The sequence below is a fragment of the Pontibacter lucknowensis genome, assembly GCF_900156415.1.
In the GTDB taxonomy this organism is placed as follows: Bacteria; Bacteroidota; Bacteroidia; order Cytophagales; family Hymenobacteraceae; genus Pontibacter; species Pontibacter lucknowensis.
The window spans coordinates 172,872-1,059,850 of the sequence record NZ_FTNM01000002.1; the positions used below are offsets into that span (position 1 = coordinate 172,872).

Annotated in this window: 767 protein-coding genes, 9 tRNA genes and 1 pseudogene (1 of these 777 only partly in view); 448 read left to right on the forward strand and 329 right to left on the reverse strand. The window is 50.3% G+C overall.

Features of this window, described 5'->3' with window-relative positions:
* From pcaF to BW972_RS20025, 7 genes are all read left to right on the forward strand, one after another.
* Positions 1 to 935 carry the 3' portion of a 3-oxoadipyl-CoA thiolase gene (pcaF, locus tag BW972_RS06915; protein ID WP_076421611.1) on the forward strand. The gene continues 274 nt to the left of window position 1, outside the view, so 935 of the gene's 1,209 nt are visible here — the last part of the coding sequence; its start codon lies off the left edge, out of view; its stop codon occupies positions 933 to 935.
* 28 nt (positions 936 to 963) lie between these two features.
* Positions 964 to 1,497, forward strand: coding sequence for a TetR/AcrR family transcriptional regulator (locus BW972_RS06920; RefSeq protein WP_040574966.1), 534 nt, complete (start codon positions 964 to 966; stop codon positions 1,495 to 1,497).
* 285 nt (positions 1,498 to 1,782) lie between these two features.
* Positions 1,783 to 3,033 carry a M20 metallopeptidase family protein gene (locus BW972_RS06925; RefSeq protein ID WP_234986317.1) on the forward strand — a complete coding sequence of 417 codons (1,251 nt, stop codon included), beginning with the start codon at positions 1,783 to 1,785 and terminating at the stop codon, positions 3,031 to 3,033.
* 227 nt (positions 3,034 to 3,260) lie between these two features.
* On the forward strand, positions 3,261 to 4,052 hold the full coding sequence (locus tag BW972_RS06930; protein WP_076422100.1) for a glucose 1-dehydrogenase: 792 nt from the start codon (positions 3,261 to 3,263) through the stop codon (positions 4,050 to 4,052).
* Between the two features lie 60 nt (positions 4,053 to 4,112).
* Positions 4,113 to 4,631: a DUF488 domain-containing protein gene (locus BW972_RS06935; RefSeq protein WP_076421612.1), complete on the forward strand. Its 519-nt coding sequence runs from the start codon at positions 4,113 to 4,115 to the stop codon at positions 4,629 to 4,631.
* A gap of 71 nt (positions 4,632 to 4,702) precedes the next feature.
* Positions 4,703 to 4,909, forward strand: coding sequence for a hypothetical protein (locus tag BW972_RS06940; protein WP_076421613.1), 207 nt, complete (start codon positions 4,703 to 4,705; stop codon positions 4,907 to 4,909).
* A gap of 95 nt (positions 4,910 to 5,004) precedes the next feature.
* Entirely contained in the window at positions 5,005 to 5,970 is a 966-nt protein-coding gene (locus tag BW972_RS20025; RefSeq protein ID WP_234986318.1) for a DUF5996 family protein, read from the forward strand.
* Between the two features lie 171 nt (positions 5,971 to 6,141).
* On the opposite strand, the gene BW972_RS06950 is transcribed toward BW972_RS20025, so the two are convergent.
* A tRNA-Glu gene (locus BW972_RS06950) sits at positions 6,142 to 6,213 on the reverse strand.
* Between the two features lie 183 nt (positions 6,214 to 6,396).
* Here BW972_RS06950 and gap point away from each other — a divergent pair.
* From gap to BW972_RS06970, 4 genes are all read left to right on the forward strand, one after another.
* Positions 6,397 to 7,389 (forward strand): type I glyceraldehyde-3-phosphate dehydrogenase, encoded by a 993-nt coding sequence (gene gap / locus BW972_RS06955; RefSeq protein WP_076421614.1) that lies wholly within the window; start codon positions 6,397 to 6,399, stop codon positions 7,387 to 7,389.
* Positions 7,390 to 7,574: 185 nt separating this feature from the next.
* Complete coding sequence (locus BW972_RS06960) at positions 7,575 to 8,420, forward strand: universal stress protein (RefSeq protein WP_076421615.1); 846 nt, start codon at positions 7,575 to 7,577, stop codon at positions 8,418 to 8,420.
* 122 nt (positions 8,421 to 8,542) lie between these two features.
* Positions 8,543 to 9,424: a diacylglycerol/lipid kinase family protein gene (locus BW972_RS06965; RefSeq protein ID WP_076421616.1), complete on the forward strand. Its 882-nt coding sequence runs from the start codon at positions 8,543 to 8,545 to the stop codon at positions 9,422 to 9,424.
* 20 nt (positions 9,425 to 9,444) lie between these two features.
* Entirely contained in the window at positions 9,445 to 9,792 is a 348-nt protein-coding gene (locus tag BW972_RS06970) for a translation initiation factor (RefSeq protein WP_007656517.1), read from the forward strand.
* Positions 9,793 to 9,936: 144 nt separating this feature from the next.
* Here BW972_RS06970 and BW972_RS06975 read toward each other — a convergent pair whose 3' ends face one another.
* From BW972_RS06975 to BW972_RS06995, 5 genes are all read right to left on the reverse strand, one after another.
* Positions 9,937 to 10,362: a hypothetical protein gene (locus tag BW972_RS06975; RefSeq protein ID WP_007656516.1), complete on the reverse strand. Its 426-nt coding sequence runs from the start codon at positions 10,360 to 10,362 to the stop codon at positions 9,937 to 9,939.
* Between the two features lie 175 nt (positions 10,363 to 10,537).
* A complete protein-coding gene (gene kdsB, locus BW972_RS06980) occupies positions 10,538 to 11,275 on the reverse strand; it encodes a 3-deoxy-manno-octulosonate cytidylyltransferase (protein WP_076421617.1) in 738 nt (245 codons plus the stop codon).
* 104 nt (positions 11,276 to 11,379) lie between these two features.
* Positions 11,380 to 11,724: a hypothetical protein gene (locus tag BW972_RS06985; protein ID WP_076421618.1), complete on the reverse strand. Its 345-nt coding sequence runs from the start codon at positions 11,722 to 11,724 to the stop codon at positions 11,380 to 11,382.
* A gap of 44 nt (positions 11,725 to 11,768) precedes the next feature.
* Positions 11,769 to 12,107 carry a hypothetical protein gene (locus tag BW972_RS06990; protein ID WP_007656512.1) on the reverse strand — a complete coding sequence of 113 codons (339 nt, stop codon included), beginning with the start codon at positions 12,105 to 12,107 and terminating at the stop codon, positions 11,769 to 11,771.
* A 95-nt stretch (positions 12,108 to 12,202) separates the two neighbouring features.
* Positions 12,203 to 13,555, reverse strand: a complete 1,353-nt coding sequence (locus BW972_RS06995; RefSeq protein WP_076421619.1) for an NfeD family protein — start codon at positions 13,553 to 13,555, stop codon at positions 12,203 to 12,205.
* A gap of 84 nt (positions 13,556 to 13,639) precedes the next feature.
* On the opposite strand from BW972_RS06995, the gene BW972_RS07000 reads away from it, so the two are divergent.
* The 4 genes from BW972_RS07000 (at position 13,640) to BW972_RS07015 (ending at position 17,425) form a co-directional block, all read left to right on the forward strand.
* Positions 13,640 to 14,410, forward strand: coding sequence for a DUF4905 domain-containing protein (locus BW972_RS07000; RefSeq protein ID WP_076421620.1), 771 nt, complete (start codon positions 13,640 to 13,642; stop codon positions 14,408 to 14,410).
* A gap of 23 nt (positions 14,411 to 14,433) precedes the next feature.
* Positions 14,434 to 15,417, forward strand: a complete 984-nt coding sequence (locus BW972_RS07005; RefSeq protein ID WP_234986319.1) for a septal ring lytic transglycosylase RlpA family protein — start codon at positions 14,434 to 14,436, stop codon at positions 15,415 to 15,417.
* A 110-nt stretch (positions 15,418 to 15,527) separates the two neighbouring features.
* Entirely contained in the window at positions 15,528 to 16,304 is a 777-nt protein-coding gene (locus BW972_RS07010; RefSeq protein ID WP_007656504.1) for a TIGR02757 family protein, read from the forward strand.
* A gap of 71 nt (positions 16,305 to 16,375) precedes the next feature.
* Positions 16,376 to 17,425 carry a serine hydrolase domain-containing protein gene (locus BW972_RS07015; protein WP_076421621.1) on the forward strand — a complete coding sequence of 350 codons (1,050 nt, stop codon included), beginning with the start codon at positions 16,376 to 16,378 and terminating at the stop codon, positions 17,423 to 17,425.
* Positions 17,426 to 17,442: 17 nt separating this feature from the next.
* Here BW972_RS07015 and BW972_RS07020 read toward each other — a convergent pair whose 3' ends face one another.
* A complete protein-coding gene (locus BW972_RS07020; RefSeq protein ID WP_083674102.1) occupies positions 17,443 to 18,411 on the reverse strand; it encodes an alpha/beta fold hydrolase in 969 nt (322 codons plus the stop codon).
* A gap of 71 nt (positions 18,412 to 18,482) precedes the next feature.
* Positions 18,483 to 18,941 carry a NanQ anomerase/TabA/YiaL family protein gene (locus BW972_RS07025; protein ID WP_076421622.1) on the reverse strand — a complete coding sequence of 153 codons (459 nt, stop codon included), beginning with the start codon at positions 18,939 to 18,941 and terminating at the stop codon, positions 18,483 to 18,485.
* 329 nt (positions 18,942 to 19,270) lie between these two features.
* Here BW972_RS07025 and BW972_RS07030 point away from each other — a divergent pair, with 329 nt between their 5' ends.
* Positions 19,271 to 21,667, forward strand: coding sequence for an endonuclease MutS2 (locus tag BW972_RS07030; RefSeq protein ID WP_076421623.1), 2,397 nt, complete (start codon positions 19,271 to 19,273; stop codon positions 21,665 to 21,667).
* Between the two features lie 33 nt (positions 21,668 to 21,700).
* Here BW972_RS07030 and BW972_RS07035 read toward each other — a convergent pair whose 3' ends face one another.
* From BW972_RS07035 to murB, 3 genes are all read right to left on the reverse strand, one after another.
* Positions 21,701 to 22,135: a hypothetical protein gene (locus BW972_RS07035; protein ID WP_007656490.1), complete on the reverse strand. Its 435-nt coding sequence runs from the start codon at positions 22,133 to 22,135 to the stop codon at positions 21,701 to 21,703.
* A gap of 105 nt (positions 22,136 to 22,240) precedes the next feature.
* The gene (locus tag BW972_RS07040) at positions 22,241 to 22,678 is read right to left on the reverse strand and encodes a hypothetical protein (RefSeq protein WP_007656488.1); all 438 of its coding nucleotides are present in this window, start codon (positions 22,676 to 22,678) and stop codon (positions 22,241 to 22,243) included.
* 103 nt (positions 22,679 to 22,781) lie between these two features.
* Positions 22,782 to 23,798: a UDP-N-acetylmuramate dehydrogenase gene (gene murB / locus BW972_RS07045; RefSeq protein WP_007656486.1), complete on the reverse strand. Its 1,017-nt coding sequence runs from the start codon at positions 23,796 to 23,798 to the stop codon at positions 22,782 to 22,784.
* A gap of 320 nt (positions 23,799 to 24,118) precedes the next feature.
* Between murB and BW972_RS07050 the strand changes: the two genes are divergently transcribed.
* Positions 24,119 to 25,312, forward strand: a complete 1,194-nt coding sequence (locus BW972_RS07050) for a THUMP domain-containing class I SAM-dependent RNA methyltransferase (protein ID WP_076421624.1) — start codon at positions 24,119 to 24,121, stop codon at positions 25,310 to 25,312.
* A gap of 192 nt (positions 25,313 to 25,504) precedes the next feature.
* On the opposite strand, the gene murA is transcribed toward BW972_RS07050, so the two are convergent.
* From murA to BW972_RS07065, 3 genes are all read right to left on the reverse strand, one after another.
* The gene (murA, locus tag BW972_RS07055; RefSeq protein ID WP_007655814.1) at positions 25,505 to 26,809 is read right to left on the reverse strand and encodes a UDP-N-acetylglucosamine 1-carboxyvinyltransferase; all 1,305 of its coding nucleotides are present in this window, start codon (positions 26,807 to 26,809) and stop codon (positions 25,505 to 25,507) included.
* 6 nt (positions 26,810 to 26,815) lie between these two features.
* The gene (locus BW972_RS07060) at positions 26,816 to 27,484 is read right to left on the reverse strand and encodes a DUF4290 domain-containing protein (protein WP_007655815.1); all 669 of its coding nucleotides are present in this window, start codon (positions 27,482 to 27,484) and stop codon (positions 26,816 to 26,818) included.
* Between the two features lie 195 nt (positions 27,485 to 27,679).
* Complete coding sequence (locus BW972_RS07065) at positions 27,680 to 29,938, reverse strand: ATP-dependent helicase (RefSeq protein WP_076421625.1); 2,259 nt, start codon at positions 29,936 to 29,938, stop codon at positions 27,680 to 27,682.
* 268 nt (positions 29,939 to 30,206) lie between these two features.
* Here BW972_RS07065 and BW972_RS07070 point away from each other — a divergent pair, with 268 nt between their 5' ends.
* Together BW972_RS07070 and BW972_RS07075 are read left to right on the forward strand one after the other, a co-directional pair.
* Entirely contained in the window at positions 30,207 to 31,799 is a 1,593-nt protein-coding gene (locus BW972_RS07070) for an ankyrin repeat domain-containing protein (RefSeq protein ID WP_007655820.1), read from the forward strand.
* Between the two features lie 81 nt (positions 31,800 to 31,880).
* Positions 31,881 to 32,462, forward strand: coding sequence for a DUF3109 family protein (locus BW972_RS07075; protein WP_076421626.1), 582 nt, complete (start codon positions 31,881 to 31,883; stop codon positions 32,460 to 32,462).
* A gap of 74 nt (positions 32,463 to 32,536) precedes the next feature.
* Here the strand turns inward: BW972_RS07075 and BW972_RS07080 are convergent, their stop codons facing one another.
* The 4 genes from BW972_RS07080 to efp form a co-directional block, all read right to left on the reverse strand.
* On the reverse strand, positions 32,537 to 33,493 hold the full coding sequence (locus BW972_RS07080; protein ID WP_076421627.1) for a DUF6340 family protein: 957 nt from the start codon (positions 33,491 to 33,493) through the stop codon (positions 32,537 to 32,539).
* 137 nt (positions 33,494 to 33,630) lie between these two features.
* Positions 33,631 to 34,974 (reverse strand): acetyl-CoA carboxylase biotin carboxylase subunit, encoded by a 1,344-nt coding sequence (gene accC, locus BW972_RS07085; RefSeq protein ID WP_007655826.1) that lies wholly within the window; start codon positions 34,972 to 34,974, stop codon positions 33,631 to 33,633.
* Positions 34,975 to 35,084: 110 nt separating this feature from the next.
* Positions 35,085 to 35,576: an acetyl-CoA carboxylase biotin carboxyl carrier protein gene (gene accB / locus BW972_RS07090; RefSeq protein WP_076421628.1), complete on the reverse strand. Its 492-nt coding sequence runs from the start codon at positions 35,574 to 35,576 to the stop codon at positions 35,085 to 35,087.
* A gap of 5 nt (positions 35,577 to 35,581) precedes the next feature.
* Positions 35,582 to 36,145 carry an elongation factor P gene (gene efp, locus BW972_RS07095; protein ID WP_007660147.1) on the reverse strand — a complete coding sequence of 188 codons (564 nt, stop codon included), beginning with the start codon at positions 36,143 to 36,145 and terminating at the stop codon, positions 35,582 to 35,584.
* 313 nt (positions 36,146 to 36,458) lie between these two features.
* On the opposite strand from efp, the gene BW972_RS07100 reads away from it, so the two are divergent.
* Positions 36,459 to 37,721, forward strand: a complete 1,263-nt coding sequence (locus tag BW972_RS07100) for a PAS domain-containing protein (RefSeq protein ID WP_076421629.1) — start codon at positions 36,459 to 36,461, stop codon at positions 37,719 to 37,721.
* Between the two features lie 27 nt (positions 37,722 to 37,748).
* A complete protein-coding gene (locus tag BW972_RS07105) occupies positions 37,749 to 38,114 on the forward strand; it encodes a hypothetical protein (protein WP_040574800.1) in 366 nt (121 codons plus the stop codon).
* A 67-nt stretch (positions 38,115 to 38,181) separates the two neighbouring features.
* On the opposite strand, the gene BW972_RS07110 is transcribed toward BW972_RS07105, so the two are convergent.
* From BW972_RS07110 to BW972_RS07135, 6 genes are all read right to left on the reverse strand, one after another.
* Positions 38,182 to 39,180, reverse strand: a complete 999-nt coding sequence (locus tag BW972_RS07110; protein ID WP_076421630.1) for a beta-ketoacyl-ACP synthase III — start codon at positions 39,178 to 39,180, stop codon at positions 38,182 to 38,184.
* A 133-nt stretch (positions 39,181 to 39,313) separates the two neighbouring features.
* Entirely contained in the window at positions 39,314 to 40,258 is a 945-nt protein-coding gene (gene plsX / locus BW972_RS07115; RefSeq protein ID WP_007658911.1) for a phosphate acyltransferase PlsX, read from the reverse strand.
* A gap of 50 nt (positions 40,259 to 40,308) precedes the next feature.
* Positions 40,309 to 40,506, reverse strand: a complete 198-nt coding sequence (rpmF, locus tag BW972_RS07120) for a 50S ribosomal protein L32 (RefSeq protein ID WP_007658910.1) — start codon at positions 40,504 to 40,506, stop codon at positions 40,309 to 40,311.
* A gap of 54 nt (positions 40,507 to 40,560) precedes the next feature.
* Positions 40,561 to 41,109, reverse strand: a complete 549-nt coding sequence (locus BW972_RS07125; RefSeq protein ID WP_076421631.1) for a YceD family protein — start codon at positions 41,107 to 41,109, stop codon at positions 40,561 to 40,563.
* Positions 41,110 to 41,175: 66 nt separating this feature from the next.
* The gene (gene pdxA / locus BW972_RS07130) at positions 41,176 to 42,198 is read right to left on the reverse strand and encodes a 4-hydroxythreonine-4-phosphate dehydrogenase PdxA (protein WP_076421632.1); all 1,023 of its coding nucleotides are present in this window, start codon (positions 42,196 to 42,198) and stop codon (positions 41,176 to 41,178) included.
* Between the two features lie 6 nt (positions 42,199 to 42,204).
* On the reverse strand, positions 42,205 to 43,638 hold the full coding sequence (locus tag BW972_RS07135; RefSeq protein WP_076421633.1) for a leucyl aminopeptidase family protein: 1,434 nt from the start codon (positions 43,636 to 43,638) through the stop codon (positions 42,205 to 42,207).
* A 158-nt stretch (positions 43,639 to 43,796) separates the two neighbouring features.
* Between BW972_RS07135 and rsmA the strand changes: the two genes are divergently transcribed.
* The 5 genes from rsmA (at position 43,797) to BW972_RS07160 (ending at position 48,089) form a co-directional block, all read left to right on the forward strand.
* Positions 43,797 to 44,576 carry a 16S rRNA (adenine(1518)-N(6)/adenine(1519)-N(6))-dimethyltransferase RsmA gene (rsmA, locus tag BW972_RS07140; protein ID WP_076421634.1) on the forward strand — a complete coding sequence of 260 codons (780 nt, stop codon included), beginning with the start codon at positions 43,797 to 43,799 and terminating at the stop codon, positions 44,574 to 44,576.
* A gap of 4 nt (positions 44,577 to 44,580) precedes the next feature.
* Complete coding sequence (gene mgtE / locus BW972_RS07145) at positions 44,581 to 45,933, forward strand: magnesium transporter (RefSeq protein ID WP_007658903.1); 1,353 nt, start codon at positions 44,581 to 44,583, stop codon at positions 45,931 to 45,933.
* A gap of 4 nt (positions 45,934 to 45,937) precedes the next feature.
* The gene (locus tag BW972_RS07150) at positions 45,938 to 46,891 is read left to right on the forward strand and encodes an NAD(P)-dependent oxidoreductase (protein ID WP_076422104.1); all 954 of its coding nucleotides are present in this window, start codon (positions 45,938 to 45,940) and stop codon (positions 46,889 to 46,891) included.
* 318 nt (positions 46,892 to 47,209) lie between these two features.
* Positions 47,210 to 47,683, forward strand: a complete 474-nt coding sequence (gene greA / locus BW972_RS07155; RefSeq protein ID WP_007658900.1) for a transcription elongation factor GreA — start codon at positions 47,210 to 47,212, stop codon at positions 47,681 to 47,683.
* Between the two features lie 4 nt (positions 47,684 to 47,687).
* Positions 47,688 to 48,089, forward strand: a complete 402-nt coding sequence (locus tag BW972_RS07160; protein WP_007658899.1) for an HIT family protein — start codon at positions 47,688 to 47,690, stop codon at positions 48,087 to 48,089.
* A 67-nt stretch (positions 48,090 to 48,156) separates the two neighbouring features.
* On the opposite strand, the gene BW972_RS07165 is transcribed toward BW972_RS07160, so the two are convergent.
* The 4 genes from BW972_RS07165 to ruvC form a co-directional block, all read right to left on the reverse strand.
* Positions 48,157 to 49,224, reverse strand: a complete 1,068-nt coding sequence (locus BW972_RS07165) for an MlaD family protein (RefSeq protein ID WP_076421635.1) — start codon at positions 49,222 to 49,224, stop codon at positions 48,157 to 48,159.
* On the reverse strand, positions 49,225 to 50,004 hold the full coding sequence (locus BW972_RS07170; RefSeq protein WP_007658896.1) for an ABC transporter ATP-binding protein: 780 nt from the start codon (positions 50,002 to 50,004) through the stop codon (positions 49,225 to 49,227).
* A complete protein-coding gene (locus BW972_RS07175; RefSeq protein ID WP_076421636.1) occupies positions 50,004 to 50,822 on the reverse strand; it encodes an MlaE family ABC transporter permease in 819 nt (272 codons plus the stop codon). Before BW972_RS07175 ends, BW972_RS07170 begins: the two co-directional genes overlap by 1 nt.
* A gap of 434 nt (positions 50,823 to 51,256) precedes the next feature.
* The gene (gene ruvC, locus BW972_RS07180; RefSeq protein ID WP_040574461.1) at positions 51,257 to 51,823 is read right to left on the reverse strand and encodes a crossover junction endodeoxyribonuclease RuvC; all 567 of its coding nucleotides are present in this window, start codon (positions 51,821 to 51,823) and stop codon (positions 51,257 to 51,259) included.
* 25 nt (positions 51,824 to 51,848) lie between these two features.
* Between ruvC and BW972_RS07185 the strand changes: the two genes are divergently transcribed.
* From BW972_RS07185 to BW972_RS19865, 9 genes are all read left to right on the forward strand, one after another.
* Positions 51,849 to 52,838, forward strand: coding sequence for a lysylphosphatidylglycerol synthase domain-containing protein (locus tag BW972_RS07185; RefSeq protein WP_076421637.1), 990 nt, complete (start codon positions 51,849 to 51,851; stop codon positions 52,836 to 52,838).
* Positions 52,838 to 53,974, forward strand: coding sequence for a glycosyltransferase family 2 protein (locus BW972_RS07190; protein WP_076421638.1), 1,137 nt, complete (start codon positions 52,838 to 52,840; stop codon positions 53,972 to 53,974). The genes BW972_RS07185 and BW972_RS07190 overlap by 1 nt, the downstream gene beginning before the upstream one ends.
* Positions 53,967 to 54,224, forward strand: a complete 258-nt coding sequence (locus tag BW972_RS07195; RefSeq protein WP_076421639.1) for a hypothetical protein — start codon at positions 53,967 to 53,969, stop codon at positions 54,222 to 54,224. The genes BW972_RS07190 and BW972_RS07195 overlap by 8 nt, the downstream gene beginning before the upstream one ends.
* A gap of 220 nt (positions 54,225 to 54,444) precedes the next feature.
* The gene (locus BW972_RS07200) at positions 54,445 to 55,668 is read left to right on the forward strand and encodes a GAF domain-containing SpoIIE family protein phosphatase (protein WP_007658889.1); all 1,224 of its coding nucleotides are present in this window, start codon (positions 54,445 to 54,447) and stop codon (positions 55,666 to 55,668) included.
* Between the two features lie 161 nt (positions 55,669 to 55,829).
* A complete protein-coding gene (locus BW972_RS07205; protein ID WP_007658887.1) occupies positions 55,830 to 56,465 on the forward strand; it encodes a polysaccharide deacetylase family protein in 636 nt (211 codons plus the stop codon).
* Positions 56,462 to 57,553 (forward strand): glycosyltransferase, encoded by a 1,092-nt coding sequence (locus BW972_RS07210; RefSeq protein ID WP_007658885.1) that lies wholly within the window; start codon positions 56,462 to 56,464, stop codon positions 57,551 to 57,553. Before BW972_RS07205 ends, BW972_RS07210 begins: the two co-directional genes overlap by 4 nt.
* A 77-nt stretch (positions 57,554 to 57,630) precedes the next feature.
* Complete coding sequence (locus BW972_RS07215; protein WP_076422105.1) at positions 57,631 to 58,398, forward strand: TatD family hydrolase; 768 nt, start codon at positions 57,631 to 57,633, stop codon at positions 58,396 to 58,398.
* Between the two features lie 3 nt (positions 58,399 to 58,401).
* The gene (locus BW972_RS07220; protein WP_007658881.1) at positions 58,402 to 59,466 is read left to right on the forward strand and encodes an asparaginase; all 1,065 of its coding nucleotides are present in this window, start codon (positions 58,402 to 58,404) and stop codon (positions 59,464 to 59,466) included.
* Positions 59,467 to 59,548: 82 nt separating this feature from the next.
* Positions 59,549 to 59,636, forward strand: a tRNA-Ser gene (locus tag BW972_RS19865).
* Positions 59,637 to 59,698: 62 nt separating this feature from the next.
* Here the strand turns inward: BW972_RS19865 and BW972_RS07225 are convergent.
* Positions 59,699 to 59,986, reverse strand: a complete 288-nt coding sequence (locus tag BW972_RS07225) for a hypothetical protein (RefSeq protein WP_076421640.1) — start codon at positions 59,984 to 59,986, stop codon at positions 59,699 to 59,701.
* A 424-nt stretch (positions 59,987 to 60,410) separates the two neighbouring features.
* Here BW972_RS07225 and BW972_RS07230 point away from each other — a divergent pair, with 424 nt between their 5' ends.
* The 3 genes from BW972_RS07230 (at position 60,411) to BW972_RS07240 (ending at position 64,811) form a co-directional block, all read left to right on the forward strand.
* Complete coding sequence (locus BW972_RS07230; protein WP_076421641.1) at positions 60,411 to 62,852, forward strand: outer membrane beta-barrel family protein; 2,442 nt, start codon at positions 60,411 to 60,413, stop codon at positions 62,850 to 62,852.
* 464 nt (positions 62,853 to 63,316) lie between these two features.
* On the forward strand, positions 63,317 to 64,078 hold the full coding sequence (locus BW972_RS07235) for a sensor histidine kinase (protein ID WP_076421642.1): 762 nt from the start codon (positions 63,317 to 63,319) through the stop codon (positions 64,076 to 64,078).
* Positions 64,071 to 64,811, forward strand: coding sequence for a LytR/AlgR family response regulator transcription factor (locus BW972_RS07240; protein WP_007658867.1), 741 nt, complete (start codon positions 64,071 to 64,073; stop codon positions 64,809 to 64,811). Before BW972_RS07235 ends, BW972_RS07240 begins: the two co-directional genes overlap by 8 nt.
* A 186-nt stretch (positions 64,812 to 64,997) precedes the next feature.
* On the opposite strand, the gene rlmH is transcribed toward BW972_RS07240, so the two are convergent.
* Both rlmH and BW972_RS07250 read right to left on the reverse strand, forming a co-directional pair.
* Complete coding sequence (gene rlmH / locus BW972_RS07245; protein WP_007658865.1) at positions 64,998 to 65,471, reverse strand: 23S rRNA (pseudouridine(1915)-N(3))-methyltransferase RlmH; 474 nt, start codon at positions 65,469 to 65,471, stop codon at positions 64,998 to 65,000.
* 93 nt (positions 65,472 to 65,564) lie between these two features.
* Positions 65,565 to 66,611, reverse strand: coding sequence for an AI-2E family transporter (locus BW972_RS07250; RefSeq protein ID WP_076421643.1), 1,047 nt, complete (start codon positions 66,609 to 66,611; stop codon positions 65,565 to 65,567).
* Positions 66,612 to 66,870: 259 nt separating this feature from the next.
* Between BW972_RS07250 and BW972_RS07255 the strand changes: the two genes are divergently transcribed.
* Positions 66,871 to 67,107, forward strand: a complete 237-nt coding sequence (locus tag BW972_RS07255) for a hypothetical protein (RefSeq protein ID WP_007658863.1) — start codon at positions 66,871 to 66,873, stop codon at positions 67,105 to 67,107.
* 156 nt (positions 67,108 to 67,263) lie between these two features.
* Here BW972_RS07255 and BW972_RS07260 read toward each other — a convergent pair whose 3' ends face one another.
* The 5 genes from BW972_RS07260 to BW972_RS19870 all read right to left on the reverse strand — a co-directional run bounded on the left by BW972_RS07260 (position 67,264) and on the right by BW972_RS19870 (position 72,167).
* The gene (locus BW972_RS07260) at positions 67,264 to 67,515 is read right to left on the reverse strand and encodes a hypothetical protein (RefSeq protein WP_007658862.1); all 252 of its coding nucleotides are present in this window, start codon (positions 67,513 to 67,515) and stop codon (positions 67,264 to 67,266) included.
* Between the two features lie 203 nt (positions 67,516 to 67,718).
* Positions 67,719 to 68,804 carry an ABC transporter permease gene (locus BW972_RS07265; protein WP_076421644.1) on the reverse strand — a complete coding sequence of 362 codons (1,086 nt, stop codon included), beginning with the start codon at positions 68,802 to 68,804 and terminating at the stop codon, positions 67,719 to 67,721.
* Entirely contained in the window at positions 68,801 to 70,183 is a 1,383-nt protein-coding gene (locus BW972_RS07270; RefSeq protein ID WP_076421645.1) for an ABC transporter permease, read from the reverse strand. The genes BW972_RS07265 and BW972_RS07270 overlap by 4 nt, the downstream gene beginning before the upstream one ends.
* A gap of 7 nt (positions 70,184 to 70,190) precedes the next feature.
* Positions 70,191 to 71,765, reverse strand: coding sequence for an ABC transporter substrate-binding protein (locus BW972_RS07275; protein ID WP_234986320.1), 1,575 nt, complete (start codon positions 71,763 to 71,765; stop codon positions 70,191 to 70,193).
* Between the two features lie 228 nt (positions 71,766 to 71,993).
* Entirely contained in the window at positions 71,994 to 72,167 is a 174-nt protein-coding gene (locus tag BW972_RS19870) for a hypothetical protein (protein WP_155801052.1), read from the reverse strand.
* A gap of 310 nt (positions 72,168 to 72,477) precedes the next feature.
* Here BW972_RS19870 and BW972_RS07280 point away from each other — a divergent pair, with 310 nt between their 5' ends.
* Together BW972_RS07280 and BW972_RS07285 are read left to right on the forward strand one after the other, a co-directional pair.
* A complete protein-coding gene (locus BW972_RS07280; RefSeq protein WP_007655913.1) occupies positions 72,478 to 73,986 on the forward strand; it encodes a hypothetical protein in 1,509 nt (502 codons plus the stop codon).
* Between the two features lie 25 nt (positions 73,987 to 74,011).
* A complete protein-coding gene (locus tag BW972_RS07285) occupies positions 74,012 to 75,346 on the forward strand; it encodes an MFS transporter (protein ID WP_076421646.1) in 1,335 nt (444 codons plus the stop codon).
* A gap of 233 nt (positions 75,347 to 75,579) precedes the next feature.
* Here BW972_RS07285 and BW972_RS07290 read toward each other — a convergent pair whose 3' ends face one another.
* Together BW972_RS07290 and BW972_RS07295 are read right to left on the reverse strand one after the other, a co-directional pair.
* Complete coding sequence (locus BW972_RS07290; protein ID WP_076421647.1) at positions 75,580 to 77,241, reverse strand: amidohydrolase; 1,662 nt, start codon at positions 77,239 to 77,241, stop codon at positions 75,580 to 75,582.
* Positions 77,242 to 77,249: 8 nt separating this feature from the next.
* On the reverse strand, positions 77,250 to 78,023 hold the full coding sequence (locus BW972_RS07295; RefSeq protein WP_007655911.1) for an AMP nucleosidase: 774 nt from the start codon (positions 78,021 to 78,023) through the stop codon (positions 77,250 to 77,252).
* Between the two features lie 90 nt (positions 78,024 to 78,113).
* Between BW972_RS07295 and BW972_RS07300 the strand changes: the two genes are divergently transcribed.
* The gene (locus BW972_RS07300; RefSeq protein ID WP_040574080.1) at positions 78,114 to 78,569 is read left to right on the forward strand and encodes a type I restriction enzyme HsdR N-terminal domain-containing protein; all 456 of its coding nucleotides are present in this window, start codon (positions 78,114 to 78,116) and stop codon (positions 78,567 to 78,569) included.
* A 42-nt stretch (positions 78,570 to 78,611) separates the two neighbouring features.
* Here BW972_RS07300 and BW972_RS07305 read toward each other — a convergent pair whose 3' ends face one another.
* The 3 genes from BW972_RS07305 to BW972_RS07315 all read right to left on the reverse strand — a co-directional run bounded on the left by BW972_RS07305 (position 78,612) and on the right by BW972_RS07315 (position 82,878).
* Positions 78,612 to 80,489 carry an LTA synthase family protein gene (locus tag BW972_RS07305; RefSeq protein WP_076421648.1) on the reverse strand — a complete coding sequence of 626 codons (1,878 nt, stop codon included), beginning with the start codon at positions 80,487 to 80,489 and terminating at the stop codon, positions 78,612 to 78,614.
* A 170-nt stretch (positions 80,490 to 80,659) separates the two neighbouring features.
* Positions 80,660 to 81,772, reverse strand: a complete 1,113-nt coding sequence (ald, locus tag BW972_RS07310) for an alanine dehydrogenase (RefSeq protein ID WP_007655908.1) — start codon at positions 81,770 to 81,772, stop codon at positions 80,660 to 80,662.
* A gap of 323 nt (positions 81,773 to 82,095) precedes the next feature.
* A complete protein-coding gene (locus BW972_RS07315) occupies positions 82,096 to 82,878 on the reverse strand; it encodes a DUF1573 domain-containing protein (RefSeq protein WP_007655907.1) in 783 nt (260 codons plus the stop codon).
* Between the two features lie 190 nt (positions 82,879 to 83,068).
* Here BW972_RS07315 and BW972_RS07320 point away from each other — a divergent pair, with 190 nt between their 5' ends.
* Positions 83,069 to 85,477, forward strand: a complete 2,409-nt coding sequence (locus tag BW972_RS07320; RefSeq protein ID WP_076421649.1) for an alpha-ketoacid dehydrogenase subunit alpha/beta — start codon at positions 83,069 to 83,071, stop codon at positions 85,475 to 85,477.
* A 77-nt stretch (positions 85,478 to 85,554) separates the two neighbouring features.
* Here the strand turns inward: BW972_RS07320 and BW972_RS07325 are convergent, their stop codons facing one another.
* Positions 85,555 to 86,172 (reverse strand): hypothetical protein, encoded by a 618-nt coding sequence (locus tag BW972_RS07325; protein ID WP_007655906.1) that lies wholly within the window; start codon positions 86,170 to 86,172, stop codon positions 85,555 to 85,557.
* Between the two features lie 74 nt (positions 86,173 to 86,246).
* Between BW972_RS07325 and BW972_RS07330 the strand changes: the two genes are divergently transcribed.
* Positions 86,247 to 87,242: a long-chain-fatty-acid--protein ligase gene (locus tag BW972_RS07330; protein WP_007655905.1), complete on the forward strand. Its 996-nt coding sequence runs from the start codon at positions 86,247 to 86,249 to the stop codon at positions 87,240 to 87,242.
* A 49-nt stretch (positions 87,243 to 87,291) separates the two neighbouring features.
* The gene (locus BW972_RS07335) at positions 87,292 to 88,218 is read left to right on the forward strand and encodes a zinc-dependent peptidase (protein WP_076421650.1); all 927 of its coding nucleotides are present in this window, start codon (positions 87,292 to 87,294) and stop codon (positions 88,216 to 88,218) included.
* A 146-nt stretch (positions 88,219 to 88,364) separates the two neighbouring features.
* Here the strand turns inward: BW972_RS07335 and BW972_RS07340 are convergent, their stop codons facing one another.
* The 4 genes from BW972_RS07340 to BW972_RS07355 all read right to left on the reverse strand — a co-directional run bounded on the left by BW972_RS07340 (position 88,365) and on the right by BW972_RS07355 (position 92,993).
* Positions 88,365 to 89,531 carry a sigma-54-dependent transcriptional regulator gene (locus BW972_RS07340; RefSeq protein ID WP_076421651.1) on the reverse strand — a complete coding sequence of 389 codons (1,167 nt, stop codon included), beginning with the start codon at positions 89,529 to 89,531 and terminating at the stop codon, positions 88,365 to 88,367.
* A gap of 125 nt (positions 89,532 to 89,656) precedes the next feature.
* Entirely contained in the window at positions 89,657 to 90,553 is an 897-nt protein-coding gene (locus BW972_RS07345) for a transglutaminase domain-containing protein (protein ID WP_007655902.1), read from the reverse strand.
* Positions 90,554 to 90,993: 440 nt separating this feature from the next.
* Positions 90,994 to 92,109 (reverse strand): hypothetical protein, encoded by a 1,116-nt coding sequence (locus BW972_RS07350; RefSeq protein ID WP_076421652.1) that lies wholly within the window; start codon positions 92,107 to 92,109, stop codon positions 90,994 to 90,996.
* A 92-nt stretch (positions 92,110 to 92,201) separates the two neighbouring features.
* Entirely contained in the window at positions 92,202 to 92,993 is a 792-nt protein-coding gene (locus BW972_RS07355; RefSeq protein WP_007661015.1) for an FRG domain-containing protein, read from the reverse strand.
* A 242-nt stretch (positions 92,994 to 93,235) separates the two neighbouring features.
* Between BW972_RS07355 and BW972_RS07360 the strand changes: the two genes are divergently transcribed.
* Positions 93,236 to 94,102 carry a manganese catalase gene (locus tag BW972_RS07360; protein ID WP_076421653.1) on the forward strand — a complete coding sequence of 289 codons (867 nt, stop codon included), beginning with the start codon at positions 93,236 to 93,238 and terminating at the stop codon, positions 94,100 to 94,102.
* A 64-nt stretch (positions 94,103 to 94,166) separates the two neighbouring features.
* Here the strand turns inward: BW972_RS07360 and BW972_RS07365 are convergent, their stop codons facing one another.
* The 3 genes from BW972_RS07365 to BW972_RS07375 all read right to left on the reverse strand — a co-directional run bounded on the left by BW972_RS07365 (position 94,167) and on the right by BW972_RS07375 (position 97,132).
* A complete protein-coding gene (locus BW972_RS07365) occupies positions 94,167 to 95,228 on the reverse strand; it encodes a PA0069 family radical SAM protein (RefSeq protein WP_007661018.1) in 1,062 nt (353 codons plus the stop codon).
* Between the two features lie 166 nt (positions 95,229 to 95,394).
* Positions 95,395 to 96,669, reverse strand: a complete 1,275-nt coding sequence (locus tag BW972_RS07370; RefSeq protein ID WP_007661019.1) for a Y-family DNA polymerase — start codon at positions 96,667 to 96,669, stop codon at positions 95,395 to 95,397.
* Positions 96,662 to 97,132 (reverse strand): LexA family protein, encoded by a 471-nt coding sequence (locus BW972_RS07375; RefSeq protein WP_007661021.1) that lies wholly within the window; start codon positions 97,130 to 97,132, stop codon positions 96,662 to 96,664. Before BW972_RS07375 ends, BW972_RS07370 begins: the two co-directional genes overlap by 8 nt.
* Before the next feature lie 500 nt (positions 97,133 to 97,632).
* On the opposite strand from BW972_RS07375, the gene BW972_RS07380 reads away from it, so the two are divergent.
* Both BW972_RS07380 and BW972_RS07385 read left to right on the forward strand, forming a co-directional pair.
* Positions 97,633 to 98,175 carry a DUF4142 domain-containing protein gene (locus BW972_RS07380; protein ID WP_071530917.1) on the forward strand — a complete coding sequence of 181 codons (543 nt, stop codon included), beginning with the start codon at positions 97,633 to 97,635 and terminating at the stop codon, positions 98,173 to 98,175.
* A 282-nt stretch (positions 98,176 to 98,457) separates the two neighbouring features.
* Positions 98,458 to 99,705, forward strand: a complete 1,248-nt coding sequence (locus BW972_RS07385) for a pyridoxal phosphate-dependent aminotransferase (protein WP_007653681.1) — start codon at positions 98,458 to 98,460, stop codon at positions 99,703 to 99,705.
* An 82-nt stretch (positions 99,706 to 99,787) separates the two neighbouring features.
* On the opposite strand, the gene BW972_RS07390 is transcribed toward BW972_RS07385, so the two are convergent.
* A complete protein-coding gene (locus tag BW972_RS07390) occupies positions 99,788 to 101,038 on the reverse strand; it encodes a pyridoxal phosphate-dependent decarboxylase family protein (RefSeq protein ID WP_007653680.1) in 1,251 nt (416 codons plus the stop codon).
* Positions 101,039 to 101,336: 298 nt separating this feature from the next.
* On the opposite strand from BW972_RS07390, the gene BW972_RS07395 reads away from it, so the two are divergent.
* From BW972_RS07395 to BW972_RS07410, 4 genes are all read left to right on the forward strand, one after another.
* On the forward strand, positions 101,337 to 102,902 hold the full coding sequence (locus tag BW972_RS07395) for a SulP family inorganic anion transporter (RefSeq protein WP_076421654.1): 1,566 nt from the start codon (positions 101,337 to 101,339) through the stop codon (positions 102,900 to 102,902).
* Positions 102,903 to 102,937: 35 nt separating this feature from the next.
* On the forward strand, positions 102,938 to 103,609 hold the full coding sequence (locus BW972_RS07400; protein WP_076421655.1) for a carbonic anhydrase family protein: 672 nt from the start codon (positions 102,938 to 102,940) through the stop codon (positions 103,607 to 103,609).
* Positions 103,584 to 104,264 (forward strand): TetR/AcrR family transcriptional regulator, encoded by a 681-nt coding sequence (locus BW972_RS07405; protein ID WP_040573640.1) that lies wholly within the window; start codon positions 103,584 to 103,586, stop codon positions 104,262 to 104,264. The genes BW972_RS07400 and BW972_RS07405 overlap by 26 nt, the downstream gene beginning before the upstream one ends.
* Before the next feature lie 144 nt (positions 104,265 to 104,408).
* Positions 104,409 to 105,425 (forward strand): NADP-dependent oxidoreductase, encoded by a 1,017-nt coding sequence (locus BW972_RS07410; RefSeq protein WP_007653668.1) that lies wholly within the window; start codon positions 104,409 to 104,411, stop codon positions 105,423 to 105,425.
* 94 nt (positions 105,426 to 105,519) lie between these two features.
* Here the strand turns inward: BW972_RS07410 and BW972_RS07415 are convergent, their stop codons facing one another.
* Positions 105,520 to 105,882 carry an STAS domain-containing protein gene (locus BW972_RS07415; RefSeq protein WP_007653666.1) on the reverse strand — a complete coding sequence of 121 codons (363 nt, stop codon included), beginning with the start codon at positions 105,880 to 105,882 and terminating at the stop codon, positions 105,520 to 105,522.
* A 421-nt stretch (positions 105,883 to 106,303) separates the two neighbouring features.
* Here BW972_RS07415 and BW972_RS07420 point away from each other — a divergent pair, with 421 nt between their 5' ends.
* Positions 106,304 to 112,120: a carboxypeptidase-like regulatory domain-containing protein gene (locus tag BW972_RS07420; RefSeq protein WP_076421656.1), complete on the forward strand. Its 5,817-nt coding sequence runs from the start codon at positions 106,304 to 106,306 to the stop codon at positions 112,118 to 112,120.
* A gap of 366 nt (positions 112,121 to 112,486) precedes the next feature.
* The gene (locus tag BW972_RS07425) at positions 112,487 to 112,732 is read left to right on the forward strand and encodes a hypothetical protein (RefSeq protein WP_007652719.1); all 246 of its coding nucleotides are present in this window, start codon (positions 112,487 to 112,489) and stop codon (positions 112,730 to 112,732) included.
* Positions 112,733 to 112,988: 256 nt separating this feature from the next.
* On the opposite strand, the gene BW972_RS07430 is transcribed toward BW972_RS07425, so the two are convergent.
* The 4 genes from BW972_RS07430 to BW972_RS07445 form a co-directional block, all read right to left on the reverse strand.
* On the reverse strand, positions 112,989 to 114,344 hold the full coding sequence (locus tag BW972_RS07430) for a 4Fe-4S binding protein (protein WP_076421657.1): 1,356 nt from the start codon (positions 114,342 to 114,344) through the stop codon (positions 112,989 to 112,991).
* 15 nt (positions 114,345 to 114,359) lie between these two features.
* The gene (locus BW972_RS07435) at positions 114,360 to 115,739 is read right to left on the reverse strand and encodes an NAD(P)/FAD-dependent oxidoreductase (protein ID WP_076421658.1); all 1,380 of its coding nucleotides are present in this window, start codon (positions 115,737 to 115,739) and stop codon (positions 114,360 to 114,362) included.
* A 175-nt stretch (positions 115,740 to 115,914) separates the two neighbouring features.
* A complete protein-coding gene (locus BW972_RS07440) occupies positions 115,915 to 116,148 on the reverse strand; it encodes a hypothetical protein (RefSeq protein ID WP_076421659.1) in 234 nt (77 codons plus the stop codon).
* Positions 116,149 to 116,211: 63 nt separating this feature from the next.
* Positions 116,212 to 116,871, reverse strand: a complete 660-nt coding sequence (locus BW972_RS07445) for a hypothetical protein (protein ID WP_076421660.1) — start codon at positions 116,869 to 116,871, stop codon at positions 116,212 to 116,214.
* A 129-nt stretch (positions 116,872 to 117,000) separates the two neighbouring features.
* Here BW972_RS07445 and BW972_RS07450 point away from each other — a divergent pair, with 129 nt between their 5' ends.
* The 3 genes from BW972_RS07450 to BW972_RS07460 all read left to right on the forward strand — a co-directional run bounded on the left by BW972_RS07450 (position 117,001) and on the right by BW972_RS07460 (position 119,018).
* On the forward strand, positions 117,001 to 117,672 hold the full coding sequence (locus BW972_RS07450; protein WP_007652710.1) for a hypothetical protein: 672 nt from the start codon (positions 117,001 to 117,003) through the stop codon (positions 117,670 to 117,672).
* Between the two features lie 66 nt (positions 117,673 to 117,738).
* Entirely contained in the window at positions 117,739 to 118,269 is a 531-nt protein-coding gene (locus BW972_RS07455) for a hypothetical protein (RefSeq protein ID WP_007652709.1), read from the forward strand.
* 203 nt (positions 118,270 to 118,472) lie between these two features.
* The gene (locus BW972_RS07460; RefSeq protein WP_076421661.1) at positions 118,473 to 119,018 is read left to right on the forward strand and encodes an SRPBCC family protein; all 546 of its coding nucleotides are present in this window, start codon (positions 118,473 to 118,475) and stop codon (positions 119,016 to 119,018) included.
* 47 nt (positions 119,019 to 119,065) lie between these two features.
* Here the strand turns inward: BW972_RS07460 and BW972_RS07465 are convergent, their stop codons facing one another.
* From BW972_RS07465 to dapA, 4 genes are all read right to left on the reverse strand, one after another.
* Positions 119,066 to 119,536 (reverse strand): DUF421 domain-containing protein, encoded by a 471-nt coding sequence (locus BW972_RS07465; RefSeq protein ID WP_007652706.1) that lies wholly within the window; start codon positions 119,534 to 119,536, stop codon positions 119,066 to 119,068.
* Positions 119,537 to 119,545: 9 nt separating this feature from the next.
* Complete coding sequence (locus tag BW972_RS07470) at positions 119,546 to 120,049, reverse strand: hypothetical protein (RefSeq protein WP_076421662.1); 504 nt, start codon at positions 120,047 to 120,049, stop codon at positions 119,546 to 119,548.
* Between the two features lie 48 nt (positions 120,050 to 120,097).
* Positions 120,098 to 120,991, reverse strand: coding sequence for a hypothetical protein (locus tag BW972_RS07475; protein WP_007652703.1), 894 nt, complete (start codon positions 120,989 to 120,991; stop codon positions 120,098 to 120,100).
* A gap of 123 nt (positions 120,992 to 121,114) precedes the next feature.
* Positions 121,115 to 121,984, reverse strand: a complete 870-nt coding sequence (gene dapA / locus BW972_RS07480) for a 4-hydroxy-tetrahydrodipicolinate synthase (protein ID WP_007652702.1) — start codon at positions 121,982 to 121,984, stop codon at positions 121,115 to 121,117.
* 178 nt (positions 121,985 to 122,162) lie between these two features.
* Here dapA and BW972_RS07485 point away from each other — a divergent pair, with 178 nt between their 5' ends.
* Together BW972_RS07485 and BW972_RS07490 are read left to right on the forward strand one after the other, a co-directional pair.
* Complete coding sequence (locus BW972_RS07485) at positions 122,163 to 122,447, forward strand: type II toxin-antitoxin system RelE/ParE family toxin (RefSeq protein ID WP_007652701.1); 285 nt, start codon at positions 122,163 to 122,165, stop codon at positions 122,445 to 122,447.
* Positions 122,448 to 122,496: 49 nt separating this feature from the next.
* Positions 122,497 to 122,781 carry a HigA family addiction module antitoxin gene (locus tag BW972_RS07490; RefSeq protein WP_317042629.1) on the forward strand — a complete coding sequence of 95 codons (285 nt, stop codon included), beginning with the start codon at positions 122,497 to 122,499 and terminating at the stop codon, positions 122,779 to 122,781.
* A 46-nt stretch (positions 122,782 to 122,827) separates the two neighbouring features.
* On the opposite strand, the gene BW972_RS07495 is transcribed toward BW972_RS07490, so the two are convergent.
* The 6 genes from BW972_RS07495 to BW972_RS07520 form a co-directional block, all read right to left on the reverse strand.
* A complete protein-coding gene (locus BW972_RS07495) occupies positions 122,828 to 123,562 on the reverse strand; it encodes a LytR/AlgR family response regulator transcription factor (protein ID WP_076421663.1) in 735 nt (244 codons plus the stop codon).
* Between the two features lie 4 nt (positions 123,563 to 123,566).
* Complete coding sequence (locus BW972_RS07500; protein ID WP_081490419.1) at positions 123,567 to 124,580, reverse strand: sensor histidine kinase; 1,014 nt, start codon at positions 124,578 to 124,580, stop codon at positions 123,567 to 123,569.
* 415 nt (positions 124,581 to 124,995) lie between these two features.
* Positions 124,996 to 127,008, reverse strand: a complete 2,013-nt coding sequence (ligA, locus tag BW972_RS07505; RefSeq protein WP_076422107.1) for an NAD-dependent DNA ligase LigA — start codon at positions 127,006 to 127,008, stop codon at positions 124,996 to 124,998.
* Positions 127,009 to 127,185: 177 nt separating this feature from the next.
* Complete coding sequence (locus BW972_RS07510) at positions 127,186 to 127,686, reverse strand: DUF4920 domain-containing protein (RefSeq protein ID WP_076421664.1); 501 nt, start codon at positions 127,684 to 127,686, stop codon at positions 127,186 to 127,188.
* Positions 127,687 to 127,808: 122 nt separating this feature from the next.
* Positions 127,809 to 130,160, reverse strand: a complete 2,352-nt coding sequence (locus tag BW972_RS07515; RefSeq protein ID WP_076421665.1) for a patatin-like phospholipase family protein — start codon at positions 130,158 to 130,160, stop codon at positions 127,809 to 127,811.
* A 12-nt stretch (positions 130,161 to 130,172) separates the two neighbouring features.
* Entirely contained in the window at positions 130,173 to 130,739 is a 567-nt protein-coding gene (locus tag BW972_RS07520; RefSeq protein ID WP_007652690.1) for a hypothetical protein, read from the reverse strand.
* Positions 130,740 to 131,036: 297 nt separating this feature from the next.
* On the opposite strand from BW972_RS07520, the gene BW972_RS07525 reads away from it, so the two are divergent.
* Positions 131,037 to 131,663, forward strand: coding sequence for a cytochrome c oxidase subunit 3 (locus tag BW972_RS07525; RefSeq protein ID WP_007652689.1), 627 nt, complete (start codon positions 131,037 to 131,039; stop codon positions 131,661 to 131,663).
* A gap of 5 nt (positions 131,664 to 131,668) precedes the next feature.
* Here the strand turns inward: BW972_RS07525 and BW972_RS07530 are convergent, their stop codons facing one another.
* Positions 131,669 to 133,858: a T9SS type B sorting domain-containing protein gene (locus tag BW972_RS07530; protein ID WP_076421666.1), complete on the reverse strand. Its 2,190-nt coding sequence runs from the start codon at positions 133,856 to 133,858 to the stop codon at positions 131,669 to 131,671.
* 301 nt (positions 133,859 to 134,159) lie between these two features.
* On the opposite strand from BW972_RS07530, the gene BW972_RS07535 reads away from it, so the two are divergent.
* Positions 134,160 to 134,627 (forward strand): hypothetical protein, encoded by a 468-nt coding sequence (locus BW972_RS07535; RefSeq protein ID WP_007652687.1) that lies wholly within the window; start codon positions 134,160 to 134,162, stop codon positions 134,625 to 134,627.
* A gap of 125 nt (positions 134,628 to 134,752) precedes the next feature.
* On the opposite strand, the gene BW972_RS07540 is transcribed toward BW972_RS07535, so the two are convergent.
* From BW972_RS07540 to BW972_RS07550, 3 genes are all read right to left on the reverse strand, one after another.
* The gene (locus tag BW972_RS07540) at positions 134,753 to 135,184 is read right to left on the reverse strand and encodes a DUF2147 domain-containing protein (RefSeq protein ID WP_076421667.1); all 432 of its coding nucleotides are present in this window, start codon (positions 135,182 to 135,184) and stop codon (positions 134,753 to 134,755) included.
* Between the two features lie 681 nt (positions 135,185 to 135,865).
* Positions 135,866 to 136,240: a hypothetical protein gene (locus BW972_RS07545; protein WP_143731951.1), complete on the reverse strand. Its 375-nt coding sequence runs from the start codon at positions 136,238 to 136,240 to the stop codon at positions 135,866 to 135,868.
* 101 nt (positions 136,241 to 136,341) lie between these two features.
* On the reverse strand, positions 136,342 to 136,965 hold the full coding sequence (locus tag BW972_RS07550) for a C40 family peptidase (RefSeq protein WP_076421668.1): 624 nt from the start codon (positions 136,963 to 136,965) through the stop codon (positions 136,342 to 136,344).
* Between the two features lie 264 nt (positions 136,966 to 137,229).
* Between BW972_RS07550 and BW972_RS07555 the strand changes: the two genes are divergently transcribed.
* The 3 genes from BW972_RS07555 to BW972_RS07565 all read left to right on the forward strand — a co-directional run bounded on the left by BW972_RS07555 (position 137,230) and on the right by BW972_RS07565 (position 140,280).
* Positions 137,230 to 137,643, forward strand: a complete 414-nt coding sequence (locus BW972_RS07555; RefSeq protein ID WP_007652683.1) for a hypothetical protein — start codon at positions 137,230 to 137,232, stop codon at positions 137,641 to 137,643.
* A 102-nt stretch (positions 137,644 to 137,745) separates the two neighbouring features.
* Entirely contained in the window at positions 137,746 to 139,548 is a 1,803-nt protein-coding gene (locus BW972_RS07560) for a M61 family metallopeptidase (RefSeq protein WP_076421669.1), read from the forward strand.
* Positions 139,549 to 139,836: 288 nt separating this feature from the next.
* Positions 139,837 to 140,280, forward strand: a complete 444-nt coding sequence (locus BW972_RS07565) for a hypothetical protein (RefSeq protein ID WP_076421670.1) — start codon at positions 139,837 to 139,839, stop codon at positions 140,278 to 140,280.
* 25 nt (positions 140,281 to 140,305) lie between these two features.
* Here BW972_RS07565 and BW972_RS07570 read toward each other — a convergent pair whose 3' ends face one another.
* Positions 140,306 to 141,730 (reverse strand): Glu/Leu/Phe/Val family dehydrogenase, encoded by a 1,425-nt coding sequence (locus tag BW972_RS07570; protein ID WP_076421671.1) that lies wholly within the window; start codon positions 141,728 to 141,730, stop codon positions 140,306 to 140,308.
* 319 nt (positions 141,731 to 142,049) lie between these two features.
* On the opposite strand from BW972_RS07570, the gene BW972_RS07575 reads away from it, so the two are divergent.
* Positions 142,050 to 142,541, forward strand: coding sequence for a hypothetical protein (locus BW972_RS07575; protein ID WP_076421672.1), 492 nt, complete (start codon positions 142,050 to 142,052; stop codon positions 142,539 to 142,541).
* Between the two features lie 84 nt (positions 142,542 to 142,625).
* Here the strand turns inward: BW972_RS07575 and BW972_RS07580 are convergent, their stop codons facing one another.
* On the reverse strand, positions 142,626 to 143,225 hold the full coding sequence (locus tag BW972_RS07580; protein ID WP_007660563.1) for a BamJ family beta-barrel-assembly machinery protein: 600 nt from the start codon (positions 143,223 to 143,225) through the stop codon (positions 142,626 to 142,628).
* Between the two features lie 806 nt (positions 143,226 to 144,031).
* On the opposite strand from BW972_RS07580, the gene BW972_RS07585 reads away from it, so the two are divergent.
* Positions 144,032 to 145,522 carry an FMN-binding glutamate synthase family protein gene (locus BW972_RS07585; protein ID WP_143731953.1) on the forward strand — a complete coding sequence of 497 codons (1,491 nt, stop codon included), beginning with the start codon at positions 144,032 to 144,034 and terminating at the stop codon, positions 145,520 to 145,522.
* Position 145,523: 1 nt separating this feature from the next.
* Positions 145,524 to 145,934, forward strand: a complete 411-nt coding sequence (gene rnk / locus BW972_RS07590) for a nucleoside diphosphate kinase regulator (RefSeq protein ID WP_007660557.1) — start codon at positions 145,524 to 145,526, stop codon at positions 145,932 to 145,934.
* Positions 145,935 to 146,032: 98 nt separating this feature from the next.
* Here the strand turns inward: rnk and BW972_RS19875 are convergent, their stop codons facing one another.
* The 3 genes from BW972_RS19875 to BW972_RS07600 all read right to left on the reverse strand — a co-directional run bounded on the left by BW972_RS19875 (position 146,033) and on the right by BW972_RS07600 (position 150,705).
* A complete protein-coding gene (locus BW972_RS19875; RefSeq protein ID WP_155801027.1) occupies positions 146,033 to 146,200 on the reverse strand; it encodes a hypothetical protein in 168 nt (55 codons plus the stop codon).
* Positions 146,201 to 146,351: 151 nt separating this feature from the next.
* Entirely contained in the window at positions 146,352 to 149,738 is a 3,387-nt protein-coding gene (locus BW972_RS07595) for a methylmalonyl-CoA mutase family protein (RefSeq protein ID WP_076421674.1), read from the reverse strand.
* A 265-nt stretch (positions 149,739 to 150,003) separates the two neighbouring features.
* Positions 150,004 to 150,705: a LuxR C-terminal-related transcriptional regulator gene (locus tag BW972_RS07600; RefSeq protein ID WP_007660551.1), complete on the reverse strand. Its 702-nt coding sequence runs from the start codon at positions 150,703 to 150,705 to the stop codon at positions 150,004 to 150,006.
* 182 nt (positions 150,706 to 150,887) lie between these two features.
* Between BW972_RS07600 and lepA the strand changes: the two genes are divergently transcribed.
* From lepA to BW972_RS07620, 4 genes are all read left to right on the forward strand, one after another.
* Positions 150,888 to 152,672: a translation elongation factor 4 gene (gene lepA / locus BW972_RS07605; protein WP_076421675.1), complete on the forward strand. Its 1,785-nt coding sequence runs from the start codon at positions 150,888 to 150,890 to the stop codon at positions 152,670 to 152,672.
* A 133-nt stretch (positions 152,673 to 152,805) separates the two neighbouring features.
* On the forward strand, positions 152,806 to 153,687 hold the full coding sequence (locus BW972_RS07610; protein WP_007658144.1) for a bifunctional 5,10-methylenetetrahydrofolate dehydrogenase/5,10-methenyltetrahydrofolate cyclohydrolase: 882 nt from the start codon (positions 152,806 to 152,808) through the stop codon (positions 153,685 to 153,687).
* A 334-nt stretch (positions 153,688 to 154,021) separates the two neighbouring features.
* Positions 154,022 to 154,675 carry a 7-carboxy-7-deazaguanine synthase QueE gene (locus BW972_RS07615; protein ID WP_007658145.1) on the forward strand — a complete coding sequence of 218 codons (654 nt, stop codon included), beginning with the start codon at positions 154,022 to 154,024 and terminating at the stop codon, positions 154,673 to 154,675.
* 6 nt (positions 154,676 to 154,681) lie between these two features.
* Positions 154,682 to 156,607 carry an OmpA family protein gene (locus tag BW972_RS07620; protein WP_076421676.1) on the forward strand — a complete coding sequence of 642 codons (1,926 nt, stop codon included), beginning with the start codon at positions 154,682 to 154,684 and terminating at the stop codon, positions 156,605 to 156,607.
* A gap of 136 nt (positions 156,608 to 156,743) precedes the next feature.
* Here BW972_RS07620 and BW972_RS07625 read toward each other — a convergent pair whose 3' ends face one another.
* The 3 genes from BW972_RS07625 to BW972_RS07635 form a co-directional block, all read right to left on the reverse strand.
* Positions 156,744 to 158,030 carry a citrate synthase gene (locus BW972_RS07625; protein ID WP_007658151.1) on the reverse strand — a complete coding sequence of 429 codons (1,287 nt, stop codon included), beginning with the start codon at positions 158,028 to 158,030 and terminating at the stop codon, positions 156,744 to 156,746.
* Between the two features lie 205 nt (positions 158,031 to 158,235).
* The gene (locus tag BW972_RS07630) at positions 158,236 to 158,556 is read right to left on the reverse strand and encodes a hypothetical protein (protein ID WP_076421677.1); all 321 of its coding nucleotides are present in this window, start codon (positions 158,554 to 158,556) and stop codon (positions 158,236 to 158,238) included.
* Positions 158,557 to 158,613: 57 nt separating this feature from the next.
* Complete coding sequence (locus BW972_RS07635) at positions 158,614 to 159,075, reverse strand: hypothetical protein (protein ID WP_076421678.1); 462 nt, start codon at positions 159,073 to 159,075, stop codon at positions 158,614 to 158,616.
* A 521-nt stretch (positions 159,076 to 159,596) separates the two neighbouring features.
* On the opposite strand from BW972_RS07635, the gene BW972_RS07640 reads away from it, so the two are divergent.
* The 3 genes from BW972_RS07640 (at position 159,597) to BW972_RS07650 (ending at position 164,494) form a co-directional block, all read left to right on the forward strand.
* Positions 159,597 to 161,525 carry a PrkA family serine protein kinase gene (locus tag BW972_RS07640; protein WP_076421679.1) on the forward strand — a complete coding sequence of 643 codons (1,929 nt, stop codon included), beginning with the start codon at positions 159,597 to 159,599 and terminating at the stop codon, positions 161,523 to 161,525.
* Between the two features lie 9 nt (positions 161,526 to 161,534).
* Positions 161,535 to 162,800, forward strand: coding sequence for a YeaH/YhbH family protein (locus BW972_RS07645; RefSeq protein WP_076421680.1), 1,266 nt, complete (start codon positions 161,535 to 161,537; stop codon positions 162,798 to 162,800).
* A gap of 179 nt (positions 162,801 to 162,979) precedes the next feature.
* Positions 162,980 to 164,494: a SpoVR family protein gene (locus BW972_RS07650; RefSeq protein ID WP_076421681.1), complete on the forward strand. Its 1,515-nt coding sequence runs from the start codon at positions 162,980 to 162,982 to the stop codon at positions 164,492 to 164,494.
* A 27-nt stretch (positions 164,495 to 164,521) separates the two neighbouring features.
* Here BW972_RS07650 and BW972_RS07655 read toward each other — a convergent pair whose 3' ends face one another.
* Together BW972_RS07655 and BW972_RS07660 are read right to left on the reverse strand one after the other, a co-directional pair.
* Positions 164,522 to 165,763: a cysteine desulfurase-like protein gene (locus BW972_RS07655; protein ID WP_076421682.1), complete on the reverse strand. Its 1,242-nt coding sequence runs from the start codon at positions 165,761 to 165,763 to the stop codon at positions 164,522 to 164,524.
* Between the two features lie 35 nt (positions 165,764 to 165,798).
* Complete coding sequence (locus BW972_RS07660) at positions 165,799 to 166,266, reverse strand: MaoC family dehydratase (protein ID WP_007658171.1); 468 nt, start codon at positions 166,264 to 166,266, stop codon at positions 165,799 to 165,801.
* Positions 166,267 to 166,893: 627 nt separating this feature from the next.
* Here BW972_RS07660 and BW972_RS07665 point away from each other — a divergent pair.
* Positions 166,894 to 167,790, forward strand: coding sequence for an aldo/keto reductase (locus BW972_RS07665; protein WP_076421683.1), 897 nt, complete (start codon positions 166,894 to 166,896; stop codon positions 167,788 to 167,790).
* 4 nt (positions 167,791 to 167,794) lie between these two features.
* On the opposite strand, the gene BW972_RS07670 is transcribed toward BW972_RS07665, so the two are convergent.
* From BW972_RS07670 to BW972_RS07685, 4 genes are all read right to left on the reverse strand, one after another.
* Positions 167,795 to 168,514, reverse strand: coding sequence for a hypothetical protein (locus tag BW972_RS07670; protein ID WP_076421684.1), 720 nt, complete (start codon positions 168,512 to 168,514; stop codon positions 167,795 to 167,797).
* A 4-nt stretch (positions 168,515 to 168,518) separates the two neighbouring features.
* Complete coding sequence (locus BW972_RS07675) at positions 168,519 to 170,351, reverse strand: hypothetical protein (RefSeq protein WP_076421685.1); 1,833 nt, start codon at positions 170,349 to 170,351, stop codon at positions 168,519 to 168,521.
* Positions 170,352 to 170,732: 381 nt separating this feature from the next.
* Positions 170,733 to 171,062 carry a hypothetical protein gene (locus tag BW972_RS07680; protein WP_143731955.1) on the reverse strand — a complete coding sequence of 110 codons (330 nt, stop codon included), beginning with the start codon at positions 171,060 to 171,062 and terminating at the stop codon, positions 170,733 to 170,735.
* Positions 171,063 to 171,161: 99 nt separating this feature from the next.
* Positions 171,162 to 173,390, reverse strand: a complete 2,229-nt coding sequence (locus BW972_RS07685; protein ID WP_076421686.1) for an FUSC family protein — start codon at positions 173,388 to 173,390, stop codon at positions 171,162 to 171,164.
* Positions 173,391 to 173,576: 186 nt separating this feature from the next.
* On the opposite strand from BW972_RS07685, the gene BW972_RS07695 reads away from it, so the two are divergent.
* Positions 173,577 to 174,074 carry a cupin domain-containing protein gene (locus BW972_RS07695; protein ID WP_007658721.1) on the forward strand — a complete coding sequence of 166 codons (498 nt, stop codon included), beginning with the start codon at positions 173,577 to 173,579 and terminating at the stop codon, positions 174,072 to 174,074.
* A 6-nt stretch (positions 174,075 to 174,080) separates the two neighbouring features.
* On the opposite strand, the gene BW972_RS07700 is transcribed toward BW972_RS07695, so the two are convergent.
* The 3 genes from BW972_RS07700 to BW972_RS07710 are packed head-to-tail and all read right to left on the reverse strand — an operon-like array spanning position 174,081 to position 178,672.
* Positions 174,081 to 174,479, reverse strand: a complete 399-nt coding sequence (locus BW972_RS07700; protein ID WP_076421688.1) for an NUDIX hydrolase — start codon at positions 174,477 to 174,479, stop codon at positions 174,081 to 174,083.
* Between the two features lie 36 nt (positions 174,480 to 174,515).
* A complete protein-coding gene (locus BW972_RS07705; protein WP_076421689.1) occupies positions 174,516 to 177,680 on the reverse strand; it encodes a DEAD/DEAH box helicase in 3,165 nt (1,054 codons plus the stop codon).
* A gap of 41 nt (positions 177,681 to 177,721) precedes the next feature.
* Complete coding sequence (locus BW972_RS07710; RefSeq protein ID WP_076421690.1) at positions 177,722 to 178,672, reverse strand: HNH endonuclease; 951 nt, start codon at positions 178,670 to 178,672, stop codon at positions 177,722 to 177,724.
* Positions 178,673 to 179,325: 653 nt separating this feature from the next.
* On the opposite strand from BW972_RS07710, the gene BW972_RS07720 reads away from it, so the two are divergent.
* Together BW972_RS07720 and BW972_RS07725 are read left to right on the forward strand one after the other, a co-directional pair.
* On the forward strand, positions 179,326 to 183,246 hold the full coding sequence (locus tag BW972_RS07720; RefSeq protein ID WP_143731957.1) for a hypothetical protein: 3,921 nt from the start codon (positions 179,326 to 179,328) through the stop codon (positions 183,244 to 183,246).
* Between the two features lie 199 nt (positions 183,247 to 183,445).
* Positions 183,446 to 184,261 carry a hypothetical protein gene (locus tag BW972_RS07725; protein ID WP_234986321.1) on the forward strand — a complete coding sequence of 272 codons (816 nt, stop codon included), beginning with the start codon at positions 183,446 to 183,448 and terminating at the stop codon, positions 184,259 to 184,261.
* Positions 184,262 to 184,325: 64 nt separating this feature from the next.
* On the opposite strand, the gene BW972_RS20170 is transcribed toward BW972_RS07725, so the two are convergent.
* Positions 184,326 to 185,213, reverse strand: coding sequence for an SRPBCC family protein (locus BW972_RS20170; RefSeq protein ID WP_076421693.1), 888 nt, complete (start codon positions 185,211 to 185,213; stop codon positions 184,326 to 184,328).
* Positions 185,214 to 185,428: 215 nt separating this feature from the next.
* Here BW972_RS20170 and BW972_RS07735 point away from each other — a divergent pair, with 215 nt between their 5' ends.
* The 4 genes from BW972_RS07735 to BW972_RS07750 all read left to right on the forward strand — a co-directional run bounded on the left by BW972_RS07735 (position 185,429) and on the right by BW972_RS07750 (position 191,794).
* The gene (locus tag BW972_RS07735) at positions 185,429 to 186,616 is read left to right on the forward strand and encodes a serine hydrolase domain-containing protein (RefSeq protein ID WP_076421694.1); all 1,188 of its coding nucleotides are present in this window, start codon (positions 185,429 to 185,431) and stop codon (positions 186,614 to 186,616) included.
* A gap of 125 nt (positions 186,617 to 186,741) precedes the next feature.
* On the forward strand, positions 186,742 to 189,852 hold the full coding sequence (locus BW972_RS07740; RefSeq protein ID WP_200805469.1) for a transglycosylase domain-containing protein: 3,111 nt from the start codon (positions 186,742 to 186,744) through the stop codon (positions 189,850 to 189,852).
* Positions 189,853 to 189,862: 10 nt separating this feature from the next.
* The gene (locus tag BW972_RS07745; RefSeq protein WP_083674107.1) at positions 189,863 to 191,269 is read left to right on the forward strand and encodes a ferredoxin reductase family protein; all 1,407 of its coding nucleotides are present in this window, start codon (positions 189,863 to 189,865) and stop codon (positions 191,267 to 191,269) included.
* A gap of 156 nt (positions 191,270 to 191,425) precedes the next feature.
* Complete coding sequence (locus BW972_RS07750) at positions 191,426 to 191,794, forward strand: SpoIIAA family protein (RefSeq protein WP_007658485.1); 369 nt, start codon at positions 191,426 to 191,428, stop codon at positions 191,792 to 191,794.
* A gap of 38 nt (positions 191,795 to 191,832) precedes the next feature.
* On the opposite strand, the gene BW972_RS07755 is transcribed toward BW972_RS07750, so the two are convergent.
* Positions 191,833 to 192,387, reverse strand: coding sequence for a 3'-5' exonuclease (locus BW972_RS07755; RefSeq protein ID WP_007658487.1), 555 nt, complete (start codon positions 192,385 to 192,387; stop codon positions 191,833 to 191,835).
* Between the two features lie 154 nt (positions 192,388 to 192,541).
* Here BW972_RS07755 and BW972_RS07760 point away from each other — a divergent pair, with 154 nt between their 5' ends.
* Positions 192,542 to 194,857, forward strand: a complete 2,316-nt coding sequence (locus tag BW972_RS07760; protein ID WP_076421696.1) for a GH92 family glycosyl hydrolase — start codon at positions 192,542 to 192,544, stop codon at positions 194,855 to 194,857.
* A gap of 142 nt (positions 194,858 to 194,999) precedes the next feature.
* Here BW972_RS07760 and BW972_RS07765 read toward each other — a convergent pair whose 3' ends face one another.
* Positions 195,000 to 196,424 (reverse strand): sugar MFS transporter, encoded by a 1,425-nt coding sequence (locus tag BW972_RS07765; RefSeq protein ID WP_076421697.1) that lies wholly within the window; start codon positions 196,422 to 196,424, stop codon positions 195,000 to 195,002.
* Positions 196,425 to 196,451: 27 nt separating this feature from the next.
* Positions 196,452 to 198,770 (reverse strand): GH92 family glycosyl hydrolase, encoded by a 2,319-nt coding sequence (locus BW972_RS07770; RefSeq protein WP_076421698.1) that lies wholly within the window; start codon positions 198,768 to 198,770, stop codon positions 196,452 to 196,454.
* A gap of 392 nt (positions 198,771 to 199,162) precedes the next feature.
* Here BW972_RS07770 and arr point away from each other — a divergent pair, with 392 nt between their 5' ends.
* The gene (arr, locus tag BW972_RS07775; protein ID WP_007658497.1) at positions 199,163 to 199,594 is read left to right on the forward strand and encodes an NAD(+)--rifampin ADP-ribosyltransferase; all 432 of its coding nucleotides are present in this window, start codon (positions 199,163 to 199,165) and stop codon (positions 199,592 to 199,594) included.
* Between the two features lie 11 nt (positions 199,595 to 199,605).
* Here arr and pbpC read toward each other — a convergent pair whose 3' ends face one another.
* From pbpC to BW972_RS07830, 12 genes are all read right to left on the reverse strand, one after another.
* Complete coding sequence (gene pbpC / locus BW972_RS07780; protein ID WP_076421699.1) at positions 199,606 to 201,954, reverse strand: penicillin-binding protein 1C; 2,349 nt, start codon at positions 201,952 to 201,954, stop codon at positions 199,606 to 199,608.
* A gap of 18 nt (positions 201,955 to 201,972) precedes the next feature.
* Positions 201,973 to 202,134: a hypothetical protein gene (locus BW972_RS19880; protein WP_159439849.1), complete on the reverse strand. Its 162-nt coding sequence runs from the start codon at positions 202,132 to 202,134 to the stop codon at positions 201,973 to 201,975.
* Positions 202,135 to 202,319: 185 nt separating this feature from the next.
* Positions 202,320 to 207,755 carry an alpha-2-macroglobulin family protein gene (locus BW972_RS07785; RefSeq protein ID WP_076421700.1) on the reverse strand — a complete coding sequence of 1,812 codons (5,436 nt, stop codon included), beginning with the start codon at positions 207,753 to 207,755 and terminating at the stop codon, positions 202,320 to 202,322.
* A gap of 322 nt (positions 207,756 to 208,077) precedes the next feature.
* Positions 208,078 to 209,457, reverse strand: a complete 1,380-nt coding sequence (gene mnmE / locus BW972_RS07790) for a tRNA uridine-5-carboxymethylaminomethyl(34) synthesis GTPase MnmE (RefSeq protein WP_076421701.1) — start codon at positions 209,455 to 209,457, stop codon at positions 208,078 to 208,080.
* A 70-nt stretch (positions 209,458 to 209,527) separates the two neighbouring features.
* Entirely contained in the window at positions 209,528 to 210,067 is a 540-nt protein-coding gene (locus tag BW972_RS07795; protein ID WP_007661091.1) for a thioredoxin family protein, read from the reverse strand.
* Between the two features lie 73 nt (positions 210,068 to 210,140).
* Positions 210,141 to 211,019: a metal ABC transporter permease gene (locus tag BW972_RS07800; RefSeq protein ID WP_076421702.1), complete on the reverse strand. Its 879-nt coding sequence runs from the start codon at positions 211,017 to 211,019 to the stop codon at positions 210,141 to 210,143.
* A gap of 198 nt (positions 211,020 to 211,217) precedes the next feature.
* Positions 211,218 to 212,501 carry a metal ABC transporter permease gene (locus tag BW972_RS07805; protein WP_076421703.1) on the reverse strand — a complete coding sequence of 428 codons (1,284 nt, stop codon included), beginning with the start codon at positions 212,499 to 212,501 and terminating at the stop codon, positions 211,218 to 211,220.
* 112 nt (positions 212,502 to 212,613) lie between these two features.
* The gene (locus BW972_RS07810; RefSeq protein ID WP_007661231.1) at positions 212,614 to 213,405 is read right to left on the reverse strand and encodes a metal ABC transporter ATP-binding protein; all 792 of its coding nucleotides are present in this window, start codon (positions 213,403 to 213,405) and stop codon (positions 212,614 to 212,616) included.
* 12 nt (positions 213,406 to 213,417) lie between these two features.
* On the reverse strand, positions 213,418 to 214,311 hold the full coding sequence (locus tag BW972_RS07815) for a metal ABC transporter solute-binding protein, Zn/Mn family (RefSeq protein ID WP_234986322.1): 894 nt from the start codon (positions 214,309 to 214,311) through the stop codon (positions 213,418 to 213,420).
* A 40-nt stretch (positions 214,312 to 214,351) separates the two neighbouring features.
* Positions 214,352 to 215,008, reverse strand: coding sequence for a metal-dependent transcriptional regulator (locus tag BW972_RS07820; RefSeq protein ID WP_007658845.1), 657 nt, complete (start codon positions 215,006 to 215,008; stop codon positions 214,352 to 214,354).
* 188 nt (positions 215,009 to 215,196) lie between these two features.
* Positions 215,197 to 216,195, reverse strand: a complete 999-nt coding sequence (locus BW972_RS07825; protein WP_007658843.1) for a 3-oxoacyl-ACP synthase III family protein — start codon at positions 216,193 to 216,195, stop codon at positions 215,197 to 215,199.
* Positions 216,196 to 216,271: 76 nt separating this feature from the next.
* On the reverse strand, positions 216,272 to 217,402 hold the full coding sequence (locus BW972_RS07830; protein WP_076421705.1) for a glycosyltransferase: 1,131 nt from the start codon (positions 217,400 to 217,402) through the stop codon (positions 216,272 to 216,274).
* Between the two features lie 51 nt (positions 217,403 to 217,453).
* Here BW972_RS07830 and BW972_RS07835 point away from each other — a divergent pair, with 51 nt between their 5' ends.
* Positions 217,454 to 218,266, forward strand: a complete 813-nt coding sequence (locus BW972_RS07835) for a 2,3,4,5-tetrahydropyridine-2,6-dicarboxylate N-succinyltransferase (protein ID WP_076421706.1) — start codon at positions 217,454 to 217,456, stop codon at positions 218,264 to 218,266.
* Between the two features lie 93 nt (positions 218,267 to 218,359).
* Here the strand turns inward: BW972_RS07835 and BW972_RS07840 are convergent, their stop codons facing one another.
* Together BW972_RS07840 and BW972_RS07845 are read right to left on the reverse strand one after the other, a co-directional pair.
* The gene (locus BW972_RS07840) at positions 218,360 to 218,749 is read right to left on the reverse strand and encodes a VOC family protein (protein WP_076421707.1); all 390 of its coding nucleotides are present in this window, start codon (positions 218,747 to 218,749) and stop codon (positions 218,360 to 218,362) included.
* A gap of 2 nt (positions 218,750 to 218,751) precedes the next feature.
* On the reverse strand, positions 218,752 to 219,657 hold the full coding sequence (locus BW972_RS07845; protein ID WP_007660458.1) for a 3-hydroxybutyryl-CoA dehydrogenase: 906 nt from the start codon (positions 219,655 to 219,657) through the stop codon (positions 218,752 to 218,754).
* Between the two features lie 435 nt (positions 219,658 to 220,092).
* On the opposite strand from BW972_RS07845, the gene BW972_RS19720 reads away from it, so the two are divergent.
* Together BW972_RS19720 and BW972_RS19725 are read left to right on the forward strand one after the other, a co-directional pair.
* Positions 220,093 to 220,245, forward strand: coding sequence for a lmo0937 family membrane protein (locus BW972_RS19720; protein WP_007660459.1), 153 nt, complete (start codon positions 220,093 to 220,095; stop codon positions 220,243 to 220,245).
* A 67-nt stretch (positions 220,246 to 220,312) separates the two neighbouring features.
* Positions 220,313 to 220,462 carry a lmo0937 family membrane protein gene (locus BW972_RS19725; RefSeq protein ID WP_007660460.1) on the forward strand — a complete coding sequence of 50 codons (150 nt, stop codon included), beginning with the start codon at positions 220,313 to 220,315 and terminating at the stop codon, positions 220,460 to 220,462.
* A gap of 71 nt (positions 220,463 to 220,533) precedes the next feature.
* Here the strand turns inward: BW972_RS19725 and BW972_RS07850 are convergent, their stop codons facing one another.
* Positions 220,534 to 221,151, reverse strand: a complete 618-nt coding sequence (locus BW972_RS07850; protein WP_234986323.1) for a hypothetical protein — start codon at positions 221,149 to 221,151, stop codon at positions 220,534 to 220,536.
* Positions 221,152 to 221,258: 107 nt separating this feature from the next.
* Complete coding sequence (locus tag BW972_RS07855) at positions 221,259 to 222,884, reverse strand: ABC-F family ATP-binding cassette domain-containing protein (protein ID WP_007660462.1); 1,626 nt, start codon at positions 222,882 to 222,884, stop codon at positions 221,259 to 221,261.
* A gap of 332 nt (positions 222,885 to 223,216) precedes the next feature.
* Between BW972_RS07855 and BW972_RS07860 the strand changes: the two genes are divergently transcribed.
* Positions 223,217 to 223,687 (forward strand): DUF4199 domain-containing protein, encoded by a 471-nt coding sequence (locus tag BW972_RS07860; protein ID WP_007660463.1) that lies wholly within the window; start codon positions 223,217 to 223,219, stop codon positions 223,685 to 223,687.
* A gap of 49 nt (positions 223,688 to 223,736) precedes the next feature.
* On the forward strand, positions 223,737 to 224,195 hold the full coding sequence (locus tag BW972_RS07865) for a DUF4199 domain-containing protein (RefSeq protein WP_076421708.1): 459 nt from the start codon (positions 223,737 to 223,739) through the stop codon (positions 224,193 to 224,195).
* Between the two features lie 93 nt (positions 224,196 to 224,288).
* Here the strand turns inward: BW972_RS07865 and BW972_RS07870 are convergent, their stop codons facing one another.
* Positions 224,289 to 224,519, reverse strand: coding sequence for an SH3 domain-containing protein (locus BW972_RS07870; protein WP_007660813.1), 231 nt, complete (start codon positions 224,517 to 224,519; stop codon positions 224,289 to 224,291).
* Positions 224,520 to 224,833: 314 nt separating this feature from the next.
* Between BW972_RS07870 and BW972_RS07875 the strand changes: the two genes are divergently transcribed.
* Positions 224,834 to 225,235: a hypothetical protein gene (locus BW972_RS07875; protein WP_076421709.1), complete on the forward strand. Its 402-nt coding sequence runs from the start codon at positions 224,834 to 224,836 to the stop codon at positions 225,233 to 225,235.
* A gap of 50 nt (positions 225,236 to 225,285) precedes the next feature.
* On the opposite strand, the gene BW972_RS07880 is transcribed toward BW972_RS07875, so the two are convergent.
* Complete coding sequence (locus BW972_RS07880) at positions 225,286 to 225,675, reverse strand: hypothetical protein (RefSeq protein ID WP_007660811.1); 390 nt, start codon at positions 225,673 to 225,675, stop codon at positions 225,286 to 225,288.
* Between the two features lie 269 nt (positions 225,676 to 225,944).
* On the opposite strand from BW972_RS07880, the gene BW972_RS07885 reads away from it, so the two are divergent.
* Positions 225,945 to 226,760, forward strand: coding sequence for a murein L,D-transpeptidase catalytic domain family protein (locus BW972_RS07885; RefSeq protein WP_007660810.1), 816 nt, complete (start codon positions 225,945 to 225,947; stop codon positions 226,758 to 226,760).
* 80 nt (positions 226,761 to 226,840) lie between these two features.
* Here the strand turns inward: BW972_RS07885 and BW972_RS07890 are convergent, their stop codons facing one another.
* The gene (locus BW972_RS07890) at positions 226,841 to 227,032 is read right to left on the reverse strand and encodes a hypothetical protein (RefSeq protein ID WP_200805479.1); all 192 of its coding nucleotides are present in this window, start codon (positions 227,030 to 227,032) and stop codon (positions 226,841 to 226,843) included.
* A gap of 274 nt (positions 227,033 to 227,306) precedes the next feature.
* On the opposite strand from BW972_RS07890, the gene BW972_RS07895 reads away from it, so the two are divergent.
* Positions 227,307 to 228,104: a M48 family metallopeptidase gene (locus tag BW972_RS07895; RefSeq protein WP_234986324.1), complete on the forward strand. Its 798-nt coding sequence runs from the start codon at positions 227,307 to 227,309 to the stop codon at positions 228,102 to 228,104.
* 42 nt (positions 228,105 to 228,146) lie between these two features.
* Positions 228,147 to 229,055, forward strand: a complete 909-nt coding sequence (locus tag BW972_RS07900; protein WP_007660162.1) for a diacylglycerol/lipid kinase family protein — start codon at positions 228,147 to 228,149, stop codon at positions 229,053 to 229,055.
* A 7-nt stretch (positions 229,056 to 229,062) separates the two neighbouring features.
* On the opposite strand, the gene BW972_RS07905 is transcribed toward BW972_RS07900, so the two are convergent.
* Both BW972_RS07905 and BW972_RS07910 read right to left on the reverse strand, forming a co-directional pair.
* A complete protein-coding gene (locus tag BW972_RS07905) occupies positions 229,063 to 230,292 on the reverse strand; it encodes a metallophosphoesterase (protein ID WP_007660161.1) in 1,230 nt (409 codons plus the stop codon).
* Positions 230,292 to 230,927, reverse strand: coding sequence for an LON peptidase substrate-binding domain-containing protein (locus BW972_RS07910; protein ID WP_007660160.1), 636 nt, complete (start codon positions 230,925 to 230,927; stop codon positions 230,292 to 230,294). The genes BW972_RS07905 and BW972_RS07910 overlap by 1 nt, the downstream gene beginning before the upstream one ends.
* Before the next feature lie 158 nt (positions 230,928 to 231,085).
* Here BW972_RS07910 and mtgA point away from each other — a divergent pair, with 158 nt between their 5' ends.
* Complete coding sequence (gene mtgA, locus BW972_RS07915; protein WP_040574168.1) at positions 231,086 to 231,823, forward strand: monofunctional biosynthetic peptidoglycan transglycosylase; 738 nt, start codon at positions 231,086 to 231,088, stop codon at positions 231,821 to 231,823.
* Entirely contained in the window at positions 231,810 to 232,304 is a 495-nt protein-coding gene (locus tag BW972_RS07920) for a YybH family protein (RefSeq protein WP_007656376.1), read from the forward strand. The genes mtgA and BW972_RS07920 overlap by 14 nt, the downstream gene beginning before the upstream one ends.
* A 180-nt stretch (positions 232,305 to 232,484) precedes the next feature.
* Here the strand turns inward: BW972_RS07920 and BW972_RS07925 are convergent, their stop codons facing one another.
* The 4 genes from BW972_RS07925 to BW972_RS07940 form a co-directional block, all read right to left on the reverse strand.
* Positions 232,485 to 233,624, reverse strand: a complete 1,140-nt coding sequence (locus BW972_RS07925) for an App1 family protein (protein ID WP_007656377.1) — start codon at positions 233,622 to 233,624, stop codon at positions 232,485 to 232,487.
* A 57-nt stretch (positions 233,625 to 233,681) separates the two neighbouring features.
* Positions 233,682 to 234,518, reverse strand: a complete 837-nt coding sequence (locus BW972_RS07930; RefSeq protein ID WP_007656378.1) for a M48 family metalloprotease — start codon at positions 234,516 to 234,518, stop codon at positions 233,682 to 233,684.
* A gap of 217 nt (positions 234,519 to 234,735) precedes the next feature.
* Positions 234,736 to 237,585 carry a M16 family metallopeptidase gene (locus BW972_RS07935; protein ID WP_076421711.1) on the reverse strand — a complete coding sequence of 950 codons (2,850 nt, stop codon included), beginning with the start codon at positions 237,583 to 237,585 and terminating at the stop codon, positions 234,736 to 234,738.
* Positions 237,586 to 237,674: 89 nt separating this feature from the next.
* Positions 237,675 to 238,085, reverse strand: coding sequence for a hypothetical protein (locus BW972_RS07940; protein WP_007656380.1), 411 nt, complete (start codon positions 238,083 to 238,085; stop codon positions 237,675 to 237,677).
* 140 nt (positions 238,086 to 238,225) lie between these two features.
* Between BW972_RS07940 and BW972_RS07945 the strand changes: the two genes are divergently transcribed.
* Positions 238,226 to 239,293 carry a DNA topoisomerase IB gene (locus BW972_RS07945; protein ID WP_083674138.1) on the forward strand — a complete coding sequence of 356 codons (1,068 nt, stop codon included), beginning with the start codon at positions 238,226 to 238,228 and terminating at the stop codon, positions 239,291 to 239,293.
* Positions 239,294 to 239,534: 241 nt separating this feature from the next.
* On the opposite strand, the gene BW972_RS07950 is transcribed toward BW972_RS07945, so the two are convergent.
* Complete coding sequence (locus BW972_RS07950) at positions 239,535 to 241,136, reverse strand: hypothetical protein (RefSeq protein WP_076421713.1); 1,602 nt, start codon at positions 241,134 to 241,136, stop codon at positions 239,535 to 239,537.
* A gap of 47 nt (positions 241,137 to 241,183) precedes the next feature.
* Positions 241,184 to 242,833, reverse strand: a complete 1,650-nt coding sequence (gene pgi / locus BW972_RS07955; protein ID WP_076421714.1) for a glucose-6-phosphate isomerase — start codon at positions 242,831 to 242,833, stop codon at positions 241,184 to 241,186.
* Positions 242,834 to 243,059: 226 nt separating this feature from the next.
* Here pgi and BW972_RS07960 point away from each other — a divergent pair, with 226 nt between their 5' ends.
* The 5 genes from BW972_RS07960 to BW972_RS07980 all read left to right on the forward strand — a co-directional run bounded on the left by BW972_RS07960 (position 243,060) and on the right by BW972_RS07980 (position 248,349).
* The gene (locus tag BW972_RS07960; protein ID WP_007656394.1) at positions 243,060 to 243,245 is read left to right on the forward strand and encodes a hypothetical protein; all 186 of its coding nucleotides are present in this window, start codon (positions 243,060 to 243,062) and stop codon (positions 243,243 to 243,245) included.
* Positions 243,246 to 243,354: 109 nt separating this feature from the next.
* Positions 243,355 to 244,101, forward strand: coding sequence for an HAD family hydrolase (locus BW972_RS07965; RefSeq protein WP_007656396.1), 747 nt, complete (start codon positions 243,355 to 243,357; stop codon positions 244,099 to 244,101).
* Between the two features lie 31 nt (positions 244,102 to 244,132).
* Entirely contained in the window at positions 244,133 to 244,954 is an 822-nt protein-coding gene (gene otsB / locus BW972_RS07970) for a trehalose-phosphatase (RefSeq protein WP_076421715.1), read from the forward strand.
* A complete protein-coding gene (locus tag BW972_RS07975; protein WP_076421716.1) occupies positions 244,947 to 247,349 on the forward strand; it encodes a glycoside hydrolase family 65 protein in 2,403 nt (800 codons plus the stop codon). Before otsB ends, BW972_RS07975 begins: the two co-directional genes overlap by 8 nt.
* Positions 247,350 to 247,410: 61 nt before the next feature.
* Complete coding sequence (locus BW972_RS07980; protein ID WP_076421717.1) at positions 247,411 to 248,349, forward strand: 1-phosphofructokinase family hexose kinase; 939 nt, start codon at positions 247,411 to 247,413, stop codon at positions 248,347 to 248,349.
* 56 nt (positions 248,350 to 248,405) lie between these two features.
* Here BW972_RS07980 and fbaA read toward each other — a convergent pair whose 3' ends face one another.
* The 3 genes from fbaA to BW972_RS07995 form a co-directional block, all read right to left on the reverse strand.
* Complete coding sequence (gene fbaA, locus BW972_RS07985; RefSeq protein ID WP_007656399.1) at positions 248,406 to 249,476, reverse strand: class II fructose-bisphosphate aldolase; 1,071 nt, start codon at positions 249,474 to 249,476, stop codon at positions 248,406 to 248,408.
* A 106-nt stretch (positions 249,477 to 249,582) separates the two neighbouring features.
* Positions 249,583 to 250,992, reverse strand: a complete 1,410-nt coding sequence (locus BW972_RS07990) for an exonuclease domain-containing protein (protein ID WP_076421718.1) — start codon at positions 250,990 to 250,992, stop codon at positions 249,583 to 249,585.
* A 137-nt stretch (positions 250,993 to 251,129) separates the two neighbouring features.
* Positions 251,130 to 252,278, reverse strand: a complete 1,149-nt coding sequence (locus BW972_RS07995; protein WP_076421719.1) for an AI-2E family transporter — start codon at positions 252,276 to 252,278, stop codon at positions 251,130 to 251,132.
* Positions 252,279 to 252,624: 346 nt separating this feature from the next.
* On the opposite strand from BW972_RS07995, the gene BW972_RS08000 reads away from it, so the two are divergent.
* The 9 genes from BW972_RS08000 to BW972_RS08040 all read left to right on the forward strand — a co-directional run bounded on the left by BW972_RS08000 (position 252,625) and on the right by BW972_RS08040 (position 264,078).
* Entirely contained in the window at positions 252,625 to 254,487 is a 1,863-nt protein-coding gene (locus BW972_RS08000) for a DNA topoisomerase IV subunit B (RefSeq protein WP_076421720.1), read from the forward strand.
* On the forward strand, positions 254,480 to 257,227 hold the full coding sequence (locus BW972_RS08005; protein WP_076421721.1) for a DNA gyrase/topoisomerase IV subunit A: 2,748 nt from the start codon (positions 254,480 to 254,482) through the stop codon (positions 257,225 to 257,227). The genes BW972_RS08000 and BW972_RS08005 overlap by 8 nt, the downstream gene beginning before the upstream one ends.
* A 61-nt stretch (positions 257,228 to 257,288) precedes the next feature.
* Positions 257,289 to 258,080 (forward strand): tetratricopeptide repeat protein, encoded by a 792-nt coding sequence (locus BW972_RS08010; RefSeq protein ID WP_076421722.1) that lies wholly within the window; start codon positions 257,289 to 257,291, stop codon positions 258,078 to 258,080.
* Positions 258,081 to 258,228: 148 nt separating this feature from the next.
* The gene (locus BW972_RS08015) at positions 258,229 to 259,308 is read left to right on the forward strand and encodes a tetratricopeptide repeat protein (protein WP_083674109.1); all 1,080 of its coding nucleotides are present in this window, start codon (positions 258,229 to 258,231) and stop codon (positions 259,306 to 259,308) included.
* A gap of 20 nt (positions 259,309 to 259,328) precedes the next feature.
* Positions 259,329 to 261,269 (forward strand): threonine--tRNA ligase, encoded by a 1,941-nt coding sequence (thrS, locus tag BW972_RS08020; RefSeq protein WP_076421724.1) that lies wholly within the window; start codon positions 259,329 to 259,331, stop codon positions 261,267 to 261,269.
* A gap of 119 nt (positions 261,270 to 261,388) precedes the next feature.
* Complete coding sequence (infC, locus tag BW972_RS08025) at positions 261,389 to 261,913, forward strand: translation initiation factor IF-3 (protein WP_007656418.1); 525 nt, start codon at positions 261,389 to 261,391, stop codon at positions 261,911 to 261,913.
* Positions 261,914 to 261,936: 23 nt separating this feature from the next.
* On the forward strand, positions 261,937 to 262,131 hold the full coding sequence (gene rpmI, locus BW972_RS08030; RefSeq protein ID WP_007656420.1) for a 50S ribosomal protein L35: 195 nt from the start codon (positions 261,937 to 261,939) through the stop codon (positions 262,129 to 262,131).
* A gap of 97 nt (positions 262,132 to 262,228) precedes the next feature.
* A complete protein-coding gene (gene rplT, locus BW972_RS08035; protein ID WP_007656428.1) occupies positions 262,229 to 262,573 on the forward strand; it encodes a 50S ribosomal protein L20 in 345 nt (114 codons plus the stop codon).
* A 230-nt stretch (positions 262,574 to 262,803) separates the two neighbouring features.
* Positions 262,804 to 264,078 carry an alginate export family protein gene (locus BW972_RS08040; RefSeq protein ID WP_076421725.1) on the forward strand — a complete coding sequence of 425 codons (1,275 nt, stop codon included), beginning with the start codon at positions 262,804 to 262,806 and terminating at the stop codon, positions 264,076 to 264,078.
* Positions 264,079 to 264,137: 59 nt separating this feature from the next.
* Here the strand turns inward: BW972_RS08040 and BW972_RS08045 are convergent, their stop codons facing one another.
* Both BW972_RS08045 and BW972_RS08050 read right to left on the reverse strand, forming a co-directional pair.
* The gene (locus BW972_RS08045) at positions 264,138 to 264,623 is read right to left on the reverse strand and encodes a DUF4168 domain-containing protein (RefSeq protein ID WP_076421726.1); all 486 of its coding nucleotides are present in this window, start codon (positions 264,621 to 264,623) and stop codon (positions 264,138 to 264,140) included.
* Between the two features lie 230 nt (positions 264,624 to 264,853).
* Positions 264,854 to 264,927: transfer RNA gene (locus tag BW972_RS08050), tRNA-Met, on the reverse strand.
* Between the two features lie 135 nt (positions 264,928 to 265,062).
* Here BW972_RS08050 and BW972_RS08055 point away from each other — a divergent pair.
* The 8 genes from BW972_RS08055 (at position 265,063) to bshB1 (ending at position 273,755) form a co-directional block, all read left to right on the forward strand.
* The gene (locus tag BW972_RS08055) at positions 265,063 to 265,464 is read left to right on the forward strand and encodes an START-like domain-containing protein (RefSeq protein ID WP_007656432.1); all 402 of its coding nucleotides are present in this window, start codon (positions 265,063 to 265,065) and stop codon (positions 265,462 to 265,464) included.
* A gap of 100 nt (positions 265,465 to 265,564) precedes the next feature.
* Entirely contained in the window at positions 265,565 to 266,992 is a 1,428-nt protein-coding gene (locus BW972_RS08060; RefSeq protein WP_040574172.1) for an LptF/LptG family permease, read from the forward strand.
* A 117-nt stretch (positions 266,993 to 267,109) separates the two neighbouring features.
* On the forward strand, positions 267,110 to 267,385 hold the full coding sequence (gene rpsO / locus BW972_RS08065) for a 30S ribosomal protein S15 (RefSeq protein ID WP_007656434.1): 276 nt from the start codon (positions 267,110 to 267,112) through the stop codon (positions 267,383 to 267,385).
* Positions 267,386 to 267,532: 147 nt separating this feature from the next.
* Positions 267,533 to 269,671, forward strand: a complete 2,139-nt coding sequence (locus BW972_RS08070; RefSeq protein WP_076421727.1) for a polyribonucleotide nucleotidyltransferase — start codon at positions 267,533 to 267,535, stop codon at positions 269,669 to 269,671.
* A 192-nt stretch (positions 269,672 to 269,863) separates the two neighbouring features.
* Positions 269,864 to 270,727, forward strand: coding sequence for a sigma-70 family RNA polymerase sigma factor (locus tag BW972_RS08075; RefSeq protein ID WP_007656436.1), 864 nt, complete (start codon positions 269,864 to 269,866; stop codon positions 270,725 to 270,727).
* 165 nt (positions 270,728 to 270,892) lie between these two features.
* The gene (trxB, locus tag BW972_RS08080; protein ID WP_076421728.1) at positions 270,893 to 271,837 is read left to right on the forward strand and encodes a thioredoxin-disulfide reductase; all 945 of its coding nucleotides are present in this window, start codon (positions 270,893 to 270,895) and stop codon (positions 271,835 to 271,837) included.
* Positions 271,838 to 271,972: 135 nt separating this feature from the next.
* The gene (locus BW972_RS08085) at positions 271,973 to 273,022 is read left to right on the forward strand and encodes a M23 family metallopeptidase (RefSeq protein WP_076421729.1); all 1,050 of its coding nucleotides are present in this window, start codon (positions 271,973 to 271,975) and stop codon (positions 273,020 to 273,022) included.
* A gap of 13 nt (positions 273,023 to 273,035) precedes the next feature.
* Positions 273,036 to 273,755, forward strand: coding sequence for a bacillithiol biosynthesis deacetylase BshB1 (bshB1, locus tag BW972_RS08090; RefSeq protein ID WP_007656442.1), 720 nt, complete (start codon positions 273,036 to 273,038; stop codon positions 273,753 to 273,755).
* A gap of 77 nt (positions 273,756 to 273,832) precedes the next feature.
* Here bshB1 and accC (BW972_RS08095) read toward each other — a convergent pair whose 3' ends face one another.
* Complete coding sequence (gene accC / locus BW972_RS08095; protein WP_076421730.1) at positions 273,833 to 275,335, reverse strand: acetyl-CoA carboxylase biotin carboxylase subunit; 1,503 nt, start codon at positions 275,333 to 275,335, stop codon at positions 273,833 to 273,835.
* A gap of 208 nt (positions 275,336 to 275,543) precedes the next feature.
* Between accC (BW972_RS08095) and BW972_RS08100 the strand changes: the two genes are divergently transcribed.
* Positions 275,544 to 276,782, forward strand: coding sequence for an aminotransferase class I/II-fold pyridoxal phosphate-dependent enzyme (locus tag BW972_RS08100; protein WP_007656444.1), 1,239 nt, complete (start codon positions 275,544 to 275,546; stop codon positions 276,780 to 276,782).
* Positions 276,783 to 276,888: 106 nt separating this feature from the next.
* Complete coding sequence (locus BW972_RS08105) at positions 276,889 to 277,080, forward strand: histone H1 (protein WP_007656445.1); 192 nt, start codon at positions 276,889 to 276,891, stop codon at positions 277,078 to 277,080.
* A gap of 78 nt (positions 277,081 to 277,158) precedes the next feature.
* Here BW972_RS08105 and tyrS read toward each other — a convergent pair whose 3' ends face one another.
* From tyrS to BW972_RS08125, 4 genes are all read right to left on the reverse strand, one after another.
* Positions 277,159 to 278,463: a tyrosine--tRNA ligase gene (gene tyrS / locus BW972_RS08110; RefSeq protein WP_076421731.1), complete on the reverse strand. Its 1,305-nt coding sequence runs from the start codon at positions 278,461 to 278,463 to the stop codon at positions 277,159 to 277,161.
* Between the two features lie 71 nt (positions 278,464 to 278,534).
* The gene (locus BW972_RS08115; protein WP_076421732.1) at positions 278,535 to 281,111 is read right to left on the reverse strand and encodes a cellulase family glycosylhydrolase; all 2,577 of its coding nucleotides are present in this window, start codon (positions 281,109 to 281,111) and stop codon (positions 278,535 to 278,537) included.
* Positions 281,112 to 281,138: 27 nt separating this feature from the next.
* Entirely contained in the window at positions 281,139 to 283,043 is a 1,905-nt protein-coding gene (locus tag BW972_RS08120) for a DUF294 nucleotidyltransferase-like domain-containing protein (protein WP_076421733.1), read from the reverse strand.
* Positions 283,040 to 283,759 carry a 3'-5' exonuclease gene (locus BW972_RS08125; protein ID WP_083674110.1) on the reverse strand — a complete coding sequence of 240 codons (720 nt, stop codon included), beginning with the start codon at positions 283,757 to 283,759 and terminating at the stop codon, positions 283,040 to 283,042. Before BW972_RS08125 ends, BW972_RS08120 begins: the two co-directional genes overlap by 4 nt.
* Before the next feature lie 149 nt (positions 283,760 to 283,908).
* On the opposite strand from BW972_RS08125, the gene holA reads away from it, so the two are divergent.
* The 9 genes from holA (at position 283,909) to trmB (ending at position 295,084) form a co-directional block, all read left to right on the forward strand.
* Positions 283,909 to 284,958 (forward strand): DNA polymerase III subunit delta, encoded by a 1,050-nt coding sequence (holA, locus tag BW972_RS08130; protein WP_076421734.1) that lies wholly within the window; start codon positions 283,909 to 283,911, stop codon positions 284,956 to 284,958.
* A gap of 230 nt (positions 284,959 to 285,188) precedes the next feature.
* Positions 285,189 to 288,239 (forward strand): tetratricopeptide repeat protein, encoded by a 3,051-nt coding sequence (locus tag BW972_RS08135; protein WP_076421735.1) that lies wholly within the window; start codon positions 285,189 to 285,191, stop codon positions 288,237 to 288,239.
* A gap of 24 nt (positions 288,240 to 288,263) precedes the next feature.
* Positions 288,264 to 289,955, forward strand: a complete 1,692-nt coding sequence (locus tag BW972_RS08140) for a TonB-dependent receptor (protein WP_076422112.1) — start codon at positions 288,264 to 288,266, stop codon at positions 289,953 to 289,955.
* Positions 289,956 to 289,961: 6 nt separating this feature from the next.
* On the forward strand, positions 289,962 to 291,083 hold the full coding sequence (locus BW972_RS08145) for an HU domain-containing protein (RefSeq protein WP_076422113.1): 1,122 nt from the start codon (positions 289,962 to 289,964) through the stop codon (positions 291,081 to 291,083).
* 52 nt (positions 291,084 to 291,135) lie between these two features.
* Positions 291,136 to 291,789 carry a MotA/TolQ/ExbB proton channel family protein gene (locus tag BW972_RS08150; RefSeq protein ID WP_007656466.1) on the forward strand — a complete coding sequence of 218 codons (654 nt, stop codon included), beginning with the start codon at positions 291,136 to 291,138 and terminating at the stop codon, positions 291,787 to 291,789.
* Positions 291,790 to 291,791: 2 nt separating this feature from the next.
* Positions 291,792 to 292,187 (forward strand): ExbD/TolR family protein, encoded by a 396-nt coding sequence (locus BW972_RS08155; RefSeq protein ID WP_007656468.1) that lies wholly within the window; start codon positions 291,792 to 291,794, stop codon positions 292,185 to 292,187.
* Positions 292,188 to 292,200: 13 nt separating this feature from the next.
* Positions 292,201 to 293,121 (forward strand): hypothetical protein, encoded by a 921-nt coding sequence (locus BW972_RS08160; protein ID WP_076421736.1) that lies wholly within the window; start codon positions 292,201 to 292,203, stop codon positions 293,119 to 293,121.
* A gap of 59 nt (positions 293,122 to 293,180) precedes the next feature.
* On the forward strand, positions 293,181 to 294,428 hold the full coding sequence (locus tag BW972_RS08165) for a bifunctional folylpolyglutamate synthase/dihydrofolate synthase (protein WP_234986325.1): 1,248 nt from the start codon (positions 293,181 to 293,183) through the stop codon (positions 294,426 to 294,428).
* 2 nt (positions 294,429 to 294,430) lie between these two features.
* Positions 294,431 to 295,084 (forward strand): tRNA (guanosine(46)-N7)-methyltransferase TrmB, encoded by a 654-nt coding sequence (gene trmB / locus BW972_RS08170; protein ID WP_076421738.1) that lies wholly within the window; start codon positions 294,431 to 294,433, stop codon positions 295,082 to 295,084.
* Positions 295,085 to 295,333: 249 nt separating this feature from the next.
* Here trmB and trpF read toward each other — a convergent pair whose 3' ends face one another.
* Positions 295,334 to 295,957, reverse strand: a complete 624-nt coding sequence (gene trpF, locus BW972_RS08175) for a phosphoribosylanthranilate isomerase (protein WP_007656473.1) — start codon at positions 295,955 to 295,957, stop codon at positions 295,334 to 295,336.
* Positions 295,958 to 296,183: 226 nt separating this feature from the next.
* Between trpF and mnmA the strand changes: the two genes are divergently transcribed.
* From mnmA to BW972_RS08200, 5 genes are read left to right on the forward strand one after another with little or no spacing between them, the layout of a single operon-like run.
* Positions 296,184 to 297,311 carry a tRNA 2-thiouridine(34) synthase MnmA gene (gene mnmA / locus BW972_RS08180; protein WP_007656475.1) on the forward strand — a complete coding sequence of 376 codons (1,128 nt, stop codon included), beginning with the start codon at positions 296,184 to 296,186 and terminating at the stop codon, positions 297,309 to 297,311.
* On the forward strand, positions 297,311 to 298,036 hold the full coding sequence (locus BW972_RS08185) for a hypothetical protein (RefSeq protein ID WP_076421739.1): 726 nt from the start codon (positions 297,311 to 297,313) through the stop codon (positions 298,034 to 298,036). The genes mnmA and BW972_RS08185 overlap by 1 nt, the downstream gene beginning before the upstream one ends.
* A gap of 5 nt (positions 298,037 to 298,041) precedes the next feature.
* Positions 298,042 to 299,676 carry a S8 family serine peptidase gene (locus BW972_RS08190; RefSeq protein WP_076421740.1) on the forward strand — a complete coding sequence of 545 codons (1,635 nt, stop codon included), beginning with the start codon at positions 298,042 to 298,044 and terminating at the stop codon, positions 299,674 to 299,676.
* Between the two features lie 51 nt (positions 299,677 to 299,727).
* The gene (gene rpe, locus BW972_RS08195) at positions 299,728 to 300,381 is read left to right on the forward strand and encodes a ribulose-phosphate 3-epimerase (protein WP_076421741.1); all 654 of its coding nucleotides are present in this window, start codon (positions 299,728 to 299,730) and stop codon (positions 300,379 to 300,381) included.
* Positions 300,382 to 300,402: 21 nt separating this feature from the next.
* Entirely contained in the window at positions 300,403 to 302,832 is a 2,430-nt protein-coding gene (locus tag BW972_RS08200) for a TonB-dependent receptor (RefSeq protein ID WP_083674112.1), read from the forward strand.
* A 64-nt stretch (positions 302,833 to 302,896) separates the two neighbouring features.
* Here BW972_RS08200 and BW972_RS08205 read toward each other — a convergent pair whose 3' ends face one another.
* The gene (locus BW972_RS08205; RefSeq protein WP_076421743.1) at positions 302,897 to 303,763 is read right to left on the reverse strand and encodes a DUF2911 domain-containing protein; all 867 of its coding nucleotides are present in this window, start codon (positions 303,761 to 303,763) and stop codon (positions 302,897 to 302,899) included.
* 525 nt (positions 303,764 to 304,288) lie between these two features.
* Here BW972_RS08205 and BW972_RS08210 point away from each other — a divergent pair.
* The 5 genes from BW972_RS08210 to hisB all read left to right on the forward strand — a co-directional run bounded on the left by BW972_RS08210 (position 304,289) and on the right by hisB (position 311,947).
* Positions 304,289 to 307,234 carry an MBG domain-containing protein gene (locus BW972_RS08210; RefSeq protein WP_159439850.1) on the forward strand — a complete coding sequence of 982 codons (2,946 nt, stop codon included), beginning with the start codon at positions 304,289 to 304,291 and terminating at the stop codon, positions 307,232 to 307,234.
* Positions 307,235 to 307,599: 365 nt separating this feature from the next.
* Positions 307,600 to 308,451: an ATP phosphoribosyltransferase gene (gene hisG, locus BW972_RS08215; protein ID WP_076421745.1), complete on the forward strand. Its 852-nt coding sequence runs from the start codon at positions 307,600 to 307,602 to the stop codon at positions 308,449 to 308,451.
* A complete protein-coding gene (gene hisD, locus BW972_RS08220; RefSeq protein ID WP_076422114.1) occupies positions 308,451 to 309,740 on the forward strand; it encodes a histidinol dehydrogenase in 1,290 nt (429 codons plus the stop codon). The genes hisG and hisD overlap by 1 nt, the downstream gene beginning before the upstream one ends.
* Positions 309,733 to 310,779: a histidinol-phosphate transaminase gene (gene hisC / locus BW972_RS08225; RefSeq protein ID WP_076421746.1), complete on the forward strand. Its 1,047-nt coding sequence runs from the start codon at positions 309,733 to 309,735 to the stop codon at positions 310,777 to 310,779. Before hisD ends, hisC begins: the two co-directional genes overlap by 8 nt.
* 73 nt (positions 310,780 to 310,852) lie before the next feature.
* A complete protein-coding gene (hisB, locus tag BW972_RS08230) occupies positions 310,853 to 311,947 on the forward strand; it encodes a bifunctional histidinol-phosphatase/imidazoleglycerol-phosphate dehydratase HisB (protein ID WP_076421747.1) in 1,095 nt (364 codons plus the stop codon).
* Positions 311,948 to 312,033: 86 nt separating this feature from the next.
* Here hisB and BW972_RS08235 read toward each other — a convergent pair whose 3' ends face one another.
* A complete protein-coding gene (locus BW972_RS08235; protein WP_007657612.1) occupies positions 312,034 to 312,441 on the reverse strand; it encodes a hypothetical protein in 408 nt (135 codons plus the stop codon).
* A 574-nt stretch (positions 312,442 to 313,015) separates the two neighbouring features.
* Between BW972_RS08235 and BW972_RS08240 the strand changes: the two genes are divergently transcribed.
* The 9 genes from BW972_RS08240 (at position 313,016) to BW972_RS08280 (ending at position 321,663) form a co-directional block, all read left to right on the forward strand.
* Complete coding sequence (locus tag BW972_RS08240) at positions 313,016 to 314,425, forward strand: anthranilate synthase component I family protein (protein WP_076421748.1); 1,410 nt, start codon at positions 313,016 to 313,018, stop codon at positions 314,423 to 314,425.
* Between the two features lies 1 nt (position 314,426).
* Complete coding sequence (locus tag BW972_RS08245) at positions 314,427 to 314,990, forward strand: anthranilate synthase component II (RefSeq protein ID WP_076421749.1); 564 nt, start codon at positions 314,427 to 314,429, stop codon at positions 314,988 to 314,990.
* A gap of 82 nt (positions 314,991 to 315,072) precedes the next feature.
* A complete protein-coding gene (gene trpD, locus BW972_RS08250) occupies positions 315,073 to 316,083 on the forward strand; it encodes an anthranilate phosphoribosyltransferase (RefSeq protein WP_076421750.1) in 1,011 nt (336 codons plus the stop codon).
* Between the two features lie 44 nt (positions 316,084 to 316,127).
* Positions 316,128 to 316,952, forward strand: coding sequence for an indole-3-glycerol phosphate synthase TrpC (trpC, locus tag BW972_RS08255; protein ID WP_007661310.1), 825 nt, complete (start codon positions 316,128 to 316,130; stop codon positions 316,950 to 316,952).
* 24 nt (positions 316,953 to 316,976) lie between these two features.
* Positions 316,977 to 317,633, forward strand: a complete 657-nt coding sequence (locus BW972_RS08260; RefSeq protein WP_234986326.1) for a phosphoribosylanthranilate isomerase — start codon at positions 316,977 to 316,979, stop codon at positions 317,631 to 317,633.
* A 162-nt stretch (positions 317,634 to 317,795) separates the two neighbouring features.
* Positions 317,796 to 318,986: a tryptophan synthase subunit beta gene (gene trpB / locus BW972_RS08265; RefSeq protein WP_076422116.1), complete on the forward strand. Its 1,191-nt coding sequence runs from the start codon at positions 317,796 to 317,798 to the stop codon at positions 318,984 to 318,986.
* A complete protein-coding gene (gene trpA / locus BW972_RS08270; protein WP_076421751.1) occupies positions 318,976 to 319,764 on the forward strand; it encodes a tryptophan synthase subunit alpha in 789 nt (262 codons plus the stop codon). The genes trpB and trpA overlap by 11 nt, the downstream gene beginning before the upstream one ends.
* The gene (locus BW972_RS08275) at positions 319,761 to 320,771 is read left to right on the forward strand and encodes a bifunctional 3-deoxy-7-phosphoheptulonate synthase/chorismate mutase (protein WP_076421752.1); all 1,011 of its coding nucleotides are present in this window, start codon (positions 319,761 to 319,763) and stop codon (positions 320,769 to 320,771) included. Before trpA ends, BW972_RS08275 begins: the two co-directional genes overlap by 4 nt.
* Positions 320,772 to 321,087: 316 nt before the next feature.
* A complete protein-coding gene (locus BW972_RS08280; protein ID WP_143731959.1) occupies positions 321,088 to 321,663 on the forward strand; it encodes a hypothetical protein in 576 nt (191 codons plus the stop codon).
* 254 nt (positions 321,664 to 321,917) lie between these two features.
* On the opposite strand, the gene BW972_RS08285 is transcribed toward BW972_RS08280, so the two are convergent.
* Entirely contained in the window at positions 321,918 to 323,966 is a 2,049-nt protein-coding gene (locus BW972_RS08285) for a S9 family peptidase (RefSeq protein WP_076421753.1), read from the reverse strand.
* A gap of 323 nt (positions 323,967 to 324,289) precedes the next feature.
* Between BW972_RS08285 and hisH the strand changes: the two genes are divergently transcribed.
* The 4 genes from hisH to hisIE all read left to right on the forward strand — a co-directional run bounded on the left by hisH (position 324,290) and on the right by hisIE (position 327,032).
* On the forward strand, positions 324,290 to 324,871 hold the full coding sequence (gene hisH, locus BW972_RS08290; protein WP_076421754.1) for an imidazole glycerol phosphate synthase subunit HisH: 582 nt from the start codon (positions 324,290 to 324,292) through the stop codon (positions 324,869 to 324,871).
* Positions 324,868 to 325,590 (forward strand): 1-(5-phosphoribosyl)-5-[(5-phosphoribosylamino)methylideneamino]imidazole-4-carboxamide isomerase, encoded by a 723-nt coding sequence (hisA, locus tag BW972_RS08295; RefSeq protein WP_007661120.1) that lies wholly within the window; start codon positions 324,868 to 324,870, stop codon positions 325,588 to 325,590. Before hisH ends, hisA begins: the two co-directional genes overlap by 4 nt.
* Positions 325,584 to 326,342, forward strand: a complete 759-nt coding sequence (hisF, locus tag BW972_RS08300; RefSeq protein WP_076421755.1) for an imidazole glycerol phosphate synthase subunit HisF — start codon at positions 325,584 to 325,586, stop codon at positions 326,340 to 326,342. Before hisA ends, hisF begins: the two co-directional genes overlap by 7 nt.
* 81 nt (positions 326,343 to 326,423) lie before the next feature.
* Positions 326,424 to 327,032 carry a bifunctional phosphoribosyl-AMP cyclohydrolase/phosphoribosyl-ATP diphosphatase HisIE gene (hisIE, locus tag BW972_RS08305; protein WP_076422117.1) on the forward strand — a complete coding sequence of 203 codons (609 nt, stop codon included), beginning with the start codon at positions 326,424 to 326,426 and terminating at the stop codon, positions 327,030 to 327,032.
* A 51-nt stretch (positions 327,033 to 327,083) separates the two neighbouring features.
* Here the strand turns inward: hisIE and BW972_RS08310 are convergent, their stop codons facing one another.
* The 3 genes from BW972_RS08310 to BW972_RS08320 form a co-directional block, all read right to left on the reverse strand.
* Positions 327,084 to 327,680 (reverse strand): hypothetical protein, encoded by a 597-nt coding sequence (locus BW972_RS08310; protein ID WP_076421756.1) that lies wholly within the window; start codon positions 327,678 to 327,680, stop codon positions 327,084 to 327,086.
* Positions 327,681 to 327,745: 65 nt separating this feature from the next.
* Entirely contained in the window at positions 327,746 to 328,609 is an 864-nt protein-coding gene (locus tag BW972_RS08315; protein ID WP_076421757.1) for an alpha/beta fold hydrolase, read from the reverse strand.
* A gap of 23 nt (positions 328,610 to 328,632) precedes the next feature.
* Positions 328,633 to 329,187 carry a TetR/AcrR family transcriptional regulator gene (locus tag BW972_RS08320; protein ID WP_007661131.1) on the reverse strand — a complete coding sequence of 185 codons (555 nt, stop codon included), beginning with the start codon at positions 329,185 to 329,187 and terminating at the stop codon, positions 328,633 to 328,635.
* Positions 329,188 to 329,418: 231 nt separating this feature from the next.
* Between BW972_RS08320 and BW972_RS08325 the strand changes: the two genes are divergently transcribed.
* Together BW972_RS08325 and BW972_RS08330 are read left to right on the forward strand one after the other, a co-directional pair.
* Entirely contained in the window at positions 329,419 to 330,288 is an 870-nt protein-coding gene (locus BW972_RS08325; protein WP_143731961.1) for a hypothetical protein, read from the forward strand.
* Between the two features lie 41 nt (positions 330,289 to 330,329).
* On the forward strand, positions 330,330 to 331,121 hold the full coding sequence (locus BW972_RS08330; protein ID WP_143731963.1) for a hypothetical protein: 792 nt from the start codon (positions 330,330 to 330,332) through the stop codon (positions 331,119 to 331,121).
* A 153-nt stretch (positions 331,122 to 331,274) separates the two neighbouring features.
* Here the strand turns inward: BW972_RS08330 and BW972_RS08335 are convergent, their stop codons facing one another.
* Positions 331,275 to 333,053 carry a chloride channel protein gene (locus BW972_RS08335; RefSeq protein WP_076421760.1) on the reverse strand — a complete coding sequence of 593 codons (1,779 nt, stop codon included), beginning with the start codon at positions 333,051 to 333,053 and terminating at the stop codon, positions 331,275 to 331,277.
* Between the two features lie 194 nt (positions 333,054 to 333,247).
* On the opposite strand from BW972_RS08335, the gene BW972_RS08340 reads away from it, so the two are divergent.
* Entirely contained in the window at positions 333,248 to 334,054 is an 807-nt protein-coding gene (locus BW972_RS08340; RefSeq protein ID WP_076421761.1) for a metallophosphoesterase, read from the forward strand.
* A 5-nt stretch (positions 334,055 to 334,059) separates the two neighbouring features.
* Here BW972_RS08340 and mnhG read toward each other — a convergent pair whose 3' ends face one another.
* The 7 genes from mnhG to BW972_RS08375 are packed head-to-tail and all read right to left on the reverse strand — an operon-like array spanning position 334,060 to position 339,969.
* Positions 334,060 to 334,461 carry a monovalent cation/H(+) antiporter subunit G gene (mnhG, locus tag BW972_RS08345; RefSeq protein WP_076421762.1) on the reverse strand — a complete coding sequence of 134 codons (402 nt, stop codon included), beginning with the start codon at positions 334,459 to 334,461 and terminating at the stop codon, positions 334,060 to 334,062.
* A gap of 3 nt (positions 334,462 to 334,464) precedes the next feature.
* Positions 334,465 to 334,734 (reverse strand): MrpF/PhaF family protein, encoded by a 270-nt coding sequence (locus BW972_RS08350; RefSeq protein ID WP_076421763.1) that lies wholly within the window; start codon positions 334,732 to 334,734, stop codon positions 334,465 to 334,467.
* A complete protein-coding gene (locus tag BW972_RS08355; RefSeq protein WP_007661050.1) occupies positions 334,731 to 335,228 on the reverse strand; it encodes a Na+/H+ antiporter subunit E in 498 nt (165 codons plus the stop codon). Before BW972_RS08355 ends, BW972_RS08350 begins: the two co-directional genes overlap by 4 nt.
* A 1-nt stretch (position 335,229) precedes the next feature.
* Positions 335,230 to 336,738, reverse strand: a complete 1,509-nt coding sequence (locus BW972_RS08360; protein ID WP_007661049.1) for a proton-conducting transporter transmembrane domain-containing protein — start codon at positions 336,736 to 336,738, stop codon at positions 335,230 to 335,232.
* 9 nt (positions 336,739 to 336,747) lie between these two features.
* On the reverse strand, positions 336,748 to 337,110 hold the full coding sequence (locus BW972_RS08365) for a Na+/H+ antiporter subunit C (protein ID WP_007661047.1): 363 nt from the start codon (positions 337,108 to 337,110) through the stop codon (positions 336,748 to 336,750).
* A 4-nt stretch (positions 337,111 to 337,114) separates the two neighbouring features.
* Positions 337,115 to 337,657 (reverse strand): MnhB domain-containing protein, encoded by a 543-nt coding sequence (locus BW972_RS08370; protein ID WP_007661045.1) that lies wholly within the window; start codon positions 337,655 to 337,657, stop codon positions 337,115 to 337,117.
* Positions 337,654 to 339,969 carry a putative monovalent cation/H+ antiporter subunit A gene (locus BW972_RS08375; RefSeq protein ID WP_076421764.1) on the reverse strand — a complete coding sequence of 772 codons (2,316 nt, stop codon included), beginning with the start codon at positions 339,967 to 339,969 and terminating at the stop codon, positions 337,654 to 337,656. The genes BW972_RS08370 and BW972_RS08375 overlap by 4 nt, the downstream gene beginning before the upstream one ends.
* Before the next feature lie 160 nt (positions 339,970 to 340,129).
* On the opposite strand from BW972_RS08375, the gene BW972_RS08380 reads away from it, so the two are divergent.
* Positions 340,130 to 341,053, forward strand: coding sequence for a universal stress protein (locus BW972_RS08380; protein WP_007659982.1), 924 nt, complete (start codon positions 340,130 to 340,132; stop codon positions 341,051 to 341,053).
* 53 nt (positions 341,054 to 341,106) lie between these two features.
* On the opposite strand, the gene BW972_RS08385 is transcribed toward BW972_RS08380, so the two are convergent.
* The 4 genes from BW972_RS08385 to BW972_RS08400 form a co-directional block, all read right to left on the reverse strand.
* Complete coding sequence (locus BW972_RS08385) at positions 341,107 to 342,435, reverse strand: Na+/H+ antiporter NhaA (RefSeq protein ID WP_076422118.1); 1,329 nt, start codon at positions 342,433 to 342,435, stop codon at positions 341,107 to 341,109.
* A gap of 102 nt (positions 342,436 to 342,537) precedes the next feature.
* The gene (locus tag BW972_RS08390; RefSeq protein ID WP_076421765.1) at positions 342,538 to 343,611 is read right to left on the reverse strand and encodes an alanine racemase; all 1,074 of its coding nucleotides are present in this window, start codon (positions 343,609 to 343,611) and stop codon (positions 342,538 to 342,540) included.
* A 4-nt stretch (positions 343,612 to 343,615) separates the two neighbouring features.
* Positions 343,616 to 344,068, reverse strand: coding sequence for a GNAT family N-acetyltransferase (locus tag BW972_RS08395; RefSeq protein ID WP_007659977.1), 453 nt, complete (start codon positions 344,066 to 344,068; stop codon positions 343,616 to 343,618).
* Positions 344,008 to 345,615: a sodium:solute symporter family protein gene (locus tag BW972_RS08400; RefSeq protein WP_076421766.1), complete on the reverse strand. Its 1,608-nt coding sequence runs from the start codon at positions 345,613 to 345,615 to the stop codon at positions 344,008 to 344,010. Before BW972_RS08400 ends, BW972_RS08395 begins: the two co-directional genes overlap by 61 nt.
* A 456-nt stretch (positions 345,616 to 346,071) precedes the next feature.
* Between BW972_RS08400 and BW972_RS08405 the strand changes: the two genes are divergently transcribed.
* The 10 genes from BW972_RS08405 to BW972_RS08460 all read left to right on the forward strand — a co-directional run bounded on the left by BW972_RS08405 (position 346,072) and on the right by BW972_RS08460 (position 356,953).
* Positions 346,072 to 346,500, forward strand: a complete 429-nt coding sequence (locus BW972_RS08405) for an SMI1/KNR4 family protein (RefSeq protein WP_076421767.1) — start codon at positions 346,072 to 346,074, stop codon at positions 346,498 to 346,500.
* Between the two features lie 90 nt (positions 346,501 to 346,590).
* Entirely contained in the window at positions 346,591 to 347,238 is a 648-nt protein-coding gene (locus BW972_RS08410; protein ID WP_076421768.1) for a hypothetical protein, read from the forward strand.
* Between the two features lie 95 nt (positions 347,239 to 347,333).
* Entirely contained in the window at positions 347,334 to 347,816 is a 483-nt protein-coding gene (locus BW972_RS08415) for a hypothetical protein (RefSeq protein ID WP_076421769.1), read from the forward strand.
* A gap of 16 nt (positions 347,817 to 347,832) precedes the next feature.
* Positions 347,833 to 348,402, forward strand: a complete 570-nt coding sequence (locus BW972_RS08420; protein WP_007659975.1) for a DUF4256 domain-containing protein — start codon at positions 347,833 to 347,835, stop codon at positions 348,400 to 348,402.
* A gap of 110 nt (positions 348,403 to 348,512) precedes the next feature.
* Positions 348,513 to 349,346, forward strand: coding sequence for a hypothetical protein (locus BW972_RS08425; protein WP_143731965.1), 834 nt, complete (start codon positions 348,513 to 348,515; stop codon positions 349,344 to 349,346).
* 2 nt (positions 349,347 to 349,348) lie between these two features.
* A complete protein-coding gene (locus BW972_RS08430) occupies positions 349,349 to 350,068 on the forward strand; it encodes an outer membrane beta-barrel protein (protein ID WP_076421770.1) in 720 nt (239 codons plus the stop codon).
* Positions 350,069 to 351,346, forward strand: coding sequence for a WD40 repeat domain-containing protein (locus tag BW972_RS08435; RefSeq protein ID WP_076421771.1), 1,278 nt, complete (start codon positions 350,069 to 350,071; stop codon positions 351,344 to 351,346).
* 549 nt (positions 351,347 to 351,895) lie between these two features.
* Positions 351,896 to 352,633 (forward strand): acetolactate decarboxylase, encoded by a 738-nt coding sequence (locus BW972_RS08450; RefSeq protein WP_040574753.1) that lies wholly within the window; start codon positions 351,896 to 351,898, stop codon positions 352,631 to 352,633.
* 196 nt (positions 352,634 to 352,829) lie between these two features.
* Positions 352,830 to 355,466: a DUF5686 and carboxypeptidase regulatory-like domain-containing protein gene (locus tag BW972_RS08455; protein ID WP_076421774.1), complete on the forward strand. Its 2,637-nt coding sequence runs from the start codon at positions 352,830 to 352,832 to the stop codon at positions 355,464 to 355,466.
* 239 nt (positions 355,467 to 355,705) lie between these two features.
* Complete coding sequence (locus BW972_RS08460; RefSeq protein ID WP_076421775.1) at positions 355,706 to 356,953, forward strand: aspartyl protease family protein; 1,248 nt, start codon at positions 355,706 to 355,708, stop codon at positions 356,951 to 356,953.
* A 1-nt stretch (position 356,954) separates the two neighbouring features.
* Here BW972_RS08460 and BW972_RS08465 read toward each other — a convergent pair whose 3' ends face one another.
* Positions 356,955 to 357,233 carry a hypothetical protein gene (locus BW972_RS08465; RefSeq protein WP_076421776.1) on the reverse strand — a complete coding sequence of 93 codons (279 nt, stop codon included), beginning with the start codon at positions 357,231 to 357,233 and terminating at the stop codon, positions 356,955 to 356,957.
* A gap of 551 nt (positions 357,234 to 357,784) precedes the next feature.
* Between BW972_RS08465 and BW972_RS19885 the strand changes: the two genes are divergently transcribed.
* The 8 genes from BW972_RS19885 to argH all read left to right on the forward strand — a co-directional run bounded on the left by BW972_RS19885 (position 357,785) and on the right by argH (position 366,616).
* Complete coding sequence (locus BW972_RS19885; protein ID WP_076421777.1) at positions 357,785 to 358,453, forward strand: N-acetyltransferase; 669 nt, start codon at positions 357,785 to 357,787, stop codon at positions 358,451 to 358,453.
* 7 nt (positions 358,454 to 358,460) lie between these two features.
* Entirely contained in the window at positions 358,461 to 359,657 is a 1,197-nt protein-coding gene (gene argG, locus BW972_RS08475; protein WP_076421778.1) for an argininosuccinate synthase, read from the forward strand.
* Entirely contained in the window at positions 359,657 to 360,658 is a 1,002-nt protein-coding gene (argC, locus tag BW972_RS08480) for an N-acetyl-gamma-glutamyl-phosphate reductase (protein WP_076421779.1), read from the forward strand. The genes argG and argC overlap by 1 nt, the downstream gene beginning before the upstream one ends.
* 249 nt (positions 360,659 to 360,907) lie before the next feature.
* Complete coding sequence (locus BW972_RS08485; RefSeq protein ID WP_007656623.1) at positions 360,908 to 362,056, forward strand: aspartate aminotransferase family protein; 1,149 nt, start codon at positions 360,908 to 360,910, stop codon at positions 362,054 to 362,056.
* Positions 362,056 to 363,006 carry a Rossmann-fold NAD(P)-binding domain-containing protein gene (locus BW972_RS08490; protein WP_076421780.1) on the forward strand — a complete coding sequence of 317 codons (951 nt, stop codon included), beginning with the start codon at positions 362,056 to 362,058 and terminating at the stop codon, positions 363,004 to 363,006. Before BW972_RS08485 ends, BW972_RS08490 begins: the two co-directional genes overlap by 1 nt.
* Positions 363,007 to 363,296: 290 nt before the next feature.
* Positions 363,297 to 364,094: an acetylglutamate kinase gene (argB, locus tag BW972_RS08495; RefSeq protein ID WP_076421781.1), complete on the forward strand. Its 798-nt coding sequence runs from the start codon at positions 363,297 to 363,299 to the stop codon at positions 364,092 to 364,094.
* Positions 364,087 to 365,151: a M20 family metallo-hydrolase gene (locus BW972_RS08500; RefSeq protein ID WP_076421782.1), complete on the forward strand. Its 1,065-nt coding sequence runs from the start codon at positions 364,087 to 364,089 to the stop codon at positions 365,149 to 365,151. Before argB ends, BW972_RS08500 begins: the two co-directional genes overlap by 8 nt.
* 133 nt (positions 365,152 to 365,284) lie before the next feature.
* Positions 365,285 to 366,616: an argininosuccinate lyase gene (argH, locus tag BW972_RS08505; RefSeq protein ID WP_076421783.1), complete on the forward strand. Its 1,332-nt coding sequence runs from the start codon at positions 365,285 to 365,287 to the stop codon at positions 366,614 to 366,616.
* Between the two features lie 89 nt (positions 366,617 to 366,705).
* Here argH and BW972_RS08510 read toward each other — a convergent pair whose 3' ends face one another.
* The gene (locus tag BW972_RS08510; RefSeq protein WP_007656610.1) at positions 366,706 to 367,392 is read right to left on the reverse strand and encodes an MCP four helix bundle domain-containing protein; all 687 of its coding nucleotides are present in this window, start codon (positions 367,390 to 367,392) and stop codon (positions 366,706 to 366,708) included.
* 198 nt (positions 367,393 to 367,590) lie between these two features.
* Here BW972_RS08510 and BW972_RS08515 point away from each other — a divergent pair, with 198 nt between their 5' ends.
* The 7 genes from BW972_RS08515 to BW972_RS08545 all read left to right on the forward strand — a co-directional run bounded on the left by BW972_RS08515 (position 367,591) and on the right by BW972_RS08545 (position 373,963).
* Entirely contained in the window at positions 367,591 to 368,313 is a 723-nt protein-coding gene (locus BW972_RS08515) for a peptidase-C39 like family protein (protein WP_076421784.1), read from the forward strand.
* A gap of 3 nt (positions 368,314 to 368,316) precedes the next feature.
* A complete protein-coding gene (locus BW972_RS08520) occupies positions 368,317 to 369,795 on the forward strand; it encodes a RimK family protein (protein ID WP_076421785.1) in 1,479 nt (492 codons plus the stop codon).
* On the forward strand, positions 369,785 to 371,041 hold the full coding sequence (locus BW972_RS08525; protein WP_083674115.1) for a carboxylate-amine ligase: 1,257 nt from the start codon (positions 369,785 to 369,787) through the stop codon (positions 371,039 to 371,041). Before BW972_RS08520 ends, BW972_RS08525 begins: the two co-directional genes overlap by 11 nt.
* Positions 371,035 to 371,760, forward strand: coding sequence for an N-formylglutamate amidohydrolase (locus tag BW972_RS08530; RefSeq protein WP_007656605.1), 726 nt, complete (start codon positions 371,035 to 371,037; stop codon positions 371,758 to 371,760). Before BW972_RS08525 ends, BW972_RS08530 begins: the two co-directional genes overlap by 7 nt.
* Positions 371,761 to 371,902: 142 nt before the next feature.
* The gene (locus tag BW972_RS20040) at positions 371,903 to 372,511 is read left to right on the forward strand and encodes a YqaE/Pmp3 family membrane protein (RefSeq protein ID WP_234986327.1); all 609 of its coding nucleotides are present in this window, start codon (positions 371,903 to 371,905) and stop codon (positions 372,509 to 372,511) included.
* Between the two features lie 127 nt (positions 372,512 to 372,638).
* Positions 372,639 to 373,574 carry a DnaJ C-terminal domain-containing protein gene (locus BW972_RS08540; protein ID WP_076422119.1) on the forward strand — a complete coding sequence of 312 codons (936 nt, stop codon included), beginning with the start codon at positions 372,639 to 372,641 and terminating at the stop codon, positions 373,572 to 373,574.
* 32 nt (positions 373,575 to 373,606) lie between these two features.
* The gene (locus BW972_RS08545) at positions 373,607 to 373,963 is read left to right on the forward strand and encodes a hypothetical protein (RefSeq protein ID WP_230391969.1); all 357 of its coding nucleotides are present in this window, start codon (positions 373,607 to 373,609) and stop codon (positions 373,961 to 373,963) included.
* Here the strand turns inward: BW972_RS08545 and BW972_RS08550 are convergent.
* On the reverse strand, positions 373,960 to 374,697 hold the full coding sequence (locus BW972_RS08550) for a pseudouridine synthase (protein WP_007656595.1): 738 nt from the start codon (positions 374,695 to 374,697) through the stop codon (positions 373,960 to 373,962). The genes BW972_RS08545 and BW972_RS08550 overlap by 4 nt on opposite strands.
* A gap of 94 nt (positions 374,698 to 374,791) precedes the next feature.
* Here BW972_RS08550 and BW972_RS08555 point away from each other — a divergent pair, with 94 nt between their 5' ends.
* On the forward strand, positions 374,792 to 374,992 hold the full coding sequence (locus BW972_RS08555) for a hypothetical protein (RefSeq protein ID WP_007656593.1): 201 nt from the start codon (positions 374,792 to 374,794) through the stop codon (positions 374,990 to 374,992).
* 2 nt (positions 374,993 to 374,994) lie between these two features.
* Here the strand turns inward: BW972_RS08555 and BW972_RS08560 are convergent, their stop codons facing one another.
* Positions 374,995 to 375,258, reverse strand: a complete 264-nt coding sequence (locus BW972_RS08560) for a hypothetical protein (RefSeq protein WP_007656591.1) — start codon at positions 375,256 to 375,258, stop codon at positions 374,995 to 374,997.
* 31 nt (positions 375,259 to 375,289) lie between these two features.
* Positions 375,290 to 375,709, reverse strand: coding sequence for a hypothetical protein (locus BW972_RS08565; protein WP_076421787.1), 420 nt, complete (start codon positions 375,707 to 375,709; stop codon positions 375,290 to 375,292).
* 178 nt (positions 375,710 to 375,887) lie between these two features.
* Between BW972_RS08565 and BW972_RS08570 the strand changes: the two genes are divergently transcribed.
* The 5 genes from BW972_RS08570 to BW972_RS08590 all read left to right on the forward strand — a co-directional run bounded on the left by BW972_RS08570 (position 375,888) and on the right by BW972_RS08590 (position 379,058).
* Positions 375,888 to 376,298, forward strand: a complete 411-nt coding sequence (locus BW972_RS08570; RefSeq protein ID WP_007656588.1) for a hypothetical protein — start codon at positions 375,888 to 375,890, stop codon at positions 376,296 to 376,298.
* A 47-nt stretch (positions 376,299 to 376,345) separates the two neighbouring features.
* Positions 376,346 to 376,627, forward strand: coding sequence for a GIY-YIG nuclease family protein (locus BW972_RS08575; protein WP_007656586.1), 282 nt, complete (start codon positions 376,346 to 376,348; stop codon positions 376,625 to 376,627).
* A 117-nt stretch (positions 376,628 to 376,744) separates the two neighbouring features.
* Positions 376,745 to 377,782 (forward strand): cation diffusion facilitator family transporter, encoded by a 1,038-nt coding sequence (locus BW972_RS08580; protein ID WP_076421788.1) that lies wholly within the window; start codon positions 376,745 to 376,747, stop codon positions 377,780 to 377,782.
* A 64-nt stretch (positions 377,783 to 377,846) separates the two neighbouring features.
* Positions 377,847 to 378,527, forward strand: a complete 681-nt coding sequence (gene msrA / locus BW972_RS08585) for a peptide-methionine (S)-S-oxide reductase MsrA (RefSeq protein WP_007656582.1) — start codon at positions 377,847 to 377,849, stop codon at positions 378,525 to 378,527.
* Between the two features lie 96 nt (positions 378,528 to 378,623).
* Entirely contained in the window at positions 378,624 to 379,058 is a 435-nt protein-coding gene (locus BW972_RS08590; protein WP_007656580.1) for a phage holin family protein, read from the forward strand.
* A 107-nt stretch (positions 379,059 to 379,165) separates the two neighbouring features.
* On the opposite strand, the gene BW972_RS08595 is transcribed toward BW972_RS08590, so the two are convergent.
* Together BW972_RS08595 and BW972_RS08600 are read right to left on the reverse strand one after the other, a co-directional pair.
* The gene (locus BW972_RS08595; protein ID WP_007656578.1) at positions 379,166 to 379,528 is read right to left on the reverse strand and encodes a DUF779 domain-containing protein; all 363 of its coding nucleotides are present in this window, start codon (positions 379,526 to 379,528) and stop codon (positions 379,166 to 379,168) included.
* A gap of 62 nt (positions 379,529 to 379,590) precedes the next feature.
* On the reverse strand, positions 379,591 to 381,123 hold the full coding sequence (locus BW972_RS08600; RefSeq protein WP_200805470.1) for an aldehyde dehydrogenase family protein: 1,533 nt from the start codon (positions 381,121 to 381,123) through the stop codon (positions 379,591 to 379,593).
* Positions 381,124 to 381,406: 283 nt separating this feature from the next.
* Between BW972_RS08600 and BW972_RS08605 the strand changes: the two genes are divergently transcribed.
* Positions 381,407 to 382,171 carry a helix-turn-helix transcriptional regulator gene (locus tag BW972_RS08605; protein ID WP_317042631.1) on the forward strand — a complete coding sequence of 255 codons (765 nt, stop codon included), beginning with the start codon at positions 381,407 to 381,409 and terminating at the stop codon, positions 382,169 to 382,171.
* Between the two features lie 178 nt (positions 382,172 to 382,349).
* On the opposite strand, the gene BW972_RS08610 is transcribed toward BW972_RS08605, so the two are convergent.
* The 10 genes from BW972_RS08610 to BW972_RS08650 form a co-directional block, all read right to left on the reverse strand.
* Positions 382,350 to 383,483, reverse strand: a complete 1,134-nt coding sequence (locus BW972_RS08610) for a tetratricopeptide repeat protein (RefSeq protein ID WP_076421790.1) — start codon at positions 383,481 to 383,483, stop codon at positions 382,350 to 382,352.
* A 70-nt stretch (positions 383,484 to 383,553) separates the two neighbouring features.
* The gene (gene gyrA / locus BW972_RS08615) at positions 383,554 to 386,106 is read right to left on the reverse strand and encodes a DNA gyrase subunit A (RefSeq protein ID WP_076421791.1); all 2,553 of its coding nucleotides are present in this window, start codon (positions 386,104 to 386,106) and stop codon (positions 383,554 to 383,556) included.
* A 67-nt stretch (positions 386,107 to 386,173) separates the two neighbouring features.
* Positions 386,174 to 386,416 (reverse strand): hypothetical protein, encoded by a 243-nt coding sequence (locus BW972_RS19735; RefSeq protein ID WP_143731967.1) that lies wholly within the window; start codon positions 386,414 to 386,416, stop codon positions 386,174 to 386,176.
* 147 nt (positions 386,417 to 386,563) lie between these two features.
* Positions 386,564 to 387,334 carry an SDR family oxidoreductase gene (locus BW972_RS08620; protein WP_076421792.1) on the reverse strand — a complete coding sequence of 257 codons (771 nt, stop codon included), beginning with the start codon at positions 387,332 to 387,334 and terminating at the stop codon, positions 386,564 to 386,566.
* 10 nt (positions 387,335 to 387,344) lie between these two features.
* Positions 387,345 to 388,364 (reverse strand): metal-dependent hydrolase, encoded by a 1,020-nt coding sequence (locus BW972_RS08625; protein ID WP_076421793.1) that lies wholly within the window; start codon positions 388,362 to 388,364, stop codon positions 387,345 to 387,347.
* A gap of 6 nt (positions 388,365 to 388,370) precedes the next feature.
* Positions 388,371 to 389,537: a hypothetical protein gene (locus BW972_RS08630; protein WP_076421794.1), complete on the reverse strand. Its 1,167-nt coding sequence runs from the start codon at positions 389,535 to 389,537 to the stop codon at positions 388,371 to 388,373.
* Positions 389,538 to 389,704: 167 nt separating this feature from the next.
* Positions 389,705 to 389,777, reverse strand: a tRNA-Thr gene (locus BW972_RS08635).
* A 22-nt stretch (positions 389,778 to 389,799) separates the two neighbouring features.
* Positions 389,800 to 389,872: transfer RNA gene (locus BW972_RS08640), tRNA-Thr, on the reverse strand.
* A 130-nt stretch (positions 389,873 to 390,002) separates the two neighbouring features.
* Positions 390,003 to 392,174: a DUF349 domain-containing protein gene (locus BW972_RS08645; protein WP_076421795.1), complete on the reverse strand. Its 2,172-nt coding sequence runs from the start codon at positions 392,172 to 392,174 to the stop codon at positions 390,003 to 390,005.
* A 26-nt stretch (positions 392,175 to 392,200) separates the two neighbouring features.
* Positions 392,201 to 392,770: a YqgE/AlgH family protein gene (locus tag BW972_RS08650; RefSeq protein WP_076421796.1), complete on the reverse strand. Its 570-nt coding sequence runs from the start codon at positions 392,768 to 392,770 to the stop codon at positions 392,201 to 392,203.
* 275 nt (positions 392,771 to 393,045) lie between these two features.
* Between BW972_RS08650 and pdxH the strand changes: the two genes are divergently transcribed.
* The 4 genes from pdxH to BW972_RS08670 all read left to right on the forward strand — a co-directional run bounded on the left by pdxH (position 393,046) and on the right by BW972_RS08670 (position 396,954).
* On the forward strand, positions 393,046 to 393,696 hold the full coding sequence (gene pdxH / locus BW972_RS08655; RefSeq protein ID WP_076421797.1) for a pyridoxamine 5'-phosphate oxidase: 651 nt from the start codon (positions 393,046 to 393,048) through the stop codon (positions 393,694 to 393,696).
* 29 nt (positions 393,697 to 393,725) lie between these two features.
* On the forward strand, positions 393,726 to 395,024 hold the full coding sequence (locus BW972_RS08660) for a DUF1015 domain-containing protein (protein WP_076421798.1): 1,299 nt from the start codon (positions 393,726 to 393,728) through the stop codon (positions 395,022 to 395,024).
* Positions 394,990 to 395,571: a Maf-like protein gene (locus BW972_RS08665; protein WP_076421799.1), complete on the forward strand. Its 582-nt coding sequence runs from the start codon at positions 394,990 to 394,992 to the stop codon at positions 395,569 to 395,571. The genes BW972_RS08660 and BW972_RS08665 overlap by 35 nt, the downstream gene beginning before the upstream one ends.
* Positions 395,572 to 395,766: 195 nt before the next feature.
* Positions 395,767 to 396,954: a class I SAM-dependent rRNA methyltransferase gene (locus BW972_RS08670; protein WP_076421800.1), complete on the forward strand. Its 1,188-nt coding sequence runs from the start codon at positions 395,767 to 395,769 to the stop codon at positions 396,952 to 396,954.
* Positions 396,955 to 397,113: 159 nt separating this feature from the next.
* Here BW972_RS08670 and BW972_RS08675 read toward each other — a convergent pair whose 3' ends face one another.
* The 7 genes from BW972_RS08675 to sdaAB all read right to left on the reverse strand — a co-directional run bounded on the left by BW972_RS08675 (position 397,114) and on the right by sdaAB (position 404,663).
* Positions 397,114 to 398,505: a methyltransferase RsmF C-terminal domain-like protein gene (locus BW972_RS08675; RefSeq protein ID WP_076421801.1), complete on the reverse strand. Its 1,392-nt coding sequence runs from the start codon at positions 398,503 to 398,505 to the stop codon at positions 397,114 to 397,116.
* 52 nt (positions 398,506 to 398,557) lie between these two features.
* Entirely contained in the window at positions 398,558 to 398,959 is a 402-nt protein-coding gene (locus BW972_RS08680) for a (deoxy)nucleoside triphosphate pyrophosphohydrolase (RefSeq protein ID WP_083674116.1), read from the reverse strand.
* A 37-nt stretch (positions 398,960 to 398,996) separates the two neighbouring features.
* Complete coding sequence (locus tag BW972_RS08685) at positions 398,997 to 399,989, reverse strand: acyltransferase family protein (RefSeq protein WP_007652481.1); 993 nt, start codon at positions 399,987 to 399,989, stop codon at positions 398,997 to 398,999.
* Positions 399,990 to 400,076: 87 nt separating this feature from the next.
* On the reverse strand, positions 400,077 to 401,066 hold the full coding sequence (locus BW972_RS08690; RefSeq protein WP_076421802.1) for an NAD(P)H-dependent glycerol-3-phosphate dehydrogenase: 990 nt from the start codon (positions 401,064 to 401,066) through the stop codon (positions 400,077 to 400,079).
* A gap of 16 nt (positions 401,067 to 401,082) precedes the next feature.
* Entirely contained in the window at positions 401,083 to 402,483 is a 1,401-nt protein-coding gene (locus BW972_RS08695; RefSeq protein WP_076421803.1) for an efflux RND transporter periplasmic adaptor subunit, read from the reverse strand.
* A 9-nt stretch (positions 402,484 to 402,492) separates the two neighbouring features.
* Entirely contained in the window at positions 402,493 to 403,971 is a 1,479-nt protein-coding gene (locus BW972_RS08700) for a TolC family protein (RefSeq protein ID WP_076421804.1), read from the reverse strand.
* Between the two features lie 14 nt (positions 403,972 to 403,985).
* Positions 403,986 to 404,663, reverse strand: a complete 678-nt coding sequence (sdaAB, locus tag BW972_RS08705) for an L-serine ammonia-lyase, iron-sulfur-dependent subunit beta (RefSeq protein WP_040573410.1) — start codon at positions 404,661 to 404,663, stop codon at positions 403,986 to 403,988.
* 343 nt (positions 404,664 to 405,006) lie between these two features.
* Between sdaAB and BW972_RS08710 the strand changes: the two genes are divergently transcribed.
* The 3 genes from BW972_RS08710 (at position 405,007) to BW972_RS08720 (ending at position 408,228) form a co-directional block, all read left to right on the forward strand.
* Complete coding sequence (locus BW972_RS08710; RefSeq protein WP_076421805.1) at positions 405,007 to 405,975, forward strand: tryptophan 2,3-dioxygenase family protein; 969 nt, start codon at positions 405,007 to 405,009, stop codon at positions 405,973 to 405,975.
* A gap of 222 nt (positions 405,976 to 406,197) precedes the next feature.
* Positions 406,198 to 407,775 (forward strand): NAD(P)/FAD-dependent oxidoreductase, encoded by a 1,578-nt coding sequence (locus tag BW972_RS08715; protein WP_007652487.1) that lies wholly within the window; start codon positions 406,198 to 406,200, stop codon positions 407,773 to 407,775.
* Positions 407,776 to 407,865: 90 nt separating this feature from the next.
* On the forward strand, positions 407,866 to 408,228 hold the full coding sequence (locus BW972_RS08720; protein WP_076421806.1) for a CoA-binding protein: 363 nt from the start codon (positions 407,866 to 407,868) through the stop codon (positions 408,226 to 408,228).
* Positions 408,229 to 408,433: 205 nt separating this feature from the next.
* Here BW972_RS08720 and BW972_RS08725 read toward each other — a convergent pair whose 3' ends face one another.
* Positions 408,434 to 410,944, reverse strand: coding sequence for an ABC transporter permease (locus tag BW972_RS08725; protein WP_076422121.1), 2,511 nt, complete (start codon positions 410,942 to 410,944; stop codon positions 408,434 to 408,436).
* A 112-nt stretch (positions 410,945 to 411,056) separates the two neighbouring features.
* A complete protein-coding gene (locus tag BW972_RS08730) occupies positions 411,057 to 411,776 on the reverse strand; it encodes an ABC transporter ATP-binding protein (protein WP_007652491.1) in 720 nt (239 codons plus the stop codon).
* A 144-nt stretch (positions 411,777 to 411,920) separates the two neighbouring features.
* On the opposite strand from BW972_RS08730, the gene BW972_RS08735 reads away from it, so the two are divergent.
* Entirely contained in the window at positions 411,921 to 412,640 is a 720-nt protein-coding gene (locus BW972_RS08735) for an arylesterase (protein WP_007652492.1), read from the forward strand.
* 184 nt (positions 412,641 to 412,824) lie between these two features.
* Here BW972_RS08735 and BW972_RS08740 read toward each other — a convergent pair whose 3' ends face one another.
* The 3 genes from BW972_RS08740 to BW972_RS08750 all read right to left on the reverse strand — a co-directional run bounded on the left by BW972_RS08740 (position 412,825) and on the right by BW972_RS08750 (position 418,753).
* Positions 412,825 to 413,997: an efflux RND transporter periplasmic adaptor subunit gene (locus BW972_RS08740; RefSeq protein ID WP_076421807.1), complete on the reverse strand. Its 1,173-nt coding sequence runs from the start codon at positions 413,995 to 413,997 to the stop codon at positions 412,825 to 412,827.
* A gap of 1 nt (position 413,998) precedes the next feature.
* Positions 413,999 to 418,396 carry a CusA/CzcA family heavy metal efflux RND transporter gene (locus BW972_RS08745; RefSeq protein WP_076422122.1) on the reverse strand — a complete coding sequence of 1,466 codons (4,398 nt, stop codon included), beginning with the start codon at positions 418,394 to 418,396 and terminating at the stop codon, positions 413,999 to 414,001.
* A gap of 105 nt (positions 418,397 to 418,501) precedes the next feature.
* Positions 418,502 to 418,753 carry a hypothetical protein gene (locus BW972_RS08750; RefSeq protein ID WP_143731969.1) on the reverse strand — a complete coding sequence of 84 codons (252 nt, stop codon included), beginning with the start codon at positions 418,751 to 418,753 and terminating at the stop codon, positions 418,502 to 418,504.
* Positions 418,754 to 419,095: 342 nt separating this feature from the next.
* Here BW972_RS08750 and BW972_RS08755 point away from each other — a divergent pair, with 342 nt between their 5' ends.
* Genes BW972_RS08755 through BW972_RS08765 form a run of 3 tightly spaced genes read left to right on the forward strand, consistent with a single transcriptional unit; the run spans position 419,096 to position 421,691 of the window.
* Complete coding sequence (locus BW972_RS08755; RefSeq protein ID WP_234986328.1) at positions 419,096 to 419,650, forward strand: RNA polymerase sigma factor; 555 nt, start codon at positions 419,096 to 419,098, stop codon at positions 419,648 to 419,650.
* Between the two features lie 19 nt (positions 419,651 to 419,669).
* Positions 419,670 to 420,551 carry a ribonuclease E domain-containing protein gene (locus BW972_RS08760; protein WP_076421810.1) on the forward strand — a complete coding sequence of 294 codons (882 nt, stop codon included), beginning with the start codon at positions 419,670 to 419,672 and terminating at the stop codon, positions 420,549 to 420,551.
* Positions 420,552 to 420,563: 12 nt separating this feature from the next.
* Positions 420,564 to 421,691: an outer membrane beta-barrel protein gene (locus BW972_RS08765; protein WP_076421811.1), complete on the forward strand. Its 1,128-nt coding sequence runs from the start codon at positions 420,564 to 420,566 to the stop codon at positions 421,689 to 421,691.
* A gap of 65 nt (positions 421,692 to 421,756) precedes the next feature.
* Here the strand turns inward: BW972_RS08765 and BW972_RS08770 are convergent, their stop codons facing one another.
* Positions 421,757 to 422,509 (reverse strand): TrmH family RNA methyltransferase, encoded by a 753-nt coding sequence (locus BW972_RS08770; RefSeq protein WP_076421812.1) that lies wholly within the window; start codon positions 422,507 to 422,509, stop codon positions 421,757 to 421,759.
* Between the two features lie 15 nt (positions 422,510 to 422,524).
* Here BW972_RS08770 and tamL point away from each other — a divergent pair, with 15 nt between their 5' ends.
* Positions 422,525 to 424,969: a translocation and assembly module lipoprotein TamL gene (tamL, locus tag BW972_RS08775; protein WP_143731971.1), complete on the forward strand. Its 2,445-nt coding sequence runs from the start codon at positions 422,525 to 422,527 to the stop codon at positions 424,967 to 424,969.
* A gap of 100 nt (positions 424,970 to 425,069) precedes the next feature.
* Here tamL and BW972_RS08780 read toward each other — a convergent pair whose 3' ends face one another.
* Positions 425,070 to 427,148: an alpha-ketoacid dehydrogenase subunit alpha/beta gene (locus BW972_RS08780; protein ID WP_076421813.1), complete on the reverse strand. Its 2,079-nt coding sequence runs from the start codon at positions 427,146 to 427,148 to the stop codon at positions 425,070 to 425,072.
* A 207-nt stretch (positions 427,149 to 427,355) separates the two neighbouring features.
* On the opposite strand from BW972_RS08780, the gene hemF reads away from it, so the two are divergent.
* The 4 genes from hemF (at position 427,356) to BW972_RS08800 (ending at position 432,198) form a co-directional block, all read left to right on the forward strand.
* Positions 427,356 to 428,255, forward strand: coding sequence for an oxygen-dependent coproporphyrinogen oxidase (hemF, locus tag BW972_RS08785; protein WP_076421814.1), 900 nt, complete (start codon positions 427,356 to 427,358; stop codon positions 428,253 to 428,255).
* A 2-nt stretch (positions 428,256 to 428,257) separates the two neighbouring features.
* Positions 428,258 to 428,845, forward strand: a complete 588-nt coding sequence (locus BW972_RS08790) for a phosphatase PAP2 family protein (protein WP_076421815.1) — start codon at positions 428,258 to 428,260, stop codon at positions 428,843 to 428,845.
* Positions 428,846 to 428,939: 94 nt separating this feature from the next.
* On the forward strand, positions 428,940 to 431,261 hold the full coding sequence (locus tag BW972_RS08795) for a TonB-dependent receptor (RefSeq protein WP_234986329.1): 2,322 nt from the start codon (positions 428,940 to 428,942) through the stop codon (positions 431,259 to 431,261).
* 4 nt (positions 431,262 to 431,265) lie between these two features.
* Positions 431,266 to 432,198, forward strand: coding sequence for a DUF4249 family protein (locus BW972_RS08800; RefSeq protein ID WP_076421817.1), 933 nt, complete (start codon positions 431,266 to 431,268; stop codon positions 432,196 to 432,198).
* A gap of 16 nt (positions 432,199 to 432,214) precedes the next feature.
* Here BW972_RS08800 and BW972_RS08805 read toward each other — a convergent pair whose 3' ends face one another.
* On the reverse strand, positions 432,215 to 432,802 hold the full coding sequence (locus BW972_RS08805) for a riboflavin synthase (RefSeq protein WP_007652518.1): 588 nt from the start codon (positions 432,800 to 432,802) through the stop codon (positions 432,215 to 432,217).
* Positions 432,803 to 433,042: 240 nt separating this feature from the next.
* Here BW972_RS08805 and BW972_RS08810 point away from each other — a divergent pair, with 240 nt between their 5' ends.
* The 3 genes from BW972_RS08810 to BW972_RS08820 all read left to right on the forward strand — a co-directional run bounded on the left by BW972_RS08810 (position 433,043) and on the right by BW972_RS08820 (position 435,069).
* Positions 433,043 to 433,705, forward strand: coding sequence for a protein-L-isoaspartate(D-aspartate) O-methyltransferase (locus tag BW972_RS08810; RefSeq protein WP_007652520.1), 663 nt, complete (start codon positions 433,043 to 433,045; stop codon positions 433,703 to 433,705).
* A 188-nt stretch (positions 433,706 to 433,893) separates the two neighbouring features.
* Positions 433,894 to 434,424 carry an acyl-CoA thioesterase gene (locus BW972_RS08815; protein ID WP_007652522.1) on the forward strand — a complete coding sequence of 177 codons (531 nt, stop codon included), beginning with the start codon at positions 433,894 to 433,896 and terminating at the stop codon, positions 434,422 to 434,424.
* Between the two features lie 15 nt (positions 434,425 to 434,439).
* Entirely contained in the window at positions 434,440 to 435,069 is a 630-nt protein-coding gene (locus BW972_RS08820; RefSeq protein ID WP_076421818.1) for a hypothetical protein, read from the forward strand.
* Positions 435,070 to 435,151: 82 nt separating this feature from the next.
* Here BW972_RS08820 and BW972_RS08825 read toward each other — a convergent pair whose 3' ends face one another.
* From BW972_RS08825 to alaS, 4 genes are all read right to left on the reverse strand, one after another.
* Positions 435,152 to 436,261, reverse strand: coding sequence for a TlpA disulfide reductase family protein (locus tag BW972_RS08825; RefSeq protein ID WP_076421819.1), 1,110 nt, complete (start codon positions 436,259 to 436,261; stop codon positions 435,152 to 435,154).
* Between the two features lie 79 nt (positions 436,262 to 436,340).
* Positions 436,341 to 437,798 (reverse strand): Asp-tRNA(Asn)/Glu-tRNA(Gln) amidotransferase subunit GatB, encoded by a 1,458-nt coding sequence (gatB, locus tag BW972_RS08830; protein ID WP_200805471.1) that lies wholly within the window; start codon positions 437,796 to 437,798, stop codon positions 436,341 to 436,343.
* Positions 437,799 to 437,847: 49 nt separating this feature from the next.
* Complete coding sequence (locus BW972_RS08835) at positions 437,848 to 438,177, reverse strand: hypothetical protein (RefSeq protein WP_076421821.1); 330 nt, start codon at positions 438,175 to 438,177, stop codon at positions 437,848 to 437,850.
* A gap of 4 nt (positions 438,178 to 438,181) precedes the next feature.
* Complete coding sequence (gene alaS, locus BW972_RS08840) at positions 438,182 to 440,815, reverse strand: alanine--tRNA ligase (RefSeq protein WP_076421822.1); 2,634 nt, start codon at positions 440,813 to 440,815, stop codon at positions 438,182 to 438,184.
* A 203-nt stretch (positions 440,816 to 441,018) separates the two neighbouring features.
* Here alaS and BW972_RS08845 point away from each other — a divergent pair, with 203 nt between their 5' ends.
* The 5 genes from BW972_RS08845 (at position 441,019) to BW972_RS08865 (ending at position 445,417) form a co-directional block, all read left to right on the forward strand.
* Positions 441,019 to 441,366 (forward strand): MerR family transcriptional regulator, encoded by a 348-nt coding sequence (locus BW972_RS08845; RefSeq protein ID WP_007652526.1) that lies wholly within the window; start codon positions 441,019 to 441,021, stop codon positions 441,364 to 441,366.
* Between the two features lie 18 nt (positions 441,367 to 441,384).
* On the forward strand, positions 441,385 to 442,506 hold the full coding sequence (gene dprA / locus BW972_RS08850) for a DNA-processing protein DprA (RefSeq protein WP_076421823.1): 1,122 nt from the start codon (positions 441,385 to 441,387) through the stop codon (positions 442,504 to 442,506).
* Positions 442,507 to 442,703: 197 nt separating this feature from the next.
* Positions 442,704 to 443,492 (forward strand): aminotransferase class IV, encoded by a 789-nt coding sequence (locus tag BW972_RS08855; RefSeq protein WP_143731973.1) that lies wholly within the window; start codon positions 442,704 to 442,706, stop codon positions 443,490 to 443,492.
* A gap of 55 nt (positions 443,493 to 443,547) precedes the next feature.
* Positions 443,548 to 444,615 (forward strand): oxidoreductase, encoded by a 1,068-nt coding sequence (locus tag BW972_RS08860; RefSeq protein WP_076421825.1) that lies wholly within the window; start codon positions 443,548 to 443,550, stop codon positions 444,613 to 444,615.
* Positions 444,616 to 444,700: 85 nt separating this feature from the next.
* The gene (locus BW972_RS08865) at positions 444,701 to 445,417 is read left to right on the forward strand and encodes a 3-ketoacyl-ACP reductase (RefSeq protein ID WP_076421826.1); all 717 of its coding nucleotides are present in this window, start codon (positions 444,701 to 444,703) and stop codon (positions 445,415 to 445,417) included.
* Between the two features lie 60 nt (positions 445,418 to 445,477).
* On the opposite strand, the gene BW972_RS08870 is transcribed toward BW972_RS08865, so the two are convergent.
* Positions 445,478 to 446,272: a thymidylate synthase gene (locus tag BW972_RS08870; protein ID WP_007652536.1), complete on the reverse strand. Its 795-nt coding sequence runs from the start codon at positions 446,270 to 446,272 to the stop codon at positions 445,478 to 445,480.
* Positions 446,273 to 446,489: 217 nt separating this feature from the next.
* Between BW972_RS08870 and BW972_RS08875 the strand changes: the two genes are divergently transcribed.
* Positions 446,490 to 448,484 carry a monovalent cation:proton antiporter family protein gene (locus BW972_RS08875; protein ID WP_076421827.1) on the forward strand — a complete coding sequence of 665 codons (1,995 nt, stop codon included), beginning with the start codon at positions 446,490 to 446,492 and terminating at the stop codon, positions 448,482 to 448,484.
* Positions 448,485 to 448,690: 206 nt separating this feature from the next.
* On the opposite strand, the gene BW972_RS08880 is transcribed toward BW972_RS08875, so the two are convergent.
* Complete coding sequence (locus tag BW972_RS08880; RefSeq protein WP_076421828.1) at positions 448,691 to 449,290, reverse strand: DUF4136 domain-containing protein; 600 nt, start codon at positions 449,288 to 449,290, stop codon at positions 448,691 to 448,693.
* Positions 449,291 to 449,527: 237 nt separating this feature from the next.
* Between BW972_RS08880 and BW972_RS08885 the strand changes: the two genes are divergently transcribed.
* The 3 genes from BW972_RS08885 (at position 449,528) to BW972_RS08895 (ending at position 453,539) form a co-directional block, all read left to right on the forward strand.
* Positions 449,528 to 450,817 carry an acetyl-CoA hydrolase/transferase family protein gene (locus tag BW972_RS08885; protein ID WP_076421829.1) on the forward strand — a complete coding sequence of 430 codons (1,290 nt, stop codon included), beginning with the start codon at positions 449,528 to 449,530 and terminating at the stop codon, positions 450,815 to 450,817.
* Positions 450,818 to 450,877: 60 nt separating this feature from the next.
* Positions 450,878 to 451,723, forward strand: coding sequence for a DUF1206 domain-containing protein (locus tag BW972_RS08890; protein ID WP_076422123.1), 846 nt, complete (start codon positions 450,878 to 450,880; stop codon positions 451,721 to 451,723).
* A 457-nt stretch (positions 451,724 to 452,180) separates the two neighbouring features.
* Entirely contained in the window at positions 452,181 to 453,539 is a 1,359-nt protein-coding gene (locus tag BW972_RS08895; RefSeq protein ID WP_076421830.1) for a sigma-54-dependent transcriptional regulator, read from the forward strand.
* Positions 453,540 to 453,601: 62 nt separating this feature from the next.
* Here BW972_RS08895 and BW972_RS08900 read toward each other — a convergent pair whose 3' ends face one another.
* Positions 453,602 to 454,699: a sensor histidine kinase gene (locus tag BW972_RS08900; protein ID WP_076421831.1), complete on the reverse strand. Its 1,098-nt coding sequence runs from the start codon at positions 454,697 to 454,699 to the stop codon at positions 453,602 to 453,604.
* A 500-nt stretch (positions 454,700 to 455,199) separates the two neighbouring features.
* Here BW972_RS08900 and BW972_RS08905 point away from each other — a divergent pair, with 500 nt between their 5' ends.
* From BW972_RS08905 to alr, 3 genes are all read left to right on the forward strand, one after another.
* Positions 455,200 to 459,159: a PAS domain-containing hybrid sensor histidine kinase/response regulator gene (locus BW972_RS08905; protein ID WP_076421832.1), complete on the forward strand. Its 3,960-nt coding sequence runs from the start codon at positions 455,200 to 455,202 to the stop codon at positions 459,157 to 459,159.
* Between the two features lie 125 nt (positions 459,160 to 459,284).
* Positions 459,285 to 460,457 carry an amidohydrolase gene (locus BW972_RS08910; RefSeq protein ID WP_076421833.1) on the forward strand — a complete coding sequence of 391 codons (1,173 nt, stop codon included), beginning with the start codon at positions 459,285 to 459,287 and terminating at the stop codon, positions 460,455 to 460,457.
* Positions 460,458 to 460,464: 7 nt separating this feature from the next.
* The gene (gene alr / locus BW972_RS08915; protein ID WP_076421834.1) at positions 460,465 to 461,616 is read left to right on the forward strand and encodes an alanine racemase; all 1,152 of its coding nucleotides are present in this window, start codon (positions 460,465 to 460,467) and stop codon (positions 461,614 to 461,616) included.
* Here the strand turns inward: alr and BW972_RS08920 are convergent.
* The 16 genes from BW972_RS08920 to BW972_RS08995 all read right to left on the reverse strand — a co-directional run bounded on the left by BW972_RS08920 (position 461,613) and on the right by BW972_RS08995 (position 479,625).
* On the reverse strand, positions 461,613 to 462,458 hold the full coding sequence (locus BW972_RS08920) for an ion transporter (protein WP_076421835.1): 846 nt from the start codon (positions 462,456 to 462,458) through the stop codon (positions 461,613 to 461,615). The two genes, alr and BW972_RS08920, sit on opposite strands and share 4 nt — an antisense overlap.
* A 9-nt stretch (positions 462,459 to 462,467) precedes the next feature.
* Positions 462,468 to 463,856, reverse strand: coding sequence for a TIGR00341 family protein (locus tag BW972_RS08925; protein ID WP_076421836.1), 1,389 nt, complete (start codon positions 463,854 to 463,856; stop codon positions 462,468 to 462,470).
* Between the two features lie 42 nt (positions 463,857 to 463,898).
* The gene (locus BW972_RS08930) at positions 463,899 to 465,245 is read right to left on the reverse strand and encodes a DUF2254 domain-containing protein (protein WP_076421837.1); all 1,347 of its coding nucleotides are present in this window, start codon (positions 465,243 to 465,245) and stop codon (positions 463,899 to 463,901) included.
* Between the two features lie 114 nt (positions 465,246 to 465,359).
* Positions 465,360 to 465,734 carry a Crp/Fnr family transcriptional regulator gene (locus BW972_RS08935; protein ID WP_083674119.1) on the reverse strand — a complete coding sequence of 125 codons (375 nt, stop codon included), beginning with the start codon at positions 465,732 to 465,734 and terminating at the stop codon, positions 465,360 to 465,362.
* Between the two features lie 13 nt (positions 465,735 to 465,747).
* Complete coding sequence (locus BW972_RS08940; RefSeq protein WP_234986330.1) at positions 465,748 to 466,656, reverse strand: universal stress protein; 909 nt, start codon at positions 466,654 to 466,656, stop codon at positions 465,748 to 465,750.
* Positions 466,657 to 466,756: 100 nt separating this feature from the next.
* Positions 466,757 to 467,473, reverse strand: coding sequence for a sulfite exporter TauE/SafE family protein (locus BW972_RS08945; RefSeq protein ID WP_076421840.1), 717 nt, complete (start codon positions 467,471 to 467,473; stop codon positions 466,757 to 466,759).
* 4 nt (positions 467,474 to 467,477) lie between these two features.
* Positions 467,478 to 467,939 carry a FixH family protein gene (locus BW972_RS08950; RefSeq protein ID WP_076421841.1) on the reverse strand — a complete coding sequence of 154 codons (462 nt, stop codon included), beginning with the start codon at positions 467,937 to 467,939 and terminating at the stop codon, positions 467,478 to 467,480.
* Between the two features lie 41 nt (positions 467,940 to 467,980).
* Positions 467,981 to 469,387 carry a cytochrome c oxidase accessory protein CcoG gene (ccoG, locus tag BW972_RS08955; RefSeq protein WP_076421842.1) on the reverse strand — a complete coding sequence of 469 codons (1,407 nt, stop codon included), beginning with the start codon at positions 469,385 to 469,387 and terminating at the stop codon, positions 467,981 to 467,983.
* A 220-nt stretch (positions 469,388 to 469,607) separates the two neighbouring features.
* Complete coding sequence (locus BW972_RS08960) at positions 469,608 to 470,792, reverse strand: c-type cytochrome (protein WP_234986332.1); 1,185 nt, start codon at positions 470,790 to 470,792, stop codon at positions 469,608 to 469,610.
* An 8-nt stretch (positions 470,793 to 470,800) separates the two neighbouring features.
* Positions 470,801 to 470,995: a hypothetical protein gene (locus BW972_RS08965; protein ID WP_007660124.1), complete on the reverse strand. Its 195-nt coding sequence runs from the start codon at positions 470,993 to 470,995 to the stop codon at positions 470,801 to 470,803.
* Positions 470,996 to 471,085: 90 nt separating this feature from the next.
* A complete protein-coding gene (gene ccoN / locus BW972_RS08970; protein WP_076421843.1) occupies positions 471,086 to 473,272 on the reverse strand; it encodes a cytochrome-c oxidase, cbb3-type subunit I in 2,187 nt (728 codons plus the stop codon).
* Positions 473,273 to 473,416: 144 nt separating this feature from the next.
* Positions 473,417 to 473,602: a cbb3-type cytochrome oxidase assembly protein CcoS gene (ccoS, locus tag BW972_RS08975; protein ID WP_007660120.1), complete on the reverse strand. Its 186-nt coding sequence runs from the start codon at positions 473,600 to 473,602 to the stop codon at positions 473,417 to 473,419.
* Between the two features lie 107 nt (positions 473,603 to 473,709).
* Positions 473,710 to 476,118 carry a heavy metal translocating P-type ATPase gene (locus tag BW972_RS08980; RefSeq protein WP_076421844.1) on the reverse strand — a complete coding sequence of 803 codons (2,409 nt, stop codon included), beginning with the start codon at positions 476,116 to 476,118 and terminating at the stop codon, positions 473,710 to 473,712.
* 315 nt (positions 476,119 to 476,433) lie between these two features.
* Positions 476,434 to 477,138 (reverse strand): Crp/Fnr family transcriptional regulator, encoded by a 705-nt coding sequence (locus BW972_RS08985; protein ID WP_076421845.1) that lies wholly within the window; start codon positions 477,136 to 477,138, stop codon positions 476,434 to 476,436.
* A 173-nt stretch (positions 477,139 to 477,311) separates the two neighbouring features.
* Positions 477,312 to 477,842 (reverse strand): plastocyanin/azurin family copper-binding protein, encoded by a 531-nt coding sequence (locus BW972_RS08990; protein WP_076421846.1) that lies wholly within the window; start codon positions 477,840 to 477,842, stop codon positions 477,312 to 477,314.
* A 37-nt stretch (positions 477,843 to 477,879) separates the two neighbouring features.
* Complete coding sequence (locus tag BW972_RS08995) at positions 477,880 to 479,625, reverse strand: L,D-transpeptidase family protein (RefSeq protein WP_076421847.1); 1,746 nt, start codon at positions 479,623 to 479,625, stop codon at positions 477,880 to 477,882.
* A 332-nt stretch (positions 479,626 to 479,957) separates the two neighbouring features.
* On the opposite strand from BW972_RS08995, the gene BW972_RS09000 reads away from it, so the two are divergent.
* Positions 479,958 to 481,856: a M1 family metallopeptidase gene (locus BW972_RS09000; RefSeq protein WP_234986333.1), complete on the forward strand. Its 1,899-nt coding sequence runs from the start codon at positions 479,958 to 479,960 to the stop codon at positions 481,854 to 481,856.
* A 148-nt stretch (positions 481,857 to 482,004) separates the two neighbouring features.
* Here the strand turns inward: BW972_RS09000 and BW972_RS09005 are convergent, their stop codons facing one another.
* Positions 482,005 to 482,508 (reverse strand): YciE/YciF ferroxidase family protein, encoded by a 504-nt coding sequence (locus BW972_RS09005; RefSeq protein WP_007660101.1) that lies wholly within the window; start codon positions 482,506 to 482,508, stop codon positions 482,005 to 482,007.
* Positions 482,509 to 482,858: 350 nt separating this feature from the next.
* On the opposite strand from BW972_RS09005, the gene BW972_RS09010 reads away from it, so the two are divergent.
* Complete coding sequence (locus BW972_RS09010) at positions 482,859 to 483,758, forward strand: cyanophycinase (RefSeq protein ID WP_007660099.1); 900 nt, start codon at positions 482,859 to 482,861, stop codon at positions 483,756 to 483,758.
* On the opposite strand, the gene BW972_RS09015 is transcribed toward BW972_RS09010, so the two are convergent.
* Positions 483,755 to 484,684 carry an isoaspartyl peptidase/L-asparaginase family protein gene (locus BW972_RS09015; protein ID WP_076421849.1) on the reverse strand — a complete coding sequence of 310 codons (930 nt, stop codon included), beginning with the start codon at positions 484,682 to 484,684 and terminating at the stop codon, positions 483,755 to 483,757. The genes BW972_RS09010 and BW972_RS09015 overlap by 4 nt on opposite strands.
* Positions 484,685 to 484,852: 168 nt before the next feature.
* On the opposite strand from BW972_RS09015, the gene BW972_RS09020 reads away from it, so the two are divergent.
* Both BW972_RS09020 and BW972_RS09025 read left to right on the forward strand, forming a co-directional pair.
* The gene (locus BW972_RS09020; RefSeq protein ID WP_007660095.1) at positions 484,853 to 485,230 is read left to right on the forward strand and encodes a DUF3127 domain-containing protein; all 378 of its coding nucleotides are present in this window, start codon (positions 484,853 to 484,855) and stop codon (positions 485,228 to 485,230) included.
* 152 nt (positions 485,231 to 485,382) lie between these two features.
* Complete coding sequence (locus BW972_RS09025) at positions 485,383 to 486,003, forward strand: AlbA family DNA-binding domain-containing protein (protein ID WP_076421850.1); 621 nt, start codon at positions 485,383 to 485,385, stop codon at positions 486,001 to 486,003.
* A 2-nt stretch (positions 486,004 to 486,005) separates the two neighbouring features.
* Here BW972_RS09025 and BW972_RS09030 read toward each other — a convergent pair whose 3' ends face one another.
* Entirely contained in the window at positions 486,006 to 486,479 is a 474-nt protein-coding gene (locus BW972_RS09030; RefSeq protein WP_234986334.1) for a toxin-antitoxin system YwqK family antitoxin, read from the reverse strand.
* A 268-nt stretch (positions 486,480 to 486,747) separates the two neighbouring features.
* On the opposite strand from BW972_RS09030, the gene BW972_RS09035 reads away from it, so the two are divergent.
* Positions 486,748 to 488,163: a PhoH family protein gene (locus tag BW972_RS09035; RefSeq protein WP_234986335.1), complete on the forward strand. Its 1,416-nt coding sequence runs from the start codon at positions 486,748 to 486,750 to the stop codon at positions 488,161 to 488,163.
* A 36-nt stretch (positions 488,164 to 488,199) separates the two neighbouring features.
* Here BW972_RS09035 and BW972_RS09040 read toward each other — a convergent pair whose 3' ends face one another.
* Positions 488,200 to 488,781, reverse strand: coding sequence for an SRPBCC family protein (locus BW972_RS09040; protein WP_076421852.1), 582 nt, complete (start codon positions 488,779 to 488,781; stop codon positions 488,200 to 488,202).
* Positions 488,782 to 488,979: 198 nt separating this feature from the next.
* On the opposite strand from BW972_RS09040, the gene BW972_RS20195 reads away from it, so the two are divergent.
* From BW972_RS20195 to BW972_RS09055, 3 genes are all read left to right on the forward strand, one after another.
* Positions 488,980 to 489,429: a YkvA family protein gene (locus BW972_RS20195; protein WP_143731975.1), complete on the forward strand. Its 450-nt coding sequence runs from the start codon at positions 488,980 to 488,982 to the stop codon at positions 489,427 to 489,429.
* 301 nt (positions 489,430 to 489,730) lie between these two features.
* Positions 489,731 to 492,058 (forward strand): S46 family peptidase, encoded by a 2,328-nt coding sequence (locus BW972_RS09050; RefSeq protein WP_076421853.1) that lies wholly within the window; start codon positions 489,731 to 489,733, stop codon positions 492,056 to 492,058.
* Between the two features lie 416 nt (positions 492,059 to 492,474).
* Complete coding sequence (locus BW972_RS09055) at positions 492,475 to 494,802, forward strand: ABC transporter permease (protein ID WP_076421854.1); 2,328 nt, start codon at positions 492,475 to 492,477, stop codon at positions 494,800 to 494,802.
* Between the two features lie 45 nt (positions 494,803 to 494,847).
* On the opposite strand, the gene BW972_RS09060 is transcribed toward BW972_RS09055, so the two are convergent.
* Together BW972_RS09060 and BW972_RS09065 are read right to left on the reverse strand one after the other, a co-directional pair.
* A complete protein-coding gene (locus BW972_RS09060) occupies positions 494,848 to 495,702 on the reverse strand; it encodes an SDR family NAD(P)-dependent oxidoreductase (protein ID WP_076421855.1) in 855 nt (284 codons plus the stop codon).
* Entirely contained in the window at positions 495,699 to 496,685 is a 987-nt protein-coding gene (locus BW972_RS09065; RefSeq protein ID WP_076421856.1) for an NAD-dependent epimerase/dehydratase family protein, read from the reverse strand. Before BW972_RS09065 ends, BW972_RS09060 begins: the two co-directional genes overlap by 4 nt.
* Before the next feature lie 140 nt (positions 496,686 to 496,825).
* Between BW972_RS09065 and gndA the strand changes: the two genes are divergently transcribed.
* The 4 genes from gndA (at position 496,826) to BW972_RS09085 (ending at position 501,839) form a co-directional block, all read left to right on the forward strand.
* On the forward strand, positions 496,826 to 498,718 hold the full coding sequence (gene gndA / locus BW972_RS09070; RefSeq protein ID WP_076421857.1) for an NADP-dependent phosphogluconate dehydrogenase: 1,893 nt from the start codon (positions 496,826 to 496,828) through the stop codon (positions 498,716 to 498,718).
* A 149-nt stretch (positions 498,719 to 498,867) separates the two neighbouring features.
* Positions 498,868 to 500,346, forward strand: coding sequence for a copper-containing nitrite reductase (gene nirK / locus BW972_RS09075; RefSeq protein ID WP_234986336.1), 1,479 nt, complete (start codon positions 498,868 to 498,870; stop codon positions 500,344 to 500,346).
* A 19-nt stretch (positions 500,347 to 500,365) separates the two neighbouring features.
* Entirely contained in the window at positions 500,366 to 501,169 is an 804-nt protein-coding gene (locus BW972_RS09080; RefSeq protein WP_076421859.1) for a formylglycine-generating enzyme family protein, read from the forward strand.
* A 1-nt stretch (position 501,170) separates the two neighbouring features.
* Entirely contained in the window at positions 501,171 to 501,839 is a 669-nt protein-coding gene (locus tag BW972_RS09085; protein WP_159439851.1) for an SCO family protein, read from the forward strand.
* A gap of 244 nt (positions 501,840 to 502,083) precedes the next feature.
* Here the strand turns inward: BW972_RS09085 and BW972_RS09090 are convergent, their stop codons facing one another.
* The gene (locus tag BW972_RS09090; protein ID WP_076421861.1) at positions 502,084 to 502,956 is read right to left on the reverse strand and encodes an SDR family oxidoreductase; all 873 of its coding nucleotides are present in this window, start codon (positions 502,954 to 502,956) and stop codon (positions 502,084 to 502,086) included.
* Between the two features lie 121 nt (positions 502,957 to 503,077).
* Between BW972_RS09090 and BW972_RS09095 the strand changes: the two genes are divergently transcribed.
* Entirely contained in the window at positions 503,078 to 503,482 is a 405-nt protein-coding gene (locus BW972_RS09095) for a nuclease A inhibitor family protein (protein ID WP_076421862.1), read from the forward strand.
* 88 nt (positions 503,483 to 503,570) lie between these two features.
* Here BW972_RS09095 and BW972_RS09100 read toward each other — a convergent pair whose 3' ends face one another.
* Entirely contained in the window at positions 503,571 to 505,025 is a 1,455-nt protein-coding gene (locus BW972_RS09100; protein WP_076421863.1) for a phytoene desaturase family protein, read from the reverse strand.
* Between the two features lie 81 nt (positions 505,026 to 505,106).
* Between BW972_RS09100 and BW972_RS09105 the strand changes: the two genes are divergently transcribed.
* The 3 genes from BW972_RS09105 (at position 505,107) to BW972_RS09115 (ending at position 507,772) form a co-directional block, all read left to right on the forward strand.
* Positions 505,107 to 505,934, forward strand: coding sequence for an SDR family oxidoreductase (locus tag BW972_RS09105; RefSeq protein ID WP_007660000.1), 828 nt, complete (start codon positions 505,107 to 505,109; stop codon positions 505,932 to 505,934).
* Between the two features lie 84 nt (positions 505,935 to 506,018).
* Positions 506,019 to 507,248: a BaiN/RdsA family NAD(P)/FAD-dependent oxidoreductase gene (locus BW972_RS09110; RefSeq protein ID WP_076421864.1), complete on the forward strand. Its 1,230-nt coding sequence runs from the start codon at positions 506,019 to 506,021 to the stop codon at positions 507,246 to 507,248.
* A gap of 80 nt (positions 507,249 to 507,328) precedes the next feature.
* The gene (locus BW972_RS09115) at positions 507,329 to 507,772 is read left to right on the forward strand and encodes a ferritin-like domain-containing protein (RefSeq protein ID WP_007660006.1); all 444 of its coding nucleotides are present in this window, start codon (positions 507,329 to 507,331) and stop codon (positions 507,770 to 507,772) included.
* Positions 507,773 to 508,118: 346 nt separating this feature from the next.
* Here the strand turns inward: BW972_RS09115 and BW972_RS09120 are convergent, their stop codons facing one another.
* Complete coding sequence (locus BW972_RS09120; protein WP_076421865.1) at positions 508,119 to 509,972, reverse strand: DEAD/DEAH box helicase; 1,854 nt, start codon at positions 509,970 to 509,972, stop codon at positions 508,119 to 508,121.
* A 661-nt stretch (positions 509,973 to 510,633) separates the two neighbouring features.
* Here BW972_RS09120 and BW972_RS09125 point away from each other — a divergent pair.
* From BW972_RS09125 to BW972_RS09165, 9 genes are all read left to right on the forward strand, one after another.
* On the forward strand, positions 510,634 to 511,176 hold the full coding sequence (locus BW972_RS09125; protein WP_007661205.1) for a hypothetical protein: 543 nt from the start codon (positions 510,634 to 510,636) through the stop codon (positions 511,174 to 511,176).
* A gap of 176 nt (positions 511,177 to 511,352) precedes the next feature.
* Entirely contained in the window at positions 511,353 to 514,751 is a 3,399-nt protein-coding gene (locus BW972_RS09130; RefSeq protein ID WP_076421866.1) for a UvrD-helicase domain-containing protein, read from the forward strand.
* A 92-nt stretch (positions 514,752 to 514,843) separates the two neighbouring features.
* Positions 514,844 to 515,398, forward strand: coding sequence for a DUF4287 domain-containing protein (locus BW972_RS09135; RefSeq protein WP_076421867.1), 555 nt, complete (start codon positions 514,844 to 514,846; stop codon positions 515,396 to 515,398).
* A 49-nt stretch (positions 515,399 to 515,447) separates the two neighbouring features.
* On the forward strand, positions 515,448 to 515,870 hold the full coding sequence (locus tag BW972_RS09140) for a VOC family protein (RefSeq protein WP_076421868.1): 423 nt from the start codon (positions 515,448 to 515,450) through the stop codon (positions 515,868 to 515,870).
* A 113-nt stretch (positions 515,871 to 515,983) separates the two neighbouring features.
* Positions 515,984 to 518,884 carry a PD-(D/E)XK nuclease family protein gene (locus BW972_RS09145; RefSeq protein WP_076421869.1) on the forward strand — a complete coding sequence of 967 codons (2,901 nt, stop codon included), beginning with the start codon at positions 515,984 to 515,986 and terminating at the stop codon, positions 518,882 to 518,884.
* Positions 518,885 to 518,944: 60 nt separating this feature from the next.
* A complete protein-coding gene (locus tag BW972_RS09150) occupies positions 518,945 to 519,685 on the forward strand; it encodes a TonB family protein (RefSeq protein WP_007659467.1) in 741 nt (246 codons plus the stop codon).
* 99 nt (positions 519,686 to 519,784) lie between these two features.
* A complete protein-coding gene (locus BW972_RS09155) occupies positions 519,785 to 520,825 on the forward strand; it encodes an FUSC family protein (RefSeq protein ID WP_159439852.1) in 1,041 nt (346 codons plus the stop codon).
* Between the two features lie 232 nt (positions 520,826 to 521,057).
* Positions 521,058 to 521,675, forward strand: coding sequence for a hypothetical protein (locus BW972_RS09160; protein ID WP_007659459.1), 618 nt, complete (start codon positions 521,058 to 521,060; stop codon positions 521,673 to 521,675).
* Positions 521,676 to 521,823: 148 nt separating this feature from the next.
* Positions 521,824 to 522,921: an N-acetylmuramoyl-L-alanine amidase family protein gene (locus BW972_RS09165; RefSeq protein WP_007659458.1), complete on the forward strand. Its 1,098-nt coding sequence runs from the start codon at positions 521,824 to 521,826 to the stop codon at positions 522,919 to 522,921.
* Positions 522,922 to 522,978: 57 nt separating this feature from the next.
* Here the strand turns inward: BW972_RS09165 and BW972_RS09170 are convergent, their stop codons facing one another.
* Positions 522,979 to 523,377 (reverse strand): hypothetical protein, encoded by a 399-nt coding sequence (locus tag BW972_RS09170; protein WP_007659456.1) that lies wholly within the window; start codon positions 523,375 to 523,377, stop codon positions 522,979 to 522,981.
* A 228-nt stretch (positions 523,378 to 523,605) separates the two neighbouring features.
* Between BW972_RS09170 and BW972_RS09175 the strand changes: the two genes are divergently transcribed.
* Both BW972_RS09175 and BW972_RS09180 read left to right on the forward strand, forming a co-directional pair.
* Complete coding sequence (locus tag BW972_RS09175; RefSeq protein ID WP_076421871.1) at positions 523,606 to 524,853, forward strand: CYP152 family fatty-acid peroxygenase CypC; 1,248 nt, start codon at positions 523,606 to 523,608, stop codon at positions 524,851 to 524,853.
* Positions 524,854 to 525,152: 299 nt separating this feature from the next.
* Positions 525,153 to 525,749 (forward strand): hypothetical protein, encoded by a 597-nt coding sequence (locus BW972_RS09180; protein ID WP_040574621.1) that lies wholly within the window; start codon positions 525,153 to 525,155, stop codon positions 525,747 to 525,749.
* Between the two features lie 77 nt (positions 525,750 to 525,826).
* Here BW972_RS09180 and BW972_RS09185 read toward each other — a convergent pair whose 3' ends face one another.
* Positions 525,827 to 527,086, reverse strand: coding sequence for an alkaline phosphatase family protein (locus BW972_RS09185; RefSeq protein WP_076421872.1), 1,260 nt, complete (start codon positions 527,084 to 527,086; stop codon positions 525,827 to 525,829).
* 173 nt (positions 527,087 to 527,259) lie between these two features.
* Here BW972_RS09185 and BW972_RS09190 point away from each other — a divergent pair, with 173 nt between their 5' ends.
* Positions 527,260 to 528,639 (forward strand): MBL fold metallo-hydrolase RNA specificity domain-containing protein, encoded by a 1,380-nt coding sequence (locus BW972_RS09190; protein WP_076421873.1) that lies wholly within the window; start codon positions 527,260 to 527,262, stop codon positions 528,637 to 528,639.
* A 7-nt stretch (positions 528,640 to 528,646) separates the two neighbouring features.
* Here BW972_RS09190 and BW972_RS09195 read toward each other — a convergent pair whose 3' ends face one another.
* Positions 528,647 to 529,108, reverse strand: a complete 462-nt coding sequence (locus BW972_RS09195; RefSeq protein ID WP_076421874.1) for an RES family NAD+ phosphorylase — start codon at positions 529,106 to 529,108, stop codon at positions 528,647 to 528,649.
* The gene (parS, locus tag BW972_RS09200; RefSeq protein WP_007659447.1) at positions 529,105 to 529,533 is read right to left on the reverse strand and encodes a type II RES/Xre toxin-antitoxin system antitoxin; all 429 of its coding nucleotides are present in this window, start codon (positions 529,531 to 529,533) and stop codon (positions 529,105 to 529,107) included. Before parS ends, BW972_RS09195 begins: the two co-directional genes overlap by 4 nt.
* A 231-nt stretch (positions 529,534 to 529,764) precedes the next feature.
* Between parS and BW972_RS09205 the strand changes: the two genes are divergently transcribed.
* From BW972_RS09205 to BW972_RS09215, 3 genes are all read left to right on the forward strand, one after another.
* Positions 529,765 to 530,478: a tetratricopeptide repeat protein gene (locus BW972_RS09205; RefSeq protein WP_076421875.1), complete on the forward strand. Its 714-nt coding sequence runs from the start codon at positions 529,765 to 529,767 to the stop codon at positions 530,476 to 530,478.
* Positions 530,479 to 530,563: 85 nt separating this feature from the next.
* A complete protein-coding gene (locus BW972_RS09210) occupies positions 530,564 to 531,274 on the forward strand; it encodes a tetratricopeptide repeat protein (RefSeq protein ID WP_076421876.1) in 711 nt (236 codons plus the stop codon).
* A gap of 38 nt (positions 531,275 to 531,312) precedes the next feature.
* Positions 531,313 to 532,191 (forward strand): OmpA/MotB family protein, encoded by an 879-nt coding sequence (locus BW972_RS09215; RefSeq protein ID WP_007659444.1) that lies wholly within the window; start codon positions 531,313 to 531,315, stop codon positions 532,189 to 532,191.
* Positions 532,192 to 532,288: 97 nt separating this feature from the next.
* Here the strand turns inward: BW972_RS09215 and BW972_RS09220 are convergent, their stop codons facing one another.
* Positions 532,289 to 532,861: a cupin domain-containing protein gene (locus tag BW972_RS09220; RefSeq protein WP_076421877.1), complete on the reverse strand. Its 573-nt coding sequence runs from the start codon at positions 532,859 to 532,861 to the stop codon at positions 532,289 to 532,291.
* 143 nt (positions 532,862 to 533,004) lie between these two features.
* Here BW972_RS09220 and BW972_RS09225 point away from each other — a divergent pair, with 143 nt between their 5' ends.
* On the forward strand, positions 533,005 to 533,985 hold the full coding sequence (locus tag BW972_RS09225; RefSeq protein WP_076421878.1) for a helix-turn-helix transcriptional regulator: 981 nt from the start codon (positions 533,005 to 533,007) through the stop codon (positions 533,983 to 533,985).
* On the opposite strand, the gene BW972_RS09230 is transcribed toward BW972_RS09225, so the two are convergent.
* Both BW972_RS09230 and BW972_RS09235 read right to left on the reverse strand, forming a co-directional pair.
* Positions 533,986 to 534,519: a DUF2062 domain-containing protein gene (locus tag BW972_RS09230; protein WP_076421879.1), complete on the reverse strand. Its 534-nt coding sequence runs from the start codon at positions 534,517 to 534,519 to the stop codon at positions 533,986 to 533,988.
* 193 nt (positions 534,520 to 534,712) lie between these two features.
* Entirely contained in the window at positions 534,713 to 535,816 is a 1,104-nt protein-coding gene (locus BW972_RS09235) for an AI-2E family transporter (RefSeq protein WP_076421880.1), read from the reverse strand.
* A gap of 25 nt (positions 535,817 to 535,841) precedes the next feature.
* On the opposite strand from BW972_RS09235, the gene BW972_RS09240 reads away from it, so the two are divergent.
* Positions 535,842 to 537,269 carry a DEAD/DEAH box helicase gene (locus BW972_RS09240; RefSeq protein ID WP_007659428.1) on the forward strand — a complete coding sequence of 476 codons (1,428 nt, stop codon included), beginning with the start codon at positions 535,842 to 535,844 and terminating at the stop codon, positions 537,267 to 537,269.
* Between the two features lie 304 nt (positions 537,270 to 537,573).
* On the opposite strand, the gene BW972_RS09245 is transcribed toward BW972_RS09240, so the two are convergent.
* Positions 537,574 to 537,861 carry a hypothetical protein gene (locus tag BW972_RS09245; RefSeq protein ID WP_076421881.1) on the reverse strand — a complete coding sequence of 96 codons (288 nt, stop codon included), beginning with the start codon at positions 537,859 to 537,861 and terminating at the stop codon, positions 537,574 to 537,576.
* A gap of 110 nt (positions 537,862 to 537,971) precedes the next feature.
* Between BW972_RS09245 and BW972_RS09250 the strand changes: the two genes are divergently transcribed.
* The 4 genes from BW972_RS09250 to BW972_RS09265 all read left to right on the forward strand — a co-directional run bounded on the left by BW972_RS09250 (position 537,972) and on the right by BW972_RS09265 (position 543,613).
* Complete coding sequence (locus BW972_RS09250; protein ID WP_076421882.1) at positions 537,972 to 540,227, forward strand: efflux RND transporter permease subunit; 2,256 nt, start codon at positions 537,972 to 537,974, stop codon at positions 540,225 to 540,227.
* 60 nt (positions 540,228 to 540,287) lie between these two features.
* Positions 540,288 to 540,872: a hypothetical protein gene (locus BW972_RS09255; RefSeq protein ID WP_076421883.1), complete on the forward strand. Its 585-nt coding sequence runs from the start codon at positions 540,288 to 540,290 to the stop codon at positions 540,870 to 540,872.
* A 162-nt stretch (positions 540,873 to 541,034) separates the two neighbouring features.
* Positions 541,035 to 542,975, forward strand: a complete 1,941-nt coding sequence (locus BW972_RS09260; RefSeq protein WP_076421884.1) for an AAA domain-containing protein — start codon at positions 541,035 to 541,037, stop codon at positions 542,973 to 542,975.
* 122 nt (positions 542,976 to 543,097) lie between these two features.
* Entirely contained in the window at positions 543,098 to 543,613 is a 516-nt protein-coding gene (locus BW972_RS09265; RefSeq protein ID WP_076421885.1) for an FKBP-type peptidyl-prolyl cis-trans isomerase, read from the forward strand.
* Positions 543,614 to 543,688: 75 nt separating this feature from the next.
* Here BW972_RS09265 and BW972_RS09270 read toward each other — a convergent pair whose 3' ends face one another.
* Positions 543,689 to 544,276: an acyl carrier protein phosphodiesterase gene (locus BW972_RS09270; protein WP_076421886.1), complete on the reverse strand. Its 588-nt coding sequence runs from the start codon at positions 544,274 to 544,276 to the stop codon at positions 543,689 to 543,691.
* A 131-nt stretch (positions 544,277 to 544,407) separates the two neighbouring features.
* On the opposite strand from BW972_RS09270, the gene BW972_RS09275 reads away from it, so the two are divergent.
* Together BW972_RS09275 and BW972_RS09280 are read left to right on the forward strand one after the other, a co-directional pair.
* On the forward strand, positions 544,408 to 544,902 hold the full coding sequence (locus BW972_RS09275; RefSeq protein WP_007658579.1) for a pyridoxamine 5'-phosphate oxidase family protein: 495 nt from the start codon (positions 544,408 to 544,410) through the stop codon (positions 544,900 to 544,902).
* A gap of 113 nt (positions 544,903 to 545,015) precedes the next feature.
* Positions 545,016 to 545,756: a spheroidene monooxygenase gene (locus BW972_RS09280; protein ID WP_076421887.1), complete on the forward strand. Its 741-nt coding sequence runs from the start codon at positions 545,016 to 545,018 to the stop codon at positions 545,754 to 545,756.
* Between the two features lie 2 nt (positions 545,757 to 545,758).
* On the opposite strand, the gene BW972_RS09285 is transcribed toward BW972_RS09280, so the two are convergent.
* Both BW972_RS09285 and BW972_RS09290 read right to left on the reverse strand, forming a co-directional pair.
* Positions 545,759 to 546,454: a DUF1003 domain-containing protein gene (locus BW972_RS09285; RefSeq protein ID WP_076421888.1), complete on the reverse strand. Its 696-nt coding sequence runs from the start codon at positions 546,452 to 546,454 to the stop codon at positions 545,759 to 545,761.
* Between the two features lie 109 nt (positions 546,455 to 546,563).
* Entirely contained in the window at positions 546,564 to 547,217 is a 654-nt protein-coding gene (locus BW972_RS09290) for a DsbA family protein (protein WP_200805472.1), read from the reverse strand.
* Between the two features lie 359 nt (positions 547,218 to 547,576).
* On the opposite strand from BW972_RS09290, the gene leuS reads away from it, so the two are divergent.
* The 3 genes from leuS (at position 547,577) to BW972_RS09305 (ending at position 552,974) form a co-directional block, all read left to right on the forward strand.
* On the forward strand, positions 547,577 to 550,348 hold the full coding sequence (gene leuS / locus BW972_RS09295; protein WP_076421889.1) for a leucine--tRNA ligase: 2,772 nt from the start codon (positions 547,577 to 547,579) through the stop codon (positions 550,346 to 550,348).
* A gap of 123 nt (positions 550,349 to 550,471) precedes the next feature.
* The gene (locus BW972_RS09300; protein ID WP_076421890.1) at positions 550,472 to 551,320 is read left to right on the forward strand and encodes a universal stress protein; all 849 of its coding nucleotides are present in this window, start codon (positions 550,472 to 550,474) and stop codon (positions 551,318 to 551,320) included.
* 4 nt (positions 551,321 to 551,324) lie between these two features.
* Positions 551,325 to 552,974, forward strand: a complete 1,650-nt coding sequence (locus tag BW972_RS09305; protein ID WP_083674123.1) for a cation:proton antiporter — start codon at positions 551,325 to 551,327, stop codon at positions 552,972 to 552,974.
* Positions 552,975 to 553,017: 43 nt separating this feature from the next.
* Here BW972_RS09305 and BW972_RS09310 read toward each other — a convergent pair whose 3' ends face one another.
* The 4 genes from BW972_RS09310 to ispG form a co-directional block, all read right to left on the reverse strand.
* Complete coding sequence (locus tag BW972_RS09310) at positions 553,018 to 553,524, reverse strand: MarR family winged helix-turn-helix transcriptional regulator (RefSeq protein WP_076421892.1); 507 nt, start codon at positions 553,522 to 553,524, stop codon at positions 553,018 to 553,020.
* A gap of 268 nt (positions 553,525 to 553,792) precedes the next feature.
* The gene (locus BW972_RS09315) at positions 553,793 to 554,137 is read right to left on the reverse strand and encodes an MmcQ/YjbR family DNA-binding protein (RefSeq protein WP_007658565.1); all 345 of its coding nucleotides are present in this window, start codon (positions 554,135 to 554,137) and stop codon (positions 553,793 to 553,795) included.
* A 10-nt stretch (positions 554,138 to 554,147) separates the two neighbouring features.
* Entirely contained in the window at positions 554,148 to 554,312 is a 165-nt protein-coding gene (locus BW972_RS19955) for a DUF6728 family protein (protein ID WP_007658564.1), read from the reverse strand.
* Positions 554,313 to 554,424: 112 nt separating this feature from the next.
* Positions 554,425 to 556,398, reverse strand: coding sequence for a (E)-4-hydroxy-3-methylbut-2-enyl-diphosphate synthase (gene ispG, locus BW972_RS09320; protein ID WP_076421893.1), 1,974 nt, complete (start codon positions 556,396 to 556,398; stop codon positions 554,425 to 554,427).
* A gap of 267 nt (positions 556,399 to 556,665) precedes the next feature.
* Here ispG and BW972_RS09325 point away from each other — a divergent pair, with 267 nt between their 5' ends.
* Complete coding sequence (locus BW972_RS09325; protein WP_076421894.1) at positions 556,666 to 557,037, forward strand: hypothetical protein; 372 nt, start codon at positions 556,666 to 556,668, stop codon at positions 557,035 to 557,037.
* Between the two features lie 51 nt (positions 557,038 to 557,088).
* On the opposite strand, the gene BW972_RS09330 is transcribed toward BW972_RS09325, so the two are convergent.
* Positions 557,089 to 559,281 carry a glutamine synthetase III family protein gene (locus tag BW972_RS09330; RefSeq protein ID WP_076421895.1) on the reverse strand — a complete coding sequence of 731 codons (2,193 nt, stop codon included), beginning with the start codon at positions 559,279 to 559,281 and terminating at the stop codon, positions 557,089 to 557,091.
* Positions 559,282 to 559,548: 267 nt separating this feature from the next.
* Here BW972_RS09330 and BW972_RS09335 point away from each other — a divergent pair, with 267 nt between their 5' ends.
* The 3 genes from BW972_RS09335 to BW972_RS09345 all read left to right on the forward strand — a co-directional run bounded on the left by BW972_RS09335 (position 559,549) and on the right by BW972_RS09345 (position 563,556).
* Positions 559,549 to 561,387 carry an LTA synthase family protein gene (locus tag BW972_RS09335; RefSeq protein WP_076421896.1) on the forward strand — a complete coding sequence of 613 codons (1,839 nt, stop codon included), beginning with the start codon at positions 559,549 to 559,551 and terminating at the stop codon, positions 561,385 to 561,387.
* Between the two features lie 137 nt (positions 561,388 to 561,524).
* Entirely contained in the window at positions 561,525 to 562,844 is a 1,320-nt protein-coding gene (mtaB, locus tag BW972_RS09340; protein WP_076421897.1) for a tRNA (N(6)-L-threonylcarbamoyladenosine(37)-C(2))-methylthiotransferase MtaB, read from the forward strand.
* Between the two features lie 73 nt (positions 562,845 to 562,917).
* Positions 562,918 to 563,556 carry an OmpH/Skp family outer membrane protein gene (locus BW972_RS09345; protein ID WP_234986337.1) on the forward strand — a complete coding sequence of 213 codons (639 nt, stop codon included), beginning with the start codon at positions 562,918 to 562,920 and terminating at the stop codon, positions 563,554 to 563,556.
* 65 nt (positions 563,557 to 563,621) lie between these two features.
* On the opposite strand, the gene BW972_RS09350 is transcribed toward BW972_RS09345, so the two are convergent.
* Together BW972_RS09350 and BW972_RS09355 are read right to left on the reverse strand one after the other, a co-directional pair.
* Complete coding sequence (locus BW972_RS09350; RefSeq protein ID WP_076421899.1) at positions 563,622 to 564,008, reverse strand: DUF6678 family protein; 387 nt, start codon at positions 564,006 to 564,008, stop codon at positions 563,622 to 563,624.
* Between the two features lie 3 nt (positions 564,009 to 564,011).
* Positions 564,012 to 565,259: an ABC transporter permease gene (locus tag BW972_RS09355; RefSeq protein WP_007653601.1), complete on the reverse strand. Its 1,248-nt coding sequence runs from the start codon at positions 565,257 to 565,259 to the stop codon at positions 564,012 to 564,014.
* Positions 565,260 to 565,388: 129 nt separating this feature from the next.
* Here BW972_RS09355 and BW972_RS09360 point away from each other — a divergent pair, with 129 nt between their 5' ends.
* The gene (locus tag BW972_RS09360) at positions 565,389 to 566,657 is read left to right on the forward strand and encodes an asparagine synthetase B (protein WP_076421900.1); all 1,269 of its coding nucleotides are present in this window, start codon (positions 565,389 to 565,391) and stop codon (positions 566,655 to 566,657) included.
* A gap of 96 nt (positions 566,658 to 566,753) precedes the next feature.
* Here the strand turns inward: BW972_RS09360 and BW972_RS09365 are convergent, their stop codons facing one another.
* From BW972_RS09365 to lpxK, 4 genes are all read right to left on the reverse strand, one after another.
* Entirely contained in the window at positions 566,754 to 569,006 is a 2,253-nt protein-coding gene (locus BW972_RS09365) for a T9SS type A sorting domain-containing protein (protein ID WP_076421901.1), read from the reverse strand.
* Positions 569,007 to 569,153: 147 nt separating this feature from the next.
* Positions 569,154 to 569,759 carry a MiaE family protein gene (gene miaE / locus BW972_RS09370; RefSeq protein ID WP_200805473.1) on the reverse strand — a complete coding sequence of 202 codons (606 nt, stop codon included), beginning with the start codon at positions 569,757 to 569,759 and terminating at the stop codon, positions 569,154 to 569,156.
* A gap of 14 nt (positions 569,760 to 569,773) precedes the next feature.
* Complete coding sequence (locus BW972_RS09375) at positions 569,774 to 571,648, reverse strand: putative porin (protein ID WP_083674124.1); 1,875 nt, start codon at positions 571,646 to 571,648, stop codon at positions 569,774 to 569,776.
* Positions 571,649 to 571,714: 66 nt separating this feature from the next.
* Entirely contained in the window at positions 571,715 to 572,791 is a 1,077-nt protein-coding gene (gene lpxK / locus BW972_RS09380; RefSeq protein ID WP_076421903.1) for a tetraacyldisaccharide 4'-kinase, read from the reverse strand.
* A gap of 123 nt (positions 572,792 to 572,914) precedes the next feature.
* On the opposite strand from lpxK, the gene BW972_RS09385 reads away from it, so the two are divergent.
* The 12 genes from BW972_RS09385 to groL all read left to right on the forward strand — a co-directional run bounded on the left by BW972_RS09385 (position 572,915) and on the right by groL (position 585,448).
* Positions 572,915 to 573,373, forward strand: a complete 459-nt coding sequence (locus BW972_RS09385; RefSeq protein ID WP_076421904.1) for a hypothetical protein — start codon at positions 572,915 to 572,917, stop codon at positions 573,371 to 573,373.
* 55 nt (positions 573,374 to 573,428) lie between these two features.
* On the forward strand, positions 573,429 to 574,538 hold the full coding sequence (locus tag BW972_RS09390) for a Nif3-like dinuclear metal center hexameric protein (RefSeq protein ID WP_076421905.1): 1,110 nt from the start codon (positions 573,429 to 573,431) through the stop codon (positions 574,536 to 574,538).
* 4 nt (positions 574,539 to 574,542) lie between these two features.
* Positions 574,543 to 575,274 carry a zinc ribbon domain-containing protein gene (locus BW972_RS09395; protein WP_076421906.1) on the forward strand — a complete coding sequence of 244 codons (732 nt, stop codon included), beginning with the start codon at positions 574,543 to 574,545 and terminating at the stop codon, positions 575,272 to 575,274.
* 71 nt (positions 575,275 to 575,345) lie between these two features.
* Entirely contained in the window at positions 575,346 to 576,800 is a 1,455-nt protein-coding gene (locus BW972_RS09400) for a tetratricopeptide repeat protein (protein WP_234986338.1), read from the forward strand.
* A 4-nt stretch (positions 576,801 to 576,804) separates the two neighbouring features.
* Complete coding sequence (locus BW972_RS09405; protein WP_076421907.1) at positions 576,805 to 578,100, forward strand: anthranilate synthase component I family protein; 1,296 nt, start codon at positions 576,805 to 576,807, stop codon at positions 578,098 to 578,100.
* 91 nt (positions 578,101 to 578,191) lie between these two features.
* Positions 578,192 to 579,631, forward strand: a complete 1,440-nt coding sequence (miaB, locus tag BW972_RS09410) for a tRNA (N6-isopentenyl adenosine(37)-C2)-methylthiotransferase MiaB (protein WP_076421908.1) — start codon at positions 578,192 to 578,194, stop codon at positions 579,629 to 579,631.
* Positions 579,632 to 579,676: 45 nt separating this feature from the next.
* Positions 579,677 to 580,954 carry a sigma-54 interaction domain-containing protein gene (locus tag BW972_RS09415; RefSeq protein ID WP_076421909.1) on the forward strand — a complete coding sequence of 426 codons (1,278 nt, stop codon included), beginning with the start codon at positions 579,677 to 579,679 and terminating at the stop codon, positions 580,952 to 580,954.
* Entirely contained in the window at positions 580,938 to 581,462 is a 525-nt protein-coding gene (locus BW972_RS09420; RefSeq protein WP_076421910.1) for an LptE family protein, read from the forward strand. Before BW972_RS09415 ends, BW972_RS09420 begins: the two co-directional genes overlap by 17 nt.
* Positions 581,463 to 581,488: 26 nt before the next feature.
* Entirely contained in the window at positions 581,489 to 582,853 is a 1,365-nt protein-coding gene (locus tag BW972_RS09425; protein ID WP_076421911.1) for a hypothetical protein, read from the forward strand.
* Position 582,854: 1 nt separating this feature from the next.
* Positions 582,855 to 583,235: a preprotein translocase subunit SecG gene (secG, locus tag BW972_RS09430; protein WP_076421912.1), complete on the forward strand. Its 381-nt coding sequence runs from the start codon at positions 582,855 to 582,857 to the stop codon at positions 583,233 to 583,235.
* Positions 583,236 to 583,483: 248 nt separating this feature from the next.
* The gene (groES, locus tag BW972_RS09435; protein WP_007659288.1) at positions 583,484 to 583,774 is read left to right on the forward strand and encodes a co-chaperone GroES; all 291 of its coding nucleotides are present in this window, start codon (positions 583,484 to 583,486) and stop codon (positions 583,772 to 583,774) included.
* Positions 583,775 to 583,810: 36 nt separating this feature from the next.
* On the forward strand, positions 583,811 to 585,448 hold the full coding sequence (gene groL / locus BW972_RS09440; RefSeq protein ID WP_076421913.1) for a chaperonin GroEL: 1,638 nt from the start codon (positions 583,811 to 583,813) through the stop codon (positions 585,446 to 585,448).
* Between the two features lie 87 nt (positions 585,449 to 585,535).
* Here groL and BW972_RS09445 read toward each other — a convergent pair whose 3' ends face one another.
* Complete coding sequence (locus BW972_RS09445) at positions 585,536 to 586,132, reverse strand: hypothetical protein (protein ID WP_234986339.1); 597 nt, start codon at positions 586,130 to 586,132, stop codon at positions 585,536 to 585,538.
* Positions 586,133 to 586,303: 171 nt separating this feature from the next.
* Positions 586,304 to 587,890: a peptide MFS transporter gene (locus BW972_RS09450; protein ID WP_076421915.1), complete on the reverse strand. Its 1,587-nt coding sequence runs from the start codon at positions 587,888 to 587,890 to the stop codon at positions 586,304 to 586,306.
* A 213-nt stretch (positions 587,891 to 588,103) separates the two neighbouring features.
* Here BW972_RS09450 and pckA point away from each other — a divergent pair, with 213 nt between their 5' ends.
* The 3 genes from pckA (at position 588,104) to BW972_RS09465 (ending at position 591,257) form a co-directional block, all read left to right on the forward strand.
* Positions 588,104 to 589,720, forward strand: coding sequence for a phosphoenolpyruvate carboxykinase (ATP) (pckA, locus tag BW972_RS09455; RefSeq protein ID WP_076421916.1), 1,617 nt, complete (start codon positions 588,104 to 588,106; stop codon positions 589,718 to 589,720).
* A gap of 136 nt (positions 589,721 to 589,856) precedes the next feature.
* A complete protein-coding gene (locus BW972_RS09460; protein WP_007659294.1) occupies positions 589,857 to 590,573 on the forward strand; it encodes a 16S rRNA (uracil(1498)-N(3))-methyltransferase in 717 nt (238 codons plus the stop codon).
* An 18-nt stretch (positions 590,574 to 590,591) separates the two neighbouring features.
* On the forward strand, positions 590,592 to 591,257 hold the full coding sequence (locus BW972_RS09465; RefSeq protein ID WP_076421917.1) for a DUF4159 domain-containing protein: 666 nt from the start codon (positions 590,592 to 590,594) through the stop codon (positions 591,255 to 591,257).
* A 91-nt stretch (positions 591,258 to 591,348) separates the two neighbouring features.
* Here the strand turns inward: BW972_RS09465 and BW972_RS09470 are convergent, their stop codons facing one another.
* Positions 591,349 to 591,897, reverse strand: a complete 549-nt coding sequence (locus tag BW972_RS09470; protein WP_076421918.1) for a hypothetical protein — start codon at positions 591,895 to 591,897, stop codon at positions 591,349 to 591,351.
* A 141-nt stretch (positions 591,898 to 592,038) separates the two neighbouring features.
* Here BW972_RS09470 and smc point away from each other — a divergent pair, with 141 nt between their 5' ends.
* Positions 592,039 to 595,581 carry a chromosome segregation protein SMC gene (gene smc / locus BW972_RS09475; protein WP_076421919.1) on the forward strand — a complete coding sequence of 1,181 codons (3,543 nt, stop codon included), beginning with the start codon at positions 592,039 to 592,041 and terminating at the stop codon, positions 595,579 to 595,581.
* An 80-nt stretch (positions 595,582 to 595,661) separates the two neighbouring features.
* Here the strand turns inward: smc and BW972_RS09480 are convergent, their stop codons facing one another.
* The 6 genes from BW972_RS09480 to BW972_RS09505 form a co-directional block, all read right to left on the reverse strand.
* Entirely contained in the window at positions 595,662 to 596,006 is a 345-nt protein-coding gene (locus tag BW972_RS09480) for an MmcQ/YjbR family DNA-binding protein (protein WP_007659299.1), read from the reverse strand.
* A 30-nt stretch (positions 596,007 to 596,036) separates the two neighbouring features.
* On the reverse strand, positions 596,037 to 596,588 hold the full coding sequence (locus BW972_RS09485) for a 1-acyl-sn-glycerol-3-phosphate acyltransferase (RefSeq protein ID WP_007659301.1): 552 nt from the start codon (positions 596,586 to 596,588) through the stop codon (positions 596,037 to 596,039).
* Between the two features lie 93 nt (positions 596,589 to 596,681).
* Positions 596,682 to 597,332 carry a hypothetical protein gene (locus tag BW972_RS09490; RefSeq protein WP_076421920.1) on the reverse strand — a complete coding sequence of 217 codons (651 nt, stop codon included), beginning with the start codon at positions 597,330 to 597,332 and terminating at the stop codon, positions 596,682 to 596,684.
* 118 nt (positions 597,333 to 597,450) lie between these two features.
* On the reverse strand, positions 597,451 to 598,221 hold the full coding sequence (locus BW972_RS09495) for a patatin-like phospholipase family protein (protein ID WP_076421921.1): 771 nt from the start codon (positions 598,219 to 598,221) through the stop codon (positions 597,451 to 597,453).
* Complete coding sequence (locus tag BW972_RS09500) at positions 598,221 to 599,063, reverse strand: MBL fold metallo-hydrolase (RefSeq protein WP_040575071.1); 843 nt, start codon at positions 599,061 to 599,063, stop codon at positions 598,221 to 598,223. Before BW972_RS09500 ends, BW972_RS09495 begins: the two co-directional genes overlap by 1 nt.
* Before the next feature lie 200 nt (positions 599,064 to 599,263).
* Complete coding sequence (locus BW972_RS09505) at positions 599,264 to 600,214, reverse strand: acetyl-CoA carboxylase carboxyltransferase subunit alpha (protein ID WP_007661175.1); 951 nt, start codon at positions 600,212 to 600,214, stop codon at positions 599,264 to 599,266.
* 223 nt (positions 600,215 to 600,437) lie between these two features.
* Here BW972_RS09505 and BW972_RS09510 point away from each other — a divergent pair.
* The 3 genes from BW972_RS09510 (at position 600,438) to BW972_RS09520 (ending at position 600,781) form a co-directional block, all read left to right on the forward strand.
* Positions 600,438 to 600,511 (forward strand) — tRNA-Asp (locus BW972_RS09510).
* 63 nt (positions 600,512 to 600,574) lie between these two features.
* A tRNA-Asp gene (locus tag BW972_RS09515) sits at positions 600,575 to 600,648 on the forward strand.
* Between the two features lie 59 nt (positions 600,649 to 600,707).
* A tRNA-Asp gene (locus BW972_RS09520) sits at positions 600,708 to 600,781 on the forward strand.
* 306 nt (positions 600,782 to 601,087) lie between these two features.
* On the opposite strand, the gene gmd is transcribed toward BW972_RS09520, so the two are convergent.
* From gmd to BW972_RS09540, 3 genes are all read right to left on the reverse strand, one after another.
* Positions 601,088 to 602,200 (reverse strand): GDP-mannose 4,6-dehydratase, encoded by a 1,113-nt coding sequence (gene gmd / locus BW972_RS09525; protein ID WP_076421922.1) that lies wholly within the window; start codon positions 602,198 to 602,200, stop codon positions 601,088 to 601,090.
* A 53-nt stretch (positions 602,201 to 602,253) separates the two neighbouring features.
* Positions 602,254 to 603,207: a GDP-L-fucose synthase gene (gene fcl, locus BW972_RS09530; RefSeq protein WP_262502660.1), complete on the reverse strand. Its 954-nt coding sequence runs from the start codon at positions 603,205 to 603,207 to the stop codon at positions 602,254 to 602,256.
* A 254-nt stretch (positions 603,208 to 603,461) separates the two neighbouring features.
* Positions 603,462 to 604,289: a DUF481 domain-containing protein gene (locus tag BW972_RS09540; RefSeq protein ID WP_007653751.1), complete on the reverse strand. Its 828-nt coding sequence runs from the start codon at positions 604,287 to 604,289 to the stop codon at positions 603,462 to 603,464.
* 160 nt (positions 604,290 to 604,449) lie between these two features.
* Between BW972_RS09540 and BW972_RS09545 the strand changes: the two genes are divergently transcribed.
* The 3 genes from BW972_RS09545 to rmuC are packed head-to-tail and all read left to right on the forward strand — an operon-like array spanning position 604,450 to position 607,039.
* Positions 604,450 to 604,923, forward strand: coding sequence for a hypothetical protein (locus BW972_RS09545; RefSeq protein ID WP_076421924.1), 474 nt, complete (start codon positions 604,450 to 604,452; stop codon positions 604,921 to 604,923).
* Between the two features lie 57 nt (positions 604,924 to 604,980).
* Entirely contained in the window at positions 604,981 to 605,652 is a 672-nt protein-coding gene (locus BW972_RS09550) for an HD domain-containing protein (protein WP_076421925.1), read from the forward strand.
* A 55-nt stretch (positions 605,653 to 605,707) separates the two neighbouring features.
* Positions 605,708 to 607,039, forward strand: coding sequence for a DNA recombination protein RmuC (gene rmuC / locus BW972_RS09555; protein WP_076421926.1), 1,332 nt, complete (start codon positions 605,708 to 605,710; stop codon positions 607,037 to 607,039).
* A gap of 65 nt (positions 607,040 to 607,104) precedes the next feature.
* On the opposite strand, the gene BW972_RS09560 is transcribed toward rmuC, so the two are convergent.
* Positions 607,105 to 607,824 (reverse strand): pirin family protein, encoded by a 720-nt coding sequence (locus BW972_RS09560; protein WP_007653747.1) that lies wholly within the window; start codon positions 607,822 to 607,824, stop codon positions 607,105 to 607,107.
* A 145-nt stretch (positions 607,825 to 607,969) separates the two neighbouring features.
* Positions 607,970 to 608,743, reverse strand: coding sequence for an XRE family transcriptional regulator (locus tag BW972_RS09565; RefSeq protein ID WP_007653740.1), 774 nt, complete (start codon positions 608,741 to 608,743; stop codon positions 607,970 to 607,972).
* A gap of 525 nt (positions 608,744 to 609,268) precedes the next feature.
* Between BW972_RS09565 and BW972_RS09570 the strand changes: the two genes are divergently transcribed.
* Positions 609,269 to 610,750 (forward strand): S8 family serine peptidase, encoded by a 1,482-nt coding sequence (locus BW972_RS09570; RefSeq protein WP_076421927.1) that lies wholly within the window; start codon positions 609,269 to 609,271, stop codon positions 610,748 to 610,750.
* Positions 610,751 to 610,829: 79 nt separating this feature from the next.
* Here the strand turns inward: BW972_RS09570 and recQ are convergent, their stop codons facing one another.
* Positions 610,830 to 612,965, reverse strand: a complete 2,136-nt coding sequence (recQ, locus tag BW972_RS09575) for a DNA helicase RecQ (RefSeq protein ID WP_076421928.1) — start codon at positions 612,963 to 612,965, stop codon at positions 610,830 to 610,832.
* A gap of 170 nt (positions 612,966 to 613,135) precedes the next feature.
* Here recQ and BW972_RS09580 point away from each other — a divergent pair, with 170 nt between their 5' ends.
* Complete coding sequence (locus BW972_RS09580) at positions 613,136 to 613,468, forward strand: four-helix bundle copper-binding protein (protein WP_007658239.1); 333 nt, start codon at positions 613,136 to 613,138, stop codon at positions 613,466 to 613,468.
* Positions 613,469 to 613,541: 73 nt separating this feature from the next.
* Here BW972_RS09580 and BW972_RS09585 read toward each other — a convergent pair whose 3' ends face one another.
* The 11 genes from BW972_RS09585 to BW972_RS09635 form a co-directional block, all read right to left on the reverse strand.
* Positions 613,542 to 613,874: a phage holin family protein gene (locus BW972_RS09585; protein ID WP_007658238.1), complete on the reverse strand. Its 333-nt coding sequence runs from the start codon at positions 613,872 to 613,874 to the stop codon at positions 613,542 to 613,544.
* Positions 613,875 to 613,944: 70 nt separating this feature from the next.
* Complete coding sequence (locus BW972_RS09590; RefSeq protein ID WP_076421929.1) at positions 613,945 to 615,036, reverse strand: agmatinase family protein; 1,092 nt, start codon at positions 615,034 to 615,036, stop codon at positions 613,945 to 613,947.
* Positions 615,008 to 616,336: a polyamine aminopropyltransferase gene (gene speE, locus BW972_RS09595; protein ID WP_076421930.1), complete on the reverse strand. Its 1,329-nt coding sequence runs from the start codon at positions 616,334 to 616,336 to the stop codon at positions 615,008 to 615,010. The genes BW972_RS09590 and speE overlap by 29 nt, the downstream gene beginning before the upstream one ends.
* Before the next feature lie 222 nt (positions 616,337 to 616,558).
* Positions 616,559 to 617,206, reverse strand: coding sequence for a chemotaxis protein CheC (locus tag BW972_RS09600; protein ID WP_234986340.1), 648 nt, complete (start codon positions 617,204 to 617,206; stop codon positions 616,559 to 616,561).
* Between the two features lie 12 nt (positions 617,207 to 617,218).
* Positions 617,219 to 618,853, reverse strand: a complete 1,635-nt coding sequence (locus tag BW972_RS09605; protein ID WP_076421932.1) for a chemotaxis protein CheA — start codon at positions 618,851 to 618,853, stop codon at positions 617,219 to 617,221.
* Positions 618,850 to 619,974, reverse strand: coding sequence for a chemotaxis protein CheB (locus BW972_RS09610; protein WP_076421933.1), 1,125 nt, complete (start codon positions 619,972 to 619,974; stop codon positions 618,850 to 618,852). Before BW972_RS09610 ends, BW972_RS09605 begins: the two co-directional genes overlap by 4 nt.
* 54 nt (positions 619,975 to 620,028) lie before the next feature.
* A complete protein-coding gene (locus tag BW972_RS09615) occupies positions 620,029 to 620,391 on the reverse strand; it encodes a response regulator (RefSeq protein WP_007658217.1) in 363 nt (120 codons plus the stop codon).
* 35 nt (positions 620,392 to 620,426) lie between these two features.
* Positions 620,427 to 621,026, reverse strand: coding sequence for a chemotaxis protein CheW (locus BW972_RS09620; RefSeq protein WP_076421934.1), 600 nt, complete (start codon positions 621,024 to 621,026; stop codon positions 620,427 to 620,429).
* A 14-nt stretch (positions 621,027 to 621,040) separates the two neighbouring features.
* Positions 621,041 to 625,609 carry a HAMP domain-containing protein gene (locus BW972_RS09625; RefSeq protein WP_076421935.1) on the reverse strand — a complete coding sequence of 1,523 codons (4,569 nt, stop codon included), beginning with the start codon at positions 625,607 to 625,609 and terminating at the stop codon, positions 621,041 to 621,043.
* Positions 625,610 to 625,742: 133 nt separating this feature from the next.
* Positions 625,743 to 626,489, reverse strand: a complete 747-nt coding sequence (locus tag BW972_RS09630; protein WP_076421936.1) for a ParA family protein — start codon at positions 626,487 to 626,489, stop codon at positions 625,743 to 625,745.
* Positions 626,490 to 626,574: 85 nt separating this feature from the next.
* The gene (locus BW972_RS09635) at positions 626,575 to 627,063 is read right to left on the reverse strand and encodes a SixA phosphatase family protein (protein ID WP_076421937.1); all 489 of its coding nucleotides are present in this window, start codon (positions 627,061 to 627,063) and stop codon (positions 626,575 to 626,577) included.
* Between the two features lie 166 nt (positions 627,064 to 627,229).
* Here BW972_RS09635 and topA point away from each other — a divergent pair, with 166 nt between their 5' ends.
* The 3 genes from topA to BW972_RS09650 all read left to right on the forward strand — a co-directional run bounded on the left by topA (position 627,230) and on the right by BW972_RS09650 (position 633,584).
* Positions 627,230 to 629,662: a type I DNA topoisomerase gene (gene topA / locus BW972_RS09640; RefSeq protein WP_076421938.1), complete on the forward strand. Its 2,433-nt coding sequence runs from the start codon at positions 627,230 to 627,232 to the stop codon at positions 629,660 to 629,662.
* A gap of 146 nt (positions 629,663 to 629,808) precedes the next feature.
* On the forward strand, positions 629,809 to 630,507 hold the full coding sequence (locus BW972_RS09645) for an SIR2 family NAD-dependent protein deacylase (protein ID WP_076421939.1): 699 nt from the start codon (positions 629,809 to 629,811) through the stop codon (positions 630,505 to 630,507).
* A gap of 290 nt (positions 630,508 to 630,797) precedes the next feature.
* Positions 630,798 to 633,584 carry a TonB-dependent receptor gene (locus BW972_RS09650; protein WP_234986341.1) on the forward strand — a complete coding sequence of 929 codons (2,787 nt, stop codon included), beginning with the start codon at positions 630,798 to 630,800 and terminating at the stop codon, positions 633,582 to 633,584.
* Positions 633,585 to 633,667: 83 nt separating this feature from the next.
* On the opposite strand, the gene menC is transcribed toward BW972_RS09650, so the two are convergent.
* Positions 633,668 to 634,741, reverse strand: a complete 1,074-nt coding sequence (gene menC, locus BW972_RS09655; protein ID WP_076421940.1) for an o-succinylbenzoate synthase — start codon at positions 634,739 to 634,741, stop codon at positions 633,668 to 633,670.
* Positions 634,742 to 634,887: 146 nt separating this feature from the next.
* Here menC and egtB point away from each other — a divergent pair, with 146 nt between their 5' ends.
* The 4 genes from egtB to BW972_RS09675 all read left to right on the forward strand — a co-directional run bounded on the left by egtB (position 634,888) and on the right by BW972_RS09675 (position 639,384).
* Positions 634,888 to 636,153: an ergothioneine biosynthesis protein EgtB gene (gene egtB / locus BW972_RS09660; protein ID WP_076421941.1), complete on the forward strand. Its 1,266-nt coding sequence runs from the start codon at positions 634,888 to 634,890 to the stop codon at positions 636,151 to 636,153.
* Positions 636,154 to 636,157: 4 nt separating this feature from the next.
* Complete coding sequence (gene egtD / locus BW972_RS09665) at positions 636,158 to 637,165, forward strand: L-histidine N(alpha)-methyltransferase (RefSeq protein WP_076421942.1); 1,008 nt, start codon at positions 636,158 to 636,160, stop codon at positions 637,163 to 637,165.
* Between the two features lie 218 nt (positions 637,166 to 637,383).
* The gene (locus tag BW972_RS09670) at positions 637,384 to 638,724 is read left to right on the forward strand and encodes an MATE family efflux transporter (protein ID WP_007657581.1); all 1,341 of its coding nucleotides are present in this window, start codon (positions 637,384 to 637,386) and stop codon (positions 638,722 to 638,724) included.
* Positions 638,725 to 638,796: 72 nt separating this feature from the next.
* Positions 638,797 to 639,384 carry a DUF922 domain-containing protein gene (locus BW972_RS09675; RefSeq protein WP_007657579.1) on the forward strand — a complete coding sequence of 196 codons (588 nt, stop codon included), beginning with the start codon at positions 638,797 to 638,799 and terminating at the stop codon, positions 639,382 to 639,384.
* Positions 639,385 to 639,453: 69 nt separating this feature from the next.
* On the opposite strand, the gene BW972_RS09680 is transcribed toward BW972_RS09675, so the two are convergent.
* On the reverse strand, positions 639,454 to 640,995 hold the full coding sequence (locus BW972_RS09680; protein WP_076421943.1) for an FAD-dependent oxidoreductase: 1,542 nt from the start codon (positions 640,993 to 640,995) through the stop codon (positions 639,454 to 639,456).
* 182 nt (positions 640,996 to 641,177) lie between these two features.
* Between BW972_RS09680 and BW972_RS09685 the strand changes: the two genes are divergently transcribed.
* Positions 641,178 to 641,534 (forward strand): tRNA-binding protein, encoded by a 357-nt coding sequence (locus BW972_RS09685; RefSeq protein WP_007657575.1) that lies wholly within the window; start codon positions 641,178 to 641,180, stop codon positions 641,532 to 641,534.
* Between the two features lies 1 nt (position 641,535).
* Here the strand turns inward: BW972_RS09685 and BW972_RS09690 are convergent, their stop codons facing one another.
* Positions 641,536 to 641,940 carry a DUF4296 domain-containing protein gene (locus tag BW972_RS09690; RefSeq protein WP_234986342.1) on the reverse strand — a complete coding sequence of 135 codons (405 nt, stop codon included), beginning with the start codon at positions 641,938 to 641,940 and terminating at the stop codon, positions 641,536 to 641,538.
* A 60-nt stretch (positions 641,941 to 642,000) separates the two neighbouring features.
* On the opposite strand from BW972_RS09690, the gene BW972_RS09695 reads away from it, so the two are divergent.
* The 7 genes from BW972_RS09695 (at position 642,001) to BW972_RS09725 (ending at position 647,621) form a co-directional block, all read left to right on the forward strand.
* On the forward strand, positions 642,001 to 642,882 hold the full coding sequence (locus tag BW972_RS09695; protein ID WP_076421944.1) for a DUF58 domain-containing protein: 882 nt from the start codon (positions 642,001 to 642,003) through the stop codon (positions 642,880 to 642,882).
* Positions 642,875 to 643,780, forward strand: a complete 906-nt coding sequence (locus tag BW972_RS09700; RefSeq protein ID WP_076421945.1) for a hypothetical protein — start codon at positions 642,875 to 642,877, stop codon at positions 643,778 to 643,780. The genes BW972_RS09695 and BW972_RS09700 overlap by 8 nt, the downstream gene beginning before the upstream one ends.
* Positions 643,767 to 644,819, forward strand: coding sequence for a vWA domain-containing protein (locus tag BW972_RS09705; RefSeq protein ID WP_076421946.1), 1,053 nt, complete (start codon positions 643,767 to 643,769; stop codon positions 644,817 to 644,819). Before BW972_RS09700 ends, BW972_RS09705 begins: the two co-directional genes overlap by 14 nt.
* A 157-nt stretch (positions 644,820 to 644,976) precedes the next feature.
* On the forward strand, positions 644,977 to 645,663 hold the full coding sequence (locus BW972_RS09710; protein ID WP_076421947.1) for a YggS family pyridoxal phosphate-dependent enzyme: 687 nt from the start codon (positions 644,977 to 644,979) through the stop codon (positions 645,661 to 645,663).
* A 42-nt stretch (positions 645,664 to 645,705) separates the two neighbouring features.
* The gene (locus BW972_RS09715; protein ID WP_007657560.1) at positions 645,706 to 646,161 is read left to right on the forward strand and encodes a DUF2750 domain-containing protein; all 456 of its coding nucleotides are present in this window, start codon (positions 645,706 to 645,708) and stop codon (positions 646,159 to 646,161) included.
* A 109-nt stretch (positions 646,162 to 646,270) separates the two neighbouring features.
* Positions 646,271 to 647,188 (forward strand): glycerophosphodiester phosphodiesterase, encoded by a 918-nt coding sequence (locus BW972_RS09720; protein ID WP_007657558.1) that lies wholly within the window; start codon positions 646,271 to 646,273, stop codon positions 647,186 to 647,188.
* A 109-nt stretch (positions 647,189 to 647,297) separates the two neighbouring features.
* Positions 647,298 to 647,621, forward strand: a complete 324-nt coding sequence (locus BW972_RS09725; protein WP_007657557.1) for a DUF423 domain-containing protein — start codon at positions 647,298 to 647,300, stop codon at positions 647,619 to 647,621.
* A gap of 77 nt (positions 647,622 to 647,698) precedes the next feature.
* Here BW972_RS09725 and BW972_RS09730 read toward each other — a convergent pair whose 3' ends face one another.
* The 3 genes from BW972_RS09730 to BW972_RS09740 all read right to left on the reverse strand — a co-directional run bounded on the left by BW972_RS09730 (position 647,699) and on the right by BW972_RS09740 (position 650,084).
* On the reverse strand, positions 647,699 to 648,145 hold the full coding sequence (locus tag BW972_RS09730; protein WP_007657556.1) for a DUF1573 domain-containing protein: 447 nt from the start codon (positions 648,143 to 648,145) through the stop codon (positions 647,699 to 647,701).
* Between the two features lie 79 nt (positions 648,146 to 648,224).
* Positions 648,225 to 649,631: an ATP-dependent DNA helicase gene (locus tag BW972_RS09735; RefSeq protein ID WP_083674143.1), complete on the reverse strand. Its 1,407-nt coding sequence runs from the start codon at positions 649,629 to 649,631 to the stop codon at positions 648,225 to 648,227.
* 3 nt (positions 649,632 to 649,634) lie between these two features.
* Positions 649,635 to 650,084 carry a PaaI family thioesterase gene (locus tag BW972_RS09740; protein ID WP_076421949.1) on the reverse strand — a complete coding sequence of 150 codons (450 nt, stop codon included), beginning with the start codon at positions 650,082 to 650,084 and terminating at the stop codon, positions 649,635 to 649,637.
* Positions 650,085 to 650,121: 37 nt separating this feature from the next.
* On the opposite strand from BW972_RS09740, the gene BW972_RS09745 reads away from it, so the two are divergent.
* The 3 genes from BW972_RS09745 (at position 650,122) to coaD (ending at position 652,230) form a co-directional block, all read left to right on the forward strand.
* On the forward strand, positions 650,122 to 650,610 hold the full coding sequence (locus BW972_RS09745; protein WP_007657554.1) for an NUDIX domain-containing protein: 489 nt from the start codon (positions 650,122 to 650,124) through the stop codon (positions 650,608 to 650,610).
* A gap of 65 nt (positions 650,611 to 650,675) precedes the next feature.
* Positions 650,676 to 651,563 (forward strand): DUF3822 family protein, encoded by an 888-nt coding sequence (locus BW972_RS09750; protein WP_007657553.1) that lies wholly within the window; start codon positions 650,676 to 650,678, stop codon positions 651,561 to 651,563.
* Positions 651,564 to 651,750: 187 nt separating this feature from the next.
* Positions 651,751 to 652,230 (forward strand): pantetheine-phosphate adenylyltransferase, encoded by a 480-nt coding sequence (coaD, locus tag BW972_RS09755; protein ID WP_076421950.1) that lies wholly within the window; start codon positions 651,751 to 651,753, stop codon positions 652,228 to 652,230.
* On the opposite strand, the gene BW972_RS09760 is transcribed toward coaD, so the two are convergent.
* Complete coding sequence (locus tag BW972_RS09760) at positions 652,184 to 652,864, reverse strand: NUDIX hydrolase (RefSeq protein WP_007657550.1); 681 nt, start codon at positions 652,862 to 652,864, stop codon at positions 652,184 to 652,186. The two genes, coaD and BW972_RS09760, sit on opposite strands and share 47 nt — an antisense overlap.
* 109 nt (positions 652,865 to 652,973) lie before the next feature.
* Here BW972_RS09760 and pyrE point away from each other — a divergent pair, with 109 nt between their 5' ends.
* From pyrE to BW972_RS09785, 4 genes are all read left to right on the forward strand, one after another.
* Positions 652,974 to 653,612 (forward strand): orotate phosphoribosyltransferase, encoded by a 639-nt coding sequence (pyrE, locus tag BW972_RS09765; protein ID WP_007657548.1) that lies wholly within the window; start codon positions 652,974 to 652,976, stop codon positions 653,610 to 653,612.
* A 16-nt stretch (positions 653,613 to 653,628) separates the two neighbouring features.
* Complete coding sequence (locus tag BW972_RS09770; protein WP_007657546.1) at positions 653,629 to 654,126, forward strand: metallophosphoesterase family protein; 498 nt, start codon at positions 653,629 to 653,631, stop codon at positions 654,124 to 654,126.
* Between the two features lie 369 nt (positions 654,127 to 654,495).
* Positions 654,496 to 655,536 carry a threonine aldolase family protein gene (locus tag BW972_RS09780; protein WP_076421951.1) on the forward strand — a complete coding sequence of 347 codons (1,041 nt, stop codon included), beginning with the start codon at positions 654,496 to 654,498 and terminating at the stop codon, positions 655,534 to 655,536.
* 48 nt (positions 655,537 to 655,584) lie between these two features.
* On the forward strand, positions 655,585 to 656,217 hold the full coding sequence (locus tag BW972_RS09785) for a DNA-3-methyladenine glycosylase family protein (RefSeq protein ID WP_076421952.1): 633 nt from the start codon (positions 655,585 to 655,587) through the stop codon (positions 656,215 to 656,217).
* A gap of 1 nt (position 656,218) precedes the next feature.
* Here BW972_RS09785 and BW972_RS09790 read toward each other — a convergent pair whose 3' ends face one another.
* Complete coding sequence (locus tag BW972_RS09790) at positions 656,219 to 657,130, reverse strand: DUF58 domain-containing protein (protein ID WP_076421953.1); 912 nt, start codon at positions 657,128 to 657,130, stop codon at positions 656,219 to 656,221.
* Between the two features lie 12 nt (positions 657,131 to 657,142).
* Positions 657,143 to 657,553 (reverse strand): septal ring lytic transglycosylase RlpA family protein, encoded by a 411-nt coding sequence (locus tag BW972_RS09795; RefSeq protein WP_076421954.1) that lies wholly within the window; start codon positions 657,551 to 657,553, stop codon positions 657,143 to 657,145.
* 148 nt (positions 657,554 to 657,701) lie between these two features.
* On the opposite strand from BW972_RS09795, the gene BW972_RS09800 reads away from it, so the two are divergent.
* Both BW972_RS09800 and ychF read left to right on the forward strand, forming a co-directional pair.
* Positions 657,702 to 658,058: a DUF3276 family protein gene (locus BW972_RS09800; RefSeq protein WP_007657542.1), complete on the forward strand. Its 357-nt coding sequence runs from the start codon at positions 657,702 to 657,704 to the stop codon at positions 658,056 to 658,058.
* Positions 658,059 to 658,190: 132 nt separating this feature from the next.
* Entirely contained in the window at positions 658,191 to 659,288 is a 1,098-nt protein-coding gene (gene ychF, locus BW972_RS09805; RefSeq protein WP_007657540.1) for a redox-regulated ATPase YchF, read from the forward strand.
* A gap of 150 nt (positions 659,289 to 659,438) precedes the next feature.
* On the opposite strand, the gene BW972_RS09810 is transcribed toward ychF, so the two are convergent.
* Positions 659,439 to 660,761, reverse strand: a complete 1,323-nt coding sequence (locus BW972_RS09810; protein WP_076421955.1) for a type IX secretion system plug protein — start codon at positions 660,759 to 660,761, stop codon at positions 659,439 to 659,441.
* Positions 660,762 to 660,945: 184 nt separating this feature from the next.
* On the opposite strand from BW972_RS09810, the gene BW972_RS09815 reads away from it, so the two are divergent.
* Positions 660,946 to 661,809 (forward strand): SDR family oxidoreductase, encoded by an 864-nt coding sequence (locus BW972_RS09815; protein WP_076421956.1) that lies wholly within the window; start codon positions 660,946 to 660,948, stop codon positions 661,807 to 661,809.
* 5 nt (positions 661,810 to 661,814) lie between these two features.
* Here the strand turns inward: BW972_RS09815 and BW972_RS09820 are convergent, their stop codons facing one another.
* Together BW972_RS09820 and BW972_RS09825 are read right to left on the reverse strand one after the other, a co-directional pair.
* The gene (locus BW972_RS09820; RefSeq protein WP_076421957.1) at positions 661,815 to 663,176 is read right to left on the reverse strand and encodes a sensor histidine kinase; all 1,362 of its coding nucleotides are present in this window, start codon (positions 663,174 to 663,176) and stop codon (positions 661,815 to 661,817) included.
* Positions 663,166 to 664,554 (reverse strand): sigma-54-dependent transcriptional regulator, encoded by a 1,389-nt coding sequence (locus BW972_RS09825; RefSeq protein ID WP_076421958.1) that lies wholly within the window; start codon positions 664,552 to 664,554, stop codon positions 663,166 to 663,168. The genes BW972_RS09820 and BW972_RS09825 overlap by 11 nt, the downstream gene beginning before the upstream one ends.
* Before the next feature lie 243 nt (positions 664,555 to 664,797).
* Here BW972_RS09825 and BW972_RS09830 point away from each other — a divergent pair, with 243 nt between their 5' ends.
* A complete protein-coding gene (locus tag BW972_RS09830; RefSeq protein ID WP_076421959.1) occupies positions 664,798 to 667,221 on the forward strand; it encodes an ABC transporter permease in 2,424 nt (807 codons plus the stop codon).
* 142 nt (positions 667,222 to 667,363) lie between these two features.
* Positions 667,364 to 667,435 (forward strand) — tRNA-Glu (locus BW972_RS09835).
* A gap of 126 nt (positions 667,436 to 667,561) precedes the next feature.
* Here the strand turns inward: BW972_RS09835 and BW972_RS09840 are convergent.
* The 8 genes from BW972_RS09840 to BW972_RS09875 form a co-directional block, all read right to left on the reverse strand.
* On the reverse strand, positions 667,562 to 668,404 hold the full coding sequence (locus BW972_RS09840) for an SDR family oxidoreductase (RefSeq protein WP_007661321.1): 843 nt from the start codon (positions 668,402 to 668,404) through the stop codon (positions 667,562 to 667,564).
* Between the two features lie 45 nt (positions 668,405 to 668,449).
* A complete protein-coding gene (locus BW972_RS09845) occupies positions 668,450 to 669,121 on the reverse strand; it encodes an alpha/beta hydrolase (protein WP_083674126.1) in 672 nt (223 codons plus the stop codon).
* A 29-nt stretch (positions 669,122 to 669,150) separates the two neighbouring features.
* Complete coding sequence (ygiD, locus tag BW972_RS09850; protein WP_076421960.1) at positions 669,151 to 669,984, reverse strand: 4,5-DOPA-extradiol-dioxygenase; 834 nt, start codon at positions 669,982 to 669,984, stop codon at positions 669,151 to 669,153.
* 78 nt (positions 669,985 to 670,062) lie between these two features.
* Positions 670,063 to 670,725 carry an NADPH-dependent F420 reductase gene (locus tag BW972_RS09855; protein ID WP_076421961.1) on the reverse strand — a complete coding sequence of 221 codons (663 nt, stop codon included), beginning with the start codon at positions 670,723 to 670,725 and terminating at the stop codon, positions 670,063 to 670,065.
* A gap of 107 nt (positions 670,726 to 670,832) precedes the next feature.
* Positions 670,833 to 671,414 (reverse strand): Crp/Fnr family transcriptional regulator, encoded by a 582-nt coding sequence (locus BW972_RS09860; protein WP_007661314.1) that lies wholly within the window; start codon positions 671,412 to 671,414, stop codon positions 670,833 to 670,835.
* Positions 671,415 to 671,705: 291 nt separating this feature from the next.
* Complete coding sequence (locus BW972_RS09865) at positions 671,706 to 673,415, reverse strand: arylsulfatase (RefSeq protein ID WP_007656875.1); 1,710 nt, start codon at positions 673,413 to 673,415, stop codon at positions 671,706 to 671,708.
* 88 nt (positions 673,416 to 673,503) lie between these two features.
* The gene (locus BW972_RS09870) at positions 673,504 to 677,133 is read right to left on the reverse strand and encodes an ABC transporter permease/M1 family aminopeptidase (RefSeq protein WP_076421962.1); all 3,630 of its coding nucleotides are present in this window, start codon (positions 677,131 to 677,133) and stop codon (positions 673,504 to 673,506) included.
* Positions 677,130 to 678,050, reverse strand: coding sequence for an ABC transporter ATP-binding protein (locus BW972_RS09875; protein ID WP_083674127.1), 921 nt, complete (start codon positions 678,048 to 678,050; stop codon positions 677,130 to 677,132). The genes BW972_RS09870 and BW972_RS09875 overlap by 4 nt, the downstream gene beginning before the upstream one ends.
* Positions 678,051 to 678,309: 259 nt before the next feature.
* On the opposite strand from BW972_RS09875, the gene BW972_RS09880 reads away from it, so the two are divergent.
* The 7 genes from BW972_RS09880 to BW972_RS09910 all read left to right on the forward strand — a co-directional run bounded on the left by BW972_RS09880 (position 678,310) and on the right by BW972_RS09910 (position 684,384).
* Complete coding sequence (locus BW972_RS09880; RefSeq protein ID WP_007656872.1) at positions 678,310 to 679,347, forward strand: sensor histidine kinase; 1,038 nt, start codon at positions 678,310 to 678,312, stop codon at positions 679,345 to 679,347.
* A complete protein-coding gene (locus tag BW972_RS09885) occupies positions 679,316 to 680,044 on the forward strand; it encodes a LytR/AlgR family response regulator transcription factor (RefSeq protein WP_076421963.1) in 729 nt (242 codons plus the stop codon). The genes BW972_RS09880 and BW972_RS09885 overlap by 32 nt, the downstream gene beginning before the upstream one ends.
* A gap of 675 nt (positions 680,045 to 680,719) precedes the next feature.
* Positions 680,720 to 681,139, forward strand: coding sequence for an RrF2 family transcriptional regulator (locus tag BW972_RS09890; RefSeq protein ID WP_076422130.1), 420 nt, complete (start codon positions 680,720 to 680,722; stop codon positions 681,137 to 681,139).
* A gap of 105 nt (positions 681,140 to 681,244) precedes the next feature.
* Positions 681,245 to 681,538, forward strand: coding sequence for a DUF2061 domain-containing protein (locus BW972_RS09895; RefSeq protein ID WP_076421964.1), 294 nt, complete (start codon positions 681,245 to 681,247; stop codon positions 681,536 to 681,538).
* The gene (locus tag BW972_RS09900) at positions 681,504 to 682,226 is read left to right on the forward strand and encodes a phosphoadenylyl-sulfate reductase (protein WP_076421965.1); all 723 of its coding nucleotides are present in this window, start codon (positions 681,504 to 681,506) and stop codon (positions 682,224 to 682,226) included. The genes BW972_RS09895 and BW972_RS09900 overlap by 35 nt, the downstream gene beginning before the upstream one ends.
* 1 nt (position 682,227) lies before the next feature.
* Entirely contained in the window at positions 682,228 to 683,133 is a 906-nt protein-coding gene (cysD, locus tag BW972_RS09905) for a sulfate adenylyltransferase subunit CysD (RefSeq protein ID WP_007656866.1), read from the forward strand.
* A 3-nt stretch (positions 683,134 to 683,136) separates the two neighbouring features.
* On the forward strand, positions 683,137 to 684,384 hold the full coding sequence (locus tag BW972_RS09910; RefSeq protein WP_076421966.1) for a sulfate adenylyltransferase subunit 1: 1,248 nt from the start codon (positions 683,137 to 683,139) through the stop codon (positions 684,382 to 684,384).
* A gap of 75 nt (positions 684,385 to 684,459) precedes the next feature.
* Here the strand turns inward: BW972_RS09910 and BW972_RS20175 are convergent, their stop codons facing one another.
* Together BW972_RS20175 and BW972_RS09920 are read right to left on the reverse strand one after the other, a co-directional pair.
* Positions 684,460 to 686,436, reverse strand: coding sequence for a prephenate dehydrogenase (locus tag BW972_RS20175; protein ID WP_076421967.1), 1,977 nt, complete (start codon positions 686,434 to 686,436; stop codon positions 684,460 to 684,462).
* A complete protein-coding gene (locus BW972_RS09920) occupies positions 686,433 to 687,608 on the reverse strand; it encodes a pyridoxal phosphate-dependent aminotransferase (RefSeq protein ID WP_076421968.1) in 1,176 nt (391 codons plus the stop codon). Before BW972_RS09920 ends, BW972_RS20175 begins: the two co-directional genes overlap by 4 nt.
* Before the next feature lie 509 nt (positions 687,609 to 688,117).
* Between BW972_RS09920 and BW972_RS09925 the strand changes: the two genes are divergently transcribed.
* The 3 genes from BW972_RS09925 (at position 688,118) to BW972_RS09935 (ending at position 693,716) form a co-directional block, all read left to right on the forward strand.
* A complete protein-coding gene (locus BW972_RS09925; protein ID WP_076421969.1) occupies positions 688,118 to 690,004 on the forward strand; it encodes a gamma-glutamyltransferase family protein in 1,887 nt (628 codons plus the stop codon).
* A 260-nt stretch (positions 690,005 to 690,264) separates the two neighbouring features.
* The gene (locus BW972_RS09930; protein ID WP_076421970.1) at positions 690,265 to 691,782 is read left to right on the forward strand and encodes a DUF5723 family protein; all 1,518 of its coding nucleotides are present in this window, start codon (positions 690,265 to 690,267) and stop codon (positions 691,780 to 691,782) included.
* 605 nt (positions 691,783 to 692,387) lie between these two features.
* Entirely contained in the window at positions 692,388 to 693,716 is a 1,329-nt protein-coding gene (locus BW972_RS09935) for a serine hydrolase domain-containing protein (RefSeq protein ID WP_083674128.1), read from the forward strand.
* Here the strand turns inward: BW972_RS09935 and BW972_RS09940 are convergent.
* Entirely contained in the window at positions 693,706 to 694,548 is an 843-nt protein-coding gene (locus BW972_RS09940; RefSeq protein WP_159439853.1) for an endonuclease/exonuclease/phosphatase family protein, read from the reverse strand. The genes BW972_RS09935 and BW972_RS09940 overlap by 11 nt on opposite strands.
* Before the next feature lie 190 nt (positions 694,549 to 694,738).
* Here BW972_RS09940 and BW972_RS09945 point away from each other — a divergent pair, with 190 nt between their 5' ends.
* Genes BW972_RS09945 through BW972_RS09955 form a run of 3 tightly spaced genes read left to right on the forward strand, consistent with a single transcriptional unit; the run spans position 694,739 to position 697,739 of the window.
* On the forward strand, positions 694,739 to 695,389 hold the full coding sequence (locus BW972_RS09945) for an SIMPL domain-containing protein (protein WP_007660701.1): 651 nt from the start codon (positions 694,739 to 694,741) through the stop codon (positions 695,387 to 695,389).
* A gap of 59 nt (positions 695,390 to 695,448) precedes the next feature.
* Complete coding sequence (locus BW972_RS09950; RefSeq protein WP_076421973.1) at positions 695,449 to 695,919, forward strand: hypothetical protein; 471 nt, start codon at positions 695,449 to 695,451, stop codon at positions 695,917 to 695,919.
* Positions 695,916 to 697,739 (forward strand): M64 family metallopeptidase, encoded by a 1,824-nt coding sequence (locus BW972_RS09955; RefSeq protein WP_076421974.1) that lies wholly within the window; start codon positions 695,916 to 695,918, stop codon positions 697,737 to 697,739. Before BW972_RS09950 ends, BW972_RS09955 begins: the two co-directional genes overlap by 4 nt.
* A gap of 21 nt (positions 697,740 to 697,760) precedes the next feature.
* Here the strand turns inward: BW972_RS09955 and BW972_RS09960 are convergent, their stop codons facing one another.
* Together BW972_RS09960 and BW972_RS09965 are read right to left on the reverse strand one after the other, a co-directional pair.
* On the reverse strand, positions 697,761 to 698,429 hold the full coding sequence (locus tag BW972_RS09960) for an NAD(P)H-binding protein (RefSeq protein WP_076421975.1): 669 nt from the start codon (positions 698,427 to 698,429) through the stop codon (positions 697,761 to 697,763).
* 32 nt (positions 698,430 to 698,461) lie between these two features.
* On the reverse strand, positions 698,462 to 699,301 hold the full coding sequence (locus BW972_RS09965) for an SDR family NAD(P)-dependent oxidoreductase (RefSeq protein WP_076421976.1): 840 nt from the start codon (positions 699,299 to 699,301) through the stop codon (positions 698,462 to 698,464).
* Between the two features lie 133 nt (positions 699,302 to 699,434).
* Here BW972_RS09965 and BW972_RS09970 point away from each other — a divergent pair, with 133 nt between their 5' ends.
* A complete protein-coding gene (locus BW972_RS09970) occupies positions 699,435 to 700,238 on the forward strand; it encodes a hypothetical protein (protein WP_076421977.1) in 804 nt (267 codons plus the stop codon).
* 343 nt (positions 700,239 to 700,581) lie between these two features.
* Here BW972_RS09970 and BW972_RS09975 read toward each other — a convergent pair whose 3' ends face one another.
* The 3 genes from BW972_RS09975 to BW972_RS09985 all read right to left on the reverse strand — a co-directional run bounded on the left by BW972_RS09975 (position 700,582) and on the right by BW972_RS09985 (position 704,197).
* A complete protein-coding gene (locus BW972_RS09975; protein ID WP_076422131.1) occupies positions 700,582 to 701,097 on the reverse strand; it encodes a RidA family protein in 516 nt (171 codons plus the stop codon).
* Positions 701,098 to 701,356: 259 nt separating this feature from the next.
* Positions 701,357 to 703,840: a T9SS type A sorting domain-containing protein gene (locus BW972_RS09980; protein WP_076421978.1), complete on the reverse strand. Its 2,484-nt coding sequence runs from the start codon at positions 703,838 to 703,840 to the stop codon at positions 701,357 to 701,359.
* Positions 703,841 to 703,999: 159 nt separating this feature from the next.
* Positions 704,000 to 704,197, reverse strand: coding sequence for a hypothetical protein (locus tag BW972_RS09985; RefSeq protein ID WP_076421979.1), 198 nt, complete (start codon positions 704,195 to 704,197; stop codon positions 704,000 to 704,002).
* 310 nt (positions 704,198 to 704,507) lie between these two features.
* Between BW972_RS09985 and BW972_RS19890 the strand changes: the two genes are divergently transcribed.
* From BW972_RS19890 to BW972_RS10030, 10 genes are all read left to right on the forward strand, one after another.
* Positions 704,508 to 704,684 (forward strand): hypothetical protein, encoded by a 177-nt coding sequence (locus tag BW972_RS19890; protein WP_159439854.1) that lies wholly within the window; start codon positions 704,508 to 704,510, stop codon positions 704,682 to 704,684.
* A 64-nt stretch (positions 704,685 to 704,748) separates the two neighbouring features.
* Positions 704,749 to 705,606 (forward strand): agmatine deiminase family protein, encoded by an 858-nt coding sequence (locus BW972_RS09990; RefSeq protein ID WP_076421980.1) that lies wholly within the window; start codon positions 704,749 to 704,751, stop codon positions 705,604 to 705,606.
* A gap of 92 nt (positions 705,607 to 705,698) precedes the next feature.
* A complete protein-coding gene (gene hsdR / locus BW972_RS09995; protein ID WP_076421981.1) occupies positions 705,699 to 708,059 on the forward strand; it encodes an EcoAI/FtnUII family type I restriction enzme subunit R in 2,361 nt (786 codons plus the stop codon).
* Positions 708,060 to 708,061: 2 nt separating this feature from the next.
* Positions 708,062 to 709,270 (forward strand): PDDEXK-like family protein, encoded by a 1,209-nt coding sequence (locus tag BW972_RS10000; protein WP_076421982.1) that lies wholly within the window; start codon positions 708,062 to 708,064, stop codon positions 709,268 to 709,270.
* Positions 709,271 to 709,300: 30 nt separating this feature from the next.
* Positions 709,301 to 710,740, forward strand: coding sequence for a type I restriction-modification system subunit M (locus tag BW972_RS10005; protein WP_076421983.1), 1,440 nt, complete (start codon positions 709,301 to 709,303; stop codon positions 710,738 to 710,740).
* 7 nt (positions 710,741 to 710,747) lie between these two features.
* Complete coding sequence (locus tag BW972_RS10010) at positions 710,748 to 712,499, forward strand: restriction endonuclease subunit S (RefSeq protein WP_076421984.1); 1,752 nt, start codon at positions 710,748 to 710,750, stop codon at positions 712,497 to 712,499.
* Between the two features lie 21 nt (positions 712,500 to 712,520).
* Positions 712,521 to 714,497, forward strand: a complete 1,977-nt coding sequence (locus tag BW972_RS10015) for an AbiJ-related protein (protein ID WP_076421985.1) — start codon at positions 712,521 to 712,523, stop codon at positions 714,495 to 714,497.
* On the forward strand, positions 714,484 to 715,338 hold the full coding sequence (locus tag BW972_RS10020) for a hypothetical protein (RefSeq protein WP_076421986.1): 855 nt from the start codon (positions 714,484 to 714,486) through the stop codon (positions 715,336 to 715,338). The genes BW972_RS10015 and BW972_RS10020 overlap by 14 nt, the downstream gene beginning before the upstream one ends.
* A 209-nt stretch (positions 715,339 to 715,547) precedes the next feature.
* Positions 715,548 to 718,082, forward strand: coding sequence for an McrB family protein (locus BW972_RS10025; protein ID WP_076421987.1), 2,535 nt, complete (start codon positions 715,548 to 715,550; stop codon positions 718,080 to 718,082).
* 4 nt (positions 718,083 to 718,086) lie between these two features.
* Positions 718,087 to 719,349: an McrC family protein gene (locus BW972_RS10030; RefSeq protein ID WP_076421988.1), complete on the forward strand. Its 1,263-nt coding sequence runs from the start codon at positions 718,087 to 718,089 to the stop codon at positions 719,347 to 719,349.
* A gap of 277 nt (positions 719,350 to 719,626) precedes the next feature.
* Here the strand turns inward: BW972_RS10030 and BW972_RS10035 are convergent.
* A protein-coding gene (locus tag BW972_RS10035; RefSeq protein ID WP_394333662.1) for an IS3 family transposase occupies positions 719,627 to 720,774 on the reverse strand; the annotation gives its coding sequence in 2 pieces (ribosomal slippage) (positions 719,627 to 720,489 and positions 720,489 to 720,774; 1,149 coding nt in all).
* Between the two features lie 127 nt (positions 720,775 to 720,901).
* Here BW972_RS10035 and BW972_RS10045 point away from each other — a divergent pair.
* The 6 genes from BW972_RS10045 to BW972_RS10065 all read left to right on the forward strand — a co-directional run bounded on the left by BW972_RS10045 (position 720,902) and on the right by BW972_RS10065 (position 724,100).
* Positions 720,902 to 721,144, forward strand: coding sequence for a hypothetical protein (locus tag BW972_RS10045; protein ID WP_076421990.1), 243 nt, complete (start codon positions 720,902 to 720,904; stop codon positions 721,142 to 721,144).
* A 304-nt stretch (positions 721,145 to 721,448) separates the two neighbouring features.
* The gene (locus tag BW972_RS10050; RefSeq protein WP_076421991.1) at positions 721,449 to 721,697 is read left to right on the forward strand and encodes a hypothetical protein; all 249 of its coding nucleotides are present in this window, start codon (positions 721,449 to 721,451) and stop codon (positions 721,695 to 721,697) included.
* A complete protein-coding gene (locus BW972_RS20130; RefSeq protein WP_262502657.1) occupies positions 721,694 to 721,828 on the forward strand; it encodes a hypothetical protein in 135 nt (44 codons plus the stop codon). The genes BW972_RS10050 and BW972_RS20130 overlap by 4 nt, the downstream gene beginning before the upstream one ends.
* A gap of 19 nt (positions 721,829 to 721,847) precedes the next feature.
* Positions 721,848 to 722,504, forward strand: coding sequence for a hypothetical protein (locus BW972_RS10055; RefSeq protein WP_076421992.1), 657 nt, complete (start codon positions 721,848 to 721,850; stop codon positions 722,502 to 722,504).
* Positions 722,505 to 722,770: 266 nt separating this feature from the next.
* On the forward strand, positions 722,771 to 723,481 hold the full coding sequence (gene gntA, locus BW972_RS10060; protein WP_076421993.1) for a guanitoxin biosynthesis heme-dependent pre-guanitoxin N-hydroxylase GntA: 711 nt from the start codon (positions 722,771 to 722,773) through the stop codon (positions 723,479 to 723,481).
* A 28-nt stretch (positions 723,482 to 723,509) separates the two neighbouring features.
* The gene (locus tag BW972_RS10065; RefSeq protein WP_076421994.1) at positions 723,510 to 724,100 is read left to right on the forward strand and encodes a DUF1989 domain-containing protein; all 591 of its coding nucleotides are present in this window, start codon (positions 723,510 to 723,512) and stop codon (positions 724,098 to 724,100) included.
* Positions 724,101 to 724,183: 83 nt separating this feature from the next.
* On the opposite strand, the gene ypfJ is transcribed toward BW972_RS10065, so the two are convergent.
* From ypfJ to BW972_RS10085, 4 genes are all read right to left on the reverse strand, one after another.
* Positions 724,184 to 725,083: a KPN_02809 family neutral zinc metallopeptidase gene (gene ypfJ / locus BW972_RS10070; protein WP_076421995.1), complete on the reverse strand. Its 900-nt coding sequence runs from the start codon at positions 725,081 to 725,083 to the stop codon at positions 724,184 to 724,186.
* Positions 725,084 to 725,279: 196 nt separating this feature from the next.
* On the reverse strand, positions 725,280 to 727,835 hold the full coding sequence (locus BW972_RS10075; protein WP_076421996.1) for a family 20 glycosylhydrolase: 2,556 nt from the start codon (positions 727,833 to 727,835) through the stop codon (positions 725,280 to 725,282).
* Positions 727,836 to 728,063: 228 nt separating this feature from the next.
* Entirely contained in the window at positions 728,064 to 728,360 is a 297-nt protein-coding gene (locus BW972_RS10080) for a GIY-YIG nuclease family protein (protein WP_076421997.1), read from the reverse strand.
* 160 nt (positions 728,361 to 728,520) lie between these two features.
* Positions 728,521 to 729,492: an aldo/keto reductase gene (locus BW972_RS10085; protein WP_076421998.1), complete on the reverse strand. Its 972-nt coding sequence runs from the start codon at positions 729,490 to 729,492 to the stop codon at positions 728,521 to 728,523.
* Between the two features lie 152 nt (positions 729,493 to 729,644).
* On the opposite strand from BW972_RS10085, the gene BW972_RS10090 reads away from it, so the two are divergent.
* Positions 729,645 to 730,790 carry a serine hydrolase domain-containing protein gene (locus tag BW972_RS10090; protein WP_076421999.1) on the forward strand — a complete coding sequence of 382 codons (1,146 nt, stop codon included), beginning with the start codon at positions 729,645 to 729,647 and terminating at the stop codon, positions 730,788 to 730,790.
* A gap of 83 nt (positions 730,791 to 730,873) precedes the next feature.
* Here BW972_RS10090 and BW972_RS10095 read toward each other — a convergent pair whose 3' ends face one another.
* Complete coding sequence (locus BW972_RS10095; RefSeq protein WP_076422000.1) at positions 730,874 to 733,426, reverse strand: PAS domain-containing sensor histidine kinase; 2,553 nt, start codon at positions 733,424 to 733,426, stop codon at positions 730,874 to 730,876.
* 383 nt (positions 733,427 to 733,809) lie between these two features.
* Here BW972_RS10095 and BW972_RS10100 point away from each other — a divergent pair, with 383 nt between their 5' ends.
* The 3 genes from BW972_RS10100 (at position 733,810) to BW972_RS10110 (ending at position 737,653) form a co-directional block, all read left to right on the forward strand.
* Complete coding sequence (locus BW972_RS10100; protein WP_076422001.1) at positions 733,810 to 735,204, forward strand: MATE family efflux transporter; 1,395 nt, start codon at positions 733,810 to 733,812, stop codon at positions 735,202 to 735,204.
* Between the two features lie 146 nt (positions 735,205 to 735,350).
* Positions 735,351 to 737,021 (forward strand): mechanosensitive ion channel family protein, encoded by a 1,671-nt coding sequence (locus BW972_RS10105; protein WP_143731978.1) that lies wholly within the window; start codon positions 735,351 to 735,353, stop codon positions 737,019 to 737,021.
* A gap of 182 nt (positions 737,022 to 737,203) precedes the next feature.
* A complete protein-coding gene (locus BW972_RS10110; protein ID WP_076422002.1) occupies positions 737,204 to 737,653 on the forward strand; it encodes a hypothetical protein in 450 nt (149 codons plus the stop codon).
* A gap of 49 nt (positions 737,654 to 737,702) precedes the next feature.
* On the opposite strand, the gene BW972_RS10115 is transcribed toward BW972_RS10110, so the two are convergent.
* On the reverse strand, positions 737,703 to 738,389 hold the full coding sequence (locus tag BW972_RS10115) for a hypothetical protein (protein WP_076422003.1): 687 nt from the start codon (positions 738,387 to 738,389) through the stop codon (positions 737,703 to 737,705).
* A gap of 367 nt (positions 738,390 to 738,756) precedes the next feature.
* Here BW972_RS10115 and BW972_RS10120 point away from each other — a divergent pair, with 367 nt between their 5' ends.
* On the forward strand, positions 738,757 to 739,020 hold the full coding sequence (locus tag BW972_RS10120) for a hypothetical protein (RefSeq protein ID WP_007658626.1): 264 nt from the start codon (positions 738,757 to 738,759) through the stop codon (positions 739,018 to 739,020).
* Positions 739,021 to 739,083: 63 nt separating this feature from the next.
* Here BW972_RS10120 and BW972_RS10125 read toward each other — a convergent pair whose 3' ends face one another.
* Positions 739,084 to 740,106, reverse strand: a complete 1,023-nt coding sequence (locus BW972_RS10125; protein WP_076422004.1) for an alcohol dehydrogenase catalytic domain-containing protein — start codon at positions 740,104 to 740,106, stop codon at positions 739,084 to 739,086.
* 168 nt (positions 740,107 to 740,274) lie between these two features.
* Between BW972_RS10125 and BW972_RS10130 the strand changes: the two genes are divergently transcribed.
* From BW972_RS10130 to BW972_RS10170, 9 genes are all read left to right on the forward strand, one after another.
* The gene (locus BW972_RS10130) at positions 740,275 to 740,778 is read left to right on the forward strand and encodes an ExbD/TolR family protein (protein ID WP_076422134.1); all 504 of its coding nucleotides are present in this window, start codon (positions 740,275 to 740,277) and stop codon (positions 740,776 to 740,778) included.
* Positions 740,779 to 740,894: 116 nt separating this feature from the next.
* Positions 740,895 to 741,467: an RNA polymerase sigma factor gene (locus tag BW972_RS10135; protein WP_007658619.1), complete on the forward strand. Its 573-nt coding sequence runs from the start codon at positions 740,895 to 740,897 to the stop codon at positions 741,465 to 741,467.
* Positions 741,454 to 742,191, forward strand: coding sequence for a carboxypeptidase-like regulatory domain-containing protein (locus BW972_RS10140; RefSeq protein WP_076422005.1), 738 nt, complete (start codon positions 741,454 to 741,456; stop codon positions 742,189 to 742,191). The genes BW972_RS10135 and BW972_RS10140 overlap by 14 nt, the downstream gene beginning before the upstream one ends.
* A gap of 235 nt (positions 742,192 to 742,426) precedes the next feature.
* Positions 742,427 to 743,989: a GAF domain-containing protein gene (locus BW972_RS10145; RefSeq protein WP_071530892.1), complete on the forward strand. Its 1,563-nt coding sequence runs from the start codon at positions 742,427 to 742,429 to the stop codon at positions 743,987 to 743,989.
* 34 nt (positions 743,990 to 744,023) lie between these two features.
* Positions 744,024 to 748,139: a chemotaxis protein CheB gene (locus tag BW972_RS10150; protein WP_076422006.1), complete on the forward strand. Its 4,116-nt coding sequence runs from the start codon at positions 744,024 to 744,026 to the stop codon at positions 748,137 to 748,139.
* 46 nt (positions 748,140 to 748,185) lie between these two features.
* Positions 748,186 to 748,470, forward strand: a complete 285-nt coding sequence (locus tag BW972_RS10155; RefSeq protein WP_234986344.1) for an antibiotic biosynthesis monooxygenase family protein — start codon at positions 748,186 to 748,188, stop codon at positions 748,468 to 748,470.
* Positions 748,471 to 748,516: 46 nt separating this feature from the next.
* Entirely contained in the window at positions 748,517 to 749,020 is a 504-nt protein-coding gene (locus tag BW972_RS10160) for an ankyrin repeat domain-containing protein (protein ID WP_076422007.1), read from the forward strand.
* 35 nt (positions 749,021 to 749,055) lie between these two features.
* Positions 749,056 to 751,599 carry an ATP-dependent helicase HrpB gene (hrpB, locus tag BW972_RS10165; protein ID WP_076422008.1) on the forward strand — a complete coding sequence of 848 codons (2,544 nt, stop codon included), beginning with the start codon at positions 749,056 to 749,058 and terminating at the stop codon, positions 751,597 to 751,599.
* Between the two features lie 200 nt (positions 751,600 to 751,799).
* Entirely contained in the window at positions 751,800 to 752,024 is a 225-nt protein-coding gene (locus BW972_RS10170) for a hypothetical protein (protein WP_234986345.1), read from the forward strand.
* Positions 752,025 to 752,466: 442 nt separating this feature from the next.
* On the opposite strand, the gene BW972_RS10175 is transcribed toward BW972_RS10170, so the two are convergent.
* The 3 genes from BW972_RS10175 to BW972_RS10185 form a co-directional block, all read right to left on the reverse strand.
* Positions 752,467 to 753,867, reverse strand: a complete 1,401-nt coding sequence (locus BW972_RS10175) for a M16 family metallopeptidase (protein ID WP_076422009.1) — start codon at positions 753,865 to 753,867, stop codon at positions 752,467 to 752,469.
* Positions 753,868 to 753,872: 5 nt separating this feature from the next.
* Positions 753,873 to 755,324: a M16 family metallopeptidase gene (locus BW972_RS10180; protein WP_143731980.1), complete on the reverse strand. Its 1,452-nt coding sequence runs from the start codon at positions 755,322 to 755,324 to the stop codon at positions 753,873 to 753,875.
* A 185-nt stretch (positions 755,325 to 755,509) separates the two neighbouring features.
* Positions 755,510 to 756,082 (reverse strand): fasciclin domain-containing protein, encoded by a 573-nt coding sequence (locus BW972_RS10185; RefSeq protein ID WP_007660027.1) that lies wholly within the window; start codon positions 756,080 to 756,082, stop codon positions 755,510 to 755,512.
* Positions 756,083 to 756,184: 102 nt separating this feature from the next.
* Here BW972_RS10185 and BW972_RS10190 point away from each other — a divergent pair, with 102 nt between their 5' ends.
* From BW972_RS10190 to BW972_RS10215, 5 genes are all read left to right on the forward strand, one after another.
* Positions 756,185 to 757,798, forward strand: a complete 1,614-nt coding sequence (locus tag BW972_RS10190) for a class I SAM-dependent methyltransferase (protein ID WP_076422010.1) — start codon at positions 756,185 to 756,187, stop codon at positions 757,796 to 757,798.
* Between the two features lie 10 nt (positions 757,799 to 757,808).
* A complete protein-coding gene (locus BW972_RS10195) occupies positions 757,809 to 758,258 on the forward strand; it encodes a GNAT family N-acetyltransferase (protein ID WP_076422011.1) in 450 nt (149 codons plus the stop codon).
* Between the two features lie 376 nt (positions 758,259 to 758,634).
* The gene (locus tag BW972_RS10205; protein ID WP_143732028.1) at positions 758,635 to 760,566 is read left to right on the forward strand and encodes a M13 family metallopeptidase; all 1,932 of its coding nucleotides are present in this window, start codon (positions 758,635 to 758,637) and stop codon (positions 760,564 to 760,566) included.
* Between the two features lie 185 nt (positions 760,567 to 760,751).
* Positions 760,752 to 761,225, forward strand: coding sequence for a (2Fe-2S)-binding protein (locus tag BW972_RS10210; protein WP_076422014.1), 474 nt, complete (start codon positions 760,752 to 760,754; stop codon positions 761,223 to 761,225).
* 8 nt (positions 761,226 to 761,233) lie between these two features.
* Positions 761,234 to 763,468 (forward strand): xanthine dehydrogenase family protein molybdopterin-binding subunit, encoded by a 2,235-nt coding sequence (locus BW972_RS10215; RefSeq protein ID WP_076422015.1) that lies wholly within the window; start codon positions 761,234 to 761,236, stop codon positions 763,466 to 763,468.
* A 17-nt stretch (positions 763,469 to 763,485) separates the two neighbouring features.
* Here BW972_RS10215 and BW972_RS10220 read toward each other — a convergent pair whose 3' ends face one another.
* Complete coding sequence (locus tag BW972_RS10220; protein WP_076422016.1) at positions 763,486 to 765,009, reverse strand: malate:quinone oxidoreductase; 1,524 nt, start codon at positions 765,007 to 765,009, stop codon at positions 763,486 to 763,488.
* Between the two features lie 302 nt (positions 765,010 to 765,311).
* Between BW972_RS10220 and BW972_RS10225 the strand changes: the two genes are divergently transcribed.
* The gene (locus tag BW972_RS10225; RefSeq protein ID WP_076422017.1) at positions 765,312 to 766,322 is read left to right on the forward strand and encodes a hypothetical protein; all 1,011 of its coding nucleotides are present in this window, start codon (positions 765,312 to 765,314) and stop codon (positions 766,320 to 766,322) included.
* On the opposite strand, the gene BW972_RS10230 is transcribed toward BW972_RS10225, so the two are convergent.
* Positions 766,319 to 767,851, reverse strand: a complete 1,533-nt coding sequence (locus BW972_RS10230; protein ID WP_076422018.1) for a sensor histidine kinase — start codon at positions 767,849 to 767,851, stop codon at positions 766,319 to 766,321. The two genes, BW972_RS10225 and BW972_RS10230, sit on opposite strands and share 4 nt — an antisense overlap.
* A gap of 14 nt (positions 767,852 to 767,865) precedes the next feature.
* Positions 767,866 to 769,020: an acyl-CoA dehydrogenase family protein gene (locus BW972_RS10235; protein ID WP_234986346.1), complete on the reverse strand. Its 1,155-nt coding sequence runs from the start codon at positions 769,018 to 769,020 to the stop codon at positions 767,866 to 767,868.
* Between the two features lie 409 nt (positions 769,021 to 769,429).
* On the opposite strand from BW972_RS10235, the gene BW972_RS10240 reads away from it, so the two are divergent.
* The 4 genes from BW972_RS10240 (at position 769,430) to BW972_RS10255 (ending at position 775,483) form a co-directional block, all read left to right on the forward strand.
* On the forward strand, positions 769,430 to 771,937 hold the full coding sequence (locus BW972_RS10240; protein WP_076422136.1) for a penicillin-binding protein 1A: 2,508 nt from the start codon (positions 769,430 to 769,432) through the stop codon (positions 771,935 to 771,937).
* A 249-nt stretch (positions 771,938 to 772,186) separates the two neighbouring features.
* Positions 772,187 to 772,861 carry a response regulator transcription factor gene (locus tag BW972_RS10245; RefSeq protein WP_076422020.1) on the forward strand — a complete coding sequence of 225 codons (675 nt, stop codon included), beginning with the start codon at positions 772,187 to 772,189 and terminating at the stop codon, positions 772,859 to 772,861.
* Complete coding sequence (locus tag BW972_RS10250; protein WP_076422021.1) at positions 772,861 to 774,135, forward strand: sensor histidine kinase; 1,275 nt, start codon at positions 772,861 to 772,863, stop codon at positions 774,133 to 774,135. The genes BW972_RS10245 and BW972_RS10250 overlap by 1 nt, the downstream gene beginning before the upstream one ends.
* A gap of 76 nt (positions 774,136 to 774,211) precedes the next feature.
* Positions 774,212 to 775,483: an SdiA-regulated domain-containing protein gene (locus tag BW972_RS10255; protein WP_234986347.1), complete on the forward strand. Its 1,272-nt coding sequence runs from the start codon at positions 774,212 to 774,214 to the stop codon at positions 775,481 to 775,483.
* A 57-nt stretch (positions 775,484 to 775,540) separates the two neighbouring features.
* Here the strand turns inward: BW972_RS10255 and BW972_RS10260 are convergent, their stop codons facing one another.
* The 3 genes from BW972_RS10260 to BW972_RS10270 all read right to left on the reverse strand — a co-directional run bounded on the left by BW972_RS10260 (position 775,541) and on the right by BW972_RS10270 (position 778,412).
* Positions 775,541 to 776,362, reverse strand: coding sequence for a phosphatase PAP2 family protein (locus tag BW972_RS10260; protein WP_076422023.1), 822 nt, complete (start codon positions 776,360 to 776,362; stop codon positions 775,541 to 775,543).
* A 69-nt stretch (positions 776,363 to 776,431) separates the two neighbouring features.
* Positions 776,432 to 777,292 carry an aminotransferase class IV gene (locus tag BW972_RS10265; protein ID WP_076422024.1) on the reverse strand — a complete coding sequence of 287 codons (861 nt, stop codon included), beginning with the start codon at positions 777,290 to 777,292 and terminating at the stop codon, positions 776,432 to 776,434.
* Positions 777,276 to 778,412: a DmpA family aminopeptidase gene (locus tag BW972_RS10270; protein WP_076422137.1), complete on the reverse strand. Its 1,137-nt coding sequence runs from the start codon at positions 778,410 to 778,412 to the stop codon at positions 777,276 to 777,278. Before BW972_RS10270 ends, BW972_RS10265 begins: the two co-directional genes overlap by 17 nt.
* A 159-nt stretch (positions 778,413 to 778,571) precedes the next feature.
* Here BW972_RS10270 and BW972_RS10275 point away from each other — a divergent pair, with 159 nt between their 5' ends.
* Together BW972_RS10275 and BW972_RS10280 are read left to right on the forward strand one after the other, a co-directional pair.
* A complete protein-coding gene (locus tag BW972_RS10275; protein ID WP_007659838.1) occupies positions 778,572 to 779,339 on the forward strand; it encodes a S1/P1 nuclease in 768 nt (255 codons plus the stop codon).
* A gap of 224 nt (positions 779,340 to 779,563) precedes the next feature.
* Positions 779,564 to 779,755: a cold-shock protein gene (locus BW972_RS10280; protein WP_007659836.1), complete on the forward strand. Its 192-nt coding sequence runs from the start codon at positions 779,564 to 779,566 to the stop codon at positions 779,753 to 779,755.
* Between the two features lie 84 nt (positions 779,756 to 779,839).
* Here the strand turns inward: BW972_RS10280 and BW972_RS10285 are convergent, their stop codons facing one another.
* Positions 779,840 to 780,724: an AraC family transcriptional regulator gene (locus BW972_RS10285; RefSeq protein WP_076422025.1), complete on the reverse strand. Its 885-nt coding sequence runs from the start codon at positions 780,722 to 780,724 to the stop codon at positions 779,840 to 779,842.
* Between the two features lie 124 nt (positions 780,725 to 780,848).
* Between BW972_RS10285 and BW972_RS10290 the strand changes: the two genes are divergently transcribed.
* The 5 genes from BW972_RS10290 (at position 780,849) to BW972_RS10310 (ending at position 787,199) form a co-directional block, all read left to right on the forward strand.
* A complete protein-coding gene (locus BW972_RS10290; RefSeq protein WP_076422026.1) occupies positions 780,849 to 781,769 on the forward strand; it encodes a dihydrodipicolinate synthase family protein in 921 nt (306 codons plus the stop codon).
* Positions 781,759 to 783,213, forward strand: coding sequence for an aldehyde dehydrogenase (NADP(+)) (locus tag BW972_RS10295; RefSeq protein WP_076422027.1), 1,455 nt, complete (start codon positions 781,759 to 781,761; stop codon positions 783,211 to 783,213). The genes BW972_RS10290 and BW972_RS10295 overlap by 11 nt, the downstream gene beginning before the upstream one ends.
* A 3-nt stretch (positions 783,214 to 783,216) precedes the next feature.
* A complete protein-coding gene (locus BW972_RS10300) occupies positions 783,217 to 784,218 on the forward strand; it encodes a 4-hydroxyproline epimerase (protein WP_076422028.1) in 1,002 nt (333 codons plus the stop codon).
* A 1-nt stretch (position 784,219) separates the two neighbouring features.
* Positions 784,220 to 785,485, forward strand: a complete 1,266-nt coding sequence (locus BW972_RS10305; RefSeq protein WP_076422029.1) for an NAD(P)/FAD-dependent oxidoreductase — start codon at positions 784,220 to 784,222, stop codon at positions 785,483 to 785,485.
* Positions 785,486 to 785,606: 121 nt separating this feature from the next.
* Positions 785,607 to 787,199: a M1 family metallopeptidase gene (locus tag BW972_RS10310; protein ID WP_076422138.1), complete on the forward strand. Its 1,593-nt coding sequence runs from the start codon at positions 785,607 to 785,609 to the stop codon at positions 787,197 to 787,199.
* 267 nt (positions 787,200 to 787,466) lie between these two features.
* On the opposite strand, the gene BW972_RS10315 is transcribed toward BW972_RS10310, so the two are convergent.
* On the reverse strand, positions 787,467 to 788,591 hold the full coding sequence (locus BW972_RS10315) for a hypothetical protein (RefSeq protein WP_076422030.1): 1,125 nt from the start codon (positions 788,589 to 788,591) through the stop codon (positions 787,467 to 787,469).
* Positions 788,592 to 788,778: 187 nt separating this feature from the next.
* On the opposite strand from BW972_RS10315, the gene BW972_RS10320 reads away from it, so the two are divergent.
* From BW972_RS10320 to BW972_RS10330, 3 genes are all read left to right on the forward strand, one after another.
* On the forward strand, positions 788,779 to 789,303 hold the full coding sequence (locus BW972_RS10320) for a DUF2911 domain-containing protein (RefSeq protein WP_040574642.1): 525 nt from the start codon (positions 788,779 to 788,781) through the stop codon (positions 789,301 to 789,303).
* A 69-nt stretch (positions 789,304 to 789,372) separates the two neighbouring features.
* Complete coding sequence (locus tag BW972_RS10325; RefSeq protein ID WP_083674131.1) at positions 789,373 to 790,227, forward strand: membrane or secreted protein; 855 nt, start codon at positions 789,373 to 789,375, stop codon at positions 790,225 to 790,227.
* 76 nt (positions 790,228 to 790,303) lie between these two features.
* Entirely contained in the window at positions 790,304 to 791,164 is an 861-nt protein-coding gene (locus BW972_RS10330; RefSeq protein WP_076422031.1) for a restriction endonuclease, read from the forward strand.
* A 54-nt stretch (positions 791,165 to 791,218) separates the two neighbouring features.
* Here the strand turns inward: BW972_RS10330 and ppsA are convergent, their stop codons facing one another.
* On the reverse strand, positions 791,219 to 793,621 hold the full coding sequence (gene ppsA / locus BW972_RS10335) for a phosphoenolpyruvate synthase (RefSeq protein ID WP_076422032.1): 2,403 nt from the start codon (positions 793,619 to 793,621) through the stop codon (positions 791,219 to 791,221).
* A gap of 313 nt (positions 793,622 to 793,934) precedes the next feature.
* Between ppsA and BW972_RS10340 the strand changes: the two genes are divergently transcribed.
* From BW972_RS10340 to BW972_RS10425, 18 genes are all read left to right on the forward strand, one after another.
* Positions 793,935 to 794,372, forward strand: coding sequence for a CBS domain-containing protein (locus BW972_RS10340; RefSeq protein ID WP_007659536.1), 438 nt, complete (start codon positions 793,935 to 793,937; stop codon positions 794,370 to 794,372).
* Between the two features lie 31 nt (positions 794,373 to 794,403).
* A complete protein-coding gene (locus BW972_RS10345; protein ID WP_007659537.1) occupies positions 794,404 to 794,838 on the forward strand; it encodes an NADH-quinone oxidoreductase subunit A in 435 nt (144 codons plus the stop codon).
* A 90-nt stretch (positions 794,839 to 794,928) separates the two neighbouring features.
* On the forward strand, positions 794,929 to 795,567 hold the full coding sequence (locus tag BW972_RS10350) for an NADH-quinone oxidoreductase subunit B (RefSeq protein ID WP_076422033.1): 639 nt from the start codon (positions 794,929 to 794,931) through the stop codon (positions 795,565 to 795,567).
* A gap of 535 nt (positions 795,568 to 796,102) precedes the next feature.
* The gene (gene nuoC, locus BW972_RS10355) at positions 796,103 to 797,851 is read left to right on the forward strand and encodes an NADH-quinone oxidoreductase subunit C/D (protein ID WP_076422034.1); all 1,749 of its coding nucleotides are present in this window, start codon (positions 796,103 to 796,105) and stop codon (positions 797,849 to 797,851) included.
* Between the two features lie 11 nt (positions 797,852 to 797,862).
* A complete protein-coding gene (gene nuoE, locus BW972_RS10360; protein WP_007661026.1) occupies positions 797,863 to 798,327 on the forward strand; it encodes an NADH-quinone oxidoreductase subunit NuoE in 465 nt (154 codons plus the stop codon).
* Between the two features lie 19 nt (positions 798,328 to 798,346).
* Positions 798,347 to 799,648, forward strand: a complete 1,302-nt coding sequence (nuoF, locus tag BW972_RS10365) for an NADH-quinone oxidoreductase subunit NuoF (protein ID WP_076422035.1) — start codon at positions 798,347 to 798,349, stop codon at positions 799,646 to 799,648.
* On the forward strand, positions 799,630 to 802,365 hold the full coding sequence (gene nuoG / locus BW972_RS10370) for an NADH-quinone oxidoreductase subunit NuoG (RefSeq protein ID WP_076422036.1): 2,736 nt from the start codon (positions 799,630 to 799,632) through the stop codon (positions 802,363 to 802,365). Before nuoF ends, nuoG begins: the two co-directional genes overlap by 19 nt.
* The gene (gene nuoH, locus BW972_RS10375; protein ID WP_007661029.1) at positions 802,335 to 803,312 is read left to right on the forward strand and encodes an NADH-quinone oxidoreductase subunit NuoH; all 978 of its coding nucleotides are present in this window, start codon (positions 802,335 to 802,337) and stop codon (positions 803,310 to 803,312) included. The genes nuoG and nuoH overlap by 31 nt, the downstream gene beginning before the upstream one ends.
* Positions 803,313 to 803,711: 399 nt before the next feature.
* A complete protein-coding gene (nuoI, locus tag BW972_RS10380; RefSeq protein ID WP_076422037.1) occupies positions 803,712 to 804,227 on the forward strand; it encodes an NADH-quinone oxidoreductase subunit NuoI in 516 nt (171 codons plus the stop codon).
* Between the two features lie 3 nt (positions 804,228 to 804,230).
* Positions 804,231 to 804,788, forward strand: coding sequence for an NADH-quinone oxidoreductase subunit J (gene nuoJ, locus BW972_RS10385; RefSeq protein WP_076422038.1), 558 nt, complete (start codon positions 804,231 to 804,233; stop codon positions 804,786 to 804,788).
* Positions 804,785 to 805,093 carry an NADH-quinone oxidoreductase subunit NuoK gene (gene nuoK, locus BW972_RS10390; protein WP_076422039.1) on the forward strand — a complete coding sequence of 103 codons (309 nt, stop codon included), beginning with the start codon at positions 804,785 to 804,787 and terminating at the stop codon, positions 805,091 to 805,093. Before nuoJ ends, nuoK begins: the two co-directional genes overlap by 4 nt.
* Positions 805,094 to 805,097: 4 nt before the next feature.
* On the forward strand, positions 805,098 to 806,984 hold the full coding sequence (nuoL, locus tag BW972_RS10395; protein ID WP_076422040.1) for an NADH-quinone oxidoreductase subunit L: 1,887 nt from the start codon (positions 805,098 to 805,100) through the stop codon (positions 806,982 to 806,984).
* Positions 806,981 to 808,615, forward strand: coding sequence for an NADH-quinone oxidoreductase subunit M (nuoM, locus tag BW972_RS10400; protein ID WP_234986348.1), 1,635 nt, complete (start codon positions 806,981 to 806,983; stop codon positions 808,613 to 808,615). The genes nuoL and nuoM overlap by 4 nt, the downstream gene beginning before the upstream one ends.
* A 6-nt stretch (positions 808,616 to 808,621) precedes the next feature.
* Positions 808,622 to 810,076 carry an NADH-quinone oxidoreductase subunit N gene (locus BW972_RS10405; RefSeq protein WP_076422041.1) on the forward strand — a complete coding sequence of 485 codons (1,455 nt, stop codon included), beginning with the start codon at positions 808,622 to 808,624 and terminating at the stop codon, positions 810,074 to 810,076.
* A 473-nt stretch (positions 810,077 to 810,549) separates the two neighbouring features.
* The gene (locus tag BW972_RS10410) at positions 810,550 to 811,500 is read left to right on the forward strand and encodes a GNAT family N-acetyltransferase (RefSeq protein WP_007659253.1); all 951 of its coding nucleotides are present in this window, start codon (positions 810,550 to 810,552) and stop codon (positions 811,498 to 811,500) included.
* Positions 811,501 to 811,543: 43 nt separating this feature from the next.
* Entirely contained in the window at positions 811,544 to 812,686 is a 1,143-nt protein-coding gene (locus BW972_RS10415) for an alpha/beta hydrolase-fold protein (RefSeq protein ID WP_234986349.1), read from the forward strand.
* A 278-nt stretch (positions 812,687 to 812,964) separates the two neighbouring features.
* A complete protein-coding gene (locus BW972_RS10420; protein WP_076422043.1) occupies positions 812,965 to 813,885 on the forward strand; it encodes a lytic transglycosylase domain-containing protein in 921 nt (306 codons plus the stop codon).
* Positions 813,886 to 814,043: 158 nt separating this feature from the next.
* A complete protein-coding gene (locus tag BW972_RS10425) occupies positions 814,044 to 814,562 on the forward strand; it encodes a GreA/GreB family elongation factor (protein WP_076422044.1) in 519 nt (172 codons plus the stop codon).
* A gap of 76 nt (positions 814,563 to 814,638) precedes the next feature.
* On the opposite strand, the gene BW972_RS10430 is transcribed toward BW972_RS10425, so the two are convergent.
* The 4 genes from BW972_RS10430 to BW972_RS10445 form a co-directional block, all read right to left on the reverse strand.
* The gene (locus BW972_RS10430) at positions 814,639 to 816,408 is read right to left on the reverse strand and encodes an efflux RND transporter periplasmic adaptor subunit (RefSeq protein WP_076422045.1); all 1,770 of its coding nucleotides are present in this window, start codon (positions 816,406 to 816,408) and stop codon (positions 814,639 to 814,641) included.
* 131 nt (positions 816,409 to 816,539) lie between these two features.
* The gene (locus tag BW972_RS10435) at positions 816,540 to 817,982 is read right to left on the reverse strand and encodes a TolC family protein (RefSeq protein WP_076422046.1); all 1,443 of its coding nucleotides are present in this window, start codon (positions 817,980 to 817,982) and stop codon (positions 816,540 to 816,542) included.
* Positions 817,979 to 821,740, reverse strand: a complete 3,762-nt coding sequence (locus BW972_RS10440; RefSeq protein ID WP_076422047.1) for an efflux RND transporter permease subunit — start codon at positions 821,738 to 821,740, stop codon at positions 817,979 to 817,981. Before BW972_RS10440 ends, BW972_RS10435 begins: the two co-directional genes overlap by 4 nt.
* Positions 821,741 to 821,841: 101 nt before the next feature.
* Entirely contained in the window at positions 821,842 to 822,261 is a 420-nt protein-coding gene (locus BW972_RS10445) for an HYC_CC_PP family protein (protein WP_143731982.1), read from the reverse strand.
* 227 nt (positions 822,262 to 822,488) lie between these two features.
* Between BW972_RS10445 and BW972_RS10450 the strand changes: the two genes are divergently transcribed.
* The 3 genes from BW972_RS10450 to BW972_RS10460 all read left to right on the forward strand — a co-directional run bounded on the left by BW972_RS10450 (position 822,489) and on the right by BW972_RS10460 (position 825,374).
* Entirely contained in the window at positions 822,489 to 822,947 is a 459-nt protein-coding gene (locus BW972_RS10450) for a DUF2892 domain-containing protein (RefSeq protein ID WP_076422048.1), read from the forward strand.
* Positions 822,948 to 823,025: 78 nt separating this feature from the next.
* Complete coding sequence (locus BW972_RS10455) at positions 823,026 to 824,114, forward strand: COX15/CtaA family protein (protein ID WP_076422049.1); 1,089 nt, start codon at positions 823,026 to 823,028, stop codon at positions 824,112 to 824,114.
* A 3-nt stretch (positions 824,115 to 824,117) separates the two neighbouring features.
* The gene (locus tag BW972_RS10460) at positions 824,118 to 825,374 is read left to right on the forward strand and encodes a GAF domain-containing sensor histidine kinase (RefSeq protein WP_076422050.1); all 1,257 of its coding nucleotides are present in this window, start codon (positions 824,118 to 824,120) and stop codon (positions 825,372 to 825,374) included.
* A gap of 11 nt (positions 825,375 to 825,385) precedes the next feature.
* On the opposite strand, the gene BW972_RS10465 is transcribed toward BW972_RS10460, so the two are convergent.
* Both BW972_RS10465 and BW972_RS10470 read right to left on the reverse strand, forming a co-directional pair.
* The gene (locus BW972_RS10465; RefSeq protein ID WP_076422051.1) at positions 825,386 to 826,375 is read right to left on the reverse strand and encodes a PorP/SprF family type IX secretion system membrane protein; all 990 of its coding nucleotides are present in this window, start codon (positions 826,373 to 826,375) and stop codon (positions 825,386 to 825,388) included.
* 6 nt (positions 826,376 to 826,381) lie between these two features.
* Positions 826,382 to 830,386 carry an Ig-like domain-containing protein gene (locus BW972_RS10470; RefSeq protein WP_076422052.1) on the reverse strand — a complete coding sequence of 1,335 codons (4,005 nt, stop codon included), beginning with the start codon at positions 830,384 to 830,386 and terminating at the stop codon, positions 826,382 to 826,384.
* Positions 830,387 to 830,627: 241 nt separating this feature from the next.
* Here BW972_RS10470 and BW972_RS10475 point away from each other — a divergent pair, with 241 nt between their 5' ends.
* Positions 830,628 to 831,524 (forward strand): patatin-like phospholipase family protein, encoded by an 897-nt coding sequence (locus tag BW972_RS10475; RefSeq protein WP_076422053.1) that lies wholly within the window; start codon positions 830,628 to 830,630, stop codon positions 831,522 to 831,524.
* A gap of 85 nt (positions 831,525 to 831,609) precedes the next feature.
* Here the strand turns inward: BW972_RS10475 and BW972_RS10480 are convergent, their stop codons facing one another.
* Positions 831,610 to 832,671: an NAD-dependent epimerase/dehydratase family protein gene (locus BW972_RS10480; RefSeq protein WP_076422141.1), complete on the reverse strand. Its 1,062-nt coding sequence runs from the start codon at positions 832,669 to 832,671 to the stop codon at positions 831,610 to 831,612.
* Between the two features lie 208 nt (positions 832,672 to 832,879).
* Between BW972_RS10480 and BW972_RS10485 the strand changes: the two genes are divergently transcribed.
* From BW972_RS10485 to BW972_RS10490, 3 genes and pseudogenes are all read left to right on the forward strand, one after another.
* Positions 832,880 to 833,377 carry a patatin-like phospholipase family protein gene (locus tag BW972_RS10485; RefSeq protein ID WP_317042630.1) on the forward strand — a complete coding sequence of 166 codons (498 nt, stop codon included), beginning with the start codon at positions 832,880 to 832,882 and terminating at the stop codon, positions 833,375 to 833,377.
* A gap of 98 nt (positions 833,378 to 833,475) precedes the next feature.
* Positions 833,476 to 833,655: pseudogene (locus BW972_RS20200) on the forward strand (cation-transporting P-type ATPase); the annotation flags it as partial.
* A 21-nt stretch (positions 833,656 to 833,676) separates the two neighbouring features.
* On the forward strand, positions 833,677 to 836,124 hold the full coding sequence (locus BW972_RS10490; protein WP_394333664.1) for a cation-translocating P-type ATPase: 2,448 nt from the start codon (positions 833,677 to 833,679) through the stop codon (positions 836,122 to 836,124).
* A 37-nt stretch (positions 836,125 to 836,161) separates the two neighbouring features.
* Here the strand turns inward: BW972_RS10490 and BW972_RS10495 are convergent, their stop codons facing one another.
* From BW972_RS10495 to BW972_RS10520, 7 genes are all read right to left on the reverse strand, one after another.
* On the reverse strand, positions 836,162 to 837,373 hold the full coding sequence (locus BW972_RS10495) for a DUF3570 domain-containing protein (protein WP_040573453.1): 1,212 nt from the start codon (positions 837,371 to 837,373) through the stop codon (positions 836,162 to 836,164).
* Positions 837,364 to 837,591 (reverse strand): DUF4266 domain-containing protein, encoded by a 228-nt coding sequence (locus BW972_RS10500; RefSeq protein WP_007652820.1) that lies wholly within the window; start codon positions 837,589 to 837,591, stop codon positions 837,364 to 837,366. The genes BW972_RS10495 and BW972_RS10500 overlap by 10 nt, the downstream gene beginning before the upstream one ends.
* Before the next feature lie 4 nt (positions 837,592 to 837,595).
* Positions 837,596 to 838,657, reverse strand: a complete 1,062-nt coding sequence (locus BW972_RS10505; protein ID WP_076422055.1) for an FAD:protein FMN transferase — start codon at positions 838,655 to 838,657, stop codon at positions 837,596 to 837,598.
* 32 nt (positions 838,658 to 838,689) lie between these two features.
* Complete coding sequence (locus tag BW972_RS10510; RefSeq protein ID WP_076422056.1) at positions 838,690 to 839,160, reverse strand: thioredoxin family protein; 471 nt, start codon at positions 839,158 to 839,160, stop codon at positions 838,690 to 838,692.
* 563 nt (positions 839,161 to 839,723) lie between these two features.
* Complete coding sequence (locus BW972_RS19740; RefSeq protein WP_143731986.1) at positions 839,724 to 839,933, reverse strand: hypothetical protein; 210 nt, start codon at positions 839,931 to 839,933, stop codon at positions 839,724 to 839,726.
* Between the two features lie 89 nt (positions 839,934 to 840,022).
* On the reverse strand, positions 840,023 to 840,535 hold the full coding sequence (locus BW972_RS10515; RefSeq protein ID WP_007652828.1) for a DUF2243 domain-containing protein: 513 nt from the start codon (positions 840,533 to 840,535) through the stop codon (positions 840,023 to 840,025).
* Positions 840,536 to 840,541: 6 nt separating this feature from the next.
* Positions 840,542 to 840,751 carry a hypothetical protein gene (locus BW972_RS10520; protein WP_076422057.1) on the reverse strand — a complete coding sequence of 70 codons (210 nt, stop codon included), beginning with the start codon at positions 840,749 to 840,751 and terminating at the stop codon, positions 840,542 to 840,544.
* Positions 840,752 to 841,236: 485 nt separating this feature from the next.
* On the opposite strand from BW972_RS10520, the gene BW972_RS10525 reads away from it, so the two are divergent.
* From BW972_RS10525 to BW972_RS10650, 26 genes are all read left to right on the forward strand, one after another.
* A complete protein-coding gene (locus BW972_RS10525; protein WP_007652840.1) occupies positions 841,237 to 842,079 on the forward strand; it encodes a universal stress protein in 843 nt (280 codons plus the stop codon).
* Between the two features lie 62 nt (positions 842,080 to 842,141).
* Positions 842,142 to 843,545 carry an OprD family porin gene (locus tag BW972_RS10530; protein WP_076422058.1) on the forward strand — a complete coding sequence of 468 codons (1,404 nt, stop codon included), beginning with the start codon at positions 842,142 to 842,144 and terminating at the stop codon, positions 843,543 to 843,545.
* A gap of 152 nt (positions 843,546 to 843,697) precedes the next feature.
* Positions 843,698 to 845,035 carry an MBL fold metallo-hydrolase gene (locus BW972_RS10535; protein ID WP_076422059.1) on the forward strand — a complete coding sequence of 446 codons (1,338 nt, stop codon included), beginning with the start codon at positions 843,698 to 843,700 and terminating at the stop codon, positions 845,033 to 845,035.
* 118 nt (positions 845,036 to 845,153) lie between these two features.
* Positions 845,154 to 845,801, forward strand: coding sequence for a Crp/Fnr family transcriptional regulator (locus tag BW972_RS10540; RefSeq protein ID WP_007652850.1), 648 nt, complete (start codon positions 845,154 to 845,156; stop codon positions 845,799 to 845,801).
* A gap of 325 nt (positions 845,802 to 846,126) precedes the next feature.
* On the forward strand, positions 846,127 to 846,990 hold the full coding sequence (locus tag BW972_RS10545; RefSeq protein WP_076422060.1) for a sulfite exporter TauE/SafE family protein: 864 nt from the start codon (positions 846,127 to 846,129) through the stop codon (positions 846,988 to 846,990).
* 122 nt (positions 846,991 to 847,112) lie between these two features.
* Positions 847,113 to 848,525 (forward strand): MBL fold metallo-hydrolase, encoded by a 1,413-nt coding sequence (locus BW972_RS10550; RefSeq protein WP_007652860.1) that lies wholly within the window; start codon positions 847,113 to 847,115, stop codon positions 848,523 to 848,525.
* Between the two features lie 158 nt (positions 848,526 to 848,683).
* The gene (locus BW972_RS10555; protein WP_007652862.1) at positions 848,684 to 849,013 is read left to right on the forward strand and encodes a rhodanese-like domain-containing protein; all 330 of its coding nucleotides are present in this window, start codon (positions 848,684 to 848,686) and stop codon (positions 849,011 to 849,013) included.
* 90 nt (positions 849,014 to 849,103) lie between these two features.
* On the forward strand, positions 849,104 to 849,661 hold the full coding sequence (locus BW972_RS10560; RefSeq protein ID WP_076422061.1) for a YeeE/YedE family protein: 558 nt from the start codon (positions 849,104 to 849,106) through the stop codon (positions 849,659 to 849,661).
* A gap of 18 nt (positions 849,662 to 849,679) precedes the next feature.
* Positions 849,680 to 850,093: a DUF6691 family protein gene (locus tag BW972_RS10565; RefSeq protein ID WP_007652873.1), complete on the forward strand. Its 414-nt coding sequence runs from the start codon at positions 849,680 to 849,682 to the stop codon at positions 850,091 to 850,093.
* Between the two features lie 90 nt (positions 850,094 to 850,183).
* Positions 850,184 to 851,446, forward strand: coding sequence for an MFS transporter (locus BW972_RS10570; RefSeq protein ID WP_076422062.1), 1,263 nt, complete (start codon positions 850,184 to 850,186; stop codon positions 851,444 to 851,446).
* A gap of 55 nt (positions 851,447 to 851,501) precedes the next feature.
* Positions 851,502 to 851,864: a hypothetical protein gene (locus BW972_RS10575; RefSeq protein WP_007652883.1), complete on the forward strand. Its 363-nt coding sequence runs from the start codon at positions 851,502 to 851,504 to the stop codon at positions 851,862 to 851,864.
* Positions 851,865 to 852,014: 150 nt separating this feature from the next.
* Complete coding sequence (locus BW972_RS10580) at positions 852,015 to 852,911, forward strand: DoxX family membrane protein (RefSeq protein WP_076422063.1); 897 nt, start codon at positions 852,015 to 852,017, stop codon at positions 852,909 to 852,911.
* Positions 852,912 to 852,994: 83 nt separating this feature from the next.
* On the forward strand, positions 852,995 to 853,624 hold the full coding sequence (locus BW972_RS10585; protein ID WP_076422064.1) for a TlpA family protein disulfide reductase: 630 nt from the start codon (positions 852,995 to 852,997) through the stop codon (positions 853,622 to 853,624).
* 101 nt (positions 853,625 to 853,725) lie between these two features.
* On the forward strand, positions 853,726 to 854,652 hold the full coding sequence (locus BW972_RS10590; RefSeq protein WP_076422065.1) for a sterol desaturase family protein: 927 nt from the start codon (positions 853,726 to 853,728) through the stop codon (positions 854,650 to 854,652).
* A 146-nt stretch (positions 854,653 to 854,798) separates the two neighbouring features.
* Positions 854,799 to 855,527, forward strand: coding sequence for a VIT1/CCC1 transporter family protein (locus tag BW972_RS10595; protein WP_076422066.1), 729 nt, complete (start codon positions 854,799 to 854,801; stop codon positions 855,525 to 855,527).
* 104 nt (positions 855,528 to 855,631) lie between these two features.
* Positions 855,632 to 857,281 carry a bifunctional metallophosphatase/5'-nucleotidase gene (locus BW972_RS10600; RefSeq protein WP_076422067.1) on the forward strand — a complete coding sequence of 550 codons (1,650 nt, stop codon included), beginning with the start codon at positions 855,632 to 855,634 and terminating at the stop codon, positions 857,279 to 857,281.
* 191 nt (positions 857,282 to 857,472) lie between these two features.
* Entirely contained in the window at positions 857,473 to 858,522 is a 1,050-nt protein-coding gene (locus BW972_RS10605) for a c-type cytochrome (RefSeq protein WP_076422068.1), read from the forward strand.
* A 160-nt stretch (positions 858,523 to 858,682) separates the two neighbouring features.
* Positions 858,683 to 859,063: a hypothetical protein gene (locus BW972_RS10610; RefSeq protein ID WP_143731988.1), complete on the forward strand. Its 381-nt coding sequence runs from the start codon at positions 858,683 to 858,685 to the stop codon at positions 859,061 to 859,063.
* Between the two features lie 260 nt (positions 859,064 to 859,323).
* Positions 859,324 to 859,536, forward strand: coding sequence for a Sec-independent protein translocase subunit TatA/TatB (locus tag BW972_RS10615; protein WP_076422069.1), 213 nt, complete (start codon positions 859,324 to 859,326; stop codon positions 859,534 to 859,536).
* Positions 859,537 to 859,569: 33 nt separating this feature from the next.
* Positions 859,570 to 860,229, forward strand: coding sequence for a DedA family protein (locus BW972_RS10620; protein WP_076422070.1), 660 nt, complete (start codon positions 859,570 to 859,572; stop codon positions 860,227 to 860,229).
* 28 nt (positions 860,230 to 860,257) lie between these two features.
* Positions 860,258 to 861,682 carry a dicarboxylate/amino acid:cation symporter gene (locus BW972_RS10625; RefSeq protein WP_076422071.1) on the forward strand — a complete coding sequence of 475 codons (1,425 nt, stop codon included), beginning with the start codon at positions 860,258 to 860,260 and terminating at the stop codon, positions 861,680 to 861,682.
* 54 nt (positions 861,683 to 861,736) lie between these two features.
* Positions 861,737 to 862,873, forward strand: a complete 1,137-nt coding sequence (locus tag BW972_RS10630) for a hypothetical protein (RefSeq protein ID WP_076422072.1) — start codon at positions 861,737 to 861,739, stop codon at positions 862,871 to 862,873.
* Between the two features lie 33 nt (positions 862,874 to 862,906).
* On the forward strand, positions 862,907 to 863,374 hold the full coding sequence (locus BW972_RS10635) for a COG2426 family protein (protein WP_076422073.1): 468 nt from the start codon (positions 862,907 to 862,909) through the stop codon (positions 863,372 to 863,374).
* 58 nt (positions 863,375 to 863,432) lie between these two features.
* Positions 863,433 to 864,392 (forward strand): calcium/sodium antiporter, encoded by a 960-nt coding sequence (locus BW972_RS10640; RefSeq protein WP_076422074.1) that lies wholly within the window; start codon positions 863,433 to 863,435, stop codon positions 864,390 to 864,392.
* 153 nt (positions 864,393 to 864,545) lie between these two features.
* Complete coding sequence (locus BW972_RS10645) at positions 864,546 to 864,800, forward strand: hypothetical protein (protein ID WP_007652905.1); 255 nt, start codon at positions 864,546 to 864,548, stop codon at positions 864,798 to 864,800.
* Positions 864,801 to 865,159: 359 nt separating this feature from the next.
* Positions 865,160 to 865,507, forward strand: coding sequence for a hypothetical protein (locus tag BW972_RS10650; RefSeq protein ID WP_143731990.1), 348 nt, complete (start codon positions 865,160 to 865,162; stop codon positions 865,505 to 865,507).
* Between the two features lie 328 nt (positions 865,508 to 865,835).
* Here the strand turns inward: BW972_RS10650 and BW972_RS10655 are convergent, their stop codons facing one another.
* Both BW972_RS10655 and BW972_RS10660 read right to left on the reverse strand, forming a co-directional pair.
* On the reverse strand, positions 865,836 to 866,657 hold the full coding sequence (locus BW972_RS10655; RefSeq protein WP_076422075.1) for a hypothetical protein: 822 nt from the start codon (positions 866,655 to 866,657) through the stop codon (positions 865,836 to 865,838).
* A 264-nt stretch (positions 866,658 to 866,921) separates the two neighbouring features.
* Positions 866,922 to 867,344 (reverse strand): hypothetical protein, encoded by a 423-nt coding sequence (locus BW972_RS10660; protein ID WP_143731992.1) that lies wholly within the window; start codon positions 867,342 to 867,344, stop codon positions 866,922 to 866,924.
* 131 nt (positions 867,345 to 867,475) lie between these two features.
* Here BW972_RS10660 and BW972_RS10665 point away from each other — a divergent pair, with 131 nt between their 5' ends.
* Positions 867,476 to 868,081, forward strand: a complete 606-nt coding sequence (locus tag BW972_RS10665; RefSeq protein ID WP_200805474.1) for a hypothetical protein — start codon at positions 867,476 to 867,478, stop codon at positions 868,079 to 868,081.
* A 56-nt stretch (positions 868,082 to 868,137) separates the two neighbouring features.
* On the opposite strand, the gene BW972_RS10670 is transcribed toward BW972_RS10665, so the two are convergent.
* Positions 868,138 to 868,404 (reverse strand): hypothetical protein, encoded by a 267-nt coding sequence (locus BW972_RS10670; RefSeq protein ID WP_076422077.1) that lies wholly within the window; start codon positions 868,402 to 868,404, stop codon positions 868,138 to 868,140.
* A gap of 221 nt (positions 868,405 to 868,625) precedes the next feature.
* Here BW972_RS10670 and BW972_RS10675 point away from each other — a divergent pair, with 221 nt between their 5' ends.
* A complete protein-coding gene (locus tag BW972_RS10675) occupies positions 868,626 to 869,228 on the forward strand; it encodes a Riean_0653 family protein (RefSeq protein ID WP_143731994.1) in 603 nt (200 codons plus the stop codon).
* Positions 869,229 to 869,353: 125 nt separating this feature from the next.
* Here BW972_RS10675 and BW972_RS10680 read toward each other — a convergent pair whose 3' ends face one another.
* Positions 869,354 to 869,848, reverse strand: a complete 495-nt coding sequence (locus tag BW972_RS10680; protein ID WP_076422079.1) for a hypothetical protein — start codon at positions 869,846 to 869,848, stop codon at positions 869,354 to 869,356.
* A gap of 125 nt (positions 869,849 to 869,973) precedes the next feature.
* Entirely contained in the window at positions 869,974 to 870,348 is a 375-nt protein-coding gene (locus BW972_RS10685) for a hypothetical protein (protein WP_143731996.1), read from the reverse strand.
* Between the two features lie 187 nt (positions 870,349 to 870,535).
* On the opposite strand from BW972_RS10685, the gene BW972_RS10690 reads away from it, so the two are divergent.
* The 4 genes from BW972_RS10690 (at position 870,536) to BW972_RS10705 (ending at position 873,422) form a co-directional block, all read left to right on the forward strand.
* Positions 870,536 to 870,952: a hypothetical protein gene (locus BW972_RS10690; RefSeq protein ID WP_143731998.1), complete on the forward strand. Its 417-nt coding sequence runs from the start codon at positions 870,536 to 870,538 to the stop codon at positions 870,950 to 870,952.
* Between the two features lie 136 nt (positions 870,953 to 871,088).
* Positions 871,089 to 871,289: a hypothetical protein gene (locus BW972_RS10695; protein WP_007659586.1), complete on the forward strand. Its 201-nt coding sequence runs from the start codon at positions 871,089 to 871,091 to the stop codon at positions 871,287 to 871,289.
* A 5-nt stretch (positions 871,290 to 871,294) separates the two neighbouring features.
* On the forward strand, positions 871,295 to 872,017 hold the full coding sequence (locus tag BW972_RS10700) for a PRC-barrel domain-containing protein (protein WP_076422081.1): 723 nt from the start codon (positions 871,295 to 871,297) through the stop codon (positions 872,015 to 872,017).
* 145 nt (positions 872,018 to 872,162) lie between these two features.
* Complete coding sequence (locus BW972_RS10705) at positions 872,163 to 873,422, forward strand: PQQ-dependent sugar dehydrogenase (protein ID WP_076422082.1); 1,260 nt, start codon at positions 872,163 to 872,165, stop codon at positions 873,420 to 873,422.
* 74 nt (positions 873,423 to 873,496) lie between these two features.
* Here BW972_RS10705 and BW972_RS10710 read toward each other — a convergent pair whose 3' ends face one another.
* Complete coding sequence (locus tag BW972_RS10710) at positions 873,497 to 874,135, reverse strand: DUF2911 domain-containing protein (protein ID WP_076422083.1); 639 nt, start codon at positions 874,133 to 874,135, stop codon at positions 873,497 to 873,499.
* A 166-nt stretch (positions 874,136 to 874,301) separates the two neighbouring features.
* Here BW972_RS10710 and BW972_RS10715 point away from each other — a divergent pair, with 166 nt between their 5' ends.
* The 6 genes from BW972_RS10715 (at position 874,302) to BW972_RS10740 (ending at position 879,644) form a co-directional block, all read left to right on the forward strand.
* Positions 874,302 to 874,604: a hypothetical protein gene (locus BW972_RS10715; protein ID WP_040574659.1), complete on the forward strand. Its 303-nt coding sequence runs from the start codon at positions 874,302 to 874,304 to the stop codon at positions 874,602 to 874,604.
* A gap of 13 nt (positions 874,605 to 874,617) precedes the next feature.
* Positions 874,618 to 876,720, forward strand: coding sequence for a copper-translocating P-type ATPase (locus tag BW972_RS10720; protein ID WP_076422084.1), 2,103 nt, complete (start codon positions 874,618 to 874,620; stop codon positions 876,718 to 876,720).
* Positions 876,721 to 876,801: 81 nt separating this feature from the next.
* On the forward strand, positions 876,802 to 877,251 hold the full coding sequence (locus BW972_RS10725) for a hypothetical protein (protein WP_076422142.1): 450 nt from the start codon (positions 876,802 to 876,804) through the stop codon (positions 877,249 to 877,251).
* A 57-nt stretch (positions 877,252 to 877,308) separates the two neighbouring features.
* The gene (locus BW972_RS10730; RefSeq protein ID WP_076422085.1) at positions 877,309 to 878,331 is read left to right on the forward strand and encodes a potassium channel family protein; all 1,023 of its coding nucleotides are present in this window, start codon (positions 877,309 to 877,311) and stop codon (positions 878,329 to 878,331) included.
* Positions 878,332 to 878,412: 81 nt separating this feature from the next.
* Positions 878,413 to 878,745: an ArsR/SmtB family transcription factor gene (locus BW972_RS10735; protein WP_007659573.1), complete on the forward strand. Its 333-nt coding sequence runs from the start codon at positions 878,413 to 878,415 to the stop codon at positions 878,743 to 878,745.
* 53 nt (positions 878,746 to 878,798) lie between these two features.
* Positions 878,799 to 879,644 (forward strand): arsenite methyltransferase, encoded by an 846-nt coding sequence (locus BW972_RS10740; RefSeq protein WP_076422086.1) that lies wholly within the window; start codon positions 878,799 to 878,801, stop codon positions 879,642 to 879,644.
* An 84-nt stretch (positions 879,645 to 879,728) separates the two neighbouring features.
* On the opposite strand, the gene BW972_RS10745 is transcribed toward BW972_RS10740, so the two are convergent.
* On the reverse strand, positions 879,729 to 880,331 hold the full coding sequence (locus BW972_RS10745) for a hypothetical protein (RefSeq protein ID WP_076422087.1): 603 nt from the start codon (positions 880,329 to 880,331) through the stop codon (positions 879,729 to 879,731).
* 11 nt (positions 880,332 to 880,342) lie between these two features.
* A complete protein-coding gene (locus BW972_RS10750) occupies positions 880,343 to 881,062 on the reverse strand; it encodes a hypothetical protein (protein ID WP_007659565.1) in 720 nt (239 codons plus the stop codon).
* Between the two features lie 287 nt (positions 881,063 to 881,349).
* Between BW972_RS10750 and BW972_RS10755 the strand changes: the two genes are divergently transcribed.
* The 3 genes from BW972_RS10755 (at position 881,350) to BW972_RS10765 (ending at position 884,042) form a co-directional block, all read left to right on the forward strand.
* A complete protein-coding gene (locus BW972_RS10755) occupies positions 881,350 to 882,867 on the forward strand; it encodes a hypothetical protein (RefSeq protein ID WP_076422088.1) in 1,518 nt (505 codons plus the stop codon).
* Between the two features lie 81 nt (positions 882,868 to 882,948).
* Positions 882,949 to 883,458 carry a VOC family protein gene (locus BW972_RS10760; protein ID WP_076422089.1) on the forward strand — a complete coding sequence of 170 codons (510 nt, stop codon included), beginning with the start codon at positions 882,949 to 882,951 and terminating at the stop codon, positions 883,456 to 883,458.
* Positions 883,459 to 883,469: 11 nt separating this feature from the next.
* Complete coding sequence (locus tag BW972_RS10765) at positions 883,470 to 884,042, forward strand: NADPH-dependent FMN reductase (RefSeq protein ID WP_076422090.1); 573 nt, start codon at positions 883,470 to 883,472, stop codon at positions 884,040 to 884,042.
* A gap of 155 nt (positions 884,043 to 884,197) precedes the next feature.
* Here BW972_RS10765 and BW972_RS10770 read toward each other — a convergent pair whose 3' ends face one another.
* Positions 884,198 to 884,635 carry an acyl-CoA thioesterase gene (locus BW972_RS10770; RefSeq protein ID WP_076422143.1) on the reverse strand — a complete coding sequence of 146 codons (438 nt, stop codon included), beginning with the start codon at positions 884,633 to 884,635 and terminating at the stop codon, positions 884,198 to 884,200.
* 191 nt (positions 884,636 to 884,826) lie between these two features.
* Here BW972_RS10770 and BW972_RS10775 point away from each other — a divergent pair.
* Positions 884,827 to 886,979, forward strand: a 2,153-nt coding sequence (locus tag BW972_RS10775; RefSeq protein ID WP_143732000.1) for an NHL repeat-containing protein, incomplete at its 3' end; no start/stop codon positions are given.

Genomic DNA, 886,979 nt, shown 5'->3' on the forward strand with positions numbered 1-886,979 from the left:
CCTCGGGTATGTCAGCGATCATGCATGCGGCGCGGGCTATTAAGGCTGGAGACGGCGATGTGTTCATTGCCGGTGGCGTAGAGCACATGACGCGGGGGCCGCTGGTCATTTCCAAGCCCAGCAAAGCCTTTGGCACCGATTCGCAGATGTATGACTCGAGTTTCGGCTGGCGCTTCGTGAACCCCAAGATGAAGGAAATGTACGGCGTCGATCCCATGGGCATCACGGCTGAGAACCTGGCGGAGATGTACCAGATCTCCCGTGAAGATCAGGATAAATTCTCGTACCATTCGCAAATGAAAGCCACCAAAGCACAGCAGAACGGCCAGTTGGCCGAAGAGATCATGCCGGTTAGCATTCCGCAGCGGAAGGGGGAACCTACTGTGGTGTCGAAAGACGAATTTGTGCGACCCAATACCACCCTGGAAACTTTGGCCAAACTGAAGCCGGCTTTCAAGGCCGGTGGTACAGTGACGGCTGGGAACGCCTCTGGCCTGAATGATGGCGCGGCGGCTACCTATGTGGTGTCAGGAGAAGCTGTGGAGAAGTATAACCTTAAGCCGCTGGCACGCATCGTGAGTTCGGCTGTGGTCGGTGTGGAGCCCCGCATCATGGGTATTGGCCCGGTGCCTGCCACACAAAAAGCCCTGCAAAAGGCGGGCCTGACCCTGGACGACATGGACGTGATCGAATTGAACGAAGCCTTTGCCGCGCAAAGCCTGGCCTGCACCCGAGCGCTTGGATTGGCCGACGACGATGCCCGCGTAAACCCGAATGGAGGAGCCATTGCCCTGGGGCACCCGCTGGGCATGTCCGGTACACGGATCGTGTACAGTGCCGCACTTTCGCTGAAAAGACAACAGAGACGCTATGCGCTGGCCACCATGTGCGTGGGCGTAGGGCAGGGCTATGCCGTAATCCTGGAAAGGGTATAAGAGCTTTTGCGTTGATTTATTAGTGAACATGAATAAGAGGGAAGCGATCCTGGACGCAGCCTTAAAGCTGTTTACGGAAAGTGGCGTCCGCGCCACTTCCACAAAATCAATCGCTACGGAGGCAAATACTTCGGAGGCGCTGATCTTCAAGCACTATGGCACAAAGGACCATCTGCTGGAAACCATCATCAAAAAAGCCTACCAGTCAGCAGCCCTTGAAACAAACCTATACCTTAAGGGGCTCTCGGCGGGCGAGTATGTCAGCAGCATGATTGAACTGCCAATCCTGCTCACAAATTCGAATCCCGACTTCTGGCGGATGCAGTACAAGATCATGGCCCTGAACCCGATCTCTTCCCGCTACCACGAAAATTTCATGCGGCCCTGCCAGTTGCGCCTGATCGAGTGTTTTAAAGATCTGGGGTATAGCGCACCTGAACTGGAAGCAGAGTTACTCTTGATTCACATCGACGGCGTCTGGAAGTACTTTGCAGCACATCAACCGGATGTTGCCAAAAGAAAGGCATTGGTTTCAGCCATGAGGCAGAAGTATAAGCTGTAGCGCACGGCCAGTGATCAGGCCTCTACAAATTGACAACGAAGCAAATCAACATAGCTATACCTGAAGTGCAGCGCCCTATACCTGTCCCTGCCTGTAAGCGAAAGGCCTGTCACCAGGCGGCAAGATAACGTATCAACCAAGCAGTCAGCAGGACGTACTATAGGTACAAGATCTTTAACTCATTTCCGTTCGCATCCTCACCCACGCGGCGGCACGCGACCCAATGCCTGATGCGCTGATTCCTGAAGGTATAAGGTTTTCTTTTTATCTAAAACGAGTATGTCTATGCAGGAAATTATATTCTTACTGATGGCATTTCTGTGTGCTGGCGTGGTGCAGGCCCAAACCAGGCAAGGCAGCAATGCACGGAAAAACCAGCCAGAGGCAGCCTGGGTAAAGCACATCCCCACAGAAGATCTGATTACATGGCGCCGCCACATTCACCAACACCCGGAGGTGTCCTTCGAGGAGGAACAAACCAGCAAATATGTGGAGGAAGTCTTGAGCAAGCTGCCTAACGTGGAGGTTATCAAGCCGGCCAAAACAAGTTTAATTGGGGTACTAAAAGGAGCCAAACCTGGCAGAACCGTCGCTTTTCGGGCAGACATGGACGCCTTACCCATTCAGGAGGAAACGGGCCTTCCGTATGCCTCGAAAGAGAAGAACGTAAGCCACGCCTGCGGGCACGATGCGCACACCGCCATGCTGCTGGCAACTGCGGCCACCTTGTCTAAAATGCAGCAGGAGCTAAAGGGAACGGTCTACTTTATCTTCCAGCACGCCGAGGAGCAGCCGCCCGGCGGGGCCATCGACATCGTGGAATCTGGTGAACTGAAGGGAGTAGAGGCCTTTTTCGGGATGCACGTTTTGCCCAACTTCCCTGCCGGCCACGTCGGTATACTGCCCGATGGCGCTGCCTCCACCGCGCAGGACATCTTTAACCTGAACATCATCGGAAAAGGATCGCATGGCTCCATGCCCCATTTAGGAATTGACCCGATTGTGGTAGGCGCGGCCATCGTCAGCGCCTTGCAAACGGTTGTGTCCCGAAACGTTGAGCCAGGGGAGATGACGGTGGTGACCATCGGCAAATTTCAGTCCGGAGATGCCTTTAATGTGATTGCAGACAGGGCCGAACTGGCTGCCAGTATCCGCACTACATCCGATAAGACCAGAAAACAGGTAGAGCAAAGGGTGAAGGAAATAATTGAAAGCATCACCAAAGCCTATGGAGCTACCTACGAGCTGGATTATATCAATACCTACCCAGCCATACAGAATGATAAAGCGCTCAACGCTCAGGTAAGGAAAAGCGCTGCTGCCATTCTGGGAAAGGAGCAGGTATTTGATGCCCCTATGATGACAGCCAGCGAGGACTTTGCCTACTACCGAAAAATTGCCCCTGTCAGCTTTATGACGCTCGGCATCGGCGACGGTCCGGCAAACCATAACCCCGGGTTCAGGGTGGATGAAAGCGCCCTGCAAAATGGGGTAAAAGCACAGGTGCAGCTCATCCTGGACTATTTAAATAAATAAGGGCTGTCTTTGGAAGGAAGTTCAGGTATAGGTCATCTTCCGGTACTGTCTTTAACGTGTGGCGACAGGGTTTAGGAGCAGTTCCGGCATGAATTGGGCAAGCCGAAAAAGTGCCAAATACTAAAGAACCAATTATTTAGGTTCCGTTTGTTTTTATGCGATAATATGGGCAGGAATGTATAGCATCGAGTCTGCCTAGAATGTGGATTGGGTTAAAAAGAATGGGTATGAAAAAACTGGAAAATAAGGTCGTCGTCATCACCGGAGCTGCTATGGGCCTGGGTCTTGCTGCGGCACATGAAGCCGCAAAACAGGGTGCACAGCTGTCGCTGGTCGATTACAATGAGAAAGCCCTGGGTGAGGCAAAGCAAGCCGTCTTGCAGGAGTACCCGGATACAAAAGTAATCACTGTGACGGCAGATGTTTCGGAAGAGGAGGAAGTGAGAAAATACGTTGATGAAACGGTGGAGGCCTTCAACCGCATCGACGGCTTTTACAACAACGCCGGCATTGAAGGGAAGCAAGCGCTGATGACGGAGTACGATGTAGCAGTATTCAGAAAAGTGATTGACATTAACCTGATGGGCGTGTTTTACGGCATGCGCTACATCATTCCCATCATGCAAAAGCAACAGTACGGTCGGATTGTAAACGTGGCATCGGTGGGCGGTATCAGGGGTGTTCTGAACCAAACCCCTTATGTGGCCAGCAAGCACGCCGTTTCAGGTATGACCAAAAATGCTGCGTTGGAATTTGGGCGCTACGGCGTCATCACCAATGCCATTGCGCCTGGCGCCATCTTAACACCCATGGTAGCCGAAGCTTTCCGGCAGGTAAACCCCGACGACCCCAAAGCCGCTGAAACCGAGTACGCAAAAGCCAATCCCACCAAACGCCTGGGACTGCCTGAGGAAGTGGCGAAAGTTGTTATTTTTCTGCTGAGCGAAGACGCGTCTTACGTAAACGGACAGACCATTGCTATTGACGGTGGCGAGTCGAATACTTACGGCTTCGTTTAACAGCCGATTTTCTAACCTTTTTTTCTAATCCCTGGAAAGAGCATCGCACAATTTTTATCTATGTCAGTAACAAACAGGACTATCTGGACCTTCGGCCACTCCACCAGAAGCCCGGATGAATTTGTGGCGGCGCTGAAATCGTTTCAGATAGAGGTGCTGGTAGACGTGCGCAGATACCCCGGTTCGAGAAAATACCCTCATTTCAATGTATCCGCACTGGAGACCTTCCTGCCTGAGGCCGGAATCAGGTATATGCCCGCGCAGGATTTGGGTGGTCGCAGAAAACCTAGACCCGATTCACCTAACACAGTCTGGAAAAGCGAATCGTTTCGCGGCTATGCCGATTATAGTGAGACGGAGGAATTCGAAGAAGCCATCGCGGCAATGACGGAAGTGGCTGCCCGAAAAAAGACGGCTTACATGTGTTCGGAAGCTGTGTGGTGGCGTTGTCACCGCGCCATCATCTCAGACTATCTCAAAGAAAGAGGCTGGACAGTGCTGCACATCATGGATGAAGGGATTGTCAAAGAACATCCTTATACCTCCGCCTACCTCGAAACACACCCCGACAAGGAATAGCAGCCAAAGGCCGGCTGTCAGGTTTTTGAGAAATTGGCATCTGGCCTATAAGAACATCTAACCCCAGACAAATGCCCAACATTATTGCCACTGCCGAAGCCGAAAATACAGGTGAAGCCTACACAACTGATGTAACCCGGGAAGGGTGGGAGATTGGGCGGATCAGAGCAAGGGTAAACCTGGTAAAAAACATTGATAAAGCCTCGGGCAGTAATACGTTTTACTGCAATCTGTCTTTCAGTGAAAAGCTGAAGCAGAGCAATGCGAAAATTGCATAAAATAGCCAAAGCTTGCCCGCTACACCGACTCCTGAACAAGCCAAGCGACATCATCACGCTTCTGAAATAAAAAAGCCATTAGAATATAATTGACTATGAAAACTACCTGGCCAGAACTCTCCTATGCGGAGGCTCACAAAACATACGAAACGATACACCTCTGGACACAGATCGTGGGGAAGATCAGGCTGGTCAAAACACCCTGGATCAATCATTCCTGGCACGTCACACTCTATGTAACTCCGAGCGGACTTACCACCTCAGATATTGTGGCCGGGGATAAACATTTTCAGCTAGACTTTGATTTTATAAACCATCAACTGCAGCTAAAAACCAGTACAGGAGATACCAGCAGCATTGACCTGAAAAAGCTATCGGTGGCAGGGTGCTATAAGCAGGTACTGGATGCCCTGCGGGAAGCAGGTATACAGGCAGACATTTACCCTGTACCGAATGAACTGGAAGACCCCATTCCCTTTCATAAAGATGAAACGCATGCCACCTACAAGCCGGAACACGCAGTGGCTTTGCACCAGGCATTCCTTCGGGTGCACGATATTTTTACCCGGTTCAGGGCAGAATTCAGCGGCAAGAGCAGCCCCGTGCATTTCTTCTGGGGCAGTTTTGATCTGGCGGTGTCACGCTTTTCCGGTCGTGACGCACCCCGGCACCCCGGGGGCGTACCTAATCTACCCGATTGGATAGCGCAGGAAGCTTATTCCAAAGAGGTTTGTAGCTGTGGCTTTTGGCCCGGAAGCGAGGCATATCCAACTGCTGCATTCTACAGCTACATTTATCCGGAACCGGAAGGGTATAAAGATGCCCGCATAAAACCCGCTCAGGCCTATTACCATCCGGAGTTAAGGGAGTTTATTCTGCCTTATGATGCAGTTCAGGAGGCTGATGATCCGGATTCTGTGCTGCTGGACTTCCTGCGCAGCACCTACGAGGCGGCAGCTGACCTGGCACGGTGGGATCGAAAAGCACTGGAACAGGAGAACTTCGACAACCAAAGGAAAGCAAATCGCAGTGCCTACAAGCAGGTGGATAAAGATGCATAGAGAAACATCTGGAAAACGGTGCCCGCAAGGCCACCTGGATTGGTGAAAGTGATGGACAATACCTAGGACCTTTCCCCAAGGGCTTAGCAAAGTATAAAACCTTTTCTGCTACGCTGGAAATGAAAAAGCCGCTTAATTTGAGAATTAAGCGGCTTTTTAAGCTTTACTATGTAGTCCGTAGGGGAATCGAACCCCTGTTGCCAGAATGAAAATCTGGAGTCCTAACCCCTAGACGAACGGACCATTCTGTCGTATTGTGGTGCAAAGATAAGGCAAAGCACTTACAAGGCAAATATTTTTTTGAGTTTTCAACCATATTTTACGTAAATCGTTAGGAGTCAGGCAGGAAAAAATATATTGGTTTTCCTTATCCGTAATCGTAACTTCGCACCATCAAATTTTAAAAACAAATCAATCCCAAATACCATGTCTAAAATTAAAGTTGCAATTAACGGTTTTGGCCGTATCGGCAGACTTACTTTTAAGGCCCTTCTGGAGAAGGACAATGTAGAGGTAGTAGCGATCAACGACCTGACCAACACCAAAACATTGGCTCACCTGCTGAAGTATGATTCAGTACACGGCCGTTTTAATGGTACAGTAGAAGCCACTGACAACGGTATTATCGTAAACGGCAGAGAGATTCAAATCACTGCGGAGCGTGAGCCTAAAAACCTGCCGTGGGGCAAGCTAGGCGTTGATGTTGTGCTGGAGTCTACTGGTCGTTTCGTTGACGAGCAGGGCGCTGGTGGTCACCTGGAAGCTGGTGCCCGCAAAGTAGTTATCTCTGCTCCTGCCAAAGGCAACATCCCAACTGTGGTACTGGGTGTGAACGAAGACATTCTGACTGGCGACGAGCGCATCGTTTCCAACGCTTCTTGTACTACTAACTGCCTTGCGCCAATGGCGAAAGTACTTGACGATACGTTCGGTATTGAGAAAGGCTATATCACCACTGTACACGCTTACACTGCTGACCAGAACCTGCAGGATGCCCCACACAGCGACCTGCGCCGTGCCCGTGCTGCTGCTTACTCTATCGTGCCTACTTCTACAGGTGCTGCCAAGGCCGTTGGTCTTGTATTGCCGCACCTGAAAGGTAAACTGGATGGCGTGGCGATGCGCGTGCCTATTCCGGACGGCTCTTTGACTGACTTAACTGTAGTGCTGAAGAAGCCAGCTACGAAAGAGGAAATCAACGCTGCTATGAAGAAGGCTGCTGAAGGTGAAATGAAAGGTATCCTGGAGTACACAGAGGATCCGATTGTTTCTATCGACATCGTAGGCAACACACACTCTTGCATCTTCGACGCAGAGATGACATCAGCTAACGAAACACTGGTGAAAGTGGTAGGCTGGTACGACAACGAGGCAGGCTACTCTAACAGAGCTGCTGACCTGATCACAAAGCTTGGCTAATCACCTGGTTTATACCTCATTCCTGCAAAAGCCCGCCATCCTGGTGGGCTTTTGTGTTTTAGTGGCGTTTATAAAAGAAAAACACTATATTTCATCAGGAATGACATTTGTCATAGTACAGGCGTATACAGGCCTGTATTTTTACATCTGAAATAGAACATAGCATTATAAAACCGCACAAAATTATGAGAAGAATACTTGTACCAACCGACTTTTCCGACCAGGCCCGCAACGCCTTCGAAGTAGCTGTTGCCATTGCCCGCCAGACAGGTGCTGCCATCAAACTGCTGCATGTGGTCGAAATGCCTTATTCCTACTCTTTCAGTGCAACCGGTGACCTGGTAGGCGGAAACGGTATGGAGCAGGTATACATGATGAAGCTGCTTGAGAACACCAAGTACCGCATGGCCGAACTGGAGCGCTCTGTGGAGCACGATGGGGTGGAAGTGGTGCAGGAAGTAGACGCTGATAACGTGATCCGTAAGATCCGCCGCGTGATCAACGATGACAAGGTGGACCTGGTGGTGATGGGCTCGAAAGGCGCCAGCGGCATGGATGAATTCCTGATCGGATCCAATACCGAGAAAGTGGTGCGTACTGCCGAGTGCCCGGTTCTGACTGTGAAAGGACCGATCCCGAACCTGCAGATCCGAAACATTGTGCTGCCTTCTGATTTCAAGCGTGAGATCGGAACGGCTGTAGAGAAGTTCAAGTATTTCCAGCAGATGTTTGGCGCAAAACTGCACCTGGTTTACATTAACACACCGGGAGCTTTTGAGTCGAGCAGCAACCTGCGTGCACGCATGCAGAAGGCCGCCGAGCGCTACGGACTGCAGAACTTCACGATCAATGTCTACAACGACACGATCGAGGAGGACGGCATTCTGCACTTTGCGGAGGAGATAGGTGCTGATTTGGTAATGATGGCAACTCACGGCCGTACCGGTCTGTCGCACCTGCTGAGCGGCAGCATCGCTGAAGACTTGGTGAACCATTCCGACATACCTGTGCTTACTTTCCATCTGAAGTAAGAAACCCATAGCTGCATTACAGAAAGCCCGGCATCTGCCGGGCTTTTTTATTCTCCGAAGGAATGGGTTAATTTGCGTAGAATTAACCCAGATAGCAGCGTCTTTGGCCTGTACGTCCGTATATGAGCAAACGTCCCCATTTCCGTTTCATCATCAACCCCAAGTCCGGCCCCAGCAGCAAGGTAGATGTAGCCGCCCGTATTAAGCTTTACCTGGACCACGAAAAGTTTGACCACGACATTGTGTACACGGACTATGCCGGACATGCACCGGAACTGGCCAGGCAGGCGGCAGAGCAGGGCTGTGAGGTGGTGGTAGCTGTTGGGGGCGACGGTACAGTGAACGAGGTGGCGCAGGGAATCCTGCATACTGAAACGGCCTTAGGCATTATCCCCAGGGGCTCCGGCAACGGACTGGCCCGTCACCTGCAGGTACCCTTGACTGTTGATGCCGCTATCCGCTACCTGAACCATGGGCATCGTTCAAAGATAGACAGTGGAACCATAAACGGGCGGCCATTTTTCACAACCGCAGGTATAGGCTTTGATGCGTACATTAGTTCGGTGTTTGCAGGGAGTAAGAAGCGCGGCCTTCGGACTTATGTGGAACTGATCCTGAAAGAAATGCGCAACTACCGCCATCTTCCTGTGAAGGCCGTTATTAATGGCAAGACCATCGAAACGGAGTTGTTTGTAATGGCCTTTGCAAATGCAGCACAGTATGGCAACAATGCCTATATTGCCCCCATGGCTGATATACGGGATGGCATGCTGGACGTGTGCCTAGTGCGTAAACTGGATATGTTTAAGGCCCTGCAATTGAGCTATGCCATGCTGGCCAACAAGCCGGCGAGTGCAGACAGTGCCGAGTACTTTAAGACAGAGGGCGTCACGGTGCAGACTGACCACGAAATGATGCACCATGCCGATGGGGAGTATCTGGGAAAAGCCAAAGAGTTTGAGGTACGCATGGTGCCGCAGTCACTGCACGTGGTGGCACGCTAAGGTATAGAAAGAACAAGATTATGAGCGACAAGAATAAAAAAGGCAGACAAGGTGTAGTATACTCTACCAGTTCTGATTTCAGTTACCAATACGAGCAGGAGCACGAAGCCGAGACGCTTCCGCCACAACAGCAGAACCTGAAAGTGATGCTGGATAAGAAAGCCCGTGGAGGCAAGCAGGTAACGCTTGTAGCAGGCTTTGTGGGAACGGAAGACGATTTGAAAGAGCTGGGCAAACTGTTAAAAAGTAAATGTGGCGTGGGCGGTTCTGCCAAAGACGGAGAGATCCTGATCCAGGGCGATTTCCGTGACAAAGTGCTGCAGGTACTACAAGCCGCAGGCTATAAGGCAAAGAAGGCGGGAGGGTGATTGGAGTTGGGGAATTTAGGAGTTAAGAAGTTGAGGAGGTAGTATACTTGTAGGGACAGGTCGTTACCTGTCCGAATCGTGCAACAAACAATCAGCAATTAACAATTCTGCCCACTTTAAATCCGACTTTAAGCCTTCTAACTCCTAAACTTTCAAACTCTTCAACTTGCTCACCGGCCCCTGCAGGTGGTAAAAGTTGGCTGACTTCTGCACGAACAGACGACCGGCCAGGGCGGGAGCTTTTGGTGGCCGGGGTTTGTATACCTGCACGGCTCCCTTTTCTTTACCAGGTATACGTTCGTAGCCAATCTCCTCAAGTTTCTGATCGAGCGCTTTGGGAGAGATGTTCTTCACCGGTATTCTGATTTCCGTGCGCCTGTACCACACCAGCAAGGCAATTGTGAACAGCAGCGAGAAGATGGCTGAGTTCACCAGGATCTCATTTATCGCCCCGGTAGCGTCTTCCCCGAACCTGCCGGATATTCCAAACCAGGCCCCAGTCAGCAAAGCATACATCCCGAAAAAGTATAGACTCAGCTTCACAAATCGCTGCAAGGTGTAGTTTTTCATGAGTGAGATTGTGTAGTAACTAGGGTTGGATGATTACTGATTTTGTTGCTATGTTGTTTAAATAAGGGTATGTAATTCAGTGGTTTGTGTATATTTATATTAATTTATAGATTAAGTAATAATTTGCCTGAATGTAGCATCTTTGGCACCCCATCAGTTAATCATTTTCCTGCAACTATTTACCGTTCCTTACTACCTTCTCCAGATCCTCTGGGGTATCGATGCCGATGGTTTCAAACTCCGTGATTGCGGTGGTAATGCGGAATCCGTTTTCGAGCCAGCGCAGCTGCTCCAGTGACTCGGCCAATTCAAGGCTGGAAGGAGGCAGCTGCGTGATCTGCTCCAGTATGTCGGTGCGGTAGCCATAAATGCCGATGTGCTTGTAGTAGGTATGCTGTTTGTGCCAGATATCATTTGGTACGTTTCGGCAATAGGGAATAGGCTGCCGGCTGAAGTACAGAGCTTCCCCATGGCCGTTTATGACTACCTTTGGCGCATTGACATTAAAGAGCTCCTCCGGGGTGTTGATCTTCTTGACGAGGGTAGCCAGCTGCGTTTGCGGATTATTGAAACAGGTGGCCAGCAATTCGATCTGCTCAGGCTTAATGAAAGGTTCGTCGCCCTGGATATTGATTACATACTCAAACGGCTGGTCGTGTAACTGATAGGCTTCGAAGCAGCGATCGGTGCCGCTCTGGTGGTGGGCAGCTGTCAGTACGGCCTTGCCTCCGAAGCTGTGCACGTGATCTAAAATGCGCTGATCGTCAGTGGCTATGATCACATCAGTTAAACCAGATGATGAAGCCTGTTCATATACCCGCTGTATCATGCTTTTGCCATTAATGTCGACAAGTGGCTTTCCGGGAAAACGGGTGGAGGCGTAGCGGGCAGGTATAATGCCGAGTATTTCCATAGGGCAGACGGTTATCTTTGGCCAGCCGTGCAGTGGCAGGCCCCGGCAAGTTACGCAACAGACAGGAGTAATGCAGCAGACCGCTGCAAAAAGCAATTTGCCTGTTAAGGTCTTTTTTTGACAGAGATGACACGGATGGCATCCATGGCCCTGCTTTGGGTGGAGAGGCCGCAACGAATATCCAACTGGCGGCCCAACTTCTCAAACTCGATCAGGACGGGCGTTTCACCCTCCACTTTGAATGCCTCATCAATATCCCTTTCGTTCTCGGGCTTGTACCTGTTGCCGTTGATGAGCACTTCAAAACCACAACCGTCCACCATATACTCACCCGACCAGATCAGCATGGCCTCTTTGGTATCTGCTTCGGTATTTGGGGTATGCTGGCAGGAAATAAGTAAAAGGGAAGATAGGCTGATGAATAGGGTAAGCTGTAGAAACAGTTTCATATAGGAACAGGATATGTGAGCTTATACAGGTGCTAGAGCCTGATTTATATTTTCTTAATTGAAAGGATACGGATAAACTCCTTTTTAGTGGCTGTAGGAAGCATGCCGCACTGAAAGTCCCGCTGGCCCAGCTGCACAAATTTCACCTCTACAGGTATAGGATCATATGATTTGAAGGAATCGTCGATATCGACTTCATTTGCCGGCTTGAAGCGTTTCTCACCTATTTGTACATGGAATCTACAGCCATCCACGGCATAATCGCCTGACCAGGTGATGGCGGCAACTTCTTCCAGCACTTCCAGGTCCTCGTCCTTGTCGCAGGAGAAGGCAGATATTGTAAATGCTGCCAATAGGAGGGCGTAGCGCAAGATGCTTTTCATGTAATTATGGTTTGGTTTACTGGCATGACCCCGAAATACCCTCCAGCGTTGCAAAGGCGGTAAAAAAATGCTCAAACGCCTTAATTCCCCGATCCCTAAACTTTCTTCACCCGGAGCGCGAAGGTACTCTGGTCGATCACCTGCACGGAGTCACCTTTTTCGATGAAGCCGTCGCGGGCCTGGGCGTCATACACGTTATCGTCTATCATCACACGTCCGCTCGGGGCCATGCGGGTATAGGCAACACCTGTTTTGCCAATCAGGTGCTCAACTGAGTTGCTGGAGCGGTAGCCCTCCTTGCTGGCGAAGGTATTGGCAAGGGTGACTCGCTGCAGGGCGCGGCTGCCCAGTACGCGGTTCCAGGTCAGTATGACGATGATCACCGCACTGATCATACCCAGCAGCACTGATACCAGGCTTTCCATCAGGCGCTCAGACGACACGAAGGTAAAGTCAAAGGCCTGGTTGTTGACCATGATCAGGAGCAGCGACAGGAACACCAGTGTGATGCCACTTATGCCTGTCACACCAAAACCGGGCACTACAAAGACTTCCAGCGCAATGAGCACCAGCCCCACGATGAACAGTAAGATCTCCCAATGCTCAGCCAGTCCGTTGAGGTAGAAAGGTGTCAGGTAGAGCACACCGGCCACAATAGCGGCCATAAGCGGGAAGCCCACACCCGGCGTCTGTAGCTCAAACCACAGTCCGCCAATGATGATCAGGATCAGAATACCGCTGATGACCGGGTTGAGGAAAAAGGAAATGACCTTATTGGTGGTGCTGAGTTCGTAACGGACAATCTCGGCATCCTGCAGATTAAGCTTTTGCAGCACCTCGTCGATGTTGTTGGCCTGTCCTTCACAGAACCCGTGATGTATGGCTTCGGATGTGGTGAGTGTAAGCACCTGGTCGGCAGACAAGGTGCTGTCTACGGCGGCGTCAACCATGGCTTCGGCCAGTCTGGGATTGCGTCCGTTTGCCTCGGCAGTGGAGCGCATGATGGAGCGCATGTAGCTCTGGTACTTGCCTGGTGCGGCCTGCCCGTCGGCACCTACCACCGTAGCCGCCCCGATATTGGCACCAGGTGCCATGTAAATGCTGTCGCAGGCAATGGAGATAAGTGCCCCGGCTGAGGCAGCGTTTTTATCGATGAAAACATAGATCGGTTTGGGATACTCGAGCAGCCGTAGTCGGATGGCGTCAGCATCGTTTACGGCACCGCCATAGGTGTTTAGCTTCAGCAGCACATGGTCGGCCTCCACACGTGTAGCCTCGTCGAGCGCCAGCTGGGTATAGCGGTTGGTGCGCGGATCAATCTCGGATGTGATCTCCATGATGAACACCTTCTGTCGCTGCTGCTCCTGTGCCAGGGCGGCCGTGAAAGAAAAGAGAAGGGCCAGCAGGAGGAGAGACGGCCATTGCCATATTTTTGCGTTAGATTTCATACATTTGAGCTTAATCGGAAATAAGGTACTAAAAAAATCCCGCTTATTCTTTCCCTACTTTTTAAATACGATTTTGAGGCGCCTGTGTGGCGTATTCGTCTGGATGCACCCAATGGCTGGCTGGCACTGGAGGTGCGCGACGCTGACCTGCTGCAGGCCCGCTTCTATACCCTGCACCTGCCCGATGCGCAGCTGCTCGAGTTAGAGCTTCACGACCTTAACACCTGGTGGCTGGGGCTGGAGGACGTGCACGGCCAGGTCGTATACCTGCACGGCTATGGCGACCGGAAACTGGGGCAGCACAAAGGTATACGGGCATTTGCGGCGGATACAGGTAAAGCACTTTGGCAGCAGCCGGAGCTGGCTTTTTACGGAGTAGAGGAGAGGGGCGTGCTGGCCTACAACATTACAGAAGCACCTGGGGAACTGCTTTTGCTGGAAAGCGGTTACGGTAAAACCGTGCAAAACGATATAGGCCAAAAAGAGGCGGCTGATCGGGTGCAGCGCTACCACGAACACCGCTTTGGTGCTGTGCAGTACCCGCACCTGTACCGGGAAGGCGAAGCTTACTTTGAGCAGGTGCGTGATTTTCTGGTGCAGGAGCTTGATTGTGAGCCTGTAAGCGCCCTGGAGTACGCCGAAACGGACACCTGCCTGGTCGTAAGTTACTACTGCAAGTCAGGCGAAAATAAGTTAGATAATTTTCTGGCTGTTTTTGATTTAAATGGTTTTTTGCACTTAAATGAGTTACTTGCAGGTGCAATTGATGGCGTAGGTTCAGATACTTTTTTTATCTTTATGCGCAATTTGTACTTCGTGCAAAACAAAACAACCTGGAAGGCATATTCTCTTTAAATTTTATAGTTCGACTTTTAGCTATGATCCGAATTTTACTTATCGCCCTTGTAGCAATGCCGTTGCTTCCTTTTTCGGCTTCAGCCTTCGACATGGTTGCCCTGCGCGACTCTGTAGGTGTGGAGCGTAAGAACGGAAAGGTATACGTGCAGCACCGTGTGGAGCCAAAAGAAACGCTTTACGCCCTTTCCAGAAAGTATGGCGTGTCTGTTGCCCAGATCGTTGATTCAAATCCATCTGTGGAGACGACCATCAACATTGGCCAGGTCGTGCTGATACCTCGCAAGTACGCCGCAGCGCCAGCCGCGATCCAGCAAACTGCCACTGCGGGCACAGCCAGCAACCGCACCTTTACGGTAAACAGCCGTGGCGAGAAGCTGCACCAGGTAGAGCCGCAGCAGACGCTGTACTCCATCTCCCGCATGCACGCCGTGAAAGTAGATGACATCAAGCGTTGGAATAACCTGCCTGATAATACGATCAGCGTTGGCGCTTTTCTGATCGTTGGCAAAGGTCAGCCGGTTCCTTCCAAGAACCCGATCTACGTGAGCGAGTCAGATGACGAGATTGCAAAAGATAGTGTGACGGAAACAGCCGTGGCTTCTACAGAGCCTGTAGCTGCCACTACGAACCCGGCCAACACGCATGTCGTGCTGACACCGCAGCCAGCTACGCCGGCACCGGCTACCAGCGTTTCGGATGACGACGAGGAGATGGTAGACTCTGTGTCTGGTGCCAAAAAGATCATCGAGACAGGTATGGCCGAAATGATCGATCCGAAGGCAGATACAAATAAATACCTGGCGCTGCACAAAACTGCTCCGGTAGGTACCATCATGCAGGTGAAAAATGCCATGAACGACCAGGTGGTTTACGTGCGTGTGATCGGTAAACTGCCAAACACAGGCGAGAACAACAACGTGGTAGTGCGTCTGTCGAAGAAGGCCTGCCAGAAGTTAGGCGCTATTGACCAGAAGTTCAGAGTAGAATTGTCTTACATGCCATAAGCAGGTATAGCGATAAAAGGAAAGCCCGGGCAGCCATGTCCGGGCTTTTTTATGGGCTGCCTGCTGCATATTCCTTAACTTGTAGGGCACCATATCTCGTACCATTGCACATGAAACAGGACATCGCCCAGATCAAATCCCTGCTCGACGACCGGGTAGCCCGCTACAACCAGCCTAGCTTCATACCGAACGACCCGGTGTCAATCCCGCACCGTTTTACCAAAAAGCAGGACATCGAGATCAGCGGCTTTTTTGCATCCATCCTGGCCTGGGGACAGCGCAAAACTATTATAAACAACTGCCTGAAGCTAATGGACCTGATGGATAATGCCCCGCATGACTTCATCCTGCAGCACCAGGAGCAGGACCTGCCGCGTTTTCTGGGCTTCAAGCACCGCACCTTCAACGACACCGACCTGCTCTACCTGATCCACTGGTTCAGGTGGTACTACGAGCAGCACGAGAGCCTGGAAACGGCTTTTACAGGAGAGCACAACGAGATCAGGACGCAGAAGGAGCGACTGGAGCATTTTCATGAACTGGTATTCAGTCTGGAGGATGCCCCGCACCGCACCCGCAAGCACATCTCGACCCCGGCCCGCAAGTCGGCCTGCAAGCGGCTGAATATGTATCTGCGCTGGATGGTACGACCCGACGACGGTGGCGTGGACTTCGGCATCTGGCACACCATGCAGCCAGCCGATCTGGTCTGCCCCTGCGATGTGCATGTGGAGCGGGTAGCCCGCCGGCTGGGCCTGATCACCCGCAAGGGTATGGACTGGCAGACGGCAGAGGAGCTGACTGACCATCTCCGGGCCTTTGACCCGCAGGACCCCGTGAAATACGACTACGCCCTGTTCGGGCTGGGAGTGGAGGAGAAGTTTTAAGGTATACACATTTTAGGTTACTTCATTCGCCTGGTGCTTTTCTTATGTTAAACAGGAGCGAGCCTATTTTAATGCGACAAATAACTGATGCCTTGGATGCGCACTTAGATGCTACCTATAGATCGGATGCACCTGGTGCCGCACTGATGGTGGCAGTAGGAGGAGAGGTGCTATATGAGCAAGGTATAGGTATAGCCGATCTGGTTACAGGCGAAGCTATCACCCCTGACACCACCTTCCGGCTGGCCTCTGTGAGCAAGCAGTTCACAGCGATGGCGATACAGCTGCTGGGGCAGGAGGAGCGTCTGGCTTATGAGGACGATTTGCAGCAGTATTTCCCAGAGTTTCCGGCAGGTATAGGAACGCTGGTAACATTACGCCATTTGCTCTGCCATACCTCCGGACTGCTGGATTATGAGGAGTTTGTGGAGGAGCAACCTGACTGGCAGATCAGCGACGAGGAAGTATTAGCCATAGCTGCCGCACAAACTAAGACCTACTTTCCACCCGGCACCTTATACAGGTATAGCAATACCGGTTACGTGCTGCTGGCGCTGGTGGTGGAGCGGGTGTCAGGTATAGCCTACGCGGATTTTCTGCAGCAGCGCATCTTTGAACCTTTAGGTATGGAAACCACGATGCTCTATCAAAAGGGCAGGGCTATACCTAAGCGGGCGATGGGTTATGCCCGAAACGAGAAAGGAGAAATCCTACAGGCTGACCAAGGCACCTGCACCGCTACCAAAGGCGACGGCTGTATCTATACCTCTGTGCGCGATTACCTGCGCTGGCACCAGGCGCTCAGCAAACAGCCCGGTATGGCACCTGCGCTGGGGCAGGTATACGCTCCTATTGGAGAGTATGAAAATGGCTTCTACGGGATGGGCTGGTTCTTTAGCAGACGCAGCTCAGGCGGCCTGGAAATGTATCACACCGGCAACACCAGCGGATTCAGCAATCTGGTTATCCGTATACCTGAAAATGACGCGCTAATCGCCTGTTTCTCCAATATGGCCGATAACTCCTATCTACTGACAGGTTTACTGGATGTGCTGGAGCAGTTTCCGCTGCTTCGCCTAGAGTCCAAACTGGTCAGAGATCTGCTTGCTTTAACGCGCTAGCCTATAGCTTGCAACTCTTACTTCCCTTGGGTAAATATTCTAACATCTGTAGCAAATCGGTCTTCCTCCTCCATGTCCGGGAAATGCGCGCTGTTTTCATACAGCTTAATGGTGCTGTTGGCTAACACCTGCTTCAGGGCAAGCCCTGTGTGTAGACCGCCGTTTTTGTCATGCACGCCACTAATGATCAGGGTAGGGGTTTTCACACCGGTTGCCTTCTCCACCAGGTCGGCTTTATTATTTTTGATGTACACCTTCGCCATAAGGCCTGTGTTTTTCAGGTTGCTTTCCTGCCACAATTGCCTGTTTCTCTCTGCCAGCTCAGGTTGCAGAAACAGGAATCGATCAACTACCTCCGAAGAACTCAGGTTCCACACCTTTCCATACTTAGCCTCAATTGACGTTGTGTCTTTCAGTATCTGCTCTATCCCAGCCTTGAGTGTACTGTCTCCAATGGCATAAAAGCCTTGAATCTGCACCAGCATATTTGCTTTCGACAATTCGGCAGGCGATGATAAGATCAATTTCTCAACCCGTTCAGGATGTGAGATGGCATACCGTAAGGCTAATTCGGCCCCAAACGAGTATCCGAGCAAGGTCATTTTCTGGACTCCCAAAGTTACTCTCAACTGTTCCAGGTCACTGATGAGCGTCGGAAGCAAGTAGTCATTTGGGTCCTGGGGAGCTTCACTTCTCCCGCTTCCTCGCTGCTCATAATAAACAATGGTAGCGAAGGATTCGATCTTCGGCCCTATCGTCCTTTCAAAATTATAATGGTTACCACCCGGGCCACCATGCACGACAACAATAGGAGTAGTGCTGTTTTGGCTCCCTTTCACTTTCACCCAATGCCTGATGCCGTTTAAGGTGTAGTAACGCTCTCCACCATTCGTCTGCACGCTGCTCTCAGGGGCCTGACTATTAGCAACGGGTCGGCCACAGGAAAAGAGTACTGCTACCAGCAGCAGGCTGTAAAAATACTTCATATGTATGACATCTTATTTTACTTGAACAAGTAGAGCTGTTTTCCAGGTGCGATTCTGCAGAGCAGGCAATATTATGCCTCAGGCTTCACGGCAATCTTCAACACCACCTTACGTACGTTTTCCTCAGTCACCATCGCCGCATGGGCATCGTCCGGGTAAAAGATGGTGAACGAACCAGCCGGCACATCGAACCAGAAAGCCGGCTTGTCCGGGAAAAAGGCCGCGTCACGCTCGTCGGTATAGGGGTCGTTGGGAGCGCTGCACAGCGCCAGGTCTCTCCAACCCATGTGATCCGTTCCTGAAATTATGTACTGTATGTCGAGGTACTTGCGGTGCACTTCCAGTTTGGCGTCTTGCTCAGGTATACCGCTGCCTTCGGAGATAATCGCGAAGAGGTCTTTGCCTATGATCGCCTTTTGCCCGACCGGGAGCTTCATCAGATCGGTTTCCTGTAAAAATTGGAAAGCCTGCGCAAAAAGCGGGTGCATGCAGGTATAGCGGTTGGCGTTGGTGAGTTTGTCGAGAACCATGGGAGTTTAGAAGTTAGAAAGTTTGATAGTTTAGGAGTTTGAAATTTTGATTTTGGTGATGGTATACTGTGACGATGTAGTGCAGCGCAGCATTAACGTTTCTTGTAGGGACAGGTCGCGACCTGTCCGAATCGTGGACATAAAAGCGCTTAACAGAATCTTTCGAGAGAGCAGGGCTAGGTCAATCGTGCACAAACAACAATCAACAATTTAACAATCAACAATTCAACCTTTCAAACGCAGCATAATTTATAAAACCACAGCGAACGAAAGCAGCGGCTTTACTTGTTATAATATGCTAAATTTGCCCTAAATCTAAGAGATAACAATTGATCTATCCAGATAACTTTGAAATAAAAATTGGCTTTGCGCAGGTACGCGAGATGCTCTCGGAACTTTGCCTGAGCCCACTTGGCCGGCAGTTTGTCAGCCGCATGACGTTCCTGAACCGGCATGACCTGGTGCAGCGCCTGTTAGAACAAACAAATGAATTCAAACAACTGCTCGAGTCCGACGCCGAGATTCCGCTGCAGCATTACTTCGACGTAACCGCCTACCTCGACCGGGCCGCTATACCTGGGACTTTCCTGGAAGTGCAGGCATTCTTCGAGATCAAGATGTCGCTGCGCACGATCCGCGACTCGCTGCGCTACATTTCCAGTGCCGAAGAGGGCAAATACGAAGCCCTGAAAGCGCTGGGTGCCAACGTGATCGTAGAACGTTCTTTGATAGCCGCACTCGATAAGGTGGTAGACGATGCCGGTGCCGTGCGTGACGATGCCTCGCCTGAGCTGCAGCGCTACAAGCGCGACCTGATCTCACAGCAGGGACAGCTACGTAAGACGATCAGCTCGATCATCCGCCATGCCAAAAACGAAGGCTGGACACCTGGCGATGCGGAGCCTACTATACGAGGCGGCCGTCTGGTTATACCTGTGATTGCCGAGCACAAGCGCCGCATCAAAGGTCTGATCCATGACGAGTCGAATACGGGGCAAACGGTATACATTGAGCCGGAGTCTATCTTCGAACTCAACAATGATATCAAGGATCTGGAGAATTCCTATCATCGCGAACTGATCCGCATCCTGGTAGGGCTCACGAATACGCTGCGCAACTTTATACCCGAACTGCGCAAAGCCTATCAATACTTGGGTCTGCTGGACTTTATCCGGGCCAAGGCCGCCTTTGCACGCCGTATAGAGGCTGCGATGCCAAAGCTGCACAAGTATCCGCACATCGCCTGGAAAGAGGCCATACACCCGCTGCTATACCTCTCGCATAAGCAACTGGGTAAGCCGACTGTGCCGATGAACCTGGAACTGACCCGTGAACAGCGTATTCTGCTGATTTCCGGTCCGAACGCCGGTGGTAAGTCAGTGAGCCTAAAGACGGTGGGCCTGGTGCAGTACATGCTGCAAACAGGTATGCTGATTCCGGTGGCTGATAACTCAGAGGCAGGTATATTCCACGACATTTTTATCGACATCGGTGACGAGCAGTCCATCGAAAACGACCTGAGTACGTATAGCTCGCACCTCACTAACATGAAGAAGTTTGTGACGGTGGCCGATAACAAGAGTCTGGTACTGATTGACGAGTTTGGTACCGGTACAGAGCCGGTGCTGGGTGGTGCTATTGCCGAGGCGGTACTGCAGAACCTGAACGACAGCAAGGTGTTTGGCGTGATTACAACGCACTATACCAACCTGAAGAACTTTGCTGAGCGCACACCGGGCATCGTGAACGGGGCCATGCGCTACGACCACAAAAACCTGCAGCCGCTTTACCAGCTCGAGATCGGTAAACCAGGTTCCTCTTTTGCCATTGAGATTGCCCGCAAGATTGGTCTGCCGAAGCACATTGTGGACAAAGCCAGCAGTCTGGTAGGTAAGGACAAGATACGCTACGACCGCTTGTTGGAGGAACTCGAAACAGAGAAGCAGGAACTGGAGAAAAAGCTGAAAGAGGCCACAGCCCTGGAGCTAAAGCTGAAGCGCAACGTGAAGGAATACCAGGAGCTGAAGAACTTCCTGGAAGAGAGCAAGCAGGATGTGATGCGCGAAGCCAAAGGCAAGGCCAAACTATTGCTGAAGGACGCCAATCAGAAGATCGAAGCGACTATACAGCAGATAAAGCAGAGCCAGGCCGAGAAAGAGCAGACCAAGATGGCCCGCCGCGAACTGGAGGAGTTTGCCACCGAAAAGGTGCGTAAGGAAGAACCCCGACCAGCCCACAAACGGGTTACCAGCAATGGCGGACCGCTCAAAGCCGGTGACACTGTTTCGCTCATCGGGCAAGACTCGGTGGGCCAGATCGTAGGTATAAAGGGCAAAACAGCTGAGGTGCTGTTCGGTGGCCTGAAAACGATTGTGAAGGTAGATAACCTGGAGCGTGCCGAAGCGCAGACCAAGAAGCAGAAGAAAGCGGAGACAGTAGAAGGCTATACCCGGGGGATGAACATCACGCAGCGTATGGCTGACTTTGGCTCTACCATCGACATCCGGGGCGAGTATGCCGAAGATGCTTTAAATAAAGTGATGAACTTCACCGACGAAGCCATCATGCTGGGTATACCGGAGATAAAGATCATCCACGGCCGTGGCAACGGTGTGCTGCGTCAGGTGGTACGCGACTACCTGTACTCGGTGCCGGAAGTGGTTAGCCTGGCCAGCGAGGCAGAGGAAAGGGGAGGTGATGGTGCTACCCTGGCTGTACTGAAATAGAAAAAGGCTCCTGCAAAGGAGCCTTTTTCTATTTTATCGGGTGTACCTGACTTCCAGAGCCACAGGTTCATCATCTTCAAACTCCAGCGTCTGCTCCAGACGAAGCTCGGTATTTGTGAGTATCAATACCTTGGCAGTGTATTCATCTTCTGTGCCTTTGTCGAAAATAATGGATTTGTCATTATCCGCAAATTCCCAGGTGCCGTTAAGTGAACTCCTCTCGTAGGAATCTACATACTTGCCAGCTTTGTCAAATTTGACCGTGTTCTTTTTGATGTCGTAGCCAAGTTCTTCTAAAAAGAGGTCAGATATATCATTGCCGAAAGCCCAAAGCGAATTGCCTGTCCAGGTATTAGCCGTCAGTAAGTCTGTGTTCGAAGGTTCTTTGTCTTCATCTTTATCGCACGAGGTCATGCTGGTTACCAATAGCAGGGCAAACAGGAAGGTGAGTAATTTTTTAATTTTCATGAAGTGGTCTTTTAATGAAAGAATGGAATTACCTGGAGCCTGTCCTGAGCCTGTGAAGGTGACATGAATGCGCACGAGGGTACGGTCAGTCCTAACTTAAGGAAGTTAGTCTTTTTTCACAAATTGGACTTTGGCATCGAAAGTTGTGTTGTTGCGATTTACAGTGGCGATCAGGTCCATGTTGGTAGCGGTTAGGCTCTCTATCTGCAGGTCGCCAAGCAGGTCGAAGTAGATGATCGTTTCATTTTCCTTGAACTCCCATGTACCGACGGTGGTCTGTGTAGAGCCTGCCTGGTCGTATACGGCGGTATAAGTTCCATCGCGCCGCAGCGTCAGGCGTGTGCTCTTAATGTCAAGCAGCATGTCCTTGATCTCGGGAAGGTCTGACACATCAAAGCCGTTTACCAACACGCGGTCACCTTGCCACTCATGAGCCACAATAAGGTCCGTTTTGGTCGGTGCCGGATCATCATCGTCACAGGAAGTCAGCGTAAGGGGAAGCGCCAGCAGTAGTAGAAGGTAGCGAATTATATATAATTTCATAGGGTATTGAACGGTTAAGATATACCCTATATATCGCAGCCTGCTTAAATAAGTTAGGGAAGTTTAGTTAAAAAATTCAGGCATCTTCCCAGGTTTGCCAGGGCTACATAATATTTACTTCCGGCTGCAGCGAAATGCCAAACTTCTCTTCCACAGACGCTATAATATCATGGGCCAGCTGAAACAGATTTTCGCCTTTAGCACCACCGTAATTTACCAGTACCAGTGCCTGGTTTTTGTGCACACCGTAGTTATCGATCACTTTGCCTTTCCAGCCGCACTGCTCAATAAGCCAGCCAGCGGGCACCTTTACGCTCGTCTCAGACACAGGGTAGGCCGGCATATCAGGATATCTTTCCTTGAGCACGTCAAAGAGAAGCACCGGTATTTCAGGGTTTTTGAAGAAGCTGCCCGCATTGCCGATCTGAGCCGGATCAGGCAGCTTGCTTCGGCGGATGTGGCAAACGGCGGCGCTTATGTCGTGTATGGTAGGCTGCTGCACCTGCATTTCCTGTAGGGTAGTCTGGATAGCGCCATAAGAGGTGTTCAGTTCAGGATGTTTGCGAAGTCGCAGGGTAACGGTCGTTACCACATACTGTCCCTTCAGGCTGTGTTTGAAAACGCTTTCTCGGTACCCAAACTGGCAGGCCTCCTTGTCAAAGGTATGGACTTCGCCGGTCTCGAGCTGCACAGCTTCCAGATTTACAAAAACGTCCTTGAGCTCTACGCCATAGGCACCAATATTCTGCAAAGGAGCGGCTCCTACGGTACCCGGTATAAGCGACATGTTTTCGATGCCGCCCAGGTCATGCTCGAGGCAAAAGAGCACCAGATCGTGCCATTTCTCACCACCGCCAGCCCGCACATAGGTATAGTCGCCCTCTTCGTGCAGCACTTCCATGCCTTTGATGCCGTTGAGCAACACAATTCCCTCAAAGTCTTTGGTGAATAGCAGATTGCTGCCCCCGCCTAATATAAGCTTCGGCTCTTCCCGTACCTCAGGCCGCTGAAGAAGCTCCTGCAACTCCTGCACGCTGTCGAAGCGGGCAAAGTGCCTGGCCTTCACATCAATGCCAAACGTATTGTAAGGTTTAAGGGAAAAGTCTCTCTCGAATTTCATAAGCGGGTATTTGAAGCAAAAATAAGGGTTCTAAGTTAGAAAATTAAAAGTTAGAAAGTGAAACCATCTGGAGTACTGAGCCTGAAAGACGTAAAAGTGTAGAATTGAATAATTAAGCAAAGCTCAATTCATCCGGACGAAGGGCCTTTGTACGGGTGCAATATGCATAAAGGGGTAGCTTAAAGGCTGTATCTTCTTAAAAAGAAAGGGAGGAAGGGCTCTTTTGGGGCTTTTAGCTGAAGAATATAACTTTCTGATTTTTTACCTTCCTAACTTCCCAACTTAAAACCCTATTTTTGCAGCATAAACAGGTATAGCAGATGGCGAAGCAAAAGCAGAGCGATAATTTTAACATGATTGCCACAACGCTCAGTGGTCTCGAAGAGGTATTGGCAAAAGAACTGGAAGCGCTGGAGGTAGAATATATCAAAGTTGGCAACCGGGCTGTTTCTTTCTCGGGAAACCTGCGCCAACTCTACGAGGCTAACCTCTGGTGCCGCACGGCCATCCGCATCCTGAGGCCGATCCGCAATTTTAAGGCTCGCAACGAGCGCGATCTGTATGAGCAGGTACAAAAAACCAATTGGGCCGAGATCATGGACCTTGATCAGACCTTTGCCATTGATGCCGTGGTGAGCCATTCGACGTTTGAGCACTCGCTGTTTGTGGCCCAGCTTACCAAGGATGCCATCGTAGACCAATTCCGCAAAGCCACCGGCGAGCGCCCATCCGTGGACCGCATCCGGCCGGACGTGCGCCTGAACCTGCACATGCACGAGAACATGGTCACCTTATCATTTGACTCTTCCGGCGACTCGCTGCACCGTCGTGGTTACCGTCTGCAAACCAATGTGGCGCCACTCAACGAGGTGTTGGCCGCTGGCATTATCTCCCTGTCAGGCTGGGACAAGAAATCGATTTTTATTGATCCCATGGCTGGCTCAGGTACTTTTCTGATTGAGGCTGCCATGATGGCGCAAAATATTGCACCGGGCATCTTCCGACGCGATCCTTTTGGTTTTGAAGGTTGGAAAGATCACAATGAAGAGCTCTTTGAGATGGTATGGAAAACGGCCGAGGCCAAAGAAAAGCGTGAGCCGCAGGCCCAGATCATTGGGTACGACATCGATCCGGACTATGTACTGGCAGCCCGCAAAAACATTGAGAATGCCGGACTGAGCCATGTGATCAAAATTGAACTGGCAGACTTTTTCAAGACTGAAGCTCCTGCAGAAGAGGGGGTGTTGATCATGAACCCGCCTTACAACGAACGGATCGTGTCTGATGACATCCATCAACTGTACAAACAGATCGGGGATACGCTCAAGAACAACTACCAGGGCTTCGACGCCTTTGTATTTACCGGAAACCTGGATGCTGCTAAAAGCATAGGGCTGCGTGCCTCCCGTCGTACGCCACTTTACAATGGAGCAATCGATTGTCGCTTGCTTAAGTATGAGCTGTATCGCGGTAGCAGGAGAGGAGAGGGCAAAGGGGAAGTGCAGGAAGACTAATCGTTAAGGTATAGACTAGCTGAACAGAGATGACATACTCAAGAGAATATGTAAGTCTACTCTTTGTGATTGAACAGGTAGCATAACATGATTGCATCTATAGGTATAAAAGAAGAAGAGCGCCCTAACTAGGTGCTCTTCTTCTTTTATAGGGGCATTAGTTGCCTGAGGCAACCTGTAATGTATCTAAAACTACATCCTTCTGATCTGTGCACCCAGCGCATTCAGACGGCCATCAATATTCTGGTAGCCGCGGTCGATCTGCTCCACGTTGTCGATGATGCTGGTGCCTTCGGCAGAGAGAGCGGCGATAAGCAGGGCAACACCGGCGCGAATGTCAGGAGACGTCATACGGATGCCACGAAGCGGGATCTGCTTGTTCTGGCCGATCACAGTAGCGCGGTGCGGGTCACAGAGAATAATCTGAGCACCCATGTCGATGAGCTTATCCACGAAGAACAGGCGGCTCTCGAACATTTTCTGGTGCACCAACACCGTACCTTTTGCCTGCGTAGCCACTACAAGAGCCACGCTCAGCAGGTCAGGCGTCAGACCTGGCCAGGTATGGTCGGCGATGTTCAGGATGCTGCCATCGATGTAGGTGTCTACTTCGTAGCGGTCCTGCTCAGGTATAAAGATGTCGTCGCCACGGAATTCCATTTTGATGCCCAGGCGCTGGAAAGTATCCGGTATAAGACCTAGCTCCGGTATCTGGCAGTCTTTGATGGTGATCTCTGAACCTGTCATGGCAGCAAGGCCAATGAAAGAACCGATCTCGATCATGTCAGGCAGCATGCGGTGCTCAGTGCCACCTAGCTGCTCAACCCCCTCAATTACGAGCAGGTTAGATCCAATGCCGCTGATCTTCGCACCCATGCGGTTGAGCATACGGCATAGCTGCTGCACATAAGGTTCACAGGCAGCATTATAGATCGTGGTGGTACCTTCGGCCAGTACAGCCGCCATCAGGATATTGGCTGTACCTGTTACAGAAGCTTCGTCGAGGAGCATATAGGCACCCTTCAGAACTTCGGAAGTTACGGTATAGAAATCATCCTCAGCGCTGTACTGGAAAGAAGCGCCCAGTTTTTCGAATCCTGTAAAGTGCGTGTCCAGTCTTCGGCGGCCGATCTTGTCCCCACCCGGCTTCGGCATTTTCGCTTTGCCAAATCGGGCCAGCATAGGTCCCACGATCATCACGGAGCCTCTGATGGCACGACCAAGCTCTACAAATCGCTCGGAGTCCAGGAAGTTGATGTCGATATCATCCGCCTGAAATGTATAGGTATCCTGTGCCAGTCGCTCAGTTTTTACACCCAGCGAACGCAGCAGGTCAATTAGTTTATTGACGTCGCGAATATCGGGGATATTAGAGATCGTTACTTTCTCGGGGGTAAGGAGTACGGCGCACAGGATCTGCAATGCCTCGTTTTTGGCACCTTGCGGAATGATTTCTCCGCGCAGTTTTGCACCACCTTTTACTTCAAATGAAGCCATTTAATACTATTTGTTTCGTTGATTGGAAGTTGTTCTGGTGTTTTTACGGCCACGGTTATCGCCTCCGCGGTTTTGCTGCTGCTGTGGGCGGTTGCTGCCACTGTCCTGCGACTTGCTGCTCACGGATTCGAACAGGTTATTGCTCTCGATCATGGCCAGGTCCAGGTTCAGTTTGCCTTTGGAGATCTGCTGAATGTCATTCAGGATCACGTCGTCGGTAATGCTGTCTTTGTTGTAAGAGCGGTAGAGTGTTTTCATCAGTTTACCGATTGAGATGGTCGCTGCTTCGCGCTCCTTATCATCTTCAAGCTCAGTAGCCCGCTGTATCAGTAGCTCTACGTTCTGGCCATAGTGCTTATACCTGGGCGTGCTCAGTGGGTACTCCATTGGCTGCGGCTTGTCGTTGAGGTACTCCATCGCACTGAGCGGGTATGGAGCATCCACGTCGAGCTTTGAGCCGGACATCACATAGAGGTGGTTCCATAGTTTTTGCTGAAAGTCCTGTGTGTCGCGCAACTGCGGATTTAGTTTGGCCATCAGGTTGACGAGCAGGTGCGACAGACGGGTGCGCTCTGAGCGGTCTTCTACCGACAGGATGTGGTTGACCAGGTCCTGAACGTTTCTGCCGTACTCGCGCAGCAACAGGTCTTGCTTAAAGGTGGTACTTGCTTCCATTATCTCAATTTATGAATCTCAAATGTAGGTATATTTTTGATTGAGTGAATGAGTGAGTTAGTGTATGCGTGAGTTATAATTTATTGACTGAATTAGTGATTTATAAAAAATTAATGACTGGAAAACTAATTCACTTATAAACAGTCACTCAACCACTGAATCAAAAATAAAAAAATCACTCAACCGCTAATTCACTCAATTATGAATTCGCAGCTTGGCAAAGCTCAGCAGCAGGGTTTTTTCGCCTACTTCGTCGAAGTTGATGATAGCCTTGGTGCTGTTGCCTTGCGTGTCTATTTTGGATACTACGCCAAAGCCGAATTTAGGGTGCTCTACTTTCATACCAGCCGCCAGATTCGACGTATCGCTTGGCTTGAAATCAGCAGGGGCGGTATAGGCTGTGGCGGCCTGCTTGCGGGCCGGTGGCTGCACCAGGCTGCTGATACTACTCTTGCGCTGCAGCACACGGTCAAACACGTTTCCACCGCCGCCGCTGGCCGTATTTTGCTCACCATACTTAAAGTTAAGGTACTTCGGATCGATCTCGTCGAGGAAGCGGCTCTTTTCGCAGGCGCGCAGGTTGCCCCATTGGTAACGGCTGGTCGCGTAGGTCAGGTATAGCTTCTTCTCAGCACGGGTGATGGCTACGTAGAACAGGCGTCTTTCCTCTTCCAGGTCAGCACGTGAGTTTAGCATCATCTGGCTCGGGAAGAGGTTCTCTTCCATACCTACGATAAATACATTCTTAAACTCCAGACCTTTGGCTGAGTGGATCGTCATCAGCGTAACGAACTCCCCGTCCATGTCTGCCTTGGTATCAGCATCCGTAATCAGGGCAATATCCTGCAGGAAAGCTGACAGACTCTTGTCTTCTTTCTCCGGATCGTCCACATACTCTTTTATACCGTTGAGCAACTCCTGTATGTTTTCGTAGCGGGCGAGGCCCTCTACCGTTTTGTCCTGGTAGAGGTCGTCGACTATACCTGAGTGCTTGGCCACATGCTTGGCTACCTCGAAGGCATCGGTGTTATCGGCAATGCGGGCAAAGTCTTTGATCATGATCGAGAAGTTCTCAATCGCCGTACCTACACGATTGCCCAGGAATTGTCCGGCATTCTGAATTACCTCCCATACGCTGTGGTTAGTCTCATCAGCCGTTACAAAAAGTTTCTGCTCGGTTGTCTCACCTATACCTCGTTTCGGATAGTTGATGACGCGGCGCAGGGCCTGTTCGTCGTTCGGGTTTACCACCAGACGCAGGTAAGCGATAAGGTCCTTGATCTCCTTGCGCTGGTAGAACGAGAGGCCGCCCACGATCTTATACCGGATGTTCATGCGGCGCAGGGCCTCTTCCATGGCTCTGGACTGGGCATTGGTGCGGTACAGGATGGCGAAGTCGTCGTAGGAGAGATGGTTGCTCATTTTCTCCTCGAAGATAGTGGTCGCCACCAGTTTGCCTTCTTCGTTGTCGGAGTTGGCTTTGATCACCTCGATCAGGGGACCCTGTTCATTGTCCGTGTAAACGTCTTTCTTCAGCTGGGCTGAGTTGTTCTTGATCACCGAGTTCGCCGCGTTCACAATGTTCTTGGTAGAGCGGTAGTTCTGCTCCAACTTGAACACCTCCAGCTCAGGGTAGTCACGCTCGAAGTTGAGGATGTTCTGGATATCGGCACCCCGGAAGGCGTAAATGGACTGTGCATCGTCACCCACCACCACAATGTTACGGTTCTGGGCAGCCAGTTTGCGTGTGATCAGGTACTGCGAGTAGTTCGTATCCTGATACTCGTCCACCATCACGAACTTAAAGATGTTCTGATACTTGTTGAGCGCATCCGGATGGTCGCGGAACAGTACGTTGGTCTGAAACAGCAAATCGTCGAAGTCCATAGCACCAGCCTTGAAGCAGCGGTTGGCATACTGCTCGTAGATCTTGCCGATCTTCGGACGCATGGCGGCCTCGTCGTCGGCCTGTATTACAGGATCATTCAGGTACTGCTTTACCGAGATCAGCTTGTTCTTTGCTGAGGAGATGCGTCCCAGCACCACATTGGGCTTGTACAGTTTGTCATCCAGGTTCATCTCCTTCACAATGTTGCGAATGAGCGTTTTGGAGTCATCGGTATCGTAAATGGTGAAGCTTTTTGGATAGCCAATTTTATCGGCTTCCGCTCTTAATATGCGGGAGAACACCGAGTGAAAAGTACCCATCCAAATGTTCTTGGCCTCGTTGCCGATCACTTTCTCGATACGGTGGCGCATCTCCTTAGCCGCCTTGTTGGTAAAGGTCAGGGCCAGTATGTTGAACGGATCCACTCCCTGGCTGATCAGGTAGGCGATCCGGTAAGTTAGTACTCTTGTTTTGCCTGAGCCGGCACCCGCAATGATCATGGCTGGCCCTTCGGTGTGGAGTACCGCCTTGCGCTGCGACTCGTTCAGTAAACTAATATAATCCATTTGCTTTCTTCCGCGTGCTACTTTAATAATCCATGCAATTTACACATTCCTATCCGTTTTAGGAACGGCGATTGCACATTTAGAGAACCAGACAGCCCCTCCTTTTGGTTTCTTATAAAGTAATGCGTTTTTGGCCTCTCATTTGCGTGTCTTCGGGCAGGGCTTTTAGAGAAACGCCGCATTATCTGTATCTTTGTAAAATTGAGAAGGTTGGGGCGGGTTTTATACCTGTGCTATACCTGAAAAATATATGATCCCAAAACCACGCATGAAAAAGCTTCTTTTGCTCCTTGCACTGCTCCCGGCCGGCCATCTGGCTGTGGCGCAATCCGATACCACTCAGGTTGTCAAGGTGATTCCAGACTCCCTGAGACAGGCAAAGGTGCCACGTTCCGCCAAACAGGTATGGCGCACACCGGAAATGCAGGAGGCCATGGACCTTTACATCGGTCTGCAATTCAATGAAGCATACGCCAAGTTTAGACAGGCTGCTGCTCGGGATGAGGCAGCTGCTTATTACTTTATGGGCCGCATGCACCAGTACGGCGAGCTTCGGGAAGATGGAGCGCCGATCGATTCGATCATTTCATCCGACTCGGTTGCCTATGTGCGCAACCCGGAGAAGTTTTATAAAGCTGACCCGGACACGGCCCGCATTCTGTTCGAAAAAGCGCTGGAAGGCAGCAGCCTGTATGGCAACCTGGGCCTGGCAGAACTGATGACCTTGCGCAATGACGAGGACAAGCAGCGCTTTACCCGCCTGATGCGCAGCGCCGCCCTCGACATTCGGGATATGGCCATAGCGGGTGATGCCTTCAGTAACCGCATACTGGGCAGTATGTACTATACCGGCTACGGCGAAATGGAGGACAAAGGCTATGCCTTTACCTATATCAAACGAGCCGCTGAGCTAAACGATGTGGCAGCCTATACCTCGTTGGCCAACCTATATCTGAGAGGGGAGGGCGTGAAAGAGGACGTGGCACAAGCGAAGTACTGGCTCGAAAAAGGTGCCGCTGTCGGTGAAAAAGAAGCACTCTATACCTTGGGCCTGCTTTACGAAGAAGGGAACCTGGGCAAGGTTGAGCCAGAAAAAGCACGCAAACTTTACCACGAAGCCATCTCACAGGGGAGTTCCAATGCGTTTGAGCAGCTCAAGTACCTCAACCAGTCTTCTGATCAAAAGCTGGTACTGGCAGCCATTGAACGTAACCCGGACATCGTGAAGCGCTCACTGGAGAATGGTGCCTATGTCAACACGGTGTCTGTGCCAAATGGCTATGATTTTGACTTCAGGCTGCGCACGCCGCTCATGCATGGCATTTTTATTCCGCTGCTGCTCGAAGACTACGGCGTGATCTACCAGCCTGATGTACGACTGCAGGTGGCTAGCCAGTTGCTGCAGGCCGGGGCTGACGTTAATGCAACCGACCAGGATGGCAAGACTGCCCTGCATTATGCCATGTCTGGAGCCCGCATCAATACCGAAGGCTTCGAGATTGAGCAGGCGCAGTTGCTGGATACACTGTTCAAGTACAAAGCTGATCCGAATATAGTGGACAACAAAGGCAATACAGCCCTGTATTATGCGGTGCGTTTTGCCAACGGCACCCATATGATGGAGATGAGCCGCCTGCTGCAAGGTGGTGCCAATCCGAACATTCAAAACCTGGAAGGCCTGACGCCGCTTATGCTGGCGTGTCAACTGGATGGTGGTAACGAGGTGATTGTGATGCTGATCAATGCTGGTGCAGATCCCAGCCTGCGTGACTACAACGGCAAGACCGCCATGGACTATGCAAAACGCGAGAGTGTTCAGAATATACTCGTAGCGGCAGGAGCGAGAGCACCAAAGCGTTAGTCTAAACTTATTTAACTTTAATTTTGTCTCATCTTTGCCGGTGACACCGGTATAAGAAGCTTATTTTACTGCCTACAACACATGATCGTTCTCCAGAATACCGTCATCAGCGACGACATCCGCGATAATTTCTTTGTCTGTAATCTCGAAAAGTGCAAAGGGGCCTGCTGCATAGAAGGCGACCTCGGTGCTCCGCTCGATGCAGAAGAACTGACTTTACTGGAAGAGAACTACGAGCACATCAAGCCTTACATGACCGGAGCCGGTAAGCTGGCAGTGGAGGAGCAGGGGCTGTACATCGAGGATTTTGAAGGAGACTTTTCTACCCCGACCATCGAAAACAGAGAGTGTGCTTATGCGCTCTATGATAACGAAGGTATACTCAAGTGTGCGATTGAGCAAGCCTATTACGATGGAAAGATCAGCTGGAAAAAGCCAATTTCCTGTCACCTGTACCCGATCCGCATCACGAAGTATGACGATTTTGAAGCACTGAACTATGACCGCTGGAGCATCTGTGCCGCTGCCTGCAATTTTGGAGCAGACCTGGGTGTTAAGGTATACCAGTTCCTGAAAGAGCCACTGATCCGCAAATACGGTGAGGTCTGGTATGGCGAACTAACGGAGATGATCGAGAATGAAACCCAAGCTGCTACTTCATAAGGTATAGACAGATAGTATAAAACAGCAAAGCCCGGCCTGAATGGTCGGGCTTTGCTGTTTTATCTGAGGTGCAATTATTTGATCAGACCAGCAGTGGCCCAAAGTTGCATCAGGTTATTTGACAGCTTATCGCCTTTGCCCTGTGCCTGTCGGGCCCAGTGCGTTGCCTGTTCGTAATCACCCGCAGCTTCGTAGGCAACAGCCAGGTTATGGGCAGCCCTTATACCTGTTTTGGTGGACAGATCCTGCGCCAAAGGCTGCAATGTGGTAATGGCCTGCTGGAACTGGCCCATCAGCAGCATCAGGTTGAGACCCTGAAACGGGCTGCCGGTGTAAATCTGCCTTGCCAGGAGTATCGGCTGCGGGTAGAAGCGGTCCCAGTAACTATAGCCGGTTTCCACAGCCAGTTGGTTTACGGCCGGACCAGCTTTGCCCATAGCGGGACCTATGGCGAGCAGCCCGCTTACTACTGTCCTGGAATCGTAGAAATCGGATTGCTCGATAGTTGCCTGATCTAACAGTATACCTGTGCTGTCGTAAAGCGACCAGGTGCTAGCTACGACCAGGTCATAGTTGGCCGTCCTGGTTTTGTAGCCATCCTCGTCTTCATAGCTATTTACTTCTTTCCCAAATCGTGTGTCAAACTTGTCAAGTGTCAGGATCAGGTGCGGGCGGTACTGTGTGTACAATTCCTGCACTTCAGCCTCGCTAAGTTTTGGGGAGGAGGGAGGCAGTGTCACAGCCTGATCAGGATTGATCAGCACAAAAGTGGAGTCACTGTAGACGGCGCCCATGACACCTCCGGCTGCCTGGTAAGCTCCTTCGCGCAGCACCTCTATCACATTGCCGTTTTTGCTTGAAGTTTGTGTAGCGGCGTCGTAGCGGTTAACTACCAGTACCTTCCATTGGTCAGGACTCACCCGCACCACAGGAGGGCGCACTGTCTCCATCATCACCACCGACACGCAGCTGCTTAGCTGCAGAGCCAGTACACTCCATAACAGGATAGCCAATAGCTTGCTTGATTTCATTGCGGTTTCTTTTCAGATGCGGGACTAAATTAATCTAAATATGCTAATCACTCTATATTTTAAAACCACATATATCGGGCCAAACAAAAAAACCGGCCCATTGCTGAACCGGTTTTTTTTTCAATAATTCAATAAGCTTAGAGCGCTCCGAAATCGAAATTATCTAGGTACGCCGTTGTGAAGTTTCCTTCCTTAAAGCCCGGATCATCCATCAGTTTCAGGTGGAACGGCACTGTTGTCTTGATGCCTTCGATCACGAACTCGCTCAGAGCGCGCTTCATCTTCACAAGCGCTTCTTCACGCGTCTGCGCACTCACGATCAGCTTCGCGATCATGGAGTCGTAGTTCGACGGGATGGTATAGCCAGAGTAAACGTGAGAGTCTACGCGTACGCCGTGACCGCCAGGTACGTGCAGGTTGGTGATCTTGCCCGGAGAAGGACGGAAGTTGTTCTTCGGATCCTCGGCGTTGATGCGGCACTCGATCGCGTGCATCTTTGGATAGTAGTTCTTGCCTGTGATCTTCTCGCCGGCCGCTACTTTGATCTGCTCTTTGATCAGATCGTAATCGATTACCTCCTCAGTGATCGGGTGCTCTACCTGGATACGGGTGTTCATCTCCATGAAGTAGAACTCACGGTGCTTGTCTACCAGGAATTCGATTGTCCCCACGCCTTCATAGTTGATGGCCTTGGCACCTTTGATGGCAGCCTTGCCCATGCGGTCACGCAGGTCGTCGGTGATGAACGGGGAAGGGGTCTCTTCTACCAGTTTCTGGTGACGACGCTGGATCGAGCAGTCACGCTCCGAAAGGTGCGCAACCTGTCCGTGCTGGTCACCGATCAGTTGGATCTCGATGTGACGCGGCTCTTCGATGAATTTCTCCAGGTAGATACCGTCGTTACCGAAGGCAGCCTTGGACTCAGTACGGGCATCGTTCCAGGCCTTGTCAAATTCTTCTTCGCTTTTGATGATACGCATACCACGGCCACCACCACCGGCAGTTGCCTTGATGATAACCGGGTACTTGATTTTCTTGGCCAGTTTCTTGCCTTCTTCCGCAGACTTAAGCAAGCCATCAGAGCCAGGTATAGTTGGTACGCCGGCCTTCTTCATGGTGTCTTTGGCAGAAGCCTTGTCACCCATGGCGTTGATCATTTCAGGCGATGCACCGATGAACTTGATGTTGTGCTCAGCGCAAATACGTGAGAATTCAGCGTTCTCAGACAGGAAGCCATAGCCCGGGTGTATCGCGTCTGCGTTGGTGATCTCGGCAGCCGAGATCAGGTTTGGCATGTTCAGGTAGGACTGGGCACTTGGCGGTGGACCGATGCAAACGGCCTCGTCGGCGAAGCGCACATGCAGACTTTCCTTATCGGCCGTGGAGTAAACGGCTACCGTTTTAATGCCCATCTCCTTACAGGTGCGGATGATGCGCAGGGCAATCTCGCCCCTGTTAGCGATTAGTATCTTTTTAAACATATTGTCGGATTTGAAGATTTGGAAACGTGAGACTGTCGTGAAAATGATATAAAAATGGAGAGGGACATGCCTTCTCCATTTTCAAATCTTCACATTTTCAAATCAATGAATTAGCTAGGATCTACCAGGAACAGTGGCTGATCGTACTCTACTGGGTTGGCGTTGTCTACCAACACTTTCACGATCTTGCCTGATACTTCTGACTCGATTTCGTTGAAGAGCTTCATCGCCTCGATGATACAGATCACCTGGCCCTTTTTCACTTCGTCACCTACGTTGACAAACGATGGCTTGTCTGGACTGGAAGAGCGGTAGAAGGTACCGATCATAGGTGCTTTAATGGCAATGTACTTACTGTCGTCGCTGGCCGGAGCAGCAGCCGGAGCGGCTGGAGCCTGTGGTGCTGCGGGAGCAGGGGCAGCAGCTGGTGCAGGAGCAGCAGCATGTTGTACCGGAGCAGAGGCAGCTTCCTTTACATACGTTACCTGCTGGTCTGGATCGCGCTTCACCGAGATCTTGAATTCTTCTGTTTCAATGTTTACTTTATTCAAGCCAGATTTGGCGATAAAGTCAATAAGGTCCTGGATTTCTTTAGCTTTCATGTTTTCTATTTTACTCTTTCTGCGTAAGAATAAGTTCGTGTGTCTACTTTGATTTTTTCGTCCTGACCAATGAACAACGGTACCTGGATCGTGGCACCTGTTTCAACGATGGCTGGTTTTGATGCGTTTGTGGCGGTATCACCTTTAAGGCCAGGCTCTGTGTACGTAATCGTCAGCTCTACAAAAGGAGGGATCTCACAGGTAAGTGGCGTTTCGGTTTCAGCATGGAACAGGATCGTTACTTCCTGACCTTCTTTCATCAAATCAGCAAAAGGAACCATTTTTTCGTCAAGTGCTACCTGCTCAAATGTATTCATGTCCATGAAGTTATACCCCAGGTCATCCTTGAAGATAAATTGGTGAGGGCGCTGCTCCACCCGGGCAGTTGTGATCTTGTGGCCGGCAGAGAAAGTGTTGTCGACTACTTTGCCGGTTTTGATATTGCGAAGCTTCGTTCTAACGAAAGCCGGGCCTTTGCCTGGTTTAACATGCTGAAATTCAATAACCACATAGAGGTCGTTATTGTATTCCATGCACAGACCATTTCTGATGTCAGCTGTGGTTGCCATAGTATGCTGTTGTTACGCTTGATATTGAATGAAACGATAAAAGTATAGCGCAAATCGCTGTCTTGCAAACAAAGTTAGCTATTATACTCAAATATTGATTAAAAAGCTTAGGGCAAATCCTCGGGCAGACTAGTGGAAAGCTTCTTCACAACAAAGGCGGTTATATAGAGAGGGAAGTCAGTTTTTTTCTATAATTTAGCCATTATTTTAAAAAAACAGGCCATACCAGCATGTGCGCTTCTCGCCTTTTTGCGTATGGTTGTATGCCCACAGCACCTGCTTGGTGCTTTTTTTTAATGTAAATCTTTTTTGCATGGATTATAAGCTCATCTTTGAACATAGCCCGGAAGCCATGGTGCTGCTTGACCCCGATCTTAAAATTTTGGGAGCCAACAAGCGCTATCTGGAAGTGACGATGCGCCAAGTGGATGAAATTGTAGGCAAACATTTTCTTTTGGAAGCTTTTCCGGAGCCCAATGTGCCCTATGAACAGAATCCGGTATTGCACTCGATACAGGAAGCAATAGCTAAAGGCCAGCGGGTATACCTGGATGTGATACGCTATGCGATCTCCCGCCCTGACGGCAGCGGTTATGATGAACGCTATTGGGAGGCATCACATACGCCGATCCTGAATGAAAAAGGAGAGGTAGAGTATATACTACAGGAAACAAAAGATGTAACCGAAAGGGAGGAAACCAAACACGCGCTGCGTGATATTGAGCAAAAGTTCAGCTTTATGGCTGATGCAATGCCTCACCTGGTGGATGCCGATGATGCCAGTGGACGCTCTACCTATTTCAACAAGCAATGGGAAAATTACACTGGTATACCTGTTGAGCGACTTTTAGCTGGTGATTGGAAGGAGGCTATACATCCGGATGATCTGGTGGCAGCGACCAAAGCATGGGAAAAATCACTTGAGACAGGGGAACCATCACAATTGGAGATTCGCATCCGGGATAAGGACGGGGATTACCGTTGGCACCTCAACCGTTACCTGCCCATGCGCAACGAGGATGGCACTATCAAAATGTGGCTGGGCAGCTGCAGCGACATCCATGATGTGAAAAACCTGGTGCAGGAGCTCCTGTCTAGCAACGAACAGATGTCTGAACTGGCCGACCAGGTGCAAATGGCATACCGTAAAGCGGAGAACGAGCGGGAGACCCTGGAGCGTTTGATTATGCAGGCGCCGACTTTCTTTGGTATCCTGAAAGGTCCTGAGCATCGTTATGAGCTGGTTAACCCCAAGTACCAGGACTTGTTCCCACATGTTGAGCTGATCGGAAAGACGGTGGCTGAAGCATTGCCTGAAATTGCTGACCAGGGCTATATCGATGTTCTGGATAATGTCTACAGGACAGGGGAGACCTTCGAGGCCAAGGAGATTATTGTAAAGCTAGCCAATGCAGAAGGGAAACTGGAGGACAATTACCTGACCTTTATTTTCCAGCCGCTCTATGACGAACATAACCAGATTACTGGTATACTGATCGCCGGTTTTAATGTGACTGACAAATATCAGTTAAAAAAGAAACTGCAGGAACTAGGTGTTGCAGTAGATGATGTATAGCAGCAGAAAAATTTAGGGGAGAGGCACGTGAATTCAGCACAGATAGATTTTCAGCAAATTAGGATTAAGCATATTCTGTTTAAGTCCAAGGTGCGTTCTGTGCTATATGGAGGGGCGCTCGATAGCGTGTTCTTTTCTGATGCTGGCCCAATCAGCAACTGGTTTGTGCAGGTCGGGAAAGTAAAGTACGGCAATGAGCCGGAGCTTTACAGTCTGCAAAAAACGCATAACGACTTGCTATCCAGCGCAAACCAGTTGTTCGGCTTGTACCGCAATGGTAGTATAGACCAGGCACATGCTGGTATGAAAGACATCGAAAAGCTCTCTGACCGTTTTCAGGAGCTTTTGTCACAGGTAGAAAAACGCTTAGCCCTTCGCGCCGACATCGTGTAAGTGCTATGACCTCTATAAACAGAAAAAGCGGCTAATGTGCCGCTTTTTCTGTTTATAGAGGTATAAATTATTTCGGATCATAAGCCCACTTCACATAAATCGCGCCCCAGGTGAATCCACCACCAAAAGCCGCTAGAATCAGGTTATCTCCTTTTTTAAGTTGCTTCTCGTACTCCCACAGGCAAAGAGGAATAGTGCCACTAGTCGTATTGCCATAGCGCTCAATGTTAAGCATAACCTTGTTGCTTCCAACGCCCATTCGATTCGCAGTGGCGTCAATAATGCGCTTGTTCGCCTGGTGCGGTACCAGCCAGGCAACATCCTCTGCTGTGAGGTTGTTGCGCTCCATCACTTCAGCTGAAACATCCGCCATGCCTTTCACGGCAAACTTAAATACCTGCTGACCTTCCTGATACGCATAGTGCTCACGCGCCAGGATGGTGTCCATGGTGGCCGGTTTGCGACTACCTCCTGCTTTCATATGCAGGTATTGTGCGCCTGTTCCGTCCGACTTCAACACCGAGTCGATAATGCCATAGCCTTCCGTGTTTGGCTCCAGCATCACGGCTCCGCCGCCATCACCGAAGATGATGCAGGTAGTACGGTCGGTATAGTCGATGATAGAGGACATTTTGTCGGCACCTACCACGATCACTTTTTTGTACTGACCCGATTCGATGAATTTCGAAGCAGTCGCCAGTGCGTAAAGGAAGCCCGAGCAAGCAGCCTGCAGGTCGTACCCGAAGGCATTCACAGCGCCTACCTCAGCCGTAATCAGGTTGGCCGTGGCCGGGAACACCATGTCAGGGGTGGTGGTGGCGCAGATGAGTAGGTCTACTTCTTCTGCTTTGGTATTGGTTTTCTTGAGTAAGTCCAGTACTGCCGGTACTGCAATATGGGAAGTGCCTTTGCCTTCACCCTTGAGAATGCGCCTTTCCTTTATACCGGTGCGTGAAAGAATCCATTCATCATTTGTGTCCACCATTGTCTCCAGTTCCTTGTTCGTGAGCACGTAATCGGGAACATAGCCAGCCACACCTGTAATCGCGGCAGTAATTTTACTCATGTTGTGAAAGGTATAAGTGTTGGAAGTTTAAGACGGCAATATAATAAAAAAAACTTGGCACAAACCGTCGTTACCGCAAAAAGAGTAGTGAGACAGTTTGTGCCAAGAAATATGTTTGGCCGAAGCCAGCGCCTTACTGAGCGCCTGTATGCTTTTTAAATCGCTCTGACAGGTTGGAGGCTACCATCTTCTGGGCCTGCAACACCATGTTGCAGATAGCCTTCGGGCTGGAAACTCCGTGACCGATTACAGCATTACCATTGATACCCAGGATCGGGCTGCCACCTACGGCCTCGTAGTTAAACTTGTCGAAGAACGGATCATGCATGTTCTTCTCGTTGAGGATGTCGTAGATGGACTCCGCCATCTTGAGGATAATGTTGCCTGTATACCCGTCACATACAATTACATCGGCTTTATCGTTGAACATATCGCGTCCTTCGATGTTGCCAATGAAGTTGACATTAGGGTTGACTTTGAGGCGCTGGTGGGCAGCCTGTGTGTTCACAGTGCCTTTACCTTCCTCTTCGCCAAGATTCATCAGGCCAACCTTAGGCTTTTCGATGTCCAGTACATACTTGGCATAGATAGAGCCGATTTCACCAAACTGCTCCAAAACCTCTGGCTTACAGTCAGCATTGGCGCCTACGTCAAGCATGATGCCAAAGCCGCCGCTCAGTTTCGGTACCAGGCCTCCAATAGCGGGGCGCAGAATACCTTCAGTGGCTTTTACGCTGAACATGGCTCCAACCAGCATGGCGCCGGTATTGCCGGCGCTGCAGAAAGCATGTGCTTTCCCGGCCTTCAGCAATCCATAACCAACAGCAATGCTGGAGTCAGGCTTTTGGGTCAGGGCTTTCGTGGGATGTTCTCCCATTTCAATGACCTGGGTGGCATTCATCACTTTGATGCCAGTGCCTGTGTATCCATATTCTTTCAGCAGCGGATTGATTTCTTCTTCCTTGCCGATTAGCAGGATTTCATAATCAGTGTCAAGCTGCTCTGCGGCTAACAAAGCACCCTTTACAGTTGCTTCGGGTGCAAAGTCGCCGCCCATAGCGTCCAGGGCGATCCTCATGTACTGGATGGGGTTAAATTATACAGAACTAAACAGAGTACAGTCTAAGCTTACTGAGCGTTAGTTGTATAATTTTTGATCGCCAATTTGCCTTTGTGGTACAGGTCACCTTCTACCACATAAGCATGGTGGAACAGGTGAGGAGTATCTGTAGTAGGGCAGATAGCAATCGCTTTCTCAGAGAGCTTCTGATGAGTTCTTCTCTTATCTCTTCTGGTCTTCGAAATCTTGCGTTTAGGATGTGCCATTTTTAGTTAAAAATTTACTTGCTGTTATTTAATACTTTATTATTCTACTGTTTGTTAGTTCAGGTTTTTCAAAGCGTCCCAACGCGGATCAATGTCGTCATCGTCATCCCCATCGTTTTCGTCGCTTTCGCTGTCGCCTCCCTTGCGTGAAGAGTAGATCAGGATATCCCTTTCATCTTCTTCATCAAGCTCTTCCACAAAACGTGGATGAAGCTTTTTCATGGGCAGCGACAGTCCTATGTAATCATACAGGTGCTGTGCCACATTGAGTGTCTGTGTCTCGGGCGTGATCTGCCACAAGTCCTCGTCCAACTCGGCATTCTCAGGACCAAACTTGATCAGCAGTGTCTCTTCTATGTCCACTGGCTGGTCAAACTCCTCTAAACTGCGATCGCAGGTGAGGCGTACGTGCCCTTTAATGTCAAAATGCAGTGTCAGCAGCGACTCGGTCTTATCGAGCTCTACCTTTGCCAGTAGCTTTCCCCCCAGTATGATCTCCTGCTCAAACAAAGAGAAGAATGAATCGTCCATCTCAAACTCATAAGAATGCTTCTTATTCGCGAGTTTGGCAATGCCGATTTCGTAGTCTCTAAGCTTTTTCACTACCGTGTTTTTATTGCAAGACGCAAAATTAGAACATTATTTTGACAAATAAAATAGCAGCCCTATTTATAAAACAGCCTTTTGCTCTGTCTGGCGCTTTTTTATGATGTCGCAGGCAAGGAACAATGCTTCTCTGAAAGAGGTTTCATCGGCTGTGTGTTTGCCGGCTATGTCGTAAGCCGTGCCGTGGTCCGGTGAGGTACGCACAATTGGCAGTCCGGCCGTGTAGTTTACCCCTGTTTCCATGGCCAGTGTCTTAAAAGGAATAAGCCCCTGGTCGTGGTACATGCTCAGCACCGCGTCGAACTGCTTGTACATGCGCATGCCAAAGAAGCCATCGGCAGGGTAGGGGCCGAACACCAAATGTCCTTTTTCTTTCAGTTGCATCACGGCCGGGCGGATGATCTCTGTTTCCTCCGTTCCGAGCAGGCCCTTCTCACCGGCATGCGGGTTGAGGCCCAGCACCGCGATGCGTGGTTTCAGGATGCCGAAGTCACGACGCAGTGATTCCTGCAGGATGGTGATCTTACGGATGATCAGGTCGAAGTTGAGCTTTGTAGCTACGTCCTTTACAGGTATATGACCCGTTACCGTGGCAACACGCAAGTCGTCGGCTACGAGCAGCATCAGGCTGTCGGCGGCGTCGAAGTAGGAGGTCAGGAACTCGGTATGGCCTGGGAATTTAAACTCCTCGGACTGTATGTTGTCTTTGTCGATCGGGGCAGTTACCAAACCGTCCAGCAGGCCGGCTTTCAAATCCTGACAGGCAGCCATCAGCGAATCAAGCGATGCCTTGCCAGACTCCGGCTTTGGTGTGCCCGGCTCTACTGCGATGTCTTCTTCCCAGCAGTTGATCAGGTTTATCTTTTTAGGTATAAGCTCCTGCGCAGAACCCACTTGCTGGTAATGGAAATGCTCGGCGCTTAGGGCCTTGCGCACCTTGTTGACCACGCCGGCAGAGCCGTAGATCACGGGTGTGCAGAAGTTGAGGATGCGCTGGTCTGAAAGGGTTTTGACGATGATCTCCGGGCCAATGCCGTTTGTGTCGCCTATGCTGATGCCTATTTTTGCTTTGTGTCTGTTGTCCATTTTTTCTTAGTTAGCCTGAGAGCTAAGGTAGTTGTAAACGAGGCGTACGCCTGAGCCAGTGGCTAGTTTACCTCGGTAAGAGTCCTCACCTAATAGATAAGCCGTGCCGGCAATGTCGAAATGCACCCAAGGGTAATCCGTGAAATACTCCAGGAATACGCCCGCCGAAATAGCACCCGCCTCGGCACCGCCCAGGTTTTTGATGTCAGCTATGTCCGACTCGATGTGCTTTTTGTACTCATCCCACAGCGGAAACTCCACAATGCGCTCATGCTCGGCTTCGCCTGCTTTTTTCAGGGCAGTCATTACCTCGTCGCCGGCATTGCTCATCGCCACCAGGCCTTCCTTGCCGATGGCGCGGGCTGCGGCTCCTGTCAGGGTCGCCATATCGATCACCAGCTCCGGCTTATACCTTTGCGCAAAGCTCAGGGCGTCGGCCAGGATCAGGCGGCCCTCAGCGTCGGTGTTGAGCACTTCCACAGTCATACCGTTGTGCATGGTGAGTACATCGCCTGGCGCATAGGCCTTGCCACCGGGACGGTTGTCGGTGGCAGGTATAAGCGCAATCACATGTAGTTGTATGTTGTTCTTGGCCAAAGCATACATCACTCCCGCCACGGCAGCAGCGCCAGCCATGTCGGACTTCATGTAGTCCATGGACTGGGGCGTAGGCTTCAGGCTAAGGCCGCCGGTGTCGTATACCACACCTTTGCCTACCAGCACGTAAGGCTTGCTGTTGGCAGCGCCTTCCGGTTTCCACTCCAGTATGTTAAAGGTAGGCGGCTCTTCGCTGCCCTGGTTCACGGCCAGCAGACCACCCATTTTCAGGGACTGTATCTGCAGCTCGTCAAAGACCTGCGTGGTAAAACCGGCTTTTTCACCGAGCTCTACCAATTGCTCGCTGAACTGCGAAGCGCTCTGGTGGCTGTTCGGCTCGTTTACCAGGTCGCGGGTCACGGTCACAGCGTCGAGTACGTTCTGCAGTTCCATCACATCAAACTCCGACAGGTTCTCGTCTGTCAGTACAACAGTCTGCAGCGAACTTGGCTTGTTGTTTTTGGTCTTGTATTTCTGGAACTGGTAGTTGCTCAGGTACAGGCCCTCGGCCAGGTAGGGGCTGGCATCTAATTTGGTGAGGTCCTGTATGGCAAGCTCTTCTACCTTGTCGGCTTTGAGCTGCTTGAGCAGGGCATAGCCCGCCTGGCGCAGGTTCTCTCTGGTGGCGTTCTTCGTTTTTCCCTCCGTGTATACCACCACGTATACCCGTTGCGTATAGCGGTTCAGGGAAACGATCTTCGCTTCCGCTTCGAGTTGGCGTTTCAGGTAGGCGGTTTCGTCTGAGCTTAGCTCTGAGAGTGAGTCCGTCTGATCAGCCCGCACAATCAGGGCTACGTCTGTATTTTTACCTACCGATGTATTGTATTTGAGTTGTGTTGGCATTTGTCATTCGTATCTTTGAGCACGCAATATAGTAAGTATATAGTGTAATGCGAAAAAGCCCGGTACAGGTATAGCCAATGCCGGCGTCGCATATAAATTAGGTATAACGGGTTTCCGGCAAAATTGTCTCAACAAGCCGGCACCATAACGCATAGCATGTGAGCAAAGTAAGTCCGAAGAAGCACTTAGGCCAGCACTTTCTGGTCGACCAGAACATCGCCCGCAAGATTGTGGAGCAACTCACTTTGCCCGGCGGCGTGGAGGATGTGCTGGAGATCGGCCCGGGTATGGGCGTGCTCACCCAGTATATGCTCGAGCACAAGGAGTACCGCACCACGGTGCTGGACATCGACCGCGAGTCTATTGCCTATCTGCAGCAGCACTTTCCAGCTTTGGGCGATCGCATCATCTCGGCAGACTTCCTGAAAACCGACCTGAGCAAGCTGTTTTCGGGTAAGTTCGCTATCATCGGCAACTTCCCTTACAACATCTCGAGCCAGATCTTCTTTAAGGTGCTGGAGCACCGCGACGTGGTGCCGGAGGTCGTGTGCATGATCCAGAAGGAAGTGGCCGAGCGACTGGCCTCACCTCCGGGAAATAAAGCGTACGGTATATTAAGTGTGCTCCTGCAAGCCTTTTATACCATCGAGTATAAATTTACGGTACACGAAAACGTGTTCCACCCGCCACCCAAAGTAAAGTCGGGCGTTATTAGTGTGGTGCGCAATGACCGGCAGAGCCTGCCGTGTGACGAAAAGCTTTTTTTCTCGGTGGTGAAAAACAGTTTTGGAACAAGGCGCAAAACGCTGCGTAACTGCCTCAAGACATTTAATCTCCCACCGGAGGTGACCACGCAGCCAGTTTTTGACAAAAGAGCGGAGCAGCTGTCAGTAGAGGATTTTATAGCATTGACCCAGCTCGTAGAGCAGAACATATAATACCATGCAGGTAGAGATCACACGTGAATACATAGAACAGGTTGAAGAGGCAATAACACGCGATGACAAGGGATTCATACTCGAATCCATGTCCGACATGTATCCGGCTGACATCACCACGGTGCTGTACGAACTGGACACCAACGAGTCGAAGTACGTGCTGGACCTTTTGCCTCCCGATATTGGTTCTCAGATTCTCAGTGATCTCGACTATGACATCCGCACGGATTTCTTAGCTTACTTCACTAGTCAGGAAGTAGCCCGCTATGTCAACCTGATGGACTCGGATGACGCCGTGGACATTCTGAACGAGATGAATGTGCAGCGGCGGGAGGAAGTGATTGCCCTGCTTGAAAACGAGGAGAAAGCGGATGACATTCTGGACCTCTTGCACTACGAAGAAGACTGTGCCGGTGGTTTGATGGCAAAAGAGCTTATCAAAGTGAATATCAACTGGCGTGTGCGGCAGTGTATTGAGGAAATTCGTCGGCAGGCCGAAGATGTGGAACGCATCTATACGGTATATGTGGTTGATAACCGCGACATCCTGCTGGGTCGCCTGAGTATTAAAGCGCTGTTGCTCTCCAAGGACGATAAGCTGGTACGAGACATTTACAACGAAGACGTAATTTCGATCGAATCATTCCGCGACGAGAACGAAGTGGTAAGTGTGATGCAGAAGTACGACCTGGAAGCTATACCTGTCGTGAACATACAGGGCAAATTGCTTGGTCGCATCACCATCGACGACGTGATCGACGTAATGCAGGAACAGGCCGAACTCAGCCGTCAGCTCATGACGGGTATCTCGGAAAATGTAGAGGAAGATGATAGCGTGTTCCGCATATCGCGCTCCCGCATACCCTGGCTTGTGATCGGCATGGTGGGTGGTTTGCTGGCCGCGCACTTCATGGGTTTCTTCGAGGCAGATATTGCCATGCTACCGGCTCTGGCGCTGTTTGTGCCGCTTATTACTGCGACGGGTGGTAACGTAGGTATACAGTCCTCTTCCATCATCATTCAAACGCTCTCTTCCAATGCCGTGATCTTCGAGAACTTCGCCCAGCGTCTCCTGAAGCTCATCCTGGTTGCTCTGCTGAATGCGCTGATTATTTCAGCCCTTGTGTTTGGCTTTTCCTACCTATTCCGACAGGACCTGAAATTGTCGATGGTAGTATCGGTCGCGCTGTTCTCCGTGGTGATGCTGGCCTCCCTAATGGGGACGCTGACCCCGATGCTGCTTGATAAGATGGGCGTGAATCCTGCTGTTGCTGCCGGTCCTTTTATTACAACTGCAAATGACCTGCTGGGCCTGGCGATCTACTTTGGTGTAGCGCATATGCTGTATGATTTATAATACCATGGCAAAACCTGGCATCCTGATCATCGACGAAGTGCATGACAGTTTGTTTCCTATGCTGGAAGGTATAGGTATAGCCTATGATTATCGGCCGGATATCAAGCCTATCGAGGTATGTGAGGCCCTGGTAGGTTTTGAGGGGCTGATTGTGCGGAGCAAAATGCGGATTACAGCGGAAACGATTAAGCTAGCTGATCAGCTCAGGTTTGTGGCACGGGCAGGTGCCGGGCTGGATAACATCGATGCCGAAGCGCTGCAGGAGCGAGGTATAGCGCTGATCGGGGCTAATGAAGGCAACCGGCAGGCGGTGGGGGAGCATGCCTTGGGTATGCTGCTCAGTCTGATGCGCAACATCACCCGTGGTGACCGGCAGGTACGCGACAAGGTATGGCTGCGCGAAGAAAACAGGGGGGAGGAAATCAGCGGCAAAACAGTCGGTATTATTGGCTTCGGAAATATGGGCCAAAGCTTTGCCCGTGTACTGAGTGGCTTCGGCTGCCGTATCCTGGCCTATGACCGCTTTGCCCCTGAAAAGATCTCTGCGCCGGCTGAGCCTGTGTCGCTCGAAGTTTTACAGGCAGAAGCAGATATCGTGAGTCTGCATATACCCTATATTCCAGAAAACCGGGCCTTTGCGGATGATGCTTTTTTCCAGGGCTTCAGCAAGCCGATCTGGTTTATGAATACCTCCCGCGGTGAGGTAGTGGACCAGACCGCACTCGTAAGGCATCTGCAAACGGGTAAGCTCAAAGGAGCAGCGCTGGACGTGCTTGAGAATGAAAAGCTTCAGAGCCTGACCGAAGAGCAAAGCCAAAACTTCGATTACCTGAGATCAGCTGATCATGTGGTGCTCACGCCCCATATCGCTGGCTGGACCCACGAGTCTTATGTGAAAATAAACGAGGTGCTGGTACAGAAAATACGGGCCTTGCAGGAGGCTGGAAAGCTTTCTTGAGAATACCTGCCCTGAGGCTGTCCTATGCTGTCAGGTTTACGTATAGAAGAGATGTCGGCACTTAAAAGATTGCCTTCAGGGGCTTGCAAATAAGTATTGCAGAAAAATTTTGTATTAAAATAAATTTGTATATTTGCTCAACACAGTGCCACCGGGGGATGCCCGTGTGCATGTAGCTTGCCCAGAATCCCCGGCTTGTTTTGATGCAGCCAGGCTGAAGAAGAAAAAATTAATCATCAACATATTAGGCAAAAAGAACGGTTATGTTTGACATAGCCGTTCTTTTTGTTTTTGTGTTTTAAAACGTGAAGACATATTATGAGCAACATTTCTTATTACACCGCTGAAGGTTTACAAAAGCTGAAGGAAGAGCTGCATGACCTTAAGACAAAAGGCCGCTCAGAGGTGGCCCGCCAGCTAGCAGAGGCACGCGACAAAGGCGACTTGAGTGAGAACGCCGAGTATGACGCCGCCAAGGATGCACAGGGTCACCTGGAGCTGAAAATTGCCAAACTGGAGGAAGTGGTAGGCAATGCCCGCCTCATCGACGAGTCGAACCTGGACACAAGTAAGGCACTGATTCTCTCCAAAGTGAAGATCAAGAACCTGAAGAACAACATGGTGATGGACTATACCTTGGTGGCGGAAGAAGAAGCGGACCTGGCTTCGGGCAAAATTTCGGTGAAATCTCCGATCGGTAAAGGATTGTTGGGCAAGTCTGTCGGCGAAAAAGCAGAGATAACCGTACCTGCTGGTAAGATCGAGTTCGAAATACTGGAAATTAGCCGCTAAGACTATGGAGCCATCTATCTTCACTAAAATTGTAAAAGGCGAGATCCCTGCTTACAAAATAGCCGAGGATGATCGCTACCTGGCCTTTCTGGATGTATTCCCAACGACTAAAGGCCATACCCTCGTAATCCCTAAGCAACAGATCGACTATTTGTTCGACCTGGATGACGAGCTTTACCTGGGCCTGATGGCATTTGCCAAAAAAGTGGCGGCTGCAGTAGAGAAGGCTGTGCCGTGCAAGCGCATTGGTGTGGCGGTGGTAGGGCTGGAAGTACCCCATGCGCACGTGCACCTGATTCCGCTGAACAAGATGGCAGACATGAACTTTGCCAACAAACAGAAGTTCAGCAAAGAAGAGTTTGAAGAAGTAGCCGAAAAGATCCGGAAGGAGTATGAAGCTGCTTAAGGTATAGCAGTGTATACCTGTAAACAAAAGGGGCGGATCTGAAAGATTCGCCCCTTTTGTTTTTTGCTTAATTTTCTATCAGGATGGAAGGCTTGAATTCCTGCCTGGTGGTGTCTTTGGGTTGTACCTGTTGCGGTGCAGGCTGTTGTTTTTGTTGCTCCTGCTGTTTGGCCTGCTCGCGTGCCTGTCTTCTGAAGAAGCCTCTGAAGAGGATATTGCTTTGCAGCGCCTCCATGTTCTGGTCCAGCTTTTCGGTGCCGGTTTCCAGGTTCTGCATCGTGCTTTGCAGCTGACGGGCAAATTGCTGATCATTCAGAAGTACACCCACGGCGCTGTTGTTATTGTTCAGGCGGCTGCTGGCCGTGCGCAGGTTCTCGGTAATTTCAGAAGTCGAGGCAGTGGCTTCTTCTAACTGTGTCATCGAGTTTTTCAACTGTTGGAATACTTCCTTGTCAGTCGCAAGCTGGTTAGCCAGTCCGCCCGGTGAATTGAGCTTGTTGGTGAAAGCAGAAAGGGAGCGGGAAGCATTCACGGTGCTCTGTGAGGTGCGCTGCAGGTTACCTACTACATCACGGAAGTTCTGCGCCATGGTGGTGTCAGTAAGTAGTGCCCCTACAGTCCCTTCGCCGTTTACCAGGCGGGAAGTGAGCTGCTTAAAGTCACCGGTGATCGCGACCAGGTTCTCGTTGTTCTGCTGCAGCTTCTCCATCAGGTCATCCGTGTTGAGCGGACTTACAGCAGTAATTCTGTCTCCGTCCTGAATTGGAGCGGCTGACTGGGTGCCTCCATCAATCACGATGTTCTTGTTGCCGATAAAGCTTTCAGAGCTGATGCGTGCGGAGGCGTTTTTGCGGATGTATTGCTGCACCTTCTCCTCAATGTTCATGACCACCTCTACCTGCGAGTCGCCATACAGGTTGATGGATTTGATCGTGCCGATCTTCACACCCGAAAACCAGACATTGTTACCGGTTCGCAAACCGGCCACATCGTCGAATATGGCGGTAACCGTGATTGTGCTGATCAGGCGCTTTTGCTGACCGGCCAGGGTAAAGATACCCGCCACCAGGATCACGATCGCCAGAAACGTGAAAATGCCAACTATAACCGTGCGTTTATTATCTGCAGAACTCATCTAGTCTATAAAGTTGTAGTTATAAAATGATTGTACGCGCTCGTCATTACTGTCGAACACCTCCTCAAACGTACCTTCGCGCTGAAACTGTCCGTCGAGCAGCATCACTACTCTGTCTCCTACGGCGCGGGCGCAGGTAAGGTCGTGTGTGATGATGATAGACGAGGTGTTGAACCTGCTCTGTACTTCGTTGATCAGGTTATTGATCTCGATGCAGGTAATAGGGTCCAGACCGGCAGTGGGCTCGTCGTAGAGCATGATCTCCGGTTTCAGGATCAGGGTACGGGCAATGCCGATGCGCTTGCGCTGACCACCCGAAAGCTCAGAGGGCATCTGGTTGATTGCCTGTGCAAGTCCTACGGCCTCCAGCACATAGTGAATCAGCTCCTCACGCTCGGCCTCCGACATATGTTTGGCATGCCGCACCAGCGGAAACTCCAGGTTCTCCCGCACGGTCATACTGTCGTACAGGGCGCTGTTCTGAAACGAAAAACCGATCTTAAGCCGGAGCGCATCCAGTTCACGCGGCTTCAGCGTGCCGACTTCCTTGCCCAGCACATTCACTGATCCTTCGTCACCATACAGCAGGCCCGAAATAATCTTGATCAGCACTGACTTACCCGTACCGGAGCGACCCAGCACGACCAGGTTTTCCCCTTTGAACAGGTCCAGGTCCACGCCTTTGAGTACCTCAAAATCGTCAAACGCTTTTTTGAGGCCCCGGATAGAAATCACTTTCTCGTTTCTATCGATATTAGGGTTTATTTCTTTTGCCTCCATTAAAAAGCTCTGATTGCGTTAATGACCTGCATGATAAGCAGCTCTTCGATAAAAATAAGGAACATGGCCGTTACCACTGAAGAGTTAGCCGCCTTGCCCACACCCTCGGTGCCCTTAGAGGAATTGTAGCCCTTGTAGCAACCTACCATACCGATGGTGAAACCAAAGATCACAGACTTTATCGAAGAGGCAACGATATCCAGAAAGGTGATGGCATCGAACACCTGGTAAAAGAAAGTGGTGAGCGTCGTCAACTCGTTCTGGTGCACGTTGAGGTAGCCGCCCAAAAGAGACACAAGGGTGGTGTACATGGTCAATGCCGGAATCATTAAAGTTGATGCCAGCACCCGGCTCACCACCAGGAACTTAAATGGATTGGTGGCTGACACCTCCATCGCATCGATCTGCTCGGTCACCCGCATAGAGCCCAACTCGGCACCGATGGCGGAGCCAACCCGTCCGGCTGCTATAAGGGCCGTCACCAGCGGACCGATGGCCCTGATGATCGCCACAGAAATAAGGGCAGGCAGGAGCGAGGTGGCACCAAAGTCAGCGAGGGAGGGGCGCGACTGGTTAGTGAATACGATACCGATGATAAAGCCAGTGAGTGAGATGAGCGGCAGGGAGCGCACGCCTATTTCGTAACACTGCTTGATAATTTCTTTGAACTCGTATGGCGGGAACCACATTTCCTTGAAAAACCGCGCATTAAAACGGTATATATTGGCCAGCTCGACAAATATTCTGTCGAGTCTGCGTGTCGTTACATACCTGCGCCGGGCTGGAGCACTTCCCGGTTTATTTTTGTCTAAATCCATTTAAGCTTTTTAGGATTCATCTGTTCGCTGGCCCAAGTATAGGCAGCGGCAAATTAACTCAAAATTAAGAAGAAGCCTGATGCTATGCTTAACTGTGTTCGCAAAAACATGTTTAAACTTTGTTTAGGCGTGATATTTTGCATAAAGTGCAGGCTGAATTTTCGCCCTCGCACAAAGCTGATTCATCAGGCTTATAAGCCTTACGAAAGATAGAGGCGATTTTTTACAAATCTGCGAAATATTTTCAAAAGCTTATACTTAGGGGAGTTTAAGGGTGGGGGAGATGGAGAGTTTGAGAGCGGTGAAGTGAGAATGTATGAGACACACATTACCTGTCATTTCGAATACAATGAGAAATTTGGCATAATGCAGTTCGAAGTCCAGATTTCTCCCAAAGGTCGAAATGACAGGATAGGTCAAACAATACAGTAAGATTAAAGCTTTCTTTCAGGATTGTCGGTCAGGAAGGCTTTCCAGGAGTTGGCGCCTTTCTTGGCGTTGTTGCCTTTCTGGTAATGGTGACAGAGGGCCACGGACAGGGCGTCGGTGGCGTCGAACATTTTGGGGTCAGGCTGGATCTTGAGGATCTGCACCAGCATGCTGGCCACCTGCTCTTTGGAAGCGTTGCCGTTTCCGGTCACAGACTGCTTTACTTTTTTTGGGGCGTACTCCACATAGGGGATGTCGCGGGAGAGGGCGGCGGCGATGGCAACTCCCTGTGCGCGACCGAGTTTGAGCATACTCTGCACGTTCACACCAAAGAAAGGCGACTCGATGGCCAGCTCGTCGGGCAGGTATTCGTCGATGAGCTGTATCATGCGGTCAAAAATTTTCTTTAACTTGATGGCGTGGTTGCTGTAGCTTTTGAGGTGAATAACGCCATACTGCACTACTTTTACCTTGGAGCCTGTCACTTCAATCAGGCCGTAGCCCATCACTTGTGTACCAGGGTCAATGCCAAGTATTAATTTATTGGGTGGGAGTGCAGAAGAGTAAACCATAGGAGGCGCAATTTAAGACAATATCTTGAACATTACCCGCAACAGAAGGTTCCTTTTAGTCGCCGGCAAAATTGTCGTGGTGGTGCTCACGCTATACTTCCTGTACCTGGCCATCTTTACGGCGCCCGACACCCTGCTTTCCTGGCAGGGTATACTGCAGTCGGCCCGCCAAAGCGACTATACCTTTCTGCTGATTTTAAGTGCCCTGCTTATACCTGCCAACTGGGGGCTGGAGGCCTGGAAGTGGCAGCTGCTGGGGCAGAAGCTGGAGCGCATTTCATACCTGCGGGCTTTCCGTGCCGTGATGGTGGGGCTCACGCTAGGTTTCATCACACCCAACCGGCTTGGCGACTATGCCGGCCGTGTGCTGGAGCTCAAAAGCAAGGAGCGGCTGGAAGGTATAGGCGCTGTGTTTATTGGCCGTTTTTGTCAACTGGTGGCGACGGTACTGGTGGGCTCGCTGGGCCTGATCTACTTTGCCTTGCTGCTCTACTGGAGAGATTATCCGGCTATTTGCCTGAGTGTATTTTTCCTGTTGCTCGTGCTCAATGCGGCCTTGCTACTACTGCTCTTCAATGCCCGTGCCATGGTGGCGCTGGTCGCTGCGGTTGGACCGCTGCGAAAACTGGCAAAGTACCTGGCTATCATGGGGCGCTATACCTTCATGGAGATGAACCGGGTACTGTTGCTGTCGCTCGTGCGCTACTTCGTGTTTCTGCTGCAGTTTGTACTGCTGCTCATTTTGTTTGAGGTGCGGCTTAGTCCGGTGGAGTACCTCAGTGGCGTATCGACTGCTTTCTTTCTGAAGTCAGTAGTGCCCTCGGTGTCATTGCTCTCGGATCTCGGCGTGCGGGAACTGTCGGCCATGTACGTGTTCGGCCTGCTGGGGCAGGAGCGGCTGCAGGTGCTGAGTGCCAGCCTGAGCCTGTGGCTGCTGAACATCGTAGTGCCGAGTGCTGTGGGTCTGTTTTTTGTGCTGCGGCTGAAGCTGGGCAGGAGAGGAGGTGCCGCCTGATGTTTGTGTTGCTGCTGCTTTCGCTGCTAGCCTATGCTTGGATCATTCTGCGCTGTCTATCTGCCTGGAAGCGTCTCCCTATACCTACTGTACCTGCCGGTTTTATACCTGCGACCCAACTCTCCGTTATTATACCTGTGCGCAATGAGGCACGGCAGATACTGAATTTACTCCGCGATTTAGAATCACAAAATTACCCGGCGGAGCTCTTTGAGGTACTAGTGGTGGACGATCACTCCGATGACGGAACTGCTCAGCTGATACAGGAATTTATACCTGCTACTAAGTTGAATTTGCGTCTGATCCGGCTTGCTGGGCACACGGAATCGACGGGCAAAAAAGCCGCTATCAAACAAGGTATAGCGCAAACCAGTAATGAGCTCCTGGTCTTTACCGATGGTGACTGCCGTGTGCAGCCGGACTGGCTTCTATGCTTCGCCTATACCTACGAAACGCAGCAGTCATTTTTCATTTCAGGACCTGTGAGCTTCCGCAATACCCATACCTTGCTGGAACGCATGCAACTGGTCGAGTTCGCATCGTTGATCGGGGTAGGGGGAGCCTCTATCGGGCTGCGACAACCCAATATGTGCAATGGGGCCAACCTGGCTTATACCCGGGAAGTGTTCGAAGAGGTAGGGGGCTTTGCGGGAAACGAAGGAATAGCCAGCGGTGATGATGAATTTTTGCTACACAAGGTAAGCCAGCTATACCCGGAGCGAATTGCTTTTTTGAAGCATCCCGGAGCCACGGTGTATACCGAGGCACGCAAGACGGTGCGTAGTTTTATAGCGCAGCGGGTGCGCTGGGCCAGCAAGTGGCGGAGCTATCAGAGCCTGAATGTGAAACTGGTGGCACTTACTGTGTTTACCGTCAATTTACTGCTGTTTCTGGCCATACCGGGCTTACTGCTCGGCTGGCTTTCGTTTTGGACTTTTCTGGCGGCCTATGCTGCTAAGTTCCTGATAGATTTCCTGTTTTTAAACCAAATACTGACTTTCATGGGGCGACAGAATTATCTGATTTTTATGCTTCCCCTGCAGCTTGTTTACATTCCTTACGTACTATATACCGCCATCAGTGGCCTCACAGGTCGCTATACATGGAAAGGCCGAATCATCCGAAATCATGACTGAAAACGAATTTGCTATCATGGACGAACTTTATTTTGTGACGTCCTACGCTGACCTCAAAAGCACCAGCACACTAACTGACGAAGAACTCTGCACTGCCCTGCGCGACCTGATTTCCAAAGGCTATATCAGAATCCTATACCCGGACCCGGACACGGAGCATGCATACGATGAGTCCACCTTTGGAAAGCACTGCCAGAAATACTTTTACCTGGCCACCAAAGCAGGATTGGTAGTGCATAACTCTATCTGATGGTGATGATTTCACCGCAAGGCCGAACAAATACCTGGACTACGTAGTTGCAAGTGTGCGCATGCGACGAATACGTATTATTTCAAAGGAATTGTAGGGTGTGGTAAATAATGCGATTGATTTTTTGTAAATTTACCCGGTATATGCCTGCGTGACAGGTGTAACTGGCGGCAGAGCCCCCGAGTGCGGGTTTCTCGCCAACCCTAAACTATGAAACCGAATGCCTGATATAGTAGCTCCGAACATACAGCAAGAGTTAAACCTCAAAAAGCTGGAATTATCGGCCTTGTTGGAAATCACGCAGGCGATTAACGACAACCTGCCCGAAGAGGCGCTCTACAAAATCTACCGCTTCACGCTGCTCGCCCAGTTGCAGATCAACCGATTGGCCCTGTTTGTGCACGACGAGAAGTGGGACTGCAAAGTAAGTTTTGGCACTGACCTGGAAGCCGCCAAGCAACACCTCCCCGAAACTATTCTCGAACTCAAGGAAATCACCCGCATGTCCAAGCTGAGCGTGGACAAGAAGTGGCGTAATTTCGAAATTGTGATCCCGATTCTGCACAATGGCAAAGTGCTCGCCTTTGTGATGATCGGCAAGATTCAGCCTTACTATACCAATATTGAGGCGCTGAACTTCGTGCAGACGGTGAGTAATATCATGCTCGTGGCCATCGAAAATCACCGCATGGCCCGTCAACGACTGGCACAGGAATCGATCCGGAAAGAGATCGAGATTGCCCGTGAAGTGCAGTCCATGCTCTTTCCAAAAAAGCTGCCCAACGACAAAGACGTGGCCATCCACGCCAGTTACATTCCGCACTCTTCCATTGGGGGCGACTACTACGACTTTATTGAGATAGACAAGGACCAGTTTCTGTTCTGCGTGGCCGATGTGTCTGGTAAGGGTGTACCAGCTTCGCTGCTGATGTCGAACTTTCAGGCAGGTCTGCGCACAATCATACGCCAGACATCGGATCTGAACACGGTCGTTTCTGAGCTTAACCACCTGATTTACCGCAATGCGATCGCTGAGAAGTTCATCACAACATTTGTCGCCATCTTCAACCGCAGTACCCGCGAACTGAGCTACGTGAACGCCGGCCACAACGCCCCGGTTCTGCTCTACGAAAACAACACCCACGACCTGCTCAATGATGGCTGCACCATGCTGGGCGTGTTTGATGTACTGCCATTTATGAACGTGGGCAAGATACATGTGCCGCACAATGCCGTGCTGCTTTGCTATACCGACGGTCTGACGGAGGTGTTTGACGAAGATGAATCGGAATTCGGTATTGAAGGTACGATCGACTTCCTACAGAAAAACCGCTTCCTAAGCTCTAAAATGCTGCACCTGCAATTGCTCAACGCCATCAACCTTTTCAACGAAGAAGCTTCTTTCAACGACGATATTACCTTGCTATCGTGTAGGTTTAAATAGATTAATTGTTGATTGTTATTTGTTAAATTGTTGATCTTCAATTAAGTTGATAATACCCTGTCCATGCACTACAAACCCGCTAAATGCTTCACTGCACGTGTCAGTATCGCACCTACAGGTACAATGTATAACATTCAGTAATCAACAACTTAACAATCAAATTGCTCCGCCTTTACAAGACACCCGCTTTGCTTCGCCGGCTTTTGCCTGGCTATACCTGGCTGCGGGAAGAGCGGGGGAAAGTGCTATACCTGACTTTCGATGACGGACCTATACCGGAGGTGACTCCCTGGGTGCTGGAGCAATTAGCGCAATACAGAGCCCAGGCTACTTTCTTTGCCGTAGGTGATAATATAGTGAAGCACCAAGATATAGCAGAGCAAATTTTAGCGGCGGGGCATCGGCTCGCGAATCATACGCACAACCACCTGCGTGGCTGGGAAACTTCGCTGGAGCGTTACCTGGAAAATGTGCAGCAGTGTCAGCAGGAACTGGAACGGCTAAACCCCATTGCAGCGCAGCCAAAGCTCTTCAGACCTCCTTACGGGCGCATTACATTGAAACAGGCAGCAGCCCTGCGACCAGCTTATGAACTAGTGATGTGGGACGTGCTCACCAACGATTACGACCGTTCGCTCAGTCCCGAAAAATGTCTGCGTGAAGCTATTCGCTGTACCCAAAGCGGCAGCATCATCGTATTCCACGACAGCCTGAAGGCCCAGCGAAACATGCAATACGCCCTGCCCCGTTTTTTAGACCATTTTACCGCACAGGGCTATACCTTCCAGACCCTATGATGGTATCCGTTGCCTATTTTATACTTTACTTCATTGTCTTTACAGCGCTTCTAATGTTGCTGCTCTTCAACCGCAGGCGCTATACCTCAGCGGTTTTAGACTTTCCGCAGGTCAGCATCCTGATCGCTGCCCGAAACGAGGAGCATAACATTCTGGCTTGTCTGCAGGCCATTGCCGCGCTCGATTACCCAGCTGATAAGATCGAAGTACTGATAGGTGATGATGGCTCCACGGATCAGACGCGGGCCCTGGTAGAAACCTATATAAAGAACAAGCCCGGCTATACCTGCCTACCGATTACAGACACAGTTGGACAGACGAGGGGCAAGGCCAATGTGCTGGCGCAGCTGGCCAGCAAAGCAAGCTCCGACATCTTCCTCTTCACCGACGCCGACATCGAAGTGCCTCCTACCTGGGTAAAGGCTATGTTGGCTGGGCTGGATGAAAAGGTGGGCGTTGTGACAGGGCTAACCACTGTAACAGGCAGTCGTCTGTTCGACAAGATGCAGCGGATGGACTGGCTGTTCTCGATCGGGCTGATGCAGGTGTTCAGTGACCTCAACATGCCGGTTACCACCATGGGCAACAACATGCTGCTCACCCGCAAGGCCTATGAATCGGTGGGAGGTTTTGAAAACATTCCGTTTTCGATCACAGAAGATATCGCCATATTTAACCAGATCCTAAAGCGTGGCTTCGGCTTCCGGAATCTGTACAACAACGACGCACTGGCCCTGTCTGCACCTGCCCCCAGTTACGGTTCACTGCTGGAGCAGCGCAAGCGCTGGATGCGCGGCTCGGTGTACATGCCCCTATATATGTTTGCGCTTTTTGTGCTGCACTCGGCCTACTATCCTGTGCTAATCCCTTTCTTTTTCAAAGCATCACCAGGGATAGCGCTCAGCATTGCGATCGTCAAACTCCTGCTTCAAAGTCTGTTCATGCACATCTGCCTCAAGCGCCTGCACCGAAGTGCCTCCTGGTGGCATTACATTGTCTTTGAGCTATACCTGCTGGTGACTACTTTTATTCTGATCCTATACTTCTTTTTGCCTACCAAAGTCAGGTGGAAAGGGAGGAAGTATTAGGAGTTTATACTTCTCCTTGCAGCCTTAGCCATTAGTTCGGACCTTTGTGCCGAGATTTTTGATCCAAAATGACACAGATGACTTTAGTTGATTCGCACGCACATATCTATTCAGAGCAATTTAAGCAGGACCGTGAGGAGGCGCTTGCCAGGGCGCTGGCCGAGGGGGTAGAGAAGATCTACATGCCCAACATTGACCATACCTCTATTGATATCATGCTGGAGACGGAGGAGAAGCACCCAAACCAGTGCATCGCTATGATGGGCCTGCACCCGACTTCAGTGGACAAGGACTTTGAGAAGGAGCTATACCTGGTGGAGGAGTGGCTTGATAAACGCAAGTTCGCAGCCGTGGGTGAATGCGGCATCGACCTGTACTGGGACAAGACTTTTCTGACGCAGCAGCAGGAGGCCCTTAGAGTGCAGGTAGAGCTGGCCAAAAAGCACCAACTGCCCATCGTGCTCCATACCCGCGACTCTTTTGATGAAACCTACGAGATCATCGCCGCTGCGCAGGATGGCACTTTAAAGGGTATATTCCACTGTTTTTCGGGCACTGTGGAGCAGGCTGAGAAGGTAAAGGAGCTCGGCTTTCTAATGGGTATAGGCGGAGTGGCCACGTTTAAGAACGGTGGCCTCGACAAGGTGCTGCCGCATGTGAGCCTGGATGACCTTGTGCTCGAAACGGACTGCCCATACCTGGCCCCCGTACCGCATCGTGGCAAGCGCAACGAGCCCGTATACCTGCCATTGGTGGCCCGCCGCGTGGCCGAACTGATGCAGAAGCCCGTAGAGGAAGTGGCCCAAACCACAACCCGCAACGCCTTCAACCTCTTCAAACTCTAAGCGATGGACGTAGTTAAAACCAATATTGACACCGCCGCACCTGCACATGCGGAGGCCTCCATTCTGATCATTTACACGGGCGGAACGGTAGGTATGGTGTATGACGAAAAGCACCACCTGGTGCCATTTAACTTTAGTCAGATACTGCAGAAGGTACCCGAGCTTAGCAACTTCAAGTACATGCTGACGGTGCTAAGCATAGAGCCGGCCATTGATTCGTCTAACGTGGCGCCAAGTGACTGGCTGATGCTGGCTAACCTGATCCGCGATAACTACGCTGACTACGATGGCTTTGTGGTGTTGCACGGCACAGATACCATGGCTTACAGCGCCTCCGCGCTTAGCTATCTGCTCGAGAACCTGGAAAAGCCCGTGATCTTTACGGGGGCGCAAGTACCAATTGGGCGAACTCGCACCGATGCCCGCGCCAACCTGATCTCAGCCCTGCAAATAGCAGCTACGAAGGTTAACGGCAAGAGCATCGTGCCGGAGGTTTGCATCTATTTCCACAACCTGCTTATCAGAGGTAACCGGGCCAAGAAGGTAGAGAGCCGACACTTTAATGCCTTTAAGTCGGAGAACTACCCGCTGCTTGCCAAAGCGGGCATTAGCATCGATTTTTATGAAAGCGCTATTCTGCCGCATCCCGAAAAACCGCTGCATGTGCACCAGCAGCTCGACGACAATGTAGCGATCCTGAAGCTCTTCCCGGGCATAACGCCTCAGGTGATGCGCAGTGTGCTCGAAGCGCCGGGACTGCGTGGTATCGTGTTGGAGACGTTCGGGGCAGGCAATGCGCCTACTGCAGGCTGGCTGCTCGAGCTGCTGGAAGATGCTATCTCTAGGGGTATCTATATTTTGAATGTGTCGCAGTGCGACGAGGGTAGGGTAGACCAGGGCCGTTACGAAACCAGTAAATTCCTGCTCAACATGGGGGTGATCGGCGGCGATGACATCACGACAGAAGCGGCTATCACAAAATTGATGTTCGTGCTGGCTCTCGACCTGCCGGCAACACAAACCCGTGAAATGCTTGCCAGTAACCTTCGTGGTGAGATCAGTATTTAACCTGGTGCAATATATTTATAAGGTATAGCCGAGCAAAAATTTGCGATAGTGTAAGTTATTGGCGTATATTTGCACCCATAATAGAGAGCTGTCCGAGTGGTCGAAGGAGCACGCCTGGAAAGTGTGTATACCCCAAAAGGGTATCAAGGGTTCGAATCCCTTGCTCTCTGCTGCATAATCCGAAATAGCCTGTAAGTGAATAACTTACAGGCTATTTTGTTTGGTGTTTACTTCAGTAATTCCACGACTTGTAACTACCTTCCTGGACCTTGTTTTGCTCCATGTAGGGTTGCCGGTTCACAATCAGCACCTTCTCGTCCCCGAGCAGAAAGTGACCGTAGTTGTAGCAGAAGTAATACGTGCTACCCTGGCGGGCGCGATAGAGATGGGTGAAGTGGCGGAAGTCGAAGCCGGCCAGTTGGAGCAATTTGCGGCGCAGCGTGGTCTTTCCCTCGGGGCTGAAATGCTGCAGCACAAAGCGGTTGTGCCGCAGCTTGATGTTGATGCTGAGATTTACCAATTATTTACGGGAGCTGTGTAGAATTCCCCTCTTGAGAGAGGCTAGGTGTGTGTGTCTTTCTGATTAAGTACCCACTGCTCCAGCATCTAACAAGCAGCAGGAATTGGAATCCATAAAACGATTTGAAAAAACGCAGCCTAACCCAGCATTGCCGTAACCCCTCGCTAAGCTGCGGGCTTCGGCTGCACAACCCCTTCCGATCATAATGGACCAGCACTTCAAATCTTTATACAACTAGCAAATAACCAAAAATAGCAATAAACTGCAGTTTCGGAATTTAGAGCAGTATATTTTATGCTGGCCAGATTGCTTGAAATATATCAGAGTTATCTATACAACGTCGAAGCCTCAGCCACTTTCGTCGAATAAAATCGGTGAAAATGTGGGTGTATAGTTACTTGGTCTGTGAATAAAATAAAAGCTCATGGAACAGACCTCTTCCCCCAAACAACTCATTACCCTACTCACCTGCATCTGCCTGTCACTTGTATCTGCTATACCTGTATTGGCACAGGGCAAGGTGAGCGGCATAGTGAAAGAAGACGCATCGAATGCAGCATCCTTTGCTACAGTAACACTTTTGGCAGCAACAGACAGCAGCTTGGTAAAAGGCAAAGTGACTGACGAGAACGGACAATTTGTATTCGAAAACTTACCTTACGGACAATATCTGGTAGTAGTAAGGTATGTGGGGTTTCAGCCCACGTTTTCTGAAACGATTCGCATACAGGCTGACCAGGCTGTGCAAGATATTGGCATTTTGCAACTGCTACGAAACACCAACCAGCTAGGCGAAGTGCTGGTACAGGCGCAACGGCAGGTCGTGGAGCGCAGCCCCGACCGCTATACTTTGAACGTAGAGGCCAGCACTTTTCAAACCGATAATTTGCTGGATATTTTTCGGGCGATGCCCTTTGTGCAGGTGCAGGGCGAGAGTGTGACGGTGAACGGGAAAGGCGGTATCCTGATTCTGTTGGACAAGGTGCAGATGCCTGGCGCCACCATGCAATCCATCATGGCCACTATGACAGGCGATGAAATTGAGAAGATTGAGTTTATCACCAACCCCTCTTCCCGCTATCCCGCCAACATCAGCACCGTCATCAGCATTACCACCAAAAAAGCACGAACGCTTGGTCTGACAGGATCCGCTCGCAGCACCGTATCCCAAGGTATACGGGGTAGGGGGTTGTTAGGTACGTCCCTTACCTATCGCCAGCAAAAATGGGTGAGTAACCTCAATCTCAACTACGACAGGTCGTTAACGCACTCTACGCACGATGGCTACAGAGCGGCTCTCACAGGAAACAGCCCTGTACTGCACGAGCACTACTTTTTTCGATATAACAATTCCACACCATCTGTTAGAGGTATGGCAGAGTACCAACTGTCGAATAGGCATGCATTAGGTGTACAGGCAAGCTATGTGCATAAGGTAGTCGACAAAAGTTCTACGGTCAGCAAGCAGGTTGATTTTGCGAAGCAGCTCAAAGGTATACCTGACTCTACACTGTTAGCAGACGGGCGGGAATACTCCACCAGGCAGGTACAGACCTACAGCATGTACTACACAGGCAAACTCGATAGCCTGGGCAAATCTGTTGATTTGATTTTTACTTATACTCCAATCCAGCATAACATGACGACCGAGATTCTCTCACAAAACATGTATAATCCGGATGGGCGTCTTTTAGAAAGTTTGAGAAGCGTACGGAATGACAATCCGAGCAACGCTAACATTATGGTCGGGCAGATGGATTGGGAGCTCCCTTTCCGGAACAACTTGAACATATCGGTAGGCTCCAAAATGACACTTTCGAGCAACCGCACGCAGCCAACGCAAGAATATCTGCAGGACGGGCGATTTGTCCGGGATGAAGCCTTTAGTTTTGAGAATGTATTCTCGGAGAATATTCTGGCAGGCTATACCAGCCTGGACAAGCAGCTAGGCAAAACCACCCTGCGGGCAGGTATACGGGCAGAACATGCTACCATGTTAGTGGAGGACGAAGTAACGAAGCGCAGACCGGTTGCTCGCACCTTTACCGATTTGTTCCCGAGCCTGATGTTGAGCCGTCCCATGACCGACAACCTGAACATGACCTTTAACTATCGCAAATCGGTACAGCGGCCAGGTTTCAGCGTGCTTACGCCTTACCGCATTTATATGGATGAATTTACTATAGAAGAGGGCAATCCAGCCTTGCTGCCCAAGTACACACATGCTATTTCGGTAAATGGCATTTATAAAAACAACCTGTTTGTGGAGCTCGAGTACAGGCACGAGCAGAACGTGTTTACGAATCTACCGGTGAACATTGACGGCGTGGCTTACTGGAAGAATAGAAACTTTGACATGACATCAGTAGGGGTGAACGCCAACTACAGTTACCAGATGACCAACTGGTGGTCTGGCAGTGTCTTCGGTATGGGCGCTTATATGGCATCTGCTATGGATCAGGAGAATTTCCGGGACGTGACTATACCCAGCACCATTTACCATAGCGTGGGCTGGCAAAACAGTTTTTCCTTGCCACGCGACTTGAAACTGGAGACAGGATTTAACTACACGGGTCCGTTTAACTATGGTTTGGCTGAAGTGGTACGCAGCCACTATACCCGCGTAGCGCTGAAAGGGAGCATGCTAAACAAACAACTGCAATACACAGTGGCGGTTCTCGACCTATTCAGGGGTAACGTGGAGGGGGGAGTGGTGAGGAGCTCGAACGTGCTAACCCAAGTGGTGAGCTATAGAGACGCCAGAAGGGTGCAACTGGGGGTGATATACAAGTTCGGCAAGCAAACCGTGAAGTCGGCAGTCAGCAAAAAGCTGGGGAACGAAGACGTAGTGAATAGAGCCAATTAAACTGGCTATACTGTATTCGGAGCGAGACAATTTTACCAAAAAGATAGTTTTTTTATTATATTGTTCGACCTAAACTGCGCCGCACCTCAGGAATAACAATATTTCATTTCCTCTCTAGTATGAGAACACTTACCTTTAATAAGCAAGCGTCCCTTTACCCTAACCAGTCAACGCGCCTGCTTTGGCACCTCGTTTTCTGGGGCTTTATGTCCTGCCTTAGTGTAGTGAACACTGCGTATATGTTCAATACAAGCCTGCTGAATCTATCCACGCTTAGTTATGCCTTTCTTACAATAGTGGTTATTTATTTTAACCATACTATGTTGTCTTACTATGGCTTGGGGTTCATTCAAAACAAGCATTGGGTTAAACTTTTGGCGCTGTTATTACTCCTATATCTTGTTTGCACCATTTTAATACAGTCCCTCAGCCCGTTATCGGCCTTGTTCCCTGATAATCAACGCATGCGTATCTATAGCGAGCGAATCTATATTAATAGCATTGCCGATATTTTCTCATTGAACACGTTTATCTGGATTTTCTCCATACCTATGTTTGGGACGCTGTTTGCGTTTGCAGCCAAAACCTTAAAAAACAGCTACGAAGCCAACAAACGAAATGCAATGTTGCAAAAAGAGAAAACTGAAATGGAGCTGAACTTCCTGCGGGCGCAGATCCACCCGCACTTCCTGTTTAACACGCTCAACAATATTTACGGCATGGTGATGGAAAACGAGCGGGCAGGGCAGGTGGTGCTGAAGCTGTCGGACTTGCTGCGCTTTTCGCTCTACGAGAGCAGTGGTAAGCGTATACCCATCGGGCGGGAAGTGGAATTTCTGGCAGACTATATCAACCTGGAGCAGATACGCCACCACAACACCCGTGTGGCTATCAGCTATGATTTTGATCACATCAAAAACAAGGAGACTCCTATCGTGCCGCTCTTGCTCATCAGCTTCGTAGAGAATGCCTTTAAGCACGGCGTTAACGCCACCATCGGCAAGGCCTGGGTGCGCATTAGTTTGAAGCAGGAGGGCGATACGATTTTGTTTCATGTAGAAAACAGCAAGCCCGACACCAAAAAAGAGCGCCCTGCCACCACAGGTATAGGTATAGAGAACGCAAAACGTCGCCTCGCTTTGCTTTATCCCGACAAACACCATTTGAACATCACCGAAACAGCTGATTCCTATAAAGTCAGCCTAACGCTCCACACAAATGATTAAGCCGCTACGCTGTGTTATCATAGACGATGAGCCCATCGCCCAGGAGATTATTGCCAAGTATGTGGCTCGTGTGCCTTTCTTGGAATTAGCAGCCGTGTGCGATAATGCCATTGAGGCCCTTGTCACTATTCGCGAAGAGCAGCCTGACCTGATATTTCTGGACATCAACATGCCCGAAATGACAGGGCTGGAAATGCTGAAACTCACGCAGGCACACCAGCTGCAGGCAATCCTGACCACCGCCTATCCTGATTATGCTCTGGATGGGTATGAACTGGCAGTGGCTGACTACCTGCTCAAACCTATTTCCTTTGAACGGTTTTTGAAAGCCGTAAACAAGGTAGATGAGCAGGTACGGTTACAGCGTGCTGTCAACCAGCCTGCTGATAAAGTAACCTCCAAAAACGACACCAATCAGCACAACATCTGGGTAAGACAGGATAAAAAGCTTATACAGATTAATACAGACGATTTGATTCTGGTAAAAGGTATGAAGGACTACATTCAACTATACCTGTCCGACCAGAAAATCCTGACGCACATGACGATGGCAAAGATAGAGGAGAAGCTGCCCGCTGCGCAGTTTCTTCGGGTAAGCCGTTCCTACATCGTGCGCAAGTCGGCCATTAGGGCGATAAACGGTAATATGATTGAAACAGAATTGCAAGAGGAAATTTTGATTGGAAGCACATACCGGGAACATATTAAGCGAGAGATTGCCGAGTGGTTGTGATAATGATGATCAGTCTGTAAAGATCGCCGCTAAGGTTTAGAAAGTCCGTTCTGATTGAATAGGTGTTATTCTCATTAATATAACAGCTAATAATGAAAGTCAGATCTTGCTTGATAAAGATACATATTAGCTATTCATACTTTCAGGGCAGTGGCGCCACCTTATAGCCTGAAATGTAGGTCTTCTTCAATCATGATGATACTTCTCCCCCCTCAGAATCGTAAAACCCCGGTATAGTTGCTCTACAAAAAACAAGCGGACCATTTGGTGGGAGAAAGTCATTTTTGAAAGAGAGATCTTGTCGTTTGCCCGTTCGTAAATAGCAGGAGAGAAGCCGTAGGCGCCCCCGATGATGAAAACCAGGTTAGTAGTGACGGAGTTAAGCTTCTTTTGCAGGAAATGTGCGTACTCGGTAGAGGTAAAGGTTTTGCCTTTTTCGTCGAGCAGCACCACGTGGTCGCCGTCCTGTAGCTTTTGGAGAAGCAGTTTGCCTTCGGCCTCTTTCAGGTTATCCGCGGTGAACTTTCCTCCCTGTTTTATGTCAGGTATAATGATGAACTCGAGCGGATGGTAATGCTTCAGCCGCTTCATATACTTCTGTATGCCCTCTTCCAGAAATGCCTCGTCTGTTTTACCGATCGCGATGAGCTTGATTTTCATGTAGTACTTTTTCTGCCAATTTCGCTTAAAATGCCGTGTTTCGCAAATTTGCACGGAACCAGGGAGGTATAGGTCAGTACCTGGTAAGCAGCTTTACTGATTTTTGGGAAGGTCACGCTCGAGGTAGTCTTTTATGTAAAGCTCCCGCACAAACACCTGCAGCACAGCCACCAACGGGGCAGCCAGTATCACGCCAAGCGGACCGACCAGTATACCGAAAAGTACCAGCGAGAGAAGGGTGATCACAGGTGAAATGTGCACGGTTTTTTCAAATATGAGGGGCGCTAGCAGATAGCTTTCAATAGACTGAATGATGAAGTAAAGGATGGCTACATACAGCGCCGCCATGGGGCCGTCCAGAAAGGCGATCAGGATGGCTGGAACAGAAGCAAGAATGGGACCGACAGTAGGAATGAAATCCAGGAAGAAGGCGATCACGGCCAGCGCCAGCGCCATGGGTATGCCGAGCAACATCAACCCGACCGCCGTGAGTATGCCCACGAACACCATCGTGACAAGCTTCCCGAATAGCCACCACTTGAGTGTTTCATAGCTTTTGTCCAGTACTTCCCACAGCCGTGTGCGGTGCCGTACTGGTACCAGACTAACAATGCCCTTCTGGTACTGTGCCGGGCTCGATGCGAAGAAGATGCCGATCACAATCACGATAAACAGATCAGTAATAATGCTGATGGTGGAGGTAAAAAAAGTCTGAGCCTTGTTCACGATCTCCTGTGTTTCAGGCATCATACTCTCCTGACTGCTCTCGAGCTCGTCGAGCGCCTTTGCGCCCCAGCTTGTTCGGCCCAACTGGTCCTTTAGTCGTTCGATGGAAGAGGGTAAGGTCTCACGTAAATCTTCTATCTGCGCTTGCACGGTAGGGGCTATGAGCCAACCCGCAAGAAAAATCAGCCCGAAAAACAACAGCGAGGAAAGCGCCAAAGCCAGCCCTTTGCCCACACCTGTTTTATCATGCAGCCAGTTAGTCATGGCACGTAGCAGCACGGCAAACAGGATGCTGGCGAACACCAGGAAGAAAAAATGCACAGCATATAAAACCAAAGCCAGGGCGCCACTTAACAACAATACCACCGAGGTGGTAATGACAACTTTGCGGGTAAATGAGATTTCTTGCTTCATGCACGTGTAACTATGTGGTAGCGATCGTTTCAGGTTTTATTACTTGAAAGTTTATACTCGTTGCGTACCGTAAAGGATATTGCATGCACCTTTTGCCATTAATGATAGCTACTTGATAGGAGTGATGGAATTTTAGCAGGCGTGATTGTTTAGCTTAATTCTAAATTACTGTATAACAAGGGTTGTATGCAACCTGTTGTGGGTGATAACAGGTAAATATGGATTAGAAGAATAATGTAGGACTTAAAACTTTTTAGATATGGAAGCAACATGCAATAACTGCAATCACTGGGAGCAGGACCCAAACAAAGTACAACTTCAAAGCAATGAATTTGGCTTGTGCGATGAGTTAACCGGGCAGCATGCCCTGGAGCCGGCCTATGTATTGCCGCTGGTACATGAAGGACCGGAAGACAAGAAGCCCAGGAAATTTGAGATGATTACAGGCGCACAGTTCGGCTGCAATCATTTCAGTGAGCGCAAAGGATGGGTATAAGCCCTATAAGATAGGCTACAAAACAAATGCCCTGCAGGGGACTGCAGGGCAAATGCCTAATCTAAACACAAACAACCAACACTAATATTATCTATTCAATCTATTTCTATTCTATCTATTCTATCTATTCTATTCTCAAGGTGTAGCGGCCTTGTATTAGTAGCGCAGGTAAGGCATGTTGTTCACCCCGGAGAGCGAGTCCAGTATACCTACGAAATAATCGCCTATAAACAGACCAGTTCCTTTCTTAACCGCGTCTGAGCCTAATGACGAATTTATCACCTCCCCATCAATAGTGGAGTATTCCTGCGAATCCTCAATCTGGGAATTACTTTTTGTAGTTTTTAAGTTGTTGTGGCAGCCAATGCTCTGCTTTGACATACCGACTGTGCTTTCATAGATCTTCATGTGATTGGGTAGTTTGGTTTTGTATGATACAATAATACAGTAACGCACTCTCCTAACACAGGAAACATATTTTCGCAAGGTAACTTGTGTTATTTTTAATATAATTATAAATAAGTTGATGTGGTGTGCTTTTATGCCTTCTTTTTTGGGTAATACCAAGCCGTATGTGAGAGGGTGTATGGCGAAAAGTAACAATAGAGTATTTACTTTTTATGCTGTAAGAAACGCAGCAAGTAATAGCTGAAAGTCTGTAGAGCGAGAACTGTGAGCGATAGCATGGCACCAGGTATAGCAACGAGCCACCAGGCAGACGTGTTTGTGCGAATACCAGCTATCATCCTGCCCCAACTTACCAGGTCTGTGCTTACACCGATGTTCAGAAATGACAGCGTAGACTCCAGCATGAGCAAACCGGCTAAGCCAAATGAAAATGCGACCAGCACCGGCCCCAAGAGGAGTGGAAGTGCTTGGCGCACCAGAAGACGTTTTTGTGTGAATCCAAGACTCGTGGCGGCCTCAAAAAAGGGCAGTTCTCTGATACGGAGCATCTCTGCTCTTGTCAACCGGGCCGTTCCTGTCCAGAAAGTAAGTACGAGCAAAACTGATAGAGCTGGCAGGGTAGGTGGTACAATAGCCGCTAGTACCAGTATCAAAATTAATCGGGGGATGCTCGTCTGCACCTCAATTATCCGTAGCAAGAGCTCATCAGTTGGAAAATGAATCGTCCTGCTGAGAAAAGGGATTCGACTGAAAAGCGGTGCAAGAACAATGACAAACACAAAAGTCAAACCGATGGCAACAGTGCCTGTGAGTAAGAAATCAGAGTAGGTGGCTCCCTGGCTATACAACATAATAGGGAGGTAGATACCATAATAGGTAAAAGGCAACAGGGCGAAGAGCAGAGCTGTCAGCAAGGACCGGCTCAGCCGCAGACGGCGATTTCCAAAAAGGCCCGCTATTGCTCCAAGTGTTAAGCCGATCAGGCTGGCCATCACCATAACAGGCAGACTGATGGCAAATGCCGTACGGACACCATACAACACATTAGCTAATACATCACGGCCGAGGCTATCCGTTCCGAGCCAGTGCCTGGGTTTGTACGTTTCGTTTCCCCAAGCCAGTGGCGCCTGGTAGATCTGCTCCAGGTCCAGTTCGTTTGGCCCGTAAGCAAGTGGCAACCAGGGAAGAGCCAGTGCGACAACAGCCAGCAAAATCAGGTATAGCAAGGATAGCCTGAAAGCCGGTGCCAGCTGCCATACCTCACGCGCTATGTGCCATAGCTTTTTCATGATGCATGAGCACGTATACGCGGGTCAGCCAGGGCATAAAGCAGGTCAGACATAAGGTGCGATATCAACCTGAACACAGCTGCGATGACAACGATGCCTACTATAACCGGATAGTCACGAGCCAGTACAGTTTCAACGAGCAACCGGCCAACACCAGGTATAGCAAAAATGGTTTCGACAATAACGGCGCCCGCCACCAGGGCAGGCAGGTAATCAGACAAAAGCGTGATGACAGGCAGTAGGGCATTGCGCAGCATGTGCCTGCGAATGACGCGATGCTCAGAAAGGCCTTTTGCACGTGCCGTGCGGATATAGTCCTGCCCCGCGACTCCTGCCATCGCCTGGTAAAACTGATTGGTGAGGTAAGGTAGGTTGGCCAGCACCAGGCAAAGCATCGGGAGTGCCATGAACTGCAGCCATTGGCCCATTTGCTGTAGCCAATTCTGGTCGGAAACACTGTAGTAGCCCATACCATATACCGGAAAAAGCTGTAAAAATGCAGGACTCGCCAGCAGCACCAGCAGGAGCATGGCCAGGACGAAGAGGGGCACGCTATCCAGCAGGAAAAGGGAGGGAAGCAGTGTGCTGCGCCAGATGCGCCCGGAGCGGCGTATCATCAGGATGGCCATTTCAAGGGCCAGCAATGCCGCCACGACGATACTGGCCAATAACAGCCACCAGGTGTTACCGACCGCTTCGCCCAGCACTGTGGTCACGGGCCTGCCGTCCCGCAGTGAAGTTCCCAGGCTTCCTTTTAACAAACCGGCTATCCAGCGGTGGTACTGATTTTGTGAACCATGCCATTGTAGGGATGGGAGTAAATAGGTGTAGCTGGAGGAATCAGTCAGTAAGTTGTCACCCTTAACTATCAGCTCAGAAGTAATAGCTGACCTGGCAGGTAATTGCTGTGCTATACCTGACAGGGCTTGCCGGAGTTCGGCGTGCTCCTGGTGACTATAGATTGAGAAGAGATGCTGTTGTACCTGCAGGCGCTCTGTTTCAGAGAGGACTTTTTCAAACTCTTTCAGGCTTCTGAAAAAGTGGGTGGCAGCCATAGGGTTGCCATACTGCCAGGAAAGCTTTTTCAAGAAGGTGCGATCACGCTCCGGGAAAATACGGTGCAGTGTATCAGGTAAGGCGGCGGAGGTGATACTAAAATAAAACAGCGGCAGGTCCTGCCCGGTGGCCTCTAAAAACTGGCGGTAGTTATGCTCGCGCGATGCAGCATCGCTTCGGCTGTAATAGCCCGCTTCCTGCTGCCCCAGGCTGGAGCTTCCAAAAGCGCCTGGCATCAGTTTGCTCAGCAAAAAAATTACAGATGCTATAAACCAGAGCGTAGGTATAGCCAGAAGAAGCCGCCTGAATACAAAAGTGGCCATAGCATCATCAAGGCTTAAGCATAAATGAACTCAGGTCATAATAAGGGCGTACACCCGACACCCTGGTATTGGTGAACCTGCTGTGTATAGCTATTTTTTCTTTTCGGAAATAAAGCGGCACAAAAGCAGCTTCTTCCTGTATGATCTCCTGTAACCTGTGCAGTTGCCGGGCTTTGTCAGTCTCGCTTTCAGTTTCATTGATCTGGTTCAGCAGCTGATCGCTCTCAGGCGTGCCAAAGCCGGTGGTGTTGAACCCGCCCGGGCCGGCAAAGCTTGTGTGGAAAAGGGGCTTGAAATTGAATACGAAAGGATTGCCTGAAATCCCTCTGAAATGCATGTCATAGTCCAGTTGCTCTATCTTCTGGTTGTAAACATTTCCCTCCAGTGGCTGCAAACTGACAGGTATACCTGCTTTGGCTGCGTGTTGCTGAAAGACAAGTGCCATTTGCTCGTACATGGTGTTGCCGGCTCTGTAGAGCAGCTCAATACGCAAATCTTCCCGCTGGCCATTCAGATTTCTGTACCAGCCATTTTGCTCCTGAATCCAGCCAGCAGCTTTTAGTAGCGTAACTGCCTGCTCAGGGCTGTACGGGCGTGGCTGTAGCTGTGGATGGTAAAAGTCTTTGCGGTCAGGAGGTATAGGACCTACTGTCGGCGTAGCGTAGGACTGCTGGCTAACCCGAATCATGCCGTTCACATCCATCAGGTGTGCAATGGCCTGCCGGGTTCGTTTGTCGCGGAACCTGGCCTTGCGCGTGTTAATCGCAGCATAGATCAGGTCATAGCCTTGCGGGGTATGCAGCTCATAGTTTTTCAGGAAGTTGCCATCCTGCTGTAGCTGTTCAAATTCATTGACAGGGATATTGTCCAGCACATCGAGTTGCGCATTTTTGAGCGCCAGCAGGGCCGTGGTATTGTCAGGTATAATCTGAAAATTAATCTGCTCAGGATTGGCGTTGAGGTAACTGGCGGCATGGCCTGTGTTCTTTCCCCACCAATTGTCTTTGCGTTTCAGCACAACGTGCTGCCCTGTAGCCCACTCAGCAAGTCTATAGCCGGCACTTCCCTGTAATATGTCTTTACTATCTGGTGAGCCCAGCTTGTTGCATCGCGCCGCCACAGCCCGTGTATGAGCTGTGTTATACTGGGTGCTGTCAGCCTGTGACAATGCAGTGAAAGGTATAGCTGAAAGACTGCCCTGGGGATCAAGTAGATAAGCTGGCAAAATGAAGAAGTCACCGGTCAGGAGTTGCATTTCAGGTGTAAAACCCTGGCAGACCAGTGTGAATTTTTTGGGATCGGAAGCGTCTAATTGGATGTCTTGTATAAACTCAACCTGTGAGCGAATACTCTCATTCCGTATAAAAGGAGCTTTCAGCACCTTCAGGGTGAAGGCCACATCCTGCGCTGTAACGGGGCTTCCGTCAGACCATTCGGCCTCGGGACGCAGCTGGTAATGGAAAAAAGTAAGCGAGTCTTTGCGCTCCACTTCCGGAAAAGCGGAGGCAAGACCCGGCTTCAGTGTGTTGTCTTCAAGATCTACAGTCAGCAGGCTTTGGTAAAGCAGATTGATTATCTGCAAGGCCTCCTGTGAGTTGTAGTTAATAGGGGTTATGTTTCCTGGATCTATAGCCAGGCGCAGACGCACTTCATCAGGCTGCCGTGCTGGCTGACCGCAAAAATTTAGTAGTAATAATAAGCTTAGTAGGAATGCTTGAGTTTTCCTCATTTTATCTTGACTCCCTTTAGCTAAAACCGGGTAGAGGCAAGATAGGGAAAATACAGCAATTCCCAAGTGCTGCAGTATTTACTATTTCTCAATATTAGTCCAAGTTCCTGAGCCGCCCATTGCCTTCATGGCGTCGTCAGTTTTATTTGTATTAGTTGTTGTAGTTGTGTTTGTAGTAGTTGTTGTTTCCTTAGTAGTTTCAGTAGGAGTGCCCAACAACAGGTTCAGAATGATAGTGATGATGATAGTTGCCATGATTTTAAGGGTTAAATCGGTTTATAGTGTAACAAAGAACAACACTGATGAAGACATAATAAAAGAAAGTTTTTAGACAAAGGTAACTATCAATATAATTATTTTTATTGTAACGTATTTAATAAAATATGTGATTTAGTTAGTCTGGAGACAAATATTTTGAAATTTACTGTTCAATAAAGTTTTAAAAGTAACATGCGTGTCTTATTTTTAAGCAGAATTAGATCAAAAATATTGAAAACTGACGCCACCTACAGGCTTAAAGAGCAAATAGGTTTCTAATATATATAAGTTTTACAAGACCTTATGCATGAAAGAAATTAAAAAACTGATTGATATTGTTCTTTCCTGCAGTCAGGCAGAGACTGCGTTGCTTGATGTACCTAAGCAAAGTGTTAAAGAGAAAAAATTTATCCAAGGGATTGAACTTGGATATTATATATCAGACGAGGACGCTGCAAAAGACCTTTACAATGCGAGCCCAAATGATGTAAGGTATAAGATGCTGAAGCATAGGGTTAAAAAGAAGCTCTTTAATGAATTGAATTATGTAAATGCTGAAAAGGTCACTGCGAACTTTGTAAGACAGAAGGAAATCCAATGTAACAGTCTTATATATCAAGCTAACATAGTGCGTGCTCGCTATGAGTTTGATTTGGTAATCAGTTTAGCTAATAAGGCACTGGCATTAGCCCAGGAGTTTGATTTTATTGATTTGAAAGTATCTGCTCTGGAATTACTTACCTTAAGTTATGCTGAACAGGGGTTGATCAAGAAGTTTACAGCAGCTCAGGAAGATCTAAAACTTACAATGCAGCGTTTTGTAAATGAGCGGGAAGCAGTTTCAATGTTTCAGAATATAAACATGCAGCTCCGCAAATCAACCAAGACCAGGAAGGAGTTTTTGCCTCAACTGCCACTCTTAATAATTCAATTGGAAAAGCTTTGGCAAGAATCAGGTACGTTCAGCGCTTATTATGCTTTTTACAGAACCTCTATCTGGTATCACGAACTGGAGGGTAATTTCAAGGATATTATTACAATTACAGTCGACGCACTGAGATTGGTTGAGCAGAATAAGATTAACGCGCATCGCTTTGATCTGACTTATAACAACTTTATCATGGTGTATGCTCACCTGAGAGCAAAGCAGTTGAGTGATGGGCTGATGTATGCGCAGGAAAACCTCGGGCTTTATCAGCCGTCTACCCGAAATTGGTTTGCCTATATGGAAAACTATTTCCTGTTAGCCGTGCACGCTCGAAGGTATGATCTGGCGGATATACTGCTGCAGCAAGTAATCGAAAACAGTGCTTTGCAAACCATTCCTACCATTGCCAAAGAACGCTGGATGCTGTACCGGTCGTACTTCAGGCTGATTTATCCGCAGGCAGCTGTTCCGGAAGGAGAGGCTAATAATCCATACCTGCTTTCGCTGCCTGAGTACAGCAAAGATAAGCTGGGCTTCAATGTGGCCATTCTTACGTTGCAGTTCATATACCTGCTGGAAAGAGGCGAGACTGAGGCGCTGCTTTACCGCATCGAGAGTATTAAGAAATATGTTTCCACGCACCTGAAAGATGCCTTTAGCTTACGCAGCAAGCTTTTCTTAAAGCTGCTGGTACTCACCGTGACAGAAGACTACGATGCAGTGGCTTGCCGTACAAAAGGAGAGGCGCTTTACAAGAGACTGATGGAAACACCGGCTCCTGGGGATGCCTATGCAGAAATTGAGATTGTGCCCTACGAACATTTGTGGGATCTGATTCTGCAGATTCTGGCAAAAGCTGAAGTGAATTTGAAGGTACGCTCACGCTGAATAAATATTTTGTTATATTTCAGCTATGCAAAAAAACAACCCTACCATCACCAGGGCCTGGTGCGTTTATGATTGGGCTAACTCGGTCTATTCGCTCGTTATCATTTCCACGATCTTCCCGATCTACTATAGCGCGGTATCCGAGCACCCCGAAACGGCCTCTACCATCGTAAGCTTCTTTGGGTTGGAGCTTCAGAGTTCGGTGCTGTTTTCCTATGCAGTGTCGGGCTCTTTCCTGCTGATCGTGCTCATGAATCCCTTCCTGACAGCTATTGCGGATTACAGTGGACGTAAGAAGCTGTTTATGCAGCTGTTCTGTTACATGGGGTCCATTTCATGCGCCGGGCTCTTCTTTTTTACAAGAGAGACTTTTTCAATATCGGTTGTGCTGTTCATGCTGGCGTCCATAGGCTTTACCGGAAGTATCGTATTCTACAACTCATATCTGCCTGAGATCGCCACCGAAGATCAGTATGACCGCTTGAGCGCCCGTGGTTTTGCCATGGGGTATATAGGCAGCGTACTCCTGCTGCTCTTTAATCTCGCCATGATCCTGCAACCAGGTTGGTTTGGGATTGCCGCTGAAAACACAAGTTTACCGCCGCGCATAGCATTTCTGACGACAGGCATCTGGTGGTTCGGCTTTGCCCAGTATACTTTCTACCACCTGCCTGCCAACGTGTACAGACGCAATCCACAAGGCAGCTGGATCCTGAATGGTGTGAAGGAATTGCAGAAAGTTCTAAATCAGGTGAAGGAGCTGCACCTGCTCAAACGTTACCTCCTGGCTTATTTTTTCTTCAATATGGGTGTGCAAACAGTGATGTATGTGGCCACGTTGTTTGGCATAGAAGAATTGCAACTGCCAAGCGATAACCTTATCATCACCATTCTGATCATTCAACTGGTGGCCATTGCGGGTGCCTACGGTTTTGCGGCACTCTCAGCCAGGTATGGCAACATCAGAGCCCTGATCATCGCTGTCATTATCTGGATTGGAATATGCATAGCGGCCTATTTTATTACCACCGCATATGAATTTTATGCCCTGGCAGCCGTAGTTGGCTCCGTGATGGGAGGTATTCAGTCACTCTCCCGATCGACCTATTCCAAACTGATTCCGGCCACCACACAGGATCATGCTTCCTATTTCAGTTTCTATGATGTGACCGAGAAAGTTTCGATCATGCTCGGCACCCTGGCTTACGGAGCTGTTGCGCAGGTAACCGGTTCGATGCGCTACAGCATCCTGGCCCTGATCATTTTCTTTGTGCTAGGCCTGATCTTCCTTTCGCTCATCAAAGGTAAAAAGTCCCTGGAGCCCCAGGGGGAGGCAGAGGCAGTAGCTGGCCAGGTATAGAGGAGTATAAAACGAAAACGGCAGCTCAATCAGGCTGCCGTTTTCGTTTATTTTATTGTCTGAATCAGGATTTACAGGATTTTAAAATTTACAGGATTAACCTTGTAAACAATCATAATTAAGAATCCTGTCAATCCTTTAATCCTGAAAATCCTGATTCAGATAAGCTAGTTGTACATGATTCGGACAGGTAGCGACCTGTTCCTACAGAGCCCGTTTATCAATCAACAATTCTACTTCTTGTATACCTGCACCCCATTCACGTAGGTGCGGAGTACTTGCAGGCCGCGCATCTGGTCGTTGGCAACTTTCATCAGGTCGCGGTCTACGAGGATGAAGTCAGCGAACTTGCCAGGCTCAATGCTGCCTTTTTCTTTTTCTTCGAAAGCAGCTTTCGCGGCCCAGATCGTCATACCACGCAAAGCTTCCTCACGGCTCAGGGCGTTTTCCATCTGGAAGCCGCCTTCCGGCCAGTTCTCGCCATCCTGACGGGCCACTGCTGCATGGAAACCATATACCGGATTGATGTCTTCTACCGGGAAGTCGCTGCCGAGCGGCATATAGCCATTCTGGTCTAGCAGTTGTTTGAAAGGGTAGGCATGTGCGATGCGCTCCTTGCCCAAACGATCACCGGCCCAGTACATGTCCGATGTGGCATGCGTAGGCTGCACCGATGGTAGCACGCTATACTTGCCAAACTTGTCCATGTCCGCCGGGTTGATGATCTGGGAGTGCTCTATGCGCCAACGTTTGTCGTTTTTACCACCTAACACTTCGCCGTAGATATCGAGCAGCAGGCGGTTGGCAGAGTCGCCAATAGCGTGGGTGTTCATCTGGAAACCATGCTGATTCAGTTGCTTGGCAATGTCGCGGAACTCCTGTTCAGAGGCCAGCAAAAAGCCGTAGTGACCATGCTTATCGCTGTAGGGCTTGAGGAGGTTGGCACCACGGGAACCCAGTGCACCATCAGAGTATACCTTGAAAGAGCGCACGTTCAGACGATCCGTCTCGTAAGGTCCGTTCGCAAAGTAATGATCCTGGTTTACCTTGCCCGGGTTCATCATGGCGTACACACGCATCTGCAGCTCTCCGCTCTTGTGCATGGCGTCCATCAGGTCCACAGTGGATTTATCCAGTCCGGCATCGGCTACGGAGGTAAGGCCCACTGCAAAGCAATTCTTTTCAGCATTCTGCAGCGCCTGACGCTGCTCCTGCTCGTCGGCTTCAGGTATAACAGCCGTCACCTTGTCAATCGCATTGTCGATCAGGATACCGGTCATCTTGCCGCCTTCTACTTCCACCAGGCCACCCACCATTTTAGTTTGTGGGGTGATGCCTGCCAAATCCAGGGCTTTCTGATTTACCAGCGCAGCATGGCCGTCAATGCGGGTAAGGATGATCGGTGTGTCAGGGAAGAGCTGGTCCAGCGTGTCCTTTGTCGGGAATTCCTTCACCGCCCAGTCGTTCTGGTCCCAACCGCGGCCAGTAATCCAGTCTGCCTCCGGGTAGGCCTTTTGCTGGGCCACTACTTTCTGCACCACTTCTTTAAAAGAGGTAGTCCCTACCAGGTCAGCCGACTGCAGTGCCAAACCATAGCGGAAAAAGTGCGCGTGTCCGTCGATCAGGCCGGGATAGATGGTTTTACCTTCGGCGTCTAGCTCTTCGGTGGCGCTATACTTGGACCGCATGTCGGCTGTCGTGCCCACTGCCACGATCTTACCATCTTTCACGGCAAAGGCCTCAGCCTGGTCAAAGTTCTCGTTCACGGTGTACACATTGCCATTGTACACGATCAGGTCAACCGACTCACTGCCGGTGTTTGTGGTGTTGCAGCTACTCAGAAGGATGAGGCCCAGCAGGGCAGTGGCTGCAAAGGAACGTAGTGTTTTTTTCATGTATCTGCTTATTCGAAACGCATGTGTTTCACCGACTCGCCCGAATTGATCAGCTCGATCAGGGAGTCTATACCTATACTGAGGTGTTTTTCTACATAATTAGTGGTTACCAGTTTGTCGCTTTCAGAGGTTTTCACACCTTCCGGAATCATCGGGTTGTCCGACACGAGCAGCAGGGCACCATGCGGGATTTCGTTGATGAAGCCCACAGTGAAAATGGTAGCGGTTTCCATGTCGATGCCCATGGCGCGGATCTGGCGCAGGTACTCTTTAAAGTCCTCGTCGTGCTCCCACACGCGGCGGTTGGTTGTATACACGGTACCGGTCCAGTAGTCCATTTCGTGCTTCTTGATCATAGATGACACGGCTCGCTGCAGGCGGAAAGACGGCAGAGCAGGGATTTCTGGTGGCAGGTAGTCATCGGACGTACCCTCGCCGCGGATAGCCGCAATTGGGAGGATCAGGTCACCGATAGCTGTCTTTCTTTTCAAACCGCCGCACTTGCCCAGAAAAAGGGCTGCCTTCGGCTTGATGGCTGAGAGCAGATCCATCACGGTGGCCGCCATGGCGCTGCCCATACCGAAGTTGATGATGGTGATGTTATTGGCCGTGGCCGTTTGCATCGGTTTGTCAAGGCCTTTTATCTCCACGCCGAAGCGGTCGGCGAACATACGCACATAATTGATAAAGTTCGTGAGCAGGATATACTCGCCAAATTCATCTAAAGGCACACCGGTATACCTTGGTAACCAGTCGCCTACAATTTCTTCTTTGCTCTTCATGTTTTAAATATAAGTAATTAGATATAAAAAAGCCGCCTTGGCAAGGGAGAGTTTGCTGGGGCGGAGGCTGTAAATTTGGTAAATTGCGGTATGGAAATGCTGAACTTACCGACATTTGATTACAAAATTAAGCATTCTGGCGCTAATGTCATGATATTTGATGCGCTTCGCCGCAAATATGTGCTGCTTACGCCAGAAGAGTGGGTTCGTCAGCACTTCGTGCATTTCCTGATCGGGACCTACCGCTATCCTAAAAGCCTTATCAGTATTGAACGGGGCACCACCTACAACAAGTTGCAGAAACGCACCGATATGTGTGTGTACGATCAGGAAGGCAAACCTTATCTGCTCGTCGAGTGCAAGGCTGCGCATGTACCCATTACGCAGGATGTCGTGAAACAGGTATCAGTCTATAATCAGGTGCTGCAAGCCCGCTATGTAGTCATCACCAATGGTATGGAACACTACTGCTGGGAAGTGAATTTCGAGACGCGGCAGTTTACACCGTTGCAAGGTATACCACCGGCTTCCGGAGTGGAGGTATAGCGCTTAGGGTTTACAAAAATCGCTTTTTTGGGTGTTTCCAGCTTACTTTTTCTGCAGCCAGAAATACAGGTCGTTGGCCACCATTTTGTTTTTGAAGTACTGCACATAAGCTTTCAGTTGCTGTTCATGTGCAGTATTTGCCTGTTCGGCAGGTGCCAGTTCCGGGAAAGTATGGAAGCGTAATTCGTCCGATGCCGTTAACTCAGCCACACCATCCTGCTGCACCAGGTAGTACGATATCCCATTGTAAATGAGCGCATGACCCGTTGCGGTACTGTCGAGCACGGACTGGCCGAAGAGAAGCAGTTTATCGCCTGGCAGTTGCAGGTAATCCACTATCGTTGGCAGAATATCGGCATGCTGCGTCACCTTCTGCACATCAGCCTTCAGTTTTTTTGCCGGATGAAACAGTAGGAGTGGTACCCGATGATAACCCAGTTCCTGCTGGTACTCCGGTCGTATGCTTTTCTGGGTATGGTCGGCTACCAGTATAAACAGGGTGTTCTCGTACCAGGGCTGCTGGGAAGCCGTCTTGAAAAACTCCCGCAAGGCATAATCAGCATAACCCACAGACTCGTGTATTTCCAGTTCGCCTTTTGGGAACCTGCCTTTGTACTGGGCAGGCACGGTATAAGGCTGGTGTGAACTGAGAGTGAAGACAGTGCTGAAGAAGGGCTGAGGGAATGTGCTCATCTCCTGCACCGTGTACTGCAGGTAAGGCTCATCAAAGATACCCCAGTTGCCGTCAAAATGCTTTGCCCGGAGCTCTGAAGGATATTCATCCAACCCATAATAGTGCTGTATACCTGCCATTTGGGTATACTGATTGAAACCCATGGTACCGTTAATCGCGCCGTGGAAGAAGGCAGTTGTATAGCCAGCGTTTCGCAGCAGATGCCCGGCGCTGTATACCGTGTTGGACTGGTAAGGGGAGGTGATGTAAGGGTCAGGCAGGAGCGAGGGCAGCCCCGACAGGATGGAAGGCAGCGCCTCAATGGACTTGCGGCCATTGGCAAAGCTGTTACGGAACAGAAGTCCCTCACTGGCCAGCGAATCCAGAAAAGGGGTATAGCCCACGCCGTTGTTCAGAGCTCCTACATACTCGGAGGCAAAGCTTTCGAGAATGACCAGCACCACATTTTCCTGAAGCGGTTCCCCGGCAGGTATAGCATACCTGCCGGGCTTAACTGGCAAACTGGCCAGCATTTCTTCGTCCGACGCGAAAAAGTGTTTTTCCTCTAAAGTGGTTTTGCCTATGCTCTTGATAAAAGTAAAAGGGGTGTTAAGCGAAAGGTGCCCCAATGAAGCATGCTCGTGCACAAAAGCGTGTGCCGGGCGCAATGGCTTTAGCTGTATACCGCCCCGTATACCCAACACTACAAAACCAGCTACCAACAGCAGACGCAGGTAGCGCAGCCATAGCACGGGTATTTGGCCAGGTATAGAAGCGGACTTTGGGTATAACTTGATGATTGCGAAGACCAGGCCTGCAAAGACAAGGCCCATGTACCAGTAATAGCTGGCCAACTGCCCTAATTGCCCCAGTACATCGCCTGTAATGGTGAACACCTCATTGCCTGATCGCCTGCCTATGAACTTAAAGAACTCTACATCGACGAGTGCCAGGGCGATAAATGGTGCGTTGGTGAGCACAAACAGCCACTGAAGTACGCGTTGGTAGGCCGGGTGCTGCAGGTTACCGTGGGGTAGCAGCGACAGCAGTATGAACAGGGAGTTTATGATCACCAGTGCCGCTACGTCAAAGCGGAATCCGTGCACAAAGGCCAATGCGACCTGCCCGGCAGAGGCTTCGGCAAAGTGATCAAAGTTGAAGACGAAGAAAACGGCACGCAGCAAGGTATAGAGCAGAAAAACAAGCCCCAGGCGCCGCAGCAGCACTTGAAATGAATTGTCAAACATCTGTTAAATAAGAGAATCTTAGCATCATGGCTGTCTCTGTGGAGAGACATGCCGGCATTGGAACACAAAGATACCGAAAATGGTGCGCTTTACGATAGTCTGCACAAAACAGGAGCGCCTTCCCGAACAGTTCAGGAAGGCGCTCCATTTATAGAAAGGCTATACCTTAATTAAAGAACAGAGTTAACGTCTGTGTACTCCAGGTTGAAGGCTTCTGCCACACCTTTGTACACTACTTTGCCCTGTACTACGTTCAAGCCAAGCTTCAGTTCATTGCTGTCTGCGCAAGCTTGCTTCCAGCCTTTGTTCGCCAGTTGAATGGCGTAAGGCAGGGTAGCGTTGGTAAGTGCCAGTGTTGAAGTGTAAGGAACGGCACCTGGCATGTTGGCTACGCAGTAGTGCACTACATCGTCGATGATGTAAGTTGGGTTCTCGTGCGTAGTCGGCTTGCAGGTTTCGATGCAACCGCCCTGGTCAACAGCTACGTCTACCACTACAGTACCCGGACGCATTTCCTTCAGCATGTCGCGTGTGATCAGGTGAGGAGCCTTAGCGCCTGGGATCAACACAGCGCCAATGATCAGGTCGTGCGTAGGGAGAAGTTCGCGGATGTTGTATTCATTAGACATGAAGGTGTTCACGTTGGCTGGCATGATATCGTCCAGGTAACGCAGACGGGCCAGGTTCGTGTCGAGGATGGTTACGTCAGCACCCATACCTGCAGCCATTTTGGCTGCGTTGGTACCAACCACACCACCGCCCAGGATCATCACCTTGGCAGGACGCACACCTGGTACGCCACCCAGCAGGATACCACGGCCTTTCAGTGGTTTCTCCAGGTACTTGGCACCTTCCTGTATTGACATGCGGCCGGCAACTTCTGACATAGGCACCAGCAATGGAAGGCTTCTGTCAGCGCGCTCTACCGTTTCGTAAGAAAGGCAAACCGCTTTTTGCTTGATCATAGCGTGCGTGAGCGGCTCATATGAAGCAAAGTGGAAATAGGTGAACAGCAACTGGTCTTCTTTGATCAGACTGTACTCCGACTCAATCGGCTCTTTCACCTTGATGATCATCTCAGCGATACCGTATACCTCTTCAATGCTAGGCAGAATAGAAGCGCCAGCCTGGGTATACATATCATCCGGGAAGCCGCTGCCTTCGCCGGCAGTAGCCTGTACGTACACAGTGTGGCCATTGCGCACCAGTTCCACCACGCCGGCAGGAGTTACGCCTACGCGGTTTTCGTTATTCTTGATTTCCTTTGGAACACCAATAATCATGTCGTTCTTTCTTATAGTATTAGATATTGGAAAAGCTGCGCAAATATACCATATCTATCTTGAAATAAAAGGATAAACAAGAAACCTGCTTTAAGATTGTATAAACATTTGCACACGGTTGATTTAAAGGGATTTGGAATAGGATAGGGGGGCTATGGTCCTGCGCGACAGACGGACTTGACCAAACGATCGGGTAGTGAATGATGGGGATGCTTCCAAATTGTATCCTGCTTATTCCCCAATGCCAGAACCAAAAGGTATAAAATGAAAAAAGGCAGTGATAAAATCACTGCCATTAGTACAAAATAAAACTATGAAAAAAACTATCTGAAAGGTACCGGCTGATTGCCCTCCCTTAACATATTCTTTTGAGCCAGACTCTCTACTACATTTGCCTTCAGCGTGAGCTTCAGGTCTGGCATTACAATATCATTTGAAACGATGGTTACTACCTCATTTTGCTCCTTTAACATCGTAGGAATGTAGGTTAGTTCCAAAGTTGCCTGCTGTCCCGGTTTTAATGCTGGTTCCGAAACTTTATAGGTTACACAGTTGCAGTTTGACTTCACACCCTGCACTACAAGGTCCTGCCGACCTGTGTTTTTGATTGTGAACTTTGCCACCGCTTTTTGTCCTTTTTCAAGTTTTCCGAAGCTGTGTGAAGTAGTTCCAACAGCCAAACGCGGTGAGTTTGCTTTTTGTTCCGGCGTGTAACTAGTTTTTAAATCTTTTGGTCCAACCTCTCCTTTAATGAAGATAACAGCCTGAGGTGTAGCAGCGTTTGAGATCACAGAAATAGACTTGTGAAAGGGTCCGGGACGGCCGTTGCTGTTGTACATTGCCTTAATTACGCCTGTTTTGCCTGGCATGATCGGGTCTTTGGTCCACTCCGGTGTGGTGCAGCCGCAAGATGGCTGTACCTGCGCTATAACCACAGGCTTGTCGCCTACGTTCTTCACTACAAACTCGTAAGAAGCAATCACACCTTCGGCAAATGTGCCAAAGTCGTGCGTCTCTTTCTCAAACTTGAGCTCGCCCTGCGCCTGGGCTGAAAAACCAGCCAACAGAAGGCTAAGGAATGTAAGGAAGTAAAATTTTCTGTTCATAATGCGAAGTAAAGAAATTTTGCGAAAGTAAAAAGAGGTTCTGCAAACAAACAAAGATATAAAATCTTTTGACAAAAAACAGCAACAATTCCTATGCCTGATTAGGCGGCAGAAGGGCCCTAATTTGATTTTAGGCTAATCTTCTGTACTTTTGAAGAGAAAATCCATAATAAGCTTTTACAGACAAGACATGCAAACTGCTGAAGCATCTATAACTCAAAGACTAAGCACTCAGGAAATACTCAACGACTATCGCATTGCGTGGGAGAGCCGCCATGCGAGCCTTGCCGGCCGCAAGGAGGTTTTTATGGGTAAAGCCAAGTTCGGTATTTTCGGCGATGGCAAAGAAGTTGCCCAGCTGGCCATGGCCAAGTTCTTCCAGAATGGCGATTTTCGCTCTGGCTATTACCGTGACCAGACTTTTATGTTCGCCATCGGCGAGCTGACGCTCCAGCAGTACTTTGCTCAATTATATGCGCATACCGATGTAGAGGCAGAGCCTTCTACGGCCGGTCGCGCCATGAACGGGCACTTTGGTACCCGCCTCCTCGATGAGGAGGGCAACTGGAAAAACCTGATGGAGCAGAAAAACTCCAGTTCTGACATATCACCTACTGCATCGCAAATGCCTCGCCTGGTAGGTCTGGCTTATGCCTCTAAGCTGTACCGTCAGAATCCTGATTTGCAGGGGATGCAGCAGTTTTCAGTGAATGGCAACGAGGTGGCTTTCGGTACGATCGGTAACGCTTCCACCTCAGAAGGCATGTTCTTCGAGGCCATCAACGCAGCCGGCGTATTACAGGTGCCAATGCTGGTGTCGGTATGGGATGATGGCTACGGTATTTCGGTGCCGGCCGAGTACCAGACTACCAAAGGCAGTATTTCTGAAATTCTGGCCGGTTTCCAGCGCAACAGCCGCGAGGAGCAGGGCTACGAGATATTTAAAGTGAAAGGCTGGGACTATGCCGCCCTCTGCGAAGCTTATGAAGCAGCCGTAAAGGTGTGCCGCGAAGAGCATGTGCCTGTATTGGTGCATGTGGAAGAGGTAACACAACCGCAGGGACACTCTACTTCGGGCTCCCATGAGCGTTACAAATCGAAAGACCGTCTGGCCTGGGAAGCAGAGTATGACTGCCTCGTGAAGATGCGCGAGTGGATGCTGTCTAATGAGATAGCAACTACTGACCAGCTTGATCAGATTGAAAATGAAGCCAAAGAAGCCGTGCGCCAGGCTCGTACTGCCGCCTGGACCGCTTTTGCAGACAGCATCAAGGCCGATCACGAAGAGGCTCTGAAGCTGATGGATAACCTGGCAGCGGCCAGTGAGCACATCACCGAGATCGCCACCATTACAGAAGAGCTTCGCAAGACATCGACTCCTATTCGCAGCGATGCTGTGAGAGCGGTACGGAAGGTGTTACGCTACGTGCGCGACGAAAACAACCAGGCCAAGCGTGAACTGGTAGGTTGGCTGGAGCAGACCATGGGCGAAAATGCGGACCGTTTCAACTCTTATTTATATAGCCAGTCTGAAGAGGCTGCTCTCTTAGTAGAGGAAATCAAACCTGAGTTTGCCGAGGATGCTCCTGTGGTAGATGGCCGTGAGGTGCTGCAGGCCTGCTTTGATGCCATGCTGGCCCGTGATCCACGAGTGTTCGCCATTGGCGAGGACGTTGGCCGCATCGGTGACGTGAACCAGGCTTTTGCCGGTCTGCAGGAGAAGCACGGAGAGTTGCGTGTCACCGATACAGGTATACGCGAGTGTACGATCATCGGTCAAGGTATAGGCGCTGCCCTGCGTGGCCTGCGCCCGATCACAGAGATCCAATACCTCGACTACTTATTATATGCTATTCAGATCCTGTCTGACGACGTGGCCTGTTTGCAGTACCGTACCAAAGGTGGCCAGAAGGCACCGTTGATCGTGCGTACCCGTGGTCACCGTCTGGAGGGTATCTGGCATTCCGGTTCTCCGATCGGCATGATCCTGCACAGCATCAGAGGCATGCATGTGTTAGTGCCGCGTGATATGACGCAGGCGGCAGGTTTCTACAACACACTGCTTAAGTCTGACGAGCCGGCGCTGGTAATTGAATGTCTCAACGGCTATCGCCTGAAAGAGCGTGTACCTAGCAACGTAGGTGAGTTTACTGTGCCGCTAGGCAAGCCGGAAGTATTGAAGGAAGGCACTGATATCACCATCGTGACTTACGGCTCTATGTGCCGCATCGTGATGGATGCAGCCCGTCAGCTTGAGGAGTTTGGTATATCAGCTGAGGTAATAGACGTGCAGTCTTTGTTGCCGTTTGACCTGGAGCACATGATCACGGACTCCATTCGCAAGACAAACCGCGTACTGTTTGCCGATGAGGACGTGCCAGGTGGGGCAACGGCCTTTATGATGCAGCAGGTAGTGGACGAGCAGGGCGCCTGGCGTTACCTGGATTCCAAGCCGCAGTGCTTGTCGGCGCATGCACACCGTCCGCCGTACTCATCTGATGGCGACTACTTCTCTAAGCCGAATCCGGAGGATGTGTTTGAGGCGGTATACGAGATCATGCACGAAGCTGATCCGAAGGCTTATCCTACGATCTACTAATTAGGTAATGCTATAAAGAGAGAGGCCCTGTATCATTTGGTACAGGGCCTCTCTCTTTATATACTTTAATGAAGCGATCAACCACCTACTGCTGGCTGAAATAAGGTTATTTCGTCTGTTGTCACGACATTGCTGCGATTAGGCACAGGAGTCGTGCGGTCGTAGATGTAAATGTCAAATTTGATGACAGCACCGGGGCGTAGCAAGGGAAATTCGGACGCGTTTATTTCGTTGATGCTGTATTTGATCTCGCCTTCCAGCGGTTCCGGGCGATCATCAGCTGACAGACGCTGGAAGCGACCTGAGAACTGAAAGCCTGGCACTGGGAAAGGATAAGGCTCAAAGCGGGAATTGCCTGGATTGTTCGGATCCTGTACCTTGATGTACATCACGGTATGAAAATTCTGCTCGTACTGGGAGCCTTCATTAAAAGGAGGCTGAAAGTCTTCGGAATCCCGGTTACTGGAAAGGCCCAGGTTGCCGTCTCCGTCTTTAAAGCCTATGACCAGCACAAGTGAATCGCGTAAAGAGGTGATATCCGGCCTTTGAGGGAATGGCGTATCCACAAAATGGTACTGCTCCACACGCCTGAATTCTATTTCAGGTACTACATCATAAACAGGCTCTTTACGGCAGGAGCTAAGGGCCAGCAGCAACAGCAGACTAGGCGCACCATACTTTAGCAAGTATCTCATGTGGGATCTCAGAAAATGAAGCTAAATTTACTAAATCAAACGAACAGATACAGGAATTGTTATAAATAATTTGGATGGACTTCAAAGCCCGACATTTGCAGTTATTACTAGCAGAGCAGTCTTTCGATTTTACAGAAACTGCCCTGGCCCTTTTCAGGTACCAGTCTGAGCATAATCAGGTATACCATGACTATTTGCAGCATTTAGGCCGCGATCCGAAGCAGGTCACTCGGCTTGAGGATATTCCTTTTCTACCCATTGAGTTCTTCAAGACGCATGAGGTCATAACCGGTACTTTCGAACCTGAGGTGACCTTCTATAGCAGCGGCACCACCCAAATGATGCGAAGTCGGCACCAGGTAGCAAGCCTGGAATGGTACCTGCGCACCACAAAGCGTATTTTCGAGTCATTCTACGGTCCCTTGACCGATTATGTGGTGCTGGCGCTGTTGCCCTCATACCTGGAGCAGGGCGGTTCATCACTCGTGGCCATGGTCGATTTTTTTGTGAAGCAATCGGGGCAGGAGGAGGAGGGCTTCTACCTGCGTAACCATGACGAGCTGTTACAGAATGTAAAGAGAGCACAGCAGAAAGGAAAAAAAGTACTGCTGATCGGTGTTTCCTACGCACTGCTTGACTGGGCTGATGAACTGAAAGGGCAGGAGGATTTCAGCCATGTGACTATCATGGAGACCGGTGGTATGAAAGGACGTCGCCGGGAGATGATACGGGAGGAACTGCATGCCCACCTGAAGCAGGGCTTTGGTGTAAAAGCTATTCACTCAGAGTATGGTATGACGGAGCTGCTGTCGCAGGCTTATTCTATGGGCGATGGCCTTTTTCATCCGGGCTATACCTTGCGGGTACTCCTACGCGATCTCAACGATCCTTTCGACATCCGCCCGGATATGCGCTCAGGCGGTATTAACATCATCGACCTGGCTAACATAGACTCCTGTGCCTTTATTGAGACCAAAGACATCGGGCGCCTGAAGCCGGACGGAACCTTTGAAGTACTGGGTCGATTTGATAACTCTGACATCCGGGGCTGTAATCTATTGATTGCATAACAACTGATCGCCTAACATCCAAAACGCCAATTTCCCGTTTAAGCTGCCCATGGGTTATGTATTTTTTATTGCACTGGTAGCAGGTATGCTGCTGCTGTTTTACAGGTGGGCCACCCGCAAGGAGCGTCACCGCAAGCAGATTCTGAAAAAAGGCTTTCCGATGGAGTGGCGCAAGATCCTGCAAGACCGTGTAGGCTTTTACCATACTTTAAAAACCGAAGAAGAGAAACAGCGCTTTGAACGGAAACTTCTCCTTTTTGTGTCCGAAAAGCGCATCACAGGTATAGACACAGAGGTAGATGACACAACGAAGGTGCTGGTCGGTTCCAGTGCTATCATCCCGATTTTTGGTTTTAAGGACTGGGAATACCATAACCTGGGAGAGGTGCTGGTGTTTCCCGGCAGTATCCACCGATATAAGAACCAGGATAACGAAGCCGTTTCGGAGGTGTTGGGGCGCGTGAATCCGTTCCAGAATGATCATTACGTTACATTGTCCAAACCGGCGCTGGAGCAAGGCTTCAATGACATGGCCGACCGTAAGAACGTAGGTATACACGAGTTTGCGCACATGCTCGACCAAGCCGACGGCGAGATAGACGGTGTGCCTAAAGCTTATCTGCCGGACGAGCTGCTGCAGCCTTGGGAGGAGCTGATGTACCGCAAGATCAGTCAGATCGAAAAGGGGAAGTCGGACATTAACAATTATGGGGCGACCAGCGAGGCAGAATTCTTCGCGGTGGTCACGGAGTATTTTTTTGAGAAACCCGACCAGTTGGCCGAAAAGCATCCACGTCTGTACGAAATGCTGACCAAAGTCTTTCAGCAAAATCCTAAGAGGCGGTTTCGTATCAACTTCCGGGAATTGCTTAACCCTTATGGCAAACGCCTGGGTCGAAACGAGCCCTGCCCATGCGGCAGCGGGAAGAAATACAAGCAATGCTGTATGCTAAAGAAGGGCAAAGCTGCAGCGTAATGGATTGCTTATAAGTGAAAAGACTGGTTTCTGAGTAGGTCATACACTGCGGTAATAGCTAACCTCAGACAGCACGACAGGTATAAAATCAAAGCGCCCCTTCCAATCCGGACGGGGCGCTTTGCGTAGGCGAGTATAAGGCATATTTAAGAGCCGGCAGGACGGGCATAAGCCTTGGCGTCTTCCAGCGTCACTTCCTGACCGCTCATGATCACCAGGCGCTCTACCACGTTGCGTAGTTCACGCACATTGCCACGCCAGTCCAGCGTCTTTAAGTATTCAAGCGCATCGTTTGTGATGGCCTTTGGCTTGTTGCCGTAGTCGTTGGCGATGTCCTGCAGGAACTTCTGCACCAGATCAGGTATATCCTCGCGGCGCTCGTTCAGCGGCGGCACATGGATCAGGATCACCCCCAAACGGTGGTACAAGTCTTCGCGGAAAGTCTTGGCTTCGATTTCCTCGAGTAGGTTCTTATTCGTAGCAGCCAGCACGCGCACATCTACCTGAATGTCTTTGTCGCCACCCACACGGGTAATCTTATGTTCCTGCAGGGCACGCAGCACTTTGGCTTGTGCCGAGAGGCTCATGTCACCCACCTCGTCCAGGAAGAGCGTACCACCATTGGCCTGCTCAAACTTACCGATGCGCTGCTTCACGGCGGAGGTGAAAGAGCCTTTTTCGTGGCCGAACAATTCACTCTCGATCAGTTCGCTCGGTATAGCGGCGCAGTTTACTTCGATCAGCGGACCATTGGCGCGGTTGCTATGCTCATGTATGGCACGCGCCACCAACTCCTTGCCTGATCCGTTCGGACCTGTGATTAGTACGCGGGCATCAGTAGGGGCTACCTTTTCGATTGCTTGCTTCACGCGGCCCAGCGCTTCTGAAGTACCCACCATTTCGTAGGTCTTCGAGATTTTCTTTTTGAGGATCTTGGTTTCGGTCACCAGGTTCGACTTGTCCAGTGCATTGCGCACGGACACCAGCAGACGGTTCAGATCCGGCGGCTTTTGCAGGAAGTCATAGGCTCCTTTTTTGGTGGCCTCCACGGCCGTGTCGATGGTGCCGTGCGCTGATATCATGATAAAAGGAGTGTCCGGAGCCATTTCCATGGCTTTTTCCAGCACTTCTATACCATCCATACCTGGCATTTTGATGTCGCAGAGCACGACATCGTACTTTGACTTGCCAATTTGGTGCAGGCCTTTCTGGCCGTCCTCGGCTTCGTCTACGGTATAGTTCTCAAACTCCAGGATCTCTTTCAGGGTGCTGCGAATGGCCCGTTCGTCATCTATAATCAGGATTTTGGGCATATTTTTTTCGTTCGTTTTATGCTGTAAACGGTAAGTATAGAAAATAAACAGCCGCTAATCAAGCGGCTGCAGCATTTGTACGATAAATCCAAAAATTTAGCTACCAGTCAGGTATAAGTACGGTATTAAGAATTCGTGAAGTTGATCACGCTATAGAGTTCCGGCTCCAGGAAAGGACCGCCCGGATAACCTGCTGTGTAGTCGAAGTTGATCCAAAGCTCTCCGTTGGTTTCGTGGAAGTGAATTTTACCGCCAGTTACTTCGTCCGGGAAGAGGGAGCGCACCGCGTAGCTTACCTTGTCCAGGTCTTCCACGGTTCCCATTTTCACTTCGGTATACATATGGTTTGGCGAGATCACAATGCGGGCCTCACCGCCAATGGCCATGATAGAAGAAGCCATCAGGATGGCATAATCGTCGCAGTCGCCGGCCAGCAGCTTGATGCTTTCAGTAGGAGGAGAATAGTAGTCGAGGCCGAGCGGATCGTTTACGTAGCGCCAGCTGTTGCGCACGTGCTTGAAGAGCGAAAAGTAGCGCACCATCTTGCCATACTTGCGGTAGTACTCGTCATGAAAAAAGCGGGTGGAGTTCTCCACGGCAAAGGAGCGCACCACTGGGTGGGTCGGCTGCATGGCACTTTTCACGCGGCGCTCCTGAAAATAGGTACCCCGCACCGGTTTGAAATAAGACACTTTGCTGGAATTGCTGGTCATGTTCACCAGCATGGCATTGTAGTCGGCGTAGAGGTTCTCTACGGTGTAATCGTCGAAGGTGCTGTTGAAGAACATGGCACCCATAATACCTACAAAAGCCAATAAAATAAGTTTGTGACTGATAAGGGTGATGACAACCGAAACAATGGCCGCTAAAACAACACACAGGAGGAAGTTCAGCTCATAGTCGATAAAACTGATGGGCGGCAGGTAAAAACTGATAAGGACCGCCATCGGGAACACGATGATGATCTGGATGAACCGAACTAAAAATGTCGTCAGATTAGAGAGCTTGAACAAATGCGTCATGATTCCCTGCTTTTGTGGTTTCTGGCGCCTATAGCCCTTCTGGCTTTATAAGTGCATTGGCTTAAATTGTCTTATACCTGTAACGCAAAATCCGGGCCTTTTTACTCACTACTCATCCCGAAAATTTTAAATTATTCACCTGCGTGGCGGTATGCTGATAATTTCGGCAATATTTTTCATAATCTGAAAGTCTTTTTAGCCAGAAAGATTAAAATTTAGTCAGACGCCCATGATTTTGATTTTCCCTGTTGCAGTTTCCCTCTGGCCCCACCCCATGCTTTCATGGAAGCGGGCAGGATGGAGGGGACCCTCATAACGCAAATCGGAAAGGAAGGCAACTCTTCACAGATCAGGGTTAGCCAAAAATGGTTGAAACAGCTCTATACCCGGAGGGAAGACAAAATAAAAGAGCGCAGCTGCCGGCTGCGCTCTCTCTATGGCTATTGGTATTGGATATACAGTGGTTTCGGGTCTAGTTTCAGAATCTCCTCCGGTGTCATCAGGCGGGAGTTGTTGCGGGTGTCATTCTTGTAGAATACCTTAAACCCTGTGAACTGCACCGGCTCCTTGGCGATGAAGCGACGATAGGTATCTCTTTTTAGCGCTGGTGGTCCCCAGCCGTCCATGTGCATGACCACTTGCACCTCTGGTCTTAGTTTGATATCCTGCGAGTTCTGGATCATGCGCTGCGTGAAGCGGTGCACGATGAGCAACTTAGGCGGCAGGTTATATTCTTTTGTGATGTCAGCAAGCAGGCCGGTGGCATAATTGATGTCCTCGGCGTCAAAACTTCCGATTTTCTTACCCGGTACTTCGCCATCCTTCATGGCAAACTCAGCATCTATACCTAAGTGCACGTTCGGCAGCTTCAGGAACTGGGTCAGGCGGGGGAGTTCTTCGGGGAGGGTGCTGCGGCCAACCTGCACATCCAGAAACACAATAGCATCGCGCTGCCTGGCCATCTCCAGCACATCCTCGATCATTTTGTCGGTCATGCGCAGGCGGTACTTATCGCCACGGCCGGGGTGCCCTTGTGCTGTTACCACAATGGCATGCAGGGCAGGCTGTACAGGCGTAAGTGAGTCGGCTTTAGTCCAGTTGGCTACTTCCTCGTCCAGGCGGCGGAGCATTTCGTCCACCGGGTACTCTCCCAGTATACCCATGCGCTTTGACAATGGGTTGCCATAGTAGGCCAGAATGCGCTTGTGCGGCAGGATGGCACCTGGCAGCGGCTCAGGTCCTGGGTATACGGTAGGGGCTGCAGGAGCAGATGCTGGCGCAGGCGCGACAGTTGGTGTCTGTGCCGCTACGGTGTCGCTAGAAGCGGTGGCAGAACTGTCAGCTGGCTGAGCCGGCAGTTCGTACTTTTCAGTTGTAGCCGGCAGCGTAGCCGAATGAACTTCTTTGTCCTGGGTGCAGGAGGCGGAGCCTAGTAGGAGGGCGGTCGCCAGTACGGCAGTAGCAGGTTTTAGGTGTTTTTTTAAGTGACAGGGTGGTAAGTTGTTCAGTATGAAGTTTTTGATCACTTCACGGGTAGTGGGTAAAAAGGAATTCATGGCTGGGTATGGGTATTCGATGTAAATAGTCTATTAAAGTATAGATATTTTGCGAGGAAACAGCGACCAGACTCCCTTTTTTAGTAAAAAACTTACTCATGCGTATAGTGGCGCTTCAACCATTGGCTCAGCCCCTGCAAGCCTGGAAAAAGCACCCGCTCGGTGATATTGGCCTGGTCCAGTTTGTCGCGTATTTCCCATTTCAGTCCAGCTGGAATGATCACTCTAAAGTACAGTTCCGGGTGCTGCTCCAGCCATTGGCTCATATTGGCTTGCGCCGTTGACATCAGCGAGAACAGAGCGTATTGGTGCACGATGCGGGCGTCTAGTGAAGGTGGCTCCAGGAACACCACATATTCTTTATTCTGCAGCAAAGCCAGTTCCTTGAGGGAGGAGCAAACGGGTTGCAGTATCTCGGGCGTAAATACGTTGGAGCCTTCTTCCTTGATAGCCGTTTGCAGTTTGAGCGGCAGAAAGTCATTGGCTTTCACATAGTCCACGCACCAGATGGCACCGTCTTCATGGTAGCTGGAGAGGTTTTGGGTGGCAAAATGCAGGGCCACATAGGGCGAATAGGTCCAGTCGAGCAGGCGGGTAGGGAGCCCGTGGTGCTGTGCCACCGCCAGCCAGTTCCAAACGGAATCGCCGGGAGCAGAATTGCTGTGGGCGTACTTTCGGAAGTTTCGCAGAATGTGTGGCTCCAGTTCGTAGTAGCGGCTGCCGAGGCGGGTCAGGCTAGTGCTCAGGTCGTACTCTTTGCTCCAACTGCCACGGTATACATAGGAGGAGCGGAATCGCTTGATGTTCTCGTTCCAACTGTGGTCGAACAAGGCCGATTGTACCTCTGCCCAACTGTTTACAATGATGTCTTTTCCGGGTTCCATGTAATCGTTTTGCTGTCTTATAATAGCAGGCGGCGGGGTTGCTTCCTATACCTTGTTAGCTGAAAAATGTTGTAGTATGGAGGTAGCAACGCTAATGAATTTTCAATAGCATGCTTCTATACCTATACTTTCATTTAACTATGTTTTTGTATTTTATAGTTACGTATTTGTACTTGATTAATAACATCTGATACTGCATGCCGTAAGTTCTGAAATGTTTTACTCATAAGTCCTATACATCTATGTTTTATCATGACAACAAACTACAGTACAAAGTAAGAGTGGAAAAGCCAAACCCGGCCTTTGCCAATATGCTACAGCAGGCCATTGGTGGCGTTGAGGGGGAGATCAGGGTTTGTCTGCAATACCTGTTCCAGGCATGGGGTGCGAGGGGGCCTGCCAAGTACCGCGACATGCTACTGGAAACCGGTACAGAGGAGATGGCCCATATTGAAATGCTGGCTACGGCTGTGGCGCTGAATTTGGAGGGCGCCCCGCTCTCTCTGAAAGAGGATATGGCTAAAGATAAGGTGATTGGTGCTGTGATGGGCGGGATGAATCCGCGACACGTGCTTTCTTCAGGTCTTGCTGCAATGGCAGTTGATAGCAATGGGGTTCCCTTTAACGGTTCCTGGGTAGTAGGGAGCGGTAACCTGGCCGCTGATATGTATGCCAATGTAATGGCTGAGTCCACAGGCCGCGTGCTGGCTACTCGTCTATGGGAAGCAACCGACGACCCAGGTATGAAGGACATGCTTGCCTTCCTGATCGCCCGCGATACCATGCACCAGAACCAGTGGCTGGCCGTGTTGGAAGAACTGGGTGGCTTGGAAGGTGTTCACCCAATCCCGAACAGTTTCCCGCAGGCCGAGGAAAACCAGCAATTCAACTACGCTTTTGTGAGCACGGCCATTAACGGGGCGCCACGTGCGGAGGGCCGTTGGTCTCAGGGTACTTCCATGGATGGAAAAGGTGAGTTTAAGATGACACCGGCAGAGCCACAGGGCGGTGAGCCTCAGCTTGGGCCACCAGATCCAAGAGGCCATGCCCAGGTTGAGCAAATGGACGGCAAAGGAGGAATCATCAATAAGATAAAAGGTGCGCTGTAAGCCATCAAGGTCCCCATAGAAGTTGAAGCGGGTGCAGGTTTTATACCTGTACCCGCTTCAACTTTTAAAAGAGGTTCATCTGTATACCTGCTCTGGTACAGAAGTGCTTATAGTTGTAAGGCTTCATGCTTCGGCCAGCCATGAAGCGGTTGCGACTCATATGGAAAAGCTTGTTAATGGCCTCGGCGAACTTGCCTTCGCCCCGCATGCGGGTGCCAAAGCGACTGTCGCTGAGCTGTCCACCATGGCAGTCGGCTATCTGGTTCAGCACCTTGTCGGCGCGGTCGGGGAAGGCCTCCCGGATCCAATCCTCAAAGATGGGACCGATGCTGCCGTTGAGCCGCACGATGGTATAGGCTGCACTGCTGGCACCTGCCTCGGCTGCATTTTTAATGATAGCCGGGATCTCGGAGTCATTGAGCCCAGGTATAATAGGCGCTACCATCACGTTGACAGGTATACCGGTGTCTGCCAGTTGCTTCACCACCTGCAGGCGTCTGGCGCCGGTGGCAGTGCGGGGCTCCAGTTTCTGGCGCAGTTTCTCGTCCAGTGTCGTGATGCTGATGTTCACATGCACCAGATCCAGCTTGTTGAGCTCCTGCAGCAAGTCGAGGTCGCGCAGAATAAGGGCATTTTTGGTGATGATGCTGACCGGATGGCGGTACTGCAGCAACACCTCCAGCATACGGCGGGTCAACTGCTTCTTCGCCTCGATGGGCTGGTAGCAGTCGGTATTGCCGGCCAGCATAATGGGCATCACCTGCCATTTCTGATTTTCCAGTTGACGGGCCAGTACTTCCGGGGCATTCTCTTTCACAATAATCTTGCGCTCGAAATCCAGTCCGGCGCCATAGCCCCAATACTGGTGTGAGTTGCGGGCATAGCAGTACACACAGCCATGCTCGCAACCCTGGTAAGGGTTCATGGAGTAGGAGAGCCCCAGGTCCGGACTTTCCACCTTATTCACAATTTTCTTGGGGTGCTCCGCAAAGAACTCCGTTTTAGAGTTAGAAAGCATCGCCTCGTCCAGTCCCTCGATGTGCTCGGCCACATATTCCTGCTTCAGGTAGGGGTTAGCAGGATTGTACTGTGCGCCGCGTCCTTTCAAAAATTCTTCTGCTTTCATAGTAGCGGTGATTCTCTTGTTAATGATTTTGTGATTTCAATTTTGTCATCCTGCTAGGGTCCTGGTAGCAGATGAAGTAGGCCTCTTCAAGCAAGTTCTGAGTAAGCCAACCTTTTTTCGAGGAGGAACAGGGTTGGTTCAGCTTGGAAGCGCATTTACCCAAATCTTAGCTTGTCCCAACACACAGCAGGCCTTTCAATTGGGTGGTATAGCACGGAGATTTCTTCTCGCATTTCAGCTGCCAGGGGCGGGTAGTCCCCTGTGCGGCGCAGGTGACCGTGTCACGGCCTAAGGCGCCGTTCAGTTTATCGAGGGTCTGCATCAGGCGCTGGTGCTTGTCGCGGTCCACAATGTCGAGCAGAGAGGTCTGTACCTGGTTCTGGGGCCGCAGCTCCGATACGATCACGCCACTCTTCTTATAGCGGTAGCCTTCGCGGTAGAGCGCCTGCAGAGCCAGGTTGGCATAGTGCAGCAGTTCGAGGGTGCTGTTTGTGGCCGTAGGTAGCGCAATGGTCTTGCTGTTAAAGTACTGGGCATCAGTCTCCCGGAAGCGGTTTGTCTCCAGAAATACTGTAATAGCCCCTGTGCAGCTTTGCTGACGCCGCAGCTTGGCAGCACAGCGCGAAGCATAGTTGGCGGTGGCTTCTTTCAGTTGCGAAAGCTCGGTCACAGGCGCCCCAAAAGAGCGGGAGGTGCAGATGTGCTGCTTGTTAGGCGCTACCATCTCCAGATCCTGACAGGGCTCGCCGCGTAGCTCCCGCACGGTGCGCAGGCCTACTACGGTCAGATGCTTCTTTGCAAAGGCATCGGAGGTGTTGCGCAGGTCCAGCGCCGTATGGATGCCAAAAGCTGCCAGCTTGCGGGCGTAGCGCCGGCCCACACCCCATACATCGCCTACCTCAGTACGCCGCAAGGCTTCCTGTATATGCCGTTCATCGGTCAGCACCAGCACGCCATCCGCCTTTTTCGACTTTTTGGAAAGCCGGTTCGCCAGCTTGGCCAGTGTCTTGGTCGGGGCCACACCCACTGACACCGGTATACCTGTCCAGGTCTTTACGGTATGGCGCATCTCCCCGGCATACTGGTTCAGGTCGCGGCCATAGAAGTTACCCAGGTCCAGGAAAGCCTCGTCAATGGAGTATACCTCCAGGTGGGGGGTGAACTGCCCGAGCGTCTGCATCACCCGTGCGGACATGTCGCCATACAGGGTATAGTTGCTACTGAAAACGTGTACGTTATGCTGTTCTATCGTATCCTTTGCTTTAAATGCTGGTTCTCCCATCTGTATACCCAGCGCCTTGGCTTCGTTGGACCGTGCGATGATGCAACCGTCGTTGTTGGATAGCACCACAATGGGCTTGCCCTCCAGTTTCGGATTGAATACCCGCTCGCAGGAGGCGTAGAAATTGTTGCAGTCCACGAGAGCGAAAAGACTAGTCATGGCCACCGTTTACTTTGTGAAGCGACCACACCACAACGCCCCAAGGTTTAAAATCCATTTCTTCGGTGATCTCTACAGGCGGGTACAGCTCGTTGGCCGGTTGCAGGTACAGCCGAAGTCCTTTCTGCAAGAGCCGCTTCACGGTGAACTCACCATCCACTACGCCAATGATGATATGCCCATGACTGGGCTTCAGGGAGCGGTCCACCACCAGTATGTCGCCGTCGTGCAGGCGGGCATCACGCATGGACTCGCCCCGCACCCGCACCAGGTAGGTAGCGGTAGGGTTGCGGATGAGCACCTGCTGCAGGTTAATCTTGTCCTCCAGGTAATCTTCGGCCGGGGAGGGGAAGCCTGCCGCTACGTAGCTCTGGCTGATGGGTAACTCAAGTAATTCTGTGGCCCGGAGTGGGAGTAACTCGAGGCTCTCCGGCAGGGTGTTTAGGGTATGTGTTTTTTCCATAGTACTTTCTCTTTTGGTCTCTTTCGCGACACATGCCTCAAATATAGACTTTGCTAATATATTTGGCAATATATACTAAAAAATTTAGTTTTTTGTTCTGCTTCAAGAGGGACCTTACAAACTGCCTGAAAGCAAAAGCAGAAAGAAAGCAAAGGAATGAAATCCGGCTATATACCCCTGACGGACTAGTTAAGCTTGTATTTAATGAAGGTAGTGGTAGGCTATACCTGGTGTTATGACTAAGATAAAAGTTTAAAATGCGGAGGGGTTTGAGAACTGAAAAACCAGCTTAGCTATACCTATCGTGCAGATTTATATTTATGCGATTCAATATTGTAATTCGTATACAACAGTATGGTAATGTGTGTATTATGTATTTATACGGATTCAATTCAGTACAAATACAATAGCTGGAGAAGCAATAGCTGCGTTAAAAATATGTGGGAATGAATTATACTTTTCCAGCGTGTTTATGAATCTGTTAACTTAAGTATTTAACTATGAAACAAATGAAAGATCTGAGATGGAGGTTGTTGCTGCTATTTGTTCCACTTGCGTTTTTAGTGAGTTGTGATGATGACGATGATAATGGAATTGATGTGCCGCGTCTGACAGCGCAGGAGTTTGTACAGCGTGCTGCTGTCAGTGATATGTTTGAGATTCAGACCGGTAACATGGCGCTTCAGAAATCAACGATGGAGGAAGTGCGGACATTTGCCGAACAGATAGTAGCCGACCATACCGCCTCCAGTCAGGAGCTAATGACATTGGCGCAGCAAAAGAACCTGCAGGTGCCTACTACACTACCGCAGGACAAGCAGGCAATCGTGACCCGTCTTGATGGTAAGACAGGTGTTGATTTCGATAAAGACTTTTCCGATGTGCAGGAGGATGCGCACGAAGAGGCGGTAGAACTGTATGAGCAGGCAGTGCAGGATCTGGAAGACGCAGAGTTGCGAGCCTTTGCCCAGAAAATATTGCCAGCACTGCGTATGCACCTGGAGCAAGCCCGTGAGTTGGATGACATGACGGATGCTTTATAAATGGCAAACTAAAATTTACAAAGAGGCCCCTGCTGTTTAAGCAGGGGCCTCTTTGATTTATATCTTGTGTTGTATTGATATGTAAATCAGGTATAATGTAGTTTCTGGTTAAAGTATAACTGAAGGTTGAGTTTATTGCTTTTCAACAAAAGGTATACCTTATTGTGCTGACGGGAGTGGTAGCAGAGCGCCCTGCTGTGGGGAATAGGTCATTGTTTTTAGGTATATGTACTAGCGGAAATTGAGCGGCAAAGCTTTAAATTTGGAGAAACTTATACCTACATGATACAACGCAGCACACGGCTTGATGCTGTTCATTATGAACTGTGTGGGCCTATTTATGAGAAGGCGAAGGAGCTGGAGTTGGAGGGGCATCGTATCACGAAGCTGAACATCGGCAATCCGGCTCCCTTTGGCTTTGACACACCCGAGGAGGTAACCCGAAGCATCCTGGATAATCTGCGCCATGCGCAGGGCTACTCCGACCATAAGGGCATCCTGCCAGCCCGCGAAGCGATCAGGAACTACTATGCAGCCAAAGGTATAGCCGGCATCCACACCGACGATATTTCCATTGGCAACGGGGTGAGCGAACTGATCCTGCATGCGGTGCAGGGGCTGCTTAACGAGGGAGACGAGGTGTTGGTTCCTTCACCGGACTACCCGCTCTGGACGGCGGCTGTGCGCTTTTCGGGTGGCAAGGCCGTGCATTATCTGTGTGACGAAGCCTCGGACTGGAGCCCTGATCTGAACGACATCAGAAGCAAGATCAACAGCCGCACCAAAGGCATCGTGATCATTAATCCCAACAACCCGACCGGCGCAGTATACGCCCCGGAGCTGTTGCAGGAGTTGGTGGAATTGGCAGCAGCGCATAACCTGGTACTGTTTTCAGACGAGATATACGACAGGATCCTGTATGATGAGGTAGAGTACCGCTCTACCGCCACTTTTTCGGATGAGGTGCTGACCGTGACTTTCAGCGGACTTTCCAAAAACTACCTGGCAGCTGGTTTTCGGGCTGGCTGGATGCTGGTGAGCGGCAACAAAGCCAGGGCCAGAAGCTACATCGACGGGTTGAACACCATGGCCAGTCTGCGGGTGTGCAGCAACGTGCCGGCGCAGTTTGCCATACAGGCGGCTCTGGAAGGCTATCAGCACATGCAGGACCTTGTATTGCCAACCGGCAGGCTGCGTCAGCAGCGGGATGTCTGTTACGAAAAGCTGACCGCTATACCTGGCATCACCTGCGTAAAGCCAAAAGGAGCCTTTTACCTGTTTCCGAAGATAGACGTGAAGAAGTACGGCATTGCCAATGACCAGGCTTTCGTGCTGGACTTTTTGCAGGAGCAGCATGTGTTGCTGGTACAGGGAAGCGGTTTCAACTGGCAGCAGCCCGACCACTTCCGCATCGTATACCTGCCGGAGCTGCAGGAGCTGAGCCAAACCATGGACAAACTGGCTCTGTTCCTGCAAAACTATAGAGGCACAGGCGCAGCTACCCAGCGGCAGCTTATAGAGGCGCTATAGGTATAGCAAAGCGTTATAAAGCAACAAAGGCTCCCGTTAAAGGAGCCTTTGTTGCTTTATAAGATAATTGTCAGGTATAGGGCTACTCCGCCAGGCAAGCTTCATGCTGGTAAGCCTTCAGGTCTTCCAGCAGCGGGATCAGCCGGTCGATGGTCACGTGGTCCATCACCACTACTTTATACCAGTTGGCATCCTGGTGGTTGTCTGGCACAAGCCCGTACTTGCCGGCAATGCCTTTGTTGAGGTGTTCACTGCGGATCGTGATGATGTTGGAGTAGGGGTTGCGGTAATAGGCTATACCTGCCTTGTCGAGCTCTGCGGCCAGCCAGGCGGCACGATTGAGCAGGGTGGTGGTTTTCTCCTCCCAGCCGTAGCGTCCGTAGGTCATCAGGATCATCCAGACGGCGATGGCGTTGGCGCCGGAGCGACTGCCGATCAGCGTAAAATCCTCGCCCTCCACGTAGCTGGCCTCCTTGGTGTTGGCATGTTGCATCAAGCCTTTCCGGATCAGGAAGATGCCCGTGCCGTAGGGAGCCTGCACCATCTTGTGCGCATCCAGCGTGACAGAGGTAATGTGTTTATTCTGAAAGTTGAGCGTGTTGTCCGGGTTGGTGAAAGGGTAGATGAAGCCACCAAAAGCCGCATCCACATGAATCATAAACTGGCAGCCGTTAGCTTCAAGTGCTGCTGCATATATGTCGGCGTTATCAACTGATCCAAACATAGTTGTCATCATGTTGGCCACCACAATGAAGTGGCTTTTTCCCTTAGCCTTCTGGGCGGTGATCACCTCCTGCAGGTGCTTCTCATCAATAGCGCGGGTGTTGTCATCGACCCGTACCGTGGCGATGTCGAGGTCAAACACATTGGCGGCTTTGCTCATGGAGTAGTGGCTGTCGCGGGAGCACAGGATGCAGATGCTGTTGTTGCGCACACCGTCTATGTTGCGGAAGTAGTTGCGGTAGATCCAGATGGCCTGCAGGTTGGCTTCGGTGCCACCAGCCGCCACATAGCCGTCGCAACTGCCCGGCTCGGCTTTCAGAATTTGCTCAGCGCAGAGACCAATCAACTCACGCTCGATCTGGTGCGTACCTCTGAAAAAAGACTCGGAAGCTCCCAGGGTATGGCAACCGATATGATTCGGGTTATGGATCAGCGCTGTCAGGAAGGGGGCATCTTTCAGAAAAGGGGCATCCTGGTAAAACACCTTATTATCGAGGTGCGAACCCGGTATACCCAGTATGTTCTCGTCATAAAAATTTACGTTCTCTTCTAAGGCGTTGAATACGATGGTTCGGATTGTCTCCTTATTCAGTTTAGTCCACTGTTGCATACTTGTAAGCGAAATTGATTTTAAAACGGAAGGCAAAACCCATAGGGCCTTCTTAAGACTTTGCAAAAGGCAAATTTACGACATTAAAAAGACACACCCTAGGCGAACATCTGCCCGTCCTGGCTGTTCAAGCTGCGAGTTATACCCGTCTTGCATCAAAAAAAATGATGAAGATCACTGCTAATCTGATAAAAGTCACTCAAAAAAAGTTGGGAACTGAACTAAACAGTGCTTTACTTTGTGGCGTTAAAGTAATACTATTGTAACAAGTTTTAAACCTATCCATTGAAGAAGCGCTATGGTTACCTTTAAAGAGTTAAAGAATGATCTGCCGGCAGGTATTGTGGTCTTTTTGGTCGCAGTACCGCTTTGCCTTGGAATTGCCATGGCGTCCGGCGCTCCACTGTTTTCCGGTATCATTGCCGGCTTTGTAGGAGGTATAGTTGTAACACTTATCAGTGGTTCGCAGCTGGGGGTAAGTGGTCCGGCGGCAGGCCTGGCCGTGATTGTATTGCATGCCATTGAGGGCCTGGGCAGTTTTGAGGTGTTTCTGTCTGCTGTCGTGCTGGCAGGTGTCATGCAGCTGGTGCTCGGATTCCTGAAAGCGGGGAGCATTGGGTATTATTTTCCTTCCTCGGTTATAAAGGGAATGCTTTCGGGTATCGGTGTGATCATTATCCTCAAGCAGATTCCGCATGCCTTTGGGTATGATGAAAGCTATGAGGGTAGTCTGCACTTCCTGGAGCCATCCGGCGAAACTACTTTCTCATTAATTTTTAACTCTTTACGTTACATATCTCCTGCAGCGGTTATCATCAGTGCGCTTTCCCTGGCTATCCTGATTTTCTGGGATACGGTACTGTCTAAGAAAGGCAAAATTTTCCAGATCATACAGGGGCCGCTCGTGGTGGTAGTGCTGGGTATCGTCCTGAACCTGGTATTCCTGAATGCCTTCCCGGAAATGGCTTTGCGCGCTAATCACCTGGTGGAACTGCCGGTGGCAACGAGTGTGGGCGGTTTCTTTCAGCAGTTTACCGCGCCTGACTTCAGCCGTATCCTCACTTACGAGGTATTAATGTTGGCGGGCACGCTTGCAGTCGTAGCCAGCCTTGAAACCCTGCTTTGCCTGGAGGCGACCGATAAACTGGACCCACAGAAGCGTATCAGCCCGGCTAACCGCGAGTTGAAGGCACAGGGCGTCGGTAACATCGTTTCGGGTCTGATCGGTGGTCTGCCTGTTACGCAGGTGATCGTGCGCAGCTCGGCCAACATTCAGTCAGGTGGCCGTACCAAGCTTTCGGCCCTTATCCACGGTGTACTGATCCTGGCCAGCGTAATTGCTATACCTGGTCTGCTCAACCTGATACCGCTTGCCTCACTGGCCGCTATTCTGTTTGTGGTAGGGTATAAGCTGGCTAAGCCGGCCCTGTTCAAAGCCATGTACCGTGGTGGCCTGAACCAGTTTCTGCCATTTGTAGTAACCGTGCTGGCCATTGTGTTCACTGACCTGCTCACAGGTATAGGCATTGGTATGGTAGTCGGCATCTTCTTTATCCTCAAAAACAGCTATCACGTGTCACACACCGTGGTGAAGGAGAAATCACAGGCAGGCAGAGAGAAGTACCGCATTGTGCTGGCAGAGGAAGTGACTTTCCTGAACAAAGGCAATATCCTGGAGGAACTTCGCAGAGTACCGGAAGGTGCTGAACTGGAAATAGACATGTCACGCTCGGCCGTGGTAGACCCGGATGTGATCGAGCTGATCGAGAACTACAAAGAGACCGCCCGCAGCAATAATATCAAGCTTCATGTCAAACAAACGGCTGAAGACGAAAAGCTGGAGTACGAGGGTATGAAGTTTTAACAAATCATCATTTTACTAAACTAAAGACTACACCAATGAGAACCCAAAACAGAGAGACACAGTCAGAACTGACACCACAGCACGCAAAAGAGATATTGGTTGAAGGCAACAAGCGCTTCGTGAACAACCTGAAAGCGAACCGCAACCTGCTGCAGCAGGTGAACGAAACGTCAGAGGGGCAATATCCATTTGCCATTATCCTGAGCTGCATCGACTCCCGCACTTCAGCCGAGCTGATCTTCGACCAGGGCCTTGGCGACATATTCAGTGCCCGCATCGCCGGTAACATCGTGAACGAGGACATTCTGGGTAGTATGGAGTTTGCCTGCAAAGTGGCTGGCTCTAAATTGGTAGTGGTGCTGGGCCACAGCAAGTGCGGCGCTATCAAGGGGGCTTGCGACCACGTAGAGATGGGCAACCTGAGCACACTGCTGCACAAGATAGAGCCTGCTGTGAATGCCGTGGAGTATGATGGCGAAAGAAATTCCAAAAATTCGGATTTTGTAGAAAAAGTAGCTGAGACCAACGTTGTGTGGACGGTAGGCGAAATCAAGAAAAACAGCCCAATCCTTCGTGAAATGATAGAAAAAGGCGAGATTGGCATCGTAGGCGGCATGTACGACGTAGAAACCGGCGTAGTGACCTTCTATGACGATGTAGAAAATATGACTGAAACCCTGCATGAGGAACTTGCTGGCAAATATTAAGATCAAAGTAGAGGAGAAGGTATACCTCAAAGACCCCGAAGCATCAGAGAAAGGTCGTGATATTATCAAACACGGTATCTTTCTGATCGATGAGCTGGGCTTGGAGGCCTTCACCTTTAAGAAATTGGCTGAGCGCATCAGCAGCACAGAGGCGACGATCTACAGGTACTTTGAGAGCAAGCACATGCTGCTCTCATACCTGATCTCGTGGTACTGGAACTGGCTGGAATACAGATTGGTGTTTGCTATTAACAACATCAAACCACCTGAAGACCGCCTGCGCATTGCAATCAGCATTTTGTCGGGGCGCATCGAAAACGACATGGAGTTTGAGCATATTGATGAGGTTACCCTGCAGCGCATAGTGGTAGCCGAGTCAGCCAAAGCCTATCTCACCAAGGAGGTGGATGCCAACAACAAGGAAGGCTTCTTTTTGAGCTACAAACGCCTGTGCAAGCGCATAGCCGACATTGTGCACGAGATCAACCCGGAGTACAAGTATCCGGCCTCTCTGGTTTCTACGGTAGCGGAAAGTGCGCATTACCAGAAGTTCTTTGCGCTGCACCTGCCTTCGCTCACGAACATACAAGAAGACGGTGGTACTGAACTGGAGAATTTTCTGACGCACATGGTGTTCAGAACCCTCGAGCGATAACTAGCTGTTTACGATCCTTGCAAAGGATGACACTGGCCCAGGTGCCGGTGTCATCCTTTTTTGTTTTATAGGTGGTAGTTTAAAGCAAAACATAACCTCTGCCATGTGTTTTACTTACAACACAGGTATAACAAACTGTAAGGTATGAAAACAAAGAGCATTCTATTGAAAAGTCGTCCGAAGGGTATGCCGACGGAGGAGAACTTTGAGTTCAAAGAGGAAGAGCTTCCGGAACTGCAGGAAGGGCAGCTGTTGCTGAAGACGCTGTACGCATCGGTGGATCCCTACATGCGCGGTCGCATGAGCGACGCCAAATCCTATGTCGCACCCTATAACCTGAACGAGCCCATTGCCGGAGGTGTGGTGGCAGAAGTTGTTGAAAGCCGGAACGACCGGTATAAAGCAGGGGTAATAGTATTGGGTAATCTGCCCTGGCAAACCTATAGCATCTCCAACGGCAAAGGCCTTAACCAACTGGACCCGGATCTGGCGCCGCTGAGTTACCACTTAGGTATACTGGGTATGCCCGGTCTGACAGCCTATTGTGGTCTGCTCTACATCGGGGAACCAAAAGAAGGGGAGACGGTGGTCGTGTCAGGGGCGGCGGGAGCGGTTGGCACTGTGGTCGGGCAGATTGCCAGGCTCAAGGGCTGCCGCGTGGTCGGTATAGCCGGCTCCGATGACAAAACAGCATACCTCAAAAAAGACCTCGGCTTTGACGAGGCCATCAATTACAAAACCACAGACAATATGCCGCAAGCTTTGGCAGCCGCCTGCCCCGACGGCGTGGATATTTACTTCGACAATGTGGGAGGAGAGATATCGGATGCCGTGTACGGTCTGCTAAATAAATTTGCACGCATTGCAGTTTGCGGACAGATCGCACTGTACAATGCCACCTCGGTTCCGACAGGTCCTCGGGTGGAGCCAATCCTGCTGAAGAAAAGCGCTCTCATGAAAGGCTTTATTGTGGGTGACTACGCTGCACGCTTTCCGGAAGCGGCCACAGAAATGGTAGGTTGGCTTAAAGCTGGTAAGTTACAGTACGAAGAGCATATTGTAGAAGGATTTGATCAATTGCCACAGGCCTTCTTCGGCTTGTTCAGGGGGGAGAATACAGGCAAGCTACTTGTGAAAGTGGCTGATTTTAACGCCCACTGAGCAACACATGCTCAAAGCAATTGGCGGGACACTAGTGTGGCAATAGAAAAGCCCCGGACTTCTCCGGGGCTTTTCTATTGCTGTAAATAATGTTTTAGGCGGCGATTGACTTTGAGGTGACTTGTAGCGCTGCCCTGTCTTCTGAACTGGCCTTGTCAAACAGTGAGTCGAGGCGGAGTAATCGGAACAGGCGCTCAGTGGTGGCATTCATGTCACAGAGCACAACTTTTACATTCTGTTTCCGGATCTTGAGCAGTTCGCTCACAAAAGAGCAGATGCTGCTATTGGTCAGGTGCAGGCGGTCCACGTGCGAACAGTCGATCCAAAGTTCTCTTGTGCTGTCCGTCGGTACTTCGGCGATTGCCTGGTGAACTTTATTAAGCGCTTGTTCTTTCACAAGGCCCTTTACAAAAAAGATATGGCGATTCTGGTGCGAGGTGTGGTTGATTATTTCCATGTCGACGTTCCTGAAAAAGATTTAACATATAAAGGAGGTGCTTTAGTAGCGGATTTCCTTTATTTAATACTATAAAATTAAAAACATATTGCTGGGTGAGTATTGTATTTTTAAAGTACGGGGTAATTAGTATATAGTTATTTACTTTGTAATAAATTTAGTAAACGATTTAAAATGGTGATTTTTATTACTAAAAAGCTAAATAGCTACTAATAAGTTGATTGTTTAATTATTGTATAAAATCAATATACTGTTTAAATAAGTCATTGTTGTTAAAATGTAATATGGGCTTAGGTGCATTGTTTAGGGTGGTAATGAAATGGCAGGCGGCCCGCTTGTGCCACCTCTAAGGCTAGGTCTGACAAGCAGAGGTGCCAATATATTATTTTTAGTATATTGATAAGGAATTGATGCCGCCGCTATGCTAAGACAACTACCGCTGCTACTGCTTTTCTCCCTGCTCTCAATACAGGCCTTCGCGCAGGGGCGCTTGGCTAAGTCCCAACTCCGCAGTCCCTATACCTATATCTACCGCATCACCGACGAACAAGCCCTGACGATCTATGAGAAGGGGCCGGATGTGGTAAAGAGCAATTTTTTTCACACAGTGGTCGATTCGTTTGCCATTGGTAAGACTTATACAAAGCCGCTGCCGCAGGGCCATTATCTGTACATGCATGCCCAGGGTCCTGACCTGGTATACTGGCTGGAGACGAAGAGTAAACTGCAGGCGAAGCTGCTGCACCTGCAGCCGGAGCTCGCCCTGCTGGTGCACGACAGTCTGGGGCAACTGGTGACCGATGCAGAGGTGATGGCTGGCAAGCAGCGTGTGCCATTGGACAGCAAAACCAATACCTACCGCCTGAAGAAAGGGCCTAAGAAGGGAATCGTCAGCGTGAGCCACTCGGGTCTTACTTTTTACGAAGAACTTGCACCGCAGCAGCATCAATACCATTACAAACCAAAGTGGTGGCAGCGGTTGATCAACACGTGGCCCATTTACTACACGTGGCGCCCGTTTCGGGATGTGTACAGAACCATTAGATGGGGGGAGCCGCAAGGGTGGATCCGCAGTATAGCTTCCATTTTTGACGAAGAGTACCGTCTTGACAAAACTGAAAAGTATAAAGGTTACCTCGTTACGAACAAACCGCTATACCAGCCTGGCGACACGGTGAGGTATAAGGCCTATGTGGTGAACCAAAACGGCAGACCAGTGCAATACAAGGCGCAGCTGATGCTAAATGGCTATAATATCAGGCGTAAGAAGATGGGGGTGCTCGCACCTTACCGCAAGGGAGCATACGAAGGTTGGTTTGTGCTGCACGACAGCCTGAACCTCCGTCTGGATGCCAGCTATACCTTATCGCTGGAAAGGACCAATAAGCGGGAGGATGCACTGGTGCGGCACTCTTTCACTTATGAAGACTATGAACTGAAGGAAAACAAGTATACCCTGCGGCTGGCGCATGAAGAGCACCAGGCGGGTGTGGAGAACCAAGTGCATGTGCGAGGGACGGATGCCAACGGTCTCAACCTGCTCGACGCCCGGGTGGAGGTGGTGGTGCTTACCCGGCAGGTTTTCGGATCGCGGGAGCAGCAGGTGTTTGTACCGGACACGCTCTGGAAGCACAGCCAGTCGCTGGAGGCTGCTGGCGAAACGAGCATCTCCATACCTGCCACGGCTTTCCCAAAAGCTTCCCTGCGCTACCAGGTCAGGACTGACTTTCTGAACAGCAGCAATGAACGCAGCTTTCAGTCGGCCGAAGCCAGCTATACCTACTTGCCGGGACAGCTGAAACTTTCGCTCTCGCAGGACAGTCTGCTGGCCCAATACCTGGAAGGCGACAAGCCCATGCCGCACCAGGCAAAGCTGACTGCCGTTGACGCGAAAGGCAACAAAGTGCTGGAGCAGCAGGTGCAGCTGCCTTACCGTTTGCCAGTGAACCCTTATGTGCGGCGCTACATGCTGCAGACTGCGGAACACGAGGAAACGCTTGCCCTAAACCCAGTGAATGCACTAGTGCAGGCCAATACCGACCGCAGCAACGATTCGCTCTATTTCGTGCTGGACAATCCGCGGAGGCTGCCTTACTGGTACTTCGTGTACCGGGGCGATAAACTGGTGGAGCAGGGCAGAGGGCGGGAGCGGGAGTTGCGCTATACCCGTGCTCTGCGTGGCGACGATACTTATTTTGTGACGCTGCGCTACATGTGGGGTGGCGAGATCCGATCGGATGAAAAAGTGGCCCCTCACCGCAGGTATACCCTGAACCTGGAAGTTGAAGCACCGCAGGTGGTGTACCCGGGGCAGCAGAGCGACCTGACTGTGACCGTGCGCGATGCCAAAGGAAAACCAGTACCCAATGCCGATCTTACCGCCTATGCCATCACATCCAAGTTCACGGCGCAGGGTGTGCCCACACTACCGTCATGGGACAGGTATAAAGGCCGCAAGCCTTACCAGAAGCTGCGGCTGAACAACGAGGCCAAAGCCACCACGCAGCTCATGGACTGGAACGCATGGAGTCGCCGCATGGGGCTCGACAGCATCGCCTATTACAATTTCCTCTATCCGAAGCAGGGCATTTTCACCGAGTACAGCCTTTCCCGCGACAGCCTTACGCAATTCTCGCCTTTCGTGGTGGACTCCGGTAGGGTGGTGCCGGTGCATGTGGTATACCTTGACCGGGTGCCGGTGTATTTCTCCGGAACGGATGTGATGCCGGCCTATTCCTTTGCGGCTGACAGCGGCTACCATACCATTATGATGCGCACGGCCGACAAGCTGGTTACACTCGACAGCGTATACCTGCGGCCTTACCACAAACTGGTACTGAGTGCTGACCTCACGCCAGGTACAGCGCCCTATGCGAAAGAAGCTGAAAGGAAAGACTACCTCTCGACCCGGGAGCGCAACAACCTGTACGGCTACCTGCTGCAGGTGGAGCAGAACTTCGGCAGAGATCTGGCTTACCTGAAGCAGGGCCGCCGGGTGCTGCGCGTGGAGGATAACCCTGCCCGGAGCAACCATTATTACTCGGCAACAAAGTCCGTGCTGGCGGGACCTTTTTCGCCGGGCTATCTGCAGTTTACCAGGTATAACCGCTTCAACACCTCGTTCGAACTGGAGGCTGGCTATACTTATACCTTTGAGCGGGAGTTGCTCAAAATGCGCGAGCGCAAGCTCCTGCCGGATCATGTTCACCTTGGCAACTGGAACAAGAAGGAGCGGAATCCGGTGCCGCTATACGATAAGGCCTCAACTGAGCAACAACTGCAACAGGAGTGGGAGGAACTGCAGCATCAGTTCTGGCTGCAGAAAGCCTTCGGCAACAACCCGCTTTACGACGACTACCTGCCCAAAGGTCGTGTAGGCTGGCGACTCGACAGCACCTTCACGCAAAAGCCTGTCATGGCCGTGCTACACAAGGCTGGTCAGCCCGACTCCGCCCGACTCTACAGTGGGAATAACATCCTGATGACAGGTATACCGATCGGCAAATACCGGCTGGCTCTCCTGTTTCCGGATAGTAGCTACGTGGCAACCGACCTGCAGGTGCAGGCAAACGGACAGGTGCAGCTATACCTGTCGCAAGCCGCGCACAAGTCAGCAGACAGGTATAGCCAGACCTTGCAGCAATTGATCAGCAGAAGGATCCGAGAAGCCCAGCGAGGAGTAAGTATAGAGGTGCAGCAGCAAGTGATCCGGCAAATGCGCAACGACAGTTACACCTCCGGTCTGCACGAATACAGCGCCACTGTTTCAGGTATAGTCGTAGATGCGGGATCAGGCACGCCGCTGCCAGGCGTGGCGGTGCTGGTAAAAGGGACGCGCATCGGTACGGCTACCGATGCAAACGGATACTACCAACTCGGTGTGCCTTCCAATGCTGTGCTGGTGTTTCGCTATATTGGGTATACAACATCAGAAGTAGCTACAGAGGGCAGGAGGATTGTAGACGCTTCTCTTAGTGCTGATATGCAACAGCTTTCGGAAGTGGTGGTGGTAGGCTATGGTGCGCAGGAGCAGCGACATATGGCTAGGACGTCTGTAACGGTAGTGCAAGGAAGAGCCGCTGGAATCCAGATCAGAGGCAGTGCCACTGTCCAAAGCGCCAATTCACCTCTTATAATAGTGAATGGTTTGCCTTACAGCGGCGAACTGTCCGACCTGGATCCGGCTATGATCGCTTCTATGAAAAAACTGGATGCAGCGGCGGGAGAGGCATTATATGGCTCCAGGGCGGCTGGTGGTGTGATCATCATTGGCAGCAAAAGTCCAGAAGGGCTTACGGCGGCACTGCCCGTGGACGAAGCCGGTGCTATCCGTGAAAACTTCTCCGACTACGCTTTCTGGCAGCCGCGCCTGCTAACAGACCGCAAGGGGCAGGTAAGTTTCCCTGTTACTTTTCCGGGCGATATTACCGGCTGGAACACCTACGTGCTGGGCATGGATGGCAAGAAGCGCACGGGGATCTACAGCACCAGCATCAAGTCCTTTAAGGCGATGATGGCTACGCTGGCAATGCCGCGCTTTCTGGTGGAAGGCGACAAAACGCAGGTCATCGGCAAGGCGCTCAATTACCTGCCGGACTCTTCCAATATCAGTACCCGCTTTGAGGTGGCAGGAAAGCCGGTGCGCGAGAGCCAGATCCTGCTGAAGCGTGCCCACACCGACACGCTCACCTTCACTGCTCCGTCTGTCGCACCTGACTCCGTGGAGGTGCTCTTTGCCCTGCGGTCAGCTGAAGGAATGGCTGATGGCGAACGGCGCCACATCCGGGTATACCCCAAAGGCACCGAAGAAACCATTGGACATTTCCTGGCTTTGCACGCTGACACGACGGTAACCCTGAATTTTGATCCGGCAAAAGGACCCGTGAAACTACACGCGAAGGGCAATCTGCTGGAGGTGATGCTGGAAGAGATCGACTACCTGCACAAATATGAATACTGGTGCAGTGAGCAGGCAGCCTCCAAACTAAAAGGACTGCTGCTGGAAAAGCGTATTCGGGAACAGCTGGGGGAGAAGTTCACACACGAGCGCATGGTGCGCCGCTTGGTCCGTCACCTCGAAAAGACCCAGCTGCCGGAAGGCGCCTGGACCTGGTGGCAGTCCGGTCCGGCCTATACCTGGATTACGAGCCATGTGGCAGAGGCCCTGTCGCTGGCCAAAGCAGAAGGCTACGCTCCGAAGTATGACGAGCAGAAGCTGCTGGACTTTATGGTCTACCGGCTGGAGCAGGCCCGCTTCACTGACAAACTGATGATGCTCGAAACCCTGCACAGGCTGCAAGCCAAAGTGGATTATAACCGCTACGTGGAGGAGCTTTCTAAGCGGGACAGACTATCATTGGAGGAGCAGCTGCGCCTTACCCGCATGCGCCAGTTGCTCAAGCTGGAAGCGCCGCTCGATACGCTTCAGAAGTACAAGCAAGTAACCACACTTGGCGGTCTGCACTGGGGTGAGAACAGGTATAGTCTCTTTAATAACCACATCTCCAACACCCTGCTGGCCTACGATATTCTGAAAGCGGCCGGTGGCCACGAGCAGGACCTGACCAGCATACGCGCCTTCCTGCTGAGCGAACGCCGCAACGGCCGCTGGCGCAATACCTACGAGTCGGCCCGCATCCTGGAGACACTGCTGCCTGACCTGCTAAATAAGGAAGAAGGAAGTAAGCCACAGCTGCAGAATAGCCTGGAGCTCACGGGGCCATTGCGACTGGAGGCAACCGATTTTCCGCTGGATACTACCTTCCTGCCGGGACAGCCTTTGGTTATCCGCAAAACTGGCAAGCTCCCACTATACCTGACCGCTTACCAGACCCACTGGAATGCCAGCCCGGAGCCGGTGCAGAAAGACTTTGTGGTGTCGACTTCTTTTAAAGGTATAGTCAGCCAGGCCACCCTGAAGGCGGGCAAACCTGTCGAACTGGTGGTGGAGGTGGAAGCTAAGGCCGATGCCGACTACGTACTGATCGAAGTGCCTGTACCTGCCGGCTGCTCTTACGACGGGAAAAAAGGCAGAGGCCCCTACGAAGTGCACCGCGAATACTTCCGGAACAAAGTCGCCATCTTCGCTGACCGTTTGCCCAAGGGCAAGCATACCTATACCATCCAACTGCTGCCGCGCTACAATGGCACCTATACCGTCAATCCAGCAAAGGCAGAGTTGATGTACTTTCCTGTGTTTTATGGCCGCACGGGGATGAAAGGTGTCATCATTGAGTAGCCCCGGACAGATACGCTGCATGCCGTTGATTTTTTCTAGGATGCGCCTGCAGGGATCTTGAGCAGGTATAAGTTTATAAACCTGTCTGTTAGGGGTTTAGACTTGTATAGGGGTGCGTTTAGGCCTCAAGAGGCCTGTTTTTGGACATTGTTAAAATATTGTTAAAATTTTTGTAATGTTATATTGTGATTTATAATAATGTCGCATAAATTGCACTATGCAGTTTAAGTAGAAAACGCATACGTAATTCTTTACTATACAAAATACACAAGCATTGATTTGAACTAAAGTGTATGCTTTTGGGCTTTATAATCCGAATGGCATGCTTCTTGGGAAGAATCAGCAAAAACGTTTAACTTTTAGCCAATGTTAGATATCATCAATTTTATTGCGCTCGCCGGCATCTTCAACATCTGTTTTTTCTGGTATGCATCTACCAAAATGAAAACAAAGCCTGACCCGGTGAAGACGCTTGTTGTATCCTTTGTATTTTCCATTCCCCTCAGTTTTCTGTTGATCGCCGTGTATACCACAATGCTGCTTTACGCTGCTAAGATCGGTGCCAGTGAAGATGCCATGTGGGAGTATATGGAGCAGGAAGAATTGCAGTAGTATCCACAGGTATAGCCTCGGCTAACCTGTTTTCTTAAACGCATCGCGGGCACCTGTCAAAAGCAGGTGCCCGCGATGCGTTTATGGCTAATGCTTTGTCCCTGGCTGTACAGGCATTTTCCCACGAAGGGAAAAGTCGTTTCATTCTGATAAATTTTGAGGTTGTTGCGCGAGTTACTGCAGTTGAAGCAAGCAGAGGTTCAGTTTTTTTAGCATAACCTCCATCAGAATAAGACACCGTATTTGCCGCTCAGCTCTAATCCAGGATCCGCAGCTCGTCGCGGCTGATCAGTGTAGTACCGGCATAGCGTCCTTCCCGCGGGCCATTCTCAAGTTTTAGCACACCCCGCGGACAAACATGCGCGCAGATACCACAGCCCACACAAGCTGCCCGGATGATCGGCTCGCCCTGCTGCGCATACCAGCGCACATCAATGCCCATTTCGCAGTAAGTGGAACAGTTGCCGCAGGAGATGCACTGTCCGCCATTGGTGGTGATGCGGAAGCGGGAGAAGTGCTTTTGTAGCAGCCCCAAGTAAGCAGCCATCGGGCATCCGAAGCGGCACCACACCCGGTTGCCCATCAGCGGGTAAAAGCCTACGCCTACCACGCCCGAAAACATGGCCCCGATAAAGAACCCGTATGTTTGGGCAAAACCGCCCGACAGATCACCGAGCAAACGGCCTTCGCTCCAAGAATTGATCCAAAGGAAAAGGGTAGTGAGAATAACAAAGCCCAGAATCGGGTAGATGATCGCCACTTCCCAGCGCCAGGCCTTGCGGCTTTTGTCGGAGAGGTGCCGGTAAGGGTCGCCGGCGGTTTCGGCCAGTCCGCCGCAGCCGCACACCCAGGAGCAGTACCAGCGCTTGCCATAGAAGTAGGTGAGCACGGGCGTGGCCAGAAAGGAAAAGACCGCTCCCCAGAAAATCATAAATACACCCAAAGCGGCACCGTCCCGCACCAGGTATTCCATGGTACTCGGGAAGAGGTAGTCATACTTGAGCGGCCAGAAATAGCTGAAGTAATATTCCGGTTGGTTGAGCATCAGCAGCAGGCCCGGCAGCAGAAAGGCAAAACCCAGCTGAAAGAACATCACCGAAATAGTCCGGATGATGTGGTAGCGGCTGTTGCGGTACTTGAGCAGGGCGTATACCCCCATGATCAGCACAGCCAGGGTATAGAAAGTGCCGTAGAGGAACCACTGGTCGCTGGGGCGATTGCGCAGCCACTGGCTCAAAGGCTCCATGGCCTGAATCAAACCCTGCAGGGTATCCGGGAACCAGTAGAGCAGCACATAAAAACCGGTAAGCACAAAGCCGATGACCCAGGCCGAAGCCCCACGTGATGTAGCCTCCTGTTGCCAGAGCCCGTGGTTTTGTTCGGCAGGTGACTTGCGTCGTCGGCTCTGCCAGATGTAAAGCAAAGCGCCGACAGTGAAGACTGCCGTGCCTCCCAATCCGGTGAAAACAGGCGAGAGGTAATCAGCCCCCACGGCAGCTACCAGTATACCCAGCAGACCGATGCTGATGAGTACCAGCCCCACCATTTTCACGACATTCTGTGAGGTGGTAGAAGGAGTAGTGGCAGTTTGGGAAATGACGGCAGTAGGCATCTGTAGTATCAGTAATTAACAGGAAGTAGAGTCAGAAAACAGCCCGAAGCGCTGGCGCAGTTCCCACCATGTGCTGTGTTTGACGGGCGGCTGCCGGTCCGGGAAGCGAGTGTAGTACTGGCGGAGGAGTTCTTCTTCGTAACGCTGGAAAAACTCCGGATCGAAGTTAACGGCAGGAAGTTCCTGCATGACTTGGTGCAAGGTATAGCCCTGCTGCAGCCAGTGATGGCACAGGTCGTGGCGATAGCGGACGCCGAGTAGGTTTATACCTAAAAGCTTATCTGTTGCCTTGTCGTAGAGCAGTCGGATGGCCTTTGTTGCCTTTGCATTTTGCCAGTAAAGCGACTCCTGCTGCTCCGTGAAAACGGCGGGTACTGTACCATAGGTCTGGTATTCAATATCAAAAAACTTGGCGGAGTTGAACCACGGTCCACGCTGGTAAGGCTTTCGGTCGCCGAGCAGGGTGGAGGCCAGCGCCTCAGCATGCAGACGGGCCGTGTACCAGAGTTGCTCCATCATCGGCTGGCCCGGAGCGGGATTGCGGAACTGGGCGCAGTCGCTGAGGGCGTATACATCGGGCTGGCTCGTCTCAAAAAACTCGTTCACCAGTATACCCTTTTCTGTCTCTATACCTGCGCCCTTAAGGAAATCAACATTCGGTTTCACTCCTGTGGTGATGCCCACAAACTGGCAGGGCAGCTCTTTGCCGCTGCGCGTGTGTATAGCACGTACCCGGCCAGCTTCATCAGCCAGGATTTCCTGCAGTTCTTCCTGTAGCAACAGCTCAATGCCGTGCTGCCGGATGTGGTCGGTCACGAGCCGGGCCTCCTCTTCGGGCAGCACATTGTGCCAGTACAGTTTATCCCGTATCAGCATGGTGACAGCAATGCCGCGGCTCCGGAGCATCTCGGCCATCTCCACCCCAATCAATCCTCCGCCTATGATTACAGCCTGCTGTATACCTGCCGTGTTGGCTTCCATCAGCTCCAGGTCCTGCAGCGACACGAGGCCCTGGACGCCTTTCAGGGTTTGGCCGGGCCAGTCGTAATAAGCGGCGCTGGAGCCCGTGGCCAGTACCAGTTTGTCGTAGTGCAGGGGAGGTCCATTGCGGAGCACGAGCTTTTTGTGACTTGTTTCTACCCGCTCTACATAGTCGTGCACCAGCTCTATTTTCTGCTCCTGCCAGTACCAGTAGGCGTAAGGCACAATATCCTGGAAGCGCATGTGGCCCATGTACACGTACATCAGCGCAGTGCGCGAAAAGTGCAGTTGCGACTCCGCCGACACGATGGTGATGCGACAGGCGCTCCGCTTCCGCACACGCTGTGCCAGGGTGACGCCCGCAATGCCGTTGCCGATGATAACTAAGTGTTCCTGTGCTTTGATCTGGTTCATCCAAAAATTCTGTGCCTCTTGGGCGGCTATACCTAGTACACCTGAAATGACTGGTCATACCTGTGATACACTGCCGCGACAGGGCAGGTATAGCCAAAGATACGAAATTAGGACAGGCATAAAAAAAGGAAGGCCGGGTCATTCCCGGCCTTCCTTCTATGAAAACTATTTAAGATTAGTGACTTCCGGCGCTACTGCCTACATCCTGACCACCGTCTTCTACGCTTTTACCGCCCTGACGGCCGCCAGTGCGGGGCTCGTTGCCCATGGCGCGACCTGCCTGTTCGTTCTCCTCTGAGCGCGGAATCTGCTCTGATGGATTCTTCCTGGCTGTCGGGTGGATGTTAGGCACTTTGTTGCCCTCATTTATTTTGCTTTTGTTCTGGTCTTTATTCTTATCTGCGTTCATCTTCAATCTGTTTTAGTTGTATTAAGTTTTACTCTGAATTGGTCCCAAGGTTATGCCTATACCTTAGTAACGGTCATAATCGGGGTTGGAGCCAGTGCGGTCAGGCGGACCATAGCGACGTGGCTGTCGCTGTTCGTAGTCACGCTGACGCTCGCGCATTTCGCCGGTCATGGGGTTGTAGCGACGGTTGTAGTCCGGGTCGGAGTTGCGGTCGCCGTCATAGCCAAAGCTCAGCGATCCGGCCATGTTCCCGTAGTTCTCGTCGCGGCGATGCGGGTAGTTGTCAGGACGGTAATCGCCGTCGAAATTGCCGGATGTACGGTTGACGTAATGGTCCCCGTACTGCTGACGGCTGCTGCGCTCGCTGCTCCTTGGGTCGTTGTAGCCTGAGCGGTTGTCGCGCATACCTGCGCTGCCTCCATAGCGGCCACCAAAATCGCTGTATGCTCCCTGGCGTGAGCCGCCGCGGTAACTCTGCTGGTACTGGCGCTGGGTATAGTCGTCATTGTCCTGCAGATTGCGGCTGCGACGGTATATGTAGTCGCCCCCCTGGTCTTCGTTGTAACGATCGCGGTCTCTGTCGCCCTGACCAGAGCGGTTGTAGGTGCTGTAGTGACTGTCTTCATCCAGGCGGTAGGCGCCTCTGTACTGCGATTCGTCGTTTCGGTTATTGTCGCGTCTGTTTTCATCCCGGCGGTCCTGCCAGTTATTATATCTGTTCATTTTTTATCTTGATTGGTACACCCTCTATAAACGCACATTTGGGTTGGGAGTTTACGCAGCGTCCTTAACCCAAAGCAGGGACATGCCCGTAAACAGTAGCAATAATGTATGTATTAAAACCACAATGCTATGAGAAACAACAGAGAAGGAAACCGCGATAATCGTAACATGGAGCCGCGCTGGGCACACGGGCATCACCACGGCGAGAATTCAGACCGCGGCAATTACACCGTGGACTCGCACTTTAACAGCGGGTATGGTGAGCAGGAAGACGATTACTATGATACAAGAACTTTCAACACCAACATAGATCATGAGTACGGTTCGCGCCAGGGTCGATTTCAGCCGGGCGGTGCACAGTACAGCGGAGAGGATTTTACATCACGCAACCGCAGAGGGCAGGATAACCCCTACGGCATGAGCTATGTACCCAACGACGACTATAACTCAGGCCGACACTATGACCCGCAGGCCGACTACAGCGACCGCGACTATGATGACATGCGCCGGCAGGGAAACAGCTGGATGCGAACAGGCATGCCGGATGAACGCTTCGGCCATGATGTAGGGCGGGGTGACCGGGATTTCAGAGGTCACTCATCTATGGGCGACTACGAGTCATACCGACGCTATGAGATGGGCAACCGACAGTATGACAATGACTACAGCGGAGGCTTTGCAGGCCGCAACCATACGGAGGGCCGAGATCACTTCGGCGAAGATAGTTACTATAGCAACATGGACCGCTGGGGACAGAATGACCGCCAGCGCCGCTCCGAAGACCGGCACAATCGTCATTAATATGTAAAATCAAACAGCCGCAGGGGAGAGTGTCCTCTGCGGCTGTCATTTTAAAAAAGCAAAAACATGAGAGACTATAGAGATCAGAATTATGGCGACTTCAGCCGCCAATACCATGAGGAGCATCCGCGCCAACAGCAGTACCGCAGAGAGCAACGCGACTGGGACAGAAGACAGGAAGACGAAGGAGCTGGCCGTCAGTATCGTGCACGACACGAAGAGCGTGATAGATTTGAAGGCAACTACCGTGGCAACATGGCGGACTACTACAACACCATGTATGATACCAGCAACTATACCGGAGTGCCAAGGCATGATGAGTATGGACTTCCGTATGGTTCAGAGAACGACCTGGACCGCATCAGCAGGGGCAACCCGAGGTTTGCTGACCCGGATCGCTTTGAGCGGACCCGCTACCGTTACAACTCAGGCTACAACCCGAACTACGACAATCCGGAGGAAGGCGACCTGTACCGTGACTTCGACAGCCGGGGCAATCATGGCTTCCGCCACGATGCCTCGTATGGAAATGCAGACGAGTTCAGAGACTTCGGCGATGACCACTATGGCTCCCCTGATAGGAGTGGAAGATACTAGCGTACAGAGGTTTTAAAAATGCCCATACTATATTGTATACTTTTTTTCACCATTGCGTATAAGTGACTATACATTAGTATTGAATTTCCATCTGAGAAAGGCCACAGCGTAACAGCTGTGGTTTTTTTCATTTTCTATGATATTTTCGAAATTGTATTTAATTTCTTTGGATTGATAAAATTTTACGTTTACCTCTCACTTATATGCATGTGTTAAAGTCTTTCCTGCTAGGAGCCGTTACTTTAATCGCCATACTGGGCGTCATATCCATCAGTCTGCCTCGCCAGATCCATTTGCAGCGTGATATCATCATCAATGCACCTGCCGATGTGGCTTATGAGCAGCTCAGTGACTTACGGAATTGGCCTAACTGGCTTCCTGGGCATCATATTGATACCGGTAAGTCGCTTAGCTACGCCGGTCCACCAATAGGGGCGCGCTACAACTGGACCAGCCAGCGACGCGGCATTGGGCAGGGCATTGTGACAATCGTAGCGGCGGAACCGCCCAGCCGACTGGTTACCAACCTCGAATTTGAAGAAGATGACAAAGCGCACAGCACTTTTGTATTAGAGGAGACAGAAGAAGGCACAAAACTCACCTGGCACTTTGATAAATACATGGGCGACAACCCGGTTCGTAAGTTCTCAGGTTTGCTGATCGACAGTACAGTGGGAGAGGAGTTTGAGGACGGACTCGAAAACATCAAGAAAGAAGTGGAAGCCAGGTACGTGCTGAGCGATAAATAACGCGGCATTGCTGTAAGACCAAAAGCCCAAGGTATAGCCTGAAAAAGCTATACCTTTTCTATTTCCTTCTGTTCCTGTTCTTTCGGGATAATGGTGATCTTACCGTCCTTTTCCAGAATGGCGTACTTGATCTGCTCGAGTCGCTCCAGACCCCGCAGCGCCCGTGCCGACTCCATAATATCAGCCTCGTCCACCCGCACTTTTTTCAGCCGTTCGTGCAGCAGTTTGCCGTCATCGAGCAGGATCACAGGCACACCATCCAGCACATTTCCAAACCCCTTATATTTCTGTTTCAGAAGCGAAAGGCTGATGTCGGTAAGCAGCAGCGTGATAATCAACACAAAGCTGTTCATCAAGGAATGGTCTTCGCCAACGAGTGCCTGCTCCGCAGTTTCGGCTATGATCAGGAGGAGCACAAAATCAAAAACAGTGGCTTCGTACAAGGTTCTTTTACCGCTTATCCTGAAAATGATCATCAGGAAAACATACAGGATCAATCCTCTGATAACGGTTTCCATAGGGTCGAATTAAGGGTGAATGAACTGTGTGATAGCTACCTGTTTTTCGGCTGTGGAGAAGTGCAGAGGCAGCGAGCCCATTCCTTTTGGTGTCAGGTAGAAGGTAACGGAAAAAGGTTGCCTGGCCGTAGCAAAGCGGTAGGTAATGCCCTGCACGGTAGTATAGACTTCGGCGGGTTCAGGCACCACTTTGTCTATTTTGAGTTGCTCGTAAAAGTCTTTGCTGAGGTGTAAATCTGTGAGAGAGTCACTGGTAGAGGCATGCAGCTTCACTTTGATTTCGGCAGGGGCACTGCGTCTGATAAAGCGTTCATATTCTACTTCGAGTCCTTCAGCACTGTCGCCAGCTTTTAAGCTCTGTAGATTGCCGATGCCACCATCACCGGTAAAACCGAGCAAGGCAGCCAGTACAAAGATGCTCATCACAACCCATGCTACCCGCTGAACTTTCCAGTTGGTGCTCTCCAGTTGAATATCCTCGTCAATGTCGAGTTCGCCTCTATGTTTTCTCACGGCTATACCTTGCGTTTGCTTTCGCAGGTATATAACGCTAAGGCAGATTTATGGTTTTGCTACACTGTCAGGAGGTACAATCTCGGGATAAGCTTCTGTTTTGAAGTCAGCTACTTTCTTATAAAGTTTTCCTTTTTCGGCAAGAGAAGACAGAAAGAGGGTGACCTTGGAGGTGTTAAAATGGTTGGATAGATCGGCCAGTAAATCCGGTATGCCATCGCGGTCCAAGTCGCCTACCCAGAGGAGTACGTAAATGGCACTTTCGAAATTCTCGTCAGAGGCCAACTCCTGTGTGATCCTACGTCCGTTTTTAGTGCCTGTCACTGTCCATCTGTAGTTCCGGACCGAGTAAGACTCTGAGCCTTCCTGCTGGATGCTGTCACCGCTGGCTGCCAGGGTATAGGTCTTGCCTTTATACCTGAGGTCGATGGCAGTATTCGGCAGAATCACCTGATCCGGGTAGCCTACTGTGTCCACTTCACTGGCCTGTAATTTGGCTATACCTGTCACAAAAAGGAGTGTATTCGGGTGCTCCCCCCGAACTTCACGCCCAGAGCGTACCTGCCGGCCCTTGTCATAGACCGGATCAAAAAAAGTGGTGACCTGCATACCGCTGGGCTGCAGCCGGAAAACGCTGTCATCCTGCACCAAGGCCATCCAGGGCTTCTGCTCCGCACCTTGCCATACTTCGTGCTTATGGAAACGCCCTTCGATCATGATCTTAGCAGCGGATTTGGGCTCTGGACTCAGATCAGTAGTGTCAGGGGTATAGTGCTGCAATTCGTCATCGGCGGGCAGTTTGGCTGAGTCAGGTGCCTGCACCAGACTGGTGTCCGTTTCGAGGAGGTGCGTATGATCCGTCCGGTTGGCCTGCGACTGGTCCGGGGAATTGTTGCAGGCCACCATGCTCAGTACTAAAAACAGGATCGCAGGTATACGCATTGTGGTAAGGAATTAGAATGGAAGAAAACGAATATAGCGAAAATATCTTTCGGGCAAACAAAAAACAGGAAGGCTGACTGCTGCCAACCTTCCCGTTCTGTATGCTATACCTTAATCCTAAGCCTAAAGGTTCTTGTAGAGTCTGTCTTTCAGACCGGCAGAAGCCTCCACTAAAGGAAGACGCACTGCTCCACCGCATACGCCAAAGCGCTCCAGCAGGGCTTTCACGCCCACCGGGTTACCTTCTTCATACATCATCGGGTTGATGTCCACGAAGTCGAATAGCAGGTCAGAAGCCTCTTTGAATTTATTTGACAAGCCCAGGCGGATCATGTTGCTGAACTTCTCAGGGAAGGCATTGGCCAGCACGGAGATTACACCCACAGCACCGAATGCGATCATTGGTAGGGTCAGCATATCATCGCCGCTGATCAACAGGAAATCTTCCGGCTTGTGCTTGGCAATGTGCATGCACTGTTCCAGGTTGCCGGATGCTTCTTTGATACCGATGATGTTTTGGTGAGCTGCCAGACGCACAGTCGTGTCAGGGGCAATGTTGCTGCCCGTGCGACCCGGTACGTTGTACAGGATAACCGGCACCGGGCAGGCATCGGCGATCTGCGTATAGTGCTGGATGATGCCTTGCTGCGATGGCTTGTTGTAATAGGGGCTCACCGAAAGCACGGCGGCTATACCTTCCAGGTCAGTTTTCCGGATTGTGTCGAGTACGTGCTGTGTGTTGTTGCCGCCCAGACCATATACCAGTGGTACACGACCGTTTACATGCTTCTTCACGAAAGCCAGAATCTCAGCTTTCTCCTCAGTGGTGGTGGTGACCGATTCGCCTGTGGTTCCGTTTACCACGAGGTACTCCACACCACCTTCGATGGTAAAATCAAGCAACTGGCGTAGTCCGTCGAAGTCCACGGCCATGTTGCTGGTAAAAGGGGTTACCAGAGCAACACCCGTTCCTTTTAATTTATCTTGTATCATGCGCTGTTTTTCCAAAGCACGAAGTTCGAACTATCCAGCGGAATCTGCAAGTGTTTAGGGTTTAGTGTCTCATATCAAGCTTTTTTTGGGAAGCAACCAACGGCTTAATTTTTTAAAGACAATATATTTATCGTTAAAACAACTTGTAACTTGTAACGTAACAGGTTATACTTGCGATGTGATAGTTAGTTTCAAACATAAGGGGTTAGAAAAGTTCTTCTTAAAGGGGGACGGATCTAAACTAAACCCTCAGCACTTAGACAAAATTGGCGAGATACTTACGGTGCTTCATGCCGCTATTTCGATCCAAGACTTGAATGTGCCGGGATATGGGTTACATCAGCTTAAGGGCAATCTCAAAGGCCACTGGGCCGTGAAGATTAGCGGAAACTGGCGGATCACTTTTAAGTTTGTCGGTGAAAATATTGAAGTGTTGGATGTTAATTATGTAGACTACCATTAGTCAAACAAATGGCAACTATTACCAATAGAATTTTTTAGCAATGATGTTAATGTACAACCCAGCCCATCCAGGCAAGATTTTAAGGAGATACACGGATAGCACAGGCCTTTCCATTACTGAGATAGCTGAAAAGATCTTTATCAGCCGCAAGAACCTCTCCATGATATTAAACGGTCATGCCGGAATCAGTCCAGAGATGGCATGGAAATTATCTGCAGCATTTGGCACCACTCCTCAGTTTTGGATTAATCTGCAGGTGAATTATGACTTGTGGCAAGCCAAGCAGAAGGTAGACATATCAGGTATTGAACAATTGAGCAAGCCAGCTGCCTAAATTTTCATCCCTAATTTGATACTTCTGGTATTTACCTGACAAAGCCCTATTGTATATTATTCTCCTCCACCCAATGCAGAAAATGGTCTTTGTATACCTCGCCGATCGGAATTTCCTTGTTGCCGATGCGGATGCGGCTTTTCTCGATGCTGTCGATCTTGTGAAGGGCCACAATGAAGGAACGGTGCACGCGCATGAACTTTGACTCAGGCAGCTTTTCCATCGCCTTGTTCATGCTCAGGAGCGTGATGATCTTCTGGTCCTTGGTTTGGATGATGATGTAGTCCTTCAGGCCCTCGATCCAGAGGATGTCGGCAAAGTCGACGCGCACGGTTTTGTAGTCGGCTTTCACGAACATGAAATCCTGCTCGGGTACATGTGGGGCAGGGGCGGCTGCCGGGGCCTCCGGTGACTTATGGCTGCGCTGCAAGCGTTCCTGTGCTTTGGTCACAGCCTTCAGAAAGCGGTCGTAGGGAATCGGCTTGAGGAGGTAGTCCACGGCATCGTGGTTAAAGCCCTCAAGCGCATAATTGGGATAAGCCGTTGTGAAAATGATCAGCGGCTGGTTCTTAAGAATGTTCAGAAACTGTATACCCGTGAGTTCGGGCATCTCGATGTCCAAAAACATGAGGTCGATCTGCTCTTCCTGCAGTACCTGCATGGCCTCCGTGGCGCTGGAGCACGTTTTCACGAGTTTGAGGAAAGGCAGTTTGCTCACATAGCTCTCAATGATGTCGAGGGCAAGTGGCTCGTCGTCAACGGCAAGGCAGCGGATGGTCATAGGTTTATTTTTTTGGTTGGAAGTACAGTTTCAACGAAGCAAAAAATGTATCGTCTTTTTCTTCTAAATACAGCTCGTGTCGGTGAGGGTAGAGCAAGTTAAGGCGTTGCTTTAGATTTTGCAAACCAATGCCGCCAAAGTCCTTCTTTTTGTGAGTACTGCTGTTGTTCACGGTAGAGAACTGGAGCCAGTCATCCGTTATAACCAGGTTGAGCGTAATACCCACCTCGTTGCGGCTCACGAGTCCGTGCTTGAAAGCGTTCTCCACCAGTGTCATCAGCAGCATTGGTGCAATCTGTTTGCCGGATGTGTCACCTTCCACGTTCAGGCGGATGCTGGTCTGTTCGCGCAGGCGCAGCTTCTGCAGGTCTATAAAGTTTTGAATGTGTTCTACTTCCTTCTCCAGACTCACCAGCGTGTCGTTGCTTTCATAAAGCATGTAGCGCATCAGGAGTGATAGCTTCATGATGGCATCCGGCGTCTCGGGTGACTGCTTGTAGGCCAGCGAGTAAATGTTGTTGAGCGTGTTAAAAAGAAAGTGCGGGTTCACCTGCGATTTCAGAAAATTCAGTTCGGCAGCCAGTTTCTGGTTTTCAAGCTCCTTGTTACGCCGCTCATTGCGGATGTAGTTGCCGGTTACCTTCAGGGCCGAACTGATGAACACTACGATCAGGCCCGCCAGCACATAATTGAGAATGCGATCAGAGGAGTAGAGCATTGTCATACCCGGGTTAAACTCCCGGAACACGTAAAAGTCGAGAGGCGAGCGTACCAGTGCGACGGCAGTCAGCGTAAGCAGGACAACTCCCAGGTATCCAAAGATCTGGTTTCGGGCAAGAAAGCGGGGGATCAGCACATACCAGTTGAGGTAGAAGATCATCATGGCAAAGCTTAATCCCACCAGTGAGTCAACGGCCTTATTGAAAGAAAGGCCGCGCTGAAACTGAATGTAGAAGATCCAAGCTCCAAAAAACGCCCAGGCTGCCACATGTATGGCTAATTTGTACCGCTTTTTCATGGTAAATGGTGGTAGGGCTATCAAGTTCAAGGCTGTAATGCTAATGGGTGATGAAAGCGAATCTAAACGTAAGTCTGTTGCTGAAGTTAAGCAATATTACGTTGCTTCCATATAACCACGAGCCTATACTATACAGAAGGGCAAACGAGCCCTATCAAAGCTTCAATTTAAAAGATCAAATCAGAAAAGGCGAGAAACGGTTGTTTGTATATCCTTTTCAGCTGTTCGTCTATTTCATTTTTATTTATCGGCTTAAATGCCTCCATTTGTAGCATAAACCCCAGCTGATATGATGTGTTGGGTATATGGGCTTAAAGGCCTGTTTTAAAGTTTAATTGTTTTTATTGTTTGTTTGTAAATCAGTAAGCGCCGGCCTCTTGTAGACCGGCGCTTACTTTTTGCAGGGGTGGTAAGGTTAATGGCTGACCATCCCTAGAAACTCGTCCTCAGAGAGGATGGTAATGCCGAGTTTGTTAGCCTTCTCGAGTTTGGAAGGTCCCATTTTGTCACCGGCCACGAGGTAGGAGAGTTTGGCTGAGATAGAACTGACCACTTTGCCACCGTGGCTGACAATGATGCGCTGCAATTCCTCGCGACTCACACTCTCAAACACGCCTGATATCACAAAGGTCTTACCGTCAAGTTTATCGCTTTCCATTTCAGGAGCAGTGTTTTCACCCTTGAACTGCAGACCGGAGGCCTTTAAGCGCTCAATCAGTTCCTGATGCTCTGGTCTGCTGAAGTACTGTAGCAGCGACTGCGCAATGCGGTCGCCAATCTCGTTCACCGCGATCAGTTCTTCGTACAGGGCGCCACGCAGTGACTCAATATCTGGGAACTGCTCAGCCAGTTTCTTAGCCACGGTGCTCCCCACGTAGCGTATACCCAGGGCAAACAGCACGCGGTCGTAAGGTGTCTGCTTCGATTTCTCCAGGCTGTTAAGGATGTTGTTGGCTGATTTCTCACCCATGCGTTCCAGGTTCACCAACTGCTCGAAGGTAATGTCATACAGATCGGCTACGTTGTGGACAAATCCGGCATTGTAGAGCTGCTCGATGGTTTTGGGGCCGAGCTCGTCAATGTTCATGGCTTTGCGGGAGATAAAGTGCTCCAGTTTAGCCTGAATCTGCGGGGCGCAGCCTTCCTCGTTCGGGCAGTAGAAGTTCGCTTCGCCTTCGGCGCGCACCAGTTCGGTACCACAGGCCGGGCAATGTGTCGGGTAGATGATCGGCTGCGAGTCGGCAGGGCGTTTACTGAAGTCCACACCGGTGATCTTTGGTATGATTTCACCGCCTTTTTCCACGTGCACAATATCTCCCAGACGCAGGTCAAGACGCTGTATCTCGTTGGCATTGTGCACAGAGGCTCTTTTTACAACTGTTCCGGCCAATAGCACGGGCTCCATGATGGCCACAGGGGTCACGGCGCCGGTACGCCCGATCTGGTACTGTATGTCAAGCAGGCGGCTTACAGCACTCATAGCCGGGTACTTGTAGGCGATCGCCCAGCGCGGACTCTTGGCGGTATAACCCAGTTCTTCCTGCAGGGCATAGCTGTTCACTTTCACGACCACACCGTCTGTGGCGATCGGCAGCTCGTGGCGTTTCTGTTCCCACTCGTTGATGTAGTCCAGCACGGTATCAATGGAGCTGCACTTTCGCCAGGTATCGGATACCTTAAAGCCCCATTTCTGGATAGCCTGCAGACTCTCCGAGTGTGTGTCAAACGGACTGGGAGAGCTCATGAAGCCATAAGAAAAACAGCCCAGTTTACGGCTGGCTACGATCGCTGAGTCCTGTTGCTTGAGCGTACCGGAGGCGGCGTTGCGGGGGTTAGCCAAAAGCTGCTCACCGGCTTCTTCACGTTCGGCATTCAGCTGCTCAAACACCTGCAAGGGCAGAAAAACCTCACCACGCACTTCAAAGCTTTCGGGGTAGTCTTTGCCGTGCACCTGCAGCGGAATGTCACGGATGGTACGCACATTGGCTGTAATATCATCACCACGGGTACCATCGCCGCGGGTGGCGCCCTGTACAAATTCACCGTTCTCATAAGTCAGGCTAATCGCTACCCCGTCAAACTTCTGCTCGCACACATACTCCACCTCGTCACCCACGATCTTGCGCACGCGCTTGTCAAACTCCCGCAGGTCTTCCTCGGAGTAAGTGTTGCTCAGCGAGAGCATCGGGTACTTGTGGTACACTGTTTTGAAGCTCTTGGTGATGGTGCCGCCCACCCGCTGGGTAGGGGAGTTGGGCTGGCGCAGTTCCGGGTGCTGCTGCTCCAGTTGCTGCAGCCGCTCGAGCATCATGTCAAATTCGTAGTCAGAGACTTCAGAAATGCTGTTCTGGTAGTATTGGTAATTGAGGTAGTTTATGCGTTGGGTGAGCTCCTGAATCTCAGTAGCCGGATCGTTTGCTAGGGCCATAAGGTATTTCTGTTTGATCTGTAAAAATAGAGAACCGGACGCAGGCTGCCAAGTACCGATGACTTTAAAATATGACATCTGGCAAGCGTAAACGGCCAGGTGAACCCAAAGGACAGGTATAAAAAAAGCGGCTGCTCTGGAAGAACAGCCGCTCAGGTATAGGTATGGCTTTGCTGCCTATTTCAATTTCACGCCGTCTGCCACAAAGCGCAGTTCTTCTCTTGGTTGGGTAATAGCGGCAATCTCCTCAGCTGACTTGCCTGCGTCCTCGGCAAAGTGGCGCTGGTCATCTACTGAGATCACCTCATGCCTGGCTATACCTGTAAATACAGCCGTTTTGCCTGACAGGTCCTCCACCGGCAGGAAAAAACCATAATCGCGGAACGTTACTTTCATCGTGCTGCCATCTTCCAGCTTCACATCCATCCAGCATCCTTTTGACTGACAGCTCTGCACGATCTCAGCAGCAACGGTAGCCTGTATAGAGTCGTTTCCACTTACAGCCTGCTGTAGTTGACCCGCAGAGAGTACGTTGTCTTCCGTGAATGAAGCGCCATAGGTATTCGCATCCGTTTCAGTAGCAGCTGTGGTGATTTCCTGACCTTCGTTGGTCGTGCTTGTCTGTGAGCAGGACTGCAGTACGGCAGCTGCAAGTAAAAGAGCAAATAGTTTTTTCATACAGGTATGGGTTGGTTGTAATTGCCAAATATAGAGATTATTGGGTAAGTGGGAAATAGTTGGAGACCATTCCTTCCAAAAAGCAGATTCACCCGCCCGAACTGTCAGACTCACCACCCGGGCTACTCTAATGCTTTGTTTTGAAACAGCAGAAAGCCAAGGTGAAACAGCACGCCCCATTCTTTGGTCTGGTCGTTGTAATAATTCAGACTCAGCGCAGCAGGGCCCAGGATGCCATGGTAAACGACAGCTGCCGTGGCAGCCACGCCCGTACCTGTGAGTTTCTTTCCATAGTACGCCTGCTGGTCACTGTCCTGAAGAATTGGCCGGTAGGGCTGAAACACATACCCCTCGGTGCGGGCCTCCAGTCTGGGCGTGATCAGGTACACGTATTGCAGTCCACCCGCCACAAATTCATGTGCCCTGAACCGATCCAGAAACAGCGTGCGGCTGTCAGCCAAAGGATGAAAGGCCGGCGCTATGGTCAGGGTAGAGCGGTAGTTGCTGAAGAAAGGCTGCGTCGAAATCACGCCCTCCAGCCTGTAGCCAATACGGTGGCTACCATTGCCCAGAAAGTCCTCAAAAAGCAAACGCCCATAAAACCAGTTATGATCTGATGAGAGCTCCTGTATTGCATTGGACGTTGAGCCGGGGCTATACTTTTCGGTAGCGCTGACCAGTCGGCCCGTGGCCGTGAACATGCGCCCGCCTGAGGGGTACTGCTTACGGTTGAGCCCGCCACGCCTGAAAGTGGCGCTTGCAGTCATGCCGCTGGTTGCCGTGCGATCGAGTGTGTCGGATCGCTGAATCTCAAGGCGGTTGCTATACCTGTCGATGTGCTGCGCATAAGCCGCACTTAGTACCAGCTTGCCTTTGTAGGTATTGGTGAAGCCCAAATTAACGGCAAAGTTGCGATCGGTTTGTTCCAGCAGTGGCAGGTTGTTACGCTCCAGCAGCAAACCCGTGGTGGACAGAAAATTCCAGTGGTTATAGGTAAAGGCGGGCTCCACATAATAAGGCAAGCTGGCAGGCACGTCAATGCGCGTCCGCAACTGAGCGCCTTGGTAGAACCTGCCCGTCTGAAAACTTCCGGCAAAGGTATAGAGCTGCCGACCGAGCACACTGTACTCCAGACCGGCGTATATATTGTCGATCGGGCGGGACGCCAGGACGCCTCCCAGGGCGATCTTCAAACCGTCCTCCTTTTTCACGTTGAGGAGCAGGTCATAAGTCTTGGCCTTGTTGTCGTAACGCATGGTCGGGTAGAGGTTGCGGAAGTTATCAATGGCAGCCAAACGGAAATAGCCCGTTTTTACTTCCTGTATGGTATAGCCGTCCCCCTGCGAACTTCTGAAAAAGCGCTCTACGAAACCCTGCTGGTTTCTTTTAAGGCCTTGTATCTCGACGTTGCGGAAGGCATGTGGCTGAAACCCGCTTCTGAATTTCTCCCGCTTTGCACTGAGCTGCTCAGGACCTACCCTGCGTTTTATTTTCTGCAGGATCTGCTCCATGTTCGTATTCGCCTCCTTGTAACCCGCTGCGAAAAAGTCCTCTACATTTTTAAAATCAAGTGAAGTCAGGTTGCCCAGCTCAGGCTGCAGGTAAATGTCCTTTTCATGCAGAGCCGTCGAGTCGGAGTTCGACATCATGGCGTAGAGCAAGGTATAAGCCAGGTCGAAATCATCTTTGTCGTAGGGGTACTCGCTGTAGGTTTTGGACGATACGTTCACCCCAATGATGATATCCGGATTGAAGTCATTTCGGGCTACGTCCACAGGAAAGTTGTTGTACAACCCACCGTCAAAGAGCAGGCGCTTCTCTATCCGGATGGGCTTGTAGAACAAGGGCACCGTAAGCGTGGCCCGCACTGCATCGGCGAGCTGCCCCTTGTGCAGGATCACCTGCTGTTGGGTGAAGATATCTGCGGCTACGCAGCGGTAGGGCACCATGAGTTTGTCGAAATCGTAGCCGGCACGGGCAGCAGGCTGGGAGAGTAGTTGGGCCAGGGCAAAATTGAGTGAAGCATCGTTAACGAGATTGGATGTGAGCTTGGCCTGGAAAGCCGAGTCTAGTGCTACGTGCAGTTTGAGCAGGGAGGGGTTTGGGTCCGGGGAGGCAAAGTTGTAGGTATAGTTCTGCTCCGGCTTGCCCGTAGCCCAGGCCTGAAAAGCCTCGGTGTGGATCAGGTACTCGATCTCAGCGGGAGAGTAGCCTGCCGCATAGAGGGCCCCCACGATGCCACCCATGGAGGTACCCACGATGTAGTCGATCGGGATGTTGTTCTCCTCCAGCGCCTTCAGTACTCCCACATGCGCTATACCTTTTGCACCCCCACCGCTCAGCACCAGGGCTACTTTCTGGGCATAGCCAGCTGTGGGCCGGCTTGTCAGCAGGGCCAGAAGCAGCAGGTAGGAGAGGGTGTTTCGGAGTACCTGCAACAGCGTAAATTGGCGGGCAGCCTGCAATAGGCGCATAGCAATGTGTTTTTAGCGGTTCCTGATGTCGGCCCAGCGTGCACTGTGTATCGTGAACAGCATGCGGCCCGTCAGCCTGGAGGTATAGCGTGCAGGCACCCGCAGACGCAGGTCCTGTAGCATCAGTTCAAAACTGGTACTGAAGGTGATCATGTTACGATCAGGCGTAAAGGTGACCGGGACGACTATTTCTTTAATGATACCTTGTATATTGATAAATACTCTACTGTTCAGTGTCTGTCGGTTGCGGTTTCCGGCATTGATCTGCTCGATCGGCGCTTCTATTTCGATGTAAAGATCCGGATAGCGGGATACAAAAAAGATGTCCTGCACCATGGCTACCGGGCTGGAATCATTAGCCGGAAGCAGGTTCTCGATAGGCAAAAGGCACTCGAGCTTACGGGTATTCTGATCGTAGCGCACCAGCATTTTATTGGACTGGAAATCGTAAGTGTTACTTTCTCCCTCCAGGCTCACTTGCATGCTGTTGTTGGCCGTATAAGGTATACGGTGCTGCTGTGCCCACGCAGATGCGGTAATAGATAAAATACAAAGTAAAGTCAGTAAAAATTTGGTCATAAATGAGCTTGATGTAGCATGTACTCCTGCTAACGCAAAACAGCCGAGAAAGGTAAAGCGGTAGTTGAGGTTTAGTGCAGGTATTTTTTCAAGAAAGCAGGCTGAATATTTTCTTGCAATGGTCAAACTTACTTCAGATCATGAATAACACTGTGAAATCTTATTTTTTGTGAAGCATTTTCAAAACTATAAACCCCTCTAGATGGTATATAGAAATAGACAAATTACCCTTCATTCAAATTGAAAAGAGAAGGCCCGCAGCCATAAGACGGGAATGCTCGGGGGATATGACTCGACATGAACCAGGATAGAAAGAATAAGGTAGACGCACGCCAGGGCTCAGCATTTGGCAAAATAGAGCATCTGCACCCGATACGGATGTTGCTATACCTGAGTATGGTTGGTATTGGCGTACTGTTCTTTGTGCTGGTGGTAGCTTTTGTTCGGACGGGCGGTTTCGGTAGTGAACAATTCTCTCTTCCTAAGTTTTTCAGCGTCAGCACGCTGCTTTTGCTTTTCAGCAGCTACACCATCAGCAAAGTTCCCCGCATATACAAGAAGGATAAACTCCGGAAAATGACCCGTTACCTGGCCGGTACCTTTCTTTTGGGAGTGGCCTTTATCGGCGCCCAGATATTGGGCTGGCGCGAGCTGACTGTCTCCGGAGCCTACTTCACCGGCAAAGCCTCGGGCAGTTACCTATACCTGATCACGGCACTGCACCTGCTGCACCTGCTGGGCGGTATGATCTTCCTGGCTTTTCTGCTCATCAAGACTGCTCATATGGCAAGCGATGGCGTACGCAGCCTCATCTTTATCCGCGACCCGTACCGCCGACTGCAACTCTCGATGCTCAATACATATTGGCACTTCCTGGGCGCGCTCTGGCTCACACTATACCTGGTTATTCTTTTTATGACCTGATTGCATTAGCGCACCAGCGTCACAGATCCTCTGAATTTATCGGCACCATAGTCGATCACATAGTAGTATACCCCGTCGTTCACGTCCTTGCCGTCCCACTTAAAGTTGTGCGCCGTGCTGGCGAACACTTCTTTGCCCCAGCGGTTGTAAATGCGGATGTGCTGAAAGGCACTCGTGCACACGTCAGCCGGCATACCGGGTATCTCAAAAAAGTCGTTCAGGCCGTCATCATTCGGCGTGAAGATGTTGGGCGGAATAAAGGTTTTGTAATCTGGAACTTTCACTTTGAACTCCATCGTAATCAGCTGCAGCGGGGACGGTGCGCAGGCATCTTCCTGCAGGATAAAATCAACTCGCAGTACACCCTGCTGGAAAGCGTCGCAATTCGCTATCCAGTTAAACTTGCCGGTAGCTGCGCCCAGTCCGCCTGTCGACGTAAAAGTCATCCCCATTTTGTCCAGGTCAAAATTCTCGCCACGTGCCAGCATGCTGAGCAAATGCCCATCCAGGTCAGTACCATTAAAATTAGCCTCGAAAGGTTCATTCAGGTCCACCTCAAATACCAATACCTGTTTATCAGTTGTCAGCACCGGTATCTGATTCGGGTAGTCTGTTCGCACCTCTATGATTTCAGTTCTTGTCAGTTCTTCGCCGCACACCATGGAGGTCGCCGTAAATTCGATCTGATAAGCGTCCTGCCTGAGCGTTTCGCAGTCTATTTGCCAACTGAAGGGCGACTGTACCTGCCCAATGCCGCTGCCGCCCTGGAAGTTGATTGGCAGTGAGTTCATATCAAAGTTCAACCCCCTGGCTGAGATAGTGACCTCGTCGTTGTCGGCATCAAATCCGAGCACGTTGAAGTCAATCACATCACCTTCCATCACAGTGAACAAGCGATCAGGTTTTGATAACTGGATAGAAGGCGGTTCGTTAGGTATAGGATCAATCACAAAGCTCACCTGCAGTGTATCCTGCCTTGGCAGACTACAACCATTGTCTTTCACGATGAGGTTGAGCTTAAAGACCTGTCCCTCCGTGTCAAAGCATTCATCAAAGCAAACGGTCGCATTGAGCGACTCCTGCCCGCCTGGTACGTTCACGACTCCACTGGTAGTGCCTGAGAAGGTATAGAGGTCGCTGCTGAAGTTCACAGGACGCGCGTAAAGTGTAATCCTGGAATTAGGATCCGGATCGGTAAACTCTACGTTAAGGCAGCGGGCATCATCCGGGCTGATCCGGATCACATCTCCTCGCTTGTAATTGGTGGTTTGACCGTTCACCCTGGCCTGCACGGCAGGACTCTCGTTGCGGGGGCAGTCTTTTACCAGGAGCTGGAAGTCGCGTCGCACTTCGCCTATCTTCACGCCATTGCGATACTCCTGCACACGCACCGCGAATACAAAGAGGCCAATACGATCCGGGCGTACCGTCAATCTACCCGTTTGCTTTTCAATGATAATAGGAGGGGTGCCTTGTATCTGGTTTTCGCGGTTATAACCGGGCAGCCATCTGATCTCAGGATAGGGTGCAGGTCTGGCGATGGGAGCTGCATTGGTAGGGTCTGCAGTGGCGTACCCGTTAAGCGGAGTAACCATGTCATACACCAGCGAGTCGCCGTCAGCATCTGTGCCGCTGAAGTCGTAGTAGAACAGCTCGTTGGCGCAGGCATAGTCGCTAAGCGGCGGGAACAGGCGGGGAGAAGAGTTGACGAACTGAGAGCCATTTCTCGTAACAGGCGGAAACTCCATGTAGAACACCTGGCCGGCCGCATCCGGCATCACAATGTTATTGATCGTACGGTTACGGCAGCAACGCTCCCAGGCCATATAATAGCCCTGCGGACTGTTAAACATATTAGGCGATAAGACCACATCCTGAGAATATACAATGCGCCGTGTACGCAGCTCTCCGATCGTACAGGCTATATCGGTATAGTTCACATAGGTGTCACTGCGCAGGGGCAGCTGCACATCCATCATGAAGCGGTTGTTCAGCTTGTCAAAAATCCGGATATTGGCTGAAGGATCCCGTGCGCCCTGTGTACCGTTTACATCGTCAAAGTAGAGGTTCATCGTGATGCGGTAGGTATAGCCTGAGCGATGCTCTATTTCCAGTTCACCACCTACTATATGTGTGGCTTTGGCCTGCAGGCAAACCATCAAGAGGCACAGCAAGAGAAGTAAAGCGTGTTTCATGAATAGAGGCGTTTTGGGATTCCTGGTAAATTCCGACAACACAGAACCGGTAGTGCGGTATAAGTTACATGAAATCCTGAAACTTCCCTATCTGGGCTGAGATTTTTATAGTAACTGCACCCAACATTCACGTACTTTTTGCGTTATAGGTCTTCTGGGAATCGGCTTAATATTGCAATTGCGAGTCAGAATATTACTGTTTATACGTATTTAAAACATTCCATGTCATTCGGAGTTATAAGCAAACATAGATATTTTGACACCCTCCAAAACTGATCGTTTACCGGATAATGTATATATCATGATGACGCTAACACAAGAACTTGAACTGAAGAAAAAACTACTGCAGGAGTCCACCAGGTTATTAAATATGCAAATACAGGCAGCGAAAGAGGCCATGGACGAGGCGCAGGAAAGTGCTAACGAGCACCATGGCGCAATTGAGGACAAATTTGAATCATTCAGGGAGGCCTGTCAGATACAGCGGGATATGTATGCCCGTCAACTTGATGAACTGATCACGACCATGGGAGTTCTTAAACGGGTGAATTCAACGAAAGAGAACAAGGAAGTATCATTTGGAGCGGTGGTGATGACGGAACTGCAGAACTACTTTATAGGTGTTAGCCTGGGAGAGATGAAAATAGACGGAGAGTCGTTTTACGCCATTTCAGGTATGTCACCACTTTACAAGGCGATGGCTGGTAAAACCAGCGGTGAAACGTTTGTTTTCCGTGACAAGACTTACAAAGTACTGCAGGTATTTTAAGCCTGTTAGGTATGATAGCAAACCTTTTGCGCTAAAAATAGTTTAATATAGCAGTAAAGGGTTGAAAACAGAAAAGGTTGGCTTTAGGGCCAACCTTTTTTGCATTATATGATCTGACTAAACGATTACTCTACGCGAGTCCAGTTCTGTGTCCTACCAATGAGTGAAATACCGATATAGCCTTTTACTTCCATTTTATCTTTGCCTTTCATTTTCATGTAGCAAGAGTACGTTTTGCCGCTCTCCGGGTCATAGATCGTACCATCATCCCATTTGTTATCGCCATCATACTTGAAGTCTTTCATGAACACCATGCCTTGCAGTGGGCGGTTGCGCATTTTTTTGTCCGGATTGTTATCATCCAGTTTCGGTTTGCCATTTCTAAGCGGCTCTTTCAGTTGCACGATCTTACCATACAGTTTATCGCCTGACTGGTAAATCTCAAAGCGAGCTTTGCCTTCTTCATTGGTCCAGATGCCAACAGGAGAAAGTTTCTGCGCCCACGCTACAGTGGAGAAGAGCATAAGGGCTACAAGGGTTAGCAGGTGTTTTTTCATGATTTGGGTTTTGTTTGATAAGATTAGTAACGAAATATAGACAAAATAATTCATTTTTCAACTAAAAGGCGATACTGGTCGATTTTTTTACGAAAGGCAACGCAGCTTTCGTTTATTTGAAGGTAAAGTGATAACAAGTGTTAAATATTCCTATACCTGGTCGCAGCCAGTCTTTTTTTGCACCGGGTTCATTCTGAGTGACTTAAAAATATAGTATGCAACTAACAGGCCAGTGTGCATGCGCCGGAAAGAAAATGTGATAAAATAAGTGCTGAACCTTGTGAACTTATCAGCGTTATTTTAACTTTATACTAACAGTTAAGCGGCGAGTGCTGCGGCCTTGCGTATGACTGCCACGAGCAGCGGCGCACGGTTTATGTCGGACTAAAGAGAAAGGAGGTGCTATGTCTAATCCATCAGTCGTCTTAGTAAGCCTTGGTAATAGTGTTCATCTTAATGGTGAGCTGGCTTAGTAAGCAGTGAGTATCTACTGCTTGCGCAGTAAATATTACCTTTGGTCTTGAGTGATGGTGCTGCTGCAAAACAGGGCGCCGCTTGTTAAGATTTGAAGGATTCTTAAAGCGCTTGGTGTAACTTGACGGGCTACACCAGGCGCTTTTTCTTTTTCTATACCTAAGGTATGCCTGTAAGCAGGAAACCAAAACCTACAGCTTATCTTCCCTACAGATCGTCCTTGTAGATCGTGTTGTCGCGCAACCGACGTTCCCTTAAAAAAGAAGCCACATAAGACAGTACCGCTAAAAAGCAGCTGATACCCATTAGCAGGATCAACACGTGCTTGCTGTCCCACACGAAATTGTCTGGGTCGATGCGGAGGATGAGCAGAAAGCCTGCCAGCAGCGTGAGTGCCGAAACGGTATGAAATACAAAACGGTTGTGACGCTTTAAATGATAGGTAGTGGCCAGCAGCAGGATACCGAACACCGGTGCCATCAGGGCCAGCAGCGGTCGGGAAGGTGAAAGAAAGTATACTGCCAGTCCGGCCAGGATCAGTACCAGGGCGTTGATGGAGTTGGCTATGTAGGGATGCACCATATTCATTTCTTTTTAGATGAAATTTGCCCGGCCGGCTAATGCCAGTCGGGCTATATAGTGTATCTTACGTAATTACAGGTAATTTATGTTTGACCTATGCCTTACAGCACACGCCTGATCCCCAAAAAGCGTCTGTCATAACCGGTACCTTCTACCTGGCTTATCTTTACGCCACCATTAGAGGAGGAATGCACAAAACTGATTGTATCGCCGGGCTCAGAAATCACGATGCCCACATGGCCGGGCTCACGTACCTGCGGGTTTGTACCCGTAAATACAACCAAATCACCCGGTCGGGCCTCGTCACGCGTGACAGGTATACCATCCTCCGACTGTGTGGTAGAAGAGCGTGTTACCGGCACTCCGAATTCCTGGTATACATGCGAAGTAAAACCAGAGCAGTCAAAACCATTGTTGCTCGTACCGCCATACACATAAGGCGTTCCCATCAATGTCAGGGCATAAGCAATCAGGGAGTCCGTGACAATGGTGCCACTGGCATCTACCCAGGCCCGGTCAGCGTCATCAGGATCGGACTTTGTCACTGCATCCCGATTTTCTGAGTTAGCCGATTGGGCTGTAGGTTCTGTTTTATCTGTTTTCAGGCTGGCAAAGCGCACCGAAGTTGTTTCCTGTGCAGGAGAGGCTGCCTGATCGGTACCCGCAGATAATAATATCAACAGCAGTACGACAGGGGCAAGCATTAAGGCAATCATCTTTTTCATAGCGATAGGGTTTAGGTTTAGTAACAATAACTATGGAAATATCGTGCCAGCCTGTCTGCTATCAGCCATCTAATTCAGAAAACCTCTGATTTGCTACACCCAGAAAACTTAATCCTGACATTTTTAACAGGCTTTTCAGGGCCATTCGTCAGAGTATTATGTCTGTTCATATAAATTATCAGCATAATCAAATTAATATGGTATAATAAAGCTATATTTTAGCATAAATTTTATAATTTTGCAGATGATTTAAAACTTGATAGGATGGAATTGTTTAAGTCGGACACCTGTACAGTAGATTATGTGGAAGATCGGTTGATGGTACAGTACAACCGGACAATGCAGGCAGAAGAGTTCAGAGAAGGGTTGCTTGAGGCCTTTCGATTTGCCATGAAGCATCATGTGAAGCAGTGGCTGTTCGATCTGCGCAACATCGGTAAGCTCAGTGAGGAGGAGGAAACCTGGCTACAGGTGCAGCTTTTTCCCCAGATTATGATGCACCTGGGTACGGGAAATCATGTAGCGCTGGTAGTAGACGAAAATTGCTACCATGATATGATTAAAGAATCCGGGCTGCTGGGGCTGAAGAGCTATAATTCCTTTATCATCATAAATACCTTTTGTGACATACAGGATGCGATCAACTGGCTGGATCACCGCCAGTCAGAGTGTGCATGAGCACCAGTATTACGCTATACCTGAACCTTGCGGATTTTGAAAAGCAGGCTTTTTGTCGTAAAATGCCGGAAAGCTTTTAAATCATCAACCCATCTATTCCGCATGTTTCATCCTAAACAACCTGTTCTTTACCTTTTCTTATCCTTCTGTTTCTTTTTCCTGACCACACTGTCGACATTGGCTGCTGACCTGCGCTATACCTTGTCGATGTCTGAGCCACATACCCACTATTTTGAGGTAGAGGTGGAGCTGAGCGGTGCCCGGCAAAACTATATTGACTATAAAATGCCCGTATGGGCTCCTGGCTCGTATCTGGTGCGTGAGTTCGCCAAAAATGTGGAGGGCTTCAATGCCACCGACAAATCGGGCAAAGCGCTGCGCCACGAGAAGGTAGACAAAAACACCTGGCGTGTATACAGCAATAAAACCGAGGCCGTGCGTGTGCGCTACAAGGTATACGCCTACGAGATGAGCGTGCGCACCAGCTTCCTGGATGCCTCTCATGGCTATGTGAACGGTACAAGTATATTTATGTATCCGGAAGGTCATCAGAAGCAGCAGGGTACATTGGTGGTGCAACCTTTCAAGGACTGGAAGACGGTGTCTACCGGCCTCAATAGCACAGGCAACTTTACTTATACCTTCCCTGACTACAACATCCTGGCCGACTCTCCTCTGGAGATTGGCAACCACGAAGTGCTCCGATTCGAAGCAGGTGGCGTGCCGCACGAAGTAGCCATGTACGGGGAGGGCAATTACCAGCCAGAGCGCCTATTGGCCGACATGAAAAAGGTAGTGGAAGAATGCATCAGTCTGATGGGCGAGCTGCCTGTTGACCGCTATGTGTTCATTGTGCACAACCTGCACCGCGGCGGCGGCGGACTGGAGCACCTGAACTCGACTACCTTGCAGACAAGCCGCTGGAACTATGGCACCGAGCAGGGCTATACCGGTTTTATGGCGTTGGTAGCGCATGAGTACTTCCACCTTTGGAACGTGAAGCGCCTGCGTCCGGCCCCACTTGGTCCCTTTGATTATGACAAGGAAAACTATACCCGCCTGCTGTGGGTATCGGAGGGCATCACGAGCTATTACGATGACCTGATCACCCAGCGAGCCGGTCTGATGCGCACAGAGCGCTACCTGGATGTAGTGGCAGGCAGCATCAACTCAGTAGAGAACACGCCAGGCAACCAGGTGCAGACGGTAGCCGAGTCCAGCTTCGATGCCTGGATCAAGTACTACCGCCGCAACGAGAACACAAACAATGCCGAAGTATCCTATTATACCAAAGGCGGCGTACTCGGGCACCTGCTGAACATGGAGATCATGAAGAACACCAAAGGCGACAAAAGCCTGGATGACGTGATGCGCTACATGTATGACCGTTACTACAAGAAGCTGAACCGTGGCTTTACGGAGCAGGAGTTCAAGGAGGCGCTGGAGCGTTTCGCCGGTCGCAAGCTGGACGATTTCTTCCGGAGCTACGTGCACGGCACCGAGACGCCGGACTATAACCGCTTTTTCGAAGCAGCCGGGCTAAGGCTCGTTGACCAGAACGAGGGTGTGCTCAACCTGAACTGGGGAGCTGGCACGGTAGTGGAGAATGGCCGTACCATCGTGAAAACCGTGGCACGTGGCAGTAGTACCTGGGAGGGAGGCCTGAACGTGAATGACGAGCTCATTGCTATTGACGGCTACAGAGTCGAAAGCGACATTTCTCCCCTGATCAGCGGCCGTACGATCGGTGACAAAGTATCGGTAACTGTTGTGCGCGACGGTAAGCTGCTGGAGTTGCAGATTCCGATTGTGGCAGATAAGAGTGTACGCTACCGTTTTGAACGTGTAGAAAAACCAACCGCAGTGCAACAGAAGATCTATACGAAATGGCTGAAGCTGCAATAGCGACTGTTTAAACAAAGCAAAAGGCCGGCTCTTGATGAAAGAGCCGGCCTTTTGCTTTGTTCAATCGGCAGCTTATACTGATTATCTAATCGCTTGTACACTACAATTGTGATAAGTTTACAATAATTTGATCTTAAACAATAGGTGTCTGGTATTGGACTGTTTTCTATTCAGAAGTCTGGTATTCAATTGGATTGGTTTTTTAACTTTTGCCAGTCAGGATTTGCGCAAAAATAAAATTTATACTATATTTCGAATACAAACACCAGAAACCAAGCGGTTTGCCATATGGTCATCAGTGATTCGTCCTATGCTCTTGTTACCTATCTGAAGGAAGCAGATGTGCTATCCATTAGCTGGAAATTGAAGCCAGATACAGATCAGTTCAGAAACTTATACTGGCAGGTGCTGCAGTTTGTGAAAACCAACCCTAAGATCTGCTATTACAGTACAGACATATCACGCATTGGTCCTTTTGATGCAGAGCAGGAGATCTGGCTAAGCCGCGAGTATTACCCACAGGTATCGGACATTATCGGGGTGGATATTTACGCAGCAGTTATCTTTTCCGAAGGCCACTTTAAGGCGCTTGTCAACAACTACATTGCCTCCCAACTGTTACCGGTGCATGACTTTATTCACTTTAACTATTTCACTGACAAGGCTGAGGCAATGGACTGGCTACTATACATGCAAAAAGGTCAGGACCTTGCCATGGTAGCAAAATCCTGACCTTTCCAGTTAGTTCTTTTACCCATCAAGGGAAAATGCCAAGCGCTTCATAACTCACCCCGATCTTTTCGATGGCAGTCAGGAAAGCAGCTGCGCGCATATCATGTATATCCTTTTTGTTCATGACGCCTCTGATCTCGTGATAAGCGTTGATCATGGTGTCCTCCAGACCGGAGCGCACCAGGCTGATTTCGTCAGAACCCTGTATTAGCATAGTACGCTCATGGGTAGTCAGGCTTTTACCGGAAGCGCTCTCAATCGCATTGACGAGGCGTCTATGGCTGGCTTCCTCGGCACGCTTGCCCATACGTCCGAATCGTACATTCGATAGGTTTTTGAGCCACTCAAAGTAGGATACGGTCACACCGCCTGCGTTGATGTAGAGGTCAGGTATAATGATGATTCCTTTCTCGAGCAAAATCTTTTCAGCATCACGGGTGACAGGGCCATTGGCACCTTCCGCAACTATTTTCGCTTTGATGCGGGCTGCGTTGCCGGCATGTATCTGGTTTTCCAGGGCGGCTGGAATCAGGATGTCACACTCTTCTTCCAGCAGTTCCACTGAATTCTCAAAGTTCTTGCACTGCCCGAAATCCAGGATAGAGCCTGTTTCACTGCGATGCTTGAAAGCCTCCGCCACATCTATGCCATTGGAGTTGTAGATACCGCCTTCGCGTTCCGCTATTCCTATGATGATGGCGCCGTCCTGCTGACAGAAGTGGGCGGCATTATAGCCTACGTTACCCAATCCCTGTACAATAACACGCTTGCCCTCCATGGTAGTGCCTTCTATACCTGCCTTTTTCATGTACTCTGTGTCACCCAGGGCTTCGCGTATGCCATAGAATACCCCCAGACCAGTAGCTTCTGCCCGGCCCCGGATACCGCCCTGGCCCACAGGCTTGCCCGTTACACAACCCAGCGCATTGGTTTCGCCATATTTGAGTGCCTGATACGTGTCGGCAATCCAGGCCATTTCGCGGCTGCCCGTGCCGTAGTCGGGGGCTGGTACGTCCATACCTGGCCCAATCAGGTTTTTCTTGATAAGTTCAGCTGCGTAACGGCGCGTTACTTTTTCGAGTGTTTTGACAGAACTGGTGCGTGGATTGATCTTTACACCACCCTTAGCACCCCCAAAAGGCACATCCACCACCGCGCATTTAAAGGTCATCAGCGTTGCAAGTGCCTTCACCTCATCCTCATCTACCTGCATGCTGAATCGGATACCCCCTTTAGACGGAAGTTTGTGGTGGCTATGCTGCACTCTGATGCCTTCGATCACTTCTACACGGCCATCGATCTCAACCGGAAAAGACACTTTATATACACTGTTGCAGGTCTTGATCTGTGCCAGAATACCAGGGTCAAGCTTTGAATAACTGGCCGCGTGATCAAAGAACTGGTGCACGCTTTCCAGAAATTTTTTGCCTTCATTTTGGGTGTTTGCCATAGGAGTATATCTTTTTTTGGTGAATGCATTAAATGAGTTTAGAACGTCTGCCGGGGTAAATTGTTTGCTTAAGGGCTTTTGTTTCGGAAACTGACTTAAGTTAAAGAAAAAATATTTAGCAGCTTAGAAACTTGTCAGTAAGCCAGTTAAGTTTGTTAACTATATGAAACCAATAAAATATTTAACTATTTCTTGTTATTAATATATAAATATTACATCTTTGTTTATACAAAATCCAAGTCGCTCTTCTTTGGCTGACTATGTTTAGTTTAAATATCTTCTACCTGATGGCTATAAGCCGCATAAACTGATACGTACCATGTACACAGACAATTTGATGGGTGCCCATGCTTTTGGCAGACATTTCTCGGTAAGGGATCAGCATCGCAGTGTGCTGCAGGAGCAGTTGAGGCTGAAATACGTGCATGAGGAAGAAACACTCTATATTAAGTGGGACGGGGAAGTAAGCTCCAACGAGCTACGACAGGGTTATGCGCACATCATGGACATGGTGTTTATGTACAAGCCGCAGAAATGGATACTAAACCTGCAGAGTAGGGTTGCTATTGAGAAAGAAGACCAGCAGTGGGTGTTTAAGTATGTTTTTCCGGAAGTGCTGCGTGCTGTAAACAAGAATGTGTTTGTGGCGGTTGTTATGCCCGTATTCGCTTACAATAGTCTGGTAAATGAAATAGATGGGGATGAACTGATGGACGGAGACAACTTTATGATCATCCATCATTTTCTGTATCAGGAAGAAAGCCGCCGCTGGCTGCATGAGATGGCTGAAACTGACCTGAAGATGGCTTAGGTACAGCGCTCTCCGAACATAAAGAGGTCCGGCTGGTGTGATTATCACCTGGCCGGACCTCTTTATTTATTACGCTTGTATAAATTAGTGAACTGAGATCAGTTCCACATCAAAGATCAGTGTAGTATTTGGCCCGATCACGTCACCGGCGCCCTGTGAGCCATAAGCCAGGTTCGACGGAATGAACAGTCTCCATTTAGCACCTTCCTTCATCAACTGAAGGGCTTCTGTCCAGCCGGCGATCACACCATTAACCGGGAAGGTGGCTGGCTGACCGCGCTCGTAGCTTGAGTCGAACACCGTACCGTCGATCAGAGTGCCGTGGTAGTGAGTCGTTACTTTGTCAGAGGCTGCCGGCGACTTGCCTGTGCCTTCCTCAAGCACCTGGTACTGTAGTCCGCTTGGCAGTGTTTTAACACCCTCCTTGTTTTTATTTTCCGCTAAAAATGCTTCACCGGCTTTCTGGTTTTCACCGCCTTTGGCACCCTGCTTTTCCTGCATCTCCTGCTGTAGCGCCATCATGGCCATCTGGATCTCCTGCTGCGACAGGGAAGATGGCTCACCGGCAATCACCTCTTTCAGGCCTTTTACAAAAGCATCCGCTTCGATGTCAATTCCCTGTTTTTTGAGGTTGGCTGCCATGTCGCGGCCGATGATGTAGCTTATTTTTTCCTTTTGTGTCATGTATAATGGTATAGATGATAGGATTGATTTTCGGTGATAAAGGTACGGCTAAAGGGGGGATTAACCTAAAAGGAATGCATTCAAGAGAAGAAGCAGGCCTGGCGCCTGCTTCCTCCTAATCTAAACAACAGTCGCAAGCTTAGAGATACAAGTGTATGTCTTCTTCGTGGAGGTCCATTTGGAGCTGCTCGGGCGACATCCAGCTTTTCATAAGGTAGCCAAATGTGGTGCCGATGAGCAGGAGAGAGGATATTGTCGTAAAGCGCATCATGATATATAGCCTGAAGAGTTAAACTTGAATTTTTTAACGCTATATAGTGATTTAGGTTGTGCATCTTTCACCCTCATGCACTGTATTTTAGTACAAAAGCATGAAGTAGGCGTATCCCCCCTTTATTGGAGCTGAAAAAAACAGCCTGCCACTTATTAGCGTATGATTTTTAGGTTTTCTTCTTTTCTTTCAATTAACTTTGCACTGTCAAACGAAAAGACATGAGGCCAACCGGCAAATATCCTTCTTTCTGGCTTACCATACCTGCTTCAGGTCTGGTAGCAGCTTCTCATCATGTGGTAATGTGTGATGAACTGAATGGCTATTGCCTTAACTTTTTTTCCTCTCCTAAGGCCTTTAACAAGTAAGCCGGAGCTTACGCTCTGGCGCCCCGCAACATAACTGGCAATTACAGATTTCTGGTTAAGCAATTTTCTTTCATCTTATTCATTTTCTAAGATTTTACGACATGGCAAGTAAGGTCAGTGTGAGGCAATCCCTTGGATACGTCTTTATAGCAGCTTATCTGTTTACCTTGTTTTTATCGATTTTTGAGCGGTCATATCTGTGGCTTCTCTTGGTCATTGTGCCTTTGCACCTGGTATACCTGCGCAACGTGCGACAGGGCAGGCACTCCATTCTGCGCAACTATCCGCTGGTCGGCTATCTGCGCTATTTCTTCGAGAGCATACGGCCGGAACTCCGGCAGTACTTCTTTGAGTCCGACCTGGATGGCAAGCCATTCAGCCGACGCCAGCGCTCCATCGTGTACCAGCGTGCCAAGAACGTGCGCGAGACGGTGCCTTTCGGTATGCAGGCCAATAGCCAGGAGCCGGGCTTCGAGTGGATTGCCCATACCATGTTCCCGGTGCACGTACAGGCCAAGGACCTGCGCGTGACAGTAGGAGGCAGCCGCTGTAAGCAGCCTTATAGCGCCAGCATTTACAATATCTCAGCCATGAGCTATGGCTCTCTGAGTAAAACAGCTGTAACTGCCCTGAGTGCAGGTGCCAAACTGGGTGGCTTTGCCCACAATACCGGTGAGGGTGGCGTGAGTCCCTTCCACATAGAAGGGGGCGGCGACCTGATCTGGCAGATCGGTACGGGCTACTTTGGCTGCCGCGACAAAGACGGTAATTTCTCTGAAAAGCTGTTCAAAGAGCAGGTAGCGCACCCGCACATCAAAATGGTGGAGATCAAGCTGTCTCAGGGAGCCAAGCCAGGGCACGGAGGTATACTGCCGGCTGCCAAGAATACACCGGAGATCGCAGCTATACGCAAGGTGGAACCCTATACCACAGTGGCCTCGCCACCGGCGCACTCCGCTTTCAGTGACCAGTTCACCATGCTGCTGTACATAGACAAATTGCGCGTACTCTCAGACGGAAAACCGATCGGTATCAAGCTGTGCATTGGTAACAAGCAGGAGTTTGAGCGCCTCTGCCAGGAAATGAAGCACAACCGCATCTACCCGGACTTTATTACGATAGACGGGGCTGAGGGCGGTACAGGTGCCGCACCACTTGAGTTTACCGATAGCCTGGGAATGCCGCTTTATGATGCCCTGGCCTACGTGCAGCACATGCTGGAACTTTACGGGCTGCGTGACGAGATTAAGCTAATTGCAGCGGGTAAGATCATCACCGGGGTGGACATCATCAAGGCCATTTCGCTGGGTGCTGACATATGCTACAGTGCAAGGGGTATGATGTTCGCGCTGGGCTGTATACAGGCCTTACAGTGTGACTCCGGCCGCTGCCCGGTAGGTATAGCCACACAGGATAAGAACCTGTACAAGGGGCTGGACGTAGCAGATAAGCGGGTGCGTGTGGCCAACTTCCATGGCAATACCATCAAGTCAACCATCGAAGTGATGGAGGCCTGCGGCTTTGCATCCCTGCAGGATATCACGCCGGATAAAATATTCAGGCGTGTGGAGCAGGGGCAGACGAAGAGCTTCAAGGACATTTATTTTCCGAAGAAGCCTTCCCCCAGTTCTATCAGCAAAAACTACGTACTTAATTGATATGGATAACTTAATCTATCTGACCGAGCAGGATTACAAGCGCCTGGTTGATCTGGTGCAGCAGCAAAGACAGGGTGCAGGCATGCAGCCAAACATTGCTAAGCTCGGTGAAGAACTGAAGCGGGCCAGGCGGGTTGCTTCGGAGGAGATTCCAGCAGAAGTCGTGACGATGAATTCAAGTGTTTTATTAAAGGACTTGAAGAGCGGCAAGGAAATGGAGATTACGCTGGTGTACCCGAAGGATGCCGACGTGAACACCCGTAAAATTTCCATTCTTGCTCCGGTAGGCACAGCCATTATTGGCTGTAAAGAAGGAGACGAGGTAGAGTGGCCTGTTCCATCAGGCACGATCAACTATAAAATTGAAAAGGTGACGTTTCAACCGGAAGCTTCCGGTAACTTCTCGCTTTAGGTATAAGATTAAGTCAAAAAAAGCCAGTTCGCTATACCTTAGCAGGTTGCGAACTGGCTTTTTGCTTTCTTAAAAAAGGTGCTCATACCTGTACTCTATCAGGCATAATCGCTGATGTTTTCTTCCCAAAGGTCAAAGTCGATCTCTTCTTCCTCGATCCTGGTGCTCAGGTATACGTAAGCTGCCAGGCCCAGGAACACGAGTGCCGAGCCAATCAGCACGAACGGGAAATCCTCAATGTCTTTATTTTTATTTTTGGTTTTCATGGTGCGATTTATTTATGTTGCTTTATACCTCTCAAAGCTGCAATATGTTGTCAAGGTGCTGACTGCCAGCAGATACAAAAAAGAAGGCCGGGCATTTGCCCGGCCTTTGCTTTTAATAACGCCGCCTGCTGGCGGCATATTTTATCAAAACTTACATATTTCTGCGGTACTGTCCGCCGACCTCAAACAGGGCGTTGGTAATCTGACCCAGTGAGCAGTACTTCACGGTCTCCATCATCTCCTCAAAGATGTTCCCGTTGTTGATCGCCACCTGCTGGATGCGTTTCAGCATTTCTTCTGACTTATCGGCATTGCGCTGGTGCAAGCTTTGCAGCATCGAGATCTGGTATTGCTTTTCGTCTTCCGTTGCGCGAATTACTTCTGTAGGCAGCACCGTTGGCGAACCTGTGGAAGAAAGGAAGGTGTTCACGCCGATGATCGGGTACTCTCCGGTGTGCTTCAGTGTCTCGTAGTACAGGCTTTCCTCCTGAATCTTACCGCGCTGGTACATTGTCTCCATGGCACCCAATACACCGCCACGTTCCGTGATGCGGTCAAATTCGGCCAGTACAGCCTCTTCTACCAGGTCAGTCAATTCTTCGATAATGAACGAGCCCTGCAGCGGGTTCTCGTTCTTGGCCAGACCCAGCTCACGGTTGATGATCAGCTGGATGGCCATGGCACGACGAACAGATGCTTCTGTTGGGGTCGTGATCGCCTCGTCGTAAGCGTTCGTGTGCAGTGAGTTACAGTTGTCGTAAATTGCATACAGTGCCTGCAGCGTGGTGCGGATGTCGTTAAAGTCGATCTCCTGCGCGTGCAGTGAACGGCCAGAGGTCTGGATGTGGTACTTCAGCATCTGCGAACGAGCATCAGCATTATACTTGTGCTTCATCGCCTTCGCCCAGATTCTTCGGGCCACACGACCAATCACCGCATATTCCGGATCGATACCGTTTGAGAAGAAGAAGCTCAGGTTTGGCGCAAACTTGTTGATGTCCATACCGCGGCTCACATAGTATTCCACAAACGTAAAGCCATTAGCCAACGTGAAGGCCAACTGGGAAATCGGGTTGGCACCTGCCTCCGCGATGTGATAGCCGGAGATAGACACCGAGTAGAAGTTGCGTACGTTCTTGTCGATGAAGTAGGCCTGCACGTCACCCATCAATCGCAGTGAGAATTCCGTGGAGAAGATACAGGTATTTTGCGCCTGGTCTTCTTTCAGGATATCCGCCTGCACGGTGCCACGTACAGAAGCCAAAGTGCGTGCCTTTATCGGCTCGTATACCTCAGCCGGTAGCACCTGGTCGCCGGTAACGCCCAATAGCATCAGGCCAAGGCCGTCGTTGCCCTTTGGCAGTTCGCCCTGATAACGTGGACGCTCCGTGCCTTTCTCTTTGTAGATGGCGTCGATCTTCTGGTTGATTTCTTCTTCGAGACCGTTCTCTTTGATATAAAGTTCACACTGCTGGTCGATGGCGGCATTCATGAAGAAGCCGGTCAGGATAGCAGCAGGACCATTGATGGTCATCGAAACCGAGGTCATCGGGTCGGCCAGGTTGAAGCCGGAGTACAGTTTCTTGGCATCATCCAGGCAGCAGATGCTCACGCCGGAGTTACCGATCTTGCCGTAGATGTCTGGTCTGAAGTCCGGGTCTTCACCGTAAAGCGTTACCGAGTCGAAAGCCGTGGAGAGGCGCTTTGCTGGCATGCCCAAACTCACGTAGTGGAAGCGACGGTTGGTACGCTCCGGTCCGCCTTCGCCCGCAAACATACGGGTTGGGTCTTCGCCTTCGCGCTTGAACGGGAAAACACCCGCTGTATAAGGGAACTCACCCGGCACGTTCTCCTGCAGGTTCCACTTGAGCAAATCACCCCAGGCCTCGTAGCGCGGAGTAGAAACCTTTGGTATTTGCAGGTGCGAGAGCGATTCAGTATGCGTCTTGATCTTTAGTTCTTTGTCACGCACCTTGAACACATAGAACTCGTTCTTGTAGGCTTGAACCTTGTCTTTCCAGTTCTCGAGTATCTTCTTGTTCTGTCCATCCAGGCTCAGCTCTACCTCGGCATAAGCCTGCTCGAGCTGCTTAATCAAACGGTCCTTGTCTTCCACCTCAATCCCCTGCACCGCCTCAATTGATTTCTTGATGCCGTAAAGCTTCTGCGCTACTTCGGCCTGATCCTTCGTCCACTTGTCGTAGTTGCGGATAGTCTCAGAAATCTCAGACAGGTAACGCGTACGGGCAGGAGGGATGATGTATACCTTCTCCGACATTTCTTTAGAGGTCTGCAGGTTGGAGTCGAACTCAACGCCTGTTTTCTCCGACAGCTTGGCCATAACGGCACGGTAGAGCTGGTTCATGCCCGGGTCGTTGAACTGCGAAGCGATGGTGCCGAACACCGGTATCTCGTCGTCGCTTACGTCCCACAACTGGTGGTTGCGCTTATACTGTTTCTTCACGTCACGCAGGGCGTCGAGGGCACCGCGCTTGTCAAATTTGTTCAGGGCGATCACGTCGGCAAAGTCAAGCATATCGATCTTCTCGAGCTGCGTGGCGGCACCGTACTCCGGCGTCATCACATACAGGCTCATGTCCGAGTGCTCGATGATCTCCGTGTCAGACTGGCCTATACCTGAAGTCTCCAGGATGATCATGTCAAAATCGGCCGCTTTCACGATGTCTACCGCGTCCTGCACATACTTGCTCAGGGCCAGGTTGCTCTGGCGTGTGGCCAGGGAGCGCATGTATACCCGCTCGTTCGAGATCGAGTTCATACGGATACGGTCGCCCAACAGGGCACCACCGGTCTTGCGCTTCGATGGGTCCACCGAAATAATAGCGATCTTCTTCTCCGGGAAGTCGAGCAGGAAACGGCGCACCAGTTCGTCCACCAATGATGATTTACCGGCACCACCTGTACCGGTTATACCGAGCACTGGTGTTTTCACTTCTTTGGCCTGCTCTCTTACTTCGTTCAGAATGCTGCGGGCTTCCTCCGGGAAGTTCTCAGCAGCCGAGATCAGCCGGGCGATGGCTTTCGGGTCTTTGTCACGCAGGTGCTTCGCTTCTCCGTTCAGGTCTTTGCCTGTCGGGAAGTCGCACTTCTCCAGCATGTCGTTGATCATACCCTGCAGCCCCATGGCGCGACCGTCGTCCGGGGAGTAGATGCGGGCAATGCCGTATTCATGCAGTTCTTCGATCTCGGTCGGGAGAATCACCCCGCCGCCACCGCCGAAGATGCGGATATGGCCGCAGCCGCGCTCGTTGAGCAGGTCGTACATGTATTTGAAATACTCCAGGTGACCGCCCTGGTAGGAGGTGATGGCAATGGCCTGTGCGTCTTCCTGCACCGCGCAATCCACGATCTCCTGTACCGAGCGGTTGTGGCCCAGGTGAATCACCTCGGCGCCAGATGCCTGGATGATGCGGCGCATGATGTTGATCGAAGCGTCGTGCCCGTCAAACAAGGAGGCAGCCGTCACGATCCGGATGTGGTTCACCGGCTTATATGGTTCTACTTTAGTAAGTTGCATAATTTACTAACAAGGATTTTTTTCAAATTTGATGCGAATATAGTCATTTTTACGCAGGATTGACAGGCAGGGCCTGATTCAGAAAAGCCAGGAAACAGCACAACCATCGCCAAAGCCGTACAGGGATATACGGTATGGATAGCCTTAGAAGCAAGAAAATACTAAGGAGCAGGCATACGCTGGCAAGAGCGGGCGATTATGCGAGCCTCTAGCGAAGTGGTTTAGCAGGCAAAGGACTAGTGAAAGTATGGGGAAACGCTGTAGTTTAGCCTAGTCCCGCCTCTTTCCCAAGTGACACCAGGTCAGCCACATTGGTAGTACCGAGTTTCTTTTGGATGCTCTTGCGGTGGGTACTCACGGTGTTCGGGCTGATAAAAAGCTGCTCTGCGATTTCCTTGGTACTGCACCCCTTGCAGATCAGTTCCAGAATCTCAATTTCGCGCTTTCGCAAACTCCTCACAACCCGGCTCCTTTTTTGCTTCAGCTTCTCCTTGAGGGCCTGTACCAACTGAGATTCCGTATTCATGGCAGGGCTCAGGTCTACATCCACACAGACCACCTCCTTAACCTCGCCCTGCTGGTTTTTGCTGAAAGCCTTGGCCCAGCCTACAAACCATTTGTACTGGTCTTCCTCCTTGTGTTTTGCCCGGAACAAGCCTCCGAATTCAGCCCCATTGAACTGCTGGTAATGGGTGATGCTGTCTTCAGGGATTTGCTGGTCGTCCGGGTGCACAATGGTCTCTATGTACTTCATGCCACCCATTTCCAGTATCTCAGCCAAGGTATAGCCAAGGCTTTCCTCATTGGAGCGGTTACACCAGACTACCCCCAGGTCCAGGTTGGAGATGTAGATGTTGGCAGGCACTTCGTGGATGACCTTCTCCAGGAACTCACATTTCTCCTTCAGAAGTTGAATCTCACGCTCCATAGCGGCAATCTTATCGGCGCTGGAAGTCTGTTCTGGCATACAATATCTGCTATCGGTTTGCAAAAAGATTCTAAAGTTATAAAACTTATATGCTAAATTCCATGTGTGCTGGCATAATAATAAGGAGGGGCCGGTAAAGAGGTCAATCATAAAATGATTTAGGCCGGAATACAGCAACAAACCTACATTCTTCTTAACTTTGTTTTTCGTAAGAACTATTTATGAAGAACATTCGCAATTTCTGCATCATCGCTCACATCGACCACGGTAAAAGCACGCTGGCTGACCGCCTGCTGGAATTTACTTCTACGGTTGCAGAGCGTGAAATGCAAAACCAGCTGCTCGATAACATGGACCTGGAGCGTGAGCGCGGCATTACTATTAAGAGTCACGCCATCCAGATGAATTATCACTATAAAGGAGAGGACTATGTGTTGAACCTGATCGATACACCAGGTCACGTCGACTTCTCTTATGAAGTGTCCCGTTCCATTGCTGCCTGTGAGGGAGCGCTGCTGATCGTGGATTCTTCGCAAGGTATAGAGGCCCAGACTATTTCGAACCTCTACCTGGCCATCGGTTCTGACCTGGAAATTATTCCGGTGCTGAACAAGATTGACCTGCCACACGCCATGCCGGAAGAGGTTAGTGACCAGATCATCGATCTGATCGGCTGCGACAGAGAAGACATTATCCATGCCTCCGGTAAAGCAGGTATAGGTATAGAGGAAATACTGAACGCTATCTGTGACCGGGTTCCTGCACCAAAGGGCGACCCTGCCGCTCCGCTTCAGGCTTTGATCTTTGACTCCGTATTCAACTCATACAGAGGTATCGAGGTGTACTTCCGTATCTACAACGGTACCTTGAAAAAAGGGGAGAAGGTTAAGTTCATTAACACCGGCAAGACCTACGAAGCGGATGAGATTGGCGTGCTCAAACTTAACCAGGAGCCTCGCAAGGAAATGGCTGCCGGTAACGTGGGCTACCTGATATCAGGTATAAAGAACGCTAAAGAAGTAAAGGTAGGAGATACAATCACACACGTGGATCGTCCTGCTGTAGGTATACAGGGTTTCGAAGACGTGAAGCCCATGGTATTTGCCGGTATCTACCCGGTAGAAACCAGCGAGTATGAAGAATTGCGTGCCTCCATGGAGAAGCTGCAGTTGAATGATGCTTCGCTTGTTTGGGAGCCGGAAACATCGGCGGCTCTTGGATTCGGTTTCCGTTGCGGCTTCCTGGGTATGCTGCACATGGAGATTGTGCAGGAGCGACTCGAGCGGGAGTTCGACATGACGGTGATCACAACCGTGCCGTCGGTGCAGTTTCATGTGCATACTACCAAAGGTCAGCTGCTTAAAGTAAGTGCACCTTCTGAGATGCCAGAACCGAACTACATCGACCACATTGAGGAGCCTTTTATCAAGGCGCAGATTATCTCGAAGGCAGAGTATGTGGGGCCCATCATTACGCTGTGTATGGAGAAGCGTGGTATCCTGAAGAACCAGACTTACCTCACCAGCGACCGGGTGGAGCTGTCATTTGAGATGCCTCTGGCCGAAATAGTGTTCGACTTCTTTGATAAACTCAAAACCATTTCCCGTGGTTACGCTTCGTTGGACTACGAACTGATTGGTTTCCGTCAGTCGAACATGGTAAAGCTGGACGTAATGCTGAACGGAGAGCCTGTGGATGCCTTGTCAGCCATCGTGCACCGCGAGAAAGCCTATGACTGGGGCAAGCGCCTTTGCGAGAAGCTTCGTGAACTGCTGCCACGTCAGATGTTTGAGATCGCCATTCAGGCGGCCATTGGTCAGAAAATCATCGCCCGCGAAACAGTGAAGGCCCTGCGCAAGAACGTACTGGCCAAGTGCTACGGCGGTGACATTTCGCGTAAGCGCAAGCTCCTCGAGAAACAGAAGAAGGGTAAGAAACGCATGCGCCAGGTTGGCAACGTGGAGATCCCACAAGAAGCCTTCTTGGCTGTACTTAAACTCGACTAACATTACCAAGCCCCGACGTGCCCCTGCGCGTCGGGGCTTGTCGCTTATAGTTGCCTGGCGAAGGCATCGTGTCAGAACCCCTGGCCCTATACATCAACACAGAACTCTTAACTCATAACTTTCAATTAAAAACATGATTCTGCTCGACGGTAAAAAAACATCCGAAGCCATTCAGCAAGAGATTGCAGCTGAAGTTGCCGAAATTAAAGCCAATGGAGGCAAGGTGCCGCATCTGGCGGCGATACTGGTAGGCAATGACGGCGGCTCTGTCACGTATGTGAACAACAAAGTGCTGGCCTGCGAAAAAGTAGGTTTTGGTTCTACGCTGGTGCGTTACGAAGATGATGTGACCGAAGAAGAATTGCTCAGCAAGATACAGGAACTGAACGAGAGCGAGGAAGTGGACGGTTTTATCGTGCAGCTGCCGCTACCCAAGCACATCAACACCCAGAAGGTGCTGGAGGCGGTTGATCCTAAGAAAGACGTGGATGGTTTCCACCCGGCTAACGTAGGCCGTATGGTCGCTGGTCTGACCTCTTTCCTGCCAGCCACTCCTTATGGTATCCTGCAACTAATCGAACGCTACGGCATCGAAACGAACGGCAAGCACTGCGTTGTGATCGGCCGCAGCAACATTGTGGGTTCTCCTATGAGCATCCTGATGGCTAAGGCCGCCTACCCGGGCAACGCTACTGTAACACTTTGCCACCGCAACACCGTTGACCTGCCTTATTATACCCGCCAGGCTGATATCATCATTGCGGCCGTAGGCTTGCCAGGTCTGGTAACTGCCGACATGGTGAAAGAAGGCGCTGTGGTGATCGACGTGGGCACTACCCGCGTTCCTGACACTTCCCGCAAGTCTGGTTACAGGCTGCGTGGAGATGTTGACTTCGACAATGTGGCACCAAAGTGCAGCTATATCACACCCGTGCCAGGTGGCGTAGGGCCGCTGACCATCGCCATGTTGCTGAAAAATACCTTGAGAGCCGCAAGAAAAGAGGTATACGCCTAAGGCTTTTGCATGCTAGAAAATCTCTTTAACCCCCTCCTGGAAACAGGAGGGGGTTTTATCTTTTATGGTAGCGGCTTCTCCAAAGGCCTCTTCGTGTGAGTGTCCGTGCACGAATCGGACTGTTGCGGTCCAAGGTGCATACCCGAAATAATGAGGTTACCCGAACTCTTAATCTGCTCAGGTATAACGGAACATAAGTTGCTCTCTACCTTGTTGCTTTTTTGACTAACTTTGCAAGTTCGGTGCGGGCTTATAATTATGACAGGTATAGCCGCACCATTATTTAATGAAGGCCTGTACCTGATGTTTCAGGTATAGCCATTGGAATACAGATTTGGAAACGACAAAAGCATACAAAACCGCCTCCATTCATTCAGTGCCCAAAGACGGCAGTGAACTTCCGCTGATGGAGGCATTTTATACGATACAAGGCGAAGGTGGCAACACCGGCACGGCAGCTTACTTTATCAGGCTTGGTGGCTGTGATGTGGGCTGTCACTGGTGCGATGTAAAAGAGAGCTGGGACGCCGAGCAGCATCCACTCACTCCTATAGGGGAAATTGTGACAACCGCTAAAACCTTTCCGGGTAAAACCGTCGTAGTAACAGGCGGCGAACCGCTGCTTTATAACCTCAACCCGCTAACAGCCGGATTGCAGGAAGCAGGTATACGCACCATGATCGAAACCTCCGGGGCTTATCCTTTGAGCGGTTACTGGGACTGGGTGTGTTTGTCTCCCAAGAAGTTCAAGGCGCCCGATGCTTCTGTATATCCTTTTGCAGATGAGCTAAAAGTCATTATATTTAACAAATCGGATTTTGCATGGGCCGAAGAGCATGCGGCAAGGGTAGGAGCTGAGTGTAAGCTATACCTGCAGCCAGAGTGGAGCAAAGCCGGGCAATTGATGCCACTTATTGTCGAATACGTTAAAAACAACCCCCAATGGCGTGTGTCTTTGCAGACGCACAAGTACATGGATATTCCTTAAAAAGCTATGCTTAAGCCGCTGCTTCTTCTGACTCTGATTACATTTAGTGTAGCGACCTCCTGTCTGGCACAGGGCAGACCGGCCTCCAATTCCAGGAAAGCAGTAACACTTTACTACAAAGCAGAAGAAGCCGCACAGGCACGCGATTTTAACAAGGCGCTTACCTACCTCGACGAGGCCATTGAGCGTGATCCAAAATACGCTGATGCTTACCTGAAAATTGCCCACCTGCACCGGGCCATGGGCAATAAACCAGAGGTGTTCGAAAACCTGCAGAAAGGCTTGGCGCTCAAGCCATTTAACGCCGGGTTGATGAACAGCTACTTCGACCTGGCTGACCTTTACTTCGAACGGGGCGACTACGAAAACGCCCGTAAAAACTTTGAGCTTTTCCTGCGTGGAAAGCCGCGCAACGGGCGTATGGCCGACTTTGCCCGTCAGCAGATCCAGTCCGCTGATTTTGCTGCGGAGGCCATGAAGAAGCCAGTAAGCTTTAACCCCGTCAGACTGCCTGACAATGTCAACCGCTTCGAGCTGCAGTATTTCCCCTCTACCACAGCTGACCAGCGTCACCTGATTTTTACGGCACGACTAGGCCATCGTCCTGACCAGGACGAAAACATATTTGTGAGCCAGTACCGCGACAACAAGTGGAGCCCGCCAAACTCTATTTCTCCAGCCATTAACACTACTGCAAACGAGGGTGCCGCGACCATTTCCGGTGATGGCAAAACGCTTGTGTTCACTTCCTGCAACCGCTCCGATAGCCAGGGCGACTGTGATCTGTACATTTCTTTCAGGAGTGGTGATGAGTGGAGCAAACCCAAAAACATGGGATCGGTGGTGAATTCCAAAGCATGGGACTCCCAACCTAGCCTGTCTGCCGATGGACGTACTCTTTACTTTACATCTACCAGACCAGGCGGCATTGGCAAAGAGGATATTTGGGTAACACGCCTGAACGAGGATGGCTCATGGCAGAAACCTGAAAACATGGGAGAGCCCGTGAACTCCAGAGGGCGTGACATGGCTCCCTTTATACACGTGAGTGGGAGCACACTCTACTTTGTGAGCGACGGACACCTGGGTATGGGAGGCCTCGACGTGTTTATGACGACGCAGGACAACAGGAGCAAGTGGAGTGATCCCGAAAATATGGGCTACCCCCTGAATACGCATGCTGACGAAGGATCGCTTTTCATTACAGCTGACAATAAAAAAGGCTATTATTCCCGTCAGGAGATGACGGAGGCAGGTGCTTCCACTATACAACTTTACGAACTGGACGTGCCGGAGAACTGGCGCAGCAAAGTGAATAGCACCTATGCCCAGGGCCGTGTTTTCCACGCCGATACCAAAAAACCGATTGCTGCCGTGGTACAGCTCTATGATGTGAGTGCCGACTCGCTGGTACAGCAGGTTAACTCCGATAAGGTGTCGGGTGATTATACGATCGTGCTATCAGAAGGAGGGCAGTACGCCCTGTACGTTTCAGCTCCTGGTTTCCTGATGAACAGCCTGAGCTTCGACTATACTTCTGAAAAAGCCCTGAGCCCGGTGGCGCTAGACGTATACCTGAAACCGATCAAGTCCGGAGCAGCGATTGTGCTCAACAACCTGTTCTTCGATACGGGCCAGTATAAGCTGGAGCGCAAGTCGAAGACCGAGCTCGATAAGCTGATCACGTTCATGCAGCAAAACCCCGCTGTTCGTATCGAGATCTCGGGGCATACCGATGACATCGGCTCCGACGCTGATAACAAAGTCCTGTCAGAGCGCCGAGCCCGTTCTGTGGCCGATTACCTGCGCAGTAACAAAGTGCCTAAAGACCGCATCACCTCCGTAGGTCACGGCGAGAGTCGCCCGGTGAAGCCGAACACCTCCGACGAAAACCGCAGCCAGAACCGCCGTATCGAGATGCGGGTGCTGTAGGCCGCTCTTCTATACCAGCTGCGAGCTAAGCCTGTCCGCTCCCTTATCGCTATACCTGCCGAAACAGCAATCATCTGATATGAAAACGGCCCGCTACTGCAAAGTAGCGGGCCGTTCCTTTATCTAAACTCAGAAATTATCTATTCTCGATATCTACGTAGTTACGCTCTGTTTCACCAGTGTAGATCTGACGCGGACGGCCGATCGGCTCTTTCTGCTCACGCATCTCTTTCCACTGTGCGATCCAGCCTGGCAGACGACCCAGGGCGAACATCACCGTAAACATGTCGGTTGGAATACCAAGCGCACGGTAGATTATGCCTGAGTAGAAGTCTACGTTAGGGTACAGCTTACGCTCTACGAAATACGGATCGTTCAGGGCAGCTTCTTCCAGTTCCATTGCAATGGTCAGGATCGGGTCGTTGATGCCAAGGGCAGTCAATACCTCGTCAGCTGCTTTCTTGATGATGCGGGCACGCGGGTCGAAGTTCTTGTACACACGGTGACCGAAGCCCATCAGACGGAAAGGATCGTCTTTGTCTTTAGCTTTCGCAATGTATTTCTTCGAGTCACCACCGTCAGCCTTAATAGCTTCGAGCATCTCGATTACAGCCTGGTTGGCACCACCGTGCAGCGGACCCCACAGGGCGCTGATACCGGCAGATACAGAAGAGTACAGGCTGGCATTAGCTGAACCTACCAGACGCACAGTAGACGTAGAGCAGTTCTGCTCGTGGTCAGCATGTAGGATAAGCAGCTTGTTGATCGCATCCACTACCACAGGATTGATTTCGTAATCTTCCGTAGGGAAGGCGAACATCATGTGCAGGAAGTTTGAGCAGTAGTCCAGCTTGTTCTTAGGGTAGTTCACCGGATGGCCTACAGAGTTTTTGTAAGACCAGGCAGCTATCGTAGAGATCTTAGCCATCAAACGGATGATAGAAAGATCCATCTCCTCTTTTGTCTGGTTCGGATTAAGTGACTCCGGATAAAAAGCTGTCAGGGAGCTGATCATAGCAGACAGGATGCCCATTGGGTGCGCTGCAGACGGGAAGCCGTCCAGTATCTTGCGCATGTCCTCGTTCACGAGGGTGTGCATCTTGATCTTGCCGCTGAAATCATCGAGTTCCTGCTTTGTTGGCAGGGCACCGTAGATCAGCAGGTAAGCCACTTCAATGAAGTTTGACTTCTCAGCCAGTTGCTCAATCGGATAACCTCTGTAGTGCAGAATGCCCTGCTCTCCGTCCAGGAAAGTGATCGCACTCTTGGTAGCACCTGTATTTTTATAACCTGAGTCCAGGGTGATGTAGCCTGACTCCGAGCGCAAAGCAGCTATATCAATTGCTTTCTCATTCTCAGTACCAGTTACAACCGGGAACTTGTAGGACTTCCCCTCTAAAATTATTTCAGCGTGTTCTGACATGCCTGTATTTTTTATGTGTCCGTGAATTGTCTCTTATCGAAGCGAAATTATGTAAAAATGTAATTAAAATGAAATGGAATAACGGGATATATGGTAAATTAACAATGTTTTAACCCGCAGACCATACCAACCATTGTATAAACGACAATCCGGTAAAAAGTTTGGCTCTTTTGCACCTTATCTTACATTTCTTCGGCCTGTTTCATTACCAGGGAATGGAATTGTCTTCCTCTTCCGATGATCCACCAAAACCGTAGCGTGGTGTGTAGGGAGTGCCCCGGCCTTCCAGGTGGTTTTGCATATCGAGGTGCAGCTTGATGCGGTCAAGTCTTATAAACTCCGCCCACAGCTCCTGGTCACTTTCTGTCATCCGGTCGATCAGGTCTGCCAGCTGCAGACCTCCCGCTGCTTTCTGAAGTTCCCGGATGTAAGGGTCAGAGTCAACCATGCCCTGTATTTTTATTCTGAAATAGGTGTTCAGCTCCATATATCGCGCTTCATCCCAGCTTTCCATTTCCTGCTTCATGATCGCCCTCTTTTTTGGTTTATACTCATTCCTGTGCCATATGGCTGCATACACTTCCTAAAAGCCGTCCAGGCCCCTTTCCGGATCCGGGTCATCAGGTTGCACGCCGGGCGGGTTGAACAGGCCCCAACGGTCCACGGCATAGTTCCAGGCGTCAAAGGTTTTTACCCATTCCACAAACAACAGGCGGTACTCCTCCAGCGCTTCTTTGATCAGGTGCAGGTAGTGGATATGCTCAAAGCCGAACATGGTCAGGGTGTTGCAATGGTTCTGCAGGTCACGGGCCGCCTTGCGGATCAGGGTGGCGCATTCCATCCGGATATCATACAGGTCACCACCCTCAGCGCCTGCCACTTTTACGCTCAGCATAGCGGCATCTTCCAGCATAAAAGCTTTGCTGCTGGCCAGGCGACGGTCATCATCAGGTATCAGATCACTGATTTTTTGTGTCAGGTCATAGATCTCGCGTCCCTTCTGGAAAAGCGGCATCTGGCGTGGGTTCAGGTGTTCTTCGTGCATAGGTGTCGTATTGTTCTGTCATGCCCGGTCTGCAACAACAGGTATAGGGATAGACAGATTTGTACAAAATACGTATAGATGTGAAGTTATAAAATATTACCGATTTTGAATTTAAAATGAAAGTGTGCTGTTCTGCAAATAAAGAGGGGCCGCACCTAACCGCAAGGAGGTAAAATTCTTCGTATAGCATAACATAGGGCACAGGGGACAGCCCATTTTGTCGCCAAGCCACTCTTCCCCTGTTCCGGGCAATGGAAAGCAGCGCCCTGCTTCATGTGTACGTGTACGCATTTCCTGCCCGCATACCTGTGCATAAGCACATAGCCTCATACTATCAAAGGCCTGGCCGATGCGCGGGTACCGGATATACAAACAAGCAAAGTGGCATTCTTTTAAGGGATGCAGACCATAACATACTCAAATGATGACACATTCAGCTGACAGGCAGTAAACGGGCTCTTCTTTTCGGTGCCACTGCTTATTGCTCTCAGGTATAAAATGATTCTCTAAAAATACGCCCTATGAATATTTTAGAAAAGATCAAGACCAATTACAGTGCCTCCATGAACGAGATGACAGTAGCTGCCTATCTTGAGGAGTGCCGGAAAGACCCGAAAATGTACGCCAAGCCCGCTGAGCGGATCCTCGATGCGATCGGGGAGCCCGAGATGCTCGACACGCGCCAGGACCCAAAACTGAGCCGCATCTTCTCCAACAAAAAAATCAAGATCTACCCCGCCTTCCGCGATTTCTACGGGATGGAAAGCACTATCGAGCAGATCGTGTCCTACTTCCGGCACTCGGCGCAGGGCCTGGAGGAGAAAAAGCAAATCCTATACCTGATGGGCCCGGTGGGGGGCGGCAAAAGCTCCCTGGCCGAAAAGCTGAAGCACCTGATGCAGCAGAACCCCATCTACGTGCTCAAAGCGGGCGAGCAGATCAGCCCCGTGTTTGAAAGTCCGCTCGGGTTGTTTGCCGACTATGTCGAAGAGCTGGAGGAGGAGTATGGTATACCTACCCGCTACATTCCGGGCTGTATGAGTCCCTGGGCCTCCAAACGGCTGCGCGAATTCGACGGCGACATCAATCGTTTTAAGGTAGTCCGGCTTTTCCCGTCTATCCAGGAACAGATCGCCATTTCTAAAACGGAGCCGGGCGACGAGAACAACCAGGATATTTCAACATTGGTAGGTAAGGTGGACATCCGAAAATTAGCAGAGTACCAGCAGAGCGACCCGGATGCTTATTCCTATACCGGTGGCCTGTGCCTGGCTAACCAGGGTTTGCTGGAGTTTGTGGAAATGTTCAAGGCTCCGATCAAAGTGCTCAACCCACTGCTCACCGCTACCCAGGAAAAGAACTACAAAGGCACCGAACCCATTGGCGCTATACCTTTCGACGGCATTATACTGGCGCACTCCAACGAATCAGAGTGGGCCAAATTCCTCAACGATAAAAAGAACGAAGCCTTTCTCGACCGCATCTACAAAGTGCAGGTGCCTTACTGCCTGCGTGTGAGCGAGGAGATCAAAATCTACGAAAAACTCATTCGCGAGAGCTCCCTCAAAGATTCTCCCTGCGCTCCAAAGACCATTGAGCTGCTGGCCGAGTTTTCGGTGATGTCGCGCCTGAAGGAGCCGGAAAATTCCAGCATCTACTCCAAAATGCGGGTATACAACGGCGAAACTTTGCGCGAAACTGACCCCAATGCGAAGTCCATACAGGAGTACCGCGACGATGCCGGTATAAATGAAGGTATGCAGGGCATTTCCACCCGTTTTGCTTTCAAGATACTTTCCAAGGTATTCAATTTCGACAGCGAAGAGATTGCCGCTAACCCGGTGCACCTTTTGTATGTGCTGGAGCAGGAGGTAATCAAAATGATGCTGCCGCCTGAAACCGAAACCAAATACCTGCACCTGATCAAGTCGGTGCTGGCCAGCAAGTATGCCGAGTTTATTTCGGATGAAATTCAGAAGGCCTACATCGAGTCCTACAGCTCGTACGGACAGAATATCTTCGAGAAGTACGTGGTATATGCCGATCACTGGATGCAGAACAACGACTACCGCGATCCGGATTCCGGCGAGATCTTCGACCGCAGCATTTTGAACGATGAACTGGAGAAGATCGAGAAGCCGGCAGGCATCGCCAATCCGAAAGATTTCCGCTCCGAGGTAACGAATTTCTTCCTGCGTCATAAGGCCAACCACGGAGGCAAGAGCCCACGCTGGGATTCTTATGAAAAGATCAAAAATGTGATCGAGAAGAAAATCTTCACCAACACGGAAGACCTGCTGCCGGTTGTTTCCTTCAATGTGAAAACAAACGAGGAAGACGAGAAGAAGCACCGCGACTTCACGCGCCGCATGCGCGACCGCGGCTACACCGACAAGCAGATCCGCATCCTGGTAGACTGGTTTATGCGCGTGCGCAAGACAATGGCATAGGAGGGGAGTATGAGCCACATCATCGACAGACGGAAGAACGATAAGGGGAAATCTACTGGCAACCGGCAGAAGTTTTTGAAGCGGGTGGAGAACCAGATCAAGAAGGCTATACCTGACATCATCTCGCAGGAGAGCATCAAGGACAGCAGTACCGGTGGTAGTGTGAAGGTGCCTGTGCGCGGACTCGAAGAGCCGACTTTTCACCACGATCCCAAAACCGGTAAAAAGCAGACCGTGCGCCCCGGCAACGACAAGTACAGCGAAGGGGACCGCGTACCCAAACCCAAAGGGGGAGGGGCCGGCTCCGGCAGCGGACGGGGCAAGGGTTCCAACAGTCCGGAAGTGACCGAGGATGAGTTTACCGTGGTGCTGTCGCGGGAGGAGTTTCTGAAGTATTTTTTTGATGACCTCGCGCTGCCCAACATGGTGAAAAAACTGATGGACAGCACCGAGAATTTTGAGATGCGACGAGCCGGTTATACCCGCGACAGCGTTCCTTCCCGCCTCAACATCAAGTCCAGCTACCAACAGTCGCTTGGGCGTCGACTGGCCCTCAAGGGCGTACTGGACAAGAAGTTGGCGCTGCTGGAGGAGCAGCTGTCGCTGGCGACCGACCCCGCTGAAAAAGCAGCCCTTGCCGAAGAAGTCGAGAAGGTACGGCGACAGGCCAATACCCTGCCTTTTTTCGAAGACATCGACCTACGCTACAACAATTTTGAGCGGGTGCCTATACCTGTTACTTCGGCCGTGATGTTCTGTATCATGGACGTTTCGGCCTCGATGGGGCAGCACGAGAAGGACATTGCCAAGCGTTTCTTTACATTACTTTACATCTTCTTGACCCGGCAGTACAAAAACGTGGATCTGGTCTTTATCCGGCACCATACCGAAGCCAAAGAAGTGAGCGAAGACGAGTTTTTTAACTCGCGGGAGAGTGGGGGAACCGTGGTGGCACCATCGCTTAAACTGATGGAGCAGATCATGCGCAGCCGCTATGACGATAGCTGGAACGTGTACTGCTGCCAGGCCTCGGACGGCGATGTGTGGTCGAAGCAGGATGCCACCGAATGCAAGCAGCTTCTGCTGGAAAATATCCTGCCCGTGATCCAATACATGGCCTACATCGAAATCAGTAACAATCCGCGTGAAAGTGACCTGTGGCAGGCCTACAGCCGCATCAGCGACGACGACTCTTTCTCGATCCGGCAGGTATACGAGCCCTTCGAGATCTGGCCTGTTTTCCAGGGACTGTTCAGAAAACGGAGTGCTGTCTAGATCAGGATTTACAGGATTTAAGGATTGACAGGATTTTCCTGTACACGATTGCTACCCCAGCGTTACCCTTGAACCTGTACAATCCCATGTTTCTCTCTAAGGTCGAAATGATATAAAAGAATCAATTAAAGGAAGAATATTTAATCCTGAAAATCCTAAAATCCTCTAAATCCTGATCCATGACAGAAAAAGAGAAATACCGGGCGATGTTTTGTGATCCGAACTGGGATTATGAGACGCTGCAGGCGGCCGACGAGGTAATCAGCCGGATCGGGCAAGAGTACCTCAAACTGAAGACCTACCCGAACCAGATCGAAGTCGTGACCTCGGAGCAGATGCTCGATGCTTATGCGCTCACGGGACTCCCTACCTCTTATCCGCACTGGAAGTTCGGCAAGGATTTCGTGCTGAACCAGAACAACTATACCAAAGGCCGCATGGGGCTCTCGTATGAACTGGTGATCAACTCGAACCCCTGCATCAGCTATAACATGGAGAACAACTCCACCTGCATGATGCTGCTCGTAATCGCCCACGCCTGCCAGGGACACAATGCTTTTTTCGCGAACAACTACATGTTCCTCGACTGGACTTCAGCTGACTCTATCGTGGACTACATGGCCTTTGCGCGGGAGTATATTCTGAAGTGTGAGGAAGAGTACGGGGAGGAGGAAGTGGAACGGGTGCTCGATGCGGCCCATGCGCTGATGAATTATGGCGTGGACAAGTATAAGAAGCCTTCTAAACTATCGGCGTTGGAGGAGAACGAGCGTCTGAAGAAACTAACAGCCATCCGGCACGAAAACTACAACGAACTCTGGCGCACCTTACCACAGGGAACTGATGAGCCGGAATTACTCACTTCAGACGAAGGGCGCTTCCCGAAAGAGCCCGAAGAAAACATCCTGTACTTTATAGAGAAGTATGCCCCCGCCATGCCGCCATGGAAGCGCGAGATCGTGCGCATTGTCCGCAAAGTGTCGCAATACTTTTATCCGCAGGGAGCCACCAAAGTTATGAACGAGGGCTTTGCCACCTTTGTGCACTACCACATCATCAACAAGATGTTTGAAGAGGGCTACCTCAACGACGGCTTCATGCTGGAGTTTATCAAGAGCCACAGCAGCGTACTCTTCCAACCGGAATACAACAGCAAGTTTTACTCCGGCCTCAATCCCTATACCCTGGGCTTTAACATTTTCATGGACATCAAGCGCATCTGCCAGGAGCCGACCGAGGAGGACAAGGCCTGGTTTCCGGACCTGATCGGCAAAGACTGGCTCGACCAGGTGCTCTATGTGATGGAAAACTTCCGCGATGACAGCTTTATTCTGCAGTACCTCTCCCCGAAAGTGATCCGGGACATGAAGCTGTTTACGATCATTGACAACGAAGGAGAGACGGAGTTCCAGATCGGGGCCATCCACAACGAGCGCGGCTACCGTCGGGTGCGGGAGCAACTGGCGTCACAGTACGATCGCTCCAGCTATATCCCCAACATACAGGTTACCCGCGTAGACCGCCACCAGACCAGCAAGCTATACCTGACGCACTACATGCAGAAGGATCGGAAGCTCGAGACTAAGAGCGCCCGTCAGACCATGGCGCATCTGCGCTACCTGTGGGGATTTCCGGTGGAGCTGCACTCCAAGAATAAGCTAGGGATTAACGAGAGTTCCTTCGAAGTGAAATAGAAGCAGGAGAGTAGTAAAGGCCTTACTTTACTGCCGCACTCTCGTGCGAATAAACTCCTGCAGCCCCTGCTCAAACAACTCTACTTCCTCCATGGTATTATAAGGTGCCAGACCAATGCGTACCCAGCCGCCCATGGGGTTCACACCCAGTTTGTCAGCCATGGTAGAGGCGTAAAAATGGCCATCGGCGATGCACATGTTGTAATGTTCGGCAAACCAGCTCGATACTTCGCGGGCTTTTATACCTGGTAGCGTGAAGGCAAAGGTGGGGGTCTTGTAGGTGCCCTCTGCTGCGCGATAAAGCTTCAGGCCAGGTACTTGCCGCAGAAAACTGTCCATTCGGGCCGTTAACTCCTGCTCGTGCTCTTCGATGCGCTGCATCCCCGATTTGAGCCGTGCTCTTCGGCTATCTCCTTCACCCAATTGCTCTATAAAGGTAATTGCTCCGATAAGACCGGCTATCGCTTCGTGGTTTTGTGTGCCCGTCTCGAGCTTGTCCGGTATCTGCTGCGGGGCAGGGGCCAGCTTGTATACCTGCAGTTTCTCAAAAAGCGAGGCCGCGATCACAGCTATGCCAATGTGAGGACCAAAAAACTTGTAGGTAGAACAAAACAGGATATCGCAGCCCAGTTCCTGAAAGTCGATCGGCAGGTGCGGCACGGCATGCACGGCATCAAGCACCACAATCGCGTTCACCTCCTTCGCTCTGGCAATCACCCGCTTTACATCGGTCACCGTTCCCGTCACATTCGACGACATCCCCACCGCAACCAGTTTAGTCTTTTCGGTGATCAGCTCGTCCAGCTTATCCAGGTTCAGGGTATAGGTGTCGGTGTTCAACTCTATGAAACGCACCGTGGCACCCTTGTCTTTGGCCAGTGTCACCCAGGGATCAACGTTGGCGCGGTGGTCCATTTCAGTCACAACTACTTCGTCGTCAGAAGAAATAAAGCTGCCCAGGCTGCGTGCGACGCTGAAGGCCAGGGTCGTCATGTTCTGCCCGAAGGCCACTTCCTCGGGAGCACAGTGCAACAAATCCGCCACCGCCTTGCGACCTTCCAGCAGCAGGTTGTCGGTGCTCACACTGGTCGGGAAAGCGCCGTGCAGGTTGGCCATGCCGCCCGTAATATAGGCCATCATGCCATCGATGGACTGCTGCGCCATTTGGGTGCCGCCGGGGCCGTCGAAATAGATGAACGGTTTTTTGTCGCCTGATTCCCGCAAGGCTGGAAAGGCTGCGCGAAGCTTTACTACTGCGAGATGACTCATAAGCTGCTTATCTGGATGGCCGGCTAAAGGACCGGTTAGTCATTAAAGTGATACAGGAACGTCACGATCCCGTTATAAGCCGGTTTACGGCTGTTCTCGATTTCGAGGGTAACTTCAATCTGCGTTTTAGCGATCCCGCGTAGGTTTTTAACTGAAAGCATTTTGGCGCGCAGGCGCACACGACTGTTCACGGCTACGGCCTGGTTGAAGCGCAGACTTTCTATCTCGTAGTTCACCTGCATCTTCACATTCCCGATTTTCACGATCTGTCCCCACAGGTATGGCAGCAGCGATACGGTGAGGTAACCGTGTGCGATGGTTGATCTGAACGGCGTTTCAATGGTCGCGCGGTTCTCGTCGAGATGGATCCACTGGTGATCGAGGGTAGCGTCAGCGAAGTTTTTGATTTGCTCTTGCGTGATGGTGTGGTACTCGGATACCCCCAGTTCTTTCCCCTGGTAAGACTCCAGTTCTTCGAGGCTGTTGATCGTGATTTGGCTCATGTTAGGTTTCGTGTTTGTGTTGGAGGTATAAACATACGTTTTATTCTGGAAAATTAGTTGTTTCCTATGTTTAAGAATGTGGTGGTACACGTGGTTTATACTGCAAGTTTAGCGTTAGCGCAAATGTGGTGGTGCATGATGGCCAGTTTGCATTTGGCAAAGCGGCGGCTGTAGGTATGGCAACCTGAGCTGTTTCATTGTTTGCCCTGGCCGGGCGGGCCTTACTTTTTGTCTTGACACAAAAAGTAAGCAAAAAAGTCAAGACCCTCCAAACTCGCTGAACGCTCGAACAGTGGAGTGTCATAGGGCGCACCTGGCTAGGCTATCTGTTCTATAGCTGCCGTGCAAGTATGCCTTGCTATACCTTTCAGCGGTATAAGTGGTCTATAGAAACATGCTACAGGGTTGGTGACTACAAACTGGTAATGGCAGAGATTCCCCTCTCGGGAGGGGCAGGGGTGGGTTAATTCTGCAGAAACGCATTATGCTTCAGCAATCCTATTGTACCTGCAAATTGTTAGGTGCCTAAAGTCCCCCTTCGAAGGGGACAGGGGGATGACAATCGGGCTCTCCCCAACCTTCTCCCCCAAAGCACGCTATAGCTAGAAGCCACATAAAACGATCAACATGCATTACAAACAACTCGGAAAATCTGACCTGCGCATCAGTGAAATCGCCTTCGGATGTATGTCCCTGGGCGCCGACCATGCGGTGAATGCCAGACTCCTACACCAGGCGCTGGACGGAGGTATAAACTTTTTCGACACGGCTGATCTCTACGACAAGGGAGCAAACGAGGAAACGGTTGGGAAGGCCTTTGCAGGTATGCGTGACAAAGTGATCATCGCGACGAAGGTCGGTAACCAGTGGCGGCCCGACGGCAGCGGCTGGGACTGGAACCCAAGCAAGAATTATATTCTGCAGGCGGTGGAAGAGAGCCTCCGTCGCCTGCAGACCGACTACATCGACCTGTACCAGCTGCATGGCGGCACCATCGACGATCCGATCGATGAAACCATCGATGCCTTTGAACTGCTCAGGCAACAGGGCAAGATCCGGCAGTATGGTATTTCTTCCATCCGGCCCAATGTGATACGGGAGTATGTGAAGCGCTCCAACATTGCCAGTGTCATGCTGCAGTACAGTTTGCTTGACCGACGGCCGGAGGAAACAGTGCTGGACCTGTTGCAGTCGCAAGGTATAGGGGTGCTGGCCCGTGGCAGTCTGGCGCAGGGGCTGCTGGCCGGGAAAGCTGCCAAACCCTACCTCGGCTATACCTCAGAGGAGGTGCAGCAGGCGGCTAAAGCTGTTCAGTCCGTGGCTGGCGCAGCACGTCCGGCAGCTGAAGTGGCGGTGCGCTATACCTTGCACCACCCGGCTGTGAGTGCGGCGGTGCTGGGAATCCGGACAAAGGAGCAGCTCGGCGAGGGGCTGCAGACCGGCAAGGGTGCATCCTTAACGACTACGGAGATAAAAGCGCTGCAGCATATCCTGCAGGCCAACAGGTATGAGCAGCACCGTTGAGCGATTACCGGACGATTGGAATGGAGACTGCCAGGTTGATGCGCAGGCCACCCCAGCCTGGCTGCAACGTTTTGTTATTGCTGTTGATCCTAAGTTGCTGCTTGGGCTCTCCCGGCACATGGAATGGATAGTTCGTATCTAATAAGTAGCCTAGTGAAAGGGTAGTCGGGAAATCAAGGAACGGATACTGCAGTCCCACAAACGGCTTTAGCCCCAGACCAAAGGAGTTAAACTTATCTTCACTGCTCTCAGTCGTGTTATTGATCTTGGTGTAGCTTTGCAGCTTCATGTTCGTCATCAGCATATGCAGTTCTGCTCCCGCTACATATCGCAACGTACTTTCTTTTATCGGTTGGTGGTGATAAAATAAACCGCCAAAAGCATTGTAATTGAGTGGCGTGTCCAACAGAAACTCACCGGAATAGTCCGAATAGGCCACCCGGCCGCCGGTAGAGCCGTGTTCTATGAAACCCCCAATCCGTGTATTCTCTCCCAAGTCAGACACTACGTTGAGGCCGAACTGAGCATAGGAGCCAAAGGTATCTGTTGCCTTCGCATTCAAGTCGGTGTTGGCGATCATCACGCGCTGCAGCTCCTTCATCGATTGCATCCGGAAAGTGCCAAAGCCCAGCCGCGGCTCCAGGTATACCCTGGACTGGGCTATGGCTGCACTGGCAGAAAGCAGCAGGCATACTGCCAGGATTAAAGTTTTCAAGTGTGACATAGCCTTACAGTTTCAGATAGCGGTTACCGGAATAAAGCGTGTTGTTGTAGAGGAAAACCGGGGTCCCAAATGCTACTTCGAGCTTGTTGACTAACTGTCCCGTACTGCTGTTGTAAATAAAGACCTGGTTAGAATTGCTGCCATAGAGGTGGCCTGTAAAAGGATCCGTATCGGGCATGTACAACTCTCTTTCTGTTTCAAGGGTTGACTGGAGCGTGCCATCCGTCGTGGAGTAAAAGGAAATGGTTGTCCCTTTGGTGGTGAAGAACAGCGGACTGGCCCTGTGAAAGGTAAGGGTATTCGCCTCCTGCTTTGTCAGCGACAGCTTTTTCCAGCTGCCGTTACTTTGCTCCACATATACCTGATCCGCAGCACTAATGATTTTTCCATCCGGACTGATCATGGAGTAGCTATAAGATAGATGAGCCTCAATTGCCGTGACGACCTTTTGCTGCTCCATATCGATCACATAGGCATGATCCTTTGTGTCTTCGTAATACTCTGCGTTGCGGGCCCGCAGAATCAGCCGGTTGTTGTTGCTCACGCCATCCAGCATACTGAAATGATAGAGTTCCTCTGGCAGTAAGTCGTTCAGTTCGTAGGACGCCAGCGTCTGAAGCGTGAGCGGGTGCAGCCTGTGAACGGCATTGCCGATGATGCTATACAGGATCTTGCCATCCTGGGAGATCACGTCCTGTTTCTCGCTGTCGGCCTGCAGGTACATAATGTTCCGCTGCTGCTCGACATGCCGGGTGGCGGCATCCACCACCTTGAGATAGCCTCTGTCAGTAAAATAAAGCTTTCCGGAAGCGGGCATCCCAAACAGACCTTCGACGCTCAGCGGTCCCCAGGGAGCGCCCAGACCTGATAAGATGGCATAGTCCACCTCATACCTTGAGCTAGCTCCCGGGAATGACTTGGGGTAGGTAAACAGGGTGGCATGGAGCTCTTCCCCAAATATGTTTGCAGGTGTGGTAACGACCGTATCCTTGGAATTGGTCATGGTAAAAACCCTGTTGGAATTCAGGGTAAGTTCGTAGCTGCCAAGATTCCTGTAGAATGGAGTGGAGCTGAATGTGATAATAAGTTCTTTAGCTGGGCTGATTGTGCTGCTCAGCACCTGCGGTTTCGGATAAAAGTAAGGGATCGAATTGCTGTACAGGTTATAATAGTAGCCGTTTACCCGCGTCACCACGTTATAGGAAACCCGCTCTCCCAGGTAGTCGGTGTCGAACCAGGTGGTCTGGTTCGGATCGGTAATCGTGGCAACGACCACACTGGTGAACTGTTGGCCCGGATACTGGCGCATGATCTCATACTTCTGGAAGCCGGTTCCCCGGTACTTTTTCCATTCCACCTTCAGACTGCCATCTTCGGCTTTCACGCTCGTGAGCGTAACGGGTTTTGGGATGGTGTTATCGATGTACACCACCCACGTTCTGTATACCTGTACACCCTCGGCCCCTGCTTTGTCTGCCAGGCTGCCTGTTCCTGAGTTGCCTACCACATTCAGCTGTAATTTATAATAGCCGTCGGCAAAATCGGTTGTCTGCAGCTGGCGCTGTCCTGTGGCTGACGTAGCCGTGCCCAGCGATTTTTTATCCAGCAAAAGCTCGACAGAATAAATGGTGCGCCCCGGAAGGGAAACATTGAATTGTAGATTGACCGATCCCCGCAGCATCAGGGTGTCCTGCTCCGGGAAGTTGTCTAACTGGATATCGCCAACAACGTCGACGTGAGGGTTTACCTCCTCAAAATGACTCCCCGAGGGGCTATAATCGCAGGCAAGAAAAAAGCACGGGATAATCCCGAGCAGCAGGCGTAAAAGTTGCTTCATAGGCTGGTGGGCAGATAAACTTAAGCTAGGTATAGAAAGACGCAAATATACAGGTTGTCTGTTATTTACATACATAAATCAGCATAATTATATACCTGTTGTTATAGCGTGTGGATAGCCGCCTGAAGCTCGACGAGGATGAATGGGCTAAAATAAAAAAGCAGCAACCGCTGGGGCTGCTGCTTTTCAATAGGCTGTATGCTATACCTGCCAATTAGGGCAGGGCATATATGCTAATCGTAGCTTTTCTTTTTCTTTTCGAGTTTGGCCGCCTGCTTTTCCTTTGGAGTTTTGGCTGGCTTTTTCTTTATGTCCTTTTTTGCGTCTTGTGACTTTGCCATAGGTATAGGGTTAAGGTATACCTAAAGGTACGTTATTTTTCTATTCGAAGTGTACCTCCAGCTCATCTTCTGCCAGACCAAAGGCAATGCCCCGCATCAGGATCTGGGCGTTGGGGTGGGAGAGGTCCTGCAGGTCCTGCTCTATCTCCCGGATGCTGACGCCCGCTGTGTCGCCTCCAAAAATGCGGATGCGCAGTGTCTGGACAATCAATTCGTCATCGTCGTCTTCGCTTTCATCCCCGGCATCCGCCTGCAGTTGCAGTTCCATTTCCTGCAAACGCCCGACCAGGGTGTCGCGGTCTATTTCCTGATCCAGGAACTGGCCGAACAACTGCCGGGCCATGGGAGAGTAGTGAGGCTGATGGGACATAGTGGTAGGTTGTGCTAAGCGTAATTTAACGCAAGATAAGGGAAATGTATATGAAATGCCGTAGCTATCTGCAGCGGTGCAGCAGCTAGGCCATGCTGATCAGACCAGTTCCGCTACTGCTTTCTTCAGATTGCCGGAGATAGTGTGCAGCCACTTCAGCTGATCAGAGATCAGGCGGGCCTCCTTCAGGTTTTTCAGAAAACCAGGGGCGATGGGCTTGTACGTGGCACCGGCCAGTTCGCGGGTACGGATGGCTACCAACTCGTTATACCTTCCCTCCAGGTGGTCGTAGGCCTCCACCAGTTCTTCCCGGGCCACCGTTTCAGCCTGTGGTGCCTCCTCCTGCAACGTTTGCAGCGCCTGCGCCAGATTGGCGTCTATCGATCTGATGATCAGGTGCAGGTCTTCCGGGGCGGCCTCTGTTTTATTATCCCGGATAAAAGTGCCCAGCGCCGCCGCAGCCGCCAGGAAGGTATGGTTCAGGCCGACGATCTCGTAGATCTCCATCAGTTGCTGCTGTGCCGACTTCGGCTCCTGGCTCATCCGCTGGAAAGCCGCGTTCAGGTTGCCCATCTGCAGGAAGGCTTCTTTTCGGGCGAGTTTATAATCCGTGGTGTTCTGCGATGTGTGCTGGCTATACCTGTCAATCTCGGCCAGGTAGCTGCGATTGGCGTGCAGGGCCTTCACAATGTTGCCTTTGATGCTCAGCGACTCCCACGAAGGCCACAAAAAGGAGATAGCCCCAAAGGCAATGGCAGCCCCTGTCAGGGTATCGATCACCCGGAACTGGATCGCGTCGAAGGCATCCGGGGTGATGAGGGCGTAGATAAAGATGACGCCCGTAGTAACGAAAATAGAGGAGGTGCGGTAGTTGCGTTGGATAAAGGCGAAGGAGAGGATCAGCGATACCAGGGCCAGCACGGCATATAGGTAAACGTTCTGCACCAGGAGCACCACCAGTCCCGCAATCACAGCACCCAGCAAGGTGCCGTAGAGCCTGTGCTTCGACCGCTCCTTGGTCAGGGTATAGCCGGGCCGCATGATCACCACGATCGTGAGCAGGATCCAGTAAGCGTTTTGTATCGGGAAGATGATACCCAGCACATAACCCAGCAGCATCGCGATCGTCAGTCGGCCGGCATGTTTAAAGATGGGCGACTTTGGTGAGAAGCTATCCCGCAGGATCCGGACATCATAATCCTGCTGGGTGATAAACTGCCGGCTCTCCCTGCTTTGCAGACCAATGCTCTGCTGCTCTTCCAGGTTCAGGTATAACCGCTCGATGGAGCTGATCTTCTGCAGCAGCTTTTCCTCGTAGTCCAGTAGGTTATGGAGCAGGAGTGCACCCTCCCGGGCATCCGGCAGTTTCAGTTCTTCCACGTAAGCTCGGATGCTATCGCTGCACTTCTGCAGCAAGGGCTCCAGGTCTTTTTCAGCTGACAGGGCATGACCCTGCTCCATACTGTCAGCCAGATCGTCCAGCTTGGCCGACAGCTCAAAAACCAGCTTAATGAAAGGCAGCAGCACCCTGACGGACTGCCCGAACAGCGCTCTGGCGCGCTCGTAATTGGCCGGGTTGGCAAGCGATAATTCCAGGATGTCGATCAGTTCGATAAAGATCAGGAGCTGCTTGCGGTGGTAGTTGGAGGTACCGGAGCTTTGCCTTTCGTGCAGGAGCACCTCGCGCAGGGCTTCGTGCGTCTCGTTCAGTTTCACCTGCAGGTTATAGAGCTCCTTCTGCAGCGCCTCCTGTTCCGGGCTTTCCGTCGTCAGCTTGCCACGCAGATAGATGTAGCGGGCTGTCTGGCGCAAACAGTTAATCAGGAGCGTCTCAGCCTGGCGCCTTTGCAGCAGCGAATGGAAGACAAGCGAAAGCAACAGCGCCCACAGGCCACCGGTGCCCAGCAGCAGGCCGTGTATAAAAATGTCGGCGCCTGTGTGCGCGTGTATAAAGCTTAGCACAATGGCCATCAGTCCGGCAAAAGATACCAGCGAAGCCCGGAAGCCATACACGGAAATAAAGGAGATAGCGAACACCAGCACCGCCAGTACCGGCAGCAGCAGGTATAGACTACCCGAAGCCAGGCCAATGGCGATACTGGCCAGCATGGCAATGGCCGCCGACACGAGGATGCCGACGGTTTTATGCTTCCGGCTGCCCGGCACATCGCTTCCTGAAGCCAGCACCACGCCCATGGCGACGCTCAGAAAATAGGGCACCTGCCCGAGCCATAGCCCCAGCGAAACAGGCACAGCGGCACCAAAGGTGATCACCAGCGCCTTTACAAAGTCGGTACTCCTGAAAAATTGTCTCAGCTCCTGCAGCATACCGCAAATGTACGGTAAGTGTGGGAGGGAAGCTGTGTGTGGGGAGATTAAATTGGAGAAGCTTTTAGCGGGGCGGCCAGACAGTTGGCACGACGAGAAAATTTATGGTCGGGCTGCTCTCCAAAGCAGGTGTCAATCTCGTAAATATAAGGCAAAGCAAGAGCATATTCACAAACAGTCCAAGCCATGGGAAAGCCAACAGCGATAAAAGCCGATGAAGGCGCTAAATTTGATTTCGGGGGATTTGGGGTGCACTGGAAAATAGACGGATCAGCTACCGGGAAACGCTTTTCGGTGGTGCATCATCCGCTTGCACCACATGCACTGGCTGCCCCGCTGCATCGCCATCATAACGAGGACGAGTATTCGTATGTAATCAAAGGGAAGCTCGGGGCGCTGCTCGGCGACGATGTGGTAATAGCGGAGCCGGGTACCTGGGTATTCAAGCCGCGTGGCCAGTGGCATACCTTCTGGAACGCCGGCGACGAGCCCTGCCTGATTATCGAGGTTATTTCACCAGCCGGTTTCGAAGACTTTTTCCGGGAAGTAGCAGCCGCCTGGGGCGATATGAACAAATTCGCTGAGATAAATAAAAAGTACGCCCTCGACATGGATTTCGATAGCGTGCCCAGCCTCTGCCAGCGTTTCGGCCTTACCTTTCCGAAGCCGGAAGTGATGGAATAGGGGTGGTTAGCGAATAAGCTCCCGCTCCTTCAGCCAGTCGAAAATGATGTGATCTACTGGTGAAGTCAGGTGCTTGTCCTGGTACTTAAGCCACACTATTTCTTCTATTTCACTGGCAGCTGCGATGGTGCCCGTGTAGGCACCGGTATAGCAGGTCATTTTCACCTGCACCCCATCCGGATGGCTGTCGGCCTGCGCCTGAAATATACCCAGGAATCGGGTGCTGTCCTCAATAAGGGAAATGCTGAGCTCTTCATTTATTTCACGCGACAGTGCCTCGAAGTCGCTCTCGCCCGCTTCCCTTTTCCCACCCGGGAAATAGTACTTGGTTCTGCCCTTGCTGCGGGTGCTCAGTATCTTGCCGTCCTGGATTTCAATCCAGGCGTGTTTGTCGATTAGCTTCAAGTTTGTTGAGTTTCTTAAAATTAAGCTTGTTAAAAGTTACCCCACTGCCATTTTAGCTGCCCCTTTCCACAAGAACGCAGGCATAGGTTCATGTAATTCCCAATTTATACTCATTGGTTTAGAGCCTTTATGTGACACATAATCTACGGGACCTAAGAAATAATAAGGACTCGTAAATCCGTAAGTATCCTTTTTCTCTTCCCGCACAAACAGCAAAAGCTGCTTCATGTTCTCTCGGTGTCGGATGTAGGATAAACCTACAGGGCTTTCAGGAGCTGTTTTATTTTGTGACTGCCAGTGGAATATCTTTTCATTAATGGCATAGTCTTCATACTGTGTACTTGGGGAGAAGTCTTTGTCTGCTTTATTAAGTGTAACGAGTAGAAGTTCTGTGTTAAGAGCAGGTATATTAATCACACCTTCCTGTGAAGGAAATGCCCTTTCAGGAGTAGTTTTACCAAATGCACATAATATTTCATCTCTTGAATAACGAGCATGTAATTCAAGTGCTAGCGGATATGTCAAAGTTACTGATTTGGTAGTATGGTCAAGTTGGCTTCTCAAATAGGAAACGATTTCTCTTAATTCATCCTTCAGAACGGGGTAATTCTCAATTACCCGCAGACCTTCTGCAATAGTTGTAAAGCCGTACTCTCCAACTCCTTTTTGCCATATATCATAGTAAAGCATCAAGGCGAACTGATTTTCTATTACATCAGTATCAGTGAATACAAAATCACGCTCAATCAGACTGGCAATAAAATGTAAATATGAAGGGGAGTCAATTTGCACGACCCGCTTTAACCCCTTCTCTATCTGAAAATGATATTCACCTTTTTCATAGTTTAGAATTCCAGCATCTCGCTTTAGTTCAGACCAAGTGGTTGTACTGTAGACGGTGCGGATATCTAAGTGGTGGTACAGTAGAAAGTTAGCTAGTGTTAGTTCCTGATGTGTATGGTGCTTAAAGTTGGTAACTTCACGGCGGAGTCTGCGGAGGTTAAATACTGCATTTTTGATGTTCTCTAAAATATACTCTTTTGCCTGCTTTTCCATTCTGATATTACAGCCTGGCGGAAGATGCGGGAAGTTGTTTTCAATTTCTTTCTGAATGTTAAATCTCGATCTGCCGGCTAATGCTCTAAACTTATCGGCAAAGTTATAGTTAACATGCGCTTGGCTCACAAAGTCCAAAACTGTCAAGCATTCTTTCCCTTCTGAAATCCTCAAACCACGGCCCAACTGCTGCAGGAATACTGTTAAACTTTCAGTGGGTCTTAAAAACAAAACAGTATCAATTTCAGGTATATCAACACCTTCATTAAATATGTCGACTACGAAAACAAAATTGACTTCGCCTTTAATTAATCGCTGCCGAATGGTTGCTCTTTCTGTATCATTTCCGTTTCCACTGACTAAAGAAATGGCTCTGTATCCTGCTGCATTAAAAGCGTCACTCATGAATTGTGCATGTGCTTTTGAACTGCAGAAGCCGAGAGTTTTCGATTCAAATGGATCAGTCAGGTAATGCTCTACGGCATCTAGAATCAATGCCGCTCTTTGCTTGGTCGAAAGTACTGCTGTCAGGTCAGTGGTGTTATACCTGCCAGCCTCCCACCTCACGTTTTTAAGGTTTACGCTCTTTTCATCAGAGATACAAAAATACTGGAAAGGGCTGAGCAGCTTTAGAGTGAGCGCATCTGCCAGCCTTATTTCAGCTGCTATTTTATTATTAAAATCGGGGAGCAGACTTCTGCCATCCATTCGCTCCGGTGTTGCTGTAAGGCCTAAAAGTATATTTGGATCGAACAATTCAAAAATAATTCTATAGGTTTCTGCTTGACTGTGGTGCGCTTCGTCTATGATGATAAAGTCGTAATAGTCTTTCGAAAACCTTTCCTGAAAGAGTTCTTTCTGTGAGTTAAAGGTTTGAATGGAGACAAAGAGATGTTTTAAATCCCCATCCTGAGGAGTGTGATTGCCAACCCACAATTGGCCGAAGTCATTGAATCCGGCTCCTAGAACTGCCCTAAAAGAGGCAATGGCCTGCTCCAAAATTTCTTTTCGGTGCGCTATGAAAAGCAGGTTGGCTTTGCCCTTTTGCGCGAGGTAAAAACGTTGGTAGTCGAAGGCGGAGATAATAGTCTTACCTGTACCTGTGGCAGCTACCACCAAGTTTCTGTAATTGTTATACAATTCCCGCTCTACCTTTAATTTTTCCAGCACTTCCTTTTGGAAAGGGAAGGGGTTGATCTTAAAGTAGTCCGTCAGGGAGACAACATTATCACGCTGCTTCTCCTGTTGTATGGCTTCTTTAAATTTAGTTATACCACCAATAGCTAAATCTTCGAAATCAATGCTGTTCCAGTAGTGATCGAAAGTGGCTTTAGCTTTTTCTATAATGTGAGGATTCTCTTGACTGGTTACTCTTAAGTTCCACTCAAGGCCTTTTGTTAAAGCAGATTTCGAAAGATTAGAGGAACCAATAAAAGCTGTATTGAAGTTTGTGTTTCGCTCAAAAATATAAGCCTTTGCATGCAAACGCTCGATTTTAGTCTGGTAAGAAATCTTAATATGTGTGTTAGGCAGTTTAGATAAAAAGTCCAAAGCTCTTGCCTCTGTAGCACCCATGTAAGAAGTCGTGATTATCCGCAGTTCTGCACCTTCACGAGAAGTAAACTCTTTTAAGGCTCGCTCAAAGATGCGCAGGCCAGACCATCGAATAAAAGAAACAATCCAATAGATTTTATCCGCAGATAAAATATCACGTTCTATTTCTGTATCTATCGAAATATCAGAATTACTTTCAGTAAACAGATTGCTAACAGATAAGCCAGTTTGTGGAATTTTGCGGTTCAAGTCGTCTACTAGCTGCTTATCTGTTTTACCAATTTTAGATAATACAGCGGTCAATATTTGTCCTTCGTGATAGATCAGGCTATCACTTGCCTCCAGGTTTATTTTTTCATCTATAAACTGAATGATCTCATTACAAAACAACACCTGCCTCTTTAAATCATCCTTCTTTAGCTCCCGAAGTGCCAGTTGAATCAAGCTGATCATATATTCAGAGAGAATCTGAGCAGCTTCTTCTTTGTCTATTTCAGCCTGAGCGATAAAGAACTTTTCTGTAGATAAAGCGTCTATTTTGTCTTTTAAAGCAGTTGTAATAAGCTGTTCGTAAATACCTTCTTTGAGCATTTGTTAGAGATTATGCAGGATAGGGGAAGCTGTAATTAGAGTTAGTTTTTGAATACATGCTGTCGATGCCAAGCAAGGTTTGAGGGGTTCGGATAGTGCTTTTCCCCGAACGGCAATGTGAGCGGCTTGCCTCTGAGATGTAAGAGTGCATAGCTGTTTGACAAGTCCTCAGCAATCGCATTCGACACCAGCACTTTGAGGTTCCCATCTACTGAGATTAGTCCGCGATCAAAAGCACGGTGAAGGTTTGGGCAGAGTGCCAAACCATTGTTGATTTTATCATCCTTGCTCAAGCTAAATGGAACAATATGACAAGCGTCAATCATAGAAAATCCATGATTGGAAACCAGCCGCATACCTGTAATACAGCAGGTATGGTTGTAAACCTGAGGTACAAGTTTTTTGAACATCCCGCCCCGGATGAATTGCTCTTCCTCATCTGTCTCGTTGATGGCTAAGGTATAGCCTGCAGGACCTTCATTAAGCAGATAACTTTGCAAGTTTTGTATATACCCGCCTTGCTTTGTTTTAAGATACTCAGTTTTTGTATCAGGGAAATAATGATCAAGTATGGCAGTTTTTAAAATATCACGAGACGCTGAATTTAGAAGAAGGAAATAGAGGTCTTCAGCAAAGTATCCAAAATCCACGATCTCGCTGAGGGTATGAATGCTTTTGATGTGTACCTGGAGTGGGGAACCTAGCTTTGTTCTGACATGCCAAAATCCTTCTGTAGCCATGTGGTAAAACGGTAAAGAGAAGTCAGATGTATGCGCAGTTCTTACTAGTAGTGCAAACGTCTCCTTAAACCTCGCTACTAGTTCAGGTGAAATGTATACCTTATTCTCTGATAGTTCGACCTTCTCAAACAGCTCAATAAATGTAAGCAACAGCACAGGTTTGTGTGGTGCCCTTCCATATTTAGTCACGCCTTGGCGCAGCTTGGTAAATTTCTTAAGGTATATCTTTAGGTTTGATGAGTCCGTTTTCATTTTAAAAATTTATGCATGAGAATCAGTGCATTAAATTAATGCTGATAGCATCTGCCATTAGAATTGGTGGTCATACGCTTACACCTGGCTCCAGCCGTCGTTATACCTGAACATTGAACACTGCCTGTTGAACTAGAGTTAGATGATGCCCTTCCTGTTTGATTAGATGTATTGCTCTGAAAAGAATTAGAAGAAGTAGCAGGAGAGCTACCAGTTGAAGGTCTACAAACACTACAGGCAGTTAGTCCCTCTGCCTTTGCTTGAGCAACCGTTGTCTCAAAGGAGCTTTTTAAGTACCTGCAAGACTGAACATGATACTTTTCCCCTGTTCTTGTTTTATAGACCGTTTGTGCCTGACTTGCTACTGTGATCAGTAGGAGTAAGAAGAGAAGTAAATGCCTTTTCATAGTGAGCAGTGCTTTTTGTTAGCAGCATTATATATGGTAAATGTAATATTATTTACTAAAAAGTGCCTGAATTCTCTGTTTTACTTTAAAGAAAGCTCTCTTCTAAAGCCCTCTAAATTTCCAATCTGGTTGCCGCTGCCTTTCATATCTAACATACCCAACAACATCCCAAACCCCTTCCTCCCGTAAAACAAGGCAGTGGCATGATAGCATGCCTTGCACCTATTCCCCGAACTACAACGATTTATGTCAGAACCAGCTAGGCCTAGCAGGAGCAGAAATGCCTTTAAAATTGCGAGCATCGTGCTTTTGAGTCTGGCTGGTTTGCTCCTGTTGGCGCTGTTTGTTGTCTTCCTTTTTGCCGAGCCGCTGGTGGAGCGCTATCTCAAAAAACAGGTAGCCGAGCAAACCGATGGGCTTTACCAACTCCAACTCGACGAACTGGATCTGAGCCTGCGCAACTGGGGAGCCACCCTGCACGGCCTGCATCTATACCCCGACACCGCCGTGCACCGGCAGCAAAAGGAGAAGGGTCAGGCCAGCCCCAGTCTGTTCGAGGTGCAAAGTCCGAAGCTGGAAATTACAGGCATCAACCTCCGGGCCCTCATCTTCAACGACCGCCTGGCCATAGGCAAGGTGGCGGCAGAGCGACCCACGATCACGCACCTGCACGATGCGTCTGTCGCGAAGGAAAGTGCTCAGGACTCCAGAGGGGGAGGTGGTCTGGAAGAGGTGCGCATCCGGGAGATCGATCTGCAGGAGGCCAGTTACCGCTACCAGCTGTTGGGGGAGCAGGGGAGGCCGCAACACGACATTCCGCAACTGTCGCTGCAGGTGCAGGAGCTGCAACTGGACCTGCAGGCACAAGGCGATATCAGCCGGATGTTTCAGGTTGATGGCCTTGACCTCGACATCCGGCGCTATACCTACCAGGCACCCGATAGCGTGTATACCATCCGGGTTGGGCGCTTTACCTACGCTTCGGGGGAGCAGGAGCTGAAAGCACAGCACATTGACGTGCAACCAAACCTGCAGGCCAATGCGGCGCTCCCTCAGGATCAGGCCCATCGCACGCTCTACCGCTTCAGCTCGCCGCTCTTCGCTATACAGGGTTTGGATGTAGCCTCGGCCTGGGAAAAAAAGGACCTGCAGCTCGATCAGCTGCTGCTGGAGCGCGGCAGTCTGCAGCTACACGAGATACCGAACGTGCCCGATACCGAAGAAAGCCCCAGTCTGGAAGAGCAGTACGCCCGGCTGTCGCCATACCTGCGTGCGCTGGGTATAAAGGAGCTGCGCCTGAAAGATGGCAGCTTTTCCTACCATCAGGGAGCAGACACGGCGCAGGCCGTTCACCGACTGGCCGAGGCCAATCTGCACCTGGAAGACCTGCAGCTCGATTCCCTCACGCTCTTTGCTCCCAAAGAAAAAGCCTTTGCAGAAGCGCTCAGTATCAGCACCGGCCGCTATACCTTCCAGCCTGTGCAGAGCCCCTATACCTTGCAGGCGGGCGGGCTGCAGCTCTCCACCCGCGACCAGCTGCTTGAGGCTAAGGCTCTGCACCTGGCCGGCGACTGGAGCAAAAACGACAGGCTGAAAAGTCAGAACCTGGCGAAGCACACGCTATACGACGTCCGGCTACCGCAGCTGCGATTCGAGGAAATGGATTTGCTGGAGTCCATCCGCGCGTCCCGGCTAACGATCGGCAGCATAGCGGCGGAGCAGCCGGTGATCGATGTGCGCACCGACCGGCGTGTGCCGAAGTCAGACGGAGGCCCCGACCTGCAGGAGTTGTACCGGCAGGTATCAAGTATGGTGAGCAGCCTGGAAGTAGGGGAGATCAGCATCCGCGACATCGCCCTTACACAGCACAGCAAGAACAGAAACATACAGCGCCTGCAGCAGCTGGAGCATGCCTCCTTGCTGGCCACGGGCCTGGAGCTGGATTCCGCCTTTGTTTTCGATCCGGAGCATGTGATCCCCCTGCAGGACCTGGTGCTGACCGCCCGGAACTACCGCTACCGGATGCCCGACAACACCTATACCTTTACCCTGGGCGGACTCAGCTACTCCACCCGCCGACAGGAGTTCCTGGCCCGGTCGCTGGATGTAAACTCGAGTGAGCAGGCCAACGAACAGCAGAAGCAGTTCAACAACGCCAGCCGCAAGCTCGTCGACCTGTCGGCGCATTCGCTGCAGATCACCGGACTCGATCTGATCCGGTCGTTGAACTCGGGGCGGCTGGAGGCGGACCGGCTCGTGCTTCGGCAGCCGGATATTGCCATGCTGCTCGATCGGCAGGTGTCGGAGTCGTCCGGCTCAGGTCAGCAGCAGGGCGGGAAGGCGCTTTTTGAAATGGTCGAACTGATTTCGGTGAACACCATCCGGCTCGAAGATGGCTCCTTTACCTTCAGCGAAAAACTCAGGCCCGTGATGCGCACCCATCTGCTGGAGCACGCCAACGTTACGGTGTCCGGCTTTGAGCTCAACCCCGAGAGCTTTGCCAACCTCAACGACACCCTCCCGATGGAGGAACTGACCCTGGAGGCCACGGACTATACCTACCGCTCCACCGACAGCCTGTATACCATCCGCCTCGACAGTCTGCATTACTCCAGCAGGCAGCAGGAGCTGGTTGCCCGCACCCTGGAGGTAAGCGCAGACAGGGAGATGAACGAGCGCCTGAAAGTCTCAGAACCGGACCTGGCCAGCCACAACCTGATCAACATCTCCGCCAAAAGGTCTCGCATAACAGGCTTTGATCTGATACACGCCTACGCCACGGGGCAGTACCACATGGACAGGCTGCTGCTCGCCGGTCCGGAAGTAACCATCCTGCAGGACCATCGTGTGCCTGCCCTCAAGAGCATCAGGATGGTAGAGGAGGACACAGCCTCAGATAATGGCGCCATGGAGCAGGTAGAGGAACTGGTCTCGACCCTGCGGGTGGGGCGGATTGATGTGAAGGACGGTGCCTTTGACTTTGCAATAATCGGGAGCGATACCATCAGCACCAGCCATACCCTGGCCCATGTAGGGTTAGGTATAGACGGGCTCCGGCTGGTGTCGCTCGAGGAGAACGACCCCCTGAATATCTTTGATGTGGACGACATCGAGGTGCTGATCCGGGGCTATACCTTTCAACTGCCCGACAGCCTGTACAGACTGGAGATAAAAGAAGTGGCGGCTTCGCTGCAGAATCGTTCCATGCGTATCGACAGCTTTCGCCTGCGGCCGCTTTTCAGTAAAGAGGAGTACGCCGATATTTTTGAATTCGCCCAGGACCGGGTGGACATGGAGGTGCCCCGGGTAGAGCTGGTGAACGTCAGTTTGCGGAGCCTGTTCAACAACCAGGACCTGGTCGCACAGAAAATGCTGATCCGGGAACCGACTGTGGAGATTTACCGCGACAACAGCATCGGCCTCAACCCGGACCGCAAGCCTCCGACCCTGCAACAAATGCTGCGCAATGCTGAGCGGGATGCAGACCTGTATCTAAAGCTGGATACTATTCTGGTTGATAACATGCGCCTGGTACACCCGGTTATCTCCATCAACGGGGATAAGCCGGGGGTGCTTCTGCTCGAGGACTCGCACCTGGAGCTGTTCAACGTCACGAACGACACGACGCTTATCCGCCAGAACAACATCATCACCGCCGATGTGCGGACTCAGTTTATGGGCGCCAGCACCCTGCAGGGGCGCTACCATTTTGAGATGGACCACCCCGAAGACCGCTATACCTACGAAGGCACGCTCGACCCGATGGACTTCACTGCTTTTAACCCTTTGTTTGAGAACATGATGTTTCTCCGGATCAGCAGCGGGCAGATCGGCAAAGCCACTTTTTCGATCGAGTCGACGGCAACAGCCTCCACGGGGCAGGTGCATTTCCCGTACAGGGACCTGAAGATACAGCTCCTGAACAAAGACGATCCGGAGAACCCCGGCCTGCTGTTACGGGTCGGTAACCGGCTCATCAATGCTTTGATCGTAAAGTCCAACAATCCCTCCACGCTGGGCAAATTCAGAGAAGGGGAAGTGGAAGAGGAGCGCGATAGGCAGCGGGCAGTTACCCATCACATGGGCCAGTCCCTGCTCGATGGGGTAACCACCAGCCTGATGGTCGGCTGGGTGGAGCGCATTGTGTCGATATTCGTGGATTTGTAAAATAATAGCTGCCTGCATTAACTGGCATCTGTACACCCCTGCGTCCACTCCCGAACAATTGCCGTCCACTGCCGGACACCAGCGCCTCCTTCTCCTGCTTTCACCATCACTTTTCATTCTTTCACACCAAATATTAGCCAATGCTAATTTTTGGCATATATCTTGTCAGCGGTATTTTATATATGTCACAAATAAAACTATGAAAAGTTCTAGCGTAAAACACCATTTATTCTTGCTGTTGGCCGGATTTGGATTTTCCCTGCTAACGCTCACTTCCTGCGAACATGAGAACGTTCTGCCTGCTGCGCCAGCCAAGCCTTCGACAGGCACGCCAACCACTACACCTCCCACCACTACGCCGCCTGTCACAGCGAATAGCCTGCTGCAGCAATTTGAGGCGCAGCGCTATAAGTATGATGCGCAAGACAGGTTGATCGAGTTAAGCTTCACAAACCAGGGGGACATAGGCTATACCGTAGCTTATGAAAATGATAAACCCGTTAGACTGAACTACAGGAATGGCAATCATCTGGTGTATACCTACTCAGGTGAAAAGGTAGTGGAGGCTGTGCAGTACACCCCAGACAACAAGGTTGTTTTTCGCTTCCTGTTTGAGTACAGCGGGGACAAGCTTGTAAAAGAAACGACCCTGACTTACCTGTCAAATGAGAAAGGACACCTGAGCATAAAAGATTATGTGTACGATGCGAACAGCAATCTAACGGAGATCGTGATCACCTGGTCGCCGAGCAATAGCCCGGATGATATGCGTGGTCCGGGAGTTGTGAAGTTTGGCAACTATGACAATAAGATAAATCCTGTGCCTTATGCGAATATGTTCTTTTACTTGCCAGACGTAAAACTGCACAGAAACAATCCGGGTTTCAGAGACCCGGGCATCAATAAGACACTGTATACCTACACCTACCATGCCTCAGGTATGCCGGTGAAACGCTCGACCCAGATACAGGATTATCCGGAGTTGCCTCCAGCCGTAGAAGAGTATTCCTATTAGCCCAAACCTCAAGCTATGAATGAAAAGAGCCGCCTTTCTGATTGAAGGAGCGGCTCTTTTGCTTCTAAGATTCGGTTTCGCACATTTCCTTTATTTTCTGCAGGGCTTTGGGCCAGGTTTCGGCAAAGTAGGCTTCATACTCCTGGTTTGTATCCACGTCGACGGCCAGCACTGTCTCGCCCTCCGCCTCGGTAAAGGTATAGTTCTCCAATGCCCCGGCCCAACCAGCAACCTCCGGACCGCTGGTGATCTCGTTGCCGTTCTGCACCAGGCCCAGGTGCTCGATGCTGATAAACTGGTTCGGTATGTTTTCTTTTATCCGGCTCACCATGCCGCCAACTTTGCCGTCTTCGTCTATACCCAAAAACAGTATTTTGGCGCCTTTTTCCCAGGAGCCTTTGTAGTGTGAGGTCGGGTGAAACACAGCAGTCCAGGCTTTGTACTGCTCCGGGTCGAGCATGGTGCGGTATACCTTGTCGGCGGGCGCCGCTATGCTGATGTCGTAGTGCAGGGTAACGGGTTTTGAAGATTCCTCCACATACTTTTTGAAGTTGTCCAGAATGGCCTGCCAGCCCGTCTGCTGCATTTCTGCCGAGTGGCTGGGGTCTGCTTCAAACGATTCCGTGACACGGGTTTCTTCGCCTTCGGACTCAAACCGGATCTCTACTTTGCGGCCGTCCTCCAGGGTATAGGCAATGCGCTTGTGCTCCTGCACATCGGTGTAAGTGCCGTTGAAGTCGAAGCCCATGCTGCCGTCTTTGGCTTCCATGCGCGAACTGAACTTGCCGCCTACCTGGAGATCGTTTTCTGCCCGTGGGGTATGCCAGTCTTCGGAGGCATTATTCCACCTGGTGATGTGCTGGGGCTCCGTCCAGAACTGCCATACCTTTTCGACCGGCGCCTGTATGCTTGCACCGATCGTGATGGGGCTTGTTTTTGCTGTGTTTTCCATAGTATTGCGTTTATTTAAAGATGATTATGTTTTGATGTGTGCAAGTAAGCGCTCGTATGAAGTTACATAGAAATTCGTTTGAGCGTATTACTTCTTTATCAACTTTTAATTAAAACAAAGGCAATTGAATGCAACAAGCATAAGCGGGGGTAAACTATTGTTATTCAAAGCTTTTTAGCTTAATTGAAGTATTCTGCAGCTACGCTATACCTACTATGATAAAAGTCTACTCCATTATTATCTTCCTGGCCATACTCAACTTTTCGGTGCAGGCTCAGACCATCATCCGGCTCGACGGCAGCAAGACCTCCGCAAAAGCCCTGGACCAGCAGATACAGCAGTTGATGCAGGCCGCTGACGTGCATGGGCTGGCGTTGACTGTCTTTAACAAGCAGCAGCCCGTTTTTAAAAAGACCTTTGGCTACAAACGCCTTGACACCAAAGCGCCCATCCGCGGCAGCACCAACTTTTATGGGGCTTCCCTGAGCAAAGCGGTGTTTGCAGTTCTGGTGATGAAGCTGGTAGAGGAGGGAACGCTCGATTTGGACAAGCCGCTGCAGGAGTATCTGCCAAAACCCATCTATACCTATACACCACAGACCAAGTGGCACGACAACTTCAGCGACCTGAAAGAGGATACGCTCTACCAGCGCATTACGGCCCGCATGTGCCTGGCACATACATCCGGATTCCCGAACTGGCGCTGGTTTGAAGAAGATAAAAAGCTGCGGGTAAAGTTTGTGCCCGGCACCAGGTACAGCTACTCCGGCGAAGGGCTGGTATACCTGCAGGTGGTGCTCGAAAAGATGACCGGCAAAACCCTCGAAACGCTGATGCAGGAAAAGATTTTCCGGCCATTGGGTATGAAAAACTCTTCCTATACCTGGCAACTGGCCTTTGAGCAGGATTATGTGCTGGGCCACAAAACAGACGGAAGCCTCTACGAAAAAGACAAAGACAACGAAGCCCGATCGGCCAGCACCCTCGAAACCACCCTCGACGACTATACCTTGTTTCTGGGAGCAGTGCTGCAAAACAAACTGCTGCAGCCCGCTACTACCCGTGAAATGTTCAGTCCCCAGATCCGTATCCGGTCTGCGGCGCAATTTGGTCCGCTCAGCCAGCGTGAGACCACCGCCAACGATGACATTGAACTGAGCTACGGACTGGGCTGGGGGCTACTGACTTCACCTCATGGCCGGGGTGCCTTCAAGGAAGGGCACGGCGACGGATTTCAGCACTATTCGATCATTTTCCAGGAGCAGGGCACCGGCATTCTTATCCTCAGCAACAGCGACAATGCCGAGAGCATTTTCAAGGAACTGCTCGAGATCACGATCGGCGATACCTATACCCCCTGGGAGTGGGAAAACTACATCCCGTACGATCAGGTGAAAGAGTAGGTGGTGCGCTGCTCATTCGGTATGATCAATGCCGAGCGGAACGCCGCCTAAATTTAAAGTCACTTTTAACACAAAATAAACGTACAAAGACTACCAGATTTTTTTCGAACAAAAACACTTTGGTGATGGTAGTCAGCAATTACCGTCCCACCCACACGGCCAGTAGAGAGAATAAAAAGCGTGGGACCATCCTCAAATGGATGCTCTTTGGCACCACACTCATCATAATTGGAGTTGTCGTCGCGGCCGTGCTTTATGAAACCCGTACATCCCGTTTGCAGTCGCGCGAATTAGCGCGCTATGCCGCCACATTGACCTATCAGGTGGAGCCTGGCCGGAGCGATGCGATCGTATACCCCAAACCCGGTCCATTTGACAAACGCCTCGGCTACGCCCATTTGCCCCAGCTGCTCGACCGGGCAGAAGAGCGGGGAATGGAGGTAGTGCAGCAGGCCCGCTTTTCAGATGCCTTGATGCAGTATACCTCCCGGGGCTACTTTGCGCCTTATGCCGAAAAGACACAAGCCGGCCTGCGCATCGTCGATTTCCAGGGCAGACCGGTGTACGACTTCAAATACCCGCGCCGCCTGTACGCCAGCTACGAGGCCATCCCTTCCCTGATCACCTCATCGCTTTTATTTATTGAGAACAGGGAGCTGTTGAATCCTGAAAAGCCTTACATGAACCCGGCGGTGGACTGGCTGCGCTTTACAAAAGCTGGTCTGCACCTGGCGGCCAGCCGTGTGGGGCTGGAGTACCAGACCATGGGAGCCAGTACACTGGCCACACAGCTCGAAAAGTTCCGGCACTCCCCGGCGGGCATCACGGTGAGTCCGCGTGCCAAGCTGCGGCAGATGGTGTCGGCCAGCGTGCGTGCCTACCAGTCCGGCCCCGAAACACTGCCCGCCCGGGAGGCCCTGGTGCTGTCGTACCTGAACAACCTGCCGCTCTACGGGGCGCCGGGCTACGGCGAAGTGCACGGGCTGGGAGACGGACTGTGGGTGTGGTTTGGAAGCGATCCGGAGAAAGTGAACCGTCTGCTGAGTTTACCGTCGGCAGCGGGCGATAGCCTGCAGGCCCAGGGGCAGGCGCTGCGGCAGGTACTGTCGTTGTTCATTGCCCAGCGCCGCCCTGCCTACTACCTGAATGAAGGCGGACGCCAGGCGCTGAACGAGCTCACCAGCAGTTACCTTCGGCTGCTCGCTGACAACGGCCACATCAGCACCCAGCTGCGGGACGCAGGTCTGTCACAGGATGTCGCCTTCCGGGATTTCAGCGCAGAGCCGATCACGGTGCCGACCGAAACAAACAAAGGCTCGCTGATGGTGCGTACCCACCTGGCAGGTATGCTGGGCAAAACGCTCTACGACCTTGACCGCATGGATGTAGGTGCCACGACCACACTGGAGCACGCCTTGCAGGGAGAGGTGAGCACTTATCTGCAGCGCCTGAGCGAACCTGCTTATGCCAGGAGCGTGGGGCTGTATGGTGAGCGTCTGCTGAGTCCCAAACAAGCAGCTGAGATCAGGTATAGTTTTACCCTGTATGAACGCAGTCCGCAGGGCAACCTGGTGCGCGTACAAACCGACAACACCGACCAGCCGCTTGACCTGAACGAAGGCAGCAAACTGGAACTGGGCTCCACGGCCAAGCTTCGGATGCTCGTCACATACCTTGATATGATTGAAGCGCTGCATACCCGCTACGCCGGGGAGTCGGCAGGGGAATTGCGCCGTGCGCTGGCAGCTTCGCAGGACAACCTGAGTCGCTGGGTGTTGCGCTACCTGCTGCAGGCCAAAGACAAAAGCCTGGCCGCCACCCTCGATGCCGCCATGGAGCGCCGCTATTCGGCCAGTCCGCATGAGCGCTTCTTCACTGGTGGTGGCATGCATACCTTCCACAACTTCAGCGATACCGACAATGGCCGCAACCCCACCGTGCGGGAAGCCTTCCTCAAATCCATCAACCTGCCCTTTGTCAGGCTGACGCGGGACGTGGTGCGGCACAGCATACAGCAGCAGACGGGAGGCAGCGGCAGCCTGCTCGGCAACGATGCCGACCCGCGCCGCCGGGAGTATCTGACCCGATTTGCCAATCGGGAAGGGGAAACCTACCTGCTTCGCTATTGGCACAAGTATAAGGGTAAAACGGAAGAAGAGCGTTTTGAAACACTGCTTAACGGTATGCGCCTCAACTCCGTCCGGCTTGCTACGGTGCACCGCTTCTTTTACCCGGATACTGACTCCATCAGCTTCACCCGTATGATGCGCGAGCGACTGCCATGGGAAAAGAAGCTCAAAAACAAGCGCATCATGGAGCTCTACCACCAGTTCGGACCGGAGGCTTTTGACCTGAACGACCAGGGCTATATTTCGCGGGTGCATCCGCTGGAACTGTGGCTCCTGCAATACCTGCAGCAGCACCCGGAAGCTAATTGGCCGGAAGTGGCGGAGGCGAGTATGGACACCCGGCAGGAGGTATACAAATGGCTTTTCCGCTCCCGCCACAAGAGCGCCCGCGACTCCCGCATTCGCACCATGCTCGAACTCGATGCTTTTGCCGACCTGCAGCAGCGCTGGCAGAAACTGGGCTATCCGTTTCAGCAACTCGTGCCTTCCCTGGCGACGGCCCTCGGCTCTTCCGGCGACCGCCCCGAAGCGCTGGCCGAGCTGATGGGCATCATCCTGAACGATGGCGTGCGCCACCGCACCCGCCGCATCGAGGAACTGCACTTCGCGCGACAGACACCTTACGAAACCGGCCTGAAATGGCAGGAGGGAGAAGGGGAGCAGGTGCTGGCGCCGGAAGTAGCTGCGCTCGTGCGGGAAACTTTGCTGGACGTGGTGGATACCGGCACTGCCCGTCGCTTGCAGGGCGGTATACCGGGTACGGATGGTAACAAACTTCAGCTCGGCGGCAAAACCGGCACCGGCGACAACCGGGTGGTGACCATGAGCAAAAGAGGGCAGCGGCTGTCTTCCCGCAGCGTCAACCGCACAGCCACTTTTGTGTTTTTCATCGGCGACAATCACTTCGGTACACTGACCGCTTTTGTGCCTGGCCGTGAGGCGGCAGGTTTTCATTTCACCTCTTCGCTGCCGGTGCAGGTGCTCCGGGGAATGGCCCCGATCCTGGCGCCCTACCTGGAGCAAAGCAACAGCATAGAGCAGCCTACTCCTCCGGATTCCGTTTTTCTGTCGACCAATATACCTGAAATTCAGTATACTGTACATTAGGCTTTAAACGATGAATCGTCCGGTTCCTAAGCCCTGGCATTGTGTACAGGGCTTGACAGGTATAGCCGGGCAGGATAATGAACAAGAGATGAGATATTCTTACCGGAGAGGTTTTTCCTGGCTGTTTCTATTCACCCTACTTGCCCTGGTGCCGCTGGGCCTTGCACTGGTGGGGCCTATACCTGCCGCCCGTGATTTCTGGACAGAACTGGGAGTAGCCCTGGGTTTTATAGCACTCGCCATTTTCGGTTTGCAATTCCTGTTCTCCGGCCGCTTTCGTTGGGTCGCGCCTACCTTCGGTATGGACAACATCGTGCACTTTCACCGCAAAATGGGACTGGTCGCTTTCTTTTTCATCCTGGCGCATCCCGTCATCCTGATCCTGAACAACACAGAATTTCTTTCTTACTTCGACCCGGGCGTTAACCTGCTGCGGGCCATTGCGCTCTCCTACGTTTCGGTGGCGCTGATCGGCATTACCGTCACGAGCATCTGGCGGCTGGCTTTCAAACTGAGCTACGAGAAGTGGCGGCTGCTCCACGGTTTTCTGGCACTCTCGATCGTGTTTGTGGGGGTGGTGCACTCCATACAGGTGTCGCATTACCTGGACCCGCTCTGGAAAAAGATCACACTGGCCCTGCTGATGGGCGCCTGCATGTACCTGGTGCTGCACACCCGCCTTGTCAGGCCCTGGCTCAACCGCAAAAAGCCATACCGGGTGACAGAGGTGAAAGACGAACGCGACGAATGCTGGACGCTCACCCTCCAACCTGAGTCAGGGGAAAAGATGCAGTTCAGGCCCGGGCAGTTTGCCTGGATCTCCGTAAACGAAAGTCCCTTTACTTTGCAGCAGCATCCCTTCTCCTTTGCCTCCAGCGCACGCGACAGCACGATCAGCTTCACGGCCAAGGAGTCCGGCGATTTCACCTCTACTTTCAAAGACATACCGGAAGGCGCCAGGGTATACCTGGAAGGCCCTTTCGGGTCGTTCACCCCGGAGCCGGACAGCCATCTGTTTCTGGTAATGGGCGGCATCGGGATCACCCCCGGCATGAGCATGCTGCGCACCATGCGCGACGACAAAGATCCCCGCCAAGCCATCCTGCTCTATGCCAGCAAAAAGTGGGAGGATGTGACCTTCCGGGAAGAACTAACCGAGATCAGCAAGGTAATAGACCTGCGCATCATTCATGTGATAGAAGATGTGCCGGATGAAGAAGAGCTACCGGAAGATATTGACGGGGAGGGAGGCCGGATAGATGAGCAGATGCTGGCCAAATACCTGCCTGACAAGCCGGAAACTTTTATGTACTTTATCTGTGGTCCTGGGCCGCTGATGGATGTGGTCGAAATCGGCCTGCACAACCTGGGCGTGGACTGGCGGCGCATCTATTCGGAGCGTTTCGAAATCGTGTAATCAAGCTGAAAGCCGATGCAAGACAAATACAAAAAACTACTTTACAAGATCATCAGCCGACTGGGCGAACTGGTAGGACTTGTGCTGCTACTGGCAGCTGTGTTGTTTGCCGCCCGGGCGTGGTGAAAGATTTGTTCAACTTACAACAAAAGCAAGATGATAAAGAAAATAGACATTGGCCACGACCAGGTACTGGCCTTCCGGGTGGAAGGAGAAGTGGACGTGCAGGATATGAAAGCCTCGCAGAAAGTCATCAAACCGGAACTGGAGTCGGCGGCTCCTTTCAACCTATACCTGGAAATGGCCGCTACGGAAGGAGTGGAGCCTGCCGCTGTACAGGAGCGGGTTAGCTTTATCTTATCTAACTTCAGTGACGTGCTGGATAAGGTGAAGAAGATTGCACTTGTCACAGACAAAGACTGGCTGCAGCACCTGATGTCCGGCGTGTTTAGGATGGTGCCTTCTATCGAGCAGCGATCCTTTTCATTTGAGGAAAAGGAAGCGGCCCGCCGGTGGGTCGCTTAGTCAGGAACCTGTTGCAGAACTGTAGCTTTTGTTACGGCTTAGACGCGGGCGATCTTGCAACCCATACGCACATCAAACTCCTCTTCGGAGCTTGTGCCTGTCAGAGCGAGCGCCTTCAGCGATAACCTGGCACAGGCATCAGCATCGGAGGCAGCCCGGTGGTGCAGAAAATCAATGCGGTGCATGTTGCAGAGTGTTTTGAGGTCATACTTGTGCATGCCCTTCCAGATGTTTTTCGAGAATTTGAGGCTGCAGGTATAGCGGGCCTCCGGAAGTGGTATACCATAGGTTGCCAGCGTTTTGCGGAGCACGCTCATGTCAAAACTGGCATTGTGGGCGATCAGCAGCTGCCCTTCCAGGTAAGGCTTTAACTCCGGCCACAACTCAGCGAAATCAGGCTGGTCTTTCACATCAGCAGGCCGGATGCCATGCACGGCTATATTAAACGAGCTGAAGTGAGGGTAATACAATGGCTTGATCAGCCAGGACCGTGTTTCAACGATTTCCCTTTCCCGCACCACGGTTATACCTATCTCACAAGGGCTGTCACGCTGTGGTGTGGCCGTTTCGAAATCAAGGGCGACAAAATTCATAGGATAGGGTGTCTAAATGCAGGGAATACCAATCAGTCAGGGCGCAATTTAGTCATTTTGCCGCGAAAACTTCTGAATGCTTGTGGTGACAGGTTGAAATAAGCTTTAACTTTAAGCTATCCTTAAAACCGATTCTCCACAAACAGCTCGTCTTATGAGAAGTATCGCCCTATCAGTTTTATTGCTTATACCTTGCCTGGCTTTTGCGCAAAAGAAGGCTGTGCCTGACCTGGTGAAGTACGTCAACCCCATGATCGGTACTGCCAAGATGGGCCATACCTATCCGGGTGCTACGGTGCCCTTTGGCATGGTGCAGCTGAGTCCCGACACCGACACCATCCCCTACGAGGTGAACGGCAAGTATAACAAGGACGTGTACAAGTACTGCGCCGGCTACCAGTACGACGACAAAACGATTGTCGGCTTCAGTCATACGCACTTCAGCGGCACCGGCCACTCCGACCTGGGCGACTTCCTGATCGCACCGACCACCGGCAAACTGCAGCTGAACCCCGGGACAGCTGACAAACCCGAAAGCGGTTACCGCTCTGCTTTTTCACATCAGAATGAAGTGGCAGAACCGGCCTACTACAAAGTAAAGCTCGACGACCACAATATCCTGGCAGAGCTCACAGCCAGCAACCGCGTGGGCATGCACCAGTATACCTTCCCGAAGTCAGACGAGGCGCATATCATCCTGGACCTGATGTCGGGCATCTACAACTACGACGGCAAAACCACCTGGACTTTTGTGCGCGTCGAGAACGACACGCTGATCACAGGTTACCGCCAGACCAATGGCTGGGCCCGCACCCGCACGGTATACTTTGCCATGTCCTTTAGCAAGCCTTTCCACCAATATGGCAACCAGGATTACTCGGAGGCACAGGCATACAAAGGCTTCTGGCGTAAGTTCGACCAGACCAAAAACTTCCCCGAGTTCGCAGGTAAAAAGCTGCGTACCTACTTCGATTTCAAAACAGAGGAAGGAGAGAAGATCAAGATCAAATTTGCCTTGTCGCCGGTAAGTACCGAGGGGGCTTTGGCTAACATGAAAGCCGAAATTCCGCACTGGGACTTTGAGCAGGTGAAGCGCGAAGGGCAGGCCGCCTGGAACAAAGAACTGGGCAAAGTGGTGGTAGATGCCGGCAAAGATGACCTCGTGAATTTCTATACCGCCATGTACCATTCCTTCCTTGGCCCGACCACTTACATGGATGTGGACGGCAGATATAGAGGGCTGGACATGAACGTGCACCAGGCAGACGGTTTTACCAATTATACCAGCTTCTCGCTCTGGGATACCTATCGTGCCTTGCACCCGCTCTTCAACATCCTGCAGCCGGCCCGCAACAACGACATGATCAAATCCATGCTGGCGCACTACGACCAGAGCGTGCACAAGATGTTGCCGGTGTGGTCGCACTATGCGAACGAAAACTGGTGCATGATTGGCTACCATTCTGTGCCCGTGATCGCCGATGCGGTAATGAAAGGGAACGGAAACTTTGATGCAAACCGCGCCCTGGATGCCTGTGTGCAGACCGCCCGCACCCGTTACTACGATGGGCTGGGGTACTACATGGACATGGGCTATGTGCCGGAGGATAAGAACGGTTCGTCTGTATCGAAAACGCTGGAGTATGCCTACGACGACTGGTGCATTGCGCAGATGGCGAAAAAGCTGAACCGGCAGGACATCTACGAGGAGTTCAGCAAGCGTGCCCAGAACTACAAGAACGTATATGATGCCAAATCCGGCTTTATGCGTCCGAAACTGAGCGACGGTACCTGGAAGAAAGAGTTTGACCCGCTGGACACGCACGGACAGGGCTTCATCGAAGGCAACTCCTGGAACTATAGCCTGTATGTGCCGCACGATCCGGCACAAATGATCGCGATGATGGGAGGGAAGACCCGCTTTGCCCAGCACCTGGATTCGCTCTTCACCATGGAACTGCCGGATAAGTATTTCGAGAACACAGAAGACATTTCCAGAGAAGGCATCATCGGGAACTACGTGCACGGCAACGAACCCTCGCACCACGTGCCTTTCCTTTACAACTGGACTGATCAGCCCTGGAAAACTCAGGAGCGCACCCGCATGGTACTCAAGGCCATGTACAAACCGACAGTAGACGGCCTGGGCGGTAACGACGACTTCGGGCAGATGAGCGCCTGGTACATCTTCAGCGCCCTGGGCTTCTACCCGGTAGCGCCAGGCTCTGATCAGTATGCCATTACCAGCCCGGCTGTGAAATCAGCCACAATCAACCTGGAGAATGGCAGGACCTTTTCGATTGACGTGAAAGGCCAGAGTGACAAGAATGTGTATGTGCAGAAAATGGAGCTGAACGGGAAGCAGCTTCAGCGCACTTACCTGACGCATGATGAGATCATGAAGGGTGGGAAGATTACGTTCTACCTGGGAAGCAGGCCGAATAAGAAGCTTTTTGCTATGGCGCCGTGATCAGGTGAAGGTATAGCCTCACATAAGAAAGCCTCTCCTGATTGGGAGAGGCTTTCTTGTTTTGTAAATTGAGTAGATTTATGATACTACCCTCGCTCGTGGGACGCGAGTGAGGGAGGAGTGATGAAATATTCCGGCCTCTTTATACCCTAGCTTCCTTCACCTTATACCCCACAAAGCCATAATACACGATGTAGGCATAGCAGAGCATCGGGATGATAAAGGAGAGTTGCAGGTCACCACTCAGGTCGGCGAACAGACCCTGCAGCGGCGGCACGATGGCACCGCCCACGATGGCCATAACCAGGAGCGAAGAGCCCTGGCTGGTATGGCGGCCGAGCCCTTTGATGGCCAGGTCAAAGATCGTTGGGAACATGATGGAGTTGAACAAGCCAATGGCGATGATCGCCCACATAGCGAGGGAGCCTTCAGCCATTACGCCAATCAGTAATAGCCCAATCACGGCCATGGCAAACAGGCCCACGGTGCGGTTAGGTATAAAGCGGGCCAACAGCAACACCACCACGTTCAGTGCGATCAGACCCAATATGATCAATGCCTGGTTGAGGTCATAAAGGACGTATACCGTTAGGAAAGTAACCAGTGCTATAAGTGCAATCACAGCAAATTTGCCCGTGCGCTTAAAGGTGCTTAGTGCTACAGCACCGAAAAAGCGACCGATCATGGCGCCACCCCAATAGAAAGCCAGGTAATGCTTCGCCTCCGACTCGGACAAGCCTGTGATCTGCGGAAGTTTGATGTAGTTGATCAAGGCACTGCCGATACTTACCTCACCACCCACATACATGAAAATACAAACGATACCCAGTACCAGGTGCGGATACTTCGTGGCCCCAGCACCCCGTTCAATTTTACCACTTCCTTCCAGGCGAGGCAATTTCGCTACCTTGATCAACACCGCCAGCAGTAAGAGCAAAGCAGCAAGACCCAGGTAAGGCAATTTCACAGAATCAGCCGTATCGATCTCAGCAGATGCCACCTGGTCGAAGATCAGGTAACCCCCGATGATAGGCGCGATCGTGGTGCCAAATGAGTTGAGCGCCTGCGACAGGTTCATGCGGCTGGAGGATGTTTCAGGCGAACCCAGAATAGCTACATAAGGATTGGCTGTGATCTGCAGCACTGTAATGCCGGATGCCAGCACAAACAAAGCCATCAGGAAGAAGCCGTAACTGTGAAAAACAGCCGCCGGGTAAAACAGGGTACAGCCCAGCGCCGCTACGATCAAACCAATGATGATACCATTTTTATATCCGATCTTCTGGATAGGGTCACCTTTGCTGACTGAAAGCAGGAAGTAGAGAAACGAAACGATAAAATAGGCCCCAAAGAAGGCCGTCTGTATCAGCATGGCCTGCCAGAGCTGCAGCGTGAACACCTCCTGCAGTTTAGGTATCAGGATGTCATTCATGCAGGTGATGAAGCCCCACATAAAGAATAGGAGGGTTACGACAATCAGCGGCGAGGTATAGTTCTTATAGTCCCGCGAAGACTCTTTTGGCTGAGAAGCTACTTCTTCAGTTGCAATAGGCGTGATGGATGGCATTAGAGGATAGGTTAGTATGAATAAGGTTTATTTCAGGTGCTGTGTTGCAGTACGGTCGTTGGTGAAAGAATAAGGCGCTGCACTTTCCTGTGTGCCGCGACTCGTGTCAGGCTTAGCGCCCATCTCAAATTTAAGTTTACCGCCCTTCAGGATGTCTTCATGGGAGATCCAATTCTGCTCGTGCTTTTTTCCGTTGAGGGTTGCTTTCTGCACATACAGATTTTCCCTGCTGTTAGACGGTGCTTCGATCACGAACGTTTTGCCATTTTCGAGTTTTATCGTTGTTTTTTTGAATAGCGGCGCACCGATCACATACTGGTTCACGGCTGGGGTAACCGGATAGAAGCCCATGGCTGAGAAAACATACCAGGCAGAGGTCTGTCCGTTGTCTTCATCGCCGCAATAGCCGTCGGGGGTGGGTTGATACATACGGTGCATGGTCTCGCGTACCCAGTATTGCGCCTTCCAGGGCGCTCCGGCATAGTTATACAGGTAGATCATGTGCTGGATAGGCTGATTGCCATGGGCATACTGGCCCATGTTAGCGATCTGCATTTCGCGTATTTCGTGGATCACACTGCCATAGTAACTCTCGTCGTAGACCGGTGGCAGCGTGAACACCGAATCCAGCTTGGCTACAAAGTTTTGCCGGCCACCCATCAGGTCAATCAGCCCCTGCACGTCATGGAACACGGACCAGCTGTAGTGCCAGCTGTTGCCCTCGGTAAAGGCATCGCCCCACTTAAAGGGGTTGAAGGGTGACTGGAATGTGCCGTTGCTGTTTTTGCCGCGCATCAGGCCTGTGGCAGGGTCGTACAGATTCCGGTAGTTCTGGCTGCGCTTCGCATAGAGGTTGATTTCTTCCTGTGGCCTGTTGAGCGCTTTGGCGAGTTGATAGATGGCAAAGTCATCGTAGGCATACTCCAGGGTACGGGCCGCATTCTCGTTTATCTTCACATCGTATGGCACATAGCCGAGTTTGTTGTAGTAAGGTGCACCGGCGCGACCGACGGCCGTGATAGGTCCCTCGTTGTTGGCACCGTGCAGCAGCGCTTCGTACAGTTTATCAATGTCATAGCCACGCAGGCCTTTCATATAAGCATCAGCTACCACAGAAGCCGAGTTATTGCCGATCATGATGTTGGCATATCCCGGACTGGACCACTCCGGTAACCAGCCGCCTTCTTTGTAGTCGTTTACTAAACCAGCCTGCATCTCTTTGTTGATGCTCGGATAAGCCAGGTTCAGGAAAGGGTAGAGCGCCCGGAAAGTGTCCCAGAAACCAGTGCCGGCGAAGCGAAAGCCAGGGTATACCTTGCCGTCATAAGGACTGTAGTGCACTGGGTTGCCGCTGGCATCGAGTTCGTACATTTTGTGGGGGAAGAACAAGGTGCGGTAGAGGCAACTGTAGAAAGTGCGCATCTGCTCGTCCGTACCACCCTCTACCGTGATACGGCTCATGGCTTCGTTCCAAAGTGATTTGGCTTTCTGCTTCGTTGCTTCAAAATTATCCTGAGCGAGCTCACGCTTCAGGTTCAGTTCCGCCTGCTCCAGACTGATAAAGGAGGAAGCAACCCGCAGGTTCACCTGCTCGCCTTTCACTGTTTTGAACCCGACAATAGCACCCGCATGATCGGCGCTCATCTCCAGTTTGTCTTTCACCAGTGTCGAGTCGTGCCAAGTATAGGCTATCGTAAAAGGCTTGTCAGCATAGATGACAAAGTGGTTCTTGAAATCGACCGGGTTGCTGCGGGCATTTTTGGTGGTATAGCCCACAATTTTGTTTTCGCCAGGTATAACTTTTACAAAAGAGCCTTTGTCAAGCGCATCGATGACGATAAAGGAGCTGTCTGATTTTGGGTAGGTGATGCGGAACTGGGCAGCACGCTCCGTAGGCGTAAACTCGGTGGTCACGTCGTGGTCTGCCAGGTATACGCTATAATAGTAGGGCTTGGCCACCTCCGATTTGTGAGAGAACCAGCTGGCCCGGGCATCCTGATCGAAGCGCAATTTGCCTGTCACGGGCATGATCACAAACTGGCCGTAGTCGTTCATCCAGGGCGAAGGCTGGTGCGTCTGCTTAAAGCCCCGGATCTTGTCGGCATCATAGGTATAGGCCCAACCGTTTCCCATTTTACCGGTTTGTGGCGTCCACAGGTTCATGCCCCAGGGTACAGCCACGGCTGGGTAGGTGTTGCCATTCGACAGGCTCACTTTGGAGTCGGTGCCCATGAGCGGATTGGCCAGCTCTTCAGGCTCAAACTTCTGCTTCTTTTGTTGCGCCAGTAGCGTAAAAGGTGTGCAAAGCAGGGTCACCAGGATTAAGGAGCGTATTCGTTTTTTCATATGAATGCAATACTGGTTTAGCAGTTTGTAAGTCTATTGAGACGATTTGCAGATTGTAATTTTAGCTGGTAAATGGTAAAGGACTCCCAATATAGTAAAATATAGAATGCGTGTTGGTGCTAATAGAGTAGCTTATTACAGTATAAGGCAGGCTTTTTTATGATGTGTTATCAGGAAGAAATGAAGGGATAGAGAGAGTTGGACGGCCTATGGCGAAATCCGGCCTTCCCAGATTTTAATAGCTGATAATTTTCTTATATTAGATTAATGTAAAGAGAAGCTAATAGGCCGTAAAAGCCTGTATACTTACCGCAGTTGGCGGGCTTATACATGTATTTTCTAACGTAGACCAATCATATTTTGTGAGAAGCAATTACAAAGAATAATTGAAGATGAAATCAGTAAACAGTGAGGAAATGGAGAATCAGGGTTCAGTACTATTCTACCATGGCACGAAGGCTAACCTAAAGCCTGGAGATTTGATTGAGCCCGGCTTCAATTCAAATTACGGGAAGCGGAAGAAAGCGGCTTATGTCTATCTGACTGCCACCATGGACGCCGCTATTTGGGGAGCTGAACTTGCTCAGGGGGAAGGCCGGGGCAGGATTTATACAGTAGAGCCAACCGGTACGATAGAAGATGACCCCAATCTGACGGATAAGAAATACCCCGGCAATCCGACAAAATCTTACCGCACCCGGAGTCCGCTTCGGGTAACCGGAGAAGTGACGAACTGGCAGGGGCATCCCGCGGAGCAACTAAAAGCGATGAAAGACCACCTCGAGCAGCTAAAGCAACAAGGTATAGAAGCCATTGAAGATTGATTTGCTGCGGCCTATAGAAACTTCACGGTAATATAACTATCCGTGTTCCTTCCCTGGTCATCGGTGCAGGAGATCTTATACCTGCCGGCCTTTTTCGGCTCAAAAAACACTTTTTCGTTGGCGGCTGTGGCTTTGAGAAACTTGTCGTTGATGTACCAGTATACCTGCTTCACCTCGTTGTGGGCATTGCTATGCAGCATCAGTTGCTGACGTTCTTCCTGTTCCATGAAGTACTCCATACCAGCAGCCGGAGAAGTAATAATGGGAGCATACTCCTTAAAAATGCGGCTGCAACTGGGGTTGTGCGCCGGAATTGGCGTATAGGGAATCCGCTCTGCATCAAAAAAGGTAAGCAGTTCCGGAGCATGGTTCGGGTATAGCTGCTGCACAAATCCTGTCGCTGGCTGGCAGCTGGTGCAATAGCTGTGCTTTTTGTCCTCAGAAACAGCAATGCGTTTCAGGTGGCTGCACTTCCGGGTAGAGGAGATGCCGGGGATGAACGTATCCAGCACCTGGTTTCGGCAGAAACTGTTGGCCGGGCTGCCGCTTTCGGCACACACCGCTCTTAAACCAATGCCCTTTGGTTGCTGAAACCACCCGGCGGTGGAGTTGTAGTCGATGCTGTTAAAGATGTCGAAGAGCAGGGGAGTGGCTGAGTCGGTGCCATTGAGTTCGGGCACCCCTTCGCCGGAGAAATTGCCTACCCACACGCCCACCGTGTACTTCTTGTTGTAGCCGATGCTCCAGGCATCCTTGCGCCCATAGGAGGTGCCGGTTTTCCAGGCGATCTTGGGCAGGTTCGGACTGTTGTGCGCATTGTGCGGCAGGTCAGGACGGGTGAGTTGTGTCAGAATCTGATTCGTCATGTAAGCAGCTCCCGGCGATAATAGTTGAGTTTCCTGTTCTGTTGTGTCTTCCTGTAACCATCTGATGTGGCTATACCTGCCCTGGTTTGCAAAAGCGGAATAGAGTAAAGTCAGCTCTTCCAGTTTCACATCACACCCTCCCAAGATCAGAGACAGACCTAGTTGGTTGCCCTTGCGTTTCATCTCCGAAAACTCCGCCTGCTTCAGTTTCTGCACAAAGGTATAGACGCCCAACTGGTCGAGCACTTTCACCGCCGGCACATTGAGCGAAGTAGCCAGGGCATGCGCTATGGTCACATTGCCATTGTAGTTGCCAAAATAGTTCTGCGGACGGTACCCGGCATAATCTACAGGTACATCGGTGATCATGGTTTTAGGTGTAAGCAGACCTTTGTCGAAAGCCGCAGCGTAGAGGAATGGCTTTAAGGTACTGCCAGGGGAGCGGACTGCTCTTACTCCGTCCACCTGCCCGTGGTGCGCAAAGTCATTGAAATCAGCTGATCCCAGGTAGGCTTCAACAGCCCGGGTCTGGTTGTTGATCACCAGCACGGCTGCATTGTGGATGTTCTGGTAGCGCAGCCGCTGCATGTAGTTGTATGCCAATTGTTCCACCTTTTCCTGTACCTGTCGGTTAAGCGTGGTTTTGACAATCGGGTGGTTTTTATACCTGCGGAACATACGGTAGGCGAAGTGCGGGGCCACCTTGGGAGCCTGTTGCCTGTGAGCTTCCAGCGGCTCCAGCAAAGCATCCTCAATTTCCGATGCCGGGAAGGCCCCTTGCTCCTGGTAGAAGCGCAACCACTTGTTCCGGAAGTCCACGATCCGCTCATTCTGCTCCCCAATGCGTAGCGAAGAGGGTTTGTTAGGTATAACCGTCAGCGTGACCGCCTGCGCCAGACTCAATTGCCTGGGCGACTGCTGAAAATAAAGCACAGAGGCTGCCTTTACGCCTTCAATATTTCCACCAAATGGCACCAGATCCAGGTATAGTTGCAGAATTTCGTCTTTGCTGTAATACCACTCCAGCTGCAGTGCCCGAAACATCTCGTAAAGCTTGTTCGCATAGGTACGCTTTTGCGGATAAAGCAGCCGTGCCACCTGCATGGTAATGGTAGAGGCGCCTGAGGTTTTTTTGTTTTGCAGCAGGTTATTGACAAAGGCTCTGCTAATGGCAAAGGGGTTGACGCCGGGGTGATAGTAAAAATACCTGTCCTCCTTCAGCAGCACCGCCTTTTTCAGGACCGGGTTGATCTCGTCCGGCTCCAGCTGCATACGCCACTTATCATCCCGGCTCAGAAAAGCATTGATTACACTGCCATCCGAAGCGGTGATCACAGGGGAATAGGATATGTTTACTTTGAGTGGGTAGAGGTGGTTGAGAAGGGCAAAGGTCAGGCAAAGCAGCAACACAAGGTGTAGCGTATACCGGAGCCAGGGCTTGCTGTAAGTGAGCAGCCGTCGGGGTAGGGTATAGGTTATGTTTTGTGTTGACATTTAGGTTAGTACTGGTTTTCAATTCATGGCGCGAGCGTCCTCGCTCGTGTCTACTATGGTGGGGCCTCTGGCCCAGGTATAACTGCTCTTGCTAGCGTAGCGGCGGCTATTCAGGTATAGCAAGCCGAGTTGTTTCATCGCCTGCCCTGGCCGGGCGGGCCTTACTTTTTGTCTTGACACAAAAAGTAAGCAAAAAAGTCAAGACCCTCCAAACTCGCTGAACACTCGAACAGTGGAGTGTCATTAAGTGCACTTGGTACAGGTGATCTGTTCCATAGCTCAAGGGACAAGGATGTCTTTCAATGCGTGCCAGTGGTGTGTGCAGAAATCCACTCCTAAACTCTCAAACTCCTCAACTCCCAAACTCACCTCACTCTCACAACCCCACCCCCCGAGTAGCTATGATACTCTGCATTATACATCGCATCAGCCCCGATCGGCCCTAACTGAAACGTCCCCTTCGACACGGCACGTACCTGGTAGAAAAAGTACTGCGGCTCTGGCTTGGCGGTGGCGTAGAGGTTGATCCTGTCGTCGCGGATGTCGATATGATCCGGGGTAGCAGGTTTTTGCGCTTCTATCCAGCCGAACTCACGGGCTGTCATCAGGCGCGGGTTTTCTATCTCAAAACCGGCTGGCAGCATGTCGGTGATGGCGATGTTAGGCATGCTTCTGCCGTCCAGCGACTGCAGCTCCACACGCACTACCACCAGATCGTTTTGCCGGAAGGTATTGTCAGTGATTTCTCTGCCATTGCGGTCGAAGAAGGTTTTGCGTACTTTCAGGTAATTGTCTTCGCGCTTCACGTCGCCGCTCTGGCTGATGCCTTCCAGTTCCCAGAAATAATAGGCAGTGCCTGTTCCCTTACTTCGAATACTGATCGTGCCGCTGCTGATGTTATTAGTCAGCGTCAGGTCGTTACCGGAGAAGGTGCCGATCTGCTTTCCGTTCTGGTATACCTGCGCCGTTTGGTTGCCCTGGTTCCTGCTCGAAAGCTTACCCAAAGCCATCAGCGCAAAAGCACGTTCCTGGGTGTTGTACCACCGCTTAGAGCGCAGTTCATCAGATAAATGTCGGGCCAGTGTGCCGACCTGCGGGTTGTCCGGGTCAGCTTCAATCAAACTGTTCAGCGAGATCGCCATGTCACGGATGGGTGAGTAGAAGCTGCCGCCGAGGGCACGTACAGAGGTTTCGCCGGCAAAGGAGCGGGGCAGAATCTGGTTGAAGCTTTCGCGGCTGCCGTTCAGGGCGTAGGTGCTGGCCAGCAGGTAGCGGGCATCCAGCGACAGCAATTCCGGTTTGGCCTTGTAGTAGTTCATGGTCGACCAATCCACCGTGCCCGCAATGCTGAGCACGTAGAGTGAGTAAGTGGTTTCGCGGGCGGCGATATACTTGCTCTTCACCTGGCGGCTGGCATCGTAGTAACGGTATTCTTCCATGGCCTTGCCCTTTACCTTTTGCTGCAGGTAGCGCACCGCCTTATCAAGGACATCCTGCGTTACCGGGAAGCCGGCCTTCTTCGCCTCCAGCAAGAAGTGCGTGGCATAGGTGCTGCTCCACCAGTCGGTGTAGGTGCCGCCGGGCCAGTAAGTAAATCCGCCGTCATATTGCTGCATCAGCTCAATTTTGGTGATAGCCTCCTGCACCAGGTAGTTCGGGTTGAAGCTGCGGCTCTTGTTGTCCTGTTGCAGCGAACGGGCCAGGTCAGTGTAGTAGAGCAGCGGGAAAGCCGTGGAAGTAGTCTGCTCCAGGCAACCATGCGGGTAGCGCAGCAGGAAGGTAATGTCATCCGTAAACTGTGCTAGCGGAGAACGGCTCACCACCAGCTTGGCCGACACCGACGAAGGTATAAAGTCGTTGGCCAGTTTGATGTCGGCTGTGGCGCCGTCTTTCACGCTGCCAGCATCCGCTACTTTGGTCAGTGGTGCGATAGGGCGTACCGTGATATCGGTGTTGCTGACAAAAGACTCGTTCAGGGCATTGACGGTCACTTTCACTGTAGCCTGCCCGATGGCAGGAGTAGCTACTAATTTGTAAGTTACCTGCGCCTCGGTGTTCGGGTTTATACCTGCGGATTTCCGGGTTTCGCCTACCACACGCAGCGGGCCTGTCACGGCGATGGTGCTGGCGGCTGTGGTTTTGCTTGTGGTGGTATTGCTGAGCGTAACCGGCACCAGGATCGTGTCGCGGGGACTCACAAAACGAGGCAGGGCCGTGCTGATCACTACCGGATCTGACACCCGCATCATCTTTTCGGAAGAGCCGAAGGCATTGTCCTTATAGGCCACGGCCATGATGCGCACAGCCCCCGAGAACTCAGGTATACGCACGTTTACGGCTGCCTCGCCGCTGGCATTTGCCTTTAACTGCCCGCTCCACAGCGACACGAGCTTTACCCGTTTGTTGGTGAGCGGATTGATGCGTTTTGCCAAATCGTAACCGTCGCCGCCAGTGCTGGAGCGGTTGCCAAGTTCCGGGAACAGGAAGGGGTACAGGTCATAGCCCGTCACTTCCAGCGCCCGCTTCTGGTAGAAGAAGCCATGCGGGTCAGGTGTTTGGTAATCCTTTATCTGCAGAATGCCTTCATCCACCACGGCCAGGGTCACTTCAGCGTTTGGCGCCGTTTTCACCTTCACCTGTTGCACACGGCTGGAGCGGGACGCTTCGGGTGCCTGTATGGCAACAGACAACTGCGTGCTCTTCCTGGTAACACTAAGGGGTTTAAATCCACGGGCAATGGTCAGTGGCATCTGGTTGTCCTTAACCTGGCGCAGGGCAATGGCGGTAATGTAGGCTGTTGGCAGGTGTTCGTCTTTGATCGGCAGGGTAAGCGAAGCGGCTTTTTTGTCGGTCTTGAGGTAGTAGTAGCTCAGCACTTTGTTCTGTTCCACCGTCACCAGAATCTTCCCGGCAAATGGAGACTTGAACAAAACTTTAGCCTGGTCGCCTACCTCGTATTTTTCTTTGTCGAGTGATATATCTACTTCGCCCTCGGTGTTCACGGCAAAGGAGGTGCTTTCGGTATCGCCCCAGCCGTAGGCATAGAACTCCTGCGCCACGTAGTTGTAGGCGCCCGGACGCATCACCCGAATTTCATACTGCCCGGAAGTAACAGGGGTGAAATTGAACACAGCGCCATTGGCAGGTATTTGCATATCCTGATTAATGATGACCTGCTCTCTGCGCTGCGACCTGTAGCTGTACTCGTCGCTATGACGAGCAATCACCGATTCGTAGGTATAGCGCACGAGTTGCACTCTGGCTGTGGTCTTAACCGGTGAACCAGTGCGATCGAGGGCAATTAGCGGAATGTTGAGTGCGCTGCGGGTACTCACATAGTCATCAAAGTTCCGGATACCGTAAAAAGCCTGCTGCGTACTCACGTCAAACTTGTTGAGGCGGTTTACTGGTCGGCCGGTTTCATCGAAAACAGTAGTATAAAGTGAGCCGTCCAATAAGCCGATGTCTTTGAAGTTCTCCAGCTCAAAAGTTTCCTGCCCTTTGCCCTGCGCGTCGGTTTCTCCCTGGCGGGTGCTGGTCTGGATGTTGATGGAGCCGGAGGTATGGATATCAAAAGTATAATCTGGGTAGCGCTTGGCCTCAAAGGTTTTCTTTTTGAGGCTGAGCTGCGTTTCGTAGTTGCGGTTAGCGGCCGGGGGGCCGAACAGGTTCTGCGCCGTCAGGTTAAGTACAAGCTTCTCGCCGGCATTGTAAGTGCTTTTGTTGAGGACAGCCGTCACCTTCAGGCGGTCGGGCATAAACTCCTCTACCCCTATCTTCTTTGCGTTCAGCAGTACATCGTTGCCGGAGTATACCTCCAGGGTATAAGTACCCGTGACAGCAGCTCCGTTCAGGATGAAACTGGTTTCGCTGGCACCCTGGTTGTTCAATTTGCCTTTGGTGCTGCGGTACTCTTTGCCGTTGGGTAAGAGCAGTTTCACTTTAATAGGCAAGCCTGCCACCGTTTTCCAGTCCGGCGTGCGCACCACCGTGTTGACATGAATGGTGTCGCCGGGGCGGTAGAGATCGCGATCTCCATAGATGAAGGCATCATAGTTCAGATCGGTCAGGCGTTTGCCACCTACTTCAAAGCGGGAGGTATTTACCTGGGTCTGGCTATAGGGCATGTAATTGAAGTCGTCACCTTTGCGGGCCGTGATCATGCCGATCTTAAAATCAGGTGCTGCTGTGCCGGTGTTGCTGAACCGGGCCACCCCATCCTTGTCAGTCGTGGCTTTGTGCACCACCTGGTTGTTGGTGCTGATAAAGCGAATTTCAACCCCGTCCAGGGTGCTGGCCTCGCGAATGGAATTGGCAAATACCACTACTTCGTCCTTGCCCTGCTTGGCGATCAAACCAATATCCGACACCGACACAATTTTGGAATCCTTCAGCCAGTTTTTATCAGTGCTGGCCACGGTGATCACATACAATCCTTTGAACTGGCTATCGAAATCAAGGTCGTGCAGGTTGAGGTTGAGCAGGTAGGAGCTGCCTTGCTTGCGCAGGCTTTCGGTGTTGTACTCGCGCTCGAAAAGTGTGTTGCCGCTGTTTTCGTTCACATCGTAGTAGGAGCTGGAGTAGTACTCTTCCGTTTCCTCGTCGTAGTAGCCGTCATACATTTTACCCTCGCGCAGATAGTGCAGAATGTTGTTTTCGTATACCTTGCTGATGCTCACTTTTATGCGCGGCACGTTGCTCAGGTTGAGGGCGATGTTGCGGGCACCCTGGCTGCTGAGGTATATACTCTTTCCGTTGGCAAAACTGATGCTTGGTTGCGTTGAGGCAAACGTGACGCTGTGCCGGTAAGGCTGGCCCATCGGCTTTCCGGCCATACCTGCCAGGTCACCGGAGAGGGTGAGGGTATAGGTGCTGTTCTGGTTGAAGTTACCTTTCAGTACCAAACCGTTTTGCAGGCGCTCCACCGTATACTCCCGGCGCGGGCTAACTTCGATCAGGTTGCTGATGTTGCTATTGGTAACAGGCTGCGTGGTAAGGATATAGATGCGCTCCTGGCCTTCTTCCAATGCGGTCACCACCTCGGCTACCATCATACGCTGGCGGCTTGGCAAGAGTACATCCCGTTCTATGGTCTGGTCAGTTTGAGAGGTGCTTCCTGCCACGCTCAGGCCCTTGGCAATGTGCAGTCGCAGCGGGATCTCTTTATCCTCTTGTCCTGCCACATTTTTAACCCGAATGGTCACATTGTCTCGGTTACCGCTGGCCAGCTCTATGGGTAGCTCTTTATTTCCTGCATATACTTTTAGATGTTCCCGTAATTCCTGGAAAAGCACCGGATAGTTAAAGTCGAGCTGTAAACTGGCCTCGAGCTGGTTCGGATTGTTCTCATTTGTCACCCAATAGCTTTTTACCTGATGCAGCCGGAGGTAGGGGGTATGGAAAGTTAGGCCCTGACCGGCGGGTATCTTATACTTTTCAGTTGTGTGGCGTAGCAGATTTTCTGTTAGCTCCGCTTTATAATTCGTAGTAGGGGCAAAGGGTTTGTCTGGTGAGAACACCAGTTCGTTAGGAGCCGTCCATTTATACTTGCCGTCCACCCTTGGCGTGATGGTCAGGTATGGAATTGTATCCCATTGGTTCAAAAGCGAATCGCCTACCAGGTCTTTGTCAAATAGGAAGACCAGGTTTTGTTCCCGGGCGATTTCCTGCTCAAAATTCTTGCTTTGCAGCCGCAATTCATCGCTCTTGCTTCGGCAACTGAACACGCAAAGTAAAAACAGCCATACACAGAGTCGGAGCAGGTGCCGAAGTGGTGTGGGGTGGGGGTGTCTTATATTCATAGTATAGGTAGAAGAAGGGCAAAAATTGGTTGGTTGGAGTATACTTTTAAAATGGCTCCTTTGCATTGATTTTAGAGAAAAATGCTACGTAATGATATGAATTTTTACAGTAGTTGCAAAGGAGGCTATACCTAAATCAGCATGATTGAATAAGGTTAAAAAGAATTCATACCTTTTACCGCTTTTATATGGAGTGCCGCCCTGTTATATGTGAGCTATCTAAAGCCAGGACGGTTAGTTTAAAAGCATGTGTCAGTAATAGAAAAATGCCTGATTACAGCTGGTAATCAGGCATTGAAGGTATGGTCAAGTATTTTCTGGTCTACTTTCCGATGCAGAATTTTGTGAAGATGTTGTCCAGCAAATCATCCGTTGTGATCTCTCCGGTGATCTGGCCTAGACTGTAAAGCGCACGGCGTATATCAGCTGCCACCAGGTCGCCGCTCATACCCAGGCCCAGCCCGTTCAGCACATCGTCCAGTGCTTCATAGGTTTTGTTCAGACTGTCGACGTGACGCAGGTTGGTCACGATGGTTTGCTGCTGTGTATTTAGTTTGCCCAGGTTCACCTTGTCCACCAACGCTTGCTTCAGGTCCTCCAGGTTCGCGCCCTCTGCGGCGGATATCTGCACCATACCTTCTATACCTGCAAAGGCAGCCAGTTTTTCCGGCGAGGCCCGGTCAATCTTATTCGCTACCGGCAGGAAAGGCAGTTTCTTAGGATTAAGCACTTCCAGTTCTGACCGCAGTGCTTCCGGCGTCGTGTCGGTGATGTCGAACAGGTAGATGATCAGGGAAGACTGGCTTAGCTTCTGCATGGTGCGCTCCACGCCGATGGCTTCCACTTTGTCGGTTGTTTCGCGCAGACCGGCTGTGTCGATAAAGCGGAACGTCACTCCCCCGATGTTGATCTCGTCTTCGATGAAGTCACGTGTCGTACCAGGCACATCCGATACAATGGCTTTCTCTTCGTTGAGTAGTTTGTTGAGCAGAGTAGACTTACCAGCGTTTGGCTTGCCCACGATCACAGTCGGTACGCCGTTCTTGATCACATTGCCCAGCTCAAAAGACTTGAGCAGTTCGCGGATGATCTGCTGAATGTTCAGGATCAGGATACGCAACTGGTCACGATCGGCAAACTCCACATCCTCTTCCCCAAAGTCAAGCTCTAACTCGATCATGGAGGCAAAATGCACCAGTTCGGCCCGCAGTCGCTTGATCTCCTGCGAAAACCCGCCCCGCATCTGCTTCATGGCCACTTCATGCGAAAGAGCGGAGTCAGAGGCGATCAGATCGGCCACGGCCTCTGCCTGTGCCAGGTCAAACTGTCCGTTCAAAAAAGCACGTTTCGTAAACTCCCCGGCATTGGCCAGACGGGCACCCTTTTTCAGGAGCAGCTGCATGATCTGCTGCACAATAAAGTCAGAGCCGTGGCAGGAAATCTCCACCACATTTTCCTTGGTGTAGGAGTGAGGAGCCACAAAGAGCGAGACCAGCACTTCATCGACAATCTTGTCCCCATCGCGCAGCGTTCCAAAGTGGATGGTATGGCTGGCTTGTTGGGTGAGGTCTTTTCCTTTGAAAACTGAATTGGTGATGGTGATGGCTTCCGGGCCCGAAAGGCGGATCACCGCGATGGCGCCTGTTCCGGACGCTGTGGCTACCGCTGCAATGGTATCTGTATGTATGAGCTGATTGGTCAAGGTATAGCAGGTGTTTTAAAACACAAAATTACGCATAAATCAGGCATTCTTCATGAAACATTCGTGAATCCTACTTCCTGCTATACTCTTCCCAGGTTTTACTCTTGTGATGGTTGTCCCCAAAATAAGTCAGGATTTTGTGAAAGGTGGAGGCATCGAGGTAACCAGGTACGGGTGTGAGCATGTTGAACTTTTCGTCCAGGTATACGGTAGTCGGGTAACTCATCTGTCCCTGTAGCAGGGCTATAGCCAACTCGTGTGCCCGGTATTGTTCCTTGAAAGTATAGGTATGGCCATTGAGGGTGATCGGCTTTTTGCCCTCAGCGTCAAGCTTCACGGCATAGTAGTTCTTGTTAATGTAAGCCACCACCGCAGGATCAGTGAAGGTAGACTTGTCCATCTTTTTGCACCAGCCACACCAGTCGGTATACACATCAATCACGACTTTCCGAGGCTGCTTTTTGATCTTTTCAGCAGCTTCTTCTATGCTGAGCCAATTAATCTTAACTTCTTTTTGAGGAGTATTTTCGTCAGGCGATACATTGTGCCAGGTATAGCTGGAGAATAGCAGCAGTGCTAGCAATGGCAGGAGGAATGTTTTCTGTAGCATAGCAGGTTATCTTTGAATCAGAACGCTTAAAGTTATGCTTTTTATATAGGTTGCTTTATACCTTGTTTTCAATCTAATGTCCTACGGTTTGCACACGCTTCTGTCGGCGCAGTTTGCCGTGGGTAGGTGAAAAAAGGAAGGCCAGCAGAAACTCTATACCTGTCACGGTAGCGATGGCGCCGGCAATGGACCCATCGAGCCAAACCGCCAGGTAGTACCCGGCAAAAGAGGCAATGGTCCCTAGCAGGACTGAAATACCCAGCATGGTCTTGAAATCATCCGTCAACAGGTAGGCCGTGGCAGGTGGAGCAACCAGAAAAGCCACCACCAGAATAGCGCCCACCGACTCAAATGAAGCCACCGTTGTAAGCGACACGGCACCCATCAGCAGGTAATACCACAAGGAAGTGGAAATGCCTATGGCTGCCGCAAAAGCCGGGTCAAAGGTGGTCAGGAAAAGCTCCTTGTACCCCAGTACAATAAATAACCCAATAAGCAGGGTAACTACTGCCAGCATCCAGACAGTGCGGGGACCCATGCTCAGGCCTCCTTCAGTGATGATCAGGTCGAGCGGTACATAGGCTATCTCACCATAAAGCACGCAGTCCTGGTCCAGGTCCACCTGACCGGCAAATACGGAGATCAGAATGATGCCGATGGCAAAAAGCCAGGTAAAGGTGACGCCAATGGCCGCATCTGCCTGTACCCGCGCAAAGCGGTGGAAGAACTCTATCAGAAAAGTGGTGAGCACACCCAGCAGACCGGCCCCGATCAGCATCGGAATGGTATCACGCGAGCCTGTAAACATAAAAGCGATCACGATGCCCGGCAGCACGGCATGCGAAATAGCATCGCCCACCATGGCCATGCGCCGCAGTATCAGGAAGCAACCCAACAGACTGCAGCATGTGGCTACCAAACTTCCCGTCAATATGATCCAGAATGCGTTCATGTATTATTATAGTTAGCGAATGCGCGATGGAGTGAATGAGTGATTATTTTATATTATGAAATTTTCATTCTCGTAGGCGAGATGCCTTTTACCTAATTCTTATAAAATATCTTGTGTGATTTGGTCAGTTCTCTACCTTATTTTGCGGATATTAAATTTATAAATCACTCATTCACTCCATCGCTCATTCACTTAATTTTATGGAATCCTCGCGCTGTGCGGATCGAGATCAGGGTAATTAAGCTCTTCGATGAGTCGCTGTTCCAGTTCCGGGGTGATGATGTGCTCGATGGTCTCGGCGTCTTCATGCACGTGGTCGGAGGCCAGATTCAGGTACTGCGTCAGGTATAGCTCCCATAGGCGATGGAGGCGTACAACCCGACGACCGCGTTTTTCGCCCTCCGGTGTCAGCAACCAGCGCTTGTCCTCTTTTTGGAGATAACCTTGCCGCTTTAGTTTCTGTAATCCGCGTATGGCTTCCTTCCTGGGTATATTGCGTCTTTCCAGTAATTCTTCCAGACTGCGGGCACTGTCATAGTCCTGTCGGAGTTCACCTAACTGGTAGAGTAGTTTGAGGAGGTTTTCTTCCAGAATTCGCGTTTTATTGCGTCGCTGCCGCAAGATACGGGCAATCCAGCCGCGACCGGGAGCAAGGGCGAACGACAGGATCGCAATCATCGACACGATCAGCACAATCCAGGGCCCTGTCGGCATAGAAGGGGCCGTGTATGAGACAAAGGCGCCCGCTATACCTGAAAATGCCCCTATCAGCGCAGCAAGTACCAGCATGACTTTCAGGTTTTCGGTCCAGAAGCGAGCCGCAGCAGCCGGTGTGATCAGCATAGCGGCCATTAGTACAACGCCTACAGCCTGTATACCGACCACTACTGCAAAAACTGTGAGCGTTGTGAGAAGTAACTCCAGTCCGCGTACCGGGAAGCCGATGGTGCGGGCATAGGCCTGGTCGAAACAGAGTAGGGTAAGTTCTTTGAAGAATAGTACGACGGCAACCAGAAGCAATACTGCTACCACCCCAAAAGCGATCAGGTCTTCGCCGATAAGCGAAGCCGCACTACCAAACAGAAACTTGTCGAGTCCACTCTGAGCAGCATTGCCGGTCTGCTGTATGGCAGTAAGCAAAAGGATACCAATCCCAAAGAAGACCGAGAGCACCAGCCCGATGGCTGTGTCTTCCTTGATGCGTGAACGGGAAGTGATGTAATCGATCACCACCAGCGAAAGCCAGCCCGTTACAAATGCGCCGATCAGCAGGATGAAGGGGTTTTTGGTGCCTGACAGGATAAAGGCCAGGCAGACACCTGGCAGCACGGCATGTGCCACGGCATCGCCCACCAGCGTCCGCTTGCGCAGCAGCGTGAAACAGCCCACCACCGCCGAACTCGCAGCCAGCAGCACCGAGCCCAGCGTCACGTACCGTATGTTGGCATCGGTGAAGGAGAAAAACTCTATGAAGTCCTGCATGGGTTTGATTGTTATTCTTTAATTGCTTGGTGCATGATTCGGACAGTTCGCGATCTGTCCCTACAGGCCATACCTTCTAAATCACTCATTCACTCAATCACTCATTCAAAAATTAACTTTTCTCCCTCGCCGGGAATTCCTGCTTGCGGAGAAGATCACCTACTTTGGAGAGCAGGGTGAGTTTGCCGCCGTAGGTTTGCTCCAATAGCTCCTGGTTCAGCACCTGCTCGGTAGGGCCGGAGGCTACCAGGCGCATGTTGAGCAATACCACCCAATCGAAGTAATCAGAGGCGGACTGCAGGTCATGGTGCACCACGATCACAGTCTTGCCCTCATCACGCATCAGGCGAAGCAGCTGAATGATGGCCGTTTCGGTGGCTATGTCGACGCCCGCGAAGGGCTCGTCCATGAAATAGATGTCGGCATTCTGGGCCAGTGCCCGCGCCAGGAACACCCGCTGCTGCTGTCCACCTGACAGCTGTGAGATCTGCCGGTTGGCAAAACCCTGCATACCTACTTTTTCGAGCGCTTCCATGGCGGCGTCGTTATCTGCTTTGCGCGGGCGTTTGAATAGACCCAGTTGTCCATACCTGCCCATCAGCACCACATCAAACACAGAAGCCGGAAAGTCCCAGTCCACTGACTCACGCTGGGGTACGTAGCTGATGCGGCTGTATACCTGCTTCAGCGGTTGGTCAAAGATGCGCACGTAGCCACTGCTCACTGGTAGTAGGTTCATCATAGCCTTGATCAGGGTAGACTTGCCTGCGCCGTTCGGACCGATCACACCCACGAGCGCACCGGCCGGCAGGGTGAGGTCAATGCCCCACAGCACCGGCTTGCGGTCGTAACTCACCGTCAGGTCGTGTACTTCTACTACTGGGTTTTTTACTTGAAGTATCATAGGATAGCCTTCTTATTTTAAAGAAGTTATAATCGTGTTTGTGTTATGCCGCACCATCCCGGTATAGGTGCCTTCCGGGGTGCCCTCTTCGCCCATGGCATCAGAGAAAAGAGTGCCGCCAATACGCACAGTGTGCCCGCGTTTGCTGCTGCCCTGCACCACGGCCTCAATGGCTTTCGGCGATACCGAAGACTCCACAAAAACTGCCTTGATCTTGTTGGCCACTATAAACTTGACCAGCGAAGACACATCCTGCAGACCGAACTCAGATAGGGTAGAGATACCCTGCAGTCCGCGCACCTCTATGCCGTAAGCCTCGCCATAGTAGCCAAAAGCATCGTGCGCCGTGATCAGGATGCGTTGCTGCTCCGGTATGGAGGCAATGGCGGCTTTGGTTTCGTTGTGCAAGGCTGAGAGTTCACGCAGGTAGGCCGCTGTTTGCTCCTGATATACCGCTGCATGCTGCGGGTCCTTCTTCTGGAGTTCACTGCTCAGGTGCCCTACCAACTGCATCCAAAGCGATACATCGAACCACACATGCGGGTCATGACTGTCGGCATACTCCGCTGACTTTAGCAACTGGTGGTCAGGTATACCTGCGGTCGCGGCCAACACCGTTTTGTAGCGGCTCAGCTTTTCCAGCACTTCCCCCATTTTGCCTTCCAGGTGCAGCCCGTTGTAAATGATGACATCGGCTTCTGTCAGCATGTTCAGGTCGCCCTGGGTAGCCTTGTACAAGTGCGGGTCGACGCCGCTGCCCATGATCGCGTCCACATCGGCCGCGTCGCCCACTATGTTCGCGACGGCGTCCTTCAGTATACCTGTCGTAGTCACGATCCGCATCCGCTTTCCGGCGGGTACCTCGCCTCGGCTATCAACCTGTGAACAGGCCGTACCCATCAGCATAACCATTAACAGGCTTAGGATTAGAGTAAAGGCTCTCATGCTAGGCAGACAGAAAAATATTGCGGGCCACCTCACTGGATACCACCAGGTTCTTTTTGTTTTCCAGGTTTATTTCCAGCGAGTTGTCATAAGGTATCTTGTCTATTACTTTAATTTTGGCTCCCAGGAATATACCCATTTTGTCAAGGTATTGCAGGAAGAGCGGCTGGGAGTCATTGACGCCTACTACGGTACCGGAACTGTTTACTTCCAGGTCAGCGAGCAGGCACTGCTGCTTGGTATTCATCTCGCCGTCTTCCGTAGGAATAGGGTCGCCGTGGGGGTCAAATTTTGGATAGCCCAGGAATTCATCGAGCCGCCTGATGAGCAGATCAGAGTTGATGTGCTCCAGTTCCTCCGCCATATCGTGCACTTCATCCCAGTTGAACTTCAGCTTCTCTACCAGAAAAACCTCCCATAACCTGTGTTTGCGGATGATCTGTAAAGCCACTCGTTCGCCTTTCCCGGTCAGCGTCACACCACGGTACTTCACATAGTCGGCTATACCTTTGGCACTGAGCTTCCGCAGCATATCGGTTACCGACGCAGCCTTGGTGTCCAGCGCATCTGCAATAGCATTGGTGTTCACCTCACGGTTGCCGCCATCCGAAAGCTTGTATATGGCTTTGATGTAGTTTTCTTCAGTAAAACTATGCACAGGTTTTTAATTGAGTGAATAATCGGTTGCGTGAGTTAGTGATTGAGCGGCTTGTTGACTGAGTGGTTGAATGATTGCGTGAGTTAGTGATTGTTTATAGTTTGATATAATTTATCCTTTAAAAATGTAAGATTCATATATCATACTTTATCTACAATCACTAACTCACGTAACCACTCAATCATAAATTACCAACGGATAAGCGCAGAGGCCCAGGTGAAGCCGGAGCCGAAAGCTGCCATGCATACCAGGTCACCCTCTTTGATGCGTCCTTCCTGCACGGCTTCGCTCAAAGCGATCGGTACAGAAGCTGCAGTAGTATTGCCATACTTGTGAATGTTGCTCATCACTTTTTCGGCTGGGAGCCCCATTTTCTGCTGTATGTAAGAGGTGATGCGCAGGTTGGCCTGATGCGGTATAAGCATGTCTACATCAGATGCCTTATATCCATTTTTATTAAGTGCTTCTTCAATTACCTCGGGGAAGCGTGTCACGGCGTGTTTGAACACCTGGTTGCCGTTCATGTAAGGGTAAATCGTGCCTTCATCGATCATCTCGTGCGTCAGGCGGTCCTTTTTGGTACTGCCCGGATCGATCACAGCCAGCTCCTCAGCAAACTCGCCATCGGAGTGCAGGTGCGTGGACAGGATGCCGCGCTCGTTGCTTTCAGAGGGAGTGAGGACCACCGCACCGGCACCGTCACCGAAGATTACCGATACGTTACGGCCGCGGGTAGAGAAGTCCAGACCGTTCGAGTGAATCTCGGAGCCTACCACCAGAATGTTGTCATACATGCCGGTTTTGATGAACTGGTCTGCTACCGAAAGTGCATACACAAAGCCAGAGCATTGGTTGCGCACATCCAGCGCTGGTATTTCTTTTAGTCCCATTTCACGTTGCATGAGCACCCCGGAGCCAGGAAACACATAGTCCGGGCTGAGGGTGGCAAACACGATCATGTCTACGTCTTCAGGCTTCAGGCCGGCCATTTCAAGTGCTTTCATGGAGGCCTTGGCTCCCATATTGGAGGTCGTATCTACCCCTTCCTGGAAATAGCGACGCTCCTGTATACCTGTTCGCTCACGGATCCATTCGTCAGAAGTTTCCATGAGTTTTTCCAGATCAAAATTGGTGACCACCTTCTCAGGTACATAATGGCCTACGCCAGCTATCTTTGAATTTCGCATAATATAAGGTTTAGCTTTACAAATATACTGATTCTATTTCAATTTAGATTCGTCTAAAAATAATTTTTAATGTTGCCTATACCTGAGCTAACAGTTGGTTGATGACATGTAGTAGTTTTACTTCTTCGCTTTCCCAATAAATGGAAGCAGGTATACCTGATTGATAAAAGGCTTTGGTGGTCAACTGTTTGGTGAGCTCGTCTATGTTTATTTGGATAAAGTCAACAGATATGCCCGCCTCGTTTCCCTCTACTATACCTTTCCACAAAGGGTTTTCCTGGATCAGAATAGGTAGTCCGAAGACCATGTATTCATATAGCTTGGTAGGGATGCAACGAAATGTGCTGGCATTGGGTCGATAGGGCAACAAACCAATATGGCTTTTCTCTATCTGCTGCAGAATAGCCTGGTGCGGTACCAGTTTGTCACCGCCTATCAGCTCTACGAAAGGCAGTGCCTGGCAGGCTTCTCTGAGTTTCGTCAAGGTATGGCTGCTGGCACAGTAGCCAATAATGGTCAGCTTTACATTTCCCCGAACCGCCTGCAGTTGCTTTGCCAGCCCAATAGCCTCCCATATCCCGTACTCTTCTGCTATAGTGCCACTGTAGATCAGGCGCAACTGCCCATTAGCTGGCAGGCTGACCGGCGTTGCAGGCTCGATCGGATTGCCTTTGTACTTGTTCTGGATAAAGGTATAGCGGTTGCTGATGAAGGGAAGTTCATCGGCATAACTAATCTCAGCCAGCAGGAAGTGGTCTGTGTGGTTGGCTGTTATCTTTTCAACACTTCGTACCGCCAGGGCCAGTAGGTGCTTGAGAGGCCAGCTGTAATTGTGCTGTGCGCGCAGGTTGAGGCTATAATTCTCCCGTATGTCGTAAATGATCCTGGCGCCATACCTGGCTTTATACAGCAGGGTGGGTAGCAACAGTTCGTGTGTGCCTACAATAACTACCTGTGGTTTGATGTGCTGCAGCAGACGGTAATAGTCACGCTGGGCAACCATACGGCCCGCGCTCAGCCTGCGAAACCGGAAGATCGGGTGGAAGTGCATATTGGCCGGTGCTCCGGCAGGTAAAGGTGCTTCGTAACCGGCTACATGGATGCTCAGGTCCGCTAGTTTGCTAAGTGACAAGCCCAGCTTTTCGTAAAGGCGGGTATCATTTATAGGTTTCAGGAGCGAGGCTAGCAGGATTCTCTTTTCAGACATCGCCTAAATTTAATACTTTTACGCATTCATTCTCTAAAAACGAAAAATAGCATGGCATTACAGCAGATAATAGAGCAGGCCTGGGAAAACCGTGACTTGCTGAAAGAACAGAATACGATTGAAGCGATTCGCGCTGTCATAGAAGAGCTTGATAAAGGACGTCTGCGTGTGGCAGAGCCGGCAGGTAACGACTGGAAAGTAAACGAGTGGGTAAAAAAAGCGGTGCTGATGTACTTCCCGATCCAGGCCATGAAAACGATCGAAGTGGGACCCTTTGAGTTTCATGATAAGATTGCTCTGAAGAAGAACTATGCCGAGCTGGGTGTTCGTGTCGTGCCGCATGCGGTGGCCCGTTACGGTGCTTACCTTGCCAAAGGCGTGATCATGATGCCATCTTACGTGAACATCGGCGCCTATGTAGAAGAGGGTACCATGGTAGATACCTGGGCGACTGTAGGTAGCTGTGCTCAAGTGGGCAAGCATGTGCACCTGAGTGGAGGCGTTGGTTTGGGCGGTGTGCTGGAGCCTGTACAGGCGGCCCCGGTGATCATCGAAGACGGAGCCTTTATCGGATCGCGCAGCATCCTGGTAGAAGGTTGCCGCATCGGTAAAGAAGCAGTGATCGGTGCAGGTGTAACTATCACAGGCAGTTCCAAAATCATTGACGTGACAGGTAGCGAGCCGAAAGAGTACAAGGGTTATGTGCCACCGCGTGCTGTTGTGATACCCGGTTCCTATACCAAAAAATTCCCTGCAGGTGACTTCCAGGTGCCTTGCGCCCTGATTATTGGCCAGCGCAAGGAGAGTACTGACCTGAAAACGTCACTCAACGATGCGCTTCGTGAAAATGCAGTAGCTGTTTAATTTCTATAATTCCCTTTATTTAACAGAAATCCCCCTGCCATATCAGCAGGGGGATTTCTATTTTTAGGGTATAGCTTAAATCATTAATATAGCCTAGCCTCTTGAATGCAGGGCAACTCGGTTACCTTCGGTGTCTAGGAACAGGGCCATAAAGCCGATGTCTTCCGCTATCAGGGTTTTGTCCTGCAGCACTTTCCCGCCTGCTTGCTCAACCCTGGCCAGTTCGTTAGCCAGGTCACCGGAAGGAGAGGAGAAGTACACCAACGTTCCCTCGGTTGAAGGTGTATAGTGCTTGTCGTGCTTTACCAGAGAGCCGGGAGCGCCAGAACCTTCATCCGACCAGGGGAACCATGCCATTTCCTCTTCGCCCACCGGCTGGTAGTGCAAGGTATAGCCCAAGACGGATTCATAGAATCGAATGGCCCGCGGCATATCTGTCACCGGTATCTCAAACCAGCCTACTACATTAAAGGTTTGTGCCATGGTTATTGCGCGAAATGCTTTTTCTTGAAACGGTCCGCCACAATCAGTTCTTTGCTGCCGTGCGTCCAGGAGTAGAAGCCCTGTCCTGACTTCACGCCTTTATGACCAGCCTGCACCATGTTTACCAGCAGTGGGCATGGGGCGTATTTCGGGTTACCAAAGCCATCGTGCAGCACGTTCAGGATCGAAAGGCATACGTCCAGCCCAATGAAGTCTGCCAGTTGCAGCGGTCCCATCGGATGCGCCATGCCTAGTTTCATGATGGTGTCGATCTCTTCCACGCCGGCTACACCTTCATAGAGGGAGTAGATGGCTTCGTTGATCATCGGCATCAGGATGCGGTTGGCAACAAAACCTGGGTAGTCGTTACACTCAGTAGGCACTTTGCCCAACTGCAGCGACATGTCCATCACCTGGCTGGTCACTTCGTCAGATGTAGAATAGCCGCGAATAATCTCAACCAGTTTCATCACCGGCACCGGGTTCATGAAGTGCATACCGATTACTTTATCCGGGCGGTTGGTTACCGAAGCGATTTTAGTAATGGAGATAGAGGAGGTATTGCTGGCCAGTATCGCCTCTGGCTTGGCAAAGGCATCCAGGTCTTTGAAAATCTTCAGCTTAAGATCTACATTTTCGGTGGCTGCCTCTACAATCAGGTCAGCCTCCTGCACACCCTGCTTCAAATCAGTATTTGTGCTGATTCGGTCTAATGTCTGATTTTTTTGCTCTTCCGTCAGGTTGCCTTTGGCCATGATGCGGTCGAGGTTTTTAGTAATAGTGGCGAGTGCCTTGTTGAGCGCCTCTTCCGAAATGTCAACCAATGAAACTGAGAAACCATTCTGGGCAAACACGTGGGCGATGCCGTTGCCCATAGTGCCCGAACCAATGACTGCTATTTTCTTCATAGTACTATATGCGTGTAGTTAGAAATCTATTACAAAGCTAATAGAATTCGGACAAACATCGGTTTTAAAAACATTTCTCTTGGAAGACTTCAATTTTTAGGGTCCTGTAAAGGCAGATGTGTTACCTGAAGGTACCAGGTATAGTTAATATTCTATACAAAATTATGTCAGGCAATTTTATTTGTAACCGAAGTGCTGATTTAACTGTAAATCAAAGAAATATCGACCTGTTTTAGGTGATACATAATAATTGATAAATAAAATATTGGTTTAAAGTATACAAAAAAATGCGATTATATACATCCTTTAAAGTATAGAGCTCGTAAAAAGCTTAAAACAAAAAAATGCAAAGCTGGTCAATAGCCCGGTTTTGAAAACAAAGCAGACGGTTTTGCTTTCAATGCATTGAATAGGAGAAATTAAAACTAAACAACTATGGGAAATTTACTGTATATCATAGCCGTTGTGCTAGTTATCTTTTGGCTGATCGGATTCCTCGGATTCCCTGACGCTGTAGGTGGTATTATCCACGTACTTTTAGTGCTGGCTGTTATCGCAGTGCTGCTGCGACTGATACGAGGCGCTTAACCTATATAGCGTAACTACGTTAGATAGGATAACAGACTATATTTTCGAAATTAAAATATTTAAAACTATGGGAAATTTATTGTATATCATAGCCGTTGTGCTAGTTATTTTTTGGCTGATCGGATTCCTCGGATTCCCTGATGCTGTAGGCGGATTGATTCACATCTTATTGGTGATCGCCGTGATCGTGGTATTGCTACGACTCATACGGGGCTGATAATACTAACTCAAAAACAGAAAAGGCTGCAAGTAATTGCAGCCTTTTCTGTTTTATGCCTCTGAGTAAGATTACTTTCTGAAAGGAAAGCTAAAACCGGCTCTGATAACCGGGTTTGAGTAAGGCGAGGCATAGGAGTCGTTGAAGTTGTAAAGTAGCAATATATCTGCTGCACCCCGTTCGCCAATTTTTTGCCTGTAGCCAAGTCCTGCCATAGGTATACCTATAAAGCGCCTGCTGAACTCATACACTCCTGTATTGTAATTCATCAAAGGAAGTTCCACACTCAGTTGCTCAAATTCACCATGAATCACGAAGTTTTCAAATACCTGCTGCTGCGCAAACACGCGGCCGCCGTAGTTGTGCATGCTGTCGCCCCTGAACCTCCTGTAATGATATACACCGCCTATACCTAGCCAAAAGGTTTCAGTAGCACGATAGCCCAGCACTGGCAGTAGTGATACGTTGGTAAATGTGCCAAACTGCAAACCAAAGCTACCACCCCAGAACATGCGATCGATCAGCGCCTGTGGTGCTTCTTCTCCCGGGCGAACCACCTGGGGGCGGATTACCTCAGGCTGGGTTTGCGGCTGTATCACACGGGGCTGTCGTTGCTGCTGGGGCTCCACAGTTGGTCCTGTAGGCAGTTCACGTTTGCGGCGCACCGTGTCGGGTTCTGTCTGGGCCATGACCGCTGTGCTGCCCAGCAGGCAGCACAGCGGTCATGGCCCAGTAGTTTGTAACTATAGCGTAGCGGCATATCTTGCTTTATTACAGGTTGTCGCAGGTATATACGCTATACCTTAGCTGTGGCGTACATTTTTTTGCGGAGCTCCTTGATGTTGTCATCTGACAGGTACTCCTCGTAGCCCATGCGCTTGTCGATGATGCCACCCGGTGTCAGCTCGATGATGCGGTTGGCGATAGTGTCCACAAACTGCAAGTCGTGTGAGGAGAACAAAATGGTGCCATCGAAATCACGCAGGGAGTTGTTCAGTGCTGTGATCGACTCCAGATCCAGGTGGTTGGTGGGCTCATCAAACACGAGCACATTGCCAGATTGCAGCATCATGCGTGAGAACATGCAACGTACTTTTTCACCACCCGACAGCACGTTGGCTTTCTTGAGCGATTCTTCGCCCGAGAACAGCATACGGCCCAGGAAACCGCGAATAAAGCTTTCATCTTTCTCAGTAGAGTACTGACGCAGCCAATCCACCAGATTCAGGTCGGTATCGAAAAACTCCTGGTTATCTTTCGGGAAGAATGAAGCAGTGATAGTCGTGCCCCACTTAAACTCACCAGAATCAGGGCGCTCTTCTTCAAAAAGAATCTTGAAAAATGTAGAAGCGGCTATGTCGTTTCGTCCAATCACAGCGATCTTGTCGCCCTTGTCTACCATGAAAGAGATATCGGTGAAGATCGGTTGGCCGTCAACTGACTTGCTCAGGTTCTCCACATGCAGTATCTGGTTACCGGCTTCGCGCTCTGGTTTGAAAGCGATGTATGGGTACTTGCGTGATGAAGGCTGAATGTCTTCTACGGTCAGTTTCTCGAGCAATTTGGCCCGTGAGGTCGCCTGTTTCGATTTAGAGGCATTGGCGCTGAAGCGACGGATGAATTCTTCGAGTTCTTTACGCTTGTCCTCTGTCTTCTTATTGGCATCGGCACGCTGTTTCAAAGCCAACTGGCTCGACTGGTACCAGAAGCCATAGTTACCGGCAAACATCTTGATCTTACCGAAGTCGATGTCGGCTACGTGTGTACACACGGCGTCAAGGAAGTGGCGGTCGTGCGATACTACGATCACTGTGTTTTGGAAATTGTCCAGGAAGTTCTCCAGCCACATGATCGACTCGGCGTCCAGGTGGTTGGTTGGTTCGTCCAGCAGCAGGATGTCCGGGTTGCCGAAGAGGGCCTGGGCCAGGAGTACACGTACTTTCTCGCTACCGCTCAGGTCTTTCATAAGTGAGTAGTGCAGGTCTTCGCTGATGCCAAGTCCGCTCAGGAGTTCAGCTGCCTCATACTCAGCATTCCAGCCTTCAAGGTCTGCAAACTCGCCTTCCAGCTCAGCAGCACGCTCTCCATCAGCATCTGTGAAGTCTGCCTTGGCATAGATGGCGTCTTTTTCCTGCATGATATCAAACAGGCGCTTGTGGCCCATGATAACCGTCTGCAAAACCGGGAATTCGTCGTACTCGAAGTGATTCTGCTTCAGTACTGCCAGACGAGCGTTGGCTGGTATCTCTACAGTCCCGGTATTGGGATCAATTTCACCGGAAAGTATTTTCAGAAAGGTAGACTTGCCCGCGCCATTAGCCCCGATAAGGCCATAGCAGTTGCCAGGCAAAAACTTGATGGTTACGTCTTCAAACAGGGTACGCTTGCCATAAGACAGGCTTACATTGTTGGTGCTGATCATAGATAGCTTAAAATGAGTATATGAAACGATTGCGGTGCAAAATTACGAAATAAAAACCGTCTTTTTTTCAAATTGCTGTAAACCAATGGGCTAAGGCGTGGCTATGGGTTGGTTAATTGCTTTTAAATGAAGCAATTCGGGCTATATTCTGAAAAATTTATGGCTTAAATCACAACGCCACGCCACTTTCTCTAGTATATTGATTTAATTATATACGGCAGATTGCACCTGCTTTGAAGAGCATTGCGCAAGGCAAGCTCTGTTTTATAACCAATCGTGCAACTAATCTGTTCATTTTAAAAACTTAGGATTTATATCAAAATAGTATTCATATGGCACTATCAAAAATCACATATCAAAAGGTATCGCTTAAATATGGTATTTTCGTAGGTATAGCGCACGTGCTCTTTTTTCTGATCATGCGCCTGCTCAACCTGCAAAACAGAATAGAGCTCTCCTTCCTTAGCGCTGTTTTCCTGATTATAGGTATAGCAGTGGCTATTTCTCAATTTAAGAAAGCGAAGGGAGGGAACATCAACTATTTCCAGGGCTTGGCCATAGGAGCGACCACAGGTGTAGTTTCCTCTACCATACTGGCTCTTTTCCTGGTGCTGTATGTTACCGGGCTGGATACAGCATACCTGGCTAATCTGCAGTCAAGTTCACTGTTCCCGGTAAGTTTGTCGGTGCTTTCACTCTTTGTGCTAACCATTATATACGGTACAATTCCGGGCTTTATCATCGCTTTTGTCGCCATGCAGTGGTTTAAACGTGCAGACCATGCCGTGCCAGAGCGTATCTAATGAGCAAAATTCACTTTTATAATCTGAACAAGACACCCGATACACCACTATGGAAAAAATTGGCCTCAAATACGGCCTGTTCACGGCACTGGGACTGATCGTTTACTTTTTGCTGATGAAGCTTGTCGGACTGGAGCAGGTCATTGAGCTGCGCTTTCTGAACGGTGTGATCATGGCAATAGGTGTTACCATGGCCATTCGTGCTTTTAAGATAAGCCGTCAAGGCAACATCGGATACTTCTCTGGCCTTGGTACAGGCATCATCACATCTGCCCTGGCAACAGTACTGTTCGCAGTATTTATGGTCATCTACATCAAAGCTTTTGATGATGCCCTGCTAAATGTGCTGGCCGGCGAGCAGTTCTTTGGTGGGCGTATGGCCATCACACCTGGTATTGTAATCTTCATGGTCCTGATGCTGGAGGGTGTGATATCCGGCTTTATGGTGGCCTTCATTGCCATGCAATGGTTTAAGCGCCGCGACCACAAAGTACCCGGCAGCCCGTGACAGATATAAGCTTAAAGCAGACAAGATATTTTCAAAAAGAGAGGCGGCCCGGAATTTTCCGGGCCGCCTCTCTTTTTGGATTTTACTGCCGTCTCAACTTACCAGGTTGTCGGGCCGCTGTATAATTTGTACAACTACTTCATGTAAATCGCCTTCCTCGTCTTTTAGTTTATAAATGACCATCGGGTTGTCTGCATCATGTATAGGGGTGATATTGACAACTTTACCCGCGTCCAGCCTGTCTTCGAGCTGTTGCGTCAGGTCTTGAAATGCTTTTGCGAAGTTAACCTCAAGCGAACTGGGATTATAATATTTGGTTTTCATGGTTATTTCACTTTATATGGAGGGAGCCGCCTTTGCGGAACCGGGAGCCACTGTTAAAAATACTATTTCGAGGGTTTTTCTTTTTATACTGTTATCGGGTGGCTTAGTTACGATATAGCTGATTTTGAATACAAGTTGTTTTTATAGTTTAAAATCATTTTGAAATCTTGCTATTTATATAATATTTGCATTAAGCTATGCTATTAGAAAAATATAAAAAATATGCCTTTTTTAGCCGAACTAATGTAATGTAATTCCGTTCATAACACTAAATAACAAAGAGTAGCCGTTTATCGGCGAAATGCCCGAATACCATGAAAAGAATTATACCCATACTGATTATACTAGGATTTACCTTTAACACTGCACACGCGCAGCGGTTAAAGGAAACGGACGACGATCTGGATAAAAAGGTATTGGCTATCAGCCTGACCGGTCCCCAGATGGCGATCCTGGAAATGAAGCGCGAACTGAATCTGAGCGAAGAGCAACTGATGCAGGTAGAACTGTTACATGAGGAGCGGTACCAGCGGATGGCTGAAGCTGAAATGAATCTGGAAGACCCACTGAAACTGCAACGTACCTACAGAGAGATACAGATCCAGCTGGATAAGGTGATGGCTGGCATCTTGACCGAAAAACAACTAAAACAGTTTCTGGAACTGGAAGGGCGTCAACACGTCAATTTACTGACTGGTAATGAGGAGGAAGAGTAATAGCCTATACTTCTGCAAAAACAAAGCCCACCATATGGTGGGCTTTGTCATTAGTTAGAAACGGGAAGCGGTCGCAGGTAGGTGATTTCACTCACCTTGCTCAACGCATTAAAACGAACCTCAGCCCGGTTTGCCTCGGACAGCTTATTTCGTTCATTGCAATGTGATCCTGGTTCAAAGTAGTATATGAATACACGCTGCCCCCGGCGCATCAACTGCTCCGCATCGGGTTTTCCAAGTATATCTTTGACTTCCTCTTCCGGACGTCCATATAGCTCGCGGCGTATTCCATCAAACTCTTTCACCATCGTACTGCGTTGCCCCTGGCAGCCTCTCTTGTCCTGTTGCCATTTATCACTGTCAAAGCCTTCAATACGGGCCGGGTCAGCGCAACCCAACAGCAGCATCAGTAATAGGGTATAGAAGTAGTACGTTTTCATCTGTGGTTCTCTTACCTCAAAATTGCAGCATCCGACTTTGGCATACAAGTAAAAGCAACAATTTATAAAACAGAAAACTGCATAAGCCGAAATAATACACTTGCCATACATACTAAGTTGCAGGTCCACAAGCGTTTAGCATATATGTGGGTGCGATGAGCTTGACGATAGACCGCATATGGGATATAAACAAGGCAAAAGGGAACAATTGTTGTGTTTTTCCCTGTTAGTACTGTAATTGCGTAAAACCCTATAAGTAGAATAACCCTATGATAAGAGCTATTGTCACCTCTTTTGCCCTTAGTTTCATGCTGGTTGCCACTCCTGGCGGGGCACGACACGATGAGTCGGAGCCGACGGGACGCACGGCTGAAACTGTTCTGACTTCCACTTCACTTGCCCGTTTGTCCTTAGCCGAGAAAAAACTTGCATTCGATGAACATGTGCAGGAGGTTTATAACAGATCGGGTTTGAAGATGGCCGGACTTTCTTTCAGTGTGTTTGAGCGGGCTTATACCGGTTACCATAACTTTAAGCAGGACGGTCTGACGGCAACTGACAAACAGATCCTCACGGTTGTTGATTTCACCAAGCCGAGCAACCTGAAGCGCATGTGGATCATTGATCTGGATGCGAATAAAGTGCTTTATAACAACCTGGTGGCCCATGGCCGCAATACAGGAAATGTAAGAGCAGAGAAGTTTTCGAACGAGCCTAACTCCAACATGAGCAGCATGGGCTTCTACCTCACCGACAAGACTTATTATGGCAAGCATGGGCTTTCCCTGCGCTTGTCAGGTATGGATGAGCAATTTAACTCCAAAGCCATGGAGCGTGCCATCGTACTGCATGGCGCTGACTACGTAAGCGATGATTTTGTGAAGCAGTATGGTCGGCTAGGCCGTAGCCTGGGATGCCCGGCTGTGCCAAGAGCTATTTCAGGTAACGTGATCGAGCTGATCAAGGACAATACTGTACTGTACATTCACAGTGCAGACAAAACCTATACCTCGGACTACCTGAACATTGAGCGAGCCGTTGAAGGCTTTGCAGCGCTGCAGGGTACAACGCCCGTTAGTGCATAGAAAGTTTGCCAACCGAATAAAACAGAAAATGCCACGCCGGATTACCGGCGTGGCATTTTCTGTTTTATAGCTTTATAGATTTAGGTCTGGTCTTTTGTCGTTTTTACCAGGTTGATACCAGCAAAGAAAAAGATCAGACCTACTACAAAGGGTACAGCGGCCGTGTACTGGCCAATAGCCGCGCCGTCGCCTCCCATTACAAAAGCATATGCCCCCCAGATGATGCCGATTATACCTAGTATGGTCAGAATGGCACCGAATGTTCGTTTCATATTCATGATAATTCGTTTTAGTTGAAGCTGCTTTTGCAGCGATTTTAATGTATTACGAATTTCATATAAAATAGGGTAGCTATTTATAACCCTTCTGCCTATACCTGTCCTCTTCTGCTCGTTTTTTTCCGCGCGCTTGCGTATACTTTTTAGTGCAATAAAAGTATATGATGAAGCAGCACACCCGACTGACTCAGATACTTTTGTGCGATAGCTGAATAAGGATTTGAATGGCAGTTAAAAATTTAAGGAGAAGCGTAAGATGAGAGCAGTCATGAAGTTGATCGTCGCCATTCTGATCGCGGCGGTATCACTGGTCACGTACTGGTGCAACAGACAGGAAAATGAGTTTACAGGCCAGGTGCAGCACGTAGACATGACCGTAGAGCAGGAGATCGCGCTGGGACTGCAGACCGCCCCCAAAATGGCATCTCAATATGGTGGGTTGCACCCTGACGAGCAGGCGAGGGCACAGGTAAACGAAATAGGGCAGCGCCTTGTTCAGAATACCCGTGTCAGAGAAACACCCTATAAGTTCGACTTTCACCTGCTGGCCGATGAAAATACAGTAAACGCATTCGCTTTGCCTGGCGGACAGATCTTTATAACAGCTGGCCTGCTGCGCCGCCTCAGTTCAGAGGCCCAACTGGCAGGAGTGCTGGGCCATGAGATAGGACATGTGGTTGGACGGCACTCTGCCCAGCAACTGGCCAAGGCAAAGCTCACCCAGGGCCTCACCGGCGCTGCTGCCATTGCCACTTATGATCCGAATAATCCTGCCTCGCAAACCGGTGCTGTGGCTGCCGCCATGATTGGGAAATTAATGAACATGCGCTATGGCCGGGAGGATGAGTTGGAGTCCGACAGACTGGCTGTGCGCCTGACAGGTGAGGCTGGTTATGACCCGCGGGCCATGATAGAGGTGATGCGCATTCTGGAGGAAGCCAGCGGTGGTGCCAGTGGTCCTGAGTTCACTCAAACGCACCCAAACCCAGGCAACCGTATAGCTGAAATTGAGCGTGCCATCCAACAGAAATATCCAAATGGCTTGCCCGCTGGTTTGATCGACTAAGCCATCAAACTTAAAATCAACCAAAGACACCACGACAGCAGCATGCAACAAGAGGATAAGATCAAAAACCTGCTATTTGTTATCAACCCCATCGCAGGCGACATAGACAAAAGTGAGCTGGAGGAAGAGATAAGGACTGTCTGTACCGAGCATCAGCTGAACTGCACCATTTACCGCACCACCGGTGAAAGAGACCACGAGCATGTAAAGAAAAAAATCGAGCAGCATCAGTATGATGCGGTGTTTGCAGTAGGGGGAGATGGTACGGTCAGTCTGGTGGGCGCCTTGCTGATAGGCAGTAAGACGCCCCTGGGCATCATCCCGCTCGGTTCAGGCAACGGGCTTTCCAAGGACTTAGGTATACCGCAGGACACAGAGGAGGCGCTGCAGCTGATCCACGAACACGTGATACGCAACATCGACACCATTGACCTGAACGGGCAGCCTTCTATTCACCTCAGCGATCTAGGTTTTAATGCGTTGGTCGTAAAGCGATTCTGCGAGGGTGACAAGCGAGGCCCGGGTGCCTATGCCTGGATAGCCTTGCAGGAATACATGAACTACGAACCAAAGTTCTACCGCATTGAAACCGATACGGAGAATTTTGAAGGAGAGGCTTTTATGGTCACGATTGCCAATGCCAATGCCTTTGGGAGCAATGCTGCCATCAACCCGAGCGGTATCCTGAACGATGGCCGTTTTGAAATCTGTCTAATTGAGCCCTTTCCGAAGGCTGCAGCTCCAGCACTGCTGTTCCGCATGTATACAGACAACATAGACGGGTCGGTTTATACCCGCCGCATCAGCTGCCGCAAAGCCACGGTTTACAACGTTGACCATGAAGTGGTGCACATCGATGGGGAGCCGGCCGAGTTGGGAGAGGAGATAAAAGTTACGATGCACCCCAAAAGCCTGAAAGTCATACTGCCTATACCTGAAGAGGAAGGTTGAGCCAAAACTATACCTCCTGCGTCTGCTCTTTTGGCTGCAGTACGGAACCGAGTTCTTTTCTGAACACTACAGCTCCGGGTTTTGAAACATTTTCCCCCTCAGTCACTGCGAGGGCTTCTATCCATACCTCTCCGGTATCATAATAGTTAAGCACAAAAAAGCCCCGCTGCTCCAGCGTAAAAGTGGCTTTGCCGCCCTTCTTCACGAATGATGTTTTACTCCCGGACCCGCTGACAATGTAATGGTTGTCCCGCACTTCAAAGTGCTGCAGGTTGTGGTCGTGCCCTGCCACATATACGATGTTGCTGTACTGATGGAAGATACGAAGCAGGCGTTTGCGCATTTTGCGGTATTTACGGTGCGACATGTCCTCGTAGGCACCGAACATTTTGCGGTAGAAGGGATACAGCGAGCCAAAAATGGGCAGCGGAATATAAAAGCGCTTGTGGGCGGCCGTCAGCGGAAATATGTGTTGCTTGATCGTGAACTTGCCACCATGCAGGGCATTGCTGTAAAGTGGGTGGTGCGCGGCCACCACGATGCGCTGGTGCCGGTTTCGTCTTAAGATCTTGTTCAGGCGCAGGAAGAAGTCTTCGATGTCATCATAGGGGCAGCCCTGTTTGCGGCCCATCGGCTTTTCGCCGCGCTGCACCCACCACTGTGTGTTGATGATCACCAGCAGCAGTCCATCGGCTAGCTGTATAGCCTCCGGGCCTGGACAACCATGTCGTGGCAGGTAGCTGCATTCGTCCTGCAGTGTATCCACCACATACTTTTCTTGTCGCAGCACATATTCCAGTCCTTTTTTGCGTCCTTTGTTCCAGTCATGGTTACCGCTCAGAAAGATCTTGCGTCCTGCATACGCTCTCATTTGATGCAACAGAAAGTCCAAGCGCTCTTTGGCGGCAGGGTAGTGGCGGTGGGTTTCAGCAGGGAGTCCAACAGGATACAGGTTATCGCCCAGAAACAGGACGCTACCGTCTGGTCCTGTATTATGCTGCCATTCATCTAACAGCTTCATCACAGGGTCGGTGCCATCGGTCGCCACATAGCCAACGTCCCCCATAAAAGCGATGCTGTGCACCAAACGGGCCTCTGGTTTGGGCAGGCACTTGCGCCAGCCAACATCCGATAGTTTGTAGAAGGGTTTGTTCCGGTACTTGAGCTCTTGCCAGTAGCTGAACAGCCCAAATACCAAAAATAGCACAGTAGGTATGAGAATAAAGTATAGCAGCATCAGAAGTTGGGTGGTGTAAGGTTTTTGAAATGCCCATTGAGCTTGACACGTTCCTTCAGCTTTTCAGTTTCGGCTACGATGGGCAATACCTGTTCAAGGTGCTGAAGGATCATCTCTTGCCGCAGTGCCTCACTGTTACACTGCAATAAGGTATATTCCTGTTCTGTATTGAGGCCTAAATTGTGGGCTACGTCAAAAGAACTAAAGTTTTCGGGTAGCTCCATCAGGATACTGCTTATACCTAGAGCGGTATACAGTTCCTGCAGTTTCTCACGTATTTTCATCTTTGTCACGATGTCCTCGTCCTCCACGTTCTCTACTTCCTCTACTTTGCCGCCTGCATACAGTCTGCCCGGTGCCTGCCTGTCAAACTCCAGTATCTTGAATATGCCCAGTCCCTGGGTGCGAATATCCATCTCACCGGTGTCGTATTTTTTCTCGACGTGCAGCAGTTTGATCTCCGTGCCATACAGGCCCACGCCATTGTTAATGAAGGCAGGTATCCCAAAAGTGCCCTCGTTTTCGATGCAGTCGTGGACCAACTGCTTGTAGCGTGGCTCGAAGATGTGCAGGTTCAGCTTCTCGCCCGGAAACACCACGATATTCAACGGAAACAAGGGCAGATATTTTTGCATGATCTATTCTTTAGCTTAATAACAGGCAAGTACTGGTTTTGTATATGGAATACGGGTATGATCAGAGCCGTGTTAAGTATCGTAATTCAGTCAGGTTGCTTTTGTTGCATTATAAGCCAAAACACTTAGCTTTGCGCACTTATTTTCAACCTCTTAAAATGAAGAAGAAACGGCTGGGCTTTCGCGAGATCAGGCTCGTCATGACAAAGCTTTTGCTGAGCCTCGTGCTCCTGAGTGTGCTATGGGTATTGGTATACCGTTGGGTGGCTCCACCTGTAACGCTGCACATGGTCAAGCGCCGTGCTGAAGCCGGTGTGGCAGGCAAGGAGGATCCTGCGATCAGGTATAAATTCGTGTCGTTGGAGGAAATGTCGGACCAGTTGCCGTTGGCTGTGGTGGCGTCGGAAGACCAGCTTTTCCTAGAGCATCATGGCTTCGATTTCAATGCCATTGCCGATGCGTTTAAACGTAATCAGAAGGGGACCAACATCAGAGGGGGGAGCACCATCAGTCAGCAGGTGGCCAAGAACGTGTTTCTGTGGCATGGCCGGAGTTACCTGCGCAAGGCTGTGGAGGCTTATTTTACTTTTCTGATCGAAGTGCTCTGGGGCAAACAGCGTATTATAGAGGTATACCTGAACATTGCGGAGATGGGGGATGGGGTGTTTGGTGTGGAAGCGGCCTCTCAAAAGTACTTCAACAAACCGGCATCGCAGGTTGGTCGTCAGCAGGCGGCACGTCTGGCGGCGGTCCTTCCCAACCCGATCCGGTATTCCGCCGGTCGACCTTCGGCTTATGTGCTGGGCCGACAGTACCGCATAGCCCGCGCCATGGGCCGACTGGGCGGAACTACTTACATCAAAACCATACTTCCTGAGAAAGATGAGAAGAAATAAGTTAATCTATGCGCTGGTCCTGGGTATAGGCCTGTCGACCGCAGCCTGTCAGCAGCAGGAGGAAAAGCAGGTGGAGCTTGACGCCAATGCTCCTGTTACACAGAACACGGCGGTGGCAGAAGCCCAGGTGCGCAACATGCTGGCCTCACAATCAGCTTGCTGGAGCCAGGGCGACCTCGACTGCTTTATGCAGGACTACTGGAAGTCGGACTCCCTGCTGTTTGTGGGCAAGAGCGGCCTGACCTACGGCTGGCAAAAGACCCTCGACAACTACCGCAAGAGCTACCCTGATCCGGCCGCCATGGGCAAGCTGACCTTCAACCTGAAGGAAATGCGCCACTTGTCTGCTGACCACATGCTGGTAGTAGGCCAATGGCACCTGCAACGCGAAGCCGAACTGGGCGACCTGCAAGGACACTTCTCCATTATCCTGAAACGCTTTCCCGACGGTTGGAAGATCATAGCAGACCATTCGAGCTAGTCAAGTTTGAGAGTTTAGGAGTTAATAAGAGGGATGGAATGAAGGGTTTAATGATTTCAGGTATACCCTTCAACTATAATATTTTAAAAGCGGAAGGCCTGCTCCATAGCAGGCCTTCCGCTTTTAAGCTGTAAATTAACTCTCAAACTCTTCAACTCTCAAACTCTCAAACTCCTAAACTTATTCATCTCCCGCGGCATCCACTTCTGTTTCTCTGGCGATCTCTGGGAGTTCTTCTGTGAAAATGTAGCCGCATTGGGCGGCGTGTTCGGCGGCTTCGAGTGTTTCTTTCACAAGCACCATCTCCACTTCTTTGTTGTCTTTGAATTCGTCGAAAATGGTGACTACTTTTTTGGTGTGCTTCTCGATGTTGACGTCCCGTATGTAAATGGCCAGTACACGGCCGGGATGCTTTTTGACCACTTCTGCATAGATCTCGGCATCCTGCTGCCCACTGTCACCGATCAGGATGAATTTGAGCTCCGGGTAAGTGATCAGAATATTTTCGATCTCCTTATACTTATGGCTCATGTGATCGGAGGCGCCAAGCTTGCTTTCATCCATTCCAAAGTCACGCAGCAGGAGGGGACCTTGTGGGATCTCGTTCAACTCCAGGAAGTGGTAGAGCAGGTCATAGGTGTTCCAGGGACTGCTCGATACGTAGAAAAAAGGATTATTGCGTTTTCCGTTTCGCCCTAGCTGCAGTGATTTGTAAAAGGATGAAACACCATGGAAAGGTATACGGGAGTGGGCATTATTAAGCAGTACGTTCCGGCCTGTCTGCAGCATACTGGTGGCACCGGTTCGCACAATGGTGTCGTCGATGTCGCTGATAATGCCATACTCTGCATCAGGTGGTGGTACCAGTACATGCGCCTGGGCCTTTACCGGCCCCTCAAAGGCTACAGGGGAGTCTGTTAGCGTTATGTTGATCGTATGCCAGATATCATCGAGTACCAGTGGCTTTTCGGGAGCCAGGTTCATGACGAAATAACCTTCTACATCGGTGGTAATCTCGTGCTTCTGATCACCCAGGCACAACTCTACCCGTGCCCCCGGTATTTCGCGACTGTTAAAGCGCTTGTACATGTTTAGAATGTTCTCCCACAGGGTATCGTTCTCTTCTGACACGGTTATGCCTTTATCAACCAGCACACGGCCTTTTACATACAGTCGGTTGGGGGTTCCGTAGCTTCGGTAGGTCATAATGTGCAGCGGGCCGAACATATTGAGTTTGCGGCGCAGATTGAAAGTTAGGGTATCAAACTTTTCCTCAACTTTTAAGACAGCTTTCGCAGCAGTGTTTTTTATTTTTTTCATAGTCTGCAGGTATAGGTTGTGAACAGAAAGGCCTGCCCTGCGGCAGACCTTTGCTGGTTATAAGTTCAGGCTTCTTTTCAGTTCATTGAAGTCCGTGTTAGCGGCCCCGTCAGTGGAGCAGTTGCGCTGCCGCGCCTGCTGCTGTATGTTCTCAATGCGGTTGTCCGGGTTGGGGTGCGTGCTCAGGAACTCAGGCGGATTGCTGCCCTGCGCCTGGTCGTTCAGCTTCACAAAAAAGCCCGCTGCTCCATCGCAGGCGTAATAATCGGTGCCGTCCAGGTAAACCACAGAGGCGTTGTCGGCTTCGGTTTCCGCACCACGGCTAAAGCGCAAACCAGCCAGTGTGCCTGCCAGCTGACCTGCTATCTGCTGAAGGGTGCCGGCATTGTTGCCTAGCGCTACCGAAAGCAGAATGGCGATGCCATACTCACGCTGTAGCTGTTGTACGCTGTGGCGCTTGTCGGCGTGGGCTATCTCATGGGCCAGTACACCGGCAAAGTGGTCCTCGTCGTCCAGAAACTTCATCAGGCCGGTATACACGTAAATGTGCCCTCCGGGTGCTGCAAAGGCATTCAGGGTCTCACGGTCGTCGATGATCTTCACGGACCAGACAAACTCGTTTCTGTATTTGATCTCCCCGGAGTTGAGGACCCGGTTCACGATGCGGTCGAGGTGGGTATAGGCTTTCTGTACATTGGCGTTGTTAGAGTTGCGCTCCAGCAGTTTGCCCTGGGCGCGGAAGGTGGAGTCCACTTGCTGCGATACCTGCTCACCTAGTCGGATGTCGTCCTGGGTGGAGAAGATCACCCCTTCATTGTCTTTGCAGCTACTCATGAAAAACACACTGACAAAGACAAGCAGCCAGGGTGCCGTACGATTGATATACTTCATCATAAAATTTAGAGTGATAAAATGTATTTAAGCTATGCGAAGGTGTAGCCGTTATCAGCCTCCTTCGGTTTGCTTAAAACTAACGCATATAGATTTTAGTATGCGCTTACGGATTAAAAATAGCCTTGGTTGGAAGGAGAGGGTTGGGGGATGTTCTGAGAAAATAGTGCAAATAAAAAAGCCCCTGAATTTCAGAGGCTTTTTCCAAGTGTAGTATGGTCTATTTTACGGATGAGGTACCTACGGGGTTGCCGTTGGTATCCAGCTCCACTACGTCGTAGCTCAGCTTCTGCAGCTCAGGCAACACTGTTTTCTTGTCACCCACCACCACGATGTGCATTTTGTCGGCTGGCAGGTGCTTAGCTGCCAGGGCGTCGATCTCCTGCTTCGTGATGTTGTTCAGTATCTGCGTCTGCTTGCTTACGTAGTCCTTCTTCAGGTCGTAGCGCAGGATGCGGCCCAGGAAATTCGCCTTTTGTGCAGGCGTCTCGTACTGGCGGGCATCTGACTGACCGATGGAGTTCTTCATGAACTGAAGCTCTTCTTCAGTAATGCCTTTGGTTCTGTAATCGTTGATCTCTTTCATGAATTCAACTACAGAAGCGGCAGTGGCATCGGCACGTACGCCAGCAGAGGCTGTGTAAGGACCAGCGAAGCGGCTACCACCGAAGCCTGAACGGGCACCGTAGGTATAGCCTTTATCTTCACGCAGGTTCAGGTTGATGCGGCTGTTGAAAGCACCACCCAATACAAAGTTCATCAATGATGTTCTGTAGTACTCACCGGTCGCGTCATAAGGCTGGGCCACGTAACCAATTCTGATCTCTGACTGTGCTGCGTCTGGCTTATCTACGAAGTAAATTTTAGTACCCGCAATTGCTGGAGCTTTCACATCAGCAGGAATGCTTACGTTTTTCTTCTTCCAGTTTTTAAGGAATCCCAGTTTGCTAACTATTTCCTTTTCGTTGATGTCGCCCACGATCACCAGCTCAGCTCCTGTAGGCGTGAAGTTGGCAGCGTAGAACTGCTTCACGTCGTCCAGCGTGATGCTGCTCACCGACTCCGTAGTTCCTGAAGTCGGGATAGCCATAATGTGGTTTTCGCCATAAAGCAGTTTGTTGTACACGCTGCTGGCGATGGCCGTCGGCTGCGTCGACTGGTTGGCTATACCTTCCAGCTGTTGCTTTTTCAGTCGCTCAAAGTCATCGGCTGCGAACTTAGGACGGAACAGGCGCTCTTCGAGCAGAACGAGTGTCTTGTCCAGGTTCTTCTTCAGCGACTGCACCGTTACATAGGTATCTTCTGTACCGGAGCCGATGCGGATAGAGCTACCCAGTTTATCGAGCTCGTTGGTGAATGCTTCTGACGTGTAGTTCTCAGTGTCCTCGTTCAACAGGGATGCCGTAAGTGAAGCTATACCTGCTTTTCCAGGATTGTTAGCTAACAAACGGTGTCCGCCAGGAATAGTCAGCTGCAACGTAACAGTTGGAATCTCATCAGACTTGGTGCCGATCACTTTCATACCGTTCTTAAACTTCGAAGTATAGAAGTTCGGTACGCTCACAGCTTTTGCCTGACCCGCTAACGGGCGCTTGCTGCGGTCAAACGAGTCAACTGCCTTGGTATAGCTCAGGCCGCTGTAATCCTGTGGCTGCGCTACCGACACATTGGTATCAACAGTATAGTTGTCAGCCTTAGCCACCATCTCCGGCTTGCCTTTTGGCACTACGCTCAGGATAACGGCGTGTTTGCCCTTGATGTACTGGTTGTACACACGCTTCACGTCGTCTTTGGTCAGCGCGTTGATGCGGCGGATTTCTTCCTGCAGGTAGTTCGGGTTGTTGCGGAAGGTTTCGTAGGCTGCCAGCTGCGATACTTTGCCGCTCACACTTGCCATACGATTGATCAAGCTCGACTCGGCAGAAGCCTTGTAGCGCTGAAGGTCTTCGTCGGTAACACCACGGGTTTCAAACTCAGCGATCGACTTGCGCAGGAGCTCCTCCATTTGTGCCAGTGTGCTGTTTGGATATGCCATGATGGTGATGCCAAATTCGCCAGCCAGCTCAGAAGTAGAGTTGAAGGCAGATGCCTGCATAGCTTTCTGCTCTTTTACAAAGTTTTTGTAGAAGATAGAGTTACGGCCCTGTCCCAGGATCTCAGCCAGTACGTCCAGTGCATGCTCGTCTTTGTGACCAGCCTCCGGCACCGGGTAGGTCATGCGCAGCATCGGGAAGCGGATGTTGTCTTCGTAAGAGATGTAGCGGTCAGCAGTAAGAGAGGCCAGCATTGGCTGCATGTCCTGTACGGCAGGGCCGGCAGGTATAGAGCCGAAGTATTTCTCCACCAGTTTTACCACATCAGCCGGGTTCACGTCGCCGCCCACTGTTACAGTGGCGTTGTTAGGTCCGTACCAGCGCAGGAAGAAGTTTTTCAGGTCGTCAACGTTCACACGGTTCAGGTCCTCGATGTAACCAATCGTAGTCCAGGAGTAAGGGTGACCATGCGGGTACAGGTGCTGCGATGTTTTCTCGTACACCAGGCCGTAAGGACGGTTATCGTAGTTCTGACCGCGCTCGTTCTTCACGGTTTCGCGCTGCACCTCAAACTTCTTCTGGGTTACAGCGTCGAGCAGGAAGCCCATGCGGTCAGCCTCCAGCCACAGAGCAGTCTCCAGCTGGTTGCTAGGCACAGTCTCAAAATAGTTGGTGCGGTCGCGGTTGGTAGTACCGTTCAGGGTACCGCCAGCATCTGACACGATTTTGAAGTGTTCTTCGTCGGCCACGTTGTCGGAGCCCTGGAACATCATGTGCTCAAAGAAGTGCGCGAAGCCTGATTTGCCTACCTCTTCGCGGGCAGAACCCACGTGATAGGTTACGTCCACATGCACCACCGGATCGGAATGATCTTCGTGTACGATCAGGGTGAGGCCATTGGCCAGTTTGTACTTTTCGTAAGGTATAACCAGTTCATCGCTTTTCTTGGTTACCTTTTCCACGAGTTTTGTCTGCGCCTCGGCTGCACTGACCACACTGGCTGTGAGCACGATACTCAAACCGATTTTCTGAAGCATATTAGTCTTTTTAGGTGAACGATTGGTCTTGTGTTAGGACCAATATAACACATAAAGGTTTAATGCTATAGAAAAATATAGACGAACGCCTATTTTGTCTCGGCAAACACTTGTTTAGCGAACATAACAGACACGGCCAGCGTCAAAAGCGCGACTACCAGCATGGCCGTAGTGAGCAGGAAAGCCATACCTGCCGTTTGGGTAGAATTAGGCTCAGGGGCTTCCTGCACCATCTCGAGCAGACGGATAAAATAGGTTCCGGATCGCCAGCCAAGCAGCAGCGTTAGCAGACCGGCCTCGGCTGTGCCCAGCAAAAAGCCCCAGCGCTGACGGCGGTTCAGAAAGTGCCCGGCAACCAGGGCCAGCAAACCACCGGCTATACCTGTGATAAGCGCAGTGCGGGCCTGCTCACCCGCCACATCAACGGCTACGGCGCCACAGCCCAGCATGAACACGCCAAAGAAGGCGTAGAGGTAGGAGATCTGTTTATGTATGGTCATGGGTATATCTTTATCGTGGGGCAAATATAAGGGTAAATGTTGAGGAGGTATAAGCAAAAGCGGGTGCACGATCTTTGGGGCGAATAACTTTTGCACAAGATTGAAGTATTATGGGCAGGAGGCGCCTAATGCCTCAGCAGATGACGAAGAAAGAACTACATAATTTATATAAAGATCCTGCCCTCTCGGCCGAGTGGGCGGGGTTAATCTATACCTCTGACGAAAAGCCGGGCATCACCCGCAAAAAAGCCGGTACCGGTTTCTATTACCTCAACAACAAGGGAGATAAAGTAACAGATGAAAAGGCGCTCGAACGAATCAAAAAACTGGTGATACCGCCCGCCTGGACCGAAGTATGGATTGCTAAATCAGCCCGTGGTCATTTGCAGGCTACGGGTAGGGACGACAAAGGGCGCAAGCAGTATATTTATCACCCTGAGTGGCAAAAAGCCCGCAACCTGACCAAGTTCGGCCGCATGATCACATTCGGAAAGTCGCTGCCCGCCCTGCGCGAACAGGTACAGCAGGACATCCAGTCCCGCAAGCTGGACAAGCGCAAGGTGACGGCCCTGGTGGTGTCGATCATGGATAATGCGCTGATTCGGATCGGGAACCGGGCCTACGCTAAGTCAAATAAGTCCTATGGCCTTACCACACTGCGCGACCGTCACGTGACCTTTAATGGCAGCACCGTCACCTTTTCGTTTGTAGGCAAGAAGGGGGTGGAGCAGAAGATCGACCTTAAGGATCGCCGACTGGCGCAATTAGTCAAAAAGTGTAAGGACATTCCGGGCTACGACCTGTTTCAGTATTACGACGAAGACGGGGAGCGGCAGACACTTGAGTCCGGCGACGTGAACGAATACCTGCGGGATGTGACCGCTCATGATTTTACGGCAAAGGATTTCAGGACCTGGGGCGGCACTGTGCGCATGGTGGAGTGCCTGGAGCGGGTAATCGACGATAACCCGGAGATCGATAAGGAGAAAGGTATAAAAGAGGCAGTGAAAGAAGTGGCGAAGGGCTTGGGAAATACACCAACTGTTTGCAGCAAATACTATATCCACCCGGAGGTAGTAAATCTATTCCGGGAGGACAAACTGCTGGGCTTCCTCAAAAAGCACGACCCCACCAAGTCAAAAAACAAACACCTCAGCAGCATGGAAACATTCGTGCTGAAGATGCTGGAGAAAAGTTTGAAAGTTTAGAAGTTTGAGAGTTTAAGAGTTGGGGAATTTAGTTTGAGGAGACATCTTTTAGCCCAGTTCTGCTGATTTTATTGGTAATAGACCTTAAAGGAGAAATCTGAATTTTTAACACAAAGGTAAAGCTTCAGATTTCTCCCTTTGGTCGAAATGACACGGAAATGCTTTAGTTTATACCATTGGATGATTGTATGTTATAATAGGTCTATACCTCTAAACTCTCAAACTCCTCAACTCCTAAACTTCAGTTGCCTTCCCGGTCGTATGCGTGCACTCTCACATCGCGGGTGGTGCGGTCTTTAGCCTCAGTGCCGAATTCGATTTCGTTGCCGCGTTCGGTGTCGTAGATGTGGGTCATTTTACGCCAACCTTTTACAGACGATCTGTCCGTGATTTCATCTTCTCCTAGTCCCCCATATACATCTACCAGTATACCTTCTGCTACGTCGCCTTCCAACAGGAATTCATCATCTCCGCTAAGACCGTGCAGCGTGATCTTTTCAGTCTCTTTTCTGAAGAAAATGCGTTGGTACAGCACCTTCTCAGGTATACCGTTTTGGGTAGGACGAATTAAGATGACTTCAGTGCGATCATCGTCCAGTCGTTTAACTATAAATTTATCGCGCTGGTCGGTACCGGCGATGGTCACATGCCTGGCCAGGATTCCGTACATTTCTTCGGCTACCTCCAGTAATTGGTTGCGCCGGTTTTTCAGGCTCTGGATAGAGCTTTCTCCCCTGAGGGCGAAAATGGGGGGAGGCAGGTTTCTGACTGCTTTTTCGATGGTTTGATCTGTGAGCCTGCGCTTTAAATCCTCTGCTATTGCCACCCAATCCGTGCGGGTAAGTTCATGCAGCAGGCGCTCGTCTATAAACTGAGCATTGATCATCAGGGCTTTCACATCTTTGATTTTGGGTCCGAAGGAGTTGAACTTGCGGGCCATCAGTTTGCTGGTGGCGATGAAAGGTATAATCCCGTCGTTCATTTTCAGGAATACCTGATCCCGGTCTTTGGGAATGGGTTTATACCTGATATCCTTTGGTCCTTCCTGATAAGCCGCCCAATCCCATTGTCCCTTGTGGCGGTCCCAGTCACCGACCAGCACATCCAGCAGTCGGGCGCGGGCAAAGGCCTTCTGGTCGAAGTGGTGTGTGTTGGTTTCATAGCGGTTGCGCAGGGCATCATCTGAGCCTTCAAAACCTGCTACGTCTCCGAACATACCCAGCGTGTCGGCTATACCCTCAAACTTCTCTTCGAGCATGAATACCTTACCCTGCACCGCCCCGGCATGTTCTCCAAACAAAGTATCGTTGGTAGGTACATAGTAGAGGGTTGGAGAGGTATGGTAGATCCCGGCGGCTTTGGCTAAGTCAGGTATGATCAGGGCACCATAGGGAGTGGCAGAGGAGGTTTGATCGCGCAGTATATTGGTGACAAAGGTGGGACGCCAGAATTTGGCCAGCACCAGCACCGGGTCTTTGTCGATGGAGCGGAAAGCGTAGATGCGACCGAGGCTGTCCTGAAGGTGAAAGCTGCTGGTCTGGTAGCCGCCCCCTTTTTTAATGACCTCCATCCCGCCGTTAACGCGTGACAGATCGAACACGGGAAGTTTTACAGGAGTAGTCCAGCTGTCGCGATGGTGACGGCCCCAGAAGAGGCGATGCAGCCAGCCGCGTTCGTAATGGCGACCAGCCACGACCCATACGCTGTCAGTGCCAGCCGGGGGCAGATCATGCTCTCCCGGCTGCACCAAAGCGTCTTGCTGGTAAAAATCATTGTCGGCGCAACTGCTCAATAATAGAGTGAGAAGCAGCAGAAGCGCCGTTTTAAGGTATAGGTGCTGCATAAAGTATAGATACCATACTTAAACGCAGCACCGTTACAAGGTTTTCGCTATTTTCGTTTTTGTATGTAGTAGCCGATCAGACCGGCGGTGGAGCTGTCGTGCTCAGCCTCCTTGTTGCCCAGTATTTCCTCTTCAATCGTACCAGCCAGTTGCTTGCCCAGTTCCACACCCCACTGATCGAAGCTGTACAAGTTCCAGATCACCCCCTGCACAAAGGTCTTGTGCTCGTACATGGCAATCAGGCTGCCTAGGGCATGTGGCGTGAGCAGGTCGAACATAATGGAAGTAGAAGGTTTGTTACCTTCGAATACCTTATGCGATACCAGCTGCTCCAGCTCTTCACCGGCCATCCCTTTCTTTTCCAGCTCAGCCCGCACCTCTTCTTCGGTTTTACCTTTCATGAGGGCCTCCGTCTGGGCGAAGAAGTTAGAAAGCAGCATGGGGTGGTGCTCACCGATCGGGTTGTGGCTGTTCACCGGAGCCAGGAAATCAGAAGGTATAAGCACTGTGCCCTGGTGGATAAGCTGGAAGAAAGAGTGCTGCCCGTTGGTACCGGCCGCTCCCCAGATCACCGGCTGCGTCTGGAAGTTCACAAACTCGCCGTTGCGCATAGCCGTCTTGCCGTTGCTTTCCATCTGCAGTTGCTGCAGGTACTCCGGCAACAGGCGCAGGTACTGGTCGTAAGGCAGCACGGCATGCGACTGCGCCTCAAAGAAGTTGGTGTACCAGATGCTCAACAGGGCCATCAGCACCGGTATGTTCTGGCGCATCAGCGTATTTTTCAGGTGCTTGTCCATGGCCTCGGCGCCACGGAGCAGTTCCTCAAACCGGTCATATCCCAGGGCGCAGGCTACTGACAAACCAATGGCTGACCAAAGCGAGAAACGGCCGCCCACCCAATCCCAGAAGCGGAAGGTATTTTCAGGTGCAATTCCGAACTTAGAAACCGCCTCCGTGTTGGTAGAAAGGGCCACAAAGTGCTTACTCACATGCGCCTCGTCCTTGGCAGTTTCCAAAAACCAACTGCGGGCCGTGTGGGCATTGGCAATGGTTTCTTTTGTCGTAAACGTTTTGGAAGCGATGATAAAAAGCGTCGTCTCCGGATCAACTTTGCGCAGCACTTCTGCGGCGTCGGTGCCGTCCACATTGGAGATAAAGTGCACCTCGATATCAGGCTTCTGGTACTTCTTCAGCGCCTCTGTCACCATCTGCGGACCCAAGTGAGAACCGCCTATACCTATGTTCACTACATGCCTCACTTTTTTGCCCGTAAAGCCCGTCCACTCGCCGCTATGCAGGCGGTCGCAGAAGTCCTTCATCTGGCGCTGCACATCCCGCACTTCCTCCAGCACATTTTCACCTTCTACCAGCAGCTCCTGATCCGTGAAATTGCGCAGGGCGGTATGCAGCACAGCGCGTCCTTCTGTGGCGTTGATCCTCTCGCCGCGCAGCATGCTCTCGATGGCGGCAGGAACCTTCGTTTCCTCGGCCAGTTGGATCAGCAGATCCAATGTCTCTTCGGTGATGCGGTTTTTGGAGAAGTCGTACAGTGTGCCGTCCACTTCAAAGGAAAACTTTTCGAAGCGCTGCGGATCAGCTTTAAACAGATCGCGCAGGTGCTGATCTTTTAGCTGGGCGAAGTGATCTTCCAGTTTTTTCCAGGCATCGGTCGTGGTCGGGTTGTCGGTGTGTAGCATGTTTTATTTTGTATGATGGTTACGGCTGAAACTACTCTGAAAGCTCCTGCAAGGTTGTTTGAATGAGCAGGATTTAAGGCTTAAAGATACAGTATTTTGGAAGCCGGGCTCGCAATCGGCATCATTTAACTTGTAGCTGCGTAGGTTTAAGATTGAAAAGTCTGATGCGAGGCTTTACAGTTTACGCACCAGGTTTATCTGAATTACACATTTTAACTTACAGATTATGAAAGAGGAAAAGGATCAACCCACTGATAAAAATTCTCCTAAAGCAAAGATACTGCGCGAGGATGACGGGAAAAGGACACCGCCTACCCATGCGAAATATGTAACCGGCGGACAGCATCTCTCAACCCGGCCGGAGCAGGGCCCTGACGTACCACCACATGAGCGCACAGAAGGTATTCCGTAGGGATAAATAATCCGCTTGAACTGAATGACTTCAGCTTGCAGTTGAGCCATTCAGTTCGGGCAGCTTATCACTTCCCTGGTATTCTTTCTTTTAAACTAACCAACGAACTATGAGTACCCTCCAGCAATTACTTCAGGACAAAAATATAAAAGCGCTGATTTTGGATCTCGATGGTGTCATTACACAAACAGCCCGGGTACATGCCCAGGCCTGGAAACGGATGTTTGATTCGTACCTGAAACAAAGAGGCGAGAAAGAAGGAAAGCGCTACGAACCACTCGATATTGAAACCGACTACAGGGAACACATTGATGGCATCCCGCGCTACGATGGGGTGCGCAATTTTCTGACCTCCCGCGGTATTACTTTGCCGGAGGGCACACCAGAAGACGAAGAAGGCGATGAGACGATTGGAGGACTCGGGAATCTGAAAAACATGTACTTTCAGGAATTGCTGAAGCAGGAAGGCGTGGATGTATACGAAGACACCATTGCCTGGCTGAAGCGACAGAAGCAACACGGCATGCGGACGGCTGTGATATCGGCGAGTAAAAACTGTGTGGATGTGCTGCATGCCGCAGGTATAGAGCGGCTTTTTGAAGAGCATGTGGATGGACTGCAGTCTGCTGAACTGGGACTGAAAGGCAAACCGGCGCCCGACATCTTTTTAGAGGCAGCCCGCCGGCTAGGTATAGCGCCCGGGGAGGCGGCTGTGTTTGAAGACGCACGCAAAGGCGTAAAGGCTGGCAAAGCCGGTGGTTTTGCGCTGGTGGTAGGGATAGACCGTCACCACGATGCTGAAGGCCTGCAGGCAAATGGCGCTGATATTGTCATCAAAGAATTTCCCAAGGTATAAACCGCTTTTTCGATATCCCTAATCCAACACTATGATACAGAAACGTGAGGCCCTCGAAATTCCTTCGGCCCTCAACCAACTGAATGAACTCAAAGCACAGTTTCAGGGCAAAACGCCCGCTATCTTCCTTGACTACGACGGCTGTCTGACACCCATTGTGCAGCGCCCTGAAATGGCTGTGTTGACCGACGACATGCGGCTGGCCCTGCAGGAGTTGGCTACTGTCACGAAGGTGGCCGTGGTGAGCGGCCGCGACCGGCAGAATGTGGCCGAACTCGTGCAGCTTGACAACTTGTACTATGCCGGCTCGCACGGTTTTGATATAACTGGTCCGGGAGGTATGGCCTCGGAGCCGGGAGGTGCCAAAGCCGCCCTGTCCGCTCTTGACAAAGCAGACACCATGCTTCAGGAAAAGCTCAGACAAGTGGAAGGAAGCCAGGTCGAACGCAAGCGCTACGCCATTGCGGTGCACTACCGAAACGTGGCCGACGATCAGGTAGAGACGGTGCGAAAAGCTGTGGATGAGGTGCTCGACTCCATGCCGGAGCTGAAGATTGGCTTAGGGAAAAAGATTTATGAGCTCAAACCAAATATTGACTGGCATAAAGGTAAGGCGGTAATGTGGCTGATGGAAGAACTGGGCCTGAGCAAGGGCAACTATATCCCGCTCTACATTGGCGACGATATAACCGACGAGGATGCTTTCGTTGAGCTGCAGGGACAAGGTATAGGGATACTGGTAGGTGAGCATGATGACAAGACGGCTGCTACCTACCGCCTGGAAAGTGTGGACGAAGTGCGTGTTTTTCTGGAAGACCTGACAGACACCATCAAAAAGATAAACCATGGCTGACTGGAGCATCATTTATGATAAGTGGGTTCCCAAAGAGCAAACCCTGCGCGAAGCACTCTGCACCTTAGGCAATGGCTACATTGCTACCCGTGGCGCATTCGAAGAAGCCCGTGCCGAAACAGACATTTATTATCCCGGTACCTACCTGGCCGGTGGCTATAACAGACTTACCTCCGAAGTGGCCGGCAAGGAGATCGAAAACGAAGATCTCGTGAACTGGCCTAACTGGCTTCCGGTTTCCTTCCGGCAGTCCGGTGAAGAGTGGTTTCATATGAGTAATGTGGAGGTGCTGGATTTCAAACAGGAGCTGGACATGAAACACGGCACACTTTGTCGCACAGTGTATTTCCGCGATAGCAAAGGCCGTGAGTCCAAACTGAATACCCGCCGCATCGTCAGCATGGCCAACCCACACCTAGCGGCGCTGGAGTGGCAAATGACACCCATTAACTGGTCGGGAGAAGTGGAGTTGCGTGCCGCCCTGGACGGACGGGTGATCAACAGCGGCGTAGCCCGCTATCGCGCACTCGCTAGTCAGCACCTGGAAACCTTGGATCAGGGGCAGTATGATGAAGAATGTATGTACCTGGTGGTGCAGACAGTGCAGTCTAAAACGCGTATGGCGCAGGTAGCCCGCACGCGGGTATACCTGAACGGCGACGCCAGCGGAATTATGCCTCAGACCAGAATCGAGCAGGGTTATGTGGAGCATCAGTTTAAGCTGCAGGCTACCGAAGGCCAGCCGCTTCGCCTCGAAAAGAGCGTGCTTCTCTATACCTCACGCGACTGGGCCACCTCCGAACCTTTGCTGGATGCCTGTGTCAACATCACAAGGCAAGGGAACTTCGAGAAAGCACTGGAAGTACACAAGCGGGCATGGCAGCGGCTCTGGAACCGCTGCGACCTCGACACGGCCTGCAACAAGAAGGTGCAATCAGTTTTGCGGCTGCACGTGTTTCATCTGCTGCAAACTGTTTCCGGCCATACCGTTGACCTCGACGTAGGCGTGCCTGCCCGTGGCTGGCACGGGGAAGCCTACAGAGGACACATTTTCTGGGACGAACTGTTTATTTTTCCTTTCCTCAACCTGCACCTGCCCGCCATTACGAGGGAGCTGCTCATGTACCGCTACCGCCGCCTGAACGAAGCCCGAAGCGCTGCGAAAGAATCAGGTTACAAAGGGGCGATGTTTCCGTGGCAAAGCGGCAGTAATGGCCGTGAGGAAAGCCAGGTCATTCACCTAAACCCTCAATCCGGGCGGTGGTTGCCGGACAACACTTACCTGCAGCGGCACATCAGTTCGGCAGTGGCATACAATGTTTGGAATTACTACCAGGCTACCGAAGACATGGATTTCCTCAGCTATCACGGCGCTGAGCTGCTACTGGACATCGCCCAGTTCTGGTCTACCATCGCCACACTGAATAAAGATACCGGGCGCTACGAAATCCTGCATGTGGTGGGGCCTGACGAATACCATACCGAGTATCCTGATTCAGACGAAATTGGCCTCAACAACAACGCCTATACCAATGTACTGGCTGTGTGGGTGATTCAGAAGGCGCTGCAACTGAAGGATGTGATCGATGACTCCCGCTTTGAAGAGCTGCTCACCAAGCTGCACCTCACCCCGGATGATCTGACACGCTGGGAGGAGATCAGCAGGCGGATGTATGTTCCTTTTCTGGAAGACACGAAGATCATCGCGCAGTTTGATGGCTACGATCAGCTGCAGGAGTTCGACTGGGACACATACAAAGCCAAACACGGTGAGGCCATGCGACTCGATCGCATTCTGGAGAGTGAAGGTGACAACGTGAATAAGTATAAGGCCAGCAAACAGGCAGACGTGCTGATGCTTTTCTATCTGTTTTCGTCTGAGGAGCTGCTTTCTATCTTCAAGCAACTCGACTACGACTTCAAGCCAGAGAGCATACCTGATAACATCGCCTACTACGAACAGCGCACCTCTCACGGATCCACTTTAAGCAAGATCGTGCATGCCTGGGTGCTGGCCCGTTCAGACCGCAAGCGTTCCTGGGCTAATTTTGAAATGGCTCTGATGAGCGACCTGGAGGATATACAGGGTGGCACCACGGCCGAAGGCATACACCTGGGTGCCATGGCAGGTACGGTAGACTTAGTGCAACGCGCCTATACCGGCCTCGAGATCCGCGATGATGTGCTGTGGCTGAACCCGGTGCTTCCTGATGAGATGCCCTGCCTCAACCTGCAGCTGCGCTATCGGGGACATTGGCTGCAACTGAATATTACCACCAGGAAAATGATTATCACGTTTGACAAAGGCTGGTCCAAAGAAGTAAAAATAGGGGTCCAGGGCGAAATCTATACCTTCCGGACAGGTGATCAAAAGGAATTTGATATTCAACGCTAAAGTCAATTAAGGCTTGGGTTGTACCTATACCTGCCTCGGAACCTATTATACCTGAAGAAGCATGCATAAAATTCTAACCATCACGATCAATCCTGCCTTAGACAAAAGCACCCATGTGAAGCGGGTGCTGCCTGAGAAGAAGCTCCGCTGCGACGAACCAGTTTACGAGCCGGGGGGAGGTGGCATCAATGTTTCGCGCGCTATCCGTAAACTGGGTGGAAGCTCCTGCGCCTGGTTGCTCTCCGGAGGACCTGCTGGTGAAAAGCTCTGTGACCTGCTAAAGGAAGAAGGTGTGGAATATTGGTCTGGCCAAACCAAAAGCTGGACCCGTGAGAACCTGATGGTCATGGAGGATAGCACCGGCGATCAGTTTCGTTTCGGCATGCCCGGTCCCTACATTGAGGAGTCGGAGTGGCAGCAGGTGCTGGATAAACTGGAGAAGTTGGAGCAGGTACCCGAGTATGTGGTGGCCAGTGGCAGTCTTCCTCCAGGTGTGCCCGATGACTTTTACCTCCGGATGGCGGTGATCGCGCATGAGCGCAATTTCAAGTTGATCGTGGATACTTCGGGTGAGGCTTTAGTGAAGGCGGCAGGAGAGGGGCTATACCTGATTAAACCAAACCTGGGTGAGTTGGCGAAACTGGCCGGAAAAGACCACATATCAGCAATGGAGCAGGAAGAGTTCGCCATGCAGGTGCTTAACGAGGGCAAGTGTAAGGTGCTGGTGGTGTCGCTCGGCCCTCGCGGTGCCATGCTGGCGTCCAAAGAATCAGGTATACACTATGTGGTACCGCCTACCGTAAAGCAACAGAGCGCCGTCGGTGCAGGTGATAGCATGGTCGCTGGCATCGTGATGAGTTTGCTCAGGGGCTGTCCGCTGGAGGAAGTGGTACGTTACGGAGTAGCCGCCGGCACCGCCGCGACCATGACGCCAGGATCTGAACTTTGTCGCAAAGAGGATACCGAGGAGATTTACCAGTGGTTAATGGAGCATAAGTAGTAAATAAAAAAGGGTGAAGCTCTCGCCTCACCCTTTCTATTTATAATTCATACTGATTAAGCATTGCGATTCACACAATTCAAATCTTCAAACGCCTCTTTCAGTCTGGCGATGAAGTTCTCCTCGCCTTTGCGCAGCCATACGCGTGGGTCGTAATACTTCTTGTTTGGAGAGTCAGCACCATCCGGATTGCCGAGCTGGCCTTGCAGGTAGTCCTTTTTCGACTCGTAGTAGTTTTTCACACCATCCCAAAAAGCCCACTGCATGTCGGTGTCTATGTTCATTTTGATAGCACCATAACCGATCGCTTCCGTGATCTTGGCTTTCTCAGAACCTGAACCACCGTGAAATACGAAGTTCACTGGATTATCGCCTGTACCGAATCTCTCTTTGATGAAGTCCTGTGAGTTTTTCAGGATCTCAGGGCGCAGCTCTACGTTACCCGGCTTGTACACGCCGTGCACGTTGCCGAATGCTGCCGCGATCGTGAAGCGGTCGCTTACCTTTTTCAGTTCTTCGTAGGCATAAGCCACCTCGTCAGGCTGGGTATAGAGACGGGAGCTGTCCACGCCGGTGTTGTCCACGCCGTCTTCCTCGCCGCCGGTCACGCCGAGTTCGATCTCTACGGTCATTCCGATCCTGTTCATGCGCTTGAGGTAGCTGGCGCAGGTCTCGATGTTTTCTTTGATCTCTTCTTCAGACAGGTCGAGCATGTGAGAGCTGTAAAGCGGCTTGCCGTGCTGCTCGTAGTATTTCTCACCGGCGTCTAACAGACCGTCGATCCAGGGAAGCAGTTTCTTAGCAGCATGGTCAGTGTGCAGCACTACAGGTACGCCGTAGGCTTCGGCCATCAGGTGCACGTGCTGGGCACCGGAAACAGCGCCTGCAATGGCGGCTTTCTGATTGTCGTTCTCAAGGCCTTTGCCTGCAAAGAATGTGGCGCCACCGTGCGAGAACTGAATGATAACAGGTGAATTAAGCGACTTGGCTGTTTCCAGCACAGCGTTGATAGAGTTGGTGCCAATCACGTTAACGGCTGGCAGTGCAAAGTTATTCTCATTGGCATACTTGAACAGCTCTGTAACTTCATCGCCGAACAAAACCCCTGATCTGAAACGTTTTTCCATGAATGTTTAAGTTTTATTTCGATTTGAAATTAAACATAAATTAGTTCTAAACCGAAAATAGATGGCAGGAGCTTCAGAAAAGCAGGTATATACCTGGCAGAAGGGCTTAATCAAACACGAGCACCTTGTCTTTGTTCTTGCCGCGCATGTGTCCGCGTATGATCTGCTGTATGTCCTTGTTGTCGTTATAGCGCTGGATTTCTGACTTAAAGTCTTCCAATGAGTTAGCTGAGAAATACTCGTCCACAAAGCCAAAGCCAAGGTAGGTACCGTGCTCCACCACAACAATAGACTTTTCCCCTAATTCACGACCCTTGCCTACAATCACAAAGCTGTTGTGCTCATAGGTAAACGATTCGATGGCAGCGTCTACACGGGCGTTATACTCCTCAGGTGTTTCCACACCAATACAAGCGCCTTTGCAGATGTGTACCTGATAGTCAAAGCAGGCGCCCGGCGTTTTATACAGATCGCACAGCTTCTGGCACAGGTTATACTTCGACACCTTATGGAATAGAAAACCTTTGGCCTTGAATTGATTCGATAGCGCAATGATGGGTGTCATGTTCACATCATCAGCTTTGTTGATACTACCAAAAGTCAAACGCTTATAGCCGTTTTCGTCTTCGTAAGCAAAGATGCCGGTATTGAATACACTGCGCCGTTGCTGCCGGTTGTAGTGTGGCTTCATGCGCTTGATCTCTGCTGACTCAAACAACAACGCCACCAGTTCGTTGCCCATCAGTTCGTAAGTAATATCAGCGATCTGGTTTTTGAACTCAATGGACTTTCGGCTCTTATAATCGATGTTGAAGTGCTGGATAATGCGCTTCTTGATGTTGATGCTCTTGCCTACATAGATCACTTCACCCGCTTCATTGTAAAAGTAGTACACGCCCGGCACCGTTGGCAATGCATCCACTTGCTCTTTACTGATAGCTGGAGGAAGGAGAGAAGCCTTGATTTCGTTCTTGAGCTGCTCGGCCGGGTCCGCCACGTGGTGGGTACCGTCGATAACCGGACGATTGATCTTGATCAGTTTGTCGAACAACTTGGCCGTAGCTTCGGCATCGCCAATGGCTCGGTGACGCATTTGCAGCGGAATGTCAATGCTCTTGCAAAGCTTACCCAAAGAGTAGGAAGGCAAGCCAGGTATAAGCGAACGGCTCAGGCGCACGGTACAAAGCGTCTTGCGCTGAAAGGTAAAGCCCAGATCGGCAAACTCTTTTTTGATAAAGGAATAGTCGAAGCGCACATTGTGAGCCACGAACACCATTCCCTCTGTGAATTGCACGATCTCCTTGGCCACCTCGTAGAACTTCGGTGCGTCCTGCACCATGTCGTCGGTGATGCCGGTGAGTTGGGAGATATAGTAAGGTATAGGCCGCTGCGGATTGATCAGGGTGCTATACTTGTCAACGATCTCTTTGCCATCATGTATGAAAATGGCAATCTCTGTGATTCTGTCCTGGGTGGGTTGGCTACCCGTCGTCTCAATGTCGATGATGGCGTACAAGCTGATTCTTTTTTATGGCTTTTTGAAGCAGCCTCCGGTCTGTTCCAGAGGGTTATCCTGTAAACCAATATTCTTAGCAATACGTTTCAATTCGCGCTTGTGCCATACCTTGTGCAAATAGTTTTAGCAAAGACCCGCTATTGCTCGACTTCCTGATCATCCTCGTAGCGCTCTTTTTTCGCTTTCTCCCGCAGCTTGTCAAACATCTTCCGGAACCGCCCTGACTTCTTCTCCTTCACTTCATCTATATCAGCCAGCAAAAAGCCAAAAGGACGCAGTGGCTCATAGGCGTCGAAAAGCACTTTCAGAATGGCGATCATCGGTATGGAGATGATCATACCCGCCGCTCCCCAGATCTCACCGCCAATGAGCAAGGCCACGATCGCAGCGAAGGGGTTGATACTCACCTTTGAACCAACGACATAGGGTGTAATGAAGTTACCTTCCAGAAACTGCACAAACATAAACACCAGCACCACCAGTACTGCGTCAATCAGGCGGCCCGTGGTTGCCAGTGTGAACAGTGCCGGGAGCATGGCCCCGATCAGGATACCGATGTAAGGTATGATGGTCAGGATAGAGGCAAACACACCGAAGAAAATCGCATACTTTACCCCCAGCAAGAGCAAACCTGCGGAGTTGAGCAAAGCCACAATCACGATCACGATCATCAGACCTGAGATATAGCTCTGGGCCACCACCTGTATGTTGTCGATGGTGTGGTTCAAACTACCGCGCCGTTCCTTGGAAACAAACTTGTACATGAACTGCTCAAGGTGGTTGCGGTAGTAAAGAAAACAGAATACGAAAATTGGTACGATGGTGATGACGGTGAGCGCTCCTGTGGTCAGAGAGATCGTGCTGCCAACAAATGTAGTAGACATCTCCCGTAGTCCGCCTACCATGTTTCGGAACAACTCACTTTTGTTGGCCGGCTGTATGCCAAAATTATGGTAGAGGTAGTCCTGCACTTTCATAAGCAGGGCGTCAAAGTTTTTGCCGATTGTGTCCAGTTCTGACGTCAGACTCATCACCTGCATGGAAAGAAACCAAACCACAAGTCCGAGTACGATCACCACCATCACAATGCTACAGAGAATAGCCAGCGCCCTTGGGATACGAAATTTTTCGAGGTCGCGGGTGAGGGGCAGCAGGAGCAGGGCAAACAGAAGTGCAAATACCAGCGGCATAAGGATTGCCTTGAAAGTCTGCAAAACCCAGATCGCCAGAAAGAATCCCAGTAAGATCATCACATACTTGACATACTGGGGTAATTTAATTTCCATAGGGTGTGTTTGTGTAAGGGTATACTGGCTGTTTAGTCACATGCAATTAAGCAAATGTTGTGCTCAAGTATAGTTAAATCTAAATATTTTTATGCTAATAAAATTAGCCAAATAAAACCTGGTGATTTCTTCTTATTTTGTGAACTGTAAGCTCCGTGGAATGGTTGTATAGATTAGTTGACAGATCCGATAATATTGGCTATATTTGCTGACTAAAAATATTAGCAATATCTTCTTTTGAAAGATGAATCGATCGGGCGCCGGAACTATTTGTAGCGTCTGATTTCTTTTATTTTTCTATATTTCCGAGTGATTCCACTAAATCAAATACACTTACGCTTACAGAATGGCAGAGTTAGAGCATAATTACAACGAAGACAGCATTCGCTCGCTGGAGCCCCGCGAACACATCAGGCTACGCCCCGGTATGTACATCGGCAAGCTGGGAGACGGATCTTCGGCCGATGATGGTATTTACATTTTGGTGAAAGAGGTGATCGACAACTCCATCGACGAACACGTGATGGGTTTCGGCAAAACCATCGACATCAAAATATCGGACCACAAGGTGCAGGTGCGCGACTATGGCCGCGGTATTCCGCTGGGTAAGGTGATTGACTGTGTGAGCAAGATCAATACCGGTGGTAAGTACGACAGCAAGGCTTTCCAGAAGTCGGTAGGTTTGAACGGTGTGGGTACCAAGGCGGTAAACGCCCTTTCGAGCCACTTTCGCATTCAGTCTGTACGCGACGGGCAGATGAAAGCCGCAGAGTTTGAGCGTGGTGTTTTAACGAACGATCTTCCGCTGGAAGCTACATCGCAGCGAAACGGTACGCTTACTGTCTTTACACCAGACGATACCATTTTCAAGAACTATCAGTTCAACCCGGATTACCTGGAGAACCAGATCTGGAACTATGTATACCTGAACGCTGGTCTGACGATCAACTTCAATGGTAAGAAATTTTACTCCGAGAACGGCCTGTTGGACCTGTTGCGAAACAAAGCCGACGAGGAGAGCATGCGCTATCCGATTATTCACCTGAAAGGCAATGATATTGAGCTGGCGATAACACATGGTAACGACTACGGTGAGGAGTACTACTCTTTCGTGAACGGTCAGTACACCACGATGGGCGGTACGCACTTGGCGGCCTTCCGTGAGGCGATCGTGAAGACGGTGCGTGACTTCTATAAGAAAGACTACGATGCGGCTGACATCCGTGGCTCGATTGTAGGTGCTATTTCGCTGCGTGTACAGGAGCCGGTGTTTGAATCACAGACCAAGACCAAATTGGGTTCCATTGAAATGGGACCTGATGGTCCAGCCGTGCGTGCCTACATAAACGAGTTTGTAAAAGAGGCACTGGACAACTATCTGCACAAGAATCAGACGACGGCTGAGGCGCTTAAAAAGCGCATCGAGCAAAGTGAACGGGAACGCAAGGACATGGCGGGCGTGAAAAAGCTGGCCAACCAGCGTGCCAAGAAAGCCAACCTGCACAACCGCAAGCTGCGCGATTGCCGCCTGCACTTCAACGAAGACAAGCACGAGAACTCACTTCTATCCACGCTGTTCATCACAGAGGGTGACTCGGCGAGTGGTTCCATCACAAAATCGCGCAACGTGGACACCGAGGCGGTGTTCAGTTTACGCGGTAAGCCGCTGAACTGCTTCGGTCTGAAGAAGAAAGTAGTGTACGAAAACGAGGAGTTTAACCTGTTGCAGCACGCCCTGAATATTGAAGAAGGCCTGGAAGGCTTGCGTTACAACCGCGTGGTAATCGCAACGGATGCCGACGTGGATGGGATGCACATCCGACTGCTGCTGCTCACTTTCTTCCTGCAGTTCTTCCCGGATCTGGTGAAGAACGGCCACGTGTACATTCTGGAGACACCTCTGTTCCGGGTACGCAATAAGAAGGAGACGATCTACTGCTATAACGAAAACGAAAAACAGGCTGCGATTGAGAAACTAGGAAAGCGTCCTGAGATCACCCGTTTCAAGGGTCTTGGCGAGATCTCACCAGACGAGTTTGGGAAGTTCATTGGCGACAACATCAAGCTGAAGCCGGTGTTCCTGCAGAAAGACACGACTATCCAGAAAATGCTGAGCTACTACATGGGCAAAAACACGCCGGAGCGCCAGACATTTATTATTGAGAACCTGAAGATTGAGAAAGACATAGTTGAGGAAGTATATGCATAACGACGAACTAAACAACGAAGGTATAGAAAGAGAAGAAGAGCTAGAGGTTGCATTTACAGACGGTGACGAAGAAGTGATCCATAACGTGACACCGGTATCCGGGCTGTACGAAAACTGGTTTCTCGACTATGCTTCTTATGTAATATTAGAGCGTGCAGTTCCTGCCATCGAGGACGGTCTTAAGCCGGTGCAACGCCGTATCCTGCATGCGATGAAGGAAATGGACGATGGTCGCTTCAACAAAGTGGCCAACGTGATCGGTCAGACTATGCAGTACCACCCGCACGGCGATGCTTCTATCGGCGATGCCATGGTGAATCTGGGTCAGAAGGATCTTCTGATTGAGACTCAGGGTAACTGGGGTGATGTACGTACGGGTGACAGCGCTGCTGCGCCGCGTTACATCGAGGCCCGCTTGTCGAAGTTTGCCTTGGATGTGGTGTTCAATCCGCAAACCACACTATGGCAGCTGAGCTACGACGGCCGTAAAAACGAGCCGGTAACGCTGCCGGTGAAATTCCCACTTTTGCTTGCGCAGGGTGTGGAAGGTATAGCCGTTGGTCTTTCGACTAAGATCATGCCGCACAACTTCAAAGAGCTGATCAAAGGTTCGATTGATGTGCTGAAAGGCCGTAAGACGACTTTGCTGCCTGACTTCCCGAACGGGGGTATGGTCGACGTGACGAACTATAACTCAGGTATGCGTGGCGGCAGAATCCGGGTGCGTGCTACTATCGAGAAGGTAGACAAGACCATGCTGATCATCCGGGACGTGCCTTATGGTATTACCACCACAGGCCTGATGGAGTCGATCGTAAAGGCGAGTGAGAACAATAAGATCAAAATCAAAAAGGTAGTCGACAACACGGCTGCCGATGTGGAGATACAGGTACAGCTGCCGCCTGGCGTTTCGCCTGACCTGACCATGGATGCGCTCTATGCCTTCACGGACTGTGAGGTGTCCATCTCACCAAATACCTGTGTGATCATCGACGACAAACCGCACTTCCTGAGTGTGGATGAGCTGTTGCGTATTTCTACGTTCAAAACTGTGGACTTGCTCAAGCGAGAGCTCGAGATCCGCAAGGGTGAACTGGAAGACAAGTGGCACTATTCGTCGCTGGAGAAGATTTTCATCGAGAATCGCATTTACCGTGACATTGAGGAATGCGAAACCTGGGAAGCCGTGCTCGAGGCGATTGATAAGGGCTTGGATCCGTTCAAGAAGCTGCTGCGTCGTGAAGTTACGCAAGATGATATCATTCGCCTGACTGAGATTAAGATCAAGCGCATTTCCAAATACGACTCTTTCAAAGCCGATGAATACATTAAAAAGCTGGAAGAGGAGATGGCTGAGGTGGACGATAACCTGGCCAACCTGATCCGTTACGCGATTGCTTATTTTGAGGGCTTACTGAAGAAATACGGGCAGGGACGTGACCGCAAGACACAGGTGAAGACCTTCGATGTGATTACTGCACAGAAAGTTGCGATCGCTAACCAGAAGCTTTACATGAATGCCAAAGACGGCTTCATCGGTACCGGTCTGCGCAAAGACGAGTTCGTATGCGACTGCTCAGACATGGACGATATCATTGTGTTCCGTAAGGATGGTAAGTTCACCGTGACCAAAGTTGCTGAGAAAACCTTTGTAGGCAAGGACATCATCATGGCCGGCGTTTATAATAAGAACGACGAGCACATGGTCTACAACATGATCTATGTGGACGGCAAGACCGGCGTATCCTTCGCCAAGCGTTTCTCTGTGAAGTCGATCACCCGTGACAAGGAGTACGACCTGACGAAGGGTAACAAGAACTCCAAAGTGCATTATCTCACCGCTAACCCGAATTCAGAGTCGGAGGTGGTGAATATTACCCTTGCTCCGCAAGCTTCTGCTCGCATTAAGCAGTTCGACTATGACTTTGCCGAACTGATGATAAAAGGCAAAGGATCAAACGGTAATATCGTGACGAAGTATCCGGTTAAGAAGGTGGTGCAGAAGAGTCTGGGCGAGTCGACTTTGGGTGGGCGCGAGATCTTCTACGATGAAGTGATCGGCCGTCTGAACACCGAAGGCCGCGGCCGTTACCTGGGTTCGTTCAACACCGACGATACGATCCTGGTGATTTACGAAGACGGTACTTACGAGCAGACCACATTCGATCTGGCCAACCACTATACCGTAGAGAAGATCAAGGTGCTGCAGAAGTTCGATCCGGAGTTGGTTGTTTCCGCTATTTATTATGAAGGCGAGAACAAAACTTACTATGTGAAGCGATTCAAGATTGAGACTTCCACTGTAGGTAAGAAGTTCAGCTTTATACCTGAAACCAAAAACTCCAGGCTGGAGGCTGTATCTACACATTCACTTCCGATGGCCACTATTAGCTTCAAACGTTCGCTCCGAGGCGAGAAGGAAACGGAGAAACTGCTGCTGAGTGAATTCATTGATGTGAAGGGTTGGAAAGCCATGGGTAACAAATTGAGCTACTTTAAGATCTTCGATGTGAAAGTGCCGAAACAGGAGGAAGTGGAGCAGGAAGAAAAGCCTAAAACTAAGAAAGTTACCACGAAGCGAGAGCCCGTAACACTGCCTTCCGAACTGAAGGAATTGGCAGAGGAGGCAGCCAAAGTGAGTGGGGCTCAACTTGATGCGCTCGAAACCGTAGAAGAACTTACAGAAGACGGCAGTGCAAGGGAGGCTTTGAAGAAAAAGAAACAGCTGGATTTGTTCTAAATTAAATCCTTTTTTGCATAAGTCGTTTTAAAGCAATATATTAGGTTGCTTATTACAGATTATGCGAATACTTTTCAAAGTTATATCCATTTTATTCATCATGCTCGGTTTCCTGATAACTCCTCTGGAGGTACTGGGAGATTCCGGGCATGATGTGCTTTTAAAAAAGGCCTATGAACTGAAGGAGCAGTACAAGGAAACAGAGGCACTGGCGGTATATGAGCAGATATTAGCTGCTGATGAGTTAAATTATGAAGCCCTGTGCCAGGCCAGCCTGCTACACAATTTGATGGGTCACCGTTTTACAGATGACAGCCGCAAACTGAATCACTTCAGCACTGCAAAGTCTTATGCCCAGCGCGCCTATCAGGTGGACTCCATGGATGCCCGATCAAATTATGCCATGGCACTTTCGTTGGCCTCATTGGCAACAATCTCAGGACCGAAACAGCGACTGGCTACTTTCAGCCAGTTAAAACCCTACCTGGATGGAGCTCTGGCGGCAGATTTCAGACATGCAGATGCCTGGCACTTGCTGGGACGCTGGTATTTCAAAATGGCGAACCTCAATTTTGCCGAGATCACAGCTTACAAAGTGATGCTGGGGGGTATGGCAGATAAGCCTGCTACCAACAAGGATGCTATATACGCTATGGAGATGGCCATTCTGCACAACCCGAATAACCTGCGCTATTACTTTGATTTGGCCAACATTTATCAGGAGATGAAAAATAAAGAAGCCTGTGTCTATACGCTGCAGCGTGCCATGGCCCAGAACCTTGACTTGCAAACGAAGGAGGAGCTGGAGTTGAGCAGGCGCTGTAAAATTATGCTGCAGGAGTATCAGAAGTAACATGATAGCATTGCAACGCAAAGGGCCTGCTTCCGGATGGTGGCAGGCCCTTTGCGTTGCTTGAAAACTATAAGGCAGGCGAATTGTCGGTATTTAAGCAAATTATCTATAATTTAGCGCCATTCAAGCTAGTAAGAAAAGACAGCACATGATGTCTCGTTGGGTCTTAAGTTGGGTAGTGTTGGGGATGTTGACTCTTTCCGGTTGCGGCAAAGAAGAAGGTACCCGGGAGCAGATGGTAGACCTGGAGGCTGTGGCTGTGGAGGACCCGGCCAAACAGCTGGTAAGCCTCAGCGAAGCGATCGACCGGTCAAAGCGCGATGGCAGTTTGTACGCACGCAGAGCCATGGTGCTGCTGCGGCAGGGGGAACTGGATAGAGCCTTAAGTGATGTAAACGAGGCCATTAAGCTGTCGAAGGAGCCTGCTAACTTTTTCGTGAAAGCGCAGGTGCTATACCTGATGGGGCGTCACGAAGAAGCCCTGCCACTGGCGCTACAGGCAGAGCGTAACTCGTATGAAAGTTCATCACTTTACGTGCTCTTAACAGAGCTATACCTTGACAGAGGGGCGTATACAAAGGCTTCTCATTTCGCGCGACAGGCGCTTGAGTTGTCACCTGACGATCCGCATGCAATCTACTTCAAGGGTAGAGTGCTGGAAGTGACCGGTGATACAGCTGTTGCCATCAGGCATTACCAGCAGGCCTTGGAGCTGAAGCCAGACTTTGCGGAGACGCACCGATCACTGGCAGGGCTATACCTGGCGCAGCAGGACCTGGCACAGGCCAAAACGCATACGCAACAGGGTTTGCGCCAGTCACCGGAGGATCCACAACTGTGGTATTACAAAGGAATGCTACAGCTGCAGTCGGCACGAAAGGACAGCGCCCTGGCTAGTTTTGAAAAAGTGCTGTCTTTAGCAGACACGATGCAGGCAGCCCATTTTCAGGTGGCGCTACTGCAGCATGGCATAGGAGCCTACGAGCTGGCCTTGCAACACCTGGAGAGTGCTCCAAGGTATAGCAATGTGCTCAAGTACCTGTCTGTGCGGGCAAGTAGCCTGGAACGGATAGGAGAGAACCTGGCAGCACTGCGAACTTACGAACGCATGCTGGCGATTGAGCCGAAACATACGTATGCGCAGCAGAGCGTTGCCAGGTTAAGATACAGATTGGAAAGACCCAGACCCCAGCTCGACAGTATGGCTGTCAGGCAGCGGGGCTTTTAACACGATACTAAGAAGAAAACATGATCAACATCACTTTGCCAGACGGCTCTGTACGCCAGTATCAGAAAGGTGTAACTGGCCTCGAGATCGCCAGCAGCATTAGCGAGGGCCTTGCCCGCAATGTTTTGGCCGTAAAGGTGAACGATTCCGTTTGGGATCTGTCTCGCCCCATTGAAGAAGATGCCAACGTGCAGCTGCTCACCTGGAACGACGATCTGGGCAAAAATACGTTCTGGCACTCTTCCGCCCACTTGTTGGCCGAAGCACTGGAAGAGCTATACCCAGGTATAAAATTCGGTATAGGTCCTCCTGTTGAGAACGGCTTTTACTATGACGTGGACCTGGGCGAGGGCAGAACCTTCTCGCAGGATGACTTCGCCAAAGTAGAGCAGAAAATGCTGGAACTGGCACGCGCCAAAAATGAATACAAGCGTGAAGAAGTATCAAAAGCCGACGCCATTAAGTATTTCACTGAAAAAGGTGACCAGTACAAGCTCGATTTGATCAAGGACCTGGAAGATGGTTCGATCACTTTTTACACCCAAGGCAAGTTCGTAGACCTTTGCCGCGGACCGCATATTCCGAACACTGGTTTCATCAAAGCGGCTAAGCTGATGAACGTAGCCGGTGCTTATTGGAGAGGCGATGAGAAAAGCAAGCAGCTGACTCGTATCTATGGTGTCACTTTTCCGAAGCAGAAAGAGCTGACAGAGTACCTGGAGCGCCTGGAGGAAGCCAAGAAGCGTGATCACCGTAAATTGGGTAAGGAGCTGGAGCTGTTCGCTTTCTCTGAAAAAGTAGGTATGGGCTTGCCGCTGTGGTTGCCGAAAGGTACTCTGCTGCGTGAGCGCCTCGAGCAGTTCATGCGTAAGGCACAGGTGAAAGCCGGTTACCAGCCGGTTGTTACCCCGCATATTGGTAGCAAAGAGCTGTACATTACTTCCGGTCACTACGAGAAGTATGGAGCCGACTCGTTCCAGCCGATCAAGACCCCGAATGAAGGGGAGGAGTTCTTCCTGAAGCCAATGAACTGTCCGCACCACTGTGAGATCTACAAGACACGTCCGCGCTCTTATAAGGAGTTGCCGGTACGTCTGGCAGAGTTCGGTACGGTATACCGTTACGAGCAAAGCGGCGAGCTGCACGGCCTAACCCGTGTTCGTGGCTTTACACAGGACGATGCGCACATCTTCTGCCGTCCGGACCAAGTGAAGGATGAGTTCAAAAAAGTAATTGACCTGGTGTTATACGTGTTCAATGCCCTTGGTTTTGAAGACTATACTGCTCAGATATCATTGCGTGATCCCGAGAACAAACAGAAGTATATAGGTGGTGACGAGGCTTGGGAAAAGGCAGAGAGCGCGATCATAGAGGCTGCTGAGGAGAAAGGGTTGCGCACTGTAACCGAACTGGGAGAGGCTGCGTTTTACGGACCAAAGCTCGACTTTATGGTACGCGACGCCTTGGGCCGCAAGTGGCAGCTTGGAACTATTCAGGTAGATTATCAGTTACCGGAACGCTTCCAATTGGAATACATTGGTGCTGATAACCAGAAACATCGCCCTGTTATGATCCACCGTGCGCCTTTCGGTTCATTGGAGCGTTTCGTGGCCGTTCTGATCGAGCACTGCGGTGGTAACTTCCCGCTGTGGCTGAGCCCGGAGCAGTTTGCCATCCTGCCTATATCTGAAAAGTACCAGGACTTCGCACAGCAGGTATATGACCGACTGCAGCAGGAAGATATCCGTGGCTTCGTAGACAACCGCGACGAGAAGATCGGGCGTAAGATCCGTGACGCAGAAGTGAGCAAAGTGCCTTATATGCTGATCGTTGGTGAGAAAGAGCAGGAAAACGGAGCAGTCTCTGTTCGCAGGCACGGAGAAGGTGATCTTGGCACAATGACAGTGGAGGAGTTCATATCTAGCTTTCAGTCAAAAGTTGCTGAGATGCTGAACAATTAAAGAAAGATATTTTTTTCTTGATATAAAAAGTGCGATATTCGCACCCTGATTGTAGAAACTAAATTTAAGGAGGTAAAACTATAGCTACGCCAAACAAGCGCTACATCCCACGCGGAAAAGTGGAAGAGCCATACAAAGTCAATGATAAAATAACTGCCAGAGAGGTCCGGTTAGTTGGTGACAATGTAGAGCAGGGGGTATTCTCGACCAGAGATGCTCAGAAAATAGCGAATGAGCAGAATCTTGACCTGGTTGAGATTTCGCCAACTGCTAATCCACCGGTATGCCGAATCATCGACTACTCGAAATTCAAGTACGAGCAGAAGAAGAAAACCCGTGAGATGAAAGCGAAGGCTCAGAAAGTTGTCATCAAGGAGATCCGTTTCGGTCCCAACACAGATGACCACGACTTTGAGTTCAAGCTGAAGCACGCCAAGTCCTTCCTTGAAAGCGGTTTCAAGATCAAGTCTTATGTACACTTCGTCGGTCGTACGATTGTGTTTAAGGAAAGAGGCGAGATCCTGTTGCTGAAGTTCGCACAGGCGCTTGAGGACATTGCCAAGGTGGAGCAGCTGCCTAAACTGGAAGGAAAGAGAATGTTTTTGATTCTTTCTCCGAAAGTGGCACCTCCTGCTAAAAAGTAATTTGTTACATTAATTATATACACATGCCAAAAGTTAAAACAAAATCTGGTGCAAAGAAGCGTTTTTCTTTGACAGGTACTGGCAAGATTAAGCGTAAGCACGCTTATAAAAGCCACATCCTGACCAAGAAGACGACTAAGCAGAAGCGTAACTTGACACACACTGGCCTTGTAAGCTCAGCTGACATGGACAGAGTGAAGCTGATGCTTCAAATCTAATTCCCCGGAGTTAGAACGGTTAATTATTTAGTACGAACCCGGTATCTGGTCTTTTGAAGATTAAAATTTAATCACCAGCCGCCAAAACTTTTTAGAAATGCCTAGATCGGTAAACGTTGTCGCAGCGCGACACAGAAGAAAAAAAATGATGAAAATGGCCAAAGGTTACTTTGGCCGTCGCAAGAATGTCTGGACAGTTGCGAAAAACGCAATTGAAAAAGGTTTGCTTTATGCTTACCGCGACAGAAAAGCGAAAAAGAGAGATTTCCGCGCCCTTTGGATCCAGCGTATCAACGCAGGTGCACGTGAGCATGGCATGTCTTACTCTCAGCTAATGGGCGCTTTGAAAAAGGCGAACATCGACCTGAACCGCAAAGTACTTGCTGACCTGGCGATGAACCATCCGGAAGCTTTCAAGAGCATCGTTGACAAAGTAAAGTAATTTACTTTAGATATATTACAAAAGAGGGCCTGGCGCAAGTCAGGCCCTCTTTGCGTTTATACCTGTCTGCAAACTAACCAAAGTCATCTTTGTGTATGACTGCTGTCATCGCGCATGGGTAGGAAGTTGCGCTACTTCGCATTGTTGCGGTCAAACACAAATGATCAGGTAATTTATAATAGCCTGGCGTACGTTGGCCCGTTTACACCACCTTCCAAAACGATGCGGACATGGAAAAAAGTTTTACCCGAAAACTGCTGCTGTTAGCGGCTTTTATATGGCTGCCCCTGGAAACAGCCTGGGCCCAGCTATACCTGACACCACAGGTGAGGCCAAGAGCTGAGTGGCGCAATGGCTACCAAAGCTTGCCTGATGGTCAGAATGGTGCCTTTTTTGTAAACCAGCGCTCCCGGCTCACACTTGATTACAAGCAAGACAAGGTGCAGATGAAATTTAGTTTACAGGACGTCAGGGTATGGGGCGATGAGCTACACCTGAAAGACGTGCCTTCCATGGCCATGCACGAGGCCTGGGGAGAATTTGCATTGTCAGATAAGTTCGCAGTCAGGCTAGGCCGGCAGGAATTCGTTTACAACAACGATCGCCTGCTTGGCAATGTGGATTGGGTACAGCAGGCTCGAAGTCATGATGGGGTGCTGCTCAAAGCAAGGTGGCAGGGGATAAGCCTTGATGCAGGCGGTGTTTTTAACCAGGAGAGAGAAGCGCTATTTGATACCCATTACAGTATGAACAACTACAAAGTACTCGGCTTCCTGTGGGCACAGAAACAGCTGAATGACCAACTATCGGTATCAGTCATGCATATTAGCGACGGCTTTCAGCGACCTGATACTGTAGGCGGTGTTTACTTCCGGCATACCTACGGCCTGGACCTGAACTACCAGCAGGAACGTGCGCAGTTCAACGGTGCCCTGTACAGACAGTCAGGCGAGCATAGCAGTGGCAAGCGGATCTCAGCCTACCTGGCGGTGGCAGAAGCATCCTATTCCTTCCAGCCTTTGCGCTTCACAATTGGCACAACTTATCTGTCCGGTATGACAGGGCATGACAGCAAAGTGCGTTCCTTCAACACGCTGTATGCTACCAACCATAAGTTCTATGGCTTCATGGATTACTTTATCAATGTTCCGGCAGACACACGACAGGGCGGATTGCATAACAGCTACTTTAAAACCAGCTATACACCAAAGGGTAAGTACAGCCTTTCATTGGACTACCACTATTTTGCACTGGCCAAAAACCTTGGTGCTACAGAAACACTTCCCGGCACCAGCGATCGTTATTTAGGTTCAGAGCTGGATGCTGTGGTCCATTACAAGCACTCTGATCAAATTCAGTTTTTTATTGGGTATAGTACATTGTTTCCGGGCAGCTCCATGGAAGCGATAAAGCCAGGCAGTGCTGCTGCCTATGCCGATTGGGGGTGGGTGATGGTCAATATCCAGCCGCGTATCCTGCTGAAGTCGTTTGAGAAAGATAGATAAGTTATAAAAAAGGCCCTTGCCAAAATCTGGTAAGGGCCTTTCGTTTGCTGGTGTCAGCTCTATTTCGCCATTAGTTCGTGCACTTTTGCCTTCACGGCTTCGTCCTGCTGGTAGGCTGTCACGATCTCTCTGTATTTGTCTTCTGTAATGCCTTCTTCTTCAAGAGCCTTTTTTACATTTTCTTTTACAGTAGGCTGAATCTCAATTATCTGTTTTGCGGCTTTGTCAAAAGCAGCCAGTTGCTCCGGGCTTGCACCTGTCTCTGCCAGCTTCTGCTCACGCTGTGCCTGCGCAAATTTGTTAAACTGCTCTACATCCATGCCCGCTTCTTCTATAATGTTGAGCATGTTCTGCTGCCCTTCCTTCTGGATAGCCGTCACCTTTGCGTTTGCCTGTAAAAACTTTTTGAGTTCCTCTTCAGAGAATCTGTCCTGCTGAAGCTGTTCCTGCTGGGTTACTTCATCTGCCTGCTGTGCTGATGCGGATTGAGCGTACCCAAGGGCGAAGAGAACGAGAACACCTGACAAAATCTTTTTCATTTTCATGATCGGTTGTTTTAAGGGATTAGGTTAAAAAAGAGTCACAAAAGGCTTCTGGCAGGTCGACTGCAGGAGCCCATAAATTTTAAGATAGTAAAAACAGGAGCTAGTGCCAAAAGAAAAAGAAATCTCTTCTGAGAGGTCAACACAATTGCCAGATTATGCAAAATGCAGGAGGGATGAGGTGTGCAGGCAAGAAGGCATAAAAAAAGCCCCAGACATAGTCTGGAGCTTTGTAGCGGGGAGCAGAATCGAACTGCCGACCTCAGGGTTATGAATCCTGCGCTCTAACCATCTGAGCTACCCCGCCGAATTGTGGTGCAAATATAAGAGGTAAGTTTTTAAAAAAGCAACAATTGATGCACAAAAAAATATTTTATTTTCTGTATATTTAGCAAATCAGAAATTAATACTATACTTACTCAGTCACTTACAATACCAGACAATGAAAGCTACAAAGACGAAATTTGTGCATGAGTACCCAATAAATGCATCTGCCCGCTTGCTATACCCGTACCTGAGCACTCCAAGTGGCCTGGCCCAGTGGTTTTCTGACGATGTTTCGGTAAACGAAGACAAGGTGTTTAACTTTTTCTGGGATGGTCGCAATCACTATGCTGAGATGACAAACCATCGTACGAATCGCTCTGTGCGCTTCTTGTTTCTCAACGACGACAAATCACACGCTTCGGATCCATCTTATATCGACTTTTCAATCGAAACAAGTGAACTGACGCAGGAGCAGTATCTGAAGGTAGTGGACTACTCGGAGGAAAATGATGAAGAAGAGCTGGAAGAGCTATGGGAGCACTTGCTGCAGAAACTTCGTGAAATAGTGGGAGGGTAGCACATCTTAGCTTCAAAGGCTTATCTTTGCACGATTTTTGAAAGTCCGGTGTTAAAGAAAAAAACCGGGATTTTTGATGCCCGCATGCCAATTGGCCCACATGAAGAAACTAGATAAGCTAATACTTAAATCATTTGCCGGACCATTCTTGCTCACGTTTGCCATCGTGGAGTTTATCCTGCTTACGCAGTATATGCTCAAATACCTCGATGAGTTAGTGGGCAAAGACCTTGGTTACGACGTTTTTGCAGAGCTGCTGTTTTACTTCAGCATCAACATGGCGCCTGTTGCACTGCCATTGGCGGTGCTGCTTTCGGCACTGATGACATTTGGTACGCTAGGAGAGCACCACGAGCTCACAGCTATTAAAACGTCAGGTATAGCGCTGCCACGTATTCTGCGTCCGGTTGCCTTTTTTGTGATTTCGCTGTCCATTGGAGCCTTCTTCTTTAACAACTATGTGGTTCCGAAGGCCAACCTGAAGGCCTACAGTCTTTTGTGGGACATCAGGCAGAAAAAGCCTGCCATGAACTTTAAGGAGGGTGCCTTTTACAATGGACTGCCCGGCTACAGCATTAAGATTAACGAGAAGTTAAATGATGGCCGCTCATTGCGTGACATCATGATCTATGATCACTCGAAGGGTGGCAACAATACCACGGTTATACTGGCTGACTCGGGGCAGATGTATACCGAGCACGATGAAAATTACCTGATTCTGGAGCTTTTCAGGGGGAATACCTATGTGGACCAGAACAACGGTGGATTCCGAAATTCGTCTGAGCAGTTCGTGCGGGAGAAGTTTGATGCCACTAAAATCATCTTTAGCCTTGCTTCTTTTGAGTTGGGGCGTACCCGTGAAGAACTCTTCTCTGACAACAAGATGATGAAGAACATTGGGCAACTGACAGCGGTAACGGACTCCCTGCGACGGTCGGGGGTGCGGGAGCGGCAGATGTACGCTCCAAATGTGGACCCGTTCTACATGTACTTCAAGGCAGATACAGGACAGGTGAAAAACGGACTGCCGGTGACCAAGGTGCTGCCTGACTCGGTACACGAGCGGAAGGATCTGTCACCGATTACGGCTGATGTGATGTTGGCAGCAGCAAATAAAGCCCGTAACGTGAAAAGCTTTACAGGTAGCTACAAAGAGCGGGTGACAACACTCAGTCGTGATGCCAACAACTACGAGATTGAGATTTGGCGCAAGTATACCCAGTCATTTGCCATCCTGATCATGTTCCTGATCGGAGCCCCATTGGGTGCTATCATTAAGAAAGGTGGTCTGGGAGTACCCGTGATCATCTCGATCATGTTTTTTATTGTGATGTATGTGCTGGGCATACTTGGGGAGAAATGGGCCAGAGAAGGGCTTGTCTCTGTAGAGGCGGGGATGTGGGGAGCAAACGCTATCCTGCTGCCAATCGGCATGTTTTTCCTGTACCAGGCTCAGAATGACTCCAGCCTGCTGGAAATAGACTTCTGGCGCAAACTCATGACCCGGCTAAAACGCAGCAAAATATAGCCCTCTGTTAAAATAACTCGCCGCAAATAGTTTTTTAATATAGATATTTTATTTAACTTTGCGGCTTATACGGGAAACTATCCACTGAATATAACAGATTGATATTTTTTATACGCAATGAAATTAACTACTGAAGCGAAACAAGAAATTTTTGAGAAGTACAGCCTGACCAAGTCTAAGACTGACACTGGTTCTGCAGAAGGCCAGATCGCGCTGTTCACCACGCGCATTGCTGATCTGACAGAGCACCTGAAAGTTCATAGAAAAGACTTCGGCACTCGCCTTGGACTTCTTAAGCTGGTAGGTAAGAGAAGAAGACTTCTGAACTACCTGCAGAAAAATGACATTGAAAGATACAGAGCGATCATCGCCGAGCTTGGTATCCGTAAATAAGCTTATAGAAAATTAGGGAATTTCTTACAGGGATTCCCTAATTTTTTCTGCCCCCTTTTGTATTTCCCCCTTCCTCTTTGCCAGTACCCTAGCAGCGGCTGCAAACGGTAGCCCTGTTCTATTTGATGCTAAAAACAATAATTGAAGATGTCACAAAACGCGATCACTAAAACAATCATTCTTCCGGATGGCCGGGAGATCATAATCGAAACTGGTAAATTAGCCAAGCAGGCTGACGGATCTGTAGTAGTAAAAATGGGTAACACCATGCTATTGGCAGCCGTTGTTTCTAACAAAGAAGCCCGCGAGGGAGTTGATTTCTTGCCCCTTTCAGTAGACTATCAGGAGAAGTTTGCTTCTTCCGGTAAGATCCCTGGAGGTTTCCTGAAAAGAGAGGCTCGTCTCTCTGACTACGAAATCCTTATTTCGCGCCTGGTAGACCGTATCCTGCGCCCTATGTTCCCGGGTGACTACCATGCCGAAACCCAAATGACTATACACATGATCTCTGCAGACACGGAGATCCTGCCTGACGCACTGGCTGCATTAGCTGCCTCTGCCGCACTGGCAGTTTCTGATATCCCTTTCAACGGTCCTATATCTGAAGTTCGTGTTGCCCGTATCGACGGTCAGCTGGTGATCAACCCGCTGGCTTCTGACCTGCAGCGCGCCGACATCGACATGATCGTTGGTGCTTCTATGGACAGCGTAGCCATGGTGGAAGGTGAAATGAACGAAGTGTCTGAAGAAGAGATGCTCGAAGCAATTGCCTTTGCACACGAAGCGATTAAAGTGCAGTGCCAGGCACAGCTGGAGCTGGCCGAAATGGTAGGCAAGCTGCAGAAGCGTGAGTACTCACACGAAACGCACAACGATGAGTTGCGCCAGAAGGTATACGATGCCACTTACGAGAAAGCTTACGAAGTTGCAAAGCGTGGCCGTGCAAACAAATCTGAGCGTAAAGATGGATTTGCTTCTGTATTGAATGAATTTATCGAATCGCTGGGTGAGGAGCACGAGTTTGACCTTGGTCTGATCAAGACTTACTACCACGATGTAGAGAAAGAAGCGGTTCGCAACATGATCCTGAACGACCGCGTGCGTCTGGATGGTCGTCAGCTCAACGAGATTCGTCCAATCTGGTCAGAAGTAAATTACCTGCCAGCTACCCACGGTTCTGCTGTATTTACCCGTGGTGAAACACAGTCGCTGACAACAGTGACACTTGGTACCAAACTGGACGAGCAGATGATCGACAGTGCGATGGTGTCTGGTTCAAACAAATTCCTGCTGCATTATAACTTCCCTGCCTTCTCTACTGGCGAGGTGAAGCCAAACAGAGGTCCTGGACGTCGTGAGATTGGTCACGGTAACCTGGCACTGCGTGCACTTAAGAAAGTACTTCCAGCTGACGCTGAGAACCCATATACAATCCGTATCGTTTCCGATATTCTGGAGTCGAACGGTTCTTCTTCTATGGCTACCGTATGTGCCGGCTCACTGGCACTCATGGATGCAGGTGTTCCTGTAAAGGATGCCGTGTCAGGTATTGCGATGGGTCTGATCACAGATGAGAAGACAGGCAACTTTGCCGTTCTTTCTGATATCCTGGGTGATGAAGACCACCTGGGTGACATGGACTTTAAAGTAGCTGGTACCAGCAAAGGTATCACGGCTTGCCAGATGGACATTAAAGTACAGGGCTTGTCACACGAAGTGTTGAGCCAGGCTTTGGCCCAGGCAAAAGACGGTCGTCTGCACATTCTCGGTGAGATGAACAAGACAATCTCAGCCCCGGCTGCAGACTACAAGCCACATACGCCACGTTCATTCAACATGGTGATCGACAAGGAGTTCATTGGTGCTGTAATCGGACCAGGTGGTAAAGTGATCCAGCAAATCCAGAAAGACACTGGTGCTACGATCATCATCGAGGAGAAGAACGAGAAAGGTCATGTGAACATTTTCGCCAGCAACCAGGATTCTATGAACAGTGCCGTGAGCAAGGTCAAAGCGATCGTGGCGCAGCCTGAGATAGGAGAGGTATACATTGGTAAAGTGAAATCGATTCAGCCTTACGGTGCTTTCGTAGAGTTCATGGCAGGCAAAGATGGTTTGCTGCACATTTCAGAGATCAAGCACGAACGCCTCGAAACGATGGATGGTGTGTTGGAGATCGGCGAAGAAGTGAAAGTGAAACTCATCGACGTTGATAAGAAAACAGGTAAATTTAAGCTTTCCCGTAAGGCTATTTTACCAAAGCCGGGCGCTGAAGCGCAACAATAATCAAACTTTTTAATACTCCTGATGCCCGTTCCGTATAAGGCGGAGTGGTGTCAGGAGTATTATGTTTTGCTGTCGCGTACTAGCTTCTTGATTTTATTCTTAAAATGTAAGAACTTTGCGCGATTTTCTGATGTTACCACTCCGAGCCCGGAATTAAGATTTTCACATTTTTTGTAATAACAACATACTCTGATGAGACAACTCAAGATAAGCAAACAGATCACCAACCGCGAAAGCCAGTCGCTGGACAAGTACCTTCAGGAGATTGGTAAAGTTGATTTGCTTACACCAGATGAGGAGGTATCGCTTGCTCAGAGGATCAAAGAGGGAGATCAGTTTGCACTTGAGAAATTAACGAAAGCCAACCTGCGTTTCGTTGTGTCGGTTGCCAAGCAGTATCAGAATCAGGGCCTTTCACTGGGCGACCTTATCAACGAAGGTAACCTTGGTCTGATCAAAGCTGCCAAGCGCTTCGACGAAACAAGAGGTTTCAAATTCATCTCATATGCAGTTTGGTGGATCCGTCAGTCTATTCTGCAGGCTTTGGCCGAGCAGTCTCGTATTGTGCGTCTGCCGCTGAACCGTGTTGGTTCTCTTAACAAGATCTCTAAGTCATTCTCTGAACTGGAGCAGAAATTTGAGCGTGAGCCTTCTCCGGAAGAGATCGCGGAGGTACTGGAGTTGACAACCGCTGAGGTTGTAGATACGCTTAAGATCTCTGGACGCCACGTCTCTGTAGATGCTCCGTTCGTGCAGGGCGAGGAAAACCGCCTGCTGGACGTGCTGGAGAATGAAGACGAAGAATCACCTGACACTGGTTTGATGAACGATTCGCTTCGCAAAGAAGTGCAGCGCGCACTCTCGACCCTTACCAAGCGTGAGGCCGACGTGATTACGCTTTACTTCGGCCTGAACGGTGAGCATTCACTGACACTCGAGGAGATCGGGGAGAAGTTCAACCTGACCCGTGAGCGGGTACGCCAGATCAAGGAGAAAGCCATCCGCAGACTGCGTCATACATCCAGAAGCAAGGCACTGAAGCCTTACCTGGGTTAAGCAATAGTAACATGACAAAGAGCCCTGTCCGTAAGGTCAGGGCTCTTTGCATTTGAGGCTATGCCGGCACGCTGTCTGCCGTGTTCAGGCTAATTAACATAGGAAGTATGCAGGCAGAGCATGAGAATTTTTGTATACTTGCAACCAATTTCGATAAAGCACTACATGAACATGGAAATAGAAAAAGTAAAATGCCTGATCATCGGTTCAGGTCCCGCTGGGTATACAGCAGCTATATATGCTTCCCGTGCCGGATTGAACCCTGTTTTGTATCAGGGATTGCAGCCTGGTGGTCAGCTTACCATTACCAATGATGTAGAAAACTACCCTGGCTACCCAGATGGCATTAACGGTCCTCAGATGATGGAGGACTTTAAGCGTCAGGCGGAGCGTTTCGGTACAGATGTAAGGTATGGCATTGCAACTGCCGTAGATTTTTCGTCTCAGCCGCACAAAGTGACCATTGACGATCAGAAAGTAATTGAGGCACATACCGTGATCATCTCAACTGGTGCATCTGCCAAGTGGTTGGGCATGGAGTCAGAAGCCCGCCTGAACGGTAATGGCGTGAGTGCCTGTGCCGTTTGCGATGGATTCTTTTACCGTGGACAGGACGTGGCCATTGTAGGCGCCGGCGACACGGCGGCTGAGGAGGCAACCTACCTTTCCAACATCTGCAACAAGGTATACATGATCGTGCGACGTGACGAAATGCGTGCGTCCACCATCATGCAGGAGCGTGTTAAGAAAACCAAGAACATTGAAATTCTCTGGAACTCTGTGACTGATGAGATCTTGGGCGAAGAGGTAGTAGATGCAGTCCGTGTACGAAATGTACTCACCGACGAGCTGCGCGAAATTCCTGTTAAGGGCTTTTTCGTGGCGATCGGGCACAAGCCTAACTCCGATATCTTTGCAGATTACCTGAACCTGGACGAGAACGGTTATATCCGTACCATTCCGGGAACAAGCAAAACCAATATTGACGGGGTGTTTGCCTGCGGTGATGTGCAGGACTTTACCTACCGCCAGGCTGTGACAGCTGCCGGTTCAGGTTGTATGGCTGCGCTGGACGCCGAACGGTATCTGGCTGCTCAGGATTTGCACTAAAAATCACCTACATATCAAGCCTGCCAAGCATATTCTTTCTAGTTTGGTAAGGACTGACCACAATAAAATGGCGTTGCTGCAGTTAGTTTTGCGAGTTTGAGCTTATGAACGCGGCCCCGCCAAATATCCAATATAATGCTAAAGTATAAAGCACCCCTTACGATTGCACTCTTTTTGCTCTGTCTTATAGCCGGGACGGACAGTGCCTTTGCTCAGGGTAAGGTCAAGGATCTATTTAAGGTAAAATCGCCTAAGATAGATTATGTTCGGCCTGACACCACTATTCTGATTAAGTACGAGGAGTTTCCGGAAGATGAATCGGATGCAGGCAAATCGATCTTCTTTAACCCGAAGCGAGAGCTTTCGATTGTTAGTGAAGATACTTCAGAGCTTGACTTAGGGGAGCAGCATATCGTGGAAGTATCGGAGGAGGTGCTGATCGACTCTGCCTGGATCAAGATAGCAGGTTACTATGCCATCTGGGATACCCGTAACATCAACCCGTACCGGATGGATGGGCGTCAGCTCAAAGATACAGTGGATATCACCTTATACGACCCGAGATCCAACCGTGATTATAAAATGCCTTTGGAAAAGACACCTGTCACAAGCCGTTTCGGACATAGGGGGTATCGCTGGCATTACGGTACTGATATTGACCTGAACACCGGCGACTCCATTTATGCCGCCTTTGACGGGGTGGTACGCATCAACAAGTGGGATGGCGGAGGTTATGGTAACTACATTGTGCTGCGCCATTACAACGGCCTGGAGACCCTCTACGGGCACATGAGTAAAACCATCGCAGAGACGGGACAGTTTGTAAAAGCCGGTGAAGTGATTGGTTTAGGTGGTAGCACCGGTCGAAGCTCCGGTCCCCACCTGCACTATGAAGTGCGCTACCAGGGCAATCCACTTGATCCGGAGCTGATGTATGACTTCCCTGACTATCTCCTCAAAGGACAGAGCTTCGTTATCACCTCTGCCTTGTTCAACTATTATAACAGGGCAAAGGGCAGTAGCAGCAGCGGCTCCCGCAAAGCTTCTTATCACAAAGTGCGAAGCGGCGATACCCTGTCAGGTATAGCAAAGCGCTACGGTGTGTCTGTGAGCCAGATAACCAAACTGAACGGCATCAGTACGCGTACCACCCTGAAGGTCGGGCGTTCGCTTCGAATCAAATAAGAAAAAATTGAAAATGAAATTAGATATACTTGCCTTTGCCTCACACCCGGATGATGTAGAGCTTGGGTGTGCGGGTACACTGATAGCCCATATCGCCGCTGGCAAAAAGGCTGGGGTGGTGGACCTGACACGTGGTGAACTCGGTACGAGGGGCACACCTGCTGAGCGGGTGGCCGAAGCAGAGGAAGCCGCCAGGATCATGGGCCTCTCTGTTCGTGACAACCTTGGCTTTGCAGATGGATTTTTCGCCAACGACAAGGAGCACCAGTTGCAGATTGTGCGCAAGGTGCGCCAGTACCAACCTGATATCGTACTGATGAATGCGCTGCACGACAGGCACCCGGACCATGGTCGCGGAGCGGCCGTAGTAGCTGAAGCTTGCTTCCTGGCTGGTCTGAAGATGATCAAGACTTTAGGTGATGATGGTTTAGAGCAGCAGGCCTGGAGACCGAAGGCAATGTACAACTTCATTCAGGACCGCTACATCAAGCCTGACTTTGTGATGGATGTGACGCCTCATTGGGAAAAGAAAATTGAAACCATCCGAGCCTTCAGAACGCAGTTCTATAATCCTGATGATAACTCTCCGAATACCTACATCTCGTCACCGGAGTTCCTGGATTTTATCGAAGCCAGGGCTCGTGAGTATGGGCATGCAATTGGGGTAACCTTTGGTGAGGGCTTTACATCTGCCAAGCAGGTAGGGGTGCGCAACCTGTTTGATCTGATTTAATTCCCATAATAAGTATACAAGCAGAAGGGGCCGGTCATATGACCGGCCCCTTCTGTTATTTTAGAATAAGCTATACCTTATTTTACTCTGTTTTTGCGCCAGTTAGAAACCGTGCCATTTTGGGTGCCGGTGCTCGACGCACTTGCTTTAGGCTTGTTGTTTCCTAGCAGCATAGCGGCCAGTACTGCAGCTATTTCATCTGCGTCTTCGGTTGGTTTTGGCTCCAGTACGCTTGGGCTAAAGTAGCGCTCAATGAATTTGGTGTCGAAATTGCCTGAAACAAAGGCTTCGTGCTGCAGCACAAATGTGCCAAAAGGAAGGGTCGTCTCTATACCTGTGATCTTGTATTCATCAATGGCGCGCAGCATTTTCTCAATGGCTTCCTGGCGGTCTTTTCCGAAGGTAACCAGTTTTGCGATCATCGGGTCATAGTAGATCGGAATGTCCATGCCTTGCTCGAAGCCATCGTCTACGCGCACACCAAGCCCTTGTGGACGAACGTAAGTTTCCAAACGGCCGATATCTGGCAGGAAGTTGTTGGCAGGATCTTCGGCATATACCCGTAGTTCCAGTGCATGGCCGTTTATGGTCAGGTCTTCCTGGCGAAAGCTGAGCGGATTGCCCTCTGCAATTAATATCTGCTCTTTAACCAGGTCCAGACCCGTGATCTGCTCTGTTACCGGATGCTCTACCTGCAGACGGGTGTTCATTTCCAGGAAGTAGAAGTTCAGGTTCTCATCTACCAGGAACTCTACTGTACCGGCACCCACGTAGTCGCAGGCTTTGGCCACATCCACGGCGCATCGGCCCATTTCATCGCGAAGTTCGGGCGTGAGGACAGCAGAAGGAGCTTCTTCGATCACTTTCTGGTGACGACGTTGAATAGAACACTCTCTCTCAAAAAGATGGACGATGTTGCCGTGCGTATCGCCTAGTACCTGTATTTCGATGTGACGGGGAGAGCCAATGTATTTTTCGATGAAGACAGAGCCGTCGCCAAAAGCAGATGTTGCTTCGCTCACAGCTAGTTTCATTTGCTCTTCAAAAACATCCACGCTTTCCACTACACGCATACCTTTACCGCCACCACCGGCACTGGCCTTGATCAGGATCGGGAAACCTACATTTGAAGCAATTTCCTTGGCTTCTTCCACATCCGAAATAGCCTCTTCAGTGCCCGGTACCATCGGGATTTTGTATTTGGCAACAGCGGCTTTGGCGGCCAGCTTACTTCCCATCAGCTCAATGGCTTCAGGTGAGGGACCGATAAAGATCAGACCTGCCTCCTGCACTTTACGTGCAAAATTTGCGTTCTCAGAAAGAAAGCCATAGCCTGGATGGATCGCATCAACCTGCAGGCGCTTGCATACATCAATGATGACATCACCCCGCAGGTATGATTCATTTGACTTGGGTCCACCTACGCAAACAGCTTCGTCAGCGTAGCGTACATGCAGGGCGTTGCGGTCGGCCTCGCTGTAGATGGCTACTGTGCTGATACCCATTTCTTTGGCGGAACGCATCACACGCAGCGCTATTTCACCACGGTTTGCTACCAGTATCTTCTTGATTTTTCTCATGCAGGAGCTAAGCTTTATTTTCTTCAAAGAAACAGTATAACAGGCAAACTTAAAAATGAGCACCCGAAAAAGGAGCGGTAGGAGTATTAGAAATTGTTTATGAATCTATAAAATCATAAATTTGCAGGCATTATACTTAGAACTGAATATATAGTATAACTAGCTATATAAGAACCTTAAATTATCCCGAAACTTAATTAAACACAAGGTGGATTTATTTGAAAAGTTGTTGACCAACAGAGGTCCGTTAGGCAGCCACTCACATTATGCGCATGGCTATTTCACGTTTCCAAAGCTTGAGGGGGAGATCGCTCCGCGCATGAAGTTCAGGGGCAAGGAGGTACTTACCTGGAGCCTTAACAACTACCTGGGTCTGGCTAATCACCCGGAAGTGCGTAAAGCTGACGCTGAAGCCGCTGCTGAGTGGGGTATGGCCTACCCGATGGGTGCCCGTATTATGTCCGGTAACTCAAACATGCACGAAAAGCTGGAGTCTGACCTGGCTGAATTTGTGCAGAAGCCTGACGCCCTGTTGTTGAACTTCGGTTACCAAGGTGTTGTGTCGATCATTGATGCGCTGGTGGATCGCCATGATGTGATCGTTTACGACGCAGAATCGCACGCTTGTATCATTGACGGTGTACGTCTGCACCAAGGCAAGCGCTTTGTTTACGCTCACAACGACATGGCAAGCCTTGAAAAGCAATTGGAGCGTGCTACACGCTGGGCTGAAAATACAGGCGGGGCCATTCTAGTGATCACTGAAGGCGTATTTGGTATGTCTGGTAACCTGGGCAAACTGAAAGAAGTGGTTGACCTGAAGAAAAAATTCCAGTTTAGACTACTGGTTGACGACGCACATGGTTTTGGTACCATGGGTAAGACCGGTGCCGGTACAGGTGAGCATCTGGGTGTGCAGGACGGTATCGACGTATACTTCTCTACTTTTGCCAAGTCTATGGCCAGCATCGGTGCCTTCGTGGCTGCTGATGAGCAGGTGGTAGAGTACCTGCGCTACAACATGCGCTCCCAGATCTTTGCCAAGTCGCTTCCTATGCCGTTGACAGTTGGTGCTATCAAGCGTTTGGAATTGCTGCGCACGCAGCCAGAGCTGAAGGACAAATTGTGGGAGGTGGTAAATGCACTGCAGACTGGTCTTCGCGGAAAAGGCTTCAATATCGGTACAACTGAGTCGCCAGTAACGCCAGTATTCCTGAACGGTCAGATTCCTGATGCTACCCAGCTGACACTGGATCTTCGTGAGAACTACAACATCTTCTGTTCTATCGTGGTGTATCCGGTAGTGCCGAAGGATGTGATCATGCTGCGTCTTATCCCAACTGCCGTGCACACGCTCGATGATGTGAAGGAGACGATCGATGCATTTGAAAAGATTGCACAAAAACTAGATAAAGGTCTATACTCAAAGGCCTCTGTGTCCGCTTAAGTTGATTTAAAGGCATATATTAAAGTTTGCTAATCTTTGCATGTTATCATTTAATGTGTATATTGGAGCAGTAAAAACAAATGTTTCACTATAATAAACACCTCAAATGAACAACAACTTTGGCAAACTCAAGGACCTTGTAATGTCGTTGGAAGCTGACTTCGAAAAATTCTACGACAAGAACAATGCAGCTGCCGGTACTCGCGTACGTAAAGGCATGCAGGACCTGAAAAACATGGCTCAGGACATCCGTAAGGAAGTTCAGGACATGAAAAACAGCACTACTGAGAAGAAATAAGTAACTGTTTAAGCAATAGCAACAAAAAAGGTGATCTGAAAAGATCACCTTTTTTGTTTATAAGTAACTGTTAATTAGTTAGTTAACTGACACTAGGAAATAGTTTTTCTTTCCTTTCTGAATGACCAGGTATTTCTCCTGTAGCAGCTCGTAGTTTACTGGCTCTTCCGTGCCCTGAATTTTCTGACGGTTGATACTGACGCCTCCATTCTTGATCATGCGCTTGGCTTCGCCCTTCGATTCGAAAATCTGGCCTCCCGTCACGTCAGAAAGTAAATCGCTTACCGTAGCTGCTCCTTCGTAGTTTCCACGGCTTACTTCTATTTGCGGTACGCCTTCGAAAACAGATAGCAAAACATCCTCTTTTAGGCCTTTTAGCGTCTCTAAATCGCCTTTTCCAAATAAAATTTCAGATGCATCTACTGCTGAATTGTAGTCTTCTTCGGAATGAACGCGAATTGTAACATCTTTAGCCAGGGCTTTTTGCAGTACACGCAGGTGAGGAGCCTGTTTGTGCTCTTCCGTCAGGCGTTCAATTTCGTCCTGTGGCAGTAGCGTATATACCTTGATCAGCTTCTCAGCCTCTTCATCCGACAGGTTGAGCCAGAACTGGTAAAACTTGTAAGGTGAGGTATAAGCCGGGTCGAGCCATACGTTACCACCCTCGGACTTGCCAAATTTAGTACCATCCGATTTGGTCACCAATTTACCTACCAGTGCGAAAGCTTTGCCATCGTCGATACGGCGGATCAACTCAGTACCTGTGGTGATATTTCCCCACTGGTCAGAGGCGCCCATTTGCAGACGCACGTTCTTGTTCTTGTACAGATGGTAAAAATCGTAGCCTTGTATAAGCTGGTAAGAGAATTCAGTAAAGGAAAGACCTTCAGCACGGTTGCCTTCTTCGTCTGCGCTGATACGCTTCTTCACCGAGTCCTTGGCCATCATGTAGTTCACGGTAAGGTGCTTGCCTACTTCACGCAGGAAGCCCAGGAAGCTGAACTCTTTAAACCAATCGTAGTTGTTCACGATCTCGGCAGCGTTGTCGCCGCAATTGAAGTCCAGGAATTTCTCAAGCTGCTTGCGTATACCTGCCTGGTTGGCCTGCAAGGTCGCTTCGTCCAACAGATTGCGCTCCGCTGATTTGCCCGATGGGTCGCCAATCATGCCGGTGGCACCGCCTACCAGCGCGATTGGCTTGTGGCCCGCACGCTGCAGATGCACCAGCAGCATAATGGTGGCCAGGTTGCCGATGTGCAGGGAGGACGCCGTCGGGTCAAAACCGATGTAGCCCGTTGTCATGCCAGAAGCAAGCTGTTCTTCTGTACCAGGCATGAAATCGTGGAGCATGCCTCTCCATCTTAATTCTTCTATCAGATTCATGTAAGCCTAAAAAATCGTCTGTTCAGGGCAAATATAGGAAAGAGTTGGCAGAATAGCGGTCTCTCATCCGCTTAACGGCTAAGCCAAACCGAGGCTACCTCGAAGGTATAAGGCTGTTCAAATGCTTCAGGCGCTATACCTACCCCAATGGAAACCTCTATTTTCTCGACCTGGCTAAGATCAAATTTTCCAGCAGAGGCGGATTTAAAGCGGAAAGGATGGAAACCAGGGTATGGCCTTGGCAGCAGGATAAAACTATCCGGCTGGAGTGATTCCAGTGGTATCTCAATATTCTGCTGTTGCTGATTGAGCTTTACTGTGGTGGAATAGGCCGCTGCGTCTTTGGTGATCAAGGTAACTTTCATTTGCAAGGGTGCACTTTTTTCTGTCCGTGCCTTCACTACGATACGCTTGAAACCCCCTAGCTCAGCTTGCCTGTTCTGCAACTTATCGCCGACGAAGTGCTGCCAGGCAATAAGAGGTTCACCTTCTTTTAAGTTCGGTCGACTCAGTCTGATCGCCATTTGACCCGGTGTTTCAGTTGTAATGAGTTGTCGCTCCTCCGGGCGCCATAGATTCGGATATACCATTAAGTTACGGTCCTGAGCAGCATTGAACAGTTCCAGCGCACTGTTTTCGGCGGCTACCCGTATCTGCCAGTAGTCCTGCTGGTAAAAGTCCCAGGCATGGGGATTGCCTTTGTGCCCGCCGGGGAAGGTGGTGTAGTCATCCTGTCCTTTCTGCACCGAAATACGGTACTGCACCAACCCAGGCGTCAGGATATCGGCTGGCACCTCAGCTTGCCAGGTATACGCATTCTTCTCCTGCATCTCAATTGTTTTCCAAACGCCGGAAAAGTTGTTCATCAGCAGTGTCACCTTGTCACCGGACGCTATACCTGCTAATACAGCGTTGATAGATAGTGACTTGTTAGCTGTTACTTCCTGCTTTGGTTGATGGAATACGGTAGGGGCATCAGACCTTGGCTGTGGAGCAACAAACTCCCCAAGCTGCAAGTTGTGAAGGCTGCTTTGGCTTTGTTTATACCTTTTGCCGCTTCTGGTTAGCAGGTAGGTACCCGGCTGTATGGTGAAATTTCCCCGGGAAGCTTTCGTGCTATACCTGTTGCCTTCATTTAATGCATCAACGGTAAAGGTCTCTCCCAGATCACGGAGACGCACCTGCATGGTATGAGCTCGCCACTGTATGCGGACTACCTCTTTCTGCGGCGAAGCCTTCGCGAAGGGATCGCTGACAGGTATAGCATCGGACATCACTTCGAGCCGCCATACCCCGTTCTCCAGCTTGTCCAGGAAGTAGGCGCCGCGGCCACCATAGTGCACAACAGGGGAATTGCCTACACCTGCCAATCGTAGCAGCTTGTTAGGACTTACAGGGGTAGTGCTTGTCGGGCCGGCGTGATAAAACTCCTGTGGTGTATTCATCTCACTCAGCTGTTGCTTGTGGCTCACCCGGAAGGCATCGAAAACGCTGTCAGCAGGGTAGGAGCCGTAGTTTTTCAATCGTGGCAGTTTCTGGAAAGCTTTCGAGGCAATCAACAGACTGATGGCTTTTTCGGGGGTATAGGCCAGATTGACGTAGTGTGTCTGGTACTCGGTGTTGGCATAAGCTGTTGCCATGGGGTCGTAGGCGAACTGCGTGGCCCACTGAAATCCCGCATCCCTAAAGCTGCGGGCCATCGCCGGGTACATGGTTGGAGAGGTGATATCTCCTGCGTCGAACTCGTAGACCATGCGGGCTTTGCCAGTAAAGGCAGGTATGGTGTCGAATGGGATGCTATACCTGTCCACATGGGGCAGGTAATTGCCCTGCAAGGTGCGGTTCGCCACCAACCCAGTCGGGTACCACTGAAAGCTTACCCCGTCGATGTTGGCTTTGGCTACCGCATCGGCGTAACGCGGTGATTCGCTGATGTTGTAGAAGATCGGTTTGGTCCAGCCTGTGCCACGAATGGCTTTCACCATACGGTTGACGTATTCCGTAGCCCGCTCTTTCGGACCGGTGTGGTGCGGTTCGTTGTTCACCTCCGCTGCGATCACATCGGGGTCGTCCTGGTAAGAGGTCTTGGTATAAGGGTTAACATGCTGAAAAAACTGCTTCAGGTAGCGTTCCTGCGCTTTGAAAGCGGCCTCTTCCGTTACGGCCTGCTGCTTGTTGTAAATACTCGAGAAGCCGCCTGTTTTGTAATCCGGCTCGGGGTAACCAGGGCCCCAGAAAGCAATAGGCGTGATCAGGACTTTTATGTTCCGCTCCTTCAGCTTGTAGATCAGGTAGTCAAACAGGCGCAAGTGTTCGTTCTCCAGCAAATTACCCAGCGAGTCGCTGATTTCGGTATCCCAGACGTGTACCCGAAAGGCATTGAACCCAAGCCGCGCCATGTGGTAGACATCCTGGTCAATAGCTTTTTCAGGGTCTATACCTAAAGCTTTGTGTGAACGATAGCCATAGGCGAAGGGAACCGTGTAATTGACACCGAAAAAATTAGCCTCGGCATTGCCTTTCTGCCAGCGCAGCACACCTTGTTTGTCAACATACACGGGGTTAGTGGCTTGCCCATGGGCTGTCAGACTGGTACCCAACCAGATCAGTAGAAGCAGGGCTATACCTGACCGAAGACTGAATTGCATAGTTTTCTTTCCTGTTGATGTGTGTTTCTAGTGGAGCGATTCCATAAAGCCCACCTTTATTTTAGTTTGAAAACCACTAATAACCTTGAAGATCTCTTTCAGCGTGACCTGCTCAATTTTAGTGAGCGATTTAGGGTCGAGCAGGTTGTCGGGTTCTTTCCGGTCGTCGATGATCTGGATGGCCTGCTTCCGGAGGCGCATACCCATCAGGTAATAATAGGCCTGCAGCAGCTCCTGTCGCTCTTTCTCGGTGAAAACTCCCTTTTGGGCCAGTGCCTCCAGCCGTTCACCGGTATTTGTCAGGAATATTCGGTTGCGTAATGCATAAGCCCTTACCAGGTCTACGATCGGAGTCATGGTCTTTTTCAGATTGAACACCTGCTGACTGCCTTTGCTGAATGTTCTGATATTATTGAAGAACGTAAGCGGCGGCTCGTACTGCAGGGCGTTCTGTGCCATGTGGTGCAGGAATGTATGCTTGGGTCTCTCCAGTTCCTGATTTAGAAACGCTTTCAGTTCATCCATTATACCTTGTTCACCATACAGGAAGCGGCAATCAAAGAAGGTGGCTACTTTCAGAACCGCCTCCGGATCAGACTCTTGCAGCCAACTGCTGTAGTTGCGCTTCCAGTGGGAGAGGGAGTGGGTCCATTTTGAGTTCTTAGCCATAAAACCCCCTTCACAGAAACTGAAGCCAATGTGGTCGAGTCGCTCCGAAACGGTGGAGGCGAAGGCCAGAAAGTATTCACGCACTAGCTCGCGCTGCTCGTTGGCCTTGTCTTCATAAATGATGGCATTGTCCTGGTCGGTGCGCAGGGTCTGCTCTTTCCGGCCCTCGCTGCCCAACACCATGAACACAAATTTGGCAGGTGGTGGCCCCATTTCTGCGATCACACCTTCGATGACGTTGATGGCAATTGTGTCGGCTACGGTGGTGATCACCTGGTTCACGATCTCAGATTTCACGCCCCGGTTGAGCAGTTGGTATACCTGTTCGGGTACTTTCTGCCAGCGCTGCTTCAGTTCAGGTATACTCCTTGCCAGTTTGACCGACTGTATGAACATGAAAGGTGACTGCGCCAGGCTGCTCAGCAGTTTGTTCCGACTGATAAAGCCAATATAGCCAGTTTTGTCTGCTATCAGTAAATAACGGGCGCGGGTCTGAAACATCAGCAGGACGGCTTCATAGATATAGGCTTGCGATCCGATCGAAACAATGGGCTGGTCCATCACATCGCGTACCGGCTGGGTATAGGGGATCTGCCGTGCTACCACATTGTTGCGCAGGGTCAGGTCTGTCATGAAGCCGATGATCTGGTCCTGTTCGTTCTTCACAAAAAGGCAGCTTACTTTCTGGTTTACCATTATTTGCGCGGCCTCAGCAACAGGCGTGCTGACGGTGCATGCTACAATGTCCCGATACTCGATGGTTTCTACTTTGCGGGAGTAGAGTTGATCGGCGGCGATGTTGTTTTCGGGCTGTATGCGCGAAGACCTTATAAAGTGGGCATATTCCTCGTTGAGCATACGGCGGCCGTACTCCGCAGTGAAATAATGAAGGAATGCCTCATAAGTCCGGCACAGTGCCAGAAATTCTTTTCGGTGCAAGGTATAGACGAGCGTGCCTTTCCGGCAGATGACGGTGCGGAAAGAGCGACGGCGATTAAGCAATATAGAGGTTCCACCGTAGCAGTAGCCACCACCGTAAGTTGCTGCCAGCCGCTTATTCTGTTCACTGTCGTAGAAGAACACTTCATACTCCCCCTGTACAATCAGATCGACGCCACGCAATTTTGATTCATTCTGCAGGTATAGGATTTGCTCTTTTGGGTAGTGCACTTCCTCCAGCAGCTCAGCAATGCCCTGTAAAACCTCGTCCGGCAAGAGGTTAAAAGGTTTTACAGTTTTCAGGAATTCGTATTTTGGGTTCATGTCAGTAACAAAGCGATCAGGTATAGGATGAAAACAAGGAGCAGGAATACGACAAAATGCAACAATCTTCGACGATGACTGCGCGGCCTGCGGCGGAGTGGCTGTGGCGGAGGAGGTTCCTGCTGAAGTTGCACAGTTTGTTCGTCAATATCACCTCTGCGCCATAGTTCAAAGAAACTGCTTGCCGTAGCATGCGCGTCGCTCCGTGCATCATGTTCATTTTGAAGGGGTTCGCCGAACAGGCGCATGTGCAGCTCTCCCAATCGCATATGGCGATGCCTTGCCTCACGGACAAAATGGTTGGTGGCAAGCATTGTGCAGAAAGTAGGCAGATGCTCCAGCGGGTTGTCTAAGCCTGCTCTGTAAAAGCCCAGGCCCAGCATTTTGTAGTCGAGCTGCATAAAATGCCCCACGACCAATGGCTGATAGTGAATCAGGTCCTGCTGCAGCAAATGTAAGGCTTCATAGCGCCCTGTTCCATTTATTTCCAGAAACTCAAGGCTGATGCCATGTATGCGTTCAGAAACGGCATTCATTTCGTAGTCTGAGGGCTTGATATAGAAGTTTTCAGACTTAACGAACTCTCCTTGCCGGGTATAGACTTCCCAGGCGACCTGTACGATATGTGGCCAGTTGTCGCGTGCTGAATAGGGCATGCTCCAGTCCTTGGGCAAACCCGAGGTTTCGGTGTCGACAAAGAGCAGATAGGTGTTCACTGTATAAAATTAGACAATATTCAGGACAGTCAGAATATATTGGATTTTATTCTTTTTTTGGCACTTCAGCCTTTCATTTGCAGCGCAGATACCAGTATATTTGATGTCTGTATACCTGAACAATCACCAATCTATACCTTTCAAACAGCATGTCGCACACCCCAGAGGGCATTATGGAGCAATTAAAGAAGAGGCAGTTTGCCCCTGTGTATTTTTTGCAGGGAGAGGAGCCTTTCTATATTGACCAGATTGCCGATTTTATAGAGGCACACGCCCTGCAGGAGCACGAAAAGGGCTTCAACCAAGTGGTAATATACGGCAAGGATGTAGATGTGGCTACGGTATTGCTGCAAGCCAAGCGTTTCCCGATGATGGCGGAGCGCCAGGTGGTGATCGTGAAGGAGGCGCAGAGCATTGTGGACCTGGAGCGGGAGGAAGGCATGAAACAGCTGGAGGCATACCTGCAGAACCCACTGCCTTCTACCATACTGGTATTTTGCCATAAGCATAAAACCCTGGATGGGCGCAAGGCTTTAGGCAAAGCTGTACAGAAACACGCCGTGCTGCTCACGACCAAGAAGCTTTACGATAACCAGATACCCGCCTGGATCACAGGGTATGTGAAAAGCAAAGGCCTTCAGATAAGCCCTAAAGCGGTGATGCTGCTTAGTGAGTTTATTGGGGCAGACCTTTCGCGGCAGGCCAACGAGATTGATAAGCTGCTGATCAACCTGAAACCAGGGCAGGCGATAGACGAGCGGGTGGTGCAGGAGAACGTTGGCATCAGCAAGGAATACAACATCTTCGAACTCCAGTCGGCGCTCATTGCCCAGGATGCGCTCAAGGCCAACCGGATCATCCAGTATTTTGAGGCTAATCCCAAAAATAATCCGCTTATACCTAACCTGAGCCTGCTCTTTACGTTTTTCACCAAGCTTTTGACCCTGCACCAGTCTGCCGACAAGTCAGAATCCGGCGTGAGGAAGAGTCTGGGTAACCGTGGTTTCCTGGTAAAAGAGTATATGCAGGCGCTTCGGGTGTTCCCGCTGTTGCGTGTCGTGGATATCATTCATCATATCCGGGTGGCCGATCTGCAGGTGAAGGGCATAAGCGGTGGCGATATGAGTGAATCTGAAATTTTAAAAGAGCTGGTGTTCAAGATATTGCACCCGGTGCCGCGAACTTTAGCCTATCATTGAGTACAATTTCACACGATCAGCACAATATTTGCTATTGCTGCTGCATTGTATAAAGGTGTGAGGTGTGCGTCAGCCCTTTTCGGCAGGATGTTTATCGCCTATGGTTCGTGCGGTTATCGAATTTTAACTAACTTTGAGTTTGCCTGCAAGGCATAGCGCCGTCTGGTGCATATACCTGTTTTCTAAGATTAAGTCATAAGAATAGCTCAAAAGCGAGCAGTAAGATACATATGAAGATAGCCTATAAAGTAGCGCTGGCATCGGTTTTGGCTGGAGGAAGCCACATAGCGGTGGCCCAGCACACACAGGTGTTCACCGCAAAAGACAAGCACTACCATGAAGGCGTGGAGTTGTTTGACCGAGCCAAATACGGAGCGGCCCAGGAGGCCTTCCGCAAGTACATCAACCTGATCGGTGACGATGCCAAGACGGCCGACGCGCAGTACTACTATGCACTGAGCGGGCTATACCTGTTACACCCGGACGCTGAACAGTTGATCCTCAATTTTACGCGCAAATTCCCGACTCACCCGAAGACGGCCCTGGCTAATTACGAGCTGGGTCTGTACTACTTTGAGAACAAGGATTATAAGAAGGCGGTGGAGAAGCTGGAGAATGCGCCTGTACATCTTCTGAGTATCAAGCAGAACAAAGAGCTGGAGTTTAAACTCGGCTATTCTTATTTCGCCAACAAGGATTTCAAAAACGCCAAGATCTGGTTCGACAAGAATAAGACAACTGGCTTTAGAGAAGATGAACACCGTTTTGCCTATGCTTCAAACTATTACGCGGGCTATATAGCTTACCGAGAAGGTGATTATGACGCTGCGAAAGCGGACCTATTGATCGCCGAAAAGAATGAAGCCTATGCGCAGATAGTGCCTTACATGATCACCGAGATTCTGTATAAGGAGCATGATATTTTCGAAGTGATCCGATACGGAGAGGCAGCCCTGGCTAAAACCCCTCAGGTACAACAGGCTGATGAAATTGCCCTGTTGGTGGGCGATGCCTATTATCAGCGTGCTGAGTACAAAAAAGCTGAACAGTACTTCAGCCAGTATGCGCAGGGTAAGCGCAAGCTGGATCCGGTGATCCAGTACAAGATCGCCTATACTGACTACAAGAACGGTAACTTTAAAAATGCGATTGCCAATTTCAAAGAAGTAGCGAGCAAGAAAGACGCCCTCGGTCAGAATGCTGCTTATTACTTAGGTATGAGCTATCTGCGTGAAGACAACAAGCAGTATGCCCTGACCGCTTTTGACCAGGCCCGCAAAAATGACCAGGACAAAACCATCACCGAAGCGTCCACCGTTAAGTTTGCGCAGGTAAGCTACGAACTGGGTAACTTCCGTGACGTGTTCAACTCCCTGCAGAATTTCAACGAGCAATTTCCTAAGTCAGAACACGCCACCGATGTCGACAACCTGCTGACAGAGGCGTATTTTAACTCGAACAACTACTCGGAGGCTATTCGTCACATCGAGAGCATGCCGAACAAGAGCTATAAGATACTGGAAACTTACCAGCGTATGACACACCTGTACGGCGTAAACCTCTTCAACGAAGGCAAATTCCCGACGGCTGTTTCCATGCTGGACAAGTCGCTGCAGTATCCTTATGACAAAGAGATTACAGCAGCCAGCCACTTTGTGAAAGGCGAGGCTTACTCCATGGGACAGCGGTACGTGGATGCCATCAACAGTTACGCGGCTGTGTTCCGCAACAGTGAGGCACGTAAGTCGGAGTACTACATGAAGTCCCGCTACGGTATAGGCTACGCCTACTACAACAACAAGGAGTACGACAAAGCCATGCCGCACTTCAAGGCTTACGTGGACGGCACCAGCACTAGCGACCCAAACCACTTCGATGCGATGATGCGACTGGCGGACCTGCATTATGTGAACAAGCAGTATGCGCCTGCCCTGGCGCTTTACGACAAAGTACTGGCTTCCAATTCCAATGACAAGGACTATGTATACTTCCAGAAAGGTATCGTGCTGAGCCTGATGGGCAACAAGGAAGCGGCTAAGCAGAATCTGCAGACCGTGTACAGCCAGTACCAGAAGTCTCGCTACGTAGAGCCTGCCATTTATCAACGTGCTATCATTGAGTTCGAATCAGGTAATTATGAGTCGGCTGTATCAGGTTTTACGGCGCTTATTCAGAGCAGGCCGCAAAGCCGTTTGGTGCCGAATGCGCTTGAGAAACGAGGTATAGCCTATGCTAACCTGGGCAAGAATGCAGAAGCTGCTGCAGACTATAAGCGAGTACTCGACGAATTCCCGAACTCACGTTCTGCCAGCGGTTCACTTTACAGTCTGCAGGAGGTACTGGCTACTCAGAACCGCAGCAGTGAATTTGACACCTACGCAGAGAAATTCAGAACAGCGAATCCGGAAAGTAATGCTTTAGAAAGCATTGAATTCGAAGCTTCTAAAACGCTTTATTTCAACGAGAAATACGACCAGGCGCTGACTAAACTGGAGACTTATCTGAAAACTTATCCGAACAGTCCTTTTGTAAGCGATGCCCGTTACTTCCTGGCTGATTCTTATCTGCGCACTAATCAAACGGAGCAGGGCTTGCAGCGCATGAAAGCTGTAGTAGAAGAGAACAAGAGCGAGTATGTGAACCGTGCGATTCAGAAAGTGGCTGATGCGGAGTTTGAGAATAAGAACTACGCGGAAGCGATCAAGTACTACAGCCGCCTGCGCGACACGGCCATTAACCGCCGTGAGCAGCAAACCGCACTGACAGGCCTGATGAAGAGCCACTTCCTGTCAAACGACTATGCGGCATCAAAGCGAATTGCCAACGAGCTGATCAGCCAGGGTAATTCAGCGCTTTACGTTTACAACACAGCGCAGCTGTACAAAGGCAAAGCGACCTATGCCGAAGGCAACCTGGATCAGGCCCTGAAAGAGCTTCGTGAAACAGCTGCGTCAGCGACTGACGAAAATGGAGCAGAGGCACAGTACCTGGTAGCCGAGATTCTGTATAAGCAGAAGAAATATGCTGAGTCAATCGATGTAGCCTTTGACTTCAACACGAAGTTCTCCAGCTACGACTTCTGGCTGGGCAAGTCCTTCCTGATCATCGCCGATAACTATGTGGCGCAGAACGAAACTTTCCAGGCAACTTCAACACTTAACTCTATCATTGAGCACTCACCAGTGCCCGAAATTGTGGCAGAGGCAAAGCAGAAGCTGGCTAAATTGGGTGGTGCACCGAGTACGGCCCCGGCTGACACCGTGAAGGGAAGAAAAAGATAATGCATCTTGAAGAGAAACATCAACATGAAGAATAGATTGAAAAAGACTTCCCTGGCAGTGATTGTGCTGTGTGCTGGATACAGCTTTGTGAACAACGCCCAGGCACAGACAACAGGCTGGGGCGAAGGTGCTAAACTGCAGGATGCAGAAGTAGTGGTAGAAAAGGATCGCAAGATCGAACTACCGAGAGCTTCGCGCAACTACCAGAAATTTGCAGTGGTGCAGCCAGAGCCGGGCGAACGCAATGTGCGCTACCGTTTCAATGATTACCGCCTCGAGGACCAGGATGTGAACCTGCAGGTGCGCGTGCTCACCATCAAGCAGGACGAACTGACCAAACTGTACGGCAATTATGTCAAAGCAGGTATAGGCAACTACGGTACGTTATACCTCAAAGGCTATTTCCACAACAAGCGCAGTAATGTGGCTTCCTATGGAGCTGATGTCAGTCATATCACTTCCGCCAGAGGACCGGTTGACGGCCGTAATTCAGCTGTGACTAATTCGGCAATCAATCTGAACGGTGAGAGCTACCTGCAAGGCCTCACATTGGGTGGTAAACTTGGCTACGGACGCGACAAGTATCACTTCTACGGATACAGCCCGGTACAGGAAACGACCGTAGACCGCGATACCATCAGCCAGGTATTCAACCGCGTAAATGCCGAAGGGTATATGCATAACCACGGAGCAGGTATGCCGCTTCTGTTCAGAGCCGGATTGAACGTGAACTATCTGAACGACCGCTACGACATGCGGGAGACAAACATCGCAGCTAAGTTGAATACCGAGTATGGCCTAGATGATGTGTCCGCTTTCAAAGTTGATGCTGACCTGTCAGTGGTGTCGCATAAAGACTCTGCTTCTGTAGGCCGTACCATGTTTAAACTTCATCCGCAGTACGAGCGTCATTTGAATGCGATCCGTCTATCGATTGGAGCCAATGTCGCTTACACAGGCGACACTGTGAATGACGCACGCAAGTTCAATGTATACCCGACAGTACGTGTAGGAGTAGAGCCTATCAAGGATAACCTATTGATCTACGCAGGTATAGGGGGAGATCTGCAAAGAGTTACTTTATATCAGCTGACACAGGAAAACCCATTCCTGGCGCCGAATGTAAGAGTGGCTGATCAGAACAAAGGACTGGAGGTATACGGTGGTATGCAGGCCAATATTGCCAACTTTGTGCACCTGACAGGTCGTGTGGCCTACCAGAACTTCCGCAACATGTACTTCTACAACAACTCTGCACTTGACTCAACCAAGTTTGACCTGGTGTATGATGACGGCGTGACAAATGTTTTGAATATTTATGGTGAAGCCACCTTTAATTATTCAGACGAACTGCGCATAGGATTAAAGGCTGATTATAACAAATATAGCACAGCTACCTTAGAGCAGCCGTTTCACCGTCCGGAGTTGATGGCAAGTGTTTTTGCCACCTACAACTTCTATGATAAGATTCTCTTTAATTCAGAACTTTACTATATTGGGAGTTCTTTCGGGCGCATTACCCGTCCTGGCGGCACATTTGTGCTGCGGGAGACAGATACGATCGTGGACCTGAATCTGAAGGCGGATTATAAATTCTCCAACAGATTCACGACTTTCCTGATGGTAAATAATTTGTTTGCGCAGAAGTACGAAAGGTTTGTAAATTACCCGAACAAAAGTATAAACCTGATAGGAGGCGTCTCTTATTCATTCTAAGTGCCTATGGTAGAAAAGCACATCAAGCACCTGCTCTACAATCACGACTGCGTGATCATACCTGATTTTGGCGGGTTGATCACGCGCTATGTGCCTGCCCGGATCAATCCGGTGAAGCATACGCTGGTGCCACCGTCCAAAAAAATTGCTTTCAATGAAAAGCTGGTTCTGAACGATGGTCTGCTCATCAGCACCATCGCCTATACCAACAACATTACTAAAGAAGAGGCCAGGCAACTGGTTATGTCTTTTGTGCATGAAGTTCGTAACCGGTTGGATAGTGAGCAACGGTTTGAGCTGACCGATATCGGCGTGTTCAAATACAACCATGAACGAAAGTTGGTGTTTGACTACACAGAAGGCGACAACCTGTTGGAAGCAAGCTTCGGTCTGCCTGAGATTGTTGCCAGACCAATTCGTCATGAAGAACCGGCCGTGCTGCGCACCCTGATCAAGGAGCGACAGGCAGCAGAGGCAGCACCTGCCAGGAAGCCATTCAAAGCCCGTCTGAAGCGCGCCTACCACGTAGCAGCAGGGCTGGCCTTAACTGGTTTGGTTGGAGCAACACTTTACATGCTTTCCCTGCAAACGGACTATAATCTGAGCAGTCTGAATCCGATTTCGCTGATCAATGGCGACAAGCAGGCGGCGGCTGAGCAGACAGCAATTACAGTACCTGTTCAGAACGAAGCCACCTTAAAACAAGATGCTGGAATCGGTGCATTTGATGCAGCGGAGGCAGGTATAGAAAATGAAGCTGAAGCCTGGGGTGATGCCTCAAGCAGTACTTCTGACTTCGAAACCCAATATGCTGCAGATGAAATCGTTAATGATAAAGACGAGCCTGTTGCGGAAGTAGCTGCTCCATCAGTGGCCAGCACCACTGTGAGTGGCAAGGATGGTCGCTTTTATATTATCACAGGCGGTTACGCCCGTATGCTGAACGCAGAGTTCAGCCGTCAGGAAATTGCGGAGTTCGGCCACGAGGCCAAAGTTTTGGAGCCTGGCAAAGGCAGCAGGCTCTTTAAAGTATCTGTCGCTGACTTTGCATCTGCAGAGGAGGCGCAGGCTGCCATGAACACATACAGACAAACATTCGGAGACAATATTTGGGTTTTTAATAATTAACATGACATCTCTCTTCTTACAAATTACGACAACTCCTGCTGACACGACTTCTATGTTGGCTGATGGAGCAGAAACAGCGGAAAGCTCGGTATCCTTACTGGACCTGGCGATGGCGGGTGGTTGGGCCATGATCCCACTGCTGCTTTTGTCTCTGGCTGCCGTTTACATCTTTTTTGAGCGTTACCTGACGCTTAAGAAGGCTGCCAAAAACCCGGATGGTTTCAGTGATCGCATCAAGAGCATGGTATTGGCCGGCGACATCAACGGTGCCCGTATGCTGTGCGCGCAGACCAACACACCAGTATCCCGCATGTTGGGCAAAGGGGTGAGCCGCATCGGTAACCCACTCAAGAACATTGAGACCTCTATTGAGAACGTGGGCAAGATCGAGATCAGCCGACTGGAGCGTAATTTGGCTGCCCTGGCCACTATTGCAGGTGCTGCCCCGATGCTTGGCTTCTTAGGTACGGTAACAGGTATGATCCAGGCCTTCATCGCCATTGCACAGGCTGAAGGTTCCGTTAGCCCGCAGTTGCTGTCAGCTGGTATCTACCAGGCGATGGTAACAACAGCTACTGGTCTGATGATCGGTCTGCCAGCTTACGTAGGGTACAACTACCTGGTGTCAAAGATCGATAACATCGTACACGCCATGGAATACTCTTCTATTGAATTCATTGATCTGTTACAAGAACCACAACTTTAAGCATGAATTTACGCTCCAAAAACAGGATCAACCCCGATTTCAACATGTCCTCTATGACGGACATTATCTTCCTGTTGCTTATTTTCTTCATGCTTACCTCAAACTTTGTGACGCCAACCGGCCTGCCGGTTAGCTTGCCTTCCAGCAAGGTGTCTAACATCGTGATGGAGAAGGTAAACATCACGATTACAAAAGACATACAGTATTTTCTGAACGGTAAGCAAATAGACGAGTCGCAGCTAGAGTCACAGTTGGCAGCACTTTTGCAGGGAACAGAAGAAGGCGTGGTGGTGTTGAACGTAGACAAGACCGTGCCGGTGGAGTATCTGGCCAAGGTGGCAGGTATAGCTGCCAGCCTGAAAGCGAAAGTAACTTTGGCCACTGAGCCTACAAAGTAGTATTGAATTACACATGGAGATAGCATTATCACAGGAAGAGGAAAAGAATAAGAAGATTGCTGCAGGGATTAGTATTACCCTGCACATCATCATTCTATTGCTGCTCTTTTTCCTGCTGGCCTGGAATGGTGCCCCTGGCAACCCGGACGAGGAGATCGGTATTGAGATAAACTATGGCACAGACGCCATGGGCAGCGGTGACGTGCAGTCGAAGGCTACTCCGAACGAGTCGAAGAACGTGCAGGATAGCAAACCTGCTCCAACACAGCCAGATCCGCTTCCTGAGCCTAAGCCAGTAGCTGCGGCTACTCCTACACCGCCCACTCCTGTAGAAACCCCGAAGGTGGTAACTGCCCCTGTGGAATCGCCTGTGTCGGTGAAAGAGGAAGTAAAGCCTCAGCCGAAGCCTACGCATAAGGTGGAAGAAGTAAAGAAGCCGGTAGAACAGCCGAAGGAAGAGGTTAAGAAGCCAGAGCCGGAGAAGCCACGTACGCTATACCCTGGCAAGCCTACCGAAAGCACGGGTACAGGTAAAGCCGGCACATCAAACGAGGCTACTGGCAACAACAATGGCGACGATGCCAACAAAGTAGGCGATAAAGGTGACCCACGCGGTCAGATGACTGCCAAAAATTACGAAGGTACGCCTGGCGGTGGAGGCGGAGGTGACGGTCTTGATATGGCCGGCTGGCGCTATGACATCTCGCCTAAGCGTGACCCTTACGAGAATGAAACTGGTTTTGTGAAGTTCCGCATCCGTATCGACGCTGACGGCAACCTGATCGGCATTGACCGACTGGAAAGCACAGTTTCACCGCACGTAGAGAAGTGGTACCGCGAGCAGCTTCAGAAAACAACCTTTAGCCGCACGGGTGGAGGCAGAAGCACAACAGGCGCCACCGGTACTGTTACCTTTGTGATCAGATCACGCTAATTTCTATTGATTTCATGACTTATCAAGAGTGTCTTGATTACCTATACCAGCAATTGCCGATGTTTCAACGCATCGGCAATGCTGCTTTTAAGAAGAGCCTCGACAACATTATAGCCCTCTGTGACGCACTGGGGCAGCCGCAGCACAAGTTTAAGACAGTGCACGTGGCGGGTACCAACGGCAAAGGTAGCAGCTCCCATATGCTGGCTGCCGTGCTGCAGAGCGCCGGCTACAAAACAGGCCTCTATACCTCTCCGCACCTCAAGTCATTCACTGAAAGGGTGCGTGTGAACGGTGCCGAACTGCCACAGGACTACCTGATCTCTTTCGTAGAGCAGCACAAGGACCTGTTCGAGCAGGTTAAGCCTTCCTTCTTTGAAATGACGGTGGCGCTGGCCTTCCAGTATTTTGCTGACGAGCAGGTGGATGTTGCAGTGATCGAGGTAGGACTGGGCGGAAGACTCGATTCTACAAATATCATCACCCCGGAACTTTCGCTGATCACCAATATTGGCTTTGACCACCAGGCACTGCTAGGAGACACTTTGGCAGAGATAGCAGGAGAGAAGGCCGGCATCATCAAGCCCCATATACCTGCTGTGGTCAGCACTAAGCAGTCAGAAATCGCGCACGTGTTTGAGCAAAAGGCCGCTGCTGAACAGGCACCGCTATATTTTGCCACCGACAGTATACGTGTACAGGTGCTGGAGCAGCATCTGGAGGGGCAGGTATATGATGTATACCTGGATGGCAATCGCTGGCTACAGTCCCTGCAGTCTGACCTGGCTGGGGTATATCAGAAATTTAACCTGCCCGGAGTACTCAAGTCATTGTTGCTATTGCGTGAGCAAGGTTTCACAATTTCAGATGATGCCATACGTCAGGGTATAGGTCGGACCAAAACGATTACGGGTCTAAAAGGACGTTGGCAAGTGTTGGGGAATCAACCTTTAATAATTTGTGATACAGGCCACAATGTGGATGGTGTTAAACAAATACTTGCTCAGTTAGCAGCCTTAGCGCCTAAGCAGGTGCACTTTGTTTTTGGTGCCGTGAACGACAAGGACGTGACGACCACCCTGCAGCTTCTGCCGAAGGCGTATAACTATTATTTCTGTCAGGCGCAGATACCACGTGCGTTGCCTGTGTTGGAGCTCCAGGAAAAAGCGAAAATGGTCGGGCTGAGAGGTGAAGCCTATGCAACTGTAAGCGAAGCCATCGCTGCTGCCAAGGGAAATGCGGAGCCCGATGAGGTAATTTTTATTGGAGGTAGTACCTTTGTGGTCGCAGAGATTGACGAACTATAATAATGGGAAGAAGTAAATTAGCAAAGTTTGCCGCCATAGCGGAGCGTGAGAATGTAATAGAACCAGAAGGAGAACTCTATGGTCAATTGAAAGGCAAGTGGCGGGATGAGTTTTTCGAGAATGATAAGCCTCTGATCCTGGAGATCGGTTGTGGCCGCGGTGAATATACTGTAGGTATGGCACGGCTGTTTCCGGATAAAAACTTTTTGGGGCTCGATATCAAAGGTGCACGTATCTGGAAAGGCAGCTCTCTGGCGGAAGAGGAAGACCTGCACAATGTCGCTTTCCTGCGCACCTTTATCGAGAACCTGGAAGACAACTTTGCCGAAGGAGAGGTAGACGAAATATGGGTTACCTTCCCTGATCCACGACCGAAAGACCGCGACATCAAGCGTCGTCTCACATCGCCGCGTTTCCTGGACCTGTATGCTAAAATTCTAAAGCCAGGCGGAATTCTGCACCTGAAGACTGACAACCAGATGCTATTTGACTATACTCTGGAAGTGCTCCAGGAGCGTAATCCGAAAGAGTTGCTCTATACGCATGATCTATACAATTCTGATTTGCAAGAGCATACCATGGGCATCTACACCACCTACGAGAAGCGGTACCTGGCTGAGGGAATTACAATTAAATACCTGCAGTACAAAGTCTAAGCATCTATCGCTAATTACCTTTATTTTAAAACAAGACGGCCCGCCATACTCAGGTATAAGCGGACCGTTCTTATTTTATTCTAGAAATCACTCAGTTTCGGTTATAGGCATGGCGAGTATGATCCGGGAAAGATAAAGGTCAGTTCGGCATGATCTAAGCTACAAACTACCCCAGCCCGAATGGCGTTACGATGAAATGCTAATACATTTTAACTCCCCAATTCTTAAATTTCTAAACTCTCTAGCTCCTTAGTTTTCCTCTATTTCTTCGAAGATCTCCTGCAATTCGTCAAAATCTTTCAGGCCAGGTTTGATCTCGTGACCGCCGCGTAGGCCAATGCCTGCAGGTTTGATGTCCTTTAGCACCGCATTGATGTTATGACGATGCACGCCGAAGCCCAGGTATATCTGAAAGCGCTTTGCCAGATTCTTGAGGAACTTGGTATTGGTATCGTCTATGTTTTCGAAATCTGAGGAGTAGATCAGGAAGCTGTCAACAGATGGACCGTACAGCTCCATCATCTCCAGCAGCTCGCTCTCTACAGTGTCTTTATTGATAAAAACCTTCTGAATTACCGGTCGGTTAATCTCTTCGATCTCATCGATCAGGTAGGGCGTATCCAGTTGAATGTAATCCAGACCGAAGTCATCAGCATACTGGTTGATAATATCGGGCTTGGCACGCTCGAATTCGCCGGCCAGCTTAACGCCAGATACCCAGCCTACGATTTCCTTCAGCGTATCAGAAGACATACGCTCCTTATCGTCCAGTTTCAGGTTGAAGCTGATAATATCTACGCCCATGCCGGCGCAGTAACGCGCATCACTCAAATTGTTAATACCATTTACTATTACAGAGGTACGTAAGCCCATAGCAATCTATTTTTTAAAACCGGGTCGGTTGAGTTAGTCCTATTTAATTCCAAAGTAAGTTCCTTATCGGGTACGATGCCATATTTTTTAATGTTTTTTTTAATGCAACAGGGTCTTTTAAACAGTTGTTGCTACAATATTTGCCAGGCTGAATCTTTATTAGTGCCCCGATGTTACTATCTTTGTAGAAAAATTATAGCATTTCGAATTACAATTCTGAAGATAAATGAGTAAGTTAGGAAGGGTATTGGTAGCCATGAGCGGCGGCATAGACAGCTCCGTGGCGGCTGTGATGTTGCACGAGCAAGGCTATGAAGTGGTGGGTATGACCATGAAAACTTGGGACTATGCATCGAGCGGCGCCAGCAAGAAGGAGACTGGTTGTTGCAGCCTCGACTCCATCAACGACGCCCGAAACATAGCGGTACAGCTCGGCTTCCCGCACTATATTATAGACATACGCGAAGAGTTTGGTGACTATGTGATCAACCACTTCACAGACGAATACATTGCAGGCCGTACGCCAAACCCATGCGTGTTGTGTAACACACATATCAAGTGGGATGCATTGTTACGTCGTGCCGATCAATTAGGCTGTGACTTTATCGCGACCGGGCACTATGCTAACATCCGGGAAGAAAATGGCCGCTATGTGATATCAAAAGGTCTGGACGAAAACAAAGATCAGTCGTATGCGCTGTGGGGTATTTCGCAGGAGAGCCTGAGTCGTACGATGTTCCCACTTGGAAAACTGCGTAAAACGGAGATTCGACAGATGGCCATGGACCGTGGCTTCACGGAACTGGTGAATAAGCCGGAGTCTTATGAGATATGCTTTATACCTGACAACGACTACAGGGGCTTCCTGAAGCGCCGTGTTGAGGGACTGGAAGAGCAGGTAGCCGGCGGTGAGTTTGTATTGGAGGACGGTACTGTAGTAGGCAAGCATGAAGGTTATCCGTTTTATACCATCGGGCAACGCAAAGGCCTGGGTATAGCACTTGGTTTTCCGGCTTATGTGACCCGCATTGAGAAAGAGACTAACCGCGTAATACTGGGTAACTATGAGGACCTGGCCAAAAATGCGATGACCGTAGGTAAGCTTAACATGGTGAAGTATGAGAACCTGATTGGTCAGCCTATACCTACCATTACGAAAGTTAGGTATAACGACCCGGGTACAGAGGCCATTATCGAGCAAGAAGGAGATAAGATGAAAGTACACTTTCTGAGTGGTGTGCATGCGATTGCTCCTGGTCAGGCAGCCGTATTCTACGAAGGCAACGACGTAGTGGGTGGCGGCTGGATCGAGTCAAACTATAACTCAGACTATAACCTGAACGTGTTGCAATAATGAGAAGAGCCCTCTTGCTCCTGGTTGTGCTGGCTGCCTTTGTAGCTGGCTGCGAAAATAAATACAAGGACCCTGATCCTGTGGCGATGGGCTACGACTATTATCCGCTGGAAGTAGGACTGTATCGGGTGTATGATGTGAAGGAAACGCTCTACTTCGGTGAAACACCTTCCGAGCTTAACTATCAGTTGAGGGAACGGGTAGATACTAGCTTTATTGACCAGACGGGGCAGCTTGTTTATAAGATTATTCGTTCTAAACGACCGTCAGCAACTGCTGAATGGTTAGATGATTCGGTAATGACAGCGGCTAAAAGCCCAACAATGGTCATGCTTACCAAAGACAATACGAAATACGTGAAGCTTGTATTTCCTGTTAAGAACGGATTAGAGTTTGTTGGCGATTTGTACAATACGTGGCAAGTGACTGAAGGTAAATTGCGAGATAATAAGGAAGTTTATGTATATGAAAATGTAGGGTTGAGCTATGAAGTAGCCGGAGAAACCTATCCGTCTACAGCCACTGTAATTCAGAAGTTCTTAACAAACAGTACTAAACTCGATGACCGTTATGAAGTTTATGCAGAAGGTATAGGCCTGGTGCATCGTGTTTCCGACCGACTCAACTACGAGAACTGTTCAAGTGGTGTAGGTTGTGTGGATGGGTTTAAAATTGCAAGCGGCCATGAACGGGAAGAAATCTTAATCGAGCACGGTAAACTTTAAAGCTTATGCGGCATCTGTTTCTGCTTGTTTTACTTCTGACGATGGCCCTTTATACAAGGGCGCAGGGAGGCGACGGCGCACAACAGAAGCATTTGATCTTCTTCACTGACAAAGACAATTCTCCTTATTCAATAGCAGAACCAGCGCTATACCTTTCAGCTAAGGCGATCGAACGCCGCAGCAAGCAGGGTATAGCGCTTTCTTTTCGTGACCTTCCGGTGAATCCGGCTTATGTAAGCGACATCAAGGCAGCTGGCGCTATAGTGCTCTATACCTCTCGCTGGTTCAATGCGGCGGTCGTGCAATGTTCTCCTCAAAAGCTGGCCGAGTTACAAACACTTGCCTTTGTGAAGGGTACGCAGCAACTCAACCGCCTGCCTGCCTCAAATAAAAAAGCCACGCAATCAAACGATAGCCTGGCGCTTGCTAAGGTTTCGTTTGACCCTTCTTATTTTGGTCCATCCTTTCACCAGTCCAACATGCTGGGTATACCTGAACTACACGCGGCTGGGTATCAAGGCGAAGGCATGACCATTGCCGTATTCGACGCAGGTTTTCCGGGGGTGAACAGCATCGGTGCTTTCTCACACCTTTTCCAGAACGGTCAGCTCAAAGGCACTTACGACTTTGTTGGGAACAAGACGAATGTCTACGGCCACAGCCAGCACGGTACCTCGGTGCTTTCCACGATGGCCGCATATGATCCCGGACGCATTGTGGGCACAGCCCCCAAAGCAGACTATTACCTGTTCCGCACGGAAGATGCCGCTACTGAGCATAACATTGAAGAGGTGAACTGGCTTCTAGCCGCTGAGTTTGCCGATAGTGCCGGGGTAGACGTGATCAATTCTTCGCTCGGCTATACCTTGTTCGATGCACCTTCTTACAGCTATACCTATGGCGAACTCAATGGTAATACGACGATCGTTACCCGTGCCGCCGACCTGGCCGCTGCAACGGGTATGCTGGTCGTGACAAGTGCCGGTAACGAGGGAAACAAGACCTGGCGCTATATCTCGGCGCCCGCCGATGCCGACTCAGTGCTTACAGTGGGCGCTGTGGACTCGTTGGCAGTTCACGCCTTGTTCAGCTCAGTTGGCCCCACAGCCGATCAGAGAACCAAACCAGATGTGGTAGCCATGGGGCAGCAAGTATATGTGTTGTCCTCTTCCGGTGCTCTTGGCCGCTCCAGTGGTACCTCGTTTTCAGGTCCGATCATGGCTGGTATGGTAGCCTGCATCTGGCAGGCTCGTCCGAAGCTTACCAACATGCAGTTGCTCGAGCTGATGCGTCAACTGGGAAGTAATTACAACAACCCGAATAATTCCATCGGTTACGGTATCCCGACATATAGCCGACTCGTCACAGGCTTGGCAGACGAACTGGCAGCAGGTATCAACATCACCAACCCGGTAGCGGAGGATCCTATTGTACTGCGGATGGACGAGAACTGGCAGAAGGAGCTTGCGCTGGCACAACTCTATGATGCCACTGGTAAGCTGGTGTATACCCAACTGCTTCCCGCACAGCAGGCCACACACACGCTGAGCATCAGACCGTCTCGGTTAAAAAAAGGCATATACCTTTGTCAGATAAGCTCCAACAGCAAAAACGTTACCCTGCGCTTTGTCAAACTCTAGTGCCGAAGTTTTTCACACAACAGATTCTATCTTAATTTCTATATTTGCTTCATGAAACCAATTATCGCCCCCTCTGTACTTGCTTCAGATTTTGCTAACCTGCAGTCTGAAGTAGAAATGCTGAACGAAAGCCAGGCTGACTGGCTGCATATCGACATCATGGACGGCCGCTTTGTGCCGAACATTTCTTTCGGATTTCCTGTGCTGCAGGCCATTCAGCGGCATGCCAAAAAGCCGTTAGATGTACACCTAATGATCGTGGAGCCGGAGCTTTACATCGAGCAGTTCAGAGAGGCAGGAGCGGAGATCATATCTGTGCATCTGGAAGCCTGCAACCATCTGCACCGTACCATTCAGCAAATTAAAGCAACAGGAGCCAAGGCTGGTGTAGCCCTTAACCCGCATACTTCCGTACAACTGCTCGACGATGTGATTGCTGATGTGGATTTGGTTTGCGTGATGTCGGTTAACCCGGGTTTTGGCGGACAGAAATTCATCGAAAACACCTACCGTAAGATTGAAGCGCTGAAAAACCTGATCATTGCCCGTAACTCAAATGCACTTATTGAGATTGACGGTGGTGTAAACCAGCAGAATGCACCTTTGCTGCTTGAAAAAGGCGCTGATGCGCTGGTGGCCGGTAGCTTTGTGTTCAACTCTGCTGATCCTATTCAGACCATTGCCAATCTGAAAAACCAGGCTTAATTTATAATCAAAGCACCCTCTATGCACCGATATCTTGCGGTATGGCTCTTGATGCTGCTGCCAGCAGGTGTCTTTGCACAGCAGGGAACAGTGAAGGGTACGGTTCTGGACTCCAGTCGCCAGCCACTTGAAATGGCGACGGTCGGGGTGCAGGGCCGTACCCTTGGCGTTCAGACTGATGCTCAGGGCAGGTATAGCCTGAAAGTACCTGCCACAGAAGATCTGGTATTAGTCGTACGTTACCTGGGCTACAAGCAGCAGGAGCGAAGCGTGCAGGTCGAAGCAGGTCAGGAACTGGTACTCGACTTTGTGTTAGAAGCCGATCCGCAGCAGTTGCGGCAGGTTGACGTGCGGGGCAAACGTGAAGATGATACCCGGGAGCAGGTCAGCGTGACCCGCCTCGACCCGACGCTCACCAAAACCCTTCCCTCTGCCTTCGGTGATTTCAACATGATACTGGCTACACTGCCCGGTGTGACCAGCAACAACGAACTTTCCTCTACCTACTCCGTGCGCGGCGGAAATTATGACGAAAACCTGGTGTATGTCAACGGTATTGAAATCTACCGCCCTTTTCTGATCTCAGCGGCGCAGCAGGAGGGATTGAGCTTTGTCAACCCGGATCTGGTGGCCAATGTTGAGTTTTCTTCTGGAGGGTGGCAGCCCAAGTATGGCGACAAACTCTCATCAGTTCTTAATATCCAGTACAAGCGGCCAACCTCGTTTGCCGGTTCTGTTACCGGCAGTTTGACCGGTGGCGCGATTCATCTGGAGGAAGCCTCGAAGAACAAACGTGTATCCTATCTGATGGGCCTGCGCCACAAGAACAGTCAGTACATGTTGCAGGGGCTTCAGGTCGACGGACAGTACAGGCCTGTGTTTACGGACGGGCAGGTATACCTGAGTTTCGACCTGGGCAGGCAGCCCGAGCGCACTACCCTGGGCCTGTTAGGCAGCTATGCCCGCAACAATTTCCGTGTAGAGCCTGAAACTCGAACCACCACCTTCGGAACCCGCCAGGCACCGCTTCGGCTTTTGGTAGCCTACGATGGGCAGGAGAACATGGAGTATGATACCTATCAGGTGGGGGCTAACCTGAGCCATCAGGTATCCGATAATCTGCTGACTGAGTTTATCGTGTCAGGCGTACACTCACTGGAGCGTGAGTTTCGTGATATAGAGGCCGCCTACCGCCTCTGCGACGTCAACACCTTAGGGCGTAACGACATGGGCGAGTGCCTGCGTGACCGGGGCATAGGCAGTCAGTTTGATCATGCCCGCAACGCTTTGAAAGCCATGGTACTGGCAGCAGAGAGCCGTAATACCTGGCGCCTGAGCTCGCGCAGCACCGTCCTTGCCGGTGCAAAAGCCAGCCTGGAGCGCATCAACGATCGTTTGTCTGAATACGGCTTTGTTGATTCTTCAGACTTTGTAACGATGGCTTACACCCTTAATTCGGAGCTTGACCTACATACCCAGCGTTACAATGGCTATGTGCAGCATACCTATGAACTGGATTCCCTCAAAACGTTCACCTATGGCATCCGGGCCAGTTACTGGAGCTATAACAATGAATTGACCATCACGCCGCGGGTGCAGTACTCGTTTATTACCCGCCGAAACCCTGACCTCTCCTTCAAAGCTGCCGTGGGGCTCTATTATCAGCCTCCTTTCTATAGGGAGCTACGCAACTTTCAGGGAGAGCTCAACCCGGATCTGAAGGCGCAGCGCTCCCTTCATGCTGTCATCGGCAGTGATTACCTTTTCAAAGCCTGGGACCGTGATTTCAAACTGACCACGGAGGCCTATTATAAGCACATGACCAATGTGGTGCCGTATGATCTGGACAACGTACGGCTGCGCTACTATGGGCAAAATAATGCGAAAGCCTATGCAGCCGGTTTGGATGTGCGGGTGAATGGGGAGTTTATAAAAGGAGCGGAGTCCTGGCTGAGTTTAGGGCTGATGCAGACAAGGGAAAATGTGCAGGGGGACTCCAGCCTGGTGTACAACAGCTCCGGCGAAATAATCGGAAGTCGGAACCGTGGCTACATGCGCCGTCCAACAGACCAGTTGGTGAACATCGGTGTCTTCTTCCAGGACCACCTGCCTGACAACCCCACTATCCGGATGTACCTGAACGCCGTGTATGGCAGTGGGCTGCCTTTTGGCCCGCCTAATCGTCCGGATTTCCGCAATGCCTTCTCCGGCAAATCTTATAAAAGAGTAGATATTGGTTTTTCGAAGCTGATCGCCTTAGGAGACGACCTGACGGATCGCAAGAAAGTGTCGCTGGAAAGCCTCTGGATCGGTCTGGAAGTGCTCAATATCATCGATGCCCAGAATCGCATTTCCTACAGCTATGTAACCGATGTAAATAACCTGACCTATGCTATTCCGAACTTTCTGACAGGCCGACGAGTTAACTTACGTTTTATCGCCCGCTTTTAGGTATAAAAAGGAGCGGGGCTTCAGTTATACAACTGAAGCCCCGCTTGTGAATTGTGATTTTTTACTACCTCCGTTTCTTCCACTCATTATAAGCCGATTCAATTTCACGGGCATAGGTCTGGTACGATTCCGGTTCCTTTGGTCCCAGCTGCATCGCCTTTGCACTCAAATTAGCTGCTACCTGGTATTCTCTATTGAGTGCATAGAGCCTGGCCTTCACCCAGTTATTATAGAAATTCTCTTTAATGCCAATGGATTTGTTGATGTATTCCAACGCTTTCTCGTGCTGATCTCTGCGTGCCAGCAGGTAATTGGCTGCCTGCGCCCAGGTATACCAGTCGTCCGGAGCAGCTTCTTTCAAGGCTTTATTGATATTAGCAAGCGCCTTCTTCTCAATTTCTGTTTCGATGCGGATTGACACCTGTGAGTTTTCCCAAGTCAGGTTTAGCGTTCCAGTATTTGTGCTGATGTCACTGAATGCAAACTGCAGCGTTTCCTGGAAAGGAATCTTTTTAGGTGTTACCCGCAGGTAAGCCACGTCATTTAGCTCACTGTAGCCTTCCAAACCCCAGAGTGTCGTGTCTTTGTTCAGCACGATGTTCCACTCCGTTTCATTTTCTGGCAGGATAAAGAAGGAGTAAGTACCAGCAGGAACTCGCTCGTGATTCAGAAAGAGATCGTCCTCGAACGTAATCAGAGTAGCCTCGTTGGCACCCGCTCTCCAGAGTTTGCCATACGGCACAAGCGATCCGAAAATCTGGCGACCCTTCACGCCAGGCGCATGGTAGCGCACCGTTATCTCTGTCAGTCCGATGGTTTGTTTCACCATAGCAGCAGGGCTGGCCTGCGGTAATTTAATTTGAGCAGCCGCTTGCTGACTAAGCGCGAAGCAAAAAACAAGAGCCAATAAACTGAGCAGATACTTCTTCATGGTAATTATACGTACGTCGGGTCTTGGGTAGTATAGGCATATACTGAAAAAACTATGCCAGAACTAAATAAAATATATATCAAGAATCTGATACAAAGTTAAATAAAAATAGCACTGATTTCGAAAGTTGTTTTTACAATAACATGGCCTATACATGCAGTTTGAATAATTAATTGCATAGAAGCGCTCCTAACAGAGGCTGTAACATATATAAACTTTTGTATTCGATAAAAATAACCTAAAAAAATATTTGAAGAGTATAACCTTTATGACGTATTTTTGTATAAAGCTATTAATTATTTTAAATTATATAAGCTTGGGTGTGATTTCCAAAGAACATGTCTTCTGTAGTGTTGCTATGCATCAATCAGGAAAGCTATGTTCTTTTTTTATGCCCATACCTGAATATACACTATTGATCTACTACCACTTGCACCTTAAGTCTGGAAGGTGAGATGATTGAAAAGCTTATAACCCTAAACCCTTTATTAAAAATTTATGAATGGTAAAACTTTACTAAATCACATGGCGAAGTGGAAGCTACTGTATGTGGTCACGCTCATTGCTTCGCTTTCCTTTGCGGGTGTTAATGCCTTTGATAGTTATAATCCTACGGTTGTTTCTGATAAGGATGATTATGCTCCGGGAGAAGTAGCTATTATATCAGGTTTTGGCTGGACACAGGATAGCTTGGTAGACATACATCTAGAGGAAGATCCTGCGCATGACCATCACCATGGCTATCACGATACAAAAGTCAGCCCAGATGGTACTTGGCAAATTGAATACCCAATTGAAGACCGCCACTTAGGAGTGAAATTCACAGTTAAAGTGGAAGGCCAACAAAGCGGTACTATAGCATACACATATTTTACAGACGCCAATGTGACCTTTGCAGCTACTGGTTTACCTACGCAAACATCTTTAAAAGTTACCTATCAAATAAATGGTGGAGAATCTAAGTCTACACCGGATTTCACACCTCCGGCTACGCCAAATTCGGTAGTTGTTCCGAAAGATGATAATATTAGCTATACTTTTCCTGATATAATAGTTGGAGGGGTTTTATATAGAAGTACAACTATTACAACTGGTTCAAATACTCAAACGGGTCCAACAAACACATACAAATTACCAAATAACGGTGCTAATACAATAACAGGAAATTATGTAGCTACTTGTATTACTCCTACAATAACTACTCAACCAGCAAATCAATCAACTATTTATGGTGCCGCTGTGAGTCCTATCTTTTCTGTAGATGTGGCTGGTACTAACCCAACATATCAGTGGGAGTATAGAACAAGTAGTTCTAGCCTAACTTGGATTCCGATAACGGGCGCAAACGCTGCGACTTACGCTGTTGTGGATCCTACTGTGTCGATGAATGGATACCAGTATAGGGTTGCTCTAATAGGATGTAATACCACTGTTTACAGTAATCCTGCTAATTTAACTGTAAGTCCAAAGACCCTGGTAATCGGCATCACAGCTGAGAGCAAGGACTACGACGGTAACAGAGACGCGGCAGTAGCTGCCTCTATCACCAGCGGCCTGGTAGCAGGTGACGTGGTGACAGTGGCCGCCTCTAACGGTCAGTTCGACGACAAGAACGTTGGCACTGGCAAGGAAGTAACTGCCTCTGTGAGCAAGTCCGGCGCTGACGCCGGCAACTACACGGCCAACACTACCGCTACTGCTAGCGCTGACATCAGAGCCATCGCCCTGGTAATCGGCATCACAGCTGAGAGCAAGGACTACGACGGTAACAGAGACGCGGCAGTAGCTGCCTCTATCACCAGCGGCCTGGTAGCAGGTGACGTGGTGACAGTGGCCGCCTCTAACGGTCAGTTCGACGACAAGAACGTTGGCACTGGCAAGGAAGTAACTGCCTCTGTGAGCAAGTCCGGCGCTGACGCCGGCAACTACACGGCCAACACTACCGCTACTGCTAGCGCTGACATCAGAACAAGAGCAATTACGGTGGCTGCTGTTACGAAAAGCAAAGTATATGGAGATAGCGACCCTAATCTTACTTATAATGTAGCAGTTGGTGAACTTGTAGCAGGTGAGAACTTCAGCGGTAATTTAAAGAGAGTAGCAGGTGAAGATGTAGGAGTTTATGCAATTGAGCAGAATACCCTAACAGCAGGTACTAACTATACCCTTACCTATATTTCAGCAAATCTTACTATTACTCAGAAGGCCATTACTGTTACAGCAGATGCCAAAGAGAAAATGTTTGACAAAACTGATCCAGCGCTAACGTATACCTTCAGCCCAGCATTAGTTGGTAATGATAGTTTCACTGGGAAATTAATTAGAGAACCTGGCGAAGCTGTAGGTACATACGCAATCGAGCAAGGCACTTTAACTGCTGGAAGCAATTACAATCTGACTTATGTTGGAGCAAACTTAACTATCCATGCCATCCCTACAGTGGTGATAGTTAACCCAGCGCCTGTGCAGTACAGCACAAAAGTTGAAGTAGTTGCAAACTACACTGGTATTGTGAATAACCCGGTGTGGGTGTGGGGTTTTATTGATAATACTGACGGTGTGAAAACTGCAACTAGCATCACTGGCTCTGCAATTGTTCCAAGTGTTCCTGGTGTTCACAAACTCGTACTTCAGTATCATAATGCTGTTGGCGAATTGTTGACAACAGAACCTGTATTCATCTCAGTATACGACCCAGAAGGTGGCTTCATTACTGGCGGCGGCTGGATCAATTCTCCTACTGGAGCTTTAGCTGGTTCTGATGCAGTCGGCAAAGCTAACTTCGGATTTGTTGCCAAATATAAAAAAGGCAAGAACGAAGTAGAAGGTAATACCGAATTCCAGTTCCAGGCAGGTGGTATCAACTTCAAGAGCTCAGCTCATGATGCAGGTTCACTTGTAATTTCTGGTGCTAAAGCAACTTACAAAGGTACTGGTACGATTGCTGGTCATGCTGGAACTTATAACTTCATGGTGGTTGCTACTGACGGCCAAGTGAGTGGTGGTGGAGGTAATGATAAGTTCAGAATTAAAATCTGGAATGGCAGCAATGTGGTTTATGACAATGCTAGAGATACAGATGAAAATGCTGATCTTAGTGACTTAACTATCCTCGGTGGCGGTTCCATCGTAATCCACGAGAACAAAGCAGTTGCGGCTAGCCCAGGCGGCAAAAAACTCGAAGCTGCCGACCAACTGGAAGGTTTGTCTTCAGCCCGCTTCGACAACTATCCGAATGCTTTCTCTGATCGCACGACGATTCGTTTCGTTTTCGATACGGAAGAGCAGTTTGCGCTGGAAGTGTACGATGTGAGAGGTTCCTTGATCAAGAAAGTGGCTACGGGTAAGGCGGAGGCTGGACAGGTATACGAGTATGAACTGGATGCCCGTAACCTGGCAGAAGGCGTGTACTTGGCTCGTCTGATCACTGGCTCTAAGGCACAAACCATTAAGATGATCCTCAAGAAGTAAGCTGACGCTTGCAGGGTCTTATGGCCCTTAAATAAAAAGGCACTTGTCGTAACTGACGGGTGCCTTTTTATTTAAGGGCCAAACTATGCGATAGGAAAAACAATTTTGGCACTAATTTGTATAAACCAAAATCAACTGTACCTTTGCAGCAGCAGATGAGCAAAACCACGCTACATATCATTATTTCCTCTATCACGGCAGCGCCTGTTGCCTGTGGTTCTGCTGCGCATCATCATCATTTCCATCATTCCTCGTAAGAGGAATAATAGCACCATATAGCCCCCTGTAGGGTCTTTGCACCCTTTCTGTACTTTGCCACAAGCAAGGTTATTCTTATTTGTACCTATTTAATCCATTCAATATATATGCTACGTTTAGCAATCCAGAAATCCGGTAGGCTGAGTGAAGACTCGCTTAAACTGATCCGTGAGTGCGGTATCTCTTTCATAACCAGCTCTCTAAAACTCAAAACTGAATCCACCAATTTCCCGCTCGAGATCCTATACCTGCGCGATGATGATATACCTGGCTATGTTGCCGACGGTGTTGCCGATATCGGAATCGTAGGAGAGAATGTGCTGGTAGAGGAAGGGATGCAGCACCTGGCGGTAGAGCAGCTTGGTTTCTCGAAGTGCCGTTTGTCGCTGGCTGTGCCGAAGGGTGATCCATACGAAGACATCAGCGACCTGCAGGGTAAGAACATTGCGACATCCTATCCCAACTTGCTGCAGTCATACCTCGACGAAAAAGGGGTGCAGGCCCACATCCATACCATCAGCGGCTCTGTTGAAATTGCTCCCAGCATCGGGCTGGCTGATGCTATCTGCGATATTGTGAGTTCGGGCAGTACTTTGATCAGCAATGGTTTGCGTGAAGTGGAGCGCGTGTTCAAATCGCAGGCGGTGCTGATTGCGAACGGGGGACTCAATGCTGAGAAGCAGGAGATCCTGAATAAACTGCTGTTCCGCATCCACGCCGTTCAGCGTGCTCAGAAAGCCAAGTATATCTTGCTGAATGCCCCGAACGACAAAATTGCCGAGATCAGCGAGTTGCTGCCTGGCGCTAAATCACCTTCTATTCTGCCGCTGGCCGAAGAGGGTTGGAGTTCACTGCACTCTGTTGTGAACGAGGATGATTTCTGGGAGATCATTGAGAAGCTGAAAGATGCCGGAGCACAAGGTATATTGGTGGTACCTATTGAAAAGATGATCGTATGATGCGCAAAATAGAATATCCTGCTCAAGCCGATTGGCAGGAGCTGGTAAAGCGGCCGACGCAGAATTTTGAGGATCTGGAAGCAGGTATAGCCCAGACTTTCAGGCTGGTACAGAAGCAAGGCGATGCCGCTTTGCTGGAACTGACACAGAAGTATGACGGCGTAAAACTGGATAGCCTTTTTGCTTCTCAGGAGGAAATCGCGGCGGCAGAAAGTGAATTATCACCTGAGCTGAAAGAGGCTATTTTGCAGGCCTACAGTAATATTCAGCTTTTTCACGCGCAGCAGGCAGAGCAGCCGAAGCATGTAGAGACGATGCCCGGTGTGACTTGCTGGCGAAAAAGTGTGGCCATTGACCGGGTTGGCTTGTACATACCTGGAGGTACGGCGCCTTTATTCTCAACTTTGCTGATGCTGGGTGTGCCCGCCCGATTGGCAGGTTGCAAGGAAATTATACTCTGTACGCCTCCCTCAAAAAGTGGAAGCATTCACCCGGCAATACGCTACACGGCTTCGCTGCTAGGTATAGACAAGATCGCTAAAGTAGGTGGAGCACAGGCTGTTGCGGCCATGGCATTTGGCACGGAGTCTATACCTGCCGTGAACAAGATCTTTGGTCCAGGAAACCAGTATGTGACGGTGGCGAAGCAGATGCTCAGCAAAACGGGCGTGGCCATCGACTTGCCGGCCGGACCATCGGAGGTGCTGGTGATGGCGGATGACTCAGCTAATCCGGCTTTTGTGGCAGCTGATCTGCTGTCACAGGCAGAGCACGGTGCTGATTCGCAGGTAGTGCTGCTGACGACATCTGCCGAAATGCTAAAAAGGGTAGAGCAGGAGCTACAGGTACAGTTGAGCAACTTGCCGCGCAAAGAATTTGCAGCCAAAGCATTGGAGAACAGCTTAGGTATTCTGCTCAGCAATGTAGAAGAAATGCTGCGCTTTTCGAACCTTTATGCACCAGAGCACCTGATCCTTTCTATCCAAAATTTTGAAGAAGTGCTGGATAAGATCACCAATGCCGGTTCGGTGTTTCTGGGCAACTACAGTCCGGAGTCGGCCGGTGACTATGCCTCCGGCACAAACCACACCTTACCTACCAATGGCTATGCCCGCGCCTACAGTGGGGTGTCGCTCGATAGTTTTGTCAAGAAAATCACTTTCCAGCACATCACACCGGCAGGATTGCAGAACATCGGAAAAGCCATTGAAGTGATGGCCGCCGCTGAGGGACTCGAGGCGCACAAAAACGCGGTAAGTATCAGATTAAAGGAGGTGCAGAATGTTTAACCTGGAGAATATTGTACGCCCGAACGTACTCAAAATGAAAGCTTACTCCTCGGCCCGCGATGAGTTTAAAGGCGCAGCCAGTGTCTTTATCGACGCAAATGAGAACAACCTGGGCAGTCTGGCAGGGGAAGGGTATAATCGTTACCCCGATCCGCATCAGAAAAAGCTGAAAGAGAAGATAGCTGACATTAAAGGCTTGTCACCTAAGCAGATTTTCCTGGGCAACGGCTCTGATGAAGCGATTGACCTGTTGTTCCGCATGGTGTGTCGACCGGGGCAGGACAGTATGCTGCATCTGCGGCCTACTTACGGTATGTATGAAGTATCTGCCAACCTGAACGAGGTGCAGCTGGATGCGGTGCAGCTGACGCCTGATTTTCAGATCCCGGTATTGGAAGTGCTGCGTCAGGTAAAAGATACGACAAAGCTGATCTTTATCTGCTCGCCTAACAACCCGACCGGTAACCTGATCGAGCCAGAGAGCATCGAAACCTTGCTGGATAATTTTGACGGTCTAGTGGTGGTGGATGAAGCCTACATCGATTTCGCGGATGTTCCAAGTTGGTCTACCCGACTAGCTGAGTACCCTAACCTGGTTATTCTGCAGACTTTCTCCAAAGCCTGGGGTATGGCAGGATTGCGATTAGGTATGGCATTTGCTTCAGAGGAGATCATTGCGCTGCTCGATAAGATCAAGCCGCCTTATAATATAAATGAAGCCACCCAGGAGCTGGCACTAAAAGCGCTGGAGCAGACCGAGCAACTGGCTTATATGATCGAGGAGATCGTGCAGGAAAGGGAAATGCTGGTGCAGGCACTCCCATCGCTGGATGCGGTTGAAAAGGTATACCCATCAGATGCCAACTTCCTGCTGGTGAAAGTAAGGAATGCTAACCGGCTGTATAGCTATTTGCTGGAGCAGGGCATTGTGGTGCGCAACCGCTCCAGTCTGCCCGGTTGTGAAGGATGCCTGCGCATATCAGTAGGCACTGTGGACGAGAACCAGCTGCTGTTCCAGGCCATTTCTAATTTTAAATAAAAAGCGACTGACCAGGTTGAAAGGACAGCTTCAACACCTTAACTGATACACGCTACGAGATACGTTATTGAAAATGAAAAAAGCATTGTTTATAGACCGAGACGGCACTATTTTGATTGAGCCGAAAACAGATTTTCAGGTAGATTCTTTCGAGAAGTTTGAGTTTCTACCAAAGGTGATTCGCAATCTCTACAAAATCTATTCTGAGTTGGATTACGAACTGGTAATGGTTACCAATCAGGACGGACTTGGCACTGACTCCTATCCGGAGGATACTTTCTGGCCGTACCAGAATAAAATGCTGGATATTCTGAAAGGAGAAGGTATAGAGTTCGCAGATATCCTGATTGATCGCAGCTTTGAACATGAAGGCCTGGAGACCCGGAAACCAGGTATAGGCATGATGAAAAAATACCTGTCCGGTGAGTATGATCTTGCAAATTCGTATGTAATAGGTGATAGGGTGACGGACGTGCAACTTGCTAAGAACTTGGGCGCTAAGGCCATCTTTATCGGAGAGAACCAGATAGAAGACGCAGCCCTGAGCACGAATGACTGGGATGAGATCTATACCTTCCTGAAACTGCCAGCCAGACGCGCTACAATCAGACGCCAGACCAACGAGACCGACATTGCCATTGATCTCAACCTGGATGGTACGGGGCAGATGAATATCCATACCGGACTCGGCTTTTTTGACCATATGCTGGAGCAGCTTGCCAAGCACGGTAAACTGGACCTGAACATACAAGTAAAAGGCGACCTGCACATTGACGAGCACCACACGATTGAAGATACCGGATTGGCGTTGGGAGAAGCTTTTCTGGCAGCACTGGGTGACAAGAAAGGCATTAGCCGTTATGGCTTTTTGCTACCGATGGATGATGTGCTGGCACAGGTTGCCATAGATTTTAGCGGCAGACCTTGGACGGTTTGGGAAGCTGAATTTAAACGCGAAAAAGTAGGGGATATGCCGACTGAAATGTTCTTCCATTTCTTCAAGTCATTTAGCGACACATCTAAATGCAATCTCAATGTAAAAGCAGAGGGTCAGAACGAACACCATAAGATCGAAGCGATCTTTAAGGCGTTCGCAAAAGCGATTCAGATGGCAGTGAAACGCAATCCGCAGGATAACTCTATACCTAGCACAAAGGGAACGCTATAGGAAAGAGCACTTGCTTTAACAAAAAGGGCTGACTGTAATAAAACAGTCAGCCTTTTTATCTGGTTGATCTAGCGGTTGGTTGTTGTTCAGCAGGCGCGCAACCAGTCGCTGGCTGCCTCTATATCATCAAATGTCTTTATAAAGCTCAGGTCTTGTGTATGCTGCAAAGATTTGTCAGCCGAAAGTCTGCTAAAGGCGCTAGGGGAATATACCCAGGCAAAGCATTCCAGCCCGGCAGCCTGCATCCTTGGAAGCCAATCCTGGCCCACCCATTTGGATGCGCCTGACCAAATTCCTTCCACGTTTGTGTTGTCATTCAGCACCTTGGTACAGTTGGTTTCCAACAGAAACTCAAGAATTTTCTCACAACCTTCTACCACTGTGTCATAGTTCTGGTACCCACGCCAATTCACATAGAGCCAACCTTCTGCGTGGTTGAATTCTATCAGAATATTGCTTTGCCTATGTAAAATTTCGTTTCGAACCAGTTTCATACAGCTATTTCAAGTACATTCAGCTTTACCGGTCTTGTTCACACTGATTAAGTCGCGAACCAGTGGGACCAGGTAAATAAATGCTGGCGAGTTAAAGACTTCTCAAAAATCAGACCTAATCGCTGCTGGTTTTGTAAGTTGTCTTAAATGCTTGGTAAACAACAGGTAAGTAAAAGAGAACATTCCTGTGAATCCCGATCAAATTCCCAATTATGGAAACATTTATCCCAGAGTCAGTTGCTTTGATTTTATACTGGCAACACACAGCTTTTGTTATGAAAAAGAAGTTATGAATCCCTGGTCATTTATTTAAAATATATTACAAAAGAATTTGCATTCCTCAGTTTAGCCTTTACCTTTGCAGCAGAGGGTTGAGCTGTTTTTACCCCTTTTTAAGAGAACATGATCCAAAATCTTCTTCATTCTGCATGGTGGTGGCACGTTACGCAAGGTATCGTGAACAGACCCGCTATGTTGTATGTAAGAAGCTAATACAATCTATAGCCAAAGGTATAAAAGCCTGCTGTTCACCTGAACAGCAGGCTTTTTTTTTGTTTTTAACCCTACCCGAAAGATGACAAAGTATAAGATTACGACAACGCACAAGCGCCTACTGGCCGACACACTTACGCCGGTGAGTGTATACCTGAAGCTGCGCGACCGCTTTCCGAACAGTATCTTACTCGAGAGCTCTGACTACCATGGAGCGGAGAACAGCTTCTCCTATATCTGTTGCAGCCCGATGGCGAGTATCAAGGCGGAGAATGAAGTGTTGACTGAAATTTTTCCGGATGGTCGCACGCTGCAGACTACCATCACCAGAGACTTAAATATACCTGCCCGACTATCGGAGTTTGCCAGCAGGTTTGAGCCGGAGCAAAATAGCTTCAACTTTATCAGCAATGGTTTGTTTGGCTACATGAACTATGATGCCGTGCGCTATTTCGAGGACATTGACTTGGAGTTGCGCAGCGACCGCCAACAGATGCCGGATCTTTATTATGCCGTGTACCGCTACATTATTGCGATCAACCACTTCACCAACGAAGCTTATATTTTCTCGCATTCTTACGGAGAGAAAGACAAGAGCGGTATAGCGCAACTCGAAGCCTTGCTCAATAGCCGCAACATTCCGAGCTATACCTTTAAGTCTATAGGCGAGGAGGCTTGCAACATTGGCCGGGAGGCATTTTTGCATAACATCAAGCGGGCGAAGGAGCACTGTTTCCGAGGCGATGTTTTCCAACTGGTGCTTTCCCGCCGTTTTGAGCAGGCTTTTCAGGGCGATGACTTTAACGTGTACCGAGCACTGCGTTCTGTTAACCCATCGCCATACTTGTTCTACTTCGATTACGGCAACTTCAAGATCTTTGGCTCCTCGCCCGAGGCGCAGTTGGTGATCAAAGACGGCAAAGCCAGCATTTTCCCGATTGCGGGCACGTTCCGCCGAACCGGCGATGATGCCGCCGATGCCGCTCTGGCTGAAAAGCTTCTGGCCGATCCGAAGGAGAACGCCGAGCACGTGATGTTAGTGGATCTGGCCCGCAACGACCTGAGCCGCAACGGCCACAGCGTGGAGGTCGAAACGTTCCGTGAAATTCAGTTTTACTCGCACGTGATTCACCTAGTGTCTAAAGTATCAGGGCAACTACACGATCAAAAAGACTCGCTGCAGATGGTAGCCAGCACCTTCCCGGCCGGTACGCTTTCAGGTGCTCCCAAATACAAGGCTATGCAGCTGATCGATCAGTACGAAACCACCAACCGCGCTTTCTACGGAGGCTGCATCGGCTTCATGGACTTCAACGGCAATTTCAACAGCGCCATCATGATCCGCTCCTTCCTGAGTAAAGACTACAAACTCTTCTACCAGGCCGGTGCCGGCATTGTGGCGGCCTCTGACGACAATAGCGAATTGCAGGAAGTGGACAATAAACTAATGGCTTTGCGCAAAGCCCTCACCTTAGCACAGGAGATCAATTAACATGAAAGTTCTGGTAATCGACAATTACGATTCGTTCACCTACAACCTAGTGCACTTGTTGCAGGAACTGGGTGCTGAAGTGACCGTGCGACGAAACGATAAGACAAGCTTAGAAGAAGTGTCACAATTTGACAAGATCATGCTGTCGCCGGGACCAGGTATACCGGACGAGGCAGGTATGCTGAAGGAAATCATCCGGGAGTTTGGCCCTTCGAAAAGCCTGTTTGGGGTATGCCTTGGGCATCAGGCAATAGGTGAGGTATACGGTGGTAAACTGTTTAACAGCAACGAGGTATGGCACGGCATTGCTACCCCTGTTGAAGTGAAATGCGAAGAAGAAGTCCTCTTCCGAAACCTTCCTCAGCAGTTCAACACGGGGCGCTACCACTCTTGGCTGGTAGAGCAAAATTTGCCGGACTGTCTGGTGCCAACGGCGGTGGATGCATCCGGAAACATTATGGCGCTGCGCCACCGCCACTATGATGTGCGCGGCGTGCAGTTCCACCCGGAGTCGGTGCTGACGGAGCACGGTCGGGATATGATCAGGAACTGGTTAACGCATTAAATGTCATCTCGACGATAGGAGAGATCTGAATTAGAAAGGCAGCATATTTCTCGCTGTGTTCGAAAAGACAAAAACATCAATCATGAAAGAAATACTGAACCACTTATTTGAACATAAAACGCTTAGCCGGGAGCAGGCACAGGAGGTGCTGAAGAACATTGCTGCGGGCAGGTATAACCAAAGCCAGATTTCCAGCTTTCTGACGGTTTACATGATGCGCAGCATTACCGTGGAGGAACTGGAGGGTTTCCGCAATGCCCTGCTGGAGCTTTGCCACCGTGTAGAGTTGGACGCTTACGACCCGATAGACCTCTGCGGCACAGGCGGTGACGGTAAGGATACCTTTAATATCTCCACGCTATCTTCTTTTGTAGTAGCGGCTAATGGAATCGCAGTAGCCAAACACGGCAACTACGGTGTGTCTTCTTCCTGCGGTTCTTCCAACGTGTTGGAGGCATTAGGTATTCAGTTCACCACCGACAAAGATAAACTGGAGCGCAGCATTGCTGAGTATAACATTTGTTTCCTCCACGCACCACTATTCCATCCGGCCATGAAGAGCGTCGGGCCGATCCGGAAAGACCTTGGTGTGAAGACCTTTTTCAACATGCTCGGCCCGATGGTGAATCCGGCTTTCCCGAAGAAACAGCTGGTGGGAGTTTTCAGTCTGGAACTGGCCCGCATGTATGGCTACCTCTACCAGCAGCAGCCCGACATCAGGTATAGTATCCTTCATACATTGGACGGCTACGATGAGATTTCCCTGACAAGCCCTTTCAAAGTGATCGCCGACAGCAAAGAGCAACTTCTCGACGCCGGCGATTTAGGACTTGGCCGATTGGAGCACAGCCAGATCAAAGGAGGGGAAGGTATAGCCGAGTCGGCTGAGATTTTTCTGAAGGTGATCAAAGGCGAAGGTACGGCTGCCCAGACGGATGTGGTCGCCGCCAATGCCGGCATGGCCATCCACTGCGCCCGCCCCGAAACCGCTATACCTGATGCCGTTGCTTTGGCTAAAGAGACACTCCAATCAGGAAGAGCTTATGCCTTATTTAACAAACTGATAAATGACAACAAGCTGGTAACAGCCTAATCATTTTGCAATCCTTAAATTTCCAAACTCTAAATCTGAAAATCATGAATATTCTCGACGAGATCATCGCCCATAAATACAAGGAAGTAGAAGAGCGAAAGGCGCTATACCCGGTGAAGTTACTGGAGAAGAGCCTGTATTTTGAGACGCCGTGTCTGTCGCTGGAGCGCTACCTGCTGCGACCGGATAAAAGCGGCATTATTGCCGAGATCAAGCGCAAGTCTCCTTCTAAGGGGGACATCAACCCCTATGTATCGGTGGAGCGCACCTCCATTGGCTACATGCAGGCGGGAGCTTCGGCTCTATCTATCCTGACGGACTCGAACTACTTCGGAGGCAAAAACGAAGACCTGATGATCGCCCGCAAGTATAACTACTGCCCGATCCTGCGCAAAGACTTTACCGTGGACGAGTACCAGATCGTGGAAGCGAAGTCGATCGGTGCTGATGCCATTCTGCTGATTGCCGCTGCACTGGAGCCGGAGAGACTAAAGCAACTGGCAGCTTTTGCCCGCTCTTTTGGGCTGGAAGTATTGCTGGAAGTGCATTCTCAGCAAGAACTGGAAGCTTCGTTAAGTGAAGACGTGACGATCGTGGGAGTGAACAACCGCAATCTTCAGACTTTCCAGACCGATGTTGCCCTTTCTTTGGAGTTGGCTCAGCACATCCCGTCAGGTATGACCAAGGTGTCGGAAAGTGGTTTGAAATCACCGAAAACGTTGATAGAGCTGCAGGCGGCAGGGTATAATGGCTTCCTGATCGGGGAGACCTTCATGACTGATGGTCGTCCGGAACGTGCAGCAGCCGAGTTTATCCGGGAGCTGCGCCAGCTGCAGCAAAATTTATCACTGGCTTCCGCGCAGGCTTAATGGCAGATTGCAAGCTCTCAATTTATGCATAAGGAAGAGATGAAAGACCTGAAACTAAAAGTATGCGGCATGCGCGACCCGGAAAACATCCGGCAGGTGGCCTCGCTGCAACCCGACTACATGGGCTTCATTTTTTATGAAGGCTCCAAGCGCTACTGTGAGGGCTACATCACCCCTGAACTTTTGGCGGAACTACCGGCAGGTATACAGAAAGTAGGTGTTTTCGTGAATGAAGCTACAGATGTTGTAGAGGCTACAGTTAAGAAATATGGCTTGGATCTGGTGCAGTTGCATGGTCGTGAAACGCCGGGCCAGTGCCGGGAATTGCGAGAGGCAGGCATAAAACTGATTAAAGCTTTTTCAGTAGACGACCGCTTTTCCTTTGAGAACACCTTGCTCTACGAGCGCTACTGCGAGTACTTCCTCTTCGACACCCGCGGCAACAACTACGGCGGCAACGGCACTGTCTTCGACTGGGAAATGCTGAAAGGCTACTTCTCGCCTATACCTTATTTCCTGAGCGGAGGCCTGAATCTGGAAAACCTGCAGAGCAGGGAATTTGAAGAAGTTCGGCCAAAGCCTTTTGCCATTGACGTGAACAGCGGCTTTGAGGTGGAACCGGGGCTGAAGGATGTGGAGAAGGTGAAGGAGTTGATTAGCAGGCTTAGGGATAGAGGCTAGAAGGTTTTTATAGCGCGAGCGTCCTCGCTCGTGCTTATTATGGAGGGGCCTCTGGCCCATTTGTGATTTTTCTCAGCTTAACACTAGGGGCCAGAGGCCCCACTATAGCTAGTCACGAGCGAGGATGCTCGCGCCATGCAGAACCAAAAGATAAAAAAACACATGAAATACTCAGTAGACGAAAACGGATTCTACGGCAAGTTCGGCGGGGCTTATGTTCCCGAAATGCTATTCCCCAACGTGGAGGAACTGCGTGAGAACTATTTGAAGATCATGGCTGAGCCGGATTTTCAGGAGGAAATGCAGAGCTTGCTCCGCGATTATGTAGGTCGCCCGACGCCGCTATACTTTGCCAAGCGCCTATCCGAGAAGTATAACACCAACATCTACCTCAAACGAGAAGACCTGAACCATACCGGAGCGCATAAGATCAACAACACCATCGGGCAGATTTTGCTGGCCAAGCGACTGGGCAAGACCCGCATCATTGCCGAGACGGGAGCTGGTCAGCATGGTGTGGCCACGGCAACGGTTTGTGCACTGATGAACCTTGAGTGTATCGTGTACATGGGTGAAGTAGACATTGAACGGCAGGCTCCTAATGTAGCTAGAATGAATATGTTAGGAGCCACAGTAGTGCCTGCTGCCAGCGGCAGTAAAACGCTGAAAGATGCCACGAACGAAGCTATTCGCGACTGGATCAATAACCCGGAAGACACTTACTACATCATCGGTTCGGTGGTGGGTCCGCACCCGTACCCGGACATGGTGGCCCGCTTTCAGGCGGTGATCTCGGAGGAGATGAAAGCGCAGTTGCTGGAGAAAACCGGCAGCGAGAACCCGGATTATGTGGTCGCCTGTGTAGGCGGCGGCAGCAATGCGGCGGGTGCTTTTTACCATTACCTCGACACACCAGAGGTGAAGCTCGTGGCAGTTGAGGCTGCCGGCCTAGGTATAGACTCCGGTGAGTCCGCCGCTACCTCGGTGCTGGGCAAAGAAGGAATCATCCACGGCAGTCGCACTTTGCTGATGCAGACCGAAGATGGACAGGTAACTGAGCCTTATTCTATTTCTGCCGGTCTCGACTATCCGGGCGTTGGTCCGCTGCATGCGCATCTGCACCAGTCGGGCCGGGCTATTTTTGAGAGCATCACCGACGAGGAGGCACTGCAGGCGGTGTTGGAACTGACTAGACTCGAAGGCATTATACCTGCGCTGGAAACAGCCCACGCCTTGGCCGCAATCGGCAGACTGGGCGCGAAGCCGGAGGAAGTAGTAGTGATCAACTTATCAGGGCGCGGTGACAAAGACTTGGCAACTTACTTAGACAGATTCAATTTCGATGGAAAATAGAATTCAGCAACTATTCGCCCAAAAGCCAAAGGGCTTGCTATCGGTTTACTTCACGGCAGGCTTCCCGAGTTTAGAAGACACGGTGCCAATCATATTGGAACTGGAGAAGAACGGCGTGGACCTGATTGAAATCGGCATGCCTTTTTCAGACCCGCTGGCTGACGGTCCGACTATTCAGCAAAGTTCTGAAGTGGCGATCCGCAATGGCATGACTATACCTAAGCTGTTTGCCCAATTGCAGGACATCCGGCAGCATACCCAGATTCCGCTGGTGCTGATGGGCTACCTAAACCCGGTGATGCAGTACGGCGTGGAGCGCTTTATGCAAAAAGCAAGCGAACTAGGTATAGACGGTTTGATTTTACCGGACCTGCCATTGTCAGATTATGTGCGGGAGTATAAGGAATTGTTCGAGCAAAACGGGCTCAGCAATATTTTCCTGATCACGCCGCAGACACCGGAGCAACGCATCCGCGAAATCGATGCGCATACCAATGGCTTTATTTATATGGTTTCGTCGGCCTCGGTAACAGGAAGCACCACGGGTCAGTCTGTAGTCAACACGGGCTATTTTGAACGGGTAAACGGAATGGGTCTGCGCAATCCGGGCATCATCGGCTTTGGTATCCACAACCACGAGACCTTCACGCAGGCCTGCAACCACGCCAGCGGCGCGATCATCGGCAGTGCTTTTATTAAGGCTCTGGCCAAAGAGGGCAGCCTGACCGAGAACATTAGCACATTTATTCAAAGCATCAGACAGAACGAAATCGCATGATCATACAATTGCAACAAGGTATACCTGATCAACTACTGGAAGTTATACTGCAGGAAGTAAAAGGTATAGGCTTTAAAGCCAATGAAGTAAAAACGCAGGAAGCACACTACATTGTCGGCATCGGCAAGAAAGACTTTGATATCCGTACACTGGGTCAGTTGCCGGGCGTTGCGGACATCCACCGCGTGTCAGACGAGTACAAGCTGATCTCCCGCAAGTGGCGCGTGAATCCGACGCTGATCGACTTGGGCAATGGTGTGGTGATCGGAGAGGGCAACTTCAGCATTATGGCAGGTCCGTGCTCTATTGAAAGTGAGCGGCAGATCGAGCTGGTAGTGGAACACCTGAAAGCCAACAACGTGAAGATCATGCGGGGCGGTGTGTTCAAGCCACGCAGTTCGCCTTATGCTTTTAGAGGGATGGGGCTGGAAGGGCTGCGCATGTTCCACCAGCTTTGCAGCCAGAACGGCATCAAGATCATTACGGAAGTAATGCAGGTATCGCAGATAGAAGACATGATAGACTACGTAGATGTGTTTCAGGTAGGAGCCCGTAACAGCCAGAACTTCAATTTGCTTGATTCACTGGGTGAGGCACAAAAGCCCGTTTTGCTGAAGCGTGGCATCTCCGGCACGTTGGAAGAGTTGCTGCAAGCGGCGGAATACATTTTCTCGAACGGCAATGAAAAGATCATGCTTTGCGAGCGCGGCATCCGCTCCTACGAAAACGCCTACCGTAACGTACTCGACCTGAACGCGGTGCCGGTGCTCAAGGCCAAAACCCACCTGCCAGTGATTGTCGATCCATCGCACGGCATCGGTCTGCGCGACCATGTAGAGCCCATGTCACTGGCCGCTGTGATGGCAGGTGCCGACGGCGTGATCTACGAAACGCACCAAAAGCCGGAAGAAGCCTTCTCGGACGGGCAACAGACAGTTAACTTCCAGGAATCTGAACGTCTGATCAAGCGCATGCGACAGGCCTTTGCGTTAAGGGAGAGCTTTTAAGGTATAGCTGTCTGAATCTTCATACAGGGCCCCTTCTCCAAAGATTATTAAAGCTACAAAAGCCTGATGCGGAAGTGTCAGGCTTTTGCACTCTAAGTTATAACCAACCTTGCTTTTTGCGTACTAAATCATATAACATTTGCCTATGCAGAAACTATACTTACTAATAGAGATTAAACTAATACTTCCGGTGCTTTTAGCTACAATGCTTTTCACCAGTTGCACGTCACTTCAGGAATCTTCTAAGTATTCGTTTTCTGAAGGAATCTATAAGGCAAAAATTTCAAGAGAACCGGCAGCCAAAGTATACGTGGACATGGGGGAAGAATCACTCAGACTATATCCCGCGCAAGATTACACAAGAGGACAAGCTGTTCAGCTCGATACGACGTCCAAAATTACACTCGCTATACCTGAGGAATTAGATGCGGCGCCAGGCCATACCTATACCTTCTCAAAGCCGTCCTTTGATCTGGATGTGCTCACCATCCCGTTTAAATACCGACCAGGCACGGCAGGTATACCGAATCAACTCAACACGACTTTTCAGGGAGCTCTGTTTATAGGTGCTCGCCGGGATGTTTTCCGGATCAATTACAAAGCGACTCCTGTGGGCAATCACCGGCGTTTTTTGAACCATTTCGGGTATAGTTTCGGCTTGTTTTCAGGTATAGGCGCTACGACTGTGAATGAGGCCGTGACAGGTGGACAGGTAGGGTATGAATATGAAGGTGTTGTGTTGTTGAATGGGGTGGCGGGTATTGTTGGCATCAACAATTTCACCTTCGGTTTGGCGCTGGGCTTTGATCATCTCCTCGATAAGTACCGCCACGATTGGGTATACCAGCGCAAGCCCTGGTTAGGTTTGGCTTTTGGCTTGAACCTGAACTAGTGGGCTGCGGCCTATTAGAAATCATGAATTCAAAATTAGAAATGCTGTAAAGCTTAATCTTCTTGATTTGCCAGTCAGGAGCTCTTCCCTAAAATTAGATTTATGGAATACCTTCTTCATGCCTTTAAAAGAACTGAAGGCAAGGAACAACTGAATGAAATGACAAACTTCTTAATTAACATAAGACTTTTGTTTTTAGGCTAAACCAATATGCATAAAAAAGCCCGGTACAATTCAGTACCGGGCTTTCTGTTTTAATTTGCTTTTTTATCTAGCGTTTCATCTAACCACTTGAAGAATTCACGCTGCCATACCATGGCGTTTTGCGGCTGCAGCACCCAGTGGTTTTCATCCGGCAGATATAGCAAGCGGCTCTTGATGCCTTTCAGCTGTGCCAGCTGGAAAGCTTGTAAGCCTTGCTCTATACCTACCCGGAAGTCCTGTCCGCCCTGCACGATCAGGATCGGCGTGTCCCACTTATTAGAAAGTTCGATCGGGTTGTATTCCTTGTAGCTCTGAGGAGACTTCGTATCCCAATAAGGCCCCTTCAATTCGTTGTTGGCAAAGAACATTTCTTCGGTGGTGCCATACCAGCTGCGCATGTCAAACAGGCCATCATGCGCTATGAAAGTCTTGAAACGACCTTCATGCAGACCAGCCAGCATAAACACGGAGTAGCCACCGTAGCTCGCGCCGATCGCTCCCAGTCGGTCTTTGTCTACATAAGACTCCTTGGCCACATCGTCGATGGCAGACAGGTAGTCGCGGATAGGCTGACCGCCCCAGTCGCCGCTGATCTGACGGTTCCATTCTTCACCATGGCCCGGCATGCCTCTACGGTTAGGAGCCACTACGATGTAGCCCTGAGCCGCTATCAGCTGCAGGTTCCAGCGGTAAGAGTAGAACTGGGTAAGAGCCGATTGCGGGCCGCCCTGGCAGTAAAGTAGTGTCGGGTATTTCTTATTCGGGTCGAAGTCCGGCGGGTATACCACCCACGAGAACAGGTCTTTGCCGTCGCTGGCTTTGGTCACACGTGGCTCTACTTTGCTCTTCGCCAGCTTGCTGTATACCTCGTCGTTCACCGTGGTTAATTGCGTCAGCTTGCCAGACTTGGTATCCAGGCGGTACAGTTCCGGTGCGCGGTTCATGTCGTTGCGTGACACGATCAGGTTGTTGCCTGCCTGCCCCACGATACCGTTTACATCGAACTGCCCTTTGGTAACCTGGCGAATGCCTTTGGCCGTGAACTTGTCGAGGTTTTTCGGAAGCGTGATCTCGTATACCTGAATCGTGCCTTTGGTTGGGGCCACAAACCAGATTTTGCTGCCGTCGTTGCTCCACTCAAATCCATTGATTGTTTCGTCCCAGTCCATGGTCAGGTTGTGCTTCTTGCCAGACTTAGTGTCCAGCACGATCAATTCGTTCTGGTCAGCCTCGTTGCCATCTTCGTCCATTGCCAGCCAAGCCAGTTTAGAGCCATCAGCGCTATAGGTTGGGTGGGTGTCGTAGCCTAGGTTGCCTTCGGTGAGGTTGGTCGTTTTTCTGCTGGCGATGTCATAGCGGTAAATATCGGTGTTGGTACTCACGGCGTAGTCCTTGCCGAACTTCTTCTTGCTCACGTAAAGGATCGCCTTGCTGTCCGGGCTCCAGATGACGTCTTCTTTGCCACCGAAAGGCTTTTGAGGCGCATCGAATGGCTCGCCTTTCATCAGGTCAACCGGTGTGCCCAACTGCCCATTATTGTAGCTGGCGTAGAAGATGTGCTGAAACTTACCGTCTTCCCATGTATCCCAGTGGCGGTAGTTCAGGTCGTCGTACACGTAAGCATTGGACTTTTTTAGCTCCGGGTATATGTCGGAGCTGTGCATCTTTCTCACTTCCACTTCGCGGGAAAATAGTAGGTTTTTTCCGTCCGGAGAGAAGCGCACGTTGCTCAGTCCGCCTTCCACGCTGGTTAGTTGTTTGGGTTCACCTTTGCCGCCGGCTAACTGCCACAGCTGACCTTTGTGCAGGTATACGATGTTGCCTGTCGCCTTGTCGATGTGCACCACGCTTTCGCCGCCTTTGCTAGAAGTGAGCTGCGTTGGCTGTCCGCCTGAAACAGGTATAGCATAGAGGTTACGCTCACTGTTGTTTTCCTGTACATTGGGGTAGCTTACGCCGTAGATCACCGATTTACCGTCAGGAGTAACGGTTTCGGCAGAAACACGGCCCAGTTGCCAGAGTATTTCCGGTGTCATACGCTGTTGTGCCTGCACCATCGTTGCGGCAAACACGCCAGCTAGTATCATTATCTTTTTCATGCTCCAAAAATAACCGAAAACCCGACATCTTGAAACGACAATCGTATACCTTGTGAAAAAGAATCAGGTATAGGCATGGTATTACGCCAGCCGCAACCTATATTTGCAGCAATGAAAGGCACAATGGCACATCTGCACCATCATCATGCACGAAGCAATCGTTTCGGAGCCGTCTGCCTATGGATTTGATTTAGTTTACTAAAATATTCTTTCCAAAAGCCTGACTCCGAACAGAGTCAGGCTTTTTTTGTTGTCTGAATCAGGATTTACAGGATTCAAGGATTTACTAATCATTCGTCACTATTGATTACACATTCAATATAATGGATTTAGTTATAGTTGATTACAAAGCGGGTAATGTGCAGTCGGTGCAGTTTGCGCTGGAGCGACTCGGTGTACAGGCCACACTGAGCTGCGATTTTGAGACGATCAAGGCGGCGGACAAGGTCATATTTCCGGGCGTGGGGGAGGCCTCGTCGGCCATGGCACAGTTGCGGGCCCGCAATCTGGATAAGCTGCTACCGACACTTGAGCAGCCTTTTTTTGGAGTTTGTCTGGGTATGCAGTTACTCTGCGAACATTCTGAAGAAGGTGATACTGATTTGCTCGGCATTATCCCTTTGCCGGTAAAGCGTTTTGAGACAGACCTGAAGGTGCCACACATGGGCTGGAACCAGTTAGAGAAGCTGCAATCTCCTTTGTTTGAAGGTATAACCGAAAGGGAATACGCCTATTACGTGCACAGCTATTACGTGCCCTTGAGCGAATATACTATCGCCCAGACTTCTTATCCGGAGCCATTCTCGGCCGCTTTGCAATACAAAAACTTTTATGCTGCGCAGTTTCACCCCGAAAAAAGTGGTCCTGCCGGTTCACAGATCCTTAAAAACTTCCTTGCCTTATGATGGAGATTATCCCTGCCATTGACCTGATCGGCGGCCAGTGCGTGCGCCTGACTGAGGGCGACTTCGCTCAGCAAACCACCTACGACAGCAATCCACTCGAAGTAGCCAAACGTTTTGAAGCGAACGGCATCAAACGGTTACACCTGGTAGACCTTGACGGTGCCCGCGCCCGAAAGCCAGTGAACTTAAATGTGCTCGAAAACATTGCCGCCAACACCAGGCTCACCATCGATTTTGGCGGTGGATTGCAGTCAGACGAAGCCGTTAAACAGGCTTTTGATGCGGGTGCAGCACAGATTACGGCAGGTAGTATAGCGGTGCGTGAGCCGGAGAAGGTGAAAAACTGGCTGTTGCAGTACGGGGCCGATAAGATCATCATTGGGGCCGATTTCAAAGGCACTAACATCGCCATCAGCGCCTGGACCGAAGAGAGCAAATACCCGCTGCAGGATTTTATGTCGGGCTATCTGAAGACGGGAGCCAAACTTTTCATCTGCACCGATGTTAGCAAAGACGGCAAGTTGCAGGGACCGTCCACCAACACCTACCGTCACCTGAAACTCACCTTGCCTGATGCTCAAATAATTGCCAGTGGCGGCGTAACAACCGTACAGGATCTGGATGAACTGCAGGAGATCGGGGTAGCCGGTGCCATCATCGGAAAGGCGATCTATGAAGGAACGATTACATTGAAGGACTTAGCGCGATTTTTATGTTAACTAAACGCATTATACCTTGTCTGGACATCAAAAACGGCCGCACCGTTAAAGGAGTCCGTTTTGAGAACATCCGCGATGCGGGCGACCCGGTGGAGCTGGCCAAATGGTATGCCGAACAGGGTGCCGACGAACTGGTGTTTCTAGACATCACCGCTACCAACGAAGAGCGTAAAACTTTTGCCGAGCTGGTACGCGACATTGCCCGCCACATCGATATTCCTTTCACTGTGGGCGGCGGCATCAGTGCCGTGGCTGATGTGGAAGTGCTGTTGCAGGCCGGTGCCGATAAAGTGTCGATCAACTCCGCCGCTATACGCAATCCGCAATTAGTGGAGGACTTGGCTAAGCGCTTCGGCAGTCAGTGTGTGACGGTGGCCATCGACACCAAGTATACCGAAGCGACCGGCTGGAAGGTATACGCCCGAGCTGGGACCGTAGAGACAGAACATGCCACCGTGGACTGGGCAAAGAAAGTGGTGGAGCTGGGTGCTGGCGAGATCCTGCTGACCAGTATGAACAACGACGGCACCAAAGCCGGCTTTGCGCTGGACATTACCAAGGCCGTTTCGGAAGCTGTTTCTGTACCGGTGATTGCTTCGGGTGGGGCAGGAACGAAGGAACACTTCGCCGACGCTTTCCAGGAAGCCCAAGCAGATGCTGCCCTCGCCGCCAGCCTCTTTCATTTCCGAGAGCTTGATATTCCTGACTTGAAGACATACCTGAAAACGGAAGGTATAGTGGTGAGGATCTGATATTTTTGAATGAGTGATGGGGTGAATGTGTGGAATATTTAAAGCACTTGACTCATAATTTTAACGCTTAACGTGCATAACGTGAAAATCGACTTTGATAAAATGGGTGGGCTAGTGCCTGCTGTGATACAGGACGCTGCTACAAGTCAGGTGCTAATGCTGGGGTACATGAACCAGGAAGCCCTGGACAAGACGCAAAAAGAAGGGCTGGTGACTTTTTTCTCCCGCTCTAAAAACCGCCTTTGGACGAAAGGCGAAACCTCTGGCCATACCTTGCAGGTGGTTAGCATCGTCGATGACTGTGACAATGATTCGCTTTTGATCAAGGTGAACCCCAACGGGCCTACCTGCCACACCGGCGACACCAGTTGCTTTGGCGAAGATCCATCAGCTAAACGCTTGGCGGCGGTTCAGTTCATCGCCAGACTGGAGGAGGTGATACAACAACGCAAAGCGAACCCGACAGAGGCGTCTTATACCAATTTCCTGTTTGACAAAGGCGTGAACAAAATTGCCCAGAAAGTAGGGGAGGAAGCCGTGGAAACTGTAATTGACGCAGTAGCCGGTAAAACTGATACCATGAAAGGTGAGGCTGCCGACTTGCTTTATCACCTGCTAGTGTTATTGGCAGCCACAGGGCTGGAGCTAGCCGATGTAGTGGCTGTATTGGAAGAACGTCATAAAAAGTAAAGACCAGTCGCGGTGGCGGCTGGTCTTCAAAATACTTTTTTCTGCTTTTGCTTAGGCGTTAGCCAACTTCAGATTATTGAATTTCCCCTTCAGGGTAATGTTGCACTTGCGGGGCTTTTCCTGATTGCTGCCGTAGGAAGTAGGATCGGTGACATTCGTTATCGTTACTTCAAAGCTGCCGCTTGCAAGGCCGGTTGAAGCATTGTAAGCTTTGATCTCAATCTGCCCCTCCATACGGTTTCCGCTGCTAAATAAGGCACTCTTGCTGGTCTTGTTGTAGTAGTGGTAGTAGGTCAGGTCAGCACGCCCTGTTTTGTTATTTGAAAGGGAACGCACCGTATAAGTTCCGATATAGCCGTGCAGCAGGTCCGCCTGCTTGATGTTAAATACCAGCGCGTCGATGGTGGCGGGCTGTGACGGTGCAAAATTCAGCTGCAGCTTTTCTTCATCTGACACAAGTTGCATCTCTTTCAGACTAAGGCTGTAGACTGCCTTTTCCTCTTCTGCAGATTCCAGGTAATTAAAAGATCTTTCCATCGTAGCCTCTACCTTGGGCATGATCGAGGTGCTTTCATCCTTCTCTTTATCGCACGATACGCAGAGAAATGTTATGACTAAAAGCCATGTAGAAAGTATGATCTTTTTCATAGTTTTAATTTGACTATAAAGGTATGAAAAAGATTACTTTAGCTGCAATAAATATTAAAAATTCTTTATATAAAATCTTTGATGGCGTCAGCGATTTCGCCTCCCTTTTCCTCCTGCACAAAATGACCAGCCTCTAATCGCCTGACTTTTGCTTCCGGGAATGTGTTCTGCCACTGTTCAAGCAGGTTTAACGGAAGCAGTTTGTCTTTTTCTCCCCACAGAATCAGTTTAGGTATGGTACGAAGCTTTTCGCGCTGCTCCCAAAGGCTGGCAAACCAGGAGCCCGATGCTTTGAGTGCAATTGCAAAATGCCAGGTGCCCATGCGGCTGCGGCTGTTGCTGAGGGGTTTTAGGTAGTGCTGGTGCACATCCTTACTCAGGTGGCGTTTCTGGTGATAGCCTCTGGGCAGGAGCAGGCGGGGCGAAAAACCCAGGTTCAGGTATAGGAACCGCCCTATGCCGCCATTGAGGAAACCGCTGATCTTCATTATTTGCGCTTCATTCTCCAGCGACCACATCCAGGTGTTCAGTATGATAAGGCGCTTCACATTCTGGGGATGTCTCAAAGCATAGTTCAGCCCGATGGGGCCGCCAAAATCATGTATTACCAGCGTAATGTCCCGGAGTTGCAGGTGCTCAATCAATTGCTCCAGGTTCTGCGCGTGCGCCGCTGGGGTATACGCAAAGGCATCAGGAGCAGGCTTGTCTGAGAGACCAAAGCCCAGATGGTCAGGGGCAATGCAGCGGTGTGTCCGGCTGAGTGCTTTTATTTGCTGTCGCCATACAAACGACCAGGTGGGCGTGCCATGCACAAAGACGATGGGTTCGCCCTGCCCTTCATCTACATAATGCATCTGCCCGGCTTGCAGCGCCATTGTATGGTGTGCAAAGGGGTATAAAATGCGATCAAGCCATCGGGGAGATTTCATGCTGATTTTCTAAAATTCAATTATCACTTCTTATACTTCATGATCAGGAGGGAAGCCACGTCATCTATGGGGTAGTTGTCGTAAAACAAAAAATGGTTTGCCATCCCGTCGATGGAAGCGAAGAGGAGTTTAGCTTCGAGTTCAGGGAATGGAATACCCGCCTCCATCAGATTCTGTCGGATGCGCTCTTCGATGTAAGCAGTCTCCTCCTGCATATCGTGCAGGAGTTGCCTGACTACCTCTGACTGCATCCGGATGCCGTGCAGCAGTTTCCAGAAGTCTTTTTTTTCTTTCAGCAGTTTTACAGTCTGCTGAATATGTTGCGCTATACCTGAGCCAGCCTGTTCAGAAGCGGGCTCAAAGGAAGCATGAATGTCTTCTACGCCGCGGCGGAAGATTTCTGCCAGCAACTCGTCTTTGCTTTTAAAGTAATTGTAAAGCAAACCGAGTGACATGCCTGCCTCTTTGGCAATACTGCGGATCGAGGTGGCTTCATAGCCTTGCGATGCAAATAGCCTCAGGGCTACCTCAACTAACCTGTTAATACTGTGCTCTCTTCTTTCCTGAAACCGGGTCATGGGAGGGTGAATATTTGCTCAAATATACTATGATTGAACGTTCGTTCAAAGATTAAGTTGAGTTTTGACCTGCACTATTTTACCAAAACGCATATTTTTTCAAAAGCGTATACCTGGCGCCAGCATAGATGATACGTGGTATTTTATCTATACCGGGTTAGAACATATAAGCGACAGCCAGGTTATAAACACATAGTGCCTGTGCCCGTATTCATCTGAAACTGACTCTACGTGAAAATTAAAACGCTCCTTCAAAAATGGTGGGTATGGCTACTCCTCATACTCGCCTCTCTTTTAATCATTATCGCAATTCTGACATCTCAATATTTTAATCCCTGGCTGCAGCGTGAGTTGGAGTCGCGTGTGAGAGAAGAATCAAACGGCCTCTATACCTTGAAACTGAACGGGCTTGATTCATCCCTGCTAAGCGGGCGCATCACAGCAGACTCTATCCACTTGATACCTGACTTTGAAGCCTGGGACAAGCAGCATGAAATCAGCCAGCAGGACACGGCTGCGGCAGCGGCGCCTCGTACACTAATGAATCTCAAAACAGACAGACTGGTGTTGGCAGGCATTAACTTCATCGGCATCCTAAGAGGGAAGCCGCTCGATTTGAACAAGCTTAGGGTTCTTCAGCCTACTGTGCTGATTACCGAAATGCGTCAGGACACGACGGCGAGCCACGAGCCGCTGCACAAGTCTGTGGACGGGATTATGAAAAACCTGCAAATCGGTACGATTGAGGTGGAGAAGGCGACGCTGCGTATCCGTGAAGGCCAGGATGCGGAGACAGACCGGATCTCCTTGTGGGACTTTACCATGGAGGTGAGAGATCTTCAGCTTGACAGTACCGCATTTGAAGAAGAGAAGCGGGCTTATTATGCCAGACTTATTGCGTTTGAATCTGGAAAAGCTGAATTCACCCTTCCTGACGGAACGTATCGCTTGCAGGCTGCAGCCCTCAAAGCCAATACCGAAGACGGGACGCTTAACATTGGCAACCTCCAACTCATCCCGCTTCTGGACAATGCGGCGCTTGCCCGCCAGAAAGGCAAGGCCGTGTCGACCATCGGCTGGAGGTGCCGGAGATCAATCTGAGCGGCGTAGACTTTGCATTGCACTCCCGGCATAATAACCTAGTGACTAAGCATGTAGTGATCAAGAACCCGTCTCTGAGCGCGTTTATGGATCGGAAGAACTTCACTGCCAAAGGAAACAAACCACTGCCGCATGACATCATCCAGCAATTGAAAACCGGCCTGACCCTTTCGAAAATAGAGGTGCAGGGCATGCACATCCGGTATGAAGAACTGGCAGAGGAAGCGACTGAGAAAGGCATCATTACCTTTGAGAATCTGTATGCCATCATCACAAATGTGACCAATGACAGGAACCGCATGTCAGCTGACAACCCGGCCGTTATCGATGCCAAAGCCGAACTATATGGAAAGGCGCCTATAGCCGTTACCATCCAGCTTGACCTACTGGATCCCAATGCCTATCATACGATACAGGGCACTGCGGGGCCGGCTGATCCGGCGGTGCTAAATCCGATATTAGAGCCGACCACTTTTATTAGTGTTAAAGAGGGAAGTCTGCAGAAAAGCGATTTTAAGATGGAGCTGTATCGCAATAAGGCCAGTGGCAACCTGAATGCTCGCTATCAGAATTTTAAAGTGGATGTGCTGACCAAAGACGAGGACAAGCGCCAGTCATTTGGGAAGAAGATACTCTCGAAAGTAGCCAACAAAATAGTGATCACCTCTGATAATCCGAAGCAAGGCGAAGAGCTTCGACCCGGAGACATTCAGGTGGTACGCGCCAAAAGCCGCTCTGTCTTCAACTTCTGGAAAGACTGCCTCGTCAGCGGCTTCCGAACAGCTGCCGGTATAGAAGGTATCGGCGCAGACCTTAGCGACCCAAACAGGTAGAGGAGTTTAAGAATTTAAGAATCAGAGAATTTGGGAATTTCTGGTGTGGAATGGTTCAGAACCCGATTAATTATATTTCAACTTCTTTTTCAGCGCAATACTTACTGCTTTCTATCTCCTTGACTCCCAAAATCTAAAACTCCTAAACTTTCATCAGTTTCCCGTTGTTTTGATGAGCAACTTGCGGTATTTGGTAAAGATGCTTGATTTGGAAACGAAGCCCAGGTATAGCTCACCTTGGAGGACGGGCAGGTTCCAGGCGCCTGTCTCGTCAAATTTTTTCATCACTTCAGCCATTGTGTCGTTGTGGCGCACTACGGCAGGTGGTGCCGACATCAGTTCTGTTACCAGCACCTTGTCATACTTTTCCTGCTTGAACATGATCTCCCGCACATCTTCGAGTAGGATAATGCCTCTCAGTTTCTGCTGCTCGTCCACCACCGGGTATAAATTTCGGCGGCTGTGTGCGATCACCTCTACCAATTCACGCAGTGTGGCGCTATACCTGACAGGTTGAAAGTCCGTCTCGACCAGGTGCCGGATCTGCATAATGCGCAGCACAGTGCGGTCTTTATTGGCAGTAAGCAGTTCTCCTTTCTGGGCCAGCTTTTTGGTATCGAGCGAGAAGGGTTCAAAGTACTTCACCATAGCAAAAGCAGTGGCCGATACGATCATCAGCGGGATCATTAGGGTATAGCCGCCCGATATTTCGGCAATCAGGAAAACGGCGGTCAGCGGAGCATGCATCACACCGCTCAGGATGCCGGCCATCCCGACCACCGTAAAGCTGCCTTCCGGCAATTTGTGGATCTGCAGCATATTAGCAAGCCGGCTAAAAAAGAAACCCACGTGCGCCCCCACGAACATAGAAGGAGCGAAGTTACCACCATTGCCGCCACCTGCAATGGTGAAGGTGGTAGCCGCTACTTTTACCAGTGCCAACATCCCGACAAAACCCAGTACCAGCCATTCATTCGTGCCAAAGAACGATAGCCAGCTGTCCTGCAGCAGTGCTTCGGGTTTGCCGCTTTCAAGAAGTTTGACGGCACCGTAGCCTTCCCCAAAAAGCGGAGGAAACAACATGATCAGCAACCCGAGCAATACACCGCCCACCAGTGCCCGGCGGTAGGGCTGGTCCTGGAAGGGCTCAAAAAGTGCTTCGATGCGCCAGGCGGCCCGGCTGTAGTACACCGACATCAATCCGGTGAGGATACCCAGCAGGATGTAGAAGGGGACATGCGAGGCGGCGAAAACACCCAACTGGTCTGCAAAGAAAAGCAGCTCTTCCCGCAGGATGATGCGCGAACAAAGCGCCCCGACCACTGCCGAGATGATCAATGGTATAAAGGCGGAGATGCTGATATCGGTGAGCAGCACTTCGATGGCGAAGAGCACACCGGCAATAGGCGCATTAAAAACAGCCGCTATACCTGCCGCGGCGCCACAGGCCAGCAGCAGGGTACGGTCGCGGTAATTCAGGTGATACTCCCGCCCGAAATTAGAGCCGATGGCAGAGCCTGTTACCACAATCGGAGACTCCAGACCAGCTGAGCCTCCAAAACCAGCCGTAATACCACTGGTAAGTACGTGGGAGTACATTTTATGCGCTTCCACCATGCTGGATTTTTGCGATATGCTGTGCAGGATGCTGGCCGTGCCACGCCCCAGTTGTCCGTTGAACATGACCCGCACCAGGAACACCACCAGCAGAATACCCACCAGCGGAAACACCACCAGCCAGACAGGCTCCTCAAGCAGGCGGTTGCCATACGCCAGCAGCTGCTGAATGTAATGCACCAGCGTTTTGAGCACCACGGCGGCAAGGCCTGCCGTGAGACCGACCAGCACACTGGAGATCAGGATGAAGTTACGTGTAGAGGTATGGCGGCGAAGCCAGAGAAGGGGTATTTTATACTTGCGGAACTGTGGCATGGGGGACTATACGCGAAAGGTCAGCCGGGTTTACGAAAAATACAATCAAAGGTCCGGTCTAAAAAAAACCTTGCGCATAAAAGTATAAACTATAGCCCGTTAGAAAAAAAATAACATAGGAAATCTAACCTGCAGGGCCGTTTTTTAGTTAATATAGTGGTTAATACCTAGCAGAAAACCTTACAAAATAGTCTATGCATCACGAGCCAGACAGAAGCGGAAACCTGATACTGAAAGACTTGCACGGCCATTTCCATGTCATTGGAGATGTGCACGGCTGTTTTGATGAATTGGTGCTCCTCCTCCGAAAGCTCGGATACACGATAGAGGATGACAAAGCTGACGGCAGGTACCGCGTGACACCGCCCGAAGGCTGCATGGCCGTGTTTGTAGGTGACCTGGTGGATCGGGGGCCTAACTCACCGGAAGTGCTGCGCCTGGTAATGGACATGATGGAGCAGGATGTGGCGCTTTGTGTGAGCGGCAACCATGACGACAAGCTGTACCGCAAACTGATGGGCCGTAACGTGCAGGTGCGTCACGGACTGGAACTGACCATGGCGCAGCTCGAAAATTATAGCAAAGCCTTTATTGACAGGGTTCGTGAGTTTCTGGGCCACCTGCCGCACCACATCATATTGGACGAAGGCCGCCTGGTAGTGGCGCATGCCGGCCTGGAGGAGCGCCTGCATGGGCGGCACAGCAAGTCGGTGCGCGACCTTTGTCTCTATGGCCCAACCACCGGAGAGTTGGATGCCCACGGCCTGCCTGTCCGCCTCGACTGGGCCGCTGAATATTCCGGCGTAGCAGTCGTGGTATACGGCCACACGCCTGTTCGCGAGCCCCGCTGGAAAAACAACACCATCAACATTGACACGGGCTGCGTTTTTGGAGGAAAGCTAACTGCGCTGACCTATCCCGACCATATCCTGACTACCGTCGACGCCCTCGATACCTATGCCGAGTCCATCCGGCCCTTCCTTCATCATCCCACGCATTAAGCCTGCTATACCTGCTTGTTGTCACGCTCGTGGTCTCGGTGGGCAGTGTGTTCTTTGTGCAGGTATTCCTTGAACTCATCTAGATTAGTACGGTCCCAGAAAGGAATCTTATTGCGCACAGCGGTACGCCCGATCACGTGTGCCGCTACCGGAGAAGTCAGGAACGTAAAGCCGATGATCAGCACCACTTTCAAAAACATATCGGGCTCGTTGAAGTAGATGCCCATACCTGACAGGATAAGCCCCAGCCCCAGTGTGGCCCCTTTGGTGATGGCTGACATGCGGATGTAGAAGTCCGGAAAACGTAAGAGGCCGATCGTGGATATCAGCATAAACATAACGCCGATGATGATGAGCACCGAGCTGATGATCTCGCGGATGAGTAGAAAATTGATGTCTTCAAGCATAGGCTAACGGGTTGATTTCATGAGGTAATAGGCAAAAGAGATAGAGCCCAGAAAACCGAACAGGGATAAGATGATGGCCACGTCAATGAAGTCTTCGTTGCCAGTGAGCTCAGTATAAATAGCCACGATGCCGATAACATTGGCCACGAACAGGTCGAATGCCGTGATGCGGTCAGGCAGCGAAGGACCAATGGCAAACCTGATACCGGTCATGATCAGGCAGAGGCTCAGGGCAGCCATGGCAAATATCAGTGTGAATGAAAAAAAACTCATCTTGTAAGTTGTAATAGTCTGCGTTCGAAACCGTGTTTTATAGTCTGTTTCGCCAGCTCCAGATCATTGTGCTTGATGTAAAGCGTGTGTATGTACAACACCTTTCGGTCAGCACTCACATCAATGGAAAGTGAGCCGGGCGTGAGTGTGATGATACCGGACAGCAGGGTGATCTCCATATCGGTTGAGGCTGCCAGGGGCAGTGCAATCACCGTCGGTTTCATACGGTAGTTGGGCGTCAGGATGTCATAAGCTACCTTGAGATTGGCCACGACCAGCTCCTTCAGAAAAAACACGATAAAGGAGATAGCCTTCGGTAGTTTATGGAAGTAGGAGCGATGGTAGGAGGGCGTGGTCAGCCACAGGATAAACATGATGAACACAGCCACCACGACCGCCCAGATCGCATTGTACGGAAACATCGGCTCGCCATATTCGAAGTAGATGTAGCTGCCAAAGAAAGCGATCAGGAAGTGGATGATAAATGTTTTCATGCTATTTCTTCAATACGGCGTTGATGTATAATTCGCTGTTCAGGAGCTGCTCGGCTGCCAGTTGCGCCATCGATACCACCGGCTCGGCATACACCCCGATAAAGAGAATGAACAGTACCAGAAACAGCACCGGCAGATGGAGCAGGCGGTTGTCTTTTTTCTCGCGTGCTGTCACCACATCATCCAGCGGATCTGTCTCGGGCTTGTTTTTCCAGAATACCTCGTTCCAGATCTTGGTCATCGAAAAGATAGTGATCAGGCTGACGGCCAGGGAAACGAGTACGATAACAAAGCTGTCGATCTCAAAGCCTGCCTTGGCCAGCATGAACTTACCCCAGAAGCCGGAGAAAGGTGGGATGCCGGCCAGTGAGAAAGCCGATATAAAGAAAAGCACCGAGAGAAAAGGATGCTGCAGGTATACGCCACCCAGCTTTTTGAGTGCGAAGGTGCCCCGGTTATGCGCCACCACACCGCTGATCAGAAACAGATTGGTTTTGACCAGTATGTTGTGGATGATAAAGTATACACTTCCTGCAATCGCCAGTGGCGTGAATAGTGCAAGCCCCATCAGCATATACCCGATCTGGCTCACGATGTGGAAAGACAGGATCTTGCGGAAGTCATTCTGGGAAGCTGCACCAAACACCCCGATCACCATCGTGAAGCCCGCCAGCACAGTGAAAAGTGGAATGGTCAGCTCCTGATCGGTGACAAATACCAACGTGAAGAGGCGGATCAGTGCATACATCCCTACTTTGGTGAGCATACCCGCAATAAAGGCAGAGATGGCAATGGGTGGCGTATGGTAAGAAGCCGGTAGCCAGAAAAACAGCGGAAAAATAGCCGCCTTGATACCGAAAGCAATCAGGAAAAACATGCCAGCCATGGTAATGAGGGCTGGGTGCGATACCGGCGTGCGTACGAGAACAGCCAGTTCCGCCAAATTGAGGGAGCCGAGTATGCCGTACACCACGCCTATACCTGTGAGCAGAAAGCCGGAGGCCAGAAAGTTGATGGTGACGTACTTGATAGCCCCTTCCAGCTGCGGCTTGGTGCCGCCCAGCGCGATCAGCACAAAGCAGCAGATCAGCAGCACCTCAAACCAAACGAAGAGGTTGAAAAGGTCACCTGTCAGGCAGGCCCCTGACACACCCATCTGCAGGATGAGCAGCACCGGGTAGTAGCCAAAGGTCTGGCGGGCTTTGTCGAGCCCTTTGATGGAAAACAAGTAGATGGCCATGCCGATGATCGAGCTCGTGATCACCATCATGGAGCTGAACAGGTCTGCCACTAATGAAATACCGAAAGGGGCGGGCCAGCTCCCCACCTGGGTTGTTCGGATGCCATTGTCGTTCACATCGAAGAGCAGCAGGAAAGAGGCAATCAGCATACAGGCTTGTGCCAGAATGCCGATCACTTGTTGCGCTCGCACATACCGCCATGAGAAGAGGCTCAGGATAGCCCCAAACAGCGGAATGAGCAGTGGCAACATGATAAGCAGGTGGTTCATAGGGTGTGCTTAGTGTTTTTCTTCTATCTGGTCGGTGGTGTTCATGTCGTCGAGGTCGGTGGTGCCGAACGACTGGTATACCCGCTTGATCAGCACGATGGCGAAGGCCTGAATACCGAAGCCGATCACGATGGCCGTGAGTAGCAGGGCCTGCGGCACCGGATCGGCAAAAGGCTCTGTGGCCACACGCTCATCCTGCCCGATAATGGCTGAACCCCCGCGGGTAAGGCGACCGATCACAAACAGAAACAGGTTGGTTGCCAGGCCGAACAGGATCAGCCCAAGTATAAGCTTAAAGAAATGCCGGTGCAGAATCAGGTACAGACTCGCTGAAAAAAGGATACCGATCAAAAAGGGTAGTATGAGTTCCATGGTTTTATTCTTCTGACATCACAAAAGTTATTTTGAGCACCACCCCGATCACCAGCAGGTATACGCCAATATCGAACAGGATAGGGGTGCCCGGCTTGCCAATGATCGGGATGTAAAAGTCAGCCCAGTAGGCATGCATGAACGGCTGGCCAAATACCAAGCCCACGACCCCGCTGCCAGCTGCCAGGAGCAGTCCGGTGGCAATGATGTAGATGGGCTCGACGCGGATCATACGCTCTTTAATTTCCGGATGGTGGGCCATTTTTCTGCGGCGCCATACATTGACCCGCATCATGCGCATCAGGTAGAGCGACCGGCTCTGGTTGGGCTGCCGCGGATAGCCATAAAGGTTTATCTTCAGGAAGGTATCCACGGTTTGCTGCGGACCGTGCGTCATGGTATGAAACACGAAGGCAATGGCTCCGATCAGTCCACCGATAAAGCCCCCGCCCGGGTGGTTATGGCCCCGAAACAGGGTGTAGACCGAGAAGATAATAAAGATCGGTATGAGGATGCGGATGGCGACCGCAAGAATGACGGTTTTCATGGTTTGTCTCCTTTCTGCATGCGTAGTTTCAGCATCGCCAGTATACCTATCGCTGCTACGGCCAGCACCACGATCTCACCCAGCGTATCCAGTGCCCGGAAGTCTACCAGGATCACGTTCACAATGTTGCGCCCCTGCCCGAGCAGGTAGCTGTTTTCGCCATAGTAGGCTTTCAGTTGCGAGTCGAGCGGGTACTGCTTCACGATCAGGATCACATAAGTCATCATGGCTCCGAAGGCCAGCGAAAGCAGCACATACTTGTAGCGCTCTGAAGCATGTGAGAGGTAGCGGAATGCTGGTAGTTTGTGAAGTATCAGTACGAAGATCACAACCGTTAGCGTTTCGATGAGCAGCTGAGTGGCAGCCACGTCCGGCGCCCCGAAGAGGATGTAAAACAGTGCCATGGAATAGCCGATGATACCCATTACGGCAATGGAGGTGAGGCGGGAGCGTGACTTAAACAGGAAGATCAGCGCCGGCACAATCATCAGTAGCAAGACCACCTCGTACATGCGCAACTGGGAGAGCTCCTGTAGGCGGTTAGTGAGCTCCAGCCGCGGCCCGTCTTTCCAGAGGGAGAGCACGATCAGGGCGATATGCGCCGTGATAATGGCGGCGATATAGCTGCGCAGGTAACCGTTCTGAATGGCGGCTGTGATTTTGGTAGCGCCGGCCAGGAAACCTTTGAGCGAAAGCTGGTACAGGTTGGCCGGACCTAAGCGATAGATTCCGTTGAAACGGTTGGCGTAGCTAAGCAGTCGGTTTGAAAAGCGGTAAACGACATAGCCCAGCGCCACCGTGAGCAGGCTCAGGCCCAGCACCAGGTTGAAACCATGCCACAGCGCCAGTTCAAACACCTGCTCCACTCCCAGCATCGCCTCGGCAGCGCGGCGCAGCAGCGGCGTTACAAAAAAGCCCGGCAGCAGGCCAAACACCAGCCCGGTGCTGGCCAGGATGACCGGTGGCAGGTAGAGCATGGCTTTGTCGGGGTGCTGCAGGGGAGTGGCCTTAACGGCACGACGCCAGAAAACTCCATACCCTATGGCAATCGCCACAGCTACAAACACCATCCCAGAAAAGAAACTCACTGCAAAGAGCATCCAGCGAAAAGGACTTTCTTCGAGTGTGGCCTCGTACACGAGTTCTTTGCCAATAAAGCCAAAGAAGGGTAGCAGGCCAGCCATAGACATGCCGGCCAGCAGTGCCGCGATAGCCGTGAAGCGCATGGAGCCGGACAGACCGGTAAGCTGGGTCAGGTCCCGTGTGCCGGTGGCGTGGTCCACGTTGCCGGCCACCAGGAAGAAGGTGCCTTTGTAGAGCGCATGTGCCAGCAGAAACACTACCATTGCCTCCAGTGCAGGAGCAGTGCCGATACCTGTCATGGTCACCAGCAGACCCAGTGCGCTGATGGTGGTGTAGGCAAGAATCGCTTTGAGGTCCACGTGCTGGGTGGCGAGCAGGGCGCCAAGTATGGTCGTGATGCCACCGATCAGCATTAAGGTATACTGCCATTCGTCTGTGCCTCCCATGACGGGGGTAAGTCGGGCCAGCAGGTATACGCCCGCTTTCACCATCGTGGCTGAGTGCAGGTAGGCACTGACAGGTGTGGGCGCCGCCATGGCATTAGGTAGCCAGAAGTGAAATGGAAACTGGGCCGACTTGGTAAAAGCACCCAGCAGGATCAGCACGAGTGCCGGCAGGTATAGCGCATGCTGTGTCACCACATGCCCCCGCTCCAGCAGTTCGCTCAGCGTATAGGTTTCGCCAGCCATGCCTACCAGGATCAGGCCAGCCATTAGGGCCAGTCCCCCAAGTCCGGTAACCAGGAGTGCCTGCAGGGCTGAGCTGCGGGACGTTTCCTTGTCATGCCCGAAGCCGATAAGCAGGTAAGAGCTGATACTGGTTAGTTCCCAGAAAATGAAGAGCGAGATGATATTGCCTGCGAGTACCAGTCCCAGCATTGCCGTCATGAACAGCGTCAGGTACAGGTAGAAACGCCCAAGCAGGGGATGACCTTTCAGGTAGCCGCCCGCGTATATCATAATGAGTGTACCGAAGCCCGTGATCAGCAGGGCAAAGAGCAGGCTGAGTCCGTCCAGAAAGAAGTGCAGGTTGATGTTGAGAGAGGGAGCCCATTGTTGCACTTCGCCTAAATTGTTGCCTCCCAGCACGGCAGGAGCCAGTGTGAGCAGGTATATAAAAATAGATAAGGGCAGCAGGGCCATGGGCACGTATACCCATTTGCCGAGCCAGCGATAAAGCATAGGCGCGGCAAATGCCAACAGGAAACCTGCGAGTATAGCTAAAAACATCAAAAATGCTTAGTTTGTAAATGTATCCTTGTTAATTTCGTAGCTGATTTAACACTTAGTACCAATCTGCGCATTTATTGTTACGTCAGGGTCGAAATTGAGAGGGAGAGCAGGAAAAGGACAAGCGCAGCAAACGATAACCCAAAACCAAAACATCATCATGAACACGCTGAAACGTATTATGGTGGGGCTCGACCTGACGGAAATGGACGATACCCTAATCTCCTACACCGCATTTCTTTGCTCCATTTCTGAAATAGAGAAAGTATACTTTATCCACGCCGAGAAAAGCCTCGATATACCTGCAGAGGTGCTGAAGGGAATTCCGAACGGCATGGCTGCCGACGAGAAAATCCGTGTGGCCATGGAGGAGAAGATTTACAGTTACTTCGGACCGGAGCAACGATCGAAAGTAGAAGTGCAGGTAGTGGAGGGATCTCCGCTGAAGGAGCTGTTGCACTGGTCGAAAGAAAAGCAGATCGACATGGTAGTCGTAGGCCGCAAGTTCCATTTGCGCGGAAGTGGCGTACTGGCCCAGAAGATCCTGCGCAGTGGCCGCGTGAGCGTACTGTTCGTGCCCGAGAATGAAGATCCGATCCTGAACCACATCATGGTCAGTGTTGACTTTTCTGAATACTCCTTGATGGCGCTCGACCGCATCCTGCACTCAGCGCTTACAAGACCGGAAGTGCGCATTACCTGTCTGCATGTTTACGAAGTGCCAACCGGCTACATTACGCTGGGCATCAGCTACGAGGACTTTGACGAGCGCATGAAAGGCTTTGCCCGCGACAAGTTTGAGCAGGTACTGGCCCGTTTCCCTGAGCTGCGTGACCGTGCCACACTGCGACTTGTGAAGCAGGAAAACGAGGATGATGTAGGTGAACTGATCGTAGTGGAGGCAAAGCGCGCCAGAGCCGACATGCTGGTGATTGGCGCCAAAGGAAAGTCAGCCGCCGCTCTCTTTGTGCTGGGCAGCGTGACAGAGAAAATCCTGCGCCACAACGACGACATGCCTATGATTGTCTATAAAAAGGAAAAAGAAGAGCTTGGTTTCCTGGATGCTCTCCTGGGCAACGATTAATAACTGCTTATACCTGCTTCTAAAGCAGAAACACTATAGCGTTTAAAGACCTGCTATACCTTAGGGTGTGGCAGGTCTTTTTGCTTGCCAGCTACTGACAATACCAACATTCCGAACACACCAGCCAGTGCTGAGGCAGCATAAATACTGATCTTCACAAGCGTGAGCTGCTCCGGGATAGCAAAAGCCTGCTGCGCCTGGAAAAGCGACAGTATAAAACCAGCACCCAGCAGCAAAGCGCCGCCAGTCAGTTGTCCCCAGTGCAGCCCGGGAGGTTTATGTGCTACACCTGTGAGTGAAAGCAGCCAGACAAAAAGCAGTATACCGATTGGTTTGCCGAGGACCAGGGCGAGGAATACACCCATGGGTACGGGGCCAAGCAAGTCACGCCAGGCAAAGCTGTTATAAGCGAAGGGCACAAAAGCCAGCGCAAAAAGGGGCATTGCCAGGTAGGAAGCCCAGGGCAGGAGCCTTTGCTGCAAACGCCGCAGCGGTGACAGGGCTTTTGTGCAGTTAGCCCGCAGGGTATGAACAGCCGCCTGAAAATCTTCCTCCATCTCTTCGCCGGGTTCCGGGCGCTTCATCATGCGCAGGGCATGGAGCTGCCCCATTACGGTATCAGTGGAGGTTACAAAGTCTTCTTCTCTCACCCGCGAGTGGATAGGTATGACCAGCGCCAGCAATACACCTGCTACGGCCCCCTGCACACCTGCCAGCAGAAAACTCACCAGCATGACAAGGCCCAGCAAAAGGTATAGCCACATGGTACGGTTGCGAAGCGCCCGTAGCACCACGAGCAGGCCAAACACACCGGTGGCAACCGAAAGGGCCAGCAGGTTTTGGATGGAGGTATAAAGCACCTGACTAAGCAACAAACTGCCTATACCTTGCATGATCGCGGTGGACGACAGAAACGCACGCAGGGAAAGCGGCAATGAATTACTTGCCAGCGCCAACAGTGCCAGAACTGCCGCCGCATCGGCAGTGGCCACTACCGGCCAGCCTGCCTGCGCAGCAGGGGGAACCAGGTATAGGTAGATCGCAACTGGGATAAGCATACCTCCCAAAGCGGCTGCCAGGGCAAAAATCATGGAAGTCCGTTCCTTCAGCTCACCCACTCGCAGCACACGTTTCAGTTCCATGCCAAGTATGAGGTAGACCAGGGGCAACAAAACCTGCTGCACCCAAGAGCCGATCGGCTTGGCTATAGTGTAGGTCCCATATGAAATGGTCAGCGGATTTTCCCACAGGTATAGCCAGGAGGCGCCCCAGGGAGAGTTGAGCCAGGACAGAGCCAGAAGCGCAACAACCAGTGTCAGGGTACCTCCACGCACCAGCACCTGTTCGAACTTTTCGAAGGAGTAGGTTATGCGAGTGAGCAAAGTGGGTTCAGCAGCCAAGGTATAAAGGAATAGCGATATTCAGATTCACCTTAGAGACGTAGCAAGTCCTGAAAGGTTTTGGAGCTGCTATACCTTAATCTGCTATTCTACCACTTCTTTGGCGATATAGCGGGAGTTCATGATGCTGAGTGCCCCCATGTACTTCAGGTTAAAGTTCAGCACATCGCCCACCTTGTAATTCTGTTCGTTTACGCCGAGCTCCACCACCAGCATGTCAGAGCTGGCACCCACTACGCTCATACCATCGTCTTTGGGTATAAGATACTTCGGGTTGATGTCCAGCAGTCCCACATCCAGGATGGCACGGTGTGAGGTTTTGCCGTAGAGACTCTCGTCAATTTCAAAGCTCTCGCCACTTGGGTTCTCTGCCAGCATACCAATCGGGATCATGGGCTTTTCGTTCAGCTCGATGATCTCGGCGCTAAGCTCAAACACATCGTCGTGCATGCCTTCAAAGGTTTCGCCGGTAAACAGGTTGAGTCCGAAAAACAAGGCCTCTCCAATCCGGAAATGGTTGATGCCCTTTGGCATCTGATGGTTGAAGAGCAGCGGAATGGTTACCGAGGTTCCACCCGACACCCAGGGGATTTCAATGTTGAACTTCGCTTCGATGATTTGCTTGTACAGGCTCAGCTGAATCAGTTTGTCCTGTGTGGGCATCACGCCGTGGAGGCAGTTGAAGTTGGCACCAAGCCCGATGACGGAGATGCCGGGCAGGTTGAAGATCTGCTCGTAGAAATCCACCAGGTCATCACCCATCACACCTTCCCGCAGGTCACCCATCTCAATCATGATGATGACCTTATGCGTTCTGTTCTGCCGCTCAGCCTCTTCAGACAGCAGCCGGATAATGTCGAGCTCTGTCTCAAAGCTCACGTCGGCATATTTGATAATGTCGGGAATGCTTTGCTTCGGTGCGGGTTTGATGTATACGGTTTGCACATCGGGTGCCATGTTCTTGATTGCGATCAGGTTGGTCACCCTGGAGTCGTGCACCTCCTTTACGCCGAGGGCAAGCACCTCCTTCAGGAAAGTCTCTTCGCCGCAAAGCAGCTTGGTGACGATGCCCCAGTCGATGTTCCTTTCGCGGAGCACCTGGTCGATGTGGTTGTAATTGTGTCTGAGTTTGGAGCGGCACAGTTTTAAGACTGCCATTGTATTATCTGATAAGTCTGTATTCTAAATATTTGTTGGTGAAGCCCATTTTTTCGTAAAGGTGGCGAGCCGGATTGTCGGGCTCCACATGCAGCGCGATGCTGCCATCGGCAGTTTCGGAGGCCAGCTGCACCAGTTTCTTGCCAACGCCTTTGCCACGCTGGTTGCCATGCACGGCTACGTATACGAGTATGTTCTCCGGTATATACCCGCTCATGCCGGTATTGTTCAGAATCAGCGCCCCCACTACCTTGCCAGCTTCACGGGCTACGATCACCGATCCGCCTTTGCCCTCTGCATCCGAAAGCGCATAGTCCATGCACTTGGCGATGTCTTCGCGGGCGTCGCCGTACTGGTCTAGGTGCTCAAAGAGGAAGTCAAGTACCTCGTCGCGTTTTAGTTGCTGGTGATTGGTAGGGGTGTGGATCTCGTATTGGACGGAGTTGTTTTCTGCCATTTTTCTTTTCCAGTTTTATTGGGGTATAGTATAGTTAACGTAATGTAAAGCACAAGGGAAGCCGTGAGGCCAAATAAATTGGGGTCGAGGCCATAAGGCAAGCCAAAGCTCAGGTCGAGCCACGGCATGTGTACGATGCCTTCGGCATTCATGGTTACCTGCAGCAGGATGGTGGTAAAGCCACCCACCAGCATCGCCCAGAATGCAGCCACACTGCTGCGGCGCTTCCAAAACAAAGCCCCGATGATCGGCACAAACAGGCCCGACACCATGAAAGCGTAGGAGTAGAGCATCAGATCGAGCACGTTGGTCATGGTAGTAGCCAGCCAAAGCGCAAAGGCTCCCACCAGCAGTGTGGTCAGTTGCGACAGGCGTAGCATCCTGGGTGAATCCGGGTCAAACTTCGTGAAATGGCCGATTACATCGGTTACAATGTTTCCCGACGAAGCCATCAGGCAGCTGTCGGCTGTTGACAGAATCGCTGAGAAATAAGCCGAGAGCATCAATCCCATCAGGCCAACCGGTAGTACCGAACGCAGGAGCATCGGCAATCCTGATTCAGGATCTACATCCGCGCCCACTCCAAGTGCCTCAAACATACCTTGTTCCGCAGCCACGCGTGCCAGTATACCCAGGCTCACGCCCATAAAGGCCATGATCGGCCACTCAAACAAACCTGCCAGGTACCAGGCACGTTTAGCCGTTTTCTCGTCGCGGCAGGCGTATATGCGTTGGTAGAGGGTCATGCCCACAAACCAGATCGGGATAATGGTAATGGCCCAGTTCACGATCTGCTGCCAGGTGATATTGGTCAGCGTCAGAAATTCTGCTGGCAGGCTGCTGCGGATGGCTTCCATGCTGCGACCCGACTGTGCCGATATCCAGGCAAAATCTGTGAGCTGCCCAAAGCCGATCTGTTCCACACCGCCTCCGACTGCCAGAAAGGAAACAGGTATACCGATGAAGATGAGTCCGCCCATCAGGATCGCCCACTGCACAGTATCGGTATAGATCACTGCTTTGAGGCCTCCCATCACGGTATAGACCACTGCTATGATGCCCATGATCAGCAGGGCCGTGTTGAGGTCGAGGTTAGCGAATGTGCCACTTGCCAGCTTTGCTCCGGCCAGTATTTGGGAACTGGTAAAGCCGGTATAGCCAATGGCCGAGATGATGCCCGCCAGCAGCGCCACACGAGCATTGAAGTAGTGCCCGAATATCTGGGGGAAGGTGAGAAATTTGTCAAAAGCAGGATTGCGCTTGACCTTAGGTATAAGAAAGACTGCCGCCAGCCAAGCACCGAGCAGTCCTGTGAACAGCATCCAGGCACCTGAAAGGCCCATCACAAAACCTAGTCCGCCCAAGCCGATGGAGAAGCCGCCGCCCACATCCGTTGCCACTACAGACAGACCAATGTGTCCGCTGCCCATGCCTCTGCCACCCACATAATAATCGTCTGCACCCTGGTTCTTTTTGAGGAAGTAAAATCCAACGCCCAACATGGCCATCATGTAGAGCACAAAGATGGTGAGATCAAGTATGTGCATGTATTAGAATAGTATAAGTTTGAGTATTGGCTATTTGTATCGTCGATTATGAATATACTCAAAATTATGCTGAAAAGCTTGTTTTAGCAGTTAAAAGTGGCCTCAAAGACGAAGATTAGCTAAAATGATGTGTGGTTTTTATGCAAGTTGTTAGAAGGGGCAAGGCTGAGAGAGTGTGAACAAAAAAGGTATGAAAGGGTAAATTTTGTTAGGATAATAATATTTAGGAGGAGTTGATGAAGTGTGTAATTGGATTGATGATACAGACAGTTAACGGAAGTGGATTTTACTATATTTTTTAGAAAAACTGAAGTATAATTTCAAGGTATTGTTTATATTGGGTTGGTGCTATATTAGCTGCTGGCGGGAAGTAAGGTAAAGAAGGTTGTAACACCTTAGATAATGCAGATAGTAGAAGTAGGTACTACTGTTATACTGTAGTTGTAGCTCATTAAAATGAATCTAAAACCTCAATTAGACAAAATAAATTCAATGGGACTCAAGTGTGAAGGCTCAACCATTGAAAGTATCGAAAAAGAGCAAAATAAGCGTGGGATTCGATTACCTAAGGCTTATAAGGACTTTTTAAGAGTTTGCGGTGAGGGCGCAGCCCAACTGTTTTGCGGAGATGTTATTGAACTACGACACCTTGATTACATTAATGATTCTGGAAGAGAGACATACGAAGCCGCTTTCGGACAGAAGTGCCCATCTAATATTTTCTTTATTCTGGAGCACCATGGATATTCATACTGTTACTTTAAACTGAATGATGGTGATAATCCTGACTTATACTTATTAGTTTATGGAGATGAAGTAACTAATGAACTATTTGGGAAAATAGACCACCTTCTTGACTACAAAATAGGACTACTAAAAAAATAAATAACGTGCTACAACCACACCTTTACCATAGCTACACCTTTACCATAGCTACGCCATGGCAAAGCCAAGTCCGTTGCGGCACATAAATACATGGAAATGACTTATAATTTGGGTTTACTGATTAAAATTGGGGATGAACAACATATAGACAAGCTCCAAAAATCTGGTTTGATTTACTCAAAGACTGTCAAATACTTTAGAGAAAGAGAAATCGAAGAATTCGAGTTAAGGCGTGACAAACATGAAGGTGCTCAAAGCTCGATAAGGATAAATAACCTTAAGCTTTCAGTTGACAATCAAGAGCTGCCTTTTAAATTTCGAAAAGGTAGATTTAGTACATTTAACCAGAATATAGATTTTAGCCATATTTTTTGTCTCTATGCTGCATCTGAAGAACAAGCAAATGGAAAGCCCTTTGTTGATGAAAGAGTTGCAAGTTTTGGTAATACAGCCCTATTGATTACAAATCCGGGAGAATTTATTAGACGAGTTGAAGAGTTTTCAAGGAACAATTTTGGTTGTTCATATAACCTCGTAAAATATTATCCGGACAATAAAGATTATTCACAACTTACTGTCTTCCACAAACCCGACTACTACAATTTTCAACGAGAATTTCGATTTCACTTTGACCACATTACCGAAGAAGATTTAGTGTTCGAAATCGGTTCAATAGAAGATATCAGCATCAAAATGGAAGCTGCGAAATTAGTTGGACTAACGATGGAGAAAAAATAACGAGCCACAACAAAGTGCAGCTCTTATGCTTGGCTACGCCTCGCCCAGCGGCTGCACCAGCACGTTCCCAAAAAACCCATCCAACACCAAACCATATGAAGCTAAAACTCTATCTCATTCCCATCGCTTTTCTGGCAATCTCTTGCAGTACATCCAAAAATACCGGATCCACTTCAAATATTACCTCCGCTAAAGGTATGGTTGACTACGGCAGTCCGATGCACCAGCAAAAGCTATTGGATGAAACTACTTTCGTGATAGCAGAAGTCAGCGAGGACAAAACCTACGGCTATGACACCAAAAACCCGATCATGGTCGGAGGTGCTGATAAGTCGGAGGGACCGCTTAATGAAAGACGATTCCTGAACGCCTTGGCAGGTCCTAATGGGGAACCCATCAGTTATCACCGGCTTGGAAGCTGCTGTAGTTTTCAGTCGAAAAACGGGATGATGGGCGGTGGCCTGCTCGACAAGTATAGCATCACCTACGAAGGTCTGGCAGAGCCTATCATTCTTTACATCAACATGTATGACTCTGACAAACTAAAGGTACCGGTTGGTTTTACCTTGAAGCAATAAGTTTAATTGAGTGAATATGACCACAGTAACTACAAAAGTCTTATCTGCAGCACAGCAGGAAGAATTACTCAGCACTCTGAAAGCTCGCTTTGAAAAGAACATGCAGCGCCATGCAGGTATAGCCTGGACGGATGTGCTAGCGAGACTAGAGGCGAACCCTGCTAAACTATGGTCGCTTCACGAAATGGAGCGCACTGGCGGTGAGCCGGATGTGGTAGGGCATGATCAGCAGACAGGAGAATACATCCTTTACGACTGCGCAGCAGAGAGCCCCAAAGGACGCCGAAGCGTGTGCTACGACCGTGAAGGACTTGAGTCCAGAAAAGAGCACCGGCCAGAAAACAATGCCGTGGATATGGCAGCTGAAATGGGCATAGCGCTATTGACGGAAGAAGAGTATCGGGAGCTGCAGAAGCTCGGCAGGTTCGATCAGAAAACTTCGAGCTGGATCAGAACACCGGCTGATATCCGTCAGCTCGGCGGTGCACTCTTTGCCGATTTCCGATACGGGAATGTGTTTGTCTACCACAACGGGGCACAATCCTACTATGCTGCAAGAGCATTCCGGGGCTCCCTAAGGGTTTAATAAGAAAATTCGATATTGGAGCTTTGACCTGCCCATTCCGGAAAATACTCGCTATGGCTATCTATTTTTTTAACTACTTCAACGATAATGCAAACTTATTATTACGCTTCATGAAGATCAGATCAATTCTAACCTTAATGCTGGCAGTTATTCTTGCAGGCTGTCAGCTCAGTCAGGAAGCAGACCCTGTAGAAGAAGAAGATAACTTGCTGGTTGTCGATTGGAAGGGCCGGAAAAGCGACACGCATGGAAAGGAAAAGGCCATGGTATACCTCTACGATTCTGAGGAGGCCTGGCGCACACCTTATGCAACACCTGTAGCATCAGCGAGTCTGTCCGACATAAGGCCCAAGAATGGAGGCACTATCACTCCCGTAAATTCAGCGACCTTCAAAAACCTGGCTCCCCAGAAATACTGGATCAAAATTATTAATGCCTACAACCATAATGCTTTAATTGAGCACAACCAGAACCTTCCCTACATTCTGGAAACGCCCCTGCACAAAGGGACTATAACTTCAACAGCTGTTGAAACCGAAGCAGAGACACTGCTGGAATACAGGCTTAAAAAACTGACAATAAATGCTTTGCCTGAGATAAAGGCCAACCCGGGTAAGCGTGTAAAAGTTATTTTCAAAAAGTTTTATCCCAGCGGGTATGCCGGGCCACTTCCTACCACTTATTACGAGCAAGTGGTGTCTACAAATGATTTTCCGCTCAGCATAAACCTAAACGTGCCCATCAGAGAGTTTAATTCATGGTGGTGGCATCCCTACTTTTACATTTACTTAGAAACGGTTGATTTTCAAATCTACAGATCGGCGGAGCTAAATGTATTTAATCTAATTAATAGCAATGGAGGAATGTACGATCGCCTGCATTACAAAGACCAGAACAATGAACTGGTGTACACTATAAATGGAGATTGGATCATAAAAGAATAACCATGAAGAAATTTTTAGGAACCTTTATGGTGCCGTTTCTCCTGCTGCTTTGCAATCAGGTTCAAGGTCAGCATACTCACCAGTTAGAAGTTAAGATAGGCGGCGGACTTGCAGCTACTGCTGAAAGCCACAGCTTTGACAGCAAAGGGTTTACTATTACACAGAAAGCCGAGCGGGAAGGTTACTTCTTTTCAGCAAGTGTCGGGACAAATAAACTGCTGAAGGTGGTAGAGACTAGCTATAGCCTGCGCTACCTTACTTTCGATGATACACAACTGCAATACACCAGCCCCGGAGCCGATATAACCTCTCCCTTGCAGCAACTGAGCGCAATACAGCATTACGTGGGCGCTACCTATTACCCGTTCACAAATTATAACAGCCGTTTTTCTCCGTTTGTATATGCTGGCCTGGGGTATAACGTGCTGCAGTTTAGCCAGGAGAAAGGTGACGTAATTGCCAGTACTCCCGCCAAAGGAGATGTACTTCCAACCGTGGTAACATGGAATTTACCCGCTGCTAAAAGTACATTGGGCGCATTAGGCTACGAGGCCGCGATCGGGTTAAAGTATCTGGATTCAGAAAAATTTGGTGTCTTTGTGCAGCTACGGTACAATCAGATACATCAGAGCAAGACAGACAGGTTGGCTGATAAGCTAAACATGCTGCAGGTGGAGGGTGGTTTTATTTGGAGAACACTTAAACAAAAGAGGGCTTTTTAGATGAAGAAGATATTTCTGGCAGCAGCTTTTTTACCCGCCCTGGCTACAAACGCGCAAAATCAGACGCTAAAGCCATTCGACCTACAGGGGAAGGTAGTGCACAGTATTGATTATTCTCCTGACGGATTGTTGCTAGCCGGTGCCTACGATAACAACATACAGCTGTGGCAGCTGGGCAAAGACAGCAGCAGTTTTAAGCTTTCCGATACTGTCGGACCAGTTACGGACCTGGACTTTTCAAATGATAGCAGACACTTGCTTGCCGCGCACGGCAACAGCGCAAAGATCTGGGATGTAGAAAAGAGAGAAGTGGTCCGCACTTTCGAGCAAAAGGGTGCTCTGTTGGCAGTTGCCTATAGCCCTGATAGCAGATATGTGGCTTCGGGAGGAAGAGACAGAAAAGTGCAGGTATGGCAAGCTGATTCAGGTGAACTACTCCATACTTTCGAAGGACATGGTAAAGAAATAACAGATCTGATATTCAGCCTCGACGGTGGCCTGCTGGTTTCTGCTAGTGCCGATAAAACTATTAAAGTATGGGATCTGCAGGCGAAGAAACTTCTGAAGACACTCAAAGGACACAAAGACTGGGTAAAAGCGCTTGCCCTGAGCAAAGACAGCACCCAACTTGTCAGCGCTGGTTTTGACGGTCGGATACTCCTTTGGAACTTACCTGATAAAGAAGCAACAGCTTACACTGCCAAGTTAAAACACCCGCATTCCAACTGGGTATCTGCACTGGATATCAGTAACAACAACGTTCTGGTAAGTGTGGGCCATGACTACAGAATAGCGTTGTATAACCTTAACGTTCAGGCTGATAAAAAAGGACCGCATTACTTTCAGGAAAAAATGTTCCGTCTGATTGAGCAACAGCCAAATGCTGTGCGCTTTAATCCTGGCACGCTTCAGTTAGCTGTAGCCACATTAGGTAATGGTATTTATTACGATGACTATTTCCAGCTTAAAGTAAAGACTGCTCACGAATTCAAAATCATTTCGATTGACGGGGAGGGAGTTGGAGATGTCTTTACTGCTGTCGGTAACACGGCCACTCTGAGCGCCATGGTGACCCGCCCGGAAGAGGTAAAGAAAATCAGCATAACAAATGAGAAGACAAAGGAGGTGCAGGAGTACACAGATCCTGTTAGCGCTGAATTTACCTTTGAGGTAAAGCTGCCAGAGCAAAGTAATGCCTTTCAGGTGGTGATTGAAGACAAAGACAAAAATATAAGTCCGGTAAAGTATTTTTTCAAATTAGAGACTACTGTCCAATAGTTCTTTGCACGCAAAAGCACCATTACGGTCGCCCTATGTTCGGGAACTACGAATCTGTATTGTTATACCTTTCAAAATATGATAAGGACAACAAGCTCTACCATCAAAAATATCAATACGACCCAGTTAAGAAGCACGACAACGGAAACCGGACAGGGTTGAATGAGGGAAGTATAGCGGAGCTGTTTGAGAAAAAGAAGAACGAAGTGTTTAAAGTTCGTGGGATATTTAATTGAACATCCTCTATGGACAACCATACCAATCTAGGAGACAAATTTACCTGTTATTCACTCTGCTTGCCCTGCTTTTATTTGCCCTTCCTGCTCAGGCACAAGACTGCAACTGCACTGATGCCTTTGAGCAGACCGTACAGAATTATGAGAAGAATTACTCCCTGTTTCGCCTGAAAGTAACTGATAAGAATCAGGAGATCTACAAAGCGCACACGTTCGAGTTCGTGAATTTTAACAACTGGGCCAAGGCCAGAACTCAGCGGAGGTTTAACTGAAGCTTTCTTATTATCTTGCACGTCAATCCCTGATCTAAATAATGAAGCCCTTGAAATCTGTAAAAATCACCCTGGCACTGGCTTCACTCATGCTGAGCAGCTGTGCCTCCGAACCGACGCAACAAACTGCCACAACCCCGCAAGAGGTGCAGGTCGTAGGTGCCATGCGCAACGTGATGTGGAAAGGAGAACTGGCCGGTACGATTGACCTGGATACCATTTCACAAAAAGAGCATCTGGTGGGGCTGGGGCCTGTAGAGTACCTGGCTGGTGAATTGATGATCCTGGATGGCAGAGCTTATAAATCGGTGGTGACCAGCGACACGAAAATGCAGGTTGAAGAGACCTTTTCCGCCAAGGCTCCCTTTTTTGTCTATACCCATGTGCCGGGCTGGAGTGAACAAGTACTACCCGATTCCATTCGCACCTTGCAGCAGCTGGAGCTATACCTGGATAATGTGACGCAAACCAGCAAACGGCCTTTTGCATTTAAAATAAGCGGAGAGGTAGAGCAGGCTATTATCCATATCGTCAACCTGCCGGCAGGTTCTACTGTCAGCTCACCCGACGAGGCCCACGAGGGGCAGGTGAACTATACCTTAGCTGATGAACAAGTAGAGATACTGGGCTTTTTCTCGACCGAACACAAAGCGGTATTTACCCATCACGACACTTTTATGCACCTGCACCTGATTACCAAAGACCGCTCTAAAATGGGGCACCTGGATTCAGTGGCATTCAAGCCCGGTACACTGAAGCTATACCTGCCTACAGAATAGACCAAAGCTCTTCGATTCAACCCTTCATAACAGCTGCTATACCTGAGCAATAATACCAGGTATAGCAGCTGTTTTTTTTATGGGGTTTCCTCAATTTTTTCAGAATAACATGCAACTGATGGAGGTTAAATTGCATCTTAACTATATATTGCGGTAAGTATTCTTTTATACGCTGCTTCTACCTTTATCCCTTTTTATGAAGACTAACTTTACGCCCTATCTGTGCTGTTTGCTTACCTTCTTACTGTTGCTGTCACAGCTTTCGCTTTCTGCCCAGGGTATACGCGGCAGCATCAAAAACCAGAAGGGCGAGGCGCTGCCTTTTGCCTCGGTCTATATTACCAACCTCAACAACGGCTCCTCAAGTAACGCCAATGGCGATTTTGAAATCAAGCTTCCGGCAGGAAAGCACACGGTGGTAGTGAAGTACATCGGCTACGAAGCGCAGCAGGTGGAGGTCGAGATCACGGATAAGTGGGTGCAGCGGGACTTTCGACTGGGAGAGCAGACCTTCGCGCTGAAAGAGGTGCAGGTGAAAGGCAAAGGGGAGGACCCGGCTTACACCATCATGCGCAAGGCCATCGCCAAGAAGAAATACCACCTGCTGCAATACGACAGCTACAAGATGAAGGTATACGTGAAAGGCACCGGCGAACTAACCAATGCCCCCTTCTTTCTGAAGAATAAGCTCAAAGAAGAAGGAGTGAAACTGAACGAGGCTTATACGGTGGAGTCGGTGAGTGAGATCAAGTTTGCGCAGCCGAACAAGTTTGAGGAAAAGGTGATCTCTATCCGAACTTCCGGCGACAACAAGGGCACCATTTCGCCGATGTCGTTTGTGAGTGCGAGTTTCTATGATGATAAAGTAGTAGAGATGGTTTCACCGCTGTCACGTTCTGCTTTCGCCTATTACAAGTTTCAGTACGAGGGTAGTTTTCAGGAAGGCAACATCGACGTGAACAAGATTAAAGTAACCCCACGTTCACGCGGCGACAATGTATTCGAGGGTTACATCTATATCATCGAGGGCTACTGGGCCATACACAGTCTCGACCTCAAAACCAGCATGATGGGTTTCCCGATCAAGGTGAAGCAAAACTATGCCGAAGTGGCTCCGACTGTCTGGATGCCGACCACACACCAGTTCCATTTCTCGGGCAAAGTGATGGGCTTCGGAGGAGAGTTCCGCTACCTGGCCTCCATCTCTGATTACCAGGTGGTGCTCAACAAAAAACTGGTGGCGCCAAAAAAGATCATTGACGAAAAAGTAGAGGAGGTGCCGGAGGCGATTGCCGCCATTAAAGCGACAGGCAAAAACCAGAACCTGGAGGCACTGGCCAACCAGGACAAGCTGACCCGCAAGCAGTTCCGGCAGCTGATTGTGGAGCAGGAGAAGGAGGCATTGAAGGAGCGCAAAGACCCGGAAGTGGTATCGGAGCGGAGGTATACAGTTGACAAGCTGGCTACCAAGCGAGACTCGGCCTACTGGGATTCCGTGCGCCCGGTTCCGCTGAGTGACAAGGAACTCAGAGGCTATCAGCGCGACGACTCCCTGGCACAGATCAGGTCGGCCGAGCTGACGGGCAAGGATTCCACCAAAGTGATCAAGAAGCGGAAATTCAAGCCGCTGGACCTAGTGACAGGTGGAGGTTACAGGCTTTCACCACGTACTCGCCTCAACATTGACCCGACGTTCACCAACGTGTACTACAACACCGTGGAGGGCTGGAATGTGAACCTAAGCGGCAAGCTGCGTCACCAGTACGATAGTTTGCGCCGCAGCTTTGAGGTGGCACCAACGCTCCGGTATGGTTTCGACAGCGAAACGTTCTATGCCAAGACGAGGCTGACGCATACGGTCAGGAGTAAAGGTAAATCGCACCTGCTATACCTGGAAGGCGGTCAGTTTGTGGAGCAGTTCAACAGCGATAATCCGATCCACCCGCACATCAACACACTCAGCACGCTGCTCTTTCGCCGCAATTACATGAAGATCTATGAAAAGAGTTTTGTGGAAACCGGCTTTGAGTACAAGCCTTCGGTATGGCTGAAGGTGAGCGGAAACCTGGAGTGGTCGCAGCGCAGTCAGCTCTACAACAACACCGACCGCAGCTTCTTCTATTCCGACGCAGACAGGTTCTTCACGCCCAGCACACCTGATAACATAGAGCTGGAAAGCACGGAGTTTCCGAAGCACGAGGCGCTGGTGCTGCAGGCTAATGTAAGCTATCGCCCGGTGCAGCGTTACCGCATGTACAATGGACGTAAGTATCCAATCATGGAAAAGTCGCCGGAGCTATTGCTGATGTACCGCAAGGGTGTATCGGGTATTTTGGGCAGTGACGTGAATTTTGACCAGGTGCAGCTGGGCATCAACCATGCGCTGGCTTTTGGGGTGCGGGGCAAGCTGGAGTTCGAGCTACGCGGGGGCACGTTCCTCAACAGCAAGAGCATGTACTTCATGGACTACAACCACTTCGACGGCAACCGCACCATCCTGAGCAGTCTCAAACCGGCCGGTTCTTTCCGCCTGCTCGACTACTACCAGTACAGCACCAACGACAGCTACCTTTCGGCGCACACGCACTACCAGTTCCGCAAGTTCCTGCTCACCCAGATACCGGAGGTACGCTTCACAGGTATAAAAGAGAACATCTTCTTCAACTACCTCAAAACGCAGTACTCGCCGCACTACTATGAAGTTGGCTATTCGCTGGATAATGTGTTCCGGGTGTTCCGCATCGAAACGGCGGCCTCTTTCAATGACCGCAGCTTCCAGGAAATGGGTTTCAGGATAGGTATAGCCACGCTTCTGAAGTTTAACCAGAATTAACCAACGTGGCAGTAGCTGAAGCGCTGACTATACCTGTAAAGTGACTCCCACCGCCACTTGTTACCTACAGCTATAACAGCGCTTCTCTGTTACAATCTGCATCATAAATTGCTTTAAGGGAAGAAAAAAATCTGCGCAATGTTGCACTAAAGCAATATTATTCAGTATCCATACTATCCTGGTTTAAAATCTACGTATACTAATAAGACTGATTGTCTGTGTCTTATGTAGTTTTTGTCATGACAAGGTTTTCCCGCTTCATCCTGCTTTGTCTTTGCTTCTGTCTGTTGTTCTCCGAAGCAATAGGGCAGGCCTTTGCCAGCGATACGGTTTACTTTACGTCAAAGCGCAAGAGCATTACCATTCCCTTCAAGCTGGTTCACAATCTGATCATCATTCCAGTGCAGATCAATGACTCCAAACAGCTCAACTTCATACTGGACTCCGGTGTGAAAAATACATTGATTACCCGTTTGCATTACTCTGACTCCCTCAGCCTGCACGAATCCGGTCGTATTTCGATACAGGGTCTGGGCACCGGGCACGAGATAGAGGCGCTTTACTCAAAAGGAAACTACATGCGCATGCCGGGCATCATGGGAATGAACCACGAGGTGTATGTGCTGATGGAAGATGTTTTCAATCTGTCGACCCGTATGGGAATGTCCATACACGGTATTATCGGGTATGATATCTTCCGCAATTTTATCGTCAAGATTAACTACAGTAGCAAAACTTTAACGCTATACCGACCCGACCTTAAGCTCAAAATTCCGAAAAAAGGAGAGGTATACCCGCTCCACATCGAGAACACCAAGGCCTATGTGGAGGCGGGAGTGCGGCAGCACAATGGCGACTCAATCAAAGTGAAACTGGTGATCGATACGGGGGCAAGCCATTCAGTTTCGCTCTACCTGCCCACAAACGATCGCCTGCAGTTGCCGCCCAAAGTGATGGAGGCTTACCTGGGGCGCGGATTAAGTGGCGACATCAACGGTAAGATCGGGCGGATCAATAGTTTTTCGCTTGGCAAGTATGAGCTGCAGGATCTGCCTGCTTCCTTTCCGGACGAAGAGTCGATCAAAGCAGCGCTCAACCTGGCGAACCGCAATGGCAACCTGGGCTCCGATATTCTGAAACGATTCACCGTTATTTTTGACTACCCGCACGAGCGCATGATACTCGTTCCTAACCGCAAATACCGCGACCCGTTTTACTACAACATGACAGGCTTCGAGATTAGTACACCCTTGCCTGGTGCCAACTTTTACATTGTGTCGCATGTGATAGACGACTCCCCGGCCAAGGAGAGCGGACTGCTGCCAGGTGATCAGCTCATCAACATCAACGGCCGCGATTGCAAAGAACTGGCGCTGGATGAACTGCTCGAGCTCTTTGACACCAAGCCAGGCCGCAAGCTGAGAATGAGGCTTAAGCGCGACTCCAAATTAGTTAACGTGGAAATGGTTCTGCAGAGCAGGATCTGATTTAGGCCTGTTGCATATCCGTGTATACCTGTACCCCCAGCAGAACAACAGCCATCACGATCAGGGCAATGCCGACATAGAATCTAACCTTAGGGACAGGTGTTGCTACCATATTTCCGGCTGCATCAGGTCTGCTAAATCGCAGATTCGACAGGATAAGTCCGTTACCAAAGCTGAGCCAGATGGCAGCCATGAGCGGGTCACGGGTCAGGAAAAGGGAGGCAGTGCCAATAGCAGAGAAAAGGATGCCGATGATGACACTTAAAGACAGATTTTTCATGGTGCCGCAAGATACACAAAACCCGTCTTTTCACAGGTACCGTTACATCTCTGTTGATTGGATAATCCGTATTTAAGGTGAAGTCTTAGTAGTACGTGAGGTAAATGTTGTAACATTTTATCAGATTGTGTAAATTTTACAATAAACTACAACTCTTTGTTGTTTAATTCGATATTATTTCAAAACCTTTGCTTTCCATAACAGGCAGAGGCCTGTTTAACAGATCGAACCGAATTTTTAAAATGAAAAAAAAGCCGACTTTATCATCAGCGATGGTAAATCACCTTTCTCCGAAGGGTGCGTCTTTTTCTATCCTGTCTGCCAGGATAGTTTTGAGGGCCATTAACGCCGTGGTCCGCTACAGGCCCTAGGCCGACGTGCTTCCCGACTGCTCAAGTGGTGGTCATTCTTCCCCATTTCTTTTTGTGATAACATGTTGCCTGACGAAGGTATGCGTAGCTGCATAACCTGTCCACAGCATTGTTTCTTATTGTTTTAGTTCTGTATCAGCTGGTTATGCGCAGCCATAGCCGGGGTATATAATTTCTATAATGAATCCATCACCTTTTATCATTACTGTTGCCGATGCGCAACACACCGGCTACGCTGCCCAGATCTGCGATGAAATGGAGGCGTCTGCCAAGGCCAGAGGTACAGGTATAGCCAAGCGCACACCCGAGTATATCGCCCAGAAAATGCTGGAAGGCAAAGCGGTGATCGCCCTGGACATGAACGGCGTGTGGGCAGGTTTCTGCTACATCGAAACCTGGAGCCATGGCAAGTATGTGGCCAACTCGGGCCTGATCGTATCGCCGGAACTGCGCAAAAGCGGATTGGCCAAACTGATCAAGCAGAAGATATTTGAGCTGTCACGCACCAAGTACCCGGATGCCAAGATCTTTGGTCTGACCACCGGTCTGGCCGTGATGAAGATCAACTCCGATCTGGGTTATCGCCCGGTTACCTACTCCGAGCTGACGGATGACGATGCTTTCTGGAACGGCTGCAAAAGCTGCGTGAATTATGATATCCTCATGATGAAGAACCGCAGTAATTGCCTCTGCACCGCCATGCTCTATGACCCGGCCCGTGAGCAGAAGCCGATTGCACGGGAGCAGTTGCAGATACTGACTCCAATAGACGAACCGGCTATACCTGTTGGCTACGGCACCTTTGCGCAGGGCCACGCAAATCCAAACATTAATCCGACAAGCATTTAAAGATAGCATGAAAAAGAAAGTTGTTTTGGCCTTCAGTGGCGGCCTGGATACCTCATACTGTGTAAAATACCTGAAAGAGGAAAAGGGCCTGGAAGTACACTCGGTGCTGGTGAACACCGGCGGTTTTACAGAAGAGGAACTGCAGCAAACCGAGCAGCGGGCCTATGATCTGGGCGTAACGGAGCACACGAATCTGGATGAAACCGAGTACTACTACCAAAGTTGCATCAAGTACCTGATCTTCGGGAACGTGCTGAAAAACAATACTTATCCGCTGTCGGTGAGTGCGGAGCGTGTGACGCAGGCCATGGCCATTGCACGTCATGCCAAAGCCCTGGGAGCGGACTACGTGGCCCACGGCAGTACCGGCGCAGGCAACGACCAGGTGCGCTTCGACATGATTTTTCATGTGATGATCCCGGAGATTGAGATCATCACACCGATCCGTGACATGAAGCTGTCGCGTGAGGAGGAAATTGAATACCTGAAGCAGCACGGCGTGGAATACGACTTCGTAAAGGCGCAATACTCGATCAACAAAGGCATCTGGGGAACCTCCGTGGGAGGCAAAGAAACCCTGACTTCGCACCAGCCGCTGCCGGAGTCGGCTTACCCAACACAACTGACCAAAGAGCAACCTGAGCGCGTGACTTTGCATTTTAAGAAAGGCGAGTTGGTAGGCATAAACGAGCAGGTATACGGTAGCCCGGTGCAGGCGATTCAGGCACTGCAAGGTATAGCCGGCCCTTTCGCCATAGGCCGCGACATCCATGTAGGCGACACGATCATTGGTATCAAAGGCCGCGTGGGCTTCGAGGCAGCCGCTCCGATGGTGATTATCAAGGCGCATCATACCCTGGAGAAGCACGTGCTCACCAAATGGCAGCTGTATTGGAAAGACCAACTGGCGACCTGGTACGGCAACTGGCTTCACGAAGGGCAGTTTATCGACCCGACCATGCGCAACATCGAGACTTTCCTGCAGGAAACGCAGGAGAACGTGACCGGCAAAGTACATGTGCTGCTGGCACCTTACCGCTTCCAGGTGGAAGGCATCGAGTCGGAGCACGACCTGATGTCGTCGAAGTTCGGCAGCTACGGCGAAATGAATAATGCCTGGTCAGGTGAAGATGTGAAAGGCTTCTCGAAGATATTTGGCAACCAGGCCATGATGTATCACAAGATCAACAACACCGAACTATAATGGCAGCTACGATAAAAGCAGGTATAGTAGGCGGGGCAGGCTACGCGGGTGGCGAGCTGTTGCGTCTGTTACTCCTGCACCCCAACGTGGAGCTGGCCTTTGTGCAGAGCCGCAGCCAGGCGGGCAAGCCGGTATACGCTGCACACCCAGATTTGCTGGGCGAAACGGAAATGCTTTTTTCTGCTGATGCGGCTATACCTGTCGATGTGCTTTTCCTGTGCGCCGGGCATGGGGAGGCTGCTAAATTTCTGGCCGAATACGAAATGGCTGCCGAGACCAAGGTCATTGACCTGAGTCAGGATTTCCGCTGGAACGAAAGTACTTTAAGTGATAGGGTTGAGGCCGGAGAAAGAGGCTTTGTGTACGGTTTGCCGGAGTTACAGCGTGATCAGATACAGCAGGCGCAGCACATTGCCAACCCGGGCTGTTTCGCTACAGGTATACAGCTGGCTTTGCTGCCGCTGGCTCAGCAGAATTTGCTTAATGCTGAGGTGCATGTGAGCGGTATAACCGGATCGACAGGAGCAGGCCAGAGTTTGAGCGCGACTTCACATTTCAGCTGGCGTACCGAGAATATCTCGACCTACAAAGTGATGGAGCACCAGCATCTGCGCGAGATCAAGCGCAGTCTGCTGAGCCTTCAACCAGAGAATCAGCCAGACATACACTTTATACCTTACCGTGGACCTTTTGCAAGGGGCATTTTCATCACAGCTTACTTGCAAACCGATTTGTCGCTGGAGGAAGCACAGGAACTGTACAAGAACTACTATTCTTCGCATCCTTTTACCATTGTCACGACACAAAACCCGGACCTGAAGCAGGTGGTGAACACCAACAAGTGTTTGTTATACCTGCAGAAGCACGGTCAGATGCTGGTCATCACCAGCCTGATCGACAATCTGCTGAAAGGCGCTGCGGGACAGGCCGTGCAGAACATGAACCTTGTATTCGGGCTGGAGGAGACAACTGGCTTGAAGTTGAAAGCAACGGCCTTCTAATATAATTGAACACGCCCTCGCTCGCGTCCCGCGAGTGTGAGCTATTCAGTGGCGTCCCGCCACTTGTGCCGAGAGATACAGAAAGTAGCGGCCGGAGTCCGCTAAATAACTCACACTCGCGGGACGCGAGCGAGGGTACTCTAGAAGATTAAAGCAATTAACAATCAGCAATTAAAGTAAGCATGCTAAAATACCCAAGAACCCTGTTTTACATCTATTTTCTAACCTCCTACATCTAATTCCATAGCCATGAACCTCTTTGATGTTTACCCGCTCTTCGATATCGAACCTGTAAGAGCCGCTGGTCTTTCTGTTTGGGACAAAGAAGGCCGCAAATACCTCGACCTGTACGGCGGTCACGCTGTTATCTCCATCGGTCACTCTCACCCGCACTATGTGAAGCGCATCGCGCGTCAGCTATACGACATCGGCTTTTACTCCAACGCCGTGCAGAATCCGCTGCAGGTAGAACTGGCCGAAAAACTTGGCAAGCTCAGCGGCTACGTAGACTATAGCCTTTTCCTGTGCAATTCCGGCGCCGAAGCTAACGAAAACGCCTTGAAACTGGCTTCTTTCCAGACAGGTCGCAAAAAGGTCATCTCCTTTAAGGCATCCTTCCATGGCCGCACCTCAGCTGCCGTCGCTGCCACGGATGATCCGAGCATCGTGGCTCCGATCAACCAGACCGAGAATATCATTTTCCTTCCTTTTAATGATGTGGCTGCCTTTGAAGAGGCCTTGCAACAGCATGGGCAGGAACTGGCTGCTGTGATCGTGGAAGGTATACAGGGTGTTGGAGGGGTAAACATCCCACATATGGATTTTTTAAAAGCATTGGAAGCCGGCTGTAAACAGGTGGGTGCGCTGCTGATACTGGATGAAGTGCAGTCAGGCTACGGCCGTTCCGGTAAATTCTTCGCGCACCAGCATGCAGGCATCAAGCCAGATCTGATCACCGTAGCCAAAGGTATGGGCAATGGTTTTCCGGTGGGTGGCGTACTGATCAGCCCGGAAATAGAGGCGCGCCACGGATTACTGGGAACCACCTTTGGCGGCAATTACATGGCTTGTGCGGCGGCTATTGCGGTGCTGGAGGTAATTGAGAAGGAAGAGTTATTGTATAATACTACCATCATGGGGCATTACCTGCGTGAGAAACTCGAAGGGATGCCGGGCGTGAAAGAAGTGCGTGCAATGGGTTTGATGATCGGGATTGAACTGCACGAGCCGTGCGCAGGTATACGTAAGCTGTTGCTTAATGAGTTCGGCATTTTCACGGGCAGTTCTTCTAACAAGAATACGCTACGCTTGTTGCCGGCACTCACCATCAGCAAATCCGAAGCCGACCAATTCCTGAAAGCATTTTCCACGATCCTTAGTAAAAAAGTAACTGCCTGATGAAGCAATTCACTTCCGTACACGATGTGCAGGACGTAGCCGCCTTGGTGAACGAAGCACTCAAACTAAAAAAGAACCCTTACGCGCACAAAGCCCTTGGTCAGGACAAAACACTCGGACTGATCTTTATGAACCCGAGCCTGCGTACCCGCCTGAGCACCCAGAAGGCAGGATTGAACCTGGGCATGAACGTGATGGTGATGAACCTTGACAAAGAAGGCTGGGCGCTGGAAACACAGGACGGCGTGATCATGGATGGCACCACCGTGGAGCACATCCGCGAAGCCGCCGCTGTGATGGGGCAGTATTGCGACATCATCGGCATCCGCTCTTTTCCGAAACTACAGGATAGAGAAGAGGACTATAGCGAAGACTTGCTGAACAAATTCATCGAGCTGACCGGCGTTCCGATTGTTAGTCTGGAGTCGGCCACGCGTCACCCGCTGCAGAGTCTTGCCGACTTGGTCACGATAAAAGAGCAGGCGACAGCTGGAAAGAAACCGAAGGTAGTACTGAGTTGGGCACCGCACATCAAACCGATTCCGCATTGCGTGGCTAATTCTTTTGCGGAGTGGATGCAGCAGGCGGATGTAGAGCTCGTGATTACCAATCCGGAAGGCTACGATCTGGCAGAAGAATTTACCAAAGGCGCACAGGTGCTGCACAATCAGGATGAGGCGTTGCAAGATGCTGACTTTGTGTATGTGAAAAACTGGTCAAGCTACGAGCAGTACGGACAAGTACTAACAGACGGCGAAGGCTGGATGATCACCAACGAAAAGCTTGCCCTGACTAACAACGCCAAAGTAATGCATTGCTTGCCTGTGCGCCGCGGTCTGGAGTTAAGCCATGAAGTGCTGGACGGACCGAACTCACTGGTTATTGAGCAGGCAAACAACCGGCTTTATGCGGCGCAGGCTGTACTAAAGCGGATGCTGGAGGGGAAATGATTTAGTGGTTTTTGATTGAGTGGTTTTGCGATATTTCAGGTGTAGGGACAGTTCGCGACCTGTCCGAATCAAGCACGAATCACATATAGTAGTTGTGTGTTATATGTGATGGTACAAAAACAAATCATTTTTTGTTTGTAGTCGCCGATCGCTATACCTGCGCACAGGTCACGACCTGTCCCTACACAATCATCGACTTCGCTAGACCATTTCATTGACTCCATCGACCACTCACAAACCTACTATTCAAATCGCTAACTCACTCATTCACCAAATCACTCAATCACAATATGTACATCATAAAAATTGGCGGAAATGTTTTGGATGACCCGGAGCGGTTGCAGCGTTTTTTGATTGATTTCGCTGCGCTGCTTGGTCCGAAACTACTGGTGCATGGCGGCGGCAAAATTGCCTCTACGATCGGGCTGCAGCTCGGCATAGAACCCGCTTATGTAGAGGGCCGCCGCCTGACCGACGCTGAGACACTCAAGCTGGTGACGATGGTTTATGCTGGGCTCATCAACAAAAACGTGGTAGCGCAGCTGCAGGCTTTGGGCTGCAATGCCATCGGTATGACCGGGGCCGATGCCAATGCCATACCTGCCACCAAGCGTCCTGTTAAAACAGTTGACTATGGTTTTGCCGGCGACATAGCAGGACCGGAGACTGTAAACGCAAATGCATTAGAAGCGCTTTTACAGGCAGGTCTTACGCCTGTGTTTGCTCCGCTCACACACGATGGCCAGGGCAGTTTGCTCAACACCAATGCCGACACCATTGCCTCTGTATTAGCTACGGCGCTGGCCCCACACTACGAGGTGAAGCTGGTATATTGCTTTGAGAAAAAGGGGGTGCTGGCTGATGCCGAAGATGATGATGCTGTTATTTCACACATCGATCAGCACAGGTATAGCAGCCTGAAGGCCGAAGGTGTGGTGAAAGACGGGATGATTCCAAAACTCGACAACGCTTTTGCTGCCTTGCAACATGGCGTCAGTGCGGTACTGATCGGGGAGGCAGAGGCTCTACCCTCACTTGCTACAGCCCAGGGATTCTCAGGCACGACTATCACCTTGAAACATGGATAAGAAGAACCTATACCCAGAGGCACTGGATCTGTTACAGCAGCTGATCGCTATACCCTCTTTCAGTAGAGAAGAGGACAAAACAGCTAGTACAATTGCTGCTTTCATAGAGTCAAGAGGAGTGGAGGTGCACCGGAGGCTCAACAATATATGGGCTTTTAACAAGCATTTCGATCCGATACTGCCTACGCTGCTGCTTAATTCACACCACGATACCGTAAAGCCAAACACTGGTTATACCCGCGATCCGTTTGCAGCTACTGTAGAAGATGGGAAACTGTACGGGCTGGGAAGTAATGATGCCGGTGGCTGCCTTGTGTCGTTATTGGCGACTTTTCTATACTTCTATGAGCAGGAAGGGCTTCGATATAACCTGGTGTATGCCGCTACTGCTGAGGAAGAAGTTTCTGGCCGGAATGGGCTGGAACTGGTGCTGCCGGAGCTCGGTGAGTTGGAGGCAGCTATTGTCGGGGAACCAACGCTGATGCAGTTGGCTGTGGCTGAAAAAGGGTTGCTGGTGCTGGACTGCGTGGCTATCGGTCGCTCCGGCCATGCTGCCCGTGAAGAAGGTCTGAACGCCATCTATGAAGCACTGCCGGATATCACCTGGTTCCAGACCTATCGTTTCCCGAAAGTGTTGGAGCATCTGGGGCCGGTGAAAATGTCTGTGACGATGCTAGAGGCGGGCACACAGCATAACGTGGTACCGGACAAGTGCAGGTTCACGGTAGACGTGCGCCTGACCGATGCCTATAGTATGGAAGAAGTGCTCGAGGTAATCCGGCAGCATGTGAAAGCTGAAGTGACGCCTCGTTCCATGCGGCTGAAGCCCTCCTCTATACCGATGGAGCACCCGCTGGTACAAACAGGTATAGCCCTCGGGCGCAGCACCTATGGTTCACCCACCACTTCTGACCAGGCGCTACTTTCTATACCTTCACTCAAACTCGGTCCCGGCGACTCTGCCCGTTCACACATGGCGGATGAGTTCATCTACCTGGATGAAATAGAAGAGGGTATAGCGCTTTACATCAATATACTTGAAAAGGTAGTAAAATAATTGTAAACAGGTTGCTGTCATTTCGACGTTAGGAGAGATCTGAATCAATTACGAACCAGACCTAATTCAGATTTCTCATTGCATTCGAAATGACATAAAGTATTCACTCAATTACTCATTCAAAAATAACCCCATGAAACTCTGGCAAAAGAACACCGACGTCAAAAAAGAGATCGAGCAGTTTACCGTGGGTCGTGACCCTGAATTTGACATGCAGCTGGCTGCTTTTGATGTGCTGGGGTCTTTGGCGCACACGCGTATGCTGGAGCAGGTGGGCTTACTGGAGAAGGAAGATTTGGAACTCCTGCAGCAAGAGATGAAGGCGATCTACCACCGCATTGTGGCAGGTGATTTTGAGATTGAGCCGGGAGTGGAGGACATTCACTCCCAGGTAGAGCTGGAGCTGACCCGCAAGCTGGGGGAAGCAGGAAAGAAGATCCACAGTGGACGTTCGCGCAATGACCAGGTACTCGTCGATCTTAAGCTATACCTGCGCCATGAACTGCAGCAACTCGTGCAGGAAGTTAGAGCGTTGTTTGATGTGCTGCAAGATCAGAGCGAGCGGCACAAAGACAAGCTTTTGCCTGGCTATACCCACCTGCAGGTAGCCATGCCGTCTTCTTTTGGGTTGTGGTTTGGCGCCTATGCCGAGAGTCTGGTAGACGATGTGCTTTTGCTGCAGGCGGCTTACAAAGTGACTGACAAAAACCCACTGGGTTCTGCCGCCGGTTATGGTTCATCTTTTCCGCTCAACCGCCAGATGACAACTGACTTATTGGGTTTCAGCACCATGAACTACAATGTGGTGTATGCACAGATGGGCCGTGGTAAAACGGAACGTGTAGTCAGTACAGCTATTGCCTCGGTTGCCGTGACGCTGGCACGCATGGCTATGGACCTGTGTTTGTACATGAGCCAGAACTTCGCTTTTGTGCGTCTTCCGGATAACCTCACCACCGGCTCCAGCATCATGCCGCACAAAAAGAACCCGGACGTGTTTGAGATCATGCGGGGTAAGTGCAACAAGCTGCAGGCGCTGCCCACGGAGATCTCCATGCTGCTCATCAACCTGCCCTCTGGCTATCACCGGGAGCTCCAGCTGCTCAAGGAATCACTTTTCCCAGCCATCACGGAACTGAAAGACTGCCTGCAAATGATGACCTTCATGCTGCCGCAGCTGGAGGTGCGTGACCAGATCATGGAAGAAGAGAAATACAAATACGCCTTCAGTGTCGATGCCGTAAATGCGGAAGTACTGGCAGGTATGCCTTTCCGGGATGCGTATAAGGTGGTAGGAGAGCGAATTGAAGCAGGTACTTTTGTTGTTCCTGAAGCTGTGCGCCATAGCCACGAAGGAAGCATCGGAAATCTTTGCAACAGCGAAATTGGCTCTCTAATGAACCAGACAATAGCCGACTTCAATTTTGAAAGAGCCAACAAAGCCATCAGTGAACTGGTAAAGTAAAAGAGTCGACAGCTTTTGACATCAAAAAAGGGAAGCAAGAAATTAACTTGCTTCCCTTTTTCATAAATCAGGCAACCTACCTGACCTCTCTAATTCCAGTGATAATTCTGGGGCTTGATGTTCTTCAGCTTGCGTGTAGCCTGTAGCAGTGTAGCAATCAGCAGGGCTATGAACACCGACATACCGATTACCAGGTATGAAAGTACTTTAAGCGTTTTAACCTGTCTGTCGGCCGACTGATACAGTTCTTTTCCAACTTCTCCCTGTAGCGCGATCAGCTCATGCAATGGCTCCAGTAGATGCAGAAAGGCCTGGTGTCCCTCTGTGCGGTACAGGTTTTCAGCTTTGGCCTTGTCGCCTGCACTGCTTAGCTGCAAAATACGATCCTGCACAGCCACTAGCTTTTTAAACTCTATCTTATAAGTGGCCAGACCTTCGCTCTCGCGCTCGATCAGGTATGTGCTTTCAAATTTGTCAATCAAGGACTCGATCTCTTCCGTATTTGCCAGCACCAGCTGATGGAGACTGTCCTGCTCTGATGCAGCGGTGGACAGGATGTGGTCTTCGAGTGTCAGGCGGTTCTGATAGTAGCGTTCCATCACATCCGATATAACCAGCGAAGGCACCAGGCGGTCGTGGTATACTTCACGGAACTGATTGCTTACACGACCAATGCTGTAGCTGGCAAACCAGTTAGCCAGGATGATGATAGCAAACACTGAACCCAGCGCAAATGCTACTTTATCACGTTTTGTTATCCGATAGGCCCAGTTCATAACAGGTAAGTTTTAGGTAAAAGACAATATACATTTTATGGCTTAGATTCCCCAATGAAACACATTTAATTACACGCAAGAATTGTGCTGGACTTGCGGCATATTGTTAATTCTTCTTTCTAAAATACAGATAACTTCTTGCATGGTCCGCGTATAACAGGCACACTGATATAAAGTGCAACGCAAAAGTAGCTGCCCGTGATACCGATCAAGATCCATACGCAACCTGATGATTCCACTTGCGGACCTACCAGTTTGCATGCGGTTTATCGCTATTTCAAAGATCCCATCTCACTGAGCGAGGTGATCAAGGAAGTGCCCTACCTGGACGAAGGCGGAACGCTGGAGGTGCTGTTGGCTTGTCATGCCCTGGAGCGCGGCTATCGGGCCCGCATCTATACCTACAACCTTCATATCTTCGACCCCACCTGGTTTCAGCTCAGCAATGATGAGATCATTGCCAGACTGGAGGAGCAGCTGGAGTTTAAGAAAGGCACCAAGTTCAGAAGGGCCACCCTGGCCTACATTGATTTCCTGCAGCGGGGTGGTGAGTTGCGCTGTACCGACCTGACCAAGGGTCTTTTGAAAGAGTATTTTGAGCGGGACATTCCGCTGCTGACAGGGCTCAGCGCGACCTACCTCTACCAGAGTGCCCGCGAGTTCAGCGACGAAAGCGGAAACTCCATTTACGATGATGTGCGAGGTTACCCGATGGGACACTTTGTGGTGCTTTGCGGGTTTGCAGAGGATCAGAAACACATTGTGGTGGCGGATCCTTACCAGGAGAATCCATTCTTTCAAAACAATTATTACGAGGTGAAGGCATCGCACCTGCTCAACTCCATTATGCTGGGCATGGCTACCTACGATGCCAACCTGCTGGCCATACAGCCCGCAAAATCTGAACCTATCGACGAATAAATCATGCGAAAAATAGTAGTTGTGGACTATCCCAAAGACTGGGATGTGGCGATTGAAGACGTGGAAGTAGTGGATGTGCAAACCTACCTGACCGATACTGCCTATACTGATATAAAAAATGCCCGTATTTTTAACCTGTGCCGCTCTTACAGATACCAGAGCGCCGGTTACTACGTATCGCTTCTGGCTGAAGCCAGGGGGCATAAACCCATCCCTAGCGTGGCCACTATGCAGGATCTCAAGAGCCCGACCATTGTGCGGGCGATTACCGTGGAGCTGAATGAACTGATCCAGAAGACGCTGGGAAGTCTGCGGTCCAAGTCCTTTACCCTGAGCATTTACTTCGGGCAGAACGTGGCCAAGAAATACGAAAAGCTCTGTAAGCATTTGCATGACCTGTTTCAGGCTCCCCTGCTGCGTGCGCAGTTTGTTTACAAAGATGAATGGGTGCTGCAGAGTATTTCGGCTATACCTATCAATGATGTACCGGAGCACCATTGGCGTTATCTGTTACGCTATGCCAAATCCTATTTCGCACGTCATCGCTTTTCGGGTGCCAAGATCGGGCGCAACAAAATCTATGACCTGGCCATTCTGGTGGACCCGGACGAAAAAGAGCCTCCCTCAAACAAAAAGGCATTGCAGCACTTTGTAGAGGCCGGTGAGGGAATGGGCTTCTATGTGGAGATGATCACCAAAGACGACTACCGTCGCCTGCCGGAGTTTGATGCCCTCTTCATCCGCGAAACAACTTCTGTCAATCACCACACTTACAAGTTTGCCCGTAAAGCCTATGCTGACGGTTTGGTGGTGATCGACGACCCGATTTCGATCCTGCGCTGTACCAACAAGGTATACTTGGCTGAGCTGCTGACCAAAGCCAAAGTGCCGATACCGAAGACGATGATCATCCACAAAGACAACCGCGAACTTGTAGAGCAGGAACTCGGTATACCCTGTGTGCTGAAGAAGCCGGACAGCTCTTTTTCGCAGGGTGTCGTAAAGGCCAAAGACAGTGCAGGTCTGCAGCGTGAGCTGGATGAAATGCTCGTTGATTCAGAGCTGATCATCGGGCAGGAGTTCACACCGACCGACTTTGACTGGCGCATCGGGATCATGGACAAGCAGCCGCTTTATGCCTGCAAGTACTACATGGCCAAGGGGCACTGGCAGATCTACAACTGGAACGGCAAGAAGAAAAACGACACAGAGGGTGATCACGAGACAGTGCCATTTGAAGAAGTGCCTTTTGTGGTGCTGCACACGGCCATTAAGGCAGCAAACCTGATTGGCAATGGGCTGTATGGGGTGGATATAAAGGAAATAGACGGCAAGGCCTATGTGATTGAAGTGAATGACAACCCAAGCATTGATGCCGGCTGTGAGGATCAGATATTGAAAAAAGAACTTTATACCGCTATCCTTAAATCCATAAAGAAACGCATAGATGACAACAAGAACGTTAGAACAGATGAGTACTAAAACCGCGACGCTGCACCTGTTTGAAGGCTATGGCGTGGAGATGGAATACATGATCGTGGACCGGGACACGCTGCAGGTACGGCCTATCACAGATCAATTGATCTATGATGAGGTAGGTGCCTACGTGTCGGATGTGGAGTTCGGCAAAATGGCCTGGTCCAATGAACTGGTTTTGCATGTTGTGGAGCTGAAGACGCAGACCCCTACCCATACTTTGATCGGTCTGGAAAACGACTTTCAGGAGCATGTGAAGAAAATAAATCAGATGCTGGAGAAGCATAATGCCATGCTGTTGCCGACGGGAGCGCACCCCCTGATGAATCCCTTCGAAGAAACTAAACTGTGGCCCCACGAGCATAATGCTGTTTACGAAGCCTACAACCGCATTTTTGACTGTCGCGGGCATGGCTGGGCCAACTTGCAGAGCACCCACCTGAACCTGCCTTTTGGCAACGACGAGGAGTTTGGAAAGCTGCATGCGGCCATCCGGATGGTGCTGCCGCTTATACCTGCCTTGGCTGCCTCTTCACCTGTGCTGGATGGAAAGCTCTCTGGTCTGCTGGACACCCGCCTGGATGTATACCGCCACAACCAGGATAAGATTCCGGCCATTGCCGGCAAGGTGGTGCCCGAGCCTGTTTTCACGCAAAAGGATTACCGGGAGCAGATCCTTAACCGGATGTATGCAGCTGTAGCACCTCACGATCCGGAGGGTGTGCTGCAGGAAGAGTTCCTGAACTCACGCGGAGCCATCGCCCGCTTCGATCGCAATGCTATCGAGATTCGCATCATTGACATACAGGAGAGTCCGGTGGCTGACCTGGCCGTGCTGCAAGCTGTGGTGGCGACCATACAGGCGCTGGTAGGGGAGCGCTGGGTAGGTATAGACAAATTGAAGCAATGGGATGAAAACCGACTGTCTGACCTCTTCCTGCAGGTGGTGCGCAGCGGACAGGAAACCGTGATCAATGACCGAGATTTCATCGACTGCTTTGGCTTCGATTGTGAAGATAATTGTACCGTGGGTGAATTGTGGAAGCATATTGTGGCCGAAACCCTCAATCTGGAAGAGCAACCCCATGTGGCCCATGCACTGAATGTGATCCTGTCGCGTGGCTGCCTTTCTAAGCGTATTGTCGAAGCCTTGGGTGAAAATCCGGGCGAGGAGGACATTCATCGCGTATACCTGAGCCTTGCCCGCTGCCTGGGGCAGGGCGGTGTATTTATACCTGATAAGCCATGCTGAGACTATTACTCACCTGCGAACACGGAGGAAACCTGATCCCATCTGCCTATGCGCCACTCTTTCATGGTCAGGAGGACGTACTCAAAACGCACCAGGGCTACGACATCGGAGCATTGGAGCTATATCAGACCATGAAACCAATTGCTGATGTGGGATTCTACGCTGAAACAAGCAGGCTGCTGGTAGAACTGAATCGTTCGCTGCACCATGCCAGGCTATTCTCTGAATTCACACAAGTGCTGCCGCCCGCTGAAAAGGAGCGTCTGCTTGAAAAACACTACAAGCCTTATCGGGAACAGGTGGAGCAAATGGTTTCTGATTTTGTGTCAGCGGGACGTCGCATGCTGCATGTGGCGGTCCATACCTTCACGCCGGTGCTGGATGGGGATGAGCGGCAGGCTGACATCGGCTTACTCTATGATCCGAAGCGAAAGCACGAGCAGGCCTACAGCAAGGAGTGGAAGGCCGCTCTGAACAAAGCCGACAAAGAACTGCTGGTCCGTTTCAACTACCCATACCTGGGCATATCCGATGGTTTCCCGACATACCTGCGTCGCAAGTTCACGGCTGATGAATATGTGGGCATTGAACTCGAAGTTAACCAGAAATTCCCGCAGCAAGGAGGTGCCCGCTGGCAGGAAATACAAGCTTTACTGGCCACCACACTGCAGGAAGTAGTGCTCCGAAACAGGACCCTGCTATCTGAGAATGCTATTTAGAGAACAAAATAACCTGTAATACAGTACTGTATGTTATATATGAAGAGTTTTGCATATAACCATAGCACTATCTCTTTCTGTAATATACACCCTTTGTCAGGGATCAATCTTTTTATTTTTAATACTTTAAAAACCTAAAACTATGAAGATCAAAAGTTTACTTAATCTGGTATTTGTTCTGGTAGCGGCGCAACTGATGTTTGCCTGTAGCTCAGCCAAGTACTACGAGTTTGCCGGCCACAAGCAGGCTCCTTATCATGACATGAAAAAGCCTGCGCCACAGCAGGAGGTAGCCCCTGAAATATCGCTGAGCGAAGTAGCCATGGCTGCAGCCGAAGAAAAGGCCACTGAGAAAGCTGTGGAGGAACCTGTACTGGAGGCTAGTGCTGCTGCTATACCTGCCGCTCCTGTTGCACCAGCTCCTAAAGTGGCTCCGATTGCCCCTGCTCCTGCAGAAGAACTGACGGTGACAGAGGCTGAAGCGCTGGCGATGGCGAAAGAGCGTTTGGCCAACATGACCAAGGCAGAGAAGAAAGAGTTTAAGAAAGAGGTGCGCGAAGCCCTGAAGCAGGATCGCCGTGGTGGCGGTGTGAGCATCATCAAGATCATTCTGGCAGTACTGCTTCCGCCGTTGGCCGTATTCCTGCACGTAGGTCTTGGCACACAGTTCTGGATCAGCCTTATCCTGACGTTACTCTTCTGGATTCCGGGTGTGATCTACGCACTGCTCGTCGTGACAGATACCATCTAAACGCAACGAATTCCACATCGATTAAAAGCACTGCCTCCCGGGGCAGTGCTTTTTGTTTAATACCTGCTTAACTCCCTGTGCAGGTTTGCGTTTTATACCTGTAGCTGACCTTTATACCTTTACAGGCATGGAATACAAGGACTATTATAAAATACTGGGCGTAGAGAAATCTGCCTCACAGGCTGAGATCAAAAAGGCCTACCGTGCTTTAGCCAAAAAGTATCACCCGGACAAAACCAAAGGGGACAAAGCGGCCGAAGAGAAATTTAAAGATATAAGTGAGGCCTACGAAGTGCTGGGGGATGAGCAGAAGCGCAAACAGTATGACGAGCTGGGCGCTAACTGGCGACACTTCCAGCAGCAGGGCGGTCAGTACCAGGGGCGTCCCGGCAGTGGCTATGGCGGCACTTATTACGAAGTTGACATGGGTGACATGTTTGGGGGCGGCAGCGGATTCTCAGACTTCTTTGAGCAGTTCTTTGGCGGAGGGTTCTCGCAGCAGGGGAGCGGTTTCCGATCTGGCAGACGTACACCCAAAGGGCAGGATTACGAAGCTGAAATGCTTATCACCATGCAGGAAGCCTATAATGGCACCTCCCGTTTGCTGACTGTCAACGGCCAGCAATTGCGGATTACGACCAAACCCGGGGTTTCTGACGGGCAGGTGCTACGTATCAAAGGGAAAGGCGGGCCGGCTGGGGCTGGGGGCGTAGCCGGCGATTTATATATACGCGTTCAAGTACAGCCTTTGCCAGGCTTTGAGCGCCAGGGCGATGATCTGCACACCAGACTCAACCTCGATATGTATACCGCCATACTGGGGGGAGAGGTACAGGTCAATACGTTGACCGGTAAAATCAAACTCAAAATACCAGCCGGCACTCAAAACGGGAAAACGCTTCGTCTGCGGGGAAAAGGCATGCCCGTCTATGGGAAAGCAGACCAGCACGGCGATTTGTACGTAAAAATAGAAGTACAGCTACCTGTGCATCTCACAGAAGAGGAGCGGAGCCTGATGGAGCGGCTTAGAGAACTGCATCAACGCAAGACCGCCAGCGTATAACAGTAAGAGTACACCATTAAGCCCACCTTGCCATGTTAATGACCATCGACCATATCAGTATCCATAACCCCATCGAAGATTTTGTTGATAGCCTGGCAGATCGTAACCTAACCTGCTATGCCAGCGACTTACTGGAACAGCAGGGCTGTCAGAGTCTGCAGGAACTGAGCGATGCCGTGAAGCGGGCTACGGAAGTATGCAATTGCATGCATGTACCGCTTCAGGAAAATTTTAAAGTGGTGTACCGCTCACGAAACGGTGAAGTGGTGCAGGACTGGCGGCTCTCGCGCATGGCCTATCTGCTCACCGCCCTCAATGCCGATTCCAGAAACGCTTTTGTCGCTCAACTGCAGCTCGAAATGGTGAAGCAGATGCTACATCATACCTAATTCAAAGAAGGGTCGGTCACTAAACTATCTTTCTGTAAAACATCCTTCCAGCCAAACTGCAGGCACAAGCGCTGAAAGTGTTGGGGCAGGGGAGCCTTGAGCTCAATCATATCACCATGCACAGGATGCACAAATGCGAGGGTGGCGGAGTGCAGTAGCATGTGAGGTGACCCGAGTTGCTCACGGAACATCTGGTTATGACGCCAGTCGCCGTGCCGCTTGTCGCCCACGATGTAATGTCTGATGTGCGCAAAGTGCTTTCGGATCTGGTGCATACGCCCGGTTTCCGGTTCCACTTTCACCAGCGAGTAACGGGAGGTGCTGTAGCGACCGACAGGTATAGGAAGCTCGACTGTAGCCAGGCGCTCGTAGTGCGTTACAGCATCTTGCGGCGCCTTATGCTTATGGTCTTTATCCGGTCGTATGGGGCTGTCAATTGTGTCTTCTTCAGGGGTATAGCCGCGCACGATAGCATAATATACCTTGTTTACCTGTTTATCTTCAAATGCGCTTACAATAGGCGCAACTGATTTTGGATTTTTAGCAAACAGCAGTACCCCGGAGGTGCCTCGATCCAATCGGTGTGCGGCATATACCTGAAAACCCAGTTGGTCGCGCAGCATTTGCAGGGCAAACTCTTTCTTTTCCTCAGCAATGCGTGTACGGTGCACCAGCAGTCCATTTGGTTTGTTGACCGCTACGTAGCTTTCGTCTTCGTATAAAATCTCTAGCACCTTAAATTATTTTTCAGGCAAAGATAGCCATATATTAAGAATTGACCTGAAAGCTGCCTATACTTGCCGAAAATCGTCAAAAAGAAATTAGAGCATGGCCATATCGTTTGACAACCTGCGGAGAGGGAAGAAATATGTGTTGGAGAATTACGGGGAGCGCTTCGAGTTTCAGGTGCTGGATATGCCAGAGGAGGGAGCCTACCGTGTGAAGGATCTCCATACCCTGGAAGTATTCATGCTGCACGACCTGATCAGGTACGGCCGTGGCAAAGACTTTGACATGCAAGAGCTCTAAGATCAGTTACTGCGTGTCACCTTGCCCTTCAGATCCCAGTGACTTCGAAGCACTTTCCCGGTCTTGCTATCACGTACGATCTTGCGTACATAGCGCTCCCCTGAAATCGCACCATTCTCCAGCCGCTTGCCGATAAACAAGGTAACCGCCTCTCCCTTTTCATTGGTGATGAGGGTCAGGTCCTTGCCATTGTAATGCTGGTCAAGTCTGCTGTCAGGCGTATAAAGCTTGTTAAGCTTTTCGATCAGTTTTGGTCCAAGCGCCATGAATCTGGAAGGTATAGTTTGGTTTCGTTGATTAATTCACTGAAAGCAGGTTAAGTTGCGCGCACCAGACCTGGGCATCTTTCGAGTTATGAAATACTTCGTACTCTATGGTAGTAACAGTCAGGTCATTAATTTGATTGAGAATCTTATGTGTTAACAATTCCTGAAACACATCCATCGGCGTCACGCGGGCAAATCTTTTAAGGGACGTATACTTCATCCGACTAGCTGCCAGTTGAGCTAAGGCACGCTGCATCGAAAGGTCTGGTTGAAACCCAATACTATTGTCTGTTACCCAGCTCACTGCCTGGTTTTTAATGGCCATTTCAAATCCTTTTTCATAGCAATGGATTAGTTTTGATTCGCATGGGGGAAGGTGCCACTTCAGATAGATTTGATTGGTATCCGGAAGGTAACTTATATGACAATAATTGTCTTTATAATGATTCATTTAAGTTTATTATCGAATGAGCAGTGTTAATACAATACTTTAAAAGGGGTTTAAAGTTCAAAAAACGTTATATTTAAGAGTGTATTATTAGGATAGTTCAATGATTAGCATGGCTAAAGTAACATTAGGTCTATTTAACAGGTAAAAAATACAAGAAGATATAAAAGCGCTAATCGTTATGTTGTATGTGCATGAAAATCAGGAATCTTTGGTGCATCAGAGTGAATTTCTGGAGATCAGGGTCAACCCAAAGGAGAAAATTTTGCTGTCGAACTGGACAGGCTGGCTGAATACCGAGAAAGGCCACACTGGATGTTTAAAAATACTTGACTATGTAAATGAGTACAAAATTACCAAGATCTTGAATGACAACTCGAAAGTGACAGGACACTCAGGTGACACGAAATGGATGAACGAGGTTTGGATACCGAAATTGCGTGAGGCAGGCGTAAAATACTTTGCCTGGATCTATTCTTACGAATTCTTTACACAGCTCGAGATTGATAATACAGTGGACAGAAGCACTGGAATTTCCATGCGAACTTTTTTCCTTCCGGAGGATGCCCGTCAATGGCTGCAGGTTTTCTAACCAGGCGATGCATCTCTCGTATACCATGAAACAAACTTACCTTTTTTATGCAGCCAGACCAGCACGCAAATCACTACTATGTTTACATCATAGGCGACCAATCGCAGCCTCAGTTAAACATTGGCGTTTCTGAAAATCTTCTACAGCAAATTTCGCTTCATGGTGCATACAATAGCCCGCCTAAACTGGTGTACTACGAGCATTATGACCGGGAAGAAATAGCGCGGGTGCGTGAGCGCCACATCAAATCCTCCAGCCCCGATGAGCACCTTCGACTGGTTGAATCCATGAACCCGAATTGGCTGGACCTGGCAGATACCTTGAGCTGATTTTTGCACCTCTTTTCAAATTACGCTATACACTATGTTTGCCTTCGGCGTCTGTTCCTTGTACCTTGTAAGGTATAGGGTGGTACGACTTGTACCTACCGAAAACAAGCTAACACAATGATAAAACTGCTGCAGCAGCAAAACGAGAACATACGCATGCAACTGCTCGTGCTGGTTGTAGGTGTGCTGCTGCTGCTTGCCAAATTCCTGGCTTTTTATCTTACCAACTCCAACTCCATACTGACCGATGCCCTGGAGTCTATTATCAATGTGGTGGCGGGCGGCTTCTCATTGTACAGTCTCGTGCTTTCAGCCCGGCCTCGAGACCTGAACCATCCCTATGGACATGGCAAAATAGAGTTTGTGGCCGCTACCCTGGAGGGTTCTCTCATCCTGGTGGCAGGTGGTGCTATCATTCTGAAATCGGTGTATAACCTTTTCGAGCCTCAGGTCATCTCCCGACTCGATGCAGGTATATACCTGATTGCTTTTTCTGGCATTGTCAATTACATAGTGGGCTACCTGACAGAGCGGCATGGGAACAAGGCCAAATCCATGGTGCTGGTTGCCGGAGGCAAACACCTCAAAACAGACGCCTACTCAACTGCCGGCATTCTGATAGGGCTTTTGCTCCTGTACCTGACCGGCCAGGTATGGCTTGACAGTGCGGTGGCTATTCTGTTCGGAGCCTTTATCTGCTATACTGGTTACCGCATTTTGCGTGTGTCTCTGGCAGGTATAATGGATGAGGCGGACTACGAGCTGCTAATGCGCATTGTACAGGTGCTGAATGAGAACCGGCGTGAGAACTGGATCGATATTCATAATCTGCGCGTCATCAAGTATGGTAACACACTGCATATAGACTGCCACCTGACCGTGCCATGGTACCTGACGGTGTTGGAAGCCCACGAAGAAGTAGAGGCTGTCGGCATGTTGGTACGTGAGCATATTGATCCTGATATTGAGCTTTTCATTCACACAGATCCCTGCGTAGAAGTGTCCTGCCCGGTTTGTACGAAGTCAGATTGTAATGTAAGGCGTGCTCCCTTCAGGAAGCGAGTAGAATGGGATCTGGACAAAGTGATAGCCGATAAAAAGCATGGTATTCATAACCCGGACAGCAGTGAAAGGTCGGAGGGGAGAGGTACTTAAAATTTCAACAAAAACTTATACCAACCGGTTAAATTAGCGTAGCCAATAGTAAGGCTTGTGGCGTATGGAACGAAAATATACTTACCTGTTTTTTCCCTTATTACTGCTGCTCTGGGCTTGTACGGAGTCTGGGGGAGAGCAGCGGACTATTTTGCAACAGAGTGCGTACAGTTACGGCGACAGTGCAGATACACTCGGACTTAGCAAAGCGACGTTCGCCGGAGGTTGCTTCTGGTGCACGGAGGCTTATTTTGAACGTCTTAAAGGCGTGGACCGTGTGGAGTCCGGCTATACGGGCGGGAGTGAAGAGCGCCCAACATATGAACAGGTTAGCAGCGGTAAAACAAGTCATGCAGAATCAGTGCAGATCTGGTACAGGCCAAATGTAATCACTTACCGGGAACTGCTCGAAGTGTTTTTTGCCACACACGATCCCACCACACTAAACCGCCAGGGGCCCGATGTAGGCAAGCAGTACCGATCGGCCATCTATTACCACGACGAAGAGCAAAGGAGACAGGCCCGTAACTATATGCGCGCCTTAGAAGATGCCGGTACTTTTCGTAACCGGATTGTCACAGAGCTCAAGCCAGCCAGTAAATTCTGGATTGCCGAAGATTATCACCAGGATTACTACCGCAATAACCCGGATGATCCTTATGTAATATCCATCACGCATCCCAAGGTTTTAAAATTCGAAGATGCCTTTCGCAGTAAGCTTAAGCCCAGTTACACCAGACAATAGCTGAAGGGCCATACAAGCTTTTGATTACAGTAAGAACATCTATAAGCGTTCATATCCGTATTAGGACAAAATCTTGTCACTAAAACACTATAAACTATGGATTTTATACTCAACTTACTGGTAAGTGCTGGTGTCATTGTGTTATTGGCCTATATAATGCCACAAGTGCATGTTAAGAGTTTTCTGACAGCGCTCTGGGTGGCTTTTCTGATCGGCTTGTTCAATGCAACCATTGGCTGGCTGCTGCGCGGCGTACTTAACCTGGTTTCATTTTTCCTGCTGGAAGCCATTATCGGGCTGATTGTGACCGCCCTTATGATTAAACTGGTTGATAAACTGGTAGGTAACTTTAAGGTTGACGGCTGGTGGCCAGCTTTTGTGATAGCCATTGCCACAGCTATTGCCTTAGCGCTCCTAGGTTGGGCCCGTGGTGGAGACGATGATTACGCCTTGCTTGAGACCAAACCTAAAATCGAGCAGCTATATGCTAAGCAAGCCGGTGAATCCAATTGCTATACTATTTATCTGTAATAGGGAAATCATAAAACAATAATTAACATAGTAAGAGGCGGTATCAGACTATATGATGCCGCCTCTTACTGTGTTAGCTGTACAAGGTATGGCAGGAGATGCCTTCTCTACATCGTTTGCAACCGCTCCATTTCTTCATCAGTAAAAATTCTGGACCTGATATGGAAGCGCAGTCCCAGCGGTATTTCTAAGGAGAAACTGGACCCTCTGCCTGGCACAATGTCGAGGGTTAGCTGCGTATGCTTCCAGTATTCAAACTGGTCACGGTTCATGTAAAAATTGCAGCCGTGTACCTGCCCAAGCAGCACATCACTGTCTCCAATCTTAAACTCACCTTCTTCAAAGCACATGGGCTGTGACCCATCACAACAGCCGCCGCTCTGGTGAAACATGAGCGGACCGTGCTTCGCTCTCAGTTCGTCAATTACTTTTTTAGCTGCTTCGGTAATTTTTACGCGTTCTAAGTCCATACTTTCATATAAAAAGGAATCCCTGCTTATTTAACGAGCAGGGATTCCGGTTTTACTATCTCTTAAAAGAAACCGAGCTTATTCTTATCATAGGATATAAGCATGTTTTTGGTCTGGCGGTAATGATTGAGCATCATTTTATGCGTTTCGCGTCCAAAGCCTGACTTTTTATACCCGCCGAAAGGAGCATGTGCCGGGTAAGCATGGTAGCAGTTTACCCAAACTCGTCCAGCCTGTATAGCACGTGGTATCTGGTAGATCTCATGGGCATCGCGTGTCCAGAGACCTGCACCCAAGCCGTAAAGCGTATCGTTCGCGATGGAAACAGCTTCTTCTGCATCTTTAAAAGTAGTAACTGAAACAACAGGGCCAAAGATTTCCTCCTGGAACACCCGCATCTTGTTGTTCCCCTTAAAGATCGTAGGCTCAATGTAGTAGCCATTCTCAAGACCATTGTTTAGTTTGGCTATACCTCCGCCACATAGAACTTCTGTACCTTCCTGCTTTCCGATGTCCATGTAAGATAAAATCTTTTCAAACTGATCGTTAGAGGCCTGTGCGCCCATGGTGGTATCTTCAGCAAGCGGATGGCCCACCTTAATGGATTTTGTTCTGGCCACGACACGCTCCATAAAGCGGTCGTAAATGCTTTCGTGAACTATCAGGCGCGATGGACAGGTACAGATCTCGCCTTGGTTCAAGGCAAACATAACAGCCCCCTCCACACACTTATCAAAGAACTCGTCATCTGCATCAGCTATGCTAGGCATGAAAATGTTCGGCGATTTGCCTCCCAGTTCCATAGTAACAGGTATAAGGTTTTCGGATGCGTACTGCATAATAAGGCGGCCAGTGGTTGTTTCACCGGTAAAGGCAACTTTGGCAACGCGAGGGGAGGTGGCGAGTGGTTTTCCTGCCTCTGGTCCGAAACCAGTAACGATGTTGAGCACCCCTGGAGGTAGCAGATCATGGATCAGCTCCATCAGTACCATAATGCTGGTCGGAGTCTGTTCAGCTGGTTTGAGTACTACCGTACAGCCTGCGGCCAGGGCCGGGGCTATTTTCCAGGTAGCCATTAGCAGCGGAAAGTTCCAGGGTATAATCTGGCCTACTACGCCGAGTGGCTCCTGTAGGTTGATGCTGATCGTGGTTTCATCGAGCTCAGACATGGTGCTTTCGTCTGCTCGAATCACACCAGCAAAGTAACGGAAGTGGTCGATGGCTAGCGGAAGGTCAGCAGCGCGCGTCTCACGGATAGCTTTGCCATTATCTATTGTTTCAACCCGGGCCAGCATTTCCAGGTTTTTCTCCATGCGGTCGGCAATGGCGAGCAGAATATTGCTGCGTTTCGTGGCAGAGGTTTTTGACCAGGATGGAAAAGCATGGTGCGCAGCATCCAATGCCTGATCAATGTCCTCCTTAGTGCCTCGTGCAGCCTTTGTAAATGGTTTGCCGTCAATGGGAGAGAGGTTGTCAAAGTATTCCCCATTCACCGGTGCTACCCATTCACCACCTATGAAGTGTTCATACTTTTCTTTGAACTGAGGGCGTTCCAGCACATTTTGTGCTTCAGCTGTCATATCTAAAGTTGCCATAAAATAAAGGTTTTGGTTACAAGGCTAATCTCCTGACTTATATCTTTTTAAACTAAACTTATTGTCTCAAAAAATGTATCTTTAATATCAGAATAATTCAGATTAATCTCCGTTAGAGCTATATGTCCATGAAATACCAACTTCAACAGTTGCCTACGCTCAAAGAACAGTCGCTTATGACGCTGGTGGAGAATCGTTCAGCTTACACGCTTGAAAACTGCGAGCGAACGTATTTGAAACACATCAGGCTGCGGAGAAAGTAAGCCTGGTTTTTAATGATTTGGTGCTAACCAGTATGTTGCGGGGCAAAAAGGTGATGCACTTGTTCGGTAAGCAGGGATTTGACTATCTGCCGGGCGAGTCAGTTATTGTTCCGCCCAATGAGTTGATGAAGATTGATTTTCCAGAGGCTGAGCGCGATAATCCCACACAGTGCATTGCACTCGCCATATCACAAGAGCAGATTCAGACAACTGTCGCAATGCTGAATGTGCGATTTCCAAAGGTAGAACGGAATGACTGCTGGCACATTGATCAGGAAATGTTTCACTTGGTGAACAATCAGGAATTGGCCGATATCATTAACCGCTTGATCCGGATCAGCATCCATGAAAAGAACAGAGAAAAGGATGTATTAGCTGGCTTAGCACTGCGCGAGCTGCTTGTACGACTGATGCAGACACAGGCCAGGCAGCTTTTTGAAGCAAATTATGTAAGTCTGGCGACCAACTACAGATTTGCGCACATCATTAAATACATCAAAGTCAGTATTCGGGAGAAGATCGATGTAGACAAGCTAAGTGACAAAGCCTGTATGAGCCGAGCCAGTTTCTTCAGGAAATTCAAAGAGGAGTTTGGCTATACACCAGCCGATTATATTTTAAAGGAGCGTATCAGGCTTGCGAAAGACTATCTGCGTAATCCGCTCAACTCTGTGACACAATCATGCTACATGGCGGGATTTCAGAATCTGAATTATTTTATTCGTGCTTTTAAAAAAGAAGTCGGTATAACACCGAAATCGTTTCAGCAGCAGAAAAGTCACTAACCAGGATCAGAATTTCCGTACTTAACATAAAGTATATTATCAGTGACACTTATTATAGAGTATTATCACTCGTATATAATCAGTCTTATAATTTATATTATGTTAAGTAATGTAAGTGGTAATAAGAAAGGGAGCCTGTAACAAGCTCCCTTTCCTTCTTTTATCTTAGCGAGTAAGATTAGTTTTTTAGTTTCTTACCAATTCTTTCTGCATCAGCAGTACGCTTCAAACGTGTATATACACGCTGCAGGTTGGCAAGTGTTGCCTGATCTTCCGGCTGAATTTCTAGGGCTTTTTCAAAGTATGGCAATGAAGCTTCGTAGTGCTTTACAGCCTGCTTCTCCAATGCCGGACCTTGCTTCTTGTAAGTCGCATAGTCCATTTTGGCAGCTTTGTTGTTGAACTCACTACCCTTGTTGTACTCCAGTACACCCAGGTTAAAGAAACCATCGAAGTTATTTGGATCTACTTCTACTGCTTTCTTATAGTTTTTGTAAGCAGCGTCGATGTTTCCTTTGCGCTCTTCCAGGTTACCACGAACCGCATAAAGGCTTGCATTCTTCGGGTCAGCTTCGATTGCTTTGTCCAGTTTAGCCATTGCCTCGTCAGCACGGTCGTTTTTCAGGTAGTAACGCAGTTCCTCCTGCATCAGGTATACACTGTTAGGGTGCTTTTCCAGGCCAGCGGCGATCGAAGCCATTACTTCTTCGTCGCTCGCTTCGATAGCCTGCTGCAACTGAATTTTGTTTTTGTAAACATCTTCAGTTGTATGGCCAATACCGATCAGTTTATCATAATATTTAACTGCTGAGGCATAGTCCTGCTTAGCAGTTGAGGCATAAGCAGCATAAAGCACAGCTGTTGTATCAGTCGGATTTAACTTGGAAGCCATATCATACTTAGCAATGGCATTGTCCCAGTCCTGGTTGTTGTGGAATTCAACGGCCTGGTTCAGAACCTGACCATAAAGGATCTCCATACGCTCTGGTACCATTTTGCCAAACTGACCGTTTTCACCGTCAATCTCAAGCGTCTTGTTGAACGAAGCTAGCGCAACTTCAGGAGTTTTCTCAGTAGCCAGTTTGCCGTAGATTGGGTGACCGATCAGGTCCTGGTTGATCACGCCATGATAGAACCAGGTTTTGGCTTTGTCTTGCGTCTTTTTGTGCTCTGTGGCTTTATTGATGTCTTCTAGCGCTTTGTCAAGCGTACCGTTCTTGTGATTAAGCACGGCGCTATTCACGGCTGAGTTCTGAGCGACAGCAACCTGAACGCTTACGGCTGCCATGGCTGTCATCAGTATTTTTTTCATACAATTCAGAGATTGGTTTTTGTTTGTTTGTTAAACGATTAATAAATAAAATAAAATTCCATTTTACAGATTAAACTTCATCCTCAGTTGTTTCCGGATCTATCTGAGTATCAGGTTGCAAAGAGTCTTCCGGCTTCAGTTCTGAGTTCTCCATCAAGGCTTCAGCTACTTCTTCTTCGTTCTCCATCTCCACTTTGGCTACAGATGAAATCTGATCGCCTTCTGTCAACTTGATGAGTCGTACACCCTGTGTAGCGCGGCCAATTACACGTATATCAGCTACGCGAAGTCGGATTGTGATACCTGAACGGTTAATGATCATCAGGTCATCCGTATCTACTACGCCCTTAATGGCAACCAGATTACCGGTTTTATCCGTTACATTCAGGGTCTTCACCCCTTTTCCGCCGCGGTTCGTTATACGGTATTCTTCCAGTAATGAACGCTTGCCGAAGCCGTTTTCAGATACTACCAGCAGTTCTGTGTTCTCGTTTTCTACACAAACCATACCAACTACCTTGTCATCCGGTCCGGCTAGTGTTACGCCGCGCACACCGGCAGCGTTACGACCCATCGGACGGACCTGGTGCTCGTTGAAACGGATAGCACGGCCAGAACCCAGTGCAATGATGATCTCACTGTTGCCGGTAGTCAGCTGTACGTCCAGCAGACGGTCACCTTCATTGATCGTGATCGCATTGATACCATTGGTACGTGGTCTGGAGTATGCCTCCAGCACGGTCTTTTTGATCGTGCCTTGCTCGGTACAGAATACCAGGTTGTGGTTCAGAACGAAATCCTGGTTTTTCAGGTCACGCACATTGATCACCGCACGGATTTTATCATCCTTTTCAATGTTGATCAGGTTTTGGATAGCGCGACCTTTGGTGGTCTTCCCTCCTTCCGGAATCTCATATACCTTCATCCAGAACACACGGCCGAACTCCGTGAAGAACAGCATGTGGTGGTGAGTGCTGGCAACAAACAGGTGTTCTGTAAAGTCGCTCTCTTTAGAGGCGGCCACGCCACGTGAACCAACACCACCACGGCTTTGGCTACGGTACTCACTCAGTGAAGTGCGCTTGATGTAACCTTCGTGCGATATGGTGATCACCATGTTCTCTTCAGGGATCATGTCCTCGTAAGAAATATCGCCGGTAGAAGCCTCGATGCTGGTGCGACGTACGTCGCCGTAGCGCTCTTTTATTTCATTTAACTCGTCTTTGATGATTTGCATACGCAGGCCCTCGTCATTCAGAACAGAGTTCAGGTAGTCGATCAGTTTCATGATCTCGGCATACTCCGCCTGAATCTTGTCACGCTCCAGACCGGTCAGACGCTGCAGACGCATGTCAAGGATTGCACGAGCCTGGATCTCAGACAAAGCAAAACGCTCCATCAAGCCGTTGCGGGCGATTTCCGGGTCACGTGATGAACGGATCAGGTTGATCACTTCGTCCAGGTTATCCAGCGCGATCAGCAAGCCTTCCAGAATGTGGGCACGCTTTCTGGCTTCGTCCAGTTCGTACTGCGTTCTGCGGATCACTACCTCGTGCCTGTGGTCTACAAAGTGGTGGATCAGGTCCTTCAGGTTCAGCGTCATCGGGCGTCCTTTCACCAGGGCCACGTTGTTCACGCCAAACGAAGACTGCAGTTGCGTATACTTGTATAAGTTGTTGAGTACTACATTAGGTATGGCATCGCGCTTCAAGTCATACACGATGCGCAAACCGTCACGGTCAGACTCGTCGCGCAGGTCAGCTATACCTTCGATTTTCTTCTCATTTATCAGGGCAGCAGTCTTCTCGATAAGAGAAGCCTTGTTCACCATGTAAGGAATCTCCGTTACGATGATCTGCTCTTTACCCGTAGAAGTTGTTTCGAAATTAGCGCGTCCACGCATCAGTACACGGCCACGACCAGTTTCGAAAGCGGCCTTCACGCCATCATAACCATAAATGATACCGCCAGTCGGGAAGTCAGGCGCTGTGATGTAGTGCATCAGTTCAGCTATCGTGATCTCCCTGTTGTCGATATAAGCGATCGTACCGTTGATGACTTCGGTCAGGTTGTGTGGCGCCATGTTCGTTGCCATACCTACCGCGATACCGGACGTCCCGTTTACGAGCAGGTTCGGGAACTTGGCTGGCATGACAGACGGCTCCTTCAGGGAGTCGTCAAAGTTCGGCACGAAGTCGACCGTGTTTTTGTCGAGGTCGGCCAGTAACTCGTCGGCTATACGCTTGAGGCGGGCCTCTGTGTAACGCATCGCAGCTGGTGAGTCACCGTCAATGGAGCCGTAGTTACCCTGACCGTCAACCAGCGGGTAACGAAGCGACCACTCCTGTGCCATACGCACCATGGTCTCGTATACCGAGGAGTCACCGTGCGGATGGTACTTACCCAGCACCTCTCCTACGATACGCGCTGACTTCTTGTAGGACTTGTTATAGGATACCCCCAGTTCGGACATGCCGTACAGCACACGGCGGTGTACTGGCTTCAGGCCGTCTCTCACATCGGGTAAGGCTCTGGAAATGATAACAGACATTGAGTAGTCGATGTATGCACCGCGCATCTCGTCTTCAATGTTGATCGGTATTATTCGTTCGCCTTCGTTCATGTTCAAAGTCTAAATAATAGTTTTGTGTTGGTTGATATACTTTTCAGGCGAAAGCCTGTAACGTTCATTAGTTTTTGCGCTGGCTCTTATCGTTTGTGCGCTTGTGCACCTCCCCTGTTTGCTTCGGCAGCTTTTCGCCTATTTTAGGGTTTTGTTTTTTGTAAATGGGCTGGCCGCGAAATTCCTGCTCCCCATGTGCATGTACCATGCGTACCTGACAGGCACTGATAGGACAAAGCGGTTTACAGGAGGATACAGATAGAAGCAGCAGAGCAGCGCTAAGGGGTAAAAGCAGTCGGAATTTTGCCATGCATGTCGGGTTTTGAAGAGCACTTAAAATTGTTGTTGCGCTCTTGCAGCCTTATCATACAAAAGTAGTAAAATTTGGATTAATAAACCAGCGTTTCAAGGGATAGTTTAGCTGCCTGGAGCGTTGCTTTTATACCCTTTTTATACCTCAGGCGGGGTGAAAGCCATTGATGGTAAAACCACCGTCGACTGCCAGCGTCTGACCGGTAATGTAGGCTGCTGCCGGCATGCAAAGATAGGCCACTGCACCTGCTACATCCTCGGGTTTGCCAATTACTCGCATCGGCGTTCTGACCAGTACTTCGTGCAGGTACTGTTCGTTCTGCAGCACGGTCTGCGCAAGTGGCGTACTGATGTACCAGGGGGCAACGGCATTGACACGAATTCCGTCTGCAGCCCACTCCCCTGCCAGGTTTTTGGTAAGTTGCACCAGCGCAGCTTTGGTCATGCCATAGATGGCACCGGTCCGCACATGTGTAAGACCCGCCACCGAAGTTACATGGATAATGTTTCCCTGTTCTGAAGCTTTAAGCAGCGGGTAAAAGCCCCGGCTCAGTTCAAAAGCTGAGCGCAGATTAGTGCTCATCACAAAGTCGTATTCTTCCGGAGTGTATTCTGTCGCCGGTTTTCGGATGTTAGTTCCTACATTGTTCACCAGCATATCCAGTGCTCCCCAGGTGTTTTGCACCTTGTCTAGCAGCGTCTGCCGACCTGCTGCAGTACTCACATCCGCTACGAGCACCTGCAGTCCCTCCGGAAACTTCTCCTGTAACTGCTGCAGGTCCGCTTCTTTGCGTGCCACCGCCAGCACCTCGGCTCCCAGGGCGATAAACTCTTCTACAATCGCGGCGCCTATACCTTTGGAGCCTCCTGTTACAACGGCTTTTTTGCCGCTTAGCTGCCATCTTGCTGACGTCATATGTATTGATTTAGTCTTTGTTTCCCAGAATACGATTTAGATATGCTTTGAGATAGTCTCCGTCTATTTTCGGGCGGTTATTTATTTCTTCAAAGTTTAGAGAGCCATCCTGCTCCCGCCAGACGTGGTAAATGAAAACATACTGCCCCTTGCCTTCCTGCCAGCCATCAAACTGTCCGAATCGCAGGTCTTTGATGTAGATGCCTTTTTCAGCTTCTTCCACTGCGTGGTAGCCTTTGGTGATGTCTAGCAGACGCTCCATTTTCGGATGGCCCCGGTATTCATCCAGCAAATGCTCCTGCCGTGGCTCAAAACTATACCTGATGTCCCGGTCCTGGTCCAACAAAGAGTAGAAGCCAGTATAGAAGCCGTCTTCAGTGGCTGCTGTAACAGACCAGAACAGGGTGTTCATAGGAGTGGCTTTCACTATCTCGGACTCAAAGACTATACCTTGATATTGCAGGCTTTCAGTGAACGCATTTTTAGCATAAGCCTGAGCTACGAATGAGAAGAGTATGTAGAGGGTGCTGATGATCAGACCAGCATTATTCCAGCGACGACGCTTAGGGTTTCGCCTGTCATAAAACATGACGGCAATCACGCAGATCAGAAAGGGCACGGTATAAAGCGGGTCTATCACGAAGATGTTGTAGAACGCTACACCGTAATTGCTGAAAGGCCAGAATAGCTGTGTGCCCCAGGTGGTAAAGCTGTCGAGAATGGCGTGTGTTGTGAAGCCCAGAAAGAATAGCAGGGTCCAGTCCCGGAAGCTGGCGTGTTCATTTTTATAGAGCCGCCAAAGCATCCAGCCCAGCAATGGTGAGGCCACAACGGCAAAAAAGAAAGAGTGTGTGACAGATCGATGGAAGCTTAACTGACCCACCATGTCCAGCAGCGGATTGGCCAGTACGTCCAGATCAGGTATAGTGCCAGCGATGGCACCCCAAAGCAGTGCTTTGTTGCCCAGTTTGCGGCCAGCCACCGCCTCGCCTACGGCTGCTCCCAGTACGATCTGTGTTAGTGAATCCATTTGTGGCTACTTAATGATCGGAGCACGCTTGAACTCCTTTTCTCTGTCGAACAGGAAACGGTAGGTCACATAGGTTTTCAGAATGCGACTGCCTACCTGCTCCACAACCTTCATCATTTTCGGGTTGAAGTCCCCAATCCAGTTCATTTGCAAATCATAGTAAGGGATATTTGGGTTGCCCTGTACCAGCTTGGCTGCAGACACCACCATGGCAGCCTCTACGCCTTTGCCCTGGCATTCTGGTGTGATACCGAATACAATGCCATACATCGTCTTGCAGGAACCTCTCCAGCGATGGTAGGCAAATTTGATCTTGCCCCATAGGTCCAGTTTTCCGTTCACGTGCTTAAACAGCTGGTTCAACTCAGGTATAGCAATGAAGAAACCGGCAGGCTCCCCATGGTGGTAAGCGAACCAGATGATTTTTTCATCCAGGATCGGCTTGAGGGCTTTCATAATGGATTTTGCCTGTGCTTCGCCCATGGCCTTCACGCCCTCATGTTTTACCCATCCCTTGTTGTATACGACACGAAAATCCTCTGCATACTTGTCAAGGTTGTTTCTGTCAAGGTGCTGGAAGGTATAGCTCGGGTCAGCCAGCACACGCTGTGCTTTTTCATGATACTCAGGCGTCAGTGGGTCGTCTACTGTGCGGTAGTAAACGTATTGGTTGAAGTAAAGCTTAAAACCATAGTTCTCGAACAGTTGCTGGTAATAAGGATGGTTGTAGTTCATACAGTAGGTGGGCTCGTAAAAGCCGTCCACCAGAAGTCCCCACCACTTGTCGCGTTCACCGAAATTGATCGGTCCATCCATGGCTTCCATGCCACGTTCCTGCAACCAGTTACGGCAGGCGTCGAATAGAATGTTAGCTGCATCCTGGTCATTGATACAGTCGAAGAAGCCCATGCCACCGGTAGGTTGTTCAAAGGAGTTTGCTGTTTTCCTGTTGATGAATGAAGCAACCCTTCCGATGGTTTCGCCCGTCTCGTCCTGCAGAATCCAACGGATGGCCTCGCCGTCACGCAGCAGTTTGTTCTTTTTGGGATCAAATACCTGGTGCACGTCCTTATCAAGCGGCCGGATGTACTTTGGGTCTTTGCGGTATAGCCTGACCTGCATTTTCAAAAACTCTTCAGCCAGTTCAGGTGTGTTTACTTCTATCAGTTGCATGGATCGGATTCAGTGCTTGGATGAATCCCCAAAATAAGTCATAAAACTTGAAAAAGCATATATAGCATCAGTTGCTTCAGTTCAAAACATTGCAAAGGAGAGGCAGTGAGGGGATTGGGAAGGATTAAAAACAAAAAAGGCTTCAGATTTCTCTGAAGCCTTTTAAGAGCCCCCAGTCGGAATCGAACCAACGACCTACTGATTACAAGTCAGTTGCTCTACCAGCTGAGCTATGGAGGCGGTAAAAGTACAAATAAAGTTGAGCCCCCTGCCGGGATCGAACCAGCGACCTACTGATTACAAGTCAGTTGCTCTACCAGCTGAGCTAAGGAGGCGATACTTTATTTGTGTTGCCCTATCGTTCTAAAGCGTTGCAAAGGTATAATATAGTTTTTAATATACAAACACCTGCTGCAGGATTTTTTGCCCATTTGCGATAAGCTTTTGAGTATCAAACAGAAATTTTTATCTTCTGAAAGCGGCCAGCTGCCGCTGCAGGATGTCTATGCGTTTCTGTGTGTCTTCTATACGACCTTCATACTCCTCACGCAACTTGTCTGCATTCTTGGAGCGCGCAAAGAAGTCTAGGTTGGTACGAAGTGTAGAGATGTCGTTCTGCAGTTGTGATATCTCCCGTCGCAGCGTCTGCTCTTTCTGGTACAGCTTCTGCGAAGCGTCCGGACTGTTCTTCAGACGGTCGACCTGTAGCTGCGCCAGCATGGTAGCACGATCATCGTAATGCAGATCAGGTACACGCTCCAGGTAACGCTCCATCAGGGACAGGAATTTCTCCTCTACCCTTGCGCTTACACGCTTATTGCCGGCATCCAGCGTTCCCCATTCCGCTACGATCTTGTTGTAGTCTTCCAGCGAGGTCGTTGTGTTAGGCTGTGCCAGTTCTTCTGTTATACGGTCGCACAGGGCCAGTTTTTCTGAGGACAGTTTCTCTATTTCGGCTCCTTTCTGCTGCTCTTGCGCCTGCTTACGGTCAAAGAACTCGTTGCAGGCTGCTCTGAAGCGTTGCCAGATCTTGTCGGAATGCTTGTCCGGCACGCGGCCTATGGTTTTCCATTTCTTCTGGAGCTGGATCATTTTCTCCTTAGTAGCATTCCAATCCGTGCTTTCTTTCAGGCTTTCAGCCTGTTCGCACAGCTCAGTCTTCAGGCGCAGGTTCTGCATTTTCTGCTCATCAAGCCCCTTGAAAAACTGATTCTTATGCTGGAAAAATGCTTTATAGTTGCTCCAGAAAGTTTTGTTGACTTCTTCTGCGTATTCTTTTGGTACGAGGCCGGCATTGTCCCATTCTTCTTTGAGCTTCTGAATCTCATCGGTTTTATCGCGCCACTCGTTAATGCGGTCGGTGTTGAAGCTCTGGAACTCCTGTAAACGATCCAGCAGGCTGCGCTTCTTCTCCAGGTTAGCCAGCTCAACAGTTTTGCGCTCTTCCATGTAAGTGCGACGGTGCTCGTGCACTTTCTCTGAGGCCTGTATGAAGCGCTCCCAGATTGTGTCGCGCTGCTCATTAGGCACCGGACCAATGTTCTTCCACTCCTCGTGCAAGTGACGAAGCTCCTGCAGGGCTTTGTTAATAGAAGGTTCGTTCTGAAGGGCTTCGGCACGCTCGATCAGCTGGACTTTGGCGTCCAGGTTACGGCGTCTGTCCAGCTCTTTCATCTCGAAGAACATGCTGCGGTTGTTGTAGAAGATGTCGAGCAGGGCATGATACGAATCCCATAGCTCCTGCGCTTCGCCTGGCGGCACCGGACCTATGCTTTTCCACTCGCCCTGAAGCTTCTTCAGTTCATCGCTACTGTTTTTGGTTTCTGCTGATTCCACCAGGCTACGCAGCTGTTGCAGCAGTTCCCGCTTGCGCTCCAGGTTTCGCTGTCGCTGCTCCTCGCTGTGCTGACGCTCCTGGTAACGTGCCTCGCGGTAGGCAGTATAGAGTTGCTCCAGCTCACTGTGTTCCATTGGCGCATGATACTCAAAGTCCTCTTCAGTACCTCCTTCCTGACGGAAGCGGTCAAGCGCCTGGTTTTTTTCTACCTGGAATTTATCTTCATACTGCCGATGGATTTCCTGAATCTTCTTGTATTTGCGTTTTGCATCAGGTCCTTTGAGAAGCTGTGCCAAATGGTTACGCAGTTCCTCCATCGACATCTCACTGTAGTCCGTGTGGTCATCCTCGTCCAACTCTTCGTCGTCATGATGATCATCAGCTGCCGGAGACTTTGTTTCTGCTGCCGCTGAGGCAGTTGGAGAAGATGCAGCTGGTATTTCTGCCTGTGCAGTTGTCTCAGTTTCGGCCGTAGCAGCTGTTTCGGTTTCAGCTGTGGCAGCTGTGTCCGCTTCCGGCAGGTTTGCTTCAGCAAAAGCCTCCGTTATTTTTTCTGTTTCTGACGTTTCTGCCTCAGAAGCCAGTTCTGGTTTTATTTCAGGCTGTTCTTCTTTGGGCACACCTTCTTCCGTTGGATTGTCCTGTGCGCTTTCTTTTTGTGCGTTGATTTCGGCGAGGCGCTGTTCTACAATGTCCATCGGCGACGAGGCCTGCTGCTCGTTGGCTTGTGCTTCGTCTTGTGGCCGGGGCTTGTTGGCCTCAGCTCCGTTTGCGTCGGTGTGCTGTTTATCAGTTGTCATGACTTCAGGTTTTAGTCCACGTTTTGTCAGTTCAGGCGGGGGTCTACGGGGTAGTTTGACAGTACCTTGTATTTCCCGCCCATTTGGCGCAGTATGTTTCGCCAAAGCGTATCTGCTTCCAAATTAAATAATTTATTTGCAGCATTGTTGTTCACGATCCAAACATTTTTGTCGATCTCCTCCTGCAGCTGGCCAGGTGTCCATCCGGAGTAGCCAAGAAAGAACTTGATATCTGCCGGTGTTACCTCTCCTGTGCCGATCATGGTGCGAAGCGACTCAAAGTCACCACCCCAATACAGATTGTCGTCCAGCTGCACCGCCTGCGGCAGATCTGGTATCTGGTGTACATAATGCAAGGTATTGTATTGCACAGGTCCCCCTATACCTAGTTCAGCTTCAAATGAATCATTATAAATATCAACCACATCAGACAGCTTAAGGTTTGACAATCGGTTGAGTACCAGCCCAAATGTCCCCTCTCCTTCCACGTGACTGCAGATCAGCACCACAGTTCGCTCAAAGTTTGGGTCACCCAGGTATGGCTCTGATATAAGTATGCTGCCGTTTTGTGGCTTATTTTCGCTTTCTTCCTCCATTGTTCTCCAGGGTTTAGTTGCTTTACCTTACAAAAACTTCTGGCCTGGCAGGCCTGGCAATCGCTATTTATACCTTCTTACGGAAACAACACATTAGGGTACAGTTCCCATCATTTAACAAAGCCATTCGAAACATTTGATAACCGAATGAAACTTGTAAACACTGGAAATAAGTCTTCTAATTTTATAAAATAATTTTAAATTATTGCAATATTAATTAAAATTTAAGCCTCAGCCGATTATTTTATAATTTTGGGCAAAACATCTAGTCCTTTATGTCGCTACAGCATGACATTGCCTCTATCCGGAAGAACTACTCCCGGCAGGCTCTTACCGAAGAATCCGTTTCAAATGATCCGCTCGACCAGTTTAAGGTATGGCTCAATGAAGCTATCCTCTCGCAGGTGCTGGAGCCAACGGCGCTGGTGCTTTCTACCGTGTCGGCTGATTGTCGGCCTTCGTCGCGTGTGGTGCTTTTGAAGGAAGTGTCTCCGGATGGCTTCGTGTTTTTTACCAATTACGAAAGCCGCAAAGGACAGGAAATGGCGGAGCGGCCTTATGGCTCGATGACCTTTTTCTGGGCGGAGCTGGAGCGGCAGGTGCGCATTGAAGGCACTATAGAGAAAGTGACCTCAGAGGTATCGGATGTGTACTTCCACAGCCGTCCGCGCGGCAGCCAGATCGGGGCCTGGGCCTCGCCGCAGAGCCGTGAGATAAACAATCGTGAAGAGCTGGAACAGGCGGAGGCGAAATATGAACAAGACTTTGCCAACCTGGATGTAGTACCCCGTCCACAGCACTGGGGAGGCTATGTGCTGAAGCCGGAGCGTATTGAGTTCTGGCAAGGCCGTCCAAACCGACTGCATGATCGCATCGTGTTTGAACAAGCTGACACCCAATGGAACCGCAAAAGGCTTGCGCCCTGATTCTATACCTATACCTGTAAACAAACCTGATGGCTGAAATACTACCCATAAAAGCATGGCGCTACAAAGAAGAACTGAGCCAGTCGATTGAAGAACTGACCTCTCCCCTTTTTGATGTGGTGTCGGCGAAGCAGCGGGAGGCGCTGTACCAGAACCCGATCAACAGCATACATCTATCCGTGCCTCGCGGCAATACGCCCGCTGACACTGCGGCAGACATGCTGCAAGAGTGGAAAGCAGCGGGTACAATTGTGCAGGACCCGCTACCCGGTATTTATGTGTACTACCAGTATTTCAGGCTTCCGGGCAGCGACCGCGAATACTGCCGCAAAGGCTTCATATGCCATATCAAAGCCTACGACTGGAACGAAGGTATGCTCCTGCGCCACGAAAACACTATACCAAGTGCCGTAAACGATCGCATCGACCTGCTCGACAAGACCCTGATGAACACCAGTGCCACTCACGGGCTATACACCGACCCTGAATTTGTATTGGAGCGTTACATGGATGAAAGTATTCAGTCGCCACTTTACGTGACCGAGGATTACCAGGGCGTGCGCGACGTACTGGCCGTGATTCATGACCGTGACGTGATCAGGCAATTTTTAGCGGTACTGGAACCGCGACAGGTGCTGTTGGCCGATGGACACCACCGTTATGAGGGCTCGCTGGAGTACCGCAAAAAGCGCATGGCCGACAATCCCAACCACACCGGTATGGAGGCTTATAACTACCACCTGATGTACCTGACCAACACCGAAGCCGACGATCTGCGCATTTTGCCGACACATCGGGTGCTGGAAAATATTGATCTGACAGACGAAGAGTTTCTGGAGCGCCTGCGGGAGTACTTTGTAGTAACCCCGAAAGAGGATGCTTACGAACTCAACGAGGTGATCGTGGGCAAAAACTGGGCTTTTGGTCTATACCTGTCCGGTAATGCCTATAAGCTGCGCCTGAAGCCGGAAGTGCACCAGCAGATTGACTGGCCGGTACCTCAGGAAGTCAAAGATCTTGACCTGACGGTGATGCACTATTTCGTGTTTGAGAAGGTGCTTGGTATTGGCCGCGAAGCGCAACGCGATTATCCTGGCCTGAGCTACGTGCGCAACTTCACCGCCTGCGTCAGTCAGGTGGACTCCGGCAAAGCTCGTCTGGCCCTGATCACCAACGATGTGTCGATGGAACAGGTGAAACGCGTTTGTTACAGTGGTGCTATTATGCCGCAGAAGTCCACCTTCTTCTACCCAAAAACAATCTGCGGATTTTTATTCAGCTCAATCAAAGAAAATGAATTTATCTCGTCCGATACTGCTTGCCTCTAACTCCCCGCGCCGCAAAGAACTCTTGGCCGGGCTCGGGCTTCAGTTCGAAGTGCATGTAAAGGAAGTAAACGAGGATTTCCCTGAGCATCTGCAACGCGAACAGGTGGCCGAGTTTCTGGCTTCGCATAAAGCCGATGCCTATACCTCCGACTTACAAAATGAAGTGCTAATCACGGCCGATACGATCGTTTGCCTGGGTGATCGCATCCTAAACAAACCAGCCGATGCCTTGGAAGCTTTCGAAATGCTGCGGGCCTTGTCAGGGAAGCACCATGAAGTGATCACGGGTGTTTGCATCCTGACCAAGAACTCCAAGACCATCTTTCACGACGTGACCAGGGTCTATTTTAAGAAGCTGAGCGACGAGGAAATCAATTACTACATCGAGCACTATCATCCTTTCGACAAAGCGGGTGCCTATGGTATACAGGAGTGGATCGGCAAGATCGGGATCGAGAAGATCGAAGGTTCCTATTTTAATGTAGTAGGCCTGCCTGTTCAGAAACTCTATACCTACCTCAAAGATTTACAGGTAATCACTTTGTAAGTTTGCACTTTACTGTTTTCTCCGTTTGCAGGTATACCAAGGATCAAATTCTTCTCTAAAAAAGGAACGTTATTATACCTATGCAGCTTAATCTGTTTCATGCTGCAAGGTTTAATTGACGGAATTATCAATTACCATATTCGTTTATAATTTCATTGCCTTATCAGCACATCATCAATTACTATATAAATCTAGATGTCTCTTACCAAATTATACCTGGCCAAAGGAAAAGAACATTCCCTGAAGCGTTTTCACCCGTGGGTTTTCTCTGGCGCCATTAAAAAAATTGAAGGAACGGAGCCGGAAGAAGGTGACACGGTGGAGGTATACTCCAATCAACGCGAATTTCTGGGCATGGGCCACTGGGCGCCGGGCTCTATTGCAGTGCGCGTGTTCTCTTTTGAGCAAGTAGAGCCGGACTATACCTTCTGGAAAAGCAAGGTGCAGCAAGCCTACGACTACCGTAACCGTCTTGGACTGATCGACAATCCGCATACGGATGTATACCGTCTGGTATACGCTGAAGGCGATGGTGTTCCTGGGCTGATCGTGGACATGTACAAAGACACGGCCGTGATCCAGACGCATTCTGTGGGCATGTACTCAGTGCGCGAGCATGTTGCCAAAGCTCTGCAGGAAATCTACGGTCCGCACCTGAAAGCGGTGTATGACAAGAGCGCCGAGTCCTTGCCTGCCAAGTCGCCGGTGCAGGCTGAGAATGGCTACCTGTTTGGCGAGTCTAGCGGAGGCGTAGTGGTGACCGAGAACGAGAACCAGTTCTTCGTGGATTGGGAAAGCGGTCAGAAGACAGGATTCTTCATAGACCAGCGCGAAAACCGGGAGTTGCTGGCCCGCTACGTGAAAGACAAGTCAGTGCTGAACACCTTTTGCTATACCGGTGGTTTCTCGGTATACGCCCTCAATGCCGGTGCCAAAGAAGTTCACTCGGTTGATGTCTCCAAAAAAGCCATTGAACTGACGATTAAAAACGGTGAACTGAGCCAGGCACCTGACCGCCATGAAGCCTATGCCATAGATACATTCGAGTTCCTGAAAGGCAAGGAAGACCGCTACGATGTGATCATTCTGGACCCGCCGGCCTTTGCCAAGAGCCAGAAAGTGCGTCACAATGCGGTCATGGGCTACAAGCGTCTGAATGCCGAGGCGATGAAGCGCATCAAGCCGGGTGGTATTCTGTTTACTTTCTCCTGCTCGCAGGTGGTAGACAAATACCTGTTCAACAACACGGTGATGGCTGCTGCCATTGAGGCCGGTCGAAATATCAAAATCATGCACCATCTCTCCCAGCCCGCCGACCATCCAATCTCCATCTTCCATCCTGAAGGTGAGTATCTGAAGGGGTTAGTGTTGTTTGTAGAGTAAGACCAGTTTAGGAGTTTGAGAGTTTAGGAGTTAGAAAATCAATAAATTCTGAGTTACAATTTTATATTCTCTGTACCCGAAGAATTAAAAAGGCCTACCAGTGATGGTAGGCCTTTTTAATTTTTAAACTTATGTCTTTAGAAGAGCTTACCTCTTAATCTAAACTCCCCAGCTCTTAAACTCTAATACTTGAGGCAATTCCATGCGGATGCGCCATTCTTTTGGGTAGTAGTTATTAAGGCGATTGCCAACTTGCTTTGCCCAGCCGAGGGGCTGGTTTTCGAATTGCAGCAGGATCCAGTCGTTACTGTTGCCGCTCATACCGATGTCTTCCTTGCGAAGATAGCGCAGGGCCGCTTCCAGGTCGAGCTCTTCCGTGCGGAAAGCTGCTTTGTTGAGATGTTGCGACAGTGCCAGGGCTTGCAACGGCTTCAGCTTTTTGCCTTTCGCTTCTGCTATTTCGGTGCCTGCGTAGATCACATATAGGTTTTGGTAGAGCTGGTCCACTTCTTCGAACAGATTCTCAGGTAAAGCAGAGATCACTTCGCCATACTGTACCCAGGCAAAGCGGTCCGGTTCCAACAACCAGTCGCTGACCATGGCCTGTTCCTTCTTGCCAGCGTGTGTCAGTTTATACTTTTTCTTTTTGGATGATCGCTGTAGTTCTTCATACTCCCCTGCTTTTCGGATGACGGATAAAAAGAACCCTTCGCCCTGTACCTGGTGCGGGTAGAAACGATAGCCAGAAACACCATCGAGGGAAGTAGCTTCTACCCCCCAAGCCGGATCCAGTGTGAGTGAAAGCGGCTGCGCATTTTCCTGGTCAGCCAGCCAGGCAATGTTCTTTTCGTTTTCCGCCAGATTCCAGGTACAGGTACTGTAAATCAGGATACCGCCCGGTCGCAGGGCTTCCCACACATCCATCAGGATGCGCTGTTGGCGTTGGGCGCAGAGGTTCACGTTCTCGTCCGACCATTCATTCATTGCCTGCGGGTCCTTGCGGAACATGCCTTCGCCACTACAGGGGGCATCTACCACCATCACATCAAAAAACTCCGGTAGTCGGCCAAAATCACGCGGGTCATTGTTGGTGACTACCACATTGCCGCTTCCCCACTTAGTCACGTTCTCAGCCAGTATGCTGGCACGGATTCGAATGACTTCGTTGGCTACCAATAGGCTGTCTGGTGAGATCAAACTGGAGATGTGAGTTGACTTTCCTCCAGGCGCTCCACAAAGGTCCAGCACACGGAGTGACTGGCTGAGGTCTACGTGCTGACGAAGCGCTTGCTCCAGAAACATGGAGCTTGCCTCCTGCACATAATAGGCACCGGCATGCAGACGAGGGTCCAACGTGAACTGAGGTCGCGAGGGCAGGTAATAGCCCGTCTCTGTCCAGGGGACCCGCGGCAGGTTAGGCTGCCCCTGCAGCTTATTTTTGTTTAAACGAATGCTTACCGGCGCAGGCTGTTGCAAAGCTGTCTCGAAGCGGGTATAGTCCGCTCCCAACTGGCCTTTCATGCGCTCGACAAATGACTGAGGTAATTCCATACCCTAAAGGTACGGCTATTTGGTCTTTCAGTAAAAGAAGTGATGTGTGTTGTTAGGTCCGTTGCTCATTTATCAGCTCCAAAAATTCCTGTACAATGGGAATATCAGCCGGGCACCAGTCGTAATTGGTCAGATCCTGTGGCATTACCCAGTGATAAGAGCGGTGTTCAGTGAGCTTGATTGTTCCGCCGTTGTATTGGCAAAGGAAAGGTATAAGTTCGATCGTTTTATCATCATATTTCTGTACAACAGGTGTTAGACGCTGCACCGGGGTGATCCTCAGGTTTAGTTCCTCTTGAATCTCTCGTATCAGGCAGGCGATCTCGGTTTCACCATCTTCTACTTTTCCGCCGGGAAATTCCCATAGCATGGCTTGCGGCATTGTTTCACTGCGCTGGGTAACCAGCACACGACCATATTGTTCAATCAGGGCACAGGTAACTTTTGTAATCATAGCTTAAGTTAGTGAAGTGGCAGAAATGTATTAACTTTTAATGTGATATTTTTTTACTTAAATAAGTGTCCAACCAGAAGAAGATCTGTCCAGCCAATAAGCAAATAGCCAGATTTAATATGATACTCGAGTCATCCTGTACTAGTCCGAAGTAAAGCACCTGCACCAGAAAAATATGGTAGGATGCTTTTCCAAGGTTAGCCATCAAGCGAAGTACTACATGATCTGATTGCTGCGGGAAAGCCAGAATAGCCAGGTAAATAAGTATAGCGGCATATGGGAAGGTCAGGAACAGTTGTGATTGCCACTCAGGTCTTATGTATGGCAGACTGAGATTCTGATATTGATAAACGTACAGGTATATGCCACTGGCAATGCCGGCCAGTAGCAGTAACAAGCTATTCTTTTTCTGAAAAGGGGTGGTTATCAGTCGTGAAAGCCACAGGCCTAACGCGATGGCCGAAAAATAACGGAACAAGGCCGCATCGTACAGGTAGCGGTCTTTTTGGAAGTAGGCCACCTGATAAGCCAGAAACTGAAAAGCAATTTCTGTCAGCAGTAGTATGATACTGGTGCGAACAGGCCAGCGATGGAAGGTATAGCCAATCAGGGGAAGTGCGATCAAAGACTGCAGCAATAGCGTGATAAAGTAATTGCCTTTGCCTGACACCGGTAGCACACCGATCAGGTTTTTCCAGCCCAGTGTATAGATTTCCAGTGCGTATACCTGTTCTGATACATAGCCCGCAACTAAGGCGATGATATAGATCAGCAAGAGCGGGAAAATGATGCGCAGGGCCTTCTTCTGAAAATAATGCGGGGTATAAAGCTGGTCAAAACGCAGTGTTCTGCTACCGTAAGACATCCCCAGGTTCAAACCCATCAATACCATGAAAACAGGCACAGCCTGCCAGATATGAAACACAGCATAGCTGCCAACCAATTGCTCCCGCGAGAGCGAGTGCAACAGCAGTACGGCGATAATGGCCAGTCCCTTCAGGATATCAATTTGCTGGAAATGCTGTTTCATGTATCAGGCCCGACCAATCAATATGGGCTTTAAACGCGAAAGGCACACCTCAGGGTATGCCTTTCGTGCTAGATGGTCTGTTACGGCTTAGGTGAGTTTTTCCTTCAGTATCTCAAACTCCACAGCCGGTGCGATGCGCTCGTACAGGATCAGGTATACCGCTGTCGTGATCGGCATGTCAACTTTTAGCTTTTTGTTAAGCTCGTAAATGCTTTGCACAGCATAGTAACCCTCCGCCACCATGTTCATCTCAATCTGGGCCGACTTTACAGTATAGCCATGTCCGATCATGTTACCGAAAGTACGGTTACGGCTAAACTGTGAATAGGCGGTCACGAGTAGGTCTCCCAAATAGGCTGAACCGTTCAGATCACGGTGAATCGGCATGGCGGCATGTAGAAAGCGCTCTATCTCCTGCATGGCATTTGATACGAGAACCGCCTGAAAGTTGTCGCCATAGTTCAGACCGCGGGCTATCCCGCAAGCCAGCGCAATAATGTTCTTGATCACAGCACAGTACTCCACGCCGTCCAGGTCGTCAAGCGGATTGGCTTTGACGTAGCGGTTGCGCAGCAGTTCGCAGAAGCGCTCCGCCGTGGGCAGATCGTATGAACCGATGGTCAGGTAAGACTGCTTTTCCATGGCTACCTCCTCGGCATGGCACGGACCGGCAATCACCAGCTGGTGGCTGTTCGGAACGTCGTACTGCTGGCCCAGGTAGTCCGTGATCAGGATGTTCTGCTTCGGGATCATCCCTTTGATGGCAGAAATCAGCACCTTGTCTTTTAGCGCATGCTGCTCCAGGCCGCTCAGCGCCTCCTGTACGAAAGCAGCAGGTACGGCCAGAATCACCCAGTCCGCCACGGCAACTACATTGCGCAGGTCCGTCGAAGGCTTTACATAGTTAAGGTCATAGGTCACGCCACTCAGGTAACGTGGGTTATGACGGTAATTAATCAGGTGTTGCACGTCGTTTTCGTTGCGCATCCACCAGTGTACCTGTGATTTATTCTCTGAAAGGATCTTTACCAGGGCTGATGCCCAGCTTCCCCCTCCTATAACTGCAATTTTTTCCAAACCGGGTGTTTATTTGTTATTCACCATTCGCTTCAGCCAAAGCTGATTTGTTTAGTGACTTCTCGTCTTTCACGGCCACTTTGGCTCCGTCTTTCAATGTTTTCGATACAGCTCTGAAAGGACCGGATACTATTTTCTGACCTTCTTCCAGACCACTCAGAATCTCGATGTTCTCGAAGTCGCTGATACCGGTTTTCACCTTTACTGATTTAACGGTATTATCGTCTGCATACACAAACACAACTTCTTCGATTGGTCCTGAAGGTGCTGCCGGAGCTGGTTCCGCGTTATTATTTGCGTTTTCTCCATTACCGTTTTCTCCTTCAGCATTCTCTCCTGTTGATCTGGCTGGCGTGTTCGAGCGAGTCGTCACAGCGGACAAAGGTACAGATAAAACGTTATTTTTGCGTGCTGTGATGATGTCAACCGAAGCTGTCATGCCCGGACGGAATGGACGTGCGTTTTTATCGGCAAGGTGGCTGTACGATTCGTTCAGCAAACGGATACGCACCTCAAACTCAGTCACGGCCTCCAGTGAAGCGGCGTCTTTTGCGGTATTTGCAATAGAGGTCACGATGCCCTTGAACTTCTCGTCGCGGCTGGTGTAAGAGTCAACTTCCACAATTACGGAGTCTCCCATACCTACCCGGATGATGTCGTTTTCGTTCACGTTCACACGTACCTCCATATTGTTGAGGTTGGCAATGCGCATGATCTCTGTACCGGCCATCTGGGAAGTACCTACTACACGTTCTCCTCTTTCCACATTAAGTTTTGACACCGTGCCGCTTACAGGGGCATAGATGGTGGTTTTGTTCAGGTTCTCACGGGCATCGTTCAAGGAAGCCAGCGCATTCTGAACACTGAATTCAGCGGCACGCACGCTCTGAGCCATAGACTCGATCTCTTGTTTGCCTGCTTCGTACTGTGATTTGATCTGCTGAAATTCTGCTTCGGATATCACCTTTTGGTCAAACAGACTCTTGTTGCGCTGGAAGTTCTGCTCAATCTGTACAAAATTAGCTTTTGATTGCGCTAAACGGGCTTTTGACTGCGCCAGGTTAGCGCGGGCCTGGTTTACGCCAGCTGTCTGCATGTCTACGAGCGACTGGTAGTTGTCAGGGCGTATGCGTACCAGCAGTTGACCTTTTACAACGGAGTCGCCTTCCTGTACGGTCAGTTCAATGATTTCACCTGAAACATCCGGGCTTATTTTTACTTCAGTTTCAGGTTGTACTTTACCTGAGGCACTTACTTTCTCTACAATCTCGGAGCGCTTCGCTTCTGCCAGCACTACCTCTGTTCCTTCTTCCTTGCCAATCCAGCCTGCCTTTTTAGCTACTAGAGCCAGTACAAGAATCAGAACCAGAACGCCTATCAGGGTGTAAATAAGCTTATTCGATTTTTTCGCTGCCATAATTTTATATTAGAAAGAGAGATCTTTGCCTTGGTAGAAATCCAAGACTTTTAGTTTAAAGGTATACTCGTATTTCGCCTGTACCAGGCTGGACTGAGCCGAGCGGTAGGTGTTCGCTACAACATTGAAATCTACTGTGTTGATCACACCACCCTGAAGTCTTAGTTCAGCATTGCGGAAGTTTTTCTCAGAGGCGTTTACCTGCTGGCGGGCAGCTGCGTAGCGACGCTGTGCCGCGATGGCATCCACATAGGCCTGCTCAATCGTCTGACGCAGGTTGTTACGGGCAATGTCCGCATTGAGCTGTGCATTTTGCTGCTGTATTTTAGCTCGCTGCACGTTGGTGCGTACTTGCAAACTGTTCAGGATCGGAATCTGAAGTGACACACCTACCTGCGTGTTCAGGTTGTCGTCCCACTGACGGAACATACCGTAATATTCATCAATACGACGTGTCTCCACATTGTCAAACCAGAGTGTCTGTGAGGCAGTGCCTGTTTCGTTCAGGTATACCACCTGTGGCACACGGCCTACTACTTCCCTTTCTATAGCCAATAGTCTGCGGCTGGTGCTGGCATATCTGCTACCTGCACCTGCAAAAAGGCTAAGACGTGGGAAATAAGCACCACGCGCCAGACTAAGACCTGTATCGGCACTGCGCAAGCGTAGCTCGGTGGCACGAATGGCAGGGAGCGTCTGCAGGGCCACATCATATACCTGGCTTCCATCCACAATGACCGGATTTTCATCAGGTTCCGGGATGTCTGGTATTTCTACCTGAAACTCTTCTGTAGTCGGGATATTCAACAGCTGCATCAGCGTCAGCCTTGCTATATCGCGCTGATTCTGTGCTGTAATGTAGTTAAGTTCGTCTGTTGCCAGCTGTGACTCCAGATCCAACACAGCATTTTCGGCCACGCTGCCAGCTTTCAAAAGCGCCTGAGTGCGGGTGAGCTGCTGGTTGGTGAGGTTGCGCTGCAGATCAGACACATTCATCTGCTCGTTGGCAAACAGGATGTTCAGATAAGCGGTTACGATCTGAATTGTGATATCATTTTGAGCAGAAAGATAGTCTTGCTCACTCGCCTCGAGATCTAAACTGTTCTGCTTGATCTGATTTACCTGCTGAAAACCTGCAAACAGCGGCAACGATGCGTTGACCGATACATTGGAGGTACGGGCATTCTGCGTCTGGAGGCTAAAGCTTACCGGGTCCTGAAATGAACCTGTGTTGAAGCTGTAGTTACCATTGGCATTGATACTGGGCAGTCGGGATGCACGTGACTGGTTCAGGTCAGCCTTGCTTAGATCACGGTTCAGACTGCTCTGGCGCACGTTCAGGTTATTTGCCTTTGCATAATCCACAGCTTCCTGCAGCGACCATACGCCATCACCTCCTGCACCCTGCTGCTGCGCCATGGCGGAGCCAAATCCACCAACTGTTAATCCCAGGGCCAACAAAAGCACCTTGTTTGACATTTTTTTCATAGTATGATTTCTTCTTAAAGGTCGATGTTAGGAATGTAAATCACATGCTTTACCCAGCTTAGCTGCTTCAGGTACTCAAGTGTGATAGGTTTGATGCCAGAGTCCATTTCGATGAACTGGCGAGCCAATTCATTTCTGCCCTTTCGCGACACGTTCATAGTGGCAATGTTACAATCATCCTGTGCGATCACGGTTGCGATAAAGGCGATGCTGCCCTTCACATCATCCGCGTCAATGATCAGCGTATGCAGATTAGCCGAGAAGTTTGCCGTAAACCCGTCTACCTCTACAATCTTGATCACGCCCCCGCCGCGGCTCTGGCCGATCACTTCTACCTGTCGGTCGCCTGCTTTGAGGTTCAGCTTGATCGTATTGGGGTGCATGGTAGAGGCGTTGCCTACCGAGCGGAAGGTATATTTCAGGCCACGCTCTTTGGCATGGTCAAAAGCTTCCTTAATTCGTTTGTCATCTGTTTTAAAATCCAGCAGGCCGGCTACAATAGCGCGGTCAGAGCCATGGCCTTCGTAGGTTTGAGCAAATGAATTATAAAAAGTAATGATAGCTTCCTCCGGAACCGTTCCTAACACCCGGATGGCCGCACGTGCAATGCGCACTACGCCAGCGGTATGGGAGCTTGAGGGGCCTATCATAATGGGACCAATCATATCAAAGACACTGCTTTTTTCTGCCATGGGGATAAAGCGGGTAAATATCGTAAAACCCAAATTTAACAATTAAGGCTTATTATAACATTTTTTCGCCGGTATATTCTGGTGATTTCTACCAACAGTCGCTTTTGCTCTATTAATATCGGTTTTCGGCCCATCAACTATATCGAAATGCACGGCTTTATGAGTCTTCAAAACACATGATGCTAATGGTAGAAAAATGGTTGCCTGGCACCATTGGATTTATTTTGGCAGATAATTGTTTTCATGGAAGGAGTGATAAATATGGGCGTGTCTTCAAAATCTATGCGATTGTTTTACTTTATTTGTAGGCTAATGGCATCTCATAAACCCCCATCTGTATACCATGGAGCAACAACCTTTTAAGCCGGAAGTGCTGGAGCAACTCCGCAGACTGGAAGCCAAGTACGTGCCACTCGGGCAGGATCTGGCGGCCTATCTGGAGGGACTTTACTACACGGATTACCTCAACTACTGGGATTATATTCACCTTGATACCCTGTTGAGCCTGCAGAACCCCCGCACGACCATACCGGATGAAAAGATCTTCATCATGTACCACCAGATCACCGAACTCTACTTTAAGCTTTGCCTGGAGGAATACCGTCAAATAGGTGAAGACAAAGTGATTACAGGTGAAATGCTCTTCAAACGCTTGAAGCGAATAAACCGCTATTTTGAAAACCTGATCGACTCCTTTGATGTGATGGTGGATGGCATGGATCCGAAGCAGTTCCTGCAGTTCCGGATGGCCCTGATGCCAGCCAGTGGATTCCAGTCGGTGCAGTACCGCATGATCGAGATTGCTTCGACAGAGCTTCGTAACCTCACCGATAAAGAGAAACGCAAGGCCCTTGGTTTGCAGAGCACGCATGAGGAACTGATGGGCTGCATCTACTGGAAAGAAGGCGCCACCGAAGTGTCATCGGGAGCCAAGACGCTCACGCTGATACGATTTGAAGAAAAGTATACACAGCAACTCATTCAGTTTGCAAGGCAGTATGAACACATGAATGTCTGGGCTGTCTACAAGCGTTTGTCTGAGGAAGAACAGCAAAACCCGCGCCTGATCCGCCAGCTGCGTGAGCTCGACAGCAATGTGAACGTGAACTGGCCGCTGATGCATTATAAGTCAGCCGTACGCTACCTGCAGCGCGACCCGGAGGTGATTGCTGCTACGGGCGGAACCAACTGGCAGAAATACCTGCCTCCCAAGTTCCAAAAGCGCATTTTCTACCCGGAGCTATGGTCTGAAGAAGAGCTTGGCAACTGGGGCAAAGGCTGGGTTGAGAAAGTTCTGAATGGAGATGTTTAGGAATTGAGTGATTTATAGAACTAGCGATTGAGTGAGTTGAAATTATAATAACTGAGTGGTTTCTTATGCTTTTCAAAAATCTAAAGTTGATTCTTTTCTTTGTGGTGGGAAATTGTACTCTACTTAATAAGCAATCACTTATTCAAAATCAAAAATAATCACTCGTTAAATCAATTACTCATTCAATAATTAATTTAAGGATAAATACCTTACTAACTGTAAATGAATAAGAAAGAAGTTGAAGTTGTGCTGTCGCCAGAGGTGGCGTACAACGATGAAGTGCTGGAGCTGGAGCTCATTAAAAGTGCCGGAGTGAAGCCGGAAGATGTAAAGCATATCCACCGCATCAAGCGTTCTATTGATGCCCGTGGGCGACAGGTGCTGCTTCGGGTCAGAGCCGATATTTATCTGGACACCCCTCCTGCTGATATTATCTCGCCAAGGTATAGCTACCCTGATGTAAGTACTAAAAAGAAGGTCATTATTGTGGGCGCTGGACCGGCTGGTCTGTTTGCTGCTCTGCGCTGCATTGAACTCGGGCTGAAGCCCGTTGTGCTGGAACGTGGAAAAGACGTTCGTTCGCGCCGCCGCGACCTGGCGGCTATCAACAAAGAGCATATCGTGAATCCTGATTCAAACTATTGCTTTGGCGAAGGCGGTGCCGGTACGTATTCAGACGGCAAGCTCTATACCCGATCCAAGAAGCGCGGTGATCTGCAGCGTATACTTGAGATTTTCGTACAGCACGGTGCTACCCGCGACATCCTCTTCGATGCCCATCCGCATATCGGTACAAACAAACTGCCCCGCATTATCACCGCCATCCGCGAAAGTATAGAAGCATCTGGTGGTGAGGTGCTGTTCGATAAGCGAGTGACCGATTTTATCGTGGCGCAGGACGTGATGAAAGGCGTGGTTACGCAGGATGGGCAGGAATTTACCGGTGAAGCCGTAATCTTGGCTACCGGCCACAGCGCCCGTGACATATTCGAGCTGTTGCACCACAAAGGCATTACCATTGAAGCCAAGCCTTTTGCCATGGGTGTACGTGTGGAGCATCAGCAGCGCCTCATCGACAGCATACAGTACAAGTGTGAAGACCGCGGGTGCTGGCTGCCGGCTTCTTCCTATGCCTTGGTGCATCAGACGGTTTACGATAACAAGCAGCGGGGTATTTTCTCCTTCTGTATGTGCCCGGGTGGTTTTATTGTACCTTCTGCCACAGCTCCCGGCGAAGTGGTGGTGAACGGTATGTCACCGAGCCGTCGCGATTCTAAGTTTGCCAACTCAGGTATAGTCGTGGCGATAGAGCTGGAAGACATGGAACTCGATAAGTACGGTCCACTTGCCGGACTGCGTATGCAGGAAGCTTTGGAGCGCAAAGCCTGCGAAATGGCCGGCGGCACGCAGAAAGCGCCAGCCCAGCTCCTCCTCGACTTTACCCGTCAGAAAACCGGTGGAGCCCTGCTGGAGACTTCCTACCAGCCTGGCCTGACACCTGTAGATATGAATAAACTGTTCTCCCCTGCTATGGCTTATCGCCTACGTGAAGGTTTCAAAGCCTTTGGCAACAAAATGCGCGGCTACCTGAGTAACGACGCCCAGATCATTGGTGTAGAAAGCCGTACCTCTTCCCCTGTGCGGATACCCCGCGATAGAGAGACCCTGGAACATGTTCAGGTTAAGAACCTTTACCCTTGTGCAGAAGGCGCCGGTTATGCAGGAGGCATTGTGTCAGCGGCAATGGACGGGGAGCGCTGTGCCGAAAAAATAGCGGCCAAAGTGCTTCGACAGGTATAGCTAAATGGATTGTATAAGTCTTATACCTGATTGCCCTGTAACGTTTCAGGACGTATAGCGGTTAAATAGAGGGAGCAAAATATCTGAATTATGAAAAAGACACTTGTACTGGGTGCTACCGATAATCCCTCCCGCTTTGCCTACAAGGCTATACACCGGCTGCAACAGCACGGCCATGATGTGGTGCCTGTGGGCATTCGAAAAGGAGAAGTTGGCGGTCAGCCCATTATTACTGATAAAGAACAGAAGATTGAAGGAGTAGATACGGTAACCCTGTATGTGGGACCGCAGAACCAGCCAACCTGGTATGATTATATCTTGTCTGTAAAGCCGAAGCGCATCATTTTCAATCCGGGTACTGAAAACCGCGAACTGGAGCAAATGGCCGAAGACGCAGGTATAGAAACCATGCACCATTGCACGCTGGTGATGCTGGCTTCCAGCACCTATTAAAATTTTTGCAAAATATTTTTGGGGGGCTGTAACCTCCGAAATAGTCGGGCGTATAATCCAATATAATCAAAGTTTGCAGATGGCATTTGTTGTCTATGCAATCTTTAGAAAAAGGGATCTTTTAAGAGATCCCTTTTTTGTTTTAAAGCGGTTTGTGTCTCGGGAAAGAATATTTTGCCTTGATTGCTACCTGACCCCTTAGCTCCTACGCTTCTCTTCTCAAGACCTCCAGTGGCGGTCTGTTCAACACACCCCGGCTATTCAGCAAGCCAACTGCTACAGTCAGCAGCGTTACCAGCACAAAGATGACCAGCAAAGGCCAGAGCACTGGCACAAACTCCATCTCAAAGCTAAATACAGCCAGAGCCCATGCGGCACCAAAGGCGATCACGCAGCCTACAGCGGCAGCCAGTACCCCCAGCATCATGTATTCCATCAGCGTTATACCTAATATCTGCTTTTTGTTAGCCCCGAGTGTACGTAGGAGCACACTCTCCTGTACCCGCTGATATTTGCTTACATTAACCGAGCCTACCAGCACAAGTAAACCGGTGAAAATACTGAAGAGGGCCATAAATTGAATCACGAAGGATATCTGGCTGACTACTTCCTCAAGGGTGCGCAGGATCAGATCGAGGCCGATGGCGGACACGTTCGGAAAGGCCTCCACGACTCTGCGCTGGAACTGCGCTGCCTGTTGCTCGTTGTCGCTGCGTGTCATCAGCACATGGAACTGGGGGGCCTCTTCGAGCACGCCTTCCGGGAAAAGCACCTGGAAATTAGTCTGCACCCGGTTCCAGTCAACCCGGCGAATATGCGCTACCCGTGCAGGTATAGTTGCCCCCTGTACATTGTACAGCAGCGAATCCCCCACATTTACCTTAATACGCTCGGCATACCGTTCCTCCAAGGACACAGGCACCCTGCCGCTACCACCATACTGATTATCACTCCAACTGCCCTCCTGTGTTTTCTCGGAGTCGCTAAGATGGTCGCGATAGGTCACGCGGTATTCCCTTGTGAAGTTCCAGGGTCTGATCTCCAGGGTGGTGTCTTTGCGAACGTCGGCCAGAGTCAGGTTATTGATCTGCTCCAGTCTTACTGTCACAATTGGGTCAAAGTACAGGATAGGGAGACCCTCCTGTTTTGTCAGATCAGCCACCTGCTCGCGCTGTGCATTTTGAATGTCGAATAAGACGAGGTTTGGCTGATCTTCAGTACCGGATAGCGACACCTCGCTCAGTAGCGTGCGCTGCACCATAAAGAGCGTGCCGATCAGAGCTGTGCCTAAACCGATGGAAACAACCAGTAGCAAGGTCTGGTTGTTTGGACGGTACAGATTGGCTAGTCCCTGCCGCCAGATGTAGCCCCAATGGGAAGGGAAAAAGCGTTTGACAGTCCAGGACAAGCCTTTAGCGAGCAGAGCCAGTACCAGAAAGGCCGCAATGACCCCTCCTGTGAAGTATAGGGCCTGCCACCAGGTGCCCATCTGCCAACGGGAGAAAATAATAACAAAGGCCAGTATCAGACCATAGACCGCCCAGCGGAGCGGATCTTTCTGGTTGGTCAGGTGCTCCACCGTGGCACGCAGGGTAATCAGCGGCGAAACCTGCCGTATGCTTAACAGAGGGAGCAGCGCAAAGAGCACCGACACGACCACACCCAGCAGTATACCTTGTGCAGCGGCTGTAAATGAAAAGTAAGCATCTACAGACACCGGCAGGAAAGAGCCAAACAGCTCTGGCAGCACCAGTTGCACGACGCTACCTAAGGCCGCACCGGCAAGTCCACCCAGCAAGCCCATGCCCATTACCTGGAACAGGTATACCAGAAAGGCCTGCTTGCCGCTCATACCCAGACAGCGAAGTATGCCAATGGTAGCCAGCTTGTCGCGCATGTACACGTGCACGGCACTCGCTACCCCTACGCAGCCAAGCAGCAGGGCCACAAAGCCTACCAGCGCCAGAAAACGGGCCAGTTCGTCATATGAGCGGCCCATACTCTTTTTGCGCGTTTCTACGGTGTCATAGAACATCCCCAACTCCTCGAACCGCGGATCCAGCCGATTGCCTAGCGTATCGGGTTGTACATTATCATTGAGGTCGTAGTAGTAATAGTAAGAAACCCGGCTGCCGCGCTGAATCAGGCCGGTTTCGGGCAGGTATTGTCTCGGTATGTACACGACGGGCGCTACGGCAGCCGTCATGGCTGTCTGGCCAGGTATACGGTGCAGGGCCCCTTCGATAGCAAAGGTCAACGCACCCACCCGAATCGAGTCGCCGGGCTGCGCCTCGTACTGCAGCATCAGGTTATAATCCACCAGCGCTCGCCTGTCCTCACGGAAACTTCGGCTGGCTTCTACCGGTTCGGTTTCAATGGCTCCGAAGTAAGGGAACTCCCCTTCCAGCGCCCGCACCTGCACGAGTCGGGTATCGTTGCTCTTCACAAAGTATACCATCGACATCATGCGGTTCTCGTCAGAACGCTTGCCCAGCGTACTTACCGAATCGATCAGTGCCATGGAAAGCGAATCGGGCTCTTTGTTCATACCCATCACCAGGTCTGCGCCGATCAGGCCACGGGCTTTCTCGTCAATGGCTACCTGCAAACTGTCGCGGAACGAATTGATGGCCACCAGCGCGGCTATACCCAACACGATGGATGACAGGAACAACACCAGCCTGCCCCGGCTGCGGCGGGTATCGCGCCAGGCCATCTTGAGTAGCCAGGGTATGTTCAGTTTCGGTTTATCCGGATTTGGCTTGTTGTCAGACAAGGTTTACTTGAAGTTTAGTGAGGTAAGATTTTACGGGCTTGAAACTTATACCTTAGGAAAGGTTGGAGTCCTCGGACTGGTGAACTGTTTCAGGAGCTCCTGTATCAGACACCACATGCCCGCCCTTAATGCGAATAATGCGTTGCGTCTTTTCGGCCAGTTCCAAATCGTGGGTCACGAGTACCAGCGTAGTCCCCGCCTCTCTATTCAGGTCAAACAGCAGCTTTTCAACCTTATCGCCGGTCTCCTCGTCCAGGTTACCGGTTGGCTCATCGGCAAAGAGAATGGTGGGTCGATTGGAGAAAGCCCTTGCCAGCGACACCCGCTGCTGCTCTCCTCCTGAGAGTTGTGTCGGGTAATGGTCGTGACGTTCCGCCAGTCCTACGCGGGCCAGCAGATCCATGGCCTGTCGCTGCACATTGCGTTCGCCACGCAGCTCAAGCGGTACCATCACATTCTCAAGGGCCGTAAGCGTAGGGATCAACTGAAAGTTCTGAAAGATGAAGCCCACATACTGATTGCGCACCTGCGCCCTTGCGTCTTCGCTGAGGTTGTCGAGCCGCACACCGTTGAGTACAACAGAGCCGCTACTGGCCCTGTCGAGTCCTGCACAAAGGCCCAGCAAAGTAGTTTTGCCGCTTCCGGAAGGTCCAACAATAGAACAGGTGTCACCGGCCTGCAATGTAAAGTTGATTCCCTCCAGCACAGTCAGGTGACGGTCGCCGCTGTCGTAGGTTTTCTTCAGGTTGTTGATTTCTAGTATAGTAGACACGTAGGTAGTGTTTTATGAATTGTAACGTCAGGTATAGCGCCGCAGGTATAGGTATATGCTGCACTATTCCCGAACCTAATAACTTATACCGGTCGTTATAGGTTTTAAGATTGATAAAACTAAATTTAGCAAAAAATAAGCTACATGAACAAAACGAGCAAGTATATCTCCTTATTCCTAGCCCTTTTCCTTACCCTGTCGGGCTGTGAGCAGGCCACTACCACTGAGCAGGTGGCAACAGAACAGCAGGCACAATCCGACACTACCACCACAACTGAAGCACCTAAAAACGAGCGTATCAAGACCATTGTGTTCTTCGGTAACAGCCTTACTGCAGGCTACGGCCTGGAACCTGACCAAGCCTTTCCGGCGCTGATCCAGGAGCGGATCGATTCCCTTGGTCTCCCTTATAAAGCCGTAAACGCAGGACTGAGCGGCGAAACCTCAGCCGGTGGCAAAAGCCGCATTGACTGGTTACTGAAACAGCCGATCGATGTATTTGTGCTGGAACTGGGTGCCAATGACGGTCTGAGAGGTATAGATCCGGCTTCTACGTACGACAACCTCGGCACGATCATCGATAAGGTGCGGGAAAAGAATCCGGATGCGGAGATCATCCTGGCAGGTATGCAAATGCCGCCGAGCATGGGCCAGCGCTATACCCAGGAGTTTCAGGAGGTGTTTACCCGACTGGCCAACGACAAGAATGTAGCGCTTATTCCTTTCCTGCTGGAAGGTGTTGCAGGCGATCGGGCTCTTAACCAAGGCGATGGCATTCACCCGACTGTAGAGGGGCAGCGGATACTGGCAGATAATGTGTGGTCTGTACTGGAGCCGATTTTAGTGGCCAAACGAGCCTCCTAAGGCACTTCTTGAAAAATAATTAATTTATTTTCAAAGATTTGTAACCAATTACAACACAAGTCACGTATAAAAGCATGGCTAAAAGTTGAAAGTTTAATTAATAATTAATCCTTTCAAAAAATAACAGCGCCGGTCCCTTCATTGGAGCCGGCGCTGTATTTTTTTGTATGGATTCTATTTCAGTTTACTCTTCTGCCACTTCCGATTTCATCTTCTCGGCCAGTACATAGTAGGCGCCTTTGGTAACGACCTGAGCCGTGGCAGGCATCTCTTTCAAAGGCTTAACTTCCATAAAACCATTTTCGGCTATACCTGTCTCCACTTCCTGCATGCGAAACGTAGTAGGACCTTCTTTCACAAAAACATAATGTTTGCCCTTGTAGCGTACCACCGATTCTTCGGGTAGCGCTGGCAATTCCTGCTTACCGGCCAGAATCTGTGCGTTCACATACATGCCTGGCAACAGGTTGGCGTTTTTGTTGTTCTCCAGTTCGGCGTGCACCGTCACCATGCGCGAATCGCCTTCAAATGCCCTGCCCAATGCAAAAATTTCCGCCTCGAGCGGCTCACCTGCTACATTTGGCATGGTAAACAGTACTTTCTGACCCTCTTTCATTTTGCTGAAGTCCCGCTCGAACACGCTGAGCTCTAAGTGCAGGTGATGGTTGTTCACGAGTTCGAACATCTGCTGACCCGGCTGTGCATATGAACCCATGTTCACGTCGATGACGCGTACAAAGCCATTGATGGGCGCCGTGATGGCCATGGTAGAGGTGATCTGTCCTGCTTCCACGTTTTTAGGGGATATGCCCATGGCAGACAGGTGGGTAGCAAGCGCCTTCAGCCTTGCCCGTTGCACCTGCACGTCTGACTCGGCCTGCTCAAATCGCTTGCGGGAGCCCACCTGTTCTTCGCTGAGCGTGCGCTGGCGCTCGTAGTCCTGTTCTGCAAAACGCAGCTGGTTGCGGGTAGTCAGGTATTCTTCCTGCAGCTTGATCAGCTCGGGATTCTGGATCGTGGCCAGCACCGTGCCTTTCTGCACATACTCACCTTCTTTTACAGGTATAGAGCGCACTACGCCTCCCATTAAAGGGTTGATACTAGCCTTGTTCTGTGGTGGCAGCTGAAGTTGTCCGTTAGCTGTCACGCGGGCCGAAAGCGGCTTGTTTTCGATCGTGCCCAGTTCAATGCCGCCAACCTTTTGCTGCGCTTCGGAAAATGAAACGACAAAGGGTGATGCGGTGTTTGAAGTTTCCGTTGTAGCAGCCTCTGGTTCCTCGGCTGGTGCCTGTTTAGAGCATGCCGCCAGACTAAGCAGTCCGCATAGGGCAATGGTCTTTATGTAATATGCTGTCATGTTATTCGATTCCTGCAGTAAATTCTAAACTGATAATGGTTTGGTTGTAATCGCGGAGGGCGTTCAGGTAATTGCTGCGTAGCTGGTAAGCCTGGTCGAGCGCCTGCACATACTCCACATAGTCGATGTCGCCGGTGCGGAAGCTGAGTTCAGCGGCCTTGTTCATCTGGTCAGCCTGGCGTAACGCTCCCTGCTCAAAGAATGCCAGGGTGTTGCCATGCTTCTGCAGTTCCTGCGCCAGGTTCTGCAGCTCGGTCAGAAGCATCTGCTGCTGATACCGCACCTGGCTCTTCATGGCCTCCTCATTCATCTTAGCCGCCTTTATGCGCGACCGCTGTGCCCCGAACCAGAGCGGAACGGCTATACCTACCTCGTAACCCGTAAAACGGTCACCGGAATTGTATATCCGGTTCGGGTTCTCGCGTGGCGCCTCTCCTATAAAGGTTTGGTTGAAGTAACCGACTGTAAAGTCTGGCAGTAGACGTGACTGCTCCAATTGCTTCTGCCGTCCGGCTACCTGTGTCGCGCTTTGCAAAAAGGCGATATAGGGGTTGGAAGCTAAAGCTGAACTATCCGACTGTAAGATCAATTCCCGCTTGCCTAGCCTTTCCTCTTCAAATTGCAATGGCTCCTGTGCCTGTAGAAGCTGACGGAGCCGTCTCTCGGCTATCTGCTGGTCGGCCTGTGCTTGCTGCAGCTCGGTTTTTATACCCAAGCTGCGGGTCTCGGCCGTGGCCTGTTCCAGATAACCAGTCTCTCCTGTTTTGAAGCGGATGGTGGCGGCTCTGGTAAAGCGTCCATACAGACTGTCCTGTTGCTGGAGCAAGCGCAGGCGCTCGTTATGGTACTGCAGCAGGTACCAGGCCTGCTTAACGTCCCGGATCAACTCCCGTTCCACGATCTGCTTCTGCGCTTCAGCCTGTTGAATGGTGGCGTCAGCGAGCCGTGCCTGATCGCGGTATACCGTCGGGAAGGCAAACTGCTGGGAAGCGGAGATATATTCATCCTTATTGATGGTGCTGATCTGGCCCCTGCTGTAGGACAGGTTGGTTTTGGGCAGATCGGTCGCAGCGCCGCGCATGGCCTGCTCGCGCTCCACACCATAAGCCGCACTCTTCAAGCCGAGGTTATGCTCCCGGGCATAGTTTATGCTCTGCTGCAGATTCAGCGGCCCTTGGGTAGACTGCGCTATACCTTGCGCCGGGTAAAGCAGACTGCCAGCTACCAGGAGGAGCGCAAGCAGGTGGGCAGATACAGGTTTGCGCTGCAGCTCTTCTTCCGTGCTTTTTTCATTCGAAGAGAAAATGTAATAGAGCACTGGCAGTACCACGAGAGTCAGTAGCGTGGAAGTGAACAGGCCTCCTATTACTACTGTGGCCAGCGGACGCTGCACTTCGGCTCCGGCTGAACCGGAAAGGGCCATCGGCAGAAAGCCCAGCGCGGCCACAGATGCCGTCATTAGTACCGGCCGCAGACGAACACTCGTCCCTAGCAGTACGCGTTCGTAGACATCAGTCATACCTTCCCGCTTGAGTTGGTTAAAGTAGCCGATCAGTACGATGCCGTTTAGCACTGCCACACCAAACAGGGCGATAAAGCCCACACCTGCCGAGATACTGAAAGGCATGTCGCGCAGCCAGAGTGCAAAGATGCCACCGATGGCTGACAAAGGTATAGCAGTGAAAATAAGCAGACTTTGCTTCACGGACTTAAAGGCAAAGTACAGGAGCAGCAGGATTAGCAGAAGAGCCGCCGGAACGGCTACTGATAGGCGTTGCTTGGCGTGCACGAGGTTTTCGAACTGTCCTCCGTAGGTAATGAAATAGCCAGCCGGAAGGGGCAGCTCACGGCTCAGTTTGTCCTGTATCTCGGTCACAATCGACTCCACATCCCGCTCGCGCACGTTGAAGCCCACCACAATACGGCGACGGCCTTCCTCCCGTGAGATCTGCATCGGTCCTTCTTCAAAGCGGATATCTGCTACCTGCTGCAAGGGCACTTGTCCTCCCTGTGGCAGCCCTACAAAAAGGTTTTCGATGTCATTCAGGTCACTGCGAGAGCCCCCTTCCATGCGCACGACCAGGTCGAAGCGGCGGTCGCCTTCGTAAATAGCCCCGGCAGCCTGTCCGGCAAAGGCCGTGCGGAGCACCGCGTTCACGTCAGCCACCTGCAAGCCGTACTGCGACATGCGGGCGCGGTTGTAGTCCACCACGATCTGCGGCAAACCCGTGACCTCCTCCACATAAATGTCCTGCACGCCGGCTACGGGAGCTATCAGTTTATCAACCTGATCGGCCAACTCCGAAAGCTGATCCAGATCTTCCCCGAAAATCTTGATAGCCACATCCTGCCGCGCGCCCGTCATCAGTTCGTTGAAGCGCAGCTGGATCGGTTGCTGAAAACCATAGTTTACACCTGGCAACACTTTCAGGGCTTCATCCATTTTGGCGGCCAATTCCTGGCGGGTGCTGGCGCTGGTCCACTCGTCTTTGTCCTTGAGCAGGATCATGACGTCCGCGGCTTCTATCGGCATTGGGTCGGTTGGGATCTCAGCGGTCCCTATCTTTCCGATCACCTCCGTCACCTCAGGGAACTGCGTCAGCAGAATTTCACTGGCTTTGGTGGTAGTTTCGATGGTCTGGCTGAGCGAAGCACCTGGTACCAGGCGCAGGTCCATGGCAAAGTCTCCCTCTTCCAGGTCAGGCAAGAACTCCCCGCCCATGCGGCTAAACACAAACAAACTGAAGGCGAACAAAACAAGTGCCGCCCCAATGACCAGTGCTTTGCTGCGCAGGGCAAAGGTGATCACCGGACGGTATACCCGCTCCAGAAAGCCCATGATCCGGTCTGAGATGTTTGGCTTGTGCTTCGTAGTCTTGCTCAACAAGAGAGTCGATACCATCGGCACATAAGTAAGCGACAGGATGAAAGCACCCATAATGGCGAAGCTTACTGTCTGTGCCATCGGCTTGAACATCTTGCCCTCAATCCCTACCAGTGCCATGATTGGCAGGTATACGATCAGGATGATGAGCATACCGAAGGCGGCTGAGTTCATGATGTTGGAGGCAGCGCTTTTCACTTCCAGGTCCATCTCTTTTTGCGTGAGGCGGCGTAGTGGCAGGTCCTTGTTCTTGACCACAATGAAGTGCAGCACGCCCTCCACAATAATTACGGCACCATCCACTATAAGCCCGAAGTCGATTGCACCCAGGCTCATCAAATTGCCTGATACGCCGAATACGTTCATCATACCCAGCGCAAAGAGCATAGACAGAGGAATTACCGATGCCACAACCAGTCCTGCCCGCAGGTTGCCCAGCAAGAGCACCAGCACAAAAATAACGATCAGTCCGCCCTCGATCAGGTTGGTTGCCACAGTGTTGATCGCTTTCCCCACCAGGTCACTGCGGTCGAGATACGCTTCAATCACCAGGCCTTCCGGCAGCGATGACTGTATGCTGGCAACTTTATCCTGCACGTTTTTGATCACTTCAGACGAGCTGGCCCCTTTCAGCATCAACACGATGCCTCCAACCACTTCACCTTCGGTATTGCGGGTGAGGGCTCCATACCGTACAGGGTGGCCGTACTGGACCTGCGCCACATCACGGACAAGCACCGGCAAGCCATTTCGGTTGGAAACCACGATCTTCTCGATGTCCTCCAGGGTGCTAACCAGTCCCAGGCCGCGGATAAACAAGGCGCTCTGGTTCTTCTCGATGTAGGCTGCACCTGTATTCTCGTTGTTCTGCTCCAATGCCGCGATCACATCGCTTACGGTTAGGTTCATACTGCGAAGACTGGATGGGTTCACAGCCACTTCATATTCTTTCAGGAAACCGCCAAAGCTGCTGACATCAGCCACGCCGGGCGTACCCAGCAACTGCCGGCGTACGATCCAGTCCTGGATAGTACGCAGCTCAGTTGGGCTGTATTTTTTTTCACTGCCCGGTTCCGTTACCAGTACATATTGGTAGATCTCGCCGAGGCCGGTGGTAACGGGTGCCAGTTCTGGCGTACCCATCTGCTCGGGAATCTGTCTGCTGGCCTCTCCCAATCGCTCGGTGATCATTTGCCGGGCCAGGTATTGATCCACCTCGTCTTTAAACACTACGGTGATCACAGAAAGCCCGAAGCGCGACACAGATCGCATCTCGATTACATCCGGAACGTTGGCCAAAGCCATTTCAATGGGAGTGGTGATGAAGCGCTCGACTTCCTGGGCTGCAAGTGTTGGCGAGGAGGTAACCACCTGCACCTGGTTATTGGTGATGTCGGGCACAGCATCGACAGGCAGCTGCGTCAGGGAGTAGGTTCCCCAAACGATTAACGCCAGCACCATCAGCCCCACCACCAGTTTATTATGTATCGAAAAATCGATGATTTTATTAAACATGGTAAGCTTGATTTTAATCAATGGAATAAGGTATGCAGTTACACCAAAAGCGCTTTTAAGGGCTTGTGGTTACAATTATAGCTGCACTTTATCTTGATAGTAGAATCAGGCTACCAGCCGTGGAGGGTGCCACCAGGTAGAGGCGATCTTTATTTCGCGCAACTCCGGGTAAACAAGAGGTTTGGTTTGAGGAATGACCGGTACGCGGAAGACAATGTGCTCCGGCTCTACTGTAACGGTAAACGTGGCGCAGCAACCACAACTGCAGAATAGCGGGCAAGTGTCTTCGTGAAAGGGTGACTCACCTGTGGTGTCGGCTACGTCCGTCATGTTGGGGAGGTGCTCGTGGCTATCCATAATCTTATCTGTGCACGGCAGACAAGCCGTCCAGAACATAAACAGGGAAAAGAAAATAGCCACGAATCTCATCTCTACAAATATAAGGCATTCTGTTTTAAACAGGTTCCGGGTAGAGCTATTCAGAACAATTCTTAAAAAGGAAAAGCCGGAAGTGGGTGCTATTGCAGAAATAGTGAAATAAATTCTAGCTGACAGTCAGTATTTTATAGTCAATGGTGCCGCATTCTAAAAAAAATATCAGAAATTTATTCTTGCTTAGGCAACCTCCGGGTGAGTATCATCATCTAAGAGGTAAAGAGAGACAAAAACAGCTCAAGAAGGCCAGATAAGCGACATTATTTGATAAAAATTTTACCCAGCGTGACAGAACAGGAGTTAATAGCAGGTTGCCAGAAGGCCGAAAGTAAAGCGCAGAAATGCCTTTACGAGCGCTTTGCCTCGCCGATGTACGGTGTGTGCCTGCGTTACCTCAAAAACCAGATGGACGCGGAAGAGGCTTTACTGAACGGGTTTATGAAGGTATACCAGAACATAGACAGGTTTGAGGGCAAAGGCAGTTTCGAGGGTTGGGTAAGACGCATCATGGTGAATGAAGCTCTTGGGTTTTTGAGAAAAAAAGAGTCGCTATACCTGTCTGTTGAAGACGACCACATACAGGTGGCGGGCAGCTTGGGAGCTGATCACGATCTGGCTGAAGGCGAACTACTGGATTTGTTACGCACTTTACCTGCCGGCTACAGGGCAGTATTTAACCTGTATGCAATTGAGGGATATTCTCACAAAGAAATAGCCGACATGCTGAATATCACGGAAGGCACTTCGAAATCGCAGCTAAGCAAAGCACGCGCTATGCTGCAGCGAAGACTGACCGGACAGGAAGCAGTCGCCAGCTAATATAAAAGGAGGTTCAGTTATGAAACCAGAAGACATAGACAAACTATTCAAAGATCGATTGGGCCCTTCATCGCCCACGCCCCCTGCCGACCTTTGGAACAGATTGCAGGACCGGATAGAAACCGAGATGCCTAATGCTCAAAAGGAGGAAGCGAAGCCACGAGGCTTTATGTGGCTCTCCTACTCTATCGCTGCCGCTATTGCGCTCGTGCTCTCAGTGGGCGTCGTGTTCTACAATGTACAGAACGGCACTGTGCCGGTAGACCGATACGGCTTGGCGGACCGAAATGGTCTGAAAGCAGAGCAGCCACTTGTTATCACAGCACCTGCCACAGCGGACAAGCAACTGGCACAAGTAGCTGAAGAGCCGTCAACTACGCCATCAGCAGATGAAGAATTGGTTGAGCCCGTCAAACCGGCTGAGACTGCTACAGCACCTACGCAGCCAAAAACGGTTAAGAAGCAGTTGATCGCTAAAGCTGTACCGAGCACAGCGGCAAAAATTGGCAAATCAGATATCAGTGCAAAAAGCGTTGTTGCACCTCAACAACTGGCAATTCAGGTAGAAAAGCCAGTTATACCGGATGCCCCTCAGAAGGGAGACTACTTTAACACAGGAGAAACAACTCCGGTTACTTTTGCAGCCAATACAGTGGACATGAATGCTCAGCCTGTGGAAATTATAATAAAGCGGGCTGTCCATGTACAGGAGGTAGAGGCAGATGAAGAGCTGAGCGGCTTCGAAAAGAAACAGAAACTTGCCAAGAACATCTTTAAGCAGGTTCGTAATCTCTCAAACGGAGAAAAGGTTGAGTTGTCAGAGCTCGGCATCAATGCAGACAGAATTGCACTTGAAACTCAAATTGGAAAACAGAAAATATCAAAAGTCATTAATCTCTAATCTTTTAAAACCATGAAAAAGATACTACTTCTCGTAACGGCCATCATCATGGCTGCAGCCACCGGTGTGTCTGCCAAAGGCGGTCAAACCATAGGCGAGCGACTCGGCCAGCAGGATACGATCGTTGTGAAAATGGCCAATGGCGCTAAAATGGTGCTATACCTTCAGAACATAGAGCAGCTTAAAGCTTTCGAAAACTACAGCCTGGACTCTCTGATGCGCGTGTTGAATAAATATGTTGATCAGGTAGACCGCATGGACGGTGCTAACAAAGAGCTGAAGTCGCAGGAGACCACCGTCGTGTTTGGCAAAGATGACAATGATCCGGAAACTGTGACCATTACCGTGCAGGAAACCGGCCAGGATGGGAAGGTAAACAGAGAAAAACACGAGATCCGGATCAACAAGAATATCAAGATCGATGTGGAAATTGAGGAAAAGGATGGCAATACCAAGGTTGACGTGAACATGCCTAACCGCGCCGAGCGGGACAGCATACGGACAAGCAACGTGAAGAAGTCTTACAAAGCTACCCGCTTCAATTTTGACTTGGACCTTGGCTTGAACAACTTCTTAAACAGCAATAGCCAACAGGTTCCTGACCTGAAGCCGCTGGGTTCACGCTATGTAAGTATCAACTGGCACCTCAATTCACAGATCGGTGGTCGCAAGAGTCCGCTATATCTGGTGTCAGGCCTTGAATTTGCCTTCAATAACTACATGTTCGACCGCAACTTCGTGATTGAGGAGGATGTAAATGATGTGACCTTCTTCCGTCGTGAGATGGAGATCAACTATGACAAAGTGAAGCTGACACACTCATCCGTAAACGTTCCGCTCATGCCAATGCTGAAGTTCAAGCGCCAAAACGGCAAGGAAGGATTTAAGTTGGGCGCCGGCCCGTTTGTAGGCTACCGCCTGGGTGCCCACTCTAAGTTTAAGTTTGAGGACAGCGGTAGGACGCAGAAAGAAAAGGTGCGCAGCAGCTACAACCTGAGTGACTTTCAGTATGGCCTGACAGGCGTGATAGGCTACGGCAACCTGGACCTCTTCGTGAAATACAACATGAACGACTTGTTCAAAGACAACCGCGGCCCGGATGCCAACGTAATCAGCTTTGGTTTAAGGTTGTTTAATTAATAAGCTGTTAATTAGGTGATTATTTTGTTTACAAAAGATGCCTCTAGTCAGAGGCTTCTTTTGTTTTAAAGCCTTGCGTTGCGCATAAAGTTATCGATGATGATGGCGGTAGCTGTAGCCACATTAAGCGACTCTGCCTCTCCGAAAGCAGGAATCTTGATAAGCCGGTTTACTTCGCTGGCAACTTCCGGGCGTATGCCATTTGCCTCATTTCCCATCACCACCACGCCTGTTGGCTGCAGTTGCATGCGGTGCAGGTTTTCGCCATCCAGCGAAGCGCCATAGACAGGCACATTCTCCGGGAGTTGGTGCAGCCACTCACCCAGGTTGAGGTAATAGGCCTTGACACGGGTAAAGGAACCCATGGTAGCTGAAATGGTCTTGGGATTATAAAAGTCTGCGCAGGTTTCTGAGCATACAATGGTCTGGATGCCGTACCAGTCTGCAATGCGGATGATGGTACCCATGTTACCCGGATCGCGGATGTCGTCGAGAGCCAGAGTGAAATCGCCAGGGTGAAACTGCAGCTTTGAGAGCTGGTGCATGTGGGCTACAGCCAGACCAGCATTATTGCTTGAAAAAGTACCCGCTCTGGTCAGATCCTGTTCCGTAACAAGTTCGTATCTTGTACCTTTGCTTAGCCTGTTGCCATGCTCCTGCAGGAAATCCTGGGTTATGAACAGGTGCTGTATCTCAAAATCTGAGTTTAACAGCTCCAGTAGGCTTTTAGCTCCCTCCACCACAAAGGCTTGGTGTTGGTTGCGGTATTTTTTTACTTGCAGGGAGGTAACGTATTTTACAATTGCTTTCGACAACATAGAGCGGAGAATCGTTTGAGAACACGATATTATATATTCGGGCTGGTAATTACAATTTTAAGTTTCACCGCCTGCGTGCCGACCAAAAATCTGGGCGAGAACGAACAGCTCTTGTTAGGTATAGAGCCTAAAGGGATCGAACACGTCAGCCAGACTGATATAGAGGCGGTTTACCAACAGCGCCCTAACCGGACCTTCCTTGGCTCTACGCCTTATCTGGCCATCTATAACTTTGGGAAGCGATTTTACAGTCCTGCCCGCATCGACGAGCGCATTGAAAAGCTACGTAGAAAACGCGCCGATAAAACAGCCCAAGCCGATGACTCCACAAAGGTACGCCGAATCCAGGACCGCTTTGACCGCCGCATAGCCCGCCAGCGTGATCGGAAGGAAAAGGGTAATCTGCTCATGCAAATAGGTGAACCTCCCGCCATCTATGACTCACTGCTGATGGAGCGCACCATGGACCAGGTAGAAATTTACATGAATACCAAAGGTTTTTTTAATCATGAAGCGGACTACGAGAAACAGGTAAAAGGCAAAAAGGTATACATTACGATCAATATCGCTGAAAATGAGCCTTACCGTTACAGTGCGCTCAACTACACTATACCCGATGATTCTCTGCTCCAGATTGTGAAGCGATACGAGGCCAGGTCGCTACTCAAGGTAGGTGATGTGTATGATGAGCAGTTGCTCACACAAGAGCGGGATCGCCTGCATGAGATGATCCGTCACAACGGATATTTTGACTTTTCGCGTGCGTATATAATATTTGAGCCGGATACCAGCTACGGGGGGAACACGGTGCGTCTGCATACCATTATTCAGAATCCGGAGAACGGGTCCCGTCACAAAGCTTATACTATCAGGAACGTGTATTTTAAGACAGATGCGGACCGGTTTGGTTTGGCACGCGATACGCTGGAATACAACAATGTAAAATACCTGGCATACGACCACAAGTACTCTTTTAACATACTTGACAATAAAGTTTCGGTATACCCAGGTCAACGGTATAGCCAGTTCAGGACATCCCTTACACAGCGGCGACTGGCTGAGATGGATGTGTTTCAGTTTACCAATGTAAGCTACAACAAGATCACAGATGCGACCGACTCAACAGCTGGTAACCAGTTGAATGCCTTCATTAATGCCCTCCCCTCCAAGAAATTTCAGGAAACGGCTGAATTGGGGATGAACTTTACCGAGCGCAGGCCTGGTCCTTTTTCCAGCATCCGACTGAAGACACGCAATGTTTTCGGAGGTGCCGAGAACCTGGAATTCGGTATACGTGGGGGCCTGGAGGGACAGATCAATATTGCAACTGATGAAACGGTCATGATACGGGAGTTTGGTGGTGATGCTGCGCTTACTTTCCCGCTGTTTATTCTCCCTTTTGGCGGAAAGAAAATTCTGCAGGATTTCAATCCCAGAACCCGGTTGTATACAGGCTATACCAATGTTAATCGTGCTGAGTTCCAGAGAAGCATTTACGAAGCCTCTCTTGACTACATCTGGTACAAGTATCCGCGTCCGCTTCAGACGCCAACTGTGCAGTATGTGTTTTCACCGGTCAATATTAATATTATTCAGGTTAATCGTATTGACCCCACTTTTGAAGAAGACCTGCGAGAACTGAGTCAGCTCAGCCGATCTTTTGTGGAGAGTTTCAAAAGCGGATTTATTTCTTTTGTTGGCTTTAATCTGATCTACAACACAAACGACTTTCTGCAATCGCGCAATGCCCGCTACATGCGTGTGCTGACCGAGGTCGGCGGTCTCACTTCCAAACTGGGTATCTTGCCTGAAACGGGCAGTCTGAGGCAGTTCCAGTATGCCAAATTAAACACTGATTACCGACGCTATTTGCCGCTGGGAGGACAGCGCTTTTTTGTTTATCGTGTAAATGCTGGTGTAGGCGGTCCCCTGTTTGGTACGAATGCCCTCCCCTATGATAAATACTTTTTTGCAGGAGGTGCTTCAAGTGTGCGTGCCTGGCAGGCCCGGCGTCTGGGCCCTGGCTCATATCGGCGGGTGATTACAGAAACTGAGGATGGAGAGGAGACTGATAGAAGATTTATTGCCGAACAGCCTGGTGAAGTATTACTCGAAGCCAGTGCTGAGTACCGTTTTAATATGGTCGGTTTCTTAAATGGTGCTGTATTCGTTGATGCTGGTAACGTGTGGATGCTGAAGCCTGATAACCGCCCGGGGTCTGAATTTCAATTTAACCGCTTTTATAAAGAACTGGCGGTAGGTACTGGCTTTGGTTTGCGACTAAATTTCTCTGTTGTGATTCTTCGATTTGACTTTGCCACACAGGTATACGATCCGGCCGGAGACCTTAACGGCAACAAGTTCGTGATTCGTGATTTCCGCTTCTCCGACTTTTTCCGCCAGGTTGATCCAGCCAATCGAAGAACTAACCTCAACATCGGCATAGGTTATCCTTTCTAAAGCTTAGCTATAAGACCTGTACTTTTAGTTCTAATAGCCTGCAAACAAAAATCCCCGTCATGATCTGACGGGGATTTTTGTTTGCAGGCTATGCTAGAGTCTAGTAGTTCAGCAACTCTTCCAGAGCAGCGGCTACCTTTTCCGGGTTAGGCAACATCATCTTCTCCAGCTCCACATTCAAAGGTATAGCTGGCAGGTTAGCAGCACCCAGGGTATAAACTGGTGCGTCTAGCTGCTGGAAGCATTCTTTGGAGATACGTCCCGCCAGTGATTCTGCAAAAGAGTTCATCAGCGGCTCCTCGGTGAGTACCAGTGCCTTGCCGTGACGACGCACAGAAGCGACTACGGCCTCGAAATCCAGCGGATTGAGCGTACGCAGGTCCAGGATCTCAACGCTACCTTTGAATTGCTTGGATGCGGTTTTGGCCCAGTATACGCCCATACCGTAAGTGATCACCGTCATGGAGTTGCCCATGCGGATTTCCTCGTCAGAGGCATACTGCACCACGTTGGCTTTGCCGAGAGGCAGGATGTAATTTTCATCCGGCTCCACGGTCTTGGCGTCTTCGGTGCCGGCTACTTTAGACCAGTACAGACCTTTGTGCTCCAGCATGATCACCGGGTTCGGGTCCAGGAAGGCAGCTTTCATGAGACCTTTCATGTCGGCAGCGTTGCTTGGGTAGACTACTTTAATGCCACGGATAGTCAGCAACGTAGACTCAATGCTTCCGGAATGATAAGGACCGCCGCCGCCGTAAGCGCCGATCGGCACACGAATCAGCGACTGTACCGGGAACTTGCCCATCGAGAGGTAGCAGCTCTTAGAAAGCTCTTCCACCAATTGGTTCATACCCGGCCAGATGTAATCGGCAAACTGAATTTCTACAATTGCCTTTGCACCTACGGCTGACATACCTGCGGTAGATCCGACAATGTACGCTTCCTGAATCGGGGTGTTAAACACACGGTTATCGCCGTATTTCTTAGCTAGCAGAGCGGCTTCGCGGAACACACCACCAAGTTCCCCACCTACGTCTTGCCCATAGAACAAAGCTTCCGGGTAAGTGCGCAGGATATCGTCCACGGCATGAAGAGCAGCGTCCACCATGATGGTTTTATCAGCACCTGATGGGCTGCGCTCTCCTTTTTCTTCTGTTACCAGAGTTGGGGCAAATTCGTGCTGGTCGAAGGTGTTAGGATCAGGCACGGGAGCGTCCAGTGCACGCTGGTAATCAGCATTCACTGTTTTTTGAGCTTCCTGTTCGAGCCACTGTACTTCTTCTGACGTAACATCGGCATCCAGCAGCGCCTGACGCAGCTTCGGGATCGGGTCGTTGACGCTATGTTCCTGCAGGTTACTGCCACGGTACCACTCGCGGCGTACACCGGAGGTATGGTGACCTAGTAGAGGTACTTTGGCATGCACCAGTATCGGTTTACGCACTTCGCGGGCATACTCAAATGCCACCCGCATGCCTTCATAGGACTCCGCAAAGTCAGAGCCATTCACGCGCAGTCGCTCCATCCCTTTGAAGCCGGCTGCATACTCGTAGGCATCCATGGCGCGCATTTCCTTTCCTGTGGCCGAAATACCCCAGTCGTTGTCCTGCACAAGGTATACAATTGGCAGATTCTTCAGTACCGCCATCTGGAAAGCCTCGGCCACTTCACCCTCCGTCACAGAGCCGTCTCCCAGGGAGCAAAGCACCACCGGCTTTTCCTCACTATTAGTCAGTCCCTGCGATTCGAAGTAGGCAATGGCGTGTGCCATACCAGTGGCAGGTATAGCCTGCATGCCAGTGGCAGAGCTTTGGTGTGGAATGGTCGGACACCCTTCGCGACGCAGCGAAGGGTGTCCGTAGTAGGTGCGGCCACCTGAGAACGGATCACCGGCTTTGGCCATCAGCTGCAACATGAGCTCGTAAGGCTGCATGCCTATACCTAACAGCACTGAATCATCGCGATAATAGAGTGAGGCGTAGTCGTAGGGCTTCAGTTGAAAGGCCGTGGCCAATTGTATGGCTTCGTGACCGCGGGATGTGCTGTGCACATACTTACTGCAAATGGCCTTGTTTTCTTCGTAGGTGTCTGCCATTGTCTTGGCAGTTATCATCAGTCGGTAGGCTTTTTTAAGAATGCCCGTGTCAATCTTAAATGCCTCCATCAGTTCTTTTGACATAGGTTGCGCGTAGTTGTTGCCCGAAGTTAAGGAAAAATGTGCTTTTTCTGAAATCCTTACGAATGTTCGGTAGAGCGGGGTTTATTTGGTAGTTTTACGGTTTCCGGACAAAAATACCTGGTGGCAAAGGACATAGGACTTTGGATTTCTGTTCCGGAATTCTGTGATCTTTGTCAGATGACACATTAAAGAAGTAATAAAGATAATATGTTCAGAGAAGAAGTTGAAGCTTTTATGCGCCAGTTCCAGCTAGACCTGGTGCGCGACCTTGAAAACTGTGATGGCGGTGCAACTTTCCAGAAGGATGAGTGGCAACACGAACAGGGCGGTGGCGGCATTTCCCGCATCATCGAAAACGGGAACGTGCTCGAAAAAGGCGGTGTCAACTTCTCTGCTGTGCAGGGCGAGCTCTCTCCACAATTCCTGAAAATGCTGCAGATGCCTGATCCGAAGTTCTTTGCGACGGGCGTTTCGGTGGTAATGCACCCACACAGCCCGATGGTGCCGATCACGCACATGAACGTGCGCTATTTTGAGGCTGGCAACGGTACAGCCTGGTTTGGTGGCGGCATTGACCTCACGCCTATTTATGTGGATGTGAAGCAGGCAAGGGAGTTTCATGAGGCCATGAAAGCCGTGTGTGACAAACACCATCCCTCCTATTATCCGGAGTTCAAGAAATGGGCCGACGACTATTTCTACAACGAGCACCGACAGGAAACCCGCGGTGTGGGCGGTATTTTCTTTGACCGACTGATGGCTACTGATGAGATCAGCCTGGAGCAACGCTTTGCCTTTGTGCGTGACGTGGCCTATGCATTTGCACCATTCTATACGAAGATCGTGAACGAAAACCGCAATCTGCCTTATTCTGAACGAGAGAAACAATGGCAACTGATCCGCAGAGGCCGCTACGTGGAGTTCAACCTTGTGTACGATCGTGGTACCAAGTTCGGACTGGCCACCAACGGTCGCATTGAGTCTATCCTGATGAGTTTGCCGCTTCATGCCTCCTGGGTATATAACCACAAGCCTGCACCGGGCGGATCTGAGGAAAAGACCCTGGGTTATCTTAAGAAGGACATCGACTGGATCAACATAGCCTAAGCATGCTGGAGCAACTGGAGAAGCTGGACCAAGAGCTGTTTCTATACCTGAATGAGCAGCAAAGCCCGTTCTGGGACAATGTTATGGTCACGGTTTCAGATAAATACTTCTGGATTCCCTTTTACCTTCTGCTGATTGGCTATATCATCTGGCGCTACAAGCTGCAGAGTATACCAATGCTGCTGATGGCTGTGGCAGGTATAGGTTTGGCTGATTATGTGGCCTCTGGCGTTTTCAAACCTTATTTTGCGCGTCTGCGTCCCTGTCACGATCCTGAAATATCAGCCATAGTAAATCTGGTGCGCGGCTGCGGCGGACAATTCGGCTTCCTCTCCTCCCACGCCTCTACTGGCTTTGCGCTGGCGGTTTTCTTTAACCTGACCCTATCCGACCGTTACTTGATCTTCAAGATATTGCTGGTTACATGGGCTGTGATGGTTTCCTATAGCCGCATATACCTGGGTGTGCACTATCCGGGCGATACGCTGGGCGGCGCTCTGGTGGGTACCGGAACAGCCATGTTGGCCGTGGTGGGCTACCGTTTTTGGCTGCGAAAATATACCCGCTTTCAGCACAAACCTTTGGCATAATCCGCTGTTTCTGACGTATTGTTAGAAGAGCTGATTTCCGGACTTGCAACTACGACACTTTTTATACCTGCTTCTGTCACTCATACTCCTGCCTGTGCTACCTTCATGGGCACAGGACAGTTTTGTGCTAAGCGGCCGTGTACTCGACGCCCGTACAGATGAGCCCCTGGCCGGTGCTTCCATCAGTCTGAAGGAGCGCCCTTCTATCGGTACGGTCTCGGAACCGGATGGCAGGTACAGCATGAGTGCCCCGCCAGGCAGTTATACCTTGGTTATCCGTTACATTGGCTACAATAGTCAGGAAATTCAACTTCAGCTCTTTCGAGTCGAATCACTTAATATACGATTGGAGCAGGCCAGCTACAGCACCCGTGAGGTGGAGGTGATCGGGACCCGCCTCAAGCCGTTTACCCAGACCGCCACGATGGGTGAACTGGACATCCCGATGACTTCGGTGAAAACGCTGCCGGTGCTGTTCGGAGAGACTGACATCATGAAAACTGTGCAGCTGATGCCGGGGGTGCAGTCGGGTGGCGAAGGCAATACAGGTTTTTATGTGCGGGGCGGAGGAGTTGACCAGAATCTCGTGCAACTCGATCAGGCGGTGGTTTACAACCCTGGACATCTGCTCAATTTCTTTTCTGTCTTCAATAGCGACGCCATCAGCAATGCCACCCTGATCAAAGGCAACATGCCGGCCAGGTATGGCGGGCGCCTGTCGTCGGTACTGGATGTGGAGCTGCGGGAAGGAAGCATGGATAGTTTGCAGGCAGAGGGCGGCATTGGCCTGATCGCTTCCCGGCTGACGGTGCAGGGCCCACTGGTCAAAGACAAGGCCTCGTTCATTTTCTCTGCCCGCCGCACCTACGTGGATGTGTTGTTCGGGCCATTTCTGCGAAACACTGAACAAGGTGGGGTGCCTTATTATTTTTATGACTTCAATGGCAAGCTCTCCTATACCTTGTCACCGAAGGACAAGCTCTACCTGAGCGGTTACTATGGCAAGGACGTAGGTTCGCTTACACTCTCTTCCGGCCGCTTTGTGGCCGATTTCCAGTGGGGAAATGCTTCCGCCACTGCCCGTTGGAACCATCAGTTTTCAGGAAAGCACTTTGTAGATGTGACAGGCACATTGAGCAACTACGCATTTGATTTCAATTGGGACTTCGGAGACATTACAACAGCAGTTGAAACCGGGGTACGGGATTATACTTTGAAAACCGATTTTGTGTATACTCCTTCTGTGCGCCATGAGCTGCACTACGGTTTGCACTTTACCCACCATACGTTGCGTCCCCGAACCGGCAGTGCCGAAACAGCCGAAGGTGATGTATTCTCTACCGACAGGATCCTTTCCAAAACAGCCCATGAAGCCGCGCTATACCTGTCCGATGATTGGAACGTAACGGACCGGCTCTTGCTGAGCTTAGGTATACGGGGTAGTTACTTTGCGCAGATGGGGCCTTTTACTTTCTATACCTTTGATCAGAACGAAAGGCCTATTGATTCAGTGGCATATGCAGCGGGAGAGCGGGTGAAAACGTTCCAGGCTCTGGAGCCGCGTGTGTCGGTGCGCTACAGCTTAGGGGCTGATGCTTCCGTTAAAGCAAGCTATGCCCGTTCGGCACAGTACCTGCACCTCGTTTCCAATGCCTATACAACCCTGCCTCTGGACGTATGGGTGCCAAGTTCGGCAATAGTAGAACCACAGCGGGCCACACAGTATGCAGTGGGCTATTTCCAGAGTTTCCGGCAAAATATGTATGAAGGGTCTGTGGAGCTCTATTATAAGACCATGGAAAACCAATTGGAGTACCGCGAGGGTTTTGTGGCGGGGCCTAGTAACCGTGATCTGGAGTATGAATTTGTGCGTGGAAGTGGCGAATCTTATGGCGCAGAGTTTTTCCTGCGCCGGAACTATGGTGATTTGCAAGGCTGGCTGGGCTATACCTTGTCCTGGACCGATCGCACCTTCCCCGCTATCAACCAAGGCCGTACCTTCCCCGCCCGCTTCGACAGGCGGCATGACATCTCGCTGGTGGCTACTTATAAGTACAATACCCGCTGGACATTTGGTGGCAGCTTCGTCTACGGCACCGGACAAGCCACTACGATGCCCGAGCGGCGCTACCTGATTGAGGGAACAGTCAATTACCAGTACGGTGACCGCAACAGCTTCCGGATGGAGCCTTTTCACCGGCTGGACCTCTCGGCTACGCTGGAAGGAAAGGCGCAGCGACGGTTGCAGTGGAGCTGGACTTTTGCGATCTACAATGTGTATGGCCGCCGTAACCCCTTCCTGTATTTCATTGATAGCGAAGGGGCGCCTTACAGTACAGATACCCGGGTGCAGGCAAAGAAAGTCTCACTGATTCCAATTCCGCTGCCATCAGCCACCTGGAATTTTAAATGGTAATGCTATGCGAATCAGAAATCTTCTCTCACTCGTTCTGTTCACCTTTCTTGTTTCCTGTGAAGAAAGTCTTACCATCGACATACCTGCCGGACAGGAACAACTGGTAGTAGAAGGGCACATTGAGCAGGGTGCTCCGCCAGTGGTGGTACTCACGCGTAGTATGCCGGTGTTTTCCGGCTTTTCCCCAGCTGATATCGAGGCTAGTTTCGTGCATGGGGCTCAGGTAGAGGTGTCGATCGCAGGAAAGAGCTATACCTTAAAAGAAGTACCGGCGGCCGCCTTTTGGCCAGGGCTGCGGCGTGTAGTGTCAGAGCAATACGCCATACCTGAGAACCAGCTTACCAGTAATAGCAACTTTATTTTTTATGTTTATACCTCTGATGAGTTGCGGGGCGAAATCGGCAAGAGCTATCAGTTGCGAATCAGTCACGAAGGGCGGGTACTGACCTCTTCGACGACCATACCCCATCTCAACCCCCTGCAGGAACTCTTTCTGCAGCCTCATCCCGACCCAAGGCAGGACAGCTTGTTCACACTCTTCTACCGCTACCGCGACCCTGACACCCTGGGGAACAGCGTCCGCTACTTCACAAAGCGCAACAGCGAACCCTTCTACCCTGGCTACTTTACCTCTGTTTTCAATGATGAGCTGATCAATGGAGTGCAGAACCTGAGTTTCCCGCTTGACCGGGGGGAGCCCCGTGGCCGGGATGTCGATCTGGATACTTATAGCTATTTTGGGAAGGGCGATACGATCACAGTGCGCTGGGCTGCGATCGATCTGGATCACTATCGCTTTTGGTATACCTTAGAAAATGAGCGTAACAACAATGGCAGCCCCATCGGCTCCGCCAATACCACCCGGTCTAACATCAACGGCGGATTAGGTGTTTGGGGCGGTTATGGGGTAACGTACCACCAGATTGTGGTAAAGTAATGACTAAACTTTTTTATTAACTTTTATTCAAGAGCCTCGCTACATACTTGCCGATTATATCAAACTCCAGGTTAACAGTTGTACCCGGCTTCACCTGGTGCAGATTGGTATGTTCGTAGGTATAGGGTATGATCGCAACAGAAAAACGGTCTTCCTGTGAGTTCACTACCGTCAGGCTAATGCCGTTGACAGTGACCGAACCCTTCTCCACCGTCACATTTCCTAGGGAAGAATCATAGCGGAAGGTGAAAACCCAGCTGCCGTTTTGGTCTTCTACGGACTCACATACTGCTACCTGGTCCACGTGGCCCTGCACGATGTGTCCGTCGAAACGACCGTTGGCACTCATGCATCGCTCCAGATTCATCTTGTCACCCACCTGCACGCTGTTCAGGTTTGTTTTTTGCAGCGTCTCGTCTATAGCGGTCACAGTGTAGTTATCGCCCTCTATGTTCACCACTGTCAGGCAAATGCCGTTGTGAGCCACACTCTGGTCGATCTGTAGCTCCTGTGTGAAAGGTGCTGACAGCGTGAAGTGCTTGTTGGTGCCTTCTTCCTGTATGGCCTGCACCTGGCCCATAGCTTCTATTATACCTGTAAACATCTTTCCGGGCTTATTGTCTGAATTCAAAATTAACCATGATTTTGCTGAAAAGCATACTTGCTATACCTAAATCCGCAACAGGCCGAGATTAAATTGCCTTAGTGTTAGGTAACTCTGCCCTCCTATGCTTATTTTCGCATACGGCATCACTATCTGTTCTCAGAAAAAGAATGCCGCTGGCTGAATCAGCTGGCATAGCAAGTGCCAATCATTTGTAACTAGTATTATAGGAAAAGGGAAATGCAGGTAGATTTGTACAAACACAAAGGCATGCGCCGCGCCTTGGTAAAGCAGTTGAGAGACAAAGGTATACGCGATGAACGGGTGTTGGCTGCAATTGAAACAGTACCCCGGCATTTTTTCTTCGAGAAAGCCTTCCTGGAACAAGCCTATCAGGACAAAGCCTTTCCGATAGGCGAAGGACAAACCATTTCGCAGCCTTACACGGTCGCTTTCCAGACGGAGCTGCTGAAACTGAAACCAACCGACAAAGTACTCGAAATCGGGACCGGCTCGGGCTACCAGTGCTGTGTCCTCCTGCAGCTTACGCCTAAAGTTTACACCATCGAGTATAACAAGCCGCTCTATGAGAAGGCGGTAAAGTTCTTCAAGACGTATGGCTTGTTCCCGCACACCTTCCACGGCGACGGTTCACAGGGTTTGCCTGCCCATGCACCATACGACAAGATCATCGTGACGGCCGGAGCGCCCGGTATACCTAAAACATTGGTAAGTCAGCTCACTATTGGTGGTATTCTGGTAATCCCGGTAGGTGGTGAGTCGAGCCAGAAGATGCTGCGCATTACCCGCACCGGCGAAAATGATTTTACGCGGGAAGAATTTGCTGATTTCAAATTTGTGCCCCTTCTGGGCAAATCTGGTTGGGAGGCAGATAATTTATAGCGCTTTAGCCTTAATGCCAGCGAGTGAGGAAGGTTTCAATCTATAATGAGAATTAATCCTTCCGGTGATAGCCTTATAAATTATATACTTGCCACACTACTACCCAAACATTTTGCCCCAAATGCCTTTTCGGTCTTTTTGTTTGGACCTTCGTGCCCTATCTTTGCGTCAGAATTTATAGAACAAACATGCGTAAACAGAAAAAAGTAAGCGAATCGTACGTGATTATGACTGAGTTGGTGTTGCCAAACGACACCAATACCCTGCATAACCTGATGGGCGGTAAAATGATGCATTGGATGGACATCGTATCGGCTATCGCTGCACAGAAGCACTCCAACCGTATCGTGGTTACGGCTTCAGTAGACAACGTGTCATTCGCTGAAAGCATAAAATTGGGCAATGTGGTTACGCTCGAAGCTAAAGTTACCCGTGCCTTCTCTTCATCTATGGAAGTGCACATCGTGGTTTATGCCGAAGACATCCCTTCGGGCAAAAAAGTGATGTCAAACCAGGCCTTCTTCACCTTTGTGGCGGTTGACCAGTCTGGCAAAGCGATCGATGTGCCGGAAGCGATCCCTGAAACCGAGGAAGAGATCAGGCTGTATGACGGTGCTTTACGCCGCCGTCAGTTACGTCTGGTATTGGCTGGTCGTATGAAACCGAGCGAAGCCAATGAATTACGCTCTATCTTTGATCTTAAGGAAGACGCCGAATAATTTATACCTTACCAAATGGCAGCCCTGACACCAGAACAACTGAACGCGGAATTTCTGAAGCATTTCATGCCAGAAACGCTCTACCTGATCGAGCAGGACCAGGTGACTGTTGTCAGTGCGGCTATACCTATTGCTACTGAAGCACCAGTAATTAAACCGGTTCATGAAACTGCCGCTCCCATTCCAGCAAGTCCGGCGACTGTTGTAACCGATACCCCTAAACTGCCGAAAATAGAGACAGCACCTCAGCCAAAGTCTTTTGATCTTATCGGTGAGAACCGTAAAGGTCTGATTGTGTTGGTCACACTTCCGGATGCAGCGTTTAGGGTATTACCACAGTCACAGTTTCTGACCAAAATACTGGCAGCTATTGGTTTTGGTCCTTCGGATGTTGCCTTTGTAAATAACGTGTCGGGAGCGATCACGAAGTTCGAAGCGCTGCGCGAAACCACCCAGACAAAGTATATCATCAGTTTTGCCAGCCGCCTTGACACTGACCTTCCGCACGAGAAGTTCACGCTTTACAATCCTGTGCCGGTAGATGGTGTGCCAGTTGTATTCTCACAGTCGCTGGCTGTGTTGGATGGCGATCAGGAGCAGAAAAAGTTGCTGTGGGCGGCGCTGCAGCGAGTGTTTAAAAAGTAGTACCTATTACATAACCATAAAAAGCAAAAGCCCTTCTGTCAAGGAAGGGCTTTTGCTTTTTATATCAGGTATAGATCCTGGTTTACTGTACCAACGAAGCAATTTTAGCTTCCAATTCTTCTCCTCTCAAGCCTTTGGCAATGATCTTCCCTTCTTTATCGAGCAGAATAGTCTGCGGAATGGCGTCTATCTGGTACAGCTGAGCGGCAGCGCTTTCCCAGCCTTTCAGGTCTGATACCTGCGGCCAGGTCAGTTTGTCATCGGCAATAGCCTTCAGCCACTTTTCACGCGACTGATCCAGCGATACGCCAAAGATCTCGAAACCTTTGTCCTTGTACTTGTTGTACATTTTTACAACGTTCGGGTTTTCCTTGCGGCATGGTGCACACCAGCTAGCCCAGAAATCAATCAGTACGTACTTTCCTCGCAGCTCAGACAAAGCCATGCTGCCACCTTCAGGTGTTGGCAGTGTGAAATCAGGCGCTACCGAACCCACGGCAGTTGTGCGCATAGCACTCAGGCGATCGTTCAACGTCTTGGTGTATTTAGACTCTGGAATGTGCTGGGTATAGAGCGTCAGCATACTATCCGCAAAAGCAAAATCCAACTGCGGGTTAACCAGGCTGAGTGTTCCGAAAGCAGAAACCACAGATGACGGGTGTTTTGCTATGAAATTCTTGATCTCCTTTTGCAAGGAAAGATACTGTTGACGGTAACCTTCTGCTTCTTCCGTCTTGCCTTCAGAAATGGCGCGGTTAAACTGCTCGCTCAGAGCCATTTCCTTCTGGCGGTTTTCATTCACCATTTTGTTAAGACGCTGGAAAAGCTCAGAGTCCTCTGAGTTCTCAAACCTGGCTGTATTGTTCAGGTCGCGGGCATCAGCCTGTACTTTGATATTTTTATTTTCGAGAACCATCATCAGGGCATTTTGCTGATCGAGTCCGAGGCGGTAAAGCGTCGGTTCTTCTACCTGACCCTGAAATGAAAATGTACCATCCTGACTGATGTCAGCCGTATCGCGGGCAATGAATTGCTGTTCTCCCAGTTCAAACAAAAAGATCTGACCAGGTGTGGCATTTTGCAGTTTCCCTTCTATAGTATAGGCGCTGCCGTTGGTTGCTGTCTTGTTGCCCTGGCAGCTGGCCATCAAGGCAGCCGCTGAAGCCAGTACTATATAGTTCTTTAGGTTCATATTTCTATGGGTTTAGATGATCGTACAGCGGTGCACCTGGCAAAATATATCAAGGCCTGGTGTTTCGCGACACGTAATATTATGCATTTAATCCCTCTTGCAGCAATTGGTTGGCCACTTTTGGGTCAGCTTTGCCTTTGGTTTTCTTCATGATCTCTCCCATGAACATACCTACCAGTGATTTCTTACCAGCCTTATACTCCTCCACTTTCTGGGGATTAGCGGCAAGCACCTCTGAAACAATCGCCTTAAGGGAATCAGTATCAGATTCCTGCAGCAGATTCTGCTCCTCGGCCACCTGGTGCGCAGGTATACCTGGGTTCTCCAGCATGTATGGGAATATTTTCTTGGCGGCTACTGAGTGGCTCACCTTGTTCTCATCTACCAGTGCGATGATCTCGGCAATGCTGTACGGCTGCAGCGGGAAGTCCTTGATGTGCAGCTGCAACTCGTTTAGGTATGACTTCACCGGACCGGTTACCCAGTTGGCCGCGCCTTTGTAGTTCTTGGTGTGCTTGCAAAGCTCATCGTAGTATAAGGCTATTTCCTTCGCATCTGTCAAAACACCGGCGTCATACTCCGACAGGCCAAATTCCTCTGTAAAGCGCTTGTACAACTCCTGCGGCAGACTTGGCATGGTCTCCTTGATACGCTCCAACCACTCCTGCTCGATCACCAAAGGTGGCAGGTCCGGCTCAGGGAAGTAACGATAGTCATTAAGCGTTTCCTTTGAACGCATGGCCGTAGTTGAGCCCGTGTTAGCGTCGAAGTTGCGGGTTTCAGAATCAATCTTTCCGCCGTTCTCAATGACCATGATCTGGCGCTCAATTTCGTGCTCGATGGCACGCTGCACGTTGCGGAATGAGTTCATGTTCTTCACCTCTACCTTGGTACCCCAAAGCGGTGAATCTTTCAGCATCACCGAAATGTTGGCATCGCAACGGAGCGAGCCTTCTTCCATGTTGCCGTCGCAGATCTCGAGGTAGCGCACCAAACGACGAATCTCAGTCAGGTAGTTATAAGCTTCCTCGGAATCACGGATGTCCGGCTCTGATACAATTTCAATCAAAGGCACACCAGCACGGTTCAGGTCGATCAGCGTTTCAGTTTCGCCAGGCAGGTGCATGGATTTACCTGCATCTTCCTCCATGTGAATGCGCGTGATACCAATGCGCTTGTCATTGCCTGCGGCATCTTTCACATCCAGGTAGCCCGCTGTGCAAATAGGCGTCTTGTCCTGCGTGATTTGATAGCCTTTTGGAAGGTCTGGGTAGAAGTAGTTTTTACGGGCATAGATGTTGTAGCGGGTGATCTCGCAGTTTGTTGCCAGTCCCATCTTCACGGCCATCTCTACCACGGACTTATTGATGCGTGGCAAAGTACCTGGGTGCCCCAGTGTGATCACGCTCAGGTTCGTGTTTGGCAGCACGCCATATTCTGTAGAGTCAGACGAGTAGGCCTTACTCTCTGTCAATAGTTGGGCGTGTACTTCCAGACCGATAATCGCCTGGTATTTGTCTCTTATTGCTTTATCCATGATTCTTTATTGGAAAGCGATTTTTTATTTGTCTAAAACGGTATATCTACTAATTAGTAAATGGCTTGTTTCCGGTAACCGTCATAAAGATGATGTACAAAGCCAGACTATTTATCAATAGTAAGCCCAATAGGTATAGCCATTGCTGTTTCTTGTTTTGTTCTTGCTGCTGAAAGCTCTTTAAAATGTAGTACATCCCGATAGGAGCTATTAACAAACCGATAGCAGCAGGTCCAAAACCAACTATTTCTTTTGCTGGGCTTTTCAGTTGCATATACCTGGTCAGTAAGTTTAGCGGAACTGCTGAGCCCACTGCCCAAAGTATAAAGGTATAAAATGATTTAGCCTTCTCTAAATAGGGCGTTTCTATACCTGCCATTTACTTATTGCAACAGTCCTTTCACTAATTCCTGCGCTTTCGCAGGCACAGCCTGCAAACCAGCAACTTCCTTGCCGCCAGCCGTCGCATAGAAAGGCTGTCCACCGCCGCCGCCTTTGATCTCTTTGGCAAGCTCACGTACCATCTGGCTGGCGTTCAATTTACGGTCCGAAACCAGGTTGTCTGACAGCATTACCGCGATCTGTGGCTTGCCGTCAATCTCTGCGGCTAACACCAATACCAGATTCTCAACCGCCTGGCGCATGTCGAAAGCCAGTTTTTTCAGGTAGTCAGCTGTGCTTACGTCAACTTTCTCGGCAACAAAGTTTACCCCGTCGATGGACTGCGCTTTCTGCACCAGACTTTCTTTCAGACTGGTCAGCTGCTTCAGTTCAAATTGCTCGAGTTGCTTCTGCAGGACTTTATTGTCTTCCTGCAGTTTCTGAACGGCTCCAGATATGTTGCTATGCGTACCGAGTACTTCGCGCACGGCATTCAGCTCGTTCAGCTGTTGCTGCATATACTCTTCTGCAGAGCTAGCTGTAGTGGCTTCGATACGACGCACACCAGCAGCCACTGAGCTTTCAGAAATAATTTTGAAGTAGCCAATTTCGCCAGTATTGTAAACGTGCGTACCTCCGCAAAGCTCCACCGAGTGGTTGCGGTCGAAAGCAATCACACGTACAAACTCGCCGTACTTTTCACCAAACAGCGCCATGGCACCCATTTCTTTTGCTTCGGCGATCGGGATGTTGCGCTGCTCTTCCAACGGAATCGCCTGGCGCACACGCTGGTTCACGATGTTTTCTACCTCACGCAGCTCTTCGTCTGTTACTTTAGAGAAATGCGAAAAGTCAAAACGCAGTATTTTTTCGTTTACTAAAGAGCCTTTTTGCTGTACGTGGTCCCCTAAAACTTTACGTAAGGCAGCATGCAGTAAGTGCGTAGCCGAGTGGTTCTTACGTATCAGGTTGCGACGCTCAAAATCCACCTCGCTTCTGAAAGTGGCATCCACTTGCTGCGGCAATTTAGCTGTGATGTGCAGTATTAGGTCGTTCTCCTTTTTAGTGTCCAGCACCTCGATTTGCTCTGAATCAGAAATCAGGTAACCTGTGTCGCCTACCTGTCCACCGCTCTCTGCATAGAAAGGTGTGCGGTCGAGTACAATGTGGTACTCACTCTTATTTTTAGTCTTTACCTGACGGTAGCGAACGATATGAGAGTCCGCCACGTCATGCTCGTAGCCCAGAAATTCCGTCTCCACATCTGGCTGGATGATTACCCAGTCGCTTTGCTCGGAAGCAGAGGCGTTGCGGGAACGGTTTTTCTGCTGCTCCATCTCCACACCAAAACCAGCCTCGTCCACCTTCAGGCCTTTTTCACGGGCTATCAGGGCAGTCAGGTCTAGGGGAAAACCGAAGGTGTCATATAGTTCGAAGGCGGTTTTGCCGTCGATAGTATTGTTGTTTTCTTTGAACTTAGCTTCCAAAGCATCAAGACGCTTCAAACCGTTTTCCAAAGTGCGCAGGAAAGCGTTCTCTTCTTCCTCAATCACGCGCTGCACGAATGACAGCTGTGCTTTCAGTTCCGGGAATACGTTCTCCATCTGGTCGGCCAGTACGGCTGCCAATTTGTATAGGAAAGGCTTTTTAAAATCCAGGAAAGTGAAGCCATACCGAACGGCACGACGCAGAATGCGACGAATCACGTAACCCGCCTTGTTGTTCGACGGCAATTGACCGTCGGCAATGGTAAAGGCAATGGCACGGATGTGGTCGGACATCACACGGATGGCTATGTCTGTTTTCTCGTTTTCGCCATAAACTACACCCGCTTCCTTAGCAATGTATTGAATCAGCGGCTGGAACACGTCGGTGTCGTAGTTAGAGCGCTTGCCCTGGATAGCCATACATAAACGCTCGAAGCCCATACCTGTATCCACGTGCTGCGCAGGCAGTTTTACCAGTGAGCCATCAGCCAGACGATTGAACTCCATGAATACGTTGTTCCAGATCTCCACCACTTGCGGATGGTCGGCATTTACGAGTGTTTTGCCGTCCACCTGCGCTCGCTCTTCGTCGGTACGCAAGTCCACGTGTATCTCCGAACACGGACCGCAGGGACCTGTGTCGCCCATTTCCCAGAAGTTGTCCTTCTTGTTGCCCATCAGGATGCGGTCTTCCGCAATCATAGACTTCCAGATGTCAAATGCTTCCTGGTCCATCGGCAGGTTCTCGGAGTCATCGCCCTGGAACACCGACACATACAGCCTGTCTTTTGGAAGTTGGTATACCTCTGTGAGCAGCTCCCAGGACCAGGCCAAGGCTTCTTTCTTGAAATAGTCTCCGAATGACCAGTTGCCCAGCATTTCGAACATGGTATGGTGATAGGTGTCGTAACCTACTTCCTCGAGGTCGTTGTGCTTGCCCGATACGCGCAGACACTTTTGGGTGTCAGCGATGCGCTTAGAGGGGGCTGGTTTATTGCCCAGGAAGTAATCTTTGAAGGGCGCCATACCTGAGTTGATAAACATCAGGGTGGGGTCGTCTTTTACTACAAGGGGGGCTGACAACACAATCTGGTGCTGTCGCTGCGCGAAGAAGTCAAGAAACTTTTGTCTAATCTCAGCTGAGTTCATCTATGATTATTAAGCCTTTAGATACAATGTGCTATACTTCTTGTTTAATAACAAAAAATATAGAATTTTTGCCTTATAGAAACAGCCCTTTCGGGCAATGCTTACACGGGCCAGCATTAGGGCAAAAGTAGCAATTTTAGCCGTAATTCAGTGTCCTATACCCGAAAATTAGTGCTGTAGCCCTGTACCTTGAAACCGACACTATGCCTTATAAAGAAAAAGAAATCGAAAAGCAGTACTACACCATCGGTGAGGTAGCTGCCCTATTTGACGTTGCCCCCTCGCTTATCCGCTTCTGGGAGACTGAGTTTGACCAGCTTAAGCCCAAGAAGAACAAGAAAGGTAACCGCCAATATACCGCTAAAGACATTGAAGAACTACGTTCAGTTTACCATCTGGTGAAAGAGCGTGGCTTTACGATACAAGGCGCTAAGGAAGTGCTGAAGAATAAATCGGTGCAGACAAAGGACAAGATCGAGATCATTAATTCGCTTGAGAAAGTGCGTTCTTTCTTAGTGGGAATCAAGGAACAGCTGAACACCAAAAGCTAAGCCTGCGTACCTTGGTGCATGTCACAGGAAGCTCAATTTGAAGTTGCCCTTTCGTTTTTGCCTTACGTCGGCGACCAGCTGACGAAGGTGCTGGTGAGCTATTGCGGCTCTGCCAAAGCTGTATTTGATACGCCTGTTGCCAAGCTGATGAAGGTGCCGGGCGTGGGCGAACGTGTAGCGAAAAGTATTCGTGACAATGGCCGCCATGCTTTACTGGAGGCGGATGAAGTGCTGAAAAAAGCAGCTGACAGAAGTGTTCAGCTCCTCTTCTATACCTCGCCACATTATCCCAATCGGCTCAAGCAATTACCTGACGCGCCTCCCCTTCTCTACTTCAGAGGAAATACTGACTTAAACCATCGCCGTATCATCAGTATAGTAGGCACCCGTAAACCAACCAGTTACGGGCAGTCGGTAACTGAGCGGATAGTTGAAGAGCTGAAACCTTACAATGTGACGATCGTCAGTGGTCTGGCCTACGGCATCGATATTGCCGCGCACAGGGCTGCGCTGCAGGCAGGCTTGCCAACGATTGGCGTCATGGCCTCCGGACCTGATACAATCTACCCCGGGGTACATAAAAAGTATGCCGAGAAGATGTTGGAGCAAGGTGGCGTGATTACCGAGAACACGTTTGGCACCAAGCCTGACGCCCCCCGCTTCCCGGCCCGCAACCGCATTATCGCCGGTATGTCCGACTGCACCATCGTGATCGAGGCAGCTTTCAAAAGCGGTACCCTGATCACCGCCGACATAGCCCACAGCTACGACAAGGAGGTAATGGCCGTGCCGGGTAACATTAATTCCCCGATGTCAGAGGGTACGAACTGGCTGATCAAGTCACACAAAGCAGCTGTGCTCACCTCCACACAAGACCTGATCGAGTTGCTCAACTGGGATGTGGAAGACAAACTGGCCTCTAAACGAGCCGCCGCTATACCTACGCTTGATCCGGCTGACTTTACTCCTGAGGAGATGCAGGTGCTGCAAGTGCTGATTCAATCCGGCGAAGAGCAAATGGATAATTTAGGTTGGAAGTCGCAAGTGCCTGTCAACCAACTGGCGTCGGTCTTGTTATCACTTGAATTTAAAGGAATGGTAAAAGCGATGCCAGGAAAACGATTTGCGCTGATTCGTTGACGATTGTTAATGCCAACGATTTAAACTAATTGTCATCTTGTAAAGATCTTGGTGGCGACTAGCAAATGCTATAGTTATTTGCTGCCAGTATTCCTTCTGAATGATAAATGGTTTGACAAACATCCTGAACTCCTGAAATCTTAAACTCTCTAATTCCCTTGCTTCTCTACAACAATCAATTCCTTCCAGTGCAAGACTTGAAACTCCCCATCCATAACCGGGCTTTTCAGTACAATGACGGTTTCTTTGAAACGGTCATGGTCGTGGACGGTAATTTGCGATTTTGGCGGGACCATCAGGCTCGTATGCGGGAAGCCGCTGAGGCGTTACAACTAGCTATACCTGACTGTTTCTGGAGTGGCGAACTTGAAGAGAATCTATTGTATCTCGCAAGACAGCATAACTCTTTTAAGATAGGGCGTTTGAAGTTAAAAGTCTGGCGGTCAGGAGGTGGTTTGTATACCCCGCAGACAAATGAGATCGAATGGCTGGCGACTGCAGAGCCAACGCAAGCCATACCTGAAGCAGGTCTAACAATCGGTATTTGCCAGGGCGTACGTACCTGCTACTCCTCCCTCTCCCATTTCAAAGGCCCGCATGCACCGCTTTATGTGCTGGCAGGTATAGAAAAACGAAATAAAGGTTTTGATGACATGCTGCTGTTGGATGCGCAGGGGCATTTGGCGGAATTGATTTCTTCAAACCTGTTCTGGCTGAACGATAAAGGTGATTTGTATACACCCGCCCTGGAAACGGGCTGTGTGAACGGAATTCTGCGTAGAAACATTCTGCGTTGGAGTCAGCAGCAAGGTATAGCGGTACGGGAAGTACTGGCCAAACCGGAAGAGTTGCTGCAAGCAGAAGCTGTATTTGCAGCGAATGTGACAGGTATACGAGGTATAGAATACCTGGATGAGAACAGCTTGAAAGTAAACAGTGAATGGCTGCAAAGCTTTAAAAATGGTCTGGTGCTATCAGTTGGGTGATGTAAATAGTATACTTCATCTAGTAGTTCATTAAATCAGCGCGTAACACTCTCTTATGACAAATAAACCAATACATATCGGCCTCCTGGGCTTTGGAATGGCCGGGCGGGTTTTTCATGCGCCCATTATATCGGTTGTAGAAGGTATAAAGCTCAGGAAAATAAAAGCAAACCGTCCCGAAAGCATTGCCCTGGCCAACAGGCTTTACCCTGATGCTGAAGTTGTACCTGAAACAGGTAGTGTCCTGGAGGATGAAACTGTTGATCTGGTGATCGTCGCTACCACCAACGACACACATTACAACCTGGCCAAAGCAGCATTAGAGGCCGGTAAGCATGTAGTGGTTGAGAAGCCTTTTACTGTTACATCGGAGGAGGCGAGTGAGCTGATTGAACTGGCACAACAAAAAGGAAAATTGCTGACCGTTTACCAGAATCGTCGCTGGGACAGTGATTTCAAAACAGTAAAAAAACTAATTGATGGCCAGTTGCTGGGGCGACTGGTGGAGTACGAAGCACACTTTGATCGCTTCCGGCCTATACCTGCTTCCGAGACCTGGAAAGAAGAAGAGAAACCGGGTACAGGTATTTTGTATGACCTAGGATCACACCTGATCGATCAGGCACTGGTGCTGTTTGGTTTGCCTGAGGCACTCTACGCCGACCTGCGGACTCAGCGCAGTGGCGGGCAAATAATTGATAGTTTCGACCTGACACTCTATTATGCCAATGGCTTGAAAGCTATACTTAAAGCAGGTATGTTGGTAAAGCAGCCTGGGCCTCGCTTTATCCTTTCGGGAGACAAAGGTTCTTTTGTGAAGCATGGCCTGGATGTTCAGGAAGCAGCATTAAAGGCGGGGCTCGCTCCTGCCGGTACAGACTGGGGAGCTGAGCCTGAAGAGATCTGGGGAAGACTGGACACTGAACTCAAAGGGCAGCACCTTGTCGGGAAAATCCAGAGTGAACAGGGTGACTATCGCGGCTACTACGAAAATGTACGGGATGCTATCCTGGGTATAGCAGAACTGGAGGTGAAGCCTGAGCAGGCGTTGAATACTATCCGGGTGGTTGAACTGGCCATGCAAAGCAGCTCCGAAAAGCGCATGCTCCCCTTCAAGCGATAGCTTATCTTAAGCAATCGGGTATAGCATATGAACCTTTACCGTATTCTGTAGTATATTTGTAGCTACAAACATTAAGGCTTACAACATGGAATCATTAAAAGGGAAAAGCGCCCTGATCACAGGCGCTGGTAAAGGTATAGGTCGGGCAATTGCGATTGCGCTTGCTCAGGAAGGTGTAAACGTGGGCTTGCTAGCACGCACTACTACTCAATTAGAAGAAGTGGCAGCAGAAGTGAAGAAGCCAGGTGTTAAAGCTTCCGTTGCTACTGCCGACGTGACCGATATAAACTCAGTAAACGAAGCGGTGAAGGCGATTGGTGCTGAACTTGGCCCGATCGATATCCTGATCAACAATGCGGGTACGGCTAAGTTTGGCAAGTTCCTGGAGCTGGACCCGGCTGACTGGGAGAACATTATCCGTGTGAACCTGATGGGGGTTTATTACGTGACCCGAGCCGTGCTGCCGGAAATGATCGAGCGCCAGACTGGTGATATCATCAACATATCATCTACAGCCGGACAAAGAGGAGCCCCGGTTACAAGTGCCTACAGTGCCTCCAAGTTTGCAGTTATCGGTCTATCAGAGTCGCTGATGCAGGAAGTGCGCAAGCATAACATCCGGGTGAGTACCCTCACGCCAAGCACAGTGGCAACAGAGCTGGCTATCGAACTTAAGCTGACTGACGGTAACCCGGAGCGCGTGATGCAGCCCGAGGATTTTGCCGAACTGATCGTGGCGCAGCTGAAACTTAACCGCCGCGTGTTTATCAAAGAGGCCGGTATCTGGTCAACAAATCCATAATAATGAAGGCCCGAAGTTTAGCTTCGGGCCTTTTGCTTTATATCGCTACATGTTAACCTGTTATACCGCAACAGGTGCCTTTATGCCGGGGTGCGACACGTAGTTCTCCAGTTTGAAGTCCTCGAACTTAAAGTCGAAGATATCCTTTACATCCGGATTCAGGCGCATGGTCGGCAGTGGGTATGGCTCACGGGTAAGTTGCAACTGTGCCTGCTCCAGGTGGTTCAGGTATAGGTGCGTGTCGCCGCCTGTCCAGATGAACTCGCCCGGTTCCAGCCCTGTCACTTGCGCCATCATCAGCACCAGTAAAGCATAAGAGGCAATGTTAAACGGCACGCCCAGGAAAACATCGGCAGAGCGCTGGTACAGTTGGCAGCTCAGTTTGCCTTCTGCTACATAAAACTGATAGAAGGCGTGGCAAGGTGGTAGCTTCATGTTCTCAATCTCCGCCACGTTCCAGGCACTTACAATGATACGACGGGAATCCGGGTTGTTTTTCAACTGATTAACCACCTGCGTGATCTGATCGATATGGCGGCCGTCCGGTGTGGGCCAGCTGCGCCACTGCGATCCGTATACCGGACCCAGGTCGCCGTTTGCATCCGCCCATTCATCCCAGATTGTGACCCCATTTTCCTTTAAATAGGAAATGTTGGTATCCCCTTTCAGGAACCACAGCAATTCGTGGATGATCGACTTGAGGTGCACCTTTTTGGTTGTTACCAGCGGAAAGCCCTCCGCCAGATCAAAACGCATCTGGTAACCAAACACACTCAGCGTACCGGTGCCGGTACGGTCTTCTTTCTTCACCCCCTTGTCGAGGATATGCTGCATCAGGTCCAGGTACTGTTTCATAAGGTATAGCGCTGTTTTGTAGTTCCGAACCCTAAATATAGCGCAAAAATAATCCGGCAAAAAACCTGTCGCCTGTTTTATCAAAACATTTGCCCAATGCCACTCACCTTCCTTTTTTATGTCAAAATCCTTTTAATACTTCACTATATTGCTCCATCTTTCAACCCAAGCAGGGTGATACTCGAATAAGAAAGACCGCTGGGCAAATTAAAATCGAATGGAAATTCCTTTATTATCTGACGTCGTTATTATTCTGGGATTGGCCGTGGTGGTGATTCTGCTCTTTCAGCGCTTCAGGCTGCCGACAATCCTGGGTTTCCTGATGACGGGTGTGATTGCCGGACCACACGGCCTCAACCTGATTGCAGATGTACATGACATTGAGATTCTGGCCGAGATCGGTGTAATTCTGCTTCTCTTTATCATCGGGATGGAGTTTTCGCTACGCAACCTGGCCTTGATCAAGCGGACTGTCTTACTGGGAGGCGCTACCCAGGTCCTCGTTACGATTTTGCTTGTTGGCCTCGTTCTGATGATGTTCAATTTCACAGCAGCCGAAGGTTTCTTTGTCGGTTTCCTGTTTGCACTTAGCAGTACTGCCATCGTACTTAAACTATTGCAGGACAAAGGCGAGATCAACAGTCCACATGGAAAGGTGGTGCTGGGCATTCTCATCTTTCAGGATATTGTGGTCGTGCCCATGATGCTGGTGGCGCCTCTGATGGCGGGTGGCTCTGAGAACATCGTGGTTGAATTACTGCTTATGGTGCTTAAGGGCGCCTTTGTGATAGTGTTCGTTTTGATCAGTGCCCGATACCTGGTACCCAAGCTGCTGTTTGTCGTGGCCCAAACCAAGAGCAAGGAGCTTTTCATCCTCAGCATTGTGGTGATTTGTTTTGCGGTGGCCTGGCTGACGCAGAGTCTTGGCTTGTCGCTGGCGCTGGGGGCGTTTATGGCAGGTTTGATTATATCAGAGTCGGAGTATAGCCACCAGGCCACAAGTAACATTCTTCCTTTCCGGGAAATCTTCACCAGTTTCTTTTTCGTGTCGATCGGTATGCTGCTCGACTTTGCATTCATGCTGCAACACCTGCCGCTGATCCTGCTGCTGACTGTCTGCACCTTTATACTGAAAGGTGTAATCGCAGCTATGGCCGCCCGAATATTACAGTACCCGTTGCGTACGTCCATACTGGTTGGTCTTTCGCTTTTTCAGGTGGGTGAGTTTGCGTTTATTCTCTCCAAAACAGGTATAAACAGTGGTCTGCTCTCTCAGGAGGTATACCAGTATTTCCTCTCTGTTTCGCTGCTGACTATGGCGATCACCCCTTTTGTGATCGGTTCTTTTCACACTATTGCCAATAAGCTGAGTACCCGCTGGGTACCTGTCAATAACCAGATACCCAATGCTCCAGTCAATGCCGATGCGTCAGATGATATGCACCATCTGGAAGACCACATTGTGATCATCGGGTATGGGATAAACGGACGCAATGTGGCCAAAGCGGCACGCCATGCCAGCATACCTTACGTGATTGTGGAGCTTAATGCTGTAACTGTAAAAGAAGAACGCCTGCGGGGGGAGCCCATACTCTACGGTGACGCCGTGCACGGTGTCATCTTATCGCATATCAATATACACAAGGCCCGTGTGGTGGTGATCGCAATATCCGACCCTGAAGCGACTAAACGAATTATTTCCAGCATCAGAGAAGTGAGCGACAAAGTGCATATCATTGTCAGAACCCGCTTCGTGCAGGAGATGGAGGAGAACTTCCGGCTGGGAGCCGATGAGGTGATACCTGAGGAGTTTGAAACTTCTATCGAGATTTTTACCCGCGTGCTTTCCAAATACCTGATGCCACGTGATGAGATTGCCAACTTTACTTACAGCATCCGGGCCGATAATTATGATATGCTGCGCAGCCTGACAGGCAGCAAAACCAATGCGGGAAATATATCAACTGACCTGCCAGATATTGAAGTAGCCAGTCTGCGGATCTATACCAAGGAAGACTCGCTGGTAGGTAAAACCCTTATTGATGCCGATGTGCGCAATCGCTTTGGAATCACGGTGGTAGGTATAAAGCGGGATGGCGATACGTTACTGGAGATCAATGCCCATACAAAACTGAAACGCGGAGACGTGGTCTATGTGGTAGGCAAGCCGTCTGATGTGATGCGATTCAATAATTTCGTACGGGCTGATTAAGTCTGAAAAAGAAAACCCCGCTCTCTGGTATGGGGCCGTTAAGTTCTAGCAAGTTCTCCCCTTGAGGGGGGCGCAGAGGCTGCGGATGCATCGTAGTTAAGTTTGCTAATGGCAATTCAGCACCGAATTTACACTCCTATAATTTCCTCACGGGGACAATTACGGGCATAACTGAACAGCCTTACGCTCGCTGGCGTGGTCTCATATTAAGGCTGCACAGCAGTAGGCAGTCGCTTGACAATTTCCTGCACCAGACTTCTCACTTTGCCGTAGCTTGCATCAAAATTTTTCACGGCGCCTTCCGTCCAGCCCCGCCAGAGCAGTTGTTTCGATTTCGGGTCGATCACATCAACAATCAGCGTGCCCTGCTTAAAGAGATCTACAGCGCGGTAGCCGGGCAGCTCTGCATTGCCATAGCTATACCTGTAGCCAGACATATAGGCATAGCTGTACCCAAATCCAGGGCCATACAGTTCCGGCTTGTCCATCGCATCCGGTACCGATACACTCACATCATAAGCTACTAACATATCCGGATTCACAGTGGTTTTGGTATAGCCCTTACGCTGCAGTTCTTCCTCTACCGACTGCAGCAGGTGCTTGTGCAGATCCGCATCAAAGCCCTGTCCATAAGTCAGCTGAGCAGACGGTGTGGGTTGGTACCAGGCATAGGTGCTTTTTTTACTTAATACGCCTTCTGATGAACTGATCGTGCTGGTGTTGTCAATGCCGGAAGTGGCCACGCAGGAACTGAAAAAGAGCGCGCACAGAAAGAGATATAATGCTGAGTTCAGTTTATTTTTCATGCTTTTCATAGTAGATGCTGGTGTCTGGAGGGCAAAGGCAGCAGGCTCTTCTCCTCCCCTCCTTACGCAAGCTCATTTTTAAGGGTGACAATTATCATCGCTTGCTTTCAAATTTATATATTCTTTTGCGAATAAATAAATATGCCGGCACGAAATAAGAGGCATTTCAAACCGAGCATAAGACCAGCCGTAAGTTAAGCGATACGCTCAAGGCTTAAGATCAAAAATAAGGAACCCATGAATCAACCCCAATTGAAGTACACCTCAGCTGAAGAAGCACTTTCTGTTATCAAGTCAGGCGATCGCGTGTTTGTGCATGGCAGTGCAGCCACACCACAGTACCTGCTGCACAAACTGGCTGAGCGCGCAGATGAACTGCGTAACGTGGAGCTAGTGAGTATATCTACTTTTGGTGACATGCCCTGTGCCGAAGAGCGATGCAGCGATGCCTTCTACATAAACTCCCTGTTTGTGTCGGCCAATGTGCGGGAGGCTGTAAACAGTGGCCGCGGCGACTATGTACCAATCTTCCTGAGTGAGATTCCTAACCTGTTCCGCTCAGGTATTATGCCGCTGGATGTAGCCATCGTGCACGTGTCGCCACCCGACCGCCATGGTTTCTGCTCCCTGGGTGTTTCCGTTGACATCGCCCGCCAGGCTGTCATCAGTGCGCAGCATGTCATCGCGCAGGTAAACCCGCAAATGCCCCGTACCCATGGCGACGCCCTGATCAACATCCGCCGCTTCGACGCACTGGTGGAGGTGAACGAGCCGCTGCCGGAAGTCGACTATGGTCAGCGCATCACCCAGACGGAGGAGACCATCGGCCGTTACATTGCCGAACTGGTAGAAGACGGTGCCACCCTGCAAATGGGAATAGGCGCTATACCTGATGCTACGCTCAACAGCCTGACGAATCACAAAGGTCTGGGCATTCATACAGAGATGTTCTCCAATGGTATACTGCCGCTGGTAGAGCAGGGAATAATCACTAACGAATTCAAGAAGAAGCATCCGGGAAGAATTGCGACCGGCTTTATTGTCGGCAACCGCAAATTGTATGATTTTGTAGATGACAATCCACTGATCACCATGCTGAGCTCTGACTATGTGAATGATGTGACCGTCATTCGCTCTAATCCAAAAGTTACGGCCATTAACAGCGCGATTGAGATCGACCTGACCGGCCAAGTGGTTTCCGACTCCATTGGCACCTACCAGTTTTCAGGTATAGGCGGACAGATGGACTTTATCCGGGGAGCAGCCCTCTCCAAAGGCGGAAAGCCTATCATTGCACTGCCATCTGTCACCAATAAAGGAATTTCGCGGATCACGCCTTATATTAACCAGGGTGCCGGCGTAGTGACCACTCGTGCGCACGTGCATTATGTGGTGACAGAATATGGGGTTGCTTACCTTTATGGCAAGAACCTGCGTCAGCGGGCCAAAGCCTTGATCGGAATCGCGCATCCCGATCACCGTGCACGGCTTGAAGAAGAGGCTTTCAAGCGATTCAAAAACTTATAGTCAGGGTGATAAACTTTAGCTTTAAGTTTGCGTGTATGGGAAGGTTACTATACATACTTTATGGACATTTCAATCTCCCCTTCCCATATACCTTCCCCTCGTCCGGAGTGGGTCATACGATTTGCCCGCATCGGCCTGATCGCTAAAGGAATCGTGTACTGTCTCGTCGGTGCACTGGCTTTTATGGCGGCCTTCGAACTAGGCGGACAGACAGAACAGGGCGCCGGCAAGACCGGCGTGTTTCAGTTTATCCTGGAGCAGCCTTATGGGCAGGTGCTGCTTGCTATTGTGGTGGCGGGCATGCTCTGCTATACCCTGTGGCGACTTATACAGGCCATTCGCGACACGGAAGATAAGGGCAAGGATGCCAAAGGTATAGGCAAACGCATAGGCTATGCTTTCAGCGGATTAGTTTATGGGGCACTTGCCTTTACTGCAGCTCAGTTGCTGCTGGGCAACGGCGGCGGAAGCAATGGAACAGATTCACGGCAGACTCTTGCCCGCGAATTACTGGCGCAACCTTTTGGGCAGTGGTTACTGGGAGCTGTGGCTGTCGGCACGATGATTATGGGGCTTTACCAGTTTTACAGGGCCTATTCCGGCAAGTATATGAATAAAGTGCAATCGGAACAGCTGAAACCGGAGGTTCGCACCTCTCTCGTCCGTGCCGGTCTGGTGGGCTACATTGCCCGCGGAATTGTCTGGCTGATCATTGGGTACTTGTTGCTGCGGGCTGCCATTAAGGCTAATTTCCGTGAGGCTGGCAGCAGTTCGCAAGCTTTTCAGTTTCTGGAGGAGGCTTCGTATGGCTCTTACCTGTTGGGTGTTCTGGCCCTGGGACTTATCTGCTACGGCGTATTCATGTTTGTGCGGGCCAAGTGTGAGGTGATCAGCACAAAGGGATAGCCGGGTTTACTTAGGAACCTGCAGGAGGTCATGTTCCTGTAGCGCCATTTCCACACAGTCCCTGGCCTTGGTTTTGCACCATGATCATCAGGCCACAAATATAAAGATGAGCAGAAGAACGCATGTTTCGTAAACTCCCATAAAGCTGTTGTACTGGTTGATCAGTGAATCACGAAGGCTTATTGTGAGCTGCCTGGAATCATTCGTAAATGTTCTTGCCTGCATAGGTGCGCTTGTTTTAATTGAACAATACTCCAACCGGAGTTTAAATTTAAGCTGCACCAGACGAGGCAGTTATTACCTTATCATCTAAAGTACTGAACCATGGCTGATTATAATATTATTTTGAAATGTTAATCAGGTGGTACAGTTAAACCAAAATTGAACCGGATTCTGTTAACAGGGTATAACTTTTCAGTTATATTTGACTCAAATTTTGCAATTATCCCACTACCTGATGACAAACGGTTCTTTTAAGATATTTATACTAGATGACGATGTATGGTACAGCGAATTGCTGGAATACCACCTTTCGCTCAATCCAGACTACGAAATCCATAAATTTCACTCAGCAAATGAATGCCTTGCCAGTATGCACCTGCGCCCAAATGTGGTGACGCTGGACTACTCGCTGCCTGACAAAAATGGATCAGAGGTACTCAGACGCATAAAAGAGCAAAACCCGGATGTGCAGGTTGTGGTGATTTCGGGTCAGGAAGATGTGGCCACAGCTGTGGACCTGCTCAAGCTGGGTGCCTACGACTACATTGTAAAAGACGAAGACACGCCAGAACGCCTTTGGAACACGATCAATAAGATCCGGGAAAATGTGTCGCTGCGTGAAGAGATTGACCACCTGAAAGAAGAGATTGGCCAGAAATACGATTTCGGCAAAGTGATCATTGGCAACAGTGATGCTATTAAGAAGGTGTTTAACCTGATGGACAAAGCCTCTAAAACCAATATCACTGTGTCGGTGCATGGTGAGACGGGTACAGGTAAGGAGCTTGTTGCAAAGGCTATACACTATAACAGCACCCGCAAAAAAGCCCCCTATGTGGCAGTAAACGTAGCGGCTATACCTCGTGAACTGATCGAAAGTGAGCTGTTCGGCCACGAAAAGGGAGCCTTTACCGGCGCCGTGTCACGCCGTCTTGGTAAGTTTGAAGAAGCAAACAAAGGCACTATTTTTCTGGACGAGATTGGGGAACTTGACATTAGTTTGCAGGCCAAATTGCTGCGCGTGCTTCAGGAAAAGGAAATCACACGCGTAGGAGGAAATGCTGTCGTGCCGGTTGATGTCCGCATCATTGTAGCGACGCATAAAAACCTTGCTGAAGAAGTTAAGAAAGGACGTTTCAGAGAAGATTTGTATTACCGTTTGCTAGGTCTTCCGATTCAATTGCCGCCATTGCGTGAGCGGGGTAGCGACATACTGGTTCTGGCAAAATTCTTCATTGATGCCTTTGCCAAAGAGAATGGTCTTGGGCGTAAGCACTTGTCGCCAGATGCGCAGCAGAAACTTCTCTCCTATGCTTTCCCGGGTAACGTACGCGAACTGAAGGCGCTGGTGGAACTGGCTGTCGTACTGGCTGACGAAGACACCATACAGGAGCAGGACATTAACTTCTCTGCCAGCCATACCGATAAGGACTTTCTGGCTGAAGAGCGTAGCCTCAAGGAATATACAACCGCCATCATTCAGCGATTCCTGGACAGGTATGACTACAATGTGCTACTGGTAGCTGATAAGCTGGACATTGGGAAGTCAACGATCTATCGGATGATACAGAGCAATGAACTTATCGTGAAGTAAGGTAAAGAAGTGGTCAAAAAGCAACCTTTTGAGGGTGCTGCTTTCCAAAAATCATATCTGGTTTAGTGCGTAGGTAACGTTATCGTGAAGATAGTTCCTTTGTCTACTTCACTTTCAACGCTGATATGACCGCCCATTAGCCTGATCTGTTGGTTCACGATGTAGAGTCCCAGTCCGTTTCCTTCTGCTACTTTTGGAGCAAACCGGCGATGCATCTGAAACAGTTCCTTGCCTATGTTAGTGAGATCCATGCCAATGCCATTGTCTTTTACAATGATAGTAATCACCGCGTCGTGCAAAAAAGCTTTCACGCTTAGCATAGTGGGGCGATCCAGGCTGCGGTACTTCAGGGCATTGGAGATCAGATTTCGAATGATGCTGTTGAAATAAGCCTTGATAGTATGAATCTGGAGGTTGTCCGCTATTTCCAGATCTACACTTGCATTGGCCTGACGGATTTCTTCCTGAAAGAAATTGACGATACGCTTGATGGTTTTGTTGACGTCCACCTCCTCCTTGCTTTCCTTACCCGTCGACTGCAGTGCAATCAGTTCATTAAGATCGCGCAACATTACGTCAACTGACTCGACAGTGTGCAGTAAATAGCGCTTTACCTGCTTTTCTTTACTCTCTGGCAGGTTGCCTTGCAGGAGCCGTGCAAAACCCAGGGCATTGGCGACCGGCTTTCGCATGTCATGGGCCAGTATTTTACGAAATATCTCCAGTTCGTCGTTGTGTTCTTTCAGGAGAGCTGTGTATTTCTCTAGCTCTATCTCCTTCTGCTTCTTTTCTGTAATGTCTTTAGCGATGCCAAAGATGGCTAGAATGCGCGTGTCGTTTTTGAGCGGAAAGTTTGTGACGTCCAGGTATTTGATGCCGTTTTCCGTTACAATAGAAGTTTCGTAGCGTTGCGGCTTGTCTTCCTTTGAATCCTGGAAACGTTCCTGCGTAAAGGCCTTCATGCTTTCTTCGATGAGTGGCTCAAAACTTTGCCCGATCAACTCCTCCCGATCATACCCCGTGATGCGACATACCTCCTCATTCACCATCATGAATTTCCCCTCCAGATCCAGCAGGAAGATGGCATCCGGGTGGTTAAGAAAGAGCGTCTGGTTAAGTTTTTCGAACTGATACAGTTCAAATTCTTTGTTTATATCCATTGGTAAAGGGATACCTGGTGTAGTCACATGGGCTCGTTTTTTAATGTACGGCTGCTATCATGAATCGACGTGTTTTGCATGCTTATCTCATCAAGTTTTTTGTCTGTCAGCGGTTTCTTAATACCATGCATCCAGTAGTTATATTTTGGTGTCTCAAGCTGAAGTTAGAAATTCAGTTATTCTGTTGAAGAGTGCCCTCCTTAATGTAGCTGATTTGTATTTGGTGCATGTTATACTGTATGCTTCATACGATGGTGTTCCGTCAGTAACATAGGCCGTGCCGGAGCGGGGCTTGACATAGACCTACTGCAAAGCCTGAGGATACATTAGTTAAGCTGAACAGCTATAGCAATCAGTATGGTAGTGGAGTGGTTATGAGACAGGCTTTAAAATAATCCATAATGTGTTAAATTATATCCTCACATCGATTGTTACTCCACTGAAAAGCGATAATTTGCGAATAAATCCGCCTCTTCTTTTACACGGGTTTTATTGATTGCATGATGGAAACTTCATATGAGCTGCAGGAATTGCAACAGGAGCTCGAAAAAGAAAGAAAAGCCCGGCAGGAAGCTGAAGCAAGAGCTCAAACCTTAGCCTGCGAGTTAGAGTCACTCCGTTCTCGTCCGTCAGATACTACAGCAGAGCTTGTGCAAAATGTCATGCACATGGTGCCGAGCATTGTCTATATCTACGATCTCGACCAGAACAAAAGCATCTACCTGAACAACTGTATTAAAACGATCCTGGGGTATACCCAACAGGAGTTGGATGCTATGGATGGGCACTTCTTTATGTCCGTTGTGCAGGAAGCTGACAAGCCCCTCCTGCTGCAGCATACTTCCGGCATGTTGAGTGCCAAGGATGGTGAAATACGTGAGATCTCCTATAGTGTTCATGCCAGCGACGGGTCAAGCAGAATTCTCTTTTGTCGGGAAGCAGTGTTTAAGCGCAGTGCCGATGGCAAAGTAAGCCAGATCATTGGATCAGCCGAGGATATCACCAAACTGCGCCAGAAGAACCAGGAATTAGCCCATCAGAAAGAGTTTTATGAAGCCATTCTGAATAACCTTCCTTCGGATGTGGCAGTGTATGATAACCAGCTGCGCTACATTTTCGTGAACCCTGCTGCCGTGTCAGACCCTCATCTGCGGGAATGGATCATCAACAAAACGAATGAAGAGTACTGCGCCTATCGCAATGTGCCGCTGCATCGTATCGAAACACGGGGTAAACATTTACTCAAAACGATGGAGGAGCGCCGGCAGGTGGCCTTCGAGGAAAAGCTTGTCGATAAACAGGGCAATGCGAGTTACCACATTCGTAAGCTAAACCCTGTACTCGATGAGCAAGGCGAAATAAAAATCATAATTGGCCACGGACTCAATATTACTGACCTGCATCATGCACAGCAGGAAATCAAATCCAGCGAGACCAAGATCAGGGCTATTCTGGATGCCATACCCGACCTGATGTTTATAATAGACAAACAGGGGGTGTACCTGGAGATGCATAACGAACACTCCCAGTACGAGGTGATGGAGGCATCTGATGTGATAGGCAAAACACTCTTCGATATGCTGCCTGCTCCTCTGAGTCAGAAGAGCTTCGAACTGCTACAGGATGTGCTTGTAACCGGGCAGATGCACTCTATAAATTACGAGTTGAAGTCGCGCTACTATGAGGGCCGCATCGTGAAGTACAATGATGAGCAGGTACTCACCATTGTGCGGGATGTGACTGAGGAACGCAAGGCTGCAATTGAAGTAAAGGAAAAAAATGACTTTATCAGACTGGTACTCGACACCAGTCCGACCCTGATATATGTAAAGGACGGCGAAGGCAATTTCAAACTCGTAAACCAGGAGTGTGCTGCTCTGTTTGGTCTGAATCCGGAGGATCTACTGAATCAAAATACACATGACCTGCACCATGTACCGCAAGAGATACAGCACTATGACCATGTAGATCAAGTTGTGATACAGACAGGCCAGGAGTTGCGTGTGCAGGACAGCTATACCTTGCCTGATGGTCGTGTGGAGTGGTTCAATACCATCAAGAAGCCACTGACAACTAATAATGGAGAAGTGCATGTGCTCGGCATCTCCACTAACATAACAGAGCAGTATAACGCCAACAAAAAGCTGGAGGAAAGCGAGGAACTTCACAGACTGCTGTCTGAAAATTCCCGTGACCTGGTTTGCCTGCATGATGCTGCAGGCACTTATCTGTATGTGTCAAATGCCGTAGAGGAAATGTTAGGCTACAAATCTGCTGAGTTAGTCGGTTTATCTGCCTACCAGATTATTCACCCGGATGACGCAGAAAAGGTGCAGACCATGGGACATCGGGTTGCTCTGGAGGAGAAACACGACACCACAGTACAGCATCGAAAAATGCACCGTGATGGCTATTATATTTGGGTAGAAACGAGCATCAAGCCCATTACAGATAGTGATGGGAACGTGATCAAAATACAGTCCTCGTCGCGTGATATTACTGAGCGTCGCCTGGCAGAAGAGGCGCTCAAGAAGAGTGAAAAGAAATACCGTGACCTGATCAAATACAGCCAGGCCTATATGTGTACGCACGATATGCAGGGCGTTATCCTGTCTGTCAATCCTTACCTGGTAGAAATGCTTGGCTATAAAGAAGAAGAAGTGGTCGGCAAAGAACTGAAACAATTCTTTCCGTTGCTACACCGCCAGTACTTCCCGCAATATCTGAAGCAATTCGAGGACAATACAGCTGTGAAAGGCATCCTGTGCATACTGCGCAAAGACAAAGAAGAGCGCTTCCTCAATTACCAGAACTACAAGGTGAGTGAAGATGGGCAGGAGCCCTATGTGATCGGTATCGCCCAAGACGTGACTGACCGAATCCAGACAGAGCGTGAGCTCAAGAGCGCCAAGGAAGCTGCTGAGGAGTCTGCACGGGTGAAAGAGAATTTCCTGGCCAACATGAGTCATGAGATCCGAACGCCGCTCAACGGTATACTGGGTATGAGCGGACTGTTGCACAAGACACAGCTGGATGAAACGCAGCTTAATTACCTCAAAATCATTAATCAGTCGGCGGACAACCTGTTGGTAGTGATCAATGACATACTGGATGTGGCCAAAATAGAGGCTGGCAAACTGGAGCTGGAGTCCATTCCGTTCAGGATTGAAGAGACCGTGCAGGCTGCTTATCATACATTGAAGTACAAGGCCGAAGAAAAGGACATTGCACTTCAGCTTGGCACACTGGATTTACCACAGACGTTACTGCAGGGTGACCCGTACCGCCTGAACCAGATCCTGCTCAACCTTTTGAACAATGCCATCAAGTTTACAGAGGAAGGAAGCGTGACTCTGCATGCCAAAACGCTGGAAGAAACGGCTTCTACCCTCACGATTGAGTTTGCAGTCGAGGATACAGGTATAGGCGTGCCAGCCGATAAAAAGGACCTGATTTTCGAAGGCTTCACGCAAGCCTACTCCAGCATCACGCGTAAGTACGGCGGCACCGGACTGGGACTTAGCATCTGCAAAAACCTGGTAGAACGACAAGGGGGTGATATCTGGGTAGAAGACAATCCGGAAGGTGGCAGTATCTTCCACTTTATGATCACTTATCCGAAAAGTGAAGTGGACCAGCTGCCGGAGGATGAAACAGTTGATATTGACTTTGGCAGTCTGGGTGCCGTGAAAGTGCTGCTGGCAGAGGACAATGAAGTAAACGTCTTCCTGGCACAGGCGATCATGGAGGAATGGGGTTTCCAACTGGATGTGGCTGTCAACGGCCTCGAAGCAGTGGAAATGGTACAACAATCAGAGTATGACATCATCCTGATGGATATTCAGATGCCGGAGCTAAGCGGAATAGATGCCACCCTACAGATCAGAGCCATGGCCGACGAGCAGAAGGCAGGTATACCTATCATTGCACTAACTGCCAATGCCCTGAAAGGTGACGCCGAAAAGTACCTGAGCGCAGGTATGAATGATTACCTGTCGAAACCATTTGAAGCAGAGGTGCTTTATACAAAGATTGCCAGCCTGCTTCCTGAAAAGAGAAAAAGCGATCAGGTAGGAGTTGCGGCTATAGCAACGCAGCAGGAAGAAACAGCGCCGGCTGAACCGCTCTACAGTATGGAGGTCATCCAGAAAATGTCTCACAACAACGAGGCGTTCATGAACCGCGCCCGCCAGCTATTTGCAGATACCATTCCTGTCACGGTACAGGATATGCACAAAGCAATGGAGCAGGAAGACTGGAAGATGGTGAGTGCACTGGCTCACAAGGTAAAGTCCACGATCGATACCATGAAGATCGAGTCTTTGAAAGAAGTGGTGCGCTTTGTGGAGGCAAATGCCAAACAAGAGACCAATCTGGTTGAAGTTCGGGCAGGTGTTTCTAAGATCCGGGAGGTGATGCTGAAGGTTGTGGATGCTATCAGTGCCGAGATAAGCTCTTAATCAATCGTATTGTTTTATTCACAGCCTGCCCTGGCAGCCTTTTGTGCTGCCAGGGCAGGCTTTTTTGTAAAGTTTTAGCGGTAACCTCCGTAAGCCCTACTGACAGCTATACCTTTATTTAATATATGTCCTCTACCCTATCTACGCCCTCCATACCTGATCTGAAAGATATCACAGCGCTGCGGCACCAGCTGCACCAGCACCCTGAACTTTCCGGATTTGAATTTGACACAAGCCATACTTTGCGTGGTTTCCTGCAACGCTACCAACCCGATGAAGTAATTACAGATTTAGGAGGCAACGGCTTTGCACTGATTTTTAATGGAAAGAAACCGGATGCCGGACCTACTGTACTCTTCAGGGCTGAGTTGGACGCCCTGCCCATTCTAGAGCAGAACCAACTGCCTTATACTTCTATTCAGAAAGGCGTTAGTCACAAATGCGGGCACGACGGACACATGGCTATTTTAGCAGGACTTGCAAGTCTGTTGCACCAGTACTCACCGGACAAAGGAAGGGTAGTCTTGCTGTTTCAGCCGGCAGAGGAAAACGGAGCAGGTGCCTGGGCTGTACTGTATACCCCTGCTTTTCAGGAAATAGCACCTGATTATGTGTTTGCGCTGCATAACATGCCAGGCAAGCCTATGGGTCAGGTAATACTGCGGCCTGACATATTCGCTGCGGCTTCTGTGGGACTCAAGGTGCATTTACATGGAAAAGAGTCGCATGCTGCGGAGCCTGATAACGGTCTGAACCCGGGAGAAGGTATGAGTGAACTGATACAGGCTTTCAATTCCCTGGTGCGTGATCCGCATTCCTTCCAGGACCTGACTTTGCTCACTGTCGTGCATGCCCGGCTGGGTGAAGTTGCATTCGGCACCAACCCGGGATTTGCAACAGTAATGGCCACGCTTCGGGCCTTTGAACAGGAAGACCTGAACAGGCTAAAATCCCTTGCAATAGAATCAATTAAGCTGGTGTCTTTCAAGTATGGATTAAGGTATGACCTGGAGTGGGTGGAGGAGTTTCCTGCTACCCGCAATAGTACGGGGGCTGTTGAACTGGTAGATCAGGCTGCCCGTTATCTGAGTATGGAGGCCAAGCAGGCAGCACAACCTGTACGCTGGTCCGAAGATTTTGGACACTTTACAAACAGGTATTGCGGTGCTCTTTTTGGATTGGGATCTGGTACGGACCAACCACAGCTACACCACGCTGATTATGATTTCCCTGATGAACTTATACCTGCTGGTGCTTCCCTGTTTTACCGCATCGCAGCCTCCCTCCTAAACGATTAGTCATTTCATGTTCTATAGTTCCTATATCGAAATAAGTCGCTCAGCACTGGCGCATAACATAGCATTTCTTAAAGCTCAACTCAAGCCGGGCGTTCGCTTTTCCTCTGTCATTAAAGGCAATGCCTACGGGCACGGTATTGAGGAGTTCGGGCAGCTGGCCTATACCTGTGGAGTTGACCATTTTTCAGTTTTTAGCGCTGATGAGGCCTATCGTCTTCAGCAGGTGCTGCCCCACACTGCTACCATCCTGATCATGGGCTATATTGATGACGAGGAGTTAAACTGGGCTATCACGCACAATATTGAATTTTATGTGTTTTCCCTGGACAGGCTGGAACAGGCTGGCAAGGCAGCCAGGGCTTTGCAGAAACCTGCCAGGATCCACCTCGATCTGGAGACAGGTATGAACCGCATCGGATTAAACACGGATGATCTGGAGCGTGCTGCTGAGATTATTCTGAAGCAGCCTGATGCATTCGAGGTAGTTGGCGTATCCACACATTATGCAGGAGCCGAAAGCAGCGAAAACGATGACCGGGTAAAAGCCCAGCTGCAACGCTATCACATGGCGGTACGCATGCTGCAGCAGAAAGGACTCACCATCCGAACACTGCACACAGCCTGTTCAGCTGCCGTGATGGCCTATCCCGAGACTCACCTGGACATGGTGCGGGTAGGCATTATGCAATATGGTTTCTGGCCCAGCCCGGAGATCTACCAGCGTTACATGGGTATCAGCACGGACCGCAGCGACCCGCTGAGGCGGCTGATTAATTGGAAGAGCCAGGTCATGAGCCTGAAAGTTGTTCCGTCTGGTGAGTTTATTGGGTATGGTAAGAGCTTTCAGGCAAGTACTGAAATGCTGATTGCCGCTATACCTGTAGGGTATGCCTGGGGCTTTAGCCGTAGTCTCAGCAACCAGGGACAGGTGCTAATCAGGTCGCACAGAGCACCGGTAGTGGGCATTGTGAACATGAACGTACTGATGGTGGATGTGACCGGTATACCGGACGTGTCTCTTAAAGACGAGGTGGTGCTGCTTGGCAAGCAGGGTAGTGAGCACATTACGGTGGCTTCGTTTGCTGAATTGAGCACCCAGCTCAACTATGAGTTGTTGACCAGGCTTCCGCTGAACATACCCCGGATTATTATCGATTAGATGTTACTCCCAACCGCCTCTTCGCGGTGGAGTTCGTAGCCGCAGTTATCACAAAAATTAGCTGTCAGGGAATGTCCCTCTTTGTAGCAGTTCGGGCAAACACGCGTAGTCGTGTTCAGACGTTCTGCATTGGCGAGCTCTACCGATACGATCCCTGTGGGGACAGCAATAATGCCATAGCCCATAATCATCAGGCAGCTGGCCAGGAGTTGACCAAGCGGTGTCACCGGGGTAATATCTCCAAAGCCCACGGTAGTGAGGGTCACGATGGCCCAATAGATGCTTTTCGGAATGCTGGTGTACCCGCTCTCTCTCCCTTCTATCACATACATCAGCGCACCAACGACTATGACCATCATGAGTACAACACCCAAAAATACGGTGATTTTAGTCATACTGGCCCGCAAGGCTTTAGACAGGACCTGACCTTCGTTGACAAAGCTGGTCAGGCGGAATACCCTCGCGATCCGGAGCAATCGGAACACGCGAATGACCAGCAGGTATTGGGAACCAAGTACAAAGAGGCTGAGATATGTAGGGATAATAGCCAGGAAATCAATGATCCCGAAAAAAGAGAATACATACCTTAAAGGGCGCTCTGAGCTATAGATGCGGAGTATGTACTCAATCGTAAACAGAATGGTAAAGATCCACTCAAGCATCTGAAAAAGAGGCAGGTAGTCTCGTCTCAGGGACACCACACTTTCCAGCGACACCACCACAACACTTGCTATAATCAGCAGGAGCAGCATGATATCGAAAGCTTTGCCGGCTGGCGTTTCAGCTTCGAAAATGATGCTGTACAGTTTATGCTTTAGCGTGTCACTTTTGTATGTTGCCATGGACCTGTTTTACAAAGTGGAAGAAACGCGTACGGAGTCCTTCCGGAACCGACTAGCCATATATTGCTGTATACGCTGCTCATACTCAGTAATCTTGGCAGGATCTACAAATACAGCACGTGTATTTTTAGTCTGGTTGGCAGGCTGCGGTTTCTTCCAGCCGATCATGACCAACATAACTGTATCGAGCTTTGCTTTGTTTTCTGCCACAGACACGATCTCTCCTACCTCCACCTTGTCAATTTCCGGGAAAATCAGTTTAAGCTCTCTGCTGGCGCTTACTGGTGTATAAGAGTTGGCCAGGCGCATGAGGCTGTCTGCCCGCTGACTCTGCATCTTCTGAATCTCGATGGTCTTCAGGAAGTCCTTGGTGAGGTTGTTGGTGATGTCAGATGCCATACGGCGTACATCCTCAGCTGATACATCCAACTGCACCAGCTTTACACGGTGTTTTGAAAGCGAATTCTGGGCCAGCACCTGATCATAATGCTGGAGCAGGGAATCAGGCACAGGGTTACCAACACTATAGATCTTAATTGTGCTCAGCGTGTCGGTATCCGTTACTTCCCACTTAATGATTTCATTATTTCGGTTTGCAAAGTCGCGCACGATCAGGTTCTCGATCTTCTTCTTGGTCTGAACGCTTTGGTAGATGTTGTAGAGGAAATAGGCGCTTGGTGATACTACAATGAACAGCATCAAGGCCATGATGCGGGCTACACGACGCTCTGTGGCTTTGTCTACGTAGTGTTTGATATCAAACTTCAGGTATTTTACGATCAGGAAAGTCGCTAGGCTGATAAAGACGGCGTTGATGAAAAACAGGTAGAAGCCGCCGAAAAAGAAATCGAAGCGACCGAGCGCAAGACCATAGCCAGCCGTACACAGCGGCGGCATGAGGGCAGTTGCAATGGCCACGCCAGGTATAGCGTTTGATTTATCAGATCTGGAGATAGAGACGATACCTGCAACACCGCCAAAAAAGGCGACCATCACATCAAGCAAGGTGGGTTTGGTACGTGCAAGTAGTTCGTTGGTAGGCTCTCCGAGTGGCGTGATCATGAAGTAGAACGTACTCACAATCAGGCCGGCTGCTGCTGCAAGTGAAAGGTTCTTCACAGAGGCCCACAACATTTCGCGGTCATTGATGCCTACTGATAGCCCCACTCCCAGAATCGGAGACATGAGAGGGGAAATAAGCATGGCCCCGATAATAACGGCGCCGGAGCCAGTGTCGAGGCCAATAGAAGCCAGCATGGCGGAGCAGATCAGCATCCAGGTATTGTTGCCGCGAACAGGAATCTTATCGTAAATTTCGCGAATAGTGCCTGGCTCGTCGGTCTCGTGGATGATGTTAAGCACACTGTCCAGGGCTCTCTTAATCGAATCGAAAATCATAAACAGGAATTAGCAATTCCTGTAAAAATAGCTTTTTTTCGCTTAAGTCCCCAATTTAACACTTAGCATCGGGAGCGTTTGAGGAAGTACTGAGGTGTCATTGAGGGCTTTTACCAGCTGATTTATTTTTGTTCGATCACCTGGGTTCTTGGTCGTTTCTTCTGCATCCGACAAGAGCTGCTTCGCTTCTGTTGTGATTGGTGCCAGTCGTTTAGGGTTACTTTTTGCTGCGTAACTTAAGTTTTTGAGTAGGTTCAAAAGTCGTAGCACAATGACAGGGTCTTCTCTGCCATATACCCGGATTGGCCCCAGACAATGACTCAATAAGTCCCTGTAATTTACTTCGTCCAAACGCAGTCGAAGTACATTATCTTTGTCATGAAAGATTTTCTCGTCAGTGAGTTGCATCCGGATTATAAAGAGGTCAGTCAGGTAGTCAATCGCTTTTATAGCGGTGCCTGGGTCGTTCACGCTGGGGCTTAAAGCCTTGACAGCACTTTCGGTAATCTGTTTGAAACCATAGAGATAGTTCATATCGGCAAGCTCCTCCTGGTAATAACTGATATTACTATAAAGATCTTCACAAAAAGCATCTTTATCTTTCAGAGCACCGGCCACTTTTGCAAATGGCAATCCTTTGATCACAAAATGGCCAAGGGGCTGCATGAATTCCAGCACCACATCATGCTTTCTGCAAAGCTCGATAATCGCTTTCTTATCCACTTTTTGCAGATATCCGCTGAAATCGCTGTTGAGTTCCCGCCAGTCTCCCGTTTCAAATATTGCCGGAAGTGCCTTTCCTTCATCTTTTGAGATTTCTTCGCGCAATTTATCCAGGGTCAGTTTGTAGATGCTCTCCAGGATATTGCCGATCTGAATGGCAGCTGAAATGGAATGGATGAAGTAGACAAAGAAGGCCAGACAAAGGATTGTAAAGCACATGGCCATGAATACTGCCAGCCCGGGCAGGTCAGCATCATAACTTTCAGAGCGGATATTTACCATGACAACCAAGGTATAAATCAGCGTTCCCAGGTATAATCCCAGCACTTTTTGGTTTGACTTGGAAGAAATCAGCCCTGGTATGACACGGGGTGAAAAGTTGGCGCTGGCCTGATTCAGGACAAGCATCACCATGGTAAAACTGAAAACGATCAGGGAAAAGATCCCGGTGGCGATCGAACTCAGGATCATGGTGGCTGTTTCGCCGTGCGTAATGATGAAAAAAGGCAACTCATCTTTCAGGGAGTTGCTAATTCCCCTGGTTTCAAAATAGATCATCAGCACTGCAATCCCGAAAAAGAGCAACGAGATGATAGTCGGGTAAAATCCTATACTGGTAAAGATGAACTGAATGACAAGCTTCAGCCGGCTTATGATTCTCTTCATAGTGCGGAGGCGGGGTTACATTGCTTTATATTACTGTATGCTTTGGGTATAAGTTATAAAAACAAAAGAGCCGACAGCTTGACGCTACCGGCTCCGGATCATAAGCGGGTTAGTTTATTCGAATGCTGTCTTTGTCAGGCTGGCTTCCCAGCTCATCATTTTGAGCAGGTACAGTCGAATCATCGGATTCTCGTGCAGTGCTCTTTGCACGGCTTCCTTATCTATCCTGATCAGTTCGGTATGTTCAAGTGTGTAGGCCGTAAAGCTGTAAGTGTCATTCAGTAAGTCGGTGATGCCAAGCAGAAAATCCGGAGGGGCAATCACCTGCTCATCTATACCTGCCGCCTGGTCAGCAAGTGCCACACTCCCCTGGGTGACCAGGTAGAAAGCGGAAACCTCCTCCCCTTGCCTGAAAATACAGCGCCCACGCTCCAGGAGCTCCGGCTCGCCTTCAATCATTCCCCTGCTGATGAAATCCCTTACTGCCATGCTGGTTTAATTTTTACTGATGTACAGACTGCAGTTGCTCCTGCTTTTGCTTGCTTGTACAATTGACACAGCAACCCGAACAAGGTTTCATTTTATGCTGACGGTAGGTCAGCAGCGGGATGCGTGTATGAAAGGCCATGGTCTTCGTGTAATTTGTGCTAAAGAGGCGTTCCATGAGATAATTATCCTGTGTGGCCAGTATCAGCAAATCAGCTGAGGTCTCTTCTGAAAACTCGCTGATGCCCTCCAGCACGTCTTCTTCTTCCAACAATCTGACGGCTACTTTTCGTCCTTTCAGCTGCTTTTCAATTTCCAGCATAGCCGCCTTGTAGTAGCATAGTTGGGAGCGTTCTTCTTCACCATATACCTGCACAAGCGTCAGTTTGGCATTTAGCTGCTGCGCCAGGTCAGCTATACGGAAGAGCACCTTTTGGTCCTGGTCTGTAAAGTCCGTTGCAAACACCAGGTTTTTCAATTTTCGATAGCGTATGGAGGCTGGAAGCACCATAACCGGACATGAAACAAGGTCCATCACGACAGCAGCCAGCTCAGTTGCTTCCCTGTTAAGACCATTATTTGCCCGTGTTCCGGCATCCATCAGCACCAGGTCGATCTGGTATTCCTGAACAACGGATTGTATGCTATCGCGTACCTGCCCTGGCCGTACCACACAATCAAAAGGTGCTGCGACTTTAGAGTATTTGAATTCACGGCTAAACACACGCTCGGCAAAAGATCGAAGCTTTTGGATGCAGCTGCTTTGCTGCGTATAAGTCAGGTCGGCCGTTTTACAGGCATGGAACAAGTATAGCTCCGCTCCCAGTGCATGGGCCAGCTGTCCGGCGTAGTAGAGCAGGTCCTCCCCTGTCTCGTTCAGTTCCAGCGGTACCAGGATGCGTTTTGTCTGCGATAGCGTTGTCATAGTGGTCATGTTTAGTATAGTAAAGGTATAGGTGGATCGCTTAGGATGCAGTGAGCTGCATCACCTGAAAAAGTGACTTTTAACAGTATTGGCTTTACAGCTATTTGGGCTTGGAACAGCAGCTCATTTCGGTGGTATGCTGTTCTGTCTGCACCACTTTAGGGCTGAGGTAAGGTATACCGAGGCCTAGTCCCCGTACAATGAACAGCACAGCCAGTGCCATGCCCACGTAAGGGACGGCCCTGTTAAACATGCCTCGCACTTTCAGGCTGATCAGTTTGCCGGAAAGTGAGACAATATACATAAGAGGGAAAGTGCCCAGTCCGAAAAGCGCCATGTAGAGCATGGCACCGCCTATACCCGGGGCGCTGATGGCACCTGCCAGGGCAATGTAAACGAATCCGCAGGGAAGCAGACCGTTGAGCATACCTACTATGAAAAGTGAGCCCAGTGAGTTTTTCTGAAAGTAGTAGCCAAGCTTCTTGCGAACCCAGCCCATCACTTTGTCTGTGCCCAGTACATTGGATGCCTTACCTTTAAGAGCTGCCGGCAGCACCAGCAGCAACAGGATCAAAACACCCGATACAATCGAAACTGTTTGTTGCAGGCCCGCCATCTCAAGTGACTGACCAAAGGCGCCTGCGATTGCGCCCAACGATGCGTATGTGACGATGCGACCACCATTGTACAGGAGCCGACCGGCGTAGTAACGCCAGCCGGAACTCCCGACAAATGGTAGCGCCATTGCTATAGGGCCGCACATCCCGACACAATGGAAACTGCCTAATAAACCAAATAGAAATCCTGCCCAGATCATGGCCTTACTTTATTTGGATGGTTTTTTCTGAATAGTATGCTTCTTCTCCGTCGCTGAAGTTCACGCGAACTTTCCAGAGACCTTTTTCAAGGTCTCCTACTTCTATGAGTTGGCTCAAGTCGCGACCCAACTGCAGTGGCATTTGCTGGTCCAGCTTATCGTCTGACGGGCGGAAAAGTGTCACCATACCAGTTAACTTTTTGTCGCTGTAAGTGGCGGGTACCTGCAATAGGATGGTTTGGCCCTCCTCCTTGTAAGTTAGCATTACATCGCCGAGCGCCTGTGTGCGGCGCACACGGTCGATCTGATCCTGGTATGCGATCTCCTGTGCGTAGTAGTCCTTACTCACCAGGTCCACATCCTGGTTCATGGCCTGTATCACAAAGTAGACAATGTAACCCATGAAGGATACCAGGCCGATAACGATGGCATAAGGCCAGAAAGTGAATTTTTTATCTTTAGTCATGATGATTGCGCTTGAATAGTTGCTTTGTAATGAAGCGATAATTATTTGGCAGGTGCTAGGAACTTGGTGTCCTGTGTGGTGATCAGCTCACCTTCATGGTACACCCCGATCTCAATTTTGGCATTCATGCCGGTCAGTTGGTTCTGCGGGATCTCAGCGAAGAACACCCCATCGGCTTTGCCCTGTGCTGGCAGCACCAGTTCACTGCCTACCATCTTGATCGTGCCGTCAGTGTTGTGCAGCTTGAGCGTCAGCGGCATCTCGAAATTGGTCTTATTGATCACCGAGATGTTGTAGAGGTTCTTCACTGTTCCCTGCTCTGTTTTCTGGTAAAGCTGACCTGGCGTGCGGAGGATAGTGGCCTCAGCGGCGTCGCGGGTGAGCAGAAGTGATGTAAGCGCAACCAGCAGAAGCAGCAGCACAGCACTGTAGCCCATCACCCTCGGTGTGAAGAGTTTCCACTGACGCCCTTCCGAAATAGCCTCTTCTGAGTCGTATCGGATCAGACCTTCCGGCTTGTCGATCATGCGCATGATGTCGTTGCAGGCGTCGATGCAGGCAGTACAGTTGATACATTCCAGCTGTTGTGCTCCGTTACGGATGTCTATACCTGTCGGGCATACCTGTACGCACTGGTGACAGTCGATGCAGTCGCCCTCGGTACGTTCCTGCCCTTTGCGCAGCTTGCCTCGAGGCTCTCCACGGCCATAGTCATAAGCTACTGTCAGGCTTTTCTTGTCAAGCATCACACCTTGCAGGCGGCCGTATGGACAAACGATCGTACATACTTGCTCCCGGAAATAGGCAAACACCCAGTAAAATACACCTGTAAAGGCGACCATGGAGCCGAAGTCCGCCAGGTGATTAGCCGGACTATCAGTAACGATCTCTTTAAGAGCATCTATCCCGATGATATAAGCCAGAAAGGTATTGGCTATGATAAAGGAGATAAATAGGAAAACAGCAGTCTTAGCCCCTTTCTTCAGGATCTTCTCCGTGTTCCAGGGCATCTTATTCAGTGCCCGTTGTTTGGTGTAGTCCCCCTCTATCAGGTACTCGATACGGCGGAAAACCATTTCGAGGAAGATCGTTTGCGGACATACCCAGCCACAGAACAGCCTGCCATAGACTACTGTGAAGAGGATAATAAAGACCACTAGTGCCAGGAAGGCCAATACCAGGATAAAGAAATCCTGAGGCCAGAAGAGGATGCCGAAGATCACAAACTTGCGCTCTACGATGTTGAGCATCAGCAGCGGCAGCCCGTTGATCTTAATGAAAGGCCCTGCAAACAGAAAAGCCAGCAAGCCGTAGCTTACCCATTTTCTGTAGTCGTAGAGTTTGCCTTTGGGTTTTTTAGGGTAAACCCATACCCTTTTACCATGCTCGTCTACTGTCGAGATATGGTCCCGGAATTCCTCCGGTGCGGTGTGCAATTTAGTTGCCATGGCAGTTTAATTTGTGCGGATATTAATCCTGCCTGTTATTAAATATTATGGTAGCCAGTAGCGGCCTTGTGCTGCTCTTTGCTGATACAAAATTCAGAATTCGCGCCCTGGTAAAAGATGACCAAAGTCATTCTTCCAGGTGATTGTCATCAGTAATATCCAAAACACGAAAGGCAGACACTCTTTCGAATGCCTGCCTTCATGAAGGTTGGTTGTTGATTTATTCTTTCTCGCCCTGGGCCTCTTTGGCGTTAGGCGGGTTGGTGCCCTGCAGTGACAAGATGTAGCTACTTACTTCCAGCATCTGGTCTTTGGTCAGTTTACCCTGCCAAGGAACCATGCCCTTGCTTGGTACACCGAACTTAACCGTCTTAAAGATGTCGTTCACATCGCCTCCGTGAAGCCAATACTCGTCCGTCAGGTTAGGACCTACCGTACCTTCACCGGCCTGGCCATGGCACGCTGCGCAATTCTGGATGTAGAGTGACTTACCAGACTCAAGGGCAGCCGCGTCAGTCAGCACTTCGTAGTTGGTTACCGCATTCGGGTCTTCCACGTTCTGAGCGGCAATCAGAGCTGCCTGTTGCATCTCCATTTCATACTCCTCTGCCTGCAGCGCACCTGTGCGGAACACATGGTAGTGCAGCATATAGCCCACTGCAAACACGATGGTCACATAGAACATATACTTCCACCATGGTGGCAGGTCGTTGTCGTACTCCTGTATACCATCGAAATCGTGGTTAGAGTGAATCTCGTCTTTTGCCTTTCCTGTCATTACGGTGGCATCACCGCTTAGCAGAGCATATACACGTCCTGAGAAAGTAGCCTGAAATTCTTCATCCTTCAGCGAGTCGCCCATCATCGGTACGATTACGCGGAAAAGCATTACCAGTACCACGACGATCAGCAGGATGATCAGGCCAACCAGGCCATAGATGAAGTGCACGATCGGTGGCAAATCCATAAAGGCGACGTCCTGTGGTGCAGCCGGCGTATCAGCTTTAACTGTTGTTGTAGCTGCCGTTTCTTCAGCCTGGGCAGGTGCAGCGGCGCTTGCCTCTTTTATGTAGGCAATTACGTGGTTGATGTCATCTTCAGAGAGAGAACCTTCGAAAGCCGGCATCGGCATTTTTTTGAACTTCTCATAAACGGCCACCGCATCCGCATCACCTGACTGGATTAACTCCTGCGAGTTGCTGATGAACTTGTGCAGCCATTCATCCCCGCGGCGCTCGTGTACGTCTTTCAGGGCTGGTCCTACTACGTCGGCATCCATGCTGTGGCAGGCGGCGCAGTTGCCTTCAAATATTTTCTTGCCCTGCACTGCATCCTGTGCGAATGCCGCAGCACCCGTCATCAGAACAAAGCCGGCCGCCAGGGCCAGTTGTTTCAGTTTATTCATGGGAGATTTCATTGTCTGTTCCCTCCTATTGTTTGGTCTTGGTCCTCATCTGCGCAGGCAAAGCTGCTCATGCTGCTCACATACTTCTTGTCCATCAGGGCCACATACACCAGCAGACCCAGGAAGAACACGAAGAAAATAGTAAATGAAATGAGCGGGTATATTTCAATGCCATCTATGGCTTGTAACACGTTCTTGTACATTGTCTTAGAGTTTTTGACTTGAGACTTAGTGACGCTGGACCAGAGTGTAGCCTCCGATGTCCTTTGTCACTAAGTCTTTTGTCAGGTTTACTATTCTTCTACTTCTTCAGCTTTCACCTTGATGTCGGTACCCAAACGCTGCAGGTAGGCGATCATGGCGACGATCTCGCTTTCAGGGCGCACTTCCAGGCCTTCTTTGGCCAGGTCGGCGGTGATTTCACGTGCCTGCTTCATCAGCTCCTGGTTCGCATTGGCGATGTATTCGTCCTCGTAAGGCACACCCAGCTGTTTCAGCACTTTCAGTTTCGCCTCAGTTGTGGTCAGGTCAACGTCCTGCTCAAACAACCATGGGTAAGCTGGCATGATAGAGCCCGGTGACATGGATGTTGGGTCGAGCATGTGGTGGTAGTGCCAGCTGTGCGGGTACTTACCGCCTACTCTGTGAAGATCCGGACCGGTACGCTTAGAACCCCACAGGAAGTTGTGGTCATACACGAACTCACCTGCTTTAGAGTACTCGCCGTAACGCTCTGTCTCCGATCTGAACGGACGGACCATTTGCGTATGGCAGTTCACACAGCCCTCTTTGATGTACAGGTCACGTCCCTGTAGCTCCAGCGAGGTATAAGGCTTCACGCTGGCGATAGTTGGCACGTTTGATTTGATCACGAAGGCAGGAATAAATTCTACCAGACCGCCAATCAGGATGGCTACAGTAGCCCAAACTGCCATTTGCATCGGGCGCTTTTCGATCCAGCTGTGCCAGTGACCGGCATTGTGGCTTACTTCTTTCACAACCGGAGGAGCGATAGCCGCTTCGTTAGCTTCTAATGCACCAGACTTCGCTGTCTTATACAAGTTGTAGATCATCAGGAATACACCGCTCAGGTATAGCACGCCACCAATACCACGCAGGTAGTACATCGGCACGATCTGCAGCACCGTTTCCAGGAAGTTAGAGTACTGTAGTGTACCTTCTGCTGTGAACTGTTTCCACATCAAACCTTGAGTGAAACCTGCCCAGTACATAGGTATAGCGTAGAATAGGATACCCAGTGTACCTAACCAGAAGTGCGTATTGGCTAGTTTCTTAGAGTGTAGTTGTGTCTTGTACAAGCGTGGGAACAACCAGTACAGCATCGCAAATGTCAGGAAGCCATTCCAGCCAAGGGCACCCACGTGCACGTGTGCAACGATCCAGTCGGTGAAGTGCGCGATGGCGTTCACGTTCTTCAGCGACAGCATCGGACCTTCGAAAGTAGCCATACCATAAGCGGTGATCGCCACTACCATGAATTTCAGTACCGGCTCCTCACGAACCTTGTCCCAGGCGCCACGCAGCGTCAGAAGACCGTTGATCATACCACCCCAGCTTGGAGCGATCAGCATGACAGAGAACACAACACCCAGTGATTGTGCCCAGTCAGGCAGTGAGGTATACAGCAAGTGGTGCGGTCCAGCCCAGATGTAGATGAAGATCAGCGACCAGAAGTGAATAATGGAAAGTCTGTATGAGTATACCGGACGGTTAGCGGCCTTTGGCAGGAAGTAGTACATCAGGCCCAGGAACGGCGTTGTCAGGAAGAACGCAACCGCATTGTGGCCATACCACCACTGCACCAGCGCATCCTGCACCCCGGCGTAGCCCGAGTAGCTTTTCCAGAAGGTAACAGGCAGCTCATAAGAGTTTACAATGTGCAGCACCGCTACGGTCAGGAAGGTGGCAATATAGAACCAGATAGCCACATACATGTGCTTCTCACGACGCTTGGCAATAGTACCGAACATGTTCCAGCCAAATACCACCCATACCAGTGTAATAGCGATGTCGATTGGCCACTCCAGCTCAGCATACTCTTTCGAGGTCGTAATACCCAGCGGAAGCGTGATAAGCGCCGCCACAATGATCAGCTGCCAGCCCCAGAAATTTAGTTTGCTGAGTTTGTCGCTGTACATGCGCGACTTGCAGAGGCGCTGGAGTGAGTAATACACACCCATAAAGATGGCGTTACCCACGAAGGCAAAGATCACCGCATTGGTGTGCAGTGGCCTGATACGGCCGAATGTTGTGTACTGGTTACCCATGTTCACATCTGGGTTGGCGAGCTGGAACGCGATCAGCGTACCGATAATCATACCGGCTACGCCCCAGAATACGGTAGCGATACCAAAGTCGCGAACGATCTTGTTGTCGTAGAAAAAGGATTCGATCCCCCCTGTATCCTGACCTACCCGTTTCGGGTTCGGCTCTAAGACAGTTGCTACATTAGTTGACATGTGCGGTGTCCTCCATTGGTTAAGGTGTGTTGTGAAATACTGTTTGTTTGCTTGTTAATCATGTGCAAAATTGAGAATTCGGCCTCTCCGAAAAGATGACCAAAGTCATTCTTCGAGGTGATTGTCATCAGTAATCGAGGTGACTTATGACTGCTTCTGGCTTGGTTTTTCGGTTTTTGGCACGCCGTTGAACTCGTTTTCGAATAGCATGCGAACAGCTGGGGTATAGTCGTCGTCGTACTGTCCGGAGCGAACTGCCCACAGGAAAGCGGCCAGGAAACCGGCTGCTACAAGCACACTGACAGCGATAAGAACAAATATGATATACATGGGAGTATGAGATTTAGTGAGTTAGCGAGTTGGTGAATGAGTGATTGAGTGAGTTAGTGAATGTTTATACCTGAGAATATTAATCATTCACTCAATCACTCAATTATTTAAAGTCCCGCCTTTTTTGCGGCGTACTTCACGGAGAGGGTGGCAAAAGTCATCACACTGAGCGTACTGATCGGCATCAGGATAGCGGATACGATCGGAGTAAAGAGCCCCATCACCGCCATGGTCAATCCGACCACGTTGTAAATCAGCGACACAGCGAAGGTCAACAGGATCAGCGTCATGGTCTTCTTGGAGAACTTCAGGAACATGCTCAGTTTGTCAAATGACTCCGCATCCAGGATAGCGTCGCAGGAGGGTGAGAAGTTGGTGACGCTGTTGCTCAGGGCTATACCTGCATCACTCTGCTTCAGGGCACCGGCATCGTTCAGCCCGTCACCTACCATCAACACCTGGCGGTGGTCCTGCTCTTTCAGCTTTTGGATGTACTCCAGTTTCTGAACAGGCGACTGATTGAAGTTCAGCTCTGCTTCGCTGCCCAACAGTTCCCGCAGTCGTGCTTCTTCATGGTCGTTGTCGCCTGAAAGCACCGCGATCTTCTTGTCTTTCAGATCGCCCAGCACATTGCTCAAGCCATTGCGGTACACGTTGAAGAAGGTATAGTAACCTAGTACCACACCGTCTATTGATACATAAACTGTTGTTTTGAGGGTGTCTTTTTGCTTGTCTGCTGGTACGCCCAGGTATGCGGCGGAGCCTACACGTACATGCATACCCTTCACTTCGCCAACCAGTCCTTTACCGGTGTACTCCTGGAAACCTGTTACAGGAGCTGTACTGCCTTGAATGGACTCACTGATGCGTTGACTGAGCGGGTGCGTCGAGTGACGCAGCACTGAAAGTATCGCTTGCTGCTGATCAGCTGAAAGTGTTTTGCCAGTGTAAGTTACCTCTGCTTCACTTGGCTCTGTCAGCGTACCTGTTTTGTCGAACACCACGGTATCAATCTTAGCCAGTCGCTCTACTACGCCCGTGTTTTTGAGGTAGAATTTGTTACGACCGAACACACGCATGGTATGGCCGTGCACGAAGGGCGTAGCCAGTGACAAAGCACAAGGACAGGCAATGATTAGCACGGACGTGAAGGCCTTCATCGCGATGTCCATGTCGCGCGGCACCCAGTAAACGAGTGCACCGGCTGCTACCATCAGCGTTACGATGATGAAGTACTTGCCCGCAATATTAGAGTAGGTATGCAGGTACTGCTCTTCGTTCTTCGAGAAGACGGTGTCGTTCCAGAGCTGCGTCAGGTAGCCCTGCGATACCTCCTTCACTACTTCCAGTTCGATGCTCTCGCCTACCTGGCGACCACCGGCATAGATCACTTCGCCGACCACTTTCTCCACCGGCTCCGACTCACCCGACACAAAGCTGTAGTCGATCATGGCACGACCGTGCAGCAGCATGGCGTCGGCAGGTATAAGCTCCTGGTTGCGAATACGGATACGGTCGCCCACCTGAAGGTTTCGTACAGCGGTGGAGGATTCCTCGCCGTTCTCTTTAAGCACCGTAATGGACACCGGGAAATAAGAGGTATAGTCACGGTCGAAGGACAGCGTATCGTAGGTGCGCTGCTGGAAATACTTGCCGATCAGCATGAAGAACACCAGACCAGTAAATGAATCCAGATAGCCAGGACCCCGGCCAGTGAGGATGTCAAACAAGGAGACAAAGAAGAGCGCCAACAGACCCGTTGAGATCGGCAGGTCGATGTTGACCATGCGCTGCTTAATGCCCTCCCAGGCTGACGTAAAGAAACCACGCGCACTGTAGAAGAAAACAGGTATAGACAACAGGATGCTCAGGTAACCAAAGAAAGAGCCGAAGCTGTGTTGCAGCCCCTGCGTAAAGTCCAGGTAATCCGGGAAAGCCAGCAGCATCACATTACCGAAAGCAAAGCCGGCTATACCTAGCTTGTAGATAATGGTGCGGCTCTTTGTGGTTGTTTTCTTGCCGTCTGTGTCGGCCAGCGTGATGGCTGGCTCGTAGCCGATTCGGGTCAGCAGCTCTACTACTTCACGCAAAGAGGTCTTTTCGTGAAAGTAAGTCAGGGCTACTTCCTTGCGCATAAAGTTCACCGTGGTTTCGGCTATACCTGGGTTCAACTTAAACAGGTTCTCCAGCAGCCAGATACAGGAACTGCAGTGCATCTGTGGAATGTAGAAGGTGAGCTTACAGATCTTGTCACTGCGGAAGTTGATCAGCTGGGCCTCCACACCCGGGTCGTCCAGATAGGCAAAGCGGGCATCCGAAACCGGCTTTTTGCCGGTGAGGCCCGGGCTTTCCTCCAAATTATAGTAGGTACAGAGATTATTTTCTTCGAGAAGTTCATAAACGGCTTTACACCCATCGCAGCAGAAAGCTTTCTCGTGTGCTACAATGGGCTCATCACCACAGGAATCCCCGCAGTGGTAGCAGTTCTGAATATTGGTTTGGAGTGCGGCTTCCATCACAATTTTCCTTTATTAATGTCTGGTACAAAGGTAATTGGGAGGCAAAGCCTAAAAGATGATGCATGTCACTTTCTGAACTGATAATGCTCAGTGCATAGCCCGGTAGGAAGGCCGAAATTTGTAACATCAAGAAAGACGAATAAGGCAAGCGCAGGAGCGCAACATACCTGTCAAAATATTGTTTTGTGATTAAAGTTTAGTGTTTAGTATAAGGTGATTTTAGCTTAGAGGAGAGACTGAGCTACAATAACGGCAGGCGTCATACGGCTGCCGTTTTTTATTGCCTATACCTGAAACATTGCGCCAGCCGGCCTAGTCGTACATGTGGCTGATCTTGTAAAGCTTGTCGTGATCCAGAATGGTGATGGAGCTGCCTTTAGCGGAGATAAGTCCTTCTTCTTTGAACTCAGAAAGTAAGCGGATGGTAGTTTCTTTGGCAGTACCTACAATAGAGGCCAGGTCTTCACGGGAGATGGAGATGGTAAACTGATCACCTTCTTCGCGTTCCTGGTAGGTTTTTTGTAACAGCAGCAGGGCCTCTGCCAGACGCTCGCGCACCGGCTTGTAGGCCATTTGCACCATACGTTCTTCAGCTTCACCCAGGGCATTGGAGATCAGTTTCATCAATCCTCCCGCAAATTCTACGTTCTGGCTGATCAGCTCCAGGAATTGAGAGCGTGGTATAAAGCAAATCACGGCATCCTCCAGCGCAACTGCCGAGGCAGAATAGTTCGTGTCGGCCATCAGGGCACGGTAGCCGATCAGGTCACCCGGTTTCGCGAGTCGCACGATCTGCTCTTTGCCGTCGCTCCCCAGCTTGGCGATTTTGATCTTACCTGAATTAATGCAATAAAGTCCCGATGGTTTACCCCCTTCGTGAAAGATCAGCTGCCCTTTCTTGTAAGCGAAACATGATTTCGTTTCAGAAAGGTGCGACAGCTCAGATGCTCTGCAGCAGCTCAGCAGGGAGTTTGCTCGGCTCGAACAGTTCAGACAGTCAGGGTTGGTGAATTTCATAAGCAATCAGGATGCTGCAAAAGTATGCATTCGCCTGTTATATCGTATGCCTTCTAACATGGTTTTTTTGCATTTCGTTCTAAGGCTATACCTGTAAGTGATTAAAGCTCAAAAAGAAAGCCCCTGCCTGAGAGCAGCGGCTTTCTGAAATTTTAAATTACTTAGATCTATTACTACCTGATTATCAGCTTTCCTTTCATCAACGGCGTCTCGCTGGGGTACGTGTTCACGAACTCATACACCCCGATTTTGTCAGGGGCCGTAAACTCCATTGTCACGGTCTGGCCGGGTAGTGCCAGTGGTGAAGCAGCCAGCATTAGGGTACTGTCGGGCAGGTAATTGCCGGAAGCGCCCGCCTCGCTCCCTTTTCGGGCTACCTGTGTTGAATAGCCCTCTTTCGTAAATACGATGTTGTAGATCATCTTAGGGTCTTTTCCCTCGTTTGTAAAGGCCAGCCTGACATGCGAGCCGGCTTTTACCTCAATTGTGTCCTGGTCGAAGGTCATACTTTCCAGTTCCTCGCCTCCTATAGCCCGGATACTTACTTCCTCAACATCCTGCAGTGTGGTGTCCTGCTCCTCTTCCTGTTGCATCAGCGGCTCATCTGTTATTTTTTCCGGCCTGTCACCTGTCTCCTGCTGGTTGCCGCAAGCGGAGGCAAACAGTAAAACAGAGAACAAGCCGATTATCCATATCTGTTTCATATCTCGATTATTAAGATTGAATGCTTATACCTGGAGTTTAACTGAATAGCTCTTGCTCCAGTCTCTTGTCGTGTCCGTATATATCGTCCCGGAAGTGGACGTTTCCATCCTCATCGACCCAGCTGGTAAAGTATACCAGGTATACCTGTACCTTTTTAGGTAAGGTGATCCAGGTCTCTTCTCCCCCATTAATCGTCTCCTGAATGCGGCTCTCTGTCCACTCCGGCATGTCTTTCAACACATATTTGGCCAGGTCCATGGGGCGCTGCAAACGTACGCAGCCGTGGCTAAAGCCGCGCTGTGTCTGGCTGAACAGTGAGCCGGAAGGTGTGTCGTGCAGGTAGATGGCATGCTCGTTCGGAAACAAAAACTTCATGGTACCCAGGGCATTCTTCGGCCCCGGACGCTGGCGCACCATATAAGGGAAGGTCTTCTCAGTCACAGATGACCAATCGATAGACGATGGGGAAATCTGCTTCGGATTACGCTCTTTGGTTACAACTTCCATGTTCTGGCCCTCCAGGTAACCTGGGTTGCGGGCCATAGCCGGTGCGATCTCTTTTTCAACAATACTGTTGGGGATGTTCCAGTAAGGTGCCAGCACCACATATTCCATTTTATCGCTGAATATAGGCGTGGAATTAAGCTCCTTGCCTACGATCACGTTCATTTCCATTGTTTTTTTGTAAGAACGCTCAGCCTCCGGACTATTATTTGGATCTTCATAAACATACATCTTGTATTCCGGGATATTGACCCAAATGTATTTCTGATCCAGACTCTTAGGCACCAGTCGTTTTGGTATCCAGCGCCAGCGCTCCATGTTCATCATGATCTGCTGAATACGATCCTCCACAGGCACATTCATCATGCGCAGCGTGTTGCCACCTACTTTACCATCAGGGACGATGCCATGCAATTCCTGGAACGATTTCACCTGCGCCTCCAGTTTATCATCGAACCTGCGCATAGCCGGATCGTTGGCATTGATCTGTGCACTGGGGTCAAGTCGCTTGCGGAGCGAAATGACAGCCGCGGCTGTGTCTCCCTTCTCCAGTATTTTGCGATTGCCCAGTTCCACTTTGGCCCAGCCGCCTTTTTCTTCCAGTTCGCGATAGCGCTGCAGGGCGTCCCGCAAGTCGGTATAGCCCTTGTGTAAGGCCTCAAACTCGTAATAGGGGTAGGTACTTTCTCGCTCCTTCAGAATGGTCTGAAGTGCCTTATGCAGTTTAATTTTATTGTTGCGCACGCCCCACTGCACCTGTTTTATGTTGCTCGGGTTGATACGCCCACGGTAAAAGTCAGAGGCATAGTTAAAGTAAGTACCTGTCAGAGCAATGTCGATCTGTTGTTGCAGTTCCAGCCGGGCAGAGTCCTTACGGCCCATATCGTTGTAGCGGCTGATCATTTCATCTATGGCGACCACCTTGTACTCTTTGGGATCAAGACCTTCCTTAGAAGCATTATTTATCGTGGTCAGCAGTTTCTCTGATTCCGGTACCAGATCAGATCCCTTGAACCAGGCCAGGCGATAGTCACGGTCGCCGTAAAACTGGTAGATCAGGTCTTCGTGCTCTTTGAATTGTTTTTGCTGTGAAATATAGTCCTGAATGTATAGGCTGTCGGTTTCAGTAGCTGCCAGGGTATTGAGGCCCAGCATTTCTTTTACGCCCCCTGTTCCCTCTTCTTTGCTTTCGCTGCTTTGGTTGCAGGAAGCTAAGCAGAACAGGCAGAGGATGACAAGGCCTATTGGTTTTATTTTTCTTAGGATGAAAGGGTTCATGTGTGTTGGTTTAATGGCCTACTGTGACAGGTTTATAATCCGGTAGAACTATATCGCCCTTCAAATTGTGCTATTTTACAGTAGTGATTGCCTTTTTATCTTGATTTTGCCTTATGTACTTCAAACTGGCATAAAATGTTCTGTACAAGGCTGCATAGCATGTTGAAAGCAGTCAGCCTGTTTCAGCTCTGCAAAGCAGATTAACTTAACTGTCAGGAGCGAGCCTCTATAACATATTACGTACTGCGAGCACCTGTCGATACGTTTAGACACTGATACTTTACAGTTCCTGACAAATAATGTATCTTACCACACCATAACCAAAGTATACAATGACTCCATACCGTAAATTCTTACTTGGCCTGGGTTTGGCCGGAAGTCTGCAACTAGGCGCATGCTCTACCCAAACCACTACGACAGATGAAACTATGACAGCAGAACAGCTAGGAATGGCCCAGGCGCCAAGCGATGTACACAGCTTTGCCAAACCGGCAGAGGCCGTGGCTCGCCACCTGGATCTCGACATCGCCGTGAATTTTGATCAGAAAGTAATCGCCGGCAAAGCCTCTTACCAGATAGAGAATAAGGCAAAAGGCAACGAGATTATTTTCGATACCCGTGGTCTTGAAATTGAACAGGTATACCTGGGCAAGGAACAGACTCCTACCACCTTTAAGCTGGGCGATGAAAAGGAATTCCTGGGTCGTCCGTTGATCATTGCTATACAACCTGAGACAGACTATGTCACCATCCAGTATCGCACAACTGCCAATGCAGACGCGCTGCAGTGGCTGAATCCGCAGCAGACAGCAGGCAAGAAACATCCGTTTCTGTTCACGCAGTCACAGGCGATCCTGGCACGCACCTGGATTCCAATACAGGACAGCCCGGGTATTCGCATCACCTACAGCGCCAAGGTGCAGGTACCGAAAGAGCTGATGGCGGTGATGAGCGCTGAGAACCCGCAGCAGAAGAACAGCAGCGGCTCCTACACCTTTGAAATGCGCCAGGCGATCCCATCCTACCTGATGGCGCTTTCTGTGGGTGATATGGTGTTCAAGCCCATCGGGCAGCAAACAGGTATCTATGCGGAGCCGGCTACCATTGATGCAGCCGTATACGAATTTGCCGAGATGGACAAAATGCTGGTGGCTGCTGAAAAGCTATATGGCAAATACCGCTGGGATCGCTATGATCTACTGGTGCTGCCTCCTTCCTTCCCTTTCGGTGGTATGGAAAACCCACGCCTGACCTTTGTAACGCCGACCGTACTAGCCAAAGACCGCTCTCTGACCAGCCTGATCGCACACGAACTGGCGCACAGCTGGAGCGGTAACCTGGTGACTAACGGCACCTGGGATGACTTCTGGCTGAATGAAGGCTTTACAGTCTATTTTGAGCGACGCATCATGGAGGAGATCTATGGAAAAGACTACGCCGACATGCTCAACGTGCTTGGTTACCAGGATTTGCAGCATACTCTGGAAGACCTGGGACAAACCAGCGATGACACCCGCCTGAAACTAGACCTGGAAGGACGTGATCCGGATGAAGGGCTGACCGATATTGCTTACGAAAAAGGCAATTTCTTCCTGCAAAACATTGAGCGGGTGGTTGGCCGTGAACGCTTCGACCAGTTCCTGAACAAGTACTTCCAGACTTTTGCGTTCCAGAGCACCAACACAGATCTTTTCCTGGATTTCCTGCGCAAGGAGCTGATTCAGGGTGACGAAAAAATTGCTGAGCAGATCAACATCGAAGGCTGGGTGTATACGCCAGGACTTCCGGAAGATCATGCAAAACCAACCTCGAAGCGCTTTGCTCAGGTAGAAGAGTCATTCAAAGCCTGGCAAAGCGGCAAGCCAGCCAATCAGCTGCAAACCAAAGATTGGTCCAGCCACGAATGGCTGCATTTTATTCGCATGCTGCCTGAGCAGATGAGTCAGCAGCAGTTAGCCGAACTCGACAAAGCCTTTGGATTCACAAATTCCGGCAACTCTGAAGTGCTGGCCGCCTGGTTTATCCATACCATCCGCAACAACTACGCTGCTGCAGATCAGGCACTGGACAACTTCCTGACCAACGTTGGCCGCCGTAAATTCCTGGTGCCGATTTACAAAGCACTGGCCGCTACACCTGCCGGAAAGAAAAAAGCACAGGAAATCTATGTGCGTGCCAAGCCAAATTACCATGCCGTGTCTACCAACACGCTGGATGCCATGCTGAAATAGGTATAGCAACCAAATACAAAAAAAGCCCTGCAGCAATGCGGGGCTTTTTTTTGTTGGCACAGGTATAAACGAAAAAAATCTGTCTACTTCTGGCCAGCTTGGTTAGCATGGGGAAAGGACAGATTTTTTTCCTTATTTCGTTAGAGCCTTACTTTGCTCCTTTGTGTTCGGCTTTTACATTGATCTTGCTTTCAGCCAGATCAGTCAGCTTGAGGTCTGTGGCTTTTTCTTCTTCCAACGTGGTGTGCAACAGGTTCAGTATCTCTTTGTGACCTAGTTGCTTGGCATAGGTACAGAGAGTGCCGTAGCCGGCAATTTCGTAGTGCTCCACACGCTGGGCCGAAGCGATCAGGGCGGCGTCCATCACATCAGAGTCAGCGTTTTCAGACATCATGTCCTGCGCTTCCTTGATGATTCCTTCCATCGCCTTGCATTTTTCGCCAGAGGCCTTCATGCCCAAAATATCGAAGACTTGTTCCAGTCGCTCAATTTGTTTCTCCGTTTCGCTTAAGTGCATTTCAAAAGCCTTCTTGAGCTGAGAGGACGATGCCTCCTTCATCATTTTCGGAAGTGCTTTTGTAATCTGCTTTTCAGCGTTGTAGATGTCCTTGAGCTCGTGGACAAATAAGTCGTTCAGGTTGTTTAGTTTCATAGCTTGGAAAGGTTTAGCGTCGTAAATAAATATAAGCCTGGGCTTGTGTGATTACTATACGGCAGGTTATTACAGAGGTTTAGAAAATATAACTTTAATTAGATAAAATATATATAGTAAGATCGCATACCAAGGAGATATATAACAAATATGATATTCGTATTGTTTTGCCTATGCTTATTTTTTTGAGTGCAATTCAACTAAATGAAGAAATATGCCTTTAAAACAGAATAAAGGCTTTGCGGCCGTAACGATTTTCAAAAATATAGGTAATCTTAGGTGAGGGTTATGATGGCTGTTGCGATCATACCTTCACTGTAACAATACAATTAGCATAAAAAGAAGCACCCGTGGATAGACCAAAAGGAAAGCTGATAGCCATTGGCGGAAACGAAGACAAAGGCTCGTACCCCAACCCAAAACACAAAAAGAAATATTACCTCGATTTCTTTGAGCTGGGAATATTAAAGCGTTTCCTTAGTGAGATACCTGCCCGCAACCCTGCCATTGAAGTGATCACAACGGCATCGCTTATACCTGAAGAGGTAGGTGAACGCTATGAAAGTGCTTTTGCCATTTTGGGCTGTGAGAACGTAAACATGATGCACATCAGAGAAGATGAGGATGCCTTGAAACCTGAATACCTGGAACGGATCCGAAAAGCAGACGGTGTCATGTTCAGTGGTGGTGATCAATCGCGGCTTACCCGGATTTTCGGCGAAACAGAATTTCTGCAGATTATCAAGGACAGATATTGGAACGAGGACTTTGTTGTCGCCGGCACCAGTGCGGGCGCCATGGCCATGTCAGAGATCATGATCAAGGGCGGCAGCTCTACCGAAGCATTGCTGCGAGGCTCCGTTAAGATGGGACATGGTTTTGGCCTGATCAACGGCGTGATCATCGACTCGCACTTCGTGATAAGGGGGCGCTTCGGTCGCCTGATGGAAGCCGTTGTGACGCATCCCAAAACAGTAGGCATAGGCCTTGGCGAGGATACCGGCGTTCTGATAACAGAAGGCCATATGATCGAAACCATTGGCTCCAATCTGGTGGTGGTGGTGGATGGGCACGGCGTAGAATATACCAACATCAATGATATAGAGAACGGACGACCTGTGGCCATTGCCGGAATGATGATGCACGTACTAGCCAAAGGCAATGTGTTCAACATAAACTCACGTGCCTTTTACAAGGACATGGAAGATGTTGAGAAAAACGAATTGGCATCCGAGTCTAGTAGCAACTAGTTTTTATAGATAGATACCCTGCCTTCCTGATCTTGGCTGGTTCTGTAGCCCCTGTACATACCTTCAGAGTTAAAAGGCAGGGCGATGTTGCCTTTATTGTCTACTGCGATCAGGCCGCCCTCTCCCCCGAAGCGGACAAGCTTGTCCATCACAACTTCATCGCAGGCTTCCTGCAAGGTATAGCCTTTGTATTCCATCAGGCAGGAAACGTCGTAGGCTACTACTGCCCGAATGAAAAACTCTCCGTGGCCTGTGCAGGAAATCGCACAGGTATCATTATTTGCATAGGTTCCGGAGCCGATCACCGGGCTGTCCCCAATCCGGTTGTAGTTCTTGTTGGTCATACCGCCCGTGGAGGTAGCCGCGGCCAAGTCACCGTTGGCATCACGTGCTACGGCGCCCACAGTCCCGAATTTGCGGTCCTCGGTGTGGTCGAGCATAAAGATGTCAGTATCCCTAACATCGCGCCATTGCTTGTAGCGGTGCTTGTCATAAAAGTATTCTTCCGGTTCAAAAGCGATGTCATACTTCCGGGCAAACTCCTCTGCCCCGTAGCCACATAGAAAAACATGGTCAGAGTGCTCCAGTATGGCTCTGGTAAGCCGCACCGGGTTTCGGATGCTGCGCACCCCTGCCACAGCACCGGCCTCCATGGTCTTACCGCACATGATGGCAGCATCCATTTCATGTTTGCCTTCTTTCGTAAATACAGAGCCTCGTCCGGCATTAAACAGCGGAGAGTCTTCCAGTAGCGCAACAGCCAGTTCCACCGCGTCTAGGGCGCTTCCACCCTTCTCAAGTATCTGGTAGCTTTGGTTCAGGGCATGGGACAGGGTGCTTTTGTAGGCTTTCTCTAAGTCGGGTGTCATAGAGGCAGGCGTAATGGTGCCGGCCCCTCCGTGAATGGCAATAGCTAGGTTTTGCATTGGTATTGGTTGGGTTACAGTGGTTCCTACGCCGGCAAGCGCTCTGCTGTTTTGTGTGAGTCTGATTAAGGCGATATTTTAAGAAAGCTGCCTTTTTTTAGTCCCGTCGAAACCAAAGATTTTGTATATTTGTCATTAGATCAATCTATTCATTCTAAAGTTTATTTTATGTCGTTTGATATTCAAGGAAAGCTGTACGAAGTGTTTGAAGAACAGCAGGTAAGTGAAAAATTCAGAAAGCGTGAGTTCGTGTTGGAGATTCCGGATGGTTCATTCACGCAATACTGCAAGTTCCAGCTGACACAAGACAAGTGTAACCTGATCGACAACTACAAGCAGGGCGACGAAGTGAAAGTTACTTTTAACCTGACTGGCAAGCCATTCACTAAAAATGGTCAGACTATGTACTTCACCAACCTGCAGGCCTGGCGTGTAGAGGGTGCTGCCGCAAACGGTGGTTTTGGTGCTCCGGCTGGTGCCCCAGCACAGGAGTCAGCTGCTCCTTCTTTCTACAGTAGCGATGCAGACAATGATCTGCCATTCTAATAAATATTGCGTATAAAGAGAGCGAGCCCCAACAGGCTCGCTTTTTTTATGCTTTCATGACACTGCACATAGCTTGCTTATCATAAAATGCAACTGACTGTGCTTTTCGTTTTATCATTAGGTATAGCCGCTATACCTACAGCCTTCTGACTATGGACGATTTACAGCGCCTGATCTGGCAGGGCGAAAACGATCAGGTAGACTTCAAGCAACGGGTAACCCAGCCCGACAAAATAGCACGCACACTGGTTTCCTTTGCAAATACACGCGGTGGGACCATTCTGATTGGTGTGAAAGACAATGGCTATATTGTGGGTATCGACCCGGATGAAGAAAAACACACCCTGGAACTGGCCGCTGCATTCTACTGTGACCCTCCGCTGCAATTGACTTATGAAGAAGTAGAGTTGGATGGCCATACTATTTTGAAAGTATCTATACCTGAAAGCGATCAGAAGCCGCATTTTGCCAAAGTAAAGGAGGATGACTGGCGCGGCTATGTGCGTGTGAATGATACCAGTGTGCAGACCAGTAAAATGGTGGAGAAATCCATGCAAACCGAGGAGCCTGCTTTCGAGCGCATCCCGCTCGACCGTCATGAGCGTGCCGTGCTTGATTACCTGGCGCTTAACCGGCGGGTTACCCTCCGGCAGTATATGAAGATTGCGAATCTTTCTGAGAGAAGGGCTTATAGGATGTTAGTGAAGCTGGTGATTCATGGGTATTTACGACTGCATGATAAGGAAAAGGAAGAGTATTATACCTTGAGTTAATCTCAGTCCCTACTGCTAAGGTCTAACTTTATTTCATTTCCCCTTTCATAATACTCGGTATGGGTGAGTTGGCCGGCCCGGTTGTATACCTCCCAGGTTCCGAACCAGTAGTAGTGGATCACACGCTCTGTCTCGACGACTCTTGCCATCCCCTGCTTTTCCAGTTCGCCATTATCGTGGAAAAGCTTGACCAGAAACTCCTTGGAGTTTGGATTGTGGTACTCAATCTTACGGATACTGCCATCCGGGTAATAGTAACGCCACTTGCCCCGCTCCTGACCGTGCTTGAAACGCCCATTGCGCAGTAGCGTGGTGTTGTCTGACAGGTATAGTTTCCAGCGTCCGTGGTGACGGCCTTCTTTGTCGAAACGGTTGATCTTGAAGGGCCAAATGCCCTTCTTAGGCTTGGACTGCGCCTGCAGTGCCAGCGGTATAGCGAGGAACACTATAAAGAAGAAGGTACAGCATAATTTCATACGATAGTATCTTAGGCAGTTTCGCATGGCACCAGCTTCAGCAAATGCTGTGTGCTTCGACAAATGTAAAAATTATTTCTATTTTAACTAAATATTTAGTTGTACATAAAAAATACGTAAATGTTTCTGAATCAGATAACTAATTTTTGATAAATACTGCCCTCGGTAACAGGGCCTGTGCGGGTTCTGAAATAGCCTGTTTCAAAAATAGACTAACCGCTATGTAATTGCGTAAAAAGAGTATGTTCAGCCCTTTAGCCCTTCCCTTATGCCCAAACAGACGAAGACAACCCAGGATAACACTGAAAAAATTTCCCGCACGACCAGCAAGGTAAAAGTCCCGGCTAACAAGAAACCCTCTGACACAAAAGAGAAGAAAATATTCGTACTAGACACCTCCGTCATTCTCTACGACCATAGTGCAGTACAGAACTTCCAGGAGCACGATGTAGCTATTCCGATCACGGTGCTGGAAGAGCTCGACAACTTTAAGAAAGGCAACGACATCAAGAACTTTGAAGCCCGCGAGTTTATCCGTTTCATTGATAAGCTTTCGTCAGAGCACATGCTGCAAGAGTGGATCCCGCTTAATGGCAAGACCAAAGGCAAGTTTAAGGTGATGATGAACGGAAGCGCCAAGCTCGATGCCACCAAGATCTTCGGTGACAAGAACGATCATCACATCCTTAACTCCGCCCTGCACATGCAGCAGGACTTTCCGAAAAGCAAAGTGGTGCTGGTGACCAAGGACATTAACCTACGCCTCAAAGCCCGTGCGCTCAACCTGATCGCAGAAGACTATGAAACCGGAAAGATTCAGGACGTAGCTGGCTTATATACCGGCAGTGACACCTTAGAGGAGATTGACCCGGCTGTGATCAACGATCTGTATGAAAAAGGCAGCTCTGAAAGTGTTAAGGTGATCAAAGAGACGCCGCCTGACAATCACTACTATGTGCTCAAAAGCTTTAAGAACTCTATCCTGTCCTACTATAACCCGGCTGATGACCAGTTTGAGCGGGTTGATAAGCAAACGGCCTATGGTGTGAAGCCACGCAATGCCGAACAGACTTTTGCCATGCATGCCTTGTTAAATCCGCGCATTAAGCTGGTAAGTATACAGGGTGTAGCCGGCACGGGCAAAACGCTGCTGGCCCTGGCAAGCGCTCTGGAGCAGCGCCGTGACTACAAGCAGATCTACCTGGCACGCCCTATTGTGCCACTCAGCAACAAAGACATCGGCTACCTGCCCGGCGACATCAAGTCGAAGCTCAATCCCTACATGGAGCCGCTATGGGACAACCTGAAGTATATTCAGAATCAGTACGCCGAGAACAGTAAGGAGTACCAAAAACTTAGAGAACTGGTGGAGCTGGAGAAACTGGTGATCACGCCTCTGGCGTACATCAGGGGGCGCAGCCTTTCGAACATTTACTTTATTGTGGACGAAGCGCAGAACCTGACGCCGCACGAAGTCAAAACTATTATTTCCAGAGCAGGAGAAAATACCAAGATCGTGTTTACGGGTGACATTTACCAGATCGATACGCCTTACCTGGACTCGCAGAGCAATGGTCTCTCCTACCTGATTGACCGGGCTCGAAACCACCCTTTATATGCGCACATCACTCTACTGAAAGGCGAGCGATCTGAGTTGGCCAACCTGGCGAACGAACTGCTCTAGCTATACCTGTATCAAAGCAAAAGGCCGCTGCAATACTTAGCTGCGGCCTTTTCTGTTGGCTATCTGTGCTTTGCTTTCTGCTTTTGCTACAGGGTCAAACAAAGCTTTGAGCGATAGCAGGCTCTGTTCTGTTTCCTGCTCGGTTTTTAATTTCTTGAAGAAGCCTCTGTATTTGTTGTAGGGGTCGTCTGCCACTTTTGAGCGTTGTTGCCATACTACCCGAGTTCCTTCTTCCAACGGCTCAAGGCTGAAGATGCCGATGGTCTCAAAGTCCTCTCCTTTGGTGAGTTGTTTGTAGTAAAGTTCAGTTGGCGGTGTGCTATCCGTAAAGTGTACTTTTACCATCCCCACTTTGTCGCCGTTCCACTCCTGGTAGGCACCCTTGCCTGTGAGCGGACCACCGTAAAGTCGGATCATGGTCGGGTCGTAGACTTTGTTCCAGGCATTCCACTTTTCCCATTCGGTTGGATTGTTCAGGTAGGTAAACACCTGCTCAGGTCTGGCATTGACCACAATGGAGCGCCTGACCTCGTAGGAGTCAGGGAGCAGAAATGAACCGAGGTATACTGCGGCCGAAGCTACCAGCAACGACACCAGCACGAAGAGTGGCGCTTTCATATACAATGCGATATGCCTGGAGGTGTATGGGATAATTTGATGCTAAAGGTACACCAATTTAAAGGAGAAAAAACAATACAATCAAGCAAGTTTACAAGAATATTTTTTCTTCAGAATATAGCCTGCTTTTGCCTGAAACCACGGTTTATACCAATTAGCGGGATGTTGCCGTATAAGGGCCAAACAAAAGACAGAAACATGATCCAAGAACTGATAAATAAAGGACTAAAACTATCACAGCATTCAATTTTCAAGGGTCTACTGGGCAAAGCCGGAGCACTGGTGTCGAAGCCAGTGAAGCTGGGCATGCTGCTTACCACGGCCTATGGTAAGCTGGTGGACGTGGAGAGCAATAAAAGCGGCTTTGATCAGGTGAAGGAGGTAATGCAGACGTTCATCCGACTGGTGAAGGCCTACATCAACGGCTCTTACCGGGAGGTGTCTAACAAGTCGCTGCTCGCCGGTGTGGCCGTGCTGCTATACCTGGTTACACCCCTCGACGTGATCCCCGATTTTATACCTGTGATCGGCTTCCTCGACGACATTAGCCTGATGGCCTGGTTTATCGACTCTTTCCAGAAAGAGATCACCAACTTCAAAACCTGGGAAAGCAACAGGAACTTTGAGCCGACAATGGGAACGCTTTAAAGTTTAAGAGTTTGAGAGTTGGGGAGTTTAGGAATTAAGAAGTGTGATTCTGTAGGGACAGGTCTCGACCCAATGCCGTCAATTTAAGGAACAATATTCCCAATTTGTCATCTCCACAGAATGGAGAGATCTGGATCAGTTTAGAGCAGTGGCAATATTTCTGATTTCTCACTAATAGAGGGCCCCTACCCCAATTCGAAATGAAATAATTATTCAGCTCTCAAACTCCCCAACTCTCAAACCCCTAAACTCATATTTCTTCCGTATCTTGGGGGTTCAAAACCAACTCTTATATAAAAACATGATCAGTAAGCGCATTATAGCATTTTTTGCTGCCGCCTGTCTGAGTCTGGGTATAAGCACGGCCAAGCCTGATGAAGGTATGTGGCTGCCTATGCTCCTCAAGCAGCTCAACGAAGCAGAAATGCAGAAGAAGGGCATGAAGCTCTCTGCCGAAGACATTTACAGCATCAACCAGTCGAGCCTTAAGGACGCTATCGTTTCGTTTGGTGGTTTCTGTACCGGCGAGATGATCTCTTCGGAGGGTCTTTTGCTCACCAACCACCATTGCGGCTACGGGCAAATCCAAAGCCATAGTTCTGTGGAGAAGGATTACCTGACGGAAGGCTTTTGGGCTATGAACCGTGAGCAGGAGCTTCCAAACCCGGGTCTGTTTGCCACCTTCATCGTACGCATGGAAGACGTGACGCAGCAGATCCTGGCAGGTATACCGGCTAACGTAACAGAGGCTGAACGTGAGAAAATGGTGCAACAAAATATTGCCAAGGTGCGCCAGCAGGCTACCGCAGGTACGCATTACGATGCCATTATTCGTCCGTTCTTCTATGGCAATGAGTACTACATGTATGTGACCGAGACCTTCCGCGACATCCGTCTGGTGGGTGCCCCCCCATCGTCTATCGGTAAGTTTGGTGGCGACACAGACAACTGGATGTGGCCGCGCCATACCGGTGACTTTGCCATCTTCCGCATCTATGCCGACGAGAATAACAACCCGGCAGAGTACTCTCCGAACAATAAGCCTTATAAGCCGAAGCACCACCTGCCTATTTCGCTGAGCGGTGTACAGGAGAATGACTTCACCATGGTATTTGGCTTCCCAGGCCGCACGAACGAGTACCTGACTTCGCATGCCATTGAGGAGATCTACGAAACCTCAAATCCGCACAAGATCAAGATCCGTGATACGAAGCTGGCTGTGCTGGACAAGGATATGAAAGCCTCTGACGCGGTGCGTATACAGTATGCCGCTAAGTATGCCAGCGTAGCCAATGCCTGGAAAAAGTGGATCGGTGAGAACCGTGGCCTGCGTAAGGCCAATACTATTGCCCGCAAACAGGAGCTGGAGAACCAGTTTACCGCCTGGGCTAATGCTGATGCCAGCCGCAAGCAGACGTATGGTAACCTGATCGCCGAGTTTGAAAAGAACTACAAGCAGCTGGAGGGTATCACGATCGCCCGTGACTATATCATGGAAGCTGCCTGGGGTGTGGAACTGGTGCGTTATGCCAACGATTTCATAAAGCTGAACGAGCTGATCGAAGCAAAAGCACCGCAGCAGGAGATCAACGCCCAGCTCGACCGACTGGAGAAAGGTGTAGCAGGTTACTTTAAGAACTACAATGCTCCGACCGATAAAAAAGTATTCGCTGCTCTAATGAGCATGTATTACGATAACCTCGACCAGAAACTGCATCCGTCTGCCTTCGCGATGGTGCGTCAGAAATACAAAGGCGATTTCAGCAAGTATGCCGACGAGGTGTACAGCAGGTCGCTTTTCACTTCTGAAGCCGGTGTGCGTCAGGCGATTGCTGACATTAAAGCGGGCAAAGCCAATCCATTGAAAAATGACCCGGGCTACCAACTGGCCAGCAGCATCAACGACTACTACCGCACCAACGTGTTGCCGACCTACACCAAGGTAAACGACAACCTGAACTTGCTGTACAGAACCTATATGACTGGTTTGCGTGCCATGCAGCAGGACCGTAAGTTCTACCCGGATGCCAACTCCACCCTGCGTGTAGCTTATGGCAAAGTAGAGCCTTACGAGCCAGTGGATGGCGTGAAGTACAAATACTACACGACACTGGAAGGCATTATTGAGAAAGCTGCCTCTGGTGCGGCTGAAGACTACGCTATACCTGCCCGTCTGCAGGAGCTTTACGACAAGAAAGACTACGGACCTTACGGCGTGAATGGTCAGCTTCCGGTGGCCTTTATCGCTTCGAACCATACCACGGGCGGTAACTCCGGTTCACCGGTGATCAACGCTAACGGACAGCTGATCGGTACTAACTTCGACCGCAACTGGGAAGGCACTATGAGTGACCTGACTTATAACCCGGACCAGGTACGTAACATTTCGGTGGATGTGCGCTACATGCTTTTCATTGTAGACAAGTTTGCCGGAGCCGGTCACCTGGTAAAAGAGATGACGCTGGTAAACGACAACACTTCTGGTCTGCCGCAGGTAGATGCCCGCCGCAAAACGGAAGCACCTGCTGAAGCCACGCAGCTGTCTAAAAGAGAGCAGCGCAAAGCTGAGAAAGCCGCTAGAAAAGCAGCCAAGAAGAAAGAAAAAGAAGAGGCTGAAGTAGTGAACTAAGCAAGCACCTTCTCCCTATTTCAGTAAGCCCCGTCGGTTCATTCAGGCGGGGCTTTTTCTTTGGCTATACTTGATGTAAGTTGTACTATACTTTTTTTGCTCCATGTTGGACTGTCAGTGCACGATCAGTATCTTCTAGTTCTCGAGCAGCAGGTAGCGAACACCGCATGAGATAAATCAAATGTCACAGTCTCTGTTGGGGTGAAAAATAATGTGATTCACTGTATCAATTTGATACAATAAGTGTGCGAAATCGAACACGGATATATTAACAGTTGCCCCAAATTTAAATCAATATTTGTTTAAAATACTGATAGTCAGTTGATTATACTCTGGCACCAACTTTGGCAATAAGATTCAGAGGGATTCCCCATTAGTATTTGGTCTATTTTTATTAAAAATCAACAATTTACGTTGTGATCAGGAACAATCTAAAAATCGCTATTCGGATACTCTGGAAAAACAAACTTTTTTCATTGGTCAATGTACTGAGCTTGTCACTGAGTATGGCGGTTGGTGTCATTTTGTTTACAGACCTAAAAGCCACGTTTGATACAGACCAATTTCATCCTAAATTAAATCAAATAGTACGGATACTCACGCAGGAAACCAATGTGGAGGAACAAACCAAATGGGCAACAGCGCCATTGCCCTTAGCGCCTCAACTGGAAAGTATCACCTTTGTTGAAAAAACGGTGAAAGTACGTCTGGCAGGAAAACATAACCTGCAAACCGATGGAGGAGATGTACCTATTGATATAAAATTTTCAGAGCCTTCTTTTTTTGATGTTTTTGGCTTTAAATTACTGTCAGGCAATGCACAAAGCCTTATCAATAATCCCACTTCCATTTTTTTAACCCAAAAAACAGCAGAAAAGATATTTGGTAACGCCAATGCTTTAGGCCAAACGGTTCAATTTGAAAACTTAGGTACTTATACCGTAGGGGGAATAATTCAAGACCCACCTTTAGAAACACATCTGCCCATTGAGGCCATGCTTTCTATTAATGCTGCCGAAGTACTTGAAAAAAAAGGTGCAATCCCTAATATTTTACAGAATTGGGGAAATTTCAAGAGTGCAGCAATATACGTGCGTCTAAAATCAGAAGATGATTTAGAGCAGTTCAATACAACGCTCCAAAACTATACACGGAAATTGGAGAAGAGCAGTCTTCAATTTTTGGGACAACCCTTAGAGGCTATCACTCCTCGAAACAATGACATTAAAAATGACTCTAATGCGGTTGGCACTTGGGAGAGCATAAAAATACAGCTGTTTTTAATTCTAGCCTTAACTCTATTATCTGCTTTCAACTACATCAGTTTGACACTGGCGCGTGCCTTTTCCCGGGCGAAAGAAGTAGGTATCCGCAAGACGATTGGCGCCACAAGAAGACAAATTATTGGACAGTTTTTAACTGAATCAATCCTTGTTTCCCTATTGGCTTTGATGTTTACAATGCCATGTGTTGAAATTTTAACGCACTACATACCCGAAATGGATACGGCGTTTTCCTATGACACAATCTTAATTTTAGGCTTGTTGACCTACGCAGTTCTCACAGGCTTAGTCGCTGGTGCACTTCCGTCATGGCTGTTGTCAGCGTTTCAGCCAATACAGGTTTTGCGTAAAATGAAGAATATTAAGCTGTTCCGGAGTATTGCTGTTTACAAATCCTTGATTGTCATACAGTTTTCAGTGACCATCATGCTGATGATAGTGGTTGTCATATTAGCCGATTATGAAATAAAAAATCATGCAATCATTAACTCAACCGTGTCACCTAATGTTTTGACACTTGATTTAAGAGGTGAAAAACATGGAATCCTACAAAACGAAATAAGCCAGTTAAGCCAGGTAGAATCGACTTTGGCTACTAACTGGTACTACAAACCGATGAAAAAGGGCAAAGCTTCTGTAACAGTAAATGGTAAGTTTTTAGAAATGTATTATGTAAGTATTGACCCTAAAACAATTGAAACAGAAGGCATCAGCTTAAAATCAGGTCAAAATTTCCCTCATGATATACCCCAAAATAGGGAACAATATGTGTTGCTGAATGAAGCTGCAGCAAAATTAATAGAGCCTGAATCGGAGACTTTAGTGGGGCAAACGCTATTACTGGACTCTGCCTATGTACAAGTCATTGGTATCATGCCTAATGAAATGATTGGCGAAACAGCTCCCTTACTATATAGGTATTTACCAAATGAAGTAGCCACCTTGACTATAAAAATAAAACCAAATACAGAATTGGAAGCAACCAAAGCTATTCAATCCATATGGGAAAACCATTTTCCTGAAAAAACAGCAAATCTTCAGAATTTAAAAGATGGTTTTTCAAGCATTGGCGATAGAATAGGTTTTTTTGGGGGATTAGCCCTTATCGTCATGATAATAGCTGGGCTGGGCATTTTAGGCATAGCCAGTTACTCCGTAGAAACACGCGTTAAGGAACTGGGTATAAGAAAAGTAATGGGCGCGAGCAACAAAGAATTGGTGTGGATAGTTACCAAAAATTTCGGTATTCTCATACTGATAGCAGGACTTATCGGTGTTCCGGCTGGCTTGTTTGGCGGTGATTTAATTAGACAAGATTTAGGCAGCAGCCTTGTTGATTTAAGTTTTATAAATGTAAGCATAGGCTTTGGTCTGGTTGCCATAGTCGGACTACTGACCGTCCTATCCCAAACTATTCGAGCAGCGCATGTTGAACCTGTAAATGTTTTAAAAGCAGAGTAAAAGGGTAAGACATTTAGTCGCAGGTTATAACGGTAGCGTGACAATTTACAATGTGACCCTCCCCTTTTTGCGAGGTGTAGTAGCTGGTGGTGTGGCATCCACTATATCTTCCTCTACGCCCTGTTTAAAGATCTTTTTAAGAATATAGCTCTTGACTGAAAATGGCAGGATACGCCCCACCCGGATCATGAATCTGTTTTTCCAACCAGGTATAATAAGCCCTTTGTCTTTGTATAAACCATCAATTGCCTGTCGCGCTACTTCCTCCGGAGTTTTAGTCAGAATGCCTTTGCCTTTCTTGATGTGCTGGTTGCGCTTCCGCATGGTCTTGGTGCTGGTGGGCCCCGGGCACAGACAGCTTACGTGAATGTTATAAGGCTCCAGCTCCATCTGCAGCGAACGAGAAAAGGTCAGAACAAAACTTTTAGTTGCCGCATACACGCTCTTGTAAGGAAGCGGCATTAGTGAAGCAAAACTGCCTACGTTCAGGATATATGCCGATTCATGCTCTCTGAGTTTAGGTATAAACAGGTGTGTCAGCGCTACCACGGCATTGACGTTCAACTGTATCATCTGTAGGTAATCCTCCAGCGAGGACTCCTGGAAATAACTGTAGTTGCCTATACCTGCATTGTTGATCAGCACATTGATGCTTAGCCCCTGCTCATGGCACCAGTCATACAGGTACTGGATGGCATTGGGCGCGATCAGGTTCAACTCGATCGTTTTGACGTCTACCCCAAACTGCTCCCGCAAACTGGTGGCAGTTTGCACAAGTCCCGAGTCTTGGAGCGCCACCAGAATCAGGTGCTGACCACGGGCGGCACATTCGGTAGCCATGGCCTGGCCAATGCCAGCGCTGGCACCCGTTATTAAGGTATAGGTCTTTTCAGGTATCATTTCTGTTGGAGTGATTGTAGCGTTCTCGATAGTCCTTCTTTTAGTGGTGTTATGGTATAGCCCAATTCTCTCTCAGCTTTATGACTCGACACACTCCAGTGAAGCAGCAGCTTTCGGGTCCAGTCCGGGGTGATCAGGGGCTTGGTGCCCGTCAGTTTTGCCAGCTTGACCATGACCCAACTTGCCCCGCGCAACAGGCTGCCAGGTATAGGTATAAGTTTTCGCTGCTTCCCTGTCAACCTAGCAATGAGCGCAAAGAGTTGCTGATATGTGGCGTCCTCACCACCCAGCAGGTAGTTCTCCCCACTCCTGCCCTGCGCCATGGCTAACAGATGCCCTCGCACCACATCGTCCACATAGCAGTAATTGCCTACACTGTTTCCATCACCGGGCATGAAGTGCCATTTGCCTGCCAGGTATAGCCGCAGCAGTTTAGCAATGCCATTGCTATCGGTCTCTTTGCCCGGGCCATATACCCGGGTTGGGCTCAGGATCACGACTGCCAGCCCCTGTTTTACATAACTCCGTGCGAGCACCTCAGCTTCTGCCTTAGAGCTTTCGTAGCTGTTTGTATAAGGTATGGTACGCCGGGTGTTTTCGTCTACAGGATGCTGAGGTGATGGAGCAGGTCCGTAAACACTTGCGGTGGAGGTGAGTATTACCTTTTGTACGTTGTTTTTCAATGCCGCAGTCAATACATGGTCTGTTCCTGTCACATTTACTTGTCGGTAGGTACGCTCGTCTTTTGCCCAGGGTTTGGCATAGGCCGCCAGGTGAAACACGACACTTGCACCTGCCATGGCCTGCTCCAGGAGCTGTACATTCTGTAAGTCACCGACATATAGCTTCACGCCCATAGCCGCCAGGTCAGCTGCTTTTTCTTTCGAACGGACCAGTGCTGATACCCTATCGTTTCGCTTAATTAATTCTTTTACCAGGCTATAACCGATGTAGCCGGTCGCACCCGTGACGAAAACTTCCATAGTGGGGGTGTACATATACTGACACTTTAATGTTATAAGCCAGCAGTTATTTGCAAACTACTGGCTACAATTCCGTACAAAACTCAACAACGTGTAGAACCTCCGGCTTGCCGGGAAGCGCATTTATATAGCCAGCAATTATGATTTATATCGTGATGGGAGTATCGGGAAGTGGTAAAACCACGGTCGGGCTTAAACTGGCTGACAGGCTCGGGCTCCCCTTTTACGATGCAGATGATTATCACCCCCGGCAAAGCGTCGAAAAGATGCAGCAAGGCATTCCGCTGAACGACAGCGACCGTGCACCCTGGCTGGAGCAACTGGCTGATCTGATACCCACCTGGGAAGTTGAGGGTGGAGCTGTACTGGCCTGCTCCGCCCTAAAGGAGGAGTACCGTAAGGTATTGCAGACAGTATCGGACATAAGCTGGATTTACCTCGATGGCTCCCGCGATACCATCCTGAAGCGGCTACAGGCCCGTCATGCGCATTTCATGCCCTCGACCATGCTGGAGTCGCAACTGGAGGCGCTGGAGAAGCCTGCCTACGGTATACACGTCGACGTTTCCTTAAGCCCTGAGCAGATCGTTCAGGAAGTAATCTCTAAACTAGAGCATATGAATCCACATTCTGAATTTGGTGTGATTGGCCTGGGCGTGATGGGCAAAAGCCTGGCCCTGAACCTGGCGAGCCGTGGCGTGCGTGTCGCGATGTATAACCGGCACGTGCCAGGCAAAGAGGAAGGTATAGCCGAGCAGGTAATTGCCGAAAATCCTTCTTTCACCAATATAAAAGGTTATGATCAGCTGGAGGAGTTTGTGCAGTCGCTGGAGAAGCCGCGCAAAATACTGCTTATGATCTATGCCGGTGCGCTGGACGCACAACTAGAGGCACTGATACCGCTGTTGGAGCCTGGTGATGTGGTGATAGACGGTGGCAACTCTTTTTATAAAGACACGGCAAGGCGCACTGCACTACTCGCTGACAACGGGCTGCACTTTGTCGGCACTGGCATTTCTGGCGGTGAGGAAGGTGCCCGCAAGGGACCATCCATTATGCCGGGTGGTCCACGTGCAGGTTATGAGCAGGTGGCCAGCTACCTGGAAATGATCGCAGCGAAGGACAGACAAGCTCAGCCCTGCACCACATATATCGGCCCAGACGGAGCGGGACACTTCGTAAAGATGGTGCACAACGGCATTGAGTACGCGGAAATGCAGGCTCTGGCGGAGGCGTATTCATTGCTGCGCAATATGCTAGGTATAGCCCCTGATGAAATTGCCGCTATTTTCAAGGAATGGCAGCAGCATGGATTGGGAAGCTATCTGCTGGAGATTACGATTGATATTCTGCATAAGAAAGAAGGAGACGAGCTGCTGCTTGACAAGATACTGGACCAGGCAGAACAGAAAGGCACCGGTGGCTGGTCTGCCGCCGTAGCTTTAGAGTATGGCGTACCCTACGACACCCTTTCAGCCGCTGTAATGGCTAGAGCCCTCTCCGCTATGAAAGCTGAAAGGGTGAAAGCGGCAGAACGCTATCAGAAACAAATCCCCAAAGTCACTATTGACAGAAGCAGTTTTGTAGCCAGTTTGAAGCAAGCCTATCAGGTGACCCGCATCATCAATCACGAGATCGGGTTTAACTTAATGCGCGAAGTGTCGGAGCAGCTGAACTGGGAGCTCAACTTCAGCGAAATTGCCCGTATCTGGACCAATGGCTGCATCATTCGCTCTGAACTGATGGAAGAATTGGTAACCATCTACCAACAGGAACCCCGTTTGCTCGTGGCCCCTACACTGGTCGATAAAATTCGCAACGCACAGCAAAGTTTTGCAGCAGTAGTCGCGTTAGGGCTGCAGTATGGTGTTCCGTTGCCGGTGCTCTCTTCGGGTTTAAATTACTTGTTAGGGTATAGCACAGCAGACTCTTCCGCAAACCTGATTCAGGCGCAGCGCGATTATTTCGGGGCACATACTTACCAGCGCAAGGACAAGCCCGCAGGTGAATATTTCCATACCGAATGGAAATGAATTTGGTGAGCATGAACGATGTTTAGACATATTTCAAAAATTAGATATCGAAGTGATATAAGTCACTTCTGTGACTGACCACTGTCATAAGATTAAAGGAGTTTGGGGTGTTCTTTTGTATCCATAAAGACACTCTAACAGCAATTCTTATGAAACGGTCACATTTACCAAAAGCAATACGGCTGGCCATGGTGGGCATTTTCTGCCTCGGCATCGCCTCATCTTGTGGCACCAAGACCACAAATGCCGAAATACTCAACTCCCTGAATGAAACGGCTGCTCCTGGCGAGATGCCCGTGATCGAAGCAGAACTTACGGATGCCCCGCTTGTACCGGCTCCTATTACCCGTAAGCACCCTGCCAAAGTAGTGGTGCGCCTGGAGGTAACTGAAGTCGTGAAGAAACTGGCCGATGGCGTGGACTATACCTTCTGGACCTTCGGTGGTTCAGTGCCAGGCAAGTTTATCCGTGTTCGTCAGAACGACGAGGTGGAGTTTCACCTCATGAACCACCCCGACAGCAAGAACCCACACAATATTGACCTGCACGCCGTAACAGGCCCGGGCGGTGGTGCAGCTGCTACCTTCACAGCTCCCGGACAGGAAACAGTATTCAACTTCAAAGCCCTGAACCCTGGCCTGTATGTATACCACTGCGCGACAGCACCTGTAGGTATGCACATCGCCAATGGCATGTATGGCCTGATCATGGTGGAGCCCGAAGAAGGCATGGAGCCGGTTGATAAGGAGTACTATGTGATGCAGGGCGACTTCTACACCAAAGGAGCCTTCGGAGCACCTGGCCTGCAGCCCTTCGATATGGAGAAGGCCCTGGACGAGAAACCGTCTTACGTGGTGTTTAACGGCTCCGTTGGTTCTATGACGGGTGATAATGCCATCACAGCCAAAGTAGGTGATAAAGTTCGCCTGTTTGTAGGCAACGGCGGACCTAACCTGGTGTCTTCCTTCCACGTGATCGGTGAGATCTTCGACACGGTATACCCTGAGGGTGGCACCAACCTGAACAAAAACGTGCAGACAACTTTAGTACCTGCCGGTGGCTCAGCCATCACAGAGTTTAAGGTGGACGTACCAGGCAACTATGTACTCGTTGACCACTCTATCTTCAGAACCTTCAACAAAGGTGCGCTTGGTATGCTGAAAGTAGAAGGACCGGATAACCTGGCCATCTTCTCAGGTCAAACCGAACAAAAGATATACTTGCCAGAGGGCTCTACCGTGCAGGAAATGCCGAAGACAAATACACCGAAAGCAGCCTTTGCCTCAAACAAAGAGATGCGCATGGAGCTTGGCAAAACCCTTTACGCCCAGAACTGCCAGGCCTGCCACCAAGCAGAAGGCCAGGGCATCAAAGGCGCCTTCCCTCCGCTTGCCAAGTCTGACTACCTCAATGCTGACGTGGATCGCTCTATCGGAGTGGTGGCACACGGTCTGGAAGGCCAGATCAAAGTGAACGGTGAGGTATACAACAGCACTATGCCCAAACTGAAGCTGTCAGACGAAGAAATCGCCAACGTGATGACCTTTGTGATGAACAACTGGGGCAACAAGGGTGGTGAGATCACGCCAGAACAAGTGAAGAAGGCCAAAGCCAATTACAAGCACTAATTATTAACGCTTTTCAATCATGCGACGACTTCTGACAATTCTGCTGATGCTCGGAGCCTGTAGTATAGCACAAGCACAAAAGGGCACTCCTGCTAACATGGTTCATGTGAAGGGAGGCACTTTTGTGCCGCTTTACGGCAGCAACAACCAGTCGGTATCAGTACAGGACTTTATCATGGATAAATACCCGGTTACAAATGCCCAATATGAAGCATTTGTAGCGGAATACCCAAAGTGGAAGAAGTCGGAAGTAAAAGCACTGTTTGCAGATGCCGGCTACCTGAAGCATTGGAGCTCTGACCTTGGAGTGGGTACAAACTCCGACAAACTAAAAGACAGCCCCGTGATCAACGTGTCGTGGTTTGCCGCAAAGGCCTACTGCGAGTGCCAGGGCAAGCGCCTGCCAACCGTTAATGAATGGGAGTTTGCCGCTTTGGCCAGCGAAACGAAGAAGGACGCCTCCAGCGAGCCCAGCTTTTACCAGCGCAGTCTCGACTGGTACAGCCAGCCTAACCCGAAGTACCTGCCCCCTGTGCAGAACGCCTTCAAAAACTATTATGGGCTGTACGGCATGATCGGTCTGGTGTGGGAATGGACCTCAGATTTCAACTCAGCCCTGATTGTGGGTGAGTCCAGACAAAACGCCAGCCTGGACAGGCAGCTATTCTGCGGAGCCGGTTCGACCGGAGCGAGTGATGTGAAAAATTACGTGGCCTTTATGCGCTACGCCTTCCGCTCCAGCCTCAAGGCCAACTATACCGTGGCGAACCTTGGCTTCCGATGCGTGCAGGATGTACCAGCTAAAACCACAGCAAAAAAATAACATGATCATTATGAAACGCTATACCTTATACCTGTTCACGTTGATCGCTGTAGGCTTCACAGCCTGCCAGCAGGAAATAGCGCATGAAGACGACAGCTGCTGCGCCAAACCAGTCGCTGCTAACGAACTTCCGGATGGCACTGGCACACTCGGTATACCTACTGCGGGGCTGACAGATATGTCGCTTTACCAGCTGGAATCCGATTGGCAAAACCAGCATGGCCAGGAGCTACAGCTGCAGGAACTACAAGGTAAAGTGCAGCTGGTGGCCATGATCTATACCCATTGCAGCTACGCCTGCCCGCGCATCATCGCGGACCTGAAGCGCATCGAGATGGGACTGGAACAGTACAAGCGGGAAGACATAGGCATCGTTCTCGTAACGATGGACCCAGCTCGCGACACACCGGAGCGTCTGTTGCAATTTGCGAAGTCCAATAACCTGGACCCCACACGCTGGACATTGCTCACCAGCGAGCAGGACAATATACGGGAACTCGCAGCTTTGCTGAACATGAAGTACAAGACAGAGCTGGATGGCGAGATCTCCCACTCCAACATCATCACGGTACTTAGCGAAACCGGAGAGATCATCCACCAGGCCGAAGGGCTCGGTGTTGAACCAGATGAAACCGTCAACGCCATCAAAGGTCTGCTGCAGAAAATTTAAGTTATAGGTTTTAAAGTAAAATCCCTGGACGATGCACCCGCATGTAGTCCAGGGATTTTTTGTTTGCAAATGTAATGTGCAGATTGCACGGAATGATGAGATCTTCTTGCCATCTGATGCCGTCATCCTAAGCACTTAGCTGTCATTTCGACCCTAGGGAGAAATCTGAACTTAACCATTGCTCTAAATGATCCAGATCTCTCCTATCGTCGAGAGGACAGTGTGAATTAATCACTCAATCCTATCACCCCTTCCCTCGCATCTGCTTCTCCATGGCATCCCACATTTCCTGCGGAATCTGGTCGAAGGAGTTGAATTCACCGGCACCGTAGAGCCACTCACCTCCGTCAATGGTTACGACTTCGCCGTTCACAAAGGCAGCGTAGTCTGACACCAGGTAGGCGGCCAGGTTTGCCAGTTCCTGGTGCTCCCCGAAACGGCCGACAGGTATACGCTTCACCGGGTCGAGTTTATCAGCCAATTGTTTCGGGAATAGTCTGGTCCAGGCGCCTTCGGTTGGGAAAGGACCGGGAGCGATGGCGTTGGAACGGATGCCGTACTTGGCCCACTCAGAAGCCAGCGAGCGTGTCATAGCCAACACGCCAGCTTTGGCACAGGCAGATGGCACGACATAGCCTGAACCTGTCCAGGCGTAGGTGGTCACGATGTTGAGGATGGTTCCCTCCTGCTTCTGCTCGATCCAGTGCTTGCCGAGTGCCAGTGTGCAATTGTAACTGCCCTTGAGCACAATGTCGGTGATCACATCAAAAGCCTTGTGGCTGAGGCGCTCCGTCGGACTCACAAAATTGCCCGCTGCGTTATTAACAAGCACATCTACCCTGCCGAATTTATCGAGCGTGGCCTGTAGCATAGCTTCAATCTCGTTGTATTTGCGCACGTCACAGGCGATTGGCAGTACTTGTCCGCCGGTTTCCTGCATCAGCTCTTCGGCGGCTTTATCAAGCACATCCTGTTTGCGGCTACAGATAACGGCGTTGGCTCCGAGCTCCAGGAAATATTTAGTCATGGAGCGGCCAAGGCCTGTGCCGCCTCCGGTAATCACAATGGTTTTCCCTTTCAGGGCGCCTTCTTTCAGCATAGGTTCTGCCTTCATCATTTTATTTTGTTTGTTTTAAAAAGAGCTAACGTATAATTGTCAGTGCTGACTATCTAAAGATAAGAACCTCCAACGACAATCAGAGTAAAAGAAGCATTCTTTTGCTGAAGCATTTAAAACTATGGATCTAAAACAAATTGAAACCGAACTGAAAGAGGCTACCGACGGATTGCTTATGATAAGCGAAACAGATGCCCCTTTTGAATTTTACCAGGCCGAAAATTTTAAAGGCGAAACACTCGATGAAGAGACGGTGCTCAAACTCGCGGCCATGCCAGCTGACTATCCATTTGAGGAACTGGAGTTGGGTTACTTTTTCAGGAACATGACACACGCCAGACCCGATGCTGGTGAAGAAGGGATGCAGCAGGCCAAACGCTTTCAGCACCTGGAAAAAAAACTGCACGAGCTCCTGCAGGATGTTAAGGTATACCGTGTCGGTGAAACTCAGAAACTGGTGCTCATACTAGGCCGAACACCAAACGGTGAAATTGCAGGCCTTAAAACCATGGTGGTCGAAACATGATGTAAAAAAGGATCCCCGGCTGCTTTAGGCGGGGATTTTTTTAACTTAACTCGAAGGCTATACCTTCTGAAGTAGTAACAATGTCGTGTTAAAAGTGATCTAAAATGAGCTTGTTTGCCGCAATGATGCCGCTCAAGCAGACACCCACTATCCCCTGCCCCGGGTAAACTGAGTCACCGCAGGTATAGGCGCCTTTGTGATCGAGTCGGGCGTCTTTCATCTGCCAGGGTTTTATATCGCGGTACTGAGGGTAACCGCCCACCATGCCATAGGCCCTTTGCGTCCAGAAGATCCAGGCACCGGGCGTTGCCGAGTCCAAGTGCAGAATATCTGCTCGCTTTAGCAGGCCTAAACCCTCCATCCTCTTGATGATCGACTCTTCCAATTGTCTTTTGTCTTGAATGCGAAGCGCCGCCGGGTCAGGTACGTGTGTACTGATCGCTACCACTCGTTCTCCCTGCATTGCTCTTTCACTGTCGGCTGGATGGCTGTAACTTACAAAAAAGCTGCTGCTACCGATTAGTGGTAAGCCTCCGGGCACATGTACCTGGTGGTGTAGCACAGGTATAGCTGGTGCCTGACGAAGGACCAGCGCCATCGTAAAGGCGCCGTTTAGCTTCGCGGAAGGCAGCAGGTGGGGCTGCAACTTTTGTCTCACCTGATCATTCTGAAAAAGCTGATAGGTATCGTTTAGCGGTATACCACTGATCACGAAACGCGACTGGTAGCTACCTGCCAGGCAATTTACTACATAGCCATTCGGTAAACTGGTAATCGTATGGACGTTACGCCGGTATAGGATCGCACTCCCCTTGCTGTGCAGGTAGCGCTCAAGCGCCCGGGCCAGTCCGATCATGCCTCCCTTTACATAATAGTTGTCAAACAAGGTATAGCACAAGGCGGTCGCACCGAAAAGCTCGTTCACTTCCCCCAGGTGGTTCTGCGCCGTGATCAATAATTGCTCGTTTACAAAATCTTTGAACAACTTATTGTCTAGCAGCCCATACCTGGCGAGTAAGTCTTCCATTGTTCTGAAAGCACCAGGCAACAAAGACAGTTGGTGCGGACGAACATTCCCCAATGCCTGCCACAGGTCTTTGACACTGGAGAATGGAAAGGATTTTTGCTCCAGAGAAGTACGCCATACCTTCTGGCTGATTTGAAAACAGCGCTCCCAAAATGCACGCTGCCCTTTAGGTCCAAATACACGCTCGGCTTCTTTGATCCAGTCATCGAGCTCGGCGTATCGCGTCAGTAGCTGTCCATCCGGCAGGTGCACCTGCATGGGGATGTCAAGCTTTAGAAGCGGGAGCTCGATACCCGTCACATCCAGGAGATAGCGCAGGGGCATGTGCTCGTCCAATCCAACTAGTGTCGTGGCACCCGTCTCAAACCAGTACCCTTTTCGTTTATAAGAAGAAGCGCAGCCTCCCGGGTATTTGGCTTGTTCCAGCACCGCTACTTTTAGCCCCCTTTGAGCGAGCAGGGCAGCCGCTGTGAGTGAACCAAAACCAGAACCGATCAGGATGACGTCGTACTGCATGAATGTATAATATTAGGCTTACCTTTGTCGCAAACGATAACACGTGAGCTTACGGAATGTTACTTCCAAAACACTAAAGCGATGCAAAAGAAAGTTGACATAAGCGTTATGGGCTGCGGCTGGCTCGGCCTTCCATTGGCTGAAAGACTGGTACGGTCCGGACTGCGCGTTAATGGCTCTACTACCTCTGAAGATAAGCTGGACATCCTCCGTGAAGCTGATATAAACCCCTATCTGATCAATCTCACCGCTCCTGCTCTGAACGAAGAAGTTCTGAATGATTTTTTGAAGACAGATGTGTTGGTGCTGAACATTCCACCCAAACTTCGCGCTGATGGTGGCGAGAGTTACCTGCATCAGATGACTGTGCTGAAGAAAGCGCTCCTGCAGTCGCCTGTCGGCCGGATACTTTTCGTGTCTTCTACCTCGGTATACCCAGAGCTCAACCGCATCGTGACCGAAGAAGACACCAGCTTTACCGATGAACTGGACCCTGATAATACGCTCTTGCGTGTGGAGAGAATGTTCCGGGACAGTGAACACTGGGTTTGCACCGTGGTACGCTTTGGAGGGCTTGTTGGGGGTAGCAGGCAGCCGGGACGCTTCATGGCCGGCAAAAGTGACTTGCCAAATGGCGATGCCCCTGTTAACATGATTCATCTGGAAGACTGCCTCAACATTTTAGAGCGCATCATTGCTCAGAAGAAATGGGGCCAGATATACAACGCCTGCGCCGATGAGCACCCGTGCCGACGCGACTTTTATGTAGCGGCTACCAAAGCTATCGGCCTGGAAGCTCCTACCTTTCTGAACATGGAAGAAACCAGTTTTAAACTGATAAGCAGCCAGAAACTGAAAGATGACCTGGCCTACGTCTTCTCCCATCCCGATCCCATGGCTTTCTTTTAGTATCTTTGTAGAAGAATTGCTGATTGTTTTTTATCCACTCAGAGCAAACAATCAACAACTACCAATTAACAATTAAACATCTTCATGAAGATAATAGTCATAGGTGGCGGTGCGGCCGGATACTTTGGGGCAATCGCCTGTGCGCAGGCTAATCCGAAAGCACAGGTTACTATCCTGGAGAAAAGCAACAAGCTGTTGTCTAAAGTGAGGGTTTCGGGTGGCGGACGCTGCAATGTGACACATCACTGTTTTACACCTTCTGTCTTTGCGCAACATTATCCTCGCGGCGCCAAACAGCTGAAGGAAGCATTCAAGACCTTTGGGGCAGCGGAAACAGTAGCGTGGTTTGAGAGCCGTGGCGTGAAGTTGAAAGCTGAGGCTGATGGCCGCATGTTTCCGATCACCGATAATTCTGAGACGATCATTGACTGTCTGCAACGCGAAGCCTCCAAAGCTGGTGTAGAGGTCAAAACAGGTGTGGCTGTGGAGCGCATTGTACCTCAGCCTGACAAAGGAGGCTATACCTTATACCTGAGTAATAACCACGAACTGTATGCTGATCGGGTATTAGTTAGCTCGGGCGGTAATCCCAAAAGTCAGGGCTATGATTGGTTGCGCATGCTGGGTCATTCCATCCAGGAACCTGTCCCTTCCCTGTTTACGTTCAATGTGCCGGGATCGCCGCTCAAAGAGCTACAAGGTGTATCTGTTCCTCAGGCCAGGGTGCGTATAGCCGGTCAGAAGCTCGAGTACGAAGGTCCTTTACTGATCACGCATTGGGGATATAGCGGGCCGGCAGTGCTGAAACTTTCCGCCTGGGGTGCCCGACTGTTTCATGGTATGAACTACCGCTTCACCGCCCTGGTGAGTTGGGTGCACGATCAAACGGAAGAAAGCCTGCGGGAGCAGTTGCAACAATTCAGGAAGGCACATCCAAAAAAAGTAGTGATTACTAACCCGCTATTCGGTCTGCCGCAACGACTGTGGAAGGCACTCACAGGTATAGCAGGTATCAATGACGAAGTGAGGTGGGCTGAACTTCCTGCTAAACACACAAACAAACTTTTAGAAGCACTGCTGAGAATGCCTGTTGAGGTGGACGGTAAAACGACTTTTAAGGAAGAGTTCGTGACCTGTGGCGGTATAGACTTGAGTCAGGTCAACATGAAAACGATGGAAAGCCGCCTGCATCCGGGTTTACACTTTGCCGGAGAAGTACTTGACATTGATGGTATTACGGGTGGATTCAACTTTCAGGCTGCCTGGACCACAGGCTACCTGGCGGGCAGGACCATGGCCGCTTCCATATCCTAGCATAGCGATATATCCATTTTGGAAACAAAAAATTAGGGAATGCAGTACATCAGCATACAAAACCTAATAAAAATATCACTATGGAAATTAATAAAGAAGTTTACTCAACCGTACACCATCTCATCGAAAGATGCAAAGACGGTGTAAAGGGCTATAAAACTGCTGCCGAAGACGTAGAGGATCAGGACCTGAAAGAACTGTTCCGCAAGTACGCCGTGCAGCGCGACAGCATGATCACAGAACTACAGGATCAACTGCACAAAATGGGCAAGACAGACGACGAGTCCAGCTCTATCGAAGGTACCCTGCATCGTGCCTGGATCGATATTAAAGCGGCCCTCTCTTCAAAAGACAGAAAGCGTATACTGGAGGAGTGCGAGCGTGGTGAAGACTATGCTGTGAAAGCATACGAAGAAGCCATGGAGAAGAACCTGCCAGGTGAGTTGAAGCCAATCGTGGCGCAGCAGTACCAGGATGTGAAAAACGCACATGATCATATTCGCTCGCTGCGTGACAGCGCCTGATCTTTCACATGAAGATAAAAAACAGAAAGGAGCTGCTATAGCTCCTTTTTTTTGTGCCCTCCGCTTAGGCTGAAGGTATATACTGGTATAAAAGTAATAAGCCTGACATCCGTCTGATGTCAGGCTTATCAGTTCTAACTGCGTAAAACAGTAGAATAATCTTCCAACCTTTTTATGATACCTTCTTTAACGGAAGGTTAAAGCCAAGGTTACGGATTAAGAAAAAATAATCACAAAACAAAAAGGCTGACGTTTCAAGTCAGCCTTTTCTAACAATTTGAAGCTTTTTACACTTCAAGCTTTGTATATCCTTTTATACGAACTACCCACAGGCAGGTTCGGTCAATTAGAATCTTTTTTTGCGGAATCCGCCACGATCGCCACCGCTGCTGCGACGGTCACCGCCTCTGAAAGAGTCGCGGTCGCCACGGCCACCGAAACGGCTTCCACCGCCTCCGTATCCACCTTCACGACGGCCACCTCTGTCGCCTCCACGATCTCCGCCGTAACCACCACGGTCGCCACCGCCGAAGCGCTTGCCACCACGATCACCGCCACGGTCTGCACCACGATCACTGAAACCGAAGTCTTCTCTGCCACCACCGGCACCACCTTCTTTCTTCTGCGATTTCTCTACGATCACCATGCGGCCATCCACCTCGATACGACCAACTTTCTGCAGGATATCAGCAGTGTATTCGGTAGGTACCTCCACGAAGCTGAACTTGTCATACAGGTCAATATCGCCTACTTTAGAAGCAGGTATGTCGGCGTTCTGGCTCAGCAGGTCGATCAGGTCCTTTGGATGAACGCGGTCTTTCTTACCGATTGTGATGAACAGACGGTCGAAACCGGCTTTCGGTCCACCAAGGCCTTTTTCAGCCTCTTTGCCAGCCTCTTTCGTTTTGGCTTCCTTCAGGCTCATTTTGAGCAGGGCAGCCGCCACTTCCAGGGAGGTATAATCTTCGTTCACCAGTTTCTCGATGGTGTTGACATGCTTGGTCAGGTTACCCTTCTCCAGCACTTCACGCACCTTGTCAAGGAACAGGTTAGTACGGATCTCGTTTACGTCTTCGTAGGTAGGTACCTGCTGCAGCTGCACATTCGCCTTGGTATAGCGCATGATGTCCTTCAGCTTGTACATGTCAGAGCGGCCTGCCACGAAAGAGAAAGCCTTGCCTGACTTACCGGCACGACCTGTACGGCCAATGCGGTGCACGTAAGACTCTTCGTCCTGCGGCAGGTCATAGTTGAACACAGCCTCTACGTTGTCTACGTCAAGACCACGGGCTGCCACGTCAGTCGCTACTAGGATCTCGAGCATACCGTTACGGAACTTGCCCATCACGTTAGAACGCTGGTTCTGGTTCAGGTCACCATGCAAACCATCGGCAAAATAGCCACGGGCCTGCAGGTTTGTTACCAGTTCGTCCACCATACGCTTGGTATTGCAGAAGATGATCACCGACTTCATGTTGTGCATGTCCAGGATGCGGGAAAGTACTTCCTGCTTCATAGAGTTACGCACTTCGAAGTATACCTGGTCAATGTTAGTTACGGTCAGTTCCTTGTGCACCACTTTCACGATCACAGGATCGTTCTGGTAGCGCTTGGTCAGGTCCATGATCGGCTTGGACATAGTAGCCGAGAAGAAGATCGTCTGACGCTCTTCCGGCATTTTGCTTAATACGAACTCGATGTCGTCACGGAAACCCATGTCGAGCATTTCGTCGGCTTCGTCAAGGATGATCTTTTTGATCTTGTCCAGCTTGAGGGTACCGCGCTCGATGTGGTCCATCACACGGCCCGGAGTACCGATCACGATCTGCACACCCTGCTTAAGGGCACGCAGCTGACGGTCATAAGCCTGACCGCCGTAAATAGGCACGATGCTGATGCCTGGCTTATACTTAATAAGTTTCTGGATTTCTCCGGCTACCTGAATAGCAAGTTCACGCGTCGGGCACAGGATAAGCGCCTGCACACTGCGATCGTTCTCGTCGATGCTTTCGATGGTAGGTATACCAAAAGCGGCCGTCTTGCCCGTACCCGTCTGGGCCTGGCCAATGATGTCGCGTCCTTCTAATACTACCGGGATTGCTTCTGTTTGGATGGGAGATGCTTCTTCGAAGCCCATGTCAGCGATAGCACGCTGGACTTCCGGCGAAAGCGGAAGCTCGTCAAATCTGATTTTGTTCATTCTGATAATAATAACTTTTTACACTACGTCTGGAGACAGCCTGTCCATAAACCCTTCTTTACGAGAAAGAAGTCCGACAAGAATAAAAATCAACCAGGTTTTGCTTTAACAGCGGTGTAGCCAGTTTTACTTAAATCAGACTGATTCCAAATCGGCTGCAAAGGTATGCATAATAAATGACACTGTTGTCATGCGTTCAAATATATTATTAAATAAGCCAACCTAAGTAGGTGTGTATTATTCGGTTATAAAATTGTTATGAGAAAATGGCGAACGATTTATATTTATTTCAAAATCTTTTTTATTTTGCGTCAAAAAATTCCAAATTATTATTGAAATAAGAAACACTGATTTCATTCACCCGTAAAGAGATTACATTCACCCTTAAAATCAAGCCGTTAACTATTATTAAAATTTTTCATTGGTATATCCAATATATTGCACGTAGTTTAGTGTATTACAGGATCAAAACCAGTAAAATTTTAACACCAAAGCTTAATCCTATTGAGAATTGATTGTCTATCTGATCAATTCACTTTAGGTTTAACTGCCGCCGCCCTACCCTATCAATTGAAAGCAATATTTTTAGAAATAAATGTGCAGTATTTAATCTGCAGCATAAAAATACTTTAGATCTTTAACCCTTTAATCCTTTCTAATTATGTTACACTTCTCCAAAATCACAGCTAAAAGCAAGGACTTTCATCTAATCGCATCAGGCGCACTGGCTTTCAAGATTCACAACAAGATCCTGAAGGACGAAGATTTCATGAAGGGTGCAAAAGTTTCTCGTAACCTGCTGCAAAGCAATGCGGTTATCAAATCAGACAAAAGTGAGGCAAAGGTGTTCTTTGTGATCATCTCTGATCTTGATAAAATGAATGCTTCTAATCTGTGTAGTATGATAGCGAAGGAACGCGCAAAGGGAAGTTACGCCGTGTGCCAGGTGATTCCAATGTACTATAACGAGCCATCTTTCAAGGCGCTTAAGATGCTGCGTCAGAATTTTGATGAAGTGATTGAACTGAACAAACTGACGCTGGGTGGCGGTAAGGCGCTGATGAGCACGGAGCAGCAACACTGTATTATCACTGATTACTCTATCTCCATGGCACGCATCATGCGCAATGTATGCGTGGGTGTGCATGCCCCTGCTCCTGCCAAAGAAAAAGAAGAAAAGAAAGGCCAGGTCGTATACGCATAGCCTTTTACTCTGACATAGAAAGGCATTAGGCTCCTTCGCGCAGGCGGGGGAGCTTTTTGTATTTTATACCTTGATCTCCAAACATTTGCTATCAACAGACCATAATTTTAAGGGCGGGCTCTGGCATAAACCATGTCGTAGGTGTATCTTTAGAATCCTTTAAAAAGCCTTCCGCTATGTCGCCAAATTTTAAGATACTCTCTTCTTCAGCTGGTTCCGGCAAAACCTATACCCTGACCAAAGAATACCTGAAGCTGGCGCTGCATACCGCTGATCCGGACTACTACCGGTCTATCCTGGCGATCACCTTTACAAACGATGCGGCTGCCGAAATGAAGGAGCGTATTTTGGGGGCCTTGCGCAATTTCAACAACCCTAGCCTGAGTGGAGGCGAACTACAGAAGAGCGAGGACCTGCTTGATAAGATAACGGATGAGCTGCAGAAGCGCTTTCCGGACGAGCACTTTGATAAAGAGCAACTACGGCAGCGCGCTGGGCTCTTGTTTACCCAGATCCTCTACAATTACAGCGATTTCTCTGTCAGCACCATCGACAGTTTCGTCAATAAGATCGTGCAGGCTTTTACAAAAGAGCTTAACATACCCTATAACTTTGAAGTAGACCTGGACTCCCAGACGCTGGTGAGCACAGCCGTGCAACTGCTGCTGGATAAGGTGAGTAACCGGAAAGATGACCTGCTCTCTGAAACACTTGAGCAGTACGCCCTGGAGAAAGCCCGCGAAGGCCGCAGCTGGAACACTTTGCCCGATGACCTGGCTGATTTTGCAAAGAACCTGCTCAATGAACAGGTATACGAAGCTGTGACAGACCTGCAGGGACTCACGCTGGAAGATTTCAGGGAGATCAGGAAACAGCTCAAAGAACTGCAGGAAGGTATACTGGCGGCTTTGCAGGAAGATGCGGTCAAAGCGCTGCAGGCAATTGAGCAGGCAGGCCTCTCCCCTGCTGATTTCTACCAGGGCAATCGCGGCCTGTACGGTTATTTCAGTAAGTTTAACCGGGAAGCCGATCTGACGTACGGCAACAACTACGCCCGCCAGACAGTGGAGGAAGACAAGTGGTATGCCGGCAAGGCTTCAACGGCTACAAAGAATCAGATTGACGGTTTACGGCAGCTGCTGACGGACCTCTATTATAGTATCGAGTCGATCAAAGAGCAGTATGCGGGTACCTTTACCCTGATCTCGGCTGTGGTGCCGCACCTTTATAAAGTGTCGGTGCTGAACGAGCTGGAGAAGTGCCTGCAGGAGATCAAGCTTGACCGTAACACGGTGCACATTTCAGAGTTCAACAAGCGCATCATCGACATTGTGCTGCAGGAGCCGGTGCCATTTATCTATGAGCGCCTTGGCGAGAAATATAACCACATTCTAATCGACGAGTTTCAGGACACTTCGGTGCTGCAATGGAACAACCTGCTACCGCTCGTTGATAACGCCCTGGCTTCCGGACACTTCAGCATGGTGGTGGGTGATGCCAAGCAGGCGATTTACCGCTGGCGCGGTGGTGAGATGGAGCAGATCCTGCACCTTTACAAAAACAACACACACCTGCTCTACGAAAACCGTCGACATGGCCACATGATCCGGGAGCGCTACGAATCGGTGCGCGAGAACCTGGCACCTGATGTGCTGCAGCAGAACTTTAGAAGCCGCCGCGAGATCATCGAGTTCAACAACAAGCTCTTCACTTTTTTCAGCGAGCAACATAAAGTATACGGTACCTTCACCTCCATCTACGACGATAAGTTTGTGCAGGAGGCCCCAGAATCAGGCAAGACTGGTGGCAGGGTGCAGATCATGTTCACCTACCCCGACGACCTGAACTACAAATACGACCTGAATAGCTGTATCCGGACGGAAGAGCTATACGATGACTATACCCATGAGCAGGAACTGAGCTATGATGCCAGCACCCTTAACATGGTGATCGAACTCGTGCGTCAGGGTCTGACGGATGGCTATACCTTGAAGGACATGGCTATCCTCTGCCGCACAAATGCCAAGAGCAAGTTAATTGCCAATTTCCTGAAGGAGAAGCAGTACGATATCATCTCGCAGGATTCTCTTTCACTGCAGTTTGCAGAAGTGATCAATGTGATCATTGCCATGTTCCGCGTCTTTAACCGTCCAAACGATACGCTAGCCAAATCAGAGGCGATATACCTGATCCATACCGTCACCAGCGGCAAAGTACCTACCACAGAACTGGCCCAAAAAATAGCCCAGATCGCTAACCAGCCGGATCCGCAGCTGTTTTTTGATTACCTGCGTGAATTAAAATTTGATGTGAAAGAGCGTGAGACGGGCAACCTCTCCATCTACGAACTCACAGAGCAGCTGATACGCATTTTCAACCTGCTGGGGCATAACAACGAGTGCGAATACCTGTTCCGCTTTCTGGACCTGGTACTGGAGTATAGTCTCAAGAACAGCAACAACCTCAACAACTTTTTGGCATACTGGGACGTGCAGAAGGAAAAGCTAAGCATCAATACGCCCAAGGACCGCAATGCCATTACGATCACCAGTATTCACAAAGCCAAAGGCCTCGCCTACCCGATCGTGATCATCCCGTTCGCGGACTGGAGCACGGAGCCACAGACGCGGGCCCTGATGTGGAGCCGTTTGACTGACGACAACAAGGTGATGGGCAAACTGCGCAGTGTGGCCGTTAACATCAGCTCCCGCCTGGAGCATACCGAACTGGCCGACCAATACAATACCGAGATAGAGAAAACCTTTATTGAAAACCTGAACATGCTGTACGTGGCCCTTACCCGCCCCAAAGACAGGCTATACCTGATCGGCAACGGGAAGGACCTGCTCGAGGAGCGAAAGGCACAGAAGGCACTGGAAGGAACAGCCAAAAATGTGAGTCACCTGCTCTACCGCTACCTGGTGGTGGAGGGTCTTTGGGAACCCGGAAAACTGTGCTACCAGGTATACGCAGGTCAGGCAACCAAACAGGATAGCGGCAGCCGGGAGATCGGTCCGGCCTATACCCTGGATTACCTGCAGACGAATGACTGGGCAAAGCGCCTCCAACTCAAGCAGCATGCAAACAACGTCTTCGACTTCGAGACGCAGACCGAGCAGCGCATCCAGAACAAGAAACTTCACTATGCCCTCTCTCGCATCCTGACTGCCGCGCAGCTTGACAATGTGCTGCGCCAGATGGTATACCAGGGCATCATCAGTGACCGGGAAAAGAGTACCTTGAAAGAGCGTTTACTCGAAGTCGTGAACCACCCGAAAATCAGCCATTACTTTTCGGAAAAAGTCATTGTGGAGCATGAAAAGGAATTGCTGGATGCACGCGCCTACCTCTATAAGCCTGACAGGGTGGTGTTTGATGGTGATCAGGTAGTGCTACTGGAGTTCAAACTGCCGCCACCATTGGAGGAGCACCGCAACAAACTCGATCATTACGCTGTGCGCTTTAAGCAGCTCGGTTACGAAAAAGTAAAATGCCTGCTTTATTACTTCGATACAGAGGAGCTGTACGAATGGTCCTACGGTGGAAAGAGTCTGCAGATGGGCCTGGCACTTTAAGAAAGTATGATGTATAATGAGTAATATCTAATGACGAATTACTCTTTATCATAAATAGAATAATTACTAATCATTAGTTACACCTTAATCACATGGACAAAGCAGCACAAACCATGATCGACAACCTGGAGAAGAACACAGGTAAGTCACTTGAAGAGTGGATTCAGATTGTACAGAGCACTGGTTTGCAAAAGCACGGTGAGATTGTGAAGTTTCTAAAAAATGATCACGGCTTTACGCATGGTTTTGCTAACATGGTAGCACTCAAAGCCAAAGGCAGTGATGCCGGTTCAGCTGAAAATCCGGAAGATCTGGTGGAGAAGCAATACAAAGGAAAAGAGCAGCTGTTGCCTATTTATGAAGCGCTTGTTGCCCAGTTGAAGCAGTTTGGTGATGAAGTCGAACTGGCTCCTAAAAACGCCTATGTAAGTGTGCGCAGCAAAAAGCAGTTTGCCCTGATCCAACCCTCTACTAAAACCAGGCTGGATGTTGGCATTAACCTGAGAGGTAGAGAAGCGGAAGGCAGATTGGAAAACTCTGGTAGCTTTAATGCCATGTGCTCGCATCGGGTGCGACTTCAGAATGCAGAAGAAATCGACACAGACCTGATCGGTTGGTTGAAAGCTGCTTATGAAGAAGCCAGGTAAGGTATAGGCATCTGGAAATCAGAAAGTATTTATAGATCAGAGGGATAATATGGAACAGAGAATTACACTCATTACACTAGGCGTCAGGAATCTGCAGCGCTCGAAGGAGTTTTACCAGAATGTCTTTGGCTGGCAACCGCTCGAGAGCAGCACGGAGAGCGTGATCTTCTTTCAGCTGAATGGTCTGCAACTGGCCCTGTTCCCACAAGAGTCGCTGGCAGATGATGCCGGCCTGGAGGCTGATGGCAAGGGCTTTAAAAGCTTTTCGCTGGCCTACAATGTGAGCTCTGAAAAAGAGGTGGATGATCTGGTAGCAGAACTTGCAGGCAAAGGCGTTCGTGTACTCAAGCAACCGGAGAAAGTGTTTTGGGGTGGCTACAGCAGCTATATTGCCGACCCGGACGACAACCTTTGGGAAATCGCCTACAACCCCTTCATGAAAATGGATGAAAAGGGAAACGTTTTAAGTTAGATAGTTTAAAAAGTTGATTAAACGATAGAGCCACTGTATAACCATACACATACAGCAATCAGCAATTCAACTATTCACTAAATCACTCAACAACTCATTCACTCAATAAGATAGTGCAGACCTTCCTTGAGCTTACGGCGAAATACGTTTACGAAAAGTATAAAGAGAACATCAGCGAGCTATGCATCGTGCTGCCGTCACGTCGTGCGAGTTTCTTTTTTAAGAATGCCCTGGCTCAGGCTGCACCCGAGCCGATCTGGTCCCCGGAGGTGTCTGGTATGGAGGATTTCATCACCAAGCTGGCCAAAGTGGATGTGCTGGAGCCGATTAACCTGCAGCTGGAGCTCTACGACCTGATGCGCGAACAGGACCCCAACCTTGATTTCGATCAGTTCATCACCTGGGGCGGCACACTGCTCGACGACTTCAGCCGTATCGACCAGAACCTGGTGGACACTGGCAAACTCTTCGATTATGTGAGCGAGGCAAAGGCACTGGAGCGTTGGGACCCGGAGCGTCTCGGCAAAGACCTGACTCCTGCAGTTAAGAAATATTTCAGCCTCTGGGACAACATCGAGAAGACCTACCACAACTTGAAAAACCACCTGGAGGAGCGCAAACAGGCTTATACTGGTATGGCTTATAAGATTGTTTCTGATAATATCGAGCAACTGGCTAAGTCGCCAGACTGCGCCCAATACCTTTTCATTGGCTTGAATGCGCTCACTAATTCAGAGGAGAAGATTATCCGCACGTTGCTCAAGCACAATAAGGCGGAGGTATTATTTGACTCCGACGACTTTTACATGGAGGAGGGCACGCCTAACCGTGCGGGCAGCTTCCTGCGCAGGTATAAGAGCACCTGGAATTTGCCGGAATGGCGCTGGCAGCAGAACCTGCTGCTCACGGACGAGAAAGAGATCAATGTGATCGGGGTGGCCAATGCCAGCATGCAGGGCAAGCTGGCCGGGCAGCTGATCCAGGAAATCCGCTCACGTGACAAGCATGCGCAGGTGGCGGTAGTAATGCCCGACGAAACGCTCCTGCTCCCCGTGCTGCACTCTATACCTAACGAGGTGCCGAACTACAATGTGACCATGGGTCTCAGTTTTAAAGGCACGCCACTTTACAACCTGATCGACCTGCTGTTCGACGTGCACCTGACCGGCGTAACCCAACTGCAGGAGTCGGGTTACAAGGTATACCAGTACCACCACCTCACGGTGACCAAGCTGCTCTCCCACCCTTTCATCCGCAGGTATGAACTATATATAAATGATCAGCCTGACAAGCCGGAACTCCATGGATTTGTGCAGCGTGTACTGGAGCAGATCGTGCAGGACAACCGCGTGCTGATCACGGCAAACGACCTGCTGAAAATGGGCAAGCACGAGCCGCTCTTTGAAGTGTTGTTTACATCCTGGCGTGACTGCGACGACATCATTGCCTCGCTTTACAGGCTGATTGACCTGCTGCATAAGATGTACAGTCACCAGCCCAGCACAATCGAAACGGAGTACCTCTACATCTTCTATACCATCGTCAAGCGCCTTGATACGATCTTCGACTGCCGCGAGCAGAAGATATCGGTGCGCAGCTTCCGTAAGTTTTTGAACGAGCTGATCGCCCGGCAGCGCCTTCCGTTCAGCGGCGAACCCATCTCAGATCTGCAGATCATGGGTATGCTCGAGACCCGTGCGCTTGACTTTGAGAACCTGATCATCCTGTCGGTGAATGAGAACACACTGCCAGCTCCAAAACGTCATGAGTCGCTGATGCCATTTGATGTGCTGAAGCAGTTTGGGTTGCCTACTTATGCTGAAACTGAGGGGGCCATGGCCTATAATTTTTACCGTCTGCTGCAGCGTGCCAAAACTGTGAACCTGCTCTACGTGCTGCCATCCGATACTTATGGCTCTGGCGAAAAGAGCCGTTTCATTCTGCAGCTGCAGAACGATTTGGCACTGCGCAACCCCAGGATCAAATTCCGCGACCTGACTGCCACGGTGGAGCTGCGTGATCAGAAAAAGTACGACGAGGATATTGTCATCCACAAAGACGCCCAGACGCTGGAGCAGCTGCGGCAGGAACTGAAACGAGGCCTCTACCCTTCACACCTGAACATGTACATCAACTGTTCACTGCAGTACTATTTCAGCCGCATCGCCAAGATCAGAGAGATCGACGAAGTGGAAGAGCAGCTCGGCGCGGACCAGTTTGGTACCATCGTGCACCAGGTGCTGGAGGACTTCTTCCGGCCTTTTGAGCAAGATGGCAAGCCGATCGAGAAACCGCATGTGGAGCAGATGCTGAAGGAGCTTCCGGCGAAGGTGGAAGATGAATTCAAGAAAGTGACACGCGGCGCCACACCGGAGCGCGGCATGAACTTCCTGCTTTTCAAAGTAGCCGTGCAGGTGCTCGAAAAGTATCTGGAGAGTCTGCTGAAATCTGACGACGAACTGCCGCTCTACGTGCTTCGCCTCGAAGAGCAACTGGAAACTACGTTGCAGGTGCAGGTGGGCGATGAGCTTATACCTGTGAAAGTGGCTGGCAAAGCCGACCGCATCGACCTGAAAGGAGCAGAACTCCGCGTGATAGACTACAAGACCGGCAAGGTTGAACGCAACCAGGTGAACGTGAAGCCGGATGATGTGGACTTACACTTTATTACCTCGCCTAAGTATGACAAGGTACGGCAGCTGTGGCTCTACGAGTACATCCTACAGCGCAACCTGGAACAAAAACCCGAGTTATTGCTTCGTAACGCAGGCCACCTGGACCCGGCACGCATTGTCCCGAAATCAGGTATACTGTCATTCAGGAATCTGGATGCCGGTGTACTCACAGCCGACTTCCCGTTTGAGCAGGCGACCGGAGAGGACTTCATCACTTCTTCAGAGAAGCTGATCACCCGCTTCGTACAAGAGCTACTCGACCCGACTGAAGTGATCCGGAAAACAAAGGAGCTGGAAATTTGCCAATACTGTCCATACAGGGGCATTTGTGCGCGGTAGTCCCCACTGGCCCAAAAAATACGTCGTAATTATTCTCTGACCTTAAACTCTTCTGTTCAATTGAAAAACGCGATCACACTACTTTTCTCTATCTTCCTATTGACAGATTATCAGACGCAGGCCCAACAAAGTGACAGTCTTGCCAATATGGCCTTGGTGCTGCCTGAGGTAGAGATAATTTACAAGCAGGAAAGTCTACCAGCAACTGGAGAGAAGTTGGGTGAAATTAAATTCGCGAAAGGCCGAAATACCCCTTGTGATATTCATGATTTACTGTCTCTGGCAAAAAAACAGGCAGTCGAAAAAGGTGCCAATGCGATCTATGTCACGTCCATCAAGCCACCAGCCAATGGTAGGGGTTGCTTCGCTATAGCGGCAGACTTGTATAAGCTGCAGGAGCCCTATGTATCAACGCCCAACCCTGATTTTCCTGGGAATGTCGCTGTTACCAATAACAATGATGTCTATACCTATACCGAAAGCGTTCCCGAATTTCCCGGAGGTGAAAGTCAGATGCTTGCTTTCATTACCCGAAACTTCAACTATCCAGTCACAGCGCTTCGTGACAGAGTGGAAGGTAAAGTCATAGTTAGTTATGTCGTGCAGAATGACGGTAAGATTGGAAACGTACAAGTGAAACAAGGGGTGAGATGGGACCTGGACCAGGAGATAGTTCGCATCATCACGAGTATGCCTGAATGGGTGCCGGGCTATCAAAATGGTAAGGCTGTGCATGTTGCCTACAATGTCCCCATCAACCTGAGCCTCCCACAACGGAAAAAGAAAGCAGCGAAAGATTAGGTTACCTGCTTCTTCCTGCACAGCATTAGCTATCCTTAGCAAATTTAATAGTGTAGCTCAAAACAATTGATGGATAAATAGACGGTAATGGTCAAAGTTTTGAACATACTGGACAAGATGGGTCTGACCCTGCAGATTGTGAAAACGGCCTTTGCCGCTTCGCTTTCTTGGTTCATCGCCTCTACTCTGCTACAGTCCGAGTACCCTTACTTTGCGCCTATTGCCGCCATCATCACGGTACAGGTGACGGTACTCGACTCTGTGAATAAAGCGACGCAGCGTATAGTGGGCATTATTGGCGGCGTTTTCCTGAGCATGTTGCTTGGGCATTGGCTGAGCATCAATACTTTCTCTATCTTCCTGGTCATCATGTTGGGAATGGGCATCTCAAAAGCCCTGCGCATGAATCCCCAGATCATTTCACAGGTAGCCATCAGTTCGCTACTGGTTTTGGCATTCGGACATACTGAAGAAGGCTATGCTTTTGAACGGATTGCTGAGACGGTGCTAGGCTCAGGTATAGCAGTTATCATCAATGCCCTGATAGTGCCGCAAAATGCAATTCCGGATGTGGAGAGAAGCGTGGTCAGGTATAGCAGGCTGTCAGCTGATACGCTGGTGAGCCTTAGCCGACTGATTGATTCCTCAAGCAAGCGCAAGCAGTTTGGGCGAGCTGAAGTAGACGCCCTTATCAGGGAGTCAGCTGACAGCCGGAAAGCACTTGACCTGGCCGAGCAAAGCCTGAAGTACAACCTCCTGCTCACGCACAAGCGTATGACACTGAACCGCCTGGCTGTTCATATAAACAACCTCGAAAGTATTACCATCCAGATCAGAGGTATACGCAGAAGTCTGGCCGATCTGCAGAAAGTTAAGCCCTTCCGTTCGGCGTTCGCAGGAAAAGAGCAGTTGCAGCTCGCCATGGAGGTCACCGCCAACTGCATCGACGCATTTGGACAAAGCGTGGTTGATTCTTCAGAAGAAAATATTGTGCAGCTAAAGAAACTGATGCGGCAGGCCCGCCTGGAGCAGGACCGTTGCCTGGAGTACCTGAAAGACATAAAATCGCCTGAGATGCAGCGGGACGTAGGCAGTATACTCACCGACCTGAAACGAATTCTGGCAGAGGCTGAAAGATAGATTTCAGTATTCCTCCCGCTCTTTTATTTACCCAAAACTTGCACTATCCTTCTGATAGAAAATTCTGTCAGCATGAACACGAAGATGCTTTAGATAGGATAGTGAAGCCCTCGCAGGGGTATTTAGACGTAGTAGAGTAATTATATCTGACTTTTATAATATTATTTAAGCAAAGCATGCAACGTCTCATCGATTATTAGCATCTTACAACTATAAGAAAGCCTATAATCCTATGAAACAGCAGCCTTTATTCAGAGCCTTCGCCCTATTGTGCCTGGCACTTTGTTTCTCTTCCTGTGATAAAGAAGAAGAAATAATACCGGTGGAAGTCATCATGCCATTGCAGGTCGGTAATGAATGGGTATATGAGGTGATAGATTACAATACTGATGGCGATGTTCTTACCACCAGTTCGTTCAGACGGCAGGTGGTAAAAGATACCCTGATCAGCAAAACCACCTGGTATATTTTGAGTAATGGCTCGATCGTACGAAATGACAGGGATGGGTACGTGTACTATAGAAAGGACGCCAAAGAACAGTACATTACTTACCCCAGCCCCGAGATGTCGGGCATCGCTTATGGATACGAGTACCCGAATTATACCTTATGGATTTACCACAGAAGAACATCAGGCCTTGTAGCTGTACCTGATTCACCGCATGCGGACCAGGCACTTGAGTTCAGTTTTGAAAGGCAGACTTCCCAAAAAGCATCCTCCTCGCTGAGCACGACCTGGGTCAAAGAATACGTAACGCCTGATATTGGTATGATCCGAACTGACTGGTACTATGCCGACTCCGACAAGTTGATGCGCCGCTATGAACTCAAGAGTTACCGTGTGAAGTAGAGATGTGCGGGTTCGCATTTAAAATGAATCAAAAATAATGAAGTAAAAAATACGAAGTCCCGTATATAGAGCCTCCGATATTATGCGTTGATCTTGAAACGGGACTTTTATACTTCATACATTTTTAGTAATATCGGATTCTTAACACATGCCGATAAATTTGATTGCATTGCGTACCTCTATTATCACCCTCTTATTATTTTTATCCTCTATCGCCGTTTTCGGTCAAAGCTCTAACCTGCAGGTAGTAGCGATGCCCGGCGACGGAATCTATACCTTATTGCGCCGCCACGGGCTCAATCCTTCCGAGCATCTTCAAAAGTTTGTGGAGATGAATAAGGAGCGATTCGGCAAAGACAACGGCCTCATTGCCGGCAAAGAGTACACTTTACCAGAGGGCGCCACTGCAGCCGAAAGCAACGCTGTGGCTAGCGACAATACACGCGTTGCCACTGAGGTCAGTAAAACACGAAGCGATGTAAGTGCCACCCCAGCCAAGGTAGCTGCCCGCGTACTCGAGATGCCCTTGTTCGGGGAGAAGTATTCCCGTGTGGAATTAAAGTCTTCAAAGCTGCAGGGCGCAGTTTACTATCTGAGCTCCGGACATGGCGGCCCTGACCCGGGTGCGGTGGGCAAGTATGGCAATCACGATCTCGCAGAAGATGAATATGCCTATGACGTCACCATTCGCCTGGCCCGCGTGCTGATGGAGCATGGCGCTACCGTGTACATGATCGTGCAGGACCCGGAAAACGGCATACGTGATGAGGGGATTCTGAAAATGGACCGGAATGAAGTGGTTTACCCAAACAAACGGATTCCACTCAACCACAGTGCGCGTCTGCGTCAGCGCACCGAAGCTGTAAACAGCTTATACCTGAAACACAAGGGCGCCTACCAGCGCATGCTGGCCATTCACGTCGATAGTCGCAGTGAAAGCCAGAATATCGATGTGTTCTTCTACCACCACGAAAACAGCAAGGATGGAGAGCAGCTGGCTAAGAACATTCACCAGACCTTCACCAACAAATACAGACGCTACCAGCCTAACCGTGACTATTCTGGCAATGTGACACAGCGCAGTAGCCTGTACGTGATTAAGTATAGCCATCCACCCACCGTATTTATCGAGCTCGGTAACATTCGCAACGTAAAGGATCAAAGACGTTTTGTGATTCCGGATAACCGCCAGGCCCTTGCCAACTGGATTTATGAAGGCCTGCTGAGCGACTATACACCTCAGTAAAACATGCAAGGGGCAGCCGTACTATGCGGCTGCCCCTCCTTTTTTTTGTGACAAACCTTATTTATTGGGTTGCGCTTTCGCATAATCTACCTTCAGCAGGTTCAGGATTGCATTGCGGTGCGCATCTGCAGACATGGTTTCAGCGTCTTTGTCTACCATATCCTGCGTTCCGATCAACAATTGCCGTTTCACATCGTCATCATCCTTGTCCCGGCTGAAATACAGCGCCACATAGTCGTTTTGGCCAAAGAAGCCTTCCCGTCCGATGCCCATCTCGTTGAGGATACCGTTGAGGGTGTCTACAACTGCTGGCTCTTCGCCGCCTGCCACACCGATGTATTCGAAGCCCGCATCTGTTACATCCTGGTGCCTCGGAAAGGCTGCTAACACTTTCTCCTTAAAATTCCGGTTCAAGTCTTCCTTCTGGAAACGATATAGAATGACGTAGCTATGCATATATTTTTATAATTTAAACTTTAACAAATATTATATTATTTAGCTACGGCTTGTTGATGCATTAGTTTTGTATTCAAACCAACCAACAAAATAGCGACTGTCATCACGCAAGGTGTGTTGCTCATTAGTTACAGGTATAGCTGGGCTTTATCGCAGCCTGTGTGTGAACCAGTGAGCAGTCGCGTCGTATCCCTTAGTACTATTATATGCTCTGAAATAAATAAAGCTATGACAAACATTCCGGAAGAGAAGACCCTCGACAGTTCTATCACATTGCTGCAGGAAGGCTTTCCTTTTCTGCATAAGCGCATGCAGCAGTTTAACTCTGATATCTTTAAGACCAGGCTCCTGGGCGAAGAAGTGATCTGTATACATGGGCCGGAGGCTGCTCAGGTTTTCTATGATACAAGCAAGTTTCAGCGGAAGGGCGCTATACCTAAACCGGTACAGAAAACCCTGCTCGGCGAGGACGGGGTGCAGACAATGGATGACGTTGCCCATCGGCACCGTAAGGCCATGTTCATGTCCCTAATGTCGAAAGCAAGTATAAACCACCTGCTTGCACAGTGCGACAGGGCCTGGCGAGCCTATGTCACCAAGTGGGTGAATATGCCGGAAGTTGTATTGTTTGAGGACGTGCAGGAGATCATGTGCCTGGGCGCCTGCGCCTGGGCAGGAGTGCCGCTGAAGCCAACAGAAGTGAGGCAGCGGGCGCAGGATTTTACAGCCATGGTGGATGCCTTCGGAGCGGCTGACATGCGCCACTACCGCGGCCGCAAAGCCCGAAGCAGAACTGAGAGCTGGGTCGGGGGCATCATTGAGCAGGTACGGAAAAAGAAACTACATCCCGATGAAAACTCCCCACTCTACATAGTAGCCTGGCACTACGACACAGCTGGTAAACTGCTGAGCAAAAAGATGGCAACCGTTGAACTGATCAACCTGCTGCGCCCTATTGTAGCCATTGCCTATTACGTAGCCTTCTCCGCACTGGCATTGCACAAGCACCCGGAGTATTTGGAGCGTCTCAGACAGCCAGACGGACGTTTCCGTGAAATGTTTGTGCAGGAGGTACGACGCTTCTACCCTTTTGCACCATTCCTGGGTGCCCGTGTCCGGAACGAGTTTGATTGGGGAGGCAATCATTTTAAAAAAGGAAAGCTAGTACTGCTCGACGTTTACGGCATGCTCCATGATCCGCGACTTTGGGAAAAGCCTGAACTTTTTAAACCGGAACGCTTCGCAAACTGGCAGGGCAGCCCCTTTGATTTTATACCGCAGGGAGGCGGAGAGTTCGAACTCGGCCACCGATGCGCCGGCGAGTGGATCACGATTGAGGTGATGAAACAGGCGCTGGGATTTCTGGTGAATCACATCTCTTATGAGGTACCTCCCCAAAACCTGTACTACAAGCTCGACCGTATGCCGACATACCCACAAAGCGGTGTGATCATCAGCAATATCAGGCGAATCTAAATTTGCAATTTTCCTTCTATTTGTCACAGCCATGTCAGCTACCGCTTTGTGCAGTAGCTGACATGGCTGTTTCTACACTGTGCCAAAGCACCTTTACTCAAAATATTGCTTCATTCGCTAATGAAAAGCTGAACTCTAGTACAATTTGATTGTTGGTGTCATCTCGCTTTAAATACGTCTTTGACAGCTGCAAAATGGCTAAAAAGCTGAAACACAAACAAAAGGCTATCTCCTCCGTTAATATTTATAACACACTACTAGTTAATTAAGTACAATTTAACACATTAAACATGACTACTATGAAACGAATTTATCTACTATCAGCTTTAATTATTTTTTTGTCAACTAATGTTTTTGCGCAGGATGTTGAAGACCTTCCCCGGCCTCAAACATCAGCCCCGGTAGCTAGTGATGCTATACAACAAGGAAATTGGATTGTTGGCGCAAGTATTGCCAATGTTGGTCATAACTTCAAGTCCAAAACCTTCAGCTTGGATTTAACTCCTAGAGCAGGCTATTTTATCAGTGACAATGCAGTGATTGGTGCTCAGGCGCAGTTAGGTTTGTCTATCTACAGTGGTGGCGAATCGTTCCGATATGGTGTGACACCTTTTGTACGCTACTATTTTCCTGAGGGAGCCTCTCCTACCGGCAGATTTTTTGGTGAAGCCATTGTAGGTATAGCTGGCAGTTCTGAAGAAGACAGTGATGGAGATTCCGTTTTTTCACGCGTATATGGTGTTAGCGGTGGCTATGCGTATTTTGTAGCAAGAAACGTAGCGCTGGAAGGTATGCTTAACCTGGTCCGCAGCAATGCTAACGTAGACTTTGGAGGATCAGCTACTGGTCTTTCCATTAGTCTTGGTCTGCAGATTTATCTGCCTGCAGGTAATTAAGTCGCTATATTTAAAGTGAAGCCCGCTCCAGTTTTCTGGAGCGGGCTTCACTTCTTTAAGTCCGACATAAATTATGCTCATTGCAGTACTTTCTCAACCAAGTGCCTGCTGCCGTCAATTTTATGCTGGTAGGGCAACCCCAGTATTTCAGCGATAAGCGGATATACATCCACGTTTTCGAAAGTATCTACTTTTACGCCTTGCTTGAAAGCGGGCCCCCAGGCATAAAAGGTAGCATGCATTTCTTTCACTTGGGTGGCATCATAACCATGCTGACCAGGTGAAGGCGGTCGTGACGAAAAGTGAAATACCTTTGGTGCATCGGACAGCAGCAGGATATCGCCCACACGGCCATACTTGTCGTGCTTTGCTCCGTAGTGCAGGTGTTTTGGCATATTTGATTTCTTATATACCTGATACTCCTTTGCCTCTTTCTTCAGCTTCCGGTAAGTTGGCTTCACAGCTTTCTTATCCTTGGCATGCAACTCCACGACCATACCACCTCCTGACACCATAAATTTTGCTGTATCAATAGCCGCTGGCATAGGCAGCGTATTTTGGGTATCTACTGCGAGCATACCATGGTCTGACACGAACACGTAATTCACCGGCAGGCCCGTTTTGGCCACCGCCTCAGTCAGCCTTTGCATGTGTTTGTCCAGTTCCAGTACAGCCTCTTTTGTCTGTGGGGCATCAGGACCATAGCGGTGACCAGCATGGTCTACCTCCGGCAGGTAAAACGTGATGAGGTGCGGGCGCTTCTCAGCAGGCAAACTGAGCCAATCTACTACCGTCTGGATGCGGCGCTCAATGGGCATCACCTCACTGTACTGGTAATGATACGTAGGCAGTATACCTTGCACAGGCGCCTCAGAGCCTACCCAGAAAAAACTGGCCGCTACCATTTGCTGCTGTTCGGCCAGTACCCAAAGTGGTGTTCCCCCATACCAGCTGCCATCTTCCACTTTGCTGCGGTCGCGCATGCTGTAGTGCTCCTTGCGCTGCGGGTCGTAAAAATAATTGTTGATTAGTCCGTGGCTTGCCGGGTATAGCCCTGTCACAATGGAATAGTGGTTTGGGAAAGTTTTGGAAGGAAAGGCCGGCAACATGGAGGTAGCCTCTACTCCTTCTGATCGCTTCGACTTCAGGAATTTAGCGTCAAACTTATCTGCATAATCATACCTGAAACCGTCGGCTGAAATCAGAATGACGTAAGGTTTTTCCTGTTGCGCCGGGCTGTTATACCTGTCATGGATGACACGCTGCACCGTGTCTACTTGTGCGAATGCCAGTCCATGCCAGAGCAGGTAAACCAGCAATACAGAAATCTTTTTCATGGTGCGAAGATACGCTAAAACCTGTGTAGCAACCAGGCCAAGGGCTTTATTTTAATGTTAAGACACTAAGCTATACCCGTATAAAAACCAACCGTAAATTATCTAAAAGAGACATTTGTCATTATTCAGCAGCTCAGGTTTGTATACCTTGCCTCACCATAAAATCAAAACAGATGCTACACGAAATCCCTCCTTTCACACTGACCTTCCTGGGCGGCGCAGGTACGGTTACCGGTTCTAAAATGCTGCTTAAAACAGATAGACACCAAGTGTTAATTGACTGCGGTCTGTTTCAGGGGCTCAAACAATTGCGCCTGCTCAACTGGCAGGACCTGCAGTTGAATGTGGAAGAGTTGGATGCCATCATTCTGACACACGGTCACCTGGACCATTGCGGCTATCTGCCTGTACTGACAAAGAATGGTTACAATGGCCCGATTTATGCCACCACTCCCACCCGTGACGTAACAGAAATAATACTCCGCGACAGTGCCAAGATACAGGAAGAGGACGCCGCTGAAGCCAACAGAAGAGGTTATTCAAAACATACCCCCGCCAAGCCCCTGTACACCTCCGAGGATGTGGACATTACGATGCCACTCTTCGAAACTCACGACGACAATGAGTGGGTGATCATCAACGAGGACTTCAAGTTCTGTTTCCGGAGAAGCGGTCATATATTGGGTTCTGCCTTTATAGAACTCAAGTGTAAAGGGCGCAAAATCGTTTTCTCGGGTGATATCGGCAGACGTCAGCCGCTCCTGATGGACCCGCCCGCCATTATCCGGGAGGCAGATTACCTTGTGCTTGAATCTACCTATGGCGACAGGCTGCACGAGCGGGCTTCGGCTTACGAGGAGTTGCAGGCTTACGTGAATCATACCGTTGAGAAAGGTGGCGTGCTGGTGATCCCTAGCTTTGCCGTGGAGCGGGCACAGGAACTGCTGCTTATACTGAACACGCTACGGGAAGACCGCAGCATACCGCCTATACCTATCTACCTCGACACGCCGATGGGAATTGATGTGACGGAGCTATACCTGCACCACCGCGATTGGCACAGTCTGAGTGATGCGGAGTGCCGCACCATGATGCACAATGTGCACGTGATCCGTGACTTTGAGCAAACGCTGCGGGTACTCGATAAACCAGGGCCGAAGATCGTCATTGCCGGCAGCGGGATGGTAACCGGCGGACGGGTGCTCTACTACCTGCAGCGACTGCTGGATGATGCAAAAAACACGGTGCTATTGGTAGGCTATCAGGCACCCGGCACCCGTGGCAGCCTGTTGCTGAGCGGTGCCACTGAAATTAAAATGCAAGGCAATTACTATCCGGTGCGAGCCGAGATTCAGCAGATATCTTCTCTCTCAGCGCACGGCGACCAGGCCGAATTGCTCTGGTGGATTAGCCATCTGAAAAATGCTCCGATGCAGGTATACCTGAATCACGGGGAAGCACAGGCGCTGGAGGCACTTCGGCTAAAAATAACAGACACCCTGGGCTGGAGCTGCACAATTGCCGAGATGGGCAAGACCTATGAATTACACTAAAACCTGATTATTTGATAAATAGCCGCTTGTCAAATACAAAAGGCTCTGTCTTGAGAATGCGTACTTTCTGGAAATCAGGGTGGCGAGGGTTGACCAGGTAATTAAATGTGCCCTGCACGGTGGCGGAGGGAACCTTTAGTATAAGACTTGCACCTTCCGCTACGTAACGGTCCCCTATCTTCTGGGTGGCATTGCTGTGCGGGAATGATTTCCAGGAAGCCGCCAGGTCTTTTTCGTGTACTTCCCCTAAAGGGCCACTATCAGGTAGTTCAATTGTAATAAGGTGGTAGTCCTTGGGCACAATACCCAATGGCATATGCACGGCTATCTCCACCGTACATAGGGCAATGGATTCGCTGGTGTAAAGCACAGCTGTGCCTTTGCTGTTCCAGCGGCCTCCTGCCAGTTCAGCGCCTTTGCCAGACAGGTCATTGCAATACAGTTTTCTGCTGAGGCGGTATACGATCATGCCAGCACACCATGCTCAATGCGGGTCAGTTCATCGCGAAGCAGCCCAATGCCAAACGTGCTGTCAAGCAGTTCTTTCGGGCGTATACCTCCGAGTGCCACATTTTTTGCCTCCAGCCAGGCGTCAAAGTCTTCTTTCTCGCCGAATACCTCCATCCCTTTGTTATACACTAAGGTGATCTCAAGAATTTTCTCGGAGTGCAGTGGATCGAACTTGCGCTGCTCTTTTTTGTAGCGCTGAAAGGTACGCTCTGACAAGTGCAGAAACTCTGACCACTCTCCTATGCTAAAGGGAATTTTGTTGGCGATGTTCTGAAAGGTGGCATACTTTATACCTTCACGCACGGTCGTGATCAACATGAAAACATCCCGGTCATCGATCAGGCTATAGTTGATGCCGCTGTTTATTTTAAGTGCTTTGCCCATTGTCGTTTCCTTTTTTCAAATATACGCAATCTGTCGTAGAATATACGACAAGTTGCGCAACATATTTTAAGCTTTTCCTGATTAATCACATTAACATGCCATATGCAGTCACAGAATAGGGCTATACCTTTGTCTAAATGGATAATAATACCAATGTTAGTTTGGGAGCGGAAAGAGAGGCACTAATCCAGGCGTAACATCGTTTGAAGCCAGAACCAAGCTCTATTACCCATGCGAAGCCAGTTGATCGCTTTCGGACTATTTATAACAGGCACCATGGCCGCCTGCACTTCCCAAAACGCCATTACAGAAAACAGGCAGTCGCCCAAGCCTGAACTCACCTTGACTGATGTCATTCCTGCAAAAAAAAACCTGACACCTGAAGAAAGGCAGAAGCAGAAGAAAACCCTGGATATGGATGCGAAGCGGTTCAAGAACCGTAAGGCAGCATCGGCTTACTATGTGTATCAAGCTAAGCGCAATTTCAATGAAGAAAAAATAGATTCAGCCGGTCTGCTACTGAACAAAGCCTGGCTGATGGATAGCACCAACAACGAGGTATATTGGGCTTACGGGCTCGTATATGGCCAGCAGAAAGTGTATGATAAGGCACTCTTTGTGCTCTACCATGCACTGGAGAAAGACCAGCACAATCCACGCTTGCTGACCGACCTGGCTACCAGCCACCTGGGTCGTTTTTATGCAGAAAGTAATCCCCAGGATCTGATGCAAAGCAAGAAGCTGTTGGAAAGTGCCGTGCGCTACTCCCCTAACGCAGCCGACGCCTATTACAAACTTGCTATCAGCCACTATTACCTGCAGGAATATGGCAAGGCGTGGGATTATCTGCACAAGAGCATCAGCAAAGACAAAGCCATGGCGGATGCCACCTTCATTGCGGCCCTGCTGGAAAAGCAACAGGATCCCGCAGGCAAATACGAGTAAATGAAAGGACAGCATTTGTTATTTCAAGACAGGTGGCGTATTTTTAAACCAAGAAGGATTTACCTCACCTAGTTGATACCATCACATGAAAAGAATTTTCCTGGCCGCGGCCACTATTTTACTAAGCGCCTCCATGGCCTTTGCGCAGGAGCAACAACCTGCTTTGCACCCGAAAGTGCTCCCTATGTTTGGGCAGGTAGCCAAGACGGATGCCCAGCAGAAGGCCGATGAAAAATTCCTCACCAGTTGCGATAAGAACTTCGAGAGCCGCACGGAGGCCAGTAACTTTTTCATGGACCGTGGCTGGGAGTTCCTGAATGAAGGACAGGTAGACACTGCCGTATACCGCTTTAACCTGGCCTGGCTCCTGAATCCAGATAATTACAATACTTACTGGGCTTTCGGTCTGGTAGAAAACAGCCGGGGAAATACACGCGATGCGATTGGAATGTTTGATCGTGCGCTGAAATACCAGCCTAACAATTCGCTGTTGCTGTCGGATGTGGGAGCAGCCTATCTGCAGCAATTTATTTCTGACAAAAAGAAGAAAAACCTAAAGCAGGCTGCAGCCTTTCTTGACCGCTCCTTAAAGGCTGACCAGAATAACGCCTTTGCCCTGGCAAATCTGTCGCAGGTATATTTCCATAACAAGAAATACGCTGAAGCCTGGGATTACCTGCACCGCGGCCGTGACCTGAACATGATGTCGCTTGACTACAACTTTCTGTCAGAACTGATGGCTAAAATGCCGGATCCGAAAGGCATGTTCCGTATCGAAACCGAAGCCGCTAAATAAATACAACACGTAAGCACCATCCAACCTTAAAGATTGACATGAAAAAGAATTTCTACAGAGCTTCCCTCTTCCTTTTGATCGGAAGTCTTTCGCTTTCTTCCTGCGTTGTTTCAAAAAAGAAATACGAGGACCTGATGGCCCGCAAAAATGCCCTGGAGCTGGATAAATCAGATTTGGAGCAGCAGAAAAGCACCCTGGAGCAACAGAAGTCTGCCCTTGAAACTGAAAAAGCCCAACTGGAGCAGGAGCGCGCCGAACTGGAGCGCCAGAAAGCAGAGTATCAGCAGAGCCTGCAACAGGCCCTGAAAGAGGGTAAGGCACTGGGTGAAACGCTGAACATGAACAAGTCACAGATCGACAAGCTGAACGCCGACCTGAAAGCCCGTGAGCAGCGTCTGGCCGAACTGCAGCGCATCCTCGACGAGAAAGATAAGGCTGTGAACGCCTTGCGTTCTAAAGTAAGCAATGCCCTGCTTGGCTTTAACGACAAAGACCTGACCGTTAACATCCGCAATGGCAAGGTATACGTGTCGCTGGCAGAGCAACTGCTCTTCAACTCCGGCTCTACCAAAGTGGACCCTAAAGGTGTTGAGGCACTCAAAAAACTGGCTACCGTATTGAAAGAACAGCAGGACGTGAACGTAGTGGTGGAAGGACACACGGATGATGTGCCGATCGCTCGTGGTACCGTAGGTATGCAGGACAACTGGGACCTGAGTGTACTTCGTGCCACTGAGATCACCCGCATCCTAACACAGGCAGGTGTTCAGCCCGACCGCGTTACACCGTCTGGTCGCAGTCTGTACGTGCCACTCGACAATGCCAAAACAAAAGAGGCGCGCCAGAAGAATCGCCGCACTGAGATCATCCTCACGCCTAAACTGGACGAACTGTTCCAGATTCTGGAGTCGGCTTAAGCAAGCGCCATACCTTGTATACAAGAGCCAGTTCCGTAATGAAACTGGCTCTTGCGCTTATAGGCGTTTCTTAAACGTACAAAAAGCAACTTTCCTGCTATGCTAGCTGCTCTGCAACTTGTGGCAGATAATACTTTTCAAGGTCTTTGTGTTTCCCTCGTCTCCGGGCTTCTTTGGCAAGCAAACCCGCTAACCATATTTGGAATCGGTGTGGCAAACCAGCTGTATAGGATTCACCCATATGAAATAAAAGCGCTGTATGCCAGAAACTTTTCGGAATGCCGTTTGCCCTTGTAAGTCCATCATGCGCCAAACCATAGGCTATGCGTAAAGTTGCTTCAAACTGGCGGGCAGGCTTCACTGTGACAAGGAATACACATTTCCTGCAAGTATCTTTATTATAGAAGCGATGCAGGACATGCTTTGGTGCCACGGCTTTGTCACCTGGTTGAAGTTGGATCCGCTGCTTGCCTAGCTGAATACTTAGCGTTCCCTCCAGTACTTCAAACTCCTCCTCAAATGTAGCATGGTAATGCAATCCATTTCCCCCTTTAGGCCCCATCACCACCTGCACTAGCAGATAATCACCATCCGTATCAGCGGCACTCTTTATAATGGTTACATCATAGCCTCCCAATGTACTTTTTAACTCTCTGGATAATTCTTTCATAGTAATACTATAAATATTATGGGTATATTCGTATTGCAAAAGTATAGTACTCACGCTAACTACCAGCTACGCAATAGGGAGCGGCATCTACGAAAAAAGGATTATCATGCGATGATTGAAGGGGCGTTAGAGTTTTCCGGACTATGCGGATAAAGATTACTGACAGCAATTTGAATGATCTGCTGCTGTACCAAAACCAGCTTGCAGGCAGCCAGCATACATCTCAGGTTGCTGCATCTCAACATGTCCAGGATCCGCAGCTAGGCAAGTTTCTGCAACGGTACATTCACTTTGAGCATTTCAATATAGCACAGCTTTGCTGGCAACTGGACCAGGAACTAGAACTGCAGACAGATCGACTGGAAGCAGGCATCAGTATGAACTTCATGTTGAGTGGTGGCATCTACTCAGAGTTTGAGGCCTTACCACAGCCTATCCGCCTGAAGCCAATGGAACATAATTTACTTTTTACCTGCGACTCAAGCGGCACGCACCTTTTCCCAACAGGCACCTTGCTGCACAATCTACATGTAAGTCTCTCAACTGAATATTTTAAAAGTATCTGCACAGAAGAGTTCCGGCTTTCTGATCTCTTGCTTAACAGCATTGAGCGGCAATCTCCTATCCTGGCATCTGCACATAATGGCAACATCACCAGCCATATGCTGCAGACGATCAAAGGCATTTTGGAATGCCCTTTTGAGGGTGCAGTGCAAAAGCTATATTTGGAGGGAAAGGTACTGGAGCTGTTGGCCTTGCAGTTCGAAAACTTGCAGAGTACGAAAGAGAGAGAAACCAGGGTATTGTCAAAAGATACGGCCCTGGCAGAAGAGATTCGGCTATACCTGGAGCAGCACTATATGGAGTTAGCCAGTTTGCAGCAGCTTGCCAAAATGTTCGGAACAAATGAATACAAGTTGAAGAAGGTGTTTCGGGAGCGGTTTGGGAGAGGTGTGTTTACTTATGCGCAAGAGCTCAGACTTGTACATGGGCTGGATTTACTGACTTCAGGTGAGAAAAACGTGGCTCAAGTGGCCGAATTATTAGGTTACAGCCATGCAAACCATTTCACGACTGCATTCCGAAAGCACTTTGGCTATCCACCGTCGCGTGTACGCAAGTAGCTAGGCCTGATGCTCTGGTACAGCTTCTACAACTTCAGGAACCTCAAAGACTGTGGTTGTTGGTTTGGGCATAACCCGCTTAAGCAAGGGAAGTAACGTCAGGTAGAGCATCCCTCCCAAAGGTACAGCCAGTATAGCCCAGGCTGATACAGCTGCTAAGTTGGCTATCCAAAGTTTATTCAGTGCAGCGAGCCAGTCCATTTTGAACATCGCTATCATCTCATCAAGCGTCAGCTTCAGCTCATCCAGCCCAAACATGAAAATGCCCATCTTGATAAATGGGATGATCAGTAACAGCTGCAACGGGTGTACCAGGTAACTTACAAGTACCGTGGCGGCGATGTTTAGCCTGAAACGGGCAGCAAGGGCAGTTCCCATCACCGTCGTAACGCCCAGGGCAGGCAGTATACCTACCACAGAACCGAGCGCAACCGTAACAGCCAGCTTATGCGGCGTCATACCCTGACGGAGCAGGTTGAGCACAGGCTGTGCAATGCGGCGCTTGAAAAATGTGGTGATGATAGAGGTAGACAAACCTTGGCTAAATTAAAAAGATGTTGGATAACAGGACTATAGAGAAGATGCCCTAAACCTGTAAAGAGTTGCATGCGCTGCAGCATAAATTATGCCTGAATCTCTTCAAAGATTAATACAGGAGTACTTGCAAAAGTAACCTCCTGAAGCTTGTTTTGTTTTGCTTATTTTAAAGCACTAAAGCAGTCAGTATTTACTTCCTGAGATGCAGGAAACGGAGAATTTTGTCTATTGTGAGTGAATGTTCTTCTGTGCCATCTGTTCCCAGCAAAAACGAAAAGGCTTGCAGCTCGGGGGTGTGATCAAAGTATATTTTGAACATACCTACAATTGGCACCGCCACAAACATACCCGGTAGCCCCCATAGCATACCTCCTATAATAATACTAAGGATCGTGAAGAGTGGATTGATGTTCACCCGGCTGCCCGTGATATTGGGTGTGAGGATATTGTTTTCTGTGAACTGCACAGCCAGAAAGAAGAGAAGTACGGCAAGGGTTTTCTGCGGATCTCCCTGCACCACCAAGGTATAAAGCAGCGGAATGGCGCCACCGATCAGCGTGCCAAAATAAGGGATGAAGTTGATGAAGGCAGACACGATCCCCAACAGGATGGCATACTCCACACCGATAATGAGCAGACCGGTCGAATTGATAACGCAGAGGATCAGGATAACGATCACTACTCCTCCCATATAGTGCTTTGTTACATCTGATACCTCATCGATCATCACCTTGACCTTTCCGTGTCGATGCGAAGGCAATGCTTTCAACAAAAAGCTCTCGAATTTATTTCGGTAGTAAAGCATTAGGAAAATATATACCGGCATCAGGGCAAACTTAGTAATGGTACTAGTAGTAGCCAGCAATATCTCAGCAATGGCTGAACCACTCAGGTCAAGCGCATTGTTCACCTGCAGGCGAAGCCAGCGCTCGTTGGACTGGTTGTCATCGCCAAACTTCCGGTCAATATGCGCTTGCAACTGATCGATGTTGAGCAGGGCCTTTTCTTTCAATTCTGGAAAATCTGTCAGGAATACCGAGAGCTGCTTGTAGAGTAGTACCATCAGCCCGGCAAAAAGGGCCATGGCAGTAATAATGGTCGCAAAGTTGGCCAGCAGCCGGGGAATGCCCCATTTTTCCAATTGCTTCACGACTGGGTATAGCAAGTAGGCAAACAGCAAGGCCATTACCAAAGGATATAGAAACTCCCGTGCCTCCACCAGCACATAGACCAGTAGCACTAGAAAAAGTAACCAATACGTCAGCTTCTTTATCCTTTTGTAATCGTTTGCCATAATCTTCTTACTGAAAAAATAGGAGATGGGATATATTGGAATCCGTACCTTTGCGCTTCACGTACGCATGCCTATGGCTTCTTTTGATCAACTGGGACTCTCCCCTGCGCTGTTAGAGCGCCTTGCTGAGTTAGAATTTCACACTCCTACTCCCATACAACTTGCCGCAATACCCCCGCTTCTCAAAGGGCAGGACGTAGCCGGACAGGCCGAGACAGGCAGCGGAAAAACAGCAGCTTTCGGTTTGCCGCTTTTGCAGCAGATCGATACAAACAAGCAGGTAATTCAAGCGCTTGTGCTGGTGCCCACCCGCGAGCTGGCTGTACAGGTACGTCATGAACTAAAGCAACTCGCTCAGAAGATTGATAACCTTAAGATCAGCGCTTTTTACGGCGGACATTCTTTTTCTCAGGAGCGGGCCTCGCTGGCTTTTCCGCCCCAGGTACTGGTGGGTACACCCGGTCGCTTAACGGATCACCTCTACCGCCAGACCGTTGATTTTGGTCAGGTTCGCATGCTGGTGCTCGACGAAGCCGATAAGCTCCTGGAAATGGGATTTGCTGATGAAATTGATCAGATACTGGAGGCTATACCTAAGAAACGACAGGCAGTCCTTTTCTCGGCCACCATGCCCGAGGAGGTAAAGACACTGATTACGGACTCGCTCAAGAACCCGCAGTTTGTGCAGGTGTCGCCAAACGCTATACCTGATCAGGTGCGGCTAACAGGTATAAAAGTTACACAACCGGACAAGCAGCAAGCCTTGCTGCATCTGTTACAAAGCATAAACCCGGCAGGTACGGTCGTGTTTTGCAACACGCGTGGTGCCTCCGACGATGTGGCGGCCATGCTGGCCAGGCACGGCTTTGGAGCCCGTTCCCTGCACGGCGGCATGGAGCAGCAGGACCGCGACAAGGCCATGACGCTTTTCCGCAATGGGACTACGCAGGTACTGGTCGCCACCGACCTCGCAGCCCGCGGACTCGATATTGCCGCGCTCAAAAACATCATCCACTACGAACTGCCAGACGACGAAGCCGCCTACCTGCACCGCAGCGGACGCACTGGCCGTGCCGGTCGAGGCGGCGAGGTCTATACCTTCGCCACCACCCGCGACGAGCAAAAGCTGCGTGACTGGGGCCTGGTGCGCATGGATGAATGGCTGAATACCGCTGAACTCACTGCACGCGTTGAGAAAGCTGAACCGGAATCCACCGAAGCCTTTGCCACCCTTCATATCAATGCAGGTAGAAAAGACAAGCTAAGCCCACGCGATATTGTGGGTGCTCTGATTGCCGCCGCCGGACTCAAAGCTGACCAAATCGGTCGCATAGAGGTGCAGGACAAAGCCAGCTATGTGGCTATACCTGCCGATCGTGCACAGGAGATTGTAGAGGCGCTTTCGACTGGAAAGATCAAAGGCAGAAAATTCCGGGTAGGGTTAGTGAAGTAAGGTAGAATGTAGGGACAGGTCGCGACCTGTCCGAATCGTGCACATGATATTCTGCCGCCCTCGCTCGCGTGCCGCGAGTGTGAGCTATCTGGCGGACTCTGGCCGCTACTGTATGTGCCTCTAGGCACAAGTGGCGGGACGCCACTAAATAACGCACACTCGCGGGACGCGAGCGAGGGCAATAAGTGTTGGATTCTCTTAGGAACAGATCGTGAAATATCTGTATCATGCCCGATCTATACCTAAACTAAAAAAGTGACTCACTGAATCATCAGCAAGTCCCCTTTTAGAATATCCAACGAGCCTAGCGCTGTTCCTTGGTTTCTTTAGCAGCCTCAGCTTTAGGCGCATCCTTCTTCGCGCAGCACGACATAGGCGCGGCGGCAGTGGCCTTACCCTCTTTTGCATCAGCCGATGCGGCTGTAGTCATATGACAAGCCTCCGCTTTTTCACCTTTCTTGGCTTTCTTTGTTTTGCCGTTTTTGTCCGAATGCTCCATCTTGCACTTGCCGCCTTCACAGGCGAGGGCTGGGGTGGCTACGCCGGCACCTACAAATCCTGCCAGTGCGAGCGCCAGAACTAATCTTTTCATATCTCTTGCTTTATCGATTGTTTAAACAGAAATCAACCCTTTGTTGTTGAGTGAGTAAATATACACGTTCTACCTAATCACCAAAATGATCATCATCATTTTTTAATCCTTTGAGCCACAAAACCAGCAGTTTACTAGTTCTTACCGTCATCGCCATCCTGACGGTACTCAGCGTCTTCTACGCTTCCCGTTTGCGTTTCGATTACAACTTCGACAATTTCTTCCCGAAGGGCGACCCGGATCTGGCTTACTATTTCAGCTACCGCGACAAGTTCGGCAACGACAACGATTATTTGCTAATTGGCCTCGATAATAGTGGAAGCTTGTTCGATCAGCAATTCCTGCAAAAAGTCGATACCCTGACCCGCTTTATGCAGCGACAGCCGCATGTGGAATCCGTGCTCTCTCCTACTAACGTCAAAAGTCCGATCATCGAACAGTTCGGCTATTTTGAGATTCCCTACCTGCATCCCGACGAACCCGAGCGCTATACTCAAGACTCTTTGCTGATTTACCAGAGCCGGGAACTGGTGGGCACGCTTTTTTCAGAGGACGCCACGGCCGTTTCCCTTTTCATCCAGACCAGCGACAATCTGGCCAAGGAACCCGGCGATTCGCTGATAGCCGCCATGTATGGGGAAATAGAGCGATTGGGTTTGCAGGAGCACCATGTAGCGGGCAAAGTGCTGGCGCAGTCGGTCTTCATTGAGAAGATGAAAATCGAGTTGGCCATTTTCATGTCAGCCTCTATCCTCCTGGTCATCCTGTTTCTATGGATCGCATTCCGATCGGTTTGGGGTGTGTTGGTGCCATTGGTAGTGGTACTTCTTTCCGTTCTCTGGAGCCTCGGGGTGATGGGAGTATTCAACAAACCGATCGATGTGATGACGGTGCTGTTGCCGACCATCATGTTTGTGGTAGGTATGTCCGACGTGATTCACATCATGTCACGCTACATCACCGAAATTGGTCAGGGCGTTACCAAAATACAGGCGCTGCGGGTCACGATCAAAGAAGTAGGTATGGCCACCCTCCTGACCTCGCTCACCACCTCCGTTGGCTTCCTGACCTTGCTGACCACTTCCATCGTGCCCATTCGTGAGTTTGGCGTTTACACTGCAGTAGGTATAGCCCTGGCCTTTGTGCTGGCCTTTACAATGCTGCCGGCTATTCTTCTCCTCAACAAAAAGCCCAATCCACGTCGGGCGCGGCGCATCGACCTGTCCTGGCCCATGCTTTTGCGGCGTGTCTATACCTTTGTTTTGCGCAGGCCATACCCTATTCTCTATACCACCATGGGCGTTGTGCTGGTTTCCCTGATCGGCATTAGTATGATCAAAGTAGATACGACTTTGCTTGAAGATCTCGGCGATGATGACCCGATCATCAAGGATTTTCAGTACTTTGAAGAGAAATTCTCTGGCGTGCGCCCTTTTGAGCTGCACCTGATCGCTGGTCCCGACAAAAGCATGTACGACCTGGAAGTGTTGCAGGAAGTCGATCAACTGGAAACATACCTCTACCAGACCTACGGCCTTAACTTTATTACTTCGCCTGCCACCGTTGTGCGTGCCATCCATCGCGCACAGAATGGCGGCCTGCCGGATTACTATACCTTGCCCGCCAATGAACGGGAGATGCAACAGGTACAACAGCGACTGACGGCATTCAGTAAACGAAGCGAACTGCGGGCAGTCGTGACAACTGACCAGCAGGAAGGCCGGTTGGCTGGCAAAATGACCGACGTAGGCAGTGTGAGGGCCGCTGAGTTGAATGATTCATTGGAGGCGTTTATTGACCAGCACATCAACCCGGAGCTACTTCAGACCCGCATTACGGGCAGTGCCGTCATGCTCGACAAAAACAATGATTACGTAGTGAGTAACATGCTACAAGGCTTGCTGATCGCCTTTTTGGTGGTGGCGCTGCTGGTGGGCCTGATTTTCCGCTCACTCCGCATGGTAGTAATCTCGCTTGTTCCGAATATCATTCCTCTGCTGATGATCGGGGGCATCATGGGCTTTTTGGGCATCAACATGACCGTATCGGTTTCGATCATCTTCACCATCGCTTTCGGCATTGCCGTGGACGACACGATCCACTTCCTCGGCAAACTCAAAGTAGAACTGCGCAAAGGCAAGTCGCTGCCCTACGCCATCAAAACAACCATTATCTCGGCAGGCAAGGCGATCATCATCACCTCCTGCATTCTGGTGGCCGGTTTCCTGACACTGGTGCTGTCTTCCTTCGACGCGACCTTTTACGTGGGGGTATTCGTGAGTCTCACGCTGGTGTTTGCCGTGGTGGCCGACCTCTTGCTTCTGCCCGTGCTGATCCTCTATTTTTACAGGCCAAACGGAAAATAATTTGTGCCGAATCCAATAAGGATGGCCATATTTGCGTGATAGAGTAAAGCATTCCTTTTTATGATGATGAAGAAACTACTGGCTATTTGTATTTGCTGCCTTTGGTTTGTGGGCGCGCAGGCACAGGAACAAGCTCCACCGCAAGAAGACAAACTGAGTCGCCTCATGGGCGAGCGTGAACAGCTGATTCTGGAGTACCAGTACTACAGTCAACAGAACAGCAACTTCTGGGGCAAGCAATCAAAGAAAGACCTCCTCAATATAATAGATACGCTTAAAGAGATCATCCGTAAGGACTCGGAACTGATCGCGGCCGTGAAGGAGGCCAGCGTGCGCAAGATCGCCGAGAGCACCGTGGAGAGTCAGCGAGCCGGTAAAATGATCCAACAGGACGAGCGCCTGATCAACAACCAGATCTCCGACCTCAAAGGGCAGATCAGCACCCTTGAGAGTCAGGCCAAAAAGCGCGAACGTGCCATTTTGGACCTGAAAGAGCAACTGAAAGCCACCGACGAGGTGCGCTACGGCAAAGACCGCGTGATCGCCATATTGGGTGGTGCTGCTTTCATTATGTTCCTTTATGCGGTGTTCCTGCAGATCAGGCTCAGCACCAGGAAGACGCCTAAAAAACGGAAGAAGGCTTAAGGCCGTATAGCTGCCACTGGTATAAGAAACATCCTTTAGCAGCGGAATTATTTAGCATGCGCTTTTTGTTATAAACTGATGCCCTCACAGGTATACACAAATAAGACAAAAGCTACGGAAAAGGCTGGCGCTTCGTACCCAGCCTTTCTTTTTTAGATAAGAATGATCGATATTTTTGAAGAACTACGGCAGGTAAAGGACTTGCTGAAAATAGAACAGGAAGAAGACCGGCAGCAATACAAGCTGAAGGCACTGAAGAGCACGATCACGGAGCGCAAGGAAATGGGCCTTTGCTGGTATCCGGTGTTCATCTCAAAAGAAGAGATCGGTTTCGGCAACAAAGTAGTGATCGAATTGGAGCGTACCTCCGACCGTGATCAGCTGCACCTTTTCCAGCCCGGCAAAACAGCCTCACTTTTCATCAACAACGGCGATAAATCCAGCCTGAGCGGCGTGGTGCTGGGTGTCAAGCGCAATAAAGTGATCCTGGCGACCAACAAAGAGGATCTGCCTGACTGGGTGGGAACAGGGCGTATGGGCATTGAGCTGACCTTCGATGAGATCAGCTACCGCGAAATGGAGATCGCCCTGAAAAAGGTGCAGGAAGCCAATGGGACGCGTCTGGCCGAACTTCGCGACATCATGCTCGGTATAAAGCCCGCCGCTTTCACGGACGAGAAACTGGAGGAGATTCAGGTGCTGAACGAGTCACAGAACGAGGCTGTGCAGAAAATTGCGCAGGCCAGGGATGTGGCGATTATCCACGGACCTCCGGGTACCGGCAAAACCACCACACTGGTGCAGGCCATCCTCCATACCTTGAAATCGCAGAAGCGCCTGCTCGTGACGGCTCCTTCCAATACGGCCGTTGACTTGCTCACTGAGAAACTTGCCAATGAAGGCGTGAACGTGATCCGCATCGGTAATCCGTCGCGTGTGTCGGATGTACTCTTGGAGCATACTTTGGATGCACAGGTGATGGCGCACCGTGCCTACAAAGACCTCAAGAATCTGCGCAAGACGGCCGAGGAGTACAAGCGCATGGCCTACCAGTTCAAGCGCAAGTTTGGCCATCAGGAGCGGGCGCAACGCCAGCTGTACAAATCCGAAAGTCACCGCCTTCTCGACGAGGCAGATAATGTGGAGCATTATATCACCGATGACTTGCTGGACAATGTGCAGGTGATCACCTGTACATTGGTGGGTGCCGCCAACAAAGCCATACGTCACCTGACCTACGACACGGTGTTCATTGATGAAGCGGCGCAGGCTCTTGAGCCTGCTTGCTGGATCCCCATCAGCCGCACGAACCGTGTGGTGCTGGCCGGTGACCATTGCCAGTTGCCTCCTACTATCAAGTCGCTGGAAGCGGACAAAGGCGGTTTGAGCGTGACGCTGTTTGAAAAGTGTATTAATCGTCAACCGGAGGTGTCGGTAATGCTGAAAACACAGTACCGCATGCACCACCACATCATGCAGTTCTCGAACCAGCAATTTTATGGTGGGGAACTGGTGGCGCACGAGAGCGTGCACAGTGCCGAGCTGCACGGGTATAGCACCATCTTTGCGCCTGACATGGCCGTGGAGTTTATCGATACGGCAGGTTGCGGGTATAACGAGGCAGAGATGCCCGAGACGCAAAGCTCTGCCAACCCGGAAGAGGGGGACCTATTGATCAACCATCTGTCGAACCTCCTGAAGAACTACGACGAGGAGGAAGAAGTAGCGCCGCTGAAGATCGGGGTGATTGCGCCTTATCGCGCCCAGATCAATTACCTGCAAGATAAAGTGGAGCACACACCACGTTTGCACGAGCTGCACCAGAAGCGTCAGTTGAGCATCGGTACCGTGGACAGTTTTCAGGGGCAGGAGCGCGATATTATCTGCATGAGCCTGGTGCGCAGCAACGAACGCGGCGAGATCGGTTTCTTGGCGGACGAAAGACGCATGAACGTGGCCATGACCCGTGCCCGCCGCAAGCTGATCATCGTAGGCGACAGCGCCACGCTTTCGACCAATCCTTTTTTTGCAGAATTGATCGCTTATGTGGAGAGTATAGGTGCCTATAAAAGCGCCTGGGAGCTAACTGAGAGCATGCCTTAGCGTAGGTATAAGTTTAGATTTTATTTTTTCATCATCAGAGGGTTATTCAAATAATACCGGGTCGGCTATGCTTCTCCGGTTAATCTTTCTACCTTTCTGATACCAAACCAAAACACACAATTATGAAAATTGAGAAAAACAGAGTGGTGACGCTCTCTTACGAGCTTCGTATCCAGAACGAAAACGGTGAGCAAACCCTCGTTGAAACTGCCAATACAGAGAATCCAATGGTGTTCATATACGGCATGAGCGGCCTGCCAGATCAGTTCGAAGAGAACCTTGACGGCAAGAGCGCTGGTGACGACTTTGACTTTAAACTAGACTCAAATGCCGGTTACGGTGAGTTTGATCAGAATGCGGTGGTAGAACTGCCGATGAGCGTGTTTGAAGTGGAAGGTGGTATACCTGAAAACATGCTGGAAGTTGGCAACTTCATCCCGATGGCGGACAGCGAAGGCAATCAGCTGCAGGGCCGTGTGGCTGAACTGAAAGACAATGTAGTGGTAATGGACTTCAACCACCCGCTGGCTGGCAAAGAGCTGTTCTTTAAAGGGAAGGTTGAGAAAGTGCGTGAGGCTACGTCTGAAGAACTCGACCACGGTCACGTGCATGGCGAAGGCGGTGTGCATCACCACTAAGAACCAATCACAATTTACAGAAAAGGAGTCGCAGGTATAGCGGCTCCTTTTTTTTGTCTATTCTCAGGCTATACCTTACTTCAATTCCGGCAGTACTTCCTCTACATAAGCGATCAGCTCCGGGAAGAATAGTGAGAAATCCTCCCTATACAGGGTATAGTTCTTCAGCAATTCCTCTCCTGCCCTCTCCATACCTGACTCGAACGAAGTCCGTCGACTCAGGCCACCCAAAGCCTGTGTTATACCTGACACCTCGGCATAAGACAGAAGCCAGTTCTGCCGCATCATGTATGGGAAAAAATACTGGACACGCTCAGGCAGATTAGACAGGTGCTGGTTGATCAAGGTATAGATGCGGGTGGTATACGGCTCCAAAGGTTCATTGGAGAATTCATCAAAACGACTGGCCAAAAAGTGGTCGAAGTACAGGTCTGCCACCACCGGAGCATATTTGCGAAAGTGTGGCCGCAGACGGGCTTTGGTCTCGCTAACAATCGGATGGGTATCGGTATAGGTATCGATGAGGCGGTGCAATTTGATGCCGCGGGCTATACCGGCCGGGTATAGCTCCAGTTGTTTTCCCTTCACAGCATCGGCAATAAAATTGCCCAGCAAAAGCGCTTCGTCGTCGCCTGAGAGGAAAATATGGGCAAGGTAGTTCAAGGGCTCGGGGTTTTGTTCGGTTGCAATATAAACATCTTATACTTGCTTCGGTTGTAAAGGTATAGCCAAAACGGGCATAAACACTTTAGCGCATTAGCCCGTACCACTTAAACACATACAACCTAAAAACTATGAACAACGACAGAACTGAAAAACTGCAGACACTGATAGACAAAATAAAGGACGTCGACACTGCCATGATGTCGACGATGGACGAGGACGGCAGCATCCGTAGTCGCCCGATGCGTAACCAGCAAATCAAGGACGATGGGGCTATCTGGTTCTTCACAGGTTACGAGTCAGGTAAGTCGCACGAGATCAAGAACGACTCACACGTGAACCTGAGTTATGCCAAGCCATCGGATAATCTGTATGTGTCGGTTTCAGGCAAAGCCACACTCACCAAAGACAAGGCAAAGATCGACGAGCTTTGGACCCCAGCCATGAAAGCTTGGTTCCCGGAGGGTAAAGACGATCCGAATATTGGCCTGATCAAAGTAACCATCGACAAAGCGGAGTATTGGGACTCACCTAATAGTGCTGTGGTGCACCTCATTGGTATGGCGAAAGCAGCTATTACGGGGGAGCGTTATAAGACGGGCGACCATGACAAAATGAACCTGTAGGTATAGCTCAAAAAATTTCCTGAGACACCTGCCAAACATTTCCGTTCGGCAGGTGTTTTTGGTTTATTCGTTTTGTAAATTGCATTTATACTTACCATTTAATACCGAATCCCTTGCGACAAATTAGCACCAAGTCTGATCGACTAACCACCCTGACGCTTTTCGGTTTTCGGAAAGGCCATATCCGTTGGGGTTTGGCTCAAATGGGCACCAAAGGCACCGAACTTAATCAAATACCCGGTCTATTGTTTCACAAATTACTGGGCAGCGGCCATGGAAAGGGTTTTAGCATCAAACCGAACTTCAGAAGGTATGGCTTGATGTGTACCTGGGAGAGCGAAGAAGCAGCCGATGAGTTTCTGGAGCGCTCTGAATTGATGCTGGAGTACCGCTTGCACGCATCTGAGATCTGGACGGTAAAACTTCTACCTACACAGGCGCATGGCCTATGGGACGGCGTGCAGCCCTTTACGCCACAACTGTCCGAAAAGCAACATGATGGGCCTGTAGCGGTACTCACCCGAGCCTCGATCAATTGGCGGGCACTGCCACAATTCTGGCGTTTTACCCCTAAAGTGAGCAAGGCGCTGGAAGATGCCAAGGGGCTCATCTGCTCCATTGGACTAGGCGAGTTGCCCCTAATCCGGCAAGCTACTTTCAGTGTTTGGGAGTCGATGGAAGATATGAAAACCTATGCCTACAAAGGGGATCTGCACAAAGAAGTCATCAAGCGCACAAGATCTGAGAAGTGGTATAGCGAAGAGCTCTTCGCCCGGTTTATACCTGTCGGGAGTCATGGATTGTGGAATGGGGTTGATCCTTTGTCAAAGGTGATCAGCAATACGCTAACTTAATTTTACTTTCTGGAGCGATTGAGGATGTCCTCCATCAGATCGACCTGGATCTGTTGAATTTCCAGCAGGCGCTGGTTCTGGTGCACAATCAGGTGATCGATTTTTTCATGCAACAGGCGTATCTCCAACTCAGCCTTTAGATTGACTTTGTAATCGTACTCGGAGCGCTGCCGGTCTTTCGCCTCTTTTCGGTTCTGCGACATCATGATGATCGGTGCCTGTATCGCTGCCAGGCAAGACAAGATCAGGTTGAGCAAAATGAAAGGATATGGATCAAAGGGACGTGTAGCCAGCAGGTAAACGTTCACCATCATCCAGAGCAAAATGAATCCGAAGAAAGCTATGATGAACGTCCAGCTGCCACCGAAAGAAGCTATTCTGTCCGCCATGCGGTCCCCAATAGGTAGATTCTCCAGTATTTCCTCCTCGATGTTAGTAGATAGCAGCTCGTTCTCCTGAATACTTTCCAGTACTTCTTTTTCAAGCTCCGAGATCTCTCCTAACTCTTTTTCCAGTAATTGTTCCAGATACAGTTTGCGGTACTTATTCAGATTCCCCACCGCCACATAAGCCTCATCAGTAAAATCGGGATAGTCGGCTTGGATCAGCTTAAAGATAGGCCGCCGGATAGAAGCTCCCAGTACCAGTTGGTTTAGAGGGAGTTGCCTTTTGGTGAGATGGCAGACAGCGGTTTTCAAGTCCTGCGAATTATGTGGAGACAGACTTAGTTTTGTACGTAAATTGCCTGATAGGTATAAAAAAACGGACCGACATTTAGTGCCGGTCCGTTACGATGGTATTTTATCGCTATTTAGGTTGAGCCCCTTTTAGTGCCTCTTCGAGCTTGGCATTTAAAGCATCGTACAGGCGATAGCCTCGACTCAAGAGACTCAAATTGTGCCCGACGAGCAGGTATAAACTTGGAAAGGCGTTGGCTTGCAGGTGTCGGGTGATCTGGAAATCCTGTAGTGTCTTCTCTTTCATTTCATCGGAGTGAAATTTCTCAAGAAAAGTATCTTCCGCTATACCTAGTCCTAAAGCGATCTCGGCCAGTACCTCCGCCTTGGTCACATCATTGTTGCGGGCATAAAAAGCGCGTTGCACTTCTTCGGCCATTTCCAGCTCCTTCTCAGGTTGCAGGTAGCGCATGGTCACCACAGCGCGGCAAGCTGGCTCCGTATCGTACACAAAGCTGTCACGCTCAAAAAAGCCAAAGTCAAAAGCCTGTTCAGTCGCTTTCTCTACTTCCTGCCAATGCTGTTTCACTGCGGCTTTCATCTCGTCACCCATCGGCTCGGTTGTACCCGGGCGCAAGCCACCCAGCACCAGCTTGAAATTGAGTTTGCCTTCCTGTTCTGTTTTGAGCTGGTGCAGCACCGGCGCAAATCCATAGCACCAGGAGCACATCGGATCCATCACGTAGATCAGGTGCGGCACATCCAGCAGGTCGTATTTTTCCATGTCGTTCTGTTTTGCTTCAAAGTGCAAAGGTAGGTATTGATTGTTAATTGTCGATTGCTGATTGTTGTTTTGGTATACCACTAATAGAGAAGTATCGATATCAGCAAAAAATCTAAAATGAAAAGAGCTATACCTATGCAACAAACCTAACAGCTCAATTTGTCATTTCGCTCAGAGAGAAGGCTGGGAAATTCCGAGGATAGAACAAATTCAGATCCCTCCTTTCTGTCAAGATGACAACTGAGAAAACCTAATGTTTGGACTATAATCACTCAACAATCAGCAATCAACAATTTAACAATTCAACCATTTAAAGTATCTTAGCAGCTTGTTTAGATCAAGCGAATTCACGATAAACTATGTCAGAGTATAATTTCAATCAGATTGAGAAGAAGTGGCAGCGTTACTGGGAACAAAACCAGACTTTTAAGGCCACCGATAACACCGATAAGCCGAAGTACTATGTGCTGGATATGTTCCCTTACCCTTCCGGGGCGGGTCTGCATGTGGGTCACCCGCTCGGTTACATCGCCTCTGACATCGTGAGCCGCTACAAGCGTTCCAAAGGTTTCAACGTGTTGCACCCGATGGGCTTTGACTCTTTTGGTCTACCAGCCGAGCAGTATGCGATCCAGACCGGTCAGCATCCGGCCATTACAACGGAGCAAAACATCGCCCGCTACATCGAGCAGCTCAAAAACATTGGCTTCTCCTACGAATGGGAGCGCGAAGTACGTACCTCCGACCCAAACTACTACAAGTGGACGCAGTGGATCTTCATGCAGCTGTTCAACAGCTACTATGACTATACCTCCGACAAAGCCGAATCCATCGATAAGCTAATCGCTGCCTTTGAAGCAAACGGCAACGCGGATATAAACGCCGCCTGCGACGAAGACACGCCTGCCTTCACGGCTGAAGACTGGAAAGGCATGAACGAGCAGGACAAGGCGGAGATGTTACTCAGGTACAGACTGACTTACGTAGCTGATGCCGTCGTGAACTGGTGCCCAGCCTTGGGTACGGTACTGGCCAATGACGAAGTAGTTGGTGGTGTATCGGAGCGTGGCGGTTACCCGGTAGAGCGAAAAAAAATGCGTCAATGGATGATGCGCATCACCGCCTATGCGGAGCGCTTGTTGCAAGGCCTCGATACTATTGACTGGCCGGAGCCGGTGAAGGAAATGCAGCGCAACTGGATCGGAAAGTCAGTAGGTGCCGAGCTGGACTTTGCCATAGAAGGCGGCGCTTCCGAGAAGATCAAGGTTTTCACGACCCGTATCGATACCATTTATGGTGCCACCTTTGTGGTGCTGGCGCCTGAGCACGAACTGGTAAATGAAATCACAACGGATGCCCAGCGTACGGAAGTGGAGCGCTATGTGAACGTAGCCAAAAACCGTTCGGAGCGTGAGCGTATGACTGATGTGAAAACCGTGAGCGGTGTGTTTACCGGAGCCTACGCCATCAACCCGATCTCCGAAGAGCGCGTGCCGATCTGGATCGCGGACTACGTGCTAGCGGGTTATGGTACCGGCGCTGTGATGGCCGTTCCGGGACACGACTCCCGCGACTACGCTTTTGCCAAGCACTTCAACCTGACCATAAAAGAAGTGGTAGCCGGTGGTAACCTGGAAGAAGAAGCCTATGCCGGTAAAGAAGGAAAGATCATCAATTCTGGTTTCCTAAACGGGCTGGACGTGAAAGAGGCCATAAATGCAGGTATAGCCAAAGCCGAAGAACTTGGAGTAGGCAAAGGCCGCACACAGTACCGCATGCGCGACGCGGTGTTCAGCCGTCAGCGCTACTGGGGTGAGCCGGTACCGGTATACTTCAAAGACGGCATACCACGCTTGATGGATGAAAATGACCTGCCACTGGAACTGCCAAAGATCGACGCCTACCTGCCTACTGAGACAGGTGAGCCGCCACTTGGTCGCGCCGTGGACTGGAAATATCAGGATCAGTACGAATATGAACTGAGCACGATGCCGGGTTGGGCCGGCTCGAGCTGGTATTGGTACCGCTACATGGATCCTCAGAACGATCAGGCTTTCGCTGATAAAGCCAAGGTAGAGTACTGGCGCAATGTGGACCTTTACATGGGTGGTGCAGAGCACGCAACCGGTCACCTCCTCTACTCCCGCTTCTGGAACAAGTTCCTTTGCGATATGGGTCTGGTGGTAGAGCAAGAGCCGTTCAAAAAGCTGATCAACCAGGGGATGATTCAGGGCCGCTCAAACTTTGTGTACCGCGTGAAGGACAGCAACACCTATGTGTCGTACAGTCTACGCAAGGATTACGACATCACACAACTGCACGTGGATGTGAACATCGTCGAGAATGATGAGCTGGATCTGGAGGCCTTCAAAGCATGGCGACCGGAGAACGCCAATGCCGAGTTTATACTCGAAGACGGCAAATACATCTGCGGCGTCGAGATCGAAAAGATGTCGAAGTCGAAGTACAATGTTGTGAACCCGGATATTATTGTAGAGCGTAACGGAGCTGACACCCTGCGCATGTACGAGATGTTCCTGGGACCATTAGAGCAGTTCAAGCCTTGGAATACCAATGGCATGGACGGCGTAACGAAATTCCTGAAGCGCTTCTGGAAACTCTTCCACGACAATGAAGGCAACTTCACAGTGTCTGATGCTGAGCCAACTGCCGAGGAGCTTAAGTCGCTGCACAAGACGGTTAAGAAGGTAGAAGAGGACATTGAACGTTTCTCCTTCAATACTTCCGTTTCAACTTTCATGATCTGCGTGAACGAACTGACAGCCCTGAAGACAAACAAGCGTGCCATTTTGGAGCCACTGACAATTGCGCTGGCACCTTATGCACCACATATCGCCGAGGAGCTTTGGGAAAAGCTGGGCCACACCCAGAGCATCACTTTCGCCTCGTTCCCGGCCTGGGATGAAAAGTATCTGGTGGAAAATACATTTGAGTATCCAGTATCCGTGAACGGTAAGACGCGCGGCAAAATTGCCTTTGCCACTGACACACCACGCGAAGAAATGGAAAAGGCGGTGCTAACCGACGAAACCGTTGTCAAATTCATGGAAGGAAAAACACCAAAGAAAATTATTATCGTCCCTAACAAAATCATCAACGTGGTGGTATAAGGATTTCCATCTTACCACTAACTTTTCCAAAAGCCGCTCAGACCCCAAATCTGGCGGCTTTTGGTTTTCTATACTTAACTAAAAGCCCAATGTATACCGTATAGACTAGTAAACCTCTGTGCTATGCTGCGTATACTTGCACCCACCGATTTTTCGACCGATGGCTACAATGCTACGCTGGTTGCCATGCAGCTAGCCAGAGCTTTGACAGCTGAAGTAGTGTTTGTACACGCCATGGCAAAGCCGCCTGTTCCGGCAGCTTCTCCTGAATCACTCTTCCGGAGTGTTTACTCGGAAGAAATGCGGAAAACGCAAGTTAGACTCCTGGACGAGGCTCAGCATCTCTTAGATATTCTTGATCTGCGTCACGCTGAAGTCAGGTATAAGACTTTGGTCGTACCAACACCCTTTGCAGACGCTATGCTACAGGTAATTGCAAGCGAAAACATAGACCTCGTGGTCATGGGAAGTCGCGGCAGCAGTCAGTTAAAACAAATTCTGATCGGAAGCAACACGTTAGAATTGATGCGCTTGAGTCCTGTTCCACTGCTTGTTATACCTAGCTATGACGTGTTTGACGGGTTCGACAATATAACGATCCTGCTTGAGCAAATGAAATTGCCGGAGCGGGCAGGTATAGAGATGCTCGATAGCATTGCACAGACCTACAATGCCATGTTGCATTTTCTGATACTAACGAAAGATGGGCAACAGGTGCAGGATGTATCCGAACTCCAAGATCAACACTCCTCCTGGCAACATGTCTTAACCAGGCCACATACCACCAACTTACTGGCAGACTCTGAAGCGCCAACAGGTATGCGAGCCCACATGGCAGCCACCAATTCCAGTTTAGTCGTGCTGATGCCTGAAAAGCTAAGCATCTGGGAGATCCTGTTCTCCAAAAACCTAAGTGAAGAACTAGCAGTCAGAGCCCATATGCCATTATTGATACTTCCCCATAAAGTCTAACCCTATGCAGGACGTATTGAGCAATCCGTTTTTTGAGCTGTCAGTCATACTGGCCATTGCCGCTTTGCTGGGTGCCATCGGACTCATGCTCAGGCAACCACTCATTGTTATGTTTATTGCATTGGGTATACTGGTTGGCCCCTCCTTTCTTAACCTGGTGTCGTCATCGGACATGGTGCACCTGCTGGCAGAACTGGGCATTGCTTTACTCCTGTTTGTAGTTGGTCTCAAGCTGGATCTCTCCCTCATCCGCTTAACAGGCATGATCGCCCTGATGACGGGACTGGGGCAAGTCATTTTCACATCCGTATTTGGTTATCTGATAGGTATAGCACTAGGCTATGATTCCATCACGGCACTCTACATTGCAATTGCGCTGACCTTTTCCAGCACCATCATTATTGTGAAGTTGCTTTCAGACAAGAAAGAAATCGACTCCCTGCACGGGCAGATCGCGATCGGCTTCCTGATTGTACAGGATATTGTGGTAGTGCTGCTAATGATCATGCTCTCAGCCATGAATGCGAAGACAGGAGCCCATCCTGTACTCGGTATTATGCAGGTGGTAGTAACGGGCAGTGCTATTGTTGCGGTCATAGGTTTGCTGATGCGCTTCGTCATTCCCTCACTGGTTCATTATCTGGCAAGGTCCCAGGAATTGCTGGTGCTTTTCTCCATAGCTTGGGCAGTAATCGTAGCGTCCGCCTGCGACTACCTCAACTTTAGCCGGGAGGTTGGTGCGTTTCTGGCCGGTGTCTCCCTTGCCTCTACACCATACCGCGAAATGATCAGTGGCCGCCTTGTCAGCCTGCGGGATTTTCTGCTCTTGTTCTTTTTTATCAATCTGGGAGCGCAATTAAACCTTGGTTTACTGGGCGAACAGATAGGGCCTTCCATTCTCTTCTCAGTTTTTGTGTTGGTTGGTAATCCGCTGATTGTTGTAGCTATCATGGGGATAATGGGCTACCGAAAGCGCACCAGTTTCCTGGCTGGTCTGACAGTCGCCCAGATCAGTGAGTTCTCTCTTATTTTTGCTGCACTCGGTCTGACCATGGGCCACATCCAGGAAAGCACCGTCGGTCTGATTACATTGGTCGGTCTGATCACGATCGGGCTCTCTACCTACATGATCATCTATTCGCACAGACTCTATGATGTGCTGGCGCCAGTTTTAAGCATATTTGAACGCAAAAGACCCTACCGTGAAAGTGAAGCAGAGCAAAGCATGCCACAGCAGGTCGATGTTATTTTGTTTGGGTTGGGGCGCTATGGGGGTAACATAGCCCTAACGCTCTTAAAGGACAACATTCACCTGCTATGCATTGATTTTGATCCGCAGCAGGTGCGTTACTGGCAAAAACAGGGGTTGACAGCACTTTACGGCGATGTGGAAGATCCGGAACTACCTGACAGGCTTCCCCTGGACACGGCAAAATATGTGATCAGCAGCCTATCAGATGTTAATGCCAATATAGCGCTCGTCAAACAGTTACGCTCTGGCGGCTATAAAGGCGTTATAGCTCTCACAGCACATCGCCAGCCAGAAGCTGAACGACTTCATGCTTCGGAAGCTGACATTATACTGTCCCCATTTGTCGACGCAGCAGAAACGATTCCTGCACGCCTGCATATGGCTGAAAAAATAAAAGGATAGCCATCAGGCTATCCTTGTTGTCATGCTGCTCATGTCGATTCGATTACACAGCCTCGTTGAGCGTGAGTGCGCCTGTAAGGCGTTCCTCCGCAGTGCTGATTGAATCACGAACTTTTTCGAGCAAACCAGCAAGCGTCGTGGCTTCCTCTTCTGTCAGGCCCTGTACCAGGTTGTCAAGCTTGTATAGTTCGTGGCTGATCTGATCCAACAGGTTGAAGCCTTTGTCAGAGATAACAATGTTAACTAGTCGTTTGTCTGCGACATTGCGCTCCACATCCACCAGACCTTTGGTTTTGAGTCTGCCGACGAGTCGGGATGTATCCGACATCTTGTCAAGCATGTGGTTGCGCAAAACAGAGGTTGAAACAGGTTTAGGATAGTGTTCACGTAATATCCGCAGGATATTGTACTGCTGCCCCGTCACTTCGAATTTTTTAAAAAACTCTTCGTAGCTGTTCAGCATTAAACTGTTTGTTAGGAAAATGTTCAGGCTGGCTTTCTGCCATTCGTTTCTGTAAGCGAATATGCCTACACTGCGTTGAGATTGCATAGTGAGATAGGGTGAATAGTTGCGAAATTGTTCTTAATATACATATAATCTTTTATATGTGTTGCAATGTTCGCAGCAACTACTTTACTTCAAAATGTACACTTAAAATGTTTTGAGTGCGGTTTATGTCCAAACACTCAAAAACAGGCAGTGAAGTATATCTTATGTTACAATCCAATGCAGGTTTGTGCAGGATTGCTGAATTGACAGGCAAATACTGGGTTAAAAAAAATATTAAAGGCTAACGATTTTTTTTGGAATTTATTGCTCAGGAAGGCTTTTTCCCCCTCGGCAATTTCGATACGACCAAATTGTAAGACGTATCGATCAAAGATTGAAGTAGATCGGATGTTAAGCCTGCTTCCGGTAGCACAGTATTCCAGTGCTTTTTATTCATGTGGTATCCTGGTAAAACCTGCTCATACTGTTCACGCAGGATGATGGCCTTCTCAGGATCACATTTCATGGTTATGCCCTTCGCATAATCGGACAGACTACACAGCGCAAACATTTTGCCGCTTACCTTAAATACAAGCGTGTCTTCATCGAAAGGCATCTCCTCGGTAGCACCGGGCTTGGCCAGGCAGTAATCTCTGAAATCCTCGATGTTCAAAGCAGTAAGTTTACCAGTGCTTGATCACAAAATAAACCATAGCAGCCAAAAACATCAGAATTGAGATTTTGTTAATGGTGTGCATGGCCCGTAAATTAAAATTCGTCTTACGTTTCGGGTCTTTTTTACGGAAGAAGTAAGTGGCCACTTCCGTAAAATCAAATAATCCTTTCATTGTGCGGCTTCTGTATTTTATAAAATGGATGTGGCTACAGGTATAGCCACACCCGGCTAAGTATAACAACTACTGCAGCTGAATGATTGCGAGAAGAATTCAGTTTCTTTCTCTACTCCTCCAGCACGAGCGGTTCTATCCACTTCTCATCCTCGCGGATTAGCTCGATCAGTTCGTCCACTGCTCTGTCAGCGGGTACCGACTTCTTGACTACCGTCTGGCCTCGATACAGGGCGATCTTATCTTTACCCACGCCTACATAACCATAGTCAGCATCAGCCATTTCGCCGGGACCGTTCACGATACAGCCCATAATGCCAATCTTCACCCCCTTCAGGTGATCGGTGCGCTTGCGGATCATGGCGGTGGTCTCCTGCAGGTCGAACAGAGTGCGGCCACAGCTTGGGCAGCTGATATACTCGGTTTTGCTCATGCGGGTACGTGCGGCCTGTAGTATGCCAAAGCTCAGGTTGTTCAGCTTCTCGATGGTCTGCAGCAACTCAACCTTTTCCTGCTCAGGCAACAATTCAGTGCCCAGCATAATACCGTCCCCGAGACCGTCGATCAACAATCCGCCTACATCAGTCGAGGCATACAGTTGTACCTGATCCGGCGTAAGTTCACCATAAGAGCGCCTGACAATGGCAGGTGTGTTGATTCCGTTGTTCATGAGGCGGAAAAAGCACTTACGCAGTTCCGGCATAGCATGCTCGTTGGTGGTATGCAGCATCAACACAACAGTACTGTCTGTTTTTAGCCGATCTAGTAACTCAGTGGTTAACTCACTAATGGTAGCTTCCACAAAGTTCAGCTTCGGATGCATCTGCCCTGCCTCCAGGTATTGCTGCACAGTTAGCAAAGGATGTCGGTGCTCCTGCTCCTCTGCTAATTGCCAGGGCACATAATTAATGATTTCCTTCAAACCATTGGGCAGCATGAAGTTGATCGGGTGGTCACCTGTGTAGATGTAGTCCGCGCCCAGGTCATTCATGTTAAACTTGTCAAGCAGCATAGAATACAGGTGGCCTACGCTTTTCAGGTCTGCATACTGTATTTCGCGCAGTCGGCTCAAGTCCGCTACCACCCGTGGCACATTCTGTCCTCCTACATTCTCTACCTCTACAGTTTCGCGGCGGTGGTACTGGAACGGATCGATCGGGATGTTGCAAAGCGGCTTGATGGGCTGTGCTTTTTCTGCTCGGTGGGTATAGCGGTCAATAAGTGCTTTGGCCACTGGAGCCTCAGCTTCCGGCGCTTCTGTCAGGGATACACGCACCGTATCGCCCAGACCGTCTTCCAGCAGCGTGCCTATACCTACGGCCGATTTAATACGCCCATCCTCCGCCTCTCCGGCTTCTGTTACACCCAGGTGCAGCGGGTAAGGCTTCAGCCCCTCCTCTTCCAGTTTCTGCACCAGCAATCGATAGGCCTGCATCATCACCTGCGTGTTCGATGCCTTCATGGAGATAACGATGTTGTAGTACTGCTCGTCTTCACAGATGCGCAAGAACTCCAGCGCACTCTCCACCATACCCAGCGGGGTATCGCCGTAGCGGCTCAGGATACGGTCAGACAGGGAGCCGTGGTTCGTACCGATGCGCATGGCCGTGCCATGCTCTTTGCAGATGCGTACCAGCGGCACAAAGCGGTCGCGGATGCGGTCCAACTCAGCCTGATAGGTTTCATCGTTGTATTCAATGACCTCAAATTTCTTCTTATCAGCATAGTTACCCGGGTTGATTCGCACCTTCTCGACAATACGGGCGGCCACTTCAGCGGCATTGGGTGTGAAGTGAATATCGGCTACCAAAGGGGTATTATATCCGCGGCGGCGAAGTTCGTCTTTGATATTGCGCAGGTTTTCGGCTTCTTTGATACTTGGTGCCGTGATGCGGATGTATTCGCAGCCTGCTTCGATCATGCGGATGCACTGCTCCACAGAACCCAAGGTATCCATAGTGTCCACGGTAGTCATGGATTGCACCCGGATCGGGTGGTGGGCACCCATCGGCACATCACCAATATGCACCTCAATGGTTTCTCTGCGTTTATACTCCGTCAGGCTGGGGCAATAGATCTTGTTCATATATAAGTGGGCCTTCGCTAAAGCTACGTTCTCTTAACTTAATTCAAGCCTGCTTTGTTCAACAGGCATAAGACGTAAATTTAGCAGCAATATTTTAAAGAGAGCTAAGAGCGACAAGATTTGTAGCGCTATTTGAATGTGATGTGAAGCTTCAGACCTTTCTCAGGTATGGAACAAATAGAAATTATCTGTATCTTGAATATAATACGATTGGATAAACGTTAAAGATATTGCCAGTACATGATATATTAGACCAGTTCGACAGACATGATACACATGAGTGCCTATATACCTAAAAATGCGGACGAGAAGCTCCGCTCCCTCCTGCATTGGGGCAAGTTGCGGCAGGAACAGTTAAGCGAGGCCTTCCTGATCACCAAGGATACAGTGCTGGGCTTCCTGAAACGCCAGATAGAGCACGGTAACTGGAGCGGCGTGCTGGAGGTGCTCAAAGGTAAACCAATGACACAGGCTGGCAGATATATGCTAGGCGAACTCCGCAGCAAAGTGGTCCGGAAACTGATTATGCGCATGGGACTGCGGCCTGTGATTGCCACAGCGCTGGTGATTGTGCTTTTACCGATTATCCTGGCCAAAGTAACGGGGGAAGTCATCGGCTGGATCAGAAACAGACGCTAACTAAAAAGAGCACCTCAATTAGGTGCTCTTTTTAGTTACTAAGTATACAGATTAGCGTCTGAACATCAGCTCGCGGTACTTCACCAGTGGCCAATCTTCATCATCCACCATCAGTTCCAGCTTGTCTACGCTGGTACGGATCGCTTCAAAATAAGGCATTACTTTCTCGTTATAGAAAATCGCCTTCTCCCGCACATCCTCCATCTTGTTGGCAACCTTCCGCTGCTGGATCATGTCCACCGCATTGGTCTGGATCGTCTTAATATGACGCGAAATACGCTTGATGGAGTCCAGCGTGGACTCGGTATACTCATCTTCCAGGCCCAGGTCTTTCAAACCACGGATATTCTGGATCAGCTTGTTCTGGTAAGCAACTGCCGTCGGTATCACGTGGTTAAAGGCAAGGTCACCCATCACACGCGACTCGATCTGAATCTTCTTGATGTAATCTTCCAGCAGGATCTCATGACGAGCGGCAATTTCAACTCTGCTAAAGATGCCATGACGGGTAAACAGGTCTTGCACCTCCTCGCGGTGGTATACATCCAGTGCACGTGGCGTAGATTTGATATTAGAAAGTCCGCGCTTGGCTGCCTCTTCCTCCCACTCTCTAGAGTAACCGTTGCCTTCGAAACGAATAGCCTTGGAAGCAGCCACATACTCACGAAGTACTTGGATAATGGCCAGTTCCTTCTTCATGCCTTTGTTATCGATCAGGTCATCCACTGCCACACGGAAGTCGATCAGCTGATCGGCTACGATGGTGTTGAGCACCGTCATTGAAGAAGAACTGTTTGCAGAAGAGCCCACAGCACGGAACTCGAACTTATTACCCGTGAAGGCAAATGGAGAGGTACGGTTGCGGTCGGTGTTATCGCGAAGAATCTCCGGGATCTTGTCTATACCTAGCTTCAGGTACATGTTGTCGCCTTTCTCCATCGGCACTTTGGCAGTGCGCTCCAGCTCTTCCAGTACCGCCGTCAGTTGCTGGCCCACAAATACCGACATGATAGCAGGAGGCGCTTCGTTAGCACCCAGTCGGTGGTCGTTGCTGGCAGAAGCGATGCTGGCACGCAGCAGGTCGGCGTGCTTGTGCACAGCCATGACTGTGTTAATAAAGAAAGTCAGGAACTGCAGGTTTTCCTTTGGTTTCTTTCCAGGTGAGAGCAGGTTCACACCTGTGTTGGTGCTCATAGCCCAGTTGTTGTGCTTGCCGCTGCCGTTAACACCTTTATAAGGCTTCTCGTGAAGCAATACTTTAAAGCCATGGCGCTCAGCCACACGGTCCATGATGTCCATCAGGAGCTGGTTGTGGTCTACGGCCAGGTTGGCGTCTTCAAAGGTTGGAGCACACTCAAACTGGTTTGGAGCAACCTCGTTGTGGCGGGTGCGCAAAGGTATACCCAGCTTCAGGGCCGACTTTTCGAAATCTACCATGAAAGAGTGCACGCGGCTAGGGATAGAACCAAAATAGTGGTCTTCCAGCTGCTGGCCTTTGGCAGGCGCATGCCCGAAAAGGGTACGACCAGTCATTACCAGGTCGGGACGGGCCTCATACAGGGCGCGATCCACGAGGAAGTACTCCTGCTCTATACCTAAGGTAGTGTTCACCTTCACCACATCCTTGTCGAAATACTGGCAAACCGGAACAGCCGCCTGGTTGAGCAGGTGTAGGGATTTCAGTAAAGGTGTCTTGTAATCAAGCGCCTCACCGGTATAGGAAACGAAAATAGTAGGTATACAAAGCGTGCGGGTACCGGCATTCTCGATCAGGAAGGCAGGCGAAGACGGATCCCAGGCGCTGTAGCCCCGTGCCTCAAAGGTATTGCGAATACCGCCGCTCGGGAAAGAAGAAGCATCCGGCTCCTGCTGCACCAGGGCGCTGCCTTTAAAGCTTTCAATCGGGTCGCCCTCTCCGGTCAGGTCAAAGAAAGAGTCATGCTTCTCGGCTGTAGCACCTGTCAGCGGCTGGAACCAGTGGGTGTAGTGCGTAGCGCCTTTGCTCATGGCCCAGGTCTTCATGGCGGCAGCCACGGCGTCAGCCAGGTTTCGGTCTACTTTCTCGCCAGCGTCAATCGTAGCGCAAAGTCTTTTGAAGTTCTCAGTAGACATGGTGGCACGCAGGGCCGAAAAGCCAAACACGTTTTCGCCGAAGTATTCTGAAATTTTACTGGATGGCAGCACTACCTCTGCCGGTTTGCGCTGACTTACCAGTTCGAGCGCCTTAAATCGAAGAATTGCCATGGGTTAAAGAGGTTAGGGTATAAATTTAAACCAAAGGTATAGAGTAAATAGATAGCTTGTATCAGATAGGGTATTATTTTTTAGGGGGCAACTCTGATATTTAGTATAAAATTTAATAACACCCCCTGTTTTTGACAGGGTATATTCAATGCATTACTATAATTATGACTTCACTATATAATAAGTAGCGGTATAATCTCAGCAAGCTGAATTTTAATAGAACACCTGACGTTTAAGAGAGGATACATAAGTTGTATATTTGCAGCCGTGATACGAAGCCTTTTATATCAGCCACTCTACTTTCTGTTCTGGGTGCTGTACTTTGTTGCAGCCAGAGCCACCTTTCTGCTTTACCATGATAACCGCACGCAGGAATTATCGCAGGCAGATCTTTTGACCATCTTTACAAAAGGCCTTCGCCTGGATCTTTCTTTCAGCTCCTATGTAAGCGCTATCCCCTTTCTGGCTATTCTGTGTACTGCCCTTTTCCCGGGACTGCGGGTGCGAAAGTTTATCCGCTACTATACTTATACCATACTCGTGCTGCTGTCGGTGTTGATGGCGGTGGACCTGGAACTCTATACCTACTGGGGTTTCCGGCTCGACTCCACGCCGATGCTGTACCTGAACACACCAGGCGAAATGGCAGCCTCTGCAGCAGCAGCTCCAATTCTGCTGTTGAGCATCATTGCGCTGGCCACCAGCCTGTTTTTTGCATTGCTCTTTCGCTATACATTTGATTATAAAAATTACCACCTCAACTTTTCAAAGCTGAAGTATGCAGGTGTTGCGCTGTTGTTCACCGCTGTCCTGGTCCTGCCGATGCGGGGTGGCTGGCAGCAAATCCCGATCAACCAGAGTGTCGTGTATTTCTCGGAGAACCCATATGCTAATCACGCCGGTCTCAATATGCCTTGGAACCTGATGGACACCATGCTGAAGTATAACGAAGAGACGCGCAACCCTTACAAGTACATGGACTATGAAGCGGCCGCTGCCAAAGTAGCTGAACTCTATGCCTCCACTGCAGACTCTTCTGAGAAAATTCTTCGCGTAGAGCGACCCAATGTGCTTTTCATCATTCTTGAAAGCTATACCGCCAAGTATGTGGAGCATTTGGGTGGGAGACCTGGCGTTACCCCCAATCTGGATAAACTGGCCAAAGAGGGAATCACTTTTACGAAGCTTTATTCAAGTGGCGACCGCAGCGAAAAAGGCATGGTGGCACTTCTGAGCGGCTATCCTGTGCAGACGACTACTTCGATCATCAAAAACCCTAAGAAAACAGAGCAACTGCCGCACCTGAGTCAGACATTCAAAAAGGCTGGTTATGGCACTTCATTTTATTATGGAGGAGAACTGGAGTTTGCCAACATACGCTCATACCTGCAAAACGGCAAGTATGACCGACTGATTGACAAGCATGATTTCCCGGCTGAGAGCTATAATTCCAAGTGGGGCGCGCATGACCATGTGTTGTTTGAGCGTGTGCTTCAGGACCTTAATCAGGAAAAGGCGCCTTTCTTTAGCACAGTCTATACCCTGAGCAGCCACGAGCCTTTCGAAATTCCTATACCTGCTAAATTTAAAGGAAACAAAATCAGTGACAAATTCAAAAACTCAGTTTACTATACCGATTGGGCATTGGGGCAATTCATGAAGCAGGCCCGGAAGCAACCCTGGTGGGATTCGACCCTGGTTGTACTGGTAGCCGACCATGGACATCCACTGCCTTATGATGATCCGAACTATAGAAGCACCAAGTTTCGCATACCTTTCATTCTGACAGGAGGCGCTTTGGCGGACAAAGGACGAACCGTTTCCACCATTGGCAGCCAGACTGACATTGCCACTACCCTGCTCTACCAGTTGGACCTGCCACACCAGGACTTCAAGTGGGGACGCAACCTGCTGGCGCCAAGTGATTATCCCTTTGCATTCTATGTTTTCAGGGACGGCTTTACTTTTATTACCCCCGGCAAAGTGCTGTCCTACGATAATGTGGCCAAAAAGCCTATCATCAAGGGCAAGGGTGTAACGCCCGAACAGATCGAACTGGGGAAAGCCTATATGCAATACTCCTTTGAAGACTTCGTCAGAAAATAGAAAGAGCGATGGGTATAGGCAAAGGCGTTGCGTGTAAAAAATTAGGCTGGCCAGTTAAAATGCTGATTAACAGCACTGGTTACATAGGCCTCTACTAACTTATTCAAAATTTAAATTCGTATCTTTGCACCCTGATTATGAAAAAGGTAGCATTTTATACACTGGGCTGTAAGCTGAACTACTCTGAAACCAGCACGATCGGAAGAATTTTCCAGGAGCGCGGTTTTGAGAAGGTGGAGTTTACCGATACGCCTGACATATACGTGATCAATACCTGCTCTGTCACCGACAACGCAGACAAGAAGTGTCGTAAAATCGTAAAGGAGGCGCAGAAGTACTCTCCAAACGCTTTTATAACAATTGTAGGTTGCTATGCGCAGCTTAAGCCAAAAGAGATCAGCGAAATTCCGGGTGTTGACGCCGTGTTGGGAGCAGCTGAGAAGTTTCAGCTGGTGGACATCCTGGAGACTTTCGAGAAAAAAGAACAGCCGCAGGTATACGCCAGCGCCATCAGCGAAGCCAACACCTTCCATAACTCCTACTCTTTCGGCGACCGTACGCGCACCTTCCTTAAAGTGCAGGACGGCTGCGACTACTCCTGTACCTTCTGCACCATTCCGCTGGCCCGTGGCAACAGCCGCTCCGATAGCATCGCCAATGTAGTACGCTCTGCCAATGAAATAGCTGAGTCGGGTGTGAAAGAGATCGTGCTCACAGGTGTAAACACAGGCGACTTCGGGTTGCAGGATGGGGAACGTGTGGAGACCTTTTACGGACTAGTACAGGAACTTGACAAAGTAGAAGGTATAGATCGCTTCCGCATCTCTTCTATCGAGCCTAATCTGCTAAAAGACGAGATTATAGAATTTGTGAGCCAAAGCAATCGCTTTATGCCGCACTTCCATGTGCCGCTACAGTCAGGCTCCAATAAGATACTGAAGCTGATGCGACGCCGCTACCTGCGTGAGCTGTATGCTGACCGTGTTGCCACCATTAAATCTCTTATGCCGCATTGCTGTATTGGGGTGGATGTGATCGTAGGCTTCCCGGGCGAAACAGAAGAGGACTTCCTGGAGACTTACAACTTCATCAATGGACTTGATGTGAGCTACCTGCACGTATTCCCTTACTCCGAGCGTGAAAACACAATGGCTCCTGATATGCCGGGCAAGGTAAGCATCAAGGATCGTAACCGCAGAGCAGACATGCTGCGCATCCTTTCGGAGAAGAAAAAACGTTTCTTCTATGAGCAGAATATATGCCGGGAGTTTACGGTGCTGTTCGAAGACGATGTGAAAGACGGTGTGATGGAAGGCTGGACTGAGAATTATGTGCGTGTAGCAGCCAAATACGACCCTGTACTGGTGAACGAAACAAAACATGTACGACTGACCGGCATCAACGAACAGGGCTTAATGGAGGCCGAAGAAACTTATATAGAGGTATTGAAACATTAAAAATTCTGAATTTTTAAAAATTAGCCCTATATTTTCAGTCTGAAACAATCAATAACAGCTTAATTATCTAATTGTGAACCTATCTAGAATCGTTTTGGGAGTTGCTTTGGGCGCCCTATTAACTGCTTGTAACACAGATCAAAAGCCACAGGCGACCGTTACTTCTACTACATCAGCTAACAGCTCCGACACCCTGGCTACCGCTGCCGTAGCTGATATTGTGTACATCAACTCAGACTCTCTGCTGAGCAATTATGAGTATTTCAAAGACGCTCGTACACGCTTCCAGTCCAAAACGCAGAAAGCTGAGAAAGATCTTCAGGCCAAAGCGGCTGCTTTCGAGAAAGATGTGCAAAACTACCAGCGCACTGGCGGCAATATGACAGTGGAGCAGCGTGCTTCTACAGAACAGAAACTCTCACAGCGTCAGCAGCAGTTGCAGCAGCAAAGCCAGACTACTGGCAACCAGTTGGCTACTGAAGAAGCTGAAGAGATGAAAAAGATCTATGATCGCGTAGAAGCATACCTGCAGAAGCTAAGCCAGGAAAGAGGCTATAAAATGGTATTGACTTACTCCAGAGGCCAAAGTGCTATCTTGTACGGCGACAACTCATTGGACATAACACAAGAGGTATTGGCTGGTCTGAACAGCGAATATGATCAGGAGAAAACAGCGGCCTCTACAAAAGAGCCAGCTGCCAAAAAGAAATAACCAGACACCGAGTATAACAAACAAAGAAGGCGGGCTATTAAGCCCGCCTTCTTTATTTTAATCTCTTATTGTAGCTGCTGGTAACCCATTATCCTGAATATCTCCCCCTCTACTTCATGCGGTATGCCATATTTATCTAACACCTCCTGAAACAGATCTGTATAGTCTGCCTGCAGCGTTGGCGCTAAGAGCCCGGTACTGGTTTCTTTCATCGCCTTTATTTCCAGCCACTCAATGTTTGCCAGGCCCGTGTGTTCCAGTTGCTCCCACCATATTGGAGCATAATGTTTCGGCGCAACATCCTCATGGAGATATTTGATGCGCACATGCGGTTCAATCTGAGGAAGACTGAGCATGGCCGCAATCAACTCCTTCCATTTCGTGTTATTCATGATCGGGACTAAGCGCTTCTCGTCTAAGATACGGCTCAGACCATCATATAGCTTTATCATACACTATTCGTAGCGTAATGATTCGATTGGGTCGAGTCTGGAGGCACGGTGAGCGGGATAATAGCCCGAAAGCACACCAACAAGCACACAGATAGTTAAACCAACAAATACCCAGATCCAGGGAACAATGAAGCCGCCATCACCGATCAGGGATGCAATGCCGTTGCCCATGAGTATACCCAGGAAAATACCGACCAACCCTCCCAGGATACATATCACGATGGCCTCGATCAGGAATTGCTGCTGAATTTGCATAGCAGTGGCACCCAAAGCTTTCCGAACGCCAATTTCACGCGTACGCTCATTGACTGACACCATCATGATGTTCATTAGCCCGACAGAGGCACCCAGCAGGGTAATAAATCCAATGATGAATCCACCCACTTTAAGATAACCCGTAATTTCGTTCAGGCTCTGAATAAGCGAGTCACTTCTTCTGATTTCGAAGGATTCCTCCTGTCCCAGTTTGTCCTGGCGCACATTGCGCATCACGCCCGTAGCCTCGCCCATGACATAGGTAAGTTCCTCAGGCTTAGATATGGAGGTTTTAATGTTGTAAGTTAGAGTGCCATTGCCTTGCTGCGGGATCTGACGCCCCGTTTCGAGTGGGATAAGAATCATGCGATCACCTCCGCTGCCGCCCATGCTGCTTCCACGCTTCTCCAATTCCCCTACTACTTTAAAACGGCGCCCTAAAAATGAGATATATTGGTTAATCGGATCTGTCTTTGGGAAAAGCTTATCAGATATCTCTTTACCAATGATGGCAACGTTGGAACCAAGCTCCAACTCATAGTTGGAAAAAGCCCGGCCCCGCTCCAGGTTTAGGTTTTGGCCAGACAGGTAAAATTCATCTCCGGCTATTACGTTTATATTCGGGTTTGTCTTATCTGTTACGCTTTTTACAACTGTAGCACCTGAAATATTGGCTGAAAGGCTCACTTGTGATTTCGCCTCCATCAGCTCCTTATACTTTACTGCCTGGTCGTAGGTGATATCCGGGTATACCTTGTCAGTCCTGCCTTGTCCATTGTTTCCCCTGCCGCTATTATACTTCTTTCGGATATCAAAAGAGTTGGCGCCAAGGCTCGAAAAAGTCTGGTTAAGGGAGTTCTTCATGCCATCAACGGCTGTGAGTATACCTACCAGTGACATAATGCCAATAGAGATGATCAGGCCGGTAAGGACGGTCCGTAGCAGGTTACTTTTGATGGCTCGAATACTTTCCCGTATATTTTCGAACAGGTCCATAGCTTAGATCTTATATGCGAAACGTTCCCCCCTGCGTTAAGTATAAGGAAGAACCTCTGGTTTCTAATTTACCTCCAATATCTGAAAAAAGAACCAATTTCAATACATTTGTTACCATATGTTAAGCTCATGAAGTCATTCCGCCATCTTGTACTGCTCATCACATACCTGGTTCTCCCCTTTCATGCTTTCAGCTCCACGGTACTTATACCGATGGATGATACCCAGAAAGACCACCTGAAGTCGTATGGAGCGGCTTATTGGGTGCTCTCCAAAAGCGTGTCGGTTGACTGGCTCCTTAATTACCGGGGCGGTAGCTTTGCCTTCCAGCATGCCCCGCAGCTTGAAAACGAGCTGGTCGTGCGCGGGATCAGCTACCAGGTAATCTCTGATGCACAATACAACACCATCCTCACCCAGATAAGCGACCCGGAGGCCAACATGGATGTCATGAAGCTGGAGAAGGTACCCAAGATAGCCGTATATACTCCCAAGTCTAAAATGCCCTGGGACGATGCAGTAACGCTGGTATTGACCTACGCCGAGATCCCCTACGATAAGATATATGACGAAGAGATTATGCGCGGTGACCTTCCTAAGTACGACTGGCTACATCTTCACCATGAAGACTTTACGGGCCAGTACGGCAAGTTTTACTCGAGCTACCGCCATTATCCCTGGTACCAGGAACAGCAGCGCGAAGCAGAGGCTTCTGCCAAATCGCTTGGCTTCACAAAGGTATCAGAACTGAAAGGAGCAGTAGTTCGCACCATCCGGGATTTCTGTGCCGGAGGCGGCTTTTTATTTGCCATGTGCTCGGCCACCGACACCTATGACATAGCCCTGGCGGCAGAAGGCGTGGACTTTATTGAGTCGATGTACGACGGCGACGGTGCTGATCCCAATGCGCAAAGTAAACTGGATTTCAGTAAAACCTTTGCATTCAAAGATTTCTCGCTGGTGCGCAACCCGCTTGAGTATGAGTACTCCAATATTGACATGCAGCCACAGGAGCGTGGTCTGACAGAGCCAAACGATTTCTTTCAACTCTTCACCTTTTCAGCCAAATGGGACCCTATACCTACCATGCTGACGCAAAACCACGCCAAAACCATCAAAGGGTTTATGGGTCAGACAACTGCCTTCCGCAAAAGTCTGGTCAAACCAGAAGTAGTGGTGATGGGTGAAAACAAGGAAGTAGGCGAAATACGCTATATGCACGGCACCTTCGCCCGTGGCACCTGGACCTTCTATGGCGGCCATGACCCGGAAGACTACCAGCACCTGGTAGGCGAAGACCCTACCGACCTGGCCCTGCATCCTAACTCACCCGGTTATAGGCTTATCCTGAACAATATCCTCTTCCCGGCAGCTAAAAAGAAAAAGCAGAAGACGTGATCTAGGCAACAACATAAGACCCTACAGCTACAGGTCTACGACAACCTGCAACTGTAGGGTCTCCAATTATAATAGCGTCTGATCTATAGTGTCAGTCTATGGATTTATAATAACTTTTCTGGTCCACACTTGATTTTCTGATACAATTCGGAGCACATAGTAACCATGAGGAAGCTTATTTAGTTGAATCGGTATCTTAGACATGTGGCGGTAATTGCTTTCCATTAACCTGGCCCCAGTGCCTACTTCCTGCAGCGTGACCTGTGCTGTAGTTAGTACTTCAGGCAGCTCTACCTGCAAAACGCCTCTGTTCCTGGCCGGGTTAGGATATACCAGGATGTCGTCTGATGAAAATGCCGCTGTAGCTTTAGAAGAAGACTTGTTTGAAGCAATTGCTCCACGGCATGGACCTCTGTATTTCCAATCACCCTTTGCATGACTATTTTGCGATGGGTTGCTTCCAGTTGAGGTGCGCTGGGCTTCGTAAGTGTTGCCATTTAATGAAGCAAGTGCTCCTGCCACATACATAAAATCAGGTCGCCAATCGGGAAGCTCACAGCTATTCCTGTTACCTCCCCCGTAACCATTTACAACCATGATACTGATAGGATCCGAAGCATATGTTTCCCCCTGCTGATTAACTGCTACAGCGTATACTTCATACGTTCCCTTTCCTATACCTTTCCAATGGAAAGTATAGGGAGCTTTGCTGGAAGTGCCCAATATCTTATTTCCCTGGTAGTAGACAACCCTTTGAATAGAGGTGTTGTCTGGAATATCGAGTGCTACAACAAGGTCCACAGAAGCGTCAGCTTTAAAATAAGTACCACTTGCCGGAGAAACTAAATCTACTGCTACAGCAGGAGTAACAACGGGTATGTACCCACTAATGGTATACTCCCCAAGTGATCCATATTTAGAATATGCGCCGTAGACGGAGGTCCCCCCCTCAATCGACAGAAAATACCTGCCAGATTGAAGTTCCTCTTCAATACTGACAGCAGGTTGCCCTACATCCTGCACTCGAATTACCTGACCGCTTTCGCTGCGCAGCACAAGCAGAGGGTTCAGGTTGGAATGTTCTGCAGTTGGCTGTACCTGCAGCGTAACCAAACCACCTGAGGTTTCAAATGAAAATACATCTATATCATCTGAATTGCTGATGTTCCCTTTGTTTGAAGCCGGTGCAACTGCCCCTGTTCCATCTATCACCACAGCAGAAGCCGCTTCATGATAGTCACCATGATCGTCAGTGCGATAACCGAAGCCATTGCGAGTGGCAATTATATGCAGGTCATCCTCCGTGTTATTGGCAAATGGGTAATCCCCCTTACTCCACTGAGCGAATGGAATAAAGGCTGCTCCCATAATAGGTGCCCAACTCCCGTTTCCATAATAGTATTCTTCTGCAGGCGAAGTTCTGCCATCGTGCAACAGGTGCAACATATGCCCAATCTCATGGGAAGCCGTGTTGCCACCATTTACGACACCTGTGTTCCAGACGAAACTGGGTGTCTCTCCCCATATATCACCGCCAAAATTAAAAGATCCAATGTAAGCACGCCCACCATCACCAGGTGAAAAATAATTAGTCGGCGTGAAAATGACTCTGCCCCGTCTGTTGACTGGCGCCCGATTAAAGACTTCCTCACTAGTCGTGATATTGACATCAAATGCGATGAAATCTGCACTGATGAGGGCCCACATGGCCTCTATCTCTGACTCACTGTAGTTCATAGGCAGTGCGTCTATAGGGTTACCGCCGTTGAATACTTGGTTCCAAAGTGTGCCGTCGACATAATGCCCATCATAGTCAAGCAGCACAACGGCTGTGGCCCCAGGCAGACTTTCGAGGTTTGGAACCTGTATTGCAGCAGCGCCTAAGGAGTTCTCATGACGGCCAGACTCAACACTCTGATGCCGCATGAAGTCAACACAAAGCACCTTATCAATGTCCTCTTCCTGCAGGTATACATCACCGTTCAGCTCTGTCGTAAAGCGATAATAGCGTTTCTGATCAGGCATTATTACATCGCCTGTTACCCGATTGCCCAACACTTTCAGGAAGAAGTTACTATTAGGAACATTGGAAACTTTCCCGTAAAAAATCTCGCCGTCCTTTTCAGTTTTACTCTTGCTGATTGACAACGAAATGGATTTGTTACCAGGGAGCTGATGGCGCACCTCATGAGAAGCGGATCGCTGAGATTGTTTTAAGTTGGCTTTACTCTTGTAGAGTTGAGAAACTTCAGCAGCCTTTCCAATCCGGCTTTTACCTTGTGCTAAAACTTGTCCACCGCTTATACATACTATAAGCAGAGCAAAAAAAATACAGTAAGCTTGTTTCATAATTATTCGATTTGAGAAGTGATACTTACATAGAGTATACTCCTACCAAAGGAATAAGTATTAACTAAACTATAATAAATTAAACAAAATAAGGCAAATAGATCTAATCAGGTGGCCAAACAATGAAAAATTCTGATCAATATTAATTTAATGCATCCTATCTGGTCGGGGTTCCAGATTTCGGATGATATTTGCTTCTATTTCGAGTAGTTCATTCAGGCGGGCATCCACTACGTCTGCTGGCATATACTCCTTGGCAAGCTTCACAAAACTTACATAGTGCCCCGCTTCTGAGACCATGAGCTCGTAGTAAAACTTCTGGAGCTCTTCGTCCTGTATATTTTTCCAGAGAAGTTTGAAACGTTCGCAGCTGCGAGCCTCAATCAGAGCATTCACCAGCAAGTGATCCATCAGTTGGCGCTCCCGCTGGCCGCCTTTCCTGATGTGTTTGGTCAATTCCACCACATACTCGTCAGGCCGGTTACGACCCAGCCCCCAACCACGCTTCTTCAGTTCTGCCAGCACGCGCTCAAAGTGGCTCCACTCCTCTGCCACCAGGTCCGTCATCTCTTCCACAAGGCGAGTCTTGTCAGGGTACTTCACAATGAGGGATATACCAGAGGTAGCTGCTTTCTGCTCGCAGTAAGCGTGGTCTACTAATATTTCTTCAATGTTTTTCTCAGCAATGTTCACCCAACGCGGGTCAGAAGGAAGCTGAAGGCGCAGTATCGTTTTGGTAAATTGGGAAGACATACGGGTAAGGTAGATTAATCGAAAAACATCCACTTAATGCCGAAAACAAAGCTGGTCCGCATGCCCGGGTAGTAAGGCGTACTGAAATAACCCGGCGCTGTCAGATCGGAAGCGATGTTTGCCATTTTAAGGAACACGTTCAGGTTCTTGATATCAGCTGTAATAAACACATCCGCTACGGGGTAAGGCTGTATGTTGAAGCTGTTCTGCAAATGGAACTGCTGTGTCACAGGCATGTATGCGTCTGCCCTGTAGGCGGTAGGAGAATACACCTGCACCCCAAACTGACCTATCAGTGCATTTCTGAACAGCGCACCTTCAAAGTAGAGCTTAGAGTCAAACAACCACTCCGGTATGCGAATGACAGGTGCTTCGCTCGTATTCGTATAAGCGACAAAGTTTTCAAAATGAATCTTGCCGAAACGGATGTGATGCTGGAGTTCAACTCCAAACACTTGTTGATTATCTGCATACTGCCTAGGTACAGCAACCGTATCGAAGTAAATGTGGCGCTTGATGTGGTTAAAGTGACCGGTTAGACGAACAAACTGACGCTCACCTAGTTTGCTGGCAAATGTAGCCTCCAGGCGATCAGTCACAGAATTGTTGAAGTTGTTGGTCCACTCAAAGTGGTTACTGATTATACGCTGCTCTATAAGTGAGGGTGAGCGTAGCACTCGGCTGACACGCCCCTGCAATGGACCCAGTTTAGCAGTAGCACCTACCTTGTAGTCGTTTGTCATCTGAAACTCACCGTCAAAAGACAGCAGTGCCTGACCGTACATCAGGCGCAATTCGCCCCCTACAAACAACTGGTTCAGACTTTCATTACTTTCATTGTAACGCTCCGAACTGTCCTGCTGTGCTATGCTAAGCACTCTGTAGTCGAGTTTGGAGTTACGGAACTTGGCGTAAGCCTTGTAGAAAGAGAGTTTGTTATTTCCGGTTACACCTGCCACATTTTCCATTTCGCGGTAAGCGGTACGGTCATCCGTTCGGGTGAGCGGTGTGAGAACTCTTGGGTAAAACACTGGCTCACCGTTGTTCTGACGCTGAATAGCATCATCCTGGAAAATATCGCGCTGACGCCCCCAGTCGAAGCTGTGGAATAGCTTCAGGTTCTCCCCGGCCAGCTTGTAAATGTGCATCAGGTGATAGTTGCTGCGGAACTCCCGTGTAGAGGCTTGGTTCAGGTAGGTGAGCGCCTGCTGAAACAGAAACCGGTTAGCCTCTCCGGGTATAATTCCGCCAAATTCAATCTGCTCGTGATTGAGGTGGGTGAAATTAGCAAACAGGTCATATTTTTCATTCTCGGACCGATAATGCGTAAAAGCCTTCACTGCCTGGCTACTCAGGTAGCCATCGCGACGCAGGTTAGATACACCTATCTGTCTGTTGCCGGAAATGATCTGATAAGCTACGCCTGCATTCCAGCCGGGCGTAATGTTGCGGGTATGCGTCGCTTCAAAAACCTGTTCTCCCCGCTGTCCCTGCACATAGAAAATGTGAGAGTACGGTGAACGAGTATTATAGTAATTGAAGCGATGCGGATCGTAAGCATAGCGGTCAAACACGTTTTTGCCGAGTCGTGCGCCAATCTTATTTGGGGCTCTGAAAAGAATAGCCTTGGATGCCGTGCCCACATTACCCAGGTGCTGATAATGCGCTGTATCATGGTACCAGAAGCGCTCATTGTGCATGTTGTTGATGCTGGTATCAATACGCTGCAACAGATACCGTCCTTCCAGCACATCGTTTTCAAACAACTGAAGTGTTGTTCTAGGGCTGTAGAGCACTTTTGTTGTGTCGTCAACGATCTGGGACTGTGCCTGCTGGGCACCAGCCAGACCCACCAGGAGCCATATTACTGCTAAGAGCTTACTTTTCACAAGCCAAAATTAGTGATTTTCGTGCAACCCATATACGTACTGCTATGAAGTATAAGGTGTTTTAGTTTAATTTTTATCCCCAGCGATAGGTATAGATGCTCTGAAAGCGCTTATATGCTGCCTTATCAAAGCGTTAAAAGTCTCTCCAGCCTGCTGCAGAAAGTACACTTCAATCGGTATATAGAATATCGGCAGCTCCCGCGTCGCAGCTGCAATTAGACCATCTGACAGCTTCACAGCATCTTTACGTGTTGTGATGATTATCAGATCTTTACCACTACTTCCTTCCAGTATACCTTTCAGCTTCTCCATATCCGCTAAGGTATAGCTATAGTGGTCGGGATATTTTAAGTGCTGCACAACTTCAAATTTCCTGTCAGCTAAATAATGCAGCAATGGACTGGCATTAGCTATACCTGTCAGCAGCACAACACGTTTTGACAACTGTGTAGCATTGCCTATACCTACCGGGTTGCCATATCGAAATGTACTGAAGAAAACAGGTGTGTCAGGTCGGCTATACCTGCGGATGCGTTTGTCTATACGCATCATCTCATCTGATGCTAGCGTTGAAGGGCATTTTGTTACGATGATAGCATCGGCACGCCGGGCACCCTGCCGGGGTTCACGCAGCAGTCCGGTTGGCAGCACATGGTCCTTGTAAAACGGACGACCATAGTCGGTTAGCATCAGGTTAAGTGACGGACTGACGGGGCGGTGCTGCATAGCATCATCCAGAATCACGACCTCTGGAGCGGTTTTTAATTTAAGCAGCTGTGCTATACCTGCGGGTCTGCTCTCACAGACAGCAACGGTCACGTCTGGAAAGTCGCGGTAGTATTGAAAGGGTTCGTCCCCCAGGGTATGGGCAGTTGCTTTATCATCAGCCAGTACAAAACCTTTGCTTTTGCGTCGGTAGCCCCTGCTCAGCACGGCTGTTCTTTTGTCGGTCAAAAGCCGCAGCAGGTATTCCACGTGCGGCGTTTTGCCGGTGCCTCCAACCGTGAGATTACCAACAGATATGACTGGCAGATCAAAACGCCCAGAGGCTAGCCAGCCCTTGTCATAGAGCAGATTCCGCAGCAGCAGAATGCCGCCGTAGAGGATCGAAAATGGCCATAACAGGTAACGTAGAACAGTCATATGGGGCAGTTATACCTTACAAAGGTATAGAAATATGAGCAAAGCCTGTTGCCCGGACTTGATTTGTATACCCTGAATACACTATATTTAATACTTGCAATATCCGACCTCATTTTTCTTCACATGAAAACAAGCCGTACCCTTACCCTTTTTGCACTCGTTCTGCTGCTTGGCACCTCAGCCTGTACTCCCTGTGCCACCATGCGCTCCGATCCGCCTGCCCCTGTTTCGTTTTACCTCGTGGACGCCTCGGGCAGCAGTCCATTCAATAATCCGGCTGCCGGCATCCATCCAGATTCTATTCAACTGATACTTGATGGGGAGCCATTTAACTACCTGTTTACCGGCACTGATGAAACAGTGAATAACCTGATTTTTGAGACCTACCCGGTCATGTACACCAAGTCGAGGGTACGCATGCTACTACGTTTCAACAACCTGAACACCGACACCCTGGACATCGCCTATACCGTGAACCGGGGCAAGTGCTATACCGACTATACTTACTCCGCTTTTTACTTCAATGGCAAAGAGCTCAAGCGCCAGCCCGATACAGGTTATCTGCAACTCCAGGTACTTTAAATTTTCAGGGCTGTACCGAACTTCGTAATTTGGTGTTTTAAAAGCAGACCAGACTATGAAAGATAAGAACACCATTGGCGATATTATAAAGGTGCTGGAACAGTACGCCCCTATTCCTTACCAGGAAGGCTACGACAACTCCGGCTTGCAGACTGGCAGCGCCAGCGACGAAATAAAAGGCGTGCTGCTGACCCTGGACTGTACTGAAGCGGTTATAGAAGAGGCTGTTGCCAAAGGGTGCAACCTGATCGTGGCACACCACCCGGTCATCTTTAAAGGCCTTAAGAGTCTGACGGGGCGCAGCTATGTGGAGCGCACCATTATCAGGGCCATTCAAAACAACATCGCCATCTACGCCTGCCACACCAACCTGGACAGCGTACACAATGGCGTGAATGCCAAGATCGCAGAAAAGCTGAAGCTGCATAACATCCGCCTGCTCAGTTACAAGCCCCATACCCTGATGCAACTGGCTTTTTTTGTTCCCGTCGAGAATACCGACGAGGTGCTGGCCGCTATACATAAAGCCGGCGCCGGGCAGATTGGCGAGTACAGCGATTGCAGTTTTCAGGTTCAGGGCACCGGTCGCTTTCTTCCTTCTGAACAAGCAGATCCTACCATTGGCGAGAAAGGCAAGCCGGAACAGGTACAGGAAAACCGGGTGGAGGTGATTTTCCCGGCCTTCAAGCAGCAGCGTATTATGCAGGCATTGCTGGAGGCGCACCCTTACGAGGAAGTGGCGCATTTTCTGACCCTGCTTGAGAACAGCAATCAGGAAGTAGGTATCGGGATGATCGGGGAGTTGGAAACGCCTATGGCGGAGCAGGACTTTCTGGTCTACCTGAAAAGACATATGCAGCTGCCGGGTGTTCGCTATACCCCGGTGGGTGATAAAAAAATCAAGCGGGTAGCGGTTTGTGGTGGCTCCGGCAGTTTCCTGATAAAAGACGCCCTGCGCCAGGGTGCCGACGCCTTTGTGACAGCCGACGTGAAATACCACGAATTCTTCGACGCAGAGAACCGCCTGCTCATTGCTGACATCGGACACTATGAAAGTGAGGTATTTACAAAGGAGATTTTTTATGATACAATTTCCAAAAACTTTACTAATTTTGCAGTCTATTTATCGGAAGTAAACACAAACCCTATCAGATACACCTATTAACTACATGGAAAGTACGGTAGCCAGCAAATTAGAAGCACTGCTAAAGCTTCAGAGTATCGATTCGCAGCTTGATGAAATTAGACGCGTAAGAGGCGACCTCCCTGAAGAGGTTCAGGACCTGGAAGATGAAATTGAGGGCTATGAGGTAAGGGTTCGTAAGTTTGACGATGAAGTGGCCGCACTCAACGACAGCATTGCCCAACGCAAGCAGTCTATCAAGGACGCTGAAGGTCTGATCCGCAAGTACGAAGACCAACAGACAAACGTACGCAACAACCGCGAGTACGACGCCATCACGAAAGAGATCGAGCTGCAGAAACTGGAAATCCAGATCGCAGAGAAGAAAATCAAAGAAGCACACTACCAGATCGAGCAGAAGATCAACGAGATTGAAGGCACGAAAAACCGTCTGGAAGAGCGTCGCAAAGACCTTGACAACAAGAAGCACGAGCTTGACCAGATCGTAGCCGAGAGCGAAGAAGAGGAAAAGAACCTGGAGAAAGACCGTGACAATGCTGCACAGCAGATCGAAGACCGTCTACTGAGCGCCTATACCCGTATCCGTAAGAACGTGCGCAACGGCCTTGCAGTAGTACTGGTGAAGCGTGATGCCTGCGGTGGTTGCTTCAACACAGTTCCGCCTCAGCGCCAGGCTGATATTGCGGCTCAGAAAAAAGTAATCGTTTGCGAGCACTGCGGCCGTATCATGGCTGGTGTTGAGCAGCGCATCTACTAAATGACAGCATGCTGAGCGTTATGCGCTTGCATACATATAGAAAAAGGATGGCGTTTGCCCATCCTTTTTTTTTGTTGCTATCCCTGTTCCTTTCTCTCCCTGCCCAGGCGACCTCTGTCTACGGTCCTATCATGCGACAGGCCTACGAGGCAACCATCAGCCTGCGCATTCCAGAAGGGCGCCGTCTGATCCAGCAGGAACTCCTGCATCATCCTGACAATGCCGCCGCGATCCTGATCGCCAACCAGCAGGACTTTCTAACATGGGCCATTCAGCAAAACCCGGAGGTCTACGCTGGTTTACTGACCCGCCAGGAAAAGCGACTGCAACAACTTGGCAGCCTACAGGAGAGTTCTGCTTGGGTTGGTTATGCCCTGGCCGAAGTGCGCCTGCAGATCGCCCTAAGCAAACTGCTGCAAGGCAATAAGCTGGGCGCCGCCTGGGATTTACGACAGGCTTACCTGCAATACAGCGCCAACAACCGGCAGTACCCGGATTTTCTGCCAAACCGCAAAACACTCGGTGCCCTGCAGGTCCTGATTGGTTCGGTGCCTGACTCCTACCGTGTATTGCTAAACATCATCGGGATGCATGGCAGTATCGAAACAGGTATGGCGAACCTGAAGGCAGCCGCCACCAGAGACAATCCTTTCCGGGAAGAAGCGCAGCTCTTGCAGATCCTGTTGCTACACCTGGTTGATCCGGAGGCAGATGAAGTGGCTGGCAGCTCCATGCTTCAGCTAAGCCGTCAGCACCCGAACAACCTTCTTTATGCTTTCACAGCAATGCATGTGCTTAAAAAGACCAAAAAGAGTGAAACTGCCTTGCAGGTATACCAGCGCAGACCACATCAGGCCGGCTATCTTTCCTTTCCCTACCTGCATCACATGGCAGCAGATCTATACCTGTACAAAGGCGATTTCAACAACTCCATAAAGTTAAATCAACTGTTTTTGACGCAACACAAAGGAGAGCACTACCTAAAGGCAGCCAACTACAAGCTATACCTGGCTCACTGGCTGGGCGGTCATGCACAGCAGGCAGAAAAGCATTTGACACAGATAGGGCTTGCAGGGCGAACCGAGATGGAGGAAGATGCTTATGCCGCCCGCTTTGCCAAAGAGCAGGTAAAGCCTAACCGCTACCTGATGCTGGCCCGACTGCAATCCGACGGAGGCTATTACCAGGAAGCCCTTGGCATGCTCAACCAAATGCCGATGAAGCAGGATACAGCCCCTACTGAACGTGCTGAGTATTATTACCGCAAAGCCCGTATCTACCACGGCATGGAAAAGTTGCAGCAGGCCAAACAGCACTATGAACAGGCCATAGAGGCAAGCCGGCAGACAACACTTTATTTTGCTCCCTATTCAGCTTTACAACTGGGCTACATTTACCAGGACGAGCAAAAACCTGAGCTGGCCAGGCAATGGTTCAGCCGGGCCCTTGCTTACAAAGGACACGATTACAAAAATAGCATTGACGGTAAAGCCAAGCTGGCTCTCCAAACGCTTAACAAGCTGTAATACCATGGCTTACACCCAAACCATTTCACTGACAGATATACCTTGCTCGCTAGTCCTCCTTCGCCAGAAAGCTATTGCCTGGGCGCAGCAGTTTAGCTTAGTAGCCAGCTATACCTCCAATGACATCCCCTATCCATACCATGGCTTTGATGATCTGATCGCGGTTTCGGACGGAGAGCCGATCAAGTGGGAGCAGGAGAACGTCTTCGAGGAACTTCAGGATAAACACAAGGCAAAGCAAGCGCTATGGTGCGGCTACCTGGGCTATGACCTCAAGAACCAAATAGAGAATCTAAGCAGCCACAATGCAGATGCGGTAGGCTTTCCGGACATATTCCTTTTTGAACCAGAGCTATACCTTCACTTTAATAAAAGCAGCCTAATCATCAACAGCAAAGCTAATAATATTCAAGATTCTTTACAGCAGATACTAGCGACTCCTATACTTGAGGACTTCTCTGTATCCCCGCTTCAGCTCCAGCAGCGAGTGCAGAAGGAAGACTACATACGGAATGTAGAGCGGGTGCGGGACTATATCCGGGATGGCGAAGTTTACGAACTGAATTACTGCATAGAATTTTATGCCGAGGAAGCGGAAATATCACCCTTATCACTATACCTGCAACTCAACGCCCTTTCGCCTACTCCATTTTCAGGTTTCCTGAAGTATGGCGATCTATACCTGCTTTGCGCCTCACCGGAACGTTTTCTCAAGAAAGAAGGACGCAAACTGATCTCACAGCCCATTAAGGGGACGATCCGTCGCGGTACTACACCTGAGGAGGACCAACAGCTACAGCAGCAACTGCGGCATGACGAAAAAGAACTGGCCGAAAACATGATGATCGTGGATCTGGTGCGCAATGATTTGCGCCGCTCCTGCGCCACGGGCACCATTCAGGTCGAAGAAATGTTCGGCATTTACGGCTTCCGGCAGGTTTCGCAAATGATCTCGACTATTAGTGGAGAGTTGCACCCCGAATGCATGGTCGCAGATGCACTGAAAGGGGCTTTCCCGATGGGAAGCATGACCGGTGCACCCAAGATCAGGGCCATGGAGCTCATTGAAGAGCTTGAAGTAACCAAACGCGGACTCTACTCAGGCGCCTTCGGCTACCTGAAGCCTGATCAGGACTTCGACTTCAATGTGGTGATCAGAAGTCTGCAATACAATGCTACAACAGGCTATTTGTCGTTCATGGTGGGCAGCGCCATTACCTATGACTCTATACCTGAGCAGGAGTATGAAGAGTGTCTGCTCAAAGCACAAGGTATACGGAAAGCCTTAGGGCTTGAATAAGCACATTAGATTTAAAGAATTCCTCTGCCATTCTGTCACGTTTTACAGCGGATTATAGTATATTTGCACCTCCTAAGAGATTTTTTGAAGCATGGACCCAATCGTTGATTTAGATTTTATAGATAACCGCACCCCTGAACAGGCTACTGCAGCCGCTTCATGCGATACCAAAGTAACGGCTGAAACCAATACCGGCAAGACCCGCAAACTTTATATCGAGAGCTACGGCTGCCAGATGAACTTCTCAGACAGCGAGATCGTGTCGTCCATCATGTTTGAACAGGGCTTCGACACTACAGCTCACATCGAGCAGGCGGATGTGGTGTTCCTCAACACCTGCTCCATCCGCGAGAAGGCGGAGACAACCGTACGCAATCGCTTGGGTCAGATCAATTACTTCAAGAAGAAAAAACCTTCTATGGTAATTGGCGTGCTCGGTTGTATGGCGGAACGCTTAAAGAAATCACTGCTGGAAGAGGAAAAAATCGTGGACCTGGTAGTTGGTCCAGATGCCTATCGCGACCTGCCCAACCTGATCAATGAAGTGGATGGTGGCCAGAAGGCCGTGAATGTGCTTCTCTCACGTGAGGAAACCTACGCCGACATCAACCCGATTCGTCTGAACAGCAACGGGGTAAGTGCTTTTATCTCCATCATGCGTGGCTGCGACAACATGTGCTCTTTCTGCGTAGTGCCATTCACACGCGGGCGTGAGCGTTCCCGTGATGCGCATTCCATCGTGCGGGAAGCCGAGGCACTGGTTGCACAGGGCTACAAGGAAGTGACGCTGCTGGGACAAAATGTGGACTCTTATAAATGGGCGTCAGAAGACGGCACTGAGTATGTAAACTTTGCGCAGCTGCTGGAAATGGTGGCCAAACTCAGCCCGGCCCTGCGTGTGCGCTTCTCTACCTCCCACCCCAAAGACATTACTGACGAGGTGTTGTATACCATGAAAAAGTACGACAACATCTGTAAATACATACACCTGCCTGCCCAGAGTGGCAACTCCCGTGTACTGGAGCTGATGAACCGTACTTACGACCGTGCCTGGTATCTGAACCGCGTAGACGCTATCCGTGCCATACTGGGTGAAGACTGCGGCATCTCTTCGGACATGATCGCAGGCTTCTGCTCCGAAACAGAAGAAGAGCACCAGGATACCCTGTCGCTGATGGACTACGTGCAGTACGACTACTCATACATGTTCTTCTACTCAGAGCGCCCAGGCACACTGGCTGCCCGCAAACTGGAAGACGATATTCCGCTGGAAGTGAAGAAGCGTCGTCTGGCAGAGATCATCGAAAAGCAGCGTGAGTGCTCTCTGAACCGGAACAAGCGTGACGTGGGCCGCGTGCACCGCGTGCTGGTGGAGGGCTTCTCCAAAAAATCAGCTCAACAGCTGAGCGGACGCAACGACCAGAACAAAGTCGTGATCTTCGACAAGAAGCATTACAAGAAGGGCGATTATGTGAATGTATTCGTCAACGACTGCTCCGTAGGCACACTCTTCGGCGAAGCGGTAGATTAGGGTTGGAATTTTTCCAGCTCGTCTAATCTTCAAATCAAAAAAATAATGCGCAATATCGATATACAGAGTATAAAACAGCGCTTTGGCATCATCGGCAACTCACCCTTGCTTAACTACGCCATACAGGTGGCGGCCCAGGTGGCCCCTACCGATATGACTGTGCTGATCACAGGTGAGAGCGGCAGCGGCAAAGAGTCTTTCTCAAAGATCATTCACCACCTGAGTCCGCGCAAACATGGGCAGTTTATCGCCATCAACTGCGGCGCTATACCTGAAGGCACTATTGACTCAGAGCTTTTCGGTCACGAAAAAGGATCCTTTACCGGCGCCACAGACACACGCAAGGGTTACTTTGAAGTAACAGACGGCGGTACGATCTTTCTCGACGAAATCGGTGAGATGCCACTTGGTACGCAGGCCCGCCTGCTGCGTGTGCTCGAAAACGGAGAATTTATCAAGGTAGGATCTTCCAAAGTGCAGAAGACTGATGTGCGTGTGGTTGCCGCTACCAACGTGAACCTGATCAATGCAGTAGAGAAAGGCCGCTTCCGGGAAGACCTTTACTATCGTCTCAATACGGTTCCTATCACAGTTCCATCATTACGTGAACGTGGTGAGGATATTTACCTGCTATTCAGAAAGTTTGCTTCAGATTTTGCTGAACGCTATCGGGTCAAACCCATTACCTTGACGCAGGATGCTGTGGAGGAGCTTCTGAGCTTTCGCTTTCCGGGCAATATCCGCCAACTGAAGAATATTGTAGAACAGATCTCGGTGCTGGAGTACGACCGTGAACTGGATGCCAACAAACTGCGGCACTACCTCCCACGTGAGCAGGGTGGTAGCCAGGTGCCGGCACTCCTGGCAAAAGAGCCCGGTGCAGACCAGTCCTTCTCGGAGCGCGACCTGCTTTACAAGGTTCTTTTTGACATGCGCCGTGATGTATCGGAGCTCAAAAAACTCGTGTTCGAGCTCATGACGCGTCAACCAGGTGATAACGAACTGCTGAAAGAGCACAGCCATCTTTTTGAGAACATAGAGCAGGTAGGCCACCATGTGCGTCCTTACAAGGGCACAGAACAGCCTGAACCTTATTACCTGCCGGTGCAGCAGTCCCGTCACGACGAAGACTACGAGGAAAAAGTAGAAGACATTTCCCATGAAACCGAGGACGAAGGCCTTTCGCTGGAGTCGATGGAAAAGGAAATGATCCTGAAAGCGCTCAAGAAGCACAACAACAAACGGAAGTACGCGGCTAATGACCTGGGTATTTCCGAAAGAACCCTCTACCGAAAACTAAAGCAATATGATATCGAGAACTAAGGGCCTCACTATATGCCTGAGCCTTCTTTTGGCACTTTGCTGCACCGCCTGCGGGGTGTACTCATTTACGGGCACTTCCATCTCCCCCGACATCCGGACCATTTCGATTCAGAACTTTGAGAACAGTGCCGGCGAAGGTCCTTCTAACCTGACACAGGTGGTGACGAACAGTTTCCGAAACTATTATCAGCGCAACACCAACTTAACTGTATTGCAACGCGACGGCGACTTGCAATTGGAAGGACAGATTGTTAGTTTTACACTGACTCCAGCCGCTGTGCAACGGGACGGCAACATTGACCAGGCGACGCTGAACCGCCTTACCATGGGCATCCAGATCCGCTTTACTAACGCAAAAGATCCGGAGCAGGACTTTGATCAGCAGTTTACGATCACAGAGGACTTTCCTCAAAACGTGGACATCACCAGCATTCCGCCTGCGGCCATTGACCGCATGACCGATCGCCTTGTGGCTGATGTGTTTAACAAGACGGTTGCAAACTGGTAGTCATAACATAGCATCATCACCTTTACATGAATAAATCTGCCTTTCTTAAACTGATCAAGCAGGTATCCGACATTTCTGACCAGCAGCAAAGCGAACTGGAGCAGGTGGCGGCTACCTTCCCCTATTGCCAGACGGCCCATCTGCTGCTGGCAAAGTCAGCTTATGACAAAGGCAGCATGCTCTCCACGCAGCGTCTGCGCCGTGCTTCTGCCTACGCAACAGACCGCCAGCTCCTGAAGCGCATCATCTATACCTCTCCTGTCCTGGAACTTGCTTATGCCGAAGAAACAGCCCTGGAAGCGGAAGCGGAAATTATAATTTCTGATACAGTAACACATCAGGAAAACGACACAGCAGTGGCTGTTGCTGAAGAGGCCGTAACAGAAGATGCTGAAACATCAGAAGCTATACCTGAGCCTGAGGCTTCAACCCCAGAAGAAACACTGAAAGAAGTATACGCCCCTGCTCCTGTTGAGGAAAGTCTATACCTAGAATCCGAACCAGAAACAGAATCGCCTGATGCAGAAATAGACTCTGAACTGGCCTTGCTGTTCACCTTTAACAGCATCAGCTCCTCTTCCACCGACCTGCTGAGCCAGCGGGAAGAAGAAAGCCTTGAAGCAGGAGAGCAGGAAACGGAGCATGCCCACCTGACAGAAGCAGCTGAAGTGCTGCATGAACTGGAAGAAACTCAGCAGACAGACCTGGTGGCTTCCGATGCGGAAGATCAGCATGTTGAAATTGAAGTTGAAACGGAGGAAGAGGCTATACCTGTTCCCCAGGCAGAAGCATACCAGGCCGATTCTTTCAATACTGACACATCAGAAGCGGAGAATACAGAATCTGACAGTGACATATTTGCTGAAGAAGCAGACGAACCTGCTCTAGCAAGCGCGGAAGATGCCGAGATCAACTATTCTTTTGACGAGATAGACCGACTATACGCGGAAGATGCACTGGGCTATTGGATGGGCTCGAGCCGCATGGGCGAGGTGCTGCAGCTGAAGGATGACTATACCCGGTCACGTCCTCAAAGCTTCCACCCGGAGCTGATTTTAGAGTATAGCAAAACCCACGAACTCGAAAAAGCGATACAGCCTACTGCCCACGTGCTCAGCAAGCAGCTTGACATTATCGACCAGTTTCTCAAGCTGAATCCGAAGCTCAAGACCATGGCCAACCTGAAGCTAAAGCCTGAGCCACAGGAGGATTTGTCGCTCAAGAGCTCTAAAATAAAGAAGGGAATGGCTTCTGAAAGTCTGGCCAACATCTTTATCCAACAAGGAAAGCCTAAAAAGGCTGTTAAAATTTATGAACAGCTTATTTTGAAATATCCGGAAAAAAAGTCTTACTTTGCCGAACAGATCGAGAAATTACAAAACATAACATAAAATGTATATCGCCCTAATCAGTATCATTCTTTTCATTTGCGTACTTCTTGTTTTAGTAGTACTAGCCCAGAATCCTAAGGGAGGCGGACTTTCAAGCCAGTTTGGTGGTGGCGGTGCCAGCCAGCTGATGGGTGTAAAGCGCACAGGCGACCTGCTCGAGAAACTGACATGGGGCTTCGCAATCGCACTGGTTGTACTGACACTAGGTACGCACATGATGATCGACACCAATACTGAATCTACTATCCGCAGCGTAAACGAAGAGCGTGCCCGCCAGATGGGTACTCCGGCAGTGCCAGCCCTGCCAGGCGCTGAAGGTGAAGAAGACATGTCAATCCCGGGAACGGGTGAGATACCTGAAATGGTAGACACTGCACAGTAATAAAGAACTGACAAATTGAAAGCCGGCCTTCAAAGCCGGCTTTTTTATTTTGCCCTTTCCCCTACCAGCACGAACTGACAAATAGCTGCTGACTGACAGTACCTGACAAATTTGTCAGACAGGGAACTAATTTGAACTGCTAAAATGACCCAAATTGGCAGGAAAACAGCCTTGGCACAGGAAATGATAGGGACAGTATGGTTTCAACGTTAAATCATTAACCACAAAAACTAAAAACATAACAAACTATGTCAATCAGCATTAAACCATTAGCAGACAGAGTGATTGTAGCTCCTGCTGCAGCAGAGGAAAAAACGAAGTCTGGTATCATCATTCCGGACACTGCTAAAGAGAAACCACAGCGCGGTGAGATCGTGGCTGTAGGCGAGGGCAAAGTATCTGAGCAAGGCGCTCTGATGAAGCCACAGGTTGCCGTTGGCGACCAGGTGTTGTATGGCAAGTATGCAGGTACAGAGATTTCTGTTGACGGCAACGATTACCTGATCATGCGTGAGTCAGATATCCTGGCTATCCTTTAATCTATTCCATTTAACCAAAACCAAAGAGATATAACTATGGCTAAGAACATCACATTTGATGCTGACGCTCGCCACAAAATTAAGTCTGGCGTTGACAAACTGGCAAATGCTGTAAAAGTTACCTTGGGTCCTAAAGGCCGCAACGTAATCATCGATAAGAAATTTGGTGCCCCTACGATCACAAAAGACGGTGTATCTGTAGCGAAAGAGATTGAGCTGAAAGACGCGATCGAGAACATGGGCGCTCAGCTGGTAAAAGAGGTTGCCTCTAAAACAGCTGACCAGGCTGGCGACGGTACGACTACTGCCACTGTGCTGGCCCAGGCTATTTACACAGCCGGTATCAAAAACGTAGCCGCAGGTGCTAACCCAATGGACCTGAAGCGTGGTATCGACAAGGCGGTTCACGCTGTTGTTGAGAACCTGCGTACACAGTCTAAGAAAATCGAAAACTCTTCTGAGATCGCCCAGGTAGGTACTATTTCTGCCAACAATGACTCCGAGATCGGTAAAATGATCGCTGATGCGATGGACAAGGTTGGTAAAGACGGTGTGATCACTGTGGAAGAAGCAAAGGGTACAGAAACTGAGGTGAAAACTGTTGAAGGTATGCAGTTTGACCGTGGTTACTTGTCTCCTTACTTCGTGACTAACCCAGAGAAAATGGAAGCGGAGTTCGACAACCCTTACATCCTGATCTACGACAAGAAAGTTTCTACCATGAAAGAATTGCTTCCAGTATTGGAGCAGGTGGTACAGACTGGTAAAGGTCTTGTGATCGTGTCTGAGGATGTGGACGGCGAGGCGCTTGCTACACTGGTAGTAAACAAACTGCGTGGCTCCCTGAAGATCGCAGCCGTGAAAGCTCCTGGCTTCGGTGACCGCAGAAAAGCCATGTTGGAAGACATCGCTATCCTGACTGGTGGTACTGTGATCTCTGAAGAGCGCGGTTATAAACTGGAGAACGCGACACTTGACTACTTAGGTCAGGCTGAAAAAGTGATCATCGATAAAGACAACACAACCATTGTAAATGGTGCTGGCCAGAAAGATGATATCGTCGCTCGCGTAAACCAGATAAAAGCACAGATGGAGACTACTACATCTGACTACGACAAAGAGAAACTGCAGGAGCGTCTGGCTAAACTGTCTGGCGGTGTGGCTATCCTTTACATCGGTGCTTCTACTGAAGTTGAGATGAAAGAGAAGAAAGACCGTGTGGACGATGCGCTCCACGCAACAAGAGCTGCCGTTGAAGAAGGTATCGTAGCAGGTGGTGGCGTAGCCCTGATCCGTGCCCTGGATGCCCTCAACAACGTAGACGTGTACAATGCTGACGAGCAGACAGGTGTAAGCATCATTAAAACTGCACTTGAGTCTCCGCTTCGTACGATTGTAGCCAACGCAGGTGGCGAAGGTTCTGTAGTGGTACAGGCAGTTCGCGAAGGCAAGGCTGACTATGGCTACAATGCCCGTGACGACAAGTACGAGAACATGTTTGCGGCTGGTATCATCGACCCAACGAAAGTTACTCGTCTGGCGCTTGAGAACGCTGCTTCTATCGCTGGTCTGCTGCTTACTACTGAGTGTGTAGTATCAGAAGAGCCTTCTGAAGAAGGTGGTGCTCCTGCCGGCATGCCAGGTGGCATGGGCGGAATGGGCGGCATGATGTAATCGACTCCCATAGTCTGATAATAATAAAGCCCCGGGCCTTTTGGTCCGGGGCTTTATGTTTTAAGATAGCTGATGCATTAGGTATAGCTATAATTCTCTGATCTTAATTGTGACATCATGTGGTGCCGTTTCATCGCCCCCAAAGTATGGGTATAGCTGATAATGGCTGCTTGCTGTGGCACAGTACCGGGGCAGCGTAATCCTGGTGTCATTTACCTTGAAGGTATACTCCTTCTCTCCCATTTCTAATTCATACCTGTTCGACTGGCCGGGTTGTACCGAAGTAATATAGGCTGTGTTGCGCTGCTTGTTGCTATAGGTATAAGCGTGAATCTCCAGACGATTATTATACCAGCGCCAGCCAAAACGAGCACTGTTGGTGTGGTGGTCTGTATCGCAGTCTGACAAGCCATACAGTTTATTAATGTCTGCCTGGTTATTGGGTATAGTTGTGGTATAAATGGCTGAGCTGTCAAAAGCCGCTTCAAAACGGATGATGGAGTTTTGGACCAACCTGAACTGGCTGTTAGTGGCGTGCTCTCCTTTCTTGATAGTATAAGTGGTGACTGGTGGCTCCGGAGTGGGAGAATCAGTTTCCGTGATGGCAGTCGTTTCTACCTCACATGAGGTAGTAACAAGCAATAGAACAGCAGCTGAAAGAAGATGCTTGACTAAGAAATGCATGAAAATAGTAATATAGCTAAAAGTCTAAATTCATAAATACCAGTAAATAACTATATATCAAGCAATTTGTCGTATTTTAGGAATTTTTCGCAATATCACAAATTGCACTATAAAAACAAAGAGCCCGCACTAGTTAAAGTGCGGGCTCTCTTGAATACTATATTCTGCAGATTAGTGAATACCGTGCATCCACTTACGCATGATCGGAGTCAGCAACAGAGCAAGCACCGCGAAGCCAAAGGCAACGTATGCGATCTGCTCAAATACGCTTGTATAAACCATCAGAGAAGCCATACCTGTGGCAGCTTCGCCCTCACCACCACTTACCGCGGTGAGCTGGGCAATAAGGCCAGCAATGTAGTGCGCAAAAGAAGAGGACAGGAACCAGATACCCATGATAAAGGCCACAATCTTCTTAGGAGATAGCTCCGTCACTTTAGAAAGGCCTACAGGGGATATGAAAAGCTCACCAGTTGTGATGAACATATAACCCAGGATCAGGAACCAGATAGATACCTTACCATCCGCGTCGGCATAGTTGGCACTCCATGCGAAGATCAGGAAGCCCAGACCTAACTGTGCTATACCTAAGGCAAACTTTACTGGCGTGAAAGGGTTCACACGACGCTTGGAAAGGAATACCCACATAGCCGAGAACGGCAGTGCAAACAGGATGATGAAGAATGGGTTGATCGAGTTGGTCTGAGCCGCGTTCATGAACGTCAAATTCACGTTACGCTCTGCAAACAGGGTAAGTGAAGAACCCGCCTGCTCAAAGAACGACCAGAACACGGTAATGAAGAACGTAAGTAGTATTACCACAAACAGGCGCTGACGCTCTACGCTGTCCACTTTCACCAGGTTGTAAATTAACACCAGTGTGATAACTGGAAGCAGGATATAGTTCATCACGATGTGCATGATCGAACCATCAAAAACTGTTGTACCAAAACCTGGCAGATCCAGTGTACCATTGAATAACAGGAGACCGAAAACAGGCAGCGAAAGGAAACTCAGGATGGTTACCCATGCCTCTTTCGTCACACCTGCTACACGCTCCTTGATAACAGCAGGCTCCGGTGGAAGACCGTTGTTACCGAAAACGCCGCTGCGTCCTCCCTGCCAGAACATGATCAAGCCAAGCAACATACCGACACCGGCAGCGCCGAAGCCGTAATGCCAGCCATATTCCATACCCAGCCAGCCGCAAACAAGTGGCGCCACCATCGCACCGATGTTGATACCCATGTAGAAAATGGTAAAACCAGCATCGCGACGGGTATCACCTTCTTTGTAAAGCGTACCAACGAGCGTTGAAATATTTGGCTTGAAAAAACCGTTACCAACAATCAAAAGGGCAAGGGAACCGTAGAAGAAAATAGGGTGCTCTATTGCAAGGGCAAAGTGGCCCAAGGCCATCAAAACGGCACCCAGCATTACAGCTTTACGATAACCGATTAATTTATCGGCGATCATACCGCCAATTACAGGAGTAGCATAAACTAAGGCGCCATAAGCTGCGTAGATACCAATTGCAATCTCATCGCGGTTTGCAAAAGACTCAAACAGGTTGTTCACCATGTATAACACCAACAGGGCGCGCATACCGTAAAAGCTAAAGCGCTCCCAGAGCTCGGCAAAGAAAAGGTAGAACAGTCCCTTCGGATGCCCGAACATCTCTGGGCCGGTCGGGTCAGCGCCAATCGGTGCATTTTGCTCACTTACCTGGTCAGTAAGCGTATGTTCTTTATAAGACATAGGATTTGTTAGTTGATTGTTTAGTTTAGTTGAGCATACAAAGAAGGTAAATATATCGGTTTAAACACTTACAGACAAATATTTTTTGGGGCAACGTCATTTGCAGACCTCTTTTTTAATTATAGCGACTAATCTTATTTTAATATCTAATATTTTATATTTTTGTAGCACCGTTGTGAAACAAACAGTTCACTTAAAACCCTTTATTTTCAAATGAAAGAATCTGGTATTAAATCAGGTAAAGTAGGTCTGGAGAGCCTGGGCATCAAAGAAGCGAAAGAAGTGCTTTGGAACCTCACTCCTGCCGAGCTAGTGGAAGAGGCTCTGAAAAATGGCGAAGGCGTACTCACTGACACTGGCGCCCTGATGTGTGACACAGGCAAATTCACAGGTCGTTCTCCTAAGGACCGCTTTGTGGTAAAAGACGCTAAAACCGAAAACACCGTATGGTGGGGCGACATCAACATTGCATTCGACCCTGAGAAATTCGACAAACTTTACGACAAAATGATCGACTTCCTGAAGGATCGTCGACTTTATGTGCGCGATGCTTATGCCGGTGCTCACCCTGACTACCGTCTGAACCTGCGCATTGTAAACACACAAGCATGGCATAACCTCTTCTGCAACAACATGTTCTTGCGTCTTGAGAAAGAAGAGCTTAAAGACCACAATCCCAACTTCACGATTATCTGTGCCCCTGAGTTTGAGGCAGACCCCGAAGTAGACGGCACACGCCAGTCTAACTTCGCCATCATCAACTTTACCCGCAACATCATCCTGATCGGAGGCACAGGCTACGCAGGTGAGATGAAGAAAGGTATCTTCGGCGTGCTGAACTATATCCTGCCTGAGGAAAAGAATACCTTGTCAATGCACTGTTCTGCCAACGTGGGCAAAGACGGTGACACGGCTATTTTCTTCGGTTTGTCAGGTACAGGTAAGACAACGCTGTCAGCTGACCCGAACCGTGGACTGATCGGCGACGACGAGCACGGCTGGACAGCAGACAGCGTGTTTAACTTTGAAGGCGGTTGCTACGCCAAGGTAATCGACCTGACGCGTGAAAAAGAGCCACAGATCTGGGATGCCATCAAGTTTGGCGCTATCGTGGAGAACACGCGCTTTGTAGAAGGTACACGCACAGTTGACTATACCAACAACTCTGTAACAGAGAATACGCGCACCGCTTACCCAATCCACCATATCGACAATGCGATCGAGCCATCCAGAGCGGATATCCCGAAAAACATCTTCTTCCTGACAGCAGATGCTTTCGGTGTATTGCCTCCAATCTCTAAGCTGAACACCAGCCAGGCGATGTACCACTTCATTTCTGGTTATACAGCCAAAGTGGCCGGTACTGAGGTTGGCGTGACAGAGCCACAAACTACTTTCTCCGCCTGCTTTGGAGCAGCCTTCCTGCCGCTGCACCCGACCAAGTATGCTGAGATGCTGGGCCAGAAAATGAACGAGAACAACGTGAATGTATGGCTCGTGAACACTGGCTGGACTGGTGGTCCATATGGTGTAGGCTCACGCATGAAACTGCCTTATACACGTGCAATGATCACAGCTGCCCTAAACGGTGAGCTGGATAACGTGGAGTACACGAAGCACCCTGTGTTTGGCGTTGAAATGCCGAACACCTGCCCTAACGTTCCAGACGAAGTATTGAACCCTCGTAATACCTGGGCTAACAAAGAAGAGTATGACGCGAAGGCAACTGACCTGGCTGCTAAGTTTGTGAAAAACTTCAGCAAGTACGCTGACTTTGCTAGTGAAGACATCATGGCCGGTGCACCCCAGGTGGAAGTGTCTATCGACTAATTTGTCTCAGTAATATAAAAAAAGCCTTTCTGCTAAAGCGGAAAGGCTTTTTTTATGAAAATGGAGCTGTTTCCTTGTTATAAAATTAGCTACATTCGTATACCTTTATCTGGCATCGAAATCAACTGAATATACCGTGCACTTATTCTATACCCCTGACATCAATTCCGAAATCTATACCCTGGCTGAAGATGAATCAAAGCATTGCACGCGTGTGCTGCGGCTTCATCAGGGGGATACGGTATACCTGGTAGACGGACGAGGGGGCATGTACACAGCCATTATTCAGGATGCGCACCAAAAGCGCTGTCAGCTGCAGATAATAGACAAGCAGCTCGAGTATGGCAAACTCCCCTACTATGTGCACATCGCCGTGGCACCTACCAAAAACATGGACCGGATCGAGTGGTTTGTAGAGAAAGCCGTAGAGATCGGAGTTAGCGCCATCACCTTTCTGGAATGTGAGCATTCAGAGCGTAAACAGCTCCGATTAGATCGCATCGAGAAAATAGCGGTCAGTGCTATGAAGCAGTCCCAGAAAGGGTACCTTCCCTTATTGAACGAGCTGACGCCATACCAGCATTTTATCAAATCCTGCATACCGGAAGATACCTTTATAGCACACCTGGAAGACGATGCTACCAAATCTATCAGGGACTACTACAGACCAGACAGACAGCATTGCATACTAATCGGTCCGGAAGGAGACTTCTCGCCTAAGGAAATAAAGGCTGCCTATGATCTGGGTATAAGGCCTGTTACACTGGGGCAGAGCAGGTTGAGGACCGAAACGGCCGCTTTGGTCGCTTGCCATACGTTACACGTACTACACGATATTTACGCCCCGTTATAAACTCAAGAAAACCTATACATGAAACGCACCCTCCTCCTCCTATACCTTGTCCTGCTTTGTGGCTCACTGGGCGCACAGCAAAAGTACAGCTTTAAGATAGCCAAGCTCAAGTATAACGGCGGCGGAGACTGGTATGCAAACAAAACCTCTTTGCCAAACCTGATCAGGTTCTGCAATCAGAATCTGAACATGAACATCGCGCCAGAAGAAGGTATAGTGGAAGTCGGGAGCCCCGAGTTATTCACCTATCCTTTTGTGCACATGACAGGCCACGGGAACGTAGTTTTCTCAGATGCCGAAGCACAGAACCTGCGCAACTACCTGACCAGCGGAGGCTTCCTGCATATCGATGACAATTATGGCCTGGACCAGTACATCCGCAAAGAAATGAAGAAAGTGTTTCCGGAGTATGAGTTCGTAGAGCTGCCTTTTGATCACCCGATCTACAGTCAGAAATATATTTTCAAGAACGGCTTACCAAAGATTCACGAGCATGACAACAAGCCACCACAGGGCTTCGGTATCATCCACAAGGGCAGGTTGGTGTGCTTTTACAGTTACGAAACAGACTTAGGAAACGGCTGGGAGGATGCTGAGGTACACAATGATCCAGAAAATAAAAGACAGGAAGCGCTGCAGATGGGAGCCAACATTCTGGCCTATGCCCTCACACAGTACTTGTAGGGTATTCCTATAGGTATAGTCTAGCTTATCGGTTTTAGCTTTATAAGTAGTAAGTGTGAATTACAATCCTACTTTATAGCTTAAGTAAGCACTAGTACTGCTTCCGGTTGAATATCTCAGAAAGAATAAACGCCTGACGAACGGACTGCGGATTGTGCAGCAGTTGAGCATACACATTAGGTACCGCTATCCGCTCCTGCTTCTTGGCTTCATACAAAGCATCTGCGGCTGCAATGCGCTCCTTCCTCTGCTGGTTGTAAAGTCGGGCTTGCTCCGGATTTTCTAATGATAATGCTCGCGGTGGCTTCTGTTCCCTGGCAGTAGGCTGCAAAACTGGCTGCAGCACTGGCTTCGGCTTCTCTACAGGTGCTCTGTTCTGCTCATTGGCACGCTCCATTTTGCTCTGCATCTCCCGCAGAATATCCTCAAACGAAGTAGCAGGAGCTGATGGGCGCTGCTGGCGGGGCTGTGTTTGTGCTGTAGGTATGGGTCGAGGAGCCTGACGCTCCTGTGGCGATCGTTCCTGGGGGGCAGGCGGCCTGCCATCATCGTCCGGCGTGTTGAAGGCTTTGCGCCAGGCCGTGTAGATGAAATAAGCCACAATGGCCAGTATGTATAGGATCAGTTTAAAATCTTCCATGCTGTCAGTCTCTTATCAAATATAGCAGAAATAAAGTATTCCGTCTGCATACTTCCTGCATATTTATACTGTTCCCTTGCGCCATGGTAAACAAATTAGTCTTATTTTTGAGTTTGGTTTGAATAGATTCCGCTGACGCGAATGCAAGTATCAAGATTAGAGATTAAAGGATTCAAGAGCTTTGGCGACCGTGTCGTCATTAATTTTGATGAAGGTATCACAGGTATAGTTGGGCCAAATGGCTGCGGCAAGTCCAACATCGTGGATGCCATACGCTGGGTGTTAGGAGAGCAGAAGACCCGCAACCTGCGCTCGGATAAAATGGAGAACGTCATCTTCAACGGCTCCAAAACCCGCAAGCCGGTGCAGATGGCCGAAGTATCCATCACCTTCGACAACAACAAGGGCATCCTCCCTACGGAGTACTCCCAGGTAACCGTTACCCGCAAGTATTATCGCAACGGCGACAGTGAGTATATGCTCAATGGCGTGACCTGCCGCCTCAAAGACATCAACGAACTCTTCCTCGACACAGGTATAGGCTCCGACAGCTACGCTATCATCGAGTTAAAGATGGTGGACGAGATCCTGAACGATAAGGAGAACTCCCGCCGCTTGCTGTTTGAAGAGGCTGCTGGTATCTCTAAATTCCGGGTGCGCAAGAAACAGACGCTTAAGAAGCTAGAAGAAACTGATGCTGACCTCGAGCGGGTGGAAGACGTGCTTTTCGAGATTGGCAAGAATATGAAAACGCTGGAACGTCAGGCAAAACAGGCAATTAAGTACTTCCAATTAAAGGATGACTATAAAAAATTCAGCCTGGAATATGCGCGCCGCAACATCAACCAGTACCAGCAGACACTGGAGCGCCTGGACCAGGATGTACAGCGTGAAACGGAGTTGAAAGAGAGTTATGTGCTGGCTGTAACAGAAGCTGAAGATGCCATAGCCGACCAGAAAGCGGAACTGAACCTGACGCAGGAGCAACTGGCCGAGATGCAGAAAACCATGCAGGTTCAAACGGCCAAACTGCGCCAGCTGGAAAATGATATAAAACTCAAATCTGAACGCAGCAACTTCCTCAAGGAACGCATGACGCAGCTGCGCCAGCAGATCAGTCAGGACACGGCCAATCTGGAGCATACCCAGGAAAGCATCGTAGAGCTGCGCGATGAACTGATACAGGTACAAGACAGCTTTGCAGGTGCCGAAGAGCAGGTGAATACCTTAAAAGAGCAACTGCAGGAAGCCAATGAACAAAAATTGAGTCTACAGGAGGCATTTCAGGAACTGACCCAGGAACAGCGCAGTAAGCAGAATGCAGTTTTTCAACTGAACAAATCGCTTGAAATCAGCCAGGTACAGATCCAGAACCTGACACAGGACCTGGAGCAGCTACGTCAGCAACAACTTACTGCTGAAGAAGAAGCCGCTGTGCTGCAGGAACAATTACAGGAGGCGCAGGCTGAATTAGAGGAAAAGACCTCTACCCTTGTGAGTCTGCAGGCCAAGGAAGAGTCGCTGCTGCACAATATCGAGAAAACAGAAACTGACATAGAGGGGCTGAAAGAGCAGTTGGTGGTACTTAACCGCAAGCGTGACGCTCGTCAGAACCAGTACAACCTGACCAAATCGCTGGTCGAGAACATGGAAGGTTTTCCGGAGGCGATCAAATACCTGGCACAGTCTGATGACTGGAGCAAACCGGCTCCTCTCCTATCGGATATCATTGTATGTGAACCTGAGTACAAGTCACTTATCGAAAGTTACCTGGAGCCTTACATGAACTTCTTTGTGGTAGATGAGCTGCAGGATGCTGTGGAGGCAATCGCTTTACTCAAGCAGTACAACAAGGGACGCGCAAACTTTATCATCCTCTCCGAGATCGAAGAACTGGAGCCAGCCGCTACCTTTAGCGACGGTTCCCTGAAAGCAGCCTTTGAGGTAGTAAAAGCTGATAAGAAATACAGCAGCCTGCTTAAGTACATGCTGCGCAACGTGTACATCAGCGACGAAACCGAAGAAGACTTCTCAGCAGAGGACTACCGTACCATCATCCTGAAGGATGGCTCTGCCATCAAGAAGCCGCTTAGTCTCTCCGGAGGGTCGGTAGGCCTTTTTGATGGCAGTCGCCTGGGGCGTAAGCAAAACCTGGAGCAGCTGGCTGAAGAGTTGGAGCAGCTCCAGCAGGAGACGGAACTGATGCAAAGCCGCATCAACGCGCAGCAGCAGATCCTGCTCAATTACCGCAGCGAGTCACAGAAGGAGGCGATCAAACAACTGGAAAAAGAGGTTGCCAAACTACAGCAGGACCTGCTCACAGTTCGCATTAAGAACGAACAGCACCAGCAGAACCGTAAAAACTCCGATCAGAAGCAGCAGGAACTGCAGCAGCGTCTTGATGACCTGTATGTACAAAGCCAGCAGGTGTCGCCACAGGCGGAGGAAGACATGCAGGAGCTGAAGCAGCTGGAGGAGCGCTTGGCAGTACTGAATTCTCAGATCAACCAGCAGCAAGAGCAGATCACGGTGATCTCAGGTATGTATAACCAGGAGAACATCCAGTTCCACCAGCTCAAAAACCGCTTCGGATCGCTGCAACAGGAAATCAGCTACAAGCAGAAAACTGTGGAGACCAACCAGGAGCGCATAGCCGGCCTACGACAGGAACTCCAAAAATCCGAAGAAGAAACGGTTGAAGCGATTGATTTCATTGAAGAGAACGAGGCACTGGTGCAGACCATGGTAGAAGCCCGCCGTGAGTTTGGTTACGAACTGGATGCCGTAGAGAAGAAATACTTCAGTCTGCGCGGCGAACTGGACGAGAAAGATAAGACCATACGGGAGCTACAACGCAAGCGCCAGAACGCAGACGAGCTACTGATGCGCATGCAGCAGACCATCAATGATACACGCATCAAGCTTGTATCGGTGCAGGAGCGTTTGGGGGCAGAATTCAACATTGCCACCGAAGAACTGGAGCAGCCTATACCTGAAATGGAGCATGATGGCCTGTTCCAGCTGAGCAATGAGGAACTGAACAAGAACATCTCTGAAATTAAGTCATCGCTCGACAGAATGGGACCTGTGAATGCCATGGCAGCAGAGGCCTATGTCGAGATAGAAGAGCGAAACAGATTTATCACAGAGCAACGTGACGACCTGGTGAACGCCAAAAATGCCCTGATCGATACCATCAACGAAATCGATACTGTAGCGAAGGAGAAGTTCCTGTCTTCGTTCAACGAGATCAAGCAGAACTTCATCCGGGTGTTCCGCAGCCTGTTTACGGAAGAAGATAACTGTGACCTGGTACTTACGGATCCAAAGAACCCACTGGACTCTCGCATTGAGATCATGGCACAGCCGAAAGGCAAGCGACCGCTGACCATCAACCAGTTGTCAGGTGGTGAGAAGACGTTGACGGCTATCTCCCTTCTCTTTGCCATTTATCTGCTCAAGCCAGCTCCTTTCTGTATCTTCGATGAAGTAGATGCACCGCTGGATGATGCCAATATTGACAAGTTCAACAACATCATCCGGACCTTCTCCAACGAGTCGCAGTTCATTGTAGTAACCCATAACAAGCGCACAATGGCTTCCACAGATGTGATGTATGGCATCACCATGATTGAGGCAGGTATATCACGGGTTATACCAGTGGATCTAAGACAGATCGCCTAAAAAACCACCGTACGTAAAGCAGAAGAGCCGCTGATTATCAGCGGCTCTTCTGCTTTATAAATGGATTGAAATTACTGCTGTTAAGCTTCAATTTCTTTCTGCAGCTTCTTTGTGAGTTTTGACCTCACCATTTCATATGACTGTTTAACATAAGTTTCCCACTCCTGCACACTAAGTCTCTCCCAGGACTGTACCTGCACCCACTTGTTACGGGCCATATAGGGGGCGGGAATTATACCTATAGAAGTCGAAAGTTCATCAAAATCTGCATCAGATACTTTGAAAGACACACTCGGAGCGCCTTCCAGGTTCGTGACACAAAACATTTTGCCACCAACCAGAAAGCATAGGTCATTTCCCCACTTCACATCTTCCGTTACACCTTTCAGGCCCAGACAAAAGGTTCTTAGATTTTCTATGTTCATTTGAAATTCAGCTTAATGCAACTCAACACATTACAGCACACCATTTTCAGGAAATTTGCCCTGTTTGGTGCGGTAAAAAGCCTTAATCTTTTCCAGATCTGCTTCTATATCTCCCGTTGGGTAAATAGACGGTCCTATACCTGCTTCCTTCTTAGCATAGTCGACATAGCCTAACACGATGGGTACACCGGCACCTACAGCAACATGATAGAAGCCTAGTCGCCAGCGCGGTTGGTATTTGCGGGTGCCTTCCGGTGTTACGAGCACACACATATCGCCAGGTGTTTCCTTGATGATCTTGATCATGGCGTCTACCATACGTGTGTTCTTTGAACGGTCAATAGGCAAAGCGCCCATCGATTTGAGAAGACCACCAAAAGGGAATTTCATGAATTCCTTTTTGATCGTAAAACGAATAGGCGCCTCCATCATGTAAAACGCGGCACGGGCGAAAATAAAATCCCAGTTACTGGTATGTGGTGCGGCTACCATCACGCATCGGCGTTGGTCTGGAGCCAGGTTCCCGTTTAGTTTCCAGCCTGCAATTTTGAAGAGGAGTTTTGAGATTGCTTTTGCTAACATATAATAGGCTATAAAAAAATGCTAATCCATGACTCAAGACGAGAAAATGGATTAGCATTTCAAATATAGTGTATTCTCAGTAAAAACAGAATCTTAGAGGGCGCGTTTAATCACATGCGATTTCTGGCGCAGTAAATAAGCCTGCAATCCAAAGCCAATCATAGGGCCTAATTCCGTGTAAGCTCGTCCATCTCTGTCTACTTTGCGGAAGTAACGAACAGAAAGCACCGGCTCCAGGGAAAATTGCTTGTTGATGAAAAACGCATACCCGAGGCCTACTCCGCCTTCTAATGCCTTGTACTTGCGGTTTACATCGTTAAAATTATTTAGCCCCGCCAGCATGGTCACCTCACCAAAAACACCGTTAAGCATGTAGTATCGGATAAAAGGACCAGCCAAAATGAAGGTTTCTCTACTTGGCTCCCGATCACTATCTGTCGCATCAGTAATCTTGTTACTCTGGTGAAGCACACTAAGATCAAGGCCAACAGCTAAGTCTTCACGCACAAAATAGCCATTCTTACTTCGCAGGTTAAAATCTATCCGGCGACCCGTAATTTCCTGGCCAGTATTGTTTAGTTCACTGGAAGTGACCTTGTAACTCCCCTGGAGGTTACCGCCTAATAACAAAGAGCCATGTTTTATTTTAGCTCTTATGAGTGAACTCTCATTTTCCTGGGCCCTAAGCGAAAAAACTGTAATAAAAAATAGGGCTACAATAAGGGTAAAGATACGTTGTAGCATAGTAGAGTTGGGTTGTATATGCAGGCTTTTACGATCAATATTAAAAAATAGATTAAAATTTATCTTTTAATATTAACAAAATAACATCAGATAAAGAAATTTTTTTTTACCTATTCCACTAGGCTGAAATAGTTACCTGCAATAGCTCTTTTTTAATGCTCATCGTGTAGGTATAACCGACCTCAAAAAGCTCATCTGCTTTACTGAAACTCATCAGTCTGTAATACTTTAACGCGGGTGGCTCTATGAAAAAATCACAGAGGTGGCGACGTAATTGTACGTTGTTATTTATCGCAAGGTGAGCCGTCCGCTCAATCATGCTCCGAAGGCTGGTAATGCGAGCATCGTGATTAAGTGGATTACTGTGCACACCTATTTTAAAGTCACACTTTCCTGTCAGGGCTTCCAAAGGCAGATTGTCCAGCAAACCGCCGTCATTGAGCAACATCCCCTCATACTGTACCGGTCTATACAGGACAGGCACTGCAGAAGAGGCGATCAGGGGTTTTATAAGATTTCCACTCGAAAAATTAACGGTCACACCAGCATGCATATCTGTTGCCCCTATGATGACAGGGATAGCCAGGTCCTCGAAAGTGGCCTGATCACCCAGGTAGCGGTGGTAAAGCTTTTCTACTTCGTCGAGATGCAGGATGCCCACCTGCCCAATGGCCAGCCGCATGATACGATAGATGCGCAGCTCCTTGATGAGACGCAGTGTGTCATCGGGGCTATAGCCGGCCGCATAGAACACGCCCACTATAGCGCCAGAACTCACTCCTGAAAGTATGGATGGCTTTATACCTAATTCGTCAAAAGCCTTGAGCACACCCAAATGAGCAATGCCCCTGGCAGCACCTCCTGAAAGTGCCAGCCCTATACGCTTCATTAAAGTTCGCTCAGTGAGAAAGTTGTATCAAGCCTCACACCTTTTTCAGTGTGTTGCACAGTGCAGCATTCATTCACGGCGTCATGCTCCAAGTATAGCACGAAGTTCTCGTCGGCTGCCATATTCAGAAACCGGGCTTTCTCATCCAGTGTCAGCAGTGGCCTTGTGTCGTAACCCATGACATAAGGCAGTGGAATATGCCCTGTCGAGGGCAGCAGATCAGCCATGAAGGCCACTTTACGGCCTTTGTAAGAGATGATCGGTACCATCATTTTGTCGGTATGCCCGTCAGCATAAAAGATATCAAACTGCGGGAAAGGCGATGGTTTATTGGGATCGACGAACTGTAAATGTCCGCTCTCCTGCATCGGCAAAATGTTTTCTTTCAAAAAAGACGCTTTCTCACGGGCATTCGGCTCTGTTGCCCATTTCCAGTGATCGGTATTAGACCAGTAGGTAGCATTCGGAAACACAAGCTCCAGGGCCCCGTCGTTATTTTTATATTTTACGCCACCGCCACAGTGATCAAAATGCAGGTGCGACAGAAAGACATCAGTTATGTCGCTATGGGAAAAGCCGGCAGCATGAAGGGACTTTTCGAGCGTGGCGTCACCGTGCAGGTAGTAGTGACTATAGAACTTTGCATCCTGTTTGTCGCCAATGCCATTGTCGATCAGGATGAGCCGGTCTCCGTCCTCGATGAGCAGGCAGCGCATCGCCCAGGTACATAAATTATTTTCATCGGCCGGATTAGTACGCTGCCACAGAGATTTGGGTACTACGCCAAACATGGCACCTCCGTCCAGCTTAAAAAATCCTGTATCGATCACGTGTAGTTTCATAATTCTATAGTGTTGGAGTGATTAAGAGTTAGCATAGCAACCACCGCTTTTTACTGCTGTATTAACGAATGGTTACTGTCATCTGCCTAAAGTTACCAAAACAAAAAGAGGTGGCAAAACCTCTGCAGGCTGCCACCTCTTATATATTTGCTATGTGAGAAACCGGTATTCAGGAATTCTCAAAGTCAAAAAACTCAATTTCAGCCTTCCTGAACCACACCCATGGCAGAAAACTTTTCGATGCGCTGCATGATGCGGTCTTCAGGGGCTATTCCGTCCAGCTCATCCAGCATTTTGCAGATCTCCTTCTTAAGGGTACGCATCATTTTGTCTGGTTCTGTGTGCGCTCCACCTAGCGGTTCCTTGATAATACCATCAATCAGCTTGTGTTGCAGCATGTCGGTTGCTGTTAGCTTCAAGGCTTCGGCGGCTTGCTCTTTGTAGTTCCAGCTGCGCCACAAAATTGACGAGCAGGATTCAGGAGAAATAACAGAGTACCAGGTGTTCTCCAGCATCATAACACGGTCGCCAATGGCTATACCCAAAGCACCGCCAGAGGCGCCCTCTCCTATAATGATACAGATTACCGGTACTTTCAGCATGAACATCTCTTTCAGGTTGCGGGCAATTGCCTCACCCTGTCCACGCTCCTCGGCCTCCAGACCTGGAAAGGCACCAGGAGTATCGATGAAAGTAACGATCGGACGGCCAAACTTCTCAGCCATTTTCATGAGACGGAGCGCCTTGCGATATCCTTCCGGGTTGGCCATACCAAAGTTGCGCATCTGGCGCTGCTTCGTGTTACGGCCTTTTTGCTGACCGATAAACATAACGCTGCGCCCATCTATTTCACCAAACCCACCTACCATGGCTTTGTCGTCACTTACGGTACGATCACCGTGCAACTCCACAAACTTAGATGTTAAACCTGCAATATAATCCAGGGTATAAGGTCTGTCTGGGTGGCGCGAAAGCTGCACACGCTGCCAACGGGTCAGGTTGGCATAGGTCTCTTTCTTGAGCGTCTTTATTTTTTCTTCAAGCGCTTTGACTGCTTCCGAAACGTCTACCTGGCTTTCGCTGGCCAGTTTTTTCATTTCCTGCAGTTTGCCCTCCAGGGCCGCTATAGGTTGTTCAAAATCCAAAAGCATAATTCCTCATTGCTGATTGAAGCACAAATTTAATAGATTACAGTTACGGAATTGCCAATCTTTGAAAATTATCGTCTATTACAAAAAAAGAATATTTGGTTTTGAGCAAGTTACGTTTTTAAGGCAAAAATATAGCACCAAAATGTGTACCTACACTTGCAGAATCAAAATTTACCCTCTACATTTGTGACACTTTAACGGATAGCGTTATCGAAAAACATTTGGTCTGGTAGTTCAGTTGGTTAGAATGCCGCCCTGTCACGGCGGAGGTCGCGGGTTCGAGTCCCGTCCAGACCGCAGCTTAAACCCCTGCGGTTAAACACAAGGTAGAGTAAATGACTCTGCTAATTTCAAGATTTTGGTCTGGTAGTTCAGTTGGTTAGAATGCCGCCCTGTCACGGCGGAGGTCGCGGGTTCGAGTCCCGTCCAGACCGCAGATTTAAACTGCGGTTTATTTTTCAGAGTAGATGACTCTGATTTTTTTCAAATTATTGGTCTGGTAGTTCAGTTGGTTAGAATGCCGCCCTGTCACGGCGGAGGTCGCGGGTTCGAGTCCCGTCCAGACCGCTTAAAAGCTCTTGTGAAAGCAAGGGCTTTTTGCGTTTATAGCCCTCCCCTATACCTATACCTATACCTATACCTATACCTATACCTATACCTATACCTATACCTGTCGTTCCGTCAAAATCTGGCGATAGATGCTTATGTAAACAAAATGCTCCAGTCATACAGGTAAGCTTTGAAAGCAATGAAGTGCAGGTAAACTTTGGATTAGATCTGGAAGGTATAGCAGGGAAAAAATAAAACGGCAGCCCCACCAAAGTGAAGCTGCCGTTTTATTTTTAAGCTATACCTTGTTAGGGGTACAAGCGATTATTCGTGGTAGTTGAGGATGCGGTGACCACCTTCCATCAGGTAAGTGTCGCGCTTGAAGAGCTCGATGTCGTTCTGCATCATGTCCTTCACCAGCGCAGGAAGGTCGTACTTCGGCGTCCAGCCCAGCTTCTCCTTCGACTTGGTCGCATCGCCGATCAACAGTTCCACCTCCGTCGGACGGAAGTAGTTCGGATCTACACAAACTACCTCTTTGCCGATCTCGATCTGGTACTCCGGATTGTTGCAGGCGGCCACGTAGCCTTTCTCGTCCACGCCTTCGCCCTTGAACTCGATCTCGATGCCCACCTCGGCAAATGACATCTTCACGAAGTCACGCACCGTAGTCGTAACGCCGGTGGCGATCACGAAGTCCTCCGGCTCATCCTGCTGCAGAATGCGCCACATGGCCTCCACGTAGTCCTTGGCATGGCCCCAATCACGCTTGGCGTCCAGGTTACCCAGGTACAGGCTATCCTGCAGACCCATTGCAATACGAGCGGCAGCACGCGTGATCTTGCGCGTCACGAACGTCTCACCTCTCAATGGCGATTCGTGGTTGAAGAGGATTCCGTTGCAGGCGAACATGCCGTAGGCCTCGCGGTAGTTCACCGTGATCCAGTAAGCGTATAGCTTGGCCACAGCGTAAGGAGAGCGCGGGTAGAACGGCGTGGTCTCTGTCTGCGGCACGGCCTGCACCAGACCGTACAGTTCCGAAGTGGAAGCCTGGTATACCTTCGTCTTCTTCGTCAGCCCCAGGATGCGGATGGCCTCCAGGATGCGGAGCGTACCCAAACCGTCGGCGTTGGCAGTGTACTCCGGCGTGTCGAAGCTCACCTTCACGTGGCTCATGGCGGCCAGGTTGTAGATCTCGTCCGGCTGCGTCTCCTGAATGATGCGGATCAGGTTGGTCGAGTCGGTCAGGTCGCCGTAGTGGAGCTTGAAGTTGATGTTCTTCTCGTGCGGGTCCTGGTAGAGGTGGTCGATGCGCTCTGTGTTGAACATCGAGCTACGGCGCTTCACACCGTGTACTTTATATCCTTTGCTCAGTAAAAGCTCCGCTAAGTAGGCGCCGTCCTGTCCGGTTACGCCAGTGATAAGGGCTGTCTTCATGTGATATACTTGTTTAATGTAATTCTCTTTTTATGGTTGTATATAAGGTATGACTAAGCAGTCACGTATTTTTCTTTGAAATCGGCATAGGCCAGTGCTATACCTTCGCGCAGCTCAATTTTGTGTTTGAAACCAAGGCTGTGCAGTTTGCCCACATCCATCAGCTTACGTGGTGTACCATCCGGCTTAGACGTATCAAACTCGAGCTCGCCTTCATAGCCAATCACCTCTTTGATCAGCAGGGCAAGGTCCTTGATAGAGATATCCTCTCCCGTGCCGATATTCACCAACTCGCGACCGTTGTAATTGTCCATCAGGTACACACAGGCGGCTGCCAGATCATCGGCAAACAGGAATTCTCGTTTAGGACTGCCCGTACCCCATACGGTAACAGTGGGTGCGCCGTTGTCTTTAGCCTCATGTATTTTTCGGATCAGGGCCGGCAGTACATGCGAGTTTTGAAGGTCGTAGTTGTCGTTATAGCCGTAAAGGTTGGTCGGCATTACGCTGATAAAATTGCTATCGTACTGGTCACGGTAGGATTCGCAGAGCTTGATGCCCGCTATTTTGGCAATAGCGTAAGGCTCGTTCGTCTGCTCCAGCGGTCCGGTGAGCAGGTATTCTTCCTTGAGTGGCTGCGGGGCCATTTTCGGGTAAATGCAGGAAGACCCCAGGAACATCAGCTTCTTCACTCCGTTCAGGTGTGCGGCGTGGATGATATTGGCCTCGATCATCAGGTTGTCGTACAGGAACTCTGCCCGGAAGGTGTTGTTGGCGTAAATGCCCCCTACTTTGGCTGCTGCCAGAAACACGTAGTCCGGCTGCTCGTTCTCAAAAAATTCCTGCACTGCCCGCTGGTTGCGCAGGTCCAGTTCAGAAGAGGTTCTTGTAATGATGTTTTTATACCCATCGGCCTCCAAACGACGCAGAATGGCAGAGCCTACCATGCCCCGGTGGCCAGCAATGTAGATTTTAGAAGTTTTTTCCATCGATAAAAAAGTACAAATGTGTGCAGTTGAAGCACGCTGGACTTACCAGTTATATTGTTTAACGTCACGTATCAGAATTGTGCGTTCTGATTGCGGGAAAATTACTTGAAAGCACAACAGGCACTTGCTCGTAACACATATCCCATGACGCAGCTTACGCCAAAGTCGACTGCATTGTTTAACACAATGCAAATAATATTAAAAAAGTTTGATATAAACTTAGGAAAGAGCGGTGCAAATACTGCACATACTGTTATGAACAAGCTGCTTTACTAAAAATCAACCTGTAGTCCATTCGTGATGGCGTAGATAAACTTCGTGACCGGAACGATGGGTCTGTCCTCGTAGGTAAAGTTGAAGTTGGTGCGCATCGATACACGTCCGACCAACCGTACCGTTAGCCCCAGATCACCGCTGATGCGGTTACGGAAGCGGCTGATATCATCGTCATAACCTGTCTGAAAATAGGCTATGTTATTTGTCTCGACATGCTCTGATAATTTGGAGCGCAGACTGATGTAATTAGTGGACTTGAGCAAATCCGCTACACGGGTTACACCTTCCTGCTCCGGATCTTTCCAGCTTTCGTGCTCATGCATCAGCCCTGTCCCCGCAAACCAGGAAGTATTGTCTGTGCGATAAAGTAGCCAGCGCAAACCCCCGCCTGTCAGAATACGCCGCTCCAGGCCACGGGCAAGGTCTGTCTGGTATTGAGTAAAAAGCTCATAAGACATCTTGCGGCGACTAAACAGATTTACTCTGAAATGGGAGTAACCATTGCTGGCTACGGTGTTGCGCAATTCGCGTGAGTCATAGTTTACCAGCAGGTAGTTATAATAGTTGAGCAGCAGGTAGGTATGCTTTTTGGAAATATAAGCCAGATCCCCGTTGAAAGTCAGCTGCAGAAAGTTGTTAGGGTTGTTACGACCCGCATTGCGGTTGAACATCGAAAAGTTAAGCCCTGCCTTGCCTGTCAGAAAATCAGCCGTGTCACGCTCTACCCTCGAACGCTCAATATTTAGAATCTGGGCATCAGCCTCTGGAGTAGCATAGAAGAGAGAGAGCAACAGAATAATAAATATGGCAGGTATAGTACGCATGATGGTTTACTTGCAAATGAGTAGGTATAGCTGCAAAGGTATAAAGCCCGGGGGAGCTATGAAAATCAGGCTGACATTCATAACATTTGGAGCATCTGCCGTTTTATAATAGAAGGAGATGATACCTCCCCTTACACGTTCACCTATAAGTACCAAGCATATGGCAAGAAGTTCAGCACAACTGGTGGCGGCTATTCGCCAGACAGCCAACCGACTGGCACAAGGCGCCAATTACCAATGGGGTCATATGGGCAGCTGCAATTGCGGCCACCTGGCCCAAACGATTACCCAGCTTGAAAAGGGTTACATACATGGAGCAGCCATGTGGCGACATGGCGACTGGAACGAACAACTGCGCGACTACTGTCCGCAAAGTGGTCTGCCCATGGATGAGATCATCGACCAGATGCTCTCCTGGGGGCTCTCCAAAGATGACCTGGCCCACCTGGAACGACTCTCCGATGCCAAAGTTATCGAAATGCTGTCTCCTGAAAAACGCTACTTAAAACATAACGAGCGAGACGATGTGGTGCTATACCTGAACGCCTGGGCTGAGTTGCTCGAGCTGGATTTGCTAATAGTACCGACCAAACAAGGGATAGCCATTGAAGCTGCGTTAGGTATAAAGGTATAGAACCGCCTTTGTGCCTTTCCAGGATATTTCGCAGTTTTGGGAAATATACCTTATACCATGCAGCAACAAGCCATTATAGACGCAACCGCAAACTATGTAAGAGAACAACTGGAAGGCGAAGGCTCCGGCCATGACTGGTGGCACATCTACCGGGTATGGAAAAACGCCCTCTACATTGCCTCACAGGAAAAAGGAGCCGATACTTTTAAAGTAGAGCTGGCGGCACTGTTGCACGACATAGGCGATCATAAGTTTCATAACGGCGACGATACCGTTGGACCGCGCATGGTGCGGGAATGGCTTGAAAGGCTGCAGGTAAATAATGCCCTGATTGCAGAGATCTGTGCCATTGTCAGTGGCCTGTCTTACAGAGGGGCCGGCACCTCCTCTGCTATGCCTACACTCGAAGGGCGCATTGTACAGGACGCAGACCGACTGGATGCAATTGGCGCTATAGGTATAGCCCGTACCTTCGCTTACGGAGGTCATAAAGGTCGCGAACTGTACAACCCAGCTATAGCCCCTGTGCTGCACGATAATTTTGAAGCTTACAAGTCCAACACAGCACCCACCATCAACCATTTCTACGAAAAGCTGCTTCTCCTGAAAGACCGGATGCATACGTCAACTGCCCATGCCATGGCCGAAAAGCGCCACCATTACATGAAGGATTTTCTGACCCAATTTTATGCAGAGTGGAATGCCACGGATCATTTGGAAGGCGACTGAAAACTAAAAAGGTTAGCATCTGGTTTGAAATGCTAAAAAAACATACCTTTACTGTATGGAGATATTGGTAGGTATAGCAGCATTTCTGGCTGGACTCGTTATAGCTTATCTGGCTATGAAGGGCAAAATAAACGCACTGCAGGATAAGTTTAATCAGGCAGTGGTAGCGCAGGGCGTTCTGGAGGGCCAGGCCCGGCACCAGGCGCAGGAAGCGGAAGTCCTGAAAAATCAGCTGCGGGAGGCCCAGACAGAAACAATGGAGCTGACTAATGCACTGACTAAGACGGAAACAGACTACGAGCACCTGCACCAGCGCATGCATGAGCAAGCCAGGGAACTGGAGCAATTGCGTGAAAAATTCCTGCAGCAGTTCCAGCATATCTCTAACCAGGTGCTCATGACCAATGCCGAGCATTTCAATAAAGCTTCTTCTGAAAACCTGGAACGGATCCTCACCCCACTTAAAGATCGCATCCGTGAGTTCGAAGCGAAAGTAGATCTTACCTATGAGAAAACTCTGAAGGATAGCATTTCGCTGAAAGAACAGATCAATCAGTTGTCGGCCCTGAACCAGCAAATGAGTCAGGATGCACTTAATCTGACGAAAGCCCTCAAAGGCGAAAGTAAAACGCAGGGTAACTGGGGCGAATATCTGCTGGAAAGCCTCCTTGAAAAATCAGGCTTACGCAAGGGTGTGCACTACGAGCGTGAAGAGGTGCGGCAGAATGACGAGCAGAAGGTATACCGCCCCGATGTGATTGTACGCCTGCCCGACTCCAAACACCTGGTGATTGACTCCAAGCTTTCGCTGGTGGCTTACGAAGCCTACTGCAGTTGCGATGATGAGGCGCAGCTGGAGACTTACCTGCGCAGTCACATCAGTTCTATCCGGACCCACTACACCGATCTGGGCCGCAAAAACTACCACCGTCTGAGTGGCATCAACTCTCCGGATTTTGTGCTGATGTATATTCCCATTGAGCCTGCCTTTAACCTGGCATTGCAGCATGACCAAAACATTTTTACAGACGCCTTTGACAAGAATATTGTGCTGGTGACCACCTCCACCCTACTGGCCACTTTGCGCACGGTGGCTGGCGTATGGCGACAGGAGGACCAGAAGAGAAACGTTCTTAAGATTGCAGAGGAAAGCGGGAAACTCTACGATAAGTTTGTGGGTTTTGTGGAAGATCTCAAAACGGTCGGACGCCACCTGGAACAAAGCCAAAGTGCCTATAACGGGGCCATGAACAAATTAACCGAAGGAAAAGGCAACCTGATTCGCAGAGTAGAGATATTGCGGGAGTTAGGGGCCAAGACAAGCAAACACCTGGACGAGCACCTCCTGCAGGAAGCCGTTGCTATTCCAGGTGATGACCATGATTAAAAATCAATAAAGCGGTGAGCAGCCAATAGATGACCTGTCCACCGCTTTACTGATAACGAGATCTATTAATAATTTGCCTCAAGAGCAGGAACATCCACCAGGATAAAAGTGGCATCTGCAGTCCCCCGGATGGCAATCACCTCCTGCTCATCAAGTCTGATCTGGTCATGGCTGTCAGCTTCGACATTATTGACGAGCAGGCTTCCTGTCAGCACATAGATCAGTGTTCTACGAATCTTGAATGTTCTGAAAGTTATTTCTTCTCCCTGTGAGACGCTGCCATAGTACACCGTGGAATTGGAATTGATGTAAGTGACATCTTCCAGAACCTTCTGACCTGTCACCAAAGGTATAAGCTCGTCCTTTGCCTTTAGAAACCCTACATCCATCACTTCATAGGATGGTGCAAGCCCTCGCTTGTTCGGCATAAACCATAGTTGCAGTAAGTGGATCTCATCATCTGTATCGTTTGTTTCAGAATGGCTCACACCAGTGCCAGCAGTCATACGCTGTACCTGGCCCGGAGACACCGTTGTCTCATTTCCGATGTTGTCCTTGTGAGTCAAATCTCCTGATAGCACAATGGTCACAATCTCCAATTCAGAATGGGGATGGGTAGGGAAACCCGAGCGTGGACTTACATAATCATCATTGAAGACGCGAAGTGGACCGAACTCCATGTTTTCCGGATCATAATAATCTGCAAAAGAGAAGAGATAGTGGGAACGGAGCCAGCCCTCCACCTGGGCCTCATATCTTTGGGAAGCGGTAATTAATCGTATCATATCGCGCTTTTGTTTTATGCTATGCCTTTACGGATAATGGCGTTTGTAGTTAACTAGGCGCATAAAACAGGGCTAAAACAGCGCATCCTGCCCTATCAGAGGCAGGATGCGCTGTTTATACAATACTTAGGATGCTGTTAAAATATTAAGCTTTCTTCAGTTTAAGCATCTCTTTCTGAAGATCAAGCACAATGGATGAAAGCTTGTCAAGTGATATATCAGCGATCGGGAAAGTAGAGCTGATATAAGACTTGGCTTCCCAGATCTCCACTACATCATCAACCGGCAGCTCGTAAGGAGAATAGAGCGGATTGTCAGAGTGCAGGCGCAAGGTGGCAGCCTCTTTCACTTTATTATAGACTCGCTTGAACACAACTCCCTCTTTGCCACTGACAATGATGCAGGGAGTTCCATCTTTCAGCGTACTCCAGTCCTCTATAAACCGCCCAACAATGACAGTACCTGAAGCCAGAGGCAGCATAGAGTCACCACTGATCTCGAAGGCACGGTAAGTCCCGCCGCTGCCCAGGGTAGGAAGACGGAAACGTGGCAATTCCTCAATAAACTCAGGATCGGCATACCCGTTCAGGTATCCGGCACTTGCCTTATAAGGAACCAGCTCTATATTTTCGCGATCTTCCTGATCTACCGTAATGGCTAAAACACGCAATTTACCACCACCGGCCTGCCCTGGTTCAGGTTTATATGCCGGATCAGACAGGTCAGCAGTAATGAGTTCGTCAAGGGAAACCTCAAAAAGACGCGCAACATTGACCAGCGTGCTTAGCTTCGGCTCTGCCCTTCCCTCCTCGTACGCTCCCACCAACGAACGCTTGATCTCTAATTTCTCGGCAAGCTGTGCCTGGGTATAACCGGCCTGCTTGCGAAGGTGTCTTATATTCGATGTTACCTTTTCCACTCTTATTCTTTGTTCGTATCCTGATAATACTAGAGCACTCTGGGTGCTGGCATGTAAACATACTAAATATATACGTATTATACTAATTTTATTAGCAAATAATTAATCTGAATTTCAGTGATATTTACAAAAACCTATATACATAGGTATAGTTCAATTATAGTAATGCATAATCATTTAAATCATCTTAATAGAACCCATCAATAGTTCAATTAAAATTTATTTCGCAATAAGTTTGCAATCTTACTTTTTATCCAATTATCTTTCGTGAAAAGTAACCCTAAACGCATACTATATGATTAAAATCTACTAAAACCTCACATCCTGTTGGGCTCATTGCACGAGCCACATCTTTAAGAATCCACATTTAAAAATGTAGACAGGAATACTACGCCCTTCCAAATCTGTTACCAGCATAAAATTTTTACAATTTTATCGCATCCTTAAACTTTTCAAAAACTCGTGTTGTTACGAGGCATTGTGAAAAATTTAATTCAATAATTTACCCAATCCAACCAAACTTATATGATGAACAATTCTACACTATTCAAGGCGTTGTCAGGTTTAGCCCTGGCGTCAGTATTCACCCTCTCAAGCTGTCAGAAAGAGGACTTCATGGAAGAGCAGTTTCATACTGATTCTGTTCAGGTCGATACTCAACACGGACAGGCTATAACTGGCCAGTACATTGTGGTATTTAAAAATGGGGGAAACAACTTAAGCGCAACCGGTGTGAGCGGCATGACCATAGCCGGACGTACCGCAACTGTAGCCCTGCGTGAACGAATGCTGCTTACAGCAGGAATAGAGCGTGAAGCTATACAACAAACTTTTGAAGGAAATGTAAACGGTTTTGCAGCCCGACTCTCTAAAGATCAGTTAGATCAGTTGCGTAAAAACCCAGAAGTAGCCTACGTTGAACAAGATCGTATTATTATGCTTGCAAAGCCGGGTACCGACAATACAACGACGAAAGGCAACGGGAAAACGAAAGACGATAGTACCACGACGAAAGGCAATGGTAATGGTAATGGCAATGGAAAGAATAAAAACACAGAGCCTGCACCTACCGAGCCGGCCCCGTCAGAACCAACTCCTAAGGAACCTATTCCTACAGAACCTGCTCCGACTGAGCCGGAACCTACTGAACCAACTCCTACAGAGCCGGCTCCAACAGAGCCAAGCCCAGAACCAGAGCCTGAGCAGCCAACCAGCAGCCCGTATGCAAAAATAACTCCCCTTCCAGGTGAAACCCTGCCTTGGCACATTGCCATGAATGGCTACGGAGACGGCACCGGCAAAACGGTGTGGGTAATTGACTCAGGTATAGATACCGATCACCCTGATCTGAATGTAGACTTCCAGCGCAGTACGTCACTTATCTATGGTGATGCTTCTATTGAGGACGGCTTCGGTCATGGTACGTATGTATCCGGTATCATCGCCGCCAAAAACAATGGCACTGGCATGGTGGGCGTAGCTGCAAATGCAAATGTTGTAGCGCTGCGCGTGTTTGATAACACAGGATATGGCACTGTGTCACGTGCCATCAGTGCCGTAAACTATGTGACCAACATGGCCAAGCCTGGTGACGTGGTAAACATGAGCCTCGGTAGCGGCATCTCCAGCACACTTGACAATGCCGTGACTACTGCAGCTGGCAGAGGCATTCTGTTTGCAATCGCAGCTGGTAATAGCGCTGTAGACTGCTCCGTTAATTCTCCGGCCCGTGTGAATGCCCCGGGAGTTTACACAGTGTCCGCGATGGACCGCTACCAGAACTTCTGGTCCAGCTCCAACTATGGCGCACCTGTTGATTATACAGCCCCTGGTGTGAGTGTAACTTCTACCCGCATTGGTGGTGGTATCGGTAGCGTCGGAAGCGGCACTTCCTTTGCTGCGCCTCACGTGGCTGGTATTCTGTTGCTTCGTGGTGAGGTGTTTTCACAGGGTATCGTAAACGGTGACAAAGACAGCTGGCCAGATCCAATTGCTTCTGTGGAGTAATTCATACTCCTTGTTACAATAATAAAGAAGGCCGTCCAGATTTGGACGGCCTTCTTTTTGTTGACTCTATACCTGTAAACTACCAGGCGTACTGCATTTTGTGCATGGCCAGCGAAAGCCGTATCTTAAAGTACTCGTAACGTTCCTCCAGGTGTTCATATAAATCCTTCAGTTTGGCATCTTTGCCAAGTTGTTCGATCGCCTCAATAATGGCTTCATATTCGCGCTTCGAAACAAAATCGTGCACAGGCACATCGTAACCCTGTTCCAGCAAAGTAGCCAGGTGCGAATAGATCGTGACAGGATTCAGGTTCCGGCGCCTGGCTATCTCTTCCGGACTTAGCCCCTGCTGATAAGCCTCCCAGGTAACTAAATGCGTAGCCCCTTTAATCGCACTCCCCTTTGCCTGCTCTTCTGTCAGAAAGGCGATGATCTCATTGATGAAACTATGCCCGTAGCGCTCAAACTTCTGAGCTCCGACCCCACTGATCGCCAACATCGCGATGCGATTCGCAGGCTTTTCTGCTGCCATTTCCTGCAGCGTGCTATCTGTAAAAACAACGTAAGGAGGCACATTCTGCTCGTCAGCCAAGCGTTTCCGCAAAGCACGAAGCCGCTCAAACAGCGCATCCTTGATAATTTCTCGTTTTGGTTTCTCTCTTTGCAAGTTTTCGGTCTGTTGCTTGGCGTCTTCAAACTTAACCAGCTCTATTTTGCGACCATCAAAGAGTACCTGCCTGCTCTGCTCAGTCAGTTTCAAGGTATAATTCTGGTCATAGGCAAGCTCTACCAAGCCTGCATTGAGCATCTGGTGCAGATAACGGTTCCAGTCCAGGGTGCCAATGTCGCGGCCTGCACCATAGGTTTTGATGCGGTCGTACCCGCCTGCCATTACCTGGCTATTGCGTGAGCCGCGCAACACATCTACCAGAAGACTCATGTTAAGCCTTTCCTGCGAACGTGCAATGGCTGACAGTGCTTTCTGTGCAATCAGGGTACCATCAAAGCGGCTGGGAGGATTACGGCAGATATCGCAGTTGCCACAATCCCTGCTCATCTGCTCCCCGAAGTACTGCAGCAAAATTCGTCTTCTACAGAAAGTGGCTTCAGCGAACTGCTGCATACGCTCTAGTTTAACGAGTTGCAGCTCATTCTGCGACTTGTCATTATCAGACAGCATAGTGCGCAAATTCATCACGTCGGCAAAACTGTAGAACAGGAGTGCGTCTGACTTCGCACCATCACGCCCGGCACGTCCGATTTCCTGGTAATAGCCTTCAACATTTTTAGGCAAGTTGTAATGTATCACCCAGCGTACATTCGATTTGTCAATCCCCATACCGAATGCAATGGTGGCGCAAACGATCAGCACATCGTCACGCAAAAAGGACTCCTGCGCTTTTGAACGCTGCTGGGCACTCATACCGGCATGATAAAAAGTGGCATTATAGCCGTTTTCACGCAACTTGCCTGCCAGGCTTTCGGTCGCTTTTCGGCTCAGACAATAGATAATGCCCGGCTGGCCATGTCGGCGTGAGAGGAAATCGGTGATCTTATTGAATCTGTTTTGGCCGGGCAGCACCATAAGGTTGATGTTTGGCCGGTCAAATGAAGCCACAAAAACTTCAGGCTGTCGCAGCTGGAGCTGCTCCTGGATGTCTTTCTGGGTCAGCTTATCAGCTGTAGCAGTCAGTGCTACCACAGGAACAGCGGGGAACTGCTGCTTGAGGGCGCGAAGCTGGGTATACTCTGGTCTGAAGTCATGCCCCCATGCCGAGATACAATGCGCCTCATCTACAGCGAAAAGGGATACCTGCAACCGCTTCAAAAAGGAAAAAAAGCCAGCGGAAAGTAATTTTTCAGGAGAGACATACAGCAATTTGATCTGACCTGCCAGGCTTTTCTCCTCAATCTGGTACTGTTCATCTGCTGTCTGGGAGCTGTTCAGGTATGCGGCAGGTATACCATTTGCCAGGAGAGCTTCCACCTGGTCTTTCATCAGGGCGATCAGAGGAGAAACTACCACGCATAGACCGGGCATCACCACGGCAGGCACCTGGTAACAGACAGATTTTCCGCCGCCGGTCGGCATGAGCACCACTACGTCTTTCTGCTGCAAAATATTGGTAATGATGTGCTCCTGCATAGGCCTGAACTGCTCATAACCAAAATACAGTTTTAATGCTTCACGTGCTTCTCTTATACCTAAACTCATGCCTTGTAGAAAGTGTAACGATGCGAAATAGAATTGCTGTACTAAACCCAAAGTTAACCAATATCGACGTGAAATAGGTTCCTGTTCTGGTGGTACTTACCCAATAAATAAACAATGACACTTTCGAGCCGTACTTTATGTAAAAGTATGAACCTTATAACCTGTAAACTATGAAATCAGAGAGAACAAATGAATTAGAGCATGTGCTCATAAAATGTATCACCGCCTGTGAAGCCTGCGCAACTGCCTGTCTGCAGGAAGATAATGTAAAAATGATGGTGCGCTGCATCATGCTGGATCGCGACTGCGCCGACATCTGTACCATCACAGCACGCTTTGTAGCCCGCGACTCGGCCCATGCCAAGCACGTTATGAAAGAGTGTATCGAGATTTGTCGCCTATGCGAAGAGGAGTGCCGCAAGCACGACCATGATCATTGTCAGAAGTGTGCTGACGCCTGCCGTGAGTGTGCTGACGCTTGTGAAGCCTGGATGACTCGATAAGCAATGAAATAATGAAAATAGAAAAGCCCCTGATTTACACCAGGGGCTTTTCTATTTTTGGGAGGTTCGGATGCTAGAAAATCATATCCAATAACGCTTCAATCAGTGAGAGCACCAAACTGAAGATAAGGGCCCACAGAAAACCATCCACATCAAAGCCACCCACAAGGGAATCGGCTAACAGGATGATCAGCGCATTGATGACCAGCAGGAACAAACCAAGTGTCAGTACGGTAACAGGTATAGTCAGAATAACCAGGATCGGACGAACTACTGCATTGAGCAGGGCCAGTACCACAGCCAGGATCAATGCTGCCCCAAAACCGTCAATCTGCACACCTGGCAAAATGTAGGCTCCAATTAGAGCGGCTACACCGGTCAATAAAATCTTAATAATGATTCCCATTTTGTTTCGATATATAGTGATAGTATATTATTCCTATCACGCTATACGACAAAGCGGGAATAAAGGTAAGCTACTGTACCTCTAAGCGTTTTTGAGAGACAGCCATCCAGTTGCACAGCTTGTAAAGCAATCGGGCACCAACATTACCATTCCACTCACTATCGCCAGGGGCAACTTCGCACAGGTCGAAACCGATGATTTCACGGCCTGAACGAACCAGTGCCTTGATCAGGTATACGGCCTCTTCAAATTCCAGACCGCCAGGCACAGGTGTACCAGTAGCTGGACAGAGTTTCGGGTCCAGCCCGTCGATGTCAAAGCTGATGTATACCTTTTGAGGAAGCTGGGCAATGATCTTTTTACACTCTTTCTTCCAACTGTCACCCTCATACATATTCTCTTTCAGCACGCTGTCGTAGAAAATAGCTACTCGTCCGTTGGACTGATTGGCCAACTCTGCTTCTGCCTGGCAGATGTCGCGTATACCTACCTGCACCAGCTTTTTGACCTGAGGCAATTGCAAGGCATTGTACATGATAGAGGCATGCGAATATTTGAAGCCCTCATAAGCGTCACGTAAATCAGCGTGTGCATCCACCTGCAGAATTCCGTACTCCTCGTGGCGTTCAGCCAGCGCATGCATCAGACCAAGCGGCGTGCTGTGATCTCCGCCTACTACGCCAACCAGTTTCCCCTGATCCAGGTAGCTATGTGCTTTCGACTTCAGCCACTGTAGCAGTTCCTCCCCTTTATCAGTCACTTCTGTTGGCAGGTTCTCAAATTCAGCCCTGTCAGACTCGGGGCTTCCCTCCTCCAGCCAGTTAATATAATTCTCCGCCCGCTGGCGCAGGTTATCACTCACAGCAGCCCATTCTTCTGATATCTCCTCCATCGCGATTCCTAACTTCCAGGCTTCTTTGATGGCGGGCTCAAACAGGTCAAGCTGAGGAGAGGCTTCCTTGATGGCTTGTGGGCCGGCTGCCGTACCGGCACTGTAAGACACGGTTACTTCCCAAGGCACAGGTATAAGCACAACCTCCGATTCTTCTACTGTAAAGGGCAGACCAAAAAGCCCCCCATTCACATCGCCAACACCATTGGGGTCAAAGGCTGCGATTTTTTGCTGCTTACTGTTAGTTGGTTGGTTCTGCTGAGTACTCATCAGTTACATTTTCAGGTTTTGTGTTTAAAAGCTCCTTCACAAAGTTCGGAAGAGCGAATGCAGCCGTATGCACAGCTTCATTGTAATATTTAAGGCCTTCTTTCTGAGAGAAAGCTGCAGCTGCCTCTTTATCGAAATGCAATGGATTCGCATTGCCCTTCGCTGAATAAGAGAAGCTCCAGGTGCCAGTCGGGTAAGTAGGTATAGCCGCCAGGTAACAGTGTACTTTCTCCTGTCCGAATATCTTCTTGTAGGTATCATAGATCTCTACAAATACAGCGGAGTTGAAGCGTGGAGACTCGCTCTGCGTGATCATCACACCGTCTTTCGTCAGGCAACGGTATACCCCCTTGTAAAATTCTGCTGTGAACAGACCTTCTCCCGGACCAACCGGATCAGCTGAGTCCACGATGATAAGGTCGTAATGCTCGTCGGCGCACTCTTTAATATATTTGATGCCATCCGCTACCAGCAGGTTGAGGCGCGGATTGTCAAACGCAACGGCTGTTTCAGGAAGGTGCAGTTTACACGCTTCGATCACCAGTTCATCGATCTCAACAAGTGTCACCTCTTCCAGCTGCTCGTGGCGCAGGAGCTCGCGGACCGTACCACCGTCACCACCACCGATCACCAGGGCGCGCTTGGCGGAGCGGTTGCTGAACATCGGCACATGAGTGATCATCTCATGATACACATACTCATCTTTCTGCGTACACATCACCATGCCATCCAGCGTCAGCATATTGCCATAAGCAAGTGTTTCATAAATTTCTACACGCTGGTACTCAGAATCTTTCTTGTAGAGCTGGTTACCGGTGTGCTTCAAAGAAAGCGCAATGTTTTCATCGCGCTCTGTGAACCAGACATCCCTTGTAATAGAGCCATCGGCTTCTATCGTCTTAGCGGTCGCGTCACGCAGGGTCTCCAGGTTGAAGTCGTTACGCTTCAGCAGACTTAGCTGGCCACGTCTTAGCTCCATAGACGAGCCATGACCTGACTGGAATGCTTCTTTCAGATAGGTATAAGATACCCATGGGTCAACAGAGTCGCCACAGGTGAAAAGGTCTACGGCTGCATAGCCATACTCAGGCCAGGTATGGATGGCCAGGTGGCTTTCCTGAATTACCACCACACCTGACACGCCATAAGGCGAGAAGTGATGGAATGTACTGTTGATGACAGTGGCTCCGGCTGTTTCGGCAGCGGCAACCATGCTGTTTTCGATGTGCATCACATCGTTCATCAGTTCAGGAGAGCAATCGTAAAATTCAACTAAAATGTGTCTTCCTAAGGCGTTCATTAATTGACTGTGTGGTTTCAAATATATAAAAATGCAAAAAAACGAAAACTGGCGCTATATTCAAACAGGACCTTTCAAATAGACTTTACGCAACGGTTCGTCAATGGGGTCAGAATTATGGCAGGGATAGCCTAAAAAGTGAACGAGCTATACCTGGTGGGTTCATCCCGACAGGTATAGCTCGTCAGATATTTTATTCCAAAAACTTTTGATCAGGTAAATCTATACCTTAAAAGTTCTGATGATTTCAAGCATTTTAAGCAGGGTGCTAGTGTCGAAGAACAAAAGCAGCGGAAGCTCCACGTCTTTTGAATTGTGCTGAAACTTGGTGATGACAGTAAACACGAGTGGTTGGAAAAGTGGGTGCTGTACCAGAATGTCTTTCAGCGAATTAGCAATATGATTTTTAGGCGCCTTTGGTGGCGAGCCGTAGATGTTGCTTTTGAGGATATTGGCGAGCTGGGTGACCAAGGCGCCGGTAATGATGTTGCTGATCTCGAGCAAAAGGGACTCCTGCATGACACTCAGTTCGCCTTTCTGCACATTCAGCATGCTCAGGCACACACTGGAGAGCAGGCTGATGTGCTCCTCTGAAAAGAGCATGAGCGTAGCTCCATTGAAATCGCCTTTTATATCAGACTGAATAATAAAATGTGTGTCTTCATATTTAGCAATGAGCGAAATAAGGTCCTTTACTTCAATGAGCTGCACATCAGGCACCTTCAGCATAACTTTATCTTTGGCGATCACAGCGAAAGAATCGGCAGCTCGGGCCAGTCCTATATTCAGGATCTCTTTGATAATGTCCTTTTCCAACTCGGTTACATGCGTATCCATCATGTTCGTCGTGTTATTAGTTCTGTTATCCATCGCCTCATTTCCTCATCTTCTATTCACAAAGTATCTGGTTATGGCAGGCACATCCAGTACCAGGCATACTTTGCCTGTACCAAGCAGTGTGACACCACCATATAAATCTATGCTATCCAGCGGTTTGCTAAGTGGTTTTACCACAATGTCCTGCTGACGGTAAAGTTTATCCACGATCAGACCAAGCTTACGGTTGTTGTACGAAACAATGATTATGTTCTGCACCTGGCCTTTCAACCGTGTTTTGTCACCCAGACGCATCTGGCTTTCCTCCACATTCAGGAGTTCGTCCAGGTATACAACAGTCACTGTTTCCCCTTTAATATCGGCAACAAGCACCTCGCCTACCTCATGGAGTTCGTCTTTGTCCAGTGCCACCACTGAATCTGTGTGAATCAGTGGAATGGCGTAGAAAATACTGTCTATCTCAAACAAAAGAGCACCTTTTACTGCAATGGAGGTTGGTAATTGCAGTATGAAGCTGGTCCCCTTGCCTTTCTCTGATTCTATACGGATGCGCCCGCCTATTGAATCAATTGCATTCTTCACCACATCTAATCCCACACCCCGACCTGAAAATTCGGTCACTTCCTTGGCGAGTGAGAAGCCTGGCTCAAACAGGAAAGAATATACCTCTGAATCAGGAAGGTTTTCAGCTACATCAGCTGGTACCAACTGCTGGGCCACCGCTGCATTCTTCACTTTCCCGATATCTATACCTTTCCCATCATCAGTAAGCGTAATCACCACACTTTCGCGGTCGCTGCGGGCTGAGAGTTGCAGTAATCCGGCTTTGGGTTTATCTGCTCTCACTCGCTGCTCAGGCTTCTCAATGCCATGCGTAATGGCATTGCGCACCAGGTGCAGCAATGAGTCTGTCATGATCTGCAGAATGTTGCGGTCAATCTGAATATCCTGTCCGCTCAGCTCCAGGTCAATTTCCTTTTTCTCTGCAGTTGCAATATCACGCACCACCCTCGGGAACTTGTTGAATAAAGTACCGATGCTTACCAGGCGTGCATCCATTACACTATACTGCAGGTCTTCTGTAATGCGATACAGGTGAGAACCCACCGTCTTTAGTTCGTCACTATCCAGTTCGCGGCTGAGCGAGAGGATGCGGTCACGGTCAATGATCAGCTCCCCTACCAGGTTCATAAGGTGATCCAGCTTCTTTACCTGAATGTAAATCAGGTCGGACAGTGTCAGATTGCGGGAAGTGCTGAACTTCTGCACCTTGGCCAACTCTACTGTGCTGTCCGATAAGCTGTCGACAATGATGTCGAGGTTGCGGATCAGTACCGGATCAACCTCCACCTGCCGTTCGCTGTCAATGCTTTTGATCAGCTCGCCAAGCAGGTCGATGCCGTCAAAAAGTACGCCTACCACCTCGTCGCTGAAGCTCAGTTCCTTATTGCGGATGAGGCCAAAGGCAGTCTCGAGCTTATGGGATACGTCTGAGATCTGCAGATAGCCGATCGCCTTCGCATTCGCCTTCAGGTTATGCAGCATACGGAATATCTCCGCCAGCACCTGATCGTCCTGCGGTCGTTTTTCCAGTTCGCTGATGAGCCTGTTTAGGGCGTCGAAGTATTCCAGCGCTTCTGCTATAAATATCTCTTTATACTCCTGCTCTCTCGATTTCATGAATTCACGTCAGTTGTACTGACTTGCTGTTGTTCTGCTGCCACGTACCGGTTCAGGTACTGGGCAATTTTTGACAAAGGCAGCACTTTGTCGGTATTTCCGCTTTCTATCGCAGATTTTGCCATTCCAAAAATGGCAGACGAGGCTTCATCCTGCGCTATTACATGTCCTCCTTTTCGAAGTGCAATGGCTTTGGCTCCAGCTGTGCCGTCTTTCCCCATACCTGTCAGGATAACTCCGATCACGCGCCTCACACCACTCTGCGCCACCGCCTGCATCAGTTTGTCCACTGAAGGCAGATCATGCTCTGCGCCATTGTCTTCACTAAAACCTATTTTCAGGCTAGAGGCGTTGCCCATGACCGTGTGTACAATCATGTTCCTGCCACCAGGGGCTATTATAACTTTCCCGGGCTTAGGTATAAGTCCCGTGCGGCCTTCAAGTACGGTAAGTTCGGTCATACCCTTGAGCCTGCGTGAGTAACTGTGCGTAAACTTAGGTGGCAGGTGTATAGCAACCAGTACTGCAGCTTTGAGCCTCGGGTCTAGCTGCCGGATGATCTGCTCTACGGCCTGGGTTCCACCAGTCGAAGCTCCTATCACAATGATGGTGTCCGCTGTCACATTCCTGGAATCCTTTTGAGCTACCTGCGGGAAAATCAGCATTTCCTCTCCCAGCATACTCAAACGTTTTTGAGGATCCCAGTATTCAGTGTCACGCACTGCTGATACCTTCCTGCAGATCTCTTCTGCCATAGTTCTGTAAGCAGGTCTTGCCGTAGGGCCAGGTTTCAGGATGACACTGTAAACACCCAGGTCTATCACATCCTTAAGAAGTTCCAGGCTTAGTTGCTCTTTCTCCACCAACATCACAATCGGTGTAGGGCATTCGCTGAAAACCTGCTTAAAGACGAGTAGTTGCTCGTTCTTTCGTAGATCTACTGAAGCCAGTATCACATCCACCTGATGGCGGCGCAATAATTCCAGCACCTGGGCTCCATTAGAAGCAAGGCCTGTCACTTCCATATCAGCTGAACCACTCAGGATGTTTTCCAACACCAGACGGGCATGGCTTGAACTGTCAGCAACGAGCACTTTTAGCTTGCTTTCCTGTCCTTTCAAAGTACGATTCCTTTCCTACTGCCAACAATGAGTACTTTTTAAGTCAGAACAGCGCTATTCGTCCAGCGCTTTCTTTACTACTTCCAGCACCTTCTCTTCAGAGAAAGGCTTTACGATGTACGAAAGTGCTCCATACTCCAGGGCCTCATTCACGATCACTTCCTGCCCTACGGCACTCACAATCACGATTTTCATATCAGGCTGCTCTGCTTTAATGCCTTTCAGCACATCAAGCCCTGTATTGTCTGGCAGAATCACATCGAGGGTAATCAGGTCAGGATTGGTTTCTTTGGCCAGCTCAAGTGCTGTCTGCCCATTGGGCGCCTCTCCAACGATCTCATAGCCCGCATCGGTGAGCATATTTTTGAGCATTGTGCGCATGTAGAAAGAGTCATCTACAATCAGAATTCTTTTCATACTTTAAAGTATAGCTTCAATTTGAATGAACGGCTTTAGTTACTTTTCAACTCTCTGATCTCGTCCTGTGTCAGGATTTTGTACATATCCAGTACAATGATTAGGCGGTTGTTCACCTTGGCAATGCCTTCTATGTAATTCTCATGGATATTGATGTCCTGCAGAAATGAGGGAGTCTTGTCAATTTTGGTCATAGACAGGTTCAGGGACTGCGGTACTTCGCGCACAATCACCCCAATGCTGTACTCCTTTGCTTCAATCACCAGGGTATAGGTAATGTGCGGATTCAGGTCTCCGGCCAGTGGAACAGGACGAATGCCAAAGCGCTCTTCCAGATCCATGATCGCAATAATATCACCACGGATATTGGCTACCCCTTTAATGAAATCAGGCGTTCGGGGCATACGGGTTACATTTGGCGTAACGGTTACCTCTTTTACCTGATCAATCTTGATACCATATTCTTCCGCTCCAAGCTTGAAAACGATCAGGTGAATCATTTCTTCCTTTACCGCTTCAGGCTTGGCCGGATTATCTTTGGCAGAAGCCACTGCAGTCTCAGCTGTCTTATCCGTTCCGGATTCAACGGCTGCTCCTGCTGATGGCGCCTCTTTTTTGGTCGTCTTTTCTTTCATCAGTCCGGAGCGGTTTATTTGCTATTGTCCTCGCTGTTCTTGTTTCGGGAGCTTACCGAGCTCAGACGAGCATTGCCGGCAAGCTGCTTTTGCTTCGGCTTGGTTGGCATGGAAGCCAGGCGGCGATTGTTCGGGCTGTGGTTGAACACCAGGTTGCCATCTACCAGCTTGAAGGCGGAAATACTGATTTGAAGATCCGCGGCAATGTCGTTCAGGTTCTGAGAAGATGATGTCAGCTCCTGCATCGAAGTGGACAGTTGCTTGGCAGTGCTAGCCACCTGCTGTGTGCCGGAGGCCGTTTGCTCGGCAATGGCTACCACCTCTTCCACGTATTTTACTACGTCCCCGATCGATGACTTCTGTACCTCAGTCGCCGTCAGGATGTCCTGTGCGGTACGTAGCGTTTCACCACTGGAAGCAGCAATGTTTTTGAAGGCGCCGGATGCTTCGAATGTCGCATTCTTTCCTTTGAGAACGCGGCCTTCCATGGTTGAGATCGCCATTGCAGCTGATGCAGTATCTTTTTTCACGTCATCTACCAGTGTCGCAATTTCGCTGGCTGACTTGCGTGACCCTTCGGCCAGTTTACGTATCTCCTCGGCTACTACCGCAAAACCACGTCCTGCCTCACCTGCACGGGCCGCCTCAATGGCTGCGTTCAAGGCAAGCAAGTTCGTTTGAGCGGCAATGTCGGTGATTACACCAAGTGACTTGGAGATTTCCTGCGAACGGGCACTTAGTACTTCAATCGTTTTAGAGGTAAGGGAGGCAGAGCTAGAGATTTCTTCCATATTTTTCACCACTTCTGCCACTGTTTTGAGACCTAACTGCGAAGTTTCCTCACCCAGCAAGGCTGATTTGTTCACCACTTCCGCACGGTTGGCCGTGTCTTTCGTGGTTTTCATGATCTCTTCTATCAATTTGAAGGCCTGGTCTGTCTTGAGGGCCTGATTCTGAGCACCTTCCGCCATTTGCTGCATGGCAAGCGCCACATCCAGCGTTACGCGGTTCATTTCAAGACCTTTGTCTGCCATCTCTTCCGAAGAACTTCCCACAACAAGTGAAGAGTCATTGATCTCACCAAGCAGGGCATTCAGGTTGTCAACGGCAAGGTTCAAGGCATTTGCCATGTCCAGGATATCACCTGCGGTGTGGGCTTCTACCTTCTGCGTTAAATCACCTTCAGATATCGCACGCACCACGCGGGATACTTCCAGTACCGGCGTTACAATCGACTCCAACAGGTCGTTGAGCGTATCCACGAGCTCTTTCCAGCTACCGCCTACGCCTGCGAGTGTCGCACGCTCAGTCAGTTTTCCTTCCACACCCGCTACTCTCGCCACGCGGCTAACCTCTCCCGCCAATCGGTTCAGGTCAACCACCATGGTGTTGATCGTATCGGCCAGTTCTGCCACCTCGCCTCTTGCTTCGAGGGTCAGTTTCTGGGTCAGGTCACCTTTCGACACCGCGGTTACTACGCGTACTATACCTCGTACCTGCGTTGTCAGGTTAGAGGCCATGGTATTTACATTATCAGTCAGGTCTTTCCAGGTACCGCCTACATTTGGTACGTTGGCCTGGCCGCCCAGCTTACCCTCTGTACCCACTTCAAGGGCCACACGGGTTACCTCACCGGCGAAGATGTTGAGCGAGTCCACCATGCGGTTGATGTTTTCCTTCAATTCACCGAGCTCACCTTTCACGTCCACAGACACTTTCTGGGTCAGGTCACCTTTCGCTACAGCAGTTGCCACCTTCGCGATGTCGCGCACCTGCAGGGTCAGGTTGGAAGCCATGGTGTTCACGTTGTCGGTCAACTCCTTCCAGGTACCGCGTACTTTCGGTACATTGGCTTGACCACCCAGACGACCTTCCGTACCCACTTCTCTTGCCACACGCGTTACCTCGTCAGCAAAGATGTTCAGGGAATCCACCATCTGGTTGAGGTTCTCCTTCAGGTCAAGGATTTCACCTCTAGCCTCTACAGTAATCTTCTGGCTCAAGTCACCTTTCGCCACCGCGGTCGCTACCTTGGCAATGTCACGTACCTGAGAAGTCAGGTTGGAGGCCATGTAGTTCACGTTGTCGGTCAGGTCCTTCCAGGTACCTGCTACATTCGGCACATTCGCCTGTCCGCCCAGTTTACCTTCCGTACCTACTTCACGGGCCACTCTTGTTACTTCGTCACCGAAGATGTTGAGGGAATCCACCATTTGGTTCAGGTTCTCTTTCAGGTCGAGAATCTCACCGCGGGCCTCTACCGTAATCTTTTGGCTCAAGTCGCCTTTGGCTACCGCGGTGGCCACTTTTGCTATACCTCGTACCTGCGTTGTCAGGTTGGAGGCCATGGTATTTACATTGTCTGTTAAGTCTTTCCAAACACCGGCGACGTTCGGCACGTTGGCCTGTCCACCCAGCTTACCCTCTGTACCCACTTCAAGGGCCACGCGGGTTACCTCACCGGCGAAGATGTTGAGCGAGTCCACCATGCGGTTGATGTTTTCCTTCAACTCACCGAGCTCACCCTTCACGTCCACAGACACTTTCTGCGCCAAATCGCCTTTCGCTACCGCGGTGGCTACATTGGCAATGTCGCGTACCTGCAGGGTCAGGTTGGAGGCCATGGTATTCACGTTGTCGGTGAGGTCTTTCCAAACACCGCCCACATTCGGCACCGATGCCTGGCCGCCGAGACGACCTTCCGTACCCACCTCTCTTGCCACACGGGTTACCTCGTCAGCAAAGATGTTGAGTGAGTCCACCATCTGGTTCAAGTTCTCCTTCAGGTCGGCTAGTTCGCCTTTCACGTTCACCGTGATCTTCTGACTCAGGTCACCTTTCGCAACTGCTGTTGCTACATTGGCGATGTCACGCACTTGCAGCGTCAGGTTAGACGCCATGTAGTTCACATTGTCGGTTAGCTCTTTCCAGATGCCCGCCACGTTTGGTACGTTGGCCTGGCCACCCAGTATACCTTCTGTTCCTACCTCACGTGCCACACGGGTTACTTCCGCGCCAAACACATTCAGTCGGTCCACCATTTCATTCAGGATGTCTTTCAGGTCACCCAGCTCCCCTTTCACGTCCACAGACACTTTCTGGGTCAAGTCACCTTTTGCTACCGCTGTTGCTACCTCAGCAATGTCACGTACCTGCAGGGTCAGGTTACCTGCCATCAGGTTCACGTTGTCAGTGAGTTCTTTCCAGGTACCTTCTACATTTGGTACAGCAGCCTGACCACCTAGTTTACCTTCTGTTCCCACTTCACGCGCCACACGGGTTACCTCACCTGCGAAAATATTGAGCGAGTCCACCATCTGGTTGATGATGTCTTTCAGCTCAGCCATCTCACCACGTACATTCACTGTGATCTTCTGCGTCAGGTCGCCTTTCGCAACAGCAGTAGACACGTTCGCAATGTCACGCATCTGAGAGGTCAGGTTGCTTGCCATGGTGTTCACGTTGTCGGTGAGGTCCTTCCAAACCCCGCCCACGTTTGGTACTTTGGCCTGACCGCCGAGGCGTCCTTCGGTACCCACTTCACGCGCCACACGGGTTACTTCGTCAGCAAAGATGTTCAGTGAGTCCACCATCTGGTTCATGTTGTCCTTCAGCTGGGCAAACTCACCGCGTACATCCACTGATATTTTTTGAGCCAGGTTACCTTTCGCTACCGCAGTCGCCACACTAGAAATGTCGCGTACCTGGGATGTCAGGTTACTGGCCATGGTATTTACATTGTCAGTCAGGTCTTTCCAAACACCGGCCACGTTTGGCACCGATGCCTGGCCACCTAGCTTACCCTCCGTACCCACTTCCAAGGCCACACGCGTTACCTCACCTGCAAACAGGTTCAGGTTGTCAATCGTGCGGTTAATGGTTTCGGCCATCACCTTAAAGTCACCCGATACAGGAATCTGGAAAGTCTCGTCCAGGTTACCACGCGAGATGTTCTTCAGTACTTTACCCACTTCAAGTACAGGAACCGCAATGGAATCCACCAGGCCGTTGATGTTATTGATCATGTCCTTCCAGAAACCGGAAGCATTCTCGGCCGAGGCGCGGGCTTTCAGGTTACCCTCCACACCGGCTACTTTAGAAATGCGCGACACCTCCCCGCCTACACCACCGATCATTTCCACCATCGAATTGTAGGCTTCGGCGATCTCAGCAAAGATGTCGTCGTTCTGCTTTGTCAGGCGAACTGAGATATCCCCTTTCTTAAAGGCATCAAGTGCATAAAGCACTTTGTTCAACTGTTCGCTGATGTACTCAGGGCTTGAAGGCAACACCTGCTTGCGGCTTTGCTTGCCATTAGGGGCACTTTTCACTGCAAGCGAGCTGGTTCCAGCATCTTTTCTGCCAGCAGCATCAGATGTTTCTGGCTTTGCTGACGAGGCAGCGGTAGTTGCGCTTTCCTGTTTTGGCTTGGACGTCTCCGGCTTCTCTTCCACGGTAGTTGTGGCAACGGGCGTCTGCTGCTTGGCTTTCGCACGCGACGGAGTCGACTTTTCTGACTGGCTGGTTTCTACGTCACTGATGAGCTTTTCCTTGCTCAGCTTCAAATTTTTACCTAAGGCCATATGTTTAGGGTTGTATGGGGTTTGTCATCTGTCCGACCCTTCGTCAGCATCAGTTTTAGACTGACAGGCTGAACAGTACAAGGGGAATGTTACGGCAATTTACTCAAAAATAGCGATTGTTTGCAAGCTAACGTTATACCTGGCAAAACTCAGCGGCAAGTGCGGTGTAGTCTTTCGCCCCATTGGAAGCGTTATCATAGTCTAACACACTTTTGCCAAAAGATGGTGCTTCTGCCAGCTTTACATTGAGTCTGATCTGACTGTCAAATATTTTTTCTTTCACGTTCTCGCGCAGGTATGCAAGCACTTCCTGACTCAGCTTGCGACGCACATCAAACATGACCACTACGATCCCTTTGATTTTAAGTTTCGGATTAAATGCTTTTTTTACTTTGGCAATCGTCTGCATGATCTGGTCCAGGCCCTGCAGGGTCAGTACCTCCATTTGCAAAGGTATGAGTACTTCTTGCGAGGCTGTCAGTGCATTCAGTGTTAGGACTGAAAGCGATGGTGGACAGTCAATCAGCACATAATCAAACCCTTTGACCTGCGAGAGCATGGTTTTGAGGAACTGCTCCCTGTCCGGCTGCGAAACCAGCGATATCTCTACATCCACCAGTTCGTTCGACCCCGGAGCTACCCAAAGGCCATCTTTTTCAACTATAATGTCTTTGAAGGATTGTGACCCCAGAAAAGCCTCGGCCAGTGTCTGATCAGGCGAAGAGACAGCAAGACTATAGGATAAATTGCTCTGAGGGTCGAGATCAACCAGCAGGACCTTATATCCTAATTTGCTTAGTGCACTGCCTAGGTTGATGGTGGTAGTTGTTTTACCTGTGCCACCTTTTTGGTTAATCACAGCTACTATTTTAGTTTTCATCCAGCTTCTTGATGATCAGGTATAGGTGCAAATAGTAATGAGTTTCTAAAGCTATCAAAAAAAACTGACAAATAATGCCTGCACTTTAAGCTTGTATAAAGCTTGATTCCAGCTTTCCGCTTTTAACATGCAGGTCCTGCCAGGTGTCCAGATCGAACTTGATGGCGTATGCCCCAGCCGGCTCGAGGTAAGCGACATGCTGCTCAGTCAGGGTACGAACAAGGCTTGTTATACCTGGGTTGTGCCCGACCAGCAGCACACGCGTCACATGGTCCGGAAGCTTGCCCAGTACCTTAGCCAGCACATTTTCTCGTGCATTGTAGAAGTCAGGGACGTAATCAATCCGCTCCTCATCAAAGTATAGCTTGTCAGCCAATAGCCTGGCGGTCAGACCGGCACGTGGGGCCGGGCTGCTCAGGATCATATCAACCTTCTGGAACGTGTCACGGAGCCACTGCCCGGTTATTCTCGCCTGATGCTGTCCGTTTTTTGTGAGTTCCCGTTCAAAGTCTGGTTGGAGCGGGAAGGGATCATTTGACTCTGCGTGGCGGCAAATGACTAACAATCGTTGCATATAATTATAAAAGTGGTCCGTATAGATAGTTAAGCTAATAAAACAGCCTGTTCACCAAAACAATGATGGCATGTTAAACCTATGTTATCAATTTCAGGTTGTATATGTTTGAAAAAAAATTTGAACTTTGGGCAAAATTCAAATGAATCGCCCCTAAATATAAAGGATGATAAAAAATCTAGTCATAGTCGAGTCACCGGCCAAGGCCAAAACGATTGAAGGATACCTGGGAAAAGATTTTGTGGTGAAATCGAGTTTCGGCCATGTGCGGGACCTGCCTAAAGACAACAACGCCATCGATATCAAAAATAAGTTTAAACCCACTTATGTGATATCGAGCGACAAAAAAGACGTCGTTTCACAGCTAAAGAAACTTGCCAAGGAAGCCGAAACGGTATGGCTCGCATCGGACGACGACCGCGAAGGAGAAGCCATTTCGTGGCACCTGACCGAAGCCCTGAACTTGAACGAAGCCAAAACACGCCGCATTGTTTTCCGGGAAATCACCAAAAACGCTATCCTTAACGCTATCAGCACACCGCGTGGTATCGACATGGACCTCGTGAATGCGCAGCAGGCCCGCCGCGTGCTGGACCGCCTGGTAGGTTTTGAGCTCTCACCGGTACTCTGGAAAAAGATCAAAACAGGCCTCTCAGCTGGTCGTGTGCAGTCTGTGGCTGTGCGCCTGGTGGTGGAGCGTGAGCGTGAGATCGAGAAGTTCAACGCTGAGTCGAGCTTCCGGATCACTGCCCAGTTTGATGTGCAGGGCAAAACCCTGGAGGCGGAGTTGCCTGCTAAATTCAAAACCGAGGAAGAGGCACAGGCTTTCCTGCAACGATGTGTCGGAGCTGACTATACAATTGGCAACCTGGAGACGAAACCGCTCAAGCGCAGCCCCGCCCCTCCTTTTACGACCTCTACCCTGCAGCAGGAGGCCAGCCGCAAGCTGTACTTCTCAGTTGCCCAGACCATGACGGTAGCACAGCGCCTGTACGAGGCTGGTAAAATCTCCTACATGCGTACTGACTCCCTCAACTTATCGGACGAGGCGATCCAAGGCGCATCCAGCGCGATACGCAACTCCTTTGGGGAGAAGTTCGTGAAGACCCGTCGTTTCAAAACGAAGTCTTCCGGAGCGCAGGAGGCACACGAGGCCATCCGCCCAACCGACTTCTCGCAAATAGTAGCGAGCAGCGACCGCAACGAGCAGCGACTGTACGAACTGATCTGGAAGCGTGCCATTGCCTCTCAAATGGCTGATGCCGAAATTGAGAAAACAACTGCCACGATCGATATCTCCACGCAGCCCGACAAACTGGTGGCTACCGGAGAGGTGATCAAGTTCGAAGGATTCCTGAAGGTATACATCGAGTCGAAAGACGATGAAGAAGGTAGTGACGAAGATGTAAAGGGCATGTTGCCTCCCTTAAGTATAGGCCAGCAGCTTGGCTTACGGCAGATGCAGGCAACACAGCGCTACTCCCGTCCTGCGCCAAGGTATACAGAAGCCAGCCTAGTAAAAAAACTGGAAGAAATGGGTATAGGCCGACCATCTACCTACGCTCCTACCATCTCAACTATCCAGAAACGTGGTTATGTTGAGAAGGACAGCAGAGAAGGTAAAGAGCGCAAGTTCAACGTCCTGACGCTTAAAAATGACCAGATCAGCGCGCAGACCAAAACCGAGATCACAGGTGCGGAGAAGAGCAAGCTCTTCCCCACGGATATGGCCATGGTGGTGAACGATTTCCTGGTAGAACATTTCCCGAATGTGATCGATTACTCATTCACAGCCCGTGTAGAGGCTGAGTTTGACGAGATCGCTCACGGGCAGCAGGAATGGGAACAAATGCTGGAGAATTTCTACGAGAAATTCCATAAGCGCATTGAAAACAGCGAAAACATTAACCGTGCCGACGTTTCTGGTGCACGTGAGATAGGTATAGATCCTGTGTCAGGGCAGAAGATCATAGCCAAACTAGGACGCTTCGGTCCCTACGTGCAGCTGGGAGAAGAAAATCCGGATACAGGTGATAAACCAGTCTACGCCAGCCTGCGCAAAGGCCAGTTCATAGAAAGCCTGACATTGGAAGACGCCCTGGACTTGTTCAAACTGCCACGCATCGTCGGGGTGTATGAGGACAAGGAGATGAAGGCTGCCATCGGTCGCTTCGGTCCTTACATCAGCCACGCCAGCAAGTTCTACTCTCTGCCCAAGACACTGGACCCGATGACGGTAACGGCAGATGAAGCCATTGCTCTCATTGAAGCGAAGCGGAAGGCCGATGCCGAAAAACTCATCAAGACTTTCCCGGAAAATCCGGATGTGCAGGTGCTCAATGGCAGGTATGGCCCTTACATCGTAGTGGGCAAGAAAAACGTGAAGATCCCGAAAGGGAAAGAACCGGCTGATCTTACCCTGCAGGAATGTCTGGACCTGGCGGAGCAGACACCCGAGAAGAAGGGTCGTGGCGGATTCAAGAAGAAAGCCGAAACAGCCACAGCTGAAAAGAAACCGGCCACCAAGAAAACAGCTGCCAAGAAGGCCGCCGCTAAAAAACCGGCCGCCAAGAAAACGGGCACGGCGAAGAAGAAATAACCAGGAAAAGCCGCTCTAAAATGAGCGGCTTTTTTACGTCCCTTCTGCAGGTATAGGTATAAGGTTTTCTATAGGATCACCCGGCGGATAAATAAACCCGAATGGCGTACACAGAGTAAATTACAGGAGATCAAATCAGCAGATGCATGTCTAAGAAAAGAATTGTAGCGCTTACAGGAGCAGGTATAAGTGCGGAAAGCGGCATCGCTACCTTCCGCGATGCAAACGGACTTTGGGAAGGGCATGATGTGATGGAAGTGGCCTCCCCACAGGGCTGGCGTAAGAATCCGGAACTTGTGCTGGACTTCTACAACCAGCGACGGAAAAATGCACACAACGTTCAACCCAATGCCGGCCACAAAATACTGGCTGAACTAGAGCAGGACTTTGAGGTCAAGATCATTACGCAGAACGTGGATGACCTGCACGAGCGGGCCGGCTCTACTGATGTGATTCACCTCCATGGCAAACTTTTCGAGAGCCGCAGTACACTTGATCCTAAGCTGGTTTATCCGATAGAAGGCTGGCAGCTGAACCTCGGCGATAAATGTGCACGCGGCTCCCAGCTCCGCCCCAATATCGTGTGGTTTGGTGAGCCTGTTCCGATGATGGAGCAGGCCATGGCAGAAACCTTGTGTGCAGATATCTTTCTGGTTGTGGGCACTTCCCTGGTGGTATATCCCGCTGCCGGTCTTGTGGACCTGGTTCCGGATGAAGCGCCGATCTTTGTGGTAGACCCCAATCTCCCCTATATGCGGCCCCGGCCAAACCTGCATCTGTTCGAAGAGAAAGCCAGCACAGGTATGGTAAAAGTAGCTGAACTGTTACGGGAAAAGCACCGCTAGCCGGATTTTACACCCCTTCTGTTTGAAGCCCAGAAGAGCATGTACTCCTATCCGCGAGATTTGACGACAGTCACGCTGGGACAGGTTTGTCTGCCTGCTAACGCAGTTTATCGACATTATCTGCCCGTTCATCCTGTTCTGAAAATATTTCTAGCTAATGTTTAAACCTTAGCCTCCCTTCTGTATTCTAAAGATAGCAACAGCAGGGCTCCATACCGCTTGCTGATGATCTTACGCTTAATTATCCGATTACTTAATAGACCATCACTACTACTCAATTCTACAATCTGATGAGAAAATTATTCTCTCTGCTGATCATGTTGATCAGCTTTTCACAGGTATACGCACAAACCGTAACCGGCACGGTGCAGAGTGCCACGGACAAAAGCGGCTTGCCGGGCGCCAGCGTCGTAATGAAGCGTGCAGCCAGCGAGGCAATCCTGACCACGATGACTGATGGCCAGGGCGCTTTCCGCTTTGAGCGGGTTCCTTCTGGTAATTATACCCTGGAGGTTCGTTTCCTGGGTTATGACATGCTGTCAAAGCCGGTGCAGGTGGCACAGGCACCTGTCAATTTGGGTGTGCTGAGCATGCAGGAGCAAAACACCAGACTGGGTGAAGTGCAGATTATCGGCCGTGCACCGCTTGGTGAGCAAAAAGGTGATACTTCCCAATTCAATGCCAAGGCCTTCAAGACAGCGCCTGATGCCAGTGCCGAGGACTTAGTGACTAAAATGCCGGGAGTGCAGGTACAGGATGGTCGTATTCAGGCACAGGGCGAAGAAGTACGCCAGGTGATGATCGACGGAAAACGCTATACCGGTGAGGATGTAACCTCGGCCATGCGTAACATCTCTTCTGACATGATCGAGAATGTGCAGATATTTGACGCCCAGAGCGATCAGGCTGCCTTCAGTGGCTTTGATGATGGCAACCGCCTCAAGACGATCAACTTCATAACCCGTAAAGACCGCCGTCAGGGTTATACGGGTAAGATCTCCGCGGGCTACGGTACTGATGACCGGTACATGGCCGGTGCCGCTGTCAACTACTTCAACAACGACCGTCGCATCACGGTAACAGGCCTGACCAACAACATCAACATGTTTGACTTCTCGATCGGTGAAACACCAGGTGGTGGCATGCGTGGTCGAAGAGGCGGCTGGGGCGGTGGCTCCCCGATTGGTATTATCAACACCAACAACTTCGGCATCAACTACCAGGACAAGTGGGGTAAGAAAATGGATGTGAGCGCCAACTACAACTACACCAACCGCGATATCATCAACGACCAGTACCGTTTCCGTGACTTTGTTTCCGATGATGCTGGTCTGCAGTATACTGAGTATGCCGACAACCGAGACCGTGAAGACGGTCATCGCCTGAACATGCGTTTGCAGTACAACATCAATGAGAACAACCGCCTTTTGGTAACTCCTAGCCTGCGTGTGCAGAATGATAACAGCTTTACTGGCAGAAACGCCCGCACCTTTGATCTGGAAGGCACGCTTTCGGAGTCGCTTAACCGCGCAAGCTCTGACAACACCTCCTTCAACTTCAACAACAACATCCTCTATTCAAAGCGTTTCGGTGACTCTGGCCGCATTCTGACGACTAACTTCAATACGAGCATCAACAATGTAGATGGAGATGGCTATCAGTTTGAGCAGACCGAGAACTTTGAAAACCCTGATAGAAACGTGCTCCGCGACCAGTACATTCGCCTAGACCGCAAAAACTTCAGCTGGTCAGGCAGCACCAACTACTCGCAGCGCCTGGGTGAAAAATCCCGCTGGCAGTTAGAGTATAGCATTGGCAACCAGATGCGTGACTCAGACCGCAGAACCTACGACTACATGGAAACAGCCGGTGGATATACAAACTTCAATACACCGCTGAGCAGCACCTTCAAGAGCGATTACCTCTCTCAGAACATAGGCCCAAGCTACCAGTACCGCGACGACAAAGCCAGACTTCAGCTGAATGCCCGTTACCAGTACGCGACACTGAACACGGACAGCCAGTTTCCGGTTGATTTGGCTCCACTGGAGCGTAAGTTCAACAATTTCCTCCCGTCGGCTGAGTACGAGTACAAGTTCTCTAACTCTCAGAACCTGACCCTGAACTTCAGAACCAGCACCAACGTGCCATCTGTAGAGCAGCTGCAGGAAGTGCTGGACATCTCTAACCCGCTGCAGGCACGCATCGGTAACGCAGACCTGGATCAAGATTACCAGAGCCGTCTGAACATCCGCTACCGCAACTTCAATGCGGAGACAAACCGCGTGTTCTTTATCGGCATGTTCGGTACGATGACCAACAACTACGTAGCCAACAGCGTGTACACGACTAACGTACCTGAAGGTATAGCTGAAGGATATGAATTGCGCCCGGGTGCCCGCCTGAGCCGCCCTGTAAACCTGGATGGGCACTACAATGTGCGTTCATTCTTCAACTACGGGCAGCCGCTTAATTTTATCAGCTCTAACTTTAATGTGAATGGTACGGTGGGTTATTCCAGAATACCAGGTATGATTGACGAACAGATCAACTATGCCAATAACACTAACCTGGGTGCCGGTATTAACATCAGCAGCAACATCAGCGAAAAAATAGACTTCTCAGTGTCCACTTTCTCGAGCTACAACATTGTGTCAAACACACTGCGTACGACTCAGAACAACAATTACTTCAACCAGAACACCAGCGTTCGCTACAACTGGATCCTTTGGAAAGACCTGGTATACCGCACCGAGCTGAACCACCAGTACAACTCTGGTCTCTCAGCTGGAGTGGACAACAGCTTCCTGCTTTGGAACATGAGCCTTGGCAAGAAGATCTTCAAAGACAAACAGGGTGAGATCAGCCTGAGCGTGAATGACCTGATGAACCAGAATGTGAGCATTCGTCGCAATATCACGGAGTCTTATGTAGAGGATGTGCAGTCCACTGTGCTGCAGCGCTTCTTCATGCTGACTTTCTCTTATAACATCCGCAGCTTCAAAGGAGCACCGGCTACTGAAGAGAACATGCAGCGTGGTCCGGGAATGTACCGCGGTCGTCCGGGATCAAACTAATAGACATACCAGCTATAAACAGAGGCGGCCTGCAAGATTTGCAGGCCGCCTCTGTTTATAGCTCTTACTAAGGTATAGACAACCTATTTGGGCAGTTCGCCCCAGGAGCCATCTCCATACCGGAGCCAGCCTTTGTCTATCTGAAGTGGAGAAGCCACATTGTTGTGGTAAAGCTGGCCAGTGCCCAGTCCCTGCGGCATATCGATCGCGTAATTGGCCGTGAACTGACTGATCGCATTGAGCCCGATGTTCGATTCCAGTGCCGAAGTCATCCACCAGCCTATGCCGCGCTCCCTTGCCATATCGATCCAGTCAGCACTCGCTTGCAGTCCTCCTACTAAGGTTGGCTTCAGGATGATGTATTGCGGCTTTATAAAGTCTAATAATGCAGCCTGTTTCGTGGCATCCTGCACCCCGATCAGTTCTTCGTCAAGGGCGATAGGTACAGGCGTATAGGCACAGAGTTGCTGCATCTGTTCAGGCTGCCCCTGCCGGATGGGTTGTTCGATGGAATGCAGGCTATACCTGGCCAGGCGCTCCAGTTTCCGGAAAGCATCTTCCGGAGCAAAAGCACCGTTTGCATCCACCCGAATGGTGAGGTCATCCGGCCCCGCCACTTCCCGGATCTGATGCAGTATGTCAAGCTCGGTGGCAAAATCCAAACTGCCTATTTTCAGCTTCAGGCAGGTATAGCCTTCATCCAGCTTCTTACTGATCTGCTGCTGCATAAAATCCTTCTCCCCCATCCAGACCAAACCATTGATCGGTATACCTGTGGTCCCCTGACTAAAGTCATTCATAAATAGTATTTTCCTGCCCCCCTGCTGCAGATCCTGCCATGCTGTTTCGAGCGCAAACCGTATGGATGGCCATTCGACTAGTTCATCAGACTTTAAAAGCTTATGCAGCTCATCTGCTGTGAATTGCCGCTGCCGAACTTCCTCCGATAGCTGGTTAAGTTTAGATTCCAGGTCAGGACGTGCATCGATGCTCAAACCTGGGAGTGGCGCACACTCACCCACTCCGGTCATGCCAGGCCTGTCTGAATCGTGCAGGTGCAGGTAGTATACCTGATGCGTTCGCATAGCGCCACGTGAAGTGCGGGCATCAAATTTAAACTGAAGTTGATGAGGTGTAACTGTCAGAAATAAAGGCATAATAGCATCAGTTTAGTCTTACTAATATCGGCTTATCGAAAACAAAGTACGTAGAAAATGAGTTAATACGACAGTTAGAAGCACTTTAATGCATTCCCTCCGCTGCATTAACCTGCTTCTGTATCTCCAGCATACCCCAGATGCCTATGAACATACTGACTGCTTCTATCAACAAGACCACGCTCGAGCGGTTTAACCAGATCCGGACTCAGACTGAAAAAATTTGCGCTCCCCTCGAACCAGAAGATACTGTGGTGCAACCGATGGTGGATGTGAGTCCACCAAAATGGCACATGGCCCATTCTACCTGGTTTTTCGAGCAGTTTGTATTAGGGCCATACCTCAAAAACTACAGGGTGTTTCATCCAAGCTATGCCTTTTTGTTCAACTCCTACTATAATACGGTAGGCAACCGGGTGCAGCGGGCAGAGCGAAGCACACTTACCCGACCTCCCCTTCGGGATGTTTATGCTTACCGGCGCCATGTGAATGAACATATGGGTGAGCTACTGAACACGCTGAGCGACGAAAAGCTGGAAGAGTTGCTGCCTGTACTGGAACTGGGTCTGCAACATGAACAGCAGCACCAGGAACTCCTTATCACCGATATCAAGTATATTCTTAGCACCAACGCGCTTTTACCTGCTTACCACGAAGCAGTGTCAGTTCCACAGGCATCCAATCCGGGAGAGGCAGCATTTCTGGAAGTGCCCGGCGGCATCTACCGCATCGGTTTTCAGGGAGAGGGTTTCAGCTTCGACAACGAGCTGGGTGTGCACGAGGTGCTGCTTGCCGACTTTCAGATCATGAACCGGCTGGTAACCAACAGGGAATACCTGGAGTTTATGCAGGAGGACGGGTATAGCGATTTCCGTTTCTGGCTGGACGAGGGACTGGCCATGGTACGGAGAGATAATCTCAAAGCCCCCTTATACTGGCTGGAGCAGGACGGGGACTGGTATCAGTTTACTATGCATGGACTAGAAAAGCTGGACTTGCACAAACCAGTCAGCCACATCAGTTTCTATGAGGCACAGGCCTATGCCACCTGGGCAGGAAAGCGCCTCTTGACGGAGTTTGAATGGGAGGCGGCTTCGCAGGTATACCCACCTGTTGAAGGCAACTTTCAGGAAACAGGTATGTATGAACCCAAGGCTGCTACCTCAGGCACAGGTATGCAGCAGCTTTATGGGGATACCTGGGAGTGGACCTACAGTGCCTATCACCCCTACCCTGGATTCTCGACGGCGCCCGGCGCACTGGGTGAGTACAATGGGAAGTTTATGGTCAACCAGATGGTGTTGCGGGGTGGTTCCTGCGCAACGCCTGAGCGCCATATCAGAACCACTTACCGTAATTTTTTTCACCCCGACAAACGCTGGCAATTCTCCGGAATAAGACTGGCACAATAAAACTATGCTTTTACAAACAACCCCTAATACGCTGATTGACCTCTCCAGAAAGACAGACGGCAGCCAGGACAGAGCTGAGTTTGCCAAAGATGTAGCTGAAGGCCTAGGCCAGAGCCCCAAGCAATTATCTTCCCGCTACTTTTATGATGCCAAGGGAAGCAGGCTATTCCAGCAGATCATGGCCCTGCCCGAGTATTACCTGACGCGGGCCGAGTATAGTCTGATGCAGCAGCACCGGTCGGCTATGGTCAGTGCATTTGCCGCTGATGGCTTCTTTCACCTGGTAGACCTGGGTGCAGGAGATGCCATGAAAACCAATCTGCTGTTGCAGGAACTGGTAAAGCAGGAGAAGCCCTTTGATTATGTACCCATGGATATATCGGGGTCTGCGATGCAGGAACTGGGCAAGGACCTGCGGCAGGAGCACCCAGAAATGCATGTGCGCGCAGTAGTGGCAGAGTATATCACAGGCCTGAAGTGGCTCGAGCAACACTTGAACGAACGAAAGGTCGTCCTCTTCCTGGGCTCCAACATTGGCAACTTTGAGCGTGAAGAGGGGCAGGACTTTATCTGCCAGATCAGGCAGCATCTGCAGCCAGGGGATCTTTTCATGCTCGGCGTGGATTTACGCAAAGATCCAGGGACTATCCTGGCAGCCTACAACGATGCCAGCGGTATAACAGCTGCCTTTAATATGAACCTGCTGGAGCGCATCAACAGAGAATTAGGAGGTAATTTTGACCTGAATGGCTTCAAACACTATGCCCTGTACGATCCACAGCTGGGGGTAATGAAAAGCTTTCTGGTAAGCCAACGTGACCAGGAGGTATACCTGGAAGCTACACAGGAGCGTTATTCGTTTACTGCCTGGGAGGCGATCCATACGGAGAGCTCACATAAGTATACACTGCCGCAGACCACTGAAATGGGTCGCCTGGCCGGGTTCGAATTCGTCACCTCCTACCTGGATGAAGAAGGCGGCTTTGCGGATATGCTTTTTAAAGCTGTTTAATCTCTCTGCATTACCCAATTTAACACTTTCATGAATACAAAAAAGATCGTCCTGACAGCTGCGCTTGTGCTACTGCCAATACCGGCAAAGGCAATCCTGACGAAACTGCGCAACCTCAGAAAAGCCAGCTGACCATATCATCATCAAGCACTATAAAATCATAAGGTGCAGGGCAAGGGAAAAAAAGCTAATTTTGCAGTCCTTTTCCAGAAGCCCCTATGAGATCCGAAGAATACAAAGAGCACTTCCGTAAAAATTTCCTGCTGGCATATCCTGTCGTGCTAAGTCAGCTGGGGCACATTATGGTGAGTGTGTTCGATAGCCTGATGGTGGGGCAGATCGGTACGATTCCCCTGGCGGCTGCCTCACTGGGCAACAGTATTTTTACGATCACGCTGGTCTTCGGCCTGGGCGTTTCCTACAGCATCACACCACTGATTGCTGCGGCAGACGGCCGGCGTAATTATACCCGCATTTCCCTGCTTCTGCTTAATGGCTTATTTTCCAACCTGTTGCTGGGGGTGGTTCTTTTTATAGCTGGTTACTTTCTTTCGCCTTACATCACCTTGCTCCAGCAACCGGATGAAGTAGTCCGGCAGGCTATACCTTACATCAATATCCTGTTCCTGTCCATGGTACCGCTGATGGTGTTTCAGGCTTTCCGCCAGTTTGCGGAAGGGCTCTCGCTCACAAAGCAGGCTATGTACATCTCCATCATTGCCAATGCTCTCAACGTGGTACTCAACTACATTCTGATATTTGGTAAACTGGGTTTTGAGCCGATGGGACTGGTAGGCGCAGGCTGGGCAACCCTGATCTCGCGCATTATCATGGCCATGATGATGGGAGGCTATGTGCTCTATGCCAAACGATTTGCCGCATTCCATCGGTTCCTCACCTTCCGGCACCTGTCTCTTGTGCACATGTACCACATTTTCCGTCTGGGACTCCCCATCTCAGGCCAGATGGTGTTTGAAATGGGTGCTTTCAGTTTCTCGGCTATTATGATCGGCTGGCTGGGAGCGCGTGAACTGGCCGCACATCAGATTGCCATCAATGTGGCTTCTGTTACTTACATGATGGCCAGCGGCATCGCGGCGGCGGCGACCATACGGGTAGGCAATCAGAAAGGACTCCGAAACTACAGGTCCATGCAGGTGGCTGGTATCAGTAGCTTTGTCATGGGCACCCTGTTCATGATGGGCAGCGGTCTTCTTATGATTGCTGGCAAAAATTTCATACCTTCCCTGTACATAGACGATCCGGTGGTGATCGAGATAGCCGCTACCCTGCTGATTATTGCTGCACTTTTCCAGATCTCGGACGGTGTGCAGGTAGTGGGACTTGGTGCTCTGCGTGGTCTGGAAGATGTGCGGATACCCAGCCTGATCTCCCTGATTGCTTATTGGGTAATTGGTCTGCCGGTTGGTTATGTGCTTTGCTTTAAACTTGATTTCGGTGTGAACGGTGTCTGGACTGGTCTGTTAGTTGGCTTATCAGTTGCTGCTATATTACTATTCTGGCGCTTTAAAATGCTAAGCAGTAGGCTTAGTAAATAAAATAATGCAATAGTGGCACCTATTTACAGGAGCCAGTGTTGCCCCGATAGAGACTTTTTAAACTTTTAGCCGATGTTTATTATCACTCTACTCCTTAGCCTGTTGGTAGGCCTGCTTATGCCCTATCCAACCCCAGCCGGTTCGCCGGCCTCTGTTATTTATGTTCCGAACCCAGCCAGCCTCAGTGTTTCAAACAATGAACAGCTGGCCTGGTCTGCAACCCGGAAGCTAAACTGGGAAGATTTCAGGGGGACGCCTGAGTCGAATAACCCACACCATGCCCTGACGGCTGCCAACCTGGCCGTAGACGCCCGTTGCAAAGACAATAAGTTTTACTACGAGGTGAAGTGCGTGTTCCTACCCGGAGAGTCCTGGTCCAAGAACAAGCAGTCTGAGAAGCTACTGGCACATGAGCAACTGCATTTCGATCTGACGGAAGTACATGCCCGCATGCTGCGCAAAGAACTGAAGGAACTGGGTATTTCCTGCGGTAACCTGAAAACAAACCTGAACGCAACCGTTGGCAACGCATTCAAAGCCTGGAAAGCAGAGCAGGATCAGTTCGACAAGCTGTCACGCCATGGTCTGGATGCACAGGTACAGCAGGATTGGTCGGAGCGGATTTCACATCGCCTCCAGGAGTTAGACGCCTGGAAATAAAACATGATTCAATAAAGCCCTGCTTTACGCTATCGTAAAGCAGGGCTTTCTGTTTCCGGTTACCGTTCCTTATGATGCCGGGCCCAGGTCCTTGCTAGCTGGTCCGGTAATAACTCTCCCAAACGGATCGAAACGGGAGCCGTGGCATGGGCAGTCCCACGAGCTTTCAACCTCGTTCCAGTGTACGACGCAGCCCAAATGGGTGCATACTGCAGAGCATTGGTGCCGCACCCCGTCCTGATCGCAGTAGACCGCCACTTTAGCCATACCTTTACGCATAATTCTGCCGGTTCCTGGCAGTACTTCCATGGGGTCCTCTACCTCTCCTGGCGTCACATAGTCTTTGAACTGCGCGGCCACGTTAATATTCTCCTTCAAAAACTCCCCTACAGACTTGGTGCTCTTGCGGCCCGGGTCGTACAGCTTCTCCCATGGGTTCGGCCTACCCTGTATCAGGTCTGTGATCAGCATACCAGCTATCGTACCGTGAGTCATGCCATGGCCCGAGTCGCCAGTGGCAATGTACACATTATCGCTGTCACCAGGATTGCGGCCAATGAAGGCAAGGCCATCCACTGGCTCAAACACCTGACCAGACCAGCGGTACATAACGTCTTTAGCCATCGGGAAATGTTTACGGGTCCAGCGCTCCAGTGAATCAAATCGCTGACTCAGGTGATCGGCCTGCCCGGTTTTGTGATCTTCGCCTCCCACGATCAGCAAATCAAGTCCCTCTCCATCCTCTCCGCCAGCCTTGCCTCTGAGCAGACGGACGTAGTGATACGGATTTTCCATGTCCCAGTACAATGCGTCGGGCACCTCCCCCTGGCGCACTGCCAGCCCAATGGCGTAAGTGCGGTAGGGTGCCTGTTTTGTGTGCATCGTCACCATGTCATTGATCGGTGTGTTAGTAGCCACCACGAGGTGGTTTGCTGCAACAGCATGTCCGTCATGGGAAACTACGGATACAACCGGACCAGTATCGAATCGCTCCACCTTGGTTTTGGTAAAGATGCGGCCTCCTGCATTGATAAAGGCATTTGCCAGGGCAGACAGGTATTTCAGCACATGAAAGTGCGCCTGATTCGGGTATTGCAGACAAGGGAATTCGGTGAGGGTGCTCAGCGGACTGTGCTTTCGCAGCACAACATCCAGCCAGCCTATTTTCTGGACTGCCTCCAGTTCCCGCATCAGGTCTTCCTGTTGCTGGTTGTCGGTGGCAAAGAGGTAGCCGTCTACCCTTGCAAAATCACAGTCTATTTTTTCATCTTTGATGATTTCTTCAATCTTATCAATCGCTTTTCCGTGGCTTTGGGCGGCCAAGCGGGCACCATCTTCTCCAAAAAGACGGATAAGTTCGTCGAATCGCTCGTCCAGAGCATTGGACAGGTGAGCCGTCGTGCGGCTGGTTTCTCCACCGCCTATCTCCTTGGCCTCGAGCAATACCACGTCACGGCCTTCTTTGGCCAGCAGATAGGCCGTTGTCAGGCCTGCTATACCTGCGCCGACAACACAGACATCACATTTTATATTGTCTACTAAGGGGTTGGTAACAGGCATCGATATGTTCTCTACCCACACAGGGAAACTAGCTCCGGATTCTCTTTTCATAGTTTTAAGGTTTTGCAATAGCTTTGTCTGACTTATACTTTTAGCTCTTTTAACAGTAAGAAAGCCAGTTGCATAGGATACGCGGGTATAGGCCTAATGTTACCGCGGGGCACAGCACCAACCGCAACTGGCTAATTTTTAAAGCAAAATCTGTAACTTGGCTGAGTAAAACTGACAATACCATGCACACACCCGCAGAGGCCATGCCGACCATTACATGGCAGCATTTTGAACAAACAGATATCCGGGTAGGCACCATAGTAGAGGCCACAGATTTTCCGGAAGCCCGTAAACCTGCTTATAAGCTCCTGATCGACCTGGGGCCGCTGGGTATGAAAAGATCGAGTGCCCAGATCACGAAGCACTATACGTTAAATGACCTGCCTGGGAAGCAGGTACTGTGTGTCGCTAACCTGGGAAACAAACAGATCGGGAAATACATGTCAGAGGTATTAGTGACAGGCTTTGCGGACGAGCACGGGGATATAGTGCTGGCGCAACCGGCCGGCCCAGTACCAAACGGAAGCAAACTGATTTAAATTAATAAGCCTCCTGCATGCCCTCCAATCTGGGTCTGCGACCAGGCTCAGCTCCAGTTGTATCAATGGAACGCAGTTTGGCTTCGCGCACGCTCAGGGTGTCCAGAATGATTTCGTAGAGGCGGTCCATCTGCCCAAGGTTGTTCAGATAGTAGCGATAGGTTTTCCTGAAGTCTTCTTCTTCTACACCATGCTGCACCAGAATCTGCTTTTGTTCTTTGTTGAAGACCATCAGGGCGGTGTCCGGGTACAGAACATGGTTTTCGATGCGGGCTTCGGCAATATGCACATCAGCCAGGATCTGCACCATCTTCTGCTCAGGCAGCAGGTCAGCGGGCCGCTTTTCGCTGCTCTGGCCACAGCCAGTCAGCACGACAAAGGAAAGTAGGTATAAAATTCGTTTCACGAATGTAATATTACGGGAATATGTCCTAATTTTAAAATCTGAGGCAAAGCCCCTACCCTTATGAAGGAACTTGTTCAAAAGCTGCGCAAGTACGAGATACGCATACGCAAAGCCATCAACACCCAGATGCAGGGTGACTTCCATTCTGTTTTTAAAGGAACAGGGCTGGAGTTTGATGACGTGCGCGCTTACCAGTACGGCGACGACGTGCGCTCGATCGACTGGCACGTATCGGCCAAGGGGCATGGCACCTTCGTGAAAACCTACCGGGAGGAAAAAGAGCAGTCCGTGTTTCTGATGCTGGACGTAAGCGCTTCCCAGACCGTGGGCACAGGGCGCCAGCACAAGCTGGATGTTGGCAAAGAGATCTGCGGAGTGCTTTCCCTTGCAGCCGCCCGCCAGCAAAGCCAGATCGGCATTATTTGCTTCAGTGATCAGAAAGAGAAGTACATAAAGCCCGCCAAAGGTATAGAACAGGCTTATACCTTGATTAAAGCGCTGCACGAGCTGACTCCTAAATCAGTTAAAACCAACCTGGCAGCCGGCATCAAGCTCACACTCGATATTGTCAAGCGCCGCAGCATTATCCTACTTATCTCCGATTTCATTGATGTAAATTATGAAAAGGAACTGGCCATGCTCGCAAAGCGCCATGACCTGATCGTGATACAGTTGCTCGACCTGCGTGAGCGCAATATGCCAAGCCTGGGCATTGTGCCAGTGGTCGATAAGGAGACGGGTAAGACAATCTGGCTCAATACCTCCGGCGCAGAATTCAAAGAGCATTATTTTGCCCAGTACAAACAGAACCAGGACAGGGTGATCCGGATCTGCCAGAAATACCAGGCCAACTACCTGGCCATACAGGCCAATGAAGACTATGTGATGCAGCTGGTAAACCTGTTCCGCCTTCGTAACCGAACATCCAAGAAAAGTGCGTAACTCCCTGCTTATACTTTTTTGTTTCCTTACCCTGAGTGCAAAGGCACAGCAGTTGCTGCCACCGGCTGGCAGCTTCAGCAAGGACTCCGTGCATATCGGGGAGCTTGTGCGCTATACCCTGGTGCACCGGCACCCGGCCGTGCAGGAAGTCATCCTGCCAGACTCCACTTACAATTTCGCCCCCTTCGAGTTGGTGCGACAGGAGTTTTACCCGACCGCTACACGCGCAGGCATCAGCACGGACAGCACCGTATATACCTTACGCACCTTTGATACCTCGCCTGTTCAGTCGCTGGAGTTGCCCGCCATTGTACTACGGGGCACAGACACCCTGCAGGTGGTATCGCAGAGGCAGTCGGTGGTATTGCGGCAGCTGGTGCAGGAGGTTTCCACACCGCTGCAACTACGTACTCAAACCACCCTGTCGCCGGTAGAGGAGCGTTTCGACTGGCCTGTGCTGATGCTCTGGATCGTCACCATCGCTGCATTCATTACATTGGTATGGCTGGTGTTTGGACAAACGATCAAGACAAAATACCAGCTCTACCGACTACGAAAAGACCACTTGTACTTCAACTCCAGGTATAATTCCCATGTCGATCGTTTCGTAAAAACGGGTGTTCCATCGAGTATGGAGAAAGCGGTGGCCCTTTGGAAAAACTACCTCACTAAACTGGAACGAAGCGCCATCAACTCATTCACGACAAAAGAAATTGTGGAGTATTACAATGACGACGAGCAAGTGAACGTGGCGCTTCGCCTGTGCGACAAAGCCATATACGGAAACGTAACGGCCGAACCCGATCAGGAAACAAACCAGGCGCTGGGCATGCTGCGCCGCTTTGCCAGAAGCAGATATAAAACCCATCGCGAAATAACCGGTAATGCTAGGACTTAACGATAACATGCTGGACTGGCTCAGCCTGGAATGGTTTAGCCTGGGCACACTGCGCTCTTTTGATTGGGTATACCCACTGGTGCTGTATGCCCTGCCGGTAGTGCCCCTCCTCTTCCTGATCAAGGGGCTGCTTCGCTTAAAGTCACGCAGCAAGCTCGACATGGCCATGTTTGAGGGAACTGTAAAGTGGCAATGGTCCAGTCTGCTGCGCTTTGTACCTGATGTGGTTTACATGCTGTTTGTGATGCTGGTACTACTGGCCCTGGCCCGACCGCAGCGTATAAATGAGCAAGTCGAGCAAACCGCCGAAGGTATAGACATCGTGCTGGTGCTGGACGTGTCAGGATCCATGGAACTACAGGACATCAAACCGAGCCGACTGGAAGCTGCCAAAGACGTTGCCATTAACTTTATAGACGGTCGCGTAGCTGACCGTATCGGAGTGGTGGTGTTTGCCGGCGACGCTTACTCCCTGGCTCCTCTCACCACCGACTACGAACTATTACGCGAAAGCATCCGCTCCATCGAAAACGGCATGATCCCGAATGATGGCACGGCCATCGGTAGTGCCCTGGCAGTGGCCATCAACCGCATGCGCGACTCTAATGCCAAATCCAAAGTAGCGATCCTGATAAGCGACGGAGAGAACACAGCCGGTAGCCTCGACCCCACCATGGCTGCCCGTCTGGCATACGCCCATCAGATCAAGGTATACACCATAGGTATAGGGAAAGACGGCCTCGTACCCTACGACGTAGACGCCAATGGCAAAACCTTGTTAGTAGAAACGCAGTTAGACGAAAAAAGCCTGCGTGAGATATCAGAGACCGGAGAAGGTCGTTTTTTCAGAGCTGACACCCGTGACGGTCTGCAGGAGGTATTTCAAAACATCAACCAGTTTGAGAAGACAGAGGTACGGGAGAAACGCTTCCGGGACACTTACGATTATTACCAGGTATACCTGAAATGGGCATTGCTGCTACTTGTTGGCTGGATGGCGCTAAAGAATACCTTTATGACCAATGTGTTGGAGGACTAGGGAGTTTAGGGGTTTAGGAGTTTGAGAAGTATAGAACTTTGATCTTAGTTCTTGCCATACCTTCTAACAAGCTTTAACCCGCAATAAAGCGTTTTAAACCAGCCTATACCTGATCAATACAAGTGCGAAAATTAGATTGAACACACTACATAAAACTATGTCTGCAATTGCTGATAATATCCGATTTTTTGATGAGAAACTGCGCGACACGCCCTGCCGCCTGGTAGCTGTATCCAAAACGCATCCGCCTGAAATGATCATGGAAGCTTACAACGCTGGCCACCGCATTTTTGGCGAAAATAAAGTACAGGAGTTGCTGGAGAAACGGGACCTGTTGCCACACGACATCGCCTGGCACCTCATCGGGCACCTGCAGACAAATAAAGTAAAGCAGATCGCTCAGTTCATCGACACTATTCAGTCTGTGGACAGCCTCAAACTGCTGATAGAAATCAATAAAAGAGCAGAGCAGTTTAACCGTACCTTGCCTGTCAACTGTATGCTGCAGTTCGACATCGCCGATGAAGAGACCAAATATGGCATGACCTACGAGGAGGCAATAGCACTGTTGCAAAGCGAAGAGTACCGCAACATGCACTTTATCCGTATCACCGGAGTAATGGGCATCGCCACCAATACAGATGACCAGGATAAACTCCGAGGTGAATTCCGAACGCTGCGTGGCTACTTTGAGAAACTGAAAGAAACGTTTTTTATCGCCAACGATGACTTCAAAGAAATCTCGATGGGCATGACCTCAGACTGGGAACTTGCTTTAGCTGAGGGCAGTACCTTCATACGTGTCGGCAGCGGTATATTCGGAGCACGCAATTACAACAAATAATCATACCTTAGACGATCTTTTCACGCTAAACCAACCATCACCATGCAAGAGAATACCAACGAAAACATGGAAGCCAATTACAGAAAATTCATCCAGCGCATCGTTGAGACAGAGAGCGTTTGGGGCCTGACACACGACGATACCTGGGCTACTTCCAGTTCTGCTGAGTACGAAGATGCAGAGGTGATCCTGTTCTGGTCCAATGCGGATGGCGCCAAAGCCTGTGCCGAAGACGACTGGTCAGATTACAAGCCAGAGTCTATTACACTGGTAGAGTTTCTGGAAAACTGGTGCGTGGGTATGTATGGCGACCAATTGCTGCTGGGCCCGGACTGGGATGCCAGTCTGGTAGGCCGTGAAATGGAACCGCTCGTGGTGGCGCTGGACGTGGTACAGGAATTGAAGCATAAAGGCAAAACCATAGAGTTCACCCAGTATGACAGCCAGGACGAATTTGAAGAGCAGGTGATCGAAGCGCTGGAAGGCGAAGACGAATAAGCTAAAGCCGAACCAGGCAGGAGGCAGCTAAAAGAATTAACGATTTGTTAACTACTAAGAGGTATAGCCATACCTACCCATGCGCTTTTTTTGCTGAAAAGAACTCCGCATGCACAGAAATCTGCTTTTTGCCTCCTTCCTATACCTGATAAGCTCATGCACCATGTCTGCACAACACGGCGCTATACCTGACACCACAACCCGGCACCTCCCTGCCTTCGACCTGGAAGGTCATCGGGGTGCACGTGGCCTGATGCCTGAAAACACCATTCCGGCCATGATCAGGGCGCTGGACCTGGGGGTCACGACCCTGGAGATGGACGTGCACATCACCAAAGACAAGCAGGTGGTGCTCTCCCACGATCCTTACATCAATCCGGAACACGACCTCCTGTCCGACGGCAGCGAAATACCTGCAGCCAACAAGCGGAGGTATGTGCTCTACCAGATGGACTATGCTGCCATCAAAACATTCGATGCGGGCACTAAATTCTATGACAAGTTTCCACAGCAGGAGAAGCTCCCGACTTATAAACCGCTCCTCTCCGACCTGATCGACTCGGTGCAGACCTACCTGCAGCAACAAGAACTGCCCCAGGTATATTACAACATCGAAACCAAATCGAAGCCTGGCGGCGACGGTAAGCTGCACCCCGCTCCCGAGGAGTTTGTGGAACTGCTGATGGGTGTGATCGAGGCAAAAGGTATGAGCGAGTGGGTGATCATTCAGTCGTTTGATGTGCGTACGCTGCAGGTGCTGCAACGGCGCTATCCGCACATCAAAACTTCACTGTTGGTTGAAAACCTGAAAGGGTTGAACAAGAACCTGGAAACCCTGGGTTTTATACCTGATATCTACAGCCCCTACTACAAGCTGATAACCCCAGGGCTAATTAGGAATTGCCACGCTAAAGGTATGAAGGTAATTCCCTGGACCATTAACGAGAAGAATGAAATGCAGCGGTTGAAAGAAATGGGAGTAGACGGATTAATATCCGATTACCCGAACCTGTACCGGGAATTATGAATTGGTTGATTTATGTCGGAAATTAGCACCCGATTAAACCAAACTATCTTTTACAGTGACTCAAAAAGCCATACTCTTAATAGCAACAGCCTTTGGCGCACTTAGTGTAATGATAGGTGCCTTCGGAGCGCATGCCCTGGCTCCCATGCTGCGTGCCACCAATCGTGTCGAGACATTTGAAACGGCCGTGAAATACCAGATGTACCATACCCTGGCCCTGCTGGCGGTAGGCCTGCTGCTTTTCAAAGTAGAGCACCCTGCCTTACAGATAGCCGCTTGGGCTTTTTTAATTGGTATCATCATCTTCTCAGGCTCTCTCTATACCCTGACAATGACAGGTATTACCTGGCTGGGTGCCATCACGCCAATCGGCGGGACCGCTCTGATAGTAGGCTGGGCTGCTTTGTTTTATGCTATCCTCAAAGCACTATAAGGTACAGGAACTTATCAAAACAGAAAGGCTCCCGGTTATCTGCCGGGAGACTTTCTGTTTTGGTAAAGTATAGCTGCTTACTGCGCTTTGGCGGCAGAGGCAGGCTTCTCCTTGATGTTGGCTACGATGTACACATAGGTAGGCTCCCCTGTGTTGGAATGGATCGTAATGGCTTTCTTCTGCTGCCCCATGCGACCGGCGCTGTTATACTTCGCTTTCACGAAACCAGTTTTACCCGGCATCACAGCCTCTTTGGTCCAGGCAGGTGATGTACAACCGCAGGTTACGTCTACTCGGTCGATAACTACTGGCTGTGTACCTGTGTTAGTGAAGGTAAAGGTATGCTCCACCACATCGCCTTGCGCGATATCACCGAAGTTGTGCTCCGTTGCCTCAAACGTGATGGCAGGACCTGATTTAGCTTGCGCTTGCGGAGCGGCCGTTTGTTTGGCAGGGCCTTGCTGCGCTACGGTACCACTGGCTACCAGTGCGGCCATTGCAAAAGAAAGGATTAATTTTTTCATACGTATAAAGGGTTTAGCTAATGCTGTTACGATTCGTCCGTTGTTAAGTTCTAACGTTTTGGTGAACCTTCCAAATATATCAGTCAACCAATAGCTGCTTGCTAAAGTTCAGCAGGTACAACTCTTCTGATGAACGTGTCAGTGCCGTGTAAAGCCAGCGGGCAAACTCCTCATTCACCATCTCGTCCTTTAAAAAGCCCTGGTCTACGAACACTGCTTTCCACTGGCCGCCCTGTGCCTTGTGGCAGGTCAGGGCATAGGCAAATTTGACCTGCAGCGCATTCAGGTAAGGGTTTTGCTTCATCTCCTTAGAGCGCTCCCGTTTGTTTTTGATGTCCAGGTAGTCCTGCAGCACCGCATCGTAGAGCTTTTTGTTCTGGTCAGCGGGCAGAGCCGGCGCATCGGTGTACAGCGTATCAAGCATGATCTTCACCTCCAGCTCTTCCTCCTCCGGATAATCGACAAAGCGTACCCGCACATCCGCAAACCGGAGGTCGTACATGTCCTCGTAGCGGATGATCTTCGTGATCTCCACAAAGTCACCGTTCGCCATAAAACCGATGTTAGACTCCTTTGGCAACCAGAAATAGTTGTTGCGCACGATCATCAGAAAATCCCCTACGCCAATCTCATCTTCTGAGAAGAAAATCTGACGCCGTATGTGCTGGTTGTACAGGTTGGCAGACTTGTTGGAGCGACAGATCACGATGGAGTTCTCGATACCGAATTTATCATAAGCATACCTTAAGCCGTCTTCCAATTTTTCGCCTGTCATGCGGTAAATATCGCGCCAGCCTTTGGTGTGCAGTTTGATGTCAGGCTTGTCACCCTGCAGCTGGTTGCGCAGCTGCGTGGCATTCATAAGTATACCTGAGGCTTCGGCCTGTCGCATAACCTGGCGCAGTTCCAACTCGTGTACCTGGCAACGGAAGTTATGCTTCAGGTAATCTGCATTGAGGGCCGGACTCAGCGTCTGGTTCACTGGCGGCAACTGGGCCGTATCGCCTATCAGCAGCAGTTTGTTGCTTTTGTTTTCAAACACATAGCCCAACAGGTCCTGCAGCAAACCGTTCTGCCCAAAGCCGCTGTCATCCGAGATCATCGAAGACTCGTCCACGATATAGAAGGTCTTGTCTGATTTGTTTGGCATACGGGTAAATGATAATCCCTCGGAATAAGGATTTGCTGTCTGCCGGTAGATCTTTTTGTGGATGGTAAAGGCCTTGCGGCCACTGTAAGAAGCCATAACCTTGGCAGCACGACCAGTTGGGGCCAGCAGCACATACTTGTAGCCAAAGGTGCGGAGTATCTTCACCAGCGATGTTACGACCGTGGTCTTACCCGTACCGGCATAGCCTTTGAGTAAAAACACCGATTTCTCGGCTTCGGTGTCCATTATAAATTCATCAAGCTTGGCGAATAGCCGCGCCTGGTCCTGGGTAGGCTCAAACGGAAAACTTGTTCTAAGTGCCTCTACTGGACGCATCATTTAACTCCTCAACTCTTCTGGTGCAATGTTCGCCATGGAAGCGCTTGCTTTGGCGATGAGCAATGGCTCCTCCGCTCCTTTCACCACATATACCTCAGCCTCACAGAAATTAAGCTTACGCCCCTGCTTCAGCACAAAGCCTTTGGCAATCAGTTTGTCACCCACACCCGGATGGAAATAGGATACCTTGATCTCGGCTGTGACTACGTGATGGCCCCTGGGCACCAGACTTACGGCAGCAAAACCTGCTACAATGTCGGCCAGAGTAGCAATTACGCCACCATGCGCGAAGCCTTTATGCTGCTTGTGCTTCTGCTCCAGCACGAGTTCCCCCTCTACCCTGCCCACTTCTATTCTGGTTACTTCAAAGCCCATGAGCTTCATAAACTCCTGGCGCTCCAGCTTTTCTTTTATATCTGCCCGAAAATCGGGGTTATAGGTCTGAATCATTTTGTAAATTTACCACCTATACCCCGCTATCGCAAACATGAACACACTAAACCCCAATGCCGCTGCTTATGCCGGCAAAGTAAGGCTCCGCGTGTGCGGCATTTGCCTGCAAGACGATAAACTTCTACTCGTGCGCCATCAACCAACACTCAACAATGAAGCATTCTGGGCTCCGCCTGGCGGTGGGCTGCAATATGGCGAAACTGTAGAGGCCTGCCTGATGCGTGAAGTACTGGAAGAAACAGGATTGCAGACGAGAGTAAAGCGTTTTCTTTTCGTGAATGAATTCTTACAGGAGCCGCTTCAGGCTGTTGAGCTGTTCTTTGAGCTGGAGCCGACAGGCGGTGAACTGGTAAGAGGTACAGATCCGGAAGCTAGCCCCGAACAGCAGCTTATCGAAGAGGTGGCTTTTCTAAGCCTGGACGAGATCCGGCAGATTCCGTTGGCAGACAAACACCGGGTGCTGCATTATCTCTTTTCACTGGATGATCTGTTCGGGATGCCACATCGCTTCGTACAGGCATGATCATTTTACTATATTTTTAGTATACTTGCATAGCACAATATAGTATTACCTGGAGCTCGTATACCTTGAACACAATCAACACGCACTTTCGGCTGTCTTACCAGATACAGGATGAGGCTTTTAAGCTTTCACAGGCAGGCAATTGCAACCTGTACGTTGCCATCAGCTCCAGAGCCATGCGACTGGCCGTTGCTGACGTGGAGCGCAACAAGTTTGTCGCGCTGGAAGATTACGAGCTTATTACGGTATTCACGCCGCTTCAGATAGCGGAGCAGCTGCGCCTGATCGCCGACCAAAGTCCTATCTTACAGGAGCAGCGCTGGCTGGATGTCCGCATCAGCGTGAGCAATCAGTTCTTTACCCTTGTACCGGAAACACTGTTTGACCCGACTCATCAGGAAGACTACCTGCGCCTGCACAGCAATCTCGACCCACAGCAGCATGTCATTCTGTACAACCGCACCTTCGGGCTGGATGCTGTCAACATCTTTGCGATCGATGGGGTGATTTACCGAATGGCGCAAAGCGTTTTCCCGGAGCGCACGGTCCAGTTTACCCACCAGACCAGCTCCCTGATCAAGAGTGTGCTGCACCAGACTGACCGTAATGCAGGCCGCGTAATGCACCTCTTTGTGGAGCGGAATTATGTGACTGTGTTGGTAGTGGATGAAAATGGCCTGCAGTTCTGCAACGTGTTTCATTACCTGAGTCCTGAGGACTTCATTTACTTCGTCATCTTTGTGATGCAGGAGCAGAAGATGAACCCTGAACAGGAAACGATCACCGCCTGGGGCGATATTACCCCCGACTCGAGCCTCTTCAACATGCTCAAAAAATACATCAGACAAGTAAAATTTGGCAAGCGACCTGCTGATGTGGGCTACAGCTACAAGTTCGACGACCTATTCGACCACCGCTACTTCGAACTCTTCAGCTTACACTTTTGTGAGTAGGTTATTATTTAGTGATTGAGCGAATGAGTGTTTAAGTGATTGAGAAGAATCAAAGTTTATACTTAGCTATAAACCAATATTTTACATATTCACGAGAACATTTTGCCTTTAACTTCATTCAATCACTCATCCTGAAATTAACTCATTCAATAATTAAGAATTACTCAATCGCTTAATCAAAATCAACATGAAAAGAGTTGCCATTTTCCCCGGATCCTTTGACCCCTTTACCAATGGCCATTTGGACGTGGTGTTGCGTGGTTCTAAAATGTTTGATGAGATTGTGATCGCCATTGGCAACAACAGCAGCAAACAACGCTACATTCCAGTAGAGAAGATGGTGGATATTATCGGAGAGGTTTTCAAAGATAAGCCCAATATTACGGCACGCTCTTATAAAGGACTTACAGCAGAATTTGCCCGTGAAGTAAACGCTACTTTTTTGCTGCGCGGACTGCGCAACACCACCGACTTCGAATATGAAAACACGATAGCCCAGGCTAACCGTCATATCAACAAAGAGCTGGAGACCGTGTTCCTGATCACCTCACCAGCTTTGGCGGCCATCAGCTCTACGATCATCCGCGAAATTCATCGCTTTGGTGGCAATGTAGACGAATTTATACCTTTCCAGATTTCAGCGATTGGAGATATTCCCGCACAATAAAGGCAATCGAGGTATAGGCTTTAGGCAGCACTTCCATGGCCTCTTCCGGTGTCATCCAGCGCACTTCTTCTATAAACTCCTCCGCCTGCGGCTTCATCAGGCTGTCATCTGTACACTCCATCAAGTACCAGCTTGTCTTCTTGAGGATCTTCTTGCCTTTGAAAGCATAAGAATGCCAGGTCTTCGGAAGTTTATTTAACACTTCTACCGAGATATTGCACTCTTCTTCTACTTCGCGCACAGCACCATCCTGCGTCTTCTCACCCTTGTTCAGCTTGCCTTTAGGCAGGTCCCAAACCCCAAGGCGGTAGATCATCAGGATTTTTCCATCTTTCAACACCAGCCCGCCTCCGGCTTTCACGATCTTGAACTGATCTTTGAGGTGCTCGATCAATTGTTTTTTCTTGTTGGCAACCAGTGTAAGCGAATTTAGCTTTTTCAGCTTCTTTACCTCCATTAGCCGTACAATACGATCTATCAACTGCGGGTCAGCCCCCTTTATCAGCACATCCCCTACCAGATCTTTAGAGGTGAAGTGGTTGTCAGCATCGAGCACCAGATCGTAGTGATGGCGGTGTACCTTCTCGTTCGACTTTTTGAGGATAAGCGGAATATCGTTAATAAAAACGTTCATAGGGTCAAGTGCTCGTATATCAGGCTTGAAATTTACACAAATCAATCAATATTTCGCTGTAAAGAAAATACAGGTCGCTAAAAAGGGGAAATATTTCTTAAATTCGGCCATGGATAATCAGACGACAGCACATCAGGTAGCCTCTTTCCTGCTGGAAACCGAGGCCGTGAAATTGAGACCAGAACAGCCCTTTAAATGGAGCTCCGGTTGGAATTCGCCCATCTACTGCGATAACCGCGTGACCTTATCCTTCCCGCACATCCGGAGTTATATCAAGCAGCAATTAGCTGAAATGATCAAACAGAACTTTCCGGAGGCTGAGGCCATCGCAGGGGTTGCCACGGCAGGTATAGCCCAGGGGGCACTGGTCGCCGATCTGCTGGAAATGCCTTTCTTGTATGTACGCCCTCAGCCAAAGAGTCACGGTATGGCCAACCAGATCGAAGGTAAGCTGATCTCCGGCCAAAAAGTTGTCATGGTGGAAGACCTGATATCAACAGGTGGCAGCTCACTGAAGGCAGCAGAAGCCGTACGATCTGCAGGCGGCAATGTAGTAGGTATGGCAGCGATCTTCACCTATGGGTTTGCTTTGGCAGAGGAGAACTTCAGGGAAGCAGGTATTCCACTGCACTGTCTCAGCGATTACCAGGCGCTGACCGAAGCCGCCATGCAAAATGGCTACATCCCGGAGTCAGCCATGCCTACGCTGGCGGAGTGGCGCCAATCCCCTGAAACCTGGAAGGTATAAGCAAACAAGGTATAGCATGAAAATAGGCCTCCTCTCTGACACGCACGACTATATGGATGATCAGATCCTGCGGCACCTGGCTGACCGGGACGAGATCTGGCATGCCGGTGACTTTGGCACTGCCATGGTAGCAGAGCGTCTCAGCGAGGTGGCTCCCCTTCGGGGCGTGTATGGCAACATTGACGGACAGGACATCCGCTCACTGTACCCGAAGGTGCTGCGTTTCGATGTCAATGGTCTGGATGTATTAATGACCCACATCGGCGGCTATCCCGGCAAGTACCATCCGGATATCAGACAGGAAATCAAGACGAACCCTCCGGGGCTGTTTATCACCGGGCATTCCCACATCCTCAAAGTAATGCCTGACAAAACCTTAGGTAAGTTGCTGCACCTGAATCCCGGAGCGGCAGGCCGACACGGTTTTCACCAGGTGCGCACCATGATGCGCTTTGCTATTGAAGAAGGTCAGATTCGCGATCTGCAGGTGATCGAACTTGGCAAGCGGGCATAAAAAAAGCGTGCCTGCTGGTGCAAGCACACTTTGAAGTCTTTCGAAAACCCGCCAACCGAAGCTTTCACAGCGTTGGCAGGCAGATGGTTTTACTTTGCCGTAAAAGACTACTCAGCAGAAGCTTCTTCTTCCTTCTTGTTCTTAGGCGCTTCACCGAACTGAGCACGCAGCTCGTCCATGTCCACGTTCTTAATAACTGGCGTCAAAAGCAATTGCTTAATTCTGGCAACCTTGTTGTTTGCTCTTGCCTTATTCTTACGGTCTTTTCTTTTAAGTCTAGTAACTCCCATCGTTGCAAAATTTAAATTTGAAGGGCAAAAGTAAGTTATTATTTTTACAAAGTAAAGTATTTCTAGCATCAAATTCGATATGAACATAACAGATCTCCGCTCCGACACCGTCACAAAGCCCACTCCCGCCATGCTGCAAGCTATGTTTGCCGCCCAGGTAGGCGACGACGTGTACGAAGAAGACCCAACCATAAACGCCCTCGAACGGAAAGCTGCAGCCCTTTTTGGGATGGAAGCAGGCCTTTTCTGCCCTTCCGGTACCATGACCAACCAGATCGCTATCAAAGCTCACACAGAGCCTATGACGGAGGTGATCTGTGATATTACGGCGCACATTTACCAGTATGAAGGTGGTGGCATCATGTTTAACTCCGGCGCATCAGTTGCACTGGTTCACGGCGAACGCGGCAAAATGACACCAGAGCAGGTTGAGGCGCATATCCGTCCGGATAACATTCATTACCCTCCCACCCGCCTGGTCGCCCTGGAGAATACCTGCAACAAAGGTGGCGGCTCTTACTATACCTTGCCAGAGATAGCCGCTATTTCCGGGGTATGCAAGCGCCATGGCATCGCCCTGCACCTGGATGGTGCCCGTGTGTTCAATGCCCTGGTAGCTTCTGGTGAGAACCCGCAGGAATACGGTACTTACTTTGATAGTATTTCAATCTGTCTCTCAAAAGGACTAGGTGCGCCGGTAGGCTCTCTCCTGCTGGGTACGAAAGAGTTTATCAAAAAATCACGTCGTATTCGTAAAGTGCTGGGCGGCGGTATACGCCAGGGCGGTTACCTGGCTGCAGCCGGTATCTATGCACTCGACCACCATGTGGAGCGCCTGGCAGAAGATCATCAGAAGGCGAAGCAGTTGGAGGCAGCTTTAAACGAAGCGGATTACGTGGAGTATGTGCTTCCCGTGCAAACCAACATTGTCATATTCAAGCTTAACGACAGGTATAAAGATGTAAATTTTGTGGCCGCACTGGCAGAGCAGCAGATACGTGCCAGCAGTTTTGGTCCACAGATGATTCGTTTTGTGACGCATTTGGATGTGAGCGAAGAAATGCTGCAGCATGTGCTGCAGGTACTGCACAGCCTCAATAAAAAGCAGGTGGCGGTTTAGTCCGTCACCTGTTATACCTCCGTTCTAACTTATTACATCACTGCAGCCATGGCCTCAGAAAACACGCACCACATAGCTTCTGATGTACTGACGGTACTCAGAAAAGATCCGGTCATGGCTCAGATCGTGGAGCAAGGCCTGTCGATTGAATCAGCCAAATCAGAGGATATATACTTCAGGCTGCTCAGTGCTATTGTATCGCAGCAGCTCAGTACCAAAGCAGCCGCTACTATCTTTGGGCGCTTCAAAGAACTTTTTCCTGACAACTACCCGCACGCTCACCTGGTGCTTGAAACGCCGGATGAAACCCTCCGAGGAGCCGGACTTTCTTTTCAAAAAATTGGCTATGTGCGCAATGTAGCAGCTTTTGCGCAAGGTGGAAACTTAGAGCATGCACTTATAGACGCCATGGAGGACGAAGCCCTGATACAGCACCTGACCCAGATAAAAGGTATAGGCCGCTGGACGGTAGAGATGCTGCTGATGTTTGCACTGGAGCGACCGGACGTGATGCCTGTAGATGATCTGGGTATACAGAATGCGATGAAAAGACACTATGGGTTGGAAGAATCCGGGAAAATACTAAAAGCTCGTATGCTGGAGATAGCAGAGAACTGGAGGCCTTATCGATCGGTAGCTTGTAAGTACTTGTGGCAGTCATTAGATAACGCACCAGGTTAAATCATCTCACCTTCGCCCGCTTCACCAGGTAGCTGTACAGCACCTTGTCAAATGGTTCGCTGATATCAACCGGCACAAAATCGATCTTGTACTGTCCGCATTTTAACTCCAGTTCACGCTTGTAATTGCTTACAGCATGTTGGTAATGGGCTTTCACCTGGGAGGGCTGTAGCTTAAGTTCCTGCCCTGTCTCCACATCCACAAACACATAAGGCCGCTCAGCAAAGTCAAATTCCTCCTCTGTGCGACGGTCCATCACATGGAAGATCAGCACTTCATGCTTCTGGTGCTTCAGGTGTTGCAGGGCGGCAAAAATGGCATCGCTGTTTTCGTGCTGCCCCAGCATATCACTAAAGATAACGACAAGCGATCGCTTCGGTATTTGCTGGGCAATCTGGTGGATCACAGAAGCGACATCCGTTTTGGTGCGGGATGGTGCTTCTTCCAACTGCTTTTGCAGGAGCAATAACAAGGTATGCAGGTGCGAGGCGGTGGAACGAACAGGTGTTTGCTGCCTTACGGTATCGGCAAAAGTCACCAAGCCTACGGCATCTCGCTGCTTGCGAAGCAGTGTGGCCAGGGCAGCGGCACACAGTACACTGAAAGTCAATTTACCACGGCTTTCTACCGGATAATACATAGAGGGGGAAACATCCAACAGGATGTGGCAGCGCAAGTTCGTCTCTTCCTCGAACCGTTTTACAAACAGTTTATCAGTTCGGGCAAAGACTTTCCAGTCGATGTGGCGGGTACTTTCGCCGCTGTTGTAGAGCCGGTGCTCCGAGAACTCTACCGAAAAGCCATGATAGGGAGACTGGTGCAGCCCCGTAATAAAGCCCTCTACCAGCTGCTTGGCCAGAAATTCCATGTTCTCAAATTTCTGAATATCGGCTAGGGTGAGCGGCTTTTTCATACAGGTATAGGCTTATTTCTTTCCGGTCGGCTTTATCTCAGAAACGACGGTTGTCATTTCGGGTTGCCCATCGTCGGGAACTTCGTGCAATTGTACAGAGGCGATCCCCTCCCGGATCAACTCGATCTGCTGAGCAGCCGCCTTGGACAGGTCAATGATGCGATGCCGGCTGTGTGCCATGCGGTCGTTGATGCGCACGATCACCGATTTGCCATTGCGCACATTGGTTACCTGCACATAGGTGTTGAACGGTAACGTGGCGTGAGCGGCCGTGAGCTGTGTTTTGTCATAGCGCTCGCCGTTGGCGGTCCGGTGTCCGTGCATGCGGTCGGCGTAGTAAGAAGCCTTGCCGTCAGCAGAATAAAGGGCCGTACCGGAATTGAAAGAAAAGAGAAATACTAGTATAAGTGAAAGCAAATTCATACTATACTATATTTGGTCCGGTGACAAATATAGAATTAAATCTCTGCAGCGCTGCAAAATGGCTAAATTTTAAATTCAAAAATTTTTATATATCAGAACAATATGTTAGCTTTAGGTTCAGAAAGTTGAATTTAACGTCTATAACACGGTGGAAGAGAACAACGACAAAGCAGAAATTTATTCCCAAAGAGTAAGAGCAGGGAAGAGAACGTATTTCTTTGATGTGAAATCAACTCGCTCAAACGACTTCTATGTGACCATCACAGAGAGCAAGCGCAAGTTCAAGGATGACGAGTTCTCGTACGAGAAGCACAAGATCTTCCTTTACAAAGAGGACTTCGTGAAGTTCATGGAAGCCTTGCAGGGCACAATCGATCACGTTAAATCCGAACTTTTGACAGAAGAGGCCCTCGCCGCCCTCGAAAGACCAGCCGAAACCGAGGCAACTCCGGTACCGGTGGCCAATGCCGAGGTGTCTTTTGATGAAGAACTGAAGTGGGAATAGACTCCCCGTTTTTAGTTTAGCGACCGAGAGCCCGTGTTTCCAGCACGGGCTTTTTTTATACCCCCAGCCCCTGCCCTATACTGACTGAAATTTCGTATCTTTGCGCCCTGGTATAAAACAAGATAAAGATAAATGGGACTAAGATGCGGAATCGTGGGACTGCCAAATGTGGGCAAGTCCACTTTGTTCAACGCTATTTCGAATGCTAAGGCAGAATCTGCCAATTACCCTTTCTGTACCATCGAACCGAACGTGGGCGTGATCACCGTGCCTGATGAGCGCCTCCAGATCCTGGAAGAACTGGTTACACCGCAACGTGTACTGCCTACCGTGATCGAGTTTGTGGACATTGCCGGCCTGGTGAAAGGTGCCAGCAAAGGTGAAGGTCTGGGTAACAAGTTTCTGGCCAACATCCGTGAGGTAGATGCCATCATCCATGTGGTGCGTTGCTTCGAGGATCCGAACATCGTACACGTAGCTGGCAAAGTAGACCCTATTTCTGATAAAGAGATCATTGACACAGAGCTGCAGCTGAAAGACCTGGAGTCCATCGAGAAAATGATGATCAAGGTACAGCGTTCTGCCAAGGCAGGTGATGCAAAAGCAAAAAAAGAACTGGCTTCGCTCGAGAAGTACAAGAATCATTTGGAGCAGGGCCTGAACGCCCGCAGCCTCGACGCTACCGAAGATGATAAAGAAACGATCAGCGAGCTGAACCTGCTGACAGACAAGCCTGTGATTTACGCTGCCAACGTGGACGAAAATTCCATGAACGACGGTAACGAGTACTCTAAGGCCCTGGAAGAGCACGTGAAAAACGAAAATGCGCAGGTTGTTCTCATATCCGCCTCCATCGAAGCGCAAATCGCAGAGCTGACTGATCCGGAAGAAAAAGAAATGTTCCTGGCTGAGTATGGCCTGAAAGAGTCTGGCTTAAACAAGCTCATCCGGGCTTCTTACGAATTGCTCAACCTGATCACCTACTTTACCGCCGGTGTGAAAGAGGTACGCGCCTGGACAATTGAGAAAGGCTGGAAAGCTCCTCAGGCTGCAGGTGTTATACACTCTGACTTCGAGAAAGGCTTCATCCGTGCAGAGGTGATCAAACTGAAGGACTACCAGGAGTACAAGACTGAGGCCAAGATCAAGGAAGCCGGTAAGATGGCTGTGGAAGGCAAAGACTATGTGGTGCAGGACGGTGATATCATGCACTTCCGTTTCAATGTATAAACCACACAATTTCAAATAATAAAAAAGGCGGGATTTCTCCCGCCTTTTTTTGTAAACAATGGACTTTACTGCTAAACTTAAAGCTGATAGTCACCGGTGTTGGTAATAGGGAAGACAGGTTTAGAGCAACTGGGTATTTATGCAGCCCAGTTACCTGTTATTGAACAAAATCTCCTCATATCCGATCAACAGGTCGGCACGGGAACCTGGCGGGCGATAATAGATCAGGATGTCATAAGTGTTTCCTGTGGCAAAGTGGCTCCCCTCAAAGTAGCTGGCATCCGCTGCCTGTCCATTGGCGCGCTTTAGTGCATAGTAGTAGTTATAATAACCCTGCTTCAGCAATAGCCTCCCTTTATAAGCCTGCTGTTCCTGGTCGTAGCGCATACGGCTTTCGTCATTTAACAGCCAGTCGGTCAAGCCGCCCTGTATATACACTTCGCCTTGCTCCTCTCCTGTCTTCAACTCAAAATCTACCCAGGTATAGTCAGCATTCACAATCGAGTTACCATACTCTCTGTTGCCAAACAACATTTTACCGTCAGCGTCGGGGTCCTGGCTATACGCTGCACCAGCCCGGCTGCGATCAGGTTGTAGCAATATATGCACAGGCGAAGCTTCCAAATTGATCTGCTCTATACCTAAACCTTTGAAGCGGATACTGCGCGAATCGAAGGAACGGAACTCGCTCAAACCCAGGAAGTGATCCTTCGCCTCGAAAAACACATACTCCAGTCGTCGCTGATCATCGCGAACAAAAGCCGGCCTTGGGTATACCTTGGCATTGTCCCAGCGGTGATTCTGACGCATGACAGCTTTTACCTCCTGTGCCGGATTCACCAGGGCGTAGTCTTTATAAAACACGTTGAACTCTACGGGTTGGCGGGCTGCTCTCCCCTCTGGGCCGGTTGGCATGCCAAGTTTGGCAGTTACGGCGACCAGGTTCTGGTATACCAGTATGCGCCTGGTCAACAGCAGATTACCTCCCTCCTCACTTACCTGCAGCACATAATTTCCGCTCAGTTTCACACGTGGCACCCGAAAGCGGTAATGGACATAGGGCACGCGGGTGTTGATGGAGTTCTGCACATCTGTGATGAAGAACTCGTTGAAGTCGTTGAGGTACTGCGCGTCATTCAGTCCGGAAGGGGTCCAGTCGGCGTTGCAGTGCACCAGTTTGGCCACGAGCCGCTGGGGACCGGCATTGAGGCGATCAAATTCCAGCAGGATGGGCTGCTCCTGTCCTATGGAAATAACGGCAGGTTCCAGTACTGCTTCCGGGCCGCCAGTGCCGCGGTAACACTGCACAGAGCGTATACTGTTATCGTACACATAGTCTTCATAGCGTACGGACTGCTGCGTCGTACTGCCCGAAGTGGCATATCCCTGCTGTTCAAGCGGTACGCAGGCTGCCAGGCCCAGACAAATAGAAGCTACCGCAAAGGCGTTGCTAAACTTATTCCAGAACATCATATAATTCTATCAGCTACTAGTGGGCTTACAAAAACCACTACCCACACAATTATATCCGAAGATAGGAATTTTTGAACAAAGCTGAAGTAACTGCGTAGTGGAGCATTGTATTTTTCCTTTAATCCACTGCATATCAATCGTTTATCACGTATAGGAATTAACGCGAAACAAACAGCCCTTCACTATGAAAAAAGTTCTACTGGCCGGCGCTACCGGGCACCTGGGGAGGCATATTTTCCGGGAGCTAAAGCAGCATGGATATGAAGTGCGTGTATTGGCGCGTAATCTGAAAAAAGCACAGTCCCTTTTCCCGGATCCGGAAGAGCTCGTGCTTGCCGACGCTACCAAACCCGTATCTCTGGAAGGCTGCTGTACGGGTATTGATGTAGTGATCTCAGCTCTGGGTAAAAATCTAAGCCTCCGTCACCAGGGCGGTGGCTCATTTCACGATATCAATTACAAGGCAAACCTCAATTTATTAAAAGAAGCGGAGCAGGCTGGTGTTCGGCAGTTTATCTATGTGTCGGCATTCGGGGCAGGACGCTATCCGCAGCTGGCATACTTTAAGGCACATGCCGCCTTCGAGAAGGCCTTACGATACAGTTCACTCACTTATACCATTCTAAAACCGGTTGCCTTGTTTTCAGTATTTGAAGAGATGGCAGCCATGGCAAGAAAAGGGCACATTGGGCAGCTTGGCCAGGGAGACAAACTCACGAACCCTATTTATGATGGGGATGTGGCCCGCATCGCAATCGATTGCATCGGAAAACCCAGCCAGTCCCTGGAGCTTGGCGGCCCCACTACCTACACACGACAGGAACTGGCGCAGCTGGTGTGTGATGCAGCGGGTTATAACGGACGTGTAGCCGAAATTCCCTTCGATTATGTGGATACGCTTCTGCCTTTTGTGCGGCTGCTCAGCCGTAACCTCTACGACAAACTGGCTTTTATGACGGCTGTGAGCAAAGTAGACTGTGTAGCACCTGCAGTAGGGCAGTATACTTTAGAAGATTATTTTGAGCTGGAACCTCAACTAAGTTCCTGAGCCGATCAAAACCTCAGTATAAAAGTAGTTCCTCTATCCAGCTCCGACTGCACAGAAATAGAGCCTTTATGAAGACGCATGATCTGACGGGACAGGCTGAGCCCTATACCTGATCCGCTCTTCTTTGTAGTGAAGAAAGGAATGAAAATCTTGGTCGTGGCCTCTGCCGTCATACCCTGTCCGTTATCCTCCACCTCCAGGCACACGCGGCTTCGTTCGTCCAGGTAGGCACGTACAGTTATCTGTTTGTGGGCTCTTTCCTGAACTGCTTCCATCGCATTTTTAACCAGGTTGATGATCACCTGCTCCACCATACCTCTGTCGGCCGATAGCAACAGACTGCTGCCTGACCGCAACTCAATCTTAAAGTGAATGTCCTGCTGTATCAGCTGTTCTCGCAACAAGGTCTTTATTTCTGAGAGCAACTCCCCTACATCGATCAGCGTCAACTCCGGTACCGTGATGCGGGTCAGGTTACGGAAATCATTCACAAAATGAATCAGGCCATCGCTTCTGCGGCTGATCGTGTGCAGGCACTGGCGGATGTCCAGCAGTTCGTCCCGCAGCACTGTGATCTCCTCGGCATTCGTATCATCAACATACCCGCTTATTTCTTCGCCAGCACTGGCTGAGAGTGAGGCAATGGGCGTCACAGAGTTCATGATTTCATGGGTCAGCACCTTGATCAGGTTCTGCCATGCTTCCATCTCCTTGTCCTCCAGTTCCCGCTGTATGTTCTGTACCGATGCCAGCTTTACCTTATCTCCCAGCATCACCAGCTCGATCACCTGCACCGATAGGTTCGTTACTGAGCCTCCCTGTCGCAGTGGAACAACTGCTTTCTCGCCATGGTCCAGTCCAGAAAGGCGAACAGCTAAGTCAGGGTATAGAGCAGCCAGCTCCTGTATCTGATGCAGCGCCCCGACCTGCAGTAGCTTGCGGGCAGCGTGGTTGAGCAGCAGGATGCTGCCATCGTTTTTATAAGTGATGATGCCTGTTCCGACGTGCTGCACGATAGCTTCAAAATAGTGCAGGTGCGCCTCTTTTTCGGCCCGCACTGCCCTGAATTTTTTCATCACTTCATTCAAACCCGCTGCCAGTTCCCGGTGCAATCTGCCACCTGTCGATGCAGGTATAAGCTCTGTAAAATCGTCGTGCCGGATGGAGTTCAGGAAGCTCAGAAACTGCCGGTTTGTGCGCTCATGGAAGCGCACCAGCAGAAAAACCTGTAGCAGCAGGAAGAGCAAAAGTCCGATGAATGTGCCCCGGTAGGCCGGATCCAGCCCTACCTTTGCCAGCGCAAAAACAGTAAGTGCCAGAATGATGAGCCGCAGCACCAACTGTAACCGGTAGTTGTTAAAGCGCATATTTCTCTAGTCTTCGGTACAAAGCACCGCGGGACAGACCCAGTTCTTTGGCTGCTTTTGATACATTGCCTTCGTGTAACTGCATGGCCCGTTGCACCGCCTCTCGCTCCAGGTCCTCCAGATTCTGAGAGTTAGAAAATACCGCCGGAGCGGTTGCAGAAACGGCCGGTTCATCAGGTATAAAGAAAAAATCGTCCGGCTGCAATTCGCGGTTATCGCTCATGATGGAGGCACGCTCGAGCACATGCTGGAGCTCCCGCACATTGCCTGGCCAGGTATAGCGACGCAGCTTGGCCAGCGCGGCGTCAGAGAGTCGCTTGAGCGGCTGCTTATACTTGGTGGCGTATGTTTGCAGATAATGATCCGCAAATAAGGGAATGTCCTCCAGGCGCTCACGGAGCGGTGGCAGATTCAGCTCCACCGTGTTGATGCGGTAAAGCAGGTCCTGTCTGAATTCGTGCCGTTGTACCATTTCTTTCAGTGGCATATTGGTAGCGCAGATCAGGCGCACATCAATAGGTATAGGTTTGTTGGTCCCTACCCGGATGATCTCTCTGCGCTGCAGCACTGTCAGCAGCTTGCTTTGGAGGGCAGGCGACAAATTCCCGATCTCATCCAGAAAAAGCGTACCGCCGTTGGCAGCTTCAAACCGCCCCACCCTGTCCTCTTTCGCATCCGTAAAGGCGCCTTTCTTATGTCCGAAGAGTTCACTCTCAAACAGGGTTTCTGTGATGGCTCCCATGTCTACCGTCACAAATACCTTATCAGCCCTCGAGGAGCGTTGGTGAATGGTGCGGGCGATGACTTCTTTTCCGGTGCCGTTTTCGCCCAGCAGCAGAATGTCTGCATCGGTACGGGCGACTTTATCAATGATGGAAAACAGGCTGCGCATGGCCTGGCTCTCACCTGTGATGACCGGCTGCTGGTTCTGCAGCTCAGCGGTGAGGGTGCGGTTTACCTGCCGGAGCTGGTTTACCTCTTTGTAAGAATGGCGCAGCTTGGAAGCGGCAGTCAGTGTTGCCAGTAACTTCTCGTTCTGCCAGGGCTTAAGCACGAAGTCAGTAGCACCCTCTTTCAGCGCGCGCACGGCCATCTCCACATCCCCGAAAGCAGTAATCATTACGACTACGGCCGATGGGTCATATTTCAGAATCTCCTTTAGCCAGAAAAAACCCTCCTGACCGCTCGTAATGTCCTGACTGAAGTTCATATCCAGAAGAATGATGTCGAACTCTTCATTGGAAACCAGGAAGGGAATCTTCTTCGGATTCTTTTCCATTACCACTTCTTTGGCATATTTGCGCAGCAGCATTTTGGCTGAAAACAACACATCTTCGTTGTCGTCGATCACCAGTATTCTTCCCAGGTTTTGTTCCATGACAGGTATAGGTTTTAGAATAAGAGGATAGAAAATTATGCCAGTCGGGTTAAATGCTTAATTTAAGATAAATTTAGGAAAAATATAGCTTATACCTGTCCAGCCACGGACAATAAGTGTCCACAACTGGTCAACCGAACAGTACGCCTATACCTGATAAAGGCAACAAAGCCCTTTTTGCAGGACTGGCACAACAATGGATTTAGCCAGGCTAATCGTTCTACTCCTAAAGCTGTGCACGACATGTTAAAGCTATACTTCCTTACGGCCTTCCGGTCCCTTCTACGCAGCAGAGGCTACAGCCTGCTCAACGTGCTGGGTCTGGCACTGGGCATTACCTGCAGCATCCTGCTCTTCCTGGTCATTCAGTACGAGCTCAGCTATGACACCTTCCACAGCAAAGGAGATCGTATCTACCGGCTCAGCGTTGATGCGCATTATGCTGATGGTGTCTTTCAAACCACCTCCATTCACTTTCCGGCTACCAATGCATTGCGAAACAACAATCCGGGGTTTGAAAACATCACCCAAATGTATTCAGAAAATGACGGACAGGTAACTGTTCCGGGCGATGGCAATATGGCACCACGCCATTTTATCAATCAGGGTAATATTGCTTTTGTGGAGCCGGCCTTCTTTGATGTATTTGACTTCGACACAGGTGGACAGGACCTGCGCAGCTACATGCTGGAACCTAACAATGTGGTGCTCACCAATAGCATGGCAAAGCTTTTCTTTCCGGATGAAGATGAAGTGATCGGCAAGATCATCATTTACAATAATAAACTAACGCTGAAAATAGTAGCTGTCATACCTGACTTTCCGGTTACGACCGATTTTCCATTTGTCATGCTCGCTTCATACCCTACCCTACAGGGCTTTCTGCCTTTTGATCTCAGCAGTTGGACCACCCTCATGAGTAACCACACCGCTTTTGCCGTGTTGCCCCCAAACGCAGATATAGATGCACTAGAGCAGCAGGCAAACACTATTATAAAGCGACTGATGCCAGACCAGAGATCCGCTACTGAGCGCATCAAGCTGCAGCCGCTGCATGACATTCATTTCAATGCGGCATACGGCAATTATTCGCAGCGCACCATATCCAAAGAAGTGATCTGGTCGATGGCCCTGATCGGTCTGCTGCTGCTGGTGACAGCCTGCATCAACTTTATTAACCTGGCTACAGCACTGGCCGTGCGACGAGCCCGGGAGATAGGTATACGCAAAGTAATGGGCAGTAATCAGTTGCAACTGATGCTCCAGTTCCTGGGTGAAACACTGCTGATCACCCTGGTAGCCACACTTATATCTGCCATTCTTGTTGAACTGGCCTTACCGCATCTTAATCAACTGCTGGGCCTGAAGATAACCTTCAGCTTTTTGGAAAATCCTCAGCTACTGCTCTTTGTGGTACTGCAGGTGCTGCTCGTTACATTATTTGCAGGCTTATACCCTGCCTTTTTGTTAGCACGCTTCCAGCCAATTGCCGCCTTGCGCAGCCGTATGTCGGTTCAGGAAGTTGGGGGGCTGTCCCTGCGACGCAGCCTGGTTGTGCTGCAGTTTACCATTTGCCAGGTTCTCATCATCTGCACACTAATTGTAAACGAGCAGATGCAATACCTCCGTAACAAAGATCTGGGCTTTGACAAGGATGCTGTGGTAACAGTTCCGCTGCCCCGGGATAAAAGTGCTAAAATGGAGGCTCTTCGGGATGAGATTCTCAGAGACCCGGCGCTTCTCGGTGTTACCTTCGGTTCTGCCCCACCCTCCTCTGAAATAACACGCCTCAGCAGATTCCGGTATGGCCATGCAGAGAATATCATTCCTTTTCAGGCCAACATGAAATCCACGGACGAGCACTACCTGGAGCTATTCGACATCAAGCTCGTCGCGGGTCGTATGTTCCGGGCAGATGGATTTGCAGAAGACTCTATCCTGCAGGTGCTCATCAATGAAACCATGCGCCGCAAACTAGATTTGAAGCAACCTGAGGAAGCCATAGGCAAAAATCTATACCTTAACGGCGGAGAGCAGAAGGCTATTATTGTGGGCGTAGTCGAAGACTTTCATCAGAACTCACTGCGCGACCCGATCGACCCGGCCATCTTTTACTCCGGTGACAGCGATTACTTCTTTATGATGGCCAAGGTAGACCTGCGCCAGTCAGAAGCGGCCCTGGCGCACCTGGAGCAGGTATGGCAGAAGGCCTACCCGGAAACCGTGTTTCATTATGAATTTATGGACGAGACGCTAAACCGCTTTTACAGAGACGAGTTACGACAAAGCACCCTTTTCAAAATTTTCTCCTTCATCGCCATTTTCATTGGCTGTCTGGGCCTTTACGGACTCATCGCCTTTATGGCAACCCAGCGCACCAAAGAGATAGGTATACGCAAGGTCATGGGTGCTTCGGTGTTCCAGATCACTGTGCTCTTCTCCAAGGAATTTGTGAAACTTGTACTGATCGCCTTTGTACTGGCAGCCCCTATTGCCTGGTACCTGATGAGTCAATGGCTGCAGGACTTTACCTACCGCATCAGCATCGGCTATATTCCGTTCCTGATGGCTGGAGCCGCCACCCTTGTCATTGCACTGATCACCATGAGCACACAGGCAGTAAGGGCAGCTATAGCCAATCCGGTGCTTTCCTTAAAGGCAGAATGATCCTCTTGATTGTAAGTCAAAAATTTTCTCTCTAAAAGTGAGGCAATTACGTGTCATGGCTTATTTTTTTGACAAAAAAGCCGGGCTGAGGCTTTGCAAAATAAAAGCGGCCCGCTATATTTGCATCACAATACGACAGAATGGTCCGTTCGTCTAGGGGTTAGGACTCCAGATTTTCATTCTGGCAACAGGGGTTCGATTCCCCTACGGACTACTAAAAAGCCGCTCCACATCAAATGGAGCGGCTTTTTTGATTTCATTCTGCCAAGAACAGATAGCTATACCTTATACGTGTATGCGGGTAGTGCATACCGCACAGGTCACGAATCCCAAACTAGCTTTACAAAGCCTCTGCTACAGAATCAGCCATGGGTGTGGTTGGGTGTCCAATCAGTTTGGAAAGCTGGCGGCTATCGTCGTATAGGGCACCATTCGAAGCGGCTACGTCCCAGCCGGCTATGGCTTTTGCCATACTATCCGGAAGCCCATACCCTGCCAGTGCAGCAGCATAGTCTGCCTCCGGTAGATTTTTGTAAGGGATGTCTTTACTGGTCTGGCGGGAGATCTCGTCGGCCAGGTCGCTGAGGGTATAGGCCTCGTCGCCGGCCAGTTCGTATACCTTGCCTCCATGCCCCAGGCTTGTCAGCACCGCTACTGCTGCTTCTGCATAATCCTCTCTGGATGCGGAGGAAATTTTGCCCTCACCGGCACTGCCGATAAAAGCGCCGCCGGCAATTGCGCCCTGTACTGAGCCGGTATAGTTTTCAGTGTACCAGCCATTGCGTAGGATAGTGTATGCTATACCTGAATCCTTGATCATGCGCTCTGTGGCGCGGTGCTCTTCAGCCAGGCTTAGCAAAGAGGTATCGGCATGCAGCAGGCTGGTGTAGACGATCCGTTTTACTTCCGCTTTTTTGGCAGCCTCGATCACATTTTTATGCTGCGCGGCACGCTGCCCCACCTCACTGGATGAGATCAGGAGCAGGGTGTCTATACCTTGCAGGGCACTGTCCAGCGTCTCTGTTTTCGTATAGTCTGCTTCGCGCACTTCCACCCCCATCCCTTCTGCTTTCTGAGGTTCGCGCACCAGCGCTATAATGTTTTCGGGCTCCACCTTAGCTTTTAGTCTCGTAACAACCAGCCTTCCCAATTGGCCTGTTGCACCTGTAATGCCTATTTTCATATCGGTTTTATTAGGTATGTATACTTTAATTTAATTTTAAAAAAGCTATTTCAGCCAATCGAGCACAGCCGCTATTACTTCGCCAGTCAGCTGGTGCCCCATTTCCAGCTCATGATAAGCCGGTGTAATACCTGCGCTTTCTAAAAACACCTTTGCTTCGCGGGCATAATGCACAGGCAAAGTTGCATCCTGCGTACCGTGTGCGATAAATACACGCAGGCTTTTCAGCTTGTCCGAAGAAGCAAGCAGCGGCCTGATCTCCTTCAGTATCCTGCCGCTGAAGGCAAGCACCCCGGCTACCAACTCAGGCTGCGTCAGGCCAATGGTATAGCTCATGATAGCCCCCTGGCTAAATCCGCCCAGGTATACTTCGTCTATACTGTACTTTGCCTTCACCTGGGAGATAAATTCCCGGATGAGCTCGCGGCTCTGCTCCTCCTGCCCGGCGTTGATCATTGGCTTGCCCGAAGAAAAATCTACCTGATACCAGGCATAACGTCCCTCTCCCAGCACAATAGGACCACGAGGTGAGATCACCATCACATCATCCGGTAGGTATGGAGCCAGGCTGAACAGGTCCTGCTCATGGCTCCCGACCCCGTGCAGCAGGATCAGCGCTTTCCGCTTTCCCAAAGCTTCACTTGCTGGCCGCACCAGGTATTTCAAAACCATGTCCGATGCAAGCGTGTCAGCCTTTATGTCTTCTCTGAATACCATACGTTATGATTCTTAATGTTGTGCTGTAATCAGCCTATTTTCACGGAAGTCATGGTCAGGGAGCCGCCTACCGCTTTGTCGTTAAAGAAGGATACCTCGTCTTTGCTGCCCTGCAAGCCAAGCGTATACATCAGTGGCCAGTAGTGCTCTGGCGTAGGTATAGCCAGCATAGCTTCGCGGCCCAGTTTCTCGTACTGAATCAGTTTGTCGTGGCTGCCGCTGCGAATCAGGTCCTTGAAGGTGTTGTTGATCTGCACGGCCCAGTCGAAACCGTATTCCTCGTCGTTCAGCCTGTCCCAGGCCACCATGCGCAGGTTGTGCACCATGTTGCCGCTACCCATAATCAGTACGCCTTTTTTACGCAGACCGGCCAGTTCCTTGGCCAGGTCGTAGTGATACTGCGGTCCTTTGGTATAATCGATACTGAGCTGCAGCACCGGAATGTTAGCCTCCGGGTACATGTGCCGGACCACCGTCCAGGCGCCGTGGTCGAGACCCCAGTCGTGGTCCATCTCCACAGTGGCGGTTTTAAGGATAGAGGCCGTTTCTTTGGCAAGTTCCGGGTTGCCGGGGGCCTTATACTGCACATTGAACAGCTCCTGCGGGAAGCCCCCGAAATCGTGAATGGTCTTGGGGAAATCCATGGCCGTGATACGGGTGCCTTTGCTCAGCCAGTGCGCCGAAACCACCAGCACAGCTTTGGGTGTCGGCATTTCCCTGGCCAGCTTTTTCCAGTACTGGCTGAAGGCATTGTCCTCGATGCCATTCATGGGCGAACCGTGGCCTACAAACAGCACGGGCATTAACTGCTCCTGCTCGCTCAGGTTATCTGTAAATTTATTGAATGCTGATAATGTGGTCATACCTACTACTCCTGTTACTAGTGTTTTAATAAATTGGTCTCGTCGCATGTTGCTTGGGTGACAATTATGTGGCTAAAATTACTGGTGCAAGATCTTCCACCCTGCCAGCCAGTTGTAGTCATATTTCATATTGAGCTGGATCAGCAGCAACTGCATGCGTTCCAGGGTGCCGCTCACCGACAGGTCGCCTGCCACGATCGGGTTAAACCCAGCCGTGCTCACCAGTTCAGACACCGTTTGCAGTGCCTCTTCGTCGTTGCCCGCCACAAAGGCGTCAGCTTGCTTTCCGTCTATAACCGGCGTGGCAAAGTCGGCGGCGAAGGTGGTGTTGAAGGCTTTGATCACTTTGGCGTTGGGCAGGAGCTTCTGCAGTTCTTCGGCCGCGCTGGTATAGGGTGCCGTTACCAGTCCGTCGTAACTGTCGTTCAGCGGATTGGCGATACTGATGACGATCTTCTGGTTGGCGACTTCCTTTATCTTCTGGGCTACTTCTCTTTCTGCATCATGCGGAACAGCCGCAATAATGATATCCGCTTCCCATGAGGCGTCCACAGAGCAGTCCACTGCCTCCACCGAGGCGGCGGGCTGGTTGCTTTGGATCTCCTCAGCTACTGCCTGTACTTTGTCCAGGTCGTTGGCGCAAAGCAGCAAACGATAATTGCCCTTGGCCAGACTTTTCGAAATGGCGGCCCCCATGTTGCCGGAAGCGCCTATGATGGCGATAGTCTGTATTGTCTTCATGGTCGTTTAATTAGGAACAATACAAAGGTACGGCCATGCCAGGCCCCGGCGCATTGCGCCTTGTCAAGAAAAAGCCTTGACATTTGTCAATGAAAAGGAAGGGGACTTTACCTGCGCTCGGCCATTTTCTTGCGTACGCGACTCAGGGTTTCGGGCGTCAGGCCCATGTAGGAGGCAATCATGTGCTGCGGCACACGCTGGGCAATGTCTGGATAGGTTTCGGTGAAGCGGGTATAGCGCTCTTCGGCGGGTAGGCTGATATTGGAGGTCAGGCGCCGTTGCAGGGCAATGTAGGCACCTGTTATCAGCAGCCGGATATAGGTTTCGTACTTGGGCTGGGTTTTCAGGAGTTCATCGTGTGCTGCGCGGGTAATCAGCACCAACTCGGCATCTTCCAGGGCATCGATAGTATAAGTGGCGGGCTCAGCGGTGAGGTAACTGAAGAGGTCCGATATCGTCCAGCCCTCAATGGCAAACTGGATGATGTGCTCGTTCATGTTCTCGTCGACGGTATAGGCGCGCAAGGCCCCCTTCTCCACAAAGGCAATAGATTTGCACACGTCGCCATCCTGCAAGAGGTACTGTCTTTTGCGCAGCTTTTTTGGCGTCAGATAGGTTTTGATCTGCTCCTGCTCTTCTAGGGTCAGGGGCACTTTTTCATTGAATTTCTGAAAGAAGAGTTCGTACATGGTGGATCGGTGTAGAGAGCGGTCCGTTCGTCGTTTCTTATACCCGAAGTGCTTCAGGTATACAGCTGCTTTGGTCTGTAAAAATACCTTTTATCCGCCGAATACTGAAGTGTATTTTCTTATTCCCGGGTAAATTCTTTCGTGCTCCGCACGGTATCAATAGGCCGAACCAGCTTTTCAATTTGTGCCCGCTTTGGTTCCAGAAACGGCGGTTCACGTAACCCGACGTCGGGGGACCGATCTGGCTTAGCCGCTCGGTCCACTCTTCGGGCGCGGGACGGTCTGCGTATTTCAATCCATCAGGCCAGTGGGCTCCTGGCTGCTTCCCGCTGAATTTCCTTTTCCCCCTTCAAGCTCAATCCGGTGTTTCGGATCAAAGCGGTAAAACTCCTTATAACCCAATTTGTCTACTGCCCGTTCATCGCTGGCTTTGATGTACCCCACCGAGAGCGCATAGGCTTTCCATTCAGCTTTCAATTCACTGAATTTTTCCGGAAACTTCGCAGCCACATTGTTTTCCTCTTTCAGGTCCTCCTTCAGGTTATACAAATGCCATTCGTCCCCCTTCCCGTAGGGTGGCGGCATAAAGATCAGCTTCCAGTCCCCTTTCAAAATGGCTTTGCACTCGGTTATCTCAAAGCCCAGTACGTCAAAAGCGGTACGCACCGGCTGTTTAGTTTCCTCCTGCAGATAGGGCTTCAGCGAAGTGCCGTAAAGCGGCTTTAAGCCGGGCTTGTTATTGGGGTAGGTAACATTGGCATAGTCCAGTATGGTGGGCAGAATATCTGTAACGTGCAGCATCTCATCTGTGACCGTGCCGCGTTTGTGCATGCGCCTGCCCGAGACTAGAAAGGGTGTTTGTGTGCCGCCTTCGTAGGTTGTGAGTTTGAAGTACGACAAAGGGGTATTGGCCACCTCGGCCCAGGCACCACCGATGGAAACAAACGAGTTGATCCTGCCCATATTCTCTAAACTGTTGTCATACTCCTCTGCGATGGATTCTTTTGTGTTTGGGGCATAAAAGTGAGGCTCCTTCGGATTGGCGCCGTTATCGGAGAGAAAGAAAATGATGGTATCGTCAAACTTGTTGGTATCTTTCAACTTATCGAACAAACGTCCCAGATTCCAGTCCAGATTTTCAATCATGGCAGCATAGATCTCCATTTTCCTGGCCGCCTCTTTTTGTTCTTCCTGTGTCAACTCTTCCCACTTCTCAAAGTGGCCGCTGCCTTCGTTCTTCGTTAGTTCATCCGGTATCAGTGCCAGTTCCTTCATCTGTTGCAGGCGCTGCTTCCGAATGGCATCGTACCCTCCGTCATACACGCCTTTGTATTTATCGAGCCAGGCATCCGGCACCTGCAAGGGGTCATGCGGCGCAGTAAAAGCCAGGTAGGCAAAAAACGGATCGCCATCCTGCTGCTCCGTTATATACCGGATCATCTTATCAGTAAAATAGTCAGATGTATAGAAGTCAGCTGGCAGATGCGCGACCGTCTCTCCGTTTTCAGAGTATTTGGTATGGGGCTCTTCAAATTCACTCAGGGCACGCTGATCGTTGAAGTGACTGACGCCACCTCCTAAAAAAGAGAATACCCGCTCAAAGCCCCTGTCATGGGGCCGCTGCCCCTCCAGTTCGCCCAGGTGCCACTTGCCCGCCATATAGGTATGGTAGCCGGTCTCTTTCAGTATCTCAGGAATTGTGAGCACGTCCCTGGTCAGGTAGCCTTCGTAGCCAGGCTGCATGTACTGATTGGTGGCATGTGCCGTGGGCATATTGCCTAAACCTGCCTGGTGGTTGTCGCAGCCGGACAGCAGCATGGCCCGTGTGGGGGCGCACAACGATGAGGTATGGAAATTACGGAAGCGGACGCCGTTGTCCGCCAGCTGCTGCAAATTGGGTGTCCTGATCTCGCCGCCAAAAGGCTGGCAGTCAGAATAGCCCATGTCATCCACTACTATGAGCAGGAAATTAGGTTGTCGCTGATACGAGTTCGCTCCCATTTTCTATAACCTTATCTAAATAACCAGCCGGCTTTTGGCAGCTTATAAATACGTCGCATCTGAAAGTAGGGCTGTCATTCTAGCATGGTTAATGGACTGTCTTTCCCAACTGAACCTCTACGATATTGTCATTTAACTCCCAGTCAATAAGCAGGTTGTCAGGATCTATGCCTGCACGGGCAGGTTTGCGTTGTACCATCACCGTAATCGTCTGCTTATCTGAATTAATAAAATGCTTCTTCTGGTAAAGCACTTCTCCTTGACTCTGATCTGATTTGGCAGGAGCAAATACGCTAACTTCTATCCAATCTTTCATCTGTAAACTAGTCTCCACTCCTATACTGTCAACCACAAACTTCCGTGCCTGTACATCAAGGGTCACCTGCCACTTACCGGGTTGCACCTGCCTGGTCGTGGCCTGCTTAGTGCTCAGCTCCCAAAAGGTGTTCTTCTCAAAAAGATCATGAAGCAGGGCTTGGAGAGAGTCAGGTGTTACTGCCTGCAGCTCCTGATACAGATCAAGTGAGGTAGCCAGCGGAGACTGTCCCGAACCATGCTTCTGCAGCAAAGTACGGAGCGCCCCGTTTACCTTATCCCTTCCGATGTATTGACTCAGCGCATAAAGCGCGAAAGGACCTTTGCGATAATTCTGGTACCAGTCATTCGCCTGCAGCAGCGGAACAGCTGCACGTGTTTTGGGGTTTTCATTTTCCTCGAGTAAAAAGCTTCGCAACCGCTTTTGATGCTCCGGCCCATAATGCTCTTCCAGTACCCCCATGGCCGAGTACCAGGCCAGGCTTTCAGAAAGCAAACCTGCTCCCTCTGCATGGGCCGGGTCAAGCTGGTTGCCCCACCACTGGTGCGCCACCTCGTGTGCCACCACTGCCGTTACCAGGTCAAAATTCCGCTTGTCTTTATCAGGGTTCATCAGAAAGAATGCTTCTCCTGCTGTGATGTTGACCGGTGCGGCATGATTTCCGAACCCGTATCCTGGATAAGCAACGAACCGGATCGAACGGTGTGGGTAAGCCCCGAACTGCCTGCTGTAGTACTCTAAAGAAGCCTGCACGCTTTTCATCATACGCTTCAGGTTAAGCGTCTGCCCCGGATCATAGTAAATCTGTATACTGACTTCCTCCCCTGAACCACCTGCAGTGTTCTTCCACTTCCCTTCATGCACGGCATAGTTAGCTGAGAAGAAATAGTATTCATTCCGGATAGGAGCATCTGTCGCATAATGAAAGTAGCGCCGTTCACCTTCCGTCCAAGTTCGCTGCAGCTCACCGGGCGCCACCACCACCTGGTCTGCATCCGTGCCCACCACGGCTTCAAATAAAATACGCTCGGCAAACGGCGAATTATGGCGTGCCTCCACATCATAGAGCGAAGGAGTTGCGGGACGTGGGGCCAGTCCGTATTCTTTTCGGGAGACGGCATCATCCAGTTCCCGGTAAGATTGATAGCCAATTGCGGGCAGCCATTCATAATTCCGGAAGTTGGTGCTGCGCGGTGTTACTGATACATCAGTGCCGCTGTTCGTAAAGCCACGTCCTCCTACCTGCACTTCAAAGCTGAGCTGCAGGGAATCACCGGGCTGAAGTGGCTTTTGCAAAGTATAAATGTGGTAGCCCAGCGCTTCATCTTTAAGTGAACTGGCGGCAGACTGGTCTAAAGTTATGGCCTTCGTTTCAACTCCCGGTGCTGTGGCTATATGTATAGCATCGATTGGCTCCCTGTGCTGGTTTACGAGCAGGTATATCCCTTTAACTGTTGCTGTTCTTTTTTCCGGATATAGCTCCACCTGCAGGCTGGCACTCGTCTGCCGTGGCTGCGGAATAAGGGAGTACTTTGCGTATAGCTTTTCGTACTGCGCCTGCAGCTCCGCTTTCTCAGATGCAGAAAGGTAGTTGTTCAGGATATTTGTGTTGTAGAATACGAATCCCCCAAATCCCAGTATACCCGCTACTGCTACCGTAGCAGCTACGATCGTAGGGCGAGTGATGCGACCTTTGACCAGGTTTAACCGCGACCTTAGTTTTTCATCCCGGCCCCGAACCCAGCACAGTTTTGCCACCACAGCCAGCAACAGCGCCCACGACAACCAGTATAGCTTAAACCACAGCCATGGCTCCAGCGATAAGTTAAAGCCGGCCATATGCGTGTGCGACCAGGCCGGGCTCGCGCTATAGATGAGTAGCTTGTGACTAATGCCAAGACTAGGGGCAAACGCGATAAACCCGTAAGCAAGCAGCGTAAAAAAATGGCCGAGGTATTTCTGATTGACCAGCACATGCACCACAAGCGCGAGCAGTGCAAAAAGCAGACATTCAACCAACTGAAGCCCGAAAAGTGTCTTCATGTACAGCCCGATCTCAACCGGTGCGCCACCTATAGTTTTCTGAGCAACGATGCCTGCAGTCATCAGGAACGCTAGCCAAATCAGAAGCATAAAGCTTAAGGCCAGGAACCTGCTCAGAAACAACACCCATTCCGGTACCGGAGTCGCGTTGGTGATTTCGTTTATACCTGCTTCTCGCTCCTTCCAAACCAGTTCTCCGGTATAAAAAATGGTAAGCAGGGTAATCAAAATCCAGAAAGACTTAATTTCTACCAGAGGTGCTGTTAGGAAGTTTATCACCTGATCCGTTCCGGGTAGCAAGGGCACATCTTTGGCCTCTATATTTTCGGGTATGGTTAAACCTACTACCAGGGCAAGGACCAACAGTAACAGCAGCCCGATACGACTTTTTGCGAGCTGCAGAAACGACTTCAAGGTGATGACGCGTAACTGCTGTATGTGCGTTGTAAAACCGAATACACCCCTTATCTGTGTTAATGTATGCTCCGGTCTCCATTTCAGCCACTCCCGCTCTGGCAGGTTTGTTACGGATTGCGTAAGCTGTTTCTTGCCAATACTTGTTGCAGGCTGAACAAACCTAAAGCGACTATGAGTGAAAGCCAATAAGCCAACTGCAATGCTGAGCCAAAGTAAGCGGTTAACGAGTAACGGCCCTTCCATTACAAGCAGGCGCGTATTCATTTCCAGAGGACTCCACTCGCCTGACATTTGATTTAAAACAAAGCTAAAATTGATGGGATCTATCAGATTCGCCCATGCTTTTGCATCTTGCAGAACCAACTCTAAAACGAAGGCACACATAAAGAGAAGCACCCCACCCAGGTAGCTTGCCATGGCCCTACGGGTAAGCGCTGCCAACGAAAACTGAATGGCCGTCACAATAAAAATGTTGGGAACCAACAGGTAGAAAAAGCTGGTAAGATAGGCTGTTAACCGAAACGGCCCCATCACTTCAGACTCCACACCGGTAAAGTATAAGGAGAAGAAAATGCTCAGCGGAATGGAGAGCAGCACAATTAAGTTGAGAAGACAAGCGGCAAGGAACCGCCCTCCCAGGTAAGTGACTTTACTGGTTGGTGTGGTGTAGGTCAGCGAATGCATGCGTGTCTGTACATCCCGGGCTGCTGCATCGCCTGCTACGGATCCGCCTAACGGAAGCCAGAACAAAATGCATAGCGCGGTGACAGCCGCTATCACAATAGGCGCATTCAGTAAGAAGTATCCTTCCCGGGCATCACTTAAGTAATTGGCGATTACCCATAAAAAAGCAAGTACTGCTACTATACAAAAGTACAGCCAGGTAGAGATGCTGCGTATCTGGTAGGCAAACTCCATTTGAAAGATCTTCCGGAACTTCATATGCTAACCTCCTCCACTTGCTGACAGGACGTGTTAAAGCCCGCCATGGTGCTAAAGTATACATCTTCCAGGTCCGGCTCCACCAACTCAAAACCGTTTCCCGGGCTCTCCTCACTGTAAATATGTACAATAGTGCGACCGCTAAACAGTTTGGCAGAAATAACCTGGTGCTCCTCGCCCAGTGCATGCAACTCGTTTTTAGAGACCAGTTTGCGCCAGATACGCTCTTTGAGTGCCTCTACAGCCTGCATCGGTTCAGCCTCTAGTAAAATTTTCCCTTTGTTGATGATCGCCATGTTGGTGCAGAGTTCACTCACGTCTTCCACAATATGCGTTGATAGGATCACCACGCTGTTCTCACCTAACTCACTAAGCAGGTTCAGGAAACGCACGCGCTCCGCCGGGTCCAGGCCTGCCGTGGGTTCATCCACGATAAGCAATTTAGGGTTGCTCAGCAACGCCACCGCCACCCCAAAGCGCTGCTTCATACCACCGGAATAGCCGCCCAACTTCTGCCGGCGCTTGTCCCATAGGTTTGTCTGTCTAAGTAAACGCTCCACTACTTCTTTGCGGGCAGCGCGGCTGGTAATGCCTTTCAAAACGGCGAAGTAATCAAGCAAATCCTCTGCATTTACTTTTGGGTAGACACCGAACTCCTGTGGCAAATAGCCCAGCGTTTGGCGCACCTCTTCTTTCTGGCGTAGCACATCTATTTCGCCCAGTTGTATGCTTCCTTCATCCGGGTCCTGCAGCGTGGCCAGTGTGCGCATCAGTGTGGACTTGCCGGCACCGTTAGGTCCCAGCAGGCCATACATGCCCGGCGGTATGTGCAGCGAAACATTGTCTAATGCCTTTACCCCGTTAGCGTAGGTTTTGGAGATATTCCGGATGGACAGGCTGATCTGCTGATTTTCCATAGTTCTTCTGTTTTTATTATGCTTGTTCAGGAAGAAAGAAAAGCACTTTAATAGGGCCTTCCCCCTCGTTTTCAGAATAAAGGAAAAAACACACCACTGGATATCAAAAAGCGATATGCTATTGCTGTATATTAATCTACCAAGTGCTGCAATGCTTCCGCCAAAGCGCTTGCAGCGCCAATAGGGGTTTTCGTAGATTGGAATCAGGCAACTGCCGAGTAGATGGTAAGATAGTGTCCGGGAAAAATATCTTTGCTTTATGGAGAGAGTGAAAAAGATCTTTGTGCAGGTCCACGTTGTGCTGTGGACGCTGTTTATCCTGCTGGCCAGCTTGCAGCTAAGCAATGAAGGTGACCACTGGCCTACCTTAACCACTGGTTTCATCCTGACATGCTTGCTTGTTTTTTACGGCAATTTCTATCTGCTGACAACCTACCCGGGAAAGAAGAAGAGAGGAGATTATTACCGCAGGCTCATAGCCATTGTGCTGATAGGCCCTCTGCCCTTCTTGTATTTACATCCAAGAGCAATGGAGGTATGGCAAGATTTCTTCCAGTACTACATAATGACCTTAGTCACTATAGTACCTCTCTTTACATTTCTCGGATGGTTGGCCAGGGTTACAGAAAACCTGGTGCTTAATACGATAAAAAAAGAGCAACTGGAGAAGCAGGCAGTGGAGTCAGAGCTACATTACCTCAAATCGCAGATCAATCCGCACTTTCTGTTCAATACCTTAAACAACATCCACACGCTGGTATACAAACAGGCATCGACTGCTCCAGAAGCCGTACTTCGTCTTTCATCCCTGATGCGATACATGATCTATGAGTCAAATGCCGCCACGGTGCCCCTTTCAAGAGAGATGCACTACCTGCAGGATTATGTTGGATTGCAGCAGCTCCGTTATAAAAGTAGTCCGGTGGTGGACCTGGAAGTAGAAGGAGACATAGCTTCCTGCCACATTGCTCCGCTGCTGTTCATACACCTCCTGGAGAATGCCTACAAACACAGTCCTGCCCGACTGGAACCAGGTGCTATAAAAGTCCGTGTTGAGATAAAAGAAAATACACTTACCTTCCGTATCCAGAACCCGGCCGGAAATAAGGCAGGCAATGCTTTAGAGGAGCCGGGTGGCATAGGGCTACCGAATGTCCGGAAAAGACTGGCGCTATTGTACCCTGAAAAGCACAGTCTGGAGATAGATAACCTGGGTGAAATTTTTATAGTTACATTAAAAATCCACGATCTGCACACGCAAGCGCATGAAAGAGAAGCTCAGCTGTTATATAATTGATGACGAGCACCTGGCTCAGGAAATACTGGAAGAGTATGTGTCCAAAGTTCCGTTTCTGGAGCTGAAAGGCACCTTTATGAGCCCCCTGGAAGCAACTGCCCAACTTGAGAAAGATAGACCCGACCTGCTGTTCCTGGATATTAACATGCCAGACTTGGATGGCCTGAGCTTTATACCTATGCTCAACCCGAAACCCATGATCATCCTGACGACCGCCTATGATCAGTATGCCTTAAAAGCTTTTGACCTGGAGGTGAGAGATTACCTGGTGAAGCCCTTTTCTTTTGAGCGTTTCTACAAAAGTGTACTGCGCCTCTACCAGGAACAAGGCAGCCGGCATCAACCAGAAAAGAAGGACAACATAGTGGACCTTAAACAGGAGCAGGCCCATATTTTTCTGAAGGTGGGGCATCGTATCCAGAAAATTGACACGGGAGACATTCTCTTCGTTGAGGGGATGAAAGACTACTTGCGGATACACACAGCCAAAGAGAAAATCATGACCTTGCTAAGTTTCGCCAAGCTTGAAGAGCTGTTGCCTGCCCAGGACTTTGCCCGGGTGCACAGGTCGTTCATGGTAGCTATTGATAAGATAGATCACATTGAAAAGAACAGGATCAGAATAGCAGATCATCTCATACCGATAAGTGATTCTTATCATGAAAGCTTTTACAAAAAACTGAGAGGATTGTCCTAAACTGGAAGAATACTACTTTCATGTAGGCAACAAAAGCCGCTTCACATCACTTCCTGCTGCAGTTTAATTATTCCGTGATTAAGCGCTACTCTGGCAGCACAAATTACGTAACATTAGGATCGTAACTAATTGTGAATGTTACATTTAACACGAAGCATCTTGTCTATGAAAAAATTTTACAGGCCTTCCGCATTCACGATCATATCTATGCTAAGCTTACTGCTTCTGCAGGGCTGCTACAAGCTCAGAGGGCAGTCCGCCGATCAACAATGTGCCCCTGCCAGGGGGATTGATCAAGTTCAGGGTACGAAGCAAGGCGTTCCCACTGGGTCTGAGAAGAATGCCCTCTTTCAAAGAACACGAGATACCTGACGAAAACCTGAATGCCCTCGTGCGCTACATCAAGGTCATGAAAAAGAACAAGCCCCTGGACGAAAACCTGGTCTCCAGATAAAGTATACAGCAGTAGTGGCAGGTATAGTGCTTGAGAAAGAAGCAGGTATAAGCCCCATCTGCACAAATTTCGTGGTTCTGGGCAGCTGTCAGCGCAGCAACTCCGTTCTGCTATACCTGCAATCTTTTACGCCTATACTGGTATTCTGTCCAAAGCTTCTTAATTTTGTGATAACACAGCCTACTCTTCCAAAAGCAGACCAGCTGACACCGATCTTCCTTATGTTATCCAAGAAAACAAAGTATGCTTTCCATGCGCTCACCTACCTGGCAGAAAATCAGGATAAGGGTGCTGTGCTTATCCAGGAAATCGCCGCCAGTAAGAATATCTCACATAAGTTTCTCGAGAACATTCTGCTTGAGCTGAAGAAGGCAGGTATACTGGGCAGCAAAAAAGGCAAAGGCGGCGGGTATTATCTTATTAAAAAACCGGAAGAGATCACACTGGCCAAGATCATCCGCCTGCTCAATGGCCCCATCGCCTGGTTGCCCTGTGTGAGTCTCAACTATTACGAAAAGTGCTCCGACTGCCCCGACGAGGCCACCTGTAACATGCACATCATCATGTGCCAGGTGCGTGACCAGACCCTGTCGGTGGTCGAGAACAAAACCCTCTCCGACCTGATCACCTCAAACAATTGAAAAACAGCCTCTTAAATATTAAACATAGCTGATTTTAGTTTTTTTTACTTTATTACCCTACTAAGTTTGTAGGTTTTGTGTAGTTTTGGCACACAATGCAGCGCTATGCTACTAGACCGATATCTTCAAAAAGCTTTTAATAAAAAGCAGAGTCCGCAGAAGAAGGACAGCAAATTTAAAAGTGTCGCCAAGGCCATTTCATGGCGTGTCCTGGGCACTTTTGATACCATTGTCATTTCTTACCTGATCACAGGTGAGCTTAAAATGGCTTTCTCGATCGGTTCGATTGAGGTATTCAGCAAGATCCTGCTCTACTATGTCCACGAACGGATCTGGGAACGATTCACAGTAAAAAAAGAAGCCAATGAACTCGAAAAATCAAATACCGTCGCTGCTTGAGGAACTGGCAGACCTGTCCCTTTCTGAAGCACTGGCCTGGGTAGCCAAACGATTTCCAGGCAAAGTTGCTTTTTCGACAGCGCTTGGTCAGGAGGATCAGGTCATCACGCACGCCATCTTCTCTGACCAGCTTCCGATCATAATCTTCTCGCTCGACACAGGCCGCCTGTTTCAGGAAACCTACACCTTATGGGCAGATACCGAATACAAGTATAAACGCAAAATAGAGCCCTTTTTTCCGCAGGCTTCCGACGTGGAGTCGCTTGTTGCAAAACAAGGTATAAATGGATTTTACGACTCAGTTGATAACCGCAAAGCCTGCTGCCAGGTCCGTAAGGTACTGCCGCTGACGAGAGCTTTGCAGGGAGTGGACGTTTGGGTAACCGGACTGCGCTCCGGCCAGAGTGCCAACCGCAGCAGCTTCAGTTTACTGGAGTGGGACGAGGCGTTTCAGGTCATCAAATTCAACCCGATCATCAACTGGTCTTATGATGAGATGATCGCATACTTGCAGGATAACGCGGTACCCTACAATCAGCTCCATGATCAGGGCTATGTCAGCATAGGTTGCGCTCCCTGCACCCGGGCCATATTGCCAGGGGAAGAACCGCGTGCCGGAAGGTGGTGGTGGGAACAGACCCAGAAGGAATGCGGTCTGCATGCAAATTATTTAAATAAACAAAACTAGTATGGCTATTCACAACGCTGTATTCCCCAGAGAACTGGAAGACGAGGCGATCTACATCATCAGAGAGGTCGCCGCACAGTTTGAAAAACCTGTACTCCTGTTCTCCGGCGGAAAAGACTCGATCACACTGGTAAGACTTGCCTACAAAGCATTCTACCCAGGCAAAATACCCTTTCCCCTATTGCACGTCGACACGGGGCATAACTTTGAAGAAACCATCCAATTCCGGGACGAACTGGTAGCAGAGTTGGGCCTGGAGCTGATCGTGCGCTATGTGCAGGACAGCATCGACCAACAAAAAGTAACGGAAGAAACAGGAAAATACGCCAGCCGCAACGTGCTGCAGACCGTTACGCTGCTGGACGCAATCGAGGAGTTTGGCTTTGACGCCTGCATCGGTGGCGCACGCCGCGACGAAGAGAAAGCCCGTGCCAAGGAGCGTATCTTCTCGGTAAGAAACGACTTCGGCGAATGGGACGCCAAAAAGCAGCGCCCGGAGCTGTTCGATATGCTGAACGGCAAAATCAATATGGGCGAGAATGTGCGCGTGTTCCCGATCAGCAATTGGACAGAGCTGGATGTGTGGAACTACATCAGAGAAGAGCAACTGGCTATACCTTCCATTTACTACTCACACGAGCGCGAAACCTTTGAGCGTGACGGGCAGATCCTTCCCTATTCCCCTTTCATGAACATGTCAGAAGAAGAGTCGGTAAGCACCCGCCTGGTCCGCTTCAGGACGGTGGGAGATATGACCTGTACGGCTGCGGTGGAGTCAACTGCCGTTGCGATCGAGGACATTATTGCAGAAATACTAAGCGCCACAGTATCAGAAAGAGGTGCCCGCATAGACGACAAGCGCTCCGAGGCGGCCATGGAAAAAAGAAAGCAAGCAGGATATTTTTAAGGTATGGACGTTCTAAAAATTGCAACCGCCGGAAGTGTGGATGATGGGAAAAGCACCCTGATCGGTCGACTCCTGTTCGAGACCAATTCGATCACCACCGATAAGCTGGAGGCTATCATGGCAAGCAGCAAAAAGAAAGGCCTCGACTACGTGGACCTTTCGCTGCTGACAGACGGCCTGATAGCAGAACGTGAGCAAGGCATCACGATTGACGTAGCGCACATTTACTTCTCCACTCCTACCCGTAAGTTTATCATAGCCGACACACCAGGGCATTTTGAGTATACCCGCAACATGGTGACGGGCGCCTCCAACGCCAATGTCTCCATGATCCTGGTAGATGCCCGCAACGGTGTGGTGGAACAGACTTTCCGTCACTTTTATATTTCCTGTCTGCTGCGCATTCCGAATGTAGTGGTTTGCGTGAACAAGATGGACCTGGTAGACTACGACCAAACTAAATTTGAGGAAATAAAGGCCGCCTTCATGGCCTTTGCTGAAAAGGTTCGTTTTCCGGGACAGGAGATCAGCTTTATACCTGTGTCCTCCCTATACGGCGAAAACCTCGTGCGTCAGTCAGCGCACATGCCCTGGTACGAAGGGGTATCACTACTTAGTTTGCTGGAGGCCATGCCTTTGGAACAGCACCTGTCAGAGGAAGCAAGCCGTTTCCCGGTACAGTATGTAGTACGACCGAAGTCAGAAGAGTTTCATGACTACAGAGCCTACGCTGGCAAGGTAGCCAGCGGACTGTTGCGCAAGGGCGAACGGGTGGTTGTACTGCCAAGCGGACAGGAAACTACCATTGCCAAAATCGAAAAGTTTGGGCGTGAGATAGAGGCAGCGCAGGCCAAAGAATCTATCAGCTTACTGCTAGAGGATGACGTGGACATCAGCCGGGGCGATATGATCGTACCGATCAGCCAATTGCCACAGCAAAGCAGACAGCTCGCGGCCACCATCTGCTGGATGGACAAAAAGCCACTACGTGTGGGCGGTACATACCTGCTGCAGCATGGGGTAAATACTTCCAGAGCCAAAGTCAGCGCACTCTCCAACCTGATAGACGTGGCGACCCTTGGTGCAGATAGCGCTGTAAGTGAGCTGAAGCTAAACGAGATTGCCGACGTGCAACTGAAAACAGCAAAAGAAGTTTTTTACGATTCTTTTACTGAAAACAGAGCAAACGGTGCTTTCATCCTCATCGACGAGGGGACAAATTCGACGGTTGGGGTTGGCTTGATCAGATAATTCCGTGCTTATAAACTAAAAAGGGATTGAAGCGGTAACCACCTGCTTCAATCCCTTTTTCTATACCTGTCCCTATTACGCATTCATGATCGCGCTTTGGTGATGGATCGACTCCTGGTGCACGGCTTTGAGATACTTATGAATAAAGTCCCGGCTCAGGCCCAATTTCTCTCCCCGCTCAAAGGATCTCTCCAACACGTCGTTCCAACGGGACGCCTGCAAAATGGTCAGCTTGTTTTCCTTTTTATACCTGCCAATGTTCTCCACCACCTGCATTCGTTGTGACAGCAGGGTGAACAACTCACTGTCGAACTGATCTACCTGACTGCGCAGCTCCTGCAAGGTGTCATCCACCTCCACTTTACCGCCATAGCCGTTCCGGAGCACCAGCCCGTCTATGATCTCGGCCAGACGCTCAGGCGTCACCTGCTGTTTGGCGTCGCTCCATGCCTTGTCCGGATCAATGTGGCTTTCCAGCATCAGTCCTGTATAGTTCAGGTCCATTGCCTGCTGCGAAATTTCGGCCAGCAATTCCCGGTTGCCGCAGATATGGCTCGGGTCACAGATCATAGGCAGGTCAGGCATGCGCCTTTTCAGCTCAATAGGCAGCTGCCACTGCGGTGCGTTTCGGAACCTGGTTTCGCCATACTTGGCGAAGCCCCGATGGATGGCACCCAGTTTGGTAATACCGGCTCCACTCAAACGCTCCAGCGCCCCGATCCAAAGCTCCAGGTCAGCGTTGATCGGATTCTTTACCAACACCGGCACGTCTATACCTTGCAGGGCATCTGCGATTTCCTGCACCGAAAAAGGATTGACCGTCGTGCGCGCCCCGATCCAGAGAATGTCCACGCCATATTTGAGCGCATCCTCCACATGCTGCTTATTGGCCACCTCCACCGCTATTTTCATACCTGTCGTCTCCTTCGCTTTACGCAGCCATTCCAGCCCTACTGTGCCGATGCCTTCAAAGTTATTGGGACGTGTGCGTGGTTTCCAGATGCCGGCTCGCAGCACATCCACCTTGCCTGTGGCAGCCAGTTGCTGGCAGGTTTCCATCACCTGCTCCTCTGTTTCGGCGCTGCAGGGCCCGCTGATCACCAAGGGCCGCTGCAGATCGGGCAGCCAGGTGCTGATCGGGGCAATCTCCAGTTTGTCTTTGCCGGTGAGTGGCCGAGCAAAGGGTTTCTGCCGATTCTTGAGTTCGATGCCATCCAGTATGCGGCTGATCTGGTTGGCATTAGAGATCATGTCGTAGGTTTCGGAGCTAAGTCCTTCGTCGATCGTTTCCTTGAAAAGCAGCAGCTGATCGATGTACGCATCCAATGCCGCCGATACATGACCTGCATTCTGGCTGAAGATGGGTGCCCACATATCCGGAGAGCTTTTGGCCAGTCGCACGGTGGAGGCAAAACCACTACCAGCCATATTAAAAATGCTCTTCTCGTCTTTTTCGATTTTAAGCACCGTCAGGCCAAGGGCAAAGGAGGTGATGTGTGACAAATGCGAAACAAAGGCGATGTGGCGGTCGTGTTCACGGGCCTCCATGTGCACCGTTTCCATTTTCAGGACGCCAAACACTTCTTCCGCTATCCGCACAGTCGCTACACCGGAGGCCTCTGCGTTGCAGATAATATTCACTTTGTGGTCGAAGAGCTTGTGGTGTGCCGCTCCCGGACCAGTGTTTTCGGTGCCGGCAATCGGGTGGCAGGCAACGAACTGCTCTCTGCGCGGATGGCTCGCAACGGCCTGGCAGATCTGCTCTTTTGTAGAGCCCACATCCAGCACGACGGATCCGTCTTTTACCTGGTCTAAAAGTGTCAGCACGATACCCGGGGAAACATCAACCGGCGTGGCCACAATGATCAGATCACAGCTTTTGGCCAGATCTGCCAGACTGCCCTCTTCCTGTATAATGCCTGTACTTTTTGCGATCCGGATGTGCTCCGGGTTGTTGTCTGTTCCGATTATTTTAGTGGCAAAGCCACGTTGCCGGAGGTCCATGGCCATGGAGCCCCCAATCAGTCCGATACCTACTATGCCTACGATCATGACTTTTTGATTTTAATATTTTTAAATGCTTTGATTCTTTCCAATGCTCTTTGCAGCTGCCCGTTGTCAGCACACAGCGACACCCGGATATAGCGCTGCCCGTTCGTTCCGAAGATGAAACCAGGCGTGATAAAGACCCCTGCCTCGTAGAGGAGTTCATCTACCAGTTGCTCCACATTGACTTCTTCCGGTGGGCGCCCCCACACAAACAGTCCTGCCTGCTCTGTGCTATACCTGCAATCCAGCGTTTCCATGATTTGCCAAACCAGCTTCCGCCGCTCCGCATAGTGCGTGTTCAGTTCTTCAAACCAGGCCTGGGGTTGTTTTAAAGCCTCGATGGCGGCCTGCTGTATACCCAGGAACATACCTGAATCGACATTGCTTTTCGCGATCAACACATTCGCGATGTGCTGGGGATGGCCAGTCAGCACACCCACCCGCCAGCCAGCCATGTTATGCGATTTGCTCAGCGAGTTCAGCTCCAGCACATGCGCTGTAACACCCTTGACTGAGAGGATACTTTCGGGCCTGTCGATGAGGATAAAGCTGTAGGGGTTATCGTGGCAGAGCAGGATATCATGGCGCTCAGCAAAGTCCACGAGTTGAGCCAGGGCGGCTTTGCTCGCCTTCGCTCCGGTAGGCATGTGCGGGTAGTTCGCCCACATGAGCTTTACCCTGCTTAAATCCTGCTGCTGCAATTCCTCCAGGTTTGGCAGCCAACCTGTCTCTTCCCGTAAATTGTAATGCCGCACCACCCCACCGGCCGCTTTGGTTGCGGCGCTGTAGGCCGGGTATCCGGGGTTGGGCACCAACACTTCATCCCCGGCATTCAGGTAGGCGTTGGAAATATAGGTGATGCCTTCCTTCGAGCCCATCAGCGGCAGCACTTCTGTTTCCGGGTCCAGGGCAACCGCATAGTAGGTAGCGTACCAATCGCTGAAGGCCTGCCGTAGGGCCGGTGTACCCTTGTAACCCTGATAGCCGTGTGCGTTGCCATTATGGGCCGCCGCGCACAGTGCTTCTACTGCCTGCCGGGGTGGGGCCATATCGGGGCTGCCAATACCCAGGTTGATCACATTTTTGCCGGCTGCGTTGAGTTGCGCGACCTCCCGTAATTTTTGTGAGAAGTAGTACTCCTGCACATCCCCGTATCTGTCTGCTATGTTCACCATCTGCTTTTTTAAGGTGCTTATCAATTGCTTTAAATAAAAAAAGAGTCCGCCGGAAGGGGACTCTTTGTAAGTGCAAAACAACGAATGCTTTTTACCATAGAAATCCCGCCTGCTTCCTGCGATAGAAGTAGTAATAGTAAAAAGTAAAATAGTTGTTCTGGTTCGCTGTCATGTATCTGAATAAAAAAAGCCTCCGATCGGGAGGCCTCTGATTTATAGCTGTTTGTCAACCTAAAGCATCGCCGCCCTTATTTACATAAAGTAAAATAGTGATAGCTATAATAGGCGATATGGTTGTGCGCTGTGTTCATTTGTGCTGGCTAATATCTGATATAATCCTTAGAATCAAAAAATTATGGCTGATTATTTTCAAGGGTTTCGATAGCCATGGTTGATGTATACTGTTGATATTACATTAGGTTAAAGATTACAGCCGGTAAGCGATCAAATTCCAGCTCAGTTGTGAGGCACTCTGTTTTTAGCTAAATTGATACCCTAAACTCTAACAAATGAAAAGACTCATATCACTCTGCCTACTAGCCTTGCCCCTATTTCCGGCAGCGGCGCAGCAGACCCAGAAGCCGGTGCTGCATGGCAAGAACTGGATGGCCATCACCGGCAAACCCCTTGCGGCCACTGCCGGCGCCATGACTTTCCAGAAAGGCGGCAATGCCGTGGATGCGGCTTGCACCATGCTGGCCGCCACCTGCACCATGTGGGATGTGCTGAGCTGGGGCGGCGAAACGCAGGCGCTCATCTATAACCCCAAAACAAAAAAGGTGATCGCCATTAACGCCTTAGGTGTCGCGCCAACCGGTGCTACACCTAAGTACTTTAAGGACAAAGGCTATAACTTCCCGCCGGAGAACGGTCCGCTGGCCGCGACCACACCAGGTACAGCGGGCGGACTGATGCACATGCTGGCCAATTACGGAACGCTGAGCCTGGAAGAGGTACTGGCACCCGCTATGGAAATGGCAGCCGGCTACCCGATCGAAGCACAGACGGCCAACAGCATGGAGAAGAATAAGGAGCTGATCAAGCAGTGGCCTTACAGCAAAAAAGTGTTTCTGACGCATCCGGGAGAGGATCGCGAAGCCCCGAACGCCGGAGAGATCTTCGTGCAAAAGGACCTGCTGCAGACGCTGACCAAACTGGTGGAAGCTGAACGAGCAGCTTTAAAGCAAGGCAAAAGTCGCAAAGAGGCGATCATGGCGGCTTACGACCGCTTCTACAAAGGGGATATTGCCGAGGAGTTTGTGCGCGGCTCCAAGGAGCAGGGCGGTCTGATCACAATGCAGGACCTGGCCAAGTGGAAACCGATCGAGGAAGAGCCCATGATGGTGAATTACAAAGGCGTGGAAGTATACAAATTGCAGCAGTGGACGCAGGGACCGACCATGCTGCAGGCACTTAACATCCTCGAGAACTTCGACCTGAAAAACATGGGCTACAACAGCACCCGCTACATCCATACCCTGTACCAGGCCATGAACCTGTCTTTTGCCGACCGCGACTTCTATTACGGCGATCCTTACTTCAAACCGGAAGAGCCGATGAAGGGTCTGCTCAGTAAAGAATACGCCAAGCAGCGAGCCAGTCTGATCCAGTACAACAAGAACGATGCAAACATCGGTCCGGGCGACCCCTACCCTTTTGAAGGCCGCAAGAACCCATACCTGAAAATGCTGAAGAAAAGAGGCTACGAACCCGACACGGTGCGCCGCAACTTTGCCCCTACACATGACCAGCGCAGCGGTTCATCCATGGAGGATGCCGAATACCAGGACAGACTCTGGCGCGGCACCACCACCATCGAAGCGGCTGACAAAGAAGGTTGGGTGGTTTCGATCACCCCAAGCGGGGGCTGGCTTCCGGCTGTTATTGCGGGTAACACAGGTATAGGTATGAGCCAGCGCATGCAGAGCTTTGTGCTCGATGCAGAGCTGAATCCTTTCAATGTGGTGGAGCCGGGCAAACGTCCGCGGGTGACCCTCACCCCTTCCATGGCGCTGAAAGACGGCAAGCCCTACCTGTCCTTTGCCGTGCAGGGAGGCGACACACAGGACCAGAACCTGCTACAGTTTTTCCTCAACGTGGTCGAGTTCGGCATGAACGTACAGCAGGCAGCCGAAGCAGCCAACTTCAACACCAACCAGCTCTGGCTTTCGCTGGGCGGCACCAAGATCGACGACCGCAAGCCCAAGCCCGGCCACATCCTGCTCAACGAAAGCACGCCGGATGCAGTCCGCAATGAACTAAAGAAGATGGGCTATACCCTGAGCTTTGGCGACCGCACGAGTGGGCCGATCAACGCCGTCTTCTTCGACTGGCAACACGGCAGCTTCTGGGGAGGCTCCAGCAACCACGGCGAAGACTACGGCATTGCCTGGTAAGGTATAGCTGCCACGCCATCAACGACAAAGCCCCTTCCAATCGAAGGGGCTTTTTTTTCACTAAATACCCACATGTAGGTATTGGCGCAACCAATCCGGAATGCTACCTTTGCCGCCTCTGAAAGCAAAATATTGTTTTTTCGATGATTTTATGTACCGCTACTCTTTGCTTGTAGCATCGCCTTTTATTCCCGAATGCCTTTCCAGGCTATGATACACAGCTTACCCTTATTCTATTTACTCACCCTTATTCACTTTGCATGAATCGAAAAATTTACGCTTTAAAATTTGCGCTTGGTCTTAGCCTGCTGGTATCACCCTTTTTATCACAATCAGCACAGGCACAGCAGCTAGGTATAGCCAACAGCAACTATGCAGGCACCAACAGCCTCTATACCAATCCATCAGCAATTGCTGATTCACGTCACAAATTCTTCCTGAGCCTGTTCTCAGCAGAGTTTGGAGCTACAAACAACTACCTGCGCTACGATGCACCGATGTCGCTGTTCAAACTGGCCCGAACGGGCGAGGAGTTCAAGAGCGAGTACATCCAGGAGAACCTCAATGGCAAGCAGAAGCTCGTGATGGCAGGTGCTGACTTCCGAGGCCCTGCCCTGATGGTGCAGCTGAGCCCCCTGCACAGTATTGCCGTAACAACCCGTGTACGTGCCGCAGCGCAAGCCAACAACCTGTCAGAGGAAGTGGCACGCCTGTATAAAGTGGCAGACGGCGAAGACGACAGCTACCTGTATAAGCGCTACACTGGCAACAACATGAACCTCAATGTGAATGCCTTTTCAGAATTTGGCCTCAGCTATGCACGCGTCGTGCTGGACCAGGGACCGCACTTTGTGAAGGCCGGTATAACAGTGAAGCGCCTGAATGGCGGCTCCTCTGCCTACCTGAACCTGGAAGACACTGATCTGCAGGCTGAGGAGAGAACAAATGATGTAACCGGAGATGCCGAATACGTGGTGAAACTGGACAAAGTACATGCCCGCTATGGCTATGCCGCTATGCCTGACTTTGACGCAGCCGAAAGCGGCGACCTCCTGGGCCTGTTATTCGGCAGCAAAAGCGCCGGCAATGGCTGGGGTACTGACCTGGGCTTTACCTACGAGTACCGCACCAACAACCCTGATTACCAGGTCACCCGCAACGGGCAGGTGCTGACCGACGTGGAGCAGAACAAATACAAGTACCGCGTGGCGGTGTCCCTGATGGATGTCGGTAGCATCAATTACAACAACCCGGACCTGGTATGGGCCTACGACGTGAAGCGTACTAACAAGGAAGTCAATCTGACTGAGTTCGGCGACGCAGAAACCACGGAGGAAATGCTGGACTACCTGAACGAGCAACTGGACGTGAGCGAAAACGAAAAGACAACTTCTTTCCGTGCAGCCCTCCCAACTGCCCTGCACATCAACGTGGACTATCGCCTGACGCGCAACCTATACGCAAATGCCACCCTGATACAGGGCGTGCGCGGCAAGAATGCGACCGGCATGCGCCAGAACTCGTTGTTTGCCATTACGCCACGTGCTGAGTTCAGGAAGTTTGAAGTGGCCATGCCGGTTGCCCTGCAAAACAATTACTCGGTACTGACTGTGGGGGCGATGGTGCGCTTCATGAATTTTTACATCGGTTCCGACAACATTGGTGGTGCCTTTAACCTGGGTAAGCCCTATGGCGCCAATGCCTATGTGGGCGTGTCGCTGCTGCCGCTTCTGAATCGTAACCCGAAAGAGAAGAAGGTGAGCACTCCTGTACAGTAAGCTGCCCAATTATTCCCGCATTGTATTTCCAAAAGCCCCGTAACCAGAAATTTACGGGGCTTTTGCTTTTAAGCCTAAACCCTACTTGCAGACAGGCAAAATTGAGAGTGGTAAATCCTGTTAAAAATTGGTTGTCCTTCCTATCAGGCTTTATTTATAAAATCCAATCAATTCGTTTAATTTTCAATATATAGTCGGATTTATATTTATCGCCATAACATAAGATACTCATAATCAACAGCTATCCTCTTCACTCACTCCGATAAAGTAGAAAAGCACGTCATATCAATTAAAGGACCTCTTGAAAACTCGCAATTAATTATTAGAAATAATCATAGTTACCAAGAGTGATGCCAGCAGGACCTATAGAATTAATACACTATTAAGACCCAAAAAAGGCCTAAATAATAAAAATAGTGCAAATACGATTTTAAATTTATTTTGTTTCAGAAGCCCGCACGAATTATATTAGCATCAGAATCAGTCTCCCAGCGGATCAGATTTGAACGTCCTCTATACCTACACTATGAAAAAACGGCCAAGGTATAAGCTATACCTGTAGTCGCCGCCTTTTACGAATTTTAGTACCTATTACCTTTTACAGTATGTACAGAAGGCTGACTGTCGCGCTGCTTCTGTGTAGCATGTTTGCTTGCCAGGGCGAGTTCAGAAAACCAGAGCATTCTCAAATCCAGCAACTGGAGGCGGGTCTGTTTCCTTCCCTTTCACTTCCAAAAAACACTGCCCCACAAGGCGTATCCAGCGGGTCTACCTCAGGCGGTGTGGTTCCCTATTTAACTGCCCATGCAGCTTCTACTACTACAGGCAACGATGCAGATGCTGTGGAACAGCAGAGCATTTTCTACAATGTAGTGGCAGCGGATGGAAGCGTGGTGCAGCAGGAAGCGTTGCCTGGCTCTGCTTTCATAGATTTCGATGAGACGCTCCATGCGATTATGCAGCGCTATGACGTACCGGGGATTTCTGTCTCGATCACCCGAAACGGGGAACCGGTGTTTGTCCGGAGTTATGGCTACGCAGACAGGGAAAATGAAGAACTCGTGAGCGACCAGAGCCTTTTCCGGATTGCCAGTTTATCTAAACCCATCACAAGTGCCGGCATTCTCAAGCTGATTCAGGATGGCAAGTTGACATTGGCAGACAAGGTATTTGGTCCGGAAGGCATATTGGCTGACGAGTTTCCGGCCCCTGCGGCTGACCCGAACATCGGGCTGATCACTGTCTACCATCTGCTCACGCATACCGCTGGCTGGAGCAACAGCGCAGGAGACCCCATGCTGGTTGAGTATGCCGCCACGGCCAGGGAGATCATAACCGAGCAGCTGCTGCATCGGGCGCTGGATCACCATCCCGGCCTGACGAACGCTTACTCCAACCTGGGTTATAGCATCCTGGGCAGGGTGATCGAAAAAGTGACAGGCAAGACCTACCAGGAATACATACAGGAAGACATACTGCAGCCTGCCAAGGTTGTCGGGATGCGCATTGCAGGTGATACGGAAGCGGAAAAAGCCCCTAAAGAGGTTAAATACTACCAACAAGAACACAGCCCCTATGCTTACAACATGACCCGCATGGACTCCCATGGCGGCTGGCTCTCAAGCACAGGCGACCTGATGCGCTTCATGGCCCTGATCGACCGCAACCCGGCTATACCTGATCTGATCAGTAGCAACCTGCTGCAGAGCACTTATTTTGGCGGCGATACCTGGACCCATTACGGTTCCCTGCCCGGCACTACGGCCGTACTCTCCAGGGTCAACGACGAGTATAGCTTTGTGGTGCTGGCCAACACCCGCTATAACCGGTCACCTAACCAGATAGCAGACGAGGTAACCGATGCCCTCAAGCTGAAGATCCTGTCCATGGAAAGCTGGCCTAACGGAACAGAGCAGCTGGCCTCTAACGACTAAAGGCACCAGGGGCAGAAGAAAGGCCCAGCACCGCCACAACCGGTCGGTGATCGGAGGCGTAGCTCTCAGGCACCACCCGATGCGATCGCACCGCAAGGCCGGATGATCGCGTAAAGGCGATATAGTCGATGATGCGGTCCGGCTTGTCCTGCGGGAAGGTGGCCTCGCACGCCGCCAGGCAGGTACGTTGAAACGTCTCGTCCAGCGTAGCGATGGCGGGACTGTCCGGGTAGTCATTAAGGTCACCAGCCAGGATAAAAGGCAGTTGATCGGCTGCGGCCACGGCAATGATGGTCTGTACCTGCTGCTGCCGGTTGGCGCTGCTCTGTATGTCGAGGTGGGTGCTGCCGAAGCGGATGCGCTGCCCACCGGGCAATTGCACCGTGGCGACTGCCAGCACGCGGCCCTCGGCTTTCGGGCTATCCTCTTTAGGCAACTCCACCTTCCGGGTATCCGACAGCGGGTAGCGTGACAGGATCGCAACGCCATACTCCCCTCCCCCGAAATCAATCGCTTTCGCAAAATAGAAATGCATCCCCAGCATCGCTGCCAGTGCTTCCGCCTGGTGCACATTTCCTGATCGCGGAATGTGCACGTCCACTTCCTGCAGGGCCACCAGGTCCGGCTCTTCGCTCCGGATCACCCCGGCAATTGCTTCCAGGTCGATCACGCCTTTTTCCCCGGGCGGATTTGCATGGTGGATGTTGTAGCTCATGATACGCAGTTGCGACGCTGCCTTTTCGGTATTTTCGTCCCCCATACCCTGCGGTGATTTTGACACACAGGCTGTCAGCAGCACCGAGCAGAGCAGGAAGGGTAAAATTGAATTCAAAAAGTCCATAGGTTCCGGTATAGTGGTGTAAATATAATCATCTGCCGGGGCTCCGGGCTAGCATTCACCCGCTCTTTTGAGGTGTAGCCTCCTCCAATATGTAACTTTACAGTATATAAGGTTGAATTTTTCAAATTATTCAATTTAATCTATATATTGGAGCATAATTCACCTAATACATACCTGTGCTATGAAACGCAAACTACAGATCACGGGGCGCGGAAAACTTTCCGTCTCGCCTGATATCATGATCCTTTCCTTCAGTGCAGTGGCACAGGAGTGGGAATACGACAAAACAGTAGATGCCCTCAACACTAAAGTAGAGGAACTGCGCAGCATCATTGAAGCACAGGGTATAAGCCGCAGCAGCCTCAAGACCAAGGACTTCGGGATCCGCAAAGAGACCCAGTGGAACCGCAAGACCGAGAAGTCTGACTTTCTTGGCTACAGCGCCACCCACCGCCTGGAACTCGAGCTGCCTCTTGACAAGGCACTCATCAACAAACTGCTCAGCCAGATCGCCAAAAAGCTGGACAGCCTGGACTTCAGCATCTCCTTCGGGGTGAAAGATGCCAGCGGGCACCAGCAGCAGCTGATCCTGCAGGCCATCGCCAAAGCCAAAGAGAATGCCGCCCTCATCGCCGAGGCCACCGAAGTGGAACTGCGCGAGATCCTGGACATTGACTACTCCTACCGCGAACTCACCATTCGCTCGCAGCAGCACGACTACCCGGTGTATGACAGCCAGGTGCTGATGGAGGCCTCCGCCCCTGCCCCCGACTTTGAGCCCGACGACATCGATGTTGCCGAAACCGTGACGATCACCTGGCGGATTGGCTAAGTAACCATACATGAATCAGAACTGCGATGCGCCTATACCTGTATATCCCCTTGCTGTTCATGGCTTTAACAGCCTGCCAGACAAGCCACACTTCCAGCACGGCGGCTAGTACAGCGGAGGCCGGCGGACAAGCTATGACAAGCCCCGTTTCCCAGATTATCTTCCTGGACCTGGAGCTGAGCCGGGACAGCCTGACAAAGGAGAGCACGGTGAGATTGCTGAACAAAACAGTGACGGATGGCCGGATGAAAAACCTCCCACACCAGGGTCATGAAAACGGTTCCGGCGATCTGCAATGTTCCCTGCTAAGCTCAGTCGGGCAGGTACTCTACAGCACCGCTATACCTGATCCGCTGGCCAACACCCTCGAATATGCCGCTGAATCAGGCGAGCTCCAAAAGAAAACCTTTCAGCTGAAACAGGCTACTTTCACCCTCAGGGCACCCTATTACCCGGGCACAACCCATCTGCTCATCGAACAGCTACAGGAAGACAAACAACTCAAAGAAATCGCAAGACTGACGCTATGAAAAGGCTATTGACCACGGTATGGCTGGTGCTTTGCAGTGTACTGCTTGCCCAGGCACAGAAATTTGAAGTCGACACGATCCTCTACCACGGACCGTCGGACAAGTATATCAACTTTGTGTTTCTCGCGGACGGCTACCAGGCAAACGAGCTCAGCAAATACATAGAGGATGTGAAGGGCACCGTGGATGGAATCTTTGCCAAACGGCCTTTCAGGGAGAACAAAGTTTTCTTCAACGTTTTCGCCATCAAAGTACCTTCAAAACAAAGTGGTGCCAGTCACCCGGGCACTGCCAGTGATGAAAGCACCCAATCAGCCATTCCAATCGTCAAAGTAGACAACTACTTCGGCTCCACTTTTGACTACGGTGGCATACACCGGCTGCTCGTGCCGACCAATCACATGGCCATATCATCTGTACTTGCCAGCAATTTTCCGGAGTACGACCAGGTTTTTGTGCTCGTCAACAGTCCTTACTACGGCGGATCGGGCGGCGCTTATGCCACCAGCTCTACCAATGTTCAATCCAAAGAGATCGCCATTCACGAGATTGGCCACTCCTTTGCCAACCTTGCCGATGAATACTGGGCCGGTCCGCAGTATGCCCGTGAGCGGCCGAACATGACGCAGGTCTCCTCTCCTGAAACCGTGAAGTGGAAGCAGTGGCTGAACAACACGGGTGTGGGTATTTACCCCTATGAAGAGTCGCCTACCTGGTACCGGCCGCACCAGCGCTGCAGCATGCGTTACCTTTCCACGGCAAGCGAAGTCATTCATTTCTGCATGGTCTGCCACGATACGATCACGAAGCGAATCGCCAGCCTGATGAACCAGGTGACCATACCTGACAAGCCGGGCAAGATAAGCGGCCCAAGCCAGGTATGTGCCCAGCAGGATGCCGTGACCTACAGCATCAGTCCGGTGAGCGGCGCGGGAGCCTATACCTGGACCGTGCCCGAAGGCTACCAGATCATACAAGGGCAAGGCACCACCACGATCAACGTGCGCATCGGCCCGAGTAGCGGACAGATAGGAGTGGCGGCGCAGAACTTCAACGGACAATCCGCAAGCACATACCTGGACATACAGGTGCAAGCCATGCCGGTGGTGAAGGCCGGTCAGAATGAAAACGCCTGCCTGAAGCAAGGGCTCATAGAGTTAAGTGGCTTTAGCCCGGCAGGGGGCGCCTGGTCGGGTATCGGAACGAAGCCGAATGGCATTTTTGATCCAGCTCTGGCAGGACTTGGCACACATCAGCTGACCTATACCTACTCTGAAAACGGTTGCAGTGTCAGCGCCACCAAAACGATCACCGTCTACGAGTTCACAACCGTCAGCCTGGCTGACTTCCAGCAGGTGTGCTCTTCCACCACCAACTTCCAGTTGACAGGCGGATCACCGGCGGGCGGAACCTATGGCGGAAACCATGTGCAGAATGGCGTGTTCAATGCGGCGGAGGCCGGACCGGGTACACACCGCATCACCTATACCTACGCTAACGTCTGCTCCATCACAGTCGAAAAAGAGATCACGGTGAGTGTGTGCACCAACACAAACGAGGCTGAAGTGGCAACGGGCATACAGCTGTTCCCGAACCCCGCCAGCACGCTCGTCCAGCTCGAGGCACAGCTAACCGGCACCTCCGAGGCTAGCCTGCAGGTTTATGACCCGACCGGCAAATTGATCTTCAGCCAGCAGGTGCACAGCCTGTCAGGTATACTGAAAGAAAAGCTCAACCTGAGCAAGCAGCCCAAAGGCATTTACCTGCTCAGGTTGAGCACGGAAAAAGGCCATGTAGACCGGAAGCTACTGTTGCAGTAAGCACGGCGCATATCGCCTGAACTAGCGACTCAGGTGCTCCCGCTCAGCAAGCTCAAACACCTCGTTTAAGTTATAGGTATGCACACCAGGCTGGGCGGCTATACCTGCGTTGATCATGGCTTGCGCTACTACCCTGTCTTCGTAAGGTTTGTACTTGCCGGCTATACCTAGTTTGTCGAGGAAGTGCATCACTTTATAGCCTATCTCTTCGCCGGTGCGGCTCTCCTGGCGGTCGCCGTGCAGCAGACCGGGCTGGATGATGCTGATGCTTTTGAATCCGAGTTTCTTCACGGCTTCTTCCAATGCTCCTTTCATGCGGGAGTAGAAGATCAGAGAACCCGGATCGGCACCGGAGGAAGACACCAGCACATAGGCCGGCACACCGTTTCGGGCGGCGGCTTCGGCAAATTTGTACTGGTAGTGGTAGTCTACTTTGTACTGCTCGTTCTGACCGCCTGCCTGCTTGAGCGTGGTGCCCAGCGTCGAGAAAAAGACATCGCCCTTCACCAGTTGCTGCCATTCTTCAGGCTTGTCAAAATCGATCAGGTGCTCCTGCAATTTGTTGTTGGTTATACCTAAGGAGCGGCGACCGAATACGATCACATTATTGAATCGATCATCTGCCAATAGCTGCTGTACCAGTTGTTTTCCCACCAGGCCGGTGGCGCCTATTACGAGTGCTGTTTTCATATCTTGGTTCGTATTTCTGTTCAACTATAATGCTATACCTGTTCGGGCTTGTTCGCGCCGGTCAGTCTCTCCGACACCTCCCAGAGCCTGCTGGCTATACCGGCTACTACCTGCGGATTCTTGCGGCCGGGTCTGCGTTTGTAATAGTACTGTCCATCCTGCCAGTCCTTGCCCGGCGTCGTGCTGATGAGCCAGATCAGGGTATCGGCTCCCTGTTCAGGAGAGATCATAAAAAAGCGCTTGACTGTTGACTCGTACAGCCACTTGACCGTGCTCCCTCCTTCCCGCGCAAAGCCAGTCTCCACTACCCCCGGGTGAAAAGAAGTGGCCCACACGCCTTTGAATCGTCTGCTGATCTCCGCAGCATGCAGTATGTTCATCAGCTTGGCTGCACCGTAGGCCCGGAAGCTTTTGTAGTTCTTTTCGCTTTCGAGGTCATCGAAGTTGATACGGCCCATCAGGTTAGCCGCGCTGGAGGTATTGATCACGATCGCTTTGGAGGCTTCCAGCCGTTCCCGTAGCAGGTGCGTCAGCAGGAAGCCGGACAGGTGATTTACCTGCAGCGTCATTTCGTGGCCATCTGCCGTCACCCGCCTGTCGGCGATGATCCCGCCCACGTTGTTGACCAGCACATCGATGCGGGGATACTGCTCCAGCAGCTTTTGCGCAAACGAACGTACTTCCGCAAAGCGGGTATAGTCCACCAGGTAGTAGTCGCAACCGATCTCTTCCGCCAGTTTTTTGGTTTCGGCAGAGCGCCCCGTGATCACCACCTGCGCTCCCCGTTGGCGCAGGATCCGGGCGGCCGCCGCGCCAATGCCGGAGCTTCCGCCTGTGATGACGATGGTTTTGCCGGTGAGGTCTTTTGTCATTGTTTCATCTTGCTTTACACTAATGCAGGTATGGGAATAACTATTAGCTAAGCATAACGAAAAAAGAGGATTTTTGGCTGAAAGAGGGCTTCATGCGTAGAGAGAGAAAACAGATAAAAAGGCATTACACCCCATGAAAAACGTCAAGACACTTGCCATCCTGAACACCGTGTTTTTTCTGCTGCACCTGGTGCCCTCGCAACTCACGCAGCTGGAGCTTTTCAATAGTCAGACCATTGGTGAGGTGTCGGCGAAATATCCGGCGCTTTTCACCCCGGCGGGAATCACCTTCTCGATCTGGGGCGTTATCTACCTGGCCCTCTCCGCCTTTTGCATCTACCACATCGTCAAAGCCTTTAAAGAGCCTGCCCTGCACGAGGCCAATGTGGACCTGAAGGGGCTCAGCTACTACTTTATGCTCAACAACCTGGCCACCGGTGCCTGGACCATCGCCTGGGTACACGAGCGGTTGCTGCTCTCGGTGGGGCTGATCCTGGTCCAGCTGGTCACGCTGCTGGCGATTCACATCCGACTGGGCATTTTCGATCCGAGCCGCTCAGCTGCTTCCCGCTGGTTTACGCAGGTGCCGCTGAGTTTATACTTTGGCTGGATCATCATCGCCACGGTCGCCAACATCAGCTCCGCTTTGGTGGGTTTAGGGTGGGATGGCTTTGGATTGAGCGAAGGTATCTGGACGATCATCATGATCGTGGCAGCTACCCTGATCGTGGTATTCGTGGTTTTCAGCCGGACGAACCCTTTTGTGGGGCTGGTTGGTATATGGGCGCTCTACGGCATCATCCTGAAGCACCGCGAACTGAGTGCAGCTGCGAGTCCGCAGATCATCATGACGGCCTGGATCAGTTTGGCCCTGGTGGCCCTGGTGGTGTTACTGGTATTTTTCAGGTATGGGAAAGCGGTACGGCAACAGGTATAGCGAAGCGTCAGATTAATCTAAGGCCAGCTCGACAACCAAATAGGCGAGCGAACCAGCCAACAACAAAGCGAGTGCAGTTTTAGGAGTCATAATAGTGGCCTTTAAGTGGAAAATATGAAAACAAAACCTTTTGGATTTATAAGGATAACCAACTAGTTTACAGAAGGTTTCTCAGTATAACATGTAAGCCATTGAGACGGAGGCAACTAGAAAACTTCTTAGGTTGAGGTATTAGCTGGTCACAGTGCGTGCGGACACGTTGGTGCACGCATTGTGGCCTGTATCTGTGATTGTCAAGGACTGTCGGATTATACCTGGTCCCGCATGGTGAATTAGCAGGCAGTTACTCTTCTACTTCCACGATCATCTCTACTTCCACTGCCATGTTAAACGGAAGTGCATTGGTGCCTACCGATGTTCGTGCATGTTTGCCCTTGTCTCCAAAGACGGCGTTCATCACATCCGAAAACCCATTGATCACTTTCGGCTGGTCATAAAAGGTCGCGGCTGAATTCACATACCCGTTGACTTTCACGATACGCTTAACCCGCTTCAGGTCACCCAGCTCTCTTTTCAGTACCGCCAGTTGCTGCAGGGCAACCAACTTAGCCGCCTCATAGCCCTGCTCCACGGTCAGGTCCTGGCCCAGCTTGCCCTTGATGTACTCCCCCTTGCTGTTACGCGGACCTTTGCCCGACAGGTAAATCAGGTTTCCAACTTTAACGGCGTCGACAAAACTGCCACCGGCGGCCGCCACTTCCGGCAAAGGCATGTTTAATTGCGCTAGCTTTTCTTCCGGAGATTGCGTAAAAGCCACAAACGTGGTAAAGCACAGCAGGATCAGCAGTAGTGTTTTCATACCTGTAGGATAAGTTATCATCTGAGAATCAATTTAAGAGCATCAGAGTTATCTCTCCCACCCTGTCATTTCGACGATAGGAGAAATCTGAAAGCAATATAAGATGCCTTTTCAGATTAGGAGTTATACGCATCGAACACATTCCAAGCCCACGGGATGAATGGGATGATGGTTCCAAAGCATGAAAATACCTCCTGCGAACACATTATGTTCAACCCGGATATTCCGGTCTGTATCCCAGCATTGACATGCGATGGCTTTATTTTAAAACCTTGCCCGACCCGATTACCTTGTTACCGAGCAGCACGCGGTAGATATACATCCCTTTAGGTATAGGGGACACGTCTATTTCGATGGTGGTCTCTTCCTGTCGGATACTGCCGCTGCGCGAGACAACTTCCTGGCCTTGCAGGTTGAAGAGCTTTACTTCATAAGCGGCCGGTTTTGAGACTGGCTGAAACTGAAACTTCAGGGTGCCCTCAAATGGATTCGGATAGGCAGTGATGCTCCTGCCAGACCTGTCCTCAAAAGGGTCGTCCACACTAGTAACGATATTCAGCGCATCATAGTCCAGCACTTCAAAAGCGTAAAGCGCATGCCCGCCGTTCAGAAGTATGTCCAAATGCCCGTCACCGTCCAGGTCCTGAACCACCAGGCTGTTGTATATCCCTGCAGTACCGCCGCCGAGCGAATCACTCTGCCATTTTACCTGCATCTGCCCGGCGTCATATATGTACAGTTTATAGGAATCAGCAGCGACGAACTGGTACTGGCCATTCCTGCTGAGATCCACCGCTTTCAAGGCGTTCAGCTGTCCTGATCCCAGCTCAAAACTCTTGCGCTCTTCCAGGTCAGGACCGCCGAGCAAGGTGACTTTCCCGTTAGTTGAGCCTACCAGCACGTCATCTGTGCCATCCTGATCAAAGTCTACCAGATCAACGACATTGATATCCATAGGCCTGATCACAAGCTCATGGCTTTTGCCATCGATCACCAATAATTTGCTCTGCGGGTCACGGAAAGATTCATACTGCACCGCTACTACCTCCAGTGCGTCATCTTCATCGATGTTGCCCACTTTGACGGATCCGATTCTCGATGCCATTCCTCCCAGCTGCGGGCTTTTCCATTTGACAGTGCCCGTTTTACCATCGAATATGTAAATGTAATTTTGCCATTCATCCGGGTGCGTGCTGCCGCTCACATTCGTTCCGGATGTTACGATCAGTTCAGGATTACCGTCCCGGTCAATGTCAGCAATCTCTATTCCCGCTATAATACTCATTCCGTCTATGGCGAATCTTCTTTGCACGGTGTAATCCGGATTGAACACATAGACATAGCTTTCCGAGTAGCCGTATTTAATGCCCAACAGCAACTCGTTCTTCCCGTCCCCATCCACATCACCTATCCTGACGAAGGTATAGTCGTCGGCCCTTACACTTTCCCTGTCGTCCTCATTCTGCCACTTCAGCTGCTTGGTGGCAGCATCAAAAACGGAAAGGAAACCATGCTGGTAAAACTTACTGTAGCCGCCGTATGTACCCAGCGCGACATCCGGCTTCCCGTCATTGTCTACATCCCCAACATCAAAAGCTTTGTAACCGGTCGAGAAATACTTGCTTTTCCACTCTTTCTTTTTGGTGGTGAGGTCATACACAAAGAAAAAATCATCGCATGAGCAATTCGCACCGGTCGTCCAGACCAACTCCGGGTTCGAGTCCCCATCAAGGTCGGAAACAGCGGCATTGGTGATGCCATCGTTACTAAACTCATAGAAATCAAAATCTTTGGTGCCTGTCTTTCCATTGTAGCCGTAAATGCCGTCAAAGGATGACTGGCCCACTAAGACATCCTTTACACCATCCTGATCATAATCGTAGACCCAAAGGCCACTGATGTAGCTGCTGTAACGGCTATGGGCGCTCCAGTCTGTTGTCCAGAGAGGCTTTTTGTTGCGGTAGTCAAATGCATGGATGCTATAGGCTGAGCTATAGATAATGTCTGGCACACCATCCCCGTTCAGGTCACTCAGCCCGATGTCTACATTTTTATTGACGGTCTCGAAGGTATACACCAGGGAGTGTTCCTTGTCACTCAGCTCCACTACGCGGCCATCCGAATAGACTATATCCGGGCGCATGTTATTATCAATGTCACCGACCTTGCAGTGCCTAGCCATGTAAGGGAGCCTGTTCACCAACTGAAAGCTCCTGTTGTAGATGTAGGTGGAATCCTTGGCCAACACCACCATAAACGGAGGATTGTCATTGTCTATCCGGCTAAACTCTATGTCAGTAACGGCATTCGGCAGGTAGATTCGGCTTGAAGACTTCTTCCTGACCACGTCAAAGCTGGATATTTCCTCCAGGGTGCGGCTGTGGTAGACCACGACTTTTCCTTCAGCGAAACCCAGGTAAATCTCACTGACCCCATCGCCGTTGAAGTCATGTAACTGCAGGGACGTAATTTCACTCGCATATGCCCTGCTGATCCATTTCATCACATACGTTTTCGTCATCTCATCATACTGCTGGATGGTGATGAAACTAGACTCACCATGTTTGCCCGAAGCGATGATCTCACTATTCCCATCCCCGTCCAGGTCTGCCGCCAGTACACCTGCTTTACCCAAGTCATACCCTCCGGTTCCGTACTGCCAGTCTAAGGCAATCGGCTTTGTTTGTGCAAACAGTATTCCTGTGTTCAGCAGGAAAAGTAAACAAATGTAAATGTGCTTCATACTTGATTTGAATAAGATAAGTCTGTTCCCTATCACCCGGATGAAAGACGCTCGCCCCCATCCCACCGCTATGCCTGAGCCGGTAGGTGACATTTCTAAATTACCCTGTCATTTCGACGATAGGAGAAATCTGAATGTGTTATGCAGTCATTAGAAGGATTACGAATTATAGGCATCGTACACATTCCAAGCCCACAGAATGAACGGGATGATGATCGTCCACCAGAAAAAGAAAGTCAGAATACCGCCGAATATCCAGATAAATATACCCTTCAGAATATGCCCTTTGATGAGCTGGCCTAATCCCGGAATGAAGAAAGAAATCAAGGCTGGAAAACTGTGTATTTGCTTGTGCATATCGTGTGGTTTAAGATTCTAAGCTGGGAGTGTTGTACATATTTATACCCTGCTACTACAGGTTTAATTTCATCTGGTAAAAGGAACAGTTATTGCAGATTTTATACAGAATTTTCTATATATTGAACAATCGACGCCTTTATAAGCATAAATATACCTAAACCCTCCTAAAGAATAAAAAATGGCACAAGTATCAATCAAAGAGTTCGACTGGAACAGGGACTATTATGCCTATGTGTGTATTGGTGGCTACTAGTGCTATAGCGGGCGCTTCCGTGCCTGGAAGCTCTACAGCCTCACCAGTGATGCCGTGAAAACGCTTAGCCAGCGACACGAAGAAGTAAAAGCACTTTTCGAAACACAGGAAGAACTCGAAGCCTACATCAAAGCCCTGCACGAGCAACCAGCACCGAGCACAGAAGAGATCAAACTGAACAAGATCGGCAAGGAAGGTGGCGATCAGCTGATCATCAGCTCGATCTTATAAGTGATTAAATGGTAAGTAATACAATCCCCCACCCTGTCATTTCGACGAGAGGAGAAATCTGAAGATGATCAACGACCGCGACACCAACTTCGTTTATTTCAGTAGCCTGATCAAAGAACGGCCTGCGCTGAAAAGCTTTTGGCTATACCTAGAGAAGCAACTCCATCGGGCAGGTATAGACTATGGCTTTATCGAGAACACGAACGACATCTGGTGTCGCGACTATATGCCGGTTCAGATTTCACCGAAAGCTTTTGTGCAATTCAAGTACTACCCCTCCTACTGTAACACCGTAAAGTACCGGCCCTCGATCACGGATACGGCACAAGTACAACTAAGCAATCCGCTGCCGGGCACTACCGTGCAACATCCGCTGCTGCTGGATGGCGGCAATGTCGTGCGCTCGGGCAATACCGTGGTGATGACGGATCGTGTCTTTAAGGAAAACAAAACCATTGCAAAAGAGGATGTGATCGCACAGCTAAAGCAGGCACTGCAAGTCGAAAAGCTATACCTGATCCCTTCCCAGCCCTACGACTTTACCGGCCACTCAGATGGTATGGTACGGTTCGTAGATGACCATACCTTGCTGGTGGCTGATTATAGAGGAGAGCTGGATTACTGGAAAACTAGGTATAGAAATGCGCTGCAGAAGACCGGACTGCGCCTGATTGAATTTCCAGCTGCTCCAGTGAAAGAGAAAAACAAGAACGGTGATTACCCAGCGACTAGGTGCTATATTAATTTTGCCTGGATCGGTGATGTGATCCTTTTTCCGCAATTTGATATGCCAGAGGACGAGGAAGCTTTGAAAGAGGCGAAGCGTATATTTAATGGTTGCCAGGTTATACCTGTGCCGTCGGCAGTTTTAGCGGAGGATGGTGGGGTGTTAAATTGTGCGACTTGGAATGTGAAGACTTAGGAAAAAAGAGCGGCCCTAAAGTTACCTAAATATAGATTTTGATAAGAATACTACAAAAACTATATTTACCTGTCTAAACACCAACCGAAAACATGCTTAACAAGAAGACCCTGACAGAGCGTGATATCTGTACAAAGTTTATTACGCCTGCTCTGGCAGCAGCCGGATGGGATATTCAAAAGCAGGTTCGTGAAGAATGGCCTTTTACGGATGGTAGAATCATCGTGAGGGGCAGCAAGTATACACGTGGACAACGCAAGCGTGCGGATTATGTACTCTTCTACAAGTCCACGATGATCGCTGTGATAGAAGCCAAGGACAATAACCACGCTATTGGCCATGGCATGCAACAGGCAAAAGACTATGCCGAGATACTGGACATTCCTTTTGTTTACAGCACCAATGGAGATGGATTTATAGAGTTTGACAGGACGCTAACAGAAGGTATTGTCGAGAAAGAAATTACCCTAAATGATTTCCCCACACCTGAGCAGCTTTGGCAGCGATATGCCCAGTTCAAAGGCCTCTCCCCTCAACAACAGGAGATTATAAAGCAGGAGAATCATACCGATGAAACCGACCAGGCTCCGCGCTACTATCAACAGGTTGCCATTAATCGAACTATAGAAGCTGTAGCCAGAGGTGATAGGCGCATGCTTCTCGTTATGGCGACGGGTACAGGTAAAACCTATACTGCCTTTCAAATCATCTGGCGCCTCTGGAAAACAAAGACTGTGAAGCGGGTGCTTTTCCTTGCTGACCGGAACATACTGGTAGACCAGACCAAAACAGGTGACTTTCGTCCATTCGGTTCTGACATTATGACCAAGATCGAGAAGCGACAAGTCGATAAGTCTTACCAAATATACTTCGCGCTTTACCAAGGCTTGACTGGCACTGAAGAGGAGAAGAACATCTTCAGACAATTCTCGCCAGATTTCTTTGACATGGTGGTGGTAGACGAGTGCCACCGTGGCAGCGCAAAGGAAGAATCTGCCTGGCGGGAGGTGCTGACTTATTTTGATTCGGCGATCCATCTGGGTATGACGGCCACTCCAAAAGAAACGAAGGACACTTCCAACATTCATTATTTCGGCGAACCGATCTATACCTACTCTTTAAAACAAGGTATAGACGATGGCTTCCTGGCTCCCTACAAGGTGGTACGTGTGAGCCTAAACGTGGATGAAGGATATAGACCGGAAAAAGGCAAGCGTGACAAGTATGGCCATGAAGTTGAAGACCGTGAGTATAACATCCGTGATTTTGACCGCAACCTGGTAATTGACCAGCGCACCCAGAAAGTAGCCAAGAAAATAACTGAGTACCTGAGGCAGACTGACCGGATGGCTAAAACCATTGTGTTTTGTGTAGACACAGAACACGCCGAGCGTATGCGACAGGCCTTGGTGAATGAAAACAGCGATATGCTGCAAAAGCACCCGAAGTATGTGGTGCGGATAACAGGCGACGATGAAGTAGGTAAGAAGGAGTTGTATAACTTCTCTTCTGTCATAGAGAAAGAGCCGGTTATTGCCACAACCTCTAAGCTCCTAACAACAGGCGTAGATACTAAAATGGTTAAGCTGATTGTGCTGGAGTCAGGTATACAGTCCATGACGGAGTTTAAGCAAATCATCGGCCGTGGCACTCGACTGCGCGAAGACGATGGTAAGGTATACTTCACGATCCTGGATTTCAGACAAGTAACCAAGCTATTTGCTGACCCTAACTTTGATGGCGATCCGGTGATGATTTACGAAGCCGGTGAAGATGAATCGCCTGTACCACCCACTGATAAGGGTGGCGAAGGAAGTGAAAAGCCTGACAACAAGCCTATACCTGGAGAGGATGAAGACGATGTACCTGGTGGTAACGGATCCGATAAACCAAAGAAGTATTACATCAACGATGTAACGGTAAAGGTGATAAACGAGCGGGTGCAGTATTATGGCGCTGACGGCAAACTGATAACCGAATCCTTGAAAGACTACTCCCGAAGCAAAATTTTGAGAGAGTATACCTCGCTTGATGATTTTTTGGTGAAGTGGAAAGCCAGCGACCGCAAAGAAGCCATTGTGAATGAACTCGCTGAGAAAGGTGTGCTGTTCGAAGAGCTGCAACAGGAAATTGGGAAGGAAATGGATGCCTTTGACCTGGTGGCACACATTGCTTTTGATCGTCCTCCCCTTACCCGCAAAGAAAGAGCCGAACAGGTAAAGAAGCGTAACTACTTTGAAAAGTATGGTACGGGTGCCCGTGAGGTACTTCAGACATTGCTGGAGAAATATGCTGACGAAGGAATAAGCTCCCTTGAGAATAACTCTGTGCTGACAGTAAAGCCGCTTAACCAATTTGGTACTCCTATTGAAATTGTGAAGCGCTTTGGCAAGAAGGCAGACTTTGAGAAAGCTATAAATGAACTGGAGCAGGAGCTTTATAAAACAGCATAAAAATGGCTGAATTAACAGAGCTGGAATTACAGCAAGAGTATCTTAAGTTAATGGAGAACACCAGCCTTGATAAGCTGGAGTTAGCTTTAAATGAGCCTAACATTTTTTCTATACTGGCCATTGACAACCTGGAAATCAGGCATTCAAATTTTTTAGCTTGGTTGCTAAACCCAAAGGAAAGTCATGGCTTAAGTGATCAATTTCTGAAAAGATTTCTAAGGGAGATTTTTTTCAATAAGAAAATCAAGGAGGTAACACCTTTAGATGCCGAGAAACTTGATTATGGAAAGGTTACAATTAAAAGAGAGTGGAAACATATTGATCTATTAATTGCTTTCCCCGACTTAGTAATTTGCTTGGAGAATAAAGTACGGGCAAAAGATAATGGTAAGCAGTTAACTGATTACAAAAACATCATAGAGAAGGAGTATCCAGAAAGTAAGTATAGACAAGTATTTATTTACCTAACGCCTTATGGTAGCTCCAGCTCTCATGAGCAGGATAAGTATGCTTTTATTTCTTACCGCACCATTATAAAAATTTTAGACAGAATACTACAAGTCTACAAAGATCTGATCTCACCACAGGCATCCTTTTATATTCAAGACTACATTAAATCATTGAAAAGAAACCTAATGGGTACCGACACCACGAATAAACTTGCAAGAGAAATCTATCTAAACCATAAAAAACTGCTCGACTTTATCTTTGAGAATAGACCCGACCACATGGATGAATTTGCTAAGTTGCTGTGGGGCTTCTTAAAAGAAAAAGGCTTTGTTCAAGGGTCTCCTGCTAAAGGGTATATACGGTTTATTAACAAAAGCTTGAAGGGCTTAATACCTCTAAATGAAAAGAGAAGTGGCTGGAGTAAAAAAGAGGCGTTCCTCTTAGAATTTGAGTTTATCCATGAGGGCAAACTTATATTCAAAGCGACAGCATCACCTACCAGCGCTAACAAAAAATATAGGAATAAACTGTCTGAAATTTTGATTGGTGAGGGCGAGGCAAGGACAAGGGAAAATCATACTTGGATTGTATACTTTCAAGAAGTGTTCGAAATGGATGTAAAGGGGCAAATGCGAGAAAACCCTTACAAGCTTCCTGATGGATTCGAAACTTTTTGGACTACTAAAGTAGAGCCTATCATAGATAATGTAGAGAAAGCATTATTAGCTCACAAAATTGAACTAATAGCTCTTAATAGTTAAATATAAAATTACGCTTACATATACACTTAAATGAGTAACCTTTCAGGTATAATTAAATCCATCCGCGACATCATGCGCCAGGATGCGGGAGTGGACGGAGATGCACAGCGTATCTCCCAGATGGTTTGGATGCTTTTTTTGAAAGTTTTCAGCGACAAGGAGGAAGAGTGGGAACTGACCATAGACAACTATAAATCGCCTATACCTGCCAGGCTGCAGTGGAGCAACTGGGCTGCCGATGAGGAAGGTATGACAGGCGACGAGCTGCTGGATTTCGTGAACAACGAACTGTTCGAGACGCTGAAGAACCTAGACGTGGTACCGAAGACCGACCCGCAGGGATGGATCGTGAAGCAGGTGTTTGAGGATACCTACAACTACATGAAAAGCGGCACGCTAATCCGCCAGGTGATCAACAAGATCAACCAGATCGACTTCAACTCCTCTTCGGACCGCCACCTGTTCAACGACATTTACGAGAACATGCTCAAGGAGCTGCAAAGCGCAGGCTCCTCAGGCGAGTACTATACCCCGCGTGCCGTGACGCAGTTTATGGTAGACATGACGGCTCCGCAGATCGGCGAAAGCGTGCTGGACCCTGCCTGCGGTACGGGCGGCTTCCTGACCTGTGCCATTGAGCACGTACGTACCCAGCTGAACAATCCCTCTGACATACAGACGCTGCAGGAGAGCTTTCAGGGGGTAGAGAAAAAGCCGCTGCCGCACATGCTGGCCACCACCAACCTGATGCTGCACGGCATGGATGTGCCAGTTATCCGACACGATAACCTGCTGGTGCGCCCTTACGACAGTTGGGGACCGAAAGATCAGGTAGACATCATCCTGAGTAACCCGCCTTTCGGGGGAACCGAGGAAGAAGGCACGGACGCTAACTTCCCACCCAAGTTCAAGACCAAGGAAACAGCCGACCTGTTCATGGCCCTGATCATGCGCCTGCTTAAAGACAATGGTCGTGCAGCTGTGGTACTGCCCGACGGTACGCTGTTTGGCGAGGGTGTGAAAACGCGCATTAAGGAGGAGCTGCTGAGCAAGTGCAACCTGCATACCCTTGTGCGCCTGCCCAACGGCGTGTTTAACCCTTATACCAGTATAAAAACTAACCTACTGTTCTTCACCAAAGGCCAGCCTACCAAAGAGGTTTGGTACTTCGAGCACCCCTACCCTGCCGGAGCGAAAAGCTACAACAAGGGCAAACCGATCAACATTAAGGAGTTTGACCTGGAGAAAGCCTGGTGGCACAACCGGGAAGAGAACGAATATGCCTGGCGTGTGCCAGTGGAGGAGATCGTGGCCCGCAACTATAACCTGGACATCAAGAACCCGCATGCCCCGGAAACAGCTCTCGGCGACCCGAACGAGCTGCTGGCTCAGCTGCAGCAAACGGCACAGCGCGTGAAGGCACTACAGCAGGAAATTGTAAATGCATTGGAAGAATCCCTGTTAAGCTAAGCCGCGCATGTTACTACTGGAGCAATTCGAAAACTTGACGCTGCACCCGAAAAACGCAGCCAGGCTAAAAGAACTCGTCCTGCAGCTGGCCGTGCAGGGAAAACTGACCGAGAACTGGCGCAGGCAAAACCCTGATGTGGAGTCTGCCGCTGAACTGCTGAGGCGCATTGAGGCGGAAAAGGCGCAGTTGGTGAAGGATAAAAAGATCAAGAAAGATAAGCCGCTGGAGCCGATCTCTGAGGATGAGGTGCCTTATTCTTTACCCGAGGGATGGGTTTGGATTAGATTAGGAGGTTTAGGAAGTATCGTAGGTGGAGGAACCCCAAAAGCTGATTCTCCAGAATTCTTCTGCGAAGAAGGTATACCTTGGCTTACTCCTGCCGATTTAGGAAAGCATCAGGGCAAGTATGTGACTAGAGGGAGAAGGGATATTACAGAGCTGGGACTTGCAAAAAGCTCAGCACAGCTACTCCCAACGGGTTCTGTGCTCTTTTCAAGTAGAGCTCCAATTGGTCATTTGGCCATAGCTTCAAATCCTATTTCAACTAATCAGGGTTTCAAGTCTTGTGTACCTTATATTCTTGACCTTAATCAGTATATCTTTTACTTTCTTAAAAAGGCTGCAAAAGAAATCAATGAAAATGCTTCAGGTACTACTTTTAAAGAAGTATCTGGTAAAGAAGTATCTGCTATACTTGTTCCCCTACCTCCCCTTGCCGAGCAGAAAGCCATTGTGGCGCGGGTGGAAGAGCTGATGCAGAAAATTGAGGAGCTGGAGAACCAAACGGCAGAACGTATACAACTGAAAAAGCACTTGGGAGCCGCCGCCTTGCAGCAATTAACAGCCGCCACCGACGAGGAACTGGAGCAAAACTGGCTTTTCCTGAAGCAGCACTTTACAAGTATGTTTGATGAGGCCGCCAATGTAAAAAAGCTCCGCGAAACCATACTTCAGCTGGCCGTACAAGGCAAACTCACCGCCACCTGGCGCAAGTATAACCCCACTACCGAGCCAGCCTCTGAACTCCTGAAACGCATTCAGGCAGAAAAGGCGCAACTGGTAAAGGAGAAGAAGATCAAAAAGGAAAAACCGCTGGAGCCGATTTCAGAAGACGAAGTGCCTTATACTTTGCCGGAGGGTTGGGTTTGGTGTAGGTTTGGTGATGTTGCTAAAGAGATGGCTTACGGTACATCTGAGAAGACCAATGACTTTAGCGAAGTACCTGTTTTAAGGATGGGAAATATAACATCTGATGGAAAGGTGTTATACCATAATCTGAAATTCATCTCACCTACTATCAAGGATTTACCGCGTCTTTACTTGAAGAAGTATGACTTAGTTTTCAACCGAACGAATAGCTATGAGCTTGTTGGCAAAAGTGGTGTCTTCGATAAAAATGATGATGAGTTTACTTTAGCTTCATATCTAATTAAAGCAACCTTGTTTCTAGACGATGTAGATGTCTTTTATATCAATAACTACATTAATTCATCAGTATGCCGTCAGACTCAGATTGAGCCACAAATTACTCAGCAAACAAACCAAGCAAATTTTAGTGGTTCTAAGCTAAAAGACATTCTAGTTCCTCTCCCTCCCCATACCGAACAAGAAGCCATAGTTGCCAAAGTAGATCAATTGATGCAGCTATGCGACAAACTAGAGAAACAGATTCAGCAGTCAAAACAAGAGGCAGAGGCGCTGATGCAGTCGGTGGTGCAGGAGGCTTTGCAGGTGCAGGAGGAGGAAGTAATCTTATAATTTTGAAACTAGAAAATCCGAATGCAATTAACAAAAAAAGTAAAATCAGAACTATTAAGCTTCCTTTTGCAAACTCCTAACTCTTTTGGTGAGTTAGATGAGAATGAAGGAATTATACCTTTCCTCGGCGAAATTTGGAATTTGAGGGCGATGCCTTCTACTGATGAAAGGTTCCAAGATGGATATAGAGATATTTATCATCATATGATTAATAATGATGATTGGAGTTTGGAATATCTTTTTATTGATCGGTTAAATTTATTGGAGGATGATGAAAGCTTTAAGAAATTCACAGAGACGATTGTTAGCCCTAAGTACAAAAAAAATGCAGATGAAATTTTCACTTTTGTAGCAAGCATAAATAGGTATTTAGAAAAAGGAAATCTACAATTAGCCATAACAGCTTACACCGAAAATAACCTTCCAGTTTATTCCCTACAAACAAAGGAAGAAGTTGATGACTTACCCGCACATATAAAATTGAATGATTATCCATTTTATGTAATCAAAACACCTAATGGTAGGTCAAAATACAAAAGCTCCCATTCTAATCCCCCTACCACTCCAGCTTTTGTACTCGTATTTAATGATGGGTGGAATGACTTTAGTGTATGGTCAGAGTTTTCATTATTTTACTATAATGATGGAGATACATGCGAGTACATCGGGGATACTAAAATAATCTTCAAAGAAGAGCTGAATACCCCCGAGTTTATTCCTGAACAGTTTAATAGACTGAATCAAGACTTTTGCTCCCTAGGACAAGAAATTAGCTATTATAATAACCTTCAAGATTCAATAGAGAGAGATTTTGAGAGTGTTCTTTATGCATTAAGAGATGCGGCCTTCTTTCCTCAAATTCAAGAAGTTTTCGAAGAACAAGGTAACTTTGTCAATTCACTTGTTAGGGATGATAAGGCTGAGAGATTATTAAGAGAGGCGAAACATATTATAACTAGTGGAAATACTTCATCCGATTTATATAATTTTACTTACACGTTCAAACCAGCATTTTCAGATACTCCCGTTAATATCAATTTTGGATTCAATGTAGACTCTTCTACACCAAACAGAATTTATGGCCTGATTGGTAAGAATGGTACTGGGAAAACTCAATTAGTTGCTTCTTTGCCTAATAAGATAGCAAAAAGAGAGGATGCGTTCTTTTCACCAAGAGCACCTCTTTTTAGTAAAGTAATAGCTATATCCTATAGCATCTTTGATAGATTTGAAATACCTCAAACTACAGCATCTTTCAACTATATATATTGTGGTTTACGCAACAAGAAAGGAGAATTCGTTTCTGAGGATATTCTCGTAGAGCGCTTTCATAAAACGTGGAAGAGAATTGAAGAATTAAAGCGAATCAATAAATGGAGGAAAATTCTCCTCAATTTTATTGATGAAGAGTTGGTTAATCAGTTTATAGTGGAGCGGGATGAAATTGAATTTATTACGAATAAATATAAAGTTAACATAAGCGGCTTTAACAGTATCAAAAATATTCTAAGCTCAGGTCAGAGCATTTTACTATATATCATATCTGAAATAGTCGCCCACATTCGATATGACTCTCTATTAATCTATGATGAACCTGAGACTCATTTACATCCAAATGCAATTACACAGCTGATGAACACTATTTATGAGCTTGTAAATGAATTTGAATCTTATTGTATCATAGCCACACATTCGCCTCTTGTTATTAGAGAACTATTCTCTAGAAATGTGTATGTCATTGAAAGGCATGGTGACATTCCATCTATACGTCTAATAGGGATTGAGTCTTTTGGTGAGAACTTAACCACCCTTACTGATGAAGTCTTTGGAAATAAAGATGTTGATAAACAATATAAGATGATAATTCAAAAGCTTGTCGAAAAAGGCGCATCATATGATAGTATTGTCTCGAATCTGTCATCTAACGACACTCCTTTAAGCCTTAATGCACGATTGTATATCAAAAGCCAAATAAAAGTAAGAAATGAGAAAGCTTAATTTCTACAATGAAGATGCTTTTGATTTTTATGAAGATGTCATCAAAAGCAAAAGGAATTCTAAAGACGATCTAGATTATAAGCAGCGATTAACGTCCCACAATGAGACAATTAAGCTACTATATTCTAATTATGACAAAAATTTTAGTAGCAATTCACTTCAGTTACTATCTAGGCATGGTTTCGTCGGTAGCGATAAAGATGATCTGCATAGACTATATTCCTACAAAGCAAAGAAATTTCAGAATCTCAAAATAAAACTAACAACTACAGATTCAAACAAGAAGATAAGCACCTGTCAAAATTGTACTATTAGTGAGGTAAACTCATTTGATCATTTCGTGCCTCAGGAAGAATTTGCAGAATTTGTAGTAAACCCTAAGAACCTTTTCCCAAGTTGTACCAAATGTAATGGATTTAAGAGTACCGCTTGGCGCGAGGGAAACAAGAAACTCTTTCTGAATTTATACCTTGATTCTTTACCGGAAGAACAATATCTATTTGTAAATATTATAAATGTTAATGGTTCAATTGAAACCGATTTTTATCTAGATAACCCGAGTGGTATTGATCAGGAATTGTTCGAGTTAATTCATAATCATTATACAAAACTGCGCTTGTGTCCAAGATTTAGTGAAAATGCTGATTCAGTGATAACTGAATTAGAAAATAGTATAAAAAATACTGCTAAAAGACTTCCTAGGAGTGAAGTAATAGATACAATAGTTGAAACAGCTTCAGATAATAAAGCAGCTTTTGGTTATAACTATTGGAAATCTGTTTTAGAAATCGCCTTAGTAAGAGATGCAGCTTTCATGAATACATTCGAGTGGAACAATTAAATCTTGTTCAAATACGGCTGGGCAACTATCAATCTGTAGACAGAGTTAGATCATATCATAGATGAAGAAGATCATATAAATATCAAAGACTATTTTTAGAATTGCTTAACCCGACTTGAGTAAGCAAAAGATAATTATTCTGGTCTACCATGGAAAGCTTAATCAACTCGTTTGAGTACTAAATTCCTTAACTTCTAAAATAGAGCAATATGACCGTAGAGAATCTTATTGAGAAAAGTAGAGTACTTAATAAACTACGTGATTCTAAAATCATATTTGAAGAGCTCAATAAGATTGAGCCTGACATTCTTATTGAGTTGGTTTATGGATGGCAGCCTGTAAAAGACTTCAAACCAGTTATATTGTTACGATTCCTTATTGCTCAAAGCCTACTCAATGGTAAAAGAGTAGATAATGATGCTATACAAAAAATGAAAGCCGCCATTGAGCGTCGTGACATTTCAGAGTATTACGACTTACCCGCAGCATATAAACAAAGTATGCAAAGCTATAAGAAGAGTGATCGTGGTATGTTTCCTCAGTGGAAAGACTCTTTTAGAATTTTATTCCCCTTTTTCTACACCAGAACAGAAAAAGAACAGACTAAGAAAGCTCTACACAAGTTTGCTGAAGAATTAATTGATCATAACTCAATCACAGACACACAAATTCATATAGTTGATTTTGATGGTTCTCAAAACTATGGTGATGATTTAGTGTGGATGGCTCTTATTCCTGAAAAGGCACCAAGTGTACAAGATGCATATCAATTATTCTTCAGAGTTGATAAAGACGGATACAGTGGAGGACTATATAAAGGTCATAGACTTTCAGGGAATGGCTTCACTCAAATTGACAATCGATACTCTACTTTGGAAGATTATTTAAAAAGCTTGAACCTAATTATCCCACAGTGGCAAGCTTTAAATGAAACCATATATGAAGAACTCTCAGAAGATGAAGCTGAATTCAAAGATAGAATTAGAAAGTTATCTCTAGAGAACCTTAATACCTATTTCAATGCATTAGATCAAATAATAGAGGAGCTTTCATTACTAAATGAAGATAACCTTGTGTTCAGTACAGCCTCAAAACAGCTGAGTTTTCAGGTCGGCAGGAGGTATTGCCTTAATTTAAAAAATAATAAATTTTCTTTCATTGCACCAGAAGATTACAATATTCCTGGCATAGAGAAAGAAGCTTTTACAGGTGGTGCGAATGCAGCTTATTTTAAGAATAACATTGCCCAAATTGTTCAGCAACATATTAATGCTATTACTGAAGCTGTCGACTTTGAGATAGAAAGAAACAATAAAACCGATCCTAAAGAGTATGATAATACAGCCTTTAGGAAGGCTGTATTCGATAAAGAATACAGAGCGACTTTTTTCAACTTTGATCCAACCCAATTGCTTTTTACAGTAAAGGATACTGCTATTAAAGCAAATAAGAATAAGTCTCCTATGCTTTTAAATCAAATTCTCTTTGGCCCTCCGGGTACCGGAAAAACCTTCAACACCATCAACTTGGCATTAGAAATCTTAGGGGAGAAAACGGACAATATAGAGAGGACTGCAATTAAGAGGATCTTTGAGAGAAGAGTAGCCGATGGTCAGATCATGTTTACCACATTCCATCAAAGCATGAGCTATGAAGACTTTATCGAAGGTATAAAACCAAAGTCAGAGAACGAGAAATTGCTGTATGAAATCGAAGAAGGGATCTTCAAATCTATTTGTAATAAGGCCAGACCTTCTTCTGGAAACTTTGAGGAAGTCATTGAGGCTTTCAAAAAGGAAATCTCAGAAGCTGATGGAAAAGAGCCATTAACCATTACTTCTAAGGCATCAACCTTTGATGTGGTTTATAGGGGTACAAATGTCTTCTATGTGCAGCCTCACAACAGTGTAAAAGATAAGCCTTGGTACCCCGTTAACATATTAAATGTCCGTAAAGCTTATGAATCTGGATCATTTGATGGTGTTTATAATCCTACCTATGTAAGGGAGATTATTAAACATCTGGAGAAGCATAGAAATTTAGTAAAAGGCAGCCTGAGTGATGAAACAGTAAAACCTTACGTTCTGATCATCGACGAAATAAACCGCGGCAATGTGTCCCAAATTTTCGGCGAACTCATCACACTAATCGAAGAAGACAAGCGCCTTGGTAAAGACGAACAACTGGAAGTCACCCTCCCCTACAGCAAAGAGAAGTTTGGTGTACCAGCCAACCTATACATCATCGGCACCATGAATACTGCCGACCGTAGTGTAGAGGCTTTGGACACTGCCCTGCGCCGCCGCTTCAGCTTTGTTGAAATGCCACCAAGGTATGATCTGGAAGGGCTTCAGCAGGAAGTGGAAGGCTACAAACTGGCTGACATCCTTAAGAAAATAAACCGTAGAATCGAGAAGCTATTGGGCAAAGACAACCTGATCGGGCATAGTTATTTCCTCTGCGTTGAGAACACCGATAACCTACGAGCTGCTTTCCAGAACAAGATCATTCCGCTGCTGCAGGAGTATTTCTACGGCGACTACGGCAAGATAGGCTTGGTGCTGGGTGAGGGCTTTTTCAAGGAACTGGATAAAGTTGAAGAGGCTGATATATTTGCCTCTTTCGGCAATTACGATCCTGCTGGTCTATCTGAAAAACAGGTATACCATTTAGCCGAACTAATAGGTAAAGACCGACTGTCAGACGATGACTTTAAATCGGCTCTGGAGAAGTTAATGAAGTAGACATATGCTTGAACAGGAAAACCCTCTGCGGGTATTTGAGCATAGCAGTCTCTGGGCACATAAAGGTGAGCCAAAGAAACGTCTCACCGATAATCAATTGCATGCCCTACAGGCTTTCCATGGTGAGGAAGGTGTCCCCTACTATACCCTGATCCACAAAGGTGTCAGGTTTACGGAGTATGTAGGTGTGTTACAGGTTGGGAACCTAACGATTGAGGTGCTCCCTAAAGCAGACAAAAACGACAGCGTTACTCAGTGGCACGGTATGCTGATCGGTATGCTCAAAGCAGTCGGGCTTTTTAACATACAGGCTCCGACCAGCAGCGACCTAAGCCTGCGCTCCAACTCTATTCTGGACCTGTACTTTGCGCTATACCTGCAGGAAATAGAGTATCTGCTGCATCGCGGTCTTGTGAAGAAATATCGCAAAATAGAAAGTAATGCAACAGCACTCAAAGGCAGTATTCAGTTCGCACAACACATCCAAAAAAACCTGGTTCATCAGGAGCGATTTTATGTGCGCCACACCACCTACGATGTGCAGCACCAACTCCACCAGATCCTATACAAGACCCTTCTGCTGCTAAAGCAGATCAATACCAATACCGCGCTTAATAGTAAAATCGGTTCTCTGCTGTTAAACTTCCCAGAGCAGCAAGATCTGAAAGTATCAGAAGTCACGTTTGAGAAAATCACACTTAACCGGAAAACAGAAAGCTACAGCAAAGCGCTGGAGATTGCTCGAATGCTGCTGTTAAATTACCATCCGGATGTGAGCAAAGGCCAAAACCACGTACTGGCCCTGATGTTTGACATGAACATGCTTTGGGAGCGCTTCGTGTACGTGAGTCTGCGCAAAGGTTTCTGTAAAGCAAACCTAAGCTATACCTTACACGATCAGGTGCACAAGTATTTCTGGAAGCCGGCTCATGGAAGCCGAAGCAAGATCAAACCTGATATAGTTATCAACAAGGATCAGCCTGACTGTCTGGTACTGGATACCAAATGGAAGAACCTGAACGGTTACAACCCTTCCCCTGATGATCTAAGGCAATTGTATGTATATCACCAATATTACCATGCAAAAAGAGTTGCGTTGGTTTATCCTGGTGGAGAGAAAGGGTTTAAAAACGGGAAGTACCTTTGTTCTAGTAGAGGCATAGAAACCGATATAGAATGCAGTATCATTACTTTACCTGTTGAAGATTCCATCGATGCCTGGCAAAAATCTATTTTCGCTGAAATTCATGCTTGGTCAGGTTATTAAGGATAATTAACTCTATCCTGAAAATCCTTAAATCCTGATTCAGACAAATTTACCCGGTGCACGATTAACCCACCCCTGCCCCTCCGAGGAAGGGAATTTCAGTGCACGATTCGGACTGGTCGCGACCTGTCCCTACGAGAATGAACCAACCGAATTGCCCCAAACATAGGCTGCGCGATAGTACAAAAATGGCAGGTATAAATTTGGCCTAAATGTAAGTACCCCTAAACCAGCACAGTTCAAAAGTAGACTTTTCTAAAATCACTTGCCACCACTGTTATGAAGTGGATATGTGGTAAACCTGCTGCGTTGGCTCTGTGAGCGTGGGCAGGTTTTCCATATTTCCACTTTCTTTTTGGAGCGGCCACTCCCTTGGCGTCAGGTTGCCGAGCGCCTCGTGGGGCCTTTGGGTGTTGTAATGCTCCACCCACTCCTGCGTCAGCCCCCGGACCTCCTCCAGGTCAAAGAACAGGTAGCTGTCGAGGATCTCCCTGCGGTAGCTGCCGTTGAATCGCTCGATATAGCCGTTCTGCATCGGCTTTCCCGGCTGCGTGTACTGAATCGCGATCTTTTCCTTCTCGCACCACAAGGTGAAATCGGCGCTGGTGAACTCCGGCCCGTTGTCCACCCGAATGGATGCCGGCTTTCCCCGCCAGTCAATGAGCTGCTCGAGCGTGCGGATCACGCTTTTGGCCCCGATGGAGGTGGCCACCTCGATGGAGAGCGCCTTCCGGTTGCAGTCATCGATCACGTTCAGGGTCCTGAACTTGCTGCCCGAGGCCAGCGAGTCACTCATAAAGTCCATGCTCCAGCTGCTGTTAAGCTGGGTTTGCTGCACCAGGGGCTGTTTTACCCTGGCTGGCAGCCTTCGCTTGCCTCTTCTCTTCTTGTTTAGCTTCAGGAGTTTGTAGACCCGGTACACCCGCTTGTGGTTCCACTTCCTGCCGGCTCTTTTCAGGCAGGCCAGCAGCTTCCTGAAACCGTAGGAAGGGTGAGGGGCGGCCAGCTCCTGCAGGGCCGCGATCACTTCCGCGTCATCACGGCGGCTTTTGTAGTAGAACTTCGAGCGGGACAGACCGCTCAGCGTGCAGGCCCTGGCAACCGAGAGGCCGTAGTCCGAGACAAGCTCCTGGGCTAGGGCTTTCTGCTGCCAGGGCCCCAGCCCTTTTTTGTGATCACTTCCTTTAGGATGGCGTGGTCCAGGCTCAGGTCGGCAAACATCTTCTTGAGCCGCTGGTTCTCCTCCTCCAGCTCTTTGAGGCGCTGCACGTCCGAGGCCTCCATGCCCCCGTAGCGGCTCCTCCACTTGTAGAAGGCTGCCCGGCTGATCTCCAGCTCCCGGCAGATGTCCTCGGCCTTGCGGCCCGCCTCGTGCTCCTTGAGGACTTTCACGATCTGACTCTCGGTAAATCTTGTCTTTTTCATCTTCTCAGTTTAAATGTATGACTTTTCTGTCTACTTTTAAACTGTCTTAATTTTAGGGATACTTACATAAACTATTGTTCAACTCATCAGTTAAAGTGTCGAAAACTATGAATTTGAAACGCACCTTATGTCTATACTTCAATTAAAACCTACGATACTGGTCGAAACGCCTTTAGGTACAGGCCAGGCAATTTTCATCATCGACTATGGCATGCATCAGAACACATGCTGGGTGGTCGCCTTGCAGAAAGATGGTGTAATCAAGCATTTTGACTGCAATGATGTGATCCTGTCGACAAACTATACCTATGGCATGAACCTCCGGAAGAATCACTTTCCTGTGCAAGAGTCTACTGCAGCTTCAGAATAATCCAGCATGTATGCTGAGGCCACTTTATGCTGTTCATACAGCTGGTTAAATCACTGCCATACCAAGTTGTTGCTACAAGCTCTATAATGAAAAAAGTCTCTCCCAGTGCGGAGAGACTTTTGTTTTTAATCGGGCATTAACTTCAATTTTACATTGTGCTTTATGGAATAGGTATAGCTACCGCATACCAATCAAATTAAATAACGCTGGTGTTGGTCAGTGCTTCGTGTGCAAAAAATTCACATTGCCTTTTAACTGAGAATATCTAACTTAACAGGTACAACCTTCATCAGATGCTACATCCATGAAAACAACTTTACTCCTCCTCACCCTATTTCTTGCCTCCTCCTTTGTGTTCGTCAAAACCGACTGGATCGAAGCGAAACTAAGTCCGGCTATATCAGTTGCCTTCCCACTCGATCCGCAGACGCATGAAGATGCCCGGCAGAAGATATTGGCAACCAGCAACAGCAGAACTTATTTCATGGCCATGACCAGTCAGTTGCCGCACCAGGAGAAGCTGACGAAGGGCGACATACAGGGTGTACCATGACCTGCTTTAAGCGCATGTTCGTGGTAGACCGCACCCTATACCTGTTCGACTGCTGGTACCTCGAAGAAGGCAATGCCGCCAGTGAAGAAGACAAAAAGACATTCTTTAACTCTATTCAGCTTAAGCCTTGAGTTCAGGTATACCTACTCCATGATCCACCCCATTCGCCGCGCCAGCATCTTCCGCTCCTCCCCTTTTGCCGACAACCTGATAGCATCTTATCAGCGTAGCTATGCCGCCATGTATGATGCGACTATACCGGAAGAAGCGAAGGTGCTCCGCCAGTATTATGATCACCGGGCAGCCTGGCAGCCGGATGACACCCCCATTGTGTCAGATCTGGTATTGGCCTACGAAGCAGCGGACCTGCCGGACTATGTGACGCAGTTGCCACTGCGGTTGCAAAAATTCTTCCACTCACTCGGTGTGACGCAGCTATACCTGATGGACTTCCTGCGCTCTAATCTGAATGAGTTTCCCTTTGAAAACTTCAGGAAAAAGAACCTGTTCAGGCGAATAGCTGGCAGGCACAGCCAGGACTATAACTACCTGCTCGACACCAGTGATCTGCCCCGACTGCTGCCCCTCTTCTTTCAAGCGAGAAAGTGGGATGTACCCGTTATTTTTCTGGTCGCTGCCGACGGAGAGATACCTGTCGCTATAAATTTATGCGATGATGGAAACCTGCATGTCAGTTGCTCAGACAGGTATAGCCAGGAGGTACAGGCAGCCGCCCTGGCAGCTGGCTTTGAGACAGGCGACTTTACGATCTGCAGCAGGTATAGCGTTTGTTATCTGCCGCATTAAACTGTATCCCCTCCCCCCAAATTTAAGCCTGCAAAATAGCACCCTTTTAAACCCATCCGAGTATAAGCATCTATCATACCTGTCAGGATGATACCAAAGCAGCGCTGGCTCATATTGGATAGAGCAAATGCTCATACAGGCTGTAAAGAGCTTTGCAGCATCAGAAATAAGCTTTTCTAAACTTCCCGTTGCCGCAGCTGTTTTAATCAGAGGCTTTTACTCCTGCAAATGGAGTTGTCTCTTTTTATCACTATTATTTGATACACATGCTTACGAAAACATACTTTACACCAGACGACCTGGAAACAAACGATAGTGCACTTCTCCAAGACATATACAGTAGCATTTCCGAGAAAGTAGGCGAAACAGAATATCCCTGCGTGGGTGCCAAGGCGGCCCTGAACTCCAAACAGCTCCGCATTGGGGTGTATGACCGGATGGCCACAGATGAAACGACCAGGCAGTTAGGGCATGACTTAAAACAGTACATAGCCGAGACCCTGGCAACCGAAAGTGAATACATGACCATGGTGGCCTTTTTTAAGGAAGAGGAACCTGCGGACGAGCTGGCATTTGAAAACAAGCTATGGGCCCAGCTACAGCGCCTGCACGACAGCGACGACAGTCCCGCTCCCTGGGACCCGGAGGTGAGCAGCAATCCAACGGATACGAATTTCAGCTTCAGTTACAACGGCACTGCTTTTTTTGTGGTGGGCCTGCACCCCAATGCCAGCCGCAAAGCCAGGACACTGGGCTACACGTCCATGGCTTTTAACCTGCACCGGCAGTTTGAGCAGCTACGCGACAAAGGGGTGTATGAGAACATGAAGAAAGTGATCCGCGACCGGGACGCCGCCTACGACGGAAGCATAAACCCGATGCTAAACGACTTCGGCGAAGGACTGGAAGCACCGCAGTACAGCGGTCGCCAGGTGGATGATAGCTGGAAGTGCCCTTTCCTGGCGGGTAAATTATAAGGACGTGACCTAACAAAAGACATACAACATGATAGAAACGATTGCCAAACAAACTGGCGCTGCCTTTAAACTGAACAAAGGAGACAAACTGAAAGTGATCGACCCGCTGGGGGAGCAGGTGAGCGACATGGTGCTCTTCAACGCTGAGGATAAGCGTGAGAAACTGTCGTCGGGGAAAACGCTAGACTTTGAGGAAACCATTCTGATCACGAAGGGGCACCACCTGTGGAGCAACAGAAGCCACAAGATGATGGAAATACTCGAGGACACAAACGGCCGCAACGATTTCCTGCTGGCTCCCTGCAGTCCGGAGACCTTTCAGATCATGTACCAGAACCCGGAGTACCATCCCAGTTGTTTCGAGAACCTCTACACCAACCTGGCAGCTTTTGGCCTGGAGCCCGATGATGTGCCGACAGCCTTCAACATTTTTATGAATGTGCAGTTTGCCGCAGACGGGAAGTTAACGGTCGCCCCTCCTACGAGCAAGGCAGGTGACTACGTATTGCTGGAAGCCAAAATGGATTTGATCGTCGGTCTCACGGCCTGTTCCGCTGAGCAGTCCAATAACTACAGTTTCAAGCCCATCCAGTACGAGATCATCAGGGCGCAAAACTAATACGCCAGGAACTTCTTAAACGACAAACAGAAAAGCCTCTCCATTCCCGGAGAGGCTTTCATTTTTACCATAGCTATACCTACCTACAACTCCGCCGCATTGAAGGTATCGCCCTGCCGCACATCGCCAGTCACGAAGCCTTTCCTGAACCAGCGGACGCGTTGAGCGGAGGTGCCGTGCGTGAAGGAGTCGGGCACTACCCGGCCGGTGGCTTGCTTCTGCAGGCGGTCATCGCCAATGGCGCTGGCTGCGTTCAGGGCTTCTTCCAGGTCGCCAGGTTCCAGAAAGCCTGTGGAGCGTTGGGTATGGTGTGCCCACACACCGGCATAGAAATCGGCCTGCAGTTCTACCCGAACCATGAGTTGGTTGAATTCGGTCTGGGAAAGCTGGCCCCGCATGGCGTTTACTTTGTCCATCACGCCCGTGAGTTTCTGGACATGGTGCCCTACTTCATGGCCCACTACATAGGCCTGTGCAAAGTCACCGCCAGCACCCAGTTTGTGCTCCATTTCACTGAAAAAACTCAGGTCTATGTACAGTTTTTCATCGCCGGGACAGTAAAACGGCCCTGAAGCTGAGGAAGCTGAACCACAGGCTGAGTTTACCTGCCCCGAAAACAGTACCAGCGTAGGCTCTCTGTACCCTTGCACAATGTTGTTCCAGACATCTTCGGTATCTGCCAACACAACTTTTGTTTGTTCGGCCAGCTCCTGCTCTTCCGGGCTTGGCTGGTAGTCGCTTGTCTGGGCATATTGCGGTTCGCCCCCCACAAACTGCTGCAGGAGCGTGAGCGGGTTAGTGCCTGTCAGAAAAAGGAACAGCGCGATCACGGCTACAATCACGAGCCCCGCTTTCGAAAACAGGAGCCGGAACAAAGGGATCAGCAGCATGGGGCTGATGCCCCGGCCACCCCCAAAGCCACCTCCTGACTGACCCCTACGGTCTTCTACATTGGTGCTTTTTCTTCTGCCTTGCCATTTCATAGTATTTGTTTTTCATGAAGTGAATAATTCCAGGTTAAGCTCATTTTCAGCCTTTATTATGAAAATGTATACCTATATGAGAACAGTTTAACGGCGGGCAGCTGCTCTTGGATGTACGCCCACAAAAAAAGGTCTGCCAGGTATACCTGACAGACCTTTTACGCGGTCTTCTCTCCTGGCGAAACCGACTATATAATCAGCTCGCCTTGTTCACAACCGTTACCACGCGGCCGGAGCGGCCGGTAGGAGAAAATACTTTGAGTTTGATCTCCCCTTTGTCGCTGATCGGTCCGGTGTATACCGGGCTCTTTTCGCCTGGCTCTGTGCCGTCGGTGGTATAGCGGATGGTGAAGCCGGGCAGCTGCACATTGGCCAGTACTCTGCCGTTTTCGACCACCGCCCCAGCTGTTGGGATGCGGTACTGGAATCCGCCGGCATAGTGGCTCAGACGCGGGAGCTCCCGTTTGCCCAGCACATTGACAAAAGCTGACCATGCCTGGTTGTAGGCGGCCTCCCCTTTAGCGGCATTTGGCTCGGTTGCCCAGGCCGGGTCAGGTGCCCAGGCTCTTTCGGCCAGGCCCAGCAGTTTCGGCAGCAGCATGTACTCCAGTCGTTCCGGGGTTTTGATCATCTCCGACCAAAGCGGCGCCTGCAAACCCACAATGTTCGACCGGCCAAAGGCAGTCAGTCGCTCTTTTCCTTTATAGACTACCGCAGGATTGATCGGATCGTTATTTGTGTCCACCTTCTGGTTCTTCATGTAGTCGAAGGGAATGAAGTAGAAGGGCTTGTCCAGATCGAGGTAGCCGGCCCAGTACAGGCCCGGCTCTTCGTAGGCTTTCTGGTAAGTCAGGTCCAGGTATAGGTTGGAGGCATTGGTGAGCACGACTTTGTAACCGGCATTCGCCATGCGGTAGGCCAGGTCCTCTGCGCCCCACAGGTTGTTCCAGACATCCACATGAAAGTTCTTGCCTTTGAAATCCTGGTTGGGCACATACACTTTCTTCCCGTTCTGCTCTACCCTTGTCAAGCCGATTTCTTCCCAGCCCGACAGGTATAGCTTGCGGGCATTCAGCATGTCATTCACCTTGCCGAAGTAGTAATCCCAAAGGTCATATTTACCTTTTATCGTTGGGTTCGCCGCCATCAAAGCGTTTACAGCGGGAGATTTCTCCCACACGCCATTTGGCACTTCGTCGCCGCCCATGTGAATGGTCTGGATCGGGGCGCCGGCTTCCTGGTACATGGCCAGTATCTCGTCCACCACCTTTTCGAGGAAGGTATAGGTAGAGGGCAGCGCCACATTTATCACATTATCGTTCCAGTTCTGCACGGAGCGGTATACCGACTGATCCTCCAGGTCACGGAGCAGATAGCGTTTCGCTTCCTCGGGTTTTCCCTCCTGCATGAGGCGGGCATAGCGGGCATCCATCGACTTGATAGCGGCCCGGGCGTGCCCTGGCGTTTCTATTTCAGGGATCACCTTGATGTGGCGCTCCGTGGCATACTTGAGAATCTCGATATAATCGGCTTTGGTATAGTGCCCGCTGCCGCTGGTTTTATTTGCATCCGGACCGGAGCCCAGCGATGGCTGCAGGTGGTTCTTTTCATCTAAGGTATGGCCGCGTTTGCCGCCCACCTCCGTCAGTTCCGGCAGACCAGGAATCTCCAGGCGCCAGCCTTCGTCGTCGTTCAGGTGAAAGTGCAGCACATTCAGCTTGTAGAGCGCCATCATATCGAGCACCTTCAGCACCTGCTCCTTCGATTGAAAGTTGCGGGACACATCCATCATAAAAGCCCGGTGCCCGAATCGCGGTGCATCCGACACACGCACACCAGGCAATGAAACGGAGGTCTGGTTTTTAGCCAGTGCCGCCGCCGGGATCAGCGTCTTCAGCGATTGGGTGCCGTAGAAGGCACCAGCAGGCGTAGAAGCGGCGATCACCACTTCCTGCGGACTCACCTGCAGTTCGTAGGCTTCCGGCCCCATCCCTTTCTTCTGCTGCAGGCGGATCGCCTTACCCGTGCCCAGCATGCTGATCACCGGCTTTTTGCCAAAAACAGTTCCGAAGTGATCAGCCAGCAAATCAGCCTCCCGCAAAAAAGCAGCATCGGTTACAATAGGCACGGTGGCGGTCATCGTAAAAGGCTGTCCGGTTTCATGGTAGACAGCCGGTGTCGGAAATACCTTGGTCAGCTTTTCTTCCGGGATATCGGTAATGACCTTGTTTTGTGCATAAATGTCTTTCGCCTGTACCCAGTCTACCCAGGGCTGGTCTGGCTTTTTGACGCTGATCGGTGCCGTCGCATAGCCTTTCGACTTGTCGTTATCCCAGACCAGGTAAAAGCCATGCGGTGTTCTGGAGTCGTTCACGACCTGTCCGCCGGAAAGCAGTTCAATGCGCTGCGAAGCCCCTGGAGCCAGCTCTTTGAAAGCGTCCGTCGGTACCAGGTAACGCAGATCGCCGTTCACATGCTCTACCTTGACAGGCGCATTTTCAGCTATGGGTTTGAGTGCAGGAAAAGAATGGAAATACAGGGTCCAGCCGCTTGCCGGCAAAGGGACATTCCCGTTATTGGTGAGGGTAAGGACGGCCAGCGTCTGCGGCTTGTCCTGGTACTTTCCGTCTGTTACTTCATAATTTAGCTGAAGCTTCTTAGGGTCAAATTGGTTTTTACTTTCCTGCGCAAAGGCATTTGCATAAAGCAGGACAAAGAGGGCGCATAAAAGGCCTACCAGGGTCTTTTTCATTTTATAAAATATTCAGGCATATCGATCTGAGCTGAAATATAGCACAAAATGCGTAGAACCTCAGGCTTTGGCGCTGGATCATTGTGAAGACATTGATCCTGCGCTGTTGAATGTCGATTCAGCCGAGCCTATTTTCTGACGGGGTCGTTTCATTCTATTTTGTCATCCGGAGTACTACACTTTTGTCATCCTGTAAGGATCTTGGTAGCGAGCGTATGAAACTATAATTCAAGGATCAGCTCTTAGAAACCGCAGATATGGATTCTCACTTTTTATCAAATCCACTTTCTTCTCACGACTCCAGCTTTTTAGCTCCTTTTCTCTATCAATAGCGTGCTGCACATAGGTATAGCGTTCATAGTAGAGAAGTTTGTAACAGAAGTAGCGTCCTGCAAAGGTCTCAGGCTTACCTCTGTTTTCCTTATGTTGCTCAAGCCGATGTACCAAGTCATTTGTAACACCCACATAGAGCACAGTCTTGCTCGGGTTAGTCGTGATATAGACAAAGTAGTTATGGCTCTTCATAGTATACTACAGTGACGGCCGTTTCATTATACTTTTTTTGTCATTCTGAAAGAATCTTGGTCGCAAGTGGCATAGGCTTATCACCCCTCTAACCAAGATCCTTACAGGATGACAAAAAAATAAATGACAAAAAAGTAAAGTCAATAGCGGTGATTCTTCCCTACTGCGACCACTCTGTTGGCTTCCGGTCCCAGCGGTGTGATTTGAGTTGGGCCAGCAGTTCGTCTGGCAGACCTTTGCCATCACCGGCCTGCAGGTTGGCCTGCACGTGGTGGGCTTTGCGCATACCGGGTATGGTGGTGCTCACATCCGGATTGCTCAGAATAAAGCGCAGGGCCATCTCTGCCATGCTCATGCCGGCAGGTACAAGCGGCTTCAGGCGGTCGGCATGCGCCACACTGGACTGCAGGTTTTCGGGCACAAAGTAGGTGCTGCGCCAGTCGCCTTCAGGGAAAGTCGTTTCAGTTGTGAAAGTGCCGGTGAGGGTGCCTTCATCGAAGGGAACACGGGCGATGGTGGCGATATCCAGTTCGCGGCAAAGCGGGAACAGCTTGTCTTCCGGTGCCTGGTCGAAAATATTGTAGATGACCTGCACGCTGCTGATGTGGCCGGTGCGCAGGGTCTGAAGCACGTTGTCCGGTTCCCAGCGGTTTACGCTCACCCCCATGTGCTGAATTTTGCCATCGGCTTTCAACTTCTCCACCGCCCGCTGCCATTCCTCCTGCTCGGCCCAGCTGTTTTCCCAGACATGAAACTGCTGCAGGTCGATTGTCTCCACCCCCAGGTTCTGCAGGCTTTTCTCGGTATAGGAGATGATGTGCTCGGCAGGGAAACAATCTTCAAGTTTGTAAGATGCTTTCGACGGCCACTTCATGTTTTTGGGTGGAATCTTCGTTGCCACATACAGGCGCTTATCCGGGTTACGCTTGAGCAGGCGACCCAGGATCTGTTCGCTTTTGCCTTTGCCGTAGCCCCAGGCCGTGTCAAAAAAGTTGCAGCCGCCTTCCACGGCCATATCCAGCGAGTGGTCTGACTGCTTGTCATCCGAACCGGTCCAGCCGGCCATACCCCACATGCCGTATCCTATTTCACTCACTTGCCAGCCTGTGCGGCCAAATCTTCTGTACTCCATACCTTGCTATTTCTAAGTTCCCAGTTCTGCCTACATACTGCTGTAAATATACAAGAGTTGTCACCCTTTCTTCCTGAATCTATGGGACAAATACTATATTCCGGGATAGATGCTTATCTTAGACTTCTTAAAAGCTACATACCATGACGACTATGCTGAAAAACATTTGGAAGAAAGCCACACTTACAACCTTTGCTGTTGTTGCCTTCACCCTGTCCGGCCAGGCGCAGGAAGGGAAAACCGAATCGGACATACAGGCTATCATGCAGCAGCATGACATGGTAGGCTTGTCGGTTGCCGTCGTAAAAAAGGGGGAGATCATCTACGCCAAATCCTTTGGGCTGAAGGATGTTGAAAGCCAGGCACCACTCACCAACAACGATATTTTCAGGATCGCTTCCATCTCCAAGTCATTTACCGTCACGGCCCTGATGCAGTTGATCGAGGCGGGTAAGCTGTCTTTGAATGATGATGTGAGTGAGCTCGTAGGTTTTAAAGTGCGGAACCCGAAGTACCCGGAGAAGGTCATTACGCTGCGGATGATGCTGTCGCATACCTCCAGCATCAACGATAGCCAGGGCTACTTCACACTCGATACCATCGACCCTGCCAAAAACCCGAACTGGGAAGCCTGCTACAACGACTATGAGCCGGGCACCAAATATGAATACTGCAACCTGGGCTTTAACATGGCCGGTACCATACTGGAAAAACTGTCCGGCGAGCGATTTGACCAGTACGTAAAACGCCACATCCTGAACCCACTCGGGCTGTACGGCGGCTACCAGGTAGACTCCCTGGACGCCAGCCGCTTTGTGACGCTTTATGAATACAATCCTGACTCCGCCAGTTTCTCTCCTTCGCCCTCGGCCTATGCCCCGCGCCGGGAGGAAATCAGCAGATACAGAATGGGCTATACTACTCCTATCTTCTCACCAACCGGTGGCATGAAGATGTCGGCCCCCGACCTGGCCAGGTATATGACCATGCACATGAACCAGGGCAGTTACAAAGGCACCCGGATCATCTCCAGGAAGAGTGCCAGGCAAATGCAGGCGAAGATTGCCGACAATGGCTACGGGCTGGCGCTGAAAACAGAAAGCAATTTGATACCCGGTAAGTCCATGGTGGGCCACACCGGCAATGCCTACGGACTCTACAGCGCTATGTTCTTTCAGCCAAAAGAGCAGTTTGGCTTTGTGGTGATCACCAACGGAACCAGCGCCCCTGAAGTAAATGAGTATAACCTGGCACTGGCTGAGGTTCTCAACAGTTTGTATAACAACTTAATTAAGTAACAGGCGCTGCATTCAATTCAGTCTCGCTTGATGCTTCGCTTTTATACCTGAAGCATTGCTTTCATAAGGCCGCTAAAGCAGACTTATGAAAGCAATGCTTCAGCCGGAATGTTGAACCGGAAAGAAGTGCCCACCTGTACCTGACTTTCCACCGTTACCTTCCAGCCCATCGCCTCTGTATGCGCTTTGAGCAGGAACAGCCCGACTCCGCGTCCTTTGATATCCTTATGGAAGCGCTCGTAGAGCTTGAACACTTTATCAGCTGCTTTGCGGGTATCAAAGCCCTGGCCATTGTCAGCAAATGTAAGCTCCAGTTCACCGGTCGCTTTTTTCTCAGCGGTCAGCGTGATGTGCAGGGTCCGCTCCAATGACCGGAACTTGATGGCATTGGAAAGTAATCCGTAGAAGATGCTGAACAAATACGTTCGGACGGCCCGCACCTCAGTCCCTGGTTCCACCGCCAGCACTACTTCAGCGCCGAACTGTTGCAGGATCTCTTCAAACTTCGCCTGTACCTGCTCAAACAGACTGACCACCTTGATAGGCTCCAGCTCCAGCACATCGTCCCGCTCCCTTACCGAAAGCACGGTGTTGACATCATGCAGCACCGTATCGATCTGCTCTATGCTGGTTTGCAGGTACGTCCTGATCGAAGCGAAATTGTCAGAAGATGTGTCTGTTGCATGAAGTAAGTGCACCAGCCCGAGCGCATTTGCGACCGGTGCCCTCAGATTGTGCGACACGATGTAAGTAAACTCCTGCAGGTCCTTGTTCTGCTGGTAGAGATGCTGTGAAAGCTGCAGCAGGTTCGCCTCGGCTTCTTTTTGTAGCGTGATGTCCCGCTGCACGGCGATGAACCGCGTGACGGTACCCTTTTCATCCAGGATTGGTGTGATATCCATCGACACCCAGAACCTGTCTCCTGACTTCCGGTAGTTGATGAGTCTGGCGCTGAAATGTGAGGCCTCCTGCAGTCCCTTCCTGATCTGCTGCACGGCATCCGGATCGGTGTCGGGACCCTGCAATATCTCTCCTGGCTTCTTACCCTGCATTTCATCCAGGGTATAGCCTGCGATGCGGGTGAAGCCTTCATTCACCCACTCAGTCCGTCCGTTGGCATCTGTGATCACGACACCGTTGTCCGTCTGGCTGGCTACCAGCGACAGCTTTTCAACTTCCTTTAAGGCCAGTACTTTGGCAGTAATGTCAGAGAAGTAAATGGCCAGGCCTTCATCTGAAGGGAATGCCTTTACCTCCAGCCACTTACCCGGTCGCTCAGAGTAAGCCTCAAAATGCACACTCTCACCGGTTTCCATGGCATGGCGATACTGCCTGTAAAAGTGCCCTTCGGTGTCAAACTCAGAATGCTCGTTTAGTTTAGTCCCCACTATTTCCTGCTCTGTGGCACCTACAATCCGCTCAAACTCACTGTTCACAGACGTAAAGTGCCACTCCTTGTCCAGGGTGAAAAAGGCATCTGTGATGCTTTCGAAAATGGTATTCAGTTTTTTGGCTTGCCGCTCGATGGTTTCAAAAGAGCGCACGATCGGGGTGATGTCTTTGGCGATAGTCTGGGCTCCGATCACCTGTTCACCTGCAGGCACCGGAAACTTCACCGTGTCCAGGACCATGGTCTGCGCTCCCTTGGGTTTAAGCTCCAGATCGTAGCGCAGGGTGCTGCCCAATAGTGCCTCCTGCAGTGACCGCGCATTGACGGCGGCCATGTCCGGAGGGAGCAGCTCTGTTAGCGACTTGCCGACCACGGAGTCTGCTGCTGCGCCAAATGTTTCACGAAATGCCTGGTTTACCTCGGTTACGACACCATGTCTGTTCTCAAACAGCACGATGTCCGGATTATTTTCAAACAGAGCTTTGTAACGCTGCTCACTTTCCTCCAGGCGCAGCCTGCCGTGTTTACGCTCTGTGATATCGCGGGAACTGACCACAAATGCACTCATCGCCTTATTGCCGATCTGGTTACTGACAATGGCCTCTACCCAGCGCCAGCTTCCCTCGGCGTCCCGTACCCGGAAGTCCTGCATCCGCAGCAGTTCAAGCTTAGCAGCCCGCTTCCAGGATCTTCGCAGGGCAGGCAGATCATCAGGATGAATGTAGCTGCAGCTGTTGCCGCACAGGAGGTGCTGCACCTCGTAGCCAAGTATGCGTTTAAAGGCATTGTTGGCATACAGGAAATTTCCATCCTCATCGAGGAGAGCCAGCATGTCAGACCCGTGTTCTATGAGCGTTCTGTAGAATGTTTCCTTCTCCTCCACTTTCCCGCGAAGTTTATACTCCACTGAGATATCAGTGGCAGTGCAGTAAATGAGACCATCTTCCTCAGAAAGCGTAGCTGTCCAGAGCAGAGGAACTGCATGGCCATCCTGATGGAGGTAGCGGTTTTCGAAATGGAGAATGTTGGAATTGAGTTTAAGCTGCCTGGATGCCTGAACGGTGACTTCCAGATCCTCGGAGTGTACAAAGGAGGTAAAAGACTTTCCCTCTATCTCGTGCTGATCGTAGCCCAGAATTCGACTGCAGGCTTCACTTACTTTGATAAAAACACCCCTTGAATCAATGACGCAAAGTAAATCATGCGAGTACCTGACAAGTTTTTCATTGAAATCGGCTTCGTTCATAACATTCTATAGATAAAACAACAGCTTGCAGCTGCCAGTGGGAAGTAAGCAATAGCATTAAGCCTTATCTTTCTAAAAGTCAGCTATATGCAATTGCACTATTTTTTATTGAATTAAAGTTAAAACAATATATATAAATACAACAAGTTTAACAACTTAGCCTGTTGGATTAATTCGATTTAGCCTTCTTAATTGCACTAAACTGCACATAAAATCAACTTGCATTCATTGCCGGCCACATGTTTTCCAAAGCATAGCAGACCTATGACCATGGCTTGTGTGTTTTTAAGTCGCCTGTCCCATCATGAATTCGTTGAAGTACACAACTTGCATGGTACCTTCCTACGTAACTTGCGGAGCGTCCCATACCTGCTCCTGCCTTCATGCAAAACACCAAAGACTTTTTGCGACTTGTCTGGTCTGCCATAAAAGGCACGGAGCACGACTATACCACGCTGGGTATCCGGACGAGCATCGTGCTGCTGGCCGTGCCCATGATCCTGGAAATGGTGATGGAGTCGCTTTTCGCGGTGGTCGACATCTTCTTTGTGGGCAGACTGGGGTCCAAAGCCCTGGCTACGGTAGGGCTAAGCGAGACGGTGCTGATGATCATCTACTCGATCGGCATGGGGGTGAGCATTGCTGCCACAGCCATGGTATCGCGGCGCATCGGTGAGAAGAACTACCAGGAGGCGGCCAACGTAACCTTTCAGCTGCTCGTGACAGGCACGGTGCTGGCGCTGGCCATGGGCTTTCTGGCCACCTGGTATGCCGCCGATCTGCTGGCACTGCTCGGTGCCGAGGCTGACGTCATCGAGTACGGCCTGCGCTATGCCCAGATCGTTTTTGCCGGTAACCTGGCTATCATCCTGCTTTTTCTGATCAATGGTGTCTTTCGCGGAGCCGGTCTGCCACACCTGGCAATGCGCTCCCTCTGGATTGCGAACGGTATTAACATCGTGCTGGACCCGCTCCTGATCTTCGGCATCGGCAGCTTTGAGGGCTGGGGGCTGGAAGGGGCTGCCTGGGCCACGACCATCGGCCGTAGTGTGGGGGTGGTCTACCAGTTCTACCACCTACTCAATGGGCGGCACCTGCTCAGGCTCGGTCGCCGGAACCTGGTCCTCAGCCTGGCCATGATCTGGCGCATTCTCAAAGTGTCCTCGGGCGGCATGGGCCAGTACCTGATCGACTCCGCCAGCTGGATTTTCCTGACCCGCATCATTGCTGAGTTCGGGAGCAATACCCTGGCCGGCTATACCGTTGCCTTCCGCATCATCATGTTTGCACTGCTGCCTGCCTGGGGTCTGTCCTCGGCGGCAGCCACCCTGGTCGGCCAGAACCTGGGAGCGCGGAAAGCTATGCGTGCTGAGCTTTCTGTCTGGCTCACGGCCCGGTACAATGTCATTTTCATGGCGGCTGTCACCGTATTCTTTCTGCTCTTCGGGGAGTCCATCGCAGGCATCTTTGCGCATGACGAAGAAGTGGTTAGTGTGGCCTCAGAAGCACTCCGCATCATCACGCTGGGCTATGTCTTCTTTGGGTTGGGTATGGTGATGGTACAGGCCTTTAATGGTGCCGGCGATACCCGCACCCCCTCCATCATCAACGTGATGGTGCTCTGGCTGCTGGAGATTCCGCTGGCCTACCTCCTGGCCATCACCCTGGGCTTTGGAGCAACCGGCGTTTTCTTCGCCATTGCTTTTTGCCATTCGTTCCATGCACTGGTGAGCTGGTGGCTCTTCCGCCGCGGCACCTGGAAGAAAGTGCAGGTATAGCACAAACCTGGCACCATCAAGCCAGGCACAAATTGCACTTCATACAACTCCTGAAAAGCTTAGCCGTTATTGCAGGGAGTAACAGAAGTTAGTCGCAAAGACGTATCCCATGAGACTAACTTCAGGAGCCACATACGTCAACAAACATGTTTTCTGCAATTTACAGTTACGCGCTATCACACCATCTCTTGCGGCCCCCTTTTGCGCTATGGCTTGCCCTGACCCTGACAATTGCCATACCTGCCACCTCGCATGCACAGGAAACTGTACAGGATACGGTGGAGGCGGTAGTACCTGAGTGGCCGGATGATTCGCTGGGAAGGCGGACGCCGCGTGGTACGGTGGTGGGTTTTATCCGGGCGGTGGCCGATGAGGACTATACCAAAGCTGCCCTATACCTGAACCTCAATACGCCGGAAGGCACGATCAAGGATGGCGCTGCCACAGCACAGGCCCTGCAACGCCTGCTGGACCAGCGCAGCAAGACCCTACCCCGCTCCTGGATCAGCGACACACCCGAAGGCGACCTGGAAGACGACCTGCCACCCGACAAGGAAAGAGTCGGTACTGCCGAGGTCGCCAATGAAACCTTCGACCTGCTCCTCGAAAAAACACAGGGACCGGCTGGCGGTCCTATCTGGCTGGTCGCCTCCGAGACCATCAGCAAAGTACCCCTGCAGATCGAAGCACCTAAAACTGCTGTCGTGGAAAGTGTACTACCCGAATACCTCACGGAAACCAGGTGGGGCGGGGTACCTGCCGGACACTGGCTGGCCATGCTCCTGATTGCGGTCATAGCCTACCTCATTGCCTGGGGCATTACGGCCTCGCTCACTTTTGTCATCAATTATATCTGGCGCAAAACTAAGGACGAACCCACCTACGGTTTCATCCGGGCCTTCTCTTTGCCGGTCAGGCTATACCTGGCTGCCCTGATCCTGGTAGTGATGAGCCAGCGCCTGGGTATTTCGTTTGTGGTGCGGCAGCGCTTCAGTGAGTTTACCATCATCGTGGGGCTGGTGGCTGTGATCCTGCTGCTCTGGCGACTGGTCGACGCGATCACCAATTTCAGTCAACGGCGGCTTGTGCAGAAGAACAACATGTCCGGGATTTCGATCGTGCTGTTCTTGCGCCGCGGTGCCAAGATCGCGCTGCTGGTATTCGGCATTATCTTCATCCTCGACACGCTGGGATTTGACGTGACCACTGGTCTGGCAGCACTCGGTATAGGTGGTATCGCCCTGGCTTTAGGCGCTCAGAAAACGGTAGAGAACTTTGTCGGGAGCGTGACCCTGATCGCTGACCAGCCCATCCGTGTAGGAGACTTCTGCAAAGTAGGTGACACGACAGGCACCGTAGAGCAGATCGGCATGCGCTCCACCCGCCTGCGCACAACGGAACGCACCGTCGTGACTATTCCGAACGGAGACTTTTCTTCACAGAAGATCGAGAATTTCGCCCACCGCGACCGCTTCCTCTTTGCCCCTGTGCTGCGCCTGCGTTACGACACCACGCCGGCCCAGATACAGGCCGTGTTACGAGCCCTCCGGGAAACGCTCACAGCCCATCCCAAAATAGACAAGACCAGCGCCCGTGTACGCCTGACCGAGATCACCTCTGATGCACTCAAGGTCGAAGTCTTCTCCTATGTCCTCACGAGCGATTTCAATGAGCAGCTTGAGATCAAGGAAGGTTTGCTCCTGAGTATGATGGATGCCGTGAATACAAAAGGCAAAGGCTTCGCTCTGCCTGTGCAGCAACTGCTGGTAAGTCAGGATGGCACAGGTATGGGAGATGCGAAGGAAAAGCGATTATAACACCGCCTGCGGGAAAAATAAAACAGATAAACCAGATTTCGCTGTGAGCTCTGGCATTAATTCTGAATATTGTACTAACTTACCTTATAGCAAATATTGCATCCTCTTACCATGCAGCATATACATTTTAATCGATAGAAAACACATGCTCCTGAACGCGTAGCATAAAAACAGCTCTGCTTATGATCAACGGTTTACAAACAGAGAAATTACACCAGGACGAGTCCCTAAGCATTGAGGTCGATCGCAAACTGAACCTCCTCTTCACCCGCTGGCTACGGCATCCTTCCAGCGAAGAGTTCAGGCGCTCGCTTACACTGGCTGCTGACTATGTCTGCGATCTGGAGTGCCGCTACTGGCTCAGTGATGCACGAAAGCTTTATTACATGGAACTCGCAGACCAGAACTGGCTGGTGAGCACCATGATCCCCAAAATAAACCCCTACGTCGCCCGCTTTGCACGCGTCATGACAGAAGAGGGCTTGTCGATGCTGGACATGCAACGTATTAAGCACAAGATTGAGGAAGAGCAAAAGATAGCTGAAGCCAATACCCGGGTGGAGATATTTCTGGATGCAGAAAGCGCAACAGAATGGCTGCTGCAGCATTACGACTTCAATAGGCGGATTTAAGCCCCGGGTAAAAAAACTACTGCTCCCATTTCAGACAGCGCTTTTGTGCTTATTCCGCTGCAGTCTGATTAGGCAAGGCTTCCAGCTCTTTTGCAATGGAGGTGAGTGCTGCCGTACCCATACGCTCTGATTCAGACTCCAGCAGGTCCAGGTACATCCAGGTAAACTTTTTAGTTGACTTCCAGAGATTGCGGATGGGCTGCTCCTCGTTTGGCACTATGCTCTCGCCAGAGGCAATCACTTCTCCATGCTCCTTCAGATAATAACGCACGATCAGATTAGTCGGACGGGGTGTGATCACTTCCTGTGCGCTGGTCATGTGCATGAACAGCAGAAACACCGTACTGCCCTTGTTCTCGTACAGGAACTGGCCAGGTAGCTGTTGCAGCTCCACCACCAGCTGACGACCTCCAAGTAATTGCTGCAGGTTAAGCTTTTGGGCTGCCTGGTGCATACCCCTTTGTACATGAACAGCTGTGCTGCCTGGGTCCAGCTCGCAGGATATAGTGGAGTTCCACCCCCAGTAAACGATGGCAGGTATAAACGAATTCTCCAGTTTTAAGTAATTGCTCTTCTGGGCAGCGGGAGGAGCCTGCACGATCAGCCAGTCGTTTTGCTGCACCTGTTCCGGGCGCTCTGTCTTAGGCTTTTGTTCTACGAACTGGGCATATTTGCTTGTGCTGACACAGCTCGACAAAGACAGCCCGGCAAAAAGCAGGATGTAAAGTTGTTTCATAAATAGTGCTTGAGTGAAGGTGCTAATATAGAGTATCTAACACAACTTATTGCATACTGAATGGGAGAATTCGAGTACATTTTTTGAACCGACGCATTCAATAGGACCTCCATCAGGCCATCAGCCAGGTAGTCTATTTTTGAATTGTTTTGCTGCCTGCGCCAAAATTGCTATGCGGATGGCATCTATCGATGATTCTTTATGGAAGTTTAAGATTTTGCAGCGGGAAGCTTTAATTTCTTGAATGAATCGCGTTAATTAAAGAAATCAAATTTTCGGATATAGCGCATTCAAAATGAAAACTGGCTGCGCTATCCAGCCGTTTGATTGCCTTTAATTTTAACTTTTAGCCAAAGTTTCGATTACCATGATCATCAGTACCATCCTTACGCTGGTTGGCCTCCTGGGCACACTGGCCATTATAGCCTATTTGCGCCAGGTAGAAGACGCCATAGAAGAATTGCAGGGACAACTTGAGGAACCTGTCTGCCCTGTTTGCCATATCCCGCACCCCGCGAAGCGAGCGGAACAAATGCATACAGGCAGACTGAGCCAGCTCAGCAGCTATTACAAACGCAGAAAGGTCGCAGCCCGCAAACTGTACAGATCACGCAGCAGCATTGAGCGATAGGTTCAACCGAGCAGTACATTAATTTCCTGCTACCCAACACCCTAAAAGTGTGTATTTTCACCCTCACACCGTTACGACTACTTTGCCTACTGACCTGCCCCGCTGAAACAGCCGGATGGCCTCGTGCATTTCGTCAAAGGCATACACATGGCCTACGTGTTGGGGCGCAAGCTGGAGCTGCTGCAGTCCCTGCAGTAATTCATGCATCATATCCGTCTGCTCGTAGAGGTAGATCAGGTTAAAACCCATGATGGATTTGTTTTCGGTGGGCAACTTAAGCGGGTCTATCTTCGGACGGCGCAGGTACTTCCAGATCAGGCGCGGATAGTTCGGTTTGCTGCCGTGGCTGCTAAACGAGGCATTGCCATACACCACCATGCGCCCCATCGGTGCCAGCGCTCTCCAGCCCAGTTCGAGGATGCGCCCGCCGATGCATTCCATGACCAGGTGCAGGGGGCGGCCGTTGAGACTGTGCATCAGTTTGTCATAAAAGTCATTGTCTCGCAAAATCACATCGCCGTAGTGCTCATGCTTGCGCAGAAACTCCACCTTGCCCGGCTGCCCCACCGTGCCAATGGTATAGGCGCCAACTTTCTGGCAGATGCGGTTAGCCAGTATACCTACCCCTCCCGCTGCACTGTGGATCAGCACGTTCATACCCGGCTTCAGGTTGCCGAGTTCGGTGAGGGCGTAATAAGCCGTAAGTCCCTGCACCAGAAAACCGGCTCCCTCCTCAAAGCTCCAGCTATCGGGCAAGGGCAGCACGTAGCGGTGGTGGCTGTTGATGTGCGATACATAGCCTCCAAACCTGGTCACTCCCATCACCCGGTCCCCGATCTGCCAGTCACCCGCCTCATCTCCCACAGCCACAACTTCCCCCGCGAACTCGAGCCCGGGTATAAACGAACCGCTGGGGGTGGCACTGTAAAGGCCCTGCATGGCAAAGACATCGGCAAAGTTGAGCCCGATGGCACGCACCTGCACGCACACTTCATCCCGGGCGGGCGACTCAAGCGACTCATGCCGCAACTCAAGATTGCGAATAGAGCCAGCACGTGACATGCGGTATACCTGTCGATCAATCATAGCGCTGATTTATGTTTACCACTGCTTACGACAGAAGGCAGCTGCTGTAATTTTTTTTGTGAAATAAATGGAGTCTCCGTGTGGAATCCGGGGCCCCGGTTCATCTACTATACAAATGCAGCAGAAGGCCTGCCTGCATCCGCAATCACAAACAGAAAGGACAAGATCATGGCACAGGTACAGGAAAAACAAAACCCCGCAAAAGGCAGCAGAAAACGTGCACGCAACAATGGCTTTCACCTGGATATGACCCCGATGGTGGACCTGGCCTTTCTGCTGCTGACTTTCTTTATGCTCACGACCACTTTTGCCAAACTCCAGACCATGGAGATCAATATGCCCGTTGCAACAGGGCCCGACACGCCCATACCTGGCAAAAATGCGCTGAACATAGTGCTCGATGAAGCAGACAAGGTATACTACTTCTTTGGCTACCCGGGCGATGAGCCGGAGGTAACACAAACCGACTTTTCTGCCACAGGCATCCGGCAGGTGCTGCTGACAGATCAGGTCAAGGGCAACCCCGACATGGTGGTGCTGGTGAAAGCAACGGAAAGCTCCCGCTTTAAAAACATGGTGGATGTGCTGGACGAGCTCAAAATCACCGACACCCGCAAATATGCTCTGGTAGAGTTAAGGGAAGAAGACAAGGCCTTGCTGGCCTCCCGATAAGCGTTAGCCCTGCTGCCACCCGGAGCAGCAGGGCGGATGTAAATTTCATTTCAATAAGAGCATGGTAAATTCAACTATATTTATTTTATTGAATATACTTTAACACGGTACTGGCTATGTTTTTAAAGTTCTTCTCAAAATCGCGTTCCACTGATGACATGGAGCTGGTGCGGCAGTATCGCCGTTCCGGTGACCTGGACGTGATCGGGAAACTTTTTGAGCGGCACACCGAGATGGTATACCTGATCTGCCTGCGCTACCTGGAGGATGAAGAAGAAAGCAAAGACGCCACCATGCAGGTGTTCGAACAACTGATAGTAGCTTTGAAGCGGCATGAGGTAAGCAACTTCAAATCGTGGCTGCACTCGCTCACCAAAAACCACTGCCTGCAACTGCTGCGAACAGGTCGCCTGAAAAACAAAGTGAGCCAGGCCCTGCCACGCGAGCAGCATACCCTGCCACAGGACGATGCTACACAGGCAGAGTTGGACTGGCAGGCGCTCGAACACGGCCTGGTACACCTGCCTGCTGAGCAGCGCACCTGCATCGAGTTGTTTTACCTGCAGCAGAAGAGCTACCGCGAGATTGAGGAAATCACGGGCTGCGACCTGAAGCAGGTGAAGAGTTACATACAGAACGGCCGCCGTAACCTTAGAATTTACATTGAGAAAAACCATGCGCAACGATAAAATACAGATAAGCGAATGGGGACTGGAGGAACACCCCTCCGTAGAGCTGTTGCGGCAATATGAGGAAGGCACGCTGCCGCCGGCTACCAACTATGAACTGGAGAAGCACCTGCTCGACTGTGAGATGTGCGAAGACATACTGACAGGCATGTCGCTGTCGGACCGTGAACGAACCCGCCAGTCCCGCTACCGCATCTGGCAGCGGGTTCGCACCCGCTTGCGGCGCAAGCACCGCCCGCGTGCCCTGCACGGCCTGGCTGACTGGCGTGTGGCACTGGGCCTGCTAATGATGTTCTGTTCACTTGGCCTTATTCTATTCTACCATTACACCCGCACAGCCGCTCAGGAGAAAGCAGCCATGCAGGCAGCTGAAATCCTGCCGCCTAGTCCGGAGGAACTGCTGGCCCGCACGATAGACGCTGCGCTTGTGCTGGACATTCCGGCACCTCCTGCCAGCAACCACCTGGAGAGCAGCAGGCCGCAGGCGGAGTTCAGTCTGCAAGGGCAGGTACTGGATACACGAGGACAAGGTATAGGGCTGGCAACCGTGCAGGTGCAGGGCAGCCCCTGGCAGACCAGCTGCGACGAACAAGGATTTTTCAGGCTTCCGCTGGATGCCGGCAGCTATACCCTGCTCGTGAGTAGTGCAGGCTATGCTACCCAGACTTTCAGCGTCAAAAGTCCGGATAAAGCGGTGCGCCTGCTTCTGGAAAAGAAAAAATAGCCTTTATTGACGCATCAGTATTTATACTGATGCGGTTAGGATGATTTCCGAGCCCCTATTCTCATCAAAACAATCTGAAAGTTCACCTGTTGCACACCAATAAAGTATTTTATTTCATGTTTTTAGGGGAAAAACACTTAAATTACAGCCTGATATACTTTGCCAAAAACATACAGCTCACCTTTTTTTATTGTACTGTATCCTTTTTTTATCCCTGGCAGAGTCCTCGCATACTATGGAAAATAAAGCACCTGTGCTGCAACCCGGCAGTGAAAAAAATTATGATTCTGATTTCTGCGGCAGCATTCCGCTTCACCAGATCAACCTGATACAACCACACGGTCTGCTGCTTGTTCTGGACAAGACGCTCCGGATCAGGCAGGTAAGCGAAAACTGCTCAGAGCTGCTTGGGCTTGCACCCGAAGCGATACTGGAACAGCCCTTGGCGGCCTTCGTACCTGAGAAAGAACTGGAAGACCTGCAACTGAAACTGACCCGTGAACAGGCCTCTGAAAATGAGCAGGTCGACATACCTTCGTCCCTCACTTTCAATACAGAAGGAAACAGCAAAGTCTTTACCGTTACCGCGCATCCGGAAGCAGAACAAATACTGATAGAGATGGAGCCGGCGCACAGTGAAGAAGACAAATCTTTTCTGGCCTTTTTCCAGCAGATCAAATACATCACGTCACGTATCAAGCAGGCCGACAATACTGAGGCGATCGCACAGGCGGTGGCAGACGAGTTTAAGCACTTTACAGGCTTTGACCGTGTACTGGTCTACCGCTTCGACCACATGTGGAATGGTACCGTGATCGGACAGGCCAAAACAGAAGACATGAGTGATTTGCTGGGGCTCCGTTTTCCGGCTTCCGATGTGCCCAAGCAGGCACGTGACCTCTACTTCCGCAACCCCTACCGGCTTATACCTGCGCGTGACTATACACCTGTTCGCCTCCACCCTATCCTCAACCCTATTACCAGGCGCTTTACGGATCTGACCAGTTGTAACCTGCGCAGTGTGGCAGGCGTGCACCTGGAGTATATGGGCAATATGGGCATTTCGGCCTCCATGTCAGTACCGCTTATTATGGAGGGTAAACTGTGGGGCCTGATCTCCTGCCATCACAAAACCCCGAAATACCCAAGCTACCAGGAGCGCACAGCCATGGAGCTGCTGTCGTCCATAGCGGCGGTACGCCTGGGTGCCTATGAGAAAGAGCAGCGTGCGTCGGCACAGTCGCACATGCGCGGACAGTATGCCAGTATGCTGGAGCAGCTCTTTAAGAATGACTATTTCACAGATGCCTTGCTACAGGGCCAGCCAAACCTGATGGAGCTATTGTCCCTGGATGGGGCAGCTTTACTGTATGAGGGCAACGTGCACACCATGGGGCAAACCCCACCTGTGCAAAAAATAAAAGAGCTTGCTTCCTGGTTGCGGCGCAACAGCTCGGACAAAACATACGTAACCAACTCGCTCCCTCAGGCCTATCCCAATAGCAAAGATTATAAGGACGTGGCAAGCGGATTGCTGGCTTTGGCCATTAATCCGGACCAGGGCGAGTATATTCTCTGCTTCCGGGGAGAGGTACTGCAAACTGTCAACTGGAGCGGCAATCCTGATCAGGCCATCCGGATGGAACCGGACGGAAAAAGCTATCATCCCCGTAACTCGTTTGCGCTTTACCAGCAGACGGTGCAGCTCACTTCCCTCCCCTGGCAACAGGAAGAGCTGGAGGCTGCAGAGGCGCTGCGCAGTGCTGTGCTTAGCAAGATCATCCGCGAGAAGTACTAAGAGAATACATTACCATTATTTCGGCTAAGACAGCATGTTGCAGCAAGCAAACAATAAGCAGGAGCAGAAAATAAGCCCAAAGCCTGCTGATCATTATCTGGTGGGCATTGGTGCGTCGGCGGGAGGACTTGAGGCTATTCATAAGCTCTTCGACCATTTCCCTGGCAATTCCAGCTTCTCATTCGTGATTATCCAGCACCTGTCACCAGACCACAAAAGTCTGATGGCGGAGCTGCTGTCCAAGCATACCAGCATGCAGGTGCAGGAAGCGGAAGACCATGCCTTCACACGCCCGAATTGTGTTTATGTACTGCCCAGCGGCAAGCAACTGAGTCTGCAAAACGGTCGGCTGCGCCTGACTGAAAAGCCCCGCAACCGGGAGCCCAACTTTGCCGTGGACGCATTTTTTGAGTCGCTGGCCATCGACCGGGGGCCGTACGCCATCGGCATCGTGCTGTCCGGTACCGGGACAGACGGCAGCAAGGGGGTTCGGGCCATCAAGCAGGCCGGCGGTCTGGTGGTGGTGCAGGACCCGGAGAGCGCCAAGTTCGACGGCATGCCACGCAGTGCCATCGATACAGGAAGCGTGGATTTCGTACTGCCACCCGATCAGATCCCGCACGAGATCATGGAATACACCCGCCGCACCCCCCTGGTCCGGAACATTATCCAGAACGGAAAGCAGCAGGATGATCCGGACAATGAGGAAAAAATACTCAACGAAATTCTGGACCTGGTGTGCACCCATACGCAGGTCAACTTCAGCCACTATAAGAAACCCACGCTAAACCGCCGCATTCAAAAGCGGATGCAGACCCTGAAGCTCGAGAGTCTGCAGGAATACCTCGATTACCTGCACGCCAACCCGGCCGAGATCAAAGTCCTTTGCCAGGAGTTTTTCATCAACGTCACCAGCTTCTTCCGCGATCCGGATGCCTTTCAGCTCCTGGAGGAAAAGGTGATCCCGAAGATACTGGCGTCGAAAGAGGAAGGGGAACTCACTAAAGTATGGATTGCGGCCTGCAGCACAGGCGAAGAGGCCTATTCGCTGGCCATCCTCTTTCAGGAGGCCTTTCACAAACTGGGCCGCCAACCGGATGTAAAGCTCTTTGCCACCGATGTAGACCAGCAGGCCCTGCAAAAAGCATCCAAAGGCACCTACCCTGCCAGCGCCATCCAGAAACACGTATCAGAAGAGCGCCTGCAGCGTTTCTTTCAGCAAAAGGGCAATAAATACACGGTAAGTGACGAGATCCGCAAGATGGTGATCTTTGCGCAGCACGACCTGCAGAAGGACCCTCCCTTCAGCAAGATCGACCTGATCACATGCCGCAACATGCTCATCTACCTTAACCCCAGCCTGCAGCATAAAGTACTTTCCCTGTTTCCATACGCCCTCAACATGGGCGGCTATCTGCTATTGGGTCCGAGTGAGCACATCGGGGACATGCAGGAGTACTTTGAGGAAGAAGACCGCAAATGGAAAATTTTCCGAAAAGTAAAAGACCGCAGCAGCCTGCAGCGCAGCTACGGTGTCACAGAATACCATACTACCAGCATGCAGCAAAGCCAGGCCAGTCAGTTTAAGACGACGCAGCTAAATCGCTATAATGAGGCATTTATGGATGCCCTGGCAGAGGACTTTAAAGTTACCGCCCTTTACGTTGACGCAAACTACCAGCTGCTGCACGGCATTGGCGACATCAACCGTTTTCTCAAGTTTCCGGACAAGCGCCTGCACTTCAACCTGATCAAGATGGTGCCGGAAGAGCTGGCAGTTGTGCTCAGCGTCAGCATCCGCAAAGCGATCAAGACCAAAAAAAGTGTGGTAGGCCGGCAGGTGGCTGTAAAGTTTGGCAAGAAAGAGCGCCTGATCCATACCTCCGTGCGCCCCGTGACGCTCGAGAAAGGTCAGCCACCGCTCATACTCGTGCTGTTGCAGGAAATGGGCGAAGTTAGCCCGCAGCCTAAACTGACAGAGACACCGCATATATCAGACGCAGACTACTACCAGCAACTCACCACCCTGGAATCAGAGCTGCGCGAAACACGGGAAAGCCTGCAGATGACCGTGCAGGACCTGAGCACTGCCAACGAAGAGCTGCAGTCCAGCAATGAGGAGCTGATGTCGAGCAACGAGGAACTGCAAAGCTCCAATGAGGAGATGCAGTCACTCAATGAAGAGCTGCACACCGTCAACTCAGAGCATCAGCTGAAGATCAAAGAGTTGCAGGAGCTGAATGAAGACCTGGACAACTACTTCCGAAGCTCCAACGTGGGCCAGATCTTTGTGGACCATAACCTGGACATCCGCAAGTATACCCCATCGGTTGAGCAGATCGTGAACATCATCGGGGGCGACATCGGAAGGCCGGTGTACCACCTGTCACACAATCTGAAATATGCCCGCCTGTTCGACGACATCCGGGATGTGAACAACACCTCACAGGAAATAGAACAGGAAGTGGAGACTGAAAATGGCCGCTATTTCCTGATGCGCATCCTCCCCTACCTGAAGCGGGATGGCAACAAAGACGGCGTTGTGGTCAGCTTTGTAGATGTGACTACACTCAAAACGCTGAGCAGCGTGGTGCAGGGGGTGCTCGACAGTTCGCTTAACAGCATCATGGCCATGCAGGCTATCCGTGACAACAAAAATCAGATCAAGGACTTTAGCTGGACCCTGCTCAACAAAAAGGCAGAGGAAATGCTGGGCGAATCGAGCGCAAACCTGCTGCATGGAAGTGTGACAGCCACCATGTCCGGCCTGCGCGATACCGGCTTGTTCAGAAAACTCTGTCACGTGGTGGAAACCGCCAAGCCGCTGCACATAGAGCAGCTGCTGACCCTGAACGAACAAAAGGCCTGGTTCGAGATAGCCGCCGTGAAAATGGGAAATGGCATCGCGCTGACCATGGCTGATATCACAGACAAAAAGAACAGCGAAGAGCAGACGCTGGCAGCTTACGAAGATCTCAAAAAAGCTGAGGAAAACCTGACCGTGCTCAACAACAAACTTGAGCGCCTGGTAGAGGAACGCACCCGCGAGCTGGCCAACAGTGAAGAACGCTTCCGCCTGGTATCCATGGCCACCAATGACGTGGTATGGGACTGGAACCTGGCCACAAACGAGATCTGGTGGAGTGACGGTTTGTCTAAAATGCTGGGCTTCGATGAACAGGAAATGTCCGGTGGCATGGAAGGCTGGTTCTCCAAACTGCATCCTGACGACCGCCTGGAAGTGGAGCGCAGTGTCAACGATGCCATCAACAACGGCAAGAGACAGTGGAACGCGGAGTATCGTATCCAACACAAGCAAGGAAATTATACCTACGTTTCGAACAGGGCCTATATCCTGTACAACGAGTATAACATGCCTTACCGGATGATCGGCTCATTCATCGACCTTTCGGACCTGAAGCTGGCACAGGAAGAGTTGCAGCATACCAATGACCACCTGATGCGTGTGATCGACGACCTGGACACCTTCGTGTACACGGCCTCCCACGACCTGAAGTCACCGATTGCAAATATCGAAGGCCTGATGCTGGTCCTGGAAGAGCAGATAAAGGAAGCTGAACCGCTCCCTGGCGAGCCTACAGATCCTCTGTTTGTCATGATCAAAGACTCGATCAGGCGCTTTAAGAATGTGATCCGTGACCTGACCGATATTGCCAAAGTGCAGCGGGATGTGGACGGTGAGTCAGAAGCCCTGGAGATTGAAACCGTGTATAATACGATCTTCGACGGGCTGAGAGAAGAGGCAGAGCGAAAGCAGGCTATCATTGAAACTGACTTCTCTGAGGCACCCGATATCAGTTTCTCCAAAAAGAACCTGCACAGTATCCTGTATAACCTACTGAGCAACGCACTCAAGTATAGCTCTCCTGAGCGCAGGCCGCATGTCAGGATCAAAAGCAGCCGCAAAGGCAAGAAGCTTGTGCTGAGCATTGAGGACAACGGACTTGGTATCAGCAAGGAGAGCCAGAGCAAAATGTTTACGCTCTTCAAGCGATTCCACTCCCACGTAGACGGCACCGGCATGGGCCTTTACATTGTGAAGCGGATTATGGATAATTTTGGCGGACAAGTGCAGGTGAAAAGTGAAACAAACAAAGGAACAACGTTTACACTGACGTTTCCGCAGTAACAGAAGAATACGCCCTAAAAATTAAAAACAGATTATGTATATAGCCATGAGCCAGTTTGAGGTTGCCAACGATATGGCAGCCGATGTGAAGGAAGCATTTGTGAACCGACCGCACATGGTGGATCACGAGAAGGGTTTTCTGGGCATGAAGGTGTTTACGCCGCAGGAGAACGAAAATGAGTTCTGGGTGATGACCACCTGGACTGACGAGATCAGCTACAGGGAATGGTACAAAGAGCACATGAAGGAGTCGCATCAGGGTATACCAAAGGGCTTGAAGCTGGTACCAGGCAGCCTGAAAGTGCGTTTTTTTGACCTGGTGAGTGACTAAAAAATATTTTTACCGTAGGTAAGGCCATAACCAAACCCTTATCCCTATGACCTTCCACTCCACAAGACCTGTTGATGTGCTGTTTGATGCTGCACGCCGCGGTGACCTCACCCTCCTGAAACAACTCATTGCTGAAGGTGTTGACGTGAACGAACCAGGCCCTCGCGGCTTCACGCCGCTGATCATAGCCACCTACAACAACCAGCCGGAAGCGGCCCGCATGCTGCTGGAAGCAGGAGCAGATGTAAACGCCCAGGACCAGGCCGGAAATACCGCGCTGATGGGGCAGTGCTTCAATGGCTACGAAGGTATAGCCGAACTCCTGCTGGAGTATGGCGCCGACCTTGATGTGCAGAACGGCAGCGGCGGCACTGCCCTGATGTTTGCCACCATGTACGGCCGCAACAACATGGTCAAGTTCATGCTCGACCAGGGGGCGAACCGCGAACTCCGCGATGCACGAGGCCTGACAGCACAACAAATGGCCGCACAGGTTGGCAATGAAGAAGCACTCAAGCTATTCGAAACCTCCACAGAAAGCACCACCTGATAATTTCTGGCTTATTTTTCTGAAATTGCGGCGACATGTCGTACGCCCTTTCCATACCTGAATTGCCGGAGCTGCCCGTAAAGGAAGTGCTCCCCAGCCTGCTGCAGGCGCTCTCCGAAACTAACCGAGCTGTATTGGAAGCTCCCCCGGGAGCAGGCAAAACGACCCTGGTGCCACTTGCCTTACTGCAGGCTGACTGGCTACTGGGAGGCAAAATACTGGTGCTGGAACCACGGCGCCTGGCGGCCCGTGCTGCGGCACAACGCATGGCCGACCTGATGCAGGAACCCCTGGGCCAAACGGTAGGCTACTGGGTGCGCATGGAGCATGTCGTGTCTGCACGCACGCGTGTAGAAGTAGTGACTGAGGGCATCCTGACGCGTATGCTACAGGAAGACCCAGCGTTGGAAGGAGTAGCCGCTATCCTTTTCGACGAGTTTCATGAGCGCAGCCTGCAGGCCGACCTGGGCCTGGCCCTGGCGCTGGATGCACAGGCAGTCCTCCGACCCGATCTGCGCATCGTGATCATGAGCGCCACCCTCGATGCGACAGGTATAGGCAAGTGGCTGCAGGCCCCTGTTATTCGGAGTGACGGCCGCCTCTACCCTGTCGAAACGCACTACCTCACACCTGCCGAAGTGGCTGCTGCCGGCACCCGTCCTGCGGAGCGCCTGCAACAGCTGGTTCCCAGGGCGATCATAAAAGCGTTACGGGAAGAGTCTGCCGGCGATATCCTGGTGTTCCTGCCAGGTATGGGCGAAATGCGCAGGGTGGCCGAACAGCTCGAGAACAGATTGCCAGCAGATGTAGAGCTGCACCTTCTGCACGGCGACCTGGCACTAAGCCGACAAATGGCAGCTATTCAGCCCTCCCCTTCCGGCAACAGAAAAATAGTACTCGCTACCAGTATTGCCGAAACCAGTTTAACCATCGAGGGTGTGAAGATCGTGGTGGACGGCGGATATGCGCGTGTGCCCCGTTTTATGCCCCGAACCGGCCTGACCACGCTGGTTACCACGCCAGTCTCCAGGGCAGCTGCCGATCAGCGCCGCGGCCGTGCCGGACGATTGGGACCGGGTGTCTGCTACCGGCTCTGGTCTACCGCCGATCAGCTGCAACTGCCCGAACGGCAGGATCCGGAAATATGTGAAGCTGACCTGGCAGGTCTGGCGCTGGAACTTGCCTTGTGGGGTATAAAGGATGCCGCTGCGCTGCAGTGGCTGGACGCACCTCCCGCTGCAGCCCTGTCCCTGGCACGTGACTTACTCCTGCGCCTGGAAGCGCTGGACGCAGCAGGCCATGCCACAGCACATGGCAAGGCCATTGCCTCCATGGGACTGACACCCCGATTGGGGCACCTGGTGATCAGGGGCCATGAAATGGGTCTGACCGAAACGGCCTGTACCCTGGCTGCCTTGCTCGCGGAGCGGGACATCATCCGGTCGCAACAACCCCATAGCACACCCCAGCCTGATCTGCCCTTGCGACTCGAACTATTAACCGCTAAACGCCCGCCTATACCCGGCTACCAGCGCGATGAAAATGCCATCCGGCGTGTGCAGGAACAGGCTCAGCATTTGAGACAGCGTCTCCGTGCTTCCAAAGGAACGATTGAAGCCCACGCCGCAGGCATACTCACAGCACTGGCCTATCCCGACCGGCTGGCACAACGTGAAAGCACTGGCAAAGTACGTCTTATCACAGGCCAGCGCGCTTCGCTTCCCACCGAGTTATTCTCCGAAGCTGATTACTATGGCATCGCCCATCTCGATGCCGGGCAGCATCCGCGCATCCTGTTGGCAGCACCACTCAGCAAGGAAGAAGTGCTTCAGCATTTTGAGACGCAGCTCATACAAATCGAAGAAGTTCGCTGGGACAATGTGACTAATCGTGTAGTAGCACGACGGATTGTAAAACTCGGTGCTTTGGTACTGGAAGAAAAACAACTCACCCAACCTGACCCGGAGCAGATTGCCCAGGCACTGCTACAGGCACTGCAGGATAAAGGCGTAGCACGGCTACCCTGGTCAGAGGAGGCGCTTCGCACCCGCCAGCGCATCACTTTTCTGCAGCAGCTGGTACCTGACAAATGGCCTGATGTTTCAGACGCAGCCCTGGAAGCGACCATGGAAGATTGGCTGCTACCGCACCTGGCCGGCCTGCGCAGCATGGAGCATGTCAACCGGTTGGACTTTAATGGCATCCTGCTAGCCATGCTTAGCTGGGAGCAGCAGCAGGAACTTGATAAGCTGGCCCCTACGCATCTACAGGTACCCAGCGGTTCGCGCATCGCACTTGACTATACAGATCCCACAACACCAGTACTGGCTGTCCGCCTACAGGAAGTATTCGGCCTGCTCGACACTCCACGTATTGCCGCTGGCAAGGTTCCACTGCTCATGCACCTGCTCTCTCCGGCATCAAGACCGGTGCAGGTTACCCGGGACCTGCGCAGTTTCTGGAACGCCGGCTACTTTGAGGTGCGAAAAGACCTTCGTGGACGGTATCCCAAGCACCATTGGCCTGAGGATCCACTGACGGCTATACCTACCCGAAGCATCAAACGGAGAGGTAGTTGAGCAGTGCTAAATAGCAGCCAGTTTCCACGCCGAACATACACCAGCATGTTTAAAATATAATATTATCAAGAATATAAAAATTAAAACAAACTGATTCACAACCTTTTAGAACACAGACAACGTACAAATTTATGAAAATCAATTCTGCCATACTTGAAAGCAGATATTGTATCATAATCAGATTTAAAAAAAATAAGACCATGAAAAAGATATTATATGCAGGTTTCGGTTTAATGTTTGGTATGATGGGCTTAGTAGCCTGTGATAACAGTGGAACCGGGACTACAGAAACTGATGGTACTGTTATACATAAAGACTCAGTGGCGTCAGAATATGAAGTAACAGAAACAGTAGTGGAACGTGATACCACCACAAATACCAGAACGGTGGACGTAGACCGTGAGAATAATCCGGATAACAGATAAAAAATAAATTATTTTTCGGGTAAACGTAACCCGGCTACAATTGACACCGTATAAAAGAACGGCTAAAAGTTGAAAAGTTAATTGTTACAGACTAATCTTTTCAATAGAGAACAGCTCCTTTACGAAGGGGCTGTTCTTTTTTTGCCCAATCTGAAAGTATCCCCCTCATCCTGCCGATTAAGTGCATTCACGCTTATTGGAGGTTAACCTGGAGGCAGTTATCACCAAATCAAAAATATTTTTAAATACTTTGTAACCTCCCTGCAACTGCTGCCGTATAAATGAATGGCTAAAAGTTGAAAAGTTAATTGTTACAGACTAATCTTTTCAATAGAGAACAGACTCCTGATAAAGGGGTCTGTTCTTGTTTTATACCTACCTCAAAAATAAAAGGGAGCCCGGATCGATTCCGGGCTCCCTTTTTCCATTTACAATTCGAAACTTAAAGCGGGTTCTTCTTCAACTCCGCCTGGAATTTCTTCAGCTGCGGATCAATTGTTTTTTTATCGCCAACGACCACCAGGGTCATGTTTTTAGGCCGCATGTACTTTTGGGCCGTCTGCTGTACCTGCTGTGGGGTAATGGCATGGATGTTCTGCACCTGGTTCTCCAGGAAAGAATCCGGCAAGTCATGTAGCTTCAGGAAATTAAGCTGCGAAACAATGCCCCATGGCGAGGAATTGCGCAACACAAACAAACCGGCTTCATAGTTTTTGATACCCTCCAGCTCTTCAGGTGCAGGCGCCTCTGTAGCCAGACGGTTGATTTCGTATAGAATTTCACGCAGCGAATTGCCTGTATGCTCCGTGGTTACATCCGCCACCTGGGCCCAGTCTCCTACCCGATAGCGGGCAGACAGTGAGCTGGAGGGTGAGTAGGTATAGCCTTTGTCTTCGCGGATGTTACGGGTAATACGCGAACCAAACGAGCCACCTAAAAGCGAATTGGTAACACGCAAGGCCATGTAATCGGGGTGCGAAGGATCCACAACCGGCAAACCAAAGACAATGGTGGACTGTGGAGCGCCCGGTCTGTCCATGACGATCATATCGCTCTTCGTAACTGGCTTGGCGACCGTGATTTGTGGTGCAGCCCCTTTTCGCCAATCGCTCAGCTGATTTGTAACAGCCTCTTTCATGGCCCCCTGGTCAAATTTGCCGGCAACGTATACGGTAGTGCGGTCGGCTCCAAACTGCTGCTCGTAAAACTGCTGTACCTGCTCTCTGGTGAAGCCATCAATCATTTCATCTGTCGGGAAATCACGTCCATAGGGATGGTTCGGGTAGAGCGCCCCTCTGAATTTGGATTGGGCGGTGGCACCCGGCTGCTGCCGTAACAGGTTATTCTGGCGCTTGAAGTCATTTTTTATACGGGTCATTTCAGCATCCGGGAATGCCGGATTTTTGAGCAGGTCAGACATGATCTCAATTAGTTGCGGGCCAAATTCTGACAGGGCAGAACCGGATATCCAGGTTTCATTCGGTCCGACACTCACGTATACCGAGCCGCCCAGGCGAGCTACTTCTTCAGCCAACTGCCGTGCGTTTCGTGTTGCGGTGCCTTCCTGCATCAGGTTTCCCACGATGTCGGCCAAGCCGTTCTGCTTCTCCGTTTCGTGCACGTTCCCGACCTGGACCACCATGCTCACGACTACCTTGGGCACGTCGCCGTAAGGCACCATCACGGCAGACAGCCCATTATCCAGTTCGAATTCCTGTTTGGCAGGCAGTTTAAAATCACGCGGCTGGCCTCCTTCCGGCGGAGTTTGTTTCTGGGCCATGGCCATACCTGCCAGCAGGGTCAGGATGGCGCTCAGTGTTATGGTTAATAGCTTTCTATACATGGCGCTTAGCTTTTTGCAAGTGGGTTAACAACTAAAACAGTACGATTGGTTGGGCGCAGGTACTCCTCTATCGTTTTACGAAGGAGCTCAGGTGTCACTTTTCTGAATTCAGATTCCAGGCGGTTGATGCGGGAAGGGTCATCGTCGAACAATGCGAAAGTGGCCAGCAGGTCTGCTTTTCCAAAACCCGAGGAAGCACTTACCTGATCATAGAGAGAGGAGCGCATTTTCACGATCGCCAGGTCAATCAGCTCCTGGTCTATACCCTCCTGCTGCAACTTCTGTATCTCTGCATCGACCACTTTCACGATTTCGTCGGCATTTACATTCTGGTCATGGATCAGGCTGCCCATCCAGAGCATCGGGCCATTGTAGTTGAACATGTTGCCCAGGAAAGCGTTGATGCCGCCATCCACAGAGCTGGCATAGCCCAGCTCCTGCACCAGTGCCTGGTACAGGCGGCTGTCATTGCCCTGCAGCAGGATCTGGTCGAGCAGGCCCATCGCATAATACTCAGGAGAATTGCGCTCAGGCATGTGGTAGGCGAATGCCAAAGCCGGACGGTTAGCCAGCTTATCGTCTTTGGTGAAGCGCTGCTCTTTTTCCTGGCGCGGCTCACTCAGGTCAGGCAGCGAAGGAACATCCCCGGAAGGTATACCGGCGAAGTACTGCTGTATCCAGTGCTTGGCTTCGCTCGTTTCGAAGTCGCCTACAACAACCAGTACCGCATTATTTGGCGAGTAATACGTATCAAAAAAAGATTGCACGTCCTCCAGACTGGCAGCGTCCAGATCCTCGAGGTCACCGTAGAAGTTGTGCGCGTTGTACCAGTTCTTGTTGGCGTACTGCGGCATGTCAAGCCACGGAAAACCACCATAAGGCTGGTTGAGCACGTTCACCTTCACTTCGTTCTTCACCACACCCTGCTGGTTGGTCAGGTTTTCCTGCGTGATGTTGAGCCCTTTCATGCGGTCAGCCTCTGCCCAGAGCATGGTTTCCAACTTATGGGCCGGCACGATTTCAAAGTAGTTGGTGAAGTCAAAACGGGTAGACCCGTTCAGGATGCCGCCGTTTTTCTGTACCAGCTGAATAAATTCCATCTTGCCCAGGTTCTCGGAGCCCTGGAACATCATGTGCTCGAACAGGTGGGCAAAACCTGTGCGGTCCTTGGGCTCGATCCGGAAACCAATATTATAGTAGACCGCAATAGTGGCCAGCGGTGCCGTCTTGTCTTGCGACAGCACCACCTTCAGGCCATTGTCGAGGGTATAGTAGTCAACCGGAATCTGGTAGGCTGAAGCAGGGGCTGTATTCTCCGTAGCTGTGTTGACGTTCTCAGCTGTAGTCGTGGCTGCTTCGGGGGATTGGGTGGTTGTCCGCTGACCGCAGGCACTCAGGCTGAGTACCAGTGCCAGAGCACCCCATTTAAAATAGTTTTGCAAAGGTGTGTGGTTCATAATGCACTGCTTTTAAGGTTGAAGATGTGTTAATCCTTAATCCAGAACTTTTACGAAAACAAACTAAAATATATGCTAAAAAATATGTTAAATTTTAAAATACAGGTTTATCTATATAATAAAGGCCTGAGTACTTATGCAGAGTACTCAGGCCTGTTTATTAATAAGTTAAGATGAGGCGCTACTTATTGCGGCAACAATACCTGGTCTATTACGTGAATAATGCCGTTGGACGTAGGTATAGAGGCTAGTATCTTCACACCGTTTACGGTAGGCTGATCACCTTCCAGGCCAAGGTTTACGCGGCCTCCGTTCACCTGACCCAGGCTCATGTCGTTGTCAAAACGCTCAGCAGGTATTACGCCTACGTATACATGGTACTGCAGAATGTTGCGCAGATCCTTGCGGCTCTCTGGTTTCATAAGCCCGTCTACTGTACCGGCAGGTAGTTTATCGAAAGCAGCGTTGGTCGGGGCAAACACAGTGAAAGGACCGGCATTGGTCAGGGCATCCACGAGCCCGGCAGCTTTTACGGCAGCTACCAGGGTGGTATGGTCTTTTGATCCGGCTGCTACCTGCACTACGTTCTGCTGCGACTGGTCATCAGCTACGGCGGACTGGCCGGCTCCATGATCCATAGCTGCATGATCTGTATTAGATTCAGTGGCCGCCACCGCCGTGTCTTGCTCGTTGGCAGAGTTGCAAGAGGTCACCAGACCAAAAGCAATTGCTATCAAGGTTACATGTAAACTTTTCATTTTATTTGAGTGGTTTAGTTTGATGGTGTAATATTCCGTAAATTTCTATCCTTGAAGGATGACTGCGATTAGTTAAAAAGATGATATTCGTTACTATTTGATATGAGAAGTAAAAGCGAACTTCGGGAAACCATCTTCCGTCACCTGGATGGTATTGTAACAGCCCCTACGGCTTTCAGCCTCCACAAACACGGTGTATTAGAATATCTGCAGCAAGAGCAGGAAGCAACTCTGGAAGAGTTGGTGACTAGATTTAAAGCGAACGATGGCTACCTGAACGTGGCACTGCGCGTGCTCTGCTCCCAGGGCTGGCTGTCACAGGTCCTCGACAATGCAACAGATCAGGTAACTTACCGCATGACAGACCGCGGCCGACTGGCTATTCCGCTGGTATACCTGTATGAAGACGTCGTGAAGCTGATGCAGCTGTCGGGCAAGTACCACCCGCGCAAATTTGAGAAGGAGCCTTACCAGCTTTGGGCTAAAGTAGCAGACAGGTATAGGGATGGGTATGGACTGACGCTTTCGGACGATGCGGAGGAGCGCAGTGTGCAGGAGCAGGTGCTCAAACACATCGAAGGTTTACTGATGGGACCGACCATCGTACTGCTGGGCATGAACGGGATGTTTCATAAATACTTTATGGAAAGCCGCTTCAGTCCGGAGGAATTTCACGAGAACCATGAGGACTTCCGCAAGATACTGGATCTGTTTGCACACCTGGGCTGGTTCCGCAAAGTGCGCGACCAGTACGAATACACTGAAGAGGGCGTGTTTTTTGCCAAAAGGGGTAGCGCCTATGGTGTGACCGTATCCTACATCCCTACGTTTCGCCACCTCGACGAACTGATCTTTGGCAACCCGAATGTGCTCTGGGACAAGCCGGAAGGCGCACCTGAGCTGCACGTGGACCGCGAAATGAACGTATGGGGCAGCGGTGGTGCCCACGCCACATACTTTAATGTAATCGATGAGATCATCATCGAACTCTTTAACCGGCCTATCCATGAACAGCCAAAAGGCATACTGGACATGGGTTGCGGCAACGGCGCCTTTCTGCAGCACATGTTTGATGTGATCGAACGACAGACCGAGCGAGGCAAAGTACTGGACCAATACCCTCTCTTCCTGGTGGGGGCTGACTACAACCAGGCTGCTCTCAAAGTAACGCGGGCCAACCTGATCAAGGCAGACATCTGGGCCAAGGTGATCTGGGGTGACATCGGTCGTCCGGACCTGCTGGCAGATGACCTGCGCGAGAACTACAACATTGACCTGCGCGAACTCCTCAACGTGCGCACCTTCCTGGATCATAACCGGATCTGGGAGCGTCCGGCGCAACGCGATCCGAACCGTCTGAGCCAGTCTACCGGCGCCTTTGCTTTCAGAGGCAAGCGGATCAGCAACAATGAGGTGGAGGACAACCTGCTGGAGCACCTCAAAAAGTGGACGCCCTATGTGGATAAGTTCGGTCTGCTGACCATGGAGCTGCATACCATCCCCCCTGCCCTGGCAGCAGCTAACCTCGGTAAAACAGCTGCTACCGCTTACGATGCAACCCACGGGTTCTCAGACCAATACATCGTGGAAGTGGAAGTATTTCATAAAGTGGCAGGTGAAGCTGGTTTGCATCCCGATAAAGGTGCTTTCCGTCGCTTTCCGGACTCCGACATGGCAACCATCAGCATTAACCTGCTGAAGGGTAAAACCCAGTAAGGCTACCCCAATGCTGACTATCCGCAAAGCCGAACTGCGCGACCTCAAAGCCGTCAAAGCCATCGACCAGCTGTTGTTCGGTGCGGACAGTTACCCGCTTTTTGTGCTGCGCCAGTTCTATGACATCACCGGCGACTACCTGCTGGTGGCGGAGACAGGAGGCGAAGTGATAGGCTATATGCTGTCACACCTGGACCAGGCAAAATCACAGGGCTGGCTGCTCTCGCTCGGGGTGCTGCCGGCGCACCGGGGCAAGCGCATCGGCGAAAAGTTGATGGCCGCCTCTATGGCCGCTATGGAAAAACAGGGCGCTTCCATCCTATACCTGACCGTGCACCCTGACAATGCAGCTGGCATCAGCATCTATACCCGGCTGGGCTTTGAGATGCAGGAACAAGTAGCGGGTTATTACCTGGATGAAAGCCCGCGGCTGCTAATGAGCAGGCAGGTGAACCACTAGCCATACCTGCATTCCAGTACAATCTCCATGAGCGGGCCACTAAACTTTAAACGGCCTTTTTGTGTTACAGCTAAACATCGCCATAACATCGGCTTCTCAAAAATAAACTGCATAATTTCGCTAATTAGCCTTATTTTAGGGCATTCAAACGAAGCCTGTCCAAAGGTCATCTGTTTGAGCATTTTAAAACAATCAATCTAACATGAAAAACACAAAAGACACTGCTAATCTGTCACAGACTGTGAAAGAGTCGTCTGTTTGGAAAAACCGCCTGAGACTGTTGCTTTTCGGAGCGGCAACTTTCTGCGCAGTAGAGGTTTCCGCACAGAATGGTGGTAAACCTGCCAGCCAGGCCAAGTTCATCGACAAGTCGAACATGGACACGAAAGTGAAGCCAGGTGACGACTTCTATACCTACGCCAATGGCGTATGGCTGCGTAACAACCCGGTTCCGGCTAAGGAAACACGCTGGGGAAGCTTCAACCAGCTGCGCGACTTCAACATCATTGCCGTTCGCACGATTCTGAACGAATCTGCTGCTAAAACCAACGCCCCTGCCGGTTCGGTTGAGAAACGTGTAGGTGACTTCTATGCCGCCGCCATGGACAGCGCCGCCATCGATAAGCTAGGCTATACCCCGATCAAAGCTGACCTGGAACGCATCAAAGGTTTGCAGGACATCAACGCTGTGCTGAACGAGGTGGCTTACCTGCGCAGCACCGGTGCCGCTGCTCCAATGTTCGGATTCTACGTGGGCCAGGACCGCAAGAATGTGGAAGTGATGATCCCGCAGCTGAGCCAGGGCGGTACTACCCTGCCTGACCGCGATTACTACCTGAAGAATGATGCCCGCAGCACCCGTATTCAGGATGCCTACAAAACCTACATCACAAAACTCTTCACGCTGACCGGCACAGATCAGGCTACTGCACAGAAAAATGCTGAGACCATCTTCAACATCGAGAAGAAAATGGCTGAGGCGCAGATGGCCCGTGTAGAGATGCGCGACCCGCACAAGACTTATAACAAGTTTGCCGTAGCCGACTTCAGCAAGACTACGCCAAACATGGACTGGAAGCAGCTGATGACGAAGCTGAAAGTGACAGGTGAAGACACGATCCTGGTGAACAATCCGAAGTTCTTTACCGAGCTGAACACCATGCTCACGTCTACTCCGGTTGCTGACTGGCAGACTTACCTGCAGTTCAACGTGCTCAAGTCTGCAGCGCCATACCTGAGCTCTGACTTTGTGGATGCCAACTTCGCATTCACCCAGACACTGTCTGGCCAGAAGGTACAGACGCCACGCTGGCAGCGCATGTCGCAGCTGACAGATGGCACTATAGGTGAGCTACTTGGGCAGCTGTACGTGCAGAAACACTTTAAACCCGAAGCAAAGGCTCGTATGGACGAAATGATCGCTAACCTGATCAAAGCCTACGAGATCCGCATCAAAGGTCTGGACTGGATGTCGCCTGAGACAAAAGAGAAAGCCCTGGCAAAACTCTATACCTTCCGCCCTAAAGTGGGGTATCCTGAGAAATGGAAAACGTACGATGGCCTGGAAGTGAACCGCAATGCCTTCTTCCAGAACGTGCGCAACGCCGGCCAGTGGGGTTATAACGACATGATCAGTCAGTTGGGTAAGCCAGTAGACAGAACCAAGTGGGGCATGACGCCTCCGACTGTGAACGCCTACTACAGCCCGGTGATGAACGAGATCGTGTTCCCGGCAGGTATCCTGCAGTTCCCGTTCTTCGACCCGAACGCGGATGACGCTGTGAACTACGGTGGTATCGGTGCGGTGATTGGACACGAAATCTCCCACGGTTTCGACGACTCCGGTAGCCAGTACGACAAAGACGGTAACCTGCGCAACTGGTGGACGGATGCTGACCGTGCCCGCTTCCAGGAGAAAGCTGACCAGTTGGTGAAGCAGTTCAACGACTACACCGTACAGGACACGATCCACGTGAACGGCAAGCTGACTTTGGGTGAGAACATCGGTGACCTGGGTGGCCTGAGCGCTGCTTACGAAGCCTTTAAAATGACCAAGCAGGGCAAGTCGAAGAAGAAGATCGATGGCTTTACGCCAGATCAGCGCTTCTTCCTTTCGTGGGCACAGGTATGGAGAACCAATATCCTTCCTGAAACAGAAGCTCAGCTTATCCTGACAGACACGCACTCACCAGGCAAGTACCGTACAATCGGTGCCCCTGTGAACATGGACGCCTGGTACAAGGCCTTCAATGTGAAGCCAGGTGATAAGCTCTACATCGCGCCGGAGAACAGAATCAGAATCTGGTAATTAGCGTTAAGCTTATTTTACAAAGCCCTCCCGACAACATTGTCGGGAGGGCTTTGCTGTTTTAAGTAGTTTATACCTATACCTATCAGAGGCGGACAGAGCTGGTAACCAAAGTGATACCCGAGCGTAACCCAAAAGGATAAGCTTATAGCAAGAAGCAAGCTTCCATCCGCAAGTTTACCGCCATGTCACAGCAATTCAGATTGAACATTAATGGTCGTCAGGTTTCTGTCACGGCTGACAAAAACACCCCGCTTCTGTATATCCTTCGGGATGACCTGCAGCTTAACGGACCTAAATACGGCTGTGGCATTGCCCAGTGCGGCTCCTGTATGATACTCGTTAATGGGGAGGCGCGAACTTCCTGCGTAATGCCTGTATCTGCTGTCGGAAATGCGAAGATCACAACACTCGAAGGTATAGGCACTGCCGAAAAACCCCATCCACTGCAGCTGGCTTTTCAGGAAGAGCAGGCTGCCCAGTGTGGCTACTGCCTGAACGGTATGGTGATCACCGCCAAAGCCCTGCTCGACCAACAGGCATCGCCAGGTATAGATGAAATAAAAGAAGGCATGAACAGGGTGCTTTGCCGCTGTGGCACCCACTCCCGCATACTAAAGGCAGTGCAACGCGCAGCCGGAACCAGCAACAAAGGATAAGCCCCGCCATGAAAGACTCCTTCCAACTTCCCCCTGTTAACCGGCGTTCCTTCCTGAAGCAGTCCGGCCAGCTGCTGATCGGGTTCAGCCTTTTCCCGATGGTCATGTGCAGCCCCGACAATAAGGATGGCGACCAGACAAAAGTTGAGGAACAGCCTGGTCGGGCAGGTGCGGATGACATTGATTCCTGGATCAGCCTACGGGAAGACGGCACTGTGACCGTCATCACCGGCAAGCAGGAACTCGGGCAAGGTATACGCACTGCCCTGATGCAAATGGCGGCAGAAGAGCTGGACGTGCGCATGGATAGAGTGAGTATCATCACAGCGGATACCAGGCAGACACCTGACGAGCGCTACACAGCGGGCAGTCGCTCGATTGAAAGCAGTGGACGGGCCATCAGACAGGCGGCTGCAGAAGCACACATGCGCCTGCTACAATTAGCGGAAGAAAAACTGGGTGTGAAGTCAGAACAACTGTTAGTTACGGATGGAGTAGTACAGGCAAAAGACAACAGCAAGCAAAGCGTCAGCTACTGGGAACTGCTTAGCGGCAAAAAGCTTAGCGGCAAGATAAGTGGCAAAGCCCCATTAAAAAACCCAACCGATTATCAACTGGTCGGGCAGCCTTTACCCCGGCGGGAAATCATTCAAATGGCCACCGGTGGGGAAGTATTTGTCCACGATATGCGCTTACCGGGGATGGTGCACGCCCGCGTACTTCGTCCGCCAGGGTATGGCGCTACCCTACGGGCTATACCTGAACAGCGGGTCTCAAAAATGCCGGGCGTGCTGAAAGTGGTGCGAAATGGCAGTTTTGCTGCCGTAATTGCCACAAAAGAGTACCAGGCAATACAGGCTTTGGAAGCATTGAAGGCTGAAGCCACGTGGGAGTCTGGACCTGCATTGCCTCCACAGGATGAACTGTTCCAGGCCATGCAAAAGGTACGCGAAGGGCAAGCCGTGGAAGAAAGCGAAAGTATACAAGAAACCCTCCAAACAGCCGCCCTGCAGCACGAGGCCACCTATACCCGACCCTATCACATGCATGCCTCCATGGGTCCTTCCTGCGCCCTGGCCTTGTGGGAAGAAAACCGACTCACCATCTGGACGCACAGCCAGGGGGTATACCCGCTCCGAAACTCCATCGCAGACATGCTGCAGCTCGACAAAGAGCAGATAGATGTGATCGGGGTGCCGGGCGCAGGGTGCTATGGGCATAACGGCGCTGACGACGTGGCAGCCGATGCCGCCTTGCTGGCACGCAGTCTGTCGGGCTACCCGGTACGGGTACAGTGGATGCGCGAGGACGAGCACTGTTGGGAGCCTTATGGTTCAGCCATGGTCCTGCAGCTAAAGGCCGGACTGGACAAGCTGGGAAAAATTGTCGGTTGGGATACCCAGATCTGGTCAGATTCTCACAGCACCCGTCCGGGCGGTGAAGCCGGCCACTTACTGGCAGCCCAATACCTGGAAGACCCGTTTGAGAAGCCTGGCGGAGGCTACTCAGGCGGCAACCACCGCAATGCGAGTCCGCTCTATGATTTTCCGGATGTTCGGGTTGTATCCCACCCCTTCACAGGTCCATTACGAACCTCAGCATTGCGTGCACTGGGTGCCTACGCCAACATCTTTGCATTAGAGTCATTCATGGACGAAATGGCTGTGCTGGCCAGGCAGGACCCACTGGCTTTTCGGCTGAAGCATCTCAGTGACGAACGTGGCCGCGCAGTGCTGGAAGCTGCTGCAAAAGGAATTGACTGGGATAGGCGCTCTAAAGCCGATCACGGATTAGGTATAGCCTTTGCGCAGTACAAGAACGAGGCGGCCTACTTTGCGGTAGCGGCAGTAGTAGCCTACGACAGGAAGTCGCAGGAGCTACAGCTGATCCGACTGGTAGGCGCTATTGATGCCGGGCAGACCATCAACCCGGACGGACTTAAAAACCAGACAGAGGGCGGCATGATACAATCCGCCAGCTGGACGCTTCTGGAACAGATTACCTACGACAACAGCCGCGTAACGAGCCGTAACTGGGACACCTACCCTATTCTGCGGTTCAGGCAGGTGCCGGAAGTAGAAGTCCTGGTACTGGACCGGCCAGAGCTTCCTCCGCTAGGAGCCGGAGAAGCAGCACAGGGACCGACCGCTGCCGCCATCGCCAATGCTATCTACCGCGCGACAGGTAAACGCATGCGCGACCTGCCCATCACCCCGGATAAGATCCTAAGCAATAAGGTATAACGATAGCTGACTTATACCTACACTTCATTTTTAACTGTATTCTGCAGACCTAGTACCTCACTGGTCCAACTGCGTACCTTGCGTAGTAATTCAGCATCCTGTGCCAGTGACTCGCCATAAGAGGGAATCATTTCTTTCAACTTCTTCTGCCATGCTTCGCTCTGCATTTTCTGCGGAAAGCAACGGTCGAGCAGGCTGATCATAATGGAAACAGCCGTAGAGGCACCCGGAGAGGCTCCCAACAGAGCTGCCAGCGAACCATCCGCACCAGCGACTATTTCGGTGCCAAACTCCAGCACACCGCCCCCTTTCGGGCCCTTCTTGATGACCTGTACCCGCTGTCCGGCTACTTCCAGTTTCCAGTCTTCACCGCGGGCCTCGGGGTAATACTGTCGCAAGGCTTCTACCCGTTCATCCGGTGACTGCCGCACCTGGTTGATCAGGTACTGTGTCAGCGGCATGTTCTTCACGCCAGCTGACAGCATCGGATGCAGGTTGTTTACTTTGAGTGAGAGCGGCAGATCAAAGAAAGAGCCGTTTTTCAGGAACTTGGTTGTGAAGCCGGCATAGGGACCAAAAAGCAGTTCCCGCTTACCATTGATAAAGCGTGTATCCAGGTGTGGTACCGACATAGGCGGGGAGCCGACGGAGGCCTTCCCGTATACCTTGGCATGGTGCTGCTCGACCACGTCCGGATTGGTGCACTTGAGCCACTGGCCGCTCACCGGAAATCCACCAAAGCCCTTGCCCTCTGGTATACCTGACTTAAGCAGCAGTGGCAGGGCTCCGCCACCAGCCCCGATAAAGACAAAGTTCGCTCTTACCTTGTGCTTTACCCTTGTCTCACGGTGCCTCACACGCACGCTCCAGCGGTTGTCTGGCCGTTGCTTCAGCTTGCGCACGTCATAGCCAAAGTGTAGTTGAACACCATCCATTTTGCTCAACTGCTCAAACATACAGCGGGTAAGCGCGCCAAAATTAACATCAGTGCCTAGATCCATACGCGTAGCCGCTACTTTCTCCAGCAGGTCGCGTCCCTCCATTACCAGCGGAATCCAGGACTTCAGCTGTTCACAGTCCTCAGTATATTCCATCCCCTCAAACAGATGGCATTTGGTAAGGGCTGCATGTCGCTTACGCAGGAACTCCACATTGGCATCGCCCCACACAAAGCTCATGTGGGGAATACTCCGGATAAAGTTTTCTGGTATCTTAATGTGGTCTTCCTGGATCAGGTATGCCCAGAACTGTCGTGATATTTCAAAGGACTCGGCGATGCTGACAGCTTTGGAAGTATCAATCGTACCATCCGCTTTTTCAGGGGTATAATTTAGTTCACAGAAGGCAGCATGGCCGGTACCGGCATTGTTCCAGGCGTCCGAACTTTCTGCGGCCGCTTCATCCAGCCTCTCGAGCACCGTGATCCGCAGATCAGGTTGCAGCTCTTTTAGCATCATACCCAGCGTGGCGCTCATAATCCCCGCTCCTATCAGTACTATATCTGCCTCCGAAACATCAGGCAGTCCTTGTCCAGTTTTCATAAAAATCAAGCTTATTGTTCAGTAGCTATACTACGTAGTTACCTGTCTTTAGTATGCTATCCGAAAATCATTCTATTTTTTTCAAGTTCCGGACTAGTGGCCAAAGTAGAATTCCAACGGGTGAACGTCAAAAATCTGATGGTGAATGGATGGTGCTTCCTTTTTTGAACGAGCCGTTTACAACATTTTATAAATAGCTTGAACTCAAACACTTATATTGCGGTTGGTAAATCATCCCACACAACCATTACGCTACCAAAACCTACTGACAGTACTGCTGTCTTATGAAACAAATGTTAAATATGAGTATCTCCTTTTTGAATTTTTCAACACCTCAGTATGCTGGTAACAGATCACCCTATCCAACCGCTGACCAGCAAGAAACAGACATTCTCTCCGTGCGTTTTTGTCCGCAGCTCAAACTGCTGTGCTGCAAGTGGGAACGCTCTACTACTTCAGCTGAGCTAAGGCAATCTATTCGCCTACTGGCCCGGGCAGTTGCCATCCTCAAGGCAGAACTTCTGCTTGTCGAAATACCGGTGCAATACCACGTGACATCCGAAGACCGGCAGTGGGCTAAAAAATTCATGTGCGATGCACTACAGTATACCTCAATCCGGCGGGTAGCCCGTGTAGTGCCGACACAGGAGCAGAACAACCTGGTGCGGGAAGCAATTCTGACGCTGGGAGAAATGCCCTACGAAGCCAATATGTTTGATGACCGGGAAGAGGGCTTGCGTTGGCTGCTGGGCGATGACTACAAGGCAGTATCAGGTGAAGAATTTATCCGGGTTCCGCTTCACTTCAATTTGAAAATGATACGCTCGGGACTAAAGGACAGAGGCCAGGCCACTGTAGCGGTTGCTCCTGCTCAAAGCGGCAATCTGACCAGCATGCCCGACCCCCTTCCGGATTTGATTACCATTGAAACAGACTTTGTATCGATCATGCTGGACAAGGCGAAAAGCACCATGAACATCCGCTGGAAAAAAACGCCGCAGAGCAGACAGTACCGTTATGGCATGCTCAAGGCAGCCCGCGCATTGATGGAGCACCGATTAGAGCGGCTGCTGCTCAATAACCAGCGGCTGGGTGTGCTCACGCTCGAAGATCAGGGCTGGTTGATTTCAACGGCACAGCAATTGCTCCCCAAACTGAACCTGCGTAAACTGGCGGTGATAACCTCTGCGGATGCCCTGCAGCAAATGAGCAGCGAAAATATAGGCAAGAAACTAAAACAAGCTGCCCTGAACCATCAGGCTCACTATTTCATGGCGGAAGAGGATGCCCTGGAGTGGCTGAGGGTGGACTAAGGACGTTTGATTTGCACAGGCAATGAAACGGTGAAGGTAGTGCCCTCCCCTTCCTTACTTGTTACAGTTACTGTGCCGCCGCTGTTGCTTACAATACGCTTCACTATGTAGAGGCCAATGCCGCTACCCTGCACGTGCATATGCATCCGTTTGAATAACTGGAAAACTCTGTCCTGTCTGCCAGTAGGGATGCCCAGGCCATTGTCCTGCACGCTCAGCAAAAAAAGGTCCTGCTCTATAGCAGTACGGATTTTAATGTGAAGTTGACGTTGCGGAGCGTGGTACTTGATTGCATTGCTCATCAGGTTGAGCAATATGCTTTTAAAGTTTTTTCGGGAAAATAAAATATGCGGAGCCTGCTTGATGTCAACTTCAATCACAGCACCTGTTTTGTCTATTTCGGGCTGAAGCAGCTGCTGTACATCGGCTACCATGTCTGCGACGCTAAGTTCGCTCGCCTCCTGTCCAAAGCTGCGCTGTATGCGGGCTACTTCTGTCAGGTCCTCGATGGTGGCCTTGAAGCGTTCCACTGAACGTCGGATGTGTTCCAGCTCAGGCACCTCTCCCGGTTGCTGACTAAGACTTTCCTCCAAAAGGTTGACCAGGCCTTCTATGTTTAGGATAGGAGATTTGAGATCATGCGAGGCTGTGTACACAAAGGTGTCCAGGTCTTCGTTCACTACCCGGAGTTCTTCATTGAGTTTCTGCAGTTCATCTACATGGGCCAACGTACGTTGCCTGGCCTGAGTGGCCTCTGTTACATCATTTACGATCGCGATCTTGTAAGGGGAGGAACTCTCGGCATCAATGTCACCGATCGATATCTCCAGAAACTTGCGGCTGTCTCCTTTACCCAACTCAAAAATGCGTTTCTGCTTGCTATGGTAGCCGTCGGAAATAAAATCCTGCAGTGCGTTCCGTTCATTCACAGGAAAATGGTCGGCAAAGGCAATGCCTAGAATTTCCCGGTCGGTGCGGCCCAGCAGGCGCACAATGTAATTATTCACGTTGAGCACCGTACCATCTTTTGCCAGTAGCGCTGCTCCGATCGGTGCCTCATCCAGTACACGGGCCATGTAGTTTACCCGGACTTTCTCCATGTAGTTAGGCGTAAAGGCCGTGATGGAAGAACTGGCGGACCGGATGCGCACATAGCTGCGACGCTGTTCGGTACGTTGCACAGCGTCCTCCACGATCGGAACTAAGCCGGTACCGAGTTCATTTGTAACGGCTTGTATAGTCGGTCCTACAAAGGGAGCAAACTGCAGGGAGTTCTTTACTTTCTGGTGGTTTGCTTTATCATTGATCAGCAGTATAGAAATGGCCTTGTCCCTGGAGAATGACTCCTGAGCGATACGGACCGGGTTGAGGACCTGCTCGCCTACCAGCAGCGTGTCACATGCTGTCAGATTAGCTTTGTTTCCCAGTATATCTTCTTCCCTGACTGCCTGCAAGGTGATGTCCTCCAGCTCTTCCTGAAAGAGGTGCAGGGTATCTTCGTGCAGTCCTATGTAATAGACACATTTCATCTTGGTCGCCAGTGTTAGCTGTCCAGAATAGGTTGATCGAGCAGCGCCCTTCCGAGCCAGGTATAAAGCAGGTCGGTGGTCGGTGCCATTACGTGGGCGGCACGTGCATCGCGCAGCAGCACATCGAGGCGGGAGTTGTCGCGGTAGGCAATGCCACCGGCCAGTGTCATGGCCTCGTTCACTACATCTACGGCACAGTGCGCTACCTCTGCTTTGGCTGATAATATAGGCAGTACAGCGGCAGGGTCACCCTGGTCGGCCAGTTCGGTGGCATGATAGATCAGGCGGCGGGTGCGTTCGATCTTGGCCCACAGCATACCTGCACGGTGCTGCAGCAGGGCCAGCTGTGACAGGGACATGCCACTGTGGCGATGCGTACGGTCCATCAGGTGCTGGCGCACATTGTCAAAGGCTGCCTGTGCTATACCCAGGTAAGTGCCCGACATGGCTGTCAGAAAAAATGGAGCCACCACCTGAAACACGTACCAGAGCTGATCACCCCGCTCGCCCAGCAGGTTTTGTACCGGTACCCGCACATCATTCAGCGTCAGGCTGCGTGAAGAATTGCCACGCATGCCCAGACCTTTCCATTCACCGCCCCACTCCAGGCCACTTCGGTCCTTTTCAACCACCACACAGGAAAACTCATGCAAAGTGGCATCAGGTTCTATACCCATTGTAGACACCACATAGGAGTCTGCTTTGCCTCCGTTTGTCACGAACGTTTTGCTGCCGCGAATCAGGTATTCGTCATCAGACTGTAGCAGGAGCTGCGTCTGCGGGAAATAAAAGTGCGATCCGGTGCCGGGCTCGCTCAGGGCCAGTGTGGTCAGGTGCTCACCGGCCGCGATCGGCTGCAAAAACTCATTCCGCTGTTGGTTGGTCGCCTTTGCCGCAATCACCGCCGTGCCAACACAGTGCATCCCATAGCAAAGCGCCGTAGAGGCCGACACAGTGCCAATGGTTTCGCAGGCACGTGCCAATGCGTAGAGCCCCTGCCCCATGCCCCCTTCTTCGCGGGGCACAACCAATCCGGCCAGACCATTGCGCTGCAGGGCCCTGATGCCTTCTTCGGGCCACTGTGCCTCCTGGTCCACACGGGGAGCCTCATCTTGAATGACGGTTTGTGTCGTCTGGTTTACCAGCTGCAGGATCTGATCTAAGTTCATGTGATAGGGCATTGGGTGAACGGCTGTAGGTATAAATTAATCTATTGCATAAAGCCGCTTGTACAAAACTACCTATAATATCAGGCTATAACTAATTTACACGACCAGGCGTTTGCTACCTCATTTAAAAATATGATGGGCAGCATCACGCATCCGAAATCACATACTGCCTTTTGAAGGTACAGGTTTAAGGAGATATGGCACTGAACACAGGAGCCGTTGCACGTTAGGGACAAATTGAATAAAATGCAGGTTAATTGCGTTGTCAGCCGTGGCTCAGAAACAAATTCAGGTGTCCTGAAAGTGTTTTTACCCGTAAGGCCTCTGAAAAAACCAGGAAAGGTATGGCGTGGTTATTGCCTGCTTCCTGGCGGCGGCTGCCACAGCAGTTGCGCAAAACTTACCTTATATGAAGCGTTTGCTCGTAAAGCTAATAAAATTAATCACATACGGCCTTCTAGTGCCCGTGCTCACATTTCTGGGCACGCAATTCCGACTGTTCTTCCAAAGTCAGAAGCCAAAGCTAACAGGCGCATACTGGAAGCAAAAGTGGCAGGCGATACGTCAGTTTAACCCCTTAAAGCCTCGTTTGTCAGAGCTGCGTTCTATGCTGCGCTTTGCCCTGAAAGGAGCGCTCTTTCTGCTGCTCGCATTTACCATCTTTTACCTGGCGGTATTTACAGGGATAGTGGGTGGTGCCGTTCCTTCACGCGCACAGCTGAAGGCAATCCAGAACAACACAGCCTCTGAGGTATACTCAGCAGACAGGGTCCTGCTCGGGCGCTACTACATCCAGGACCGCACCAACATCCGCTACGATGATATAGCGCCTGTAGCCATTGATGCGCTGGTTGCTACGGAGGACGTGCGTTTTTATGAGCACGGCGGCGTAGACACCCGAAGCCTGGCGCGGGTGTTTGTGAAGACGCTGATGATGGGCCAGGAAAGCTCTGGCGGAGGTAGTACCCTTAGCCAGCAGCTGGCCAAGAACCTCTTTCCGCGCAAAGGCTACCGCCTCTGGGATATGCCGGTCAACAAGATGCGCGAGATCATCATTGCCCGCAAGCTGGAAAGTATATACTCGAAGCAGGAATTGCTCGAGCTATACCTGAACACTGTGCCGATGGGCGGCAACCTCTACGGCATTGAGCGGGCTTCCCGCCGGTTCTTCAACACAACTGCCGACTCACTCAAGACAGAGCAGGCAGCCGTGCTGATCGGTATGCTGAAGGCCACGACCAGCTATAACCCGCGTCTGTACCCGGAGCGCTCGCTGAAGCGCCGGAATGTGGTACTCAACCAAATGGCCCGGTATAACTACCTAACCCCCCAGCAGGCTGACTCGCTGAAACAACTGCCACTCAAACTGAACTACCGCTATGTCACGCACAACGACGGCATGGCCCCTTACTTCCGGGAGCAGCTGCGGCAGGAATTGGTGCAGTGGGCCGCCTCCCAGCGCAAACAGAACGGGCAGCCTTACAACCTGTATACAGACGGACTGAAGATCTATACCACCATTGATTCCCGCATGCAGCGACATGCCGAGCAGGCGGTGCGCAAAAAAATGGCGCAGCTGCAGCAGCAATTTGATGCGCACTGGAAAGGCCGTACCCCCTGGGGTTCGGATGCATCGGTGATGCAGCTGGCCATGCAGCGCTCGGATCGCTATAAAAAACTAAAGGCAAACGGAGCCTCCGATGAAGAGGTGCTGGAGAATTTCCGGCAGCCGGTAAACATGCCGGTCTTCAGCTGGAAAGGCAACAGCAACAAGTCCATGACCCCGATGGACTCCCTCGCTTACTACCAGCGCTTTCTAAACACCGGCCTGCTGTCGATGGAGCCCGCTACCGGCTATGTGCGTGCCTGGGTGGGCGGCATCAACCACCACGCTTTTAAATATGACCATGTGCGCTCCCGCCGTCAGGTTGGCTCCACTTTCAAGCCATTTGTGTATGCTGCCGCTCTCGAGAAAGGCATAGATCCCTGCAATTATTTCCCGAATGAACTGACGACTTACCCCGAGTATGACGACTGGTCGCCACGAAACTCCAACGGGCAGTACGGTGGCGAGTATACCATGCGTGGTGCACTGGCACAGTCCGTCAACACCATTTCAGCGCACCTGATCCTGGAAACGGGTGTTGACCGCACCGTTGCCTTGGCCAGGCGCATGGGTATACAGCAGGACCTGCCACGGGTGCCTTCGCTGGCACTGGGCACGGCGGACCTTTCGCTCTTGGAAATGGTGAGCGCTTACTCGGCTTTTGCCAACGGTGGGTATAAGACGGCACCTATCTACATTGAGCGTATAGAGGACAGGCAGGGCCGCGTAGTACACCAGCATCGCAGCGGCAGCGGAACACAACGGGTGTTGTCGCGTGACAATGCGGCCATCATGCTGCACCTGCTACAGGGTGTGGTAGAAGAAGGCAGCGCCGCCCGCCTGCGAACTGAGTATGGTCTGCGCATGGATATTGCCGGCAAAACCGGTACCTCACAGGAGCACGCAGATGGTTGGTTCATCGGCATTACCCCTGAGCTGGTGACAGGTGTCTGGGTTGGGGCCGAAAGTCCGAAGGTCAGGTTCAGAACGATCAGCGAAGGCCAGGGATCGCGCACGGCCATGCCGGTGTGGGGCGAGTACATGCGACGGGTAGCCCAAGACAAAGAATTTGCCAGTCTGCGTACAGGTCGTTTTGCACCGCTGCCCTCTCACTTGCAGGGTATGCTCAGCTGTGCGTCTTACCGCGACGCACCACCAGAACCAGAGAATATATTTGACCGGATAGCTGACCGGGTTGTGAAAACCTATGAAGACTGGAAAAACCAGGCGAAGAGCAACCGCGAACGAAAAAAACAAGAAAGAAAGCGAAAGCAGGAAGAGAAAAAAGAAAAGCGCATCCGCTGGTTTTAAGTCAGGTATAGCACGATGACCCGAGTTGAATTTTGTATCGTTTCTGCCAACGGAGCTACTTCTGAGATTGTCCTGATTTGACAAAATTTGATTCTCTTGCCCCACCACGGGTACAGTTTTGTTTCATCATACGTTACGCCAACAGTATCTGGATAATGTTCGCTTAACCTGATCAAATACAGATTGTCTTCAGATTCATTTCATATACTTCGGGTTCTTTCCGTATACTTCGCGAAATAAGACGATTGAATGAAACTGCTGATAATTGAAGACGAGCAAGGCCTGAATGCTTCCATGGTGTCCTACCTGCAGCAGGGCGGCTATACCTGCGACGCTGCACTCAACTACCGCGACGGGGCCCGTATGCTGGCAGATCAGCACTATACCTGTGTGCTGGTTGACCTGACCCTGCCGGGTGGCAGTGGGCTTGACCTGGTGAGGCTCCTCAAAAAGAACAGCCCCGACACGGGCATCATCATCATATCTGCTAAGAATGCGCTCGACGATAAAATCACAGGGCTTGAGCTCGGGGCAGACGACTACCTGACCAAACCGTTCCATCTGTCAGAACTCAACGCCAGGCTGCGCTCCGTGATCAGACGCCGGAATTTCAACGGACAGAAAGTGATCCAGATCGGGAGCCTGGAGGTACACCCGGATTCGGCGGAGGCATTGGTGCAGGGACGCAAGCTCACGCTGACCAAGAAAGAGTATGACCTGCTCCTTTACTTTGTCACAAACAAAAACAGGGTGCTCACCAAAGACTCCATCGCCGAGCACCTGTGGGGTGACCACATCGAAACGCTCGACTCGCTTGACTTTGTGTACACGCACATCAAAAATCTGCGACGCAAAATAGTGGAGGCAGGTGGCGAGGACCCCATCACAACCGTGTATGGCATGGGTTATAAATTCAGCTTCTAATGCGTATTCTCACCAAGACGAGTCTCTACTACCTCCTGGTTTCGGTTATCGTGTTCCTGCTCGGAGGCCTGAGCTTTTACAAGATCCTGCAGACAGAGATTTACGACGAAGTAGATGATCAGCTCTTTACTGACAAAGAGAACATCATCGAGTACATCCGGCGGCACAATGAACTGCCCAGCGTAACCTCAGGTATATCGGAGGCCATCATTGTCAGGGAAACCAGTGCAAACGCCGGAGCCCTCGAAGCGCTGTCGGATACACTGATCTTCAGCACTTACGATGAAGAGTATGTGCCCTTTCGCAAACTCACATTCACAACTTACCAGGACGGCAAACCCTTTGAGTACACCATCCTCAAGTCGCTGATGGACTTCGAGGACCTGTTTGAGAGCACCATGCTGGCGATGGCCTGGATATTTGTGCTGTTGCTCGTCGGGCTGGCCGGGGTGAACTACTTCATTAACAAATACAACTGGCGAAACTTCTACGATACACTGGAGCGAGCGAAGCGCTACAGCCTGACACAGCGAAAACCGCTTGTACTGAAGCCATCCAACACCCAGGAGTTTCAGGAGCTGAATGAAGTGCTGCAGGCCATGACCGGCAAGATCCACAATGACTACCTCAACCTGAAAGAATTCACTGAAAACGCCTCACATGAAATACAGACGCCCCTGGCGATTGTGAGCAACAAACTGGAGCTATTCATGCAGTCCGACAACCTGACCATGCAGCAGGCAGCCATGCTGGACGAGATGCACGCCTCCATCAACCGCCTGTCGCGACTCAATCGTTCGCTCATTCTGTTGACCCGCATCGAGAACAGGGAGTTTTCAGAAAATGAAGTCATCCCTCTGCATGAGTTGCTGCAGGAGCAACTCGATCAGTTGCAAGAAATGATGCAGATGCACGATATCCAGGTTGAGATAGAAGCGATGCAACCTGTTTTTGTGGAGATGAACACTGGCCTCTGCGAGATACTGATATCCAACCTGCTGCTTAATGCCATCCGGCATAACAGTACGGGTGGCATCATCCGGATCAACCTGCAGGCAGACGAACTTTGTATCAAAAACTCAGGCGAAGCGCTACAGGATGAGCCGGTGAGTTTGTTTGAGCGCTTCAGAAGCGGCGGCAAGTTTTCCGGGTCACTGGGTATTGGACTGGCACTTGTCAGCAAAATCAGCGAACTCTATCAATTACAACCTTCCTATACCTATGAAGAGGGCCTGCACGTGCTCCGGTTAAATTTTCAGAAAAAAATCGCCTGATACCCCCATTCTTCAGAATTGCTTCAAATTCCCGCAGTATAATCTAACAGATACAAGAAGAATTAAGAACCATACTATGAAACATACACATTTATGGGCGATGGCGCTCATGACAGGCACCATCCTGAGCAGCTGCGATCATGACTGGTCTGCCCGAAACGTACCGGATGCCGTTAAGGTCAAATTTGTAGAAAGCTACCCTACCATCAAACGTGTGGAATGGGACAGGGTGGATAGTCTGTACGAGGCTGAATTCAAGATCAGCGGCCGGGAGCGGAAGGCGCTATTTGGGGAAGACGGCACTTTGCTCAGTTACACTGAAGAGATTGAAGAACAATACCTCCCGAAAAGAATAGCAGCCCAGTTGCAGCAGGAGTTTAAGAGCTATAAAATAGACGAGGTACACCGGGTGCAGGAAGGCAGCCTGACAAGTTTTGTGATCGAACTGGAAAAAGGAACCCGGGACATCTGGCTGCGCTTCAATGAAAAGGGCGAACTGCTGGATAGGTCTTCTAATGCCGCCACTCCGATCAGGAAACAGTCGGCATCACTCCTACCTCTAAGCAGTAGCGCAACGACGACCGATGACCTGGGTACGCCGGAGCTGCGCTGGGACTTACCGCCGGTGCTTCGTGAAGTATCTGGCATCGGCATGCTCCCGGATGGTAATATGGCCTGTGTGCAGGATGAAGTAGGAACAATCTTTATCTATAACCTGGACCAGAAAGCGATCAGTCAGGAGATTCCATTTGCTGGCCCCGGCGACTATGAAGGTATAGCAGTGGCCGGTGAGAACGCCTATATCGTGCGGAGTGACGGCACCCTGTTTGAAGTGGTCGGGTTCAGAAACACTAAGCCGACCGTGCAGGTATACGAAGCCTCCTTTCCGGCTACTATCAACATCGAAGGGCTCGCCTATGACCAAGAGCACAACCAGCTGCTGCTGGCTCCCAAGGGTTACGATCCGAAGCTGAAAGCGCAGAAGGGTATCTATGCTTTTTCACTGGACTCTAAGAAATTCCTGCCTCAACCCGTCACCAGCATTTCCCTGGATCAGGTGCAGACACCCACAAAAGGCAAAAAACAGAAATCAGGCTATGATGTGTTGCAACCCTCCTCCTTGGAGCTGCACCCGACTAGCGGCGAATTTTACATGCTGGATGCCGTGAACAACAGGCTGTACGTGATTTCCAGAGAAGGTCAGATCTCCAAAACTGTTGACCTGGATAAAAAGATGCTCCGACAGGCAGAGGGCTTGACTTTTGGTCAGGACGGCGCGCTGTACATAGCCAGCGAAGGCAGTAAAAAAGGAAAAGGGGTGATTCACAGGTATAACAACCGTCTTTAATTTCCCTAAAAGTGAAAGCCTGGTGCTGCTGCTCCGGGCTTTTCCTTTTGTTCAGAATCAGGGAATCCTGTATATCAGTGCAATGCCGGTCGCTCCGCCGCTGTGAAACGGCATAACACCCAGTTGCTGATTTTTTTTGTGGTGGCTCTGGGCAATTTTCCGCTGAATATAGGGGTAAACCAAATACACCACTTCTGCAGACAGCATACCTATACCCGCTCCCGCCAGCACGTCGGATAGCCAGTGTTTGTCATTCAGTATACGTAGCGCTCCGGTAGCAGTAGCGAAGGAGTAGCCGGCCACGCTGTACCACACACTTCGTTTGCCGTACTCTTTATGGAAAAAAGTGGCATAGGCAAAAGCCCTGCTGGTATGGGCAGATGGGAAAGCATCGTCAGAGGAATTGTCAGGGCGATCGATAGCTGTCAGGGTTTTGAGGTTGTTGGTCAGGGTGCGGTTGAGCAGGTGCGTCATTCCCAGCAAAATGGCCTGTTCTGTAAAATGGTGCTCTCCACGCACACCGGCAAGGTTGAGCCCAACAGCCATGGCGACCGGAACATGGTAGGTGTAATTGTCGATCTGGGTATTAAAATCCTGGTAATTGCTGCGCACAACCCTACGCAAACCTCGGCTGCCTTCAAACAGGCCCTCGTCGTCCATGTGGGTGATCCCCAGCGTGATCAGCAAAGTGGGAACGGCCATTTTCCTGGCCAGCACGCTTAGCTTACTTCTTTCTGCTACCTGAGCTGTTTCTGTCGTATCGGCCAACTCGCTGACTACAGCAGTGTCTGGAATGTGAAGGTATAAATCTGCTGGCTGATTTGCCCATGCCGGGAGTACAAGCCAGTTCAGTAGTAAGCAGTAAATATATTTCTTCATAGCACAACCCTTTTTGTTACTATGTACGAGCTGATTTTGAAGAAATTCTGTATTTATAAAAAAAACCGTTTACCAGCCTTTTGCAGCTGCCACCTGTTCTACTTCCAGGCTAATCAAGTCTTGCAATAGCTGCATACTGACTTCTCCCGGCTTGCCTGTCCCGATCATGGCTTCATCAATCTGTACAATGGGCAGGATACGTTTTGTGGTGCTTGTCAGAAAAGCCTCCCTGGCCTGCAACACTTCTTCCAACCGGATGTCACGTACTTCGGTCTTATACCTGCGTCCGGCCAGCGAAAGCACATTTTTGCGGGTGATTCCTTTTAAGATGTTGCTGGCAGGTGTTACGACGGTGCCATCATGTGTGACGATAAAGAAGTTGCAGCGAGGGAACTCTGAGACGATTGCGTTTTTAGCATACAGCACCTCTTCTGCCCCACTTGCCTTTTGCTCTTGCAGCAGGCGTATACCCATGGAGTAATTGATCGTTTTTACCTCCGGCACTTCCCGCACATAGTCGTGCGTCATGATCGGTATACCTTTCGCCACTTTATCGGCGGATGGCAGTGTGAGCGGAAGCTGCGTGATAAGCAAGTTGGGATTCATTGGTGTAAATCCGTCCTCGGAGTAGCCGCCGGTCAGAATCATTTTCATGCCTGCCACTGGCAGCTTGTTCAGATCTGTCAGTTTAGAGATCACCTGTTTTATCTCTTCCCGAGAAAGTGGCACGGCCAGGTGCATCAGTTCTGCTGACTGGTAAAAGCGATCCAGGTAATCGTCGAGAAACAGCGGGTAGCCCTGCTGCACTTTCACGAAGTCGAACACCCCATAGCCGCGTTGCACGGAGAGGTCACTGATATGTAGCGTGGCCTCGTTCAGCGGCACGATCTGGCCCAGGTTGTAGGCGAAAAGCTTATCGTTTGATGGCATTGTGTTTCTTGAGTATTTTAATGACTGGTTGTATAGGAAGTGCTTCAATGGTATTACCCTGGCGACCTTTCATGGTTTCTGCTTTGAAAAGGGAATTGATTATCGCCTCTTCGGTTGCCTCAATCGTGGCCATGAACAGCGGGGACATTTCATCGTTTCGGAGCAGTGTAAAGGTCTGTGTTTTATCATCTGAATGATAAGGTATACGCAAACCTTCGTTGGTGGAGAAAGCGATCACATAATCGCCGCTGCCATTGGAGGCGATGCCGCCGGTTTTGGCAAGGCCCATCATGGCTCGCTTTGCAATGCGCTCCAGGTTGCGGGCATCTACAGGTGCGTCAGTTGCCACCACGATCATACAGGAGCCGTCAGCACTCTCCAGCACTTGCTTGCTAAACGAAAATTTACCCAGCTCCTCCCCCACAGGCACGCCGTCGATTTGCAACACACCGCCAAAATTACTTTGCACCAATACGCCCACGGTATAGCCGCCAAGGCTGGCTGGCAGCTTGCGCGACGCTGTTCCGATTCCACCCTTATACCCGAAGCAGACCGTGCCGGTTCCGGCCCCTACATTGCCTTCGGCCACGGGTCCGTCAGCCGCCTGCTTGATTGCCTGCAGTACATGCTCCTCTTTCACATGGCGCCCGCGAATGTCGTTCAGGTAGCCGTCGTTCGTCTCGCCTACCAGCGCATTGACAGACTGCACTGCTTCGTTGCCCGGCAATTGCAAGGTATAGCCGACCACCGCGTTCATGGCCGTGCCTACTCCCAGGGTATTGGTCAGGATGATGGGCGACTCCAGGTTGCCCAGTTCCTGTACCTGCGTGCTGCCAGCCAGTTTGCCGAAGCCGTTACCTACGTATACCGCTGCCGGCACTTTCTCCTGAAAAAGATTGCCACCATGCGGCACAATAGCCGTCACACCAGTCCGGACCTGCTCTCCCTGCACCAGGGTGGTGTGCCCTACCCGCAGACCGGCCACATCGGTAATGGCATTGTGCGTACCGGTTTGCAGCACCCCGATCCGGATGCCATAGTCGCGGGCACGCTTGCGATCCTGTGCGTCTGCGTTAAGTATCACTGCCATCATGAGTAAGCCTGTAAAGAGTATTTTCATACCGGTGGATCCGAGTAAAATAGTGAACCGTAACAGCAGCCACATGCCACTGAACTTTAATGTCTGAAAAGCCATTCTTTAAAAGAAATAGGCTTTGATCTACACAATTACGCAAAAAAGCCTTTGTTTTGCAGCATCTAAAATCCAATAATTTTATCGATGAAAAAAATAGTTTGTATTCTGCTATTTATATCTCTTTTCGTATCGCAGGCTATGGCCTGGGGGCAAAACGGACACCGTGCCGTTGGTCTGATAGCGGAGCAGCACCTGAGCAAAAAAGCGAAGAAGAAGATCAACAAAGTTCTGGCCGACAACTCACTGGCAGAGGTGTCTGTTTGGATGGACGATATCAAGTCGGACGCCGCTTACAACCACACCCACGACTGGCACTGGGTGACTGTACCGGGCGGTATGAAATACGAGCAGACCGAGAAGAACCCAAACGGTGACATCATCATGAAGATCGAGGAGTTGGTAACCGTACTGAAAGCCGGCAACCTGACAGCGCAGCAGGAAGAAGAGTACCTGAAGTACCTGGTGCACCTGGTAGGTGACCTGCACCAGCCGCTGCACGTAGGCAAGGAAGGCGATATGGGCGGCAATGCGGTAAAACTGCAGTGGTTCGGCCAAAACTCTAACCTGCACCGCGTATGGGACAGCGATATGATCGATGGCAAAAACCTGAGCTTTACCGAGCTGGCCCGCTTTGTGGGTACTCCATCAAAAGACCAGGTTAAAAACTGGCAGTCTACTGGCGTGCGCGACTGGGCTTACGAGTCGGTGCAGCTAAGAGAGCAGGTATACAACATACCGGAAGATGGCCGCCTGGGCTACCGCTACAGTTACGATAACTTCAGCACGGTAGAGCAACGCATCCTGCAGGCGGGTGTTCGTCTGGCTGGTCTGCTCAACCAGATCTACGGCTAAGCAACAGACAGCTTATAACTGATGAAATACGGCAGCCAGTAGGGCTGCCGCATTTTTTTATGCCTGCCTTGGAAAGACTAAGTTTGAGGAAAGCGCGTTTGAAAAAAATAATAGGCCCTGGGACTGCAGAGAGGCATAATTTTAAAATTTTTGCAAAAAGTTGTAACCTAGTATGAACGATTTAGCGTTCTGCAGTGTCTAACATGTATTAACAACAAAACATCATGAGTAACGGAAAAGTAAAATTCTTTAATGAAACCAAAGGTTTCGGTTTTATCAAAGACAGTGAAACAAACGAAGAGTACTTCGTACACGTAACAGGTTTGATCGACGAGATCAGAGAAAACGACGAAGTAACATTCGAAGTAAAAGAAGGCAAAAAAGGACTAAACGCGGTAAATGTGAAACTGGCTTAGTCTGGTTATATATAAAGCGTAAAACAAACAAAGGGCTCCGCAGCATGCGGGGCCCTTTGTCGTTTATAGCGGTTAGTCTGCTCATTACCCATGCTGCAACTCCGCACGTCCCGAACGGCGGTATACTTTAGGCGAGCAACCCATGATGTTTTTGAACACCCGGTTGAAGTGCGAAAGATTGGAGAAGCCCACGCCGAAAGCCACACTCGCTATAGTGGCGTCTTCCTTCTTGAGCATCTGACAGGCATTGCCGACCCGGATCTCGTTCAGGAAAGCTGTGAACGTCTTACGGGTTCTTTCCTTGAAAAACCGGCAGAAGGCCTCCCGACTCAGATTAGCCACGGCAGCCGCTTCTTCCAAAGGTATAGCCCGGTGGCTTTGCTCTACCAGAAAATGCAGCACCTGGTCCATGCGCCTCCCTTCCCGCTCCGACAGGTCCTGCACCCGGTCATCCAGGTTTAGCCGCTCCAATTTCGCTTCCAGCAACAGCACCCGCAGCAAAGCTAAACCAGCCAGCATCTTGTCAAGACCTGATATCTCCTTCAGCAATTCTACCTGCCGCCTGAATGAGGGCTCGTTTATACCCTGCACCTGGTAACAGCCTTTCAGTTTGTCGAGAAAGCTTCTGACTTCCTGCAGTTCCTCTGCCTCCCAGAAAGCCCGTCCCAAAGCCTCGGTGTCGAAGAACACGATCAGGTCGTGGCATTCCTGCTTACTGTCTGCTTCGTAGTATACTTTATCACTGCGGAACACATGCGGTACGTCTCGGCCCAGCAGGAAAATATCGCCCGGTTTAAAGCGCCCCAGGTAATCCCCCACGATCAGTTTTCCCTCCCCTTTCAGGATGCAGCTCAACTGGATCTCGGGATGCTGGTGCAGCTTATCGTAGAAGTAAGGCTGCCTGTCCTCCTGAAAGCGCACAAACTCCTTGCTCGATTTGGGGATTTTGAATGGAATCACCTTTTTCATAATACCATATTAATAAATCTGACAGACAAATCTCACTATTTGATCAATATAGCACCAGTATTGACTAATCCTGTGGAAGATAAGGGGCTTTGATTGAGCTAGTTTTGATAAAAAAGAAAAGCTTATGAACTGGAACGGCGTATTCCCGGCCCTCACCACCAAGTTTTATGCGGACGGGGTAATTGACTTTGATACATTCCTGGACAACGTGGATGCTCAGTTGGAGGCAGGTGTGGACGGCATCATCCTGGGCGGCACCCTCGGAGAGGCGAGTGTGCTCACCATACCTGAAAAACAGGAACTGACCACACGCACCATTGCCCATGTGGATGGCAAAGTGCCGGTCATCCTCAACATAGCGGAAGGCGCTACCCGGGAAGCTATACAGCGGGCAAGAGAAGCAGAAGAAATCGGTGCGAAAGGCCTGATGCTGCTCCCGCCCATGCGCTATGCAGCCGATGCCCGGGAGGTGGTCACCTACTTTAGAGCCGTGGCCGACAGCACTTCACTTCCTATCATGATCTACAACAACCCAACCGACTACAAAACGCTGGTCACCTTGGAGATGTTTGACGAGTTGCTACAGCATGAAAACATACAGGCGGTAAAGGAATCGACTCGCGATATCTCCAACGTCACCCGCATGATCAGCCGCTACGGCGACCGGATCAAAATACTCTGTGGCGTGGATACACTGGCGTTGGAGAGTCTGCTGATGGGAGCGCATGGCTGGGTGGCTGGTTTGGTCTGCGCTTTTCCGAAAGAAACGGTGGCGATTTACCGACTGGTGCAAGCTGGACGTATACAGGAAGCCCTCGCCATCTATCGCTGGTTCCTACCCCTGCTGGAGCTCGACATCGTGCCTAAATTGGTGCAGAACATCAAACTGGCCGAGCAGCAGGTTGGCCTGGGTACAGAGCACGTCCGTGCCCCGCGACTCCCGCTGATTGGGGAAGAGCGACAGCGCGTATTAGCTATCATTGAGGCAGGTATACGCACCCGTCCGACATTGCCTAACCTTAAAGAAATCAACCATGTCCTTTGATGCTATTTTCACGAAAGCCGACATGGCTTTCGGCAGGTATAAAAAACTGCATGCCGCCGCAAAAGCAGAGCTACTGCGCACCATTGCTAAAGAAATTGAGCAGTTAGGTGATGAATTGCTGGAAACTGCCCATCAGGAATCGAACCTGCCGCTGGCACGGCTGACAGGTGAGCGGGGCCGCACGATAAATCAGTTGCGACTGTTTGCCTCTCTGTTGGAAGAAGGCTCCTGGCTGGAGGCGACCATCGACACGGCTATACCTGACCGCACGCCTATACCTCGTCCGGACCTGCGCCGCATGCTTATTCCGCTGGGACCGGTGGTGGTGTTCGGGGCGAGCAATTTTCCGCTGGCTTTCTCCACCGCCGGAGGCGACACGGCCTCTGCCCTGGCTGCCGGATGCCCGGTCATTTACAAAGAACACCCCGCCCATCCGAAAACCTCGCAGCTTGTATACAGAGCCATCCAAAAGGCACTGCAGCGCTGTGAACTGCCCGAAGGCATTTTCCAGCATGTGAGCGGCGGAACGGATGTCGGGCAGCAACTGGTGCAGCACCCGCAGGCAAAGGCCGTTGCATTCACGGGCTCCTTCAAAGGAGGCAAAGCTATCTTTGACCTGGCCTGTCAGCGCCCGGTGCCTATACCTGTGTTTGCCGAGATGGGCAGCGTGAACCCGATCTTTGTGCTTCCGGAAAAAACAAAAGGCAATGGCGAGCAGCTGGCGACACAGGCGGCTCAGTCAGTGCTGCTCGGAGTGGGGCAGTTCTGCACCTGCCCGGGACTCGTCTTCTACCCTGCCTCGGAGGCGAACCATACCTTCCTGGAGACATTCGCAGAGAAACTGCGGGACGCCCCTGCCGAAAAAATGCTCCACGAAACCATCTGCAGTAATTACTACCAAGACTTAAAAGGCCTGCACACGCACGAGGGAGTGGAAATGATCCTGGCTCCGGCCGAAGATGTGCTGACAGGCGGCGCGGCTCTGGCCAAAACGACTGCACAGCAATGGCTACAGCACCCGACCTTGCAGGAGGAGGTATTCGGACCTTATGCCATGGTCGTGACCTACGAAAACCAGGAGGAACTAGAGCAGGTGGCCGGCAAGCTGCAGGGGCAGCTGACCTGCACGATTTGGGGTACAGATAATGAACTAAAGCAAGCGGAGAAACTGGTGGATACATTGCGTGAGAAATGCGGTCGGCTGCTTTTCTCCGGTGTACCGACCGGAGTGGAGGTTTCCCATGCCATGACGCATGGGGGCCCCTTCCCGGCTACGACCGACAGTCGCTCTACTTCTGTGGGTACTTATGCGATCAAACGTTTCGCACGACCGTTTACTTTCCAGTCGGCACCGCAGGAACTGCTGCCTGCAGAGCTAAAGGATGATAATCCGGACAAGGTATGGCGCACTATTAACGGGCAACTTACACAGGACAGCATCTAGGTTATGGCACGGAAAACCTTTTTTTGCATCGATGCCCATACCTGCGGCAACCCGGTTCGGCTGGTAGCAGGCGGTGGCCCTATCCTGCAAGGCAGCAACATGAGCGAAAAGCGCCAGCATTTTCTGCGGGACTACGACTGGATCAGGCGCGGGCTGATGTTCGAGCCGCGGGGTCACGACATGATGTCGGGCAGTATCCTCTACCCACCGCACGATCCTGAAAACGACATAGGCGTGCTCTACATCGAAACCAGTGGCTGCCTGCCCATGTGCGGACACGGCACTATCGGTACCGTCACCATTGCGCTGGAGGAGGGCCTGATCACCCCTAAAGTGCCCGGACAGCTGCGGCTCGAAACACCCGCCGGACTGGTGAAGGTGAGCTATACCCAGGAAGGCAGAAAAGTAAAGACAGTCAAGCTCACTAACGTGGCCTCATACCTGGAAGCGGAGAAGCTGACGGTGGAGTGTCCGGAGTTGGGTGAACTTACCCTGGACGTGGCATACGGCGGCAATTTCTACGGCATCATCGACCCGCAGGAAAACTTTAAAGGTATACAGCACCACGCAGCCGACAAACTGATCTCCTGGAGCCGCGAAATTAGAAAGCGCATGAACGAGCACTATACCTTTGTGCACCCTGAAAACGATACCATCCGCGGTCTCTCGCATATCTTATGGGCAGGCACTCCCCTTGCGGCTACTTCCACTGCCCGCAATGCGGTGTTCTACGGCGATAAGGCCATTGATCGCTCTCCCTGCGGCACAGGCACTTCGGCCCGCATGGCGCAATGGTACGCAAAAGGGCTACTGAAGCCGGGGCAGGAATTCATTCATGAAAGCTATATCGGCTCCATTTTTAAAGGCACCATAGAGGGGGAAACGACCGTAATTGGCAAGCCGGCCATTCTACCAGGTATAGAGGGCTGGGCGATGGTCACCGGCCTGAACACGATCTTCCTGGACGACGACGATCCTTATGTACACGGTTTTCAGGTGATCTGATATGAGCAAAGTAGTTATCGTTGGAGGCGGCATCATCGGAATGTTTACCGCCTGGTATCTCACTGAAGAAGGTTTCAGTGTCACCATCATCGACAAAGGGGACCTGCGCGACAACTGCAGCATCGGCAATGCCGGCATGCTGGTGCCGAGTCACATCATCCCGCTCGCTTCACCGGGTATCATCAGTAAAGGGTTTCGCTGGATGCTCTCCTCCACAAGCCCCTTCTACATTCATCCGCGGCTGGACAGGAGGCTGCTGCAGTGGTGCATGCACTTTTACAGAGCCGCTACGCCACAGCATGTAGCCAATAGCATTCCCTATCTAAAAAACCTGAGTCTTCTGAGCAAGAGTCTATACCTGGAGTTTGCCGCAGCACATCCGGAAATCGAACTGAAACAGGACGGTCTGCTGATGCTCTATAAAACAGCAGAAGGCGCACACGAGGAAAAGGAGTTTGCCTTACTGGCCCGGCAGCATGGTCTGGAGGCAGAGATTCTATCACCAAAGGAGGTGCAGGGACTGGAGCCAAACCTGGAGCTGGATATTTTGGGAGGCGTGCATTTCCCAGGCGATGCGCATCTGAATCCTGCAGCGCTCTCTGCTTGTCTGCACCGCCTCCTCCTCGACAGAGGAGTATGCATGGTGTCTCACCTGGAGGTGCTCGATTTCGTCACTGCCGGAAGGCGCGTTACAGCAGTGGTGACTGACAAAGGCGACATTGCCACAGATCACATCATTGTATGCGCCGGGTCCTGGTCGGGAGAAGTGGCCCGCAAACTTCAGCTCAACCTGCCGATGCTGGGTGGCAAAGGGTATAGCTTTGTAGTAGATAACAAACCAGCCATTCAGCGGCCAACCATCCTGACCGAAGAGCGTGTCGCGGTGACACCTTACGGCAATAAAGTACGGTTCGGCGGCACCATGGAGATCACCCCGGCAAACCGGCACATCAACATGAAACGGGTACAGGGAATACATGCTTCCATAGCCCGCTACTATACTAATTTTAAATGCCCGCTGCCTCAGAAAGAAGACGTTTGGAGCGGTCTCCGCCCCTGCTCTCCGGATGGTTTGCCTTACATTGGCTATACCCAGCGCTGGAACAATGTACTCTTCGGCACCGGTCACAGCATGATGGGCGTGAGCCTGGCACCCGCTACCGGCAAGGTACTGGCGGAGCAGTTGCTGCACCGGAAGGAGAGCGTTCTGAGCGACGCCTTTTCACCGGACAGGTATAGCCAGGCCAGTTATCAGCTGATGAAATAGTAAGCCAGATTAAGAAGAATTGCCTAACTTTAATGAATAGCTAAAAATAAAATCTATGAAGTTTTTCGCCCTACCTTTTAAGATAGCCTTTCCGGCTGCAGTCGCTGTTCTAAGTTTAGGTATGGAAACTGCTCAGGCACAAAACCCTACCTTCACCCGCCAGGATACCCTGCGCGGCTCCGTCACGCCGGAGCGGGTTTGGTGGGACCTCACGCACTACCACCTCGACATCAACGTGAACCCGGCTGACAGCAGCATCCACGGCAAAAACACAATCCGATACAAGGTGCTGAAGCCGTACCAGATCATGCAGATCGACCTGCAGCCACCGATGCGAATGGAGCGTGTGCTGCAAAACGGCCAGCAGCTGAACGTGCGGCAGGAAGGCAATGCCTATTTTGTACAGCTGGTAGAGGCGCAGCAGGAAGGGGCTCAGAACGAGGTAGAGGTATACTACGGCGGCAAACCACAGGTAAGCAAAAACCCACCCTGGAGCGGCGGCATCACCTGGAAGCGCGATGACCGGGGCAACCCGTTTGTGGCTAGCTCGAACCAGGGTGCCGGTGCCAGTCTGTGGTGGCCCTGCAAAGACCACATGTACGACGAGCCGGACAGTATGCTGATGAGCGTGACAGTTCCCAAAAACCTGACGGATGTATCAAACGGTCGCTTGCGTGGCGTGGAAGAGAACCAGGACGGTACCCGCACCTTCCATTGGGCGGTGACAAACCCGATCAACAATTACGGTGTGAACATCAACATAGGCGACTATGTGCATTTCGGGGAGAAGTACCAGGGCGAGAAAGGTGTACTGGACTGTGACTATTGGGTGCTGCGCGACAACCTGGAAAAGGCGAAGGTGCAGTTTAAAGATGTGCGCCGTACGCTGGATGCCTTTGAGCACTGGTTTGGCCCCTATCCTTTTTATGAAGACAGCTACAAGCTCGTAGAGGTGCCTTACCTGGGTATGGAGCACCAAAGTTCCGTGACCTATGGCAACGGTTATCAAAACGGATACAGAGGTCGCGACCTGAGTGGCTCAGGCTGGGGCTTGAAATTCGATTACATCATCATCCACGAAACCGGTCACGAGTGGTTTGCCAACAACATCACCTACAAGGATGTGGCGGACATGTGGATCCACGAAAGCTTCACGACCTACTCAGAGCCCCTGTTTGTGGAATACCACTACGGCAAGCAGGCCGGCAGCGAATACGTGATCGGTATACGCCAGAACATCCGCAACGACCGCCCGATCATCGGTCACTACAACGTGAATAAAAGCGGCTCCGGCGACATGTATCCGAAAGGCGCCAACATGCTGCATACCCTGCGCCAGGTGGTGAACGATGACGAAAAGTGGCGAGGCATCCTGCGAGGCCTCAACAAGGATTTTTACCACCAAACAGTAACCACAGAGCAGATCGAGAACTACCTCTCCCAGCACACAGGCCGCGACCTCAGCCGCTTCTTCGACCAGTACTTGCGCGACACCCGCATCCCTACGCTGGAGTATCGTCTGGAAAGGAAAAAGCTAACGTACCGCTGGGCCAACGCGGTGGAAGGTTTCGATATGCCGGTGAAGGTATACCTGAACGGAGAAGAAACCTGGCTAGAGCCGACAACCGACTGGAAAGAAATCAAGAAAGTGAAAACCGGCACCAAACTGACCATCGATCCGAACTTCTATGTGCAGGAAGGGAAGGGAGTTTAGAAGTTTGAGAGTTTGAGAGTTGAGGAGTTTGGGAGTTGAAGAGTTTTTAGAGCTTAGATTTCAATTTTTGAAATACTTTGAAGTTTTCCATCATGTTTATCTATACCTGAAGTAGTCAGCATAGACGCCTAATAATAATGACATCGTTTAAAACAGAGGGCCTGCCAGAATTGTCTGACAGGCCCTCTCAATGATTTGATGCACTCTGGAGTTTTAAACTCCTAAACTCCCAAACCCCTCAACTCTCAAACTCTCAAACTCCTCAACTCATTTCACTCCGACAGCTTTGAGCTCCTGCTCCAGGCGTTGGTTCCAGCGTTCCTGGGCTGCTGTGTCGAGGCCGTGGCGGGTTTCAGAGTCATACTGGTCCTGCAGCTGGTTCATCTCACGGTAGGACTCTATGAAGAGGTACTGAATGTTGCTGTTGTAGTCGGCCAGCGACAGGTCTTCAGGCTTTATCTTCTGCTTAAAGCGTTCCGACACAAGCTTTACAATATCAAAATGCCTTTGCTCGTGGTTTAGACCGTATGGATTTCGGGCGTTATCCTTTACCCAGGATGAGCTCTTCAGCACATATACCTTCATGTTGAGGTGGAGGTGGATGATGCCATCTTTTACTTCAGTCTCGCCTTCGTATGCAAAGCTCGGAAACACTGTGGCAGCATAACGACTGGTGCGGTTCACATCCGCTTTAAAGTCATTCCAATTCAGTGGCCTGCTCGTGTCATAAAACACCGTGTCTTGATCGGCGGGTGCGGTATAGTCTGTAAAGGTTACTTTTATACCTTTGGCAAGTTTCGGGTTGGTGTTTGCTTCCTGGTCCATCCAGGTGTTGAGATAACGCAAAGCCTCCTTAATAGACTGCCGCAGCGCAGGCTCTGTTACTTCGTTTCGGCCCACCGGGCGTTCGTAGCGTCCGCCGCCTTTATACTGCAGCAGCTGCACCGTCTCCCCGTCACGCTCCATTTCAAACGCCATTTCTACCGCAATGGTACCCGCCACACGACCAGCCGCAGAAGGGGCTTCTTTCACCTGCATTTCTTTCAGGCGGATCACGACGGGTCGCAGCGATTTATTGGCGGGTATACCTTTGTTGATGAACTCACGCAAAGCGATGTAGCCCCCGCCCTGCAGATCGACAGGTTGTGCCTTGCCCGCGCCGGTAAGTGGTAGCAGGTAGGCAACGGCTTTTTTGTCGGTGCGTTCGTCGATCACATTGGCGATGTAAAACTCACGTGGCGTAAAAGGCATTTTCTCGGTGCGCAGCACGATCGGCTCTTTATTGTCAGCCACAGGTGACGCAGCTATACCTGCCCCACCCAGGTAAAAACAGACGAGCAGCAAGCAGGCCACTAAGAAGACGCTGCCCCTGGTTTTGAAAAAGTATTTCATGAATCGTTAATGCTAATGCTGTTAAGGTATAGCTAAAACAGTAGCCTCCCCTGCTTTCGTTCAGTAGGCAACATATTGCTTATCATAATATTTCAACCGCAGGCATTAAACCATTTTTTTGCAATGCAGTCTATATTTTTAACTATCTTAGCCATGCATTCACGTATCATAATTTCGTTTCTTATCTATGAAGATTAGCTTCCATTTTGTAAAACACTTGCTGGTTTGTGTCCTGTTGTTAGGTCCGATGCTGGTAATGGCACAAAACGGCAATAAAAGCAACCGGCCTAGTCCACCCGCTACGGCTTCCGGTAAAATAGGCGACGCACTGGTTACCATTGAGTACAGCAGCCCTGCCGTGAAGAACCGTAAGGTATGGGGTGAGCTGGTACCTTACGGCAAGGTATGGCGTGCCGGTGCCAACGAGGCCACCACAATCGAATTCAGCAGAGATGTACTGGTGGAGGGACGTCACCTGGCAAAGGGCAAATATAGTCTCTATACCATACCTGGCGAAAACCAGTGGACCGTGATCTTCAACAAAGCCACAGGCCAGTGGGGTACGGAGTACGATGAAAGGCAGGATGCGCTGCGGGTAAATGTGAAACCACGCAACACCATGGCCATGCACGAGCGCCTCTCCTACCATGTTGTCCGCAATGGCATCCTGATGCGCTGGGAGAAGCTGGAGCTGCCAGTTAAGATAAAGTAACTATAAATGAAAAGCCGCCTATACCTAGTATATGCGGCTTTTTTATGTCAAACCCATACCGATACGACCATGATAAAACTACTGAAAAATGCATCCTCAGCCGGAATGGTACTCCTGTTCCTGATCGGCTGCGCCGGCACTTCCACCACTACGTCAGCTGACGAGTCAGCCACCGCATCTGCTACCGCAATTACCGGTTCAACTGCCACGGCCAGTGCAGGTGGATCTACGCAAACCACCAGCGCTTCTCAAAATGATATGCGGCAAGCCACGCAGCTGGAAGGCGCCTGGCGGACGACAGACGGACAGGGTAATGAGGTAGTGATGCTCGTACAGGATGGCTTCTTTACCATCGCGCGGTTCAACCAACAGAACAAACAGTTCCTGGGTACTACCGGCGGCACCTATACGGTTTCGAACGGGAAATTCAACATCAAACAGGAGTTCAACACACTCGACTCCACCCAGGTAGGCACTACAGCTTCAGCTGACTACAAGCTCGAGAACGATCAGTGGACGTTAATCAAAGATGGGATAACCGACACCTGGAACCGAATAAATGAAAGCAACAGCAACTCTCCCCTGGCTGGCACCTGGCGCATCACAGGTCGGGAGCGGGACGGTGAAATGCAGACCATGCGCCCCGGTCCGCGCAAAACCTTGAAAGTACTATCCGGTACCCGCTTCCAATGGATCGCCTTCAACTCCGAAACAGGTCAGTTCTCCGGTACAGGTGGCGGCACATACACTGCCGAAAATGGGAAATATACCGAAAACATCGAGTTCTTTTCCCGCGACAGCAGCCGTGTGGGCATGTCACTCTCCTTTAACTTTGAAGTGAAAGACGGTAACTGGCACCACTCGGGCCAGAGCAGCACTGGCAACCCAATCAACGAGGTCTGGTCCCGCATCTCCAAAGATTAATCCTTCAGGTATGGCAGGTATATGTTGTATATCTGCCATGCTTTCATGAACTTGACCGCCAAAAATAAAGCTCACTATGGAGGACACGCTGGACCACTTGGTCGTGACAAAAGCATCCGGTGAAAAAGTACTTTTCTCAGTCGGTAAACTCCGGCACTCGCTTCGGAAGTCCGGTGCTGACGAGCAGCAGGCAGATGAAGTTCTACGCCAGTTGGCCCCAGAACTTACCTCCGGTATTTCGACCCGTAAGATCTACCGCAAAGCCTTCGGCATCCTCAGGCGTCTTTCCAACACCGCCGCCGCCCGCTACAGCTTGAAACAGGGCATTATGCAATTGGGTCCCTCAGGCTTTCCTTTCGAGAAGTTCGTAGCGGAGATACTGCGGGCACAGGGCTATACCACAGAGATAGGAGTATTTGTAGACGGGCACTGTGTGCGACACGAAATAGATGTGATCGCGTTAAAGGACGGAAAACGAGCCATGATCGAGTGCAAATACCACAACATGCACCGCAACAAATCTGATGTGAAAGTTCCGATGTATATCCAGTCCCGCTTCAAGGACGTGGAGAAGATATGGCCATCGGAACATGAGTATGAGGTCCGCTTTCATGAGGTATGGGTGATGACGAACACCCGTTTCACGGAAGACGCCATCCGCTTCGCCAGCTGCATGCAGATGCGTCTGATTGGTTGGGACTATCCTGCCAAAGGCGGGCTTAAAGACCTGGTGGACTCTTTTCATCTCTATCCTCTCACCTGCCTCACCACCCTTACCAATTCTGAAAAGCAGCGCCTGCTCGACCAGAAGATCGTACTATGCAGTGAGCTGCTGCACGAAGAAGAACTGCTGCAAAGTATAGGCCTGCGAGACGACCGAGCTAAACGTGTGCTCAAGGAAGTGGAGAACCTCTGCAACGGCTTGTATAAAAAGTAAATCACAGCACCTGATAGTAGTTCCACAGGTATAGCAAGACGAGAAGGAAGGATTCTATTGCATCTGCTTCTCTGCCTCCAGCATATTCTCCAGTCCCTTGAAAAATGCATCCGGGTTAAAGGAAATGCTGTCGATGCCGTGCTCTACCAGGAAAGCGGCAAACCTGGGATAATCACTCGGAGCCTGACCGCATAATCCGACTTTGGTGCCCGTCTTTTTAGCTTTCTGCAGCGTCATCACGATCAGTTGCTGCACCGCCTGGTCAAATGGAGAGAAAATGTCGCTGAGCAGACCGGAATCACGGTCGGCACCGAGTGTCAGCTGTGTCAGGTCATTGGAGCCGATGGAGAAGCCGTCGAAATGTTCGGCAAATTCCTCGGCCAGCAGGGCGTTGCTCGGAATCTCAACCATTACGTATACTTCCAATTCGTTTTCGCCCCGTTTCAGGCCGTAATCCGCCAGCAGGTCGATCACTTTTTTGCCTTCCTCCACGGTGCGGCAGAAAGGGATCATCAGCTTCACATTGGTCAGTCCCATCTCTTCCCGCACTTTTTTCATGGCGCGGCACTCCAGTTCAAAGCCCTCCTGATAAAGCCTATGGTAGTAGCGGGATGCTCCCCGCAGCCCGATCATAGGGTTGGCTTCGTCGGGCTCAAACTGCCGTCCGCCAATCAGGTTGGCATACTCATTAGACTTGAAATCGCTCATGCGCACGATCACATCCTTCGGGTAGAATGCCGCCGCGATGATGCCTGTGGCTTCTGCCAGCTTGTCTACAAAATAGTCTGCTTTGTTCGGGTAGTGGTGCGTGAGTTGCTCAATCTTCTCACGCGCTTCTTTGCTCTCCACTTTCTCAAAATGCTTCAGCGCCATGGGGTGAATCTGGATGGAATTGTTGATGATGAACTCCATGCGCATCAGCCCGACACCGTCGTTTGGCAGGAAAGAATATTTAAAGGCTTGCTCCGGATCACCGAGTATCAGCATGGCCTTTGTCTTCGGCTTCCAGAGTTTGCTCATGTCTGTCTTCTTCTCGTCCCAGTCCAGCTTGCCTTCATACACATAGCCTGTCTCCCCTCCCGCTGTTGACACGGTCACCTCCTGCCCGTCCCGTACTGTTTTGGTCGCATCATCCGTGCCAAGCACAGCAACAGCACCTACCTCCCGCGCTACGATGGCAGCATGACTGGTTCTGCCTCCTTGTTCGGTGATAATGGCACTTGCTTTTTTCAGGATAGGATCCCAGTCCGGATCTGTTTTGCGGGTAACGAGCACTTCACCCTCCTGTAATTTGTCACTCTCGGCTGGTGAGTGCAGTACGCGGGCTGTACCTGATACAATGCGGTTGCTCAGGCCTATACCCGAGCAGAGCACCTTCCCCTCCTCTTTTAAGGTATACTCCGTGAAAAAAGCTTCATCCTTGTGCTGACTCTGCACTGTTTCAGGTCTGGCCTGTACAATGTAAAGCTCCCCGTTCAGACCATCTTTGGCCCACTCAATATCCATGGGCTGGTCGTAATGCTCCTCGATGCGCTTGCCCCATTTCGCCAGCTGCACTACCTCATCGTCCTGCAGCACAAACTGCTCCTGGCGCTCCACCGGTGTGTCCAGGTTGACGATGGCATCCGTCGGGCTCAGCAATTCACCCTCTGACTTGTCGGCATATACCATGGTTTTGGCCTTGCTGCCCAGCTTGCGCGAAATGATCGGCTGCTTTGCCTTGTCGAGCGTTGGCTTAAACACCACAAATTCATCGGTGTTCACAGCGCCCTGCACCACGTTCTCGCCCAGTCCCCAGGAACCGGAAATGACCACGGCATTCTCAAAGCCAGTGTCCGGATCGAGCGTGAACATTACACCGGAGCAGGCTTTGTCGGACCGTACCATAGTTTGTACCCCTACCGACAGTGCCACCTGCATGTGCTCAAACTCGTTGTCAACCCGGTACTTAATGGCTCGATCTGTGAAGAGGGAAGCGTAACTGTGGTGGCAGGCTTTGTAGAGGTTCTGGAGTCCACTCACATTGAGGTAGGTTTCGAGTTGACCGGCAAAGCTGGCGGTAGGCAGGTCTTCGGCAGTGGCGCTGCTACGCACGGCCAGCGAGATATCCTCCCCGTATTCAGACTTCAGATAGGTATAGCCTTCTTCGATCGCTTCCCGAATGTCCTCTGGAAACTGAGCGTTTAAAATAAGCTCCCGCGCCTGTTTCCCGATGTCAGATAAATTGTGAAAATCATTCGTATCCAAGCCAGAAAGTATATCAGTCAGTTGCTGCTTCAATTCATTCTGCTCCAGAAAATGCCAATAAGCTGCTGAGGTAGTGGCGTAGCCATCAGGCACTTGTATACCTTCGGGATTGAGTTGGTTATACATTTCTCCGAGTGAGGCGTTTTTGCCACCCACACTGCTCATGTCTTTGTAGCTAATGTCTTTAAAATGCTTGATGAACGGTTCCATGGCTCGCTGATTTGGGTATAGATCTGATGGCAAAAGGCGGTAATGCCACGATATACACTAGTGATAACGGAAGCTTAAACACTTGGTTTTGACTTATATACAAATCAATCTTTACTAAATACCAGTGTTATCAATCGGTTCCATAAGTTGCCTTAAGTCATAACATCAGTTCAAGGAAAACCCTGCCAGCAACTAAAAAAAACACATTTATAATATTTTTAAGTAATTTTTACATAATTCATTGCCTTATTTTTAATATACTCGTATAACATCCTAACATTCAAGCATATATTACAATAATACAGGAGGTTTTATGGGAACAGTCAGACATATTCTCCAGAAAAAAGGCAACAAAGTGATTTCTGTTGCCCCTACCAGCACCGTCTACAGTGCCCTTGAAACCATGGTAGAGCAAAACGTGGGTGCGCTCATCGTGATGGACAATGGCAAGTTTGCCGGTATGTTTACTGAGCGGGACTATGCCCGAAAAGTCATCCTAAAAGGCAAAGCCTCCCGCGATACGCTTGTGCAGGAAATTATGAGCGAGCACCCGGTCACCGTTACCCCAGACACTACACTGGAGCAGTGCATGAAACTCATGACCCAGAAATACATCCGCCACCTGCCAGTGTTTGACAATCAGGAACTGATTGGCTTGGTGTCCATCGGTGACATTGTGAAATGTATGATGGATGAACAAAAATGCATCATCGAGGATCTCGAGCACTATATAACCGGGCACCACGAGTAGGTAGCCCGGATATCATTTATTAGGAGAAACCATGCAGGAAACAGCCGAAACAACCACTTTACTGTGGCCATTGGTGGTCTATGGTGCCATCGTGCTCAGTCTGGTATTGCTGATACTGGGCTTATCGTATGTATTAGGCCAGCGCGGCAATGCCCGAGCAACCGGCGAACCTTACGAAGGCGGTATCATCAGTGCCGGCGGTGCCCGTATCCGATTCTCCTCTCAGTTTTACATGGTGGCCATGATGTTCGTGATTTTCGACGTCGAGACCATCTTTATTTTTTCTTGGGCCATCGCTTTCCCTGAGCTGGGTTGGTATGGCTATTTCGGTGTGCTCGTCTTTATTGTGATGCTGGTAGTGGTGCTGGTATACGAGTGGCGCAACGGCGCCCTGGACTTCGGCCCGGATGGCAAGAAGATACTGGCTGCCTATAAGCGTATGCTACGGGAGCTAAGTTTGAATTAACAGAGTAATCTTGCCGGAAGCTTTATATGAGACCTATATCGATACTTTTTCTAAAGCTTTTGATCAATGCTGTAACTAACACCCAACAATATGAAATGGTGGCTAAGCAAACCGGATGAACCTGCCAATGCTGTGACAGGCACCAGCTCCTACGAAGAGACAGTGCAGCAGAGCATCATGCTCACCACGCTGCAGGACCTGATTGCATGGGGCCGCAAGAACTCCATGTGGCCCTTTCACTTTGGGTTGAGCTGCTGCTTCGTGGAGATGGCCACCAGCATGACGCCTAAATACGACGTAGCCCGTTTTGGTGCCGAGGTTATACGGGGTACGCCACGAGAAGCCGACGTGATGATTATTGCCGGCACCGTCTTCATTAAAATGGCCCCTATCATCAAGCGACTGCACGAACAGATGATGGAGCCGAAATGGGTGATCTCGATGGGCTCCTGCGCCAACTCTGGCGGCATGTACGACATCTACAGTGTGGTGCAGGGTGTCGACAAATTTCTCCCAGTTGATGTGTATGTCCCCGGCTGCCCCCCAAGACCAGACGCCTTTATGGAGGGCTTGATGCTGCTGGCAGAGCGTGTTGGCCAGGAAAGAAGACCACTTAGCTGGACGATTGGGGAACAAGGCGTTATCCGGCCGGAGAAAATAGAGGTGAAAGAAAGAAAAAAAGAACGCTGGAGCCAGATGAATGAATTCCGGTCGCCGGATGAGCTATAGAAGTTTAAGAGTTGGGGAGTTTGAGAGTTGGGGAGTTTGGGAGTTAGAGGGTTGATTGTCTGAATCTTTTTATAGGGCCCCTTCCCCAAGGATTTTCAGGATTTAAGGATTGACAGGATTCTCGTGCATGATTGACATCCCCCTGCTCCTCTCAAGAGGGGAATTCCTGCAACTACCTACTTACAGGTTTAAACTTCGTTGCACACAAAACAGATCACTGGCAGGTATAGAAAGACATACATGCACGCTGGCAACGAAGCAAAAAAAGGCGCCCGGTGCACCACCGACGATTTTTTGTTTGAGCGGTCAGCGAGTTCAAAATCGTCTTGATTTTTTTGCTTACTTTTTTCATCAAGGAAAAAAGTAAGGCCCGCCCGGCCAGGGCAAAAGCCAGCTATGCAACCGCAAAGGCACTATACCTAAAAAGCCGCCGCTACGCTAGCAAGAAACAGAATAGGTATAAGTTTAAACTTAGCATAAAAGGAAAGAGAGTACATGAGTTAACCCTAACATCAACTTCTTACAGCCTCCTCCCATGAACAACAACAGCGGCATACTGGAGCAACTCAAGTCGCGGTACGGCGAAGATACGTTCAAGCCTCAGACCACCAAGGATGACATCCTCACCCTCTGGCTTCCTGTGGACCATGTGCCGGAAGTGCTCAAATTCCTGAAGCACGACCTGCCACAGCCCTTCCTCCTCCTCTTCGACCTGACGGCCATTGACGAACGTACCCGCAAACCCGAGAACGGCCATATACCATACAGCTTCACGCTCATTTACCACCTCTTTTCTTTTGAGCGCAATACCTTTATCCGACTGAAAGCCGGCCTCCGCGAAGACTTCCCGAAAGCCCCGAGCATCAGCGGGCTCTGGCAAAACGCCAACTGGTACGAGCGCGAAGTATACGACATGTTCGGCATTCGCTTTGAGGGGCACCCCCACCTTTCCCGCATTCTCATGCCGCGCACCTGGGTGGGCCATCCGCTCCGCAAAGAGCACCCGGCCCGCGCCACCGAGATGGGTCCTTTCCAATTGTATGACGACAAGATAGACCTTGAGCAATCGGCCCTGCAGTTCAAGCCCGAAGAATGGGGACTGGCACGGCAAAGCGACGACAGCGACTTCATGTTCCTCAACATCGGTCCGCAACACCCTGGCACGCACGGTGTACTGCGCATTATTTTGCAGCTGGATGGTGAAGACATCGTGGACGCTATACCTGACATTGGCTTCCATCACCGCGGCGCTGAGAAAATGGGTGAGCGCCAGTCCTGGCATACCTATATCCCCTATACCGACCGGGTAGATTACCTCGGCGGCGTGATGAACAACCTCGCTTACCTGCAGGCAGTGGAGAAACTCGCAGGTATAGAAGTGCCGGAGCGGGTAAAATATATCCGGGTGATGTTGTGCGAACTCTTCCGCATCGCCAGTCACCTCGTGTGGTACGGCACCTTTGCGCAGGACGTGGGGCAGCTCTCGCCAGTGTTCTACATGTTCACCGACCGTGAAAAGATATTTGACATCATCGAAGGCATATGCGGCGGACGTATGCACCCCAACTGGTTCCGCATCGGCGGCGTGGCGCAGGATCTGCCCAAGGGCTGGGAGCAGCTGGTGCAGCGCTTCATCGACTACTTCCCGAAACGCCTGAAAGAATACGATGCGATGGTGATGAAGAACAGCCTCTTCAAAGCCCGCACAGTAGGCATTGGCATCTTCACGAAAGAAGAAGCCATTGAGTGGGGCGTGACCGGACCGAACCTGCGTGCCTGTGGATTCGAGTGGGACTTCCGCAAAATGCGCCCTTACTCCGGCTATGAAATGTTCGACTTCGACGTGCCCACCGCCACCAACGGCGACTGCTACGACCGGGCTGTGGTGCGGGTAGCCGAAATGCGCCAGAGTCTGCGAATCATCGAGCAATGTGTGAAGAACATGCCGACCGGTCCATATAAGTCCGAGCACCCCATCACCACACCACCCATCAAGCAAAACACCATGCACGATATCGAGACGCTAATCACGCATTTTCTGGGCGTGACCTGGGGACCTGTCATTCCGCCGGGAGAAGCCATGAGCTGCATCGAAGCAACCAAAGGAGCCAATGGATACTACTTGACCAGTGACGGGAACACTTCCCCTTACCGGGTACGGATCCGCACTCCCTCGTTCCCCCACATGCAAATGCTCCCCTACATCACCCGCGGCTATACCGTAGCAGATTTGCTGTCGATACTCGGGGCGATGGATTATGTATTGGCAGATATTGATAGATAAACAAACAACCTATGCTGACCACCGAAGAAAAACACAAAATCGACCACGAAATCAGTATGGTGCCTTCACCGAAGAATGCGTGCATCGAAGCGCTGAAAATTGTGCAGCATAGCCATGGCTGGGTGTCGGACGAGAGTCTGAAAGATGTGGCGGACTATGTGGGGATGTCGCCGGCAGAGCTCGACAGTGTGGCTACGTTCTATAACCTGATCTTCCGCAGACCGGTGGGGCGGCATGTGATTCTGGTGTGCGACAGTATCAGTTGCTGGGTGATGGGCTACGAAAGTATTCGCGACCGCCTCACTGAAAAACTAAACATCAAATATGGCCAGACAACCGACGACGGCCGCTTTACCTTGCTACCCAACTGCTGCCTCGGCACCTGCGACCGTGCCCCTGCCCTGATGATTGACAACGACCTGTACCGTGACCTGACGGTTGACCAACTGGACGAGATTCTGGAAAAGTATACCTAAAACCCAAGCGGGCATACCCATGGAGAAGCCCCTGACCCAACACATTGTCCCCGGACACGCACCGCTCTCGCTCAAAGAGTACGAGAAAGTGGGTGGCTATCAGTCCGTGCGCAAGATCCTAAAAGAGATGGCCCCTGCCGATGTGCAGAATCTGGTCAAGGCCTCCGACCTGCGGGGTCGCGGCGGTGCGGGCTTCAACACCGGCCTGAAGTGGAGCTTTGTGCCGATGGGACCCGAAGCGGCCAAGCCCAAATACCTTGTGGCCAACGCCGACGAGATGGAGCCCGGCACGTTCAAGGACCGCGTGCTTCTGGAAGGAAATCCGCACCAGCTGATAGAAGGGATGATTGTCGCGGCTTACGCCATCGACGCCAGCGTTTCCTACATCTTCATGCGCTGGGCCTACAAGGTGGCGGCACGGGAAATCATCAAGGCGCTCGACGAGGCTTACGCAGCGGGCTATCTGGGGGAGAATATCTTGGGTTCGGGCTTTAGTCTGGACATGCACCTGCACACCGGCGTGGGTCGCTATATGTGCGGCGAAGAAACCGCTTTGCTTAATGCCTTAGAAGGCAAACGGGCCAACCCACGCGCCAAGCCGCCTTTCCCGCAGGTGAGTGGTTTGTTTGGAAAGCCGACCATCGTGAACAACGTGGAGACGCTTTGCTGTCTGCCGCACATCATCAACAACGGGGCCGAGTGGTTCAAAGGCCTGAGCAAGACCGGAGACGCCGGCACCAAACTCTACGGTATCAGCGGCCGCGTGAAAACGCCCGGTTGCTGGGAACTGCCGATGGGCACCACCATCCGCGAGCTGATTGAAGAGCACGGCGGTGGCATGCAGGACGGCTACCTGTTCAAGGGACTCTTGCCGGGCGGCGCTTCCACGGATTTTCTGGTGGAAGAGCACCTCGATTTGCCGATGGATTATACCGCCATACAGGCAGCCGGCAGTCGCATGGGTACAGGCACGATGATTATCCTCGACGACCAGACCTGCCCTGTGGGTTTCGTGCACAACCTGCAGCATTTCTTTGCGCAGGAGTCCTGCGGCTTCTGTACGCCTTGCCGCGAAGGACTGCCTTGGGTAGAGAAGATATTACTCGCCATTGATAAAGGGGAAGGCAAACCCGAACACCTCCTCACACTCGACTTTCATACTAAATACCTCGGCCCCGGCAACACGTTTTGTGCCCTTGCCCCCGGCGCCATGGAACCTCTGCAGAGCGCCCTGAAATATTTCAGGGAGGATTTTGAACGACACATTCACGAACACCACTGTCCCTGGAGCAAAGCGAAAGTATGGCAACCATCTATATAGACGACAAACCCTACGAAGTACCCACCGGCAAGAACCTCTTGGAAGCCTGCCTCACCCTCGGCAAGGACCTCCCCTACTTTTGCTGGCACCCGGCCATGGGCTCCATCGGCGCCTGCCGCCAGTGCGCCGTGAAGGTATACAAGGACGAAAACGACACCAAGGGCAAGCTCTTCATGTCGTGTATGGAACAGGTGCGCGACGGCATGCGCATTTCCATCGCCGACATGGAAGCCAAGGAGTTCCGGGCGCATGTGATTGGCTGGCTCATGACCAACCACCCGCACGACTGCGCCGTGTGCGACGAAGGCGGCTCCTGCCACCTGCAGGACATGACCGTGATGACCGGCCACAACTACCGGGCCTACCGCTTTGACAAGCGCACCTACATCAACCAGTACCTCGGCCCGTTCATCAACCACGAAATGAACCGCTGCATACAGTGCTACCGCTGTGTGCGCTACTATAAAGACTATGCCGGCGGCAAAGACCTCGACGTGTTTGCCGCGCATAACCACCTGTACTTTGGTCGCCACGAAGAAGGCGTGCTCGAGAGCGAGTTCAGCGGCAATCTGGTGGAAGTCTGCCCGACGGGCGTGTTCACCGACAAGACCCTAAAACAGCACTATACCCGCAAGTGGGACCTGACCATGGCGCCCTCGGTGTGCCACCACTGCAGCCTCGGTTGCAATATTTCGGCAGGCGAGCGCTACGGCACCTTGCGCAACATCACCAACCGGTATAACGGCGAAGTGAACGGCTATTTCCTCTGCGACCGCGGCCGCTTTGGCTACGAGCACGTGAACCACGTCGGCCGAATCCGCAAGCCGCTGGTGCGGGCTCAACTGCCCGAAGCCACCGACAAGTATACCGCGCTGCAGGCAGCGGCCGCGGCTTTTCGGACCGGCAGCGTAATAGGCATTGGTTCGCCACGGGCTTCGCTGGAATCGAACTTCATGCTCAAGACCTTGGTCGGTGACGACAACTTCCACCACGGCGTATCTGACACGGATCACGACCTGGTATGCCTGGCGCTGAAAATCCTGAAAGAAGGTGCCGCCCGCACGCCATCGCTTCGGGAAGTGGAACAGGCCGACGCCGTCTTCATACTCGGGGAAGATCTGATCAACACCGCGCCCATGCTGGCACTGGCTGTGCGGCAATCGGTGCGCAAGCAACCTGCACTCGAGCATATCTCCAAAGCCAACATACCAGTCTGGCAGGACGCGGCCGTGCGGGAGCTGATGCAGGACGAAAAAGGCCCGATCTTCATCGCCACCATCCACGACACCAAACTCGACGAAATTGCCACCCATACCTACAACGATTCCCCGGACGCCATCGCTCGGCTGGGTTTTGCCGTGGCGCACTTTATTCATGCGGATTTCCCGGAGGTGCAGGGGCTGAACGAAGACGAACTACAGCTGGCGCGACAGATTGCCGATACCCTGATGGCAGCGAAAAAACCACTGGTAATTTCCGGCACACACTGCGGCAGCGAACGGGTACTGATGGCTACGGCTAACATCACCAATGCGCTGGTGGCCAAAGAAAAAGAAGCGGGCATTGTGCTCACCCTGCCCGAGTGCAACAGCATGGGCCTCGCCAAGCTCGGCGGCCACAGACTGGAGTCGGCTTTCGAAGCGATTCTGAACGGCTATGCGGATACAGTCATCATCCTCGAAAACGACCTCTACCGACGCGCCAATGCCGGTATGGTGACCAACTTCCTGAAGACCGCCAAGAACGTCATTGTGCTCGACCACCTGCACAACGCCACCACTGAAGAAGCCGACATCTTACTTGCAGCCGGTACTTTCGCTGAAGCCGATGGCACGCTGATCAACAACGAAGGCAGGGCGCAGCGCTTCTTCCAAGTATACCCCACTGGTGAAGACCTGCAGGAAAGCTGGCGCTGGCTCGGGGAGCTGGGCACTTTGTTGGCCCACGACCGCATCAGTCACTGGCACGGCTTCGACGACATCCTGCAGGCCATGGTGAAAGAACAGCCGGAACTGAAAGGTATAGAAGCCGTCGCGCCGGGCACCGATTTCCGCATTGCCGGACAGAAGATACCACGGGCACCGCACCGTTTCAGCGGCCGTACCGCCATGCAGGCCAACATCAACGTGAGTGAACCCAAACCGCCGGTAGACCCCGACGCACCGCTCTCCTATACCATGGAAGGCTACCGCGGACAGCCACCATCATCCATCATTCCGTTCTTCTGGGCACCGGGCTGGAACTCGGCGCAGGCCACCAACAAGTACCAACAGGAAGTGGGCGGACACCTCAAAGGCGGCGACCCGGGTCTGCGCTTAATCAAGCCGAATACGAGCCATACCAAGCCTTTTACCCAGACCGTGCCGCAGAAATTCCAGCCGCTGGAAGGCCACCTGTACATGCTGCCGCTCCACCATATTTTCGGTTCCGAAGAACTCAGCATGCACTCGTCCCCTATCGTGGAGCGGGCACCAGAGCCTTATGTGTTGCTCAACGAAGAAGACGCCATCCTGATGAAACTGCAGGTGGGCGAGAACCTGAGCTTCACCATCGACGGACAAGTCTACCAAGTGCCTGTGAAAATAAGTCCCTTGCTACGCAGCGGCACCGCGGGCCTACCTACCGGACTGCCGGGTATACCTTATGCTGAATTGCCTGCGTGGGCCATACTAAACCGAGAACTCAAATGGAAACAGCAACCCCAAACTACTTACTGATTATCGGCGGCGTGCTCTTCGTCATGCTCAACGTGGCGGCACTGCTTATCTGGGTCGAGCGACGCGGTCTGGCTTTGCTGCAGGACCGGTATGGACCCAACCGCGCAGGTCCCTTCGGCTTGCTGATTGTGGCCGCCGACTCCATCAAGCTGTTCTTCAAACAGGACTGGATTCCGCCTTTCGCCGACAAGCCCGTGTTCATTTTGGCCCCGGCCATTGTGGTGGTCACGGTGCTGATGTCCTTTGTGGTAATTCCCTTTGCGCCGGGCATTGTGGTGGCAGACCTGAACATCGGTTTGCTCTTCTTTCTGGCGATGTCCTCGATGGGCGCTTACAGTATCATCTTGGGTGGTTGGGCCTCGAACAACAAGTACAGTTTGCTGGGCGCCATGCGCGGCGCGGCACAGATGATTTCCTACGAAGTATTCATGGGTCTCTCGCTGATGGGTGTGGTGTTGATGGCGGGCTCCTTCAACCTCAGCACCATTGTGGAAGCCCAGCGGGGCATGTGGTTCGTGGTGCCGCAAATCATTGGCTTCGTCATCTTCTTCATCGCAGGTATAGCCGAAACGCACCGCCTGCCTTTCGACGTGCCGGAAGCGGAAAGTGAACTGGTGGCAGGTTTCCACTCAGAGTACTCCGGCATGAAGTTCGGCATGTTCTTCATCGGCGAGTACATGGGCATCACGCTTATCTCCTGCATGATGGTGGTCCTGTTCTTCGGTGGTTGGCTCGGCCCGGATTTTCTGCCGCCTATAGTTTGGTTCATCCTCAAAACAGGATTTTTCCTGATGGTCTTTATCCTGTTGCGTGCCTCCATGCCGAGACCACGCTACGACCAGCTGATGGAGTATGGCTGGAAGTATTTGTTGCCTTTGACCTTGCTGAATCTGGTGGTGACGGCGGGGGTGTTGTTGTGGTTGAATGATGGGTTTGAGGGAGTTTAGGAGTTGGGGAGTTTGAGAGTTAGAAAGTTGGGGAGTGGATAACACGAGACTGTCCCCTTGAGGGGACCATAGGGGTGTAAAGCCAGTTGGGAAGTCTTTCATTAAGAGCTTACATCTCACACCCTCGCTCGCGTCCCGCGAGTGTGAGTTATCCAGTGGCGTCCCGCCACTTGTGCCGACAGGGACAAAATAAGCGGCCAGAGTCCGCCAAATAGCACACACTCGCGGGACGCGAGCGAGAGCAAACACTAGAAAAAAGTCCCCCTTGGGGGCAGGGGGATGACAATCGAGCATGATGAACACCCCTATAACCCCCTCAAGGGGATTATTATGGAGAATACATTGACTATACCTTCAAAGGGGACAGTTGAAATAAAACGATAAACGAAAGGAGCACTTATGTTTAGTTTATTGCGCAGTATGTGGCTTACGTTTCTGCATGCGTTTCACAAGCGGGAAACCATTCAGTATCCGGAGCAAAAGGCCATCCTCCCGACGCGTTGGCGGGGCCGCATTGTGTTGTCGCGCGACCCGGACGGGGGTGAGCGGTGCGTGGCCTGCAACCTCTGCGCCGCCGCCTGCCCCGTGGACTGCATTGCCTTGCAGGCCACAGAAGATCCGACTGGCCGGCGCTATCCTGAGTTCTTCCGCATTAACTTTTCGCGCTGCATTTTCTGCGGTTTCTGCGAAGACGCCTGCCCGACTTACGCCATCCAGCTTATACCTGATTTTGAGATGGGTGAGTACAATCGCCAGAACCTTGTGTACGAGAAAGAGGACCTGCTCATCAACGGACAGGGCAAGTATCATGGCTACAATTACTACAAGGTAGCGGGTCTAGCCATTGGCGGAAAAGGCAAGGGCGAAGCCGAGAACGAAGCCCCTCCTGTGGACATTAAAAGCTTAATCCCCTAGCCTATGGAACTGACATTTTATATAGCCGCTACCGTCGCCGTGCTGGCGACCATCATGGTCATCACGCGCTACAACATGATTCATGCCCTGCTCTACCTCGTGGTGTCTTTTCTGTCCGTCGCGGTGGTGTTCCTGACCATGGGTGCGCCCTTTATGGCTGCTCTCGAAGTCATCGTGTATGCCGGGGCCATCGTGGTGCTCATTATTTTCGTGATTATGATGCTCAGCCTCACCCGCGAAGATGTGGAACAGGAAAAAGCATGGCTCCAGCCCAAACTCTGGATGGGGCCTGCCCTGCTCTCTTTTGTGCTACTCGCCGAGCTGGTATACCTGTTGGTCATCGCCGAAATGCCCGCTGCGCCTGTCGCCGGTAGTTACGTAAATGCCAAAGCGGTCGGGCTGGCCTTGTACGGACCTTACATACTGGGTGTGCAACTCTCGGGCATACTGCTCATGGCAGGTATCGTCGGTGCCTACCATTTGGGCCGGCAGAAGAAGAAAGTCATCCACCGTTTCCTGCAGCAACAGGAACCGCAAAAAGAAAGGAGCGCTGCTATATGACGTCAATCCCAATGGAAACCGGATTGTTGCTGGCAGGAGTGCTGTTCATGCTCGGGCTGATCAGTGTGATGATTCGACGCAACATCATTTTCATGCTCATTTCGGTGGAGATCATGCTCAATGCCGCCGGGCTGGCCTTTATTGTGGCGGGTAGCCACTGGGCGCAGCCAGACGGGCAGATCATGTTCATCTTCATCCTCACAATGGCAGCCGCCGAAGTGTCGGTTGGTCTGGCCCTGATACTTCAGATATATCACCAGCTGAAAACGCTCAACAGCGACGCGGCTAACTTTATGAAAGGATAACGCTATGGGAGAATTACTCTGGTTAATCCCCGCCCTGCCTTTTGCCGGCGCCCTCTTGCTGGTACTCTTCGGCAACCGCATTTCCCGCGCACTGGTCTCGGCAATTGGCGTCGGGAGTGTCGGCATTTCAGCGGCCATCACGCTGGTCTTGGGTATAGACTACCTCAGCTCACGACCGGCCTTTATCCGGCAGGAAGTCTGGCAGTGGTTTGATGTGGCGGGTTTCAGTCCCTCCATCGCTTTCCACCTCGATGCCCTCTCGATGGTCTTCATTTTCGTCATCACGTTCGTGGGTTTTCTGATTCACATCTACTCCACCGAGTACATGGCCGAAGACAAGGATTACGCACGCTTCTTCGCCTGCATGAACCTCTTCGTAGGCTCCATGCTCATGCTTGTGATGGCGGATAACTTACTCTTGCTATACCTTGGTTGGGAAGGCGTGGGCCTCTGCTCCTACCTGCTCATTGGCTTCTGGTACAAGGAACCCGCTAATGGCTATGCCGCCCGCAAAGCCTTCATCATCACCCGCGTCGGCGACACAGCCATGGCCATTGGCTTGTTCATGCTCTTCCAGCACTTCGGTACCCTGCACATCCAGAGCATTTCCACGGAAGCGGCGCAGGTATGGAGTGTAGGCAACGAAACAGCCATGATCATTGCGCTACTCCTGCTCGGCGGTGCGGTTGGCAAGTCCGGTCAGTTGCCGCTGCAGACGTGGTTGCCCGACGCAATGGCGGGTCCGACACCCGTGAGTGCGCTCATACACGCAGCCACCATGGTGACAGCCGGCGTGTACCTGGTGGCCCGCATGCACGTTATTTTTGCCCTGTCCCCGGTGGCCATGATGGCCGTGGCGGTTATAGGGGCTGTTACGCTACTGATTGCCGGTTTTGCGGCGCTCACGCAATATGACATCAAACGGGTGCTCGCCTACTCTACCATCAGCCAGGTGGGCTACATGTTCCTGGCTTTGGGCGTGGGGGCCTGGTCGGCGGGAGTGTTCCACTTCATGATTCACGGCTTTTTCAAGGCGCTGCTTTTCCTCTGCGCCGGGGCGATTATTCTGGCGCTCCACCACGAACAGGACATGCGCCGAATGGGTGGACTGAGCAAAAAGCTGCCGGTCGTGTTTTATACCTTTCTGATTGGCGCGGCCTCACTCGCGGCATTCCCGCTGGTGTCGGCGGGCTTCTACAGCAAGGACCAGATCCTGTGGTTGCAGCTGGCCGGTGAGAACGGAAACATCTGGCTATACCTAGCTGGTTTGCTCGGTGCTTTCATCACCTCCATCTATACCTTCCGGATGGTCTTCCTCACCTTCTATGGCGAAGAAAAAACGCACGTCGGGCATAAACCGACTATGGCCATTACGGTGCCGCTCATCATTTTAGGTATACTCTCCTTTGCCGGTGGCTTCATTGAGTTGCCGCACAATTTCGGCCATGTCGTGCTCTTCTCCGACTTCCTCGGACCCGTGCTGCCCGCCGTAAGTGTGGTGCCGGATTTCAGTCAATATGAATGGATGTTGCAGTTGCTGGCGGCGGTCATTTCGCTGAGCGGTATTTTCATCGCTTACCTCTTCTACTATAAAAAGCCGGAGCTCATCGAGAACATCCACCGCTCTGAAACCGCCATGGCGATTCACCGCTTCTGGCACTCGGGCTGGGGCTTCGACCAACTCTACGACGCGCTCTTTGTGCGGCCTTATGTATACCTGTCCAAGGTGAATAAAAATGACTTCATCGATTCCACTTATACTTTCATCGCCAATGCGACACAAGGTATGCACGAGTTATTTGTCCGCACCCAAACCGGCATTATGCGCAATTACGTGGCAGGCATTGTAGTCGGCGCCATTATGATTCTAACCATAAGTCTACTGCTATGATACTGGTCTGGCTGATTGTGATACTGATGGCTGGCGGCGTGCTGGCCTGGATTTCCGGAAAAGTTAACCGCAGCCTGCCCCGCTGGGTGGCGCTGGCTTCTGTGGGTGCCGTTTTCTTGATGACGCTATACCTGTGGCTGAGCAATCCTATACCTGTTCTGGGTTCGGCCTGGTTGGTACAATTCACCCAGCCTTGGATTCCGCAATGGGGAATCAGCTTTAGTCTGGCGCTCGACGGATTGAGTCTGCTCATGCTGCTGCTCACCTTTTTCATCGGCTTGCTGGCGGTGCTTATTTCGTGGCGGGAGATTCAGACCAAAGTCGCTTTTTTCCACTTCAATTTGCTCTGGGTGCTGGCAGGTATAACGGGCGTGTTCCTCACCATGGACCTCTTCCTGTTTTACTTTTTCTGGGAAGTCATGCTTATCCCGATGTATTTCCTCATCGGCATTTGGGGACATGAAAACCGCCGCTACGCTGCTTACAAATTCTTCATCTTCACGCAGGCTTCGGGCTTGCTCATGCTGCTGGCTATCCTTGGACTCTACTTCATCCACGGAAGCCAAACGGGAATCTATACCTTCAGTTATTTTGAGTTGCTCAACACCACGCTGGCACCCGAAGCGGCACGTTTGCTGATGTTCGGTTTTCTGGCGGCTTTCCTGGTGAAACTACCCGTGGTGCCGTTCCACTCTTGGTTGCCCGATGCACACTCCGAAGCCCCAACGGCGGGCAGTGTGATCCTGGCGGGACTGCTGCTCAAAACCGGAGCCTACGGACTGCTCCGTTTCGTGCTGCCGCTCTTCCCGACGGCTACCGTAGAGTTTGCGCCATGGGCCATGCTTCTGGGGGTAATCGGCATTATCTACGGCGCCATCCTGGCTTTCTCCCAAACCGACCTCAAGCGACTGGTGGCCTATACCAGTGTGAGCCACATGGGCTTCGTGATACTGGGCGTGTTTGCCTTTAACGAGTGGGCGCTGCAGGGCGTGGTCATGCAGATGATCACACACGGCCTCAGCACGGGCGCACTCTTCATCATCGCCGGCTTCCTCTACGAGCGACTCCATACCCGCGACATCCGGCAGATGGGTGGCTTCTGGTCCACGGCTCCCAAGATGGGTGTCATCGCGCTCATATTCGTCATGGCCTCCCTCGGCCTGCCCGGACTGGGCAACTTCATCGCCGAATTCCTGACACTCGTCGGCTCCTGGCAGGCCAACAACTGGCTGACCGTTTTCGCCACCATCGGCTTGGTGATGGCAACGATTTACTCACTTCGCATTATGCAGAAAATTTTCTTCCAGGAGTATAAACTCGTGCAACCGCTTCCCGATATGAACGCCCGCGAAATGCTCATCGCCATCCCGATGGTTGCTATGATCCTGTGGCTGGGCCTCTACCCACAACCCGTCCTTGACACCGCCCGACCCAGCATACAGGAACAACTGCAGGCTTATACGAAGCCTCCAATAGAGCAAAAAAAGCTCCCATCGACACTGGAAAACATGGCGCGTGTAGAAGAAAACACACTGGAGAAACTTTCGGAAAAACCTGAGGACGCGAAGCCAGCTTTAAATCTTCAAGTTTCCAAATCTCCAAGTCCACTCATCCCCAAATCTTCTAATTAAAAAGATATGACGCTGACTGATTTCCAACACCTCATGCCACTGCTCATCCTCACCTTCGCGGTGCTGGTGTCCATGCTGGTGATTGCCGTGGGGCGCAATCATAAGATCATGTATGTCATTACAGCTGTGTCCTTTCTGGCAGCCTTTGCCTCGCTGTTTGAGTTGCGGGATGTGGGCCGCTATACCATCGAGCCGCTGCTGGTGGTAGACGGATTCGGTGTGTTTTACATCGGCATGATCCTGCTCACAGCCCTGCTCATCAGCATGCTGTCCTACGCCTATTTTGAGCAACGGGAAGAGCGGAAAGAGGAGTATTATCTCCTGCTCCTGATGGCGACAATCGGGGCTTGTGTACTGGTCATCAGCAAGCATTTTGCCTCATTGTTCTTAGGTCTGGAAATCCTCAGCGTGTCGCTCTATGCCCTCATCGCCTACCTGCGTAAACGGGAACGTTCCGACGAGGCAGGTATAAAGTATCTTATTCTGGCTGCTTTCTCCTCAGCTTTCCTGCTCTTTGGGATGGCGCTGGTTTACGCCAGCACCGGCACCATGGAATTTGCAGGTATAGCCGCGGCAATTGCCGGCTTTACCGAACTGCCGCTACTCCTGCTCACAGGTTTCGGGATGATGATTGTAGGTATAGGATTCAAGCTGAGCGTGGTGCCTTTCCACATGTGGGCGCCTGATGTGTATGAAGGCGCGCCGGCTCCGGTGACGGCTTTTATCGCCACTGTTTCCAAAGGCGGTGTGCTGGGCGTACTCATTCGCTTTTTCATGGAAGTGGATGGTTTCCGCTACCCGACACTCGTGCTGATTTTCACCATCGTAGCCATTGCCTCCATGCTGGCGGGCAACCTGCTGGCCTTGCTGCAGCGCAACGTCAAACGCATACTCGCCTACTCTTCCATCGCACACCTGGGCTATCTGCTCGTGGCTTTTCTGGCGGGCAACCAAATGGGTGTGGAAGCGGTGACCTTTTACCTCGTGGCTTACTTCATCACGACGGTCGGAGCTTTTGGGGTAGTGGCCATGCTTTCGGACAAGGAGCGTGATGCGGAGCAACTCGAAGACTACCGTGCCCTACTCTGGCGCAGACCATGGACGGCGGCGGTTTTCACCGCCATGCTGCTTTCGCTGGCAGGTATACCGCTCACAGCGGGCTTTGTGGGCAAGTTCTATATTCTGGCTGCGGGGGTAAATACACAGTTGTGGCTGCTGGTGGTTATGCTGGCGCTCAACAGTGTGATCGGCTTATTCTACTACATCCGCATTGTGGCTGTTATGTTCCAACAGCCGGAAGCAGAGACAGAGGCTGATCCACGTGGCAAACTGCGTCCTTCTATCTATGTGGCCAGCGTAGGTACACTTACCGTGCTGGCCTTGCTGCTGGTGTACATTGGCGTGTATCCATCCGGGTTATTGCAGGTAATTCAGGGATTGATGGCAACAACAGCTCCATAAACAGCCAATGTGTTGTCCATTAGAAGCCTTTCATACAGAAGGGCTTTTTTGGTTTCAATATGCCTTGCCACAGTAAAAATCAGGGTAAACTTAGGATTCAATAATGTATCCTTACTTCAGTAAAATCCTTGTGACTCTAATTAATAGCAGGAACCTGACACAAATAAACCTCTTACTTAACACTAAAAATAATCAAAATAAATATTTACTTATTAACAAAATATATCGTATCTAAAAGGAGTCTAAACGCCTGTTTGGTTTTATAAAAGGACACGAATCATGACTAAGGCTGTATTATCTGTGCTGCGGTTCTTTTCGTTCATTGATCTATCCGGTCAGGGAAATTTATATGCTACGCATCCGGGAAAATAGCCCCACAGGCCGCCATGCGCTTGCTGGCGAGTAAGTATGTGTACCATTTGCCACTTCATATGCATAACTGATAAGCGATAAAAGGCAGCTAAAATGATGATATGATTGCCAGGAAAAAAGCAAAATTCCGGATAGTGCCTTACGGGCCGGAACATGAACAGGCGCTACTGGAAATTGAACGTATGTCGCCGCAGGGCTTTATGGTCAAGCTGGAAGTCATGCGCGATCATTTTTTATCCCGGGCAGAGCTATTTGAGGACTATGCTGCTTTTGTCGCACTTGGCCCGGAAGAGAAGGTGCTGGCAGGTGGTATAGGCGCACAGACACCCATGTGCATCAACGGAAAGCTGCACCAGACAGGCTTCGGTTTCGATGTGCTGGTTGATCCCTCTGTCCGTAACATGGGTATTGGACGGGACCTGGCTACCTGCGTGCGAAAACGATACTTCGACCCGAAAGGATTGAAACGCCAGTTTACCACCCTTCGGGCCGGCAACCTGACCATGCTGCACCTGCTTTCCAAATCTTATCGCAACACTTTCCTGTACGAGTTTCTATACCTGACTTTCCCAACTGCCCGTACCCTGCGGGTTGAGAATGCCGCCATTGGTGATACCTTATTTAAAACATCTCTTTTCACTGAAGAGAGCAAGCTAAGTGACTACTACGAAGTAAATGAAAGCGGTATGGGTCTGTGGCACACGCATAAACTGTATCAACTCAAAGTAAAGTCAGTAAACCCGGTGTTGAGCGGCGGGCTTTGGCTGGGGAACCGTTTTATCCGAACAAATAAATATGTGCCGCTGGTGGGATCTCTGTTAAAGACGACTACAATTTACAATCTTACCCAGGACAACATAAATACTTTGCCAGAGGTGTCGCTTGAATTGTACCAGCGGGGCATCAACTACATGCAGATTTGCTGTCAGCCCAATGACGCTGTATACCATGCCCTGCAAAAAAGCGCCCTCAATGCCTTCAGTCACTATGTGGTGAGTAGTATGGAGCTGAAGGCAGATGAGCCTCTTTCGCTTGACGTCCGCTGCCTGTGACATTTCCTGTATCTTTGTAGGCAGATCACATGTTGCAAGCCCTATGAAAAGCCTTCTGTTGTCTTTGCTTTTAATGCTTAGCTTTTACCACACTGCCATAGGGCAGCAACAACCGGACAGCACCCGTATCACCTTCCGGGTGTACGCTCCTACCCTATCGGATTCGCAGCAGGTATACCTGAGTGGCAGCACGCCTGAACTCGGAAACTGGCAACCCAACCGCATCACTATGCGGCATACCGGGGCTCAGGTATGGGAAAAGACGGTATACCTGAAAGAGCAGTCAGTGCAGTACAAGTTCACCCTTGGCTCCTGGAACACCGAGGCTACCGACGAGCAAGGCAATCCGCTGCCAAATTTCAGTCTGGAACCAGAAGGTGACACCACCGTGCAACATCAGCTTAGCCATTGGCTGGAGAAAGCCAGCAAGCCAATTTCAGGAGGCATCACCGGCACGGTAGCGTATCACCGCAACTTAACAGCAGACAGCCTGCAGCCCCGCGACCTGATTGTGTGGTTACCGCCGGGCTACGGAGAAAGTAACAAACGCTATCCTGTCCTTTATATGCATGATGGGCAAAACGTATTCGATCCGGCTACGAGTTCCTTCGGCGTAGACTGGGGCATAGACGAAACGGCAGACAGCCTGATCCGCAACAGGCAAATGGAGCCTGTCATCATCGTAGGAATTTACAACACGACCGATCGCATGGAAGAGTATGTGCCGGGGCTGAAAGGCAGCGCCTACATGGATTTTGTTGTGAACAAGGTGAAGCCGCTTATTGATCAGACCTACCGCACCAAATCGGGCGCCAAACATACCCTGACAGGCGGTTCTTCAGCCGGTGGAATCATGGCGTTTATGCTGGCCTGGGAATATCCGCAGGTGTTCAGCAAGGCCATCTGTATGTCCCCCGCTTTCAAGATCATGCACATCGACTACGTGAAGGACGTGCAAGCCTATAAAGGCAAAAAGAAAAAGCTGAAGCTCTATATTGACAACGGCGGCATCGACCTGGAGGCCCGTCTGCAGCCAGGTATAGACGAAATGTTAGCAGCTCTGCAGGCTCAAGGCTACCGAGAAGGCAAAGACTATACCTGGGTTCTGGACAAGAAGGCACAGCACAACGAAGCGGCCTGGGCCAGGCGCATGCCGGCAGCCTTGACTTTTTTATTGGCAAAGTAAGGCGATGGCAAGGTTGATACTGCAAATAGATAAATATTGCAAAACTTATATATTACTTATTTTAAAATCAGGTTTTCTGAACACAGTTCTTCTACTCACTTTGTTACCTAACTGGCTTTAGAGGAAGATTTATCACCTAATAAGTCAGAATAAATGTCTCTTCCAATCTCAAAAATCGCAGGTATAGCCTGGCATCCTGTTGCATTTTTCCTTACCTTGAAACACAATTCATCTTCAGTTTTCAGGTTATAAATACAGGTACAAGAAAGGAGCACGCTATGGGACAGCAATTTTTAAAGTATGGTTGGATTTTGGTTGCACCGCTACTGATTTTACAGTTGAGCGGTGAGAACAGCCTCAAACTGAGCGCTACGCCAAACGAGCGCAACGACAGAGCCTTTGAGGCAAACAGACAAATTTTCACTTCACCTGCCCTGCCTGACGCCATCACGTTTGCAGGTGAACCCGTACCGCTGCATCTGCCGGATGTAGCGGAGCGTCTCGACCGTGAGCTGCTGGCTAACACCTACTTGCACACCAGCACGCTGCTGGCCTTGAAACGAATGCAGCGCTACTTGCCGGAGATCCGGCAGATCCTGAAGGAGAATGATATGCACGAAGATTTCATTTACCTGGCCCTGGCCGAGAGTCTTTTCGGGCAGGTAACCTCCCATGCCGGTGCCTCTGGCTTCTGGCAGCTCATGCCAGACACGGCCCGCGGCTATGGGATGGTTGTGAATGGGGAGGTGGACGAGCGCTTCCATGTGCAGAAATCGACTGTGGCGGCCTGTCGCTATCTCAAAACAGCCAAAAACAAGTTTGGCACCTGGACCGATGCTGCCGCCTCCTACAACCGTGGCATGGCTGGTCTGGACAAAGCCATGAAGCACCAGAAGGTGAACTCCTTCTATGATCTCTACCTGAATGACGAGACCTCCCGCTACATCTTCCGTATCCTGGCCCTGAAAGAAATTCTCGGCAATCCGCAGAAGTATGGATTTGACGTACCGGAAACACATGGTTACAATCCACTGCCTGCCAAAGCTGTGACCGTGGAGAACACCATACCTGACCTGATCGACTTTGCGCACGAACAGGGTACAAATTACAAAACACTGCGCCTCTACAACCCCTGGATCAGAGGTTATAAACTAACCGTGCCAGCCGGCAAGGAGTATGTGCTCCAAATGCCTATGTAATTACTGTGACAAAAGAGCCTGTGGAAAAAGATAAGAGACTTTTATAGTTATTAGGATTAAGACAGACAATAAACAGGTATAGCAACTACTCTTACACCTGATCTAATAGAAAAGGGAGTGTCGGAAACATCCGGCACTCCCTTGCTGTATAACAGGGCATGAGCAGAGCATTTGTAAAAGAAGACGACGCAGGCGAAGCGCCCATCATCCCACCACGGGCTGCCCTGCCTGCAGGCGTGCCCAATTATGTTCGTCCGCAGGGACTGGAGAAACTTAGAACTGAACTGGAAGAGCTGGAATCGGAGCGCACTATTGTAGAAGCCAACCGCGAAAACGATGCGGACCGCACCCGTCAACTCACTATCCTCAACGGCAAACTCAGCGCCCTGAACGGACGAATTGCCAGCGCCAGAGTCATAGACCCGCTGGAGCAAACCCCGGACGAAGTGCGCTTCGGAGCCACTGTCAAGCTACGCACACTTAGTGGTGGCAAACCCGGCACCATCCGGCAGTTCACCATCGTGGGTGTAGACGAAGCAGATGTTACGCAAGGGCTGATAGGGTTTGTAGCTCCTATTGCACAAGCGGTAACGGGTGCCAAATTCGGTCAGAAGCTGCACCTGGAGTTGGGGCGTGTGGAAGAAGAAGTTGAAGTGGTGGAGATTAAATACAGCTGAGCTATGTGTATTTCTATAAAACAGGAAGGCAGGTATAGTGCACTATACCTGCCTTCCTGTTTGTGATAGGTTTGGTTTAATGCTGGTGCCCCTGCGGCATGGGAGCCGGTTGGTCAGCAGCTGCTCCCGTGCTCTGCCCTCTTCTGTACGTTTCTTCCGTTTCTCCGCATGTCAGCATCGCCTCTCCGAAATATGGGTTTCGGATATCCTTGATCTCGCTCAGCCAGAATGCGCCCTTGTCGCCGAGTGCCATCGGACAGGACTGTATATAGGCCACATCATGCTGAATGCCGAACACTTTCACGGCTTCGATGACTTGGTCGGAAAGCGGTGAGAAAGCAGCTCTTTGCTTTTCCAGATCGCGGCTTTTCTGAATTGCCTCGGCATTAGACTTCAATGTTGGCAGCAGCGCCATCCACTGATCGTGCATTTTACCATCGAGTTCACCCATATTCACTTGCCCCAAAGTCACGACAAAGGTACCTGCCGCCTGACGTGCTGCCGGCACATCCGATGCTACCAGGGCATTCTTCAGGGTATAATACTGGTCAATGAGCTGGGTGAGCTGTTGCTGGAAAGCTTCCGGTGCCTTAGGTCCGCCTGCTGGTGGTGGCGACATCATGCTGTAGTTACCTCGCAGCTGTGCAGCTCCATCCACGGCAAACACACCATTTGTTACCACTTCCTCACCTGGTTGCAAGCCAGATTCCACGACATACCGCTCGCCCATGCGTGGCCCCAGTGTCACCTCGCGCATCTCGAAAGCCGGCATCTCCTGCCCCGGTACTTTCACGTATACCACCGAGCGCTTGCCTGTCCACAGCACGGCACTGCTCGGCACCGACAGCGACTGTTCTTTGGCACCGGTAGAGGTCTTGATGCGGGCATCCGCAAACATGCCCGGCTTCAACTGGTTGCCGGGATTCTGCACCTCCGCCCGCACCTCGATGGCACGGGTTGTCGGATCGAGTACAGGGGTGATAAAGGCTACCTTGGCTGTAAATTCTTTGCCAGGTATACCTGGTACCGTGAAGGTGATGTTGCCACCCTGCTTGATCCAGGACAGGTCAGCTTCGTAGGCGTCCAGCACCACCCACACCGAGGACAGGTTCGCTACTTCAAAAAGTGCAGACCCTGTTGTCACGTAGTCACCGGCACTTACCAATCGCTCTGTTACCACACCGGCGGCATCAGAATAAATATCGAAATTGGTGATGATGTCCGATGCGTTTTCAATACGCTTGATCTGTGCATCAGTCAACTTCCAGAGCTTGAGTTTGGACCGGGCGGCTTCGTAGAGTTCGGGCATCAGGTCCTTGGCTCGGGCAGCTTCCTGCAGCTCACGCTGGGCTGTGATCAGCTCCGGTGAATAAAGCGAAGCCAGCCGCTCTCCACGGCGCACTTCCTGCCCGGTAAAGTTCACGTAGAGCCGCTCAATGCGTCCCGGAAACTTAGCTGTGATCGAAGACACCTGCTGTTCGTTCAAGGCCACTCTGCCCGATAGCACGAGTTCGTTCTCCGGATCAACCATTTCCAGCCTGGTAGTTTGGATGTTAGAAAGAGCGATGGCCTCCGGTGTCATCTCAAGTACATAGCGGCTGGTTTTGTTACTGCTTCCGCCATTGCTCACCGGAATCAAATCCATGCCACAAAGCGGGCATTTCCCCGGTCCCTCCTGCCTGATCTGTGGGTGCATGGAGCAGGTATACTCCGTGGCACCCGCTACCTCTCCGGCGTGTTCGTGTGCCTGTTCTGAACCCCGGCCGCCAAACAGCAGCCAGCCCAGCAACAGTCCGCCCAAGGCCACGAGTAAGTAGGTTCCGATTCTTTTATTTCTTGATGTCATGTTTCTTTATGCTTATGACTGTTGTTCTTCTGATTTTCAGTGCTTTTGTAGACTGGTGCACGATTGTCATCTCCCTGCCCCCTTCAAAGGGGACACTATTGCCCGTCTACTCTATCTATACCTACCCAATTCTAATTATCCCCCTGCATCATGCGGTTGATGGCTGACACGGCAATGTTCTGGTCTGTGACAGCCTGCAGTTGCTGTTGCCTTAAGCTGAGCAAAGACTGACGCTGGCGGATGATCTCTTCTATACCTGTGCCCGTAACGGAATAGTTTGTGGTGAGCAGCCGGATGGTCTGTTCTGTGAGCGTTACCTGATCTTTGAGCAGGTTAATCCGGCTGACTGCACTCTGGTACTGGTATAGCAGATTCTCCAGTTCCGTGAACAGTTCACGCTCCGTAGCTTCCTTCTGGAACACAGCCGCCTGTTGGGAGAACTCTGCTTCCTTTTGGGCCGCATTGTATTTTTTACGGTAGATCGGCAGCGTCAGGGTCACCATCGGCATCACCATGTTCTCGCCGCCCATATTCATCTGGGTCATATCATCCATGCGCGGTTTGAAGATCATATAGTTTAGCCCCACCCCAATCATTGGTCGGCCCATCAGTTGCGCCATCCGCAGTTGGGATTCCCGGGCCTTCTCGTCCCACTCATACATTTTGAGCATCGGGTGATTGCTGCGGATCGAGTCTTCGATCAGCGACAAGGTAGCCGGCAACGCAGCAGGCAGGAGCGTGTCGGCAGAAATGACCGTCATGCTTGGACGGCGGCGCAACAGCTGGTTAAAAGCTACCTGCAGCGGCCTGCGTGCTTCATGATGAATCAGGACCTGGTTTTCCAGTTCTTTCACTTGCAACCGGATCAGCATGACATCGACCATAGAAGACCCTCCTGTACTGCCCATACCGGACATACTACTGCCGCCAGCCGCCATGTTGCCCCCACTGGCCGAGCCCGCAGCTGCACCGCCGGAGCTCTCCATACCCGCCATACCGGAGCCACCGCTCCCCACAGCACTAGAAGAGCCAGTCGAGCCGCCCGTTGTACCCCGGGCTGGCGTGGCGGCTCCAGAAGTGCCGCCTGCCGGAGCCGATTTATACCTGGCCAGGGCCAGTCTTTCGAGTGTCTTCATGATCTCCAACTCCTTCTCCATCAGGATCGATTCCTGATCATTCAGGTATAGCTGGTACCAGATGGTGCGCACCTCGTGGTACAGGTTGATTTTCGCTTCAATGAAGGATGCAAATTTCATCTGCGCCATGTAGTCCGCCTCGTCGCGGGCCGCCTTTTGTGAACCAAACCAGGGGAACATCTGCATCACTGAGATATCGCCTACCTGATTGCCCATGAAGCGCTCCATCGGCCGCAGAAAAAAGTTAAAGGAAGCCTCCGGGTCTGGCAGCGCCCCCACCTGCGGGGCACGCTGCAGCGCCGCCTGGTACTCGGCGTAGCGCGCCTTCAGCGTCGGGCTGTTCTCGCCTGCCTCCACCAGATATTCTTCCAGCGTTTGCGCTTGTGCCAAGGGCATTGCCACCAGCACTAGCATGATTAAAGCCAGTATCTTTTTCATACGGTTTCTTTTTTGATTTTGGATTCTTCGCGCCAGCTATATAACACCGGCACAATCAGCAGCGTGATCAGGGCCACGAACATTCCCCCGAAAGAAGGGATCGCCATCGGGATCATGATATCGGAGCCTCGCCCCGAAGACGTGAGCACAGGCAACAGCGCCAGCAAAGTCGTGGCGGTGGTCATCAGACAAGGACGCACGCGGCGTATACCTGCCTCCATTACTGCTTCGCGTACTTCGGCTCTGGTTTGCGGTGTGTTGCGTTCAAAGCTTTGTTTCAGATAAGTCCCCATTACCACACCATCGTCCGTCGCGATGCCAAACAGGGCGATAAAGCCAACCCACACGGCCACACTCAGGTTAAAGGTCCGCATCTGGAACAACTCCCGCATATTGGTCTCGCCAAAGGAGAAGTTCATGAACCAGCCCTGGCTGTAAAGCCACAGCATCATAAAGCCGCCGGCAAAAGCCATGGCAATCGATGTGAAAATAAAAAGCGACGTGCTCACCGACCGGAACTGGAAATACAGGATCAGGAAGATGATCAGTAAGCTGAGTGGCACAATAAAGGATAATCTTTCTTCGGCTCGAATCTGATTTTCGTAGTTGCCAGAGAACTTATAACTCACCCCAGCCGGCACTACCAGTTCGCCACTTGCGATCTTCTCCTGCAGGTAGCGCTGTGCATCTTCCACCACGGTCACTTCGGCAAAGCCCTCGCGTTTGTCCAGCAGCACGTAGCCAGTCAGGAAGGAGTCCTCGCCGCGGATCATCATCGGTCCCGGACGGAATTCCACTTTGGCAATGGCAGCCAACGGAATCTGTCCACCTTGTGGATTTGAGATCATGATGCGGCTCACGGATTCCGGATCAGTACGATACTCGCGGGCGTAGCGGGCCCGGATGGAATAGCGCTCGCGGCCCTCCACAGTGGTGGTCAACGCCATGCCGCCCATCGCCACTTCAATGTACTCCTGCACGTCGGCCACGTTGAGGCCGTAGCGGCCCATGGCACGGCGGTCCAGGTCTATTTCCATGTAAGGCTTGCCTAGGGAACGGTCGGCATACACAGCCTCAGGCTTCACAGAAGGCACCTCTTTCAGGAGCCGCTCCATTTGCATGCTGAAGTCCTCGATGGTCTGCAGATCCGGTCCGTATACCTTTACTCCCATCGGCGCGCGCATACCAGTCTGCAGCATCACCAGTCGGGTTTCGATCGGTTGCAGCTTCGGGGCGGAAGTCACGCCCGGCAGTTCGGCCACTTCCACGATCTCGTTCCAGATGTCGTCAGGCGTCCTGATGTGGTCGCGCCACTGGCGGTAATACTCGCCACTTTTGTCTTCGATCAGGTTGCCTTTTTCGTCCCGCGCAAACTCGCCGTCATCGTTTACCTTGAAGCGGACCTTATACCCGTTTTCATCCGTGATGTACTCGGATTTGTACTGGATCACGTTCTCGTACATCGACATCGGGGCCGGGTCCAAAGCTGTTTCGGCACGACCTGCTTTGCCCACGACCATCTCCACTTCAGGTATAGCCGTGATGAGCATATCGAGTTGCTGCACATAGCGCTTGTTCGCCTCCACACCGGTGTGCGGCATCGAGGTCGGCATCAGCAGGAAAGCGCCTTCGTCCAGGGATGGCATGAACTCCTTGCCCATACCCGGGAAGGTATGCACCAGTCCGCTCCAGGGAGCAGATGTGCGAACGTTCACCCCCACTTTATCGAAGCCAGTTGCCACCCAGCCAAACACGCCGTTGAAACCGATCCAGATGTTAAGCCCCAGCAGCATAATGAAAGCCGGGATCAGCATGAAAGTACCTTTGTTGGCCAGACACCAGCCCAGCACCCGCGGGTATACCCTGATGAAAAAGGAAAACAATCCAAGCACCAATCCGATGATCAGCAGGATAAAAATGAAGTTCACAAAATAGCTCACCGAAACGCCCAGCGGCACCCACTCGGTCGCCAGCAGCCACGAAACGGCCAGTACCGCTATACCTACCATGATCAGTGTATGGTGACGCCCGAAGCGCTCCGGCTGATAGTAATTGAGCAGGTTATTAGCCGCAATCAATACCAATGTGATACCTGCCAGCGGCACAATGAACAAAGCTATTATACCCAGGCCCACCAATGCCCAGTTCAGTATCTTACTCCAGGCCACGTTGCGCGACTTCAGCCCGAAAATAGTATGTGCAAAAGCCGGCATGATCAGGATCGTAAAGATCAGCGACGCCACCAGCGCAAAGGTCTTGGTGTAGGCCAGCGGACCGAAAAGCTTGCCCTCCGCCGCCTCCAGCGTGAACACGGGCAAAAATGAAATAATGGTCGTGGAAACAGCCGTCAGAATCGCAGTAGCCACCTCCGTGGTGGCATTGTATACCGTCTTTATCAGTGATTGCCCCGGCGGGGCCTCTTCCATGTGCCGCAGGATGTTCTCGTTAAGAATGATCCCCAGATCGACCATGGTACCGATGGCAATGGCTATACCTGAAAGTGCCACGATATTGGCGTCCACCCCGAAGTACTTCATCAGGATGAAAGTCATTAACACAGCCAGCGGCAATAGCGCAGAAATCAGCAGCGAAGCCCGCAGGTTGTAGACCATCACGATGATCACAATGATAGTGATCAGGATCTGCAGGATGATGGCAGTGTTGAGCGTGCCCAGTGTCTCGTTGATCAACTGCGTGCGGTCATAGAAAGGCACCACCGTCACTTTGGAAATGCGCCCATCGGCCAGCTTTTTGGAAGGCAGACCGGCAGCAATATCGTCCAGTTTGGCCTTCACGTTGTTGATCACCGCCAGCGGATTGTCGCCATAGCGGGCGATCACCACACCGCCTACGGCCTCGGCGCCACTCTTATCGAGCACGCCCAGCATAGAACGGTCAGCCGGACCAATGTTCACCCGTCCGATGTCCCGGATGCGGATCGGTACGTTGTTGGCTACCCGCACGGTGGCGTTTTCGATGTCGCTTATTTCCTTCACATAGCCCAAGCCACGCACCAGGTACTCCACCTGGTTGATCTCTACGGTGCTGGCGCCCACTTCCTGGTTACTGGCTTTCAAGGCATTCATCACCTCCATCATGGAGACGTTGTTTGCCTTCATGGCTACCGGGTCGAGGTCTACCTGGTACTCTTTGATATAACCGCCCACAGAGGCCACTTCGGCCACGCCCTGTGCTCCGGCCAACGCGTACTTCACATAGAAATCCTGAATGCTGCGGAGTTCGTGCAGGTCCCAGCCCCCGGCCGGGTTGCCGTCTTCGTCGCGGCCCTCCAGGGTATACCAGTATACCTGCCCCAGCGCCGTGGCGTCAGGTCCGAGCTTCGGAGTCGTCTCGGCAGGCAGCAGATCGGCTGGCAGTGAATTTAGTTTTTCGAGGATGCGGGAACGGCTCCAGTAGTACTCCACGTCATCCTCAAAAATGACATAGATGCTCGAGAAGCCGAACATGGAGGTGGAACGGATGGTCTTCACGCCGGGCATACCCAGCAGGGAAGTCGTGAGCGGATAGGTGATCTGGTCCTCTACGTCCTGCGGAGAGCGGCCCATCCACTCGGTGAAGATGATCTGCTGGTTTTCGCCAATGTCAGGTATGGCGTCCACCGGAACCGGGTCGCGGGGCAGGAAGTTTACGTTCCAGTTGAACGGCGCCACCATGATGCCCCAGGCCACGATAAGGAGCAGCAGCAGGGTGGTCACCAGCTTCTGTTCCAGAAAGAATTTAATAATGCTATTTAACATGCTTTGTTCGATTGAATGCAAAAAGGAATGGCACTCTCCGTATAGGAAAAGCCAGTAGCTATACCTGACCTTAGCGGCCGGGCATCATCGAAAAAGCAGGTTTAAATCAGGAAGGACTGCACAAACACAGGGATGTCCTGCGCGAGCAAAGGCGGGGAATAATCCGGCACATGGGTATAGGCCGGTTCGTAAAGTTCGAAAAGGGAAGTCCATACCGCCGCGAAAGCTGCGATAAAGGTCATATCCGGAACGGAAAGCTTGAAAGTCGGACTAAGCGCTTGCTCGTCCTCTACCTCCAGCACAATTGTCTGGTCCTGGCAGCAGTCGGCGTCCATGGCCGGCTTGTGGCAATCCGGCAGGCTTTCGCGCTGTTTCTCCATTTCACAGGCGGCGCTGTGCGAAAAGAAAGCTGTTGCCATAACCTCACCTGCGCACAAATGCTGCGTGATCGTCATCCCCACAGAGGAGAAAACAACCAGCAGGGCCAGTGTCAGGGTCAATATGGTGCGAATCAGCTTCAAATTCAGGTACGCTCGTTCAGACGAAGATACAGTTTCTTTTGCAAAGGTAGGCAGCAAACGCAAGATGAACTTACAGATTTCGTAGTAAATCTTACAAATAACGACAGAAAGCCGAAGATTTACGCCAAAACGTTACTTCCTGCAGACATGATTCAGTTCTGGCACAACTAAATATTCATACAACCGCGTATAGCATTATAGTAAGATACACAAACAGGAAGAAGATAATGAATAATACAGAACAGGAAGAACAGGGACGTGTGAGGGAAAGCTCTTTTGATGAAACCAACGAACGGGTGGATCATCACATACGTCAAAGTATAGCGCGCTACAAAGGCCGCAGTCACGGGGAGATCTCAGAGCGCATTCGCGAGCTTGACCAGGAATGGAGCATCGAACGTACTCTGGAGGTCAATGCTTCCACGCTGGCTCTTTCCGGCACCCTGCTAGGGGCTTTTGTAAACAAGCGCTGGTTCATCCTGCCGGGTATTGTCACTACTTTCCTGCTGCAGCATGGCATACAGGGCTGGTGCCCTCCCCTGCCCATCATGCGGGCGCTGGGCATACGCAGCCGCCGGGAGATTGACGAAGAACGCTATGCCCTGAAAGCTCTTCGGGGCGATTTCGACGACATCTCTCCCAAAAGTTCACCCGCAAAAATATTAGATACTGTGCGAGGCACCTGAGTGGCATTTTTTGTTAAAAAGTGATATTTATCATCTTCTGGCAGGTCAGAAACATGGATATTTGTTCTTTTCCATGTTATGCATCAAAAACCTGCTTCTATACCTGTCGTTCTCTGGCTTATCAGCGGCATAGTACTCGTATTGGCCATGGTGGTCATCGGTGGCATCACCCGCCTCACCGGCTCCGGCCTTTCCATTACCGAGTGGAACCTGATCTCAGGCACGCTGCCTCCGCTTTCAGAAAGTGAGTGGCTCGTTATGTTTGAGAAGTACAAGCAGTTTCCCGAGTACCAGAAGCTGAACTTCGGCATGACCCTCCCGGGCTTCAAGCAAATCTTTATGTGGGAGTACCTGCATCGCCTGCTGGGCCGTCTCATCGGGATCGTTTTCATTGTACCTTTCCTGTATTTCCTGTACCGCAAAATGCTGGCGCCCTGGCTGGTGAAGCGCCTTGTTTTCATCCTGCTGCTCGGTATGGCCCAGGGCGTGATGGGCTGGGTAATGGTGATGAGCGGCCTGAGCGAAATGCCGCACGTGAGCCACTACCGACTGGCAGCACACCTGACACTGGCCCTGCTGCTGATCGGTGTCATTCTCTGGACCATTGCTGACCTGGTGGCACCGGTCGAACAAAAGTCCCATGCACTTCGGGCCTACAGTCCCCTCTCCTGGTTATTGGTGTTCGCTATCCTGATTCAGATTGTGCTGGGGGCCTTTGTGGCAGGACTGAAGTCGGGCTTTTCCTATAACACCTGGCCGCTCATGCAGGGGGAGTTCTTTCCTGGCTTCCTGAGTGGTTTATCGATCCTGCAATACTTTGATAATGGTGTAGCTGTGCAGTTCATGCATCGTTGGTTCGCATTTGTTGTACTGATCTGTGTAGTGCTGTTTTATAGCTACTTAAGCAAGCAGTACTTGCTGGGCACCACGAGGACAGCGGTGAGGTTTCTGCTACTTGTCACGATACTGCAGGTTGGCCTGGGCATAGCGACCCTGGTACTGGTGGTTCCCATCAGTCTGGGTGTGCTGCACCAGGTAGTGGCGGCGATTCTGTTTATGGCGGCGCTGTTTGTGGCACATCAGTTGCAGCACAAGGCAGAAGCAGAAGCGTTTATGCCGGAAAGAAGAATAATGGCAGAACCAGCTGGCGTACTGCGTAAACACTAAGAGATGGACAACCTTCTAATACTTGAGCCTATGCCCGATCAGGAAACTGTACAGCACGAGGAGTTTCAGCGTCTTATCGACCTTTCAGAACTTGACCTTGACTATGGCAATCTAAGCGATAGCTTCAAGGACCTGGTGCGGCTGGCCGCACATGTGGCCGGCACGGAGATTTCGCTTGTCAACCTGCTCGACGCCTATACCCAGTGGACGGTGGCAGGGTATGGATTCCCGACTGGTAATATGCCACGAAAAGACTCTGTCTGCCAGTATGCCATTGCACAGTCTGACCCTTTAGAGGTCAAAGACCTGATGCAGGATGAGCGGTTCATGAATTTGCGAAGTCTTAAAAGTAACCCTGACCTCAAGTACTATTTCGGATTGCCTCTCCGGACAAAGCGGGGTTACAATATCGGCACACTCTGCGTACTGGACCGAAATATAAAGGAGCTCTCACCTGAGAAAATAGAACTGCTAAAGATCATTGCAGGTGAGATCGTGCACCGCCTGGTGGTGCACCAGGTCATGCAGTCGATGCACCATAAGCTGGAAGAAGCCGAACAGGTAAACCGCAGGGTGGCGCACGACATCAGAGGGCCTGTGGGCGGTATTGTGGGTCTGGCAGATCTGATCCTGAAGAAGGGAGAAAAAAACAAGCTGCCGGAAGTTCTGAATTTCATGAGCCTGATCTACAAGAGTGGCAATTCCATTCTTAAGCTGGCTGACGAGATCCTGACAGGGAACGAGGAGACATCTGCACCGGATACTTCTGTTTTAAGTGAAAATGAGCTGAACCTGAACACCCTGCGTGAGCGTCTGCTGGAGCTCTATCAGCCACAGGCAACTGATAAAGGGATCACCTTTGATGTGGAGATCGATGCGATGCAGGCAGACAGGCCTTTCCCGAAGAAAAGGCTGATGCAGATCACGGGGAATCTGATTTCGAATGCATTCAAGTTTACACCACCATTGGGAGGCGTGACGGTGCAGCTAAGACTGGAAAACCTCGAAAACAAATCCCTGCTTCATATTCGGGTAAGTGACACAGGTATAGGCCTGACGGAAGAACAGGTAAGCGGTGTGATGCAGGGCAAATCCTCTTCCACGACCGGCACTAAAGGGGAGCAGGGTTATGGATTGGGATTGCAACTGGTGAAGCACCTGCTCGATGGCCTGCATGGAAGCATGACAGTGGTTTCCTCACCCGGAGAAGGCACCGCCTTCGACATTAAAATTCCGATTCCCCTGCCCCGGCCACAGTAGGCATGCAGGCATTACCAGAAAGTAAGCCCGCCCTGCTGATTTGGATTCGCCTGACGGAAGGTATAAGCCAGGCCGATCTCGTTGGTGGCGCGGCTGATTGAGCGGGCTTCCTGTATTGGGCTCTCATAGGCGTACGTGATACGGAACTGGCGGTAGTGCAGACCAGCCCCTACATGGAATGCCTGGTCGTTACGGTAGCCTGCTCCTGCCCATAGCATGTCGTTATACACTGCTTTCACCTGTCCCTCAACCGTACCTTTCAGCTGCTCATCGTACTGGTACAGGCCATTTACAATCAGCCCGAAATGATCTGACATAGCTGTACGAAACCCGGCCTGCGCAATATGTTTGCGGGTATAGACATCCTTCATAAAATTATCGCTGCTATTCATGAAGTGGCCTGCGGTGATATCCTGCATGGCATAGCCCAGGTAGTAGTTGGCAGAGGCCAGCGCAAAGCCCAGGTTCAGGTCAAACTTGCTCATACTGTTCTGGTCGCCCAGTACGTGCTGGTAGCGCGGGTCACCTGTATTGTCCACCACCAGGCTGTTGCCGTCGAGCCGGAAATTATTGAAGGTGAGCGACGTGCCAAAGCGCAGACTTAGTGATTGTGAAAGCCGCACACCGGTACCATAGTTCAGCCCCAGCTGCGTCTCTCTTGTAGGGCCAAATCGCTCCTGCAGTGCAATGATTCCAAAGGCATGCCGGGCACCCATGTAATTTTTTCGTGAGTCGCGGTACTGGTAGTGACTGGTACGATCCGTGGTTTTGTTCATATCCGCCATGTCCAGCTCGCCTGAGAAGAAAAGCGTCTTGGGGGCATCCTCAAAGCCTGTCCACTGGTTGCGGTAATAGGTGCGGAGCATGGAGCCTTCGCTACCTGTAAGCGCAGGGTTGTAGAAATGCTGGTAGGCTGAAAAATTGCTGATGTACTTCCGGTTCTGCGCCTGCAGGCCTGTGATTGTGAATAAGAATATAGCTATTACTACTAATCTGTTCATGTAAACTTACTTAAGTACTGTTAATACACCCTTCTGCAACAGGTTGATATCCTTCACCTCGATGATATAGAAATAAGAACCCTCTTTCACCTGTCCGTCCTGACCACGACCGTCCCAGCCCTGCTCCGGATTGGTGGTGTGGAACAGCCTCCTGCCCGCCCGGTCGAACACCTGTATGCTGATCTCGTCGTAGAATTTGAGTTCCGGTACGGTCCAGGTATCGTTGATGCCGTCGTTGTCCGGCGAGAAGGCGTTTACCAGTTTGATCGGATTGGCCGGCTGGTATACCTCCTTGCTCAGGGTGAAGGTTTGCTCGAAACTGTTTCGGTACGGGTCGGTAGTCCGCACCCGTATGCTGAAGTTGCGAATGCCCGAAAGCCCTTCGTTTGACTTCAGGTATAGCTTGTCATCTCTGAGCTCAAAGTAGCTGTTGTGTTCTGCGCCTTGTCCGTTCACCAGGGCGTAGGTATGGGTTTCATCATCCGGGTCGGTGGTGCTGAAAGTCAGCAACACTTCAGCTGGCGTCGCATCCGGCTTGAAGGTGTTCTGGCTGATCGCAATGGCAGTCGGTGGCTGGTTTGGCTCCACAGTCACCGTGATGCTGGCCTTGCGGTTGTCCTGATTGGTAGTGTTCGGCTTGAGCACCAGTTCCCCGCTCAAGGTATAGGTGCCAGGCTCCAGTCCGTTGTAATTACCCTGCTGCCACTTTATCTCCAGGTCTTCTTCCTCTCCGTTGGTATAGCGCACCTTCACCTGCGAGGGTAATGGCAGGTCCTCGAAACTGGTCCTGAACTTGACGCTGATCGCTTCCAGACTGCTCACGGTCAGGATGTTCTTCGTCATCTTCACCACCTGCGCCGTTGCATCAGCACCCCGGTTACCGGCGGCATCCACCTGGTAAAAAGTGAGCGTGAGTGTACCATCGTGCAGACCACTCAGATCAAGGTTCTGAACATTGAAAGAGGTAGTCGTTGTACTGGCTGTGCCTGTCACATCCGTGCCGCCCTTGTCGCTGCTGATGGTATAGAAGTAAGTGGCTCCCTGCTCTGCTCCTTTCACGCTGAAAGAAATATTCTGCTGGTTGTTGTGCTCGACCTTGTCGGTAGTGAACGCCACGGCATAACCAGCAGGTGGCGTACTGTCATACTGTATACCCAGGGTATTGGAAGCAGTGTTCGGGTTACCTGCCGCATCCTGCGCCTTTCCGGCCGTTACACGCACCGTTACCTGGCCATCGGCTGCTGGTCTGATTAGGGCACTGTAAGTCTGATCGCCTGTTTTATTGAATTCGCTGGCTGAGCCGTTCCCTACTGTGATATCGGCCACCGCAAAGCCTTCAACCACTTCACTGAAGCGGAAGTTGACTGTGAAAGGCTCGTTGGTCAGTTCTGCCGCCCCGGTGCTAAGGGCTACAGTTGGCGGTGTGGCATCGTACTGGCGTTTAAGAACGTTAGATGCCGTATTGCCATTTCCAGCCTGGTCTTCTACCTTGTCTTCGGCAAGTTGCAGACTTGTTTCCCCGTCTTTATCTGGTGTCAGCAGCACGGTATAAGTAGTGTTATCCTGTTTCTGCAAACTGCTCAGCTTACCGTTTGTTACGCCGAAAGAGTTTAAGGAAAGCCCCGTAACCGGCTCGCTAAAAGTGATCGTGACAGGTATAGCCGCATTGGTGAGATTACCAGCTGTGGTGGCCAGCGTCACTGTTGGCGGCGCCACGTCATAGAGTCGCTTCAGTTCGGCAGAGGCTTCGTTTCCGTTGCCGGCTTCGTCTGTAACCTTGTTGGCTGCCAGGCTGACCACGACTTCCCCGTCAGACGCAGGGCTGATGGTTGCGGTATAAACAGTGGCGCTCTCGGATTTCAGGTTGCCCGCCGAGCCGTTCTGCACACTGATGTCAGCCGCCGCAAAACCTGTAACCGCTTCGTCAAAGGTAAATCTAACTGTGAAAGGAGCCTTCACAAGCTGAGGGGCATCTGAGCTGAGCGTCACTTTCGGGCGCTTCAGGTCATAAGCGATTTCCAGTTTATTGGAAGCCGTGTTGGCATTACCAGCCAGGTCAGTCGCTTTATTGGCAGCCAGACTAATGGCTACCGTGCCCTGCCCATTGGCAGGTGGCGTGATGGTAGCAGTATAAGTGGATTTATTTACCTCTTTCAGATCACCCAATGTTCCACCGGTGACGGTGATATCGCCGGCAGCCAATCCGTATACCTCCTCCGTGAATTTAAACTGCACCTGAAAAGCCTCTTTCACGGGAGATTTGGCTTCCGTGCTGATAGCGATGTCCGGTCGGGTCAGGTCGATGGTTACAGTAAAGGTATTGCTCACTTTGCTCTCATTGCCCGCAATATCAGTGGCGATGGCTGTGAAGCGATACACACCGGCTGGCAGTGCTGTTCCCTCGTAATTGAAGGACCAATCACCGCCTTCATTCGTTTTCACTTTGCCCAGCTCACCCCGCTCTGCTTCACGCACGGTTACCTCTACCCCATTCTGCGCCTTACCAGACAAGCGAATGGTGTTGTCTGAGGTCACTCGGTCGTTGTTGACAGGACCACGGTCTTCGGTCACCGCTGTGAAAACAGGCGGGGTTGGCGGTTCGGTGATGATGGTCCAGGTATGGGTGGCCGGTGTGGCGTCTCTTCGGCCGGCGGCATCCACTGCCCGCACCGACAAGGTATAGCGTCCATCGGCCAGGTTGCTCAAGGTATAGGGCGTGCTCACCACCGTGTATTCCGCCCCATTAAGACTCACTTCAAAGTAAACGGGGCTTTTGTTGCTTGTAAAGGCAAAGGTGGGGGATTTCTCTTTTGATATTTCCGCCGGCTTTTGTGTGATAGTAGTCTCCGGGGCACTGGTGCTAACGGTAGAAGGCTTGAGCAAAGGTTCCAAAGCCTTGAACCACTGATTGGCCATTTTCTGATAGCCCGACTCAGAAGGGTGCAGGCTGTCGTCGAAGTCACCTCCCTCACTGGCCAGGCGGTAGACGATGCCGGCCGCTTTTTCCATGTCCACCACAATCAGGCGGTCGCTTTTGGTGCGGATGCGGTTCTCGGCCATGGCGGCCAGCTTTACGTTGAAACGTGAAGTAAACTCGACTGCCGCCGGATCATTCGGCTGAAGTACCCGGTTGATGATGAGTCCCAGCACAACGGTGACTTCTTTGTTGGCCCTGGCTTCATAGGCATCTACTTCGTCAAGTATAGCAGCCATTTCAGCAATAGCCTGATCGTCATCGGTGACACCCCACTGACCGCCGTTTGTGCCCAGGTGCAGCAGCACGACATCCGGGTTGAACTTGTCCAGGTAAGTGCCTGAGCCCCGCGACACTAACACATTGTCCTGGTTGCGGTAACTGCTGGTACGCAGCAGGCTTGCAATGTCGCCGGTGCGCGCCGCTGAAAAGCCAGCGTTCTGATCGTTTGCCAGTGTTGCACTGCCCGAGCGCTCGCTACCCACGAAGGTGAACTTAGCGTTGGCCCCCATCAGTAGGTCGTACAACTGCTTACGGTAAGCGATGCGCTGGGCGTCCGGGCGGGTGTCGCTGAATTTGGTGCCGTGGGTGTTGGAGTCACCAAGCGGCATGATGTTGAATGTCTTGGGCTGCGCGTGCGTGGTGGCGCTCACTGTGCTGCTCCAGGGCGAGTCGCCTGCGCTATCCACTGCCTTCACACGATAATAGTAGGTTTCGCCGTAGCCCAAACCTGTGTCGCGGTAGGTATAGATTGTTTTACCACTTGTTACTGAGACGGTGGCATGCTCCTGAAATCCAGCTCCTGGAAACAGCGACCGCTCCACCACATATCGGCTTGCACCTGTCACAGCATTCCATTGAACGGTGATGGCGCCAACAAGGGAGGGCTGTGCTTTGACAGCAGCAGGGGCTGTGGCAAAAAAGGCGTTCGGAGCAGCTGTACTTTTAAGTCCTGTAAGTGCCGATGCTATAAGAAGTACTGTAAAAAGTATAAGTCTGGCCTGTTCTCTATAGCTGAACGAGTAGATTTTATCCATAGAAATTAAAAGAAACGTAATTGAGCACCTTGCAGAGCCGATGTTATGCAAGTTCAGAGAGCTAAACGAAAAACTTTTTGACAGGTTGAGTAATTGGACCAGAATATATAGTAATACTCGTTGCCAGGAGGGTCAGTTGTCCGTTATTTCTTGTGTAGAGCAACTCTCAAAGCGACCATTTTTGGACCAAAGTAGACACAGAAAAGAGCACTTCGGGCAAAAAATATTATCTTGGCCCAACATGGAACAGAAGAAGGTACACCTGGTGCTGGGAAGCGGCGGCGCGCGCGGTTTGGCCCATATCGGCGTCATCGAAGTGCTGGAAGAAGAGGGCTTCGAGATTGTGAGTGTGGCCGGCTGCTCGATGGGTGCCGTGGTGGGCGGGCTGTATGTCGCTGGCTACAACCAGGCCTATAAAGAGTGGATGCTGACCATGACACGAAGCGCGGTCTTCAACCTGCTCGACTTTACCTTAACCCGGCAGGGTTTTATCAAGGGCGAAAAGGTGTTCAATGTGCTGCGGGAGGTGACGGGTGCGCAGGAGATCCAACACCTCAAAATCCCTTTCACGGCTGTGGCCACCGACATGCTCCGAAACGAAGAAGTTCACTACACCTCCGGTGATCTGTACAAAGCCCTGCGTGCCTCTATTGCTATACCTGGCGTGTTCACACCCGTGCTCGAGAACGGGCAGTTCCTGGTCGACGGCGGAGTGCTCAATCCCCTCCCCCTCAACCTGGTGCGAAAAAAGGAAAACGAACTGGTCGTGGCGGTCAACCTCAATGGCCCGGCTTCCGGAGAAAAGCCGATGCTGAAGGTGAACGAGCGTCCGGAGGCTGTGTCGGCCCTCTGGAAGTGGCTGCACCTGACCGGCCAGGACAAGGGGAACGCTGCCGGTGATTTTTCACCGCTCTCGGATTACTCCTTACGGGAACTGCTGTTACTGTCCTACCAAATGACCCAGGACCGCCTGACCAGCCTCATGCTGCAGGTATACCCCCCCGACGTACTGGTCGAAATACCGGTGGACTCCTGCTCTATATTTGAATTTCATAGAGCGGAGACTCAGATCGAATTGGGACGTGAAACCTGCCAGAAGGTGTTGACTCCCTATACCTGTCCATCTTCAGGCTGTTAGGAGGAAGGATTTGCAGGCTCCTCACGGTAGAATTCGATTACTATACCTTGTTTCAGCTGTTATCAAATGAACATAAATGACGCTTTCAGGCTGCTTTCTCCATGGCTTGGTTTTTATAATAAGCTTTAAACCAGCTCAGAAACTTCCCTATACCTTCTTCCAGACAAGTGCGGGGTCTATACCCGATGGCTGTTACCAAGTCATCTACATCGGCGTAGGTAACCGGCACATCGCCGGATTGCATGGGCAACAGGTCAATACTGGCCTTTTTATGCAAGCCACTCTCCAGCAGCGCCACCATTTCAAGCAATAGCACGGGCTGGTTATTGCCAATATTATACAAGCGGAAAGGGGCTTCAGGAGCACGTTTTTTAGCGATCTTTGGTGCACGTAGCAGCAGTTTCGTTACGGCGGTTACCACATCGTCAACATAAGTAAAATCACGCCACATGTTGCCTTGGTTGTACAGATGGATTGTACGCTCCTCGGCAATGCATTTGGCAAAGTGCAGGCAGGCCATGTCTGGTCTCCCCCATGGCCCATACACCGTAAAAAAGCGCATGCCCGTGGTAGGTATACCATACAAATGGGCATAACTGTACGCCATTACCTCGTTCGCCTTTTTGGTGGCGGCATAGAAAGAAATCGGATGATCTGTATTATGGCTTGTCGAAAAAGGAATCTCTACATTTTGTCCGTAAACGGAGCTAGAGGAAGCGAAGAGCAAGTGTTTCACCGGATATTTCCGGCAAGCTTCCAGGATGTTGGCAAACCCCACCAGGTTACTTTCCACATAGGCAATCGGATTTTCCAGGCTATACAATACCCCGGCTTGCGCAGCCAGGTGCACCACGATTTCAAACTGCTGTTCCTGAAAGAGTTTGTCTAAAGAGTGAGCATCTGTTAAGTCGAGCTGGATAAATTGTCTAGAGGCAATATCTGAACTTTGGATGCAGTTGTTGTACGATATCCGGGATTTCTCAAAGCCTTGTTCTTTGAGGCGGTCATACTTTAGTGCCGGATCATAATAATGATTGATGACATCGAGCCCCACCACTTCAAAATGATTATGTTGCAAAGCCATCACCACATGGTGTCCGATGAACCCCGCACTTCCGGTTACCAAGATTCTCTTTTTCCTGCTCATGTTCATTCGAGCTAAGTATGATCCTTCACTATCCTCCCAGAATTATATAATACGTGTTACACCAAGAATCAAAGAAAAAATAAAAAAATTAGTTTAACTACAATTCACTGCCTATATCCGTGCACAGCCTATAAACTCAACAAACGAAAATACCAATATTTACCTTACTTATTGAAGCAGTTATAGTGGTCTTTTGTTAGTTCCTCGGATGAAAAAAATAACTTTTCAGAGCTTGGAACGCAGGGCGGTACACTTGGTGCTGGGAAGCGGCGGCGCGCGTGGATTGGCCCATATCGGCGTCATCGAAGTGCTGGAAGAAGAGGGCTTCGAGATTGTGAGTGTGGCCGGCTGCTCGATGGGTGCCGTGGTGGGCGGGCTGTATGCCGCCGGCTACAACCAGGCCTATAAAGAATGGATGCTGACCATGACCCGAAGCGCGGTCTTCAACCTGCTCGACTTCACCTTAACCCGGCAGGGTTTCATCAAGGGCGAAAAGGTGTTCAATGTGCTGCGGGAGGTGACGGGTGCGCAGGAAATCCAACACCTCAAAATCCCTTTCACGGCTGTGGCCACCGATATGCTCCGAAACGAAGAAGTCCACTATACCTCCGGTGATCTGTACAAAGCCCTGCGTGCCTCGAGACTCAGATCGAATTGGGGCGTGAAACTTGCCGCAGGGCTTTGGCATCACGCACGATTTTTTTAAGTTGAAACCGGAGCCGGTGTAAACGAACTATCACTGCTTATCGCTAACTTTATTTAATTGACGTTACGAATCGATAGCACTACACGTGGTTCTCCAAATCAATAGAGGCTGTTCTGAAAGAACTGGCAGTAGACCCTGCTCAGGGACTTTCCGAAGCGGAAGTGAAAGCCCGTCTGGAAAAGTATGGCCCTAATAAACTGACGGCAAGAAAGAAAAAGAGCATCCTGCAGCTCTTCCTGGCGCAGCTGCAGGACTGGCTCATCTATGTGCTGTTTGCGGCAGTGGTGATCACCGTGTTCATGGGCGAATACATCGACGCCATCATCATCCTGGCCGTGATCATCCTCAATGCGGTACTGGGTGTGGTGCAGGAAGTGAAGGCGGGCAACGCCATCGAAGCGCTCCAGAAAATAGCCGCCCCCAAAGCCCTCGTGCGCCGCGAGGGTGTCGTGAAAGAGGTTGACTCTGAAACCGTAGTGCCGGGCGATGTGCTGATCCTGGATGCCGGCAGGTATATTGCCGCCGACCTCCGGCTGCTGGAGTCGGCCAACCTGCAGATAGAGGAGTCGGCCCTGACCGGCGAATCCGTTCCCTCCCCCAAGGATGCCACCATTACCTTAAAAGCGCCCAACACACCCCTCGGGGACCGCGACAATGCCGCCTTCATGTCCACACTGGTGACGGCGGGCAGAGGCTCAGGAGTGGTCGTGGGCACCGGCATGCAGACCGAGGTGGGCAAGATCGCCACCATCATCGACACCGAAGAAGAAATCAAAACCCCGCTGGAGATCCGGCTAAACAAACTCGGCAAATCACTTGGCAAATTCGCGATCGGCATCTGCGTGCTGATCTTTGTGGTGGCCCTGCTGCAAGGGAGAGACCTGGCGGAGATGTTCCTGATCTCGGTTTCGCTGGCAGTGGCCTCTATCCCCGAGGGCCTGGCTGCCATCGTGGCCATTGTGCTTTCGATCGGCGTTACGAACATGTCCAAACGCAACGCCATTATCAGGCGCTTGCCAGCGGTGGAAACACTGGGCTCGGTCAACATCATCTGTTCCGACAAGACGGGCACGCTCACACAGAACAAAATGACGGTGCTCCGATACTTTAACTCCGAGGGAGAAGTGGCTGTGGAGCGGGAAAAGGAAAACCCGTCTACCGACGATGCCGCTCTGCTCGCCAAAGCCATGGTGCTCTGCTCCGACGCCACCTACGAAAACGGCGAAGGCACCGGCGACCCCACCGAAATCGCCCTGCTGATCCTGGGAGACGACTTAGGGATAGATCGCCAGGCACTGGGCAGGCAGAGCAAACGCATCGACGAGTTTTCATTTGACTCGGACCGGAAGCTGATGTCGACTTTGAACGAGGAAAACGGAAGGTATACCGTGTACACCAAAGGCGCCATCGACAACCTTCTGCAGCTGACCACGCATGTACACATAAAAGGACAGGTGGTCCCCATCTCTGAGCAACACAAACAGCAGGTACAGGAAGCGACCGCCCGCATGTCGGGGCAGGCCCTCCGTACGCTGGGGGTCGCTTACAAGCCCGTTGACACGGTGATTGGTGCAGATGAGATGGAGCAGGACCTGATCCTGCTGGGGCTGGTCGGGATGATGGACCCTCCGAGAATGGAGGTGAAGGACTCCGTGCGCAAAGCAAAAGAGGCGGGCATTAAAACCATCATGATCACGGGCGACCACAAGATCACCGCCTTTGCCATCGGCTATGAACTAGGTATAGCCGATCACCTGGACCAGGCCATTACGGGTCAGGAAATAGACAGGCTAAGCGAAACCGAATTCAGTGAAAAGGTCAATGACTACCGCATCTTCGCACGGGTCTCGCCGGAGCATAAAGTGAGAATTGTGCGTGCCCTCAAGGCGCAGGGAAATGTGGTGTCGATGACGGGAGACGGCGTGAACGATGCGCCCTCGCTTAACGCAGCTGACATCGGGGTGGCCATGGGCATAACGGGGACTGACGTGGCCAAAAACGCTTCGGACATGATTCTGACCGATGATAATTTTGCCACGATAGTATCGGCCATCGAACAGGGCCGGAACATCTACAACAACATCCGGAAAGCCGTGCTCTTTCTGCTGTCCTGCAACCTGGGCGAGGTGGTGGCCATGTTCATCACGCTGATGATCGGCTGGGAAGCACCCTTGATCGCCACCCAGCTCCTTTGGATTAACCTGCTCACGGACTCCATGCCGGCCGTGGCACTGGGCATGGACCCCGGCGACCCGGATGTGATGAAGGAGAAGCCCCGCAGTCCGAATGAGAGTTTCTTTACCGGCATTGCGGGCTGGCGTGTGCTGGGGGGCGGCATTCTGATCGGTACACTCACCATTTTTGCCTTCTGGTTCGGCTACTATGAGCACGGCTATACCCCTTTTGATGATGTTGTGCCTGTCGCCACGCTGGAGAACGCCAGAACCCTGGCCTTTATGACACTGGTGGCCTGCCAGCTCTTTTATGCGCTGGCCATGCGGCATCCGACGAAATCCATTTTCCAGCTGGGCGTTTTCTCGAATAGGTACCTGATAGGCGCCATCGTGCTGGGGCTGGCACTGCAATTGGTGGTGGTAGCCGTCCCTTTGATGCGGAAAGCTTTCAACCTGACCATGCTCGATACTCCCGGTTGGTTAATGGTCCTGACCCTAGGCTTAGTACCGCTCCTGGTGAATGAACTGGGCAAAATATACCTACGGGCCCGCAAAAAGCAGCAATCATCTTAACAAGCCATGCATCTTTCCTGGTGCTTGCGATCACAGATCATTTTCTGGAGGGCAGCGTGAAGTTGAGGTCCGTGCTGATGATGAAAGCTTTGAGGCCATCGCTGCGCCAATAGTTGGCACCCCGCAGTTCTATCCCTTTCAGCGAGGTTTTGTTCTTCGAGAAAGGCAGTCCGAATTTGGCTATACCTGTCAGGGGCGAGTAGCGCAACCCTATACCTGCTTTGTGGCTGGTAAAGCCCGACAGATCATAGTCGGAGGTATAGAACACCTGGCTCAGACTGTGCTCTTTGTAAGGTGCAAAGTAGTCGGCTGCCGTTTGGGTATGGAAGCGGTAGAAAGGGTAGAACGAAAAGAAAGGCCCGAACTTAATGGGTGTTTCCAGCTCGATGGTGTTGGCCGTCACGCCCCAGTTGTCGCTGTAGAAACGGTAGAAAAAGCGCGAAGTCACATAGTCATTCACGTAGTAGTTCACCCGCAACCCCAGCGGGTACTTCAGGCGCTGGTCCGGCAGTTGCTCTACCTGTGCAATCTCCTGCTCCCGGAAATACACCCTGTGAAAGGGCGTGGAGAGCAGACCGGACTGGTACACGATATCGGCGCTTAGCGAAGCCTGCATCTTCTGGTTGATCACCTGCGACAAAGTAGCCGAAAGGTTGTAGGACTGTCGCTTGTTGGTGCTCACCAGGCTTTTACCGTTGCGCAGTTCCTCCGGGTAGATCAGCGTCCAGGTGTCGAAGTAGATCATGCCTGTCAGGCTGAGTTCCCGGTTGCCGTCCCGCGACTCCTGCGCCCAGCCGCCCCCCACTGACAGCGACTGGTAATCGTATTCGGTAGAGCCACCTATGCTCAGGCTTTTCGTCGTCCTTGCCAGGCTGTTGCGGCGGCTGATGCCCAGGTTGAGGTGTGTGCGCAAATCAGATTTAGAGGCGGATGAGACGTTAAAATCGATGTTGTCGGTAGAAGCCGAAGAGTAAAAGTCCATCCCGAAGTTCACATTCAGGTTAGTGACCGTATCGAGCGGCACATTCACGATAATGGTCGGCGTGACACCCGTCAGCTGCTCGGTGCCAATGCCTCCGGTCACCGGCGAGTGGTTGCCGTCCTGGCTGTAGTAGCTGCCGAGGATGTTCACCTCTGCCGGTTCCAGCTTGCGTACGCGGCGCGAAGGGGCCGTAACAGTCGTGTTTTGCGCGAAGGCCGTCGTAGCCATGGCGCAGGCCATCATGAGGCCGATATACCTCAGTTGCATCCGCACCCCCCTCCTACTTTACCGCCGTTTGCACCCGAGGCACCTTCGCGGTACGATTGGAAATTCGTCTCAAAGGCCTCTATTTTCCGTGCACTCAGCTTCATCTCCTCCTCGTTCAGCAAAGTTTTCTGATAAGGTTTAACGACTTCGCAGCCACCCAGCGCGCCAAGCAAAACGGCACCACAGGCATACCACGCGACACTTCTGATCAACTTCATGGGCTTAGATTTTAGATGTTTTGGCAGGTATAGGAGCTTTGGCTGAAGCCGGCTTGTTTTTGTAATAGTGCAGGTGCAGCTGGTCAGAGGTTACCATTTCGTTTTCATCTGTCACCAGCAGGCACTCCACCCCTTTCAGCTGGTTGACCAGGTATAGCCCCTCTTCTTTCCCCAGCACAAATACAGCCGTGGCCAGCGCATCGGCCAGCTCGGCATCCGGGCAGATGATGGTGACGCTTTTCAGGCCACTTACCGGATAACCGGTGCGTGGGTCTATGATGTGACCGTAGCGTTTGCCATTGATCTCGGCGTACTTCTCGTAGCTTCCGGAAGTCACGACGGCGGTGTGGTCGGCCGTGAGCCAGGAGAAAACCTTTTCCTTGTCGGCAGGGTCGGCTATACCGATGTACCAGGGCTGGCCATCGGCCTGCTTGCCCCAGGTGATCAGGTCGCCGGCGGCATTCACCACGCCGCTTTGTATACCCATTCTGCGCATCAGGTCGCGTGCCCGGTTGGCAGCGTAGCCTTTACCGATGGCGCCAAACCCGATCTTCATTGCTTGCTCTTTCAGAAACACACTGTGCGTCTCCGGTATCAGCTGGATCTTTTGATACCCGATGTGGCGGATGGAGTTCTCAATGGCTTCCGGCGAGGGCATCTGCTTCATCGACCCGTCAAACTTCCATACCTTGTCGGCCGCTGCCCAGCTAATGTCAAAGGCCCCGCCCGTGAGCTCGGAGATGCGGAGGCTGCGCCGGATAAGCTCGTACAACTCTTCGTCAACCGGTACGGGCATGCCGCCGGCACTCCGGTTGATGGCGCTGGTCTGCGAGGTCGGTTGCCACTCCGAAATAAGCGCCTCGATCCGCTGGATTTCCGCTATACCTGCCTCAATGGCCTTATTGGCCAGTTCTTCATCCTCCGACACGGCCACCAGTTCAAACCGGGTGCCCATCAGCAACAGTACTTTTTTCTGTGTTTTCAGCTCCCGGGCAGGAGCCTGCGCTTGTGCGGCGTTGCATACAAGCAACAAGGCCACCAGCCAGCATTGCATGATTCTATACATACACATCAAAAGGTTAAGGGTAAGCAGGCGATCTACTTTTGGTGCAGGAGTTGCTCCAGGTGCGGAATATACTTGTCGGGTCCGCCAGCCTGGTAGCCCGTTTTGCCCAGCACATTTCCTTTCTCATCTGTCAGGACAACCAGCGGGAACAGGCCCTCCTGGTTATATCTGTCTGCCAGTTGCTCATTGTACTTTTTCTGCTCCTCCGGTAGCTGGTTTTTCTTAAAACGGGGGAAGTCGAGCTCGAGCAGCACAAAATGCTCTTTGGCATAATCCCGGAAGGCAGGCGTATCCCATACCTCTTTGCGCAGCAGGATGCAGGGCTTGCACCAGTCGGAGCCGGCAAACACCATCAGGATGGGTTTGTGCCCGGTTGCAGCCTGCCGGGCGGCTTCCTCGAAGCGGTGTTCCCACTTCACCCCATCAGCTGTGTTTTGGGCATTGACACTATGGCTAAACGGCAGGACCAGCCATAGCAAAGCAAAAGATAAGACACGTTTCATATACACCGGTTTGATTAATTGACAAAGTTTTCCTGCCCTTTGCAGGTTAAATTGTTTTCAGGAAACGGAGGTGTAGAGGTTAGTATCTCATCGAGACAAATAGCTGGTGCTTAGTATGATATAAAACGTTTCGACCGCTGCCGCTGTTGTCTGTTTTATCAGAAATATTATTTTATTCCGGCGCCTCTGCCTCCCGCCATGGCCGGCCGGTCTATTCATGTCCACGGGCATTCGCTCTTTTCTGTTTTCTGGTAAGGCAGCTTCGCAAAACACTCCGTCACGCCAGGCTGTCGCCCTCCAGCTGAGCTCCCAAACAGCAGGATATAGAAGGTACCAGACCACTGCAGCCAACAGCCCCAAAGCACTGCACGCGCAAAACCTGACTAAGGCGCTTGCCCCTGGCTCAGTTGACGGGCTGCCCCGGCGCGCAAACCTCGGTACTGATTACGCCTGTAGGCAAGCACGCCGACAACCTGCCCCAGGATCAGGACCGGGTCCAGCCGCATCAACGTCTAGTAAAAGATCATCAAACTACCCGCCAAGGCTCGTGGCTGAAGCAGGCCTTACTTTTGCATGAGGAACAGGCCATTAGGTGGGTTTTGAGGGAGTGGCGACACATTCCGCTCATTGGCAGGCGGCACGAGGGTGTTGTGGCCATCTTCCCGATTTCGTCCATTATCCACTCCTGGTCTTCGCGGAAGGGGTGTGGCAGCTGGAAGCGTCCAGAAGCCATAACTCCGCTCCTGCTCCTCGATGCAGCGGTTAACCCACACAAAGATAGTGGCTCTATGGACCCGATTTTTCTGCTATTGCGATGCGGGTTTATTAAGAAAAGGGGCTCGTATGTAGCGCTGATGCTTTCTTACTGGTGCCCGGGTAATGCTTCCCTCCTGCCCTTCTGCACAAGCAGCCAACCGGCAGCCAGCATCACAAGCGATATCCCCAGAAAACCGAAGTTCCAGGCTGATTGATTAGAACTGATCTCACGCACGTTGTGAAGCACTAAAATGTGGTGGTCGATGATACCCTCCACGATGTTGAAAATGCCAAAACCTAGCAAAAGACTGCCACCGAAAATCCGGTTGGAGAGTACTGATTTGCGTTCGTATACCACACGCCAGAGCAAATAAATTCCCAGCGCTGTGGTGAGCCAGGTAAAAGCATGGAATATCCCATCCCAGAACATGTTGGTCTCTTTGTTGAGCAGCGTGTCCGGCGGCAGCTTGGCCGAAATCATCTGGTGCCACTGCAGGATCTGGTGCAGCACAATACCATCCACAAACCCACCCATCCCTATACCGATCAGGGTGGCCGCCGCTATCAGCGGACCGCTTCGAACGGACTTCACTTCTTCAATGGGTATCTGTCTTTTCATAGCGTGTTACTTGAGTTTGTTCAGTCGGTATACCGCCACTCCGATAAACAGAAAAGGCAGCAGCATATAAAAGAATAGTTTCAGAAAGCTTTCGTCGAAAATAGCAGCTTGCAGGGGGCGATTGCAGGTGGTGCAGGCGAGGACGGGAAGGCTGATCAGCATAACTAAAACGAGCGGCAGCACCTGCCGAGGCAATCGGTAGAAATACTTTTTCATCAGCTATACCTGTAAGGATTCCACAATCAAACTTCCCACATATACCTGAACGAAAGCGCTTTAGTTTCTAAATAAGCCCCTAGCCTGCTCTTAAGGGGATGCACAGCCTTTTGTTTCCACAAAAAAAACTTGTGTAACCATAGTCACTGAACAAGGTGCCTTTATCGCTGACCTTTGTATTGTCAATAAGTAGAAAACATGATGCAGCAATACTGGAACGAACGCAATAGCCAGCAAGAGATGGTATACGGACCTGAGCCGAACGTCTTTTTTGGGAAACAACTACCGTCTGGCAGATGCTGGCAGTTTTGCAACCGAACCTGAAAGTGTGGATGTCATGGCACTGATATACGCTCACATCCCTCTGATCTGCGCCAAACCCTGCACCGCAAGGTACAGCAGTGACTGTTAGTGGCAACCAAACCAACGGCTTACATAAAATAAAAATTAGATCAGCTACACAAGCGATAAACAAGCAACATACAATGGAAAAGAGACTCAACATCATGGTGCCGATGGATTTTACACCGGTATCTTTTAAAGCACTGGAAATGCTCGCCTTTCTGATGGAGAAAACTCCGGTAAACACGCATTTGGTGCATGTTATTCAGGTGAACGCGGCAGAGTGGGCGGGCACCACCGATTCGTCTGAAACCATCGACAGAGGCCAGATAAAAGAGTTCGAGCAACAGGCAATAGCAGGCTTCGAGGAAATTAGAAAACAGGTGAATTTCGATTTCACCAGCGCTGTGGTATACGGCGGTCTGACGACCAGCCTGACCAGGTATGCCGAACAGAACGGGATTGACCTAATCATCATGGGTACAGAGGGTGCAGAGGGTTGGTTCGAGCGCATCTCGGGTTCTGAGGCGCAGCATGTGGTACGATTTACCAGGGTGCCAATCATCACGATTCAGAAGGACGCCTCTATCACCCCGATCAAAAACCTGCTGTGGGTGGCTGACTTCAGCGCCGAGAAGCAACCGGAACAAACGGTTAACACCATCAAGACGCTGCAACAGCTTTTCGGGGCACAATTGCACCTCTTGCAGATCATCGAAAAAGAGGATGATCCGAAGCTCGACAGCATCATACAGCAGATGCAGCGCTTCGCCACCAATTTGAAGTTGCAAAACTACGAACTGCACTTTAAGAGCGACAGCAAGGTGCCGGCCGGTGTACGCAACTTTAACCAGGAGTCAGAGATGGACCTGGTGGTGATCGGCACCCACGCCCGCAAAGGCTTCAGCCAAATTTTCTACGGCAGCATTGCCGAGACTTTGGTGAATCACTGTATCCGTCCATTGCTGACTTATCACCTGAAATAAAATATTCACATAGGCAGGCTCCGGGGCAGCTATACCTGTTCCAGTTATTAATCACCAATTCCATGCTAAAAAAAATTGCGCTGTTCACTGCTTTATCTCTGTCTACGAACTGGGGCATTGCCATTGCACAAGTGCACACCCGTGAGCATGCAGAGCAGCATGCAGTTTCCGACACCGTACAGATCAGAAGCGCGAAAGACCTTTTCACGAAAGGTGAAATAGAGGGCCACGTGCGCAACTACTTTATGGCCACATTCAACCACGGTTCCCTCTCCGACAATTATGCCAATGCCATCGGGGCCGAGATTGGGTACAAAACAGCGTCCCTGCACGGTTTCCGCTTTGGTTTTGCCGGACTCTTTACCTATAACCTGTTTTCTTCCAATCTGGGTGAAAGGGATTTCATTTCCGAAAAACACCCGAAACTGGAGATGGAGCTTTTTGATATCGAGGACCCGCACAACAAAGCGGACCTGGACCGCCTTGACGAGTTATACCTGGAGTATAATTCAGCCAGGCTTCGGGCCAAAATCGGTCGCTTTAGTTTTACCTCTCCCCTAATGAACCCGCAGGATACGCGCATGAAACCGTATTCTTTTCAAGGTATAAAAGTGCAACTGCCGTTTCAGGAAAAAGGCCTTCTCACGATGGCTTGGTTCGACCATTTCTCACCCAGAAGTACCGTGGAATGGTACAGGGCTGGGGAAACGATCGGTATTTTTTCACCGGGAGTGGATGAATGGGGAAAACCATCCGGCTATCCGCATCACACACATACTAAAGGCGTAGCTGTAACTGGTTTGCAATTAAAACCCAACAAACGCCTGCAGGCCGAAGCCTGGAACTACTGGATTGAAAACGTATCGAACAACAGCTATGGCAGAGCGGTAGTAGAGGTAGTGCCACAGGTAAAGGCAGGTATAGAGGGATTGTACCAGTTTCAGGTAGGCAACGGCGGCAACCCTGAAAGTACGCTGGTTTACTTCCCGGACCAGCAGCAGTGGCTGGCTGGGGGTATGCTGGCCTATGAGCCCAACAATCTGCACCTGTCGCTTAATTACCTGCACATCGACGGGGGCGGGCGCTTTCTGTTTCCTCGGGAATGGGGACGCGAGCAGTTTTTTGCCACCATCTCCAGAGGACGATTGGAAGGTGTGGGCAAATCGGATTTGCTCGTAGCAAAAGGCCGCAAAAAATGGTCTGATAATTTCTCTTCAGAATTGTCAGTAGCCAAGTCGTGGCTCCCGGCACCAAACGATTATAGGTATAACAAACATGGCGCTATATCCCACTGGGGCTGGGTGGCTGATCTCAATTATAGTCCCTCGAAACCGGTACTCGATGGGCTCAGTTTCCGCTTGCTCTACATTGGTCGTACATCTCCCGAAATGGATATCCCGCTAAAGGACATGTATTACAACACCAACTTTCACAATATAAACTTTGTAACGCAGCTTACTTTTTAGGTATACCTAACTAAAAATAACAACAATTTCCCCTTGATTAACGCTATGTGACTTAGGTCACTGTGTTCGGGTAACGTATACTATACCTTTGTAATGAAATCAGGAAGTACTGTTAAACTTGCTGAATTTATAAGCATAAAAACCCAAAACCCATGAAAATAGAACAGTTCGAAGACAAAGGCTTAGCGCATTATGCTTATGCCATACTGAGTGAAAAAACCAGTGAAGTCGTGCTGATAGATCCGGCCCGTAATCCGCAGCCCTACTACGACTTCGCCGAGAAAAATAACGCGAAAATAGTAGGTGTGATCGAAACGCACCCACATGCTGACTTTGTGAGTTCCCACCTCGAAATTCACGAGAAAACGGGTGCTACGATTTACGCGCACAGCCTGGTAGGTGCCGACTATCCGCATAAAACGTTTGACGAAGGTGAAGTGCTGGAGATTGGAGACGTGAAACTGAAATCCATCCACACGCCGGGTCACTCTCCAGACGGCATCAGCATTGTGCTGGAACACGAAGGTAAGGACAAAGCGGTATTTACAGGCGACACCCTGTTTATAGGCGATGTAGGTCGTCCGGACTTGCGCGAGAGTGCCGGTAACGTAACAGCCAAGCGCGAAGAGCTGGCCCGCCAGATGTATCAAAGCACCCGCGAAAAACTGATGAAGCTGGACGACGATGTGCTGGTATACCCTGCGCACGGAGCTGGCACGCTTTGCGGCAAGGGCCTGAGCGAAGCGAACAGCAGCACCATCGGAGCCGAGAAAATGAGCAACTATGCCCTGCAGGAAATGAGCGAAGATGCTTTCGTGAAAGTACTGACAGAAGATCAGCCTTTTATACCGAAATACTTTGGCTACGACGTAGGGCTTAACAAGCAAGGTGCTCCCTCCTACCAGCCTAGCCTGGACAAGGTGAAGAAACTGGAGAAAAACTACAAGCCGGGCAAAGGTGCTGTGATCGTGGACGGCCGTAGCGAAAAGGTTTTCAAAAAAGGGCACCTCGAGGGTGCGATCAACATTCAGAACGGTGGCAAATTTGAAACCTGGCTGGGTAGTATTATTGGTCCGAACGAGCGCTACTACCTGATCGCTGAAACAGAAGATGAGCTGGATGACCTGATTCGCAAAGCTTCCAAAATCGGTTATGAATTGCTGATTGAGGGCGCGTTTGTACAGACCGAAGCAGGTGAGGAGAAATCTCCGGTAATCGATGTGGCTGAGTTCAAAGAAAATCAGGACCAGTATACCATCGTGGACATCCGCAACGCTTCCGAAGTGAAAGTTGGTAAATTCTTCGACAAGGCCATCAACATTCCGCTTCCAGAACTGCGTGAACGAGCCAGGGAAATTCCTTCGGACAAACCAGTTGTGGTGCACTGTGCCGGTGGTTACCGCTCTGCGGCAGGCAGCAGCATCGTGGAAGCAGCTTTGCCAGACACCAAGGTACTTGACCTGAGCGAAGCCGTAAACGACTTTAAATAAGCGTTCTATACATTAATTATTACCAGTGCGGGTACTTTTGGTGCCTGCACTGGTTTTTTGCTTTATACTTGCTATACCTTAACATCTATTCAAACCTTTACGACACGTATACTATACCATGGAAATACCGCAGAAAGACGATATACTCAAGCAATTCCCTCAGTTCGAACAGCCACTACTCGAAGAAATTCTGAAGCACAGCACGATCCGGCAAGTGGAAGAAGGGGAAGAAGTCATGCGCACCGGCCAGTACATCCGCTCCACAGTACTGCTCCTCAGCGGACTGCTCAAGGTATACCGCGAGGATGACGAAGGCAACGAGTTCCTGATGTACTACCTTGAACCCGGCAATGCCTGCGCTATGTCCATGATGTGCACGGCCCGCGACGAACAGAGTCAGATCATGGCCAAGGCCGTGACCGAAGCAGAAGTGATCCTGATACCCTCCCACCTCTCCGAGCAGTGGCTGGCCAAGTACAAGAGCTGGCACAACTTCGTGATCGCCTCCTATCGTCAGCGCTTCGAAGAGCTGCTGCAAACCCTCGACAGCATTGCCTTCAAAGGGCTGGACGAGCGCCTCCTGTTCTACCTCAAGCGACACGTAAAAGTAAGTGGTAAAGAGATCCGCCTCTCCCACCAACAGATCGCCCTCGAGCTAAACAGCTCCCGCGAAGTGATCTCCCGCCTGCTTAAAAAGCTGGAGCAAACCGGCGCCATCACCTTGCACCGGAATTATATTGAGGTGCATGACCTGGAGTTAGTTTAAGAGTTTGAGAGTTGGGGAGTTGGAGACAATCACGATTCAATGCCGTCAACTAATATACTTTTATGTCATTTCGACCTACGGGAGAAATCTGAAATATTGCCACTAATCTCAAATTATCCAGATCTCTCCATTCTGTCGAGATGACAGTTTGGGTTGTTATTCCTTAAGTTGACGGCATTGGGTCGCGACCTGTACGCACAAACTTACCTCCCCAACTCCTAAACTCTCAAACTCCTCAACTTCCTCCCTCTGTGATACTAGTCACTGAAGTCCGTTTATGATCGCCCTACCTTTGTAGCAGATTACAAAACAAACGACATAATCAATGGAAATTCTAGGTTATATTGCGGCCCTTCTGATTGGGCTTTCGCTTGGCTTGATTGGTGGTGGTGGCTCAATTCTGACGGTGCCGGTATTGGTCTACCTGATCGGCCTCAGCCCCGTTATCTCAACAGCTTACTCGCTTTTTATCGTGGGACTTACCAGTCTGGTGGGCTCTTACAAGTTCTACAAGAATGGGCTTGTCAGTATGAAGACAGCCATCGTGTTCGGTATACCTTCAATCGTGGCGGTATACCTGACGCGCCGCTATTTGGTGCCGGCCATACCGGAGGAAATTTTCTCGGTGGGTGATTTTATGGTCACCAAAGGCATTATGTTGATGCTGCTTTTCGCTGGTCTGATGGTGTTTGCCTCCATCAGCATGATCAGGAAAAAGAAAGCACCAGCTACGACACCTACCGAACCGGTAGACATGGTGGACGAAAACATTGACACGGAAATTGATGTGGAAGGAAACGGTACGCCGCACCCGCAACCAAAATTCAATTATGCCGGCATTCTGGCCGAAGGCTTAGTAGTGGGTACGCTCACCGGATTAGTGGGTGCTGGCGGTGGCTTTTTGATTATACCTGCGTTGGTACTCTTCAGTAAGCTCGACATGAAAATGGCCGTGGGCACCTCCCTCCTGATCATCGCGGCCAAGTCACTTTTCGGTTTTATCGGCGACATTTTCAACTACGAGATCGACTGGATGTTCCTGGGCAATTTCTCCGCCATTTCTATCGCAGGCATCTTCGTTGGTACCGCACTTTCCGCTAAAATTCACGCTGACAAACTCAAAACCGCTTTTGGTTGGTTCGTCCTGGTGATGGGGGTGTATATCATCGGAAAAGAGCTTTTCTTCTAAAAAATTAACCTGCGTGATCTAAGTCACTGTGTCGCGCAAATAATATACTGATATTTGTAGTGTCATCTGATGGAAAGATGATGACATAAAACAGATAAAAAAGAACTCAAAACCCTATACCCATGAAAGTAGAACAGATCTATACCGGTTGCCTGGCACAAGGTGCTTACTACATCGAAAGCAATGGCGAAGTGGCCATTGTGGACCCACTGCGCGAGATCAAGCCATACCTGGAAAAAGCTGAAAAAGACAATGCCAAAATAAAGTTTGTGCTGGAAACACACTTCCACGCCGACTTCGTTTCGGGCCACGTGGATCTGGCAAAAGCCAGCGGTGCCCAGATCGTTTTCGGTCCGAATGCACAGCCTAGCTTTGAAGCGCATATTGCCACTGATGGCGAGGAACTGAAACTGGGTAATGTGACGATCAAGGTGCTGCACACACCAGGTCACACGATGGAGTCAACCACGTATTTGCTGCTCGACGAGAACGGAAAAGAGCACGCCATTTTCTCAGGCGACACCTTATTTATCGGTGATGTAGGCCGTCCGGACCTGGCTGTGAAGTCCGACCTGACAGAGGAGCAACTGGCTGAGCACCTGTTTGACTCGCTGCGCAACAAGATCATGACCTTGCCGGATGACGTGGTGGTATACCCGGCGCACGGTGCAGGCTCAGCTTGTGGCAAGAACATGAGCAAAGAAACAACCGACCTGCTCGGTAACCAAAAGAAAACGAATTACGCCCTGCGTGCCGATATGTCGAAAGAGGAGTTTGTAAAAGAGGTAACTGACGGTTTACTTCCTCCTCCGGGCTACTTCCCGATGAACGTGAAGATGAACAAGGAAGGCTACGCAAACATCGACGAGGTGTTGGCAAAAGGCCAGCAGGCGCTGTCTCCGGATGCGTTTGAAGCAGCCGTGAACGAAACGAGCGCCTTGGTGCTCGACACGCGCAAGCCAGAGACCTTCGCTGCCGGGTTTATTCCGAACTCGATCAACATCGGGATCGATGGCAACTTCGCTCCCTGGATCGGCGCTTTGATCCCGGATATTCAGCAGCCAATCCTGTTCATCGCCGACGAAGGCCGTGAAGAGGAAGTGGTGACAAGACTGGCCCGTGTAGGCTATGACTTTGCGCTGGGTTACCTCAAAGGCGGACTCGATGCTTGGAAAGCAGCTGGCAAGGAAGTTGACACCATCAAATCGATTTCTGCTGCTGAATTCGCGGCTGATTATGCAAAAGACAACAGCATCAAAGTGGTAGACGTGCGCAAGCCGGGCGAGTACCAGGCAGAGCACGTAGCATCTGCCCAGCACGCTCCGCTCGACTACCTGAACGACCACCTGGCTGAGCTGCCGAAAGAAGAGGTGATGTACCTGCACTGTGCCGGTGGCTATCGCTCGATGATCGCAGCTTCCATCCTGAAAGCAAGAGGTTTCGATAACGTGATCAACGTGGAAGGTGGCTTTAAGGCGATCGCCGAAACTAACGTACCGAGAACGGCTTACGTTTGCCCTTCTACATTAAAGTAAAATGGTTTAGTATTGATAGATCGGGGCCAGTTAAAAGCTGGCCCTGATTATTTTAGGCCAGATCGTACTGCGTGACCAAAGTCACTGAACATGTTTTGCTATACCTGTACCTTTGTATAGTAAATTAAAACAAGACTATAAATTAAACACATAAAGCCATGTTCAATATCTTTAAATCCGCTCCCAAGAACTACGAAAACCTGGACGGAAATACATTCAAAACTAAATTCCAGAGCGCACCAAAAGCAGAGTTGCTCGATGTGCGAACAGCGGGTGAATTTGCTTCCGGAACTATCAAAGGCGCCAAAAACCTGGACGTGACCACAGGTCAGTTTCAAAACGCGCTGGGCTCACTCGACAAGGACAAAGAGTACTTTGTGTTTTGCCGCAGTGGCAACCGCAGCGGTTCCGCCTGTGAGCTGATGAGTGCTCAGGGATTCAAGTGCTATAACCTGGCAGGTGGCATCGGTGCCTGGCCAAACAACTAAACAAATCATACGGGCAGAAAAGGAAGGGGCACGCGACCTCGCCTCTTCCCTGCTCTTCTCTCCATCACCAAATATTAAATTGACTAAATTATGTTAGAGCTTATAAGACAACCATGGCCATGGTATATCTCGGGTATCGTGATCGCTTTTATCATGGTGTTGCTGTTGTTTTTCGGCAAGTCGTTCGGGTTTTCGTCAAACCTGCGCACCATCTGCTCGGCCTGCGGTGCCGGCAAAAGGGTTAAGTTTTTTGATTTCGATTGGCGCTCACAAACCTGGAACCTGCTGTTCCTGGTAGGTGCCATCATCGGTGGTTTTATTTCGGCTGAGTTTCTCTCATCCGGGGAGCCGGTACAAATTTCACAGGCCACGATTCAGGACCTGCAGCAACTGGGCATTTCGGCTCCAGACGGCATGCAGCCAACAGAGATCTTTAGCCTGAGTGCCGCCTTCACCCTGAAAGGATTCCTGATTCTGCTGCTGGGCGGTTTCGCGATCGGTTTCGGGGCACGCTACGCCGGCGGCTGTACTTCTGGTCACGCCATCAGTGGCATCTCCAACCTGCAACTCCCGTCTTTGATTGCCGTGATCGGCTTCTTCATCGGTGGCCTGATCACAACTTTTGTGTTGCTGCCTCTAATTTTCTAAAGCTTAAAATACAGATTCGTGAAAAGTATAAAATTTATAATAGCCGGCATTCTGTTCGGTATCGTGATGAGTAAATCGGAGGCGATTTCGTGGTTCCGCATTCAGGAGATGTTCCGCTTCCAGGACTTCCATATGTATGGCATCATCGGAACGGCTGTGGTGCTGGGTACCATTGCTACACTCGTGATCAAGAAGTTCAAATTGCGCGACTTTCAGGGCAACCCAATCGTATTTACACCCAAGGAAATGTCGATTCCGCGCTACATCATCGGCGGTACCATTTTCGGTTTGGGCTGGGCGCTGACAGGTGCTTGTCCGGGTCCGATGTTCGTGAATGTAGGCTTCAGCTACTGGGCAATTTTCATCGCCATAGGCGGTGCCCTGGCAGGTACTTACATGTACGGTGCGATCAAGGACCGACTGCCGCATTAATATGAAATTTGGCTAAATGTTGTTGTGTGCTGAAAGCCGTTTGCGTCAAGCAATGGCTTTCATGCGTACTTCCAAAAAAATGAATTGACCATGTCGACAACAGACACAAAACTAGGCTTGAGAGAAAACGCCACGCAGTTCTGGCTGCTGGTGTTGGTGAACGGCTTTGTGGGCGCCATGGTCGGACTGGAGCGCTCTGTGATCCCGGAGTTCGCCGAAACTGTTTTCGGTATCAGCGGGCACACAGCGCTTCTGTCATTTATCGTCGCCTTTGGTCTGGCCAAGTCCTTTGCCAACATGATGATGGGCCGCCTGACGATCAGGTTTACCCGTAAGCAACTGCTCTTGATCGGTTGGCTCTTCGCTTTGCCGGTGCCTTGGCTATTGCTCTACGCCAACAACTGGTGGTGGGTGATCTTTGCGAACCTGCTGCTGGGTATAAACCAAGGCTTGGCATGGTCTGCTACGGTGGTGATGAAGATTGACCTCGTAGGTGAAAAGAACCGTGGATTGGCCATGGGCATCAATGAATTTGCCGGTTATCTGGCCGTGGGACTGGTGGCGTTTTTAGCTGGTTACATTGCGTCAACAACAGGCGAAGTCACTTATGCTTTCATACCCGGCATCGCCTTCTCCATCATAGGTTTGCTGCTCACCTGGCTCTTTGTGCGCGATACGCATGCGCACGTCAGAACCGAGACGGCACAAACCAGCATTCCGCTTTTGCGCAACGTCTGGAAAGACACCACCTGGCGGCATGCTAATCTAGGTTCTGTCACGCTGAGCGGTTTCGTGAACAACATGAACGACGGCATACTTTGGGGTTTGCTGCCGGTGCTACTGATGAGCAAAGGCTATACCTTGCAGCAGGTCGGTCTGCTGGCCGGTATCTACCCGGCGGTGTGGGGTCTCGGACAGTTAGTGACAGGCAAGCTCGGTGACGTGCTCTGCAAGAAACAATTGCTGAGCTTAGGTATGATGATACAAGGTATAGCCATTGGTGTACTTTTCTTCACCCAAGCTTACGCATTAGTAATAGCAGTATTGGTGCTGCTGGGAGCCGGAACAGCGCTGGTATACCCGAATTTCCTGTCAGTAGTGGCTGAAAACACACACCCGGAACAGCGACCGCAGAGCCTGGGCATTTTCCGCTTCTGGCGTGACTTCGGCTACGTGGCCGGAGCCGTGGCGGCAGGTGTTTTCAGTGACCTCTTTGGCGTGGAATTTGTACTGTTGGGCACGGCCATCCTGACCCTTGGAGCGGGTGTATTGTCCGAAATACGGATGTGCTGCACCAAAAAGCTCTTATGGCATAGTCCCGAATGCGGAACAAACTTGGTGGCCAGAACTTAAAATTGTAAATTTACGAGATCGCCGTCTCGCTATACCTGCTGGTAAAATATAGACTATGAAGCACACGCTGCTACTTCTTTTAAGCACCATATTGCTCCTGTTCACCCTGGCACAACCACAAAAGCCAGTGAACGGGGTTGCCTGTGCGCTTAAAAGTGAGCTGAAAGCAGCGAACCTACCTACCAAATTAAAGCGCCCCTGCGCTAAAAAATGTCTCAAGCATCAGACGCATTCTGAGCAAAAGGACTCTGCGAATGTCGTGATCGATTGCAGCCAGCAACTCTATGCTGTGGTGGCCGACAAAGAGTCCGACGCGTATCTCAAATCCGCTGCCAGACAACAGTTAATGGCTACAGTGCAGCAGATCCACCCCGCTCCTAGTTTAGGCGCTGACCCTGACCCTCCGAGATTTTCTTAAAATACTAATCACATTATCCTGACACAGCCACAACATACCGGGTTTGCACATATTGCTATACCTATGCTGTCGCTGTGCCTTAATCAACATGTCAACGCGCCAGGCATGGCCTATAGCGCCGCGACTATTATTTGAAGAAAAATCTCTGTTATGGAAAATAACCCTTTGCAAAAAATATCCTTTCTGGTGCTTCGCGCCTTTGGTAGCCTGATCTTCATCATGGCTGGTTTCAACCACCTGTTTCAGACCGCTGGCGCAACAGCCCGCCTCGAAAAAGCACCTTTTGCCCAGTTAGCTACCTGGATGGCTCCTGCCGAAACGCTGATCATTTTATCAGGCGTTGGTCTGATCGTTGGCGGCTTTATGCTTTTGGCTGGATTTAAGACCAGACTAGCGGCGGGTTTGCTGCTGGCCATCCTGATCCCGATCACACTGACGGTGCAGGTAGGCGCTGAAGGTTCCGGCCCCCTGTTCAAAAACATCGCCCTGATCGGCATGCTAGTGTTTTTCATCGTGAATGGCGCCATCTACTACGGACTGGACCAATCACTTTTTCAAAAAGAGCAAATGAAATCGAGTATAAAGAATAAATTTAATGGTAATTATGTTGCCGTATTGGCATTCGGTCTGCTATTGGTTTTAGGCTCCTGCACTGCGGGTACAACAGTAGGCCAAAGCACTGCCCAAGCAGGTACCGTGACAGCGGCAACAGGTAAGAAATACGCAGTGCTGATCAGTCAGCCCAACCACCTGAAAGCTGCCGTGAACACAGCCGAGACCATCACGAAAGAAAGTCGCTACCAGCGTGAAAGTTTTGTGGTAATGGCCTGCGGCAAGTCTGTTGAAGCTTTCGTGAAAGGCAGCGAACTGGCACAGGAGTTTGAGAAAGGGAAAGCTGCAGGTGTCACGTACAGGGTATGCGGCATGTCGCTCAAGCAGTTTAACATCAATACTAGTTCGCTTGTTGACGGTGTGGAAGTAATTCCAAACGGCCTCACTTATATGTTTGACCTGCAGGAACAAGGCTATACCACGGTGGAGCTTTAATTGCCGAAGCGGAACACAGAAATTAACAATTAAAATTGATCTAGACTGATTCGGGAAGACCGAATTCTATTAAATATAATATCATGGACAAGAAGAAATTTTCAATCAAAGACATACCTGGCTGGGCTGTCATGCTGGGCATTTTCGGCATCCTATACCTGACGGGTTTGCATACTGAGGCCATCGGGCAAGTACAGCGCCTATTACTGGCAACAGGTGTCAAAAATGCGGATGTGCCAGCCATAGATGAAGTTGCCGCTAACTCGGAGACAGAATTGTATACAGTTGCCGGAGCACCCATGGCAGGTGCAGGTTTCAAGATGGTAGACCTGAACGGCAAGACCGTGAATTTCGAAAGCCTGAAAGGTAAGGTTATCTTCCTGAACATCTGGGCGACCTGGTGTCCACCTTGTATAGCTGAAATGCCGAACATCCACAGCTTGTACAAAAAAATGGACCCTAATAAAGTGGCGTTCGTTATGTTGTCGGTGGATGAGGGCGGCATGGAAAAGGTGAAGAAGTTTGTAGACAAAAAGAAGTATACCTTCCCGGTATACATGCCGGCCAGCCAGTTTCCGCAAGAATTCTACAGCACGGCGATCCCTACCACGTTCATTATTTCTCCGGAAGGAAAGATCGTAGCCAAACAGGAAGGTATGGCCGAGTATGATACTGAAGAAGTACGTGAGTTCCTGCTGGGGCTGGCGAAATAAACATGCTAAAAATAGCCAGCGCTGAACTTATTGCTGGCTATTTTTTTATACTTACAGCAGCAACAGATTCTATACAAAATTTATTGCCAGTTTAGGTATACATGGAGAAATACTGGAACATCTTTACGAGCTCTTTTTCGGACTACGGTAACTACCTGTGGCGTGAAATGCTGCACCCAAGCTGGGGCAATTATTTCTATTGGCTGCTGGGCTTGTCGCTGTTTTTCTGGCTGCTAGAGGTCATATTGCCGTGGCGCAAGGGACAGCCAGTCATCCGGCAGGATTTCTGGCTCGACGGCTTCTACATGTTCTTTAATTTTTTCCTGTTCTCGCTGGTCGGTTTCAATGCCATTTCCAATATCGGCGTAGAGGCGTTTAATGATTTTCTGGGTTTGTTCGGTATCCAGAATTTGATTGCTTTTGAGATACAGTCGTGGCCGGTGTGGGCACAACTGCTCACGCTCTTTGTACTGCGCGATTTCATTCAGTGGAACGTGCACCGCCTTCTGCACCGCTCCGATTTTCTGTGGCGCTTTCACAAGGTACATCACTCTGTGCAGCAAATGGGTTTTGCGGCGCACCTTCGCTTTCATTGGGGCGAAACGGTGGTCTACCGCACCCTTGAGTACATCCCGCTGGCCATGATCGGCTTCGGTATTCAGGACTTCTTTCTCGTGCACATTTTCGCCACCGCCATCGGGCACTTTAACCACTCCAACCTGCACATCCCGCTGGGTCCGCTGCGCTATCTGTTCAACAACCCGCAAATGCACATCTGGCATCACGCCAAGCGCATGCCCCACCGATATGGCGCTAACTATGGCATTAGCTTGAGTGTGTGGGATTACCTGTTCGGCACCGCTTACATGCCCCAAGATGGACGTGATATTGAGCTGGGGTTTGAGGAAGTGGAGCAATATCCAAAGTCTTTCTTTGAGCAACAGGTATACCCTTTTCGGGAGCGGGCGGTTGTCGATGATCAGCTTGTAGAGTCAGAAAAAGAGAGGGAAACAATACCTGAGGCTTAGGCAGCTATGGCGCGAGCGTACTCGCTCGTGCTATACCAGTCTGTGCACGATTCTGACAGGTCACGACCTGTCCCTACAAAAAATGAAATCATTCCAATTTTTTCTTAACTTTCTAAATCCCAAACTCTAAAACTCCTAAACCCCCCATGCCTCACCACGAAGTACAGTCGGAAGACAAAATACTTTTCTTCAAGAAAGAATACATCTCGGAGTTCGTGTATGGCGGTATTGACGGGGCCATTACCACTTTCGCGGTGGTGGCAGGGGCTGAAGGGGCTAGTCTGGGGATAGCGGTGGTCATCATTCTTGGTCTGGCCAACCTGATCGCGGATGGATTCTCGATGTCGGTCGGCAACTTCTTCTCCACCAAAGCGCAGCGCGACAACTTTGACCGACACAGGGCCCGTGAATATTGGGAAGTAGATAACCTGGGGGAGATAGAAAAAGAAGAGATCAGGCAAATATACGCGACCAAAGGCTTTAAAGGGGAGTTATTGAACCAAGTGGTGGAGGTCATCACTTCCGACAAAGACGTGTGGGTAGACACCATGATGAAGGAGGAACTGGAGATGACCAAAGACGACAAAACGCCTATCAAAACAGCTTCGGTTACCTTTATCAGTTTTATTCTGGTTGGCTCCATCCCGCTGCTGGCTTATATTTTTGCCGGGCTGGACTCAGGTATAGCAGGCGCTGAGCTTTTCGTTTACTCCAGTGTGCTTACAGGTATAGCCCTGACGATCGTGGGTGCTCTTAAGAGTATTGTGACAGAGCGCAACATCATGGCAGGTATAGCTGAGACGCTGCTGCTTGGCGGACTGGCCGCCACCCTCGCCTTTTTTGTGGGCGATGTGCTGGAAAGTGTGTTTATGTAAAAGCTCATGCCTGTGACAAAAGTCACTGTCTGGCAGTTTGTGAATGGTCACCTTTGTTAAGAAGCCTGAAAAACAGGTGGTCACCTTAACAAATTAACCGCACCATGAAACAAAACCTTAAACTGCTTCTCTCTGCCATCCTTATCCTCGGCCTCACCTTTGCAACCTCCTGCCAGACAACCCAGCAAGAGGATACGCACGCCAAGGAGGAAGGCGTCGAAACCATCACCATTCTGCAAACTGCCGACATTCACGGTCAGCTGATGCCACACCAGGAAATGTTCATCGAGAACGGTGAGTTCGTGTTTAAAGAGCGCGGCGGTGTGGCCAACATACAGACGATCTTCAAACAGGTGAAAGCCGAGAACCCGGGCGGCACTGTGATCGTGGACGGGGGCGATTTGATACAAGGCAGCGCTGTGGCTGCCCTTTCGGAGGGGGCTGTGTTTGGTCCCGTGATCAAGGCCATGGACTACGATTTTCTGATTCCGGGTAACTGGGAGGTGATCTTCGGCAGCCAGAAAATGCGCGACGTGCTGGCCTCCTACGGCAAGCCGGTGGTCTGCGCCAACATCTACGACGAGGCCAGCACCGACATGCTCTACCCGCCCTATATCGTAAAAGAAGTAAAAGGCGTGAAGCTGGGCTTTATCTCCTACAACGACCCCGAAGTACCGATCCGTCAGAACCCGTCATTCAGCAAAGGCCTGATCTTCAAACAACTTGAAGACAATATCGAGCCGCTGATCAAAGAATTGAAAGAAGAGCAGGGCGTGGATATCCTATTCCTGGTGACGCACCTCGGCATTTCAAAGCAGCTATACCTTGCTGATCAGGAGCAGATCAAGGGCGTGGACTTTATCCTGGGTAACGACACGCACGAGCGTATTCGCAAACCGCTGCAAGGCAAATATGCGCAGGTAGTAGAGCCGGGCGCATTTGCTTCGTTTGTAGGCCGCCTCGACCTGGACGTGAAAGACGGCAAGATTGTGGACCAGCGCTACGAATTGATCGACGTGGACCCTGCCGTATACCCAGCCGACCCGGTAGTGCAGCAAATCGTGGATAAGCAGATGGCTCCTTACAAGCAGAAAATGGAACGCGTGCTGGGCTATACCTCTACCCCACTCTACCGCTACTTAGTAGTAGAAAACCCAATGGACAACATGATCACCGATGCGGTGCGCTGGAAAACGGGCGTGGACATTGCCATCTCCAACGGTTTCCGTTTCAGCACCCCGATCGTGCCCGACGAAACAGGAAAAGCACCGATCACTTACAGCGATGTATGGAACATGCTGCCTGTGAACGAGAATGTGAAGATCGGTAAAGCCACCGGCAAGCAGATACAGGACTGGATGGAAAAGGAACTGCACAACGTGTTCGCAGAGAAGCCGCTGGAGCGTTTCGGTGGCTGGGTGATCCGTTTCTCAGGTATGGAAATGACCTTTAACGCCAACGCCCCGAAAGGCCAGCGCGTGCAGTCGATTACGGTTGGCGGCCAACCGCTCGACCCGAACAGACTCTACACCATGGGCGCTTGTCTGCGTCGCGGGGAACCTGACCACATGCTCTGCCGCATGCCGAATGCCGTGGAGACCCAAGTGCTCGACTACACCATCCACGATGTGATAGAAGAGTACCTGAAAGAGAAGGGCACGGTAGCCCCTAAGACCGACGGCCGGGCCAAAGCACTCGACTTGCCAGCCCCGGTACTGTCGCAGCTGCCAAACGTCGACTATACCTTCAGATAAAAGCAGAGAGCTCAGGAGAAAATTTTCCTGAGCTCTTTTTTTAGATGTCTCAGACAAAGACACCCCTTCCATCTTACCCCCGGTCGTCAAAGTTTTATCTTGACTTTAACCGCTCGTGTGACAAATATCACATACTTCTGATTTGCAATAGCTTAACTTGATTCCTACTCACCTTAAACTTTTGTGCTGTTATGAATCTGAATCAAGAAAATGAAGTTGTCGGCTTTCTACTGAAGATTTCCAATGTCGTTGGCTTAAGTGCGGTTGCGGTCATCCTGATGCTGGGCATCGTGATGTTTTTGGAGCTCACCGGCACAAAGGTCCGTTTACCAACCCTGACCGATACCAGCACGCCGTCTACAACTCCGGCAGTTCCTCCGCAGCCCGCTGAAGCCATGTGGCAGGCTCCGAACCTTGCCTCCCTGCCCGCCACTCCCGAAGGCGATCAGATCCGGTATGGCCGCGAAATGGTGGCACACACGGCAAAGTATCTCGGTCCGGAGGGCAGCGTACTGCAGATCGCCAACGGCATGAATTGCCAGAACTGCCACCTGGACGCTGGCACAAAACCTTTCGGCAACAACTACTCCTTGGTGGCCTCCACCTATCCCAAGTTTCGAGCCCGTTCGGGCACCGAAGAGGATGTGGTGAAGCGTGTGACCGATTGCTTTGAGCGCAGCCTCAACGGACAGGCCCCCAAACCAGACTCCAAAGAAATGCGGGCCATGGTGGCGTACATCAACTGGGTAGGTACGGGCGTCACGACAAATGAATCTCCCAAAGGTGCAGGCCTTGTCGAAATCGCCTTCCTTGACCGCGCCGCCAGTTCGGTATTGGGCAAAGCCATCTATGCACAGAAGTGCCAGGTATGCCATGGCGATAACGGACAGGGCATGAAATCAAGCGGCAACCCGGAATACATTTACCCACCGCTTTGGGGCGACGACAGCTACAACGACGGCGCCGGTCTGTACCGCGTATCCACCTTTGCCCGCTACGTGAAAGCCAACATGCCGCTGGGTGCTACGCACGACAGCCCGCTGCTCACCGACGAAGAAGCCTGGGACCTGGCCGCCTATGTAAACTCCATGCCGCGCCCGAAGAAAGACATCAGTCGGGACTGGCCGGATATTTCCAAAAAACCGATCGACCATCCCTTCGGTCCTTATGCCGATGGTTTCAGCGAAGCGCAGCACAAGTATGGCCCTTACCAACTGATCATAGAAGCCCGGAAAAAGTAATCGTGTATTTCCATGGAAAGGCCTGTTCTACTGGAACAGGCTTTTTGGTTTTAGAGCTGGCGAGACCGAAATAAACAGGACAAAATACAGGCTGTAAATTAATAGTTCGACTTCACTTGCTTCTTTGTGATTAGTAGTATATTTGCGGTTGCTTATGGCCATGATTCAGCCTAAATACCGCATTCTGAGACATTTGTTGATGTCGCTTGCTCTGCTTTGGGCCATCGTGCTCTCAAGCACTGCAACCTATGCCGCTGATACAGCCAAAGTAGCCCAAAGCAGTCTGGCAGGTCTAGCGCCAGACGAATCAGTTAGTACTGACAACGATCTGACAGGCTTACAGAAAGGGCTGCTCTACCTGGCCCAGGAAGGAACAACAGCTACTCTCACTTTTAGCTTTCAGCCTGCGGCCACTGTTAGCAAAACGCATACGATCTGGTTTGTAAGCCAGAAAGCCATCCCGCCTTATGCAGCGCGGGCTCCCGGCGACAACTTCTTTTGCCAGTTTTTCTACACTTCTAGTCAGCCCCAAGCTCCCTAGGCGGCTTATATTTCCCCATTCTTTCGGCAATACCCTACCCCAGCCAGAGTTCAAATACTTAGCCTGGAACCAACAGGTATAGCCAAGGCTGTTTCGCAGCCCTTTCATCATTCTTAACTTCTATTTTGTTTGCTGCCAGCAATTGCAAAGCAGCTTTTGTGGCCCTTTACGATTAGTAAAGCGTCTCATCCCTCGTCGCACAGCAAAGTCTGCGAAGGGGTCATTCTATTTCTAAAATCATATTTAACATCACTGCAATCATGACTAATATTGGAATATTTGCCTTCATCGGCAGCCTGGGAGGCGCAGAAGTAACCATCATCATATTTGCCATTTTGCTCCTGTTTGGTGCTAAGCGCATACCTGAACTTGCCCGTGGCATGGGTCGTGGCATCCGCGAGTTCAAAGATGCCACCAACGAGATAAAGAGTGAGCTCGACAAGTCCATCCAGGACAAGGATGAGAAGAAATAGCAGGCTGGCCCGGTAACAATAGCTCCTTTTTAGATGGACTTTATTTATTACGTGGCAGATTTTGTGCTGCACATCGACCAGCACCTGGTGCAACTGGTGCAGGAGTACCAGCAGTGGATCTACCTCATCCTGTTTCTTATTGTTTTCTGCGAAACTGGTCTGGTGGTGACGCCCTTCCTGCCGGGAGATTCGCTGCTGTTTGCACTCGGCGCTTTGGCTGCCATACCTGCTTCAGGCCTTAACCTGTTGCTGTTGATGGGGCTGCTGATCGTGGGCGCTATTCTGGGCGACTCCTTCAACTACTATGTGGGCAGCAAGATCGGAGGCCGCATATACCTGCGCGACTTCTGGTTTCTGGGCCGCACACACATCGACCAGACCCAGCGGTTCTACGAAAAATATGGCGGACGCACGATCATTTACGCACGCTTTGTGCCGATCATCCGCACGTTCGCTCCTTTTGTGGCCGGGGTGGGCAAGATGAATTACAGGCGCTTTTTCAGCTTCAACATCATTGGGGCGATCGTATGGGTGGTGTTTTTTATGCTGATGGGCTACCTGTTTGGAAACCTGCCGGCAGTAAAGCGTCATTTTTCGCTCCTCATTCTGGCGATCATCGTGCTGTCGATGGCCCCTCCTATTGTGGCTGCCCTCAAAAACCGGCTGTCGAAAAAAAGCACCACTCAGATTTAATTACACAAAAGCTTTAGACGATTAATTTATGAACAAGGCCTTTTTGCCACTGGTAACCCTGATCTGTATCAGCATAGCCGCCATCCTCACTGTCCTGCAGCAGTATGAAGTCATCGCCCTGCCAGCGGAAGCACTCACCGTTATTCGCTGGGGCGGCACCGCCGTGTTGCTGCTCTACGGTTTGCAAAAGCGTAACCTCACTACCTGGATCCTGATCAGCATGGTGGTCGGTGCCCAGATCGGCTATGATTTTCCGCAGGTAGCCCAGCACCTGAACGTGCTGAGTAAGGTCTTCCTGAAGCTGATCAAAACGATCATTGCGCCGCTTATCTTCGCCACCCTGGTGGTAGGTATAGCCGGGCACGCCAACCTGAAGCAGATCGGCAGTATGGGCTGGAAAGCGATCCTGTACTTCGAAATCGTGACTACCCTGGCCTTGTTCATCGGTCTGGCTGCCATCAACATCAGCAAAGCCGGCGAAGGCATCAACATGGCAGGTATAGCCGAGACTGAGGAGATTCAGGCACCAGCCAAGCAAACCTGGTCCGACATCATCCTGCACGTTTTCCCGGAGAACATTGCCAAGTCGGTTGCGGAGGGACAGGTACTGCAGATCGTGGTGTTCAGTGTGATCTTCGCCATCGGACTGGCCATGGTTACGGAGAAGAAGCGCAAGCCCATGCTCGACTTCTGCGAAAGCCTCTCTGAGACCATGTTCAAGTTCACCAACATCATCATGTACTTCGCCCCGATTGGTGTGGGTGCTGCTATTGCCTACACAGTGGGCCACATGGGCTTCGGTATCCTGGTGAACCTGTTCCAGCTGCTGGCTACACTGTATGTGGCGCTGCTGGCTTTTGTGCTGCTGGTGCTTTTACCGGTTGCCCTTATCGCCCGGATCCCGATCGTGCGTTTCCTCAAAGCAATCTCGGGTCCGGTTTCCATTGCCTTTGCGACCACCAGTTCGGAGGCAGCGCTGCCTAGGGCCATGGAGGAAATGGAGAAACTGGGAGTTCCGCGCCGCATTGTGGCTTTTGTGATGCCGACCGGCTACAGCTTTAACCTCGACGGCACGACGCTATACCTGGCACTGGCCGCCGTGTTTGTGGCACAGGCCGCAGGTATAGACCTGAGCTGGGAACAGCAGTTGCTGATGGTGTTCACGCTGATGCTCACCAGCAAAGGCGTGGCGGGCGTGCCGCGTGCCTCACTCGTGATTTTACTCGGTACGGTCGCGTCCTTCAACTTGCCGGTCTGGCCGCTGTTCGCCATTCTGGGTATAGACGAGCTCATGGACATGGCCCGTACTTCCATCAACGTGACCGGCAACTGTCTGGCAACGGCCGTGGTGGCCCGCTGGGAAGGTGAGTTTGATTTGCAGCCGGAAACAGGTCTGGTGGAGACAACCAATCCGGAGCTTTTAGAAAAGAAGCAGGAAGAAGTACCTGCATAGCGTCTTCATTCACAAACGCAACACCCTTAAATTTTAAAATTCACGTTTTTTCAGATGACAAAGACGCAAAAAAAGAGGCCGCACCTGGCGCCGCTTCAGCCTTATAAATTCAGGAAACGCTATAACCAGTTTGACCTTATCTTCCAGAAAGAGAAGAAGTTCCTTTACTTTATCGCCTTCTCGCTCTTCATGGCAGGTATGGTATACCCCTACCCGCACATTGCCATGTGGGTGGGCTTCGCCTTCGCCGGCTATTCAGCCATCGCCAACGACAGTATCCAGACCATCGGTACCTTTATCGTGTCCAACGAAGACAAAAAGTGGTACTGGCAGTGGCTGTTCATGGGACTTATCTTTCTGGGTACGGTGACTTACAGCTGGTATGCGTTCGACGGCGATGTGACCTACCAACGCCTGGCCACGCCGGGACTTGAAAAGGCGCCCGAAAGTTTCGTATACCTGCAGCTGGCCTCTCCCATTGTACTGCTGCTCCTGACGCGGTTCCGTATACCTGTCTCCACCACTTTCATGCTGCTCAGCGTGTTCACCGCAACCAGCGCCACGGTGCTCGGGATGATCAACAAAAGTCTGGCGGGCTATGTGCTGGCCTTTCTATCGGCCCTTGTCATCTACCTGCTGCTTTCCAAAGTGATCAAGCGCTTTATCAAAGGCGAGGCGCACGTGCTCTGGACGGTGGCGCAGTGGCTCATCAGCGGCTTTTTGTGGTACATCTGGCTGGTGCAGGACCTGGCGAACATTGCCGTATACCTGCCGCGTCAGTTAGGCGGCTTCGAGTTCCTGGCTTTTGCGGGTTTCATCTTCCTGGGACTTGGTTTCCTGTTCTACATGAAGGGTGACAAAATCCAGCACATTATCAACGAAAAATCTGAAGTGCGGGATGTGCGGAGTGCTACGATCATTGACCTGGTGTATGCCCTGATCCTCTATTATTTCAAGGAACTGAACAACATGCCGATGAGTACCACCTGGGTATTCGTGGGCTTGCTGGCGGGACGCGAACTGGGGATGCGTATCCGGGCGCAGGACTCTTCTGCGGCCTTTGGCAAAACCTTCCGACTGATCGGGAAAGATGTGTTGTCGGTGACCATCGGTTTGATCATTTCAGTTATTCTGGCTGTGGCCATCAATCCGGTGATGCAGCAGGAACTGCTGGACTTCTTCTTTAAATAAGCCGCCATTCAGTGCCCTACGGGCCATGTTCTTATGTTAGAAATACTTATTTATACCTTCCTGCTCAGCATCTCCCCATTCGGGGAGGCGCGGGCGGGTATACCTTACGCCGTGCTCAACGACATGCCTCTATTCTGGGCTTTTGTAGTCGGTCTTGTTGCTAATCTGCTTATTTTCCCCATGCTCGCCTGGCTCATCGAGACCTTCAACAGAAGACTCTGGCCGCATCGCACTTATAAAAAAGGGGTGATCAAGCTGGGGAGACGCGCCAAAAAAGGCGTAGGTGCCGACATACAGAAGTATGGTTTCTGGGGACTGATGGTCTTTGTGATGATCCCGTTGCCTGGCACAGGCGCCTACATGGGCACACTGGCGGCTTACTTTCTGAAGATCGAGCGCAACAAAGCTCTGTTGTCTGTGAGTATCGGAGTGTTTATTTCCTGCCTGATCATGGCCGCCGGATCCTACCTGGGTAGTATGGGACTGAAGTCTTTTCCATAAATTGCTTTACCTTCGTATCCTCATACCATCACACGAAGGCAAGAACTTTTAAAATCAAATGCTGAACATACTTCTTTTGCTGGCAGGCTTTGTCGCCCTGATCTTTGGAGCCGACAAGCTTGTAGACGCCGCTTCCAGTCTGGCAAAAAAACTGGGTATACCTAACATTGTGATCGGCCTCACCATTGTGGCCTTCGGTACATCGGCGCCGGAGCTGGTAGTGAACGTGTTTGCATCCATCAACAACAACACCGAAATGGTGCTCGGCAACGTGCTGGGAAGTAACATTTTCAACGTGCTGGCCATCCTGGGCGTTTCTTCGGTCATCTACCCGCTTACGGTAAAGCGCAACACCACCTGGCTCGAAATACCACTGAGTTTACTGGCTGCGGTCGCGGTTCTTTTTGTGGCCAACGACGTGTTCCTCGACAGTGCCGAGGCTAATCTGATCTCCCGTTCCGACGGACTCCTGCTGTTGCTTTTCTTCTGTATTTTCCTGGTCTACAACCTGATGATCGCGAAAGGCGGAAACGAGGATGATGAAGAAAGTGAAACCAAGGACTATACTTATCTGAAGGCGATCTTCTTTATTGCGCTCGGATTGGGCGGACTGATACTGGGCGGCAGACTGATCGTGACCAGTGCGGTAGGTATAGCGCAGGCCTTCGGTTTGTCGGAGCGCATTATCGGCCTTACCATCGTATCGGTAGGTACTTCCCTGCCGGAACTTGCCACATCGGTGGTAGCGGTGCGCAAGAAAAACGTAGACATCGCCATCGGCAACGTGGTGGGCTCCAATATCTTTAACATTTTCCTGATCCTGGGGGTGTCAACCGTCATCACGCCACTGCAGGTAAGCGCCGCTTCCTTCACCGACATCATCTTCAACATCGGTGCCGGTCTGCTGCTGTTCATCTTTATCTTCACGGGCAGAGGCCGACAACTTGCCCGCTGGGAGGGAGTTGTGTTCCTGCTGTTATACCTGGGGTACCTGGGCTTGCTGATTAGTCAGGAGTAAGTAAACAGCAAATTACTCTATTCCTGATAATTTGCTGCTTCCTATATTTGCCAGTTAGGAGACGTTGATTATTTACAATTAAAGTTATTAACATAGCATTATTGTTGCCCTTACCTGCGTAAAGTAGATCAACCTATATAATGTCTTGAAGACATGGATGAACTAGTTGAGTTTTTAAGCAAGCTTGATACATGCGAGTGCGATTTGGTAGTACTTACTTTCATCAGTGATGATCGTTTGTATTGCCGTTTCTTTCAGGGCGGTGTATATAAAGATCGTATGTTCGTCAATGATCCGGACATCATAGTTAAACTGCGTGCTGTATGTGGGGAAGGAGAAGAGATAGATACCGTTGGGATAAGCAAGCTACGGAAAGTGTTGTCAACTCAGGGCAGTGAACCTGCATAAATGTGATGGGCATTATAATCAGCACCTCTCTCAACCACTGCCAGCTTAAACTGCTAAAGACACTCCCATATAGGTAAAACCTTATATTTTTGCATTATTGAATTTTTCTAATGCAATAGCAAAACAATTCCCTCACACTGGTTTGCATTTGAAAGCCACATAGCTTATGTTTAAGCGCGTAATTTGCAATCAGGTCCTTAGTTTATGCTTGTAAGATAAAATATCATATATCATCTTACTTAAAGCAATTTTTGGACTATATGCAGGTTGCATTATAAATGTGAAGACCAGTTATCACATAAAAAAACGGGGTAAGGCCGAAAAACCACAGGAGTAGGAAATCTATACCAAATTATTTCATGAAACGAATCCCCTTATTGATGTTGCTGCTGCTTTTTGTAGTGACTTTGAGTAGCTGTGACAAATGTGACGGAGAGAAGCCGAGAGCGAGAATCATCAACAATGGTTCCGATGTAGCGAGTGTCCAGATTAAAACATCCGGCGGCAGTACCGAGAACCTTAACAATGTACCCAAAGGCGCAACATCAGATTTCAGAAGCTACAATGCAGGCTCGGTTACCTTCACCGTAACGGTAGATAAGGTGGAGTATGTGGAGAACGTACCGATGAGCGAGTGTTACGAATATGATATCGCCATTGATGCCAACAATAACATTACTACTGTCGCAAGAGACAGGAATGAATAAGCAATAGCAAACACGGGGGCAACCTAACGATACACAGAGGCCCTTCGTAGAACATGTAATTTCCCAGTGAAGAAAAGCTTGGCACCGTAGGGTGCCAGGCTTTTTTGTTTCTGCCTAACCTATGATGTGATACCTAAAGCAGTGAAAACCAACACTGGCACCGCTACCCGCTAAACCAGTACCTGGGAGGGTGAAATGAAAAAGGCCAAGGATGGGGTATTTGGGCTTGCTGATTAGTCAGGAGTAAGATATAGCCTGAGTTGTGAAAAGAAAAGGCCCTCTTCCGATTATGGAGGAGGGCCTTTTGTATACCTGCATTCAAGTGAATTTATTTCACCAGGTAATCATACGTGATTCGTTCAACAACTCCTGATTTGTAGGTTCTGGTGGAAGCCGTAGGGTAGCCGTCCTGGTTATAGGTATAGGTACTTGTAAAGCTGTTGTCCACGGCACCGGAATAAGTTGTTATAACCTCAAAAGCAGTGACGTTGTGCTCCGTGATCAGGCTTTCGATGGAGATCTCCGAGCTGATGGAATTCATGGAAACATGGTCAGGGTAGACAGGCGTTGGTCTGTTTCGGTCATCTGTTGTTGTGATGGCTTCCTGGTATATCTGGCCTGAAGCTGAAGTACGTCGCAGGCTCACCTGGTTGGCTTTTCCGTAAGACAGGGTCAGGATTTCCTGCAAATTCTCTTCCAGCACCTCTCCGGCGTAGGTTTTCTGCTCTGTCAGTCGGCCAAGCGTGTTAAATTTGTTGAGGTGTACGATAGGGGTTTTACCTTCAACGAGCACACGCACCATAGATGGGAGGTTATTGTTGCCTTCATATGACAAGCGCACGTCTCGGCCTGTCTGATCTCGTACCAGCGTCAGTCTGCCTCTATCGTCGTGCTCCATAATGGAACCAAGATTGGTCGACTCTGCCCCTCTTTTCGACATGGCGTCTATTCTGCTTAGCCTGTTATCCTTGTCATAGATATAGTCCCAGTTAATGGTCTTTGTGGTGCCATCGGCCAGACTTATATCCGAAGTCTTTTTGTAGAGCAGGTATTTTTTTATTGGCTCAGGCTCCGGGCGTGGGCTGTCTTTTTCGGAGCAGGACACCAACAAAAACAACACGGCAAGGGTGTAGAGCAGTTTTGTTTTCATGGGATTAAAAATTTGGATTGAATAAAAAACATATCCTGACAAACATAACAAATTATACTATTAGTTCTAGTTATCTATAAATCACATTCCCCTTATGCTCAGCCCAATTAGCGTCTAATTGCACTTGGCGGACTGTCTGTGACTTAACCGGATCAGCTGATCATCTACAGGAAAGTGCTATTGGTATAGGCTATGTTAACTTTCATCAAATAAAAAGGCCCTCTTCCGGTTTTGGAGGAGGGCCTTTACTATATCTGATCGTGATTATTTCACTGAATAGGTATTGGTGATCTTTTCAATGGAACCTTCATGGAAAGTTTTAATACAGCTTATTGGGTAGCCGCCATCATTGTAGGTATACTCTGAAGCGTAACTTACTCCCGCTTTATTTTTTACGCTGGCATCATTCCTATTCGTGTAAATTAATTCATTACTCAAAATATTATTCTTGGTGATTATGCTCTCCGAGTGTATCTCGGCAGCAAAGAAACTAGAGGCAATCTGATGTGGCAATATAGGAAGTTCTCTCTTTTTAGCATCAGTGATTATAGTATAGTTTCTAATCTGATCTAAAGCTGAGGTACCAGTAACTTTTATTTGGTTCTCATTGATATAAGTAACCAGCATATTACTACTATTATTCTCCTCATATACTTGGTGTTCTTTCAAGCCAAATACTTGTAACATGGGCGCTTGCGACAGGAAGCAACTTAGGAGGAAATACGCCAAGGTATATCAAAACGGCATGCTTCGAAACCTTCCCCTTCCCCGCCGCAACCGAAGCCCAAAAAGAACACATCAGAGGTATAGCCGAGGCATTGGACGCACACCGCAAGCAGCGGCAGGCGCAGCACCCTTCGCTCACCATCACCGACATGTACAACGTGCTCGAGAAACTGCGGTCGGGTGAGGCGCTTTCGGCCAAAGAGCAGAAAACCCACGAGCAGGGGCTGGTGAGTATTTTGCTGCAACTCCACACCGAGCTCGATGCCGCCGTGGCCGCCGCCTACGGCTGGCCCGCCAACCTGCCAGAAGAGGAAATACTTGAGCGCTTGGTGGCCCTCAACAAAGAACGCGCCGCCGAAGAGGCACGCGGGCTGGTGCGCTGGCTTCGTCCGGAGTACCAGAATCCGCAGGGCACGCAGCAAACCGAGATCGGCCTCAGCACCAAAACCAAAGTTGCCAAAGCCACCGCCAAAGAAACCCTGGCCTGGCCGAAAACGCTATCGGAACAGGCGCAGGCCGTGCAACGCGCCCTGCAGCTGCACGAGCGCCCGGCCACAGCCGAAGACCTGCTCTACCAGTTCAAGCCCGTCGCCAAGCCCCAGCAAGGCCAGCGCCTCCAGCAAATCGACAGCCTGCTGCAAACGCTGCATGGCCTGGGCTTATTACGAAAGACAGAGCTGGAGCAGTATGTGAAGTAAGCTCCCGTTGCCCTACCAAGGTGCAGCGGTGTTAGAAGCCGTTGCTTATCGCATCGCTATTTTGAGAGTTCTTCGATGAGCCTGCGCTTCACGCCGCGCTCAATTTTGCGCTCCACGTTTATTGTATCAACCGCACCGATCTTGTTCGCCAGCGAGTCAATGCCGGTGTAACGTTCCAGCTCCCTGTTGGCTGTGTGGTGCAGCGAGTCGAGGGCCATGCTGGCGCCGGATTCCGCTATGTTGTATAGGGTGTCTTGCAGGTTATTTTCTGAGGAGCAGGCTGTAGCGCTTAAAGCGATCGCTACGTAGAGTAGTTTCTTCATGTTAATAAGGTGATTTCAAGTCCAAGGTACCACTAATACCGGCAGCTACCATACCACACCTGCATCGGTAGCCCATCGCAAACCCATAATTCACCCACACGACTGAAGCAGCAACCTATAAAGCGGGTATAGCTGGCCAGACGTTCTACCAGCAAAACCCCACCTGAACCCATTTGGAGTATAGCGACTTTTGCATACCTTGCATCCCTAATTCGCTTCAAATGAGCACTCCCGGATTCAGGTCTCGCAGCTTGCGGACCATTGCGCTCCTGCTGACAGGTATAGCCCTCTGCGCAGGTATGAGCTCCTGCGACAAGGAGCCCGAGTTCAACCTTCCGCCTGTCACGCAGAACGGCAGCAATACATTAGGTTTCAAAGCCAATGGCAAGGTATGGGTCAACTACGGCCAGATCTGCAACTTCTTCGTCTGTGAAGACAACTACGTGGAAGGCCGACTGCACAAAAACACCGATGGCACTTATTCGCTGAATGTGCGGGCCGAGTACCATTACAGCTTCAAAGACGAGAAAAAGTACATTTCCCAAAGTTTCTCTTTAAGCGCCAACGACGTGAGCGGCCCCGGCACCTATACCCTTACGCCCACCCACAGCGACATGGCGGCCATGGAGGTCGACATGACCCAAAACGACTTTTACCACCTCGTAAAAGACGCAAGTCTCACCCTGCACCTCACCCGCCTCGACACAATCAGCCACATTGTATCCGGCCAGTTCGAGGGAAAACTAAACCACTATACCGACGCGTCCAAAATCATGCACATTACCGACGGCCGCTTTGACACAAAGCTGACCTACAGTTGGTGATCATTCGTTCTCTAAGCTAGAGAATTTCTAAAATAGCAGAGGGCCAGTTGGCAGAGGCAAAACCGATTTACGGTTTACCTTCACCAACTGGCCCTCCTGTCTGCGGGCTGCTTGCTGCCTCAGGTTTATACCTGCACAGCCTGCATCTTTGCCATATTCTGCTGAATGATATTGCTCCACTTCTCAGCCAGCTGCAGCTCTCCGCTCAGCATCATGCTACCTTCGCGGTTATAGAATGGCAGGTATAGCTCCGGCGCTTTAGGTCCGTGCAGGGCTACACGCAGCACGATCATGTCGATGATGCGGTTCCCGTTCACATCGCGGTGCATGTTGTCGATAGAAGTTTTGCGCACGGTGCCCAGGTCAATGATGATCTCCTGCAGGTCTGCTTCCTCGTTGTGCCAGTAAAAGATCTGGCCTTGTGCTTCGTCCATTCCGATGCCGTAGCGCTCGTTCCAGAAATCATGCTGCCCGATGTTGAGCCCCTGTGCAGAGGCAGCTGCCAGGAAAGCTTTCTTTGCTTTGTTGGCCTCCCCTTTTTGTTTGCGTTGAATGAAAAAGATAGGCACCAGAAATACTGCTGTTGCCAAAATACCTAATACGATTGCTTCTAAATCCATTTTATTTAATCCATTAAAATCTGATAATACATAAGGCAGGTATAGCCCTTAGGTGCATACCGGTGCCTATACCTGTTTCCGAAAGGTGGGCGTGCCAGGACACTCTCACCAAGAAGGAAAGGGATTTACCAGAAATAATGGAATGGAAAGATGATGTCGCTGACGGCAAGGCCAGGACTGCTATGCCTGATCCGCTGCAGGTAGTGCGCGATCAGCAGTTGAAGCCTGAACTCCTGTAGCTTAGCGGCAAGTGCCGGCGAACCGTAAGAGGCCTGTTTAGAGGATTGCGTAGGCCTGAATTGCCAGGTACCGGCATGATCCTCGGCCTGCAAAACCGCCATAGACGGGGCTTGTAACCTGTCGAACTCCCTCAGCTCACCCTGTGCAGCCACCTGCTGCATAGCTGCAGCCTGCAACTCCACAGCCGCCCCGTGTTGCAGACTGAAGAATGCAAACAGGAATGTGAACGAGAGCAATATGTTTTTGACGGCGTAAGGCACGATGCAATTTACGTTTAAAATCAATACATAAGTATGCTGTCCCCAAATAATTTGCAGTGCCGGTTCCCCTGCAAAGCCGTATCGGCAAAAACGACTTAATAGCTCTACCTCCCGCCACGCCCCATGCAACATACGAACCGCCACAACTTATATCAACTTAGAGCTGTACCTTATACTATACAAAGCTATGAGAAGACCATACAGACATTACCGGAACAGTTTGGGACAGCGCTACTGTACCCTGCGCTACCTGGCCGACCGCAAGATGCTCCACATCATCTGGAAAGGAACTGCGACGGAAGAGAGCATTGAGGAAGTGGAAAAAGGCATCCTGAAAATGATCCGGCAATTTCCCTGTCGTTCGATCCTGAACGATGTGCAGGACTTTTTTCAGGCACCTGCCGCCTACCTGGCCTACCTGAGTTGGAGCGAGTGGGACATGAAAGTGAAAGAAACCTCAGAGGTACGCTGCATTGCCAATGTGCTGCCCCCCGATGCCCCGGTGCCACCGCCGGGGAGGAACAGTACCGACTCGCTGGAGTTCAAATATTTCGTACATCTCATGGACGCCGTGGAGTGGCTCAATCAAAAGAAACTGACCTGATCGCCCCCTCTCCCGACTACCCTTTCATCCTTTCAACAATCATCTCTGCAACACCGTATTAAGCACAGCACCTCACGCCGCTTTGGTGGCTGGCCCAGGTGACCGAGCTAAAACTATGAAAAAATAAAAAAGCAACATGGCTGAAATACGAATTGAAAAAAAGAAAAAACCTGTGTGGCCCTGGATCCTGCTGGTCGTGATCCTGCTCCTGCTGGGATGGGCCATTTATGAACTGGTGCTGAAAGACGGACAAACGCAGGCATTGGCTGCTGTCTTCCCGCTGGCGCACATACCTGCTCCTGACCTGATTGCTGATGTACAAAAGAACTTAATCTGACCGAAATGAATGACAATGATCTAAGAAATGAAAGGCTGGTGCCTTTGGGCGAGCTCAAGGACTACCAGGTAGCCAAGGACAATACCGACGTCAGGGGCTGGCGTGTGGTGGGTGCCGACGGCGAAAAAATAGGCGATGTAAAAGACCTGATCGTGGACATGCAGGCCATGAAAGTGCGCTACCTCTCTGTGTTGGGCGAGCACCGCTTTTTCGACCGCGACCGCGACACCTTTCTGCTGGTGCCCATCGGAGCGGCCGCGCTCGACCGCAAGGGCAAAAACATCTTTCTATCCTCTGTAGACTCCGGCAGCATCAGCCGCTACCCCGTGTACCCGGGCGGACCGATCTCAACTGACTATGAGTATGCCGTGCGGGATAACTTCCGGCGGGCCCACCGCGACACCATCGACGAGCGTTCGGACTATAAAGCTGAGTTTGACGAGGCCGTTCAGGAGCAGCCGGCAGGCACGCGGCGCATCAGTGATGACTTCTACAACGACGAGTCGTTCAGCGAAGACCGCTTTTACGCATCCAACGTATCGACACACGATCTGAACCGCAGGGACACGCATGTGACAGACCACCCGGATACTACAGGCCGGGAGCCGCGCATCAAGCCCGTTGAAGAATCCATTTCCACCATCGAGCGCCTGGAGGAGTTGCGCGAAAGAGGCTCCATTACCGAAGAGGAGTTCATTCTGCTAAAGAAAAGAGCCCTGGACTCCTAAAGCCAAAAGCGATGTGACCGCTATACCTGCAAGGCCGCCTTATAACAGAGTGCGGCCTTGTTGTTAAGGGCTGAGCGAACCTATTCAAAACAATCCAGTACTAGAATGATTATACTGTAATACCGACCACAAAACAGATAACACTATGAAATTATCCAGACTCCTCGTTCTTTCTGCGCTAGGTATGGCAACCATGGGCGCCTCCTGCAGCGAGGACACGACTACCCAGCAGAACAATGACCAGCAAGAACCTGTTGCCACCCAGGAAGATTGTCAGCCGATTGACAGGGGCACGGCAAACACCCCTGATCAGAAGCCTACTTTCGAGGGGCAGACCCGCGCCTGCGAGATCAAGTCTGAAACTCAGTTTGATGTGCAGGTGCTCACTAAAAATCTCCAGAAGCCATGGGCAGTGGAGCCACTTCCGGACGGGAATCTGCTCGTCACAGAGAAGTCCGGCAACATGCGCATCGTATCGGCATCCGGACAGATTGGCAATCCGATAACGGGTGTGCCCAAAGTGGACGCCCGCGGTCAGGGCGGTTTGCTGGACGTAGCGCTGGGCCCCGACTTCGGCTCGGATCGCATGATCTACTGGAGCTTTTCAGAGCCTCGTAAAGGGGGCAACGCCACCAGTGTGGCCAGGGCAAGGCTGAGTGATGACCGCAGCCGCCTCGAAAACGTGGAGGTGATCTTCCAGGCGCAGCCTACCTACGACGGCACGATGCACTACGGCTCTCGCCTGGCCTTCGGACCGGATGGCATGCTGTACATTACCCTGGGTGAGCGATCTGACAAAGAGATCCGTCCGCAGGCACAGCAGATGAACAGCCACATGGGTAAGATCATCCGCATTGCGCCGGACGGAAAAGTGCCGGACGACAATCCTTTTGTAAACCAGAACAACACGCTGCCTGAGATCTGGACAGCCGGTCACCGCAACGTGCAGGCATCGGCGTTTAATGAGGCAGGCGAGTTTTGGATAGTGGACCATGGACCGCAGGGCGGCGATGAAGTGAACAAAGTAGAGAAAGGCAAAAACTACGGTTGGCCAGTGGTTACCTTCGGGGAGGAGTACTCTGGTGCACCAGTACCAAATGCTGTCACGACCAAGGAAGGCTATGTGGACCCCGTATATTATTGGGATCCGGTGATTGCGCCTTCGGGAGCGCAGTTCTATACCGGCAGTGCTTTTCCGGAGTGGAAGGGTAACCTGTTTGTAGGCGGTCTCCGCGAACAAGCGCTGGTGCGTTTGCGCATCGAGAACAACCGCGTAACCGGCGAGGAGCACCTGCTCACCGACCGCAAGCAGCGTATACGCGACGTGCGCCAGGGACCGGACGGAGCACTATACGTGGTCACCGACCACGAGAACGGCGAACTGTGGAAGATCACGCCAAGGTAAGCTACAACAGCACATAAAAACAGAAAAGGACAGGTATAGGCCTGTCCTTTTCTGTTTTTTGATGCGGGTAAATTTTACTGCTGCGAAACAGGAATAACAACACGGAGCATATCCCAGGTGATCTGGATGCTGCCTGTGCCGCCATCTGCCGAAATGATTTCGTAGCGAAGCCGTTCCTGCTTTACTGGAGCTATCTCGGGCTGCACCGTGAAGCGCAGCACATCTTCTGACTCCGCATAGTCATCGGCCAGGTGCTGGTCCCAGTTTTTGTTGATGATGATGGTCCACTCCTGCTCACCCGGTATGGTAAACAAGGCATACTTACCGGCTGGCAATGGCTTCCCTCCTACGGTGATGTCCTTGTCAGTCATCAGGCTGGTTGCCGTGTGTGCTCCCGTTACCCATACCTGGTTGTAAGCGACAAGTCCTCCCCAGATCTGTCGTCCGCGCACGGCCGGTGAGTGGTAGGCGATGGTCAGGTGCGCATCGCCAATCATGCCATGAGCCTCCGCTTTCAGGCTGCCTTTCAAGGTATCCGGCTCTGCCTGTGCACCGATGATGGTCGCTCCTTCGCTGGCTTGCATGTTATGGCCGGCGTGGCTTTCCTGCGTGTCAGTGGATGCTTCCTGGTTTTGCTCAGGCTGGTTGCAGTATGTCAGGGTTGTGGCGAGCAGTACGCCAAGTGCAAGTTGGGTATAGCGTTTTATCAGCATAGTTTTAGGTATATGGTTTACAGAATTTACGATTTTGAAGCGCTCAAGCTACACATTATATCGCAATAAGACGGCATCCGGATGCTGCCGAACGAAAAACCAGCTCATAGAGTATAAGAAAACGCAGCAAAAGCCAGCAACCATTTACGCTAATATTAAAAACAACATGAACGACAACAGTTATGATACCCTCTCCCAGGCATTAAACGGACTTAAGCAGAGAGGCTATACCGAAGACTTCAACCTGAAAGAGAATTGCATCGTCTGCACCACGAAACCGATGGAGCTCAAACCGGAGGAGTTCGAAGTCGATGAAGTGCATCGCTTCGAAGGTATGAGCAATCCCGATGACAACTCAGTGGTGTATGCTATTTCATCATCCCGAGGAGTGAAAGGTGTGCTGGTGGATGCCTATGGGGCCTACGCTGAAGCAATAACCCCTGAAATGGCGCAGAAGCTCAGAGCATAAAACGGCTGAAGCCATGGACCAGCACCAGCATCACGATCATCATCAGAAGCAGCAGGCCCGGCAGCAGAAAGACCAGGTAACGGAGCGGCTGGAGGAGAAGACGCTGCATGGGCATGAGCATGCCATGTACAAGGACACCAGCGGACATCCGCCCCACGGTGAGCACGGCCACGACCATCACCGCATGATGATCGAGGACTTCAAAAAGCGCTTCTGGATATCGCTAGCGCTCTCTATACCTGTGATCATCCTGAGCCCGATGGTGCAGTACATACTGGGCTTCACACTGGAGGTGCCTTATGGTATGTACATCGCCTTTGCGCTTTCCTCCATCATCTATTTCTACGGTGGCTGGCCCTTTCTGACTGGTCTGGCCGAGGAGGTGAAGAAAGGCGCTCCGGGCATGATGACGCTGATTGGGGTAGCCATCACGGTGGCCTATCTCTACAGCACCGCCATCGTGTTCGGGCTGGAGGGCATGGACTTTTTCTGGGAACTGGCTACGTTGATCGTGATCATGCTGCTGGGTCACTGGATCGAGATGCGCTCTGTGCTCGGCGCCTCCAAGGCGCTGGAACTGCTGGTGAGCATGATGCCGGCCGAGGCGATGCTGATCAAGGATGGGGAGACGGTACGGGTACGTATTGAGGACCTTCAGAAAGGTGACCTGATCTTGGTAAAACCCGGTGAGAAAGTACCGGCCGATGGCGTGGTGGAAGACGGCGAAAGTTACCTGAACGAAAGCATGCTGACCGGTGAGAGCAAACCGGTTAAAAAGAACAAGGATGATAAAGTGATCGGTGGCTCCATCAACGGCAACGGGGCGCTGCGGGTACGGGTGGAGTTTACAGGTAAGGAGAGTTACCTCAACAAGGTGATCAAACTGGTGCAGGACGCGCAGAAAACCAAATCGGAGACGCAGCGCTTGGCCGACCGCGCCGCCAAATGGCTCACCTACATTGCCCTCTTCGCAGGCTTTGGCACCCTGGCTGTCTGGCTACTCCTGGGACAGGAATTTGCCTTTGCACTGGAGCGGATGGTGACGGTCATGGTGATCTCCTGTCCGCATGCCCTGGGGTTGGCCGTGCCGCTCGTAGTGGCGATCTCCACGGCAGTTTCGGCCAACAACGGCCTGCTTATCCGCAATCGTACGGCTTTTGAAAACTCCCGCCTCATCACCACCATCATCTTCGACAAAACCGGCACCCTCACCCAGGGCTCGCACGAAATCGCCTCGGTCGTGACTTTTGATAAGGCAGTTGACGAACGTGAAATGCTGCGCCTGGCAGCTGGTGTAGAACAGAACTCAGAACATTTCATCGCCCAGAGCATCCTCCGCCGAGTAAAGGAACAGGGTATAGCCGTGCCTCCCTCCCAGTCTTTCAACTACCTGCCTGGCAAAGGACTGGAAGGTGTAGTCGAGGGCAAAGATGTAAAAGTGGTGGGGCCGAACTATATGGGAGAATATAATATAGCCGTGCCGTCCAGTGAAGCCGAAGAAGGCGTGGAAACAGTTGTCTACACGCTGGTAGAAGGTAAGCCGCTTGGTTACATCACCATGCGCGACCAGATACGGGAAGAGTCTGCCGAAGCTATCAGGATTCTGAAAGAGAACGGGATCAAGAACCTGCTGCTGACCGGCGACAACGAACGGGTGGCGAAGAGTGTAAGCGACAAACTGCAGATGGACGGCTACCTGGCCAATGTGCTGCCGCACCAGAAACAGGAGAAGGTGAAAGAGCTGCAGGACAAAGGGGAGTTTGTGGCCATGACCGGCGACGGCGTGAACGACGCCCCTGCCCTGGCACAGGCCGATGTAGGTATAGCCGTGGGTTCCGGAACTGACGTAGCCGCCGAAACGGCTGACATCATCCTGGTCAACAGCAATCCGCAGGACATCGCCTCGCTCATCCTTTTCGGCAAAGCCACTTATCGCAAAATGATACAGAACCTGATCTGGGCCACCGGCTACAACGTCATCGCGCTGCCCCTGGCTGCTGGTGTACTCTATAACCAGGGAATCATGGTGTCGCCTGCAGTGGGTGCGGCTTTGATGAGTTTAAGCACTGTGATTGTGGCCATCAATGCGCAATTGCTGCGCCGGCAGATCAGGTAGATGCACAAGTATAGAAAACAGCTAAATTACAGGCTACTCCTTTTGGATGGAGTGATCTATCATAACCAAAAATATAAAATCATGAAAAACACATTACTTTCCCTCCTGGCCCTCCTCCTGATCAGTGCGAGCAGCTGCCAGCAATCGGACAATGTGCAGCAAATGCTCCGCGATGAAGAGGATCGGCGTCAGGTATACGACGCTATATTGGAAGATGAGCAGATGCGCTCCGAAATGATGGCCTACATGCGGGACCGGAACATGGGTGCCGGTATGATGCGGGGTGACATGATGCAGGGCGGCATGATTGGCGACACCAGCGGCATGGTTTCGCTGCACCGCCAGCAAATGCAGCAGCACATGAAACAGATGATGACGCTATGTGAAGCTGACACCGCGGCCTGCAACGAAATGAGTCGCCTGATGCTGCAGCACCAGGGTATGATGAGCAGCATGATGCAACGCATGCAAAAGCAGGGAATTGTCGACTCCAGCCACGTAAACCGGATGCGCCAGCGTATGAACCGCTGATGACAGCCTTTCTACCAGGGCAGCCTTCCTTCTTGTATATTTCATTTCCCAACATTCATGCAGCTACTCTACGCGATAGCAGGTATAATCCTCATCATATTTGTACTCAAAGACCTGGTCACGACCACCTTGTCCTTTCAGGGAGGTGGGCTGCTGACAAATTTCCTCTCAGAGAAAACATGGCGCCTGTGCCTGAAAATGGCAGGTAATGACGGCAAAAAGAAACTGCTCGAGCGGGTCGGTCATATGCTGCTGGTCCTTATCATTCTTACCTGGGTGGCAGGTATGTGGCTGGGGTCTTTTCTGCTGCTCCTCTCCGACCCGGCCTCGGTCCTGAACAGCAACACAGACGAGGTCACCACTGCCTGGGAGAAGCTCTATTTTGCCGGCTATACCTTATCGACCATGGGTAACGGTGATTACAAGCCCAGCTCTTATGTATGGGACATCGTTACCAACCTGCTTGCTTTCAGCGGACTCGCTTTCATCACTATTTCCATTACCTACATCATGCCGGTACTTTCGGCGGTTATCCTGCAGGTGAAGCTCAGCGTGTTTCTCAACAGCCTTGGCAACTCTCCCCAGCAGATGCTCTTGAATAGTTGGAACGGCGAGAACTTCAACCGCCTGCTGAAGCATGATGCAGACCTGGCCGACATGATCACACAGCACAGCCAGAACCACAAAGCCTACCCGATCATTCACTACTTCCACAGCGTGGAACAGCGGCAGTCGGTCATCCTCAACCTGACGATCTTCGACGAGGCCATCAACTTCCTGCAGTTTGGCGTGCAGGACGAGGCAAGGCCTTCCGATGAAGACCTGCTCACCATCAGGGGAGCGCAGGATTACTACCTGTTTGTGCTGGAGCGACATCAGAAAAACGAAGAGCAGGAGCCATATTCTTTTCCGGAAATGAACTGGAATGCCCTGATCGAAGCGGGTATACCACTTAAAACAGACCGCTTAAGCGAATTTAACTCCACCGAGACCTACAAAAAGCGGCGCGAGACATTGACCTACCTCCTCTACCAGGATGGCTGGCAGTGGAAAGATATTTATCGTCCGAATCCGGTATAGGCTGTATCTCAAAAAAAAATCTGCTCTTTCATTTTGAAAAGTCGATTATTAATCGCAATTTTACGATAATAAAATTCACCTATGGGACTTTCAAAGACAGAGCAATTTACAGAAGAGGAAATCCTGATCGCCCGTTTTGCCAAAGCACTGGGTCATCCGGCCCGCATTGCCATTCTGCGTGTGCTGCTGGAGCGAAAAGCCTGCATCTGTGGCGATATAGTGGACGAGTTGCCGCTGTCGCAGTCCACAGTTTCGCAGCACCTGAAAGAGCTGAAGGAAGCTGGCCTGATTCAGGGAGACATTGACGGCAAAAAAGTGTGCTACTGCATCAACGAGCAGGTATGGAAACAGGCGCAGGAAACGCTGGGCGTGTTGTTCCAGAGCTACACGGCTTGTGGCAGCAGTTGTTGTTAAAAAAAATTTGTTTTAATCCATCGTGATTTACCGATAAACTAAAGTTAAGAACTATGAACAAGGCAGAAGAACTTAAGAAAATAGTGCGCGACAAGTACAGTGAGATCGCGCTGCAAAGCAAAGAGCAAAATGCAGCCTCATGCTGCGGCGCCACAGGCTGCGGCACCGTGGACTATGCCATTTTTGCGGATAATTACACCGAGCTGGAAGGCTACAACCCGGACGCAGACCTGGGGTTGGGCTGCGGCGTACCGACCGAATTTGCGCAGATCAGCAAAGGCCAGACAGTTGTTGACCTGGGCTCCGGTGCCGGCAACGACTGCTTTGTGGCCCGTGCGCTAGTAGGCGAAAGCGGCAAGGTGATCGGCGTGGATATGACCGAGGCTATGATTGCCAAGGCCCGCGAAAATGCCGACAAGCTTGGTTTCAATAACGTGGAGTTCCGTCAGGGTGAGATCGAAGCGCTTCCGATTGCAGCCAACCGTGCCGACGTGGTGATCAGCAACTGTGTGCTCAACCTGGTGCCGGACAAGCGCCAGGCCTTTGCCGAGACTTTCCGTGTGCTCAAGCCGGGCGGACACTTCAGCATTTCGGATGTGGTGCTGGTAGGCGATCTGCCGGAAGGCATCGTGCAGGCCAGCGAGATGTATGCCGGCTGCGTGTCAGGCGCAATACAGAAAGAGGAATACCTGCAGATCATCCATGAAGTTGGCTTTGAAAACATCACGGTGCAGAAAGAAAAAGCGATTCATGTGCCGGACGAGATTCTGCAGGGCTACCTGGATGCAGAAGGTATAAAGGCCTTCAGAGAAAGCAACACCGGCATCTACAGCATCACGGTTTACGGTAGCAAGCCCATCGAAAACCTGGCCTGTACACCGGGCAGTGGCTGCTGCTAAGTATTTGTAGTGACACAAAACGGATCGGGTATGGCAAGCGCTGATATATTGCCACACCCGATCCGTTTTTTACATGGGCAGTACTTAAGGCATAACAGGCATACTGGTCAGTATCAAAATGAGCAGACCAATCTGTATACCTGCGCCAATTCCCACACCGGCCAAAGCTTTTCCTCTCTTCTTGCGGGCTGCCTGCTCTTGATACCCTCTCAGGTAGTCCTGTTCCGCCAGTAAGCTGATATCAGACACGCGCTCCGGCTTCACTTTCGGGGCAGTCGCCCCAATGACGACACTGCCCGCCAGTCCAATTGGAAACATAACCATCGAACTGGCAGCTGAGCCCCACATGGCGCCATTGCCTTTGTAATAATGCTTTGCATCCGCTTTGCCCAGTTCATAGAGCTGCTCAGGTGTCATTCCCTGTGCCATGCTTGCCAGACTGTCAGCCAAGTGCTGTTCAAAAACCTCTTTCGTTCCGTTCTCAAACTTCACCATAAATACCTCTGTCTTCGGCAAGCGCCAGATCACACCCTGCGATGAATCAGGGTGCTGGTAAAGCACATCGTGCAGCGTGATTTCCTGTACCCGGGCAGGTATTTCCTCACCCGATACTTTTACGATAATATCCTGTGCAAGCAGGGCTTGCTGTATACTCAGAAACAGGATCAGCAGTAGAACTTTTTTCATGGCTGTGCGGCTTAGTATTTGCGTGAGTTGAAGCCGAAAAGCAGACTGAATCGTGCGCCGTCCTTAGAAGGTGCCACCGCAAAGTTGACCGGGAAGTTTACTCCCTGGCTCTGGAAATTGGTACCGACTGCCAGCACGATTCCCGCGCCGCCAAGCGACACGTTTGGACCCAGGCCAAACTCCAGCCCTTTCGCACTTCTGATGCCTACCAGCGCACTCAGGCTCGGCAGGAACTTGCCCTGCTCCAGGCCACCTATCAATGGCACAAACTCAAACAAACCCGACGTGCCATTCTCCAGCGTAAACACCCGCGTTTCAAACTGCCAGCCAAACTGCGTCATGAAGGCATTGACATTGGTGTCGTAGTCGTTGCTGATGTGGTCGATGTACTTCTGGCTGAGGACTGTGAAACCCAGTCGTGGTCCACCCAGCTTCAGGTTCTCCTGCGGGTAACCCGTGCGTTGGGCATAAACGGGTTGCTGCACGGCAGGTCGCATCTCATTCATGGTCACCTTGGTCCCGTTTTCATACTTGATCATAAATACATCCGCTTTGGCAATGGAGATAATGGGGCCTTCCAGGTTATCGAAGCGCTTGTATTTGACAGCCTCCAGATCGATCTCAAGCACCTTTACTTCCAGCTCGTCGCCGTTGCGCTTGATGAGGATGTCCTGCGCCTGACAGGTAAAATAAACAAAGAAGGCAATGATGGTGAACAGTAGATTTTTCATGGTCGATGTGTGTTTATAGTGTTAGTTTTTCTCTTGCTTTTGATAGATCAAACCTACAACACTACCACAGGTATAGAAAGCCAGCAAACTAACTTTAAGGACTTTTGAAATGTATTTTACCTAATCATATATTACTAACTAACAATTACTTATATTCACACCGCAAGACTTTTAAAATTTAGCATGTAGCTCATTATAGCTACTAAAAATTATTCAACAGACACTTTAGGATATTAGAAATAATGCTTCTCCATTTCATTGACCACGACCTCCATAACTGACGCACAATGGACGATCTCAAGATAACGCTGGAAACGCTGGGGGAAGAAGACCGCCGGGAACTTGGCATTTTCATTCAGCGACAGAAAAAGAAGAAGAGCCGCAAAGACCTGGCACTTTATAAATTACTGCTGCAGGAAAAGAACTACACCCCAGAACAACTTATCGCGCGGCTATACCCGGATGAACCGAATCCGGTGGCTTACTATGCGCTCCGCAAAAGGCTCACCCGTCACCTCACGGATTTTATCATGCTCAAGCGGATGGAGGAGGACAGCACAGCAGCCTCCTCGATCATGGGTCTGCTTTCCCTGGCCCGCTACCTGTTCGATGCGCGGGTGGAGCGGCTGGCCTGGCACTACCTGCTCAAAGCGGAGAAAATGGCCACTGCCAACGAACAATACGACCTGCTCAACACGATCTATAACCTGCAGATCGAGAAAGCGGACAGTGAGTTTGCCGAAGACCTGGAACAGATCATAGCCAGGCGAAATCAGAACAAACTGGCAGCAGATGAAGTGGAGAGAGCCAACATCGCCAGCAGTATTATCAACCAGCGATTGCAGGCTGTCCGCAGGCAGGGCCGCGACCTGCATTTCGACCGGATCATACAGGAAGTGCTCGCCAGCTACAACCTGACCGAGGCCGTAAGCAAGCGTCCGCTGTTGCTTTACAAGCTGATGTCCATTGCCCGGAGTGCTGTGCTGGCCCGGAAGGATTTTCTCTCTTTTGAACCTTACATCATCAGCCAGTACCAGGAGACAGAACAGAAATACGGTTTCATCAAAGCGCATCAGTACTACAAGCTCAGCCTGCTCTACATGATCGCACACGTGCTGTACCGGAACAAGAAATTTGTGGAGTCGATCCATTACCTGGCTCTCCTGCACAACAGCATGAGCGGAGACGGAAAGAACCATTATGCCACCTTTTACCCGCGCTACATTTTTCTGATGGTAGCCAACCTGGTCTTTCTGCGCAATAACGAAGAGGCTATCGGGCTGATGGAGAAACTGCTCTATAAAAGCAAAGTGCACCTGAGTCAGCGTGACCAGTTGACTGCCCTGTTGGGCTTGAGCTTCAACTATTTCGCGCAGGGTGCATTCGGCAAGGCAAACCGCGTGTTGCTGGGAATCAAGCGATCAGACAAGTGGCTGGAGCAGACCATGGGGCGAGAGTGGGTGCTAAAGAAAAAAATGGGCGAGCTGATTCTGCAGTATGAGTTGGGCAACGAGGACCTGGTGCTGAACAAGATCCGGTCATTTGAGCGCACCTTCAAAGACCTGCTGCAGCAGCCGGCATACTACAATGTGAAGCAGTACCTGCAACTGATCAAGCACATGGTGGACCAACCCGCACTTGTCGCCAGCGAAGCCTTTTTTCAGCAGGTAGAACAGAGCCTGGAGTTTGAATCGTTTGAGAACACGGACATTCAGGCCATGAGTTTCTACGCCTGGCTCAAAGCCAAAATGCTGCGCCGCCCTTACTACGATGTCCTGCTGGAACTGGCGCAGAGCGATTTGTGATGCAAGCGTACAGGATTCGATCAACACAAAAAATTGTGATGCGCGTATGGGCTAGTATTGAAGACTAAAAGGTAGAAGACCATGGCATCAGACAAGTATACCGTACCGGCGCAGACCCGCATCGGGCATGTGCACCTCAAAGTGGCCGACCTCGATCGGGCACTGGCTTTTTACCGCGATCTGCTGGGCTTTGAGTTGGTGATGATGTACGGACCGGATGCAGCTTTTGTCTCAGCGGGTGGTTATCATCATCATATTGGCCTGAACACCTGGTACAGCAAAGGAGGCACACCGCCACCGCCACGCAGCACGGGTCTTTTCCATACCGCCATCCTCTACCCTACCCGCAAAGACCTGGCTGCCATTCTGAAGCGGATCCGGGATGCTGGCTACCGCCTCGACGGTGCATCCGATCATGGTGTTTCGGAAGCGCTCTACCTGTCGGACCCTGATGGCAACGGCGTAGAGTTGTACTGGGACAGGCCACAGGAAGACTGGCCCCACAACGAAGAGGGCTCCATCACCATGTATACCCAGCCGCTCGACCTGCAGGACCTGCTCAACGAACTCGAAATTAAGCTTCACCCATAACCACAGCACCCATGCCCCACATTGCCCTTATTTCTTCGAGCATACGCACCGGCCGCAAAAGTCACCGCGTCGTGCTATACCTGAAAAAATACCTGGAAGAGCACCAGCTCGCCACTACTGAGATTGTCGACCTGAAAGCCTATGACTTTCCCGTATTTCATGAACGCTACAGTCGACAGCCAGAACCGACGATTGCTATGCAGGAATTCAGGGAAAAGATTTTGGGTGCGGATGGCATCATCATCGTGACACCGGAGTACAACGGCGGCTATCCAGCCAGTCTCAAAAACGTGGTGGACCTGCTCTATGACGAGTGGCATCGCAAGCCGGTAGCGATCTCGACAGTTTCGGGAGGAGCTTTTGGCGGTACGCAGGTGATCACATCGCTGCAGTTCACGCTCTGGAAAATGCGCGCCTGGACTGTTCCCGCCATGTTCCCCGTACCCAAGGTGCAGGACAACTACGACGAAGAAGGCAACGCCACGGACAAAGAAGCCACCGATAAACGGGCCGATCACTTTGTGCAGGAACTGCTCTGGTGCATCGAGGCGAAAAGCAAAATGGAACAGGAAGCCGTAAACTGAATCGGCCACAACACCCTCGCTCGCGTCCCGCGAGTGTGCGCTATCCGGCGGACTCTGGCCGCTTGTGAAGCAATAGGATTCGACCTTTGCTCTGAATTCGTACTTTTAAATAAGCAATGTCAGAGATTCCCCTCTTGGGAGCGGCACGATTAACCCTACCCTTCCAGCTCTACATAATCGGCGCTGCGCGGCAGCTCCAGGAAGTGCTGCGCCAGTTCCTCCGGCAACACGGTTAGCTTGCGCTTCAGCACATCCATCCAGGCGCCTTCCACTTTGATCACCGCCGCTTTCACGCCGTCTTCCTTAAACAGCTCGTGGCGCAGTGCCCAGCGGGAGCCGTCTTTGCGGCTGGCTGTCAGTTCCGTCTTAATGGTGATCTCCTCGTTTATTCCTACTTCCCGCAGGTATGAGGTTTCTTCTCTGAACAGGATCGGCCCGATATGCAGGCGCTGAAAGGTTTTCAGATCCATCCCCAGTTCTTCCAGGGCTTCGATACGGGCCTGTGCCGCAAAGTCGGCATAGGCGGAGTGTCGCATGTGCATGTTCGCATCCAGGTGCGACCACATCACTTTGTTGGTATAGGTATGAGGCATGTTTGTTTCGTTTTTATATGGGTCGAAGTGATAACGGTGATAGGATTGCAAAGTTAAGCTATGCAGGTATAACAAAGGTCGTATTTTTCAATCTACCTTTAGCAAATCACACAATATAGCGCTATGTTTATAGCTTAAAATCTACATTCACAGCATTATATCTCCTTGTTAGCAACCTCTGTTTAGTGCCTATGAGAACAACTCTACAGTTTATAATAATTTTCCTTTCTTTATGTCATTTTTCTGTAGCTCAATCTCCGAAATTTGAGCCAGCAAAGGTAGTAGGCGTTCCTGTCTCTTTACCGGAAGACATTGCGTTGGATAACCAGGGAAATATTTATCTGGCCCAAAGATCAGGTATAGTCAAGTTTGATCGCGATGGTAATGTGGACCTGGGCTATGGCCCCGACAAGTCTGTGCTGCAGGACTATTACGGTTATAGCATTACTCTGGATCAGCACAACAACCTTTATATAGTTGGTGATACCAGTGCTGTAGTTGCTAAGTTTAGTCCTGAGGGCAAGCTTTTGCTTAAGTTTGGTTCCTTCGGTAATGGACCTGGTCAGTTAAGCGCTCCCTCTGCCGTAGCTGTTGATAACGATGGGAATATTTATGTAGCTGACACAGGTAACAAGCGTGTTCAAAAATTCAGCAGCAAGGGTACACTTCTCCAAATAATAAATGTCAACCATGGAGCTCAGCAAACAGATACTGACGTAAAAGACATAGCACTTGACGCTGATGGCAATATCTATGTTATCGATAGCTATGTGCATCACAATGTTCTGAAATATTCTGCAGAGGGCAAGCTCTTAGTAGATTTTAAGCAAGTCAATGCCGCAAAAAAACCACATTACTACCCAATGTCTATTGCCATACATGACTCAGGAGAAATATATGTGGCTTATCGCGCCTCGCACACTATAATTGTCTACAATACGGATGGAAGCTACCTGCGCGAGATATACCATGAGTTCAGTGATGATGTTGATGATTTTTTATACGGAGAGAAAATAAGCATTGCCTTGGATCGTGAGGGCAATGTATATGCAGCAGACTTCCGCTGGGACGGCAGCAAAGTAATCATGTATACTAAAAATGGAGATTTCCTTCAGGTATGGGGCAATCTTTACAGAACCCAGGAACTTGCCCTGGACGATGCAGGCAATGTGTATGTGCTCGATAAGGGGCATCCTTATGTGTACAAAAAAGGCCAAAGAGTAATAAAATTTGATAACTCTGGTAAGCCTACTACATTAATTTCAGATTTCCTTATTGACCATAACTACAGAGAAATTCTTGACTTCGCCTTAGACATACATGGCAACATTTATTTGCTCTCAAACACCTTTACTAACAAAGGCATTTTAAAATTCAATAATCAGGGAGAGTTCCTGGAGAAGTATACTGACTATGGTCCGAATGTAGGCTGGCAAACTTTCAGCAACATACATGTAGACATCAGTGGTAATATATACCTGGGTGATTATGGACAAGGGTTGCTCCGAAAAATTGGTCCTGATGGTGTATTTCAACGGCTGGTAGGTAGCGCTGGAGACGAGTTTAAACTTGGAGAAGCCATTGCATCAGACATACATGGCAATGTGTATGTGCTTGATTATAATGGTGCCCGGGTCCAAAAATTTAGTCCTGATGGTAAGTTGCTTAAAACCATGGGAAATTATAGCTGGGATGATACGCGCCACAGGTACAATAAGAGTGATATGACGGTGGATGCTGCCGGAAATATTTATGTGGCATCCAACAAACAGAAAAATTTTTTCAGGATATACGACACCGATGGTAACCTAAAGTATGAAAAGGAGCAGCAAGAGTTTCCCCAAACTCTGGTTGTAAACAAAAGAGGTACAAAATTAATGGTAGAAGATAAAATTAGTGATGCTTACACTGTTTATCATTCTAATACCTATAACCCCTTGGAAGGCTATATAACAGGCAAAGTTTATCATGATGCAAATCAGAACTGTGAACCGGAAGAAGATGAAAGCGGATTAGCCGGTATAGTTGTTGAAGCGACTCCAGGACCAAGTTATGCGCTAACCGATAAAGATGGTAACTACACACTTGCTGTTGATCCTGGCACTTATATGTTACGTCAAATCTTCCCTAATGACAAAGGACGTTCGATTACACAAAGCTGCCCAGTTAAGACAGTAAATATACCTTCACCTGATATGGGTGTAGATGGAATTAACTTCTCTAATCATGTCACCCTCACCCCCTACCTCTCGGTGAGCGTCTCCTCCACCCGCCGTCGCCGCTGCTTCGAGAGCACCACCACCGTACGCTACGAAAACGCCGGCTTCGCCACCGCCCCCGACGC

What these genes read in the sequence shown, in the direction of transcription:
- BW972_RS07385 (WP_007653681.1), top strand. Translation starts at nt 98,458, where the DNA reads ATGATACAACGCAGCACACGGCTTGATGCTGTTCATTATGAACTGTGT.
- BW972_RS08595 (WP_007656578.1), bottom strand. Translation starts at nt 379,528, where the DNA reads ATGGACTTAGAACGCGTAAAAATTACCGAAGCAGCTAAAAAAGTAATT.
- BW972_RS06925 (WP_234986317.1), top strand. Translation starts at nt 1,783, where the DNA reads ATGCAGGAAATTATATTCTTACTGATGGCATTTCTGTGTGCTGGCGTG.
- trpC (WP_007661310.1), top strand. Translation starts at nt 316,128, where the DNA reads ATGAATATTCTCGACGAGATCATCGCCCATAAATACAAGGAAGTAGAA.
- BW972_RS09580 (WP_007658239.1), top strand. Translation starts at nt 613,136, where the DNA reads ATGAAATCAGAGAGAACAAATGAATTAGAGCATGTGCTCATAAAATGT.
- BW972_RS10765 (WP_076422090.1), top strand. Translation starts at nt 883,470, where the DNA reads ATGCCCCACATTGCCCTTATTTCTTCGAGCATACGCACCGGCCGCAAA.
- parS (WP_007659447.1), bottom strand. Translation starts at nt 529,533, where the DNA reads ATGGGCAAAGCACTTAAAATAAACAGCGGCATCAACTATAGCCTGATC.
- BW972_RS07465 (WP_007652706.1), bottom strand. Translation starts at nt 119,536, where the DNA reads ATGGAAACCGTTATCAGAGGATTGATCCTGTATGTTTTCCTGATGATC.
- BW972_RS10100 (WP_076422001.1), top strand. Translation starts at nt 733,810, where the DNA reads ATGCAAAACACCAAAGACTTTTTGCGACTTGTCTGGTCTGCCATAAAA.
- BW972_RS09275 (WP_007658579.1), top strand. Translation starts at nt 544,408, where the DNA reads ATGAACAACGACAGAACTGAAAAACTGCAGACACTGATAGACAAAATA.
- miaE (WP_200805473.1), bottom strand. Translation starts at nt 569,759, where the DNA reads ATGTCTTCCCAATTTACCAAAACGATACTGCGCCTTCAGCTTCCTTCT.
- pdxA (WP_076421632.1), bottom strand. Translation starts at nt 42,198, where the DNA reads ATGGACAACAGACACAAAGCAAAAATAGGCATCAGCATAGGCGACACA.
- BW972_RS10410 (WP_007659253.1), top strand. Translation starts at nt 810,550, where the DNA reads ATGATTGCCAGGAAAAAAGCAAAATTCCGGATAGTGCCTTACGGGCCG.
- BW972_RS09330 (WP_076421895.1), bottom strand. Translation starts at nt 559,281, where the DNA reads ATGGCAATTCTTCGATTTAAGGCGCTCGAACTGGTAAGTCAGCGCAAA.
- BW972_RS08150 (WP_007656466.1), top strand. Translation starts at nt 291,136, where the DNA reads ATGTTGGCTGATGGAGCAGAAACAGCGGAAAGCTCGGTATCCTTACTG.
- BW972_RS10125 (WP_076422004.1), bottom strand. Translation starts at nt 740,106, where the DNA reads ATGATTGATCGACAGGTATACCGCATGTCACGTGCTGGCTCTATTCGC.
- hisC (WP_076421746.1), top strand. Translation starts at nt 309,733, where the DNA reads ATGTTTAACCTGGAGAATATTGTACGCCCGAACGTACTCAAAATGAAA.
- BW972_RS08420 (WP_007659975.1), top strand. Translation starts at nt 347,833, where the DNA reads ATGACCACAGTAACTACAAAAGTCTTATCTGCAGCACAGCAGGAAGAA.
- BW972_RS10530 (WP_076422058.1), top strand. Translation starts at nt 842,142, where the DNA reads ATGCTAAAAAAAATTGCGCTGTTCACTGCTTTATCTCTGTCTACGAAC.
- BW972_RS07365 (WP_007661018.1), bottom strand. Translation starts at nt 95,228, where the DNA reads ATGAAAGCAGAAGAATTTTTGAAAGGACGCGGCGCACAGTACAATCCT.
- murA (WP_007655814.1), bottom strand. Translation starts at nt 26,809, where the DNA reads ATGGCTTCATTTGAAGTAAAAGGTGGTGCAAAACTGCGCGGAGAAATC.
- BW972_RS10580 (WP_076422063.1), top strand. Translation starts at nt 852,015, where the DNA reads ATGGAAAATAACCCTTTGCAAAAAATATCCTTTCTGGTGCTTCGCGCC.
- BW972_RS08815 (WP_007652522.1), top strand. Translation starts at nt 433,894, where the DNA reads ATGCGTAAACAGAAAAAAGTAAGCGAATCGTACGTGATTATGACTGAG.
- BW972_RS10405 (WP_076422041.1), top strand. Translation starts at nt 808,622, where the DNA reads ATGACGCTGACTGATTTCCAACACCTCATGCCACTGCTCATCCTCACC.
- BW972_RS08190 (WP_076421740.1), top strand. Translation starts at nt 298,042, where the DNA reads ATGCGGCATCTGTTTCTGCTTGTTTTACTTCTGACGATGGCCCTTTAT.
- BW972_RS10645 (WP_007652905.1), top strand. Translation starts at nt 864,546, where the DNA reads ATGGATGAACTAGTTGAGTTTTTAAGCAAGCTTGATACATGCGAGTGC.
- BW972_RS07370 (WP_007661019.1), bottom strand. Translation starts at nt 96,669, where the DNA reads ATGACTAGTCTTTTCGCTCTCGTGGACTGCAACAATTTCTACGCCTCC.
- BW972_RS10145 (WP_071530892.1), top strand. Translation starts at nt 742,427, where the DNA reads ATGGAAAATAAAGCACCTGTGCTGCAACCCGGCAGTGAAAAAAATTAT.
- BW972_RS10305 (WP_076422029.1), top strand. Translation starts at nt 784,220, where the DNA reads ATGAGCAAAGTAGTTATCGTTGGAGGCGGCATCATCGGAATGTTTACC.
- nuoC (WP_076422034.1), top strand. Translation starts at nt 796,103, where the DNA reads ATGAACAACAACAGCGGCATACTGGAGCAACTCAAGTCGCGGTACGGC.
- ccoS (WP_007660120.1), bottom strand. Translation starts at nt 473,602, where the DNA reads ATGTATATCATATTTGTTCTTATCGCTGTCAGTGTGCTTGTAGCAGCC.
- BW972_RS07420 (WP_076421656.1), top strand. Translation starts at nt 106,304, where the DNA reads ATGCTAAGACAACTACCGCTGCTACTGCTTTTCTCCCTGCTCTCAATA.
- BW972_RS08335 (WP_076421760.1), bottom strand. Translation starts at nt 333,053, where the DNA reads ATGCCACAGTTCCGCAAGTATAAAATACCCCTTCTCTGGCTTCGCCGC.
- BW972_RS07475 (WP_007652703.1), bottom strand. Translation starts at nt 120,991, where the DNA reads ATGCGTATACCTGCGATCCTGTTTTTAGTACTGAGCATGGTGGCCTGC.
- ppsA (WP_076422032.1), bottom strand. Translation starts at nt 793,621, where the DNA reads ATGGAACCGTTCATCAAGCATTTTAAAGACATTAGCTACAAAGACATG.
- BW972_RS08315 (WP_076421757.1), bottom strand. Translation starts at nt 328,609, where the DNA reads ATGAAATCTCCCCGATGGCTTGATCGCATTTTATACCCCTTTGCACAC.
- BW972_RS09710 (WP_076421947.1), top strand. Translation starts at nt 644,977, where the DNA reads ATGTCTGCAATTGCTGATAATATCCGATTTTTTGATGAGAAACTGCGC.
- BW972_RS09365 (WP_076421901.1), bottom strand. Translation starts at nt 569,006, where the DNA reads ATGAAACAAGCTTACTGTATTTTTTTTGCTCTGCTTATAGTATGTATA.
- BW972_RS10675 (WP_143731994.1), top strand. Translation starts at nt 868,626, where the DNA reads ATGAGCACTCCCGGATTCAGGTCTCGCAGCTTGCGGACCATTGCGCTC.
- BW972_RS07995 (WP_076421719.1), bottom strand. Translation starts at nt 252,278, where the DNA reads ATGGAAATTAAATTACCCCAGTATGTCAAGTATGTGATGATCTTACTG.
- mnhG (WP_076421762.1), bottom strand. Translation starts at nt 334,461, where the DNA reads ATGCTTGAAGACATCAATTTTCTACTCATCCGCGAGATCATCAGCTCG.
- BW972_RS07325 (WP_007655906.1), bottom strand. Translation starts at nt 86,172, where the DNA reads ATGAGATACTTGCTAAAGTATGGTGCGCCTAGTCTGCTGTTGCTGCTG.
- BW972_RS09935 (WP_083674128.1), top strand. Translation starts at nt 692,388, where the DNA reads ATGTACAGAAGGCTGACTGTCGCGCTGCTTCTGTGTAGCATGTTTGCT.
- BW972_RS09840 (WP_007661321.1), bottom strand. Translation starts at nt 668,404, where the DNA reads ATGAAAATAGGCATTACAGGTGCAACAGGCCAATTGGGAAGGCTGGTT.
- BW972_RS09125 (WP_007661205.1), top strand. Translation starts at nt 510,634, where the DNA reads ATGTTACACTTCTCCAAAATCACAGCTAAAAGCAAGGACTTTCATCTA.
- BW972_RS08630 (WP_076421794.1), bottom strand. Translation starts at nt 389,537, where the DNA reads ATGCAACTGATAGAAGTAAACACACCTGAACTGGCTGAAGAGTTTTTG.
- BW972_RS10025 (WP_076421987.1), top strand. Translation starts at nt 715,548, where the DNA reads ATGACCGTAGAGAATCTTATTGAGAAAAGTAGAGTACTTAATAAACTA.
- BW972_RS19725 (WP_007660460.1), top strand. Translation starts at nt 220,313, where the DNA reads ATGGGAAATTTATTGTATATCATAGCCGTTGTGCTAGTTATTTTTTGG.
- BW972_RS08510 (WP_007656610.1), bottom strand. Translation starts at nt 367,392, where the DNA reads ATGAACTGGGCCTATCGGATAACAAAACGTGATAAAGTAGCATTTGCG.
- BW972_RS09290 (WP_200805472.1), bottom strand. Translation starts at nt 547,217, where the DNA reads ATGGAAAAATACGACCTGCTGGATGTGCCGCACCTGATCTACGTGATG.
- BW972_RS07400 (WP_076421655.1), top strand. Translation starts at nt 102,938, where the DNA reads ATGAGAACCCAAAACAGAGAGACACAGTCAGAACTGACACCACAGCAC.
- BW972_RS09745 (WP_007657554.1), top strand. Translation starts at nt 650,122, where the DNA reads ATGAACACACTAAACCCCAATGCCGCTGCTTATGCCGGCAAAGTAAGG.
- BW972_RS20040 (WP_234986327.1), top strand. Translation starts at nt 371,903, where the DNA reads ATGAAGATCAAAAGTTTACTTAATCTGGTATTTGTTCTGGTAGCGGCG.
- BW972_RS08405 (WP_076421767.1), top strand. Translation starts at nt 346,072, where the DNA reads ATGAATCTAAAACCTCAATTAGACAAAATAAATTCAATGGGACTCAAG.
- rplT (WP_007656428.1), top strand. Translation starts at nt 262,229, where the DNA reads ATGCCTAGATCGGTAAACGTTGTCGCAGCGCGACACAGAAGAAAAAAA.
- BW972_RS08670 (WP_076421800.1), top strand. Translation starts at nt 395,767, where the DNA reads ATGTCTCTTACCAAATTATACCTGGCCAAAGGAAAAGAACATTCCCTG.
- BW972_RS10010 (WP_076421984.1), top strand. Translation starts at nt 710,748, where the DNA reads ATGTTACTACTGGAGCAATTCGAAAACTTGACGCTGCACCCGAAAAAC.
- BW972_RS20130 (WP_262502657.1), top strand. Translation starts at nt 721,694, where the DNA reads ATGACCTGCTTTAAGCGCATGTTCGTGGTAGACCGCACCCTATACCTG.
- BW972_RS08745 (WP_076422122.1), bottom strand. Translation starts at nt 418,396, where the DNA reads ATGTTTAATAAAATCATCGATTTTTCGATACATAATAAACTGGTGGTG.
- BW972_RS07445 (WP_076421660.1), bottom strand. Translation starts at nt 116,871, where the DNA reads ATGAACAGATATAATAACTGGCAGGACCGCCGGGATGAAAACAGACGC.
- BW972_RS07725 (WP_234986321.1), top strand. Translation starts at nt 183,446, where the DNA reads ATGAAAAGTTCTAGCGTAAAACACCATTTATTCTTGCTGTTGGCCGGA.
- BW972_RS07375 (WP_007661021.1), bottom strand. Translation starts at nt 97,132, where the DNA reads ATGGAAAAAACACATACCCTAAACACCCTGCCGGAGAGCCTCGAGTTA.
- BW972_RS07740 (WP_200805469.1), top strand. Translation starts at nt 186,742, where the DNA reads ATGGTAGTCAGCAATTACCGTCCCACCCACACGGCCAGTAGAGAGAAT.
- BW972_RS08260 (WP_234986326.1), top strand. Translation starts at nt 316,977, where the DNA reads ATGCATAAGGAAGAGATGAAAGACCTGAAACTAAAAGTATGCGGCATG.
- BW972_RS08070 (WP_076421727.1), top strand. Translation starts at nt 267,533, where the DNA reads ATGTCACAAAACGCGATCACTAAAACAATCATTCTTCCGGATGGCCGG.
- BW972_RS09470 (WP_076421918.1), bottom strand. Translation starts at nt 591,897, where the DNA reads ATGGAAGATTTTAAACTGATCCTATACATACTGGCCATTGTGGCTTAT.
- BW972_RS07315 (WP_007655907.1), bottom strand. Translation starts at nt 82,878, where the DNA reads ATGAACAGAAAATTTTACTTCCTTACATTCCTTAGCCTTCTGTTGGCT.
- BW972_RS07620 (WP_076421676.1), top strand. Translation starts at nt 154,682, where the DNA reads ATGCTTAAGCCGCTGCTTCTTCTGACTCTGATTACATTTAGTGTAGCG.
- BW972_RS10510 (WP_076422056.1), bottom strand. Translation starts at nt 839,160, where the DNA reads ATGAAACGTGTCTTATCTTTTGCTTTGCTATGGCTGGTCCTGCCGTTT.
- BW972_RS09990 (WP_076421980.1), top strand. Translation starts at nt 704,749, where the DNA reads ATGATCAACGACCGCGACACCAACTTCGTTTATTTCAGTAGCCTGATC.
- nuoM (WP_234986348.1), top strand. Translation starts at nt 806,981, where the DNA reads ATGATACTGGTCTGGCTGATTGTGATACTGATGGCTGGCGGCGTGCTG.
- BW972_RS09960 (WP_076421975.1), bottom strand. Translation starts at nt 698,429, where the DNA reads ATGAAAACAGCACTCGTAATAGGCGCCACCGGCCTGGTGGGAAAACAA.
- BW972_RS10690 (WP_143731998.1), top strand. Translation starts at nt 870,536, where the DNA reads ATGAGAAGACCATACAGACATTACCGGAACAGTTTGGGACAGCGCTAC.
- BW972_RS08625 (WP_076421793.1), bottom strand. Translation starts at nt 388,364, where the DNA reads ATGGATTCACTAACACAGATCGTACTGGGAGCAGCCGTAGGCGAGGCG.
- hisA (WP_007661120.1), top strand. Translation starts at nt 324,868, where the DNA reads ATGATGGAGATTATCCCTGCCATTGACCTGATCGGCGGCCAGTGCGTG.
- BW972_RS09500 (WP_040575071.1), bottom strand. Translation starts at nt 599,063, where the DNA reads ATGAAACTACACGTGATCGATACAGGATTTTTTAAGCTGGACGGAGGT.
- secG (WP_076421912.1), top strand. Translation starts at nt 582,855, where the DNA reads ATGTATATCGCCCTAATCAGTATCATTCTTTTCATTTGCGTACTTCTT.
- BW972_RS07805 (WP_076421703.1), bottom strand. Translation starts at nt 212,501, where the DNA reads ATGCAGGACTTCATAGAGTTTTTCTCCTTCACCGATGCCAACATACGG.
- rpmF (WP_007658910.1), bottom strand. Translation starts at nt 40,506, where the DNA reads ATGGCACATCCTAAACGCAAGATTTCGAAGACCAGAAGAGATAAGAGA.
- dprA (WP_076421823.1), top strand. Translation starts at nt 441,385, where the DNA reads ATGTCACAGGAAGCTCAATTTGAAGTTGCCCTTTCGTTTTTGCCTTAC.
- BW972_RS09030 (WP_234986334.1), bottom strand. Translation starts at nt 486,479, where the DNA reads ATGAAATTATGCTGTACCTTCTTCTTTATAGTGTTCCTCGCTATACCG.
- BW972_RS09360 (WP_076421900.1), top strand. Translation starts at nt 565,389, where the DNA reads ATGAAGTCATTCCGCCATCTTGTACTGCTCATCACATACCTGGTTCTC.
- BW972_RS09980 (WP_076421978.1), bottom strand. Translation starts at nt 703,840, where the DNA reads ATGAAGCACATTTACATTTGTTTACTTTTCCTGCTGAACACAGGAATA.
- alaS (WP_076421822.1), bottom strand. Translation starts at nt 440,815, where the DNA reads ATGAACTCAGCTGAGATTAGACAAAAGTTTCTTGACTTCTTCGCGCAG.
- BW972_RS07075 (WP_076421626.1), top strand. Translation starts at nt 31,881, where the DNA reads ATGATCGTTCTCCAGAATACCGTCATCAGCGACGACATCCGCGATAAT.
- BW972_RS09695 (WP_076421944.1), top strand. Translation starts at nt 642,001, where the DNA reads ATGAAGGAACTTGTTCAAAAGCTGCGCAAGTACGAGATACGCATACGC.
- BW972_RS09630 (WP_076421936.1), bottom strand. Translation starts at nt 626,489, where the DNA reads ATGAAAACTAAAATAGTAGCTGTGATTAACCAAAAAGGTGGCACAGGT.
- BW972_RS10590 (WP_076422065.1), top strand. Translation starts at nt 853,726, where the DNA reads ATGGAGAAATACTGGAACATCTTTACGAGCTCTTTTTCGGACTACGGT.
- BW972_RS09930 (WP_076421970.1), top strand. Translation starts at nt 690,265, where the DNA reads ATGAATCGAAAAATTTACGCTTTAAAATTTGCGCTTGGTCTTAGCCTG.
- BW972_RS08010 (WP_076421722.1), top strand. Translation starts at nt 257,289, where the DNA reads ATGCGAATACTTTTCAAAGTTATATCCATTTTATTCATCATGCTCGGT.
- BW972_RS09245 (WP_076421881.1), bottom strand. Translation starts at nt 537,861, where the DNA reads ATGAAAAGATTAGTTCTGGCGCTCGCACTGGCAGGATTTGTAGGTGCC.
- BW972_RS07845 (WP_007660458.1), bottom strand. Translation starts at nt 219,657, where the DNA reads ATGAAGAAAATAGCAGTCATTGGTTCGGGCACTATGGGCAACGGCATC.
- BW972_RS10000 (WP_076421982.1), top strand. Translation starts at nt 708,062, where the DNA reads ATGGCTGAATTAACAGAGCTGGAATTACAGCAAGAGTATCTTAAGTTA.
- BW972_RS10045 (WP_076421990.1), top strand. Translation starts at nt 720,902, where the DNA reads ATGTCTATACTTCAATTAAAACCTACGATACTGGTCGAAACGCCTTTA.
- BW972_RS07675 (WP_076421685.1), bottom strand. Translation starts at nt 170,351, where the DNA reads ATGAAGCAACTTTTACGCCTGCTGCTCGGGATTATCCCGTGCTTTTTT.
- BW972_RS09130 (WP_076421866.1), top strand. Translation starts at nt 511,353, where the DNA reads ATGTCGCCAAATTTTAAGATACTCTCTTCTTCAGCTGGTTCCGGCAAA.
- BW972_RS10485 (WP_317042630.1), top strand. Translation starts at nt 832,880, where the DNA reads ATGAAAAAAATAACTTTTCAGAGCTTGGAACGCAGGGCGGTACACTTG.
- BW972_RS10175 (WP_076422009.1), bottom strand. Translation starts at nt 753,867, where the DNA reads ATGTATAGAAAGCTATTAACCATAACACTGAGCGCCATCCTGACCCTG.
- BW972_RS08700 (WP_076421804.1), bottom strand. Translation starts at nt 403,971, where the DNA reads ATGAAAAAAATGTCAAACAAGGTGCTTTTGTTGGCCCTGGGATTAACA.
- coaD (WP_076421950.1), top strand. Translation starts at nt 651,751, where the DNA reads ATGAAAAGAGTTGCCATTTTCCCCGGATCCTTTGACCCCTTTACCAAT.
- BW972_RS10745 (WP_076422087.1), bottom strand. Translation starts at nt 880,331, where the DNA reads ATGAAAAAAGTTCTACTGCTGATCCTGTTTCTGAGTATACAGCAAGCC.
- BW972_RS08320 (WP_007661131.1), bottom strand. Translation starts at nt 329,187, where the DNA reads ATGACCCGGTTTCAGGAAAGAAGAGAGCACAGTATTAACAGGTTAGTT.
- BW972_RS08120 (WP_076421733.1), bottom strand. Translation starts at nt 283,043, where the DNA reads ATGAACCCAAAATACGAATTCCTGAAAACTGTAAAACCTTTTAACCTC.
- BW972_RS08455 (WP_076421774.1), top strand. Translation starts at nt 352,830, where the DNA reads ATGAAGACTAACTTTACGCCCTATCTGTGCTGTTTGCTTACCTTCTTA.
- BW972_RS07175 (WP_076421636.1), bottom strand. Translation starts at nt 50,822, where the DNA reads ATGGATTTAGACAAAAATAAACCGGGAAGTGCTCCAGCCCGGCGCAGG.
- BW972_RS09215 (WP_007659444.1), top strand. Translation starts at nt 531,313, where the DNA reads ATGAAAAAGAATTTCTACAGAGCTTCCCTCTTCCTTTTGATCGGAAGT.
- BW972_RS09730 (WP_007657556.1), bottom strand. Translation starts at nt 648,145, where the DNA reads ATGAAAAAATTAATCCTTTCTTTTGCAATGGCCGCACTGGTAGCCAGT.
- BW972_RS08680 (WP_083674116.1), bottom strand. Translation starts at nt 398,959, where the DNA reads ATGATTACAAAAGTTACCTGTGCCCTGATTGAACAATATGGTCGTGTG.
- rpmI (WP_007656420.1), top strand. Translation starts at nt 261,937, where the DNA reads ATGCCAAAAGTTAAAACAAAATCTGGTGCAAAGAAGCGTTTTTCTTTG.
- BW972_RS08895 (WP_076421830.1), top strand. Translation starts at nt 452,181, where the DNA reads ATGACAAACGGTTCTTTTAAGATATTTATACTAGATGACGATGTATGG.
- BW972_RS07680 (WP_143731955.1), bottom strand. Translation starts at nt 171,062, where the DNA reads ATGTCCCATCAGCCTCACTACTCTCCCATGGCCCGGCAGTTGTTCGGC.
- ccoG (WP_076421842.1), bottom strand. Translation starts at nt 469,387, where the DNA reads ATGGCAACTAAATTGCACACCGCACCGGAGGAATTCCGGGACCATATC.
- BW972_RS09385 (WP_076421904.1), top strand. Translation starts at nt 572,915, where the DNA reads ATGAAAACAAGCCGTACCCTTACCCTTTTTGCACTCGTTCTGCTGCTT.
- BW972_RS08910 (WP_076421833.1), top strand. Translation starts at nt 459,285, where the DNA reads ATGTCCTCTACCCTATCTACGCCCTCCATACCTGATCTGAAAGATATC.
- BW972_RS19720 (WP_007660459.1), top strand. Translation starts at nt 220,093, where the DNA reads ATGGGAAATTTACTGTATATCATAGCCGTTGTGCTAGTTATCTTTTGG.
- BW972_RS07005 (WP_234986319.1), top strand. Translation starts at nt 14,434, where the DNA reads ATGATCCGAATTTTACTTATCGCCCTTGTAGCAATGCCGTTGCTTCCT.
- BW972_RS10065 (WP_076421994.1), top strand. Translation starts at nt 723,510, where the DNA reads ATGATAGAAACGATTGCCAAACAAACTGGCGCTGCCTTTAAACTGAAC.
- BW972_RS10465 (WP_076422051.1), bottom strand. Translation starts at nt 826,375, where the DNA reads ATGAACAGATTAGTAGTAATAGCTATATTCTTATTCACAATCACAGGC.
- BW972_RS10620 (WP_076422070.1), top strand. Translation starts at nt 859,570, where the DNA reads ATGGACTTTATTTATTACGTGGCAGATTTTGTGCTGCACATCGACCAG.
- BW972_RS10635 (WP_076422073.1), top strand. Translation starts at nt 862,907, where the DNA reads ATGTTAGAAATACTTATTTATACCTTCCTGCTCAGCATCTCCCCATTC.
- BW972_RS09895 (WP_076421964.1), top strand. Translation starts at nt 681,245, where the DNA reads ATGCTACTAGACCGATATCTTCAAAAAGCTTTTAATAAAAAGCAGAGT.
- BW972_RS08045 (WP_076421726.1), bottom strand. Translation starts at nt 264,623, where the DNA reads ATGAAAATGAAAAAGATTTTGTCAGGTGTTCTCGTTCTCTTCGCCCTT.
- BW972_RS08740 (WP_076421807.1), bottom strand. Translation starts at nt 413,997, where the DNA reads ATGACAGCATATTACATAAAGACCATTGCCCTATGCGGACTGCTTAGT.
- BW972_RS07625 (WP_007658151.1), bottom strand. Translation starts at nt 158,030, where the DNA reads ATGTCAGAACACGCTGAAATAATTTTAGAGGGGAAGTCCTACAAGTTC.
- BW972_RS09445 (WP_234986339.1), bottom strand. Translation starts at nt 586,132, where the DNA reads ATGCATTTCTTAGTCAAGCATCTTCTTTCAGCTGCTGTTCTATTGCTT.
- BW972_RS07750 (WP_007658485.1), top strand. Translation starts at nt 191,426, where the DNA reads ATGATAAAGAAAATAGACATTGGCCACGACCAGGTACTGGCCTTCCGG.
- BW972_RS09670 (WP_007657581.1), top strand. Translation starts at nt 637,384, where the DNA reads ATGAGATCCGAAGAATACAAAGAGCACTTCCGTAAAAATTTCCTGCTG.
- BW972_RS06960 (WP_076421615.1), top strand. Translation starts at nt 7,575, where the DNA reads ATGAGAAGAATACTTGTACCAACCGACTTTTCCGACCAGGCCCGCAAC.
- BW972_RS09680 (WP_076421943.1), bottom strand. Translation starts at nt 640,995, where the DNA reads ATGAAAAGAGAATCCGGAGCTAGTTTCCCTGTGTGGGTAGAGAACATA.
- BW972_RS07685 (WP_076421686.1), bottom strand. Translation starts at nt 173,390, where the DNA reads ATGCTGCAGGAGCTGAGACAATTTTTCAGGAGTACCGACTTTGTAAAG.
- BW972_RS07580 (WP_007660563.1), bottom strand. Translation starts at nt 143,225, where the DNA reads ATGACACAAAAGGAAAAAATAAGCTACATCATCGGCCGCGACATGGCA.
- BW972_RS08365 (WP_007661047.1), bottom strand. Translation starts at nt 337,110, where the DNA reads ATGGAACTCATACTACCCTTTTTGATCGGTATCCTTTTTTCAGCGAGT.
- BW972_RS09415 (WP_076421909.1), top strand. Translation starts at nt 579,677, where the DNA reads ATGCGCAATATCGATATACAGAGTATAAAACAGCGCTTTGGCATCATC.
- argB (WP_076421781.1), top strand. Translation starts at nt 363,297, where the DNA reads ATGTACATCATAAAAATTGGCGGAAATGTTTTGGATGACCCGGAGCGG.
- BW972_RS10505 (WP_076422055.1), bottom strand. Translation starts at nt 838,657, where the DNA reads ATGTATAGAATCATGCAATGCTGGCTGGTGGCCTTGTTGCTTGTATGC.
- trpF (WP_007656473.1), bottom strand. Translation starts at nt 295,957, where the DNA reads ATGGGCTTACGTACCTCTGTAATAGTAAATGGTATTAACAATTTGAGT.
- BW972_RS07070 (WP_007655820.1), top strand. Translation starts at nt 30,207, where the DNA reads ATGAAAAAGCTTCTTTTGCTCCTTGCACTGCTCCCGGCCGGCCATCTG.
- BW972_RS07305 (WP_076421648.1), bottom strand. Translation starts at nt 80,489, where the DNA reads ATGTTTGACAATTCATTTCAAGTGCTGCTGCGGCGCCTGGGGCTTGTT.
- rpe (WP_076421741.1), top strand. Translation starts at nt 299,728, where the DNA reads ATGAAACCAATTATCGCCCCCTCTGTACTTGCTTCAGATTTTGCTAAC.
- BW972_RS07250 (WP_076421643.1), bottom strand. Translation starts at nt 66,611, where the DNA reads ATGAAGCAAGAAATCTCATTTACCCGCAAAGTTGTCATTACCACCTCG.
- BW972_RS06970 (WP_007656517.1), top strand. Translation starts at nt 9,445, where the DNA reads ATGAGCGACAAGAATAAAAAAGGCAGACAAGGTGTAGTATACTCTACC.
- BW972_RS07240 (WP_007658867.1), top strand. Translation starts at nt 64,071, where the DNA reads ATGATTAAGCCGCTACGCTGTGTTATCATAGACGATGAGCCCATCGCC.
- BW972_RS10450 (WP_076422048.1), top strand. Translation starts at nt 822,489, where the DNA reads ATGAATAATACAGAACAGGAAGAACAGGGACGTGTGAGGGAAAGCTCT.
- BW972_RS07975 (WP_076421716.1), top strand. Translation starts at nt 244,947, where the DNA reads ATGGCTGACTGGAGCATCATTTATGATAAGTGGGTTCCCAAAGAGCAA.
- BW972_RS09090 (WP_076421861.1), bottom strand. Translation starts at nt 502,956, where the DNA reads ATGATGAAGGCAGAACCTATGCTGAAAGAAGGCGCCCTGAAAGGGAAA.
- BW972_RS07785 (WP_076421700.1), bottom strand. Translation starts at nt 207,755, where the DNA reads ATGAATATAAGACACCCCCACCCCACACCACTTCGGCACCTGCTCCGA.
- BW972_RS10640 (WP_076422074.1), top strand. Translation starts at nt 863,433, where the DNA reads ATGCTGAACATACTTCTTTTGCTGGCAGGCTTTGTCGCCCTGATCTTT.
- BW972_RS07835 (WP_076421706.1), top strand. Translation starts at nt 217,454, where the DNA reads ATGGCATTACAGCAGATAATAGAGCAGGCCTGGGAAAACCGTGACTTG.
- BW972_RS07215 (WP_076422105.1), top strand. Translation starts at nt 57,631, where the DNA reads ATGACTTTAGTTGATTCGCACGCACATATCTATTCAGAGCAATTTAAG.
- BW972_RS09600 (WP_234986340.1), bottom strand. Translation starts at nt 617,206, where the DNA reads ATGGATAACAGAACTAATAACACGACGAACATGATGGATACGCATGTA.
- BW972_RS08540 (WP_076422119.1), top strand. Translation starts at nt 372,639, where the DNA reads ATGGAATACAAGGACTATTATAAAATACTGGGCGTAGAGAAATCTGCC.
- BW972_RS10090 (WP_076421999.1), top strand. Translation starts at nt 729,645, where the DNA reads ATGCTGAAAAACATTTGGAAGAAAGCCACACTTACAACCTTTGCTGTT.
- menC (WP_076421940.1), bottom strand. Translation starts at nt 634,741, where the DNA reads ATGCCTTTATTTCTGACAGTTACACCTCATCAACTTCAGTTTAAATTT.
- BW972_RS09110 (WP_076421864.1), top strand. Translation starts at nt 506,019, where the DNA reads ATGAAGATAATAGTCATAGGTGGCGGTGCGGCCGGATACTTTGGGGCA.
- BW972_RS10050 (WP_076421991.1), top strand. Translation starts at nt 721,449, where the DNA reads ATGAAAACAACTTTACTCCTCCTCACCCTATTTCTTGCCTCCTCCTTT.
- BW972_RS10430 (WP_076422045.1), bottom strand. Translation starts at nt 816,408, where the DNA reads ATGACATCAAGAAATAAAAGAATCGGAACCTACTTACTCGTGGCCTTG.
- BW972_RS07440 (WP_076421659.1), bottom strand. Translation starts at nt 116,148, where the DNA reads ATGAACGCAGATAAGAATAAAGACCAGAACAAAAGCAAAATAAATGAG.
- BW972_RS07895 (WP_234986324.1), top strand. Translation starts at nt 227,307, where the DNA reads ATGAAGTTGATCGTCGCCATTCTGATCGCGGCGGTATCACTGGTCACG.
- BW972_RS10520 (WP_076422057.1), bottom strand. Translation starts at nt 840,751, where the DNA reads ATGAAAAAGTATTTCTACCGATTGCCTCGGCAGGTGCTGCCGCTCGTT.
- BW972_RS09425 (WP_076421911.1), top strand. Translation starts at nt 581,489, where the DNA reads ATGAATAAATCTGCCTTTCTTAAACTGATCAAGCAGGTATCCGACATT.
- BW972_RS08845 (WP_007652526.1), top strand. Translation starts at nt 441,019, where the DNA reads ATGCCTTATAAAGAAAAAGAAATCGAAAAGCAGTACTACACCATCGGT.
- BW972_RS10215 (WP_076422015.1), top strand. Translation starts at nt 761,234, where the DNA reads ATGAAAGACTCCTTCCAACTTCCCCCTGTTAACCGGCGTTCCTTCCTG.
- BW972_RS07355 (WP_007661015.1), bottom strand. Translation starts at nt 92,993, where the DNA reads ATGGAACCCGGAAAAGACATCATTGTAAACAGTTGGGCAGAGGTACAA.
- groL (WP_076421913.1), top strand. Translation starts at nt 583,811, where the DNA reads ATGGCTAAGAACATCACATTTGATGCTGACGCTCGCCACAAAATTAAG.
- argH (WP_076421783.1), top strand. Translation starts at nt 365,285, where the DNA reads ATGAAACTCTGGCAAAAGAACACCGACGTCAAAAAAGAGATCGAGCAG.
- BW972_RS07515 (WP_076421665.1), bottom strand. Translation starts at nt 130,160, where the DNA reads ATGCGCCTATTGCAGGCTGCCCGCCAATTTACGCTGTTGCAGGTACTC.
- BW972_RS10140 (WP_076422005.1), top strand. Translation starts at nt 741,454, where the DNA reads ATGCGCAACGATAAAATACAGATAAGCGAATGGGGACTGGAGGAACAC.
- BW972_RS07290 (WP_076421647.1), bottom strand. Translation starts at nt 77,241, where the DNA reads ATGAAAAAAACACTACGTTCCTTTGCAGCCACTGCCCTGCTGGGCCTC.
- BW972_RS07980 (WP_076421717.1), top strand. Translation starts at nt 247,411, where the DNA reads ATGCATAAAATTCTAACCATCACGATCAATCCTGCCTTAGACAAAAGC.
- BW972_RS06935 (WP_076421612.1), top strand. Translation starts at nt 4,113, where the DNA reads ATGTCAGTAACAAACAGGACTATCTGGACCTTCGGCCACTCCACCAGA.
- BW972_RS07560 (WP_076421669.1), top strand. Translation starts at nt 137,746, where the DNA reads ATGTTTCATCCTAAACAACCTGTTCTTTACCTTTTCTTATCCTTCTGT.
- BW972_RS08645 (WP_076421795.1), bottom strand. Translation starts at nt 392,174, where the DNA reads ATGACAACTGATAAACAGCACACCGACGCAAACGGAGCTGAGGCCAAC.
- BW972_RS07665 (WP_076421683.1), top strand. Translation starts at nt 166,894, where the DNA reads ATGCATTACAAACAACTCGGAAAATCTGACCTGCGCATCAGTGAAATC.
- BW972_RS10710 (WP_076422083.1), bottom strand. Translation starts at nt 874,135, where the DNA reads ATGCTGATAAAACGCTATACCCAACTTGCACTTGGCGTACTGCTCGCC.
- BW972_RS08760 (WP_076421810.1), top strand. Translation starts at nt 419,670, where the DNA reads ATGAAACCAGAAGACATAGACAAACTATTCAAAGATCGATTGGGCCCT.
- BW972_RS08720 (WP_076421806.1), top strand. Translation starts at nt 407,866, where the DNA reads ATGAAAAAGACACTTGTACTGGGTGCTACCGATAATCCCTCCCGCTTT.
- BW972_RS10625 (WP_076422071.1), top strand. Translation starts at nt 860,258, where the DNA reads ATGAACAAGGCCTTTTTGCCACTGGTAACCCTGATCTGTATCAGCATA.
- BW972_RS08575 (WP_007656586.1), top strand. Translation starts at nt 376,346, where the DNA reads ATGCAGCCAGACCAGCACGCAAATCACTACTATGTTTACATCATAGGC.
- BW972_RS09780 (WP_076421951.1), top strand. Translation starts at nt 654,496, where the DNA reads ATGAACATAACAGATCTCCGCTCCGACACCGTCACAAAGCCCACTCCC.
- BW972_RS10550 (WP_007652860.1), top strand. Translation starts at nt 847,113, where the DNA reads ATGAAAGTAGAACAGATCTATACCGGTTGCCTGGCACAAGGTGCTTAC.
- BW972_RS10755 (WP_076422088.1), top strand. Translation starts at nt 881,350, where the DNA reads ATGGACGATCTCAAGATAACGCTGGAAACGCTGGGGGAAGAAGACCGC.
- BW972_RS09620 (WP_076421934.1), bottom strand. Translation starts at nt 621,026, where the DNA reads ATGAAAGAAAAGACGACCAAAAAAGAGGCGCCATCAGCAGGAGCAGCC.
- BW972_RS09220 (WP_076421877.1), bottom strand. Translation starts at nt 532,861, where the DNA reads ATGAAAGAATTATCCAGAGAGTTAAAAAGTACATTGGGAGGCTATGAT.
- BW972_RS09495 (WP_076421921.1), bottom strand. Translation starts at nt 598,221, where the DNA reads ATGAAGCGTATAGGGCTGGCACTTTCAGGAGGTGCTGCCAGGGGCATT.
- BW972_RS07945 (WP_083674138.1), top strand. Translation starts at nt 238,226, where the DNA reads ATGACGAAGAAAGAACTACATAATTTATATAAAGATCCTGCCCTCTCG.
- BW972_RS07705 (WP_076421689.1), bottom strand. Translation starts at nt 177,680, where the DNA reads ATGCTCAAAGAAGGTATTTACGAACAGCTTATTACAACTGCTTTAAAA.
- BW972_RS08310 (WP_076421756.1), bottom strand. Translation starts at nt 327,680, where the DNA reads ATGAAAAAGATCATACTTTCTACATGGCTTTTAGTCATAACATTTCTC.
- BW972_RS07765 (WP_076421697.1), bottom strand. Translation starts at nt 196,424, where the DNA reads ATGCCATCCATCACGCCTATTGCAACTGAAGAAGTAGCTTCTCAGCCA.
- BW972_RS07220 (WP_007658881.1), top strand. Translation starts at nt 58,402, where the DNA reads ATGGACGTAGTTAAAACCAATATTGACACCGCCGCACCTGCACATGCG.
- mgtE (WP_007658903.1), top strand. Translation starts at nt 44,581, where the DNA reads ATGCAGGTAGAGATCACACGTGAATACATAGAACAGGTTGAAGAGGCA.
- BW972_RS10245 (WP_076422020.1), top strand. Translation starts at nt 772,187, where the DNA reads ATGAAACTGCTGATAATTGAAGACGAGCAAGGCCTGAATGCTTCCATG.
- BW972_RS09715 (WP_007657560.1), top strand. Translation starts at nt 645,706, where the DNA reads ATGCAAGAGAATACCAACGAAAACATGGAAGCCAATTACAGAAAATTC.
- BW972_RS08885 (WP_076421829.1), top strand. Translation starts at nt 449,528, where the DNA reads ATGAATCAACCCCAATTGAAGTACACCTCAGCTGAAGAAGCACTTTCT.
- recQ (WP_076421928.1), bottom strand. Translation starts at nt 612,965, where the DNA reads ATGAGTTTAGGTATAAGAGAAGCACGTGAAGCATTAAAACTGTATTTT.
- BW972_RS09790 (WP_076421953.1), bottom strand. Translation starts at nt 657,130, where the DNA reads ATGAAAAAGCCGCTCACCCTAGCCGATATTCAGAAATTTGAGAACATG.
- BW972_RS07965 (WP_007656396.1), top strand. Translation starts at nt 243,355, where the DNA reads ATGAGTACCCTCCAGCAATTACTTCAGGACAAAAATATAAAAGCGCTG.
- greA (WP_007658900.1), top strand. Translation starts at nt 47,210, where the DNA reads ATGAGCAACATTTCTTATTACACCGCTGAAGGTTTACAAAAGCTGAAG.
- BW972_RS08340 (WP_076421761.1), top strand. Translation starts at nt 333,248, where the DNA reads ATGCATCACGAGCCAGACAGAAGCGGAAACCTGATACTGAAAGACTTG.
- pgi (WP_076421714.1), bottom strand. Translation starts at nt 242,833, where the DNA reads ATGCTACACACCGACAACCCGACCACGACCGATGCCTGGAAAAAACTG.
- nuoF (WP_076422035.1), top strand. Translation starts at nt 798,347, where the DNA reads ATGGAGAAGCCCCTGACCCAACACATTGTCCCCGGACACGCACCGCTC.
- BW972_RS08525 (WP_083674115.1), top strand. Translation starts at nt 369,785, where the DNA reads ATGAGTACTAAAACCGCGACGCTGCACCTGTTTGAAGGCTATGGCGTG.
- BW972_RS10160 (WP_076422007.1), top strand. Translation starts at nt 748,517, where the DNA reads ATGACCTTCCACTCCACAAGACCTGTTGATGTGCTGTTTGATGCTGCA.
- BW972_RS08660 (WP_076421798.1), top strand. Translation starts at nt 393,726, where the DNA reads ATGGCTGAAATACTACCCATAAAAGCATGGCGCTACAAAGAAGAACTG.
- BW972_RS10515 (WP_007652828.1), bottom strand. Translation starts at nt 840,535, where the DNA reads ATGAAAAGACAGATACCCATTGAAGAAGTGAAGTCCGTTCGAAGCGGT.
- sdaAB (WP_040573410.1), bottom strand. Translation starts at nt 404,663, where the DNA reads ATGGCAGAAAAAAGCAGTGTCTTTGATATGATTGGTCCCATTATGATA.
- BW972_RS10255 (WP_234986347.1), top strand. Translation starts at nt 774,212, where the DNA reads ATGAAACATACACATTTATGGGCGATGGCGCTCATGACAGGCACCATC.
- BW972_RS10480 (WP_076422141.1), bottom strand. Translation starts at nt 832,671, where the DNA reads ATGAGCAGGAAAAAGAGAATCTTGGTAACCGGAAGTGCGGGGTTCATC.
- BW972_RS10570 (WP_076422062.1), top strand. Translation starts at nt 850,184, where the DNA reads ATGTCGACAACAGACACAAAACTAGGCTTGAGAGAAAACGCCACGCAG.
- BW972_RS09300 (WP_076421890.1), top strand. Translation starts at nt 550,472, where the DNA reads ATGCTGCGTATACTTGCACCCACCGATTTTTCGACCGATGGCTACAAT.
- BW972_RS10020 (WP_076421986.1), top strand. Translation starts at nt 714,484, where the DNA reads ATGAGAAAGCTTAATTTCTACAATGAAGATGCTTTTGATTTTTATGAA.
- BW972_RS07770 (WP_076421698.1), bottom strand. Translation starts at nt 198,770, where the DNA reads ATGAAAAAACGAATACGCTCCTTAATCCTGGTGACCCTGCTTTGCACA.
- BW972_RS07655 (WP_076421682.1), bottom strand. Translation starts at nt 165,763, where the DNA reads ATGAGTCATCTCGCAGTAGTAAAGCTTCGCGCAGCCTTTCCAGCCTTG.
- BW972_RS10585 (WP_076422064.1), top strand. Translation starts at nt 852,995, where the DNA reads ATGGACAAGAAGAAATTTTCAATCAAAGACATACCTGGCTGGGCTGTC.
- BW972_RS09235 (WP_076421880.1), bottom strand. Translation starts at nt 535,816, where the DNA reads ATGGCAAACGATTACAAAAGGATAAAGAAGCTGACGTATTGGTTACTT.
- BW972_RS08985 (WP_076421845.1), bottom strand. Translation starts at nt 477,138, where the DNA reads ATGAAATTCACCAACCCTGACTGTCTGAACTGTTCGAGCCGAGCAAAC.
- BW972_RS10615 (WP_076422069.1), top strand. Translation starts at nt 859,324, where the DNA reads ATGACTAATATTGGAATATTTGCCTTCATCGGCAGCCTGGGAGGCGCA.
- BW972_RS09490 (WP_076421920.1), bottom strand. Translation starts at nt 597,332, where the DNA reads ATGCTACAACGTATCTTTACCCTTATTGTAGCCCTATTTTTTATTACA.
- BW972_RS09625 (WP_076421935.1), bottom strand. Translation starts at nt 625,609, where the DNA reads ATGGCCTTAGGTAAAAATTTGAAGCTGAGCAAGGAAAAGCTCATCAGT.
- BW972_RS09855 (WP_076421961.1), bottom strand. Translation starts at nt 670,725, where the DNA reads ATGAAGACAATACAGACTATCGCCATCATAGGCGCTTCCGGCAACATG.
- BW972_RS09305 (WP_083674123.1), top strand. Translation starts at nt 551,325, where the DNA reads ATGCAGGACGTATTGAGCAATCCGTTTTTTGAGCTGTCAGTCATACTG.
- BW972_RS09985 (WP_076421979.1), bottom strand. Translation starts at nt 704,197, where the DNA reads ATGCACAAGCAAATACACAGTTTTCCAGCCTTGATTTCTTTCTTCATT.
- BW972_RS07010 (WP_007656504.1), top strand. Translation starts at nt 15,528, where the DNA reads ATGAAACAGGACATCGCCCAGATCAAATCCCTGCTCGACGACCGGGTA.
- pdxH (WP_076421797.1), top strand. Translation starts at nt 393,046, where the DNA reads ATGTCGCTACAGCATGACATTGCCTCTATCCGGAAGAACTACTCCCGG.
- BW972_RS09815 (WP_076421956.1), top strand. Translation starts at nt 660,946, where the DNA reads ATGAAAAAAGTTCTACTGGCCGGCGCTACCGGGCACCTGGGGAGGCAT.
- BW972_RS08370 (WP_007661045.1), bottom strand. Translation starts at nt 337,657, where the DNA reads ATGAAAACCGTCATTCTTGCGGTCGCCATCCGCATCCTCATACCGATC.
- BW972_RS07135 (WP_076421633.1), bottom strand. Translation starts at nt 43,638, where the DNA reads ATGCCAACACAACTCAAATACAATACATCGGTAGGTAAAAATACAGAC.
- BW972_RS07410 (WP_007653668.1), top strand. Translation starts at nt 104,409, where the DNA reads ATGAAAACAAAGAGCATTCTATTGAAAAGTCGTCCGAAGGGTATGCCG.
- murB (WP_007656486.1), bottom strand. Translation starts at nt 23,798, where the DNA reads ATGAAATTCGAGAGAGACTTTTCCCTTAAACCTTACAATACGTTTGGC.
- BW972_RS08375 (WP_076421764.1), bottom strand. Translation starts at nt 339,969, where the DNA reads ATGTTTTTAGCTATACTCGCAGGTTTCCTGTTGGCATTTGCCGCGCCT.
- BW972_RS09190 (WP_076421873.1), top strand. Translation starts at nt 527,260, where the DNA reads ATGCTACACGAAATCCCTCCTTTCACACTGACCTTCCTGGGCGGCGCA.
- BW972_RS07540 (WP_076421667.1), bottom strand. Translation starts at nt 135,184, where the DNA reads ATGAAAAAACACCTGCTAACCCTTGTAGCCCTTATGCTCTTCTCCACT.
- gndA (WP_076421857.1), top strand. Translation starts at nt 496,826, where the DNA reads ATGATTTATATCGTGATGGGAGTATCGGGAAGTGGTAAAACCACGGTC.
- BW972_RS08485 (WP_007656623.1), top strand. Translation starts at nt 360,908, where the DNA reads ATGAACCTCTTTGATGTTTACCCGCTCTTCGATATCGAACCTGTAAGA.
- BW972_RS08565 (WP_076421787.1), bottom strand. Translation starts at nt 375,709, where the DNA reads ATGAATCATTATAAAGACAATTATTGTCATATAAGTTACCTTCCGGAT.
- BW972_RS08835 (WP_076421821.1), bottom strand. Translation starts at nt 438,177, where the DNA reads ATGGCAGGTATAGAAACGCCCTATTTAGAGAAGGCTAAATCATTTTAT.
- BW972_RS10560 (WP_076422061.1), top strand. Translation starts at nt 849,104, where the DNA reads ATGTTAGAGCTTATAAGACAACCATGGCCATGGTATATCTCGGGTATC.
- BW972_RS10285 (WP_076422025.1), bottom strand. Translation starts at nt 780,724, where the DNA reads ATGAAAAAGGTGATTCCATTCAAAATCCCCAAATCGAGCAAGGAGTTT.
- BW972_RS08790 (WP_076421815.1), top strand. Translation starts at nt 428,258, where the DNA reads ATGCTGGAGCAACTGGAGAAGCTGGACCAAGAGCTGTTTCTATACCTG.
- BW972_RS10235 (WP_234986346.1), bottom strand. Translation starts at nt 769,020, where the DNA reads ATGAACTTAGATCAGATCCTGCAGCTGGTAAACCAGACGACACAAACC.
- ald (WP_007655908.1), bottom strand. Translation starts at nt 81,772, where the DNA reads ATGATTATTGGTGTTCCAAAGGAAATCAAGAATAACGAAAACCGCGTA.
- BW972_RS07080 (WP_076421627.1), bottom strand. Translation starts at nt 33,493, where the DNA reads ATGAAATCAAGCAAGCTATTGGCTATCCTGTTATGGAGTGTACTGGCT.
- BW972_RS07520 (WP_007652690.1), bottom strand. Translation starts at nt 130,739, where the DNA reads ATGACCAAATTTTTACTGACTTTACTTTGTATTTTATCTATTACCGCA.
- BW972_RS08245 (WP_076421749.1), top strand. Translation starts at nt 314,427, where the DNA reads ATGAAAGTTCTGGTAATCGACAATTACGATTCGTTCACCTACAACCTA.
- BW972_RS08725 (WP_076422121.1), bottom strand. Translation starts at nt 410,944, where the DNA reads ATGGCCTGGCGCGATACCCGCCGCAGCCGGGGCAGGCTGGTGTTGTTC.
- BW972_RS06995 (WP_076421619.1), bottom strand. Translation starts at nt 13,555, where the DNA reads ATGAAATCTAACGCAAAAATATGGCAATGGCCGTCTCTCCTCCTGCTG.
- BW972_RS10420 (WP_076422043.1), top strand. Translation starts at nt 812,965, where the DNA reads ATGGGACAGCAATTTTTAAAGTATGGTTGGATTTTGGTTGCACCGCTA.
- BW972_RS07935 (WP_076421711.1), bottom strand. Translation starts at nt 237,585, where the DNA reads ATGCTTCAGAAAATCGGTTTGAGTATCGTGCTCACAGCCAGTGTGGTC.
- hisF (WP_076421755.1), top strand. Translation starts at nt 325,584, where the DNA reads ATGTTAACTAAACGCATTATACCTTGTCTGGACATCAAAAACGGCCGC.
- BW972_RS07670 (WP_076421684.1), bottom strand. Translation starts at nt 168,514, where the DNA reads ATGTCACACTTGAAAACTTTAATCCTGGCAGTATGCCTGCTGCTTTCT.
- BW972_RS10730 (WP_076422085.1), top strand. Translation starts at nt 877,309, where the DNA reads ATGCAGCTACTCTACGCGATAGCAGGTATAATCCTCATCATATTTGTA.
- BW972_RS10725 (WP_076422142.1), top strand. Translation starts at nt 876,802, where the DNA reads ATGAAAAACACATTACTTTCCCTCCTGGCCCTCCTCCTGATCAGTGCG.
- holA (WP_076421734.1), top strand. Translation starts at nt 283,909, where the DNA reads ATGTCGCACACCCCAGAGGGCATTATGGAGCAATTAAAGAAGAGGCAG.
- BW972_RS08155 (WP_007656468.1), top strand. Translation starts at nt 291,792, where the DNA reads ATGAATTTACGCTCCAAAAACAGGATCAACCCCGATTTCAACATGTCC.
- BW972_RS08980 (WP_076421844.1), bottom strand. Translation starts at nt 476,118, where the DNA reads ATGGAAGCCGCACTCCAAACCAATATTCAGAACTGCTACCACTGCGGG.
- BW972_RS07795 (WP_007661091.1), bottom strand. Translation starts at nt 210,067, where the DNA reads ATGCTACAGAAAACATTCCTCCTGCCATTGCTAGCACTGCTGCTATTC.
- BW972_RS10280 (WP_007659836.1), top strand. Translation starts at nt 779,564, where the DNA reads ATGAGTAACGGAAAAGTAAAATTCTTTAATGAAACCAAAGGTTTCGGT.
- BW972_RS08800 (WP_076421817.1), top strand. Translation starts at nt 431,266, where the DNA reads ATGCGAATCAGAAATCTTCTCTCACTCGTTCTGTTCACCTTTCTTGTT.
- BW972_RS09040 (WP_076421852.1), bottom strand. Translation starts at nt 488,781, where the DNA reads ATGAAAGCGCCACTCTTCGTGCTGGTGTCGTTGCTGGTAGCTTCGGCC.
- BW972_RS08580 (WP_076421788.1), top strand. Translation starts at nt 376,745, where the DNA reads ATGATAAAACTGCTGCAGCAGCAAAACGAGAACATACGCATGCAACTG.
- BW972_RS08055 (WP_007656432.1), top strand. Translation starts at nt 265,063, where the DNA reads ATGAAAGCTACAAAGACGAAATTTGTGCATGAGTACCCAATAAATGCA.
- accB (WP_076421628.1), bottom strand. Translation starts at nt 35,576, where the DNA reads ATGAAAGCTAAAGAAATCCAGGACCTTATTGACTTTATCGCCAAATCT.
- BW972_RS08995 (WP_076421847.1), bottom strand. Translation starts at nt 479,625, where the DNA reads ATGAACCCTTTCATCCTAAGAAAAATAAAACCAATAGGCCTTGTCATC.
- BW972_RS07280 (WP_007655913.1), top strand. Translation starts at nt 72,478, where the DNA reads ATGAAAGAAATTAAAAAACTGATTGATATTGTTCTTTCCTGCAGTCAG.
- BW972_RS09920 (WP_076421968.1), bottom strand. Translation starts at nt 687,608, where the DNA reads ATGGTGAACATAGCAGACAGATACGGGGATGTGCAGGAGTACTACTTC.
- BW972_RS07545 (WP_143731951.1), bottom strand. Translation starts at nt 136,240, where the DNA reads ATGGTGCATCCCTACATAGCCAACTCCATCAACGCCCTGGTACTGATC.
- gmd (WP_076421922.1), bottom strand. Translation starts at nt 602,200, where the DNA reads ATGAAGACAGCCCTTATCACTGGCGTAACCGGACAGGACGGCGCCTAC.
- BW972_RS10240 (WP_076422136.1), top strand. Translation starts at nt 769,430, where the DNA reads ATGAAGCGTTTGCTCGTAAAGCTAATAAAATTAATCACATACGGCCTT.
- topA (WP_076421938.1), top strand. Translation starts at nt 627,230, where the DNA reads ATGATAAAAAATCTAGTCATAGTCGAGTCACCGGCCAAGGCCAAAACG.
- BW972_RS08715 (WP_007652487.1), top strand. Translation starts at nt 406,198, where the DNA reads ATGAATAAGAAAGAAGTTGAAGTTGTGCTGTCGCCAGAGGTGGCGTAC.
- rmuC (WP_076421926.1), top strand. Translation starts at nt 605,708, where the DNA reads ATGGAGATATTGGTAGGTATAGCAGCATTTCTGGCTGGACTCGTTATA.
- BW972_RS10250 (WP_076422021.1), top strand. Translation starts at nt 772,861, where the DNA reads ATGCGTATTCTCACCAAGACGAGTCTCTACTACCTCCTGGTTTCGGTT.
- BW972_RS10170 (WP_234986345.1), top strand. Translation starts at nt 751,800, where the DNA reads ATGAAAAAGATATTATATGCAGGTTTCGGTTTAATGTTTGGTATGATG.
- gap (WP_076421614.1), top strand. Translation starts at nt 6,397, where the DNA reads ATGTCTAAAATTAAAGTTGCAATTAACGGTTTTGGCCGTATCGGCAGA.
- BW972_RS09975 (WP_076422131.1), bottom strand. Translation starts at nt 701,097, where the DNA reads ATGAAAACACTACTGCTGATCCTGCTGTGCTTTACCACGTTTGTGGCT.
- BW972_RS09480 (WP_007659299.1), bottom strand. Translation starts at nt 596,006, where the DNA reads ATGAACATAGAAAATCTAAGAACCTTTTGTCTGGGCCTGAAAGGTGTA.
- BW972_RS10415 (WP_234986349.1), top strand. Translation starts at nt 811,544, where the DNA reads ATGAAAAGCCTTCTGTTGTCTTTGCTTTTAATGCTTAGCTTTTACCAC.
- BW972_RS10525 (WP_007652840.1), top strand. Translation starts at nt 841,237, where the DNA reads ATGGAAAAGAGACTCAACATCATGGTGCCGATGGATTTTACACCGGTA.
- accC (WP_007655826.1), bottom strand. Translation starts at nt 34,974, where the DNA reads ATGTTTAAAAAGATACTAATCGCTAACAGGGGCGAGATTGCCCTGCGC.
- BW972_RS10600 (WP_076422067.1), top strand. Translation starts at nt 855,632, where the DNA reads ATGAAACAAAACCTTAAACTGCTTCTCTCTGCCATCCTTATCCTCGGC.
- BW972_RS20195 (WP_143731975.1), top strand. Translation starts at nt 488,980, where the DNA reads ATGATCCAAGAACTGATAAATAAAGGACTAAAACTATCACAGCATTCA.
- BW972_RS10650 (WP_143731990.1), top strand. Translation starts at nt 865,160, where the DNA reads ATGAAACGAATCCCCTTATTGATGTTGCTGCTGCTTTTTGTAGTGACT.
- BW972_RS09900 (WP_076421965.1), top strand. Translation starts at nt 681,504, where the DNA reads ATGAACTCGAAAAATCAAATACCGTCGCTGCTTGAGGAACTGGCAGAC.
- BW972_RS08520 (WP_076421785.1), top strand. Translation starts at nt 368,317, where the DNA reads ATGCGAAAAATAGTAGTTGTGGACTATCCCAAAGACTGGGATGTGGCG.
- BW972_RS10120 (WP_007658626.1), top strand. Translation starts at nt 738,757, where the DNA reads ATGATCATCAGTACCATCCTTACGCTGGTTGGCCTCCTGGGCACACTG.
- BW972_RS08620 (WP_076421792.1), bottom strand. Translation starts at nt 387,334, where the DNA reads ATGACGTCAGCAAGATGGCAGCTAAGCGGCAAAAAAGCCGTTGTAACA.
- BW972_RS07425 (WP_007652719.1), top strand. Translation starts at nt 112,487, where the DNA reads ATGTTAGATATCATCAATTTTATTGCGCTCGCCGGCATCTTCAACATC.
- BW972_RS09160 (WP_007659459.1), top strand. Translation starts at nt 521,058, where the DNA reads ATGAAACAGCAGCCTTTATTCAGAGCCTTCGCCCTATTGTGCCTGGCA.
- BW972_RS10750 (WP_007659565.1), bottom strand. Translation starts at nt 881,062, where the DNA reads ATGAAAAATCTACTGTTCACCATCATTGCCTTCTTTGTTTATTTTACC.
- BW972_RS09060 (WP_076421855.1), bottom strand. Translation starts at nt 495,702, where the DNA reads ATGATACCTGAAAAGACCTATACCTTAATAACGGGTGCCAGCGCTGGC.
- BW972_RS08545 (WP_230391969.1), top strand. Translation starts at nt 373,607, where the DNA reads ATGTTAATGACCATCGACCATATCAGTATCCATAACCCCATCGAAGAT.
- BW972_RS08280 (WP_143731959.1), top strand. Translation starts at nt 321,088, where the DNA reads ATGGGGGAAGAATCACTCAGACTATATCCCGCGCAAGATTACACAAGA.
- BW972_RS08165 (WP_234986325.1), top strand. Translation starts at nt 293,181, where the DNA reads ATGTTTCAACGCATCGGCAATGCTGCTTTTAAGAAGAGCCTCGACAAC.
- argC (WP_076421779.1), top strand. Translation starts at nt 359,657, where the DNA reads ATGGCAGCTACGATAAAAGCAGGTATAGTAGGCGGGGCAGGCTACGCG.
- leuS (WP_076421889.1), top strand. Translation starts at nt 547,577, where the DNA reads ATGTCAGAGTATAATTTCAATCAGATTGAGAAGAAGTGGCAGCGTTAC.
- gatB (WP_200805471.1), bottom strand. Translation starts at nt 437,798, where the DNA reads ATGGATAAAGCAATAAGAGACAAATACCAGGCGATTATCGGTCTGGAA.
- BW972_RS08160 (WP_076421736.1), top strand. Translation starts at nt 292,201, where the DNA reads ATGGAGATAGCATTATCACAGGAAGAGGAAAAGAATAAGAAGATTGCT.
- BW972_RS10295 (WP_076422027.1), top strand. Translation starts at nt 781,759, where the DNA reads ATGTCCTTTGATGCTATTTTCACGAAAGCCGACATGGCTTTCGGCAGG.
- mtaB (WP_076421897.1), top strand. Translation starts at nt 561,525, where the DNA reads ATGAAAAAGGTAGCATTTTATACACTGGGCTGTAAGCTGAACTACTCT.
- BW972_RS09025 (WP_076421850.1), top strand. Translation starts at nt 485,383, where the DNA reads ATGGACGATTTACAGCGCCTGATCTGGCAGGGCGAAAACGATCAGGTA.
- BW972_RS06985 (WP_076421618.1), bottom strand. Translation starts at nt 11,724, where the DNA reads ATGAAACTGTTTCTACAGCTTACCCTATTCATCAGCCTATCTTCCCTT.
- lepA (WP_076421675.1), top strand. Translation starts at nt 150,888, where the DNA reads ATGAAGAACATTCGCAATTTCTGCATCATCGCTCACATCGACCACGGT.
- BW972_RS10055 (WP_076421992.1), top strand. Translation starts at nt 721,848, where the DNA reads ATGATCCACCCCATTCGCCGCGCCAGCATCTTCCGCTCCTCCCCTTTT.
- BW972_RS09260 (WP_076421884.1), top strand. Translation starts at nt 541,035, where the DNA reads ATGATCGATATTTTTGAAGAACTACGGCAGGTAAAGGACTTGCTGAAA.
- BW972_RS09540 (WP_007653751.1), bottom strand. Translation starts at nt 604,289, where the DNA reads ATGCGTACTATACCTGCCATATTTATTATTCTGTTGCTCTCTCTCTTC.
- BW972_RS07490 (WP_317042629.1), top strand. Translation starts at nt 122,497, where the DNA reads ATGTACAACCCAGCCCATCCAGGCAAGATTTTAAGGAGATACACGGAT.
- BW972_RS10595 (WP_076422066.1), top strand. Translation starts at nt 854,799, where the DNA reads ATGCCTCACCACGAAGTACAGTCGGAAGACAAAATACTTTTCTTCAAG.
- BW972_RS07950 (WP_076421713.1), bottom strand. Translation starts at nt 241,136, where the DNA reads ATGCAGCACCTATACCTTAAAACGGCGCTTCTGCTGCTTCTCACTCTA.
- BW972_RS07575 (WP_076421672.1), top strand. Translation starts at nt 142,050, where the DNA reads ATGTACACAGACAATTTGATGGGTGCCCATGCTTTTGGCAGACATTTC.
- BW972_RS07885 (WP_007660810.1), top strand. Translation starts at nt 225,945, where the DNA reads ATGATAAGAGCTATTGTCACCTCTTTTGCCCTTAGTTTCATGCTGGTT.
- plsX (WP_007658911.1), bottom strand. Translation starts at nt 40,258, where the DNA reads ATGAGGATCGCCCTGGACGCTATGGGCGGCGACTTTGCACCCGAAGCA.
- BW972_RS08750 (WP_143731969.1), bottom strand. Translation starts at nt 418,753, where the DNA reads ATGGATAGCCACGAGCACCTCCCCAACATGACGGACGTAGCCGACACC.
- hisD (WP_076422114.1), top strand. Translation starts at nt 308,451, where the DNA reads ATGCGCAAAATAGAATATCCTGCTCAAGCCGATTGGCAGGAGCTGGTA.
- nuoE (WP_007661026.1), top strand. Translation starts at nt 797,863, where the DNA reads ATGCTGACCACCGAAGAAAAACACAAAATCGACCACGAAATCAGTATG.
- BW972_RS09605 (WP_076421932.1), bottom strand. Translation starts at nt 618,853, where the DNA reads ATGAAATCGAGAGAGCAGGAGTATAAAGAGATATTTATAGCAGAAGCG.
- BW972_RS07960 (WP_007656394.1), top strand. Translation starts at nt 243,060, where the DNA reads ATGAAAGAGGAAAAGGATCAACCCACTGATAAAAATTCTCCTAAAGCA.
- BW972_RS08710 (WP_076421805.1), top strand. Translation starts at nt 405,007, where the DNA reads ATGGAGCAACAACCTTTTAAGCCGGAAGTGCTGGAGCAACTCCGCAGA.
- nuoL (WP_076422040.1), top strand. Translation starts at nt 805,098, where the DNA reads ATGGGAGAATTACTCTGGTTAATCCCCGCCCTGCCTTTTGCCGGCGCC.
- BW972_RS09545 (WP_076421924.1), top strand. Translation starts at nt 604,450, where the DNA reads ATGGCAAGAAGTTCAGCACAACTGGTGGCGGCTATTCGCCAGACAGCC.
- BW972_RS10605 (WP_076422068.1), top strand. Translation starts at nt 857,473, where the DNA reads ATGAATCTGAATCAAGAAAATGAAGTTGTCGGCTTTCTACTGAAGATT.
- lpxK (WP_076421903.1), bottom strand. Translation starts at nt 572,791, where the DNA reads ATGACTGTTCTACGTTACCTGTTATGGCCATTTTCGATCCTCTACGGC.
- bshB1 (WP_007656442.1), top strand. Translation starts at nt 273,036, where the DNA reads ATGAAATTAGATATACTTGCCTTTGCCTCACACCCGGATGATGTAGAG.
- BW972_RS10720 (WP_076422084.1), top strand. Translation starts at nt 874,618, where the DNA reads ATGGACCAGCACCAGCATCACGATCATCATCAGAAGCAGCAGGCCCGG.
- BW972_RS08140 (WP_076422112.1), top strand. Translation starts at nt 288,264, where the DNA reads ATGAAGAATAGATTGAAAAAGACTTCCCTGGCAGTGATTGTGCTGTGT.
- BW972_RS09865 (WP_007656875.1), bottom strand. Translation starts at nt 673,415, where the DNA reads ATGGGAGCGAACTCGTATCAGCGACAACCTAATTTCCTGCTCATAGTA.
- BW972_RS07555 (WP_007652683.1), top strand. Translation starts at nt 137,230, where the DNA reads ATGGAATTGTTTAAGTCGGACACCTGTACAGTAGATTATGTGGAAGAT.
- BW972_RS09725 (WP_007657557.1), top strand. Translation starts at nt 647,298, where the DNA reads ATGATAGGTGCCTTCGGAGCGCATGCCCTGGCTCCCATGCTGCGTGCC.
- BW972_RS10270 (WP_076422137.1), bottom strand. Translation starts at nt 778,412, where the DNA reads ATGAAAATACTCTTTACAGGCTTACTCATGATGGCAGTGATACTTAAC.
- BW972_RS07550 (WP_076421668.1), bottom strand. Translation starts at nt 136,965, where the DNA reads ATGAAAAAGATGATTGCCTTAATGCTTGCCCCTGTCGTACTGCTGTTG.
- ispG (WP_076421893.1), bottom strand. Translation starts at nt 556,398, where the DNA reads ATGAACAAGATCTATTGCCCCAGCCTGACGGAGTATAAACGCAGAGAA.
- BW972_RS09165 (WP_007659458.1), top strand. Translation starts at nt 521,824, where the DNA reads ATGCCGATAAATTTGATTGCATTGCGTACCTCTATTATCACCCTCTTA.
- BW972_RS10475 (WP_076422053.1), top strand. Translation starts at nt 830,628, where the DNA reads ATGGAACAGAAGAAGGTACACCTGGTGCTGGGAAGCGGCGGCGCGCGC.
- BW972_RS10105 (WP_143731978.1), top strand. Translation starts at nt 735,351, where the DNA reads ATGTTTTCTGCAATTTACAGTTACGCGCTATCACACCATCTCTTGCGG.
- BW972_RS07600 (WP_007660551.1), bottom strand. Translation starts at nt 150,705, where the DNA reads ATGCCAGAACAGACTTCCAGCGCCGATAAGATTGCCGCTATGGAGCGT.
- BW972_RS08115 (WP_076421732.1), bottom strand. Translation starts at nt 281,111, where the DNA reads ATGCAATTCAGTCTTCGGTCAGGTATAGCCCTGCTTCTACTGATCTGG.
- BW972_RS10680 (WP_076422079.1), bottom strand. Translation starts at nt 869,848, where the DNA reads ATGGATTTAGAAGCAATCGTATTAGGTATTTTGGCAACAGCAGTATTT.
- BW972_RS10080 (WP_076421997.1), bottom strand. Translation starts at nt 728,360, where the DNA reads ATGAAGAGCCATAACTACTTTGTCTATATCACGACTAACCCGAGCAAG.
- BW972_RS10575 (WP_007652883.1), top strand. Translation starts at nt 851,502, where the DNA reads ATGAAGCACACGCTGCTACTTCTTTTAAGCACCATATTGCTCCTGTTC.
- BW972_RS08425 (WP_143731965.1), top strand. Translation starts at nt 348,513, where the DNA reads ATGAAGATCAGATCAATTCTAACCTTAATGCTGGCAGTTATTCTTGCA.
- BW972_RS10005 (WP_076421983.1), top strand. Translation starts at nt 709,301, where the DNA reads ATGAGTAACCTTTCAGGTATAATTAAATCCATCCGCGACATCATGCGC.
- BW972_RS10300 (WP_076422028.1), top strand. Translation starts at nt 783,217, where the DNA reads ATGGCACGGAAAACCTTTTTTTGCATCGATGCCCATACCTGCGGCAAC.
- BW972_RS07530 (WP_076421666.1), bottom strand. Translation starts at nt 133,858, where the DNA reads ATGAAACACGCTTTACTTCTCTTGCTGTGCCTCTTGATGGTTTGCCTG.
- BW972_RS08075 (WP_007656436.1), top strand. Translation starts at nt 269,864, where the DNA reads ATGAGACAACTCAAGATAAGCAAACAGATCACCAACCGCGAAAGCCAG.
- BW972_RS08210 (WP_159439850.1), top strand. Translation starts at nt 304,289, where the DNA reads ATGGCGAAGTGGAAGCTACTGTATGTGGTCACGCTCATTGCTTCGCTT.
- BW972_RS08990 (WP_076421846.1), bottom strand. Translation starts at nt 477,842, where the DNA reads ATGAAACAGATATGGATAATCGGCTTGTTCTCTGTTTTACTGTTTGCC.
- thrS (WP_076421724.1), top strand. Translation starts at nt 259,329, where the DNA reads ATGATCAACATCACTTTGCCAGACGGCTCTGTACGCCAGTATCAGAAA.
- BW972_RS09140 (WP_076421868.1), top strand. Translation starts at nt 515,448, where the DNA reads ATGGAACAGAGAATTACACTCATTACACTAGGCGTCAGGAATCTGCAG.
- BW972_RS09885 (WP_076421963.1), top strand. Translation starts at nt 679,316, where the DNA reads ATGAAAGAGAAGCTCAGCTGTTATATAATTGATGACGAGCACCTGGCT.
- BW972_RS08920 (WP_076421835.1), bottom strand. Translation starts at nt 462,458, where the DNA reads ATGGCAACATACAAAAGTGACACGCTAAAGCATAAACTGTACAGCATC.
- BW972_RS09080 (WP_076421859.1), top strand. Translation starts at nt 500,366, where the DNA reads ATGCGACGACTTCTGACAATTCTGCTGATGCTCGGAGCCTGTAGTATA.
- BW972_RS08905 (WP_076421832.1), top strand. Translation starts at nt 455,200, where the DNA reads ATGATGGAAACTTCATATGAGCTGCAGGAATTGCAACAGGAGCTCGAA.
- BW972_RS07415 (WP_007653666.1), bottom strand. Translation starts at nt 105,882, where the DNA reads ATGGAAATAATCAACCACACCTCGCACCAGAATCGCCATATCTTTTTT.
- BW972_RS10310 (WP_076422138.1), top strand. Translation starts at nt 785,607, where the DNA reads ATGGAAACTGCTCAGGCACAAAACCCTACCTTCACCCGCCAGGATACC.
- BW972_RS07335 (WP_076421650.1), top strand. Translation starts at nt 87,292, where the DNA reads ATGGGTTATGTATTTTTTATTGCACTGGTAGCAGGTATGCTGCTGCTG.
- BW972_RS10705 (WP_076422082.1), top strand. Translation starts at nt 872,163, where the DNA reads ATGAAATTATCCAGACTCCTCGTTCTTTCTGCGCTAGGTATGGCAACC.
- BW972_RS07430 (WP_076421657.1), bottom strand. Translation starts at nt 114,344, where the DNA reads ATGCCTACTGCCGTCATTTCCCAAACTGCCACTACTCCTTCTACCACC.
- BW972_RS07455 (WP_007652709.1), top strand. Translation starts at nt 117,739, where the DNA reads ATGAGAGACTATAGAGATCAGAATTATGGCGACTTCAGCCGCCAATAC.
- BW972_RS08590 (WP_007656580.1), top strand. Translation starts at nt 378,624, where the DNA reads ATGGATTTTATACTCAACTTACTGGTAAGTGCTGGTGTCATTGTGTTA.
- BW972_RS09550 (WP_076421925.1), top strand. Translation starts at nt 604,981, where the DNA reads ATGCAGCAACAAGCCATTATAGACGCAACCGCAAACTATGTAAGAGAA.
- BW972_RS08200 (WP_083674112.1), top strand. Translation starts at nt 300,403, where the DNA reads ATGCACCGATATCTTGCGGTATGGCTCTTGATGCTGCTGCCAGCAGGT.
- BW972_RS08490 (WP_076421780.1), top strand. Translation starts at nt 362,056, where the DNA reads ATGAAGCAATTCACTTCCGTACACGATGTGCAGGACGTAGCCGCCTTG.
- BW972_RS19735 (WP_143731967.1), bottom strand. Translation starts at nt 386,416, where the DNA reads ATGGCAAAATTCCGACTGCTTTTACCCCTTAGCGCTGCTCTGCTGCTT.
- BW972_RS09325 (WP_076421894.1), top strand. Translation starts at nt 556,666, where the DNA reads ATGATACACATGAGTGCCTATATACCTAAAAATGCGGACGAGAAGCTC.
- BW972_RS09350 (WP_076421899.1), bottom strand. Translation starts at nt 564,008, where the DNA reads ATGATAAAGCTATATGATGGTCTGAGCCGTATCTTAGACGAGAAGCGC.
- hsdR (WP_076421981.1), top strand. Translation starts at nt 705,699, where the DNA reads ATGCTTAACAAGAAGACCCTGACAGAGCGTGATATCTGTACAAAGTTT.
- BW972_RS10630 (WP_076422072.1), top strand. Translation starts at nt 861,737, where the DNA reads ATGACAAAGACGCAAAAAAAGAGGCCGCACCTGGCGCCGCTTCAGCCT.
- BW972_RS07060 (WP_007655815.1), bottom strand. Translation starts at nt 27,484, where the DNA reads ATGGAAGCAAGTACCACCTTTAAGCAAGACCTGTTGCTGCGCGAGTAC.
- dapA (WP_007652702.1), bottom strand. Translation starts at nt 121,984, where the DNA reads ATGATACAAGATAAATTAAAAGGAACGGGTGTTGCTCTGGTAACCCCT.
- BW972_RS10205 (WP_143732028.1), top strand. Translation starts at nt 758,635, where the DNA reads ATGGACACGAAAGTGAAGCCAGGTGACGACTTCTATACCTACGCCAAT.
- BW972_RS09970 (WP_076421977.1), top strand. Translation starts at nt 699,435, where the DNA reads ATGAAAAACGTCAAGACACTTGCCATCCTGAACACCGTGTTTTTTCTG.
- BW972_RS09635 (WP_076421937.1), bottom strand. Translation starts at nt 627,063, where the DNA reads ATGCAACGATTGTTAGTCATTTGCCGCCACGCAGAGTCAAATGATCCC.
- BW972_RS09485 (WP_007659301.1), bottom strand. Translation starts at nt 596,588, where the DNA reads ATGTTAGCAAAAGCAATCTCAAAACTCCTCTTCAAAATTGCAGGCTGG.
- BW972_RS10345 (WP_007659537.1), top strand. Translation starts at nt 794,404, where the DNA reads ATGCAGGAAACAGCCGAAACAACCACTTTACTGTGGCCATTGGTGGTC.
- BW972_RS07635 (WP_076421678.1), bottom strand. Translation starts at nt 159,075, where the DNA reads ATGCACGAAGAACACCTGAACCCACGCCAGATGCCGCTTTTCCAGAAG.
- BW972_RS10195 (WP_076422011.1), top strand. Translation starts at nt 757,809, where the DNA reads ATGCTGACTATCCGCAAAGCCGAACTGCGCGACCTCAAAGCCGTCAAA.
- BW972_RS07500 (WP_081490419.1), bottom strand. Translation starts at nt 124,580, where the DNA reads ATGAAAAAGCGGTACAAATTAGCCATACATGTGGCAGCCTGGGCGTTT.
- BW972_RS07020 (WP_083674102.1), bottom strand. Translation starts at nt 18,411, where the DNA reads ATGAAGTATTTTTACAGCCTGCTGCTGGTAGCAGTACTCTTTTCCTGT.
- BW972_RS07695 (WP_007658721.1), top strand. Translation starts at nt 173,577, where the DNA reads ATGGGAAAGCCAACAGCGATAAAAGCCGATGAAGGCGCTAAATTTGAT.
- BW972_RS09590 (WP_076421929.1), bottom strand. Translation starts at nt 615,036, where the DNA reads ATGAGTACTCAGCAGAACCAACCAACTAACAGTAAGCAGCAAAAAATC.
- BW972_RS10030 (WP_076421988.1), top strand. Translation starts at nt 718,087, where the DNA reads ATGCTTGAACAGGAAAACCCTCTGCGGGTATTTGAGCATAGCAGTCTC.
- BW972_RS08950 (WP_076421841.1), bottom strand. Translation starts at nt 467,939, where the DNA reads ATGACTAAAGATAAAAAATTCACTTTCTGGCCTTATGCCATCGTTATC.
- BW972_RS20175 (WP_076421967.1), bottom strand. Translation starts at nt 686,436, where the DNA reads ATGATCGTAGGCATAGTAGGTATCGGACTGATTGGGGGCTCCATGGCC.
- BW972_RS10610 (WP_143731988.1), top strand. Translation starts at nt 858,683, where the DNA reads ATGATTCAGCCTAAATACCGCATTCTGAGACATTTGTTGATGTCGCTT.
- BW972_RS10180 (WP_143731980.1), bottom strand. Translation starts at nt 755,324, where the DNA reads ATGAACCACACACCTTTGCAAAACTATTTTAAATGGGGTGCTCTGGCA.
- BW972_RS08900 (WP_076421831.1), bottom strand. Translation starts at nt 454,699, where the DNA reads ATGGATATAAACAAAGAATTTGAACTGTATCAGTTCGAAAAACTTAAC.
- BW972_RS10715 (WP_040574659.1), top strand. Translation starts at nt 874,302, where the DNA reads ATGAACGACAACAGTTATGATACCCTCTCCCAGGCATTAAACGGACTT.
- BW972_RS08810 (WP_007652520.1), top strand. Translation starts at nt 433,043, where the DNA reads ATGCAGGTAGATTTGTACAAACACAAAGGCATGCGCCGCGCCTTGGTA.
- BW972_RS07920 (WP_007656376.1), top strand. Translation starts at nt 231,810, where the DNA reads ATGAGAAGAAATAAGTTAATCTATGCGCTGGTCCTGGGTATAGGCCTG.
- BW972_RS07265 (WP_076421644.1), bottom strand. Translation starts at nt 68,804, where the DNA reads ATGAAAAAGCTATGGCACATAGCGCGTGAGGTATGGCAGCTGGCACCG.
- BW972_RS08105 (WP_007656445.1), top strand. Translation starts at nt 276,889, where the DNA reads ATGAACAACAACTTTGGCAAACTCAAGGACCTTGTAATGTCGTTGGAA.
- BW972_RS07940 (WP_007656380.1), bottom strand. Translation starts at nt 238,085, where the DNA reads ATGACCATACATAAACAGATCTCCTACCTCTACGCCTTCTTTGGCGTG.
- BW972_RS07050 (WP_076421624.1), top strand. Translation starts at nt 24,119, where the DNA reads ATGGCGAAGCAAAAGCAGAGCGATAATTTTAACATGATTGCCACAACG.
- BW972_RS10230 (WP_076422018.1), bottom strand. Translation starts at nt 767,851, where the DNA reads ATGAAATGTGTCTATTACATAGGACTGCACGAAGATACCCTGCACCTC.
- BW972_RS08390 (WP_076421765.1), bottom strand. Translation starts at nt 343,611, where the DNA reads ATGGCAGTCTTAAAACTGTGCCGCTCCAAACTCAGACACAATTACAAC.
- BW972_RS06920 (WP_040574966.1), top strand. Translation starts at nt 964, where the DNA reads ATGAATAAGAGGGAAGCGATCCTGGACGCAGCCTTAAAGCTGTTTACG.
- BW972_RS07100 (WP_076421629.1), top strand. Translation starts at nt 36,459, where the DNA reads ATGGATTATAAGCTCATCTTTGAACATAGCCCGGAAGCCATGGTGCTG.
- BW972_RS20025 (WP_234986318.1), top strand. Translation starts at nt 5,005, where the DNA reads ATGAAAACTACCTGGCCAGAACTCTCCTATGCGGAGGCTCACAAAACA.
- BW972_RS09450 (WP_076421915.1), bottom strand. Translation starts at nt 587,890, where the DNA reads ATGTCTTATAAAGAACATACGCTTACTGACCAGGTAAGTGAGCAAAAT.
- BW972_RS08870 (WP_007652536.1), bottom strand. Translation starts at nt 446,272, where the DNA reads ATGAAACAGTACCTGGACCTGATGCAGCATATCCTCGACAAGGGGGTG.
- ruvC (WP_040574461.1), bottom strand. Translation starts at nt 51,823, where the DNA reads ATGGTTTACTCTTCTGCACTCCCACCCAATAAATTAATACTTGGCATT.
- BW972_RS07745 (WP_083674107.1), top strand. Translation starts at nt 189,863, where the DNA reads ATGAATCGTCCGGTTCCTAAGCCCTGGCATTGTGTACAGGGCTTGACA.
- BW972_RS08400 (WP_076421766.1), bottom strand. Translation starts at nt 345,615, where the DNA reads ATGCACATACTTGATCTCACCATCTTTGTGCTCTACATGATGGCCATG.
- BW972_RS08930 (WP_076421837.1), bottom strand. Translation starts at nt 465,245, where the DNA reads ATGAAGAGAATCATAAGCCGGCTGAAGCTTGTCATTCAGTTCATCTTT.
- BW972_RS07735 (WP_076421694.1), top strand. Translation starts at nt 185,429, where the DNA reads ATGATAAAAGTCTACTCCATTATTATCTTCCTGGCCATACTCAACTTT.
- argG (WP_076421778.1), top strand. Translation starts at nt 358,461, where the DNA reads ATGAAAAAGAAAGTTGTTTTGGCCTTCAGTGGCGGCCTGGATACCTCA.
- BW972_RS10500 (WP_007652820.1), bottom strand. Translation starts at nt 837,591, where the DNA reads ATGAAGTTGATCAGAAGTGTCGCGTGGTATGCCTGTGGTGCCGTTTTG.
- BW972_RS10330 (WP_076422031.1), top strand. Translation starts at nt 790,304, where the DNA reads ATGGAGGACACGCTGGACCACTTGGTCGTGACAAAAGCATCCGGTGAA.
- trpD (WP_076421750.1), top strand. Translation starts at nt 315,073, where the DNA reads ATGAAAGAAATACTGAACCACTTATTTGAACATAAAACGCTTAGCCGG.
- mnmA (WP_007656475.1), top strand. Translation starts at nt 296,184, where the DNA reads ATGAGTAAGTTAGGAAGGGTATTGGTAGCCATGAGCGGCGGCATAGAC.
- BW972_RS08825 (WP_076421819.1), bottom strand. Translation starts at nt 436,261, where the DNA reads ATGAACCTAAAGAACTATATAGTACTGGCTTCAGCGGCTGCCTTGATG.
- BW972_RS10495 (WP_040573453.1), bottom strand. Translation starts at nt 837,373, where the DNA reads ATGCAACTGAGGTATATCGGCCTCATGATGGCCTGCGCCATGGCTACG.
- BW972_RS10340 (WP_007659536.1), top strand. Translation starts at nt 793,935, where the DNA reads ATGGGAACAGTCAGACATATTCTCCAGAAAAAAGGCAACAAAGTGATT.
- BW972_RS08500 (WP_076421782.1), top strand. Translation starts at nt 364,087, where the DNA reads ATGGATAAGAAGAACCTATACCCAGAGGCACTGGATCTGTTACAGCAG.
- BW972_RS07570 (WP_076421671.1), bottom strand. Translation starts at nt 141,730, where the DNA reads ATGGCAAACACCCAAAATGAAGGCAAAAAATTTCTGGAAAGCGTGCAC.
- BW972_RS07760 (WP_076421696.1), top strand. Translation starts at nt 192,542, where the DNA reads ATGAGAAGTATCGCCCTATCAGTTTTATTGCTTATACCTTGCCTGGCT.
- BW972_RS10075 (WP_076421996.1), bottom strand. Translation starts at nt 727,835, where the DNA reads ATGAAAAAGACCCTGGTAGGCCTTTTATGCGCCCTCTTTGTCCTGCTT.
- BW972_RS09860 (WP_007661314.1), bottom strand. Translation starts at nt 671,414, where the DNA reads ATGTACGAACTCTTCTTTCAGAAATTCAATGAAAAAGTGCCCCTGACC.
- BW972_RS10190 (WP_076422010.1), top strand. Translation starts at nt 756,185, where the DNA reads ATGAGAAGTAAAAGCGAACTTCGGGAAACCATCTTCCGTCACCTGGAT.
- BW972_RS08205 (WP_076421743.1), bottom strand. Translation starts at nt 303,763, where the DNA reads ATGAAGAAGTATCTGCTCAGTTTATTGGCTCTTGTTTTTTGCTTCGCG.
- BW972_RS06965 (WP_076421616.1), top strand. Translation starts at nt 8,543, where the DNA reads ATGAGCAAACGTCCCCATTTCCGTTTCATCATCAACCCCAAGTCCGGC.
- BW972_RS08695 (WP_076421803.1), bottom strand. Translation starts at nt 402,483, where the DNA reads ATGGCAGCGAAAAAATCGAATAAGCTTATTTACACCCTGATAGGCGTT.
- BW972_RS07255 (WP_007658863.1), top strand. Translation starts at nt 66,871, where the DNA reads ATGGAAGCAACATGCAATAACTGCAATCACTGGGAGCAGGACCCAAAC.
- smc (WP_076421919.1), top strand. Translation starts at nt 592,039, where the DNA reads ATGCAAGTATCAAGATTAGAGATTAAAGGATTCAAGAGCTTTGGCGAC.
- BW972_RS09965 (WP_076421976.1), bottom strand. Translation starts at nt 699,301, where the DNA reads ATGACAAAAGACCTCACCGGCAAAACCATCGTCATCACAGGCGGAAGC.
- BW972_RS10455 (WP_076422049.1), top strand. Translation starts at nt 823,026, where the DNA reads ATGCATCAAAAACCTGCTTCTATACCTGTCGTTCTCTGGCTTATCAGC.
- BW972_RS08675 (WP_076421801.1), bottom strand. Translation starts at nt 398,505, where the DNA reads ATGGAATTACCTCAGTCATTTGTCGAGCGCATGAAAGGCCAGTTGGGA.
- BW972_RS09420 (WP_076421910.1), top strand. Translation starts at nt 580,938, where the DNA reads ATGATATCGAGAACTAAGGGCCTCACTATATGCCTGAGCCTTCTTTTG.
- BW972_RS09925 (WP_076421969.1), top strand. Translation starts at nt 688,118, where the DNA reads ATGAAAAGACTCATATCACTCTGCCTACTAGCCTTGCCCCTATTTCCG.
- BW972_RS10085 (WP_076421998.1), bottom strand. Translation starts at nt 729,492, where the DNA reads ATGGAGTACAGAAGATTTGGCCGCACAGGCTGGCAAGTGAGTGAAATA.
- BW972_RS08965 (WP_007660124.1), bottom strand. Translation starts at nt 470,995, where the DNA reads ATGTACAAGAACGTGTTACAAGCCATAGATGGCATTGAAATATACCCG.
- BW972_RS09570 (WP_076421927.1), top strand. Translation starts at nt 609,269, where the DNA reads ATGATGAACAATTCTACACTATTCAAGGCGTTGTCAGGTTTAGCCCTG.
- BW972_RS10110 (WP_076422002.1), top strand. Translation starts at nt 737,204, where the DNA reads ATGATCAACGGTTTACAAACAGAGAAATTACACCAGGACGAGTCCCTA.
- BW972_RS09085 (WP_159439851.1), top strand. Translation starts at nt 501,171, where the DNA reads ATGATCATTATGAAACGCTATACCTTATACCTGTTCACGTTGATCGCT.
- msrA (WP_007656582.1), top strand. Translation starts at nt 377,847, where the DNA reads ATGGAACGAAAATATACTTACCTGTTTTTTCCCTTATTACTGCTGCTC.
- BW972_RS07890 (WP_200805479.1), bottom strand. Translation starts at nt 227,032, where the DNA reads ATGAAACGAACATTCGGTGCCATTCTGACCATACTAGGTATAATCGGC.
- egtB (WP_076421941.1), top strand. Translation starts at nt 634,888, where the DNA reads ATGAACATACTGACTGCTTCTATCAACAAGACCACGCTCGAGCGGTTT.
- BW972_RS07510 (WP_076421664.1), bottom strand. Translation starts at nt 127,686, where the DNA reads ATGAAAAAACTATTTGCTCTTTTACTTGCAGCTGCCGTACTGCAGTCC.
- rlmH (WP_007658865.1), bottom strand. Translation starts at nt 65,471, where the DNA reads ATGAAAATCAAGCTCATCGCGATCGGTAAAACAGACGAGGCATTTCTG.
- BW972_RS09035 (WP_234986335.1), top strand. Translation starts at nt 486,748, where the DNA reads ATGCCCAAACAGACGAAGACAACCCAGGATAACACTGAAAAAATTTCC.
- nuoI (WP_076422037.1), top strand. Translation starts at nt 803,712, where the DNA reads ATGTTTAGTTTATTGCGCAGTATGTGGCTTACGTTTCTGCATGCGTTT.
- BW972_RS10490 (WP_394333664.1), top strand. Translation starts at nt 833,677, where the DNA reads ATGGGCGAATACATCGACGCCATCATCATCCTGGCCGTGATCATCCTC.
- BW972_RS08865 (WP_076421826.1), top strand. Translation starts at nt 444,701, where the DNA reads ATGGAATCATTAAAAGGGAAAAGCGCCCTGATCACAGGCGCTGGTAAA.
- BW972_RS06930 (WP_076422100.1), top strand. Translation starts at nt 3,261, where the DNA reads ATGAAAAAACTGGAAAATAAGGTCGTCGTCATCACCGGAGCTGCTATG.
- BW972_RS07460 (WP_076421661.1), top strand. Translation starts at nt 118,473, where the DNA reads ATGCATGTGTTAAAGTCTTTCCTGCTAGGAGCCGTTACTTTAATCGCC.
- BW972_RS08275 (WP_076421752.1), top strand. Translation starts at nt 319,761, where the DNA reads ATGATCATACAATTGCAACAAGGTATACCTGATCAACTACTGGAAGTT.
- BW972_RS07755 (WP_007658487.1), bottom strand. Translation starts at nt 192,387, where the DNA reads ATGAATTTTGTCGCCCTTGATTTCGAAACGGCCACACCACAGCGTGAC.
- BW972_RS19955 (WP_007658564.1), bottom strand. Translation starts at nt 554,312, where the DNA reads ATGAAAGGATTATTTGATTTTACGGAAGTGGCCACTTACTTCTTCCGT.
- BW972_RS07810 (WP_007661231.1), bottom strand. Translation starts at nt 213,405, where the DNA reads ATGATACTTCAAGTAAAAAACCCAGTAGTAGAAGTACACGACCTGACG.
- BW972_RS10210 (WP_076422014.1), top strand. Translation starts at nt 760,752, where the DNA reads ATGTCACAGCAATTCAGATTGAACATTAATGGTCGTCAGGTTTCTGTC.
- BW972_RS07830 (WP_076421705.1), bottom strand. Translation starts at nt 217,402, where the DNA reads ATGTCTGAAAAGAGAATCCTGCTAGCCTCGCTCCTGAAACCTATAAAT.
- BW972_RS09135 (WP_076421867.1), top strand. Translation starts at nt 514,844, where the DNA reads ATGGACAAAGCAGCACAAACCATGATCGACAACCTGGAGAAGAACACA.
- nuoK (WP_076422039.1), top strand. Translation starts at nt 804,785, where the DNA reads ATGACGTCAATCCCAATGGAAACCGGATTGTTGCTGGCAGGAGTGCTG.
- BW972_RS07110 (WP_076421630.1), bottom strand. Translation starts at nt 39,180, where the DNA reads ATGAGTAAAATTACTGCCGCGATTACAGGTGTGGCTGGCTATGTTCCC.
- BW972_RS10325 (WP_083674131.1), top strand. Translation starts at nt 789,373, where the DNA reads ATGATAAAACTACTGAAAAATGCATCCTCAGCCGGAATGGTACTCCTG.
- BW972_RS07340 (WP_076421651.1), bottom strand. Translation starts at nt 89,531, where the DNA reads ATGCCCAAAATCCTGATTATAGATGACGAACGGGCCATTCGCAGCACC.
- BW972_RS09875 (WP_083674127.1), bottom strand. Translation starts at nt 678,050, where the DNA reads ATGGAAAATCAGCAGATCAGCCTGTCCATCCGGAATATCTCCAAAACC.
- BW972_RS07015 (WP_076421621.1), top strand. Translation starts at nt 16,376, where the DNA reads ATGCGACAAATAACTGATGCCTTGGATGCGCACTTAGATGCTACCTAT.
- nuoG (WP_076422036.1), top strand. Translation starts at nt 799,630, where the DNA reads ATGGCAACCATCTATATAGACGACAAACCCTACGAAGTACCCACCGGC.
- BW972_RS10265 (WP_076422024.1), bottom strand. Translation starts at nt 777,292, where the DNA reads ATGCCATCAAACGATAAGCTTTTCGCCTACAACCTGGGCCAGATCGTG.
- nuoJ (WP_076422038.1), top strand. Translation starts at nt 804,231, where the DNA reads ATGGAACTGACATTTTATATAGCCGCTACCGTCGCCGTGCTGGCGACC.
- speE (WP_076421930.1), bottom strand. Translation starts at nt 616,336, where the DNA reads ATGAACGCCTTAGGAAGACACATTTTAGTTGAATTTTACGATTGCTCT.
- BW972_RS10760 (WP_076422089.1), top strand. Translation starts at nt 882,949, where the DNA reads ATGGCATCAGACAAGTATACCGTACCGGCGCAGACCCGCATCGGGCAT.
- BW972_RS19875 (WP_155801027.1), bottom strand. Translation starts at nt 146,200, where the DNA reads ATGAAAACCAAAAATAAAAATAAAGACATTGAGGATTTCCCGTTCGTG.
- BW972_RS09585 (WP_007658238.1), bottom strand. Translation starts at nt 613,874, where the DNA reads ATGGGAATCATTATTAAGATTTTATTGACCGGTGTAGCCGCTCTAATT.
- pbpC (WP_076421699.1), bottom strand. Translation starts at nt 201,954, where the DNA reads ATGTCAACACAAAACATAACCTATACCCTACCCCGACGGCTGCTCACT.
- BW972_RS07855 (WP_007660462.1), bottom strand. Translation starts at nt 222,884, where the DNA reads ATGATCAGCACCAACAATGTAAGCCTGTCTTATGGCAAGCGTACCCTG.
- BW972_RS09650 (WP_234986341.1), top strand. Translation starts at nt 630,798, where the DNA reads ATGAGAAAATTATTCTCTCTGCTGATCATGTTGATCAGCTTTTCACAG.
- BW972_RS10545 (WP_076422060.1), top strand. Translation starts at nt 846,127, where the DNA reads ATGGAAATTCTAGGTTATATTGCGGCCCTTCTGATTGGGCTTTCGCTT.
- BW972_RS09810 (WP_076421955.1), bottom strand. Translation starts at nt 660,761, where the DNA reads ATGATGTTCTGGAATAAGTTTAGCAACGCCTTTGCGGTAGCTTCTATT.
- BW972_RS08465 (WP_076421776.1), bottom strand. Translation starts at nt 357,233, where the DNA reads ATGAAAAATCTGTCTTTAAGTGTCATCATCGGCATCCTTTTCTCTGCT.
- BW972_RS10155 (WP_234986344.1), top strand. Translation starts at nt 748,186, where the DNA reads ATGAGCCAGTTTGAGGTTGCCAACGATATGGCAGCCGATGTGAAGGAA.
- BW972_RS09225 (WP_076421878.1), top strand. Translation starts at nt 533,005, where the DNA reads ATGCGGATAAAGATTACTGACAGCAATTTGAATGATCTGCTGCTGTAC.
- BW972_RS07825 (WP_007658843.1), bottom strand. Translation starts at nt 216,195, where the DNA reads ATGCGAAATTCAAAGATAGCTGGCGTAGGCCATTATGTACCTGAGAAG.
- nirK (WP_234986336.1), top strand. Translation starts at nt 498,868, where the DNA reads ATGAAACGGTCACATTTACCAAAAGCAATACGGCTGGCCATGGTGGGC.
- BW972_RS08685 (WP_007652481.1), bottom strand. Translation starts at nt 399,989, where the DNA reads ATGAAACAGCATTTCCAGCAAATTGATATCCTGAAGGGACTGGCCATT.
- BW972_RS09945 (WP_007660701.1), top strand. Translation starts at nt 694,739, where the DNA reads ATGAAACGCAAACTACAGATCACGGGGCGCGGAAAACTTTCCGTCTCG.
- BW972_RS07200 (WP_007658889.1), top strand. Translation starts at nt 54,445, where the DNA reads ATGCCTGATATAGTAGCTCCGAACATACAGCAAGAGTTAAACCTCAAA.
- BW972_RS07800 (WP_076421702.1), bottom strand. Translation starts at nt 211,019, where the DNA reads ATGAACGCATTCTGGATCATATTGACGGGAAGTTTGGTAGCCACATGC.
- BW972_RS07260 (WP_007658862.1), bottom strand. Translation starts at nt 67,515, where the DNA reads ATGAAGATCTATGAAAGCACAGTCGGTATGTCAAAGCAGAGCATTGGC.
- BW972_RS07815 (WP_234986322.1), bottom strand. Translation starts at nt 214,311, where the DNA reads ATGCTGATGGGTACGGCCTGTTCACAGGTTGATAGCCGAGGCGAGGTA.
- BW972_RS08380 (WP_007659982.1), top strand. Translation starts at nt 340,130, where the DNA reads ATGAACACGCTGAAACGTATTATGGTGGGGCTCGACCTGACGGAAATG.
- gyrA (WP_076421791.1), bottom strand. Translation starts at nt 386,106, where the DNA reads ATGAACGAAGGCGAACGAATAATACCGATCAACATTGAAGACGAGATG.
- rnk (WP_007660557.1), top strand. Translation starts at nt 145,524, where the DNA reads ATGGATAACTTAATCTATCTGACCGAGCAGGATTACAAGCGCCTGGTT.
- BW972_RS07595 (WP_076421674.1), bottom strand. Translation starts at nt 149,738, where the DNA reads ATGCAACTTACTAAAGTAGAACCATATAAGCCGGTGAACCACATCCGG.
- BW972_RS08765 (WP_076421811.1), top strand. Translation starts at nt 420,564, where the DNA reads ATGAAAAAGATACTACTTCTCGTAACGGCCATCATCATGGCTGCAGCC.
- BW972_RS09820 (WP_076421957.1), bottom strand. Translation starts at nt 663,176, where the DNA reads ATGCGCTTTAACAACTACCGGTTACAGTTGGTGCTGCGGCTCATCATT.
- rpsO (WP_007656434.1), top strand. Translation starts at nt 267,110, where the DNA reads ATGAAATTAACTACTGAAGCGAAACAAGAAATTTTTGAGAAGTACAGC.
- BW972_RS09740 (WP_076421949.1), bottom strand. Translation starts at nt 650,084, where the DNA reads ATGATTCAGACCTATAACCCCGATTTTCGGGCAGATATAAAAGAAAAG.
- BW972_RS07230 (WP_076421641.1), top strand. Translation starts at nt 60,411, where the DNA reads ATGGAACAGACCTCTTCCCCCAAACAACTCATTACCCTACTCACCTGC.
- BW972_RS09255 (WP_076421883.1), top strand. Translation starts at nt 540,288, where the DNA reads ATGATGATGAAGAAACTACTGGCTATTTGTATTTGCTGCCTTTGGTTT.
- BW972_RS08570 (WP_007656588.1), top strand. Translation starts at nt 375,888, where the DNA reads ATGTTGTATGTGCATGAAAATCAGGAATCTTTGGTGCATCAGAGTGAA.
- BW972_RS07860 (WP_007660463.1), top strand. Translation starts at nt 223,217, where the DNA reads ATGGCACTATCAAAAATCACATATCAAAAGGTATCGCTTAAATATGGT.
- BW972_RS07295 (WP_007655911.1), bottom strand. Translation starts at nt 78,023, where the DNA reads ATGAAGAGCAAAGAAGAAATTGTAGGCGACTGGTTACCAAGGTATACC.
- BW972_RS08610 (WP_076421790.1), bottom strand. Translation starts at nt 383,483, where the DNA reads ATGAAAAAAATACTGATGACAGCCATGGCAGCCGTAAGCGTTCAGGTT.
- BW972_RS07390 (WP_007653680.1), bottom strand. Translation starts at nt 101,038, where the DNA reads ATGCAACAGTGGACTAAACTGAATAAGGAGACAATCCGAACCATCGTA.
- trpB (WP_076422116.1), top strand. Translation starts at nt 317,796, where the DNA reads ATGAAATACTCAGTAGACGAAAACGGATTCTACGGCAAGTTCGGCGGG.
- arr (WP_007658497.1), top strand. Translation starts at nt 199,163, where the DNA reads ATGAAATCAGTAAACAGTGAGGAAATGGAGAATCAGGGTTCAGTACTA.
- BW972_RS08940 (WP_234986330.1), bottom strand. Translation starts at nt 466,656, where the DNA reads ATGACAACGCTATCGCAGACAAAACGCATCCTGGTACCGCTGGAACTG.
- BW972_RS19870 (WP_155801052.1), bottom strand. Translation starts at nt 72,167, where the DNA reads ATGGCAACTATCATCATCACTATCATTCTGAACCTGTTGTTGGGCACT.
- hisB (WP_076421747.1), top strand. Translation starts at nt 310,853, where the DNA reads ATGAAAAAAGCATTGTTTATAGACCGAGACGGCACTATTTTGATTGAG.
- BW972_RS08925 (WP_076421836.1), bottom strand. Translation starts at nt 463,856, where the DNA reads ATGATTTTCGATTCGATTAAGAGAGCCCTGGACAGTGTGCTTAACATC.
- BW972_RS09760 (WP_007657550.1), bottom strand. Translation starts at nt 652,864, where the DNA reads ATGAACGTTTTTATTAACGATATTCCGCTTATCCTCAAAAAGTCGAAC.
- hemF (WP_076421814.1), top strand. Translation starts at nt 427,356, where the DNA reads ATGTTCAGAGAAGAAGTTGAAGCTTTTATGCGCCAGTTCCAGCTAGAC.
- BW972_RS07930 (WP_007656378.1), bottom strand. Translation starts at nt 234,518, where the DNA reads ATGATGAAGTATATCAATCGTACGGCACCCTGGCTGCTTGTCTTTGTC.
- BW972_RS09005 (WP_007660101.1), bottom strand. Translation starts at nt 482,508, where the DNA reads ATGAAACTAAACAACCTGAACGACTTATTTGTCCACGAGCTCAAGGAC.
- BW972_RS10275 (WP_007659838.1), top strand. Translation starts at nt 778,572, where the DNA reads ATGAAAAAAATAGTTTGTATTCTGCTATTTATATCTCTTTTCGTATCG.
- BW972_RS07150 (WP_076422104.1), top strand. Translation starts at nt 45,938, where the DNA reads ATGGCAAAACCTGGCATCCTGATCATCGACGAAGTGCATGACAGTTTG.
- BW972_RS09175 (WP_076421871.1), top strand. Translation starts at nt 523,606, where the DNA reads ATGACAAACATTCCGGAAGAGAAGACCCTCGACAGTTCTATCACATTG.
- miaB (WP_076421908.1), top strand. Translation starts at nt 578,192, where the DNA reads ATGGACCCAATCGTTGATTTAGATTTTATAGATAACCGCACCCCTGAA.
- BW972_RS08875 (WP_076421827.1), top strand. Translation starts at nt 446,490, where the DNA reads ATGGAAATTCCTTTATTATCTGACGTCGTTATTATTCTGGGATTGGCC.
- BW972_RS08665 (WP_076421799.1), top strand. Translation starts at nt 394,990, where the DNA reads ATGAATTTATCTCGTCCGATACTGCTTGCCTCTAACTCCCCGCGCCGC.
- efp (WP_007660147.1), bottom strand. Translation starts at nt 36,145, where the DNA reads ATGGCAACCACAGCTGACATCAGAAATGGTCTGTGCATGGAATACAAT.
- BW972_RS07435 (WP_076421658.1), bottom strand. Translation starts at nt 115,739, where the DNA reads ATGAACCAGATCAAAGCACAGGAACACTTAGTTATCATCGGCAACGGC.
- BW972_RS09050 (WP_076421853.1), top strand. Translation starts at nt 489,731, where the DNA reads ATGATCAGTAAGCGCATTATAGCATTTTTTGCTGCCGCCTGTCTGAGT.
- BW972_RS10290 (WP_076422026.1), top strand. Translation starts at nt 780,849, where the DNA reads ATGAACTGGAACGGCGTATTCCCGGCCCTCACCACCAAGTTTTATGCG.
- BW972_RS08430 (WP_076421770.1), top strand. Translation starts at nt 349,349, where the DNA reads ATGAAGAAATTTTTAGGAACCTTTATGGTGCCGTTTCTCCTGCTGCTT.
- hisG (WP_076421745.1), top strand. Translation starts at nt 307,600, where the DNA reads ATGCTACGTTTAGCAATCCAGAAATCCGGTAGGCTGAGTGAAGACTCG.
- BW972_RS07660 (WP_007658171.1), bottom strand. Translation starts at nt 166,266, where the DNA reads ATGAGCCAAATCACGATCAACAGCCTCGAAGAACTGGAGTCTTACCAG.
- BW972_RS08935 (WP_083674119.1), bottom strand. Translation starts at nt 465,734, where the DNA reads ATGGCAGTAAGGGATTTCATCAGCAGGGGAATGATTGAAGGCGAGCCG.
- BW972_RS08015 (WP_083674109.1), top strand. Translation starts at nt 258,229, where the DNA reads ATGATGTCTCGTTGGGTCTTAAGTTGGGTAGTGTTGGGGATGTTGACT.
- ypfJ (WP_076421995.1), bottom strand. Translation starts at nt 725,083, where the DNA reads ATGAAATGGCAAGGCAGAAGAAAAAGCACCAATGTAGAAGACCGTAGG.
- BW972_RS07405 (WP_040573640.1), top strand. Translation starts at nt 103,584, where the DNA reads ATGAGGAACTTGCTGGCAAATATTAAGATCAAAGTAGAGGAGAAGGTA.
- BW972_RS09120 (WP_076421865.1), bottom strand. Translation starts at nt 509,972, where the DNA reads ATGAACAAAATCAGATTTGACGAGCTTCCGCTTTCGCCGGAAGTCCAG.
- tyrS (WP_076421731.1), bottom strand. Translation starts at nt 278,463, where the DNA reads ATGAATCTGATAGAAGAATTAAGATGGAGAGGCATGCTCCACGATTTC.
- fbaA (WP_007656399.1), bottom strand. Translation starts at nt 249,476, where the DNA reads ATGGAAAAACGTTTCAGATCAGGGGTTTTGTTCGGCGATGAAGTTACA.
- BW972_RS08880 (WP_076421828.1), bottom strand. Translation starts at nt 449,290, where the DNA reads ATGAAAAATAAACTGAACTCAGCATTATATCTCTTTCTGTGCGCGCTC.
- BW972_RS07160 (WP_007658899.1), top strand. Translation starts at nt 47,688, where the DNA reads ATGGAGCCATCTATCTTCACTAAAATTGTAAAAGGCGAGATCCCTGCT.
- BW972_RS09115 (WP_007660006.1), top strand. Translation starts at nt 507,329, where the DNA reads ATGGAAATTAATAAAGAAGTTTACTCAACCGTACACCATCTCATCGAA.
- BW972_RS08000 (WP_076421720.1), top strand. Translation starts at nt 252,625, where the DNA reads ATGGCAGAGTTAGAGCATAATTACAACGAAGACAGCATTCGCTCGCTG.
- BW972_RS09240 (WP_007659428.1), top strand. Translation starts at nt 535,842, where the DNA reads ATGGGATATATTGGAATCCGTACCTTTGCGCTTCACGTACGCATGCCT.
- BW972_RS08240 (WP_076421748.1), top strand. Translation starts at nt 313,016, where the DNA reads ATGACAAAGTATAAGATTACGACAACGCACAAGCGCCTACTGGCCGAC.
- BW972_RS07850 (WP_234986323.1), bottom strand. Translation starts at nt 221,151, where the DNA reads ATGGCCCAGACAGAACCCGACACGGTGCGCCGCAAACGTGAACTGCCT.
- cysD (WP_007656866.1), top strand. Translation starts at nt 682,228, where the DNA reads ATGGCTATTCACAACGCTGTATTCCCCAGAGAACTGGAAGACGAGGCG.
- BW972_RS09830 (WP_076421959.1), top strand. Translation starts at nt 664,798, where the DNA reads ATGTTAAAGCTATACTTCCTTACGGCCTTCCGGTCCCTTCTACGCAGC.
- BW972_RS08450 (WP_040574753.1), top strand. Translation starts at nt 351,896, where the DNA reads ATGAAGCCCTTGAAATCTGTAAAAATCACCCTGGCACTGGCTTCACTC.
- BW972_RS09265 (WP_076421885.1), top strand. Translation starts at nt 543,098, where the DNA reads ATGAAAATTGAGAAAAACAGAGTGGTGACGCTCTCTTACGAGCTTCGT.
- trxB (WP_076421728.1), top strand. Translation starts at nt 270,893, where the DNA reads ATGAACATGGAAATAGAAAAAGTAAAATGCCTGATCATCGGTTCAGGT.
- BW972_RS10115 (WP_076422003.1), bottom strand. Translation starts at nt 738,389, where the DNA reads ATGAAACAACTTTACATCCTGCTTTTTGCCGGGCTGTCTTTGTCGAGC.
- BW972_RS10130 (WP_076422134.1), top strand. Translation starts at nt 740,275, where the DNA reads ATGGCACAGGTACAGGAAAAACAAAACCCCGCAAAAGGCAGCAGAAAA.
- BW972_RS07925 (WP_007656377.1), bottom strand. Translation starts at nt 233,624, where the DNA reads ATGAAAAAAATAAAAAACACTGCTGCGAAAGCTGTCTTAAAAGTTGAG.
- BW972_RS07875 (WP_076421709.1), top strand. Translation starts at nt 224,834, where the DNA reads ATGAAAAGAATTATACCCATACTGATTATACTAGGATTTACCTTTAAC.
- BW972_RS07870 (WP_007660813.1), bottom strand. Translation starts at nt 224,519, where the DNA reads ATGAAAACCAAATATTATAATCCCAGTTCGCTTGAGGTTAACTTCGCA.
- BW972_RS08820 (WP_076421818.1), top strand. Translation starts at nt 434,440, where the DNA reads ATGGCAGCCCTGACACCAGAACAACTGAACGCGGAATTTCTGAAGCAT.
- BW972_RS07450 (WP_007652710.1), top strand. Translation starts at nt 117,001, where the DNA reads ATGAGAAACAACAGAGAAGGAAACCGCGATAATCGTAACATGGAGCCG.
- BW972_RS10320 (WP_040574642.1), top strand. Translation starts at nt 788,779, where the DNA reads ATGAAGATTAGCTTCCATTTTGTAAAACACTTGCTGGTTTGTGTCCTG.
- BW972_RS07165 (WP_076421635.1), bottom strand. Translation starts at nt 49,224, where the DNA reads ATGAGTTCTGCAGATAATAAACGCACGGTTATAGTTGGCATTTTCACG.
- ychF (WP_007657540.1), top strand. Translation starts at nt 658,191, where the DNA reads ATGGGACTAAGATGCGGAATCGTGGGACTGCCAAATGTGGGCAAGTCC.
- BW972_RS10315 (WP_076422030.1), bottom strand. Translation starts at nt 788,591, where the DNA reads ATGAAATACTTTTTCAAAACCAGGGGCAGCGTCTTCTTAGTGGCCTGC.
- BW972_RS07040 (WP_007656488.1), bottom strand. Translation starts at nt 22,678, where the DNA reads ATGAAATTATATATAATTCGCTACCTTCTACTACTGCTGGCGCTTCCC.
- BW972_RS07610 (WP_007658144.1), top strand. Translation starts at nt 152,806, where the DNA reads ATGATTCTGCTCGACGGTAAAAAAACATCCGAAGCCATTCAGCAAGAG.
- BW972_RS07535 (WP_007652687.1), top strand. Translation starts at nt 134,160, where the DNA reads ATGATGACGCTAACACAAGAACTTGAACTGAAGAAAAAACTACTGCAG.
- BW972_RS09170 (WP_007659456.1), bottom strand. Translation starts at nt 523,377, where the DNA reads ATGCATAGCTACGTCATTCTATATCGTTTCCAGAAGGAAGACTTGAAC.
- BW972_RS10095 (WP_076422000.1), bottom strand. Translation starts at nt 733,426, where the DNA reads ATGAACGAAGCCGATTTCAATGAAAAACTTGTCAGGTACTCGCATGAT.
- BW972_RS10015 (WP_076421985.1), top strand. Translation starts at nt 712,521, where the DNA reads ATGCAATTAACAAAAAAAGTAAAATCAGAACTATTAAGCTTCCTTTTG.
- BW972_RS09465 (WP_076421917.1), top strand. Translation starts at nt 590,592, where the DNA reads ATGAAACGCACCCTCCTCCTCCTATACCTTGTCCTGCTTTGTGGCTCA.
- BW972_RS07630 (WP_076421677.1), bottom strand. Translation starts at nt 158,556, where the DNA reads ATGAAGCAGGAAATGGAAAGCTGGGATGAAGCGCGATATATGGAGCTG.
- BW972_RS08185 (WP_076421739.1), top strand. Translation starts at nt 297,311, where the DNA reads ATGAGAAGAGCCCTCTTGCTCCTGGTTGTGCTGGCTGCCTTTGTAGCT.
- BW972_RS10435 (WP_076422046.1), bottom strand. Translation starts at nt 817,982, where the DNA reads ATGAAAAAGATACTGGCTTTAATCATGCTAGTGCTGGTGGCAATGCCC.
- BW972_RS08145 (WP_076422113.1), top strand. Translation starts at nt 289,962, where the DNA reads ATGGTAGAAAAGCACATCAAGCACCTGCTCTACAATCACGACTGCGTG.
- BW972_RS08650 (WP_076421796.1), bottom strand. Translation starts at nt 392,770, where the DNA reads ATGGAGGAAGAAAGCGAAAATAAGCCACAAAACGGCAGCATACTTATA.
- trpA (WP_076421751.1), top strand. Translation starts at nt 318,976, where the DNA reads ATGGAAAATAGAATTCAGCAACTATTCGCCCAAAAGCCAAAGGGCTTG.
- BW972_RS09615 (WP_007658217.1), bottom strand. Translation starts at nt 620,391, where the DNA reads ATGAAAAGAATTCTGATTGTAGATGACTCTTTCTACATGCGCACAATG.
- BW972_RS07645 (WP_076421680.1), top strand. Translation starts at nt 161,535, where the DNA reads ATGAGCCACATCATCGACAGACGGAAGAACGATAAGGGGAAATCTACT.
- BW972_RS08555 (WP_007656593.1), top strand. Translation starts at nt 374,792, where the DNA reads ATGGCCATATCGTTTGACAACCTGCGGAGAGGGAAGAAATATGTGTTG.
- BW972_RS10460 (WP_076422050.1), top strand. Translation starts at nt 824,118, where the DNA reads ATGGACAACCTTCTAATACTTGAGCCTATGCCCGATCAGGAAACTGTA.
- BW972_RS09015 (WP_076421849.1), bottom strand. Translation starts at nt 484,684, where the DNA reads ATGCAAAACCTAGCTATTGCCATTCACGGAGGGGCCGGCACCATTACG.
- gntA (WP_076421993.1), top strand. Translation starts at nt 722,771, where the DNA reads ATGCTTACGAAAACATACTTTACACCAGACGACCTGGAAACAAACGAT.
- BW972_RS09405 (WP_076421907.1), top strand. Translation starts at nt 576,805, where the DNA reads ATGGCTTACACCCAAACCATTTCACTGACAGATATACCTTGCTCGCTA.
- BW972_RS08780 (WP_076421813.1), bottom strand. Translation starts at nt 427,148, where the DNA reads ATGTCAAAAGAACTGATGGAGGCATTTAAGATTGACACGGGCATTCTT.
- BW972_RS09705 (WP_076421946.1), top strand. Translation starts at nt 643,767, where the DNA reads ATGCTAGGACTTAACGATAACATGCTGGACTGGCTCAGCCTGGAATGG.
- BW972_RS08530 (WP_007656605.1), top strand. Translation starts at nt 371,035, where the DNA reads ATGCTGAGACTATTACTCACCTGCGAACACGGAGGAAACCTGATCCCA.
- BW972_RS07210 (WP_007658885.1), top strand. Translation starts at nt 56,462, where the DNA reads ATGATGGTATCCGTTGCCTATTTTATACTTTACTTCATTGTCTTTACA.
- BW972_RS10220 (WP_076422016.1), bottom strand. Translation starts at nt 765,009, where the DNA reads ATGAAAACTGGACAAGGACTGCCTGATGTTTCGGAGGCAGATATAGTA.
- BW972_RS07710 (WP_076421690.1), bottom strand. Translation starts at nt 178,672, where the DNA reads ATGAAAACGGACTCATCAAACCTAAAGATATACCTTAAGAAATTTACC.
- BW972_RS09105 (WP_007660000.1), top strand. Translation starts at nt 505,107, where the DNA reads ATGCAAAAGAAAGTTGACATAAGCGTTATGGGCTGCGGCTGGCTCGGC.
- BW972_RS09825 (WP_076421958.1), bottom strand. Translation starts at nt 664,554, where the DNA reads ATGGAACAAAACCTGGGAAGAATACTGGTGATCGACGACAACGAAGAT.
- BW972_RS09020 (WP_007660095.1), top strand. Translation starts at nt 484,853, where the DNA reads ATGTCGTTTGATATTCAAGGAAAGCTGTACGAAGTGTTTGAAGAACAG.
- BW972_RS08060 (WP_040574172.1), top strand. Translation starts at nt 265,565, where the DNA reads ATGAAGAAACTAGATAAGCTAATACTTAAATCATTTGCCGGACCATTC.
- BW972_RS07035 (WP_007656490.1), bottom strand. Translation starts at nt 22,135, where the DNA reads ATGAAAATTAAAAAATTACTCACCTTCCTGTTTGCCCTGCTATTGGTA.
- BW972_RS09785 (WP_076421952.1), top strand. Translation starts at nt 655,585, where the DNA reads ATGGCCTCAGAAAACACGCACCACATAGCTTCTGATGTACTGACGGTA.
- BW972_RS08135 (WP_076421735.1), top strand. Translation starts at nt 285,189, where the DNA reads ATGAAGATAGCCTATAAAGTAGCGCTGGCATCGGTTTTGGCTGGAGGA.
- BW972_RS08890 (WP_076422123.1), top strand. Translation starts at nt 450,878, where the DNA reads ATGGACATTTCAATCTCCCCTTCCCATATACCTTCCCCTCGTCCGGAG.
- BW972_RS07640 (WP_076421679.1), top strand. Translation starts at nt 159,597, where the DNA reads ATGAATATTTTAGAAAAGATCAAGACCAATTACAGTGCCTCCATGAAC.
- BW972_RS07320 (WP_076421649.1), top strand. Translation starts at nt 83,069, where the DNA reads ATGCAAACTGCTGAAGCATCTATAACTCAAAGACTAAGCACTCAGGAA.
- BW972_RS10740 (WP_076422086.1), top strand. Translation starts at nt 878,799, where the DNA reads ATGAACAAGGCAGAAGAACTTAAGAAAATAGTGCGCGACAAGTACAGT.
- BW972_RS10535 (WP_076422059.1), top strand. Translation starts at nt 843,698, where the DNA reads ATGAAAATAGAACAGTTCGAAGACAAAGGCTTAGCGCATTATGCTTAT.
- BW972_RS20170 (WP_076421693.1), bottom strand. Translation starts at nt 185,213, where the DNA reads ATGGAAAACACAGCAAAAACAAGCCCCATCACGATCGGTGCAAGCATA.
- BW972_RS07395 (WP_076421654.1), top strand. Translation starts at nt 101,337, where the DNA reads ATGGTTACCTTTAAAGAGTTAAAGAATGATCTGCCGGCAGGTATTGTG.
- BW972_RS08600 (WP_200805470.1), bottom strand. Translation starts at nt 381,123, where the DNA reads ATGGCAACTTTAGATATGACAGCTGAAGCACAAAATGTGCTGGAACGC.
- BW972_RS08355 (WP_007661050.1), bottom strand. Translation starts at nt 335,228, where the DNA reads ATGAAAACATTTATCATCCACTTCCTGATCGCTTTCTTTGGCAGCTAC.
- BW972_RS08005 (WP_076421721.1), top strand. Translation starts at nt 254,480, where the DNA reads ATGCATAACGACGAACTAAACAACGAAGGTATAGAAAGAGAAGAAGAG.
- BW972_RS09195 (WP_076421874.1), bottom strand. Translation starts at nt 529,108, where the DNA reads ATGATCGTATACCGCCTCAGCAGAAAACTGTATTGCAATGACCTGTCT.
- BW972_RS08235 (WP_007657612.1), bottom strand. Translation starts at nt 312,441, where the DNA reads ATGAAACTGGTTCGAAACGAAATTTTACATAGGCAAAGCAATATTCTG.
- BW972_RS09395 (WP_076421906.1), top strand. Translation starts at nt 574,543, where the DNA reads ATGGAAAGTACGGTAGCCAGCAAATTAGAAGCACTGCTAAAGCTTCAG.
- BW972_RS10555 (WP_007652862.1), top strand. Translation starts at nt 848,684, where the DNA reads ATGTTCAATATCTTTAAATCCGCTCCCAAGAACTACGAAAACCTGGAC.
- BW972_RS09955 (WP_076421974.1), top strand. Translation starts at nt 695,916, where the DNA reads ATGAAAAGGCTATTGACCACGGTATGGCTGGTGCTTTGCAGTGTACTG.
- BW972_RS08415 (WP_076421769.1), top strand. Translation starts at nt 347,334, where the DNA reads ATGAAGCTAAAACTCTATCTCATTCCCATCGCTTTTCTGGCAATCTCT.
- BW972_RS07285 (WP_076421646.1), top strand. Translation starts at nt 74,012, where the DNA reads ATGCAAAAAAACAACCCTACCATCACCAGGGCCTGGTGCGTTTATGAT.
- BW972_RS10350 (WP_076422033.1), top strand. Translation starts at nt 794,929, where the DNA reads ATGAAATGGTGGCTAAGCAAACCGGATGAACCTGCCAATGCTGTGACA.
- BW972_RS09560 (WP_007653747.1), bottom strand. Translation starts at nt 607,824, where the DNA reads ATGATACGATTAATTACCGCTTCCCAAAGATATGAGGCCCAGGTGGAG.
- BW972_RS07900 (WP_007660162.1), top strand. Translation starts at nt 228,147, where the DNA reads ATGCAACAAGAGGATAAGATCAAAAACCTGCTATTTGTTATCAACCCC.
- otsB (WP_076421715.1), top strand. Translation starts at nt 244,133, where the DNA reads ATGATACAGAAACGTGAGGCCCTCGAAATTCCTTCGGCCCTCAACCAA.
- BW972_RS09735 (WP_083674143.1), bottom strand. Translation starts at nt 649,631, where the DNA reads ATGCGTCCAGTAGAGGCACTTAGAACAAGTTTTCCGTTTGAGCCTACC.
- BW972_RS07840 (WP_076421707.1), bottom strand. Translation starts at nt 218,749, where the DNA reads ATGGCACAAACCTTTAATGTAGTAGGCTGGTTTGAGATACCGGTGACA.
- BW972_RS07525 (WP_007652689.1), top strand. Translation starts at nt 131,037, where the DNA reads ATGAACCAGGATAGAAAGAATAAGGTAGACGCACGCCAGGGCTCAGCA.
- BW972_RS08410 (WP_076421768.1), top strand. Translation starts at nt 346,591, where the DNA reads ATGGAAATGACTTATAATTTGGGTTTACTGATTAAAATTGGGGATGAA.
- BW972_RS08395 (WP_007659977.1), bottom strand. Translation starts at nt 344,068, where the DNA reads ATGGCAGAAAACAACTCCGTCCAATACGAGATCCACACCCCTACCAAT.
- BW972_RS10660 (WP_143731992.1), bottom strand. Translation starts at nt 867,344, where the DNA reads ATGTTACAAGTATTTGGCTTGAAAGAACACCAAGTATATGAGGAGAAT.
- BW972_RS07865 (WP_076421708.1), top strand. Translation starts at nt 223,737, where the DNA reads ATGGAAAAAATTGGCCTCAAATACGGCCTGTTCACGGCACTGGGACTG.
- BW972_RS09000 (WP_234986333.1), top strand. Translation starts at nt 479,958, where the DNA reads ATGACTCCATACCGTAAATTCTTACTTGGCCTGGGTTTGGCCGGAAGT.
- BW972_RS09770 (WP_007657546.1), top strand. Translation starts at nt 653,629, where the DNA reads ATGAAAATAGGCCTCCTCTCTGACACGCACGACTATATGGATGATCAG.
- BW972_RS10185 (WP_007660027.1), bottom strand. Translation starts at nt 756,082, where the DNA reads ATGAAAAGTTTACATGTAACCTTGATAGCAATTGCTTTTGGTCTGGTG.
- BW972_RS09720 (WP_007657558.1), top strand. Translation starts at nt 646,271, where the DNA reads ATGCACAGAAATCTGCTTTTTGCCTCCTTCCTATACCTGATAAGCTCA.
- ligA (WP_076422107.1), bottom strand. Translation starts at nt 127,008, where the DNA reads ATGGCCCTAGCAAACGATCCGGCTACTGAGATTCAGGAGCTCACCCAA.
- BW972_RS09205 (WP_076421875.1), top strand. Translation starts at nt 529,765, where the DNA reads ATGCGAAGCCAGTTGATCGCTTTCGGACTATTTATAACAGGCACCATG.
- BW972_RS07380 (WP_071530917.1), top strand. Translation starts at nt 97,633, where the DNA reads ATGAAACAAATGAAAGATCTGAGATGGAGGTTGTTGCTGCTATTTGTT.
- BW972_RS09675 (WP_007657579.1), top strand. Translation starts at nt 638,797, where the DNA reads ATGTTTATTATCACTCTACTCCTTAGCCTGTTGGTAGGCCTGCTTATG.
- BW972_RS09185 (WP_076421872.1), bottom strand. Translation starts at nt 527,086, where the DNA reads ATGAAAAAGATTTCTGTATTGCTGGTTTACCTGCTCTGGCATGGACTG.
- BW972_RS07025 (WP_076421622.1), bottom strand. Translation starts at nt 18,941, where the DNA reads ATGGTTCTCGACAAACTCACCAACGCCAACCGCTATACCTGCATGCAC.
- BW972_RS08085 (WP_076421729.1), top strand. Translation starts at nt 271,973, where the DNA reads ATGCTAAAGTATAAAGCACCCCTTACGATTGCACTCTTTTTGCTCTGT.
- BW972_RS10470 (WP_076422052.1), bottom strand. Translation starts at nt 830,386, where the DNA reads ATGGATAAAATCTACTCGTTCAGCTATAGAGAACAGGCCAGACTTATA.
- BW972_RS10670 (WP_076422077.1), bottom strand. Translation starts at nt 868,404, where the DNA reads ATGAAGAAACTACTCTACGTAGCGATCGCTTTAAGCGCTACAGCCTGC.
- BW972_RS10655 (WP_076422075.1), bottom strand. Translation starts at nt 866,657, where the DNA reads ATGAAAACAAAACTGCTCTACACCCTTGCCGTGTTGTTTTTGTTGGTG.
- hrpB (WP_076422008.1), top strand. Translation starts at nt 749,056, where the DNA reads ATGTCGTACGCCCTTTCCATACCTGAATTGCCGGAGCTGCCCGTAAAG.
- BW972_RS08770 (WP_076421812.1), bottom strand. Translation starts at nt 422,509, where the DNA reads ATGTTGTCGAAAGCAATTGTAAAATACGTTACCTCCCTGCAAGTAAAA.
- BW972_RS09210 (WP_076421876.1), top strand. Translation starts at nt 530,564, where the DNA reads ATGAAAAGAATTTTCCTGGCCGCGGCCACTATTTTACTAAGCGCCTCC.
- BW972_RS07905 (WP_007660161.1), bottom strand. Translation starts at nt 230,292, where the DNA reads ATGCTGCTATACTTTATTCTCATACCTACTGTGCTATTTTTGGTATTT.
- BW972_RS08285 (WP_076421753.1), bottom strand. Translation starts at nt 323,966, where the DNA reads ATGAAAAAGATAATGATACTAGCTGGCGTGTTTGCCGCAACGATGGTG.
- nuoH (WP_007661029.1), top strand. Translation starts at nt 802,335, where the DNA reads ATGGAAACAGCAACCCCAAACTACTTACTGATTATCGGCGGCGTGCTC.
- BW972_RS10150 (WP_076422006.1), top strand. Translation starts at nt 744,024, where the DNA reads ATGTTGCAGCAAGCAAACAATAAGCAGGAGCAGAAAATAAGCCCAAAG.
- BW972_RS07880 (WP_007660811.1), bottom strand. Translation starts at nt 225,675, where the DNA reads ATGAAAACGTACTACTTCTATACCCTATTACTGATGCTGCTGTTGGGT.
- BW972_RS09065 (WP_076421856.1), bottom strand. Translation starts at nt 496,685, where the DNA reads ATGGAAGTTTTCGTCACGGGTGCGACCGGCTACATCGGTTATAGCCTG.
- trmB (WP_076421738.1), top strand. Translation starts at nt 294,431, where the DNA reads ATGGGAAGAAGTAAATTAGCAAAGTTTGCCGCCATAGCGGAGCGTGAG.
- BW972_RS09505 (WP_007661175.1), bottom strand. Translation starts at nt 600,214, where the DNA reads ATGCTTTTGGATTTTGAACAACCTATAGCGGCCCTGGAGGGCAAACTG.
- BW972_RS10735 (WP_007659573.1), top strand. Translation starts at nt 878,413, where the DNA reads ATGGGACTTTCAAAGACAGAGCAATTTACAGAAGAGGAAATCCTGATC.
- BW972_RS07350 (WP_076421652.1), bottom strand. Translation starts at nt 92,109, where the DNA reads ATGAATTCCTTTTTACCCACTACCCGTGAAGTGATCAAAAACTTCATA.
- BW972_RS09845 (WP_083674126.1), bottom strand. Translation starts at nt 669,121, where the DNA reads ATGGTATTCAGAGAAGACATAAAGGCTGACACGCTTGCATCGGACATG.
- BW972_RS10135 (WP_007658619.1), top strand. Translation starts at nt 740,895, where the DNA reads ATGTTTTTAAAGTTCTTCTCAAAATCGCGTTCCACTGATGACATGGAG.
- BW972_RS09645 (WP_076421939.1), top strand. Translation starts at nt 629,809, where the DNA reads ATGTCTAAGAAAAGAATTGTAGCGCTTACAGGAGCAGGTATAAGTGCG.
- BW972_RS07565 (WP_076421670.1), top strand. Translation starts at nt 139,837, where the DNA reads ATGGTCATCAGTGATTCGTCCTATGCTCTTGTTACCTATCTGAAGGAA.
- BW972_RS08560 (WP_007656591.1), bottom strand. Translation starts at nt 375,258, where the DNA reads ATGGCGCTTGGACCAAAACTGATCGAAAAGCTTAACAAGCTTTATACG.
- BW972_RS10540 (WP_007652850.1), top strand. Translation starts at nt 845,154, where the DNA reads ATGGAAATACCGCAGAAAGACGATATACTCAAGCAATTCCCTCAGTTC.
- BW972_RS19885 (WP_076421777.1), top strand. Translation starts at nt 357,785, where the DNA reads ATGAATCCATCACCTTTTATCATTACTGTTGCCGATGCGCAACACACC.
- BW972_RS08460 (WP_076421775.1), top strand. Translation starts at nt 355,706, where the DNA reads ATGACAAGGTTTTCCCGCTTCATCCTGCTTTGTCTTTGCTTCTGTCTG.
- BW972_RS10695 (WP_007659586.1), top strand. Translation starts at nt 871,089, where the DNA reads ATGGCTGAAATACGAATTGAAAAAAAGAAAAAACCTGTGTGGCCCTGG.
- BW972_RS08960 (WP_234986332.1), bottom strand. Translation starts at nt 470,792, where the DNA reads ATGAATAAACTGAAACAACTGGCCCTGGCGGCCGGCTTTGTTCTGATG.
- BW972_RS10700 (WP_076422081.1), top strand. Translation starts at nt 871,295, where the DNA reads ATGAATGACAATGATCTAAGAAATGAAAGGCTGGTGCCTTTGGGCGAG.
- BW972_RS09950 (WP_076421973.1), top strand. Translation starts at nt 695,449, where the DNA reads ATGGCTTTAACAGCCTGCCAGACAAGCCACACTTCCAGCACGGCGGCT.
- BW972_RS10225 (WP_076422017.1), top strand. Translation starts at nt 765,312, where the DNA reads ATGAGTATCTCCTTTTTGAATTTTTCAACACCTCAGTATGCTGGTAAC.
- BW972_RS07065 (WP_076421625.1), bottom strand. Translation starts at nt 29,938, where the DNA reads ATGGATTATATTAGTTTACTGAACGAGTCGCAGCGCAAGGCGGTACTC.
- BW972_RS07650 (WP_076421681.1), top strand. Translation starts at nt 162,980, where the DNA reads ATGACAGAAAAAGAGAAATACCGGGCGATGTTTTGTGATCCGAACTGG.
- BW972_RS10425 (WP_076422044.1), top strand. Translation starts at nt 814,044, where the DNA reads ATGAGCAGAGCATTTGTAAAAGAAGACGACGCAGGCGAAGCGCCCATC.
- BW972_RS08735 (WP_007652492.1), top strand. Translation starts at nt 411,921, where the DNA reads ATGAACAAAACGAGCAAGTATATCTCCTTATTCCTAGCCCTTTTCCTT.
- BW972_RS07170 (WP_007658896.1), bottom strand. Translation starts at nt 50,004, where the DNA reads ATGGAGGCAAAAGAAATAAACCCTAATATCGATAGAAACGAGAAAGTG.
- BW972_RS09880 (WP_007656872.1), top strand. Translation starts at nt 678,310, where the DNA reads ATGGAGAGAGTGAAAAAGATCTTTGTGCAGGTCCACGTTGTGCTGTGG.
- BW972_RS07345 (WP_007655902.1), bottom strand. Translation starts at nt 90,553, where the DNA reads ATGACGCATTTGTTCAAGCTCTCTAATCTGACGACATTTTTAGTTCGG.
- egtD (WP_076421942.1), top strand. Translation starts at nt 636,158, where the DNA reads ATGCTTTTACAAACAACCCCTAATACGCTGATTGACCTCTCCAGAAAG.
- pckA (WP_076421916.1), top strand. Translation starts at nt 588,104, where the DNA reads ATGAAAGAATCTGGTATTAAATCAGGTAAAGTAGGTCTGGAGAGCCTG.
- BW972_RS09355 (WP_007653601.1), bottom strand. Translation starts at nt 565,259, where the DNA reads ATGGACCTGTTCGAAAATATACGGGAAAGTATTCGAGCCATCAAAAGT.
- BW972_RS08040 (WP_076421725.1), top strand. Translation starts at nt 262,804, where the DNA reads ATGGAAAAAAGTTTTACCCGAAAACTGCTGCTGTTAGCGGCTTTTATA.
- BW972_RS09390 (WP_076421905.1), top strand. Translation starts at nt 573,429, where the DNA reads ATGAAAGATAAGAACACCATTGGCGATATTATAAAGGTGCTGGAACAG.
- BW972_RS07360 (WP_076421653.1), top strand. Translation starts at nt 93,236, where the DNA reads ATGTTTTATCATGACAACAAACTACAGTACAAAGTAAGAGTGGAAAAG.
- BW972_RS07720 (WP_143731957.1), top strand. Translation starts at nt 179,326, where the DNA reads ATGTCAGAACCAGCTAGGCCTAGCAGGAGCAGAAATGCCTTTAAAATT.
- BW972_RS10260 (WP_076422023.1), bottom strand. Translation starts at nt 776,362, where the DNA reads ATGAAGAAATATATTTACTGCTTACTACTGAACTGGCTTGTACTCCCG.
- BW972_RS09870 (WP_076421962.1), bottom strand. Translation starts at nt 677,133, where the DNA reads ATGAAGTTCCGGAAGATCTTTCAAATGGAGTTTGCCTACCAGATACGC.
- BW972_RS10440 (WP_076422047.1), bottom strand. Translation starts at nt 821,740, where the DNA reads ATGTTAAATAGCATTATTAAATTCTTTCTGGAACAGAAGCTGGTGACC.
- groES (WP_007659288.1), top strand. Translation starts at nt 583,484, where the DNA reads ATGTCAATCAGCATTAAACCATTAGCAGACAGAGTGATTGTAGCTCCT.
- BW972_RS08805 (WP_007652518.1), bottom strand. Translation starts at nt 432,802, where the DNA reads ATGTTTACAGGTATAATAGAAGCTATGGGCCAGGTGCAGGCCATACAG.
- BW972_RS08945 (WP_076421840.1), bottom strand. Translation starts at nt 467,473, where the DNA reads ATGATCTGGGCAGGATTTCTATTTGGTTTATTAGGCAGTTTCCATTGT.
- BW972_RS09310 (WP_076421892.1), bottom strand. Translation starts at nt 553,524, where the DNA reads ATGCAATCTCAACGCAGTGTAGGCATATTCGCTTACAGAAACGAATGG.
- kdsB (WP_076421617.1), bottom strand. Translation starts at nt 11,275, where the DNA reads ATGGAAATACTCGGCATTATACCTGCCCGCTACGCCTCCACCCGTTTT.
- BW972_RS07270 (WP_076421645.1), bottom strand. Translation starts at nt 70,183, where the DNA reads ATGGCCACTTTTGTATTCAGGCGGCTTCTTCTGGCTATACCTACGCTC.
- BW972_RS07495 (WP_076421663.1), bottom strand. Translation starts at nt 123,562, where the DNA reads ATGACCATCCGCTGCCTTGCCGTTGACGACGAGCCACTTGCCCTCGAC.
- ccoN (WP_076421843.1), bottom strand. Translation starts at nt 473,272, where the DNA reads ATGTCAACTAATGTAGCAACTGTCTTAGAGCCGAACCCGAAACGGGTA.
- BW972_RS07910 (WP_007660160.1), bottom strand. Translation starts at nt 230,927, where the DNA reads ATGCAAAAATATCTGCCCTTGTTTCCGTTGAATATCGTGGTGTTTCCG.
- BW972_RS09095 (WP_076421862.1), top strand. Translation starts at nt 503,078, where the DNA reads ATGGATCTAAAACAAATTGAAACCGAACTGAAAGAGGCTACCGACGGA.
- BW972_RS09910 (WP_076421966.1), top strand. Translation starts at nt 683,137, where the DNA reads ATGGACGTTCTAAAAATTGCAACCGCCGGAAGTGTGGATGATGGGAAA.
- BW972_RS07195 (WP_076421639.1), top strand. Translation starts at nt 53,967, where the DNA reads ATGACTGAAAACGAATTTGCTATCATGGACGAACTTTATTTTGTGACG.
- BW972_RS09795 (WP_076421954.1), bottom strand. Translation starts at nt 657,553, where the DNA reads ATGAATTTGCTTTCACTTATACTAGTATTTCTCTTTTCTTTCAATTCC.
- pyrE (WP_007657548.1), top strand. Translation starts at nt 652,974, where the DNA reads ATGGATAATCAGACGACAGCACATCAGGTAGCCTCTTTCCTGCTGGAA.
- BW972_RS08860 (WP_076421825.1), top strand. Translation starts at nt 443,548, where the DNA reads ATGACAAATAAACCAATACATATCGGCCTCCTGGGCTTTGGAATGGCC.
- hisH (WP_076421754.1), top strand. Translation starts at nt 324,290, where the DNA reads ATGGATTTAGTTATAGTTGATTACAAAGCGGGTAATGTGCAGTCGGTG.
- BW972_RS07190 (WP_076421638.1), top strand. Translation starts at nt 52,838, where the DNA reads ATGTTTGTGTTGCTGCTGCTTTCGCTGCTAGCCTATGCTTGGATCATT.
- mtgA (WP_040574168.1), top strand. Translation starts at nt 231,086, where the DNA reads ATGAAGAAGAAACGGCTGGGCTTTCGCGAGATCAGGCTCGTCATGACA.
- BW972_RS09890 (WP_076422130.1), top strand. Translation starts at nt 680,720, where the DNA reads ATGTTATCCAAGAAAACAAAGTATGCTTTCCATGCGCTCACCTACCTG.
- BW972_RS07300 (WP_040574080.1), top strand. Translation starts at nt 78,114, where the DNA reads ATGGAAATGCTGAACTTACCGACATTTGATTACAAAATTAAGCATTCT.
- BW972_RS08435 (WP_076421771.1), top strand. Translation starts at nt 350,069, where the DNA reads ATGAAGAAGATATTTCTGGCAGCAGCTTTTTTACCCGCCCTGGCTACA.
- BW972_RS09100 (WP_076421863.1), bottom strand. Translation starts at nt 505,025, where the DNA reads ATGCAGTACGACGTCATCCTGATCGGTTCTGGTTTTGGTTCACTCACA.
- BW972_RS07330 (WP_007655905.1), top strand. Translation starts at nt 86,247, where the DNA reads ATGGACTTCAAAGCCCGACATTTGCAGTTATTACTAGCAGAGCAGTCT.
- BW972_RS10770 (WP_076422143.1), bottom strand. Translation starts at nt 884,635, where the DNA reads ATGCCTCATACCTATACCAACAAAGTGATGTGGTCGCACCTGGATGCG.
- BW972_RS09180 (WP_040574621.1), top strand. Translation starts at nt 525,153, where the DNA reads ATGAAACGAATTTATCTACTATCAGCTTTAATTATTTTTTTGTCAACT.
- BW972_RS06975 (WP_007656516.1), bottom strand. Translation starts at nt 10,362, where the DNA reads ATGAAAAACTACACCTTGCAGCGATTTGTGAAGCTGAGTCTATACTTT.
- BW972_RS09685 (WP_007657575.1), top strand. Translation starts at nt 641,178, where the DNA reads ATGCACACACCCGCAGAGGCCATGCCGACCATTACATGGCAGCATTTT.
- BW972_RS07235 (WP_076421642.1), top strand. Translation starts at nt 63,317, where the DNA reads ATGCGTATCTATAGCGAGCGAATCTATATTAATAGCATTGCCGATATT.
- BW972_RS06990 (WP_007656512.1), bottom strand. Translation starts at nt 12,107, where the DNA reads ATGAAAAGCATCTTGCGCTACGCCCTCCTATTGGCAGCATTTACAATA.
- accC (WP_076421730.1), bottom strand. Translation starts at nt 275,335, where the DNA reads ATGAGAAAAATCAAGAAGATACTGGTAGCAAACCGTGGTGAAATAGCG.
- alr (WP_076421834.1), top strand. Translation starts at nt 460,465, where the DNA reads ATGTTCTATAGTTCCTATATCGAAATAAGTCGCTCAGCACTGGCGCAT.
- BW972_RS08350 (WP_076421763.1), bottom strand. Translation starts at nt 334,734, where the DNA reads ATGAGTTTTTTTTCATTCACACTGATATTTGCCATGGCTGCCCTGAGC.
- BW972_RS06940 (WP_076421613.1), top strand. Translation starts at nt 4,703, where the DNA reads ATGCCCAACATTATTGCCACTGCCGAAGCCGAAAATACAGGTGAAGCC.
- ygiD (WP_076421960.1), bottom strand. Translation starts at nt 669,984, where the DNA reads ATGACCACATTATCAGCATTCAATAAATTTACAGATAACCTGAGCGAG.
- BW972_RS08360 (WP_007661049.1), bottom strand. Translation starts at nt 336,738, where the DNA reads ATGAACCACCTGCTTATCATGTTGCCACTGCTCATTCCGCTGTTTGGG.